The sequence below is a fragment of the Flavihumibacter petaseus NBRC 106054 genome (assembly GCF_000974785.1).
GTDB lineage: Bacteria > Bacteroidota > Bacteroidia > Chitinophagales > Chitinophagaceae > Flavihumibacter > Flavihumibacter petaseus.
Map to the genome: position 1 here is coordinate 748706 of NZ_BBWV01000001.1, position 922746 is coordinate 1671451.

759 protein-coding genes, 4 tRNA genes and 2 pseudogenes (2 of these 765 only partly in view) are annotated in these 922746 nt (G+C 48.9%); 334 read left to right on the forward strand and 431 right to left on the reverse strand.

Going from position 1 to position 922746, the window contains the following annotated elements:
- The 3 genes in view from FPE01S_RS03135 to FPE01S_RS03145 are tightly spaced (at most 38 nt apart) and all read right to left on the reverse strand, a layout consistent with a single transcriptional unit that may run on beyond the window.
- Positions 1–1367: the 5' end (the start) of an alpha-L-rhamnosidase gene (locus FPE01S_RS03135; protein WP_046367432.1), read on the reverse strand. 1405 nt of this gene lie to the left of the window's left edge; 1367 of the gene's 2772 nt are visible here — the first part of the coding sequence; the start codon lies at positions 1365–1367; its stop codon lies off the left edge, out of view.
- 31 nt (positions 1368–1398) lie between these two features.
- A complete protein-coding gene (locus tag FPE01S_RS03140; RefSeq protein WP_046368604.1) occupies positions 1399–2085 on the reverse strand; it encodes a 6-phosphogluconolactonase in 687 nt (228 codons plus the stop codon).
- A gap of 38 nt (positions 2086–2123) precedes the next feature.
- Entirely contained in the window at positions 2124–3200 is a 1077-nt protein-coding gene (locus tag FPE01S_RS03145) for a Gfo/Idh/MocA family protein (protein WP_046367433.1), read from the reverse strand.
- 134 nt (positions 3201–3334) lie between these two features.
- On the opposite strand from FPE01S_RS03145, the gene leuC reads away from it, so the two are divergent.
- Genes leuC through leuB form a run of 4 tightly spaced genes read left to right on the forward strand, consistent with a single transcriptional unit; the run spans position 3335 to position 8005 of the window.
- Positions 3335–4738, forward strand: a complete 1404-nt coding sequence (gene leuC, locus FPE01S_RS03150; RefSeq protein ID WP_046367434.1) for a 3-isopropylmalate dehydratase large subunit — start codon at positions 3335–3337, stop codon at positions 4736–4738.
- Between the two features lie 44 nt (positions 4739–4782).
- Complete coding sequence (leuD, locus tag FPE01S_RS03155) at positions 4783–5379, forward strand: 3-isopropylmalate dehydratase small subunit (RefSeq protein ID WP_046367435.1); 597 nt, start codon at positions 4783–4785, stop codon at positions 5377–5379.
- A 20-nt stretch (positions 5380–5399) separates the two neighbouring features.
- Entirely contained in the window at positions 5400–6926 is a 1527-nt protein-coding gene (locus FPE01S_RS03160) for a hydroxymethylglutaryl-CoA lyase-like TIM-barrel protein (protein ID WP_046367436.1), read from the forward strand.
- Positions 6927–6928: 2 nt separating this feature from the next.
- The gene (leuB, locus tag FPE01S_RS03165) at positions 6929–8005 is read left to right on the forward strand and encodes a 3-isopropylmalate dehydrogenase (protein WP_046367437.1); all 1077 of its coding nucleotides are present in this window, start codon (positions 6929–6931) and stop codon (positions 8003–8005) included.
- Between the two features lie 22 nt (positions 8006–8027).
- On the opposite strand, the gene FPE01S_RS03170 is transcribed toward leuB, so the two are convergent.
- The 3 genes from FPE01S_RS03170 to FPE01S_RS03180 form a co-directional block, all read right to left on the reverse strand.
- Entirely contained in the window at positions 8028–9119 is a 1092-nt protein-coding gene (locus FPE01S_RS03170; protein ID WP_046367438.1) for an AEC family transporter, read from the reverse strand.
- A gap of 2 nt (positions 9120–9121) precedes the next feature.
- Positions 9122–10306: a pyridoxal phosphate-dependent aminotransferase gene (locus FPE01S_RS03175; RefSeq protein WP_046367439.1), complete on the reverse strand. Its 1185-nt coding sequence runs from the start codon at positions 10304–10306 to the stop codon at positions 9122–9124.
- Positions 10307–10369: 63 nt separating this feature from the next.
- Complete coding sequence (locus tag FPE01S_RS03180; RefSeq protein WP_046367440.1) at positions 10370–11680, reverse strand: amino acid permease; 1311 nt, start codon at positions 11678–11680, stop codon at positions 10370–10372.
- Positions 11681–11739: 59 nt separating this feature from the next.
- Between FPE01S_RS03180 and FPE01S_RS03185 the strand changes: the two genes are divergently transcribed.
- Entirely contained in the window at positions 11740–12846 is a 1107-nt protein-coding gene (locus tag FPE01S_RS03185) for a Gfo/Idh/MocA family protein (protein WP_046367441.1), read from the forward strand.
- Here FPE01S_RS03185 and FPE01S_RS03190 read toward each other — a convergent pair whose 3' ends face one another.
- Genes FPE01S_RS03190 through FPE01S_RS03200 form a run of 3 tightly spaced genes read right to left on the reverse strand, consistent with a single transcriptional unit; the run spans position 12847 to position 16727 of the window.
- The gene (locus tag FPE01S_RS03190; RefSeq protein ID WP_052955475.1) at positions 12847–15228 is read right to left on the reverse strand and encodes a glycoside hydrolase family 31 protein; all 2382 of its coding nucleotides are present in this window, start codon (positions 15226–15228) and stop codon (positions 12847–12849) included.
- A 12-nt stretch (positions 15229–15240) separates the two neighbouring features.
- Positions 15241–15957: a LolA-like protein gene (locus tag FPE01S_RS03195; protein ID WP_046367442.1), complete on the reverse strand. Its 717-nt coding sequence runs from the start codon at positions 15955–15957 to the stop codon at positions 15241–15243.
- A gap of 20 nt (positions 15958–15977) precedes the next feature.
- The gene (locus tag FPE01S_RS03200; RefSeq protein WP_046367443.1) at positions 15978–16727 is read right to left on the reverse strand and encodes a LolA-like protein; all 750 of its coding nucleotides are present in this window, start codon (positions 16725–16727) and stop codon (positions 15978–15980) included.
- 64 nt (positions 16728–16791) lie between these two features.
- On the opposite strand from FPE01S_RS03200, the gene ade reads away from it, so the two are divergent.
- From ade to FPE01S_RS03225, 5 genes are all read left to right on the forward strand, one after another.
- On the forward strand, positions 16792–18393 hold the full coding sequence (gene ade / locus FPE01S_RS03205) for an adenine deaminase (RefSeq protein ID WP_046368606.1): 1602 nt from the start codon (positions 16792–16794) through the stop codon (positions 18391–18393).
- Between the two features lie 104 nt (positions 18394–18497).
- Complete coding sequence (locus FPE01S_RS26465) at positions 18498–19235, forward strand: LiaF transmembrane domain-containing protein (protein WP_046367444.1); 738 nt, start codon at positions 18498–18500, stop codon at positions 19233–19235.
- Positions 19236–19237: 2 nt separating this feature from the next.
- The gene (locus FPE01S_RS03215) at positions 19238–19603 is read left to right on the forward strand and encodes a DUF4288 domain-containing protein (protein WP_046367445.1); all 366 of its coding nucleotides are present in this window, start codon (positions 19238–19240) and stop codon (positions 19601–19603) included.
- On the forward strand, positions 19576–20619 hold the full coding sequence (locus FPE01S_RS03220; RefSeq protein WP_072053946.1) for a sensor histidine kinase: 1044 nt from the start codon (positions 19576–19578) through the stop codon (positions 20617–20619). The genes FPE01S_RS03215 and FPE01S_RS03220 overlap by 28 nt, the downstream gene beginning before the upstream one ends.
- Positions 20612–21358 carry a LytR/AlgR family response regulator transcription factor gene (locus tag FPE01S_RS03225; RefSeq protein WP_046367447.1) on the forward strand — a complete coding sequence of 249 codons (747 nt, stop codon included), beginning with the start codon at positions 20612–20614 and terminating at the stop codon, positions 21356–21358. Before FPE01S_RS03220 ends, FPE01S_RS03225 begins: the two co-directional genes overlap by 8 nt.
- Here FPE01S_RS03225 and FPE01S_RS03230 read toward each other — a convergent pair.
- Together FPE01S_RS03230 and FPE01S_RS03235 are read right to left on the reverse strand one after the other, a co-directional pair.
- Positions 21348–21977, reverse strand: coding sequence for an HAD-IA family hydrolase (locus tag FPE01S_RS03230; RefSeq protein ID WP_046367448.1), 630 nt, complete (start codon positions 21975–21977; stop codon positions 21348–21350). The two genes, FPE01S_RS03225 and FPE01S_RS03230, sit on opposite strands and share 11 nt — an antisense overlap.
- Positions 21978–21989: 12 nt before the next feature.
- Entirely contained in the window at positions 21990–23093 is a 1104-nt protein-coding gene (locus FPE01S_RS03235; protein ID WP_046367449.1) for an anhydro-N-acetylmuramic acid kinase, read from the reverse strand.
- A gap of 65 nt (positions 23094–23158) precedes the next feature.
- On the opposite strand from FPE01S_RS03235, the gene upp reads away from it, so the two are divergent.
- Both upp and FPE01S_RS03245 read left to right on the forward strand, forming a co-directional pair.
- Positions 23159–23809: a uracil phosphoribosyltransferase gene (gene upp / locus FPE01S_RS03240; RefSeq protein WP_046367450.1), complete on the forward strand. Its 651-nt coding sequence runs from the start codon at positions 23159–23161 to the stop codon at positions 23807–23809.
- 30 nt (positions 23810–23839) lie between these two features.
- Positions 23840–24853: a PorP/SprF family type IX secretion system membrane protein gene (locus FPE01S_RS03245; protein WP_046367451.1), complete on the forward strand. Its 1014-nt coding sequence runs from the start codon at positions 23840–23842 to the stop codon at positions 24851–24853.
- On the opposite strand, the gene FPE01S_RS03250 is transcribed toward FPE01S_RS03245, so the two are convergent.
- Positions 24850–25461 (reverse strand): DNA-3-methyladenine glycosylase, encoded by a 612-nt coding sequence (locus FPE01S_RS03250; RefSeq protein WP_046367452.1) that lies wholly within the window; start codon positions 25459–25461, stop codon positions 24850–24852. The genes FPE01S_RS03245 and FPE01S_RS03250 overlap by 4 nt on opposite strands.
- Positions 25462–25517: 56 nt before the next feature.
- On the opposite strand from FPE01S_RS03250, the gene FPE01S_RS03255 reads away from it, so the two are divergent.
- Positions 25518–26276: an EI24 domain-containing protein gene (locus tag FPE01S_RS03255; protein ID WP_046367453.1), complete on the forward strand. Its 759-nt coding sequence runs from the start codon at positions 25518–25520 to the stop codon at positions 26274–26276.
- 8 nt (positions 26277–26284) lie between these two features.
- On the forward strand, positions 26285–27004 hold the full coding sequence (locus FPE01S_RS03260; RefSeq protein WP_046367454.1) for an SAM-dependent methyltransferase: 720 nt from the start codon (positions 26285–26287) through the stop codon (positions 27002–27004).
- A gap of 5 nt (positions 27005–27009) precedes the next feature.
- On the opposite strand, the gene FPE01S_RS03265 is transcribed toward FPE01S_RS03260, so the two are convergent.
- Both FPE01S_RS03265 and FPE01S_RS03270 read right to left on the reverse strand, forming a co-directional pair.
- Positions 27010–27417: a hypothetical protein gene (locus FPE01S_RS03265; protein ID WP_046367455.1), complete on the reverse strand. Its 408-nt coding sequence runs from the start codon at positions 27415–27417 to the stop codon at positions 27010–27012.
- A 32-nt stretch (positions 27418–27449) separates the two neighbouring features.
- Entirely contained in the window at positions 27450–28829 is a 1380-nt protein-coding gene (locus FPE01S_RS03270) for a M20/M25/M40 family metallo-hydrolase (protein ID WP_046367456.1), read from the reverse strand.
- A 65-nt stretch (positions 28830–28894) separates the two neighbouring features.
- Here FPE01S_RS03270 and bshA point away from each other — a divergent pair, with 65 nt between their 5' ends.
- The 4 genes from bshA to pncB are packed head-to-tail and all read left to right on the forward strand — an operon-like array spanning position 28895 to position 34039.
- Positions 28895–30058 (forward strand): N-acetyl-alpha-D-glucosaminyl L-malate synthase BshA, encoded by a 1164-nt coding sequence (gene bshA / locus FPE01S_RS03275; protein WP_046367457.1) that lies wholly within the window; start codon positions 28895–28897, stop codon positions 30056–30058.
- Between the two features lie 60 nt (positions 30059–30118).
- On the forward strand, positions 30119–31480 hold the full coding sequence (locus FPE01S_RS03280) for a M16 family metallopeptidase (protein ID WP_052955476.1): 1362 nt from the start codon (positions 30119–30121) through the stop codon (positions 31478–31480).
- A 1-nt stretch (position 31481) separates the two neighbouring features.
- Complete coding sequence (locus FPE01S_RS03285; protein WP_046367458.1) at positions 31482–32873, forward strand: M16 family metallopeptidase; 1392 nt, start codon at positions 31482–31484, stop codon at positions 32871–32873.
- A complete protein-coding gene (pncB, locus tag FPE01S_RS03290) occupies positions 32873–34039 on the forward strand; it encodes a nicotinate phosphoribosyltransferase (RefSeq protein WP_245623932.1) in 1167 nt (388 codons plus the stop codon). The genes FPE01S_RS03285 and pncB overlap by 1 nt, the downstream gene beginning before the upstream one ends.
- Here the strand turns inward: pncB and FPE01S_RS03295 are convergent.
- The 5 genes from FPE01S_RS03295 to porV all read right to left on the reverse strand — a co-directional run bounded on the left by FPE01S_RS03295 (position 34031) and on the right by porV (position 38435).
- A complete protein-coding gene (locus FPE01S_RS03295; RefSeq protein ID WP_157473877.1) occupies positions 34031–35362 on the reverse strand; it encodes a murein hydrolase activator EnvC family protein in 1332 nt (443 codons plus the stop codon). The two genes, pncB and FPE01S_RS03295, sit on opposite strands and share 9 nt — an antisense overlap.
- Before the next feature lie 48 nt (positions 35363–35410).
- A complete protein-coding gene (gene lolB1 / locus FPE01S_RS03300; protein WP_052955477.1) occupies positions 35411–36229 on the reverse strand; it encodes a lipoprotein insertase outer membrane protein LolB1 in 819 nt (272 codons plus the stop codon).
- Positions 36230–36232: 3 nt separating this feature from the next.
- A complete protein-coding gene (gene dut, locus FPE01S_RS03305) occupies positions 36233–36673 on the reverse strand; it encodes a dUTP diphosphatase (protein ID WP_174446976.1) in 441 nt (146 codons plus the stop codon).
- A gap of 32 nt (positions 36674–36705) precedes the next feature.
- A complete protein-coding gene (gene ispF, locus FPE01S_RS03310; RefSeq protein WP_046367460.1) occupies positions 36706–37188 on the reverse strand; it encodes a 2-C-methyl-D-erythritol 2,4-cyclodiphosphate synthase in 483 nt (160 codons plus the stop codon).
- A gap of 68 nt (positions 37189–37256) precedes the next feature.
- Positions 37257–38435, reverse strand: a complete 1179-nt coding sequence (gene porV / locus FPE01S_RS03315) for a type IX secretion system outer membrane channel protein PorV (RefSeq protein ID WP_046367461.1) — start codon at positions 38433–38435, stop codon at positions 37257–37259.
- 514 nt (positions 38436–38949) lie between these two features.
- Between porV and FPE01S_RS03320 the strand changes: the two genes are divergently transcribed.
- The 3 genes from FPE01S_RS03320 to FPE01S_RS03330 all read left to right on the forward strand — a co-directional run bounded on the left by FPE01S_RS03320 (position 38950) and on the right by FPE01S_RS03330 (position 42427).
- Positions 38950–40518, forward strand: a complete 1569-nt coding sequence (locus tag FPE01S_RS03320; protein WP_245623933.1) for an SUMF1/EgtB/PvdO family nonheme iron enzyme — start codon at positions 38950–38952, stop codon at positions 40516–40518.
- 83 nt (positions 40519–40601) lie between these two features.
- Positions 40602–41903: a UDP-N-acetylmuramoyl-tripeptide--D-alanyl-D-alanine ligase gene (locus FPE01S_RS03325; protein ID WP_046367462.1), complete on the forward strand. Its 1302-nt coding sequence runs from the start codon at positions 40602–40604 to the stop codon at positions 41901–41903.
- A gap of 56 nt (positions 41904–41959) precedes the next feature.
- Positions 41960–42427: a DUF983 domain-containing protein gene (locus FPE01S_RS03330; RefSeq protein WP_046367463.1), complete on the forward strand. Its 468-nt coding sequence runs from the start codon at positions 41960–41962 to the stop codon at positions 42425–42427.
- A 1-nt stretch (position 42428) separates the two neighbouring features.
- Here FPE01S_RS03330 and FPE01S_RS03335 read toward each other — a convergent pair whose 3' ends face one another.
- The 3 genes from FPE01S_RS03335 to FPE01S_RS03345 all read right to left on the reverse strand — a co-directional run bounded on the left by FPE01S_RS03335 (position 42429) and on the right by FPE01S_RS03345 (position 45699).
- The gene (locus tag FPE01S_RS03335) at positions 42429–42803 is read right to left on the reverse strand and encodes a DUF4890 domain-containing protein (RefSeq protein WP_052955478.1); all 375 of its coding nucleotides are present in this window, start codon (positions 42801–42803) and stop codon (positions 42429–42431) included.
- A 68-nt stretch (positions 42804–42871) separates the two neighbouring features.
- Positions 42872–44191 carry a xylose isomerase gene (gene xylA, locus FPE01S_RS03340; RefSeq protein WP_046367464.1) on the reverse strand — a complete coding sequence of 440 codons (1320 nt, stop codon included), beginning with the start codon at positions 44189–44191 and terminating at the stop codon, positions 42872–42874.
- Between the two features lie 32 nt (positions 44192–44223).
- Entirely contained in the window at positions 44224–45699 is a 1476-nt protein-coding gene (locus tag FPE01S_RS03345; protein ID WP_046367465.1) for a xylulokinase, read from the reverse strand.
- A gap of 130 nt (positions 45700–45829) precedes the next feature.
- Between FPE01S_RS03345 and FPE01S_RS03350 the strand changes: the two genes are divergently transcribed.
- Complete coding sequence (locus tag FPE01S_RS03350; RefSeq protein WP_072053948.1) at positions 45830–46747, forward strand: AraC family transcriptional regulator; 918 nt, start codon at positions 45830–45832, stop codon at positions 46745–46747.
- Between the two features lie 41 nt (positions 46748–46788).
- Here the strand turns inward: FPE01S_RS03350 and FPE01S_RS25800 are convergent, their stop codons facing one another.
- On the reverse strand, positions 46789–46959 hold the full coding sequence (locus FPE01S_RS25800; protein WP_157473878.1) for a hypothetical protein: 171 nt from the start codon (positions 46957–46959) through the stop codon (positions 46789–46791).
- 187 nt (positions 46960–47146) lie between these two features.
- Between FPE01S_RS25800 and FPE01S_RS03355 the strand changes: the two genes are divergently transcribed.
- The 6 genes from FPE01S_RS03355 to FPE01S_RS03380 all read left to right on the forward strand — a co-directional run bounded on the left by FPE01S_RS03355 (position 47147) and on the right by FPE01S_RS03380 (position 57411).
- Positions 47147–48421 carry a sensor histidine kinase gene (locus FPE01S_RS03355; RefSeq protein ID WP_046367466.1) on the forward strand — a complete coding sequence of 425 codons (1275 nt, stop codon included), beginning with the start codon at positions 47147–47149 and terminating at the stop codon, positions 48419–48421.
- A complete protein-coding gene (locus FPE01S_RS03360) occupies positions 48418–49113 on the forward strand; it encodes a response regulator transcription factor (RefSeq protein ID WP_046367467.1) in 696 nt (231 codons plus the stop codon). The genes FPE01S_RS03355 and FPE01S_RS03360 overlap by 4 nt, the downstream gene beginning before the upstream one ends.
- A 90-nt stretch (positions 49114–49203) precedes the next feature.
- On the forward strand, positions 49204–50478 hold the full coding sequence (locus FPE01S_RS03365; RefSeq protein ID WP_169749125.1) for a TolC family protein: 1275 nt from the start codon (positions 49204–49206) through the stop codon (positions 50476–50478).
- Between the two features lie 16 nt (positions 50479–50494).
- Positions 50495–51598, forward strand: a complete 1104-nt coding sequence (locus FPE01S_RS03370; protein WP_046367469.1) for an efflux RND transporter periplasmic adaptor subunit — start codon at positions 50495–50497, stop codon at positions 51596–51598.
- A 2-nt stretch (positions 51599–51600) separates the two neighbouring features.
- Positions 51601–54741, forward strand: a complete 3141-nt coding sequence (locus FPE01S_RS03375) for an efflux RND transporter permease subunit (protein ID WP_046367470.1) — start codon at positions 51601–51603, stop codon at positions 54739–54741.
- Between the two features lie 78 nt (positions 54742–54819).
- Positions 54820–57411 (forward strand): phosphatidylglycerol lysyltransferase domain-containing protein, encoded by a 2592-nt coding sequence (locus tag FPE01S_RS03380; protein ID WP_046367471.1) that lies wholly within the window; start codon positions 54820–54822, stop codon positions 57409–57411.
- Between the two features lie 253 nt (positions 57412–57664).
- On the opposite strand, the gene FPE01S_RS03385 is transcribed toward FPE01S_RS03380, so the two are convergent.
- From FPE01S_RS03385 to FPE01S_RS03415, 7 genes are all read right to left on the reverse strand, one after another.
- Positions 57665–58414 carry an SDR family NAD(P)-dependent oxidoreductase gene (locus FPE01S_RS03385; protein WP_046367472.1) on the reverse strand — a complete coding sequence of 250 codons (750 nt, stop codon included), beginning with the start codon at positions 58412–58414 and terminating at the stop codon, positions 57665–57667.
- Between the two features lie 2 nt (positions 58415–58416).
- Positions 58417–59220 carry a hypothetical protein gene (locus FPE01S_RS03390; protein ID WP_046367473.1) on the reverse strand — a complete coding sequence of 268 codons (804 nt, stop codon included), beginning with the start codon at positions 59218–59220 and terminating at the stop codon, positions 58417–58419.
- Positions 59221–59296: 76 nt separating this feature from the next.
- A complete protein-coding gene (locus FPE01S_RS03395) occupies positions 59297–60430 on the reverse strand; it encodes an acyltransferase family protein (protein WP_046367474.1) in 1134 nt (377 codons plus the stop codon).
- Positions 60431–60542: 112 nt separating this feature from the next.
- Positions 60543–60980 (reverse strand): VOC family protein, encoded by a 438-nt coding sequence (locus FPE01S_RS03400; RefSeq protein WP_046367475.1) that lies wholly within the window; start codon positions 60978–60980, stop codon positions 60543–60545.
- A 536-nt stretch (positions 60981–61516) separates the two neighbouring features.
- Positions 61517–61604: transfer RNA gene (locus FPE01S_RS03405), tRNA-Ser, on the reverse strand.
- 63 nt (positions 61605–61667) lie between these two features.
- Positions 61668–62768, reverse strand: coding sequence for an asparaginase (locus FPE01S_RS03410; RefSeq protein WP_083990121.1), 1101 nt, complete (start codon positions 62766–62768; stop codon positions 61668–61670).
- Positions 62752–63540: a TatD family hydrolase gene (locus FPE01S_RS03415; RefSeq protein WP_046367476.1), complete on the reverse strand. Its 789-nt coding sequence runs from the start codon at positions 63538–63540 to the stop codon at positions 62752–62754. The genes FPE01S_RS03410 and FPE01S_RS03415 overlap by 17 nt, the downstream gene beginning before the upstream one ends.
- A 100-nt stretch (positions 63541–63640) precedes the next feature.
- Here FPE01S_RS03415 and FPE01S_RS03420 point away from each other — a divergent pair, with 100 nt between their 5' ends.
- A complete protein-coding gene (locus tag FPE01S_RS03420) occupies positions 63641–64528 on the forward strand; it encodes a hypothetical protein (RefSeq protein ID WP_157473879.1) in 888 nt (295 codons plus the stop codon).
- Between the two features lie 129 nt (positions 64529–64657).
- Here the strand turns inward: FPE01S_RS03420 and FPE01S_RS03425 are convergent, their stop codons facing one another.
- Positions 64658–65290: a polysaccharide deacetylase family protein gene (locus FPE01S_RS03425; RefSeq protein WP_046367478.1), complete on the reverse strand. Its 633-nt coding sequence runs from the start codon at positions 65288–65290 to the stop codon at positions 64658–64660.
- A 36-nt stretch (positions 65291–65326) separates the two neighbouring features.
- On the opposite strand from FPE01S_RS03425, the gene gltX reads away from it, so the two are divergent.
- From gltX to FPE01S_RS03460, 7 genes are all read left to right on the forward strand, one after another.
- Positions 65327–66850 carry a glutamate--tRNA ligase gene (gene gltX, locus FPE01S_RS03430; RefSeq protein ID WP_046367479.1) on the forward strand — a complete coding sequence of 508 codons (1524 nt, stop codon included), beginning with the start codon at positions 65327–65329 and terminating at the stop codon, positions 66848–66850.
- A gap of 34 nt (positions 66851–66884) precedes the next feature.
- Positions 66885–67301 (forward strand): cobalamin B12-binding domain-containing protein, encoded by a 417-nt coding sequence (locus FPE01S_RS03435; protein ID WP_046367480.1) that lies wholly within the window; start codon positions 66885–66887, stop codon positions 67299–67301.
- Between the two features lies 1 nt (position 67302).
- On the forward strand, positions 67303–67740 hold the full coding sequence (locus FPE01S_RS03440; protein WP_046367481.1) for a VOC family protein: 438 nt from the start codon (positions 67303–67305) through the stop codon (positions 67738–67740).
- Between the two features lie 10 nt (positions 67741–67750).
- Positions 67751–68530 carry an enoyl-CoA hydratase/isomerase family protein gene (locus FPE01S_RS03445; RefSeq protein ID WP_046367482.1) on the forward strand — a complete coding sequence of 260 codons (780 nt, stop codon included), beginning with the start codon at positions 67751–67753 and terminating at the stop codon, positions 68528–68530.
- 49 nt (positions 68531–68579) lie between these two features.
- Positions 68580–69977, forward strand: coding sequence for a class II fumarate hydratase (fumC, locus tag FPE01S_RS03450; protein WP_046367483.1), 1398 nt, complete (start codon positions 68580–68582; stop codon positions 69975–69977).
- Positions 69978–70184: 207 nt separating this feature from the next.
- On the forward strand, positions 70185–72539 hold the full coding sequence (locus FPE01S_RS03455) for a T9SS type A sorting domain-containing protein (protein ID WP_046367484.1): 2355 nt from the start codon (positions 70185–70187) through the stop codon (positions 72537–72539).
- A gap of 149 nt (positions 72540–72688) precedes the next feature.
- A complete protein-coding gene (locus tag FPE01S_RS03460; RefSeq protein ID WP_083990122.1) occupies positions 72689–75025 on the forward strand; it encodes a T9SS type A sorting domain-containing protein in 2337 nt (778 codons plus the stop codon).
- A 203-nt stretch (positions 75026–75228) separates the two neighbouring features.
- Here FPE01S_RS03460 and FPE01S_RS03465 read toward each other — a convergent pair whose 3' ends face one another.
- The 8 genes from FPE01S_RS03465 to FPE01S_RS03500 form a co-directional block, all read right to left on the reverse strand.
- On the reverse strand, positions 75229–75948 hold the full coding sequence (locus FPE01S_RS03465) for a lipoprotein signal peptidase (RefSeq protein ID WP_046367486.1): 720 nt from the start codon (positions 75946–75948) through the stop codon (positions 75229–75231).
- Positions 75949–75989: 41 nt separating this feature from the next.
- A complete protein-coding gene (locus tag FPE01S_RS03470) occupies positions 75990–78440 on the reverse strand; it encodes a bifunctional UDP-N-acetylmuramoyl-tripeptide:D-alanyl-D-alanine ligase/alanine racemase (protein ID WP_052955479.1) in 2451 nt (816 codons plus the stop codon).
- Positions 78441–79400 (reverse strand): TerC/Alx family metal homeostasis membrane protein, encoded by a 960-nt coding sequence (locus FPE01S_RS03475; RefSeq protein WP_046368616.1) that lies wholly within the window; start codon positions 79398–79400, stop codon positions 78441–78443. It abuts the gene before it with no gap.
- Entirely contained in the window at positions 79400–81106 is a 1707-nt protein-coding gene (gene gldG / locus FPE01S_RS03480; protein WP_046367487.1) for a gliding motility-associated ABC transporter substrate-binding protein GldG, read from the reverse strand. Before gldG ends, FPE01S_RS03475 begins: the two co-directional genes overlap by 1 nt.
- Before the next feature lie 8 nt (positions 81107–81114).
- A complete protein-coding gene (gene gldF, locus FPE01S_RS03485; RefSeq protein ID WP_046367488.1) occupies positions 81115–81837 on the reverse strand; it encodes a gliding motility-associated ABC transporter permease subunit GldF in 723 nt (240 codons plus the stop codon).
- A 78-nt stretch (positions 81838–81915) separates the two neighbouring features.
- Entirely contained in the window at positions 81916–82248 is a 333-nt protein-coding gene (locus FPE01S_RS03490) for a HesB/IscA family protein (RefSeq protein ID WP_046367489.1), read from the reverse strand.
- 10 nt (positions 82249–82258) lie between these two features.
- Complete coding sequence (gene iscU, locus FPE01S_RS03495; RefSeq protein ID WP_046367490.1) at positions 82259–82678, reverse strand: Fe-S cluster assembly scaffold IscU; 420 nt, start codon at positions 82676–82678, stop codon at positions 82259–82261.
- A gap of 33 nt (positions 82679–82711) precedes the next feature.
- Complete coding sequence (locus tag FPE01S_RS03500; RefSeq protein ID WP_281176190.1) at positions 82712–83929, reverse strand: IscS subfamily cysteine desulfurase; 1218 nt, start codon at positions 83927–83929, stop codon at positions 82712–82714.
- Between the two features lie 111 nt (positions 83930–84040).
- On the opposite strand from FPE01S_RS03500, the gene mce reads away from it, so the two are divergent.
- Positions 84041–84454, forward strand: coding sequence for a methylmalonyl-CoA epimerase (gene mce, locus FPE01S_RS03505; protein WP_046367491.1), 414 nt, complete (start codon positions 84041–84043; stop codon positions 84452–84454).
- 2 nt (positions 84455–84456) lie between these two features.
- Here the strand turns inward: mce and rnc are convergent, their stop codons facing one another.
- The 3 genes from rnc to FPE01S_RS03520 all read right to left on the reverse strand — a co-directional run bounded on the left by rnc (position 84457) and on the right by FPE01S_RS03520 (position 86835).
- Positions 84457–85194, reverse strand: a complete 738-nt coding sequence (rnc, locus tag FPE01S_RS03510; protein ID WP_046367492.1) for a ribonuclease III — start codon at positions 85192–85194, stop codon at positions 84457–84459.
- Positions 85195–85251: 57 nt separating this feature from the next.
- Complete coding sequence (gene fabF, locus FPE01S_RS03515) at positions 85252–86505, reverse strand: beta-ketoacyl-ACP synthase II (RefSeq protein WP_046367493.1); 1254 nt, start codon at positions 86503–86505, stop codon at positions 85252–85254.
- Between the two features lie 93 nt (positions 86506–86598).
- Positions 86599–86835: an acyl carrier protein gene (locus FPE01S_RS03520; protein WP_026751146.1), complete on the reverse strand. Its 237-nt coding sequence runs from the start codon at positions 86833–86835 to the stop codon at positions 86599–86601.
- Positions 86836–87043: 208 nt separating this feature from the next.
- Between FPE01S_RS03520 and FPE01S_RS03525 the strand changes: the two genes are divergently transcribed.
- The gene (locus FPE01S_RS03525; protein ID WP_046367494.1) at positions 87044–87475 is read left to right on the forward strand and encodes a GNAT family N-acetyltransferase; all 432 of its coding nucleotides are present in this window, start codon (positions 87044–87046) and stop codon (positions 87473–87475) included.
- Here the strand turns inward: FPE01S_RS03525 and mfd are convergent.
- The 7 genes from mfd to FPE01S_RS03560 all read right to left on the reverse strand — a co-directional run bounded on the left by mfd (position 87467) and on the right by FPE01S_RS03560 (position 98663).
- The gene (gene mfd / locus FPE01S_RS03530) at positions 87467–90877 is read right to left on the reverse strand and encodes a transcription-repair coupling factor (protein WP_046367495.1); all 3411 of its coding nucleotides are present in this window, start codon (positions 90875–90877) and stop codon (positions 87467–87469) included. The genes FPE01S_RS03525 and mfd overlap by 9 nt on opposite strands.
- 116 nt (positions 90878–90993) lie before the next feature.
- Entirely contained in the window at positions 90994–94185 is a 3192-nt protein-coding gene (locus FPE01S_RS03535) for an ABC transporter permease/M1 family aminopeptidase (RefSeq protein ID WP_046367496.1), read from the reverse strand.
- A 2-nt stretch (positions 94186–94187) separates the two neighbouring features.
- The gene (locus tag FPE01S_RS03540) at positions 94188–95054 is read right to left on the reverse strand and encodes an ABC transporter ATP-binding protein (protein WP_046367497.1); all 867 of its coding nucleotides are present in this window, start codon (positions 95052–95054) and stop codon (positions 94188–94190) included.
- Between the two features lie 84 nt (positions 95055–95138).
- Positions 95139–95345 (reverse strand): helix-turn-helix domain-containing protein, encoded by a 207-nt coding sequence (locus FPE01S_RS03545; protein ID WP_046367498.1) that lies wholly within the window; start codon positions 95343–95345, stop codon positions 95139–95141.
- 2 nt (positions 95346–95347) lie between these two features.
- Entirely contained in the window at positions 95348–95863 is a 516-nt protein-coding gene (locus FPE01S_RS03550) for a hypothetical protein (RefSeq protein ID WP_046367499.1), read from the reverse strand.
- Positions 95864–95934: 71 nt separating this feature from the next.
- Positions 95935–98289, reverse strand: a complete 2355-nt coding sequence (locus FPE01S_RS03555; RefSeq protein WP_046367500.1) for a TonB-dependent receptor — start codon at positions 98287–98289, stop codon at positions 95935–95937.
- Positions 98286–98663, reverse strand: a complete 378-nt coding sequence (locus FPE01S_RS03560) for a transmembrane 220 family protein (RefSeq protein WP_046367501.1) — start codon at positions 98661–98663, stop codon at positions 98286–98288. Before FPE01S_RS03560 ends, FPE01S_RS03555 begins: the two co-directional genes overlap by 4 nt.
- Before the next feature lie 55 nt (positions 98664–98718).
- On the opposite strand from FPE01S_RS03560, the gene FPE01S_RS03565 reads away from it, so the two are divergent.
- Entirely contained in the window at positions 98719–99468 is a 750-nt protein-coding gene (locus FPE01S_RS03565; RefSeq protein ID WP_046367502.1) for a ferredoxin--NADP reductase, read from the forward strand.
- Here the strand turns inward: FPE01S_RS03565 and FPE01S_RS03570 are convergent.
- From FPE01S_RS03570 to dtd, 5 genes are all read right to left on the reverse strand, one after another.
- Positions 99457–99747, reverse strand: a complete 291-nt coding sequence (locus tag FPE01S_RS03570) for a hypothetical protein (RefSeq protein ID WP_157473880.1) — start codon at positions 99745–99747, stop codon at positions 99457–99459. The two genes, FPE01S_RS03565 and FPE01S_RS03570, sit on opposite strands and share 12 nt — an antisense overlap.
- A 102-nt stretch (positions 99748–99849) precedes the next feature.
- On the reverse strand, positions 99850–100131 hold the full coding sequence (locus FPE01S_RS03575) for a hypothetical protein (RefSeq protein WP_157473881.1): 282 nt from the start codon (positions 100129–100131) through the stop codon (positions 99850–99852).
- A gap of 62 nt (positions 100132–100193) precedes the next feature.
- Positions 100194–101645, reverse strand: coding sequence for a glycine--tRNA ligase (locus FPE01S_RS03580; RefSeq protein WP_046367505.1), 1452 nt, complete (start codon positions 101643–101645; stop codon positions 100194–100196).
- 15 nt (positions 101646–101660) lie between these two features.
- Positions 101661–102002: a nucleotide pyrophosphohydrolase gene (locus tag FPE01S_RS03585; protein ID WP_157473882.1), complete on the reverse strand. Its 342-nt coding sequence runs from the start codon at positions 102000–102002 to the stop codon at positions 101661–101663.
- A gap of 3 nt (positions 102003–102005) precedes the next feature.
- Positions 102006–102458: a D-aminoacyl-tRNA deacylase gene (gene dtd, locus FPE01S_RS03590; RefSeq protein ID WP_046367506.1), complete on the reverse strand. Its 453-nt coding sequence runs from the start codon at positions 102456–102458 to the stop codon at positions 102006–102008.
- Between the two features lie 36 nt (positions 102459–102494).
- Between dtd and FPE01S_RS24595 the strand changes: the two genes are divergently transcribed.
- The 3 genes from FPE01S_RS24595 (at position 102495) to FPE01S_RS03605 (ending at position 105931) form a co-directional block, all read left to right on the forward strand.
- Positions 102495–103250 (forward strand): MbnP family protein, encoded by a 756-nt coding sequence (locus tag FPE01S_RS24595; RefSeq protein WP_052955480.1) that lies wholly within the window; start codon positions 102495–102497, stop codon positions 103248–103250.
- On the forward strand, positions 103250–104251 hold the full coding sequence (locus FPE01S_RS03600; RefSeq protein ID WP_052955481.1) for a cytochrome-c peroxidase: 1002 nt from the start codon (positions 103250–103252) through the stop codon (positions 104249–104251). Before FPE01S_RS24595 ends, FPE01S_RS03600 begins: the two co-directional genes overlap by 1 nt.
- 159 nt (positions 104252–104410) lie before the next feature.
- Positions 104411–105931: a lipopolysaccharide biosynthesis protein gene (locus FPE01S_RS03605; protein ID WP_046367507.1), complete on the forward strand. Its 1521-nt coding sequence runs from the start codon at positions 104411–104413 to the stop codon at positions 105929–105931.
- On the opposite strand, the gene FPE01S_RS03610 is transcribed toward FPE01S_RS03605, so the two are convergent.
- On the reverse strand, positions 105923–106561 hold the full coding sequence (locus tag FPE01S_RS03610) for an MBL fold metallo-hydrolase (protein WP_046367508.1): 639 nt from the start codon (positions 106559–106561) through the stop codon (positions 105923–105925). The two genes, FPE01S_RS03605 and FPE01S_RS03610, sit on opposite strands and share 9 nt — an antisense overlap.
- A 70-nt stretch (positions 106562–106631) precedes the next feature.
- Here FPE01S_RS03610 and FPE01S_RS03615 point away from each other — a divergent pair, with 70 nt between their 5' ends.
- Positions 106632–110111, forward strand: coding sequence for a hypothetical protein (locus tag FPE01S_RS03615; protein WP_046367509.1), 3480 nt, complete (start codon positions 106632–106634; stop codon positions 110109–110111).
- Here the strand turns inward: FPE01S_RS03615 and FPE01S_RS03620 are convergent, their stop codons facing one another.
- The gene (locus FPE01S_RS03620) at positions 110112–111566 is read right to left on the reverse strand and encodes a hypothetical protein (protein WP_046367510.1); all 1455 of its coding nucleotides are present in this window, start codon (positions 111564–111566) and stop codon (positions 110112–110114) included.
- A gap of 162 nt (positions 111567–111728) precedes the next feature.
- Here FPE01S_RS03620 and FPE01S_RS03625 point away from each other — a divergent pair, with 162 nt between their 5' ends.
- The 6 genes from FPE01S_RS03625 to FPE01S_RS03650 all read left to right on the forward strand — a co-directional run bounded on the left by FPE01S_RS03625 (position 111729) and on the right by FPE01S_RS03650 (position 119237).
- Positions 111729–113162, forward strand: a complete 1434-nt coding sequence (locus FPE01S_RS03625; RefSeq protein ID WP_046367511.1) for a phosphatase PAP2 family protein — start codon at positions 111729–111731, stop codon at positions 113160–113162.
- A gap of 33 nt (positions 113163–113195) precedes the next feature.
- Complete coding sequence (locus FPE01S_RS03630; RefSeq protein WP_046367512.1) at positions 113196–114386, forward strand: DegT/DnrJ/EryC1/StrS family aminotransferase; 1191 nt, start codon at positions 113196–113198, stop codon at positions 114384–114386.
- A complete protein-coding gene (kdsB, locus tag FPE01S_RS03635; protein WP_046367513.1) occupies positions 114383–115108 on the forward strand; it encodes a 3-deoxy-manno-octulosonate cytidylyltransferase in 726 nt (241 codons plus the stop codon). The genes FPE01S_RS03630 and kdsB overlap by 4 nt, the downstream gene beginning before the upstream one ends.
- A 20-nt stretch (positions 115109–115128) precedes the next feature.
- Positions 115129–116205 carry an iron-containing alcohol dehydrogenase family protein gene (locus FPE01S_RS03640; RefSeq protein ID WP_046367514.1) on the forward strand — a complete coding sequence of 359 codons (1077 nt, stop codon included), beginning with the start codon at positions 115129–115131 and terminating at the stop codon, positions 116203–116205.
- A 357-nt stretch (positions 116206–116562) separates the two neighbouring features.
- Positions 116563–118389 carry an ABC transporter ATP-binding protein gene (locus FPE01S_RS03645; protein WP_046367515.1) on the forward strand — a complete coding sequence of 609 codons (1827 nt, stop codon included), beginning with the start codon at positions 116563–116565 and terminating at the stop codon, positions 118387–118389.
- 8 nt (positions 118390–118397) lie between these two features.
- Positions 118398–119237, forward strand: a complete 840-nt coding sequence (locus tag FPE01S_RS03650; protein ID WP_046367516.1) for a glycosyltransferase family 2 protein — start codon at positions 118398–118400, stop codon at positions 119235–119237.
- On the opposite strand, the gene FPE01S_RS03655 is transcribed toward FPE01S_RS03650, so the two are convergent.
- A complete protein-coding gene (locus FPE01S_RS03655) occupies positions 119181–120332 on the reverse strand; it encodes a glycosyltransferase family 2 protein (protein WP_046367517.1) in 1152 nt (383 codons plus the stop codon). The genes FPE01S_RS03650 and FPE01S_RS03655 overlap by 57 nt on opposite strands.
- Between FPE01S_RS03655 and FPE01S_RS03660 the strand changes: the two genes are divergently transcribed.
- Positions 120331–120858 (forward strand): class I SAM-dependent methyltransferase, encoded by a 528-nt coding sequence (locus tag FPE01S_RS03660; protein ID WP_046367518.1) that lies wholly within the window; start codon positions 120331–120333, stop codon positions 120856–120858. The genes FPE01S_RS03655 and FPE01S_RS03660 overlap by 2 nt on opposite strands.
- On the opposite strand, the gene creD is transcribed toward FPE01S_RS03660, so the two are convergent.
- From creD to FPE01S_RS03675, 3 genes are read right to left on the reverse strand one after another with little or no spacing between them, the layout of a single operon-like run.
- Positions 120831–122663, reverse strand: a complete 1833-nt coding sequence (gene creD, locus FPE01S_RS03665) for a cell envelope integrity protein CreD (protein ID WP_052955482.1) — start codon at positions 122661–122663, stop codon at positions 120831–120833. The genes FPE01S_RS03660 and creD overlap by 28 nt on opposite strands.
- A gap of 25 nt (positions 122664–122688) precedes the next feature.
- The gene (locus tag FPE01S_RS03670; RefSeq protein WP_046367519.1) at positions 122689–122988 is read right to left on the reverse strand and encodes a winged helix-turn-helix domain-containing protein; all 300 of its coding nucleotides are present in this window, start codon (positions 122986–122988) and stop codon (positions 122689–122691) included.
- Entirely contained in the window at positions 122985–123626 is a 642-nt protein-coding gene (locus FPE01S_RS03675; RefSeq protein ID WP_046367520.1) for a hypothetical protein, read from the reverse strand. Before FPE01S_RS03675 ends, FPE01S_RS03670 begins: the two co-directional genes overlap by 4 nt.
- A 117-nt stretch (positions 123627–123743) precedes the next feature.
- Between FPE01S_RS03675 and FPE01S_RS03680 the strand changes: the two genes are divergently transcribed.
- The 4 genes from FPE01S_RS03680 (at position 123744) to FPE01S_RS03695 (ending at position 130152) form a co-directional block, all read left to right on the forward strand.
- Positions 123744–126269: a DUF5686 family protein gene (locus FPE01S_RS03680; RefSeq protein ID WP_052955483.1), complete on the forward strand. Its 2526-nt coding sequence runs from the start codon at positions 123744–123746 to the stop codon at positions 126267–126269.
- A gap of 83 nt (positions 126270–126352) precedes the next feature.
- The gene (glpK, locus tag FPE01S_RS03685; RefSeq protein WP_046367521.1) at positions 126353–127855 is read left to right on the forward strand and encodes a glycerol kinase GlpK; all 1503 of its coding nucleotides are present in this window, start codon (positions 126353–126355) and stop codon (positions 127853–127855) included.
- Position 127856: 1 nt separating this feature from the next.
- Positions 127857–129413 (forward strand): glycerol-3-phosphate dehydrogenase/oxidase, encoded by a 1557-nt coding sequence (locus FPE01S_RS03690; protein WP_046367522.1) that lies wholly within the window; start codon positions 127857–127859, stop codon positions 129411–129413.
- A 28-nt stretch (positions 129414–129441) separates the two neighbouring features.
- Positions 129442–130152, forward strand: a complete 711-nt coding sequence (locus tag FPE01S_RS03695; RefSeq protein WP_305070069.1) for an MIP/aquaporin family protein — start codon at positions 129442–129444, stop codon at positions 130150–130152.
- On the opposite strand, the gene FPE01S_RS03700 is transcribed toward FPE01S_RS03695, so the two are convergent.
- Positions 130115–131320: an aspartate aminotransferase family protein gene (locus FPE01S_RS03700; protein ID WP_046367523.1), complete on the reverse strand. Its 1206-nt coding sequence runs from the start codon at positions 131318–131320 to the stop codon at positions 130115–130117. The two genes, FPE01S_RS03695 and FPE01S_RS03700, sit on opposite strands and share 38 nt — an antisense overlap.
- 38 nt (positions 131321–131358) lie before the next feature.
- Between FPE01S_RS03700 and FPE01S_RS03705 the strand changes: the two genes are divergently transcribed.
- Positions 131359–131883: a gamma carbonic anhydrase family protein gene (locus FPE01S_RS03705; protein ID WP_046367524.1), complete on the forward strand. Its 525-nt coding sequence runs from the start codon at positions 131359–131361 to the stop codon at positions 131881–131883.
- Between the two features lie 256 nt (positions 131884–132139).
- On the forward strand, positions 132140–132472 hold the full coding sequence (locus FPE01S_RS03710) for a DUF3630 family protein (RefSeq protein ID WP_046367525.1): 333 nt from the start codon (positions 132140–132142) through the stop codon (positions 132470–132472).
- Here the strand turns inward: FPE01S_RS03710 and rsgA are convergent.
- The 5 genes from rsgA to FPE01S_RS03735 are packed head-to-tail and all read right to left on the reverse strand — an operon-like array spanning position 132462 to position 137172.
- Positions 132462–133379, reverse strand: coding sequence for a ribosome small subunit-dependent GTPase A (gene rsgA / locus FPE01S_RS03715; protein ID WP_046367526.1), 918 nt, complete (start codon positions 133377–133379; stop codon positions 132462–132464). The genes FPE01S_RS03710 and rsgA overlap by 11 nt on opposite strands.
- Positions 133379–134389, reverse strand: a complete 1011-nt coding sequence (locus FPE01S_RS03720; protein ID WP_046367527.1) for a vWA domain-containing protein — start codon at positions 134387–134389, stop codon at positions 133379–133381. Before FPE01S_RS03720 ends, rsgA begins: the two co-directional genes overlap by 1 nt.
- Complete coding sequence (locus tag FPE01S_RS03725; RefSeq protein ID WP_046367528.1) at positions 134367–135284, reverse strand: BatD family protein; 918 nt, start codon at positions 135282–135284, stop codon at positions 134367–134369. The genes FPE01S_RS03720 and FPE01S_RS03725 overlap by 23 nt, the downstream gene beginning before the upstream one ends.
- Positions 135285–135291: 7 nt before the next feature.
- Positions 135292–136161, reverse strand: coding sequence for a DUF58 domain-containing protein (locus tag FPE01S_RS03730; RefSeq protein ID WP_083990124.1), 870 nt, complete (start codon positions 136159–136161; stop codon positions 135292–135294).
- A 9-nt stretch (positions 136162–136170) separates the two neighbouring features.
- Positions 136171–137172, reverse strand: a complete 1002-nt coding sequence (locus FPE01S_RS03735; RefSeq protein ID WP_046367529.1) for an AAA family ATPase — start codon at positions 137170–137172, stop codon at positions 136171–136173.
- Positions 137173–137311: 139 nt separating this feature from the next.
- On the opposite strand from FPE01S_RS03735, the gene FPE01S_RS03740 reads away from it, so the two are divergent.
- Entirely contained in the window at positions 137312–137782 is a 471-nt protein-coding gene (locus FPE01S_RS03740; RefSeq protein ID WP_046367530.1) for a lipocalin family protein, read from the forward strand.
- Positions 137783–137859: 77 nt separating this feature from the next.
- On the opposite strand, the gene FPE01S_RS03745 is transcribed toward FPE01S_RS03740, so the two are convergent.
- Positions 137860–139572, reverse strand: a complete 1713-nt coding sequence (locus tag FPE01S_RS03745) for an NAD+ synthase (protein ID WP_245623934.1) — start codon at positions 139570–139572, stop codon at positions 137860–137862.
- A 24-nt stretch (positions 139573–139596) separates the two neighbouring features.
- On the opposite strand from FPE01S_RS03745, the gene gldB reads away from it, so the two are divergent.
- Positions 139597–140667 (forward strand): gliding motility lipoprotein GldB, encoded by a 1071-nt coding sequence (gldB, locus tag FPE01S_RS03750; protein WP_052955484.1) that lies wholly within the window; start codon positions 139597–139599, stop codon positions 140665–140667.
- On the opposite strand, the gene FPE01S_RS03755 is transcribed toward gldB, so the two are convergent.
- Positions 140668–141147, reverse strand: coding sequence for a YcxB family protein (locus FPE01S_RS03755; protein WP_046367531.1), 480 nt, complete (start codon positions 141145–141147; stop codon positions 140668–140670).
- 373 nt (positions 141148–141520) lie between these two features.
- Complete coding sequence (locus FPE01S_RS03760; protein ID WP_046367532.1) at positions 141521–144862, reverse strand: vitamin B12-dependent ribonucleotide reductase; 3342 nt, start codon at positions 144860–144862, stop codon at positions 141521–141523.
- A gap of 256 nt (positions 144863–145118) precedes the next feature.
- Here FPE01S_RS03760 and FPE01S_RS03765 point away from each other — a divergent pair, with 256 nt between their 5' ends.
- Together FPE01S_RS03765 and FPE01S_RS03770 are read left to right on the forward strand one after the other, a co-directional pair.
- A complete protein-coding gene (locus FPE01S_RS03765) occupies positions 145119–145841 on the forward strand; it encodes a DUF2490 domain-containing protein (RefSeq protein WP_046368627.1) in 723 nt (240 codons plus the stop codon).
- Positions 145842–145900: 59 nt separating this feature from the next.
- Positions 145901–146659, forward strand: a complete 759-nt coding sequence (locus FPE01S_RS03770; RefSeq protein ID WP_046367533.1) for a phosphoglycerol geranylgeranyltransferase — start codon at positions 145901–145903, stop codon at positions 146657–146659.
- On the opposite strand, the gene FPE01S_RS03775 is transcribed toward FPE01S_RS03770, so the two are convergent.
- The 5 genes from FPE01S_RS03775 to FPE01S_RS03795 are packed head-to-tail and all read right to left on the reverse strand — an operon-like array spanning position 146654 to position 153488.
- Entirely contained in the window at positions 146654–149461 is a 2808-nt protein-coding gene (locus tag FPE01S_RS03775; protein ID WP_046367534.1) for a tetratricopeptide repeat protein, read from the reverse strand. The genes FPE01S_RS03770 and FPE01S_RS03775 overlap by 6 nt on opposite strands.
- A gap of 1 nt (position 149462) precedes the next feature.
- Positions 149463–150380 carry a M20/M25/M40 family metallo-hydrolase gene (locus tag FPE01S_RS03780; protein ID WP_052955486.1) on the reverse strand — a complete coding sequence of 306 codons (918 nt, stop codon included), beginning with the start codon at positions 150378–150380 and terminating at the stop codon, positions 149463–149465.
- The gene (locus FPE01S_RS03785) at positions 150380–151663 is read right to left on the reverse strand and encodes a M20/M25/M40 family metallo-hydrolase (protein ID WP_046367535.1); all 1284 of its coding nucleotides are present in this window, start codon (positions 151661–151663) and stop codon (positions 150380–150382) included. Before FPE01S_RS03785 ends, FPE01S_RS03780 begins: the two co-directional genes overlap by 1 nt.
- 9 nt (positions 151664–151672) lie before the next feature.
- The gene (locus FPE01S_RS03790; protein ID WP_217998163.1) at positions 151673–152404 is read right to left on the reverse strand and encodes a LytR/AlgR family response regulator transcription factor; all 732 of its coding nucleotides are present in this window, start codon (positions 152402–152404) and stop codon (positions 151673–151675) included.
- A 10-nt stretch (positions 152405–152414) separates the two neighbouring features.
- Positions 152415–153488: a sensor histidine kinase gene (locus FPE01S_RS03795; protein ID WP_046367536.1), complete on the reverse strand. Its 1074-nt coding sequence runs from the start codon at positions 153486–153488 to the stop codon at positions 152415–152417.
- 117 nt (positions 153489–153605) lie between these two features.
- On the opposite strand from FPE01S_RS03795, the gene dxs reads away from it, so the two are divergent.
- Both dxs and FPE01S_RS03805 read left to right on the forward strand, forming a co-directional pair.
- Entirely contained in the window at positions 153606–155534 is a 1929-nt protein-coding gene (dxs, locus tag FPE01S_RS03800; protein WP_046367537.1) for a 1-deoxy-D-xylulose-5-phosphate synthase, read from the forward strand.
- Positions 155535–155596: 62 nt separating this feature from the next.
- Complete coding sequence (locus FPE01S_RS03805) at positions 155597–156238, forward strand: murein L,D-transpeptidase catalytic domain-containing protein (protein WP_052955487.1); 642 nt, start codon at positions 155597–155599, stop codon at positions 156236–156238.
- Positions 156239–156252: 14 nt separating this feature from the next.
- Here FPE01S_RS03805 and FPE01S_RS03810 read toward each other — a convergent pair whose 3' ends face one another.
- The 5 genes from FPE01S_RS03810 to mscL all read right to left on the reverse strand — a co-directional run bounded on the left by FPE01S_RS03810 (position 156253) and on the right by mscL (position 160240).
- Positions 156253–157104: a pirin family protein gene (locus FPE01S_RS03810; RefSeq protein WP_052955488.1), complete on the reverse strand. Its 852-nt coding sequence runs from the start codon at positions 157102–157104 to the stop codon at positions 156253–156255.
- An 18-nt stretch (positions 157105–157122) separates the two neighbouring features.
- Complete coding sequence (locus FPE01S_RS03815; RefSeq protein WP_046367539.1) at positions 157123–157851, reverse strand: pirin family protein; 729 nt, start codon at positions 157849–157851, stop codon at positions 157123–157125.
- A gap of 77 nt (positions 157852–157928) precedes the next feature.
- A complete protein-coding gene (locus FPE01S_RS03820) occupies positions 157929–158714 on the reverse strand; it encodes a segregation and condensation protein A (RefSeq protein WP_046367540.1) in 786 nt (261 codons plus the stop codon).
- Between the two features lie 38 nt (positions 158715–158752).
- Positions 158753–159793: a DUF3078 domain-containing protein gene (locus FPE01S_RS03825; protein WP_046367541.1), complete on the reverse strand. Its 1041-nt coding sequence runs from the start codon at positions 159791–159793 to the stop codon at positions 158753–158755.
- A gap of 45 nt (positions 159794–159838) precedes the next feature.
- Positions 159839–160240, reverse strand: a complete 402-nt coding sequence (gene mscL / locus FPE01S_RS03830) for a large conductance mechanosensitive channel protein MscL (RefSeq protein WP_046367542.1) — start codon at positions 160238–160240, stop codon at positions 159839–159841.
- 68 nt (positions 160241–160308) lie between these two features.
- On the opposite strand from mscL, the gene FPE01S_RS03835 reads away from it, so the two are divergent.
- A complete protein-coding gene (locus FPE01S_RS03835) occupies positions 160309–161196 on the forward strand; it encodes a DMT family transporter (protein ID WP_046367543.1) in 888 nt (295 codons plus the stop codon).
- On the opposite strand, the gene frr is transcribed toward FPE01S_RS03835, so the two are convergent.
- Together frr and FPE01S_RS03845 are read right to left on the reverse strand one after the other, a co-directional pair.
- Entirely contained in the window at positions 161183–161746 is a 564-nt protein-coding gene (gene frr, locus FPE01S_RS03840) for a ribosome recycling factor (protein ID WP_046367544.1), read from the reverse strand. The two genes, FPE01S_RS03835 and frr, sit on opposite strands and share 14 nt — an antisense overlap.
- A gap of 41 nt (positions 161747–161787) precedes the next feature.
- Positions 161788–162918, reverse strand: coding sequence for a glycosyltransferase family 4 protein (locus FPE01S_RS03845; protein ID WP_046367545.1), 1131 nt, complete (start codon positions 162916–162918; stop codon positions 161788–161790).
- Between the two features lie 192 nt (positions 162919–163110).
- Here FPE01S_RS03845 and FPE01S_RS03850 point away from each other — a divergent pair, with 192 nt between their 5' ends.
- On the forward strand, positions 163111–163947 hold the full coding sequence (locus FPE01S_RS03850; RefSeq protein WP_046367546.1) for a transketolase: 837 nt from the start codon (positions 163111–163113) through the stop codon (positions 163945–163947).
- A 21-nt stretch (positions 163948–163968) separates the two neighbouring features.
- On the opposite strand, the gene FPE01S_RS03855 is transcribed toward FPE01S_RS03850, so the two are convergent.
- Both FPE01S_RS03855 and rbfA read right to left on the reverse strand, forming a co-directional pair.
- A complete protein-coding gene (locus FPE01S_RS03855; protein WP_046367547.1) occupies positions 163969–165195 on the reverse strand; it encodes an FtsX-like permease family protein in 1227 nt (408 codons plus the stop codon).
- Entirely contained in the window at positions 165192–165602 is a 411-nt protein-coding gene (rbfA, locus tag FPE01S_RS03860) for a 30S ribosome-binding factor RbfA (protein WP_245623935.1), read from the reverse strand. Before rbfA ends, FPE01S_RS03855 begins: the two co-directional genes overlap by 4 nt.
- Positions 165603–165678: 76 nt before the next feature.
- On the opposite strand from rbfA, the gene FPE01S_RS03865 reads away from it, so the two are divergent.
- The 4 genes and pseudogenes from FPE01S_RS03865 to FPE01S_RS26470 form a co-directional block, all read left to right on the forward strand.
- Positions 165679–167499, forward strand: a complete 1821-nt coding sequence (locus tag FPE01S_RS03865; RefSeq protein WP_046367548.1) for an ABC transporter ATP-binding protein — start codon at positions 165679–165681, stop codon at positions 167497–167499.
- Between the two features lie 27 nt (positions 167500–167526).
- Positions 167527–169617, forward strand: coding sequence for a S9 family peptidase (locus tag FPE01S_RS03870; RefSeq protein ID WP_046367549.1), 2091 nt, complete (start codon positions 167527–167529; stop codon positions 169615–169617).
- Positions 169614–170702: a serine hydrolase domain-containing protein gene (locus tag FPE01S_RS03875; protein ID WP_157473885.1), complete on the forward strand. Its 1089-nt coding sequence runs from the start codon at positions 169614–169616 to the stop codon at positions 170700–170702. Before FPE01S_RS03870 ends, FPE01S_RS03875 begins: the two co-directional genes overlap by 4 nt.
- A 157-nt stretch (positions 170703–170859) precedes the next feature.
- Positions 170860–171075, forward strand: a pseudogene (locus tag FPE01S_RS26470) (GNAT family N-acetyltransferase); the annotation flags it as partial.
- 150 nt (positions 171076–171225) lie between these two features.
- Here the strand turns inward: FPE01S_RS26470 and FPE01S_RS25805 are convergent.
- Positions 171226–172320, reverse strand: a complete 1095-nt coding sequence (locus FPE01S_RS25805; RefSeq protein ID WP_157473886.1) for a TraR/DksA family transcriptional regulator — start codon at positions 172318–172320, stop codon at positions 171226–171228.
- A gap of 35 nt (positions 172321–172355) precedes the next feature.
- On the reverse strand, positions 172356–175739 hold the full coding sequence (gene ileS / locus FPE01S_RS03895; RefSeq protein WP_046367552.1) for an isoleucine--tRNA ligase: 3384 nt from the start codon (positions 175737–175739) through the stop codon (positions 172356–172358).
- Positions 175740–175972: 233 nt separating this feature from the next.
- On the opposite strand from ileS, the gene FPE01S_RS03900 reads away from it, so the two are divergent.
- The 5 genes from FPE01S_RS03900 (at position 175973) to FPE01S_RS03915 (ending at position 179473) form a co-directional block, all read left to right on the forward strand.
- Positions 175973–176773, forward strand: a complete 801-nt coding sequence (locus FPE01S_RS03900; RefSeq protein ID WP_157473887.1) for a hypothetical protein — start codon at positions 175973–175975, stop codon at positions 176771–176773.
- A 124-nt stretch (positions 176774–176897) separates the two neighbouring features.
- Positions 176898–177773 carry an alpha/beta fold hydrolase gene (locus FPE01S_RS03905; protein WP_052955490.1) on the forward strand — a complete coding sequence of 292 codons (876 nt, stop codon included), beginning with the start codon at positions 176898–176900 and terminating at the stop codon, positions 177771–177773.
- Between the two features lie 46 nt (positions 177774–177819).
- The gene (locus FPE01S_RS26120; protein ID WP_217998165.1) at positions 177820–178467 is read left to right on the forward strand and encodes an SseB family protein; all 648 of its coding nucleotides are present in this window, start codon (positions 177820–177822) and stop codon (positions 178465–178467) included.
- Positions 178467–178841 carry a tetratricopeptide repeat protein gene (locus tag FPE01S_RS26125; RefSeq protein WP_217998166.1) on the forward strand — a complete coding sequence of 125 codons (375 nt, stop codon included), beginning with the start codon at positions 178467–178469 and terminating at the stop codon, positions 178839–178841. Before FPE01S_RS26120 ends, FPE01S_RS26125 begins: the two co-directional genes overlap by 1 nt.
- Before the next feature lie 80 nt (positions 178842–178921).
- Entirely contained in the window at positions 178922–179473 is a 552-nt protein-coding gene (locus tag FPE01S_RS03915; protein WP_046367555.1) for a dihydrofolate reductase family protein, read from the forward strand.
- 66 nt (positions 179474–179539) lie between these two features.
- Here FPE01S_RS03915 and FPE01S_RS03920 read toward each other — a convergent pair whose 3' ends face one another.
- Complete coding sequence (locus FPE01S_RS03920) at positions 179540–180412, reverse strand: AraC family transcriptional regulator (RefSeq protein ID WP_046368634.1); 873 nt, start codon at positions 180410–180412, stop codon at positions 179540–179542.
- 94 nt (positions 180413–180506) lie between these two features.
- Between FPE01S_RS03920 and FPE01S_RS03925 the strand changes: the two genes are divergently transcribed.
- From FPE01S_RS03925 to FPE01S_RS03935, 3 genes are all read left to right on the forward strand, one after another.
- Entirely contained in the window at positions 180507–180857 is a 351-nt protein-coding gene (locus tag FPE01S_RS03925; protein ID WP_046367556.1) for a 5-carboxymethyl-2-hydroxymuconate Delta-isomerase, read from the forward strand.
- Between the two features lie 24 nt (positions 180858–180881).
- Positions 180882–181388 (forward strand): lipocalin-like domain-containing protein, encoded by a 507-nt coding sequence (locus FPE01S_RS03930; RefSeq protein ID WP_046367557.1) that lies wholly within the window; start codon positions 180882–180884, stop codon positions 181386–181388.
- Between the two features lie 212 nt (positions 181389–181600).
- Positions 181601–182311, forward strand: a complete 711-nt coding sequence (locus FPE01S_RS03935) for a YqjF family protein (protein ID WP_046367558.1) — start codon at positions 181601–181603, stop codon at positions 182309–182311.
- A 6-nt stretch (positions 182312–182317) separates the two neighbouring features.
- Here FPE01S_RS03935 and FPE01S_RS03940 read toward each other — a convergent pair whose 3' ends face one another.
- On the reverse strand, positions 182318–184261 hold the full coding sequence (locus tag FPE01S_RS03940) for a sigma 54-interacting transcriptional regulator (protein WP_046367559.1): 1944 nt from the start codon (positions 184259–184261) through the stop codon (positions 182318–182320).
- The gene (locus tag FPE01S_RS03945) at positions 184258–186447 is read right to left on the reverse strand and encodes a tetratricopeptide repeat-containing sensor histidine kinase (RefSeq protein WP_052955491.1); all 2190 of its coding nucleotides are present in this window, start codon (positions 186445–186447) and stop codon (positions 184258–184260) included. Before FPE01S_RS03945 ends, FPE01S_RS03940 begins: the two co-directional genes overlap by 4 nt.
- 211 nt (positions 186448–186658) lie before the next feature.
- Here FPE01S_RS03945 and FPE01S_RS03950 point away from each other — a divergent pair, with 211 nt between their 5' ends.
- Genes FPE01S_RS03950 through FPE01S_RS03960 form a run of 3 tightly spaced genes read left to right on the forward strand, consistent with a single transcriptional unit; the run spans position 186659 to position 189030 of the window.
- The gene (locus FPE01S_RS03950; RefSeq protein WP_046367560.1) at positions 186659–187459 is read left to right on the forward strand and encodes an alpha/beta fold hydrolase; all 801 of its coding nucleotides are present in this window, start codon (positions 186659–186661) and stop codon (positions 187457–187459) included.
- Positions 187460–187482: 23 nt separating this feature from the next.
- A complete protein-coding gene (locus tag FPE01S_RS03955) occupies positions 187483–188475 on the forward strand; it encodes an alpha/beta fold hydrolase (RefSeq protein WP_052955492.1) in 993 nt (330 codons plus the stop codon).
- A 45-nt stretch (positions 188476–188520) separates the two neighbouring features.
- Entirely contained in the window at positions 188521–189030 is a 510-nt protein-coding gene (locus FPE01S_RS03960; protein WP_046367561.1) for a cupin domain-containing protein, read from the forward strand.
- Between the two features lie 459 nt (positions 189031–189489).
- Here the strand turns inward: FPE01S_RS03960 and FPE01S_RS03970 are convergent, their stop codons facing one another.
- From FPE01S_RS03970 to FPE01S_RS04085, 18 genes are all read right to left on the reverse strand, one after another.
- A complete protein-coding gene (locus FPE01S_RS03970) occupies positions 189490–189921 on the reverse strand; it encodes a hypothetical protein (RefSeq protein WP_046367563.1) in 432 nt (143 codons plus the stop codon).
- A gap of 12 nt (positions 189922–189933) precedes the next feature.
- Positions 189934–190248 (reverse strand): hypothetical protein, encoded by a 315-nt coding sequence (locus FPE01S_RS03975; protein WP_046367564.1) that lies wholly within the window; start codon positions 190246–190248, stop codon positions 189934–189936.
- Between the two features lie 37 nt (positions 190249–190285).
- Positions 190286–191023: a hypothetical protein gene (locus FPE01S_RS03980; RefSeq protein WP_046367565.1), complete on the reverse strand. Its 738-nt coding sequence runs from the start codon at positions 191021–191023 to the stop codon at positions 190286–190288.
- An 18-nt stretch (positions 191024–191041) separates the two neighbouring features.
- Complete coding sequence (locus FPE01S_RS03985) at positions 191042–191581, reverse strand: DUF1003 domain-containing protein (protein WP_046367566.1); 540 nt, start codon at positions 191579–191581, stop codon at positions 191042–191044.
- Positions 191582–191683: 102 nt separating this feature from the next.
- Entirely contained in the window at positions 191684–192406 is a 723-nt protein-coding gene (locus FPE01S_RS03990; RefSeq protein ID WP_046367567.1) for an energy transducer TonB, read from the reverse strand.
- Positions 192407–192448: 42 nt separating this feature from the next.
- Complete coding sequence (locus FPE01S_RS03995) at positions 192449–193054, reverse strand: hypothetical protein (protein ID WP_046367568.1); 606 nt, start codon at positions 193052–193054, stop codon at positions 192449–192451.
- 154 nt (positions 193055–193208) lie between these two features.
- Positions 193209–193649, reverse strand: a complete 441-nt coding sequence (locus tag FPE01S_RS04000; protein ID WP_046367569.1) for a hypothetical protein — start codon at positions 193647–193649, stop codon at positions 193209–193211.
- 536 nt (positions 193650–194185) lie between these two features.
- Entirely contained in the window at positions 194186–194683 is a 498-nt protein-coding gene (locus tag FPE01S_RS04010; protein ID WP_046367571.1) for a hypothetical protein, read from the reverse strand.
- Positions 194684–194757: 74 nt separating this feature from the next.
- The gene (locus FPE01S_RS04015; protein ID WP_046368637.1) at positions 194758–195462 is read right to left on the reverse strand and encodes an SIMPL domain-containing protein; all 705 of its coding nucleotides are present in this window, start codon (positions 195460–195462) and stop codon (positions 194758–194760) included.
- A 435-nt stretch (positions 195463–195897) separates the two neighbouring features.
- The gene (locus FPE01S_RS04025) at positions 195898–196725 is read right to left on the reverse strand and encodes a hypothetical protein (protein WP_046367573.1); all 828 of its coding nucleotides are present in this window, start codon (positions 196723–196725) and stop codon (positions 195898–195900) included.
- A 62-nt stretch (positions 196726–196787) separates the two neighbouring features.
- Positions 196788–197294, reverse strand: a complete 507-nt coding sequence (locus FPE01S_RS04030; protein ID WP_046367574.1) for a hypothetical protein — start codon at positions 197292–197294, stop codon at positions 196788–196790.
- Between the two features lie 82 nt (positions 197295–197376).
- Complete coding sequence (locus tag FPE01S_RS04035) at positions 197377–197901, reverse strand: hypothetical protein (RefSeq protein WP_046367575.1); 525 nt, start codon at positions 197899–197901, stop codon at positions 197377–197379.
- Between the two features lie 996 nt (positions 197902–198897).
- Positions 198898–199314, reverse strand: a complete 417-nt coding sequence (locus tag FPE01S_RS04050; protein WP_157473889.1) for a hypothetical protein — start codon at positions 199312–199314, stop codon at positions 198898–198900.
- A complete protein-coding gene (locus FPE01S_RS04055; protein WP_157473890.1) occupies positions 199315–199698 on the reverse strand; it encodes a hypothetical protein in 384 nt (127 codons plus the stop codon).
- A gap of 16 nt (positions 199699–199714) precedes the next feature.
- The gene (locus FPE01S_RS04060) at positions 199715–200785 is read right to left on the reverse strand and encodes a hypothetical protein (RefSeq protein ID WP_046368638.1); all 1071 of its coding nucleotides are present in this window, start codon (positions 200783–200785) and stop codon (positions 199715–199717) included.
- A gap of 1579 nt (positions 200786–202364) precedes the next feature.
- Positions 202365–202991 carry a hypothetical protein gene (locus FPE01S_RS04075; protein ID WP_157473891.1) on the reverse strand — a complete coding sequence of 209 codons (627 nt, stop codon included), beginning with the start codon at positions 202989–202991 and terminating at the stop codon, positions 202365–202367.
- 123 nt (positions 202992–203114) lie between these two features.
- Positions 203115–203651, reverse strand: a complete 537-nt coding sequence (locus FPE01S_RS24600; protein ID WP_157473892.1) for a hypothetical protein — start codon at positions 203649–203651, stop codon at positions 203115–203117.
- 158 nt (positions 203652–203809) lie between these two features.
- Entirely contained in the window at positions 203810–204307 is a 498-nt protein-coding gene (locus FPE01S_RS04085) for a DUF416 family protein (RefSeq protein WP_046367583.1), read from the reverse strand.
- 382 nt (positions 204308–204689) lie between these two features.
- On the opposite strand from FPE01S_RS04085, the gene FPE01S_RS04095 reads away from it, so the two are divergent.
- Entirely contained in the window at positions 204690–205799 is a 1110-nt protein-coding gene (locus tag FPE01S_RS04095; RefSeq protein WP_046367585.1) for a Gfo/Idh/MocA family protein, read from the forward strand.
- A gap of 667 nt (positions 205800–206466) precedes the next feature.
- On the opposite strand, the gene FPE01S_RS04100 is transcribed toward FPE01S_RS04095, so the two are convergent.
- Together FPE01S_RS04100 and hemH are read right to left on the reverse strand one after the other, a co-directional pair.
- Complete coding sequence (locus FPE01S_RS04100) at positions 206467–207024, reverse strand: CopD family protein (RefSeq protein ID WP_046367586.1); 558 nt, start codon at positions 207022–207024, stop codon at positions 206467–206469.
- Positions 207024–208061 (reverse strand): ferrochelatase, encoded by a 1038-nt coding sequence (gene hemH, locus FPE01S_RS04105; RefSeq protein WP_046367587.1) that lies wholly within the window; start codon positions 208059–208061, stop codon positions 207024–207026. The genes FPE01S_RS04100 and hemH overlap by 1 nt, the downstream gene beginning before the upstream one ends.
- 164 nt (positions 208062–208225) lie before the next feature.
- On the opposite strand from hemH, the gene hemA reads away from it, so the two are divergent.
- Genes hemA through FPE01S_RS04145 form a run of 8 tightly spaced genes read left to right on the forward strand, consistent with a single transcriptional unit; the run spans position 208226 to position 215898 of the window.
- Positions 208226–209437, forward strand: coding sequence for a glutamyl-tRNA reductase (gene hemA / locus FPE01S_RS04110; protein WP_046367588.1), 1212 nt, complete (start codon positions 208226–208228; stop codon positions 209435–209437).
- A gap of 1 nt (position 209438) precedes the next feature.
- On the forward strand, positions 209439–210365 hold the full coding sequence (gene hemC, locus FPE01S_RS04115) for a hydroxymethylbilane synthase (RefSeq protein WP_046367589.1): 927 nt from the start codon (positions 209439–209441) through the stop codon (positions 210363–210365).
- Positions 210358–211062, forward strand: a complete 705-nt coding sequence (locus FPE01S_RS24605; RefSeq protein WP_052955495.1) for a uroporphyrinogen-III synthase — start codon at positions 210358–210360, stop codon at positions 211060–211062. The genes hemC and FPE01S_RS24605 overlap by 8 nt, the downstream gene beginning before the upstream one ends.
- The gene (gene hemE, locus FPE01S_RS04125) at positions 211059–212120 is read left to right on the forward strand and encodes a uroporphyrinogen decarboxylase (RefSeq protein WP_046367590.1); all 1062 of its coding nucleotides are present in this window, start codon (positions 211059–211061) and stop codon (positions 212118–212120) included. Before FPE01S_RS24605 ends, hemE begins: the two co-directional genes overlap by 4 nt.
- Positions 212117–213037 (forward strand): oxygen-dependent coproporphyrinogen oxidase, encoded by a 921-nt coding sequence (hemF, locus tag FPE01S_RS04130; RefSeq protein WP_046368641.1) that lies wholly within the window; start codon positions 212117–212119, stop codon positions 213035–213037. The genes hemE and hemF overlap by 4 nt, the downstream gene beginning before the upstream one ends.
- 10 nt (positions 213038–213047) lie before the next feature.
- Complete coding sequence (gene hemB / locus FPE01S_RS04135) at positions 213048–214022, forward strand: porphobilinogen synthase (RefSeq protein ID WP_046367591.1); 975 nt, start codon at positions 213048–213050, stop codon at positions 214020–214022.
- 24 nt (positions 214023–214046) lie between these two features.
- Complete coding sequence (gene hemL, locus FPE01S_RS04140; RefSeq protein ID WP_174446977.1) at positions 214047–215327, forward strand: glutamate-1-semialdehyde 2,1-aminomutase; 1281 nt, start codon at positions 214047–214049, stop codon at positions 215325–215327.
- A gap of 40 nt (positions 215328–215367) precedes the next feature.
- Positions 215368–215898 carry a ferritin gene (locus FPE01S_RS04145; protein ID WP_046367593.1) on the forward strand — a complete coding sequence of 177 codons (531 nt, stop codon included), beginning with the start codon at positions 215368–215370 and terminating at the stop codon, positions 215896–215898.
- A 465-nt stretch (positions 215899–216363) separates the two neighbouring features.
- Here FPE01S_RS04145 and FPE01S_RS04150 read toward each other — a convergent pair whose 3' ends face one another.
- Positions 216364–217302, reverse strand: a complete 939-nt coding sequence (locus tag FPE01S_RS04150) for a helix-turn-helix domain-containing protein (protein WP_046367594.1) — start codon at positions 217300–217302, stop codon at positions 216364–216366.
- Between the two features lie 103 nt (positions 217303–217405).
- Here FPE01S_RS04150 and gyrB point away from each other — a divergent pair, with 103 nt between their 5' ends.
- The 4 genes from gyrB (at position 217406) to FPE01S_RS04170 (ending at position 223165) form a co-directional block, all read left to right on the forward strand.
- Positions 217406–219382 (forward strand): DNA topoisomerase (ATP-hydrolyzing) subunit B, encoded by a 1977-nt coding sequence (gyrB, locus tag FPE01S_RS04155; RefSeq protein ID WP_046367595.1) that lies wholly within the window; start codon positions 217406–217408, stop codon positions 219380–219382.
- 109 nt (positions 219383–219491) lie between these two features.
- Positions 219492–219695 carry a hypothetical protein gene (locus FPE01S_RS04160; protein WP_046367596.1) on the forward strand — a complete coding sequence of 68 codons (204 nt, stop codon included), beginning with the start codon at positions 219492–219494 and terminating at the stop codon, positions 219693–219695.
- A 104-nt stretch (positions 219696–219799) separates the two neighbouring features.
- A complete protein-coding gene (locus FPE01S_RS04165; protein ID WP_046367597.1) occupies positions 219800–221731 on the forward strand; it encodes a T9SS C-terminal target domain-containing protein in 1932 nt (643 codons plus the stop codon).
- A gap of 696 nt (positions 221732–222427) precedes the next feature.
- Positions 222428–223165, forward strand: coding sequence for a 3-keto-disaccharide hydrolase (locus tag FPE01S_RS04170; protein WP_046367598.1), 738 nt, complete (start codon positions 222428–222430; stop codon positions 223163–223165).
- 189 nt (positions 223166–223354) lie between these two features.
- Here the strand turns inward: FPE01S_RS04170 and serS are convergent, their stop codons facing one another.
- A complete protein-coding gene (gene serS / locus FPE01S_RS04175) occupies positions 223355–224626 on the reverse strand; it encodes a serine--tRNA ligase (RefSeq protein ID WP_046367599.1) in 1272 nt (423 codons plus the stop codon).
- 52 nt (positions 224627–224678) lie between these two features.
- On the opposite strand from serS, the gene FPE01S_RS04180 reads away from it, so the two are divergent.
- From FPE01S_RS04180 to FPE01S_RS04195, 4 genes are read left to right on the forward strand one after another with little or no spacing between them, the layout of a single operon-like run.
- Positions 224679–225026, forward strand: coding sequence for a hypothetical protein (locus FPE01S_RS04180; protein WP_046367600.1), 348 nt, complete (start codon positions 224679–224681; stop codon positions 225024–225026).
- Complete coding sequence (locus FPE01S_RS04185) at positions 225023–225736, forward strand: peptidylprolyl isomerase (protein ID WP_072053949.1); 714 nt, start codon at positions 225023–225025, stop codon at positions 225734–225736. Before FPE01S_RS04180 ends, FPE01S_RS04185 begins: the two co-directional genes overlap by 4 nt.
- Positions 225737–225775: 39 nt before the next feature.
- A complete protein-coding gene (gcvH, locus tag FPE01S_RS04190; RefSeq protein ID WP_281176191.1) occupies positions 225776–226156 on the forward strand; it encodes a glycine cleavage system protein GcvH in 381 nt (126 codons plus the stop codon).
- A gap of 2 nt (positions 226157–226158) precedes the next feature.
- A complete protein-coding gene (locus FPE01S_RS04195; protein ID WP_052955496.1) occupies positions 226159–226566 on the forward strand; it encodes a VanZ family protein in 408 nt (135 codons plus the stop codon).
- A 1015-nt stretch (positions 226567–227581) separates the two neighbouring features.
- On the opposite strand, the gene prfA is transcribed toward FPE01S_RS04195, so the two are convergent.
- Complete coding sequence (gene prfA / locus FPE01S_RS04200) at positions 227582–228643, reverse strand: peptide chain release factor 1 (protein ID WP_046367602.1); 1062 nt, start codon at positions 228641–228643, stop codon at positions 227582–227584.
- A 49-nt stretch (positions 228644–228692) separates the two neighbouring features.
- Here prfA and FPE01S_RS04205 point away from each other — a divergent pair, with 49 nt between their 5' ends.
- On the forward strand, positions 228693–229835 hold the full coding sequence (locus FPE01S_RS04205) for an amidohydrolase family protein (protein ID WP_046367603.1): 1143 nt from the start codon (positions 228693–228695) through the stop codon (positions 229833–229835).
- Between the two features lie 25 nt (positions 229836–229860).
- Here FPE01S_RS04205 and recO read toward each other — a convergent pair whose 3' ends face one another.
- Positions 229861–230601 carry a DNA repair protein RecO gene (gene recO, locus FPE01S_RS04210; protein WP_046367604.1) on the reverse strand — a complete coding sequence of 247 codons (741 nt, stop codon included), beginning with the start codon at positions 230599–230601 and terminating at the stop codon, positions 229861–229863.
- Between the two features lie 84 nt (positions 230602–230685).
- Here recO and FPE01S_RS04215 point away from each other — a divergent pair, with 84 nt between their 5' ends.
- The gene (locus tag FPE01S_RS04215; RefSeq protein WP_046367605.1) at positions 230686–233025 is read left to right on the forward strand and encodes an efflux RND transporter permease subunit; all 2340 of its coding nucleotides are present in this window, start codon (positions 230686–230688) and stop codon (positions 233023–233025) included.
- 3 nt (positions 233026–233028) lie between these two features.
- Here FPE01S_RS04215 and FPE01S_RS26195 read toward each other — a convergent pair whose 3' ends face one another.
- From FPE01S_RS26195 to FPE01S_RS04230, 3 genes are read right to left on the reverse strand one after another with little or no spacing between them, the layout of a single operon-like run.
- Positions 233029–234210: a TlpA family protein disulfide reductase gene (locus FPE01S_RS26195; protein WP_052955497.1), complete on the reverse strand. Its 1182-nt coding sequence runs from the start codon at positions 234208–234210 to the stop codon at positions 233029–233031.
- Positions 234211–234220: 10 nt separating this feature from the next.
- On the reverse strand, positions 234221–235678 hold the full coding sequence (gene gatB / locus FPE01S_RS04225; protein WP_046367606.1) for an Asp-tRNA(Asn)/Glu-tRNA(Gln) amidotransferase subunit GatB: 1458 nt from the start codon (positions 235676–235678) through the stop codon (positions 234221–234223).
- Positions 235679–235733: 55 nt separating this feature from the next.
- Positions 235734–236549, reverse strand: coding sequence for a phytanoyl-CoA dioxygenase family protein (locus FPE01S_RS04230; protein WP_046367607.1), 816 nt, complete (start codon positions 236547–236549; stop codon positions 235734–235736).
- Positions 236550–236658: 109 nt separating this feature from the next.
- On the opposite strand from FPE01S_RS04230, the gene FPE01S_RS04235 reads away from it, so the two are divergent.
- Positions 236659–237561, forward strand: coding sequence for an AraC family transcriptional regulator (locus FPE01S_RS04235; protein WP_052955498.1), 903 nt, complete (start codon positions 236659–236661; stop codon positions 237559–237561).
- Here the strand turns inward: FPE01S_RS04235 and FPE01S_RS04240 are convergent.
- Positions 237556–238602, reverse strand: a complete 1047-nt coding sequence (locus FPE01S_RS04240; RefSeq protein ID WP_046367608.1) for a PDZ domain-containing protein — start codon at positions 238600–238602, stop codon at positions 237556–237558. The two genes, FPE01S_RS04235 and FPE01S_RS04240, sit on opposite strands and share 6 nt — an antisense overlap.
- Before the next feature lie 85 nt (positions 238603–238687).
- A complete protein-coding gene (alaS, locus tag FPE01S_RS04245; protein WP_046367609.1) occupies positions 238688–241318 on the reverse strand; it encodes an alanine--tRNA ligase in 2631 nt (876 codons plus the stop codon).
- 101 nt (positions 241319–241419) lie between these two features.
- On the opposite strand from alaS, the gene FPE01S_RS04250 reads away from it, so the two are divergent.
- Both FPE01S_RS04250 and FPE01S_RS25815 read left to right on the forward strand, forming a co-directional pair.
- Complete coding sequence (locus FPE01S_RS04250) at positions 241420–242391, forward strand: M23 family metallopeptidase (protein WP_046367610.1); 972 nt, start codon at positions 241420–241422, stop codon at positions 242389–242391.
- Between the two features lie 68 nt (positions 242392–242459).
- Positions 242460–243143 carry a MerR family transcriptional regulator gene (locus tag FPE01S_RS25815; protein WP_245623936.1) on the forward strand — a complete coding sequence of 228 codons (684 nt, stop codon included), beginning with the start codon at positions 242460–242462 and terminating at the stop codon, positions 243141–243143.
- A 6-nt stretch (positions 243144–243149) separates the two neighbouring features.
- Here FPE01S_RS25815 and FPE01S_RS04260 read toward each other — a convergent pair whose 3' ends face one another.
- From FPE01S_RS04260 to rsfS, 7 genes are all read right to left on the reverse strand, one after another.
- Positions 243150–244232, reverse strand: a complete 1083-nt coding sequence (locus tag FPE01S_RS04260) for a mechanosensitive ion channel family protein (protein ID WP_046367611.1) — start codon at positions 244230–244232, stop codon at positions 243150–243152.
- Complete coding sequence (locus FPE01S_RS04265) at positions 244232–245044, reverse strand: hypothetical protein (protein WP_157473893.1); 813 nt, start codon at positions 245042–245044, stop codon at positions 244232–244234. The genes FPE01S_RS04260 and FPE01S_RS04265 overlap by 1 nt, the downstream gene beginning before the upstream one ends.
- The gene (locus FPE01S_RS04270) at positions 245041–245799 is read right to left on the reverse strand and encodes a UDP-2,3-diacylglucosamine diphosphatase (protein WP_046367613.1); all 759 of its coding nucleotides are present in this window, start codon (positions 245797–245799) and stop codon (positions 245041–245043) included. The genes FPE01S_RS04265 and FPE01S_RS04270 overlap by 4 nt, the downstream gene beginning before the upstream one ends.
- A 21-nt stretch (positions 245800–245820) precedes the next feature.
- Positions 245821–246270, reverse strand: a complete 450-nt coding sequence (locus tag FPE01S_RS04275) for a gamma-glutamylcyclotransferase family protein (protein ID WP_245623937.1) — start codon at positions 246268–246270, stop codon at positions 245821–245823.
- The gene (locus tag FPE01S_RS04280; protein ID WP_046367615.1) at positions 246248–246937 is read right to left on the reverse strand and encodes a LutC/YkgG family protein; all 690 of its coding nucleotides are present in this window, start codon (positions 246935–246937) and stop codon (positions 246248–246250) included. Before FPE01S_RS04280 ends, FPE01S_RS04275 begins: the two co-directional genes overlap by 23 nt.
- Before the next feature lies 1 nt (position 246938).
- A complete protein-coding gene (ftsH, locus tag FPE01S_RS04285) occupies positions 246939–248957 on the reverse strand; it encodes an ATP-dependent zinc metalloprotease FtsH (RefSeq protein ID WP_052955499.1) in 2019 nt (672 codons plus the stop codon).
- A gap of 68 nt (positions 248958–249025) precedes the next feature.
- Positions 249026–249388 (reverse strand): ribosome silencing factor, encoded by a 363-nt coding sequence (rsfS, locus tag FPE01S_RS04290; protein WP_245623938.1) that lies wholly within the window; start codon positions 249386–249388, stop codon positions 249026–249028.
- A 156-nt stretch (positions 249389–249544) separates the two neighbouring features.
- Here rsfS and FPE01S_RS04295 point away from each other — a divergent pair, with 156 nt between their 5' ends.
- Complete coding sequence (locus FPE01S_RS04295; RefSeq protein WP_072053973.1) at positions 249545–250303, forward strand: biotin--[acetyl-CoA-carboxylase] ligase; 759 nt, start codon at positions 249545–249547, stop codon at positions 250301–250303.
- On the opposite strand, the gene FPE01S_RS25610 is transcribed toward FPE01S_RS04295, so the two are convergent.
- The 3 genes from FPE01S_RS25610 to FPE01S_RS04305 are packed head-to-tail and all read right to left on the reverse strand — an operon-like array spanning position 250224 to position 252829.
- Positions 250224–250631, reverse strand: coding sequence for a DUF4157 domain-containing protein (locus tag FPE01S_RS25610; protein ID WP_174446978.1), 408 nt, complete (start codon positions 250629–250631; stop codon positions 250224–250226). The two genes, FPE01S_RS04295 and FPE01S_RS25610, sit on opposite strands and share 80 nt — an antisense overlap.
- A 27-nt stretch (positions 250632–250658) precedes the next feature.
- On the reverse strand, positions 250659–251135 hold the full coding sequence (gene bcp, locus FPE01S_RS04300) for a thioredoxin-dependent thiol peroxidase (RefSeq protein ID WP_046367617.1): 477 nt from the start codon (positions 251133–251135) through the stop codon (positions 250659–250661).
- Positions 251132–252829 (reverse strand): M23 family metallopeptidase, encoded by a 1698-nt coding sequence (locus FPE01S_RS04305; RefSeq protein ID WP_052955501.1) that lies wholly within the window; start codon positions 252827–252829, stop codon positions 251132–251134. The genes bcp and FPE01S_RS04305 overlap by 4 nt, the downstream gene beginning before the upstream one ends.
- A gap of 182 nt (positions 252830–253011) precedes the next feature.
- Between FPE01S_RS04305 and FPE01S_RS04310 the strand changes: the two genes are divergently transcribed.
- From FPE01S_RS04310 to FPE01S_RS04335, 6 genes are all read left to right on the forward strand, one after another.
- Positions 253012–253227: a hypothetical protein gene (locus tag FPE01S_RS04310; protein WP_046367618.1), complete on the forward strand. Its 216-nt coding sequence runs from the start codon at positions 253012–253014 to the stop codon at positions 253225–253227.
- 101 nt (positions 253228–253328) lie between these two features.
- Positions 253329–256154, forward strand: a complete 2826-nt coding sequence (carB, locus tag FPE01S_RS04315) for a carbamoyl-phosphate synthase large subunit (protein ID WP_046367619.1) — start codon at positions 253329–253331, stop codon at positions 256152–256154.
- 166 nt (positions 256155–256320) lie between these two features.
- Positions 256321–256971 carry a nitroreductase family protein gene (locus tag FPE01S_RS04320; protein ID WP_046367620.1) on the forward strand — a complete coding sequence of 217 codons (651 nt, stop codon included), beginning with the start codon at positions 256321–256323 and terminating at the stop codon, positions 256969–256971.
- A gap of 112 nt (positions 256972–257083) precedes the next feature.
- Positions 257084–258700: a ComEC/Rec2 family competence protein gene (locus FPE01S_RS04325; RefSeq protein ID WP_046367621.1), complete on the forward strand. Its 1617-nt coding sequence runs from the start codon at positions 257084–257086 to the stop codon at positions 258698–258700.
- A 40-nt stretch (positions 258701–258740) separates the two neighbouring features.
- Positions 258741–260273: a bifunctional phosphoribosylaminoimidazolecarboxamide formyltransferase/IMP cyclohydrolase gene (gene purH / locus FPE01S_RS04330; protein ID WP_046367622.1), complete on the forward strand. Its 1533-nt coding sequence runs from the start codon at positions 258741–258743 to the stop codon at positions 260271–260273.
- Positions 260274–260297: 24 nt separating this feature from the next.
- Positions 260298–261206 (forward strand): DMT family transporter, encoded by a 909-nt coding sequence (locus tag FPE01S_RS04335; protein ID WP_046367623.1) that lies wholly within the window; start codon positions 260298–260300, stop codon positions 261204–261206.
- On the opposite strand, the gene FPE01S_RS04340 is transcribed toward FPE01S_RS04335, so the two are convergent.
- The 3 genes from FPE01S_RS04340 to FPE01S_RS04350 are packed head-to-tail and all read right to left on the reverse strand — an operon-like array spanning position 261188 to position 264522.
- Positions 261188–262510, reverse strand: coding sequence for a DUF7033 domain-containing protein (locus FPE01S_RS04340; protein ID WP_046367624.1), 1323 nt, complete (start codon positions 262508–262510; stop codon positions 261188–261190). The two genes, FPE01S_RS04335 and FPE01S_RS04340, sit on opposite strands and share 19 nt — an antisense overlap.
- Positions 262511–262512: 2 nt before the next feature.
- Positions 262513–263895, reverse strand: coding sequence for a lactate utilization protein B (locus FPE01S_RS04345; protein WP_046367625.1), 1383 nt, complete (start codon positions 263893–263895; stop codon positions 262513–262515).
- Between the two features lie 48 nt (positions 263896–263943).
- Positions 263944–264522, reverse strand: a complete 579-nt coding sequence (locus FPE01S_RS04350; RefSeq protein ID WP_046367626.1) for a DUF3109 family protein — start codon at positions 264520–264522, stop codon at positions 263944–263946.
- 70 nt (positions 264523–264592) lie between these two features.
- Between FPE01S_RS04350 and FPE01S_RS04355 the strand changes: the two genes are divergently transcribed.
- Positions 264593–265861 carry a serine hydrolase domain-containing protein gene (locus FPE01S_RS04355; RefSeq protein ID WP_046367627.1) on the forward strand — a complete coding sequence of 423 codons (1269 nt, stop codon included), beginning with the start codon at positions 264593–264595 and terminating at the stop codon, positions 265859–265861.
- On the opposite strand, the gene gldD is transcribed toward FPE01S_RS04355, so the two are convergent.
- From gldD to mutY, 4 genes are all read right to left on the reverse strand, one after another.
- Entirely contained in the window at positions 265839–266495 is a 657-nt protein-coding gene (gene gldD, locus FPE01S_RS04360) for a gliding motility lipoprotein GldD (protein WP_245623939.1), read from the reverse strand. The genes FPE01S_RS04355 and gldD overlap by 23 nt on opposite strands.
- Positions 266496–266499: 4 nt before the next feature.
- The gene (gene gldE / locus FPE01S_RS04365; protein ID WP_052955502.1) at positions 266500–267816 is read right to left on the reverse strand and encodes a gliding motility-associated protein GldE; all 1317 of its coding nucleotides are present in this window, start codon (positions 267814–267816) and stop codon (positions 266500–266502) included.
- Positions 267817–267863: 47 nt separating this feature from the next.
- Positions 267864–268298, reverse strand: coding sequence for a single-stranded DNA-binding protein (locus FPE01S_RS04370; RefSeq protein WP_046367629.1), 435 nt, complete (start codon positions 268296–268298; stop codon positions 267864–267866).
- Positions 268299–268401: 103 nt separating this feature from the next.
- The gene (gene mutY / locus FPE01S_RS04375) at positions 268402–269460 is read right to left on the reverse strand and encodes an A/G-specific adenine glycosylase (RefSeq protein ID WP_046367630.1); all 1059 of its coding nucleotides are present in this window, start codon (positions 269458–269460) and stop codon (positions 268402–268404) included.
- A 128-nt stretch (positions 269461–269588) separates the two neighbouring features.
- Between mutY and FPE01S_RS04380 the strand changes: the two genes are divergently transcribed.
- From FPE01S_RS04380 to FPE01S_RS04390, 3 genes are all read left to right on the forward strand, one after another.
- Positions 269589–269909 carry an HU family DNA-binding protein gene (locus tag FPE01S_RS04380; protein WP_046367631.1) on the forward strand — a complete coding sequence of 107 codons (321 nt, stop codon included), beginning with the start codon at positions 269589–269591 and terminating at the stop codon, positions 269907–269909.
- Positions 269910–269932: 23 nt separating this feature from the next.
- Positions 269933–270787 (forward strand): tetratricopeptide repeat protein, encoded by an 855-nt coding sequence (locus FPE01S_RS04385; protein WP_046367632.1) that lies wholly within the window; start codon positions 269933–269935, stop codon positions 270785–270787.
- A 316-nt stretch (positions 270788–271103) separates the two neighbouring features.
- The gene (locus FPE01S_RS04390; RefSeq protein WP_046367633.1) at positions 271104–272654 is read left to right on the forward strand and encodes an Rne/Rng family ribonuclease; all 1551 of its coding nucleotides are present in this window, start codon (positions 271104–271106) and stop codon (positions 272652–272654) included.
- Positions 272655–272942: 288 nt separating this feature from the next.
- On the opposite strand, the gene FPE01S_RS04395 is transcribed toward FPE01S_RS04390, so the two are convergent.
- The 3 genes from FPE01S_RS04395 to FPE01S_RS04405 form a co-directional block, all read right to left on the reverse strand.
- Entirely contained in the window at positions 272943–274310 is a 1368-nt protein-coding gene (locus tag FPE01S_RS04395) for a RagB/SusD family nutrient uptake outer membrane protein (protein ID WP_046367634.1), read from the reverse strand.
- A gap of 20 nt (positions 274311–274330) precedes the next feature.
- Positions 274331–277468, reverse strand: a complete 3138-nt coding sequence (locus tag FPE01S_RS04400; protein WP_046368651.1) for a SusC/RagA family TonB-linked outer membrane protein — start codon at positions 277466–277468, stop codon at positions 274331–274333.
- A 427-nt stretch (positions 277469–277895) separates the two neighbouring features.
- Positions 277896–278582 (reverse strand): zinc metallopeptidase, encoded by a 687-nt coding sequence (locus tag FPE01S_RS04405; protein WP_046367635.1) that lies wholly within the window; start codon positions 278580–278582, stop codon positions 277896–277898.
- Between the two features lie 415 nt (positions 278583–278997).
- On the opposite strand from FPE01S_RS04405, the gene radA reads away from it, so the two are divergent.
- From radA to FPE01S_RS04435, 6 genes are read left to right on the forward strand one after another with little or no spacing between them, the layout of a single operon-like run.
- Positions 278998–280365 carry a DNA repair protein RadA gene (radA, locus tag FPE01S_RS04410; RefSeq protein ID WP_046367636.1) on the forward strand — a complete coding sequence of 456 codons (1368 nt, stop codon included), beginning with the start codon at positions 278998–279000 and terminating at the stop codon, positions 280363–280365.
- Between the two features lie 58 nt (positions 280366–280423).
- On the forward strand, positions 280424–281146 hold the full coding sequence (locus FPE01S_RS04415; RefSeq protein ID WP_046367637.1) for a ComF family protein: 723 nt from the start codon (positions 280424–280426) through the stop codon (positions 281144–281146).
- Between the two features lie 24 nt (positions 281147–281170).
- On the forward strand, positions 281171–282565 hold the full coding sequence (locus tag FPE01S_RS04420; RefSeq protein ID WP_046367638.1) for a choice-of-anchor Q domain-containing protein: 1395 nt from the start codon (positions 281171–281173) through the stop codon (positions 282563–282565).
- Positions 282566–282607: 42 nt separating this feature from the next.
- Positions 282608–283120, forward strand: a complete 513-nt coding sequence (locus tag FPE01S_RS04425; protein ID WP_046367639.1) for a glutathione peroxidase — start codon at positions 282608–282610, stop codon at positions 283118–283120.
- A 12-nt stretch (positions 283121–283132) separates the two neighbouring features.
- Complete coding sequence (locus FPE01S_RS04430; RefSeq protein ID WP_046367640.1) at positions 283133–284287, forward strand: DNA polymerase III subunit; 1155 nt, start codon at positions 283133–283135, stop codon at positions 284285–284287.
- Positions 284288–284341: 54 nt separating this feature from the next.
- Complete coding sequence (locus FPE01S_RS04435; RefSeq protein WP_072053950.1) at positions 284342–285853, forward strand: PSP1 domain-containing protein; 1512 nt, start codon at positions 284342–284344, stop codon at positions 285851–285853.
- A 1-nt stretch (position 285854) separates the two neighbouring features.
- Here FPE01S_RS04435 and FPE01S_RS04440 read toward each other — a convergent pair whose 3' ends face one another.
- Positions 285855–287315 (reverse strand): amidohydrolase, encoded by a 1461-nt coding sequence (locus FPE01S_RS04440; protein WP_046367641.1) that lies wholly within the window; start codon positions 287313–287315, stop codon positions 285855–285857.
- A 33-nt stretch (positions 287316–287348) separates the two neighbouring features.
- On the opposite strand from FPE01S_RS04440, the gene FPE01S_RS04445 reads away from it, so the two are divergent.
- Positions 287349–288188: an alpha/beta fold hydrolase gene (locus FPE01S_RS04445; protein ID WP_169749126.1), complete on the forward strand. Its 840-nt coding sequence runs from the start codon at positions 287349–287351 to the stop codon at positions 288186–288188.
- A gap of 51 nt (positions 288189–288239) precedes the next feature.
- Here the strand turns inward: FPE01S_RS04445 and FPE01S_RS04450 are convergent, their stop codons facing one another.
- The 5 genes from FPE01S_RS04450 to FPE01S_RS04470 all read right to left on the reverse strand — a co-directional run bounded on the left by FPE01S_RS04450 (position 288240) and on the right by FPE01S_RS04470 (position 296112).
- The gene (locus FPE01S_RS04450; protein WP_046367642.1) at positions 288240–289037 is read right to left on the reverse strand and encodes a TIGR00266 family protein; all 798 of its coding nucleotides are present in this window, start codon (positions 289035–289037) and stop codon (positions 288240–288242) included.
- A 107-nt stretch (positions 289038–289144) separates the two neighbouring features.
- The gene (locus FPE01S_RS04455; RefSeq protein WP_046367643.1) at positions 289145–292753 is read right to left on the reverse strand and encodes an efflux RND transporter permease subunit; all 3609 of its coding nucleotides are present in this window, start codon (positions 292751–292753) and stop codon (positions 289145–289147) included.
- 38 nt (positions 292754–292791) lie between these two features.
- The gene (locus FPE01S_RS04460) at positions 292792–294000 is read right to left on the reverse strand and encodes an efflux RND transporter periplasmic adaptor subunit (protein WP_046368654.1); all 1209 of its coding nucleotides are present in this window, start codon (positions 293998–294000) and stop codon (positions 292792–292794) included.
- A gap of 31 nt (positions 294001–294031) precedes the next feature.
- On the reverse strand, positions 294032–295477 hold the full coding sequence (locus tag FPE01S_RS04465) for a TolC family protein (RefSeq protein ID WP_052955506.1): 1446 nt from the start codon (positions 295475–295477) through the stop codon (positions 294032–294034).
- 11 nt (positions 295478–295488) lie between these two features.
- Positions 295489–296112, reverse strand: coding sequence for a TetR/AcrR family transcriptional regulator (locus FPE01S_RS04470; RefSeq protein WP_046368656.1), 624 nt, complete (start codon positions 296110–296112; stop codon positions 295489–295491).
- A 246-nt stretch (positions 296113–296358) separates the two neighbouring features.
- Between FPE01S_RS04470 and FPE01S_RS04475 the strand changes: the two genes are divergently transcribed.
- From FPE01S_RS04475 to FPE01S_RS04505, 7 genes are all read left to right on the forward strand, one after another.
- Positions 296359–297006 (forward strand): DUF502 domain-containing protein, encoded by a 648-nt coding sequence (locus tag FPE01S_RS04475; RefSeq protein ID WP_046367644.1) that lies wholly within the window; start codon positions 296359–296361, stop codon positions 297004–297006.
- A gap of 11 nt (positions 297007–297017) precedes the next feature.
- Positions 297018–297980: a zinc dependent phospholipase C family protein gene (locus tag FPE01S_RS04480; protein ID WP_046367645.1), complete on the forward strand. Its 963-nt coding sequence runs from the start codon at positions 297018–297020 to the stop codon at positions 297978–297980.
- A gap of 57 nt (positions 297981–298037) precedes the next feature.
- The gene (gene serC / locus FPE01S_RS04485) at positions 298038–299105 is read left to right on the forward strand and encodes a 3-phosphoserine/phosphohydroxythreonine transaminase (RefSeq protein ID WP_046367646.1); all 1068 of its coding nucleotides are present in this window, start codon (positions 298038–298040) and stop codon (positions 299103–299105) included.
- A 6-nt stretch (positions 299106–299111) separates the two neighbouring features.
- Positions 299112–300341, forward strand: a complete 1230-nt coding sequence (locus FPE01S_RS04490) for a DUF1015 domain-containing protein (protein WP_046367647.1) — start codon at positions 299112–299114, stop codon at positions 300339–300341.
- On the forward strand, positions 300338–301360 hold the full coding sequence (locus FPE01S_RS04495) for a tetratricopeptide repeat protein (RefSeq protein WP_052955508.1): 1023 nt from the start codon (positions 300338–300340) through the stop codon (positions 301358–301360). The genes FPE01S_RS04490 and FPE01S_RS04495 overlap by 4 nt, the downstream gene beginning before the upstream one ends.
- Positions 301361–301496: 136 nt before the next feature.
- Positions 301497–302141: a YceI family protein gene (locus FPE01S_RS04500; protein WP_046368658.1), complete on the forward strand. Its 645-nt coding sequence runs from the start codon at positions 301497–301499 to the stop codon at positions 302139–302141.
- Positions 302142–302265: 124 nt separating this feature from the next.
- On the forward strand, positions 302266–304056 hold the full coding sequence (locus FPE01S_RS04505) for an AMP-dependent synthetase/ligase (RefSeq protein WP_046367648.1): 1791 nt from the start codon (positions 302266–302268) through the stop codon (positions 304054–304056).
- Between the two features lie 6 nt (positions 304057–304062).
- On the opposite strand, the gene FPE01S_RS04510 is transcribed toward FPE01S_RS04505, so the two are convergent.
- Positions 304063–304911: a CvfB family protein gene (locus FPE01S_RS04510; protein WP_046367649.1), complete on the reverse strand. Its 849-nt coding sequence runs from the start codon at positions 304909–304911 to the stop codon at positions 304063–304065.
- A gap of 44 nt (positions 304912–304955) precedes the next feature.
- Here FPE01S_RS04510 and purU point away from each other — a divergent pair, with 44 nt between their 5' ends.
- Positions 304956–305795, forward strand: a complete 840-nt coding sequence (gene purU / locus FPE01S_RS04515) for a formyltetrahydrofolate deformylase (RefSeq protein ID WP_046367650.1) — start codon at positions 304956–304958, stop codon at positions 305793–305795.
- Here the strand turns inward: purU and FPE01S_RS04520 are convergent, their stop codons facing one another.
- The 6 genes from FPE01S_RS04520 to FPE01S_RS25820 form a co-directional block, all read right to left on the reverse strand.
- Entirely contained in the window at positions 305796–306719 is a 924-nt protein-coding gene (locus FPE01S_RS04520) for an NmrA family NAD(P)-binding protein (RefSeq protein WP_046367651.1), read from the reverse strand. It abuts the gene before it with no gap.
- A 73-nt stretch (positions 306720–306792) separates the two neighbouring features.
- Positions 306793–307839, reverse strand: a complete 1047-nt coding sequence (locus FPE01S_RS04525; protein ID WP_046367652.1) for a sensor histidine kinase — start codon at positions 307837–307839, stop codon at positions 306793–306795.
- Positions 307836–308888, reverse strand: a complete 1053-nt coding sequence (locus tag FPE01S_RS24620) for a sensor histidine kinase (protein WP_052955510.1) — start codon at positions 308886–308888, stop codon at positions 307836–307838. The genes FPE01S_RS04525 and FPE01S_RS24620 overlap by 4 nt, the downstream gene beginning before the upstream one ends.
- Before the next feature lie 55 nt (positions 308889–308943).
- The gene (locus tag FPE01S_RS04535; protein ID WP_046367653.1) at positions 308944–309795 is read right to left on the reverse strand and encodes a hypothetical protein; all 852 of its coding nucleotides are present in this window, start codon (positions 309793–309795) and stop codon (positions 308944–308946) included.
- Between the two features lie 18 nt (positions 309796–309813).
- Positions 309814–310266 carry a cupin domain-containing protein gene (locus tag FPE01S_RS24625; RefSeq protein ID WP_052955511.1) on the reverse strand — a complete coding sequence of 151 codons (453 nt, stop codon included), beginning with the start codon at positions 310264–310266 and terminating at the stop codon, positions 309814–309816.
- A gap of 56 nt (positions 310267–310322) precedes the next feature.
- Positions 310323–310559: a hypothetical protein gene (locus FPE01S_RS25820; RefSeq protein ID WP_157473895.1), complete on the reverse strand. Its 237-nt coding sequence runs from the start codon at positions 310557–310559 to the stop codon at positions 310323–310325.
- Positions 310560–310667: 108 nt separating this feature from the next.
- On the opposite strand from FPE01S_RS25820, the gene FPE01S_RS04550 reads away from it, so the two are divergent.
- A complete protein-coding gene (locus tag FPE01S_RS04550) occupies positions 310668–311795 on the forward strand; it encodes an endo-1,4-beta-xylanase (protein ID WP_046367655.1) in 1128 nt (375 codons plus the stop codon).
- Between the two features lie 16 nt (positions 311796–311811).
- Here the strand turns inward: FPE01S_RS04550 and FPE01S_RS04555 are convergent, their stop codons facing one another.
- Genes FPE01S_RS04555 through FPE01S_RS04565 form a run of 3 tightly spaced genes read right to left on the reverse strand, consistent with a single transcriptional unit; the run spans position 311812 to position 314746 of the window.
- The gene (locus tag FPE01S_RS04555; protein WP_046367656.1) at positions 311812–312429 is read right to left on the reverse strand and encodes an alpha/beta hydrolase; all 618 of its coding nucleotides are present in this window, start codon (positions 312427–312429) and stop codon (positions 311812–311814) included.
- Between the two features lie 5 nt (positions 312430–312434).
- Positions 312435–313373, reverse strand: coding sequence for a ring-cleaving dioxygenase (locus FPE01S_RS04560; protein WP_046367657.1), 939 nt, complete (start codon positions 313371–313373; stop codon positions 312435–312437).
- A gap of 47 nt (positions 313374–313420) precedes the next feature.
- Positions 313421–314746, reverse strand: coding sequence for an amidohydrolase family protein (locus FPE01S_RS04565; protein WP_046367658.1), 1326 nt, complete (start codon positions 314744–314746; stop codon positions 313421–313423).
- Positions 314747–314858: 112 nt separating this feature from the next.
- On the opposite strand from FPE01S_RS04565, the gene FPE01S_RS04570 reads away from it, so the two are divergent.
- The 8 genes from FPE01S_RS04570 to FPE01S_RS04605 all read left to right on the forward strand — a co-directional run bounded on the left by FPE01S_RS04570 (position 314859) and on the right by FPE01S_RS04605 (position 324021).
- Entirely contained in the window at positions 314859–316439 is a 1581-nt protein-coding gene (locus FPE01S_RS04570) for a hybrid sensor histidine kinase/response regulator (protein ID WP_046367659.1), read from the forward strand.
- Complete coding sequence (locus FPE01S_RS04575; RefSeq protein ID WP_046367660.1) at positions 316436–320098, forward strand: response regulator; 3663 nt, start codon at positions 316436–316438, stop codon at positions 320096–320098. Before FPE01S_RS04570 ends, FPE01S_RS04575 begins: the two co-directional genes overlap by 4 nt.
- Positions 320099–320102: 4 nt before the next feature.
- Positions 320103–320471, forward strand: a complete 369-nt coding sequence (locus FPE01S_RS04580; RefSeq protein WP_046367661.1) for a response regulator — start codon at positions 320103–320105, stop codon at positions 320469–320471.
- Between the two features lie 5 nt (positions 320472–320476).
- Positions 320477–321298, forward strand: a complete 822-nt coding sequence (locus FPE01S_RS04585; RefSeq protein ID WP_245623941.1) for a CheR family methyltransferase — start codon at positions 320477–320479, stop codon at positions 321296–321298.
- Positions 321280–321855: a chemotaxis protein CheB gene (locus FPE01S_RS04590; RefSeq protein WP_046367662.1), complete on the forward strand. Its 576-nt coding sequence runs from the start codon at positions 321280–321282 to the stop codon at positions 321853–321855. The genes FPE01S_RS04585 and FPE01S_RS04590 overlap by 19 nt, the downstream gene beginning before the upstream one ends.
- Before the next feature lie 16 nt (positions 321856–321871).
- Positions 321872–322681 carry an alpha/beta hydrolase gene (locus FPE01S_RS04595; protein WP_046367663.1) on the forward strand — a complete coding sequence of 270 codons (810 nt, stop codon included), beginning with the start codon at positions 321872–321874 and terminating at the stop codon, positions 322679–322681.
- 57 nt (positions 322682–322738) lie between these two features.
- Positions 322739–323218: a DinB family protein gene (locus tag FPE01S_RS04600; protein WP_046367664.1), complete on the forward strand. Its 480-nt coding sequence runs from the start codon at positions 322739–322741 to the stop codon at positions 323216–323218.
- A 125-nt stretch (positions 323219–323343) separates the two neighbouring features.
- Positions 323344–324021, forward strand: coding sequence for a hemerythrin domain-containing protein (locus FPE01S_RS04605; protein WP_046367665.1), 678 nt, complete (start codon positions 323344–323346; stop codon positions 324019–324021).
- Between the two features lie 17 nt (positions 324022–324038).
- On the opposite strand, the gene FPE01S_RS04610 is transcribed toward FPE01S_RS04605, so the two are convergent.
- The 5 genes from FPE01S_RS04610 to FPE01S_RS24630 are packed head-to-tail and all read right to left on the reverse strand — an operon-like array spanning position 324039 to position 328212.
- Positions 324039–324371: a four-helix bundle copper-binding protein gene (locus FPE01S_RS04610; RefSeq protein ID WP_046368662.1), complete on the reverse strand. Its 333-nt coding sequence runs from the start codon at positions 324369–324371 to the stop codon at positions 324039–324041.
- A gap of 20 nt (positions 324372–324391) precedes the next feature.
- Complete coding sequence (locus FPE01S_RS04615) at positions 324392–325627, reverse strand: RNA polymerase sigma factor (RefSeq protein WP_046367666.1); 1236 nt, start codon at positions 325625–325627, stop codon at positions 324392–324394.
- A 2-nt stretch (positions 325628–325629) separates the two neighbouring features.
- Entirely contained in the window at positions 325630–325983 is a 354-nt protein-coding gene (locus FPE01S_RS04620; protein ID WP_046367667.1) for a YciI family protein, read from the reverse strand.
- A 15-nt stretch (positions 325984–325998) separates the two neighbouring features.
- A complete protein-coding gene (locus FPE01S_RS04625) occupies positions 325999–326568 on the reverse strand; it encodes a dihydrofolate reductase family protein (RefSeq protein WP_046367668.1) in 570 nt (189 codons plus the stop codon).
- A 54-nt stretch (positions 326569–326622) separates the two neighbouring features.
- Positions 326623–328212: a serine hydrolase gene (locus FPE01S_RS24630; protein ID WP_052955512.1), complete on the reverse strand. Its 1590-nt coding sequence runs from the start codon at positions 328210–328212 to the stop codon at positions 326623–326625.
- A 95-nt stretch (positions 328213–328307) separates the two neighbouring features.
- On the opposite strand from FPE01S_RS24630, the gene FPE01S_RS04635 reads away from it, so the two are divergent.
- Complete coding sequence (locus FPE01S_RS04635) at positions 328308–329543, forward strand: outer membrane protein assembly factor BamB family protein (protein WP_046367669.1); 1236 nt, start codon at positions 328308–328310, stop codon at positions 329541–329543.
- Between the two features lie 5 nt (positions 329544–329548).
- On the opposite strand, the gene FPE01S_RS04640 is transcribed toward FPE01S_RS04635, so the two are convergent.
- The 4 genes from FPE01S_RS04640 to FPE01S_RS04655 form a co-directional block, all read right to left on the reverse strand.
- Positions 329549–332035 (reverse strand): glycoside hydrolase family 95 protein, encoded by a 2487-nt coding sequence (locus FPE01S_RS04640; protein WP_046367670.1) that lies wholly within the window; start codon positions 332033–332035, stop codon positions 329549–329551.
- A gap of 4 nt (positions 332036–332039) precedes the next feature.
- A complete protein-coding gene (locus FPE01S_RS04645) occupies positions 332040–333056 on the reverse strand; it encodes a zinc-binding alcohol dehydrogenase family protein (protein WP_046367671.1) in 1017 nt (338 codons plus the stop codon).
- Positions 333057–333123: 67 nt separating this feature from the next.
- Positions 333124–335781: a cation-translocating P-type ATPase gene (locus FPE01S_RS04650; RefSeq protein ID WP_046367672.1), complete on the reverse strand. Its 2658-nt coding sequence runs from the start codon at positions 335779–335781 to the stop codon at positions 333124–333126.
- A gap of 56 nt (positions 335782–335837) precedes the next feature.
- A complete protein-coding gene (locus FPE01S_RS04655; protein ID WP_046367673.1) occupies positions 335838–337517 on the reverse strand; it encodes a GMC oxidoreductase in 1680 nt (559 codons plus the stop codon).
- A gap of 97 nt (positions 337518–337614) precedes the next feature.
- Between FPE01S_RS04655 and FPE01S_RS04660 the strand changes: the two genes are divergently transcribed.
- The 4 genes from FPE01S_RS04660 to FPE01S_RS04675 all read left to right on the forward strand — a co-directional run bounded on the left by FPE01S_RS04660 (position 337615) and on the right by FPE01S_RS04675 (position 348060).
- Entirely contained in the window at positions 337615–341676 is a 4062-nt protein-coding gene (locus FPE01S_RS04660; RefSeq protein ID WP_046367674.1) for a hybrid sensor histidine kinase/response regulator transcription factor, read from the forward strand.
- Positions 341677–341778: 102 nt separating this feature from the next.
- Complete coding sequence (locus tag FPE01S_RS04665; protein WP_046367675.1) at positions 341779–344847, forward strand: SusC/RagA family TonB-linked outer membrane protein; 3069 nt, start codon at positions 341779–341781, stop codon at positions 344845–344847.
- Between the two features lie 22 nt (positions 344848–344869).
- A complete protein-coding gene (locus FPE01S_RS04670) occupies positions 344870–346540 on the forward strand; it encodes a RagB/SusD family nutrient uptake outer membrane protein (RefSeq protein ID WP_052955513.1) in 1671 nt (556 codons plus the stop codon).
- Positions 346541–346557: 17 nt separating this feature from the next.
- Positions 346558–348060 (forward strand): glycoside hydrolase, encoded by a 1503-nt coding sequence (locus tag FPE01S_RS04675; protein ID WP_052955514.1) that lies wholly within the window; start codon positions 346558–346560, stop codon positions 348058–348060.
- Here FPE01S_RS04675 and FPE01S_RS04680 read toward each other — a convergent pair.
- Positions 348047–350617 carry an ABC transporter permease gene (locus FPE01S_RS04680; RefSeq protein ID WP_217998168.1) on the reverse strand — a complete coding sequence of 857 codons (2571 nt, stop codon included), beginning with the start codon at positions 350615–350617 and terminating at the stop codon, positions 348047–348049. The two genes, FPE01S_RS04675 and FPE01S_RS04680, sit on opposite strands and share 14 nt — an antisense overlap.
- Positions 350618–350700: 83 nt before the next feature.
- On the opposite strand from FPE01S_RS04680, the gene FPE01S_RS04685 reads away from it, so the two are divergent.
- The 5 genes from FPE01S_RS04685 to FPE01S_RS04705 all read left to right on the forward strand — a co-directional run bounded on the left by FPE01S_RS04685 (position 350701) and on the right by FPE01S_RS04705 (position 357813).
- Positions 350701–351498, forward strand: a complete 798-nt coding sequence (locus FPE01S_RS04685; RefSeq protein WP_046367676.1) for a glycoside hydrolase family 16 protein — start codon at positions 350701–350703, stop codon at positions 351496–351498.
- A 129-nt stretch (positions 351499–351627) separates the two neighbouring features.
- Complete coding sequence (locus FPE01S_RS04690; protein ID WP_157473897.1) at positions 351628–351963, forward strand: hypothetical protein; 336 nt, start codon at positions 351628–351630, stop codon at positions 351961–351963.
- Positions 351964–352073: 110 nt separating this feature from the next.
- Positions 352074–353156 (forward strand): efflux RND transporter periplasmic adaptor subunit, encoded by a 1083-nt coding sequence (locus FPE01S_RS04695; protein WP_046367678.1) that lies wholly within the window; start codon positions 352074–352076, stop codon positions 353154–353156.
- 39 nt (positions 353157–353195) lie between these two features.
- Positions 353196–356360 (forward strand): efflux RND transporter permease subunit, encoded by a 3165-nt coding sequence (locus FPE01S_RS04700; RefSeq protein WP_046367679.1) that lies wholly within the window; start codon positions 353196–353198, stop codon positions 356358–356360.
- Entirely contained in the window at positions 356353–357813 is a 1461-nt protein-coding gene (locus FPE01S_RS04705) for a TolC family protein (RefSeq protein ID WP_046367680.1), read from the forward strand. The genes FPE01S_RS04700 and FPE01S_RS04705 overlap by 8 nt, the downstream gene beginning before the upstream one ends.
- A 2-nt stretch (positions 357814–357815) precedes the next feature.
- Here FPE01S_RS04705 and FPE01S_RS04710 read toward each other — a convergent pair whose 3' ends face one another.
- From FPE01S_RS04710 to lacZ, 4 genes are all read right to left on the reverse strand, one after another.
- Complete coding sequence (locus tag FPE01S_RS04710; RefSeq protein ID WP_169749127.1) at positions 357816–359399, reverse strand: peptide ligase PGM1-related protein; 1584 nt, start codon at positions 359397–359399, stop codon at positions 357816–357818.
- A gap of 47 nt (positions 359400–359446) precedes the next feature.
- Complete coding sequence (locus FPE01S_RS04715) at positions 359447–359926, reverse strand: SRPBCC family protein (protein ID WP_046368668.1); 480 nt, start codon at positions 359924–359926, stop codon at positions 359447–359449.
- Between the two features lie 103 nt (positions 359927–360029).
- On the reverse strand, positions 360030–361508 hold the full coding sequence (locus tag FPE01S_RS04720) for an alpha-L-fucosidase (protein ID WP_046367681.1): 1479 nt from the start codon (positions 361506–361508) through the stop codon (positions 360030–360032).
- Between the two features lie 89 nt (positions 361509–361597).
- Positions 361598–364762, reverse strand: a complete 3165-nt coding sequence (lacZ, locus tag FPE01S_RS04725) for a beta-galactosidase, LacZ type (protein ID WP_046367682.1) — start codon at positions 364760–364762, stop codon at positions 361598–361600.
- A 422-nt stretch (positions 364763–365184) separates the two neighbouring features.
- Here lacZ and FPE01S_RS04730 point away from each other — a divergent pair, with 422 nt between their 5' ends.
- Positions 365185–365754, forward strand: coding sequence for a hypothetical protein (locus tag FPE01S_RS04730; RefSeq protein ID WP_046367683.1), 570 nt, complete (start codon positions 365185–365187; stop codon positions 365752–365754).
- A 66-nt stretch (positions 365755–365820) separates the two neighbouring features.
- The gene (gene msrA, locus FPE01S_RS04735; RefSeq protein ID WP_046367684.1) at positions 365821–366327 is read left to right on the forward strand and encodes a peptide-methionine (S)-S-oxide reductase MsrA; all 507 of its coding nucleotides are present in this window, start codon (positions 365821–365823) and stop codon (positions 366325–366327) included.
- A 115-nt stretch (positions 366328–366442) separates the two neighbouring features.
- Here msrA and FPE01S_RS04740 read toward each other — a convergent pair whose 3' ends face one another.
- Positions 366443–367048, reverse strand: a complete 606-nt coding sequence (locus tag FPE01S_RS04740) for a hypothetical protein (RefSeq protein WP_046367685.1) — start codon at positions 367046–367048, stop codon at positions 366443–366445.
- A gap of 68 nt (positions 367049–367116) precedes the next feature.
- Between FPE01S_RS04740 and FPE01S_RS04745 the strand changes: the two genes are divergently transcribed.
- A tRNA-Cys gene (locus FPE01S_RS04745) sits at positions 367117–367187 on the forward strand.
- A gap of 16 nt (positions 367188–367203) precedes the next feature.
- Positions 367204–368409, forward strand: a complete 1206-nt coding sequence (locus FPE01S_RS04750; protein ID WP_046368669.1) for a sterol desaturase family protein — start codon at positions 367204–367206, stop codon at positions 368407–368409.
- Here the strand turns inward: FPE01S_RS04750 and FPE01S_RS04755 are convergent.
- The 15 genes from FPE01S_RS04755 to FPE01S_RS26205 all read right to left on the reverse strand — a co-directional run bounded on the left by FPE01S_RS04755 (position 368406) and on the right by FPE01S_RS26205 (position 390852).
- Complete coding sequence (locus FPE01S_RS04755) at positions 368406–368840, reverse strand: DoxX family protein (protein ID WP_046367686.1); 435 nt, start codon at positions 368838–368840, stop codon at positions 368406–368408. The genes FPE01S_RS04750 and FPE01S_RS04755 overlap by 4 nt on opposite strands.
- A gap of 1 nt (position 368841) precedes the next feature.
- Positions 368842–370386 (reverse strand): sulfatase, encoded by a 1545-nt coding sequence (locus FPE01S_RS04760; protein WP_046367687.1) that lies wholly within the window; start codon positions 370384–370386, stop codon positions 368842–368844.
- Complete coding sequence (locus FPE01S_RS04765; RefSeq protein WP_046367688.1) at positions 370379–371464, reverse strand: sterol desaturase family protein; 1086 nt, start codon at positions 371462–371464, stop codon at positions 370379–370381. The genes FPE01S_RS04760 and FPE01S_RS04765 overlap by 8 nt, the downstream gene beginning before the upstream one ends.
- Positions 371465–371611: 147 nt before the next feature.
- Positions 371612–373933, reverse strand: coding sequence for an arylsulfatase (locus FPE01S_RS04770; protein ID WP_046367689.1), 2322 nt, complete (start codon positions 373931–373933; stop codon positions 371612–371614).
- The gene (locus FPE01S_RS04775) at positions 373930–375351 is read right to left on the reverse strand and encodes a sulfatase family protein (protein ID WP_072053951.1); all 1422 of its coding nucleotides are present in this window, start codon (positions 375349–375351) and stop codon (positions 373930–373932) included. The genes FPE01S_RS04770 and FPE01S_RS04775 overlap by 4 nt, the downstream gene beginning before the upstream one ends.
- 1 nt (position 375352) lies before the next feature.
- Complete coding sequence (locus FPE01S_RS24635) at positions 375353–376840, reverse strand: SusD/RagB family nutrient-binding outer membrane lipoprotein (RefSeq protein WP_052955515.1); 1488 nt, start codon at positions 376838–376840, stop codon at positions 375353–375355.
- An 18-nt stretch (positions 376841–376858) separates the two neighbouring features.
- Positions 376859–380092: a SusC/RagA family TonB-linked outer membrane protein gene (locus tag FPE01S_RS04785; protein ID WP_046367690.1), complete on the reverse strand. Its 3234-nt coding sequence runs from the start codon at positions 380090–380092 to the stop codon at positions 376859–376861.
- A 386-nt stretch (positions 380093–380478) separates the two neighbouring features.
- Complete coding sequence (locus FPE01S_RS04795) at positions 380479–382263, reverse strand: chloride channel protein (protein ID WP_046367692.1); 1785 nt, start codon at positions 382261–382263, stop codon at positions 380479–380481.
- An 89-nt stretch (positions 382264–382352) separates the two neighbouring features.
- The gene (locus FPE01S_RS04800; RefSeq protein WP_157473898.1) at positions 382353–383135 is read right to left on the reverse strand and encodes a KGG domain-containing protein; all 783 of its coding nucleotides are present in this window, start codon (positions 383133–383135) and stop codon (positions 382353–382355) included.
- Positions 383136–383164: 29 nt separating this feature from the next.
- Positions 383165–383722, reverse strand: a complete 558-nt coding sequence (locus FPE01S_RS04805) for a YciE/YciF ferroxidase family protein (protein ID WP_046367694.1) — start codon at positions 383720–383722, stop codon at positions 383165–383167.
- Positions 383723–383760: 38 nt separating this feature from the next.
- Positions 383761–384711 (reverse strand): fasciclin domain-containing protein, encoded by a 951-nt coding sequence (locus FPE01S_RS04810; RefSeq protein WP_046367695.1) that lies wholly within the window; start codon positions 384709–384711, stop codon positions 383761–383763.
- Positions 384712–384909: 198 nt separating this feature from the next.
- A complete protein-coding gene (locus tag FPE01S_RS04815) occupies positions 384910–388536 on the reverse strand; it encodes an ABC transporter permease/M1 family aminopeptidase (protein WP_046367696.1) in 3627 nt (1208 codons plus the stop codon).
- Positions 388533–389444, reverse strand: a complete 912-nt coding sequence (locus FPE01S_RS04820) for an ABC transporter ATP-binding protein (RefSeq protein ID WP_046367697.1) — start codon at positions 389442–389444, stop codon at positions 388533–388535. The genes FPE01S_RS04815 and FPE01S_RS04820 overlap by 4 nt, the downstream gene beginning before the upstream one ends.
- Positions 389445–389585: 141 nt before the next feature.
- Positions 389586–390470 (reverse strand): GRP family sugar transporter, encoded by an 885-nt coding sequence (locus tag FPE01S_RS04825; protein ID WP_046367698.1) that lies wholly within the window; start codon positions 390468–390470, stop codon positions 389586–389588.
- Positions 390471–390585: 115 nt separating this feature from the next.
- Entirely contained in the window at positions 390586–390852 is a 267-nt protein-coding gene (locus FPE01S_RS26205) for a hypothetical protein (protein ID WP_245623942.1), read from the reverse strand.
- On the opposite strand from FPE01S_RS26205, the gene FPE01S_RS26210 reads away from it, so the two are divergent.
- Positions 390851–391081 (forward strand): SWIB/MDM2 domain-containing protein, encoded by a 231-nt coding sequence (locus FPE01S_RS26210; protein WP_245623943.1) that lies wholly within the window; start codon positions 390851–390853, stop codon positions 391079–391081. The genes FPE01S_RS26205 and FPE01S_RS26210 overlap by 2 nt on opposite strands.
- Positions 391082–391213: 132 nt before the next feature.
- On the opposite strand, the gene FPE01S_RS04835 is transcribed toward FPE01S_RS26210, so the two are convergent.
- A complete protein-coding gene (locus tag FPE01S_RS04835) occupies positions 391214–393634 on the reverse strand; it encodes an ABC transporter permease (RefSeq protein ID WP_046367700.1) in 2421 nt (806 codons plus the stop codon).
- 246 nt (positions 393635–393880) lie between these two features.
- On the opposite strand from FPE01S_RS04835, the gene FPE01S_RS04840 reads away from it, so the two are divergent.
- The 3 genes from FPE01S_RS04840 (at position 393881) to FPE01S_RS24640 (ending at position 397076) form a co-directional block, all read left to right on the forward strand.
- On the forward strand, positions 393881–394243 hold the full coding sequence (locus FPE01S_RS04840; RefSeq protein ID WP_046367701.1) for a BlaI/MecI/CopY family transcriptional regulator: 363 nt from the start codon (positions 393881–393883) through the stop codon (positions 394241–394243).
- Positions 394240–396441: a M56 family metallopeptidase gene (locus FPE01S_RS04845; protein ID WP_046367702.1), complete on the forward strand. Its 2202-nt coding sequence runs from the start codon at positions 394240–394242 to the stop codon at positions 396439–396441. The genes FPE01S_RS04840 and FPE01S_RS04845 overlap by 4 nt, the downstream gene beginning before the upstream one ends.
- A gap of 137 nt (positions 396442–396578) precedes the next feature.
- Positions 396579–397076: a DinB family protein gene (locus FPE01S_RS24640; RefSeq protein WP_052955516.1), complete on the forward strand. Its 498-nt coding sequence runs from the start codon at positions 396579–396581 to the stop codon at positions 397074–397076.
- A gap of 7 nt (positions 397077–397083) precedes the next feature.
- On the opposite strand, the gene FPE01S_RS04855 is transcribed toward FPE01S_RS24640, so the two are convergent.
- Positions 397084–397452, reverse strand: a complete 369-nt coding sequence (locus FPE01S_RS04855; RefSeq protein WP_046367703.1) for a DUF2200 domain-containing protein — start codon at positions 397450–397452, stop codon at positions 397084–397086.
- A 279-nt stretch (positions 397453–397731) separates the two neighbouring features.
- Between FPE01S_RS04855 and FPE01S_RS25825 the strand changes: the two genes are divergently transcribed.
- Positions 397732–398055 (forward strand): hypothetical protein, encoded by a 324-nt coding sequence (locus FPE01S_RS25825; protein WP_157473899.1) that lies wholly within the window; start codon positions 397732–397734, stop codon positions 398053–398055.
- Here FPE01S_RS25825 and FPE01S_RS04865 read toward each other — a convergent pair.
- The 7 genes from FPE01S_RS04865 to FPE01S_RS04895 form a co-directional block, all read right to left on the reverse strand.
- Positions 398049–400742, reverse strand: a complete 2694-nt coding sequence (locus FPE01S_RS04865) for a T9SS type A sorting domain-containing protein (RefSeq protein WP_046367705.1) — start codon at positions 400740–400742, stop codon at positions 398049–398051. The two genes, FPE01S_RS25825 and FPE01S_RS04865, sit on opposite strands and share 7 nt — an antisense overlap.
- 73 nt (positions 400743–400815) lie before the next feature.
- Positions 400816–402420 (reverse strand): solute:sodium symporter family transporter, encoded by a 1605-nt coding sequence (locus FPE01S_RS04870; protein ID WP_046367706.1) that lies wholly within the window; start codon positions 402418–402420, stop codon positions 400816–400818.
- Between the two features lie 8 nt (positions 402421–402428).
- On the reverse strand, positions 402429–404402 hold the full coding sequence (locus FPE01S_RS04875) for a hypothetical protein (protein WP_046367707.1): 1974 nt from the start codon (positions 404400–404402) through the stop codon (positions 402429–402431).
- 14 nt (positions 404403–404416) lie between these two features.
- The gene (locus tag FPE01S_RS04880) at positions 404417–405427 is read right to left on the reverse strand and encodes a GntR family transcriptional regulator (RefSeq protein WP_046367708.1); all 1011 of its coding nucleotides are present in this window, start codon (positions 405425–405427) and stop codon (positions 404417–404419) included.
- Positions 405428–405436: 9 nt separating this feature from the next.
- Positions 405437–406852 (reverse strand): hypothetical protein, encoded by a 1416-nt coding sequence (locus FPE01S_RS04885; RefSeq protein WP_052955517.1) that lies wholly within the window; start codon positions 406850–406852, stop codon positions 405437–405439.
- A gap of 7 nt (positions 406853–406859) precedes the next feature.
- Positions 406860–408536, reverse strand: coding sequence for a RagB/SusD family nutrient uptake outer membrane protein (locus tag FPE01S_RS04890; protein ID WP_046367709.1), 1677 nt, complete (start codon positions 408534–408536; stop codon positions 406860–406862).
- A gap of 29 nt (positions 408537–408565) precedes the next feature.
- Entirely contained in the window at positions 408566–411613 is a 3048-nt protein-coding gene (locus FPE01S_RS04895; RefSeq protein ID WP_046367710.1) for a SusC/RagA family TonB-linked outer membrane protein, read from the reverse strand.
- A 200-nt stretch (positions 411614–411813) separates the two neighbouring features.
- On the opposite strand from FPE01S_RS04895, the gene FPE01S_RS04900 reads away from it, so the two are divergent.
- The 5 genes from FPE01S_RS04900 (at position 411814) to FPE01S_RS04920 (ending at position 423278) form a co-directional block, all read left to right on the forward strand.
- Positions 411814–412032 carry a hypothetical protein gene (locus FPE01S_RS04900; RefSeq protein ID WP_046367711.1) on the forward strand — a complete coding sequence of 73 codons (219 nt, stop codon included), beginning with the start codon at positions 411814–411816 and terminating at the stop codon, positions 412030–412032.
- A 463-nt stretch (positions 412033–412495) separates the two neighbouring features.
- Positions 412496–415063 (forward strand): outer membrane beta-barrel family protein, encoded by a 2568-nt coding sequence (locus FPE01S_RS04905; RefSeq protein ID WP_046367712.1) that lies wholly within the window; start codon positions 412496–412498, stop codon positions 415061–415063.
- 26 nt (positions 415064–415089) lie between these two features.
- Positions 415090–416136, forward strand: coding sequence for a sensor histidine kinase (locus tag FPE01S_RS04910; protein ID WP_046367713.1), 1047 nt, complete (start codon positions 415090–415092; stop codon positions 416134–416136).
- Positions 416136–416837 (forward strand): LytR/AlgR family response regulator transcription factor, encoded by a 702-nt coding sequence (locus tag FPE01S_RS04915; RefSeq protein WP_046367714.1) that lies wholly within the window; start codon positions 416136–416138, stop codon positions 416835–416837. Before FPE01S_RS04910 ends, FPE01S_RS04915 begins: the two co-directional genes overlap by 1 nt.
- A gap of 237 nt (positions 416838–417074) precedes the next feature.
- Positions 417075–423278, forward strand: coding sequence for an FG-GAP-like repeat-containing protein (locus tag FPE01S_RS04920; RefSeq protein ID WP_046367715.1), 6204 nt, complete (start codon positions 417075–417077; stop codon positions 423276–423278).
- Between the two features lie 371 nt (positions 423279–423649).
- Here FPE01S_RS04920 and FPE01S_RS04925 read toward each other — a convergent pair whose 3' ends face one another.
- The 3 genes from FPE01S_RS04925 to tnpA all read right to left on the reverse strand — a co-directional run bounded on the left by FPE01S_RS04925 (position 423650) and on the right by tnpA (position 425528).
- The gene (locus FPE01S_RS04925; RefSeq protein WP_046367716.1) at positions 423650–424108 is read right to left on the reverse strand and encodes a hypothetical protein; all 459 of its coding nucleotides are present in this window, start codon (positions 424106–424108) and stop codon (positions 423650–423652) included.
- Between the two features lie 265 nt (positions 424109–424373).
- Positions 424374–425192, reverse strand: a complete 819-nt coding sequence (locus FPE01S_RS04930; RefSeq protein WP_369403726.1) for an IS3 family transposase — start codon at positions 425190–425192, stop codon at positions 424374–424376.
- Between the two features lie 69 nt (positions 425193–425261).
- A complete protein-coding gene (gene tnpA, locus FPE01S_RS04935) occupies positions 425262–425528 on the reverse strand; it encodes an IS66 family insertion sequence element accessory protein TnpA (protein WP_046367718.1) in 267 nt (88 codons plus the stop codon).
- Between the two features lie 728 nt (positions 425529–426256).
- Between tnpA and FPE01S_RS04945 the strand changes: the two genes are divergently transcribed.
- Positions 426257–427132 carry a choline/ethanolamine kinase family protein gene (locus FPE01S_RS04945; RefSeq protein ID WP_046367720.1) on the forward strand — a complete coding sequence of 292 codons (876 nt, stop codon included), beginning with the start codon at positions 426257–426259 and terminating at the stop codon, positions 427130–427132.
- Between the two features lie 44 nt (positions 427133–427176).
- On the opposite strand, the gene FPE01S_RS04950 is transcribed toward FPE01S_RS04945, so the two are convergent.
- The 7 genes from FPE01S_RS04950 to FPE01S_RS04975 form a co-directional block, all read right to left on the reverse strand.
- Complete coding sequence (locus tag FPE01S_RS04950) at positions 427177–427896, reverse strand: NTP transferase domain-containing protein (protein ID WP_046367721.1); 720 nt, start codon at positions 427894–427896, stop codon at positions 427177–427179.
- Between the two features lie 107 nt (positions 427897–428003).
- Entirely contained in the window at positions 428004–429656 is a 1653-nt protein-coding gene (locus tag FPE01S_RS04955) for a LicD family protein (protein ID WP_157473900.1), read from the reverse strand.
- A 123-nt stretch (positions 429657–429779) separates the two neighbouring features.
- Positions 429780–430019, reverse strand: coding sequence for a helix-turn-helix domain-containing protein (locus FPE01S_RS25350; RefSeq protein ID WP_072053952.1), 240 nt, complete (start codon positions 430017–430019; stop codon positions 429780–429782).
- Positions 430020–430047: 28 nt separating this feature from the next.
- A complete protein-coding gene (locus FPE01S_RS04960) occupies positions 430048–431304 on the reverse strand; it encodes a glycosyltransferase (RefSeq protein WP_046367723.1) in 1257 nt (418 codons plus the stop codon).
- An 83-nt stretch (positions 431305–431387) separates the two neighbouring features.
- A complete protein-coding gene (locus FPE01S_RS04965) occupies positions 431388–432464 on the reverse strand; it encodes a glycoside hydrolase family protein (protein WP_157473901.1) in 1077 nt (358 codons plus the stop codon).
- A gap of 96 nt (positions 432465–432560) precedes the next feature.
- A complete protein-coding gene (locus FPE01S_RS04970) occupies positions 432561–433190 on the reverse strand; it encodes a hypothetical protein (RefSeq protein ID WP_046367725.1) in 630 nt (209 codons plus the stop codon).
- Positions 433187–434377: a DUF4934 domain-containing protein gene (locus tag FPE01S_RS04975; protein WP_046367726.1), complete on the reverse strand. Its 1191-nt coding sequence runs from the start codon at positions 434375–434377 to the stop codon at positions 433187–433189. Before FPE01S_RS04975 ends, FPE01S_RS04970 begins: the two co-directional genes overlap by 4 nt.
- Positions 434378–435046: 669 nt before the next feature.
- Between FPE01S_RS04975 and FPE01S_RS04980 the strand changes: the two genes are divergently transcribed.
- Genes FPE01S_RS04980 through FPE01S_RS04990 form a run of 3 tightly spaced genes read left to right on the forward strand, consistent with a single transcriptional unit; the run spans position 435047 to position 440776 of the window.
- Complete coding sequence (locus FPE01S_RS04980) at positions 435047–436222, forward strand: efflux RND transporter periplasmic adaptor subunit (RefSeq protein ID WP_046367727.1); 1176 nt, start codon at positions 435047–435049, stop codon at positions 436220–436222.
- Positions 436223–436262: 40 nt separating this feature from the next.
- A complete protein-coding gene (locus tag FPE01S_RS04985) occupies positions 436263–439307 on the forward strand; it encodes an efflux RND transporter permease subunit (RefSeq protein ID WP_046367728.1) in 3045 nt (1014 codons plus the stop codon).
- Positions 439307–440776 carry a TolC family protein gene (locus FPE01S_RS04990; RefSeq protein WP_052955519.1) on the forward strand — a complete coding sequence of 490 codons (1470 nt, stop codon included), beginning with the start codon at positions 439307–439309 and terminating at the stop codon, positions 440774–440776. Before FPE01S_RS04985 ends, FPE01S_RS04990 begins: the two co-directional genes overlap by 1 nt.
- Positions 440777–440813: 37 nt before the next feature.
- On the opposite strand, the gene FPE01S_RS25355 is transcribed toward FPE01S_RS04990, so the two are convergent.
- Complete coding sequence (locus FPE01S_RS25355) at positions 440814–441044, reverse strand: HTH domain-containing protein (protein ID WP_072053953.1); 231 nt, start codon at positions 441042–441044, stop codon at positions 440814–440816.
- A 167-nt stretch (positions 441045–441211) separates the two neighbouring features.
- On the opposite strand from FPE01S_RS25355, the gene FPE01S_RS04995 reads away from it, so the two are divergent.
- The gene (locus tag FPE01S_RS04995; protein ID WP_046367730.1) at positions 441212–444379 is read left to right on the forward strand and encodes an efflux RND transporter permease subunit; all 3168 of its coding nucleotides are present in this window, start codon (positions 441212–441214) and stop codon (positions 444377–444379) included.
- 414 nt (positions 444380–444793) lie between these two features.
- On the opposite strand, the gene FPE01S_RS05000 is transcribed toward FPE01S_RS04995, so the two are convergent.
- A tRNA-Arg gene (locus tag FPE01S_RS05000) sits at positions 444794–444865 on the reverse strand.
- Positions 444866–445005: 140 nt separating this feature from the next.
- Between FPE01S_RS05000 and FPE01S_RS05005 the strand changes: the two genes are divergently transcribed.
- Both FPE01S_RS05005 and FPE01S_RS05010 read left to right on the forward strand, forming a co-directional pair.
- Complete coding sequence (locus FPE01S_RS05005; RefSeq protein ID WP_245623944.1) at positions 445006–445476, forward strand: VOC family protein; 471 nt, start codon at positions 445006–445008, stop codon at positions 445474–445476.
- Positions 445477–445551: 75 nt separating this feature from the next.
- Positions 445552–446202, forward strand: coding sequence for a tetratricopeptide repeat protein (locus FPE01S_RS05010; RefSeq protein WP_046367731.1), 651 nt, complete (start codon positions 445552–445554; stop codon positions 446200–446202).
- A 305-nt stretch (positions 446203–446507) separates the two neighbouring features.
- Here the strand turns inward: FPE01S_RS05010 and FPE01S_RS05015 are convergent, their stop codons facing one another.
- Positions 446508–447029, reverse strand: coding sequence for an SRPBCC family protein (locus tag FPE01S_RS05015; protein WP_046367732.1), 522 nt, complete (start codon positions 447027–447029; stop codon positions 446508–446510).
- A 29-nt stretch (positions 447030–447058) separates the two neighbouring features.
- On the opposite strand from FPE01S_RS05015, the gene FPE01S_RS05020 reads away from it, so the two are divergent.
- Positions 447059–448483 carry an Ig-like domain-containing domain gene (locus FPE01S_RS05020; protein WP_046367733.1) on the forward strand — a complete coding sequence of 475 codons (1425 nt, stop codon included), beginning with the start codon at positions 447059–447061 and terminating at the stop codon, positions 448481–448483.
- Positions 448484–448485: 2 nt separating this feature from the next.
- Here FPE01S_RS05020 and FPE01S_RS05025 read toward each other — a convergent pair whose 3' ends face one another.
- From FPE01S_RS05025 to FPE01S_RS05035, 3 genes are read right to left on the reverse strand one after another with little or no spacing between them, the layout of a single operon-like run.
- Entirely contained in the window at positions 448486–449742 is a 1257-nt protein-coding gene (locus FPE01S_RS05025) for an outer membrane beta-barrel protein (protein ID WP_046367734.1), read from the reverse strand.
- A gap of 8 nt (positions 449743–449750) precedes the next feature.
- Positions 449751–451007, reverse strand: coding sequence for a hypothetical protein (locus FPE01S_RS05030; RefSeq protein ID WP_046367735.1), 1257 nt, complete (start codon positions 451005–451007; stop codon positions 449751–449753).
- A 41-nt stretch (positions 451008–451048) separates the two neighbouring features.
- Positions 451049–452308 (reverse strand): outer membrane beta-barrel protein, encoded by a 1260-nt coding sequence (locus FPE01S_RS05035; RefSeq protein WP_046367736.1) that lies wholly within the window; start codon positions 452306–452308, stop codon positions 451049–451051.
- Between the two features lie 250 nt (positions 452309–452558).
- On the opposite strand from FPE01S_RS05035, the gene recR reads away from it, so the two are divergent.
- The 4 genes from recR (at position 452559) to FPE01S_RS05055 (ending at position 457404) form a co-directional block, all read left to right on the forward strand.
- A complete protein-coding gene (recR, locus tag FPE01S_RS05040) occupies positions 452559–453173 on the forward strand; it encodes a recombination mediator RecR (RefSeq protein ID WP_046367737.1) in 615 nt (204 codons plus the stop codon).
- 166 nt (positions 453174–453339) lie between these two features.
- The gene (locus FPE01S_RS25990) at positions 453340–454356 is read left to right on the forward strand and encodes a homocysteine S-methyltransferase family protein (RefSeq protein ID WP_046367738.1); all 1017 of its coding nucleotides are present in this window, start codon (positions 453340–453342) and stop codon (positions 454354–454356) included.
- Positions 454356–457049, forward strand: a complete 2694-nt coding sequence (gene metH / locus FPE01S_RS05050; RefSeq protein WP_046367739.1) for a methionine synthase — start codon at positions 454356–454358, stop codon at positions 457047–457049. Before FPE01S_RS25990 ends, metH begins: the two co-directional genes overlap by 1 nt.
- Before the next feature lie 28 nt (positions 457050–457077).
- Positions 457078–457404 carry a DMT family transporter gene (locus FPE01S_RS05055; protein ID WP_046367740.1) on the forward strand — a complete coding sequence of 109 codons (327 nt, stop codon included), beginning with the start codon at positions 457078–457080 and terminating at the stop codon, positions 457402–457404.
- A 6-nt stretch (positions 457405–457410) separates the two neighbouring features.
- On the opposite strand, the gene FPE01S_RS05060 is transcribed toward FPE01S_RS05055, so the two are convergent.
- Positions 457411–458175 carry a CPBP family intramembrane glutamic endopeptidase gene (locus tag FPE01S_RS05060; RefSeq protein ID WP_046367741.1) on the reverse strand — a complete coding sequence of 255 codons (765 nt, stop codon included), beginning with the start codon at positions 458173–458175 and terminating at the stop codon, positions 457411–457413.
- Between the two features lie 30 nt (positions 458176–458205).
- Positions 458206–458937 carry an LOG family protein gene (locus FPE01S_RS05065; RefSeq protein WP_046367742.1) on the reverse strand — a complete coding sequence of 244 codons (732 nt, stop codon included), beginning with the start codon at positions 458935–458937 and terminating at the stop codon, positions 458206–458208.
- Between the two features lie 49 nt (positions 458938–458986).
- Here FPE01S_RS05065 and FPE01S_RS05070 point away from each other — a divergent pair, with 49 nt between their 5' ends.
- From FPE01S_RS05070 to FPE01S_RS25360, 4 genes are all read left to right on the forward strand, one after another.
- Positions 458987–459754, forward strand: a complete 768-nt coding sequence (locus FPE01S_RS05070; protein ID WP_046367743.1) for an exodeoxyribonuclease III — start codon at positions 458987–458989, stop codon at positions 459752–459754.
- Between the two features lie 3 nt (positions 459755–459757).
- The gene (locus FPE01S_RS05075; protein WP_046367744.1) at positions 459758–460063 is read left to right on the forward strand and encodes a DUF4286 family protein; all 306 of its coding nucleotides are present in this window, start codon (positions 459758–459760) and stop codon (positions 460061–460063) included.
- A 138-nt stretch (positions 460064–460201) separates the two neighbouring features.
- Positions 460202–460579 carry an HU family DNA-binding protein gene (locus FPE01S_RS05080; protein ID WP_439644691.1) on the forward strand — a complete coding sequence of 126 codons (378 nt, stop codon included), beginning with the start codon at positions 460202–460204 and terminating at the stop codon, positions 460577–460579.
- Between the two features lie 92 nt (positions 460580–460671).
- A complete protein-coding gene (locus FPE01S_RS25360) occupies positions 460672–460782 on the forward strand; it encodes a 30S ribosomal protein THX (RefSeq protein WP_072053954.1) in 111 nt (36 codons plus the stop codon).
- 65 nt (positions 460783–460847) lie between these two features.
- On the opposite strand, the gene pdxH is transcribed toward FPE01S_RS25360, so the two are convergent.
- From pdxH to pyrH, 4 genes are all read right to left on the reverse strand, one after another.
- Positions 460848–461492 (reverse strand): pyridoxamine 5'-phosphate oxidase, encoded by a 645-nt coding sequence (pdxH, locus tag FPE01S_RS05085; RefSeq protein ID WP_046367746.1) that lies wholly within the window; start codon positions 461490–461492, stop codon positions 460848–460850.
- A gap of 31 nt (positions 461493–461523) precedes the next feature.
- Positions 461524–463353 (reverse strand): M61 family metallopeptidase, encoded by a 1830-nt coding sequence (locus FPE01S_RS05090; protein ID WP_046367747.1) that lies wholly within the window; start codon positions 463351–463353, stop codon positions 461524–461526.
- 68 nt (positions 463354–463421) lie between these two features.
- On the reverse strand, positions 463422–464456 hold the full coding sequence (locus tag FPE01S_RS05095; protein ID WP_157473902.1) for a coiled-coil domain-containing protein: 1035 nt from the start codon (positions 464454–464456) through the stop codon (positions 463422–463424).
- A gap of 123 nt (positions 464457–464579) precedes the next feature.
- The gene (gene pyrH, locus FPE01S_RS05105; protein ID WP_046367750.1) at positions 464580–465305 is read right to left on the reverse strand and encodes a UMP kinase; all 726 of its coding nucleotides are present in this window, start codon (positions 465303–465305) and stop codon (positions 464580–464582) included.
- A 57-nt stretch (positions 465306–465362) separates the two neighbouring features.
- Here pyrH and FPE01S_RS05110 point away from each other — a divergent pair, with 57 nt between their 5' ends.
- Both FPE01S_RS05110 and FPE01S_RS05115 read left to right on the forward strand, forming a co-directional pair.
- Positions 465363–466169, forward strand: coding sequence for an ABC transporter ATP-binding protein (locus FPE01S_RS05110; protein WP_046367751.1), 807 nt, complete (start codon positions 465363–465365; stop codon positions 466167–466169).
- The gene (locus FPE01S_RS05115; RefSeq protein WP_046367752.1) at positions 466153–467865 is read left to right on the forward strand and encodes a hypothetical protein; all 1713 of its coding nucleotides are present in this window, start codon (positions 466153–466155) and stop codon (positions 467863–467865) included. Before FPE01S_RS05110 ends, FPE01S_RS05115 begins: the two co-directional genes overlap by 17 nt.
- A gap of 2 nt (positions 467866–467867) precedes the next feature.
- Here FPE01S_RS05115 and FPE01S_RS05120 read toward each other — a convergent pair whose 3' ends face one another.
- From FPE01S_RS05120 to rplM, 6 genes are all read right to left on the reverse strand, one after another.
- Entirely contained in the window at positions 467868–468659 is a 792-nt protein-coding gene (locus tag FPE01S_RS05120; RefSeq protein ID WP_046367753.1) for a DUF4249 domain-containing protein, read from the reverse strand.
- A gap of 8 nt (positions 468660–468667) precedes the next feature.
- On the reverse strand, positions 468668–471019 hold the full coding sequence (locus FPE01S_RS05125) for a TonB-dependent receptor (RefSeq protein WP_046367754.1): 2352 nt from the start codon (positions 471017–471019) through the stop codon (positions 468668–468670).
- Positions 471020–471194: 175 nt separating this feature from the next.
- The gene (gene tsf, locus FPE01S_RS05130) at positions 471195–472034 is read right to left on the reverse strand and encodes a translation elongation factor Ts (protein ID WP_046367755.1); all 840 of its coding nucleotides are present in this window, start codon (positions 472032–472034) and stop codon (positions 471195–471197) included.
- Between the two features lie 93 nt (positions 472035–472127).
- Positions 472128–473009, reverse strand: coding sequence for a 30S ribosomal protein S2 (gene rpsB / locus FPE01S_RS05135; RefSeq protein ID WP_046367756.1), 882 nt, complete (start codon positions 473007–473009; stop codon positions 472128–472130).
- 104 nt (positions 473010–473113) lie between these two features.
- A complete protein-coding gene (rpsI, locus tag FPE01S_RS05140; RefSeq protein WP_046367757.1) occupies positions 473114–473503 on the reverse strand; it encodes a 30S ribosomal protein S9 in 390 nt (129 codons plus the stop codon).
- A 25-nt stretch (positions 473504–473528) separates the two neighbouring features.
- Positions 473529–473972 carry a 50S ribosomal protein L13 gene (gene rplM / locus FPE01S_RS05145; protein WP_046367758.1) on the reverse strand — a complete coding sequence of 148 codons (444 nt, stop codon included), beginning with the start codon at positions 473970–473972 and terminating at the stop codon, positions 473529–473531.
- A gap of 174 nt (positions 473973–474146) precedes the next feature.
- Here rplM and FPE01S_RS05150 point away from each other — a divergent pair, with 174 nt between their 5' ends.
- Positions 474147–474758, forward strand: a complete 612-nt coding sequence (locus tag FPE01S_RS05150) for a hydrolase (RefSeq protein ID WP_046367759.1) — start codon at positions 474147–474149, stop codon at positions 474756–474758.
- Positions 474759–474764: 6 nt separating this feature from the next.
- Here FPE01S_RS05150 and FPE01S_RS05155 read toward each other — a convergent pair whose 3' ends face one another.
- Positions 474765–475472, reverse strand: coding sequence for an NUDIX hydrolase (locus FPE01S_RS05155; RefSeq protein ID WP_046367760.1), 708 nt, complete (start codon positions 475470–475472; stop codon positions 474765–474767).
- A 179-nt stretch (positions 475473–475651) separates the two neighbouring features.
- Between FPE01S_RS05155 and ligA the strand changes: the two genes are divergently transcribed.
- The 3 genes from ligA to FPE01S_RS05170 all read left to right on the forward strand — a co-directional run bounded on the left by ligA (position 475652) and on the right by FPE01S_RS05170 (position 479120).
- Positions 475652–477742, forward strand: coding sequence for an NAD-dependent DNA ligase LigA (gene ligA / locus FPE01S_RS05160; RefSeq protein WP_052955520.1), 2091 nt, complete (start codon positions 475652–475654; stop codon positions 477740–477742).
- Between the two features lie 53 nt (positions 477743–477795).
- The gene (locus FPE01S_RS05165; protein WP_046367761.1) at positions 477796–478359 is read left to right on the forward strand and encodes an NUMOD4 domain-containing protein; all 564 of its coding nucleotides are present in this window, start codon (positions 477796–477798) and stop codon (positions 478357–478359) included.
- Between the two features lie 95 nt (positions 478360–478454).
- On the forward strand, positions 478455–479120 hold the full coding sequence (locus FPE01S_RS05170) for a DUF2461 domain-containing protein (RefSeq protein WP_046367762.1): 666 nt from the start codon (positions 478455–478457) through the stop codon (positions 479118–479120).
- Positions 479121–479474: 354 nt separating this feature from the next.
- Here FPE01S_RS05170 and FPE01S_RS05175 read toward each other — a convergent pair whose 3' ends face one another.
- Positions 479475–480476, reverse strand: a complete 1002-nt coding sequence (locus FPE01S_RS05175) for an aspartate-semialdehyde dehydrogenase (protein WP_046367763.1) — start codon at positions 480474–480476, stop codon at positions 479475–479477.
- A 275-nt stretch (positions 480477–480751) separates the two neighbouring features.
- Here FPE01S_RS05175 and FPE01S_RS05180 point away from each other — a divergent pair, with 275 nt between their 5' ends.
- Positions 480752–482344: a lamin tail domain-containing protein gene (locus tag FPE01S_RS05180; protein ID WP_169749129.1), complete on the forward strand. Its 1593-nt coding sequence runs from the start codon at positions 480752–480754 to the stop codon at positions 482342–482344.
- Here FPE01S_RS05180 and FPE01S_RS05185 read toward each other — a convergent pair whose 3' ends face one another.
- The gene (locus tag FPE01S_RS05185; RefSeq protein WP_046367765.1) at positions 482345–483271 is read right to left on the reverse strand and encodes a PfkB family carbohydrate kinase; all 927 of its coding nucleotides are present in this window, start codon (positions 483269–483271) and stop codon (positions 482345–482347) included. It lies immediately after the preceding gene.
- A 78-nt stretch (positions 483272–483349) separates the two neighbouring features.
- On the opposite strand from FPE01S_RS05185, the gene FPE01S_RS05190 reads away from it, so the two are divergent.
- Entirely contained in the window at positions 483350–483940 is a 591-nt protein-coding gene (locus tag FPE01S_RS05190; protein WP_046367766.1) for a TetR/AcrR family transcriptional regulator, read from the forward strand.
- Position 483941: 1 nt separating this feature from the next.
- On the forward strand, positions 483942–485024 hold the full coding sequence (paaE, locus tag FPE01S_RS05195; RefSeq protein ID WP_046367767.1) for a 1,2-phenylacetyl-CoA epoxidase subunit PaaE: 1083 nt from the start codon (positions 483942–483944) through the stop codon (positions 485022–485024).
- A gap of 9 nt (positions 485025–485033) precedes the next feature.
- Here the strand turns inward: paaE and FPE01S_RS05200 are convergent, their stop codons facing one another.
- Complete coding sequence (locus FPE01S_RS05200) at positions 485034–487493, reverse strand: ABC transporter permease (protein ID WP_217998169.1); 2460 nt, start codon at positions 487491–487493, stop codon at positions 485034–485036.
- Between the two features lie 145 nt (positions 487494–487638).
- On the opposite strand from FPE01S_RS05200, the gene paaA reads away from it, so the two are divergent.
- Genes paaA through FPE01S_RS05245 form a run of 9 tightly spaced genes read left to right on the forward strand, consistent with a single transcriptional unit; the run spans position 487639 to position 495453 of the window.
- On the forward strand, positions 487639–488613 hold the full coding sequence (paaA, locus tag FPE01S_RS05205; RefSeq protein WP_046367768.1) for a 1,2-phenylacetyl-CoA epoxidase subunit PaaA: 975 nt from the start codon (positions 487639–487641) through the stop codon (positions 488611–488613).
- Positions 488600–488902: a 1,2-phenylacetyl-CoA epoxidase subunit PaaB gene (gene paaB, locus FPE01S_RS05210; protein WP_046367769.1), complete on the forward strand. Its 303-nt coding sequence runs from the start codon at positions 488600–488602 to the stop codon at positions 488900–488902. Before paaA ends, paaB begins: the two co-directional genes overlap by 14 nt.
- Positions 488903–488905: 3 nt before the next feature.
- Positions 488906–489718 (forward strand): 1,2-phenylacetyl-CoA epoxidase subunit PaaC, encoded by an 813-nt coding sequence (paaC, locus tag FPE01S_RS05215; protein ID WP_046367770.1) that lies wholly within the window; start codon positions 488906–488908, stop codon positions 489716–489718.
- Positions 489712–490200, forward strand: a complete 489-nt coding sequence (paaD, locus tag FPE01S_RS05220; RefSeq protein WP_046367771.1) for a 1,2-phenylacetyl-CoA epoxidase subunit PaaD — start codon at positions 489712–489714, stop codon at positions 490198–490200. Before paaC ends, paaD begins: the two co-directional genes overlap by 7 nt.
- 8 nt (positions 490201–490208) lie before the next feature.
- On the forward strand, positions 490209–490982 hold the full coding sequence (locus tag FPE01S_RS05225; RefSeq protein ID WP_046367772.1) for an enoyl-CoA hydratase-related protein: 774 nt from the start codon (positions 490209–490211) through the stop codon (positions 490980–490982).
- Positions 490983–491004: 22 nt separating this feature from the next.
- Entirely contained in the window at positions 491005–491424 is a 420-nt protein-coding gene (gene paaI, locus FPE01S_RS05230) for a hydroxyphenylacetyl-CoA thioesterase PaaI (RefSeq protein ID WP_046367773.1), read from the forward strand.
- Between the two features lie 24 nt (positions 491425–491448).
- A complete protein-coding gene (locus tag FPE01S_RS05235; RefSeq protein WP_046367774.1) occupies positions 491449–492042 on the forward strand; it encodes an acyltransferase in 594 nt (197 codons plus the stop codon).
- A gap of 29 nt (positions 492043–492071) precedes the next feature.
- Positions 492072–493076 carry a GTPase ObgE gene (gene obgE, locus FPE01S_RS05240; RefSeq protein ID WP_046367775.1) on the forward strand — a complete coding sequence of 335 codons (1005 nt, stop codon included), beginning with the start codon at positions 492072–492074 and terminating at the stop codon, positions 493074–493076.
- Between the two features lies 1 nt (position 493077).
- A complete protein-coding gene (locus FPE01S_RS05245) occupies positions 493078–495453 on the forward strand; it encodes a hypothetical protein (RefSeq protein ID WP_046367776.1) in 2376 nt (791 codons plus the stop codon).
- On the opposite strand, the gene FPE01S_RS05250 is transcribed toward FPE01S_RS05245, so the two are convergent.
- Positions 495426–496019 carry a DNA-3-methyladenine glycosylase family protein gene (locus FPE01S_RS05250; RefSeq protein ID WP_046367777.1) on the reverse strand — a complete coding sequence of 198 codons (594 nt, stop codon included), beginning with the start codon at positions 496017–496019 and terminating at the stop codon, positions 495426–495428. The two genes, FPE01S_RS05245 and FPE01S_RS05250, sit on opposite strands and share 28 nt — an antisense overlap.
- A gap of 28 nt (positions 496020–496047) precedes the next feature.
- Here FPE01S_RS05250 and mnmC2 point away from each other — a divergent pair, with 28 nt between their 5' ends.
- Genes mnmC2 through FPE01S_RS05265 form a run of 3 tightly spaced genes read left to right on the forward strand, consistent with a single transcriptional unit; the run spans position 496048 to position 498882 of the window.
- Complete coding sequence (mnmC2, locus tag FPE01S_RS05255; protein WP_046367778.1) at positions 496048–496734, forward strand: tRNA (5-methylaminomethyl-2-thiouridine)(34)-methyltransferase MnmC2; 687 nt, start codon at positions 496048–496050, stop codon at positions 496732–496734.
- On the forward strand, positions 496731–498068 hold the full coding sequence (locus tag FPE01S_RS05260) for an alpha-L-fucosidase (protein WP_046367779.1): 1338 nt from the start codon (positions 496731–496733) through the stop codon (positions 498066–498068). The genes mnmC2 and FPE01S_RS05260 overlap by 4 nt, the downstream gene beginning before the upstream one ends.
- Positions 498069–498081: 13 nt before the next feature.
- Positions 498082–498882, forward strand: coding sequence for a M90 family metallopeptidase (locus FPE01S_RS05265; RefSeq protein WP_046367780.1), 801 nt, complete (start codon positions 498082–498084; stop codon positions 498880–498882).
- Here the strand turns inward: FPE01S_RS05265 and FPE01S_RS05270 are convergent.
- Positions 498857–500050: a PQQ-dependent sugar dehydrogenase gene (locus FPE01S_RS05270; RefSeq protein ID WP_046368677.1), complete on the reverse strand. Its 1194-nt coding sequence runs from the start codon at positions 500048–500050 to the stop codon at positions 498857–498859. The genes FPE01S_RS05265 and FPE01S_RS05270 overlap by 26 nt on opposite strands.
- Positions 500051–500099: 49 nt before the next feature.
- Here FPE01S_RS05270 and FPE01S_RS05275 point away from each other — a divergent pair, with 49 nt between their 5' ends.
- The gene (locus tag FPE01S_RS05275) at positions 500100–500933 is read left to right on the forward strand and encodes an SMP-30/gluconolactonase/LRE family protein (RefSeq protein WP_046367781.1); all 834 of its coding nucleotides are present in this window, start codon (positions 500100–500102) and stop codon (positions 500931–500933) included.
- Positions 500934–500948: 15 nt separating this feature from the next.
- Here the strand turns inward: FPE01S_RS05275 and FPE01S_RS05280 are convergent, their stop codons facing one another.
- The 6 genes from FPE01S_RS05280 to rhaT all read right to left on the reverse strand — a co-directional run bounded on the left by FPE01S_RS05280 (position 500949) and on the right by rhaT (position 509502).
- A complete protein-coding gene (locus FPE01S_RS05280; RefSeq protein WP_046367782.1) occupies positions 500949–502244 on the reverse strand; it encodes a hypothetical protein in 1296 nt (431 codons plus the stop codon).
- 54 nt (positions 502245–502298) lie between these two features.
- Positions 502299–503621 (reverse strand): hypothetical protein, encoded by a 1323-nt coding sequence (locus FPE01S_RS05285; RefSeq protein WP_046367783.1) that lies wholly within the window; start codon positions 503619–503621, stop codon positions 502299–502301.
- Positions 503622–503687: 66 nt separating this feature from the next.
- A complete protein-coding gene (locus FPE01S_RS05290) occupies positions 503688–504977 on the reverse strand; it encodes an FGGY-family carbohydrate kinase (protein ID WP_046367784.1) in 1290 nt (429 codons plus the stop codon).
- Positions 504977–506251, reverse strand: coding sequence for a sugar isomerase (locus FPE01S_RS05295; protein ID WP_046368678.1), 1275 nt, complete (start codon positions 506249–506251; stop codon positions 504977–504979). The genes FPE01S_RS05290 and FPE01S_RS05295 overlap by 1 nt, the downstream gene beginning before the upstream one ends.
- A 13-nt stretch (positions 506252–506264) precedes the next feature.
- Positions 506265–508376: a bifunctional rhamnulose-1-phosphate aldolase/short-chain dehydrogenase gene (locus FPE01S_RS05300; protein ID WP_046367785.1), complete on the reverse strand. Its 2112-nt coding sequence runs from the start codon at positions 508374–508376 to the stop codon at positions 506265–506267.
- Between the two features lie 10 nt (positions 508377–508386).
- Positions 508387–509502, reverse strand: coding sequence for an L-rhamnose/proton symporter RhaT (rhaT, locus tag FPE01S_RS05305; protein ID WP_046367786.1), 1116 nt, complete (start codon positions 509500–509502; stop codon positions 508387–508389).
- Positions 509503–509647: 145 nt separating this feature from the next.
- Here rhaT and FPE01S_RS05310 point away from each other — a divergent pair, with 145 nt between their 5' ends.
- A complete protein-coding gene (locus tag FPE01S_RS05310) occupies positions 509648–510268 on the forward strand; it encodes a hypothetical protein (protein ID WP_046367787.1) in 621 nt (206 codons plus the stop codon).
- Here FPE01S_RS05310 and FPE01S_RS05315 read toward each other — a convergent pair.
- The 4 genes from FPE01S_RS05315 to FPE01S_RS05330 form a co-directional block, all read right to left on the reverse strand.
- Entirely contained in the window at positions 510265–510600 is a 336-nt protein-coding gene (locus tag FPE01S_RS05315) for a hypothetical protein (RefSeq protein ID WP_046367788.1), read from the reverse strand. The two genes, FPE01S_RS05310 and FPE01S_RS05315, sit on opposite strands and share 4 nt — an antisense overlap.
- 143 nt (positions 510601–510743) lie before the next feature.
- Complete coding sequence (locus FPE01S_RS05320) at positions 510744–511316, reverse strand: pentapeptide repeat-containing protein (protein WP_046367789.1); 573 nt, start codon at positions 511314–511316, stop codon at positions 510744–510746.
- A 9-nt stretch (positions 511317–511325) separates the two neighbouring features.
- A complete protein-coding gene (locus tag FPE01S_RS05325) occupies positions 511326–513293 on the reverse strand; it encodes a M1 family metallopeptidase (RefSeq protein ID WP_046367790.1) in 1968 nt (655 codons plus the stop codon).
- Positions 513294–513326: 33 nt separating this feature from the next.
- Positions 513327–514085 (reverse strand): ankyrin repeat domain-containing protein, encoded by a 759-nt coding sequence (locus tag FPE01S_RS05330; RefSeq protein ID WP_083990135.1) that lies wholly within the window; start codon positions 514083–514085, stop codon positions 513327–513329.
- A gap of 71 nt (positions 514086–514156) precedes the next feature.
- On the opposite strand from FPE01S_RS05330, the gene FPE01S_RS05335 reads away from it, so the two are divergent.
- Positions 514157–516790: an alpha/beta hydrolase-fold protein gene (locus tag FPE01S_RS05335; RefSeq protein WP_245623945.1), complete on the forward strand. Its 2634-nt coding sequence runs from the start codon at positions 514157–514159 to the stop codon at positions 516788–516790.
- 655 nt (positions 516791–517445) lie between these two features.
- Here FPE01S_RS05335 and FPE01S_RS05345 read toward each other — a convergent pair.
- On the reverse strand, positions 517446–518273 hold the full coding sequence (locus FPE01S_RS05345; protein WP_046367793.1) for a hypothetical protein: 828 nt from the start codon (positions 518271–518273) through the stop codon (positions 517446–517448).
- Positions 518274–518391: 118 nt separating this feature from the next.
- Between FPE01S_RS05345 and FPE01S_RS05350 the strand changes: the two genes are divergently transcribed.
- Together FPE01S_RS05350 and FPE01S_RS05355 are read left to right on the forward strand one after the other, a co-directional pair.
- Positions 518392–521208 carry a TonB-dependent receptor gene (locus FPE01S_RS05350; RefSeq protein WP_083990136.1) on the forward strand — a complete coding sequence of 939 codons (2817 nt, stop codon included), beginning with the start codon at positions 518392–518394 and terminating at the stop codon, positions 521206–521208.
- A 29-nt stretch (positions 521209–521237) separates the two neighbouring features.
- Complete coding sequence (locus tag FPE01S_RS05355) at positions 521238–522632, forward strand: beta-helix domain-containing protein (protein WP_046367795.1); 1395 nt, start codon at positions 521238–521240, stop codon at positions 522630–522632.
- Between the two features lie 506 nt (positions 522633–523138).
- Here the strand turns inward: FPE01S_RS05355 and FPE01S_RS05360 are convergent.
- From FPE01S_RS05360 to FPE01S_RS05375, 5 genes and pseudogenes are all read right to left on the reverse strand, one after another.
- Positions 523139–523597: a hypothetical protein gene (locus FPE01S_RS05360; RefSeq protein ID WP_046367796.1), complete on the reverse strand. Its 459-nt coding sequence runs from the start codon at positions 523595–523597 to the stop codon at positions 523139–523141.
- Complete coding sequence (locus tag FPE01S_RS05365; RefSeq protein WP_169749130.1) at positions 523597–527409, reverse strand: RHS repeat-associated core domain-containing protein; 3813 nt, start codon at positions 527407–527409, stop codon at positions 523597–523599. The genes FPE01S_RS05360 and FPE01S_RS05365 overlap by 1 nt, the downstream gene beginning before the upstream one ends.
- Before the next feature lie 51 nt (positions 527410–527460).
- A pseudogene (locus FPE01S_RS26410) lies at positions 527461–528075 on the reverse strand (DUF6443 domain-containing protein); the annotation flags it as partial.
- A 29-nt stretch (positions 528076–528104) separates the two neighbouring features.
- Entirely contained in the window at positions 528105–531644 is a 3540-nt protein-coding gene (locus FPE01S_RS05370; protein ID WP_046367798.1) for a DUF5977 domain-containing protein, read from the reverse strand.
- A 28-nt stretch (positions 531645–531672) separates the two neighbouring features.
- Positions 531673–533127: a hypothetical protein gene (locus tag FPE01S_RS05375; RefSeq protein WP_046367799.1), complete on the reverse strand. Its 1455-nt coding sequence runs from the start codon at positions 533125–533127 to the stop codon at positions 531673–531675.
- A 507-nt stretch (positions 533128–533634) separates the two neighbouring features.
- Between FPE01S_RS05375 and FPE01S_RS05380 the strand changes: the two genes are divergently transcribed.
- Together FPE01S_RS05380 and FPE01S_RS05385 are read left to right on the forward strand one after the other, a co-directional pair.
- Complete coding sequence (locus FPE01S_RS05380; RefSeq protein WP_052955522.1) at positions 533635–533925, forward strand: hypothetical protein; 291 nt, start codon at positions 533635–533637, stop codon at positions 533923–533925.
- Between the two features lie 328 nt (positions 533926–534253).
- A complete protein-coding gene (locus tag FPE01S_RS05385; RefSeq protein WP_046367800.1) occupies positions 534254–534580 on the forward strand; it encodes a hypothetical protein in 327 nt (108 codons plus the stop codon).
- A 6-nt stretch (positions 534581–534586) separates the two neighbouring features.
- Here the strand turns inward: FPE01S_RS05385 and FPE01S_RS05390 are convergent, their stop codons facing one another.
- The 14 genes from FPE01S_RS05390 to rlmD all read right to left on the reverse strand — a co-directional run bounded on the left by FPE01S_RS05390 (position 534587) and on the right by rlmD (position 560714).
- A complete protein-coding gene (locus tag FPE01S_RS05390) occupies positions 534587–537916 on the reverse strand; it encodes a VCBS repeat-containing protein (RefSeq protein ID WP_046367801.1) in 3330 nt (1109 codons plus the stop codon).
- Between the two features lie 37 nt (positions 537917–537953).
- Complete coding sequence (locus FPE01S_RS05395; RefSeq protein WP_046367802.1) at positions 537954–538565, reverse strand: hypothetical protein; 612 nt, start codon at positions 538563–538565, stop codon at positions 537954–537956.
- Entirely contained in the window at positions 538562–541285 is a 2724-nt protein-coding gene (locus FPE01S_RS05400; RefSeq protein ID WP_046367803.1) for a GH116 family glycosyl hydrolase, read from the reverse strand. Before FPE01S_RS05400 ends, FPE01S_RS05395 begins: the two co-directional genes overlap by 4 nt.
- Before the next feature lie 4 nt (positions 541286–541289).
- Positions 541290–544637 carry a VCBS repeat-containing protein gene (locus FPE01S_RS05405; RefSeq protein ID WP_169749131.1) on the reverse strand — a complete coding sequence of 1116 codons (3348 nt, stop codon included), beginning with the start codon at positions 544635–544637 and terminating at the stop codon, positions 541290–541292.
- A gap of 80 nt (positions 544638–544717) precedes the next feature.
- A complete protein-coding gene (locus FPE01S_RS05410; protein WP_046367804.1) occupies positions 544718–546349 on the reverse strand; it encodes a RagB/SusD family nutrient uptake outer membrane protein in 1632 nt (543 codons plus the stop codon).
- Between the two features lie 4 nt (positions 546350–546353).
- Positions 546354–549653: a TonB-dependent receptor gene (locus FPE01S_RS05415; protein ID WP_217998170.1), complete on the reverse strand. Its 3300-nt coding sequence runs from the start codon at positions 549651–549653 to the stop codon at positions 546354–546356.
- Positions 549654–549766: 113 nt separating this feature from the next.
- Positions 549767–550984 carry a FecR family protein gene (locus FPE01S_RS05420; RefSeq protein WP_052955524.1) on the reverse strand — a complete coding sequence of 406 codons (1218 nt, stop codon included), beginning with the start codon at positions 550982–550984 and terminating at the stop codon, positions 549767–549769.
- A 52-nt stretch (positions 550985–551036) separates the two neighbouring features.
- Positions 551037–551597: an RNA polymerase sigma factor gene (locus tag FPE01S_RS05425; protein WP_046367806.1), complete on the reverse strand. Its 561-nt coding sequence runs from the start codon at positions 551595–551597 to the stop codon at positions 551037–551039.
- 116 nt (positions 551598–551713) lie between these two features.
- Complete coding sequence (locus tag FPE01S_RS05430; protein WP_046367807.1) at positions 551714–555064, reverse strand: ThuA domain-containing protein; 3351 nt, start codon at positions 555062–555064, stop codon at positions 551714–551716.
- Positions 555065–555087: 23 nt separating this feature from the next.
- Entirely contained in the window at positions 555088–556581 is a 1494-nt protein-coding gene (gene cysS / locus FPE01S_RS05435; protein ID WP_046367808.1) for a cysteine--tRNA ligase, read from the reverse strand.
- A 35-nt stretch (positions 556582–556616) separates the two neighbouring features.
- On the reverse strand, positions 556617–557762 hold the full coding sequence (locus tag FPE01S_RS05440) for an endonuclease/exonuclease/phosphatase family protein (protein ID WP_046367809.1): 1146 nt from the start codon (positions 557760–557762) through the stop codon (positions 556617–556619).
- Between the two features lie 8 nt (positions 557763–557770).
- The gene (locus tag FPE01S_RS05445; RefSeq protein WP_046367810.1) at positions 557771–558697 is read right to left on the reverse strand and encodes a rhomboid family intramembrane serine protease; all 927 of its coding nucleotides are present in this window, start codon (positions 558695–558697) and stop codon (positions 557771–557773) included.
- 13 nt (positions 558698–558710) lie between these two features.
- Positions 558711–559304 carry a rhomboid family intramembrane serine protease gene (locus FPE01S_RS05450; protein ID WP_046367811.1) on the reverse strand — a complete coding sequence of 198 codons (594 nt, stop codon included), beginning with the start codon at positions 559302–559304 and terminating at the stop codon, positions 558711–558713.
- Between the two features lie 6 nt (positions 559305–559310).
- Positions 559311–560714, reverse strand: a complete 1404-nt coding sequence (gene rlmD, locus FPE01S_RS05455) for a 23S rRNA (uracil(1939)-C(5))-methyltransferase RlmD (protein ID WP_046367812.1) — start codon at positions 560712–560714, stop codon at positions 559311–559313.
- A gap of 38 nt (positions 560715–560752) precedes the next feature.
- Here rlmD and FPE01S_RS05460 point away from each other — a divergent pair, with 38 nt between their 5' ends.
- Positions 560753–562222: a TlpA family protein disulfide reductase gene (locus FPE01S_RS05460; protein WP_046367813.1), complete on the forward strand. Its 1470-nt coding sequence runs from the start codon at positions 560753–560755 to the stop codon at positions 562220–562222.
- A gap of 14 nt (positions 562223–562236) precedes the next feature.
- Positions 562237–564153 carry a peptidylprolyl isomerase gene (locus tag FPE01S_RS05465; RefSeq protein WP_245623977.1) on the forward strand — a complete coding sequence of 639 codons (1917 nt, stop codon included), beginning with the start codon at positions 562237–562239 and terminating at the stop codon, positions 564151–564153.
- Between the two features lie 2 nt (positions 564154–564155).
- Here the strand turns inward: FPE01S_RS05465 and metF are convergent, their stop codons facing one another.
- Complete coding sequence (gene metF / locus FPE01S_RS05470; RefSeq protein WP_046367815.1) at positions 564156–565109, reverse strand: methylenetetrahydrofolate reductase [NAD(P)H]; 954 nt, start codon at positions 565107–565109, stop codon at positions 564156–564158.
- Positions 565110–565202: 93 nt separating this feature from the next.
- Between metF and lptB the strand changes: the two genes are divergently transcribed.
- The 3 genes from lptB to fabG all read left to right on the forward strand — a co-directional run bounded on the left by lptB (position 565203) and on the right by fabG (position 568342).
- Complete coding sequence (lptB, locus tag FPE01S_RS05475; RefSeq protein WP_245623978.1) at positions 565203–565979, forward strand: LPS export ABC transporter ATP-binding protein; 777 nt, start codon at positions 565203–565205, stop codon at positions 565977–565979.
- Positions 565980–566009: 30 nt separating this feature from the next.
- Positions 566010–567515 carry a GH3 auxin-responsive promoter family protein gene (locus FPE01S_RS05480; protein WP_046367817.1) on the forward strand — a complete coding sequence of 502 codons (1506 nt, stop codon included), beginning with the start codon at positions 566010–566012 and terminating at the stop codon, positions 567513–567515.
- Positions 567516–567586: 71 nt separating this feature from the next.
- On the forward strand, positions 567587–568342 hold the full coding sequence (gene fabG, locus FPE01S_RS05485) for a 3-oxoacyl-[acyl-carrier-protein] reductase (protein ID WP_046367818.1): 756 nt from the start codon (positions 567587–567589) through the stop codon (positions 568340–568342).
- 548 nt (positions 568343–568890) lie between these two features.
- Here fabG and FPE01S_RS05490 read toward each other — a convergent pair.
- Together FPE01S_RS05490 and FPE01S_RS05500 are read right to left on the reverse strand one after the other, a co-directional pair.
- On the reverse strand, positions 568891–571476 hold the full coding sequence (locus FPE01S_RS05490) for a bifunctional glycoside hydrolase family 9 protein/polysaccharide deacetylase (protein ID WP_245623946.1): 2586 nt from the start codon (positions 571474–571476) through the stop codon (positions 568891–568893).
- A 190-nt stretch (positions 571477–571666) separates the two neighbouring features.
- Positions 571667–572875, reverse strand: coding sequence for a serine hydrolase (locus FPE01S_RS05500; protein WP_052955527.1), 1209 nt, complete (start codon positions 572873–572875; stop codon positions 571667–571669).
- Positions 572876–572910: 35 nt separating this feature from the next.
- Between FPE01S_RS05500 and FPE01S_RS05505 the strand changes: the two genes are divergently transcribed.
- Positions 572911–573918, forward strand: a complete 1008-nt coding sequence (locus FPE01S_RS05505; protein WP_046367822.1) for a fumarylacetoacetate hydrolase family protein — start codon at positions 572911–572913, stop codon at positions 573916–573918.
- Between the two features lies 1 nt (position 573919).
- Complete coding sequence (locus FPE01S_RS05510; RefSeq protein ID WP_046367823.1) at positions 573920–574798, forward strand: flavin reductase family protein; 879 nt, start codon at positions 573920–573922, stop codon at positions 574796–574798.
- On the opposite strand, the gene FPE01S_RS05515 is transcribed toward FPE01S_RS05510, so the two are convergent.
- From FPE01S_RS05515 to FPE01S_RS05530, 4 genes are read right to left on the reverse strand one after another with little or no spacing between them, the layout of a single operon-like run.
- Positions 574795–575829 (reverse strand): glycosyltransferase family protein, encoded by a 1035-nt coding sequence (locus tag FPE01S_RS05515; RefSeq protein WP_072053955.1) that lies wholly within the window; start codon positions 575827–575829, stop codon positions 574795–574797. The two genes, FPE01S_RS05510 and FPE01S_RS05515, sit on opposite strands and share 4 nt — an antisense overlap.
- A 17-nt stretch (positions 575830–575846) precedes the next feature.
- Entirely contained in the window at positions 575847–576680 is an 834-nt protein-coding gene (locus tag FPE01S_RS05520) for a UDP-2,3-diacylglucosamine diphosphatase (protein ID WP_046367824.1), read from the reverse strand.
- A gap of 34 nt (positions 576681–576714) precedes the next feature.
- The gene (locus FPE01S_RS05525) at positions 576715–576951 is read right to left on the reverse strand and encodes a hypothetical protein (protein ID WP_046367825.1); all 237 of its coding nucleotides are present in this window, start codon (positions 576949–576951) and stop codon (positions 576715–576717) included.
- Between the two features lie 34 nt (positions 576952–576985).
- Entirely contained in the window at positions 576986–579394 is a 2409-nt protein-coding gene (locus FPE01S_RS05530; protein WP_052955528.1) for an outer membrane beta-barrel family protein, read from the reverse strand.
- A 240-nt stretch (positions 579395–579634) separates the two neighbouring features.
- Between FPE01S_RS05530 and lysS the strand changes: the two genes are divergently transcribed.
- Positions 579635–581149: a lysine--tRNA ligase gene (lysS, locus tag FPE01S_RS05535; RefSeq protein WP_046367827.1), complete on the forward strand. Its 1515-nt coding sequence runs from the start codon at positions 579635–579637 to the stop codon at positions 581147–581149.
- A gap of 6 nt (positions 581150–581155) precedes the next feature.
- Here the strand turns inward: lysS and FPE01S_RS05540 are convergent, their stop codons facing one another.
- The 7 genes from FPE01S_RS05540 to FPE01S_RS05575 all read right to left on the reverse strand — a co-directional run bounded on the left by FPE01S_RS05540 (position 581156) and on the right by FPE01S_RS05575 (position 588417).
- Positions 581156–581977 carry an SDR family oxidoreductase gene (locus tag FPE01S_RS05540; RefSeq protein ID WP_046367828.1) on the reverse strand — a complete coding sequence of 274 codons (822 nt, stop codon included), beginning with the start codon at positions 581975–581977 and terminating at the stop codon, positions 581156–581158.
- 583 nt (positions 581978–582560) lie between these two features.
- Complete coding sequence (locus tag FPE01S_RS05550; RefSeq protein WP_046367830.1) at positions 582561–583928, reverse strand: NAD-dependent succinate-semialdehyde dehydrogenase; 1368 nt, start codon at positions 583926–583928, stop codon at positions 582561–582563.
- A 9-nt stretch (positions 583929–583937) separates the two neighbouring features.
- Positions 583938–584924, reverse strand: coding sequence for an aldo/keto reductase (locus tag FPE01S_RS05555; protein WP_046367831.1), 987 nt, complete (start codon positions 584922–584924; stop codon positions 583938–583940).
- Positions 584925–584936: 12 nt separating this feature from the next.
- Positions 584937–585716, reverse strand: coding sequence for an LPS export ABC transporter periplasmic protein LptC (lptC, locus tag FPE01S_RS05560; protein ID WP_052955529.1), 780 nt, complete (start codon positions 585714–585716; stop codon positions 584937–584939).
- On the reverse strand, positions 585709–587070 hold the full coding sequence (gene bamG / locus FPE01S_RS05565; protein ID WP_500778445.1) for a BamG family beta-barrel-assembly machinery protein: 1362 nt from the start codon (positions 587068–587070) through the stop codon (positions 585709–585711). Before bamG ends, lptC begins: the two co-directional genes overlap by 8 nt.
- Positions 587048–587770 (reverse strand): type III pantothenate kinase, encoded by a 723-nt coding sequence (locus FPE01S_RS05570; RefSeq protein ID WP_046367833.1) that lies wholly within the window; start codon positions 587768–587770, stop codon positions 587048–587050. Before FPE01S_RS05570 ends, bamG begins: the two co-directional genes overlap by 23 nt.
- Before the next feature lie 2 nt (positions 587771–587772).
- On the reverse strand, positions 587773–588417 hold the full coding sequence (locus FPE01S_RS05575) for an LON peptidase substrate-binding domain-containing protein (protein WP_046367834.1): 645 nt from the start codon (positions 588415–588417) through the stop codon (positions 587773–587775).
- Between the two features lie 30 nt (positions 588418–588447).
- On the opposite strand from FPE01S_RS05575, the gene FPE01S_RS05580 reads away from it, so the two are divergent.
- The 4 genes from FPE01S_RS05580 to FPE01S_RS05595 all read left to right on the forward strand — a co-directional run bounded on the left by FPE01S_RS05580 (position 588448) and on the right by FPE01S_RS05595 (position 591988).
- Positions 588448–589311 (forward strand): glycosyltransferase family protein, encoded by an 864-nt coding sequence (locus FPE01S_RS05580; RefSeq protein WP_046367835.1) that lies wholly within the window; start codon positions 588448–588450, stop codon positions 589309–589311.
- Between the two features lie 9 nt (positions 589312–589320).
- A complete protein-coding gene (locus tag FPE01S_RS05585) occupies positions 589321–590130 on the forward strand; it encodes a glycosyltransferase family 2 protein (RefSeq protein WP_046367836.1) in 810 nt (269 codons plus the stop codon).
- A 6-nt stretch (positions 590131–590136) separates the two neighbouring features.
- Positions 590137–591036, forward strand: a complete 900-nt coding sequence (gene meaB / locus FPE01S_RS05590; protein WP_046367837.1) for a methylmalonyl Co-A mutase-associated GTPase MeaB — start codon at positions 590137–590139, stop codon at positions 591034–591036.
- Positions 591037–591121: 85 nt separating this feature from the next.
- Positions 591122–591988: a glycosyltransferase family 2 protein gene (locus FPE01S_RS05595; RefSeq protein ID WP_046368685.1), complete on the forward strand. Its 867-nt coding sequence runs from the start codon at positions 591122–591124 to the stop codon at positions 591986–591988.
- A gap of 5 nt (positions 591989–591993) precedes the next feature.
- Here FPE01S_RS05595 and FPE01S_RS05600 read toward each other — a convergent pair whose 3' ends face one another.
- Positions 591994–592215, reverse strand: coding sequence for a hypothetical protein (locus FPE01S_RS05600; protein ID WP_046367838.1), 222 nt, complete (start codon positions 592213–592215; stop codon positions 591994–591996).
- Positions 592216–592315: 100 nt separating this feature from the next.
- On the opposite strand from FPE01S_RS05600, the gene FPE01S_RS05605 reads away from it, so the two are divergent.
- Positions 592316–593137, forward strand: a complete 822-nt coding sequence (locus FPE01S_RS05605) for a tetratricopeptide repeat protein (protein ID WP_046367839.1) — start codon at positions 592316–592318, stop codon at positions 593135–593137.
- Here FPE01S_RS05605 and FPE01S_RS24645 read toward each other — a convergent pair.
- The 29 genes from FPE01S_RS24645 to FPE01S_RS05750 form a co-directional block, all read right to left on the reverse strand.
- Positions 593116–593493, reverse strand: coding sequence for an ApeI family dehydratase (locus tag FPE01S_RS24645; protein ID WP_052955530.1), 378 nt, complete (start codon positions 593491–593493; stop codon positions 593116–593118). The two genes, FPE01S_RS05605 and FPE01S_RS24645, sit on opposite strands and share 22 nt — an antisense overlap.
- Positions 593490–594146, reverse strand: coding sequence for a flexirubin biosynthesis protein LolB2 (gene lolB2 / locus FPE01S_RS24650; RefSeq protein ID WP_169749133.1), 657 nt, complete (start codon positions 594144–594146; stop codon positions 593490–593492). The genes FPE01S_RS24645 and lolB2 overlap by 4 nt, the downstream gene beginning before the upstream one ends.
- Positions 594106–594744, reverse strand: coding sequence for a flexirubin biosynthesis/transport protein LolA2 (gene lolA2 / locus FPE01S_RS05620; protein ID WP_046367840.1), 639 nt, complete (start codon positions 594742–594744; stop codon positions 594106–594108). The genes lolB2 and lolA2 overlap by 41 nt, the downstream gene beginning before the upstream one ends.
- A complete protein-coding gene (locus FPE01S_RS05625; protein WP_052955532.1) occupies positions 594737–595498 on the reverse strand; it encodes a polysaccharide deacetylase family protein in 762 nt (253 codons plus the stop codon). Before FPE01S_RS05625 ends, lolA2 begins: the two co-directional genes overlap by 8 nt.
- The gene (locus tag FPE01S_RS05630) at positions 595495–596460 is read right to left on the reverse strand and encodes a beta-ketoacyl synthase chain length factor (RefSeq protein ID WP_046367841.1); all 966 of its coding nucleotides are present in this window, start codon (positions 596458–596460) and stop codon (positions 595495–595497) included. The genes FPE01S_RS05625 and FPE01S_RS05630 overlap by 4 nt, the downstream gene beginning before the upstream one ends.
- On the reverse strand, positions 596460–597656 hold the full coding sequence (locus FPE01S_RS05635; RefSeq protein WP_046367842.1) for a beta-ketoacyl-[acyl-carrier-protein] synthase family protein: 1197 nt from the start codon (positions 597654–597656) through the stop codon (positions 596460–596462). The genes FPE01S_RS05630 and FPE01S_RS05635 overlap by 1 nt, the downstream gene beginning before the upstream one ends.
- A complete protein-coding gene (locus tag FPE01S_RS05640) occupies positions 597646–597906 on the reverse strand; it encodes a phosphopantetheine-binding protein (RefSeq protein WP_046367843.1) in 261 nt (86 codons plus the stop codon). Before FPE01S_RS05640 ends, FPE01S_RS05635 begins: the two co-directional genes overlap by 11 nt.
- Complete coding sequence (locus tag FPE01S_RS05645; RefSeq protein WP_052955533.1) at positions 597884–598516, reverse strand: beta-ketoacyl-[acyl-carrier-protein] synthase family protein; 633 nt, start codon at positions 598514–598516, stop codon at positions 597884–597886. Before FPE01S_RS05645 ends, FPE01S_RS05640 begins: the two co-directional genes overlap by 23 nt.
- Positions 598509–599762, reverse strand: coding sequence for an NAD(P)/FAD-dependent oxidoreductase (locus tag FPE01S_RS05650; protein WP_046367844.1), 1254 nt, complete (start codon positions 599760–599762; stop codon positions 598509–598511). Before FPE01S_RS05650 ends, FPE01S_RS05645 begins: the two co-directional genes overlap by 8 nt.
- Before the next feature lie 10 nt (positions 599763–599772).
- Positions 599773–600864: a methyltransferase gene (locus FPE01S_RS05655; RefSeq protein ID WP_046367845.1), complete on the reverse strand. Its 1092-nt coding sequence runs from the start codon at positions 600862–600864 to the stop codon at positions 599773–599775.
- A complete protein-coding gene (locus tag FPE01S_RS05660; protein WP_046367846.1) occupies positions 600861–602015 on the reverse strand; it encodes a beta-ketoacyl-[acyl-carrier-protein] synthase family protein in 1155 nt (384 codons plus the stop codon). Before FPE01S_RS05660 ends, FPE01S_RS05655 begins: the two co-directional genes overlap by 4 nt.
- Positions 602008–602448, reverse strand: a complete 441-nt coding sequence (locus tag FPE01S_RS05665; RefSeq protein WP_046367847.1) for an acyl-CoA thioesterase — start codon at positions 602446–602448, stop codon at positions 602008–602010. Before FPE01S_RS05665 ends, FPE01S_RS05660 begins: the two co-directional genes overlap by 8 nt.
- A complete protein-coding gene (locus tag FPE01S_RS05670; protein WP_046367848.1) occupies positions 602445–603071 on the reverse strand; it encodes a hypothetical protein in 627 nt (208 codons plus the stop codon). The genes FPE01S_RS05665 and FPE01S_RS05670 overlap by 4 nt, the downstream gene beginning before the upstream one ends.
- Before the next feature lie 12 nt (positions 603072–603083).
- Entirely contained in the window at positions 603084–603527 is a 444-nt protein-coding gene (locus tag FPE01S_RS05675) for an ApeP family dehydratase (RefSeq protein ID WP_052955534.1), read from the reverse strand.
- Positions 603499–604389: a lysophospholipid acyltransferase family protein gene (locus FPE01S_RS05680; RefSeq protein ID WP_046367849.1), complete on the reverse strand. Its 891-nt coding sequence runs from the start codon at positions 604387–604389 to the stop codon at positions 603499–603501. Before FPE01S_RS05680 ends, FPE01S_RS05675 begins: the two co-directional genes overlap by 29 nt.
- Positions 604389–604643: an acyl carrier protein gene (locus tag FPE01S_RS05685; RefSeq protein WP_046367850.1), complete on the reverse strand. Its 255-nt coding sequence runs from the start codon at positions 604641–604643 to the stop codon at positions 604389–604391. The genes FPE01S_RS05680 and FPE01S_RS05685 overlap by 1 nt, the downstream gene beginning before the upstream one ends.
- A gap of 7 nt (positions 604644–604650) precedes the next feature.
- Positions 604651–605877 (reverse strand): beta-ketoacyl-[acyl-carrier-protein] synthase family protein, encoded by a 1227-nt coding sequence (locus FPE01S_RS05690; RefSeq protein ID WP_046367851.1) that lies wholly within the window; start codon positions 605875–605877, stop codon positions 604651–604653.
- Positions 605878–605883: 6 nt separating this feature from the next.
- Positions 605884–606621: a flexirubin biosynthesis SDR family reductase FlxB gene (flxB, locus tag FPE01S_RS05695; RefSeq protein ID WP_046367852.1), complete on the reverse strand. Its 738-nt coding sequence runs from the start codon at positions 606619–606621 to the stop codon at positions 605884–605886.
- Between the two features lie 24 nt (positions 606622–606645).
- A complete protein-coding gene (gene flxA, locus FPE01S_RS05700) occupies positions 606646–608220 on the reverse strand; it encodes a flexirubin biosynthesis tyrosine ammonia-lyase FlxA (protein ID WP_245623947.1) in 1575 nt (524 codons plus the stop codon).
- Positions 608221–608294: 74 nt separating this feature from the next.
- Complete coding sequence (flxY, locus tag FPE01S_RS05705) at positions 608295–609584, reverse strand: flexirubin biosynthesis putative acyl-CoA ligase FlxY (protein ID WP_046367853.1); 1290 nt, start codon at positions 609582–609584, stop codon at positions 608295–608297.
- Between the two features lie 3 nt (positions 609585–609587).
- On the reverse strand, positions 609588–609962 hold the full coding sequence (acpS, locus tag FPE01S_RS05710) for a holo-ACP synthase (protein ID WP_046367854.1): 375 nt from the start codon (positions 609960–609962) through the stop codon (positions 609588–609590).
- Positions 609959–611632: a C45 family autoproteolytic acyltransferase/hydrolase gene (locus FPE01S_RS05715; protein ID WP_046367855.1), complete on the reverse strand. Its 1674-nt coding sequence runs from the start codon at positions 611630–611632 to the stop codon at positions 609959–609961. The genes acpS and FPE01S_RS05715 overlap by 4 nt, the downstream gene beginning before the upstream one ends.
- Positions 611625–613148 carry a phytoene desaturase family protein gene (locus FPE01S_RS05720; protein ID WP_046367856.1) on the reverse strand — a complete coding sequence of 508 codons (1524 nt, stop codon included), beginning with the start codon at positions 613146–613148 and terminating at the stop codon, positions 611625–611627. The genes FPE01S_RS05715 and FPE01S_RS05720 overlap by 8 nt, the downstream gene beginning before the upstream one ends.
- On the reverse strand, positions 613123–617019 hold the full coding sequence (locus tag FPE01S_RS05725; RefSeq protein ID WP_046367857.1) for a trifunctional MMPL family transporter/lysophospholipid acyltransferase/class I SAM-dependent methyltransferase: 3897 nt from the start codon (positions 617017–617019) through the stop codon (positions 613123–613125). The genes FPE01S_RS05720 and FPE01S_RS05725 overlap by 26 nt, the downstream gene beginning before the upstream one ends.
- On the reverse strand, positions 616995–618182 hold the full coding sequence (locus tag FPE01S_RS05730; protein WP_046367858.1) for a DUF2062 domain-containing protein: 1188 nt from the start codon (positions 618180–618182) through the stop codon (positions 616995–616997). Before FPE01S_RS05730 ends, FPE01S_RS05725 begins: the two co-directional genes overlap by 25 nt.
- Before the next feature lie 94 nt (positions 618183–618276).
- Positions 618277–619830: a SusD/RagB family nutrient-binding outer membrane lipoprotein gene (locus FPE01S_RS05735; RefSeq protein ID WP_046367859.1), complete on the reverse strand. Its 1554-nt coding sequence runs from the start codon at positions 619828–619830 to the stop codon at positions 618277–618279.
- A gap of 16 nt (positions 619831–619846) precedes the next feature.
- Positions 619847–623038 (reverse strand): SusC/RagA family TonB-linked outer membrane protein, encoded by a 3192-nt coding sequence (locus FPE01S_RS05740; RefSeq protein ID WP_046367860.1) that lies wholly within the window; start codon positions 623036–623038, stop codon positions 619847–619849.
- A 729-nt stretch (positions 623039–623767) separates the two neighbouring features.
- On the reverse strand, positions 623768–625582 hold the full coding sequence (gene typA, locus FPE01S_RS05745) for a translational GTPase TypA (protein ID WP_046368692.1): 1815 nt from the start codon (positions 625580–625582) through the stop codon (positions 623768–623770).
- Positions 625583–625670: 88 nt separating this feature from the next.
- On the reverse strand, positions 625671–626798 hold the full coding sequence (locus FPE01S_RS05750) for an acyltransferase family protein (protein ID WP_046367861.1): 1128 nt from the start codon (positions 626796–626798) through the stop codon (positions 625671–625673).
- Positions 626799–626871: 73 nt separating this feature from the next.
- On the opposite strand from FPE01S_RS05750, the gene FPE01S_RS05755 reads away from it, so the two are divergent.
- Both FPE01S_RS05755 and FPE01S_RS05760 read left to right on the forward strand, forming a co-directional pair.
- Positions 626872–628212, forward strand: coding sequence for a Gfo/Idh/MocA family protein (locus FPE01S_RS05755; protein WP_083990139.1), 1341 nt, complete (start codon positions 626872–626874; stop codon positions 628210–628212).
- Between the two features lie 11 nt (positions 628213–628223).
- Positions 628224–629219: an alpha/beta hydrolase gene (locus tag FPE01S_RS05760; RefSeq protein WP_046367862.1), complete on the forward strand. Its 996-nt coding sequence runs from the start codon at positions 628224–628226 to the stop codon at positions 629217–629219.
- Positions 629220–629228: 9 nt separating this feature from the next.
- On the opposite strand, the gene FPE01S_RS05765 is transcribed toward FPE01S_RS05760, so the two are convergent.
- Both FPE01S_RS05765 and FPE01S_RS25365 read right to left on the reverse strand, forming a co-directional pair.
- Positions 629229–629576 carry a TM2 domain-containing protein gene (locus FPE01S_RS05765; RefSeq protein ID WP_046367863.1) on the reverse strand — a complete coding sequence of 116 codons (348 nt, stop codon included), beginning with the start codon at positions 629574–629576 and terminating at the stop codon, positions 629229–629231.
- Entirely contained in the window at positions 629536–629859 is a 324-nt protein-coding gene (locus FPE01S_RS25365) for a DUF2752 domain-containing protein (protein WP_072053956.1), read from the reverse strand. Before FPE01S_RS25365 ends, FPE01S_RS05765 begins: the two co-directional genes overlap by 41 nt.
- 56 nt (positions 629860–629915) lie before the next feature.
- On the opposite strand from FPE01S_RS25365, the gene FPE01S_RS05770 reads away from it, so the two are divergent.
- Entirely contained in the window at positions 629916–630959 is a 1044-nt protein-coding gene (locus tag FPE01S_RS05770; protein WP_046368694.1) for a 3-oxoacyl-ACP synthase III family protein, read from the forward strand.
- Positions 630960–631060: 101 nt separating this feature from the next.
- The gene (locus tag FPE01S_RS05775) at positions 631061–631951 is read left to right on the forward strand and encodes a helix-turn-helix domain-containing protein (protein WP_046367864.1); all 891 of its coding nucleotides are present in this window, start codon (positions 631061–631063) and stop codon (positions 631949–631951) included.
- A gap of 6 nt (positions 631952–631957) precedes the next feature.
- Here the strand turns inward: FPE01S_RS05775 and FPE01S_RS05780 are convergent, their stop codons facing one another.
- A complete protein-coding gene (locus tag FPE01S_RS05780; protein ID WP_046367865.1) occupies positions 631958–634363 on the reverse strand; it encodes a glycoside hydrolase family 127 protein in 2406 nt (801 codons plus the stop codon).
- 139 nt (positions 634364–634502) lie between these two features.
- Here FPE01S_RS05780 and FPE01S_RS05785 point away from each other — a divergent pair, with 139 nt between their 5' ends.
- Entirely contained in the window at positions 634503–635813 is a 1311-nt protein-coding gene (locus tag FPE01S_RS05785; RefSeq protein WP_046367866.1) for a Gfo/Idh/MocA family protein, read from the forward strand.
- Positions 635814–635908: 95 nt separating this feature from the next.
- A complete protein-coding gene (locus tag FPE01S_RS05790; protein WP_046367867.1) occupies positions 635909–637360 on the forward strand; it encodes an APC family permease in 1452 nt (483 codons plus the stop codon).
- A 9-nt stretch (positions 637361–637369) separates the two neighbouring features.
- Here FPE01S_RS05790 and FPE01S_RS05795 read toward each other — a convergent pair whose 3' ends face one another.
- From FPE01S_RS05795 to FPE01S_RS05860, 14 genes are all read right to left on the reverse strand, one after another.
- Positions 637370–638212, reverse strand: coding sequence for an ATP-binding cassette domain-containing protein (locus tag FPE01S_RS05795; RefSeq protein WP_046367868.1), 843 nt, complete (start codon positions 638210–638212; stop codon positions 637370–637372).
- 9 nt (positions 638213–638221) lie between these two features.
- Positions 638222–638998: an ABC transporter permease gene (locus tag FPE01S_RS05800; protein WP_046367869.1), complete on the reverse strand. Its 777-nt coding sequence runs from the start codon at positions 638996–638998 to the stop codon at positions 638222–638224.
- Positions 638999–639007: 9 nt separating this feature from the next.
- Positions 639008–640804: an OmpA family protein gene (locus FPE01S_RS24655; protein ID WP_052955535.1), complete on the reverse strand. Its 1797-nt coding sequence runs from the start codon at positions 640802–640804 to the stop codon at positions 639008–639010.
- A gap of 11 nt (positions 640805–640815) precedes the next feature.
- A complete protein-coding gene (locus FPE01S_RS05810; protein ID WP_046367870.1) occupies positions 640816–641925 on the reverse strand; it encodes a coiled-coil domain-containing protein in 1110 nt (369 codons plus the stop codon).
- A 17-nt stretch (positions 641926–641942) separates the two neighbouring features.
- Positions 641943–642638: a hypothetical protein gene (locus tag FPE01S_RS05815; RefSeq protein WP_046367871.1), complete on the reverse strand. Its 696-nt coding sequence runs from the start codon at positions 642636–642638 to the stop codon at positions 641943–641945.
- 202 nt (positions 642639–642840) lie between these two features.
- The gene (locus FPE01S_RS05820; protein ID WP_046367872.1) at positions 642841–644082 is read right to left on the reverse strand and encodes an NAD(P)/FAD-dependent oxidoreductase; all 1242 of its coding nucleotides are present in this window, start codon (positions 644080–644082) and stop codon (positions 642841–642843) included.
- Positions 644083–644085: 3 nt separating this feature from the next.
- Complete coding sequence (locus FPE01S_RS05825; protein WP_046367873.1) at positions 644086–645678, reverse strand: aldehyde dehydrogenase (NADP(+)); 1593 nt, start codon at positions 645676–645678, stop codon at positions 644086–644088.
- Entirely contained in the window at positions 645662–646606 is a 945-nt protein-coding gene (locus FPE01S_RS05830) for a dihydrodipicolinate synthase family protein (protein WP_046367874.1), read from the reverse strand. Before FPE01S_RS05830 ends, FPE01S_RS05825 begins: the two co-directional genes overlap by 17 nt.
- 189 nt (positions 646607–646795) lie before the next feature.
- Positions 646796–648391 (reverse strand): RagB/SusD family nutrient uptake outer membrane protein, encoded by a 1596-nt coding sequence (locus FPE01S_RS05835; protein WP_052955536.1) that lies wholly within the window; start codon positions 648389–648391, stop codon positions 646796–646798.
- 18 nt (positions 648392–648409) lie between these two features.
- On the reverse strand, positions 648410–651415 hold the full coding sequence (locus FPE01S_RS05840) for a SusC/RagA family TonB-linked outer membrane protein (RefSeq protein WP_052955537.1): 3006 nt from the start codon (positions 651413–651415) through the stop codon (positions 648410–648412).
- A 174-nt stretch (positions 651416–651589) separates the two neighbouring features.
- Positions 651590–653902 carry a S9 family peptidase gene (locus tag FPE01S_RS05845; RefSeq protein ID WP_046367876.1) on the reverse strand — a complete coding sequence of 771 codons (2313 nt, stop codon included), beginning with the start codon at positions 653900–653902 and terminating at the stop codon, positions 651590–651592.
- The gene (locus FPE01S_RS05850) at positions 653899–655650 is read right to left on the reverse strand and encodes a DUF885 family protein (protein WP_083990140.1); all 1752 of its coding nucleotides are present in this window, start codon (positions 655648–655650) and stop codon (positions 653899–653901) included. The genes FPE01S_RS05845 and FPE01S_RS05850 overlap by 4 nt, the downstream gene beginning before the upstream one ends.
- Before the next feature lie 86 nt (positions 655651–655736).
- Positions 655737–657128 carry a SusD/RagB family nutrient-binding outer membrane lipoprotein gene (locus FPE01S_RS05855; protein WP_046368698.1) on the reverse strand — a complete coding sequence of 464 codons (1392 nt, stop codon included), beginning with the start codon at positions 657126–657128 and terminating at the stop codon, positions 655737–655739.
- Positions 657129–657148: 20 nt separating this feature from the next.
- Complete coding sequence (locus tag FPE01S_RS05860; RefSeq protein ID WP_245623948.1) at positions 657149–660163, reverse strand: SusC/RagA family TonB-linked outer membrane protein; 3015 nt, start codon at positions 660161–660163, stop codon at positions 657149–657151.
- Between the two features lie 236 nt (positions 660164–660399).
- Between FPE01S_RS05860 and FPE01S_RS05865 the strand changes: the two genes are divergently transcribed.
- Genes FPE01S_RS05865 through FPE01S_RS05875 form a run of 3 tightly spaced genes read left to right on the forward strand, consistent with a single transcriptional unit; the run spans position 660400 to position 664326 of the window.
- Entirely contained in the window at positions 660400–661401 is a 1002-nt protein-coding gene (locus tag FPE01S_RS05865; RefSeq protein WP_046367877.1) for a 4-hydroxyproline epimerase, read from the forward strand.
- Positions 661402–661417: 16 nt separating this feature from the next.
- A complete protein-coding gene (locus FPE01S_RS05870) occupies positions 661418–663373 on the forward strand; it encodes a glycoside hydrolase family 97 protein (protein ID WP_046367878.1) in 1956 nt (651 codons plus the stop codon).
- 38 nt (positions 663374–663411) lie between these two features.
- Entirely contained in the window at positions 663412–664326 is a 915-nt protein-coding gene (locus FPE01S_RS05875; protein WP_046367879.1) for a diacylglycerol/lipid kinase family protein, read from the forward strand.
- Positions 664327–664343: 17 nt separating this feature from the next.
- Here the strand turns inward: FPE01S_RS05875 and FPE01S_RS05880 are convergent, their stop codons facing one another.
- Genes FPE01S_RS05880 through FPE01S_RS05905 form a run of 6 tightly spaced genes read right to left on the reverse strand, consistent with a single transcriptional unit; the run spans position 664344 to position 671276 of the window.
- Complete coding sequence (locus FPE01S_RS05880; protein WP_046367880.1) at positions 664344–666602, reverse strand: patatin-like phospholipase family protein; 2259 nt, start codon at positions 666600–666602, stop codon at positions 664344–664346.
- A gap of 40 nt (positions 666603–666642) precedes the next feature.
- Positions 666643–667716 carry a COX15/CtaA family protein gene (locus tag FPE01S_RS05885; RefSeq protein WP_046367881.1) on the reverse strand — a complete coding sequence of 358 codons (1074 nt, stop codon included), beginning with the start codon at positions 667714–667716 and terminating at the stop codon, positions 666643–666645.
- Between the two features lie 25 nt (positions 667717–667741).
- The gene (gene cydB, locus FPE01S_RS05890) at positions 667742–668776 is read right to left on the reverse strand and encodes a cytochrome d ubiquinol oxidase subunit II (protein WP_046367882.1); all 1035 of its coding nucleotides are present in this window, start codon (positions 668774–668776) and stop codon (positions 667742–667744) included.
- A 28-nt stretch (positions 668777–668804) separates the two neighbouring features.
- Positions 668805–670184 carry a cytochrome ubiquinol oxidase subunit I gene (locus FPE01S_RS05895; protein WP_046367883.1) on the reverse strand — a complete coding sequence of 460 codons (1380 nt, stop codon included), beginning with the start codon at positions 670182–670184 and terminating at the stop codon, positions 668805–668807.
- A 21-nt stretch (positions 670185–670205) separates the two neighbouring features.
- Positions 670206–670703, reverse strand: coding sequence for a DUF6691 family protein (locus tag FPE01S_RS05900; protein WP_046367884.1), 498 nt, complete (start codon positions 670701–670703; stop codon positions 670206–670208).
- A 9-nt stretch (positions 670704–670712) separates the two neighbouring features.
- On the reverse strand, positions 670713–671276 hold the full coding sequence (locus FPE01S_RS05905; protein WP_046367885.1) for a YeeE/YedE family protein: 564 nt from the start codon (positions 671274–671276) through the stop codon (positions 670713–670715).
- A gap of 39 nt (positions 671277–671315) precedes the next feature.
- Here FPE01S_RS05905 and rnhB point away from each other — a divergent pair, with 39 nt between their 5' ends.
- On the forward strand, positions 671316–671924 hold the full coding sequence (rnhB, locus tag FPE01S_RS05910) for a ribonuclease HII (RefSeq protein WP_046367886.1): 609 nt from the start codon (positions 671316–671318) through the stop codon (positions 671922–671924).
- A gap of 13 nt (positions 671925–671937) precedes the next feature.
- On the opposite strand, the gene FPE01S_RS05915 is transcribed toward rnhB, so the two are convergent.
- Together FPE01S_RS05915 and FPE01S_RS05920 are read right to left on the reverse strand one after the other, a co-directional pair.
- A complete protein-coding gene (locus FPE01S_RS05915) occupies positions 671938–672531 on the reverse strand; it encodes a GNAT family N-acetyltransferase (protein WP_046367887.1) in 594 nt (197 codons plus the stop codon).
- 1 nt (position 672532) lies between these two features.
- Positions 672533–673147: an L-threonylcarbamoyladenylate synthase gene (locus FPE01S_RS05920; protein WP_046367888.1), complete on the reverse strand. Its 615-nt coding sequence runs from the start codon at positions 673145–673147 to the stop codon at positions 672533–672535.
- A gap of 98 nt (positions 673148–673245) precedes the next feature.
- Here FPE01S_RS05920 and FPE01S_RS05925 point away from each other — a divergent pair, with 98 nt between their 5' ends.
- On the forward strand, positions 673246–674097 hold the full coding sequence (locus tag FPE01S_RS05925) for a cupin-like domain-containing protein (protein ID WP_046367889.1): 852 nt from the start codon (positions 673246–673248) through the stop codon (positions 674095–674097).
- Positions 674098–674424: 327 nt separating this feature from the next.
- Here the strand turns inward: FPE01S_RS05925 and FPE01S_RS05930 are convergent, their stop codons facing one another.
- From FPE01S_RS05930 to FPE01S_RS05950, 5 genes are all read right to left on the reverse strand, one after another.
- Positions 674425–675459, reverse strand: coding sequence for a 2-oxoacid:ferredoxin oxidoreductase subunit beta (locus FPE01S_RS05930; protein ID WP_046367890.1), 1035 nt, complete (start codon positions 675457–675459; stop codon positions 674425–674427).
- Positions 675460–675638: 179 nt separating this feature from the next.
- Positions 675639–676625 (reverse strand): hypothetical protein, encoded by a 987-nt coding sequence (locus FPE01S_RS05935; protein WP_046367891.1) that lies wholly within the window; start codon positions 676623–676625, stop codon positions 675639–675641.
- A gap of 10 nt (positions 676626–676635) precedes the next feature.
- Positions 676636–677280: a hypothetical protein gene (locus FPE01S_RS05940; RefSeq protein ID WP_046367892.1), complete on the reverse strand. Its 645-nt coding sequence runs from the start codon at positions 677278–677280 to the stop codon at positions 676636–676638.
- Positions 677281–677295: 15 nt separating this feature from the next.
- Entirely contained in the window at positions 677296–678759 is a 1464-nt protein-coding gene (locus FPE01S_RS05945) for a RagB/SusD family nutrient uptake outer membrane protein (protein WP_083990141.1), read from the reverse strand.
- Positions 678760–678769: 10 nt separating this feature from the next.
- On the reverse strand, positions 678770–681952 hold the full coding sequence (locus FPE01S_RS05950) for a SusC/RagA family TonB-linked outer membrane protein (RefSeq protein ID WP_169749134.1): 3183 nt from the start codon (positions 681950–681952) through the stop codon (positions 678770–678772).
- A 449-nt stretch (positions 681953–682401) separates the two neighbouring features.
- Here FPE01S_RS05950 and FPE01S_RS05955 point away from each other — a divergent pair, with 449 nt between their 5' ends.
- Positions 682402–683418 (forward strand): LacI family DNA-binding transcriptional regulator, encoded by a 1017-nt coding sequence (locus FPE01S_RS05955; protein WP_052955538.1) that lies wholly within the window; start codon positions 682402–682404, stop codon positions 683416–683418.
- A gap of 2 nt (positions 683419–683420) precedes the next feature.
- Here FPE01S_RS05955 and FPE01S_RS05960 read toward each other — a convergent pair whose 3' ends face one another.
- From FPE01S_RS05960 to FPE01S_RS05975, 4 genes are all read right to left on the reverse strand, one after another.
- Entirely contained in the window at positions 683421–684431 is a 1011-nt protein-coding gene (locus FPE01S_RS05960; RefSeq protein WP_046367896.1) for a c-type cytochrome, read from the reverse strand.
- 9 nt (positions 684432–684440) lie between these two features.
- Entirely contained in the window at positions 684441–685760 is a 1320-nt protein-coding gene (locus tag FPE01S_RS05965) for an aryl-sulfate sulfotransferase (RefSeq protein WP_169749135.1), read from the reverse strand.
- Positions 685761–685864: 104 nt separating this feature from the next.
- Entirely contained in the window at positions 685865–687382 is a 1518-nt protein-coding gene (locus tag FPE01S_RS05970) for a RagB/SusD family nutrient uptake outer membrane protein (RefSeq protein ID WP_046367897.1), read from the reverse strand.
- An 18-nt stretch (positions 687383–687400) separates the two neighbouring features.
- Positions 687401–690403, reverse strand: a complete 3003-nt coding sequence (locus FPE01S_RS05975) for a SusC/RagA family TonB-linked outer membrane protein (RefSeq protein ID WP_052955540.1) — start codon at positions 690401–690403, stop codon at positions 687401–687403.
- A 215-nt stretch (positions 690404–690618) separates the two neighbouring features.
- On the opposite strand from FPE01S_RS05975, the gene FPE01S_RS05980 reads away from it, so the two are divergent.
- The gene (locus tag FPE01S_RS05980) at positions 690619–693606 is read left to right on the forward strand and encodes a glycoside hydrolase domain-containing protein (RefSeq protein ID WP_046367898.1); all 2988 of its coding nucleotides are present in this window, start codon (positions 690619–690621) and stop codon (positions 693604–693606) included.
- Between the two features lie 36 nt (positions 693607–693642).
- Positions 693643–696783 (forward strand): DUF5107 domain-containing protein, encoded by a 3141-nt coding sequence (locus FPE01S_RS05985; protein ID WP_052955541.1) that lies wholly within the window; start codon positions 693643–693645, stop codon positions 696781–696783.
- A 404-nt stretch (positions 696784–697187) separates the two neighbouring features.
- On the opposite strand, the gene FPE01S_RS05990 is transcribed toward FPE01S_RS05985, so the two are convergent.
- A complete protein-coding gene (locus FPE01S_RS05990) occupies positions 697188–697535 on the reverse strand; it encodes a carboxymuconolactone decarboxylase family protein (protein WP_046367899.1) in 348 nt (115 codons plus the stop codon).
- A gap of 87 nt (positions 697536–697622) precedes the next feature.
- On the opposite strand from FPE01S_RS05990, the gene FPE01S_RS05995 reads away from it, so the two are divergent.
- Both FPE01S_RS05995 and FPE01S_RS06000 read left to right on the forward strand, forming a co-directional pair.
- Positions 697623–699776: a S9 family peptidase gene (locus FPE01S_RS05995; RefSeq protein ID WP_046367900.1), complete on the forward strand. Its 2154-nt coding sequence runs from the start codon at positions 697623–697625 to the stop codon at positions 699774–699776.
- Positions 699777–699858: 82 nt separating this feature from the next.
- On the forward strand, positions 699859–702264 hold the full coding sequence (locus tag FPE01S_RS06000; protein WP_157473906.1) for a hypothetical protein: 2406 nt from the start codon (positions 699859–699861) through the stop codon (positions 702262–702264).
- Here the strand turns inward: FPE01S_RS06000 and FPE01S_RS06005 are convergent.
- On the reverse strand, positions 702261–702842 hold the full coding sequence (locus FPE01S_RS06005; protein ID WP_157473907.1) for a hypothetical protein: 582 nt from the start codon (positions 702840–702842) through the stop codon (positions 702261–702263). The two genes, FPE01S_RS06000 and FPE01S_RS06005, sit on opposite strands and share 4 nt — an antisense overlap.
- Positions 702843–703093: 251 nt before the next feature.
- Here FPE01S_RS06005 and FPE01S_RS06010 point away from each other — a divergent pair, with 251 nt between their 5' ends.
- Both FPE01S_RS06010 and FPE01S_RS06015 read left to right on the forward strand, forming a co-directional pair.
- Positions 703094–704452 (forward strand): hypothetical protein, encoded by a 1359-nt coding sequence (locus FPE01S_RS06010; RefSeq protein WP_046367903.1) that lies wholly within the window; start codon positions 703094–703096, stop codon positions 704450–704452.
- Between the two features lie 346 nt (positions 704453–704798).
- Positions 704799–705224 (forward strand): hypothetical protein, encoded by a 426-nt coding sequence (locus tag FPE01S_RS06015; protein ID WP_046367904.1) that lies wholly within the window; start codon positions 704799–704801, stop codon positions 705222–705224.
- Positions 705225–705844: 620 nt separating this feature from the next.
- Here FPE01S_RS06015 and rbp read toward each other — a convergent pair.
- Both rbp and FPE01S_RS06030 read right to left on the reverse strand, forming a co-directional pair.
- Positions 705845–706159 carry an RNA-binding regulator gene (gene rbp, locus FPE01S_RS06025; RefSeq protein WP_046367906.1) on the reverse strand — a complete coding sequence of 105 codons (315 nt, stop codon included), beginning with the start codon at positions 706157–706159 and terminating at the stop codon, positions 705845–705847.
- Between the two features lie 156 nt (positions 706160–706315).
- Complete coding sequence (locus FPE01S_RS06030; protein WP_245623949.1) at positions 706316–707590, reverse strand: TCR/Tet family MFS transporter; 1275 nt, start codon at positions 707588–707590, stop codon at positions 706316–706318.
- Between the two features lie 74 nt (positions 707591–707664).
- Here FPE01S_RS06030 and FPE01S_RS06035 point away from each other — a divergent pair, with 74 nt between their 5' ends.
- Genes FPE01S_RS06035 through pgl form a run of 4 tightly spaced genes read left to right on the forward strand, consistent with a single transcriptional unit; the run spans position 707665 to position 712722 of the window.
- The gene (locus FPE01S_RS06035) at positions 707665–708993 is read left to right on the forward strand and encodes a sugar MFS transporter (protein WP_083990144.1); all 1329 of its coding nucleotides are present in this window, start codon (positions 707665–707667) and stop codon (positions 708991–708993) included.
- Positions 708994–709031: 38 nt separating this feature from the next.
- Complete coding sequence (gnd, locus tag FPE01S_RS06040; RefSeq protein WP_046367908.1) at positions 709032–710441, forward strand: NADP-dependent phosphogluconate dehydrogenase; 1410 nt, start codon at positions 709032–709034, stop codon at positions 710439–710441.
- Positions 710442–710459: 18 nt separating this feature from the next.
- The gene (gene zwf / locus FPE01S_RS06045) at positions 710460–711977 is read left to right on the forward strand and encodes a glucose-6-phosphate dehydrogenase (RefSeq protein WP_046367909.1); all 1518 of its coding nucleotides are present in this window, start codon (positions 710460–710462) and stop codon (positions 711975–711977) included.
- A gap of 10 nt (positions 711978–711987) precedes the next feature.
- A complete protein-coding gene (gene pgl / locus FPE01S_RS06050; protein ID WP_046367910.1) occupies positions 711988–712722 on the forward strand; it encodes a 6-phosphogluconolactonase in 735 nt (244 codons plus the stop codon).
- A gap of 5 nt (positions 712723–712727) precedes the next feature.
- Here the strand turns inward: pgl and FPE01S_RS06055 are convergent, their stop codons facing one another.
- The 3 genes from FPE01S_RS06055 to FPE01S_RS06065 are packed head-to-tail and all read right to left on the reverse strand — an operon-like array spanning position 712728 to position 715462.
- On the reverse strand, positions 712728–713141 hold the full coding sequence (locus FPE01S_RS06055) for a Dabb family protein (RefSeq protein WP_052955542.1): 414 nt from the start codon (positions 713139–713141) through the stop codon (positions 712728–712730).
- Between the two features lie 53 nt (positions 713142–713194).
- Positions 713195–714991, reverse strand: coding sequence for an acyl-CoA dehydrogenase FadE (locus tag FPE01S_RS06060; protein ID WP_046367911.1), 1797 nt, complete (start codon positions 714989–714991; stop codon positions 713195–713197).
- A gap of 30 nt (positions 714992–715021) precedes the next feature.
- Positions 715022–715462: a MarR family winged helix-turn-helix transcriptional regulator gene (locus FPE01S_RS06065; RefSeq protein ID WP_046367912.1), complete on the reverse strand. Its 441-nt coding sequence runs from the start codon at positions 715460–715462 to the stop codon at positions 715022–715024.
- Between the two features lie 76 nt (positions 715463–715538).
- Between FPE01S_RS06065 and FPE01S_RS06070 the strand changes: the two genes are divergently transcribed.
- The 3 genes from FPE01S_RS06070 to FPE01S_RS06080 are packed head-to-tail and all read left to right on the forward strand — an operon-like array spanning position 715539 to position 718625.
- Positions 715539–716390, forward strand: coding sequence for an alpha/beta fold hydrolase (locus FPE01S_RS06070; protein ID WP_046367913.1), 852 nt, complete (start codon positions 715539–715541; stop codon positions 716388–716390).
- On the forward strand, positions 716390–717547 hold the full coding sequence (locus FPE01S_RS06075; protein ID WP_046367914.1) for a glycosyltransferase: 1158 nt from the start codon (positions 716390–716392) through the stop codon (positions 717545–717547). The genes FPE01S_RS06070 and FPE01S_RS06075 overlap by 1 nt, the downstream gene beginning before the upstream one ends.
- Before the next feature lie 10 nt (positions 717548–717557).
- Complete coding sequence (locus FPE01S_RS06080) at positions 717558–718625, forward strand: ABC transporter permease (RefSeq protein ID WP_046367915.1); 1068 nt, start codon at positions 717558–717560, stop codon at positions 718623–718625.
- A gap of 13 nt (positions 718626–718638) precedes the next feature.
- Here FPE01S_RS06080 and FPE01S_RS06085 read toward each other — a convergent pair whose 3' ends face one another.
- Positions 718639–719106, reverse strand: a complete 468-nt coding sequence (locus FPE01S_RS06085) for an Lrp/AsnC ligand binding domain-containing protein (RefSeq protein WP_046367916.1) — start codon at positions 719104–719106, stop codon at positions 718639–718641.
- Positions 719107–720201: 1095 nt separating this feature from the next.
- On the opposite strand from FPE01S_RS06085, the gene FPE01S_RS06095 reads away from it, so the two are divergent.
- The 5 genes from FPE01S_RS06095 to FPE01S_RS06110 all read left to right on the forward strand — a co-directional run bounded on the left by FPE01S_RS06095 (position 720202) and on the right by FPE01S_RS06110 (position 722714).
- Positions 720202–720867 (forward strand): porin family protein, encoded by a 666-nt coding sequence (locus tag FPE01S_RS06095; protein ID WP_052955543.1) that lies wholly within the window; start codon positions 720202–720204, stop codon positions 720865–720867.
- A gap of 124 nt (positions 720868–720991) precedes the next feature.
- Complete coding sequence (locus FPE01S_RS06100) at positions 720992–721336, forward strand: hypothetical protein (protein ID WP_046367918.1); 345 nt, start codon at positions 720992–720994, stop codon at positions 721334–721336.
- 16 nt (positions 721337–721352) lie between these two features.
- Positions 721353–722102: a tRNA (guanosine(46)-N7)-methyltransferase TrmB gene (trmB, locus tag FPE01S_RS06105; protein WP_046367919.1), complete on the forward strand. Its 750-nt coding sequence runs from the start codon at positions 721353–721355 to the stop codon at positions 722100–722102.
- A complete protein-coding gene (locus FPE01S_RS25370) occupies positions 722099–722320 on the forward strand; it encodes a C1orf53 family protein (protein ID WP_072053957.1) in 222 nt (73 codons plus the stop codon). Before trmB ends, FPE01S_RS25370 begins: the two co-directional genes overlap by 4 nt.
- On the forward strand, positions 722280–722714 hold the full coding sequence (locus FPE01S_RS06110; protein WP_083990145.1) for an MGMT family protein: 435 nt from the start codon (positions 722280–722282) through the stop codon (positions 722712–722714). The genes FPE01S_RS25370 and FPE01S_RS06110 overlap by 41 nt, the downstream gene beginning before the upstream one ends.
- 6 nt (positions 722715–722720) lie before the next feature.
- Here FPE01S_RS06110 and FPE01S_RS06115 read toward each other — a convergent pair whose 3' ends face one another.
- From FPE01S_RS06115 to FPE01S_RS06185, 15 genes are all read right to left on the reverse strand, one after another.
- On the reverse strand, positions 722721–723188 hold the full coding sequence (locus FPE01S_RS06115; RefSeq protein ID WP_046367920.1) for a hypothetical protein: 468 nt from the start codon (positions 723186–723188) through the stop codon (positions 722721–722723).
- A 9-nt stretch (positions 723189–723197) separates the two neighbouring features.
- Positions 723198–723746 carry a DUF420 domain-containing protein gene (locus FPE01S_RS06120; RefSeq protein WP_046367921.1) on the reverse strand — a complete coding sequence of 183 codons (549 nt, stop codon included), beginning with the start codon at positions 723744–723746 and terminating at the stop codon, positions 723198–723200.
- A gap of 6 nt (positions 723747–723752) precedes the next feature.
- Positions 723753–724472 carry an SCO family protein gene (locus tag FPE01S_RS06125; RefSeq protein ID WP_046367922.1) on the reverse strand — a complete coding sequence of 240 codons (720 nt, stop codon included), beginning with the start codon at positions 724470–724472 and terminating at the stop codon, positions 723753–723755.
- Between the two features lie 59 nt (positions 724473–724531).
- Complete coding sequence (locus FPE01S_RS06130; protein ID WP_046367923.1) at positions 724532–724981, reverse strand: cytochrome C oxidase subunit IV family protein; 450 nt, start codon at positions 724979–724981, stop codon at positions 724532–724534.
- 12 nt (positions 724982–724993) lie between these two features.
- Entirely contained in the window at positions 724994–725665 is a 672-nt protein-coding gene (locus FPE01S_RS06135) for a cytochrome c oxidase subunit 3 (protein ID WP_046367924.1), read from the reverse strand.
- Positions 725666–725716: 51 nt separating this feature from the next.
- Entirely contained in the window at positions 725717–726289 is a 573-nt protein-coding gene (locus FPE01S_RS06140; protein ID WP_046368707.1) for a cytochrome c oxidase subunit 3, read from the reverse strand.
- 11 nt (positions 726290–726300) lie between these two features.
- Positions 726301–727200, reverse strand: coding sequence for a heme o synthase (gene cyoE / locus FPE01S_RS06145; protein WP_046367925.1), 900 nt, complete (start codon positions 727198–727200; stop codon positions 726301–726303).
- A 30-nt stretch (positions 727201–727230) separates the two neighbouring features.
- On the reverse strand, positions 727231–729054 hold the full coding sequence (locus tag FPE01S_RS06150; RefSeq protein ID WP_046367926.1) for a cytochrome c oxidase subunit I: 1824 nt from the start codon (positions 729052–729054) through the stop codon (positions 727231–727233).
- Between the two features lie 41 nt (positions 729055–729095).
- Positions 729096–730142, reverse strand: a complete 1047-nt coding sequence (locus FPE01S_RS06155; protein ID WP_046367927.1) for a cytochrome c oxidase subunit II — start codon at positions 730140–730142, stop codon at positions 729096–729098.
- 70 nt (positions 730143–730212) lie between these two features.
- A complete protein-coding gene (locus tag FPE01S_RS06160) occupies positions 730213–731430 on the reverse strand; it encodes a hypothetical protein (RefSeq protein ID WP_046367928.1) in 1218 nt (405 codons plus the stop codon).
- 38 nt (positions 731431–731468) lie between these two features.
- Positions 731469–732140, reverse strand: a complete 672-nt coding sequence (locus FPE01S_RS06165) for a c-type cytochrome (RefSeq protein ID WP_046367929.1) — start codon at positions 732138–732140, stop codon at positions 731469–731471.
- Between the two features lie 21 nt (positions 732141–732161).
- Positions 732162–732737, reverse strand: a complete 576-nt coding sequence (locus FPE01S_RS06170; RefSeq protein ID WP_046367930.1) for a DUF3341 domain-containing protein — start codon at positions 732735–732737, stop codon at positions 732162–732164.
- 23 nt (positions 732738–732760) lie between these two features.
- Complete coding sequence (nrfD, locus tag FPE01S_RS06175; protein ID WP_046367931.1) at positions 732761–734203, reverse strand: NrfD/PsrC family molybdoenzyme membrane anchor subunit; 1443 nt, start codon at positions 734201–734203, stop codon at positions 732761–732763.
- 81 nt (positions 734204–734284) lie between these two features.
- Positions 734285–737443: a TAT-variant-translocated molybdopterin oxidoreductase gene (locus FPE01S_RS06180; protein ID WP_046367932.1), complete on the reverse strand. Its 3159-nt coding sequence runs from the start codon at positions 737441–737443 to the stop codon at positions 734285–734287.
- 69 nt (positions 737444–737512) lie between these two features.
- Entirely contained in the window at positions 737513–738766 is a 1254-nt protein-coding gene (locus FPE01S_RS06185) for a c-type cytochrome (RefSeq protein WP_046367933.1), read from the reverse strand.
- A gap of 202 nt (positions 738767–738968) precedes the next feature.
- Here FPE01S_RS06185 and purN point away from each other — a divergent pair, with 202 nt between their 5' ends.
- The 6 genes from purN to FPE01S_RS06215 all read left to right on the forward strand — a co-directional run bounded on the left by purN (position 738969) and on the right by FPE01S_RS06215 (position 745841).
- Positions 738969–739889, forward strand: a complete 921-nt coding sequence (purN, locus tag FPE01S_RS06190; RefSeq protein WP_245623950.1) for a phosphoribosylglycinamide formyltransferase — start codon at positions 738969–738971, stop codon at positions 739887–739889.
- A 92-nt stretch (positions 739890–739981) separates the two neighbouring features.
- Positions 739982–740725, forward strand: a complete 744-nt coding sequence (locus tag FPE01S_RS06195) for a carboxypeptidase-like regulatory domain-containing protein (protein ID WP_046368709.1) — start codon at positions 739982–739984, stop codon at positions 740723–740725.
- A 22-nt stretch (positions 740726–740747) separates the two neighbouring features.
- Positions 740748–742277 (forward strand): serine hydrolase, encoded by a 1530-nt coding sequence (locus FPE01S_RS06200; RefSeq protein ID WP_046367934.1) that lies wholly within the window; start codon positions 740748–740750, stop codon positions 742275–742277.
- A gap of 13 nt (positions 742278–742290) precedes the next feature.
- Positions 742291–742824 carry a DUF8685 domain-containing protein gene (locus tag FPE01S_RS06205; protein ID WP_046367935.1) on the forward strand — a complete coding sequence of 178 codons (534 nt, stop codon included), beginning with the start codon at positions 742291–742293 and terminating at the stop codon, positions 742822–742824.
- A 48-nt stretch (positions 742825–742872) separates the two neighbouring features.
- The gene (locus tag FPE01S_RS06210; protein WP_046367936.1) at positions 742873–744066 is read left to right on the forward strand and encodes a dipeptidase; all 1194 of its coding nucleotides are present in this window, start codon (positions 742873–742875) and stop codon (positions 744064–744066) included.
- Positions 744063–745841 carry an ABC transporter ATP-binding protein gene (locus FPE01S_RS06215; protein ID WP_046367937.1) on the forward strand — a complete coding sequence of 593 codons (1779 nt, stop codon included), beginning with the start codon at positions 744063–744065 and terminating at the stop codon, positions 745839–745841. Before FPE01S_RS06210 ends, FPE01S_RS06215 begins: the two co-directional genes overlap by 4 nt.
- Here FPE01S_RS06215 and FPE01S_RS06220 read toward each other — a convergent pair.
- The 10 genes from FPE01S_RS06220 to FPE01S_RS06265 form a co-directional block, all read right to left on the reverse strand.
- The gene (locus tag FPE01S_RS06220) at positions 745834–750231 is read right to left on the reverse strand and encodes a T9SS C-terminal target domain-containing protein (protein ID WP_046367938.1); all 4398 of its coding nucleotides are present in this window, start codon (positions 750229–750231) and stop codon (positions 745834–745836) included. The two genes, FPE01S_RS06215 and FPE01S_RS06220, sit on opposite strands and share 8 nt — an antisense overlap.
- Positions 750232–750296: 65 nt before the next feature.
- The gene (locus tag FPE01S_RS06225; protein ID WP_046367939.1) at positions 750297–752273 is read right to left on the reverse strand and encodes an alpha-ketoacid dehydrogenase subunit alpha/beta; all 1977 of its coding nucleotides are present in this window, start codon (positions 752271–752273) and stop codon (positions 750297–750299) included.
- Positions 752274–752277: 4 nt separating this feature from the next.
- Positions 752278–752619 (reverse strand): phage holin family protein, encoded by a 342-nt coding sequence (locus FPE01S_RS06230; RefSeq protein WP_046367940.1) that lies wholly within the window; start codon positions 752617–752619, stop codon positions 752278–752280.
- A 24-nt stretch (positions 752620–752643) separates the two neighbouring features.
- Complete coding sequence (locus tag FPE01S_RS06235) at positions 752644–754857, reverse strand: TonB-dependent receptor (protein ID WP_217998172.1); 2214 nt, start codon at positions 754855–754857, stop codon at positions 752644–752646.
- Between the two features lie 60 nt (positions 754858–754917).
- Complete coding sequence (gene aqpZ / locus FPE01S_RS06240; protein WP_046368710.1) at positions 754918–755619, reverse strand: aquaporin Z; 702 nt, start codon at positions 755617–755619, stop codon at positions 754918–754920.
- A gap of 10 nt (positions 755620–755629) precedes the next feature.
- Entirely contained in the window at positions 755630–756121 is a 492-nt protein-coding gene (locus FPE01S_RS06245; protein ID WP_157473908.1) for a DUF4251 domain-containing protein, read from the reverse strand.
- Positions 756122–756142: 21 nt separating this feature from the next.
- Positions 756143–756751, reverse strand: a complete 609-nt coding sequence (locus FPE01S_RS24660) for an outer membrane beta-barrel protein (RefSeq protein WP_157473909.1) — start codon at positions 756749–756751, stop codon at positions 756143–756145.
- A gap of 5 nt (positions 756752–756756) precedes the next feature.
- On the reverse strand, positions 756757–757398 hold the full coding sequence (locus FPE01S_RS06255) for a DUF4136 domain-containing protein (RefSeq protein ID WP_046367942.1): 642 nt from the start codon (positions 757396–757398) through the stop codon (positions 756757–756759).
- Positions 757399–757451: 53 nt separating this feature from the next.
- A complete protein-coding gene (locus FPE01S_RS06260; protein WP_046367943.1) occupies positions 757452–757715 on the reverse strand; it encodes a hypothetical protein in 264 nt (87 codons plus the stop codon).
- 26 nt (positions 757716–757741) lie between these two features.
- Positions 757742–758800: a formylglycine-generating enzyme family protein gene (locus FPE01S_RS06265; RefSeq protein ID WP_083990146.1), complete on the reverse strand. Its 1059-nt coding sequence runs from the start codon at positions 758798–758800 to the stop codon at positions 757742–757744.
- A gap of 39 nt (positions 758801–758839) precedes the next feature.
- Here FPE01S_RS06265 and FPE01S_RS06270 point away from each other — a divergent pair, with 39 nt between their 5' ends.
- Positions 758840–759448, forward strand: coding sequence for a hypothetical protein (locus FPE01S_RS06270; RefSeq protein WP_046367944.1), 609 nt, complete (start codon positions 758840–758842; stop codon positions 759446–759448).
- A 9-nt stretch (positions 759449–759457) separates the two neighbouring features.
- Here the strand turns inward: FPE01S_RS06270 and FPE01S_RS06275 are convergent, their stop codons facing one another.
- From FPE01S_RS06275 to FPE01S_RS06285, 3 genes are read right to left on the reverse strand one after another with little or no spacing between them, the layout of a single operon-like run.
- Positions 759458–760738: a M16 family metallopeptidase gene (locus FPE01S_RS06275; protein WP_046367945.1), complete on the reverse strand. Its 1281-nt coding sequence runs from the start codon at positions 760736–760738 to the stop codon at positions 759458–759460.
- Positions 760731–762026, reverse strand: coding sequence for a M16 family metallopeptidase (locus FPE01S_RS06280; RefSeq protein WP_046367946.1), 1296 nt, complete (start codon positions 762024–762026; stop codon positions 760731–760733). Before FPE01S_RS06280 ends, FPE01S_RS06275 begins: the two co-directional genes overlap by 8 nt.
- A gap of 47 nt (positions 762027–762073) precedes the next feature.
- Entirely contained in the window at positions 762074–763279 is a 1206-nt protein-coding gene (locus FPE01S_RS06285) for an aspartyl protease family protein (protein ID WP_245623951.1), read from the reverse strand.
- A gap of 187 nt (positions 763280–763466) precedes the next feature.
- On the opposite strand from FPE01S_RS06285, the gene mqnC reads away from it, so the two are divergent.
- Positions 763467–764597, forward strand: a complete 1131-nt coding sequence (mqnC, locus tag FPE01S_RS06290; protein ID WP_245623952.1) for a cyclic dehypoxanthinyl futalosine synthase — start codon at positions 763467–763469, stop codon at positions 764595–764597.
- A gap of 74 nt (positions 764598–764671) precedes the next feature.
- Complete coding sequence (locus FPE01S_RS06295) at positions 764672–764977, forward strand: hypothetical protein (protein WP_046367947.1); 306 nt, start codon at positions 764672–764674, stop codon at positions 764975–764977.
- Positions 764978–765316: 339 nt separating this feature from the next.
- On the opposite strand, the gene FPE01S_RS06300 is transcribed toward FPE01S_RS06295, so the two are convergent.
- Positions 765317–765946 (reverse strand): T9SS type A sorting domain-containing protein, encoded by a 630-nt coding sequence (locus FPE01S_RS06300; RefSeq protein ID WP_083990147.1) that lies wholly within the window; start codon positions 765944–765946, stop codon positions 765317–765319.
- Between the two features lie 125 nt (positions 765947–766071).
- Here FPE01S_RS06300 and uvrB point away from each other — a divergent pair, with 125 nt between their 5' ends.
- On the forward strand, positions 766072–768108 hold the full coding sequence (gene uvrB / locus FPE01S_RS06305) for an excinuclease ABC subunit UvrB (protein WP_046367949.1): 2037 nt from the start codon (positions 766072–766074) through the stop codon (positions 768106–768108).
- Positions 768109–768218: 110 nt separating this feature from the next.
- Positions 768219–769997, forward strand: a complete 1779-nt coding sequence (locus tag FPE01S_RS06310) for a CHASE3 domain-containing protein (RefSeq protein ID WP_046367950.1) — start codon at positions 768219–768221, stop codon at positions 769995–769997.
- Here FPE01S_RS06310 and FPE01S_RS06315 read toward each other — a convergent pair.
- Genes FPE01S_RS06315 through FPE01S_RS06335 form a run of 5 tightly spaced genes read right to left on the reverse strand, consistent with a single transcriptional unit; the run spans position 769986 to position 777496 of the window.
- Positions 769986–771197, reverse strand: coding sequence for a family 16 glycosylhydrolase (locus tag FPE01S_RS06315; protein WP_052955548.1), 1212 nt, complete (start codon positions 771195–771197; stop codon positions 769986–769988). The genes FPE01S_RS06310 and FPE01S_RS06315 overlap by 12 nt on opposite strands.
- A 9-nt stretch (positions 771198–771206) precedes the next feature.
- Positions 771207–771980 (reverse strand): glycoside hydrolase family 16 protein, encoded by a 774-nt coding sequence (locus tag FPE01S_RS06320; RefSeq protein WP_052955549.1) that lies wholly within the window; start codon positions 771978–771980, stop codon positions 771207–771209.
- An 11-nt stretch (positions 771981–771991) separates the two neighbouring features.
- Positions 771992–772879, reverse strand: coding sequence for a PKD domain-containing protein (locus FPE01S_RS06325; RefSeq protein WP_046367951.1), 888 nt, complete (start codon positions 772877–772879; stop codon positions 771992–771994).
- 17 nt (positions 772880–772896) lie between these two features.
- Positions 772897–774390, reverse strand: a complete 1494-nt coding sequence (locus FPE01S_RS06330) for a RagB/SusD family nutrient uptake outer membrane protein (RefSeq protein ID WP_046367952.1) — start codon at positions 774388–774390, stop codon at positions 772897–772899.
- 16 nt (positions 774391–774406) lie between these two features.
- Positions 774407–777496 carry a SusC/RagA family TonB-linked outer membrane protein gene (locus FPE01S_RS06335; RefSeq protein ID WP_046367953.1) on the reverse strand — a complete coding sequence of 1030 codons (3090 nt, stop codon included), beginning with the start codon at positions 777494–777496 and terminating at the stop codon, positions 774407–774409.
- Positions 777497–777702: 206 nt separating this feature from the next.
- Here FPE01S_RS06335 and FPE01S_RS06340 point away from each other — a divergent pair, with 206 nt between their 5' ends.
- Positions 777703–780588 (forward strand): ligand-binding sensor domain-containing protein, encoded by a 2886-nt coding sequence (locus tag FPE01S_RS06340; protein WP_046367954.1) that lies wholly within the window; start codon positions 777703–777705, stop codon positions 780586–780588.
- Between the two features lie 314 nt (positions 780589–780902).
- On the opposite strand, the gene FPE01S_RS06345 is transcribed toward FPE01S_RS06340, so the two are convergent.
- Complete coding sequence (locus FPE01S_RS06345; RefSeq protein ID WP_046367955.1) at positions 780903–781220, reverse strand: carboxypeptidase-like regulatory domain-containing protein; 318 nt, start codon at positions 781218–781220, stop codon at positions 780903–780905.
- 161 nt (positions 781221–781381) lie between these two features.
- Here FPE01S_RS06345 and polA point away from each other — a divergent pair, with 161 nt between their 5' ends.
- Positions 781382–784204 (forward strand): DNA polymerase I, encoded by a 2823-nt coding sequence (polA, locus tag FPE01S_RS06350; RefSeq protein ID WP_046367956.1) that lies wholly within the window; start codon positions 781382–781384, stop codon positions 784202–784204.
- 10 nt (positions 784205–784214) lie between these two features.
- On the forward strand, positions 784215–784865 hold the full coding sequence (locus FPE01S_RS06355; RefSeq protein ID WP_052955676.1) for a DsbA family protein: 651 nt from the start codon (positions 784215–784217) through the stop codon (positions 784863–784865).
- Here FPE01S_RS06355 and FPE01S_RS06360 read toward each other — a convergent pair whose 3' ends face one another.
- From FPE01S_RS06360 to FPE01S_RS06380, 5 genes are read right to left on the reverse strand one after another with little or no spacing between them, the layout of a single operon-like run.
- Positions 784866–785456, reverse strand: a complete 591-nt coding sequence (locus FPE01S_RS06360) for a nitroreductase family protein (protein ID WP_046367958.1) — start codon at positions 785454–785456, stop codon at positions 784866–784868. It lies immediately after the preceding gene.
- A 19-nt stretch (positions 785457–785475) separates the two neighbouring features.
- Positions 785476–785934 carry a DUF6265 family protein gene (locus FPE01S_RS06365; RefSeq protein WP_052955550.1) on the reverse strand — a complete coding sequence of 153 codons (459 nt, stop codon included), beginning with the start codon at positions 785932–785934 and terminating at the stop codon, positions 785476–785478.
- Between the two features lie 2 nt (positions 785935–785936).
- Positions 785937–786440, reverse strand: a complete 504-nt coding sequence (locus FPE01S_RS06370) for an SRPBCC family protein (RefSeq protein ID WP_046367959.1) — start codon at positions 786438–786440, stop codon at positions 785937–785939.
- Between the two features lie 3 nt (positions 786441–786443).
- The gene (locus FPE01S_RS06375) at positions 786444–786833 is read right to left on the reverse strand and encodes a VOC family protein (RefSeq protein WP_046367960.1); all 390 of its coding nucleotides are present in this window, start codon (positions 786831–786833) and stop codon (positions 786444–786446) included.
- Positions 786834–786849: 16 nt separating this feature from the next.
- Positions 786850–787263: a DUF1761 domain-containing protein gene (locus tag FPE01S_RS06380; protein WP_046368719.1), complete on the reverse strand. Its 414-nt coding sequence runs from the start codon at positions 787261–787263 to the stop codon at positions 786850–786852.
- A gap of 72 nt (positions 787264–787335) precedes the next feature.
- Between FPE01S_RS06380 and FPE01S_RS06385 the strand changes: the two genes are divergently transcribed.
- Genes FPE01S_RS06385 through FPE01S_RS06400 form a run of 4 tightly spaced genes read left to right on the forward strand, consistent with a single transcriptional unit; the run spans position 787336 to position 791557 of the window.
- Positions 787336–788406: a sensor histidine kinase gene (locus FPE01S_RS06385; RefSeq protein ID WP_245623953.1), complete on the forward strand. Its 1071-nt coding sequence runs from the start codon at positions 787336–787338 to the stop codon at positions 788404–788406.
- A 2-nt stretch (positions 788407–788408) separates the two neighbouring features.
- Positions 788409–789158, forward strand: coding sequence for a LytR/AlgR family response regulator transcription factor (locus FPE01S_RS06390; RefSeq protein WP_046367961.1), 750 nt, complete (start codon positions 788409–788411; stop codon positions 789156–789158).
- A gap of 40 nt (positions 789159–789198) precedes the next feature.
- Complete coding sequence (locus tag FPE01S_RS06395) at positions 789199–789822, forward strand: DUF5606 family protein (protein WP_046367962.1); 624 nt, start codon at positions 789199–789201, stop codon at positions 789820–789822.
- A 1-nt stretch (position 789823) separates the two neighbouring features.
- On the forward strand, positions 789824–791557 hold the full coding sequence (locus tag FPE01S_RS06400) for a M3 family oligoendopeptidase (RefSeq protein WP_046367963.1): 1734 nt from the start codon (positions 789824–789826) through the stop codon (positions 791555–791557).
- 321 nt (positions 791558–791878) lie between these two features.
- Here FPE01S_RS06400 and FPE01S_RS06405 read toward each other — a convergent pair whose 3' ends face one another.
- Complete coding sequence (locus FPE01S_RS06405; RefSeq protein ID WP_046367964.1) at positions 791879–792298, reverse strand: Fur family transcriptional regulator; 420 nt, start codon at positions 792296–792298, stop codon at positions 791879–791881.
- A complete protein-coding gene (locus FPE01S_RS06410) occupies positions 792298–792960 on the reverse strand; it encodes an SCO family protein (RefSeq protein ID WP_046367965.1) in 663 nt (220 codons plus the stop codon). Before FPE01S_RS06410 ends, FPE01S_RS06405 begins: the two co-directional genes overlap by 1 nt.
- 63 nt (positions 792961–793023) lie before the next feature.
- Between FPE01S_RS06410 and FPE01S_RS06415 the strand changes: the two genes are divergently transcribed.
- From FPE01S_RS06415 to FPE01S_RS06435, 5 genes are all read left to right on the forward strand, one after another.
- Positions 793024–793416 carry a MerC domain-containing protein gene (locus FPE01S_RS06415; RefSeq protein WP_046367966.1) on the forward strand — a complete coding sequence of 131 codons (393 nt, stop codon included), beginning with the start codon at positions 793024–793026 and terminating at the stop codon, positions 793414–793416.
- 96 nt (positions 793417–793512) lie between these two features.
- Entirely contained in the window at positions 793513–794109 is a 597-nt protein-coding gene (locus FPE01S_RS06420; RefSeq protein ID WP_046367967.1) for a NifU family protein, read from the forward strand.
- Complete coding sequence (gene pxpB, locus FPE01S_RS06425; protein WP_046367968.1) at positions 794109–794822, forward strand: 5-oxoprolinase subunit PxpB; 714 nt, start codon at positions 794109–794111, stop codon at positions 794820–794822. The genes FPE01S_RS06420 and pxpB overlap by 1 nt, the downstream gene beginning before the upstream one ends.
- Positions 794809–795783: a 5-oxoprolinase subunit C family protein gene (locus tag FPE01S_RS06430; RefSeq protein ID WP_046367969.1), complete on the forward strand. Its 975-nt coding sequence runs from the start codon at positions 794809–794811 to the stop codon at positions 795781–795783. Before pxpB ends, FPE01S_RS06430 begins: the two co-directional genes overlap by 14 nt.
- 6 nt (positions 795784–795789) lie before the next feature.
- On the forward strand, positions 795790–796545 hold the full coding sequence (locus FPE01S_RS06435; RefSeq protein ID WP_046367970.1) for a 5-oxoprolinase subunit PxpA: 756 nt from the start codon (positions 795790–795792) through the stop codon (positions 796543–796545).
- A 55-nt stretch (positions 796546–796600) separates the two neighbouring features.
- Here FPE01S_RS06435 and FPE01S_RS06440 read toward each other — a convergent pair whose 3' ends face one another.
- Positions 796601–797011, reverse strand: a complete 411-nt coding sequence (locus FPE01S_RS06440) for an OsmC family protein (protein ID WP_046367971.1) — start codon at positions 797009–797011, stop codon at positions 796601–796603.
- A gap of 49 nt (positions 797012–797060) precedes the next feature.
- A complete protein-coding gene (locus FPE01S_RS06445; RefSeq protein ID WP_046368721.1) occupies positions 797061–798182 on the reverse strand; it encodes a saccharopine dehydrogenase family protein in 1122 nt (373 codons plus the stop codon).
- Positions 798183–798228: 46 nt separating this feature from the next.
- Between FPE01S_RS06445 and pnuC the strand changes: the two genes are divergently transcribed.
- From pnuC to FPE01S_RS06460, 3 genes are read left to right on the forward strand one after another with little or no spacing between them, the layout of a single operon-like run.
- The gene (pnuC, locus tag FPE01S_RS06450; protein WP_046367972.1) at positions 798229–798849 is read left to right on the forward strand and encodes a nicotinamide riboside transporter PnuC; all 621 of its coding nucleotides are present in this window, start codon (positions 798229–798231) and stop codon (positions 798847–798849) included.
- 13 nt (positions 798850–798862) lie between these two features.
- Positions 798863–799402, forward strand: a complete 540-nt coding sequence (locus FPE01S_RS06455) for an AAA family ATPase (RefSeq protein ID WP_046367973.1) — start codon at positions 798863–798865, stop codon at positions 799400–799402.
- Positions 799402–801039: an ArnT family glycosyltransferase gene (locus tag FPE01S_RS06460; protein ID WP_052955551.1), complete on the forward strand. Its 1638-nt coding sequence runs from the start codon at positions 799402–799404 to the stop codon at positions 801037–801039. Before FPE01S_RS06455 ends, FPE01S_RS06460 begins: the two co-directional genes overlap by 1 nt.
- Here FPE01S_RS06460 and mtgA read toward each other — a convergent pair.
- The 3 genes from mtgA to FPE01S_RS06475 all read right to left on the reverse strand — a co-directional run bounded on the left by mtgA (position 801032) and on the right by FPE01S_RS06475 (position 803004).
- Complete coding sequence (gene mtgA / locus FPE01S_RS06465) at positions 801032–801715, reverse strand: monofunctional biosynthetic peptidoglycan transglycosylase (RefSeq protein WP_245623954.1); 684 nt, start codon at positions 801713–801715, stop codon at positions 801032–801034. The genes FPE01S_RS06460 and mtgA overlap by 8 nt on opposite strands.
- A gap of 62 nt (positions 801716–801777) precedes the next feature.
- Complete coding sequence (locus FPE01S_RS06470) at positions 801778–802356, reverse strand: hypothetical protein (RefSeq protein ID WP_046367974.1); 579 nt, start codon at positions 802354–802356, stop codon at positions 801778–801780.
- A 9-nt stretch (positions 802357–802365) separates the two neighbouring features.
- Complete coding sequence (locus FPE01S_RS06475) at positions 802366–803004, reverse strand: LysE family translocator (protein ID WP_046367975.1); 639 nt, start codon at positions 803002–803004, stop codon at positions 802366–802368.
- A gap of 68 nt (positions 803005–803072) precedes the next feature.
- Here FPE01S_RS06475 and corA point away from each other — a divergent pair, with 68 nt between their 5' ends.
- Complete coding sequence (gene corA, locus FPE01S_RS06480) at positions 803073–804203, forward strand: magnesium/cobalt transporter CorA (RefSeq protein ID WP_046367976.1); 1131 nt, start codon at positions 803073–803075, stop codon at positions 804201–804203.
- Between the two features lie 2 nt (positions 804204–804205).
- Here the strand turns inward: corA and FPE01S_RS06485 are convergent, their stop codons facing one another.
- Genes FPE01S_RS06485 through FPE01S_RS06495 form a run of 3 tightly spaced genes read right to left on the reverse strand, consistent with a single transcriptional unit; the run spans position 804206 to position 807368 of the window.
- Entirely contained in the window at positions 804206–804649 is a 444-nt protein-coding gene (locus FPE01S_RS06485) for a GNAT family N-acetyltransferase (RefSeq protein WP_157473910.1), read from the reverse strand.
- Positions 804646–806169, reverse strand: a complete 1524-nt coding sequence (locus FPE01S_RS06490) for a GH3 family acyl-acid amido synthetase (RefSeq protein WP_046367977.1) — start codon at positions 806167–806169, stop codon at positions 804646–804648. Before FPE01S_RS06490 ends, FPE01S_RS06485 begins: the two co-directional genes overlap by 4 nt.
- Positions 806170–806228: 59 nt before the next feature.
- The gene (locus tag FPE01S_RS06495) at positions 806229–807368 is read right to left on the reverse strand and encodes a glycosyltransferase family 2 protein (RefSeq protein ID WP_052955552.1); all 1140 of its coding nucleotides are present in this window, start codon (positions 807366–807368) and stop codon (positions 806229–806231) included.
- 26 nt (positions 807369–807394) lie between these two features.
- Between FPE01S_RS06495 and FPE01S_RS06500 the strand changes: the two genes are divergently transcribed.
- Genes FPE01S_RS06500 through FPE01S_RS06510 form a run of 3 tightly spaced genes read left to right on the forward strand, consistent with a single transcriptional unit; the run spans position 807395 to position 810758 of the window.
- Positions 807395–808177, forward strand: a complete 783-nt coding sequence (locus FPE01S_RS06500; RefSeq protein WP_046367978.1) for an inositol monophosphatase family protein — start codon at positions 807395–807397, stop codon at positions 808175–808177.
- Positions 808178–808183: 6 nt separating this feature from the next.
- Entirely contained in the window at positions 808184–809218 is a 1035-nt protein-coding gene (thiL, locus tag FPE01S_RS06505; protein WP_046367979.1) for a thiamine-phosphate kinase, read from the forward strand.
- A gap of 16 nt (positions 809219–809234) precedes the next feature.
- Positions 809235–810758, forward strand: coding sequence for a S41 family peptidase (locus tag FPE01S_RS06510; RefSeq protein WP_052955553.1), 1524 nt, complete (start codon positions 809235–809237; stop codon positions 810756–810758).
- On the opposite strand, the gene nagA is transcribed toward FPE01S_RS06510, so the two are convergent.
- From nagA to FPE01S_RS06525, 3 genes are read right to left on the reverse strand one after another with little or no spacing between them, the layout of a single operon-like run.
- Positions 810755–811864: an N-acetylglucosamine-6-phosphate deacetylase gene (gene nagA, locus FPE01S_RS06515; RefSeq protein ID WP_046367980.1), complete on the reverse strand. Its 1110-nt coding sequence runs from the start codon at positions 811862–811864 to the stop codon at positions 810755–810757. The genes FPE01S_RS06510 and nagA overlap by 4 nt on opposite strands.
- The gene (locus tag FPE01S_RS06520; RefSeq protein WP_046367981.1) at positions 811861–812661 is read right to left on the reverse strand and encodes an amidohydrolase; all 801 of its coding nucleotides are present in this window, start codon (positions 812659–812661) and stop codon (positions 811861–811863) included. Before FPE01S_RS06520 ends, nagA begins: the two co-directional genes overlap by 4 nt.
- Positions 812662–812673: 12 nt before the next feature.
- Complete coding sequence (locus tag FPE01S_RS06525; protein WP_046367982.1) at positions 812674–813162, reverse strand: regulatory protein RecX; 489 nt, start codon at positions 813160–813162, stop codon at positions 812674–812676.
- A gap of 59 nt (positions 813163–813221) precedes the next feature.
- Here FPE01S_RS06525 and dnaN point away from each other — a divergent pair, with 59 nt between their 5' ends.
- Genes dnaN through FPE01S_RS06540 form a run of 3 tightly spaced genes read left to right on the forward strand, consistent with a single transcriptional unit; the run spans position 813222 to position 815594 of the window.
- Positions 813222–814337 (forward strand): DNA polymerase III subunit beta, encoded by a 1116-nt coding sequence (dnaN, locus tag FPE01S_RS06530; protein ID WP_046367983.1) that lies wholly within the window; start codon positions 813222–813224, stop codon positions 814335–814337.
- 17 nt (positions 814338–814354) lie between these two features.
- The gene (locus tag FPE01S_RS24665; protein ID WP_052955554.1) at positions 814355–814765 is read left to right on the forward strand and encodes a putative signal transducing protein; all 411 of its coding nucleotides are present in this window, start codon (positions 814355–814357) and stop codon (positions 814763–814765) included.
- A 10-nt stretch (positions 814766–814775) separates the two neighbouring features.
- Positions 814776–815594 carry a sterol desaturase family protein gene (locus tag FPE01S_RS06540; protein ID WP_046367984.1) on the forward strand — a complete coding sequence of 273 codons (819 nt, stop codon included), beginning with the start codon at positions 814776–814778 and terminating at the stop codon, positions 815592–815594.
- On the opposite strand, the gene FPE01S_RS06545 is transcribed toward FPE01S_RS06540, so the two are convergent.
- Complete coding sequence (locus FPE01S_RS06545) at positions 815591–816097, reverse strand: DUF2480 family protein (protein WP_046367985.1); 507 nt, start codon at positions 816095–816097, stop codon at positions 815591–815593. The genes FPE01S_RS06540 and FPE01S_RS06545 overlap by 4 nt on opposite strands.
- A gap of 109 nt (positions 816098–816206) precedes the next feature.
- Entirely contained in the window at positions 816207–818312 is a 2106-nt protein-coding gene (locus tag FPE01S_RS06550; protein ID WP_046367986.1) for a peptidylprolyl isomerase, read from the reverse strand.
- A 535-nt stretch (positions 818313–818847) separates the two neighbouring features.
- Between FPE01S_RS06550 and nadA the strand changes: the two genes are divergently transcribed.
- The 3 genes from nadA to FPE01S_RS06565 all read left to right on the forward strand — a co-directional run bounded on the left by nadA (position 818848) and on the right by FPE01S_RS06565 (position 822317).
- Complete coding sequence (gene nadA / locus FPE01S_RS06555; protein WP_046367987.1) at positions 818848–819864, forward strand: quinolinate synthase NadA; 1017 nt, start codon at positions 818848–818850, stop codon at positions 819862–819864.
- Between the two features lie 162 nt (positions 819865–820026).
- Positions 820027–821169: a DEAD/DEAH box helicase gene (locus FPE01S_RS06560; RefSeq protein ID WP_046367988.1), complete on the forward strand. Its 1143-nt coding sequence runs from the start codon at positions 820027–820029 to the stop codon at positions 821167–821169.
- A 59-nt stretch (positions 821170–821228) separates the two neighbouring features.
- Positions 821229–822317 (forward strand): lipase family protein, encoded by a 1089-nt coding sequence (locus FPE01S_RS06565; RefSeq protein WP_046367989.1) that lies wholly within the window; start codon positions 821229–821231, stop codon positions 822315–822317.
- Positions 822318–822340: 23 nt separating this feature from the next.
- Here the strand turns inward: FPE01S_RS06565 and mnmG are convergent, their stop codons facing one another.
- Both mnmG and ybeY read right to left on the reverse strand, forming a co-directional pair.
- Positions 822341–824209, reverse strand: coding sequence for a tRNA uridine-5-carboxymethylaminomethyl(34) synthesis enzyme MnmG (gene mnmG, locus FPE01S_RS06570; RefSeq protein ID WP_046367990.1), 1869 nt, complete (start codon positions 824207–824209; stop codon positions 822341–822343).
- Between the two features lie 310 nt (positions 824210–824519).
- A complete protein-coding gene (ybeY, locus tag FPE01S_RS06575; protein ID WP_046367991.1) occupies positions 824520–824960 on the reverse strand; it encodes an rRNA maturation RNase YbeY in 441 nt (146 codons plus the stop codon).
- A 29-nt stretch (positions 824961–824989) separates the two neighbouring features.
- Between ybeY and FPE01S_RS06580 the strand changes: the two genes are divergently transcribed.
- From FPE01S_RS06580 to FPE01S_RS06590, 3 genes are read left to right on the forward strand one after another with little or no spacing between them, the layout of a single operon-like run.
- On the forward strand, positions 824990–825253 hold the full coding sequence (locus FPE01S_RS06580; protein ID WP_046367992.1) for a FeoA family protein: 264 nt from the start codon (positions 824990–824992) through the stop codon (positions 825251–825253).
- Positions 825250–825816, forward strand: a complete 567-nt coding sequence (gene nadD, locus FPE01S_RS06585; RefSeq protein WP_046367993.1) for a nicotinate (nicotinamide) nucleotide adenylyltransferase — start codon at positions 825250–825252, stop codon at positions 825814–825816. Before FPE01S_RS06580 ends, nadD begins: the two co-directional genes overlap by 4 nt.
- A gap of 21 nt (positions 825817–825837) precedes the next feature.
- A complete protein-coding gene (locus FPE01S_RS06590) occupies positions 825838–826764 on the forward strand; it encodes a serine hydrolase (protein ID WP_046367994.1) in 927 nt (308 codons plus the stop codon).
- A gap of 21 nt (positions 826765–826785) precedes the next feature.
- Here the strand turns inward: FPE01S_RS06590 and dgt are convergent, their stop codons facing one another.
- On the reverse strand, positions 826786–828162 hold the full coding sequence (dgt, locus tag FPE01S_RS06595) for a dGTP triphosphohydrolase (protein ID WP_046368728.1): 1377 nt from the start codon (positions 828160–828162) through the stop codon (positions 826786–826788).
- A 41-nt stretch (positions 828163–828203) separates the two neighbouring features.
- Here dgt and FPE01S_RS06600 point away from each other — a divergent pair, with 41 nt between their 5' ends.
- Genes FPE01S_RS06600 through FPE01S_RS06610 form a run of 3 tightly spaced genes read left to right on the forward strand, consistent with a single transcriptional unit; the run spans position 828204 to position 835629 of the window.
- A complete protein-coding gene (locus tag FPE01S_RS06600; RefSeq protein ID WP_046367995.1) occupies positions 828204–831482 on the forward strand; it encodes a UvrD-helicase domain-containing protein in 3279 nt (1092 codons plus the stop codon).
- A 13-nt stretch (positions 831483–831495) separates the two neighbouring features.
- A complete protein-coding gene (locus FPE01S_RS06605; RefSeq protein WP_046367996.1) occupies positions 831496–834357 on the forward strand; it encodes a PD-(D/E)XK nuclease family protein in 2862 nt (953 codons plus the stop codon).
- 24 nt (positions 834358–834381) lie between these two features.
- Positions 834382–835629 (forward strand): chromate transporter, encoded by a 1248-nt coding sequence (locus tag FPE01S_RS06610; protein ID WP_046367997.1) that lies wholly within the window; start codon positions 834382–834384, stop codon positions 835627–835629.
- 143 nt (positions 835630–835772) lie between these two features.
- On the opposite strand, the gene FPE01S_RS06615 is transcribed toward FPE01S_RS06610, so the two are convergent.
- The 7 genes from FPE01S_RS06615 to FPE01S_RS06645 all read right to left on the reverse strand — a co-directional run bounded on the left by FPE01S_RS06615 (position 835773) and on the right by FPE01S_RS06645 (position 842684).
- Positions 835773–837155 (reverse strand): HAMP domain-containing sensor histidine kinase, encoded by a 1383-nt coding sequence (locus tag FPE01S_RS06615; RefSeq protein ID WP_046367998.1) that lies wholly within the window; start codon positions 837153–837155, stop codon positions 835773–835775.
- Between the two features lies 1 nt (position 837156).
- Positions 837157–837846 (reverse strand): response regulator transcription factor, encoded by a 690-nt coding sequence (locus FPE01S_RS06620; protein WP_083990151.1) that lies wholly within the window; start codon positions 837844–837846, stop codon positions 837157–837159.
- Between the two features lie 115 nt (positions 837847–837961).
- Positions 837962–839104: a methionine aminotransferase gene (locus tag FPE01S_RS06625; protein WP_046367999.1), complete on the reverse strand. Its 1143-nt coding sequence runs from the start codon at positions 839102–839104 to the stop codon at positions 837962–837964.
- Between the two features lie 28 nt (positions 839105–839132).
- Entirely contained in the window at positions 839133–840059 is a 927-nt protein-coding gene (locus FPE01S_RS06630) for a helix-turn-helix domain-containing protein (protein ID WP_046368000.1), read from the reverse strand.
- 14 nt (positions 840060–840073) lie between these two features.
- Positions 840074–840463, reverse strand: a complete 390-nt coding sequence (locus tag FPE01S_RS06635) for a RidA family protein (protein WP_046368001.1) — start codon at positions 840461–840463, stop codon at positions 840074–840076.
- Between the two features lie 167 nt (positions 840464–840630).
- Positions 840631–841713, reverse strand: a complete 1083-nt coding sequence (locus FPE01S_RS06640) for a mannose-1-phosphate guanylyltransferase (RefSeq protein ID WP_046368002.1) — start codon at positions 841711–841713, stop codon at positions 840631–840633.
- On the reverse strand, positions 841713–842684 hold the full coding sequence (locus FPE01S_RS06645; RefSeq protein ID WP_046368003.1) for a KpsF/GutQ family sugar-phosphate isomerase: 972 nt from the start codon (positions 842682–842684) through the stop codon (positions 841713–841715). Before FPE01S_RS06645 ends, FPE01S_RS06640 begins: the two co-directional genes overlap by 1 nt.
- A gap of 184 nt (positions 842685–842868) precedes the next feature.
- On the opposite strand from FPE01S_RS06645, the gene recQ reads away from it, so the two are divergent.
- Both recQ and FPE01S_RS06655 read left to right on the forward strand, forming a co-directional pair.
- A complete protein-coding gene (gene recQ / locus FPE01S_RS06650; protein WP_083990218.1) occupies positions 842869–845133 on the forward strand; it encodes a DNA helicase RecQ in 2265 nt (754 codons plus the stop codon).
- A 55-nt stretch (positions 845134–845188) separates the two neighbouring features.
- Positions 845189–845261: transfer RNA gene (locus FPE01S_RS06655), tRNA-Phe, on the forward strand.
- Positions 845262–845314: 53 nt separating this feature from the next.
- On the opposite strand, the gene FPE01S_RS06660 is transcribed toward FPE01S_RS06655, so the two are convergent.
- Together FPE01S_RS06660 and FPE01S_RS06665 are read right to left on the reverse strand one after the other, a co-directional pair.
- Positions 845315–846046, reverse strand: coding sequence for a peptidase associated/transthyretin-like domain-containing protein (locus FPE01S_RS06660; RefSeq protein ID WP_052955555.1), 732 nt, complete (start codon positions 846044–846046; stop codon positions 845315–845317).
- Positions 846047–846111: 65 nt separating this feature from the next.
- Positions 846112–846549: a c-type cytochrome gene (locus tag FPE01S_RS06665; protein ID WP_052955556.1), complete on the reverse strand. Its 438-nt coding sequence runs from the start codon at positions 846547–846549 to the stop codon at positions 846112–846114.
- A gap of 149 nt (positions 846550–846698) precedes the next feature.
- Here FPE01S_RS06665 and FPE01S_RS06670 point away from each other — a divergent pair, with 149 nt between their 5' ends.
- Both FPE01S_RS06670 and FPE01S_RS06675 read left to right on the forward strand, forming a co-directional pair.
- On the forward strand, positions 846699–848129 hold the full coding sequence (locus tag FPE01S_RS06670; protein ID WP_046368004.1) for an AAA family ATPase: 1431 nt from the start codon (positions 846699–846701) through the stop codon (positions 848127–848129).
- A 230-nt stretch (positions 848130–848359) separates the two neighbouring features.
- Entirely contained in the window at positions 848360–849763 is a 1404-nt protein-coding gene (locus FPE01S_RS06675; protein WP_046368005.1) for a pyridoxal phosphate-dependent decarboxylase family protein, read from the forward strand.
- Between the two features lie 8 nt (positions 849764–849771).
- Here FPE01S_RS06675 and FPE01S_RS06680 read toward each other — a convergent pair whose 3' ends face one another.
- On the reverse strand, positions 849772–853872 hold the full coding sequence (locus FPE01S_RS06680; RefSeq protein WP_046368006.1) for a hybrid sensor histidine kinase/response regulator transcription factor: 4101 nt from the start codon (positions 853870–853872) through the stop codon (positions 849772–849774).
- Positions 853873–854173: 301 nt separating this feature from the next.
- Here FPE01S_RS06680 and FPE01S_RS06685 point away from each other — a divergent pair, with 301 nt between their 5' ends.
- From FPE01S_RS06685 to FPE01S_RS06710, 6 genes are all read left to right on the forward strand, one after another.
- Entirely contained in the window at positions 854174–857302 is a 3129-nt protein-coding gene (locus FPE01S_RS06685; protein ID WP_046368733.1) for a SusC/RagA family TonB-linked outer membrane protein, read from the forward strand.
- Positions 857303–857322: 20 nt separating this feature from the next.
- The gene (locus FPE01S_RS06690) at positions 857323–859041 is read left to right on the forward strand and encodes a RagB/SusD family nutrient uptake outer membrane protein (protein WP_046368007.1); all 1719 of its coding nucleotides are present in this window, start codon (positions 857323–857325) and stop codon (positions 859039–859041) included.
- Between the two features lie 178 nt (positions 859042–859219).
- Complete coding sequence (locus FPE01S_RS06695) at positions 859220–860044, forward strand: glycoside hydrolase family 16 protein (protein ID WP_046368008.1); 825 nt, start codon at positions 859220–859222, stop codon at positions 860042–860044.
- Entirely contained in the window at positions 860044–861066 is a 1023-nt protein-coding gene (locus FPE01S_RS06700) for a glycoside hydrolase family 43 protein (RefSeq protein ID WP_046368009.1), read from the forward strand. The genes FPE01S_RS06695 and FPE01S_RS06700 overlap by 1 nt, the downstream gene beginning before the upstream one ends.
- A 115-nt stretch (positions 861067–861181) precedes the next feature.
- Positions 861182–862114 carry a glycoside hydrolase family 16 protein gene (locus FPE01S_RS06705; RefSeq protein ID WP_083990152.1) on the forward strand — a complete coding sequence of 311 codons (933 nt, stop codon included), beginning with the start codon at positions 861182–861184 and terminating at the stop codon, positions 862112–862114.
- 121 nt (positions 862115–862235) lie between these two features.
- The gene (locus FPE01S_RS06710) at positions 862236–862805 is read left to right on the forward strand and encodes a hypothetical protein (RefSeq protein WP_046368011.1); all 570 of its coding nucleotides are present in this window, start codon (positions 862236–862238) and stop codon (positions 862803–862805) included.
- Between the two features lie 12 nt (positions 862806–862817).
- Here FPE01S_RS06710 and FPE01S_RS06715 read toward each other — a convergent pair whose 3' ends face one another.
- On the reverse strand, positions 862818–863270 hold the full coding sequence (locus tag FPE01S_RS06715; protein ID WP_046368012.1) for an RES family NAD+ phosphorylase: 453 nt from the start codon (positions 863268–863270) through the stop codon (positions 862818–862820).
- A gap of 2 nt (positions 863271–863272) precedes the next feature.
- Positions 863273–863707 carry an Xre family toxin-antitoxin system antitoxin gene (locus FPE01S_RS06720; protein WP_046368013.1) on the reverse strand — a complete coding sequence of 145 codons (435 nt, stop codon included), beginning with the start codon at positions 863705–863707 and terminating at the stop codon, positions 863273–863275.
- A 144-nt stretch (positions 863708–863851) separates the two neighbouring features.
- On the opposite strand from FPE01S_RS06720, the gene FPE01S_RS06725 reads away from it, so the two are divergent.
- Positions 863852–864796: an alpha/beta fold hydrolase gene (locus FPE01S_RS06725; protein WP_046368014.1), complete on the forward strand. Its 945-nt coding sequence runs from the start codon at positions 863852–863854 to the stop codon at positions 864794–864796.
- Here FPE01S_RS06725 and FPE01S_RS06730 read toward each other — a convergent pair whose 3' ends face one another.
- Entirely contained in the window at positions 864797–865321 is a 525-nt protein-coding gene (locus FPE01S_RS06730; protein WP_157473911.1) for a hypothetical protein, read from the reverse strand.
- 175 nt (positions 865322–865496) lie between these two features.
- On the opposite strand from FPE01S_RS06730, the gene FPE01S_RS06735 reads away from it, so the two are divergent.
- From FPE01S_RS06735 to FPE01S_RS06765, 7 genes are all read left to right on the forward strand, one after another.
- Positions 865497–866525, forward strand: a complete 1029-nt coding sequence (locus FPE01S_RS06735) for an XRE family transcriptional regulator (protein WP_169749136.1) — start codon at positions 865497–865499, stop codon at positions 866523–866525.
- Between the two features lie 18 nt (positions 866526–866543).
- On the forward strand, positions 866544–867047 hold the full coding sequence (locus tag FPE01S_RS24670) for a PIN domain-containing protein (protein ID WP_052955559.1): 504 nt from the start codon (positions 866544–866546) through the stop codon (positions 867045–867047).
- A 94-nt stretch (positions 867048–867141) separates the two neighbouring features.
- The gene (locus FPE01S_RS06745; RefSeq protein ID WP_157473913.1) at positions 867142–867657 is read left to right on the forward strand and encodes a hypothetical protein; all 516 of its coding nucleotides are present in this window, start codon (positions 867142–867144) and stop codon (positions 867655–867657) included.
- Positions 867658–867817: 160 nt separating this feature from the next.
- The gene (locus FPE01S_RS06750) at positions 867818–870580 is read left to right on the forward strand and encodes a TonB-dependent receptor (protein ID WP_046368017.1); all 2763 of its coding nucleotides are present in this window, start codon (positions 867818–867820) and stop codon (positions 870578–870580) included.
- 5 nt (positions 870581–870585) lie between these two features.
- Positions 870586–871797, forward strand: coding sequence for an MFS transporter (locus FPE01S_RS06755; protein ID WP_046368018.1), 1212 nt, complete (start codon positions 870586–870588; stop codon positions 871795–871797).
- Positions 871798–871808: 11 nt separating this feature from the next.
- The gene (locus FPE01S_RS06760) at positions 871809–872366 is read left to right on the forward strand and encodes a carboxymuconolactone decarboxylase family protein (protein WP_046368019.1); all 558 of its coding nucleotides are present in this window, start codon (positions 871809–871811) and stop codon (positions 872364–872366) included.
- A gap of 145 nt (positions 872367–872511) precedes the next feature.
- Positions 872512–872967 carry a hypothetical protein gene (locus FPE01S_RS06765; RefSeq protein WP_046368020.1) on the forward strand — a complete coding sequence of 152 codons (456 nt, stop codon included), beginning with the start codon at positions 872512–872514 and terminating at the stop codon, positions 872965–872967.
- Between the two features lie 141 nt (positions 872968–873108).
- On the opposite strand, the gene FPE01S_RS06770 is transcribed toward FPE01S_RS06765, so the two are convergent.
- The 5 genes from FPE01S_RS06770 to FPE01S_RS06785 form a co-directional block, all read right to left on the reverse strand.
- The gene (locus FPE01S_RS06770; protein WP_046368021.1) at positions 873109–873717 is read right to left on the reverse strand and encodes a hypothetical protein; all 609 of its coding nucleotides are present in this window, start codon (positions 873715–873717) and stop codon (positions 873109–873111) included.
- A gap of 206 nt (positions 873718–873923) precedes the next feature.
- Positions 873924–874808: a DUF7003 family protein gene (locus tag FPE01S_RS06775; RefSeq protein WP_046368022.1), complete on the reverse strand. Its 885-nt coding sequence runs from the start codon at positions 874806–874808 to the stop codon at positions 873924–873926.
- 67 nt (positions 874809–874875) lie between these two features.
- Positions 874876–875346, reverse strand: a complete 471-nt coding sequence (locus FPE01S_RS24675) for a terminase small subunit (protein WP_083990153.1) — start codon at positions 875344–875346, stop codon at positions 874876–874878.
- Positions 875343–875474 (reverse strand): terminase small subunit, encoded by a 132-nt coding sequence (locus tag FPE01S_RS25830; RefSeq protein WP_157473914.1) that lies wholly within the window; start codon positions 875472–875474, stop codon positions 875343–875345. The genes FPE01S_RS24675 and FPE01S_RS25830 overlap by 4 nt, the downstream gene beginning before the upstream one ends.
- Before the next feature lie 123 nt (positions 875475–875597).
- Positions 875598–876731, reverse strand: a complete 1134-nt coding sequence (locus FPE01S_RS06785) for a PIN domain-containing protein (RefSeq protein WP_046368023.1) — start codon at positions 876729–876731, stop codon at positions 875598–875600.
- A gap of 101 nt (positions 876732–876832) precedes the next feature.
- Between FPE01S_RS06785 and FPE01S_RS06790 the strand changes: the two genes are divergently transcribed.
- Together FPE01S_RS06790 and FPE01S_RS06795 are read left to right on the forward strand one after the other, a co-directional pair.
- Positions 876833–877072 carry a hypothetical protein gene (locus FPE01S_RS06790; protein ID WP_046368024.1) on the forward strand — a complete coding sequence of 80 codons (240 nt, stop codon included), beginning with the start codon at positions 876833–876835 and terminating at the stop codon, positions 877070–877072.
- Positions 877073–877610: 538 nt separating this feature from the next.
- Positions 877611–878489 (forward strand): hypothetical protein, encoded by an 879-nt coding sequence (locus FPE01S_RS06795; protein ID WP_046368025.1) that lies wholly within the window; start codon positions 877611–877613, stop codon positions 878487–878489.
- 1142 nt (positions 878490–879631) lie between these two features.
- Here the strand turns inward: FPE01S_RS06795 and FPE01S_RS25835 are convergent.
- Complete coding sequence (locus FPE01S_RS25835; RefSeq protein WP_046368027.1) at positions 879632–879958, reverse strand: DNA cytosine methyltransferase; 327 nt, start codon at positions 879956–879958, stop codon at positions 879632–879634.
- Between the two features lie 50 nt (positions 879959–880008).
- Positions 880009–881586, reverse strand: coding sequence for a DNA cytosine methyltransferase (locus FPE01S_RS06810; protein WP_217998173.1), 1578 nt, complete (start codon positions 881584–881586; stop codon positions 880009–880011).
- A gap of 763 nt (positions 881587–882349) precedes the next feature.
- On the opposite strand from FPE01S_RS06810, the gene FPE01S_RS06820 reads away from it, so the two are divergent.
- Together FPE01S_RS06820 and FPE01S_RS06825 are read left to right on the forward strand one after the other, a co-directional pair.
- Positions 882350–882679: a nucleotide pyrophosphohydrolase gene (locus tag FPE01S_RS06820; protein WP_046368029.1), complete on the forward strand. Its 330-nt coding sequence runs from the start codon at positions 882350–882352 to the stop codon at positions 882677–882679.
- A gap of 8 nt (positions 882680–882687) precedes the next feature.
- Positions 882688–884592, forward strand: coding sequence for a DUF2075 domain-containing protein (locus FPE01S_RS06825; RefSeq protein ID WP_046368030.1), 1905 nt, complete (start codon positions 882688–882690; stop codon positions 884590–884592).
- A gap of 107 nt (positions 884593–884699) precedes the next feature.
- On the opposite strand, the gene FPE01S_RS06830 is transcribed toward FPE01S_RS06825, so the two are convergent.
- The 10 genes from FPE01S_RS06830 to FPE01S_RS06880 form a co-directional block, all read right to left on the reverse strand.
- Positions 884700–884951, reverse strand: coding sequence for a hypothetical protein (locus FPE01S_RS06830; protein ID WP_046368031.1), 252 nt, complete (start codon positions 884949–884951; stop codon positions 884700–884702).
- Between the two features lie 372 nt (positions 884952–885323).
- Positions 885324–887192: a DUF3732 domain-containing protein gene (locus FPE01S_RS06835; RefSeq protein ID WP_046368032.1), complete on the reverse strand. Its 1869-nt coding sequence runs from the start codon at positions 887190–887192 to the stop codon at positions 885324–885326.
- On the reverse strand, positions 887189–887638 hold the full coding sequence (locus FPE01S_RS06840; RefSeq protein ID WP_157473916.1) for a three component ABC system middle component: 450 nt from the start codon (positions 887636–887638) through the stop codon (positions 887189–887191). Before FPE01S_RS06840 ends, FPE01S_RS06835 begins: the two co-directional genes overlap by 4 nt.
- Before the next feature lie 4 nt (positions 887639–887642).
- Positions 887643–888443, reverse strand: coding sequence for a hypothetical protein (locus tag FPE01S_RS06845; RefSeq protein WP_046368034.1), 801 nt, complete (start codon positions 888441–888443; stop codon positions 887643–887645).
- Between the two features lie 153 nt (positions 888444–888596).
- Positions 888597–888848 (reverse strand): hypothetical protein, encoded by a 252-nt coding sequence (locus FPE01S_RS06850; protein ID WP_046368035.1) that lies wholly within the window; start codon positions 888846–888848, stop codon positions 888597–888599.
- A 602-nt stretch (positions 888849–889450) separates the two neighbouring features.
- A complete protein-coding gene (locus FPE01S_RS26480) occupies positions 889451–889663 on the reverse strand; it encodes a DUF4143 domain-containing protein (RefSeq protein WP_046368037.1) in 213 nt (70 codons plus the stop codon).
- Positions 889664–890038: 375 nt separating this feature from the next.
- On the reverse strand, positions 890039–890227 hold the full coding sequence (locus FPE01S_RS06865; RefSeq protein WP_157473917.1) for a hypothetical protein: 189 nt from the start codon (positions 890225–890227) through the stop codon (positions 890039–890041).
- Between the two features lie 111 nt (positions 890228–890338).
- Entirely contained in the window at positions 890339–891127 is a 789-nt protein-coding gene (locus tag FPE01S_RS06870; protein ID WP_046368039.1) for a FecR family protein, read from the reverse strand.
- Positions 891124–892041: a helix-turn-helix transcriptional regulator gene (locus FPE01S_RS06875; protein WP_157473918.1), complete on the reverse strand. Its 918-nt coding sequence runs from the start codon at positions 892039–892041 to the stop codon at positions 891124–891126. The genes FPE01S_RS06870 and FPE01S_RS06875 overlap by 4 nt, the downstream gene beginning before the upstream one ends.
- Positions 892042–892157: 116 nt before the next feature.
- Complete coding sequence (locus FPE01S_RS06880) at positions 892158–892478, reverse strand: LytTR family DNA-binding domain-containing protein (RefSeq protein ID WP_046368041.1); 321 nt, start codon at positions 892476–892478, stop codon at positions 892158–892160.
- A gap of 334 nt (positions 892479–892812) precedes the next feature.
- Between FPE01S_RS06880 and FPE01S_RS06890 the strand changes: the two genes are divergently transcribed.
- The 9 genes from FPE01S_RS06890 (at position 892813) to FPE01S_RS24680 (ending at position 901064) form a co-directional block, all read left to right on the forward strand.
- The gene (locus tag FPE01S_RS06890; RefSeq protein WP_046368043.1) at positions 892813–893373 is read left to right on the forward strand and encodes a hypothetical protein; all 561 of its coding nucleotides are present in this window, start codon (positions 892813–892815) and stop codon (positions 893371–893373) included.
- 316 nt (positions 893374–893689) lie between these two features.
- On the forward strand, positions 893690–894013 hold the full coding sequence (locus FPE01S_RS06900) for a hypothetical protein (RefSeq protein ID WP_046368045.1): 324 nt from the start codon (positions 893690–893692) through the stop codon (positions 894011–894013).
- Positions 894014–894087: 74 nt separating this feature from the next.
- Complete coding sequence (locus FPE01S_RS06905; protein ID WP_046368046.1) at positions 894088–894273, forward strand: hypothetical protein; 186 nt, start codon at positions 894088–894090, stop codon at positions 894271–894273.
- A gap of 78 nt (positions 894274–894351) precedes the next feature.
- Positions 894352–894648 carry a hypothetical protein gene (locus FPE01S_RS06910; protein WP_046368047.1) on the forward strand — a complete coding sequence of 99 codons (297 nt, stop codon included), beginning with the start codon at positions 894352–894354 and terminating at the stop codon, positions 894646–894648.
- A 56-nt stretch (positions 894649–894704) separates the two neighbouring features.
- Entirely contained in the window at positions 894705–894932 is a 228-nt protein-coding gene (locus tag FPE01S_RS06915) for a hypothetical protein (RefSeq protein ID WP_046368737.1), read from the forward strand.
- 3 nt (positions 894933–894935) lie between these two features.
- On the forward strand, positions 894936–895358 hold the full coding sequence (locus FPE01S_RS06920; RefSeq protein ID WP_046368048.1) for a DUF5675 family protein: 423 nt from the start codon (positions 894936–894938) through the stop codon (positions 895356–895358).
- 158 nt (positions 895359–895516) lie between these two features.
- Positions 895517–895840, forward strand: coding sequence for a LytR/AlgR family response regulator transcription factor (locus FPE01S_RS26415; RefSeq protein ID WP_046368049.1), 324 nt, complete (start codon positions 895517–895519; stop codon positions 895838–895840).
- A gap of 340 nt (positions 895841–896180) precedes the next feature.
- Positions 896181–899276 carry a hypothetical protein gene (locus tag FPE01S_RS06930; RefSeq protein ID WP_157473919.1) on the forward strand — a complete coding sequence of 1032 codons (3096 nt, stop codon included), beginning with the start codon at positions 896181–896183 and terminating at the stop codon, positions 899274–899276.
- A gap of 348 nt (positions 899277–899624) precedes the next feature.
- Entirely contained in the window at positions 899625–901064 is a 1440-nt protein-coding gene (locus tag FPE01S_RS24680) for an RNA polymerase sigma factor (RefSeq protein ID WP_052955563.1), read from the forward strand.
- Between the two features lie 8 nt (positions 901065–901072).
- Here the strand turns inward: FPE01S_RS24680 and FPE01S_RS06940 are convergent, their stop codons facing one another.
- Positions 901073–902497, reverse strand: a complete 1425-nt coding sequence (locus tag FPE01S_RS06940; RefSeq protein WP_046368051.1) for an SDR family oxidoreductase — start codon at positions 902495–902497, stop codon at positions 901073–901075.
- Positions 902498–902653: 156 nt separating this feature from the next.
- Here FPE01S_RS06940 and FPE01S_RS06945 point away from each other — a divergent pair, with 156 nt between their 5' ends.
- The 14 genes from FPE01S_RS06945 to FPE01S_RS07010 all read left to right on the forward strand — a co-directional run.
- On the forward strand, positions 902654–903316 hold the full coding sequence (locus FPE01S_RS06945) for a MarR family winged helix-turn-helix transcriptional regulator (protein WP_046368052.1): 663 nt from the start codon (positions 902654–902656) through the stop codon (positions 903314–903316).
- Positions 903313–904797, forward strand: a complete 1485-nt coding sequence (locus tag FPE01S_RS06950; protein WP_046368053.1) for a phytoene desaturase family protein — start codon at positions 903313–903315, stop codon at positions 904795–904797. Before FPE01S_RS06945 ends, FPE01S_RS06950 begins: the two co-directional genes overlap by 4 nt.
- On the forward strand, positions 904781–905617 hold the full coding sequence (locus FPE01S_RS06955) for a phytoene/squalene synthase family protein (protein ID WP_046368054.1): 837 nt from the start codon (positions 904781–904783) through the stop codon (positions 905615–905617). The genes FPE01S_RS06950 and FPE01S_RS06955 overlap by 17 nt, the downstream gene beginning before the upstream one ends.
- Positions 905618–905633: 16 nt before the next feature.
- Positions 905634–906095: a sterol desaturase family protein gene (locus FPE01S_RS06960; RefSeq protein ID WP_046368055.1), complete on the forward strand. Its 462-nt coding sequence runs from the start codon at positions 905634–905636 to the stop codon at positions 906093–906095.
- Positions 906032–906787, forward strand: a complete 756-nt coding sequence (locus FPE01S_RS06965; protein ID WP_217998174.1) for a lycopene cyclase domain-containing protein — start codon at positions 906032–906034, stop codon at positions 906785–906787. The genes FPE01S_RS06960 and FPE01S_RS06965 overlap by 64 nt, the downstream gene beginning before the upstream one ends.
- 126 nt (positions 906788–906913) lie before the next feature.
- On the forward strand, positions 906914–911002 hold the full coding sequence (locus tag FPE01S_RS06970) for a hybrid sensor histidine kinase/response regulator transcription factor (RefSeq protein WP_046368057.1): 4089 nt from the start codon (positions 906914–906916) through the stop codon (positions 911000–911002).
- A 222-nt stretch (positions 911003–911224) separates the two neighbouring features.
- On the forward strand, positions 911225–914347 hold the full coding sequence (locus FPE01S_RS06975) for a SusC/RagA family TonB-linked outer membrane protein (protein ID WP_046368058.1): 3123 nt from the start codon (positions 911225–911227) through the stop codon (positions 914345–914347).
- Between the two features lie 18 nt (positions 914348–914365).
- Entirely contained in the window at positions 914366–915961 is a 1596-nt protein-coding gene (locus tag FPE01S_RS06980; RefSeq protein WP_046368739.1) for a RagB/SusD family nutrient uptake outer membrane protein, read from the forward strand.
- A 29-nt stretch (positions 915962–915990) separates the two neighbouring features.
- On the forward strand, positions 915991–916815 hold the full coding sequence (locus FPE01S_RS06985; RefSeq protein ID WP_157473920.1) for a hypothetical protein: 825 nt from the start codon (positions 915991–915993) through the stop codon (positions 916813–916815).
- 6 nt (positions 916816–916821) lie between these two features.
- Positions 916822–918282, forward strand: coding sequence for a cellulase family glycosylhydrolase (locus tag FPE01S_RS06990; protein WP_083990156.1), 1461 nt, complete (start codon positions 916822–916824; stop codon positions 918280–918282).
- Between the two features lie 34 nt (positions 918283–918316).
- On the forward strand, positions 918317–919879 hold the full coding sequence (locus FPE01S_RS06995; protein ID WP_046368060.1) for a GH39 family glycosyl hydrolase: 1563 nt from the start codon (positions 918317–918319) through the stop codon (positions 919877–919879).
- Positions 919880–919896: 17 nt separating this feature from the next.
- Complete coding sequence (locus FPE01S_RS07000; protein ID WP_217998175.1) at positions 919897–920811, forward strand: alpha/beta hydrolase; 915 nt, start codon at positions 919897–919899, stop codon at positions 920809–920811.
- 23 nt (positions 920812–920834) lie between these two features.
- Positions 920835–922466, forward strand: a complete 1632-nt coding sequence (locus FPE01S_RS07005) for an alpha-L-fucosidase (RefSeq protein ID WP_046368061.1) — start codon at positions 920835–920837, stop codon at positions 922464–922466.
- A 145-nt stretch (positions 922467–922611) separates the two neighbouring features.
- A protein-coding gene (locus FPE01S_RS07010) for a phosphatase PAP2 family protein (protein ID WP_046368062.1) crosses the window boundary here: on the forward strand, positions 922612–922746 show its 5' end (the start). It continues 1191 nt past the right edge of the window; 135 of the gene's 1326 nt are visible here — the first part of the coding sequence; its start codon is at positions 922612–922614; the stop codon falls past the right edge of the window.

The window sequence follows — 922746 nt, forward strand, 5'->3', positions numbered from 1 at the left end:
GTGGTAAAGGAGCCAGTAGCATTCATGCCGGAATACAGCACCTGGGCGGTTAATTGTTCCGGCCTGAGTTCACTGCGTAATCCTTCAAGCATGATATACCGGAAACCCTGGAAGGTAAAGTGGGGTTCAAATGATTCCTGCCCCCTGCCACTCAGAATATAGGCATTCAGCTGTTTTGCCGCACGAAGGTTGGCGGTGTAAAAGTTACCCTGCTTATCCAGCACTTCTGCATGATACATTTTGATGGTATCCCCCGCATTGCCGGAAACCTTCAGGCGGACAAACCCGGTCAGGTTCTGACCGAAATCCACCACCAGCTCGCCTTTTGGTGTCCGGAAGATCTTCTTTGGAGTAAGTACTTCCTGTTGTTTCACCGGCTCATTTTCCGTCGCCACAATATTATCCAGTGCGATATTATTTACCTGAACACCACTCCATTTGTCGTCGTTAAATCCGGTAGTATTCCAGCCTGCCTGCTCCTGCCGCGCATCATTGATCTCTCCGTCATATATCTCAGAGAATCTCACGGCTCCCGTAGAAGATTTCCAGGTATCATCTGATACAACGGTTGCTGTAGTGCCATCCGCATACTGGAGATTGATTTGCAGCAACAATCCCAGTTTCTTTCCATACAGACCATAATTTCCGGACCAGGCCAGTACTCCGCGATACCATCCACTGCCGAGTGCGACGCCGATCTGGTTGTTTCCCTGTTGCAACAGGCCCGTCACATCATATGCCTGGTACTGGAGTCGCTTATTGTAGCTCGTCCAGCCCGGTGTCAGCCACGCATCGCCCACCCGCTTGCCGTTAATAAAGGCTTCATACAAACCATGTGCAGTGATATAGGCAGTTGCTTTACGGATCTTTTTGCCCGCGTCAAATGATTTCCGGAACAGGGGGCTTGGCCGGAGAACACTGTCTTCAATATAACCCGGCTCGATCCATTTAGCCTTCCAGTCACTTTGCTGCAGCAATCCCATCTGCCAGTGATCAACTGCACTCCAGGGAGAGGGCTTACCATTGTTGTCCCATACCCGCACTTTCCAATAGTACACCTGGTCAGCCTTTAGTGCCGGTCCGCCATAGGGAACACCGGCTGAGATGTCGCTGTTCACCCGGCCGCTTGACCATACCGTTTTCTTCATTCCCGGGTCTCCGGCAACAGCTATTTCATAAGCCACCTGCTTCGTGTTTCTGGCTTTACCCTGCAGGATCCAGCTCAGGTACGGCTGCAGCAGGCCGATGCCGCCAGGATGTTTTTTGTATTCGCAGAAGGTTTCCGTTACTGATGTCTGTGCATTGGCGGTGATGGTGCAGCAGAACAGGGCGAAGAAGAAAAGAATTGACTGTTTTCTTTCGAACATGGCTGGCGGTTATCGTTATGAATACTACTTATCAACGGATCGCTGAAGCCGCAGCAGCATCTGCAAAAATGCGGAAGTCTGCATGCCGTTTCAACATGGTCACCGGAAGCGAAATATCAGGATCCTGTTGCATCAGTGCTGCCAGTACCGAAGCCTTTTTCTCTCCACTCACCAGCAGAAAGATGGTTTTGCTGTCCAGCAGCGTTTGCAGTCCCAGTGTCAATCCGCGGGTTAGGGGTGTTGCGCGGCTGAAATATTTTTGACCTACCGCACGTGTCTGTTCTGCCAGTTCCGTTACATGCGCGAAACCCGGCAGGCCGCCTGGTTCATTCATGCCCACATGCCCGTTTAAACCGAGTCCGATAACGGCCACATCAAGACCACCTGCTTCGCGGATGAATGCTTCTGTACGCCGGCATTCAGCTTCAGGATCCTTTGCCCTTCCGTCAAAGAAAATCATGGATGAGGCTTTCACCTGCAGTGGCCAGAACAATTGCCGGTCGAGATGATACCGGCAGCTTCCTTCATCCGAGCCATTCAATCCCTCCCACTCATCCAGTCCAACAAATTTCCAGGATGAAAAGTCAAAACTATCCTGTGCTGTACTGACCAGGTTCCGGTACATTCCTGCCGGACTGTCGCCGCTGGCAACGGCAACAGTGGGTGAAGCAACAGGTGACAGCCGTTCCAGCAAGGCGTCGGCAGCAGTTATTGACATAGATTCATAGCTGTCTGAAACGTTAAGCTGCGGTTGAATTATTTCCATAAGTCGATGGGGCGTTCTGTTTTGGGATGAAAAGGAAGCTCAATCTTTTTACCGGCCCGCGCAGAGGCATAAGCAGCATAGATCACTTCCAGCACGGCCCTGCCATCTTCCCCGGTTACCAGGGGCGTTTTGTTATTGCGTACACAATCCACAAAATGCTTCAGTTCATGGGGGTAGCCCTGGTTGAAGACTTCCTCAAAAATGGTGAAACTCCAGCCCACTGTAGTATCGGCCTTTTCCATGGCATAACCGTAACCATGTTTGCTGTAACTCACCGCTGCATTGCCCATGAAAAGGTCAGCGTACACCACTCCCCCGGTACCATACACTTCGCACCGGTCATCCATACCGCCATGTTTTGCCCAGCTATTCTCCGCAATGCCGGTCACCCCGTTGTCGAACTCAATAATCATGACTGAATTGTCCTCACAATCCGTCCTTCCTTTGTGCAACACAGTATCCATGGTGGCATAAACTGACCGTACGGGACTGTTGTTGAGCATCCAGCGGAACCAGCCAATCGCGTGGCAACCCATATCCATCAGCACACCACCCCCGGAATACTGGCGCTGATAAAACCAGTCGGAATGTGGCCCGGAATGCTTCTCTCCCTGCTTCAACATATAAATATCTCCTACGCCGCCTTCTCTGACCATCTGCCTTACCCTTTCATACTTGGGGGCGAAACAGAGTTCTTCGGCATACATCAGGAGAACGCCGGCGGAACGGCACGCATGGATCATGGCATCCGCTTCTTCGAGCGTCACGGCCAGCGGCTTTTCAATGATCACATGTTTTCTGGCAGCAGCAGCTTTCAGGGTCGCTTCCGCGTGCAGAAAATTCGGGAGACAGATGTCAACGATCTCAATACCCGGGTGCCGGAGCAATGCATCCAGGTTATCATATGATGCCGGAATACCGTGTTTTTCTGCAAATGCTTTCGCTTTTTCAGCGTTCCTGGAATAAACCGCAACTACTTCTGCTTCAGGGATGAAGCGGCTATAACTTTCAAAATGAATGTCTGCGATGAAACCTGCGCCCAGAATGGCAACCTTCGTTCGGTGCATTTTTTCTTTTAAATATCTGGAAAAAACAGTTAAAACCTTCTAATTCAAACAAATGGTTGTTAGTTTTTATCAAATAAAACTGCCCTGTTTGCTCATTTTTTAGGAAATTAGCGATCCATTATTAAACGATTATCATGAGTAAGACCCCCAGCACCCTGTTCGACAAAGTGTGGGATTCCCATGTGGTGCGGCACATTGCCGACGGTCCCGATGTATTTTTCATCGATCGGCATTTTATCCATGAGGTAACCAGCCCCGTAGCGTTTCTCGGACTGGAATCAAGGCACCTGAATGTGTTGTATCCCGAAAGAACATTTGCAACTGCAGACCACAATACACCAACTATTAACCAGGATCAGCCGGTAAAGGATCCATTGTCTGCCAATCAGCTGAAAGCATTGGAGACCAACAGCGCCAGATACGGCATCTCCCATTGGGGACTGGGCAATCCGAAAAACGGAATTGTGCACGTGGTAGGTCCGGAGAACGGCATTACACTGCCCGGTATGACGATCGTGTGCGGCGACTCACACACCAGCACACACGGCGCTTTCGGTGCAATTGCATTTGGTATCGGCACATCAGAAGTGGAAATGGTATTGAGCTCACAGTGCATCATGCAGCCGAAGCCAAAGAAAATGCTTATCCGCGTGAACGGAACACTGGGTAAAGGTGTAACCCCCAAAGATGCGATTCTCTATATCATTGCGAAGCTCACTGCAGCGGGCGCCACAGGGTATTTTGTGGAATATGCCGGTGATGTATTTGAGCAGATGAGCATGGAAGGCCGGATGACGGTTTGTAACATGAGTATCGAAATGGGCGCGCGTGGTGGCATGATCGCTCCTGATCAGATTACCTTCGATTATATCAAAGGAAAAGACAAGGCTCCCAAAGGCGAAGCCTGGGATAAAGCGCTCGCTTACTGGAAGACCCTGAAAACAGATGAAGGATCAACTTTCGATGTGGAGCATGTTTTTGATGCAGCCGACATCGAGCCGATGATCACCTTCGGAACCAATCCCGGTATGGGCATTGGCATATCCCAGCATATCCCTGTTTCACACGAAACCGGAAGCGGTAAGGCAAGTTTTGAGAAATCCCTTAACTATATGGGCTTTCATGAAGATGATGCCATGCTGGGCAAAAAGGTGGACTATGTTTTCATCGGCAGCTGTACCAATGGCCGCATTGAAGACTTCCGGGCATTTGCTTCGATCATCAAGGGCCGTAAGAAGGCCGACCATGTGACGGCCTGGATCGTTCCCGGCTCTCATATCGTTGAACAGCAAATTAAAGACGAAGGCATTCTTGATATCCTGACCGCAGCAGGATTCCAGTTGCGTCAACCGGGTTGCAGTGCCTGCCTGGCGATGAATGATGACAAGATCCCGGCGGGTAAATATGCAGTAAGTACCAGCAACCGGAACTTCGAAGGAAGGCAGGGACCAGGCGCCAGAACAATGCTGGCCAGCCCGCTCGTTGCCGCTGCTGCTGCCGTGACCGGCGTAGTAACCGATCCGCGGTCACTGCTGTAATCTCAACCAGGAATAACAACAACAACGTCTTTCAAAACTTACCAATGGCTTACGATAAATTCGAAATACTGACCAGCACGGCTGTTCCTCTTCCCATCGAAAATGTTGACACCGATCAGATCATTCCCGCGCGCTTTCTGAAAGCAACTGAAAGGAAAGGATTCGGTGACAACCTTTTCCGTGACTGGCGTTACAATTCCGACGATTCGCCCAAACAGGATTTTATCCTGAACAACCCGATCTACAAGGGCAGGATCCTGGTGGGCGGAAAGAACTTCGGTAGCGGCAGCAGCCGCGAGCACGCCGCCTGGGCAATTTACGATTATGGCTTCCGTTGCGTGGTGTCGAGCTTTTTTGCAGACATCTTCAAAGGCAACTCCATCAACGTGGGCTTGTTGCCGGTACAGGTGACTCCTGCATTCCTCGACAAGATCTTCAAGGCAATTGAAGCTGACCCCGACACCCAGCTGGAAGTGAATCTTTCTGAACAGAAGATCACCCTTCTCGCCACGGGCGAAAGTGAGTCGTTTGAGATCAACGGCTATAAAAAAGAAAATCTTCGTAACGGTTACGATGATATCGACTACCTCCAGAGCATGAAGCAGGAGATCGTTGAATTCGCCGCACAAAGTCCTTATTAACTGCAAGCCCCTGCCATCTGATGCCACAGCAGCCCCGCCGGACCATCGAGATCATGGACACTACGCTCCGCGATGGAGAGCAAACCAGTGGTGTTTCCTTTTCAGCTTCTGAAAAACTGACCATTGCCCAGCTTTTGCTGACGGAAGTAAAAGTTGACAGGATTGAAGTTGCTTCTGCCCGGGTTTCCGACGGGGAGTTTGAAGCTGTCAAAAAGATTACCAAATGGGCCAAAGCCAGCGGCCTGCTGGATAAAGTAGAAGTACTGACTTTTGTTGACGGAGAGACCTCTGTCAAATGGATGCAGCAGGCCGGGGGAAAAGTAATGAACCTGCTGACCAAAGGTTCGCTGAATCATCTCACTCATCAACTGAAAAAAACACCAGCAGAACACTTTGCAGACGTTGCAGCGGTACTGAGCCTCGCGAAGAAAAAAAATATCACCTGCAATATCTACCTGGAGGACTGGAGCAATGGCATGCGACATTCGCCTGACTATGTATACCAATACCTGGACTTCCTGGTAAAACAGCCCGTAAAACGGATCATGCTTCCCGACACGCTGGGTGTGCTTACCCCCGGTGAGGTATACCAGTATGTGTCGGCGATCGTAACCCGTTACCCGGGAATCCATTTCGATTTCCATGCACACAATGATTATGACCTGGGCACTGCCAATGTAATGGAAGGCGTCCGGGCAGGCGCGCACGGGCTTCACCTTACCATCAATGGCATGGGTGAAAGGGCAGGTAATGCACCGCTTGCCAGCGCCATTGCGGTGATGCACGATTTCATGCCACACATAAAGACCAATGTTGCGGAAAAATCATTGTACACCGTCAGCAAACTGGTGGAAACCTTTTCCGGTTTCCGGATCCCGGTGAACAAACCAGTTGTCGGGGAGAACGTGTTTACCCAGACAGCGGGCATTCATGCAGACGGTGATAAAAAGAACAATCTCTACTTCAGTGACCTGATGCCGGAGCGTTTTGGCCGTCAGCGCAAATACGCGCTCGGAAAAACCAGCGGCAAGGCCAATATTGAAAACAACCTGAGTCAGCTGGGCATCAAGTTATCGGATGCTGACCTGAAAAAAGTGACTCAGCGGATCATTGAACTGGGTGACCGCAAGGAAGTGGTGACACAGGCCGACCTGCCCTATATCATCGGTGATGTGTTGGACAGCAATACGATCGAGGACAAGGTGCAGATCAATAATTACCTGCTCACCCATGCCAAGAATCTCAATCCTTCTGTCACCCTGCAGATCAGCATCGACGGGGAAACCTATGAGGAACAGGCGCAGGGTGACGGGCAGTATGACGCCTTTATGAACGCGCTCAAAAAAGTTTACAAACAAAGAAAGACCGACCTCCCGGTGCTGACGGATTACGCCGTGCGTATCCCTCCGGGCGGTAAAAGTGATGCCCTTTGTGAAACCATCATCACCTGGTCACACCATAACCGTGAATTCAAAACCCGCGGGCTCGACAGCGACCAGACGGTCTCTGCCATCAAAGCCACGCAAAAAATGCTCAACATAATTTAACCATGGCCACCAAAAAGATTTTGATCGTGCCCGGAGATGGCATCGGACAGGAAGTGACAGCAGTAGGAAAAAAAGTACTGGATAGGATTGCTGAATTGTTTGGCCATCACTTTACGTATGATGAAGCGCTTATCGGGCATGTTGCCATTGAAGCAACAGGAAATCCCCTACCCGATGAATCGCTCGAAAAAATGCGGCAGTCCGATGCAGTGCTGTTCGGTGCGGTAGGCCACCCCAAATATGACAATGATCCTTCTGCCAAGGTAAGGCCGGAACAGGGCCTGCTGAAAATGCGGAAGGAACTTGGCCTTTATGCCAACCTGCGCCCTATCAAATTGTTTGATGAACTGCTCGGCGCGTCCAGCATCAAGCCGGAGATTCTGAGAGGTGCAGACATCCTGTTCTTCCGGGAACTTACGGGTGACATCTATTTCGGTGAGAAGGGCCGGAAAGACAATGGAGATACGGCTTATGACCTGGCTGCATACAGCCGCTTCGAAGTTGAAAGAATTGCACGTAAAGCATTTGATGCGGCCCGCACCCGTAACAAAAAACTTTGCTCTGTCGACAAGGCAAACGTACTGGAAACATCGCGCCTCTGGCGTGAAGTGGTTCAGAAAGTGGCACTTGATTATCCTGATGTTACCGTTGAACACCAGTTTGTGGATGCAACGGCCATGTTGCTCATCAAGGATCCGACCCGTTTTGACGTGGTGGTTACCGCAAACCTGTTTGGTGATATCCTCACCGACGAAGCGTCTCAGATCGCCGGCTCTATGGGAATGCTGGCCAGCGCTTCCATCGGCGACGGAACAGGCGTATACGAGCCAATTCACGGCTCTGCGCATGATATCACCGGAAAAGGTGTTGCCAATCCGCTCGCATCTATTCTCTCCGCTGCATTGCTGCTGGATATCTCCTTCGGTATGAAGGCGGAATCCGAAAAAGTGATCCAGGCCGTTGACCAGGTATTGAAAGCAGGTTTCCGCACCCGTGACATTGCTGATGCACAAACGCCCGCAGACAAAATTCTGGGAACAGAAGCAATGGGAAAAGCGGTGTTGCAGTTCCTATCCTAAAGCGTTTACCCCTGACGGGTGATTATGTTTTGGAAAGCCGGTGTGCCCATCCCCTGGCATAAGGTATTACGCCCAACGCCAGGAGGACTGTTCCGCAGATCACCGGGGCCAAAGGCTGCACAAAAGTTTTGCCGGCAGAAAGTATCCCCAGGATCAGCAGCGTTGACAGGGGCAGGGAGAACCCCAGCAGTAATACGGCCAGGTCAGGATCAAAACTCCTCCGCTCCTTGCTGAGGCCCAGCTGATTTTCACGCTGGTGAAAAGTCGTGATATGTGCCAATGGCCAGAAACTTGCTGAGCTGAGCGGTATCACCAGACAAAGCAGCACCAGATTATAGTCGGTGATACGACAAACAGCAATAAGCACGGCGCTTAGCAGGAGACTGATGCCTGCCCGGAGAAACAATACCGAAACGATCAGCTTCTTCCTGCTTTCCTTCCATTGCACCGCGAGACCGATATAAAGGAGCACCAATGGGGTCATCAGCGCACTGGTCTTATCCATCAGATCGGTGATCACCAGGGGAAGCGTACCATAATGGAGACCCAGCGACAACAGGATCAGTGCGATTGCAATCACCAGGTTGACCGGTTCCTTCACAAGGCTGAACAACAGGTACCGGACCTTACCACCCAGCGGCACGGCTTCATGGGAACTGTTGCGGAGGAACATCTGCATGGCAGCCACATACAGAAATATCAGCACGAAAAACTTATTGCCAACATCTGCGAGGGCTGCTAACGCCAGGCTATGTTGTCCAAGGAATTCTGCAATGAACGGAAAACAGGATAGTCCGGGTGCCAGCGATGGTACCAGCAAAAGGATAGTCCTGCCGGCCGGGCTGTTGCGGTCGAGCCCGAACAATGGGAATGCGAGGGGCACCGTCAGGTAAATCAGCAGGTTGAATATCAGCGTCAGCAGCGGTATCAACCAGAGACTGCTGTTCACTTCCACTTTCATCAGGGCAACAAAAATGGTGGACGGCAGGGCTACGGAGAGAATAATCTCTTTGATTCCTCCAAAAGCTTCCTGGTTACGAAAGCGGCTGCGCAGCAATACCCCCGTTGCGATCAGCAGCAGGAGTGTGATCGTCTTCTGTAATGCAATGCTCATGGTCAGACAGTTTGGAGACTGCTGACGAAGAGTTTCATTTCATCCATGGTTCCGAGACTCACCCGGCACCATGTCTGTTGCTGGATCTCGAAGACCCGGATCCCTACCCCTTTGGCAGCCATTGCATCCAGGAATGTCTTGCCTTGCATCTGAATGGGAAACAGAACAAAATTGGTATAGGAAGGTATGTAACGGTAGCCCAGGCGATCGAGCTCACCATAAATATATTTTTTGGCAGCTGCATTTTTCGCCTTTGTCATTGCCTGGAAATTCTGGTCGCCAAGGCTGGCAGTGGCGGCATAGATGGAAGTGTAGGCGATACCCATACCGCCGCGGGTGATCTTACCGATCCTTTCAATAAACTCCGGCTGTGCGGCAATGTATCCGACCCGTATTCCGGCAAGCCCCATGATCTTGGAAAATGTGCGTCCGATAACCACATTCTTCTTTTGGGCCAGCAATGATGCCATGGACTGTGTATCGGCTCCTTCCGCCAGTTCTATATACGCTTCATCAATAAATACAGGAACTTTTTCAGATACCCTTGAACAGAAATCATACAATTCCTTTCCATTGGTAATGGCGCCGGTGGGGTTGTTGGGATTGCAGATATAAACCAGTTTTGTATCCCCGTCAACTGCCGCTTCCATTGCTTTCAGATCATGCGACCAGTCCGCCTTGCACGGTACAGCTTTCCAGGTGGCACCAACGGCTTTGGCTACCTGAACGATCGACATATAGGTCGGGTCAGCGGAAACGATATTGCCGCCATCTTTAAAACACACCATGGCAACTTTCTCCAGCAGGTCAGATGATCCGGGCCCCATCATGATATGCGCCGCCGTTACGCCTTCCTTAGCGGCGATTTTGTCTACCAGGTCAAACAGTTCTTTCCAGGCATAACGGTTGCCTCTAACAACGGATTCGATCACTGCTTTTTGCGCAGCATCGGAAGGTCCGTAAGGATTTTCGTTGGCGTTCAGCCGTGCAGCAAGTACGGGAGGTTTGCCGGTATGCGTGGGAATTAATTCCCTGACGGAAGGGCTTCGCACAATTCGACCTTCGTCATCAAGGGTCAGGGGCTCGCTGGCGAAGGCCCCCATTTGCAGGTAGGGAAGTCCGGCCAGTGCGGTCAGGCCCAGTAATCCGGATTTGAGCAGTTTGCGGCGTTCGATGTTCTGGTTCATGCTTTGGTTAATTTGAATGCGTTACCACAGCAGGAAATCGTTGAGGCAATTAAATATAAGTAATTATTCCTTCTTCCGCTTCTTCCAGACGTTCCAGACATAGAAAGGCGTTCCGCAGATGAGGAGCAGAAAACCCCAGTAGACCGTCTCCTGGCCCGCACCGCTCATGGCCCAGATCGAATAGAGAAATGCAGTTCCGCCGAGCACCAGTGCGCCAATCCAGCTGATCCGTGAATATGGCCGCTCCAACCGAAGAAGGATATACGCTGCAGCGCAAAGGATATACGGAAAAAGGTTAGCAAACGTCGAGAGGAGGATCAGGTACCGGAATTGCTCCACCAGTGCCTTCTGGTAATTCATGTACATCAGCACACTCACAAATACACTTGACAGCACAATGCCAGACTGAGGAACACCGTATTTGTTCTGGCGTGCAAAAAACGAAGGGAACAAATTATCCCGTGCGATGGCTTGCGGGATCTGCCCCTGCACCAGGATCCAGCCATTCAATGCGCCGAATGCTGCAATGGCCACACCTGCACTGATCCAGTAAGGTGCTGCGGGTCCGAAGATCACTGCGCCCGCATCTGCAAACGGCGTGACCGACGCTTTCAGCTGTTCAGCCGGTATCATCCCCACGATACTTAGACTGCTTAGCAGGTAGATTCCGATCACTAATAGTGTGCCCAGCAGGGTCGCTTTCGGTATCACCCGTTGAGGGTCCTTTACTTTGTCGCCCGGAATCGTTGCACATTCAATACCCAGCAGGGCAAAAAAACTCAGTGTGGCTGTCGCCGTTATTGCAGTCAGGTACGATTGCCCGCTACTGTTGAAGGGATGAAAATTTTCAGCGCGGATAAAGAACAATCCGGCGATTCCGATCAGCAACAGGGGAATGATCTTGAGCAGCGTGGTGATCAGTTGCATTCTTCCGGATGCCACGATACCCAGTGTATTTACCCAGGTTAGCAGCCAGATGGCGCACAGGCCAGTCAGGATTGACCATAATGCGCTTGTTGCCAGTACCGGAAAAAAGGTGCTCAGGGCACTCACCAGGGAAACAGCGATCGCGGCATTGGTGCTCCAGATGGAGATCCAGTATCCCCAGGCAACGAGGAAGCCTGCAAAATCACCAAAGCCTTTATGTGCAAAAGCGTAAGGCCCTCCTACTGCACCGGGCAGCAGCCGGCTGAGGCGGCTGAAGACCATCGCAATGACGAGTGCACCGGCAGAAGAAAAGATCCATCCCAACAGGCTGATGCTGCCATAGGCAGCGAGTGCTGAAGGCAGCAGGAATATTCCCGCACCGATCATGTTGCCCACCACAAGTGATGTTGCAGCAGCTTGTCCCAGTTTTTTTTCGCCGGTTAGCATAGAGGGTAAGATACAATTTAAAATTTGTGATAACTTATGGCTTCTTTCAACTATCGCCTATGTCTTCAAGACGTCTTTTCCTCCATAAGCTGACCGCAGGTCTCGCCACTATTCCCTTCCTATCATGGGACGAAGTTCCTGTACTGACGGAGGCTGTAAAAGTTCCCCGTCCGCTAAATGTCGCCATCATGGGTCTCGGCGGTTATGGCACAATGGTGGCTAATGCCATGAGGGCCTGCAAAAAAGCAAAGCTCAATGGTGTGATCAGCGGCACACCGTCCAAGATCAGCGACTGGCAGACACGGTATCGTATACCCGAAAAGAACTGTTACAACTACGACAATTTCGACAATATTGCCAGCAACCCTGATATTGATGCCGTATATGTCATTACACCGAATGGCTTGCACAAAGACCAGGTCATCAGGGTTGCCAAAGCTGGCAAACATGTGATCTGTGAGAAGCCGATGGCAGTGAATGCGAAGGAAGGCCAGGAGATGGTAGACGCATGCAAAAAAGCCAATGTCAAACTGCTCGTCGGATACCGCATGCATTTTGAACCCAAAACCCTGGAGATCATCCGGCTCAGAAAAGCCGGTGAACTGGGAAAGATCATGTTCTTCCAGGGCCTCAGCGGGTTCACGATCGGTGATCCGAAACAATGGCGGCTGAACAAAGCGCTGGCAGGAGGCGGTTCATTGATGGATATCGGCATCTACGCGGTGAATGGTGCGCGGTACATGGTTGGAGAAGAACCGGTTTGGGTCACAGCAGAAGAGACTAAAACGGATCCGGTAAAATTTGCCGAGGGGGTGGATGAGACCATCCAGTTCCAGTTTGGTTTTCCCAGTGGTGCAATAGCGTCATGTTTAAGTTCCTACAATATCAGCTACCTCGACAGGTTTTTCCTTTCCGGCGATAAAGGGTTCGGAGAATTATATCCGGCTACCGGTTATGGTCCCATCATGGGTCGCACCAACAAGGGAGAGTTGAGTTTCCTGCATGTTACCCACCAGACAGTACAAATGGAGGAAATGGCAGATATTATTCTCAATGGTAAGACGCCCATCGTTCCGGTGGATGGCGAAGAGGCCGTAAAGGATTTAAAAATCATGGATGCTATTTACCTTGCTGCGAAGACCGGTAAAAAAATCCCGCTGAAATAATCAGTAGGATAAGCTGAGCACCTGCGGCTTTCCGGTATACTCGAAATATACGCGGAGTGTGTTGTTGATGGGATCCCAGATGGAACCACTGCCCTTTCCCAGTTCGCTTTCTTCAAATTTGCTGCGTACCGGTACGATCATGTTATCCAGCCTGATCTGTTTGGGATTACCGGCGTTGCTGATGATCTCGAGAACGATCACTTTTTTGATCACCTTTCCCACATAACCGACATTGTCTGTGCCCACAATGATCTGCTGCACATTCTTAACCGTCTTTGCCGAAAAATTGATCCGCTCGAAATTGCCGGTAGAGAGCGACTGCGGATTTTTTCCATCGTCATCAAACAGGGTATAACTGCTGGGATGTTCATCCTGATAATATTTCACCAGCAGGAATCTTGTTTTATAGTCGTCCGTGTTTCTCAGTCCCGGCCTTGTCGGAATAAAACTGCCGGCCTTCACAAATACCGGGATCCGGTCCCATTGCACCGGCTCGTCGAGACTGGCACCGCCGGGAATGCGGCGGTTGGTCCAGAAGGAGAACCAGTCGCCCTCCGGTAACCAGAGCTTGCGGGTGGTTGCTCCCTTCTCCACTATAGGCGCAACCAGCAACTGATCACCCCACATATACTGGTCCGTGGATCGTTGCAGGTTACTGTCTGCAAAGGAGTAATAATTCATCGGCCGGATGAGCGGCTTTCCGATGGTCGTCTGGTCAAATGCAAGAGAATAATTGTAAGGAAGCAGATCATACCGGATCTGGATGATGCGTCTTGCAGCATCGCGGATGCTGTCGGGCCATTCCACCGGTTCTGAAGGGTAGCTGGCTGCACCCGGATCGATATTACCCACCATGGTGCCGTGAGGACGAAAGACCGGTGTAAATGCTGCAAACTGCAGCCACCGGAGATAGAGCTCGGCATCACCATCGCCCCCGGCAAAACCGCCCGCATCGCTATGGATATAGGGTACACCAGAAATGCTCATCCCCTGCAACAGGGAGAGTTGAGCACGCAGGCCACTCCAGCTGCGGCTCACATCACCCGTCCACGGAAATATCCCATACCGCGGGGTACCGGCAAAGCCGGACCGGTTCAGGTAGAAAAGACGTTGCCCCGGATAATTTTTAAGGTAGTAACCGGCCAGGAATTTACTCCAGGTATGGCCATAGATATTGTGAACGACATCAGCCGATACACTGGTTGTTTTCCCTCCTATACTGATCTTATGGAACATATCTGCCGGATGCTTTTCAGGTTCTCCGAGATCTCCCCACCATCCGTCAACACCCAGCCTGATCTGTTTATCATAGAGCTTCCAGAACCAGCTCTGAGCATCATTCCGGAACAGATCCAGCAATCCCCCCTTCCCGAAATAAAGATCCTGCAGCGTATAGGGTTTACCGTTATTGTCCACCGCCAGGAAGGGCAGCGATTCCGGATAGTACTTCGTTCCTTCCAGGAAAAAGGGTTCTGAAATTAGGATGGTTTTGATCTTCCTGTTGGCCAGGCTATCCATCATGCCTTTCGGATCAGGCCAGTGCTGCCGGTTGATCCAGTCAAAATTCCCCAGCGTTCCCTGGATCTTATCACCAAACCAGAACAGGTCAAAGATCACAGCATCTGTGGGAATGCGTGCAGCCTGTGTTCTCTCAAGGATATCCAGCACCTGTTCCTGGCTCGTATAACCGAAGCGGCTCATAAAATTGCCGAAAGTCCACCGGGGAGGCAATGGCTGCCGGCCGGTCAGTTCTGTGAAATGCCGCAATTGTTCATCCAGTGTAGCGCCGGTGATGAGGTAGACATTCAGTTCTCCACCGGTGAATGAAACTTCCATCCAGGAGCTGTCTGATTTCCCCAGATCTGCATATCCCCGTGAGGGATTATCAAAGAAGACTGCATAACCCCGGCTCGAAAAGAAAACCGGAACTGAATAATTCAGGGCAACGGCACCTTCCTGGTATCCATAACTGGGTTCATTGTATAACGGCAGCCGGTATCCGCGACGGTTCAGATCAATTGCCCGTTCACCACCGCCATATAGCCGCTCACCGGGTTCCAGCCGGATCCTGAATCCTTTCAGGCTTCCGGTATCGTCCCTGGCGAGTTCGAGTGAAACACTGTCGGGAAACAATACGGCGATATTTGTCGTCACCGTGTCAACATGCAACTCCCACCCCAGCACCTGCTTGTCGGGTTTCGCGATGACTGCATCACTCAGATTGGTTTGTAACCAGTTCCCCTCCGGCTGATAAACGAGTTTGAGGGCACTGGTCCCGAACGATTGCCATTTCCAGGATCTGTTTCCTTTCACCACAACCTGCGCTGCTACACCACCGGTGAACAGCACAGTCAGGATTAGAAAAAGGATCCGGTTCCCCATAACAGTGATCAGTTAGGGTTTGAAGACGCTTTCGTCAACCGGCTTGTTATACTCCACTTTAGAAAGGGTCAGGTCGGCATTTATACCCATACCCAGTGGTACGTTGATTGACATGGGCACCACGTAACCGTCAGCCTGCTTCTGGTAGTTGCTGAATGTAGTTGTTTGTTCCATATCAGTACCGTTCACTTTCAGGCGGGTCACTGATTTCAATAGGTAATAGGTAGTAGGATCGAGGTACCAGGTATCCTGTTTGCCGCCCTTATAGTTGATTTTGAGTTTATAACAGGATACGCCGTTCACATCTTCCCTGCCGGCGAATTCAACAGTATGGCCTTTTGACTTATAATCTACCAGTGGCCCCTGCGCGTCGATCTGATCGCCGCCCTGGGCTACTGTTTCTTTGGGCATTTCTTCTGCGGCTGTCTGGCCGGTCCACGGCATAAAGGTCCAGCCCGCGGTTGGCGTAACGATGGTATAGCCATTCATCCCCATTACCATAATATCCTGGCGATTTCCCTTGGCCTGAAGTACAGTAGACACGATGGTAACATCAGCGCCCTGCACCTGCATGGAGCCGGTGGAAATAAAGGAATTGATTTTTTTAAGATTTTCTTTTCCTCCGATGGCATTCAGGTATTTGTCCACCAGTTCGTCTGCCGTTTGTCCGGATGAACTGATAGATCCCAGGATGGCTGCGGCTAAAAATGCCAGTTTTACTGCTTTCATGTTGTGTTTTTGTTCGGTTGTTATGGTGCGGGTTGATAAAGTTTGGGGTCCACTTGCTGGTTTACTTCGATCTTTTCAATCATCATATTTCCTCCCATGCCTGTCCTTTTGATGGTATGGGGAAATACATAACCTTCCGGTGTCTTTTGATAGTCTTCGTATTCTGCGGTCACATAATCGCTGTTGGGACCTCCGGGGTTCTGTTGTCTTCTTCCCATCATGCCGGATGTTTTCCTTACTTCCTTTACGATATACCAGGTATCCGGATCGATGCTGTAAAACTGATCAGCTCCACTGCCCAGGGTGATCTTTAATTTGTAACAGGTTTTACCATTAACGGTATCGCGGCCGACCAGTTCTGCCTTGTTTCCCTTGGCGGCATAGTTGGATATTTGACCGGAAAGATCAAGTTCAGGTTGCATGGCACGCACCACTTCTTCGGGCATGGCTTCGAATTTGCCACCATTCCTCGGGTTGGAGAACCATCCTGCCTTATCCGTAGCGATCATGGTGAAATTTCCCATGGCACCAAAACTGGTTTCGGTACGGAGAAGTGATTTATTGACCTTGGTAATATGCGTGGTCAGTTCGTTACCATTCTGCATGACGGAAACGCCTTCCATATATACTGACTTAAGGCTTTCGAGTTTTTCACGGCCACCCATAGCCGACTCATACTTACTGATGATCTCGTCAACGGTTTGTGCCGGTAATATTGCCGGGCAACTGATCAGCAGTGTTATGATACCCGGTAACGCCCATTTTTTCATATATAATTTTTGTATGACCAAATGTAATCGGAAAAGTCCGGAAATTGCAGTACAAACCGCGCGTATGAACCGGATGCAGGGCAATATCATGGATATCCCCAACAGGCGGATTTATTTTGGCGAACTGGAATGGGAAGCCAATACCATTACGGGTATCCGCGCGTTGTCGGATATCGCCAATTCAGCCGCGCCGTATATCTGTCCCGGATTCGTGGATGCGCATGTTCATATTGAAAGCTCGATGCTGGTACCGAGTTCATTTGCCAGGATCGCGGTGATCCATGGCACCATAGCCACTGTCAGTGACCCGCATGAGATCGCCAATGTATGCGGGGAAGAGGGTGTATCGTACATGATTGAAAATGGCAGCCAGCAACCTTTCAAATTCCATTTTGGTGTACCCAGTTGCGTGCCGGCAACAACCTTTGAAACGGCAGGAGCTGTTATTGATGCGGAAGGTGTTAACCGGTTACTTGGACGGCCTGACATTTACTACCTCAGTGAAATGATGAACTTTCCCGGTGTGCTTCACCAAGACCCGGAAGTGATGGCTAAACTGGCTGCTGCCGCAGCCCATGGCAAACCGGTTGACGGACACGCGCCCGGGCTTCGCGGAGATGCTGCCCGCCAGTATATTGCCGCAGGCATTACTACAGATCACGAGTGTTTCACTTATGAAGAAGCACTGGAGAAACTGCAGCTGGGCATGAAAATTCTCATCCGGGAAGGAAGCGCTGCCAGGAACTTTGAAGCATTGATTCCCCTGCTGGAACACTATCCCGGTCAGATGATGTTCTGCACCGACGACAAACATCCGGATAGCCTGGTAGCTGGTTACATCGACCAGCTTTGTGCCCGCGCTGTGGAGCATGAGATCGACGTATTCAATGTACTTCAGGCAGCCTGTATCAACCCTGTGGAACATTACCGGCTGCCCGTCGGGCAACTGCGTGAAGGTGACCGCGCTGACTTTATCGTATTGGAAGATCTCCTTCATTTTAAGGTTCGTGAAACCTGGATCGAAGGACTGCAGGTTGCAGCAAATGGAAAAACACTGCTGAAACATAAAGCGGTTCAGCCGATCAACAGGTTTCATTCCAGGAAAATTCCGGCTGATGTGTTCCGGCTGACACCGGAGCAATTGCGAAAACCGGCCATTGGCGCGCTGGACGGACAACTGATCACGGAGAAAATCATCCACCAGGAACCCGTTGATCCGATAACATCAGGCTTGTTACCCTGTTTCGTTGTCAACAGGTACCAGGATGCTCCCCCTGCCGGTTGCCTGATCGCCAACTTTGGTTTACGTGAAGGCGCCATCGCCAGTTCGGTTGCCCATGACTCCCATAATGTTATTGTGGTGGGAACCGATGAATCCTCGATTGCCCTCGCAGTCAACCTGATCATGGAGGCCGGCGGCGGCATCAGTTGTGTCAATTCAAACGAGGCAGCCCTGCTTCCGTTACCGGTTGCCGGATTAATGAGCGCAGCTGATGGCTTTGCCGTAGCGGAAGACTATACCCGCATCGACCGGATGGCCAAAGCGCTTGGATCACCCCTGTCGGCACCTTTTATGACACTGTCATTTATGGCATTGCTGGTCATTCCCCACCTGAAACTGAGTGACCGGGGCCTTTTCGACGGCGACAGCTTTACCTTTATCTGATTTCACCGACACACACCCCAGTTTTACCGAAAATCGTATGGTTCCTGCCTATGTGACCTTGCCTCCGGACGCTGGCAGAGGTAGTTTTGTTCAAAATCAATCGTATGGGACGACATCATAGATTCGGAAGCCGAAAATGCCAGCGGGGACACAGACCCAACAGTATCCTGATCGGATTACTCCTGCTGCTGGCAGGCGGACTGCTGTTCGCCAGGCAATTCGGCTTCCCGATCCCGTATTATCTTTTTACCTGGCAGATGTTCCTGATCGCCGTTGGTGTCTTCTCCGGTATCCGGAGTAATTTCCGGGGTTTCGGCTGGGCAGCACCGATCATTATCGGTACCATCTTCCTGGTGAGGGACTATGTGCCGGATGCGTCAAACTATGAACCTTATATTATTCCGGCTGTCCTGGTAGGTGTTGGCTTATTCATCGTGCTGCGTAATGTGGGGCATCACCGCAGTGCACCAACAGATGAACCCTTTGCACCGGCAGAATCCGTGAGTGACGGGGAACGTGTGGAAGCCAGTTCGGTGTTTGCGGGAATCCGGAAAAATATCATCAGTAAAACTTTTTCGACCGGTGAAGTGTCGGCGGTATTCGGCAGTGCTGAGATCAACATGTTGCAGGCAGACCTGCAACCCAATGCGAAAATCGAACTCAATGCCGTATTCGGCAGCATCAAATTAACCGTACCGGCACACTGGCAACTTAAAATTGAGGCAAATGCCGTGTTGGGAAGCGTGGACGATAAGCGTCCGCAACACAGCATCTATTCTGACAAGGTTCTGATAGTAGAAGGAAATGCCGTTTTCGGCGGAATTGAAATCGAAAGCCATTAATCATGAACTGGTACATTGCCAAAATCATTTATGAGATCATCTGCGGAGACGGTTCACACAGTCCCCAGTTTGATGAACAACTGCGACTCCTACAAGCCACCGATGCTGCTGAAGCATTTGACCAGGCGAATGAGATCGGACTGACGGAAAGCCTGCGTTTCCAGAACGACAGGCAGCAACTGGTAGAGTGGAAATTTATCGGGGTACCGGAGTTACACCTCCTGGAAACGAATGCACATGGCGCAGAACTGTTCAGCCGTATCCGTGAAGTAGACAATGCCTCCCATTACCGGGAGATCATACTCGGCAGGGCAAAAAACCTGCAACAAAACAAAACCACATGCCAGGAATACCACTTTCTAACGTGAGTCTCCGGCTGATCATGGGGATCTTTATCTACCTGGTCTGGCAACTGAATTTTATCGGTGTACTGCAACAGGAATTCGGATTCCAGGCGGCACTCATTGATTCAGGAATTAACCTGCTCCTGCTGATGTTTTCCGCACAGATCATTCTGCATACTTTCCGGTTTTACCAGCCGCAGCCCAACCAGTTCTGGGTCATTCTCTCCATCGGTGCTGTATTTTCAGTACTACTGGTCATCTTTGCAAAACTTATGTTGCCGCTGCTGATCAAAAACAACCCGGCATATGAGACCTTTCTGAACAGGACAGTCAATATCAGGATCGGGTTTGCTATCCTTACGGTATGTTGTATGCTGGTGCTCAGCCTGCTTTGGAATATGCTGAACCGGGAAGTGGAGGCGCGGGAAAGAAAGGAGGAAACACAGGCACTCGCCAGGGAAGCGGAATTGTTCAAGCTTCGTCAGCAACTGCAGCCGCACTTCCTCTTTAACAGCCTCAATTCCATCAGCGCGATGGTGGTGACCGAGCCGGGAGAAGCAAGAAAAATGATTGAACAGTTATCCACTTTTCTGCGGGCGACCATCAACCGAAAGGACGGGGAACTCATCAACCTGGAAGAAGAACTGGAACAGATCGACCGTTACCTGGTCATTGAAAAACTTCGTTTCGGTCACCGTCTGCAGACTTCCGTAAATGCTGCTGAAGAATGTTTTTCGGCGAAATTGCCGCCGCTGATCCTGCAACCCGTAGTTGAAAACGCCATCAAATTCGGATTGTATGACACGATCGGTGAAGTCACCATCAATATAACGGCGACCTGCACTGCCGAAAGCCTGCAGATCACAGTATCCAATCCTTTTGATCCGTCCACGAGCAGCAGCCTGAAGGGAACAGGATTCGGGCTCAACGCTGTAAAACGCCGCCTGTACCTGCTTTTTGGTCGCCAGGACCTGTTGACTACAGGCTCGGAAGACAACCTATTCATCACGACGATTCACATTCCGCAAGTTTATGTATAAGGTGATCCTGATCGACGACGAACCACTGGCCAGCCGCATGGTGAAAGAGTACCTGGAACCCTACAAGGACCTATCTGTCCAGGCCATTTGCCACGATGGTTTTGAGGGATTAAAAGCTATCCAGCAGTTCCAGCCTGATCTTATCTTCCTGGACATCCAGATGCCCAAGATCAATGGTTTTGAAATGCTGGAGTTGCTGGAAAATCCGCCCGCGGTGATCTTTACCACAGCCTTTGACGAGTATGCCATCAGGGCTTTTGAACACCATGCATTGGATTACCTGCTGAAACCATTTTCCCAGGAAAGATTTGACAAGGCCGTACAGAAATTTTTATCCCGGCATCCACAAACTGCTGCGGAACAAACGAAAGCGCTCCTTGAAACCGCTGCGGCCCATCCCCAGCAATTTGACCGCGTAGTGATCAGGGAAAACAGTAATATCCGCATCATTCCCATTGCCGACATTCATTATATTGAAGCTGCTGATGACTATGCGAAGATTGTAACCGGCAACGGAAGTTTTCTCAAGAACAGAACGATGGCTGCATTTGAAAAACAACTTCCTCCTGAAACCTTTGTACGCATACACCGTTCCTACATTGTGCATGTGGCGCAGATCACGCAATTACATCCGCATGAAAAAGAGACCTATACTGCCATTCTCCGGAATGGCAGGCAACTTCCCGTCAGCAAAACAGGGTATATGCGCCTGAGGGAGGTACTCGGCATCAACCGCTGACCGGAACCCGGCTGATGCGTTCTTCCAGTGCCCGGCGCGTTCCTTCGAGGCTCACGTGCTGGATCCCTTCAATGCCCAGCCGCTGTGCAGCCTGGATAAATACCAGCCTGTCATCGATATAGATCACTTCTTCCTTGCGAAGATGTCCGATGTCAAGCGCGTATTGGTAGATCTGCTGATCAGGTTTGCGCACATGAACATAACAGGACGACACAAAGGCATCAATAAAAGTATCCAGTCCGAATTGCTTTATGCGGTAATCATTCAGCTCCCGTGCTTCATTGTTGACGGCAATAAGCTTAAGGCCATGATCCTGTTTAACCTTCCGGATAAAGGAGATCATTTCCGGAAAAGCATGTGACTGCTGATAGATGAACTCCCGCAGTGCTTCTTTGGGATAGGGGGTAACGTTCACCACAAGCAGATCGAGGTAGTCATCAAAGGTCATTTTACCTGCTTCGAAAGCGTCAAAAATGATATGATGCCTTTCATTGAGTTCTGCGAGATCAAGCGAGAATTTACCTGCTGCTTCTGCCCTGGCCCTGCGATCCCAGCCGTTGGTCAGGAATACGCCGCCGATATCCAGAAATAAAGCTTTTAAGGGTAAGCTGTTTTGCATAATTATTTGATTTTACGCTTCGGTACCCAGCCACATGGCGCCTCCGATACTATCCCTGCGGGCGCCTGTTACCGATGATAATACGTTATATTCTTCCCGCCAGCGCAGCACACCGATCAAGGCCATCACGACGGCTTCCTTGAATTCCACCAGTTGCCTGTCGGGTACGACAACAGTGATGCCCATCGGTTCAAGTTTTTCCCGGATTCTGGATATCAGAAAACCGTTCAGGGCACCGCCGCCGGTGATCAGCATCGATTGCCCGGCAATCTCTACCTGGTGCCGGCTGTTAATGTGGAGTACTTCTTTTTCCAGTTGCAGGGCAATATGATCCACAAAAGTGTGCAGGGCGTCGGCCACCGACAGCCTCTGACCTTTTATCAGGGGATACACCACATCGGTGCCGAAATCATTGGAGAGGGATTTTGGATAGGGCATACCATAATAGTCCAGTTGTTCAAGCCTGGAAAGCAATGTCTGGTCAGTCTTTCCGGTAGCGGCCAGTGCGCCGTTTTCGTCCATTTGCCAGCCCAGGTCTTTCACCAGCATATTAAGGATCCGGTTGGCCGGGCAGATATCGTATGCGTAGTAATGTTCTTCATGCCGGAAAGAGATATTGGCAATCCCCCCGAGGTTGAGCAGGTAGCCGTATTCCTTCCAGAGTAGTTTCTCGCCGATCGGAACGATGGGTGCACCCTGTCCTCCGAACGCAAGGTCAAGTGCACGCAGGTCACTGATCACGGGAAGGCCGGTTTCGGCGGCGATTGCTGCGCCGTCTCCCAGCTGGCCGGTCATGCTGCGGAGGGGAAGGTGAAAGGTGGTATGGCCGTGGGAAGCTATCATATCTACCTTGTGCCACAGGCCATGGGTCTCGATAAACTGGTTTACCGCCTGCCCGATAAAATGACCATAATCGGCATGCAACAACATGTAATCCAGCGCTGTCAAATGAATAGCGCTCCGCAGCTTTTCCTGCCATTCGTGGCTATAGGGGAGGCAAGTGGCGTACTGGATCTCGACAGACCATTTCCCCCCGGTTTCCTGGAGGTGGACGTAAGCGATATCCAACCCGTCGAGCGAGCTTCCACTCATTAGGCCAATAGCTTTATATATCATTAAAAAAATGTTTTGTGGGGCGGGTGCAAATTACAATCTTTGGTTCTGGAGAAAAAAGGATTCTCATGGTGGTCAATCTAAGCAAGCATTTTTCACTGCTTAACCAATGGGTGGCAGAAATCAGGGACCTGGAAGTGCAGCAGGACAGGATGCGTTTCCGCAGGAACCTCGAGCGAATTGGCGAAGTGGCTGCCTATGAAATCAGCAAGACCCTGCCCTACGACACCAGTGAGACCCAGACACCGATGGGTACGGCGACCAGCAAGGTACTGCAGCAACAGCCTGTTCTCGCCACCATACTGAGAGCCGGTCTGCCGCTTCACCAGGGCCTGCTGAATTATTTTGACCGTGCCGATAACGCCTTTATCTCAGCTTACCGCAAACATCAACCCGACGGCTCCTTTGAAATCAGCCTCGACTATATTTCCTGTCCCGACCTTGACAACCGGGTGGTGATCATTGCGGACCCGATGCTGGCAACCGGAGCTTCACTTGTAAAGACGTTACAGTACCTTCGGGATGAAGGTGAACCGAAAGAGATTCATATCGTTACGGCTATTGCCTGTACCGTGGGAATTGAGTATGTTCACCGGAATGAACCAAATGTCCGAATTTGGTGCGGGGCAGTAGATGATGAACTGACAGCCAAGGGATATATTGTTCCGGGGCTGGGAGATGCTGGCGATCTGGCCTATGGCAACAAACAACAATCGTAGAAAATTTCGGTACCTAACCGGACCTTATTTATGAACCGTGCTTACCAAATACTAGTTGTGCTGGGATTGCTTTCTTACTCTGTGCAGGCTCAGGATCCTCATTTCTCTCAATTCTTCGCGTCTCCGATGACCCTCAACCCGGCTTATACCGGCAAATTCAACGGCGTGCTGCGTGCCGCAGGCAATTACAGGGACCAATGGCCAACGATCAGCAAGGCTTTCGTTACGGCCACCTTATCCCTGGATGCGCCTATTCTCAAAGGAAAACTGAACAATAACGACACCTGGGGTCTCGGTGGTATGGCCATGACCGACCGTACGGCAAACGGTATCCTGAACAGCAACTTCCTGATGATTTCCACAGCCTACCATAAGGCGTTGGATGAAGACGGCTTTCATCAGCTGGGCATCGGTTTCCAGGGCGCATATGCGAGTAAAAGGCTGGATGGTTCACAATTAAATTTCGAAAGCGAACTGGCATTGGACGGTACCTGGTCCAACCCCAGCGGCGAAAGCATAGATGGTACGAAGATCAATGTCGGCTATTTTGACTTCAACGCCGGTTTCATTTACAGTGGGTCCACAACAGGTGACAATAATTTCTATGGCGGCGTTTCCGTTTACCATATCAACCGGCCAAAGGAAAATTTCACCAATGGTTATTATACCCTTCAACCTCGGGTGACCATACACGGGGGCGGCTATCTGCCTACGGGTGAAGCGACTACCCTTCACCTGTCAGCTCAGCATTCCCGCCAGGCCGGGGCATTCGAGACCGTTGTTGGTGGTGCACTTGCCCTCAATGTCAACAACGATTTTGAAAATCCCACGAGTCTTTATGTTGGTTCCTGGTATCGTTTCGGAGATGCCCTTATCCCCTACCTGGGTCTTGAATGGAATGATCTGCGGCTGGGTCTCACCTACGACGTCAACACGTCCAGCCTGAAGACTGCCTCCCAGAAAAGAGGCGGCATAGAGATTTCCCTCATTTATGTGCGCAAGGCAAGCGATGGCAGGAAAGATATCCCCTGTCCGAAATTCTAACGATTCAGCGTGGTACGTCCGCTCACATGGGGATTCCCCCTGAGGTAGAAGCGGTAAGGCAGCAGGGCATCTTCGCCGGCGTAATCGACCCCGATCCGCACACTTGAACCAATGGCGCTTTTCCTGATCCTGGCACCGTCATCCCACAAACTGATCTGGTCCTGCAGGGAATGACCGGTATGCCCTGTATGGATGCCCAGGGCTTTTGCGACATTGCCTGGTCCACGCCCGATGGAAGCATTCCAGTGTTTTTTCCGAACCCGGTCCAGGATCGTCCGGATGCCTTCCACAGGTTCAATCGCCCTGATCAGCACCGCATGCGGCTGCCCGCTGGTGCTGGTCACCACATTGAAAAGGTGATGGATGCCATAACACAGATACACATACGCCACGCCGCCTGTTCCGAACATTACTTCTGTACGGGCGGTTCTGCGGTTGTTGTAAGCATGTGAAGCCCGGTCGATCACACCCTGGTATGCTTCTGTTTCTACAATCCGCCCGCTGGTCCGCTTACCATCAAACGTAGTCAGCAAGATTTTGCCGATCAGTTCCCTCGCGATCTTCAGCACATCCTCCCTCAGGAAAAAAGAGTCGTCTAATTTTAGCATGATTGAATCAGGTCTAGGTTCAAATTAATACATTTAGGCGCTAAAAACCACCGCCTTTGCTGAAGGAGATCATCATTGCTATCCAATCCTATTACCGGGCGCACCACTTTATCCGTGAACATCGCCTCTGGCGCTGGATCATTATTCCGGGTGTCCTTTATATGCTGCTCTTTATTACGGGCCTTTATTTCTTTGTTGGTTCGAGTAATGATGCCGTGAACTATCTCAGCAACCTCATCGGAATTGACCGGTGGCTGCAGGAACAGAAAAATCCTTTCCTGAATTTTCTGTTCGTTATGGGGAATATCATGGTCAGGTTACTGCTGGTCTTCTTCTATTTTTCCTTTTTCAAGTATTTCTTCCTGATCGTTGGTTCTCCGGTGTTTGCCTACCTCAGTGAAAAGACAGAATCCATACTCGAAGGCAGGGATTTTCCTTTCAGTTTCCGGCAATTGCTGAAAGACATTCTCCGCGGCATCAGGCTTTCATTGCGAAACATGCTCTGGCAGACAGTTTATACGGTATCCATCCTGATCCTTTCCTTTATACCCGTGGTCGGATGGGTAAGCCCGATGCTTTCTCTTTTTACCGAATGTTATTACTACGGTTTCTCCATGGTGGATTACAGTTGTGAACGCAGAAAACTATCGCCCGCAGAAAGCATCCGCTTCATTACCGACCACAAAGGGCTGGCGATCGGAAACGGCCTGTTATTTTACCTGATGCATGCCGTGCCTGTTCTGGGATGGATCCTGGCGCCCACCTATGCCGTAGTGGCCGCAACATTGTCGGTGCGGCAGATTGAAAACAAGTAATTTCAACTATGGCAAGCAGTGCATTAGGCAAAGTGTTGCTCATCCCCTGTTACCTGGATGAAGAGCACCTGGAAACTATCCCGGCTTATGTGCTGGAAGCAGTCCAGTCATGCCAGGTCTTTTTTGTGGAGAACGAAAGAACGGCAAGACGTTACCTGAAAAGACTGTGGAAAGAAATGGTGATCGACAACTATTCCTGGTTCCCCATACAGAAGCTGGAAGCTGCCACTACTGAACAGTTCCGGCAGCAACTGAAGCGCGGACATACTGTTGGTATTCTCAGTGAAGCGGGATGCCCCGGCATTGCAGATCCCGGGCAATTACTGGTAGCCGCTGCGCAGGAAATGATGGCGGAAGTTAAACCGCTGGTGGGTCCGAGTTCGATCCTCCTTGCATTGATGGCCAGTGGAATGAACGGCCAGCAGTTCCGTTTTGCAGGATACCTCCCCATCGACAATGCCGCAAGAAACAAACAGATCCGCGAACTGGAACAGGAATCACAGCGTCTGAACTGCACGCAGATCTTTATTGAAACCCCTTATCGCAACCACCAGCTGTTTGAACAACTCCTGCAACATTGCCGACCGGACACGAGGCTTTGTGTTGCTGTAGACATAACCGGTACAACGGAAACGATCAAAACAAGGACCATAGCCGGCTGGAAAAAATTTCAGCCTGACTGGCATAAACGCCCCGCGATATTCCTGCTGTATGCGGGCAACAACTGATTGCCTTATTGTGCCGGTTTCGGATTGATTACTGGTCCGCCAACAGACGCGCGCATAGACAGAATGCTATCTACTACATATTCAGAGTTTCCTCTCCAGGGAATAGATCCCTGGTATTCTTTATAATGCAGTTCGAAGATTTTACCGCTATTGTTCATCAACTGCGAAGCAATCGCTTCATTCGTTACTGAAAACTCAAACTCATAACTCTGAATGCTACCCGCCACACCACCTTTAAATCCCGACTGAATCAGTTTGCCTTCATAGGTTTTAAAGATGTATCCTTTTTTCACGAGAAAGTTCAGTTCACCTGCCTTCACACCTTCCCCGAATACCCAGTAAAATCTCCAGTAAAAAAAGATGAATCCAAAAACAATCAGCCCTACCAGGATATAGGTGAGTACTCTACGCATGTCGGAGGATTTAATATTTGAAATTAAAGGTTTTACTGCTCCAATCCATATTTGTCTACCAGGTAGATCAGGATCGCCATGTTGAGCGCCCCGAGATCAAGCTCCCTTTTATTGACTTGTTCAAAAACATCATTGCGGGCATGGTGCAGGTCAAAATACCGGGAACCATCCGGGGTCAGCTCTGCTACCGGTGTTTTCAGCAAAGCATTCAGGGGACTCACATCCGCGCCACCGCCACCTGTGGTAAACCTATGGACACCCCTTGGTTCAAAAAAGGGAAGCCATCTCCTGAGTTTGTTCAGTTGTTCTTCACTGAATGAAAAGGAGAAGCCGCGCGGGGTGAAGCCACCTGCGTCGCTCTCGAGTGCAAAAACATGTTTTTCATTTTTGGATACTGCCTCCTGTGCATACTTACGTCCGCCTCTCAGGCCGTTTTCTTCGTTGGCAAACAGCACCACCCGGATGGTATGCCGCGGCTTGTAGCCCATTGCTTTCAGGGCGCGCAGTACTTCGATGGAATGGACGCAGCCGGTACCGTCATCATGAGCGCCTTCGGCGGGATCCCAACTGTCGAGGTGCCCGCCCACGGTAATGTACTGGTCAGGAAATTCTGTTCCTTTCCATTCGCCGATCACATTGTGCCCTGTTGCATCCGGCTTGAAATTGGCGCCCGAACGATAGTAGATGTCCACCTGTTTGCCGCTTTTCAGCAGTGCTATCAGTTGATCGGCATCTTTGAGCCCCATGGCCGCTGCCGGTATTTTCGGTTGTGTGGAATCGTAAGCTGTTGATCCGGTATGCGGGTTATTATCGGTGCTTCCGGTAATGGAACGGATCATAACTGCCGCGGCACCATATTTCGCGGCACGCGAGGGTCCTGACCTGCGGTAGATGCCATCATCCACATAAGACAGGAAGGTTTCCAGGTAAGTGTTGTTGAATACATTATTAAATACCACAATCTTACCTTTCACCTGGTCTTTTTTCTGTTCCAGGTCGGCAAAATCCTGAACCAGGATCGCCGGCAGCAATATTCCCTTTTCGCCGGTGCCTACAGAATTACCCAATGCGAGAATATCGAGGCGCACCTTCTGATTGCCGTTCCCTTTTACCGAATACCATGCAGAGTCGGTACCGCCGCGTTCCCAATGTGGAACAAGGCATTCCTGGAGCCATACCCGGTCTGCACCTGCCTGTTCCAGGGTCTTTTGTCCCCAGGATTCGGCTTTCAGCATATTGGGCGATCCCGCCAGCCTGCCGCCTACAGTTTTGCAAAGCACCCGCAGGTTCTCATAGGCCGTTGACCGGAGGAGAATTTCGTCGGATAAGTTCTTAATTAACAGGGAGTCTTCTACCTGGGCAACAGCGTTCTGACAAACTAAGGCAGCCAGTAACCAAACAAAAAGGCGCATGGTGTGTTTTTTTAAAATTAACCCAAACATGATTATCCTTTACCTTCAACAACAATAATTTCCATATGCGAATCGGAATTGTATGCTATCCTACCTTTGGCGGCAGTGGCGTTCTGGCAACCGAGTTGGGAAAAGCACTCGCAGATAAAGATCACCAGGTTCATTTCATCACTTATCAGCAACCGGTACGCCTAAACGAATTTCATGCAAATATCTTCTATCATGAAGTAAGGGTGCCTACCTATCCCCTTTTCGATTACCCGCCCTACGAAACCGCCCTGGCAAGCACCATGGTGGACGTAATTCTCAATAATCATCTTGATCTGCTGCATGTGCATTATGCCATTCCCCATGCCTCGGCAGCGTTTATGGCAAAACAAATCGTATACAAAACCACCGGCAAAAAAATTCCGGTGATCACTACACTTCACGGAACAGATATCACCCTCGTAGGCCGCGATAAGACGTATGCCCCGGTGGTCACATTTTCAATCAACGAAAGTGATGCGATCACGGCGGTGTCGAGTAACCTGCGGGATGAAACCTACAGGTCTTTCCAGATAGAAAAGGAAATTGAAGTGATTCACAACTTCGTGGACGTATCGCGGTTCCGCAGGAAGGGAATTGATGCATTCAGGAGAGTGATCGCCCCCCATGGCGAACGGATCCTGCTGCATGCATCCAACTTCCGGAAGATCAAGCGGATCGAAGACGTTGTTCGCATATTTGCGCAGGTGGTAAAACAGGTGCCCTCCAAACTGTTACTGGTTGGCGACGGGCCGGAACGGCCGGCAGCGGAAGACCTGAGCAAGGAACTGGGTATTTTTGAAGATATCAGGTTTGTAGGTAAACAGGAACAGATGGAAGAGATCCTGGCCATTTCTGACCTGTTCCTCCTTACGTCGGAATATGAAAGCTTTGGTCTTGCAGCGCTGGAAGCGATGGCCGCAGGCGTACCGGTGATCAGCACCAATGCCGGCGGTCTGCCCGAGATCAATATACACGGTCAAACCGGTTTTCTCAGCAATGTGGGTGACGTGCCCGACATGAGCCGTCATGCCATTGATCTGCTTAGCAATAAAGCCATGCTGGATACCTTTAAGGAAAACGCGATGGCTCAGAGTGACCGCTTTGATATTCATCATATCGTTCCGGTCTATGAAGCCTTGTATAACCGCTTCCTGACAGTGCCTGCAGACCACTCATCCGCGGTAAGCAGCCTCTCTTAAAAAGCCCCGCAGGGTACACTGTTTTCTGGTTATCTTCATCAGTCAATTAAGCTTTTTCTGATGAATAACACGCGCATATGCCGGTACTTCCTGCCGGTGCTTGCCATGCTGCTGGTGCATACCGGCAGTTTTGCACAGCAACAGGTTTCCCTTCCTGTCGATTATTATCAATTGCCAAACGGATTGAAGGTCGTTTTGTCGCCTGACAGTCACGCACCGATCGTCACTGTGGCAGTATATTATAATATCGGTTTCCGTATTGAACCAAAAAACCGAACAGGTTTCGCGCACCTGTTTGAGCACATGATGTTCCAGGGCTCGAAGAATTTCAAAAAAGGTGAATTCGACAAACTAACGGAAAAGAATGGTGGCTATAACAATGGCTCCACCAGGTTTGATTTTACAAATTATTATGAAGTGATGCCCGCCCATATGCTGGAACCGATCCTCTGGGCAGAATCTGACCGAATGAAGGCACTTGACCTTAACCAGGCCTCCCTTACCAACCAGCAGGGCGTGGTGAAGAACGAAGTGAAAGTAAATGTGCTGAACCGGCCTTATGGCGGATTTCCCTGGCTGGATATGCCGCAGTACGCCAATGAAAACTGGTATAATGCGCACAATTTTTATGGAGACCTGAAAGACCTCGACTCAGCAAAACTGGAAGATGTTGAAAGCTTCTTCAAAACCTTTTATGCACCGAACAACGCTGTACTGGTTGTGGTGGGCGACTTCGATAAAGCCAGCGCCAGAAAATGGATCAGCCAGTATTTTGGTCCGCTTCCTTCAGCAACCGTACCGGCTATTCCCGATCTGAAGGAAAAACCACAGGAAAAGGAAAAAAGATTTACCAAAGAGGATGCACTGATCAACAAGCCGGCTATTGCCATTGCCTACAAAATGCCGGATCGCAATACTCCGGAATACTTCGCGATGGGGCTGATCAGCCAGTTGCTGGTAGAAGGAAAAGACAGCCGTTTGTACCAGCGCCTCGTGCAACAGAAAGGATTTACCGCAAATGTGAACGGCGGCATCAATTATCTCGGCAATATGTATAACTACAATGGACCGATGCTCTGGATGATGGATCTCATCTATGACGCAGCGGTGAATCCTGATTCCATTGTAGCGCAGGTGGACCTCGCAATTGGCGATATCGCCCGCGACATCAACCCCGAGACCCTGAAACTTGCGAAAGTGAAGCTGCGATCCGAGTTCTATGAAACGATAGGTGACGGTACCGGCCTCGCCGACCTGTTGGCCTGTTTTGCTCTTTTTGACAACAACCCGAACCGGGTGAACGAACTCGAGAAGGAATTTGATCAGGTAACGCCGGATCTCATCCGCAAGACGATCAGCACCTACCTGAAACCCGGGAACAGAACCATTTTACTAAACCTGCCTGCTGCTAAAAAACAATAACATGAAACCGCTCCTGATATTTAGTCTGGCAACAGGTCTGGTCTTTTCAGCCGTTGCGCAAACCAAACTTCCCGCTCCCGGCAAACCGAAGGACTTCAATCTTCCCGCTGTTAAAAAATGGCAGCTTGACAATGGTCTGAAGGCTAGTGTAGTGCCCTATGGCAGCATCCCGAAAGTGTATATTGAGATCGTGGTAAAAACCGGGATGGTGCATGAGCCGCAGGATGCACGCTGGCTGGCCCGCTTTACCGGCAAGCTGATGGAAGAAGGCAGCACCCGGTACAACCTTGAAACAATCTCAAAGAAAGCCGCAGCCATGGGTGGCCGTGTGACCATCGCCGTGGGTATGGAAACCATTACGATCGGAGGCTCCGTACTAAGTGAATTTGCACCTGATTACATCGCCCTGATCGCTGACCTGTTGCAGCATCCCGCGTTTAGGGATGACGCTACTGACAGGCTGAAAAACGATCTGAAAAGAGAACTTAACCTCCGCAAGGTGCAACCCAGTGCCCAGGCAAATGAAAAATTCCTTTCACTGGTATTTGGAGACCATCCTTACGCGAGCCAGTTGCCAACCGAAGCAATGGTCGATGGCTTTAGTGCTGCCAAAGCGAAACAGTTTTATGCATCGCAATTCGGGGCAGAACGTACGGCGATCTATGTAGCCGGTAAATTTGATGACAAGGCAGTGGAAAAAGCCATTGGTGACAATTTTAAACAGTGGGCAAAGGGACCAGCAGTATCCTACCCTGCTGCCGTAGCCAAAAAAACGGATTCATTGGCAATCGTGGAAAGGCCGGATGCACCGCAAACAGTAGTGATGCTGGGCGGCCCGGTGATTGATCCCACGCATGCAGACTACACAAAACTTGAAGTGACCAACTCGTTGCTGGGTGGCTCCTTTGGTTCCAGGATCACTACGAATATCCGGGAGGACAAGGGTTATACCTACTCACCGTTCAGCACTATCCTGAACCGCCAAAAGATCGGTGTCTGGTATGAGAAGGCTGATGTGACCAGTGAAAATACAGCAGCTTCATTGCTGGAAATCAAAAAAGAAATGGATAAGGTACAAGCCATACCGGTTCCCGCTGATGAGCTGAAAGGCATTCAGAACTATGAAGCCGGAAGTTTTGTGATCACCAATTCGAGCGCGGAGGGCATTATTAACCAGTTGCAGTTCATGGATCAGAATGGCCTGAAGATGACTTACCTGACCAACCGGATCAAAGACATCTATTCGGTTACCCCCACGGATGTACAGGCAATGGCAAAAAAATACCTGAACTATCCGGTCATGACCCTGGTGATGGTAGGCGACAGAAAACAGATCGACGCACAACTGCCGGCAATCCGGGAAAGCCGGAACGCTGCCAAAAAAGGATTCTAGTGCTGCTGCATTCGCTGCTGGACAATGACTTTTATAAGTTCACCATGCAATATGCAGTGGTGAAGTTGTTCCCGTATGCCCATGCGCGTTATGCATTCATCAATCGTGGGAAGCATATATTCCCTGATGGTTTTGCGGTCGCTCTCAGTAAAGCAGTTCAGGACATGCGGCACCTGGCGTTGACGCCTGACGAAAAACAGTTTCTGCGGCACACCTGCCCGTACCTTGATCCCGGTTATCTTGATTTCCTCCAGGGTTACCGGTATGATCCGGATGAAGTGGTGATCAGCCAGGAAGGGGGTGCTGTGGAGATCCGGGTAGAAGGCGCCTGGTACCGCACGATTCTTTGGGAAGTTCCCCTATTGTCGCTGGTCTCCGAGATCTATTATCAATTGTCCGGCGAAACCCGCATATCAGACGAAGCGGTGAAGAACGTGGTGGCAGAGAAAATGGAAAAGTATAACCGGCTGGGCGTGACCGTTGCAGAATTCGGCACGCGCCGCCGGCATTCCTATGCCGTGCACCGGCTGGTGATGGAAGCCCTGGTTGCCAGCAGGGGGCCCAGCTTTGTCGGCACCAGTAACCTTCATTTTGCACAGGCATTTGGGGCACGCCCCATCGGCACCCATGCCCACGAGTGGTTTATGTTTCATGCGGCCCGCTACGGCTTTAAGATGGCCAACCGCATGGCACTGGAGCATTGGGTAGATGTGTACCGGGGAGACCTTGGTATTGCCCTCAGCGATACCTACACCACCGAGGTGTTCTTCCGGCAGTTCGATAAGAAGTTTGCCAAACTGTTCGACGGGGTGCGGCATGACAGCGGTGATCCGCTGGAGTTTGCGGATAAGACCATCGCTCATTACCGTTCACTGGGAATAGATCCGGAAAGCAAGACCATCATCTTTTCTGACGGACTGAATTATGATAAAGTGGAAGCGATCACCCGGCATTGCTCGGGACGGATCGGCATATCGTTCGGCATCGGCACCAACCTGACTAACGATGTGGGGCCGGAGCCGATGAATATCGTTATGAAACTTACTGAAGCCCGCCCCGAAAATGAGGACTGGACGCCGGTAGTTAAATTATCCGATGAGAAGGGTAAATATACCGGCCAGGAGAAAATGATCCTGCTCGCCAAGGAAATTCTTGGATTACTTTAACCAGGCTTCCGGATTAAGGTTAACACTCTTGTCGTTGGTGATCACAAAATCGAGTTCACCGCGGCCACTATCTTTTTCCTCAAGCTTCCCGAGCACCTGGCCCATTTTAACCTGTTGACCGCGATTGACAGTCACTGAAGACAAGTTGCTGTAGGTGGTGAAGTATTTGCCATGTTTGAGAATGACCGCCTGGGTCGAGCCAATATTCATCACTGATGATACCACACCTTCAAAAACCGCTTTGATCGAACTTCCTGCGTCAGCCTCAATGGTAATACCAGGATTGTCAAATGTAATATTACCCAGCCCTTCAACTTTTTGCGGACCGAAGGCCATTGCTATCCGCCCGGAATTTACAGGCCAGGGAAGGTTGTTTTTATTCTTTTCAAAATTATCTGACAGCACTTTGACTTCTTCAGAGGAAATCAGGGGACTCAGCGGTTTGCTTTCCTTTGCAGGTTTGTCGGCCGGTTTGGAGGTTGCAGTTGCCGGTTTAGAGGCAGGCTCTTCTTTATTATTCTTCGCTTCAGCAGCTGCTGCAGCTTTTCTTGCCGCTTCCTCCTTTGCTTTCCGGGCTGCTTCTTCCTTCCTGGCAATTTCAATTTCACGATTGATAGCTGACCGGATGGCTGTTTTCAGCTTGGCATCCTGTTTCCTTTTAGCATTCAGGTCATTGGTCAGTTCTTTTTCCTGCCCTTTGATCTCTTTCACGACAGCATCCTTTTCCTTTTTCTCTTCCTCCAGCACTTTGAACTGCTTGTTCTGTTCCTGCAGGGCATCATCTTTCTGCGCCTTATTGATCCGGAGGCCCGCCAGCGTCTTCTGAAGCTGGTCCTGTGTATTACGGTAATTTTCTGCCTGTTGTTCCCGATAGGCACGATAAGACTTCAGATAACTCATACGCTTCAGCGCGTCATTGAAGGTTCCTGCAGAAAAGATGAAATTCAGAAAATCGTAGTTACTCCGGTTCTTGTACGCATACACCACGCTGAGCTGATACTGCTGTTTCAATGTATCCAGCTCACTGCGCAGTTTCAGGATATCGCGCCAGCTTTGATTGATATTGCTCTGGATCAGGTTGACCTGCGCGTTGATATTTCTGATCTGGGATTCCCTTAACCTGATCTTCTTGTTCACCAGGTTAACCTCGGCAAGGCTCTTCTTCTTGTACTTCTTCGTTTTCTCGATCTGTTCCCGGAGGTCATCGATCTCGCGCTGGATGTCAGCCTGCTTCTTTTTCAGTTCAGCACTGCTTTGCGCCTGTACCATAAGGCCACCGCCCAGCAACAGGAAAAAAAGTATGAAGAGCCCTTTTTGCATCATGCCAATGGAGTTGTTGATGGAATCTTTCAAATATAACTTCCCAAACGCTTATTGCACCGTATAATTTTTCGGAACAGAGAAAGGGTAGTTTAAACTTTCGTTAAAGCTATATTGCTTGAACTCCATCTGAACGTCCAGTTTGGTTTTTTCAGCCAGACTGATCTTCCGGTAAGTAGCGAATGATTTTCCGGATGCACCATTGTAATTGCCGTAGCTGAGGTCGCAGGTCCTGTTCCTGTTTACATCCACATCATCGAGTTTGATATGTTGCAGCAGGAAGTTGTCATTGCTGAGTGTGAGTAGGTTTTTAAAGAGTTCGCCGATGCTCAGGATGCTGACGGCATCTGCATTCCGGCGGTAGGAGATAATATTGTTGGAATCAACAAAGATGGGGTTGCCCACCAGCACATCCTGGAAATTCTTGAAATCAAAAGGCAACCTGGCCATTTCCTCAAGGTATTTGACGCTCCGGAACTGAACAACCTTATCCTTTTTGTTGATCACCTTCACACTATCCGGCGTAATAAGGATCCGGAATGCTTCATAACTGAAGACAGTTGCATTCACAGAAAGCCAGATGATGCTGTCCCGTTTCATCCGGATGAATACGGTCAGATCGGGACCCTTGCCATCCTTGTCCCAGTAATCCACTTTTATTTTCCCCGAGAATGTCTCGTAACTGATCCGGTTTTTCTCCAGCCCTTCAAACACCTGGTTGATCACCCTGACACTATCCGCATGCGGATCAAGCATTACCGTTTGGGCCGAGTCTTTTTTGGGAAGGGCAGTACTGATCTTTTTGGTTGCGCGGCAGCTCACCAAACATAATAAGGTCAGGGCGGCAGCGACGCCTGTAATTGATCTCATGCTTTAAGATTTTCCGGTATGGCCAAATCCACCTGCATTTCTTTCCGTAACGCTAAGGCTTTCTGCAGGTTCCCAGGTAACCTGTTCCACCGACTGAACCACCATCTGGGCGATCCGGTCACCATTGGCAATGGTCTGCTCTTCAGCAGAGAGGTTGATCAGGATTACTTTTATCTCTCCTCTGTAATCTGCATCAATCGTGCCCGGCGTGTTGAGGCAGGTGATTCCCTGTTTCACTGCAAGGCCGCTCCTGGGACGGATCTGGGCCTCATATCCGGCCGGCAGTTCAATGAAAAGTCCGGTGGGCACAAGGGTTCGTTCAAGCGATTTCAATACGATCGGGGCGCTAAGCTGGGCACGCAAATCCATTCCTGCAGACAGGGCCGTAGCATATGCAGGCAGCGGATGGTCGGAATGATTGATAATCTTAACAGCAATTGGCATGGGCGCAAAAATAGGGTTTTCGTTAGGTAAAATCAGACTCCCTGCCGCACCAGCAACACGGTGGCATAGGCGACAAGGCCTTCTTCCCGCCCCACAAAACCCATTTTTTCTGTAGTGGTGGCTTTAACGGAAACATCATCCTGGCTGATTTCCAGGATCGAAGCAATGACGGCCCGCATCTCATTACCGTGTTTTTTAATCTTCGGCGCTTCCAGGCAAAGAGAAGAATCAACATTTACCACCAGGTAACCTTTCTGTTTGATGAGTTCGTAAGACTTTTCCAGCAGGATCCTGCTGTCGATATCTTTAAACTGTTCGTCGGTATTCGGGAAATGAATGCCAATATCGCCAAGGGCCAGCGCACCCAGGAGGGCGTCGCAGATCGCGTGCAGCAGTACATCCGCATCACTATGCCCGAGTGCACCTTTGTGATGCGGAATGGTGACGCCGCCGATAACCAGTTTTCTGCCTTCCACCAACTGGTGGAAATCAATGCCAAATCCTATCCTGTACATAATTGATAAAAATAAAAAAGCGTTCCGCAAAGAAACGGAACGCTTTCAATATAAGGTTACTGAACTGACTATTCTGTTGTGCCGCCACCATCATTCTCAGCACCACCCAGGTCGAAGATGAGGCTGAAACGGAGGGTATTGGACAATGGGTTCTGGTTTACCCCGCTGCCGCTGGGAATAATATAACTGAAGTTCAGGCCGAACACATTGTATTTGATACCGGCACCAAGGGTAAAGTACTTCCGGTTCCCCTTAGTCTTGTCCTCATAAAAATAACCGGCCCTGAGGGCAAACTGGTTCTGGTACCAGTATTCCATACCTGCGGAGATAGTCCATTCGCGGAGCTCTTCGCTGAAACCACCCGGTGCATCAGAAAATGAGGAGAACCAGGAATTCACTACAGATTTGCTGCGGTATTCCACCAGGCCGGCCGAGTCACCAACTGCTGGCGGAGTGGGCACCATCAATTTATTGAAATCAAGTCCGAAGGTCAGCTTGCTGCTTTCGTCAAAAACTTTGGTATATGCTGCACCCAGCCCGAGGTTGGCAGGGATAAAGTCTTTCTGGGTAGCATCGGAAGTGTACCCGATTTTTCCACCGAGGTTGGTGAGGGTTGCACCTGCTGCAAATCCTTCGCCCACTTCATTAGCCCCATTATAGTAGAAGCTGAGGTCACCGGCAACAGTGCTGCCGGCCTTATAGGTAGTTCCGTTTACGTTCTGGCCACCGGCAAGATTGGAATAGATATAGCGCAAAGCCACACCCAGGCCGATCTTTTCAGAAAGTTTACGGGAATATCCCAGGTCGATACCGAACTCCCGGGGGCGGTAAGAGCCAAAATCGTTACCGCTGTTGTCGGTAAACTGGATGTTTCCCAGGTTAAAATACCGCATACTGGTAGTAATCGCCTGATTATCATCAAGTTTATAATAGCTGCTCAGCGATGCGAGGTAGACGTCATTCAGACCAAGGCGCTTCAGCCAGGGCGTATAGGTCAGTCCGATCGCAAATTTGCTTTCATTAAATGGTGTCTTGGCAAGGTTCCAGTAAGGGGAGTTTACGTCAGTAGGGGTGGCAATTCCGACTTCACCCATACCGCCGGCACGGGCATCCGGAGATATCCTGAGGAAAGGAACGGCTGTCGTAACTACATTGATCGGTTCCGTAGTTGACTGTGAAAATGCTTCAGTGGCCGAAAATGCAGCTACCAAAGCCAGCGCAGCCAGTTTAAGGGACTGTTGTTTCATGTGATGTTGTCTTTCTTATATAATGGTTCACATGAAACGCCCGGGTTTTGCCCGTCAACAAAGAGAAAATACCCTTTGAACAGTTCAGGGTTGCCTGGTCGTTTCAATAAAAAATGGGTATAATTTTCTCTATAAGCGGCTAAAATAATCAAAAATTTGTTTTCCTACCTATAAGTTCGAACCTAGCAGGCTGACAGTCAACATTTTGCTGTTGCGGCAAAATTTGCCCGTTTCGCCCGCGCGATATTGTCCCAATAGGAACGGTATCCCTTTCCAATTATTGTACCGGGATTGCCCGCGCGAAGGTAGAAATGATCCTGCAATCGGCTTCAATACGGCCTGCAAAAGCCGCGCCTTATTATTTCCGGTATGTGTTGGATTAGTTAATCCTTGCAGCATTTAAGATTTTGGCAAGCCTATTGATTGTCTAATCTCATTATATTCGCAGTCGGCATTATCAACTTGCACAATAATAGGAAAATACGCCCGTTATAATTGTCTTAAACCAGCGTAAATGGCTATCAAAATGAACTGGAAAAACCTAACAATCCTTGTATCCTGCGCCGCAATGGTCGCTTCCTGTAAGAATGGGAAGCTGTTCGGCAAAAAAACCCAGAAATCCGACGTGACCGGTTGGAATTACAATGACAAAAACCAGGGTGGTTACCAGGTTTCCAAAGAAAAAGAACAGAGGACTGGTCCGGGCCTCGTATTTGTTCAGGGCGGTACCTTTACCATGGGTGCTACTGAAGAAGACGTAATGGGTGACTGGAACAACGCTCCCCGCCGCGTTACAGTCAACTCTTTCTATATCGACAAATCCGAAGTGGCGAACGTCCATTATCGTGAATACCTGTACTGGATCAACACCGTTTTTGACGGTGATGAGCACCAGGCAGTTCGTAACGGGGCGCTTCCCGATACACTGTGCTGGCGCAGTGAGCTCGCCTACAACGAGCCGCTGGTTGAATATTACTTCCGCCATCCTTCCTATAACTATTACCCCGTCGTAGGTGTAACCTGGAAACAGGCAAATGACTTCTGTCTCTGGCGTTCCGACCGCGTAAACGAACTCGAACTCGTTAAACGTGGCTTCATCAATGACAAGTCTATCAAAAATGTTTCCGGTATCGCAGAAGAACATTTCGAAACAAAATCATACCTCACCGGTGAATTCCAGGCTACTCCTGGTAAAGCCGCCCGTTCCAAAAGCAATACGCTGAAGAATCCGAACGGTACGCCCCGCACCAATGTGACTTTCGAAGATGGTATCCTGTTGCCGAATTATCGCCTTCCGACAGAAGCTGAATGGGAATATGCAGCCCTTGGCTATGTTCACCAGAACCCACAGCCCTCCAAGAAAGAAGGCAATCGTGGTGAGGAGCTGGTTGCCAACAAGCAGGTTTATTCCTGGTCATCCAATGTTAATGGTCTCCGTGACACCCGCCGTGGTAGCTGGCAAGGTACCTTCCTGGCCAACTTCAAAAGAGGTTCAGGTGATAACATGGGTGTTGCCGGTGGTCTGAATGACCGTGCCGTATATACTGCACCGGTTCAATCTTTCTACCCCAATGGTTTCGGCCTGTATAATATGAGCGGTAACGTCAACGAATGGACTGCTGATGTTTATCGTCCGCTTTCTCTCAACGACTTTGATGATGTTTCCCCTTACCGTGGTAACAAATACAATACTGTTGACCAGACTACCGGTAAACCGGAGCGTGACAGCCTTGGCCGTATCAAATACCGTTTGATGACCGACGACGAAAGCCGCAGCCGCAGGAACTATCAGAAAGCTGATGTGATCAACTACCTTGACGGTGACTCACTGCTGCAGGGTGTAAGTTATGGTTATGGCAAAACTACCCTGATCAGCGACAAGAGCCGTGTAATCAAAGGTGGTAGCTGGAACGACCGCGCCTATTGGCTGAGCCCCGGCACCCGCCGCTTCCTGGAAGAAGATCAATCCTCCAGCACTGTAGGTTTCCGTTGCGCAATGGACCGCACCGGCAGCCCTGAAGGTAACGGCCGCAAAACCGGTATCAACTACAAGCAAAGAAGACAAAATACCCGTAAGAAATAACCGGGTGTCAGATAGCCTTCAAAGAGCCGTTCCAAAAGAGCGGCTCTTTGGTTTTACAGTAACCGGTTCAATATATTTGTTGCATGACCATTGAAGCACTTTACGAGATTTACCTTGCTCATCCTTCCATTCAGACGGATACCCGCAAACTGAAGCAGGGCGACCTGTTCTTTGCCCTTAAAGGCGACCAGTTCAACGGCAACAGTTTTGCCAACGCAGCGCTGGAAACGGGTGCTGCTTTTGCCATTATTGATGAACCCGAATACCATACCGGCAACCGTACTATTGTGGTCAGCAATGTGCTCGAAACGCTCCAGGCGCTGGCCCTTCATCACCGTCGCCAGTTCAATATTCCTTTCCTGGCAATCACGGGCAGCAATGGCAAAACCACTACCAAAGAACTTATCCATACAGTACTGTCGCGAAAATTCAGGACCTCCACTACTGAAGGCAATCTGAACAACCATATCGGCATTCCACTGACCTTGTTGAAAATACCTGCCGGCACAGAAATGGCGGTGATCGAGATGGGTGCCAATCACCAGCACGAGATTGAAAGCTATTGCCTGTATACCGAACCCACACACGGTTTGATCACCAATCTTGGCAAAGCCCACCTGGAAGGTTTTGGCGGCGTGGAAGGGGTAAGAAAAGGAAAGGGCGAACTATTTGCCTACCTCCGCTCCCATGGCGGCACCACATTTGTTTTTGGCGACGATCCCTGGCTTCCGGTAATGGCTTCCGGCACCGAGACGGTGCTCTACGGATCAGAAACAGCTGAAGCTGCCACCAGCCTGGATTTTTCTGTTTCTGGACATGTGATACAAAGCGAACCGTTTCTTGAAGTAGCAGCCAGGGGGATAACATCCGTACACAGTATACGGACACAACTGGTTGGCGCCTACAATCTCCCGAATGTTCTGGCTGCAGTTGCCGTAGGCAAATTCTTTGGCGTTCCCGGTATTGATATCGTTGCTGCAATTGCGGGCTATAAACCCGAAAACAGCCGTTCCCAATTGGTGCACTGGCAAAACAACCAGGTGATTCTTGACGCATACAATGCCAATCCAAGCAGCATGCGCGCCGCCATCGAAAACTTTGCGCACCTGCCCGGCAACAACAAGGTTTTGCTGCTGGGCGCAATGGCCGAATTGGGGGAAGAAAGCCTCAGGGAACACGAAAATATCGTATCGCTGATCGCAGGCTATCCCTGGAAAGCAGTAGTGCTCGTTGGTGGCGATTTCGGCCGTATCGGGCATCCGTTTCTGCAGTTATCCGACAGCGAAGCAGCTCGTGACTGGCTCAAAACCCAGCAGCTGAGCAATTCATTTTTGCTGGTGAAAGGCAGCCGCAGCATGCGTATGGAGAAAGTACTGGCTGAATAGGATACTTCATCGTGCATACGAAGGGAATGCGGTAACTTTGCGAAAATCCGTAGACGATGGCAGAAGCAAAGCATGAACGCAGTTACCTGTCGGCGACAATCGGCAATTACTGTCCCCGTTGCCGGGAAGGCAAAATTTTTGAATCCTCCAACCCCTACCAATTCGGAAAGATCCTGACGATGAACAAGGAATGTCCGGTTTGTGGTCAGCCAACCGAACTGGAGCCAGGCTTTTTTTATGGAACAGCATATGTCAGCTATGCACTGACGGTGGCTTTTTCTGTAGCCACTTTTATCGCGTGGTGGGTGTTGATCGGGTTTTCATTGAAAGATGGCGATCACCGTGTACTGTACTGGGGCATTTTCAATGCGATCGCGATGATTGCCCTTCAGCCAATATTTATGCGGGTGTCAAGATCTGTATGGCTCAGCTGGTTTGTAAAGTATGAACCCGACTGGCGCAATAAACCGATCAGCAAGGAATCCCTGGAACGCATTGTGCCGGAACAGATGAACAACTGGTAGGTCAGCCTTTACGCTTCTCCTTTATTTTCTGCTTCAATTCAGCTTTGCTGTCCTGATAGATCTTGTATTGTTCAGGCGTTAGAATGGCTTTCAGTTCGCTGTCGCGTGAGGCTTCGTCGGCTTTCAGGGTCTTCATCTTTTCCCTTTTGCTCCCCGGAGCTGTTTTAAGCGCTTCATTGTTCTGCGCATATTTCAGGTTGATCTCTTTCACCTTCGGCTCCTGCTCTGCCGTAAGCTGCAGTTTTGATTTCATCCAGTCGGTAAGCGAAGCCGCCCGCTCCTCAGGTGTCGCTTTTTGTTTGTCCTGGGCAAGCAGGAATGACGGTGCGAATAGGCAATTCATCAGCACCAGCATTATCAGTGTTGACCTTTTCATACTCCTGAACATTTACAGGAATTTACGCCTTTACACCGGCACCCCTGCCGCCAGACATCATTTTACGGTTATATAAACCGGTTTACCAGGTTTTCCAGGTACTCCTGGCGTCCACTGGCAACAGCGGGCTCACCCGCTGCTGCTGCAATATTGCGCAGGTCTTCCAGTTTTAATGTACCGGCCTCAAATGCTTTACCGTTACCGTTGTCAAAAGAGGCATAACGGTTACTGCGGATAGTTTTGTAATCAGATTGTTGCAGGATGGCATCAGCAGCGATCAGTGCCCGTGCAAAAGTATCCATACCACCGATATGCGCATGGAACAGGTCCTGCGGATCGGTAGAATTCCTTCTGATCTTCGCATCAAAGTTTATCCCGCCGCCTTTGAAACCACCTGCTTCAAGAATGATCAGCATCGCCTCCGTCAGTTCGTTGATATTATTCGGAAACTGATCGGTATCCCAACCATTCTGATAATCGCCGCGGTTGGCATCGATAGAACCCAGCAGCCCCGCATCAGCAGCCACCTGCAGTTCATGCTGGAAGGTGTGACCCGCGAGTGTAGCATGGTTCACCTCGATATTGAGAGAGAAATCTTCCAGCAGTCCATGCTGGCGCAGGAAACCGATCACTGTAGCGGAATCATAATCATACTGGTGCTTGGTGGGCTCGCAGGGCTTCGGCTCAATAAAGAATTTCCCTTTGAATCCATTGCTGCGGGCATAATCGCGGGATACCTGGAGGAAACGGGCCAGGTGTTCCTGTTCCCGCTTCATATTCGTATTCAGCAGACTCATGTAACCTTCACGGCCTCCCCAAAAAACATAGTTTTGTCCGCCCAGTGCAATGGTGGCATCCATTGCAGCTTTCACCTGCGCGCCGGCATGCGCCAGTACAGCAAAATCGGGATTGGTGGCCGCTCCGTTCATGTAACGGCGATGGGAAAACAAGTTTGCCGTTCCCCACAGCAACTGGATGCCGGATGCATCCTGGTGCTGCTTTGCATATGCTGTCAGCGCCTGTAGCCGCCGCTCATTCTCGGCAACATCATTTCCATAGTCTACAACATCAACATCATGGAAGCAGTAAAAGGGCAATCCGAGTTTGCTCATGAATTCAAAAGCAGCATCCATTTTCGCTTTGGCACGATCAACCGGATCAGCAATCTCATTCCAGGAAAAAAGGTGTGTCGGTTCTCCAAATGGATCGCCACCATTTCCACAGAAGGAATGCCAGTAGGCACAGGCAAACCGCAAATGCTCCTTTAAAGTTTTGCCGGCCACTACCCGCTGCTCGTCATACCAGCGATAAGCAAGTGGATTGTCAGACTGTATTCCCTCGAATTTGATTTTCTCAATCCCTTTGAAGTACTGTGAACTATTGGACATAACGGTAATATTTAGACGATTTTAGAATTTGTTTACAATTGTTTCTGCAAAAGAGCCAGCCATTCCTGGTAGGGAGTTTCAAGATTTCCGGCATCATCAGGCGTGCAGGTACGAATTGCCTGCTGGTGAATGAAAGCATCTTTGATACCGGGGTAATACCCACAACCAATCCCCGCTCCCAGGGCTGCCCCGACGCTGCCGTCCGCCGGATACAGGGTTACCGGCACACCGGTTGCCGCAACAAATGATTTCAGGAAAACCTCGCTCTGGAACAGGTTTGATCTGCCCGCGCGGATCTGAAGGGGTTCCACCTTATTGCTGCGCATGATATCGAGCCCATACCGGAAGGCAAAAGCAATTCCTTCCTGGATGGCCCTGAATAAATGCGCCTGCCGGTGATGATTCAGATCGATATGGTGAAGCTGCACACCGGTGAGCCGGTTGCCCAGCATCCGCTCTGCGCCGTTTCCAAAAGGTAACACCCTGATTCCTTCGCTGCCGGGCGCTACCGATGCAGCCATCGCATTCAGGTCGTTATACGGCACGCCGGCAGCCCATTGCTGCCTTGCCCATCCGTACAGAATCCCGGTACCGTTAATGCAAAGCAGCACTCCCGTGCGGATTTGTTCAGGTAAATGATTGACGTGGGCAAAGGTATTGACGCGCGACTGGGGATCGTAGGTGAGTGCATCGCTCACGGCATAGATAACTCCGGAAGTTCCCGCCGTTGCCGCTACTTCGCCCGGTTCGGTGACGCCCAGGGATAACGCATTGTTCGGCTGGTCACCTGCCTTGTAACTGACAGGTATACCAGGCCGTAATTGCAGCCCGGCAGCAACACGCGCATCCAGCCTTCCATGCTCTGAAAATACCGGTTGCACTTTCGCCAGTAATGCAGTGTCAAATCCATAATATTCCATCAGGTCGGTGGCAGGACCATGCTTCTTAAAATCCCAGAATACACCTTCCGACAAAGAAGAAGGACTGCTCGTCAATTGACCTGTAAGACGAAATGCTATATAATCACCGGGCAGCATGACATGCGCCGTACGGTCAAATATTTCCCGTTCATGTTGTTTTACCCAGGCGAGCTTGGACGCGGTAAAATTTCCAGGAGCGTTGAGGTAGTGTTCAAGACAGAAACCGGGGCCCAGCGCTTCATTCGCCTGCTCCCCTATCGCCACTGCCCGGCTGTCGCACCAGATGATTGAAGGACGCAATACAGCACCTTCCCTGTCTGTAATGACCAGTCCGTGCATCTGGTAGGCGATGCCGATTGCCCCGATATCTGCCGGTTGAAATCCGCCTTTGGCAACAGCCCTGCGAAAAGCCTGTACCCATCGGTCCCACCAGTCAGCAGGTGCCTGCTCCGCCCACCCGGGATGAGCGCTTTCTATAGGCGCTTCCGTATCCGGATACTGCGAAGCGGCGATGCATCGCTGCGTATCGCCATCAACTATGGAAACCTTAACCGAAGAAGTACCTATATCAATTCCCAGCAAAAGCATATGGCAGTGCGTTGAACCGCTAAGGTAAACTGACCCCGGGGGAACTTATGCCACTTTATTCTCGAATTTTAAAACTATATTGCTAAAGTTATGGCCGAATCCGCTCCCGAAATCTTAATATAGTTGTAGCATGAAACCGCTTCTGGAGAAATTGCCGCTCGAGGAAGATCAGAGCTTTGTAGCGAAAACTTTCAGGACGCCTCATTTTGAAGTTCCCTGGCACCAGCATCCGGAGCTGGAAATTATCCTTTTTCTGGAAGGTGAAGGAAATGCATTTGTTGGGAATCATGTAGGCAATTTCAACAGCGGCGATATCTTTTTTCTTGGCGCAAACCTGCCGCATACTTTTCAGAAAGCAACGCCGGGGCTGGTAACTGCCGCCCTGGTAATCCAGTTTCTGCCGGACTGCTGCGGAAAAGATCTCTGGGAAATTCCGGAAGGCAAGGCACTACGCAACCTGTTGGACAATGCGGCCTGTGGGCTGAAAGTGGATCCCGCAATCGCACTTGCGCTGACGCCGAAGTTGCAGCGGCTGGAACAGATCAATGGCTTTCAACGGATCATTGGCCTTTGGGATTGCCTCGATTTCCTTTCCCGTTATGATCACAAAAGTCTTTCATCCAAAACGATGACCGGCGTTTCGCATAAGGAACAGGAAAGGCTTGACAGCATTTTTCACTATACCATCGGGCATTATGCGCAGGGGATCAGTCTCGACGCCATCGCTGCTCATGCCGGCATGAGCATACCCGCCTTTTGCCACTATTTCCGGAAGCGTACCAAAAAAACCTATGTGGAATTCCTCAATGAAGTGCGCATCGGCAAGGCTTGCCAGCAATTGGTTGATACCACCAAGCCTATCACGGAAATTGCTTTTGAATCCGGTTTCAATACCCTTGCCAACTTCAACAAACAATTCCTCAAACTTAAAAAAATGCAACCGCGGGAATACCGGAACAAATTCTCCGACAGCCGTGAACTGGCAGCTCCACCACAGCCGGCGGATAACTGGCAAGCTGCCGGCATGAAGCGATACACCAGGGTATAAGGCAAAAAAAAGCCGCTCTTTTCAGAACGGCTCCTTCAGGATTAATTGCCTTGCTTCGGCTCTTTCTTTTCAGTCTTTTCTTTCTTCTCCGCGTGATGTTTGTGCGACTTGTGCGTAGCAGGTTTATCTGCGGGTTTCTGTGCCGGTGTCTGGGCAAATCCTATTCCTGTAATGGCAAGCAACAGGGCGGCGGCAACTAAGAACTTTTTCATGACTGCAAATTTTGAATGATGAATGATTGATTATTGATTCATACACAAAGGTTATCCCCGGTTCATCTTCAGAACAAATTTCCAGCTGCCCTTAACGACGGATTAACCTCAGTTAACGGGTTGTTATCGACCGCCTTACAGGCAGATCACCCGGGATTATAACCGGAAATTGCACGATATTTAAATCATGCGTTCCTCCACTACAAGGTTACTCATCGTGCTGCTCGCAATCACTATGGCAGCCATCATCGGCACCCAGGTGCACTGGATGCAACAAACTTATTCCTACGAAAAAAATGAATTCAATACCGCAGTGGTAAAATGCATACGCGGGCTTCATGAAGACATTGAACTGCTGGACATCCCTGCCAGTCACCTGGGAAACGATATCGAACATCCGGAACCCAATGAGTTCCTTTTCCGCATCAGCAATATTCCACCTAAAGACACGCTGGTATATTACCTGAACTCAGAATTCAACGATTTCGATGTTTATACCGACTGTCATCTTACAGTATTCAATGCCCCGGAAAACAAGATCGCCTATGAAGCCTACCTGAATTCAGGTACCTCGTCGGGAAAATCGCCACCCGGCAGCCGTGCACTTCCCGTACGCAACTTTTCTTATGTTCATCTCTACTTTCCACACCGCAGCCAGTATATCATCACACAGATGAATACCTGGATTTATACCAGCGCCTTTCTGCTCTTCCTGCTGATCGGCCTGGCGATGGCGATCTACTACCTTTTCCGCCAGAAATTTCTGAATGAAGTCCAAAAGGATTTTATCAATAACGTCACCCACGAATTCAGCACACCGCTTACGGTGATTGACCTGTCGACCGACGCCCTGAACAAACCCGGTGTACAGGCTTCCGCCGAAAAGATCAACAAGTACGCAACAACAATACGGCGTCAGACAGACTATCTCAAAACCCATATCCAGAACCTGATCAATACCGTTGTTTCCGAGAACTACAATTTCACCCTGAAAAAAACTGCAATAGTTCCCAATGAAATCCTGCGGCAGGCCGTGCAGCAACTGGAACCGCTGCTGGTGGAAAAGAAAGGCAGCGTTGAACTTGACCTGGAAGAAAATGATCTTACCATCAGGGCTGATCCTGACAACCTGTACCTCGCCATCTTCAACATCATCAACAACGCCATCAAGTACTCCGCCATTCCAACTGTAAAGATCAGGACAAGCGTTACCCCGCAACATTTCAACATCAGCATCAAAGACAACGGAATCGGCATAGAACCGGACGACCTGAAAAAGATCTTCCGTAAATTCTACCGTGCACAGAAAGGCAACCTGCACCAGGTAAAAGGGCTTGGACTGGGATTGTATTTCACCAAAAAAGTGGTCGATCTGCATCATGGCTCCATTCATGTGAACAGTATACCCGGCGTGGGAACGGAATTCAGCATAGATTTGCCTGTAAACACCAACCATTCATGAGTGTCAAAGGAAATATCCTGCTGGCTGAAGACGACAGTTACCTCCGTGAGCTCATGCAGGAAGCACTGGAAGAAGAAGGTTACCAGGTAACCTCCTGTGCTGACGGGCAGCAGGCGATTGACAGCTTCGACAAGAACAAGTATGATATTGTACTGCTGGACGTGATGATGCCTGTGAAAGACGGATTTATGGTGGCCAGAAAGATCCGCCAGCAGACGGATGTACTGCCGATACTGTTTATCAGTACCAGGAACCTGGAAGAAGACAAAATCAAGGGTTACAACACTGGTGCCGACGACTATATCACCAAACCTTTCAGCATGAAGGAACTCCTTTTGAAACTCGAAGTGTTCCTCCGCCGTACCCGCAAATTCTCCTACGAATCAGTTGTTGCTTTCCGGATTGGTAAACTCAATTTCTCCTATACTGAACGCAAGATCACCGGTCCAGAGGGCACCGTGGATCTCAAACAAAAAGAAGCTGATCTCCTGCGCTTTCTCTGCGAACATCCGAACCGCATCCTCAAACGTGAGGAAGTATTGCTTGCGGTATGGGGTAAAGATGATTTCTTCCTCGGCAGAAGCATGGATGTATACATGACCAAGATCCGGAAGATCCTCCGTGCTGATGAATCACTGCTGATCGAAACCATTCATGGTCATGGATTTCGCTTTACTGTTCCTGATGAATAAGATTGGGTTAACCTCTACTTAACCAACATTAATTGCAGTTAACCAGGGTTGAGAGGAGCTTTGTACGGTCAAATCAAAATGGTTTCACCGATGCGAAGAAAGTTGTTAACCATTGCTGTGTGTTTGACTGTATTCCTGCACACGGCATCTGCCCAGGCCCAACGTGATACACTACGCCTGAGCATTCCCGAAGCTGAAAAAATATTTCTGCAGCACAACCTCCAGTTACTCGCCGCGCAATACAATATCGACGCCAATAAGGCGCTTATCCAGCAGGCGAAACTCTGGGACAACCCAATACTTGTTACGGATCAGAACATTTACGACGGCGAATTTTTCCGCCACAACAGTGAATACGGACAGGTATTTGTACAGGTACAGCAGCTGATCAAAACTGCCGGCAAACGCAGTAAGCTGGCGCAACTCGCAACCGACAATACCGCCATAGCCACCGCCCAGTTTGATGATGTATTGCGTAGCCTTCGTTTCACCCTCCGCAATGACATGATCGAAGCAGCACACCTGGGCAATATTTCGAAACTTTTCCAGGACGAAATCGCAGAAGTCGGAAAGCTGGTGGAGGGAATGGACCAGGTATACCACCTGGGCAATATTTCCCTGAAAGACAACATGCGGTTGAAAGCGCTCCTCTTCAGTCTGCAAAATGACCTGATCAATATCAGGTCTCAACTTATCCCTGTTCAGGCCGAGATCCGGTTGTTGTTGCAGACGCAGGACAGTTCCTATATTCAGCCCCAACTCTCCACCAACTATTCGCAACTGATTAATGCAGGCATACCTGCACTGGACAGCCTGGTGGCAGATGCCCTCCGCAATCGTCCCGATGAAAGGATCGCGGCACTCAACAAAGACCTACAGGTACATAACCTCAGTTACCAGAAAGCACTGGCAAAACCTGACCTCACCGTCGGACCGGAATATGATCAGCGCAACAGTTATGTTCCCAACTATGTAGGACTTACCGTATCGCTTCCGCTCAACCTGTTTAATCGCAACCAGGGCAATATCAGGGCAGCGCAAAGCAATATACAGGTCAGTCAGACACAACTGCTGCAGGAAAATGACCGCATCAGCAACGAGGTCAAGGCCACCATGGATAAATTCCGGTTCATGCAAACGGTAAACAACAAAGACCAGGCGGCTTTTACAGCACAATATGATACACTGTTCCAGAATATGCTGAAATCCTACCAGGCCCGGCAAATCAACCTGCTTGATTTCACCGATTTTCTCGATGCCTACAAAGAGACCCGCATCAAACTGACGGAACAACAGATCAATCTCATGAAAGCAGCTGACGAACTGAATTTCGTCACCAACGACAATATCCTTCCCATACAATAACTATTCAAGGGACGTTATGAAAAATATAATACACCTTCTTGCAGGATGCCTGATCATCCTCACAGTTTCCTGCCAGTCAAAGGCAGGAACAGAAACCGCACCAGACAAATCCCAGGTCTGCGTGAGCGATTCCCTCGCGAGGATCATCCGCATTGATACCGCGTTCAGCAGCCAGGTCAATACCGAGGTAAAACTAAGTGGTGAAGTAAGCTTTGACGACAACAAAGTGGTAAAGGTATTTCCCTTCAGCAGTGGTCAGGTGCAGAAAGTACTGGTATCGTTGGGCGACAGAGTGTCCAAAGGGCAAACGCTCGCCATTATCAAAAGCGCAGATGTTGCCGGTAATTATAGCGACCTGAGTGCTGCGAGCAACGACATTGCCATCGCCAAAAAACAACTGGACAACCAGGAAGCATTATACCATAACGGTATTTCCAGCGAACGTGAATTCCTGGAGGCAAAAGAAACCTACAACAAGGCTGTTTCGAATGCCAGCAAGATCCGCGATCAGATCAACATCAACGGCAGTGGCCAGACCAATGCCGGTGGTCAGTACCTGATCAAATCTCCTATTAATGGCTATGTAGTGGAAAAGAATGCAGAGGCGGGAAGTTTTATCCGGAATGACAACAGCCAGAACCTGTTTACTGTCGGAGATATTGGTGACGTGTGGATCTGGGCCAATGTTTATGAGAATGATGTGGCTAAGGTGCAGGAAGGCTATGAAGCCAGCGTTACTACACTTGCCTACCCGGGCAGGATCTTTAAAGGAAAGGTTGACAAGGAAAACCAGATCCTCGACCCGCAAACGAAAGTGATGCGCGTTCGTATCACCCTGCAAAATGACAGCCTCCTGCTCAAGCCGGAAATGTTTGCAAGCATCCTCGTGCAAAATCAGGAAAAAACACAGAGCGTTGCAGTTCCCGCAGCGGCCATCGTAAATGACAACGGGAAATCATTTCTGATCATCTACCATGACAACTGCCATCTTGAACTCCGCCAGGTCGATATCCTGAAGACCCTCGACAACGTCACCTACATCAACAAAGGCATCAGGTCCGGGGAAAAGATTATCTCCCGTAACCAGATCCTTCTTTACCGTGCCCTGATAGAAGATTAGCCATGAAAAAGATTATCAAAAATATCATCCATTTTTCCCTGCGGCACCGGTATTTCGTATTCTTTATGACCGCCGTGCTGGCTGCCCTCGGTATCTGGGCCTATAAAGAAACGCCGATTGAAACTTTTCCCGATGTGACCAACACACAGATCGTGATCATTGCCCAATGGCCGGGCCGCAGTGCAGAAGAAGTTGAAAAATTCGTTACGATACCACTGGAAACCGTCCTCAACTCCGTTCAGAAAAAATCCAATCTCCGGACAACCTCCGCTTTCGGACTTTGTTATATCCGGATCATTTTTGACGACGATGTGGATGATGCTTTCGCAAGGCAGCAGGTGCAGAGCAGGATCGGTGGTGCCGACCTCCCCGATGGCGTAAAGCCGGATGTACAGCCGCCCTACGGGCCAACCGGAGAGATCTTCCGGTATACCCTGAAAAGCAAAACGCACTCTGTCCGCGACCTCACCACCATCCAGAACTGGGTACTCGACAGGCAGTTCAAATCCGTTCCCGGCGTGGCCGATGTAAACAGTTTCGGGGGAGAAGAAAAGACCTACGAGGTAAGCGTGAACCCTGCCCTGCTTACCAAATACAATCTCAGTTCGCTTGATGTATACAATGCCATTTCCAAAAGCAATGTGAATGTAGGCGGTGATGTGATCGAACGCAACGGCCAGGCCTATGTGGTCAGGGGCATTGGGCTGCTGAACAGCATTGCCGATATCGAAAATATCCTGATCACCAAAAACAGTGGCGTTCCACTGCTCGTGAAGAATGTGGCAGATGTGGTGGAATCCGGCAAACCCAGGCTGGGCTGGGTGACCAGGGATAAGGGCGGCAATCGCGAAGATGATGTGATCGAAGGCATTGTGGTGATGAGGAAAGGTGAAAACCCCGGTGAGGTATTAAAGAGAGTGGAAAGCAAGATCGAAGAACTCAACTCGGGAATACTCCCAAAAGGAGTAAAAATCGACACATTTTATGACCGTACTGAACTGATGGATTATGCCCAGGAAACCGTGATCCACAACCTGATCGAAGGCATTGTGCTGGTTACACTGATCGTGCTGGTATTTATGGCCGACTGGCGAACTACCGTAACCGTCAGCATCATCATCCCACTCTCGTTGCTGTTCGCTTTTATCTGCATGCGCATCAAGGGCATGACCGCTAACCTGCTCAGCATGGGCGCTGTAGATTTCGGCATTATCATCGACGGTGCCGTCGTAATGGTGGAAGGCCTGTACGTGGCACTTGATCACAAAGCGAAAGAAGTCGGGATGGAAAAGTTCAACAAGCTGGCCAAGCTCGGGTTGTTCAAGGCAACAGGAACCGAAATGGGGAAAGCAATCTTCTTCAGTAAGGTCATTATACTCACCTGCCTTATTCCCATTTTCGCCTTTCAGAAAGTGGAAGGAAAGATGTTTTCCCCCCTTGCCTATACACTTGGATTCGCCTTGCTCGGCGCGCTCATTTTCACCCTGACACTCGTACCGGCACTTTCCAGTATCCTGCTGCGCAAAAACGTGCGGGAAAAACACAACCCGGTTGTGAATTTTTTCGAGAAGTCGGTAATGAAGCTGTTCCGCGTGGTATATGGCAATCAGAAAAAAAGTGTGCTCGTGGCGCTCGTGATCATGGGTATCTGCTTTTTCTCTGCAAAGTTCCTGGGAACGGAATTCCTTCCTGAACTCAATGAAGGCGCTTTATGGGTAGAGGCGGAATTACCGATGAGCGTTTCACTTTCGGAGGCGAAGATCGTCAGCGACAAAATGATCTCGATCCTTGGCCATTTTCCTGAAGTGGAAAAGACCTTGTCGCAGATCGGACGTACAAATGACGGCACTGACCCCAAGGGTTTCTTCAATGTGCAGATCCAGGTGGATCTGTATCCGAAAAAGCAATGGCAACGAAAAATCACCCAGGAGCAGCTCATTGATGAAATGGATGCGCAGTTGCGGAAACTGCCGGGCATCGTGCTGAATTATTCCCAACCAATCCGCGATAACGTGGAGGAGGCAGTTGCAGGTGTGAATGCTGCACTGGCGGTAAAGATCTTTGGTCCGGATTTCAATACACTCGACAGCCTGGCCAATGCCGTTGCCGGTCAGTTGAAAACTGTAAGGGGAATTGAGGATCTCGGTATCCTGAAAAATCTTGGCCAGCCCGAATTCCGCATCGAACTGGACCAGCAGAAAATGGCGATGTATGGCATCAGTACCGCAGATGCCAATGCAGTGATAGAAATGGCTATTGGTGGCAAGGCAGCCACCCAGCTCTATGAGGGAGAAAGAAAATTTGATATCCGCGTACGCTACCAGAAAGACTTCAGGGACACGCAGGAAGCGATCGAGCAACTGATGGTACCCACCAATGACGGCGGAAAAATTCCGCTGAAGGAGATCGCCGGTATCCAGACATTAACGGGGCCTGCGTTTATCTACCGCGACAACAATACGCGTTATATCGCAGTAAAATTCTCTGTGCGGGAGCGTGACCTTGGTAGCACGATTGCTGAAGCGCAACGAAAGGTAAGCAATGCTGTCCATCTTCCTGACGGGTACAAAACAACCTGGAACGGTGAATTTGAGAACCAGCAGCGAGCAGGAAAAACACTTGCTCGCGTAGTACCCATCTGCCTGCTGGTTATCTTCGTGATCCTGTTCGTTACGTTCGGCAATGTAAAGGATGCCGTGCTTACCATTTGCAATGTACCGTTTGCGCTGATTGGTGGAATCCTCGCCCTGCATATAACGGGAGTCAACTTCAGCATTTCTGCAGGCATCGGCTTTATCGCGTTGTTTGGCGTCTGTATCCAGAATGGTGTTATCCTGATTTCTGTCTTCAGAAAGAATCTTGATGCCGGCATGCCACTGGACACTGCGGTCAGTTATGGCGTTCAGTCACGTGTCCGACCAGTGATCATGACAGCTTTGATGGCTATGATCGGCCTGATGCCTGCAGCGGTTTCTACCGGTATCGGCAGTGAAACACAAAAGCCACTGGCAATTGTGGTCATCGGGGGACTGGTAACAGCGACTATACTTACCCTGCTGATCCTGCCCGTATTATACGCATTGGTCTACAAATACATCCATTACCGCAAGCACAATAACCCCGTTCAAATTTCGCATCGGTGATTGCAGGGCGTTTATGCCCGCATGACCGAACGGGTCCCGTTTCTACGGGACCCTTCCTTTTAGTAACTTCAGGTAGCCATGGCAACTAAAAAGAACTGGAAAGAAATACTGTCCGGTTTCGCCGGAAAATTGCATTGGAAAGAATTGCTTGCCATTCTCTTCATATTGCTCGGCATCTATTTTTTCAGGCATGAACGGCATGAACTGAAAGCGCTCCAGCCCTATCTTAAATCAGCCGATAATAGCTGGATGCTGTTTGGCCTGGCCGTAACCGGGATTTATATTTTTTTTCAGGCAGCACTGTTCGTATTCAGCTTTCAGGCTGTCGGATCAAATCTGTCCTGGCCGGCAGCGTTTATGCTGTTTCTCAAACGGAACTTCATCAGCACCTTTCTTCCGGGAGGCGGCATAACAGCATTTGCCTACCTGCCGGGAATGTTGCGTAAGGAAAAAATAGACCGCCATCATATTTACCAGGGAGCAGGATTGCAGGGTTTCATTGGTATCCTGAGCCTGGTAATCGTTGGTATACCTGTTATCCTGTATGGCGCGCTGCACCGGCAATCAGTAAAAGGTGCCTGGCCCGCACTGGCTGTGGCACTGCTGATCCTGTTTATGATCTGGCGCGCCTTTCAGTCATTCCGGTCACGCGGGTGGCTGTACCAGTCGCTGTTGCGCTTCTTTCCTGCACTGGAAAAAGAAATGGAAAACATTTTTTCGCTGTCCTTTTCATACAGGTCATTTACCGTGGCTGTATTGTCGTCCATCGCCATCGAGATGACAGGTGTATTGCATATTGTGATTGCCATGAAAGCCGGCTATCTTCCCGTAAGCCTGGAAGCAGCCTTCATGGGCTATGTCGTTTCCACGCTCTTCATGCTCATCTCTCCGTTCCTGAAAGGCCTTGGCGCAGTGGAACTATCACTCACCTTCATCCTGAAACAATATGGCTATGACACCCTTGCTGCGCTACAAATAACACTGCTATACCGTCTTTTTGAATTCTGGCTGCCCCTGTTTGCAGGGCTGCTCAGCTGGGCCTGGAAAGGACGGAATATATTTGTACGCCTGCTGCCTCCCGCACTGATCTTCCTGCTCGGCGCCGTCAACATTTTCTCCGTACTTACCCCGCCGCTCGCAGACCGCATGCACCTGCTGCACGGATATCTCCCATATACTTACATTCACGCCTCCAACTGGCTGGTGATCCTTACTGGTCTCTTGCTGATGGTGAACGCCGCTTTTCTCATTCGGGGACTTCGTGCGGCCTGGTGGTTTGCGCTTTTCTTTTCAGTACTCTCCCTGGTCGGCCACCTGACCAAGGCCCTCGATTACGAGGAAGCCCTGCTGGCGCTGACCATTATCGTTGTGCTGCTGACTACCCGTAAACAATACCGTCAGAAAAGCAATGCCCGTTTTATCCGCATCGGCGTTATTACCGCCCTGGCAGTTTTTGGCATCGTGCTGATCTTCGGCACCATTGGTTTCTACCAGCTTGACCGCAGGAATTTCGGTATCGACTTTTCCTGGCGTCAATCATTCACGTATGCACTACACCAATTCCTGCTGGTGAAAGAAGACAACCTGGTTCCCGTCACACGATTCGGAAAAGAATTCCTGATCTCTTTGCGTGTATTGGCTTCCGGCGCGTGGATCTTTTTGTTCTACACGATCATTCGCCCCTATGTAGTCAAACACAGCACTGATGAGACCGATCAGGAAAAAGTATCCTTTCTCCTGAGCCAGTATGGCAACTCACCAGTTGACTATTTTAAATCAGATGAAGACAAACTGTGGTACTTCCCAGAGGGACTGGATGCATTTGTCGCCTATAAAATTGCCAATGGATTTGCGATCGTACTCGAAGAACCGGTGGCGGCACCTGCCGAAAAGTTACCGGCACTGCTCGCCTTTGAACAGCAATGCCGCAGCTGGGGACTGAAGCCGGCTTACTACCGCATCGATGAAGACGCTTGGTATTATTTTGAGCATCTGAAAAAGAAGAAACTATTGATCGGACAGGAAGCCATCCTGGATCTCACTCAATTTACCCTCGAAGGCAAACAAAACAAATCATTGCGTAACGGGCTGAACAGCCTGCAGAAAAAAGGCTATTCGGTCGCCCTCATCAAAGCACCGCTTGAAGACACATTGCTAAGCGAATTAAAGGCAGTCTCCGATGAGTGGCTTGAAGCATTCAACAAATCAGAGATGCGTTTTTCCCAGGGTGTATTTGACCCGGAAGTGATCCGCGAACAGGATGTGGTTACACTACGTGATGCAGATGGCAGGCTCGTAGCGTTCCTGAATATCATTCCCGATTTTGCCCCGGAAGAATGTACCTATGACCTTATCCGCAAAACAGTAGATGCTCCGGGCGGCAGCATGGATGCCCTGCTTGTAGAAATGATCCGTTATGGAAAGGAAGAAGGTTTTTCTTTCCTTAACCTTGGTCTTGTTCCCATGAGCGGCATTGAAGAACCAGACAGCACAGCTGAGCGTGTGGTAAAATATGCTTACGAGAAGATCAAACGGTTCCGGCACTACCAGGGGCTCCGTGAATTCAAGGAAAAATATGCAGGAACCTGGGAAAACAAATACCTCGTGTATGAGAATGATTTTGACCTGTTGCAGTTGCCGGTGGCGTTGAACAAGGTCATGCAGGGGTGAAAACGCCGTTTAGTTGTTTACCTGTTTATTTGTTTAGTAGTTACCTCGTGCAAGACCTGGTACTGAAGTGAGCCTGAAGGCACGACTGTATTGAAACATATCCTGATTATTTTTTTTGAATGCTTGTTTGACAAATACAAAATCATCATACAAACAAATCCAACCTTTGCCCCTTTGCTCCTTAGCGTGCTTTGCGCGAAATAAAGGCGCGCAGCGCCACCAACACGAGCAAAATGTTCCCTGCATTCTTTTCTTACTGGGCGAGGTATCCGCCATCTACAGGATAGTAACCACCGGTCACGAATGATGCTTTACTGCTGCACAACCATAACACCAGTTCGGCAACTTCTTCAGGTGCACCCAAGCGGCCCATGGGATGCAGCGATTCAAGCTGGCGGCGCGCTTCATCAGACATTCCTTTTAGTAAAGGCGTATCGATATAACCCGGACCGACGGCGTTTATCCTGATCCCTTTGGCCGCATATTCAAGGGCGGCAGCTTTGGTAAGTCCCACAACGCCGTGTTTGGCTGCAACATATGCCGGAGACTGCCGTGTTCCCGCAGCACCAAGGATTGAAGCCATATTCACAATTGCTCCGCCACCACTTTCGAGGATCGCAGGCAACTGGTACCGCATGCCATAGAACACGCCATTCAGATTGATGTCAATGACTTTGTTCCATCCGTCTACCGGGTATTCGCCGGTAAGTGCAATAGGACCGCCAATACCAGCATTGTTGACGGCGATATGCAACGCGCCGTAAGCAGATACTGCTGCGTGTACCAGCTTTTCGTGATCAGCAGCAAGCGCAGCATCTGCTTTGACAAAAATGACTTCCCTGCGGGCATTGTAAATGAGATCGTAGGTTTCCCTGCCCGATTTTTCATCAATATCGGCAAGTACTACTTTGGCTCCTGCTTCTGCAAAGAGGATGGCAATTTCCCGGCCGATGCCTGAACCGGCACCGGTGATGATAGCAACTTTGTGATAAATTGGTCCCATGATCAGAATTGAGTATTGAATCCGACAAATGTCTGGTACTTCGGTTGTCCGATACCATTGGCGAGTACGGTGAACTGCGGTTCTGCAAAAATGTTGAATACAATCTTGTTTACCTTGACCACTTTTCCTACCCCGAGGCCTACAGGTACACTGTATTCACCATTGCGCAGATTAAAGGTCCAGATACCGGTACTTCGGAGATAAGTTCCTCCACCAATCTGCCAGATAGCGAAGATCTGCGGAAAAAAAGTATTGACTTCATCGCGATCACTCTGACCAGCAAATGATGCCTGCCATTGAAGGAGTCCACCCCATTGTATAAGCCTGTTGCTGGCCATAAACGCCAAAATTGCAATACCACCCTGCCACTTCCCCGATCCAAGGTTATGCGAAGCTGTAGGCGCAGTAATGGTGGGTCCGATACCAAATTGATTTCCTGATTTGGTTGATCGGGAATAGATCCCGAAAATGTTAAAATCACCCGTACCGGTGGTGGGCGACTTCCCAGCTTCCGAAGAAACAACAAATGGCATGCTGGCCCGGATCAAAACGCGACCCACAGGTTGTGCATACCTGACAATCATCTGGCTCATGGAGGCATCCTCAATCCCATACAGTTTTGAAACCAGGTAAGTGTGCAGGTTCAGTGCTTTCGTACTGGCCATCGGGTTATTGGCCTTTTTGATTTCTTCATCGGAGAGTCCGGCTCCGCCCGCAGGCTTGGGAGGTTCCTGTTCCTGCGCGAACAGGGCCAGGGGTAAAACCATCAGTGCAGTCATCAGAATTCGAGCTGTCAGATAGCGCATGCGGTAAATTTTATGTGGTGGTGTATCCACATCTACCTGACAGTTCTGAAGGCGTCGTAACGCCACCCATTATCAACTAGTTTGACACGGTTGTTGCTACTGCTTTTACCTGTTTACTGCGCTGGCGATCAGACAACCACTTCCTGATGGGCTGATCAAACCATTTTAACACAACCCAGGAAAACAGGATCAGTAATAACGTGAAAACCGTTGTCACTATGACCACTTCAATTGTACCCGGATGCCGGCTGTTCAGGTAATCAGCAAAAAGCCAGATAGCAGCATAGTGGGTCATGTAGAGCGGGTAGGAAATATCGCCGGAGAACCGGCAGATCTTTTGCCAGCGGGGAGTTAGTACGGCGCCCGCACCCAGGCATATTATCAGGGGATTGTATACAATGGCCACGAACGGATCCACCCATTTGGTCCAGGGACCATAAGGAATAAAGAACGTAATACCCAGGAGCAGGGCAAGAATAGGAAATCCCAGGCGATTTTTTATCATCCAGTTGCTTCTGAAGATCAGTACACCTGCAAGAAATGAAAAACACAAACGTGCTGCGCCATCCCAGAAGGTTTCCCCACCCCAACCGCCTAACAGGTTACCCCTGAAAGCTGAAACTGCGCAGAGCCAGATCATCGAAATAACAGTCAATACCAATACCCACTTTCTGGGAAGTCGAACGATGACAAGGGCATACAGGATATTCGCCACATATTCCCAGAACAGCGACCATGCCGGTGCGTTCAGTCCAAACAGGTTGAAATACCGGTCAGCCATTACGGGATAAGGGATCACCAGAATCGTACTCAGAAAAACCAGCCAGATGTTATAGTCGGCCGGTGCTGTATGAAGTTGAAAAGGGTCATAGAAGTAACCCAGCAGCCCGATCACCCCACCCAAAACAACCAGTGGATGCAACCGGATCAGCCGGTTTCGGAAAAAGTTCCCGATCCCAATGGAGCCGATTCGCTTGTCATAGGCGTAGGCAATTACAAATCCGGAAAGGCAGAAAAAGAAGTCTACAGCCAGGAAGCCATGGGAAATAAAGCTGTCCTTATAATCCGGCGCCACCACTTCCATGAAATGGAAAATGACAACGGCTATTGCTGCGACGCCTCGAAGTCCGTCGAGTATTTCGAAATGGGGACGGCTTTGGAGGGCTGAAGGCTGTATTATTGATTGGGGTGCGGGGATGGCTTGCTGCATGTGATCGTTTGCTCCGGTTCAAATTGGGGCAAATTTACAGGTAAACCGCCGCTACAGCTGAATCCGGATGATGCCATTCCCGCACCTTTCCCAAGTTTTTCGGGTAATGGGGCTATTTCTGGTTGCAGTTGAACATCCATTGTACACCGAACTGGTCGGTGCAGGAACCGAAATAATCTCCCCAGAACATTTCCTGGAGAGGCATCGTCACCTCTCCGCCTGATGAAAGTGCCGCAAACAGCTTATCCGTTTCGGCCCTGGTATCGGGTTGCAGGTTGATGTACTGGTTATTGCCAAAATTGACTTTGAATCCCATAGACTCAGGTGCGTCGGTTCCCATCAGGCTATGGCTGTTCAGGATCCTGAGTTCCACATGCATGATCAGGTCTTTGTCGCCGTCCGCCAGCGGGGGTGCGCCGGGCGCAGGCGGAATATCTTTAAACCGCATAAAGCCGTTGCCGAAAAATTCTCCTCCAAAGACAGATTTGTAATAATTAAACGCGTCCTCCGTGTTCCGGGCAAAATTCAGGTAGGTGCTCACACTGGCCATAAAAAACGGTATTTGATGATAGCCCAAAGCTAGCGGCTTCCGGCTGCAGGAACGGGTGGTAAACGGGACTTTGAATGGACGGTGACGCGACAAATGAAAAATCCAATTTAGCCGGTGTTCAGTGGTGGTCCGGCATTTGTTTCATGCTCCTAATGTTCTCCCTTCATGCTCCCTTTTTTCGCCCATCATACTCCAAAAATAACGGAAGACAATAGGAGCAAAGAGGGAGAAAAAAGGGAGCATGGAAGGAGAATTTAGTTTATAAAGATAACACACCGATCCAGGGCTGAGGATGGGGGAATCACAAACTGATCAGGAAAAATGAACTAAAAAAGAGTGGGATAATCCGTTCGAGTGTGATAGAAACTAAAAACACGATTCCTTTTTGGGGAACCGTGTTTTTGCTTTTTTTGCTGGCGGACTTTGTCCGCTCTCAGCCACCGGGACATTTAGCATGTTACCCTGAGGGAGAGCCCACCTTCGATAAAGCTTCAACCGTCGCTATCGCTACGGCTGACAATGTCGGTGGGCGGATGCGGAGAGCGCGGGATTCGAACCCGCGATACCCTTTAGAGGTATACACACTTTCCAGGCGTGCTCCTTCAACCACTCGGACAGCTCTCCGTGAACTGTTTTCCCGACCTGGTCCGATAACCCGAAACCAGGAACGGGCCGCAAATATAGGGCTTATCCGCCATTGGTCAATTCTCCCCGTAAAGAAGTTTCCAATAATTCCCGGATGCGCCGGGGAGAATGCTGCTGGGCAAGCAGGAACATCAGCTTGGCCAGCGCCGCTTCAAATGTCATGTCGTGGCCGCTGATCACCCCGATTTGCTTCAGTTGCATACTGGTTTCATACCTGCCCAATTCTACCGCGCCGCCATCACATTGGGTGATATCCACTACCAATACACCGCGTTTGACAGCACCTGCCAGCGCCGCGATGAACCAGGGAGCCGTTGTCGCATTGCCACTGCCAAAGGTTTCCAGGATCACCGCTTTTGTGCCGGGAGTGCCCAGAACAGCTTCTACGGTAGCGGGAGTGATTCCCGGGAAGATCTTTAAGACAGAAACCGCGGGGTCAAGGCGGGAATACACTTTCAATGCCTTCTCAGGGGCACGGAGAATGTACTCACGTTGATATTTGATGCTGATGCCTGCCTCAGCCAGCGGCGGGTAATTCATGGAATAAAATGCCTCAAATTTCTCTGCATTGTACTTCTTTGACCGGTTACCCCGGAAAAGCTGGTAGTCGAAATAAATACAGACTTCAGGAACTAATGCCTTTCCGGCTTTCCTGGCAGCTGCTATTTCCAGGGCTGTAATAATGTTTTCCTTGGCGTCGGTCCGTATTTCGCCAATGGGCAATTGTGACCCGGTAAGTACCACCGGTTTACCGAGGTTTTCCAACAGGAAACTTAGTGCGCTAGCGGTGAATGCCATCGTATCGGAGCCATGAAGGATTACAAACCCATCGTAGTTCTTATATTTTTTGCTGATAATGCCGGCGAGTTCAACCCATACTTCCGGGTGCATATTGGAAGAGTCCATAGGCGGGTTGAACGCATGCACCTCTACTTCAAATCCCAGTTTTACAATTTCAGGGATATTGTCGCGGATCTCTTTAAATCCAATTGGCTTCAGCGCCCCGGTGGCTGGGTCGATCACCATACCGACGGTACCGCCGGTATAGATGATGAGGATCCGGGTGTTATTTCGTTTGGTTATAGTGGATCTTGACCGCGGTTGCCGCTGATCAACAGGAATACTTTTACTGCTCACGGTCATGTTGCTGAAGTTTAAATACAGTTCGGGCGTTCAGGGAAGTCAGGTCGGCGATTGCCTTCGTTTCCATCGCAAAAACCTCGGCGAGTTTTGCCACAATATGGGTCAGGTAGGAGCTTTCATTCCGCTTGCCACGAAACGGAACCGGGCTGAGATAGGGCGCATCCGTTTCCAATACAAGGCGTTCCGGACCTGCCTGTGACAGGATTTCTGCCAGTCCCCCATTCTTGTAGGTCACCACACCTCCGATACCAAGGTAAAACCCTGCGTCAGTAACCTGGCGGGCAAAATCAGCATCGCCGCTGAAACAATGAAAGACCCCGGACAAGTTGCCATCCTGGAGGGAGACCACCGTGTCGAGCGCTTCCCGGTTGGCGTTCCGGGAATGAATGGATACGGGAATTCCATGATGTTTTGCTAATTCAAGTTGCCGGCGGAAGGCTTCAAACTGCTGTTTTTCGAAGGTTCGGTCCCAGTAAAAATCCAGCCCGATCTCCCCAACACCGGCGAAAGGACGCCGCGAGAGCCATTCCTCTACCAGCTGCAGTTCCGCCTGGTAATCTTCTTTTACTGAACAGGGGTGTAAACCCATCATTGCCAGGCATTTATCAGGATATTGCTGTTCCAGCCGGAGCATCGCGTCATGCTCTTCGGAGTCGATTGCGGGAAGCAATATTTCCGTCACACCGGCAGCTTCTGCCCGTTCCAGAACCTGTTCAACATCCTTGCTAAATGCGTTCACATAAAGGTGCGAATGCGTGTCAATCAGCGTCATGGGGCCAAAGGTCAACAAAATTTATGTCAGATTTAAACGTTCTGGATGCAACCCGGTCATATTTCAGACCACCACAAATAACCACCACAACAACCAAAGTATGAAAATCAACCTTTTCCATTCCAGGAACATGGCCATTATGCTGTTTTGCGGCACACTGGCTTTCACCGCCTGTTCAAAATCAGGCAGTGAAGCGCAATCAAAGGAAATTCCGGAAGAAAACAGGGCAATGCTTGAATCTGATGCGGAGGCTGAATTGCTGTACGATGATGTTTTCAATAACGTAATGGGCGTTAATTCCAGTGTTGCCATAGGCGGTACAGGTGTTTTTGCAGAACGCAAAAGCGATCCCAATGCCCGTGAAATCCCATGCTTTACCCTGAGCTGGGAATTCCTGAACCAGAATGACAGCTTTCCGGTAGTCGTAACGATCGATTTCGGAACCGGATGTGAAGGTTGGGACGGCCGTGTGAGGAAAGGAAAAGTGATCACTACCTACGAGGCTCCCCTCTGGCAGGCAGGCGCGGTAGCCGAAACCACATTTGACGGATACTTTGTAAATGATATCGGTGTAGCCGGCACGCACCGCATTGAAAACCTGAGTACTGCCACCCAGCTGGCATTCCGGACAAAAGTGATCTCCGGAAAGCTGACCCGTCCTAACGGAAACTACGTGACCTGGGACCGGACGCGGGTGATCACCCAGGCAGAAGGCTGGGGAACTCCCTGGAACCCTGCAGACGATATCTACCATATTGTCGGAAATGGCAGCGGCGCCGTTCACCGTGGAGACAAGGTAAATGAATGGACCACTACCAACATCGAACCGCTTGAAAAACGTTTCAGTTGCCGCTGGATCAGCAAGGGAAAACAGGCAATCCAACGAAATCAAGGCCCACAGGGCATTCTGGACTTCGGAAACGGGGATTGTGACGACAAGGCTACAATCACGGTAAATGGGGTATCAGTAGAAATTACTTTGAAATAAGAATAAAATATATACCTTTAAAACAGTTTTCATAGGGTACGGATTAAAAACGGGCCAGGGTTTCTACCCAGGCCCAACTTTTTTTAAGGACGTTCCCATTACACCAATCTCTCATTTATTATCATCTGTTTACACGAGGGATACTGTTTCAAGCGGTAAAAACTCATATTGTTCTCTTTGGAATTTTTCCAGAAACCTGGGTAAGGCAAAAGCCAGGCGGTCCCAGGCTTTTTCACTATCATGAAACAACACGATGCTGCCCCTGCTGGTATTTTTTTCCACAGTCCTCCAGCAAGCTTCAGGTGTAAGGTGAATATCAAAATCACCGCTCAACACACTCCACATCACAGGTGTATAACCGATTTTCCGCAGCAGGGCCGACTGAAAAGAAGTCATCCTGCCATAGGGTGGGCGGAACAGATTTGAATCAATAAGTTCGCCGGCAGCTTTAACATCGTTCACATAGGCATCATCAGCAGTTTTCCAACCGTTCACGTGATGCATCGTATGATTGCCTGCTGCATGACCTTCACGCAGCATGCGCGAATAGACATCTGGAAACTGCTGTACATTTTTTCCGATGCAAAAGAATGTTGCGTGCGCATGATATTGTTTTAACAGATCAAGTACGAACGGTGTGATGACGGGATGGGGACCATCATCAAAAGTGAGATAGATCTTCTTTTCTTTGCCGGGAACCTTCCATTTCCTTGAAGGATAAAGGCACCGCAGCAACAGATTGCCGGTTTTCCAGTACAACATGTAACAAACCTAACACTTCTTATTACTTTTGCCGCTATGTCACAGAAGATACGTGTTCGGTTTGCACCCAGTCCCACAGGTGGCCTTCATCTTGGAGGCGTTCGCACAGTGTTGTATAATTATCTTTTTGCCCGCGGGCTCGGCGGAAAATTTATCCTGAGGATCGAGGATACCGATCAGAGCCGTTTTGTTCCCGGTGCAGAGGATTATATCATGGATTGCCTGCGCTGGTGCGGTATGGAGCCTGATGAAAGTCCTGAAGCAGGGGGACCATTCGGTCCTTACCGGCAAAGTGAACGCAAACCCTCTTACCGTGCATTTGCAGAACAGCTCGTTCAGTCCGGAAAGGCCTATTATGCATTCGATACGCCGGCTGAACTGGAAGAGATGCGCAACCGGTTCAAGACTGCCGAAAACCCGACGCCGCAATATGATCATCATCTGCGTTCGAAAATGCGCAATTCCCTGAGTATGGGCGAAGATGAGGTACGCCGTCTCATCGGGGAAGGCGTTCCCTATGTGATCCGCATCAAAATGCCGGCAGATGAAGTAGTGAGTTTCACGGATATGATCCGGGGAGAAGTGCGCTTCAATACCGGGATCGTGGATGATAAAGTTTTGCTGAAACAGGACGGTATGCCAACCTATCATCTTGCCGTGGTAGTTGATGATCATGCCATGGAGATCTCCCATGCATTCCGCGGTGAAGAGTGGCTACCCAGTGCACCGGTGCATGTGCTGCTATGGGAATACCTCGGATGGAAAAACAGTATGCCGCAGTTCGCGCACCTGCCTTTGATCCTGAAACCGGATGGCAATGGCAAACTCAGCAAACGCGACGGCGACAGGCTCGGATTTCCTGTATTTGCCATGAACTGGTCGGATCCGCGCACGGGTGATTTTACGCAGGGATTCCGGGAACGCGGCTTTCTCCCGGAGGCTTTTGTGAATCTGCTCGCTATGCTGGGCTGGAATGATGGTACCGGCACTGAATTGTTTTCCATGGAAGAACTCATCAGCGCTTTCTCTATGGACCGCGTTCATAAAGGCGGAGCGAAATTCGACTTTGAAAAGGCAAAATGGTTCAACCATGAATGGATCAAACGTTCATCTGCAGACCGTTTGCTGCCTGATGTAAGGCAGCATCTTGAAGCAGCGGGAATAACAGCTAACGATGATCACTATACGAAGACGGTAATCGACCTGGTAAAAGAGCGTTGTACCTTGTTGCCGGATTTTGCAGAGCAGGCAGGATTCTTCTTTAATCGTCCGGCTCCTCCGGATCTGCAACCCCTGGCAGCGAAGTGGTCGCCGGAGAAAACGACTTTCTTCCGGGAACTTGGTCCGGCTCTGGCAACGCTGCAGCACTGGACGGCAGCGGATATTGAAGCCTGCTTCAAGGACCTTGCCCAGCAGCACAGTCTTAAGGTAGGTGAATTGCAGTTGCCATTGCGGCTATTGCTGGTGGGGGGAAAATTCGGACCTGCTGTTTTCTCGATCGCTGCGACGATCGGCAGGGAGGAAACGATCTCCCGGATCGGCGCTTTCCGGATGGATTGAGCAATAGTCATTCTGCCTATCTTTACCAGGCCATATGAATACCATCAATCGTCCCATCAGGGTATTAGTTGCCAAGGTTGGTCTTGACGGCCATGACCGCGGCGCAAAAGTAATTGCCACAGCCCTGCGGGATGCGGGTATGGAGGTGATCTACACAGGGTTACGGCAGACCCCCGAAATGGTGGTCAATGCAGCCTTGCAGGAAGATGTGGATGCCATTGGCATCAGCATTCTCAGCGGCGCCCACATGACTGTATTTCCTAAGATCATCACCCTGATGAAAGCGTACCGGATGGATGACGTTCTGCTTACCGGCGGCGGCATAATTCCGGATGATGACATGAACACCCTGCATGACATGGGCGTGGGTCGCCTTTTTGCACCGGGAACATCCACTGTAGACATTGCCAGCTATATCACCACGTGGGTACAGCAGCACCGAAATTTCTGACATGATCAGGTTACCACCACAAAGAATTTCCTTCATCACACTGGGCGTCAGAGACCTGCAGGCCAGCAGTATCTTTTATCAGCAAAAATTCGGATGGAAGCCGTTGCCCGGCGAATCAGAAGGTATTGTTTTTTTCCAGTTGCACGGTCAGATCATGGCGCTGTTCCCTTCCGATGCACTGGCTGACGATGCCGGCATCGTCAACAACGGCGCAGGATTCAGGCGTGTAACACTTTCGATCAACTGCCACTCTGAAAAAGAAGTGGATGACATCTTTGAAGGCTTTAGGGCGAATGGCGTGACCATTATCAAGGCGCCGGCAAAAGTATTCTGGGGCGGATACAGCGGTTATGCCTGCGACAACGAAGACAATTACTGGGAATTCGCCTACAATCCTTTTATAGGGCTCGATGACAACGGCGCCATACTTACCTCGTGAATTAATAGTTATGTACCAGACAATCCTGACAGCACTCAACAACGGTATTCTAACGATTACCATCAACCGGCCAGATAAACTGAATGCGCTTAACAAAGCGGTAATTGCCGAATTGGGGCAAGTGCTGGAACTGGTTTACCTGGAACCGGAAATAAAAGCAGCGGTAATTACCGGAAGCGGACCAAAGAGTTTTGTTGCCGGGGCAGATATCTCTGAATTTTCGGGCCTCGACAGCCGTGGTGGTGAAGCAATGGCATTGCAGGCGCAGGCAAAAGTGTTTGATAAAATAGAAAATTGTCCCAAACCCGTGATTGCGGCCGTGAATGGTTTTGCGCTCGGTGGAGGTTGTGAACTGGCTATGGCCTGTCATTTCCGCATCGCTGCAGATCAGGCCAGGTTCGGGCAACCCGAGGTAAACCTTGGTCTTACACCCGGGTATGGGGGCACCCAGCGGTTAACAAGGCTTATCGGCAAGGGAAAGGCGATGGAACTGCTCATGACCGGAAACATGCTGGATGCCGGGGAGGCATTGCGGCTGGGGCTGGTCAATGAAGTAACGGCACCAAAAGCCCTGCTCTCCAGGTGCCAGGAAATACTGGAAACGATCATTGCCAAAGCGCCATTGGCCATCAGCCGGATCATCGCACTCGTTAACCTGGCTGACCGGTGTGACCCGGAAGGAATGGCCCGGGAAGCAAGGGCTTTCGGGGAACTTTTCGACACTGCAGATGCCAAAGAAGGTGCAGCAGCCTTCCTTGAAAAGCGTAAACCCGTGTTCAGAGGCGCCTAATTTCCCTATTCCAGCCTAACTTCGCGGCCTAAACCATCAACGTCGCGATATGGATTACAGAATAGAAAAAGATACCATGGGAGAAGTTAAAGTACCCGTGGATGCTTTTTATGGCGCACAAACCCAGCGCAGCATTGACAATTTCAGGATTGCCCAGGACACCAACAGGATGCCGCTCGAGATCATACGGGCATTCGCTTACCTGAAGAAAGCTGCGGCACTCACCAATCTTGATGCGGGTATACTGACCAAAGAAAAATCAGATCTCATCGGTAAAGTTTGTGACGAAATCCTGGCGGGCAAACTGGACCAGTATTTTCCGCTGGTGGTTTGGCAGACGGGATCCGGCACCCAGAGTAACATGAATGTGAATGAAGTGATCGCCTATCGTGGTCATGTGCTCAATGGCGGAAAGCTGGAGGATAAGGAAAAATTCCTGCATCCCAATGATGATGTGAACAAGTCGCAATCCTCCAATGACACTTTCCCGACTGCGATGCATATCGCCGCTTACAAGATGCTGATTGAAATCACGATACCAGGCATCGAGAAGCTTCGTGATACACTGGCTGCAAAGAGCAAGGCCTTTATGAATGTGGTAAAGATCGGCCGTACCCATTTTATGGATGCTACACCGCTTACCCTGGGTCAGGAATTCAGCGGATACGTATCCCAACTGGATCATGGGTTGAAAGCCATCAGGAATACCTTACCCCATCTGTCTGAACTGGCACTTGGCGGAACTGCGGTCGGAACCGGCATCAATACACCCGAGAACTATTCCGAAAATGTCGCGGCTCACATTGCAACACTCACAGGTCTTCCGTTTATAACAGCCGAGAATAAATTCGAAGCACTGGCTGCTCATGATGCGATCGTGGAAGCACATGGTGCGCTCAAGACTGTTGCCGTAAGCCTGATGAAAATCGCCAACGATATCCGGATGTTGTCCAGTGGTCCCCGCTCAGGCATTGGCGAGATTCATATTCCGGATAATGAACCCGGATCATCTATCATGCCCGGCAAAGTAAATCCTACCCAGTGTGAAGCATTGACGATGATCGCAGCCCAGGTGCTCGGTAATGATGTTGCCATCAATATCGGCGGCGCCACCGGCCACTTTGAACTGAATGTGTTCAAGCCGGTAATGATTTTTAACTTCCTGCACAGTGCCCGCCTGATCGGCGATGGTTGTGTGAGCTTCAACGACAAATGTGCGGCGGGCATAGAGCCGATCGAAGCCAATATCCGTAAGCACGTGGAGAATTCCCTGATGCTGGTTACAGCGCTTAACACCAAAATCGGCTATTATAAGGCAGCCGAGATCGCGCAGAAAGCACATAAGGAAGGGACAACCCTGAAAGAAATGGCGGTAAAACTGGGACATCTGACACCGGAAGATTTTGATGCCTGGGTTATTCCGGCCAATATGGTGGGAAAGATCTGATACTTCGCCTATCCCTTACCGAAATACTACCACGAAAGCCTCCGTTTATCGGAGGCTTTCGTCTGTTTATCCGGAAAATACCCAGAACCAGCTAAAAACTTTGGGTACAGCAATACCTCTAAGGAAATTTGCGTTTGTTAAAATCCTGATCCGCCCCTTGAGTCTTTTTCCTTTTTCACTATCCTATATAAAGATATAATCCCGGCTATGAATAATCGCTATGCGACAGCCTTTGCTGTTGCCCTGAAAATTATTGTCTGTTGCTGCCTGCTGACCTGGCATATTTCCGCATCTGCCCAGGTTACCAACGGATACAGTTATGTGAACATCACCAAACAAACGGTTGGTGGAACGGTGGAACCCGGCGATGTGCTGGAGATCCGCCACAGCATACATATTCCCTGGGGATTCAATAGTGCAAACAGTGGCAGAATTTATAATGTACGGTACTACGACTCCCTACCGACAAGAACCACGATGGTTACTACTGCGATGGGGGGGAGTTTGCGGGTGATCACCAATGAAGGTGTTACCCTTGCGGGTAAGTCATACACCACCACTGCTGGAGATGATGCCGGTACCTATATTGCCAATCCTGCCGGTGGAGAATATCATATCCGGATTAACCTGGGGTCTGCGCCGACTGCTCCGGCCAACAACAAAGTATCAGGAACAGGATCGCTTACCGGAGCGTCTTCCATAAACGTCTCCAGCCAGGGAGCCGGCGATGCGCCGAAATGGTATACTGGTCACCTTTTCTCAACTGCCTTCAGAGTGACTGTTACCGGTACATATGGGCAAGTCATTGATCTCGGAGCTGCACGCTTCTACTACACCACCACGAGCAATTCTACGGTCAGCATTCCCATTCCGGTTTACCGGTACAAAATTCTTATCGCCAAAAATGATGCGCTTTGCACCAATACTGTTGGCGCCAATTTTGCCGGCGAAAGCGGCGGCACATTTGGATCCGGCAACAGCCTTAACCGTTCAACAGGCCCTTCCTATGCCATTTCAGGATACACCTACGTCAACAACGTGTCTGCGAGTAATGCAGTGAATGACGGCAGCTACGCCATTGTGAATAACCTCAGTCCCCGCGGCAGCAACAATACCGCCGCCAAAAAAGAGCCTAACTGTAATTCAAGTTCTCCAGCCACGACAACAGCAAATAACTGTAACAACAGGATGTTCAGCGTTTGGGATATCGCCGGCGACCATAGTGGTACGGCCACGACAGGCGGTAATGTACCGCCGGCTTCAGGGGCGAATTCCGGATACATGTTAATGGTGAATTCTGACTATGTAACATCCGAAGCCTACAGGCAGACCATTTCCGGTTTATGTCCGGGAACCACTTATGAGTTTTCGGCCTGGATCAAAAACATCTGTTCCTATTGTGGCATGGACGCCACCCTGAATGCCCGCACCGGTGCCGGGGTGAAACCCAGTCTGACATTTGTGCTCGATGGTATTGACCGGTATGGTACCGGAGAAATAGCTTATACCGGCAATTGGATAAAAAAGGGATTCACCTTTACCACGGGGGCAAGTCAGACATCAGTTACCTTTTCTATCCGGAACAATGCCCAGGGTGGCGGTGGAAACGACTGGGTAATGGACGATATTTCCATTGCGACCTGTCAACCTAACCTGGTCATGAAACCCTACGGCAATGCATCGGTTTGTTATGGCAACCAGGTATCTTTTTCAGCAGATATCCAGAGTGTGTTCAGCAACTATTCCTCTTATCGCTGGGAAAGAAGTACTGACGGCGGTACTACCTGGAGCAATCAGTCCAATTCAACCGGCACACCCGCACTGGTAGGAGGCCAGTATACCTACACTGTGAATTTCCCTCCGATTATTGGCGATGAAAACACCCACAACGATATTATAAGATTGCGTGTGGCCACCACGTCAGACAATCTCAACAATAACAGTTGTTCCTTCCTTGCATCGACCCAGGTAGTAGTACTGGTGCACAATTGCGAGTGGGTACTGAGTGCAGATATTGTACAGTTCAAGGCGCAGCCAGGAGCCAGCGGAACGTCGCTTCGCTGGGCCACAGTCAACGAATCAGAGGGTCTGGTCTACGTATTGGAAAAAAGCACTGATCAGCGGAACTGGACCATGGTAAGGGAAGTGAATGCCAAAGTGAATGGTGCACAAAACAACTATAGTGAACTAGACCCTTCGCCGCTGAATAAACCGACCTATTACCGGATCAGCATGGTCTATAACGGAAAACAAAAATTCACTCACCAGTTATTGGTTCAGCCAGGGCTTGTTCCCGGAAGCGACCTGGTGTTGCAGGCGATCCAGAATCCTTTTAACAGCCAGTTACCTTTTGATCTCTATACGCCGGTCAGCGGTGAGGCCAATATTGCCCTCTATGATCTTTATGGCAAACAGGTAAAGCAGCTGGACTGGAAACTTCAGCGGGGTGGCAATAAACTCGTTCTGGCAAATACAAGTTCCCTTGCCTCAGGCACTTATATCCTGATGATCAGGATGGGAGATAAACTGGTTCAGCGCAAAGTTATCAAGGCAAACAGGTAGTGAACCAGGTATAAATACGATAGCAATTCTGCTAATAACAGATTAGAAATTAACGATTTATAAAATTTTTCGACCAATAGACAGATTTATTGCAATAGAAAGAGATCGGTTACCGTTTCCAGTTATGATGGTCACATTAATCCGAATCTATGAGAAAACTTTACACAGTAGTTTTTGCTGTTTGTAACTATCTAATCATACTATTTGCGCTTTTGGTTCCAACAATCCTGTTGGCGCAACCCCGGAATGGTTACAGTTATGTAAACATTACAAAACAAACAGTCGGGGGAACAGTGGAGCCGGGGGATATTCTTGAAATCCGCCACAGCATTCATATTGCCTGGGGATCCAACAGTGGTAATAACTATACGTACTACAACGTACGGTATTATGATTCCCTGCCTACCAATACTGCCATGATCACCTCTCCCACAGAGTACCTTCGGGTTATTACCAACGAGGGGGTGACGCTTAAGCAATACACCACTAACGCGGGCGATGATCCTGGCACCTTTATTGCCAATCCCGCTGGTGGCGAGTACCATATCCGGATCAACCTGGGCAGGTACGCTACAGCCCCCGCCAACAATAAACTGACAGGTACCGGAAGCACAACCGGAACAGGCAGGATCAATGTAAAAGATGTGAATAGCGGTGACCGCCCCAGGTGGTATTCAGGGCACCTCTTTTCTACAGCCTTCCGCGTAAGGGTAACCGGTAATTATGGCGATATTATCAAACTAGGCGCAGCTCGTTTCTATTATTCGACAACAGCAAACGGAATCAGTGTTCCGATTTCTGTTTTACGCTTCCAGATCCTTATCACCAAAAACAATCCACTCTGTGACAATATCACCGGAACCAACTTCGCCGGTGAAAATGGTGGTACATTCGGATCAGGCAATTCGCTGGTGAGAAGTACATCAGCGATGTTCCCGATTCCCAATTTCCGTTATATCGTCAACAGCGATTTGCCGAACCAGCCAGTGGATGACGGCATGTATTCCATCATGAAAAATACCAGCCCGGTGAGCAGCACCAACGTGAATGCGAACCGTGAATTGAGTTGTGGCAGCAATGTACCGGCAGCCAATGCCTGCAGCAACCGGATGTTCGGCTCCTGGGATATCAACGGCGATCATACAGGATCCAATAATTCCACCGGGAATGCACCGGCCGGCGCCAACCAATCAGGTGGTTACATGCTGGTAGTCAACTCCGACTATGTAACGAATGAAGCCTACCGCCAAACGATTTCAGGCCTATGCCCCAATACCACTTATGAATTTTCGGCATGGATTCGAAATGTATGTAAGAACTGTCACTGGGATTCGAGTCTGGCGCGCAGTTCGGGCGACGGTGTGCGGCCCAACCTGACCTGGGTGCTGGATGATATCGACCGGTACAGTACCGGTGAGATCCCCTATACCAGCAGCTGGGTGAAAAAAGGTTTCACCTTTACCACAGGAGCAACACAGAATACTGTAACCTTCTCGATCCGGAACAATGCCCAGGGTGGCGGCGGAAACGACTGGGTGATGGATGATATCGCCATTGCAACCTGTCAGCCTAACCTGACCATGAGACCCTATGGCAACGCAGTGGTTTGTTTTGGCAACCAGGTTGACTTTGATGCAGAAGTAAAAAGTTACTTTAATAATTACACCAGCTGGCGTTGGGAGAAAAGTACTGATGGTGGCAATACCTGGAGCAATGAAAATTCCGGAACAGGAACACCTGTACTCAACAGCGGACAATATGTTTACTATGTTCCCCATGCACCTTTCCTGGGAGACAGCTCAACTGCCGGCAATATTATCCGCCTCCGCATTGCAACCACCCAGGATAACCTGAATAACAACAGTTGTTCGTTTCTGGCCAGTACAACGGTGGTGGTAATGGTTAATAACTGTACCTGGGTGCTCGATGCCAATGTGATCCAGTTCAAGGCGCAGAGCATGAACAGTGGTACGTCACTTCGCTGGGCAGCCGTGAACGAGGTTCCCGGATTGAAATATGTAATCGAGAAAAGCACTGATCTGAGGCAGTGGAAAACGGTTAACGAGACCATGGCCCTGGCTACCGGAAGTCAGAACAACTATACGACGGTGGATCCGGGTCAGCTCAGCCAGACTACGTATTACAGAATCTCCATGGTGTTTGAAGGAAAAACCAAATACACGCACCAGTTAAGTGTTGCGCCGCAACGGGACGCAATGCTGACTTTGGCAATAAAAACAGTACAGAACCCGTTCAATACACAGTTACCCGTTGAACTGACCGTTCCGGATAACGGCGACATCCAGGTAACCCTCTTTGATCTCTATGGTAAACCTTTAAAACAGGCGAACTGGAAAGTGACAAGAGGAAGCAACAGACTGATCCTGGGTGAAACCGGTATACTGCCTGCGGGTACTTACATCCTGATGGCCAGGTTCAATGATCAGGTGGTGCAGAAAAAAGTAATCAAAATGAATCAACTATAGTTAGTCTCATGTTCCGTTTTGGTCCGTTCCTTATATTGCTTTGACGACCAATATCCGCCGAAAGACCAATAAAGGCTTGGTTAAAGGAAATGTTGTCAATTTCGAATATAGGGTTTAGAGCCCCTCTTTTCAAGGAGGGGCATTTTTTTGGCCCTGATACTGAAGTTGTAGAGGGAATCAGTTGGGGCTGGCGAATGTATTGATCAGGAAACCTGGACGTCGTCGTTTACAGGAGTACTGGTTTCGATCGTCTGGTTTTTATCAGCATGATGACCATGCATAAAGCGTTTCTGAAACAGCAGCAAGGCAATTACGCCGATGGAGATTGAAGCATCTGCAAGATTGAAGACGGGGCTGAAAAACTCAAAGTCTTCACCACCAAAAAAAGGAAACCAGGAAGGATAGTGCGTACGAATGACGGGAAAATAAAACATATCAACTACGCGGCCGTGCAGAAAGCCGGCGTAACCTTTCGACGGGAAAATATTGGCTACCGAGACATAGGTACTCTTCTCAAATATCAATCCGTAGAACATGCTGTCGATAAGATTGCCGAGGGCGCCGGCAAAAATCAGTGCCACACAGATGATAAACCCCGGGTGATGCTTTTTCCTGAGGATCTCCCGGATGTACCATACGCCAAAGATCACTGCCAACAGTCTGAAAAGGGTCAATGCCATCTTGCCCCATTCTCCTCCAAAGGATAATCCCCATGCCATTCCTTCATTTTCCACGAAGTAGATCTGGCACCATTCGGCTTCAGGCCCGAAGGGTCTTATTCCCCGGTCATAAGGGGTAAGCATCTGATGGGAAGCATCCCAATGATAGCTGAGCGGCATATGGGTCTTCACCCAGATCTTAATCGCCTGGTCCACCACTAAAATCAATAAAATCAGTAATACAAGGTTTCTTGCTTTTCCCATACTTTTCGCTAAAGGGACAAAGATAACCGTTGAAAGGGTTCCTAGTCCTGGTAATAAATCCTTTTAACACGCTGTGAAATGCCCGTCAGCATTTCATAGGCAATGGTTGCAGCCCATTCAGCAACCCGGCTTACGGTTAGTTCACCGCCAAAAACAATTACTTCGTCGCCTTCATTTACATTGCCGATACCGGTTATGTCCAACATGGTCATATCCATGCAGATACTGCCAATCACAGGGGCTTCCTTTCCGGCAACCAGCATCCTGCCCCGGCCGTTTCCGAGGCTGCGGGGATAGCCGTCGGCATAGCCGATCCGAACCGTTGCAATCCGGGACGGACGATCAATTCTCCCTCTCCTGCCATACCCAACAGTATCTTCCGGGCCCAGGGTTTTGATCTGTGCAATGGTTGTTTTCAGGGTGGCTACTTCCATCAGATGGAGGTCGCCGGTTCCGGCAGAATCAATTCCATACAGTCCTATACCCAATCTGACCATATCGAACTGCCATCCCGGCTTTCGCTGTATGGCGGCGGTGTTTTCAATGTGACGAAGAAAAGGATAGTGTACAACTGTTGCGATTGACAGGCAAGCCTGTTCGAACAACCTCACCTGATGCCGGCTAAAATCGTCATGCGCCGGATCTTCACTGGCGGCAAGATGGCTGAATACTGACTGGACTTTAAATCCGCTTACCGGCAACAGGCGGGTCAGTTCGGGCAGGTCGCCAGTGGCGAATCCGAGGCGGTTCATTCCCGTTTCCATTTCAAGGTGAACAGGATAACTGTTCAGGCCTTCCTGCCTGATGTACTGACCAAACTGCCGGAATAACGGGAGTGAATACAATACCGGCTCAAGGTTATGTTCCAACAGCGCAGCGAAGCCCGAAGGTGCGGCATTCATCACCATTATCGGCAGGTGTATACCGGCGCGACGGAGGGCAACGCCTTCATCCGTATAGGCAACGGCGAGATAGTCAACCCCATGGAACTGCAGCAGGTTGGCGATCTCAAAGCTGCCGGTGCCATATGAAAATGCTTTGACCATTGCCATCAGCCGGATGCCAGGTGATAACAATTGCTGGTATTGCCGAAGGTTATTGAGTAACGCATTGAGGTTAATTTCCAGTACAGTCTGGTGTTCCTGCATTTCAAGGAGCGCTGTAATGGTTTCGAAACCAAAACGTCTCGCCCCTTTCACCAAAATGGTTTCCTCCTGAAACGGGATCTCATCAAAGCGGTTGACAAAAGCATCTGTACTGATGAATTTTCTGGTATGAATGCCTTTTTCCTCAAAATAATGCAGGTGTTCAGAGATCACAGGGCCGATCGCAAGCAGGCGTTGAATGCCATGCCTGTGCAGCAGTGAGGCAACTTTTTCATAAAGCCTGGCGGCTGACAATCCGGTTTCCGGAATATCGGAAAGTATGACTGTCTTGCGCAGGTGCTGTTGTTGCTGCGACAGGAAATCCAGTGCAATTGTCAGGGAACTGATATCAGCGGAGTAACTGTCGTTGATCACCGAACAATGGTGAATGCCTTCTTTCAGTTCCAGCCGCATGGAAACCGGTTTCAGCTGAACGATCCGCTCCGGTATGAGCGTTTCCGGTATACCCAGGTATAACAGGCAGGCGACGCAATGCAGGGTATTCTCGATGGACGCTTCGTCGGTAAATGGCATCCTCAGCTGAAATTCTGTGTTGCGGTAACGGATCCGGAAATCCGGAAGCACCTGCATCGCACATTCTTCCGTGGTTCCCCAGGAAAATATTTCAGGACCATTGTCCCTGAGGGTAGCAACCCATTTGTCGATTATTCCACCATCCTTATGATAGATGATTGTTGAACAGCTGTCAAACAGTTTCCATTTCTCTTCCAGCTTTTCCTGCTGGGATCTGAATCCTTCACTGTGCGCGAGACCGAGATTGGTAAAAATGCCGATGGTCGGTTGAATAATGGCTGCAAGTCTGTTCATTTCACCGGGACGGGAAATGCCGGCCTCAAAGATTGCCAATTCGTGCACGGGATCCATCAGGCATACACTCAGTGGTACACCGAGTTGAGAGTTATAACTTCTCGGGCTGCGAACAATGCGGAAATCGTTTTCAAGCAGTTGGTTGAGCCATTCTTTTACAATGGTCTTTCCGTTGCTTCCGGTGATACCGATTACAGGAATGCTAAACCGCATCCGATGCCGCGATGCGAGTTGCTGCAAGGCTTCCAGGGTATCGTCCACCAGCAATAAATTGGCACCGGGCAGCAAGGTCGGGTCCATTGATTGGCTGATCACAAAGCTGCGAACACCCTGCGCATAAAGCCGGTTGATAAACTGGTGGCCGTCGCGGCTGGATGTTCTGATGGCAAAAAAAATGCTGCTATCGGCAAACAGCAGCTTGCGGCTGTCCGTCAGTAAATGGTTAATGGTAACCGGATCTCCCTGTTGCAACCAGCTGGCTCCTGTGAGCGTTGCGATATCGGCAATGGTATAGTTCAATCAATGTAATTCTTGATCTCCGTTTTCAGGATATTCTTTTTCTTCCCGGTTGGCGACGCTGATCGAATAGACGATCGAGGCTACGATACACAAAACAATTACGATCAGCGATACGAATACTGGCACTTTGAAGTGAAAGTATTCCACCAGCATTTTCAGTCCGATAAAAACAAGGATAACTGCGATACCCTGCTGCAGGTAAGCAAACTTATTGACAGCTCCTTTCAGCAGGAAGAAAAGCGACCTTAAACCGAGAACAGCGAAAATATTGCTGGTATAAACGACCAGGCGGTTCTGGGAGATGGCAAATACAGCGGGAATGGAATCCAGTGCAAAAACGATGTCGGTGGTGGCCAGCATGATGATGACCACAAACATATTGGTGAAGTATTTCTTGCCATTCTCTACTACCGAGAATTTTCCCTTGCCATCATGCGGCACCAATGGAAAAGCTTTCTGAAGCAGGCGGTATACCTTGTTCTGACTCAGGTCAGGCTCCTCCTCGTGCTTCGCAGAGAACATCTTGAATCCGGTGTACAACAACAGTGCGCCGAATATGTACAACAGCCAGTGGAATCTTTCGATCAGTACGATGCCAATAGAAATAAAGATCACCCTGAACAGGATGGCCATCAGGATACCGTAAAGGAGTACACGGGGCACATAATCTTCATGTACAGCAAAAAAGGAAAAGATCAGTATAAAAACGAAGATATTGTCGATGCTCAGCGACCATTCCATGAGGTAGGCGCTGAGGTATTCAATGGCAACCACTTTGCCATTCTCGAACCAGAGAAATACAAAAAATGCGAGTGCGAGGCTCACCCAGAAAATTGTCTGAAAGAGTGCTTTCCGGATGGTGATATGGGTGGTCTGCTTACTCAGGAGGCCAAGGTCAAGCACAAGGGCAACGATCAATACGATGCCGAAAACGAGATAGGTAATTTGCTCTGCTGTCATCACTGCTGCTGATACTTTTTCTTTCTGATCCACTGATAGCTTACGCCAAAGATCAATATTATCAATACGGGTATAAGGATATTCATCAGTTGCCACTTCACTTTCCCATCCTCCAGCTTTTTCTTATCGAGCAGCCGGAGGGTATAATCTTTACTGCGGGATTCGAGGATTCCGGAATTGTCAACGAGATACTCTACGCAATTCTGAATGAAGTCGTGATTGGCATACTGGTACTTCGTATAGGGGTTCATCCCCATGGGCAAAGGTCCTTCATTCTGGGTAACGGCATTCAGGGCAATATCGCCATCGGATATGACGATCATTTTTCCGGGAACGGAACTTTTGGCAAAAGCTTTACCGGAGGCCTGCTGCCAGGCATCCTGCTGTTCGTTTGACAAACGGTTGGCATAAAGGGAGCTGAATTGTCCCTCCAGCAGCATTGCTACAGGAATCGTGCCTTTGTTAAAGGTTTTGAGATCATCTTCTGTCTGAATGCTTTGCCAGGTGACCCGGGCCGGTGACGCGAGTACCCTGGATTCCGGCGAAGTACTCAGGAGGATAGTTTTGGTTATACCGGGAGCAGAGACCGTGTCCATTGAATTGGGAAACTGGGCAACTACATAGTCCAGGTTTTTCGCTACCGGATGACCGCTGTAACTGGTGAGCAACGGAAAGTAAGGCCACGGTAACAATTCGATCTGGGGCTTGCCGCCAACGGAGCCAACCACGGACGGGTTTTTATCGGCATTGAGATCCTGCACGAGGTCGAGGTTGATCCTTACGCCGTATCTAAACAGGATGTCTTCCAGCTGGAGGCCGCGGTCAAAAGCGATGAATTCATTTTGTGTACGCTGGAGGCTGTCCATTTCAGCATACAGGTTGTCAATCATCCAGAGCAATTTCCCTCCCTGCATTACGTACTGATCAAGCTTCAGTTTCTGTGATTCATTGAACGCAAGCGTGGGTTTGGTGATCAGCAGGGCACTGAAAACTTCCGGTATCGCCGGAACGCTGTCTATCGGCAAAATGCGGAAAGCATAATCTTTTTTCAGCACTTTTTCGATCAGGTCAAATACCTGGTAATTGAGGGGCTCGCCGTTTCCGACGAGATAACCAACGAGCGGCACGGTGTCCTGTGTTACCTGGCGGATTGCGTTGCTGAATTTATATTCCAGGAGTGCTTCGGCTTTGTTTAATGATTCGAGACCACCCTGGGCGCTTACTCCCTGCAGCAGGTCGATGGCGGTGGTACGGCCCTGGCAGGAAATCACTGCGCCGGGAAATACCAGTCTTTCTTCCTGGCCTTCGCCTTCTTTCGTTTGCGCTTTTATGTTGGTAGGCCGAAGGCCGAGACGGCTAAGTGAGTCATAGAGGATCGTTTTAAGCGTATCGTTCATGCCTTCACCTGGTTTTATAAACCGATACTGAAAACGGGAACGACCGTTCGCCTTGTACTCCTGCATGAGATCCAGTGTGCTGTTAGCCAGTTTCCGGAATCCCGCAGGCATTTCGCCACCCAGGAGGATATCTACGGTTACCGGCTCCCGGAGATCAGCAAGCAGTTTCCTGGATGGCTTTGAAAGGGTGTAGCGTTTTTCTGCCGTAAGGTCAGCGCGGAAAGGCCATAATGCAGCCAGCCAGTTGATGGCGATTAACAGGATGAGCAGGATCAGCCAGTTGTATTTGGAGGTGAGCAGTGATTTCATGAATTGGTTTAGCGGAGCGCTGTTTTGCGGTTGGTGATAAACAGGAAGAAGAGGATAATGCTGGCGAAGTAGATGATATCGCGGCTATCCACCACTCCCCTGCTGATGCTCTTGTAATGAAAGTTAATTCCGATCATTTCCATGAAATAATCCGCGCCGTTCTGCAGCAATGGCAATTTGCTGAGTGCATCAAAACCGGTATAGAGGATAAAGCAGAAGAAGGCGCTCAACAGGAAGGCGACTACCGGGTTTGCCGTCTGGCTGCTGCACCAGGTTCCGATGGCCGTAAATACGGCTGCCAGCAGGAAAAGGCCAATATATGAACCCAGGGTGCCACCGGCGTCAATGCCGTTGTCGACTGCCAGTGCCTGCACACTGAAAACATATATTACAGTTGGTATCAGGGCCAGCGCTACGATGAAGAATGCGCCCAGGTATTTTCCGGCTACCAGTTGTGTGCGGGTAAGCGGGCGGGTGCGCAGTATTTCATATGTCCCGGCTTTGAATTCATCCGACCAGCTGCGCATGGTAACGGCGGGTACCAGGAAGAGAAGGATCCATGGTGCCAGTTCAAAAAATTTATCAAGGCTGGCATAGCCATAGTCCAGAATGCTGGAATCCGGGAAAACAAACAGGAACAGCCCATTCAGCAGGAGAAAAATGATGATGGCAACCAGTCCCGTCAGGCTGCTGAAAAACTGCCGGAACTCCTTTTTACAAATAGACCACATGCGTCAAAAATAGGTTATTGCAGCAAAAATAAATCCCGCCGCAAAGCGGCGGGATAAACATTCTATTCTAAAAGGAGACTACACAGCGAAACTTTCACCGCAACCGCAGGTGCGGCTGGCATTGGGATTACTGAAATAAAATCCCTTACCATTCAACCCATCGGAGAAATCAAGCGTGGTATTTACCAGGTACAGGAAACTTTTCAGGTCGGTTACAACCTTAACGCCGTTATCCTCAAAAACCTGGTCCATCGGCTTTGACTCATTATCAAAGTCGAGCTTGTAGCTCAACCCTGAGCAACCTCCACCCACTACCGACACACGCAGGAAGTACCCCTTGTCCGATTCAATAGCTGCATCGTGCATCAGTCTTGACACTTTCTCACGAGCCTTGTCGCTTACGTAAATCATTGTCGTATTGTTAGTGAACTGCTTTCTCTTCAAAAACGATCTCTTCGAGGCCGTTTTTCTTCCGGTAGTCGTTAATCGCTGCTTTGATGGCGTCTTCTGCCAGTACAGAGCAGTGGATCTTAACAGGGGGAAGATTCAGTTCTTCAACAATCGTCATGTTATCGATCTGAAGTGCCTCATCAACAGACTTGCCTTTCAGCCATTCTGTAGCCAGGGAAGAAGACGCAATGGCAGAACCGCAACCAAATGTTTTGAATTTGGCGTCAGTGATCATGCCGGTTGAATCGTCCACCTGAATCTGCAGGCGCATAACGTCACCGCATTCCGGTGCACCTACCAGGCCGGTACCCACGTTTTTTTGTGATTTATCCAGTGTTCCTACATTTTTGGGATTCTGGTAGTGGTCTATGACTTTTTCTGAATATGCCATGATAATTGAATTATTGTTGTTGGATATTATCGGTTAGTGATGTGCCCACTCAATGGTGTTCAGGTCAATTCCTTCCTTGTACATTTCCCAGAGCGGACTCATCTCCCTAAGTTTGTTAACTGTTTTCGCAACCTGTTCGATCGTGTAATCAATCTGGTCTTCTGTTGTGAAGCGACCTAGGCCGAATCGCAGGGAAGAGTGTGCCAGGTCGTCTCCCAGACCCAGTGCTTTCAGCACATAGGAGGGTTCCAGTGAGGCGGAAGTACAGGCAGAACCGCTGGAAAGGGCGATATTTTTATTAAAGCCCATCATCAGTCCTTCCCCTTCCACATATTTGAAAGAGATATTGGCAACGTGCGGCAGGCGGTGCTCAACACTACCATTCACGTAAGCTTCTTCCAGCTGCAGCAGTGCCTGCTCCAGCTTATCTCTCAGTTTGCTGAGGCGTTTACCTTCTTCTTCCATTTCCAGATTGCAAAGTTCCGCGGCCTTACCGAAACCGACAATACCGGGAACGTTCAGGGTACCTGACCGCATGCCTCTTTCATGTCCGCCACCGTCCATCTGGGCGGTCACTTTAACCCTTGGGTTCTTCCGGCGAACATAAAGGGCGCCGACTCCTTTGGGGCCATACATTTTATGGCCGGAGAAAGTAAGCAGGTCGATGCCATCTTTAATAACGTTGATCGGAATTTTACCAGCTGCCTGGGTGGCATCGGTAAAGAACAGCACACCATGCTTTTTGGCGATTGCACTGATCTCCCGAACGGGCATAACCGTACCGGTTTCGTTGTTGGCATACATGATAGCTATCAGGATCGTGTTCGGCTTGATTGCAGCTTCCAGTTCCTTCAGATCTATCAGTCCTTCGTTGTTTACGGGAAGGTAGGTTACTTCACCACCTGTTTTCTCAATATGCTTACAGGTATCCAGTACCGCTTTATGCTCTGTTACGCAGGTAATAATATGATTGCCTTTGCTGGCATACATATCAAAAACCCCTTTAATTGCCAGGTTATCACCTTCCGTGGCACCGGAGGTGAAAATAATTTCCTTGGGATCAGCGCCGATCAGTTTAGCCACCTGTTCCCGGGCATAATCAACAGCTTCTTCCGCTGCCCATCCGAAAGGGTGGTTACGGCTGGCCGCATTACCGAAGTTGTCGGTAAAATAGGGAATCATTGCTTCAACGACCCGGGGGTCGGCAGGTGTTGTGGCGTTATTATCAAGGTAAATAGGAAGCTTCAACATAATATGGACACGTTTATTCTAAAACACAAAATTAGCCTAATTGGTTGAGATTTCCGGGATGCCTTTGGCGGTGCGGTACAGGTATTTTACCTGTATTTTTGCCAAAAAACGGTGAAAATTGAACATATCGGAATAGCTGTTAGATCGCTGGAGGTCTCCATCCCGCTATATTCCCGGCTGCTGGGTGTGCCCTGTTACAAAACTGAAGAAGTAGGCAGTGAAGGCGTAATAACCGCTTTTTTTGCGGCTGGTGAGGGAAAAGTAGAATTGCTGGAAGACAATGGTGCGTCCGGTGTAATCAGCCGGTACATCGACAAGAAAGGAGAGGGAATTCATCACATTGCTTTTGCAGTAACTGATATCTGGGCAGAAATGGCGCGGTTAAAAGCTGAAGGTTTCGAATTATTGCAGGATGAACCCAAACGGGGGGCCGATAATAAGCTTGTCTGCTTTGTTCATCCAAAATCAGCGAACGGGGTATTGGTGGAGCTTTGCCAGGATGCCGGTGAGCTTATGGGAAGCTGAGATCAGCGGGAGGCTGTGTCATTTTCGCTGTTTAGCCCCAGTTTTTCAACTGCTACCTGGGCGGCGACCTGGCTGGCGTCCTTTTTATTATATGCTTTCCCCTGGGCAATCAGCTGTCCGTCTACAATGGCACCGATGGTAAATAACCTGCGGCCGCCTTCGAATTTCTCCTCAAGTGTCTCAAACTCAAGGTTTTTGCCGTTTTTGTTGGCCCATCCATAAAGCTTGTTTTTATGGTTGATTTCCAGGTTCTCCAGGTCATCCATAAACATATATGGCAGGATAATGCGCTCGAGTACCCATTTCCGGGTTTTCTTGAAACCCCTGTCCAGGTAAACGGCACCGACGACAGCTTCCAGTGTATTACCGAAAATCTGACTGACTTTCAGTGAGTTGTCAAACTTGTTAAAGTAAACGATCTTTTTCAGTCCCATTTTGATCGCCACGTCATTGAGTGTCACGCGGTTGACCATCTTGCTGCGCATTTCCGTCAGGAATCCTTCTTCCTTGTAAGGATATTTTTTAAAGAGGAAGTCGGCCACGATGCTGCTGAGGATGGCGTCGCCCAGATATTCCAGTCTTTCGTTATTATCAGCAGCGCTGTCTTTTACGGAACGGTGGGTCAGTGCGGTTTTATACAAATCCGAATTACCCGGCATAAAGCCAAGTACATTTTTAAGCTGCTTTTTGAAGGTTGCTTTTTCAGAAGAGCCCGTAAAGAAATTGTCGAATAGACCCACAGAATGTTTGGTTGTAAACCGTCATCAAGTTAAGTGATTGCCACCACACTTTCAATTTCAGGGTTCATATTTCTTCACAATCACACAGGCATTGTGACCGCCGAAACCGAACGTGTTGCTTAAAGCAGCCCGCACTTTCCTGGTTTGCGCCTTGTTGAATGTAAAATTCAGCTTGCCGTCGAGCTCAGGATCGTCTGTAAAGTGGTTAATGGTTGGGGGTATTACATCATGTACAACGGCCTTAACAGCGGCGATCGCTTCAATAACGCCGGCGGCGCCAAGGCAATGCCCGGTCATGGATTTGGTAGAACTGATGTTCATTTGATAGGCATGGTCGCCAAAAACATCAAGGATGGCTTTAGTTTCTGCGATATCGCCCAGCGGGGTGGATGTACCGTGGGTATTGATATAGTCAATATCGGACGGCTGCATGCCAGCGTCTTCGAGCGCGGACAGCATCACATTCCGGGCGCCGAGGCCTTCCGGGTGCGGAGCTGTAATGTGATGGGCATCGGCGGTGGCACCGGCGCCTGCAACTTCGCAATAAATCCTCGCGCCACGGGCAAGGGCGTGTTCGAGATCTTCGAGAACCAGGATACCGGCTGCCTCTCCCATAACGAATCCGTCCCGATCCTTATCATAGGGACGGCTGGCGGAAGCCGGGTCGTCATTGCGTTCGCTCATGGCCTTCATGGCGTTGAATCCGCCAACACCTGCTTCGCTGATCACCGCTTCACTGCCACCGCTCACAATTATGTCAGCCTTTCCGAGCCGTATCAGATTGACGGCCTCCATGATGGCATTGGTGCTGCTGGCGCAGGCGCTGGTGACAGCGAAATTGGGACCGCGGAGGTTATGCCGCATGGAAATCTGGCCGGCAGCAATGTCCAGGATCATTTTGGGAATGAAGAAGGGATTGAAACGGGGTGTTCCGTCACCTTTGGCAAAATCAATTACTTCATTCTGAAAGGTAATCAGTCCTCCTATCCCACTTCCGAACACTACACCAATCCGGTCCGGATTGATGTTCTCTTTATTTAAACCAGCATCTGCCATGGCTTCATCGGAAACATAAAGAGCGAATTGGGTGAAGCGGTCGATCTTGCGGGCTTCCTTTCTGTCGAGGAAACTTGTGGGATCGAAATTCTTCACCTCACAGGCGAAACGGGTCTTGAATTTGGAAGCATCAAACAGGGTGATCATGGCCGCCCCGGAAGTTCCGCTAACAAGGCCGTCCCAATATTGCTGGTGCGTGTTCCCAACCGGCGTTAACGCACCCATACCTGTAACTACAACTCTTTTCAGTTCCATGCAGTTATGCTGGATTTTAAAAGTGATAAATCCGCCTTCTGAGCGGAAATTGCTTTCGAAAGGCGGATTAAATATGCCTGAAACGGAAACCGTTTACTTAGCGTGCTCTTCTAAATAAGCAACAGCCTGGCCTACAGTAGTGATAGTTTCTGCTTGCTCATCCGGGATAGAGATATTGAATTCTTTCTCGAATTCCATGATCAGTTCTACTGTATCCAGAGAGTCAGCCCCAAGATCATTGGTGAAAGAAGCTTCGTTGGTTACTTCAGCTTCGTCTACTCCTAATTTGTCAACAATGATCTTTTTTACTCTTGTTGCGATGTCTGACATTGTGGTAAAGTTTAGTTACGGCTGCAAAAATATACTTTTTGAGTAAATAACCATTTTTGCAACTTTTTTTAATTATTGGCAATCAAATCCTTCCCTGGGGAGGGTTTGCCGCAAAAGGACTAACAATTGTAAGTAAAAATGGGCTGTATACGCCGGCTGTCGCGATGAATTTTGTATTTTAGTTGCCCCAATCATCAAATCCCCTCCAATGGCACTAAAAATCATCGACCACGGTTCTCCTGAATACAACCAGATGATCCGTTTGCGGGATGATATTTTGCGCCGTCCCCTTGGCCTGAGCTTCAGCCAGGATGAACTGGATAAAGAAAAGGAAGAGATTCTGATCGGTGCCTTTGAGGAAGAAAAGATGCTCGGATGTTGCATGTTAGTGCGGGAGGAGGGCGGAACTGCCCGGCTCCGGCAGATGGCTGTCAGCAATAACCTGCAGGGAAAAGGTATCGGCCGGGCGCTGATGATCTTCGCTGAAAACATTGCCCGCGACCGCGGATTCCGCCGTCTGACCATGCACGCCCGAAAAACGGCCGTCGGTTTTTATGAACGCCTCGGTTATGAGGTTACCAGTGAAGAGTTCCAGGAAGTGACAATTCCTCATTTCGTGATGGAAAAACGTTTACGTTAGGGCCTTTTCTTCGAGCATGACCTTTCCATGCATGCGTTGCAGAAAACCCAGAATCGTTTTCATATCCTTCATCTTTTCTACCACCAGCAGAAAATTTTTACCGGTCTGCTTCAGGCGGGCGTTGTTGGTATGGGTTTGCAGGTAACCGATGATGCGCTGGAACAGGTCTGACTCGAAATAGGGTGAATCATGCTTGTTGACGAAAAAACACTTCAATACTTCATCCCGCAGCAACAGTTTCTCAAATCCAAGATCAACTCCAAGGCGCCTTACACGGACGGTATCGAACAGGTCTTCAACAGGTGGTGGGATGGGGCCGAACCTGTCCTGCATCTCCTGGTAGAATGCCCGTAATTCCGTCTCGTTTTCTGCGTTGTCAAGCCGCTGATACAGGGTCAGCCTTTCTGTAATGCTTTCCACGTAATCGTCTGGTATCAGTATTTCAAGATCGGTATCGATTGTACAATCCTGTACATAGTCTTCCTGTTGAGCGATCTCTTCCTTGAACAGTTCCCGGAATGAACTTCTTTTCAGTTCCCTTATGGCTTCGTCAAGGATTTTCTGATACATTTCAAATCCGATTTCGGCCATAAAGCCGCTCTGCTCTCCCCCCAGCATATTTCCGGCGCCCCGGATATCCAGATCACGCATGGCAATCTGAAATCCGCTCCCCAATTCGCTGTGCTGTTCAAGAGTCTGCAGCCTCTTTTTGGAATCGGAGGGAAGTGTACTCATGGGCGGTGCCAGCAGGTAACAAAACGCTTTGCGGTTGCTCCTGCCCACTCGACCTCTTAACTGGTGCAGGTCACTGAGTCCGAAATGGTGTGCATTGTTCACGATGATGGTGTTGACATTGGGAATGTCTACGCCACTTTCAACAATATTGGTACACACAAGCACATCATATTTCTTGTCGATGAAATCCATGATCCGTTCTTCCAGCACATGGCCCTCCATTTGTCCGTGAGCATAGCCGATACTGAGATCCGGACAGTGACTCTGGATGATCGCTGACATTTCGGCCAGCCCGTTCACCCGGTTGTGAATAAAAAAGACCTGACCGCCCCGCTCCGTTTCAAAATAGATAGCATCGCGGATAAAATCCTCGTTGTACACCTGGACCTCCGTTTGAATTGGTTGCCGGTTGGGTGGCGGCGTGTTGATGATACTGAGATCACGCGCGCCCATCAGGCTGAACTGGAGTGTTCTCGGAATCGGTGTTGCTGTAAGGGTAAGGCAGTCGACGTTGGTGCGGAGTGTCTTGATTTTTTCTTTATGCGCCACACCGAATTTCTGTTCTTCATCGATGATCAGCAATCCGAGATCTTTAAACTTCACCTCTTTCCCCAGGATCGCGTGGGTGCCTACAAGGATATCTATCTTACCTTCTTCCAGTTTCTTATAGGTTTCTTTTTTCTCCTTGTTGGATTTGAAGCGATTCACATAATCTACCGTCACGGGAAAGTCCTTCAGTCTTTCGCGGAAGGTCTTGTAGTGCTGAAATGCCAGAATGGTTGTGGGTACCAGGATCGCTGCCTGCTTGCCATCAACTGCAGATTTAAATGCTGCACGGATCGCAATCTCCGTCTTACCAAATCCAACATCACCGCAAACGAGCCTGTCCATCGGCGAGGGCGCTTCCATATCCTTCTTCACATCGGCGGTTGCCTTGCTCTGGTCGGGTGTATCTTCATAAATAAACGAGGCTTCCAGTTCCGTCTGCAGGTAGGTGTCTGGCGTAAACCGGAATCCCTGCTGGGCTTTCCGTTGTGCATATAGCTGAATGAGGTCGAAAGCGATCTCCTTTACTTTCGTCTTGGTCTTCTCTTTTAATTTCGACCATGCATCGCTGCCCAGTTTGTTCACCTTTGGCACAGTCCCTTCCTTGCCCGTATACTTAGAAATCTTGTGGAGGGAGTTAATATTCACATACAGGATATCACTGTCTTTGTAAATAATGCGTACGGCCTCCTGCAACTTTCCGTTCACCTCAATTTTCTGCAAGCCGCTGTATACACCAACACCATGATCAATATGCGAAACAAAATCTCCCGGCTGCAATTCCCTGAGCGTGCGAAGCGTCAGGGCTTTATTTTTATTGTAGGCCTGCTTGACCTTGTATTTGTGGTAACGCTGGAAAACCTGGTGGTCAGTATAACAGACTGCCTTGATGTTTTCGTCGATAAATCCGCCATGTATGGCAACGGGGATCGGTGTGAAATGAATCGAAGCCTTAAGGTCTTCAAAAATACTATGGAGCCTTTCCAGCTGTTTTGGATTCTCAGCAAAAAAATACAACCCGAAACCTTTTTTCTCCCATTGCTGAAAGTCTTTGATCAACAATTCAAATTGCCGGTTAAAGGCCGGTTGTGGACGTGTATTGAAATCAATCTCAAAAGTTGCCCGGCCGGGAAAACTGCCGCGGCCCTCAAGTTCCACGATATGCCGGTCCTGCAATATCGTTTCTATGGTCGCAGCGGGGAGAAACTCATCACGTTGAACTGATTTGCGAAGGAGTTTGTCTTCATCCTCTTCCTCTTTGGATGGCTGGTCTGCATTGCGGTTAAGAAAGAGATCCAGCTCCTCCTCCTGCAGTTCCAGTCGCTCTTTAACGAATTCCCAGTCGTTCATCCACACTACCGTATTTTCCGGCAGGAAATCAAACAACGACACACTTGCTGCGGAAGGCATTTCCGCTTGCAGATTGGGAATAATGCTCACCTGCAGCAACTTCCTTTCACTCAATTGGGTTTCCGGATCAAATAGCCGGATGGAATCCACATCATTACCGAACAATTCGACCCGATAGGGCTTCTCGTTACCGAAGGAATAAATATCAACGATTCCTCCACGCACGGCAAACTGGCCTGGTTCGTACACGAAGTCTGTCCTGTTGAATCCCGCATCTGTCAGCTGACCGAACAGTTTTACTGTATCCAGTACATCATTCACTTTGATCTGAATGATATTACTGCTGAGCGTGTCAGGAGGCACGAGCTTTTCAAACAAGGCTTCGGGATAGGTTACCACGATCTTTTTATTTCCGCCTGCGCTGAGCCGCGTGAGCGTTTCAGTACGCAACATGACGTGGCTGCTGTTCAGCAACCGGTAGTTCTTTTTGTTGCGAAAGCTGGAAGGAAAATAAAACAGGTCGAGTGCACCGCTCAGGTTTTCAAGCGTGTTGTGAAAATAAGCCGCTTCTTCGGCGTCGTTCAACACAACAATGTGATTGACCTGGGCTGTAATGTCTTTTTTTAGCAGTGATGTCAGGATAAATTCCGGTGAGCTCCCGCTTAGATTTTTAAGCGCAAGGTGCTGCGGTAAAGACATAGTGATTCTGTCCGCCAGTTGAAAAAGGCGGCCATCATTGCTGTATAACTCCAGTAAATGATCCAAATTCATACACACATCCCTGTAGGGTACCAGGGACGGCAAAGATAGAAAAGTTTAGGAGTTTAGCTGTTTAGGAGTTTAGTTGTTGGCTATGGTGTATGATGCCGGCCTCGCTGGTCGTAGCTTCACCGAAGGCCAGTTTGGGTAAAGAGATCAGTAACCTTCTGGTGGGCTGCGGGTGGTGTAACGTCAAGAATGGCACTGATAAGGTCGGTGGATACCGGCCGGGAAAAGGGATAACGGTGCTTATGTAAGAAATTCCGCAATGCAAGGTTGAGTTTTGATTCACCGATAATGTCGCTGAGTGTTACCAGAACAACCGCTCCTTTGGAATAATAAATATGCGCATCACTGCCGGTCACACGATATAATGGACGCTCGGGTATAAATCCCCTTTCGGATTCGTAGATCTGCCGGTGCAGTTGAACACGTTCCAGCATCCTGCTCCTGCCATACATTTTCTTGTACAGCATCATCTCTGTATACATTGCCAGTGATTCCGTCAGCATCTGGGCGCCCTCCCGGTCGTCGGGGGAAATCTGGTTGTTGCCCCACCAGAGGTGTGACAGTTCATGACCTGCCAGTTCATTGATCACATCCTGCTGGCGGTCAGCATGAATGTTGGCGTGGAAGATCATATTCTCCGTCATATAAATTGTTCCGGGATAAGCAGTCCCCGCAAATCCACGGGTAAACGACGACACTTCAGCAAAGGTGACAGTCCGGAACGGATAGGCACCAAACTGTTCCTGGCAATAGTCGAGTGTACTGGCAGCATTGTTCAGCAAATGATCAACATTCGTTTCATGTAAAGGATGGTAGTAAATGCTGATGGCTGTTCCATTATGCTGCAGCGTCTTTTTGCCGTACCTGCCAGATGAAAGCGCAAAACGAAACGGTATGGGCTGACCGGTGCGGTACCGGTAATAACTCCTCCCCTCCAGTTGTTTTTGTTCTACCAGTTCTCCAACTGCCACAGCGACCTGGTCCCGATCCGTGATGATTTCCATATCCAGCAACAAGCCTTCAGGCAATATCGCAGTAGTATCGGACAACTTCTTCAGGGGGGTCGGGCCACCCAGCCCCATTTGACGGCGTTGTGCGGAATCTTCCAGTTCACGGTCCGCCTGATATCCGATTGAAGGAAAATAACGGCTGATGCGTAGAAATGTTCCATTCTCCACAATAGCATTGAAAGACTGATGTCCATTGGCCGGCGACCATCGGCTGGATAACTCAAACTGCAGGTGCGCGCTGTCTCCCGGTCGCAGCGGGTGTTTTAAGGCAAGGACAGCTGCGTCATTGCTGACAACAGTTCTTTCGTCGTCTTTTACAAAAGTCACGTTACTCCGCACCCCTTCATTTACGGAATTGATCAACAGGGATGTTACGGGAAACTGTGAAGTATTTTTCAGGGTATAGGTTCCGGACGCCTTATAGCAATTCTCAGCCGGAAACAATGTTACCCTTGTCCGGACGCTGGTAATAGCCGGCATTGCCACGCCGGCATATTGGCGGAATGATTTTTCATAGCTAACTGCTTCCCGGACCTCCCGGTTGCGGTCAGCCGGAACATATTCATGCATTGCTAACCGGCCAAAAAAATATCCGGCTACCGCCAATCCTCCAATGCTGAGCAACATTATTACCAGGTTGCATCTCTGCCGTACCCAGATGGCAATTATCGTTATGATAGCAATCACGCTTGCACCAACCGCCAGCCGTTGAAGGCCGTATGCCAGGTATGGTCCATAACCCGAAAAGTCACTGTAAGGCCCGTTAAACGTAGCCATTACACCAAGCAGGGGCACCGGCAATAATTTACGCTGCAAAGGGCTCACCAGCATTGCTACCAGAATGAATGAGAATGCCAATGCCACATACCTGCCCGGAGAAACCGCATTGACGAGAAGTAGAATCGCCAACAACAACAACAACGGGAAAGCGACAAAAATGCCCACTCCTGTATAAGCCCTCCAGTCGAATATCGTATAGCTGAATCCAGCCTGGAAGAAAATGCCCAAAACAATATTCGCCACGCAAAGAAAAAATATCAGTAATGCGCCGCTGACAAAGTGCCCGGCAATACGACAGTGGGCCATCGGGAATGTATCGCCCACCTGGTTGAACCTCGTAGCGTCAGATTTCCAGAAAACGTCGTTGATAAAATAAACCAACAGCAATGCTGCGGGAAAATGAAAATTTCTGATGATCGAACGTGCCATCAAACCTGAACTTGCGAATTGCTGCGGGATCCGGATGCCTTTTTCAATATCAGCATACATTTCCATTCCGGTCATAAATAGTGTCAGCAGCAAGGCTGCAGGAAGCGCTATGCTTTTTACCAGCGCAATCAGGTCCATCCGCGCGACAGACATTATTGCGTTCGAGGTCGTCCTATAATTAAAAGAAATTGTCAACCTTGCCGGTTGTTCAAAAACTGCCGCCTGGGGAACTGCCGTTACAGAATTGCTTCCCGGATCCGGGATGTTATGGCGGCGATTCCCGGAGGGCTTCCGCCTGATGGCGCCTTGCGCCCACCACAACATGGCACATGAGACGATGAACACTCCGGTTCGGTTGTACGCGAACAAACCTGAAAATGGAATCAACCTGGTATTGCGCTGCTGTACAGAAAAGTCCTTTGCAATCCAGAAATAGGCGGAAAGGCCAAAGGGATCAATCATCGCAGCAACCTGTTGCGCTGCAGTGGTCTGTGGAAGACTTTGTGCCATGAAAGGCGAATTGGAATACAACAACCCGATCATGTACAGTACATACAGCAGCAGTCCCCCTATCGACACCAGCAATTTATTTCCCGTTCTCCAACCAATTACACTCAGCACAGCGCAAACGAAAAAACTATTGATCAAACCAAAAACCAGTATTGGCCAGGCATAATAAAGCAGGTTGAATACATTTTCAGCACCACCGGATCGCTGTGACTGCCCAATGGCAAATCCAACGGTGAGTAGCAGAAATCCTGTAAACGTGATCAGCAATAAAGCCAAAAAGCGACCAGACACATAACCAGTTGCTTTGAGTGGCATGGTAAACAGCAGTTGGTCAAAGCGGCTGTCCCATTCCCTGAACAGCAACTGTACTGCAAACAGTGTTGCAATAAATATGATTATCAGGCTTAGCAGGCCGATCATAAATCCGATGATGTAGGGACCGTTTAACAGCACCCCTTCACCGATGGACAGGTTAAAATTGCTTCCGGTAAAAAGGCCACCCAGCAACAGCAGCAGCATTGTACCATAGAACAGGGGTGAACGCCGGTAACCTGCCAGATCAAAGGAAAGTACAGAGAACATAGTCACGAATTAAGTGCATGAAAATATACGTGTTCAAGAGTCGGCGCGTCAGGAACGAAACCAGGAGGTTGTACTTCCGCGTAAACAGTAACAAAAGGCCGCTTGCCGATCAGCTGGCGGCTGATCAGGCGATGTGGAAAATCGGGTTCCGGGCCGCTGGTTACTGCTGATTTCTTCGACCATATTTTTCCATCAAGTGCACTGATCATCATCGCCGGCTTACCTTCAGCCACTACCCTGCCCTGGTGAATAACGGCCATGTTATCACAGAGGTTACGTACATCTTCTACCAGGTGGGTAGACAGGACGACGATCAGTTCTTCACTGAGCGCACTGAGCATACTGTTGAAGCGATGGCGTTCCTCAGGGTCGAGTCCTGCAGTCGGCTCGTCCAGCAATATTACCTGCGGATTACCAATGAGTGCCTGCGCAACACCGAATCGCTGTTTCATTCCTCCGGAAAATCGATGCACGGCGCTATTCCGGTATTCCGACAGGTTCATTTGCTCGAGCAGATACGTCACCTGTTTCCGGCGTGCGGTAGCATCGCCGACACCTTTAAGAATAGCAATATGCTGCAAAAGGTCCCAGGCAGTAACACCCGGATAAACACCGAAATCCTGTGGCAGATAACCCAATTGTTTCCTGAGATAAAACTGGTCATTTGAAAGGTCGATCCCGTTCAGGAAGATTTTTCCTTTATCCGGTTGTTGAAGGCCGACAATTGTTTTCAAAAGTGTTGACTTTCCGGCACCGTTAGGGCCAAGTAAACCAAACATCCCTTTGCTGAACTGAAGGGAAATATCATTCAGCGCCTTAACACCGTTGCGCCAGGTTACAGACACTGTATCAATGCTCAGTGAGTTCATGAGATTATTTTTTAGTGCAGACAAAAGATTAGCCCCGGGTGCTTAGGCACACCCGTCAGATGCTATTATTTGACAAAGGGGTATTTAAGCTTTTCTGTATTCGAGTATATCTCCCGGCTGGCATTCCAGTATTTCACAGATTGCCTCCAGGGTTTCAAAACGAACTCCTTTTGCTTTTCCAGTTTTTAATACCGAGAGATTTGCCGGAGTAATGCCCAGCCTTTCTGCCAGTTCCTTGCTCTGCATTTTTCTTTTCGCCAGCATTACATCAACGTTTACAATAATGGGCATAATCAGATAAATAAGTCTTGTTCATTTTGCAAATACAAGCCCTGCCGGAATATCACTGCCAGGAAATACACAAAAATTCCGAGGAAGCCATGAACCAGCACCAAAACCCAGATAGCGTTTTCAAGCGGCACAAAAAATCCAGCCAGTAATACAGCCGGAAAAGGGATGAAAATATCAAAAACGTAGAATCGCTTTAATTGAACTATGTTCTGCGTTGTAAACAACCTGGATTGAAAGAAAACACGAAATACATTGGAGGACAACCAGAAAAATATCCCATACAGCAACAGGGGTAAGATAAAGGAAAAGATGATATACGGGAGGTTGTTGTCAACGTTCAGAAATGGTCTTGACGTGAAAGGATAATTGATATGCAGGAATTTGTTATCACCATAAGGCTGCACAAACCACCCGGTGACAATACACAGCAATGCATAAGCTACCGAAAACAAATATCCGACAGAGAGGAACCGGCTGAAATAGAACAGACACCGGGAAATGATTTTGGCCTGTTGCATAGGCTGCAATATTAAATTAATACTGCAATGATAATAATTAATTATCGTTTTACAATAATTATTCAATTTTTTTACCAACGATACTGCAAAGTGAGGCCGTATCGTCTGGGTGCCGCCAGGTTAACCGCCCCAAAATCATAGGCATAGCCGATATAGCGGGTATCCGTGAGATTCTTTACCCATCCAGAAACAGTAATCTGCTTCAGCATGATTCCGGCCCGAATGTTAAGTACGTGATACGGCGTTTGTTCCAGCGTGTTGGCAAGGTCAAAATACTGCATACCTAGGTACTTCCACTCAGCCCTTGCAATTCCTTCCAGCTTTAAAGAAGGGATGAGTATGCTGCGGTATTGTACAGTGATCAGCGATGTCAGGTCGGGTGTAAAGATCTGCCTGCTGCCTTTAAGATCCGTTTCGTTGCCATTCGCTGCAATCTTAAGCTCGTCATAGGCAGCATCGGTTATTCCGGCAGCCCATGAAACCTCCAGATCACGCAACGGTTTGGCGATCAATTCTGCCTCAAGTCCTTTGCTGGTCATTTTACCTGTATTCCGGGTGATGGTCACCGCATCAGGTAATATGAGTGTTGGCACCTGAACGTCGTTTACGATCGAATAAAAGGCAGCCATATTCAACTGCCAGTTGTTGCGCTTGTTTCGCCATTTCCAGCCCAGTTCCCAGTTATGGCTGTGTTCGGGATCAAATCCGAACAGTGGCGGCTGGGAAGGATCGGATGCAAGTGGTGTCAGGCCACCGGTCCGGAAACCCTTGCTGTAACTCAAAAAAAGCAGTTGCTGTGCTGCCGGTTGATAGTTGATGCTCAGTTTAGGACTGAACGACGAGAAATTTCGGGAAGCTGCAGTATCCGGCCGGTATGCGAACTGAGGCTGCGATTCGGAATCATCCTGGTATTCCCCCAGCACAGACAATTCTCTTTTTTCGAGATCATATCTCAGGCCGCCGGTAATGGACCATTTCGGCGAAACAGTATACGTGGCCTGTCCATAGCCAGCCAGGCCCCGGTTCTTTCCTATTGATGTATTGATCAGGCTGAAATTAGGGTGGTCAGCACCTACGAGTTCTGCATCATTACCGAAATGGGTTGCCTGTTTCACGGGATTGTCCTGTATGAATAAATATACGCCAGCAGTCCACTGCAACGGGTTCTTATTGCCTGCGGGTGATGACAACCGCAATTCTTCCGTCCATACCTGAACACGGTTCCAGTCCCGTCCGTAATTATTGATTATAGTAATGCCATCGATAGGTGAAAAATCTGCATCGATGGGATCGTCATAATATTTGTAATTGTTCTGATAGGCAGTTTGCGACAACAGCTGGAATTTATTGCGGGAATAGCGAATGGACGCAACCGCATTCATCGTATTGTCGATCAGTTCGGTTTTAGCGTTCTGATTAAGATGATAGGGAGAAGCGAAGGCGTCTTCCTTTCCCATTACAAGCGGGAAAGGACCATTGTTCCTGTTTTGCTGTTGTTTTACATTAAGGGATATTGCCCAGTCAGCACCAGGATAATAGTCAAGAGAATAACTGCCGCTAAAAGCGTGCTGTCTGTCGTACCGGGACTGATCGAAGTCATTGGTATAGTAACCGTTTGATTTTTCGTACAGTGCCGCTGCACCAATAAAAAGCTTTCCCGGGATCAGTGGTGTACGGAATCCGGCGCTGTATCGTTGCTGTCCATAATTTCCAATGCTCACTTCCGCAAATCCGGAAGGCTTTCCCGTAGGTTTACGCGTAACGATATTAACAACCCCTCCCATAGCGTTCCGGCCATACAGCGTTCCCTGGGGGCCTCTCAGTACTTCTATCCGCTCGATGTCAAGCAGCTGGGCAATATAGGTATCCAGGCCGAACTGGTTGACGCCGTCGATATAGGTGGCAACAGCAGGATCATAGGAACTTGAAGTGATTCCACGGATAGAAATGACGTTCCGCTTATCCCCCGGATCAGCAGAAAAAAAGTTGGGCACCACAGCCGTGAGGTCTTTTGCATTCCAGAGCTGAAGGTCATTTACCTGTTTTCCAGTTAGTGCAGTTACACTTACCGGCAGCTTTTGCAATTGGGTTTCCCTTTTCTCAGCAGTAACCACAACTTCATCGAGTTGGGTCCTGCTTTCTTCGAGTTGCCATACGACAGGATCGCCTTTATGCCAGGTTACAACTTTATTCGCGAATCCGGTAGCGCTTAATTCAAGCTGAAGTCTATCTGCAGGCGCAACAAAACTGAAATGACCGGCGCTGTCACTGATTGCAAACAGGCGGGATTCGATGATATGGATAGTAGCTCCCCTGACAGGTCTGCCCTGGCGGTCTTTTATTGTTCCGGAAATATCAGATGACGTTTGAGCTATACCGGTAGAATAGAAAAATGCTGAGAGCAACAATAGTGAAAAACGCTTCATGACTTCAATTTATAACGCGCCCATAACCAATTAAGAGAAATAGCGAATAACAGTAGCAGGAGTCCGCCAAACTCCCTGGTCTCTTCTATCCACGGTCGTGTAGCTTTCATTGATTGAACAATACTTTCTGCATGGTGATCCCGCCACCAGCTGAGCACACCTGAACGGTCAAAAAAAAGGTATAGGGCATAGCCACCGTACACAGCCCATCCGATATAATACATAGCAGGCTGGAATTTTCCTTTCAGCGCCTGGTAACAGAGCCATGCACCGAAAAGGTAGATAGGCACCCACAGATAAGGATCTGGGTCGTTGTACTGCAGTGCCGCCGAAGCCAGGAAGAGAATGATAAAAAAGAGGTTCAGGATACGCATGGCAATGTGTAAAAATAGGACAATTATTCTTCTTACCTTACCACAAATTACCGTCATGCTGCAACCCTGGCAAACCGGCAAGATCATCCGAATAGCCGATGAAACAGATGCTACCAGGAGGTTCTGGATCCAACTCACAGAAACCGACAATTTTGATTTTAAACCGGGACAGTTCGTAACACTTGATCTTCCCATTCATGAGCAGCGCAACAAACGCTGGAGAAGTTATTCAATTGCTTCCTGGCCTGATGGCACCAATGTAATTGAGCTGGTGATCGTGTTGCTTGAAGGCGGATTGGGAACGCAATATCTGTTCCATGAAGTGACCGTAGGTTCTGAAGTATTGCTTCGCGGACCACAGGGTGTATTTGTGTTGCCGGAGACAATTGAAACCGATCTTTATTTCGTGTGTACCGGTACCGGCATAGCGCCTTTCCGGGCTATGACGCATCATATTCTGAATCTGGATATTCCGCACAAGGAAATCTTTCTGATCTTTGGCTGCAGGAAATTCAGCGATGCGTTGTATGGCGCTGAAATGCGCGAACTGACGGAGAAAGTCACTTCGTTCAGGTACATACCGACCTTCTCCCGGGAGTCACCGGGAGAACATCTGTACAGAACTGGATATGTACATGCAGTTTATGAGGATCTGATCCGGGAGAAACAGACAACTGTTCCCGGTGGACAGTATGCGGCAAACTTTTTTCTTTGCGGGTGGAAGAACATGATCGACGAAGCCAAACAACGCATTCTTTCACTTGGCTATGAGAAAAAAAGCATTCACCTCGAGTTATATGGATAGTAGTCCCTGAGCCATTGCCCGGCCTGAGGCGCCTGCCGTATCACTTTTTGAAAGACTGATTACGGGCACTTTGCCACCCTGGTTACTTTGCTCCGAATGGGATTTATGCAGGCGTAAGATTTCTGCATGGTTATTCACCATTTCGGTTTCAAGCTCAAGAATTCTTCTTTTGGATTTAGCCATTTGTCTGGACCTTACAAATAGTCCGAGCAAGGATCCGGTTGCAAATGCTGCTATCAGCCATATGGCAATCGCCAATGTGATGTTTGCGGACATCATAGAAATTGGTTTGAGTCATTTGTGGATATTCACAGGATTCAGATACTGTGATAAAACGGCTCATCCAACTAAATATTGCCCTGAATAAGGGGAAATTGGGTATTACTGGGCTCTTTTGTTTTTACCGGCATCAGTGGGCTGGTTGGCCTCTTTCTCTTTGAATTGAACGACTGGAGTACCGTTCTGATTCTCGTTTGCGGCGCGGAGCTCGGAAAGTTTTTTATGCAATTGGAGGATTTCTGCGTGATTTTCAAGCTTTTCCCTTTCCAGCTGCAGTAACTGGTTCTTAAGGTACCTCGCCTGCAGGAACCGGAATACCAGTCCCGCCAGGAAAGAACACAGAGCCCACAAAACAAGCAATCCTAAATGGATGGTTATATGCATGTTATATATTAAATGGCCTGACGGGTAACTGGCAGGCATTAGGGTATATAACAAATATATAATTACTGGATGGCTTTGTCAACCAAATCTTTTACAGCTTTTAATGGTATTCTTTCCTGCTCCATTGTGTCCCGGTATCGTATAGTTACTGTGCCGTCTTCTTTGGTCTGGTGATCGATGGTGATACAAAAAGGCGTTCCAATCGCGTCCATCCTGCGATAGCGCTTGCCAATAGTGTCTTTTTCCTCGTAAAAACACTTGAAAACACTACGGCATTCCGCCATCAATTCCTGGGCAATTTCAGGCAGTCCGTCCTTCTTGGTGAGGGGTAAAATACCCAGTTTCACTGGTGCCAATTTAGCCGGGAATCGTAAAACTACGCGGGAATCCGGTTTATCCGGGGTGCCGAGGTCCTGTTCCTCATAAGCCTCACTCAGTAGCATCATCACCGTCCGGTCCAGGCCGATGGAAGTTTCAATCACATATGGAATATAGTTACCATATGGCTTTCCGTCCGGCCCCACTTCCGGGTCGAAGTACTGCATTTTCTTCCGGCTGAATTCCTGGTGGTTTTTGAGGTCAAAATCTGTACGGCTGTGAATACCTTCCACCTCTTTGAAGCCGATGGGGAAGTCGTATTCAATATCGCATGCTGCATCGGCATAATGCGCCAGTTTTACGTGGTCATGGAAACGATAACGGCTTTCAGGTATACCGAGACTCAGGTGCCATTTCATCCGTTCTGTTTTCCAGAACTCGTACCACTCTTTCTGTGTGCCGGGGCGAATAAAGAACTGCATTTCCATCTGTTCGAATTCACGCATGCGGAAGATGAACTGCCGGGCTACAATCTCATTGCGGAATGCTTTACCGATCTGAGCAATACCAAAGGGAATCTTCATCCGGCCGGACTTCTGTACGTTCAGGAAATTCACGAAAATACCCTGGGCAGTTTCCGGACGCAGATAGACCATATTGTCACCTTCCTCACCGCTTACGCTGCCGAATTCAGTGGAGAACATGAGGTTAAACTGCCTCACATCGGTCCAGTTTACGGTACCGCTGATGGCGCATTTAATTTTTCTGGATTCGATCAGTTGTTTCAGACCGGCGAAGTCTTCTGCAGCCAACAGCTTTTCCATAGAGGCGATCAGTTCAGCGCCCTCGGCTTCGGGAAGCGTTTCGGCGAATCCTTCAATCAGATGATCCACGCGGTAGCGCTTTTTACTGTCCTTGTTGTCGATCATCGGGTCACTGAAATTGTCCACGTGACCGCTCGCTTTCCAGGTGGTAGGATGCATGAATATGGCAGCATCGATTCCTACGATATTATCCTGCAACTGGGTCATCCATTTCCACCAGTAGTCGCGGACATTTTTCTTCAGTTCACTGCCGTTCTGACCATAGTCATAAACAGCACTGAGTCCGTCATAGATTTCGCTGGAAGGAAAAATGAATCCGTATTCTTTGCAATGCGAGATAATCGCCTGGAATTTATTCGAATCGTTTGCCATAAGGCCGCAAATATATTAGATATTGCCCAGTTTCGGGTTATTCCGATGCCTGTCGGCATCCCGTTTGGTCTTCTTTTCGATAGACTGCCGGAGTGCTTTGGTAAGGTCGGTGCCGGTCTGATTGGCCAGGCAGAGCAATACCCACAGTACATCAGCCATCTCTTCTTCGAGCGAAGATTCTTCCTGACCGGGGCGGGTGGATTGCTCACCATAGCGGCGAACCATGATCCTCGCGAGTTCGCCTGTTTCCTCCATCAGAATTCCCAGGTTGGTCAATTCCGAAAAATAGCGGACACCAACTGTTTTGATCCACTGGTCCACTGTTTCCTGTGCTGCCCGCAATGTCATGTCTTCCATACCTTATTCTTTATTTTTAGTATCCATCCAGATGGTAACGGGACCATCATTTTCCAGCGCAACCAGCATATCTGCCCCGAAAATGCCTGTCCCGACCGGTTTTCCCATTTCTGCAGTCAATAAAGACACAAATCTTTTATATTGCGGAATCGCCTTGTCAGGTTTACTGGCCCTGATATAAGACGGCCTGTTTCCCTTCCTGGTACTGGCATGCAGGGTGAACTGGCTTACCACCAGCAGATCCCCGTCAATATCCCTGACGGAAAGATTCATAACACCCGAAGCATCGTCGAAAATCCGGAGCTGGCAAATCTTTCCGGCCAGCCATGCTGCGTCTTCGTCATTGTCGCTGTCTTCAATGCCAACAAGCACCAGTAGCCCCTTTTCAATTTGGGCATTTACTTGCTTTGCGATGGTAACAGATGCCTTCCGCACCCTTTGAATAACCACTCTCATAATAATCGTAACTTCAGGTTGATTGCCGAAAATAACATGAAATATCCGCTTACCATTTTTCTGCTCCCCTTACTCATCCTGGTTGGCTGCCGTAAAGAAGACAGCCGTGAAAACGCAGAGAGCGCCTACCTGGAACTGGCGATCAGCGTAGAAATGAATGGTAGCCCATTTGTACCGGGGCAGGATTATTCCACTGTTTTCGGAGAAACACTTAGACCTGATGCATTGCGATTTTATATAGGGCAATACCGGCTTTCCGGGCAGGAATCTGCCGAACAGTTCAACGACAGCTACCAACTTTTTGACCTGGCAAAACCAGAAACACATACCCTGCGCGTACCCATACAGCCGGGAACATACGATCAGATCAATCTGTTGCTCGGTGTAGACAGCGCAAGGAACGTGAGCGGTGTACAGACCGGAGCGCTTGATCCGGTTTTGGGAATGTTCTGGACCTGGAACAGTGGTTATATCTTTCTGAAGTTTGAAGGACATTCTGATGCGTCACCCGAACCAGATAAAATTTTTCAGTACCATATCGGTGGATTCCGTTCGCCCTGGTCAGCAATACGGACTTTCCAGGCAATATTGAACCAGGATGAACAGTGGGTACTCACTTCCGGACAGACACTTCACCTTGACCTGACCTGCCAGCTGGATCTCTTCTTTAATGCATCACTTCCCTTAAGAATTGCTGACACACCGGTTGAAATGACTCCCGGTGAAAACAGTGCCAGGCTCGCTGACAATTTCGCCGGCTCCTTTTCTCTCACCAACTGGGTAATTCAATAATGACCTGGCCTCTGAATATACAGCGCGGTTGCCTGGCGATTCTGGCGGTAATGGTGCTAACTTCCTGCAACCGGGATGGAAGTGACCCTGCCGGAGAACGAATAGCGTTTTCTGTTCCCGACGGCTGGCCGGCTCCGGTTTATGATTTTGCTTCCAATCCCGTCACCAGGCAGGGATTTGAGCTGGGAAAAAGGTTGTTCTTTGATGGCAGGCTTTCGCTGGATGGGAATTTTCCCTGCGGCAGCTGTCACCAGCCTTTTGCAGCCTTTGCCAACTTCGATCATGCGTTCAGCCATGGATTCAACAACCAGTTTACCACGAGAAATGCTCCGGCCCTGTATAACCTGGCCTGGCTAAAAGAATTTCATCACGATGGAGCAATTCCCAACCTGGACCTGCAACCGCTGGCTCCAATTACTGCACCCAACGAAATGGCTGAAACTTTACCCGGAGTGCTGGAAAAACTGCAGGCCGACCCCGACTACCCGAAGCTTTTTAAGGCAGCTTTCGGAAGCGAGGAAATAACCGTTCAGAATATGACGAAAGCTTTGTCTCAGTTCGAACTAATGCTGATATCAGACAACTCAAAATATGACAGGGTAATGCGTGGTACGGCTACATTTGACGTGAACGAGGCAGCCGGATATGAATTGTTCAAAGCCAAACAGTGCACCAATTGTCACACTGAGCCCCTTTTTACCAATAACAGCTTCGAAGATGACGGCCTGCCGATCGACCCGGTAAGGAAAGATTCCGGCCGGATGCGCATTACCGGTAGGCAGGAGGATTATCTGAAATTCAAAGTACCGAGTCTCAGGAATGTTGCCGTCACTTTTCCTTATATGCATGATGGCAGGTTTAACAGCCTTGCGGAGGTGCTGGAACATTATGATAAAAAAATTCCCCTTTCCCAGGGGGAAAGGGGACTGCTTACAGCATTTTTCCGTGCGCTCACGGATTCAGCTTTTATCAGCAATCCGTTGTTTTCTCCTCAACAATAGGTTACCTGCGGTAAGGCCGGGAAAGGTTTAATGGCTAATTGATGGCATCCCGGAGCAAATATGTTTAAAAAGATGATTCAACAGACCCGTATTTTCCCCGGTACTGCGTGATAATTTTGTTAATTCGATTTCAACCTATTTTTGCGCAAACCTCCCTGATTGAGCGACATTAAAAAACTGGCCGGACAGACCCTATGGTATGGCGTACCCACCATCGTTACCCGTTTTCTCGGATACCTGATGAATATGGCGCTACCCTTTCTGTTTGCGCAGCCGGCCAGAACGGCTGATATCAGCCAGGTATACGCGATAATACCATTCCTGAACGTACTTTTCACCTATGGCCTGGAAACAGCTTATTTTAAATTTTCCCAGGACCGCGACAAAAATCATCTCTATAATACCCTTTCCGTTTCACTGCTGGTGAGCAGCATCCTGATGATCACCGTGCTTTACCTGTGCAGGGGTGCAATTGCCAGTGCGGCCAGTCTCCAGGATCATCCTGAGTATGTCACCTGGATGTGCGGCATTATTTTTTTTGATGCATTGTCTACACTTGCCTTTGCAAAGCTGCGGCAGGAAAACAGGCCTCGCCGGTATGCTTTTGTCCGGTTATCGGGTGTTCTGGTCAATCTCCTGGTGATCATCACCTTTCTGGGCGTGCTGCCCGGGTATGTGTCACGCAACCCGGATAGTCCGCTCCGGATGATCCAGAATATGAACATCGGCATCGGTTATTACCTGATCGGCAATCTTCTGGGTAGCCTTGCCACCCTCTTCCTGCTCCTGCCGGAATGGAAAACAATTCATTGGGAATTTGACAAGCCCCTGTGGAAGGAGGTAATGCAATACAGCTATCCGCTGATCATCGTTGGGTTTGGCGGCATGATCAATGATATGCTGAGCCGCCTGGTTTACCAACATGTGGTGGATCTTCCGGCAGAGCAGGCTAAGCATGAGCTGGGTATATTCGCCAATGTTTACCGTTTATCGGTACTAATCACGATCATGATCCAGGCGTTCCGGATGGCTGCCGAGCCATTTTTCTTCAGCCAGTCAAAAAATGAAGGTGCCCAGAAGAATTATGCGCGCATCATGAAATTCTTTGTGCTGGCGTGCTGTTTCATGTTCCTGCTCATCGGACTCTACCTCGATGTACTGAAATGGATTATTACCCTGAAATCGAAAGCATGGGGCGAGGGTATCTATATTGTTCCCATTCTGGCACTGGGTAATATTTTCCTGGGGATCTATTACAATCTCAGTATCTGGTATAAACTTACAGGCAAGAACCTGTATGGTGCCTGGATCACCATCGGTGGGGCAGTAGTGACCATCGTGCTGAATATGCTCCTCATTCCGAAACTCCACTACCTGGGCGCTTCACTGGCAACCTTTACCTGTTATCTGCTGATGATGGTAAGCAGCTATGTGCTTGGACAGCGTTTTTACCCCATACCCTATGCGCGGAAAAAGTTACTGGCTTACCTGGCTATCGTGTCCATCCTTGTAGTTGCCCATCGCGGATTGCTGCAGCTGTATTCCCCGATCTGGTTCAGTATACTGACCGGAACAATCCTGCTGGCCGGATTTACACTTTTCGTAGCCAGGGTAGAGAAACGTGAATTTGAAAGGCTGAACCTGCCGTTCCTGAGAAAACGGCCCTCTCCGTCAGGTTAGAAACGGATTAAATTTCTTTTCCTCGCCGATTGTTGTTACCTCCATATGACCGGGGAATACGCGGGTTTCGTCCGGGAGCACAAATAACTTCTTCCGGATACTGTCCAGCAATTGGGCGTGGTTGCCGCCTGGAAGGTCGGTTCGGCCGATGCTGCGCCGGAACAAAACGTCGCCCCCGATGAGGAACTGCTGGTCTTCCTTATAAAAACAAACATGACCCGGAGAGTGGCCCGGGGCCTCAATGACTTTCAGTTCATCCCCCCGCAACCCGACACTGTCTCCTTCTCGTATATAATGGACGGGACCTTCATACGGCCGGAAGGGGAGATTCCAGCGGCGGCCGGCTTCCGGTGACAAATCCAGGATTTTCTGTTCAAGGGGGTGGATATGGGGTTCGAGCTTCCATTGCTGGTATACGAAACGGTTGCCGAAAATATGATCCAGGTGGCAATGGGTGTTTAGCAGCCATTTCGGTTGGAGATGATGGTCAGTAAGGAAATCTGCCAGCTCCCGCTCCTCCTCCTGCCGGTAACATCCCGGGTCAATAATCACTGCTTCACCTGCCCCGTTATACAAAACATAGGTGTTTTCCTGAAGGGGACTGAACACAAATTGGCGAACTGTTAACATAGCTCTATTATTTTCAGGGGATTTCCCTGATAAGGTTGAAAAACATAATTTTAGACCACAATCGCTGGATATGCAATTTCCGAAGAATCATTCGTTTTTGAGTGTTTTGACCAAGGTGACCGTACTGATTTTCCTTTACCCGATGTTAACTGCCCTTCCCGCTCAAGCTCAGGTGAACACAGTTGAATTCGGAAAAAACAGGGTGCAATACCAGAAGTTCAAATGGCAATTTTACCAGACCGTCAACTTCAACACCTATTTCTATCAGCATGGGGAACCGTTGGCGAAGACCGTCGCCCAGATGGCAGAGGCGGAGTTGCCGGAGCTTGAAACATTCATGGAATACGGCTTACAACGAAGAGCCAATCTTATTTTGTACAATAGCTTTAACGAGCTGCAGCAAACCAATATCGGGCTCACTACTGACTGGCAGACCAATGGAGGCAACACTAAACTGGTCAACAACAAGATGGTGGTGTACTTCAACAGCAATCATGAAAACCTGCGCATCCAGGTCAGGCAGGGGATAGCGAAAATTTTGCTGGACAATATCCTGTTTGGTGATGACCTGGGCGAATTTGCCACCAACCAGGCGTTGCTGGATCTGCCCAAATGGCTCACTGATGGGTTTGTATCCTATGCCGCGGAAAACTGGAGCACGGAACTGGACGACCAGCTGAAGTCTGCCGTACTCGCAGGAACATACAAAGATTTTCGCCAGTTCGCCTTTGACCGGCCGGGACTCGCCGGGCATGCTTTCTGGCGTTACATCGAAGAAGTGTATAAAAAAGAGAATACCAAATACTTCCTTTACCTGGCCCGTCTTTACAGGAACCTGAACGGAGCGTCGAACCGGATCTGTAAAAAGAAATTCAGAGATGTGCTGGAAGATGCCATGGCCTATTACGAAGACAAATATTACAAGGATATCAAAAGCCGCCGCAACAATCCGAAAGGATCGATGTCTGTAGTGGAAGAGACTTCCAAGTATAAGGACTTTTACAACTTCTCCCCCAATCCGGCACCCCGCAGCCAGTCGTATGCTGTTGTGGAATGGAAAAAAGGATTACAGTGTGTGATCTACTACGAAGATTATACCACCAAAAAAGTATTGCTCAGAAATGATATCCGGAGCCTGGATGCAAAACAGGACCCTCACTATCCCCTCCTTGCCTGGAATGGTAAGGGAAATAAGCTCCTGGTAGTGTATAATCATGAAGGTAAGATCCGCATGTTCACGTATGACATTTTTTCGCGGTTGAAAAAAGACAAGCTGACTCTTGAATTTGACCAGATCCAGGACGTTAAGTTCATGACTGATGACAACACACTCCTGATGAGTGCCGTTAAAAACGGACAGTCGGATATCTACACGTTTAAGATCGACCGCGAACGGGCGGAACAGATCACCAATGATATTTACGACGATCTAGATCCCAGCTTTGCTGCTTTCCCCAACAAAATGGGTATCCTTTATGCGTCAAACCGTCCTTCGGCCGCTGCGGGTACAGGAGATACCATCCTTCCCTCAAATAACCGGTTCAATATCTTCCTGGTAGATAACTTCAACAAAAGCGAGTTCAGGCAGATCTCACAATTATCGCGGCTCAAATATGGCAATGCACGTTATCCGACACAATACAACACCTCCCACTTCACTTTCGCGGCCGATGAGAACGGCATCAATAACCGCTTTGCGGGATTCTTCACTACTTCGAGGGTCGGCGTCGATACCATCTACCAGATCGGCGATGATGTACTGCGCAACCCGGAATACAAGGATATAGATTCCCTGCTGCGATTTTATGGAAAGCAGGAACCTGACACCATTTTTACATTTGCCATCACCAACGACTCCGCTTATGTTTTTCCGATCACGAATTACCAGAGCGGCCTGGTGGAAACGAAATCTGCAGGAGATAAGGACCAGGTCAGTGAAGTAAGGCAGGAGGGAGAACTGAAATTCCTCTACAAGTTGAAAGTGGATGAAGCAACCTTAAGGAAACGCAATGTCAACCCCAGACCTACTGATTTCCGCAGGCGAACGATGGACCAGATGCGTGTGCAGGCAGGGGATGCGTTGAAATACCAGCAGGGACGCCCCCCGGTTTCGGATACCAGTAAAAAGCAAAATGCCTTTGAATCGGAATTCAGTGCAGAGAAAGCAGATTCCGCACTGACCGATCTCATCAATAGTGGTAAAAAAGAAGTTGAAACGCCTTCAGTGCTGAATAAAGCCGGAAGATTCAACTATCGTCTGAAATTTGCTGTAGAACAGGTAACGGGTTCGCTATTCAACAATGACGTACTGATCACCCGCTATGAGACCTTCAACGGATCGCTGCCGGTAACCAACAGCTCCAACAATGGTTTTAACGGCATGCTGAAAGTGACGGTATATGATCTGCTGGAAGATCTCCGTTTTACCGGTATGGTAAGGGCTCCGCTGATCAATACTGCAGGACAGGGTGTACCGGTGTATGTTGGCGATCCTAATGTTTTCATTCCCGGTTCACAATCATTGTTTAATTCTGGTTCTGAATACATGGCGAGGTTTGACTATCTGAAGAAAAGAATTGATTATACTGCACTCTACTATCGGCGGACGGATGTTGGTACTACCATTTATAAGTCCTCCATGCTGGTACCAGCCAAGATGTACACCAATTTGTTCCAGGCAGGTATCCGGTATCCGTTTGACAGGATCAGGAGCGTAAGGATAAATGCAGGGTTACGTAACGATAAAATGGTGACCAAGAGCATTTTCATTCCAGGTGACAATGGAGACATCATTAATACTCCTGATGCGAAAAAATCATATGGATTATTGCGACTGGAGTATGTATATGACAACTCCATTGAAAAGTCAACCAATATCTGGAATGGCCTGCGTTACAAGATCTATGCGGACTATAATTCACAGATCAATAAATCGAAGGAGGAAGGCGGCCGTACCGGCTTCAACCTCGGATTCGATGCCCGTTATTATTATCCGATCTTTCGCAATTTTATCTGGGCAGCCCGTGTAGCCGGCGACGCCTCGTGGGGTGACCAGAAAATCGTGTACTACCTTGGTGGCCAGGATGGCTGGTTGTTTCCGAAAGCCAATTATGAAAATGTGCCTTCACCACAGGACTATTCCTTCCAGGCACTGGCGGTTAACCTTCGCGGCCACAAACAGAATGTTTCTAATGGAAACAATGCGATGGTCATCAACAGTGAATTCCGTTTCCCGGTATTTACCACCTTGCTGAAACGTCCGATCAACAATGCGTTTGTCCGCAATTTCCAACTGACACAGTTTATTGATCTTGGCTCAGCATGGGATGGTTCTCCGAAAAGCATGCAGCGTCCCGAAGTGGTTTACACTGAAGGCGACGTCCGCGTGAAGATCAAGGCGGGCGGTATTGGCCCATTCGTTGGCGGCTACGGTTTTGGCGCCCGGAGTACCTTGCTTGGTTATTTCATGCGCCTGGATACAGCCTGGGACATGAGCGGGTTTTTTAAGGGAAAGCCAATCTGGTATTTCGCCCTTGGGGTTGACTTCTGATCAGAAATTATAGAGATAGGAAACAAGTGCCGCCACAGTAAAAGTGGTGGCACTTGTTTTTCCGGGAGTACCCAGCAGCACATTGCTGTCTTTGGGATCGTCAAAATTGACCACTTGCTGATAATCGTTGGACTTACCGTAAGACAATAGGAGACCCGCTCTCAGGTTAAACTTTTTCTTCAGCAGGTTAGCGCCTATCTGTGCATGATAAATATTAATATCGGAAACATTGACTTTGTAGCCATCACGGTTGCCGAACAGGTTATCTGTTGCATACGAGAAATCGGTGCGTAAGGAAACGTAACCGCGGATTTTTTCTTTAAGGTCAAAACTGCATCCGATACCGAAATTCATCACGGCCTGCCGGGCATCATGGAATCGCAGCATCTGCGTGGTGTTGCGCGCCGCGGTATCCGGGCGGATAAATGCCTCATTTCTTGGCGTTACCACGTTATAGTCATCCACTTTACCAAAATATTCAGAAGCCAGGTAGAGTTGACCCTTTTCAAAATCCCAGGTATAACCAGCTGCGATACTAACGGGCATTTTCCATTTACTTTTCAGGTTGGTCTGCCGGGTGCTGGCCAGTACGTTCAGCGGAATGCCGGGAATCCACTGCAGATCGCTGATCTCTTCATCTGCCAGCAGCGTAGCTGACCCCATAAGGTTTACCAGCGGCGACGTTATCATCAGGCCAAATGCATGATGCCCGTTTGGCCGGTACGAAATACCACCTTTTATCCTGCCGCCAACAGACCAGGCATTGAGCTGATAATATGCTTCCACTGATGAAACCGGTGGAAAAAGTATTGTATCACTGCCGGCATTCTGAAGGGCACGAAGTTTCGCATTGTTGATGTAATCAGTTTTATGCATCAACCCCTCTAGCGTCACCCCTACCGTCCAGTGATCACTCAGCGCCAGTCCTCCGCTCAGGATGAAGGATGTTTCAGAACTGCTGTTGTTTAAGGAATACTGCCCGATAAACACTTCGTCACCGGGGGAATAACTGTCATTGAGCACATTGTCCGTCATTTCCCTGCGCTGTGTAGCACTGTAATTCAGTACCGGGCGGGTGGTGATGGCATATACCAGGCTGAAGGGAAGTTTTAATTTAAAAGGGATCGAGTGGGCGATCATTAAAGGAACGATAGTTCCGTGGCTGGATTTAAGATCAAGGCTGGTTCCCGCCCCGTTTTTAATGGTCACCTGCTGGATCTGGTACAAGGTACCGGAAATGGAAGCTGCATTGTTCCGGCTGTAAGCCAGGAGGGCAGGATTGACAAACAGTACGCCGCTGTCGCCGTTATAGGCAACAACACCACCCGGCATAAAAAAGCTGCCGGGACCATACGCGGAGCTCCAGTAGTTGGCGTCCTGAGCGGCCGTGCTGAAATGGCTGATCAAAAGGATCAGCACCCCCAATATCTTCAGATAAGCAATTTTACAATGCATAATTGTCGCTGTAATTGGCAGTTAAGTTAAACCGACTTTATCAGATAATTGCCGGTGTGTTTGATTTCGGTGACCCGGGGGCACCGCGACATTTAAAAATCTTTCCCACAAGACAAGGAAGATATTAAATTATTTATACTATGTTCGGCAACGAGAAAGCGCATGGAGCCCCGAAACACCAACAACCGACTGCATTGGCTGGTCATTATTTCAACACTATTCATGGTTATACCTGCCTCTGGCCAGGTAATAGTAACCGATAGCAGTAAAACAGTTGTTGATACGGCGCACCTTCGATTGGACACAGTCATTACCAAAAAGAGTTTCTGGCAAAGTCGTGCAGTACAGATCTCTATTGCTCCGGCTGCTTTCCTGACTGCTTCCTGGTTATTATGGGGTGAACGGAAGGAAATACGTGATTTCAGGAATCGCTATATTCCCACCTTCCGGCATCACTACGACGACTACCTGCAGTACATGCCGGCTGTGGCGGTATTCGGCCTGAATGCAGCCGGTGTAAAAGGAAAGAATACGCTCAAGCGGGCAAGTGTATCGTATGTTTTTTCGGCAGTGACCATGGCAATCCTGGTTAATACCGTAAAGTATACGGCAAAAGTGGAAAGGCCCGACGGAACAGAACGCAATTCCTACCCTTCCGGTCATACGGCGAACTCATTCATGAATGCCACTTTTCTTCACAAGGAATATGGTCAGTACAGGAGTCCCCTTTACAGCGTTGCCGCATACGGTGCGGCGACGGTCACCGGCATCAGCAGGGAACTGAACAACCGGCATTGGGTATCTGATGTTCTGGCGGGAGCGGGCATCGGCATTCTGTCTACGGAGCTGGGCTATGTTTTTGCGGACAAGCTGTTCAAGGAAAAGGAAGCACACAAGCCGCTGCGACAGACGCCATTTCCCGTCACCAACAAACCCAGCTTCCTGGAAATGCGGATCGGTTATGCGACAGCCCTGCACAGGGACATAACTGTGACCGATGAAAAAGTGAAAGCAAAAGATGGTTTTAATCTTGGATTGCAGGGCGCCTGGTTCTTTCATAAAAATGTAGGTATTGGCGGGGAGTTTGCGTTTACGAGTTTTCCGATGAACAGTGACAATTTCAACCTTTCAGATTTGTCACCGGAGCTTGATTCCATAGCTGACGGAATTTATACCCAGCCAATGGGCGTACGGTACCTGGAGCTGGGCCCTTTCTTCAGTCTGCCGCTGACCCATAACTGGTTCATTTCGGCAAACTGGTGCGCAGGAGTGAGTTCGGGAGCACAGGGAAATATTCAGTTGCTGCTCAATGCTGAATGGAAAGAATTCCTGGAAAGAAACGATTATCCGTTTTACCGCTATAAACCGGAGCGTACGTTCAGCTGGTCGTGCGGAGCCGGCCTTGCAAAAAGAGTTTCCAGGAACGTTGCCATCAAGCTGTATGGGAAGTATTTTCATTCCCGCCACAATTTTGAGCTGGATATGATTGATGACCTTGATGACAAAGGCAATGTCGTTTACAAGTACCTGAGTTCGGAGATCATCGATTTTTCCCATATTGCCATCGGTCTCGGCCTCACGGCCTATCTCTGGTGAAACATCCCTAATTTTGCCGGAAATTTTGCCTTTATGCCCGGATTTGAACGCTTCGGCGAAGAAGAAAGAAAAGAAGTCAATGAGGTGCTGGAAACAGGCATCCTGATGCGATATGGCTTTGACGGCGCCCGCAAAGGCATCTGGAAAGCTAAGGAGCTGGAAGCAGCCATCAGCGATAAACTCAATGTAAAATATGTTCAGCTGACCTCCAGCGGAACAGCTGCACTGACCACCGCAATGGCAGCATTGGGAATCGGCGCAGGCGACGAAGTGATCATGCCCTGTTTCACTTTTGTGGCGAGTTTCGAAGCTGTTCTTTCAGCAGGAGCCACTCCCGTGCTGGTAGACATTGATGAGAGCCTTACGCTCGACCCGGCAGCCGTGAAAGCAGCGATCACTCCCCATACGAAAGCTATTATGCCTGTTCATATGTGCGGCGCTATGGCTGACCTGGATGCGTTGCAGGACATTTGCAGGGAAAATGACCTGATTTTGCTTGAAGATGCCTGCCAGGCAATTGGCGGCAGCTATAAAGGAAAATACCTTGGCACGATCGGTGACGCAGGAACATTTTCCTTTGACTTTGTAAAGACGGTTACCTGTGCAGAAGGCGGTGCTGTTCTTACCAATAATGAATCAGTATTCATTAAATCTGACGGATTCTCCGATCACGGGCATGACCACCTCGGTGCTGACCGTGGTGCCGATCTTCATCCGTTTCTCGGATACAATTTCCGTATTTCGGAGTTGCATGCTGCAGTAGGTCTCGCCCAGTGGCGCAAGCTGGATACCTTTCTGGAAATACAACGCAACACAAAGAAAAAACTGAAAGCCTCTTTGCAGGATATTCCACAGGTGAGTTTCCGGAAGATTCATGATGAAGCAGGTGACAGCGCCACTTTCCTCGAGATCTTTCTACCGGATCAAACAACAGCAGCAAAAGCCGCAGCAGCCATGAAAGCAAGCGGTCTTCCCAGCTTTTACTATTTTGATAATAACTGGCACTATTTCCGCAAATGGGACCACTTCAAAAACGGTATTGCCCTTTCTCCCTTTGCGCCGGCGCTCCGGGATTATCTCAGACAATATGAGGATAAAACCTTCCCGGTGTCTGACGCCATTATCAACCGCTGCATCTGCATGCTGATCAACCTTAACTGGTCTGAAGAAGATATAGCTGACAAAGCATACAAACTGAAAGCAGCCATTCAATCTGCCATATGAAAACAATTGCGTTGATACCCGCCCGTTATGCAGCTACCCGATTCCCGGGAAAAATGCTGGCTGACCTTGCCGGAAAGTCGGTGATCCTGCGAACATATGAAGCAGCGGTCAGTACCGGCCTGTTTGATGATGTTGCCGTGGTATGTGATCACGACCTGATCTATAACGAAATCGTATCGAATGGCGGCAAAGCCATCCGCAGTAAAAAGGAACATGAATGCGGTACAGACCGGATTGCTGAAGCGGCTGCGGAGATGGATGCTGACATCGTTGTAAATGTTCAGGGCGACGAACCTTTTACGAAAAGGGCACCGCTTGAAAAACTGCTGCAGGTATTTCAGGGTCCTGCCGGCGAATCGGTAGAGGTCGCCTCGCTCATGCAGGTACTTACCGATCCCGGATCTATCAGCAATACGAATTTCGTAAAGGTTGCCATCGATCTTAACGGCAATGCATTATTCTTTTCCCGCTCACCCATCCCCTATCATCGTAATCAGGAAGTTAAACCCGTCTATTACGAACATATCGGTGTATACGCTTTTCGAAAAAAAACGCTGATCGATTTTACGGCATTGCCGGTCAGTCCGCTGGAAGCCGCAGAAAAAATCGAGTGCCTCAGGTATCTTGAAAACGGTATCCGGATGAAGATGGTGGTAACTGATTATATGGGCGTGGAGATTGACACGCCTGAAGATCTGGAAAAAGCAACACGGTTATTATAAGCGAACAGAAAACAACGGTTATGAAATTCAGAAACTTTAAGTTGACCGGTTATGTAGTGTATGGCAATGGTTCCTTCGATCAGCTGGGCGAGATCATCGCACCCAAGCGGAAGGACAATGCCCCAATGATATTCTTCGTTGATGAGTATTTCCGCGACAAACCCGATTTCCTGAACAGGATACCCCTGGAGGGCCAGGATAAGATCGTGATCATCGACGTAACACACGAACCCAAAACCACCTATGTTGACAAACTGCGCGATGAACTGACCGCAGCGTTCGGAACTGTATCGGGCATTATTGGTATCGGTGGCGGTTCAGTGATGGATATGGCCAAGGCTGTTTCCCTGATGATGTCCAATCCGGGATCTTCTGCTGACTACCAGGGATGGGACCTGGTAAAGGTTCCGGGCGTTTATAAAGTGGGCGTGCCCACTATTTCCGGAACAGGTGCCGAAGTCAGCCGTACCTGTGTACTGACCGGTCCCACGCGCAAACTTGGCATGAATTCCGACTATACAGTATACGACCAGATCCTCCTGGATCCTTCACTTACTGCCAGCGTGCCGGTAAATCAGCGTTTCTATACAGCGATGGACTGTTATATCCATTGCGTGGAATCACTGACAGGTACCTATCTCAATGCATTCAGCAAATCTTACGGTGAAAAAGCACAGGAGCTTTGCGAAGAGATCTTTCTTCAAAAAAACAACTGGGATTCAGATTCAGATGAAAAACTGATGATGGCATCCTATGCAGGCGGCATGAGTATCGCCTATTCCCAGGTTGGCGTAGCACACGCGGTCAGCTATGGTCTGTCCTACCTGCTCGGGACCAAACACGGGATTGGTAACTGTATCGTTTTTGACAAGCTGGAAGAATACTATCCGGAAGGAGTGGCGAAGTTTAAGGAAATGGTGAAAAAACACAATATTGACATCCCCCAGCATATCACCAAAGGATTGACTGATGCGCAGTTCGACACCATGATCAACGTGTCGCTCGGCATGGCTCCCCTCTGGGAAAACGCCCTGGGTAAAGACTGGAAAGAGAAGATCGATGCAAAGAAACTGAGAGCGCTTTACGAGCGGCTCTGAGCTGTTTCGGGAAGTTTACAGGCCGGGAATGATCCCGGCCTTTTTTTAGCCGTTAACCCTCCCTTCTCGCCCTACCCATTAACCCCGGAGCCAGCTGATTAACGAATAGGAACATGGTGACAATTATTACCGGAAAAACAATTCGCGGGAACTAATTTTGCAGCATCAATGCCCACCATGCAATCATTTAAATTATTTATATGTAGAGCACATATACGTTTTCCGCTGAGGATCAGCAGGAATGAGACCGAATTCATGAAACAGTACGGTAAAAGGTTCCTGATAACTGCAATAAACCGGTAAATCGTGACCCCCATACAACTTATTCCTCCCGCAGATTGTCAATGTTGCTAGATTATGAAGACCTATTTCAGATTATTGTCGTTCGCCCGACCGATTGAGAAGTTTGCAATTCCCTACATATTGTTCACTTTACTGGCCGTGATTTTCAGCACCCTTAACCTGGCGCTGGTAGCTCCGTTGCTTACAACCATCTTTAATCAGAATGCCCATCCAGAGCAGCTGGTTAAGCCCGAGCATGCCCTGGATATTTTTAAGTGGTTTAATTACTATGCCGGATTGGCTAACAGTCGTTTTGGGGCAACCCGCACGTTGCAGCTTGTTTGTGCAACAATAGTATTGTCTGTTGTGATCGGTAATTTTTTTCGTTACCTGTCAGACCGCATCATGGAGAATCTTCGTATTCATACCTTGTTGAACCTCCGCCGGTCGGTATTCAACAATGTAATGAAATTACACCTCGGCTATTTTAATAACGAAAGGAAAGGAGATATCATCAGTAAAATTGCATCTGATGTTCAGGTGGTGCAATATTCCGTTACCGGTACCCTTCAGGTCTTGTTCAAAGAACCACTGACCCTCCTTACCTACCTGGTAATGTTGTTTATCATCTCTTATAAGCTGACACTGGTGTCTATGCTGATTATTCCTGTCTCGGCTTTTGTTATCTCAAAAATCGTCAAAAAACTGAAGGAGCAGGCCTCGGCGTCACAGACCTCCTATGGCATGATGATCAGCTACCTGGATGAAGCTTTGAATGGCATGCGGATCATCAAGGCATTCAATGCAGTCAATTTTATCACGAACCGTTTCGAGAACGAAAACCAACGCTATTCAACAATCATACGCTCTATGGCGAAGCGCCAGCAACTGGCATCGCCTGTATCAGAGTCACTCGGTGTCATGATGGTGGCAGGTATTGTTCTGTATGGCGGGTCACTTGTTCTGGCCGGTAAGGGGCTCAACGGTGCGAACTTTATCGCGTATATCGCTTTGTTCTCACAGATCATGCGGCCGGCAAAAGCCATCTCTCAATCATTCAGCAATATCCATTCAGGCATTGCAGCCGGAGAGCGTGTACTGGGTCTGATTGATGAAAAACCTCAGATCGTTGATGCGCCTGATGCTGCAGCCGTTTCCACTTTTAACCATGAAATAAAATTCAGTGGTGTCAATTTCTCTTATGGCGATAAAAAAGTACTTCAGGATGTTTCCTTCACTATTCCGAAAGGACAGTCTGTAGCGTTGGTGGGTCCTTCAGGCGGAGGAAAGTCTACCTTGATGGACCTGCTGCCGAAATTCATAGAACCACAATCCGGCGCCATAACCATCGACGGAAAAGATATCCGTAAAGTAACTGCGGACTCCCTGCGTTCACTGATGGGAGTTGTGAACCAGGAATCCATCCTGTTCAATGACACGATCTTCAACAACATCGCATTTGCAAAACCCAATGCAACCCAGGCTGAGGTGGAAGCTGCTGCACGCATTGCCAATGCGCACAATTTTATAGAAGCGACCGAAGCCGGTTACCAGACAAACATCGGCGACAAGGGGATCAAACTTTCCGGCGGACAAAGGCAGCGGATCTGTATTGCGCGTGCCGTACTGAGCAATCCGCCCATCATGTTATTGGATGAAGCGACATCGGCCCTTGATACCGAGTCTGAAAAAATGGTGCAGGATGCGCTTAACAAACTGATGCTGAACCGTACGTCACTGGTTATCGCGCACCGCCTGAGTACAATTCAGAATGCAGATAAGATTGTGGTACTGGACCAGGGTCGCATTGTTGAACAGGGCAGTCACCTGGAATTGCTGGAACAGAACGGGTTATACAGGAAGCTGATTGACATGCAAACATTTGGGGTACTGGTTTCTTAAACTACACTATGAAAAGCAGTCTGATCATCAGTACTTATAACCGGCCTGACGCGTTGGAAGTAAGTCTTCTCAGTGCAATCGATCAAACCGTGCTGCCAGATGAAATCATTGTGGCAGATGACGGATCAACGGCGGAGACGGCGGCAACCGTTGCTGCGTTCGCGAAACAATCCAAAGTTCCTGTAAAACATATCTGGCAGGAAGATACCGGCTTCCGGTTATCAAGGATCAGGAATCTTGCTATTGCCGCTGCATCCGGCGATTATATTATCCAGATAGACGGTGACATTGTTTTGCATCCGCGCTTTATTGAAGATCACCTGAAGTTCGCCCGTCCGCGCACTTTCGTAAGGGCCAGCAGGATCTATCTGAATGATGAACTTACAGACACAGTGATACGCACTAAAAAAACCCGGATCAATATTTTCAATAAGGGCGTTACCAACACGCTTAGTGCCATCCGGTTTCCCCTCATCTGGCCATTGTTTGAGACCAGCTACAAAAACAAGGGTGACGAGCGCTGGGAAATTCATGGTTGCAATATGGCATTCTGGAAAGAAGATATTGTGTCTGTGAATGGCTATAATGAAGCGTTCAGCGGTTGGGGCATGGAGGATAAGGAACTGGTTGTTCGCCTGATCAATGCGGGCTTCGAAAAGCGGTTCCTGAAGGCCGGTGGCGTTGCATTTCACCTGATCCATCCTGTTAATGCAAAAGAGCGGCTGCAGGAAAATGAAAGGTTGCTGAAGGAAGCTATTGATGCGCGTACTGCCTGGTGTGAAAATGGTGTATCACAACATTTTGAATCGCCAGAAAGCGAAACTACTCAGCAGGACTATCAGCACTAGCTTGATTATCTTCCATCGGTTCAGGCGGAAGGGACTGGGGTTCTCTTTCCTGAAGCCCATATCCAGCCGGCGGGCAAATTGCCGTGGTGGAAACACAGCCAGGCTTTCCAGCAGGTACCCGCATTCCCAGCTGAATTTCGTCCACCATAACGACAGTGCTACCTGCGGCGAAAAGGTTTTACCTACTATGATGGCCTTTATATAATTCACCAGGAGCTCAGCCATTAATACTGCTCCCATGAAGAGCATGACCAACAGGGCGCTGTCGTTCATGGCTGCTACCGGCAGAACGAGCAACAGCAGCAATAAAGTTTCGGGGGTATTTGTAAAATCAAGGTAGGTGTACCGGTTTAACGGATTTTTGCGGGCTACCTGGCAGGCACCCCGGCCGTAGCGGAAGAGGCGACCCGTCTGCAGCTGACCATTATTCCACCACGGGTGATGAACGATCGCTCCCGGAACTGAATGATATTTCTCCTGCAGTGCCAGGCTGTTGCGTACCAGGAAATCCATGTCCTCGCCACTCCATCGGAGTGCAGTATCAAATTGCCTGTTCTGCAGTTTTTCACGGTTCAGGAGGAGATTGGCTGTAGGTGCCCATCGTTGTAATGGTTGATGTAACGCGGCAAGGAAGTGACCTGTGGTGCCGTTGATCTCCAGCGCACGGGTGACGGCATTGAATGATTCCGGAAAGTCAGTAACACCGGCAAAACCGATCGCATCAGGATGTTGCATGATGGCAGCCGCGTAAGCAAAAAGCAAATCTTTTTCAGGAATGATGTCATCGTCAAGAAAGAGCAGCCATTTACCATTTCCCGATTCCAGCGCAGTGTTGCGGGCGGCCCCTATGCCCAGGTTCCTGGGATGAATGATCAGGTCGATCGTGTCAGCATCCCTGAGCCGGAATATCGATTCAGGAATGTCAACATCCGGGTTATCTGATATAACGCATACCCTTGATCGGAATGGCGAAGGAGTTTCAAGCGCAGCAATGGCAAGTAACACCCGCTCATCGAGGCGGAAAGAAGGAACGGCGATATCGATCAGTAAAGCGTCAGGCACGGCAGCAAATATAGCGCTAACTTCGGGCTGCATGACAAGCGAAGCAGCTATTAGCCTGTTACAACATGAAGGTCGCGGTATCAGCCACGGGAGCAATTGGATTGAACTGGGTGCGGGAAATGGTGTATTCACCAGGGCACTGGCAAACTGCCTGAAAGGAAACAGCAAGATACTGGCGATTGACCGGTCGATTTCCGGAGCGCTGCGTGAGATTCAGCAGCACGGTGTAGCGATAGAAACGTTGCAGGGCGATTTCAATACCATGTCACTTCCGGAAATGGCTGCTGACGGTATTCTCATTGCCAATGCCATTCATTATGTAGTTGACAAGAAAGGTTTTCTGAGCAGGTGGGCGGACTGCCTGCAGCCCGGTGGTGTTTTCTGCCTGGTGGAATATGACACCTCACTGGCGAACCAGTGGGTGCCATATCCGGTACCGGCAGCAGACATAGGAAAGGTTTTCGAAGGCATAGGGTTCGGTAAAACCGATTTTATCAACAGGGTAGCTTCAAGATATCATAAGGGTGGAATCTATTCAGTACTGGCCAGGCGCGGCTGATCCTGCTGCTGTTCATTTCCGTACCAGTTAACCTTTCTGCTTCCGTACATCGCCAGGCCAAGAATCAGGAAGAGTCCGATGCTGCCGATCAGTAATGCCGTGTCTTCAAGGCGGACCAGCACAAAGATGAATCCATACAGCATCGTGATAACCGCTCCAAGTAATGCGGCCGTCCGGAAAGATTTGAAATGTCCCCTGACATACCAGGTAATCAGAACGATCGTTGCAGTTGCAGCGATGAGATAGGCCCAGTCAAAAAACAGGAATTCGCTGATCGACAATAGCAGTGTATAAAATATTGTCAGGGCAAGTCCGATCAATACATATTGCACAGGGTGAACAGGTTTTTTCAGGATCTGTTCCATGATGAAAAATAAGGAGAACGTGAGACCTATTACCAGGATCGCGTACTTGACACTTCTTTCTGTTTTGGCGTACTGATCGGCAGGCTGAACCATTGTAATACCAAATCCGAATTTACCGGCGTCAAATTTTGTATCCGATAAGTAGGTATTGAAAGGAAGGTTCGCCTTGCTGAAAGACCATTTGGCCTGGAAGCCGGAATCTGATACTTCCCTGGTTCCCGGCAGGTAACTGCCGTCAAAAGAAGGACTGGGCCAGGGTGAGGAAATCGTAAAAATGCTGTTTCCGGCAAGGGGAAGGAAATGCAACTGCTCACTGCCTTTCAGCCTGAGCACAGATTCGAAGCTAACAGGACCGTTTATGACTTCTGCTACTGATGCAAGCGGCAGGGAAAGCCCGGAGTTGCCAAAGCCGGTTTCGGGAGTGCCGGGTTGCATTTCATATTGCTGATCCTGCAGTTTCACCAGTACCTTTTCTTCAATCCCTTTGATATCGCTGATATTAAGGCATAATCTGGCATCCTGCCATTTCACCAGGGAAAGATTAAAATCCCCCTGGGGTGCGATCCGGAACTGACCGCGAAAAACGTTGCGGCTTTTATACAACAACACCTTGTAGATGGATCTTGGTCGCACTTCCGGTTCCATAACCGATTGCACATTGGCTTCTTCCGGAAGAACAATGAGTTGTTTTTCTATCCTGTAAGGCTTACCGCTATCTGTTGTACCTGAGACCACATAGGGCAGGTACAGGTAGAAACCGCTGAGGGTTTGCCCGGCAGCCCATCTACTGCTTACTTCATGCACCACTTCCGCCTGACGGCTTTTTCTTTCCTGGACCAGGTTCTGGATAAAGACGGAAGGGATAAGCAGCAACAGGATCAGTAATGCAGTGATAATCGCTTTGTAAAGGACTTTGTTTGTCTGTTCCATGTAGGATTTTTTTAAGGTTCTATTTTGCTCTTGATGAATAGCAGCGGGTGTTGGGCGGGCTTCTGCGGTGGGATGTGGCTTTACGTGGAAATATGCCATAATAACTGAATGCTGGGTGATGCAGCCAATAAAGAAGGCGGCATTGAGCAGGGCAAATCCTGTCAGAAAGCCCGTTACCGATTGCTGCCAGAGTACAACCAGCACCAGGCCGGCTGCCAGCCCGTAACCGCATCCCAACACGACGATCACCCACCGGAGGCGGTCGAGCCGCGACCGGACGTTCAGGCGCGAGGATGCCAGCAGCCCCAATGCGATGCGAAGGATAAGCCAGGCAGGTAACCCCAGGAACGCGCTGATCAGGGGTACATAATACACCACCGTGATGTCTGGCAGCACATCCACCTGCATCAGCAATGCGGTCACCAGGGTAGAAAAGACCAACTGGGTGATGCCCCATATCCTGAAGGAAAGGCCAAGGGGAGATATAGACTTTTCAAAAGCACTTTGCATTTCAAAGTATTTTTACAAAAAAAATTCACCCTATTGACCGGATCATTTTTTCAAGCGCTTCCAGGTGAATCTTGAAGGCTTTCTCGCCGGCTTTGGTGACAGAATAGACGGTATTGGTCTTTCTTCCGATAAATCCTTTCTGCACCTTGATAAAATGATGCTCTTCAAGGGTTTTAAGGTGGGTAGCCAGGTTACCGTCGGTAGCGTCGATCAGTTCTTTCAATTCATTAAAGTTGACGGATTCGTTCACCATGAGGGCGCTCATGATCCCCAGCCGGATCCGGCTGTCAAATACTTTGTTGAGATGTTCAATGGGATTCTTCATGATATTACGCGCACGGGAATTCTTTCATATTTCCACCACATACTGATGCCATAAATGATATGCAGTATGCCAAAACTGAATGCCCAAAAATAAAGTGTTTCACCCGGAAACCATGTACTGATCAGGCCAAGGATCAAAAATGAGTACCCAAGGTAACGGACTTCTCCCAGCGTATACCGGCTACCGTTAATCAGTGCGAGTCCGTAAAAGATCATGGAAACGGGTCCGATCAACAGGTACATTTTCAGGGAAATCAGCCGCAGCACCAGCACACCTCCTGCAGCCATGGGAATCGCGGTATTCCACAGCAAGCGGCGGGCTGCACTGCCCCAGAAGGCTACTCCCTCCCGTCTGCTGCGAAACCAGGTAAACAGGAATGCTGAAACCAGGGCAGTGATAAAGACGATGACGGCAATCCTGATCAGCGTCTGCGCCAGACAATCGGCACAGCCCGCTCCACCTGCATCATAGTTATGATAATAGTCTGCAATAGCCTTGCGGGCGAAAAAAGCGCCTGCCAGCGCAGATGTACCGGCAGCAACCCCACTCCAGCCACTAAGGCTGATAAACCTGCTGCTTCTTTCCATCATTTTCCGGATATCCTGTAAGGTTTCCAGGCCCGTATTTTCGCTTACCATAAAAGTACTTTGTATGCCAAAGCAACAGAATTTCCACTACTCGTCAAAATTTTTTCGGCAGACACAACTGTTAAAGTATTCTAAGCGTTAGTGGACATATAGTATTTTTGGATTTCTATGGGATGGAGACTGTTTTGCAAGTGTATTATTCTTTTACTGCTGGGATTGTTGATCGAACACAGGGCAAATGCCCAGGAAAAGATCATCCGGGGTTATGTCAAAGATAAACTCAGCGACGAACGCATCCCTTTCGCTTCCCTCAAATTGAAGATTGCCCAGACCGGCAGCCTGTCTGACAGCTCCGGCGGTTTTATCGTGCGGGTGCCCAACTGGTCAGCCGACACGCTGGAAATCACCTATGTGGGATATGAAGACCTCCGCATCCCCATCAATCCCTCCGTGATTAGCCAGTTTTCAAAGGATGGCGGCAAATCCATAGACCTCATTCTGTCCATGGTACGCGGCAAAACCACCGCCGAAGTTGTCGTAAAACGGAAGATCGACAAGGGTTACCTCATGTGGAAGCGGATTGTAAAACGGAAACCTTTCAATGACCGTTATCGTTTTACAGCGTTTAAATATGAACTGTACAACAAACTGGAGCTGGACCTAAACCGGCTCAAAAAGGACAGGCTGAAAGATATGGGGTTGCTGAAACCTTTCGGCTTTATCCTGGAAAATATAGATACTACCGAAGGGCAGCCTTTTTTGCCTATCTATCTCACGGAGACAATTTCAGACTACTATTACCAGAAATCGCCGTGGCGTACGAGGGAGATCATCAAAGCTGTCAAAACCATCGGGATCAATAACGAGAGTGTCAGCAAACTACTTGGCGGGACGGATCAAAACGTTAACGTCTACAACAATTTCATTCCCGTATTTGACAAACAGTTTGTAAGCCCCATCAGTGACAACGGCGACGCCTATTACCATTATAAGGTACTGGACAGCCAGTTTGTGGCAGGCCGCCGTCTTATCCACATGAGCTTTACCCCGAAACGGAAAGGTGAAAACACTTTTATGGGTGACTGCTGGGTGCATGACAGCACCTGGGCGATCCAGAAAATGACACTGGCGCTCAGCAAAGAAGCCAATATCAACTTTGTCGATAAGCTGAGCCTGATCCAGGAATACAAGCTGGTGAATGACAGTGTCTGGTTTCTCGTAAAAGACAAATTTGTTGCGGATATCGCACCTATTGGTAAATCAGGGTTCGGGGTGATCGGAAGAAAGACAACTACCTACCGGGACATTGTAGTAAATGAACAATATATCCGGGACAGTATCGCCCGGAATAAAGTACAGTCTGAAATACTTTTTGCTGCCGGTGCGATGCAGAAGGCCGACAGTTTCTGGGATGGCTCCCGGCATGAACAACTCAGCAAAAATGAAGCAGCCATTTATGCCATGATCGATACGCTTCAGAAAATGCCCATTTTCAAAAAATATGTGACAACCATCAATTTCCTGGCGACCGGCTACCGGAACGTCGGAAATTTTGAGATCGGTCCCTGGTTCAACTGGTTTACGGGCAACTCCTGGGAGGGATTCCGGATGCGTTTCGATCTTGGCACCAATCCCCGGTTCAACAAAGATCTTTACCTCCATGGCTACCTGGCCTATGGATTTGGCGATAAGGCATTCAAGGGAAAGGTGGAAGCAAAATACCTCTTCAGCAGGTCACCGCGATCGTATATTCATGGCAGTTATACGAAAGACCTTGACAACGGACAGGTTTACTATGATGAGATCGGAACGGATAACATTTTCGCACTCGCTATCCGGAAGAACAAGATTCCGCTGAAGTTCATGCAGATCCAGGAAAGCAAACTGGAATATTTTACAGAATGGTCGCCTGGTATTTCCGCAACCTTTTTGGGCGTACACAAGGTATTCGAACCTTTGCAGAATCTTCCACCCAAGGAATTGTTTGAGACCAGCAATGGAAAGGGGGAAGCGCTTACAAATTTCGAACTGGGCGTGCGGGTTCGCTTTGGTTACAATGAAAAATTCCTGGAAACCAACTTTAACCGGTTCAGCCTGGGAAGTCCCTACCCGATCGTCGAATTCATGTATGCCCGTGGCATTCCCGGCGTGTTCCATAGCAATTACAAATATGACAAGGTATACCTCAGCGTATCCGACTACCTGAAAATCGCACCTTATGGCAGCCTCTATTACAATTTCTTTGGCGGTGGCGTAACCGGAACGCTTCCCTATATGATGCTCAATGTAATTCCCGGTAATGAGATCTACTATTACAACAAATATGCTTTCAACCTGATGGCGAGATGGGAGTATATAGGTGACCGTTATGCCGGATTCAACATAGAACATAATTTTGGCAATGGACTGTTCCGTTTCATCCCGCTGACCAGGAAACTAAAATTCCGGCAATTCTGGAGTGCAAAAGGGATTACGACCAGTATCAGTCCGGCCAACAAGGAACTCAACTTCAATAATCCCTATAATAACTTCAAAGACCTTGACGGCAAGCTTTACCTTGAACTGGGTACAGGTGTCGACAATATCTTCAAAGTTTTCCGGCTGGACTTTGTATGGCGCGTGTTGCCGCAACCATTGCCGGCAGACAGGGTCAGCCGCTTTGGGATTTTCGGAAGTTTCCGGCTGGCGTTCTGACAGGAACGATTAAGTTAATTCCTCTTTCCGAACTGCAGAATCAAACTGTTTTTACTTATCTTTTATCGTCAAAAACGTTCTGCATGCCGGAGAAGTATATCCTTGCCCTTGATCAGGGTACCACCAGTTCAAGAGCAATTCTGTTTGACAGGAACGGTCAGATCAGTCAGCTCGCACAAAAGGAATTTCCACAATACTATCCCCAATCGGGGTGGGTGGAACATGATCCGGAAGAGATCTGGGCGACTCAGTTTTCAGTAATGGCCGAATGCCTTGCCAAAAGCGGGCTGACCACAAATGAGATCGCTGCCCTCGGCATCACCAATCAGCGCGAGACTACTATAGTTTGGGAAAAAAGTTCCTCCCGCCCTATCTATCGTGCAATCGTCTGGCAGGACCGGAGAACTTCCGCATATTGTGATCAGTTGAAAGCGGAAGGCTGGTCAGCACGGATCCAGGAAAAAACCGGATTGATCATCGATGCCTATTTTTCTGCTACAAAACTGAAGTGGATCCTTGATAATGTCAGCGGTGCGCGGGAACAGGCGGTAAAGGGAGAACTGGCATTTGGTACGGTCGACACCTGGCTGTCATGGAAGCTGACTAACGGCAAGGTGCACGTGACCGACCTGTCAAACGCATCCCGTACAATGTTGCTGAATATCCATACCGGTGAATGGGATGAGGAATTGCTGAAACTGTTTGATATCCCCGCATCAATGCTGCCGGAGCTCATTCCCAGTTCAAAAGTTTATGCGGTTACGGAGAGCATTGTGAAAACCGCCAACATTCCCATGGCGGGCATAGCCGGCGATCAGCAGGCTGCGCTTTTCGGGCAGCAATGCATTAACCCCGGGATGGTGAAGAATACTTACGGCACGGGATGTTTTATGCTGATGAATACCGGTGAGCAGCCGGTAATGAGCCGGAACAATCTGTTATCAACTATCGCATGGAAACTGAACAACAGGATTACCTACGCAATGGAGGGAAGTATATTCATAGGCGGGGCGGTAGTACAATGGTTGCGCGACGGCCTTCAGATGATCAGGAAATCATCTGAAATCGAAACACTCGCTGCCTCCGTCAGTACTACGGAAAACGTGTTCATGGTACCCGCCTTTGCCGGGCTTGGTGCGCCACACTGGAACCAGCATGCGCGGGGAACCTGTTTTGGAATCACGAGGGGAACCACCAAGGCCCACCTTGCGAGAGCTGCGTTGGAAAGCATTGCCTTCCAGGTGATGGATGTGTTGAAAGCCATGGAAGCAGATGCAGGACTTCCTATCAGTGAACTGCGGGTAGATGGTGGCGCTACAACCAACAATTTATTAATGCAGATTCAAAGCAATGTTTTACAGGTACCTGTTGTAAGGCCAACCGTTTATGAAACCACCGCACTCGGCGCAGCCTACCTCGCCGGGCTCGGAGTAGGATACTGGGAAGATGTTCATGTCATACAGCAGCAATGGCAGGCTGATCAGCACTTTTATCCATCCTGTGCAGCCTCAGAAATAGCCCCATTGATACGTGGATGGAAACGAGCAGTCAATGCAAGCATTGCCTGGGCAAATGACGAAAGTTAATATGGAGAGATCAGCAATGCTGCGCCGGCTTTCGGCAGAAAAAAAATGGGACTGCATCATCGTCGGCGGAGGTGCTACCGGTCTGGGCATCGCCGTTGATGCTGCTTCCCGGGGCTATTCAACACTACTCCTGGAGGCCGCAGATTTTGCCAAAGGGACCTCATCAAGATCAACCAAACTGGTGCATGGCGGTGTACGGTATCTTCAACAGGGAAACGTGCGGCTCGTTATGGAGGCGTTACGGGAAAGAGGTTTACTTCGGCAGAATGCCCCGCACCTGGTAAAAGACCAGTCTTTTGTACTGCCGAATTACAAGTGGTGGGAAGGCCCTTTTTATGGCATTGGTCTGAAGATATATGACTGGATGGCCGGAAGACTGGGCCTGGGCCCATCTACATTGTTATCGCGGGAAGAAACGCTGGAACTCGTACCCACGCTGGATCCTGAAGGCTTACGGGGAGGTGTGGTGTATCATGACGGGCAGTTCGACGATGCAAGACTTGCCATAAATCTTGCCCAAACGGCAGTTGAGCACGGGGCATGCCTTATCAACTACTGCAGGGTGGAGAGTTTACTGAAACGGCATCAAAAAATTGCCGGTGTAAGGATAACGGATACCTTATCCGGAGAGACCTTTGAACCTGAATCTTCCTGTGTTTTTAACGCCACCGGCGTCTTCTCCGACCGTCTCAGGCAGAATGACCAGCCCGGCAAGCCCACACTACTGGCACTCAGTCAGGGCACCCATCTTGTAGTTGACAAATCATTTTTGCAGAGCGATACCGCCATGCTCATCCCTGAGACTTCCGACGGAAGGGTATTGTTCGCGGTTCCCTGGCATCAGAAACTGCTGATCGGCACAACTGATATTCCGGTTGCTGAAGCCAGCGCTGAACCAATACCTACTGCTGAAGAAATCGGATTCCTGATAAAGAACATTGGTCGTTACCTGAGCCGGGACCCGGGCATAAACGATATCCTGTCTGTGTTCTCCGGACTGAGACCACTGGTCAGGGGGAACGGCGGCAATACGGCCGGTCTTTCCCGTGATCATTTCATTGAATGCAGCGACAGTGGCCTGATAACCATCACAGGAGGTAAATGGACCACTTATCGTAAGATGGCTGAAGATGCCGTCAATGCAGCTATCCGCGCAGAATTGTTAACAGACAGTCCCTGTATCACCTCAACATTGCCTGTTCATGGTGCTTTGCAAAACACAGATTTCACTGCAGCACGCTATTACTACGGAAGTGACCGGGAGGCGCTTGAGCAATTGGAACTGGTGAACCCGGAATTATCTGGGATGCTGCATCCGCGACTACCCTATCGCCATACTGAAATTCACTGGGCGGCGCGAAAGGAAATGTGCATGACAGTTGAAGATGCGTTATCCAGGAGAACCCGGGCCCTGCTGCTGGATGCACGTGCAGCCATCGAAGCTGCTCCGGCAGTCGCTGCAATCCTGGCCAACGAACATGGCTATCCCAAAAGCTGGGAGATTACCCAGGTAGAATCCTTCACACAAACCGCCAGGCATTATCTGCCGCCTCAATGATCAATATATTAAACCAAAACAATAGCATATGATGCATCCTTACCTGGCAGAATTTATCGGCACCTGCTTCCTGATTTGTCTGGGCAATGGTGTGGTGGCAAATGTACTGTTACAACATTCCAAAGGAAAAGAAGGGGGATGGATCGTGATCGCTTTTGGTTGGGCGATGGCTGTATTTGTGGGTGTTTACAGTGTTGCTGCTTCCAGTGGTGCGCACCTTAATCCGGCAGTAAGTATCTGCCTGGCAATTACCGGCAAGTTCAGCTGGACGCTGGTACCAGGTTATATCGCTGCACAGGTTGCAGGCGCCTATGCGGGTGCATCGCTGGTATGGCTCATTTACAACAGGCATTACGCGGCAACAGAAAACACGGGAGCAAAGCTGGCCACTTTCTGTACAGGACCGGCCATTCGTTCGCCGTTCTTTAACCTGCTCACAGAAACGCTGGCAACCATGGTATTCCTGCTGGCAGTGTTGTTTATCACCGCACCCAAAACCGGGCTGGGGTCACTGGACGCACTACCAGTAGCGCTGCTGGTTCTGGCCATCGGACTTTCTTTAGGGGGGCCAACCGGGTACGCTATCAATCCCGCCCGCGATCTCGGACCCAGGATGGCGCATGCCACCTTACCCATCCCAGGCAAGGGCACAAGCGATTGGGGATATGCCTGGATCCCTGTTGCCGGTCCGGTAATAGGCGCTATCCTGGCTGCCCTGATTTTCCTGTCACTGCAGTGATGGCATCTGTCAGTATGGTACAGGCCTGTCGTATTTCTTTTTTGGTGATACTCAGCGGAGGTGCTATCCGGAGGCAATGCGGCGCAAACAGGAACCAGTCTGTCAGTAACCCGTTTTCTATGCAATGATCAATGATCTTCTTGTTGGTTTCAAAATCTGCAAAGGCAATAGCCATCAGCAAACCTTTACTTCTGACTGCCTCAATTGCGGGGTGCTGAAGCATTGATCTGAAAAGTATTTCCTTTTCCTGGACCTTTTCCAAATACCTGTTTTCAAGCAATACTTCTGTTGCGGCCAATCCGGCTGCACAACTCACAGGATGCCCGCCGAAAGTAGTGATATGCCCCAGCACCGGGTTTTCCGTAAAAACATCCATCAGCTGCTTATCGGCCACCAATGCGCCTAACGGCATACCTCCCCCAAGTGCTTTTCCGAGCAAAACAGCATCAGGAACCACATCACCCCATTCAAATCCCCAGAGTTTCCCCGTACGGCCGAACCCCGTCTGAATTTCATCCATAACCAGCAATGCGCCTGTTTCTGAACAGCGCCTGCGAAGGGCAGCCAGCCATTCCCGGTTGGGCGTAAATACTCCTCGTTCCGCCTGCACTGATTCCAGTATAACCGCAGCTGTCTGGTTATTAATCAGGTTCAGCAGTCCGGGATCATTGTAGGAGGCATGATGTATTCCCGGCAACAGTGGCCGGAATGCATTGCGCCAGTATTCATCGCCGATGATGCTGAGCGCCCCCTGGGTGGATCCATGATAGGATTGGTTGAATGCAATGATCTGCGTTTTACCCGTAACCCGCTTTGCCAGTTTCATTGCTGCTTCAGTAGCTTCAGCGCCACTATTGGTAAAGTAAACACTGTTAAGCGTGACGGGAAGCAGACTGGTCAGCAGTTTGGCATATGCTACCTGCGGTTGTTCCACGAATTCACCATACACCATCAAGTGCAGGTATTTCTCTGCCTGCTTGCGGATCGCCTTCACCACCTGCGGGTGACAGTGACCTATATTACAAACACTGATCCCCGCTATAAGGTCAAGGTATTTTTTGCCATCCTTTCCTTCCAGCCAGGTGCCTCTGGCTTTCACGATCTCCAGTGCCAGCGGCGCCGGAGATGTCTGTGCAACATGCCGGAGAAATACCTGCCGGTGATTCATAATACCACGTTTTGAACAAAGATGATGATATTTGCGGTATGGCACTGATCTTACCTGTTAATGGCATTTATCCCCAGTTCGGCAAAGACAATTTTATTGCTCCAAATGCTACCATCGTAGGCGATGTTGTTGCCGGAGACCAGTGTTCTTTCTGGTTCAATGCCGTGATCCGCGGCGATGTGAATTCGATCCGCATGGGCAATAAGGTCAATGTTCAGGATAATGCTGTTATCCACGCAACCCTCCAGCGGAGTAAGACCGTTATTGGAGATAATGTATCTATCGGCCACAACGCTATCGTTCACGGTTGCCAGATCCACGATGACGTGCTGATTGGTATGGGTTCAATCGTCATGGATAATGCTGTGGTGCACAGCAATACTATCATTGCAGCCGGGGCAGTTGTACTGGAAGGCACCATTTGTGAATCCTGCAGTGTTTATGCAGGCGTACCCGCCAAAAAGGTAAAAGATATTTCCGAGGAACTCATCCATAATGAGATTGGCCGCATTGCGAACAATTATATCCGGATTTCCGGATGGTTTCGCGGAGAAGTTTCCTGATAACCGCAAAATATTTTCCCCATGATGCCGTTATACAGTAAATATCTTATGAGCGCCACCCGTTTAGGTTCGGTAATTTTCTTTGCCCTGACCGTAGTATTTACTTCCTCCTGTGCTCTGACACGCCCGAAAACAGGTTGTCCGAACAGTGGAGCGAATGTGGGAGCTGAAAGGATTCTGAGTGGGGAGAAAGTTCCGAAAGCGAAGAAGTTCAAAGCCTGAACAATTTTTGACCCAGGAACTAAATCCTACCCATATGTGCCCCGTTCTACACACGCATGACGGTTTCACTGAAGCCGTAATTGACGAAGATGGTGGTCTGAAACGTTTTTATGAAGTTGCCAATCTGCTGACAGAGGGACTAAAAGTTCGTTTCAGCAGCAAGCTGGATGATTTCGACTCGCTGATCTGGGATTTCAAATACAAAGGGCAACCCCTCATTCTCCATTACAATATTTACACCGGCATCTGCCTTTACCCGAAACAGGCGAAAAAAGCGATTGAACGCGATAATAAAGCCGTTGAAGAAGTAGCAGGTTACCTGGAATCCCGGCTGCTGATCAATACAGCAAGAAAATTTATTTCCTGATTTCTTCCAGCAGGGTACAGTAGCTGACGTACCGGTCCACGTGGATCCGCCCGTCATTTACAGCCTGTTTAATGGCACAACCCGGTTCGTTCTGATGAAGGCAGTTGTTGAACTGACACTCCTGCAATAAAGCACGCATTTCCGGAAAATAATGGGAAAGCTCCTGCCTGCTGAAATCTACCAGGCCCAGCTCCCGTATTCCCGGTGTATCTATAATACTACCACCTTCCGGCAGATCAAACATCTCCGCAAATGTTGTAGTGTGCAGGCCTTTGCCGCTCCAGTCACTTACTTCCTGTGTTTTCAGCTGGAAGCCTGGAAAAACTGCATTGATAAAACTTGACTTCCCCACCCCAGAATGACCACTCAGCAAAGTAGTCCGGTTGTTCAGCAATGTCTTTACGGCGTCAATTCCCTGGCCTGTCTTCGTACTTACCAACAGCACGGTATAACCGATCTCCTGGTACATATCCTCCCATTCCGCATATTTCTCCAGGTCTTTTTCCCGGTAAACATCAGCCTTGTTGAAAACCAGGATGGCAGGAATATGATATGCTTCCGCCGAGATCAGAAAACGGTCAATAAAACCCTGAGATGTTCTTGGTTCGCGAATGGTGGCGAAAAGGATCGCCTGATCAAGATTTGATGCAATAATATGATGTTGTGCTTTGCGGTGAGGGGAAGTGCGGGTGATATAATTATGGCGGTCATCGATACTGCTGATCAGCACGGTGCCCGCAACAACATCTTCTTCTTCAATCACCACCCAGTCGCCAACGGCAACCGGATTGGTGCTTGTGATCCCTCCGATCTTCAGCACGCCTTTGATGCGCCCTCTGCAAAATCGGCCGGCTTCGTCCTTCAACCAATACCAGCTGCCGGTTGATTTATATACCCTTGCCTTCATCAGGGGAACTTTTTAAGGATGGTAAAGCGCATGAGCCATTCGATTGCCAGCAATGCAATGGCCATAAGAACCAGGGGAAGATATCTTTCAGTATAACGGCGCAGCGCACTCACTTCAAAACGTGACTTTTCCAATTGATCAATCTCGGTATAAATCCTTTCCAGACCTTCATTGTCTTTTGCACGAAAATATTTCCCCCCTGTCTCCCGGGCAATTTCTGTCAGCAATTTTTCATCGATATTCACTTTTTCCCGCTGCATGATCACCGCACCGGATTCAGATTGCACCGGTATGGGAGCGTATCCTTCAGAACCAACACCGATCGTATACACGCGGATCCCGAGTTTCTTGGCTATTTCTTTTGCCGTAACCGGAGGTATCTGACCACCATTGTTCTCTCCATCCGTCAGGAGGATCACTACCTTGCTCGCCGCCTTGCTGGTACGCAGTCTGTCGGCACTCGTGGCGAGTCCTGATCCGATTGCAGTACCATCTTCAAGCAGACCACTCTGAATATTGAATATCTGCGATTTTAGCACCGCCTTATCTGTTGTAATGGGACATAAAGTGAAGCTTTCCCCTGAAAAAATCACCACCCCGATACGATCGGTCTTCCGCGTATCCACAAAATTGGCGGCCACCTCCTTGGCGGCTTCAAGGCGATTAGGCGTAAAATCCTGCGCAAGCATCGAACCGCTGACATCAATACAAAGAACAATGTCAACTCCTTCACCACTTACCTGTTCTTCATCAAACCTGGTCTGTGGCCTTGCCAATGCCATTATCAGAAGCGTGAGGGCAAACAACCTCAGTATGAAGGGTACATGCACCAACCTGGACTTCCAGGTACGGGGTACCTGCCTGTACAATGCCGTATCAGAAACCAGTAATGCCGCTTTTCTTCCCTGCCTTTTTTTCCAGTACCAATAAGCGAGTACCGGGATCAGTACCAGGAACCAGAGCACAAAAGGCCATGCGAAAAATATACTATCGAAGTACCGTGTTATCAATTTTTTCCAGTTTTTCTATGGACAGTCTGACTGCTTCGAGCGCCTGACCATGGGTTTGGGCATCGGGCTGGTATTTCGCAAATTTAGCCGCATCAGCCAGTTGCAGCGCATGCTCCAGCTGATGAGCAGTATCGCTGTCCAGCTGGGGTCTGACTGTAAGCAGGAGTTCCCGGTTACCCGCATCCTGCGTATTTACAAAACGTTTGTCTTTCAGGTATTGCCGGAGGATATCATTCAACTGAACATAATAGCGTTTGATACTTTCGCCGGCAGGCGTGCCTGCAGCTTTCAGTTCCTGGATAGCACCCATAGCCCGTTCAAACGGATTCTGGGAGGATGCTTTAACCACAGGCTGTTCCTGCGGCTTTTTCTTTTTCCGCCAGAGCAGATATGCCGCAACCGCAATGGCAATAAGCGTTACTACTGCGATGATGTAATTGATATACAGCGGCTCTGCTTCAGGTACCTCTATGATCTCCTTAATATCGTGATAAGGCTGGTTGGGGTCAGTTGGCGTGTACCCCACCTCAATGCTCACGGAATCAGTAAGGTAGCGGTTATTATTCACAGTGAGTGACAACATCGGGATTGTCCAGCTGCCACTATCGAAAGAAGTAATTGTCAGCACCTGTTTGAAAAAATCGCCATCCACACCGGTAGCGGTATCAATTTTCCCAGCCTCAATGATTTCAAAATGGGGAAGGCTGTCCGTTCTGAACCAGTCATGCGTGCTGCCCTGGGGAGCAGATAATTCCAACTGTAGCAGGACAGGTTCACCGATCAGGATTTTATCCCTGTTCACCGATGCCTTCAGGTGGATATGTTGCGCCGATGCCTGACGCACAGTCAGGAGGGCGCCGGCAAACAGGCATATTTGAATTATTCTTCTGATCATGTCCGTTCTAGGTTCTGCCGATGAAAAACTTCTGCAGCACTTTTACATAGTCTTCTTTGGTGGAAATATGCAGCAAGTCGCAACCCGCTTTGGTGAATGCCTGTTTGCACCATTCGGAGTGGCTGAAAAATGCTTCCTGGTAGGCCTTACGGACCTGGTAGCCGCTGCTGTCGAGGTATCTTTCCTCACCGGTTTCGGCATCTTCCACAAGCAGCATGCCGGCATCAGGCAATTGCATGTCCATCGGGTCATACACCTTTATGCCGATCACATCATGCTTTTTTCCGGCTACCCGCAGGCCTTCAGAAAACCGTGGGTCAAGGAAGTCACTTAAAACGAACACAATAGACTTTTGCCGGGTGGTATTGTTCAGGTAACGCAACGCCTGTGTGATATCAGTTCCTTTTTTCTTTGATTCGCGGGTGAGCAGTTCCCGGGTAATATAAAGGCCGTGATCACGCCCCTTTTTTGGCGGAATATATTTTTCGATGCCTTCGCTGAACAGTATTGCACCTGCCTTATCGTTATTGCTGATGGCAGAGAAAGCCAGTACGGCACCAATCTCCGTCACCAGATCTTTTTTCCGGGCATGTACAGTACCGAACAATGAACTGGCGCTGATATCAACCAGCAGCATCATCGTCAGTTCACGTTCCTCCTCGAATAGCTTACTGTAAGGATGATTGAATCTCGCGGATACGTTCCAATCGATAAAGCGGACGTCATCTCCGGCAGTGTATTCACGTACCTCCTTGAACGACATGCCGCGCCCCTTGAATGCGCTATGGTATTCACCGGTGAAAAGATGCTGTGTCAACCGCTTGCTCTTGATCTCCAGCTCCTTTACTTTCTTTAATATGTCTGCAGTGCTCAGCACATCGCAAGATTAAGGTACAGCAATCGTTTTAAGTATCTCTTCAATCACCTGTTCCACGCTCACGTTTTCAGCTTCCGCCTCATAGGTCAGTCCAAGGCGGTGACGCAATACATCGCGCGCAATCGCCTTGACGTCATCAGGAATTACAAAAGCCCGCTTCGACAGGTATGCATAGGCTTTCGCAGCTAGAGCCAGGTTGATACTGGCACGCGGTGATCCGCCATAGGAAAGCAAAGGCTTCAGCCTGGAAAGATTATACTGATCAGGCTGCCTGGTCGCAAATACAATGTCAAGTATATACTGTTCAACTTTCTCATCCATATAGATCTGCCGCGTCAGTTCCTTTGCCTCCAGCAGGTCCTGCACGCTGACCACAGGCCTTACCTTCTCCCCTTTTACATCCATCACGTTCTGGCGGATAATCAGCTGTTCCTCCTGTTTGCTGGGATACCCCACGATCACCTTCATGATGAAGCGGTCTACCTGCGCCTCCGGAAGCGGATAGGTCCCCTCCTGTTCCAACGGGTTCTGAGTAGCCAGTACAAGGAAAGGTTCTTCCAGCTTATAGGTACTGTCGCCGATGGTCACCTGCCGTTCCTGCATGGCTTCCAGCAATGCACTCTGAACTTTTGCCGGCGCCCTGTTGATCTCATCCGCAAGGATGAAATTGGCGAAGATGGGACCTTTGCGAACCACAAATTCGTTTTTCTGCTGTTGGTAGATCATGGTCCCGATCACATCTGCCGGGAGCAGGTCAGGGGTGAACTGTATCCTGCTGAACCGGGCCTGCACAGCCTGGGCAAGCGATTTGATGGTCAGTGTTTTTGCCAGGCCGGGAACCCCTTCCAGCAATACGTGTCCATTACTCAACAAACCAATCAGCAAACGATCAAGCATATGGTGCTGACCGACGATCACTCTTCCCACCACTTCTCTTAACCTGTCGGTAAATGCACCCTGATACTGGATTTTTTCATTTAATTGACGGATATCCTCCGATGTCGGCAACATATATGAAATTTAGTTATGCAAAATACTACTCAAAGATTGCAATTCTTCTGCCAAGTTGAGGATTTCAAGTTTGAACGGCAATAATTTTTTGGACGCACAATAAAACTCGCACATTTTTGTTTTAATATAAATCCACCTTATGACAAAAGGCTTCCGGCAAATTCTGCTTTACTCCAGTCTGGCACTAACGGCCACCGGATTTGCTTCCTGTTCTAAGGATAAGGATGATCCCGCTACATCAAAAACTTCACTGCTGACTTCAAAATCCTGGAAAATCGAAAGTGTTGGCATTGACATCAATAAAGATGGCGTAGTTGATCAAACGCTTCCCATTGATGATTGTTCCCTCGACAACACAGTGACTTTTCACACGGATGGTACAGGTGTGTATAATGAAGGCGCCAACGTTTGCGACGGGGAAGATGCAGGTGATCAGACATTTAACTGGACCTTCAAGGAAAATGAAACAGTCCTCAGTTTTTCCATCCCGAGCCTGATCGATCAGGATGGTCAGATCAGAATACTTAACGAAAATACACTTGAAGTGTATACCGTGGAAGATGCCGGTGGAGGAATCACTGTTCACCAGGTACTCAAACTCAAACACTAATTCCCGCAGGAATATCTTTTTTTATCTGCTGATTTCATAAACAGAGCCCCTGTATGTCTATACTGGGGGCTTTTCTTTTAACTCAGGTACTTCCCAACGATCGGCATCCTTCTGCCCACACCAAATGCTTTTGCGCTGACCCGTATAATGGGACAGAACTGGTTCCGCTTGTACTCATTCGAATTGACCAGTTTCAGTACACGGTTCACCAACGCGGCATCAATACCCATGGCGATGATCTCCTGCGGCCCCTGGTGTTTTTCAATATACTGATACAGCACTTTATCCAACAGGTCATAGGGCGGCAGACTGTCACTGTCTTTCTGCCCCGGACGCAGTTCTGCAGAAGGCGGCTTGACAATTATATTTTCAGGGATAATCTCGCCATTGCGATTAATATAGCGTGCCATCGCAAATACCTGCATTTTATACAGGTCACCTAAAACCCCCAGTCCGCCCGCCATATCACCATACAACGTACCATATCCCGTAGACAGCTCACTCTTGTTGGAAGTGTTGAGTAGAATATATCCAAACTTGTTGGCGATCGCCATCAGCAGGTTACCACGGGTACGGCTTTGAATATTTTCTTCGGCAATACCAAAGGGCAGGTCTTTGAATATCGGTGAAAGGGTGCTGAGAAATGCATCGTAAACCGGAGCAATCGGAATGATGTCGTAGGGATTACCAAGGTTTCTGCTCAGCTGAACAGCGTCATCAACGGAATGCGAAGTGGAATAACCGGATGGCATCAGCACCGCCCGCACGTTCTCTTTACCCAGCGCTTCACAGGCAATGGCAAGCGTCACTGCAGAATCAATGCCACCACTGCTGCCAAGGATCGCTTTGGAAAAGCCCATCTTTTCGAAATAATCGCGGATTCCCAATACCAATGCCGCATGGATCTGCCGCATATTATTCGGATCGGTGAGATAGGGAATGATCATCTCCGGATCTTTCACTTTAGACACCCGCATTTCCTTATCCAGCTTCCGGGCAACAACACTTGAACCACCGGTCAGAAACATGCTGTCATCAAGATCGACAATGGCGAAATCCTCTTCAAAATATTTCAATTCACGTACGAGTTCACCAGACGCATTATACACCAGGCTTCCTCCGTCAAATACAACTTCGGTCTGCGATCCGACGGCGTTGCAATAGACCATAGGTAACTTATAGGCGAGCACGTTCGCCCGTACTACCTCCTTCCGGTCTTCATCATGATCGTAGTCAAATGGCGAAGCCGAAATATTGATCATCAGATCAGGACCCGCTTTGATAAGCTCATCCATGGGGCAAACACGGTATAGCGGATTTTCGTCAAGCGCCCAGATGTCCTCGCAGATCGTCAGGGCAATTTTTCTGCCCTTAAAGGGTATTACGTTCCATTCAAATGCGGGCTCGAAATAGCGGTATTCGTCGAATACATCATAAGTAGGCAGGCAGGTCTTTTGAGCAACCGCTTTCACCCTTCCCTTTTCAAGCAGCCAGGCGGCATTAAAAAGGTCTTTACCTTCCTTTCGCGGGTTCCGCTGAGGGCAACCTATGATTACCGCTACTTTATCCGTATGCTGGCAAAGCGTATCAACAGCCGCATAACATTGGCGGATAAAATCTTCAAATTCCAGGAAATCCCTGGCCGGATATCCGCAGACGCTCAGTTCGGAAAAGACCAGCAGATCCACCCCGGCAGCCTCTGCCTGCCGGATAGCCCCGATCATTTTTTCGATATTGGCGGAAAAATTGCCGATATGGTAATTCTGTTGCGATATCGCTATTTTCAACATATTGGAAGTAATTTCGAGCTCCGAATGTACGGACTACTTACAACAACAAAACTCAGGCAGAAACGTTTCAATCCGATGAAAGGCAGTTATTGCATGTTCCTGGCAGTGATTTTTTTCCTCTCCTGTGGTGACAGAAAATCACAAAAACCAGACATTTCCAATATTGCCGTAAAGGCAGAAATTCAGCGCTTTGACCGTGACTATTTTGCACAGGATTCCAACCACCTGCCGGAAGGGTTGTTAAAGCTTCAGCAACAATACCCGGTTTTCATCAACGACTTTACCGCCAATATCCTGGGGGCAGGCATCATCGGTGATTCCAATAAAGTGCTGCCGGTTGCCAATCGCCATTTCTTCACCAGCTACGCCGCTGCCTACGATCAGGTAAAAGGCCGGTTTTCCGATCTGTCAGCTACCGAACGTTCCCTGCAACAGGCTTTCCAGTATGTAAAAGCTTATTTTCCTGCTTATAAAGTACCCGTGTTCATCAGCTATTTCGGGCCATTTGACGGGCCGGGCGCCGCGATCACGGAAAATGCCATAGTCATCGGTCTTCATCTTTACGCAGGTGCCGACTATCCCTATTATACTTCACCAGAGGGTCAGCAATTGTACCCGACATATATCTCCCGGCGATTCGATAAAGCTTACATCCCGGTCAACTGTATCAAAGCTGTGGAAGAGGATTTATTCCCCGATAAAAGTCAGGGTATGGCGCTGGTCGACCAGATGATCGAAAAAGGAAAATACTGGTGGCTTGCCAAACAGTTTCTGCCCGATTCACCAGACAGCCTGATCACCGGCTTTTCAAAAGAGCAGCTTGATTGGTGCGAAAGCAATGAAGGTATTATCTGGAACCTCATGCTGCAGAACGACCAGATCTATACTACAGATCCGTCCATGATCCAGAATTTTATCGGCGAGGCGCCCGGGACCCAGGGTTTTCCGCCTGCAGCACCAGGTAACCTGGGGCAATGGATAGGGATGAAAATCGTGGAAACCTACATCGACAAAAACAAGGCTACGACACCAGGACAGCTCATGCTGCTCAAGCCGCGCACTATTCTTGAAAGCGCGAAATACAAACCCCGGTGATCATTTACCGCCAATGTGACGGCGCAACAATTCGCGTACCAGCTGCTGGTCGCCGCTGTCTCCGATCGCATCCTTAGGTAGCAGAAAAAATGAATTCGGTGTAAAATAGAGATGGAAGAAAAAAGGTGTCTCAAGGTATTTGCTGAACCGGTTCCAATGCCACGACTGTGTGCCTCTGCCGGTTTGGAGTACCACCCCGGTATCGTCAAGATGCATCAGGAAGGAATCCCTGAAAGTTTCAGAGCGCTTGTAGATACTGTTGGGCATGATCTGCCAGACCACCAGCATTACAAGCATCCACAACGTGGAAAATATCAGGAATGTAAAAGGAGTTACCCGTTTAAAATAGAGCAAAATGGCGGCCACGATGGTAAACAGGTTAATGCCTATCACCAATAACCGGATCTCAGGCTTTGTAAAAAAATGATACCGCAATGCCTGGATCACCTGTTTGCGGTCATACCGGAAAGAAATATTCATAATCTGCTGATCGCTAAACAAACCACCCCGGAGCCTCGCGGAACCGGGGTGACTTTGTCAATTCATTTACCAATCATTCTAGCGGATAGGCCGGCAATGCTTGTACTTGTTGTTGGCTGCCTCGCTCGGCGTTACAGCCCGGTTACAACTTGCCAGTAATATCCCCAGAAAAGCAATGGCCAATAGTTTACGCATACGGTCGGGATTTTAGGTTACGGATCAATTAACGCATTACTTAATACGAAAGATATGCCAAAGCCAGTAAAAAATCATCCATTCGTCTAAATTTTAAGGTCGAAGTTGCCGGAAATGGAAAGGGCCCCCTGTAAAAACAGGCGGCCCTGGTTCTATTGAAACCGTCCATATTAACGAATTAACTGCAACCCAGACTGTTACCGCAGTTCAGGCATTTATAGCAGGTGCCGCTCCTGATGGTCAGGTGGCCGCAAACATTGCAGGCCGGGGCATCACTTTGCATTGATTTATTGGCTGCACTGAGTGCATCATAGTTGCCCTCCGTGGTGGCTTTCATGGCCGTGGATTTGGGTGCCTTTACCGCCGCAACGATCCGCACATCACTCAATTCGGGTGTTTTCTTTTCGGGTTCAGCAGCGGGTTCATCCCAGTCTTCATCACCCATATTCATCAGCTCGGGCTTGTCCAGCACATGCACCAGGTCTGACCGGTCGAGGTACTCGTAGGCCAGTGATCTGAAAATAAAATCAACGATTGACGTGGTGCTCTTGATGTTGGGATGATCAACCATACCCGCAGGCTCAAACCTGGTGAAGACAAACTTTTCTACAAACTCTTCCAGCGGAACACCATACTGGAGACCAATGGAAACGGCAATGGCGAAACAGTTCAGCATGCTGCGCATGGTCGCTCCTTCCTTGGCCATATCAATAAAGATTTCACCCAGCGTACCATCATTATATTCTCCTGTCCGGACGAACAGGGCCTGTCCGGCGATCTTTGCCTTCTGCGTATATCCCCTGCGTTTGGCCGGCAACGTCCGCCTTTCAACGATCATAGCAAGACGGCGTTTAAGCTTGGTATCCGGTGATGCCTGAACGCGCTTCTGAACTTCTTCCAGCAGTTCATCGATCGTCAGCTTCCCGAGATCAATGATATTGGAAGCTGGTGCCGGTGCCGGTTCAGCTTTAGCTGCACTGTCTTCAGTTTTTTTCTTTTTATCACTCTTGTTGCTGAGCGGCTGGCTCAGCTTTGATCCATCGCGATAAAGCGCATTGGCTTTCAGACCAAGTTTCCAGCTCAGCATATAACAATCTGCGATCTCCTCTACCCTGGCTTCATTAGGGAGGTTAATGGTTTTGGAGATGGCGCCGCTGATAAAGGGCTGAACAGCAGCCATCATGCGGATGTGGCCGTGGGCATGGATATACCGCTCGCCTTTCTTGCCGCACTTGTTCGCGCAGTCGAACACAGCAAGGTGTTCAGTCTTGAGGTAAGGCGCACCTTCAACAGTCATGGTGCCGCACACATAGTCATTCGCTGCTTCAATTTCTGATTCAGTATATCCTAGGGCCTCAAGCAGGCTGAAATTCCAGTCATTGTATTGATCTGCAGTGAAACCAAGGCGCTCCAGGCAGGCTTCACCCAGGGTAAACCTGTTAAACACAAAACCAATTTCGAATGCGCTTTTAACAGCATCGTCCAGTTTGCGGATCTCGTCGGCGATAAAGCCTTTTTCACTAAGGGACTGGTGATTGATAAACGGTGCACCCGAAAAGCTGGCGGAACCGACAGCAAACTTGATGATGGCATCCTTTTCCTTTTCAGTATATCCCAGGTTATCCAATGCTGCGGGAACTGACTGATTGATGATCTTGAAATAACCGCCCCCGCTGAGTTTCTTGAATTTCACCAGGGCAAAATCCGGCTCAACACCGGTGGTATCGCAATCCATCACCAGGCCAATGGTTCCGGTTGGTGCAATTACTGTTGTCTGCGCATTCCGGTAGCCGAATTTTTCACCCAGCTGCACTGCTTCATCCCAGGCACGGGTAGCTGCTTTCAACAGGTAGTCCGGGCAGTATTTTGCCTGGATTCCCTGTGGCGCCACGGAAAGGCCTTCATAGGCATCCCCTGCATCATAGGCAGCAGCACGATGATTGCGCATCACCCGCAGCATATGCTCCCGGTTGGCATCATATCGGGGGAAGGGTCCGAGGATCTCTGCCAGTTCGGCGGAGGTTTTATAGGCAATGCCAGTCATGATCGCGGAGATAGCACCTGCTATACCACGGGCTTCTTCACTGTCATAGGGTATTCCGCTGACCATCAGCATGGTACCGAGATTGGCATAACCCAATCCAAGCGTACGGTAGTCAAATGAAAGTTGTGCTACTTCTTTCGATGGGAATTGCGCCATCAGCACGGAGATCTCCAGCACCACCGTCCACAACCGGCAGGAATAACTGTATCCCTCCACATCAAATGTATTCGTCGCCGTGTCAAAGAACCGCATCAGGTTGGCAGACGCCAGGTTACAGGCGGTATTGTCCAGGAACATGTATTCCGAACAGGGATTAGAAGCATTGATACGACCGCCCTCAGGACAGGTATGCCATTCATTGATGGTGGAATCATACTGAAGCCCCGGATCAGCACAACGCCAGGCTGCGTAGGCAATCTTGTTCCACAGTTCCCGGGCGGGAACCTTCTTCATGATACGACCATCACTTCTTGCTTTTAATTCCCAGTCTTCATTGTTTTCCAGTTTATCAAAAAACGCATTCGGGATCCGGACGGAGTTATTGGAATTCTGTCCACTTACCGTACGGTAAGCTTCACCTTCATAGTCGCTGGAATAACCGGCTGCAATGAGGGCGCCCACTTTCTTTTCTTCTTCTACTTTCCAGTCGATAAAATCCACGATCTCGGGATGGTCCAGGTCAAGGCAAACCATCTTGGCCGCACGGCGGGTAGTGCCACCGCTTTTGATAGCACCTGCCGCACGATCACCAATTTTCAGGAAGCTCATCAGTCCGGAGGACGTTCCGCCACCACTCAACTTTTCTCCTTCACCACGGATATGGGAAAAATTGGTGCCAACGCCGGAACCATATTTAAAAATGCGGGCTTCCCTTACCCAAAGATCCATAATACCACCCTCATTCACGAGGTCATCATCAACACTTAAAATAAAACAGGCGTGCGGTTGTGGACGCTCATAGGCCGACGTGGATTTCTTCAACACGCCGTCATGCTGATCCACGAAATAATGGCCCTGTGGCTTGCCCGTGATGCCATAGCATTCGAACAAACCGGAATTGAACCACTGCGGACTATTCGGCACACAAGCCTGGTTGAGGATAGAATAAACCAGCTCTTCGTAGAATACCTGAGCGTCTTTTTCTGAAGCAAAATAGCCGTAACGTTCACCCCATACCCGCCAGCAATGCGCCATCCTGTGAGCAACCTGCTTTGAGGACGTTTCACGTCCAAGGCTTCCATCCGCCTGCGGCACACCAGCCTTCCGGAAATATTTCTGCGCCAGGATATCCGTGGCGATCTGGCTCCAGGTTTTTGGCACTTCCACATTATTCATTTCAAACACCACCTCCCCATTGGGGTTGCGAATCACCGAGCTTCTGTAATCATACTCAAACAGGTCAAAGACCGGAACTCCCTCTTTCGTGAAGCGGCGGCTGAAGGACAGCCCTTTTGCGGCGGTTTTTCTGGTTGCCATACAATATTTTGATGGGTTGAAAAATGAAGAAATCGTCAATTTCTGCGGTACGGGTGGAAACGAAAGTAACAGGCGGCCTTCTAAAATCATACCCGGAAATATCCACCAATGTGGATATTCAATGGGGAAAAATGGGAATAACCCGATAGGCCTTGATTTGAAGCATTTTGAGTAAAAAAGATTAAAAATCCATGACAAAACTCGTCATTTTCCCCTATTGACCGATTTAATGCGGCAGGTTGCTTTTATTTGCGCTATGAAGCGTTTAATTCTTACCTGCGGGGTGGTTCTGTTGTTTATGCTGCCCGCTGTTTCACAAACCACTCACACAGGATGGCTGGCTACTTTCTATTCCGTCGATTTCAATAAAAAATCCGGCTTGATCGGAGATGTCCAATTTCGCTCCGGCGACGATTTTAATCATATGCAGACTTTAATGCTGCGCGCCGGTTATCAATATAAGCTCAAACCCTGGATGACGGCAACTGTGGGTTATGCCCTGGTGCAGCATCGCCGTACCATTAACGGATTCAGTGGATATGGACCGGAACACCGCATCTGGGAGCAGCTGATATTACTGCAGAAAGTGAAATTCATCAATATCCAGCATCGTTTCCGCCTGGAGCAACGATTTATCAGCAAATCATATGAAGACGACGGTTCGATCAGGCATGACGGTAATATCTATTCCAACCGCTTCCGGTATTTCTTCCGGTCAGTGATACCCTTTGGCGGCCAGAAGGATTTCAGCCGCGGCGCATTCGGTGCTGTACAGGATGAGGTGATGCTGCAGTTCGGCGACAAATCCGGAACGAACGGCAAGGTATTTGACCAGAACCGGCTTTACCTGGCGCTGGGTTACCGGTTCAGCAAAAAAGTTGACCTGGAAGCCGGCTACATGAATCAGTATGTGGAAGGAAGGCAGGATAATTTTGTCAACAACCACGTGATTCAGCTGGCAACTTACCTGCGCTTCTAAGCAGGATTGTGCCATACCAGCATTTTTTTGCATTTTTGTTTCACAGCATGACCTTTTGAATGCAGCAAGGAATTTACCAATATATCAGGGACAAGAAGAAAGCAAGGCAGAAATCATTCGCCATGCTGGTCGATCCGGACAAAGTGACCCCGCAATCTGTCGGCAAACTCACACGACAGGCAACCGCCGCGAAAGTGGACTACCTGCTGGTGGGCGGAAGCCTCGTGATCTCCAACCATCTCGATTCCTGCATTACCGCAATTAAGGACCAGTGCGATATTCCGGTAGTGCTGTTCCCGGGAAGTCCATCTCAGATCTCAAGACATGCAGACGCATTGCTTTACCTGTCGCTAATCTCCGGCAGAAATCCTGAGCTGCTGATAGGACAGCACGTCATCAGTGCCCCTTTTGTAAAGCAGAGCGGACTGGAAATCATCAGTACGGGGTATATGGTGATTGACGGCGGCGCTCCTACAACTGTGTCGTATATCAGTAATGCCAGCCCCATCCCGTCAGACAAGAATGAAATCGCACTTTGTACAGCACTGGCTGGTGAAATGCTGGGAATGAAACTGATCTATATGGATGCCGGCAGTGGTGCCCAAAAAGCCATTTCGGAAGAAATGATCAGCGCAGTGGCTGAACAGATCACTGTTCCGCTGATCGTAGGCGGTGGTATTAAAGATCCAGAGAAAGCTTATCTCAATTGTAAAGCAGGTGCTGATATCATTGTGGTGGGCAATGCAATTGAAAAGGATCAGTCACTGATCAGCGAGATGGCCGCTGCCGTGCATGCGTCAGCCAGGATCGGTCTATAACCTTACCGACTGCTGCTTTTCAAGCAGGGCAGCCAGTTTAACCTGATCTCCCGACTGCTTATACCTTTTAACCAGCTCCTCCACTGCATCAGTATCATAAGGATTCAGCGAAACGGATTTTTCAAGATCTGCCATAAGCTGATCGCTGCTTTCGGTCATAACAGTTGCCCTGGTAAAATAGTACGCCGATGCGTCAAGGGTAGTTTTCCCCGGAACAACCTTTGCCAGCAGCACTTCAGCTTTGTTATGGTCGCCGCTGTGCTGCAGTATCCTGATGAAACGCAATTGTTCCAGGGCGTCAAGATCAGTTTTGTCCTTCAGCTGATGCACATAATGCGCCAATGAGTCAGTAAGCCCTTTCTGGTCATATGCCTCAGCCAGCCGCAGGCTAAAATCAGCGCGCGTATTTCCGGCGGCCGCCATAATGCGCTGCGCATATTTCAGCACCGCGATCGCCGAATCCGGCTGATGCTGCCGCATCAGGGCATCTGCATACAGCAACCGGTATTCATAGTTTTGGGGTTTGCGCGAAACCAGGTCAGCCAGCGTTGCCAATGACTCCCGGGATCCCGAATTTGCGCGGATCGATGCGGCAATCGCCGCAACATCATCCTTACGGTCACGCAGGTAAGTTGATAAGGATGACCCTGTTGTCTGATAATGATCAGCGGTGGTTACAGCTTCGGCCATACGGGCATACTGCTGGTACAAACGGGTCAGCCGGAGATGCAGCGAAGCGAGTTCCTGCAGATCGGTCTCTAGCGTTATGGCCTTCTTCAGGGTGACGATTGCGGTATCTGAATGCTGCTGCAGCAGCGACTGGGCTGCATAAACTGGGGCATACAAGGAATCTATGGTCAAAGCCTTGTTCAGCCATTGCCATGCTCCGGCTGTATCGCGCTGTGCTGCTTTCAGCCTTGCATAGCTGGTATAGGCAGGAAGATACCGGGAATCAAAGGACAGTGCGGTATCCAGTAATGCCGCTGCCTTATTCCACTCCCCTTCCCTGACCTGCTGGCTCAGGTTGCAATAAACCTGCGCCCAGTTACTGGCCATCGCCTGGCGGTCTCCCGCGAGGTAAGCCTTTTCCTTCTTAACAAGGCTGTCGAGGAATGCGAACATCTGCGGATCCTTTCTTTGCAGCTCCGCCCGTGTATTCATGGACTTAAAATCAAGCGGATGAACTTTTACCGGCTCAAAATATGCGGGGTAGGTCTGCGCAAAATATTCGTGTTCGTTGTTTTGTGAATAATAATCCAGTGTTCGCCCTTCCTGCATAGCAGTATAATAATGCCGGCGAATTGCACGGTTCTCTGCTTCCGTCAATACATCACTGTGAAAAAGATGAACGTACTCGTGTAAAACTACATTTCGTTCCAGGAAGGCTCCCCTTTCCACATATTCAATGGCAGCTGCACCGCTTCCAACCCCACGGATATCCATCCACTGCCTGTTGTCAAATGTGGTCATGATCCTGAAATACGGTGCCTGCATGCAGGTTGCCAGGTCAATATGCAAAGGGGGAATTTTGAAGGCGTCATTCTGGCGGCTCAGGAAAGGGAAATAGACCACCGCAGTGTACAACTGCTGCCATACCATCGCACTGGCAAAGTCACCGGAATAATAATCCAGGTCATCAAAAACAGCATAGAAGTTTTTGGGATCTGCAATCTTTGTATGATGCAACACCTGCATGATAGAATCATAAGCCTGCAGGTATGGGATCCGTTTTGATTTGATCACTGCAGAGAGGCCGTTGTGTGCCGGGCCATAGTGCGACTTCCTGGCGAGCACACGCAAAAACAAAGCCTGCGCTGAATCCAGCCGCATGTTTCTGTTCAGGTCAAATGCCGAATAATATATCGATCCCCGATGCAATAATGGGATGACAGATCCCGGAAAGTCTTTTTCGACTTTTCGGGTAATAGTTATGGCTGCATTGACCTGGTCAAGGCGTATCAGGCTATCCGCCGCCTTCAGCTGAAGACGAACCTTGTCATCATCCGGTGCTGCATAATCAGCATAAGTAAGCGGCGTGTGGCCATTGCCCCAGTGCCAGTGCGTCTGATAATGCAGGGGATTGACGGCCAATGCGAGTTCCCATTGTGCGGCCATGGCAGGTAGTTGCCTCGCATCGATCCTTCTCCATATAGCATATCCATAGGCAAACCGGGCATCAGCATTATAGGGATCCAGTTCCAACGCGCGCCGAAGCGGCGCTTCCGCTTTTTCCGGGTGCTGATTCCAGAACTGAATATCGGCCAGCAGCAGGTAGGCAGCTGCATTTGCCGGATCTGCCTGAATCACTTTTTCAGCACAGGACAGTGCTGCATCATATTGCTTCTGTAACAACAACACACGCCCCTTCTGCAACAATGCACCAGCATTACCCGGATGCGCCCGCAACACTTTGTCGGCATATTTTGTTGCTTCATTCAGCCGCCATGCCTGCATCTCAAGGTTTGCTTTCAACACATTGGCAGCAGTTGCTTCCGGTTGCTTTCTGATGACTCCATCCACGATCTGCTGTGCTTTAGGAAACTCATTGTTCAGGATAGCCAATTCAGCCCGGAATACCTTTACGCTGTCTGCTTCAGGAGAAAGCCGTGCAATCAGCAATTCCGCATCCCGCCAGCAACCCAACCGGATAAGCTCCCGGATACTTCCATTTTTCTTCGCCGTTTCCTGCAAAACAACCAGCTGCTTTTTCGCCAATACTGTACTATCTGCCGGTATAAACTGCGCACCGCCGGAAAGTGCCCAGCAGGTAATCAGAAAAAAGAGTATAATAAGCTTCTTCATGTCAATTTTTTTTGGTCAGTACCGGCGTTTCCGTTCCTGCAGCCAGTGGCCGAAAGGCTTTAAAAATGGCATTGACGATAAGGGCCATATTTTTCAGGTCGAGATTTCCGATATCATCACAGGGGCGGTGGTAACAACGTGAAAAATCAGTAGCTGCCATCAGGGTATGCGCAGGAGTGCCCTGAAGATAAAAAGGATAGTTGTCTGACCTCATAAAGAGATCACCTTTCTCTTTGGCCAGCGAAACACCAGTACCCGCGAGTCCCTTCCGCAGCAAAGCTGCCAGATCAGAAAACCTGGTTCCTGTCATAAAAAACTGCGCTTTCCTTTTTTGTGGTATGCCCAGCATTTCCAGGTTGATCACTGCCACTCTTTTCTCCGCATAAGAGACGTCAGCAAAATGAGTAGACCCCACCAGTCCCCTTTCCTCCATATTGAAGGCACAGAAAACGATGGTTCTTTCTGCCCCGCCCTGTTCTGCAAAACAACGCAACAGCGCGAGCATTGCCGCCACGCCGGAAGCATTGTCGTTAGCGCCATTGTAAACCTGGCCGTTCTTTTCGGGAACATGATCAAAGTGTGCACTGATCAGGAGGTGTTCTTCCGGACGGCTTTTACCTGGCAATACGCCGATCACATTACAGGAAGGGTACAGGTCGCCGGAAAACTGCGGTATAGTATCATAATAATTCCCCGAAGGCAGTGGCTGCAGATGATATAAGGCAAACTGTGCAGCAATATACCCAGCCGCAATAATATTCTCTTGTGTCCCCGCGGCGCGGCCCTTCAGCTTGTCGCTGGCAAGAAATGAAACATGCGCCGATAACTCTTCGGCCGAAACATCGGGAATGCTGTCGCCGGCCTTCAGGTAACTGGTGGTTATACAAGCGAACAAGAAGAGGAGGATACGGCTGCGCATCAACGAAGTGCGTTGGTATCCACCCTGCTGGGCGTATCCGTACCGGCAACAATGGAGGTAGAACTCAACGCGATCGCTTTGATGATCTCGGTCATGTTCTTCATATCCAGTGTTTCAAATTCATCATCTGCTGTATGATAGAATTTCTCACTATCCATCTTTGATGTGGAGATCGTATGTGCAGGTACGCCCAGGCGCGCCAGTGTAGCGTTGTCACTCCTGTAAAACAATTGCTGGTCCGGATAAGGATCCGGAAAGAATTTGAATACGGAGCCCTGGAGATTCTTTTCCAGGATCTTTCCCATATCGGATTTCTCATAACCGGTGATATAGGCAGAGTTAGTACCCCATTTGCTTTCCGTACCGATCATTTCAATGTTGAACATTGCCTTGACTTTCGCAGGTTCAAATTGCATGGAGAAATACCTTGAGCCGAATCCACCTGTCTCTTCCGCTGTAAAAGCCGCAAATATGATCGTCCGCTCATTGTTGTTGAGTGCTTTGAAATACTTCGCCAGCATCACCACTGCGGTCGTTCCTGCAGCGTCGTCGTTAGCGCCATTGTAAATGGAATCACCATTCAACGGTTTGCCGATTCCCAGGTGGTCATAGTGTCCTGAGAAGATCACGAATTCGTCCTTTTTTGATTTTCCCGGAAGTATACCCACCACATTGCTCAGCGTTGACTTGGTGATCTCGTGTTTCGCCCTGATCTCGAAAGTGGACGGCACTTCATCTGCGAGGAGGAATACGGTATTGCTTTTTGCTTCCAGTAATTCTCTTTTAAAGTAAGTAAGGCGCTGAAAGTTCTTACTGAATGACGTGTCCACCAGTACCAGCTTGTTTTTCCCTGAACTGACGATTCCAAATGCATCTGCAAAGAGTTGCGTGCCCTTGCCGATCCGTACGATTTCATAACCGGATTTCTCATTAATGGAAAAATCAGGTTCACCCGTTATCACCACTACATTCTTTTCATCAAATGCTTTACCGTTTACTGTCGCTGATCCGCCCAGGTATTTCGGTTTTAGTACCGTGAAAGTCTGCAGATACCCATCACCTTTAGGGGGTGTTTGCAATCCTGCTTTCCTGAACTCATCGGCAATAAATGCAGCAGCTTTTCCAATGCCGGCAGAGAACACCGCCCGTCCCTCCATATCATCAGCTGACAAGGTTTTTTCAATTCGGGACACTTCGTTGATGTTGATCACATCACCGGCAATCTGTGCAAAGGCACCCGGACAAATGCCGGCTGCAAACAAAAGGGAAAATATTTTTCGCATGAATTGGTATTAAAGGCTCATCATTTCTTTGAACTTAACGGTTTGCCTGCGGCTCACTTCGATCTTTTCTCCGCCTTTAAGTTCAAGCAGCAGTCCGCCATTGAAATAGGGCTCTATCTTTTCGATCAGCCGGAGATTGACAATATGCTTGCGGTTGGCCCGGAAAAAAACTTTTTCGTCCAGCCTTTCTTCAAGTGCGTTAAGTGATTTCAGAATGAGTGGCTTGTTTGGTCCGAAAAACACCTTGGCATAATTGCCGACACTTTCAAACAGGCGGATATCGCTGAGTTTCACAAACCAACAACGTTCGCCATCTTTTACAAAAACCTGGTCATTCTCGTTCAGCAGGCTCCGGTTGATGCCGATAGCCGGCGCCATGGCTTCTTTTTCTTCGGCAATATGCAGTTTGTGGATAGCGTCCGCGAGTCTTTTGGGTTCAACGGGTTTCAGCAGGTAATCCAGTGCGTTGACTTCAAAAGCCTTCAGGGCGTATTCGTCATAAGCGGTGGTGAAAATAACATGGGGAGCTTTTTCCAGCTCGCTGAGCATTTCGAAACCTGTTTTTCCGGGCATCTGGATATCCAGGAAGACCAGGTCAGGCTGGAGGTTTTCAATTGCATCTATCCCTTCACTTGCATTGGCGGCTTCTCCAACCACTTCAATTTCGGGAAAGTCCGATAACAGTTTCTTCAGTTCCGTGCGGGCCAATCTTTCATCGTCGATGAGTATTGCCTTTATCATGTGTGTGTGTTTAGACAGGTATCGATACAGGGATCTTGACACAAGCCTCTACCATATTTCCATTTGACTCCCTGATACTGAAATCGGCCCGGGTACCAAACAACAAATGGAGGCGATTCCTCGTACTGCTGATGCCGAAGCCGTCTGTATATTGATCAGAACCGTTAACCGGTCCGTTCAGTCTTCCCGTGTTCTGTACCATTAGTTCATGGTAGTTGTCTTTAAAATCGGAGATGATCCTGACCACACCACCCCGCATCTGCCTCCCAATGCCGTGTTTAATGGCATTTTCCACCAGGGTCTGCAACATCATCGGTGGTACCGGCTGGTCCAGGGTATCCTCGTCTACCTCGTATTCCACCCTGAGTCGGTCCTCAAAACGTATATGTTCCAGCGCCAGGTAGTCCCTAACAATGTTCAGTTCCTTCTCCAGCGGTACCGTTTCGGATTTTTCCGACTGCATGCTGCTGCGAAGAATATTGCTCAATTCTGTAATGGCCGTTCTGGCCCTCTCCGGATTCTCATCAATGAGTGCCCGGATGCTGTTTAACGCATTGAAAATGAAGTGCGGATTGATATGCGCCTTGATCGTTTTCAGCTCCAGTTCCTTTACCAGCGCCTCCAGCTTCAGGGTATCCACCTCCTGCTTCCGGCTTTTCGCCACATAATGATAGATATAATAGATAAGGGTCCAGGGAATGATAAAAAGCCCGATATCGAGGGTGGAAGCCAGGAGTTTGGTAGAGAAATCGATCCGGCGGGGGGTGTCTGACTGAACATTGAAAGTTATGATCAGTGCCAGGTACAGCAGGCTACAGGCGAGACTGGTAACGATGATGGCCATAATCATCCGGGGAATGACCTTTTCCACCGGCAGCAACATCCAGTTGCTCCGTTTGATAAAGTACCGCAGGATATGGGTACTGGTAATACCGGAAACGAAGATCATGAGGGATCGGACGAAAAATTTCTCATCTATGCGGGATGGTGAAAAGGAATACACCATGATCAGCATCGACAAAACAACAAAAGTCCAACCTAAAACCTGACAGAGCCAATAGTATTTGTAACCACGTGGGAGCATAGGCAAATCTAGCTTTTTGCTACTCCGCTAATATACTGATTTGTATAATTGGCCAAATAGGTGGAAAACCGGTCCAATTCCACCCATTCCGTATCTTTGAAAATATATCTGACACGTATGGAAATCAAACCCGGGCCGCTGCTGCAACAAATTCAGTCTCCCGCTGATTTGAAAAAGCTGGGCAAAGAACAACTCCATCAGGTTTGCGACGAACTGAGGCAATATATTATTGATGTCGTCAGCGTACATGGTGGTCATTTCGCGGCCAGCCTGGGCGTTGTGGAATTGACCACAGCGCTTCATTACGTGTACAATACACCTTATGACCAGTTGGTATGGGACGTCGGTCACCAGGCTTACGGGCATAAGATCCTGACCGGAAGGCAGGAGGAATTTCCCACCAACCGTAAATACGGCGGACTCAGCGGGTTTCCCAAAAGGTCTGAAAGTGAATACGACACCTTCGGAGTCGGGCACTCGAGCACGTCAATTTCAGCGGCGCTCGGAATGGCCATTGCCGCTAAATACAAAGGAGAAGACCGTAAATCCGTGGCCGTCATCGGTGATGGGTCAATGACGGCGGGGATGGCGTTTGAAGCCATGAATCATGCCGGTGTGGCGGATGCTGACATGCTGGTTATCCTGAACGACAACTGTATGAGCATCGACCCCAATGTCGGCGCCCTGAAGGAATATCTCACAGATATCACTACCTCCCAGGCCTATAATAAGCTGAAGGATGACGTATGGAACGCACTGGGAAAACTGCCCGTGGGTAAGAAATTCACCCGGGAAATCGCTTCCAAGCTCGAACATTCCATCAAAGGCATGGTGAGCAAAAGCAGCAACCTGTTCGAATCCCTGAACATCCGTTATTTCGGCCCGATCGACGGTCACAATATCACGAAACTGGTGGATACCCTCCAGGACCTTAAGAACATACCCGGCCCCAAGATCCTCCATATCATTACCGTCAAGGGCAAAGGATACGCACTCGCTGAGAAAGACCAGACCAAATGGCACGCCCCCGGCCTGTTCGACAAGATCACCGGTGAAATTTTCAAAAAGAAATACGATACACCGCAACCACCCAAATACCAGGACGTCTTCGGCCATACCATCCTGGAACTGGCTGAATCCAATCCCGCCATCTTTGGGATCACTCCGGCAATGCCATCAGGCTCGTCGCTGAAGATCATGATGGACAAAATGCCAGACCGTGCGATTGACGTCGGCATCTGTGAACAACATGCCGTAACGGTTAGTGCGGGAATGGCTACACAGGGATTGAAAGTTTTCTGTAATATCTATTCTTCCTTCATGCAGCGGGCCTATGACCAGGTGGTGCATGATGTCGCTATCCAGAAACTGCCGGTGGTCTTTTGCCTCGACCGCGCCGGACTGGTGGGGGAAGATGGCCCGACGCACCACGGTGCTTATGATATTGCCTTTATGCGTTGTATTCCCAATATGGTAGTCAGCGCACCGATGAATGAATCAGAGCTGAGAAATCTCATGTATACCGCCCAGTTGCCGCAAACGCAGGCCCCGCTGGTGATCCGGTATCCCAGGGGAGAAGGTGTAATGCCGGAATGGCGCACCCCATTTGAAGAGATCAGCATCGGCACCGGCAGGAAACTGCGGGAAGGGGAAGATATCGCCATACTGTCACTTGGCCACCCGGGCAATTTCGCTGCTGCCGCAATCCGCGATGTCAGGCAATATGGCATCAACGCCGGTCATTATGATATGCGCTTTGTCAAACCACTTGATACGAACTTGTTGCATGAGGTTTTACGGCGCTATTCAAAAATAATTACCGTGGAAGATGGAACAGTTACCGGTGGTTTCGGCGCAGCAGTCCTCGAGTTCATGCAGCAGCACGGCTACAAGGCTGAGGTACGCATCCTTGGCATTCCTGACAGGATAGTAGAACACGGCACACTGAAGGAATTGCACCGGGAATGTGGATATGACGCTACAGCCATCGCGGATACCCTGAAAGAAATGATGGCTGAAAAAGTTAAAGTCCATTTGTTGCAATAGTTTTAACATACGCTGAAGACGGAAAAAAGCGTTTTTACTATCTATAGGAAAACTCTTTCGTTATGCAGCGTACCTCCCACGGCCGGCTGGCCGTTTTCCTTATCATAGCTTTGACGGGCATTGGTTTATATGCCAGCGCCGGCTATCTGAAAAGGAAATTTGCTGCACCTCCTCCTTTATCGCCCGAAGCAATGGAAATGGCTGCACTTCGGTCAAAAATTCCCAACCTGCAGCAATACGCCCGGATCAGGGGCATGGAAAGCAACCTGTTTTTCCTGGTGGACATGAGTCTGTCATCCGGCAGAAACCGGTTTTTCGTTTTTGACGCTGCGAAGGATTCCGTGATCATGAGCGGCCTGGTCACCCATGGCAGGTGTAACGAAGGCTGGCTGGCGGGAAGGAAATATTCCAATGTGCTGGGAAGCGGTTGTACGTCACTGGGACGATTTAAGATCGGCGGCTACTATCAGGGTAGATTCGGACTGGCGTATAAGTTATACGGACTCGATGAGAGCAATAGCAATGCCTATAAGCGCTCCGTGGTGCTGCACGCACACAAGGCTGTTCCCGAAAAGGAAGTGGATCCCTTACAGATCTGCCAGAGCGATGGTTGTCCGACTGTTTCACCGGGTTTCCTGAAAAAACTGGACCGCCTGCTCAAAGAGCAAAAGCGGCCCATATTGATGTATATCTTCGAAAGTTAAGCAGTACCGATAGATCAGCTTTCCAGCATCCCCATTTTCCCGCGTTCAAAATCCATGATCTTTTCCTGGATCTCGTCAAAGCTGTTCATTACAAACGGTCCATAACTCACCACCTTTTCACCGATGGGTTCTCCGCCAAAGGCAATAAACCTGGCTTTTTCTGTAGCGCGCAGGGCAACCTGGTTGCCGTTCGCTTCGAAAGTAACGAGCTGGCGTTTGCTAACCGGTTGCCCTGTCACCTGCAATCCACCTGACATCAGGTAAATACCTGCAGTAAAATTTTCCGGAACCGGCATCAGCCATACGTCACCAGCTTCCAGGGTAACGTCATAATAATACATCGGCGTTTGTGTGATAACGGGAGATTTCTTTCCTTTCAGTTCTCCTACCAGCACTTTCACTGCTGCTGCACCGTCCTTTACCACCGGCAAATCGGCTGATGCATAGTGGTGGAAATCAGGTTCCATTCCCTTTTTACTGGCAGGAAGGTTGATCCAGACCTGCATCAGTTCCATCCCACCACCTTCGCGGATAAAGTCAGCTGTAGGACCTTCTGAATGGACAATCCCTTTTCCGGAAGTCATCCAGTTCAGGTCACCCGCGCGGGCAATCTGGTCATGGCCGGCGCTGTCGCGATGAAAGAATTCTCCCTCCAGCAGGTATGTCACCACCTCGAATCCGGCATGGGGGTGCGGCGGTATCCGCATTTCTTCACCCGGGGCCAGCTGGCGTTTTTCCATATGATCAATAAATATAAAAGGGTCAACCTGTTTCAGTTGCCGGTGCGGCAATGGCCGCAATACTTTATGGGGTCCCACAAACTCAACTGATGCGTCGAGCTGTTGGGCAATTGTTCTTGTAGACATAATTTTTCCTTTTAACGGTTAATTCAAATCGGCTTCAGTGAGCATCGGTACTTCGATAGCAAGCACCTTTGCTGCTGTACCGGCTGTAACGGTGATGTCATCGGTGTTCCATACGCCAAACCCGTCACGGCGTTGTAATTCCTGGCCATTGATGTTTACTGTCCCTTCCAGCAGGAAAAAATACACACCATTGTTTTCAAAATGCTTTTGATATTTCAGGCTTGTTCCGGCTTCCAGGGCAGCCAGGGAAAACACAGCGTCCTGGTTGATGGAAACCCCGGTGCTATCGGCATCCGGACTCACCACTACCTGCCATTGTTGTTTGCGGCCGGCTTCGTCAAAAGATTTTTGTGCATAACGGGGTTTGATATCCGCAAGTTTTGGATATACCCAGATCTGCAGGAATTCCACTGCGTCGGTCTTGGAACCATTGTATTCAGAATGTTCTATGCCAGAACCGGCGCTCATGATCTGAACATCACCTGTCTGGATCAATCCATCTGTTCCGGTACTGTCGCGGTGCTTCAGGAAACCACTCAACGGAATGGAAACAATCTCCATATTGTCATGGGGATGGGTTCCGAACCCGGCACCAGCCCTTACGGTATCATCATTCAACACCCGGAGGGCACCGAAGTGAATCTTGCCGGGATCATACCACCTGCCAAAACTGAAGGAATGATGACTGTCAAGCCAGCCAAAGTTTGCATGACCTCTTTCGCCGGCGGGATGGAAGATGCTTTTCATATGTGCTCCTTTTTGATGTTATAACATCAATATAAGTGCCATATCGTGAAAATGCCAATATGTCCTGCGGAAAAGGGTTATTCCAGCAAAAAGTCAGTAGTATCCGGCTCGCGTTCTTCATTCCATTCCACAATGAAATTGTTACGCCCTTCACCGGTCATAATGCGCATAAAACGGGCTTGCACCAGTTCCAGCATGCTGAGGAAGGTAAAAATGGCATGGATCCGGTTCTCGCAGTGCTCAAACAACTTCTCGAAAGACAGCGTTTTCTTTACCCGGGCAATGTCGAGAACAGTTTCCCGGCTTTGTTCCATCGTATAATTGTACTGCACTACAGTATGGACCGGCTTGTTATTCCGCTCATACACGCGTTGCATTACTTTCTCGAAGGATTTCATCAGCTTGAACAACGTAATCTGCTGGATTTCAGAGCCTTCAGAGGCCTCTTCGCCAATTCCGCCAAGCTCCCGGTTGATATTGCCGCGTTTCACCATCAGCATCCGCACGGCCTCCATTTCAGCCAGTTCGGCAGATGCCTGCTTATATTTCTTGTATTCCAGGATCTTATCTACCAGTTCCTGCCGTGGATCGATCTCATTCCCCTGCGCATCCAGTTCCTTCCGGGGCAACAGCATTTTCGCCTTGATCCGCATTAAGGTGCTGATAAACAGGATGAATTCTGAAGAAAGTTCAATATTCAGCTGCTCCTGGCTATGGATATAATCCAGGAAATCATTGGTTATCCTGGTGATGGGAATATTGTAAATATCCAGCTCATCCCGCTCAATGAAGAACAACAACAGGTCAAAGGGTCCCTCAAACTGGGGAAGCCGGATCTGGTAAGAAGTCTGGTTGGCTGCCATGGGGCAAATGTAAGGATTCAGCTACGATCCGACCCTGCCTATAATTTGGTTGCCAGTCCCACTCCCAGGAGCGACCGCACCTGAGTACCGGGAGAATCCATGTTCGGTCCGAACTGCTTCACATCGTCATCATAAATCAGGTCAAAGTTATACGTCACGCCCAGCCATTTATTGATCTTCATGACAATGGTGTTGGTCCAGAAAACATCCACGTTCTTGGGTTTGGCTGCAATTTTCTCATCCGTAATCGGATCATGCGTTTTCATGTAGTTGGAAAAGAGGTCAAGCCTGGACTTATACACCACATTCTTCAAAATCTCCTTATTAAAGGAAGCAGAAAGATAGGCACCTGCCTGAAAAGCAACTTTACGGGCCGCATTCACACCATACAATGCTGCGAGGGGCTTCTCCGGCTCAAGGTTGTCCGGATCCACGCCGCCTTCATAATAGTAACTGTAAGGGTCATTGGTCACCAGTACCCAGCGGGCAGAAATGGGTGAGAACAACACGTTGAAATAAGGTTTCGGTTTCCATTCAATACCCGGAGAAATCAGCAGGTACGCGGGAGCGAAAATACCCGAAGTACGTCGCTTCAACCCTTTGCCGAGGTAATCATAATCGAAGCCATCAGAAAACTGTGTCCTTAGATTGACTACACCCGCAATCGCCCAGGTGGGACTGATATCTTTTCCGACCTTACTGTAAAAGTCAATTTTATCATCTGTCTTCCGGGTGCCCTGAGAACTGGTCCGCTGCATCGCATAACTCAGGTCCAGTGAATTGTTCCAGAAAAAATCCCCTTTCTTTTTGTTGGCAAAAAGCGTTGCTAGCCCTGCAACAGAAAAGGATGACTTCTCCGCACCGGCAGCCCAGTTACTGCTGTTTCCCTGAGCCAGGCTCAGGGAAACAATACCACCCTTACGCCAGCCCTTTGCATTATAATGATAAGATGTATCGTCGTAACCGCTCTTTCCGGCACCCGCCTTCATATCGCCTACCACTTTATCCTGTGCTTTCAGCTCCAGCACACCTACGATCAGCACCACCACGCAGGATAACAATTTCAATTGACGTCTCATATCAAAAGTTTACGTGTATAAACGAAAAAATGGAAAAAAATTGCCCTATTTTTTCCTCAACTCATCACGAATTTCAGTGAGCAATTGCTCGGTTGGTGTAGGCCCTGCCTTCGCATTGGGATCCTTCCGCAATACCGCTTTGATGAACAGGTAACAAACCAGGGCCACTATGATAAAATCGAGAGTTGAAGTCAGGAATGCACCATATTTAAAGGTGATGGCCTCCGATGTAACATTGTTATTGGCATCCAACTGCGCGCCTTTCAGCGTCCACGACAACTTTGAGAAATCCTTTCCGCCCGTCAGTAAACCGAGTATCGGCGCAACCAGTCCTTCTGTAAAACTGCCAACCAGTTTGGTAAAAGCGGTACCCATGAGGAAACCGATAGCAACATCAACCAGGTTGCCTTTGGTGGCGAACGCTTTGAAATCGGCTAAGAATCCCATATGAATAGTTTTTTCAATAGTACGACAATTTTATTTTTTTAGATATATCTATTTCTCACATTTGCACAATGACAACTGCGAACAGCTGGGAAAACTCCCTTCTTTTTCTCCTGCTGTCACTGATCTGGGGCAGTTCATTTATATTGATGAAATGGGGATTATCACAGTTATCCCCATACGAAGTTGCATCCATGCGCATGCTGAGCGGCGGCATCCTCCTGCTACCGGTTCTGTTCACGCGCAGCGAACAAAATACCAACAAACCATCAGGTCTGATCCTGCTGTCAGGATTACTCGGCAGCTTTTTTCCGGCTTACCTATTTTGTATTGCAGAAACAAAGATCGACAGCGCACTCGCAGGCACTTTAAACGCACTCACCCCGCTGTTTACCCTGATCCTGGGATCGCTGTTTTTTCATAAAAAGATCGCACTGGTGAAATGGATTGGTGTGATCATCGGATTTGCCGGTATGTGCCTGCTGCTCGCCAGGAACAGCCGCATCGATACCACCGCCCTGTATTACGCGCTGCTGATCGTGCTCGCTACCTTCTGTTACGGATTGAATGTAAACCTCGTCGCTACCAGACTACAGGGCATCTCCCCGCTCCGGCTGGCGGCATTAGCATTTGCTTACCTGATCCCGCCATCACTGCTGATCCTCTGGAGACTGGGATTTTTCCGTCATGATTTTTCTGATTCCGGAACGCTGAAAGCCGTCGGCGCATCGGTGCTCCTTGGCTTTGGCGGAACGGCAATCGCATCGGTATTGTATTACCGGCTCATCAAACAGGCGGGCACGCTGTATGCCTCCCTTGTTACCTATGGCATTCCATTCGTTGCCATTGGCTGGGGCTTACTGGCAGGTGAACAATTCACGCTGCTCGACGCGGGGTGTCTGTTGATTATTCTTGGTGGAGTATGGCTGACGCGGAAAGGCCCGGTTAAACAGACATGATCTCTTTTTCCTTCGAGCTGAGGTGCTTTTCTACCAGGCTGATATTGGCATCAGTGAGATCCTGCACATCTTTTTCAGCATCTTTGGAAACATCCTCGCTCAGTCCGTCCTTCTGCAATTTCTTAATCTGTTCAATCGCCTCTCTGCGGATATTGCGTATGGCAACCTTGCTTTGTTCTCCTTCACCATTGCAACGTTTCACCAGTTCTTTTCGGCGTTCTTCAGTCATCGGGGGAAGAAACATCCGGATCATCACACCATCATTCTGCGGATTGATCCCGATATTGGAGTTGATGATTGCGCGCTCAATCGGTTGAAGCATATTCTTCTCCCAGGGCTGAACAGTGATGGTCCTTGCATCAATCGCGGAAACGTTTGCTACCTGGTTAAGGGGTGTAGGACTGCCATAGTAATCCACCATAATACCATCCAGCATTTGGGGACTGGCTTTTCCAGCTCTGATTTTTTGCAATTCGGCTTCCAGGTGATTGATGGCTTTCTTCATGGAATCACCGGCATCATCCAGTATCAAGGAGAGTTCTTCTGACATTACGCTTTAGCTTTAATCGGGCCAAAACTACAAAAATGCCGTTATTTCTGCTGTAAAACAGAATCTTCTGTCAGGGGAACAAACTTCGTGGTGGATTTTGTTTTGGCAACCTGGTCAACCGGTGTAACAAAAAGGCGGGGCCTTCTTCTCCGGTTATAGTACATAACTCCGATCACCGCATAGAAAATTCCGAAGAGCAGTCCCATCAGCCACGTGCAGCCTGAATTGCGCATCATAAAGCAAATGGCTATGGCAATGGCGTTCAGCGTCAATAAAAGGATCGCAATCGTACGATGGGAAAACCCGTGGTCAAGGAAAAGGTGATGGATGTGATTTCGATCGGGCGAAAACGGGGAACGGCGCTGGAACATGCGGATGGCAAACACCCGAAGCGTATCCAGCAAAGGCACCATCAGGATGCCAAAGCCTACCGCAGGTGCGGCCGAAATGGGGAAAGAAACCCCCGGATGCCCCGCTACGTTGATAAATTTGATCACCAGGATCGCATTGATCAATCCCAGTAACAGCGAACCGGTATCGCCCATGAATATGCGCGCCGGCTGAAAATTGAAGATCAGGAAGGCCAGGATGGCGCCGGCTAGTGAAAATGCCAGTACAGCATCTGTTGTATTGCCAATGCTGACAAAATAGATCCCGAAAACACTGGTTGACAATAACCCCAGGCTGCCGGCCAACCCGTCAATACCATCAATCAGGTTAAAAGAATTAATGATCACGATTACTGTCAGATAGGTAAACAGCAGGCTGAAAGTTTCCGGCAATTCATAAATGCCCAGGAATCCGTGCATGCTGTTGATCTGCAGGTTACCATAATAAATGATGATAAATGCAGCCAGTACCTGTCCGATAAACTTTTTAATGGGGGAAATCACGATGATATCATCCTTGAGGCCGAGATAAAAGATCACCACGGATGCTGCAAGGAAATACTGAATATCCCTGGATTGCTGAAAATTTGCGATAAGCAAAGCGGCAAAGCAGAATCCCGCAAAGATACCCAGACCCCCAAGTGCGGGTATGGGTGCCTGATGTACCTTCCTTTCATCAGGAAGATCATAAAGCTTCTTCAGGGCCGCTACGCGGATGATCACCGGTATAGCCAAAAAAGAAACTGCGAAAGAAATTGTTAGTGCGAGTATTACATCAAACATGTAGGCTGCTTTTTCGAACCACAAAAATAGTTTCAAATGCCGCAATCGCCTTAACGGCGCCAAGATAATTCAATAAACAATATAAAAAATCAGGCCTTTACCGTGTTAGAACGATTTTGTGGGCCGGTTTAGTCTGAAAATGGATAGGGATATCCCTCCAAATAAGTTAGATTTGCTCCACAAAATTCATATATGGCTAGTTTACAGGAGATTGCTTCTCAGATCCGCCGGGATATCGTAAGAATGGTTCATGGAGTGGCCAGCGGCCATCCGGGTGGCTCCCTGGGCTGTACCGATTATTTTACAGCCTTATATTTCAAGGTAATGAAGCATGATCCCGCTTTCCATATGGATGGTATTGGTGAAGATGTTTTCTTCCTGTCCAATGGGCATATTTCCCCGGTATTCTATTCCACACTGGCTCGCGCCGGCTATTTCGATATTAAAGAACTTTCCACCTTCAGAAGGCTGAACAGCCGCCTGCAGGGCCACCCCGCTACCCATGAACACCTCCCGGGTATTCGTGTAGCAAGCGGTTCTCTCGGACAGGGCATGAGTGTTGCCATTGGTGCCGCACTTGCCAAAAAACTCAACGGCGACAAAAACCTCGTCTTTTCCCTGCACGGTGACGGAGAACTGGACGAAGGCCAGAACTGGGAAGCCGCCATGTTTGCCGCCCACCATAAAGTAGACAACCTGATCTCAACTGTGGACTGGAATGGCCAGCAGATCGATGGTCCCACTGCCAAAGTCATGAACCTGGGAAACCTGGATGCCAAATTCGCAGCCTTCGGCTGGGAAGTCATTCACCTGGAAAATGGAAATGATGTTGACGCTGTAGCCGCTGCCCTCGAGCATGCAAAGACCTTTGTCGGCAAAGGAAAACCCATTGTCATCCTGATGAAAACCGTCATGGGTAAAGGCGTTGATTTCATGGAAGGCAGCCACGAATGGCACGGTATTGCTCCCAACGATGAGCAGCTTGCCAAAGCACTGGCCCAACTCCCCGAGACACTCGGCGATTATTGATCGGGAAGTTTCCGGAATTGCTTACTGGCTTTTCAGCATGACCTGTTCCGAGGCTGCTTTACGCGCCGGGAACCAGGATGCCAGGAAGGCAACAAGACACACTGTTCCCCATACCAGGATAAAATCTTTTACCAGAAATTTTACCGGGTAATAGTCAATAACAAAACTGCTGCCTTCCAGGGCCACCAACTTGTATTTCACCTGGAGCCAGCCAATCAGTATTGCCAGCAAACTTCCGGAAAGGGCACCAATCCCGGCCAGCAAAAATCCCTCACCGATAAAAATGGATTGTATCCTGCCATTGGTCGCACCCAATGCCTTTAATACCTGTATATCTTTCTGCTTTTCCAGGATCAGCATGGTCAGCGACCCGATCATGGTAAATGCAGCCACCACCAGGATCAGGGAAAGCAAACCATAGATCACCCACTTTTCCAGTGTCATGATGCTGTAGAGGCTCTGGTTCTGTTCATAACGGCTGAGCACCTTGTAGTTGCCGCCCATTAAAGCAGACAACTGCTTTTGTATGGCTGCACCATCATCAGGATTACGCAATGCGATCTCCAGTCCGCCATATTCATCCTGCTTCAGGTCAAGCAGGCGTTTAATAAAATCCAGGTTCGTCAGCACATACTGATTGTCGAAATCCTGTTGTATCGCAAAAGCGCCGGCGGTATAAATATTCTCTGCACGGAGCGACTGCATGGGATCGGCCAGGTTCATCGAAGCGCCCCTCCGGGGCATGTATACCGTTAATGGCAACAGTTCCCTGTCGCTCCACAGGCCAAGCGCATTCTCTATGCCCACCCCCAGCACGGCAGCAGGTTTATCGGCATCGCCAAGGTTGAATTCACCCACTTTTACGGCCTTGTCCACCGTAGTGACCTGGGTATAGGAACTGTCCACCCCTTTCAGGAATACAATTGTCTGCACCTCCCCGTTCTGCAGGAGCGCCTTTTCCTCAGCTACACGGGAGAATGATTTTACACCCGGAACTGCAGCAATCTGCTTTAATTGTTCCGGCGTCAGCGAAATGGTCTTTCCCTTGGCCGGAACGATCTTGAGATCCGTATAAAAACTGGCGTAAAGCGATTTCACCAGGTCTTCGAAGCCATTGAATACACTCAATACCACGATCAGTGAAGCGGTTCCCACGATAATGGCAGCCACACTGACCCAGGCGATGATATTGATCGCGTTGGTAGATTTTTTTGATTTGAAATAGCGCCAGGCGAAAAGAAAATTCACGCGCCGGGATTTATGGAGTCATCGCTTTCGCCGGTACCTGCCTGGTCTTTGTCCTCCAGTTTTATCTTACGGAAGACTTCTTCCATTTTATATACATGGTCAAGCGTCTCGTCGAGGTAGAATTGCAATTGCGGGATGCGGCGTACCTGGTGCTTGATGGATGCCGCCAGTTCTTTTTTGATTTCCCAGGCCCTTTCCTCCAGCTTTTTCATAGCGGCATTCCGGTCATTTACCTGGAAGAGGCTGATATACACCCGCGCTTCCAGCAGGTCAGGAGTCATTTTTACCGATGAGATCGACAACATGCCGCCATCGATCATGGTGAGACCCAGCCTTTGAAATATATCGTTCAGCACTTCCTGTACTTCCCCCGCTACCTGTTTCTGTCTTTTGCTCTCCTGTATCATACCCCTTATTTCCAGCAAAGATGCAAAGAGTTTCACGAAATTTGGCCGTAGGTTTGTCCTTCTTATCATTCCCAGCATGAAGAATTTCTCCAGGATCCTGAAATACCTTTCCAACAAAAAGGGTCAGATCGCCCTGTATTTCGCCTGTAACCTGTTGTCGATCGTATTTTCCCTGGTCTCCCTGGCCATGCTGGCGCCATTTCTGCAGCTGCTGTTCGGCAATGAAAAACCAGCAACCACACCACCACCGGCACTCACCTTCTCCGCAAAAAGCCTGCTGGAGAACATGAAATATCAGTTCGGCCAGATGATCCTCGAGCACGACAAACTTTATGCCCTCTCCGTCATTTGTATCGTCATCGTTCTCGCCATATTCCTGAAGAATTTTTTCCTCTATTTCTCCTACAGGATCCAATCCCCCCTTCGCAACTATGTGCTGACGCGACTACGCTCCGAACTCTACGCCAAAATACTGATCCTCCCCATCGGTTTTTTCACCGAACAACGCAAGGGGGATATCATCAGCCGGATGAGCAACGATGCCAATGAAATTGAATGGAGCGTTATTTCCGCCCTGGAGTCATTACTCAAGGAACCGCTTACCATCATCGTGATCCTGGTATCACTGGTCATGCTCAGCCCGGCACTCTCCCTTTTCCTGCTGGTGCTGCTGCCTGTAGCCGGTTTTATCATCGGACGCGTTGGCCGTTCCCTGAAAAAGCAGTCCAACGTGGCACAGGAACAGCAAGGCCTGATGCTCTCCGTACTGGATGAAACCCTTGGTGGACTACGGGTGATCAAGGCCTTCAATGCTGAGGGGCTGATCGGCAAACGTTTTGAAGGCATCAATAAACACCTCAACAATATCCGGAACGCCATGAATTTCAGGAGAGACCTGGCTTCCCCGATGTCTGAATTTCTCGGGGTGATCGTGGTCGCCATCCTCCTTTGGTTTGGCGGCAGAATGGTGCTCAAATACGGTATGCTCAGTAGCGACACCTTTATTACCTATATCGTGTTCTTCACACAGATCATCAACCCGGCGAAATCATTCTCCAATGCATTTTATAACGTGCAGCGGGGCAGTGCCGCCATCCTGCGTATAGAAGAAATACTCGCAGCACCCGTACTCGTGGAAGACAAACCAGGCGCCAGGGAGCTGGTCAGCTTTAATCACCGCATCGAATTCCGGAATGTTTACTTTTCGTACGATGAGAAAACCGTGCTGGAAGACATCAACCTGGTGATCGAAAAGGGGAAAACGGTGGCACTCGTTGGTTCTTCAGGTTCCGGAAAATCGACACTGGCCGACCTGATCCCGCGTTTCCACGATGTCACCAAAGGAGAGATCCTGATTGATGGCGTCAACATCAAAGATTACACCCTCCATTCCCTGCGAAAGCAGATGAGCATTGTAACCCAGGAACCGATCCTGTTCAACGATTCCATCTACAACAATATAGCGGTTGCCAACCCTGAGGCCTCCCTGCAAGACATAGAACTGGCCGCCAAAGTGGCCAACGCTCATAATTTTATTACAAAAAAAGAAGAAGGCTACCAGACCAATATCGGGGACCGCGGCAGCAAACTGAGCGGCGGTGAGAGACAGCGCCTCACCATTGCCCGCGCCGTTCTGAAAAACCCGCCGATCCTCATTCTTGACGAGGCTACTTCATCACTTGATACTGAAAGCGAGCGTCTTGTACAGGAAGCAATTGATAATATGATGCAGGCGCGCACCAGCCTCGTGATCGCTCACCGGCTCAGCACGATCCGCCACGCCGACGAAATCATCGTCATGCAGCAGGGCCGCATCGTGGAACGCGGCAACCACGACGCTCTCATCGAAAACCCGGGATTTTATAAACGGTTGGTGGATATGCAGGAAGTGAAATAGATTTGGGGGATACACACCAATGGAAACATGAGAAAACTTTTCTATCTGGCGGCACTCGCATGCAGTACCGCAACCCAGGCTCAACAACAGGACGTAACCCTCGAACAGGCCTTCAAAGGCGCACCGATACAACTCGTGCAGCCACTTCCCGAAGTAGTAAAATGGATCGACAACGACCACTACCTCGAATCCCGCAAATCACCGGAAGGAACATGGCAGCAGTATTCAGTTGATATCAAAACCGGCAACTCCTCTATAGTAGAATCACCGGCCAAAACAAAGTCCACCCCCATCGCCGGCGCTCGTAACCAGACCACTTCTCCCGATGGCAAATTCGTCGCCTACACCCGTACCGATAACAACCTCTATGTTACCGAAATCGCAACGGGAAAGGAATCCAGGCTCACACAGGACGGCAACGATTCTCTCCTGAATGGTTATGCTTCCTGGATCTATTACGAAGAAATTCTCGGCCGCGCGAGTCGTTATAAAGCATTCTGGTGGAGTGACGACAGCCGTCACCTTGCCTTCATGCGTTTTGACGAAACCGGTGTACCTGTATTTCCCATCTATGTGGCAGATAACCAGCATGGTTACCTGGAACAGGAACGTTATCCCAAACCGGGCGACAAAAACCCGAACGTTAAGATCGGCATCGTTTCCCTCGACAATAACCAGACCACCTGGGCGGATTTCAACGAAAAAGACGACCAGTATTTTGCCGCGCCGGTATGGGCGCCCGATGGAAAACTCTGGGTGCAATGGATGAACCGCGGACAGGATAACCTGAAGGTTTTCAGTGTCGGTAACGACGGCAGCAAAAAGCTGGTATACGAAGAGCAACAGAAAACATGGATCGACCTCGATGACTATGATCGCATCGAATTCCTGTCCAGCGGCAAAGGCTTCATCCTGAAATCCGATGCCAGCGGCTGGCGTCATCTCAGCCTCTATGATATCACCGGCAAGAAACTCGCGCAGCTGACCGATGGACAATTCACTGTTGGCGATATCCATGAAATAGATGAGAAAGGCAAAAAAGTATATTTCAGTGCCAGGAAAGAAAACAGTGCACGCTGGGATCTCTACAGTGTAGGATTCGACGGCAAACAGATGAACCGCCTGTCTTTCGGCGACTACAGCTTTACCAGCATGCGGATCTCCCCCGACCACAAACACTTCCTGACTACCTACAGCAACCTGCAGTCGGTACCCACACTGGCCCTGGTGGACAGCAAGGGAAAACTGGTAAAGACCATCGCGACAGCAAAAGGAAAAGATTTCAGCAACTACACCTTGCCGAAAAAAGAGATCATCCGCGTGAAATCAACCGATGGACTGTTCGACCTTCCGGTGCAGATTACCTATCCGCTCAACTTTGATCCCAACAAAAAATACCCTGTGCTCGTAAGCATTTACGGTGGCCCGAATGCCGGTACGGTTTACGATCAGTTCCGCTACAGCGCACAGGAACTCTGGTGGGCAAAAGAAGGCATGGTACAGGTGGCATTTGATAACCGCAGCAGCGGCCATTTCGGCAAGTATGGCATGAATTTCATCCACCGCCAGCTGGGACTGTATGAGATCCAGGATTTCATGGCCTGCGCGAAACACCTGAAGACCCTGCCCTGGGTAAATCCCTCCAAAGTAGCCATCACCGGCGGAAGCTTCGGCGGCTACATGACCTGCATGGCCCTTACCTATGGCGCCGATGTATTTGACTATGGTGTAGCCAATGCCTCTGTGACCGACTGGAAACTGTATGACACACACTACACGGAAAGATTCATGGATACCCCCGCAGAAAATCCGGAAGGTTATAAGAACACTTCGGTGATGACCTATGTCGCGAAATACAAGGGCCTGCTGCGGATCGTACATGGCACCACTGACGACAATGTGCATATGCAGAACAGCATCCAGCTGATTGATGCCATGGAAGACCTCGGCAAACATTTCGAAATGATGGTGTATCCCAACGAAAGGCACGGCATTGGCGCCAACAAGGCGACCAAACGATACCACAACAACTTTGAGGCAGCAGCATTTTATTATCGCAACCTCCTGGAGAAGCCATTGCCTGCCGGTCTCTGGAAACAGGAAACCAAAGGATTTTGAGTATACGGATCGTCATAACCGTATTGTTCGGATGGCTGCTGACCAGCGCTTCCGCACAAACGAAAAAAACACTGCAGCAGGCAGACAGCCTGTTGCTGGCAAACTATCCCAAAAATGAACCCGGTGTGGCCGTCGCAATGATCAGCGGCGGCCACATTGTTTTTTCAAAGGGCTATGGACTGGCGTCATTGGAAACCCGGCAACCCATTGACCCGAAAACCGTCTTTAATATCGCCTCGCTGACCAAGGAATTCACGGCAACCGCTATCCGAAAACTGGCAGCTGAAGGAAAACTCCGGCTCGAAGACACCATCGGCCGCTATATCAGCGGACTTGCCCCGGCCATCGGCAGCCAGGTTACCATTAAAGCCATGCTCTCTCATGGTTCCGGTATGACAGATCATTATGGGTTTGTAGATACCACCGGCATCAAACATGCTACTGATGCTGATGTGCTCGCGGCAGTTAAGAAAACAGACAGCCTGTATTTCTCTCCGGGTACGGCTTTCCGTTACAGCAATACGGCCTATTGCCTGCTTGCCCTGGTGGTAGAAAAAGTTACCGGGCAATCATTTGCCGGTTATATGCAGCAAGCGCTGTTGTTACCTGCAGGCATGAAACACAGTTTTGTCTGGCAGCCTGGCAGCCAGCTCAACCCTGCTGCGACCGGATATGATCTTTCAGAAAATAAGACATGGGTACCCTCCGGGCCGCAGGAAAACCGCTTCTTTAGTACAGAAGGCGACGGCGGTCTATATACCAACACAGAAGATTATGCGCAATGGTTTGAGCATACCATACGCCGGCAACCCATCGCCATCCAGCAACCTATTACTGCAAAACCTCACATGGGTTATGGTTTCGGCTGGTTTATAGATGAGCGCGATAAACCCGTCAGCATCTATCACAGCGGTTCAAACGGTGGTTTCAGGAGTTATGTTTTTGCCCAACCGGACGCCGGCTTTATGCTGGTATTGTTTTCCAACCGGGCAGACAAGGATATTGAGCAGACCGCGTTTGGCTTACTGAAGCTGGTGCTGTCCGCTAAAAAAGACCTCGTTCCGATTCAGTATCTAACCAATTAATCTTATGGCAATACGGCCTGCAACCGACAACGATGTTCCAGCACTCGCAAGGCTGGTGAACAGCGCGTACCGGGGAGAATTCTCCAAAAAAGGGTGGACCAGTGAAGCTGACCTGCTGGTCGGAGGCGTCAGGATAGATGAAGAGGAGTTACTGGAGATGCTGCATCGTGAAAAGGATGCCATCCTGGTGGAGGAATCGGCAGGTGAAATCAGGGGCTGTGTGCACCTGGTGAATAAGGGAGAGCACGTTTACCTGGGTCTGCTGACGGTGAATCCCCTGTTGCAGGCAGGCGGCATCGGTAAAAACCTGATGACTGCTGCAGAAGCATGGACCCGGCAGCAGCAACTCAAAAGCATTCAGCTGACTGTTATTACCGCCCGCATTGAACTGGTGGCCTGGTATGAACGCCGGGGATACCGGGACACAGGCACACGCAAACCCTATCCCTATCGGCCGGCAACGGGTGAGCCGAGCCAGCCAATAGTATTTATGTTAATGGAGAAAAGACTCGACTGATCGATCTTACTTGTTCATCGTGTTCTTGGCCTCGATGCTGAGCGTAGCGTGGGGCACAGCGCGCAGACGGGCTTTATCGATGAGCTTACCGGTAACCCGGCAGATACCATAGGTCTTGTTCTCAATCCGCATGATCGCTTTCTCAAGGTGATCGATGAAGGTGATCTGGCGGCTGGCCATCTGCGCCAGTTGTTCCCTTTCCATACTCACGCTACCATCTTCCATGGTCATATAACGGCTTTCGCTTTCGTCACCTCCCATTTCGTCTTTGCGGGTAATCAATCCCTGCAGGTACGCCAACTCTTTTTTGGCTGCATCAAGCTTTTTATTGATCAATTCTCTGAACTCCTGTAATTCGTTGTCACTGTATCGCATAGTCGGGCCTGGATTTGCAGCGGCATTCTGATCAAGCACGCTTTTGGTAAAATCTGGATTGTATGGTTGAACCGTCTTCGTCTTGATCTCGGGCATCACCACTTTTGTGGGACGTTTTTCCGGAGGCGGAGCCGGTTTCTTAATCGGAATCGGTGTGGTCTGCTTGGAATCATCTTTCACAGCAGGCTTCGGCGGCATGGGTTTGAGACCTTGCCGGATGATTTTCTTCACGGGCTCTTTCTTCACTTTTTCTTTGGGTTGTTTTACCGCGACAGGCTCCTCCGCCTTAGGGGCAGGTGCAGCTTTCGATGCTGGAGCGGGTGCAGCTGCTTTCGCAGGTGCCGGCACAGGCGCAGCGGGTTTTGCCGGAACAGATTTAGCCGGAGCAGGAGCAGCGGCTTTTTGAGCTGGTTTGGCAGCAGCCTTCACAGGGGCCGGTTTGGCAGCAGCTTTCGCCGGTGCTTTTGCCGGAACTGGTTTGGCAGCAGCTTTCACGGGCGCTCCTTTAGGGGCAGCTTTGGCAGGAACAGATTTAGGGGCAGGCGCTTTTGAAGCCGGCTTTGCAGCGGGTTTAGCAGCCTTTACAGGCGCTGCTTTCGCAGGGGCTTTTTTGGCCGGGGCGGATTTAGCAGCTGCTTTCGCAGGGGCTTTTTTGGCAGGCACCGCTTTTTTTGCCGGAGCAACTTTTTTGGCGGCGGGTTTAGCAGCCTTCTTCTTTGTTGCCATAGATGATTCCTTTTATCCGGTGATGAATATCTGTTTTATTGGGATTGGGGCGACCGATCGACCCAAACGGTTACTGGTTGATCATTCACTTCAATTGCCATTCCATCCTGCAGGGAATCCACCACTTCCAGCTCATCTGCCAGCACTTCCGCCTTAATATAAGGCGCAAATTGCCGGAAGGAAGCCTCCAGCGGACCCGCCTGACCGAGCCGCACCAGGATCCTGTCGGTCAGCTCGTAGCCATTGTCCTTCCTGATCTTCTGAATCCTGTTCACCAGCTCCCTGGCATTCCCCTCCTGTTCCAGTTCCGGACTAACCGTAACATCGAGGGCAACCGTGAGGGCCCCTTTCGAACTTACCATCCATCCAGGGATATCCTCACTGGTGATTTCAACCTCATGGATTTGTAATATTAAGGGTTCGCTATCAATTTCCAAAGAATATGAACCTTCTTTTTCCAGCTGTGAAATATCGGCCTGATTAAAGTTTCCGATAGCCGCTGAAACCGCTTTCATTTTGCTTCCCACGCGCTTTCCAAGTGCCTGAAAATTAGGCCTGATCTTCTTCTTGATGAAACCATCCGCATCTGTCAGATACTGGATTTCCTTCACATTTACTTCCGACAGTATCAGGTCTTCCACCTTGTCGATCTGGGTCTTCATCGCCGGATCCAGCACAGGGATCAATATGCGCTGCAGCGGCTGCCGCACTTTAATGTTGACCTTCTTCCGGAGCGACAACACCAGCGAAGAGGCATCCTGCGCCAGTTGCATCCTTTCCTCCAGCCCCTTGTCGATCAGGCTTTCGTCAGCCTTCGGATACAGCACATGGTGAACGGATTCCAACGCATGCTTCCCGGTAACACTGTTCAGGTTGCCGAACAGCCAGTCCGAAAAGAAAGGCGTCACCGGTGCCGCCAGCCGCGCAATCGTCTCGAGGCAGGTATACAGGGTCTGGTAAGCACTGATCTTATCGGTACTGTACTCTCCTTTCCAGAACCGCCTGCGGCAAAGGCGTACATACCAGTTGCTGAGCTGCTCATCCACGAATTCGTCGATCAGCCGGCCGGCCGTGGTCGGCTCGTAATCATCAAAAGCAGCGGTCACCTCTTTTACCAGGCTCTGCAGGCTGCTCAGGATCCACTGGTCGATTTCAGGCCTTTCCTGCACCGGGATGGGGGCTTCGCGGAAAGCAAAACCGTCCACATTCGCATACAGGGCAAAGAACTGGTAGGTATTATATAAGGTACCAAAGAACTTGCGCTGCACTTCTTTGATGCCTTCGAGGTCAAACTTGAGACTATCCCAGGGCGACGCATTGGTGATCAGGTACCAGCGGGTAGCATCCGCACCAAACTTCTCGATGGTGGAAAACGGGTCCACCACGTTGCCGAGGCGTTTGCTCATCTTGTTGCCGTTCCGGTCCAGCACGAGACCGTTAGACACCACTGTCTTGTACGCAACATTATCATACAACAAGGCGCCGAGGGCGTGTAGCGTATAGAACCAGCCGCGGGTCTGGTCAACGCCTTCCGCAATGAAATCAGCCGGGAAATTCTGGCCGAAGGGCGCTTTAAAAGGACGATCCTCTCCCCTTTCGAGTTTTTCCTGGTCAAGTCCCCACTGGGCATAGGGCATGGCCCCGCTGTCGAACCACACATCGATCAGGTCCGGTTCGCGGCGCATGGGCTTACCACTTTCGCTTACGAGAACCACTTCGTCCACATAAGGTTTATGCAGGTCGAGGATACCGTCGTGCAGGTAGTGGTGGTTGATATCACCGCCCAGTACTTCGTTGGCTTTCCGGATTTCGGCATTGAGCTCAGCGATGGAGCCGATGCATTTTTCTTCACTGCCATCTTCCGTGCGCCAGATGGGCAGCGGGGTTCCCCAGAAGCGGCTGCGGCTGAGGTTCCAGTCCACCATGTTCTCCAGCCAGTTGCCGAAACGGCCTTCGCCGGTAGCTTTCGGTTTCCAGTTGATGGTCTTGTTCAGTTCCACCATGCGGTCTTTGATCGCGGTGGTTTTGATGAACCACGCATCGAGGGGATAGTACAACACGGGTTTGTCTGTCCGCCAGCAATGGGGGTAACTGTGTTCGTATTTTTCGACCTTGAAGGCCCGGTTCTCTTTTTTGAGTTTTACGCTGATGTCAACATTCACATCCACGTAATCGGGCTGGTCTTTATAATTTTTTACATAACGGCCGGAGAATTCGCCGAGGCCATCCACGAATTTGCCTTCGCGGTCTACCAGGGTGAGGATGCCGATGCCGTACTTCTTCCCTACCTTATAGTCATCTGCACCGAAAGCCGGGGCGGTATGCACGATACCGGTACCATCTTCGGTGGTCACAAAATTGTCGATCAGCAGCCGGAAGGGGTCGCCGCCGGATTTTTCGGCGGTATTGGCCGGGTAAGGCAGCAGCTGCTCATAACGGAGATGTTCGAGCGCCTTGCCCTTGAATTCGGCCAGGATGCTCCAGGGGAGTGCTTTTCCGGCAGGGTCATAGGCGGCGAAATCGCCGTTTTCGTGTTCGGGTTTGAAGTATTTGTGCAGGAGTGCTTTTGCCAGTACAACGTTCACGGGCAGGTGCGTATAGGGGTTGAACGTGCGCACCAGTACATAGTCGATATTGGCGCCAACCGTCAGACCGAGGTTGGAGGGTAGCGTCCAGGGCGTGGTGGTCCAGGCCATGAAGTACACTTCTGCTCCCGCGCCTTCCGCTTTTTCGGCGGCATTATACAGGAAAGCGCTTTCCGCATTTCGGACAGCCTTGAACATGGCGACGGCACTGGTATCCTTTACATCCTTATAGGTACCGGGTTGGTTGAGTTCGTGGGAGCTCAGGCCGGTTCCTGCTGCGGGGGAATACGGCTGGATGGAAACACTCTTGTAGAGCAGGCCTTTTTTATAGAGGCGTTGCAGGCACCACCACAGCGTTTCGATATAGCTGTTGTCGAACGTGATATAAGGATCATTGAGGTCAACCCAGTAACCCATTTTCTGGGTGAGATTGTCCCATTTGTCCTTGAAACGCAGCACGGCTTCGCGGCATTTCTGATTGTATTCCTCAACCGTGATCTTTTTGCCGATGTCTTCCTTGGTGATGCCGAGTTCCTTTTCGACACCCAGTTCGATGGGGAGGCCGTGGGTATCCCAGCCGCCTTTGCGTTTCACCTGGAAGCCCTGCATGGTTTTATAGCGGCAGACGAGGTCTTTCAGGGCGCGGGAAATGACGTGGTGAATACCGGGCATTCCATTGGCGCTGGGCGGCCCTTCATAGAATACAAAGGGTGCGGCGCCTTCCCTGAGGGACACACTTTTTTCGAAAGCCTGTTCGCGGTTCCATTTTTCGAGGATCTCCGCTTCGATCGAAGGCAAATTCAACTGTTGAAATTCCCGGTACTTCGCTGCCATAAATATTAAAACAACCTGATAATTAATCGATTATACCTATCCAAAGAAACAAATAGACGCAAAATTACGAAATATTAACGGCACCCACGCCGGAGATTGCCTTTATGCCCGATTGGCAGGGGTGCAGTTCTTGTCACCTTGATTGCATTTCAGTATTATTAGATCGCGAAAGCGAAACCTTATCTATCCGGACCATCCCATGGTCTGTGAGTGAGGGAGCTAAGCATTGCCTGATGGCATGTAAAGCGGTAAAATCATCACCGGAAATACCTTTCATTAAGATGAAGCACATTGCATTTTTCCTATTCCTGTTATTTTCAGTATTGGCCACTGTTGTTGCAAAGGCCCAAGTGCCAGACGAAAAATTTTCTGTACGGATTGAAGCAGGTGCGTCTATCCCCCTTGGGCGATTTGCACATAAATCTTTTTCAGCCACTCCCCATGACACTTCGGGAAATGCTGTGGTAGGTTTGTCCGCTGATGCTGTGTTTATGTATCAGTTAAAAAAATCGTTGGGTGTTTCTTTAATTATTGGCGGATCAATTAATAAACAAGACGAAGAGTATTTAAGAAATGAAATCAAAAAGCATGGGTCGGATCAAATGATTGTAAATGTTAATTCAGACAACTGGAAAGTATTTAAAGTTATGCCCGGCGTATATTATTCTATTCCGTTCTCTTCTGCCTCCCGATGGGAGTTGACACCGATGATATCAATGGGTTTCTGTAAAACAAAAGTACCAGGGTTTTCCTATTCTTATTACTATCCAGGTTTATCCGGGCCGGCATCCGCATTCAGTAAAGGCAAAGAAAATTTGCCGGTGACATTTTGTTATAGCGCCTCGCTTGCAATAAATTACCAGCTATCCAGGAGGCTTTTTGTACTAGCTAATGCCAATTATTTTGGAGCATCTCCTTCACAAGAATACAACTACTATGCCGACTGGCCCCAGACTACAGAACTGGCGTCAGCAAAGAAGCACTATTCGCTGGCGTCTGCAAACCTCAAAATTGGCGCAGGAATTAGATTTTGATCGTGGCACTACTTGTCGCAATTGTCGCAATCCACCCCAAAATTGTCGCTGAATCACCCGATAAATTCCCGGTTCATATAAATCTTTGTTATCATCAATCATGTAAACAAAATTGAACAATAAGATGAAAAACTTACCGGGATTCAATCGTTTACTCATGGCGGTCTTCCTGGCTGCCATGTCGCTGGCGCTAACACCTCAAACTATGGCACAGAAAATTAAACCTTCCAGTAGTGGCTATGCACCGGTTAATGGCATTAAAGTCTATTATGAAATATACGGCCAGGGACAGCCCATCGTTTTGTTGCATGGAGCTTTCTATACCATTGAAATGAACTGGGCGGAATTAATCCCCGGGTTATCAAAGACCCGAAAGGTTATAGCCATAGAATTGCAGGGCCATGGCCACAGCCCCTACGCTGAAAGGAAACTGGACCTTAAATCACTGGCAAGTGATGTAGAGCAGATCATGAACTACCTGAAGGTCGACAGCGCCGATGTTGCCGGATACAGCATGGGGGGTTCCGTAGCCTACCAGTTCGCTGTCCAATTTCCCAAACGGTTAAAGAAACTGGTAATCATCTCCTCTACCTATAAAAGCACTGGCTGGTTACCCGAAGTAAATAATGCGCTTAATGATTTCAAACCCGAATTCTTTGACGATTCGCCCCTGAAAACTGGATATGAAGCGGTTGCACCGGACAAAGCAAAATGGAGAAGTTTCCTGGACCAGATGATTGTTTTTGCAGGGGAAACCTTCGACATTGGTGACAGCAGTATTGCGCGTATTTCCTCCCCAGTGCTTTTGATTGCAGGCGACAACGACGGACTGGACAAAGTTGAACTGATGAAGACCTACCAGTTGTTGGGTGGTGGTATTATCGGAGATATGGCCCCAATGCCAAAATCACAACTGGCCATCGTGCCTGCGCAGAACCATGTCAGCCTGATGACCCAGACAAAAACAATTCTAGACTACCTGAACAATTTTTTAAAATAACCTGAACTTATCGGTACCTGTAGAAAAACAACAGCTAAACCAAACCATGGGAATACTAGACATATTTAAGAAAAAGAAAACAGAACCGGAATTCCCGGTAAATGAACTGGAGAAATGCCTGATGCAGGCAACATCAAGTGTATCAGCCCGTAAGGATTTCTACCAAAAACTATTATGGAACCAACTTTATGTATTAACTGGCGGCGTTTCTGATGCTGAACAGGGAAACAGGATTCTGGAAGCAGACACAACAGTTCAGCTTGTTGTATTTGAAACCGGCCACATCCCTGTCTTTACATCAACAAACAGAATTTTCGACAACGGCATTGTTAAAAAGGAAGTAAATTATTTGAGCCTGAAAGGGCAGGATCTGTTTGACCTGGCTAAAGGGGCGACTTTCATGCTGAATCCCTATTCCGACTATCGAAAAGAGTTAATCCCGGAGGAAATTGCGAGTCTCATGGATGGAACAATTTATGATCAAATAGACGATAGTGAAATCGCCACGCAGAAAAATGAACAATTCAACAAAATATTCAGGAATGCCGGTGAAAAGCAGAAGGGCCTGATATATCTGGACGGATACAATAGGAAAGCCCTATCCAAATCTGAGAAGTTGCGTCTTGAAGAATCTATTGACGGATTTAAAGAATGTCTCGGCATGATTCCTGACCATTGGCAAGCATGGTTTTGATGGCCAAATCACTACAACGACTGGACAGACATACCGAAGCATTTGAACAACTGGAATCAGCTTTCAAAATTGAATCGGAAAACTCCTCTATTCCGATGGAGGCTTCCCTGGAGGCGATGCATCTCAAAGACCTTGACAAAGCAATATACTATTCCGAAGAGTCCCTGAAAAGAAAACCACACGATGCTGCCATATTGGGCAATCATGCTATGAATTTATTACTGGCGGAGAAAGACAGTGAAGCGTTGGCTACCATTAATGAGGCGATCAGGATCCTTCCATCCGACTCCGTTAACAGGAATATAGAAGCAATTGTACGGGATGTTGTATCCGGAAAACGAAAAAGACCAACTTTCGAGGATACAATAAAATAGCGTGTTGTGCGGGGTGCAGTGTCATTAACGGAAGAATACAGGGAGGTAAATAATGAATAAGTAATAACCAAAACCAGGATATGAGAAAAGTAATTGCAGCAATAAATATGACTATTGATGGCAACTGCGACCACACAGCAGGGCTGCCGGACGAAGCAATCCATCAGCACTATACTGACTTGCTAAACAATGCCGACACCATCCTTTATGGAAGGATTACTTACCAACTCATGCAATACTGGCAGACACTGATCAAAAACCCATCCGGTGATAATACATACGACGAGTTTGCCCGGGCAATTGATAAAATTCATAAAATCGTCTTCTCAAAAAAGTTAAGTAATACTGACTGGAGCAGTGCGGTAATCGCAACTAAACCCGCCGACGAAATGGTAAAAGAACTGAAACAGCAACAAGGCAAAGACATTCTTGTAGGTAGTCGCAGTCTGATTAATCAACTGTTGAACCTCAATTTAATTGACGAATACCAGCTTTGTGTACATCCTGTTATTGCCGGACACGGAATGCCACTATTTGACCAGGTAAATGACCGGACTATTCTAAAACTGACAAATACCAAACTATTTCCTAACGGTGCAGTCATACTGCACTACGTCCCTTCAATCAAATGACTAGCAGCTCATCGGATCTGAATCTCCACCAATCCACCTGTAACCGCTGAGTAAAGAATATCCATGTTACAGGGATACTTCTACTATTTTGCCTTCTTTTGTGCTGTTTATTTTTCTAAACTCTGTCGGGCTTACGCCTTTGAATTTCCTAAAAAGGCGATTGAGGTGGCTTTCGTCAGTAAAACTAAATTCCTCAGAAATTTCACTTATCCGCATATCGCTATGCAGTAGCCTTGTCTCCACTAAACGCATTTTGAAATTGAAAATATAATTCTGAAGCGTATCCCCGGTTTGCTTCTTAAAATACCGGCCCAGATAGTTAAGCGAAATATTGAAATGCTCACTAAGTTTTTCAACTCTCAGGCGCTGGGGTTCAAATATGTTTTCCTGAATGTAATTCAGTATTTCTATAACGGGCTCGCCAGTTGTTTCTTTGATGTTCTTGGGTAGTTTCAGTGCTATATTCCTGGCCACAATGGTAATAATTGTATTTACCATCTGTTCCGAAACCCTTGTGTAATATAATTGTTGGTTTATTTGCTCATTCAGGACTGAATTAACAAGTGACGCGATTAAAGGCTTGTCAGACTTATTTTTCAAAATGCAGCCAGGCCTGTGACTTGCATTTTTCAATATATACTCAACCTGTGTTATTGCATCATCGTCTTTCTTGATTCTATCTTTTACATACAATTCATTAAAACGGATAAAGAAGAAAGAAGTAGTTGTACTGATTTTGAATGAATATACATCCTGCGGAGTTAGTAAAAACAAATTGCCTTTGCGGTAATTGAAGTGGTTTTTGTTTACTGTCTGAGTGCCTGTGCCATCTATAATATAAATTAATTCAAAGAAATTGTTGCGCCTCGAAGGCTTATTGAAATGTTCAAGTTCTTTCCACTCTATTTCATATTGCCTGTATAATACATTCCCCTTCATTGGCATAAATGTACTGAACAAGTGTAAAATAGTACAATTTGAATCAGATTCTCCTTGGATAATTTTACTACAATTAAAAACTAAATTATAGAATATGCCACATTTCATTATTGATTGCTCCGCAAACATTTTAACTAAAGTGCAGGAACGGGAAATTTTAAAAACAATCTTTGAAGCAACCTTTTCAAGCGGTCTTTTTGAAAAAGCTGATATTAAGGTAAGGGTGAACCCCTATTCAAGGTATGAAGTTGGCGGAAAGCCAACAGACTTTATTCATGTCTTCGGTTATATCCTTGAAGGAAGAACTGATAAAGAAATAGCCGACTTATCGCAAAGTATTGTAAAGCCATTGGTTGATTTGTTTCCCGATGTAGAATTCATTGCATCAAGTATAGATGAGTTTACAAAGATCGGTTACAGTAACAGGAATTTGGTGGCAAAATAATTCCATGTATAAAAATTTAAGATCATGAAATACTCAATGACTATCGTTAGTTTGTTGTTTTTCGTATCAATGCAAGCTCAGGATAACAAACCATCCAAAAAAGTAAGGAAACAATTTGCAGGCACATGGTCACTGGTCGCTGTTGAAAACACCAATGCCGACGGAAGTAAAACGCTACCCTATGGCGACAGCCCTGTGGGCCTGCTTGTTTTAACCAATGGAGGTGATTACGCTATTCAAATATTAAAGGCATTTCGCCCGAAAGTGGCAGCTAATGATAAAAACAAGGCTACCCCGGAAGAAAATAGTGCATTGGTACAAGGCAATAATTCTCACTTTGGCAGATATACGGTGGACTTGACGCAGCGTACAATTGCATTTAATGTACAACATGCATTTTATCCGAATTGGGAAAGTACAGTCCAGGTCCGTTCCTACACATTGGAAGAGAATACGTTAAGTTATATTGTCACCCAAACCACTAACGGCGGCTCAATAACAGCTAAAGTTGTCTGGAAGAAACAATACTAAATCTGACAGAGAAGCACCATTGGGATGGGTCTACGTAAAGACAAATACACCTACCACTGTAAAGATGCAATTCGATACGACACCTTGCTTTCCAACTATAGAGACTGCATTCCAAAAGAAAGAAGGTCAGTAATATTCAACGACAATGTAATTGCTTATATTGACGGGGAAAACCCGGAAGGACTGAATATCAGTAAACCAATCCCTGAATTATGGCAAATACTTTTTTACAGGCCGAGTGGAGAAAATTAGCAATGGCTAATTACGCTGTTGACAAAAGCCTGCTTAACAGTTACCTGCCTCACCGGACTGAGCTGGATTTATGGAATAACACCTGTTATGTAAGCCTGGTCGGATTTCTGTTTACCAACACGAAACTCAAAGGATTCAGAATTCCCTTCCATACAAATTTTGAAGAAGTAAACCTGCGGTTTTATGTTCGCTATAATGACAGCGGAACCTGGAAGCGGGGAGTTGTATTTGTGAAAGAAATTGTCCCCAAACCAGCGTTGACATTGGTGGCCAATACTGTTTACAAAGAGAACTACGAAACCATGCCCATGGAGCATTCCTGGATCACCGCCAATCACACAATAACTGCCGAATATAAATGGAAGAAAGGGCGATGGCACTCAATTAAAGTGAAAGCTGACCAGGTCTCCGTGCAAATTGCAGCGGGCAGTGAGGAAGAATTTATCACAGAACACTATTGGGGATATACCCGGATAACAAGCACAAAAACTTCCGAATACCAGGTTGAACATCCGAAGTGGGATGTCTATCCAACCAAAGGCTATCATATTGATGTGGATTTCGGAAACATTTACGGGGAAGAGTTTGACTTTTTAAAGAACGAGAATCCCAAATCTGTATTTCTCGCGGAAGGTTCTCCGATAAAAGTCAACGCTGGAAAAATCATTTAAGACCAGCTATCTGATATACTCCTTTTTTATTCCCAGTTTCTTCATTCTTGATTGCAATGTCTGAGGAGGAATGTTTAGAATCTCTGCTGCAGCTCCGGCGCCCCATATCCTGCCATTGCATTTGCGCAGAACGGACAAAATATGGTCCCGCTCATTTTCCTGGATCGTCTTTATTCGCAAAACTTCGTCACTATTACCATTTTCCTTCTTATCAATTTTTGGCAAAGGAAGATCCTGGATTATGTGACCTTTGGCCAGCAATACTCCCCGTTCAATCAGGTGTTCAAGTTCCCTTATGTTTCCCGGCCAATCATAACTATTCATACTGCTCAAAACCTTATCAGAAATTCCGCTTACTTTCAAACCTGCCTTCTGACTATAGACATTTATAAAGAATTGACATAATGCCGGTATATCTTCCTTACGATCACGAAGCGCAGGTAAACAAATTGGAAAAACGTTTAAGCGATAATATAAATCCAGCCGGAATCTTCCTTCCGCAACTTCTTTTTCCAAATTCCTGTTTGTCGCAGCGATAATACGTACATCAACTTTAATGGTATCTTTTCCACCAATCCTTTCAATTTCCTTCTCCTGCAGTACTCTCAACAATTTTACCTGCAACTCCAGCGGCATTTCCCCAATCTCATCCAGGAAAATAGTTCCACCGTCTGCCTTCTCAAATTTCCCGATCCTTTTCTCATGTGCTCCGGTAAATGCTCCTTTTTCATGACCGAATAACTCAGATTCTATCAATGTTGCAGGTAAAGCTGCGCAATTAATTTTGACAAAAGGCTTTCCTTTTCTTGAAGATGAATTATGAATGCAATCAGCGATCCTTTCTTTACCGGTTCCGCTCTCACCCAATAATAATACAGACGTATTCTGTTTGGCGATCTGCGCTACCAGGTCCATCACACTCAATAATGCCGGACTTGTTCCAATGATACCGTCAAATCCAAAATCAGTTGAATGTTGCATCTCATTCACCGCAATAAACGGCTCATTTTGCTTCAATACAACTCTCCTGTCTTCTTCATGAATACTATTGAATACGCCAATTAATGGCTCATGAAGGTGTAAAAACCAATCAAGCTGCTCAGCGTTAAAGCCATCCGGCACCCGCCGGAAAAAACTAAGTGAAAAACTAAAACCGTCCGATGATTCAAAAGGAATGACCAGATTCGACTGGAAATCAAATGTCTTTGCGAGTAATTGCTTAATCGGGTGCGATACAGATAGTTTTTCAAATTGATCGCCGGTGTAACATCCCGGTGTTTCGTCAGCCGACGAGCTCGCAAGCAGGTCCTTAAGCTTACCTGGCGACATTCCTGATATAGTTGATAGTTCGGTAAGACCTATTGCCTGGTATTCATCATAACCAATCCGCAAAAAAGCAAAGCCATTAAAACTATCTTCTTTAAATACTTTCAATTTTATAGCAAGGCAATCAAATGCCAAATACACCTGGAGCACTTTGGCCATATTTAAAAGCTTTCCCTTCCAACCGCCCTTTTCCTTACTGAGTACTTCCAATTTTCTCTTAAGATCCTTTTCCCGTCGTAACCTGGATTCAAGACTTTGTTCATAACGGTATCGGGCAATCTCCAGCATGACAAAGAGGTCTCTCTCACGAAATGGTTTAACCAGAAATCCATATGGTTGTGTCTCTTTTGCTGCATTTAACACCTCTTCATTTGAATTGGCTGATAAGTAAACAAATGGAATATTGTTCTCTGCCAGATTTCTGGCAAGATCAATTCCGGTTTGTTTGCCCTTTAGAAAAATATCGAGCAAAACAAACCCCGGTCGTTCCTCCTTTATCAATTCCTTTGCTTCAGGCACAGAACGGGCAATACCTGATACCGTATAGCCCTTTTTCTCCAGCATCAAGCTGAGATAATCCGCTTCGACAAACTGATCTTCCACGATCAATATTCTTTCTTTCATGAAGCAATAATTGAAAAGTTAATGGCTATTTCCGTCCCGTTGTTACGCTGAATCGAAAAGCCTCCATCTATGTCGTCGCTAAGCCCTTTCATTAATCTAAGACCCATGGATTGTTGGCTGGCAATGTTGAAATGATCCGGCAAGCCAACGCCATTGTCATGGATCACCAGTCTGAAATACTTTTCATCTACCTCTTTTAATGAAATATGAATAACACCCTCCCTATTTTCCGGAAAAGCATACTTGATTGAATTGGTAACGGCCTCACTTATAATCAATCCAATAGGAACACAGTAGGTAAGATTTAACATTACCGGGTCAACATCTACAACAAAATAAACTGACTTCCTGAGGTTAAAGCTATCCCGCAGGTAACTGACTAATTCATGAATATAATCAGGCATATTAATTGCCGACAGATCCTCTGACTGATACAATTTTTGATGGATCAGTGACATTGCCTGCACACGATGCTTGCTTTCTTCTACTGCTTTTATCGCTTCATCTGACTCAAGGTATCGTGATTGTGTTCCCAATAAACCCATCACCATATGAAAATTATTCTTCACCCTATGATGAATTTCCCTGACAAGCCATTCCTTTTCCCGGACCAAATGTTCAAGGGCGGCATTTTTCTTTTCAATTTCCTGTTGCTGGATGAATAACTTCCTATTTGCCTTTTGCTTAAGGATGGACTTGTTTATTAACAAAGCAATAATGATCAGGAGCAGGGCTGCAAGGCCAAGCTGAATCTTCTTATCTTTTTCCAGAAGTTGAATACTTTGATCTTTCTTATCAGTCTCATACTTAATAAGTAATTCATGCACCTCTTTGTCTTTTGCAACGGTGAAAATAGAGTCATTAAGGGCTTTATACAATTGAAAATGCCTGATCGCAGCAGGATAATTTCCATCGGCCGAGTCAACTTTAAACAACAGGTAATTTAAATCCATGATTCGTGTCGCCGATGTTGTGGTCATCAGGCCAGATGCTTTTAATAAATAAGGCTTTGCCTTCTTGAATTCATTTAGCTTAACATAAAACTTTCCAATATCATAATCAGCAATCATAATAGTTTCTATATTCCTGTCTCCACGATCAAATTCGCTTATCATGCCCAGAAAATATTTTTCTGCCATGGGATAATCCCCCATTGCATCATAACAATATGCGAAACTTTGAAATAAACTACCTTTCTCGTCGGCATGAACGGGTGGTTTCAATTTTGTAAGGTTATTCAATAACCCGATTGCCTGCCTCGCTTCCTTCGCCTTTATCATTTGAATGGTTAAGAGATAGGCCGTGAAATAAGTAAATCGCTCCGATGCAATCTTAGATCTGATCTCTAAACATTTCTTATACCAGTAAATGCTCTGTTCCGGCATATTCAGTTCCTCATACACCAGGGCCAGTTCTCCATAGCAATTGGCAAGCGATTTTGTTTCCTTTGACTGCTCAGAATTTTTGACGGCTTCCAATGAGTATTTCAGCGCCTGGTCAAACCTGCCACCATACCTGTTTGCTGAAGACAGGAACAAATAAATCTCTGGCAACCGGTACAGTTCATTTCCTTTTGCATCTGCCAGGGCAATCAGAAATATGCTGTCTGCAGTAATGAATTGGTTTTTATGAAAATACAAATTGCCCAGCTGCATTGTCGCATCGATCTTTCTCTGCATATTTCCCATCTCGGAGTAAAGCAGTAAAGCCTTTCTGAACCCATTTTCTATCGTATCCTGATACACATCATAAAAGAGAAGATAATCTCCTTCCTGCATACGGACATCAGCTTCCCGACCTTTGTTTCCCGTTCTTTGATAGGAATTGATCACCTGGGACAATATTTTTATCCCGGTTTCAAAATTTCTTTTCCGTATATACGCCATCCCGAGAAGCACAAGACTTTGATTATTAATCTCACTGTTGTAAGTGTTGGCTGAATCGCCTAAATAAACCGCCTTCCGCAAATAAAATAATGAACTGTCAATAAGTTCATCTTCCCTCCAGGATTGAAGAATATAAGTATACCCTAACTGGTTATAATAATACTGTCGACTGCTATCTGGTATTCTTTTACTTAAAGCTGCATAAAGTTGAAATTTGGAAAGCGTGCCAGGTTCCTGCGCGAAACAGGTGTTCAGGCAAAAAACTAAAAACAAAATGAGTTTCGGTTTCAATTTCCACATAGCCCTGTAAATCTACAACCCTTTGAACAAGCTGTTCGGCTTTTGAATACAAAATATTGACAGAAACTCCTCACCGATATTTCGTGTTTTATAGCCTCTTCCACCGAAATATCGGTGCGGGCCGATTGCTCCAAAAAGCTCCTTCAATTGATAAACAATCACTTCGGCTTGTGGCACCCTTGTTGACAAACTGTTGCAAACACCTTTGCAAATGGGACATCATCAATCAAAAACAATATTGTTTATCACGGGGGCTTTTGTTCACCACAGTTGCTGGGACGACTGGTGCACTTTTTTCCAGGGTAAAGGGTATAAAACTTTTGCTCCTGCATGGCCTTATAAAGACGATACAGCCGAAGCACTTCGAAAAAGTCATCCAAACAGCGCCATAGCTTCCAACAGGCTACACATGCTAACGAAGTATTTTGCCACGTTTGCAAAGCAATTACCGGAAAAGCCAATTTTGATAGGGCATTCGATCGGAGGTCTTCTCGTACAACTTCTATTGCAAGAGGGATTGGGCGCATTGGGAATAGCTATCCATTCGGTCCCGCCACAAGGGATAATGACTTTCAAATTTTCATTTATTAAAGCCGGCTGGGGGCCTTTGGGCTTTTTTACTTCCACCAAAAAATCATTCCTGCATTCTTTCAGCCAATGGAAATATGCGTTCACCAATGGAATGACGGCTGAAGAACAAAAAAATTCCTATTACCAATATACCATACCGGAATCCAAACTGATCGTCCGGGATACCATCACGAAAGCGGCCAAAATAAATTTTGAGAATCCACATGCCCCACTGCTATTCATCTCTGGCAGCAATGATCATACGATACCTGCATCACTCAACTACGCAAACTTCAGGAAATACAGGAAAAGCAACTCAACAACCGATTACCAGGAGTTTGCTGGTCACACTCATTTTGTTTTAGGCCAGCCAGACTGGAAGAAAACTGCTGAATTTGTTTTCGAATGGATCAAAAAACAATATAACGGCAGTACTATTTAATCATTCTATAAAATTAACCGGTTATGAAACAACCCAAAGATTTGCTCCATTTTTTACTTTTAGCAATTCTGACCACCTGCCTGATTGGTTCCAGTAGTTGCAATAATCCTGATAATGATGGCAAACCAAATTCAGCCACAACAGGCACAAAAGACAGCACTATTAGCCAACCTGCCGCACCTCCGGCAAACTTTAAACATCAGACTGCCACGATAAATGGTATAAACATTCACTACGTAATAGGTGGTGAAGGTGAGCCGCTGTTACTGATTCATGGCTTCGGACAAAACTGGTACATGTGGAACCGTATCCTTCCGGAGCTGTCGAAGCACTTTACGGTTATTGCACCAGATTTGCCGGGACTTGGGGAAAGTGATAAACCGGACACGGGCTATACAAAAAAACAACTGGCAAACAATCTGCATAGCCTGATGCAGCAGCTTGGTTTCAGGAGTGAGTATGTTGTGGGACACGACATTGGCTTAATGGTAGCTTATGCTTTTGCTGCACAATTCGGTGAGGAAGTAAAAAAAGTTGCTTTGCTGGACGCTTTGCTCCCTGGCGTAGAACCTGTCTGGAGTCAGGTGCATGCACAGGCATGGTGGTTTGGGTTTTTCGGATGGCCAGCCTCCGGTGATATTGTTGCCGGCAAGGAGAAAGAATTTCTCACCAATTTCTGGCCGGTAGTGGGTCACAAGAATGATGCCTTCACCAAAGCTGAAGTTGATGAATTTGTAAGAGCTTATTCCATACCAAAATCAACCTATGGCGCTTTTCACTGGTTTGCAGCATTTAACCAGGATGCCTCAGACAACCAGGAATTCATAAAACATAAACTAAAAATGCCATTACTGGCAATGGCTGGTGAGTATGCCAGCAACTTTTTGCCTGATCATTGCAAACTGGTTGCTGAGCAGGTAACGGGATCCATCATTAAAGGTGCGGGGCACTGGATCGTGCAGGAAAATACCGAACAGGTACAGCATGATCTGCTGTCGTTCCTTCTTTCCAAATAACAAATACTATCTGATAATTCATTAAACACCTTCAATCATTCAATCATGAAAACAATATTCCAATATTTCAAACTGACCGCCGCCATTTTTTTGGCTTGCTCAATACATGTAAATGCACAATCCGGTAGCGGACAACTGCGAATAACACAGCAGGAGATCATTAATACAAAATCAACTGGCGCATTGGCGCCAGGTTCTTCCAACTTAAGTGCAGTACAGGTCATTGTAATTTACGGTGACCCTTCAAAAGCCGGTCTATATACTATTCTATTGAAAGTAGCAGCCAATACCAAAATCCCTGCACATCTACATCCGGACGACAGAGTGGGAACTGTTGTTTCAGGAACCTGGTACTTTGGGTATGGTGATAAATTTGATGAAAGCAAATTGAAAAAACTGCCTGTGGGAAGTGTCTATTCGGAGAATCCGGATCAAAATCATTTTGCCATGACGAAGAAGGAGCCGGTTATTGTTGAGATAACCGGTTATGGTCCTTCAGGTGTAACGTATGTAAACCCGTCAGATGATCCGGCAACTAAAAACAATAAGCGGTAGTAAGAAAATCACACTTCCCGCCTAGGGACTATCCGGACAAAACTGGCAGCTGGCGTCACTGTCACCGCCGGTTTCGCCTTTTCATCCACCACAGAAATACCAGAATTTGAATGAATCTGTGCCTGTAGGCCTATACCCCACAAGAAAATCGAAACGAAAACCAGACTTCGTTTAGCCATAACCTTTTAAGATACGCAGTATGGTGCCTGAAAGCAAACAGCATGCTGGATTTCGCCGGTTGGCGGAATTTGTTCCGGAGTATGATGAAATATGTTCCGAAGTATGGTGAAATATGTTCCGAAACAGGGGTTTACCTCAATTCATTCGGAATTGAACCACAATTGAACCACACATCGTTCGGGAAATGGCTTCTCCGGGTCATCCGGGCCGGAAGCCGGGATCCGATCGCATTGAAGCAACATTCCATAACCAGGGACTAAACACTCTGGTCACTATAACTCAAACTGATTCCTGAATTTCCCGGTAATTCCTTTCGGAAATTCTAATTCTCTGTATGGTCTCCAAAGGCCCTTTCCACTTCACCTGGTAAAATGATATACCATCAGGCTTTACAGCCCAAAATAACACAGCCCACCAACCAGCATCTTCCAGCAGCTCGTTATCACCTGCAACTAATTCAACAGGTATAATTTCAACAATATCCTCCTTCCGGATCAGGATGCGTTTCACAAGAAATGCAAACACATGGCATTTTGACACTTCAATTACGTCATTCCTGACACTAACCGTGGAGAAAGAGACCAACGCACCACAGGCTATCAGAGAAACCAATATGATCCCATAGTCCCCTTTGCCAAGGAAAAAAAGATATAAAGTAAACCCAATAGCCCCCAGCAATATCAGTCTCAAAAACCAGACAAGTTTTATCATCTATCAGTAATACTAAACTACTTGAAGCAATGTCCCGATGCCAGTAACCATCACCATCGGGCGTATCAATGGTTCCAATGGTTGAACAGATTTGTAATATTCCGTATCCAGAACATCCATTTTATCAGCTAATACTTCCCAGTTATCCTGGTACTCACCTGAATATACAAAATCATAAAATCTGTCCGCCGTATAATTATCCGGATTAACAAATGAAAGCCGCCACGAAGTCCAGTCAGATATTTCAGATGGCGTGTCATTTTGAACAGAGGTTTTGTAAACATAATCTATCAATTCCTCGTTTGTCAATTGCTTTATGTCAATCATAAAATAGTATGTTACCTACTGGCGCACGCCTTGTCACTTAATAACTCTGAATTTCGGCATTTGCTGTCAATTTCATAATCATGACAGCAATGACAGAAAACAACACCAGCAAAATCCACCACATACTTCTTTTAGTTTTATTGTCAATATTTTTGTTGCTGCGTATTTCTAACAAACTCCAAATCATCAAAGAAACAAATGTTGTACCTGCCAATGCCACGACAATCTTATTATTGACCGTATAAACACAAAGCATGAGTCCGACGGTTAATAGTCCGGTCAATCCTTGATACTTCTGAATAAATGAAACTGTATGCTGAGTCGATATCTGTTGAATGGCCTGTAATGATGTTTCAAGCTGTGAGTAATTGTCAATCTGAACCGGAATCACAATTAGTTCTCTGGCATCCTTTCCCCTGATTGTATAACCTCCATTTTTATGCTTGACTATTTCCTTTATGTCAGCAAAATAAATAGAGATTGTGGGAGTATTTAGCTGTTCTCTTGTAACCAGGTTGTCTGTAATTTTTAACGTATAACTTTCAAATAATTCTTTTTGTCGATTTACACCCCGGTACATCCCCCAGCCCAACATCAGAATAATAAAGGGAACCACAACTGGCCAAATATTCATGTCTGAAGGTGCAGTTGTCGTATTGATTGTGCCAATAACGATGCCAACTATCGCTGCAATAAGCATAAAAGGAATTGCCCGAAATAGTAACAGCTTTCTGACCTCCTTAAACCCGTCTTGTTTGATTGTGAATACTTGCATGTTATATAAGGCTATAGTCTAAGGTTTGCTCCGCCTTAATTCCCCTTCAATTCTCTCCAGCAACTCTATTTGTTTCGCCTGGGTTTCGTATAACACCTTCATCTGCTCCTTTTGCATCAGGTCGATCTTCTGGTGCAGGCTCCTCACCTGCAGCTCCGCCTTCAGGTTAACCATATAGTCATTTTCATTCCGCTTCCTGTCTTTCTCCTCCTTGCGGTTCTGGCTCATCATAATCACCGGCGCCTGCAGCGCGGCAATCGTAGACAAGACCAGGTTCATCAGGATAAAAGGAAACGGATCGAATTTCCGCGATTCTGCGGCATAAATATTAAAAAGAATCCAGGCAAACAACAGTGCCGAAAAGGAGATGATAAAACTCCAGCTTCCGCCAAAACGCGCAACTTTATCGGAGATACTCTGACCCCGCGTCAGAATTTCCTTGGGCTCATTTAAAAGATTATCCACCACAAGCTTTTCCTCCGCAATCGACTGTTGAACGATGGCCTGCAATTTGGAAAGCTGGTCCTTCCCTGACTGGGTTAAATTCTCTGTGTTCATATATAGCGCTTTATTGAAATAAAGAATCAAATCTCAAGCACTAATTTATAGGCAACAGTCGACGATGCCAGATTTTACGGTGAAACCAGCCGGTAAGAGATATCATTGCCCGGAAGTTCTGCCCATACCGGACGAATTAAGGTATCTCCTTTCAAAAAACATCCTGGTCTGAACAGGCTTTCCCTTACAATATGCCGGCTTCCACTTGCCGGATGTTTTAGTGATGCCTTCCACCATTCCCTTATCAAAGCCATAAGAAATACTTTTAGTAACCACAACATCCTCCACCTTACCATTCTCCGTAATGGTAAACTCCATCCGAAAGTAGCTTGCCTGGATGACATTGTAACCATTACTGTATTTATTCAGTGCCATATCAAGTTTGCCTTTAGTATACCTGGGACTCAGGGTATCCGTCGCTTCATACAGTGGCAGACTATTCTTTTCTCCGATTTGCCTCAAAACGCCGGGATGCTGGCACAGGTAACCTTCCGCTTTAAATTTTAGCAACCGAAATCCCGGGGCCTGGATCGTGAACGTAGAATCAGTAAGCTCATCTATAGTATATGACTGGACACCAATAATAATCTGGTTTCCCTGTAAACTATAGTTCATATCAAAGTCATCCCAGGCAGGATAAAAACTAATATTAACACGCTCTTTCCCAAAAGAATACCTGGTATAAATTGTATCAGGTCCAGCCGCATTGCCCGACAAATCAACGCTCTCTACTTTAATCCAGCTTTTCAACAGCTTTTTGTCAGACTGTCCAGATACCGCCTGACCAAGAATAAGGATTCCAAAAATGAACATCAGTTGTTTCATGTGATTTCTGATAAGGTTTAAATTAAGGTGCCAATATCGTTACTATACAACACTTTGCCTTGCTGCGATTTGTTTCAACTTATCCGGGTTGTCTTTGAAGGCTTCCAGCTCACCGATAGCCCTGAAAACAAAACTTCGGAAATAATTTGTATGTCCAGGGGAGTGATTCTTTTGTTTGCTGTCCACATTTACTGCAATAGCCTGACCCGTACGGATCAATCCCCAGGGTATTCCCCACCATCCGAAAATCACTGATTTAATCAGCGCGCGATTATTTGCCTTATCGAGGCAGCGGGGACAGCCAACACTGATTTTCCGGTCGTAGGTTGTAGCCAATATCATGCTGAATGCCTCCGCCGTCAAGGTTGCATTGAGTCGGCCTTTTGAATCTCCGCACGTGGGACATTCCAGCCTGCTCAGTATATCGCAAAACGCGTCAATCTCCTCTACCGAATAGGTTCTGTTCTGTGCTGCAATTCCACGTTCAATACCTTCCCCGAGCCCTCTTCTCTGAATTTCAGATCTCACCACTTCCATTGCCTCTGGCATTAGTCCATGTGCTTCACGCGTTGCTGCCCTTACCAGTTCTTCATCAGACATTCGCTGATAAGTCTCTTTTACAATTGAAATGTCAATTCCTTTGCTCATATATTATTAGATCTTTTTGCCGAACAAAGCTGATTCAGTAAAATCGCATATCGTCAACTGATACTTTGACGACAGGTGAGGATTGCGATGAAATGAATACCAATTATGTGTATTGAGTGGACCGCCTTTTCTATGAAAGGCCTATTCTGCCAGGTTACTGTTCTTGCCAGAAATAAATTTTATCTATTGTAGCCAAATAAGAACTTAAATGTCCCTTATGAGTTGTGTCAACAAGCCCTTTAATTGTTACTCGCTTACCATTCATTCTATCTAAATATGAGTTGTCAATACTCAGGTCTTTGTCTGTTCCTAACCAAAATCCTTCCAGCGCTCCGTTTGGCAATCTATTATCAGTGTAAATTGCAAATTCTTCAAATGCCTGATGGAATTTTCCCGTAGTTTCAACATACCGTCCCTGAAACGCTCTATAGTTCTCAGCAAGTTCTGAAATAGAAACTTTTGTTGCTCTAATTGTTGAGTCCAGGTGAACGACTACAAATGCCTGCTTGGGTTTTGAATTGCAAGCAAGATTTGTAAGCGCAAAAACAAATAATGTCAGTAATGAAACGAAAATGCGGAAAACAAAAGTTGCCATTATTGTGAATTTATATCTACTTTTTGTCAAATCTGACGACATTAGACCATGTCAAAGAACTCGACTCCAGTGGATTGGCCAATCGTCTAAGGTCACTTACTGAGGCCTGTATACTTACAACTTTACTGCCCTTTAACTTCTGTCTCATTTCAATTGCGGAAATAGTCTTCTGATCAACATATCCCGAAAAGTACATCGTGTCAATACTAATTGTCTTCAAGAAACTTTGCTGACTTTCAAGGGTTAAATCTTTCTCCAGAAATCTGTCTCCAGGTGAAATCGCATAAAAGCCTTCGTCGTCTACATAAAATCTAAAAATCAAATTACTCAACCGTAATGGCGAAGTTTCGGTATTTGTAATGCGGACAGTTATGCTTTCAGGGGTTTTGTCAAGTCCCTGGCTGGATGAAATAGTAAAATTGTAATCAAACTTCATAGTCTGAAACGATGTCAACCCAATCAGGCTAGAGACAAATAGAAAAATTTTACCGGATTTCAAATGTCAGTTTTTGAGTTCTATACTTTCAATCCTGCTATTATAGTTCAATACTGTAAAATGTCTGTTTAAACTTATCAATAAATTGCCCTTTGTCCAGGTCTCCGCCCGTAAAAAGAATGAGCGTATTGTCTTTAATAACAAAGGCATTAAACACGATATTCTTGTAACTATTACTGTCGTCGGTCTCCGTGTAGGAAATGTAGTAAGCAATGTTACCCTTCATTGTTGTATCCTTTTCCGTTAAGTCTGAGATCTTATATCCGCCTTGTTTAGACATATTCAACAATTGAATTAGTTGACCTTTTGCCATTGCAGAAGTCACACCGGGTGCAATGGTAAATGAGAAAGCAGTTGGATTTACTGCCTGGAGGTCTGATGATCCATGTTTGGTAAAAACCTTTGTCCCCTGAAAATCGCCTGCGAAGTGAAACCCAGTGATCGTTGTGTCAACCTTTATATCTTCCAGCTTGATTTGTCCGACCGAACAAGTAAACGAAAAAACAGAAAATGTAAGAAACGTCAACTTTATATTCATAGTAGATGATTTCGGAAGCTAATTTCTATTCGTTAAGCCACACTATCGTTGCGCGAGATCCAGGCCGGATTTCCTCAATTTGATATTTCATATTCTGAAATCACCTTACTCATGAAAACCAAAATTTCCGGCGAAACCTTAAAGCCCTCTCCTCCATAGCTCTTATTAAAAGTATTAATGCTACCCATATTGGAATATACAGAAGGCTCAAACCCTGTCTCGGTATTTGTCAGATACTTTAACTTTCCCAGTTTTACATCTGCCCTGTCACATAATTTGTGCGCAGACTTTAGCGCGTCATCATAGGCCAACAGGTCCGTTTCGCGTAGCAGACTATCTGCTTTGGAATGGCCAAACTGGACCTGCGAAATGCTATTTATCCTGGTTGCCAGTAGTTTAGCCGTAAGATCAGTGAATTGTGAAATGTCGTTCAGGACAAAGTCAATAGATTGCTCTGCTTTGTAGCCAACAAATACATTACGGCGCCCGTTATAATTATACTCTTTGTTTGCTGAAATGCTACTGGTCTTAATGTCATTCTGTTTACTTCCAAATTCTGCCAAAATATTCACTACACTGTCAACCGTTGCCTGCGAAAGCCTAACCGCCTCACTCATTCGCGGCTGTACAAAACTTACATCAATGGTCAGAATAACAAGATCTGGCTTCACACGAATCTTCCCCTCTCCAGACACTTTTATACTGCCTGGCTCCCTTTTTGAATCATTACAGGAAAATAGACAACCCGATACAATTGCAAGTAAAATAGCCTTATTCATAATAAATTTTAGGCTGAGATACATAATCTTAAAGTATACATAACCTACAAAGGTCTTTAAGAAATAATTAAGAAAATGAAGCTATGGTATAACGTTCTACCATAGTCCAGGTAGAGGGAAGCGATAAACGATGAAATATTTCCTGCCATTGATTTCAAAAGCTTGTTTTTCTCTCCGCTGCTTTAGTAACTTCTTAATCTGCTTTAAATGCCGCTTGTCCAAATAGATAGTGGTTTCATAACCACCGTCTTCTCTTTTTGTGTCCGGGCTATTCAGGTCGGGCCAATCGCCTGGCCGCCAAACGCAAATTGGCCAAATATAAGAAGGATGAAAAGAAATAGTCTGTTCATTGGGTTTCTCAAACAATGCAGTTTCTGTCAATTTGGACAATAGACCATCTGACGCGCCATTAAATAATGTGTCGCCACTTTATCCTTAAAACCTGTCCAAATACCATTTAATATATTGCTCTTTAATATTATCAAGACTAAGAACCTCAGATGTCATTGAATTTTTTGGCAAAAACGCCAATGCAGCCGTATTTGCCTCTAAGTTAAAAACGCTGGAACCTGCCATGTAATTCCTTTTAGCGTATCGTGTGATTGGCTGTCCAAGAGGTTCATAAAACTGACAACGATATTCAGTCGTGTCGGTAGACTGAATTGTCAATATCCTAAGACCATTGTAGCTGTCAATAACCACCATGTCATATTCGATTGTCGGCCTTTTGAAAATCAAAAAAGAATCAAGTCCAGCATACTTCTTCATCTCCTTTATGGCTTTTCTGGCTTCTGCTTTATCATCTCTATCAAAATAATCCTCTCCTTCGCCCGTCAGCTTCCAAATCTGGTCATTTCTTTTGGCTGCACTTAAAATTTCCTTTCTTGTCGGAGTTGCCAATTTGGGCTTGATAAATGATACAGTAAAATTCTCTTTGTTGGTATTCAGCTGAGTCAACCAAATTTGAATTTTATCTATATCAATACGAGGATATATGTCTGTATCCAATTCTGTTGTGTCTTTACGGTATGTTTTACCATCATCGCCTGCAGAAGAAGTCGTTGTAAAGTATCTCGATATTTCGAACTGTCTATCAGAAGCCTTAGAAAATTCGATCATTTCCCCTCGCCCATACACTCCAGGCTCGCCCCAGGAGTTGTGGCTCCTACCATAATAAAAAATAATTCTGGTGATGGTGTCTGCACTTTGTCCTTGTACAAAGTATCCGATCAGGAGAAAAAAGGAAAGTATAAGTTTTGGCACTTGTCGGATGAGATTATGTCTTAAGTGAGGGGTTGTCTAAAATGGCTACTAACAGTCTTCTGTTAAACTTCATAAGGTGTCTGACTAAAACCAATTCCATTCCTATCTTTAAGAGTCAAAACTTGTTCGTCAGTTAGAATCGGTTTTTGCCTTACAATCTGGACAAATCCTGACGATTTAAAACTTATAAAACCTTCCTGCAAGTCAAGCTTCCAGTCGTAAATCCAATTATCTCTTTCCTGTTCTGTTTTGTCAACTAAATAAATATCAGCAACTTCGAGCATATCTGTAGTACCTCCTCTTCTGTCAATGTTCATCGTCAAACCAAAAGTATCTTTAAACACCAGGGTGCAGGGTGCAACCCAAAATGAAAAATGTCGAACAGGCTTTATAGGATGCACCCATTTGAAAATATAGTCTATATCCAAAACCAAATGTGCGGTGCCATTTTCATTTACAGGTAAAAATGACAAACCATAAATGCTACTGTCGTGCCAGCCCATTTGCCCATAGTCATCCTGTGTCCAAACGAACTTTTCAAGCTCGAATACTTCGTGTCCAATTGTCATAATCTTTGTCTTAAAATCGTAAAGGTGATGTTGATTAAAGTGAAGCGCAATACTTTAAGCGTATCGCAGTGTCGGTCCTTTCTTATATTGACAAGTTAGCATGAAGTCCAAATTGTGTCTTTCTCTTCAACTTTATATGTTTAATTACATCATCCTTTGATTTAAACTTTTGAAAACCGTATCCGGTCCAAAGATCAATCACTTTTTCATTTTGCAATCTGAACATGAGAATGGTGGTAGATACACCAGCGCCTCCTGTTAAATATGCTATAAGGAAAATATCTTTACTTGCTAAAAAGAATAATAACTTCCTTCGTGGCAATTCCTGAGACGACGTACAACAACAACGATAGTCTTCATTATAATTTGCAATGGAAAACTTGTCATTAGTAAGGCAATTAAGCTGTTGCCGAATAAATGGGGGAATCTGTTGTTTGTCCTTAAATGTTTCAAAAGCTTGTGATTGCAAGATCGAAAGGAAACCATCTAAACCTTTGTCCAAAAATATTCTATTGGTATCAACAGCGATACCGCAGCTGTTTTGTCCAAATGAACTATATGAGAACGCTAGAAATAAAGAGAGTGCTAAACATTTAATCTTTTTCATACCCACTAATTTTTAAGTACGAGAATTAAACCGATGTTGCGCGTAGATCTAAGCAGTCAACTTTATCCGTTAACGTCTTGACTTGAACCCACCATTGATACGCTGACAAAGACAAATTATACTCCATAAACAGGCTCTCTTCGTTGGCAAGATAGCTTTGACAAAAATGAAAAGATCTGTGATGTTGTCCGACATCATAGTAGAATGAATAATTAGGTTCATGGCTCTCCCAGCTCATGGAGTAAGATAGTGTCTTGTCATTATTCATTTTGCCACTCAATATCACTGGCAAGAAATACTCTGCGTCTAACTTCTGAGAATTGTCATTATAATAGTCAAATAAATGTACCGATGAGTAGGTCTTAATTTCCGATAGGCAACTACCTTTTAGTTTTTTGACATTGGTCACCCCACCCTTGTTCTCCACTGCAACGGCAAAACTGAATATTAGTGGTCGCCTTTCGCTGTTCCCATTTCTACCTGCACAGAAACATGAAGTTATCAATTGTCAAAGAGGCTTAAACTTTCTATGTTTTGGAAAGCCATGCAAGTAATTGACTTCTATCTCAAAACAAGTCGCCCCTTTCGGGTTTTTCAGGTGTGCGAATTCTGTTGTGTTCAACAACAGTCTGGCTTGTGAAAGAACCAATTTGTCCAGGAATGAAAGCTGATGAAAGATAGTAGTGTCATAACTGCCAGGAAGTTCCCGAAACAAAATCGTATAAGAAAGTCCTTTTTCCCTCTCATCTGTCATTACAATCCTGTCCGGGTAAAAGCTAAAATACCGCTTTACGTTACTGCTGTCCACGTCCGCATATACTTTGTCAACAGTTGTTCCGTGACGTGTTGCGCTTATTGAATAGAACTTTACTTTTCCATATTCGGTCATACTCTTCCCAATCAATCTCTCCGTACTGGTACAACTACATATTGCACAAGCAGTCACCAAAAAAAGAGAAATATCTACTATTGTACTGTATTTTAAGTCGGTAAAATTCATCGGTAGATATCCAATATATGCTTCACATTCTCGTTTCCGCTGTCAACCAGCTGCCTGATAGCTAAGTCTGCCCTATTTGTACCAATGGTCTTTAAAGCGTGAACGCATTTACGCAATGTCGGCTCCAGCTCGTCGTCAAATGGCCGAAAGGAGTTGCCGTCGAGGGCAATGGCTATTATCGGCTCAATGAATCTATCGTCTTTCATGTCTCTCAACCAGATTAAGCCTATAATCTCCTCATGCTTCTGATGCCACCTGTCACTCAGTAGTCTCTCAATGATGGGAAACAAAATGCTGTCAATTGGATCTGATTGATAAAACAGGATTATCATACAATCTGATAGCTCCTCTACATTGTGTGATTCCAATACTTCTGAAAGCCGCATTGATATGTCGCCGGAATACTCTTTCATTTAGACCGCTTGACTCCCGCTGCCACCGCGTTGCCCAAAATATAATTTACCCACTGAACCCATGTAAAGCACAATGAATAGGATAAATGGCAGAATAAACTGTGGGTATAAAAATGTTGTTATCGGCCATTGAATTAACATAGCAACAAACGGCGCCAAAAGCAAAACGAAAAAAATAACATCCAGGAATACATTTGAACTACTATTCCTAATCCATGTGAAATAAATCAATACCAATAGAGAAATGTCGGCTAAAATCACCAGTGGTCTATTATAAATTCCACTATCAAATGGAGCAAATGCCAATACCAAAACCCAAGGCACTAAGATCATTGTACCTGGTATAAATATCATTAAATAAGAAATAATAGATAGCAGCTTCAATTTATCTGGAGTTTTCCTAAGCTATAAGTTCATAAACCGATATTGCTTTGTTGTCTGCTGCTAAGAAACGACCTGTCTCGCCGTTATACTCGACTACTTTTAGGCTTTCATCTTTAAAAGTGACATCTCCCTCATAAGAAATTATCGATAAACCAGTTTTGTCGGAAACCGTGATAAACGAATTCATAGCAGCGCTATAATACATTCCCGAACCAAGAATACTATTGTCAGCAGTTTGAACTCTTTTCTCAATATTAACATCGTCCCCGCTGATCTTGTATAAATGTATTTCATTGAGAGATTCTGCCGTCGAACTTTCATCCCTTTCAGTAAATGGGCTATATGCAACAGCAATTGTCTCATTGTCAATCCAGCAGGTTGGCCTGTTCTCATGCTCCCAGACCCCTATATTCAATGCTGATATTCTATTGCTTTTAATAAAGACTTCTATGTCATAAACATTAAAGCAGTCACAGGAACCCCAGGCCCAACCGGCACTTAAAAACTTCTTCTGGTCTGGTGAAATGATAAGTTCGCCAAAAAAATAATCGTAAGGTCTTGGCCATGCTAACTCGTTGTATTCACCTTTTTGTTCGATATGCCTTTCCTCTGCATTCTCTTCTATTAAGGATTTGGAAGCAGTCAGAATCTGCCGCGTCTCAAGATTCATTATCTGAATGTGATTCCATGCCTCCCCATATATCAAATGAGGCACACCATCCGAATTCTTGTAAAGTGCAATTGGATAAACTGAAATGTCAGCATGATAGCCTTCTCTCCACAAATGCAAAGCATAATATTTGCCAGGGAAATGAACGAACCCATGTCTTTTGAAGTCATTCACGACAACCACAATTTCATCCATAGTGTAAATGGATGACTTCGCAGTCAGGTCAAATCCCCCGTCAGGATATCCAAATTCACTTTTTACTGAAAATAAATGCCTTCCTGCCCGATCGTCCAGGTTAAATCTGACGACACTTCCTGAACTCATCAGCATTACCACTTCATTTATCTTAGATAATGTCGCAGCAACTATGGTGTCTTCTGTATCAAACTCTATATCGTATATCTTATTCAGTTTCATATTCCCTGACTGGAGTTTAAGTGCTGTCATATAGGGTACCTACAGCAATGCGTCTACATTCAAATCGTTGTTTTGTCAACAAGGACCGTATCCTACCATGGTGTATTTCTTCTAGTCATACATTTCTCCATCTTGTACCAAAGTAAATTTATCCGGAAAAAAAATTCGGTCCCCGCCAGAGTTGTTAATCATCTTTATCAGGTATTTCATTGGATAGGTCGCCCTGAGAATCGTGTCACTTTCAAGTTCCAGGAACATAAAAGGTCGGCCGATAACCTTCCTGTCCACTTTGTTAATGGCCTTCACAATATCAAATTCATACTTCGTGTAAATATTGTTGTCCCAATAAACTATTAACTTGTCATTGTCTCGCTTGTATGGGAATACCAATAAACACTCAGGTGAATATGATATCCATAATGTGTCTTTCTCGCCAAAGTGTAAGGCAAGCGAATAGCTGCTGTCCATTCTTTCCACCCAAACGCTACTGGAACTATCAGCAATTACTTCTGAAAGAGTCCTGAATGAAATTCGTTTCGGTGCCTGCAAAAGTTGAGTTAACTGTGTCGTGTCGCCTTGCTGGATTGCTTCTATAGGATTTCTATTCTCATTGCACGCTTATAAAATCAGCTCAATCATCAACAGGCTAAATACTTTTTTCATTCCATTCATAAAACACCTGCAACGTCTTGGCAGCAGTAACACTAAAGGAGTCATATAAAACGCTGTCGATGCTGCCCGGATTTAGTTCATCGCGGTCACTTAAGTAGTCGACAAGACGAGCAGGCTATATTCTACAGACAGATCCTCTCACAGAATACCAGGTACTCACTTCTTGTTTTGTCAGGGTGAATGTATTTGTCAAAGTTCTCCTGTCCTCAAAAAGACACAACCAAACTGTCAACTTTTCGCTGAATCCCCTTTAGATGATTGGTGTCCTGTCCATAGGAAAGAGACCAGCAATAGCATAAGATGGCCCAATATCAGCTGTGATAATTCACTTTAGCAGGTCATCTATTTTGTTAGTCAGCATAATCCTGGTGTCAGATTCAGGTGCCATACAGCTTTCATTCTTTATTCTTTGATAGTCTCTTACTACTACAAAAAATGACTTTACTGGTGTCGTTACTGTTATGTGGTAAAACCTGTCGTGTGATTGCCCGGTTCCAGATTTTATTGGAACTGATACATCGTCAAAATTTGTATCCTGTATATACCTCCACAAATTGGTCAGGTCGCATGTAAAGCTTGTGTCTTTAGTGATAAAGGCACATCCTTGGACAAGTCTGATGTTGCTTCTGCCATTATATGTCCAGATAATAGCACGCCTTGAATTCGGTAATCTGCCATTGTCGTAGTCATATAAAATTGTAATTGTACTGTCAACCTTATCTTCCTTCAATTTTATTGCAAAGGTTTCAGCTATTGAGTCGTTCAGACACAAGTATCTGGAACTATCACCTATAAGCCGAACCTTTTGAGCATTAATCAGAGTTGTCCAAAAAATAATGAAAGTTGTTGTTAGCAGTGTCTTCATAGTACTATAATCAACGAACAGGGCTTGCAGCTGTGGTGGCATTTATTGTGTCGCAACCCTTGTTCTGAAATAACCATTCCCTGAATGCTCAATCTTTTCACTATCCTGTCCAATTTCAATAGCCCTGAAATCAATTTTACCAAACAAACTGTCACCAGGCTTATAAAATGATTTATCTAAGGCTAGCTTTTGATATACAATTTCATAAACGGGTTCAGCTTCACCATCTATGACTAAATCAGTTTCAAAATATGGCTCCGTATTAAATCTTTTGTCTTCATAGTTGATGATGAATCCCCAACCTCCAAATCCATTTCCAATTCCGATATTAATAGACAATGTGTCACCATGAAAGAAATATGCCCCGCAATTATTAAGCCTGGCAGAATTACTATCAGAAAGATCTATGTGTCCTTTGGTAAAGTACAACACGCCACTTGTTCTCTTTGCCACAGTGTTCTGCTTTTCAAGAACAGAGAACACTTCGTCTTCCTGGTTTAAAAGTCCAAAAGAGTTGTTTTGAATAATGGTTGGGTCAATGCCTGCATTATCCCATTGTTTGTCTTTCGATTTGCTTTTGCAACTAATCAGGCTTCCGATCATAAAAAACAACAATGAAAAATAAATGATCTGAAAGTTAGCGTTCAAATTAGAAAATACCTTTCCCATTCTCGTCTTTAGCGAATGAGATTTAGTCGCTCACTAATTGCACACAACGTTCGGGCCATAATATATTCTGCCACTCGGTTTCATTGTTCATTCCGGATAGTTGGGTAATCACAGGACGTGCAGTCAGGATCTAAACAGGCCCCTCGCCTTAAATACCGTATTTTTTTTGATGTTAAACAATCGCCTTAGAGACTTTCCTTTTTCACCAACATACGAACCGTTCTTCTTTTTCTTTAACGGGTCAAACGAATACTTCTGGTGGAAGTAATAATTGCCGCTGTCACTTTTTGAAAGATATAACAATACGTAATCATACTTCTCAAATGCCGGCTGTCCATAATGGTCAAATGCTTTGAAAGCAACTGTATCAGTTTTGAGATCATTAAATACTGGTCGCATTACGATGTACTTTGCATCAAAAGCATGATCCATAATATAACTTCTGCGATAAACGCTGGTGGCGCCAGTAGTTGAATCTACCTCTACACGTAGCGGCTTATTGTAGTCTGCATTGGGGTCGTATTCCGTCAGTGAAACCCTCTTACCAACAAATGCATAAAGATTTACTGAAGTATCCATCATGACTTCAACTTTCTTTGATCCGGACTGCCCAAAACACACTTGCGAACTTATCAGAAAAAGCAACAAAATTCTTGTCATAATTGATGTATGTTGTTCGTCGCACCGGAACTACTGTTGACACCTTTCAAATAATTTGAAATTTCATAGACATCCTGTGATAGCTGCTTACAGTCTGTTGCGCATCCGCCTAATTTCGGTTAGGGATATATTTTGGGTTCCCGGTCATCTTTAAGCATTCACCGTGTTTCAGCGAGAATAAAATTCCAGGCTTCGATCATCACGGGATGTTGACTGATTTGCAAGTCGATCAATTCATTCTCTTCATGAATCCTGAAATCAACAGTATCAGAATAATAAGTGGCGATATTAATAATGTGTTCGCTGTCCCGATCCAGGATAAATTCCAACGTTTCATTCACCGAGACAGAAGCGTTCAGCGCGTAAGACCCCAGGTAATCACCCCCAAAGTCATCCGTATCCGGAACTATAGCATCTATTTTGGGAATCAGCTCAGCTATATCAGATGGTTCATTGCCGTTACTGTCGAGCCGGGATTGACAAACAATAATTGCATCCATCAAAAGGTCAGCATCACCCCATTGGTAAGCTTCGACAAATTTCGCGTATTCAGGATACAGCTTTTTACAGATCAACACAGCGAACGCCAGTTGCCGTATATAAGGCAACGCATAGGCCTGCCTTCTCAATGCGGACACATACTCTTGATAATTCATGCTAACTGCTCTGGTAATCTTCCGGGCAATGCTTCGCCTCCTCAGTAACAGACAGCGTCAATCGCCTGGGAAGCGGGCTGCCTGAATGATAAGGTTTGTGCAACAATAAATCCGGTCATAATAATAAAACATTCCTTTCGCAGGAGCAAGCGAAATAGTTATTTTATAACGCTCTTTAACAACCGCAACCACCACCAGGTACTCACTCTTCCTTTGCGCCTCTGCTCCTTGGCGACTTTGCGTGAAACTTCTTCGAAAATCACCCTGCGTGAAAAAAGCGCCAGTGCAAAAGAAACTCCGCGAGCCCCCACCGCGCCACTTTATTTTCTTACCCTTGTTATGAAACCGCCACCAACTGCTACTAATTACTAAAAAGAAACCCATGCGCGCCATCTCACGGAAGCAATTCCTCTCCAACATCAGCATCTACGCCGTAGGCGCCGCTGTCCCCTTCATCACGAAAGCCAAAATACCCCCCGCGAGAAAACTCAATATCGCCCTCGTCGGACTTGGCCGCTACGCCAACATCCTTGCCGACGGCCTCCTCGTTGCCCAACACTGCCGCCTCGCAGGCATCGTCACCGGCACCCCCGAAAAAGCAAAAGATTGGAAGAAGCGCTTCAACCTCGACGACAAAAACATCTACAACTACCAGAACTTTGACCAAATCGCTTCCAACAAGGACATCGACCTGGTATACGTCGTCACCCCCAATGCCCTCCACAAAGAATATGTACTAAGAGCCGCCAAAGCCGGCAAGCACGTGATCGTCGAAAAACCCATCGGCATATCCGTGGAAGAAGCCCGTGACATGATCACCGCCTGCGAAAAAGCCGGCGTGCAACTCGCCATGGGTTATCGCCTCCATTATGAGCCCTATAATATGGAAATGAAACGCATGGGACAGGAAAGAATCTTCGGCAAGGTGAAACTGGTGGAAGCTTCGCTGGGTTACAAAGCGATCAGCAACCCCGGTGAATGGCGACTTCACAAAGCCCTCTCCGGCGGCGGGCCCCTGATGAACCTCGGCGTATACTGCGTTCAGGCTGGACGGTACATAACCGGCGAAGAGCCCATCTCGGTTACTGCCCAGTACGGGCCCGTCACCTATCCCGACATCTTTAAAGAGGTGGAAGAATCCATCACCTGGCAGCTTCAATTCCCTTCCGGGGCTATCTGTACGTCGTCCTCCAGCTACAATTGCGGGATCGACCGCCTCTACGCGGCAGCCGACGAAGGCTTCTTTGAACTCTCCCCCGCCATCAGCTACGGTCCCTTCCAGGGCCGCACCAGCAACGGGCCCCTCAAATTCCCGGAAACCAACCAGCAGGCCGTCCAGATGGACGAGATCGCCAAGGTAATCCTGGCCGGCAAACGACTACCCGACCATATCAGCGGCCTCGAGGGTCTCCTTGATATGAAAGTTTTGATGGCCATCTACCAGGCAGCAGATTCTGGTAAGAAAATTGCGATAACTCCTGAGAAGCAATAGATTTTTGAAATCAGCCGGTAAACAGTACTCTTACGATCAGGCACAAGCGCAACTACGAAGAAAGATTACGGAGATGAACTACCCAAATGCCCGTAGGGGCCAAAAAAGACAGATTAAAGGTTTAAAAATGTGATATTCAGCGAATAAGCTCCCGATTTTTTCCACATTTTCAGCGTTTGGCACAATTTCTGAAACTATTTTTCACGAATCGGCACAATAAAAAAATTGATTTCAAATCATCATACAAAATATCCGGGTTAGAGCGTTTATAGGTTCTAACCGTACGTTTTTCTACGGTTTAGGGTTTAGGGGTTAAAATAGGGGGTTGTCTAGCCCCCTTCCTCTTTTTATATACCCACCAAGATGCAACAACCTCAAAAACACCGTATATAATCGAGTAGTTTTTGAAATGCAGTGTGGTGGCTCATTTCACTGATTTTTATAAATTACCCATTCTCGAAAAAGCAACACCCACCTTCGCTAAAGCTTCGGTGGGCAAAGCCCACCCATGATCGCGGAAGCTCCTGCCTTCGCTAAAGCTTCAGCGTTCGTTATCGCTTCGGCTGACAATGCCGGTGGGCAAAGTCGGCATTCAACTTCAAACTTCTCCCAACTTCAAACCCCTGCCTTCGCTAAAGCTACGGCAGGCAAAGCCAAACTTCAGACCTCAAACCTTCCTCCCTTCACCCCTGTACCGCTTATAAATCTTCACCGCCACCATCAACACCACCCCCAACACCACGATCCCCACCAGCCCATACACAAAACTGATCATCGTCTTCACCGTCGCCAGCATCACTATCGCAAACAACAACAGGGTCGACACCTCATTGTACATCCGCAACTGCTGCGACGTAAACCGGTACACCCCAGCCTCCAACTCCTTAAAGATCCTGTGCATACTGAAATGATACCCATACAGCAATACTACAAACACCAGCTTCACCAGCAACCACCTTCCACCCGGCTCCCCCAGCTGCTTCAACCAACCCCCATGAATCGCCAGGGTCAATCCCAGTACCAGCGTGATGATCGCCGACGGCCAGGTGATAATCATCCACAGCCGCCGCATCATGATCTGCAGCTGATTGCGGATAATTCTCGACACATTGGGGTCTTCCGACCCCGCCTCGGTCATATAAATAAAGAATCGCGGCATGTAAAAGATGCCGGCGAACCAGGTCACCACAAAAATGATGTGCAGCGCTTTAATATAAGGATACATCAGGCAGGGATTTCACTTTCAGCATAAGCCTTTTCAGCATAACCTTTCAGCACCTTCACCCAGGCAGGATCCACATTGAGGCAGGGGATCTGGTGGAAGCTTTCGCCTCCCGCACCCAGGAAAATATCCCGCCCCTCCACCGAAATCTCTTCCAGGGTCTCCAGGCAGTCGCTGATAAACGCGGGACAAACCACGAGCAACTTCTTAATCCCCTCCCCCGGCATATCCGCCAGCCGCTGTGCCGTATAGGGCTTCACCCACTCCTCCCGGCCAAGCCGGCTCTGGAACGAAAAACTGAATTGTCCCGCCCCCAGCCCCAGCCGCGCCGCCACCGCCTTCATCGTCACCAGGCAATGGTGCGGGTAACAGGTCCGATGGGCCACGGAATTCGCCGAACAACAGTCTGGCGACCGCAGGCAATGCTGCCCCGTCGGGTCTCCTTTATATATATGGCGTTCGGGAACGCCATGGAAACTGAACAAAACATGATCAAACGGCTCCTGGAGCCAGGGCCGGATCGTTCCTGCCAGCGCATCCAGGTAATTCGGCTCATCATAATAAGGCGGCACCACCGTCAGCCGGAATTTATACCCCCCTTGCGCATACTGCTCCCGGGCATATTGCACCGCCGTCTCATAGCTGCTCATGGCAAAATGCGGGTACAAAGGCACCAGTAATACCTCCTCAAGCCCCGGCTCCCGCCGAAGCAGTTCATCAAAAGCCTCCCGGGGCGGGAACCGGCCATACCGCATCGCAATGGTCACCGGGTATTCCGTCTCCGCCTGCAGGGCTGCCTCCAGCTCCTGCGTCAGCACGATCAGCGGCGACCCCTTGTCCGTCCAGATCGACTGGTAGGCATGGGCGGATTTCGGGGCCCGGAACGGCACGATCATCCCCCGCACCAGCATCAGCCGGCCCAGGTAAGGGATGTCAATCACCCGCTTATCCATTAAGAATTCATTCAGGTACTTACGTACATCGCCAACCGAAGTAGAGTCCGGTGAGCCAAGATTAATCAATACAATTCCGCGTTTCATACGAGGTGAAAACTGAATTAAAATTTTCTGCAATTCATTCCCGCAAATTGACAATTGACGGAACCTTTCGTTGGCTTTCGGCCTAATATGACATTCACCTGACAGTTGGAAAGCACTGTTTCAAGGTTCCGCAAGTATTTTTGTGCTCGGTATCACAAAGATATATGGGAGACTATCCAAAAGACCTGCAACATTTTTTCATGGCCGGCATCAGCTACAAAAAGTCTGATTCCGCCCTCCGCAGTCGCTTTGCCGTTAGCACCGAACAGTATTTCCGGATCCTGTCCCTCGCCCCCGCTTACCAGGTAGCAGAAGTTTTTGTTCTGTCCACCTGCAACCGTACCGAGATCTATGGCATTGCCCGTGATATTGAGCCGCTGATCCAGCTGCTCTGTGAAGCCACGGGAGAATCTGCATCACTTTTCCAGAGCATCGCCTATACCGGCCGTGGCAAAGAAGCCACCCAGCACCTGTTTGAAGTGGCTGCCGGCCTCGATTCCCAGATCCTGGGTGACTATGAGATCGTAGGTCAGATCAAGACAGCCGTGAAGCAGTCCAAGGACGCCGGCAGGATTGGCCCCTTCCTGGAAAGATTGTACAACCAGGTACTGCAGGCATCGAAAATGATCAAGAACCAGACGGCGCTCAGTTCCGGAACCGTTTCCGTTTCTTTCGCCGCCATTCAATACCTGAAAGACCAGGTGACTGATATCGCCAGCAAGCATATCCTGCTGGTGGGTACCGGCAAGATCGGCCGTAATACCGGCAAGAACCTGGTCGACTACCTGGGCTGCAAACAGATCACACTGATCAACCGCACGGCGGAAAAAGCGCTGACCCTTGCCCGTGAACTGGGTATCTCCGCCCGCCCGGCCGAAGACCTCGATGCCGTATTGCAGGAAGCCGATGTGATCATCGTGGCTGCCAATGCACAGGCACCGATCGTTACACCGCAGCAATTGCCCGCCGGCAAACAACAATGGCTGATTGACCTCTCTATTCCCAATAACGTTCATCCCGATACCGGCCTAATGCCCGGGAAGCAGCTCCTCAACGTAGATGAGCTCTCCCGCATGAAAGATGAAACACTGCAGAAGCGCCTCGCAGAAGTGCCCAAAGCACTGGAGATCATCGCCGGACTCACCGCGGAATTCCTCGAGTGGTGCCGGATGCGCAAACAACTCATTGTACTCGGGCACGTAAAAAGAAAGCTCGAGGAGTATAACAGTACCAGTACCTTTGTAGCCTCCGACGAAGCCGCTTACCGGATACAACAGGTCCTCAACAACATGGCCGTCAAAATGCGGCAGCAGAACCAACGCGGTTGCCAGTACCTGGAAGCGATCAACGACTTCATCGGATACGGCGTAAACTAAAATGAATCAGGAAATCATCAGAATCGGAACGAGGGACAGTCAGCTGGCCCTCTGGCAGGCCCATCAGGTAGAACAGGCATTGAAAGCACTCGGTCACGCAGTTGAACTGGTGCTCATCAAAAGCGAAGGCGATCTCGATCTCACTACTCCTTTATATGAAATGGGCGTACAGGGCATTTTCACCAAAACCCTGGATGCCGCATTACTCGCCGGCCGCATCGATGTTGCCGTGCATTCCATGAAGGATGTTCCCACGAAACTGGCCACCGGCCTGCAACAGGCAGCCGTGCTGGAAAGGGGCAACCACCGCGATGTGCTGATCACCCCCAAAGGCGCGGCATTTCTCGACGACCATATGGGCAAGGCGGTTATTGCCACCAGCTCCATCCGCCGCAGGGCACAATGGCTGCACCGCTACCCCCATCATGAACTCACCAACCTCCGCGGGAACGTCAACACCCGCATGAAGAAAGTATTCAGCGAACCCTGGGATGGCGCCATCTTCGCCGCAGCGGGACTCGAAAGAACAGGTCTGTTACCAGCGGATGCTGTTACTCTCGACTGGATGCTTCCCGCACCCGCACAGGGCGCGGTGGTGGCTGTCTGCCGCGAAAATGATGCCGTCACTGCAACTGCACTCGCACCCCTCAATCACGCCTTAACAGCCTTGTGTGCCGGCATCGAAAGAGATTTTCTTCGCACCCTCATGGGCGGATGTTCAACCCCCATCAGCGCTTATGCGCAGCCGTGGGAAGAAGGCATACACATCCAGGGAAATATCTGCTCGCCCGATGGCAGCGATTCACGCTTTATCAATCTCACTGTTGCCTCTATGGCAGCAGCAGCAAATCTCGGCCAACAAGCAGCTGAACGCCTACTCGCAGAAGGCGGCAACACCTTGATGGATAAAATCCGCGCGCATGGATGAGCAGCCCGTCATACTCAGCACGCGTCCCCTTCCGGATGCACTGGTGCAGGCAGCCCTTGAGCAGGGTGTCACCATCGACATTTCTCCTTTTATCGATACCGTTCCGGTAGACACCATTGAAGTGATCAGTGAAGTGGAAACTGCATTGCAGCTGTCCATCACCGTTATCTTCACCAGCCAGAATGCCGTGGAAGCAGTGGGTTCCATCCTCCCGCACGAAGCGCCACCCGAATGGAGGATCTACAGCATTGGTGAAGCCACCCGCGAAGCCGTGGTGCACTATTTCGGAGAAGACCGCCTCGCCGGTACCGCACCCGATGCAGAAGCCCTCGCAGACCTCATCATCGAAGAAGATGAAGGCGACGAGGTATATTTTTTCTGCGGCGACAAGCGGCGACCCGAGCTTCCTGAAAAACTCGAAGAGGCCGGCATCATGCTTACAGAGATCGTGGTATATGAAACGATCCTCCTGCCGCATGCCATTAAAAACCATTATGCAGGTGTGCTGTTTTTCAGTCCTTCTGCAGCAGAAAGTTTCTTTTCCCTGAACCAGCTGGAAGAACACACCATCGCCTTTGCGATCGGTAAAACCACCGCAGCAGCGATCCGCCGGTTCACCAACAATATGATCATTACCGCCGACGCACCAGACAAGGATAACCTGGTGATGAAGGCACTGGAAATACTGACAACATGAGCCAATTGAAAAATGACCTTTTGCTCCGCACGCTGCGGGGCGAGCAGACAGAACGCGTTCCTGTCTGGATGATGCGACAGGCCGGCCGTTATCTTCCCGAATACCGTGTGTTGCGCGAGAAGTATGGCTTCTTTGAAAGATGCCAGACACCGGAACTGGCTTGTGAGATTACCCTCCAGCCGGTTGACATTGTTGGCGTGGATGCCGCGATCCTGTTCAGTGATATCCTCGTGGTTCCCCAGGCAATGGGGCTCGAAGTGCAGCTGGTGGAAAGCAAAGGTCCCTGGCTCCCCGCACCCATCCAGCAGGAAAGTGATATGGCAAGAATACAGGTGCCCGATGTGAAAGATAACCTGCACTATGTATTCGATGCGATCCGGCTCATTAAGCAGGAACTCAATGGCCGTGTTCCCCTGATCGGTTTTGCGGGCGCACCCTGGACTCTCCTGTGCTATATGGTGCAGGGCAAGGGCAGCAAGACTTTTGACGAAGCCAAGGCATTCTGTTATACGCAGCCTGAACTGGCACATCGCCTGCTGCAGATGATCACCGATACCACCATCGCCTACCTGAAAGAACAGATCGCCGCCGGTGCGGACACCGTGCAGTTGTTCGACAGCTGGGGCGGACTGTTAAGTCCCGCTGATTTTGAGACCTTCTCACTGCAGTATATGCGCCAGATCGTTGCTGCTGTAAAAGACCTCGCTCCCATCATCGTATTTGCCAAAGGCGCCTGGTTTGCCATGGAAGAAATGGCTGCCACCGGTGCGCATGGCCTCGGCATCGACTGGTGCCTGGAACCCGCCAGGGCAAGGGCTTTTGCCAAAAAACCCGTCACCCTCCAGGGCAATTTTGATCCCGCACGCCTGATGAGTCCGATACCCGTTATCAAAAAAGAAGTGACCCGCATGCTAGAGGCATTCGGCGGCACGCGCCATATTGCCAATCTCGGTCATGGTATTTTGCCGAACATACCGGTGGACCATGCCCGTGCCTTTGTAGATACAGTTAAAGCGTGGACCCCGCATTATCAAACCGCTTCAACCACCGCATCGTGAATGCCAGCGAATACACGCAGGAATGGGCGGATTATATTCACGACCTGCAAAACAGGATCTGTGTAGCGCTGGAGACTATTGACGGAAAGGCAACCTTCCATGAAGATGCGTGGGAGCGGCCTGAAGGCGGCGGCGGAAAAACCCGCGTAATCGCCAATGGCGCCGTATTTGAAAAAGGGGGTGTAAATACCTCCGTCGTATTCGGCAAAGTAACTGACGCCATGCGGCGGCAGCTGCAGGTAAACGGGGCAGAATGGTTTGCTGCAGGATTGAGCCTGGTAATTCATCCGCTCAATCCTTTTGTGCCCACCATCCACTGCAATTACCGGATGTTTGAATTGTATGATGACAATGGTGAACCCTCCGACCGCTGGTTTGGCGGCGGCACCGACCTCACGCCCTACTATCTTTTTGAAGACGATGCCATCCATTTTCACCGCACATACAAGGATGTGTGCGACCGGTTCGACCCGGCTTTTTACCCGCTTTTCAAAAAGACCTGCGATGATTATTTTGTGAATACCCACCGCAACAATGAAAGACGCGGTATCGGCGGTATCTTTTATGATCATCAGCGTCCGGCAGGTGACAGGGATGCAGCATGGTGGATGAAGTTCGGGCAGGCCTGCGGAGACTCCTTTACAGAATCCTACCTGCCGATTGTGATGACCCGGAAACATTTGCCGTACACAGAAGCACACAGGCACTGGCAGGAGATCCGGCGTGGCCGATACACCGAGTTCAACCTCGTGCACGATCGCGGTACCTTGTTCGGACTGAAGACCAATGGCCGCATCGAAAGTATCCTGATGAGCCTTCCGCCCACCGTGCGCTTTGAATACAACTACCAGCCCGAAGCCGGTAGCGAAGAAGAAAAATTATTGAAAGTCTGCCTTCAGCCGGCGGACTGGATTTAACCGATAGATTATGTACCTGCAAAAAAGAAACCGTATACTCCGTCAATCACCGGCCATCCGTGCTATGGTTGCGGAAACCATTTTACGCCCGGAACAATTCATCGCGCCGCTATTTATTGACGAGGGAAAAGGTCTCAAAACGGAAATCGCTTCCATGCCCGGATACTACAGGAACAGCCTGGATCATACCGTCACGGAGGTTAAGGAGCTCTGGCAGATGGGCATTAAAAGTGTGCTGCTGTTTATCAAGTGCCCGGACGACCTGAAAGACAATACCGGCCGCGAAGCCTGGAACCCTGAGGGACTCATGCAGCGCAGTATCAAAGCGATCAAAGATGCGGTACCAGAAATGGTGGTGATGACTGACGTGGCACTGGATCCCTATTCTTCCTATGGCCACGATGGCATTGTTGAGAACGGAAAAATTGTAAATGATCCGACGGTGGAAGCACTGGTAAAAATGAGCATCAGTCATGCTGCAGCGGGGGCGGACTTTATCGCTCCCAGCGATATGATGGATGGCCGCATCGGCGCTATCCGGGCAGGCCTCGAAACAGAAGGGTTTACCGAAACCGGTATCATGAGTTACAGTGCGAAATACGCCTCCTGTTTTTATGGTCCCTTCCGGGATGCGCTGGACAGTGCACCGGGTTTCGGCGACAAGAAAACCTACCAGATGGATTATGCCAACCGGGAGGAAGCCGTTCGCGAGACCCTGATGGATGTGGAAGAAGGTGCAGATATCGTAATGGTGAAACCTGCACTCAGTTATCTGGATATCATCCGTGATATCAAAAACAGTGTATCCGTTCCCGTTAGTGCGTACAATATCAGTGGTGAATATGCCATGATCAAGGCTGCAGCGAAAATGGGATGGATCAATGAAGACAAGGCCATCCTGGAAACGCTCACTTCCATCCGGCGCGCAGGAGCAGACCTGATCGCCACTTATTTTGCCAAAGACGCCGTGAGGCTCCTGGGCTAATTTTACAAGACTTACCTGAACACCATGTCAACATCAGCAACGTTATTCAGTCGCGCCCAGCAGTCCATCCCGGGCGGTGTGAATTCTCCTGTCAGAGCTTTCAAGAGTGTGGGCGGCACGCCGGTTTTTATGGAGAAGGCAAAGGGTGCCTACCTCTATGATGCCGATGGCAAACAATATATCGACTATATCGCTTCCTGGGGTCCGATGATTTTGGGCCACGCCTTTGAACCGGTGGTGGAAGCTATCCGGGAATATGCAGGTTACGGCACCAGCTTTGGCGCGCCGACAGAACTGGAGATCAAAATGGCGGAGCTGATCAAATCGATGACGCCCAATGTTGACCTGATCAGGATGGTGAGCAGCGGTACGGAAGCCTGCATGAGTGCTGTCCGCCTCGCACGCGGGTATACCAGCAGGAACAAGATCGTCAAGTTCGAAGGCTGTTATCACGGCCATGCGGATTCCTTTCTCGTGAAAGCAGGAAGCGGACTGGCGACATTCGATATCCAGACCGTGCCTGGCGTAACAGCGGGTGTGAGCAACGATACGCTGACCTGTGCCTATAATGACCTGGTGGGCCTGCAGGAACTGGTGGCCACCAACAAGGGACAGATCGCAGCGATCATCATTGAACCCGTTGCCGGAAACATGGGTTGCATTCTGCCGCAGCCCGGTTTCCTGGAAAGCATCCGGAAGATCTGTGATGCAGAAGGCATCGTATTCATATTTGATGAAGTAATGACGGGTTTCCGGTTGGCACCGGGTGGTGCACAGGAAAGGCTGGGCATCGATGCCGATCTCGTAACCTATGGCAAGGTGATTGGCGCAGGAATGCCGGTAGGTGCGTTTGGCGGAAAGAAAGAGATCATGGATATGATCGCGCCTGTGGGTAAAGTATACCAGGCAGGAACGCTGAGCGGCAACCCGATTGCGATGATCGCGGGATATACTTTACTGACCGAATTGCAGCATAACTCCAGCATCTACCAGGAACTTGAAGATAAAACCCAGTACCTGAAGAACGGCCTGGATGCAGCCCTGAAGAACTGGGGCAAACCCTATGTGATTAACCAGCTCGGATCGATGATCTCTGTGCATTTCAGTGGGCATGCGGTAACAGATTTTGCTACGGCAGCGGCGGCCAACAACCAGCTGTTCAGCCAGTTCTTCCATGCGCTGCTGGATCGCGGCGTGTACCTTCCGCCATCTGCCTTTGAAAGCTGGTTCCTCAACAATGCATTGACCAAAGAAGATCTCGACCAAACGATCGCTGCTGTGAAAGAATCCCTGGAAACACTTTAAGATTTTTTGCTGTATCTTGGGATAACCTCAATCAATTGCCATGTTATCCAAAACAATTGCAGCAGCACTGAACAGCCAGGTCCAGATGGAAGCAGAGTCATCACAGGCATACCTGGCGATGGCATCGTGGGCAGATATTCAGCCTGGCCTTCAGGGAGTATGCGCTTTTTTCTACAAGCAGTCCGATGAAGAACGCGTGCACATGCTGAAGCTGATCGCTTTTATCAACGAGCGCGGCGGATTCGGTGTGGTGCCACCACTGGAGCAGCCCATCCTTACTTTCAAGAGCCTGCGCAGTGCCTTCAGCGAGTTCCTCAAACATGAACTGAAAGTCAGCAACAGCATTAATGATATCGTGCACCTGGCATTGTCGGAAAAGGATTATGCAACCCATAATTTCCTGCAGTGGTATGTAACGGAGCAGATGGAAGAAGAGCGGCTGGCCCGGGTACTGAATGAAAAGCTGGAACTGATCGGGGAAGACAAAAGTGGTTTGTACCTGTTTGACCGGGATATTATGGCCTATCGCGGACCGGAAGGAAAAGGTGGTGGCGGCGGCGGAAGGCACTGAGCGGAGTACAGGAAGACTTGAGGTAGACTATAGGAAGAGTATAGGAAGAACGGCAGACAAACGGCAAACGAACGGCAAACGAAGATTAACCGTGATTTTTCCTGCCTGCCGGGAGGCTGTTCCACGCGAGGCCGGATGGTAAGCCGGAAAGCAGGAAAAGCGCGTGGATCCACGGGCAATTATTTAATGAAACCCGCCCCGGGAGAGCGTTTCGCGATACTCCCGGCTTTACTTGCAAAAAAGAACTGACGCCACCTTTCAAAGCTTTTTTTCTTATTCAACCATCCGGGAGCCATTCCCTGTAAAAGTCATAATGGGCTCATCAGGGGTAATAATGGGCTCATTTAGGGCCGCTCACCCAGCACCTGATATTGCAACCCTGGGAAGGCACGGAGCTTTAATGCACAAAAAAACAAGCAGGTACATATGACAAATATCCTGCCATAGTTATTGAAATCCTGAAATTTAGTGGAGCAGCAGTTCACAGGGCTTGATGCCTGTATGCTTCTTGAAAGCTGTCGAGAAATGGGAGATGGAACTATAGCCCAGCATCATCGAGACCTCGGTGACGCTTAGTCCTTTTTCATACAGGAGGTAACGGGCATGCTCCATGCGCTGTACCTGGTAAAAGTCGAATACGGTGGTACCGTACAACTCTTTAAATCCTTTTTTCAGGTAGCATTCGTTGATGGCTACCTTCCTGCTCAGTTCACGGATGGTGATCGGTTCGCAGATATGCTGCAGCAGTACTTCCCGGGCCCTGGCGATCTTTTCCCGGTCGGTTTCATTGGCCAGGAATTTACAGGTGAATACCAGCTCTTCCTTTTCCCCTACCATGCATTCGAGACTGTACAACAGCAGCATCTGCATCTGGGCATTGATGAAGATATTCTCCATCGATCCGCTGTAATCGTGGCGGAGGAGGGTATCCAGCAGGGTGCGGGTGCGGCTGCACAGGGTGATGGCCTTGCTGAAGGACTGGGTGTGCCGGAAACGAATCACGTCGTCGGGAAGGCTTTTGCCGTTCGCGGCATTCGAAAACTGGGAAAGATGGGTGGGGGTGAAAACAAAACTCAGCACATCGACGCTGGCCACTTTGTTTTCGCATTTATCTGCCTGGTTGAATTTACACTGGCGGCATTCGCTTTCCTTTTCCTGGCAGTACATATTACCAGAAATGCAAAAGCGTAACTCCAGAAAATTCTCCTTGCTTTTTCCGCTTTCGCGGTTATACACCAGCATACCGATATCTTCAATGGACCATTGCGGCACTTTCCGGTACCGGTAGATGGTATACTTCACGGACCCCGGAATCTGCTGCTCTTTCTGCTGTAAAAGTTCCAGCTCATTGAACATTACAGGCTCCTTCCGGGCCATTGCCAGTATTTCAGCAGGTTGGGTCATCGGGTTGCAAAATTAAGGCAAATCCGGGGGTTCCAAGCCCGCTTTTTTGTACATTTGCCAATAGCCAATTTTTAATTACAAAAGAGCTTTCCGATAGTTTTCTATGAGCATAGAATCCCCCGAAAAAACGATAGAACAGCCGAGTTATGGTGCAGACAGCATTCAGGTACTGGAAGGTCTGGAAGCGGTACGGAAACGTCCCGCGATGTACATCGGCGATATCGGTGTAAAAGGTCTGCATCACCTGGTATATGAGGTGGTGGACAACTCCATCGATGAGGCACTGGCAGGTTACTGTAAGAATATCCTGGTCAATATCCATGAGGACAATTCCATCTCTGTTTCCGATGATGGCCGCGGTATCCCTACGGCTATGCACAGCAAAGAGAAGCGAAGCGCCCTTGAAGTGGTGATGACCGTACTGCATGCCGGTGGTAAGTTCGACAAGAACACCTACAAGGTATCCGGTGGTCTTCACGGTGTGGGCGTAAGTTGCGTGAACGCGCTGAGTTCAACCCTGCAGGTTACTGTACAGCGGGAAGGAAAGATTTTTGAACAGGAGTACCATATCGGTGTACCGTCTTACCCCGTACGGGAGATCGGCGTTTCCGACAAAACCGGTACCACCGTTCACTTCTGGCCCGACCAGACGATCTTCACCTCTACGGTTTACAACCGCGAAATCCTGGAAGGACGCCTTCGCGAACTGGCATTCCTGAACCGCCGCATCAATATCGTGCTGACGGATCTCCGGGAGCTCGATGAAACCGGAAAGCCCTACACGAATACCTTCTACAGTGAAGGCGGTATCGTAGAGTTTGTGGAAATGCTCGACTCGAACGCCAACCGTCAGCCGCTGATCGCCAAGACCCTCTATGTAGAAGGACTGGACGAGCAGTCGCATGTTGCCGTGGAAGTTGCACTTACCTATAACAGCGATTTCAAGGAACATATCTTCAGCTACGTCAACAATATCAATACCATTGAAGGCGGTACCCACGTAACGGGATTCCGTCGCGCCCTTACCCGTGTGTTCAAAAGCTACGGAGACAGGGAAGGGTTGTTTGACAAGGCCAAGATCGAAGTGGAGGGTGATGATTTCCGCGAGGGACTCAGCGCCATCATTTCGGTGAAAGTGCCGGAGCCCCAGTTTGAGGGACAAACAAAAACCAAGCTGGGCAACAGCGAAGTAAGCGGCGTGGTGGAAACCACCGTGAGCCGTGCGCTGGAAGCTTACCTGGAGGAAAATCCGAAAGAAGCTAAGAACGTCATCTCGAAAGTGATCCTTGCTGCACAGGCAAGGGTGGCGGCGAAGAAAGCCCGCGAAATGGTACAGCGTAAAACTGTACTGAGTGGCGGCGGACTTCCCGGTAAACTCGCAGACTGTTCCGAACGCGATCCTGAAAGATGTGAACTGTACCTTGTCGAAGGAGACTCGGCGGGTGGTACAGCCAAACAGGGCAGGGACCGTAACTTCCAGGCCATCCTGCCGTTGCGCGGTAAGATCCTGAACGTGGAAAAAGCGATGGAACATAAGATTTATGAGAATGAAGAGATCCGTAACATGTATACGGCGCTCGGCGTTACCGTAGGTACTCCCGAAGATCCGAAAGCACTGAACCTCGCCAAGCTGCGTTATCACAAGCTGATTATCATGACGGATGCCGACGTGGATGGTTCGCACATTGCTACGCTGATCCTGACTTTTATCTACCGGTACATGAAAGAACTGGTAGACCAGGGTTACGTCTATATTGCACAGCCACCGCTTTACCTCGTCAAAAAAGGTAAGGAACAGGCCTATGCATGGGGTGAAGAAGACCGCAGATCATGGGTGGAAAAACTTGGCGGCGGTAAAGATGACTCCGTAAACGTGCAGCGTTACAAAGGTCTGGGTGAAATGAATGCAACGCAACTGTGGGAAACCACCATGAATCCTGATACAAGGACGCTGAAAAAAGTAACTATTGAAAGCGCCGCGGAAGCAGACATGGTGTTCAGCATGTTGATGGGAGATGAAGTTGCCCCGCGGAGGGAATTCATTGAGTCCCATGCCAAATATGCCAAAATAGATATATAAATGTTTATTTTGATTAAATCCGGGTCCGGTTTTTGCCACTATGGAGATTTTGGCTAGCTTTCGTTCTAGTTCAGAAAATTATTCAATAACCCAATAAAATTATAGAGTTATGGCAGACATCAAGCTGACCGCATATAACGTGAAGACAAAAGAAAAAGGTGTGGAAATCAAGGATGCTGTGATTACCAAAACTGCAAGGGGTGGCTATATGGCGCAGGGAAATGACGGCAAGGGCAACAAGCTCACCACCATGCTCAACGAAGAAAAAGCGCTCGGCGCCATCAAGGCGGGTATCGCCAAACAAGGATGGTAATACATAGTGAAGTTTTTTAGTGAGAAGTGAAAGAAAATCAGTTTTAAAGTTTTCTTTCACTTTTCTTTTATCTCCCTCCCTCTTTTATCCCTCCCCCTCAACCATTGAAACGATTTCTCCTCTTCTGCCTGCTTTCGCTGACCGGAAGGATTTGCTTTGCCCAACCAACCGTTGACGGGCCCTATCATATCAATGGCAACGCCTCAAAAGAAAACTGCAATTGCTACACCCTGACGCCGAACCAGAATTTCATGTCAGGTTCTGTATGGAACATCAACAAGATCGATCTCCGTCAGTCCTTTGATTACAAGTTCGAGGTTTACCTGGGTTGCTCGGATGCCAGTGGTGCAGACGGGATGGCATTTGTGCTCCAACCGATCAGCACCAGTGTGGGTAGTTCCGGCGGAGGGATAGGATATGAAGGCATCACACCTTCGATCGGAGTAGTGATCGATACCTGGCAGAATACTGAAAACAACGATCCCTCGTATGATCATATCAGCATCAACCGGGATGGCGATATTCATCATTCCTCCGGAAACAATCTTTCAGGCCCTGTTACCGCGCTGGCCGGCAGCGAAAATATCGAAGACTGTCAGTGGCATGCGCTGCGGGTAAACTGGGATGCACCGTCTAAAAAAATCACGGTGTACATGGATGGTGTTGAGAGGGTTTCAACAGTGATCGATATGGTGAATGATGTATTCGGCGGTGATCCCGAAGTGTTCTGGGGTTTCAGTTCCGCTACCGGGGGCTCCACCAATCACCAGCGTTTCTGCACATCGCTGAATGCTGTATTTACTCAACTTCCCCAGCAGAATTATTGTGCACCGGCTGTGGTTAATTTCACGGATAACTCGCGGTCCTTCGGCAGCATCCTGAAATGGCACTGGGACTTCGGAGACGGATCCACTGTTGATGTTCAGAATCCTCCACCGCATGCCTATTCCACCCCGGGTAACTACACCGTCAAAAGTGTGATCCTCGGCAACAACGGCTGCTGGTCAGACACTTTCACGCAGATCATTACCATCGGTTCCATACCGCAGGCGGCGATCGATATGCCTGCCTCCATTTGTGAAGATGCTTCCTACACGCCCATGGATATTTCAACGGTCGCGTTTGGCACCATCAACCAATGGACCTGGAGTATCGGCAGCAACACCGTTACCACACAACAGGTGCCGGAACAAACTCCTGCAGCAAGTGGCAGCATTCCTGTTCAGCTTCGCGTGCAGACCAAAGAAGGCTGCGTCAGTGCGCCCGTTGCCAAACAACTGACAGTATTGCCGCGGCCTACGCTTACAGTCAGCGGTCCCTCAGCGATCTGCAGCAATGAAACGGCGAACCTGCTGGCAACCTCCACCAACCCTGCAAGCGATGTCTCCTCCTGGAACTGGGCGCCCGATGGCCCATCCACGGCAGCTTTCGCATTCTCCACCAGGACACCGGCCGATTACAATTTTTCCGTTACCGGAACTGCGGCGAACGGCTGTATCAGTGACGCGATGCCCTGGCAGGTGACCGTTACCGGTACCCAGGCCTATGCCGGCCGCGATACGGTAGTGGCCGATAACCAGCCCGTGCAACTGAATGGAAGCGGCGGTCCCATTCTGCAATGGTCGCCGCCTACCGGGCTCGACAACCCCAGCTCCCCCAATCCTGTTGCCACCATCGCGCACGACATGAGCTATGTGCTGACTGCTTCCACTTCCGTCGGCTGTTTCACCAAAGACACCATCAACATCAAAGTCTATAAGGGCCCTGAGCTGTACGTACCCAACAGTTTCACACCCAACAACGATAACCGCAATGATCAGTTCCGCTTCATTGCCGTAGGCATGCGGGAAATGAAATACTTCCGCATTTACAACCGGCTGGGGCAACAGGTCTACAACAGCCTGGCCAAAACCGGCTGGGATGGCACCTTCTCGGGGCAGCAGCAGCCTTCCGGCGTATACACCTGGATGGCCAGCGGCGTCGATTATAACGGCAAAGTGTATGTGAAGAAAGGAACATTGCTGCTGTTGCGGTAAGTCCCCCGCCCTGCTCCCAACTGCTGCTCCCTTCCCCTACCTGCATTCCGGGAACCTTAAGAAATTCAGACTATTGTTCTACGGCAAATTCTTCCGGTTGTTATTCGGTTACATTGATTCCCCCGATGAGCGGGAGGTATCTAATTTTCAAAATAGTGCAATTCATAAAACTGAGTGAAATGAGCCACCACACTATGTTTCAGAAGCGTATGTGTACTACTCGTTTAAATGCCGTTTTTTTAAACGGGTAAATTGTTAACAGGAAAAATCATAGCCGGGAAACCTGTTGAGCCGAAACCTGTTTAGTCGAAACTTATTTAGTCGAAACTTATTTAGCGTGACCCATCTATGCCCCTAAACCTAAAAATCTTTATGGTCTGCCGGAGCAACGTTTACCAGTACCTGCGTTGGCACATAAACACGTATTTACAATAGTCATATACAAACGTATTGTATAGTGAAATGCACTGTGGTGGCTCATTTCACTGAATTTTATGAATTGCCCATTTTCAAAAAAACAGCTCCCTTCTCCGCCAAGGCTTCTGCCTAAGCGGCGCTTCGGCAGACGAAGACGAAGGGCATAGCCCACCTTCGCTAAAGCTACTGCCTTCACTAAAGCTTACTGATGATTTTCCCCGGACAACCGTAAATTCATACCTTCAGTTCATCACCAACCACGTACATTAGATAAACCATATGAAATACGCATTTCTAACTATTGTCGGCCTATCAGCCATTCTGGGCGCAGCCCAGGCCCAGCAAAAGGGAGATCCCAAAGCAACAGAAGTCTGGACGCCCGTTCCTGCCAAAGTAGATCCAGGAAGTGCAACCAAGGCACCCAGCGACGCCATTGTACTTTTTGACGGCAGCAACCTGAACCAGTGGGAAAGCGCCAAAGGCGGCGCACCTGCTGAATGGAAGGTTGCAGACAATGCCTTCACCGTAAAACCCGGCTCAGGAGATATCCGCACGAAAGAAAAATTCGGCGACTGCCAGCTGCATATCGAATGGAGAACACCATCTGTAGTACAGGGAGAAGGACAAGGCCGCGGCAATAGTGGCATCTTCTTCATGGAGCGCTATGAACTGCAGGTGCTGGACAACTACGACAACGTCACTTATTCCAACGGCCAGGCTGGAAGTATTTACAAACAGGGCATCCCCCTGGTGAACGTCTGCCGCAAGCCCGGTGAATGGCAAACCTATGATGTGATCTTCACCGCACCGAAATTCAACGCAGACGGTTCACTGGCCAGCGCGGCACGCATTACCGTATTGCAAAACGGCGTATTGGTGCAGAATAATTTCGAACTGAAAGGGCAGACAGAATATATCGGTAAACCCACCTATAAGCAGCATGGACCGGGTTCGATCCAGTTGCAGGATCACGGCAACGAAGGCGGCTTCCGCAATATCTGGATCAGGAAGTTGTAACCCGGCACGGTATCGAAACCAAAATATTCTTTGCGACTTTGCTCCTTTGCGTGCTTTGCGCGAAACGCCTGCCGAAACGCCAGCGACGGCAGGAAAAAATCCCTCACGAAAAAACAGCTGTGAGAAAAATTTCTAGCGTGAAAAGAAAGAGGCGGCACTCCATGGTGCCGCCTTTTTTTATACAAAAATCTAGCGTGAAATAAGGTCGCTTCCAAAATAAGGCTGCAACGCCGCGGGAACGCGTATACCGTTTTCTTCCTGGTTATTTTCCAGCAACGCCGCGAGAATCCGGGGCAGCGCGAGGGAGCTTCCGTTTAAGGAATGCGCCAGCTGCGGCTTACCGTTGCCGTCTTTGAACCGGATCTTCATGCGGTTGGTCTGGTAAGATTCGAAGTTGGATACAGAACTCACCTCCAGCCACTTCTGCTGCGCAGCGCTGAACACTTCGAAATCGTAGGTGAGCGCTGAAGTAAAGCCCATATCGCCGCCGCATAACCTAAGAATGCGATAAGGCAGTTCCAGCGACTGGATAAGCTTCTCTACATGCTCTACCATCGTATCGAGCGTATCGTAACTTTTATCGGGATGTGCGAGCTGTACGATCTCCACTTTATCGAATTGGTGAAGCCGGTTGAGACCGCGTACATCCTTGCCATAACTGCCGGCTTCCCTTCTGAAACAGGGCGTATAGGCAGTCATCTTTACCGGCAGATCGGATTCTTTGATGATCTCATCCCGGTAGATGTTGGTTACCGGCACTTCTGAAGTGGGAATGAGATAGAAATTATCAACCGTAGCATGGTACATCTGACCTTCCTTGTCGGGCAACTGACCGGTGCCGTAGGCAGAGGCCTCGTTCACCATCAGGGGCGGCTGAATTTCGGTGTAACCAGCAGCAGTATTGGTGTCCAGGAAGTACTGGATCAAGGCGCGCTGCAGTTTTGCACCCTTGTTTTTGTAAACGGGAAATCCGCTGCCCGTCAGTTTGTTGCCGAGTTCGAAATCGATCAGATCATATTGCTGAACAAGATCCCAGTGCGGTTTTGCATTTGCCGCCAGTTGTGGCTTGACACCACCTTCGCGCACCACCACATTGTCTTCCGGAGTACGGCCGGCGGGAACCAGTTTGGACGGCAGGTTGGGGATCTGAACAAGGATATCATGCTGTTGTTTCTCGATGGCATTCAGTCCGGCTACGTCCTGCATCTGTTGCTGGGCAGCCGCCACTTCCGCCTTGAGTTTTTCCACCGCTTCGGTATCGCCATTCCGCATCAGGTTGCCGATCTCTTTCGAAGCGCTGTTGACCCTGCGCTGCAATTCATCCCTTTCCGCCTGCAGCTTCCGCCGCTGGTCATCCAGTGCGATCAGCTCGTCGATCAGTTGGGGGGATGAGAAATGCCGCAAAGCCAGTCTTTCCTTCACGAAATCGGGATTCTGCCTGATAAAATTCACGGATAGCATCTTTTCAATATTTGGCGCAAAGATAAGCGCCAGGCCCGGTTATCTTTGTGCCATGAATCTGAATGATGATCTCCAGGTCCGCTGGTGGAACCTGGAAGCAATACTGGTAGAGCGTTTTGGAAAGAAACCCGACCTGGAAACCGTCCTGTTCCTCGTAGGAATACAGGAATTCGGAGAGATCCGGGAAAAATTCAGCAAGGAACAGAAGCAGGACCTGATGCATGTTGCAGTCTGCAGCCTGTTGTCACAAAGTGGCTATTACGAACTGGAGGGCGTGGACAATGATGGCTGGCCCCATTACCGGCAACTGAAAGCACTGCCCGAACTGAATCCCATCGACCAGGAGAATTTCATCAAAGACCACGTATTATTATATTTCGACAAGATTGGATTCAAATGACCCACCGCTTTTTCCTTTTTGTATTACTCCTTTTTGCATTAGGCTTTTTGGCCGTATCCTGTAATCCGCGCATAGCCGACGGCGTCAGGAAAAAAGATCTCCGCAAAGATGTGCTGTTACAGACTTCCATGGGCGATATCCGGCTGCGGTTATTCAATGAAACACCGCTGCACCGGAACAATTTTATCCGCCTCGTGAAAGAAGGTTACTATGACAGTATCCAGTTTCACCGGGTGATCGATAATTTCATGATCCAGGCCGGTGATCCGAATAGCAGGCGGGCGACGGATACCACACAACTGGGGGAAGGCGACAAGCCCTATACCATTCCGGCGGAATTTGTGCCGTCTCTTTACCATAGAAAAGGAGTACTGGCAGCAGCTCGTATGGGTGATGATGTGAATCCAAAAAAAGAAAGCAGCGGCAGCCAGTTCTATATTGTAGAAGGGAAAAAATTCACGGATGCAGGCCTGGATTCTGTTGAAGTATTCCGGCTGAAAGGCAGGAAGATTCCGGCCGATCAGCGCGCGGTGTACAAAACGGAGGGCGGCGCGCCCCACCTGGATCAGAACTACACGATTTTCGGCGAGGTAATCAGCGGAATGTCAGTAGTAGAGGCCATTGCCGCAGTACCCACGTCGGGAAGAGAAGGTGGTGACCGGCCGCTTCAACCGGTTCGTATTGTCAAAGCGCGTTTGGTAAAGCAATAATTCCAATTTCTTCCCCATATTTGCAGGACTAAATTTCACATGATGAACATTCCAGAAACGCTCCGCTACACCAAAGACCACGAATGGATTTCCCTTGAAGGCAATATCGCTACAATCGGCATTACTGATTTTGCCCAGGGCGAATTGGGTGATATCGTGTATGTAGAGATCGAAACAGTGGGTAAGCCCCTGGAGGCTGAGGCCGTATTCGGAACAGTAGAAGCGGTGAAAACTGTGAGTGACCTGTTTCTGCCCGTTTCCGGAACAGTTACTGAGGTAAATCCCGCGCTTTCCGGAAGTCCCGAGCTGGTGAACACAGATCCCTATGGAGAAGGATGGATGATCAAAATGAGCGTAAATGACCCCGCAGACGTAGCAGCCCTGCTCGATGCGGCCGGTTATCGCCATCTTGTTGGATAATTATGCTGGCGCTTCTCCGAAAAAAGATAGTCCCGATCGGCTGGCTGATATGCATGCATATCCTGTTGCTTTTTCCGCACCAGGGTATGCCGAAGGAGGATATCCGCCTGTTTCCCCATTTTGATAAGGTGGTCCATTTCGGATTTTATTTTCTGATCGTTTTTACCTGGTGCTTCTATCTTTTTGTAAACGGGGAGTATTCACCCCGGCAAAAAAGGAATTGGGGCATTTTTATCACCGTGCTGGCAATACTGGATGGTATTGCAGTCGAGTTTCTGCAGCGCAGTGATTTCATTCAGCGGGACTTTGACTGGTTCGATGCACTTGCTGATGGAATTGGTGCCATATGCGCACTGGTGGCGGTTTTGCTGGTAAGTCCTCACCTGCCGGCACAAAAAAAGCCCCTGTAGAAACAGGGGCCGTAACCAAAACTAACTGCTTATGAGAAAATTGACTGCTTATGTGAGAGTCAAAAAAATTGATTCGTGTTTGTATATATAACGCAAAAGCGTTGCCAAAAGTGTGCTGCCAAACGTTAAAGAACTTTGAAATCTACCTTCCACATTTTCTTTACTGCTTCAGATCGACAACACAAAGAAACGACAGGTTTCGCAACTGTGAAACTAACGGTGGGTTATTTTTAAAATAATTAACAGCGCAGCCCGCGCCAGCACTGCTTTTCTCTACTCTTCAGGCAGAAACTTACCACTTGTGGGTATATATTATTGGAAAAAAAGTTGTATTATATAAAGGGTGCTGATGGCACCTTTATTTTTTACCGCCAAACCTAGGGAAAGGGGGGGGGGTGGACAGTTTGAAGTTTTAGGTTTGGAGTTTGAGGTTAAGGTTAAGGTTTGAGGTTTCTGTCGTCTGGCTGTGATGATTACTTCGAAAGTGCGGACAGTATCTTCTTTTCAAAATACCGCAATTTGTAAAACTGAGTGAAAGGAGCCACCAGACTGCGTTCTAAAGCCGTATACGTAATAGCCGTATACAACACCCTAAGTATTACGGGTACACATTCCAGCTGGTAAGTTATCGGAAAGTTCCGGATGGAAAATCTAAATGGGCTACGCACGGAAATGTGTCCTGTGCCTTATCGCCAGAATAGCCATTAAGAGCAAGAGCCTGTTTTTGCCTTCTTACAAAAACCGTCTGCAACGCATACGTTTGTGAAACGCAGTCTGGTGGCTCATTTCACTCGGTTTTATGAATTCTCCGTTTTTAAAAAAGCATCTCCCTCCTTCGCTAAAGCTTCTGAGGGCAAAGCCTATCGGCAATACGTCTGAATACGGAAATTCGGTTATGGAAGACAGTTTCATACCGGTCTGATAGTAGTCTGGAGGAGACTACCTTGACACTAGGATAAGCCTTGTTTTAGCGGTCAAACGCAATCAACGAAACGCCGATCCGGAAGGCGGAACCCTACTGCTGGGCCATCTTTCCGGCATTTTCCTGGAATTGCAGCTGATCGATGAACTCCTGGATATCACCGTTGATTACCGCATCCAGGTTGTAGGAGGTCAGGTTGATCCGGTGATCGGTCACCCTACCCTGCGGATAGTTGTAGGTACGGATCTTGGCACTCCGGTCGCCGCTGCTGACCAGGCTCTTCCGGTGCCGGGAGATCTCTTCTTCCTGTTTCCGGACCTGCTCCTCATATAGTTTGGTCCGCAGCATCTGCATCGCTTTCTCCCGGTTGGCCAACTGCGTCCTTTCCGTCTGGCAGATCACCACCGTACCCGTGGGTATATGTGTAAGCATCACCTTGGTTTCCACCTTGTTTACGTTCTGTCCGCCCGCACCGCCGCTTCGGGCCGTTTCCATCTTCACATCAGCGTCACGGATCTCCACATCCACTTCCTCTGCTTCAGGCATTACTGCAACCGTCGCAGCACTGGTATGCACCCTGCCGCTGGCTTCCGTAGCCGGCACCCGCTGTACCCGGTGAACACCACTTTCAAACTTCAGGATACCATAAACGTCATCGCCCAGCACTTCCACGTTTACTTCCTTGTAGCCACCAACAGTACCCTCGCTTTCGCTGAGAATAGCCGTCTTCCAGCCGCGGCTGTTGCAATACCGGAGATACATGTTCAGCAGATCACCTGCAAACAGGGACGCTTCATCACCACCGGTTCCGGCGCGGATCTCCAGGATCGCATTTTTCTCATCCTGCGGATCTTTGGGGATCAGCATCTGCCGGATCGAAGCTGCAAGGGCAGTTTCCCTTTCTTCAAGCTCCGGGATCTCTTCCTTGGCCAGCTCACGGAGCTCTTCATCATCCCCCTGGAGCGCTTCCCGGTAAGAAGCCAGGTCATTCAGAACAGTGCGGTACTCGCCATAGGCGGCAACGATCTTTTCAAGGCTACGGTATTCCTTACTCATTGCCCCGAATTTCTTGTTGTCGCTAACGATCTCGGGATTGGTCAGTGCTACTCCCAGATCATCGAAGCGGGCCTTTATCGCATCAAGTTTGTCCTGCATAATTCCTATTTTGCCCCAAATGGTGTGCAAAATTAACTGAAATAGACGCATGAAGATTCGAAAATTGAAAGCAGACAGGCTCTTTACAGGGGAAGACTTTGCACCGGATGATTTTGTACTGATCGCAGATGCATCAGGTAAGATCCTTGACCTGGTGCCTGGAGACTATGCGGGGGAAGATATTGAACAGCACGACGGCATCCTGGTGCCGGGATGGATCAATGCCCATTGCCACCTGGAACTCAGCCATATGGCCGGACAGATCCCCGAAAAAACCGGCATGGTGCCTTTTCTGCTGGCGGTGATGCAACATCGTGTCGACAGGATCGCCCGGCAGGAAATCGCCATGCAGCAGGCAGATGAAGCGATGTATGCAGAAGGCATTGTGGCCGTTGGCGATATCTGCAATTCGGCCGATACTGTTGGCGTGAAACAAAACAGCCGCATCCGCTACCATAATTTTATCGAGACCAGCGGATTTGTACCGGCAGGTGCTGCAACACGATTTGCCGCAGCAAAAAATATCCTGGGTGCATTCGGCGGACAATCCCAAACAGCCATTGTACCGCATGCACCTTACTCTGTTTCTCCTGAATTGTTCAGGATGATCTTCGAAGAATACACACAACTCTCTACCATGCACAACCAGGAAAGTGAAGCAGAGAATGATTTCTTCCGGGAAGGAAATGGCCCATTCCGCGACCTGTTTGCCGCCATTGGTGTGTCACTCGATTTTTTCCAGGCACCTCAACAGAACAGCCTGCCGGCTGTTGCACCGCTCCTGCAGGCCGCCAGGCAATTGATCCTGGTACACAACACAGTTACCGCCCCGGAAGATATCCTGGCACTGCAGGAACAGGCGCCGCAAACAGCATTATACTGGTGCCTTTGTCCGCTGGCGAATGAATACATCACCGGAACACTCCCTCCTATTGACCTGTTCCGCAACAGGCAACTGAATATCTGCCTCGGAACGGACAGCCTCGCTTCCAACTATCGTTTAAGCATAGCCGAAACAGTAGGGTTCCTGGAGCAAAGATTCCCGCAGATTCCCCAACCCGAAATTTTGCATTGGGCAACACTGGGTGGCGCGAAGGCGCTGCAACTGGAACATGCATTTGGTTCATTCGGAAAAGGAAAATCACCCGGCATCGTGTGCTACCAGGCAGGCGTCAGCAAAAGAATTCTTTAAATTCCGTCTGAGGGTCATCTGGTGCTCATCCCAGCACTTCCTGCAACACCGGCAGGGATCGCAGGTTTCCGAAACCGGGCAGGTGCAGGGCATAGTAAGCTTCCAGGGCCTGCAATAACTGTCGTCGCTGCTGCCCGGTCAGTAATATCGCTTCAAGTTCGGAAGGCTGCATCACTTTCAGCAGCTGACTGATCACTGCTGCGGGTGCCGGATCCAGGAAGCGTTGGTGCGCCGGCTGTTCCCTCGTAAAAACACCTTCTTCGAGGTCAAGGTAGAAAGCGCCCTCTCCCCTGGCATCAGCGATCCGGAATCCGAAGAAATTTGCCAGGTGAATCGCAAAGAAGACCGGGTAATTGGCAACGACAGCAGGTGTGGTCTTATCCAGTTGCTGCAGGGCATCTTCCATGAACGCAAACAACGGTTCGTTCTCTTCGGGTTGGGTAAGACATTTTTGCAGGAGCTCCACCATGAAAGTAGCGACGGAAGCTTTGAAAATATCACTATAGAGGTGCGCATAGATGGTATCCCAGTGATATTCTTTAATGCGGTGAATATTCTTCTGATCCTGGTGGTAAACGACAAGGTCAAGCAGGGCGGCCGGCTGGAAAGGATTGCCCTTCGGTCCGGTTTTTTTAGTGGCTGTCCGTATACCATTTACGATATAGGATTGCAGCCCGAAGCGTTCGGTAAAAATGGCCACAATTACGCTTGTTTCCCCGTATTTAACCGACCGCAAAACAATTCCTTTCGTGGGAAAAAGGGTCATGGCAGTTGAAATCGATGCATTGGTGGTAAAGTTAGTCCGAATCCGCTGAAATTGCTTTCTTTGCGGGCAATCAACCCTGTTATTATGTGGCAACAGCTTGGCAAATTCATTCTTCGTTTCAGGATCCCCCTGCTGATCATCCTGCTGGTACTTACAGCATTGATGGGATGGCACGCTTCGAGGGTACAAATGAGTTATGAATTTGCCAAAGCCATCCCAACCGATAATCCCAAATACCGGGATTATATGGCATTCAAAAAACAATTCGGGGAAGACGGCAGCCTGCTCGTGATCGGCATCGAGACGCAATCGCTGTTCACAGATACGCTGTTTAACGACTACGCACAGTTGCAGCAGGAGCTGAAAAAAGTGCCCGGTGTGGAAGAGATCCTGGGTATTCCCGGTGCAGTGACCCTTGTAAAAAATGACAGCACGGAAAAACTTGTCGCCCGCCGCCTGTTTCCGGATCCTCCCCTTGACCAGTCGATGATTGATTCCGGCGCCGCCATCTTCCGCGACCTGCCCTTTTATGAAGGCATATTGCACAATCCCGCCACCCATGCCTACCTGATGGGGCTCAATATCAACAAGGATATTCTCGCGTCACCAAGGCGGACGAAAGTAGTAGGGGATATCGTAACGCTGGCAGCGACGTTTGGGAAAAAGCACGGACTGGACATGCACTACAGCGGCCTTCCGCTGATCCGCACACAAATTGCAGACCGGATCGCGCGGGAAATGAAATGGCTGCTGATCGGTTCACTGGCTTTATCGGCGATCATCCTGCTCGTATTTTTCAGGAGCTTCAGCGCCATGCTGTTGTCCCTGGCCGTGGTGATCATCGGTGTGATCTGGAGTGTAGGAACCATCGAATGGCTGGGTTTCCGCATCACCCTGCTCAATGCCCTGATACCGCCGCTGATTGTCGTGATCGGCATACCCAACTGTATCTACTTCCTCAACAAATACCATAATGCCTGGCTCGAGAGCCGCGATAAACAACAGGCACTGGTCACCATGGTTGCCAAAATGGGGATCGTGACGCTGTTCTGTAATATCGCCGCGGCTATCGGCTTCGCTGTATTCGCACTCACGAAAAGCGCCATCCTGAAGGAGTTCGGGATCGTTGCGGGTTCCAATATTTTTATTCTCTTTTTCATTTCGCTGATCCTGATCCCGGCTGTTTTAAGTTTTCTTCCGGTGCCGAAAGAAAGACATACCCGTTACCTGGAAAATCCTTCATTGCTGGCACTGCTCGACCGCCTGGAAAGATGGTCGCTGAACCACCGCCGCACCATTTATGGCATTACCGCCGTTATGACAATTGCAGCCCTGCTGGGAATGATGCGCCTGCGTTCAGAGGGTTTTATTGTAGACGACCTTCCGAAAACAGACAAGATCTATGCAGACCTCAAATTCTTTGAACATCATTTCAGGGGAGTGATGCCCCTGGAAATTGTGGTGGATACGAAGCAGAAAAACGGGTTGCGGAAAGCACCACTTGAACTGTTCAGCAGGATCGATTCTTTGTCACAATCCATTGCCGGTAACCCTGACCTGGCGCGACCGCTCTCCATTGCCGAAGGGATGAAGTTTGCAAAGCAGGCCTACTATGATGGCGACAAACGGAACTATGCCCTGCCCAACAGCTTTGACATCGGATTTCTGGCCGGTTACCTGAACCTGAAAGGGAACAGCAGCACCGGTGAAAAGAACCAGCTCACCAAACTGGTGAGTTCCTTCATGGATTCCGCCCGCCAGCAAACCAGGATCAGTGTCAACATGAAAGATGTGGGCAGCAAACGGCTTCCCCAGATCCTCGACAGCATCAGGGCCAAAGCCGATACCTATTTTGATTCCACGAAGTACCGGGTGACGATGACCGGTAGCAGTATAACTTTCCTGGAAGGAAGCACCTTTATCATCAACGGCCTTAAGGAAAGTATTTTCTGGGCGTTCCTGCTGATTGCCTTGTGTATGATCTATCTCTTCCGGTCGCTGCGAATCCTCCTTTGTTCCCTGATCCCCAACCTGATCCCGCTGATCATTACCGCAGGCGTTATGGGCTGGGTGGGTGTTGCCCTGAAGCCTTCCACCGTTTTGATCTTCAGCGTAGCATTGGGCATTGCCATTGATATCACGATCCGGTTCCTCGTCAATTACAAGCAGGAAAGTGAACACAGTGATGCACCTCCGGTTGAAGTAGTAGTGGAAACCATCCATTCCACCGGCATCAGTATCATTTATACGTCGCTGGTGCTGATCGCAGGGTTTGTTATTTTCTGCTTCAGCGGGTTTGGCGGCACACAATCGCTCGGCTGGCTCACATCGCTCACGCTTGTTGTGGCAACGGTTACCAACCTGGTGCTATTACCCGCCCTGCTGATTGATCTTTCGGGGAAGAAAAAAGCGCCGAAACAATAACGCTTATTTCAATATTTCACTGAGTTTCTGTTCGAGGTCAAATCCACGGAGATTTTCAGCGATCACCTTACCGGCGGGATCAACCAGCACATTAAAGGGAATGGCATCAAAACCATAAACCTTTACTGCTTCGCTATCCCAGTATTTGAGGTCGCTCATTTGTGTCCAGGTGAGTTTGTCTGCAGCGATTGCCTTCTGCCACAATTCTTTTTTCTCATCCAGTGACACGCCGAGAACAGTAAAATTCTTGCTGCGGTATTTATCGAAGGCCCGCACAACATTGGGGTTTTCTGCACGGCAGGGCCCGCACCAGCTTGCCCAGAAATCCACCAGCACATACTTTCCGCGGAAATCAGCGATGGAAACATTTTTTCCGGAGGGGTCCTGCATGGTAAGGTTCGGCGCATCCTTTCCGACCATTGATTTGGCAGCCTGCTGTTTTTCCATTTCAGCACGTTGCTGTTGTTGCTGGTCATAGGTTTGCTTCATTGTTTTCAGCATCCCGTGTTCCGGATATTTCTTAACGGCATTGTTGAGTGCCATCCCGAAAGTGGAGTCATCCAGCACACGTGAGGAAATACCCAATGCAAACAAGCTCACAGCGGGGTTGCTGGCGCTATTGATAAACTGTTTCAGATAGGTCTGGATGCCGGTGATCGCGGCAGTGCGCTGATCAGCGATCACCTGAACGATACTATCCGCTGCGCCGGCCTGATGCAGGCTGTCGGCCCGCATGGAAACCGCGTTGATGTCACGCATTTTTTTGGTGTACTCATCAATGAAAGCGCGCAGCTGTTCACTTCCTTCAGAGCCTTTCACCGTGTAAAAATCTTCTTTCTTTTCCAGGTCAAGTTTAACCTGGATATTACTGCCATCGTTGGTCAATAACACTACCGGCCCGTCTTCAACGGTCAGCTGGTATAACCCGGATTCCTTCGCCTTGCCATGCAGTTCAACACTGCCTTTATCTCCTTTCAGGCTGGCAGAATCGAGGATCAGCGGAGCAGTGGCTGCGCCAAAAGGAATCTCTTCCAGCAGGAAACGCCTGTCAGGTTTGGGAGCGAGGCGGTCACCATGTTCAAAAGAGACGGCAACAGTAAAATCACCACCAGTGCTTTTTTGCTCGCAGGCTGTCAAAATGAAGGCAGCAGCAAGCACGGGTATAAAACGGGCAACTAAATTCATGAAAGCGACTTTAAATTGTTTCGTTGAGTTTTTGTTCGAGAACGGTGGTAGTCATTTTCGGGTCTGCCTTTCCTTTGGACAGCTTCTTGACCTCCCCCATAAATAATCCGATAAGGCCTTTTTTCCCTTTTTTGTATTCGGCAACTTTATCCGGCATCCTGGTCAGCACTTCCGCAACCCACTGTTCGATTTCACCAGCCCCGGCATTCTGCAGGAGGTTCAGGGAAGTCGCTAACTGAAGGGGATCGGCGCCGGTATTGTCAACAAGTGCGGGCAGCAGCCGCGAAGAAGCACTGGAGAAACTGATTTGCCCCGATTCGACGAGTTCCACCAGTTTTGCCAGTGCTGCCGGTTTCAGGGGAAACTCAGCAATGGTGGCATTATGGTCATTCGTCCAGTTTTTTACAGGCCCCAGCAGCCAGTTGGAAATGGCCTTATAGTGTGTGGTATTTTCAGCGGTAGCTTCAAAAAAGGTAACGACGTCGATATCATCACTGAGGATACGGGCATCGTATGCCGGCAGCTGGAAACGGGATTCAAATCGCTCACGGACGGCTTCCGGCATTGGTGGCATGGCCTGTCGGATCGCCTGGAGGCGTTTTTCGTCTACGGTAAACACCGGCAGATCGGGATCGGGAAAATAACGGTAGTCATTCGCTTCTTCCTTACTGCGGAGGGCAAACGTGGTGCCGTTTTCCGCATTAAAACTCCGGGTTTGCTGAAGTATAGTTTCGCCCTTTTCCGCCATCTCCATCATACGTTTTGCCTCGAACTCGATGGCTTTCTTCACGTGCCGGATAGAGTTCAGGTTTTTCACTTCCACCTTGGTGCCGAGTTTTTTATCTCCCCGAAGCCGGATTGATACGTTGGCATCGGCACGCATGCTCCCCTCTTCCATATTACCATCACAAATGCCGAGGTAACGCACGAGTTTCCGGATTTCAGTCAGGTAGGCATAGGCTTCATCGGCGCTGAACATATCCGGCTCAGAAACGATTTCGATCAGGGGTACGCCGGCCCGGTTATGGTCAATTGCCGTCTTTTCCGGATCTGCATCATGGATGCTCTTACCCGCATCTTCTTCCAGGTGGATATGGTGCAGCTGCACGACCCTTTCCGTGCCGTTGACGGTGATCTTCACGCCGCCGCCCTGGCAGATATTGTTGATGTGCTGGCTGGTCTGGTATCCTTTCGGCAGATCGGGGTAGAAATAGTGTTTCCGGGCGAACCAGTTCACCGCGCTGATGTCACTGCCGCAGGCGAGGCCCATGCGGATGGCAAATTCCACTGCCTTTTCATTTAACCGGGGCAGGGTGCCTGGGTAGGCCAGCGTGATCGGGCTGATATGCGTATTGGGTTCACCGCCGTAAACAGCAGCGTCGCTGCAAAACAGTTTCGTATGGGTAAGCAGTTGCGCATGAACCTCCAATCCGATAACGAGCTCATATTTTTCGGGTAATCCGGTCATTGGGCAAATGTACGAAGTGTATACGGCCAGCCAAGGCGATTGCCCAAAGGAAACCTTAAAGGACCCGTGGATTCAGCCTGGTTTCCACGGGATTACCCACCGGATCATTTAACAGCCAGGTTTTCAGGTCATTTTCCTGCCATTTGTTCCGGGGCGCCGTGATCCGGGCACCATCCGCAACATAAATGACGGTCATGACCTCCCGCATGTCGGTGGAGCGGTTACCGGGAGCATTGTGGATCGTATAGCCATAATGCCAGGTGGCGTCTCCCGCATTCATCGTTTCGGGCCGGCTGATAGGGAAATTGTTATTCCTGACGTAGGCATCAAATTCAGCTTCCGATTCATCAGAGATCTCGTAGTCGAAAATGGCTCCTTTGGTATGGGATCCCGAAGCAAATGTCAGCATGCCCATATCGACATTGATATCTACCAGGGGCATCCACATGGTTACGGTATTATGGGTATCCACCGGCCAGTAGTACTGATCCTGGTGCCAGGGCGTGGGGCCGCCACCCGGTTCTTTGAACAGGGCCTGGTCGTGATAGATGCGAACATTCTCCACGCCCAGCAGGTCAGCTGCAATTTGGCCAAACCGCTTTGCCAGGGTAAACTGCCGCACCTGCGGATCATTTACCCAGAGGTTCATGATCTGCAGAAATGCTTTGCCGTAGGTATCCCGGTCTTCCAGCTTTCTTTTTTCTGTATTATAGGTCGCCGCAGCATCCCTGATCACCTGCCGGTAAGCCGCAACTTCATCGGGACTCAGTATTCCGGGAAGGAGGATATGTCCGTCGTGGCGAAAAGCGTCGTGCTGTTCCGGGCTGGTAATATAAGTAGCATCGAGGGTGGGGAGGGCAATCGTTGGCATGGCAAAAGGTTGAATCAGTTAGGTGATACAAAGGAACACAGGAATGTCCCGGTAAAAAATGACGGCGAATTCCATTAATTGACCTAAATTATCCGCCCAAACCAGATTTATGCTGATTTCGGAGAAAACGCGCAAAATCAAGCCTTCATTTGAAGCAGTCCCGCTCAATGGTTCACAGTCTTTCCAGGTAAGGGGATTTGTGCTGGAAGCCTTTGACGCCCAGTACCATTTCCATCCCGAATATGAGTTGACGCTGATTGAGAAAGGGGAAGGAAAAAGATTCGTGGGCAACCACCTTGACCTGTTTTTTGAGGGAGAGCTCGTATTACTGGGACCGAACCTGCCACATTGCTGGCGAAACGACCCGGTAATAAAAGGCTCGGTGAATGCTATCTCGGTGGTGGTGCAGTTCATGCCTGACTTCCTCGGGGACCAATTCTTCTCGAAACCGGAGTTGGGAAGAATCCGGCAACTCCTGGAAAACAGTCATACCGGGCTGATCTTTCCGGCAGAGGGCAATGCATCCGCAAGGCAAAAGATGATTGTCCTGAACGAAACGGAGGACTATTTTGAAAGGCTGGTTTTACTGCTTGCCCTGCTCCAGGAATTATCGTTCCGTGAGGACAGCATGCCGCTGGACACATCATCCAGGAACAGTCGCCGGCCCAACGCGGAGCAGGCGCGTGTTACGCCGGTGTTGTCTTATATCATCGACCATTTCCGGGAAGAATGTACCCTACAACAAGCAGCAAAGGTGGCCAATATGACCACCAATGCATTTTGTAAGTATTTTAAGAAGACCACCCGTAAAACGTTTATGGAGATGGTGATCGACTACCGGCTCAATTATGCCATGGCACAACTGGTGCATACTGATAAACCTGTTTCCCATATTTGTTTTGAGAGCGGATTCAATGACATCACGCACTTCAGCCGGATGTTCAAAACAAAACTAAAATCCACTCCCCTGCAGTACCGGCAGCAATTCCGGAAAGAAATGCAACTCCTATAGTTCTGCGGTTTTCAGCTTACGCGGGATCTTGAGATCCGCCTGCATTTCTTTCCCGTCCCGCAGGAACTTTACCGGCATGGATGCTTTTTTTGCCTGTCTTGCAGCACGGGTTATGGTTACCAGTTCATTCACACTGTTTACCGGTGTGGCATCCAGCGCGATGATGATATCATCTTCTTTCAGTCCGGCTTTTTCGGCTGCAGATTCGTCATCAATATCCAGCACTTTTACGCCTTTGCCATCGTCGGTGTCCTGGGCTTTGATACCGATCTTCATTTCCCTTTCGTTCCAGTTGTAGTTGTAATTGTAGTTGAAATCAGGCACTTCAAAATTGAATGCTTCTGCATGTTCCCTGCGGCCCAGCGTGGCAGTGGTTTTTGCTTCCTTACCGGCGCGCTTATAGGTAACAGTTACCTTGTTGTCCGGCTTCATTTTCCCGATTGTTTTGCTTAGCACTTCCGGGGAAGTAATCACGGTTTCGTCAACCTTTGTAATGATGTCGCCCTGTTTCAGTCCGGCTTTTTCGGCTGCACTGCCATCTGTTATTTCGGTGATCACCACACCACCTTCTGTTTTATCGGAACCAACACCGAGAAATGCACGGTCTTCGCTGGTATTAAAGTAATAAAGATTATCGCCATCGGGCAGCGTCATGGCGTTTCCCTGGAAGGCTGACCGCGGTGTTCTGGGCGTGGCAAGACGAAGGGTCCTGCCATCTACGATCTCAATATCTTTTTTGAGAACAGCAATGTCTTTGTCGTTGAAGGACGAAAGCGGTTTGCCGTTCACCACGATATTGTCACCCTTGAGTTCAATTACGACCTTGATGTCTTTCGGACCCTTGTCACCCTTTTCACCTTTGTCACCCTTTTCGCCTTTATCCCCTTTATCGCCTTTATCGCCTTTCCATTTGATGATCAGCTGATCATATTCACCCAGTTGATCTTTCTGGACAGTAGCAGGTTTTTTCTGAGCAGAAAGTGCTCCTGATGTAAGCACCAGGCAAGCCAGCGCCAGGCCGGTTAACACGTTTTTTTTCATAAATAATTATTTACGGCTGTTTTCGTAGATCAAATATAATCGGTTTGTCCGATCTACGAAATATTTCGCAAATAACTTTCACATTTTATTGCGAGGCCTTTTCGCGGAGTGCTTCAAAGAGTTCCGGGAACCGGCTGCTGTCCTGTCCGCCTGCCGTAGCCAGGGCTTTCTGGCCGCCCCCTCCGCCTTTGATCAACGGTGCTGCAACCTCTTTGATCAGCTTGCCGGCATCAAGTCCTTTTTCTGTTACCAGCAAATCTGAGAAGGAAATGGCTACATAGGCTTTATCACCAATGGTGGTGGCGAGTACAATCGCCGCCCGGTCCAGCCCGGCTTTCAGGTCAAAACAAAGTTTCTTCAGGGCATCCGGCTGGCTTACTTCCACCGTCGCCGCGAGAAACTGGGTGCCGTTCAGATTTTCCACTTGGGTAAGGAGCTCCTGCTTCAGGCTGTTCAGGGCTTTTTGTTCCAGGGCTTCAAGTTGTTTGCGGAGTTGCTGGTTGTCTGCAACAGCAGACTCGGCAGCTTTGACGATATCAGCAGGATGTTTCAGCACTTCCCGGATTTTGTGAAGCTGCTCCAGTTGGGTACTGATCCAGGTTTCTGCTGCAGTGCCCGCAACCGCTTCAATCCTTCTTACACCGGCAGCCACGGCAGCTTCATGCTTCAGTTTGAAAGTGCCGAGTTCGCCGGTTGCGGACACATGGGTACCGCCGCACAATTCGACACTGTACCGTTTGTCCATTACCACTACCCGCACGATATCTGAATATTTTTCCCCGAAAAGGGCCATGGCGCCAAGCTTCAGCGCATCCTCCTTGGGCATTTCACTGATCTCAACCGGAATATTGCAGCGGATCTTTTCGTTCACGATCGCCTCAATCTGTGCCAGCTCGCTTTCAGTCGGTTTAGAGAAATGAGCGAAGTCAAAACGCAGGTGCTCATCATTCACCAACGATCCCTTCTGCACAACATGATTTCCCAGAACCTGGCGCAATGCCGCATGCAGCAGGTGCGTGGCGGAGTGATGGGCTTCGGTTTTCTTTCTCCTGCTGCCTTCTACTTTGGCAACAACGGGCGCCGTAATATTTACAGGGAGTTTGCTGACGAAATGAACGATCAGGTCATTCTCCTTTTTGGTATCCACCACCTGGATCATTTCACCCATGAAACTGAGGGTACCGGTATCGCCTACCTGACCACCACTTTCAGCATAAAACGGCGTAGCCGCCAGCACCAGCTGGAAGGACTCTTTTCCTTTGGCTTTTACTTTCCGGTAACGGAGTACTTTGGTAGAGATCTCGAGTGAGTCGTATCCCACAAATTCCATCAACTGACCATTTGAAAGAATCACCCAATCTTCAGTATCGATGGCAGTTGCCTGGCGGCTCCTGTCTTTTTGCATCAGCAGTTCCTGGTCGAAGCCCGGCTTGTCGATGGTCACGGCATTCTCAGCAGCGATCAGCATGCTGAGGTCGATCGGAAAACCAAAAGTGTCATATAATTCAAAGGCCGCAGCACCGCTGATGGTCTGGTTGCCATTTTTAGCGGCCTGGATCACATCATCCATTTTGCGCAGCCCTTTATCAAGGGTGCGGAGGAAAGCTTCCTCTTCTTCCCTGATCACTTTGGCAACAAATTCCTGCTGATTGATCAGTTCAGGAAATACGTGTTCAAACTGCTTCGCGAGACCGGGAAGCAACTGATGCAGCAGGGGCTGCTTGTAATCAAGATAAGAATAGTAGTAGCGGACAGCCCGGCGAAGGATGCGGCGGATCACATACCCTGCATCCTTATTGGAGGGTAGCTGACCATCTGCAATGGTGAAGGCAATAGCCCTTATATGGTCTGCCAGAACGCGGAAAGCCACATCACTCTTGCTGTCACCGAAACCATATTGTTTGCCGGTCAGCTGCGCTGTGGTGGCAATTGTTCCGGTGAATATATCTGTATCGTAGTTGGATTGTTTGTTCTGCAGAACCCGGACCAGGCGTTCAAAGCCCATTCCCGTATCAACGTGCTGCGCCGGAAGCGGGGTAAGCGATTTATCCTTCAGGCGGTTGAACTGCATGAATACATTGTTCCAGATCTCGATCACCTGCGGGTGGTCATTGTTCACCAGGGTTTTTCCGTCAACTGCTGCGCGTTCCGTATCTGGCCGGCAATCCACATGGATCTCCGTACAGGGTCCGCAGGGACCGGTGTCACCCATTTCCCAGAAATTGTCCTTTTTACTTCCTGTCAGGATCCTGTCTTCAGCGATCCATTTCTTCCATTCTTCATAAGCCTCTTCATCTTTGGGAAGATGCTCCGCAGCATCGCCTTCAAATACGGTCACATATATGCGATCTTTATCGATCCCCAGAACGGCCGTCAGCAACTCCCAGCTCCACGCGATTGCATCTTTTTTGAAATAGTCGCCGAAGCTCCAGTTGCCGAGCATCTCGAACATGGTATGGTGATAGGTATCCACGCCCACTTCTTCCAGGTCATTGTGCTTGCCACTCACCCGCAGGCATTTCTGTGTGTCAGCCACACGCTTGCTGGGCGGGACGCGGTTTCCAAGGAAAAAATCCTTGAACTGGTTCATTCCGGCATTCGTGAAAAGCAGCGTCGGATCATTCTTCACAACGATCGGTGCAGAGGGCACGATCGTATGTCCTTTAGAAGCAAAAAAATCGAGAAAGCTTTGTCTTATTTCAGCACTCGTGCGCATAAATTCGGAATGATTCTTGGTTATTTTGTTCCTTCCCCCGCTATATTTGTAGCCGCCGGTGAGGTTTGCAAAGCTAAGGAAATGAGGCCGAGCGCCTAAATATGAAAAAAATCAAATATTTCTATAACCCTACTACCCTCCGGTATGAAAAACTGGAAACACCCCTTCGGGTGAAATTACTCCGGGCATTGGGTTTCATCGCTGCAAGCCTCGTTACCGCTTTGATCATCGTCTCCATTGCCTTTCAATACCTCGACAGTCCCAAAGAAAAGATCCTCCGGCAACAATATGAGAAGGCCAGTGAGAACATGGATTTCCTGTCGGGCCAGGTGCGCAAGCTCCAGCAGCAGATGGTGGAGCTGGAGAAGCGGGACAATGAAGTGTACCGGTCCATCTTTGAAGCCAGTCCCATTCCCGACAGCGCAAGGGTGAAGGAAATGGAAAAGCTGAAAGAATTGCAGCTGGTGCAGGCTATGGATGCAGGAGACCTCTATGCGGATATCGTTCATACCCTGAATAACCTGAACAAGCGGGTTGCCTACCAGAACAAGTCTTACGATGACATCGAAGGATTCATTAAAAACAAGGAGATCCTGCTGGCTTGTACACCTGCCATTCAGCCGGTGAGCAACAAGGATCTTAACCGCATCGCCTCGGGGTTCGGTTATCGCATCGATCCTGTTTACAAAACGGTTAAAATGCATGCGGGGCTCGATTTTGCAGCACCCCAGGGCACCCCGATCTACGCCACGGCAAATGGAACAGTAAAACTTGCAGGCAATACCGGCAACGGTTACGGGAATCACGTTGTGGTAAATCATGGCTACGGCTACGAAACCCTGTATGGGCATATGTACCGGGTAAAAGCTGCATCCGGACAAAAGATCAAACGCGGTGAGATCATCGGTTACGTGGGCAGTACAGGTAAATCTACCGGTCCCCACCTCCACTATGAGGTCCACAAAAACGGCAAACGCATTGATCCTGCCTATTTCTTTTTCAATGATCTTACGCCTGAGCAGTACGACCGCCTGCTGAAGATGGCTGCCGCCAGCAACCAGAGTTTTGACTGATCTTCCTCATTTTTTCAACATAGCCAGTTCGGCCGGATTATTGTGGCAAAGCTGGAGTAAATTGTATTGTGAAAAAAGCCCATCAGCAAATCAGCCTGGACTTTGGTTTTGAAGAACCATCGTTACCGGAAGCCGGTTTACCAGAGGATTCACCCCTGGCAAACGGAACGGATAAGGCTGCAGCCGAAGGGATTTCTGTAGACGACGATATCGTTGTGGCTCCGGCAGCAGTTAAGGCTCCGGCAACTACAAAAGCCCCGGCCAGGCTGACCATCACGGACGAAACGACAGTCCTGACCATCCGCAAGAAGCCCGGCAGAAAAGAAAAGGAAAAAGTCTGGAAGTCTGCCACGAACGGCAAAAGAGGAAGAAAATCTTTAAAGGAGATCGCTGCAGAAGCTGACCTTATCGAGATCCCGCCTGATGATATCCTGTTTACCAAACAATATTACAGCATCGGCGATGTGGGCAATATGTTCCGGATGAACCCTTCACTTATCCGAACCTGGAGTAATGAGTTTGAGCAATTGCTTCAGCCCCGTAAAAACAGGAAAGGCGACCGCTTTTTCCGCCCGGAGGACGTGAAGACCCTCCACCTGATCTACCATCTTATCCGCGTAAGAAAGTTTACGCTGGAAGGGGCGAAAGAGCATTTGAAAATGCAGCAAAAGAAAATCCAGAAACAATTTGAAGTGATCCAGGCGCTGCAGCAGTTCAGGGCATTTCTCCTTGAGCTGAAGCAGAATCTCTGAGCCGGCTCAGGAGCGGATTAAGACTTCTTTGACTTCTCCCGCGAGCTCAACCTGCAGCGATTCCAGCAGGCGAAGTATATCCAGGTTGACTGTCTGCTTCAACTGGTTAAAGTCAGCAACAGGAATGATGCCCGTGTAGTATTCCACATGTATAAGAAAAGCATTGCCCGTAATATCACTCAGATAGGTAACATAATTTTCGATTGCCGGATGCGAGAGTATCGATTTGATCCCGGCAATTGCATGATCAAGTTTTACAGAGGATGTCTGGAGGGATATTTCCAGCTTAAGATCAGCGCGGCGGAAGGTGCGCAGCGTCAGGTTATCCATGATGCTGTCTACCATCTGTTTGTTGGGCACCGTCACAAATGTTTTCTGGTCGGTACGGATACGGGTGCTGCGCAGTCCGATCTTTTCTACCGTACCCGTAATGGACTGCACTTTCACCAGGTCACCTACATGGAACGGTTTGTCGAAGAAAATAATGAAGGAGGCGATCAGGTTTTCAAGGCTTTCCCTGGCCGCAAGGGCGAGGGCACCGGCAACGATACTAAGACCGGCGAGATAGGTAGTAATGTTCTTGTTAAATGAAAAACGGATAACCAGCAGTATCCCGATGATCACCAGGATTGCTTTGAAAAAATCCTTGAAGAACACCACCATCTGGTTATCTGCCGTATCGGTTGTCAGGTTTGCCCGTTGCTCCATGAGCATGGCGATAAAATCGATGATGCGGCGCAGGAGCCAGATGAAGATCACGACAAAAACTCCCTTTGCCAGGCCATCGACAATGCGCCGGAAGCTGATGTGATACACCTCGATGTCGAGTATCGCAGGAAAATTAAGGCTGTCGAGGGCCAGCATCGTGAAAGTCACGATCAGGAACAGCTGCATGGGTTGCAGCAGCAGTTCTACAAAGCTCTTCTGATCGATCTTCCAGGAACTATGCCGGATGAGCCGGAAGAGCACCCTTGAAATGGTTCGTGACAGGTATTTTTTGATGGCAAAAACAAAGGCAATAAAAGTCAGGCAGATCAGCCAGCTTCTGATACTATTGCTTAATACTTCATATGACAGCAGGTCATTCATTACTTCGATAAATTGTTAAGCGCATAGATAAAAAGGCTGCCATCCTTCAGGCAATACAGCTTGTCGATGGTGACCTGCATTTTCTGTACACCGGTTAACTGAGCCGGCATGGCAATCTCCTGTAACTGCAAGGCTCCCGGAACATAACTTTCCAGAAGGGTTCCTTTTCTGCCGATCACTTTTTTGCCGATTACCTGGAAGTCGGTCCAGCCCAGCAAGGCAACTTTGTTTCTGACGCTTCCGAAGTAGTCCAGCACAAATAAGCCCTTATTCGGATCATACAGGTATACGAGCCGGTCCGCATCAGCGATCTGTTCGGGGGAAGGAGGATCATCAAAAACATTTCTGAAGTCGACGGTTTCACCTATCACATTTCCATTATCATCGAGTCGTTTCAGTTTTGCATCGATTTCGTCATATACCCATACCCCGTTATCGTAGGATTGTGCCACAGCCTTTGCCTGCAGGATCTGCTGTTTACGCATGTCGATGGTGTTGCGCCTGTTCAGCAGCCGGTCAAGCACTACAACGGTGCCAAAATCACGGTAGAACAAAATCAGCTTGAGCGGATTCGACACGTCCATAGCATAAAGCTTGCCGAAACGGCGGACATCATTGAAGACAGCCACGGAGTCGCCGGTAGCGGAGAGTTTTTTCAGTTCTCCTTTCTGGCTAAGCAGGTAATAGTTGCCGAGGTTATCAATCCGGAAATCAGCCAGGTCTTTTCCCACCACAGATACCAATGGAAAGCTGTCCGTCTGCGCCATTCCGGTAAAGGGAAGCATCAGCAGTATCCATAGAAAATACCTCATGGCTGGTAGTATTTGAGTTCCATGTCCTGCCCGTCAAATACTGCATAGCTGTCATATCGTAACCAGTCGCCGAGGTTGATGTACCTGCTGTTGCCGGGAAGCCGGAAGTCGATGGGCAGGTGGCGGTGACCGAATACAAAGAAATCGTAGTGTTTGGCCTGCAGTACATCTTTACAATAGGTGATCAGCCACTCATTGTCTTCGCCGAGAAAATGTTCGTCCGTCTGACCCGTAGCGGCGCGGCTTTTCCGGCTGAAATAGTTGGCAAGGCCAATACCCCAGGTGGGATGGAGGATTCCGAACAGGAACTGGCTGATGCGGTTGCGGAAAACCTTTTTAATGAATTTGTAGCCGTGGTCGCCCGGGCCAAGTCCGTCGCCGTGACCGATCAGAAAAGATTTTCCATTGAAGCTGAAAGCTTTCTCTTCGTGATAAACGGGGATACTGAGTTCGCGCTCGAAATACCCCTTCATCCACATATCGTGATTTCCTACAAAGAAGTGGATAGCGATACCTTTGTCGGTCAGGTTCGCGAGCTTGCCCAATATGCGTACATAGCCCTTGGGTACAACAGAACGGTATTCGTACCAGAAATCGAAAAGGTCACCAACGATGAAAATGGTTGCAGCATCCTTTTCAATGGTTTCAAGAAAGCGGACAATTTTTTTCTCCCTGGTAAGACTTTGCTGGTAGTCGGGCGCGCCCAGGTGGAAATCAGAAATGAAATATATTTTTTTCCCGGGTTCCAGTAACATGGCAGCAAATATAGTTTACCTCTACGATTTGCCGGAACGGTACTGCAACACATCACCGGAAATGATGCGTGGTTTACCAGTGATATCTCCGCTGAACCAGTAGATCCAGGCACTGGTTGTTTCTCCGGTTTCCGAAAGCGTAACAGCTGTCCGGTCACGACGGTACATCGGTGGTTCATCGTCATCAGGTGTCACACCTTCGTAGTCATCCAGCTGGGCGATCGCCCAATCCATTTCATCTATTTCGCGGATACGGTACAGTTCTCCGACAATCCTTGCGCCGCTTTCTTCAGGGATGGCTGCGGGATACTCGCCCATATCGTACAATCCGCCTGGAACGGTAGCTTCCCCTACGAGTGTGAAATACCTGCGGATATAGTCATATGCCGCATGATTAAAACCCTTTCGCAAGGAGCCGTAAACGAAAAGCTGGTAATCCGGAAGCATATCAAATGATTTTGTTTTTGCCATTTTGGGTCTGATCGCCTGCATCACGCTGCACCAGGAACACATAGACCTCGCCGGGGCCGTGAACACCGACCACCAGGGTTTTTTCAATATCGGCAGTGCGGCTGGGACCGGAAGCGAAGGTGATCAGTGAAGGCAGATTGGCGCCGAATTTTTCCCGCATCGCTTTCAATCCATCCTTTACATCATACACGAGCTGATCGGTATAGGCAATGCAGATGTGAACTGGTGCATATACGCTTGTGGTCCTTCCGCTTTCGGATGCAGAACTCAGCACCAGGGAACCGGTGCGCGCCACCAGGAACTCGCAGGTCGTGATGCTGGCATCGCAATTTCTGAGTTCTGACTGCCCGGTTCCGATCATCACACCATGGATGCCCTGCCGTACGAGGAACTCTTTCAGCACTGATTCCCGGCAATAGATCCTGGACCATTCCAGCTGGCGGATCAGTCCGGCCAGCTGACTAATCATTTCCTTTTCATCCATGCAGTACACGAACTTTCCCTGCAAGGCAGTGAACGCATTGGCGAATACCAGTTCCAGGTCTTCTTCCTGTGGAATGAACACAGACTGGTGGCCTTCACCGGATGGAAATGGAAGAGGCGTTGATTCACTCAACGCCTTCCTTATTTTTTTCAGGATGTTCTCCTTGGATGCAGAAACATTCATATTATGCAATCACCGGCGCATCTTCCACGTCGAGGGTTTTCTTTTCTTCAAAAGGCCTTTTGCCAATGAGCTGTTCTACATCGCTCTGGAACAGCACTTCTTTATCCAGCAGTTTTTCCGCAAGCAATTCTACCTGCTCTTTCTTTTCGCTCAGCAACAACTTTGTACGGTCGTATGCCTGGTCGATCAGTTTGCGAACCTCCTGATCAATCAATTTGGAAGTTTCTTCCGAGTAAGGTTTGGTAAACGAATTCTCCTGCTGGGGATCGTAAAAGCTCACATTACCCACTTTTTCGTTCATGCCATAGATGGTCACCATGCTATAGGCCATCCTGGTGATCTGCTGCAGATCGTTTTGCGCGCCGGTGGAGATCTTACCGAAGAAAATCTCTTCAGAAGCACGTCCACCCAGTGTCATACAGATCTGATCCATCAGCTGATCGGTATTGTACAGGTATTGCTCTTTCGGCGTGTATTGTGCGTATCCCAGGGCCGCTGTACCCCTTGGCACGATCGTCACTTTCAGTAACGGATAAGCATGTTCGAGATACCAGCCACAGATCGCATGACCAGCTTCATGATAGGCAATGATCTTTTTCTCATCAGGAGAAATGATCTTGTTCTTTTTCTCGAGACCTCCGATCACCCGGTCAACGGCATCCTGGAAGTCAGTCATATCAACAGCTTCCTTACCCTTGCGGGCTGCGATCAGGGCAGCTTCGTTACAAACGTTGGCGATATCGGCGCCGGCAAAACCTGGTGTTTGTTCGGCAAGCTTGTGAATATCTACCTGTTCAGAAACCTTGATAGGTTTCAGGTGCACCTTGAAGATGGCTTCGCGTCCTTTTACGTCGGGCTTGTCGATGCTGATCTGGCGGTCGAAACGACCGGGGCGCAACAGGGCGCTGTCCAGCACATCAGGGCGGTTGGTGGCAGCCAGAACGATGATGCCGCTCTCTCCGCTGAAGCCGTCCATTTCCACGAGCAGCTGGTTCAGTGTGCTTTCGCGCTCGTCATTGCTCATGATGGCGTTTTTACCACGTGCACGACCGATCGCATCGATCTCATCGATGAAGATGATACAGGGGGATTTTTCCCTTGCCTGTTTGAACAGGTCGCGAACACGGCTCGCACCAACCCCTACAAACATTTCCACAAAATCGCTGCCGCTGAGGCTGAAGAAGGGCACCTGCGCTTCCCCCGCCATGGCCTTGGCCAGCAGGGTTTTACCTGTACCGGGAGGACCGACCAGCAATGCCCCTTTCGGAATTTTACCACCGAGGTTGGTGTATTTCTTCGGGTTCTTGAGGAAATCAACAATTTCCATTACTTCCACCTTGGCTTCGTCGAGGCCGGCTACATCGTTGAACGTGATATTCACTTTGGTACCCTTGTCGAACAGCTGGGCTTTGGATTTACCGATGTTGAAAATTCCACCGGGTCCGGCACCGCCGCCGGCACCACCACCCATTTTACGCATCAGCAATACCCAGATGAGTACGATGATGAAAATCGGTAGCACGAACTGGAAAATCGGCGCAAGCCAGTCTCCTTCCGTGTCGTCAATCCGGGGCACTTCCTTTACCTGTGGATTCTTGTTATAGAAATCGCGGAGATCATCAGTGAAAATCTCCGGTTTTGCTATGGTAAATTCGAACTGGGGGCCTTTTTCGGTATTCGCATTGATACCTTTTGGCATTTTGTTCTGGTAGTATTCCTTTTTGAGTGCTTCGGGCTTAATGAATACTCTTACGAGATTCTTATTACTGATCAGCACTATTTTCTCAACGTCCCCGTTGCTGAGCATTTCCTTTTTGAATTCATCAAAATTGATGCGGCGGGCGTCGGGTGCGAAGCTGCTGAACAGGTTGAAACCGAGCAGGATCACCGCCAGTGCTCCCCAGATCCAATAAATATTGAAACGGGGGCCTTTGCGGGGTTCGTTGCCGTTTCCATCGGGCCTGGGTCTCATCCGGTTAAATCCTCCCCTTTCGTTTGGTTTAAAATCTTCCTGTGACATATTTGTTTAGACTATAAAGAATTACTAATGCTTATAAGGCCGCTTTGTTCGAAAACAGGCATTTATTGTTAAGAATGGTGCTCGGTCATGGGGGCATCGCTCCACATTTCTTCCAGCCGGTAGAATTTACGGGTTTCCGGAAGCATCACATGAACAACAACATTCACGTAGTCGATCAATACCCACTGCGCTGCCTGCTGACCTTCGTGGCGGTAGGGCAATTCTCCCAAAGCCGCCTTGACTTCCACTTCTACGGCATCTGCAATCGCCTTTACCTGCGTGGTAGAACTGGCCTGGCAGATGATGAAAAAGTCTGCTACAGCTTCATGGATTTTACGGAGATCGAGCGATAGTATGTTTTCGCCTTTCTTGTCCTGGATGGCCTTTATGATGGATTTGAGGATCTTGGCATTTTTGGTCAATCTGGTCACACTATTTCGTTGACGCGCGGCTAAAGCTGACAATGGTTCCAATAAACTTTCTTTTTTGTGTTCAATATAAACAGGATGCGTTGGATGGGAACAGGCTACGGCCCTTGTCAAATTAAGGAAATTCCTACATTCGCCCCGATCAAAAATAGTAATCTTTTGGCCAAACATTCACACGGTCTTCCCATAGGTCATTCCCTTCACATACTGGAATCTGTTGATAGCTCCAACAACTATGCCATGGGCCAGGCAAAAACAGGCCAGGCAACACACGGGGAGGGATTTTTCGCCCTGGAACAGACTGCCGGCAAAGGACAAAGGGGCAAGCGGTGGAGCAGCCGGCCGGGGGAAAATATCATGGTCAGCTTTGTGCTGGAAACCACGTCCCTCCCCGCTCCTGCAATGTTTACCCTCAATATGGCACTTGCCCTGGGCATCTGCGACTGGTTCCGCTCGATCGCCGGAGATGAAACTTCCATTAAATGGCCCAACGATATCTATTGGCGTGACAGAAAGGCAGGAGGACTACTGGTTGAAAACAGCTGGGTTGGAGACATATGGCAATTTGCCATAGCCGGCATGGGCATCAATGTAAATCAGTCGGCATTCGGCAGCGACCTTCCCAATGCCGTCAGTGCCCGCCAGATTAGCGGCCGGCATTTTGATGTTTTACAGGAAACACGGGCGCTCGCCAGCGCACTCGAGCATCGCTGGGCCGCCCTGAAAGCAGGCGATTTCCATGGAATTCTGGATGCTTACAATAAAGCCCTGTATAAACTGGGGGAAGTGGTGACACTGCGAAGGGAAAACGTCGTTTTCCAGACCCGGGTGACCGGTGTCAATGCGCAGGGGGAGTTACTTTGTGCTGATGCCGTGGAGCGGACATTCCCGTCGGGAACGGTGGAATGGATGCTTTAAGCTGATGTTTGCCCGGCACAAAAACATAGCTATCCAGGTTCACATCCCACTCTGCAGCACGGGCTTCTACCTCAAACCGGTTTTTCTGGTAACCTACACGGAAAGATTCCACCATGTATTGCCATAAGAAATTGAGAAATCCCAGCTGCCTGAATTGGCGGATGTGAGCCAGTTCATGCCGCAGCCAGCGCCGGTTTCCCAGGAACTCTTCGCAGGTAGTATTGTGCAGGTGGATCGTCTTTCCCAATACCATCGCCATCTTCTCAGAGCGAAGCCATTTTGCAGCCACACGGGCCCAGAAAGAATTTTCCCTGATCCTGTATTTCACCCTATCAAGTTACAATCTTTTGCCTGTTCAGCTAAGCTGACTTTGTTTTACGGCCTGCAGAATTTCTTCCGCATGGGCTTTATTTTTCGGACGCAGAAAAATGCGCAGGATGCGGCCATCGGGCCCGATCAGGAAAGTAGTGCGATGCAACCCCATGTACGTTCGTCCATACAGCTGTTTTTGTCCCCAGACGCCATAACGATCGATGATATCGTGCGCGGTGTCAGGCAGGAGCCTCATGGGAAGTGCATGCTTGTCTTTGAATTTGAGGTGGCTGTCTGCAGAATCGGGACTTACACCAAGCACTTCAATGTTGCTGGATCGCAGTACGGCATAATGATCGCGCAGGTTACATGCCTGAACGGTACAGGTTGGCGTAAGGTCTTGCGGGTAAAAGAACAGCGCAAGGAATTTTCCCTTGTAATCTTTTAAAGACACTTTTACGCCATCCTGGTCAGTTCCTTTAAAATCCGGGGCTTTATCCCCTGCCTGAAGTGTTATCATCTCGTGAAGGAAAAAGTTTTTTCTGTCCGGTTTCCGGCAGCATCAAATGCAATGATGGTCAATTGGTGTTTGCCGGGCCGGCACCTTTCATCAAAGCGATATTCAAAATTACGCGCTTTATCATTGGTAAACCTGATCCATGCGCCGTCGAGAAGTGTTCTGGTCATTTTGTATGCACCAAGGTTATCACTAACGGAGAACAACAGCCGCTGTGCTTTGGAAAGGTTGCCATTGTCTGCCCAGCCAACGGGGTGGATTTCCGGCGGGGTTGTATCTACTACCAACTGAAAACTTCCGAAATCCCTGAATCTGGCCATTGCCCAATCCTTGTTCCAGGTAACCGGGGAAACATCTTTTTTAGTACCGGCAAATCTTTGCATCACTACTTTGCCCTGCAGACCAGGAGCGATCGCTGCTGACGGCCTGATCCTGACCAGTATGGAATCCTGCAGCGGGATAGTGGTTGATCCGAACTGATGAACCGCTGACACCACCTGGGGCAGTGCCGATGGCTGACTTTTACAGGTCAGCGACACCGAATCGTACAGCGCTTTCTCCCCAACCACGAATTCAGCTTCCGGCGATTCATAAACACCCACCATCAGTGGATAAAATCTTTGTCCCGCAGCCGGAACTGCAGGAATTCCCTTTCCATCGTACCGCACGGAAGTCTGCAGCGTGGACGTATTGCCATAGGCATCTTTCACATCAATCCTGATGGGATGACTTAACCCGTCGGACAGATCGATGACCCCATCACCTGAAAATTGCGTGTATATGGAACGGATGTAACCCGGCAGTTCACTCAGGTGCTGCAGGTAGGGACCACCTGCGGCCTTTGTCCGGTAGTCGATATGCGCATTCAGGTAGCGGGTTGCGTCGTAACCGATATTATCCATCCTGAAGCCGATCACCGGTTTATTGTCTTTCCAGAGGGATGCTTCAAATATTCCGTTTGCATTGGTGGACCCGTCATGGGTGTCATAGGCCGTGATGGCAAAGCTGACGAGGGGACTTGAAACGGTAATCGGAGCGGCTGTCCACTCCCCTGCTCCTTTGGCGGCTAAACCAATCAGCCGTGGCGATTGTTCATATGTTGACACCCGGCGGTCATAAACGGCCAAACGTAAAATGGAGGGTCTTGTGTGGTCCTGGAGCGGAAAACCGAACAACATTGGATTCAGGTTGACATCATCGGTAGTCCTCCGGATCTCAAAGTGAACGTGAGGAGCCTGAGAGCCGCCGGTGTTGCCACTGTAAGCGATCAGATCTCCCTTTTTTAACGGAAATTTTTCCGGAGGTACCTGGATATAGAGTTCCCAGCTTTCGTGTTCATATTGCTGGCTGGTTACCCAGGCTTCCAGTGCAGGAGCGAAGTTGTTGAGGTGACAGTACACTGTTGTGTAGCCGTTCGGATGAGTGATATAGATCGCACGGCCGAACCCGAATGGCTCAATCTTGATCCGGGAAATATATCCTTCTGCAGCGGCGTATACCGGCAGGTTCTCCCGCCGGAGGGTTTTCAGATCGAGCCCCATGTGGTAGTGGTTGGGACGAAGTTCCCCGAAATTCCCGCTCAGGTCGATAGGTACTTCCAGCGGTGAACGAAAATATCCTTTCGGATAATCGGTTGGGGAGAATTGGGAAAATGCGGCGACAGGAAAAAAAAGAAAGAGAAAAATCAGGCGGAACATGCGACTCAATTGATTGAAAGCAAATATAAGTTGTTTAAACAACTTGTTAAATGAAGCTTACTCCTGGCAGTCGGGTACAAGATTTGTAAAATATGGAACAGCGTTTGTTATTGGTTCAGTGTCTAAGACAATAAGGCCATTATACAGTAGCAATAATTTGTAAACGAGAAATCAGCGTGGTTATGAAAAGATTTCAACAAAAAGTGGTGGTTTTGCTGGCGGTAGTGATCAGTTCAGTGATCGGAGCGATTAAGGGACAGGAAGCCAAGCAGAAATGGATGTTCAGAATTTTGAGCAAACAGGACGAACGACAGTCCCGTGCGGTCAGAAAATCTGATGCGAGAGAAGGGAAGGTATTGCTGGATGATATTGAAATGGCGGCTTATCACAATAGTTAGTCCCACAAGATAATCCTGACAAGGCCTTCACCGCGGTGAAGGCCTTTTTTTTGGGCCATTGCGCTCCGGGGCGTACTTTTGCGCAATTTATTTTTTCCAGAATGCCAAAAGACAATTCCATCAAATCCGTCCTGATCATAGGTTCAGGACCCATTATTATTGGACAGGCCTGTGAGTTTGACTATTCCGGAACCCAGGCTGCCCGTAGCCTCCGTGAAGAGGGAATCAAGGTGATCCTGATCAACAGTAATCCGGCAACCATCATGACAGACCCCATGATGGCAGACCGTGTATACCTGCTGCCGCTGACGGTGGAAAGTATTGAACAGATCCTGGAGGAAAACCAAATTGACGCGGTACTACCCACGATGGGCGGTCAGACCGCGCTTAACCTTGCCAAAGAGGCCGAGGACCTGGGGATCTGGGAAAAGTACAATGTGCGCCTGATCGGTGTGGACATTAAAGCCATAGACAAGGCAGAAGACAGGGAAAAGTTCCGTCAGTGGATGATAGCACTGGGAGTTCCGGTTGCTACTGCAAAAACGGCGAACAGTTTCCTGGAAGGAAAGGAATATGCCCAGCAAATTGGCTACCCCCTCGTTATCCGACCCTCTTTTACACTGGGTGGAACCGGCGGTGGATTCGTGCATGATAAGGACGAACTGGATGAAGCACTCAACAGGGGGCTTCAGGCTTCTCCCATACATGAAGTACTGGTAGAACAGGCCGTTCTGGGCTGGAAGGAATTTGAGCTGGAATTATTGCGTGACAGCAATGATAATGTGGTGATCATCTGTACCGTGGAGAACTTTGACCCGATGGGTGTTCACACTGGTGATTCCATTACGGTTGCTCCGGCGATGACGCTCAGCGATTCCGCCTTTCAGCTGATGCGCAATACTGCCATCGAGATGATGCGTGATCTTGGAAACTTTGCAGGCGGCTGTAACGTACAGTTTGCCCTCAACCCGGCTACTGAAGAAATCATCGCCATCGAGATCAACCCCAGGGTAAGCCGTTCTTCTGCACTCGCATCCAAAGCTACCGGGTATCCGATCGCCAAAATCGCCGCCAAACTTGCCATCGGCTATAACCTCGATGAACTGGAAAATCAGATCACCAAAAGCACCTCAGCATATTTCGAGCCGGCACTGGACTATGTAATTGTTAAGATCCCCAGGTGGAATTTTGACAAGTTCAAAGGCGCGAACGATACGCTTGGCCTCCAGATGAAAAGTGTGGGAGAGGTGATGGGCATCGGCCGCAGCTTCACGGAAGCTGTTCAGAAAGCCTGCCAGAGCCTGGAGAATAATGCTGTCGGACTGGGTTACTATGGAAAGAGCCAGATGCATGCGGAAGAACTGATTGAATATATCAAGACGCCGAAATGGGACCGGATTTTCCGCATCAAAGACGCCCTTATGCTGGGTGTCAGCATCAATACAATTGTAAAGGCAACCAACGGGATTGACCGCTGGTTCCTGTATGAGATCCAGAAGATCTGTAATATCGAAAAAGAGCTGGCAAAATACAAACTGGCTACTTTGCCCATCGAGCTGCTTCGTGAAGCCAAACTTCATGGGTTCAGTGATGAGCAGATTTGCAGGGTGATGCAGGACGGCAATGAGGATGCGCTATATGAAAAGCGTAAGGCTGCCGGAATCCGCAGGGTGTATAAGATGGTGGATACCTGTTCCGCTGAGTTTGAAGCCAAAACGCCTTACTTCTACTCAACCTTCGAAGGTTCCAATAGCAACGAGGCCAAACCAAGTGACCGCAAAAAGATCATCGTTCTCGGATCAGGTCCCAACAGGATCGGCCAGGGTATCGAATTTGACTACTGCTGCGTACACGGCCTGCTGGCCATCAAAGAAGCCGGTTATGAAGCCATCATGGTGAATTGTAACCCAGAAACAGTTTCCACTGATTTTGATATTGCCGACAAACTGTATTTCGAGCCCGTTTACTGGGAACACCTTTGGGAAATTATCGAAAACGAGCAGCCGGATGGCGTGATTGTTCAGCTTGGCGGTCAGACGGCCCTGAAACTGGCAGAAAAACTGACAGAAAAGGGAATCAAAATTATCGGTACTTCTTTCGACAATATGGATATCGCGGAAGACAGGGGACGTTTCAGCGACATGCTGAAAGACCTCAATATCCCGTATCCGGAATACGGTACGGCATACAATGTTGATGATGCAGTGGAAGTTGCCAACCGGGTAGGTTATCCTGTTCTGGTTAGACCTTCCTATGTTCTGGGTGGTCAGCGGATGCGGATCGTGATCAACGACGAAGAAGTGGAAAAGGCAGTTGTCAGCCTTCTGAAACATATTCCGGGCAACAAGATCCTCATCGATCATTTCCTTGACCGGTGCCAGGAAGCCGAGGTGGATGCCATATTTGACGGCGAGAACTTTCACGTCATGGGAGTAATGGAACATATAGAGCCGGCAGGTATCCATTCCGGCGACTCCAACGCTGTTCTCCCTGCCTTCAACCTCAGCCCCATGGAAGTAACGACCATGGAATATTATTCTGAAAAGATTGCAAGAGCCCTGAACATTAAAGGCCTGATCAATATCCAGTTCGCCATTAAGGATGGTAAGGTGTACGTGATAGAAGCCAACCCGCGTGCTTCAAGAACTACCCCATTCATCGCGAAGGCATACCAGATCCCTTATCTCAATATTGCGACGAAGGTAATGCTGGGTGTAAACAAGCTGACGGATTTCAAATTCGAGAAGAAACTCAAGGGATTTGCGATCAAGGAACCGGTTTTCAGTTTCAATAAGTTCCCCGGTGTAAATAAGGAACTCGGACCAGAAATGAAAAGCACGGGTGAAGCCATTCGCTTTGTTAAAGATCTGCGTGATCCTTATTTCAGACAGCTGTACAAGGACAGAAGCATGTACCTGTCGAAATAATAAGACAACTCATTGATTGTCAGGCGGCCCCATACCAGGGGCCGCTTTTTTGTTCCCCGGGGCCGGGCAGCGCTGACCTTTTGGCAGCATTGATATGCCTTTTTCATATTGGAATAATGTTTGACCTTTGTACATACAATCACACCATTATACTAAAAGGACATTTATGAAATACTTACAGGATCTGGATTGGCGCTATGCCGCCAAAAGAATGAACGGCCAGGCTGTTCCTGTTGCCAAACTGGAAAACATTAAAGAGGCGATCAGGCTGGCGCCGAGTTCGCTGGGCCTGCAACCATATTCAATTATTGTGGTAGAAGATGCAGCCCTCCGGGAGGCTTTGTCACCCGCGATCTTCCATCAGCCCCAGGTAAAAGAAGGGTCAGCACTGATCATATTTGCTGCCTGGAAAGATATTACCGAAGAACAGGTTGATGCTTACCTGGCCAACATTGCTGCAACCCGGAATATACCGGTGGAAGGTCTGGGTGACTTCCGGAAAATGATTCTTGGCGCTGTCAGTGGGAAAACGCCGGAGCAAATTTTCCAGTGGAATGCCCGCCAGGCGTATATAGCACTGGGTTATGCCACTGCAGCAGCAGCTTTTGAACAGGTGGACAGTACCCCGATGGAAGGGTTTTCACCGGAAGCTGTAAACCGTATCCTGTCGCTGGAAGAAAAAGGATTGAGTGCTGTCGCCGTGCTTGCCCTTGGCTTCAGGGATGCTGAAAAGGACAATATGGCCAGGGCCCCGAAAGTCCGCCGCCCCTCCAAAGCGCTTTTTACCCACTACGAAAACGAATTGGCTACCGCGTAAGCTGAAATATTTTGCTGGTTTTGTCACACACATGAAAGAAGCCACCCTCCGGGGTGGCTTTTTCGGGTTTAAATACCCTTGATCCCCGCATCATCGTCACCTACTTTTCAGTATGGCATTGAAGAAAGCACCATACTGGCAAGCTGCCCCCTTTCTCCGGCTATTGCCTGCCTTGCTGGTTGGCATCGTGGCCGGTGATGGCATTACCAGGCCCTGGCTTCCGGTAACAGGTTTGTCCGTAACGTCAGTCTGCCTGGCATTCTTCCAGGGTAACCCGGCGCTTTGCCGTTATCACTACCGCTGGCTGCCCGGCCTCCCGGTATTATTGCTTGTATTCAGTTTGGGCGCTCTGGGAAGTTATGCTGCCCAAATCAGGCACCGACCCTGGTGGTTGGGAAACCAGCTACACCAGGTAGTTGCCCTGGTGGGTACACCGCAGACCATTCCCCTGCCGGGCCGACGTGGTTTCAGTCAAAAATTCAGTATTACGGAAGCCCTGCTGACCCAAAACCGAACCATTGCTGTTGCCGGTTCTATCCAGGTAAGCCTCGACAGCAACAACACTCATCTCCCCATGCCCGGAGAAACCTGGTTGTTGTCGGCAACACCGGTGCGGAAGATAATAACCCGCCCCGGCGAAAAATTCAATTATGCCGCATTTGCAGCAAGGCATCAACTCTTTCACCAGGGATTCTGGAAAGAGCAGGAATTACGAAAGCTAAATAGTCCGGGTACACTTTCCGCAGCGCGGTGGTTGTCTGCTGCACAGCTTTCCGCGATATCAGCAATGCGCAAGACAATGCCGGAAACAGAAGCGGGACTTGCCATGGCATTGCTGATCGGATACCGCCAGGAGATCAGCAAGTTGTTGCTGCAGGCCTATTCCGACACCGGGGTGATGCACGTGATCGCTGTGTCCGGAATGCACCTGTCGCTTTTGTTCACCGTCTTACAACACCTGTTGAAGTTTCCTGAGCATTACCGGTACCAGCAATGGGGAAAAGCCATGTTGATCACCAGCATAGTGATCTTCTTTTGCGGGGTTGCCGGCAATACACCATCGATTCTCCGGGCAGCAGTAATGTTTATTTTACAACTGCTGTCAAAGCTGATCCGGAAGCCGGTGAATACCGGCCAGGCATTATCGTTAACTGCATTTGGCCTGTTGTGCTGCGAACCCATGTGGCTTTGGGATGCAGGATTTCAGTTATCATTCGCTGCACTGACCGGAATTGTCATCTATCAACCGCTTTTCAGCCAATTACTGGTATTCCGGAACCGGTTCCTGAAAGGTGTCTGGGAACTGGCTGCGGTAACGCTGGCTGCGCAGGTACTGACCGCACCCATCAGCATAAAACTGTTTCACCAGTTACCGGTGTATTTCCTGGCGGCCAACCTTGTTGCCGTACCGCTCTCCAGTGTGGCGTTACTGACCGGGCTTTTGCAGTGGCTGTTGTCAGCAGTTAACCTTCCTGTACATTTACCCGGCTTCCTTACCGGATGGCTGATCCGGATCATGAATGGATCTATCGGACACCTGCACTTGTTACCGGGGGCAGTGATCACCGGACTTGCCCTTTCCGACAAGGCATTATATACCTGTTACCTGTTCCTCTTTTTTGTGACCAGGTGGCTACAATGCAGAACTGCGGGATGGCTGACAGCAACGCTCTGCCTCGCCCTGATCGCAGGACTGGCCTACTATTGGCAGGCTTTTTCCCATCAATAAACCGTACATTTGCGCCTCCTTAATCAGTCAAGCTTCTAATATGAACAAAAAGGTCCAAAGCGCATTGATTTCCGTTTTTTATAAAGACGGACTGGAACCCCTGGTAAGATTACTGCACGAACAGGGCGTAACAATATATTCAACAGGAGGAACGCAACAGTTCATTGAAAAACTGGAAATTCCCTGCGTTCCCGTAGAGTCAGTTACGTCTTATCCATCCATCCTTGGCGGAAGGGTTAAAACACTGCACCCGAAAGTGTTTGGCGGTATTCTTGGCAGAAGGAACAATGAGCAGGATCTCAGCGAAATGAAAGCATTTGAGATCCCGGAGCTTGACCTCGTGATCGTTGACCTCTACCCCTTTGAAGAAACGGTAGCAAGCACTTCGGATGAGCAGGCGATCATTGAAAAAATTGATATCGGCGGACCATCCATGATCCGTGGTGCCGCGAAAAATCACCGTGATGTAGTGGTTCTGGCATCCAAACAGGATTACGGTTTCCTGGAACAGCTGCTGCGTGATCAGCAGGGTTTCACCACACTGGAACAACGCCGCCATTTTGCAGCAAAAGCTTTTGAGATCTGCGCACATTACGATGTAGCCATTTCACAATATTTCACTCCCGGGCAGGACAATTATTTCCTGGCTTCAGTTCCCCGGCCGAAAATCATGCGGTATGGTGAAAACCCGCATCAGCAGGGCGTTTATTATGGAGCGTTGGATGAACTGTTCCATCAGCTGAATGGTAAGGAGCTTTCCTATAATAACCTGGTAGATGTGGATGCAGCAGTACAACTGATCCGCGAGTTCGGAGATGTGGCTGCATCTCAGGGCGAGAAAACATTTGCCATCATTAAGCATACCAATGTGTGCGGCATTGCATCCAGGCCAACAGTGAAAACTGCCTGGGACGCAGCGCTTGCGGGTGATCCTGAAAGTGCTTTTGGCGGTGTGCTCGTATGCAACGGAACAATTGACAGTGAAACTGCAAACGCCATCAACGAAATCTTCTTTGAAGTACTGATCGCTCCTGGATATGATCCTGCAGCACTGGAGATCCTGCGTGCAAAAAAGAACAGGATCCTGTTGCAACAGAAAAAACATCTTCCTGAATCTTCGCAATACAAATCTTTACTGAACGGTGTTCTTGTTCAGCAGACTGACAGCGGCAATTTCAGCAAATGGGAAGAAGCCGGTGGAAGAGATAGTTCAGCAGCAGAACGGGCAGATCTAGAGTTTGCGAACCTTGTCTGCAAACACCTGAAAAGCAACGCCATTGCGCTGGTTAAAAACAAGCAACTGGTAGGAAAGGGTTGTGGACAGACAAGCCGTATCGATTCCCTTCGCCAGGCGATCGAAAAGAGCCGTCAGTTCACATTTGATCTGAAAGGCGCGGTTCTCGCAAGTGATGCATTCTTCCCCTTCAATGATTGTGTGCAGCTCGGGCATGAAGCGGGAATTGAAGCGTTTATCCAGCCTGGTGGATCAATCCGCGACAAGGATTCCATTGACTATTGCAAAACGAACAACCTGGCAATGGTGATCACAGGCATGCGTCACTTCAAACACTAACGGCCAAAATTTTCCAGTCAGGTATTGAGCAAGCAGTCTCCCAAAGCACTTCTCGCTGTAGCCCTTGTCAGTTTACTCTGGGGTACTACATGGCTTGCGTCAAAATGGGGAGTTGCCTATATGCCCGCATTGCAACTCAGTGGCCTCCGGCAACTGCTTGGAGGGAGCCTGTATATTTTGTATTTCCTGACCAAAGGCCGTGCTTTGCCAAAAGGGAAAGAATGGCGGCCGGTACTGATTTTAAGCTTTCTGAATATCTTCCTCAGCAATGGCCTGAGTACCTGGGGCGTGAAATATATTTCAAGTGGACTGGCGGCAATCATCGCGGCAATGGTACCACTCTGGATCGTTTTGATCTCACTGGTTTCCGGCAAAGCATCATTATCAGGAAAATCAATTGCCGGTTTCCTGTTAGGCTTTGCAGGAATCTGCATCATATTTTATGATCACCTCAACGACTTCCTGAACGCAGATTTCCGCTTTGGCATCTTTCTTTCCGTACTGGCCACTTTCAGCTGGGCATTGGGTTCTGTTTATACCAAAGAACAGGTAAAGGCATTCAATCCCTATTTCAGCATCGGCCTGCAGATGTTTCTCTCCGGGATAGCGCTGACCGCTGTCGCCTGGCTCACCGATCAGCATATTCCCCTCAGTGAGATCCCGCTTCCTTCCTGGTCAGCAATAATATATCTCGCCACCTTCGGATCAGTCATGGCATTCATGGCCTACCTCTACGCGCTCCATCATCTGCCTACCGAACAGGTATCCATCTATTCGTATATCAATCCGATAGTTGCCGTCTTGCTCGGATCGTGGATATTCTCCGAGCGGCTGAACATCTTTATTGTGATCGGGGGGCTGGTTGCCATTGCGGGCGTATACCTCGTTAATGAGTCATACCGGAAAAAGCCGGATCAATCGGCATCCCAATAGGCATCTTCCTTCATGAATAATTCGTACACGTTCCGCCAGGCAATAAAAGCCGGGTCGGTACCAAGGAAGTTATTGTGCCAGATCGTGATAAAACAACCCTGTACTTTCTTGACAGCCGCGTAATACCGCATCAATTCTGCATAGGCTTCCTGGGGATTCAGCTTCTGCTCATACAACGCATTGGCATCCATAAAGCAAAAAGGATAAATCGTCAACTCCGTGGATTCATTTTTGGCTAGATTGAACCAATTGTAGGAGGAACAGATCGATGCACGGAATCCATTGGTAGTGCCATAGCCCATTGAAAACTCCTGGGTAACATCCAAAGCCAGGAGTCGCTCGTAATGCAGGGGCAGACTGAATTTTAGAAAATGCTGCCTGCTTTTGGAAATGGGCACATCAGCCACCGCTTCGAGCCATTCCAGCTCTTCCTTCAATATTCTGCCATCTGTTGCAACGCTGCTTTGCCAGCTGGGATGAACGCCGATCTTGTACGTAGCTGCATAGTAGTGGATCAGTTCCTGGAATGCTTTGGTGTCTGTCGGAATGTTCCGGTCGACGCCCTGCCGCTCCTTTGCGACCAGGAAAAAGTATACGGGTTTGGACCTGCAATAGAGATGAAGCGCGTCAAGCCATTCATAAGCATCGTACGGATCCTTTTCTTTTCCCCTTAATACATTGATGCGCTTCCAGGCTGACTTCAGGTCTCCCTGCAGCAGGTGCTTTCCGATTCCTCCCATTGTTCTGTACCAACCTTTTGCCGCATAGGCATACATCATATCGATATCGTACGTCGGAATAAACTTGAAACTTTTCCGGCGAAACAAATATTCGGGGAACTTTTCCTGCAACAGCGATTGCCACTTTACAAGCCAGTAATTGACCAGAGGTTCATGAAGGAACCCCTCCCGGTAAGCCAGGGAGTTGACATGATGGAACCTGCCGAAACTGTCCGGAACTGTCGTCAGGTATTCTTCGTAGCGGCTGATCAGGTAAAAAATAGCGGAAAGGATGTCAAATGGCAGGTCACCGCCCTGGGTTGCGAAAAACGCCTTCAAACCCTCCCATCTGAAGCAACTTATTTCCCATCCGCGCAAGTCGCTTTCAGCGAGCAGGCCAACCGGAACAATATGATACTCCCTGTCAGTTAATCTATCCGGACTATAATTGATCCTGGCCCCTTCATAATGATGAAATACCTGGAGATCGGTTGTAAGTCGGGCCTCCAGGACAAATATTTCACGATTGAGAAAATCAATCATGTAATGAAGGCGCGGCGACAATTCCTTCGCATAGATCAGCATGCTCAGGACATATTATTTTGTTCGCGCCAAATCTGGTTAAAACTCTTTTCGGGAAAATGAATCGGTCCGCGTTGTTCTTTCCAGCCGGTAAGCAACTGGTTGACTACCCAGTTTTTCAAGCCGGCTTTACCCTTGTTCATCCATTTACGTTTCATCACGCCGATCTTCCATCCTTTCCAGGCCATCTTTTCCGACCAATTGACATACCCTTCCTTTACGGCATCATGACGATTCTCCAGCAACAGTTCGTGCAGGTTTATTCGTACAGCACATACTTCTGTACAGTTGCCGCATAATGATGATGCATGGCTCAGGTGTTTCCATTTGTCCAGGTTCCGCAGATGGGGAGTGATCACACTGCCGATCGGACCACTATAGGTGGTTCCATAGGCATGTCCGCCGATATTCTTGTAAACCGGGCAGGCATTTAAGCAGGCTCCGCAACGAATGCAGTAAAGGCTTTCACGGCTTGCGGGATGCTGGAGGATATTGGTGCGGCCATTATCCAGCAGGATAACGATCATCTCTTCCGGACCGTCTTTTTCGTGGGACAGCCGGGGGCCGCTGACAATGGAATTGTAAACCGTCATCTGCTGCCCGGTTCCGTAGGTAGCGAGCAGCGGCCAGAATAAGCCAAGGTCGGTAATGGAAGGGATCACTTTCTCGATACCTGTTACCACAATATGGGTTTTGGGCCACGCACAGCTCAGCCGGCCATTTCCTTCGTTTTCAGTAATGGCGATACCGCCAATATCGCTGATGATAAAATTAGCGCCGGTGATGCCGACTTCAGCTTCAATATACTTGTCGCGCAGCCTCGCCCTGGCTTCCAGGGTGAGCTCGGTTGGGGTGAGTTTCGGGCTGGTTCCAAGCTTTTCCGCAAACAGTTTTGCCACATCCTCCTTGCTCTTGTGCATGGCAGGTGTCACAATATGGTAGGGCGGTTCATTGTCCAGTTGCTGAATATATTCACCCAGGTCTGTTTCAACGCTTTCGATATGATTGCTTTCCAGGAACTCGTTAAGCTTGATCTCTTCCGTGACCATGCTTTTGCTTTTCACGATGGTCCTGCAGTTTTTGTCCTGGCAGATTTTCAGTATGGCTGCATTTGCTTCTTCCGCATTTTCCGCCCAGATCACCCGGCCGCCTCTGGCTGTAAAGGCTGCCTCGAAACTTTCGAGCATCTGGTCAAGCGTTTCAATCGCCCGCCATTTGATGTTTTTCGCTCTCTCACGGGCCAGTTGAAGATCCTGGAATTGCGCTTTCCCTTTAGGAACAACAGCGTTATACCTGCCAATATTAAAATTGATCTTCCGTCGATGGTCCAGATCAGCCGCTTTTACACGGCTTTTGGCCATAAACACTGCCTTTTGCTCATTTGCCATAGCGATGTGTTGGTCCCGTCTAAATTAATCCCAAAAATGAAAAAATCGTTATTTCTTAACCACGAATGTGTGATGATAGGCATCCAGGGCATCGTAGTATTCCTGACCGTATTTCCGGATCAGCGGCTCCTTAAGGAACTGGTAAACGGGAACCTTTAGTTTTTTTCCCAGGGCGCAGGCGGGGCTGCAAAGTGTTTCCCTTGGTTCGTAGTTGAGCAATTCATATTCCCGGCCGACTTTTACCCGGATAGGAAACAGGTGGCAGCTGATGGGTTTCTTCCAGTCGATCTTGCCATCATTGTATGCCTGTTCGAAAGCACATTTGATGATGCCCTGCGCATCGCGGTAACCATATGCGCAGATACCGTCGTCATTGGCCGGAGTTACCCAGCCAAATTCCTTGTCGTACTGGTAACGGCCATTCTTTTCGATATTCCTGATCCCCGCCTTTGTCAGGTAGGGCTTAACGATCTCGTAGACCTGGTTGATGATGTCGAGCTCTTTGGTGTCAAGCGGTGCTCCTGTATCCCCATCCTCACAGCACCCCCCCTTGCACCGGGCAAGGTCGCAAACAAACTTTTCCTGAACAATCTCATCACTCACCAGGGTATGCTCAATAGCAATCATGCAACAGCTTTTCGCAAAGGTACTTATTGAACGGAATTTGTTTTATTTTACCCTACCTTAAACTTCCTCCATGATTTTTCGCCTTCGCTTGCTGCTGCTCGGTCTGCTGACGGGCGGAATGCTGTGCGCCCAGCCGGCTGCCACCATCAGCAAACCCGGATTTGAACGGTTTACAGCCATTGCACAGGAATATGTCGACAACCACTGGATAGCCGGTGCAACGATGGTCGTCTGGCAAAACGGCAACCCCGTATACCAGGCTGCTGTGGGCTTTGCTGACCTGCGATCGAAGACGAAGCTCCGTACAGACCATATCTTCCGCATCGCTTCCCAAACCAAGGCGATCACCACTACAGCGGTAATGATCCTTTTCGATGAAGGAAAAATATTGCTGGACGACCCCATATCCAGGTATATTCCTGCATTTGCCAAAAGCGGCGTACTCGAAAAATTCAATGAACGTGACACGACTTTCACCATAAAACCGCTCACCCGCGCCATTACGATCCGTGACCTGCTTACCCATACTTCCGGTGTCGGCTATGCGCAGATCGGCTCCGAAGCAACAACCGCCATAGCCAAAAAGATGGGCATCTACGCGGGGATCGGTGTGCCTTCACTTTCATTGAAAGACCAGGTGGATAAGATGGCCGCCCTCCCGCTGGAACACCAGCCTGGTGAGAAATTTACCTATGGCCTGAATATCGACATCCTGGGTCGCCTCGTAGAAATAGTCAGTGGTCTTCCGCTGGACCAGTTCTTCCGGCAGCGGATTTTCGACCCGCTGGGCATGAACGATACATGGTTCTACCTGCCGGCAGACAAACAAGGCCGGCTGGTTGCGCTGAATGGAGAAGACAGTACCGGCAAGGTGATTCCGCTTGATCCCAATGCAAAATTCGGTAGTGAAATATTTGATCTCGATTACCCGAAAGCGAAAGGGAAATTATTCGCAGGGGGAGCAGGTCTGGTATCTACCGCCAATGACTACGCGATATTTATGCAGATGATCCTGAACGGCGGAATTTACAAGGGTAAAAGAATTCTCAGCAACAATGCCGTTCAACTGATGACGCATAACCAGATTGGCGCCCTGAATGAAGGCAATAATAAATTCGGCCTGGGTTTCGAAATAACCACCGAACAGGGCGCCGCAAGGTTGGGTATGTCGCCGGGAAGCCTCAGTTGGGGTGGCGCTTTCAGTTCCTCTTACTGGATTGATCCGCAAAGGAAGATCGTGGCACAGCTTTTCATCAACCAGTTTTCCAACTCACATGGTGAGATCCACGACAAATTCAAGGTACAGGTGAATGCCGCTATTTCCAGCGGAGGGTATTGACCAGGTGAACCAGGTCCTGCTTCAGAAAGCTGTTGACGGGTTTGAGTGAGTCCTCATTCGGCGTTGCATCGAAATACAGGGCTCCGCGAAGGAAGTGTTTCACGCTGTCGCTCAGCAGGAACTGATTGGCCGTGGCCGTATTGCCACCAATTCTGAAGAAAACGCCGCTGATCCCATTCGGACTGGTGAAAACGCTGTCTTCAATTGCGCTGGCTTTGTAGGAATGTTTGAAGGACAGCGCATACGATCCATTCAGCAATTTATCAAACTGGTTTACACCAATCGAATCCACGTATTCTCCTTTTGCATTTTTCACTTTGTACCGCGCCTTTCCGCCGATCTCGTTGTAACTGATATAAATCCTGCCACCGAGAGACGGAATATCAATGTTGATCCAGTAGGGATTTTCCGGCTGCTCTTCAAAAAAAGTGCTGTCGCGGCTGATCCTGCCATACACCGGGTATTCAAAAGTGTAGGGGAATCCTGCACTGTCGAATTTCTGGTAGGCATGTTCCGGGAGGTCTAATTTGTAATATCCCCTGGGCTTAGGCGTATAGGTACTGTTGCAACCGGCCAGTACAAGGAGAAACATTGTTGCGATGATCAGGGTTCTGGAAAATGAGGACTGGCGCATGGGCTTAAACGGGATGGATGGTCACCTTTACTTTTTGAATTCTGTTACGATCGATCTCCTGGACAGTGAATTGGAAATCACCGACAACTACGGATTCTTCCTTAGCGGGGATCTTTCCCGAGATTTCCAGAATGAGACCAGCAAGGGAATCGCTTTCGCCGCGAACTTTATCAAACGTATCCAGTGGAAGACCCATGGTCTTGCACACATCGTTGATCATCGTTCTCCCCTCAAAAACGTAGTTATTGTCGTCGAGTTTCTTGTTGACACTTTCTTCATCATCAAATTCATCACGGATATCTCCGATGATCTCTTCCATGATATCTTCAAGGGTAACGATGCCACTGGTACCACCGAATTCATCCACCACAATGGCGAAATGGGTGCGGCGGGTGCGGAACTCCTGCAAAAGATCTTCAATCATTTTCTGTTCATGCACAAAATAAGGTTGCCGCATCAGTGTATGCCAGTTGAAGTCGTCCTTTTCATCAATATAGGGAAGGATGTCTTTCGAATGGATCAGCCCCATCACTTCATCCAGGCTGTTCCGGTAAACCGGAACCCTTGAATAGTGCAGGGACTCAAGCTGTTTGATCAGTTCGTGAAAGCTGACATGATAATTGATCCCGCTGACGTCGAGGCGGGTGCGCATGATCTGCTTCACCGTGATGTTGCCAAACTTGGCGATACCCCGAAGAATGTTTTTTTCTTCTTCCGAAGCATTACTGTCTTCTTCAAGTTCTTCTATATGGGCGCCGCCATATTCTGCGCCTAGCGATTTTTCAATGCTTTCCGTCATGCCCACAAGCCAGATGCTGATCCGCCTGAAAAGCAGGTGAACAATTTCGACGAGATAACTGGCATCACGGGCGAAGCGAAGGTTATTCTGAGCTGCATAGACTTTCGGCAGCACTTCTCCAAACAATATGAGGAAAAATGTAATGAGCACTATTTTGATGAGCACGTCGATAAAAGGAAACGTACTCTTAATCGGCAATAGCTGATCAATCAGGAAGTTGGACAAAATAATGATAGCGATATTGACAAAGGCATTGCCGATACGCATGGATCCCAGCAACAATTTAGGTTCGTCCAGGAGGTTGACAATTCTTTTCCAGGAACCTCCCTGTTTGGTTTTCAACATATTGATATCGCGGTGGGAAAGGCTGAAAAAAGCCACCTCTGCACCCGATAGAAAGTAGGAAACCACCAGCAGTGCCAGGATGAGAATTACCAGCAATGTGGTACCCTGCAGATTTGCTGCAAGCAGGATGGGATGGAAAATATGAAGAAGGGGTAGATCTACCGATACGTACTCCAAAGCAGTTGATTTATGTCCAGGTGCAAATTTGCAATAAAAATCCGGAATCAGAAGGGCAGGTCCTGGTTCGGCTCTGGTGGCGCATCTGCGCTGCTCATACCTTCAAGACCTTCGCCGGGCATACCATTCATGCCATGACCGTGAAGGTCGGTTCTCTTGTCGAGCATAATGAGATTATCACCGACCACTTCTGTAGCGAATTTTTTGTTACCCTCTTTATCCTCCCAGCTCCTGGTACGAAGCCGGCCTTCAATATATACAAGACTTCCTTTGTGCAGGTATTTCTGGGCCAGTTCTGCAAGGCCCCTCCAAAGTACAACGGTATGCCATTCTGTTTGGGAAATCAGCTTGCCGGCGCGGTCCTTATAGGTTTCCGTGGTAGCGAGCGAAAATTTTGCCACTGCAATGTTTCCTTCAAGGAACTGTACATCAGGGTCTTTTCCCAGGTTGCCGATCAACATCACTCTGTTTACGCCTCTCATATTTATTCATTTGAGGTTAAGATTCGTCTGTTTCTCTGGTCGTACTCTCTAAAATTAATTTTTTTCGATGGGATATGGGGGAAGAAATATTGTTTCTCCCCGTTCAGATCGCGTGTTTTTCAAGGTAGCGGGTGATGAAGCGGGGAAACGCGAGATCTGCGAGCGCTTTTTTGGGAATGCTCCGGTAAGCATGCGATTTTTCAAGTGGTTTTTCCAGGTCTACATGCGTAAATAAGCCTTCAATTGTCTGGTGGGTAAGTTGTTGCCGGTGCACAGCAGAAACAGTGGTAATATTTCCTTTCCATCCCGGAATCAGCTTATCCAGCGCCCGTTTCAGCTTTTTTGGATCAGCAGTAAGCCCGCTTTCAGATTCCCAAAGTACCCATTCATGCAGGTCTTTCCAGATATCAGCGTTCACCCGCTGCCGGATATAATAATTGTCTTTATAGCGAAGGATGAAGAAGTGAAAATGTCTTTTTTTCTTTTGAATGGCTTTCGATTTGACGGGAAGCTGATTTACAAATCCATGTCGGAATGCCTGGCAATCAGGCGCCTGTACACATTCTGAACAAAGTGGTTGCTTTGGTTTACAGATGATCGCGCCGAAATCCATAATTGCCTGGTTAAAGGTACCTGGCGATGAAAAATCCAGCAGCCCCTGTGCCAGCCGGGTAAAAAGCTTTTTTCCTTCGGGAGAATCTATCGGAGTATTGATGCCGAAATAGCGCGACAAAACCCTGAAAACGTTGCCATCCAGCACTGCAAAGGGCTGATCAAAGGCGAATGAGGCAATAGCTGCGGCGGTATAGGCACCTACTCCTTTCAGTTTCAACAGTGATTCGTAGGTAGAGGGAAAATTTCCATTGTTTTCGAATGCTATATAACGGGCAGTCGACAGGAGGTTACGGCAGCGGCTGTAGTACCCCAGGCCTTCCCAACATTTGAACACCTTTTCGTCGGGAGCGAGGGCCAGATCCTGAACCGTCGGGAAGGCATCTATAAACCGATGGTAATATGCAAGTCCCTGTTCTACACGTGTTTGCTGCAAAATAACCTCGCTGAGCCAGATCCGGTAGGGATTTTTTTCCCCTTTCCAGGGCATTTCCCGCTCATTCCGGGTGCGATTCCAGTTCATTAACAGGGTGGAGAAATTATTTTGCATAATATCGTAACGAAAAATATTTCAATTTAATTCAAAATCAATAAATTGCATAAGTGTTGCACGGGTAAGAAGATTCACTTATATTAACAAACAGATACATATTTGTTGGAGACTCAAAAAAGGTCAATATGAGAAAGGCCGACCTCATCAACCAAATCGCTGACAAGACCGGTATTCCGAAAGTGGACGTACTGGTCACGCTTGAAGCCATGTTCAAAGAAGTGAAGGACGTGCTATCGCAGGGTGAAAACATCTATATCCGTGGCTTCGGAAGCTTTATTACCAAAAAACGCGCCGCAAAGATCGGGCGTAACATCAAGAAAAATGTTGCGGTGGAAATCCCGGAGCATTTTATCCCTGCCTTCAAACCTGCGAAAGAGTTTGTTCAGGAAGTGAAAAAACTCAAAACAGTTAAGGAAGGCCAACCAAACCCCGACGAAGAGATGTAATTTTGCCACCTTAATGTTTTAAGGTGAAAAAAGAACAGCTGATCGTTATCAGTGCAGGGATTCTTGCGCTTTTCCTCTTGTATTTCCTTGGGAACACCATACCGCCCAAGAAGGCGGCAACTGTTGCGGGCGACCGGCAACAGGATAGTGTTCAAACCTTTGATATCCAGGCGGCTATTACTGCTGCCACGGCTAAATTACCGGCAGGTCAGCAGACACTGGTCAGCGGGTTGAACCAGGCGGTGGTCAGGGGTGATGTCAAAGAGCAGCAAATCCGCACCTATCAGCAACTCGCGAGGTTCTGGAGTGACTCAGCCAGGGCCTTCGTTCCCTTCGCATATTATACTGCGGAAGCCGCGAAGTTGGAAAATTCTGAAAAAAGTCTCACCTTTGCAGCCCAATTGTTATTGGAAAACCTTAGAGGGGTAGATCAGCCAGCGATTAAAAGCTGGATGGCGGGCCAATCGAAGGAGCTGTTTGAAAAGGCTATTGCGCTGAATCCGTCGAATGATTCGTTGAAGGTTGGCCTGGGAAGTACCTATATTTTCGGAGCTTCTGCAGAAAATCCTCAGGAGATCATGAAAGGAATTCAGCAGATCCTGGAAGTAAGCCGTCGCGACTCGTCCAATGTCTATGCCCAGAAAATGCTGGGAATTGGCGGTATCGTAAGCGGCCAGTATGACAAGGCGGTAGAGCGTCTGGAAAAAGTTGCTTTAGCTGAGCCGCATGATCTGGAAGTTTTGTTGATGCTTGCGGAAGGATACGAGCGGAAAGGAGATAAAGCAATGGCCAGGAAATGGTACGGACGGGCGGCTGATCATGCCGAGAACCCGGAATTGAAAGGCGAAATTTCCAGACGGATCCAGCAATTGCAGTAATTTGTTTTGTTTAACTATAAATATTTGAAAGATGCCTTGTGGTAAAAAAAGAAAGCGTCATAAGATTGCTACTCACAAACGCAAAAAGAGACTGAGGAAAAACCGTCATAAGAAGAACAAGAAGTAATTCTTATCCATATACCTTCTTAAAGCCGGAATGAATATGTAAATTTATTCCGGCTTTATTTCCTTTAGCTGAACCGTTTTAGTTGCTGCCATCCCCCGATTATTGCAAATTCCGGGTGCCCGCAATGCCGATAACTATTTCAGCTTTTTCCTTTTGGTGAGATTGGACTGATGTTAAAAGATTACTCGCTTGAACAAGGAATTAATTATTAACTCCGCGCCTCAGGGCGTTGAGATAGCTCTCCTGGAAGACAAAAAGCTGGTTGAACTGCATAACGAAAAAGCGGATGCCAGTTTTGCTGTTGGCGATTTGTATCTGGGAAAGGTTAGAAAGCTCATTCCAGGTCTGAACGCGGCATTTGTGGATGTTGGCTTTGAAAAGGATGCGTTTCTTCACTATACAGATCTTAGCCCTTATGCTAAGTCCCTCCTGAAATTTACCCAACAGGCTATTTCCGACCAGACCCCGGGTGGTTTTGACTTCGGAAAATTTGAAGTTGAGCCGGAAATTATCAAAACGGGAAAGATCAATGAAGTGCTGGGTGGCAAACCCAATGTACTGGTTCAGATATTGAAAGAACCAATCGCAGCCAAGGGACCCAGGCTGAGTTGTGAAATTTCCCTTCCCGGTCGCTTTGTGGTGATCACCCCATTCAACGATGTTGTTGCAGTTTCCAGGAAGATCCACAGTTCCGATGAACGGAAACGCCTGCAGAAGATAATTGAAGCGATCAAACCGAAAAACTTCGGTGTGATTGTAAGAACTGCAGCGGAAGGAAAAAACACGGCAGAACTGCATGAGGACCTGATTGCTTTGGTTGAAACCTGGAAAACCATCCAGCAGAATCTCAAAAATGCGGTAGCACCGGCGAAGATCCTGAGTGAGCAGACGAAAACGACAAGCATGTTGCGGGATCTTCTGAATGCAGATTTCAACCGCATTGTCGTGAACGACAAGAACATTTTCAACGATACCAAGAACTATATCCAGCGGATTGCACCCGACAAAGCGGATATTGTTTCCTATTATCATAACGGCGCTCCGATATTCGATCAGTTTGGCGTTACCAAGCAGGTGAAAGCGGCATTTGGCAAAACAGTCAACCTGCCCAGCGGAGCTTACCTCATCATTGAGCATACAGAAGCGCTTCATGTTATCGATGTAAACAGCGGCTACAAGAGCGTGAGCAATAACCAGGAGCAGAATGCACTGGAAACCAATCTTGAAGCAGCAGAAGAGATCGCCCGCCAGCTTCGCCTGAGAGACCTGGGCGGTATTATTGTGGCTGACTTCATCGATATGAAGTTGCCGGAAAACAAGAAGAAATTGCTTGACGCGATGGAAGGTTTCATGAAGACTGACCGGGCCAAACATGCTGTTCTTCCGATATCCAAGTTCGGGCTGATGCAGATCACCCGCCAGCGGATGAAGCCGGAGCTGAATATCAATACCATGGAGGTTTGTCCCAGCTGCCATGGCACGGGCAAAATTTCTTCGAGCCTGGTGCTGGAAGATGAGATTGAAAAGAACCTCAATTACCTGATCACGCACAAACACAATAACCTGACGCTGGCAGTACATCCGATCATGTACGCCTACCTGACCAAGGGTTGGATTTTCAGTAAACTCTGGAAATGGAAACGTCAGTTCAAGCAAAATATTAAGCTTCAGGCCAATACCGGTTATCATCTGACCGAATTCCATTTCTTCGACCAGCACGAAGAGGAGATCAAACTTTAAGCGACTGAGGCCCGACCTATCAGACCCGTAGTTACCGGAACTTTCCGGCGGCTACGGGTTTTTTCATATACTGTCGGACCTCAATTGGAATTCTGGTTTTCCGTTCATCTTCCGTATTTTCTCCGTATTTACACCGTCTGTTTTACGTTAATACCGGAAGATGATCGCAGAAAGAACTGAGTAAGAACCGAAAACATACGGAGAACCAAAGGTTGACCTAAGGTAGATATAGGCATAAAAAAACACCCAGCAGTGCTGGGTGTTTCAGAATTATTTACTCCAATTGGACTAGTAACCTTCGTTCTGGGTCAAACCTGGGTTGATTTTAATTTCCCGCTCAGGAATCGGCAAAACCAGTTTGGGAGAATTCCACGGGAATGAGCCGACAGACCCTTCCAGGCGCTTCACATCATGGAGGCGATGGCCTTCAAAGGAAAGTTCATGGTAACGCTCGAGGAGGATTGCGTCAAGGTTGAGTTGAGCGCCGGTAAGCGGCTCAAGTAATGCTCTTACTCTTATTGTGTTAATGTCATCAAGCGGTTTTGCACCTACAGCAGTTCCCGCGCGGAAATTAGCTTCTGCGCGGACCAGATACATCTCAGCGAGTCGTATGATATGTACATTACCATATACCATGTCAAACTTCGAAGTGTATTCATAGTTGTTCAGTGCAAATACACTTAACCGGTCATCAGCAGCTTCGTAGTTTTCATAGTATTCCGGGTTGATGTAGATATCTCCGCGGCCAAACAATGAAAAGAATGTGTTGAAATCATTATAACCGGTGTTTAGCGTCACCTGCATGGCAAAAATATCTTCATCAGTATTTGCAACCAGTGCATTGGTGTTGTCGTAATTAACCGGAAATGCCTCAGCATATGTTTCCATCAGGCTGTTCTCATTCGATTCTATCGCACGATTGGCGGCATCCGCAGCGTTTGCATAGTCTCCTTTTTGCAGGTACACACGTGCGAGCAGCGCTGCGGCAGCAGTTCTGTTAGCATAAAAACCATTGTCAATTTTATCCCACATCTTACTTTCAGCATCAGTCAGGTCGCTTATAATCTGTGTATAGACTTCCGATACTTTACTTCTGTTGACTTTAAGTTCTTCGCTTACTTCACGGGTTGGAGTCAATACCAGCGGCACACCGTCATTCTCAGCAGGATTTCCATCATTCCAGGCCTTGGCATACAACCTTACCATTTCAAAATATACAATTCCCCGAAGGAATTTTGCTTGTCCCTCCACGTTGTCGCGTTTTCCCTCTGATACTTTATCAATAGCCGCAAGTACATTGTTGCAGACATTAATGGCTTCGTAAGCTTCCTTCCAGGTATCTTCAACAAAATCATTGTTAACGGGAATAGCCTTGTTGTACATCTGGGTTAATCCCTGGTAAGTTCCTGACCAGCCGATCTGTTCATCATTACCCAACAGTTCAGAGTAAACCCCCATGTCACCGCCAAGAACATTGTCATCACCAACTCTCGAATAAGCGCCTACAAGTGCAGCCTCAACGTCAGCGCTGGTTTGAAATGCTTTTGACTCTTCTACACTCGCATAGGGATCAAGGTCAAGTTGCTTTTCACAGGCGCTGAAAGCAAAACCAACAGCAACCAGGCAACTCAGTAACTTATATTTATAGTGTGTCATAATTTTCATTTTTGCTTTGATTAAAGGCCGATGTTGATTCCGAAAACGATCACTTTAGCCTGAGGCACTGAATAGAAGTCAACACCCTGGTTGATGTTCGTAGCCTGGTAGTCTGCATTAACCTCGGGATCCCATCCTTTATAGTCTGTGATAGTCCATAAGTTTTGTCCTCTCGCATAAACCCTGACTCTTTCGAGATGAGCTTTTTTGATGATAGACTGTGGCAGGTTATAAGCCAGTGTCAGTTGCTTTACCCTGAGGTAGGAGCCGTTCATGATATAACGGCTGGATGGATCGGTACCATTTGCCCAGCCCCTTCTCGCTTCAGGAACCATTGTAATATCTCCCGGATTCTTCCATGCGTTCAGCTGATCGACAGTCTGATTGTCGTAACCATTACTGAAGCTGGCAGAATAATATTGGCCACCACCGTCGTACACCTGGTTGCCCTGTACTCCCTGAAGGAAGATGTCAAGCTCAATCCCACGATAAGTCAGATTATTACGGAATCCGTAAATGAAATCCGGATTCGGGCTTCCTATAACAACTTCTTCGGCCTCGTTGTAGTCATTTGTAGTGGAGCGGTCACGTTTTCCGTCTGCAAGTACCGTGTTCTTATAATACAAGGCATCACCATTTGCAGGATCAGCTCCAGCAAACTCACGGGAAACAAATACGCCAATAGGTTCTCCTTCACGCGCGCGGTTATATCCACCGACTCCCAATTCCTGACCCTTAAGATCGGTGATCTTGTTACGGTTAATAGAGAAGTTGAGATTTGTTGACCAACGGAAATCGCGGGTCACAATATTATCTGAGTTAACAGTAAACTCAAATCCCTGGTTTTTGAGTTTTCCAAGGTTCTGAAGCTGTGACGTGTAACCTGAAGAACCGGGGAGTTCTACATTCAGCAACAGGTCTTTGGTATTCCTGATATAATAATCGAGTTCAAAACTGATACGATTATTCAGAATGCCGATTTCCGCACCAAAATCAAAGCTTGCGGTAGTCTCCCATTTCAGATCTTCGTTAGCCATTTGTATTGGAATCTGGCCTGGATTGGAACCATAAGCTCCACTACCATTCCAGAGTTTTTGCCATGGGTAGTTTCCAATCTCAGCATTTCCGGTTAAACCATAACTGGCTTTCAGCTTCAGGAAGCTCAGCACTTTTGACTCTGACAAGAAGTTTTCGTCAGAAACAATCCATCCCAATGAAGCCGCGGGAAAGAAGCCCCAGCGGTTGTTGGGACCAAAACGGGAAGATGCATCGAAACGACCACTGACAGCCACCAGGTATCTGTCTTTGAATTTGTAGTTCGCGCGGGCGAAATAAGACAGAAAACTAAAATCCTGTTCGCTGGAAACGGCATCAGATTTAGTGGCGGCACTTACCAGCTTCATGTAATTGTTTCCGGGCAATGCCTCAGCTGTAGCAGTTTGGGTATACCAGTTCGATTTCTGGAAGCTCATACCGGCTACGGCATCGAGATCATTGTCTTCGTTAATGACTGGTGCAAATCGGAAGAAGTTATTGGTATTGAAGTTGAAGATGCGGTCGGCGCTGGCAAATCCACCACCCTTTGGATAAGTGGTATTGCGTTCAGTGATCGGTCCATAATATGCATCTTCAGTTTGGTTCAACTGGTCGATACCGAGTTCTGACCGGAACGATAAATTTTTCAGAATCTGAGCCTGTCCATACACGTTACCCAGAGAGCGATTCACGAACGTATTGTAATAAGCACCCTTAACACTAAGCATAGGGTTGTAGTATAAGGGGTAGTTCTGGTTTGGACCTCCGGGGTTATCTGCACGATCCGGATCAGATTCACCACTCAGAAGGCCTGTGCGGGGATCGATTGTTGGTGTAATGGGTGAAAGCGCCACACTTTGCAGCGGGGTTGAAAATGCGTTATCATTCGATACACGGTAATTCAGCGTTCTTGCGAAACTCAGGTTTGTACCGATATTCAGCCAGTTGTTGAATTTATGATCAATGTTAAGACGGCCATTATAACGCTTCATGCTGTTTCGCGCAATGATACCTGTCTGGTCGAGATATTGGCCACCCATGTAAAAAGTAGTCTTTTCATTACCACCTGAAAGGCTCAGGTCATACTGAGCGATCGGGGCATTCTGAAATGCTTCTTCCTGCCAGTCAGTATTCACTTTCGCTGTTTTCCAGTCATCATTACCTGCAGAAAAACGGGTGAAGGCAGACTCGGCGCGACCGACATAATAGTCAATTGCTTCCTGTTCATCTGTCCAGTCGCCGGGGTAATTTTTGTAATCGTATTTACCGGCGCGGACAGACGCGTCCGTGAAACCATCAACATACTGCTGTGAATTCAGGAATTCGCGTTTGTTGGTCGGTTTCTGTTTACCGGCAAAAAAGCCAAAATCAATTCTAGATTTTCCGGCTTTACCCTTCTTGGTGGTGATCAGTACAACGCCGTTAGAACCACGTGACCCATAAATGGCTGCTGATGATGCGTCTTTCAGGATCTCGATGGATTCGATGTCGTTTGTGTTAATATCCGCAAGTGGACTTGTTGGTGCGCCATTGCTGGAGAGATCCCGGGTGGTTACCGGAATACCATCAATAACATACAAGGGCTCGTTACCGGCTGTAACAGAAGCAGATCCGCGGATCTTCACATTAATTCCCTGGCCCAGCTTACCATTTTGTTGCTGCACCTGAACACCGGCGGCGCGACCCTGCAGGGCGCTTTCAAAACTTGTAACGGGTGTGTTACCCAGTTCCTTCGCACCAACTTTTGCAACAGAGCCGGTGAGGTCTCTTTTGATCTTGGTACCATAACCTACTACCACAACTTCTGAAAGGGAATTGTCTCCGGTAGTAAGCACTACGTTAATGTTGTCGGAAACAGCAAATTCTTTGGTTCCAAATCCGACGGATGAAACCACAATTGTTTTCGCGGTAGAGGGTACAGATAACTGAAAAGATCCGTCTGCTCCCGTAATAACGGACTGAGAAGTTCCTTTTACGGTAACGGTGGCACCAATCAATGGCGCACCATCTTTCCCATCGGTGACTTTACCCGTAATCTGGCGGGTTTGGCCCTGCACCGATACAGCAGCCAGCAGAAGCCATAAGCATCCCAGTAAAGCAGCTAGTTTTTTCGTTACATGCATATACATCTGTTATTTGTGCCAAAGATATTGGCGGTTAAAGCAATGTTAAACTGTAAATCAGGTATCAGAACAATATTATCCGGTATTTAATAAAGACACTGTCCTAAACTTTCCATGAAATTCCAGATCTAACAATGAATCAATAACTCCGGAGACAGCGTATCTATTGTATTCGCTGTCTTGCCAATGAAAAACCCCGGCAAGACTACCAGGGTTTGTAGATGTACATGAGAAAAGAAAAACGTATAATTGTTTAGATCTGTCGTATTCAGCCGCTACTCGCGGGTATTTTTCCGATACTCATGATAATTATAAACAATTTTTACGGATTATTTAACTTTTCGGGTAGTTTTCGTGGCAAACCCAGTTAAATGCCGCAAAAAAAGACCGGCAGGCGCCGGTCTCAATGTTCATTCTCTTTTTAAAATCAGTTCCTGCTTCGCCCCTGGTAGATCAGGATATACTGAACAAGCGTCACAATCGACGCAACAGCAGCAACTACATAAGTCATCGCCGCCCATTTCAAAGCATCCTTTGCCTGAGGATGCTCTTCAGGAGTGGTGATCCTGGTCCGTTCCAACCACGCAAGAGCCCTGTTACTGGCATCAAACTCAACAGGTAAGGTGATCAAAGAGAACAATGTTGTAACGGCAAAAAGGATAATTCCCGCCAAAAGCAGCCCCGGAAAGACCTTGATCAAAAATATACCCGCCAAAAGGATCCACTGTACGAGGGATGAGCTGAATTGCACCGCTGGTACAAGTTTGCTCCGAAGGGTCAGCCAGGGATAATTGGCCTGGTGCTGTATTGCGTGACCACACTCATGGGCAGCAACAGCAGCAGAAGCAACATTCCGCCCGTCAAAAATACCCTCACTCAGGCTGACAGTCTTTGTAATCGGGTTATAATGATCACTCAGAAAGCCTTGTGCACGAACCACTTGCACATCGTAAATACCGTTTTCGCGAAGCATTCTCTCCGCCACTTCCCTACCGGACAACCCCGAACGAAGGGGGGTCTGGCTGTAACGCTGGATCTTACTTTTAAGGGCGTAGGAAACCAACATGCTGATCCCTACAAAAATCAGGGAGACAAGCATAATTGAAGGATGCATAAACATTAAATTTTTTCTGGTATTATAGAACTATCAAAGCTAAATCCAAATCCATTTTAACGGACGAAATGAAAGAAATTTAACCCCTTTGCAGCCGTTTTGACACTTCGTTAAAAACCCCACTTTCAACGCTGACATTTTTGCATATTAACAAGCTGAAGGATTTTTGTTAAAATTTTATATTTCATTGATTATCATATATATACACGGTTATTTTGCGCCATATAGAGAGTGCTTTTAGAGCCCCTAAAGTTATTCACAGCACCAAAAAATTATTTTGAAATGTGACCCTTATTCGTAATTTAGTGCAAGAATTTAATGGGTTAGTAAGTAAAGGGTCAGCAGGAATGCTGGCCTTTTTACTTTTTGGTACTTCTTCTTTTTTCCTCAATTTTTTCCATCGCAATTTTGGTTGATGAGCAAAGTGAAATCAGCATTTTTTTGTCAGCAATGTGGCTTTGAAAGTGCGAAATGGTTAGGTAAGTGTCCGGCATGTCAGCAATGGAACAGTTTCGTTGAAGAAATCAAACACAAAGACACGAAGCCTGTTGCCAACAGATGGCAGCAGGACAACCATGCGTCTTCAGGTATTGTAAAACTACATGACATCACCACGGTTGATGAGCGTCGCGTCATTACACCCGATGCAGAACTGAATCGTGTGCTGGGAGGCGGCATCGTTCCGGGTAGTATCGTACTCATTGCCGGTGAACCCGGCATTGGTAAATCGACCTTGTTGCTGCAGATTGGTTTGCAGCTGAAAGATCAGATCGTACTTTATGTAAGCGGCGAAGAAAGCGACCAGCAGATCAGTATGCGCGCCGAACGCCTTCCTTTCAGCAACCAGCAACTCTACCTGCTCACCGAAACTGACACGCAGAAGATTTTTCAGGAAGTAAAAAAACTTCAGCCTGATCTTGTGATCATCGATTCAATTCAGACGCTTCAGACACCATTCATCGAATCTTCACCAGGAAGCGTTTCACAAATACGGGAATGTGCAGCCGAATGGCAGCGGTATGCCAAGGCAACTCATACGCCAGTCATCCTGATCGGGCATATCACCAAAGACGGTTCAATTGCCGGTCCCAAGATCCTGGAACATATGGTCGACACTGTTCTGCAGTTTGAAGGAGACCGTCACTATGCCTACCGGATTCTCAGAACACTAAAGAACCGGTTCGGGAGCAGCTCAGAACTCGGCATATATGAAATGACAATGACAGGCATGAAAGCTGTCATGAATCCAAGCGAGATTCTGCTTTCTTCCAAAGAGGACTCGCTCAGTGGTGTTGCCATCGCGGCGACAATGGAAGGTCTGCGTCCGTTTCTTGTTGAAGTCCAGGCCCTGGTATCACCTTCCGCTTACGGAACTCCCCAACGTACCGTTACCGGATTTGACCTGCGAAGGCTCCAGCTGTTACTTGCAGTTCTTGAAAAAAGGGCTGGATTTCCTTTCGCCATGAAAGACGTCTTTCTGAATATAGCAGGCGGTTTAAAAGTGGAAGACCCGGCATCGGATCTGGCCGTACTTTGTGCCTTGCTCAGCTCCTATGAGGACCAACCGCTGCAGCATCATGTCTGTTTTGCCGGAGAGGTTGGTTTAAGTGGTGAAATTAGATCGGTTAACCGAATCGAACAACGCATTGCTGAAGCCGAGAAGCTTGGATTTGAAAAGATGCTCATTTCCAGGAACAACTTCAAAAACCTTCAGAAATCTAACGCTACAATCGAGATCATCCCAGTCAGCAAAGTGGAGGAAGTTTTCCGTTTGTTGTTCTGACCTTTACAATGGGTGATATCACCCGGAGTTACGCTGAGCCAGGAAAGTATTTTTACGAATGCTTCCGGCAAAGTGGTTAAAACAAATCGCATCTGGCGGATCGGGTTTCATCAACTTGCTTTTCCCACATTGTTGCGCCTCCTGCGGCAGCAGCCTGACCGAATCATCAGCGGGAATCTGTTCGTCCTGTTTATTTTCATTGCCGGAAACAGGCTTCAGTGATCCCCATAATAATCCCGTAGCACGAATTTTCACCGGGAGGATCAGGGTAGAAGCGGCGACAGCGCTGGTGAATTTCCAGAAAAAATCAACGGTGCAGGAACTGCTGCACCAGATCAAATACGGAGGCCGTGCTGATGCTGCCATTCAACTGGGTACCTGGATGGGCTATCAATTATCATCTCAGAACTGGTTCAGCACTGTTGACCTCCTTATCCCCCTTCCTTTACACCCTTCCCGGCATCGCAAACGGGGTTATAACCAGTCAGCCCTACTATGCCAGGGCATCGCATCCGTCTCCCGGAAACCGGTGCTTGCGGATTGTCTCATCCGGTTAATCGCCACATCCACCCAAACCCATCAGCACCGGGGAGAACGGTATCAAAATATTAAAGAGGCGTTCCGGATCGCTGCACCGGAAAAACTCGAAGGCAGGCACGTATTGCTGGTTGACGATGTAGTGACCACCGGTGCAACACTTGAAGCAGCGGGTAATCAATTGCTCAATTGCCGCGAATTGCAGTTAAGCATATGTTGTTTAGCCTACACACTGCCGCACTGAAACAGAATCCCTATTTTTGGCTCCATGGTTCGTGGTTTCCTATTCTGCCTGTTTATTGGATTCCTTTTTTCCGCCTGTACAAAAGACAGTCTGCTTACCAGTCCGGAAGCAGGTCTTGCCGTCAGTACAGACAGCTTGCATTTCGATACACTATTTACCCAAACCGGTTCAATCACCCTGAGCTTCCGGATCTACAACCTGAATGACCAGCGCATCCGCATCAGCAAGGTGGCACTGGCAGGCGGTGGCAACAGCAAATTCCGGATCAATGTAAATGGTGACCAGGGTCCCATAGTGGAAAATATCGATATCAACGCGCGGGACAGCGCACATGTCTTCGTCAACACCCGCATTGACGGTACTGGCTCCACGCTGCCATATGTTGTGCAGGATAGTATTCTGATTGAATGGAATGGTAACAACCGCTGGGTTCAACTGGATGCCTGGGGCCAGAATGCCCATTTTCACCGGAATGGAATCATAAGTAGTAGTCAGACCTGGACAAATGATCTGCCGCATGTATTACTTGGTCAATTTACTGTTGCCTCCGGGGCAACCCTTCGCCTGGAAAAAGGTACCAAAGTTTATTGCCACGCAGACGCCCCCTTCCGGGTGGATGGAACATTGATCGCAAACGGAGGACCAGATGATGAGGAGCGCGTGGTATTCTCCGGTGACCGTCTTGATGCTCCCTACCGGGATTTTCCGGCCGCATGGCCCGGTATTCATTTCCGGAGCGGAAGCAAGAACAACAGCATGACCTACACTTCCGTTCAACAGGCTTACCAGGGCATCATCAGCGAAATACCGGATGGTCCGGCGCCGGGGCTTACCTTAAAACAATGTATTATTAATAATGCCTGGGATGCAGGATTACTCGCCATCGGCAGCCATATTGACGCCACCAACTGCCTGATCAGCAATTGCGGAAAAAATGTACAACTGGTATATGGGGGCACTTATAATTTTGACCAGTGCACCATGGCTTCCTACAGCAACCTTTATTTTATACATGAACACCCCGTTGTATGGGTCACCAATGTGCTCACCATTGATGGTATCGACTACCTTGCGCCACTCGATGCCGTTTTTACCAACTGCATCGTCTGGGGCGATGGAACGCTGGTTCCGGATGAGTTTCTCGCTGAACAGAAAGCCGGCCCTCCCTATAACGTCATCTACCAGAACAGTCTTTGGAAAATGACCACGGTTCCTTCCCATATTACAGTTTCCGCTGTACTGACAAATGAAGACCCCTGGTTTGTAAACGTTGGCGGGGAGATAAAATCTGCCGATTTTCACCTTCAGGATGGCTCACCTGCCATCGACAAGGGAAAAGTGAATGGGATTACGGTCGATCTGGACGGTCTGAAAAGACCGGTAAATGCACCAGATATGGGTGCTTATGAAAAACAATAACGACAGATATTTGTATTCTGAATACCGAACAAACCAACAGCCATGTTAAAAACATTATTAATCAGCCTGAGTGTTATGTTAGCGATCAGCATTTATGATTTCAAATTGGTTTCCCTTGATGGAAAGTCATTTGATCTCTCTGCCTATAAAGGAAAAAAGATCCTTATTGTCAACACCGCGTCAGCCTGTGGATTCACCCCGCAGTATGCTGACCTGGAAAACCTCTACGAAAAGTATAAAGACAAACTCGTGGTGATCGGCTTTCCTGCCAATAATTTTGGTGAGCAGGAAAAAGGTACCAACAGCGAGATCCAGTCGTTCTGCAAAAAGAACTATGGGGTGACGTTTCCGATGAGCGAGAAAGTGTCTGTAAAAGGAACAGATATTCACCCGCTTTTTCAATACCTCACCCACGAAGCAGAGAAGCTTGGCGTTAAAGACCCCATCAAATGGAACTTTACCAAATTCCTGATCGATGAAAAAGGTAAACTCGTTGCCGTATTCCCGAGCGACGTCAAACCTCTCAGCGACGACATCACCAAGTATCTCAACTAGTATCGCAAGAACATGTTTTTTGAATCGGTGATTGACCAGGGCGAGACGAAATCTCAGCTCGTGGACATGGTGCAGCATAACCGGCTCAGCCATGCCCTGATATTTTTAGCGAAAGAAGGTTCGGGCGGACTCCCTATGGCACTGGCTTTTGCCAGCTATGTGATGTGTGAACGCGCCCAGGAAGAAAAGCTCCAGGATGCCTGCGGGCAATGTGCCGCCTGCCTGAAAACCAATAAACTCATTCATCCCGATCTGCATTTCAGTTACCCCGTTATCCCCAGGAAACCCGGAGATAAACCGGTAAGCACAGACTATATTTCGGAATGGCGGGACTTTATCGGTACGCTGCCTTATGGCAACCTGTTCGACTGGCTGCAGTCAATCAATGCTGAAAACAAACAGGGTAACATTACTGCTGAGGAGTGCAACGACATCATGCGGAAGCTGAACCTTAAAACCTTCGAAAGCCGGTATAAGGTACTGCTGATGTGGATGCCCGAGCTGCTGGGAAAAGAAGGCAACAAGCTGCTGAAACTGATCGAGGAACCTCCAGCCAATACACTTTTCCTGCTGGTGGCGGAAAATGACTCCCTGATATTGCCTACTATCCTTTCCCGTTGCCAGCTTGTAAAGATCCCTGCCCTGAGTGACAGGGCTATTGCCGCAAGGCTGGAAACGACTTCCGGGATACCGGCAGCGCAGGCCAGTCAGATCGCAGCGATCAGTGACGGCAATTACCGTGAAGCGATCAATCACCTGAATCATTCGGGTGAAGACTGGCAATCGCTGTTGCGGGACTGGCTGAATGCCCTTCTGAAGAATGGACCCATTGCACTGGTCAGGTGGATCGACGAAATCAGCAAAATGGGCAGAGAAAAACAAAAGCAGTTTCTGCGCTATTTCGGGCATTTGCTGGAACAAAGCCTCAGGATAAGGGTGCTGGGAGAAAACAGCGAATGGGCCAGGCATCTTCCTGCCGGTGAAAAAGACTTTATCCTCCGGATCAACAAAATGGCCTCACTCGAACAGCAGGCTGCGATAACAGAATTGCTGGACCAATATTCCTATTATATAGAAAGGAATGCTAATGCGAAAATGTTGTTTCACGCAATAAGCATAAAGCTGTTCCATATCCTGAAGGACAAAGCGAAGGTATCGACCTGGTAGTTTTGCCTATATTTGTAAAATCTAATTAATTCACATTCACATTATTAACGATATATGGGATGCAGTAGCTGTGGTACAGGTGGTTCACCAAAAGGTTGCAAAAGCAACGGCGGTTGTTCGTCGGGTGGCTGTAACCGGATGAACGCCTATGACTGGTTGCAGAACCTTCCCTTTGCCGATACAGAGTCCGCCTGCAAAGTGGTAGAAATCTCTTTTAACAATGGCAGCAGGAAAGACTTTTTCAGGAACAATGCGCTGCAGCAGTTTGATAAAGGAGATCAGGTGACCGTTGAGGGTGTAAGCGGGGTAGATGTTGGAGAGGTAAGCCTGACAGGGGAAATTGTGCGGCTTCAATTGAAGAAGCGGGGCATTAATGAATTTGATCCGGAGATGAAAAAGATCCTGCGCCGGTCAAATGACCGGGACATCGATCTTCTGAAGATCAACAAAGCACGAGAACCGGAAGCGGTCATCCGCTCCCGCGCTATAGCGCGACAACTGAAACTCGACATGAAGATCAGTGAAGTTGAGATTCAGGCAGATGGCCGCAAGGCTACTTTCTTTTATATCGCTGATGACCGCGTGGATTTCCGTGAACTGATCAAGGTATATGCTTCGGAATTCAAGGTCAAGGTGGAAATGCGGCAGATCGGTGCACGGCAGGAGGCTGCAAAAGTCGGTGGGATCGGCAGTTGTGGCCGTGAACTTTGTTGCAGCACCTGGCTAACAGATTTCAAAAGCGTTAATACTACCGCTGCCAGGTACCAGAACCTGAGTATCAATCAAACAAAGCTGAGTGGTCAGTGCGGAAGGTTGAAATGCTGCCTGAATTACGAACTTGACACCTATCTTGATGCATTGCAGGCATTTCCCGACCGGGCAGAATCGATCAAAGTAGTCCGCGGTCAGGCGACACTTATCAAAAAAGACATTTTCAAGAACCTGATGTGGTATGTGTTGCCGGATAGCAATAAGCAATATCCGCTGACCATCGACCGTGTCAGAAAAATATTATCCCTGAATGCCCAGGGTGTTATCCCGGAAGAACTGGAAGCCGTAGACGTGACCAGCTCGAAACAAAAAGAAGTTGAACCGGAATTTGTTGATGTGGTTGGTCAGATCAGTTTGCGTTCGCTCGAAAAGAATGACCGCAAGCGGAAACAGCAACAAAAACAGAAGAATACACCACCACAACGGGAAGGCGGACAGCCAAGACAGGAAGGCGGGCAACAACGATCCGAAAATAACCCCCAACGCGAAGCCAGGCAGCAACGTCCACAGGGAAATGCACCAGCGCCTAAGGGCAACCGTCCGCAACAACAAAGACCACAGGGCAGACCCGAAGGCGGACGACCAGAAGGCGGACGGCCTGAAGGCAACCGTGGTGAAAGCAACCGCGATAATAACAATAGAAGGCAGCAGGGAGGAAAAGGCGATCAGTCCCGCAACAGGCCACCGAAGCAGCCAGGGCAACCAGGGCAACCGGGTCAGCCAGGACAGGCAGGCCAATCCGGACCAAGGCAGGGAGGCGGCCAGGGCAAGCCTCCTGGTGAACCAGCGAATTAGATCAGTCACGGTAATTCAATGCCGGCTTCCGGTCACCTAACAGTGGCATATAGCGGAAGTCTGATCCCCTGCTGGTGGAAAATTCCGACGTAGCCTGACGGATCAACTCCGGCTGCTGAAAAAGGTCGATGGCGGTCAACGTCATTGTTTTCGCAGCTACCATCATGCCCTTCGTGCCAATTTCCGTGCCGCCGCAGGCAACTGCCTGCCAGCTGTGAGCCGGTGTTCCCGGCACCCATGTAGCGGCATACAAACCTACTGTCGGAACATTCCAGCTGACGTCTCCAACATCTGTAGAGCCGGGAGAAGGGTTATCAGGCTTTTGCAGTGGTTTGATTGAACGGGCTGTAGTAAGCGCGGGCGCGGCGAAACCAAGGGTTGACTGGATTTTTTGTGCGAAGGCCATTTCTTCAGGTGAATAGTCCACGCCGCCTATTGTTTCAAAATTCTGCTGCATTACAGCCGCAAGTGTCTTATTCAACAGCATATCATAAGTACCGCCAATAATTTCATACTCTACCCGGGTCTCCGTACCTATCGCAGCGCCTTCAGCAGCTTTTACTATCCTGTCAAAAATGCCTTTCACCACTTCGCGGCTTGGATGACGGGCATAATAGTAGACCTCCGCGAAATCAGGAACTACATTAGGTGCTTTTCCCCCATTGGTAATCACATAATGGATACGCGACTCAGCCGGAACATGCTCCCGCATCATGTTGACCATATTATCCATGGCTTCAACACCATCCAATGCAGAACGACCTTTTTCAGGTGAAGCCGCTGCGTGTGCCGACTGTCCGTAAAACCGGAATTTTGCGCTCTTGTTGGCCAGTGCTCCCTGCAGGTTAATCATGTTTTCACTGCCGGGGTGCCAATGGATCACAACATCAACGTCTTTAAACAAGCCCTCCCTTACCATATATACTTTGCCCGAGCCACCCTCTTCTGCCGGTGTACCAAACACCTTTACCGTTCCCTTGATTTTTCCTGCAGCCATCAGCCTGCTGATCTCAATACCGGCAGCAACAGAAGCAGTTCCAAAAAGGTGATGCCCGCATCCATGACCCGCTGTACGGCCTTCAGCCGGAAGTTTTTCGGGTAGGGCTTGTTGTGAAAGCCCGGGCAGTGCATCAAACTCTGCGAGGATACCGATCACCGGACTGCCGGAACCATATGTCGCAACGAAAGCAGTTGGTATTCCGGCTACGCCGGCTTCCACAGAAAATCCATGCTGACTCAGCGTCTGCTGCAACAGTGTTGAACTTTTCACCTCCTTATAGCCCAATTCTGAATAGTCCCAGATTTTAAAGGATATCTCTTTATATTGTTCATAGTCCTTTCCGAGGTCCAGCACCGCAGATTGCTTCAATGCAGTCAACTGCCGTGACGTTTTCTGCGCGAACAACGGAAAGGAAAAAACAGAAACTGTGAAAAGAGCAGCGATCAGGCTGGCTTTCGTCATATGCGCCGGTTTAGTGTACAATATAAATCATTTATGAAAAGATCACTGGCTGTATTGCTGGTTGTGATGATCAGCTGGCTTGTATTTGCACAAAGCTGTATGACCTTCCGCACACCGGATAAAAAGTCGGTGGCCGCGTTCCGTGAAGATGGGATTTACTTGAAAACGTTCACGCGAAAACAGGAGGGTCATCATATCCACTATGTTCAAACGGGTAGCGACACCCTCCCGACGTTATTCTTTGTGCATGGAACTCCCGGTAGCTGGACGGCCTTTGAACCATACCTCCGCGACTCTTTGTTACGAACAAAATATCGTCTGATCAGCATCGACAGGCCTGGCTTTGGATATAGCGATTATGGTGCCCCTATGGATTTGCCATCGCAATCGCTTTTAATGGGACCGGTAATATTGTCATTAAAAAACAGCAAGCCATTCTGGCTGGTGGGTCATTCGCTTGGTGGTCCGATGATTATTCAGCTGGAGCTTGATTTTCCAACACTTGCAGACGGCCTGGTGATTATTTCCGGCAGCATTGATCCTGCGGCCGAGAAGCCTGAAAAATGGCGTCCTGTTTTGTTCAAAACACCCTTGAACCTGTTTGTTCCCGGCGCCATGCGGCCCTCCAACGAAGAATTGTGGTACCTCAAATCTGACCTGGTGGAATTAAAAGAAAGGCTGGGCCGGCTGCAATGTCCCGTAGTTTTTATTCATGGGAAACAGGATACATGGGTTCCGCCAATAAATGTGGACTATGGACTGAAAATGATGACCGGGAGTTCCCGCATCGACACGATCTGGCTGGAAGGGAATCACTTTATTCCATGGACGAGATTCAGCCAGATCAGGGATGTATTATATCACCTTTACTGAAATAAAAAAGGGGTTGCCCTGGCAACCCCTGTAAAAAAACTTCAGCTTCTCTTACCAGCCATCACCGTCGAGCATATTGCCGAGTCCGCCAAGAATTCCGCCTTCTTCCTTGCGGGTTGTTGTACCGTATTGCAGCACGCGGCTGGCCAGCCTGCTGATCGGTAGTGTCTGGACCCAAACCGTACCTGGCCCGCGAAGGGTTGCAAAGAAAAGTCCTTCCCCACCAAAAATGGTATTGCGGACACCGCCCACATACTGGATATCAAAATCGACTGTCTGGGTATAGGCTACTACGCAACCAGTATCAAGCTTCAGCGTTTCGCCGGGTTGTAATTCCCTGGCGAAAACATGCCCTCCGGCATGTACGAAAGCCATTCCATCACCTTCAAGTTTCTGCATAATAAAACCTTCACCACCGAAGATTCCGGTGCCGAGTTTCCGTTGCAATGCGATGCCGACGCTTACGCCTTTTGCTGCACAAAGAAAGGCATCCTTCTGACAGATCACCCGTCCACCCAGCTGCAACAGATCGAGGGGGATGATCTTGCCGGGGTAGGGAGAAGCAAAACTAACCCGCTTCTTGCCATGGCTTTGGTTCGTGAAAGTGGTCATAAAAAGGCTCTCCCCTGTAAGCACCCTCTTTCCGGCGCTGACAAGCTTTCCGAGCAGACCACCACCAGAGGTTTGTTTGGAACCGTCACCAAAAATTGTAGCCATCTGGATGCCATCATCCATCATCATGAAACTGCCGCTTTCAGCTACTGCGGTTTCCTGTGGATCAAGCTCCACTTCTACATATTGCATTTCTTCGCCAAATATCCTGTAATCAATTTCGTGGTTGGTGCGCATGAATTTTCATTTAGTTGCTAGATGTAAACAACCATCCATTGGTTGCGTGAACAACGCCGCCAATGGATGGAAGGTCAAAAATAAGGATCGTCACTATTAATTGGTAATCAGAACCAGCTTCCTACAAAAGCGTCGTTTACTTTTGCATCGGAATTTCTTTCCAGTCTTCTTCTTCTGCGGTTAACCTTCACCCGCTGTACGAATGCCGTCAGGATCATCAGCAATCCAAAGAGCAGGGTTGCAGGAGGAATTCCCATAAAGCTGATCCATTTGCCACCAAACATCCGCCGCATCGGCCGCCGCAGCCTTTCGGCAATCAGGTACATCGACGGCACGATCACCAGCGTCATGAAGAATGCGAAAGCGAGGCCAAATATGATCGTCCAGCTCAGTGGCTTCCAGAACGCAACGTTGTCGCCACCGAAGAAAATATTCGGATTGAGTTCAGAGAACAGTTTGATGAAGTTGATATTGAAACCCACCGCAATAGGAATGAATCCGAGGATCGCGGCCAATGCAGTCAGCAATACCGGGATGATCCTGGTTTTACCAGCCTGAATTACAGCTTCCCGCGTCTTTAACCCGCGGCTACGAAGTTCTTCTGCAAACTCTATCACAAGGATCCCGTTCTTTACCACGATACCGGCGAGTCCCACAATACCAAGACCTGTCATGAGAACCGAAGCGGTCATGCCGAAGGCTGCAAAACCCAGGAGAACACCGATCACACTAAAGATGATCTCTGTCAGGATAATGATCGACTTGCTCACCGAGTTGAACTGCAATACGAGTGTCAGCAGGATGAGTCCGAGTGCAATAAAGAGCGCTTTCATAAGGAATGCACCAGTTTCTGCCTGCTGCTCCCCTTCACCGGTCTGTTTGATGGTAACACCATCTGATTTGCCGTGGAAATTCTCTATATGCTGCGCGATCACCTGGTTCACTGCAGTGGCGTTATACCCCTGCGTAGTCAATACGTTTGACCGGATCGTGATCATCCTTTTCTGGTTCTTCCGCTTTACGCTGCCGAACGTGCTGCTGGGCTCAACCTTCACCAGCGCACCGATGGGAATGTCTTTTACCGCTCCCCCACTCGCCATATCCCGGAAGGAGATCCGCATGTTCAGGAGGCTGGAGAGATCTTTTCGCTGCAGTTCATTATTGCGCAACTGAATCTTATATTCTTCCTTGCCTTCCTTGATCTTCGAAACCTCCCGGCCAAAAAGGGCAGTACGGATGGCTTGTCCAACCTGTGCACTTGAAACACCCTGTATCAATGCCCTTTCCCGATCAACCGTGAGCGTGATCTCGGGGTTATTGAGATCCACATCCATTTTAAGTTCTTCCACACCGGGCACATGAATGGAGTCGAGATAGTTCTTGAGATTTACCGCAGTATGTACGAGGTTATCAAAGTTTTCACTGGCCACTTCGATATTCACCGGCGGATCAGTGGGAGGACCGCCGCTTTCCTGGTCAACGCTGATCTCTGCTCCGGGAATACCCGTCATCGCACCACGGATCTTGTCGAGGTACGGCCTTGTACTCTTTCCGTGACGTTTTTCATATTCAACGAAAGACACCTGGATCCGCCCCAGTTCACTGCGGGTACTTCTGTCACCGGAAGCAGGATCGCTTGCTCCAATGGCAACGTTGGAAATAACACTTTCCACCAACGGATTGGTTTTGCCTTTCTGGTTATCAACATCAAGGATCTTGTATACGCGGTTCTCGAGTACCCGCGTAACACTGTCTGTATACTCAACCCTGGTTCCCACCGGCAGCTTCAGGTATACATAGATCTGGTTGGGATCTGCTTTGGGAAAGAATTCTATGCCAACCCATCCGGTTGCAATGGAAGCGCCAAATATGAAAATGGATAACAGGAGTAATGCTACAGTACCGAGCAACAGGTGAACAGGACGCCATCCTTTCAATGCCCAGCGCAACAGGTTTTCATAATGACTCATGATCCAGGGCAGCACGCGGTTCTGGAAGGCGTGAATGGCATCTTCCAGCACAAAGCGGTTCAGCAGGATCAGGAGCATAATAAAGATGAGGAAGTTCCCGAAGAACGTGGCACCCATCAGGTCAAGCAAAATGCCTGCGCCGATCGGAATCCAGAAGGATGGCTTCCTGAAGATCGCACTCTTTGGTTCTTTGGCACCCTCCGGATGGTTCATGAAATCTACCGCAAATACCGGGTTCATAATAAAGGCCACCACCAGCGATGCTGCCAGTGTGAAGATGAGCATCGCTGGAAGGTATACCATGAAGCGGCCGATAATACCCGGCCAGAACAGCAGGGGAAAGAAAGGTGCCAGGGTAGTCAGCGTACCGGCAAGTACCGGGATGAACACTTCACCCGCCGCCATTTTTGTGGCTCTTTCCACGCGCAGCCGTCCATGTCCTTCCGTAAAGATCCGGTGGGTATTCTCAATCACCACGATGGCGTCATCCACAATAATCCCAAGACCGAATAGAAGTGCGAACAAAACCATGAAGTTGAGCGTCACGTGCGTGCCGATAATCAGGTCTGCTACCGGCAGGAACACAAAGGCCACGAACATACTCAGCGGTACACTGAGTGCCACAAAGAAGGCATTGGTGACGCCCATAAAAAACATCAGTACAATGAGTACCAGGATAAAACCGATAACAATACTGTTTACCAGTTCATTAAAGGATGCTTTTGTTTTGATACTCTGGTCACCGGTCACGACAGCTTTAAGGTCCTCGGGATATAACACACCCCTGGCTTCTTTAACCATTTTCTGAACAGCTTCGCTGGTCTCGATCAGGTTCTCCCCACTTCTTTTGATGACGTTAAGCGTCACCACATTCTTTCCATCCAGGCGGGCGAAACTTTCCACATCCTTGGTGGTATCCTTGATTACAGCAATGTCTTTCAGGTAGATCGGGTAACCGCCAGTGTTCCGCACGATAACCTTTTCGATATCATAGGAAGTTTTGAACTGTCCTTTCAGCTGCAGGTTCCGCTTCATTGTACCCACATCGAGAAGGCCGCCGGAGATATCCATATTCTCACGCGCAACAGCATTGGCGATATCATCAAAAGTGATACCGGCACTTTGCATGCGATAGTTATCAACATTGATCTGAAACTCCCGCTCCGGGGCACCGACAATGTCGATCCGGTTGATCTGCGGGATCTCTTCCAGCTTGTCTTTCACGTCATCAGCGAACTTCTTCAGGCGCAACATGTCATAGTTGCCGCTTAGGTTCACATACATGATGGGCATGTCACTGAGGTTCACTTCCAGGGCCGTAGGCTCTTCCGTAAGGTCTGTGGGAAGATCCTGTTTTGCCTTGTCAATCGCGTCCTTTACTTTCTGGAGGGCGATATCTGTTTTTACTTCAGTGTCAAACTCCACCACAATGGCTGAATAATCCTGTTGTGATGTACTGGTAAATTTTTTGATCTTGGCCCCTGTAATACCCTTGATCTGCTTTTCGATCGGCCGGGTGACGAGGTTCTCGATGTCTTTGGGTGAGTTTCCCACGTAAATTGTCTGTACATAGATCGTGGGGATCACGATATCCGGGAATTGTTCCTTCGGCAAGGTTGTGAACTGGAATATTCCCGCGAGGGTAAAGAACAACATGATCAGGTAGATGGCCACCTTGTTGTTGATCGCCCATGAAGTTGGTTTAAACTCTTTAAATTTTCCCGTTAGTTTTTCTAAAGCGCTCATAGCATTTTTTTATCCGTTATGGGAAAGCCTGGCTATTGTTAATTGGCACTGGTGGTTACAGCCTGTCCTTCGTAAAGACTCTGAAAGCCATCTGTAATGAGCTGGTCTCCTGATTGCAGTCCATCCTTCACTTCAACAATCTCTCCGTACAACTGACCTACGGCTACCTGTCTTTTGCGGGCAACAAGTTTGTTTCCTTCTTTTGCTGCTACCATCACAAATTTTCCTTTGTCATCACTCTGCAGTGTGTTCAGCGGAATGCTGATCACATCAGGAACAGAATAATCCTGGATCCTGACGATGGCGATCTGGTTGGGACGCAGGTCTTTATCATTGGGCAGTTTGCCTTCAACGGTAAAGGAACGGCTGGTATTCTCGATGAACTTGCTGGCGACATTGATAGTCGTGGTGATCTCCCGGTTATTGGATTCGGGAAGAACCACTTTCATTTTGGTTCCCACGCCGACTTTACCGAGATAGTTCTCCGGCACCAGTACGCTGACCTTGAGGTCGGTATTGTTGATGATGCGAATACCAGTCGCAGTCATCGCTGCGCTTTGAGGGGAGAAGAACTCTCCTACCTTGATGTTCACCTGGTCTGCAATACCTGTCATTTCTGCGTATACATTCGCCATATTCACCTGTTCCTGGGCGAGCTGAACATTGGCTCTTGCTGCAGAAAGCTGACTTTGTAAAGCCTCTGCGTTCGTCTTTGCATTCAGCACCTGTACTTCAGTACCAATATTCTGTTTCCAGAGATTCTGTTGTCTTTCGTAGATGCTTTTTGCCTGGTCCAGTTGTGCCTGGATACCACTAATCTGTTGTTGTGCTGCAGCCAGGTTCTGGCGTGCAATAGCATCATCGAGGCGAAGCAGCAACTGTCCTTTGTGCACCCGGTCACCATTTTTCACAAGAACAGCTTTTACCACACCACCCTGCCCACGGGGAGAAACATAAACGACATTCATCGCGTCGATCTTTCCCTGCAGATCGATGGAGTGGCTGAAAATTCCCTTTTCAATATTGGTCAGTGCAACCAGTTTGGGTTTTGCCGGGATAGCATTGGGATCTTCATCCCTGATCTCTTTTTCCAGTTGCTGGATCTTTTCTGTGAGGCCGGCCTGTTGGGATTTCAGCTTCTCAAGGTCAGCTTTCTTTTTGTCGATAGGTTCCTTATTCGTTGCATTACATGCGGTCATCAGGGCCGCAATGGTAAGAACAGAAAGGAGTTTTATAGTCGTTTGCATATAGTGCTTTTTTGTCATTTTCAGAATGCGGTTACTGTACTTTTCCGATTGCTTTGAGGTAATCGATCTTGGCGACTGTAGCATCATAAAGGGCAGCAAAATAGTTGGTTTGCGCCAGCCTCAGTTCCGCCTGCGTCTGTGTAATTTCCGTATTGGAACCAAGCCCCTGGTCATATTTCAGCTTCGTCTGATCAAACACGGCTTCTGCCACTTTCATATTGGAACGCTGCGCGTCAACAGCATATACTGCTGCTTTAAAGGTGTTCAGGGAACTGGCGACTTCATTGTCGATATTCAGCTTCATCATTTCCATGTCAAACTCAGTTTTCTTCACTGCCGACTTAGCCTGCCGGATAAGGGCATCTTTTCTGAATCCATCGAATATGGGCACATTGATAGACACGCCGATCAGGCTATTGGCAAACCATTGCCCACCTGCACTGAAAAAATCGAATTGATTCCGCTGCGCTGCAGTATTGAGCTGACCAACGGCCGATAAGGTAGGCAGGTAGCTCATTTTGTAACGCTTTACGTTGTATTCGTTCAGGCTTTTTCCAATTTCAAGCAACTGGTATTCACGGCGGTCCTGGTAATTGTACGCGGTGTCAAGGATCTCAGACTTGATGCGTTCTTCAGTAAGGTCTTCCGTCAGCACGATGCTGTCCCGGATTGGCATTCCCATAAGGAGCTTTAGACCGTAGTAGCCATTGTCCATCTGTGTTTTTAACCGGAGACTGTCGGTACGCAGGTTGGTGAGGGTAACACTGACCTTGTCGACATCAAGTTTTTCAGCGAACCCGTTTTTATAGATCTCCCGGGTATCGTGAAATAATTTCTCAAAACGTGCAATATTTTCATGCGAAAGTTCCAGCTGGTATTTTGCAATGAGCAGCTGGAAATACACTTTGTAAACATTCACGATTACATCCTGCTCCGTTACTTCGGCACTTTTCCTGGCAAAAGACATGGCAGCATCACGTGCCTGTAATCCGACAAAAACCTGCCCGTCAAAAAGCAGCTGATTGAGGGAAACCCCAATGGTTGATGTCCATTTCGTGCCGAACTGTGCGTTGATCAACCCATAGTCAGAGGGGGCAACGATCGTATTTCCGCTGCCATCTTTTACGCCCTGGTCAACCAGCACACCGTAGGTACCCATTGCAATAAAGTTGGGAAAGCTCTGAACGGCAACCTGCGGAAAATGGTTGATCCCTGCGGAACCATTTACCTGCGGCAAAGCGTTGGAAGTCACTTCACGGTTTACCTGGTGTTGAATCTGGATATCTTCGAGCGCCTTTCTTACCTGGTAGTTGTTTTTCCTTGCGTATTCTACAGCTTCTTTTGCGGAGAGCTGATGTATGGCTTTACCATCGGGCTGCTGTGCCGTTTGTGCGCTGGAGGTGATGGTCCATAAGCACAGGATCAAAAAGAGTACACTCTTATCAAATAACCCGGGCCATTTTCCTTTCATTTTCATAACGATCTCATTTAGGTCTTTTGTCTTTTTTGTTGGTACTTCAGAACCATTTTATAACCAGACTGGGTCACGATGCCGAAGAGATAATGTTCCAGTACTATTCTTTCGAGCTCGGCAATAGTGAGTTTATGTTTGCTGTAAAAGGCAGGATCATAGGAGATCAGCATGCTTTCGATGCGGAATCGCGAAAGCACATCCACATTAATTTCCGGACGGTACAGCCCGTCTTCAATTCCCCATAACAGGTTCTTCCTGATGACATTGAAGAGAAAATCGTTTTTGTGTTTCTCCAGCAGTGCGAACGCGTGCGGATGGTATTTTTTAAGGTCAAACAGAACGACGGGGTTCATGGTACTCAACTGGATTTCAACCATATCCATTGCCCTGAACATTTCATCTATAGCATTTTCAGCTTCATGCTGGTCATGCAGACAGGTAGATTCGGATTCCTGCAGCTTGAATAGTATAATGGCAGTAACGAGTTCATCCTTATCAGAAAAGTACTGGTAAATGGTCTTTTTACTGATACCCATGGCACTGGCGATGTCGTCCATACTGACACTCCGGATGCCGAACTGCATGAACAGTTCCTTCGTCTTGTAGAGAATACGATCTCTCTGGTCTAACTCAATCATTTCGGAGGACAAAACTATGGAAACTTTTTTCGTAACCAAAGTTTCCTGTGCGTTTTTTTGTACAAACGGCTGTTTTTTTCCATAAGTGGCTCCCTGGCTCAGTGATCTGTAACCCGCACCTGGTAAGCGTTTCACCATTGAACCACGGGACCGCATGGGAAAGCTGGCAAAATACCGGTGCCCGGTGAATACCCCCTAAATCCATCAGAAAACGGGCAGCGGTTTCCTTTTTTGTAGTTTTGGTTTATGGAAATGGAACCGCTGAAAAAAGATGGCTGGCGCTGGAAAAAAGTCTTTCAATATTTTTTGCAGGGCGTGCTGGTTGTTGCACCTGTAGCCATAACCGGCTACCTGATCTTCTGGTTTGTCAGTTCCATCGATAACCTTATTCCGTTGTTTCAGGTCAAAGATGACAGTGGTCGTTTCATGACCCGGAATTATGGATTGGGCTTTGTTGTAATTATTGCAGCCCTGATTGTTATCGGATACCTCAGTTCCAATTTTATCACCAGCCGCATCTTCAGCCTTTTTGATCACTGGCTGGAAAGAGCCCCGGGGGTGAAATTCATCTATACTTCTATTAAGGATTTCTTTGAAGCCTTTGCCGGCAACAAACGGAAATTCAATAAACCTGTTGCAGTATCCCTGCACCTGGAAGATGTTTATCAGATCGGATTCATTACTGATGAAGATGCCAGTGAATTCGGACTCCAGGGATATATCACTGTTTACGTGCCCCTCTCCTATTCCTTTGCAGGACAAACCTACCTGGTGCCGCGGCACAGGGTCCGTCCGATCGATCATGTGAAAGCCGCCGATGCCATGAAGTATGTCGTTTCCGGCGGTGTTGCAGAACCGGAACACGAACATCACAAGAGTGGAAAGTCCGTCTAAAGGACGTTAGTATGCGATATGTGCTGATGATGGTGATTTGCCTTGGCGGAAGCTTACCTGTATTTTCCTGGGGGTTCTTTGCGCACAGAAAGATCAATGAATACGCTGTGTACCTCCTTCCGCCGGAACTATTGATCCTGTACAAACCGTCAATGTCCTATATCAGGGAGCATGCGACGGATGCTGACAAGCGACGGTACATTCTCAAGGCCGAAGCGCCAAGACATTATATCGACCTGGATCATTACGGAAAATATCCTTTTGACAGTTTGCCGAGAAGCTGGGACAGTGCCGCCATGGTCTTTGGAGCTGACAGTCTGCAGGTTCATGGCATTTTACCGTGGCGTATTCAACAGGTATATTCCGGCCTGATAAAGGCATTCCGGGAGAAGAACCTGCCGGGAATCCTCAGGTTGTCCAGTGATCTGGGGCATTATATCGGTGATGCGCATGTGCCATTGCATACCAGCTCCAATCACAACGGCCAGAAAACCGGGCAGCATGGAATACATGGTTTCTGGGAAAGCAGGGTACCAGAACTGCTGGCAGACCAGGAGTGGGACTTTTTTATCGGCAAAGCACATTATGTAGAGAATATTTCAGATTTGACGTGGCGCATCCTCCTCGAAAGTGCTGCAGCAGTTGATTCGGTGCTGGATATGGAAAAGGCTTTATCGGCCGCTTTACCGCCCGATTCCAGGTATGCCTATGAATGGCGTTCCGGACAGGTAGTGAAGCAATATGCTGCCGGTTATTCCCGGACTTATAACAAAGTGCTCAGGGGAATGATAGAACGAAGGATGAGGCAGGCCATACAAGCGGTAGCGGATTGCTGGTATACGGCCTGGGTAAATGCCGGACAGCCGGATCTGAGGCCCCTTGCGAAAATGCTTCCATCGCAACCGGACAGCAGACTGGATTCATTAGCCATTTTCTGGAGAAACCGGCCTGCTTTTGGAAAAAGCTGCAATTAACGGCCGGGGCATTTGACAAATTTTAAGGAAATTGCAGCCTCACTAAAGTTTAACTCAGTGATACACAATTTTAATGCAGGACCATCCATCCTGCCCCGGGAAGTATTTCAGCAGGCCAGTGAAGCCATTCTTGATTTCAACAATATGGGATTATCCATTCTTGAAATCGGGCACCGTACGGATGCCTTTCAGTCTGTAATGGATGAAGCACAGTCGTTGCTGAAAGAACTGATGCAGCTGAACGACAGCAAGAAAGTATTGTTTCTTCACGGGGGAGCGTCTACACAGTTCTTCCAGGTGCCTATGAATCTCCTGGATGACAATGCTACCGGCGCCTACCTGGACTGTGGTACATGGGGCATCAAGGCGATCAAAGAAGCAAAGCTTTTTGGAAACGTAAATGTTGTGGCCAGTTCAAAAGACCGGAACTATTCGTATATCCCCAGGCAGTATACAATACCGGATGATGCCGCCTATTTTCACTATACTACCAATAATACCATTGAAGGCACGCAGGTTGCCGGCATTCCGGATACGCATGTTCCCCTTGTTGCAGATATGAGCAGCGATATACTGAGTGAAGAAATGGACTTCAACCGCTTCAGCCTGATATATGCCGGCGCACAAAAGAATATCGGTGCGGCCGGGGTGAACATTGTAGTGGTTGACGAAGCAATACTCGGCAAGGTAAACCGCAAACTGCCCACGATGATGGATTACCGGGAACACATCAAAAATGGTTCCATGCTGAATACCCCACCCGTCTTTGCGGTATACGTGTGCATGCTCACGCTTCGTTGGCTGAAAAAGCAGGGTGGTGTAGCCGGCATTCAGAAAATTAATGATCAGAAAGCCGGGTTGTTATACAGCACCCTGGAAAGCCTGCCAATGTTTCGCCTGCCCGTGCCTATAGAAGACAGGAGCAAAATGAACGTTGTGTTCACGATGCCCGATGTGGAAACGGAAAAGGAATTTTTGTCTGTTTGCAAATCCAATGGCATGTATGGTGTGAAAGGACACCGTTCTGTCGGAGGATTCAGAATAAGTCTCTACAACGCGCTTCCGCTTTCCAGCGTAGAAGCTATTACTGATCTGATAAAAGATTTTGCTCAAAAGAAAGGATAACTCACTATGGCAAACATTTTACCATTTGCAGCATTAAGGCCTGCGCCGGGAAAAGCCGAGGCAGTTGCAGCACCTCCTTACGATGTATTGAACTCTGCCGAAGCTGCTGTAGCAGTGCAGGGTAATCCGGATAGTTTTCTGCACGTGACCAAATCAGAAATCGACCTCCCCGGAATTGCTGATATCCATAGTACGCCGGTATATGAAAAAGCGAAGGAGAACCTTGAGGCATTTATCCGGAAAGGGGTACTGTTCCGCGAGGACAAGCCATGTTATTATGTGTATGAACTAACCATGAACGGGAGATCACAAACGGGCCTTGTAGCGGTGAGCAGTGTTGAAGATTATGAAAACGGTATTATCAAGAAACACGAATTTACCAGGCCTGAAAAGGAGAATGACCGGATCAACCATATCCGCATTTCCGGTGCACAGACCGGGAATGTTTTCCTCGCCTACCGCGATGTTCCCGAAATCGATACGCTGATCGATGCCGCCAAACAACAGACCCCGTTGTATGACTTTGTGGCCCCAGACGGTATCAGTCACCGGGTTTGGGTAGTAAATGACCCTGCCAAGGTCACACAGATCACAACGCTTTTTGACACAAAGGTGCCACATACCTATATAGCTGATGGTCACCACCGGGCAGCATCCGCCGCGAAAGTGCGCCGGGGCCTGGATAAGGGTTACCACCAGCATGCTGATTATTTTCTGACCACCCTGTTTCCGGCCGGTCAGCTTTATATAATGGACTATAACCGCGTTGTAAAGGACCTGAATGGCCTGTCGGCGGAAGATTTCCTGCGCTCCCTTTATGATGACTTTGACGTGGAAAAAATGCCATCAGCATTTTCACCCACCCGCCTACACGAATTCGGGTTGTACCTGGGCGGGCAATGGTACAAACTGACTACCAAGGAAGGCCGCCATAATAGTGACCCCATCGGCATACTGGATGTGACCATCCTTTCTGAGCTCGTGCTGGATAAGATCCTTGGCATTTCGGACCAGCGGACAGACAAAAGAATTGATTTCGTTGGTGGTATCAGGGGATTGAAGGAACTGGAAAGAAGGGTGGATAACGGAGAAATGGCTGTTGCTTTCAGTCTTCATCCGGTAACAATCGAACAATTGTTCGATATTGCCGACAGTGGGAACATAATGCCACCCAAAAGCACCTGGTTTGAACCAAAGCTAAGGGATGGTTTGCTGACCCATCTCATTTATTCATGAAAGCATATCGCATGAACCGCGGTTATATGTTTGCCTTTCTGCTGATGTTCAGCCAGAGCGTGATCGGACAGACTGACTCGACCTCCCTTCGCGCACAGGCAAAGAACTATATGCAGCAAGGTGATTATCCCAATGCTACGCTGGTGCTTAAAAAAGCGCTGACGCAGTCACCAGGAGATGCAGATCTTCAAAATGACCTGCTTTTCAATTATTACCTGGCTGCTGACTATAGCCATGCAGTTGAATATGGAAAAGAGCTGACAGATAAACAGGGTGCCGATATCAGAAGTTTCCAGTTGCTGGGCATGACATACCGTGCCATTGAAGAATTGAAGGAATGTGAACGGCTGTACAGGAACGGGATCAAGTCCTTTCCCAATAGTGGTGTGTTGTATAATGAATATGGAGAACTGCTCCTCAATCAGAAAAAGCCCAGGGATGCCATACAGCAATGGGAAAAAGGAATACAGGTCGACCCGAATTATTCAGGGAACTATTACAATGCCACTAAATTCTACAATGCCAGTGCGGATAAGATATGGGCACTGATCTATGGGGAGATCTTTGTAAACATCGAAAGTTATAGCCGGAGAACCCCTGAGATCAAGGATGTCCTCCTGGATGCCTACAAGAAATACTATGTTCATGAGGGAGAACTGAAAGCGCCAAATCCCAACAATGCCTTTGAGCAATCCTTCGCCGGACTTCTGAACAAGCATGCGGCGGTGGTGGGTACCGGTGTTACGGCATCCTCCCTTACCATGCTGCGTACGAAGATCCTGCTTGACTGGTTCGAAAAGGAACCGGTGAAATATCCTTTCCGCCTTTTCGACTATCAGCGACAGCTCCTGAAAGACGGGTTATTTGATGCTTATAATCAATGGATCTTCGGCGCGGCGCAGGATCTCCCGGCATTTCAGCGATGGACACAGGCCAACCAGGCCGCCTATGACTCCTTTCTTGCCTTTCAGAAAGGCAGGATATTTAAAGTACCTCCTGGCCAGCAATACAGGTTTTAATGTAAGTAATTGATTATTAATATGTGCTATTCCGGAAAGGGAAGCATGCAAACGAATGTGGAAAACAATAACAATGTTTAAACACTAGTTAACCAAATCTGTAGTATATTTGTATATGCAAATGAAAAAATATACCATGAAAAAAGCATTCATCGCCGCCGCTGCACTCGCTGTATTCGCAGTGGCTTGTAACAATGGCGCTACTTCTGAACAGGCTGCTACAACCGAAAAACAAACTGCCGCAGAAGCAACCGGCCAAAACTTTAACATTGACACCACCGCCAGCCTGGTGGAATGGGCTGGTACTAAACCTATCGGTACCCATACCGGCACTTTCCATCTCTCCACAGGCAACTTCAGCGTGGAAAACGGACAGCTCAAAGCCGGATCTTTTACCATAGATATCAATTCCCTGAATAACCTTGATATGAAAGCCGGTGAAGGAAAAGAAAAACTGGAAGGTCACCTGAAAAGTGCCGACTTTTTTGACGCAACCAAGTACCCTACCGCAAAATTCGAGATCACCAGTGTAGAACCCCTGGCCAATGATTCTGCTGCCACACACCAGATCAGTGGAAATCTGACCCTGAAAGACAGCACCAAGAACGTAACATTCCCAGCCAAAGTAGTGGTTGCAGAAAATGGTGTAAAAGCTACCGCCAAATTCAGCATAGACCGTACCCAATGGGGACTGTTCTACGGCAATGACAAAAGCCTTGGCGACAAATTTATCCGTCCCGAGGTGGATATCACCCTGAACATTGCCGCCAACAAATTGTAAGGCGCTTTTTTCAGTGCAATGTGAAGTAGGATAACCGGTGGCGTTTGCTGCCGGTTTTTTATTGGATATCTGTCCTGATGCCTATATTTGAACGGATAACCAACCGCTCACAGATCGATTGCATATGGACCAGCCGAGAAGACTTTTTGATTGCCTGCCCCTGCTTCTGCAACAACAACCTGAATTATCCCTGTTTTCAGCTAAAGAAAATGGCGTTTGGGTGTCATATTCTGTCAGGCAGGTAGCCGACCTGGTTGACAAGTTCAGCGCCGGCCTCCTGGAACTGGGAGTATCTGCAGGAGACATGCAGCCCGAAAACCGGGACAAGATAGCAGTGATGGGTAAAAACCGCCCTGAATGGATGATGCTCGATCTTGCCGTTCAACAGATTGGCGCCATCCTCACCCCGGTTTATCCCACAATCAATGTTAAAGAACTGGCATTTGTATTAAACGATGCAAAGGTCAAAGCCATATTTGTGAATGATGCCGACCTGTTTGAAAAGGTAAAGGCCGTTCAGCCGGAAGTTCCCAGTCTTCAGCTGGTCTACAGCTTTGACGAAGTTGCCGGCATACCTTGCTGGAAAGAAATTCTTCATAAAAGTTCAACTGCCGCTATTTCAAAAATTGCCGCTATCGCTGGCAAAATAGCTTATGAAGATCTCGCTACCATTATTTATACATCCGGAACAACAGGCAACCCAAAAGGGGTAATGCTGTCACACAAAAATATCCTCAGCAATGTGATGGACAGCATTGATTGTGCCTTTAATGATATTGGTGTAAAAGGTCAGCGGGCACTCAGCTTTCTGCCGTTGAACCACATTTTCGAAAGAATGGTTACCTACATCTACCTTTTTTCGGGAACATCAATCTACTATGCTGAAAGCCTGGATACCATCGGGGAAAACCTGAAGGAAGTTCAGCCTACCCTTTTCACAACGGTTCCCCGCCTGCTGGAAAAGGTATACGAGAGGATAATGAGTAAGGGGCAGGAACTCACCGGCATCAAGAAAAAACTATTCTATTGGGCACATGACCTTGCAGACAGGTTTGAGCTGCATGGTAAGAACGGCCCATGGTACGCTTTGCAGCTTAGCATCGCCAACAAAATCATATTCAGCAAATGGCGCGAAGGCCTGGGCGGCAATGTAAAGGCGATCGTAACAGGAGGTGCGGCATGCCAGGTGAAACTGATCCGGATATTTACCGCTGCCAGGATTCCTATCCTGGAGGGATATGGCCTTACAGAAACTTCTCCCGTAATAGCGGTAAACCGGTATCCGGAATCAGGCAGGAAATTTGGCAGTGTGGGGCCACTCATCAGCCAGGTGTCCGTCAGAATCGCCGAAGATGGTGAGATTCTCTGCAAGGGCGATAATGTAATGATGGGGTACTACAAACACCCGGAAATGACGGCTGAAGTGCTTAAAGACGGATGGTTCAGTACAGGTGATATCGGCATGCTGGATGAAGGCAAATTCCTGAAGATTACGGATCGCAAAAAGGAAATGTTCAAAACCAGTGGCGGAAAATATGTTGCACCGCTTCCCATTGAAAACAAACTGAAAGAATCCATGTTTGTGGAGCAGCTGATCGTAATCGGTGCGGAAAGAAAATTCGTAGGCGCGCTCATCGTTCCATCCTTCAGTAACCTTAAAGAATGGTGCCGCAAGCATGGAATTTCCTATACGGAAAATGCTGAAATGATCCATCATCCGAAAGTGATCGGGTTATACAAAGACCTGGTGGAATCCTTCAACCAGTATTTTAATCACGTTGAACAGATCAAACGGTTTGAATTATTATCAACCGACTGGGGTATCGATACGGGTGAACTTACACCGAAACTGAGTCTAAAGCGAAAAGTGATCATGGAGAAATATAAGGAAGCTATTGACCGGATCTATCACTAGTTTACCTCAGCTTTTACGGATTCCCTGTTCAGAAATCGTGATCAGCTTCTGCCTGAACAGGTTTCCGATGGCCATTTTGAAAGTTTTCTTACTCATCCCGAAAACATTATAAATGTCTTCAGGATCGGACTTGTCGTGGTAAGGCAGGAAACCACCCTGCTGATCAAGCATTTCGAGTATCCTGCCGGCTTCCCCTCCTATCCGGTCATATCCCTGCCGGTCAAGTACCAGGTCAATCTTGTTTTCCGGCCGGATCGTCTTGATATATCCCTGCATCCGGTCGCCCACCTGGATATTGCGGAAAATATCAGAAAAATGAAGCACACCGGTATGCTGGCTGTTGATGATCAGTACATAACCGATATCGGTTCTCCTGTAAACAATAAGATCTACCGGGTCCTTTTCCTGAACAGTCAGCGTTTCATTTTGCAGAAATGATTCAATTTTTTCAGTTGCCGCCACTCTTCCTGTCTGTTCGTCAATATAGATTTTGACGATATAAACGCCGCCGGCACGCATGGGCAATAGCTGCTTTGAACGCGGCACAAAAATGTCTTTCATCAGGCCCCAGTCAAGGAACGCTCCCTGGGGGGTAACTGATACGGCCTTAAGCGGTACTATATCTCCGACCTTACCCATCGGCCGTTGGGTAGTAGCGATCAGGCGGTCTTCTGAATCATGGTAGACAAATACCTCCAACTCATCCCCCACGCGTACATTGTCAGGCACAAAACGTTTTGGCAACAAAATTCCCGTTGCCCCATCATCGAGGTATAAACCTATTCCCGTTTCGCGGACAACCTTTAACTGGTTAAAGTCACCCACTTTGATAGCCGGTTCAGCAGTATGCTCCATACGGTAAAGGTAATGTATCTTATTTTTGGTATTCAACCTATTGCATGGAGAAACATCATGTGGCCAGGATTAAATGCAGTGACAGAAAGGGACTGATTGCGGCTATTGCAGCCGTCCTCTACCGGCATGACCTCAATATTGTCGCGATGAAGGAATTCGTTGATATAAGTTCAGAAACTTTTTTTACCAGGTTGGAATTTGCGGGTACAATGAACCCTGAGCAGCTTACTGAAGACCTGGCTTCGGTTTTACCCGGAGACGCAGTTGTTAACATCATTCCGCGCAGAAAGAAAAAGATCGTGATTATGGTCACCAAAGAATACCATTGTCTTGGAGACCTGCTGGTGCGGCACTATTTCGGTGAACTGCATGCAGAAATTCTGGCGGTGATCGGCAACCACCCAATCCTTGAAGCATTCACCCATACTTTCCGGATCCCTTTCCACCATGTGAGTCACGAAGGGCGAAGCCAGGGACAGTTTGAAGCCGCTATGCTCACTATCCTGGACAGCTACTCTCCTGATTTTATTATACTGGCAAAATTCATGCGCATTCTCTCCCCCTCTTTTGTTTCCCGGTATCCCGAAAGGATCATCAATATCCATCACAGTTTTCTTCCCGCATTTGTGGGCGCAAGTCCGTATAAACAGGCATTTGAGCGTGGTGTAAAACTAATTGGCGCCACTGCCCATGTGGTGAACAATGACCTTGATGAGGGACCGATCATAACGCAAAAGATCATCCCCGTGCAACACGACGATGATCTCCGTGATATGGTGGAAGCCGGTCATGAGATCGAAAAATCTGTACTGGCTGACGCGCTGAAAATGATCCTCGAAGACAGGGTTTTTGTCAGCGGAAACAAGACTATTATTTTTTCCTGATCAAACGGGCTGCGAAACACTTCCCAGCAGGTCACGCAAGCGCACGCTGTTCATAGTCACCCATTGCCGGAACTGCCTGGTGCCCTGGTGAAGCGCGTAGGTTTCTATCATTTCAATCCTGCTGTCGGTCTGATACAAACGCTGTGCTTCAAACCAGTTAGCCTTCAGCGGGGCCTCAGCAAACGGCATCATGGCAAACTTTTCCTTTGGCAGATGGCGGTAGCGGACTTCCAGTTTGAGAACATCCCGTAATATCCGCGCATACTCATGGCAACGGCCGTCAAAACCAACAGCACCCACAGTCCGGTTAAGGTAGAGATTTCTGTGTTTCAGCAGTGCAAGTACCAATGGACCGATATCATCCAGTCCGATTGCTGCAAGCCGGCTGTTTCCCATAGGGAAGCTGAATGAAAGGCTGTCTTCACTGTCATCATCCGGCAGCAGGTAAGCTACCAGCTCCTCATACAACAGCCCGATATGCAGAAAGGTCACCGGCAATTTCAATAACCTTGCATACTCTTCCAGGGAAGCCCTGGCATCACTCACCGGCACCGGAAGGCGCCCATTGCTCAGCGCCGAGAAATTCCTGGCGGTAGACAACACCACATGATTAACACTGGTCTGACCGATCGCATCCAGCAGATTTTTTCCAGACATTGCCACGCCGGCAGCACCGTCATTGTCTGGCAGAAACCCGACTACCGCATCAACATCCACCAGTGCAACGCGCAACGACTCCATTTCGCTGAGATCACCTTCCGTCAATACTGCACCTTGACGCGCCAGTGACAGCGCCGCATTAGTCCGGCTATCCCTGCAAAAAGCCCGAACAGAATATTGGTTATCCTGGAGAAGCGCGCGGGTAACAGCCCTTCCCACGGAGCCTGTGGCCTCTGTGACCAAAACGATTTTCTTTGATTTCATGGCGATAAAGTTTAATACCGCCAATTTACTACCATTACAGGGGTGCCGCATATGGCCCTTGCATGAACTGCCTTTATTCCGGCTGGGCTGTGTAGAGCAACGGCATTACAACCATAAAGTGTTTTTCTCCTTCCATTACCTGGAATCCTTCCTGGCGCAGAAGCTTATATTTTGCCCGAATATTCTGCAAACCAATCTTTGTACTGCTTTCCTGCTGTTTCTTTCGCTGCAGGTTATTATTGACCACCAGCTTATGCCCGCTGGTTGTGAAGATCTCAATAAGGAGCGGCTGCTGTTTTGATACAATATTGTGTTTCACGGCATTCTCCACCACCAGTTGCAGGCTCAGTGAAGGCAACTGGTAAGCGTTGTACCGGCGGTCAATTTCAAAATTGAACTGCAACCCATCACCATGGCGGGTTTTCAGCAACCGGCAGTAACTGTCGATGAACTTCATCTCCGTTTCCAATGTTGCCAGCCCCCATTCATTGGTTCGCAACAGGTACCGGTACACTTTGGAAAGCTCATTGAGAAATGACTCCGCCTGCTGTTTGTCTTCTGAAATAAGGCTGGCCAGTGTATTGAAGCAATTGAACAGAAAATGCGGATTGACCTGACTTTTCAGGTTATCAAACTCCTGCTGGATGCTCATCTGTTCCATCTGTTCTTTCTCTGACAGGCTCTCTTTGTATTTTTCAAGGATGTACACCACTTCCCAGAGCGTCTCAAACACCAGGTTGACGCAAAGCCCCTGTACCAGGGCCCATTTGATGTCCTCAGCATTGATGTCATACCCGAATAGATGAAGCTGGTCGTAGAGAAAAAGGATGACAAAGATCGACGGCGTCATGACCAGTAAATTGACCAGCAGTTTATAGGCTACCCTTCTGCTGGTTTCTCTCAGTTCGGGAAAACGCGCTCTGATATAATGATCATATTGATAATGAAGATACCAGGAACCCATACCCAGCAGGAACAACAACGGAAAAGAAAATGCCCATAATTGCCACTCTGAATAAAGCCGGTCTCCGAACATGATCACGTGGAGCACATAGTCAATTACGGGCATCGAAATAATGAATCCATACAACTGGAATGCCGGTGGCCGGTAGAATTTCATATCACTACCTCCTTCTCTATAATAAGTGGCAGTATGATTTCCCGCTGCTCGGCACTTTCAATGATTTCCACCATGAGTTCATTCAAAAGACGATATTTATTGATCAGGTTGTCAAGACCCTCATCATAATCCATACCATCATGCCTTGATTTGTGATTCACATTGTTGCGGATGAGCAATTTGTTCTGGCCGCGGCTCCCGATATAGATACAAAGGGGAGCTTCCTGGCTCGCAGCGTTGCTGTAGATTATATTCTCAAGCACAACCTGAAGGCTGAGTGGCGGCAAATGCTGCTGCCTGTCTGCCGGCGACACTTCGAGTATCACCTGTATCGCAGGGCCAAACCGGGCCTTGATAAGGTACACATAAGATTGTACAAATTTCAACTCCTCCTCCACGGACACCAGGAATTCATCATCCCCCCGAAGCATATAGCGGTGTACCCGCGTCATCTCATTCAGGAATTTTTCGGCTTCCGATTCATCTTCGGCGATCAGGCTTGACAGTGAATTGAAACAATTGAACAGAAAATGCGGGTTGACCTGTCCCTTTAAACCGATCAGTTTGGTCTTCTGATAGGCATTCCGGAGTTTTTCCGTTTCCGTTACAGATTTTTTCCAGCCCTTCCAGTTTGCAACAGCCTCATTGATCAGCACAATAGTTATACTCGAGATACAGGAAAACAGGTAAACCCACCAGAAGTGCTGAAACAGGGAATTACAGCCGTGAAAAGGGAAAAGATCGTGGAAAGCATACAGGCCGGAAACCATCAGGATATTCATCAGAAAAAAGATCGGTAGCATTGCCGCAATCCGCCGGAAAAGATCACTGTTGTAAGGAAATCTTTTGCGGATAAGCATTGCTACCGAACGGTATACCAGGTAGATCCCGAATATATATGATGTTGTCAGTGCATAACGCAACAAAAAGGGAACCAGGCCGGAAAAATTGCATGCACCAAAGGTGATTGCATTGAGTCCGAATACGAAGGGGATCATGAACCAGACGAACCCGATCGGTTCAACCTTACTATATCTGTTTATGGCCATGGTTGTCCGGGGCGGACGTCCTCAAAAATAGTAAACCTCCTGCGTTATGGCCATTTTATTTCAGTTCTTTCAACCATTGTTCAGCAAAAGGCAGGGCGGTAGACTGCACTTCAGGGCCGGCCCGGAAAATCATCTTCCAGTCGCTTGACTTTCCTTCATACTGCGGATTTACAAAGCGTTTCTTACCATACTTCTCTTCAAGCTTCGCGCTAAAATCAACAGTTTTCGCCAGCTCCAGATATTTCGTAAGATAACTTTTCAGCCTCAGTTCAAATTTTTCAGGATACTCTTCTTCCCAGGTACGAACATCTTCTTCATACTGTTTCTGGCGTTGATCGTTTTCCATCTGCTGGTACTGATACATTCCCTTGATCATGGTATTGCCAGGCTTTTTATAGTCCTCGATCGTTTGCTTCAGCAGATCGATGGTTGGCCGCATCACTTTTTCCATATCCGGCATCTTCTTGATCGTCTCTTCGCTGTTTTTCACGCTCGTTTCCAGTTCAGCGATCTGCTCCTTACGGATTTCTTCTTCTGACTTATCCTTTTTCACCGGCGCCACAGGCTTCGAGTTCTCCCGGAGGTCACCATAGGCTTTTTTCAGATCGGCAGATTGTGAAAACTTTTTGGCATACTGCAGCAGGTCGGAAGTTACCGCAGCTCGATCGCCGGCAGCAATCGATTTCAGGTTTTTAATTCCGTAGTATTCCAGGTAGCCATTCAGAAAGCTGTTGCGCACTTTTTCCATGCCCTGCTGTTCTGTTATACCCAGTTTTTTCCAGAGATCCTCCGCCATCCTGGCAGAGCGCGTGAAGGAAAAGAGAAATAGGCTAAGGATACAAAGCAGAAAAGTAACGATAGATACCCTCAGCAGAAGGAGACTTTTTTGAAAGGATTGCTGTTTCATATTACAAGGTTTAATTGTTCAGATAAAGCGCATTCCGTATTGTTCGGTAAGCGTCAGGAAGTACTGGATCTGGGCTTCAGAAGGCGTTTGAAGCTCGCCGCTAAAGTCATCGTCACCGGGAACAGAAAGGGCATTATAAAAGCCGTCGATAAATCCCGGGGTGGCAATGAGCGTACATTTCACGCTATCGGAATGGATCGTGTAATGATGGGGAATATTGCGGGGAAGGAACACCGTATCACCGGGATTCGCCTCCCAGATATCATCTCCCACAAAAAAGCTCATACTGCCCTCATGAATGATAAACACTTCGTCTTCCCGGGTATGTAAATGCCGGGGTGGTTCGCTGCCGGCAACGGCTTCCAGGTCTGCCACCACAACAGCATTATTCGATTCTTCCCCGGTAAGCTTCCAAGTGATCATGGTGCCGGTAAACCATTTCTGTTTGGATCGTTTAGAAGTGATTGGCATAAGTTAAGGTTTGGAAGTTTGGAGTTTGGTGGTTTGGGAGTTGGCTTTCGTTGTCGTTACAGTAAGAGGGATAAGCCAATGGTGGGCACGTCCCCCGCAAAGTCTGGGCCTGGTGCATGATCAGCGGAAAAGGTTGTTTGATCATTGGAACTGCATGCTTCAGGCATTTCTCCGCAACAGGCTTCGCCGGCTGCTTTCGCTGCAACTGCGCCTGGCTGGCAGACCCGGGGGCCTGAGTCAGCCTGGAGACAGCTTATCGCCAGCAGCATGGTGAGAAGAATTATCTTTTTCATATCCTTGATTGCGGTAGCAAATTTGCCCCTGGAAAACCGGGTTTACAATAGCGGCATGCCTGAACTGTTGCGAAAACGGTATGAATTGCGTTTTCATTAAATTAGGACATGGATTACCTGAAACGCCGCATTATTGGCCCGCTGCTCCCCCTGCTGCTCCTGACACTTATCGTTACCACGGCGAAGCTTGCCGCACAGTCGCCTGGCGGCAGTGCCAACAGCCTTCAGTCAGCATTTGGAAAAAAATTCACCATGGGTGTAGCCGTTGGCCCCGCCGACCTTTCCGGCGAATCCGCCAAACTGATTCTGCAACAGTTCGGCAGCCTGACGCCGGAAAATGCCATGAAAATGGGTCCGGTACATCCCAGGGAAAATGAATACAACTGGAAAGCCGCTGATAGTATCGCCGCTTTTGCCCGGCGCCATGGTCTCAAACTACGTGGTCACACTTTGTGCTGGCATCAACAGGTCCCTTCCTGGATTTTCACCGATAACACAGGTGCCCCCGCAAACCGGTCGTTGGTGTTAAAGCGCCTGCATGATCATATCAAAACAGTTGTGGGACGGTACCGCGACATCGTTTATGCATGGGATGTGGTGAATGAAGCGATCAGTGATGCACCCGGTGAATACCTCCGGAACTCTCCGTGGTTAAGCATTTGCGGTGAAGAATATATAGCACTCGCTTTTCAGTGGGCCCATGAGGCGGACCCCGACGCACTGTTGTTTTACAACGACTATAACGAGATCGATTCCACGAAACGCAGCAAGATCATCCGGCTGGTGACCACCCTTCAGAAAAAGGGAGTGCCTGTTCACGGAATCGGCTTACAGGGCCATTGGGCGATAAATGAACCAACTCCTGAAATCCTGGATGCCTGCCTTCGGGATTTTACCGCTACAGGATTGCCCCTTCAGATCACGGAACTGGATGTTTCCGTTTACCCTAAAGAACACCAGGCCCGGTCAGCGCAGCCCTCCGACAGCAAGACAGCTTTTACCCCCGCCAAAGCCACAGCGCAGCAGGAACAATACCTGAACTGCTTCAGGATTTTTGGAAAATACCGGCAGATGATCCAGGCAATTACTTTCTGGAATGTATCGGACAAACATACCTGGCTGGATAACTTTCCAGTCAGGAACAGAAAAGACTATCCGCTGTTGTTCGATGTCAACCTGAAACCGAAACAGGCATATCATATCCTGCTGCAACATGCTACAGAAATACTGCCCTGACTAACCGGCACCACCTTTACTTAAATAACAGCGCGCCAGCAGTTGTCAGCTCGTCCTGGTTAATGGTATGTCCCATACCGGGATAGATCTTTTTGGTGACGGCAGCCTGCAGCGAAGTATACACTCCAGCCGTTTCCTCCACCCGCAAAACAGGTACATGCGGATCCGGATCACTGGTACCGAGAAACAAAGGCATACCGGCAAAATCACCCTTATAGCGATCTTTTTGCAACGATTCACCAATAAGGCCCCCTGTAAACGCGGCTGCTCCGCCGTACCGCTGCGCATGCCGGGCGAGACATTCCAGGAGAAGACATGCACCTTGTGAAAAGCCCATGAAGTAAAGATTTTCCGCGTTTTTGCCTGCCTCCAGCAACTCATCGATCAGACCCGTAACGAGGTCAACTGCCGATGATAACCAGGGCTCATTGCTGGTCTCCGGTGCCATAAAGGAATAGGGATACCAGGTGCTGTTGGTAGCCGCTGGAGCGAGCAAAGCAAAACCTGCTACGGGAAAGTAGCCGGCCAATCCAAGAATATCATTTGGTCCGGCTCCCCTGCCGTGCAGCAATATCAGCACTTTATCTGCAGTTGCCAGCGGCGCCCCGGCATGAACAATGTGTTTCCTGTGCATAATGACTATTGTACCAGTTGAGGAAGTTTTTTTTCAATCTGGGCCCTGTCAGACTCATATTGTTCAGGAAGTTTCAGATGCGTTCCCAACTCGGCCAGCGGCTCATCTACCGTGAAGCCAGGATTGTCTGTAGCCAGTTCAAACAACACGCCTCCCGGCTCGCGGAAGTACAATGAAAAGAAATAGTTACGGTCGATCTTTGGAGTTATATGCAGTCCGTACTGAACAATCTTTTCGCGGATTTTCATCAGCTCCTCATCGTTTCTTACGCGGAAAGCAACATGGTGGTTCGTGCCACCTGCGTTTAACCCGACCTTGCCTTCAGCATCTTCCTTCACATGCACATAATTGGCTGTATCAATGGTGTCTGTTCCAAACTTGTACAGGTTGCCCTCCTGACTGATCAATCGGTAACCCAACAGGTCAGTCAGCACTTTTGCAGTCGGATCAAGCTCCCTGACAGTCAACGTCACATGATGAAATCCCCGGTTGGCAACATCGCTGCCAATATCAGGAGTCACCCAGGGTTGGCGGGAATCCGGTGCAGCAGGAACCACCAGGCTGAGCACGAGGCCATCAGGATCCTGGAATGTAAGGGTCTTTTCTCCGAATACTTCACGCACTTCAACGTTTTCAACGCCGCCGGCTTTGAATCTCTCCTGCCAGAAACTCAGGCTTCCGTCCGGTACGGCATAACCGATTTCAGTAGCCATGCCAACACCCGTATACCCCTGGCGCACGTGTGTCCATGGAAAGAAAGTCAGAATGGTTCCGGGCGTTCCGTGTTCGTCGCCAAAATAAAAATGATACGTCCCGGGATCATCAAAATTCACGGTCTTCTTTACAAAACGCAGGCCGAGCTGTTTGCTATAAAAATCATAATTGCGTTGGGCTGCGCCGGCAATGGCAGTGATATGATGAATGCCGTAGATCCTGTTTTCCATACCGTAGGTTTATTGGCAAAGATATTGAAAGAGACACCGGGGACACTTTACTGATCCGCTGAAAAGATCATCTTTCCGTTTTTCCAGACAGATCCGATTGACCGGGTATTCAGGATATCCGCCACCGGATCAGCTGTCAGCAAAACGAAATCGGCAGTTTTGCCGGTGTCTATGCTTCCCGTATCTCCGGATAGGTCCACCAACGCAGCTGCATTTATGGTAGCAGCAGTCAGCACCTGAACTGTGGTCATACCAGCCTTTACCATCAGCTCCATTTCGTGATGCTCAGCAAATCCCTGGGCCCGGACAGGCAGCGCACCGGAATCCGTGCCGAGACATATAATAATGCCTGCTTCTGCAATGAGCCGCAGGTTTTGAGTGGCGATTTGCACCGCACGCCGGTTACGGTCATAAAGCTTTCCCTCTCGCACGGAACGCTGGTAATCCGGCGACCGGATCATATCTGCTACACCGGGCTCCAATGACCGGACAAAAAAGGGATCATTGATCCAGGAAGGCGTTTCGCCATAAGCAGTTGCATACACATCCAGGGTCAGGGTCGGGATATACCGCACACCCTTTGCTTTCATGTCCTGCAGCAACGTCTGGTCAATGATGCTGTCCCTGATGCTGTGCCCCAGTACATCCACTCCTGCGGCCACCAGCCGGCGGGCATCACCCAGGTAGAAAACATGGGCCACAACTTTCATCTGGTGCTGGTGAGCACGTTGTATTATCGCCTGGTAAATTTCAGGGGCCATTTTGGGCGCCCCGGTACCAAAATCATCCACCCAGATTTTGACAATGCCGATATTCATGCGATGCAGGCTGTCCACCGCTGTCACAGCTTCTCCGGTATTGGCCGGCCGGAATAACTTATCCATAGGAAATCCTGCACCTGGCGCTCCGCCAGGCATGCCAAAACCGTAGCCCGCAGAATACAACCGGGCACCGGGCAGTAAGCCCTGCCGTAGTGAATCATAAAGCCCTCGCGCAAATAAAAGGGGATGATCTGTTCCCATGGATAATACCTGCAAAACACCGAAACTGCTGTACTGTGCAAGCTGCCGGAGGATATTTTCGCGGGTATAATGTGCAGGTTCTATTGTGGTTCCTCTCAATGTGCCAATATGCACGTGGCCGCTTGTAAGCGCCGGTATCATATATTGGCCGTTTCCGTCAATCACCCTGGCGCCCTCCGGGACCCTGAAAGTTCCGATGGCGCTGAACCTGCCATCCCGGATCAGCACATCCGCTGCCTGGGTCCTTTTACCGCCAGTTACACCTGTTATCCTGACGTTCCGGATAACTAAAGGCTCGCGGTTACTGGTAACCGTGAATAACATGCAAAGCGAAAACAACAGGCTGATCATACCACCCTAATTTACAAAAACCAAACCACTGTGGACGCTTTTACCCGCCCTCTTTACCTGATATACAGTCCGTTATTGGTACGTTTGCCTAAATTCAGCAATACCGCCCGTAATGATCCTCATCGTTGACGACAAGAAAGAAAATATTTTCAGCCTGAAGACATTACTGGAGATCCACTCTTTTCAGGTCGATACAGCCAGTTCCGGCGAAGAGGCACTCAAAAAAATATTAAAGAACGCTTACTTTCTCATCATTCTTGATGTGCAGATGCCCGGCATGGATGGCTTTGAAGTGGCGGAAGCAATATCGGGCTTCAGCAAAGCCCGCGATATTCCCATCATCTTTCTGAGTGCAGTGAGCACCGATAAAAAATTCATTACCAAAGGATATCAGTCCGGCGGTATTGACTATGTCACAAAGCCCATTGACCCCGACCTGCTGCTCTTGAAGGTAAAGACCTTCTATACCCTCTATTCACAAAAAAAAGAACTCGATGATATCCAGGTATCACTGAAGGATGAGATCGATTACCGGAAAAAAGCAGAAGACCGGCTCCAGGAATCCTTCGAGGAGCTTCGTTCTATCCTGGAATCCATCCCGCAAATTGCATTCACCGCTTCTCTCGACGGAAAGCTGGAATATGTCAACCACCTGTGGCTGGACTTTGCTGTGGACCGGTTCCATTTTCCGGAAACGCATCCTAATGATATCCCGCCACAAACCGCACTGGAGCAGGCAATTACCAATAGCGAAACCGTAATAACAGAATGCCGCATCCGGGAACTCAAATCCGGAAATTACCGGTACCACCAACTTACCATTACTCCCGTTCGGAAAGACAAGAAAATGGTCAAATGGGTGGGTGTATTTGCAGATATCCATACACAACGGATGACCAACCAGCTGCTGGAAACGATGGTAGTGGAACGAACCGCAGAACTGCAACAGGCAAATTCGGAACTCGCATTCCGGAATAACGAATTGGAGCAGTTCGCTTTCGTAACCTCCCATGACCTGAATGAACCGTTGAGAAAGATCAAGGTCTTCGGCGACCTGCTTAGGTCAAGATTCCTTTCCGGCAATGAAGAAGCGCTTACCTACCTGAACAAGATCACCAAGGCATCCACCCGTATGGCGGAACTTATCGAAGACCTCTCCCAGTATTCCAGGCTCGATATCTCCGAGGCCTTCCGGCTGGTTGATCTGAACCAGCTGCTGGAAGAAATACTGATTGACCTGGAACTGGTTATCCGGGAAAAAGGTGCCACTATTGAAATTTCCCCGCTGCCATCTATTCGCGGGATCTCCGGACAGATCCGCTTACTGTTCCAGAATCTCCTGAGCAACTCCCTGAAATTCTCCCGGAAAGAAGTAACACCCCATGTACGCGTATATGCCGAACAGGTATCGCAGGTGGAAACAGAGGGGGCAAATGATCCGGAAGGGAGATACCTGCGTATCGCTGTGGCAGACAATGGCATCGGTTTTGACGAACAGTACCTGGGCAGGATTTTTTCTGTATTCCAGAGACTGCATACCAAAGATGCCTATGAAGGGAGTGGTATCGGATTGTCGATTGTAAAAAAGATCACAGAAAAACATCAGGGATTTATAACAGCTAAAAGCAGGGAAGGAGAAGGATCAACATTTTTTGTGATCCTGCCCCTGCATGCGGATCAACCTTCACTATGAACAAAGAACTATACGCTGCCGACAATACGGATACTTCAACATTCAAAAGAAACCTGCTGATCGGCTTTACAGTTTCTTTTCTGTTGCTGATCATCAGCTCGGTAGCATCGTTTGTGAGCATCCAAAGCCTTATCGATAAGGCTGACTGGGTGGAACATACCTATGCTGTCATCACCAAGACGCAGGAACTGATGGGCGACCTGCGGGATGCCGAAACGGGTCAGCGGGGATTTCTCCTTACGGGAAAAGAAGAATTTCTTGGGCCTTACATGGGCGCCGCTACTGCCGCTGACACCCATATTGAACAACTGCGTGAACTAACCTTTGACAACGACAGCCAGCAGGGAAGGATTCCGCAGCTGCAGTCATTGGTCAAATCACGTTTCATCTTGTTACAATCGCTGATCAGTAAAAAGAGAATTGGCCAGCAGACTACCCTCGATGAAATGCAGGAAGGCAGGATCGTAATGGATTCTATCAGAAGCCTGTTGAATGGTATCGTTCAATCGGAACGAACCCTCCTGAAGGAAAGAACAAGCGCCATGAACCGGCTATCGGGCATCACACCGGTGATCATTATTGTCTCTGCAGCACTCTCTATGATGATCACCCTGGTTTCCTTCAGGCGCATCACGCGGGACCACGACAGGCGGGTTGCATTGCTCCAGGAACTGGAAGACAAAGACCGTGATATCAACCGGCGGATCAATATCATACAGGATGTTGCCGGCAAGATCGCACACGGCGAGTATTCCGTCCGCACCACCGAGGGTGGAAGTGACGGGCTGGGTACACTTTCTTCCTCCCTGAACCGCATGGCCTCTTCGCTCGAAACATCATTCACCGAACTGGCAGACCTGGAGTGGCAACGATCCGGCATTGCAGGCCTCAATGAACAGATGCTGGGCGAAAAAGAAACCGGTGTTCTCGCGCAGGACATCCTTAACTATGTTACCCGATACACCAACAGCGATATGGGCGCCATTTACCTTTCAGAGAATGGAATAGACTTTCGCTTTGAATCAGGCTATGCACTGGCGGAAACACCTTCGGAAAAATACATCCATGCCGGTGAAGGTGTTGCCGGACAGGCAGTGGTTAGCCGAAAAAGGATCCTGGTATCTGACATTCCCGCCGACAGCATCCGGACAGCATTCTCCGGCGGACAAATCAACCCGGTACAACTGGCAGCGATTCCGATATTGTTCGAGAAAAAAGTTCTTGGCGTGATCGAACTCGGGGCACTACACTACTTTACCGCTGCTGAATTGCTTTACATTGATAGCATCGGTGAAGCAATCGGCATTACCCTCAATACAGCCCGCAACCGTACCCGCCTGCAGGAACTGCTGCACGAAACACAATCACAATCTGAAGAACTTCAGGCGCAGCAATCTGAACTGGAGAACATCAACACCGAACTCGAGATCAAAACGGAAAAGCTGCAGGCATCCGAAGAAGAACTCCGTGTACAGCAGGAAGAACTCCTGCAGGCCAACCAGGAACTGGAAGAACGCAGCACCACACTGGAAGAAAGAAACCAGCTCATTACAGAGCGTAACGCCGAGATCCAGCATAAGGCCGAACAACTGGCCCTGAGCACAAAGTACAAGTCGGAATTCCTGGCAAATATGTCGCACGAGCTGCGCACACCGCTTAATTCAATCCTGTTGCTGTCTAAACTGATGGCTGAAAACAACGATGCCAATCTCAGCAGCGACCAGGTTGAATATGCCCAGGTGATCCAAAGTTCAGGTGTCGGCCTGCTGCAGCTGATCAACGAGATCCTGGATCTGTCCAAGATCGAATCCGGCAAAATGGAACTTGACTACAGCCAGGTAAATATTGCTGAAGAAGCAGATGACCTGCAGGCCATGTTCAATCCGCTGGCGATGGATAAGGGCATTCAGTTCAGCACTAAGATCGAACCCGGTGTGCCGCAACATATTGAAACCGACAAGCTGCGTCTGTCCCAGATCCTGCGAAACCTGTTGTCAAATGCCGTCAAGTTTACGGATAAGGGACAGGTGCTGCTCACTGTTAGCAGTAACCGCAGGGAAGGATGGATTGATTTCAGGGTCGAAGACACAGGAATTGGCATCCCCCGTGAGAAACAGGATATGATCTTTGAAGCCTTTCAGCAGGCCGACGGATCCACCAGGAGGAAATATGGTGGCACGGGTCTTGGGCTTTCCATAACGCGGGAGCTCGTAAAACTGCTCGGCGGTATCATTACGCTCGAAAGTGAACCTGACAGGGGAAGCAGTTTCACTGTAACGATCCCATTGGATCCGCATCAGCGACCCTTGCCATCCCCTTCCAACTTAAAAGGCGACAAATTATCATCTCGGGAGCATGTACCGGCAAATGAACCTGCTGTTGCTTTTCCGGAAGACCACGCATCCCGGCCATTTATTTCGAAAACAATTCCTGAAAACATTCCCGATGACCGAGCCGGTATCCTTCCTGGCGACAGGGTTATTGTAATCATAGAAGATGACGTGGCTTTTGCCCGCGCTCTGCTGGATTATACCCGCAAAAAAGGATACAAGGGAGTAGTCGCAGTACGTGGAGATGAAGGGATCGACCTTGTCAATCAGCTGAGGCCTGCCGGTGTGCTGCTGGATATTGAACTCCCGGTAAAATCAGGCTGGGAAGTAATGGACGACCTGAAAAGGAATCCCGATACCAGGCATATCCCCGTACATGTCATGAGCAGCCATGAAGTACGCAACAAAAGTATTTCCCAGGGTGCTGTAAATTTCCTGAACAAACCGGTTGACCTGCAACAGATGAATGATGTTTTCAAAAAAATCGAATACATCATTGAACAGAAACCGCGCAAGGTGATGATTGTTGAAGAGAATCCCAAACACGCACGGGCACTCGCCTATTACCTGGAAACCTTCTCTATCAACACCGATATCAAAAACAATTTGCCCGAAGGGATCGAAGCCCTGACACGTGAAGACGCCAATTGTGTCATCCTGGACATGGGTATACCTGGTAAACATTCCTACGATATCCTGGAAGAAGTGAAACGTACGCCTGGTCTTGAAAACCTGCCCATCATCATCTTTACCGGCCGAAGTCTTTCCAAAACGGAAGAAATGCGCATCCGGCAATATGCAGATTCGATCGTGGTGAAAACAGCACACTCCTACCAACGCATCCTGGATGAAGTATCCCTCTTTCTTCATGTGATGGAAGAGCAGAAAAAAACATCCACTGCTTCTCCGATGCGCCGGCTCGGCGCACTCAAAGATGTTCTGAACGGAAAAACTGTGCTGATAGCAGATGATGATGTGCGAAACATTTTCTCGCTGACAAAAGCACTGGAAAACATTGGCATGACCGTACTGCCTGCCATCGACGGCAAAGAGGCGCTGGCGCAGCTGGCCAAACATCCTGTTGATATTGTGCTCATGGACATGATGATGCCTGAACTGGATGGTTATGAAACTACCCAGCGCATCCGGCAGCATCCCAAATACCGCAAACTCCCCGTCATCGCTGTTACGGCAAAAGCCATGATCGGCGACAGGGAAAAATGTATCAGTGCAGGGGCATCAGATTATATTACCAAGCCAGTCGACCTTGATCAGTTGTTGAGCCTGTTGCGCGTCTGGTTATATGAAAATACCGCAAGTAAATCATGACCCGATGGAGCAGGGAAAGATTCTCATAATAGATGATGACGCCAGGAATATCTATGCACTGTCAGCCGTGCTGCGCTCCCGCAGGCTGCATTGTTTTGCAGCCTCCGGCATTATGGTGGCGCTGGAACTGATGCGCAACGGCGATATTCCTGATATAATTCTGATGGATATCATGATGCCTGACATCGATGGCTATGAAGGCATTGCCCTGATCAAAGCCTATCCGGCATATGCAGCCATACCCATTATTGCGGTCACCGCCCAGGCGATGACGGGCGACCGGGAAAAATGCCTTGCCGCAGGTGCGGCCGGATATATTTCCAAACCTGTGGACGTGGACGAATTATTGCACCTGATCAGAGAATTAAAATAGGAACTGTGGAACCTTTATTCAGGGATGAAGAAATCGAAATGCTGCTCAATGACCTCCTGGATACATGGGGTTACGACTTCACGGGGTATGCCCATGCTTCGCTTCGCAGGCGCATTTCGCGCCTCTATCTCCTGCGCGCATTTCCAAGCTTTGCCGAATTCCGGTATAAACTGAAAAACGATTCCGCCTTCTTCCACGAGTTTGTGGAAGAGATTACGGTGAACGTTACGGAAATGTTCCGTGACCCGAATTTTTACCGGAGCATTTCAGAGCAGGTATTTCCCTGGCTCTCCACCAAGCCTTTCATCAGGATCTGGCATGCCGGTTGTTCTACGGGGGAGGAAGTGTATTCCATGGCCATCATGCTGAAAGAAGCCAACCTCCTGCACAAATCACTCCTGTATGCCACGGACATCAATCCTTCGGTACTGGAAAACCTGCGGAAGGGCTTATTCCCAATGCAGCACATGAAACAATATTCAGAGAACTATATACAGGCAGGTGGCAGGCTTGATTTTTCGTCCTATTATACTGCCCAGTACGAATGGGCAAAATTCGATGAAGTATTGCACAGTAAAATGATCGTATCAACACACAATCTTGTTTCTGATCAGAGTTTCAATGAATTTCAGCTGATCGTCTGCCGCAATGTGCTGATTTATTTCGACAAAGGGCTGCAGGAAAGGGTGCTGCGACTTTTTGATGACAGTCTTGAGAAACTCGGTTTTCTTGCGCTGGGTTCCAAAGAAACCCTCCGTTTTTCTGATCTGTCGGCTGGCTATTCTCAATTACCGAACCGGGAGAAAGTATGGAAAAAAATCAAGTAAGCAGGTTCAGGCTCGCCCTGATCGGGGGATCGGCCGGAGGACTCGATGCGATCCTGAAGATCATGAGCCGCCTGCAACAGGTTCCATCGTACCCCATCGTGATCGTATTGCACCGAAAGGCAGATTATGATACCCTGCTGGTCGACCTGTTGGAAAACAGGACCGTGATCCCGGTAAGGGAAGCAGAAGAAAAGATAACGATCGAAAACGGTTATCTCTATGTGGCACCGGCCGACTTCCACCTGCTGTTTGAATCAGATGGCACTTTTGCATTGGATGCTTCAGAAAAAGTGAATTACAGCCGGCCCAGTATTGATGTCAGCTTTATTTCAGCGGCCGAGGTCTATCGCGAAAACCTGCTTTGCATCCTGTTGTCCGGTGCCAATGCCGACGGCACAGCCGGCATGAAAACAGCCCGGGAGCTCGGCGCTACCTGTATCGTTCAGGCACCCCAATCTGCCGAAGTTCCTTTTATGCCTGAAAGCGCCCTGAAAGAGATGGAAGTGGACCTGGTTTTAGCCGCGGAATCCATCGGCGATTTTATGGCAAGGCTGTGAATCCTTATTTTACAGTATGAAAACACTGATCACTTCTTTCCTCCTTTTCCTTTCTGTGCTGACGGCGAAATGCGCAACAGTAGATACCATTTCCACTTTCAGCCAGGCGATGCGGAAGAATATTAAGGCAGTAGTGATCAGGCCGGATGCCACAAAACAACCCCCGGCCCTCCCTGTAGTTTACCTGCTTCATGGTTATGGCGGAAACTATGGTGACTGGGTGAACAAGGTAAAAGCGGTTCCTGCCCTGGCAGATCAGTACGGATGCATGATCGTTTGTCCCGACGGGGGCATTGGCAGCTGGTACTGGGATAGCCCTGTCGACAGCAGCTTTCGCTACGAAACCTATATCATCAAAGAACTTATCCCCTATATCGACAGCAAATACGCCACCATCAAAGACCGGAAAGGCCGGGCCATTACGGGACTTAGTATGGGCGGACACGGGGCCCTTTATCTCTCCTTTCGCCACCAGGATATTTTTGGCGCCGCAGGAAGCATGAGCGGCGGTGTCGATATCCGCCCATTTCCCCTCAACTGGGACATGGCGAAGCGTCTTGGTCCCTACGCCGGGCAAAAAGACAGCTGGGAAGAACATACGGTGATCAACCTGGTAAACCTGCTGACACCGGGATCGCTGAACCTGCTGATCGACTGCGGCACAAATGATTTCTTCTTCGGCGTTAACGAAGCATTGCACCGGGAGTTGCAATACCGCAACATTCCCCACGATTATACCACCCGGCCCGGCGTACACGACTGGGAATACTGGAAAAATGCCGTGTTGTACCAGATGCTGTTTTTCCACCAGTTCTTTACCCGTTGAAAGCTGCTGACATAGGGCTGACAGTAGCGCATCTTTACTTTGATAAAAATTAAAGCAATGGAAAACAAAGAACCCGTTATCTACGCAGATCAGCTCCTGAAACACTGGCAGGGCCACCGCTCACTGACAAGAAAGGTAATTGAAGCCTTTCCCGAAAAAGACCTGTTCAGCTTTTCCGTAGGAGGAATGCGTCCTTTTGGAGAACTGGCCGTGGAAATGCTGGACATGAGCCATCCGGGTATAACAGGTATCGCTACCCGTACCTGGGGCAGCTATGGCGACCGGGCAGAAAAAATAACCGGCAAGGAAGCTTTGCTGAAAGCCTGGGATGAAGCGACAGAACACATCAACCAGGTATGGCCAACCGTTCCCGCCGGCCGGATGCAGGAAAGGGATGTCGCCTTCGGACAATATGAAGGCCCTGTTTACTGGACCCTGTTTTACTTTATCGACAATGAAGTGCATCACCGCGGACAGGGATATGTTTACCTCCGGGCACTCGGCATCACACCACCGCCATTCTGGGACCGCTCCTGAACAGGCCGCGCTGCAACCCATCCCCTTCATTCGACGATTGGTGATTGCCCTGTTGCAATTGACCCGTATTGACATGATATTGACCGGGTTTCATTGCAGCTTGCAGCTAATAAACCTCCTTATTTATGAAAAGATTTAATGCTTTCGGATTGATCCACAAAGCGCTTCGTGCCATGTTGTTTGATGTTGACCTGGAATTGCAGCAGGCAGACTGGAATAAGCCCGAAGATGTTCGGCAACTAATCAGTAAGCTGCAACAGGTACTGAATGCATTTGAACACCACGCCTACATTGAAGACAACTATGTATTGCCCCTGATTGCAGGTAAAGACAGGCACCTGCAGCAGGAGCTGGAAGGGGAACACCAGCAGGATAAAATACTCACGGAGGCATTGCTGGAGCATATTGAAGCGATTCAGAAGCCGGGCAATCCCCTGGAGAAATCGATCCATGCCAACGCAATTCAGTACGCATTCCATGCCTTCGTAGCGTTCAATCTTGATCACATGAACAAGGAGGAAACAACTTTCAACCGGGTACTTTGGCAATATTATTCGGACGAGGAGATCATGGCGGTAAATGAACAGATCAGCAAAATGATCGAACCGGCCTCAAGAGAGAACGGATTGTTATGGATGCTCAGGGGATGCAATGCTGCAGAGATCAGCATGTTGATGCAGAAACTGGAACAGCAGCTGCCCGCCGAAGCGTTTCACCAGTTCCGAAAAAAAGCTGTAGCGCAGGTGCCGGGCAAATTCCGATACCTGCTGCAACCGGCGGAACCAGTCCACGCCTTGTATTAAGCCGCGTGATAATTTACTCAGGCAGCCTGCCTGCAGGCCTCTTCGCAGGCCCTGCAGGCTTCTGCACATAAACGGCAATGATCCATGTGTGCGGCATGCTTCTCACATTCCGCGGCACATAATGCACAGATCTCCGCGCATTCCCTTAACACATGTGGTGCATGGGGCGATATACGCGAAACAAATCCATGCGCAGCCAGGCAGATCGCAGCGCAATCCAGATCCGTTTTTATACAGGCAACCAGGTTGGCAACAGCTGGCTCATCGAGGCAGGAAACAGCGCAAAAATGACAGGCGGCTGCACAGTTGTTCAGTGCCTTCAGCAGCCCCGTGTGCGAATGCGTAGTCATAACATTACTTTGGGAATACCTCATAAAAAACCATACCGCCGGGTAAGAAATGACCGCTCTGTGCCTGTGCCGGCAAGCGACGTGGCGATGGCCAGATGTTCCGCTGCCGTTGCCGTATCAGACTCCAGAAATAATGTTCCCAGCAACAGGTGATAATAACGAAGCACCTCGGGTGGATAATCTGCTCCGGCAATCCATTCCCGCGCCGCAGTAATGCCCGCTTTTGCTCCTGAAACTTTGGCCAAGGCATAAATCCGGTTGAGATCAACCAGTGGCGAATAGGATAATTCCAGGAGCATCGTATAGCGCTGAAGGATCTCCTGCCATTTCTCAGGGGAATCACCCGGCCGGGTATGCCACCAGGCAATACCTGCTTCAAGATGGTAGCGCGACAACTGTTCACCCCGGGCAGAATGGTGAAGAAAAAATACTCCCTTGCGGATAAATTCCTGGTTCCATCGGCTGGTATCCTGATCTCCGTAGAGTACCAGGTCGTCACCCGCCAGCCTTGCGTCAAATCGGGAAGCATGAAAACACATCAACGCCATCAATGCCTGTGCCGGTGGTACCGCTGTAACGCTGTATTCCAGCAACTGCGAGCAAAGCTGCATCGCTTCATAACAGATATCTTTTTGGAGCAGCTGGTTGTTGCACGAAGAATAATATCCTTCATTGAAAAGGAGATAAATAGTTTGCAGCACTGCCTCAAGCCGGTCTGGCAGGGCCTCAGGTGATGGAACTTCCGGCAATACCTGCATCACCCTGAGCTTCTCCCGTGCGCGGTATAAACGTTTGCTGATGGTCTCAGTATTGGTCATGAAGGCCATGGCAATTTCTGAAATGCTGAAACCACACAGGATTCGCAACGCAAGCGCCACCTGTGATTCCATAGGTAGTGATGGGTGACAGACAGCGAATATCATTCGCAACTGGCTGTCACGGATACCATCTGCTGAAAGGTCGATCTCCGTTTGTGGTGCTTCGTCATGCTGCAGTGCAGGTACCACCTTCTGCTGGTACACCTGTTGCCTTTTCAGAAAAGTTCTCGCTTTGTTTTTTGCTACGGTATACAGCCAGGCGACTGGTTCCGGCGGCGGCCCTTTCAGTGCCCACACCTGTGCCGCAGTCAAAAAAGTTTCACTGGCAATATCTTCCGCCTGATCCAGCTGATCCCATCCAAAATTGCGGCAGAGTACGGCAATGATCTTTTTGTATTCCGACCGGAACAAATGGGGCACAATGGTTTCAGCTGACATAATCAGGATTGAGGAACAGTTACCACTTTACGCAATTCCACGGAATTGCCGTCTCCATCCAGTATGGGGCATTGAGACGCCATCTCCAGTGCCTCCTCCCAGCTATCAGCGGCAACTGTAATAAAGCCGGCCAGAGACTCCTTGATTTCCACAAACGGACCATCAGTCACCTCGCTGCGATGGCGGATCACACGCCCCTCAGTAGACAATCCCTTGCCTCCCCGGAAGCGCTGCCGGGCCTGAATACCGGCTACCCACTGCTGATAGGTCTTCATATACTCCTGTAATTGTTCCGGGGATGGCTGCGCCTCCCTGGTCAGGAGATCAAGCCGCATCAGGATCAGGTACTCTTCCATACAATGGTTTTATGGTTATTGAACAAGATTTCGGTTGCGGTAGTTCAGCAATACCCTTCCTGAACGGAATACACGGTGGGATTCCAGTTCAAGAGAAACGTTCCCCTCCATGCCGCCAAACAGCGTTGTTCCCCGTCCGAGCACTACCGGATCAATCATCAATTGAAAGGAATCGACCAGTCCCGCTCCGGCAAGCTGCCGCAGGAGTTGTCCGCTGCCGAGTAGGGTCATGTCTTTGGAAGATTCTTTCTTAAAATTCCGCACGAAAGGAATCAGGTCACCGGATACAATCCGGGTGTTTTCCCAATTGGTTTGCCGGAGCGTGGTAGAAAACACAATTTTCTCTGACTGGTTCATGCCTGCAGCCACTTCCGGCATCATTGTTCTCGCCTGTTCACCGGGCCAGAAGGAGGCCATCATGTCAAAGGTTATCCTTCCGAATAGCAATACATTACCACCGCCGGCATTTTTTCCGGCAAATTCAGTCTCTTCAGGATCACCGTGCCCGTGCCAGGAAGTGGTATGATCGGCGTCCTGGTAAAATCCGTTCAGCGTAATAAACTGGAAGCTGTTAAGTTGTCCCATGGTCGTTATTTTAGCTATAACCAACAGGGGTTCAAAAACCGGACAAATCCCTGCCTATTTTTTTTCAGGCCATTCGCGGATGGAATTGATATACCTGCCGGAGCTCACCTTCGGGTTAACCGGGTCAGTCAGCCAGACTCCATCCACTACAAACTTGTATTCGTAAGATCCGGGCAGAAGGTCCAGCTGGGTCATCCACCGGCCATTAGACCATAGCATCGGATGCTTGCTGTCATCCCAGTTATTAAATGTGCCTACCAGGTTTACCCTGCGCGCATAGGGCACTCCCGCCAGCTCAAACATTACCGGTCCCTTTGAAAGGGGGAAGGTATCCTTAATAAAGCCGAGATCGGTCATTGCCCTGCGATATCCTTTTTCAACAGCAATTGATTTCGGATATAATTTTGCAGCCATCGCATACAGGTCGCGTGCGGAGGATGGTCTTTGCAACTCCAGCAGGCGATCGCCCAGGTTGCACAACCGTTTTTCATTTAATACCATTGTATCGGGAAGACCGGTTGCGGCAATGACCCATGGTTGCACAGCGGTGTTCCAGGGCATGGTATAGGCCCGCATCAGCAGCGTCTCATTCGGAATGGAAAACGGATCGATTTCCAGCCAGGTCAGTGCATCATGAGGACCCGGAAATACCATGTCCAATATCTCGGGAGCAAGCGCAAGCCCATTGTAACTGTTGGTAAAATAAACCAGCCCCTCTTTTTTGTCCGGGTAAAACAGGAGCAATGCTTTGTAGGTGCCGTTGTCCCCCCATTGCCAGTTACCGGCGCCCTGCGGCTCAGATTCCACCCCTACCCCCAATGCCCAGGAGAGCCGGCTATTTTTCGGATCCATAGCCGAATTGTTCTGCGGTCGAAACATCTGCTCACGAACTTTTTTGTTGATGCCTTTCCCTTCCATAAACGCTATGACAAACTTCGCATAGTCCGCCGCCGTTGTTTGCAGGCTGTAGGCAACATTCGGCTCCGAAGGAAAATTCTTCTGGCGGGTAATCCCGACATCTTCATGTGACCATGCAAAATCATTATGCAGAAATGCCGTATCACGATAACTGCTGTGGGTCATCCCCAGCGGCTGGAATACCATCTGCTGCATCCAGTCATTGATGCGCATTCCCGTTATCTTCTCCACTACCTTCGAGAGGAACACAAATCCTTCACCGGAATACTGGAACTGCTTGCCAGGATCATACATAAACTCCAGCCGGGGGCCGCGCCGCCAGTTGGGCAGCCCGCTGGTATGACTTAACACCAGCCTTGCCGTGATCTGCTGATACCGCTTATCGTGTTCAAGGTCCGGATAGGAGGCATACTGATACAATGGTTTATCTAGGTCAAGTTTTCCCGAACTCACCAGTTGCAGAACGGCATAGGCAAAAACTGTTTTACTAAGGGAAGCTGCATCAAAGATCGTTTCATCAGTAACCGCCTCACGCGTATCCAGGCTGCGTACACCCAACGCGAACAGGGTGTCGGCCTTTCCTTTCCGGATGACCGCCATAGACAATCCCGGTACCTGCTTCGCCTTCATCGCTGCATTCAGCCGCATTTCAGACAGCTGGGTCCGCCCACGTTGCGGCAGTACACTGATGAACATTATAACCAACACAATCATTTTCCCTTTCATGCGGATGTCTTTCCTTCAATTTACCGCATTTCCGGTTTTTATACCGGTGGTGAAATAAATTTTGAAACCGGATTTTTCGTAAGTATCGTTATGTCATGAAATCGCTGTACGCAACCTTCATGATCCTGATGCTGGCTGGTCTCCGGGCCTGCCCTGCACAACAGGTTCCAGGCCCGTCCATTGCCGATTTCACGGAGCCCCCCGATCTTCGCTGGACGTTCAGCACCCGGGGTGCCGTGTATGCGCCTGCCGTGGAAAACCAGGGTACCCTCTATGTGGGAAGCTGCGACAGCCTGTTGTATGCGATTGAACTTACCAATGGGCATAAACAATGGACATACGCTGCGGGTGGAGACATCCGGTCGGCAGCCGTGATCAGCAATGATTCCGTTTTCCTGGTAAGTGGTAATGGCCAGCTTCATTGCATCAGCCGGCAAAACGGGAACCTATTCTGGAAGTTTACGGCTTCCGGTGATCACAAATATTCCCCTTACGCATTTGCAGATTATTTCCTGTCCACACCACTACTGCTAGGCGACAAGGTCATTTTCGGAAGCGGCGATGGGCGGGTTTATGCAGTGAACCGGAAAGATGGCAAGCAACGTTGGGCGTTCCAGACGGGTGATGTGGTTCATGCCAGTCCTGTGACAGCAAACGGCCTGATCTATATCGGTTCATTCGATGGCTATTTCTACGCACTACACCAAACAGACGGTGCACTCGCCTGGAAATTCAAATCAATCGGGCAACGCTGGTTTCCGAAAGGTGAAATGCAGGGAACCGCTTTGGTCGCAAATGAAATGGTGTATGTAGCAGGGCGCGACTATAACCTGTATGCACGAAAGGCAAAAGACGGCCTGCCTGGCTGGAACCGGCAGTTTTCCGCAGGTTGGGCGATGACCACTCCCGTACTGAAAGACGCTGTTGTATATGTGGGCACTTCCGATGACCGCGCACTGTTTGCACTTGATCCCAATGATGGTCGCGTACACTGGAAAGCAGACCTGCGTTTCAACATCTTCGCAGCTCCTGCTTTCAGCGATGCTATCCTCTATGTACCTACACTGATGGGACGCCTCTATGCCCTCTCCCGGAAGGATGGCACCGTCCTGTGGAAAACAGACAGTCGCGGATATGCGGCAAACCATCTCCGGTACTTCAATGAAGACGACGCTTATCGAAGCGATATCCAGCAGATCGTGACGGGTGACGATGGTTTCCTGCGGATGTATTATGCGCTGGGTGCGATCTTCTCTACGCCACTGCTGGTTAACAACAGGATGATTGTAACCAGCACAGACGGCAACATCTATTGTTATGAACGCAGATAGAATTTCTACTTCGCAGTCAGCAGATAGGTTTTCCCGCTGACGCCCTCGATAGTGACCAGGTAATCATTGCCATCCCTTTGCGATTTTATTGCAGTTCCCTTCACGGATAGAGGAACTGCACTACGCACTACGACCTTTCCGGTGCTGTTGCAGATAATGCTGGCGGTTGTCAATACACCATTTTTCCATTCCATGTTCACCGTGGCATTTCCCCTGGCGCGCAGGCCGATCACTTTTCCGGATGACCATGCTGCAGGTAACGCGGGAAGCAGGTGAATTTCACCTACGCTGCCCTGCAGCAGCATCTCCATCATACCGGCGATGCCACCAAAATTCCCGTCAATCTGGAAGGGCGGATGCGCATCAAAGAAGTTCGGATAGGTGCCACCACCCTCGCCATATCGGGTTCCTGAATCATCCGTATACCTTAAAAGGTCACGAACCAGCTGATACGCATGATCACCATCCAGCAACCTCGCCCAGAAATTGATCTTCCAGGCCTTACTCCAGCCCGTGCCTTCATCACCGCGAAGCTCAAGTGTTTTGCGAGCAGCCGTTGCGAAAGCGGGAGTGGTCACCGGGGCGATTTGTGTGGCAGGATATAAACCATAAAGATGTGACACATGGCGGTGATGCGGTTCAACGTCTTCCCAGTCACGATACCATTCCTGCAGGTTGCCTTTCTTACCGATATGCAGTGGATAAAGTTTCGCTTTCATGGCCACGAGACTGTCCCGGAACGGCCGCTCAGTCTGCAATACATCTGCGGCTGCGATCAGGTTGGTGAAAAGATCCCAGATGATCGACATATCCATCGTACCGGCTACGGCAATTCCTGCACGCTTCCCGTCACCATACAAAAATTCATTTTCAGGCGAAGTGGAAGGTGCTACTACCAGCCAGCCGTCCTTATCTGGCACCAGCCACGACATCGAAAAGCGACCCGCGCCCTTCATTACCGGCCATGCTTTCCGGAGAAACGCAGTGTCAAGCGTAAATGCATAATGCTCCCAGAGATGCCGGCAAAGCCAGTTGCCGCCCTGCGGCCAGTTGGCCCATTTAGGATCCCCCTGTCCACGATCGCCCACCGGATTGGTAACACCCCAGATATCTGTATTATGATGTGCTACCCAACCATCGGCACCATAAAATTCTTTGGCTGTCTCCTGGCCGGTGACTGACAAAATCCGGATCAGATCAAACAGGGGCTGATGCATGTCAGACAATCCTGCCGTCTCAGCAGGCCAGTAATTCATCTGGGTATTGATATTGATCGTATAGTTGCTGCTCCAGGGTGCCCGCAGGTGATTGTTCCAGATCCCCTGCAGGTTGGCCGGAAGGCCACCCGGGCGGGAACTGGCGATCAGCAGGTAACGGCCGTAATTGAAATAAAGTGTCTCAAGACCGGGATCGGAAATGCCAGTACTATATTGTTTCAATCTCTCGCTGCTCGGTAGCTGCGCGTTGACAAGGGTATTTTTATCCTGCTTTCCCGGGTTAAGGGCAAGCTGTACTTTGTCATAATATTTCCTGTAATCAGCAATATGACGTGCCTTCAGGTCAGCATAAGACAACTTTGCAGCTTTGTCCAGCCAGTTCCTTGCGAGTGCTTTCTCTTCCCGGCCATCTGTTAAGGGGCATTTGTCGTAGCCATTGTAGCTGGTCGCCAGCGACAACAGCAATACAAGTTCATTACCATTGGCATATTCGATCCTGCTGTCCTTTACGGAAAGGCTGCCACCCCTGGGTAACACCTTCAACAGACCCTCAAAGCGCATCCCGGAACAACCTGTGGAATCCTCCCAGATCACCGGTTGTTTATTGACATTATAGTAGCTGGGGTCAACATGTGCAGGCGCCCTTCCCGAAAGCAGCAATTCCTGGTTCCCATTGAAGGAAACTTCACCATGTAAAAGAGTTGTAAGGCCGATTGACAACTGCAGGTTTCCGGGCGCTGAACTGGTAAAACGGATCACCATTACCTGGTCGGGAAAGGAAATAAAAGATTCCCGTGTGTATTGGATACCGCCCGCTGAAAATGCTGACCGGTAAACTGCCTGTGCCAGGTCAAGACTACGCTGGTAGGCTGTATAAATTGTATCCTGCAAAGTTTGCCGGATACTCAGATCCCCGAATGGCATGTAGGATTCTGTATACAGGCCCTGCATCTTTTTGGCTACCGATTCTGCTGCTTCATAATCTTCTTTTTCCAGCAGGATCTTCCGCAACTCAGCAAGATGCGCGTAGGCATCGGGGTTGACTGGTGTCTTTAATGGGCCACCGCTCCACAGCGAACTTTCATTCAACTGGATCTTGTCTTCTTTTACACCACCGAACACCATGGCGCCGATCCTGCCATTACCCAATGGCAAAGCTTCCGTCCACCGGATTGCGGGTTCCCTGTACCAAAGCCGCGAAGACTCCTGTGCCAGGCTGGAAACAACAAATAAAATGGCTGTCAGGAACACTGCAGCACTACGTAGAATTTTCATGGTATCAATCGTTATGGATCATTGCTTTCAGTACGCCAGAAACCGGATCAAGCCAGAAAGGAAATTTCGCAGCCGCGTCCCGGAATTCAGTACGGTGAGTGATCATGGTGAGTGGTTCGGTTTTACCCGATGCTATGGCATCAATTACATTGTCAAAATCTTCGCGTGTGGCGTTGCGGCTGCTCATCAGGCAGGTTTCCCGTTTGTGAAATTCGGGATGGCTGAATGCAAATGGCGCCTTCTGCAAACCAACCAGCACATATCTTCCTCCATGCGCAACATATTGCAACCCCGCTTCTATCGCACGCAGATTACCTGTTGCATCGAACACAGCGGTAGGCATTTCTCCCGAAGTAATTTCCTGCAAATGTTCCATGACGTTGCCGTTGGATGAATTGACCACATATGAAGCCCTGCCATCCCGCCGGCAAATCTCGAGTCGCGATGCCTGCGTATCCAACGCAATTACTTCGCCATCCTGCAGTTGTGCAGCCTCCATAATGGCCATACCGATCGGACCAGCACCTACTACCAGTACCCGCTCACCGGGAACAATAGCAGCGATCCGGGCAGCATGTGCTCCGATCGCCAGTGGCTCCACCATAGCGAGCGCATCATGACCAAGTCCACGCGATTTAACCAGTTTGTCAACGGGCACCCGGATATATTCCGCCATTCCGCCATCCACATGCACCCCGATAACCTGCATCTGTACACAACAATTGCTTTTTCCCCTGCGGCAGGCAACGCACTGACCACAATTCAGATAAGGAAGAAAGGTAACTGTCTCGCCCGGCTCAAATCCACGTCCTGGTTCGATATCAACAATATCGGCGGACAACTCATGCCCCAGTATGCGGGGATAGGAAAAATAGGGTTGTGTGCCATCATAGGCATGCAGGTCTGTGCCGCAGACTCCGATCCGGCGGATCCGCAGGATGGCCTGACCCGGTTCAGCAGATGGATCCGGCCTTTGTTCAAATTCAAGGCGCAGGGGTTCAGTGCAGACTAATGCTTTCATGATTCTGTAAACCTAACAGGAATAACGAAAGCAGGCAGACAATTAACTACCAAAATATTGTGCGATTTTAACTCACTTCCTTTCTATGGATGATCAGCTTGTACAGTTCCATCACCAGCAACACGGAAGCAGCAGCAGGCAACAGCAATAGCCACTCTCTCATCCGGATCGGTTCGAGCTGGAGGGTACTGTTCAGACCGGGAATATAAGCAGCCGAAACATGTAACAGCTGCGCACAGACAATACCAAGTATCAGTACCCAGTTGTTCCGGAGGGGAATCCGGAAAAGGCTTTTGGTCTCAGACCGGCAATTCAGTACATGAAAATTTTGCAGCAACACCATCAGCATCATAACGACCGTACGGCCATGACGCTCATTGAATCCCGGCTGTTTCATCAGGTACAGCCAAACACCGAACACCACCCCGGCTATGGTTAGTGCCGATACGATGATCTGGCTGTTCATCCTTTTATCGAAAATACTTTCGTCCGGCTTTCGGGGCGGTTTGTGCATCACCTGGGGGTCTCCTTTTTCAAACGCAAGCGCAATATCCTGGATCCCGTTAGTCACCAGGTTCAGCCAAAGCAATTGTACTGCTATAAATGGCAGGGGAACATTCAGGAAAAGCGACAGGGCTACTGTCAGCAACTCCGCTGCCCCGGTGGAGATCAGGAGGTAAATGATCTTCCGGAGATTGTCAAATGTGAACCGGCCTTCCTCCACGCCAGCTTCGATTGAGGCAAAATTGTTGTCGGTCACTATGATCGAGCTGGCCTCCTTTGCAAGATCGGTTCCTGAACCCATTGCCACCCCAATATGTGCCGACTTCAATGCCGGCGCATCATTGGCACCGTCTCCCGTTACGGCTACAAAATGCCCCAACGATTTCATCGCCTCAACGATCTTCTGTTTCTGCAGCGGCGCCACCCGCGCAAATACTTTTTTCGCTTTGATCTTTTCCGCCAGTTCCTTCGGTGTAAGCTTATCGATGGAGGACAATTCCACTCCTGAGATCACTTCTTCTGCCGATTCAGCCAGGCCCAGTGAACGTGCAATGGACAGTGCCGTCGCCGGATGATCGCCAGTCACCATCACCACTTCTATTCCCGCATCCCGGCAATTTTTAACCGCTGTCTTAGCTTCCTCCCGCAACGGATCGATCATGCCGATCAAACCCAGCAACTGCAAATCCGGCAACTGCTTCAGATCCGTTTGTGTGGCCGGCGAACCGGCAAGGGCCAGCACCCGGTAACCATCAGCTGCCATTTTTTCTGCTACTTCATTGACCTTGTCCCTGGCAGTTGGTCCAAGTTTCTCCAGTACGATCTCCACCGCACCCTTCATGGCAAAATATTGCCCCCCCTCCCGTTTATAGAACACTGCCGAGAATTTTCTTTCCGACTCATAAGGGATTATTTCCACCACTTCGGCCTGTGCTTTAAAAAACTTCGGGTCCTTACCCACTTTGTAAGACAATGCACGAAGCGCCACATCCACGGCATCACCGGAATGTTCCCAACCATCTCCTGTTTTTCGCAGTATGCCTTCATTCGCCATAATTGCGGCCAGTAGAAAAGTACTCATCTCCGCATCCGGCTGACCATCCAGTGTAACCGGCTGGCCATCTGCAAGTATCTGTCCATCGCCGTTGTATCCCTGTCCGCTGACCTCATAATATTGTCCGTCAGGGAGGTAGAGTTGCTTTACAGACTGTTGGTCCATGGTAAGTGTACCTGTCTTGTCCGATGCGATCATGGTACAGCTGCCGAGGCCTTCCACGGCCGGCAGCTTGCGAACGATCACATTGCGTTTCGCCATACGGCGGGTGCCGATGGATAATGCCACAGTCAATGCAACGGGCAATCCTTCCGGAATGGCACTAACGCCAACTGCCACCATCAGGAAAAATATTTCCTTAGGCGGCATTCCTTCAAGGTACCCGATCACACCCAGGATCACACACACCACCAAAACAATAATGCTGATCTTTTTGGAGAACGATTCCATGCGCTGAACAAGCGGTGGTTTTTCTCCTGATGTCTGCCGTAGTGAATCAGCGATCTGACCGATCTCTGTATGCGCGGCGGTTCCTGTGATCACGCCGACACCCCTGCCCTTCTGAACGGTCGTAGCGGCAAATGCCATGTTGACCCGGTCGCCCAGTGCGATATTACCATTGCCATTCAGTTTGTCTGTATGCTTGTGCACAGCTTCTGACTCGCCGGTGAGCAGGGCCTCTTCCACCGTCAGGTCGTGTGACTCAATCAACCGGATATCCGCCGGAACCTTTACCCCGCTTTCCAGCAGCACGATATCTCCTGGAACCAACTCCTCTGAATCAACTTCATGGATGCCATTGTCACGTTTCACGCGGCTGCGCACTTTCACAAGATTGCGCAGGGCCTGGGCACTGTTCTCTGCCTGCCATTCCTGGTAGGTGCCCAGTATTGCATTGATCACGATGATAGCGGTAATAAAAATGGCATCGGTAGTATCACCGGTCACGACCGAAATAATTGCGGCGCCGATCAGCACATAGATCAGCGGATCGAGGAACTGGTGCAAAAAAATTCCCATCAATGTCTTTGACTTTGGCTGGGGAATGGAATTCCTGCCATACTCCGAAAGGCGTTGCTGAACCTCGCCTGCGTTAAGGCCTTCGCGCTTTGCGCCAAGTGTGCTTAATGTCTCATCGACGGTGGATAGATGCCAGTTTGATTCCATCTACCTAATATACCACAAACCTTTTTAGGCCCGGGTTAAAGAATCAGTACCGGTGCCTAGAGATTTTGTTTTTTCAGTTCATCCACCGCGTGAGCTGCAGCCCGGGCGGTAAACGCCATATAGGTGAGCGATGGATTCTGACAGGCAGATGAAACCATGAAAGCGCCGTCGGTTACAAATACATTCTTCGCATCCCACACCTGGTTGTATTTGTTCAGCACCGAATTCTTTGGATCGCTACCCATCCGCGCCGTTCCCATTTCATGAATGCCATGACCCATTGCATGACCCACGTCGTAAGACCGTACATTTTTCGCACCGCCTGCTTCCAGTATAGCCCTGAGATCATCTACAATGGCTTTCCGCATCTTCCGCTCATTGTCTTTCAGCTCAGCATCCATCGACAGCACCGGAAGCCCCCACTTGTCCTTCACGTTTGAGTCAAGGAAAATGCGGTTCTCATGATAGGGCAATATCTCACCAAAACCCGTGGCGCCGATTTCCCAGCCACCTGCTTCAGTTAAACCGTCTTTAAGGTCCTTACCAATATTCAGCTCAGCAACGTCCCTACTCCATCCGGTACGACTCGCTGAACCCTGGTAACCATATCCCCTCAGGAAGTCGCGTTTATCATTGCCGATATTGGCAAACCGGGGAATATAAAATCCGGTCGGACGACGGCCAAAATAATACTGGTCTTCATAGCCTTCTATATCTCCGCTCGCACCCAGGTTATAATGGTGATCCATTACGTTATGCCCAAGCTCCCCGCTGCTGCTGCCTAGCCCGCCGGGCCAGATGTCTGTAGCAGAATTCATCAGCACCCACGCCGAATTCAGCGCCGATGCGCAGAGGAATACGAGTTTTGATTTGAACTGATAGGTCTTACTGGTTTCGGTATCCATGATTTCCACGCCGGATGCCTTCTTCTTGTCATTATCCATCAATACCCGCATCACCAGGGAATATGGCCGCACCACAAGGTTGCCGGTTTTCATGGCTGCAGGAAATGTAGAAGACTGCGTGCTGAAATAGCCACCGAAAGGACACCCTTCCCAGCAACGGTTGCGCGACTGGCAACCCGGCCGGTTCTCCAGCGGTTTTGTAATATTCGCAACCCTGCCGACAATCATGTGCCGGGTGTCACCATATTGCTTTTTGATCCTTGCCGCAACATCCTTTTCCACACAGTTCAGGTCAAATGGCGGCATGAATTTTCCATCAGGAAGATGCGCCAGTCCATCAAGCGCTCCGCTGATCCCGGCAAAGGATTCCACATGATCATACCACGGCGCGATCTCCTTATAGTTCACCGGCCAGGGAATCGCAATGCCATCTTTTGCATTCGCCTCAAAATCCATTTCGCTCCAGCGGTAACTCTGCCTTCCCCACAAAATGGAACGTCCTCCGAAACGGTAACTTCTCCACCATGTAAACGGCTTTACTTCTGTATAAGGATTCTCGATCTCGTTTGCCCAGGCATCCATCACCGCTTCATTCGCTGCCCATCCCCGGTGAATCACCGGGTAATCTTTCCGCTGCTGCACCGTTGTTGCACCACGGTGTGGCATCTCCCATGGATTTTTATTGGCAGTCTTGTAATCTTTAATGTGTTCGTGCGGACCACCGCGTTCCAGCAGCAGCACTTTCAGACCGCGTTCGCACAGTTCTTTTGCGGCCCATCCACCACTGATGCCGGAGCCTACTACAATGGCATCATATTGATTATCTGGCATAGTATCGTTTGTTGCAGAATGAATGTAGGGATCACTCCTGAAAAATCACTATTATTATAGAATTGTATTAGAATTCGACAAGATTTTATCAATCCACATGAGGATTATTGTCATTCTCATAACTGCTTGCCTGGCCTGGATAACTGCTGCTGCCCAAACGCTGCCTGTACGGTACATTGGTATCGACAAGGGGTTGTCTAACAATGCCGTAGTGTGCATCTACCAGGATCATGACGGCTTCTTCTGGTTTGGAACATACGATGGCCTCAACCGCTATGACGGTTATAACTTTACCATTTTCCGCAATAAGATCGGGGACAGCAGTTCACTGATCAACAATAATGTTTATACCATTGAAGGGGACCGCCACCATAATCTCTGGGTCGGCGGACAAAAAGGTGCCTGCGTATACGATCCGCTGCTGGGGAAATTCAGACCGCTAAAGTTTTTCAGCACAGGAAATCCCAAACCTTACCTGCTGCAGGACGGCGTATTTTCTATCCGCTCCCTTAACAATGGAAATATCCTGGCAGGTACCCAACGAAACGGGTTGATCCTGTTCAAAGATCCTGATCAACCGGGAGTCCAGTTGCCCGGTCCGGCAGCAGAAAACGGGCAATATGAAATCTCTGCTATCGAAGAAGATACCCTTCACCGGAAAGTATGGGTATTTGTGCGCCAGTTTGGCCTGTGTCAGTATGATATCGCTGCAGGAAAACTGTTGCTCATCAATAACCAGCATCGACAGGCAAGCCACCTCGCTGTGGACCATGAAGGAAATGTGTGGATCGCAACCAACGAAGGGGTATTCCGGTATCGTGTTGCAGACAATACCATGGAAGGTAATTTCCTTCCTGCAAACTACAAGATTGTTCAGCTGATGTTTGACCGGCAGAACATTTTATGGATCGCCTCTGACGGCGGCGGACTATGGCAACTGCAACCCGGTTCACCTGAAGCGCGCCCCTTGCGTTCAGCTAACGGAGAACCTTACACGAACAGCAACGCCATCTATGATATTTATGAAGACCGGGAAGGCCGCAAGTGGGTCGGTACCCTTCGGGGCGGCATCAATATACTGGAACCGTATGACCGGCCTTTTACCTTATTGTCTGAACCCGTCCGGCACCAGTCGGACATCATCAAAAATTTCATTCTGGCATTTTGTGAGGACCGCGCCGGTAATCTCTGGATCGGTACAGATGGTGCCGGCCTCCGTTATTGGAACCGCCAGAGCAACCAAACCGAATCATTTACTGCCGCACCTGGAAACACCAGCACACTCAGCAGCAATTTTATTACAGGTGTAATGGAAGACCAGGTGGGTAATGTATGGGTCTCTACCTGGCAGGGAGGGATCAACCGATTTAACTGGAAGACACGCAGGTTTGAACAATTTGTCTGCTTCAATCCATACACACAGGCTGCAGAAAACAATACCTGGATCGTTTACGAAGACCGGCAGCACCGCATCTGGGCAAGTGCCACCAACGACGGCAGCCTCTACCTTTTCAGTGTAGAACACAATCGCTTTGAAATATTTGATCCGGCCATTCAGAATATCCAGTCACTGTTTGAAGACGCTTCCGGAAATTTCTGGGGTGGCAATTACACTTCCCTGTTCCGGATCGACCGCGAGAACAAACAACACCAGGTATTTCCCCTTGAAACGACGATCCGCTGTATCTATGAAGACCATAATGGCCAGCTCTGGTTGGGTACCCAACCGGACGGCCTCCTGCAGTTTGACCGCAAAACAGGAAAATACCGGCAATTCACCACAGCCGACGGGCTGCCCAGCAATACTATCCTGCGCATCCTGGAAGATGGCAAAGGTTATCTCTGGCTGAGCAGCTTCAACGGACTCAGCAGGTTTGATCCGCGCACCAATACCTTCCGGAACTTTATACAGCCGGATGGGCTGCAAAGCAACCAGTTCAGCTTCAATGCAGCGGTTGCTTTGAAAAACGGAGACCTCGCCTTTGGTGGCATCGGCGGGTTCAACCTCTTTAACCCGGACAGCATCATTACCCGCAAGGAAGCACACCCGGTTTACCTCAGCAATATCATCATCAACAACCGGCCAGTCCAGGAACAGCAGCACCTGATCACCGCACACGAGCTGGATAAGATCACCCGCATTGAGGTCCCCTTCAGCCAGGCCTCCCTGTCACTCGACTTTCTCGCGCTGGATTTCTCGGGTGGCGATAAGATCACCTATGCCTACCAGCTGGAGGGGTGGGATAAAACCTGGTCTTATACCAACAATGCACGGTCTGCACGCTATTCAAGGCTGCAGGAAGGGAACTATAATTTCCGGGTCAGGATCCGGGATGCCGAAGGAAAATGGACCAATGAGACCAGCCTCCTGCAGATCGTGGTCCTGCCACCCTGGTACCGCAGCTGGTGGGCCTATCTCTTATATATAGCAGCCTCCCTGTCTGCCATCTATCTTTATTTATTATATGCCCGCCGGCAGGAAAGACTTCGGTTCGAAGTGCGCCTCGCCCACCTGGAAACGGAAAATGAAAAGGTGCTCAATGAACGCAAGCTTGATTTCTTTACCAATATTTCCCATGAATTCCGCGCGCCGCTATCCCTGATCATCAATCCCCTGAAAAAATTACTGGATGCTGAGGGATCCGGCAAAAACCGGGATGACCTGCATATTGTTTACCGCAATGCCCGTCGCCTGATCAGTCTCGTCGACCAGTTGCTGCTCTTCCGGAAAGCAGACAGCGGTACGGGTAAGCTGCAATGCTCGCCGGTTGATATTGTGGCACTTTGCCAGGATGTTTACCATTGCTTTATCCAGCAGGCGCGAACCGCCGGAATCGCCTACACCTTCAACAACCTGTCCGGTCACGACAAACACGTGCTGCTGCTCGACCGTGAAAAAATGGAAATCGTTCTCTTTAACCTCTTATCCAACGCATTCAAGTTTACCCCCGACGAGGGAAAGATCAGCCTGGAACTCAGGGAAGACGATGGATTCCTGGGCATCACCATTTCTGACAGCGGCTGCGGGATCGCTGATGCAGAGCTGGCGACCATTTTTGAAAAGTTCCGCCAGGCAGGCAAACAGAAAAAAGACCGGAAACCGGGATTCGGAATCGGACTTTACCTGGTCAAGACATTCGTGGAAGCCCACCAGGGTGTGATCCGCTGTTTTTCCAGGAAAGGCGAAGGAACCAGTTTTGAATTGCTGATACCGCTCCAGGAACCGGCAACCGAAGAAGCCCCCGTTGGTGACGAACTGGCCGGCAGCGGTCTGCTTGAAGAACTGGCCGCACCTGGTATTGAAGCCGGTATTGCCGCTTTGAGCAGCCAGGGGAAGGGGCGAGTGGCCGAAGAATCCATTACCGAAAAGAAAACATTGCTGCTGGTGGACGACAACCGTGAATTGCTGCAGTACCTCCAGGAGCTGTTTTCCACCCGGTTTGTAGTCTATACTGCCGAAAGCGGGGAAGCCGGTTTGATCAGCGCCCTGCAAACCATCCCTGACCTGGTGATCAGTGATGTCAATATGACCGGGATGAACGGCGTGGAGCTGTGCAGCGCTATCAAGAAGTCACCACAGCTTGCCCACATACCTGTTATCCTGCTGACCGGTGAAACGGCGAAGGAAACCCAGCTGCTGGGTATCGAGGGGGGCGCTGATGATTATATACTGAAACCATTTGACGCAAACCTACTGGTTGCAAAAACAGAAACCATTATCAAGAACAGGTCCCTCCTGCAGCGTTACTTTTTTGACAGCATCACCCTCCATGAATCGGCTGTCAAGGTTCCTGCAGAATACCAGGAGTTCCTGCGCCGGTGTATCCAGGTCGTAGAAGAAAACATCGATGTGGAAGAATTCACGATCGCCAGGTTCGCCAAAGCCATGGGAATGAGCAGGAGCCGGCTGTATGAAAAGGTAAAAGCTATCTCCGGGCAGTCCCTGAATGCATTTGTCCGCTCCATCCGCCTCCGAAGGGCGGCTGTCCTCCTGCTCACAGAGGATCTCAATATTAACCAGGCCGCCTACCAGGTCGGTATCGAAGACGTCCGGTATTTCCGGGAACAGTTTGTAAAACTGTTCGGCATGAACCCGTCAGAATATATTAGAAGATACCGCCATTCCTTTAACCGGGAATACAATATCATCAAGAAATAGGCATTTTACCCCCTTTTTAAACGCAATTTACCCCCCTGAGTGCCCCACTCGGGGGTTTTAAATTAGCCCTACCAACCAATCAAAAACGAAACTGCTTGCTGTATGAAAAAAACGTGGCAACTCCGTTTGTTCTACTTTTTGCTGCCGCTGCTAATGGCGGCACCCGCATTCTCCCAACAGGTCATTCAAGGTACAGTCACCATCAAAAAGGTTCCGCTTGCAGGTGCCACGGTGACTGTCAAGGGTACAGGAACAAGTACCCAGACCGATAGTTCCGGCCATTTTTCCCTCCAGGCGCCGGGCAACGGGAAATTGCTGATCTCCCATGTTTCCGCCCAGTCACTGGAAATTTCCGTGAACGGACAATCTTCCCTGGCTATTGACCTCGAACCCTCCAATGGCTCCCTGGGGGAGGTAGTGGTGGTGGGGTATAATGCCCAGCGGAAAGCAACCCTCACCGGTTCTGTATCTGTTGTGAAAGGATCGGAACTGGTAAAAAGCCCCGCGGTGAATGTGAGTAACTCGCTCGCCGGCCGCTTCTCCGGGCTGATGATCAATAACCGGACGGGTGAACCCGGTTATGATGGTTCCAGTTATACCATCCGGGGCCTGGCTACTACCGGCAACAATGATGTGCTCGTAGTGGTAGATGGTGTTCCCGGACAGATCGGTGGACTGGAACGGCTGAATCCCAACGACATTGAAAGCATCACGGTACTGAAAGACGCGTCTGCCGCGATCTATGGTAGCCGTGCGGCCAATGGCGCAATTCTCGTCACCACCAAAAGGGGTAAGTCAGGCAAGCCTTCCATTACGGCTTCCCTGAACCAGGGCTTTGCCTCTCCCACCCGCCTGCCAAAGATGGCCGATGCTGCCACCTATGCCCAGATCAACAATGAGATCGACTATTACAACTATCCGGCTGGTGGCATGAACCAGCACTACTCCAATGATGAGATCGAAAAATTCAAAAATGGCAGCGATCCCCTCAACTATCCGAATACCGACTGGGCTGCTTCAACCCTGAAGAATTCAGCTTCCCAGACCCGTGCCGACATCGGCGTTGCCGGAGGTTCTGATTTCGTTCAGTACTATCTGTCCGCCGGCTACCTGAACCAGGATGGCATTTACAAAAACGGCGTCACCAATTACAAACAGTACAACTTCCGCTCGAATATTGATGCCAGCATCACGAAAGATTTCAAAGTGGGACTTTATCTGTCCGGCCGCGAAGAAGACCGGATCTATCCCGTTGCTTCTGCAACCGACATCTTCCGGTCAATCTACAGGGCATATTCAACCATTCCTGACGTTTATCCGAATGGCCTGCCATCCATCGGCATTGAAGGCAATAACCCTGTGATGATGGCTACAGATATTGGTGGAACCAACCGGAATCCCACCCAGGTATTCAACGGCATCCTCAAGGGCAGCCTGAATATCGCTGCGGTAAAAGGGCTTTCTGTTGATGGTTTTGCTGCTTTCGACAAATCCTGGTCTTTTGGCAAATCATTCGCCAAGCCTTATGTGCTGTACAACTACAATAAGTCCACCGATACCTATGAACCACGTGTTGTAGGTGGCGCTTCCGGAAAAGCCACACTGAATGAAAGCCAGTTCAACCAGACACAGTCTACCGTCAATTTCAAGATTAATTACCAGCGCAGCTTTGGTGACCATAACCTCAACGCCTTTGTTGGCGTTGAACAAAGCAAGCTGAAAAGCGACACCTTTGCTGCATCCAGGATCAATTTTCCGACCACGCAAACACCAGAACTTTCCCAGGGTGGTACAGCGGCAACGGACATCAACAACCTGGGCAAAAGTTTTCAGTTCACCCGCCGCAGCTTCTTCGGCAAACTTGCCTACAACTACCAGGAGAAATACCTGGTTGAACTCCAGGCGCGGTACGATGGGTCCTCCACTTTCCCCAGTGGAAGTCAGTACGGATTCTTCCCCTCAGTGTCCGCAGGCTGGCGGATCTCCCGCGAAAACTTCATGAGCGGCATCTCCTTTATCAACGACCTGAAAGTGAGAGCCTCTTATGGATCGCTGGGTAACGACAACGTGTCGCAGTTCCAGTATTTCAATAACTACAGCTTCGCCAACAACTATGTATCCGGCGGAAGCATCACGCCTGGTATCGACCTGACCAAACTGGCCAACCCCAACATCACCTGGGAAGTTGCCCATAAAATGGACATCGGCGTAGAGGGCACCCTGTTCAACAACCTCTATTTTGAATTCATTTATTTCAGGCAGAAACGTTCCGACATCCTGGCAACAAGAAATGCTTCCATCCCCAATGTGAGCGGTATTGTGAATCCATTTGGGTCTCCGTCACTGGTGCCTTCCGAAAACATTGGCAAGGTTGACAACAATGGCGTGGAAGCAACGCTTGGATATAGTAACCGCAAAGGGAAATTCCAGTATGGCATTTCCGGTAACATCACCTATGCCAAGAGCAAGATCGTGTTCATAGATGAAGCCCCCGGTGTATTGCCTTATCAGCAGCAGACCGGTAAGCCCTTGAATACTTATCTGCTCTACCGCTCCATCGGAATCTTCCGTGACGCTGCCGAAATCGAAAAATATCCGCATTTGTCAGGCGCGCAGCCCGGTGACCTGATTTATGATGATTACAACAAAGACGGTGTGATCAATGCCAATGACCAGGTAAGAACAGATTACGGCAATATTCCGCTGGTTACCTATGGCGCCACCATCAACCTTGGCTACAATAACTTCGATTTCTCCATGCTGTTTGCCGGTCAGTCGAAAGTGAGCCAGTATGTACTTCCTGAATCAGGAACCATCGGTAACTTCTACAGCAGCTGGGCTGATAACCGCTGGAGCCCCAGCAACACGGGTGGCTCTTATCCCCGCGTAGATACAAGGGCTTCTTCATCAGTGAACGGTGGATTGTATCCCAATACCTTCTGGATGAACAATGCCTCCTTCCTCCGCCTGAAGAATGTTGAACTCGGCTATAACTTCTCCCGCGACTGGCTGTCAAAAGTTAAAATGCAGTCCCTCCGGGTATATGTGAATGCCTTCAACCTCTTTACCATCACGCAGGTGAAAGATTACGATCCGGAAGGCAGTCAGGGTTCCGGCCAGTTCTATCCGCAACAAAGAATTATCAACCTTGGATTCCAATTGAGATTCTGATTTCCACCCTAAAAAATTAGACATGAAACATAATATGTATAAAATCATGCTGGCGGTGGCAACAGGCCTTCTGGCTTTCACCTCCTGCAAAAAGGATTATCTTGATATCACTCCGACTGATCGCGTGTCGGAAACGGCGCTCCTTTCTGACTCTGTTTTGTTTGAATCTTTTGTAACCAACCGTTATCTCGGCGCAAGGCTGCAGGACAAGGAAGATATCCCCGGATTCGGCCGGGGCTTTACCTGGGCGATGTGGTCTTCCCTCAGTGACGAGTGTATTTACAACAACGATGACAACACCTGGGTGATCGTTCGCGGATTGATGGCGCCGGAAAATCTCGGTATTGCCGGTACGGTTTGGGGCAGAAGTTACCGGAGTATCCGGGAATGTAATTTCGCCCTGGGCAATATCGATAAAGTGAGCATGGATGCCGGTCACAAGGCAGCGATGGTTGCCGAACTGCGTTTCATCCGTGCCTACCGCTACTTTGACCTCGTTACCAACTATGGTGGTGTGGTGCTGCTGGGTGACAAAGTGTACAACCTGGGAGACGACTTTTCCGGTGATGATTTGTATACCCGCGCATCTATCCAGGATTGCGTCAATTATATCCTGAGTGAACTGACCGCCGCCGCCGCCGGATTGCCAGCCTCCAACAGTAGTAACTGGAAACTCGGTCGTGCTACCAATGGTGCTGCACTGGCACTCAAAGCCAGAATGGCGCTGTATGCCGCAAGCCCGCTGTATAATGCAGGCACATGGGCTGATGCGGCCACTGCAGCCAAAGCGGTTATGGATCTTGGCCGATACAGCATTTATGGTGGTGGTTACCGCGAACTTTTCCTGACACCGGAAAACAACGAGATCATCTTTGAAAGGCTTTACACCAAGAACGCCAGCCACTTCCCGCTGGAAATTGCGTGCGCACCAAATGGTTATGGTGGCTGGGGTGGCAACACCCCGCTGCAGAACCTGGTGGACGATTACGAAATGGATAACGGTAAAGCCATCGATGAGCCCGGATCCGGCTACAACGAACAAAATCCCTATGTGAACCGCGACCCGCGTTTCGCCGCATCTATCCTCTATAACGGTGCCCCCTATCGCGGACGCAATGTAGAAACATTCCTTCCCGGAGGCCGAGACAGTAAGGACGGTAACGAGAACTGGAATACATCCAAAACAGGGTATGTGATGCTGAAGTTCCTGAACGACGCCTATCCGATCGACAACCCCTGGGATGTGGCGGGCTTCCAACCCTGGATCTATATGCGCTATGCAGAAGTGCTGCTGAACTATGCGGAAGCACAGAACGAAGCAGTTGGACCTGATGCATCTGTTTATGCAGCAGTGAACCAGATCCGTCAAAGAGCCAGCGTAGAGATGCCCGGACTTCCCGCCGGATTGAGCCAGGAAGAAATGCGCGAGCGTATCCGCAATGAGCGCCGTGTGGAACTTGCCTTCGAAGAACACCGTTTCTATGATGTCCGCCGCTGGAAGATCGCCATGCAGACAGAGAATGTACCCGCTTATGGCATCGATATCCAGAAGCAGTCCAACGGCACCCTGGTGTACAGTCGCAAGGAAGCCATCACCGGAAGGAAATTTGAAGAGCAACATTACTGGCTGCCGATACCGCGTGCAGAAATTCAGGCGCTCAACGGCAAAATCACACAGAATCCCGGTTATTGATCTCAGACCATCTGATTATGTTTTTTTACCCTTCGCCTTTTATCATCTTCCTGGTCACCTGCTGGTTGCAGCTGTCTGCAGGAACTTCATCCTCCGATACCCTGATTCGTGTTCAAACCGACATCAATCAACGGTTCCAGGTGATGGAAAACTTTGCAGCATCTGATGCCTGGGCCTGCCAGTTTACCGGTAAGTGGGCTGATAGCAGCCGGAACCGTATGGCAGACCTGCTGTTCAGCATGGATACTACCGCCAACGGGCAACCGAAAGGTATCGGCCTTACCATGTGGCGGTTCAACATCGGCGCCGGCAGTGGACAGCAGGGTGATAAAAGTGGTATAAAGCAGGTCTGGCGAAGGGCGGAATCTTTCCTGGAACCGGATGGCTCCTACAACTGGGATCGCCAGTCGGGTCAAATCTGGTTCCTGGAAGCCGCCCAAAAAAGAGGGGTTAAACAGTTTCTCGCATTTTTAAATAGCCCACCCGTAAACTTTACCAAAAACAACAAGGCATTTGCCACTGCAGGGGCATCCAACCTCGATCCATACCAGTATAAGGCAGTAGCGGCTTATACAGCAGCGGTTATCCGCGGCGTTTATAAAAAAACAGGTATACGCTTTGATTATATTAGCCCCGTTAATGAGCCGCAATGGGACTGGAGTGATGGCGGACAGGAAGGATGCCCTTATAGTAATCGTGAAATTTTCGGACTTACGCAGGCATTGAGCCAGACACTCATCGCCGAAGGACTCGATACCAGGATCATCCTTCCCGAATCTGCACATTATGGCTATGTGCTGGCAGACCGCGACAAACCCGGTAAAGGCAACCAGATCGATACTTTTTTTGACGGCACCTCTCCCTTCTACCTGGGTGGAATGCCTAACCTGCACAAGCGGATTGCGGCGCACAGTTATTTCACTACTTCTCCGGATACCCTGGCCGTCAGCGTCAGGAAAATGATTGCTGCCAGGATCGCAGCACATCCGGGACTCGGCTTCTGGCAATCCGAATATTGCATCCTTGGCGATAATGAAGGAGAGATCAATGGCGACAAACGTGACCTTGGCATGACTTCCGCCCTGTATGTGGCGCGTGTACTGCACCGTGACCTCGTATATGCAAATGCCTCCGCCTGGCAGTGGTGGCTGGCCATTTCACCCTTCAACTACAAAGACGGCCTGGTATACATCGACGAAAACACTGAAAAAGGTCAGGTTTACGATAGCAAGATGCTCTGGACAGTTGGTAACTACAGCCGGTTCGTACGACCCGGAATGGTAAGGATCGCCGCCCAGGTACCCGGACTGGATGCAGCCGCTTTTTACGATAGTACCACACAGAATCAGGTGCTGGTGCTGACCAACCAGGGCAAAGCCCCAAAAAAAATACAGCTTCCGGCCAACACCCGTGAAATCTGGCTCACCGATAAACTTCACAACCTCGAAAAGATCCTTCCAAAAGACAGGAGACTGGAAATCCCCGCTGAAAGCATTACTACACTGATCATTCACTCCTGAGTGAACGGGCGGGATTAATCCATGCTATCCGGATCGCCTGTGAACCTATAGTAACGATGGCGGCAAACAATGCAATGCTTCCTGCTATCGCAAACATCCACCATTCAAGGTCAACGCGGTAAACAAAGGCCTGAAGCCAACGCTTCATTGCCCACCAGGATAGCGGTCCGGCCAGCAATAAGGAAACCGCCACCAGGTAAACAAAATCCTTCGACAAAAGTGATGTTACCTGGAAAGTGGTTGCTCCCAATACTTTCCGCACACCAATCTCCCGTGTACGTTGCTCAACAGAAAATGCGGCCAGGCCCAGCAAGCCCAAACAGGCGATTACGATGGCAATCAACGTAAAATAGTTGATCAGGCTTGCTGTTTTCTGCTCTTTCGCATAATGCTTGTAAAACTGTTGATCGAGAAACGAAAAATCGAAAGGCACATCAGGATGCAAAGCCAGCCATTTACTGCCGATCTTTTTCAGCAGGTTGCTATAGTTGGTAGTGCTGAGGCTGGCAATACAAAACCCAAACCTGTTGCCGAAAGATTCTGTTGTAAAACCAAAAGGCCGGATCGTATGATGCAGGCTTTCGTAATGAAAGTTCCGAACCACGCCTACGATGGTCATTGCCCCCTTATTATTATTTACATCATACCGGATTGTTTTTCCGATTGCCTGTTGCGAAGTAAACCCCAGTTGTTTTACAGCCGCTTCATTCACTATAATTGAACTGGAATCCAGGTGGAAATCTTTCGAAAAACTTCTCCCGGCGACCAATTGAATGCCCAAGGTTTCGATATAATTTTCCTCCACGGCTGCCAGGTGGATATCAACATTGTCCGCAGCAGTCTTGCCTTCCGGAAAGAACAGCATATCATTAAGATTCGTGGCGCCGGGGTATGCCGAAGCGCTGGTTACTGAAGTGATCTCCGGAAGTTGCAGCAACGCGTTTCGCAAAGTCTGGTAATTGTCCTCACTGTTCAGATAACTTTTTTGAAGGGGAATGATCAGCTGTTGCTGTTGCCGGAAACCCAGCGACTGCGAACGTACATACGACAGCTGATGGTGGATCACGATCGCTGCAAGAATAAGGCAGGCAGATACAGTAAACTGGAAGACGACCAATCCCCGCCGGATGGCAGTTGCTGTAAATCCGGCCAGCAGTCTGCCTTTCAGGGTGCCAATAGGGCGGAAAGATGAGAGATAAAATGCAGGATAACATCCTGCGAGAAAACCTGTGGTAACGGTAAGCAACACCATCCATCCAATTGCAGCGTACTGATCTGAAATCCGGATACCTTTACCGGTAAGCTGATTGAACAACGGTAATAGAAACTGAACGGCAACCACCGCAATAACCAACGAAAGCATCGACACCACCATAGACTCTGCTAGAAATTGCCGGATCAGGGAAACCCGGCCTGCACCCATTACTTTCCGAAGACCGACTTCCCTGGCGCGCCTTTCCGACCGGGCCGTGGACAGGTTCACAAAATTGACACAGGCGATCAGCATCAGAAACAATCCAATCGATCCAAGAATATAAAGCGACTGAATATCTCCATTTGCCATTAATTCATTGGGCATCGCGGAATGCAGGTAAATGTCCGGCATTGCCTGAAGGCGCAGTCTTTGCCAGAATCCTGCGGCCTTCATCGACCCGCCTGCTTTGGCCTGGAACAGTGCATTGATCTTTTCACCGGTTTTCTGGAAATCGGACTGGTCTTTGAGTTTGACATAGGTGTGAAACACATTATTGCCAATGAAACTGGTCTGCTGATCCACCCATTGGGACATATCGCCATTCTGCATGCTCAGAAAATAGTTGGCGGGTAAATGCGATTTCTGGAAAGCAGGATCAAATACACCAGTAACCACATAGGCGAACGGCCCGAAAGGCGTCTGGATAGTCAGCGTTTTTCCAATGGGATTGACCGGCTGCCCGTTATTTACAGGAAAGAATTTATCCGCCATGGTACTGGAGATTACCACACTGTTAGGCTGTTGTAGTGAAGTGGCCGGGGTGCCGTAAAGGAACCTGTAGGTAAAAATTTCGAAAAATTCAGCATCAACGTAGTAGCCATTGGTTTCAAAGAATTGTTTTTTGATGCCGGACTGCTCATGAGAAACCAGCATTGTAGATATATCCGGAAAGGTGAGTATCCTGGCGGCCTTCTCCACTTCCGGCATGCCGCCTTTAATAGCAGCAGCAACAGGTGCAGCGGAGGCTGCCCAGGTTTCTCCTTTGCTGTTATCGGAATAAATGCGGTAAACCCGGTTTCCCGACTCATGACGGGTATCGTAACTACTTTCGTCAAGGATATACAGCAGGATCATGAAGCAGGTGGCAAGCCCCATTGCCAGTCCCACGATATTGATCCCCGAAAAGGTCTTGTTATGGCGCAGCTGACGGAGGCCGACGCGGAAAAAGTGCTGGATCATGGTAAAATTCCATCCCAAACCATACCAATCAGGTATCTTATTGAGATGCAGCAATTTATGAGCAGGTGCCTGATATTCCCTGTCCGCTGACGATACAGTGACTGTCCAGAAAGGAACAAGCATCTGTGTCGAACGTCGTTTGAGCGAACGATTGCATATGGACGAAACCAGCATATCAGCTACCTTGGGATATAACCAGAATGCCCATGCGCAAAATATCCGCTCTCAATATACTATTCACTTTATGCTTCCTTGCCTGCCAGACAGCATCAATACACAAATCCTCCCAACCGCCTTTCACCCGGCTGATTTGGAGCGACGAGTTCCATCACGCAGATCTTGACAGCGGGAAATGGACACGGATCACCGCCAACACAGCCGACTGGGGAAAGCATATGACCACTGACCCTGCCTGTTTCGGGTGGGAAAACGATTGCCTCGTGCTGAAAGGGATCAATAATCCTGACACCACCACAGACAAACGCCCGTTCCTCACCGGCGGCATTTATACGAAAGACAAATTCAGCTTTACCTACGGACGAGTTGAAATCCGCGCAAAGTTCAAATCGGCACAGGGTGCATGGCCCGCCTTCTGGATGCTCGGTGCCAACACGATCCACGGCGGTTACCCAAAGAACGGGGAGATCGACATCATGGAACACCTGAACTACGACGACAGCATCTACCAGACCATTCACTCCTGGTATACCCTCGAACTGAAACAGAAGACCAACCCGCAGCATTTTGGAAAAGCTGCCATTCAGCAGGATGCCTTCAACACCTATGCGCTGGAACGGACGCCTGACTATCTCTCCTTCTCAGTGAACGGCAAAGAGACCTTCCGTTACCCCCGCCGTATTGATGTGGACAGCAGCCAGTGGCCCTTCGACCAGCCATTCTACCTGCTCATTGATCAGCAACTCGGTGGTTCGTGGGTTGGATCGGTAAATCCCTCATCCTTACCCGCTTATATTTATCTTGATTGGGTGCGGATCTACCAGTAAACGGGTCAAAACCACCCGCGTTAACCATTATTTTACAATACAGGGGGTACCGGCTCTTGCTTTCCGGGAGCATTCTTTTATATTTTTGCCTCCCAAATGAGTGTAGCGGCATTTTTCGTATACCTGTGTATGCTTCTGGTGAAGGGAGGGGATCGTGTGGAAACAGGCACCCCACTCCATGACATCGCCTGCGCTCACTTTGCCCAATCGTTGTCCGCTGACGAAAACGTGTTGGCTTTCTCCTCAGCCACCGGCCCATCAGCCTCCTTCATCGATGCAGATGATATCGAAGAAGACGACGACAACAGCGATCCGTTCCCCAAAAAATCAAAAGCCGCTGCCCTGGTAATAGCCGCCGTGTATTACCCACATCCCGGCCTGCTGCCCGCCCGTTTTAAATCCGGCTCCTTTTTTCCCGGACCCGGTTCAGGCAACTACCTCTACAAAAGAGTACTGCGCGTCTGATCCTTCCCGCGCACCTGTAAACCTGCTTTATTGATGATTGCTGCCTTCCCGTTACCGGGGATAATACCCTATTACTGCTACCACTAACCGATCATTTTTCATTTTTTGTTATGAAGAGATTTGTCATCTATGCAAGCCTGCTGGCACTCGTGTATCAAACCGGATGCAAAACAAGAGCAGCAAAAAAAGAAGAAAGCGACACTTTCGCCGTTACCAGTCCAGTTACCGTAGACACCGCGTTTACGAAAGACTATGTTGCCCAGGTCCGCTCCATCCGCAACATCGAGATCCGCGCACAGGAGAAAGGCTTTCTGCAAAATATTTATGTGGACGAAGGCCAGTCTGTGAAAGCCGGTCAGGTACTGTTCCGGATCATGCCCAAACTGTATGAAGCGGAGCTCCTGAAAGCACAGGCCGAAGCCAAAGCAGCCGAAATCGAACTGCAGAACGCCACCGCGCTCGCCGAAAAGAACGTAGTTTCCAAAAACGAACAGGCTGTTGCCCAGGCGAAGCTTGACCAGGCTAATGCTGAAGTAGCCCTCGCGAAACTGCATCTCTCCTTCACGGAGATCAAAGCACCTTTCGACGGAACGATCGACCGGATCCCGAAAAAACTCGGCAGCCTGATCGATGAAGGCGAACTGCTTACCAGCCTTTCCGATAACAGTGAAATGTTCGCATACTTTAATGTATCTGAACCGGAGTACCTCGACTACCAGACCAATACCAAAGGCCGTGGCAATGCAAAGGTCAATCTCCTCCTGGCCAACGGGCAGCAGCTGAAATACAATGGCGTCGTGGAAACCATCGAAAGTGAATTCGACAACGAAACCGGCAATATCGCCTTCCGGGCGAAATTTCCCAACCCCGACCGCCTGCTGAAACACGGCGAAACCGGCAAGGTATTGATGACGATGCCCCTGAAGAATGCACTTGTCATTCCTCAAAAAGCTACCTACGAAGTTCAGGACAAAAAATATGTACTGGTAGTGGACAACAACAACCTCGTGCATTCCCGTAACATCACCGTGCTGGGTGAACTGCCTGATCTTTACGTGATCAATACCGGCCTCACCGCCGATGAAAAAATCCTGCTGGAAGGGGTGCAGAAAGTAAAGGATGACGACCGGATCCAGTTCAAATTCCAGGATCCGCATGAAGTGATCACGCACCTGCGCCTCAAAGCCGAATAGTGACGACCCTATTGAAATCCAAATTAATCGACAAGTGTAATGTTTAACAGGTTCATACAAAGGCCGGTTCTCTCGATTGTTATTTCGCTCATCATCGTATTTCTCGGAGCACTGGCCATCACCCAATTACCCGTAACCCAGTTTCCCTCTATCTCTCCGCCCAAAGTAAACGTGGTAGCAGAGTACCCTGGCGCCAACGGTGAACTCATGATCAAGTCTGTGATCATCCCCCTGGAACGCGCCATCAATGGTGTGCCGGGCATGAAATACATGGCTTCCGATGCCGGTAACGATGGTGAAGCCACCATCCAGGTAGTTTTTAACCTTGGAACCGATCCGAACGTCGCCTCCCTCAACGTGCAGAACAGAGTAGCTTCCGTGGTGAACAAACTTCCGCCACTCGTGGTGCGGGAAGGTGTGAAGATCACCCGTGAAGAATCGAACATGCTGATGTACATCAACCTGTACAGCAAGGATTCGATTGCCGACCAGAAGTTTCTTTTCAACTTCGCTGACATCAATATCCTCCCGGAACTGAAACGGGTCGATGGGGTAGGTTTTGCCGATATCCTGGGTAACCGGGAATATGCCATGCGCATCTGGCTGAAACCTGACCGCATGCTCGCGTATAAAATTTCCGCCGACGAAGTGATGAAGGCCCTGTCTGAGCAAAGCCTCGAAGCTTCCCCTGGTAAAACCGGTGAAAGCTCGGGTAAGCGCTCTCAGTCTTTTGAGTATGTATTGAAGTACTCGGGCCGCTTCACCACCAAAGAACAGTACCAGAATGTGATCCTCCGCGCAAGCACGGATGGTGAAATCCTTCGCCTGAAAGACGTTGCCGATATTGAATTCGGCAGCTCGATGTACGATATCTATTCCAACCTTAATGGTAAACCTTCTGCAGCGATCGTCCTGAAACAATCCTACGGCAGCAATGCCAGCCAGGTAATCAGGAATGTAAAGGAAAAGATGAAGGATCTGAAAGCCAATTTCCCGAAAGGAATGGACTATGAAATCAGCTACGACGTTTCCAAATTCCTGGATGCCTCCATGGAAAAAGTAGTCCATACGCTGGTGGAAGCCTTTATTCTCGTGGGTATCGTTGTCTTCCTCTTCCTGGGCGACTGGCGGTCTACCCTGATTCCTGCCATGGCAGTTCCGGTGTCACTGATCGGTACTTTTTTCTGCATGCAATTCTTTGGCATCACACTTAACCTCATCACCCTGTTTGCGATGGTACTGGCAATTGGCATCGTGGTGGATGATGCGATTGTGGTGATCGAAGCCGTGCATGCCAAAATGGAAGAAGAACATTTGTCGCCGCTGAAGGCTACCAAAAAAGCCATGCACGAGATCTCGGGTGCCATCATTGCCATCACCTTCCTGATGGCGGCTGTGTTCATACCCGTGGCATTCATGTCTGGACCGGTAGGACTATTCTACCGGCAGTTTTCTATCACGATGGCAACGTCGATTATCCTGTCGGGTGTGGTAGCATTGACCCTTACGCCGGCCCTTTGTGCCATGATCCTGAAGAACAATCATGGCAAGGCCAGGAAGAAAACTCCGGTCAACCGTTTCATTGATGGTTTCAATGGGCTGTTCAACAGTGCCTCCAACAAATACATGAAGCTGCTGGGCAGAATTGTCAACCGTCGCGCGGTTACCGCGATCGTGCTCATCGCCTTCTGTGCGGGAACCTGGTACCTCAATGGCAAAGTCCCCGCCGGGTTCATCCCCAACGAAGACCAGGGCATGTTGTACGCGATCATTCAGACACCGCCGGGCTCCTCACTGGAACGTACCAACGAAATCACGGAAAGGCTCCAGAAGATCTGCGAAGAAATCGATGGCGTACAATCCGTTTCCGCACTTGCCGGTTATGAAATCCTGACCGAGGGTACAGGATCCAACTCCGGTACCTGTCTCATCAACCTGAAAAGCTGGGAAGAACGAAAAGAATCCGTCCAGGAAATCACTGAAGAGCTGGAAGAGAAAACAAAAAGCATTCCCGGTGCCAATATCGAATTCTTCCAGCCGCCTGCTGTACCCGGATATGGCGCTGCCGGAGGTTTTGAATTGCGGCTGCTCGACAAAGCCGGTAGCGGTGACTATAAAAAAATGGAAGCTGTCAATAATGATTTTGTAAAAGAACTGACCAAACGGAAAGAACTTTCTTCCGTGTTCAGCTTCTACAGCGCCAGCTTTCCACAGTATATGCTCTCGGTGGACAATGACATTGCACAACAGAAAGGAATTTCCATTGACAATGCCATGAATACGCTTTCCACGTTGATTGGCAGTAACTATGAGATCAGCTTCATCAAATTCGGTCGTCAGTATAAGGTTATCGTGCAGGCAGCAGCGCAATACCGTGCCTTGCCGGAAGACATCCTTAAACTGTACGTGAAGAACGACAAGGAAGAAATGGTTCCCTTCTCGGCCTTTATGAAAATGGAGAAAGTGTATGGTTTGAGTGAGATCACGCGGCACAACATGTACAATGCCGCCGAAATCAGCGGTGCAGCGGCACCCGGATACTCCAGTGGCGAGGCTATCCAGGTAATCAACGAAGTGGCGCAGAAGACACTGCCCCGCGGCTTTGGTATCGACTGGGCGGGTATCTCCAAGGATGAAGTAGCACAGGGCAACCAGGCGATCTACATCTTCCTGATCTGTCTCGGCTTCGTTTACCTGATCCTGGCAGCGCAGTATGAAAGTTTCATCCTGCCGCTGGCCGTAATCCTCTCCCTCCCCTGCGGCATATTCGGTGCATTTCTGCTCCTGAAAACAACGGGACTTGAAAACAACATTTATGCGCAGGTAGCGATGGTGATGCTGATTGGTCTCCTTGGTAAAAACGCCGTACTGATCGTGGAATTTGCGGTGCAGAAACACCGCGCCGGAGAGTCTGTTCTGGATGCCGCCATGGAAGGCGCCAAAGTCCGCTTCCGTCCCATCCTGATGACCTCCTTCGCTTTCATCGCTGGTTTGATTCCCCTCGTGATCGCCACCGGTCCCGGGCGGATCGGCAACCGTACCATCGGTACTGCTGCGCTTGGTGGCATGCTGTTCGGAACCATTTTCGGGGTGTTGGTCATTCCCGGCCTCTACTACATTTTCGGAAAGATAGCCGAGAAACATATGCTGGTGAAAGACGAAGAAGAAAATCCATTAACAGAAGCAATCGACAACCATGTTTAAACGAAAATCAACATACTTCTACGGCCTCGTGATTGCCACGATAGGGAGCAGCCTGATCTTTTCAGGCTGCAAGATCCCGGCAATCACTACCCGGGAAGAAAACAAAACGGTACCTAAAAACTATACCGGCGATAGTACCGGCGCAGCAACCGATACAATAACTTCAGCCGCCGTGCAATGGCAGAACTTCTTCACCGATAAAAACCTCGCTAACCTGATTGACACAGCCCTGAAAAACAACCAGGAACTGAATATCACCCTGCAGGAGATCCAGATCGCCCGTAACGAGATCCGCATGAGGAAGGCCGCCCTGTTGCCCACAGGAGGCATTCGTGCAGGAACAGGTGTAGAGAAAGTTGGCCGCTACACAAGCCAGGGGGCTGGTGACGCGACGACAGATATCGAGCCCGGAAAAGAAATGCCTGACCCCCTGGGCGATTTTAACGTTGCCGCCTATGCGCACTGGGAAGTGGATATCTGGAAAAAACTGCGCAATGCCAAAAAAGCTGCAGTCAACCGCTATCTCGCATCGATTGAAGGAAAGAACTTTGTGCTGACCAACCTCGTCGCAGAAGTAGCCAATTCCTATTATGAACTCCTGGCGCTCGACAATCAGCTGGCCATCATCAAACAGAATATCACGCTGCAGCAGAATGCGCTGGAGATCGTCAAAATTCAGAAGGATGCAGCGAGGGCAACAGAGCTGGGTGTGCAGAAATTCCAGGCTGAAGTGCTGAAAACTGAAAGCATGGAATTTGACATCCGCCAACAGATTACGGAAACAGAGAATAGGATCAACTTCCTGCTGGCACGTTACCCGCAGCCGATATCCCGCGATACCAGCAGCTTTGCAGGCGCCCTGCCTTTCCAGGTAAAAACAGGGATTCCCTCACAACTGCTGGCCAATCGTCCGGATATCCGCCAGGCGGAACTGGACCTGGTCGCATCCAAACTCGATGTGAAAGTGGCCCGCGCAGAATTCTATCCGAATTTTGATATCTCCGCGGCAGTAGGCCTCCAGGCTTTCAAGCCCTCGTATCTCGTGAAGTTCCCGGAATCTTTGTTGTATTCCCTGGCGGTGGACATGGTTGCGCCGCTGATCAACCGCAATGCACTCATGGCCGAATTCAGTTCAGCAAGCGCCAGGCAGATCCAGAGTATGTACAACTATGAAAGGACCATCCTCAGCGCCTACCTGGAAGTGGCCACACAGTTGTCCAATATCAATAACCTCGAAAAGAACTACGACCGGAAATCCCGGCAGGTGGAGGCGCTGAACCGTTCCATTGAAGTGTCCAATGACCTTTTCAAATCTGCACGCGTGGATTATTTCGAAGTTCTGATGACGCAGCGGGATGCGCTGGAAGCACGCCTCGAACTAGTGGAAACAAAGAAGCAGCAATTCAATGCGGTGGTGAATGTTTACCGCGACCTGGGCGGCGGCTGGAAATAAGATCAATGCATCTTTTTGCCTTCTTTATCAAGAACGGCAATGATCTGATCATAGAATTGCCTGGCCCGCTCCGCGGTTTTGCCGATACAGATGACACCCAGTTTTCCGAACTGGGATAAAGCACCGATCAGGTGGAAGATCACACCTTCCTGGTCGGTGCCGTCATAATGGAGATCATTCATCATGGCGATATCGATCAGGTCATGCGGTGTGAGACCGATATAGGCTTCACTTTTGACGTTATCGGAAGAAAAATAATACCGTACCTGGCCATTGGCGGTATAGTACTGCCCTTGATCGGGATCATAATTTCCGGCCGTCAGGAACTGCAGCATCAGGAGGGGATGCGTTGTTCCGCCTTTACGGAGGTTGATCTCGATAGCATAATGTTTCCACGTCCCCCCTTCTTTCTCTGAAATGAAGTCGATGGCAAATCTTCCGAGAACACCTTTCGCCCGGAGATTTTCCGCCACTACCTTCCCCATGCGACCGATCGCGATGGCATATTCCTCCTGCGCAGGGAAATAGGCGCCCAGGAACACCTGTCCGCTTTCACCGCCCAGTAACTGATCATGGGTAGATACGACCCGGCATTCGCCATCCGGATCAATGCGGCACTGTACTGAAGGCGATTCTTTGATATCACCTTCCACAAAAGCTTCAACGATGCCGCCCAGCTCCTGGTATTTAGCCAGGAAAGCTTCAAAGGTCAGGTCGTCAGCAACGATTTTCAGTTGCTCCCGGAAATGTTCCCCGATCCATTTTTCCCAATCGCCACTTGTCGGCGGTTGCGTATTTCCAAATGAAAATATGCCATTGCCTTCTCCCGAAAACCCGTCATTGATTTTTACTACCGCCCTCCGGAGCCCAGGTATTTTCCGCTTCAGTTTTGCCAGCGCACCGATAATATCTTCAGCGGTAACGAGATCTTCAAAGCCCTCCGGCACCAAAAGCCCGCATTCACGGAACACTTTCCGGCTGCTGCTCTTACTGCCGAGGTGCAACAGGTCGGGATCACAGCCAAATATGGGGACGTCCAGCTGTATCGCCAGGCTTCGCTCCAGGTGGGTCACATTGAAACAGGCCATATGCGCCGAACAGCCTTCCGGAATGCTCTTTTTGATCCGCTCGATCAGCCTTGGCCTTTCGAGGATTTTTTCTGTGAGCGCCCGCGGGGAAGCATCATAACAACTCAGCAGGGTCAGCCGCTGCAAGGCATGATACCCGGTGATCCCCGGCAGGAGGTGCAGGTAATAATCAATGATCGCAGGATCAATAGTGGTGCTGGTGAGATAGATAACATGCGTGCGGGGCATCCGCAGCAACATCAGGAGGCAAAGCAGCCTTTCCTCATAATGCACCACACCTTTGACCTTGGACAGGATCTCCTGGTCGAGTGTCAGGGAAGGCACAATGATCACCGCCTTGGGGGAAAGCTTATCGGGAAAAGCTTTTTCAAACTGTTCCCGAAAGCGTTCCTGGATCCTGCGGAATATGGCACTTTCACTGCCTTCATCTACCGGGGCAAAAGTGATGTCATCAACCTGGGGAACAATATAGGGCTGTGCAATAATGGGTTCCTGCATATGGCGCGATTGCCCTATAAGTTACAACTGTTTCCCGCTAAAAAGCATCATGACCCCGCCGGACTTTTTGCAGCAGCACTGGTTTCTTTTGCGTCGGGTTTACCTTTCCCGCTGGTTATCAGGGGCAGAAGGCTTTCGTCGAGGTAATAGCTCCAGCCCTGGTTACAAGCATTATAACATTCAAAGGAGGGTGTAAGACCATGATGGGTGAAAACCAGTTTGGTCTTGTCGCCTTCACGGGAAATGTCGAATGAGATCGTAGTGCCGGTCCATTCTGTCTGATGTTCAACAAACGTCAGCAGGCTGTCTGTGGTCAACCACTCGACTTTCCTGTCGGGAATCACTTCCGTCAGAAGGTGGCGGGTGTAATGGAGGTCCTTATGCCGGTATTCAAATTCATCACCTTCTTTTGCCGAATTGCCTTTCAACATTTCCGACCACCAGCCACGCACATTGGTGACGGCATTGAACACGGTTTCCGGGGATTGATCCACCAGGTAAGTGCGGGAGAAATCTTTTCCTTTCATAGTTTTTGTTTTAGAATGGTAGCTGAATACCACTCAAAGCTAAAAGGCTTCCCGCTCTCCGGGCAGGTGTAAAACAGACTTTGTGCCGGGCCGATCCGGCCACTCACCTGAATTGAATCTCATAGACCACTGCATCAGCAGTTGGATAATGACTACTCTTCTGAATGGTCAGGGCCTGGCTGCCCTGTTTAAAATTGATTTTTTCTCCACTACCCAACAGCGAAACGGATGCTACCACGCCATTGCCTGCTCCTGATGCCAGGCTCCGGATCACAACATCTTTATCAGGCACGTCAAGTGCGATTGCATACAATTTTCCATCCTTCGTCGTGAACCGGATATCGGCTGCCGTAAAAGGCTTGTCCTTTGCATCACTGAAAGCACCACCAGCTACCTGGGTTGGACCCTCACCAAATGCTTTCCAGGGACGTGTACCGTAAATGGCCGCACCGTTTACCTCCAGCCACCTGCCGATGGCCAGCAGGCGCTCCACCGCAGGCTCGGGTATGGTACCATCCGGACGGGGTCCGATATTCAGCAACAGGCAGCCATTTTTGCTGACAATATCAATGAGGTTATTGATGAGGTATTTGGTGGATTTAAAGGAGTCCTCCGGAATATATCCCCACGATTTATAGCTGATGGCATCATCGGTTTGCCAGGGCAATTTCCTTATCTCTGCCAGTTTGCCTCTTTCAATATCCAGCACTGTTGTTCCCTCCGGATATGCCTTATCATACTTGTTGTTGATCACTACGCCTTTGTTCCAGTCAATTCCCTTGTTGTAGTAGTAGGCGGCAAAATTCTTTCGCCAGGGATCGAGCGCGGGTTGTTCAATCCACCAGTCAAACCAAAACAGCTGGGGTTGATATTTATCAACCAGTTCAGTACACCGCAGCAGCCAGTCGTTCATGTACTCGGGGCTCATGGTTTCACCTTCTTCACGGGCTGGTCCGTAAAAGTCAGCATAGGCAGGATCGTTTACATCACTATCAAATTTTCTGCCCCCATTCATAAACCACCAATGCTCAATCCGGTGGGAGGAAACCCCAAAAACCAACCCGGCCTTCCTGGTCGCTTCAGCAAGCTCTCCCACGACATCGCGGTGCGGGCCCATTTCAGCAGCATTCCACTTTGACAGTGCCGTTTTGTACATCGCAAAACCATCGTGATGCTCTGCCACCGGCACAATATACCTGGCACCTGCTTTCTTAAAAAGATCAACCCACTCCGCAGCATTGAACTTTTCAGCCTTAAACTTCGGGATGAAATCCTTGTACCCGAACTTGTTCAATGGCCCGTAAGTGGCCACCTGATGACGGTTTTCATCAGAACCCTGCAGGTACATCTGCCGCGGATACCATTCACTCCGATACGCAGGAACTGAGTATACTCCCCAGTGAATGAAGATGCCAAATTTTGCATCCTGGAACCACGCTGGTGTCTGGTAATTTTTTAACGAGTTCCAGTCAGCCTGGTAGCGTGTAACCGATCCGGCATCTGACTGTGCAGCAACAGGCCTGGCAGTTGCACACAACAGCAAACTGCAGGAAAGCAAAAATGGGAAGGCTGGAATTTTCATTGGCAAAACAATAAGAACCTATAAGTTAGATTGTTTTCCCTGCTATTCCAGTCTTTATACTTTTGGAATCACGATTGGTTAAAAAATAATCACTGCAACGGCCTGATCCGGTAGCTGTACTGGTGATCCCGGAACGGAATCCGGTATTGCTCCAGCGGCAACGCACCCCAGCTATCCATCCCCTGCAGGCCCAATTGGAGTAGGTCTACATGCATATATACCCTGTCTCGCGGAACGAGTTCACCAGAATGGAACTGATGTTTTTCCGGAGCCGGATCAAGGTCATCAATATTGTAGGGAAGCGCTGCGACGCTGAGCAGGCTGTCTGCAAAAGCGATCTGGATGCCTTTTCCTTTTTTATCCGTCAGGTTGACCCAGCGCACACCTGTTTTGTTGCCGCTTTCCTGCGGACGGGCAAAGGGGAAATACTGTTCTGCAACTGCCTGCCGGTAACGACCAACAAAAGAAGCAGTATGGCGGTCCCAATAGTTTTCACCTGGGCCGCGTCCGAACCACTCGATCGTATTCAGTGTTGCAGGGAGTTCCAGGTCATTTCCGATCCGCATCATCAGATTATGTTTCCCCCTGATGGCTTTAAACGCATTGTTCACAAGAATACTGCCGTCATTGCTGACCGTAAACTGTTGCTCAAAAGCCGCATCGCCTTTCAGCAGGCTGGTTTGCACAGTGACCCGGATTCCCTGGTCAATGGTCGTATAGGTGGTCGTTTTTGCTGAAAGGGAATCTACATTGTAGATGTTCCTCCAGATGCGTTGTGACTGGTTAAGGCCGGCGCCGATATCGTTGTCAGTAGGCGCGCGGTAAAATGCCGGTTGCGGACCAGACACGATCAATGGTGATCCTTTGTAGGTGTAGGTGGTCAGGCGACCAGCCTTCAGGTCAAACACAACATTGAAACTGCTACCGGTAATATGCAGTAACCCGCCATCTTCTTTTGTTGTTAGCGATTTGCCTTTACCCGCAGTTGTCATCGGAACCGGGCTTCCGCTCCAGGCGAACTGCTCGGCCGCGATCTCATAACCTTTCTCCAGGAATGGTTCGGCTGCCTTTAACCGGTAAGAAATATTCAGAAAGTATTCGCGCCCTGATTTTGGTGATGTTTTGATGGGCAAAGTGATGTCAGCTGACTGCCGCGGTGAAATAGTCAGCATTGCCACAGTTCCCTTTTCCACCTGTACCCCTTCTTCCATTAACTGCCACTGCAGTTCATAATTACTGAGATCACGGAAAAAGTAACTGTTGTTTACGCTGATACGGTTATTCCCTTCATAAGTGGACTTGATATACTGGTACACTTTTTTTACCTCCACCGCCATCGGTGTCAGGCCCCTGTAGGCAGTCACTACTCCCTTCACACAAAAGTTGTTGTCGCTGAAGTTTTCGTTCACTGGTCCTTCCAGTGGAAAATCGCCGCCATAGGCCATAATGCGTTTGCCGTTCTTCACGGTATCTATCGCCTGGTCAATCCATTCCCAGATAAAGCCGCCCTGCAGTTTGGGGTAGCTTTCAATGGCATCCCAGTATTCTTTGAAATTGCCAAGGCTGTTGCCCATGATGTGCGCATACTCACTCATGATCAGCGGACGGGTGTGCCTGCTTTTGGAATAGTGGATCAACCCATCCGGCTCGGGGTACTGCGGTACGATCATGTCGGTATTGAAATCCTCTTCTGCACGCTCGTATTGAACTGGCCGGGAATCATGTTGTTTCAGCCATTCGTATGCTTCATAGAAGTTCACACCATTACCGGCTTCGTTGCCAAGCGACCAGGTTACTACGGCAGGATGGTTCTTGTCGCGCTCATACATCCGTTGAATGCGGGCAAGATGCGGCATGCGCCATTGCTTGTCATTGCCCAGCGTGTAATCGAGGCTGTAATAGCGGCCATGGGATTCGATATTGGCTTCATCGATCACATACAAGCCGTATTCATCACAAAGCTCCATCCAGTAAGGATCCGGAGGATAGTGGGAATGCCGCACTGCATTGACGTTAAGCTTCTTCATCATTTCCATATCCTTCCGCATGTCAGCCCGCGTCAGGGTATGTCCTTGTGTCGGGTTGTGCTCATGGCGGTTGACGCCTTTAAGAAAAACCCGTTTCCCGTTCACCAGGAAATCACTTCCTTTTATCTCTACTGAACGGAAGCCTACCCGCTGTGGCCGCACTTCCAGGATATTGCCAATCTTGTCTTTCAACGTGATGAAAAGGGTATAGAGATACGGCGTTTCGGCGGACCAGGTATTCACGTTGCTGATCACTGTTTCTGCTGAAAGGTCTTTCCAGAAGTTGCCCAGTACCGTTGCAGATGATAATTGCTGCTGCCAGACAGTATCTCCTTTCTGATCCGCCAGTGCGAGCGAAACCGCGAAAGTATCGGGCTTGCTGTGGTTGGTTCTCCGGTCGATGCGGTCATTGGCGATGTCAAGCGCTATTTTCAATTGACCATTGGTGTAGGCAGCATCGAGCCCGGCTTCCACTTTCAGATCGCGGATATGCAGTTTTGGCGTGGAATACAGGTACACATCCCTTTCAATGCCCGAGATCCGCCACATATCCTGGCATTCCAGGTAAGACCCGTCGCTCCAGCGATAAACCTGGAGGGCAAAGGTATTTTCACCAGCGCGCACAAAGCGGGTGATATCAAATTCTGCAGCGAGTTTGCTGTCTTCGCTGTAACCGACTTTCTGGCCGTTCACCCAGATGAAAAAAGCTGATTTCACAGCACCCAGGCTGATGAATACCTGGCGATCCTTCCAGGAATCCGGGATCACGATCTTCCTGCGGTAAGAACCGACGGGGTTATTATCTGCCGGGATATCGAACGGCGGATTCAGTGCGCCGCCAGTCTTCTCGCGCCCGGTAAATTCGTAAGGATGGTTCACATAAATGGGAAGTCCGTATCCGTTGACTTCCCAATTGGCGGGTACTTTGAAATTGTCCCATTTGGAGTCATCAAAACCGGGAAGATAAAAATCGGCCGGTCTTTGCCGTGGATCTTTCACCCAGTTGAATTTCCAGGTGCCGTTCAGGCTCATATAATAAACAGACCCTTCCTTCACACCAGCCTTTGCCAGTGCGGTATTTTCATAGCTGTGTCCCGAGGCCCGCATCGGCAGGCGGTTCACCGCAACAACTTCGGGCGTTTGTAATTCAGTGGGCAGTGTTACGGTTTGGGCAACCATGGCGTTACCGGCAAGAACCAGGAGCAGTAAACCAGTCAGATGTTTCATGAAGCGCATTAAGCCTGTAATAATACACCTTTGCGCTCCATTGGTAACCGGCAAACGATTGAGTAAACAATGAGCGTTAAAATCGACGGAGCATAAGATAATTTAGTAGCAATCCGGTTCTTCAAACAGACATTGTTCAGGCTTAAAACCAGTCTTATCCTAGTGTCAAAATGGCCTCTTCCCTATGTAAACCCACCCCTTTATGCGGAGATGACACCAGGATAAAGCTATTTTCAGACTTTTTTAAAGCTACTCTAAACAACCCTTTTTGTTGATTCGTCACAGGCTTAAAGCAGGTTCGTCACAGGCTTAAAGCCAATTCGTCACAAAGTGCTGAAAGGCCTGAACCTGCTGCCTACTTTTGAAATCCGGGCCAGTCCCCGGGATTTAACAATCAAATTATCTTTTTAAAAACCACCATTATGAGCAAGATTTCAGAAAACCTGCTTGTCAACAAGGCAAGGGGTAAAATGGGCGATCAGATTATGTACAAACAAAGGGGGAACAAAACCTTCCTGTGCAAAATCCCCAAATACGACAAAAATGCCCCCATTACAGCGAAACAGGAAATCGCCAGGGACCGTTTCGCCGAGGCTGCCCAATATGCCCGGGAAGCTATTGCCAACCCTGAACTGAAAACGGAATATGCCAAAATGCTTGGACCCGGCAATACCGCCTTTAACCTCGCTTTCCGCGATTACCAGAAAGCACCGGTCATTACGCTCATAGACACCAGCGCATATACCGGCCGCCCGGAAGAAACTATTGTTATTCTGGCCACAGATGACTTCCGGGTAGCTTCTGTGTGGGTAAGCATCTGTTCGGAAACCGGCGAATTACTGGAAGAAGGCAATGCCATGCTGCATCCCATTTACCGGGACAAATGGACCTTTACGTCTAAATCAGACCATCACGATCTGGCAGTAGGCATGGTACGCGTCGCGGCAGCAGATCTTCCCGGAAATACAACAGAACGGGTGATGGGGTGGTAAAAACCGCTGACACGCAGGTTTGAACATTACCTCACGAAACGGGTTATTATTAAACAACATCAAATTATGGCAACGGAAAAAGCAATTCTTGCAGGCGGGTGTTTCTGGGGCGTGGAAGAACTGATCCGCGACCTCCCGGGTGTTACCCATACCGTCGTAGGTTATACGGGTGGCGATGTGAAAAACGCCACTTATCGTAATCATGGCAGTCATGCCGAAGGCATTGCCATTGACTTCGACCCCGAAAAGCTTTCCTACCGGAAACTGCTGGAATTCTTTTTCCAGATCCATGATCCCACCACCAGGAACCGCCAGGGAAATGACCGCGGAACCTCCTACCGGTCTGCTATTTTTTACAACAGTAAGGAACAGCAGCAAACAGCAATGGAGATTATTGCTGCCATGAACGCATCCGGCAAGTGGCCGGGCACCATTGTAACGGAAGTAGTGCCTGCCGGTGATTTCTGGGACGCTGAGGAAGAGCACCAGGACTATCTCCGCAAACACCCCAACGGGTATACCTGCCATTGGGTACGGCCGGACTGGACGCTGGCGGAAGCTGTATCGAAATAGTCCGCTGGGCTCGCTGCGTTTGCTGGCCGTTATCATTGCCCTGCTTACGGTCAGTGTGCAGGCAGTAAAAGCAGCGCTCGTCAACCCGGTGAAGAGCCTGCGAAGCGAATAATTGTCAGGTTGTGATCAGGCCATTGATAAAATCCGTCCACATCTTTTCTGACCCCCCAGCCTTTGCACCGAGCGATACCACATAGTTGCGGAGGCGGTCAAACAGGGAACCCGAATCATTGGTTTCCTCATTACGGCCGAAATACTTTGCCGAAACTTCGTTCCCGCTCCGTGCAAGAATAAAGATGGAAGCCGCGCCTTCCTTAAAAAAATGCGCTGTATCATTACTTTGTTCTTCCGGATTCCTGCAGGTCCGCAACCGCATACCCATACTCTCGCTGGCATCAGGGTCAACACCCTCTTCGAGGCGGTCTGCTTTTACCCAATCATAACCATCACCAGCAGACGAACCCGGTCCAGGTATATCGATCTTAAGATAATCTCCCTCCCTGATTTCGGCGCGCAGATCCCCCGCTTCCTGTCCCCATATCTTTACATCAAATGCATGCGCTCCTGCCACTTTACCCCAGGTCATGGGATGCAGCAAACGGCTCACAGCCATCCTGAAAAGTACTATGGCATCAGGTTCTGAGGGCGCAAGTGTATGGGCATACAGGTCAAGTGATTTACCGCGTTCGTTCTCCGGAACTATTGAAGATGGCGTTTTCATAAAATATTGCTCAAAATTATTATGCCAATATAGTCTACCATTTCAATAGACTTATTATATTTGCTTATGGTCATGTGGCCGAGGGGCTAGGCATAGGTCTGCAAAACCTGTTACGCTGGTTCGAATCCAGTCGTGACCTCTTCCAATTTTTCTTTATGCTGGTGAATTACATGGCATTTGCCATACCGCTTTTTCTTGCCCTGATGTTAACGGAATACCTGGTGTCCCGAAAACAGAAGAAAGCTGTTTATCATTTTGAAAGTTCCATTACCAACATCAGTGTTGGTATTGCAGAACGGTTTTCAGATGCCCTGATAACCGGAACTTTCTTTTTTGTATACGACTATCTTCAAAAGCACTATGGAATTTTTACCATAAAGCCCACCATAGTCACCGGCATTGTTTTGTTGCTGCTGACGGATTTTGTGTGGTATTGGTACCACCGCTTCGCGCATGAGATTAACCTGTTCTGGGCAGCTCATGTTGTACATCACCAGAGCGAAGATTTCAATTACACAGTATCTGCCCGCATTACACTTTTTCAGTCGGTGATCCGGACCGGCTTCTGGTGCATCCTTCCGGTTATTGGCTTCCCGGCGTCTATGATCACTGCCGTATTAATCGTACATGGTTTGTATCCCTTCTTCATTCATACCCAACTCTGGGGAAAATGGGGTATACTGGAATACATTCTGGTAACGCCCTCGCACCACAGGGTTCATCATGCCTCTAACCCGGAATACCTGGACAAAAACTACGGCGACATCTTTATTATCTGGGATAAACTGTTCGGAACCTTCCAGGCGGAAGACGGCAGACCGATTGTATACGGACTCACCAAGCCTTTGCGGTCAAACAGTTTTCTGTGGCAACACTTCCACTACGTTATCGAACTGGTGATTGCCATGAAGCGGCAGCCAACCTTTGCTGGTAAAGTCAGGTTGCTATTCGGGCGCCCGGATGAAGTTGGTGACGCACCCAGGGTGATTGCTGAAAAGTACTTTGGGATCCGCAGATCTACCATGGCAGCCAACAGGGGATTAAGTCACTACGTGATTGCCCAGGTGGGAACATTGCTGGTACTACTTTTTGCTTTCCTGCTGTTTGCAGATCACATTGACTGGCCATTCCAGATCTTATTCACCCTCTTCCTGTTGCTTACCCTCATCAACTGCGGCGCCATTCTCGAACAACGAACATGGGTTTTTTCGCTGGAATATGCGAGAATGATTTTGCTTTGCAGTGCATATCTTCTTTACGAACCGGACCTGTTCATGCTGTTTCCGCTGCTGGCCCTGGTGACGGTTACCATCATCTATTACCGGCCATTAAAAAAACTTTACCTGGCTTGGGTATATTAACGCCGATGTTGTACTTGATGATCCAGTGACCATTTCCCGCCTCCCTCAATGAACAGGAAAATACTTCCCAGCAGCATGGCCCAATCGGTCCGGCTGTCGTGTAAGACTTGCCAGAAGCCGGCCTTTACAAAAATTGCCTGTTTCGTAGTCACCATTGCTACAATCATAATCAACGTCAGCGGGATAGCCGCCATTCGGGTAAAGCATCCCAGTAATACCATCAGGCCGCAAATGAGCTCAGTAACACCCACTAAAGGACCGAATATTTCCGGCAGCGAGAGACCAATATCACGAAACCGGCCGCTTCCCAGTTTTTCCGGAAACAAAAATTTCTGAATGCCTTCGGAAAGGAAAACGGCACCCACCATTAACCTGACCAGGATAGTGGATGCCGCACCGTCTGTTCTAAGAATCGCGTGAAGCGTACTCATATTAAATCGGAAAATAAAAATCCAGTGCTGCAACTTCAGGAATGCGTTCACTGCGCAAAGCCGGCCAGCGTGGCGCCTGCAATTGCTTTTCCCATTCAGCGAGCGCTTTCTTCAATTCCGCAACGCGGGAAGCCTGACCAGTTGAAAGATCATTGGTCTCGCTCAGATCGTCGGCAATATTGAAAAGAAGAGATTTCCCGCTCCGCTCGTTGATATACAGTTTCCAGTCTCCTTTCCTTACAGCTTTGGAATAACCGTTTCTCCAGAAAAGTGTTTCATGAGGTCTGCCGCTATTATGGCCATTAAGATACGGGCGGAGATCCACGCCATCAAAGGCTTTGTCCTTCGGCAGCGAAATCCCTGCCAACGCCACCGCAGTGCCGAATATGTCGAGGTTGCTCACCGGCAGTTCATAGACCTTACCAGCCGGAATTTGTCCGGGTAATCTGAAAATCAGGGGCACACGAATACCGCCTTCAAAATCACTAAGCTTACCCGCACGCAGCGGCGTATTTTTCATTTGTCCGGTGTAGGACGCACCTCCGTTGTCGCTGCCAAAAACGACGAGTGTATTTTTATCAAGTCCTTCTTCTTTCAGCTTGTTGAGGATCCTGCCCACCGCATCATCGAGGGAAAGCAACATCGCCAGGTAAATTCGTTCTGTTGTATCTGCCACACCCCGTACCCGCTCAAAATCAGCCTGTTTGGCCTGGAACGGATCATGTACCGCTGTGAATGGCAAATAGAGGAAGAATGGCTCTTTTTTGTGCTGATCGATGAAATCTATGGCTTCTTCGCCAATGCGGTCGGTGAGGTATCCTTTCTCGTCAACAACTTCGCCCGATCCCCCCTTTTTACCCCGCACGATATTGATAGAAGCACTGCGTTCGTTGGTCCGGGCAAGATTCGTGTGGAAGTAATATGATTTTGTCAGGATACCCGGATCACTCACGCCGGCATAGATCGTTCCCCATGTCAGCGTGCCGTAATAGTAATCGAACCCCCGCTCCCACGGTCTTAATCCGACTGCTTCCCCTGCATGCCACTTTCCGATGGCAGCGGTGGCATAACCTGCATCATGAAAATACTGCCCGATCAGGGTTTCTGTCAGCGGGATTCCTTTCGGAATGCTTTTATATCCGTTGGTATCAGCCGCTTCAGCTCTCACTGCACGGGCAACTGCATCACTGGCAATCTTTGCCTTAAGTTCAGGATCATTTAACGCGGTCGCTTTCTCTTCCGGTACCAGGAACTCAGCACCAAACCTTTGCTGGTAGCGTCCTGTCAGCAGCCCCATGCGGGATGGCGAACAGATTGGCGCTGTCGCATAAGCCTGGGTAAAGCGGGTGCCCTGAGCTGCCAGCGCATCAAGGTTGGGCGTGGTGATTTTTTTGTTTCCATAGGCACTGAGTTGATTCCAGCCGAGATCATCGGCATAGATCACGATAACATTCGGCTTTTGCGGCTGGCCGTTCTGTGCAGTCGCGTTAAGTGCAGCAAAAAGGCTGATGGCCAATGCAATTCCTGCAACTGATTTCTTATTCATGAGCGGGTTGTATGGTAGTAAGTAAAGGTTGATGATCATGTTGCGGAACTGCAATGTGGTCAGCCACTTCCGGGCCGTTGGCGGCCAGTTCGCTGCCTTCTTTCTTCGATTTAAAGATGGGCCACAGGAACTGTGCGTACCACTCTTCCTGCCGGTAGTGTTTGATGCCATATCCGGAAGGGTACTGCCGGGTAATGATCCCGGTTCCAAACAGAATATCCCAGATGAAAAACATATTGCCGAAGTTTCCCTTATAATTACCCACGCCGTCGTCAGCAGTATCTGCATGGTGGGCGTGATGCGTGGCTGGCGTGCTGATCAGCCTTTCCATTACCCACCCGATGGGTTTCAACCAATTGATGGTATAAAAAGGTTTATCCCATTTGATACTGGAGTGCGCCGCGGTGGTGATGAGCGACTTGACACCCGTCACAAACAGGGCGGCATAACCGAGTCCCAGGTAGGTGAGCGTCGTTGTGAGATAGATCTGGGAAAAGAATATGGTGTAGATCACATTCTGGCGGCTGGCCATCGCCATCCCCATATAAGGGGCCGAATGATGGGTCCAGTGAAATCGCCACAGGAATGGCACCTGGTGATGCAGCCGGTGATACCAGTACTGGGTAAGGTCGTCTGCCACAGCAATAATGAGGAAAGCCCACCAGAAGGGCACCCAGGAAAAAATATCTTTTCCGCCCGGGAGCACCAACGGCAGCAGTTTCAAACCGAAATACGCAATAAAAGGCCGGATGACCAGCTTCGGCGCAATGAAGCAGACTACATCCAGGATTTTTTCATTGCGGTTCCAGCGGCTGTCGTACAGCCCATAGGCGAATTCAACAACGCCAACTACGATCATGATCAGCGGCAGCCCCCAGGTTGACAGGTTTTTGAATACCGCAGATAACACGCCGGGCAGGGCGGACGGAAGTTTTTCTAAGGGCTGTACATCCAGCCATGGCTGCTTTCCGGTCAGTTGAAAGCTGAGCAACATCAGTAACACAGGTGTAGCGTACAGCAGCATGCTGACTGAAGCGTCCCGAAAGATCTTTTTTGAAACAGCTTGTTCGATTTTCATCTCCGATGATTTTTTTGATGCAGGTAATTAATGCAGCTGCTGAAGCAGCCAAAGGCCAAATCCTATGATGAGCGCAGGAACCAGGAACACAATTATTCCCACGACGATTTTCCTGATCAGCAACCAGATATCCTGGATGGTCATAACTTAATAATTGATGGTTACAGTATGAAGTTTTCCGGTGAAAGCAAATGGCGCCCGGTAGACCGGTACTACAGACGATGCATTATCCCTTCCTACATCCAGCCCTTCATCATAAGGCATGATATAGGCATCCGCTTTCGTAATGGGCCGCTCTGCCACCTTCTGATCATTAATGAATAACGCTTCTGTTCCCGCAGGGTCTGTCAGGTTTTTTGCATTGTTATACATGAGCACAAACCGCAGCTTCGACCGGCCGGAAGGGATCGGCACATCCGATTTCAGGTAATCGATCTTTCCATTCTTGTTGTGTGCTGCCTCCAGCTTTCCGTTCTGAACATAAAAACTGAAACCATTAAACCTGCCTCCCAACGCCAGCAATGCACCCGATAAGGCCTGACTGCCTGATTCCACATCAGCTTCTATACTGAAGGAATGCAATAGCAACAATGGCGCAGCGCGGGCAGGTAACTGCGTCAGGCCGGGATACAACACGGCCTGGCGGCGAAGATCAAATGGCCCTTTGGTCAACTGGAAATAGGCGCGCAGTGAGGTATCTCCCAATAGTGGATATACATTATATTTCGCAGCTTCAAGGTCAAACAGGGCGACCAGCTCGTTCAGCTTAGCAGGCTCTTTGGCAGCCAGATCAACCTGCTCGTTAAAATCTTTTGTCAGGTTAAACAGGCTCCACCGGTCATGTTCAAACGGAGTTCCCTGAACATGATAAACAGCAGCTTTCCAGCCATCCTTGTATATGGCACGTCCCCCACCGATCTCGTAATACTGAACATGATGACGGTCAGGCGCGTCTGGTTGCTTAATGGTATAAGCCACGCTGATACCTTCCAGGCTGTCCTGCTGATAGCCCTTGATCTGTTGCGGTACTTTCAGGGCCGCAAGATCAATTACAGTTGGGGTGACACTGTTGATATGGGAATACTGCCGCCGAATACCGCGTTCCCGTATCCCATCAGGATAGAAGATGATCAACGGGTTACGGGTGCCACCTTCGCTGTTCGCGTCCTGCTTAAGATACCGGAAAGGTGTATTGGCAGCCTGTGCCCATCCTTCCGGATAGTTTGCACCTGCCCTGGATGTGCCGATATCATCATACTGTTTTTCAATATCCCTGATACGCTCCTGGTAATCTTCTGTAAAAAGAGACTTGTCAATATACTCATTGATGCTGTTGGCATGACCGGTCAGACCTCCCTCCTTGCTCGCACCGTTATCTCCGATGATCAGCACAACTATGGTGTTGTTCAGCTGACCGATCTCTTTCAGGTAGCTGATGACCCTGCCTACTTCAAAGTCTGTCTGTGAAAGAAATCCGGCGTATGCTTCAAAGAATCTTGTAAAAATTTTCTTTTCCGTTGCGGTGAGTGAATCCCATGCTTTGACCCCTGGATTCGGTGGTGGCAAGGTGACGTTGGCGGGTACTATTCCCAATTTCTTCTGCCGTTCAAGCACTGCGCTACGGTACCAATCCCATCCCTTGTCAAACCTGCCTTTGTATTTGTCGATCCACTCCTGTTCTACCTGGTGCGGCCCATGGGTTGCGCCAGGTGTGAAATACAACAGGAATGGTTTATCAGGTGCCGCAGATTTCTGGCCGGCAATATATTCGATGGCCTTGTCAGCCAGTACCGTGGTCAGTTGTTTGCCCTGAAGATCAGGTTCTATCTTGTTGTTGTTCTCCCACAACATCGGCGTGTATTCATCTGTTTCCCCGGCCAGGAAGCCGTAAAAACGCTCAAAGCCACGGCCGGTGGGCCAGCGGTTGAAGGGACCGGCAGGTGTAATATCCGGTGTTGGTGTAATGTGCCATTTACCAACTGCAAAAGTGTTGTAGCCATTCTCCAGCGCTATCTCTGCAATAGTTGCCTTTTCGAATGGCATATATCCGTTATGACCAGGATAGTCAACTGCAGCATCAATCACCGTAGCTACATTTACCGAATGGTGGTTTCGGCCTGTCAGCAAACTCGCCCTTGATGGTGAACAGATGGCTGTCGTATGAAAGTTTGTAAAGCGAAGGCCATTGTCTGCCAGGCTGTCAAATACAGGTGTTTCAATCAGACCACCGAAAGCACTGCTTGCTCCAAAGCCGACATCATCGAGCATGATATAGAGAATATTCGGTGCTTTTTTCGGAGCAAGAGGATTAAATACGGTTCGTCCGGGAACAGAAGTGGTAAGTGTTTTACCTGCTTTTCCTGAAAATGCAGGCCTCGGACTGTATTGCGCTGCCACCTGTTGAACGAGAATTACAGCCGGCAATAGCCATACAGCATTAAAGGAAAGCCTTAACGGATTCGGGTTCATTGTGCTGTTCGTTGTTTTATCAGTTTTTTGAATGCATCGTCAATCGGTCCGGCGGAAACCTTGTTCAATTCTGAAGGTGCCGGCTTTACCAGTTCGAATTGAAGTTGATATAGCGAACGGAATTCATCGATGAGAGCAGCATGCGCTGACGCCTGATTATATTGTTCCCCCGGATCTTCTTCCAGGTTAAACAACTGTGGCGGATCATGTGGCTGCGGCGCCTGGGGTGCATATCCCGGATGGGTGGTGAAGTGCGCTTTCCAGGGTCCTTTCCGGATAGCATACAGGCGGTCGTTATCGTAATAGTAAACGATATCACGAACAGCTTTTCGCTTACCGGCAAATACTTCACCCTGGTCAAAGCCATCCAATGGTAGTTTGGACTCCGGCTGTAAGCCTGCCCAATGTATCAGGGTAGGAAAGAGGTCCATGCTGGTGACAATGGCGGGATTGACTGTATTGGCAGGTATCACGCCCGGCCACCAAGTAATGGCAGGCACCCGCATACCACCTTCATAGGTGGAACCCTTTCCTTCAGCAAGTAGTCCTGCTGTACCACCCGCTTCGTGCTGGGTAAGCCATGGCCCGTTATCACTGAGGAAGATGACAAAAGTATTCCTGTCAAGTCCCGTTTCTTTTAATGTCTGGAGTATCCGCCCCACACTCCAGTCCAGTTCAGTGACCACATCGCCGTAACTGCCGCGGGTACTTTTTCCGGAAAACCCTGAGGAAGCATATAAAGGCACGTGGGGTGCATTGTTGGGATAGTACAGGAAAAAAGGCTTGTCTTTATTTCGCTTAATAAATGCAATGGATTCCTCCGTATACCTTTTGGTCAGTTGTGTCTGATCAGGATTCTCTTCGATCACGGTGGTATTGCGGAACAACGGCAACGGCGGATAAGGTATGCCGGCTTTATTATCCGGTACCATGTCATTCGAATAAGGAATCCCGAAATACTCATCAAATCCGCGGTTGGTGGGCAGATAGGCCGGCAAATGGCCAAGGTGCCACTTGCCGACGATACCTGTCCTGTATCCCTTTGTACGCAATGCTGCCGCAATAGTTGTTTCTCCTTCGGGTAACCCGCTGGTGGAATGTGGAAAGAAAACTGCCATACTACCGGTGATGCCTAACCTTACCGGCAATCGACCGGTTAACAATGCCCCCCTGCTGGGAGAACAAACATTTGCGGCCACATAGAACTGCGTAAATCGTGAACCTTCCCTTGCCATCTGGTCCAGCGCCGGGGTCTGAATTGTCGGATGCCCATAGCAACCCAGGTCTCCATAGCCAAGATCGTCAGCCAGGATTATAATAAAATTCGGCGGCCGTTTTCCGGATCCCTGCGCAAGCAGTTGCTGCACAGGAATCGCAGCCATGATCAGCCACATGCAGATTCTAAATTTCTTTTTCATACTAATTTTTATCCCACCACAGTGCCGGCGACTGGTAAGTTGATCCTGCAGGTGTATTGACATTAAGTGATTGTTCGCTTTGCGGATACGGAATCCGCCGCGGAATCTTTCCTTCAGGGTTTGCACTGCTGGTGGCATTCTGTGCCAGCGGAATCGCAGGATAGCCCGTGCGGCGATAATCTACCCATACTTCCGGCTGCAGGAAAAGCGCTATATATTTCTGGGTGATGATCGTTTTGAGATCCTGCTGGAAATCGCCGGTGAGGTTTGCCTTGGCCTGGATGTAGTCAGCCTGCTTCTGTAATGTGGCGTAGGGATCGGTAGTACTGCTGATCACTTTGGTAAAGGAAGCACGTACAGCATCCTGCAACGCAGCTTCAGCAAGCGGATCATCTTTATCAACGATCAGCCTGGCTTCCGCCTCAATGAATTTTGCTTCAGAAAAGCTTAGCAATACTACCGGAGCGGTGGGTACGCCATAATAGGAACCGATCAGCGAAAATGCTCCTGAAACACCCGGCGCGCTTCCCTTATAGGTCGTTGAACCCGCCGGATACGGCGTAGCAAAATACGCACGGCGCGGGTCGACAAACTGACTTTCAGGAGTGGTGTTGGGGTCTGTCACTTCATTTCCGTTCAAAAGGTTAACAAAGGAAGCACCCAGGCCAATCCAACCCGGACGGGTAGTGTTTTGCTGATAATAGGGATTGGCATTGGTGGCAGACACACCGAAAACCACCTGCGCATCCCCCAGCAGGTTTTTAATACCGCGATAATTGCCGCCATCATACAGGTAGGACAACGCTGTGGCTGCTGCTGTGGGATCTTTCTTGCTCAGGTGCAATGCCAGCCTTGCTTTCAGGGTATACGCAGTGGCGATCCAATTAGCGGTATTCCCCTTGAAGATCACGTCATCACCCGAAGGCAACGCACCAAGATTATCACTGGCGGGTCTCGACAGGTCTGCGATCGCCAGGTCAAGTTGTTGTTGCAGGTCGGCATAGATGGCTTCCTGGTTTTCAAAAACAGGATTCACTTCAGCATTCCCTCCCAAAGAATGGCTATAGGGAATATCGCCGAAGATGTCTGTCAGGGTGGAAAAGGCATAAGCAGTTAATACCCTGGCAATGCCCCCATAATAGGGTAATTGTTTTTCTGCAGCGGTCAGCTGCACGATCTTCAGCTCATCCAGCACACCGGTATAGTACCCACCCCAGGTAGTGTTGAAGTAGGAGGGGTTAGTGGTATAATTGTCAAAAGATGCCGCGTCTCCGTTGGCACCCGAAACCTGTTGAATATAAATATTGGTGATCAGTCCCGCATTGACGCCCGCATTGAATCCAAGCGACACCTCCGCACCCGTCAACACCGCACTGATACTGGTTTCTGTACTTGCGTTGGGATTAATATTGGTTTTCTGCAGGTCGCAGGACTGTAAAGACAAAAGGATCCCCAATCCTGCTGCTGCAATTGCTATTCTGTTGTTCATAAAAATCTTTTGAAGTGATTAGAAAGTGACATTGAGGGCAACGCCGAGACTGTGTGTATTCGGTGTAGTCCAGAAATCAATTCCCGAATAGTTCACCTGCCCGTTTCTTGTTCCGAGATCAGGATCGCTGCCGGTGTAGTTGGTAGACAACAGGAAGTTCCGCGCTGTCAGGGTTACACTTGCTGCCGAGATCTTAGCAGGCTTCAGCCACTGTTGCGGCAGCGCATAGCTGAGGTTAACATCCTTTAGTTTGATCCAGTAAATGTCATGCTCGATATACAATCCCTGGATGTTGAAAGTCTTCCTGTACCACGCCTGGTTGAGTATTGCCGGTATGGTATTGACATCTCCTTTGGAACTGGTTACGCCATCAAATACTGTTGTGCTTCCCCGTTCCGCTGTCGAGGCATCAACGCCGTTATACACCATCTGGAGCCGCGGTGCATTGAATATGTCGAATCCAAATCTGCCATCCAGCAGGAAAGAAAAAGTGAATGCGCCATATCGAAATTCGTTGCGCAGGCCAAGGTTGAAATCAGGATTCGGATCTCCGATTTTGGTGAAACTTGTATTGACGACGGGGTAGCCGTAGTTGGCACTGCTGGAATTGTCATCAATGATCACCTGTCCTTTTTCATTCCGCGCCACATCTATACCGTAAAAAACGCCATAGGGCTGACCCACCTGTCCTCTTGCTTCCATCCAGATTCCTCCAAGGCTCACGCTGTTCAGGTTATCTGCAATCGATACCACCTCACTGATATTGCGGGAAAACAATGCAGTGGCATTCCAGGAAAAATTCTTGCGGCGGATGATGCTCTGCTGCAGTGTTATCTCAAATCCCCTGTTGATGATATTACCGGCATTGATGATTGAGCTGTAGGCGCCGGTGGAACTCGGCAGCGATACAGGAATGATCTGGTCACGGCTGCTGTTGTGGTAATACACCACATCCAGGTTGGTCAGGTTATTGAAAAAGTTCAATTCAGTGCCCAGTTCCCAGGTGGTGATCTTCTCAGGTTTCAGATTGGGGTTCCCGATAGTGGTACCCATGCTCAGGCCCTGCTGCCCGTTGAACGGGAAGCTGATGCTGCTCTGTATCCAGCCTGTAGCAGTTGTCGGGGTATAGTAGGTTTCAAGGCTGTAGGGATCAGCGTCATTTCCCACCTGCGCATAGGTAGCCCTGATCTTCCCAAACCCAAGTGGTCCCCAGTTGTTGCTGAACGCATCGGTGAACACAAAGCTGGTGGATACTGAAGGGTAAAAAAAGGAGTTTTGTCCCTTGGCAAGGGTTGACGTCCATTCGTTCCGACCGGTTAATTCGAGATACAGCCATTTTTTGTAATCCAGTTTTACATCGGCATAACCGGCAACCAGTTTACGGTTGATGGTCTGGTTAATGGTCTGGGTAGAAGAGGCATTTGAGATGTTGAAATTACCGGGGATGGTTAGACCATCTCCCCGGGTATTCACCTGGTTCTTCGCTGAGCTGTAATAGTTGTATCCCAATACCGCTGTCAGGCGCAGGTCTTTGCTGAGTGATTGCTGACCGGTAAGAAGCACATCAAGGTTATTGTCGCGGCGCGAATAATTGATATCGTTAATTGTACCTGTTGCCACTCCGGAAGTTCCGCGGCTGAAAGCTCCCTTACGCACATCAGTATAGCTGTCCAGACCATACCGCGCGGTTGCCCTTAGCCAGTCCGTTAGCTCATAGTTAGCTTCAACGGTAGTAATGAATCGGTTTACCTTATCAGTCTGCGGATTCATATTGAGCGACCAGTAGGGATTATCCCAGCCAATTCCGCCGGCATACGCTCTCGAAGCGCCCCATGGCTTGGCAGCGGTTGGAGGAAGCTTATAGGCATCCTCATGACTCCAGGCGTCGCTATAGCCGTTGGTGATATCGAAATTGGGCGGCGTATTCATCAACCCGCGCACCACGTTGGTATTGAAGCCACCCATCAGCGCCCGGTTATTGGCACCGTCACTGATATAGTTGATGCCGCCGGAAAGCTTCAACTTCTCACTCACACTGAAATCACCATTGAAACGCAACGTATGGCGGTAAAAGTCAGTGGTCGGAATAATGCCTTTCTGCTTAAGGTTCCCGTAGGAGAAATAATATCCCGCGTTACCGGTATTGCCATAAAGGCTGATATTATGATCCTGCGTGGTGCCATCCACAAAAAAGTTATCGATATTATTATACCGGTTCACGGGAATACCGTTAGATAATGGATTGGATTTGCCAACGATCACCCCATTATTATCATAGGCAGAGGGTTGATTTGAATACGTAAGTGTATCCAGCAACGCACCCCAGTTCTCATCGGATCCGGTTACGCCGGGCAGAACATAAGCACCATTAATACCATTTGAAAAGATTGTCTGGCGGGGTTGCAGCCTTCTGTTCACACGATCTACCGTAAAGGAGCCGCTATATTGTACCACCACGTTGCGGCTGGTAAGCGTGTTTCCCCTTTTGGTGCTGATCACTACGGCACCATTCGATGCCCTGATCCCGTACAATGCCGCCGCGGCTGGTCCTTTCAGCACCGTCATGCTGGCAATATCTGCTGCATTGATGTCAATAGCCCTGTTGGATGGGGTAGCCAGCGAATTGGCATTGGTAATGTTGGGTAAAAGATCCTGGATAGAATTATCAATGGGTACACCATCAAGAATAAACAAAGGAGCGTTGTTCCCCAGCAGGGAACTGTTGCCCCTGATCCTTATAGAGGAGGCTCCGCCGGGTGACCCTCCTGCATTATTAATCTGCACCCCTGCTGCCTTGCCGCTCAGTGCTGCTACAATATTTGCTTCACGGGATTTGGTCAGCACATCCCCCTTCACCTGCGTGGCACTATAACCCAGGGAACGCGCAGCACTTTTCAATCCCACCGCAGTTACCACCACTTCAGACATCTGCTCTGATGATTCCTGAAGACCTATCTCTACTGTTGACTGACTAACGGTAACCTCCAGGGTCTGGTAACTCACATAGCTGACCTGAAGTATATAGGGAAATTTCTGCCCGGTTACAAAATGAAAATTTCCATCATTGTCGGTTGCCACCTCATGCGTAGTGCCCTTGATATGCACCACTGCGCCACCTAATGGTAACTTTGTTTTCGCATCCACAATTTTACCGGAGAGCGTAGAATTAATCAGCGGTTGGGGAGTGTCCTGTGCGAAGATCAGAAGAGGCAGCAAAAATCCTGATAACCACGCTACAACGTGTTTTTTCATTACTTTCGTTTTGGTTTAAGAATAATAGAACCACTACAATGGTTTTGTTAACACCTGCCAGGACTGCTACAACAGTTCCTGGCATTTTTTTTCATATAAATGCAGGTGCATCCCTTCCTAAAAAGGGTACACAGTTTCACAATGTTTTAATTAAGGAAAATAATTGGCCGGCAGGCAATCAACAGCAACATAAACAACAGCAACCTTTGGCGAAACACCTTTGACCAACAGGTTGAATCAGCTTTTTCATCGATTGTACAGTTTGGTATGGTAAAAACGCATTAGAATAGCGTATCTAACACAAAAATATATAATTTATTTAGTCTACCAATTTTATAGGGATTTATTTTTAAGAATTTCCTTTCCCCCTGAAAATTCCCCCCTTTTCAGGAGGCATCGTACAGATCCTCATGTGATGCAAGGATATCGCGGTATTTGCGGAACAGCTTTGTCTTTGATACAAATCCCATGAATTTCCCTTCGTCATCAAGAACGGGCAGGTACCAACTTTGCGTCATATCAAATTTCCCCATCACGATGTGCATGCTTTCATTAAGACTGATTGTAGCAGGTGGCTTCTTCATCACTGTCCGCAACGGCACTTTTTCAAGGTGTGCTTGCTGAAACAACCTTTGCTTGATATCATTCAACTCAATGATACCGGCAAAACGGTGATGCTTATCAATAATCGCGAAGATGCTCTTCTCACTTTGCTTGATCACCTCGAGTAATTCTTTCAGACTTTTGTCAGACTCCAGTATAGGATAGTCATCCCTGAGGATCTCAGTGAGCGTGATGGCGGTAAGTATATTGCGCTCCTTTTTGTGGGTGAAGATGAGACCCTCCTCGGCGAGCCTTTTGGTTTCCATGGAATGGCTCTCTTTTATCCTGGCAATAAAAAACGAGGTGGAAGACACAATCATCAGCGGAATAAAAAGTTCATACCCACTGGTGATTTCAGCAATCAGGAAGATAGCAGTCAAAGGGCAATACATGACCCCGCTCAGCACACCTGCCATTCCCACCAGGCTGAAATTTCCGACAGGGATCCGCATCCAGGAAATCAGGTTCAATAACCTGGAGAACGTATAACCCAGGAAGGCACCTACAAACAGGGAGGGGGCAAAATTCCCACCGTTCCCTCCGCCTCCAATCGTAACTCCGGCTGCTATTGGCTTAAGCAGCACTATGAATAATGAAAACAGGATCAGGCCCCATTCCGGAGTCACGAGTGAAAAAATCCCGGTATTGTCCGGGAAACTGTTGAAATCCCCGTTCGCGATCAGTTTTACACTCTCGTAGCCTTCGCCGAATAATGGCGGAAACACGAAAACAAAAACCGCCAATAATACACCGCTCAGCAAAGCCCGCGTCAATCCCGGCATTTTCAGTGAGTGAATCCTGTGTTCTGTCCGCTTGAAAGCGGAAGCATAATACCGGGAAACCATTCCACACAGCAATCCCAGCAATATATAATAGGGAACGTTATGATAATTAAATGTCTGCTTCAGGGTGAAATTAAACAGCGTGGCTTCACTAAGCAGAATTTTGGAGCAGAGTACGCCAATTACCGAAGAGATGATCAGGGGAATAAAATAGCTCACAATAGTCTCCGCAAGCAACACTTCAACAGCAAAGATCACTCCCGCGATCGGAGCATTGAAAACTGCGGAAATGCCCGCCGCTGCACCACAGGCAATGAGTAATGTCCGTTCCTGGTAATTCACTTCACTGATGCGTGATATGTTGGAGCCTACTGCCGACCCGGTGGCGACAATCGGTGCTTCCAACCCTGCCGAACCGCCTAATCCGACGGTAATGGAACTCGTAACAATGTGTACGTATGTATGGCGAAATGGAATATAGGAGCCACCACGCGCAATAGCCTTAAGGACCATAGCAATCCCCTTTTCAAATGTGCCGCCCAACAGATACCTGACAAGCAGTACCGTAGCAATCAGGCCGATAGCAGGGAAGAACAGGTAGAGGAACCAATTCGGCTGAAACTGGCGGATCCAGTGCTGCAGGTAATGAACAAGCATTTTAAGCAGTACCGCAACTATACCGGAGGCAAAACCCACCAGCGTTGCAAAAAACATGATGAGCTGAATACGGGTTAACCGGGATCGCAGATAATTGATGACTTGCTGGTAATATTTCCTGATGCGCATGATTGACAGCAAAAATACTGACCGGCAGGCTCTCCGTGCCATCGTTTGTATAAAAAAGCCGGGCAATCGCCCGGCTATGAGTGCATCATTTATCGTCCGCCATGAGAGGCCCGGCCTCCCATCGCTGCAATCCTGCTCCGTTGCGAGGGGCTCATTGCAGCAAAACCTCTTCTGGAATTACCGCTGCCGGAGCCCCTTCCTCCCCGGCCCGAACCACTGCTGCTTCCTGACCGACCACTGCTTCCGGAATTTTTACCCCGGGAAGCAAATCTTCCATCTTCATCACGATATTGTCCGCCACGGTTGCTGCCACGGCTGCCCTGCCGATCAGCGGAAGCATAACGCCCTTGCTGATCACGGTATGGGTTATTTCCGCCCTGGTTACCGCGTCGGTCATAATCCCCTCTCCCGTATTCCCTGCCGTAATCCCTCCTTTCCCCATAGTCGTTTCGGCCATAGCCTTCGCGACCATAGTTTTCCCTGCCGTAATCACTACTTCCGTAGTTCCTCCTGCCATAATTGTCTCCATAGTTACTCCTTCCGTAGTCACTCCTGTCGTAATCGTTCCGCTCGTTACCACGTCCGGAATACCCGCGGTCGTAATCCTGGCTGCCATAATGTTGTTGTCCGCCGTATTCGCCACGATCATCATCCTCATCATCATAATCGTCGCTATTGTCATACTCGTTCGCCACATCATAATCGTCATCATCATCATAATCATCGTGGTCGTCATAGCGACTATATTGTTCCTCCTGGTAACGACCCTCGTTCCTGCCCTGGTGAGATGCATATCCTCCCTGTTGCGCAACGCGCCTTCGTTCTTGCGGGTCCATCGCGGCAAAACCCCTTCGCCCTGATCTCATTGCCATAACATTAGATTTTTAAGTTTAAGTAATATTTATTGTTCTGCCTCAGCTTCCCAATTGATACCCCCTTCGGCAATCTCTGAAAGTGCTTCATCGGTTTCCTTTTCTTCCTGGAGCGTTTTCTCCAGCAGCGCCGCAGCATCTTCCATGCCCATGGTCCGGGCCAGTGTCACCAGGCCGCCATAAGTTGCGATCTCATAGTGTTCAACTTTCTGAGCCGCCATAATGATACCAACGTCACGAGTCATGCTGCCATCTTCTGTTTCTTCAACAATGGAATCACCTTCTTTCACAAGGCCTTCCATGGCATCGCATTTTTTCGCCTGTGCACTTTTACCGAACATCTCAAAAACCTGTTCAAGCCGGCTTACATGCTCTTCCGTTTGCGCCAGATGGTTCTCAATAGCTGTTTGCAATTCCGGTGTTGTTGCTGCTTTCATCATCTTCGGCAGAGCCTTCGTCAGATGCTTTTCCGCCCAGTAAATATCCTTCAGTGAATCGTGAAAATACTTTTCAAGCTGACCATTTCCGGCAGCGCTACCCGAAGTACCCGAAGTCTTCTTCTTCGGAGCCTGTTTTGTGTTTGCCATGTTATATGTTTTTTAGTGTTTGAAAAAAGGCTGAATGTTTAGTAGATCACCCTGTCGACCGTTTGAATGACACCGTTTGTGGTGGTGGTGTTATAGGTGGTGCCGGCAGTTGTGGTAATCACATTACTGTAAGGATTGGCACTTCCTGTCAGTTGTACCCCTGTCGGACTACCGGAGAAAGTTAATGTTGATCCGTCCATCAGGGTCGGTGAAGTACCTGCGGTGATGAAATCACTGTTGTAGTATGGCGTAGCCAGTATATGATGCTTCAACAGCGTTTTCAGAGAATCAGGATCAAATGAACTGATCGCCGCTGCATCCAGACCCGCTGCTTCAAATGCTGCATTGGTCGGAGCAAAGACTGTATACCGGCCATTATTGTTCAGCGAATCAACAAATCCTGCCCTCACAACGGCTGCATTGAATAACCGGTAAGCAGTGTCGCTGGAATAAAGACCACTAATCGAACCTGTCGGGGATGATAACAAGGTATTGATCGGGTGTAATATCCCGTTTGAGGCTGCTATATCACTTCCGGAAACGGAAATGCCATTTACAAATCTGCCATTGGCATTATTTGAAAAATATATGCGCCGGCCATTCAGCGTCGACATAGTGTCTGAGGGAAAACTGTTGAGCGACACGCTCCTGTTTACAGTGTGGTACTGCAGGATATTATTCAATGTTGCAGCACTCATAGTATCAATACCAGCCTGGTCGATACCGGCTGCACGGAATGCAGCATTCGTCGGGGCAAAGAACGTGAAACTGCCCGTCTGGTTAAGCTGATCTGCATAGGTGCCCCGGGCAATTGCGCTGTTCAGCAACGAATAACTGGTATCATTAACAATGGTCTCATTTATTGTGCTGGTTACCGGAGGATTCGGATTCATATTGTCATCGTCATCGTCACTGCAGGCACTCACCACAAATGCTCCGCTGATCATCAGCGCAGCTATCCATCTCACGGGGAAAAACTTGTTTGTCATAATCTCCTGTTTCGGAGCGCTTATTCAATAATGGTTCCCCGAGATGAAATGCGGCAAGGGCACTGTTTCCTCCTGAAAATTTGTGGACTTTTTACGCGAATTGTAGAAGCGGTGGCAAATTGCACCACGTTATCAAAAGAGCCAATGCGATAACCCCCTGTTAACACTGTTTCAGTTTATCTACATTGTTTATAGCACTCATTCTTTGACCTTCCGGTAGTTGTCCTCCCTGTTCCAGTCAAATAACAGGTGATATGGATCGATTGCTGCCCTCGCCGGGCGGATGGGCACTGTAACCGTTATTTCCTGTTCACCGGTCCGGATCAGGTGTTGCTTCAGGTAAATCGGTGTGCCTGGCCCATCGCCAAATGCAGTCACCGGAAAAATACCGAGTTCTATCCACTCTTGCATGGGAATTTCCTTTCCCCTTCCTGTACTGTCCTCCTCCTGCTTGCCCGCATTGATCCGGAGCGTGACCTGCCAGAGGCTGGAATCCACCTGTTTAACGGAGACCTGCTTCAACGACAAATCCCAGAATGTATTGGTTTTGAAAAGATCACGGAGCAGATATTGTGTCGAATCCGGTGTAACCTTTTCCAGTTCACGGTAAAGACTCAATGATGTAGCTGGTCTGCCATATCCGGATGGATGCTCTTTTATGAGATGTTTTAGTGCACTGTCCACCCTCGGGCGACCAATGTATTCCCCCAACGCATGTAAAGCAAATGGCCCCCTTCGGTACATCGTATAGGGATCAAATCCCTGGAGCAGTGGTACAGAAGGTCGGACCGGAATTACAGGATAAGGTTGCCGCATGAATTTCATCAACCGTTTCAAATGCGCGTCACCATAAGTCGCTTCCACAGCCCCCATGGAAGCATACCAGGCAAGGCTTTCCGTGAGAATCCCCGAGCCTTCGGCAAGAACCATCGACAACTGGCCACCCCACCACTGATGACCTGCTTCATGGGCCACAATTGCGAATACAAGATCCAGTTCTTCAGGATCATCCGATGGATGGAAAAGTGAAAAGTTCTCCTGGTAATCGATGGTGGTCAGCTCAGCGTGAAGGCTCATTCCCGTTCCGGGGCGCTCAACGATCCTGATCGTGTTATGTGGATAAGGTCCGTAATGCCTGCTGTTGAAATCCATGGAAGCTTCCACACTATGTATGATGCGATCCAGGTTAACAGCATGCCCTGGATGATAATACAGCTGGATCGTGACAGCTTGTCCGAATCCGGGAGCAGGCTTCCACACCGTTTCTTTCAGCGCATACCGCGCAGATGATATGGCATATTCATTCCGCATCGGGGCATTTGTTGCATAATGGAAATAATTGCGACCGTTGGCCGACCAGCGTTTCTGGAGTGCGCCTGGTGCAACAGCGATCTGATCAGCATCCGTTGATACGGTGGCTTCAAAGCTTATAACCCCATCATCAACGCTGTCATTCCGGGCATCCAGTGCATATACCGGCGGAAGCAGCGGGTGCTGCGGAAGGCCATGGGTGCGGCGCTCTGAAGCATTAATGATCTCCCGGTGTGCATCATAGCCTACCACGGGGAGATAGTCTACGTTTTTCAGATGCGTACCGTTTTCCGCAATAGCTTCATCAATCCCGCTATTGCTGAATCCATTCCGGTGGAGTTTAACGAGGAATTCCAGTTGAACTGATTCTCCCGGTTGTAAAGCTTGTTGTAAATGAAAAACACGTTGCCCAAGGTCTTCAGCGCCGGGTATCAGTTGCGCCTGGCGATCCAGGGAAATGGGTCCCGTTTCGCCTCCCGGCAGCGTAGTCACGAGGATAGTATCTATTGAAACAGCAGTGCGGTTGATGAGCTGGTAACGACCATGAATATCGGCGACGCCTTTTTTCGGATACAGGTCAGCGGTAATGGACACTCGCGCAAGGCTCACCTGTTGCATTTCTTCAAATCGTTTGTATGCTTTTTCATAATCAGCATTCCGTCGCAATCCAGCCTGGGCGCCATGGTAATCATGCAGGATATTGGTGTTGTAAAAGACAAATCCTCCTGCGGTCAGCATCACTACTGATCCCGTAACGGCCACGGTCTTTGTCGCCCGGGTTAACCTGCCGCGGGCCATCGCCATCCTTTCCCGCAGAGAACCTGTTGCACCACGCACCCAGAACAACCGCACCACTACAGCCAATAATACCGCCCAGGCCGCCCAGTATAACTTGAACCACGCCCAGGGCGTTATCGTGTTTCCGAAACCCCGCATATCGGTATAAGACCATTGAGGGCCCGTACCATACAGCAACAGGTGGTGGTGAATGCCCAAAGGCGAAGCAAAACAGATCAGCGCATATACCAGGAAACACACCAGGTGGGCGATGTATTTCTGGTTCACCAGCACCTGGATCACGAAAACCAGCGTAGCGAACAACAGGTATTCCGGCAGCTGGAGGCCAAACAGGACTTTACAATAGAGTGTAGGTTCGAACTGATCATACCCCATGCGTAACTGAACGAGTACTCCTGCCAGCAGTAGTGCCCCCATCCACATGGCGAGGAAAAATGCGAGTGCCGTAAATTTCCCCAGAAAGAGAGACCATTCCGGTACGGATGAAGTATCAGTCATCTCGTTTACCCCTGCTTCTCTTTCCCGCCAGATCAATTCGCCTGCATAGATGACCGTCACCAGCGGAATAAAGATCCACTGCGTAAATGGTTCGCCCAGTGGCGCAGTGAGAAACGTGAGCACCTGCACTGTTCGTGGCAGCAGAGGCACCGTCATATTGATCATATTCTCCGGCATACCGATCAGCAACAATACAACAGTTGCGCCCAGTACGAAAACGCCGCCGCGCCGCCGCAACAACAGCCATAACGAATTGCCGGCAATATGCAGGGTTTGGGTGATCCAGGCGGGAAAGCCGAAGTTCCGGCGAACCTGCGGAACGTTAAGGGTGGCGCGATGCGCTATTGCATCCTGTATCATTTCAGGCTTCGTTTTCCGGAAAGGGTTTAACCATCCGAACCAGCCCCGTACAACCGGGTGCGTTAACCGGAATCGTAAAAAAGTGAACAGCAGAACCAGTATTGCAATAGCCATCCACAGTACCCGGTTCCATAAAAACGGCCCTTCGAGGCGGAGCATCCGCGTATTCTTCTGGTATGGCGTCCAGCTGGTGGTGCTTTCGCTGACTACCGTGATCACGCCAACAGGATCGGTCAGTTTGGCCCAATCCGGACGACGGAGAAAAAATATCAGCGCGAGGCTAACCACATAAGCCATAAAAAACAGCAGGAAACTGCCGAGATAAGCGGTGATGGTTTTGCGGCTGAGCGCCGAGAAGGAAAACTGAATGGCTGTTGCCACAAATGCATTGGGCATGGTAATAAAGGCAAATGCGCGGAGATAAGCCCCAGGCCGGAAAGGCCCGATGGCCACAGGATCCACGCCTGGCGCATATACCGCAATCAGTATGCCCGCAGGAACAGCGAGCAGTATGATCAGGTTGATGCACAAAGCAGCAAGGAACCTGCCGCCAAGGTATTGCTGCTTGCTGATGGGTGTTGTAAACAACAGCGGGTGAATGCCAGACTGAATGTCACGGCCGGTAGCTTCACCGGCCACAACGCCTGCCGCGAGGATCCAGACGAGTGTTCCGAACACACTCACAAAAGAGATTACAAATGGGGCGTTGACATAAAAATCATCATACAGGGCATCTGCCAGAAAATTCTCACGCGTGAGCAGGAAAACAAGAAAGCTGATGACGAGCGGGTAGAGCCAGGTATGCCAGCGCGCCACCTGGTACCGGAATTCGAAACGGAAAATTTCCCGGAAGGTCATGGCAGCACCTCCTTTTTCAGACCGCTGGTAACGGGCTGATAGTGCCCGGCCATTACACTGAAATAAACATCCTTCAGGTCAGGTTGAACCGGCTCAAAGCCCCCGCCGGGATCGGTTTCGCTGTACACATGAACGACGGTGCGGCCACCCAGCAGCTTGGTGGAGATCACCTGGTAACGTTGCTCCAGTGCAGGCAGCCTTTCTTTACGGACGATATTGCGCCATACAGACCCGTGCATTGCACTGATCGCCTGCTGCGGCTCTGTTTCCAGGAGGATTTGTCCCCGGTTAATCACTGCCATCCTTGTACACAGTTCACTCACATCTTCCACGATATGGGTCGACAAAATGACGACACTATATTCCCCGAGTTCGCTGAGAAGATTAAGAAACCGCACTCTTTCAGCAGGATCAAGGCCTGCTGTCGGCTCATCCACTACCAGCAGCCGGGGGTTACCCAGCAGGGCCACAGCAACACCAAATCGCTGGCGCATCCCGCCGGAAAAGCTGCCCAGCTGCAGTTTGCGGACGTCCCAGAGATTGGTCTGCCGCAGCAGTGACCCGACAATCTCTTTGCGGGCAGTACTGTTCGTAATTCCTTTTAGAATGGCGAAATGGTTGAGCATGTCCGCAGCGCTCGATTTCGGATAAAGACCGAATTCCTGGGGCAGGTAGCCAAGGGTTTTGCGGACTTCATCTTTCTGGCGGAGCACATCCAGGTGACCCAGTTGCACCGACCCCGAATCCGGTTCCTGTAGTGTGGCAAGAATGCGCATCAGGGTTGACTTTCCGGCACCATTTGGGCCAAGCAGGCCATACATGCCGCCGGGTATGTTGAGCGATACATCCTTTAATGCCTGCACACCGTTGGCGTAGGTTTTGGACAGGTTGGTTATGGTCAGTTCCATAGTGCTGGAAGTCTGGTTTACTAATTTATAAAGCGCTTTGCAATTCAAAGCACACAGTCAAAAAACAAGTGCCTTAAAAGCACTTTGCAATTCAAAGCTAACAAAGCCTTTCCGGATCTGCAAACATCAGGACATTAAAATTCAGAACTCCGGTTTGCTGTCGTGCCGGCTGGAGAGATAGATCAGGTACAGGCCGGCGACAATAATGAGCATACCCGCAATCGCGCTTACCCACTCCCTGCGCGACTTTTTTTCATGGTTGAGGAAAACACCCCCCAGCACCGATACAATCGTTGCCGCCTGGCTTACGGGATAGGCAACAGCAAGGCCGATCTTTGCAGTAGACAACAACAACGAGAGGTTACCCCCTGCCCAGACGAGCCCGGTAAAAATGTTCCTTCCCGCCGCGGCACCCTTTGGAAGCCGCCGGAATACCAGCGACGCAATCAGCAGCACGCCTGCGATCTGGCCCATTGATTGCGGTAGCAGGCTCTCCCACCCGCCGATCCGGTAGTATTTCAGGAGCCCGGCATAGGCTGTAAAGCCCAGGGAAGAAATCAGGTTGGCCATAAGGCCCTTTCGCCAGGCAAGCTGCTGACCGGCCTGTTGTTGTTTATAGGAAGTAAGTGCGGTGCCGCCAATGATCAGTATCAGTGCAGTGATCCCATAGCCTTTGCTGGCAGCAGTCGCCCAGTCACCCAGGATCATTCCCAACACGGAAGTACCGATGATCTGGCCCGCACAGGAGATGGGAATTGACAGGGAAACACCCAGGTGGTGCATCCCGATGAATTGTCCCACCGACCCGATTGCCCAGCAAAGGCCTGAAATTGCCCCGATAACGAAGATCTGCGACGTTAGTGCCGGTCGGAGCAGAAGGAAGGCACTGAGGGCAAAAATAAAGCCGCCAAGGGCTATTCCCATCGCCTGATCGATGGCGGTGCCCCCCATTTTGGTAGCAATTACGGGAACGATGCCGAAGGAGAGGATGGGAATACAGGCAATGAGCCAGTCGGTTACAGCCATATTTGATGCCCGGGGTTATTGAAATGAATCTACAGAATTAATACGCAATGCACCTGTTATGCACGTTTTTATTTTGTGGTTTGATTCAAACGTTTTGTTGTATAATATTGTTTCTTCATCCTACAATTGCTACACTAATGGCAACATCCAAAAAAAAGCCCGTCGCTAAGAAAGCGGCACCCAAAAAAGCAGCTAAAAAAGCAGCTCCCAAAAAAGCAGTAAAAAAAGCAGCTCCTGCTAAGGCAGCTCCTAAAAAAGCAGCCCCCAAAAAAGCAGCTCCTAAAAAAGCAGTGAAGGCAGCAGCTCCTAAGAAAGCAGCGCCAAAGAAAGCAGCAAAGCCCGCTAAAAAAGCGAGCACCAGAAAACCAAACGCTGCATTCATGGCTCCCCTGACGCCATCAGCTGCACTGGCTGGCGTAATCGGTGCAAAAGCATTGCCCCGCACGGAGGCAGTGAAAAAAATCTGGGAATACGTGAAGAAACACAACCTTCAGGATCCCAAGAACAAAAGGCAGATCCTTGCAGATGCACAACTGAAGCCGGTATTCGGTGGAAAGGACAGCATCTCCATGTTCGACCTGGCCAAACTGCTGGGAAGCCACCTGTCTTAAGCCAACGTATTACACCATTGGGGGGCGACGTAAGCCAGTCCGCCCTCCAATGGCTTCGTTGCACCCGGTAGTTCACCGGATTAATTAACTATTGCCATGAAAGGTGAAATCACCTTTCCGGGATTTTATGCCTTAATCGGCACGAAGACTGTTTACCGGATTCGCCAACGCAGCTTTCAATCCCTGGAAGCCCACTGTCAGTATAGCGATAGCAAAAGCAAACAATCCGGCCTGCAGGAAAACCCACCACCGGATCTCCACCCGGTAGGCAAAATTCTCCAGCCAGCGATGCATGGCATACCAGGCCAGCGGAAATGCTATGACCGAAGCCATCAGTACCAACAGGGCAAATTCTCTTGACAGCAGCATCACTACCCCGGCAATGTCAGCACCCATCACTTTCCTGATACCGATCTCACGGGTACGCTGTTCAGCCGCGTAGGTGGCCAGGCCAAGCAGTCCCAACGCAGCAATGAAGATGGCAAGTATGGAAAAAATCATGAAAAGTTTTCCGGTACGCTGTTCAGCATGATAAGTCTTTTCGAAATCGGCATCCATAAAAGTATATTGAAAGGGCTGGCCCTGCGCCATTGATTTCCACTTCTCTTCAATCTGCCTGAGCGCCCCCGCGATATCTGTTGTTTTCAGCCGCACGGCAATCCTTCCCCTGTTTTCCGACCATTGCATGGCGAGCGGTTGCACCCGGGTATGCATGGAACTGAAATTGAAATCACGCACCACGCCAATCACATGAAACGGGGTTCGTTTACCCTCATTTCCCCAGGGACGATAGATCATTTCTTTCAGCGGCTCCTTAAACCCATAGAGTTTTACAGCCGCTTCATTGAGGATCACGGCAAATGAATCTGTTGGAAAGTCCACTGAAAAATTCCTGCCGGAAACCATTTCCATTCCCAAAGTGGGAATATACCGGTCATCGACATAAAAATTAGTGGTGATCACCGCTCTTGCTGCATCAAAACTGGCATCCCTGAACCATGCGCTTTCATCGAACCCCACCGCAGTCGGCATATCTGCGCTGCTACTGACACCTTCAATGCCGGCCAGCTTGCGCACCGATTCTGTGAAAGCCTTTGTATTGTCTCCCAACGGGCCGGTGTTCTGAAGGATCAGAACCTGGTCACGGTTGTAGCCTATCTTCCTGTTACGGATAAACTCCAGCTGCTGGTAGATCACCAATGTGCCAATGATCAGCACAATTGAAATGCAGAACTGCAACACCACCAGGCTGTTCCGGAAATAACTGCGCTTGAATCCCGCATTGAGCTTTCCTTTCAACACCAGTATCGGTTTGAATGCGCTCAGGTAAAATGCCGGGTAAGAACCCGCCAGGCAGCCTACCAAAAAAACAAGGAGCAACAGGAACGGAATCAACCAGGTACCGGACAGTGACCGCAGCAGCATCGTTTTCCCGGATAACTGGTTGAACAGGGGCAACAACAGCAACGCCAGCCCGATCGCCAGTACCAGCGAAAGAAAACTCAACAGCAACGACTCCGTAAGAAACTGCAGAACAAGTTGTCGCCGCAACGAACCCAGCACTTTTTTTATGCCCACCTCTTTAGCGCGGTTCGCCGAACGGGCGGTAGACAGGTTCATGAAATTGATACAGGCAACCAACAGAATAAATACTGCTACTACTGAAAATATGGTGACATAGGACCTGTTGCCATTGGCTTCAAATTCAAATGACAGGTCAGAGTCGAGGTGAATATCTGTAAGCCTCATCAGCGGGTATTTGAAATAGTTTCCCTGCTGTGCAAGGTCACTGAGAGAAGCCTTCAGTTCATCGGCGATCTGCTTACCGACATATTTATTGACAACGGTATTCACATAACCCTGCAGCTGCGGCTGACTTACCCCTTCCTTCGCGATTACATAAGTATGAATATTATTGCTCAGCCAGTATTCCGCGTTACCCCGCCAGGTATCGGTCAGCGGGCGGATAAACCGAAAATGGAAATGAGACTGACGTGGAATGTCTCTAAATACACCGGTGATCTTGCAATTGGTGGTATTATCGACATAAAGCGTTTTTCCCACCACATCTGTATGACCAAAATACTTCCTCGCAGTAGTTTCATCAATTACGATGGAATGCGGCTCCTCTAACGCGTTCTCCGGATTTCCGGCAAGCAGCGGTACAGTAAACACTTTGAAAAAAGTGGAGTCCGCATATACTGCTTCGTGATCCTGGATATTTTCATTTCCCTTTTTTACAAGGATATCACCCTGGTAGTTCAGTCGTGTCATTGCTTCGATCTGCGGATACTCCCGCACCAGGGCTGCGCCCAAAGGTTCCGGCGTAACCGCCGCCCTGAATTGCGTGTTGTTGAAATAGATATCCGCATCAACGCGGTACGTCCGCGCAGCTTTCTGGTTATACCTGTCATAACCCCACTCATCCACCACATACAACACAATGAGGAGACAAACCGCGAGGCCAGTCGACAGGCCAATAATATTCAACGCCGAAAACCCTTTGTTTTTCCAGAGATTTCTCAAGGCAATTTTCCAGTAACTCCTGAACATAGCGGGCTGTTTTAATCAATTGAATCCGCTAGACGATTGGATAGGTGCCTGTGTTACAAAACCTCCCAAATAATATTTCAAATTTTTAACTATGTTATCTGGTTATCACTAACACATTCATTATCTGAATATTACATCTCTGCTAAATCCCGTTCCTTCCGGCAAAAAAGGAATTAACAAAATAATTACTAACCAATTAGTTGGACTCCTAATCAATTAGTAGTAGCATTGTGGAAAGAACAGCAAATGACAAAACTGGCGAAAAGGGAAGAACAGATCATGCAGGTGTTCTGGGACCTGCAGAAAGCATTCATCAAAGAAATCATTCCGCACCTGCCCGAACCTAAACCACATTACAACAGCGTCGCTACAATGGTGAAAATCCTGGAAGACAAAGGTTTCCTGGGTCATGATTCCGTGGGCAATGTATTCCAGTACTATCCCCTGATCCAACGGGAAGATTACCAGCAACATGCCATGAAAGACATCGTCAGCCAGTATTTTGATAATTCCTATCCCCGCATGCTGGCCTTTTTCGCCAAACAGCAGAATCTGAGCGAAGCTGACCTGAAAGAGATCATCAACATGATAAAAACCAAAAAGCAATGACCAGTTACCTGCTCAGCGTAGCCCTGATCATCACCGGTTGTCTTGCCTTTTACAAGCTGTTGCTGCAAAAGGAAACATTTTTCCGGATCAACAGGTTGGTATTGATGGCCTGCCTCCTGATCGCCTTTACCCTGCCGCTGGTGCCGGTACCGCAACAGCTGTCGTTCCGGAGAGCTGAAACTACAACATCAACTGCTCCATTGCGGCAGCAACTGCCGGTTCCCATTGCAACAGAAACAAATCAAAAGGACAAAGAAGTCGTCACTTTACCAGCTACCCAAAAAGCAGACGAGCCAGTCATTTCCCCCGTACAGGTATTGAAATGGCTCATGATCATCTACTGGTTTGGCGTGGCAGCATTTGGGCTCAATTTCCTCATCCAAATAATTGCCCTTGTATTCCGGGCATACCGCAACCCTGCAATCATCGATGGGAAATTCAGGATTGTCGAAGTGACAGGTGACAAACCACCCTGTTCTTTTGGTTACAATATTTTTATTAACCCCGCTCAATACGACTGGGATACGTACAACCAGATCCTGCAGCATGAAAAAGTTCATGCCCGGCAAAAACATACTGTTGACCTGATCGCGGCAGAACTTGTTCTGGTTTTCCAGTGGTTCAACCCGTTTGCCTGGATCTACCGGAAAGAAATTGAAAGCAACCTTGAATACCTCACTGACAATGTATTGATCTGCGATGAAGCAGTGGAACCATCTGGCTACCAGATCAGCCTGTTAAAAGTCAGCACACCACAACTTCCCCTGAATATTACCTGCAATTACAACCAATCCTTACTTAAAAAAAGAATTGCCATGATGAATGCGAAACAATCCAACTTTCATACGACCTGGAAATACCTCTTCCTGCTTCCTGTTTTCGTGATCTTTGCCAGCCTGCTGAATAAACCTGTTGCCCATACGCTGCAGCAGGGCAATACCAACAACATCACGCAAAAAGCAACAGCACCAGCTGCTACCAGGGAACCCGCCACCGAAGGCTACTGGTTTGCCACCATCAAAGGTGACAATGTCAATATTCAGTTCAGGGAAGAGGAAGACGAGCACAATTCCTATAATGGCTCAACCTTCAAACTCAGCGAACTTTCCACCCTTCCAAAAGGCACTACCGGCACCTTCACGCTAAAGAGAGAAGCCGGCACGATGGAGTTCACAGGCAAATTCGAAGGCAACCAGGGCATGGGGAAATACAAATTTGTGGCGGACAAGTCTTATGGAGCAGACATGAACAAAGACCTGTCTGAAACACTTTCGGAGCGCGACCTGATGGTCTTCTATTTCATCGATATCAAACGATCCTATGTGAAGATGCTGAAACAGGAAGGCTATAAAGATCTCAGCAAAGACAATATCATTCCGCTCGCTGCCCTGAAGATCGACGCGGACTATATCCGTTCCATAAAAGAAAGCGGATTGAAAGGACTCGATCTCCAGGAAATGATCCCCTTCAAATCACTCGGCATCGATAAAAAATATATCCAGGAGATCCGCAATGCCGGGTATAAAGACATCACGCCGGATCAGCTGATCGCCTTCAAATCACAGGGAATAGATGGCAGTTACATTACCAAACTGGATAAGGCCAAAGGCAATAATGGCAGCACTTCCGGCAGCAGGGATCCTGATGACCTGGTTGCCTACAAATCACTTCAGATCGACGACAGCTATGTTGCTGAACTCGGCAAAGCCGGACTGACCGATATTCCCCATTCCGACCTGATTGCCCTGAAGAGTGTCGGTGTAACCCCTGAATTTGTCAAAAGCGTTACTGCACTGGGATATAAGAATATCAAATCATCAGAACTGATTCCGCTTAAATCTCTGAACATCACACCGGAGTATATTAAAGGCTTCCAGGCGCTGGGTTATAAACAGATTGATCTGGACGACCTGATACCAATGAAGTCGCTTGGTATAACACCCGAGTATGTGAAGTCCTTCCAGGCACTTGGATACAAAGACATTGATCCCTCTGACCTGATACCCGTTAAATCTCAAAATATCACTCCTGAATTTATCAAAGGTTTTGAAGACGCGGGGTTCAAAGACATCCGCCTCCAGGAGTTCGTTAGCTTAAAAGCGGTTGGTGTAACGCCTGAATACATCAGGCAGATGAAAGAAAAAGGATTCAATTACTCAGATGTCACCAAATACATCACGTTGAAGTCGCTGGATTAATAGTGTTTTCTGAAAGACTGATCAAAGGGCTGGTTCTCCAGCCCTTTTTTTCGCATCAGCCCTCCTGATTGTCAGATTTGCCCCCCCGGCGTTAACCGTTCCTGTCTCACCTTTAGGGAAACCAACCCGGAAGTAATATGCCACTGGAAAAAGAAAAATTAAAGCAGGCACTGACGGCAGCCTTTGATGATTTTATCAGCACATTAGAATCGTTTCCTGAAGACCGTATCAACAAGGTGCCCTTTCCAGGAAGCTGGACACCGGCACAAGTCGCCGTGCATATCACCAAAGCGACGCGCGGCGTGCCCGATCATCAGACAAAACCTTCCGATCGTGAAGTTGACGCCATGCTCCCTAAAATCCGCCCCTGGTGGGAAGATCTGAACCAGAAATTCAAGGCACCGGAGCCATTGCTGCCGGATGACGGGCACCATGAAAAATCAGCGCTGCTCGCCGCACTGAAAGCTGCACGCGAAACCGATCTGACTATAATTAAAGGAAAAGACCTTTCGGAGATCTGTATGGACTTTCCCCTGCCAACAATAGGGTTTCTCACCCGGTATGAATGGCTGTGGTTTATCCAGATGCATTTAAAACGACATCTTTTCCAGCTGGAAAATATGCTGCACATATAGTACTCCCTTATGCCGCGCCGCGAAGGATCTTTTCCATTTTCCTTCCCTTCGCCAGCTCATCCACCAGTTTGTCAAGGTACCGCGCTTTTTGCGTTAAGGGATTTTCTATGTCCTCAACCCGATACCCGCAGATCACCCCGGTGATCTGGTTCGCGTTCGGATGTAATTTGGCCTGTTTAAAAAACTCTTCAAATGTCACTTTATCATCGATCAGTTTCCGGAGCTTTCTATCATCAAACCCTGTAAGCCATTCAATAACCTGGTGGAGTTCCTCTTTGGTGCGCCCCTTTTTTTCCACTTTTGCAACATAATGCGGGTAAACGGAGCCAAAGACCATTTTCGCTATGCGCTCATCATGTGTTGCGGAAGTATTCATATCGGAAGTTTAATGATTTTCTTCATTTAGCCTATGGAAGATACTTTTTCTCCTTCATCACCGATCAACATATATTTGCTCGCCAATAACCTTGCCTATGTATCTGAAATGGACGCTTTCAACACCGCTTTTTTCATTTGCAGGCTCACCATTTTTTTTCTTGCGATTAAATTAGTACGAAAAAGTCACGGTTTGCTGAACGCAACGATACTGGCAATCGGATTCGCGTCTTTGTTTTTTTCCAATATTACGAGTAGTAAGCAGGCTGAATTTTTCGATATGACAGGCAGGATTTTGCCATTCAACGGACCTCAGAACGGACAAACCAGGTCAGCATCAACCGTTCTTGAAAATACTGTCCCGTTTTCCATTAACCTGCACACCAGTTACTGTGATTCTGCCGACCATAAGATACCTGTCGCTGGCAATATCAGCGTAAATGGTTTTCTTTCCGGTTTCTCCTGGGAAACCAACCGCATGCGGATGGTGCCCGATGCAGCAATGCACTGGAGTTATACCATTGATGGAACGCTCAACTGGAAGTTAATGGGTTTCACTGTTTACCGGGAAGAGAAGCGGTTTGAAGGATCGCTAAACTATTGAAGCAATACCTTCCAGGTCCATACCTTCCCTTTTTGATAGACGGAAACATAGTGGATGCCCGGTGTAAATCGTTCAATTTTTAATGGGACCGACTGCGGCAGATCCGGAATATCCCGTGTGAAGCTGGTCTGGTGAACAGGCCTGCCAAGGTTATCTGTTACCATGATGTCAAACCGGCCGGTAAGCATTCCATTGATCAGCAGGTTTGACTGGCCATGATTAGGATTGGGTGCAACCGTCATAGTTAATTCTGTTTCTGCTGCACCACCTATGCCGCCGGGCTGGTTCGTTGAAATCTTCGTAACCACAGTATTGGTTACTACAGGTTCGTTGAAATCGAAATAGATAGATGCCGTATTACGGATCGCACTTCCCGCCATTATATCCTGTTTTGGTTTTACGCGATAAGCAATATAACCATGGCTCAGTGGTTCATTACGGTTGCTGTCGGGAAGGTTGATCCCGTCAAATACCCATTCCAGTTTGTTACCACCCTTAACCGACAGGCGGTAACGGTGACTTGCCTGGATCATCTGAAGGGAACTCCAATCAAGATTGTTATCCAGCGTATCGGCAACACGAACGGTAAATGCCGTATCTGTCCCCGTATTCTGGAATCGAACCAGGTAGTTGATATAGGCGCCTTCAGCTACAGCTGTACGTTTCATATTACCGCCAAAATTGTCCTGCTTGTCATTTGGGTCGAAAGAGCCGGTTATGATCTGGTCTAGCTTTACGGTATTATCTGAAGGTGTAAGATCACTCTCTATTGGGAGTATGGCGGCGGTAAGTTTCAAAGTATCCCTGATATGTAAAGATGCTGGCACCTGAAATGTTAGCGAAATTTCAAGTTTTTGATTGGGTACTAAATTGTTGAAGTAAAAGGCAATCGTGTCTCCATCGATCGAATGCGGAATTGGATCAGCTGAAGAAAAACTGATCCTGCTGTCTTTGACAAACCGGATCATGCCCTGCGTAATAGAATCAGTTCCATTGTTCTGTCCTAGGATCGTGTATCTGGCCGGAAAGCCTACCCTGGCGGTGAAGGGAATGATACTAATTCCAAGATCTCTCTGACCTGGTTTCGGCTTTACAGCAAAATCTACCGTATCGATTTCATAGAAACCATGGAAAACTTTAATTTTTTCATTAGGTTGTACTTCGTAATACTTGTGGTAAGGGTTAACGCTGGTACGGTGACCTCCTGAGTCTGTTTCAAGATAGAATTTTCCATCTACAGGCTGCGTAGTCGTGACAGTCGCTTCGTTTTGAATTTTAACAACTGCCTCGTCAAACCCTTTTTCGCTGTTATCGCGGATGCCATTCCCATTGATATCAAGAAATACGGTTCCGGTTACCGCGTTTACGGGACCGAGCTTCACCAAAATTGCATCATAGTCCCCACCCGTATATAACCTTTCTTCCGTCCCAACGACGATAGCGCCATCGCCGTCAGGTATTATGTCACGGCCAACAGTCTGGCCTCCGGTCGCCGACTTAATTATTTTTTGCCATTGTATATTACCAGCAGTATCAGTTTTAAGCGCCCGCAGGTGATTCGCATACATCGCAATTTGTGGCCTGTGCATGCCCGTGATGAGAACAGAGAGTGAGTCCTCTGAATATTTCATCGATAACAACCTGATATCCGGACCAAGATCCCCCGGGAGGTTAGCAAATTGTCTCGACCAAAGACGATCCCCATTTTTGTCCACCCTGAGCAAAGTGGGTTTCATACTATTTTTGACCACACTGTCTTTCTCAACAACAAAATCCCCCAGTACATAAAAACCTTCATCTTTAGTCGGAAGTATACTGGTAAATACATGATCCCAACTCGCATTGCTGCCTTGAATGTGCTTACTACTGATTTTGTTACCCCTCTGATCAATCGTAAAAATAATGTTGGTAACAGGTTCATAAACTGTACTCGCAAAATCTCCGTCACTGGACCGCGTTGAGGCAAGCAAATAGATATTGCCATTTCTTCCCAACCTGAGGTCATAAGGGGTAGCTTCGAGCCGCGCACCATAATACAATTTCCATTCTATTTTCGTTCCGGTACTATTCAACTTTACTACAAATACAGTTTTTTCGGCCGGTTTGCCACTCATATCTCCATCGGTAGATCTACTCGTCCCGGAAATAATAAAACCATGATCAGTTGTTTCTACAACCTGACTCGCCCAATCTCCATTTGTCCCCCCTATGCATCGCTGCCATTGAATATTCCCGATCGCGTCAGTTTTAACCACCCAACAATCTCCAGTACCGTGGTTACCCGACACATCAAAATCGTTGGAATTTGCGCAACCAACAAACACATACCCATGGTCACTGCATTGAATGGCCATCGTCAACCAATCTGCTTTCGATCCGCCATAAGTCTTCTTCCATTCGAGTTTCCCTCTGGAATTGTACTTAAACAGCCAGGGTGCACCCGTGCTTTTGTTGTCAGGATTATAGGGATCAACAGGTTTTGGAACAGCGTCACCATCGGTGGAACTGGAGGTGACACCAACTAAAAAACCTCTGTCATGGGTCCTCGTAATACTTTTGGCTTCATCGAACCGGCTTCCGCCCCAATTCTGCCGCCATTGAATGCCGTCGATGGATTGAGCAAAACATACTGAATGAACTGCGATTGTCAATAATGCAGAAAAAAGAATGTTGAGTGAACGTTTCATGGAAAGGTTGATAGTACGTCTAAAATATCGTTTTAGATTTGAAAATCAAAGCGATAATAACATTGTAATGCCTCTAAGGCTGCTTGGCCAGACCCAGAGGAGAAAAAAGCAGGTACAACAATATAGCCCCGAGTATCAACAATACCGCGTACAGGTGTCGCGACTTCCAGGGAGTGACGTCAAGCGGGGCAGACAACCTGCGTTCATAGGGAATATCCAGCGGCTTCCATTTCCCGATCGCCAGCATCAGTACAATTGTCAGCACAAACAATATCGCCAGCACATGCAGGAAGTGCAACGGCACCGGCAGAAAGAATTGTGTAATGCCATAGGTAACGATGAAAAACAACAACCCCGCTTTCGCCGCAACCGGCGGCACTCGTCTTGTTACAAATCCAACAAATATGATCGTGAATATCGGAATGCTGAACAGGCCACCAACCTTCTGAACATAAGTATAAAAGCCACCTTTGGCAAAGATGATCATCGGCGCGATCAGCATGGCCACCAGGCAGACAAACACTTCAAATCTTTTGGCACTGGCTACCAGTGCTGCCTGGCTCGCCAACTGTTTCCTCCGCTTCAGGCGCGGCTGATAAATATTCAGCATAAATAACGTACTAGCACTGTTCAGCCCCGCATTGAAAGTGGTCAGCGCAGCCCCGAACAACAATGCAGCCATATACCCTGTATACACCGGCGGAGAAACATCTCCCACCAGTCGGGGGAATACCTCAGCACTGTTCCCAAGGTTATTATATAAGTGAACTGCAAGCACTCCTGGGACATTGATCAGCAACGGGCACAACAACTTTCCTGCACAGGCCAGCGCAATTCCTTTCTGGCAGGTAGCCAGATCCCGGGAACCCAGTACCTGCTGCACAATGTATTGCTCAGTTCCCCAGTAATAAAGGTTCACCAATAACATCCCGGTAAATAATGTACCAAAGGGGATGGCATCCTGCGCAGAACCGATACTATTGAAATGTTCGGTGTGATTGTTCAGCACTGTCTGCAGTCCCGTCTGCCAGCTGCCACCGCCAATATGCTTCACCGCCAGCCACGGCAACAGCAAGCCGCCGGTAAACATGCCGAAGCCAATTGCAGTATCCGAGACAGTGATCGCTTTCATCCCGCCCAGCAGACTGTATAACCCGCCAAGCCCACCCATGATCCATACCAGGATCCAGATGCTTGTCCAGTAATCAATTTGAAGATGTTCGGAAAAATGGAACAGGCCGTTGAACCCCACTGCACCTCCATACAACACGGCAGGCAGCAGGTTCACCATATAATTGATCAGGAAGATCAGGGAAACAATGAGTTTTGTCTGCCGGTCATAACGCATCTCCAGGTAATCCGGTGTAGTGGCAATCCCGGAGCGGAGGTAGATGGGCATGATGAATTCTGACACGAGCAGCATCGCAAATACCGCCGTAACGCCCCAGCCCATCACGCTCATGTTATTGGTATAACTGAGTTCATTCTCTCCGATAAAAGTGGAAGCATTGATATTCGCAAAGAGCAATCCGCTGCCGACCGCAATGAACCCTAATTTACGGTTGGCAAAGAACAACCCGGATAACGTATTTAGTTGTTCTTTTTTCGTCCTCAGCCATGACACCAGGGCCACAATCCCCGTCAATACCAGGAAGGTCAGCAAAGCAGTCGCGTTCATGCGCTAATCTACTGAATAAGGATCGAAAGCGGTTTCCGGCCATCCCACTGGTAAGTGCGTGCGGGCTTTCCTGCCACTTTCACTGTCACTGAAGTTGCCGTCTTCATTCTTTTCACCATTACATCCACGATTGTGTTACAAATGCTGATGCGTTTCAGTGACATTTCATTCCATCCAACCGGAAGGTGCGGCGACAACCGGAATTCCCTGAATCCAACAGGATCAAGTCCGAAGAGCCCTTCTGTCAATACGCGCGCATACAAGCCGCTTTCAGCGGAAAGATGCCGCTGATCCCCTTCAGGCCAGGCCTCGATCGCATACGGTACGTGCTCCCCCAGCAATCTCCGCGAAGAATAATAAGCGAGATAACGGAGACAGGTATCCGTAGCACCTGCTTTCAGCAGCCCGCGGAAGGCATATAAGGTTGACCTGTCCCAGAATGTTTTGGAACCCGATTCAGTTAACATGCCATTCCTTGTCCACAGCCGGTCACTCAGCAATGCCTTGATGGTCTGGTCCCGCCGCTGGTCAAAATTCATCACCAGCGGTAACGCGATCCATGACCGCAGCTTGTCATTGCCATCATAATAACGATACGTTTGAAACCCTTCCACAGTGGCACCGAAATACTTTTCAATGGAAGTCTTGAGGGTTGCGGCAGTAGCTTTCCAGTTCAGCGCGGTGGCCTCCTTACCCAGCGCCTGTGCCAGCCTTGCACCATACTGCAGGGAAGCATAAGTAAGGATATTGGTGGAGAGATTCACTTCGCCGGTAGGAAACCTTCCTTCCAGTTCATCGGAAGTGGAAGCAATTACACCATCTGTTGTTTTCTTCCGGAGCAGGTATTCATTACACCAGTTCACCAGCGGCCAGAGTTGCTGCGCCAGGACGGTATCTGCGCGGGTGACAGCAAAAAATGCAGCGCCATAGCCGATCATCGCCTGGTCTCCCCTGTCCCCTGCCCCGTTCCAGTAGCTGTCTCCCTCTGCTATAATAGAACTGGGTATCGGTTCAAAGGCGGGGTTCATCCAGGAGGCAAATAACCGGAAGCTGTTGATCGCAGACGCAATACCTGCATCATACCCGAGATACCCGAAAAATGGATTGACATACTCCGCCTGGTCATTGGCCCAGATGGCCGCATAGTATTCCCCACCGCCCGGTGCGTGCAACAGTCCCGCCTTGGTATCAAAGATGCTTTCTGCCGCCCTGATTTTGGCGAAGGCAAACATACGGTTGATGGTATCATTCGGCGTCGTCAGCACGAGATCGTCTTTTATGCCTTCGAGGAAAGCCGACCGCTTGCTGAATTCAAATGCCGCCGCATAATAATACGGTGACTCAGTAGCTTTCCTTCCCGAAATGACCAGCCAGCAATCCCTGGTTTCTCCCGGGGCGAGGGTAAAATTTCCACCGTTGTACATTTTCTGGTTCAGCACATACGCGCCGTATACGCCCTTTTCAGCAGGAGTAATGCTGTCGCGGTTGATCTCAGGAATATAGACATCAGCGTCCCGGGTAGTCCGGTTTGAGATCCTGCACCATTCCAGGCAGGCGGCTTTGTCGGCCGACGGGTAGATCTTACGGTTCAGCACCATGCCACCAGAATGACTGGTCACAGAAAGATACCCGTTGATGTACAGGGAATCCACCTGATCCTGCCAGGGTTGCCCGTCCACCAATAACTGATCTGTCAGGTTACCCGTGAACCGCCTGATCAATGAACCTCTGGTATCATTGGGAATGGTCCGCAACATGGGGAACACCAGCTTTTTCTCCAGCACTAATGCACCCTTTTCATTAACGCCATATCGCAGGATCGCCGACAGTTGTCTTCCGCTCATTTCAATATGATCCGAATGTACCTGTGCTTTCGCTGGTTTCCAGCTGATACCGCCATCCTTCGCAAATTGCCAGATGGGCTTCTGCGCAAACACGGAGCAACCTGCCAGCACCAATGCCAGTATTAAAATATGCCTCATTTGGTTGATTTAAACTATAGTGTACTTCGTTTAGCGAGAACGGTGGGCACCGTAATGCGGATGGTTTCACGGTTCAGCACAGCCATGGCTGCCTGTCTACCCATCTGTCCGAAATCAGCCGAATAAGTAGTGATTCCGACAAATTCCTTGGCAGGTTCATCATTGTGGGACAGTAGCCCCACATCCTTTCCTGCTTTATATTTTTTGGCTTTGCATTCCTTCAGGATTTCCCACATGGCAAAGTTGTCCAGCGTAAAATAAACCTTCCCTTTTTCGATGGTTCCCGGAATATATTCCCGAACCACCTTTCCCTTAACCTTGAATTTTTTCCGGAATGCCTGGAAGGAAGCAACGATCTCCTTCGGGTCAAGTGAATCGGGTGAGTGAAAAAATATGAACTCATCAAATTTCTTGATCTCCTCCGCGAGTTCGGAAAAAGCATGATAGGATGCCTTTTCGAATTCCTGGGTGATATGATTGAACACGCCGCTGATGGGCTCAAACCTGTCCACCATCAGGAACTTGTTCCGGGGAATGGATTCCAGCAATTCTTTGGAACGAGGGTGGGGAATCGGCGCCACCACATACATACCGAACTGGCCCCTGATGCGCTGCAGGATCGTATCAAAGATGTCGATATTACCGTGATGGAAAAACACCTGCAACTCCACCTGCTTCCCCAGCACATTCCTGAAATTCCGGTAAAACTGTTCCTCGAAACTGTCGAGGTTATACATAATCAGGGCACATTTCAGCAACTGTTCTGTACTGCCATTGGCCACATAATACCCAAGCCTGTTCTTGGAAGCAATGATCCCCCTGCCCACCAGTTCACGGTATCCTTTCATGATCGTTTCCCGGGAAAAATGCAGCTCCCGGATCATTGTGTTGACAGATGGAAGCGCATCCTCCTTCGCCAGCACACCGTCGTTGATGGCATTGATCACCCCCTGCACCAGCCGGTCATGCTTGGAATAAGCGGATACCTGCTTTAACTCATTAATCTTATCATACAGATCTGCCATGAAACTTTTTTAGTCGGTCAACGATGCGGTGATCCCTTTACCGGGGCGCAGTGTAACGTCAATATAAGAAATAATATTACCCAATTTACCTTGCTGCTGCGTCGCCTTAATGCGCTTTTTACCGACGCGGATATAATCATGCCGCCCTGCAAAGCCCGCCCGCCAATGCATGGCCCGCCCACCTTTCATCAGGAGCGTACTGCTCTTTCCATCCTGCTGCAGCGTGAGTTTACCGCCGAGTACGGGCACTTCTCCAATAGTGCTCGGAACGCCATCCTGCCCACGGTAAACAGTACTTATCCGTCCGTATCGGCTGTCCGCATCAACACCCATCAGTCCGCGTACAAATGCATCCACTACCCCATAGGACACTTCAGGATACTCTCTCCTTTTGGTAGCCGGGTCTGACAGTTGCAGCAGGTATTCATAAGCTTTCTTTTCATAGCCATTCTGGTACAGCCAGGCCGGCAGATACGATGTCGTTTCCACATTCCATTCCTTACCCACCAGTTGCTCTACCGTCGCACGCAGTCTTGCGCTGTCGGTCAGTGCATCAAACCATAGCAAAAAAACCTCGCCCTCTCCCTTCCCATATGCTCCCTGTCGGGTCAGGTAAGTATTGTATGACTGGCTGTTTTTGTCCCACCAGTTTTTATCGATCTCTTCCCGGTAAGCTGTTGCCAGCGCACCATAACGGGTATCGCCGGTAATATCAGCACCTGTCTGAAAACCCCGCGAAAGTGCTGCTACCAGGTCCACCCCCATATTCAGCCCGGGAACATTTTCAGTATAAGAGCCTAGTCCCCGGCAGGTATGAAAATTATCTGTACTGTCAAAAGGCACCGGTGCATTGAGATAAGCAGGCCGGCTATGCAGGTCACCGGGCTGCAGTTTCCAACGGTCCACATAATCATGCAGACTTCGCTGCAGAAAATTATTGAACACCGGCCCGCTGATATAGGAGCTGTCCCCGGTCCACAGGTACAACCGCCAGCAGGCATAAATGACATCGAAATTGGCATTCAGGTTATACCAGAAGGCCTTGTCGTTCCTGTAATCTTCCGGTGCGGGCACCCCCTGGTTATTGATCTCCCAGAAGGAACACCAATCCTTTTCTTCAGAAATGCCCTGCAGGAAGCGGGAGAACATGTTACTGTTCTCCCTGCTCATTCCCAACAGTTCTGCTGCAATGCACTGGTGTGACACATCCCGCATGCAAAAGGCATTTCTCGACGGCAACGCTGCTTCATACCACGGCCCCACCCCATCCTTTGGGTTGCCGCGATAAGACAATGCCATCGCTTTCACATTGTCAAATGCCCGTTGCAGCAATGTGTCACCGGAGGAAAACTGAACTCCTCCCTGGGCCGATACCACCGTCCGGATCAGCACCAGTAATGTAACCAACCAAATTCTTACCATCATACTCGAATCAATTATACCCCGGGTTCTGCGGCAACCCGGTCCTTTCTATTTCTGTTCTGGGAATCGGCAACAGGTAGTTGCTGACATCAAAATAACGTTGTTCCAGGGTTTTGTACTCATAAGTTTTAGCGCCGTTGGAACTGCGGGTAATGATCACCTGCCGCGCAGGGAGATTATCGGTGGTCTCTGCAATTTTCCAGCGCCGCACATCATAGTAGCGATGCCCTTCAAAACAAAGCTCCACCTGCCTTTCACTCCTGATCCTGTTTTCCAGTGCCACGCCAGATTCCGTGAGCGGCGTAGTGATACCTGCCCTTTCCCTTACTTTATCGAGGTACTCCCGCGCTACAGCCTCATGCCCCAGGTTAAATTCCGCTTCTGCATAATTGAGGTAGATCTCACTCAGCCTCGACAAGATCCAGAACTTGTTGGTCTGGGTAGTCAGGTTGAAGTCAAAGGTCGTATCCATATACTTCCGCAGGCTATACCTGGTTTCGCTGTTGTTCCAGGTATCAATACCCTGGGGTGAATCCATTCCGCCTTCATAGAACTCAGCTTCTGTTCCGGTAGGATTCGTAGCATTGATGCGATAAGTAAAGTACGCCGGGTTACCAAGAGGCCGCCCATCGTGAACAATATCAGCATAAAAACGGGGATCCCGGTTGAGATAGGGCTTTTGCGGATCGTATCCTGATGTTGCATCCGTAATCGCCTTTCCATCAGCCATGCCAAAGGCATCCACCAGGTTCTGCGTCGGTGCAAAGGCAGCCCATCCATGATATCCGCTGGGATAACACATCATTTCAATGCCGCAGAAGGCATCCCAGTTATATTGTTTGTTTGACAAACGCATGCCGATCAGCTCTTCGTTGAACGTGGTAAAAATATCAGCATAGTTGCCACGGTAGAGCGAGAACTGGTTCAGGTCAATCACTGCCTTCGCAGCTGCAGCAGCAGCAGTCCATTTCGATTGATCATTACCGGTATTCCACTGCGCACTGGCAGCATACAGCAGCAGCCGAGATTTGATCGCCAGTGCCAGCGGTGCGGTTGCCTTGCCCGTTGTAGAAGAATTGGTCGACAATGGCAACAGTTCCGCTGCCTTGTCGAGCTCGCTCACTACAAAGGATACTGTTTCCTCGTAGGTACTGCGGGTTGCATTGAATTCGGAGTTGAGGTTAAATGGCTCCGTGATGATCGGAACGCCGCCATAATCATTCACCAGCTGGAAATACGCATAAGCCCGAAGAAACAGCACTTCCCCTTTCAGCCTGTTCCGGTAATTCTCATCCCCGGGTATCTCATCCACTTTGGAAAGGAAAAGGTTTGCATTCTGGATCTGGTAATAGTTTTTAGCCCAGATATCGAAGTCTCCGGTATTATCCGGAGACAGGATCCCCTTGTTGATCACGCTGCGTACACCGGCGTAATCAAACTTATTGAACCCTTCATCCGCCGCACAGGAAAGCAGGTAGCTGCGGTTGATGGATTTGCCCCAATCATAGGTGGTGGTGGGCAGTACGTTATAGATATTGTTCACAAATGCCTCTGCGAGTTTCAGATCCGACCAGACGGACTGATCGGTATAGGAATCGAGCGGCGCCTTATCCAGCACTTTGTTGCAGGACAGTGAAAACAGGCTGCAGGTAGCAAGGGCAATCCTGAATATATTGGCAGGTTTCATAATCGTCAATTGGTTGTGAATAAATTGGTTTACAGTCCCACGTTAATGCCGAAGCGGAACATCCTTGTCTGCGGATAATTCACACCGGTGATATTATTGGTTTCGGGGTCAACACCGTACTGCTTCATCTTGTCAAACGACAAGAGATTGAATCCGCTGACATAAACCCTCAGGTTATTGAGTCCCGCACGGGAGTACACCTTTGCCGGCACCGAATAGGACAGCTCAACTGATTTCAGGCGCAGGAAAGCTGCATTTCTCAACCAGAAATCCGCATAAATACTGTTATAGGTATCGTTTGAATTGAATGCCCTCGGATACTGTGCATCCGGCGTCTGTTCTGTCCACCGGCCATCGTACAACCATTGCGGCGGAGCGATCAGCGATCCCTGCATCTGAGACAGGATCATTTGTTTGGCCATCGCCTGACCAGAGAAAAGCATGTTCAGTGCAAAACCTTTATAGGCACCGGCCAGTGTCAGGCCATACACCAGTTTGGGTGTGGCGGATTCATATTTCCGCACCCGGTCATTGCTGGTAATTACACCATTGCCATCAATGTCTTTGATATGCAAGTCACCTGGTGTGGCGCCGGGCAGGTGAACGGATTCATCCACTTCCTTCTGCGTATGATAGATGCCATTGGTTTCATACACCAGCCAGGAATCAATGGGATAGCCCTCAGATTTCTGCCATTCCGGAACATTGGCTGCCTCATCACGGAACAACACTTTGCTCTTGGCATAGGTCATATTACCGCCGATGCTGTAACTGAACGCACCAGCCCTGTTGTTGTAAACCAGGGAGAGGTCTACCCCGCGGTTAAGCGACTTACCGATATTCTCTGCCGGAAGCGACATACCGGTGTACAGGGGAATGGAAGCGCTCCGCTGTGCGAGGATATCCTCCCGCAGGTACCGGAAATAGTCGATGCTGAAATTGAGCTTGTTGTTGAGGAAGGTCGCATCCAGGCCTATGTTCCTGGTATCCTGTGTTTCCCAGGTAATATTGGTATTGGGGGTGCTGGACAGGTTAATGGAACTGGCGAGTGCGTAATCATCGCCAAAATAGGTATAGTAGTTCTTGTTGGTAACCAGCTGGTACCGGGTAAGGAAGAGATACTGTGCAACAGCATCACTACCCATTTTGCCCCATGAACCACGCAGCTTCAGCTGGTTGATGAACCGGATATTGTCGCGGAAAAATTTCTCTTCAGAAATGCGCCAGCCTGCTGATACAGCGGGAAACATCCCCCAGCGGTTTTCTTCCGGGAAATTGAAGGATCCGTTGTAACGGAAGGAGACTTCAGCCATGTATTTGTTCGCATAGTTATAGGCAAGCCTGCCCAGTACACTGGCGCGGCCGTCCTGTGCAGCTGCTCCTGTTGCCAGCTGTCCCTCAGCACTGCCGGTAAAGATCTGGTCAATCTGCTCACTCAGCAGGTTCTTTCTGAAAGCATAGGTCTGCGAATAATTGGAATTCGTCTGCTCATACCCCACAAACGCGTTAAAGTTGTGCTGGCCGAATTGCCGGTCATACGCCATCTTAATGAAATAGGTACTGGCAGTAGTAAAGCGCTCGTCCTGCGTGATGCTGGTCTGCGCCGTTGAGGACTTCTGGTTACTGTAAGTATCGGTGGTCTTATTGTAGGAGTACGCGTCCCAGGGTTTGGTGAAGATCTTCTCGGTGCGGTAGTTCACATCGTAGGAAGCATAGCCGCTAACGGAAAGCCCCTGCGTGATGAAAGGCAGCTGCCATTCAAATCCCGCCTGGGGATTGAGGATGTAGTTCCTTGGCTTATCGTATCCGGGCGCATCGGTAACCAGGATGACCGGGTTCCGGCCATTGGCAACACCCGCACTGAGTGAACCGTTGGGCCAGTACACCGGTACAAAGGGGTAAAGCGAACGGGTCTCATGCAGGATGCTGTTCACACCGTAAGTGGGATAATTCCTGGTTTCATTCCTGAAAGCGATATCAAGATTGACTTTCAGGTTTTTGGAGATCCGTGCATCGATGTTTGACCGGATATTGAACTGTTTGTAATGCTCAATACTGTTTCTGAAGTTGCTGGACTGATCCAGGTACTGCCCGCTGAAATAGTAGCGGACATTTTCATTTCCACCATTTACAGAAAGTGAGTGTGCGGTTTGCGGAGCACTTTTGCGGAACACTTCATTGTACCAGTCGGTGCTGGTATAATTGGGATCGTTGCCCGCCTTATACTTTTCTATTTCTTCAGTTGCATAAGTATTCGGATTGATCTCGTTGTAATAGGTCATGTACTGCCAGGCGTTAACGGTTTCCGGCAGCCGTGTCAGCTGCTGGATGCCATAGGAACCATCATACTGAATGGTAGCCTTTCCACTTTTTCCTCTTTTAGTAGTAACCAGGATGACCCCATTGGCAGAACGCACGCCGTAAATAGCCGCCGATGCATCCTTAAGCACGGTAATGTTTTCAATGTCGGAGGGATTGATCCGGCTGAAGTCACGGTCAGGAATTCCATCCACCACGATCAACGGAGCAGTACCACCGCCAAAGGAGTTAAAGCCCCTGATCAGCAATGTAGAGGCGTCATCACCCGGTCTCCCGGAACGGTTGTTGGCGATTACACCCGGTACCCGGCCGGCAATGGCATTCGACACGTTGGCGGAAGAACTCTGCACCAGGTCAGTGCCTTTCACCGAAGCCACGGCGCCGGTAAGGGTGGCCTTTTTCTGTGACCCGTAACCCACTACCACTACTTCATTCATGGAGCGGGCTTCGGGACTGATAACAAGGTTCATCGGCTGTGTGCCATCCGCTTTCACTTCAAGGGGGGAGAATCCTGTGAAGCTGATGAGCAGCGCCGCTTTGGACGCAACGGTGATGGAGAACTGGCCATCCGCGCCTGAGGAAACCGTGTTGGTTGTTCCTTTTTCCTGGATGGTGGCACCGGCAACCGGTTCGCCTTTGTCGTTTCTGATGATCCCTTTTACGGGGCCGGAGCGGGACTGTGCCCAGCCGGCCATGGGGAGGAAGCAGGTGAGGACAGCCATGAGGCTGACAAGCAGCAAGCAGTAGTGCTTTCTCATAAAATGGTCTTGGTTTTTTAAATGGTTAGGCAATCTCTTTGACTAGTCTATTCTGGTCTGTTCTACTTTCAAATATAGCAATATTCTTTACTTCAAAAAGAAATTTTGGATTCCTGATAAGTTTACCCGGCGTCGCGCAGAAGAGGGATGAACATCGAACAGTTCCCCTTTTTAGCTGTTAGAAGTGGAAAGCACACAGTATGAGTCAGGCATTTGTGAAGGAAGAAGATGCCCAATGGCTGAGCGATCTGCAGCCAACTTTAACCGCGCTGATCTACTACCTCACGCGGGAAAACAATAGCATCAGGGTGTATGAAATGAAGGCAACCACCCGAAAGGATGGCAAGACCCTGCATCATATGAGTAACGGCCTGCCCTATTTTGTAAATGACGACAGGCAATGGGAAATAGATTGGTAAACTGTTACCACAAAAAGCCGGACATTTCAGTTGCTTGAAATACCCGGCTTTGTTTACAATCACGGTCATCACCAATTTCGCGGAACAAGCAATTTTCAATCATCCGGTTACCTCTTTAAATGGTGGATAACTTGTGCTTGCACCACTGCCCATTTTTTTTTAACTTAAAGGAAGATTTGGCAATAACACACTCCATCAACGGAGCAACCAACAATATAGCCAGCCCGGCAATCCGGACAAGGTAAGATCTTGATGAAGAGAACTGTTTCATGGACGATCGGATAAGGCTTTGATGAAGGCGCCCCAACGGGCGCCTTTTTTATTGCTATTCAACTCCTTGCTGAGCGGTCGCCGGCATCGATCCGTTTAACCAATGCCTGTTTACAGCAAACTATTGCCGGTTTGCATCAATTCGCCCCGGAGTAATTCAGCTTGAAGGTAGGTTTGCTCCAAATTTCAGTTCATGTCCACGCACTTATCAAAATGGCTACTCACTTTATTGCTGCTCACCGCATTCATAACCCTCAAGGCTCAACCCCCTGCAGGTTTTCCTGGTGGTGCAGGCATGAATGCCCCGGCAAGCGGCCACCTTACCGGAAAACTGGTTGATTCCGCCGGAAAAGCCATCAATGGTGCATCCGCAATCATTCTTCAAATCCATTATGACAGCACTACGAAAAAACAGAAGGAAGTATTGTTAAAAGGCGTTGCTACCAAAAGTAATGGCGCATTTGAGTTTGACGAACTACCCATTGGAAAACCATTGGTGATCACCTTCTCCAACACGGGTTATAAACCGGTCCGCCAACAGGTAACACTTACACCTCCAAATACTGAAAAAGATCTGGGTGAAATAAAAATGGAGCAGGAACAGGAATACCTGAGTACAGTAGTAGTAACTGCGTCCTCCAAAGCCCTGAAGCTGGATCTCGATAAAAAGGTCTTCAACGTCGATAAAAACCTGGTGAGTTCCGGAGGAACCGCCCAGGATGTGATGAAAAATGTACCGGGTATAAACGTGGACATAGACGGAAATGTAACCCTCAGGAATAGTACGCCCGTGCTCTATATCGATGGAAGGCCTACTACGCTGACACTGGATCAAATACCAGCCGATGCGATAGAAAGTGTTGAAATTATCACCAATCCATCTGCAAAATATGACGCGTCGGGTGGCGGCGCAGGGATCCTGAACGTTGTCTTAAAAAAGAACCGGAAAACAGGATATAATGGGAATATCAGGGCAGGAATTGATAAAAGAGGGGGAATCAATGGTGGCGGAGATCTCAATATCCGGCAAGGAAAATTCAACATTACCAGCAGTGCCATGGTCAATCAAATGAAAGCCCGCACCACCGGAACCACGGTCCGGAATAACCTGACAACCGATCCGCTTACCACCATCAGCCAGTATAGCCACACCCGGGAAAATGGGACTTTCCTGTTTGGAAAACTCGGTTTCGACTACTTCCTTTCCGACAAAACCACCCTATCACTATCCGGCGTAAGGGTCCATGGAGAAATGAAACCTTCCGAAGTGCTTGATACCTATACCGACAGTCTTTTCACCAATGGTATTGTCAGCACTTACAGTCAGCGCAACACCAGCAGTATGCGCGAATTCAATGGTGGCGGTTTAGTATTTGGTATGAAACAGACTTTTAAAAAACCAGGAGAGGAATGGACATTCGATGCCAATTATTTCAGCGGTAAAATGGAAAGCAGTGCCAATTACGCTACCGACTATTACAATAGTGCTAAGGAGATCTACAATACCTACCTGCAAAAAGCTACCGGATACGGAAACGATCAAAACCTGGTCCTCCAGACGGACTATACACGACCTTTTGGCAAATCCGTCAAACTGGAAACGGGATTGCGTGCTGCTTTGCGCAAAAGAGAAAACAACAATCAGAATTTCACCTATAACCCTGCAACCGGTCAATATGAAAACGTTGTCAGCGCTTCAACCTACTACGCCAATACTGACAATGTATATGCTGCCTATGCTACGGTAAGCGGCAACATCAAAAACTTTGGTTACAAAATCGGACTGCGGGCAGAAAGCTCCGAATACAATGGTGAATTAAAAACCACCGGTGAAAAATTCAGCAACAAGTATCCGGTAAGCCTGTTCCCCTCGCTTTTCCTGAGCCAGAAACTGTCTGACAACCAGGAATTACAATTCAGCATTACCCGCCGGATAAACCGTCCCAACTTCTTTAACCTGATACCGTATACTGATTACTCCGACAGTTTAAACATCACACGGGGTAACCCCGGCCTTAAACCTGAATTCACCACTTCCTTTGAGTTGTCTTACCTGAAAACCTTTAACAACAATCACTCCCTGCTGGCATCGGTCTATTATAAAAACACTACTGATCTGATCACCCGCTATATTGATACAGCATACAACCCGGTGTCGGGCAAGCAGGATCTGATCAACACCTTTATCAATGCCAACTCAGCCTACACAACAGGTCTCGAACTTACCTCAACCAATACCATTAACAAGTGGCTGGATATGAGTACCAATATCAACATCTACAATTCAAAAATTGAAACAGGCGATAAAACCACCTCACAACCAGCCCTCTGGAGTTGGTTTGGTAAGTATAATGCCAATGTAAAATTCCTGAAAACATTCACCGCACAGCTGAGTGCCACATATCAGAGCAAAACAAACCTGCCGGTAAATACCAATTCCGGAATGGGTGGCCCCCCTATGATGCAAACCATGAGTGCCTCCCAGGGATATATCAGTGCCAACTGGGGGATGGACCTGGCCGTGAAAAAGACATTCCTAAAGAACAATGCCGCTTCCGTTACCCTGAGCGTCAGCGATATTTTCAGGACCCGGATCAACAAACAATACTCAGAAAGTGATTACTTTACACAACAATACAACCGGTTACGCGATCCGCAGATGGTAAGGCTTTCCTTTAATTACCGCTTCGGGAAAATGGATGCCAGTCTCTTCAAGCGCCTTAGCAAAGGCACTGGTGAAAACGCCGGCAGTAGTTATTAACCTGTTCAACAATCCCTTCGTCAGCTATGCCTAAGGCCTGGTATCAATTAAAGTGGGTGCAGGTTTGTTTCCACTTCATTTTCTGGATCATCATATTTTCACTTCCTTATTTGTTGCGGCAGGTATATGGAAAAAACAATGATCCGGAAAACAATGGTTTCTTTTACCTGGGAAATCTTACCGGACTATTATGGACCGGTACTTTTTACCTGAATGCCTACCTGCTTTTCCCCTTGCTGATACAACGTAAAAAATATGCCTGGTATGGCATTATCGTACTGGCGCTGTACATGTTCATCATCTGGGTGCACGGCATCCTGTTTGTTCACCTGGTACCCAACCACCAGTTCTATTTCTTATTGGGTGCGGCTTTTAATGCACCTGCGTATTTCCTGGCAATTGCCAGCAGTACGATATTCCAGCTGATCAGGGAAAAAATAGAAAGCAATAAACGGGAACAGGAGAAGAACGAAGAGAACCTGAAAACCGAACTCTCTTTTCTGCGCTCACAAATCAGTCCGCATTTCATTTTTAATGTGCTCAACAATATAGTGGCACTGGCCAGGTTAAAAAGCGACCAGCTGGAACCTACGGTTATCAAACTATCCTCCCTGATGCAGTATATGCTTTACGAGACCAATGAAGAACGAGTATTGCTCAAAACCGAAACAGAATATCTTAAAAGCTATATAGACCTGCAGCAGCAGCGTTTTGGAAATAAGGTGACCATCCATGCACAGATCAACGCAGCAGATAGTTTCCACGAAATAGAACCCATGCTGCTGATTCCCTTTGTAGAAAACGCTTTCAAGCACGGTGTGGTTTTTATGGACAACCCCGAAATCAATATCCAGTTAACCACCAAAGACAACAGGCTGTATTTTACCGTACGCAATAAATTTAACCCCCGGCAGCAGGAAGTAAAAGATAAAGCATCCGGCATCGGGCTCGCCAACGTTAAAAGGCGATTGAATTTGTTGTACAAGGACCAACACACCATTAGGATCAACACAATCCAGGAACTTAACAACGAGTATTGGTTCGAAGTATCTTTACAACTAAACCTGCACTAATGTTAAGGTGTATTGCTGTTGATGATGAACCTTTGGCGCTGGCACTGTTACAGGATAATATCAGCAAGTTACCCTACCTGCAATTGGTCGCAAGCTGTGCCAACGCGCTGGAAGCAATAAAAGTAATGCAGGAGCAGCCGGTTGACCTGATGTTTATTGACATTCAAATGCCCGGACTTACCGGCCTGCAGTTGATAGAAACAATGGTTCACAAACCAATGGTGATCCTGATTACCGCCTACAAGCAATACGCCCTGGAAAGCTATAACCTGGATGTGGTGGATTACCTGGTAAAACCGGTTCCGCTCGAACGCTTTATAGCGGCCTGCAATAAAGCTTATGAATTATACCGTTTAAGAAACAGCAGTGCGGCTGACAAAAAGCCCGCTACTTATTTTTTCGTCAATGTAGATTACAGCCTGCTCAAGATCTCTTTTGCCGATGTAATCTGGGTAGAAGGATTACGGGACTATATCAAGATCCACCTCAAAAGTCCGCAGAAACCTGTGGTGGTAAGAATGAGTATGCGCTCCATTGAAGACGAACTCCCACCATCAGATTTTATCCGCATTCACAAATCATATCTGGTCGCCATAGAAAGCATTACGGCCATCAAAAAATCGAGTGTATTTATGGGCGATATTGAACTGCCTGTCGGCGACACCTACCGCGATGCCATTGAAGCGATTACCCGCAGGTGATCAGCAAGACGGCCGGCCGTTCCATTTTGACACTGGGGTGATACTCAAAATGACCGGGCTAAGCCAGTAACCTTGTTGCATACCAGCAAACACTTGCACTAACAATGATTTTGAATTAATTTAGGCCACCGCCTCGCTAACAGTGACGGAAAACCGCTTATGCCCCTGACCTTACCCTTGAAAAAGTGCATCATTTCATTTATCCTGTTATTTAGCGTCTTTTTTTCCAGCGCTCAAATGCGCCAGGTATTCCTGGACAATACTGCACCTGAAAATGAGATTAGAAAGATCAGCTTTTACTCCGCCAGGGAGGGCTATGTGGCCTTCCGTGACTGGATAGGCTTTACCACAGACAGCGGTCACACTTTTACAAAAAAACCAATCACCCTGTCAAATGTTAACATTAGTGGGTATTCCGTAAACCTCACCTTCGGATTCGGAATTTCCGGCGTAAAAGCATTTGACAAGAACACCTTGCTGGCATGGGGCCATTATGGGCTCGTCCCTGCCATTCTTAGTTCAACAGACGGCGGCAACAATTTTAAACTGGTTTTTCATTCGCAATTTGACCAGATGCAACTCAGGACAGGAGTCACCGACATGATTTTCCCGGAAAATAACAGTGTGGGTTATGCGATAGATGCCGACAGGATCCTGAAAACAACAGACCGGGGGTTAAACTGGTCAATCGTAAAAACTGAAGCGGATAGCTATTTCGATTTTCTTGAAGCTCCCGACAACAACAACGTCTTTGCGGGCAGTCGCGACTATAAGGCCAACAAACTGGTCAGAACAGCAGACGGTGGCAGCAGCTGGCAGCAAGTGACCTATCCTGTCGCTGGTGGCAAAATGCAATATGCCTGTTTCCTGAATCCCTCCACAGGCTGGATGAGCATTCGTGATGACCGTTACGCTTATTTCTATGCCACCACCAATGGCGGAAGCAGCTGGACCTTATTGAATGACCGCGAGGCTACTCCTTTTGCAACCAGCCGGATGCGATTTACTGATGCCAATACCGGGTATGCGTTCTCCGGACAAAATACTGTATTCAAAACAACTGACGGGGGCATTACCTGGGAACCCCTGCCACGAGACAATGCCTTCGCCTATCTTGGCTATTCACACAACGACCTTCATTTTCTTAACAACAATCAGTTTTGGGCAGGTGGAGGCCACGGGCTGCTCGAACTCAGTACCAACAGCGGAGGTACACCTCTGGCAAAGTCCTATTTCAAAATTGATACTGCCGGTCTGTCGGCAACAGGAATCGTTAACCTGAAAAACTACTCCCGAAGCAGCTATACCTTTAAATGGCTGGTGAACGAAAAATCATCCGGAACTTCCTATCATTCTTCCTATACACCGGATTTTACCGATCTGACCGATACCATAAAGCTGATTGTAACGAATGGCAGCAGTTCAGATACTACTGTAAAGTATGTACAGTTTTATCCGCAGGTTATTGTTTCCGCCTTCAGCCCGTCGTCAGGCAAAACCGGTGCACCGGTAACCATTACTGGCAAAAATTTCGATAACGTTACTGCTGTTACGTTTGGCGGCGAGCGTGCAGGCTTTTCCGTACTGTCGCCAACAACCATTCTTGCAACGGTTGGCCAGGGAGCATCAGGGAAAGTGACTGTATATACCCGGACCGGTTCCGGATCACTGGCCGGGTTCACCTACCTGCCGCCACCTGCAATCAGCGCTTTTTCACCCTTGTCGGCAACAGCAGGAACAGCGATTACCATTACCGGAACAAATTTCAACGATGTTACCACAGTCACCATTGGCAATGTTCCGGCAACATTTACAGTCGTCTCCTCCACCACAATCAACGCAATAGCGCCGTCTTCCGGATCGGGTGATGTTACCGTCGTCACTACAGGCGGAAGCGCTTCTCAGGCTGGATTTGTTTCCATCCCCACTATCGTTTCCTTTACACCGATCAAAGGAACCGAAGGAACCATTATGACCATAACGGGAACATCATTTACCGGTACTACATCAGTCAGCATTGGAAATAAACCGGCGCTTTCTTTTACTGTCCAGTCCTCAACTACCATAACTGCAATAGTTGGTGCAGAGGCGACAGGGAGCGTTAAGGTGACCTCCCCCGGGGGCAATTCCATATTACCGGGGTTCACCTGGTATCCTAATCCGGTAATCAGTTCCTTTTCACCAATGTCCGGTCCGGTTGGAACTTCCATTACCATTCTGGGCTCGAACTTCCACGCCACACCATCTCAAAACGTTGTTTACTTCGGTTCCATACGGGCAACCATTACCAGTGGCACAACTACCTCACTAACGGTCAAAGTTCCGGTTGGAGCAAGTTTCGAACCCATCAATGTACTCAGCAACAACCTGCGTGCCTGTTCCGCTACGCCGTTCCTGGTTACCTTTCCAAATGGGGGAAGCATCACTGGCAATTCCTTTGCCGACTCTGCTGTGGTCAATACTTCCCCGGACTATTATCCCCAAAAATTACAGGTGGGAGATGTAGATGGCGATGGCAAACTGGACCTGGTGGTATCCGCGTATGGAAACCTTATCACGGACAATGGCATTTTCATTTATCGCAATACTGGTACGGCTACCACTGTAAGTTTCGGAAAACCATTGTTCCTCCCCCTGGAAGCACCGGATGCTATTTCCCTGGGTGATTTGGATGGCGACGGCAAACCTGAGCTGGCAGCAACCAATGACACCACTATTAATATTTACCGGAACCTGTCCACAACAGGCAATCTGGCGATGGCCCCGCCAACCATGTTACCTTCAGCAAACGGGCTAAGCGGTATAATCATGGGTGATGTTGACGGTGATGGTAAACCAGATATTGCAACCTGTTATTTCCACCAATATGGCACTTCGATCTATCGGAATACCAGTGAACCGGGAAACATTTTATTTGCCACCCCGATGGAAATAGCTGCACCAGGAGGGAGAAATATATTACTGACTGATCTGACCGGCGACAACAAACCCGAACTTGTAGTACCTCAGGCAACAGACACAAAGCTTTATGTAGTCACCAACAAGTCTGTTAAGGGCCAGGTTAAATTTGATACTCCGGTTACTTACGCGGGATACACACTTTCTTATGCTGCTGCCGCTGATATGGATGGCGATGGACGCACAGACATCGTTATGGGTGACTATTGGGCATCCCGGATGGTTGTGCGCCGGAATATGGGAGCCGGTGTTTTGGCTGATCCGGTTCAATTTGACGCCACCTCGAGCCCTTCAGGTATTGCACTTGCAGATCTCGACGGCGATGGAAAACCTGATATTGCGACGGGACTTTGGAACGCCAACCGTGGTGTTTTCAAAAACCTGAGTGAGCCCGGCGACATCAGCCTGGCAACTAAACTGAACTACGGTAACCCAACAAATCCCGGAGAACACATGATTGCTATCGGAGATTTCAATGAAGATGGCAAAAGCGACATCGTTGACTGCTCCGGGGGCAACCAATCAATATCCATTCACTTCAATAGCACAAAGGCCGAACCTTTTGTGCAGTCCTTTACTCCTGCAATTGGTAAAAAGGGAACTTCAGTTACCATAACTGGTTATAATTTTTCAGGAGTCAATTCGGTTAAATTTGGCGGCGTTTCAGCTGCTTCATTCGTAGTGAATTCATCCACCAGCATCACCGCTATTGTTGACAATGGCAGCTCGGGAGAAGTAGCAGTTACCAGCAGCCTGGGTACCGCGGTAAAAGCCGGATTTTCTTTCGGGTTACCACCGGTAATTTCGTCCTTCACACCGCTATCTGCCAGTACCGGTACAAGCGTTACGATTTCCGGAACAGGGTTCAGCACAACCGCTGCTGATAATATTGTGAACTTCGGTGGGGTGAAAGCAATCGTAACCGCTGCTTCATCAACATCACTGACAGTTACTGTTCCTGCCGGCGCCTCATACCAACCAATAACCGTAACCTGCAATAATCTCATCGCTTACTCATCGGATTGGTTCAGCCCATCTTTCCCCGGTGGCACCACTACCATTACCGCGGCATCCTTTGCAGCTCCTGTAACAGGAATCGGCGGTTCCGGGTCTTTCTGCGATCTGGATGGCGATGGCAAACTTGATCTGATGATTGCCAACAATAACGATCTTGTCCTTGAGAGAAACCAAAGCTCTCCTGGTTTCATCAGTTTTGACCAAATGCAGGTTATCCCGGCCGGACTACCAAGAGCAAATCCGGTAGCGGGCGATCTCGATGGCGATGGCCGTCCTGATATCATTGGCATCAGTCATGACGGACACAGTTTCGTTGTATTCCGGAACACAAGTAACATTGGCAACATCACTGTAGAAAAAACGATCACTCAAAAGACGGGCGTTGACAGATCAGACCCAATGGACGGACTCATCCTTGACATCGATCAAGATGGCAAACCCGAGGTTATCGTGGTGAACTATAGTGCGCGAACCCTGTCAGTTTTCCGTAACCTCAGTACACCCGGCAATATAATGCTGGACAACCGCATTGATTTTGGCTTTTCATACTATCCCACCGGCGTTACCGCCAGGGATGTTGATGGCGATGGCAAACCAGATATCCTGGTTTCCTCAATTTCAGAAGGTAGCGAAGGAGTGGCAGTATTCCGCAACACCAGTGTTCCGGGCGCCATCAGGTTTGCCAACAAAGTTGATTATCCGGCGAATGAATGGCCCTCTGGCATCGCTGGTGCCGATTTTGACGGCGACGGGAAAACAGACATTGCCGTTACCAACTTTTCTTCCAACGACATTTCTATCATCCCCAACAACAGTTCATCCGGCAATATTAATTTCGCTCCCCGCCTGAATTTTCCCACCGGTAAGGGTCCCTGGAATTTTACTGCGGGTGACCTTAATGGTGATGGTAAACCAGACCTGGCTACTGCAAACCTATACACCCAAAACATTTCCGTGCTTTGCAACAACAGTACTGCCGGTTCAATCTCCATGCTTCCCGGGGTAGATCTGCCCATCGGGAGGGATCCAGACAACATTGTCATTGCTGATGTGGATAACGATGGTCGTCCTGATATTGTAACAGGAGGTGCGGGAATAACTGTTTTCCTCCGTAATATTATTGGAACCGGCATTCCGGTCAGCGTGTGCCCGGGTGCGGATACCAGCATCATTTCCGATATTACGGGCACCAGTTACCAATGGCAGCAGAACGACGGAAATGGCTTTGTTGATATCGCAAACGACAGCCATTTTTCAGGATCTTCAACAGCCAGCCTGCACCTGAAAAACATACCAAAAGCATGGAGCAGTTACCAATACAGGTGTGTTGTCAATGCCATGCAAAACAGCACCGTTTATGTATTGGATATCTCCAGAAACGCAGTAACGCCTTTCGCCTTTATTTCGACAACAGCAAAAGATATTTGCGCAGGTACTGCTGTTACCTTTAGAGCTGTTTCAGACAACGGGGGAACAAATCCTTCCTGGCAATGGCAGGTTAACGGAGTCAACACCGGTAGTGATACAAGCATTTTTACAACAACTGCGTTAACCAATAACGCACAAGTCAGGGTTATCATGACCAGCAATGCGATATGTGCTGCGCCGGTGATGGACACGAGCAACACCATTGCAATGGTTGTGAATGCAACGGTTGCACCCACTGTTAGTATCGCCTATTCACCATCACCAATCTGTACAGGTGCACCGGTAACCTTTACCGCTTCTCCGTCAACTGTCACCGGAACCGAGTCGTACCAATGGAAGAAAAATAACCTTGCGGTTGGCGGCAATTATGCTACCTACACTGATAATTCGCTTCAAACCGGTGACCTGATCCAGGTGGTCATGAATACGTTATCAACCTGTCTGCCCGGCACACCGATACTGAGCAATACTATTACTATTGCCCTGGATGCGTCTCCGGTGCCTGCGGTTAACATCACAGGCAGCACAGATGTGGTGGCAGGCAGCACTGTCGTAGTCACCGCCAATCCGATTAATTGCCAGGGATCGTCCACCTATCAATGGCAAGACAGCACGAAGTCACATGGTTGGCAAAATATCGCCTTTGCAACTACGGCTGCATGGAACTACCAGCCAATGCAACAGGGTGATAAGCTGCGCATGCTCCTTTCCTGTACATCACCCTGCGGGACGACTTTCATCACAGAAAGCAATGTGTTGGTATTTAACCTGCTTTCACTGCAGGCCGGATCTGGCATGATTGCTCCCAATCCTGTTACAAACGGCATGCTGGTAATTGACAGCCTGAATACTCTTGACGGCTGGCAGACCCTGGACATATTCGACCTGGGCGGAACGCTGCAATTCCACATGAATTTACCACCAGTTTACCCGTCGCGCATCTCTATCCCAATTAGTAGTTTGCCGCGGGGTAATTATATTGCGCTATTAAGGCGCAACAATGGCCTGCCGTTACGTTTGCGCTTTATTAAACTATAAACAGGTATATATCTGAATAACCCGGCCGGGTAAATGCAGCGGCCGGATGTTTTCCCTGAAAATGGACCGGTTGCCGGTCCATTTTCGCTTTATGGAAAAGCCAAAGTGCAGACACACTTTGTTATATCCGGAAAGAAACATTTCGTGCACCAGGTTGTTATCCTACGAAAGATGTGTTATGAGCCAGGCATTTGTAAAAGAAGAAGGGTATCAATCATTGCTTGCGAATAATACTTCTCCTTCAAAATGAAAGGATAAATCTCAAGAAAAGGGGCGAAAGTATTAAACACGATTGATAAATATTTTGAGACCCAACCTTCTCTCACTGGACACAGGTGATCTTACTAATCTACAAGTACTTACTTTACTTCCTACTCTTTTAATCCAACGTTCATTTGTTCAATTGTCTTTATCGCAACCCTTATTTCAGAAAACAATGGATAATCATCGTCACAACATTCCAAAAAAGCTCTTAGCTTATTTACCCCGTATTCGCGATCACCAAAATAAATTGGCTTCTTTATTGCAACTATTGCATAATAAGCATCAACAAAAGACATATCGCGCTTAAGAATTAGAAGGTCGACAAATAATTGAAAGTGTTCGGCACAATCGAATTGAGAACACGCATAAATAAGCGTACTTACAAACTTTGTATGAATGTTCTTTTTTATAGCAGTAACCATGTATTCCTCGCTACCGCTGTGATTTGCTTCAATAAACTTTAATGCAATTATATCGCGAAGTCCGGAAGAGTTTGTCGCAATTAATACTTCGCCGAGTTGTTTCAGTTGAATTGCATCAAAATACTTTCCATTAAATTCCTTCAAATACGAATGAAATTGATTTAATTCCGTCTCGTCAGACGGAAAATAAATTTCCCTGATAGATTAAAAAGCTAAGATTGGCATTAAATTGGCAGAAGGATGTAAGCGCCCTCGCCGCTTTTTATAGACAAATTTTGAAAAGTCCTTGCACCCTGTTCGAAAGTACGATTTAATGATTCGTTAAATAAATTTGCGAAAATATTTGTTGTATTCTGCATCGCATCCCATAGAGAAATTCCGTTAATGTTAACAGTTGTGAAAACTCCCCTCAATTAGTAGCGTTTAAAACTAGGGATTTCCATTCAATTTCACCATCACGCTGGAATGTTGGAAATGAATCGGTTTGTTGATGCTTTTGCAAAAAAGCTACCGGTGGTTGATAGTTCAGGGATTGATGTGGCCGTTGATTGTTATAAATCCACATCCAGGAATGGGCCATCATCTGTGCTTCCTTCAGCCGTGTAAATACATATGCATCCAATACTTCTTCCCTGAAGCTGCGATTGAATCTTTCCATGAACCCGCTCTGGTGGGGCTTTCCTTTTTCTATGAACTTAATATCAATATTTCTTTGGAACGCCCATTGGGCAAGGGCGTCTGCAATAAATTCGGGGCCATTATCAACCCTGATTTTGGTGGGTTGCCCTCTCCAGGCAATCAGTTGGTCCAATTCCCGTATTACCCGTTTGCTGGTAAGACTGGTGTCCATGGTGATTGCCAGGGCTTCCCGGTTGTAGTCATCGATAATGTTAAATGACCGAAAGGAAACGCCGTTGTTCAGAGCATCGTGCATTAAGTCCATGGACCAGGTGATATTTGGATAAATAGGCTGCAATAATGGCTCCATGATCCTTGCCGGTAACCTTTTCTTGCGCTTTCTGCGTAGGTTCAAGCCCATCTCTGTATAGATCCGGTACACCCGCTTATGGTTCCATAGAAAGTTCAGGTTCCGCAAACGATGATGCATCATCCAGAATCCCCAACGATATTGATAGCGGCTAATTCTGCAGCTGATCGCGTACTTCCTGATGCTTGTTTGGCTTGGGTTTGTAGTAAAATACTGAGGGTTGTATGCTGAACAACACAGAGGCCTGCCGCAGACTTAACTTGTGCTCCAGATGAGCAAAGTCTACCAGCTCTCGCTTTTCAGCAGGCCCTAGAGCTTTTTTTCAACAACGTCCTTTAAAACGGTTATTTGAAGCGTCTGTTCGGCTACGATTCTTTTGTACTGGGCAAGTTCCGCTTCCAACTCCTTGAGCTTTTTAAGCTGATTCACTTCAAGGCCAGAATATTTGGTCTTCCAGTTATAAAATGTAGCCTGGTTAATGCCATGTTCCCGACAGATGTCAGCTACAGTTCTACCTGTTTCCTGTTGCTTTAGAATCCCGATGATCTGGGATTCTGTAAACTTTGGCTTTTTCATTTTTCCGACTTTAAAACTACAATTGTTTTCTATTAACAATCGCTACGATTTAAAGGGAAGCTTTCAATTTGGCAGAAACAGCTTAGTTCTGCGACATGTCAAATATCGTTTATGCATTATGCCCGTCCTTATCGAATAAATAACAAAAGCAGATTTCAAAATAAAATAAAAATTCCCCTCTTATAGTGGGAATGATCTAATTAGTCTCGTGACAACATACATAAACTCAACTCCATAGCGAATGAAACCATCGCTATACTAAACCAGTCAAGGTACCTATAACGAAATCGCCACGGTTAAGCAAATCGCAAGCAAGGTCTCTACTATTCCTATTTCAATTCCGGTTGTTTCAACACATTATAAGCGACTAGACCAAGAATAGGTACTGCCAGTAAGATAAACAACCAAATCAGCTTGTAAAAAAAACTCTTATTCGGCATAGAAAGCAAAGTGACTATTTCTTTAAACAGATAAATCCAATAAGTAACATACAACACAACAAATAGCCACTCAATTCCAGTAGGTCGACTAATTAAAAGGAATTCGGTCATATACTATTACAAGTTTTATGAATAATAAATTAAGCAGCCAAAAATTCAATTCCCTTATCGAATTCATCATCAAATTCTCATCACAATCCAGCTCAAATATAATTATTTATACTGCAATAATTTTGCAGTTCTATTCCCGAATTTAGTTCCAATTCCTAAAACCAACCTTATCAACAAATGACAGATCTGGACTTGATTATCATGTATTTAGCTGATTCAAAAGTCGCCGCCGCTACCGAAATAGGCAAAATTGAATTAATCCAGCACGGAATGACAAATCGAAATTACAAATGCTCTTTAACAACCGGCAGTACAGTTATTGTTAGAATTCCAGGGAATGCCACCGAAATCCTGGTCAACAGAAATAACGAATTGAGAAACACCCAAATAATACAACAACTAAATATAACGGTTGACCATCTATTCTTTGATAACAAATCCGGAATAAAAATTACACGCTACGTAGAGGACAATCGTTCCCACGTGTCAAAACAGGAACAACTAATTAACATCGCACGCTTCATTAGAAGACTACATAGCTCCAATATAACATTCAAAAACAATTTTAAACCCTTCACTCTAATCAAGTTTTACCTAACGTCCATTTATGAAAAATCTATAACAATAGAAAGCGACTTTGAAAGCATCACTAGTAAGTATTATGCCCACCGAATAAATTCTGAAATACTAAAATACACTAGCACCTGCGCCTGCCATAACGACCTGGTGGGTGAAAATTTTATTGTATCCTCTAAAACTGACATATACCTTATTGACTGGGAGTATTCTGGCATGAACAATCCTATCTGGGATCTTGCATCATACTCACTGGAAAACTCCTTGAGTTATGAAGAAGAAAAGCTGTTTCTAGAAACTTACTATGAATTGACAGCACTTGACACCGCTGTATACCGTTCTCTAGAATACCTAAAAGCACTACAAGATCTGCTTTGGTATCTTTGGGCGGAATTAAAGACACAATATGGTCAGGATTGTAAACATTATGGATTGACGCGTTATAACAGAGCTAAACTAAAAATAAATAAACTTTGAGCATCCATAAGCCAATGGAACAAGCTAATGAAAATGATACTAAGTCAAACAACCCCACGAGCCACATTCAACTCACTCAAACAATCGATTTCATGCCAGTCGTCAGAGCCAATCTCTTCTAACCTAATTTGAAGTCTATCGAGGTTATTAACGACCAACTGGTCCCAAAATAACCATCTTTTACTACTATTGTCATCAACCGCAATCTCTTCAATAACAGCATTCAAGGCTGCCTTAATAATCAACGCATCTCGAAAATTCCAAAAAGAAATACCTGACATTATATACGCTTTGGAACCGATATTCTCACTTTCCAAATTTGTATCCACTATAATTCCCTGAAGTACTTGATCAGTAGAAACATCCAATACCCATTCTTTATGAAATCCTGATCTTAATCCAGAAAAATAAGCGGAGTGTTGTAGTCCAGCTTTTAAAATATTCCTATACAAATAAACATCCCCCTCAAGTACGTAGGAATCTCCAAAATACTCTGCTGCAACATAAAGAGAATAGATATTATTAAATTTGTTAAACTCAGTATTATTAATTAAACAAACACCATACCTTCTCTCCAGATAATTGAACTGTTCTTTCAAATATCCGACTACCACATAAATCTCTTCGATTCCGATTTCTTTCAAGTAGCAAATCTGAGTTTCGATAATTGGCAACGGACCTACCTTCAATAGGGGCTTAGGAGTCTCCTTAGTAAGGCTATCCATCCTACTTCCTAAGCCAGCTGCCAGAATAATTGCATTCATACGCAAGAATTTTGATTACCATACATTACTAGACCTATTCAGGCTAAACAAAACTAAAACCAATTAAGAGACTCTTGAACATTCCAAACTTGAAAGGTCCGTTTCAATTAGGATAATAATATTAGCTCGTCCCAATTCAATAGACTGGAATCCTCACTAAACAGTGACACCAGGCACAAGCCAAAACCAGTAAGACCACAATTTAAACCAATCTCACCAAACCCTCCAATACTCTTATAAGGATCTAGCGCTAAAACCCCATTCCGATACAAGAGGTTGTTAATTACTGCATGCAACTTTTCATATTGCTGTGGAGAAATCTCAAGCACTCTACACAAACGGATACAGGATTGAATTCTGGGTATAACCACAGCTAAGTCTCCAACGCTATTGGAACAATTGAAATCCAGGTCAAAAAATCGCTTTCTTACAATTTCCATCTGATCCTCCGCTACAGCCAACGAAAATGAATATAGTACTGGAAAGTCAAACTCAAGGTCATCTCTAATTAAGCAATCATTTACCTTACTCCTAATAAGACACTCAAACTGACCCAATTGCCATTCTAGCTCTGTCGAAAATATTTTCGACGATCTACATTTAAATACAAACAATATCGCCCTTGCAACAAATAAACTACTTTCGCCTTTAAAGTCAGCGCACCCGGAAACCAATCCGGTAAAAACATCAGCTACTCTTTCGAGTAATAGCGACAAGTGATTTGATAAACAGTCATTCAATTTTGTAGTGATTTTCTCATCGAATGGTTGTTCGTCTAACGATCTATTTATTAGGTATGAATACGCGCCAATTAAATCAACGAAATCACTCCTGATATCAGAAACTTCTATAAATCGAATAATTACAGAATCATATTTGCTGAGCAACTCAATATCATCCATGCTAACAAATCCGTTGACACACAAATGATAGGTATAAACGGCATTTGGCACCAATTGAAATAAATTCTCATCAAGTGTTTCAAATAACAACTTACTATTTCTTAATAGCAAAAAATTTGAGAAATTGAAATACGACGGCTCAGCAATCGACTCAGCATAGTAATATAAGAATACTATAGCAGGCGGACATCCATCACTAACTGACGTATTCAACAAAGGCTTTGCCCTCGTAACAACTATCTCCGAGATAGATTTTAGAAAAACCCTAACATTCTCTTCAAAATTCGCAGGCCCCAACATTGTCATATTAGCAATGGACTCGTTGCTAATTATCAAATCCTCAAATAGGATATTCCCTGGATCATTCCAGCAATTCCAATCTGGATTTGAAACCCTATAACTCTCACCAAACAAAACTTCACAATAGTCAACACTTCGCTTCAATGCATTGACGGTCACGCCATCGAGAAATACCTTCTCTACTCCCTCCTCAAAAATAGATGGTGCATAACCATAAAATCGAACGCGATTCAAAGATTCAGCAAAAACCGTTTCCACAACATAGCCCTTATACCTCGTCAAAAAAAATATATCCACCTGGCAATCCAAAATGAGCGTAACCTCGCGAATTTCACCCTTGTATCGCCAAATCTTCACAACCGGTAAACTTTCGATAATCTTCTGTATCAACGATTCATCAGCATCCAGAATACCAATATCAATGTCAGGATCATGAGAAATAAATTTAGCACCCCTCACAAACCCCAAGCATGTCCCGCCTATAACAAACCAATCCGGTACAATAGGATCCAACATTTCTCTAACCCTATTGACAGAACTTCTCAAAATACTATTCATTCTTTATCACAATTATGATGCTTCCAGTGTAAAGACACCTATTCTCAAATCGGTTGTAAAATCAACTTGACGAATTCTATCACGTTACCCATATTATACCGGCAACTGTCCACCAACTTTCAATCAAGAAACACCAGACTTCACAAAACCACAAATAAAATACCCTTCTTCCTCATAATAATAACAATTTCGAGATCTACAATACCTAATAACTGCACCCAGTTGTTTCAGAAAGGCAATGTAGATATATAGCGTTCGCTCAGAAATCGCAAGTTTTTTCGCCAACTGCTTTGGTGTACCAGTAGATTTTGTCCGAATCAAGAAATCCAATCTAACTATCCTATGAATAACCTTTTGTGACATACGAGGAAATATGTTAGAAACCCTATAGTCATTTTTCAATAAGACGGTCAATCAACTGCAAATAAGAATCTCCCATAAGCTGACTTGTGAACAAACTCCTAGCCCTAGTGATGCCCGTATCAGTAAGGCGTTTTGAAAGGTTACTATCCTTCAATAGCCGGTCAATACGTACAGTAATCTCTACGGGCTTCAACGTACGCTCACCCTTGTCATCGTGAGAAACGGGTATCATCAAACAATCAATCCCGTCGTCAAACATCTCCTGCAAACCATCTACAGCTGAAACGACTAATGGTATTGACCAAAACCGCATTTCAATAGCACTAAAACTGCACTGCTCCATTAAGGATGGCAATACACCAACATCTGCAATAGCATACCATTTCTGCAGAAGTTCCCGAGAAATCTTATCAGTAAGAACAATTCGACTCCAAACTGGCTCAGCGCTCCGCAGCACTTCTCCCAAACTACCCATCCCAATCAATACCAATCTACTATCCGGCCAATCTTTCAAAAGAGACCTAAAAGCTTCAACAAGAAAAAAGACACCCTTATTAGCGACTACTCGACCCGAAAACAATACAATCTTCTCCCTTTCACCAATCCCAAATTCCTTTCTGATTGCAATCTTATCATACTTTACAAATTCCGGTTCTGCAATTCCATTGTATACAATATTCAATTTTTCTTCATCAACCCCTAATACACCTTTAAAGAATTCCTTTGCACAATTCGTAACTGTAACTACACCATCTGCAGCCTCAACCATTGCAAGCTGGTACTCCGTCTTAAAAAATGCCTCTGGGCAAAAAGATACATTTCTGTCTTTCCATTCTTGTGCAAAAACCGAATCTTCTACCTTAATGCAATCTTTCCAAGACCATCCATGATGAACATAAACTACAGTGCATTTAAAGAAATCCTTTACCTGTTTCACCAGGCTCAATTCTGAAATAGAGTTAAACAAAAAAACCAAATTCTCTTTCGTTGCCAGTATTGGATAAATTACTTGGAGAATTCTTTTCCCAAGGACAGTTGTAATGTTATCAACACTGGCAGAAAGGAATAAACCATTGCCTGGACATGGAATATGTACGTAGTGCAGCCGGTCATTGTCAAATCTCTTTACTTCAGGATATTTGCGGCATTCTGTAACAATAATCGTTACCTCAATGTCCTCCTGCCTGCCAAAAATCGCCAATAATTCATCAGTATGGGCCCCTAGTCCGAAAAATCCTTGCATTTGATCGCTACAGAACAAAACAATGTTCTTCATCGTTTTCATACCATTTATCTAATTTGAAATAGTAAGTCGAAATGATACCAGTACATACCCCCAAATTCAAAACTCGAACCAATTTTTTATTGTCAATTAACGACTCCAATTAACGGAAGCCATTCGAATCGCCCTCTTTCCATAGAAATCAACGGCAGAGCAACTCTACAAACTCCTCGATCAAGACCTATTGGAACACATCTCTCCGATTCAGAAAATGGAAACAATCTTGGCAAAGCATTTTCCTTCAAACTACCATGTAAGGATTGCCTCAATTCAGAACTAAGTACGTTCGCTTCCAAAATATTGTTATCGTTACCGATAAAGTACAACCATAAACTAGCAAATCCGATGTCGCTGAATGGAATGCTTCCAACCTTTGTCGCTGCGATAGCAATCCACTTTTCAAAAGAAGCAAGAATCTCCTGATAACTCAAAAAACTACCATCAAAGCGGCAACACCTGAATAACACAAAATAGCACTCCAGCTGCTCCCATGAAAACAAAGACCTTCTTAAATGAGAAAAACAATGACCCAAAATAGAATTAAGTAGTGTCTTTGCCGGTGACTCACACCAATCAATTTTCGCAACCTGTAACAAAAAAAGGCAAACGCCTGGTAATCCAGTAAATATTCCCATCACAGGTAAAACGCTAGTTTGATAGCACCTTCCGATTTGCTCCACACTTAAACTGACGGCCTCTCTATACTTTAATCTGTCAGTCTCCCTTAACGTATATTTGGAATTATACCTAAATAGAAAATAGAGACCCAAACCAGCAACTCCATTAACGATACTAATGTCCTTTGTTCCATTCACGCGAAGTGCATCCAATATAAAGTTTTCACTCTCCCCCAAAATTTCAGCAATATCGTCTTGCAAGAATCCTTGATCCCCCAATAATTCAAGCAAAGCACCAAATCCAGAAACTCCACATCCATATGACACTGGCGTATATCTACCAACTTGCGAAATAATCTCCTCAATAAATGAAAATGCTAAACCTCCGTAGTAGTCAACCGGCAAATCACCACTTAGGCAATATTTATACAATACAACAGCTCCTTTCCCATTAAAAAACCCGATATTTTCATTAAAACTTGAATTAAGTAGCAAGTAATTTGAAATCCTGGAAATAACGTCGTCACCTTGTCCAATCAGTTTCATGACCAACATCTTTTATAGCTCTCCTCCAAAAATATTTTAACCAAGAACCACCATTAAGAATCTCTAAGAGGAAGCAATTACAAAATCGCAATACCATCATAAAGTATTAACATAAGTAGCGATGTAAGACTCAAATCTGCTATCAGGAATAAAAAATGAAGTAGCTGCAGCATTAGGATTTAACACGAATACATAAGAATTATTATCCTTTTCAACTCCATAGGGCATATCACCTTTCTTAACCCAAAATACCGGAAAATCAACCTCAGATATCTTCCTCCATTTCAAATAAGAATCATAGTTAGAAAAATCTACCAAAACTATAGTCTCATAGTCTCTCTCAATTCCCTTATTACTCTTAATTAAACTAACAACCTTATCTGCACATTGATTACACCCAATCTCTGTATACCTGATAATTAACTTTCGCTTGTTTCCAGTAGCCAACTCACTAAGTCTAAAAGGCTGCTGCCTTTTCCCATCTTTCAGGTGATAGGCCAGAACTTTCTCTAGCGTCACAGCCCGATTTCCTTCTTTAAATGCAAGGTCAATTTGTTGTGTTACATATTGAAGTTTGAAATTAACATAATTCATGCTGTCCTTTAGTTCGACATTAGAACGCTTCAACATCGCATTGGTCCTTATTAGTTGGCTATAGTAAAATATCACAACTCCGCAAAAAACAACTAAAAGAAAAGAGAAAACAATATGATTTATTCTTTTCATTTGAATTTTACTTTTACTAGGTAGTTTACATCAAGGTCCTGATTCAAATAACCACTTAAAGTGTTGCTTCTACTCACCATATCCTTCAGATCTATTCCATTTACGACTCCAATGTATTCATCAGTCACCTTATCATAAGCCTCCAAAGTAGGAAGCGTCAATCCGAATTTGGTTGATACAGTAAACGTTTTAGTATTGGCGACAACCTTACCCTGCTGTTTGTTATAAAGGGTAAAAAATGTATCTCCAAACTCCCCTTTGCTATCCCGGGAAACAAAATATATATACTTTTCGTTCTCAATCCAACGCCCATTTAATCTTGCATACTTCTTTAAAAAGGCAGCCTTTTCGTTAGGTGTTGTATGAGGGTCTTTATACTTTTCCAAATGTTCTCTGACAATTGGCAATACATCTTCTGGTAAATTATCTCTCTCGTATGCAACTTTATACCTAACAGTCGCACCCTGAGTAGAAATATCGTAAACGGAATTGTTATACGATTCAAAAAATCTCAACGTGTCATTATATGGAAAATAATGGTTACTAAATGTCAGCCAGGGGACACCTTCAAAAATGCGTTCAAAAGTATTGTCAACCCCAGTTAAATCAAGCTGCTCATTCAAAATTCCTATATGAAACAGTTTGCCCTTATACGGCGCGTTAAATTGATTGAAATCAGCATATCCCGCATAAGATTTGGTACCTGGAATATCCCTAATGCTTGAAAAGTGATAAAACTCTGATCCTTTCGTGACTGAAAAATGGGCCAACGACGAATCAAACGTATATATCTTAAACTGAGCATAATCATAAACCTGCAAATTTCCATCTCCATTTACCCAACAATCATGAATATTCAGTGCATCATTAGGCCCATCACCATTTTTCATAACAACCCTTTGAAATTTCCCGGCACTATCAAATAGCAATAGCTTTGACCCCCTCCTGTCATACGCTATATAATTCCCTTTAAATGGTATCAATTTAAAAACACCAACCATGAAATTCCCTTGCTCTTCACTTAAAGGAATAATTCGGACATCTTGTATAAATTCAGAAAGATCGAATTTGTCTACAAGAACATTATTGTCAACGAGTATCTTTGTGTAGGTAAGACTCTCGACCGGACTATCCTGACAGGATAGTAACAAAGCAAAAATAAAATAGGCAAACGTACTTTTAACCATAACGAAAATTATCTACATAGGGTTTAAAGGAGGAGACAACATCCAGAAAGTTGCGTCTCCTCCTTGGAATTACTATTTAGGCACACAATTTCTGGATGAAAATGTGCCGAAGCAAGAAACGCCAGTACAATTGTATGGAGCGCCGTAAACTCCAGTAAAATTGCAATAGGTCCATTGCCCCACGCCCGCCCCACACTCCAACGTAACTAGCTGGTAACAACCCATTCCACCGCCGCCTCCGCCTGTGGTAGTCTGAGCCATCGACTCCAATGAAAATGTGTTTAAAAGTCCAACAGACATAGCCATGACGCCAGCTGTCATAGTAATCTTCCTGAGAGATTTCTTTTGAGCATTCATAACTGTGATTAGTTAATTAAAAAATGTTCCAATTCCATTAATTGAAACGAACCTGCCAAAACTAATGACCTTTAGTCCGACCATGCAGGACGCAGAAGATTAATTAAATCTGCTCCAAAATTAGCAGGTTGTTTCCCCTAAAAATCGAAAACGAAAACGGTCATGAAAGGAAATTACAATAGGCGTCCGGCCACACCGGACGGAACACTTTAAACTGGAAATATTTCATTTATTGCGACGAATATAACAAGCCAATACACAACAACATTCGTCCATATCATTTTCAATCCATTACATCCTGGTTAAAACAATATGAACATAAACACTTTAGTCAAAGGAGAATATCTTCCAATTCTTTGGATTTGCAACCTAAAACGGAGGCCCTCCGTTCACTTGCCATATTCGTTCATACTGATATGCTGGACATTCCTGCTAACCTCATGCGTTGACAGCCCAGAAAGCAGCCTGGCAAAAGAAATAAACATAAAAAAGGACAAGATCGAACCCATTAAGGTATCAGTAGCAACTAGTCGGCTGGGCCAGTTTCAGTATATCATTAATTCAAATGGAAAAGTCAAAGCTCAAAATGAACAAATTGTATCAACAGAGATTAATGGAAAACTGGTCTCATCCAAGGCAAAGACTGGAAAATTTTTTTCCACTGGAAGTATCATAGCCGAAATTGAAACGACTCCCATTCAACTAAGGCTTGAAAAAGCGAAACTCTCATTGTTTAACAATCAGAAGGAATACGAGAGCCAGCTTCTTGGGTATGAATACCTGCTCAAGGGTAAAACTGAGAGTGAAGCCGAAGCCATCAGGACCAAACTAAGAATTAGCTCTGGTGTATCTGCAACAGAACTTGAAATCCGAGAGATTCAATATGAACTGAATAAGGCTATAATACGAGCACCGTTTAACGGAGTACTGTCAGATGTAAAAATCCAAGGGGGAGAAACACTAAAATCAGAACAAGAGCTATTCCACATTTATGACAACAATAACCTATTCCTAGAAGTGAATGTGCTGGAATCTGACGTTATCCTGCTCAAATCTGGTATGCCTGCCGAAGTATCCCCAATTTCCTCTTCAGAAAACAGGTTTACGGCAATAATAGATGAAATAGATCCTTACATCGCAGAAAACGGCATGGCAAATGTCAAACTAAAAATAGGCAAACCTATCGGCAGGTTTGACAGAATAGTACTATACCCAGGTATGAATTGTTCTGCTATGATCAAAATTCCAATGGGTCAGTCCATCCTGGTGCCAAAAGACGCCATAGCTATGCGAAATGGTATCCCTGTGGTCTTTTCTCTAGAAAGCGGAAAAGCCAAATGGCATAATGTAAAAGTCGGGCGTGATAACGGAATAGAAGCAGAAATAATTAATGGCCTGCAAAAAGGAATGAAAATTATTACGACCAATAATCTACAACTGGCACACGATGCACCCGTTGAACAAAACGACTCAACGCATGAAAAGTAAGAATATAATCATCAGCTATTAAGCCGGAGAATTCCAATTTATGACCAAGTACCTTATCAAGCGTCCAATAGGAATATTGCTCAGCTTTATTGTTGTCATCATCTTTGGACTAGCATCACTCTGGAAAATACCAGTATCACTTCTACCAAATATTGACGTTCCTCGTATTGTAATTCTGGTCCACTATCCAAATACGGCTGCATTCAACCTGGAACAGAATATTATCAGGCCAATTAGAGAAAGTCTAGGAACCATTAGCCATATTGAAAAGATAGAAAGTCGCTCGGCAAATCATTATGGCATTGTTACCCTAATATTTGAGTATGGGACAAAAATGAACCTTGCCTATATTGAATCTAACGAAAAACTAGATCAACTATCGAGTAGTTTCCCCAGGGACATGCAACGTCCAATTATAATTAGGACCAACACTTCTGATATACCAATTATTAGAGTCCAGGTTACCCCAAAATCCCAATCAGAATATCTTGGCGTATCAGAACTATCGGAAAAAATATTAAGAAAAAGACTGGAACAAGTGGAAGGTGTTTCCGTCGTAGATATTAGTGGACAACAACATGGAGTGATAACAGTCACGCCTTACCTGGAAAAGATAATCGCGCTTAATCTAGACGAAGATGATTTAACTAGAACAATTCAAAATGCCAACAAAGATCTAGGAGGCATGAGTGTTAGAGATGGTCAGTATCGCTACTTCATTAAAGTAACCAATGCGTTGGAATCAGCAGACAACATAGCACGGCTACCAATTACTACCAAAAATGGAACTGTACTGCAATTACAACAGATCGCAAAAATAAGCTGGATTTCAGAGAAACCTACAGGCTTTCATTTATTTAACAATAAAGAAGGCTTGGTACTAACTATCCAAAAACAGCCGGATAGCCGCATGAATGAATTAGTTCCCAAAATTAAAGAACAAGTACGGCAATTCACAAAAGACTACCCAAATATTGACTTTTCGCTTAGCCAGGATCAATCATTCCTACTTGAAGCGGGAATTTCAAACTTATATCAGGATTTGATCTACGGAGGCATACTCACAATCCTGCTACTATTCTTATTCTTAGGGAATTGGGTTTCACCATTTCTCATGAGTATAAGCATACCAACATCTTTGATAATTACTTTCATATTCTTCTATCTATTTGACATCTCCTTTAACATCATTTCATTGTCCGGACTAGCATTGGGAATCGGGATGCTAATTGACAATTCAATAGTCGTAATTGATAGTATAAGTAGAAAAAGGAAAAATGGAATGACTGCTATTGATAGTGCAATAAACGGAACAAATGAAGTAATCGTTCCTGTAATAAGTCAGGTACTTACTACAGTAGCCGTCTATTTACCATTAATTCTTCTAAGCGGAGTAGGAGGAGCACTTGTATTCGACCAAAGCATAGCATTAACAATATCATTGTGCGTTTCATTATTGGTCGCTTTCATTCTGGTACCGATATTATACAAGCAAATATCAAATAACAACGCCAGTAATCAAAACGACGATTCAGTATTCTACAAATATGTTTCAGTCGCATATCACAAAATGATTGATCATATACTTCGCCATAATAAAATATACTTACTAATTACCATATCACTAATGCCTATTGGAATATTCATTCTTGCAAAAATGCCAGTTAACGGACTTCCAAAAATTGAACGGAAGGAAAGCATGATCCACATAGACTGGAATTCGCCAATCGACGCAAATGAAAATTTGATCAGAACAAAATCACTTTTGAGAGAAATCCAAGGAGGTTGTAATGTAACTGAAGCCGAAATCGGCATACAACAATTTACCATCCAGCAAGAAAAATCTGCAGTACTGAATACCGAACTCTACTATGCTTGCGATACCGAATCAGAAAAAACCAAAATGGATCAGACCGTAAGGAACTGGATTGAAAATTACTATCCGAACGCCTTTTATCAAATCCTGGATGCACCCAACGCATTTACTCAACTATTTTCTACCAGTGCCCCATTTCTGGAAGCGCGCTTTAAACCAATATTAAACCAGGGAGGGGAAGGAGCTTGGAAAAATTTACAGCATGTGATTGATTCCATTAAAAATAAATCTTTCAAACTAGGTGACGAATTCCAAAAGGAGATCATGGTGGACTTAATACTACATGATCAGAAAATGGCTCTTTACGGGGTAACCAAGGAGCAAATAGAAACTAAACTTCATGAATTGTTTGGCAACTATACCATAACAAATATTAAAAGATTTGGAGAAATAAGATCAATCCTCTTAAAAACTAACCAAAACCAAATATCGAATCAGCTCGCCACAGTGATTCAGGGAAATAACAATGCTTACTATCCACTAAACCAGTTCATTACGATTTCCTATTCGAGTACCCCAAAGTATTACACATCAGACAAGTCGGGTCAATACAAATCCATCAACTTCGGTGAAGAAACTTTCGATCCCGAAATGTTGCAAAAACAAATAAAAAAATATGCACTTGATTCAGGTTACAATGTTCAATTCGTCGGACGATATATAGATGGCAAAAAACATAGTCAACGATTATGGTATATCTTCTTCATAGTACTGATATTACTCTATACCATCCTTGTTATTCAATACGAGAATCTCATACAACCATTCCTAGTGATGCTTACAATCCCTTTAGGAATAACAGGCGGCGCTATTACACTCTGGCTGGCGGGTGGCACACTGGATATTATGGCAATTATTGGATTTGTAGTAATTCTGGGCCTTATCGTTGACGACCCAATTCTAAAGATAGATACACTAAACAAACTAGAAAACAAGTATCTGGCGCAAGGCTTAAGGCACGATAAGGATCTACTATATAAGATGATCCACGAAGCCGGAGACCTTTGCCTAAAGCCGCTTCTAATGGTTTCACTTACAACAAGTATAGCCTTAGTTCCCGTACTATTTGTTGGCGGCATTGGTAATGATATGCAAAAACCGTTGGCTATAGTGATCATCGGCGGGTTGACTGTGGGCACCTTCTTCACCACCTGGTTTATCCCCTTGGCATATTGGTATTTCACAAAATGGAAGAATAAAATTAAATGATGAAACAATATTTAGTTCTCATATCCACTACTCTACATTTTGTTGCCGCCAGTGCCCAAAATGTACAACTTTCACTCGATGACGTAATCAAAATTGCACAATCGAGTTCAATGAAATTTAAGCTAACAGAAACCCAAAAACAGATAAGCTACTACCAATTCCAAAGCTATAAAAGTGAATACAAACCGCAAATCACTTTCTATGGAAACGCACCAGCCTATAATAAAGAATACCTTGCTGTTCGCCAACCGGACGGTACAATAAAATTTCAAGCAATAAGCCAAACAAACTCCAACTTTGGTTTAGGCCTAAGTCAGAAAATCGCCCTCACTGGTGGTGAGGTTTCGGTTAACACTGATCTAACCAGGTTTGATGACTTTCAGTCAAAAGAAAAACAATTCAATGCCACCCCCATCTACATACGCTTAACACAACCCCTATTTGCATTTAATGAGCTTCGATGGAAAAAACGGATTGAACCACTAAAATTTGAAGAATCGAAAAGGATATACATTGAACAGATGGAAGAAATCGCAAGAACATCTGTCAACCTTTTTTTTTCAGTATTAAACGCGCAAACTAACATCAATATAGCCTCGTCCAATCTGCAAGCTGCAGAATTGAATTATGAAACAGAAAATAAACGAATCAAATTAGGAACCACAACTGAAGACAAAATACTTCAATTAGAGATGCAAGTGTTGTTAAGTCAACAAAACCTAGAAAAAGCTAAATATGATCTTGAAACTTCAAATCTGAACCTGAAAACATTTTCTGGCTTGAACAATAATAACACCTACGAATTGCTAATTCCTGACAATGTCACATTCTTTTCAGTAAATGCTGAATCAGCAATAGAATATGCAAGAACCAATCGATCCGCCTTTATTACATTCGAACGAAGAAAGCAGGAAGCCCAGCGAGATATGGCCGAAGCAAAAGCCGACAAGCAACAAGTACTATTGACAGCAAGCCTTGGATATAACAATACAGGCGAAAACATAGGTCAAACATATCATGATCCAAAAGATCAACGAAGGCTAAATATCGGATTTAACATTCCTGTAGTAGACTGGGGGCGTAGAAAAGCAAGATTTAACACTGCATCGGCATTAGAAAAGTTCACAATATTCAATAATGAATCAGAAGAAAACATCCTGGTTCAGGAGATAATTACGCAAGCAAAAAGTATAGAACTTTTAAGAAGAAACATCGCCCTGTCTAAAACTTCTGATTCTGTTTCCCAACGGCGATATGCAATCGCAACCAAACTCTATCAAGTTGGAAAGCTATCAATCACTGATCTGAGTTTGGCACAAATAGAAAAAGACAACGCTAAAAGGAGCTACATAGATGCTCTCAGACAATTTTGGGATAGCTACTATTTGATGAGAAAATTAACGCTATTTGATTTTGAAACAAATACCCCATTGTACAATGACAACCAAAATTCTTTACAGAGTAAATGAATCGCCAGGATACAATCCTTACAACCATTCTGAAAATTCAACTCGCTTTAAAATTGAAGTGAAATTTTCCTTCGACCTCGTAGTAAAAACTATTTCGACGTCTACAAAATGAAATTGGCGCACCCATTGACTTCAAAAGTCCAATGTATTCATACAGTGTGCTTCGTGAAATATTCAATTTATTAGCAAGATCTTGTGGCGTGCCCGTGGACTTAGTCCGAATTAAATTGTCCAATCGATCTAAGCGGTCAATTACATGCTTTGCCATTATTTCCGAATTGAATTATAGGAAGGTTTATGACACCAAACTATTAAAATTTGAGAGTAAATCAATCATTAATGCAAACGTTTGCGTGATGAGAGGCAGAGAAATAAAACAACTTTGATCCGTCGTTTCCCGACTTAACGCAATGATAACACAAGGCCAGAACTGAAATGAGACAGAATAGCTACAACTTCCAGATTGACACTATAACACCGTTCCGGATAGTCACCCTCATTATCACTTTAATGGTTTCCAGTATCCTAATTATACCAAAACTGGATTTCGAGTCAAAAACCGAAAGTAACATTAACGAGTTCCAGATCTCCTTTGGGATTCCCAACTATAGTGAATTCGAAATTGAGCAACAGGCCACCTCCATATTGGAGACAGCCTTTTCTCAACTATCCGGTATTGAAAAGATAAAATCCTCATCGGGAAATGGCTATGGAACAATCGCGATAAAATTCTCGAAAGGCACCGATATGGAATTCAAGAAATTCGAATTAACCTCGATGCTAAGGAGGATTTATAAGAATCTACCTCCGGAAACCACATACCCAATTATCAATGGAGGTGCTGATAACAATGAAAAAGAATTTCCTGTTTTAGTTTACAACATTCAAGCACCCTTACAAACATCAGAACTAAAAAAACAGGCTGAATCAATTTTCAGAAAAACGCTGGCGGGCGTAGATGGTATTAAATCAATCACCGTTTCAGGTTCTGAAAATAAAAGTCTTAGTATTAAGTATAACATAGAAAAGTGCCGAGCCTGGAAAATTCAACCTGCGCTACTCAAAACTACATTAGATGCGTACCTCAACTCAAATTACATCGGTACTGTTAGTAGCACTGCCGGTGAAGAATTCTTTGTACGAATCCCTTCGACAGTTCATACTATAGGCGAAATCGGTCAAATTCAGATTCCATCAAACTCCAACACAACAATTCATCTAAGCGACATTGCACAAATTAATCTTGAAGAACAAAACGCTAAATCCTTTTTCAGAATAAACGGAAAGAATTCTCTTAATATATCGATCTATATACAAAGCAGCTTCAATAGGTTTCTATTGGCAAATGAAATCAAAAATACTATCAGGAAATCAGCTCCTCAACTATCAAATAGTTTCAATTTAGCTATATCATATGATGACACTGCACATTTGTCCGACGATCTACAAAAAAACATTAAACTCCTTTTCTGGTCCTGCGGGATCATAATAATCCTGATACTAGCTTTTTACAAAGATTTTAGAACTAGGCTGGTGCTATTTTCAAGCATAATAGCAAATGTTCTACTTTCTGTACTGCTCACCTCCATAGCCCGTATAGAAGTTAACTCATTTACGATAATTGCTCTAGGATTTTCAATTCTCCTAGGAGTGGAGCATACAATTGAAATGTCAAAATATTGCCTTAGGGAAAAGAAGAAATGGGGATACTGGGCCTTCTCTGGCGCGTTGCTTGCACTCGCAATACCGCTGTACCTGGTATCAAAATTAACAGTCACCAGAAATATCAACTTAAGTAATTTCTGCTTTGGAATTGCTCTGGTATTGTCATCTTCATTCATCGTTTCCATAGTATTAGTTCCCAATCTATATTCACTATTCTCCAATAATTTAAGCAGTAATCCAGCTGCAAACAATCGCATTCATAAAAACAAAACGTTAATCAGTAAGTCATACCTAAACTTGTATTATAGAGCAATTGAAACAATAGCAAATAAAAGAAAGATAGTTTTGACTATACTCATTCTAATATTCGGACTTCCATTGTTTATGATCCCTACCAAATGGGAAGGTGATAGATGGTACCACAACGTTTTCACCCATACACTCGGTAGTGAATTCTACCAGAAACAAATTCGTCCAACTGCCGATATATGGCTTGGCGGTATTTTAGGACTATTTGAGAGAGAGATTAGGGAAAAGGCCAATTACAGAAACTTAGATGAAACTAGACTTTATGTAAGAGCAGAATTGCCATTTGGAAATACAGTTGACCAAATGAATGGAATTCTAACTCAAATAGAAGAGTATTTATCTACTGAACAGGGAATTAACAGGTTTACGACACGCATACTTTCAGCTCAGAATGGAAATATTGAAATTAGTTTCCAAGAAGGATTTGACAGGAACAACTTTCCACATTTGATAAAATCACGACTCATCAATCGTTCCCTCAACTGGAATGGAGTCAAATGGAATATTTATGGAGTAGGTAAGGGATTTAGTAACGATGACGGTGGAGCTATTCCCAACTTTCAAATACTGCTTAAGGGGTATGACTTCAATGAATTGGAAAAACAAGCGATAAAACTAGGTGACAAATTAAGAAAATATAGACGAATCCAAAATATCAATACAAATGAACTTGCCGACTACGGCCAAAGGCAAACCTGGGAGTACAAATTACAAATGGATAATAACAAAATGGCTCTATTCGGGACCAATAAGCACAATGTTGTACAATTAATAGATGAAATAAGTAAACAGACAAACACTTATCAATATGTAATCCTGAATAATCAATTTTATCCGGTCCTGCTAAAAGAAAACAATGCCTCCATGTTTTCAAATTTCAATCTATTGAACGATCCTTTAGCCCTAAAATCAAATTCGCTCATAAGACTCAAAGATTTTAGTCAATTGGAATTACAACTAGGCCCGAGCACTATTTACAAGGAAGACCGACAATACATCCGTATTGTAAGCTTCGAATACATGGGCTCTGGTGATATCGGAAATAGCATCCTAAAATTAAGTATTGCCGATGCCAATCGCGAGATGCCAACAGGATTTACTGCAACAAACAATATGGAAATCTGGAAAAATAAAGAACCACAAAAACAAGTCCTCTATATATTGTTCGGATTGATTTCAATCTACTTTGTTTGTGGAATTCTTTTTGAGGACTTGACAAAGCCATTCGTAATTATAGGAATGATACCAACTTCTTTAATAGGAGTTTACTTGAGCTTCTATTTTGGAAATGTTACGCTCGACCAAAGCAACCAGGCCGCCTATGTCATTGTGAGCATATTTGCAATCCGTTCCGCGATTCTAATATTAACTGATGTTAGCAAGTCCTTTAGGATAAGACCTAAAGCTAACCAAAACCTGCTGTTGATTAAATCTGTAGCCACTCACTTTCCTACATTTCTCTTCATTTTTATCGTGGTGTCTTGCGGACTACTACCATTCATTTTTGAAGGCCCAAACAAGATCTCTTTCTTTTCACTAATCGAAGGAATTTTAGGTGGACTGATTTTCTGTTTCTTAGGAACATTTGTTATTCTACCTGTCTATTTGTGGAACACAAAGCAACTTTGAACCTTGTCGTCGTAACCATGAAACAATAATTCCAGTTCCATTCACTGTAACGCTATAATCAGAAATGGGAAGAGCTGGACATTAATCTGCGGCATTGCAACCACTATTTAATAATAATTGGAAATCAGGGAACCGCTTGCCCGCTCGGAGTTTGTCGACGGCCGATTTAAACTAATGCGTAACTGTATGGAATAAACTCTTGACTATTAATCTGATTTCTACAAATAATACGACTGCGATCTGAAAAGAATCTTATTCCAATTTAGGAATAGGTGGACAAAACCCGTAAAACAAACTGTAATTCAACCAACGGGATCAAAACGAAAGAAACTAACTCAGAAACGATAAATCGTTTGCCAGCAATGCCTTTACAAGGGTTTCAAGTCGTTTAGCACTCATTTATTATTATGTAAGTAGCCCCGACAGGAATCGAACCTGTATCTAAAGTTTAGGAAACTTCTATTCTATCCATTGAACTACGGGGCCATGGAAAGCGGTCTCGAAAGTGAAGCCACCTTTCCGGGGCTGCAAAAATAGTGGATTTCACCTTTCCCTGCGCCCGTCAAAAGAACAATTGCCCGCAGAACGCAACAAAGTACTAGCTTAACAGCCCATAATGCTTCTATATGAAATGTTTTGTTCTTGCCGCTGCGCTCGCACTCGGCTGTTTTTTCACCCATTCCCCCGTCATGGCACAACAAAAAGCCGGTAAAAATATCCGGATCAACCACGTCGCGCTCTATGTAACCAACCTCGCCAAAAGCACCACTTTTTATAAGGAAGTTGTCGGCCTCGATACCATTCCCGAGCCCTTCCACGACGGAAAACATACCTGGTTCTCCATCGGTGATAAAGCCCATCTCCACCTCATCGAAGGCCGCCACCAACCCACGGAAGGCGAAAAAAACACCCACCTCTGCTTCAGCACCGGCAACCTTGATGCCCTGATCACCACCCTCACCAGCCGCAAGATCGCCTATGAAAACTGGGCGGGACAAACCGGCAGTGTCACCAAAAGGGTGGACGGTATCCGCCAGATCTGGTTCCGTGACCCCGACGGCTACTGGATCGAAGCCAATGACGATTTTCAGCCCTAAAGGAGCTTTCCCGGCTATACCCGAATACCCGGCAGGTGGGTGGAAATCACTACCTTTGCCGCCATTTCATCGACTATGAAGTTTTACAATATCGTCATCCGCCACCGCCTCCTGATCGGCATCGCTTTCCTGGTGCTCGCCATCGTCACCAATATCTACGGCGGTTTCTGGCCTGCCTTCCTGCCCTACCTGGTCGGCGTCATCCTGATCTTCGGACATTTCTTCTTTGGCCCCATGCGCCTGATCCAGGAGCATATGGAATCCGGCGATATGGACGGTGCTGAGAAAGTGCTGTCTTCCATCAAATACCCCAACCTGCTGTATAAACCCATCCGTTCCGTCTATTTCACGCTGAAAGGCAACATCGCCATGATGAAGCAGGATTTCGACGGCGCTGAAAAAATGATGAAGAAAGGCCTTGAACTGGGCATGCCCATGAAAGAAGCCGAAGGTGCCAGCCTCCTGCAAATGGGCATGATCGCCATGCAGAAAAGCGACATCAAAAGCGCAGAAAACTATATCCGTTCTGCTCTCCGCAAAGGACTGCCCGACAAGGAAAACGAATCAGCCGCCTACCTCCAAATGTGCTCTATCATGATGACCAAAAGGGAATTCCGCGCAGCAAAAGACTTCTTCCGCAAAGCAAAGGCGCTGAAGCCTGCAACACCCGAGATCGTCAGCCAGATCAAACAGATCGAAAAATACATCCAACGCATGCCCGGGTAGAAAAGCTCGCAAAGTAATTTTTGTTTCACGCCAAGCACGCAATGGTGCAAAGACGCAAAGGATTGAATTTCAAATAAATGTAGAAGCCCTGGAGTAGTTTACGGGGCTTTTGTATAGCCATTATTAGCTCAATTATAACTCAGGTTTTCGGTTGGTTTTGGGAGTTTTCTGGGCTCTTTCTGGGCTCATCCTCCGTTATTAAACGGAAGATGGGCAGAGAATGCGCCGACTAAGCATCCAGAAACAGCCGAAAATCCGACCTGGCAAAGAGTCCCAACTGTAGTAAAACTGAAATTTCACCGGACTTAATCGCTGGCTGAAATGGCCCCTGGATGGGCATCTGGAAACAGAAGCCTTTCCACCGCCTCCCGCCGGAACGTAAAAATGGTTTTCAGCTGCCCGCGAACCAGCCATCCGCCGGCAAGATCACCCACAACACCAAATGGAAGCTGATAATCAACGATATCTGTCATTTCTACGCCTCCGGCAACAGCTTTAAAATGATGCTGATGCCGCCACAACCGGTAAGGACCCCTCTCCTGTTCATCCACAAAATGCCGGTAAGCAGAATCGCCGTCCGGATCGGATCCAGCTTCTACAATTGATATGACCGTCGTCCACCGCACCGGCCACCCGAAGAGTGGCCTTAACCGGTAATCGATCCGCTGACCCGGAAAGATCGGATCATCAGTCAGATCCGTCAACACTTCGAAGCGCATCCCGGGTGGAGTAATCCTTGCCAGGTTCAGGGGATTTATGAAAAAAGACCAGGCCTGGTCCATAGGAACAGGCAAATACTGCTGGTAATGAAGGCGGTGTACAGCCATTTTGCTAAGTTTGCAACTTGAAAAATTACATGCGCTCCCGTTGGTTTATCATTCTCTTCCTGCTTTCCAGCTCAATCCTGGCTGCCGTGCTGCTGGAAGGCTGTGCGAATATCGTACCCCCGCTGGGTGGACCCCGTGACTCCCTGCCGCCACGCATCGTTGCTATTCACCCCGCAGATTCCACCCTCCATTTCAATGAAAAGAAAATTGAAATGAGCTTTGATGAATATGTAACCCTGGAAAACGCACTACAGAACGTACTGGTGACGCCTACCCCAAAGGTCAATCCAATCGTCGAGTCACGGCTGAAAACAGTTACTGTCAGGATAAAAGATACGCTTGAAGCCAATACCACCTATGTGATCGACTTCGGCAAAGCGATCCGCGACGTGAACGAAGGTAACCCGCTTAAAAACTACCGCTATATATTTTCAACCGGTAACTATTTTGATTCCCTCGAATTCCGGGGAAGGGTGCAACTGGCGGAAACAGGAAAAACAGACAGTACCCTGATTGTGATGCTGCACCGTGACTTTACTGATTCTGCCGTATTCAAGGAAAAACCCCGGTATTATACCAGGGTGGATACAACAGGCGCCTTTCATTTTCAGAATCTTGCTCCAGGCACCTATGCCGTTTATGCCGTGAAAGACGAGGGCGGCAGCCTCCGGTATATGAACCCCGAAACACTTTTTGCATTTGCAGATCAGCCGGTAGCCATCAACGGTGCCACTCAGCCGATGACCCTGTATGCCTATGCTGAACCAGCGCCGGTAAAGGCACCCAAAGCCCCGTCCACTACTACAACACCTAAAAAAAAGAAGGATGACGAAGTGGAAGACAAACGGCTGCGCATGATCAATAGCCTCGAAGCCGGGGCACAGGACGTGCTGAAACCCCTCACACTCACTTTCCCCGACCCGCTGAAGTCTTTTGATTCCACCAAACTGATACTGACAGATAAAGCATTCAAACCACTACCCTATACCATCACCCGCGATACCACCAATAAAATATTCACACTCGCCTATACCTGGCCACTCGACCAGGAATTCCATCTCATCAGCGAAAAAGACATGGCCGCGGACAGCCTGGGCAAAAGCACCCTCAAAACGGATACGGTGAATTTCCGCACCATGAAGGAATCTGATTATGGCAGCATCCGTTTCCGCTTCAATAATGTAGATACAGCCAGGCACCCGGTTCTGCAGTTGTTACAGAACGGTAAAGTAATGTACCATTACCCGATAACCGGGAAGGAATTAATGATCCGACGTTTCCGGCCGGCTGAATTCGAAATGAATGTATTGTACGATGATAATGGAAACGGCAGATGGGACTATGGTATATTTTTTGGTCCCACCCGCCGTCAACCGGAAATCGTTATGGCCATTCCCCGCAAGCTGACTATAAAGGGCAACTGGGATAATGAAGCCGAAATCACGCTCAAATAACTTTATTGCCCTTTCCGGAAACGGTAGTTGAGCTGCAGATTGAGCGTACGTGGTGACATTTCAAGCTTGCTGTAATTGGAGAAATCTCCCAGGATGCTGTAATTGAGTCCCGCTTCATACCGTTTGTTGATCACCACACCCGCTCTCACCAGCACTTGTTGCCAGGTACTTTCAAAGTCATAATACGGATCAAATACAGTAGTCTTGTCAAGATCCTTTTCATACGATACCATTTTGTTTTCAGGATAACCCGAAAAATTCATGCTGTATCCACCACCTATAAATACCCGCAGATTCGGATAGGCGATAATATGGTACACAGCACTAAGGGTCAACCGCAGGTTGTTCATCCGCAAAGTATAGGTATTGTCTTTTGCAGTTGCCAGGGATGACTTTTCTGTTGAACCTTTTCCGTTCGAAGCAAACTGAAAATAGGAAGCTTCCAGTCGCATTTCTAATCGCTGATTGCTCCGTGCAGTCGCAAAATCCAGTCCTGCCTGGATAGAAGGACGCAACGTCGCATCAAAACTCATGTTCTTCAATTTCGGATCAACACTGGATGTCATGGTCAGGGTGTTCAGCATAGCACCTCCCCCGGCATAAAATGTAATCAGCTTCTTCTTTTCTTTCTCAGGTTCAGCGGCCGTTTTGTTCGGGGAGCCATTTGCTTTGATAAAGAATTTTGTCAGGCTGGTTTCTGAATACTGCAAACGGGAAGGATCCGGACCGTTTTCATCACCAAACTGCATTTGTTTGGCCTTCAGCTGCTCCCGGAATTCATTGGTCACGTAGAAATTCAGGGTACTGTCGTTCTGGGTAACAATGTATTTCAGCTCAACGGGTTGCTCATCTTCCACACCAAAGAAGAACATTTTTTTCTCCATCTCCAGCGCATAGAGATTCCATTTACCGGCTACCAGCTGGCGAAGAAAAACAGTGTCTGTCACCAACGTATCGACAAAGCCGATGCGGAATTCATCATAATTAACCGGGCGGGTCGAACGGGTAATAATATGCCGCTCGTAATGATCAGCACCCTGAATGTTGATCGTCCGAATGTCCGATACCCCGTAATTCACAGGCTGACCGGAATTCCTGAAGAGAATCTTCCGGGGATTTTTTGTCCAGTCCTGGTTGTCTATTTCACCTCTGAGTGTATCTCCGCCAAGCTTAACAACATAACCCGGCACAAAATTCTTCTGCGCAATCGCTGGCAGGCACGTTGCGAACAGCAACGCTGGAAGCAGTAATCTTTTCATGTACAGTATTAAAAGCGATAGTTTACCTGGAGATTGAGTATCCGTGGTTTTACGGTGATTGCCGGATAGCTGCTGAAACTTCCCAGCACGCCATAGTTCAGATCGATCATGTATCGGTCAAGCACCTGGACGCCGCCCCGAAGAAGGAGCTGTCCCCACGCTTTTTCAAAATCAAGGAAAGGATCTTTAACGCTGGTATAGTCATTATCCTGCCGGTATCTGACCATCTTGTTTTCCTTATAGGATGATAGGTTCATAGAATACCCTCCTCCCAGGTAGGCACGGAATGCAGGTTGACGAACAATATGATACAACAGGCTAAGAGACGGTCTTACATTGGCCATTTTAAGGCTGTAATCATACTGGGATGTATGTCCCAACAGGTCTTTCTCCGTTTCACCACTACCGGAAGCGTTGAAGTTATAGTACATGATTTCCGCCCGCAATACCCAACGCTGCAGTTTCCGGGCGCTGCCAATCTCCACACCTGCCTGTACGCTGTAACTCACCGAGCCTTTAATATTGTCGAGTTCACGAATCGCTTCAACATCATCAGCCTCAAGTGCCAGGGAATTAGCCACCATACCAATCCCGCCAAAAAAACGGGTCAGCTTTATTTTATCCTGAACCAGCTGGTTGCCATTCCCCCCGTTTTCTCCGTTGAGTAATTCGAAGAATCGTTTCATCGAGCTTTCCCGGTAGTCGAGAGAACTAAGCTTTCTCTCCAGCTGATCATTCTGTTTACCGGCAGTAACAAGTCTGGCATTCAGCTGGTCCCGGAAATAATTGCGGTAATAGATGCCGGAGGCATTGTCATCCAGTGCCACGACGTAGCTCAATTCTGTAAGCGGCTCATTTCCGACCTGATAATACAAAAGAAGTTTGTCAACGTAACCGGCATAAAGATTCCACTGGCCCCTCACTACCTGGCGCAGCAAAAGGGTATCCGTCACTGTTGTGTCGGAATACGACTGGCGCAGTTGATCGTATTCCACAGGTCGGGTAGAGCGGGTTACAATCTCCCGGACATACACATCACCATTGGTCATGCCAAAGCCCTTCAGTTCAGCAATTTCATACTGGGTAATACTGCCGCCTGCCTGAAATTCAATCTTCCGGGGACTGCGGCTCCAACCCTGGTCATTGACGTCGCCCCGGAGCGTATCGCCCTGTTGATTGATGATATATCCGGGAACAAAATTCTTCTGGGAAAAAGCCGGGATACCGGCCATGAGGCACAGTAAGGGCAGGATAAGTTTTTTCATTGATTAGGTTTGAATAAGGGCGCAATAATAAATAATTATGATCAGAAGCGGTAATTAAACTGGAATTGAAGCATCCTGGGAACAAAAGCAGTGTTGACGTATTCTGAAAAAGTGTCTGCAAACTGGTATTTCACCTGTACGTCGGCGTGCTCCTTGATTGTAGCACCGGCCACAGCGCTGAATGACAGCCACGTATTTTTAAAGCCGAAATAATCATCCTCTCTCCGGCTTCCATTAACGCTGGAGGTCGTCATGTAATTTTCCTTGTAGCTGGTCAGGTTAAGTGCTATTCCGGGACCCAGGTATACTTTGCAATTTGGATATCTCAACACCTGGTAAAAAGCCTGTAAAGAAGGTTGAAATATGTTCATTTTCAGGTTGTAGCTATATTCATATGCCGGAACGGTAAAGATTGGGCCTGCTGAATCGGAAGCTTTTGCTGAAAACTGTTGCCATGCCAGTTCAAGCCGGAACACGAACCCTCCGAGACCGACGGGATCATTGAACTCGACGCCGCCCTGGAAGACGGGACTTACCGTTTTTGCGAACTGAAGATCGCCCAGGGGCACGTCACCCTCATTGCCTCCTTTGATGTCAAAGCTGTTTACAGCAAGTCCCGCTCCGAGGTAGGGATACAAAAATTTTTTCTTCTTTTTTGCGCGTTCAACACTTTTTACCGTCAGCCCCTTTGACCTGTTAACGTCATCCACAAAACGCACCAGCTCGGATTCCGTATACTCCATCTTTGGAAGTTTACGGCCAAGCCGGGGATCAAGTCCCTCTTCTACCAATGCGCCATTCAACTGATCACGGAAATAGTTCCGCTCCTCATAATACTGTCCGTCTTCCTTAAGATCCACCACATACCTGAGTTCATCAATGGAACCATCTTTGCGTTGCAGATAGAATTGCACCTTGGTCACATTCAACTGATAAAGTTTCCAGTCGCCATCTGAAATTTTCTGTAAGAAAACAGTGTCGGTCAGAACGGTGTCGATATATTGTTTTCCCCGCAGCAGATGGATATCAGTTGGACGGGTGGTGCGGGTGATCACCTGCCTCACATATGCAGCATCTTCACCGGCACCAAATGCGGCAATATCTTTAATGCCATAAATGCTGGTATTTCCGGCCGATTCGAAAGTGACTGTTTTCGGCGTATGTACCCATAGCTGGCGGTCGACTTTACCTTCGATTCTTTCCCCCGAATTGTTGATGATAAAACCGGGAACAAAATTCTTCTGGGAAAAAACCGGGACACTGGCCATAAGGCACAACGAAGGAAGGATGAATTTTTTCATTGATCAGGTTTGAATCAGGAGTTGTATTGGAAAATTAAACGCAGCAACTATCAGTAAGCCGATCGTTTGCTATTTCATTGCATTGGAACGTAATAAATTCAGGAGGAATATGCAGGATACGTGAAAAACGAAGGTGTAAGGTCCGCCCCGACAGGTAGGGGCAATGATTTTTTTTCATGGTTAAGGTGTAAAGCAGGGGTAAAATAAGTCAAATTCAGGTAAAAAGCGATAGTTGGCCTAACTTTGAAGGATGCAACTACCTTCTGCCCTGCTGGAACAGGCGGTAAGTGAATTCTCCAAATTACCCGGCATCGGAAGAAAAACCGCTCTTCGCCTGGTCTTGCACCTCCTCAAACAGGATACTGAAAAGGTGGAACAGTTCACGGAAGCCGTTATACGCATGCGAAAAGAAACGCATTTGTGTCAGCGTTGTTTCAATATTGCCGACCAGCAACTTTGCAGTATCTGCTCCGACATGCATCGCAAGCAGGACCTCATCTGCGTAGTGGAGAATATCCGCGACGTGATCGCCATTGAAAACACGCAGCAATTCAGCGGTACCTATCATGTATTGGGTGGTGTTATTTCGCCACTTGACGGTGTTGGTCCCGACCAGCTGCAAATCGACAGGCTTTTGCGCAGAACGGTGGAAGAACCGGTAGCCGAACTGATTTTCGCGTTAAGCCCTACTATCCAGGGAGATACCACGATCTATTACATACAGAAAAAACTGCAACCGACCACTATACGGTTCACAACCATTGCCAGGGGTATCGCCTTCGGCGGCGAACTCGAATACGCTGATGAAATGACGCTTGCGCGCAGCCTCCAGCACCGGATGCCGGTGGAGCAGTTGCGGATGTAGCAGCGGAAATCCTTATATTTGCAGCTTCGCAGGTGGATTTGTTTATTGTTCGGCCTGCGCTGGCAACCTGCCGGCATATTAAAACTGAACTAATAAATGTATAACCAGCCAACTACGGTTTCCCACATTTATTGGTGCAGTTTCATCACTATTGAAAAGGAATGGTATGAAAAATATCCGCAAGGAACTCGAAAAGCGCATACTCATCATCGACGGTGCCATGGGTACCATGATCCAGCGCTATAAACTACAGGAAGCAGATTATCGCGGTGAACGGTTTGCCGCCTGGCCCTCAGACCTGAAGGGCAACAATGACCTGCTTTCACTGACCCGGCCAGACATTGTCGACGCCATCCACCGCGAATACCTCGAAGCCGGTGCTGATATTATCGAAACGAATACGTTTAATGCGCAGCGCATCAGCCTGGCAGACTACAATATGGAGCCTCTGGCCAGGGAAATAAATGTCGCTGCAGCGCAAATTGCGCGCAAAGCCGCTGATGACTTCACAGTTGCCAACCCGGCAAAACCCCGCTTTGTCGCCGGCGCAATCGGACCATTGAACAAAACCCTCAGCATTTCACCTGACGTCAACAACCCGGGCAGCCGCGGGCTCACCTGGGATGAGGCAGTAGAAGCCTATACAGAACAGGTTGACGGACTGGTAACGGGCGGTGTTGACCTGCTGCTGATCGAAACCATTTTCGACACACTCAACGCCAAGGCAGCCATTTTTGCCATCAAACAATATTTTACAACAACCAGCAGGCCTGAACTGCCGATCATGATCAGCGGCACCATTACGGATGCTTCCGGCCGTACCCTCAGCGGCCAGACGCTGGAGGCATTTTACATTTCAGTAATGCATGCAGCACCGCTCAGTATCGGACTCAACTGCGCCCTTGGTGCTGCAGAGATGCGCAGCCACATCGCGGAATTGAGTCAGATTGCAGCATGTTACACTTCTGCTTATCCCAATGCCGGCCTGCCGAATGCAATGGGGGAATATGACGAACAGCCGGAACAAACGGCCCACTTCCTGGAAGACTGGGCAAAAGAAGGATGGGTGAATATCGTCGGTGGTTGCTGCGGCACCACGCCTGACCATATCCGCCATATCGCAGAACATGTAAGTACCTTTACCCCCCGGCCATTACCTGAAACAGAAACCGAACTAGCCTGATGACCAAGATCGCTCCATACCTTCGCCTGTCCGGGCTGGAATCACTGGTGGTCCGCCCGGAAGCCAACTTCCTGAATGTCGGCGAAAGGACCAACGTTACCGGCTCGAAGAAATTCGCGCGGCTGATCCGCGAAAACAATTACGAAGAAGCACTTTCTGTGGCCCGCCAGCAAGTGGAGAACGGCGCACAGATTCTTGACGTGAACATGGACGATGCGCTGCTCGATGGCGTAAAAGCCATGACTACTTTCCTCAATTACCTGCAGAGCGAGCCCGATATTGCGCGGATTCCCATCATGATCGACTCCTCAAAATTCGAGATCATCGAGGCCGGATTGAAATGCGTGCAGGGAAAATGCATCGTGAACTCCATCTCTATGAAAGAGGGAGAAGAAAAATTCATCAGGGAAGCGCGCATCTGCAAACTTTTCGGCGCTGCCGTGGTGGTGATGGCCTTCGACGAAAAGGGACAGGCAGATACTTTCCAGCGCAGGATCGATATCTGTTCCCGCGCATATGACATCCTTGTGAACCAGGTTGGCTTTCTGCCGCAGGACATCATCTTTGATCCGAACATCTTTGCGGTAGCAACAGGTCTGGAAGAACACAATAACTATGCTGTCGATTTCATCGAAGCAACGCGGGTGATTAAAACGAGAATGCCGCTGGTAAAAGTGAGTGGCGGCGTGAGCAATCTCTCCTTTTCCTTCCGGGGCAATGACCATGTGCGGGAAGCGATGCACAGCGTATTCCTTTTCTATGCGATCAAAGCAGGAATGGACATGGGCATCGTGAATGCCGGACAACTGGTAGTATACGATGAGATTGAACCCGCGCTGCGGCAGCTTTGCGAAGATGTGATCTTCAACCGCAATAACGATAACAACGAGGCGACTGAAAAGCTCATTGCTTTCGCTGAAACAGTGAAAGCAAAGGGCAAGGAACAGGTAAAGGATGAAAGCTGGCGCAGGGAGCCGGTGGAAACGCGGCTCACCCATGCCCTGATCAACGGCATTACTGATTATATCGACCAGGATACAGAAGAAGCGCGGCAGAAATATCCGCGGCCGCTGGATGTTATCGAGGGCCCGTTGATGGACGGCATGAATGTGGTGGGAGACCTGTTTGGTGCTGGCAAGATGTTTCTTCCCCAGGTGGTAAAGAGTGCCCGGGTAATGAAAAAAAGCGTTGCCTGGCTGACACCCTATATTGAAGAAGAAAAGAAAAATAATCCAAATGCTCAGCAGGGTTCCGCATCACGAATCCTGCTGGCCACCGTGAAAGGTGACGTACATGATATCGGCAAGAATATCGTGGGCGTGGTACTGGGTTGTAACGGATACGACATTATCGATCTTGGCGTAATGGTTCCTGCAGACAAAATCCTGGATACCGCCCAGAAAGAAAAGGTTGACATTATCGGCCTCAGTGGCCTTATTACGCCCTCCCTGGATGAAATGGTGAACGTTGCACATGAAATGAAACGACGGGGAATGGAACAACCACTGCTGATCGGAGGCGCCACCACGAGCCGCATGCATACTGCGGTTAAGATCGCCCCCCAATATGGTAATGGCGTGGTTCATGTGCTGGATGCGTCCCGCAGCGTTACCGTTGCCGGTTCATTGCTGAGTGCTGAACAGAAACCGAAATTTCTCAATGATACCAGCAGTGAATATGAAAAACTGCGCGATGATTTCAACCGGAAACGAACCATCAAGCAATACCTGCCGTTTGAACAGGCCCAGCAAAATAAGGTAGCGATCGACTGGAAACAATATCATCCGGTAAAGCCCTCATTCCTCGGCACACAACAGGTGGAGCTGAATGACCTGTCGGTACTGGTCCCCTACATTGACTGGAGTCCCTTCTTTATTGCCTGGGAACTGGGAGGAAAATTTCCAGACCTTCTTCAGGATGCCGTAATCGGGAAAGAAGCCACCAAACTATTCAACGACGCAAAGGACCTGCTGCAAAAAGTAGTGATGGAAAAATGGCTGACAGGCAAGGGCGTTGTGGGCTTCTGGAAAGCGCAGACCAATGGCCGTGATACGATTGAGCTGGAAACTGCCGAAGGAAAAGTGACACTGGAAACCTTAAGGCAGCAGATCAAAAAAGCCGCAGGGCAACCGAATTTTTCGCTCGCAGATTTCATTGCACCGGCAACCAGTGGCGTGGAGGATCACCTCGGTGCCTTCAGTGTTACCATTCAGGGCATTGAAGCACCATTGCAACGATTCCAGGATGACCAGGACGATTACAACAAGATCATGCTCCAGGCACTTGCAGACCGCCTGGTAGAAGCATTTGCCGAATACCTGCATGAACAGACCAGGAAAACCTACTGGGGTTACGCGGATAGCGAGCAATTGAGTAATGAAGCGCTGATCAAAGAAGAGTATATGGGTATTCGCCCGGCGCCGGGATATCCTGCGTGTCCGGACCACACAGAAAAATACAAGCTGTTTGCCCTGCTGGGAGGCGAAGAGAAAACGGGTATTCACCTGACGGAATCCCTGGCCATGTATCCTGCCGCTTCGGTATGCGGCTGGTATTTCGCGCATCCGCAGAGCCAGTATTTTGGCGTAGGCAAGATCAAGCCGGATCAGGTGGAAGACTATGCCGCGCGCAAGAAAATGACCATAGAAGACATCAGGAAGTGGCTTCGGCCGATCCTGGAAGAAGAAGCATAACTACTCCAGGATATAAAGTCAAAACGCCATGAACTGGATCATTCTGTTTATTGCCGGGTTGTTTGAAGTGGGATTTGCGACCTGCCTGGGCAAGGCGCGGGAAACTTCCGGCAGCGCAGCAACAGCCTGGATGGCCGGCTTTTTTGTCTGTCTCACCATCAGCATGTACCTGCTGTATAAGGCAACGCAAACCCTTCCCATTGGAACTGCCTACGCGGTATGGACCGGCGTGGGTGCCGTAGGTACAGTACTGGCAGGGATTTTTCTGTTTAAAGAACCGGTGGAATTCTGGCGGTTGTTTTTTCTGACCACGCTGATCGCATCTATCATCGGGCTGAAATTTGTTTCGCATTAAGCGGCCCTACATGAAATTCAGTTCGTGCAATTCAAGGTAGCAGGTGGTTGCATTAAAGAAGAAATGTATCAGTACGCCGTACCAGATGGTATTGGTGCGCTGGCGGATATAACCCAGAAACAGGGCAAAGGGCAAGAGCCAGAAAAAGGAGATAATACTCATGTGAATGATGGCAAACAACAGCGCTGTTACCACTACAGCCTGCCGGTTATGCATGATCTTGAGCAATCCGGCCTGCAATACTCCCCGGTAGGCCAGTTCTTCGGACAAGGCAGGAAAGAAAGCAATCAACAGGAACATAGCCGTTTTCGGAAATTGCAGACCGCGGAAAGAGGCATAATAGTATAGTTCGCGGCTGAAAACGCTGCGATTGATCCATTTTACCCCGAAGTTGACAATCACTGCGCTGATCACGGCTACTGCAACAAGGGCTGCCACCCGCCACCAGGAAAATCTGTTCCAGACCAGCAGGGGTGCAATCAGTTCGCGCATACGGTACGCATACCAGGCGGCAACAGCAAATAATACCATATCTACAATGATCAGACCGGTGAGTGTTGCACTCGCCGCCGGCCAGAAGTTGAAAACCAGGCAGACGATCAGGTTAATGCTGAAAAAGCTGACTACCAGCGTGCGGTATTTATCATAGGCACCCTCCCATTCCTCGCGGGGCACAGTTGGGCTGCCGCACTGGTAACACACCGTGGAATCGGGTTCCATCCTGCTGCCGCAATAGGTACAGGTATCTGCTATAGTTTCAGTTTCGCTCATATCCAATTGGACCTCAATTTAAAGAAAGCTTTATTTTTTCTCGAGCAGCCACCAGAGTTTTTTCCGGGGCTTTACAGTATAATTGGTGGTAATGTATTTCCGGATATGTTCAATCGCCTCGTCAATGCTGTCTGTAAGCAGCACAAGGTCAAGATCGTGCTCTCCTATAGTCTTCTGCTCCACCATGAACCGCATATAGTCCACAAGGGGCTGGTAATAAGCCTTTCCGATGAGAACGATTGGGAACTGCGTGATAATTCCCGTTTGCACCAGCGTAAGCGTCTCATAGAATTCATCCATCGTTCCGACGCCGCCAGGCATAATGATAAAAGCGTAGGAATATTTCACCAGCAATACCTTGCGCACAAAAAAATGCTCAAAAGTGAGCCATTTATGCATATAGGGATTGGCCTGCTGTTCAAAAGGCAGCTGGATATTGCAACCCACCGAGTAGCCACCGCTTTCAAAAGCACCCCTGTTGGCTGCCTCCATAACACCCGGACCACCTCCGGTCATCGTGGTAAAGCCTAAACCGGCAATCCTTTTTCCACATTCACGCGCCAATTCATAATAATGATGATCTTCCTTAAACCTTGCTGATCCGAACACCGTTATGCAGGGACCAACGAAATGCAGGCCGCGGAATCCTTTTATGAATTGCCTGAAAACACGAAAAGCAAAAGCAAGTTCATAGGTTCTTGCTTTGGGGCCATCCAGGTAAACGTGCTGCTTGGAAGGGATTATAGGAGGAGATGAAGGCATTTCAATAAATTTGATAACAGGAAAACCAAATTAAAGAAATACCGCTTTCATGAGAATTATATCTTATAACGTCAATGGCATACGCGCCGCAATGACAAAAGGTTTAGTGGACTGGCTCAGGACTGATCCGGCCGATGTGATCTGCATCCAGGAAACAAAAGCGCATAAAGACAACGTCAATCATGCAGCGATCCAGGAGCTGGGTTATCATAATTTCTGGAATTCCGCTGAAAAGAAAGGCTACAGCGGTGTTGCCCTGTTCAGCCGTACGATGCCCGACAAAGTGGAAATGGGAAACGGTTTTATGCAAAGCGACTCCGAAGGCCGTGTGATCCGCGCAGATTATGGCGACATCACCCTGATCAATGCCTATTTCCCCTCCGGAACTTCAGGAGATGAACGGCAGACCTATAAATATCAGTGGCTGGAAGAATTTTTCGGTTACACGGAACAGTTAAGAAAGAGCCGCCCCAACCTGATCGTGTGCGGCGACTGGAATATTGCCCACCGCGAAATAGATATCCATGATCCGAAAGGAAATAAAAATTCATCCGGCTTTCTCCCCGAAGAACGGGCCTGGATGGACAAATTTCTCGACAGCGGATGGGTGGATACTTTCCGCAAATTCCATGCTGAACCGCATCGTTACAGCTGGTGGAGCCAGCGATTCCCCTCCGTGCGGCTGAACAACAAAGGCTGGCGGATCGATTACATCAATGTGACGAAGCCCCTGGAGAAAAAACTGGTCAGTGCAGAGATCTATCCGGATGTAAAACACAGCGATCACTGTCCCGTATTCCTTGAACTTAAATCCTGACCGATGATACTTTATAATATTACCATCAAGGTAGAGCATTCTATTGCACAAGACTGGCAAAAGTGGATGCTGTCGAACCATATGCCACAGGTATTGGCTACAGGATGCTTCAACAGCAGCCGGCTGTATCAGTTACTTGAGGTGGATGATTCTGACGGACTCACTTTCTCGGTACAATACACTGCACCTACGGAAGAACTGTACAACCGTTATATAACGGAATTTGCTGACAGTATGCGTAAAATAACGCTTGACACCTGGGGGAACCGTTATATTGCCTTCCGTTCCGCCATGCGCCTGGTTCAATAATGTGGATAACAAAAAGCAGCAGGGACGGGCATTTCAGGGCGTGTGCCGTGAAACACGCCACCATCCAGTGTTTCAACGGAAATTAAACATTACAAAGTAAAAATACGTTCGTTCATTTTCGGCTAAAATGCCCTGTTGGTGCGGGTTACAGGGAAAAACACAATCGTTAAAAAATGTTTCGAAAAAATTTGTCGGAATCAAAAAGCGTCTATATTTGTTCTGCTTAAAATTCTAAAATTTCACACTATGAACAAAGCTGAATTAATCGCCAAAATCGCCGATGATGCTGGCGTTACCAAGACACAGGCAAACGACGCACTGGATTCTTTCATCGAGGCTGTAACCAAAACGTTGAAAGGTGGTGGTAAAGTTACCCTGGTTGGTTTTGGAACTTTCTCTGTTTCCAAAAGAGCTGCCCGTAATGGCCGTAACCCCCAAACTGGAGCGGTAATCAAAATTAAGGCTAAGAAAGTTGCCCGTTTCAAGGCTGGTAAAGAGCTTTCTTCCAAATTATAACACTGCGCCAACTGCATTGAGCGGCTGCTGTACTACTACAGCAGCCGTTTTTTTTCTTATTTTTGCCGCCTAAACCACTTAAAAAACACAAAATGGGAAGAGGAGATAAAAAGACCAAAAAAGGAAAGATCTTCAAAGGTTCTTTCGGTAAGAGCCGTCCAGCCCGCCCCGCCGCTGCGAAGAAGGCGAAAGCGAAGGCTTAATTGCAGTTGTTTTCTGCTGATAGAGGAAGGGGAGGTTTTCTTTTCCTCTTTTTTATGCCTCCTGGTCAGGGTGCCAGTCTTTCCAGCGTCCACCCACCTTCGTCATTGAGGCTGTATTGCAACCTGTCGTGCAGGCGGCTGGGACGGCCCTGCCAGAATTCTACACTCACATGTTTTACCCGGTAGCCACCCCAATGCGCGGGACGTGGAATTGCCCCGCCGGCAAATCGCTTCTCCAGGTTCAGCACGTTTGACGACAATACTTCCCTGCCGGGTATCACTTCGCTTTGTGGGGAAGCCCACGCGCCGATCCTGCTGCTCTCAGGACGACTGTTGAAATAGTCATCACTTTCGGAAGTACTCACTTTTTCCACGATGCCGGTGATACGAACCTGTCTTTCCAGCTCTTTCCAGAAAAACACCAGGCATGCACGCGGATTCTCCACCAGCTGGATTGCCTTGTAACTATTGTAATTGGTGAAGAATACAAAACCCTTCTCATCAAATCCTTTCAGAAGAACAATTCTTGCGCTCGGCACGCCATCAGATGAAGCTGTAGCCAGTGTCATCGCATTCACTTCCTCTATGCCACTGTCGATAGCTTCCTGCCACCATTTGCTGAACTGGCGGATGGGATCGGCTGCTGCATCTGTTTTATCAAGGGACAACTGCCTGTAGTCTTTCCGGATGGTTGAAATCGTTGCGTCCATGATCGTGATTTGCACAAAGGTACACCTTCCCCTATCTTCCTGCGCGGAACGAATCTTCCGCTACCCAGCTGTTCCAGATTTTTTGTTGCAGCGCTCCGGGATGCTTCAGCTTTGTGACTTTCCAGGAGATCTTCATTTCACTGCCGGCGATCAGGGCACGCTGACCGGCCTTCCCCTCGCGGAATGTTTCCAGCCGGATAATATCTCCCGCACGCCCGCTGGTGCGTATTGAATCCATTGTATTTGCCGTTGCAGTTGTGCCATTGACCTGAAGTATAACAGTGCCCGGCAGGATACCAGCCTGCCATGCAGGCGACTCCCATGCAACCTGTGTTACACGAACGCTATCGCGACGGAATTGCGCTTTCATTCCCGTCCACGCACCAGGTACCACAACAGCTGCCGTATCCACTGCGAGTGCCGAATAACCAAGGTATCTGTTGTAATTCAGTGGTGCTACCGTATACACATAACCGAAAAATTCATCCAGCGGTACACCTGCGATCTGCTCCGCGGCCTGCCGGAATTCAGTGTCGGTGAATCCACGGTGCTTTCCTTTATAATATTCCTGGTACAACCGGCGCATCAGGTCATCCAGGCTTTTTTTGTTATTGGTTGCGTGGCGGATCTTCAGATCAAGCATCCAGGCAAGCAGTGGCCCCTTTTCGTAATAGGAAATTGTTTTATTGATAAGATCGCCCGTGCGTCCGAATGGACCGTCCGACCAGGTGTCGAAACTCGCCTGGGCCACGGATTGAAATAACTTCCCGGTGCCGTTCTCGTAGTTGCGCAGCATTCCGGCAAATGATTCAAGCAGGTCGTCAGCGGAGATCAATCCCGCCCGGCGCAGCAAAATTTCATTATAATAAACCGTAATGCCTTCGCTGATCCACAACTGGCTGGTCCTGCTCCCCTTCCCATAATCAAATGGCCCAAGTTCAACAGGCCGGATGCGTTTTACATTGAAATGATGAAAATATTCGTGTGCGAGAAAGCCCAGCATCCTGTTCCGCACAGCTGGTTTTTCATAGCCGTCTCCCGAAAAAGAAACTGCCGTAGAATTCATGTGTTCTATGCCCCCCATGCCGGGACCGATCCCTAGAAACACGTATTTCTTGTATGGGATATCACCCATCATTTCAACAGCAGCCTCAACAATTCCCTGCAGATCGCTCATCAGCGCACCGCGATCGAAATTGCCCGGATCTATGGCAAGAAAATAATGCGGAACGCCTCTTACAAAAAACGCAGGAAACGACTCGAGTTGTCCCAGCAGGACCGGGCTATCATAAAGCTGATCAAAATCGCCTGCAGTAAGCGTGCCATCGGGAAGGCTGTCCAGCCCGGTTGCCGCCTGCCATCCTTTCGGTACATCAATTTGAACAGCAACCGGATCCTGCAGATGATCCTGCCGGTACAGGTAGAGCGCGGTAGGTGCAAGGAAAGCCTGTTTACCATTCAGGAACGCGCTGGCCACAAACTGACGGGTGGCCTTAACCTTGTATTGCAGCAGCACTGTACCTGGCGCATTGGCATACACGCGCCAGGTCTGACGGTCAGCTCTTTCCCACCGGAGCGAATCGGTGGTGGTGTATACAGAAGCCGTGAATTGCTCAATATTTTCAGGGTAATCCATCAGCTGGTAGTACCCGGGCATCCATACCGGGATTTTGAAATCGGTATATCCTGCTTCGATCCTGCAGGTCATTGATACCCCGATCCGCTGGTCTGAAGTGTCCTGAAGCGATACACGGAACTGAACAGGAGGAGGAACTGCTGCTGAAAGCGTATTGGCTGACAGTACCAACACGGTAACGAAGCACAATGTAATGGGCAGAGCCCGAAGGCGAATGGATAACATGCCCTGAAATTACAGCGGCAGTTTGCGGAAGGCCTTACAATGCTTAGCCGGATTTGACCATTTTTTATCTAGACACCGCTTTCTTCGCGATCTGTACCGGAGGAAAGCTGCGTAGCCTTGGCAAGCAGTTGTTCGATTTCACTCAGGCGACGCATCTGGCTGTGCAGTTTATTGTGATGTTCAGCTACCTGCTGAAGATCACGGTTGAGTTCTTCGAGATAGGTCACTTTCTTCTGCAGTTGCGAGCGCTGGAAATTGGCTTCCCGGTGTTTGTCTTCCAGCTCCGCAATGGTGCGGGTGGCGCGCTGACTTTCTTCCAGGAGGTTGAGGTACTTCATCTTGAATTCGTCGAATTCCTTTGTCACCTTGAAATAGGTATCCTGCAATTCAGCAAAGCTGGAAGTGTCGCGCTGACTACCGGCAACATGGGCTTCGAGTTTGCGCATTTTTTCCAGGAGGTCATTGTAATCACCATACACACGTTCGAGGCGTTGCTGCATTTCTGCACCAAGCCTGTTCTGTTGCCGGAGTCCGCGGATCTCGTTTTCCTTTTCGACCAGCTGGATGCGCATGTCACCCATCTGTTTATTCAGGAGGTCGTTGGCCTGTATCAATTCCAGTTGTTTCTGCTCCATGGCCTTCAGCGATTCGATCTGCGAAATCAGCTGGTGAACGCGCTGGTTATGCTGCAACATGCTTTGTTGGGCATCCTGCAACTGTTCAAGATAATTGTCGGTCTGCTTCGTAGGTGATGCGAGTTGTTCAGCCTGGCTCTCCAGCAGCTCTTCTCTTTCTTTCCGTACGGAATCAATTTCTATGGCAAGAAACTGTTCATTATCGCGTGCATTCTTAAGCTCGTGCTGCATTTTCGCGAGCTTTTTCTCCATTTCTTCCGTATAGTCGAAGTATTTGAGTTTCCATTCGTCAGCCTCAGGAATAGCAGATGATTCTGCAGTCTGTTGCATTTGCAGACGGGTATTCTTGCGGGAAGTGAGAAATAAGCTGAGGGCGAAACCAAGAATTATGGCGCCCACCTGGAAGATGATTATTTCGGCTAACCCCACGGAGATCCTGATTACCAATAAATTCATTAGCGTCATCATAATGGTCGGAGTTTTAGGAGCATTTCCTATATACCGGCTTCCATGGGATCTAGATGGGTCTGCTAATGTAATAAGGAATGCGGAATCCTGCAAGCCAGACGCGGGTTTCGCGTAAAACTACGCTTATCCTTTTACCAGTGTACCCACCTGTTCACCCATAACCACCCGCATCAGATTACCGGGTTTGTTCATATCAAACACGATGATGGGGAGATTGTTTTCCATGCAAAGGGTAAAGGCGGTCATATCCATCACTTTAAGATTCTTGTTAATGCACTCGCGGAAGGTGATGGTTTCAAATTTGGTCGCGCCGGGGTCTTTTTCCGGATCTGCAGTATAGATGCCATCTACCCGGGTACCTTTCAGAATGACATCAGCTTTTATCTCGATCGCGCGCAGGGAACCCGCAGTATCGGTCGTGAAATAGGGATTGCCGGTGCCGGCTCCAAATATAACCACCCGGTGCTTTTCGAGGTGCCGGATCGCCCTGCGGCGGATATAGGGTTCTGCAATCTGTTCCATTTTGATAGCACTCTGCAACCGGGTAAAAACCCCGTCCCTTTCCAGCGCAGCCTGAACAGCCATTCCATTGATGACGGTCGCCAGCATGCCCATATAGTCGCCGTGCGCCCGTTCAATTCCTGTTTCTGCCTCATTCATGCCCCGGTAGATATTCCCTCCCCCGATCACCAGCGCTACTTCCACCCCTGCTTCTGTCACCGCTTTGATCTCCCTTGCATACTGGGCAATGATGGCATGGTTCATCGGTTCATAGCCGTTGCTGCTTTCCTCTCCCATCAATGCTTCTCCAGACAATTTCAGCAAAATCCGTTTGTAAACCGGTGTCATAGGCTGTTCCGTTTTTCGATGTGGTGCAAAGAAAGGATATTTTTATCTTTCCAGCATATGGAACCCATTATCCGGATAGAGAACCTCAGCAAATCCTTTGGCAGCAAAGAGGTTCTCCGCAATATTAATCTTGAGGTATTTCCGGGACAGATCATCGGGTATATCGGACCGAACGGGGCTGGCAAGAGTACGACGGTAAAGATCCTGTGCGGACTCATTCCCGATTTTGACGGAACAGTCACCGTGAAAGGGATCGATCTGCGGGCTCAACCGCTTGCCGTTAAAAAATCGATCGGCTATGTACCGGAGCTGGCGGAACTGTATGAAGTGCTGACTGCCTGGGAATTTCTCGATATGATGGCCGGACTGTACCAGATCCCTTCTGCACAGGCGCATGAACGTATTCGAAAAATGCTGACTGCCTTCGGGCTGGGTGAGAACATGCACCAGCGTATGGATGCTTTCAGCAAGGGCATGCGGCAGAAAGTGCTACTGATCTCCGGCCTGTTGCATAATCCCGATATAATCATTCTCGACGAACCGCTCAGCGGCCTGGATGCCAACAGTGTCATTATCGTGAAGGAACTGATCAGCCGGCTGGCTGCAGATGGCAAAACCATCTTCTACTGCAGTCATATGATGGATGTTGTGGAGAAAGTGAGCGACAGGATCATTTTGCTCAATGAAGGCACTATTGTTGCCGATGGCAGCTTTGAAGCCCTGCAGGCCAGCATGGGCAAAGGAAGCCTGGAACATATTTTTGCTACCCTCACGGCCAGCAGCAATCTCCATGAAGCTGCCGGCAACCTTGTGGCAGCCGTAGGCGGAAACCCAGTAACTGCTCCCGATGAACAACGCCACTGACAACCGCCCGAAAGCCATGAACGTTATCAGCAGGTTCTTCTTCAGGCTGGTATTGCTTCCCCGCAACCTGTACCGGCGATGGGGTATTGATCTGCCGCAACTTGAACTTATCCTTCAGTATAAACTGACAATGGACGACCGGCGGCCCAATACTTTTCAGCAGACCCGGTCAGCCGGCAAAAAAGGAGGCATCAGCAATGCGACACTCGGTACCATGTTCATGGCGCTGCTGATGGGATTGCTTTACCTGATCTTCTTCCAGGCTGGCCGCGACAACCTGACGCACCTGTTCTTTTTCTTTACCGCCTTTCTCTTTATGCTCGCATCAATGCTCATTACAGATTTTACTTCTGTACTCATAGATGTGCGCGACAACCAGATCATCCTGCCCAAACCTGTAAATGACAGAACCGTCCTGATGGCCAAGATCCTGCACATTGTAGTTCACCTGAGCCGGCTGGTGCTGCCCATGGCTTTGCCGACACTGATCTTTCTGTTCCTTCAGCAGGGATTCCTGGCAGCAGTTACCCTTTTACTGATGATCGCCATCGCCTGCGGCTTCACCATATTCCTCATCAACGGTGCCTACCTGCTGGTATTAAAAATCACGTCAGCAGAAAAGTTCAAGGCATTCATCTCCTGGTTCCAGATCATATTTGCTATCGTGCTGTATGGTGGTTATCAGCTGGTACCCCGCATGGCAGATATGGAAACTTTCCGCCAGTTCAGCATAACCGATTACTGGTATGCGCGGCTCCTGCCTCCTTACTGGTTTTCCGGAGGTTGGCTTTTCTGCAATGGAGTGGCCCCCGGCCGTACCTGGCTTTGGCTATTGCTTTCTTTACTGTCAAGTTTTGGAAGCATCTGGCTCGTGGTAGAGTTCCTGGCGCCCGCCTTTGTACGCAAACTCGCCGGATTGCAGGGCGGCAGTACCGATACACCGGTAGCTGCAGCGAATCAAAACTACAACCCTGCAGGCCTGGGAGAAAAGATTGCAGGCATCGTTTGTCGCTCAACAATAGAAAAAGCAGCCTTCCTGTTCAGCTGGAAATGGACGGCCCGCAGCCGCGAATTCAAAATGCGTGTTTACCCGACTTTTGGATATGTAATGGTCTGGTTTGCGCTGACATTTTACAAAAGCTTTACCGGAAATACCATCCCCCATAAATTGTTGCCGGTGTTCCTCGGACTCATCTACTTCAGCTCCTTCATCCTGTTCAACGCACTGCAGTATATGAACCACACGGATCAGTATAAGGCCGCCTGGGTCTTTTATGTTAGTCCCGTAGACCGGCCGGGCCAGCTGGTAATGGGCAACTACAAAAGCATGCTCTTCAAATTCTACCTGCCGATCGCAGCAGCACTGCTGATCGCAGGTGGTATTTTACTGGGACCATCTGCCTTGCCGAATCTCCTCCTCGCCCTCACCAACCTGCTGGTGATCAGCGGACTGGTCGTGATCCTGCAGCACAGGAAGTTGCCTGCGTCAATGCCGCCATCCATTGAAAACAAGGGTGGCGCCTTTCTGCGTGCCATGGGTCTGTTGCTGATCTGCGGCATTGTTGCCGGCGGCCATTTCCTGCTGTACCGTTTTCACCTAGTCATCCTTTCTCTGAATGTGCTGAGCATTGTTGCCGTGGTGGTCATCTTTCAGCAGATCAGGAATACAGACTGGCGGTCGATGAAAACAGCCTGAGATCAGGGTATTATGATCGATTTCGTGCTTACCGAATAGGCGCTGAAATAACCCAGCGCTCCTCCCTGGATATTGGTCACCGGGTTGGACGGTGTAGGCCCCTGGTTTTCTCCCGTGGCGCCCATCAGCAGCGTGTACCAGTATTTGTACGCAGGCTCGTCGATGCACAACAGGTCAACCTGAACATCATCACCCTGCCTGAGGTCGCCGTCAGGATTCATCATTTCCCAGGAAATGGTTTTCCCGTCACTGAGCTCATCATTCTGAATAAAGATCTTTTTTACCTGTTCCTGGTTGGCATACTGAACCAGCCGGTAGTAATTGGCCTGTCCTGCCGGATCGTTAAAATATGGCCGAACCGTCTTTTGCATGCCGTCGCCATAATTCATTTCCGTCACATCCAGGGAATCCAGTGGCACAAGCGTTGCCGGCATGGTGGATGATGCGGTGAATTGCTGACCATTGACCGTAACCGAGAGGTGATAGGTTTTTCCGGGCGCTCCTGTAAATGCAGCGGTCTGATAAATGCCCTGATCGCCTTCAGCCAGCGGCCAGGTGTTGCCGTTATCATCGGAAATGGTTACCGCAGCGCCACTGACACCAATAAAATTGTTGTTGTCGTCAATCGCCTTGGTGGTGGAAATCCGGACTTCGGGTTCACGGTCTGCCTGGTTGGAAATAGTTCCCTCAATAACCAGTTTGGTAGCTGCTGTGTCGGTATCAACATGGATCACCTTTTCGCAGGAAGTGGCGAAAGCAAGCAGTGACAGGTAAAATATAAAAGATGGTTTCATGATTGTAGTCAGAATTTGAAGTTGTAGGAAATGGAGGGCACCCAGCGGAAAAGACTGATCTGTACAGCTTCTGTTTTACTGGGATCATCTTTGTTGTCCTGGAAATTGATCATGTAGGCGTTCTCGCGGCCATAGGCATTGTATAGTCCGAATGCCAGCTCGTGATGCCATTTCTTCCGTGGTGCCAGTTGTACGGTAGCTGCAAGATCAAGACGATGGTAAGCCGGCATGCGGTAGCCATTCCGGTTGGTATAGTAATACACGGTTTGTTCGCCGACTGTATATTTTCCGTTCGGGAAAGTCACTGCGTCTCCGGTGTAATACACCCAGTTGGCGGACAACACCCATTTTTTATTCAGCTGGTACATGGCAACAACAGCAATATCATGGGTACGGTCCTGGCGGGCGCGATACCAGTCGTTGTTATTGATGCCATCAATTTTTCTTTCCGTTTTGGATAGCGTATAACTTACCCAGCCCGTGAGTTTGCCCGTCTTCTTCCGGAACATCCATTCCAGACCGTAAGCCCTGCCCTTTCCGTACAGCAGCTGTGTTTCGACGCTCTGGTTGCTGTAGATGTCAGCACCGTCGCGATAGTCGATCAGGTTCTGCATGTCTTTATAATAAGCCTCCACGGTGATCTCGTACCGGTTGCCGGGCAGGTTTCTGTAATAGCCAACGGAAAATTGGTCGGCGATCTCGGGTTGGATGATATTGTTGCTGCTCAGCCATTTGTCGGTTGGCTGGCTGCTGGTACTATTGCTCAGCAGGTGCATATTCTGAACGTTCCGCACGTAAGAAGCTTTGACTGAAGAAAGTGAACTGAACTGATAGCCAAGTGCCAGCCGTGGCTCGAGGTTCCAGTAGGTTTTCACCACATCTCCTTTAGCATAGGTAAGGGTGTCTTTTACCTTTCCGTCTTCATCCAGGGTATAGAAATCGCCGCCGCCGAGAACATTGAATACAGAAAGGCGGGCACCATAGGTGAGCGAGAATTTATCAGAGATTTTCCAGTTGTCAGATGCATACAGCGCTGACTCAAGCGAATAGCGCCGCTGGTGTACACGGTTGTTGATGCTGGATGATTCCGATGCATGGATCTCACCCGGCCGGATATTGTGGTAAGTACTGGTCCATCCGAAACGGACATTATGATTATTGCCGGCATTCAACTGGTAATCCTGTTTGATATTCCAGTCGCGGATCTGTGAAAAGAGGCTGATATCATTTGCGCCACTTTTGACGCTGACCTCATAGTTGTAATTGCTGAAAATGACGGAAGTATTGGCAAAGAGCCTGCTGTTAAAAATATGGTTCCATCGCAGTGTACCAGTGCCGTTGCCCCAGAACAGACCGAACTGATCGGTAAACGTCAGCTTGTCCTGTCCGAAATACCCGCTGAGGTAGATCCGGTCCTTTTCGCCGATCTCATAATTGAGTTTGGCGTTAAGGTCGTAGAAACCCATTTTGCTCCGGCGAACGTTACTGTCTGGCGAGAGTTTCATGAAAAGGTCGGCATAAGTTCGCCTGCCCGTGATCAGGTAAGAAGAGCGGTCTTTCTGAATCGGGCCTTCGACGTTGAGCTTCGCGGAGATTACGCCGATACCGCCGCTTATTTCCTGTTCCTGGTTGTTGCCCTCATTCATTTTGATATCGATCACGGAGGAGAGGCGTCCGCCATATTGTGCGGGCATGCCCCCCTTGAAGAGGGTCAGGTCTTTGATGGCGTCGGAATTGAAGGTGGAGAAAAAGCCTAGCATGTGAGAGGCGTTGTAAACGTTCGCCTCATCCAGCAGGATCTGGTTCTGATCGGTGCTTCCGCCCCGCACAAAAAAACCGGCATTTCCTTCCCCGGCTGATTTTATTCCGGGCAACAGCTGAACGGTTTTCATAACATCCTTCTCGCCGAATAGCACCGGAATGTTCTTGATTTCACGCACACTGAGTTTTTCCACGCCTGTTTGCGCACCACTGACTGCGCGCCCTTTGGAGCTCGCCTTTACCACCACCTCTTCGAGGTTGGCTGATTCGTTGTTCAGGAAAAGCGGAAGGCGGATGTTTTTGTTGAGATCGATCACCATAGTATCGGTCTTCTTGCCGATTGCAGAAGCTTCGAGTACATATGTTCCGGCCGGAAGGGTAACGGAATAGAATCCGTATTCATTGGAGGCGGTACCGGCCGCATTGCCACCAGGTTCCTGGGGGCGAAGCCGGATGGAAGCCCCGATGATGGTTTCACCGGATTGGCGGGCTTTGATAATGCCACTGAGAATGTATCGTTGCTGCGCGTAACCTTGCACGCCCGGCAGCATAACAACACAGGTCAAACAGACCAACAGGATAAAGCGGTTATTCAGCATGGTTAGGTTTTCAGGGCTGCAATTTCTGCATTGACACTGTACTTCAATGAAATGCAATGTTAAAGTCGGGGAATGTTCCGATGAATGGCGGAAATCAGGGGATGAGCAGGGAAACACTAGATAAAAACAAAACCCTCCGCGAGGGAGGGTTCTGCTTCATTTATCCATTCAAAAATTATCCCAGCGCTACACGCTTGAATTCAGTGATTTTCAAATCGCTGCTAACAGACTTCAGGTAATCAGCAACACTGATACCGGCGTCTTTTACGAATGGCTGCGCAAGAAGTGTATTCTCCTTGAAGAAGGCATTCAGTTTACCACCTGCGATCTTTTCGATCATTTCAGCAGGCTTGCCAGCCATTTTCGGATCGGCAGCTACCTGGTCAGTAATAATCGCTTTTTCACGGGCAACAACATCAGCAGGAACGGCGTCAGCATCGATCGCAACGGGATTCATGGCAGCAATTTGCATGGCCACGTCTTTACCCGCCTCCAGAGCTTCTTTGGTCATCCCAACCAGCACGCCCATACGGTTCGCGCCATGGATGTAAGAGGCCACGTAGTCTGCGTCAACGCGCTCGAATTTGGAGATACCGATCTTCTCACCGATAGAAGCGAGCTTGTCGTTAACCAGGTCAGCGATCTTTTGACCGTTGATGGTAACGTTATTGAGTTCTTCAGCACTTTTCACGTTGCTCTGAACTGCGGCGTCAATGATGCTTTGCGCGAAAGCAACGAAGTCGGCGTTCTTGCTCACGAAGTCAGTTTCACAGCTTACGCAGAGCGCAATGCCTGTTTTGTTGTCGGCGGTAGTTTTTGCAAGTACCACCCCTTCTTTTGCTTCACGGTCGCTGCGGAGTGCGGCAACTTTAGCACCTTTCTTCCGCAACCAGTCGATAGCTGCTTCGAAATCACCGTTGTTCTCGGTCAGTGCTTTGCGGCAGTCCATCATACCAGCACCAGTTGCCTGGCGAAGTTTGTTGATATCCGCAGCAGTAATTGTAGCTGTTGACATATGTAGAGTTTTGAAAACCTCCGGGTGTTGCACAACGAATCCGTTATGCAACACCCGAAGTATTTTGACTATTGAATTTCTGATACCTGACGATTAGCGTGCGCCGGTGCGCTTGGGGCTGCTCGGAACCCGACGCTTTGCCTGTCCGCCGGGACCAGCATTGCGGGGTGCACCACCGCCACGGCCACCACGGCCACCTTCAGCCTGTGCTTCAGCTTCCATACGGGCAGCGCGCTTTTCGTTGTCATCGTTGGACTCTTCAACATCTTCGTCTTTCGCAGCTTGTCTTTCAGCAAGACCTTCAGCGATAGCAGCTGTGATGTATTCCACGATGATGGCGATGCTCTTGGTAGCGTCGTCGTTGGCAGGAATGGGGAAGTCAACCTTGTTGGGATCGCAGTTGGTATCCACCATACCGAAAGTAGTAATGCCGAGGCGTTTTGCTTCAGACAGTGCGATATGCTCGTGACCGATGTCAACGATGAACAGTGCGGCAGGGATACGGCCAAGCTGAGCGATACCACCCAGAACTTTTTCCATTTTTTCCTTGTCGCGGCTCAGCGTCAGACGCTCTTTCTTGGTAATGTTTTCGAAAGTACCATCGTTCAGCATTTTCTCGATGCTCTGCATCTTCTTCACGCTCTTGCGAACGGTGTTGAAGTTGGTGAGCATACCACCCAGCCAGCGCTCAGTAACATAGGGCATGTTTACACGCTGTGCGCATTGGGTGGCAATTTCTTTTGCCTGCTTCTTGGTACCCACGAACATGATCTTCTTACCACTGCGGGCAATCTGCTTCAGGGCAGCGGAAGCTTCCTGCAGACTTTCAGTGGTTTTATTCAGATCAATGATGTGAATGCCTTTCTTCTCAGCGAAGATATAGGGCAACATCTTGGGGTTCCACTTCTTCTTCAGGTGACCGAAGTGTACGCCTGCTTCAAGCAATTGTTGCTGTAGAGAAGTATTTGTTTCCATCTATTATTGTTATAAGTTGAGGTTTGAGGTCTGAAGCTTGTTGTATGGCGCTTGAATCAACTTCAAACCCCAAACCCCAAACCTCAAACCCTTTACTAAAATTGTTAACGTTTGCTGAATTGGAAGCTGCGACGGGCTTTTTTGCGTCCGGGCTTTTTCCTTTCAACTCCGCGGGGATCACGGGTCAGGAATCCTGCAGCCTTCAATACGGGGCGGAACTCAGCGTTCACTTCCAGCAACGCACGGGCGATGCCGAGTTTGGCTGCTTCTGCCTGTCCTTTTACACCACCACCGGTAGCATTGATAACAATGTCGAACTTATCGGTAGCATCAATCGCCTTCAGGGGAGCTTCCACCTGGTTCTGCAGATAAACAAGCGGGAAATACACTTTGTAGTCCTTGTCGTTAATGGTGATCTTGCCATCACCTTTGCTGAGGAACACGCGGGTAACCGCTTCCTTACGACGACCTAATCCATTTTTTTGCTTTTCCATTTATTTGGAATTAGTTCTTTAAAATTTAGAATTTCAGTTCTTTGGGTTGTTGCGCTGCATGGGGATGTGTCGCATCATTGTACACGAAAAGCTTCTTGTACATCTTGCGGCCCAGCCTGTTCTTCGGCAACATGCCTTTAACTGCACGCTCGATCACCACTTCCGGACGACGCTTCAGCAGGTCTTTAGCTACTTCTTCCTTACGGCCACCGGGGTATCCGCTGAAATTCTCATAAACCTTCTGCTCCAGTTTGTTCCCTGTGAACTGAACCTTTTCGGCATTGATCACGATGATGAAATCACCACAATCAACGTGGGGAGTGTAATACGCTTTGTTCTTCCCACGCAAAATGGCCGCGATTCTGGCGCACATGCGACCTACGGTTTGATTGGTACCATCAACAACGTACCAATTACGTTGCACGGTAGCCTCGTTCGCATGTTTGGTGGTGAAATGTAATTTGCTCATTTAGTTTAATTTAGTCCGCCGCCGCCAACCCGGTGGTCGGAAATGAAAAAATAAATCGGAGCGCAAAGGTAGCTAAGCCCACCTATACCAACCAAGGAATTGGAAGGCATTTTTCACAGCTGGCTTTGCAATCTGTTGATTATCAATAAAAATATTTACAAGTAATTTTCATCGATGGCAAATTTGAATCTCAACCGGCAGGATTTTGGCCGCCCCCAGGATGTTGGCAATGTATTGACCCGCGAGGAAACACTGGCCTTACTGGAAGAATGGGTTCCCAATGAACGCCTCCGGCTCCACATGCTGCAGGTAGGCGCAGTGATGAAAGCCTGGGCCCTCGAAAAAGAAGAACTACCTGAAAAAGAAGCCCATAAATGGTGGGTGGCCGGTGTACTGCATGACGCGGACTGGGAAAAATATCCCGAAGCACACTGCCGGATCATCATCGAAGAATTGGAAACCAGGCGGATCGATCCGACGATCATCCGCACCATCGCCAGCCATGGCCCCCGGTATTTCGGTGTCGAGCCGCACAGCAAAATGGAACTCATGATCTACGTGTTCGATGAACTTTCAGGATTTGTTCATGCCGCTGCACTGATCCGCCCGGACCGGTACCAGGGGCTGGAAATCAAATCCGTACTGAAAAAACTGAAAACTCCCTCCTTCGCCGCCCAGGTGGACCGCACCGATATTGAAGACGCGCTTAGCCGGGCCTCCCTGGATCTCGAAGCAGTTGTCCCTTTTGTCATCCGGCACCAGCAGCATGTTACGCTGGCGGGCTGATTCAGCCTAGCGGGCGAGCGCTTTGGGCTTGCGGGTGAATTTGGCAGCATTGAAACGGTAGAGCTTACCCGGACGGTGGGGTACGTCCTGCTCCAGCTCGTCGAGATCTACCAGCCAGTCCATCATAAAAAATTTCTTTCTGAAATTCCGGCGGTCCAGCCTGGTATTGAGGATTGCCTCATACACACACTGAAGTTCACGGAGGGAGAATTTTTTCGGGAGAAGATTGAATACAACCGGATGATCATCCACTTTTTCGCGCAATCGCTCATGACAAGCGTGCAGGATGGTCAGGTGGTCAAAAGCCATATCGTGAATATCATTCACCGGATGCCAGTGCAGGTCGTTCTCCGCAAGGGTTAACTGCACATCCCGCACATTGACCAGTGAAAAATAAGTTGTCGTGATTACCCTGCCCGCCGGATGCCGGTCCACCGCCCCGAATGTCTGCACCTGTTCCAGGTAAACATCCCCGAGGCCGGTTCGCTCCCGCAGGATGCGGTAGGAAGCCGAATCCAGATCCTCGTCCGGCCTTACCAGGTCACCGAGCAACGACAACTTTCCCCTGTATTCCTTGATGTTACAATTGATGACCAGCACTTTCAACTCACCGTCTTCAAATCCGAATATCACGCAGTCGACTGAAAGCGCAATCCTGAAATAGTCTTTATCACTTAATTCTCCGAAATGACTGAAACGCGAAATCTGCTTCATATGGCAATGCGGCTGGTTATTGCGGAACAAAATTACCGGAATTCAGTATCGTTTGTTCAATACCGGTAGCAATCACTCACAATCGTTAATGTGTTTAAATTACACAATTTGGATGGTGAGTCCAAATTTTACAGGGGTTAATCTGCGGGGCCATTAGCTTTACAGCAGAAATTCCTGGCATGTATACACCTGAAACTACCCGCGAATGGCAGAACGCCACCAGTACCCTGCTAAAGAAAACCGGCCACCCCGATGTGGCCGACGTCACGCTGCTCCGCGACGTGCTCCGCTTTCATGAATACCGGTACTATGTGCTGGACGAGCCGCTGCTGGCTGACGAGGAATATGACCGGCTGTTCAAATCGCTGGAAGCTATTGAAAAGGCCCATCCGGATCTTATCCGCCCCGACTCCCCTACCCAAAGGGTCGCCAATGGACTGAACCCTTCCTTTCCTACCGTCAGTCACCTGGTTCCGATGTTGTCGCTGGATAATTCCTATAATGCTGAAGACCTGATCGACTGGGACCGACGGGTGCGTGAAGGATCGGGTGAAAAGGAAGTGGAATATTGTGTGGAACCGAAATTCGACGGAGCGAGTATTTCGCTGATCTATGAAGATGACCTGCTGTTGAGGGGTGCTACCCGGGGAGATGGCGTGCAGGGGGATGACATTACCACCAATATCCGGCAAATCCGTTCCGTGCCTCTGTCAGCACGGTTCTCGGATTACGGCGTGCAGCAGATTGAAATCAGGGGTGAAGTACTGATGACCAAAAAGAATTTCAAGGCGTTCAACGCAAAACTCGCCGAACAGAACCTGCCACCCCTGGCCAATCCGCGCAATGCCGCCTCAGGCTCTTTGCGGATTAAGGATCCCGCTGAAGTAAAACGCCGCAACCTGGAAGCCTTCCTCTATAATGTGAGTTATCATACCGATAATGGACAACCGAATAAGGCACTCGACACCCATGCCGGAACATTGAAAATGCTGTGGGACCTCGGCTTCAGGAGCCCGGAGAAGGAAAAGCGCCTGATCAGGGGAATCGATGGCGTCGTTGCCTACTGTGCAGCATTCGAAGCCGGGCGCGATGACCTGCCCTACGAGATAGATGGCATGGTGATCAAAGTGAATGACCTGGAAATTCAGGACAAGCTGGGCATGACAACCCATCACCCGAGGTGGGCCATTGCTTTCAAATTCAAGGCGCGCCAGGCAACGAGTAAGCTGCGGGCAGTTGAATTCCAGGTGGGCCGTACCGGTGCCATAACGCCGGTAGCGAAAATCGACCCGGTTCCGATCGGCGGGGTAACGGTGGGCTCCATCAGCCTGTTCAATGAAGATGTGATCAGGGAGAAGGACCTGATGATCGGCGACTCCGTGCTGGTGGAAAGGGCCGGAGATGTGATCCCCTATATTGTTAAGTCACTCGCAGAAGCCCGTAACGGTCAGGAACAGCCGATCACCTTTCCCGATATATGTCCGCAATGTTCCTCAAAGCTCTTTAAAGAACCCGGCGAGGCAGTGTGGCGCTGTATCAATATTGATTGCCCCGCGCAGGTGGTAGAGCGGATCATTCACTTCGTGTCGAAAGACGCGATGGATATCAAAAGTTTCGGCGAAGCCAATGTGCGGAAGTTTTACGAACTGGGCTTTCTCACCGATGTTCCGTCCATCTACCAGCTGCCTTTTGACAAGATCCGGGCGCTGGAGGGTTTCGGTCAGAAATCCATCACCAACCTCGAGGCCGCTATCGAAGCTTCCAAGAAACAGCCCTTACACCGGTTGCTCTTTGGCCTGGGGATCCGGTTTGTGGGGGAAACGACTGCAAAAACGCTTGCCCAGCAGGTGGACCACCTGACTGACCTGGCCGGATACAGCGTGGAAGAGTTGCAACAATTTGAAGATATCGGCATCAAAGTAGCTACCAGTATTTACCAGTTCTTTCACAATGCCGACAACCTGGAATTACTGAATCGCCTGGAAGCCATAGGGTTAAATCTCCGTAGCGAAAAACGGGGCCAGCTGACCGACGGCGCGCTGTCTGGTCTGACCTTCCTCTTCACGGGAACGCTTAACCGATTAAAGCGCTCGGATGCAGAAGAAATGGTGGAAGCGAAGGGCGGGAAGCTACTCGGCAGCGTGAGCAGCAAGCTGAATTATCTGGTGGTTGGAGACGACGCCGGATCGAAATTGGAGAAGGCCAAAAAGATCCCCCTGATCCATATTATTTCGGAGGAAGAATTTTTGAAATTGATCGGGAATGCCTAGTCGCATAATAGTTTTAGTGCATATCTTTTCGTAACTTTAGAAAAAAGGGTACGATGATCAAATCATTAACAGGCGAAACATGGAAGCCTTTGCAGTTTCCGGGATGGAAACATCTTCGCAAGCAATATGCATTGTCATCAATGGGGCGTGTAGCCAGCTATGGCGAATCAGTCAATGAGGATGGAAAGTTGTTGAACGGATCGCTCACTACCGGCTATAAAACACTGAACCTGCATCGTCCGGGTAACAATGGTACCTTGTATATTCACCGCGAAATCGCAAGGCTGTTTTTGAAGAAGCCATCTCCCAAGCATCGTTATGTGATTCATCTGAATCACAACAAGACAGACAATTCTGTCAAAAACCTCAAATGGGCCACACTGGAAGAAATGATCCAGCACCAGCAGGAGAGTCCGGCAAAAGTTGCGTACAAAAAGGTGCAGGCCAACCGCGCCAAGGGTTTGAAGTTGAATGCCACGCAGGTGAAAAACATCAAGAAAACTTTGAACAGTAAGAAGCGGACCCTGACTATCCGGCAACTGGCGGAAAAGTATGGCGTGAGTGAGATGACGATGTATCGCATCAAGAGTGGAGAGAACTGGGCAAAGGTCAAATAGCCAAAAACCAAAAACATTAAAGAACCGTGGCACCCCAACGGTTCTTTTTTTGTCCCCCTACCTTTGTAATCCTTTTCACGATTTAAACCGTTCACATGATCACAGCTGAAACGCTCAGTTTTTTGCGCGCGTTAAAGAAGAACAATGACAAGACCTGGTTTGATACCAACCGAAAAAAATATGAAGCAGCCAAAAAGAATATGGAAGCACTGGTGAACGAAGTGATCGCCCTGCACGGCAAGGCCGACCCGTCAATTGCCGGTCTTACTGCCAGGGAATGCCTTTTCAGGATCAACCGGGATATCCGGTTTGCCAAAGACAAGTCACCTTACAAGACCAATTTCGGCGCCAGCATCAATGCTGATGGCCGCAAGGCCATGACACCGGGATACTACCTGCACCTGGAGCCGGGCAAAAGTTTTGCCGGTGGCGGACTGTATCAGCCGGCGCCCGCTGATCTCCGTAAAGTGCGGCAGGAAATTGATTATCACCCGGAAGAATTCCGGAAACTGATAGAGGCAAAATCATTCAAATCCACCTTTGGAACACTCGACCAGTCCGCCGATGTCAGGCTTACCAGGGTGCCACAGGGCTTCGACAAAGAAAGCGAAGCTGCACCCTACCTGATGTACAGGAGCTATATCGCCATGCAACCCTTAACGGATGAACTGCTGCAATCACCAAAGGCTGCGAAAACTATTGCAGCGAACTTCGCAGCACTGCAGCCCCTGCTTGATTTCCTGAGAAGGAATATGGAATAGGAAAAGTTTGAGGTTTGGGGGTTTGAGGTTTGAGGTTGGGTTTTAGGTTGGCATCAGGGTCAGCTTCAAACTACAAATCGAACACACCAATCCGGCAATGGTGTAAAAAAGGGCCGAAGCCCCTTATAGCAGATTTAGTTTACGACACATTCAACCTGCTATGATGATGGTTCATATTTTACCGGACAGCCAATTTAACTCAGCGCACAAAAATTCATTCTTAGGAGCATTGTGGCTAATGCCAACTGTAATCAGAAGGCGGATCAACTGAGGTTTGAAGTTGGCACGACGGTTAACGTCAAACCCCAAACCCAACTTCAAACCTCAAACCCCCAAACTCCAAACCTTCTTCAATCACTTCACACCATTCAGCAAATGCTTCTCCATCAGGTATTCCGCTATCTGCACCGCATTGGTAGCGGCACCTTTCCGGAGATTGTCGCTCACGATCCAGCAATTGAGTGTATTCGGTTGTGATTCATCCCGGCGAAGACGGCCCACAAACACTTCATCCTTCTCATGCGCATCTTTCGGCATCGGATACTGAGCATTTGCAGGATCATCCACCACCACCACACCCGGTGACGCAGCCAGCAATTTTTTTACTTCGTCCAGGTCATAATCGTGCTCGAATTCCACGTTTACGCTCTCACTGTGACCACCCATTACAGGAATGCGGACGGTTGTGCTCGTTACCCGGATAGTATCATCACGCATGATCTTCCTGGTCTCATTCACCATCTTCATCTCCTCCTTGGTATAACCATTGTCGAGGAACACATCAATCTGAGGGATCGCATTCATGTCGATCGGGTACTTATAAGCCATTTCACCTTCCTTCCCTTCTCTTTCATTCATCAACTGTGTCACTGCCTTCACGCCTGTACCCGTAACACTCTGATAGGTAGAAACAACGATCCGCTTAATGCCATATTTTTTGTGAAGCGGGTTCAAAGCCACCACCATCTGGATCGTGGAGCAATTGGGATTGGCAATCACTTTGTCACCTGCGGTCAGAATATCAGCATTGATTTCGGGAACTACCAGCGGTTTGGCAGGATCCATTCTCCATGCGGAAGAATTATCGATAACGGTAATCCCTGCTGCAGCAAACTGCGGTGCCCATTCAAGCGATGTGCTGCCACCTGCAGAAAATAAAGCGACTGCAGGTTTTGCTGCAATTGCATCCGTCATGCTCACCACCTTGTATGGCTTTCCCTTAAAGATCACTTCTTTCCCTACTGATCTTTCAGAGGCTACGGGAACCAGTTCGGTCACGGGAAAATTCCTTTCCTCGAGTACCTGCAACATTTTAGTGCCTACAAGTCCGGTGGCACCAACGACTGCAACTTTCATGTTTTGTTGTTCACTTTTGATTAAAAAAAAACCTTCCCATCTGGGAAGGCTGTTTATTTTTTGAACATATACAAACGATTACACACCTTCCTGTTGTGGGAACTGTTTCTTAATCTTCGTAGTATGTTTCATCATTGTCATGGATCGCGAAAATACAGCACCGGGTTTTTTCACCCAAAAAAATATTTCAGCTTGACACTGCAAAGTGGCCTTTGTATTTTTCAGCCATGTGGAAAAGGATATTGTGCGGAGGGATGCTTCTGTGCTCCCAAACGTTGTACGGACAAGCATTTCAGCTGGTTATCACCGAATTGCTTCCCGATCCGGAACCAGCGATCGGTTTACCTGCTGAAGAATTCATTGAGCTAACAAATGTTAGCGATACCGCGGTCACGCTGGGTGGCTGGAAGATCGGAAACAGCAGGGTCGCCGCTATTTTACCAGACAGCATCATACTACCTGCCGGCGGCGTACTGATCTGTTGTAAACAGTCAGCCGCCCCCCTGTTTACCCCTTATGGGAAAACAGCCGGTCTTTCCCCGTTTCCCGCCATCCGTAATGATGGGGATACCATCTGGTTAAAGTCGCCTGACGGGAAATATGTTCAGGCGATTGCGTATGACCCATCCCGTTATGATGGTGCGGGTTCAGGTGGAAGAAGTGTTGAACTTGCCGACTGGAGAATGGCATGTAGCCCTTATGCACCCTGGCAGACAAGCCAGGCCGCTGCAGGCGGTTCGCCGGGCGTATTTACAACCGGGGATGTGATAAGCTCCCTTGCTGCCAGCGGCTTGCAGTACGCCTTTTTTGAAGGCGATTCCTGCATCGTGCTGACCTTTGATGATGGCATCGTCACCACAGGACGCATTTCGACAGCGCCCGCACTGTTCTGGCAAACCGTATCTGTGGAAGGCCCGTTCAGCAACCTGGTCAGGATCACCCTGCAACGGGCGCCGGACAGCAACCAGCTGTATACCATTTCCACGGCAGGCTTTTCGACCTGCCTGTCACAAGATCCCTCCGGTATCCAGCAAGCCAAATTGGGAAAGCCTGCATTCCGCCCGGAGCAAATCATCATCAATGAAATTCTATTTGACCCGCCCGCGGGTGGCACTGATTATATTGAACTGTTTAACAATGGCAACAGGCCAGCAGACCTGAGCGCACTTTATCTTTCTGGCCGTAACAGTCCCGGGGAAATAACTGGCGTGCGCACATTCAGTACATCGCACCGCTGCCTCTTCCCGGGCGATTACATCGTCATTTCCCCCGATGCCCGCTGGCTTTCCCGGGTGTATGGGATCCGGTTCCCGGGAAATATCTGCCCGGTACCCTCCTTACCCTCCTGGCCAAACGGGGGAGGTCATGCAGTGCTGTTAAGGGCCGACAGTTCAATCATTGACGAAGTACCCTATAACGCCGGATGGCATCACCCGCTCATCAGCAATCCCGACGGCATTGCCCTGGAAAAGATCCGTTTTGATGGTGATCCGCGAGAAGCGGATTCATGGGCATCGGGAGTGTCCGCCACTGGCTTCGGTACACCGGGTTATGGTAATGCCCAGTCGGCTGTTGCAGCAGGAAAGCAACATTTTGAAGTGACCGTTATGCCTCCCGACTGTCAATTGCGCTATACTTTTGACCGGAACAACATGATCTTCACCATCCGGATTTACGACTGGAATGGCCGGATGGTCAAAACACTGGCCAGGAATGATCTCTGCGGCATGTCCGGCATTTATCACTGGAATGGCAGAGACGACCGGCAATTGCCGTTACGTCCTGGTCCTTATTTAATAATACTGGAAGCCTTTCATGCCGACAAAACGGTTATCCGGAGTAGAAAAGCAGTAGGGATTAGCTGGTAATCAACCTGCCAGGGTAATCTCAAAATTGACAAGGTCAACAAATTGCTGGATGCGCTGGTCGATATCCGCAGCAGAAATTTCTTTCATCCGGCTGGTACCAAACTTCTCTACACAGAACGAAGCCAAAGCCGATCCTTTGATAATGGCAGACTTCATATTGTCAAAAGATATGTCGCGGGTCGCAGCAAGATGGCCGATAAACCCGCCGGCAAAAGTATCACCGGCACCCGTGGGATCAAATACATCTTCAAGCGGAAGGGCCGGCGCAAAAAACACCTGGTCTTCATGGAAAAGCAGCGCACCGTGCTCACCTTTTTTAATCACGAGGAAACGGGGGCCCATTTTCCGGATCGCTTTGGCGGCTTTTACCAGCGAAAACTCCCCGCTGAGCTGCCTTGCTTCACTGTCATTGACCATCAGCACATCCACTTCCCGGAGCGTCACCAGGAGATCATCCATGGCAATATCCATCCAGAAATTCATGGTATCCATCACGATCAGGCGGGGACGTTGCTTCAGTTGCCGGATCACGCTCAGCTGGAGGCTGGGCATCAGGTTTCCCAGCATCAGGAATTCCGAGCCCTGGTAGCTGTCCGGTACAACGGGGTTAAAATCAGCGAGCACATTCAACTGGGTATCCAGGGTGTCGCGGGTATTCATGTCCATGTGATACCGGCCGGCCCAGAAAAAGGACTTCTGTCCCATTTTCCGTTGAACGCCTTCCAGGTGTACACCCCGTCCTGCCAGTGCCGACAATTCGGATTCAGGAAAATCTTCACCGATTACGGAGATCTGGTTCACCGGCTTCACGAAGTTGGAGGCACTCCAGGCGAGATAAGTTGCTGATCCACCAACGATCCGGCCACTTTCTCCAAAAGGCGTTTCTATCGCATCAAAAGCCATAGTTCCCACAACAATCAATGACATAAGCTGATTTAAGGCGCGAAAATAGGCTTTTTTAGTGCCGGGCCAACTAACTGCCGTTCGTTTGTATATTTGAGGGGTATGGCCAAGATCAAGAATAAACACAATGCCACCAAAAAGGAGGTTATCGTTGAAGCTGCGACCCGGCTTTTCCGGGAAAAAGGCTTCAAAGCCGCATCCATGCGTGACCTGGCGGAGGCAGTGGGAGTAGAAGCTGCCAGCCTGTACAACCATATTCAGTCAAAGGAAGAGTTGTTGCAGGAAATCTGCTTCAAGGTAGCCAATGCCTTCAATCAGCATTGTGAAGAAGTGGAAAACAGTGACCTGGGCAGCATTCAGAAAGTGGAAGCCATACTCCGGTTCCACATCAGGATGATGTTGGAACAATATGAAATGGTGATCGTAGCCGACCGCGACTGGAAACATCTTTCCGACCCATATTTGTCCAATTACCACAACCAGCGCAGAACCTACCGTAAAAGACTTGCCGGTATTATTGAAAAGGGTATCGAGAATGCAGAGGTCAAGCCGGTAGACGCACCCACCGTTGTGCTCATCATGCTTCATGCCGTTAATGGTATCGAAAGCTGGCACCGCAGTAAAGAAAAGATCAGCGCCCGCCAACTGGAAGAAAATATGGTACTGATTATGATCGATGGCCTAAAAGCGTGATATGTCCATTCATTTCCACAAGCTCCGGATCTCCGATATCCGCAAAGAAACAGATCAGTGTGTCAGTATCGCCTTAGCAATACCCGAAGACCTGAAAGAAGTTTTTACCTACCGGGCTGGACAAAACATTACGCTGTTGCATGCAGTTGGTGGTGAAGAATTAAGGCGCTCCTATTCGGTATGCAGCTCGCCACTTGAAAAAGAACTGAGAATCGCTGTCAAGGCGGTTGATGGCGGAAAATTCTCTTCATTTGCCAATGCACACCTCAGGGTAGGCGACATGATCAGCGCACTCCCACCCACTGGTAAATTCAATACCGATCTTGACGCGGTGAAGTCCCGCTCATACCTGGCGTTCGCAGCAGGCAGCGGTATAACCCCCATTATTTCACTTGCTAAAACAATTCTGGCAACAGAACCCCGCAGTAACTTTTCCCTGGTCTATGGCAACCGCGACCGGACCTCGATCATTTTTCGGGAACAGCTGGAAGCACTCAAGAACAGATTTATGGAACGGTTCCGCATCTTCCATATTCTCAGCCGCGAACAAATGGATATTCCATTGCAGCAGGGACATATAGACTCAGAAAAATGTGCGGTGTTGGGCAAACACTGGGTAGACTATCAGACCATTGATCATTTTTTCATCTGTGGACCTGAAGCCATGATTTTTGGTGTGCGTGATTTCCTGCTGAATCAGCAGATCCCCCTGCAAAAGATCCATTTTGAACTGTTTCATACACCGGGACAACAGCCCATGCCTGTAAGCCAGCTTGCACAACCTGCACCGGCTAACGGTGAAGACGCGACCATTCAGGTCAGAATGGATGGTTCCACACTTCAGTTTCCCCTTGCCTGGTATGGCCCGAGCATTCTCGATGCTGCACTGGCTGCCGGGGCAGACCTCCCCTACGCCTGCAAGGGTGGTGTATGCGCTACATGCCGCGCCAGGCTGATTTCCGGGGAAGTATCCATGAACCAGAACTACGCCCTTGATGAAGCGGAAACCGAAGCAGGCTTTATTCTAACCTGCCAGGCACATCCCCGCAGCAAGGACGTAGTGGTTGATTTCGATCACCGGTAGACGATCTTCCTATTCAGACCGCAATCCCCTGATCGGATTACTTAACGCAGCTTTAATGGATTGAAAACTTATCGTTGCCAGTGCAATCAGCAATACGATCAGTGCTGCAAGTCCGAACATCCACCAGGTCAGCGAAATCCGGTAAACATAATCCTGCAGCCATTTTTGCATCCCGAACCACGCGATCGGTGAGGCAACGACGATAGCTATTCCCACCAGGATCAAAAAGTCCCTTGACAACAGTCCGTTGATCTGCGCAACAGATGCACCCAGTACCTTGCGGATACTGATCTCCTTGTTCCGCTGCTCAGCCATGAATGCCGACAAGGCGAAGAGGCCAAGACAGGCGATCACGATTGCCAGCAGTGAAAAGCTCCCGAAGATCCTTTGCATGCGCTTCACATCAGCATACATCTGTTCAAAATTCTCATCAAGGAAACTGTACCTGATCTGCTGGTTCGGCATAAAACTGCCCCAGACCGTCTTGATCTGGTCAAGGGCAGCAGACATATCTGCCGTTTTCACTTTTACAGCAATCATGGTCGGACTGGATCCCAGTACAAAACACAACGGATCAATACCAGCCCGCATATTTTCAAAATTAAAATCCTCCACCACACCGATGATCCTGTATTTGGTCCAGTTGACAATCACTTTGTCCAACGGATCCTTCAGTCCCATCTTTTTCACCAGGGCGGCATTTACCACAACCGCCTGCGAATCAGTCGGCATATCCGGTTGGAAATTCCTGCCGGATATCAATTTCATCCCCAGGGTATTGAGATAGTTATGATCAACCGTCCACACCTGAACAGGAGTACCGATAGCTGTCTGCCGCTGGGTCTCCTCCCAGAAAGTGTTCATATTTCTTTTCGTATTGCCGACCGGCAGAAAATCGCTGACGGTCACCGACTGTACGGTGGATTGTTTCATCAGCTCTGTTTCAAAACTCTTCACCTGGTTTCCCAGTGTATTCGTACCCTGGATCATCACGACCCTGTCCTTGTCAAATCCGACCTTTCGGTTCAGTAAAAAATTCGTTTGACTGAAGATCACGATCGTACCGATGATCAGGATAATGGAACAGGTGAACTGAAATACCACCAGCACATTGCGCAGCATGGAGCTTTTGCTGCCACGCGCCACATCCCCCTTTAATACGTTTACCGGACGGAAAGAGGATAAATAAAGAGACGGGTATAATCCCGCAGCAATACCCGTCAGCAGCGCTCCGCCCACCAATACAGGCAGGAACCAGGGCGATAGCCAGGGAATAGTAAGTGATTTTTGAGACAACTGGTTAAAATAAGGGATCAGCAACCAGGCAATTACTACGGCGAGCACAAAAGACAGCACACTGTACAATACTGACTCTGTCAGGAACTGTGTGATCAGGCTGCTTCGCAACGATCCGACTGCCTTCCGGAGCCCCACTTCACGGGCACGGTTGGCCGATCTTGCAGTAGACAGGTTGATGAAATTGATACAGGCAAGCATCAGGATAAAAACAGCCACCGATCCGAACAACCACACAAACCGGTTATCACCATGAGACAAAGCATCCTCCACATCATGGGTCAGGTGTATGTCCTGCAGCCGTTGTGTTTCCAGCCAGGCCTTTTTCAGAAAATTATCCGCCATCGGCTCTCCGGCTTTCTTCAATTCCGGGATCATGTATTGCGTCAGCACAATACCGGTAGCTTTTTTCGCAAAGGCCTTCGGATCGGTTCCCTTTGCCAACCGCACATAGATATCATAGTTGCTGGCCATCCAGGTATCCTGTTCGCCGTCCCAGAAACTGGTACCCACCATACTGATAAAGTAATCGTACTGCAAATGACTGTTACCCGGAAAATCTTCCATCACACCGGAGATCCTGATCGGCCTGTTGTCACGGTTATTCAGCACAAGCATTTTGCCCACAGGGTTCTGGCCCGGAAAAAATTTCTCTGCTTTTTTACGGGAGATGAGCAGAGAGAACGGTTCCCTCAACGCTTTTTTGGGATCGCCTTTAATGATGGGGATATGCAGCAACTCTATGATCTCGGGGTCTGCAAAGCAGAAGCCTTCCTCATAAAAATTTTCTTTTGTACCGACCTCCCTGATCTGGTTGCTGCCTGCACCATCAAACAGTTTGCTGGGCATTAACCTGCCGGCGAGTTCCACTTCCGGCATATCCGCCTTTAACGTTCGCGCCATTGGCGCCGGGAAAGAAGTACCCTTATTGAGTTTGGTATCATCATTAAATATCCCGATCATGCGAAATACCCGATCGCCGTCCGGATTGGATTTATCATAGCTGAGTTCATGCTGGATGAACAACGCAATGAGCAGGCAGGCGGCAATGCTTAATGCAAATCCACCGATCTTGATGGCGGCATACATTTTCTGCTTTTTCAGCTGCCGGATGGCGATTTTCAGGTAGTTCTTTATCATGCGGAAATAACCCCAACCGATATGCCAATACATAAAACGCTGATTATGAGCAGACCGCCAAATCTTTGCCTAACGCCAGTGTCCGAATGCGTACAATAATTGTTCGTTTTTGTCGCTTTGAACTACCGCGAATTACTAACACCTGTTAGCTTAAGGCGCAAATTTGTACATTTGAAATATGACAGCAGGAAACGCCAATACAGATCCCCAGGAAATATTCGATGATAAGGTTGCCCGGGAGATCCGTATCGAACCGAAGGACTGGATGCCGGACAAATATCGTCAGACGCTGATCCGCCAGATCTCTCAGCATGCGCACAGTGAGATCGTTGGTATGCTGCCTGAAGGAAACTGGATCACGCGTGCTCCTACCCTCCGGCGTAAAGCGACCCTGATCGCCAAAGTGCAGGACGAAGCAGGGCATGGATTGTACCTCTACAGCGCGGCAGAGACCCTCAATATCAGCCGGGATGAAATGCTTGCCCAGCTGCACAGCGGTAAGGCGAAATATTCTTCCATCTTTAATTATCCTACTTTGACCTGGGCAGATATCGGCGCTATCGGATGGCTGGTAGACGGCGCCGCAATTATGAACCAGGTGCCGCTTTGCAGGGCGTCATACGGGCCCTATGCCAGGGCCATGGTGCGCATCTGCAAGGAAGAAAGCTTCCATCAGCGCCAGGGATTTGAGATTCTGCTCACCCTGAGCAGGGGATCGTCGCCGCAGCGGCATATGTGCCAGGATGCCATCAACCGGTGGTGGTGGCCCAGTGTGATGATGTTCGGACCTTCCGACGACCAGTCGCCGCATAGTGCGCAGAGCATGGCGTGGAAGATCAAAAGATTCAGCAATGACGAACTCCGCCAGAAATTTGTGGATGTGTGTGCGGAACAGGTAAAGTTGCTGGGCATGACCCTGCCGGACAAGGACCTCCAATGGAACGCCACCACAGAGCATTATGATTTCGGACCCATCAACTGGCAGGAATTCTGGGATGTTGTCAACGGCAACGGTCCCTGCAACCGCGAAAGGCTGGAAGCCCGTGTAAAAGCGCATGAGGAAGGCCAATGGGTTCGTGATGCTGCGATTGCCTTCGCTGCAAAACAAAATGATTCAATCCGGAAAAAAAATACCGCAGATGTCGCAGCCTGAAACTTCCGCCAGGGAATGGCCGCTTTGGGAAATCTTTATCAGAAGCCGCCAGGGGCTGGACCACAAACATGTGGGCAGCCTGCATGCAGCTGATGCAGCAATGGCTATAGAAAATGCACGTGACGTGTATACACGACGGATGGAAGGAGTCAGCATCTGGGTGGTGGAAAGCAGGCATATCCATGCTTCCAATCCCGAAGAAGCAGAAAGCCTCTATGATCCTGCTACCGATAAAGTTTACCGGCATCCGACCTTCTACGACCTTCCGGATGCGCTCAAACATATGTAACCTATGAATGCTGCGTTGCTTTCCTATTCCCTGCACCTCGCCGATACCGCTTTGATTGCCGGTCACCGTAACAGTGAATGGACCGGTCATGGCCCGATCCTGGAACAGGATATCGCACTTTCCAACATTGCACTCGATCAGATCGGTCAAGCCAGATTCTTTTACCAGTATGCTGCCCGGATCTGCAATACCGTCCCGACAGCGCAATTGCCCTCCGTCACCGGCACTGAATTTTGTACACCCGTCGCCTCCACCATTGGTGAAGACGACCTTGCCTATTTCCGGGACGCCCGCGACTACCTGAACCTGTTGCTTGTGGAATTGCCGGATGGCGACTGGGGCCAGACCATCCTGAAACAATTCCTGCTGGCTGCCTACCAGCACTGCCTTTTTGATAAACTGGCCGGATCATCCGATCCTGACCTGGCAGCAATTGCCGTAAAGTCACTGAAAGAAATTACCTATCACCTGCGCTGGAGCGGAGAATGGGTCATCCGGCTGGGTGACGGCACCACCGAAAGCCACGCGCGCATGACAAGGGCCATGGAGCTCCTTTGGCGGTATACCGGAGAACTCTTCCTCAATACACCCTATGAAACTGAACTGGCCGCGCAGGGAATAACCGTAGCACCTGAAACAATCAGGCAACCATGGTCCGATAAGGTGCTTCCTGTACTCCAAAGAGCCGGATTGAACATCCCTGAAGGCCAGTTTCTGTTGCAAACGGGTAAACTAGGGCAACACACTGAGCACCTTGGTTACCTGCTCGCCGAAATGCAATTTCTTCAACGCGCCTATCCGGGAAATGAATGGTAAACGAAGCGACGATATGGAAAATCCTGGAAACCATCATGGATCCGGAAGTGCCTGTTTTGTCCATCACCGATCTTGGCATTGTTCGTGCCGTAGAAGTGACAGGCGAATCAGTAACGGTAACCATTACACCAACCTACAGTGGTTGCCCGGCCATGGACCGGATCGCATTCCTGGTCAGGCTGGCGATGCTGGAAGCCGGCTTCAGGGAAGTGACCGTGAAAACCGTATTGTCACCGGCATGGACTACCGCCTGGATGTCTGAAGCGGGAAAAGAAAAACTTCTTGCCTATGGCATTGCACCACCGAACCCGGTGCAACAGGTCTGTACCCCCGATTTTTTTCAGCAGGAGGAGGCAGTGGAATGCCCGCATTGCCGGTCATGGAATACCAGCCGCATCAGTGAATTCGGATCAACTGCCTGCAAGGCATTGTACCGTTGCCTTGATTGCGGAGAACCCTTTGATTATTTTAAATGCCATTAGCCAGTAACATGTCGTCAATCATTTTTCACATTGAAAACCAGACAGGATGGATCACACTGAACCGGCCTGAAAAACTCAATGCTTTTAACCGTGAAATGGCGCTGGCCATGCAGGAGGCACTGAACCGCTGTGCAGACAACAGTATTCGTTGTGTGGTGATTACCGGGGCGGGAAAAGGTTTTTCCGCCGGGCAGGACCTTGCCGAAGTGACCGATCCGTCGGGACCGGGAATGGCGCGGATTCTTTCCGAACATTTTAACCCGATTGTACTGGCTATTCGCGACCTGAAGAAACCTGTCCTTGCGGCAGTGAATGGCGTCGCAGCCGGTGCAGGAGCCAATATCGCGCTGGGCTGTGATATCGTTGTCGCCGCAAAATCAGCTTCCTTCATCCAGGCATTTTCCCGGATCGGGCTCATTCCCGACAGTGGCGGCACCTTCTACCTGCCGAGGCTGGTCGGGCAGCAAAAGGCAGCCGGAATTATGATGCTGGGGGAAAAGATTTCTGCCACCGATGCTGATCGGATGGGCATGATCTATAAGTCAATCGATGATGAACAGTTTCCGGACACCGTGAGGAAGATTGCCGATGAACTGGCAGAACTGCCTACACTCGCACTGGCGTATACCAAGAAGGCACTTCAATGGTCCTTTACCCACACCCTGCAGGAGCAACTCATCAATGAAGACAAACTGCAACAAAGGGCAGCAGTCACAGAAGATTTCAGGGAAGGTGTGGACGCTTTCCTGAAAAAAAGGCCGGCAAAGTTCAAAGGCAGATAATCTAATTCAATAGCTCAAACATATGGATACTACTCCTGAACAGGTGGTGCAATACATGATGGAGCTGGATGCATTCAGCAGATGGCTCGGTATAACAGTACTGGAAGTACGGGAAGGGTACAGCAGGATCACCATGGAAGTAAGACAGGAAATGGTGAACGGCTTTGGCATAGCCCACGGGGGAATAGCCTTCTCGCTCGCAGACAGTGCATTTGCTTTTGCCTGCAACAACAGGAATAACCTGTCTGTAGCGCTCGACACCAGTATCAGCTTCACAAAGCAGGTGCTTACCGGCGATCAGTTGTTCGCGGAAGCACGTGAACTTCACAATGGCCGAAGCACCGGGGTGTACCTCATCACCATCACCAACCAACGCCAGGAACTGGTGGCGCATTTCAAAGGAACCTGCTTCCGCACAGGCAAACCACTCCTAAACAACTAAACTCATAAACTTCTAAACAGTTTCATGTTCTACCGCTTCCACCACTTCATCCCCGTTGTACATCCCACTGCATTTGTTCACCCCCAGGCAGCAGTAACCGGCAATGTGATCATCGGAAAGGATTGCTATATCGGTCCCGGGGCCGCATTAAGAGGTGACTGGGGCGGAATCATACTGGAGGACGGTTGCAATGTGCAGGAAAACTGCACGATCCATATGTTCCCCGGCATTGTCGTTCACCTGGCCGAAGGCGCTCATATTGGCCACGGAGCCATCATTCATGGCGCCCGGATCGGCCGCAATTGCCTGGTAGGCATGAATGCCGTACTGATGGATCATGTTGAGCTGGGGGAGGAAAGCATCGTTGGTGCGCTTTCCTTTGTGAAGGAAGGAGAAAAAATTCCGCCGCGAAACCTTTGGGCAGGAAATCCCGCAAGGTTCATCAGGGAGGTCAGTGATGAGATGATCGCCTGGAAAACCCAAGGAACTGCCTTATACCAGGCGCTGCCTGCAGAAATGCGGGCCAACTGGGAGGCCTGTACGCCGCTGGAATCACTGCCCGAAGACCGCCAGCCACAGCAAAAAACCTATGAAAGCTGGCATTCAGCAAAAGGATAGGTTATCTTCGCATTCTTAAGTTGTATAATTTGTCAGAGAAATCGAACTTTGTAGATCAGATCAAGGTGTTTTGCAAAAGCGGACACGGAGGGGCAGGCAGTAAACATTTCATGCGGACCAAATTCAACCCGATGGCTGGTCCCGACGGTGGAGACGGAGGTCGCGGTGCGCATATTATCATGAGGGGCAACAAGAATCTCTGGACACTCCTTCACTTACGATACCACAAGAATATCCTGGCAGAGAATGGCGAGAGTGGCAGTGGGAACAATTCCAGTGGCCGTAGTGGTAAAGATATCTATATCGAAGTACCCCTGGGTACCATCGCTTTTGACGAAGCGACTGGAGAAAAGCAGGCAGAGATCCTGGAAGACGGACAGGAAATCATCCTGATGCGGGGTGGCCGAGGCGGATTAGGCAATGCCCGTTTCGCCACCCCCACCAACCAGGCTCCCGAACACGCCCAACCGGGCGAACCCGGCGAAGAAGGATTTGTTATCCTTGAACTTAAAGTACTGGCTGACGTTGGTCTTGTCGGATTTCCCAATGCCGGCAAATCAACCCTGCTCAGTGTGATCACAGCAGCCAAACCTAAAATTGCCGATTACGCATTTACCACGCTGAATCCCCAGCTGGGAATGGTCTCTTACCGGAACAGTACCTCTTTCTGCGTTGCCGACCTCCCCGGTATTATTGAAGGCGCTGCTGAAGGCAGGGGCCTGGGGCACCGGTTCCTGCGGCATATCGAACGGAACTCCATTTTGTTGTTTGTGATCCCCGCGGACAGTAAACACCATCGCGAAGAGTTTGATATCCTGCTGAATGAGCTGAAAGAATACAATGAGGATATGCTGCAGAAGGATTTTGTGATCGGCATCAGCAAAGCGGATATGCTTGACGAGGAACTAAGGGCAGCCATAGCCGATGAACTGCCACACGAAATTCCACATGTTTTCTTTTCATCAGTAACACAACAGGGATTGCCGGAATTGAAGGATTTGCTGTGGAAGGTGCTTCACCAGGCCACAGTATGATATGTATAAATATCCGCTGATACGGTTTCTGGCTAATCTCCTGCGCTGTTTCTGGATCTTTTTCCCTTCCCTCCTGTTTATCGTGCTGGCGTTGTTGTGTTTTACGCAACTCTCACAGGGAAAAGACCTGCTCATCTCCTTCACGGAGACTGCAGGCACTTTCGGCAGCCTCCTGCTGTCGAAGACTATATTTCTCGTCGCCATTATTTTCTGGGTATATATCAGCTGGTACTCCAGCCGCATGATCTCGTACATCAAAGGATTTCGCAGGCGGGAATTCGCCGATGCCATGGAAAACCGCTTCATGCACCGCTTTCCCAGGCTGATCGGCTACGGCTGCCTGGTAGTCATCCTGCTCACACTGACCACGCTGGTAACGGACTCAACCTGGCTGCACCGGCAACCCTTTCTTTTCCTGATCATTGGTACTTTGCTCCTTTGGCAGGCCGATAAAAAACTGATCGTATTAAGCAGCTACGGGAAAGAAGGCCGCTTCCTGCGACGCTTGTTATGGACGCTCGCGGCACTATTGCCTTTATTGCTGTTATTGTATACAGCCCTCGGCTGGTTCAGTAAAGTGCCCGCCCTTATCCTCCTGGTACTGCTCCTGCTCCTGGCTTTTATGCTCTACCTGAATCTGCGCCGCCACCGCATGGAAGCCCTGCACAACCAGTCAAAAAAAACAACCCAGGTGACCCATCGGCGGGGATGGAAAGGATTTGAAAACCGGCTGATGCAATTCCTGCATCTGCCCCCGGAAGAAAAGGGCTATTTCGCCGCTTTCAACATTATCTGCCTCACGGGTCTCATCGCTTATGCAGCAGGAATTTTCATGCTCAGGGCAAGTACGCTGATCGGCCCGTTTCCATTTATATTACTCGCATTCGCCGTCCTCCTGGGCTTTGGCAATATCGTGACAGCGCTGTCCTGCAAATGGGGCATCAGTATCCACTTCTTCATTTTTGCCTTCGCAGCATTCATCCCTACGCCCGACCATCACCGGGTAAGAACGGATAACCTGACCAGCCGGCAATTGCCGCCCGACCGGTTTCGGCAGCGACAGGACATTACAGAATACTTTAATCGTTGGGTGGCTGCCCGTCCCGAAATTGATTCGGCAGATCAATACCCGCTCTATATCGTGCTTGCCAATGGTGGCGCCTCCAGGTCGGCCTATTGGGTGGCGTCTGTATTGGGAAAACTGGAAGATGCCTCCATTTCAGGTACCGCAACCAACGATGCCGGAGACAATACAAGATTCTCCCATCACCTCTTTGCACTTTCCGGTACCTCCGGAGGTGGTGTCGGACTCGCCACATGGTATTCCATGCTCCTGCATCAGCAAAACAAAGCGCCGACCAGGGGATTTGAAGCCGCAGCCCGCAATTACCTGCGCCAGGACTTCCTCACGTTTACTTTGGCGCGCATGCTCGGGCCTGACTTCTTCAATTACATTCCGGGAGTGAACTGGCTGATGCCTGACGAAGACCGTGCCGAAGCGCTGGAACAGGCATTTGAAAAGGCCCGCGACAAAAGCTATTACTATGTCGGCTTCGACTCCACCTGGATCGATCAGTGTGTTACGCAAACAGGTATCACCTCAGGCATGCCCATCCTGATGATCAATACAACCAGGGTAAAAGACGGAAGTCCGGCAGTTGTGTCTTCCATAAAGCTGACACCCGAACTATACAATCGCCGCATTGATGTGCTCGGCCTGCTACGGAATGACAGGACCATGCGGCTGAGTACCGCTGCCATTCTCGGGGCAAGATTTCCTTTCATTAGTCCGGCCGGCAGGATCGACAGCTACCGGCCACCACCACCCGAAAACCCGGTCTCGCGCGATACGCTGCGTGCCAACTATTTTGTAGATGGCGGCTATTTTGACAATAGCGGGGCCGGCGTCGTACAGGAAATGATCCGTGCAATGATGCTAAGCATTCAGACCAGCAGGGACCCCCTCTTCCGCGCCCGCTGCAGGAAACTTTCGCTCCGCATTATCCAGATCACGAACAGCCCCCAGGGAACAGTTCCCCAAAAACCAATCGGTCCTTTTGTGAACGATCTGTTGTCTCCTTTACTGACACTGATCGGTGCATTCGATATGCAGACCACCGTTAATGACCGGCGGTTCATCACCTTTGCGCGCGACCTGAACCAACGTGCCGCATCAGCAGGTTTTTATAATGTACAATATCATCCCATCCACCTGTACAACGACCCGGAAATCAGGTCAGACACGCTGAGCAAAGGACCTTATGCGATGAACTGGTATATCAGCGACAGCGTACGCAACCAGATGGACAGAAGGCTGCTCTCACAACCACGATTACAGGAGTTGCTGGATCAATTGTCTTTCCAGGCCCATAGATGAAGGCAGGCATAAGTGCGGTACGGACTCCAGCGGCTGGACAGCTTCAGTAATTTTTCCCGGAAAAGCTTCTTATCCGTTGCATCCAGTTTATATAACCTGGCCATCGACTGCTGAAGGCCAAGATCATCTGCGGCAAATACATCTTCACGGCCGAGCGTAAACATCAGCATCATCTCTGAAGTCCATCTGCCTACCCCTTTGATCTGGGTCAGGTATTCAATCACCTCCTGGTCACTCATCTTCTTCAGCTTGTCCCATTCCATCCCCTGTTCGATCGCAAAGCGGGCTACGTTCTGCACATACTTCACTTTGGCATTGGACAGGCCAATGCCACGCAACACCAGCGGATCTGCGGCCAGCACCTGTTCCGCTGTGGGCGATCCGCTATCAAAAAGGGCCTGAAACCGCTTCCAGATAACAGCTGCTACCTTGGTAGACAACTGCTGGCTCATAATTGAACTGATGAGGTCCAGGTATACGGTTTTGTTCTTCTTCAGCTTCAACGGTGCCCCGGTTAAAATTGAAGCAAGTTTTTTGTCTTTTGACAAATGTTCCCAGTAACTCATACCCGAAAGTTAGTGATAACTTTGGCCTATGGAAAGAATCCTTCAGGTGACGGGTGACGGATCACCAACAGTTGCTGTTCCCTCCCTGCAGGTGAGTTACCATTCCAGGCATGGCGCCATCCAGGAGTCCATGCATGTGTTTATTCATGCCGGACTGGATCCTGTTCTACAACAAACTACAGGTACCATCAGCATCCTGGAAATGGGTTTTGGCACCGGACTGAATGCACTGTTAACAGCAATTGCCGCCCCTGACAGAATGATCAGCTATGAAGCCTGCGAAAAATTCCCGCTCGAAGACGACCTGGTCCGTTCGCTGAATTATTGCCAGTTGCTGGAAAGAAATGACATGGAAACTTTATTCCTTCAGCTGCACCAGTCCCCCTGGGAAAAACCGGTCGCCATCACGCCCCGGTTTACTTTGGTGAAACACCAGGTGGCCCTTGAAAATTTTGCACCGCAACAGGTTTTCAACCTGATCTATTTCGATGCTTTCGCACCGGCAGCCCAGCCGGAACTGTGGACCACCGCTATTTTTTCAAAACTTTATGCCAGCCTTGAAGAAGAAGGTATCCTGGTTACCTATTGCAGTAAGGGAGATGTACGCCGCGCCATGACAGCGGCGGGCTTTACCGTGGAAAAACTGAAAGGACCTCCCGGGAAAAGGGAAATGGTAAAAGCTGTTAAACAAACACGAACCACCAACAACATATGAAATATTCCGTTTTCGTTTTGCTCTGCCTGTTTTCAGCTGTGATCACCAACGCCCAGCAAAGGCATAACCCGGTTCCCACAAAAGACCAGCTGGCCTGGCATGACCAGGAGTTTTATTGGTTTATTCATTTTGGCCCGAATACTTTTACCGGAAAGGAATGGGGGCACGGCGACGAAAAGGAAGCGATCTTTCAGCCAACAGCGCTGGATTGCGACCAGTGGGTGCGGGTAGCGAAACAGTCCGGAGCCACGGGAATCATCCTCACTGCAAAACACCATGACGGTTTTTGCCTCTGGCCCAGCAAATATTCCCAGCATACGGTGGCCCAGAGTCCCTGGCGGGATGGGAAGGGCGATGTGCTGAAATTGTTGTCAGATGCCTGCCGGCGCGGAGGATTGAAATTTGGCGTATATATCTCCCCGTGGGATCGCAACCACCCGGCCTACGGTACACCTGCCTACAATGACATCTACATCAACACCATGAAGGAGATTTTTGCCGCGTATGGTCCCATCTGGGAACTGTGGTGGGATGGCGCCAATGGCGAAGGGCCCAATGGAAAGAAAATGGTGTATGATTTCAGGCTGTTTGAAAAGACAATCCGCAAGATCAGCCCGCATACGGTGATCTTCAGCGATATCGGTCCTGATATCCGTTGGGTGGGAAATGAGAATGGCATCGCCGGTACCACCAACTGGAACCGCCTCGATACTGCAGGCTATACACGCGGCGCAGGAGCACCCAGCCAGGATACCCTGAATGCCGGCAACCGCTTCGGCGCCAACTGGATCCCTGCAGAATGTGATGTGAGCATCCGGCCCGGATGGTTCTATCATGCCGAAGAAGATACTAAAGTGAAGTCGCCGGCCGACCTCTTCCGGCTATACCTGAAATCCGTAGGCAGGGGAGCCAATTTCCTGCTGAACGTTCCGCCGGATACCAGGGGCCTGATCCATGAGCAGGACTCTATCGCTTTAAATGGATTCCGCCAGTTGCTCACAGACAACTTTTCCAGGCCGCTGGGGCAATATGATGCTGCTACCACCAGTATCAAGCTAACCAAACCGACAGCAGTCAACTGCGTCGTTTTACAGGAAGACCTTACAAGGGGGCAGCAGGTGGCCACTTTCGAGCTGCAGCTGGAAGGTGCCGACGGCGTAACAAAAACCGTCAACGGCACCACCATTGGTCACAAGCGTATTCTCTGCTTCCCCGATATAACGGTTAAACGCATACGCATCGTGGTGACGGCTTCCGATAAAAAAGCTGTTCTGAAGCCTGCGAAAGCCTTCCGGATCGATCCAACACTCCTGGTGCTGGATGAAAGGCTTTAAGTAACTTTATAACATGTTCGGGCTGATTTTCTTTGTGGCTTTGCTGATCGGAATGCTGATCTGGACCAGGCAGCAGAAAAAAGCTGCTGACACCCGGCCCATACCCAGCAATATCGACAGTATCCTGAACCAGGAAGTATCGTATTTCCGGAACCTTGCGGTAGACCGGCAAAAGGTTTTTACTGCAGCTGTCATCCATTTCCTTCGGGTTACTCGCATTGAGCCGGTCAATACTACCATCACTGACACCGACAGGTTGCTCGTTGCCGCCAGTGCCGTGATTCCTATATTCGGCTTTCCACGCTGGCAATACCGCAATCTGACGGATGTGCTGGTATATGAAGACCAGTTCAATGAATCTTTCCAGACTGAAGGCCAGCACCGGAACCTGATGGGCATGGTGGGCAGCGGATACATGAACGGAAAGATGCTGTTGAGCAAAACAGCATTAAGGGAAGGATTTAACAACAAAACAGACAAAGAGAATACCGCTATTCATGAATTTGTTCACCTGCTGGATAAGGCTGATGGCGCTGCCGATGGTTTGCCTGAAGCGCTGTTGTCCCGCCAGTATACTATTCCGTGGCTGGATCTGATTCATCAACAGATGGCAGCCATCCGGAATAACCAGTCAGACATCAACCCTTATGGCCTGACCAACAAAGCGGAATTTTTTGCCGTGGCCTCAGAATATTTTTTCGAAAGACCGGATCTGCTGGAACAGAAACATCCTGAATTATTCGGTATGCTCGAAAAGATCTTTCACCAGTATCCCGATTACCATAAGCCTATTCAGCCGATACTTCCCAAATGACATTGGAAGCATCATCTGCCACCAGCAGGCTTCCTGAAGGAGAAATCGTTACACCAACCGGTCTTCCACCTACCCTGCTTTTCTTTGCATCAAGAATAAACCCGGTCAGAAAATCTTCGGGCGGTCCGGAAGGTTTACCATTGGCAAATGGAACAAACACAACCTTGTATCCGGACAATTGTGACCTGTTCCAGGAGCCATGCTGGCCAATAAATGCACCGTTGCGGTAGCGGTCAGGAAACTGGCGGGCAGTATAGAACGCCAACCCGAGCGATGCCGTATGTGCACCGAGCGGCACATCAGGCACCAGTGTTTTTTTAACCAGCTCCGGCTCTTTGCCTTTCATGCGGGGATCCTCATTCGGACCGAAATAGGCATAAGGCCATCCATAAAACCCTCCCTCCTGTACACCGGTCATGTAGTCGGGAACGAGCTCATCGCCCAGTTCGTCCCGCTCATTCACTGCCGTCCACAATACCTTACTGTCGGGCTGAAAAGCCATTCCCACAGGGTTCCGAAGTCCCGCAGCATAAATGCGTTCGCCGCTGCCGTCAGGATTGATCTCCAGAATATTCGCCCTGCGTACTTCCTGGTCCATTCCATTTTCCCCGTTATTGCTTCCTGACCCGACTGAAACATAGATTTTCCTGCCATCAGGAGAGGAGATGATATTTCTTGTCCAGTGATTATTATAGCCGCCTGCAGGCAGTGTTAGTATTTTTTCCGGCGTACTGGAGATTACGTCCTGCCCGGCGGAATAGCGGTAACGCAGCAAGCCGTCTGTATTGGCTACATAAAAGAAATCGCCCAGTACAAGCATGCCGAATGGCTTGTTGAGCTGTGCGAGGAAAATGGAGCGCTTGTCATAAACGCCGTCACCATCTTTATCCTGCAGCAGCGTCAACTGGTCTGCACTTTTACCGTGCGTTGCAGCCTCTGCAACGAGAATATCATTGTTGGGCATCACATAAATCCATCGGGGGCTCTGAAAGCCATCCGCAAATTTCCTTATCTTGAAACCTTTCGGCGCCAGTGGAGATTTTCCTTCTGTCCAACCTGTTACCAGCGCATTGTTGACAACAGATTTGGAGGCATAGGGAGCAGGCAATTGCTGAGCCCTTCCATAAAGGCCGGAAAACAGCAAACAAAATATCAGGATCCTTCGCATACTTTTTGCAAAGGGCTTTTCAAGAACCATTCCACCAATTCATCTGCATATGATACGCTACACCAGTTACCTTTTCGTCCTGCTGCTTTCCACATTCAGCGTTGCCGCACAGGATAAGCAGCTCGTCAAAACCTGGGAAACAGATTCAGTGTTAAAGATCCCGGAAAGCGTGCTGTATGACGCAGCAGCCAACACGCTGTACTTCTCCAATATCGACGGCGCACCTGATCAGAAAGACCTGGTCGGATCGATTGGTAAAATGAAACCCGATGGCAGCGAAATCGTGGTGGAATGGATCAAAGGATTCAGTGCGCCCAAAGGCCTGGGGATTAAAGGAAACATCCTTTATGTGGCAGATGTGGATGAAGTGGTACTGGTGGATACCAAAGCTGCCAAAATTATCAAACGAATACCCATCACCGGAGCAGCCTTCCTCAATGACATTTCCATTGCCGCAAATGGCGATGTTTACGTGACCGATTCCAAAAAAGGGACCATTCACCTGTTGAAAGATGACAAGCCAACCCTATTGCTGGAAAACATCCCGGGCATCAACGGCGTATTGTCAACAGCCGATGGCCTTTATTATGTTGCCAAAGGAGCTTTGTATAAAGCCGGCACAAACGGCGGAAGTGCCACCAAAATCGCAGAAGGCATGGAAGAAGGCACCGACGGTATCGAACAGACAAAGAGCAAAGACTTTATTGTTTCCGCCTGGGTCGGCGTCATTTATTACATCAAACCTGATGGCACCAAAACAGTGCTCCTGAATACAAAGGATCAGAAAAAAAGCACGGCAGATATCGGTTTCGACAAGGAGAAGGAAATAGTCTATGTGCCCACCTTCTTCACGAACAGGGTTACTGCGTATCAATTAAAATAGCGTGCATTCAATGCATCAAAAGCGCATCCGGGCAAACCCGAATCTACCTTTGCGCTCGTATGGAAGGAGCCATTCACCCGGACCGGCTTCAACTGAAAAGTTCATATAAAAACGCAGGGTCGGATCCAGGGAAACTGACTTCTGGTTTTCCAGGCCGTTTTTCCACTGATACTGCGTAATTATATAACTGTTCCTGATCTTCTCTTCGCAATAGAGATAAGTATCATCGCCATTGATAACATAAAATACCGGCAAGAGATTGTCATGTTCCATTGGATACACCTTAACCGTAACGGGTTTGAGGCTGGAATCCAGTTCCATAAACCGGACCATATCAAATTCACCGGACCTGTCATTCACTCCCTGGTCTACCAGTAACAACCGTTGCCGGGAAAGCGGGGCAAAATTGCCGGTAAAATAGGCATACCCGTTTTTCCAGTATGGATCATCGGTGCGATCAATATGAGCACTGGCTTCCACCTGCAGTAAGCTGTCAAACCGGATATAGTAACCTTCGTTCCCTTTGCCCGGGTTACCTTCTGCCACCGGTGAATTTAAAAAAAGATAAAAATGATCTTTCTCCGTCAGTAATTTTTCCCCGGCTGTTGCCAGTGATGACGTATTAACCGGCATTTCCCGAAAGTCGCCATTCACCGGGTCAAGTTCCAGCAAATGAAGTTTCTGCTCTTCCGTCTGAGTAGTCCACAGCAATGAATAATACCTGTCGCGAAAGCCGTGCAGCAACATCTGTTGAAAATTATATCCGAGCAAAGGCACATCCAGTTCAACTTTATTGATGTAGCGCATCGCCGTGTCAAAACTGAAGATCCTGACATTTGATCTGAAGTGCACTTCATCATTCTCCTGCCGGTACAACATGATGTAATTGTCTGTGTGCAACAATTCGTACCGGATATACCTGGCCCGCACATCATTCGGCATATCGACAGAATCCTGGAGTGGACTATGGGTAATCTTTTCCAGTTTGTTGCCCTCTACCTTTACGACTTCCAGGCCATGCATGGCAAGGTGAAAAACATAGTAAAACTTCCCGAAACAGGCATATTTGGTTACCCCTTTCAGCCGGCTGAAAACTGTCTTGTCAACAAACTGGAGATTGCTGTCAAAGCGATGAAGGGAAAGATTTAGTGTGGTGCTGCTCCATAAATGCACCTGCCCGTTGGAAGCCGGGATCAGCCTGGTGCGAAACACATCAGCATTCTTTATTTCTGTATCACAATACCTGAAAGTCTGTGCTGATAAAGGCTGCATCGCCGTTAATACAAGCAGCATCACCAGGAATCTGTTCATTAACACGCAATTTGATAAGGTATGGGAATATACATTATTCCACCGCAACTTCCGTTAAAACCGCATTTTCACGATACCGCATCTCTTTCTGCGCAGGTAAGGAATCAGCCACTCATCAGAACTGATCTGCCGGGAAAACGTCATATTAAGCCTCATGTCCGGATCCATCAACATAGGCCTTCCACCCGTCAAACCTTTTTGCCACTGGTACTGTTTCAGGATAAAATTATTTCTGACCTTCTCCTCGCAGTAAATATAGGTGTCCTCCAGGTGATTTATACAATACACGGGTACAAGATCATTTTCTGAAACCGGGTAAATCTTTATTGTTGTCGGTTTCATTGCTGAATCGAGTTGTGTATAACGCACCATCTCGAAGTCATTGGGACTACGGTTATTGTATCCATTTAATGTAATTGGTTTGTTGGCCAGATCGATCAGTAACAGCCGGTTCCCGCTAAGTGTTGTAATAAAGCCGGTACTATAGTGATAACCGGCTTTCCAGTTTGGTTCGTCAGTAGCGTTGATCAGACCCGATGCCCTTATCGACATTGTACTGTCCATCCAGATACAATATCCTTCATCTCCTTTTCCAGCGCCGCCATCTGCCAATAGCAACTGCAAGTTCAGATACAGGTTGCCACTTTCGGCGAACAACTGCTCCCCGATACTCGTCACATCTTCCAACGCAAAATACCTTTGCCTGAAGGTCGCTTTGGCAGGATCCATTTCCAATACTCCAGTTTTTTGCTTCCCGTCTGCCACAACATTCACGAGCGTGTAAAATTTATTCTTCATTTGTTGTAAAAGGAGGTGCTGTGGCGATCCATTCAGAAACGGCACGTTCACCACCAGCTTGTTAACAAATCTTAATGTAGAATCAAAACAATACATATGAAGAATTGTCACGCCGAGCGCACGATCCAATTCGCGCCGGTAAAGCATGGTGAAATCGTCAGTTTGCTCTAGCTCATAACGCTTGTGTTCTGGTAGCCTGGCATTGAGTTGCCTCAAAGTGTCCTGGATCGGACTATGGCTGATGCGTTCAATACTATCGCCCTCTACCCTGAATACCTCCAGGCTCGTCAGACTCTGGTGAAAGGCAAAATAGAATTTTTCATATTCTGCAAACGAGGTGCTCCCACTAGTCCGGCTGACTACAGTCTTCTCCATAAAATGGAGGTCTTTATTGAACCGGTGTATGGTAACATTTATTTTTGATGACTTCCACAAATGAACCTCTTTGTCACCTGCAGGTATGAGAAAAAAGTTGAAAATATTGTCACCGTATAATTCGGTATCGCTGTATTTGAAGGTCTGGGCAAAAGAACATCCGAAGGCAATAAGGGCCAGCAAAACGGAAAGTAAATTTTTCATCAGGGTCACTTGATAAGGTGCCGGAAATTACGGAGCGACATTCAGGGACCAAAATAATTATTCGATTCAGATCCTGATATCGTGTAGCTTAACGAGATCTGCAGGCAATTCCCCACCATTCCAGTGATCATGCATCACCAGAGCCGCTCCGAGACTTGTAGCCTGCGCCATTTCTGCCACTGCAATGTAATTGCGTGGAAATGCTCCCGCCAGCAACCGGAGAAAAGGTTCGTTACGACTGAATCCACCATCAATATAAATACGGAGATCATCACCTGGCGGTATTACCAGGCGCATCGCTTCCGCCTGCTGATCCACGATCTCCTGCATGAGCTGATGGTATGCTTTAATGACCGAATCCTCCCCGGCATTCCTCCAGTGCCCGTCGAACGGTAACTGATGAAGGGAATGAACGGACACCTTATATTTTTCCGCAATCCCTGCACTGCGTTGCTCGAGCTCCCGGCCGGTGAAATACCGTGATGCTTTCACGGGAAGGCCTTTATAACTCAGGTAAAAAAGGCAGTCTGATTCCAGCTCTCCCAATGTTAACGGCGATTGGTTGAACGGGTTAAGGGTAATGCCCCAGGTACCGGTAGACAACAACACAAATGGATCTGAAAAGCTCCTCAAATAAGGAATAAGTGCCGCGGAGCTATCGTGTAACCCGACACCAACCATCACTGCCTTATCCCCGATCCTGCAGGGTATCGCATGGCTTGAGTGGCAAACCGGTGCCAGTTTGCTGTCCAATTGTTCCTCCCGAACCCAGGTGTGATAATCCTGCAGCTCCATATCCCATAATGCCGTGTGGCAGCCAATGCTGGTCAGGTCAGAAAAGGCAGAACCTGCCACGAGATAATGGAGGTATTGCGGCAGATGCAACGCATACCGGATGCGCCTGAAGATCTCCGGCTGCTGGATCTTGATCCGGTACAACTGCAGTCCGGAGTTGAGATTGCCCATTGCCGGTGAAGCAGTGCTCCGCGAAAACTCATCTTTCCCGCCATACCGTTCATAAAGCCCTTCCGCCAGTGCCTCAGGGTAAGGCTTCAGGTAATTGTACAGCGGGGTAAGCGGATCACCGTTTTCATCAATATACACCATGCTGGCACCGTACGTGGTAAAGTTGACTACTCTCAGGTCAATATCTGTGCGGGCTGCCAGCAGGCTCAGGTTTTCAGTTATGGATTGCCGGAAGCTTTCAAGATTGTCACAGGGAAAACCATCTTCATCAGTTGTCTCCGTAAACCTGGCGGTGATCTCCTCCACAATCCGGTATTGACTATCGAAGAGGAAAAGCTTCTTGTTCGTCTTTCCTACATCAAATACGGCAATTACGGGTAACGCTGCCATCAGAGACCAGTAGCAAGTTTTCCGGAACGGCGATGACCAGTCAGTGCTCTCCGCACGTTGCTTTCCCTGTACAGTTGCAGTGGTTGCAATGCACCTCCGGCCCGCAGCCTGGCTTCTGCCACGATCGGCCGCACATCCGTGCGGAAAGCTTCCTGCAACAACTCCTGGCACAGGGCCACGTCATTTTGCTGCTGCGCTGCTGAAAGCGCTTCAGCATCCACCAGTAATGCCTGCGTGTAGGCGATCAGGATGGCTTCTACTGACTGAAGCAGATCCTCCAGCGGATCCTTCACATTATGCGAAGCATCAATCATCCAGCCAAGGTCGGTGGCATGATGCATTCCTCTTGCATTCATTCCCTCCACCAGTTCATGAAAGATCAGGAAAAGCTGGTAGGGGTTGATGCTGCCAACGGTCAGGTCATCATCACCATATTTGGAGTCATTGAAATGAAATCCGCCCAGTTTTCCCTCCATCAACAGCAACGAAACGATCTGCTCAATATTGGCATTCGGCAGGTGATGGCCCAGGTCAACCAGGGTAAACGCTTTGGGTCCAAGTTTCTGCGCATACAGCAATGATTGTCCCCAGTCGCCAACGCTCATGCTGTAAAAATTCGGCTCAAAGGCCTTGTATTCCACGAACATTTTCCAGTCAGCCGGCAATGAAGCATAAATCTCCTGCAATCCCTCCAGGGTCCGCTGGAATGCCTTTCTGAAATTCAGTTGACCCGGAAAACAGGAGCCATCAGACAACCATACCGTAAGCGATTTGCTGCCGAGTGCCTTACCATGTTCGATCACCTCAATATTATGTTGTATGGCCTGTTGCCTTACTGCTTTGTCCACATGTTGAAGCGATCCGAATTTATAACTCAGTGCCTGGTCAGCCTGATCCTGGAAGGTATTGCTGTTCACCGCATCAAAACGAATCCCGAGTGCCTCTGCCTGTGACCTGATCCGGTCTGGTGATTCCGGGATATCCCACGGAATATGAAGCGAGATGGCCCCGCTGTTGCAGTTAAGCTGGTGGAGCAGCCCAACGTCTTCCAGTTTTTCTTCAAGACTTCCCGGTTCTCCCTTACCGGGAAAACGGCCAAACCTCGTGCCTCCCGTGCCCAGCGCCCAGCTGGGAATCGCCACCTGGAACCGGGTCAGCAGTTCAATGATCTTTTCAAACTTTTCAAAATTATCACGGAAAGGCGCCACCACCTGGTGATGACGGTGCATACGAGTTTCATTGTGCGCCAGAATTGTATCTTTCTCCAGTAACATAATTTCCGATTTATCAGCGGTAGAAGCCCATGGCCACACCACCATCCACATTAATGAAATTTCCTGTTGATTTTCGCAACAGCCCGCCGACCAGCGCGAAGCATGCCGCTGCTATATCTTCCGGAAGTATGATCTCATTCAGTAAAGTGCGTTTTGCATAATACGCCGGTAGTTCTTCTACTGTCACTCCATAAGCTTTTGCCCTTCCTTCTGCCCAGCCGCCGGCCCAGATATTACTGTCAGCAATCACCGCATCAGGATTGACGGCATTCACCCGGATCCTGTCACCACCCAGCTCCGCGGCCAGCAGCCTCGTCATATGGGCCTGTGCTGCCTTGGCGGATCCATAGCCGGCATTATTGGGCCCGGCTACCACGGCATTCTTGGAAACAATATTAAGGATATCTCCGCCCATTGCCTGCTTGCGCAAGATTACCGTTCCCGCTTTGGAAACAATGAACTGCCCCTTCACCAGGATATCATACAGGCGGTCCCATTCTTCCAGCGAATGATCCGTAATGGATTTCGATATGCTGATGCCGGCATTGTTCACGATGATATCAATTCCGCCGAATTGCAGTGCAGCAGCTTCAAATGCGGCAGCCGCCGATTTTTCATCGGTCACATCAAGCACCACCCCTGTTACCACATCTTTTCCGAATGTTGCGGTAAGCTCCTTGGTCGCATCTACCAGCCGGATACCATTGATATCATTTAGCAATAAGCAGGCACCCTCTTCCAGGAATTTACGGGCAATAGCTTTGCCGATACCACCACCGCTTCCGGTCACCATGGCGATCTTTCCGCTGAGCGGTTTCGGTTTAGGCATACGCTGCAGTTTCGCTTCCTCCAGCAGCCAGTATTCAATATCAAAAGCTTCCTGCCGTGGCAGGGCAGTATATGCACTGATGGCTTCTGCACCGCGCATCACATTGATGGCATTGATATAAAATTCAGCCGCCACCCGCGCAGTCTGTTTGTCTTTTGCAAAACTGAACATGCCCACGCCGGGATACAACAGGATCACCGGATTAGGATCGCGCATCGACGGACTGTCCTTATGTTTCGCTGCGTTATAATACGCAGCATAGCTCCTGCGGTAACCTTCAAAGGCAGGAACAAGCTTCGCACTTAAAGCCACTGCATCTGAGAGGTCAGCATCTGGTGCCAGCGGTAATACGAGCGGACTGATCTTGGTTCTCAGAAAGTGATCCGGACAACTGGTACCCATTGGCGCCAGGCGATCCAAATCATTGGAATTGATGAATTCAAGCACCCTTGGATCATCGGTGAAATGCCCGATCATCTGTTGCTGGCTGCTGCAGTAACCACGAAGGTAGGGGGCCAGTGCTGCCGCCTGTTTTCTTCTCGCTTCCGGCTCCAGTGCCGCTATCTTTTCTCCGCCAAATGCCGGTCCCTTTTTTCCGGCCCTGGACTCGACCAGCTCCGCACACCGCTCCACCACTTCGAGGGTATTCAGGTAACAGTCATATGCAGTATCACCCCAGGTAAAAAGTCCATGCGATCCCAGCATGATGCCACGGATGCCCGGATTATTTTCGAGGCAATCACGCAGTTGCAATCCAAGATCAAACCCCGGGCGCTGCCACTCAACCCAGCCGATACTGCCACCAAATAATTCTTCCGTAATGCTTTTTCCATCTGCCGCTGCAGCAATGGCAATCGCTGCATCCGGGTGAAGGTGGTCAACATGTTTGAAGGGAAGAAACGCATGCAGGGGCGTATCAATGGAAGGTGCCTTGCTGTTCAGGTCATACAGGCAATGATTAAAAAGACCCACCATTTCATCTTCGTGTGCCCGTCCCTGGTAGGATTTCTCCAGTGATCGCAGACGATCCACATAGAGGCCGGCCAGACCGCCCCGGGTCAATGTGCCGATATCGCCGCCCGATCCTTTCACCCACATTACTTCCGTGTGATCGCCGGAGAGCGGATCCCGCTCCATTGTTTTACAGGAGGTGTTGCCACCGCCGTAGTTGGTCAGGCGAAGGTCTGTACCCAAAAGATTGGACCGGTAGATCAGTAATGCTACTTCATCACCGGCCATCGATGCAGCTTTGGCATCATCCCACAAATAACTGACGTATTTAAATTGCTTTTTCATATCCAGAATTTTATTCCGGCCGGATGGAATTTCCCCACCCTACCACGATCACCGATAATATAATAACAATTATGCCCAGCATGAGCCACTGGCGGGTTGCCGGCTTTACCCCGCGCCACTCCTTCAGGATCAGTCCCCACGCGTTTGCTACGAGGATGATAAAGGCCATATGCAGGATCCAGGAACTGGGGCCGTTACTGAGTTTACTTTCCCCCATCCCATAGAAAAAGAACTGCAGGAACCAGGTTGTTCCGGCCAAAGCGCAAAACAGCAGGTTGGCGGCAAGGGGAAGCCTGCGATCACTGTAATCGCCGAAGGTCTTGTTCCTCGCATTCAGGTAAAGGCACCAAACCAGATTGGTGGTGAGGCCGCCCCAAAGCAGCACCACATATACCACATTGTTGCGGTACAAAAATTCACCCTCCCCCGGATGCGCTGCTTTCCAGGCGTCATTGGCCAGCATCGCCAGTGGCTTTCCCGCCTCCAGGCCGAAATTGAAACAGGCGCTCAGAATACCGGAAATAATAGCAACGGTGAGCCCCGCGCCGAAGCGATAGTCACTGATCCCGGAAACATCGCCAGCCTCGGGATGCGCTGCAGCCTGCTGGTCTCCATTTGGCACCACCTCCTTTTCCTTCCGCATGCCTGCCTTGCCACAAAGCACTATACCGACAATACAAACCAGTAGTCCGCTTAAAACTACCCTTCCCCAGGTGCTGCCGGTCAGCAGGCTGATGGTGTCTTTGCCTTCAGCCGGGAAAAATTCATAGTATACTGATGGAATCAGCGCACCGAATACCATGCAGAGTCCAAGGATAATACTGCTGCCCAGCGACACGCCCAGCCATCGCACGCCCAGTCCGTAGGTTAATCCGCCGATCCCCCACAACAGGCCAAACATGTAAGTGAGCCACAGGATTCTTCCTTCAGTAGAACAGATCAGCTGCCAGAAATCGGGGATCGTTAACCAGGCCGCCAGCGGTGGCACGATCAGCCAGGAAAACAAGCCCCCGATGAGCCAGTAAGTCTCCCAGGACCAACCCTTTACTTTTTTATACGGAATATAAAAACTGCCGGAAGCGAAGCCCCCGATGAAATGGAAAATGACTCCTAATATGGCATGCATAGGATAAATGTAAGCCGATCTGAATTTCCGGCGTCCTGTACTATCCGGTTTTCAGCAGGCCTGTTCGTCGTGTACTTTTGCCTGTTCGCCGATCGGAACTTTCCGGCGGCAACCATCCCGGTAATTTTGCAGATTGATTTTACGCATGCATCATATTAAACTCCGTATCGCAGCAATGATCGTATGGGGAAGTCTTATCTTCCTGAGCCTTAACGCCAAAGCCCAGTTGCATGCACCCGCGTCAGTTGCTGCCGAAGCACAGATCGCATTCGACCATTTTCCCGAACTCAAGAACGTTCCCGTCACGATCCGCGTGAAACACAGTTATTGTACCGGAAAGACCCGGCCGACCTTCATCAGCTGTTTCCTTCCCAGGAACAAGCGTTCCTACGTGATCACCATCAGCGACCACACGATCGACACGCTCACCCCACTTTTGTTTGAAAACCTGCCGGAACCTGCAAGAATCGGCCTCATCGGTCACGAAATCAGCCATGTCGCAGATTTTGTGCAGCAATCCACCGCAAAATCCTGGGCCACCGCTGCAGGTCATCTCTCCCGCCACTATATGGACAGCCTTGAATATCACACCGATCTGATCTGCATCCGCCATGGCCTGGGCGCCAATCTTGAAGCATGGAGCAGTTATATCCGTGCGACCATGCACACGCGTTACTGGCGCGGGGCAGATTTTGTGATAAAAGGAGATGATCACTACGAACGGTACATGAATCCCGATACGATTGAAAGCTATATGACGCCCTAATGCGCGGCAGTCGCCTGGTGCAGGTTATTCACCCCGAACAGGTTGAAAGATACCAGCGCGATCGTGATAAACAGCAGCATCAAAGCTCCCAGGAATGCCAGGTCTGCCACATGTTCGAGGCGGTAGGAAATCCGCTCACGCGAATTTTTCATGGATAGAAAAGACAGGATGCAACTGGTCATAAACAGCATGGATGCCACACCGGTCACTTCATCTATTATGGTAGAGGTATTGAACCGCGAGATCTTGATGGAAGTGAGCACCAGCAGGCAAAATCCCAGGAGATTTGCCGAAGTATTTAAAATGTGGGGAGATTTATTATTGTCTGCCATAAATCCAGAATAGATGACCCCAGCGGACAGCTGGGGCCATTTTTTCGACCGACCTAATAGATATTACGTACCCGGAAATTAAGGGAAGATTTGCTTTAGGTTTTCCACAATCGATGAACAGGCAAAAGAAATCGCTGACAGCGTTATTCAACCTCCAGATCATACTTCGCCAACAATCCGGCAAGTCCGGAAGCAGAAAATTTTGCTTTATACAGGTAATTAACTGCAGGATCGATGTTGAATCCGACAGCCTCACGGAAGTCCGTTTTTTCCAGGCGGGTCTGCTCAAATTTGGCGCCAGTCAGTACAGCCCGCCGCAGGTCCGCACCACCCAGGTCTGCTTCTGTAAAATCAACCTCAACGAGTTGACAGGCAGCCAGGGAAACTTCTTTGAGCACTCTTTTGTAAAAGGAAGTGAAATTCAGTACACAATCTTCAAATCCGACAGTGAACACAAACGCATTCACCAGGTCAAAGTGGATGCCCAACATCTTGCAGCCCTTAAACTTCACCTGGTTAAATGTAGTCTTTACCACCCGCGCATTGCTCAGGTCACAATCCTCAAACCGGCAGTTGTTGAACTCCCAGCCGCCCAGGTCAGCTTTGACCAGTTTGCACCGGATAAAAGAACAACCTTCGAATTCACCTGACGGGCTCTCTTTTGAAGAGAAGTCGATGCCTTCGAAGGTTGCGTTTTTATAATAGCCTTCGCTCATGAGCGGAAATTAGAAGCCCAGCTTATCGTTCCAGCTGTTGTTGGCCGGGTTGATGTCAGGCATCGTGCCATCAGGATCCAGTTTGATCTCCTGCACCTTGCTGGTAGAATGATACACAAATTTCCATACGGGTCCACGCTGCCACACTTCCACCGGAAGTTCCACACGGCCTGTTTTACCATTTTCTTCCTTCACCTGCACCACTACAGGCATTGGCAGTTGCTCGTTGTTGGTTACCGTGATGATGCTGCCCTGTGCCGGATCATCTTTTACATAAGCAACTTTACCAACACCCTGGTCAAACTTCCATTTGTTCAGGTACCAGCCGCGCCAGAACCAATCCAGTGTTTCGCCGGAATAGTTCTCGATGCAATGGAAGAAATCATAAGGTGTAGGATGTTTAAACGCCCACTGATGCACATAGTAACGGAATGCACTGTCGAACCTTTCCGGTCCGAGAACACGTTCCCGCAGCAACTGCAGTCCGAAGCCGGGCTTCAGATAGGCCAGGATGCCCAGGTTGTTCGGCTGAATGACATCAGGAATATTGAAAATATTTTCAATCTTATCTCCGTAAAAATAAGGAGCAAGACGTGTTACATCCATTTTTCCATCCTTGTATTCACCATGATTGAAATCTTCTTCGGCCAGTGTATTGATGAAGGTGTTGAAGCCCTCATCCATCCAGGGGAATTTCCTTTCGTTTGAACCCACGATCATCGGGAACCAGTTGTGACCGAATTCGTGGGATGTTACGCCGAAAAGTCCGCCCTTGTTGGCACGGGAAGAACAAAATACAATACCAGGATATTCCATTCCACCAACAATACCGGCCACATTGGTGGCAACCGGGTAGCTGAAGGGATACAAGTATTTAGAGTAGAATTCGATGGAACCTTTTACATATTCCGTAGAGCGGTTCCAGGCAGTGTCAGTAGCGGATTCAACCGGGTACACGGACATTGCCAGTGCTTTCTTTCCCTGGGGAAGATTCATGCGGGCAGCATCCCACACAAATGCCTTGGAAGAAGCCCAGGCGACATCGCGCGTGTTGATGCATTTAAACTTCCAGGTGAGGGTGCTTTTTCCAGCGGGACGGCTGGAGGCATCGGTCACTTCTGCAGCGCTGCGCAGGATCACTGTCTTGTCACTTGCACTGGCTGCTTTATAGCGCTTCAGTTGCTCAGCAGTAAGTACTTCCTGGGGATTCAGCAATTCGCCGGAACCCACTACGATATGGCTCGCCGGAACAGTAACTGCATATTCGATATCACCATATTCCAGGTAGAACTCTCCCTGCCCGAGGTAAGGCAGTGTGTTCCATCCCTGAACGTTATCATATACGCAAAGGCGGGGGAACCATTGTGCTACTTCATAGATCCAACCATTTTTGGTATTCAGGCGACCCATACGATCTGTACCATATTCCGGGATAGTGAAGCTGAAATCGATGCTGAAAGTCACTTTACCGCCTTTCGCCTTCAGCGCCACCGGCAGATCAACGCGCATGCGGGAATCGGTGATGGTCTGCTTCAGAACGGTGGACTTACCCGCCTGCTGCAACTTTACGTCGCCGATTGAATAACCACCGTCAAAAGCATTGCGGTTCGCCCAGCGGCCACCGCCGATTGCCGTTACGGCAACACCGCGGCTTTTATCATTATAAATGTTCTGATCGAGTTGCAGCCAGAGAAAGGTCAGCGGCTGGGGACTGTTATTGGTATAGGTAACATCTACCTTGCCTTTGATGCCGTGGGTCTGATCATCCATCGTCACCGCGATCTTGTAGTCTGCACGGTTCTGCCAGTAATCAGGGCCGGGAGTACCATCTGCAGCACGGACATTATCGCCGAGTTGCGGGTAGAAAATCGGAGCAAAAGCCTCATGGGGATCGAAATTAACGCTGTCTTTTGTCTGGGCACGGGTAACACCTACCGATGCCATAACCACAGCAAGCAATACATATAAACGCTTCATGTGTGTGAATTGGGTGAGGGACAAATATAACCATCAACGGGTTTTCTCCTTCAAAAAGGCAGCTACTTTAACTTGCCGATTACCAAAAGCCAGGTCAGTGGCAGTATGGCCATCTTCATTTTTCAGGTCCTTCCTTGCACCATTCGACACCAGGAACTTTACCACGTCCAGGTGACCATACCGGGCAGCCTCGCCCAGTGCAAAATTGCCCTTCCTGTCCTGTACATTGACATCCGCGCCACCGTCAGCGAGCACCTTCACAATCTCTATAAATCCCTTACCAGCAGCAAGTTCCAGCGGTGTTGTGCCGTCATCCGCCGCAACATTCACCCCCGCACCCTGCGCCAGGTAGTATTGTACAAGATCAAGGTGACCCCGCCTTGCTGCAATATGCAATACGGTATATCCCTGCAGGTATTGTTGTTTGATATCGGCGCCATTATCCACCAGCATCCGGACAATATCGGCATGCCCTTCCTGGGTGGCGATCTCGACAAGATAAATTTTACCCTTGTCGGCGAGGAACGGCCTTTTGACACTGGCGCCCTTCCGGATCAAAAGATTCACGCTTTTGGCATCGTCATTCCAGACAGCATTCCAAAGTGGAAACTGGCCTTTACTGTCATATCCGTTCGGATCGGCACCATTCACCAGCATTTTTTCCATGAGGGCGTAATCCCTGGCCTCAACAGCATCCACCAGCGTCTGAGCAGAAACCGTCGCTGCGGGAAACATGAATAATACCCAAAGCAATATTGCTATTACCCCTCCTGCCGGCAAAAATCTTTTCATCAGGTCGATTTGGCGAGGAAGATAGTAATATTGAGGAAGCACCCTGATTGATCTGATCGTATTTTAAATTCATGAATATTATGCTCCGCTCTCTTCTGCACGTAGCTTCATTACTTTGCACCACCTCACTGCTGTTCACAAACACTGCATCTGCCCAGTCAGCATCTGCCCAATCTACATCATCGCAGTCAGCTGCTGCATCGTCAACCGGCAATACACCAGTCAGCGAACAGCAGGTTCATATATTCAAAAGCGGATTGGTCGGCAATTTCCCCAACCGCTACGGAAGAGAAGCCGTATATACTGATGAGCTCGCCTGGCGTCTTTATAATGGCACGCTGGCAAAACCCGTTGCGGGCGATACCGTTGGAAGAACTGAAAAAGGCCTGCCGATCTTCTGGCAACCTGTGGAAGCAGACAGTACCGGCCGACTGCGATTGGCTCGCACCCGTTCCGGTGGCGCACCCGCCGGTCCCGGTGTTCAGGCTGGAAACCTGCGCGGTGGCCTTGGCGCTGCGGGTGGATACACCTACCTCACCTACGACGCCCCTGCAGCCACCACGGCGCTGCTCACCTGCAAAGGCAACAGCGCGGTGTATGTGAATGGTGAACTGCACGCCGGTGATCCTTACAGCATGGGATTCCTGCATATTCCTGTTCAGCTCAGGAAGGGACTGAATGAATTTTACCTCCGGGGGATGTCCACCTCTGCAAGCCTGAGCTTCAGCAAAAAAGCAGTCGCCCTTGCTACCGATGATCCCACCCTCCCCTTTGTAGTGCCTGGATTGCAGGGCGCAACACAACAGGGTGCCATCGTGGTGATCAACAGTTCTTCAAAACCCATCGCACAACTGCGGCTTACCGCTACACTCGAAGGGCAGACCGTTGAAACCACTATCTCTGGTATACCGGCCATGAGCAGCCGAAAAGTAACTTTCCGTTTCGACGGCAGCAAGGTGAGCGCCAAAGGGAAATACAATTGCGTTCTACAGCTGCGCCAGGGCAGCAAGAGCAACAAGGGCAGTAAGGACAACAACCTGCTCGACGAAGCCATCGTATCCATCGAAGCCTCCGACCCCGGCGCTCCCTATACCAGCACTTTCGAATCAGGCATCGATGGCAGCCTCCAATATTATGCCGTCAATCCTGCAGGAGGCACCGCCAACACCAGCTTTGCTACCCAACCCAATCAAGCCCTCTTCTTTTCAGTGCATGGTGCCGGTGTAGAAGCCATCAACCAGGCTCGTGCCTACAAGGCAAAAGACTGGGGTACGCTCGTTGCCCCCACCAACAGAAGGCCCCGCGGATTCAACTGGGAAGACTGGGGTCGCCTCGATGCGCTTGAAGTTTTGTCCATCGCACGCCATCGCTACCAACCCGATCCGGCACGCAACTACCTCACGGGCCACAGCATGGGTGGTCACGGCACCTGGTTCCTCGGCGCTACCTACCCCGACCAATGGGCAGCCATTGCACCCTGTGCAGGATATCCTACCCTCAAAGGATACGGTTCTGCTGACGGTCTCGTACCTGACAGCAGCAATAATCCGCTGGAGCAAACCCTGCTCCGTGCAGGCAACCAGAGTGATGTAATCAAACTCGCCCGCAACTATCAGCCCCTGGGTGTCTACATCTTTCATGGAGACGCCGATCAGACAGTTTCCGTCAACTATGCCCGCCAGATGCGCCAGCTCCTTGGTGGATTCCAGGCTGACCTCAGCTACTATGAATATCCCGGTGGCAGTCACTGGTTCAGTGATGAGAGCGTGGACTGGAAACCCATTTTTGACTTCTTCCGCTGGCATAAACAACTGCCCGATAGCGGCGTGAACAAAATCGAATTCAGTACCGCCAACCCCGGTATCAGCAGCCGCTTCCGCTGGGCTTCGATCGTTCAGCAACATCAACCCCTGCAATACAGCAGCATCAACCTGGTGCGCAACAAAAAAGGAAATGCCATCACCGGTAAGACCACCAACGTCGCCACCCTGCAACTGGCTCTTGACGAATTCACAGCAGGCACCAATCTCTCGATCACCCTCGACAGCCTGCCTGCAGTTACATACACCACCCACAGCAATTCCGACAGCATTGTCCTAACCAAAACCGGCAATCGCTGGACCATCGGTACGTATCCAGCAGCAACCGACAAAAACCCTAACCGCAACGGCACCTTCAAAGATGCTTTCCGCAACCAGATGGTATTCGTTTACGGCACCACCGGAACAAAAGAAGAAAATGCCTGGGCCTACGAGAAAGCGCGCTATGATGCAGAGACCTGGTATTACAGGGGAAATGGCGCTGTCGACATTATCGCCGACAAAGCCTACGACACCATCCGTTACAAAGACCGCGGCGTGATCCTTTTTGGCAACCGGAACAGCAACACCGCCTGGAAGCAGCTCCTGGGCGACTGCCCTATCCAGGTATCCCGCAATGAAGTAAGCATCGGTCAGCAACGCTGGCAGGGCGATTCACTGGCTGCCTATTTTGTATGGCCTATCCGCAACAGCAAAACAGCTTCCGTGGCAGTGATCACCGGCACCGGCATCAAAGGCATGCAAGTCGCTATGGCCAACCAGTACTTCGCCGGCGCGAGTGGCTTCCCGGACTATATGCTCTTCACCTACGACATGCTGACCAAAGGCGCGGGTGGGTTGCTCGCAGCGGGCTTCTACAATAATTCGTTTAAAATCGTGCAGTGAGTTTAGCACCTTAAGTAGCATTAGCACGCAGAGATAGTTTCAGTTATACCGAATTTAAGGCGCGGCAATTTTTTGTCGCGCCATTTTTTTGCTTAGCCCGGTCACCGGTGTCGCCCAGCAATGAAGGCCCGGGCGATTTACATCCTGCATGTTTTCGCTATTGGATTTTACTGATCGGTGAAGGCGCTGCGCTTTTCACGCAGGTGTATCTTTTTCTCGCAAAGCACGCTAAGGTGCAAAGCCGCAAAGAAGAATTGAATATTTGTTTTTCAGGAATGCAATTGTAATTGAACTATAGTTTGCAAGGTGAAATAACCGGAAAGACAAACTGGTTGCCGTGTAAAGGAAATTACCGAAGGACTAACACTGAATTCAATTGCGTACTATCACAAATCACTGCACACTCCGTTTATGCATCTGCCCGAATCTTTTTCAATCGATATCCACACCAAAATGCTGCAATTGCGGTCTTCCAGCCGCAGGCTGGCCTTCTTTCACACTTATATCATTAATACAGCTGCCATCATTCAACACCTAAATACCGTAATACTTCCTTTGCGGCTTTGCACCTTAGCGTGCTTTGCGTGAAAATAAACTGCGTGATATACTGATCAAACATCACCCCGAACGAAATCCAAAATAGCGTGATATGAAATCAAATGAGTGTATTATCCCGCAGATAACTCAACACCAGGTCAGCGTTCTGCTCACCCACTATTGTACAAAGCGTCTCTGCGAGCTTCTGATCTATGCGCGAGCGATCACTCCTCGAAAACTTCGCGAGCAAAAAGTCAATGATGCCCAGCTCCTTCACATAGATAATGCGATCCTTCCAATCCAGCAGCGAGCGGGAAAGCCCGTTCAGTGCTTCCAGGTAACGCGCATACAAAATGCCTTGTGCATATAGATACAGCTCGATGAACTTCTTCCGGTTGCTGAAAGTATTGGGACTGCCGTAGCGGTAATCGGAGAACCCTTTCAGGAACACACTCATGAACTGCAGCCGGAAACTACGGTCCACATCGGTCTTCACTTTGAACGAGAGAAACTCGATCTTGTCGAGCGCCTCCCGCTTCTGCTTCTCCCGCCAGCTGTCATTTCCCTCGCGGGATCCGATTTCAGCAAGCATTGTTGCAAAAGGAAGGTCGCGTTCCATGAAACGCTGGATCAGGTAATCATTCAACACCTGGGGATAGGAGTTGAAAGGAGATACGTTGAAAAGATATAACTCGTCGTCAAAGCGATATCGTCTTTCGAGTGGAATGGCATTCCTGCGCTCCTTTTCAAACAGGCTGATGAGCGTATTTGTGCCTTCCTGTTTCAATAAGAAATGCAGCTCCGGATCAAAGGAAGGATAGGAATACGGGATACATCCGAAATGTTCATCAAAGAAGATCAGTTTCTCTTTGTACTTTTTCAGTAAGCTGAAATCCGCATGCAAACCCCGCACCTGTTCCGCTGTATATTCCATCGTGATGATCATAATCCGTTACAAATCTAGCCGTTGAATATTTGTTATACCCCTGTTAACGATTGGATAACCTACACATAACAATGCGGTAATAACGGCCTTCTAGTTTTGGGGTCCTAAAAACAAACTTGTGGCCCCTCTCCGTTATCGCGCTTTAGTATTCACCATATTGCTGATCTGCGCGGGTATTGCCTTACAGGCGCAGACAAAAAACCAGGTAGTATCCGGCCGGGTGCTGGAAGCCGGCAACAACAACCCCGTTGTCGGGGCATCAGTAACTGCACAGGCAGAAGGCAGCACCTCCAAAACCGGCACGCATACCGATGTGGAAGGAAGGTTCTTTCTTTCGCTCGCTCCCAATAAGAAATATAGTATCACCATTACCAATATCGGCTTTGCTGCGAAAAAGGTAGATGACATTACTACGATACCAGGCGCAGACCCGGCACCACTTTCAATTAACCTCGAGAAGTCCAACGCCGAACTCTCTGCCGTAGTAGTTACCGCCAGTGCGAAGCGCGAGGCCATTTCTTCTCTCTATAGCGCACAGAAAAATGCTGCCTCCATCTCCGATGGCATCAGCGCAGAAGTGATCCGCAAGTCACCTGACCGCAATACCGGTGAAGTATTGAAACGCGTGAGCGGTGCATCGGTGCAGGACAATAAATTTGTCATTATCCGTGGTCTCAGCGAGCGCTATAATGTATCAATGCTCAATAATTCTGTGCTGCCGAGCACGGAAGCCGATAAAAAGGCATTCTCCTTTGATATCATTCCTGCATCCGTTGTTGACAACCTGGTGATTTCCAAATCCGCGTCTCCTGACCTTCCGGGTGATTTTTCCGGCGGTGCGATCAGGATTACCACCAAAGACTATCCCAATAAGAAGATCAGTGAGTTATCCATTGGCATCAGTTTCAATTCGCTGACAACCGGAAAGAATTTTTATAATGGCTTTCCCAATGGATCATATGATAAGATTGGTTTCTTTGATGACTCCCGTCTTATACCCGGACCCTATTACAGGAATAAATCAGGGTTCATCAACCAGTCCCCCGAGTACAAAAGAGAGGTGACCAAGATGTTTCCCAACAACTATGGGTCAGAAGCTGTTTCGAAAAGCATGCCCAATATCGGCATCTCCTACACCGGCGGGAATACCAAAATTTTCAAGAGCGGTAACAAGCTGGGGTATATCTACAATGTTGGTTATGGTATCGGACGGGCCGTGGGTGATCGTGAGCGCAGCGAATACGATATCACACAACGTAACCTGTACAATTACAATACCACCAATTACGACCAGAAGAACAACCTGACCGGGCTGTTGAACCTTACCTATTCTTACCGGAAAAGCAAAATATCTTTCAAGAATCTCTTCAACAATACTTTCGTAAAGACACTGGGACTGCGTAATGGCGAAAACCTGGAAAACGGCGAAGAATCTGTGTTCCAGGTGAAGAGCAGCAACAGCGAGGCAACGCAGAACGGAATCTTCAATATCGTGCTGGAAGGCTTGCACAAGGTAAGCGATAACTTTACGCTGGACTGGAATGGCTCCTTCGCCTATACCTATCGTAACCAGCCTGACCAGCGCATCCTGGCTTATCGTACTCCCGACAATTCCAAAACCGATTATTACCTGAAGCTCAGCAATGAGAACTCTCCGGAGATCCGGAATGCAGGTCGGGTATATTCTTTCCTGGGCGAATACATCTATGGCGCATCGGCCAATGGCACGTATACTTTCAATATGTTCGGTGAAAACCAGAAGTTCAAATTCGGAACGATGAATTACTATCGTGACCGTACAGTGGAAGTGGACGCCCTGGGTTATGCCTCCCTCAACTTCACCGGGGTAACCATTGCTGAAACCAAGGAAACAACTTTCGACAATATTTTCTCCTCCGAGAATATTGACAAATACAATCTTACTGTTGCCAACATCGGTACCAACTCCACCGACTATACTGCCAATGCGCTGTTGAATGCCGGGTACCTGATGCTGGACAATAAATTCAGTGAAAAACTCCGGTTGACCTGGGGTGCCCGTATCGAGAAATACAGGCAGGAACTCGTCACCAAGGGCCGGCAAAATATGGTATACGACAATACCGATGTATTGCCGTCACTGTTGCTTACTTATAGCCTGAACAACAAAACCAATCTCCGCCTGGGTGGATCGATGGCTGTGAATCGTCCTGAATTCCGCGAACTGGCTGACTATAGCGTATTCGACTACGACAACAACCTGGTTATAAGGGGTAATCCGAATCTCGAGCGTTGCAGAAATACCAATGCCGACCTGCGCTACGAATGGTTTCCCGCCGCCGGAGAGATCATTTCTGCCAGCGTATTTTACAAGTATTTCCGCGATCCCATTGAGCAGACCAACAAGGGAAATGATGTGCTGACCTACGAAAACGCAGATCACGCCACAGCGTATGGCGTTGAGGTGGAAGTAAGGAAGAAACTTGATTTCATCGGTGGCAACTTCTTCAGTGACCTGGCTTTTTATGCGAATGCCGCCTATATCAAAGGAAGCGTTCAGTTTGGTGAAGTCAGCTATAACAATCCGATGCAGGGCCAGTCCCCCTACCTGATCAATGGCGGACTGAACTACTCACACAACGGGTTCTCCGTGAATGCACTGTACAACAGGATCGGCCCCAGGCTTCGTTTCCGGGCAACTGCGGGCGCTGCGCTGAATATCTTCGAACGCCCCCGCGATGTGGTGGATCTGCAGATCAGCAAGATGTTCCTCCGCAATCGCCTGGAGATCAAGCTGACCGTAAGCGATCTGCTCGCACAACCCTTTACCTGGTACTATAAATACGACCCGAATCCTTCTAACCTGAACTATATCGCTGGCGAAGACAGGATCATCAATTCGATCAAATACGGATCGACCACGACGCTGGCGCTTAAATACATTTTCGGCAGATAATAATTTTTCACATTCAAACCACTCAAATTATGAAAAGGCTCTTTTCAAGGATGCTGGTGCTTACCTATATCGCGGGAGCAGTAGCAGGATGTTCCAAAAGCGATGACCAGCCGGATCCTACGCCCCCGACGCCTCCGGTGGACGACAAAACGCCCAGCATTCGTGGCGTGATCAGCGCTGACCAGCACTGGACAAAAGACAAGACTTACAAACTCCGTGGCTATGTGTATGTAGCGAGCGGCGTTACCCTCACCATCGATGCCGGTACGAAGATCCTTTCCAGCAAAGACTCTGCAGGTGTACTCGTGATCTACCGCGGCGCGAAGATTCAGGCCGTAGGTACAGCTTCCGAGCCTATCGTGTTCACTTCAGCTGAAACTACACCTCAGCCAGGTGACCTGGGTGGTGTGATCATTGCGGGACAGGCAACAGGCAATGGCAACCACAGTGTAATTGAAGGTGGTGTAGATGCTGCCTACAGCGCTTTCGGCGGAAACAATGACGCAGACAACTCCGGTACACTGAAATATGTGCGGATCGAATATGCAGGTAAAGCGGTTAACCCCGGTGATGAAGTAAACGGCCTCAGCCTTTATGGCGTTGGTTCCGGCACGACCATCGATTATGTACAGGTAGTACGCGGACTGGATGATGCCTTCGAATTCTTCGGTGGTACCGTAAACTGTAAACACCTGATCGCTTACAATTGTGCTGATGACGATTTCGACATGGACGATGGCTACCGCGGGAAGATTCAGTTTGCTGTTTCCGTAAAAGATCCTGCCTTCACTGATGCAAAAGGAACAACCGGTGACGTGAGCAACAACTTTGAAGTGGATAACGTGAACCCCAGCAATGGATTCCTGCTGAGCCGCGCCCCTATCACCTTCCCGGTGTTGTCTAACTTCACCGCGATCGCTCCCAACAATGCAGCAAACACTTCTGCTGACTACGGCTGGCTGATGCGCTGGAGAAGAGGTGCCAAATTCATCCTGGCTAACTCCATCGCTATCGGCGGACAGAAAGGCGGCATGCGTCTGCAGGAAGATTCCACGATCGCCTATTTCGTAAAAGGAACCAGCGCACTGTACAACAGCTTCCTGAATGCGACCAAGAATGTGGTAGATGTTGAGATCGGAAAAGTGATCAATGGTGGCATCACCTATGATGTTGCCTCTATCACTGCTCAACTGGAAGGACAATACAAAACAGAGATCACGGATGGCGCCAATGACGTGAACCTGAAAGATCCGTTCAACAACGCAGCACCGAACCTGCAGCCCAATGCAGGCTCACCTGCCCTGACCGGCGCGCTGTTCGATTTCGGCACCCTGAATGCTGACTTCTTCGAGAAAGTAAGTTATCGCGGCGCATTCGACGGCACCACCGACTGGAGTACCGGCTGGGCTGTGTGGGGGAAATAAATTGAAACCGCCTAAAAGCACTAAAACTTTGCGACTAAGCAAATAGCATTAAATGTAGACCGGCACGCCATGTGGGTGCCGGTCTACACATTTAAAAAGTGGTTGCATACAAAGAAAGCACATCAGATTCAAATACTAAACTAACAATCCTAAATATTCAAGCAAATATCGCAACTTGAAAGATAGCCAATCAAATGCATTGAAGAGCAGAAATTCTAGTACCAATCTAATAAGCTACACCCACAAAATAGGAACAAACTGATAGAAATAAAAACGCACTATCAGTCGGAAACTCCTTAGTAAATATTGCGCTGCAAGCTTTTTAGTAGTTTAATAAGAATAGGTCTTAACAAATTAGAGCTATTAAATCATAGATGATTATGATTTCCCACCGAAATACATAGAAATTCAAAAATAATATTAAAGTATTAATCCAATGTTATAGAACAACCGATTTCAAATTACGCTGCTTAACAATCTTCACACTTCGCATATCATTCACCTAATCAAAATTTCAAAACCGAAAAGGTGCCATTAGAATTTCTTAAGGTTACTTCATTGCATTCAATATCAACCAGCTTTGCTCCATTGAAATCGAGTTCCCAAAATTTCTGATATTGACCAATTTTAAACAATTTAACCTTCTGCTTTGCGATCATGTAGATTCCAGGACTCTCTAGATTTGTTTTGTTAATTGCAGTAATCAGCAGATATTTTCTATTTACAATTTCATAAATACAAAGCTCATAATTCCCTTCAGGCACAAACACTAAAGAATCGCTATGAAAGAGTTTGTTTTTGTCATCTATTCGTAATTCTAAAGATGGTATTACTAATCCTCTATTATGGATAGAATCAATATAGGCTCCTTCGTATTTAAAAAGTGGTAAAATTGTTTGTGACCTACATTTATACAAACTAAATGTTGTTAGTACAACTAATGTTAATATTAAACGGTATGTCATTACTTTAATTTCTTTTTAAAGTATGATGAGCCCCCTCCTATTCCCGTTTGCCCACCATATGAAGGAGGAAGCGCTTTTTCATACATTACTTGCCACCCTTTATACCAACCATTTTTGGTAAACACTTGGACTCCAGTTTTGTTTTTCAATAAAAAAGTAGCGTAGTGGCTGGTACCTCCCTTTTCAGACCCCTTTGAAGGAAGCTTCATTTTACGCTGTTCTACAGTATTGTTTGAATTTACATTGCCATCATTATCCAAATCTGTATTTGCATAACCGTTAGGCATGGCATAGCGGACAATATCACCGGACTTCGGAGCTAATGTAGGATTAAAACCATTTAACAACCTAGTATCGGCATCAGTTGGCATGCCTATACCTCCGCGAATATTGACTTTTCCAGTTTCACCGAAATCTAATGACGTGCCCCAACAATTGGTTCCTTCCGTATATTGATAATTTAAAGCAGCATTTATTCCCTTAAATGAAAGTTGGCTACCAAGTCCGCTAAGTTCAGTCCCTTCACCCCAATTTTTAGTTGGATCGAAATCTTGATTGTCCTCATCACCAGCTATGAAGAAATCTTTACGTAATTGCTCCATATCCAACCCCAATTGTTCGGATAAAGTTTGCAAATTGTCTCCCTCTTGGCCGACCAATGTCAGATAAAATTCTCCATTACTATTCTGCCTTATTTGAAATTCCCATTTGCCATCCGGGTCTACAAAAATCAAAGGATTATTAAACGCATACCTATAGGGAGACCAATCTGCAGCATCTTGTGAAAATATATCCTGCACATGCCACCTTCCAATTTGCGGATCATACATCCTGGCACCATAGTCATACCACTCTAAGCCGCCGCCGTCACTAAACTCTTTGTCCTGTTTCTCTTTCCCGTTGTATTCGAATTTATTGTCCAACTTCCCTATTGCCCGGGAACTGATTCCCTCCATTGTCATTCCAAAGGGATAATAATGGGTTTCCTCTAGCAACGGCCCCGGCGTATGGGTTATTGCCAGGTTATCGAAATAGACATTGATATTACTTTCATTGCTCACGTACACATAGACGTATCCATTTTTTGCGATCACCCCGGTACCCAGGTTATGGGTATAGGCAGTATTGTTTGCACCAATAGCGCTTACACCACCAGAAATGTACTTGAACCTTTCGTCAAAGATCATGTAATTCAGGAAAGCCTTTGGCTTTCCCGTACCAGCATTGTTGCCATTAAGAAATGTATTCACCGCTGTCGTATTTCCTGAAATTCCTGATATTCCGGTCAAGTTTATTTTTGACGCAGCCATTGCACCCGGAGCCACCAGGTTTCCAAATATATCTGCCGCAGCAAGCGCGTATGGAACTGTTGGCGTTGTACCGCCTGTATTATAGAAAGATTTCGCAATCATGGATACCTGGTCTCCCGCCATTACTTTTAATACCATGCCAAGCCCGATATTCTGCCCGGTTACACCTCCGTGAACTTTATAGAATTTTTGTGCGAATTCAGTTGTAGAGGCGCCAACGGAAGTTACCGAAATCCGGCGGCTTTCATCAATCGTAAAGAATTTTCGCTCATTATCAACGGCGGCATCTTCAATTGTAGCTGAAGGGTAGCACTGTGCTTCATTCTGTTCAGTAACTACCGACCGCACATTTCCCAGGTGGTCTTTCAGGAAATAGTCATAAATAAATCTTACCGGTTGAACAGGACAGGTTGCGGTGGTTGCCTGTTCCAGGCGGATCCGGCCTTCTTCATATCCCAAAAACAAGAGGCGATCGCTATAATTCATTGCAGGAACCAAATCGTACAATTTAGTTTCATAAACCGCTCCGTTCAAATACAGCGTCGTTGTTGTAATTTTTGTCGTTACTGAGCCAGTCGGCGTAGACACTGACCCAGACAGTTCTTCGGTTATTTTCTTCAGCTTATTTCCAAGGTTATCATAAACATATTTAACACTACCCTTATTTGCGAGCAAATCATCAGTTATATCCAATTGAATGGGCAGGTTCATATAATTGTAGGTGATCGTCTTGATCCTCTTGTTCAAATCCTTGGTAAGATTACCGTTATCGTCATAGGCATAGTCATCGGTGCCGGTATTTTTGCTGTTATCAAAATCTGCCCGGCGGATGGCTTGGGCAGTACCGGCATCTGCTACATACTGTAACTTATTGCTGTAATTCGTCTGCTCGTAAGTGTAGGTAATATTATCCAGCTGAACACCTTCTGTTCCATTTGCCCATCCATTTTGCTTCATCAGCTTAATATTCCCATTGTAATCATAGGCGCTGTTGGCATCGGTTCCTGTAGTGCCTAGTGTTACCGAATAATCCTCACTGGTTGCGCCTGCAAATGCCGCCGACAGCAATCGGTTTACTTTGTCATACCCATAAGTATAAGAGCGTACCTGGCCATCACCTTTGCTCTTCCAGACAGACCCTTTGATATTTCCATTGTACAGGCCGGTTCCAAAATCTTTATCCGGTGCGGCTTTATCATAACCCAGTTCAAAGCCGAACCATTTGTTGGCCACTGACGCGCCTGCAGGCACAAAATCCTTGTTTACTGATAACAACCATCCGCGAATATTATATTGATAGTCCTCAATAGACAAAGTAGCTCCCAATGTTTTTTTGGCCAGCTGCCCGGACCCACTGTACGTCATCTGGCTTACGGTTTTCCAGGCAGAATAAGCACCACCATTCACCTGTGGGTGTTTGGTCATCTTGTCTATATTGGTCACCCGCCAGAGATCATCATAACCATACCTTGTCCAGATTTCATGCTGCTGCGCACTACCGCCATTTTTTTGCATTACGGCCTGAATAGCAACTTTCCCGTTAAAACAATATATGGTTGTAGTAATATCCACCCCACCGGTAATATTAAGGGACTTCTGCTGGATCACCCTTCCGTCTTCGTCATAGATATAGGAAGTGTAGATGGCCGGAGCCGTCTTCTGCCAAACGCCAGTTACCTTCCCGATTACTTGGGTAGATTGTACCGGAGTTTCAGGATAGCTCGCCAGGTTTCCGGAGGATAATGTTGAATTATAGGTCGAAGTAAACGTTGCAAAAGTTCCGTCCAGCATTGTTGTCCACTTATAGTCATCATAATAAGTGGCTGTCAGCACTGAGCTGACGACAGAACTGGGAAAAGTTGACACGAGCGTATACTGCGGCTGGTCGGTGGTCGACGTTAAAAAATACTCGTAACGGTTCATAGGGCTTCCCATTACTGACGCCTGAATTAGCGATTGTGTGGAAGAGCTGCTATAAATCCCTGTAACAATTGGCCGGTTTAAAATATCAAACTTCGTATACAACCATTCATTGGCTGTCCGCCGGTTCCCATCCTGCACCAATACCAGCCGGTCCCACTTATCATACACCATAGCAACATGTTTGGCACCTGGTATTTTCTTCAGGATCATCCGGCCTCTTGAATCGTATTCATATCGAAAGCAAAACTCATCCTTGATTTTTGTCATGGTTGCTACGGAACTTGCGGGCCAGCTGTTGGAATTCATGAAATCAACGCCACGGGGCTGGATAACTACACGTAGCTGGTTAAAATCGTCATAAACGTAATAGGTGCACAACCAGTTGGCATGACTGGCACCAGTGCCGTTATCCACTGTAGTACCGATCTGAACTTTCTTCAATACTACCTGTCCGCTTTTGTTGGTAAACTCCACACTATAGTTTCCCTGCTCATCGATTGTAATTGTTTTATAGAGTTCACCAGCAGTATAGGCAACAGATGTAAACTCAGCAAAACCATCAACAACCTGAGCACCCATGGTAAAATACCGTACAGCATCCGTGGTAGTATTGTTTGAATAACCTTTCATTACTCCCCTGCCCGCCTGCACCCAGTTTGTTCCTGCTGGCATTACCAGGGATGGACGATTCAGGGGCGAGTTCTCAAAGTCTGTTTTTCCATAGAACCAGGTTTCCGCCTGGTCCTTCAACGGACCGTTTGTATTGGAGGTACCATAATAAACCGCCTGTTGCTGGTAAGGATTGAGCTTAAGTGTACCATCTGCGATGTTGGTATACGTGCCGATTGTATTGGCAGCAAAGGGGAGATAGGCAAGATTCTCACGGCCATAAGTATCAAAATAGTGCGGTTGCACAACATCCACATACTGTCCTGCCACAGTGGCTGCCTTTTTCTGTACTTCCTGGAAAGGCCGGCCAAGGCCATCAAAGTAGGCAGTGGCGACTGCAACTTCCTTTGTCGTCTTACCACTTAGCGCTGCCTGGTCAGTTTGAGGGGATTGTGCTGTGGCTGCCTTAATTGAATTCGTCACAATCGTGCTGGCATAAGCTGCCGGCTGAACCTGGCCATAGGCTACTTGGAAAACACCAACAGACAACACTACAGATACAATAGTGAAAAGTCTACCAAAATGGCGGCTACGCATAGTCAATAAATTATTGGGAGAAGGTTGAATATTTTTCATTGGAGGGTTTATTTTACTGCTCAAACTAATTATTGAACCCTCACATATCCTGTGGAGCTGAAACTTACACTGTTAAACGTCACACTGGTACCCGTCTGGGTTGAACCGTTAACATTAAATGTACTCAGGCCATTCGATGAGCAGGTGACATTATAAGAACCGGAAGGTATGGTGATACTGTTAGACCCTCCCTGTGGCACATACAGATCATAGCCCTGTCCATTGGCTGTATTCGTAAAATGAAACTGCCCATAGTACGCCGTATAGCTTGTACCGGTCACGATCGCATTCGGTGTACAGGCTCCGGACAGGTTAGCATAGGCCTGCCCATATGCAGCAACGATAGCCGCAGCCTGCTGGTTGGCTTCCGTCACCGTATTGGCATAAATAGTATTTGCCGGCACGATATAAGTTGCCTGTCCGGGAGTAGTGCCTGCCGAACAATTATTCCGCGTAAAAGTGCCGCTCTGTGCGGTATTTCCCGACAGACCACAAACTTCACCACCCATGCCATAATAATTGTAACAAAATGTCTTCAGCACATTGCCTTCGTCACTCTTGATAAAAGCCAGCCGTCCATAGCTATCGTAGTAATAATAAACGGTTCTATTATTCTCATCGCATTCGGCGGTTATCCCGAAGGCGGGATCATACGAACGGGTAACCATCGTTGCAGTGGCCGGGAATAACCTTATTTCATCGATAGGATAGTCTCCGTTGGCAATACTGCAATAATTGGCGCCTGTAAAAACATGCTCATAGCAATTCCAGCCATTTTTGGTTTGCACCAAGGTTGGTGTTGTTCCCATCACGGAACAGGATGGTCCCTTCACCCAGTATACAACTTTATACTTCTGAGAAGAAGTGAGACCTGTTTTGGTGATAGCACCCCTTAAGGTGTAGGCAGTTTTCCCAGTAACTGCTCCCTGGTTATAAAGAAGATTCGCCTGCTGAATGTCCTGCCAGCCATTCCATTCCTCGCCTTCGAATGACAGATAACCCACATCGGCCGGCACTGCGTTAGTAATTTCTGCAATGGGATAAATTCCCTTAAAATTCCAGATATAGGATTTCTTCACATCACCTTCCTTATTCACTGAGGAAAGATTGCCGCGGCTGTCGTAGCCGGCAAACTGAACGCGATCTTCATAACTTCCTGAACCTCTTTTCGTCCGCACAGTTTTAGGCAGTATCCTGGATCCGGAAGCAGCAAATATGTTCTTCACATAATCCGTACTACTGCCTTTTTGTGTGGTTGTCTCAATCGGGTAACCCAGCATATTACCTGAAACCATCTGGGTAGACACTGTACCAATCTCAGCATCCGCCGTGAAATCGACCGGGTACTTTATCGTTTGGGTAGTGTTCTGGTTATTGCTGCCGTTCTTAACAATGGTTAACGGTAGTCCGGCTGCGTTATAGGTATAGGTTGTGGTAGTTGTGACAGTACCATTGGGAGTAGTTTCTATCTCCGTTGTATTATTCAGCACTTCATCACCCAGGATCAGTTCGGTATTTTTCCAGTCGAAAATCGGGTAACCACCAATCTTTGCCAGATTCTCTTCATTGGTTGGTTTGTTATTGATCATTCCGCCCGCACCACCCAGCTCAATAAATTTCTGCACAGAGATGCCATAGTAAGTTGTCGGGTTATTGACCACATAATTATTCGAAGTGGATTTTACAATGGTATAAGTCCCATCGGTATTCCTTTTATAGATTTCCACCCCTCCAAGTTTGGCGCTTCGGCTATAGTCAAACTGCCAGATCACACTCTTATGAAAGTGCTCGCTCGCTAACGCGGAATAGTCGTATGTATACTGGGGCGGAGTTGATGGAAATCCACCATACATTACAGTACTCCACTGATAGGTAAAAGGGATGTGAAACTTATAAATGGTTTTTCCGGCATTATCCGCTACTGTTCCATTATACTCGGTTACGGTTCCATACATCAATGGCCTGTCAACGAGTTCTCTGAGCTCCTGGTTAAAATCTGAGGTATAGGTTCTCATCCGGTAGAAGTCGTAAGAAAACACCGTCCCCGTTTGAAAATAATACCTTTCGTAAGACATATCAGTGAAATATGGCGTCGTCATTAAAACCGATCCCAGGCCATCCTCATTCGTACCATACTTGTAGGTCTTGATATGAACGTTCCCGGTATTGTCCGTAAGCTTTACTGTCTTTACCCGCACGCCTGGCCCCACATAGGTTGTGGTGCCCTGCTTATAGTAGTTCGCCTCGTAATCAAATTCGGTCAGGCCGCCGGTAGGATGTTGAATCGTTTTTAGCTGGCCGGCTACAGCAGATAGTGTTATGGCATCAGCCGGCGTCCGGTTTCCCGCAGAAGTGAAATTGTATGTACCCATGGGCCCGGCAACATTGATTACCGGAAGTGTTGGAATCGAGGTCGCATTGTTTCGTCCATTGTAATAGCCCCAAAAGTCGCGGCTGCTGCTTATAGAATAGTTTGAAGAGAAGTAGTCGAATCCATATTTTTCTATCTCCTGTCCATAACCGGTTTTAAATGAAATCTGGTTGAGTTTGTATTTAGAATTTGGCCCGGCATGCATCGGAGAATCCATCGTTCCTACACTGAATTGGATCTGACGGATCAACCTGCCGTAACTATCATACACCTGAATCTTATCAATTCTTCCCCAGTTAGCGGCAGGATCGTATACAAAAACGACCTTTCCGCCACGGTACGAAATCTCGCTGATGGCCTTTGTGTCATAAGTGTCCCAAACAGGCATATTCGGATAAGTTGGTGAGTTGAACTGATTCGGGTTGTTCGACACATTGTCTTTGATCAGCAACTCCTGGTAGGCTCTCGCAACACTTGCTGTTTTGGAAACATAGGTAATATCGATCGTATCCTTTTTGTCACCCGAAATGATCTTTGTCAATAGATTACAGGTATTCAGCTCGCCCATAAATCCATACCCTGACAGTTTTTCGATTTGCCCAAAATAGTAGTAGTTCCCTTTCCCATCCCAAAGTTCATTTGGCAGATTTGCCGGTGTTATTTTAACGGCTGTCCGTTTGAAATGGCGGACAATAAATGAGGAGGTGTGCTCCTGGATAAATTTTCCGGATTCTCCGGGTATGTTAAAGGTGTAGATGTCATATGCACCGTCTTTATTGCCATAGTACACATCTGACAGATAATCATAGTCATCCTTGTTGTTCACCATCCATTCTGTTTTGAAAGTTGACGGCATGTACTTTGAGTCCGGTGATCCGTTTATAACCCGCGATATGCTACCGCCGGCATTAAGTGTCCATCCGATCGCTATTGCACCGGATTCGTCAAACACCTTTCTGCCATTACTATTGTAATTGATTGATATCGGCATATTGATCATACCTGCCTTGATCTCATACAAGGGGATCCCAACAGTTGGGGTGCCTGTCTTATAATCCAATCCAAAATCTGTGAATCTTGTAAGCTGAGCGACATCCGGGCTCGGCCCCACAACCCTGGGAAGTTCTGAACCGAGTTGGGCCTTAATTGGTGTTGCACTCCAGATAGTCAGGAGAATAGGAAGGAGATTTTTTTTCATACCGGATTGAGACTTGTGTTAACTGAAACTATTTAAGGTTGTATCCCACCCTGAACAGCAATGGCTGGCCTTTTGGAAGCTGCCGTTGCCATAATGCATCATACAGGACGGATATGGTTGATTTGTACTTGCCGAGTTGTTGTTTCTTCTGAATGCCGAACAGCACACTTTGTTGCCATTGATTCACTGATTTCAGAATGGCCAGGTCTTCGAATGGCTCACGGTAGTTCCATTCACCGCCTCCGGTCAACCAGAAGCTTTTTTTAATCTTCATATCCAGGAAGGTCCTGATACCCATACCCTGGTGCGTAATTTTGATGTGTTGGATGTCTTGTCCCCATCCCATTTTGTATGACGCGCCTATGCCGATCACGGATTTCTTATTCAATTTGTACCCAAGGCTAAGCGCGAAGTCGCTGGTTGCCGGGTAAAAACTATTCGACCGTACAGTTTGCAGATTGGTTCCCAATTCAAGGCGTTTGAAAAATGATTTGGTCCGCTGATCATTGGGCTTGAATCCAGGCATATCCAATGATTCCCCATTCTCCAGGGCATTATCCAATTTCCGCTTGAGCGATTCCAGTTCGGCCTGTCCCTGCTGCATACCCGAGGACATTGCCTCCTGGGCAGCCTGGGTACTGCCCATCCGCTGTGTGATGTTGGAAAGGACAGCATCCCGGGTTTGCAATCCATTGGTAAGCGCCGTGGGATCCATATCTTCCAGCTGCCCGGGTAGACGGAACATACTGCCGAGCACTGAATATTTGTCGAAAAATTTGCGGAAAGCGGGCACTTGCGTTAAAATTTCCAATGCTTTTTTCTCCAGCATATTGGGATCCTGCAGTGCCTGCCGGTATTCCTCAAGTTGTTGCTGGTAATAGACTGCCTGCTTCTGATACTTGTTCCAGGTTTTGCCTAACGGCATGTTGGCGAGTTTTTCTTTCAACAAAGCTTTCCTCTCCTGCACCAGTTGCCTGAGTCGCTCAGTCTGATTGACTTGGTTGCCTATCTGGCCGTATTGGTTTTTCAGTTTTTCGAATTGGGGACCCTGTAATCTGGCAAGCCGGGGATCACGCTGCAGGAAGTTGAGCGCTGTCGTCATGGAATCGATCTTACCGGAATAATTTTTTGGCAGTTGCGCCGTCGCTACAGAATCACCAGAAAGCGTTTGCTTCCAGCTATCGTAGAGGGAATCACTTCCGAGGTTCAACGAAGCTGCAAGTGCGCTATCCTGTTTCGCAAGTTTGCGTCGCATTTTAGCTTCCTGACGTTGCAACTTGCGGAGGTACTTCTCCGTTTGCCTTTCGAGTTTCGCCTCAATCAATGATTGCTGTTCCGTAAGCCTTCTGGAGAGTTTTGCGGGAAATGCCAGCACCTTTTCAAAACCTGTACCAACCGGAACTTCCTGATCCGGAAGCGACTGGCCAAGGCATGCACCATATACCCCGACAAGGGTATACGCAAGGATAAGACATCTGCGCATAAACAGTTTCGTTAGACAGTAGCTGACTGATCTCAACTACCGGTAACAAATGAAATAACTCCATTTGAAATTTGCTACCCGTATTAATACGGATTGACATTTTCAAAGATTATCACTATACTATCCAGCCCCGATTTCATGAAGAACTACAGGTTATATTGATCAGGACTGCATTTCCAAAAACTCCTTTCCTTCAAAAAAAAGCTCCATAATTCTACATATTACTATATTAAATATTTGTTCCGGCAGTATTTTTACTGTTACGACTGTTTATTATGTATCATTTTATATTCATTTTGTTACACCTGGTCAGACTGCGACAATAATCAACATTCAGCCAGCTCAGATTACTCAGATGCCTTCTGGTGTTGCAAGCGATTAGGTAAAACTGGAATAATCAATAAACTGAGCCGGATACATTACTAAAGTTGGTGCATTGAGTACTATTATTATTTGGAATAATTTTGCCCCTGCGACGAATTCCTTTCATTTTAAATCGAACTATTTATGAAAAAAGTAATGGTTCAATTCACCAGTCCAGGCATGACTTCAAAGCAGTATGACCAGGTCTGGGATGAACTCCGCAAAGCGGGGCAGGAACACCCAGATGGACTCCTTCACCATGTAGGGGCGCAACAGGGAAACAATTGGGTAGTTGTTGATGTATGGGAATCAGAAGAACGCTTCAACAAATTTGGCGAGACACTCATGCCGATTCTGAAAAAGATCGGCGTCAACTTTGCCCCACCGGTAATCACGCCGGTCTATTTCGAAATGGCTGGAGAAGTGCATGCATAATTTCTCCAGCTTGCCAAACCCTCCTGGGTTGATCTTAACTATGAACCCCTAAATAGCTGGTTGCATTTAGGGGTTTAACCCCGAGGCCATCCAGCAATCCATTCATTTTTTTGCTGTTCAAACACCGTTACTTAACAGGGGTGAACCTTTATGTCGATGTTATTTCTATTTCTCGGGAATTACTTTATTGTTTTTCAGGTCATTTTCAGTTTATCCACCGCTACTTACGGAAGATGATCATAGAATGACTATAGAATTTACAGAAAAATTCCAGAGAACAGGACCTGACTTTTCAGGAAAAATGTCTATATTTTGAGAAATAATTTTTATGGCCATTATTCGCGACAAGTCAATCATTTTCTCCAACCTCTCCGGTAAAATCGGAGAACTGGTTTTTAAACAATACGAAGGGGCTGTTGTCGTCACCAAGGTTCCGAACATGAGTAACCGGGTGCTCAGCGAAAAGCAGGTGAAAAGAAATGAAAAACTGACGTTCGCATCAGTCGCTTCAAAAAATCTGATCGCTGATGTCAAGAGAAAGTATGCACTCGCAGAAGTGTTGGGCGTACCGCCCAATAAGGTGTACCGCGCACTGGTTGCCTACCATCTTAAATATGATGGTGACGACGTGATGATGAAAAAGATTGATGTATAGGAGAGCTTAATTGTTCTTTTGGCGCATCTGTATCAACGATACCGGGCCGCTATTCCGCGCAACGAGTATTGCCGGACCCTGGTTCCTTTTGACCAGGCATAGCTTGCGAACATCACCGTTGATCAATACGCCTGTTTCCCGATACCCTTTTACCTGGAGGCCACCTTTGCCGGTGTGCAGCATAAATCCTTTGCCTGCATCCGACCTTCCCAGCTGCACCCGAAAGGGGAAAAAATTGCCGCTGCAAAACCACTCGGTCTTGCCATCGCCATCGAAATCATCCTGCACGACGGATTGTATCGGGGCATATTGTGCACTCAAGGGTAAGCTGTGCACAGCGAATTTTCCCTTTCCCCTGTTTTCGATCCAGCAGTTTGATAATTGCGCAGCAGTATACCTTTGGGCGCCTTTCCGCTGGTCTTCCGTAAAGAGCATATTATAATCCGCAACAGCATAGTCGCTGTAGTGATAGAATTTTTTCTTTAGTACCGGCATCGCATCGGCAAGTTCATCCCTCGACGGATAGGGATATACGCCATCCGCAAAGGGATAACAAATAATCGGGTACACCACACCGTTATGCATCCAGTCGTTCACCATGAGTTGCATCGGCTGACCGGGGCTGGCATGAAACTGCGTATTCGTTCCAAGGTTACCCATGATAAAATCGATATCTCCATCCCTGTCGAGGTCAGCAGGCACGATGCTTGTCCACAAGCCTGTGCTTTGCAGGAGGCCATTGTCTGTTTCATCAGCCTCGAGCTTGCCTTTCCTGTTGTAAAAGATCCTGGGTGCCATCCACTCTCCTGTTACGGCCAGGTCTGGCCATTCATCCCCGTTGAGATCCACCCAACGGGCATCGGTGATCATGCCGGCATGCTCCAGCGCAGGCGCCAGCTGCGCCGTTACATCCTTCAGGCTGAATTGTCCCTTCCTGCTTTCATTAACCAGCAGGAAAGAGGCTGGCGCATCCCCATACTTTCCGGGAATCAGCCGCCCGCCTAAAAAAATATCCGGCAGGCCATCCCTGTTCATATCACTGATGGCCACACAACTTTTGCTGGCCACCGTATGCTGCGAAACCGGTCCGGCACTGCTGAATTTCCCATTGCCGTCGTTCAAGTAAACCACGTCCTGCAATAAAGTGGAATCGGCGTTTTCCGATCCACCGCCAACTACATAGAGATCCTGATCACCATCAACATCCAGGTCCGCAAACGCACAGGCAGTATGTTCGATAAGCGTATCCGCCAGCCAGGGCTGCTCTGTTGCCCGATAGAAGTTTCCCGTTTTCTGTTGAAGGTAGAGGACAGATGCCTGGCCGATCGGTCCTGCAATGAAGACATCTTCCAGGCCATCTTTATTCACATCAGCTGCGCAGACGGCTGGCCCCTGTCGCGACAATTGCCAGGGCTGTAACAAATTGTTTTTAAAATCAACCCAGTTGTTTTCCTGGTGCAGAAAATCAATACCGGCAGCACCGGGAATTTCCTGTAATAATGCCTTTGCTGCTACTGGCGGAAAGTCCGGAACTGTATCGACCCCGGGCATCTTGTCTTCCTCCAATACCAGCAACTGGCCGGCCCGCACATTTTCCAGGCGGCTCACCTGTCCGTCAGGCCAGCGCACTTCAAGTTCTTGCACCACACTATCTTTTCCCAAACCAAAATGTAAAACAGGATCAACAGAACTCTGGAAACCCCGTACCGGTAATTCTTCCCGAACCTGTTGCCCACCTGCGGTCTTCACGCTTACCCGTGCACCAACAGCCTGTGTATTGCCGCCGGAACCTTTCAGCTGCACCCGCAGGTAATGGCCCGTCGCCTGGTCGTTTCGGTAGATCCGCGCCTGGCTTCCGATACTGTTCACGACGAGGTCAAGATCGCCATCATTGTCGAGGTCCGCATAGGCTGCGCCGTTAGACACTGCCGCCAGGTCCAGCCCCCAGGCTTTGGTCACATCCGCAAATGCAGAATCAGGGTGGTTGCGGAACACATAGCTGGACAATTTCGTTACGGGCATTTCCTTCACCAGTTCCACACCCAGCTCCTGCTTACCATGCTGCTGCCGGTAAGCAGGAACGGCATAGGTCAGGAAATCAAGGTTGGTATAGTCACGCCAGTAGCCATTGGTGATGAATAGATCCTGATAACCATCATTGTCCAGGTCAGCGAAATTGGCATTCCAGCTCCAGTCGGTATTGGATATGCCCATCAGCTGTCCCGTTTCAGAAAAATGCGGCATACCGGAAGTATCAAGGCCGATACCGGTCTGTAAAGTGTTGCGCATGTTCTGATGGAAATATCCATTGTTCACCATCTGCTGGTACTTGTCATATTCATCAGGTCCGCGGAGCAGCTTCATGCGTTTGTTGTCGGCGGGCAACATATCCAGCACCACGATATCCATCAGCCCGTCGTTATTGTAATCCGCAACATCGCATCCCATGCCGTTGCGTGAAATGTGATCAATGGCCTGGCTGGTCACATCCCGGAAGGTGCCATCATGATTGTTCAGCAACAGGAAATCCTGTTCTTCATAATCATTGGTATAGTACAAGTCTGGCCAGCCATCGTTGTTGATATCGCTTGCCACCACCCCCAGCCCGAAGTTGTTGCCCCCACCGCGAATGCCTGCTGCTTCGGACACATCGTTGAAATGCCCGCCATCGTTGCGGAAAAGATAATTGCTGAACCACTTGTGCCGCTTGCTGCGCAGCTTCTCCGTATTGAAAAACGGTGAATAGAATTTGGTCGCATGGTTCAGCAGGAACATATCAAGATCGCCATCGCGGTCGTAGTCAAAGAACACCGCCTGTGTGCTGTTGGTACCCGGTGCATCGAGACCGTAAGCAGCTGCCTTGTCTTCGAACTGTGGAATGCCGTCAACGACACCGCGGTTGATAAACAACTGGTTGGCGCGCTCAGCGGGTTCTCCCTTGCCGGAATAGCAAACATAGATATCCAGGTTTCCATCGCCATTCACATCGGCCATGCAGGCGCCGGTTGACCAGACATTCTTACCGGCAACACCGGCTTTCTCCGTGATATCTTCGAATTTGAGGTTGCCCTTATTCAGGTACAGCTTGTCCGGGCCCTGGTTGGCTGTGAAAAAGATGTCCGCGAGGCCATCGCCATTTACATCCCCCACGGCGACACCGCCGCCGTTGTACATGTACTCAAAGTTGAGGATATGCTGCTGCTCTGTTTCTTCCAGTGCATTGGTAAATTCAATTCCGGCGGATTCGGCAACGTCAGTAAATCCGGCGCGGGGTGAGGGTTTGCATCCTATGGCCAACAGGCAGGAAGCAATGGTTAGTTTCCACAAGCAGTGCATGGAACAAATATAGGGCCGCGACTGAATGGTTGGTCACTTATTTCTCCTCCAGCATCCGTTTCCGCATCGCCGCTTCACGATCTGCATCCCAGTAGGCACAATCCAGCTGCAGGAATACCGATGAGTAGGGAATGACCTGATCGGTCTTCAGTACGAGGACGGAAAAAAGCCTGGATGCCTGGTCCAGTTGCCCGAATACGGAGTCATGCAGCAGGGTTTTAACCGGGAAGTCTTTCAGCAATTCACCGGATGCCTTTCTGAATTCATCCAGGCCGGGTATGCCGGCTTCCGGAAGGTAGTTCAGCTCCCGGTCAAGAAAAACAATGGGCTTTACATGCCGCGACTTTTTCAGTTGACCGGTTACATACCGCAAAACAGGCAGCAGGCTGTCGCCGGTGTTGATATAGGTCATGCCGGCAGCGGACTGCAACGGGAAAGCCTTGTCCACCACCAGGATCCAGTTGCGGTGGCCAAGCAGTTCCAGCTGCTGGTCGAAAGTCTGCTTCCAGTAGCCTTTCCTTGCAGCAACGTGACTACTGTCGGAATGGGCATCCTGAATAATGCCGGAAGATTCGCTGCGGGTATCGCAACTGCTTAACAGTTGCGCGGTCAATAGCAGAAAAACAGACGCCATCATTGCCTTCCTCATGCTATAAAATTTAAAGTAGCCTTCAATTGTTGTCCTGTTGAAATAGTTGTACGCGATTTCAGGGTGATCCGGATACCCTTATCCTCCTGTTCAAATGTTGCCGGAATCAATCTGCCCTCCACCATTACGGTTACCGACTGTAGTCGCCTGCCCGGTGCACCTTCCACGCCCAGCTCCTGTAACTGAAGTTCGCCATATTTCAGGATCACCGCATGATGCTGCACATTTCCTTTCCGTTGTTGCACATAAGTACCCCAGCCCGCTGCCGTGGTAAAGGGCGCACGGAAATTCTCTGCCTGCCATCTCGGTGCAAAGTGCAGGTATCCCTTCGGGCCATGGTATTCAAACCCGCAGGCCGTGATAAATGTTCCATAGCTCGCCATCGCCCTTGCATAGTGATCGCTGCATTCGATTTCGTTGAAGGGATTGCGTTTGGCTGCATGATGCCTGTCGTGGATGGCACGGGTCATTACCAGCGCCTCATCGGTCATGCCTTCCGCCATCATATGTGCCGCTACCTGGTGCTCAAAGCCACTCATGCATTCATGGAAATATCCCAATTGCCAGGTCACTTCATCACCATAGGGATTGGGTTCGTTTTTGGGATTGGTATTCATCACCATACCCCCCTCTCCTGCAAGCGCATAGGGCCGTCCACCGGTATGGGTCTGGATATAGGGTCCCACGTCGGGTGCGAAATTGTATTTCCAGAGTGACCGCAGCGCTGACATAGTCTTTTCCTTATCCCACAATCTTCCCAGCCCCACCTGCCAGGCCCATGCCTGGCCGTACACCTGGTCGATATGACAGGTATTGTAGGAACCCAGCTTCTTGCGACCGGCAATGGCATCCGGCCGATGGATAAAGTATTCACCATTGAACAAAAGGTCTGCCATATTCCTGCCGCCCTTGTCTGCATAGGTTTTGCAACGCGCAGCAAAATCACTGTCACCCATTTCTTCCGCCATCTTCTGGCAGGCACGCACGGCAGCAATGGACAATCCCACAATCCATGCAATCTCACCCTCCCACACGGCATCAAGGGTATTCTCCATGGGCGTATCGGTCATGCCGTCGCCGTTCTTGTCCTGCGCCATGAGAAATACGGCAGCTTTTCTGATCTTATCCCAATTGCGCTGCAGGAAGGCATTATCGGTGCTCAGCTGGTGTTCGCGGTAGATACGCAGTAAGGTACCTGCCTGTCCGTCGATGGCGGGACGGCTTTCATATTCTGCCCTGAAGATAATGCCGCCATCGGGTTGCATCGCAATGCCCAGGTCGGTCCGTTCACGGGCATCTCTTTCCAGTTCAGGGAAGATCCTGCCCATTGCCTGGGCATATTGCCATACGTGGGTACAAGTCCCCTCACAGGCATTCACGCCTTCCCATCCCCAGAAGCGGCCATTGGCAAACCGATACGTATTTGCAGTAGCCAATGTTCCTATGTTCAGGAAGGTCCTTTCCAGGAACCAGTGTGGCAGGGTGCTGTCGTAATAAGTATCCCGCCATAAGATGGATTGCCCATGCAGCCTTTCAAAGTTGGCAGCAATATATTCACCGACGGCAGCAGCATTGGGGAATCGCGTTCCGTAATAATAGCCTGTTTTGGTTTCCTCCAGCTTCTTCAATTTGGCCAGAGGATGATCGAAATGCCAGCTGATTACAAAGTCAGCGGCAGCCTTCCCTTTGGGCGCCAACCGGATTGATTTAACGAGACCGCCCACAAGTTTCTCCTGCGCTGTCGTTTTCGTGACTGCAGGTTGATGCCCTTCAAAGCACCGGTCATTCAGCGGCCAGGGTTCCAGTGCGGTATGAACACGATCAGCTTTTCCCACACAGGTTATGCTGGTGCTTCCAAAATCCCGCCTTGACTTCACTTCATCGGATGTTGTCAGAAAGGTACCCATTACTGTGGTGGCGTGCTGATGGTTGATTACTTCATTCTGCCTTTCGCCATCTTCATTTTTTGCAGACACTTTTGAAGCGCCGTTCTCCAGCCAGCCCAATACTTCAACTGCAACCGGGGTAGCTGTATTGTTGCTGCATTCAAGTGAAAATACTGTTGCAGGAAGGGCAGCGTTCCTTGCATCCAGCGGTGTAAAAATAGCACCCGCCTGCATGATTACTGAAACCGGAAATTCAGGATCACGGAAATGGATCCGCGCAACCGGATAGGTAGCTTCAAAACTGATCTCCGGCCATTCTGATTCCCGAAACTCCCTGATCCATGTTTTGCTTCCCTGTCGCACCCGCAAGGCAAAACCCTGCTCCAGTACCCGCTTGTTGTCTGCAATGGCAGGTTCAACATAACAAGCGCCGTCGCGGTTGCGCACCTTTACTTCTTTCGTGCCATCATTCCATAAAACCGTTTTGGGATCTACGCCTTCGCGTTCGTCATTGTAGATTCCCCAAAGCCAAAGTCTTCCATCACCACCAAGATAAACCGTCCCTGCATGCAGCCCTCCTGCAGGCATTCCGATATAGCGGAGTTCATTGCGGCTCTTGCGGTACACCGTAGCGTTTCCACGCTGGTATAGCGACTTTACCCATGCGGGGTCCAGCTGTTTGTCTTCCGGAATATTGTGCAGTACCAGGGGCGTTTTTGCGAGAAATGATTTTACGCCTGCCGCCCATCCCGGTAAACTCAACGTAAGGAAACTTCCACCGGTTAAGGCGCTATGTTGCAAAAATCTTCTCCTGGATGCGGAATATGATTTCATATACTTAAGGATTCGCTTTAATGATTTGAATGTTATCGTCGTTACGGGATATGATAATTATTTTCTGCCTGCCGGCAGTTTTCAACGCTACCATATCGCGCACATCTCCGTCAAGCCAGACACCCAACCGGGAATATCCTGCTGTTTGGAAATTACCGCTGGCACCTGGTATCAGCAAAAGACCTTTACCGGCATCTTCCCTGCCCAGTTGAACCCGGAATGGATAGAAGTTTCCGGCTGCCAGTATTTCTGTTTTCCCGTCTCCGTCAAAATCGTCCTGCAAAAAACTTTGAATGGCCGAAAACTGTGCGGGTACAGGAAGCGGTAGCAACACATATTTTCCATCAGGCTGTTGCCGCAACCATGAATTGCTGAGGGTTTGAACAGCAAGTTCTTTCATTCCCCGCATTTGCTCCTCACTAAAGATATCATGCATCGTCGCATCTGCATAGGCAGCATATTTAAGGAACTTCTTCTTTAGTGAAGGCAATGGTTCGGTCAGTTCATCGCGAGACAGATAAGGATAAGCCGTACCCTGGATAAAATAATTCAGGATCGGTAACTGCTGCCCGTTTTTCAGATAGTCATTGATGCAAAGGGTCATGGGCTGACCGGCAGCGGCGTGAAACTGCGTATTGGGAGCCAGGTTACCCAACAGAAAATCAGTACGGCCATCCTGATCAAAATCTCCGGGGAGAACTCTTGTCCATAACCCACCAGTCTTTCCAGTCAGCAACGCTTCACTGCTTTCCACCAGCCGGCCTTTCTGATTCAAAAATATCCTGACGGGCATCCATTCCCCAGCAAGCACCAGATCAGGCCAGCTATCCACATTGACATCTGTCCAGCAGGCATCTGTCACCATCCCGCACAAGCGAAGCGCTGCAGCAGCACTATTGGTCACATCAGTGAAACCAATCTTCCCTTTACGTGAATTGTTCAACAAAAGATAGCTGTCAGGCGAACTGCCGTATGCCCCCGGTTTGAGGCGACCGCCAACAAAAAGATCCGGCTTCCCGTCCCGATTAAAATCAGCAACTGCCACGCAGGCTTTACTGGTTGTCATAACCGGCAAGGCACCCTCAACCTTACTGAAAACACCTTTCCCATTGTTGATATAAAGTCTATCCCGCAATGCTTCAGCACCTTCTTTCCATTCGCTGCCGCCGCTGACCACATACAGGTCAGGATCACCATCTCCGTCAGCATCAAAAAAAACGGGCTGAACATCTTCACACAGGCTATCCGGCTGCCAGGGTTGCGAAGGTGCAGGGATGAACCTGCCGTCGGCTGTTTGCAGGCAAAGCATGGCTGCCTGTCCGGATGGCGCACCGACAAATACATCATCCAGACCGTCACCATTTACATCCTGTGTCGCCAGCCGGGGGCCTTGCCGCGACAATTGCCAGGGCACGAAATAGTAGTGCTTGAAATCCACAAAAAGATTCTCCCTGGGCCGGAAAGGAAAATCACAGGTGGCCGTGATGTCGGTAAATAACTTTTTTTCTCCTGGCGATGCGGCCAGAGGAGTTTCGTTGTTTTCCCGCGCAAGCAACAGTATTTTTTTATCCACCGGAAGCCGTTTGTAAACAGACCGTCTGCCATCCGGCCAGTTAACTGTTAGCCTGATACCCGATGTATCTTTCCCCAGACCAAAATGAATTACAGGTTCAACAGTTGACAAAAATCCACGCACAGGAAATAACTCAGCATATTGCCTTCCGCCGCTACCGGTTTCCAGTAACAGGGTAGCACCAATGGCATTGCGGTTCATTCCTGTATCCTGCAACTGAATTCTCAGGTAGTGGGCTGAATCTGTTTTAGCATTGTTGCGATACAATTGTGCCTTCTCGCCGATATTGTTGATGATCAGGTCAAGGTCTCCATCATTATCCAGGTCCGCATAGGCGGCACCATTAGCAGAGGTTTTTGCCGTCATTCCCTGTTCGGCAGAAACATTTTCAAAAGTGAGATCACCCTTATTCCGGAAGATATAATTGGACAGTTTTGTCTGACTGAGGTGCTCCATCACTTCCAGGCTGACCGATTGGTTGCCGTGCTGCTGCTGGTAGTCATTCACCACATAATTGCTAAAGTCAAGATTGGTGAAGTCGCGCCAGTAGCCATTGGTCAGGAACAGGTCTTTCAATCCGTCATTATCAAAATCAGCAAATAGCGGTGCCCAGCTCCAGTCAGTATTGGAGATGCCGGCCAGCTGCCCGATCTCTGCATAACGGGGCAGCCCCTGCTCGTCAATACCCTGGCAAACCTGGAAAGTATTACGCATGTTCTGGTGAAAATAACCGCTGTCTACCAGCAGAGTATATTTATCGTACTGATCGGGACCTTTCAATAGCTTCTGTCGACGGTTGTCTTCCGGCAGCATGTCTGCAACAAAAATATCCGGTTCTGCATCGTTGTTGTAATCAGCGATATCACATCCCATGCCATAGCGGGAAATATGACCGAAGCATTTTTTCGTGACATCTTCAAATGTGCCGTCATGTTTGTTCAGCAGCAAATAATCCTGTTCTTCAAAATCATTGGTCATGTATAGATCAGGCCAACCATCCTTGTTGACGTCACTCGCTATTACACCCAATCCAAAGGTATTGCCGCCCCCTTTCAGTCCGGCGGCTATGGAAATATCGGTAAAGTGTCCCCCGTCATTCCGGTATAACCGGTGACTGAATGAAGGGTGCCTCAGTGAGCGCAGTTTTGACGTATTTACAAATGGCGAGTAGAAGGTTGTGGCATGATTGAGCAGGAACATATCGAGGTCACCATCACGGTCGAAATCAAAGAAGACGGCCTGATTGGAATTGGTACCGGGTGCGTCCAATCCGAAAGCGGCGGCTGATTCGTGAAAAACCGGGTAGCCGTTTTCAACACCCTGGTTGATGAACAACTGGTTGGCGCGATATGCCGCATCACCGAGACCGGAATAGCAGACATAGATATCCAGCAATCCATCTCCATTCACATCAGCCATACTTACCCCCGTTTTCCAACCAGGTTTTCCTGCTACTCCTGCCTTCTCTGTAATATCCTCAAAAGACAGATCGCCTTTGTTCAGGTAAAGCCGGTCAGGCAATTGATTGGCTGTGAAGAAAAGATCCGGGAGCCCGTCATTGTTCAGGTCACCAACGGCAACTCCACCGCCGTTGTACATATTCATGAAATTGAAAACATTGAATTTTTCCGTCTCCTGGAAGCTGTTCACAAATTCAATCCCGCTGGAACCGGTAACATCCGTAAACCCTGCAGGCTCGGCAGCCGTACAACCATTCAGCAGGTGTACAATACCCAACAGGATAATAGCGGGAAGCAATTTGTGAGGGAGAATATTCATGAACATTCGGGAAAAAATGCAGGCACTTTATTGCTAAAGGCCTGCATGGGGTTATCCAAATCGACTGCTTATGAGAGCGTTTACCAGTTGGGATTCTGGGGAAGAAGGTTGTTATTTTTGTCAATCGAAGTTTGTGGAACAGGCCAGAGATAATGTTTGGCCGGATCGAAATGCCTGTCCTGCGCCAGGAATTTCGGTTTCGTCCAGTCACCGATCGGATCATTCACGTCGCTGTTGATGCCATAGGCAGGAACATTCAACACATCTTCCGCGATTTTCCAGCGCAGGATATCAAAATACCGTTTGTGTTCGGCAACAAATTCATGACGGCGTTCTTCACGGATCGCTTCCCGCATTTTCGCCTGATCTCCGGCAATTGCAGCAACACCGGGCAGTCCGGCCCTCGCCCTGATCTTATCAACCGCCCACTGGATCTTTGCATTTCCCGGATCATATTCGTTCAGGGCTTCCGCCAGCACCAGTAGCGCTTCAGCATACCGGTAAATGGGCCAGTTGCCATAATTCGTATAAGGATCAAGGAGGGTGAGATCATTGAACTTGAGGTACATATAACCCGTTAATCCGCCGCCTTCCGCATTCATCTTTTCAGGGTTGTTGTAAGAGGGATGGGGGTTATAGGGTTTCGTCGATCCATCGGGACGGATCACTGGCTGACCTGGCAACATAAATGTTTCGGCGAGCCTTTTATCCCGGTTAACGAATGGATTGCTCTTGTTATACAGGGGTGATGTCTCGATCGATTGCCCGTCGGTCGTTTCGTAGGAATCAATCAGGTCACGCGTGGGGCAAAAACTGGCCCAGCCTTCGCCGGTCTGTCCAACCCCCGAAGGAGAGGCAAGCAACGGCAGGTATTGCACGAGCTTGTCTTTCACGTACTGGTAAGCAAGAATGACTTCGGTGTTGTTGTTGTTGGACTGCTGTTTGAACAGGTAGGAATAATCTGGTTCAAGATCATACCCCAAGGTGGTAACCGCATCAGCGGCTTCGGCTGCTTTTGTCCATAAAGCAGCATCATTGGCATTTTCATGGAACTTCTTGTAGCTGGCCATGTACAGGTAGATATTCGCTTTCAGCAGGTAGGCGGCGCCTTTGGTGATACGGCCCACATCTGCACCGGAATAGGATTCCGGAAGGTTTTCTACGGCTGTTTCCACATTCTGAAGGGCATAATCCAGCACTTCCTGCTTAGGGCTGCGGGGCAGTGCGGAAGCGTCGAGATCAACCGGCTTTTCCTTAATGAGCGGAATATCCCCGAAGAGCTGCGTCATCCTGAAGTACCGCATGGCAAGGATAAATCTTGCCTCCGCATCAAACCGCTTTTTCATGGAGGCATCAATATCCATTGCGCTCAGTTTATCCAGGTAATACAGCGCGATCCGGATATCGGCATAAGCCCATTCCTCCGAGATGTAAGTATCTGCAGGTGTCTGATTGCCCTGGCAGATATACCCCATGCCGCCTTCGCCCCAGGCATTGGTCATTACGCTGTTATCACTGTGGCAATCGCGCCAGAAATCCCGTGAGTCCGGTAATGTGGAATAGACGGCATTGAGACCAGTCTGCGCATCATCTACCGTTTTCCAGAAAGTGGTTTCAGAAGCCTGAGACAGGGGCTCTGTTTCGAGATATTTTTTGCATCCGCTCATTACGAGTCCGGATAGCAGAAAGCTATATGCAATGATTTTTTTCATCTGATTAAAATTTGAGGTTGACGCCGAAAGCATAGGTTCTTGATAGCGGATAGTAGCCACCTTCGGGATCAAATCCAGGGTAACCGGAAATCGTTGCGAGGTTCTGCGCAGACACATACACCCGCAGGTAGTTGATTTTTGCCTTAGCCAGTACAACTGCCGGGATACTGTAACCAACCTGCACGTTCTGGATCTTCAGGTAGGATGCTTTCTTTAACCAATAACTGGAATACCGGGTATCGTTGGACGTGTATTGCGTGCTGAGTCGCGGATAGCTTGCATCCGGATTGTCAGGTGTCCAGCTATCCAATGCCCAGGGGCGTGCGTTCTGCGAAAGATAGAAAGCCCAGCCCTCATATCCGCTGATATAACGGTAGTTGTTCAGGCTGCCATAGACATTGGCCGACAGGTCAAAATTCTTCCAGCCGAAATTGATGTTGGATCCGTAACGGACAGGCACTTTATCATTCAGCACCATCCTATCATCACCGTCGATAATACCTGATTTGTTGATATCAGCGAATTTGATATTACCGGGAAACACGTTGGCGCCCTGGTTCTGGCTGGCCACATCTGCAGCATCCTTAAACAATCCTGTTGCCTGTAATCCGTAAGGCAGGTTGAGCTGTCCACCTACTTTTGTGTAGGTGTTTCCGGAAATGATATAGTCCACTCCATCGCCGATATACTTCACTTTGTTTTTAGAGTATCCCACATTGAAATCAATTCCCCAGTTGAAGTCTTTGCGGCTATCGCGATAAGCTACCAGGAATTCAAATCCGCTGTTGTCCATGGCGAAAAGGTTTCGAACCGGACCAGCCAATCCAAATTCATCCGGAACCAGTGGTGCGGTCAGGATGTTTTCGCGCTGGTTGTAGAAATAGTCGGCACTGATGCTGATCTTCTGACGGAAAAGCCCGAGATCAATGCCAATATTTGACTGCTTTGCTCTTTCCCAGGTGATATTCGGATCAATCGCCACATTGTTATAGGCACCGGGAACGATCGCGCCATTGAAACCATAGATCTGCGGATTGTAGGCGAGCACCTGTGCGGTAGCGTAGGCACTCACTTTTTCAGCATCGCCCAGGATCCCCCAGGATCCCCTGACCTTCAGCTGCGATATGGCAGGTACGTGAAAGAATGCTTCCTTGTGCACATTCCATCCTGCAGAAAAAGAAGGGAAAACGCCCCAGCGATGCCCTTCTGCAAAACGGGAAGAACCATCCGCCCGCACATTTACCTGGAAGAGATATTTGCCGGCATAATCATAATTCAGCCTGCCGAATACCGACTGAATGGCTACATCCGTTGCACTGCCCGTACTGCGCTGATTGGCAGCTGAACCGGTATTCAGCACATTCACATCGTTGAAGGGAAGGTTATCCCGGAAACCGGAAAAGTTATCGGTTTTGTAATACTCCTGTGAATACCCCGCCAGCAATTTGATGTTGTGATCGCCCTTGCTGACCAGGTAGTCTGTAGTGAGCTGGAGTGTATTCCTCCAGCTGGAAGAATAGGATTCCGTCAGGTTGGTAACAAGGTTCTGCTTTTTGGCAATATTGCCTTCTTCATCATAAAGGAAATAGCTCAATACCCTGTCTGAGGTGCGCTGATCGAGTGAGTTGCGCGAGAAATTTCCCTTGATGTTCCAGTTTTTCAAAGGCGAATATGTCAAACCGATTACCGTAAATAATTCCGTATATCTGCTCTGGTTGTAGCCACCTTCATTTACCCCGGCAACAGGGTTGTTTACAAAAGACGAGCCTACACCGAACTGTCCGCTTTTGGTGCGGATGGCACTTATCGGTGCAGCGCGCGCTGCGGCAACCTGCCAGCTTTCCGTGCCACCCTGCGGCTGATCGATGAAAGTCTGTGTATACTGAAGGTTCGCATCCAGCGTCAGCTTTTCAGAGATTTTAATGGAGAGGTCGGGCCGCACAATAAACTTGGTGTAGTCATTGTTCGGCAAGGTGCCATCCTGGTAATCATATGAACCGGCGATACGATAAATAACTTTCTCACTGGAACCGGAAACGGCAACCGACTGGTTGGTCAGCAGGCTTCTTTTTTTATAGATCTCGCGATACCAGTCGTTATCGGAATATTTACCGGCAGCAAGATCTGCCAATCCCTGTTCACCATACAAGGGCGGCTTGCCATCGTTGACCAGTGTCTGATCCCAAAGTTTCATGTAGTCGGCGGATCCAACGAAATCAATCTGGAACTGAGGTTGCTGGAGGCTGATGTTTGAATTTACTTCCACTTCTGTTTTCGCACCTTTACGGCCGCGTTTGGTGGTGATCAGCACAACTCCGTTTGCCGCGCGGGATCCATAAATAGAAGCTGAAGCGGCATCTTTCAATACTGATACGGATTCAATATCATTCGGGTTCAGGGTATAGATGTTACCCGGAAATCCGTCGATGATCACCAGTACACCTGAACTGCCGCCAATGGTGGAAACACCGCGGATATTCAGGCTGGCACCGGAACCCGGCGCGCCGCTGCTTTTGGCGACATTGAGCCCCGGAACAGCGCTGGCCAGCAATTCCTGCACGTTGGTGACTGGCCTGGCGGGCATTGTTTTGGAAATATTCACGGTACCAACGGCACCAGTTAGGTCGGCCTTGCGCTGGGTACCGTATCCAATTACAACAATCTCTTCCGTTTTGGTTTCCTTTATCCTGAGGGTTACCTGGATATTCTCTTCTCCTGACACTTTGATCTCTGTTGCATCGAAGCCTACATAGCTGATCACCAGCGTGATGCCGCGCTCCGTTGTGGCCAGCACAAAATATCCGGCTTCATCGGTTGACGTCCCGATATCTGTGCCTTTGATCCGCACACTGGCACCGGAAAGCGGCTTTCCTTCGCTATCGGTCACCCTTCCTTTCAGTTCAGTTACAACCGGCGCAACAGTCACTTCCAGGGGATGTTTATTCGCATCTGCCTTAATGTATATGGTTTTGTCAATCACCGTATAGTTCAACGCCAGGTTCCGGAAACATTTGTCCAGCACTTCCTGCAACGGAACATCCTTTACGGTAAGATCCATTTTTCCCATGCCTGTGAGCAGTTCATCTTCAAAAAAGAACTGGTAACCGGTCTGCCGGTGGATCTCCCGGAAGATTTTTTTCATGGGTGCCCCTTTCGCATTCAGGGTGACCTTCTGGCCGAACCCCCTGGCACTCACCTGCAGGCATGCCGCCAGCAGAATAATGGCAGTCAGCTTCATAATCAGCAGCATTTTCTTCTTTGCTTCCCTCAAACCAGGGGGGAAGCAACGAACCGTTAAATTCATAACTTTGTTTTGGTTGGGTTAAACAATAGGTCGAATCCCGGCTTTGCCGGATGCACATCAACCTGTATTAATAACTCTCCTTATACCGTCCTGACTTCCACTCAGGGCGGTTTTTATTTGAGTTTATCGCCTTGGGAATTTGCCTGGCCAACAGTAATTTTCCTGCCTTCGATGGTGAACCGTATACCGGCTCTTTCCATAATTTTCAGGACCTCCGAAATATTGAGGTTCCTGCCAACAATGCCTGTAAAATGTTTGTCTGATTGTTTGCCTTCGTATTGAACTTCCACATTATACCACCGTTCCAGTTCACGCATGATCTGCTGAACATCCGACCCGTTAAAAATGAACTGGCCATTTTTCCATGCCATCACTTCCTCCACATCAATATCATCCACAACGGCGATCGCATCCTGATCTTGCTTTCCGTTCTGCTGCGCGATTGCCTGCTGACCAGGTGCAAGCAAACAGGAGCGTGACTGCCGGCTGAACTTTACCGCACCTTCCAGCAGGGTGACCTTCATGTTTTTTTCATTGGAATACGCATTGATGTTGAAATGGGTTCCCAGCACGCGGACCTGTGCATCGTTGCCGGGGCAATTCACATAGAAAGGCCGGGACTGATCTTTCGCTATTTCGAAATATCCTTCACCAGATAGTTCTACTTTTCTATCAGCGCCCGGAAAGGATACCGGGTATTTCAATGTGCTGTTGCTGTTGATCCAGACAACAGAGCCGTCGGCCAGCGTGAGGTGAATCGGCTTGCTTCCTTTTGGATTGATCAGGGTATTTACCTGTTCAGCACCGGCAGCCGCTCCTGTTTTTTGTGCATATACGATATCGCCGTTCCCTTTTCTGAATAGCTGCACTGATCCTTGTTGCAGGATCATTCCTTCTCCGGCCTTATCCAATTCAATACGGCGGCCATCTGCCAGCACCACCACTGCCTTGCTGCTGTCCGGCGCCGAAATATCGGCACGGGTTTGATTTACTTCAGCAATCACCTGCTCCTTACCGTTCTCTCTTTGATGCAACAGCAGGTAGCCACCAACAGCCGATCCAGCGAGGATGACGGAAGCCGCTGCAATGCGAACAATTCTTCTTCGGGAAAGGGGAATGACTTTCGCCGGCTGATCGCGGTTGTCAAGAATCTGCCGGAATATTTTTTCCTTTATGGCATCCTTCTCCGACGCATCACCGAATACATTTTCCCGCTCCTCTACAGAATCATACCATTTTTCCACGCGGGCGGTTTCTTCTTCTTCACTGCGGCCTTTGAGGTAATTCCGGATGGAGCTGAGTGCATTTTTATAGCGAAACTTCAGGGGCATAAAAACTAAATACCCGAAGAAGCCTCCGGGTACCAGTCCCCGTCAAAAAAAATCAGAAAAAAAGTTGGAACAGCTGGTATTTGCTTAATTGCTGCCGCAGGCGTTTGACGGCTGCATGGAGGGTGTTCTTTACCGTTTGCTCAGAAAGGCTCAGTTGTTGTGCAATTTCACCGACAGGAAGGTTGTCAACGCGGCGTAACTGGTAGATCTCCTGCATCCGGGGTGGCAGCAGGGAGAGTTCCCTTGCCAGTTGCTGTTGCAGTTCGCGAAAACTCATGTATTCTTCTGCTGACACAGTCGTCTGTTCCAGCATACTAAGATCAAGTGGCAGGGTTATTCCCCGCCTGGCCTGGCGCTCCACTCTTTTAATAATGCTGTATTTCAGTGCGGTGAAAAGGTAATAAGACAGGGATTCCTGCACGTCGATCGTCTGCCTGTTCCGCCAGAGGCTGATAAAAATCTCCTGGATTACATCCTGTGCATCTGCATCATTACCCAGCCGGCTAAGCGCTTTTTTGTACAAAGGTTCCCAGTACCGCTCATAGAGCAGCCGAAATCCTTCTTCCGCATCAGTAATGCACAACAACTCTTTATCGCTACGGCAATCAGGCATAATTCTTCCCAGTCAGGCAATTCGTTTATACAGGCAACTGCGCCAAACTAGTGAAGTTTGGCAGATTGCCGTTTACGGAAACGATTGCGTAAAAAGATGCCTGGGGTTTACCCAACCTACTTCACCCCGAAGCGGATGGCCTCCCATTTCACTTCAGCCTTCTCTGCCTCGTCAAGGTCTTTCACCACCAGGAATACCTGGTGTTCCCTGCCGTCAGTAACCGGGCTCAACGCGATCCGGGGCGACTTATCGGTTCCTTTCAGCACGGCACTACCCAACACTTTTCCATCGGGTGCATCGAGGTGCAGGGAAATTTCATATCCTTTTTCCAGTGAACCTTTCCAGCTGAATACCGGCGTTGCCGACAATATGCCTGTAAGGTCAAAACTTCCGAGTTCTTTATTGCCGGAGGAAAGGAAGGTCCAGTCAACTTTTACCACCGGACTTACCAGCACGGCAACTGCAGTGGAGGAAAGTGACTTCACATTTGCGCCGCCTTTATCGGTATAGGAAGCGGTGAGCACCAGGGCCGATCCGTCAGCGGCTTTTGCCGGATTTGGTGAAACGCTTCCGGAAGCTGGCAAAGATTTCTGGGTTGGGCCGCCACTCAAACTCCTGATCCAGCTGACGATCAGCATCGCATCATCTGTCTTCAGGTTGGGGTGTGCTGCCATTGCCACTTCTCCCCATACGCCGCTACCACCCTTAATGATTTTGTTGGCGAGATATTCTGAAGCGTCGGCCTTCCCTTTATATTTAGCCGCAACAGCTGCGTAAGAGGGACCAATCGATTTTTCATCCTGCTTATGACAACTCTTACAATCCAGGCTGCTCACAAGCCCCTTGCCCATCATCAGTCCACTCACCTGCTGATGACCCAGTTGCGCCCCGGCTTTGTCCAGCCCCTGCTGGTATTCGGCAGATACAAACAGTCCCTCTGCCGGTGATCCTGAATTTTTCAATGCCGGCTCTTCGGCATCCAGTAATCCTACACCATACTGAACGGGCACACCCGGGAAATAAAAGGTTTTGTTGCCACTCACACTGATGTTCACCTGCGGTGCTGTATTGCCCGCTACCACATCTGCCGGCGTGGCTTTGGAAGACAGTTTCGCAGCGTCCGTTACGGTCACATTCACCACATAGTCTCCACCCTTCTTATATACGTGGTCAACTTTCGGCTCTTTGGTTTGCAGTTTTGTGCCGTCGCCCATATCCCAGTCAAACGAAAGTGCTTCGCCTTCGGGATCACGCGCTTCAACTGTAGCCGTCACCGCAAGCGGCAGGGCGCCTGAAGTTTTGTCAAGTGTTACCGCACCGGCTTTCGGTGCCCGGTTACCGCCATTGTAGTCGATCCTTGACAATCCCGCATCGGCATTTTTCGTGAACCAGCCGGTGCCGTATTCCAGCATATAAATCCTTCCGTCTGAACCTACTTCCATATCGATTACACCATTCAGTTTGGTATGTTCCATGAAGGGTTCCATTTTGTAGTAGTCGCCGTTTTCCTTCATGGTCACCACCTTGACCCAGTTCCTGATCCAGTCATAGAAGAAAAGTTTCCCGTTGAAATAATCAGGCAGGCGTGTTGCCGCAGGGAACATGTCAGTATAGTAAACCGGACCGGCCATGGCGTTTCTGCCGCCGGTACGTACAGACGGGAAATCAGGTGATGGTCCGTAAGGGTACCAGATAAATGCAGGCTGCGCTGCTGAAAGGTCTTTAATACCGGTGTTGTTCCTCGACGCATTGATTACTTTGTTCGCAGTAAACGCCGGGCCGCTTTGCCCTGTCGCATAATCATACTGGTGGTAAGCATAGTTGTTGCCCACAAAGTAGGGCCATCCGAAATTACCTGCTGTCCTGGCCTGGTTCAGCTCGTCGTAACCACGCGGTCCGCGCGTGCTGAGGCTGTCCTCGCCGGCATCCGGCCCCACTTCACCCCAGTAGAGATAGCCGTTTTTCTGATCAACAGAAATACGGTAAGGATTCCGGTTCCCCTGTACATAGATCTCCCCTCTCGTACCGGGTTTGTTTTTCGGATACAGGTTACCGTCGGGAATACTATAAGTGGCATTGGGATTGATCCGGATCCGCAAGATCTTACCCCGCAGGTCATTGGCATTCCCGGAAGAGCGGCGGGCATCATATTGCTGGTGACCGGGACGGTCATCCAGGGGCGCATAGCCATGGTTCACATAAGGCTGGCCGGGTTCATCAAATGGCGTGGAGTTGTCACCTGTTGATACATACAGCAGTCCATCTTTGTCAAACGCAATAGAACCGCCGGTATGGCAGCAGATGTCGCGCTGGGAATAGAACTCCAGTACCGTCCGCTCCGTGGCCATATTCAGCGAATCGCCTTCCATGGTGAAGCGGGAAAGACGGTTGACGGAAGTATCGGCGGGACTGTAAAAAATATAGACGTAGTGGTTCTTTGCAAAATCAGGATCTGCCTTTATGCCGAGAACGCCTTCTTCTGCATTCACATTCGGCGCATTGGATTTAAAGTATGCTTCCAGAAATCCGGCCTGGCGGGCAATGCTGTCGCCATGTTTCACCAGCATAATCTCGCCGCGGCGTTGCGCTACCAGCACATCCAGGTTGGGCAGGATGGTCATTTCCGTAGGCTCATAAAACTGCCCGCGCACCAGCTGTGTTTTGGTAAATCGGTCTTCATCCGGCACATTCATCGTGTGTGCCTTACCGTAATCCAGCGGTTTGCCATCGCCCATGGCATATTGAATGCCACCCAGCAGGTGCTGGAGATACATCGGCTCCTTGTAGGATTCGTTGGTATGTCCCAGGTTGGTATAGAAAGCGCGACCGCCATCAAACTCGTGAAACCAGCTGAGCGGGTGGTTGGTGCCGTTCTTGCCACCATGATAACTGTTCTCGTCAACGGTGATCAGAACCGTAGTATTTTTGTTCAGTTTTTTGAAACTGTAATACTCATCGGTGCGCTGCCAGGGTGAAGGCAGTTTTGCCGTGGCCGGATGATTTTTGTCTTTTACCGTAAGGATGGCCTGCTGAACATTGGGGAAGGTATCGTTAATGCCGGGGTGATCGAGAAAATAGCCGCCGACAAGATCGCCATACCAGCCCCAGTCGTATTCGGTATCTGCTGCTGCGTGCACGCCAACAAATCCACCGCCTGCCTGGATATAGCGTTCAAAGGCATTTTCCTGGTACTGGTCGAGTACATCGCCGGTGGTATTGAGGAACACAACGGCGTTATAATGTTTCAGGCTGTCGTCGGTAAAATACTTCGCATCAGAAGTTGTGTCAACACTGAAGCCGTTTTCTGCACCCAGTTTCCAGATAGCCTGCTGGCCATCACCGATAGAGGCGTGGTGCCAGCCGTTGGTTTTGCTGAATACCAGTACACGGGGTGAAGCTTTTTGGGAACAGCCGGCCCAGCCCAGCAATAAAAGGGCGGAGAGGCAATAGGCAAGAACAGATCGCATGAATTGATAGTTGACGGGGAACGTTATAAATAAGTAATGCCGGTGCTGCCATCTTTTTCGTCTTTCAGCAGCACACCCAGCGTTTGCAGTTGATTCCGGATCTTGTCGCTGGTCACAAAATCCTTGCGGCCTTTGGCTTCCTTACGGATATCGATCAGCAATTGCAGCACGCCATCGAGCTTGCCGTTGTCTGCCGAAGCCTGCTCGCTCTGCAGTCCGAGTATATCTTCCAGGTAGGTCTTGAATGCCGCTTGCAACGTATTCAACGTAGCGGTGGAGATGGCATCAGCTGCGTAATGTTTATCGCGCAGGCTGTTGATCACCGGCACCAGTTCAAACATATTCGCCAGCACTTTTGCCGTATTGAAATCATCGTTCATGAATTCATCCATCTCGGTAATGAGTTGCTGCACCTTTTCATCCAGCGCAGCATCGGAGGCAACGGGACCGCCGCCGGGAAGTTTCTGCAACGTTTCATAGGCCTCCCACAAGCGGCGCATGCCTTTCTGTGCAGCCTGCAATGCTTCATTACTGAAGTCAAGCGTGCTGCGGTAATGTGTCTGCAGAATGAAGAAGCGGATGGTCATCGGATGATACGCCTGTTCCAGCAACGGATGGTCGCCACTGAACAGTTCCGTGAGCCGGATCTGGTTGTTGTAGCTCTTCCCCATCTTCCTGCCGTTGATGGTGATCATGTTATTGTGCAGCCAGTACCGGGCAGGTACATGGTGATTGCAGATGGTACTTTGTGCGATCTCACTTTCATGATGCGGGAACTGAAGGTCCATTCCCCCGCCGTGAATATCGAATTGTTTGCCAAGGTACTTGGTCGCCATTGCCGAGCATTCGATATGCCAGCCGGGAAACCCTTCCCCCCAGGGTGACTGCCAGCGCATGATATGTTCCGGGGGTGCGGATTTCCATAAAGCGAAATCCTGTTTATTCCTTTTTTCCTCCTGGCCTTCCAGTTCACGGGTGGTCTCCAGCAGGTCGTCCATGATTCTGCCGCTGAGTTTTCCATACGGATAATGTTCAGCGTATTTCACTACATCAAAGTAGACAGATCCATTCACTACATATCCGTATCCTGCTTCGATGATCTTTTTGATCATTTCAATCTGCTCCACGATATGTCCGGTAGCGGTGGGTTCAATGCTTGGATCGAGGTTGTTGAACTGCCGCATTGCCCAGTGGAACAGGTTACTGTATTTGGTGACCAGTTCCATCGGTTCCAGCTTTTCGATCTGTGCCTTGCTGCTGATCTTGTCTTCTGCTTCACGGCCTTCTTCCTCAAAATGGCCTGCGTCCGTAATGTTGCGCACATAACGGACTCTATAGCCCAGATGTGTCAGGTAACGAAAGATCACATCGAAAGTGATAAATGGACGGGCATGACCCAGGTGGCTTTCGCCGCTTACTGTCGGTCCGCAAACATACATGCCCGCATAGCCGGGTACAAGAGATTCAAAAACTTCCTTCTGCCGCGTATAGCTGTTATATACTTTCAGTTCTGACATATTGCTTGCAAAAATATACGTAATGCTTATATTTCCTATTGTTTCTCGCCCGGCAGGACCAGATCGGCGATAACCGGGTAATGATCACTCAAAGCCGGGTGCGGATTGAGTACCTGTGCCACTTTGAACGCAGGATCGGCAAATATATAATCAATCCGCAGTGTCGGGCTGAGCGAACTGAAAGTGCGCCCGATACCGAAGCCGCGGGCCGACCATACATCCTTTCTTTCACCGCGAACAGTGTGGTACACGTAACTGTTCGGAACGTCATTAAAATCGCCGCACACAATTTCGGGAAAGGGACTTTCATCCAGTGCCTTTCTGATTTTTAGCGCCTGTTCCTGGCGGAAGCCGTAGGCATGCCTGAATTTTTTAAAGATGCCTTTCGATTTCCCGATGCTGCCATCGGCTCCCCGCTTGATTTCTTCAACGGATTGAAACTCCCGGCGCGTGAACAGGAGACTTTGAAGGTGGGTGGTCAGCACACGGATCATCTGACCATTTACCTTAATATCTGCGGTAATATAACTTTCGTCGGCTTTTTCAGATTTCGGTCCGCCGAATTTCCGGCGTACCGTATTGGTGATGGGGAAGCGGGAAAAGATCACGATGCCATGTTCATACACCCCATCTGTCCGCCGGTGGTCCATCGCATAGGAGAAATAAGGATACCCCAGCGAATCGCGGAAATAGGGCACGTTGCGGTACAGCACATTGGTATCGTTGGATTCCAGGAATTCCTGCATGCAGATGATGTCGGGGTTCAGGCGGGAGATGTATTCCAGCATTTGCCTGCGCTTGGATTTTCCTGATTTGGGCCGGTGATTCATTTCATCGAAGCGGGCTACGTTCCATTGCATGATCCGTAGTGTACCCTGCTTTTTGACCATGCGTTTTTCTGCCAGGGGATGGATCGCAAAAAAGGCATTAATGGGCCGGTAGCCGGCCAGCAGTGCAAAAAAGGGAAGGAAAAACCATTTGGACCGGATCGCCATCCAGAAAACCATCAGCGAAAGCATGGCAAAAAAGAAAAAAGCAAATCCCACACCGAGCAGGGCGATCCACCAGAACCTGGCCGGCTCAACCCACCAGGCGAGGCAGGAGAGCAGAAACAGTACGGTCACCCCTATCGTTACGATGATGAACAGTTTCTTCGTGAAGGCACGCAGGATCGAGGGCATGGGTGAATTTACAAATCATCTTCGTTAGCTGCCCTGCGGAGAATGTCTTTTTCTTCATCCGTTAACAGATGATACCCTTCCTGGTTAATCTTATCCAGGATCTGATCGATTCTTTGCTGGGTGACGTGAGGATATTTTTTGAAGGGTGCCTTACCGCTCACCTTGTAAAAAAAACTGTCACGGGATTTCTTCTTTTTAGCGGGGCGGTCTGGGTTGAACAGGTTGTCGATCCAGTCGAAAAACTGGTTGATCCAGTCGCTCCAGTCTTTGCCGCGGCGCATCTGGTAAATGAAGATAAAGCCGATGGCAGCACCGGCGAGATGGGCCAGGTAAATGGAAGCGGGACCTCTACCGATACCGGCAAAATCAACTACCACGAAGATGGCGGAGATAATCCAGAGGGGGATCCCGCCGTTGATCATCGGGAAGATACGGTAATCGGGGGCCACGGTGGTGGTGGCAATGGCCACCGCCATTACGGCTGCATTGGAACCATAAAACCAGCTGGTATCGATCCCCGGCTGCAGCCTGGGAATCAGGTAATTGGCGGCAGCAAAAACGATACAGCCGGCCCAACCGCCATACAGGAAAATGGGAACCAGCTTACGGTTGCCGGTGAGGTCCTGCAGGATATATCCAAACATCCATAACCAGAGCAGGTTGGCCACCAGGTGCATTACTTCCCGGTGAATGAACATCGACGTGATGATCGTCCACGGACGGGTCATGAATTTTTCAAAGCTGGCGGGGAAGGCGAGCCAGTTCCAGACGTTAGGATCGTAATGGGCGAGATCCATATCGCTGAGCTGGTAGATGACGTAGACGAATTTTAACAATACGAAGGCGACGGCAATAACCACCACGAGGTTCACGAGGGCGTTACCGTCGGACCCCAACATCAATTTCTTTCTACTTCTTTCTTCGGGCAGGTTCATGTATTGCGCTTAATTAGTAAAACGTCTTGCGATTGGTTTTGTTCCATATAATGACAATCAGCAATCCCGCCAGCGCTCCGCCGAGGTGGGCCCAGTGTGCTATATTATCGCCGGTAGAAGGATTGAAGGCACCGAAAAGGTCAAATGCCATCAGGGCCGGGATTACGTATTTCACTTTAACGGGAATCGGGATGAACATAATCATTACGGATACATTGGGAAACAGGTAGGCAAAGGCCGCCATCACTCCCATGATCGCGCCTGACGCGCCAACTGCAGGTGCCAGTCCGCCGAATACAAGGTGCGCCAGACCTGCCACGATACCACAGATCATGTAGAAATTGAAGAATTTTTTGGGACCCCACACGTCTTCCAGCATCGGGCCGAACATGTAGAGGGTGAACATGTTGAATAAGAGATGGAAGAACCCACCATGCATGAACATGTAGGTGATCAGTTGCCAGGGTTTGAACCCGTAACCCACAGGAAACAGGGCGCCGTACATCTCCAGCACCGGATTACCCTGCATTTCAAAAAAGTACTGTGCCAGGTAAACCAGCACATTGGCGATAAGGAGATTCTTGACGATCGTGGTTAGTGGTCTCATGCTTCTTTATTTCCTCAGTTTAAGCTGTACTACATTCTCAATATGGTGGGTATGCGGAAACATATCCACCGGTCTTACCCGGGTTACTGCATATTTGGCATCCAGGGCATTCAGGTCCCGCGCCTGGGTTGCCGGATTACAGCTCACATATACGACTACCGGCGCTTCCATTTCCAGGATCTTCTGCACCAGTTGTTCGTGCATACCTGCCCGCGGTGGATCCGTAATGATTACATCAGGCCTTCCATGTTCGGCAAAAAAAGCGCTGTCGCAAATATCGACAACGTCACCGGCGAAGAACTGCGCATGTGCCACACTGTTCAATGCTGCATTTTCCTTTGCGTCTGCAATGGCTTCGGGGATCATCTCGACGCCGATGACCTTTGCCGCCTGCCGGCTTACGAAAATACCGATGCTGCCTGTACCGCAGTACAGGTCATAAACAGTTTCTTTTCCGGTTAGTTCGGCAAATTCCCGGGTGAGCTGGTACAATTTTTCTCCCTGGCGGGTATTCGTCTGGAAAAACGATTTAGGGCCGATCTTAAATTGAAAATCCTCCAGCTTTTCCATGGCAAAGCCTTTACCGGAATAGACAACCGGTTCCTGGTCATGAAGGCTGTCGTTCCATTTGGCGTTGATGGTATAGAGCAGCGTGGTGATGGCAGGTACTTTTGCCAGGAGGTGATCCAACAGGCCTTTCCGGGCTTTTTTGTCTTCTTTACCAAAAACCACATTCACCATCACCTCTCCCGTGGTCAGCACGCGGACTACCACCGTTCTCAGGAATCCGTGATGTTCCCGGATATCATAATACGACAGGCCTTCTGATGCAGCATAATCCCGGATAGTGTTCCGGATAATATTGGCGGGCTCGTGCATCAGGTGGCAGTTATAGATATCGATCGCCTTATCGAAAATGCGCGGCACATGGAATCCTATCGCATTCTGCCGGGGAATCTCGGCCCCGTGCTGTACTTCCGCTGCCAGGAGGTAGCGCCGGTTGCTGCAGGTGAATTCCAGTTTATTGCGGTAGTACCGGGTCTCCGTACAACCCAGGATCGGCTCGATCGGTGGCAGGGCTACCTTGCCGATACGCCGGAGATGTTGTTCTACCTCCTGCTGTTTATATTGCAATTGCTTTTCATATGGCAACATCTGCCATTTACAGCCACCGCAAAGGCCAAAATGTTCGCAAAAAGATGGCACCCGGTCTTCAGAATACTGGTGAAACAGTGAAACCTTGCCTTCCGCCCAGTCTTTTTTGTTTTTTGAGAGCCTCACATCCACCACGTCACCGGGCACGGCACCTTCAATAAAAACTACCTTGCCATCCACCCGCCCCAACGCTTTTCCCTCCGCTGCATAATCCTCTACCTTAATCTTTTCCAGCGTAATATTCTTTTTGCGCATGGGGCAAAAGTCGTGAAATTAGCGGCTCAAACAATAGGATGAAAAACCGCGTCCTCTACCTTTTTGCAGCCCTTCTCTGTGGCCTCACTGCCGTTGCACAAAAGACTGTACCTGCAGCGACCACCGGCAGCGCCGGCTACCGCCTTACTGTCGGCATAAATGCCTGGAACGGCCAATACCTTTACCTGGGATATCATTACGGAAAGATCAAGGCCCTGGCTGATTCAGCCCTTGTGAAGGGGAATTCGGCCATTTTTTCGGGCGCCAAACCATTACCCGGCGGAATCTATTTTCTCGTTTCCCCGAAAAAAGAGATCATGTACGAACTGCTGCTCGATAAGCAACAGCAGTTTTCCATGCATGTTGATACAGCCCATCCGGAAGCACCCGTTTTTAAGGATTCCAAAGACAATGCAGATTTCCAGGCCTATACGCAGTTCATCCAGTCGAAGGGAACCACCCTCAATCAGGCCCAGGAAGCGCTGAAAAATGCTCCTCCGGCTGATACAGCACGCCTCCACCGGCAGATCCGCGAAGGAAACGCAGCCATTCTCGATTACCGGAAAAAATACATCCAGGGGTCGCCCAACAGCTTTCTGACGGTACTGTTCAATGCCCTTTCTGAACCCGTGATCCCGCCTGCAGCCGAACACCCCGGGGGCGTATATGACTCCTCCTACGCCTACAAATATTTCAAACAGCATTACTGGGATGGTATCCGGCTCACCGACGAACGCCTGCTCCGTACGCCGTTTTTTGAAAGCCGGCTGGACCGATATTTCAAGGACCTGGTGTCACAGGAGCCTGATTCCATCAAAAAAGAGGTGGATTGGTTCCTCACCCGGTCAAAACCCAATAACGAGATGTACAAGTACCTGCTCACCCATTTTGTGCAGGCCTATATCAATCCCCAGTACATGGGTCAGGATGCAGTGTATGTACACCTGTTTGAGAAATACATTAACCAGCATCCGGAGGTGGACTGGTTCACCGAGAAGTACCGGAAATACATGAATGATCGGGCCTACAGCCTGATGGCGAACCTGATCGGAAACCCGGCGTGGGACCTGAACATGACAGATACCACGGGCAAGGCCATCACCCTTTACGAGATCGCCGCACCCTATACGGTAGTCTGTTTCTGGGATGCCACCTGCAGCCATTGTAAGGAAATGGTACCCCGTCTTGATTCGATGTTCCAGCACAAATGGAAACAGCAGGGTATCAAACTGCTCGGCATCATGACCGACGGCGGGAAAGAAAACTGGCTGAACTATATCCGGCAAAACAATCTGAAAGACTGGATTCACGTTTACCAGACCGACGAACAGCGGGAGACTGAGCGAAACTCAGGCAAACCTGGTTACCGCCAGTTGTATGACGTTTATCAGACACCGGTACTCTACCTGCTCGACAAGGAGAAGCGGATCATCGCCAAAAAGCTGAGTTATCAGCAGATGGATGACCTGATCATGCTGAAACAGAAAAATGCCAATAGCCGAAAGTAATGCCGTTGAAAAAGATGTTTTTGTTGCCGGTGTTCCTCCTGATCGGGGGAATTCTGTCTGCCCAGGTACTGTTCACCTATGGGAAACACAGCGTTGACAAATCCGAATTTCTGGATGCCTTCCGCAAGAACAATTCCGTTCAGCCACCTACTGAAAAGGCATACAGCGATTACCTGGAACTTTATGTTCGCTACAAACTCAAGATTCAGGCAGCCTACGATCTTCATCTTGATACCCTGCCGACACAGCAAAAAGATATAGCGGATTTTCGCGAACAGGTCATTAACCAGTACCTCAGCGACGATACGACGATGGATTTCCTGGTGAAGGAGGCGCTGCAGCATTGCCGGCAGGACGTTCGGGTGGCGCATATCTACCTCCCCTTTACCGGTAATGATACCCTTGCGGCCTACCAGAAAGCCCTTGCCGCCCTGAAAGCACTTGGAAGCGGAAAATCATTTTCCAGTGCAGCGGCCACTTATTCTGCCGACACCGCGACAGCCAAAAAAGGCGGCGATATCGGATGGATCAGCTGTTTTCTGCTGCCCTATCCTCTCGAAAAGCTGGCTTACAACACCCCGCTGAACCAGCACAGTGCGCTTTACAAAAGCAAGAATGCCTATCATATCTTTTATCCAACAGCAACCCGCCCTTCGCCCGGAAGCATCCAGGTAGCCCAGATCCTGATCGAAACCAAACCGGGGGCTAAGGCAAAGGAGATCACTAAAGCGGAAATGAAAGCAGATTCGATTTACCGGTTGCTGCAGCAGGGCAGCGACTTCGGCAATCTCGCGGAAAATAACAGCGACGACAATTCCAGCTATCATAACCAGGGCGTGATGCCGGCTTTTTCTGCCGGCACCTACGATGCCACGTTCGAGGACCAGGCATTCGCCCTGCAGGAAGACAATGCCATCAGCAAACCGTTCCGAACCCCGCAGGGTTTCCATATTCTTAAAAGGATCGCAGTATTCCGGTACAGTCATGATGCTTCCAACGAGCAGACTTATGCCGCCATGAAAACCCGGGTGAACAATGATCCGAGGATACAGCTGGCCGTAGCTGCAGCGATGGGAAAAGCAAAATCAAGAACAGGCTTTAAGGAAGTCATCCAATCAGATATCCCTGAGCGTTATACGGAAGCTTTTTTCCAGGGCGACGAGAAAGGCAAACAATTACTCGCTCCTGATGCATTGCTGGCAACTATCGGTAAAAAGCAATTGTTCGGAAGGGACTATTCCAGCTGGCTGGCAGTAAATGCAGACCCGGTCTCCCAGCAGCAGCCGCCATTGACCCCGGCGGCCATCTACCAGAAATTCCTCAATGAGCGGCTGGTGCAGGAATACCAGCAACACCTGGAAGACTACAACCCGGCCTTTGCCAAACAACTGAAGGAATTCCGTGACGGGAACCTGATTTTTGAAGCCATGCAGTGGCAGGTGTGGGATAAGGCCATGAATGATGAAGCCGGCCTGCAGCGGTATTATACTGCCCACCAGGCAAAATACAAATGGCAGGAAAGCGTGCGGGCGGTAGTATTCAATGTTACGGATTCAGCAACGGCGATCAGGGTGAGAAACGTCCTGGCAGCTGATCCTTCGCGTGTGGAATCCGTGCTGAAAGAATATGAAATGGTGGTCACGGCAGACAGCGGAAGATTTGAATTCAGCCAGCTACCGGCATATTCGGCGGGCATGGTCCTGAAACCAGGATATGTCAGCGCTGCTGTTTTTAACCGCGATAATCTCAACAGCAGTTTCTTCCTCGTAAGGGAGGTATTTCCGGCGAATCAGCCCAGGAATTTCAATGATTCGCGCGGCTTGTTGCTGAATGACTACCAGGCGGAGCTTGAGGAAAAATGGATTGCCGAGCTGAAACGGCAGTATCCTGTGAAGCTGGAGAAGGCTGTCTGGAACAGCATCGTCAATTAGCGTCAAACAATCTCCTTCACCACATTCCAGATCACTTTGGGCTTGCCCAGCGTGTAATAATGCAGTACCGGTACGCCGGCTGCTTTCAATTCACGGCTTTGCTGCAGCAGCCATTCCGTACCTACTATTTCAACTTCTTCATCCGACTTGCATTTGGCAATTGCCGTGCTCAGATCAGTCGGGAGGTCAACGTGAAAAATACGGGGCAGGATATTCATCTGCTTTTTGCTGGTGATCGGTTTTAGTCCCGGTAAGATGGGCACTGTGATACCGGCCTCGCGACACATGTCGACGTACTCAAAATATTTGCGGTTGTCGAAGAACATCTGGGTGACCACATATTCGGCTCCGGCATCTACTTTGGCTTTCAGGTAACTGATATCGGTGTTGCGGTTGGGAGATTCAAAATGTTTTTCCGGGTATCCGGCCACGCCGATGCAGAAACGGGCATTACCGTGATCTTTTACTTCTTCTTCCAGGTAGATCCCGCTGTTGATGTCTACCACCTGCCGCAACAGGTCGATCGCGTAACGGTGACCGCCGGGTTCGGCTTCAAAAGAAGCTTCGTTGCGGGCAGCATCGCCGCGCAATACCAGCACGTTGTCTATCCCGAGGAAGGCCAGGTCGATGAGGGCGTTCTCTGTTTCTTCCTTGCTGAAACCACCACAGATCAGGTGGGGTACCGGGTCAACATTATAGTGCTGCATAATGGCGGCACATATGCCAACGGTACCGGGGCGTTTTCTCACTTCGATCTTCGTAAAACTTCCATCAGCCTGTTTTTTGAACATGGTCTCACTACGGTGATACGTTACATTGATAAACGCCGGTTTGAATTCCATCAGCGGGTCCAGGTGATTGTAAATTGCACTGATGCCTTTCCCTTTCAATGGTGGAAGAATTTCAAAAGAGACCAGGGTTTTATTGGCCTGGTTGATATGATCGATAACCTTCATTTGTTGCCTTGATAAAAGATAAACTATTGGCAAACTTAGGACGGCATTATGAATTTACAAGGTATTTTTGCCAAAACCGGCAGCTTGAATCAAGTGATCAACACCAGTAACCTGGTGAAAACTTATAGCAGCAGGACCGTGGTGAATCACGTGTCCGTTAACGTTGAACAGGGCGAGATCGTTGGGTTGCTTGGACCAAACGGCGCCGGCAAAACCACCACTTTCTATATGGTGGTGGGGCTTATTAAACCAGATGAAGGGACTGTTACCCTGAACAATGAGGATATTACCAAACTGCCCATGTACAAGCGTGCGCAGCTGGGAATCGGCTATCTTCCGCAGGAAGCCTCAGTGTTCAGAAGCATGAGTGTAGAAGACAATATCAGGGCAGTACTGGAAATGACTGAGCTGACTAAGGCTCAGCAAAAACAGAAACTCGAAGATCTGCTGGATGAATTCCGCCTGCATCATGTACGGAAGAACAATGGCGACAGTTTAAGCGGGGGTGAAAGGCGCCGTACCGAGATCGCCCGGGCCCTGGCTGTTGATCCGAAGTTCATCCTGCTGGATGAACCATTTGCCGGTGTGGATCCGATCGCCGTGGAAGATATCCAGACTGTGGTTGCCCGTCTGAAATACAAGAATATCGGTATTCTCATTACCGACCACAACGTAAACGAAACACTCTCCATCTGCGATCGCGCCTACCTGCTCATCGAGGGAAAGATCTTCAAACATGGTACTGCAGAAGAACTGGCAGCCGACGAACAGGTGCGTCGTCTCTACCTTGGCCGCAACTTTGAACTCAAGCGGAAAGACTACCTGCACGAAGAGGTGATGAAGGGAATGGGCGATTTCCCCAAGATATGACGCCTTTTTTCAGTATTTTGCCAGTGCTGTATGAAATTGATATCGCCCGCCATATCAAGGTTGGCCCGGCTGAGGCTTTGGCAGATAGAAGAATGGATGAAAGATCCGGTTGCTGCGCAGCGTGAAGTGCTGCAGGAACTGGTGACTTCTGCCCAGTATACTTCTTTTGGCCGGCAGTATGGATTTAACCGCCTTTTTACTGTCCGCAATTTCAAACAGACAGTTCCCGTTCACGAATACGAAGACCTCAAGCCCTGGATCGACCGGATGATGCAGGGAGAAGAAAACCTGCTCTGGAATACCCCGATCCGCTGGTTTGCCAAAAGCAGCGGTACCACCAGTGCCAAAAGCAAATTCATCCCCATCAGCGACGAAAGTCTCGAACAGAATCACTACCAGGGTGCCAAGGACGTTTTAACCATGTACTACCGTTTCAACCCCGATTCGGAGTTGCTGACGGGCAAAGGATTGGTGATCGGCGGCAGCCACCAGGTGAGCCAACTCTCCGAAGACATCAATTTCGGCGATTTGAGTGCGGTACTCCTGCAGAACTCTCCCTTCTGGGGCCACTGGCTGCGGACCCCCGATCTTTCCATAGCCCTGATGGACGAATGGGAAAACAAACTGGAACAGCTTGCGCTGAATACCATCCCGGAAAATGTAACGTCTATTTCCGGTGTGCCGACCTGGACCATGGTATTACTGAAGCGGATCCTGGAAATGACCGGTAAGTCGCGCATCGAAGAAGTCTGGCCGCACCTGGAACTATACATCCATGGCGGTGTGTCGTTTACACCCTACCGCGAACAGTTCAGGGAGCTGATCGGCAAAAACATTCATTTCCTCGAAATGTATAATGCGAGCGAAGGATTCTTCGCCGCGCAGGACAGTCCCGATGCCGATGGCATGCTGCTGTTCACCAACCATGGCATTTTTTATGAATTCATGCCCGTGGAAGAGTACGGCAAGCCCTACCCCGTTACAGTGGGGCTGAACAAAGTTGAACTGGGACGCCACTACGCCCCGGTAATCAGTACCACCGGCGGGCTATGGCGGTACATCGTGGGCGATACAGTGCAGTTTACCACCCTGCGTCCTTTCCGCATTAAGGTTAGCGGACGCCTGAAAAATTATATCAATGCCTTTGGCGAAGAAGTGATGGTCGATAATACGGACAGGGCCGTTGCGATAGCCAGCAACAGGACAGGCGCAACGGTGAACGACTATACCGCGGCCCCGGTTTATTTCAGCCAGCAGGGCAATGGCGCCCATGAATGGGTAGTTGAATTTGAACAGCCTCCTGCTGATATTGCTCATTTCGCCTATGAGCTGGATTCTGCCCTGAAGAACCTGAACAGTGATTACGAAGCAAAACGGCACAAGGATATCGCGCTACGGATGCCGCTGGTACATGCTGTGAAAAAAGGATTCTTCAACAAATGGCTCAGTATTAACGGTAAACTGGGTGGTCAGCATAAGGTTCCCCGCCTTAGTAACGACCGTAAACTGCTGGAAACCCTCCTTTCTATGCTTTGATTCCTTTAGTTTTGCGGCAATCGTCCTGTTTCAGCATAGCTGCGCAGGGTAATAAACCATAATCTTTTTAGATGAAACTTCTGGAAAACAAAGTTGTCGTGATCACGGGTGCAGCGAGAGGAATCGGAGAAGGGATCGCGCTCAAACTCGCCGAACACGGCGCGCATATCGCCTTTACCTATGTCAGTGAAAGCAGTGCTGAAAAAGCGGCTGCACTGGAAACCAAACTGACCGCCCTGGGCGTAAAGGCAAAAGCCTACCGCAGCAATGCAGCAAAATTCGAAGATTGCGAAAGCTTTGTAAATGATGTGGTCAGCAATTTCGGCGGCATTGACGTGTGTGTAAACAATGCCGGTATTTCCAAAGACAATCTGCTGCTGCGCCTGACGCCTGACCAGTGGGACGATGTAATGACGACCAATCTCAAGAGTGTATACAATATGACCAAACAGGTCATCCGCCCGATGATGAAGGCCAAGAGCGGCAGCATCGTGAACATGAGTTCCATCATTGGTATCAAGGGCAATGCCGGCCAGAGCAGTTATGCTGCATCCAAGGCTGGCATCATCGGGTTCACCAAATCCATTGCGCAGGAGCTGGGCAGCCGGAATATCCGTTGCAATGCGATTGCACCCGGCTTTGTAGAGACTGACATGACGCAATACCTGAAGGAAGGGAGCGCGGGCGATGAATACAAGAAAAAAATTCCCCTGGGCCGCTTCGGGTCATCGGAGGAGATCGCCAATGTGACGCTGTTTCTCGCGAGCCCGCTGAGTTCTTATGTGACCGGGCAGACGATCAGTGTCTGCGGCGGGTTGAATGTTTAACGGGTTCGGGCAGGGTTGGTTTCAATTTTGGTTTTTGCCTTTAGCTGAAGGCGCTTCGCTTTCACGCTGGTGTGTTTTTTTCACGCCAAGACGCAAAGGTGCAAAGGCGCAAAGTAATCTTGCAGTCCTGAATGTACAATTGCTTCAGCCAGGTGAAAAGATTGATGGATTTGAAGTATCAATTGGCCGCAATTGGCGGGAAAGTCGAAAAAACGAATGCGATAATCCTGTTGTATTACCTCCTGTCAAAATAATACTTTTTCCTTTGCGGCTTTGCACCTTTGCGTGCAAAGCCGCAAAGGAATCTTGCAGTCCTGAATGTACAATTGCTTCAGCCAGGTGAAAAGATTGATGGATTTGAAGTATCAATTGGCCGCAATTGGCGGGAAAGTCGAAAAAACGAATGCGATAATCCTGTTGTATTACCTCCTGTCAAAATAATACTTTTTCCTTTGCGGCTTTGCACCTTTGCGTCTTGGCGTGAAACAGCTTCGAGCGCAGCGAGAAATCCCATTGCAGGACAACACCGAGGCGTGATGCAGATTTAGTCAGAATCGCACAAAAGTATATCCCTGTTTTTTGAGGTAGGTGAGTAATGCAGGAAGTTCGGCGGCAAATGGGGTTTTGCGGCCTGGTGCTGCACCGATATGCATTAAAAGTATATAGCCGTTTAGTCCCGATTGTTGTTCAAGGTCAGTGATCGATTTAAAGATTGTTGTGTTGTCGCGGAAGTTTTTGGCGGTGTCCTCAGTATAGTCGGCGTGGCTAAGGGTACCTGGTGTGTAATTGACCAGTTGGCGGCCGGATTGTTTCGTCCATTCCGTTATGCTGTCGTTGTACCATTCATATGCAGGCAGAAAGTAATGCATCGCGGCGGTATCGGCGCCCGCCGTTGCCAGTGCAGAAATGTTTTCAGTAAGGTCTTTCCTGAATTGTTCGCGTGTAACGAGCAGACTGTCGCGTTTTTTCCAGTCGTTGTACAGCAGGTGTTTGTCGCTGTGCGGGCCGAGATAGTGGCCGTTGTCACGGATGGCATGCAGCAGGGGAAGGTTTTCTTTCTTGCGGCAAAAATCTCCCGTGAGAAAGAAGGAGGCACGGATACCTGCATCTTGCAGTGCAACCAGGATCGCATGGCCACTGTTCGCATAGTCGTGACCGGTAAAGACAAGGGCGATCTCCTTTTTGGTACTGTCCAGCCGCGTGATGGCTACAGGTGAGGCAGACATGCGGGAGTTACCAGATGTTGGGGATTCTCCGATAATGCCATTCAGGTCATGCGCCGGTCCGAATAATCCCCGGAGTGCGTGGTGAGGATCCGGATCGCCGTCAGCAGCAATGCCCGCCAGCAAATAAATCAGCGAAGCGGTGCCATCCATGGTTGGTTCGTTGGTACTGTAGTCACCGTAGTCATCATGGTATACAGCGAGGTCGCTCTGGAAGGCGGCATATTCATCCGCATCATTTAAGGTAAGTCCGATGAGACTTTTGAAGATGGTGGTATAAACCGGGCCGTCAACCAGCCCTCCATCTATGGGATATTGTTTCAGGTGGGTGAACCCGGAATGGGGGTCCACGGGATTATCGCCATGGGCCGGCAATCCGTAAACCATGCTGGTGCCCCAGGGATTCAGGCCGAAGAGCCAGTCGATGCAGGCCTGCTCCAGTGGCCGGAACTGCTGGTCGCCGCTGAGTTCGCGGTACCACCGGCATTGGATGGCAAATGCTACAGTCAGGTTGTTGCTGCACCAGATAAACGGTATGCCGCGGTTAAAGGCATTTTTGCCGGCTTTGGCTACCACCCGCTGGATTCCTTCCTTATAATAACGGATCAGCTCACTACGGTCAGTACCTTTTACTTTGCGCGCGAGCTCTCCATGACCAATATTGATAAAAGGATACCACTGGTAGTGCGCAGCTGTGTCTGCTCCGAGCCAGGGGGTAATCGTTTCCTGTTTTGCGAAACGCATGCTTTCTGTGTGCTGGCCGAGACTTGCATGGGCAAGTTCCATATCGTCGGTCCAGTTTTCCTCGGCATAGATATATGGTGCACGCACTGATGCAGTCTGTGTAACACCTTGCCGCCGGTAAGCAAAGGCAAGCGCGGTATTAGCCTTTTCAGCCAATAAGACGCTGAATGCCGCATCCTCCTGGGCGCCGGAGGGATAGAAACCTCCGGACAATTCATTTCCCAATGCAAAGGCGCTGGCAAATTTGGCAGCCGTTGAGCTGGTGCCCTTGGTCTGATTGAGGAACTTACCCCGTTGCTGGGGAAGGCCGTTAATAAAATAGACCGGACGCTGATCTGCTTTTCCGTAAAAGGTATCGCGGCCGGGAATGCGCATTCCGGCATGATCGCGGTCATCAGCGATCTGGTTGAACATCCAGTCTGCACGCGGATGCATTTTCAGCAGCCAGTCAATGCCCCACCGCGCTTCGTCCATCACATCAGTAATACCGTTGTTGCCGGGCAGGCCGTTGGCTGCGAAATCATCACCGAAGGCTTTGGGAAAATCGCGGAATGCCATGAGTAAATGATAGGTGGCATTTGCGCTGGTGATGGCATACTGTAGATAGTCGCTGGCATCATGCCATCCACCCGTCACTGGTACAAAGCTGCTGTCGGGCATCGGACCGTAAAGTGTATAGCCATCCCCAGTGTGACAGGAATCACGGAGAAAAGGATTGAATCCACTGCGTTGTTGCCGCATATAGCGCAGGCAGAAGTCCGGCGTACCAGCATATGCCGCTGCGTCGATGACAAATACCGGCGAAATTGCATTCCCCATCCTGATACGGTACGTTCCCTTCGCGGTAAAGCTGCTGAAATCCAGCCTGGCTGTCTGCTCAAATGGCCCATAAGCACCAAATGCTTTCCCGCTTTTCCCGCGGAATACAATTTTTCCTTTTTTACCATTCTCTACTTTCTCCGCATCCACAGCCTCGAGAACGAACTCGCCCGGCAATACCGCTTCTTTGCTGCACCACACTGCTACTTTAACCGCTTTCGGCTGATAGCCCAACTGGTTAATACGGATCCACTGCGTAACCGAGTCATTTGCCTGTGCCTGTAACTTAGAAATTACAACCAGCATCGGCACCAAAGTCATCAAACCAGGAAGACTTCTTATTTTCAATGTCAATAATTTTATTACACTTGTTTCTTTGGCCAAAGGGTACTTCTTTTTTGAAAACCGGTAATTTGTAAAAGTGGATACCATACAACCAGAGAAATCCAAACAACCGAATCGCTTCCGGATTAACTTTAAACTCCCACATCCCCGGGTTCCAACAGCTAAACATCCAAACAACTAAACTTCTAAACATCTACTTCTTCCTCCTCAACTCTTCCGCATACAGCATTTCTCCCATCTCGCGGAAAAACCGGAACCCGATTGTATCATAATCATACTTGTCGTCATTCAGGATACCGTCACTATTCACATAGATCGTTCCGCTCAGCATGAAATCTATTCCATGTTCTTTATCAGTAATGTAGGCCACATCGGTTAAGAACCCATATGACCAGCCTGTTTTGTTGTAACTCTTTATTGCGGGAGGGATCGGGCGTTTGCCGTCACGGAACCAAAAGAACTTGGTATAGCTGTTGAAGAATTCTGCCGTATCATACCTGGGATAGCGGCTGTCAGAAATGCGTTCACTCATGTATTCCAGAACACGCTTCCGCTGCAGGGAGTCAATTTCGAAGCGCTGCCGCGCATTTACCGTACGCGGAAAAACCAGGGCCTGCACCATTTGCTGCAAGTCAAAAAGCGGCATGGCATTGTGCCGGGTAAAGTCCATCGGTGTGTGGATCAGGCTGTCATTCCGGTCATAATGCGCCTTACCGATCAGTAGTTTCCGGCTGAAATCATAGGCTCCGGCATAATAGGATGGTTGCTGTTCATATAGCAGGTGGCCGGTTGAATCAACAAAACGGATGCCATTGGTATGCCGGTTGCCATCCTCGTCCATCGGGACGAACCTGCGGGTAATGCGGCTGTTGGCGTAACCCATCTCCCGCAGGCGCTTGTTCAGCAATGCGGGACCAGCTAATTCATACAGGCGGTTGTATGCATCATTGTCACTGACCAGGAAGATCTTTTTTACATAGTGATCCACACTGGGATAACCACTTTCGGATGTTGAATCTTTCGTTACTGCTGTCTGTGCTGCAAATGAGGAATCCGTCAGCATATAGGAGAACTCAGTGACACCCTTTTCCTTCAGCGTATTAATCTTCTCCAGGGCAACCAGCGCCGTTGGCAGTTTCACCATTGACGCCGGATTGAAATAATCAGTGGCGTCATACCGGAGATAATAGTTCTTACAGACCGGATTGCCGTTGGCGTCCCGGTCTATCCGGGTGTAAATGAACTGCGCATGATAGATGCCGGGATGTTTCCAGATGTCCTTCAAAAATTTACTGCCTTTCCTTTTAACCAGTTTGGTGAGCCAGGGACTATTCATTTCCTGCGACAGGCAAGGTGTAAACCACACACAAAGACAGAGGACAAGGGCTATGCTACGCAACATGGCAGTAAGATAAATATTCCCTTTATTTTTGGCGCATGAAACTCGTCTCTTACCTGAAGGATGGACATGATCAGCTTGCCCTGTTGATTGATGGATTGCTGTTTGATACAGAAGCCCTGCACCCCGACCTGCCCGGGAATATGGGTCTTTTCCTGCAATACTGGGATGACGCATACCCCACTGCATTGATGGGGGAAAAAATGGTCCGCGAGGGCCGTATCTCCCGCGACAGGGGCAAACCATTTGATGAGGCCTATTTGCTGGCACCGGTTCCGTTTCCAGCTTCCTGCCGCGATGGCTATGCTTTCCGGCAACATGTTGCGTCTGCGCGGCGCAACCGGGGTGTTGACATGATCCCGGAATTTGACCAGTTCCCGATATTCTATTTTACCAATCATACCAGTATCCAGGGACCCGGTGATGTGGTTTGCATGCCGGATCATTTTGAACAACTGGATTATGAGCTGGAGGCCGCCATCGTAATCTGCAAGGCCGGGAGGAATATCAAAGCTGCTGAAGCAGATGAGTATATTGGCGGTCTGATGATCATGAACGACATGAGCGCAAGAAAGCTGCAAATGGAAGAAATGGCGCTCAGTCTTGGTCCCGCAAAGGGCAAGGATTTCGCTACGGTGATCGGTCCCTGCCTGGTAACACTGGACGAACTGGAAGCTTTTGAAATTCCTGCCAAGCCCAACCATACCGGTAAAAACTGGAACCTGCGCATGACCTGCACCGTAAACGGACAACTGCTCAGTGACGGTAACCTCGGTGATATGGACTGGACCTTTGCCGAGATCATTGAACGCTGTTCCTATGGTGTTACGCTGCATCCCGGTGATGTGATCGGCAGTGGCACAGTAGGTACGGGTTGTCTCCTGGAGCTCAACGGTACCGGAAAACGCAACAATCCGGATTTCGTTCCCCAGTGGCTGAAAGACGGCGATGTGGTGGAAATGGAAATTGAAGGCCTCGGCAAACTGAGCAATTCGATTGTAGCTGAAGATAACCCGCATTCCCTCCTTGCACTTAAAAAGATCTGAGATGCAGATTGATCTTGCAGCACTCACCCCGGCTATGAAACAGCAATGGCTTCAGCACGCCATTGCCCCGCGGCCCATCTGTTTTGCCAGCACCATTGATGTTGATGGCAAGGTAAACCTCAGCCCGTTTTCCTTTTTCAATTTATTCGGCACCAATCCGCCGGTCATTGTATTCTCGCCGAGCCGCCGCGTGCGGAACAACACCATCAAGCATACGCTGGAAAATGTAATGGCGGTACCGGAGGTGGTAGTGAATATTGTGGATGCTTCGATGGTGCAGCAGGTATCACTGGCCAGTTGTGAATATCCGCGCGAGGTAGACGAATTCGGCAAAGCCGGATTTACGGCTGAGCCGGCAACGCTGGTTCGGCCGCCTATGGTAAAGGAAAGCAAGGTGAAGATGGAATGCCGGGTGCTGGAGATCAAATCACTGGGCGAAACCGGTGGCGCCGGCAATCTCGTGATCTGCGAAGTGTTGCGGTTACATATAGACGATACCATCCTGAATGAGGCCGGCACCATGATTGATCAGCGAAAGCTGCATCATGTAGCGCGCCTCGGCGGCAACTGGTATTGCAGGGTGGATCCTTCCAACCTGTTCGAAGTGGAGAAACCGAATGTTGAACTGGGAATTGGTATTGACGCCCTTCCCGAAAGTATCCGGTTGAGTAAAACACTTACCGGCAATCATCTTGGTCAGCTCGCCAATGTACACGATCAGCCGGTAGTTGATCCTGCTTTTGAAGACGCCCACCTCCGGGAGATCGTCCAGTATTTTTCAGTGAACCCTTCTGAGATGGAAAAGGAACTGCACCGGTATGCGGCAAAGCTGCTGGATGAAGGCCGGGTTCAGCAGGCCTGGCAGGTGCTGCTATATTAAGCCAGCAACATCTCAGGATACAGGTATTCCAGTGATACTTTCTGCTGCGGGTAGCTATCCATCGCATACTGCAGCAATTCAGGAATGTTGTTTCCGTAATTTATCTTCTGCTGCGCCGGTGCCTGCTGCCACTCCCGGAAGGTATTGCTGAAACTATCATCCACCTGTTGCAGCACTTTTACGCCGAACCCTTCCAGTGCCGCAGCATTGCAAAGCTGCTCATATTGTCCGCGGATAGGAATCACCATCAATCGCTTTCCGAGATGGAGGATCTCGGCCGGTGTTTCAAATCCGGCACCGGTGATCACACCAGCTGACCGGATCATGCTTTCGTTGAACAGCCTTTGCTGTACCGGCAGGAACCGGATATTTCCAGCGGTTTGTTCTGCTGTCACATCTTTTGAAAAAATTTCAAATCGCGTATCGGTAAATGCACTGAAGATCCCTTTCAGTTTTGCTGCACTGAAGGCAGAAAGGTATACCGTGATATGCCCTTTATTCACCGGTTTCGCCTGCAATATCTCCTTCTTTATAACAGGTTCAAAAATGTGGTGGTCGTACCGGCGGAAATGCAACCCGACATAAGCAGTGGCCCGGGCATAATGTTTCAGCAGGAATTCACCCATCATCTCATTTTTAGCAGGCCGGGGTGCCAGTGGTGACTGAAATGCAGCCTGGTGACCGAGCTGCAGGGACGGCACTTTCTTGTATGCACAGGCCAGCGAAGTAATGCTTTCAAAATCATTCAGCACCACATCGTATTGTTCAACCGGCAATTCCCTGATCTCCCGCCATACGCGGGCAGGCTGCAATTGCCTCGCTATTTTTCCATACTGCAACCCGCCGCTGGTGTTGTAAAACAGGCTCAAGCCCCTGGACCGGTAACGGCAGGGAAGGTCGGTCTGTAACTGGCTGTTGCCTCCACTCAGGAATACGTCTACCTTACCATAACGCTGCAGGTAGGGCAACAGCGCCGTTGCCCTGGCTATGTGGCCGTTTCCTGTCGCCTGTACTGCATAAAATATTTTCATCTCGTTTTCATATTAGTTCAGATGGCCAGCGAGCTCACATAGAGATTGACCTCATCGGTCACTACATTGAGCACGGGCTGGTGCGTTTCGGATTTCACATGTTCAAACTGTGTGGCATCATAAGTATAGATATGCCAGTCGTTCTGGTAGAACTCCAGCGACGTAAGATGCTCCACCCAGTCGCCCGAGTTGAGGTACATCACGGCACCCTTATCTGTCTGAACGAGTCTTTTCTGTGGTTGATGGATATGTCCGCAAATCACATAATCATATTTCTTTTCGATAGCGATCTCCGCTGCTGTCAGTTCAAAATCATTGATCCTGGCCATGCGGTTCACTCCTGCCATCACTGATTTGCTGAGAGATATCCGCTCTCTTCCTGCGAGGCGAAGCAGATGATTGATCAGCCGGTTTACGAGGATCAGACCGCCGTATCCGCTGCTACCGAGTTTCGCCCAGAATTTAGCTGCTCCGCGGGTTGTGTGATCGAAAACGTCCCCATGAAAGATCCAGGTCATCCTGTTGTTGATCTCGATCACCAGCTTATCTGTCAGCTGGAAATTGCCGAGCTCAATATCACAGTAACGCCGCATGATCTCATCGTGGTTACCGGTAATGTAAATCACCCGGGTACCCGATGCCATCATACACAACACTTCTTTGAGAACAGCCATATGGGCCTGGGGGAAATAATGCTTGCTGAACTGCCAGCCGTCAATGATATCGCCATTAAGGATAAGTATCTGCGGTGCAATGCTCCGGAGATAGTTCAGCACTTCCCGGGCTTTACAGCCATAGGTCCCCAGATGCAGGTCGGACAGTATAGCAACATCAACAGCACGCTTTTCCATACACTTATGGTTTGTCAAAATTCCAAAGCGTATGTTAACCCCGTATTACGCCGGCGTTAGGGAATTCTGAAATTTGTGCGGACTGGCCGTTCACGCTGGGTGTTTCGCGCGCAAGATTGGTTTCAAGTTTTATGTTTGATTTTAGCTGAAGGCGCTTCGCTTTCACGCGGGTGTATTTTTTCACGCCAAGACGCAAAGGTGCAAAGCCGCAAAGGAATTTAGTATCCCTCCTTTGCGGTTTTGCGGTTTTGCGTGAAATCGCTTCGGGCATAGCGAGAAATACGCTTGCGTGCGAAAATTCAGGCCTATTGAACACGTTTCCGCTCGTCTTCGGAGGCTGTTGCTCTTTCGCGCTTGTCTTTCAGCAACTTATTGCCGAAACGTACGGAAACACCCACCTTGTACATACGGTAACTGACCTGGATGCTGGTATGGGAGGATACCTTTTCCTGCGGAAACTCTGAATAGAAAACCCATTTGTTGCCGGAAGAAAATAAATCGTCAACGCCTGCGGTCAGGGAAACCTGGTCCTTGCAGATCTTCCGCTGCACCGCGATGTTCAGGGCACCGAGCCCGTTGAATACGGCAACCCCGAAAAGCGATTTCGACTGGTAATAACCGGAAAGCTCCAGGGTAAATTTCTTCGGAAGCCGGAAGGTTTCAGCGCCGGAGATCGTGTAATACCACTGATCTTCCTTCACCTGGCCATTTTTCAGGTGAGCGCTCACTTCCTGGTAGTACACGCCGAGGTTGATATTGGAAGTCCACCAGGGTGTGACCTCAATTGGAAGTGTCGCCATGAACTGGAACAGGTTGGATTTGTCGAGGTTCTGTGCTACGATGGTCTGCACATTATTGGCGGTATCAAACTCATTCTGGAAATCGCCGATGGTGGCTTTCTCATAACTGTAGCCGACACTGAACACCAGTTTTTTCAGCAGCAGGTCAAGTTTGAAATTGTGGCTGATGGCAGGCTGCAGCGCTGGGTTACCGGAAATAAAGGTCTTTGGATCAAAGAAAATCAGAAAGGGCGCAAGATTATTGAAAGTCGGCCTGGTAATGCGCTTGCTGTAGCTAATGTTCAGCCGGTTGTTGCTGCCGACGACCTGCGAAATAAAGACCGATGGAAAAAGGTTCCCGTATTTTCTGTCCACGATATTTGCTTTCTGATCACTACCCAAATTGGAAGTGGTATGTTCATAACGCAGACCGGCCTTACCGCTGGTTTTGGGGGACAGGGTAAAATCGGCGGAGACATATGCAGCGGCGATATTTTCGCGGAGGCTGTAATCGGCTGTATAATCCATGTCGGGAACCCATTGGCCATTTTCTTCCTTCTCTACGAGCACATCATTGCTGAAGCGGCTGATCGTCGCTTTTGCACCCATTTGCAGGGAAAACTTTTCGTTGATCTTACGGGTATAATCGAGCTGCGTCGCCCAGATATTGATGACGGTTTCTTTTCCGCTGTTCATATTCTGGTCAAACAGGTATTTGCCTTCACCATCGGTGTATTGCTGCTGGTATTCGGTGGGATTGCTGTCTTTATACTGCAGGTAATCTATATTGAAACTGATGCTTTCGCCGTCCTTTACCGTGTGGCTGATATTGGCATTGGCCATCCAGTTGCGCCAGTAATTGATTTCCTGGTTGGCGATGGAAATCGTCGTATCGATCTTGTTGTTGACTTTCAGGTAGGAATAGTTTTGCGCCTCCATATCCCACTTGTGGTTGTATCCGGCAACAAGAAATCCTACGACAGTGCGCCGGTTGATGGCATAGTCCAGTCCAAGGCGGTAATCGTGATTGCGCTGAAACGGGTCACGATCGGTGATCGTCTCTACCGTATGCTCACCATCGGGTTTTTCAATCGTGCGGAGGATGTGGCCTTCCTGCAACTGCGCCAGCCGGCTGAAGGAATAGGACCCGTACACGTTCAACGGGCCTTTCCTGAAATTCATGTTGATGGATGCCATGGGTTGTGTTCCTTCCATGGGACCGACGGCCATCGAAGCGGCGGCATTACCATTAAAGCCTTCATCGGGATTATTGATCAGCACGATATTGATCATGCCTGCATTACCACTGGCATCATATTGAGCCGGCGGAATAGGGATCAGTTCAAGCTTTTCGACATTGGCGGCATTCAGTCCCTGGAGGTACTGAATCAGCGCATCTGCCGGCATATAGGTCATCTTTCCATTGATCGTCACCAGCACCCCGTCACGTCCTGCCATGGCAATTGTACCGGCACTTCTGTTCACGATCACTCCCGGCGACCGTTCGAGTACGTCCAGTACTGTCGCGCCCACGTTGGTAATACTGCTTTTCACGTTCACGACCATACGATCCAGTTTCTGTTCGAAAAGCGGTTTTCTTGCGGACACTGTTACACCTGCCATCTGTGTTGCTGCTGAGGTCATAGGAATCAATCCGAGGTCAAGGTCACTTGCCTGGAGGGTAAAACTTTCTGCATATTTATCCGCGAAACCAATGCCACTGAACAGTACACGATATTCGCCCGGACCAATATCCGAGAACGCAAACTGGCCATCGCGGTTTGTAGTAGTTCCCTTGACCAGTGAACTGTCGGCCGCTTTTAACAGCAGCACATTGGCATCCTGCAGGGGAGAAAGGTCAGGCGCCTGGACTTTACCGGCAATTTTAGCCTGTGAAAAAGAAATCTGGCAAAATACAGACAGTCCTAACCACATTAAAGCAGTTTTTTGGAACGACATATATAAGGTTTATGGTGCACAAGACGGATGGGCACGATAGGGCAGGTAAGTCGGGTGAAAGACCGGATTACAGGATACGGTAAACGAAAGTGGCAATGCAAAGGTAAATAAGCTATAAAGGTAGGTAAAGTCAATACGGGTCAAACGGGGAAATCTACAGATGAACAGGGTGTTTTCCCCGGTAAAAACTATTTTTGCACCTCAAATTTTGGATTCATGGCACTTTCCGAGCAAGAGATCATCCGCAGAGAGAAACTTCAGCATCTCCAGACAATGGGCATTGACCCATTCCCCGCCCCGTTATTTCCGGTTAACCAGTATGCAGCAGCTATACGGGAAAAGTATAAGGGGGAGGAAAATAAAGCTGAGTTTGCGGATGTGGTGCTTGCCGGTCGCGTGATGAGTATCCGTGATATGGGCAAGGCCAGCTTTGCCGTGTTGCAGGACAGCAGCGGCCGGATCCAGATCTATGTACGCCGGGACGATATTTGTCCGGGTGAAGACAAAAGCCTGTACGATGAGGTCTGGAAAAAGACTGACCTTGGGGACATTATCGGCATCCGCGGATATGTATTCACCACAAAAACCGGTGAAACATCCGTTCATGTTACCGAACTCACCCTGCTGACAAAAAGCCTCAAACCGCTTCCGGTGGTTAAAACCGCAGGTGAGCAGACCTTTGACGAGGTTTCCGATCCGGAATTCAAATACCGCCAGCGTTATGCTGACCTGGTGATCAATCCCCAGGTGAAAGAGACTTTTGTAAAGCGGTCAAAAATGATCAACACGATCCGCGATTTCCTGAATGACCAGGGCGCGCTGGAAGTGGATACACCTGTTTTGCAGGCGATCCCGGGAGGCGCTGCAGCAAGGCCTTTCATCACCCATCACAACGCCCTGGATGTGCCTTTCTACCTCCGCATCGCCAATGAACTATACCTGAAACGCTGTATTGTAGGCGGCTTCGACTGGGTATATGAATTCAGCCGCAACTTTCGGAATGAGGGCATGGACCGTACCCATAACCCGGAGTTCACCATCCTGGAATGGTATACTGCCTACAAGGACTATTTCTGGATGATGGAAACGACTGAGCAATTGCTGGAGCGCATAGCTATCGCCCTGCATGGCACTACTGATGTTCCGGTAGGCGACAAAACAATCAGTTTCAGGGCACCCTTCCGCCGTATCAGTATTTTTGACGCGATCAAAGAAAATACGGGTATCGATATCTCGGATAAAGATGAAGCCGGACTGCGGGATGTCTGCAAAACGCTGAATATTGACGTAGCGCCCAATATCGGGAAGGGCAAGCTGATCGATGAGATCTTCGGATCAACCAGTGAAGCCAGCTATATCCAGCCAACCTTTATCATCGATTATCCCGTGGAAATGAGCCCGCTGACCAAGAAGCACCGCACCAAAGCGGGTCTCGTGGAGCGTTTTGAGCTCATGATCAACGGAAAGGAGATCGCCAATGCCTATTCTGAACTCAATGATCCTGTGGATCAGCGGGAACGTTTTGAAGAACAGGTCAAACTGATGGAAAGGGGTGATGATGAGGCTATGTTCATCGACCAGGATTTTCTCCGGGCGCTGGAATACGGTATGCCCCCTACAGCTGGCATCGGTATCGGAATCGACCGTCTTTGCATGTTGCTGACCAACCAGCCTTCCATCCAGGATGTGCTGTTGTTCCCGCAGATGCGTCCCGAGCAGTTCGACAATTAAGCGCGTTTACACGAAAAGGTCGTTCATCAGTTTCTGGGTGGGGTTTACTGCATATTTGGTAAAGTCCTCCACGCCGGCCGCTTTCAGCACCTCTTCGTCTATGAAGAAGTTGCCCGTGCATTCGAAGGAAGGGCGCTGAAGGATCAGGAAAGCCGCATCGGCAACGATCTCCGGCGTCCGGCTGCGCTGTACCAGGAAATCCCCTCCCAGCAGGTTTTCGACGGCAGCGGTGGCGATCGTGGTGCGGGGCCACAGGGCGTTGGCCGCTATGCGTGATGGCCGCAGTTCTTCAGCCAGGCCAAAAACAACCATGCTCATCCCATATTTGCTCATCGTATAGGCCAGGTGGGGAGCGAACCAGCGGGGATCCATATTCAGTGGTGGGGAAAGATTGAGGATATGGGGATTCAGGGCATCTTTCAGATAAGGAATGCAGGCTTTGGAAACCAGGAATGTGCCCCTTACATTAATGCCGTTCATCAGGTCGAACCGTTTGGCTTCGGTCTGTTCCGTTGCCGTGAGGCTGATCGCGCTGGCATTGTTAATCAGGATGTCGATTCCGCCGAGCGCATCAGCTGCGGCTTTCACGCCATTCTGAATACTGTCTTCATACCGGATATCCACCTGGAGCGGAACGACTTTTGGGGCGCCGGCTTTGCGGATCTCCTCCGCGGCCGTATAAATAGTGCCTTCAAGCCGGGGATGCGGTTCAACGGTTTTTGCGGCTATTGCAATATTGGCGCCGGCTTGCGCCAAACGGAGTGCAATCGCTTTTCCAATACCGCGGCTTCCGCCAGTGATCAATACATTTTTGTTCTCAAATGGCATTGTGGGTCGGGTTTAAGGGAAAGATAATAGCATTCTTCGATATAGGAGCCTCGTAAATTTACGAGACCGTCCGTAATTCATGAAGCACGCAGATTCAGCAATAGTGCTCTTGCGAACCAGGGGGGTGGTTTATACTTTTGTTATGTCAGTTGATCACGACGATATCCAAGATCCTAAGAAAAATCAGCATCCAAAATCCTTAAGACCAAATCCAGATCCAGAAAGACCAAGCCAATTCCTAAGAAAGACCAGAACGATCCAATTATCCAAAATCCAAGTTTTCGAAATCCAGATCCAAAAGAAAAACGAGTTTAGAATCCAGTATCATCCAATCCAAGATCCTGAAAAAGACCTGAAAATTTGTACCTATTGATGACCTAGTCCAAGTTAGTTCTGAACCGTACAAAAAAATTGAAATCCCGGTGTTCCAGCACCGGGATTTTGCTGTTTAGGAGTTTAAAAGTTTAGTTGTTTAGAAGTTGGGACCCGGTAACCCGTACCCCATCCAGGCTGAATTTTATGAGCCGGTCAGAATCAGAAGTCTCCAAAGATTATTTTCAGTACATAACCTATTCACAACCAGTCACCTTTCAGGGCCGAGCGCCACTGTTTTCACGTTTACAAATTCGTGGATTCCTGATTTGCCGAGTTCCCGGCCATAACCTGACTTCTTAATTCCGCCGAAGGGCAGGCGCGGGTCAGATTTTACCAGGGAATTGATGAATACTGCCCCGCTTTGGATCTTTCCGGCCAGTGCCAGGCCTTTTTCTTCGTCCCGCGTCCAGATACTGGCGGCGAGTCCGTAAGTGGAGGCATTAGCCAGTTTCACGGCCTCCTCCTCGTCTGCCGCCCGGGTCAGGACGGCCAGCGGACCAAAGGTCTCTTCATCGAAGGCAGGCATACCAGGTACGGCATCGAGCAATAATCCCGGTTTGATGCGGCAGCCAGTCACCTCCCCGCCCCTTACCAGCCTTGCCCCCCGCTGCACGGAAGCCTGCCATTGCCGTCGCAGGTTTTCCGCGAGATCCGGCCTTGCGACCGGAGCGGTGGTCGTCAGCGGATCCCTGGGATCACCCGTCCTCAGGTTGTCCATCCCAGCCTGTAGCGCTTCCAGGAATGCCTGGTACACCTGGGCGATCACTATGAACCGCTTGGCACCGATGCAGGATTGTCCCGCATTCAGAAAGCGCGATTGAATGGCCGTCGCCACTGCCTGGCTGATATCGGCATCCGCGAGTACGATCAGCGGATCGGAACCGCCCAGTTCAAGCACGGTCTTTTTAATCTGGCTTCCGGCCAGTGCCGCCAGGGACGCACCCGCCCTTTCACTGCCGGTCAGGGTGGCCGCCTGTACGATACCGGATTCCATGACCATTTGCAGTAGGGGTATGTCAATTATCAGGCTCTGGAATACGCCTTCCGGAGCCCCGGCTTTCTGGAATAATGCAGCTATCGCGAGGGAACAGCCACTGACGTTCGGCGCATGCTTCAGCAGGGTAACGTTTCCGGCCATCAGGGTGGGTGCTGCATAGCGGAATACCTGCCAGAATGGAAAATTCCAGGGCATGATCCCCAGCACCGCACCAACAGGTTCATACCTTACCAGGCTTTTCCGGTAACCGGCTTCAATGATTTCGGGCTGCAAGAAAGTTTCTGCATTATCGGCATAGTAGTCACAAACCCAAGCGCTCTTTTCCACTTCCCCCCGGGCTTCGCCAATGATCTTGCCCATTTCCATCGTGATGAGTTCCGCATAGGTGTCCTTATCCTCCCGCAGCAAACGGGCAACTTCCCGGAGCACCCTGCCCCTTTCCGCAAACCCCGATGATGACCATTCCGGATATGCCCACTGTGCCTGTGATAATGCCAGTGAGACCTGGTTTGAACTCATTAACGGATACACTGCAACCGGGTCACCCGTATATGGATGGATGGAGGTAAAATGTTCCATAACGATGGTTTAAGCCAGGTTCATTTCCGGCTTGTTCGTTAGAATATTTTCAATCTGCTGTTTCCAGTCGTCGGTCAGTTTTGGCAGTACGGAAAGGGCCTCAAGATTCTGGATCAGCTGCTCTTTTCTGGTGGCGCCCAAAATTGCCGTGGTGGTATTGGGATTGCTGATGGTCCAGGCTATTGCCAGCGACGGTAAGGCGACGCCCATGTTGTCGGCAAGTGTTTTCAGTTTCCGGAGTTTGCCGATCTTTTCCTCCTGCAGCCAGCGGTCGCGCAGCCAGCCGTATTCATCCATGCTAAGGCGGGACCCTTCCGGCAATCCATTCAGGTATTTGCCTGTCAGAAATCCCGCAGCGAGCGGACTCCAGATAGTAGTACCCAATCCCACATTGCGGAAAACAGGCAGGTAATCCATTTCCATCTTGTACCGTTCGAACATGTTGTATTGCGGTTGTTCCACCACCGGGCCAATGAGGTTGTATTGCTGGGCGACCCGGTGCGCTTCCATGATCTCGGCAGCGCTCCACATGCTGGTACCCCAATACAGTACTTTACCCTGGGCGATGAGATGATGCATGGTCCATACGACTTCTTCTATGGGTACTGAGGGGTCGGGCCGATGGCAGAAATATATATCCAGGTAATCGGTCTGCAGGCGGCCCAGGGCTTCGTGGCAGGCTTCAACGATATGTTTGCGGCTGAGGCCATGCTGGTTCGGCCGGTTGTTCTCACGGGAACCAAAGAAAACTTTTGAAGACAAAACATAGCAACTGCGTTCCCAGTTTTTTCCTTTCAGCACGCGTCCCATCATCCTTTCACTTTCTCCGCGGGCATAGCCTTCGGCATTGTCAAAGAAATTGATGCCGTTATCGTAAGCCACGCCCATCAGTTCATCAGCTGTATTGTCGTGGATCTGCTGGTGAAAACTGACCCAGCTGCCAAAACTCAGCACACTTAATTGCAGGCCGGAGCGGCCCATGCGGCGATATTCCATATGTAGCTTTTTTTATTCTTCTACGTGCGTGGGTACGGGTCGTGGTGCGGGGCGGTTTAGCGGTCGCAGGGGTGGTCGTTTTCCGTCGGGCAACAGGGTTGGCGGGGTAAATCCTCTCCGCCTGGGGGTATCGGCCCGGGGTGGCGGCGTGGCACCGGGTTTTATTTCAGCAGCCGTTCCGGCAGCTGCTTCCCGCGCATGGGAAAGCGAATCGCGTTTGGTGGAGTCAATGGGCGTGGATTCCACTGGGAATCCGCCTTTCGGCACCAGCACCGTTCCATTGATTTTGTCCAGCACGTACCAGTTGAAGGATTGGTCCGCCTCCAGGCCTTCACCGAAGATTATTTTGTCCGGCTGATGGATTTGTACTGGCTTGTCTGTGTAAAATTTTTCCGAGTTCTGGTCCCACCACAATTCCTTGCACTTCAAAGTGTCTTTCTTCAAATTGAATACCATCACGCTGTCGCGGAGGAACACGCGGCGTTCATTTTCCCGGTATCGTCCGTATTTGGCATTCAGCTGGCTTTCAATCACGAGGCTGTCGTTGTAAAAATCGACGTGCAGCGATTTGGGAAATTCGAGGTAAGGGGAGTCTGTCTGATAGCGGTTCATGACGGGCGCGGTAAGCCGCGCTTTCATTTTGCCGCCCTGGCTCAGGTAGCTTTCCACCTGTTTGGCTTCTTCCACGGCGACTTTTTTCCCGGTCAGCTCCCGGATCTCCTCGTAGGTGTTTTCACAACCCGCTGCTAATACGAGCAATAAAAGGAAAATATAACGGTAGCCGTTAGTCATATTTCTTTTTGACAAACCAAAGATCGCTCAGGGTGAATCCCAGAGAGAGCCGGAACTGATTCTCCTGCAATTTAGTGGTATTGTCGCCCCTTCTGCCATATTCGAGGGCAAGGTTGATATTGGTGTACTGGTTGCTGAAACGGTTGGGGCGAACCGGGAATCCGAATCCGAGGCTGCCAGCCCATTCGTTGATGGTTTTTCCGTTGAGGCTGATGTAGTCCGGGCCGTAATTGAAGCCGAAGCGGTAGGATACGCGACCCCAGTAGTTGGTTCCGAATGCGTTCGGTACAAACTGTCCGCCGGCTTTGATCTTCCAGTTGGAAGCTACGCTGTCCTTCTCACCGAAGAAACGGTAATCGTCCCAATTGGTCTGCTGGAAATCCACACCAAACAGCCATTTGTCCTGACGCTCGAGGGTGAAACCAACGCCGTACGAGGCGGGGAAGGTAACCTTACCGGATTGGTCCACATTGGAATAGACCGTATCTACAGGGATCACGACGTTGGCAGCGTCAAACACAAAGGTTTCGGCAACCTGGTCGCGGTGGGCGTTAAAATCATTTTTGATGGTGCCGGTAGCACCCAGCACCAGGCGCATGTTGGAATTAAGCCTGATGGAGTATTGCAGGCCACCCTGTACAAACAAGCCACCAAAATTGGACTTGCTTTCAAAGTTGCCTTTGTAATAAAAAACAGAATCGTTGAGCATTTCCTTCCGGGTAGTCAGGTCTTTTGACCCGAAATAATACCCGCCCTGCACACCGATACTAAGATTTTTGAAAGCCTTTGCAAGGCCCATATATGCCTGGTAAGATCCGCCATTGCCCTGGTAGCTGGTGAGTACGGAATCTATCGGGTTTCCGGTTTCAGGATTATGGGCGCGTTCCACTTCCAGCACCTGGTAGTTGACCCGGCTGATCGGACGCAGGCCCAGTACCATAGCGATGTTTCTTTTCCGGCTCAGGGGTATGCCGAGCTGTACGTAGGAAATATTCGCGTAGGAGGCTTTGTAGTTGGCAATGTCGTTCTGCTGTTTGAGCACCTGGTTCTGGAGTTCCAGGCCGATATCGAAAGAAGTGATCTTCAGTTTCGCGTAGGAAGCGGGATTGAGGAAGTTGAGTGTCTGGGAATGCGGATAGATCATTTTGAAATCATACCGCGGGTCGTAATCCACGTATCCGATACCGAAACCACCCATACCGCGGGTAGCGATCGGGGTACTGGAAACCATATTTCCCCAGCCATAACGGGAATAGGGTGAGTTCTCCTGCGCTGCGGCACTAATAACAGAAACAGTTAATATGAGAAGTAGCAGAGAAGTTTTTGGTCGCTTAGTTGCACGCACTGATCGCATAGAGTCCTTTAAATATTAAATCTTGGTCGGCAAATATCCTGTTTTTCAGGTGAGGCACAAAATAGGCAGAATTACCCCCGGTTAACACCACGTTAAAGTTCCCGTATCTTTCCGCATAGGCATCAATGAAACCGTCAATTTCTTTGGCCATTCCGAGGATCACCCCGCTGGTGATATTGGTCACGGTATCGTAGCCGATGAGGGGGAAATTCCAGTCTTCGTCCACCAGGGGCAGTTTGGCGGTATAGTCTTTCAGGCTCCGGAAACGCATATCCATGCCGGGGGAAATACCGCCGCCCAGGAATTCGTGGCGGCTGTTCACGAAGTTGTAGGTAATACAGGTACCCAGGGCGATGGCCAGGTTGTTTTTTCCGGGGAAAAGGTCTACCACAGCGGCGCAAAGGGCAAGCCTGTCGGCACCGATTGTGGCGGGTTTGCCTACCGGCGTTGTGAACGGCAGTTTTGATTTATGGGAAAGCAGGTGAAACCTGGTGTTTTGTTCCAGCAGGCCGATCATTGCGGGGTCATGGTTGATCACGGAAGAAAGGATGGTACGGTCGGGCTGCAGCTGTTCCAGCAGGGCCTTTACGGAAGTGACGCTGGTATCGGGCAGTACGCCGGTGGTTTCCAGCCTGTTGTCGTCAAAGAATGCAAATTTCTGGCGGGTGTTTCCAAAATCAAGGCAAAGGGTCGTGGCCATGCTTATCTGTCTAGATCGAACGAAGATAGGTTTTTAAAATGCCCGTTCAGTTTCACTCTTTCTTTGAGCGTACCCATGGCCGACAGTACCGGAAGTACCCTTGCCAGGTGACGTTTAAGGTATTCCTGGCGCTGTACCTCAGCCAGCAGGGTGAGCATTTCATATTCTTCTTCAAGCGTCAGCCCGGCATGATGTGCAACGTCGTAGCTGTTCAGCTGGTCATCCGGTTTGGGAAAATCCTTTTGTACATCCAGCAACCGGTGCAATTCGCGGATGCCGGCAATAAGTTTTCCCATGATCCCCGGAATGCCGGAACCTGTGATGTTTTCGGGGTAGGTGACGATTGCGCCGCTGTAAAGTTTCTCCGGGATCTCTTTAACGGTTTCGAGTATGCGAAATACTTCTATCCCTTCAGTACGGATATCCATTTCGCCATTCGTATATCGTTTACAGATCTCCGTTAGTTTTACCAGCATGCCGAGTTCGGCTACTTTCTGGTTGATCACCACAGGGATGCCGAAGGGTCTGCCGGTTCGTGAACATTCTGTGATCAGTTGTTTGTACCGCGGCTCAAATATGTGGAGATTGAGCGTTTCGCCCGGATAAACCACGATTCCCAGTGGAAATATGGGAATGAAATTTGTCATGCAGATGTTTATCTTCGTTCAATAAAGGTTATGAAAATCACCGGATTTACGATCATAAAAAATGCTGTGCGGAACGATTACCCGATTGTGGAGGCGATCCGTTCCATTCTGCCCGTGGTAGACGACATGATTGTACTGGTGGGTGACAGTGATGATGATACTGAGGGGCTGATCAGGAGCATCAATTCTCCCAAGATCAGGATCCATCATTCCGTGTGGAACAAATCCCTCAACCGGGGTGGTGAAGTACTGGCTGAGGAAACCAATAAGGCTTTTGATCTTATCGGCGAGGATACGGACTGGGCTTTTTACATCCAGGGTGATGAATGCATACACGAAAAATATCATCCGGCCATTCGTGCTGCGGCAGTGGAATACCTTCACCATAAAAATGTAGATGGTCTGCTGTTCAATTACTTACACTTTTACGGAACATATGATTATGTGGGTGACAGCCGTAAATGGTACCATAAGGAAGTAAGGATTATCCGTAACGATAAAAGTATCCGCGCCTACCGGGATGCACAGGGATTCCGGCGCGGCAAGTCCAAGCTGCGGGTGAAGCAGATCAATGCCTGGGTGTATCATTATGGCTGGGTGAAAAGCGAGGCCAATATCAAGGCCAAGATTTCCAATGCGGAAGAGCTCTGGCAGGAAAGGAAAACGGCTGAAATACCAGAAGCTGTTGTATTTGACGTAAATGATTACGACTCTCTTTCTTTGTTCAGGGATACACACCCGGCTGTCATGAAAGAACGGATTGCCCGGCAGAACTGGCAGTTCAATTTCGATACCACGAAAAAGAATTTTGGCTTTAAAGACAGATTGCTGCACTGGTTCGAATTGAAGACCGGCATCCGGTTATTTGACTTCCGCAACTACAGGATTATTTAAGTATCTCAGATGTTACCAACCAGCAGTCTGATCATTGCAACCTATAACTGGCCCAAAGCCCTGCAGCGCTGCCTCAAAAGCGTGCGTGAACAGGCTGTGCTGCCCGGTGAGGTCCTGATTGCAGACGATGGTTCCAGGGAGGAGACGAAGCAACTGGTCGCATCCATGCAATCCGATTTTCCTGTTCCCCTCAGGCATATCTGGCAGGAAGACAAGGGTTTCCGCCTGGCCAAGATCAGGAACCGGGCAAATGCTGCTGCTGACGGCGAATACCTGATACAGGTAGACGGCGACCTGATCCTGCATCCTGATTTTGTAAAAGACCACCTCGAGGCGGCAACTCCGGGATATTTTATCGGTGGCAGCAGGGTGATACTCGGGCGGGAATTTTCTGAAAAACTGCTTGACAATCAAAGCCTGCAACCCACAGTTTTCCGGCGTGGCATCAGCAACCGCCTCAATGCGTTGCACTCGGCCACCCTCGGCTCAGCAGCTTCACGGATCATTAAAACGAAAAATGCCTATAATATCCGCGGTTGTAATATGAGTTACTGGAAGCGTGATTTCATCCGGGTGAATGGCTACAACGAATTGTACAATGGCTGGGGAAGGGAAGATACCGACCTGATTATCCGGTTGTACAATGCCGGTCTGAAGCGTACTTATTTTAAACTGCGGGGGATCGTGTTTCACCTCTGGCATAAAGAATCCAGCAAAAATTATCTTCCTCAGAATGATGAAATCCTTCAGGCGACTATCCGCGAAAGACTGGTCGTTTGCAGGGATGGCATTGATCAGTATATTCAACCCCAACTATAACTGCGCATGGCGACCATCGATCTTCAGGGTGTGAAGGAAGGCAATACCAGGGCCATTGCGCGGGCCATCAGCCTGATCGAAAGCGGTTATGCGGAAGAACTTCACCTCATTGATTTTCACCATTCAAGGCATATTCCGGTGATGGGCATTACCGGTCCGCCGGGAGCCGGCAAAAGCACCCTGGTGGACAAACTGATCCAGCAGGTGATCGATGCGGGCAAGCGGGTAGCCGTACTCTGCGTAGACCCCTCCTCCCCTTTTCACAATGGCTCTATACTTGGCGACAGGATCCGGCTGAACAGCTGGTATAATCATAAAAATGTTTTCATCAGATCACTTGCTTCGAGGGGTGCAGTTGGCGGATTGCACCCGCAAATCATGGAAATCACTTCCCTGCTGAACCTGGCACCTTTCGACTATATCATCATTGAAACGGTTGGTGTGGGTCAGAATGAAGTGGCTATTGTCGGACTCGCTGATGTGTCAGTGGTAGTACTTGTACCTGAAGCAGGGGATGATATCCAGACCATGAAATCGGGGCTGATGGAGATTGCCGACATCTTTGTGATCAACAAAAGCGACCGGCCCGATGCAGGTAAATTCTTAGCCAATCTGAAAAGAACGATTCAGCAACAGCTTCACCCCAAAAAACACGCGCTGCCGATTTTACAAACTGTTGCTACTCAAAATGAAGGGATCGGCGAGCTTTTTGCAGTAATCAACAAAACCATACTTGAGGACCATCCTCACAAAAGTTCCTGGTTACTGGCAGAAAGAGCATATGCGATGATTGCCAGACACAGGATGCGGGATGTCAGCAAGCATAAACTTATCGCTGAAATTGAACAATTACAGGCAGAGAAAGCATTTGATTTTTATACCTTTGTCGCAAGGTTTAACAATTGATTTGGTCGTACCCATTCACATTGTTTTACCGTGCAACGATCTTTGCCATAATTGACTCAATCGGATGATGCTTAACCTTTTTACCATGAAACCAAGCACGAGTCTGATCATTTCTACGTATAACTGGCCGGAAGCACTGGAGCTTTGCCTCCTTAGTGTTGCCCGTCAATCCCAGTTGCCTGCAGAGATCCTGATCGCAGATGATGGCTCGAATCCGATGACCCGTTCTACGGTAGATCGTCTTCGCTCAACAATAGGTGTTCCCATTGTTCATCTCTGGCACCAGGATCAGGGATTCCGGAAAGCAGCAATCATGAACCGCGCTTTTGTAAACGCCAATGGAGAATATGTTATTCAGATTGATGGCGATATCGTTTTACACCCTGATTTTATCCGAGATCATATTAATGCTGCCACCCCCGGTTATTTCGTGGCAGGTACACGGGTGATCACTTCAGAAAAACTGAAGAACGATCTCCTTCACAACAAACGCATCAATATTTCCATTTTTGAGAAAGGCACCCGCAATTTTCTTAACGGTGTTCATTTCCCGCTATTCGGAAAACTTCTCCGCAATTACCGCTGCCAGACAAAGGACATTTACTATGTGAAAGGCTGCAACATGGCTTTCTGGAAAAAGGATCTGTACCAGGTTAACGGATATGACGAAACTTTTGAAGGATGGGGTTATGAAGACAGTGACCTGGCTATCCGGCTGTATAATTCCGGCGTGCGCAAAAAGTTCCTGAAAATGGCCGGCATTGCCTATCACCTGTGGCACTCAGAATACTGCCGTGACCGGGAACAATACAATTATTCTCTCCTGGGCGATACCCGCGACTGCGGCAAGTCTTACACCAAGGTTGGCATGGACCGCTATGAACAGACGAAAAAACCCCTGCTGAACTTTATCGTGCTGAAAGAAGCTGAAATGGACTGGATGAGTGCCTGAGCGAACTACAGTAAGTCTTTATTTGAACGATACCACCGGAATCCCACAATTCCCAGGATAGCCAGCGGCGTGAGGGCGAGGTAAACAATCCCCGAATTAAGCGCTTTTGCCGGTTTTTCTCCCAATTGCTGCGCTGTTTTTGTACAGATGGAACACTGGGCGTTTGCTCCCGTTGACACCAGGAAACAAATCATCATTGTCAACCCCCATCTGACCAAAGCGTTCATACCCGTTGTTTTGGCAAAATTAAGTCAATCCGCCGATCTGCGAACGGCTAAAATATGGTACATTTCGCCCAAATATAACAGCTCAACTAACTAATGTTTTATGAAAAGTATCCAACTCTTCCTGCTGTTAATGCTGGTATCTTCCGCAGCTTTCTGCCAGAGTCTGATCACCATGTCGAACAAGTGTTACAAGATGGTTCAGGCAGGTAATGCGGCCAATGACAGTCAGCAATATGATGAAGCCCTGACTACATTTGAAAAAGTTTTATCGAAATGTTCGGCCAAAGATGCCAAAGAGCAGGGTAATGTCGGAAAGGCTAAAGCGCTGAATGGATTGAAGCGGTATGACGAAGCTATCCAGGCTGCCGACCTGGCGATAAAAGCTTCTAAGAACACGAGTATCGCTGCGTTGTTTGAAAAAGCAGATGCACATTTCAACCAGAATAACCTGACAGCCGCTACTGATGATTACAATGCCATAATTGCTTTATCAGAAAAGAATCAGAATACCAAAGACCGCGCAACAATCTATTCAAAACTGGCTGACCTCGACTGGAAACAGAAAAAATCCACGGAGGCCTACCAGGACATTGACAAGGCCATTGCACTTGATCCCGCCAACCCGGCATACCTGATTCAGAAAGGTGATTTTAAAGTGAAAGAAGGTGCACTGAAAGCCGGCTTCGAATACTACGACAAAGCCCTTGAAACAACATCCGATAAACCATCTGTTTATAAACTCAGGGCGATTGCCTTCACCAATGCCATGCAGGGAAAACATTCCACCCGCGACGCCAAAGAGCTTGCCACACGAATGTCTGCAGAAGAAAAAAAACAATTCTGCGAGGAATGGAAAAGGCTTTTTGACACGGGTTACAAAAACGTGAACCAGGATCTCTACTACACGATGATCTGCCTGTAAGCTGCCTGGTATTTAAAGAATGTAACGTCACCGGCAAAAAGGTTTGCATTGATTTGCGTGAGCCCTTCTGCTTCCTTCACCACTTTGATGTCAAGGTTTACATTGCCGTGAACTCGGGGATCGATGAAGTTGAGAAATTTGATATTGGCGGCGCTGACCAGCAACAGTTTTTGCTGCCTGGCAACTTCCAGTATTTCCTGAACGAGCTGCATCATGCATACCCCCGGCACTACCGGCTGGCCGGGGAAATGCCCCGCGAACACTGCATGTTCCGGGTGCCATTGAATTTCCGCTGTTATAACTCCCCCGTTTTCCTGCAGGTTTGAGATCCCGCAGATTTGTCCGTTGACGATCATCTTTCCAGTTTTTTCAGGTCAATGGTAAAGTGAAAATTATGGTGCACCAGGCTGATAGAATCCGGCGCAGTACCGTTGCCCGGAAACCATTTTGCTTCAGCCAGTATTTTCCTTTTGGCACCCAGTTCTGCGTGATCGAGCGTGGTTCCATCTGCAGGTGTAACGTACCAGAAAGTTTTTCCACCCAGTTTAAAGCCGCGGTATAATTGCCCCTTGTGCATGGCTGTTATATCGGGTGGATATTTTGACCGCAGCATCAGGAGCAGGTCGAAATCATTTCTCAGTGCACTGATCACTACCTTTTTGTTGAGCTTGTCCATGATCTGGATGACGCTGAATGTGCCGGTACTGTCGAATGCAAAGTCAAAAAACTTGAAACCGGTCTCGGTTGAAAAGACTACCCGGCGACTGCTGTCCGGCATTGTTTTGATCAGTAAAAGTCCACTGAGGTGGCGGCCGGTGATATCCACCTGGCTGCGGTAGAGTTCCGAATGAAATACCGGTTGCAGCGATTCCAGGGGAGCTGCCTGAGCTGCCACAGCCGTCATCCCTTTATAGGCATTGCCACAGGACGTCAGCGTCCCTGCAGCCAATAGCCACAAGGCAACGTACCTACTTCTTAACTGCAAATACCGCATCTGGGATCTGTACATTGACTTCTTTCTGGTTGAAGGTAATGAGGGTATTGTCGCCACCATTTTCCACCATATCGATACGCTGTACAGAATAATCTTTCCTGTCGAGGTACAGCAGGATTTTCGCGAACAGGTCTTTCAGTTCCTTTGACACCGGCACCAGTTCCAGCAGAAAATACTGTTGCCCGTCAAATACCTTCGACTGGAAGTCTCCGTTCTGCAGTGCGGTTCCCCGTACGCAGTCGATCGTGATCGTGTTAATCTTTTGAAACAGCCGGTTGGATTTTACGGATACCGTATTTTCTTTCTGCCCGTCTTTGATGTGCACGAGGTTCCCGTTGATGATCATCAGATACTGAAACGGCTGCTGGTATTCCATGCGTACCAGGTTTTCTCTTCTGAACCAGAATTTACCTTTGGACACGATCTTTTCTTCCAGGAGGCTGAGGTTCTTTTCCTGCACGAAATCAGCACGGAAGCTGTTTGTCTTCTGAGCTGCCGCGGCGAATGCCGTCTGAAAAGCCGCGGGATCCTTTATAGGTGTATATCCTTTGTATTGTGCGTGAAGGGTCAGCCCCAGCACCATCAGGGCGCACAGAAAAAACATTCTATTCATAAGGTGCTTCATTTATCAGCTTGTCGAGGCTGGTCCATTCGTATCCCAATTCCCTTGCGCCGGCTATCAACTGCGGTAGTATGCGGAGGGTTACGGGCATGGTATCATGGAACAGCAGGATTGCTCCGGGCTGCAAAGATCGCATAACCCGTTCGAATAATTTATCGTCGTCGGGGGTGACAGTATCGAGCGAGCGGACATTCCAGCCGATGGCTTTCATGCCGGTTCTACGGACGGCTTTTGCCAGGTTGGGATTGGTCACGCCATAGGGTGGTCTGAAAAACCGGGGCCGGTTATGCAGTATGTAAAAGAGTTGGGCATTCACCTCGGCAAGCTCCTGCTGCATTCTTTTGGATGAATAGAGGTCAAAGAGCGGGGCATGACTGAAGCTGTGATTCCCGATAATATGTCCTTCTGTATGCGCGCGCTGCAGTAATGCTTCCTGGCCGTTGAGTTTGTTTCCGATCACAAAAAAAGTAGCCGGTACTTTCTCTTTACGGAGAAGGTCAAGTACCTGTGGTGTAAGCGTTGAGTCTGGTCCATCGTCAAAGGTGATGGCAATCTTTTTACCGGACTTATCGCCCTGGCAGATCACGGGCATAAAAAATTGTGAGTCGACGCGGTAGCTTCCCCAGAACAGCAGGATGGAATATCCGAAAAGCAACAGGACGATATTGTACCATTGCCATCCGCCCACAAGACCGGCGGCCAGCAGCAGTATTACGAACAGTGTTATGGCGCGGAAGCTGTTCATTTCTCGAGCAATATGACAGCATGGTGGCCGGTGCTGTCGCTTTGATGGATCCAGATACGACGAAGGTAAGAAGCGTCACCTGCAGGCAACCATTCCGGTAATCCCTGCTGGTCAAGCAAACGGGTTGCCATCCAGGTGGCAAAGGCACTGGCAGTAGGGAATTCGCCGCAAAGAGGCTTGTAATAATAATGCGGTACTCCGGGTAAGGGATCTGTCCCTGCATTTCCGGTCAACACCAGGTCGGGCTGTCCGTACTTCATAGTGAGTCGTTCCATCCGGCTGTCCATTGCCGTGGTATCGCCGGTAAAGAATTCAACACCGTTCACCCTGGTACGCGGGCCAGTGCTGACAATATTGTTATTTGGTTCAGCCGACAAAAGAAAAAATGCGGCGCCCTCTCCTGCCGCCAGCTGGCGGAACAGGCCGAAACGTTTCAGGATCGTGTGACTGTAACTGGTCAGTTCATCTGCTGCTCCCGCTAGTATGACAGCATCCGGTTTCTCGTGCGACAACAGCAAGGCATCCAGTAATGCTGATTCAAAGGAGAAGTGCTGTTGCACGTAGGTGTTGTTGTAGGCATGGCATTTCAGCATCAGGGCGATCTGCGCGCCTACCGTGTTGTGCGTGGACTGAATAAAGGCTGTCGGCGTGAGCATTTCTTCCTGGTTCTCCACCAGCTTTCTCAGGAAAACACCGGTATCATCGAGGCAGCCATATGCCGTTCCGGTCAGGATGGCATCCGGCATTGTCACAGCAGCCTGCTGAAGTACATCCATTGCTGTAGCTACGCCCATGCGGATGATCCGGCTCATCCTGCGGATGAGTTTGGAGTCAATGAACGCAGCATAATCCGGTTCGCGGAGTGTTATTTTTTCTCCGATTGGAAACACGGGTACGCCGGGAAAATCATTTTCGCGGAATCCGGCCTGGGGCGATATGCAGGAAGCGGCTTGTATATACATCAGCTGCGGGAAAAGATCAGGGTGGAGCAATTACCGCCGAATCCAAATGAATTCGACAGCACGTGTTGAACAGACTGGCCGGTTTCATATTGATTGACCATTACACCGGCTTCGGGAATTACCGGATCAACAATTCGCAGGCCGGGAAACAGGCATTGACCGAGTATGCCTGATATTGCATAAACGGCTTCTATGCCACCGCATGCGGCAAGCGTATGACCGGTGAATCCCTTAGTGGAACTCATTCTCGGCAATGCATCGCCGAAGATCCGCCGGATCGCAGTGCTTTCGGATGCATCGTTGTTTTGGGTTCCTGTGCCATGAAGGTTGATGTAGTCAATATCTGATACTGAAAGTCCGCTCATTTCAAGCGCGGCTTTCATCGCGATAAAGGAACCGGCACCTTCCGGGGATGACGCTGTCTGGTGGTGTGCATCATTTGCATTGGCATAACCACTAACAGTTACTTCGGGTGATCTACCCAGTTTCGTTTTCAGCGCTTCACTGATGAGCACCAGGTATCCGGCACCTTCGCCGAGGTTAAGTCCCCTGCGTTGCTGATCAAATGGCTGACACAATTCATGGTCCAGGATCATCAGGGTGTTGAAGCCATTGAGGGTGAAGCGTGACAACGCATCAGTGCCGCCGGCAACAACCAGGTCAAGCCTTCCTGCCCTGATCATCCGGGCTCCGAGCATGATGGCATTGGCTGCAGAGGAACAGGCAGTACTGATGGTCGTCACAAAATCATGAATGCCCAGTGCACCTGACATGATGCGGCTGATGGCTCCGCATTCGTGCTGCACCACCTGCCGCAGGCGGCCGGAGTGATGGTTATTCAGAAAAGCCGGGAAGAATTCTTCAGTCAGATCCATCCCGGCCACTGAAGTAGCGTTGATCAACCCGCAACGAAGGTCATCCAGGGGGATTCCGGCATCTTCCAGGGCTTCTTTCGCGGCAAGGTAGCCGAGCATGGCGGTCCGGCTGTTGGTGCCTTGCCAGCCGCACAGTGCCGCCAGTTCAGCATTGCTGTGCTTCACTTCCCCTGCCGGAAACGCATTGCGGTGAACAGTATCGAGGTACCGTATAGGCCCCAGGCCTGTTTCGCCGCTGCGCAGGGCAGCCAGGTTTTCCTCCACCGTATTTCCGATGGCGGAGCGAGCACCCATTCCTGCTATGTAAACCTTATTTGACATTGGCAATGATAAAATCAGCCATCGTTCCTACTGATTGAAAAATTTTCGGTCCCTCATCGGGGTTGGTCAGTTTCACTTTATAATGCTGCTGCATCAGCACCATCAGTTCCAGTGCGTCGATGGAATCCAGTCCCAACCCTTCACCAAACAGCGGATCATCGGTCTTAATGTCAGCTGCCGTTACCTTCTGCAGGTTAAGTTGCTCGATGATCTGCCCTTTCAAAGTCTCAATTAACGCTTCCCTGTTCATAGTATTGAAGTAAGTTTTCGGGTGTAAATGCTATTGTTCCTGCCGTTCCGGGACGGTTTCCCACGGCAAAGAGTATGGCCTCCATAGATGACCCATAAAGGTTCAGCCATCCGGTAAGGCAAAACTCCGTATTTCCTTCTCTAAAAAGCGTTTTTGTGTACTGGTAAATCGTTGTCCAGTCGGGTTTTGCAGCGAGAAAGAAAGCCTGCTCCCCCTTGCAGCCGAACCGGATACTGATCTCACCTGTCACAATATTGGGCAGGGTGTACACAAATACCGCCGGGCTGGGCAGATCCTTCAGCTGACCGGCAAAACGGAGATCCGTATCCAGCGAAGAATGACTGTTCTGTAACACGATCGCTCTTCCGAAGGGCGCTGTTTCTCCATACGGTGCATTTCGCATGATAAGTTCTGCAGCCAGTACACCCAGCTGCGACAGGCGATCCATCTTATACCATTTCGGATAACCGGGTGATAAATGCCTGTACAGCGCCTGCAGCTGGTCAGTGAGGGTACCCGAAAATTCCAGCGGCAGTTGCCCGCTGTTAACCCAAACGCCTTTTGCATTGATCCTGCAGGCCGCCTGAATATATGTGTCAGACTCAGGCACCGGCTTCCTCGTCTATGATTTGTCTCATGTCAAGTATCCGGGCCAGTTTGTGTACTTCGTAACTGCTGCGCTTCACAAATGGATTCTCCAGATCCCACACATAACCCGCGAGAACGGAACAGATCTTTTTCTTGATCTCCTCATCCTGTTTTTTGGCGAAGAAGATCTTGTCGAGTGTTCCATCATACCAGGAGTTCACGTAAGTGCGGAAAGTATTCACGCCCTGCATAACCGGCTCCATATATTCTTTCTCCCAGTTGATCTCCTCACCTTTGAGTTTGCGGATCACCAGGTGCGCAGCGTTCTGGCTTGAAACGGTGGCCAGGGTTACGCCGGAGGAGAAGATCGGGTCAAGGAATTCAGTTACGTTGCCGGTGAGTACAAAGCCTTCGCCATAGAATTTATCGGTGGTGGAAGACCAGCTTTCGAGCACGCGGGTATCGAAGATCTTTTCTGCGTCTTTGAAACGTTCCGCCAGGTATGGTTCGTCCTGGATCAGCTGATCGTATACTTCTGTGTTGTTGCCTTCATATTGGGCAAAAAACTCGGGATGCCCTACATACCCTACGGAAGTGATGCCGGAAGAAAAAGGTATCACCCAGATCCAGACACCGGGTTTATGCGTTACAATAGTGATCCGGTTGGGTTCATGCACTGTTAATCTTTTCTCATCTCTCATATGGCAGAAGAGCGCTTTCCTGCCGGGTAATGAAGATGGCTTGTCGAGATTGAACAGCTTAGGGATTACCCTGCCGTAACCGCTGCCATCCACGATGAATTTCGCTTCGATGGTGGAGGCGTTGCCGTCTTTGTCCACCACGGTGGTCACGGAATCGGATCCGTTGAATTTTATATCGGTTACTGTTGTTTCGTAGTGAAGGGGTATACCCATCTCTTCACAACAGGTGGCGAGGGTGAGGTCGAATTCGGCACGCGGTACCTGCCAGGTCCAGCTGTACCCTTTGGTGAACTGATCAGCAAAAAAGTAATCGCAAATCATTCCATCTTTTACAAATTTTGCCCCAAATTTCTCCTGGAATCCTTTTGCCTTAACGGCGTTGAGGAAACCGGCTTCTTCCAGTGCTTCCATACAACGGGGCAGCAGGCTTTCACCGATCACGAAGCGGGGAAATTGCAGTTTCTCTACAATGGTCACATCATAGCCGGCTTTTTTGATGATGGCTGCTGCAACCGATCCGGAAGGCCCGGCACCGATTACCAGTACATCAGTCTTGGTGTTTTGCACGTTCGTTGATTTAGTGGGTGGGTGGAATAGGTTTTTTACGGCAAACCAGGAGGGTATGGCCTGCTTCGCCGATATGGTTGATTTGTTTTTCTACATAAAATCCGCCGGCTTCAACGGCTTTGATGAACACCCGTGAATCATACATCTGGCTGTTCCCGTTAGCCAATGCTGTAAAATAAAGCGAGGTCATCTGAATGGTCAGTGCGGCTACATAATGTTCCTGGACGTCCCAGAAGTTTTCGAGGATGAGCAGTTTTCCGTTTTCATCCAGGGCATCATAACAGCGGCGCACGATAGAGGTGATTTCCTGTTCTGAAAAGCAGTCAAGGAACTGGCTCATCCAGATCGTATCGTGTCCTTTCGGAATAACTGCATTTTCATCCAGTATATTGACGGGGATGGCGGTAGTGCGGTCGGCAAATCCCTTTTCCCTGACGCGTCTTTCTGCGATCTGCAATTGCCCCGGCAGGTCCATCATGGTAATGTGCACATCAGGATGATAAGCCAGGCAGGCAAGTGCCCATTTACCGGTATTTGTGCCGATATCGATCATTTTCTGAACGCCAAGTTCGAAAACTATTTTAATGACCAGGGGAAAAGATCCGTCGGAATAATGGTGATCGAAGGCGAACCAGCTTTTCTGCACATCTTCGGGCAACCGGCTCAGGCCTTCATAAATGGTATCCCATTTTCCGAATACCCGGAGTCCTTCCGGTTTTCCATTCCGGATGCTTTCTTCCAGGAACGCCAGTCCGTCGTAGCATACATCATCCACGAAATTGAGGTTGGCGATGGTCAGGTCGTCAAAAAGTAAAAAGTATCCTGTTGTGGTGATGCGGTAAAGACCGTTATCGTCTACAGTGAAAACTTCCATGCCAAGACCCGCTTCCATCAGTACCCGTGCGCCATAAACGGGAATGCCAGTTTGTTCCGCGGCATCTTCCAGTGTAATGCCTGCATTGCGTGCATTGCGAACGGTCATCAATAAGCCGGTTCTGCGCATTGCCTGGGCAGCCTGGAACATAACCGGTCCGAATGCGATCCTCTGTGCTGCTTCCTTTGCCTGAATAGCGGAAAGGTTAAATTTCGAAAAATGATTCATTGTCCTACGCTGCTTGTTATTGCTTTACTGATGACGATTGCCGCATTGCAACCACCGAATCCGGAACCTGTTTTCAGGAGGTGATTCAAACCGGTTGTCTGCTGGTTTTGGGTTGCTACGGTTATGGGTGAACTGACACCGTGATCCTTATAGTTGGGTGAGCCCAGTACAACGTTACGGCGCAGGGCTTCCAGCGAGATGGCTGCTTCAAGCAGGCCGGCTGCGCCGAGGGTATGTCCAAAATAAGGTTTAAGGCTGAATACGGGTGTTTTAGTCAACCCGTTGTGGAAAAATGCTTTGGATTCCATTTCATCGTTGAAAGAGGTGGCCGTTCCATGGGCGCTGATAAAGCCCAGGTCGGTTTCCTGTACCCCTGCTTCCTGAAGGGCAAGCCGGATGGCATGGGCCATTTCCTCTCCCGTGCGGGATGGCCCGGAAATGTGGTTGGCATCACTGGAAGTGGCACCTCCGGAAAGGATCCATGGGGAGGGTTCCAGGTTAAGGATCATTGTTGCTGCTCCTTCTCCCAGGTTAATTCCCTTGCGGTGTTCATCAAAAGGCTGGCAGGGCTCGCTGCTCAGCGCCTGGAAAGACTGGAATCCTGCTACGATAAAAGGACTCAGGCAATCTGCCCCCGCCACTACAGCGCGGTCGTACAGGCCGGCCTGCATCAGTCTTTTCGCAACCAGCAAAGCGCTGAGCCCGCTGATACAGGCATTGGAAACCAGCAATGGATCACCGTGGTAACCCAGCTCCTTTGCTATTTTAGCAGATGATACGACCAGTGCGGTATGTTCCTGTGCAAGCGCATCTTCGGGTTGAAGCAGTCCGATATTCCCTTTTGTGGAAGCCAGTACCAGCAGGGTCCGCGGGTGGGAAAGATCTACCGGGTAATTTTTAAGGCAGCCGCGGATACTGCTGAGCAGGAGTGTTTCAAAGGGCGTCAGGTCAGCACCGGCAGTTTCCTGCATGGCAGCCCAGTGATGCGGCTGGAATAAAGCGGCGCAAATATCACGGCCTTCCCAGCCTTCCAATTGCTGCAGCTGTAAACCTGTCTGACCCGACAGCATGGCGTCGAGCACAGCAGCAGTGCCATTTCCCAGTGGGCTGCATACATCATCTGCCTGTATGTAAACCAACGCACTATTCATCCACCTCGCTCATTTCATATTTCTTCTTCCACTCGGCAAAGAACCGGGGATTAACCAGTTGCAGCGAATTGGTAGCAAGGTCCAGAAATACCTGAACGGTTGAACCTTTGGCTACCAGTTCTCTTGTTGCGGCGTTGTACAGCTTGTAGCTGAAACAGAGCTTGGCCGCTGCGCTGGGTGTATAAGTTGTTTCTATCACCATCCTGTCGCCATACCGCAGTGATTTCTTGTATTCACACTGCACGCTGACGATGGGAACGGAATACCCATTTTTGTAAACGTCCAGGTAACTCAGTTTGAAGGCCTGTCCGAAAGCTTCCCGACCATCTTCAAAATACCGCACATAGTGGCCATGCCACACGATGCCGAGCGGGTCGGCTTCATTAAAGCGGACAACGATCTCTGTCGAAAAGCTCAGGGATTTTTGTTTCATATCTGGGTCCGCCAACCGGCGATCTTGTTCTTTTTAACGTCCTGTAGCACTTTGTAGATCGAATTGGCATAATAGTTCCGGAAACCAAAGCCACCGGCTTTACCAGCCATTCTCTCGGTCAGCAGCACTTTTTTGGTGCCCATATCCACGAAGGTGACATACATGCTGCCGCTTTCAGAAGTCTTGCTCATAGACTCCCAGAATACGATCAGTCCAGTGCCTGTTTTGCCTTTGAAATCGTATTGAGATACCATTTTAGCAATATCGGCTTCTTTGAGATGTGATTCATCTGCGATATTGGTGGACATGATGCTTTTGGGCTCGATCTGTTCGTTTCTTGCAGTTACCAGTGCCAGGTCGGTCGTCACATTACTCATCCCCAGCGCTTTGCCCCAATCAAATTTTTTGGGTTCGGAAAGGAACAGCTGGTTGATGCCTGCAAAATGACGTGCTTTGATGTCTTCAGCAGTAGTAGACAAGTCATTGATCACTTTAACGGCTGTAAAGTCGATGCCCAGGTAAGTTAGCGGTGCCTCGGCAGCAAGTGCTTTACCCTGCGCCTGGCTGTTGTTGCTGAATCCCATTACGAGAATGGCCAGCATTGCTGCAAAAATCCTTTTCATTGCTGTTCGTTTTTATGATTCGGGTTGTAAGAAGATCTTTATCTCGCCACTGGCCAGCAGTTTTCCCCTGCAAAATACCTTTCCTTCCACTATCGAAACATTAAATACGGATTGAACCTGAATGGTCTCGGTTTCAAGCAGATCACCTTCACGGGCCTCACCAAAAACCTGGAGATTTTTGATGGCACCGATGAATCCGATCTTCACTTTTTCACCCGACTGCTTTGCCTGGTAACCTGCGGCGGCAGCTGCAGTCTGGGCGATATTCTCCACCAGGGCAGTGGGTGCCAGCACACCATCCTGCAAAAATAGATTTCCCGCCATTACCCTGAAGGTGGTGGCGGTTTTTACACCGTCATGGTGTGACAGTGTATGGATCATCACAAAGGGAGGCCTTTGCGGAATAAGTTCTGTTATATGGTCAATATCAACCAGCATCAGCTTTCCAGAAATCATAATAGTTAAACCATTGCAACGGGTACTGCCTGGTTTTTGCCGCTGTTTCCCGAAGGAAATCCGCTAACATCTTTTGTTCCCTTTCCTTCCGGTCTGGCTCCCCGTAACTTTTCAGTTCGCTGGCGAAAAAATGATAGTGGGTAGCGGATTCCTTGAACGCGTAAACAAAGGAAACCGGTACCCCCAGTCTTGCCCCCAGTACAAAAGGGCCGGCCGGAAAATGCGCCGGTGCACCGAGGAACTCCGCCTGCACGGTTTTGTTGCCGGCCACAAAGCGGTCGGCATGCATGCATACGAGTTCATTGGCTTCCAAAGCTGCATGAATCGCGAAAATATGCGAAAGATCGGCTTTGATAAGTATCACTTTCATGTTCCTTCCACCAGTCACCTGTTCCAGGTATGCCTTGATCTTTTCGTCCTCACCGTCGAACATCACCACGTTGATGGTGGTATTCAGTCTTTTCAAAAGGTGGCCGGCAATTTCCCAGTTACCAATATGCGCACTGATCAGTAATCCTCCCCTGCCACCGGCGACCATTTGCCGCAGGTGTTCCTCACCGTCAAAATCGAAGGTAAACGGTGTTTGCAAACCTGCCTGAACGGCGATCTTGTCGATCAGCGTTTGTCCAAAACAATAGTAATTGCTATAGATGCTGCGCCAGGTTTTCCATTTTCCGTATCCCAGTCGCTGCCTGAAATAAACTTGGAGGTTTCGGGTTGAAACGGGGGAAAAAAAGCAATAGTATATTGCTACAACAGTGAGTAACCCGTAGGCCGGCATGAGGCCGAGGGTACGGAGAACCCAGACAAATATGCGGTAGCCAAGGGGTGTTGTTTTCGATTTCCCCTGCCAGGAAGGCATTATACCAGTTCTTTAGTGTTGATGCGTTGTGCTACGTAATCATAGAAGTCCTGGAAAGTAATGATCTCGGTAAAATCTTCCGGTTTCACTTTGAAGCCGAAATTATTCTCGATCACTACCACCATATCGATGTAGTCCAGGCTGTCGAGATCCAGCACTTCTTTCATATTCCCTTCCGCTGTGATGTCATTTACGTCCACCTCGAATTCCGTTGCCAGGAAATGATTGATCTTTTCAATTAACTCAGTTGCCATGTAAGGTTTATTTGGGTTGATACTTCTTGATGACCAGGGAAGAATTCGTGCCGCCAAATCCAAAAGAATTGGATAGAAAACAGTCGAATTCCGCACTGATCGTTTTGCTCACGATATTCAGTTTGGCCGAATCTTCGTCCGGCTCCTCAAAATTAATATTTGGCGCGATGAATCCGTGCTCCATCATCAACATTGAGTACACGATTTCACTGGCACCGGCCATCCAGCATTCGTGCCCCGTCATGCTTTTTGTTGAACTTACATAGGGGCGGCTCCTGCCAAAAACTTCATCAATCGCTTTCGCCTCACTTGAGTCTCCCGCAGGTGTTGACGTTGCATGTGCGTTGATATAGAAAATGCTCTCCGGTGCAAGGTCAGCATCTTTGAGCGCCATCCGGAGCGCCCTGACCGGACCGTTCACCGTCGGGTTGGAAATATGACCACCATTGGAAGAGAAGCCGTAACCTACTACTTCTCCGAGAATTGTCGCGCCTCTCTCCAGTGCGGAATCCAGGCTTTCCAGGATGACTGTTGCTGCGCCACCGCTGGGAATCAGGCCATCACGGTTTTTATCGAATGGTCGAGATGCCGCTGCAGGATCATTTTCCCGCACCGAAAACGCTGACAGGGCGTCGAAATTGCCCATGGAATAAATATTCAGCTCCTGGGCGCCGCCACAGATCACGGTTTCCTGTAATCCGCTTTTTATAAAATGATATCCCAGGCCGATGGAATGGGAACCGCTGGCACAGGCCGCACTTACCGTCAGGTTGATGCCCTTCAGGTGAAAAATGGTCGCCAGGTTCATGGTCACCGTGCTGTTCATGGTCTGAAACACAGAACCGGAACCCAGCAATGTGGTGTCCTTTTTTTCACGGATCAGGTCGGTTGCCACTACCGTAGGTTCCGCAGAGCTGTCGTTGCCATACATCACCCCAACCTCTCTTTCGATCAGCATTTGTTCAGTAATCCCTGCCTGTTCCAGTGCTTCGCGGGTGGCTACATAGGCATACTCGCCCTGTTCCGGCAACATGATCCTGGCGCGCCTGTCGAGTACCCCCTTCAGGTTTGGACGGTCGACCCAGCCAGTCAGGCCTGACCGGTAACCAAATTCCTTTCTTGCCTGGCTCAGAATAATACCGGATTTCCCCTCAAAAAGAGATTGCCGCACTTCCTCCTTGTTTTTGCCAATGCAGGAATAGATCCCCATACCTGTTATCACCACTCTTTTCATACCTGCCTATGTATATAAACCTCCGTTAACGGATAATACGATACCTGTAATATAACCCGATTCCGGGGAAGCAAGAAATGCAACAGCATGGGCTACTTCCTCTGGTTTTCCGAAGCGTTGGGCCGGAATCAGCTGCTTCAGGTCCTTCTCGTTCAGGTCACCGGTCATATCAGTGTGGATAAATCCCGGTGCTACCGCGTTCACGGTGATACCCCTTCTTGCGATCTCCTGGGCAAGGGCCTTGGTAGCGCCGATCACCCCCGCTTTGGCGGCGGAATAATTGGTCTGACCCGCCATCCCCTTCAATCCTGACAGGGAAACCACATTGACGATACGCCCTGATTTCCGGAGCAGCATCCCGTTCAGCACTTCACGGGTCACGTAAAAAAAGCCATCGAGGCTGGTTCCACGTACATTTTCCCATTGTTCATCCTTCATCCACATCATGAGGGTATCGTCTTTGATACCGGCATTGTTGACAAGCACTTCGATTGGCTTGTCCGGATTATTTTCAATAAAGCCCCCCAGCACTGCCTTCACCTGCTCCACTTCTTTCACATCAAATTGCAGCAATTCGCCATCGCCGCCTGCCGCCTTTACCATTTCCAGGGTCTCCTGCGCCGCAGCAATATTTCCCTTATAATTGATGAGCACATAGAGGCCCGTAGCTGCCATCCTCACACAGATGGCCCTGCCGATACCCCTTGACCCGCCAGTGACGAGCACTGATTTTTTTGCTACCATGAGAATCTTGATTTTTTCATTGCATCAGGCCAGAACAGCGGCATTGGCGCCTGCCCGGTGAACACTGCTGAAAACGGGCTCCGCTGTTTCAAAATGTTTTTTGACCCTGTCGAGATCCTTGTACCGCGGCTGATCATCGGTAAATACCGGGAAAATCGCCCGGATCTCGCGATAAAGCGCCAGTGTGGCACTGGCCATTTTGCCGGTACAGTCCAGGAAGTCCACTGCCTGCAGAACGGTCATCATCTGGATGGCCAGCACCTCGAAAGAGTTTCCGATCACTCTCCTGGTGAGCAATGCGGCATTGCAACCCATACTCACGATATCCTGGTTGTCATTATTGTTCGGAATGCTGTGTATGTACATGGGCATACTGTAGGTCTGGTTTTCAGCCACCGTACTGGTCGCTGTAAACTGCATACCCTGCATACCGAAATTCAACCCCAGCGTTCCCAGGTTGAGGAATGGCGGGAACTTCTCATTCAGTTTCGCATTCAGCAGGTAGTTGAGCTGGCGTTCGCTCAGCATCGACAGTTTTGTGATGGCGATCTTCAGTTTGTCCATCTCCAGTGACACATAGTCACCATGGAAATTGCCACCGTGGAAAATATTTGCGTTCTCGTGATCGATGATCGGATTGTCGTTCACAGAATTGAATTCTGCAACAATCACTTTCTCCGCCTGGGAAATAGTATCATGTATGGGACCGAGTACCTGGGTAATGCAGCGGAGGGAATAATACTCCTGAACCTTGTCTTCAAATACATCCTGGTCCATCTTGTCGCCTTCGTACAGATGCTTCTTGCGGCTGCGGATCATCTGGCTGTTGCTCAGCAGGTTCCGCATCATTGCCGCCACGATCTGCTGACCGGGATGATGTTTAACGTGGTTCAGTTCATGGGAGAAATGATCGTCATAAGCCTCTACTACCTCGTTGGTCATAGCGCTCAGGAACACAGACCATTCCAATAGTTTTTTCGCCTGGATCAGGTTGATCATGGCGATACCAGTCATGGCAGAGGTGCCATTGATCAGTGCCAGCCCTTCGCGGACATGTATAGTAAGCGGTTTGATGCCTGTTACACTGAAGACTTCTTTTGTTGAGCGGATCTCACCCTGGTACCAAACTTCACCTTCTCCGATGAGCGAGAGTGCCAGGTGCGCCAGTTGAACAAGGTCGCCGCTTGCGCCAACGCCACCATGCTCATAAATGACCGGATAGATCTTTTTATTGAGCAGGTTAACGATCAGTTCTACCAGTTCAGGATGTACCCCGGAATATCCCTGCAGAAAATTATTCAGCCGCGCCAGCAACAGTCCGCGCACGAGAATCGGATCGATTGGCTTGCCGCTTCCGGAACTGTGGCTTCGGATGAGATTGTACTGCAGTGCGATCAGGTTGTCCTCACTGATCCGGTACTGCGCCATCGGACCAAAGCCGGTATTGATACCGTATATGATTTTGTTGGATGCAAAGCCTTTGAGGAAGTCGTGGTTCTTCGCTACTTTTTCCAGGATAGCCCGATCCAGGGAAACGTGCTTCTCATCATACACAATTTCCTTGAAGTCTGATAGGGACAAATGTTTCTCGGTAATCAATGTCAACGTTTATTGGGCGGTTAAAAGAAGGTCCAAAAATAAAGTAAATGCCTGTATCCACCCAATGCGTGAGACTACCGGTTATCCAATAATTTCTGGGCTTTCCGGCCGCCTTCGGGAAATTGAATCCTGTGCAATTCCTGCCCCGACAAAAAACGGATCCCCGGAATCACCCGCAGGCGGGACCTCAACAGCTCCCGGATCCGTGCTTCTGTTGCTTCAGAAGGCTCCTGTACCTGCAGATGCAAAAGGACTTCATCAGTGCCCCATTCGTTCGATTGCAGTTCCACTACATAGTCTACCACTTCGGGAATTCCGTGAAGCAGATCATACAAAGCCGGCGGATAAAAACTGGTTCCTTTCAGTTTGATCATCTGTTTTTTTCTGCCCAGCACGGCCGAAAGCCTGTCTGTCTGCCGGCCACAGGCACAGGTTCCGCGTTGCCGGATGCAGATATCGCCGGTCTTGTAACGCAGGAGGGGCATTCCTTCCACGCCGAGCGTAGTGATTGTTACTTCACCCGGCATACCGTCGGCTACCGGCTGATTGTGTTCATCCAGTATTTCGAGAATGATCAGTTCGGGATTCATATGACCACCTGTGCCATGAACACATTCCGTAAAGGCAGTCTGCATTTCGGTGGAAGCATAGGTGCTGATCAGTTGTACAGGCCAGCCTTCGCTGATCTTTTGACCGAGCCGGTTAAGGTTTCCCAGTTCATCCCTGATGCTTTCGCCGATACAGATCACAGTTTTCACTGGTGTGTTCTGGAGATCAATACCATTGTGCATGGCAAATTCCTGCAATTTGATCAGGAAGGACGGTACGCCCACCAAAACAGTTGGCTGAATACGGCGGATGGTATCCCAATGCAGGAAAGGTGCACCCGGCCCTACCCGCACGAGTCCTGCACCGAGTTTCCGGATGCCGAGGTAATAGGCGATACCGGCCATGAACTGGCGGTCGAGCGTGAGCATCAGCTGGTACCGGTCGGCAGCAGTACCGCCGGAAGTGACAAATGAGCAATATTCGTTATACGCGAGCCGGTCAAGGTCGGCGGCCGTCAATGCGATGGTAACAGGCGATCCGAGTGTTCCCGAACTCGCCATGTATTCGGCAATATTTTCGCGTGGCACCGTCAGGAAATCCCAGTTGTGCAACTGAATATCTTCCTTTTCGGTGACCGGCAGGTGCCGGAGGTCTTCCAGTTTGCAGATGCCGGCCGGATCAATACCATGCTGTTCAAACAGGCGTCGGTAAAAAGGTGACCGCGCTGCGAGATAGGGTATCAGCGCCTGCAGTTTTGTTTCCTGCAGTTGCCGGATTGCTGCCGGATCATGGAATGCTATAGATGGATCGTACATACTTTATGACTCAAGAATAACAACGGCAGTTGCCATGGTGGGTTGATGAGAAAGGGATACATGCATTTTACTGATGGCATAGGATCCGAGCGTTACGGCTGTTTCACCCAACAAATGAATTTGCGGCTGACCCTTTCCGTTATGCACGATTTCGATTTCATGGAATGCGGTACCATTGGTCCAGCCGGTTCCAAGGGCCTTGAAAAATGCTTCCTTGGCGGCGAAACGGGCGGCGAAATGTTGCTCGGGATGCGCCTGCTTCCGGCAATACCGGATCTCTTCCGGCGAAAAAACCATTTCGAGGAATCCCTGCCTGCGGGAGATGGAATCGGCCACCCGCTGCACTTCAACGATATCTATCCCTGTGCCGAGGATCATTTTTCTTCCGATAGCTTTAAACAGTCTGCGATCGCTTTTTCGATAGCCTTCTTTTCCTGTGCCGTTGCGATTTCCAGGGTGAGGGCTTTGCGGTAATAAGCCAGCGCAGCGGTATAATCTTTCCTGTATCGTGCTTCCTGACCTGCCAGCACATAGCTGTGGTAGTAGGTGGGATTACTTGTTACAATACTGTCCGGCGCTACATGTCCGCCGTCCAGCAATCGCTGCCGGTAACTGCGGAACCGCTCGAAATCTGCAAACCGCGGCGAAAATAACAAACTATCTGCGGGTATGGTCAGGCTGCTGTCGGCGATCTCCTGGTCAACCTGCATGCCGCGGAGGCTGAAAACCTTATTCAGGTCATAACAGCGAAACGGCCCCAGCTGCCAGGGTGCAGTAGATACCCAAACCCTCCTTTTCTTTGGTTCAAACACAATGGAATGATGGGCGATCAGCTGATTGATGGCTTTCTCGTTGCCTAACCCGATATCAGTTCCCCCGTTTCCTTTATAGTCGCGCAGGATGGCGACCGTCTGCCTGACGGTATTCTGTTGCGCCTGCTGTAACAATGCCTCTACCCTTTCATAGCGGTAGGGGGAGGCGCTTTCCTTCATCTGCTGTTCGTTCGCAGGGGAATGCAGCATTTTCGGACTTTGAAAATGGTTGGCGCAAATAATATAGTTCCGGTGCGGATCATAAACGTCCAGGGAGTCAGGCGTTTTTTCGATCACTACAGCCTTATTATCAGCCGCAGAACCTACCAGAAAGGATTCCGACACGAACATATGGCGGGAGTTTGCAATGGCCAGCGCTTCCTTTATATCAGCAGCGTACTGCAGGATTTCACGGGCCACGAGGGATACCGGTGTTGCAGACCCGCTGGGCATTGCTGTTTTGGCCGCGTTGATGGTAACCGTAAGTCCTTTTTCATTCATACCGGAAACCGCGCCGGTGAATCCGCCCCAGGTTACGGTCATATAGCCATAACCGTTAGCCGGTTTCATGAACGCAACGATTTTGTCTTCTGCAAACTTGTCGCCTACATAGAAATCAAAGTTCCTGCCGATGATAAGGTTGCTGTCTGCAGAGTGCCCGTCCCAGGTGGCGAATGATGTGCACCCCACCAGCGCCATGCTTTGAAGGGCATGACCGATATCATGGGCTGCGTGATAATTCAGCAGCCGCTGATAAGGTTTGCCGATATATCCGTACTTGTCGGAAGCTGATAAAGAGATGCCGTAGATCTCCCTTTTATATTCTTCTTTCACCTGCGCCGGCAACTTGCGGTTGAACCACCCGATGAAATATTTAAGGAAATGTCGGTAGAAGGACGACGGGATCATTTTTTCGATCTGTGCGGCGAAGTGATCTTCCTGGCGGCGGACCAGCTCACCGGTCAGTTTGCCGTTAATGACGCCACGCTCAAAATCATTTCCTTCCACATACAATTCATATAGTCCGGACCGGCTCTTCCGGAACCAGTTGGGACCGAGCGTAAAAAATCCGGGGGATACTTCCCTGCGCCGGAGGTTTTCAGCGGAACGATCGGTTATATCAGGGGGATCCACCTGGGCTACTATATACAAGTAACTAAAGCCGATCAGCAGTAACATCAACAGCACGCCAATACTATACAACAGGCCTTTAACCAACAGGCGGAGTCTACGCATTTTTGATCTTTTCTAATAGTTTTTCAGGGTCCGTAAAACCGGCGCAGGTTTGCAAAGCGCCAACTGATACTCCCAGTAAGCCATGCAATAACAGGTTCTGCCCTGTAAGGTGGAGGTTGGGGATCCGGGTACGGGAAGGGATAATTCCACTGATCGGATCGTCCGCGATCTTGGCCACGCCATACAGGGAACCGTCCGAAGTTCCGATATAATCCCGATATGACAGGGGTGTAGAGTGGTATACAAATTCCATTGCCTCGGAGATACCGGGAAACCTTTGTTCCATCAGGGCAATAAGCCGGTCGCCCATTTCTTTTTTAAAGGCGTCGTACTCCTTTCCGCGATCGCCGGGTTCGGCATCTGTATTGAAGCTATCCGACCATTGGGCTACCCACTCAAAAGGCATGTAGGTCATCAGTGTGACAGACTCGGCGTAATCTATGGCATGGGAGCTTGCGCTGAAATGAACAAAGCAGGTCATCGGCCATTGATCGCGCTCGCAGGAAATGGCTTTCCAGACTCCATCGCGGGCGTGCAGGTAATAATTGTGCTTCTCGTAGGGAATGCTGCCTGGCTTCAGCACAGCATATACACAAAAGGAGGAGATGGTATTCTGTAATTCTCCTATGCGGCGACGGTAAACCTGCCTGAGCTGGGTACTGTCGGTCATCGCCAGCGTTTGTTGCGGGTGCAGGTTGGAGATAAAGGAATCCCCCATCACCCTGGTGCCGTCCTTCAATCTTGCAGCCACCAGCCGGCCATTTTCATCTTCCAATGCCGTGACAGTACAATGGTTAAACAGTTCACCGCCCTGGTTCCTGATCTGTTTTATCAGAAAGCGGGTGATCTGCGATCCGCCATCCAGGCACTTCCAGGAACTCTGTATGTAACTGTTCAGTACCAGTGCATGCACATAGAACGGCGTTTTGCCTTCGATACCGGCGTAGAGGAGGTTGTTCCCGGCCATCAGTTCCCGTAGCCTTTTATTCTCCGTGAGCGTAGCGATATAATCACTGGCCGGAATATCAAGTACCGACATTTTTTCGGCGAGGCCTTCCCCCCATTCGAGCCGGTACAATGGAAAACGCCTGCAAACCTCCTGCATGAAACTGCCATATTGCCTTATAGCAGCGGATTCTTCGGGGAAGTGTTTTTCCAGTTCACCGAGAAACGCGGGATAACCCTGCGCAAAATCATATTCCTTTCCATCTTCCAGGAATACAATACGGTCAAAAACCGCCTCATCCATTTTCTCCAGGCGCACATTTCCGATCACACCGGCATATTTAAAGATCTGGTACAGTGTTTCGCCGGGCCCAAGGGCACCCATATAATGGACGCCGCTGTCAAACAGCACCTTGCGCCTGGAGAAGCTCTGCAGGCAGCCTCCGTACTGGCGGTTCTTTTCGAGTACACATACCCGGTACCCCTCCTTTCCGAGGATGGCAGCACAGAGCAGACCGCCCAGTCCGCTTCCCACTATTACAATATCATATTGCCTGTCCGACGGTTTCATTTGATTTTTTCAGCACGTAAATGATATTCGCGGTATGCCGCGTGTTGTCGATTTCTTCTACTACAAAGCCTTTGGCAGATGCCCAGGCATGAATGCTGCTGCCCGATAAAAAGTGCAGCCCGTCACCGCCTGTTTTATTGAATCCCAGTATCCGGGTAGAAAACAATTCTGTCAATTTCGTCCCTTCCTGCCTTTTAACCAAATCCGCATTGCCTTCCCGTATGATCAGCACACCGCCGGGCAGTAAGCTGTCCAATGCATTCCCCACTACTTTCTCCTGGTCAGCGGGTGCGAGGTAATGCAAGACATCGAGAATCAGAATTCCGTTGTATTTTCCCCAGTTCCAGGCAGTAAGATCGGCTTTCTGGAAATGGAGCTTCCCTGTTTTGGTAAAGCCATGATCTGCCACCGCTATTTTCTCCTCATCATAATCCAGCCCGGTGATGGTTCTTCCGGGAGACGTGTATTGCAGCATGCAGGAGAGAAAACCATAACCGCATCCTGCATCCAGGATATGCCCGTCCCGTGGCATAAGTTTGTCAAAAATCCGGTAATTGTCTTCCAGGCGGCTTTTGATGCGGAGGTACCATTCCAGCACGGGGCCTTTATAGCGGTAGTTGGCGATCAGTTTTTCCCGATAGCCATCCACGTCATAAACACCGGCAACCGGTGTGGCGTACAGGTCCCGGAAATATTTCCCGATTGCTTTGGTCCGTTCGCTGTAATCATTGCCGAACCGGGTATCGTCCTGCCTGATCCTGGGAAGGATCTCGGTGCGGATAGTCCCATCCTTCAGCATGAAATCAGATTTACTCATCGTATATCCGGTACCGCGCAGAAGCACAGGAAGGATATCAATTCCCAGTTGATCAGCAAGATAAAATGCCCCTTTGTGAAACCGTTTCATCTGGCCGTCGGGCGACCGCGTACCCTCCGGAAACACTGCAATGGAATAGCCTTTTTCAACCAGTTTCCGGAGGTTCGTGATATTATCTTCAACACCTTTTTTGACAGGGAAATAATCGGCAAGTTTCACCACATAACCAAAAACCGGAGAGTTCCAGACCCATTCGTTGGTAAAGAGAATGATCTTCGGATGCAACAGCATCAGAGCAAGGATATCCAGAAAAGATTGATGGTTGCTGACGATTACCGCAGGACGAGAGAAATCTTCTCCCGTTGTGTTGATCAGTTGCTTTTTAACATTTCCCATCACATGCAACTGGGTCCACGCGAATTTGGCGAGGAACCAATGATAAACATTTTTACAGCGGTCGCCGGCGAAAGGATTTGCTTTCAGCAACAGGAACCCGATGATGCTGAGCACAAGTGCACCCACTACAAAATAGGTGAACGCCACTATACAGGTGAACAGGTACCAGGCCGTCCACGGGAACCTGTTTTTGGCCGTCCTACCGGTAATGAGGAACCGAAACAGGAAAGGGATCATGACCTGCGAGATCAATACCACACTGCCGATGCCGGTAATGGCAATCCCGGCGATGCTGCGCAGGGAGGGGTGACGTGCAAAAAGCAGCACGCCAAGGCCTGCTAGTGTGGTGATGGCTGAAAGCAAGATACTGGAGCGGAACGATCCGAGATTTTTCCTTCCGGTCTTATATTCCTGCAGCAATCCCTCCAGAGTAAACAGGCTGTAGTCATCACCAAGGCCAAATATGAGTGCTGAAATTATGATGTTGACGATGTTGAATGACATTCCGGTCAGTCCCATGATACCCAGGATCCAGATCCAGCTGATCAGCATAGGCAGAAAGGCAATCAGGGTGAGCTCAATCCTGCCGAAGGACAGCAACAGAACGCCAAAGACGATTGCGGCCGCCATCCAGCTGATCCGGTTAAAATCTTTGCGCACCATGTCTACGAGCCTGGCGGTAACATACTGCATGTCGATTGCTGTAACGCCAGGCTGCTGGTGGAGGGCTTCATACACTGCGGTTTTCTGTTCATTCCCGGTTTTTACCAGGGTGATCAGTTTCACTGACCCACTGTCGCGGATGAGGTAATTATCGGTCAGTTCCCTGTTCAGGCCGGCGGCCATGCTATCGCCAACAGGGTGATAGTTTTTTTGAAGCAAGGCAGCTGTCGGTTGAAATGCTTTTTCACTGAAACCGATCGCGGTGCCTTCCTTTTTCAGGTTATTCAGCAACCATGTTTTTTTCTCCGGTGTCCAGTAGCGGTTCCAGCGATCGATCCGTACCTGTTGTAAGGAATCAGATATGAGCAGCGGCTGCAGGCCTGAATATTTTTTGATGATGGCACTGTTTTCCAGCTGCTGCAGTTTACCGGTCAGCTGATCCTGGTGGCGTAGGGCATCCTCGAGGTCTTTGCCTTCCGCTACTACATATACCGACTGCAACGCAAACGCGTTCAGCTGGTTCACATGGTCCTGCGCACTCCGGAGGCTGTCTGACATGTAGTTCATCCGGTTGAGGTCAGGTTCGAAGGTTACCCGCGATATAAAGCATCCGAAGAATACGGTGAGCACCAGGATGGTGAACACCAGCCATTTATTTGTTTCAAACCGGATGTTTGAAAACCGGTCCAACCAGCTGTAGGTGTGGGCTTCGGGAGTATGCGCCTTATCAACTGCAGTGCTTTTTTTCCTGCTGCCGGGTTGCAGGAGCGGCGGCAGAAAGATAAGGCTGGAAGCGGCGGCACCGGCCAGACTGATCGCGGCAAATCTTCCAAGATCCTGCAGCAGCGGGGATTCCACCCAAAGCAGGCAGAGAAAGCCGCCGATGGTGGTTACGCCACCGATCGTGAGCGGCCAGGTGAGGTCACGCAGCACCTGCTCCATATCATGTTCGTGCCTGCAGTGATTGAACACATGAAGGGAGTAATTCACGGCGATTCCAAGTACGATGGAACCCATTCCCAGTGCAATAACGGAAATCGAACCGTTGAAGAGCGCGATCACGGCCAATGCCAGTAATCCGCCCATTACTGCCGGTACCAGTACCAGTACGGGCGCCATTACCCTCCTGAAATACCAGGCCAGAAAGACAATGAGAAACAGTACGGTCAGTCCCTGCGACAGCAGGCTGTCACGCCGGAGCTGTAAGGCATTACCCACTGCCACGGCAGTGCCGCCGAAATACCGGATGCTGATCTGCGGATGTGACCGTTGCAGGTCATCTTTCAGGGAGTCCAGCGCCTGCAGCAGGAGGGCGTTTTTGGCAGTGTTGTTTTTTGAATATGCAGGATCAATAAACAATACAGCTTCCTTTTGATCACTGGTAAGGATATGCGCATCGTAAAGGGTGAACTGCTGGTCGAATTGCAGCAATTGTAATCGCTTCAATGCAGGGTTGCCAATGCCTGCCAGGTCTGCGGCGATGAAAGGTTTCAGTGCGAGTCCGGCCGGAGAGCTCAGCAAGCGGAGATTCCGGTTGAGTTGGGCACGCAGTCCTTCAGCGGAGATCAGCGAGTCGATGGCGGTATAGTCTTTTTCTTCGAGGTACAGCGGCAGTTGTTCGTGGATCTTTTCCAGCAGTAGCCTGCTGGTGGCTTCATCCACCTGCCAGTAAACATCTTTTACAAGGGGTGCAAGGCGGCCCTGCAATACTGCTGCTATGGAATCTGTTACCTGGACCAGGCTGTCGGGCTGAGGAATACTATCCCGCCAGGCGACAGTGAGGATCATTTTATCAAGCACTTTACTCTGCCGGAAAAGCGCGTCGATCTGTTTGGTTTTTTCGTCCTGCGGAATGATGGCAGTGATATCTTCCTCCAGTTTTATCCGTGACGCAAATATGGCCGGGAGCGCAAGGGCCGCGGCGAAGCAGAGCCGGAAGACCCAGGGGTGGTTCCGGAAGTAACGGTATATTACCAGGAAAATATTCGCTCCCATTTCATCACAAGATAAGATAGCAGCCCGATGACAAGTCCCGCAACGATGGCAAGGGTGACACTGCCCAGCAGGTATTGCTGCAGGTTGGTTTGAATGGATGCCAGCGACAGGTTGGTATCCAGCGTAAGATGACTGGCTGCATTACCCATCCATGGGGCGCCGGCCAGGAAACTGGTATAAATGATCAGGGGGATCATGGGAGGTATGCTGATGTTGGCAGCGGCGATGACAAGTGCCTTATTCAGCCTGAAGAGTACAGCCAGGGAGATCCCGACGATCAGCTGGAAGCCCCAGATGGGGACGATTCCCATAAAGATGCCAAAGCCAATCGATATTGCTTTTCGTTCGGCGGTCTGTCCGGGTTCAAATAGTTTCTGAATCAGTTCCTTTCGCTGGTTTTTTTTTAGCAGTTGCCGGAAAAAGTCGCGGGGTTTGATGTACAGGAAGGCGATTGCAAAAAACACGGTATTCAGCACGCTGATGCGGGTAAAGTCTTTGAACGGACGGAAATGCGATACCCGTTCTGCAGCCGGTGGGTAGTACACCTGTACGGGAACCGATAACAAGGGAATGCCTTTCCAGGCTGCGCGAACGATCACTTCCACTTCGAATTCATACTTGCGGGTATAGAAGTGCATGCCGGACATTGCATGAAGGGGGTACAGGCGGTAGCCGCTTTGTGTGTCGGGGGCGCTGATGCCGGTATACAGTTTGAACCAGAAATTGGAGAACCGGTTGCCAAAGCTGCTTTTCCCGGGTACGTTGGCCGTAGCACCGAGGTTCCTTGCGCCTATTATGAGGGCACCGGGGTTTTGTGAGAGGGCGTCCAGGAAAATGGGCAGGTCGGCGGGGTAATGCTGGCCGTCGGCATCGATGGAGATCGCATAATCGTAACCCGCTGCGGCTGCGGCAGCAAATCCCTGCCTGAGTGCATATCCTTTGCCACGGTTAGGCGTATAACTGATTATTGTTATATCAGAAAATGCTTCCAGCAGGGTGGTTGTCGTATCAGTGGACCCGTCGTTGATCACGAAGATATTGCGGGTATATTCCTGTACGCCCCGGATAACGGCACCGAGGGTACCGTCATTATTATAGGTAGGCACCAACACACAGCAGCGGTACTGATCAAAAGCCTCCTGAAATGCGGGAAAAGGGAACATCGCTGCAAAGAAACTTAAAGTGTGGCAAAGAAAAAAGGCACCAGTTACGGTGCCCTTTTTTTCTCTATCAGTCTTAGAAAAATACCCGGAAGAATTAGTCGACATCCCAGAAGAGGCGGTCGGTGAATATGTTGATATCACCCTGTGCCTTCACATTCGCGGTATTGGAACCCAGTTCGGTACTGGGATAGAAGATCCGAACCGGCGGAACGGCGTCAACTGCGGCGGCGGCTGATTTCGGGATCACAGGGAACCCCGTACGGCGGAATTCTGACCATGATTCAAGTCCACTGAAGTTGGTGAGCGCGATCCATTTCTGCATCCAGATGGCTTTCAGCTTGTCAGGAGATGCTTCCCAGTCGGCCAGGTCTTTTCCGCTGTGCAACAGCACATCGGCTTTGTCGAGGCCGTAGGCAGAGAGTGTTCCTGTTAAACGGAAGGATTCCTTCACCCCCTGCTCATAGAAACCTTTGGCAGTACCATCGGTAACCAGTGCCGGGAAACTGACGGAAGGGAATCTTTGCTTGGCTTCAGCAAGCAGGAAGAAACTTTCTGCAGCGGTCATAAGCATCATGCGCTTGTTGAACTGGTTCCGTATAATAACAGATGGTCCTATGTAAGAAGTGTTCTGAGACAGGTAGCCGGAAGAGATGCCATAAGGCACAGCGGCATAATTGGCAAGAACTTCTTCCACTTTGCTTTTACCAGGATTGCCACCGTCTTCGCCGCCTTTGGCATAGGCCAGTCTTTTCAGGCGGAAAGTGTCATTGGTTGCTACGAGGTTGTCAAAGAGGAAGGTGGTCGGACGGGGGAAACGTGCGTAGGGACGAATGGTTCCATTCGCATCGTAGCCGATATAGTCATACAACGGGTTGGTTTGCCCAGTGCTTCCCAGGTAACCGGGAGAACTGGTTACGTCCATTGCAGCACCCAAAACGCCAACTGGATCAGCTGCAACTTTTGCAAGTTCCGTTTCAATATAACCCTGCAAATCAGCTACGCGGCTCTGACGGATGAGAATGCGCAGCTTCAGGCTATTGGCAAATTGTACCCAGCTGGTGAGGTTACCACCAAACACGAGATCGGATGATTTGCTGGAGTTGAGGAATTCAGGATTGGCTGCGATATCAGCCAGTGCATTGTCCAGCAGGGTGATAAGTCCTTTGTAAACATCTTTCTGATCGTCGAAGGAAGGCGTCAGTGCACCGGTTCCTTTGAGCGCGTCAGTGAAAGGAATGTTTCCATAAAGATCGGTCAGTTGCTGGAAAATATAGGCCTGCATGATTTTGGCCGGACCTTTTACGAAAGGCTGACCCATACCGTCGGCATTGTCAATGGCGTACTGGAAATCACCCAGGATATCGTAGTAACCGTCCCAATAGTTGAAATTGGTGTTGTTGATGATATACTGGAAAATCGGACCATTGATGATATAGGTGTTGGACTGTGTCCATTGCGCTGACCAGTAAGACCCTGTTTCATTTGGTGTAACGGTTGCTACCGTGCGGTTGATGCCGCTGGCCAAAACGAAGTCGGGTGTTGAGGTCGGCAGCTGGTTCGGGTTCTGGTTGATATCCAGCCAATTTTTCGTGCAACCCGCCGAAGCTAATCCAAGCAGGGCGACCGGTACTATATATTTCAGTTTCATTATTCGCTTGTTTAGATTATTTGAATGTGATGTTCAGGTTGAAACCATATTGGCGAACCGGGGGAGTCTGCAGGGTGTTGTTGATACCAAGACCGTTACCGGTTGTGAAGCTGTATTCAGGATCAGTAAACTGATTCTCGCTGTCAACGATGGTGATCAGGTTACGGCCAAAAAGGCCGAGGGAGGCACCACTGAGGAATCCTGTTTTGGCCACCAGTTTCGGGCTGAAATTATAAGTAACGTTGATATCACGCAGCTTGATGAACCATGCAGGAACGGTGAAGTTCTCAGCGATCAGGCGATAACGGTCCACCCAGTAGGAGTATTCCGCTTCTGCCACTTTCACATCAGTATTCTCAACATATTTACCAGTTCCGTCATCATATACGGAATTGGGAACTACGAATGGTTCACGCTGTTCGGTCCAGCCGCCGGAACCAGTGAAGGTCATCTGGCGTCCGAGGTCGCTGTACATCACGTTGCCACCGCGATATTCGAAGTTGGCAGTAAGGGTGAGGTCTTTGTAACGAACTCTTGTACCAGCACCAAGGATATGCTTGGGGATAGCGCGGCCCAGGTTTTTAAGCGGTCCATTGGTTGCAGGATAGCCATTCGCCTTGCTTACCACGATCTTGTTGGTAGCCGGATCGCGGATATAGCTAACTGCTTTAACAAAGGGGAATGCCTGCCCTACTGCTACGTTGGAAGACGCGTATGCATACCCACCATAGCTGAATTCATCCACACCAGGATACAGCTTGATCACTTCATTATCATTGAAAGAATAACGGAAGTTCAGGTCCCAGTCAAAATTAACAGCGCGTATTGCCTGTAATTTCAGGTCAAGTTCGTAACCCCAGTTTTTCGTTTCGCCGACATTAAGGCGGAGGTTATTGTAAGCAGTACTGTTCGGAACCTTAACGGTGAGGATAGAGTTCTTACTGTTTGCAGTGTAATAAGTCGCATCAAGGCTGATCCGGTTGTTGAGGAACTGGAATTCGCCACCCACTTCAAAAGAGTTGATGGTCTCCGGTTTCAGGTTCGGATCTGGCAGCACGTCACCCCGGGTAATACCAACAACGCTATTGTAAGGAAAGCCTGGCGCGTTGGAGTAAATGAGATCAAGTGGATAGGGGGTATCATTGTTAATGTTATCGTTTCCATTGGTGTTGTAGCCGGCACGCAGTTTAGCATATCCAAGGATATTGGATTTGAGGACCGGAAGCAACTCTGTCAGGATAACAGATGCGTCCATACCGGCACTGGGATAAGCATAGAGATCGGTGGGACGATCAGCTTTGTAGAAAAGAGAAGAGTAGTCGTAGCGGAATGAACCGTGCAGGAACACCATATCTTTCCAGCCTGCAGTCGCATCCACATAGTAGCCATATTTCCTGTAGTTGGTGTTGTTTTCACCACCAACCAGTGCACCCTGACGGTTACCTACGTTATAGATGTCGGGAACCACAACGGAATTGGAACCAATTTCAATGAACTTGGTTTTGCGCTCGTAGGTGCTGTAACCCACGAGGCCTTTAATGCCAAAATCACCAAAGTCTTTGTTGAACTGTGCCTGGAATTCGTTGTTGATAACGGTTTCCTTGGTGGAGGCATCATAGGTGCTACCCAGCAGGTCAGACAGCGTGCGGGTAATACCTTCACCATCGTCCTGATCCCAGGGTTCGGGCACATAGGCGCTGTTCTTGGCCCAGGAGCTGTACAGGAACTTACCAACGGTATTTTTCCGAGTACGGTTGTTGCTCATCACACCAAGCTTGTTGTAGAGGTTCAACCAGCTGGAAACTTTGTAGTTCAGCTCGATGTTTCCGGTTACGTTATTATCCTGGTACTTCTGGCGGTCATTGTCCAGCCTGTGATACGGGTTGGTAAAATAGTCGTTGTAGTAGGCGTTGGGACTTGCAAACTTGTTGTTTTTCCAGTCGCGCATTTCATCCAATGGAATGTGCGCTGCCTGGTTGATCATTTCGTTGTAGAAGTCAAAAGTAGTACGGTCGTAGTTGGCCTGCACATATGCAGCATTGAAACCGGCAGAGAGTCTGCCCATTTCTGTTTTGGCGGCCATACGTACACCGGTACGCTTGCTCTGATCACCCGGCACAACACCTTTCATGATATTGTTTTCCAGGCTCATGAAGAACGTTGTCAGGTCGCTGCCGCCGCTGAAGGAAACCTGGTTGTTCATGTTATAACCCCTGTCCCAAATTTTCCTGCGGATATTATCAATCGGAGAATAGGGCAGTTCCAGCACGCTGCCATCTTCCAGCACACGACCGGCGGGACGGATAGAACCGTCATAGGCGTCACCGTATTGCTGGTTTTCGTAAGAGCGCCAGTTGTCTTTCATCCTGTCGAGATAGTCAGGCTTCCAGCCCGCACTACCGAAAGAAGCAGCATAGTGCGAACCACTGCCATATTTGTCCTGAAAGTCAGGAAGAAAGCTGATTTCTTCCACGTTTGTGCTATTGCTGTAAGTCACCTGCAGTTTTCCCTTACCGCCTTTTTTGGTGGTGATTACCAACGCACCGTTTACTCCTGCGGAACCATACAGCGTTGCTGCCTGGCCCCCTTTCAGGATGGAGACGCTTTCGATATCATTCGGGTTAAGAATGTTCAGCATGGTGGAAGAACCCGGAGGCATCGGCAAACCGTCGATTACCACAAGGGCGTCGTTGTTACCGGAAATAGAACGGTAGCCGCGGAGGGTGATCTTTACCTGCGGATCCACGCTGTTGTTCACGTTGTACACCGCCAGACCGGAAACTTTTCCCGAAAGGCTCTGTGCCAGTTGGGGCGAGCGACCAACGCGAAGGTCTTCATTGGAAACTTTTGCTACAGAGTAGCCAAGCTCCCGTGGGCGGCGGCGGATTCCCTGTGCGGTTACCACCACTTCTTCCAGTTGTTTGTTCTGTGACATGGTTAAAATCACAGAGTTTTTGCCTTCCAGCGTAATTTCCTGTTTGTCGTAACCGATAGAGGTCACGATCAGTACATCTGTTGGTTCCGCATTAATAATGAAGGAACCGTTGTTGTCAGCGGTTGTCGCTGTGGTCTTCCCCTTGATCTTGATGGTGGCGAATGGAATCGGGCTGCCTTTTCCGTCGTAGACTTTGCCAGAAATTTTGCTGGCTTGCCCGAATACCAACATTCCGGCGCATAGGAATACGCCAAGGAGCGAGATCTTTCTCATGTGTTAGTTTTGGTGTTAATAAAATGAAATAGGTAAAGAAGGGCTAATGGGATTGTTAACCGAGCTTTAACCTAACTAAATGTTAAAATACCATAAAAACAATAATAACCGCAAGTACCGGATAAAAAAACACATAAGAATTTTTTCAATATATATATCTCGTTCTTAATCTACATGATAAGTTCTTTAGAAAAGTGAAAATTATCTGCATAAAACCGCAGGTATGTCCATTTTACACGACAGTGGCAAAAAGAAAACCATCACTTTTGCCAGAAATTGCCGTAGTCCCTTAATATGCTCCTTTCATCCCTGAATTCAGCCATTTGGAAGTATTCCTTAAGATGCCACCCGAAAGGCAGCCTTTCGGATTTACCATAGTCATCCCTAAGGGTTTTCTACTATTTATTGCATATACACGCATAAGGCTGCATATTAATGCAAAGTGATTTTAATCAACAGACCCTGCCTAACAACTTATATGCCAGAATATTGGATATATGGCGGGTAGCAATGTACTGCAAGGGGTGAAAAGTGTTATAGGACCGGTTTAAGTTAGGGTCTGATGCGCTTACCAGGTTCCGACCAGGCTCAATCCATGTGCCACCTATGTGCGAAGGGGGGTGTTTGCCTATGGACGGAACTTGTTTTGCACATGGTTGGCACCTGGTTTACATAAAAAAAGCTGCTCCCTTCCAGGAGCAGCTCACTATTCAAATCTGCTAATTACAATTACGCTTCTACGTCAGCTTTCAGCATCTTCTGGAAACGGTTCCGCTCATTCTCATCCAGGTAGATCTTTCTCATCCGGATAAAATTGGGCGTTACTTCGATACACTCATCGTGCTGGATATATTCCATACACTCTTCCAGTGTCATCAGGGTCTTCGGAGCAATCCGGGTAGCATCATCACTGCCGCTGGCGCGGTGGTTGGTCAGTTTCTTTCCTTCCGTAACATTCACCACGAGATCACCAGGCTTAATGTTCTCCGCCACGATTTGTCCCGCATAAATGTCTTCTCCCGGATCTACAAAGAATGTTCCGCGGTCCTGGAGCTTGTCAATGGAATAACCGGTAGTCTTTTCTGTATTCTTGGAGATCAGCACGCCGTTGTTACGGCCCGGAATGGAACCTTTCCACCCTTTGTATTCCGTAAACCGGTGGTTCATCACCGCTTCACCGGTAGTAGCCGTCAGCATCTGCGTTCTCAGACCGATCAGTCCACGGGAAGGAATTTCAAATTCCAGGTGCTGCATTTCACCCTTGGTTTCCATTACCAGCATTTCTCCCTTACGGCGGGTAACCAGGTCGATCACTTTGCTGGCGAACTCCTGCGGTACGTCCACCACGAGGTTTTCATACGGCTCATGGCGCTTTCCATCAATGTGCTTCACGATTACCTGGGGTTGACCCACAGTCAGTTCGTATCCCTCGCGGCGCATCGTTTCGATCAATACACCGAGGTGCAGGATACCACGTCCATATACCTGGAAGCTGTCACCGCTATCGGTATCGAATACCCGAAGTGCCAGATTCTTTTCTGTTTCTTTCATCAGGCGGTCACGAAGGTGACGGGAAGTCACAAACTTGCCATCCTTTCCATAAAACGGAGAGTTATTGATGCTGAACAACATGTTCATGGTCGGCTCATCCACGCTGATCACGGGAAGTGCTTCCATATTCTCCTGGTCGGAGATCGTGTCACCGATATTGAATCCTTCGAGACCAACTACTGCACAAAGATCACCGGCCATTACCTCAGTCACTTTACGTTTGCCCATGCCTTCAAAAACATAGAGTTCTTTCACCCTTTGTTTTTTCACAGTGCCGTCAGCCTGCATCAGTGCGATCGGTTGGTTTTCCTTGATAGAGCCACGGGTTACTTTACCCACAGCGATCCGCCCAAGGAAGGAAGAATAATCCAATGAAGTGATCTGCATCTGCAGGGTACCCTCCGTTACTTTCGGCTCGGGTACATATTTCAGGATGCCATCCATCAGCGGTGTAATATCTTCCACCGGTGTAAGGCTATCGTTGAACCAGCCGTTCTTTCCGCTGCCGTAATAGGTGGGGAAGTTGAGCTGCTCTTCGCTGGCATCGAGGTTGAAAAAAAGTTCAAATACAGCGTCGTGCACTTCATCGGGGCGGCAGTTCGGTTTGTCAACCTTATTGATCACCACGATCGGTTTCAGGTTAAGCTGAAGTGCTTTCTGCAGTACGAAACGGGTCTGCGGCATGGGACCTTCAAAGGCATCCACCAGCAGGATCACACCGTCTGCCATTTTCAATACCCTTTCTACCTCACCACCGAAGTCGGCGTGGCCCGGAGTATCAATCACATTGATCTTGACGTCTTTATAGGTAACCGCAGCATTTTTACTGAAGATGGTGATACCACGCTCCCGCTCAAGGTCGTTGCTGTCCATGATCAGCTCGCCCGTTTCCTGATTATCCCGGAACACTTTCGTGGTGTGCAGGATTCTGTCAACCAGGGTTGTCTTACCATGGTCAACGTGTGCAATGATTGCTATATTTCTGATATCCATAACGCTTTCTGCCTGAAGGCGGTTGCCATCGGCGCGCAAAGGTACGCCAAAATGGCCGGGCGGCAAGCGATCGGAGATAAAGAAAATGTTATACCCGGATATAGATTCTGCGCCGGTCCATCCACCATCCTGCTAGCCAGCAGGTTAACATAAAAACCAGGGCAAAAGCCAGCGAGGATGTTTTTCCACCAATCCATGAAAATCCATTCCGGTAGATGCTTTCATACAGGGAAACGCCTTCATTCGTCTGTACAAAATACAAAATAATAGCCAGGATCTCTGAAAGCAGGTAAATGATCAGCGGGTTCTTCCCGAAAACGGTGAAAAACTGCTTTCCCACCGTGATATTCCGGAAATCAACGGCATATATAATGCCGCAAAGGATAATACAATCCAGCCCCCCCGTCAGCAACACAAAGGAGCTGGTCCACAGCTTTTTATTCACCGGCAGGAAAAAATTCCACCACCATGCCAGGAAAACCAGTCCCACTCCCGCCAGCAACAGCTTGCCAACCGTTTCCCAGTTGATGCCGTTGCGCCGGATCCAGTTTCCCGCCAGGTACCCCCCGATCACATTGGCAATAGCAGGCAGGGTACTGAGCAGTCCTTCAGGGTCAAAAGCAAGTCCTTCCCCGTGATACAGATGCTTTTCGCCCAGTAGCCAGCGGTCAATCCTGAGCACGGCATTTCCTTCCAGGCTCAGCGGATCACCCGGACCGGCAAACCAGTAAAGGCAGCCCCAGTACAGAAAAAGCAACGCCACTGCCAGCCAGGCGGCAAGTTTAGGTTTCAGGAAATAAATCATCAATGCAGCGGCACCATAGCAAAGCGCTATCCGTTGCAGCACCCCGAATACCCGTGTTTCAACAAAGGGGGACAAATAGTAACCTGCATCACCTCTTTTTACAAATGGAAACCAGTACATCAGGAATCCCAGCAGGAATATGATCGCGGTGCGTTTCAGAATCTTAGCGGTAACTGTGCCGGCAGGCAGGCTTTCCCATTTCGGCATCACGAAAGCCATCGCATTGCCCACGGCAAACAGGAATGAAGGAAATACCAGGTCAGTGGGGGTGAAACCGTGCCAGTGCGCGTGGAGCAGGGGAGAAAACGTATTTCCACCGTTTCCCGGGGTATTGACAATGATCATGAAGCAGATGGTCATGCCGCGGAAAATATCCAGGGCAGGGAAACGGTCGGATCGGCTGGTGGTCATGCAGGCCTTGGGTTTTCGTGAATTTAACAAGATTTGGGGCAATGCTAAGCATTCATTGTTAGTAAATTAGCCTATGGAGAAAAGGTGGAGTCACAGAGGCGGAGAACCCTCACAGGTTTCCTTATACGAGATAGAAAATGAAGATGCCGATCCGATTTTATTGCCGGACAATCTCCGGCCTGTGCCCCGGCCGGTAACCGCCATCATTATCGGAGCCGGAAAACGGGGTAAAATCTATGGGAACTATGCCATCCGGTTTCCCGATCAGCTGAAGATCGTGGGTGTTGCAGAGCCCAATGCGATCCGCCGTCTCCGGTTTGCCCAACAGCATCAGCTTGACTTCTCTGCCTGTTTTACCGATTGGAAGGAGGTATTTAGCCTTGCAAAAATTGCTGATGCCGTTATTATTTCCAACCCCGACCACCTTCACTATGGTCCCTGTATTGCTGCGATGGAAGCGGGGTATCATATCCTGCTTGAAAAGCCGATCAGTCCCAGTGAATCGGAGTGTCGCGACATCCTCGCAAGAAGCCGCCATTTTAAAGGCATACTTGCTGTTTGCCATGTATTGCGTTACGCGCCCTATTTCCAGCAACTGAAAAGCCTGCTGGCGGCAGATGCCATTGGACGGGTGGTCAGTATCCAGCACCTAGAGCCGATAGAATACGTGCACATGAGCCATTCCTATGTTCGGGGCAACTGGCACAACAGCGAACGTTCAGCGCCTATTATCCTGGCCAAATCGAGTCACGACATGGACATCCTGCGCTGGCTGATCGGCAAGCCCAGCCTTGCGATCCACGCTTTCGGGCACCTGTCGTGGTTCCGGAAAGAAAATGCCCCGGCGGGAAGCACGTCCCGATGCACCGATGGCTGCGCTGTAGAAAAGAACTGTCCGTACTCGGCCATCCAGATCTATTACCGCGACAGGAAAAGGAATTATGTTTTCGACCTTCCCCAACTCAAAGAAGAACAACCTGCCTTTATCCTGGAACAACTGAAAACGACAGATTATGGCCGGTGTGTTTACCGGATGGACAATGATCAGCCGGATCATTATGTCAGCAATATCCTGTTCGAAGACAATACGACGGTCAGTTTTTCCATGCAGGCGTTTACTTCCTATGAAGGCCGCCGAACCAGGATCATGGGCAGTCATGGAGACATAGTGGGTGACATGACGGAATTCAATATCACCCATTACAAGAGTAATAAGAAAGAGCACTGGATTGAAAAGACGGACAAACATGGCGGGGGCGACTGGCGCCTGATGGCGGATTTTATCCAGGCCGTTTCCAAAAATGATCCGGGACTATTAACTTCAACTATTGATGCCTCCATCGAAAGTCACCTGATGGGCTTTGCAGCCGAGCTGAGCCGGCTGGAAAAAAGGGTGGTGGATATCCGACTATAACTGACACAGCTATGCGAAAATATAGGTGGCTGGCGGTAGTACTGCTGATTGCGCTCGTTTACCTGGCAGGCCCGCATCCCGATAAGCCGAAATATTCCCCTGCCCTGCCTGTTGCTCCTGCTGATGCAACTGACCTCGAACAATATGTGGCGGCGATGGACCGCGCCCATCAGATCAAACCTGACAATGAAGCAAGGATCGTGTGGTTCGACTCACTGCGCCGGCCAACCGAATATTCCATCGTTTACCTGCATGGTTTCTCCGCATCACAATTTGAGGGCGCTCCTACGCATGAACATATTGCCCGGCAGTTCGGAGCAAATCTCTACCTGGCAAGGCTGGCTGAACATGGTATCGATACCTCGGAACAATTGCTGAATCTGACCACCGATAAATATTGGGAATCTGCAAAGGACGCCCTGGCAGTGGGCATGAGACTTGGACGAAAAGTCATTCTAATGGGCACCAGTACCGGAGCAACAAATGCAATCCAACTGGCAGCAGCATATCCCCAGCTGGTTTCAGCGCTTATCCTGATGAGTCCCAATATTGCCATCAATGATCCCAATGCCTGGATCCTCAATAATCCGTGGGGACTACAGATCGCACGGCTGGTGACCGGAGGTAATTACCGTACGGCCTCGGACAACCGACCGATGTACAAACAATACTGGAATTATCATTACCGGCTCGAAGCCGCCGTAAACCTGGAGGAGATGCTTGAGACCAGCATGGTACCGGAGACTTTTGAGAAAGTGAAACAGCCAGCTTTGTTGCTGTACTATTACAGGGACGAGAAAAACCAGGATGATGTGGTGAAGGTATCTGCCATGAAAAAGATGTTCAGCCAGATCGCAACACCGGCGGAATTCAAGGAAGAACATGCCATGCCCCTGACAGGCAATCATGTTATTGCATCACCTTTCAAATCCGCTGACGCGGAAGGCGTGGAAAAAGTCATTTCCACTTTCCTGGACAAAAAATTGAAGTTACCGCGGCACGATTGACCATGTCAATCAGTTCCCCACCATGCGCGCAGATTCATACATCTGTTCGAGGTTGTAGTCTGTTGCCAGCTTTTTGTAGTTGACTACATCGACTATCGTTCCGATCAGGCAAAGTCCGCCGGTTAACAGATACAGGATGCCCATTCCTACCTGACCCAATACGAACCGCTGGATACCGGCCACTACTACGAAACCGAGGCAGGTGAGCAGCAGGATCTCCTGTGGCTTTTTACGTTTTCCTCCATACAGCATGAAAAACTGCTGCTGTTGTGATTCCGTCATTTTTCCGGTCAGTTCCTTGATACCCGCCAATTCCTCAGGTTGCAGGTCCGGCAGGCCCATCAGGTAATTGTTCATGTAGGGATATTTTATGGGTTATCATTAAAGATATAATTCTCGCGCCAATAATCAGCACTGCCGGAATACCGAAATAATGGTAATGCCAGGATTGACGAAATGCGCCGTGCATGGCGGCATGCATGCTTTTTCCGAGACCACAGCCGGGACAATGCTGCCAGCCCAGCCAGTGAAACAGGCAAAGCGAAGTCTGGTCGCGGGAAGGATCTACAGCAAAGAACAGTAACAGCAAAGCTGTAAGCCAGATGCTGACCTCGTTATGGCGATAAAGGAAGCTCCTCATGGATTCGTACAAAATACAACCATTTTGCAACTAATTTTATGGTCAAAATGATTGCTATGCCGCGCACCCGCATCGCTGGAATCGGTAAATATGTTCCCGGTAATGTATTTACCAATAATGACCTGACCCAATGGATGGATACCAGTGATGAATGGATCCAGGAACGCACTGGAATAAAGGAGCGGCGGTATGCCGACCGCACGGGGGAAACCACGGCAACCATGGGAGCAGAAGCAGCCAGCCAGGCCCTCTCCCGGGCAGGAGTAACTGCTGCTGATGTGGATTTCATCATTTTTGCGACACTGTCCCCCGACTATTATTTTCCGGGATGCGGCGTATTGGTACAACGTATACTGGGGTGCGGCGAGATCGGCGCGCTGGATATCCGCAACCAGTGCAGCGGTTTCGTTTATGCCCTCTCGGTAGCAGACCAGTTTATCAAAGCCGGCATGTACAAAAACGTGCTGGTGATCGGCAGTGAGAAACATTCTTTCGGAATAGATTTTTCAACCCGGGGCAGGAACGTGGCTGTAATATTCGGAGACGGAGCGGGTGCAGTGCTCCTGCAGCCGACGAGCGATCCGGACAGGGGAATCCTGAGTACGCACCTGCACAGCGATGGTGCAAGTGCCGAACAGCTGGCCATGTATAACCCAGGCACGCACGGCAACCGCTGGGGCAACTTCGCCAGCTACGATGACCACGCTATCGGCGATACGTTCATGAGCAAGGCTATGGTAGAAGAGGCCCAGAATTTTCCGTATATGGATGGACCGGCTGTGTTCAAAAAAGCGATAGTCAAGTTTCCTGAAGTCATCTGTGAGGCGCTGGACGCCAATGGTTATCAGCCGGCTGATCTTACACTGCTGATTCCCCACCAGGCCAACCTGAGGATTGCACAGGGAGTTCAACAGAAACTGGGCCTGCGGGATGACCAGGTGTTCAACAATATTCAGCGTTATGGAAATACTACGGCAGCTTCTGTTCCCCTGGCGCTTTGTGAGGCCTGGGAGGAAGGTCGCATAAAAGAGGGAGATCTTATCTGCCTGGCCGCATTTGGAAGCGGGTTCACCTGGGGCAGCGCCTTGCTGCGGTGGTAGGAGGACTCAAAAAGGCAACATTAATCACCATATTTTAACCCTTCGTTGCCGGTTTTTCACCTGCTGATGGTAATTTTAGCGAAATGCTGTAACTTTTAACCATGAAAGTACTGCAATTCACCATCCCGGTTCCCGGAGATAAAAACATCATCGTGCAGCAGGAAAGTATGCCGTTTTTCTATCCGCACCTGCACCGCCACGATGAATTGCAGCTGACCTGGATCCAGCGGGGCGAAGGGACGTTAGTTGTAGGAAACAACATGCATCCCTTCCGGTCAAACGAAATTTATTGTATTGCCCCGAATCAGCCGCATGTATTCAAGAGCGATCCCAGTTATTTTGAAGATGGCTCGGCCAAAATGGTGAAGGCCATGACGATCTTTTTCAACCCGAATGGCAAACTGCAGTACCTCCTGGATCTCGCGGAAGCCAGGTCCATAAAAACGTTCTTACAGAAGCATCGCAATGGTTTTGCCGTTCCTGAAGAAGAAACCGGCGCCATAACGCGCCTGATGACCAGGATCAGCCGGGATAACGGCCTCGAACAACTGATCTCCTTCCTTGAATTGTTGCGTTGCTTCACCGGACTGCAGCAACTGACCGAATTGTCCACTTTCACCGACATGGCGGGTGTAACCGAACATGAAGGCATTCGCCTGGGCCATATCTATCACTATATCATGGACCACTATGCCGACCAGCTGACGCTCGAGGATGTAGCGAAGGAAGCGCACATGACACCTCAGGCATTCTGTCGGTATTTCAAGAAAAGAACCAGGCACACGTTCGTGTCATTTCTGAATGAAGTGCGCATTCATGAAGCCTGCAAACGACTTACTGATGGCGCGGTGGACAGTATCAGCACCATCGCCTATACCTGCGGCTTTAACAGCATTACCAACTTCAACCGCGTATTCAAATCCATTATTGGAAAATCCCCCAGCGAGTACCTGGAATCGTATTACCATAACACGCTGGAGGTTGCTTCCTGATCAGACTTATTCGACTTTCCATTCCTGGATCCCGGCAGAGTGATCTGCCGGTAACTGTACTTCCAGCCGGAGCGCGTTTGTTCTAACCGGCTCAAAGCTGATGGTATCATATTGGTCTTTGTGTACGGTATAGGTACCGGTTGTTTTTACCGGGATCCACTGATCACCATTGCGGTAGTACAATTTCCAGGATGCAGGGATCCTGCAGCCACCGAAAGGACCATCGTCAAACCAGTAGACATCAGACCGGCTGACCGTATATTCTTTGTCAAAATCATACTGTACCCACTCCTGGGTTTTGGTATTGGGCCACCAGTGCAGGAAAAGACTGTTATGGTCCTGCGAGCTTTCTGGCTCATACTGATCATTCAGCCCTTTCAGCATTTTTGTCTGCTTCAGCGAGCCGCTTGCCTTCGCCCTGGAGGCAATCGTTGATGCTGGTTTGGGACGGGCCATGGAATCCACATAGGGGATCCATACTTCCATTTCCGATGGGCCGCGGTTGTTCCAGGCATAGTAGGGAATGGCAGTAACCGTTTGTTCACTTTTGGCGATAGCACTGCTGTTCTCCATTTTTTTGGAAGCGGTACCTTTCCCCTTCAGCAAAACAACACTATTGAACATGGTTGGCGCGTCCTGGGTGGTAAACGCAGCATTCCTGGCCACCACAATATTCTGAACAGCGCTGTCTGCATTATCAGGACCTTCCAGGCAATAGACCAATGGACCACGTTGCAAAGCAAACCTGCCCCTGTCGGCTTTTACTGAATCAGTTGCCACGATCTTCTGAATTTCCATTGGCAGATCGATTTCAACTTTGTCGCCTTTCTTCCAGGACCTGTTGATGACCGCGTAACCTTTTTCCATTACGGGTTTTAAGGATTTGCCGTTCACACTAACCGTCACGGGTATCCGCTTGTTTTCCATAAAAGCATACAGCGAGCCCGGAACAGCTTCGCCCTTCGCCCATCCTGGTACGCGCAGGTAAAGGCTGAAAGCTGCGGTCTGCTGCGGTTCGATGGTCATTTTTACTTTTCCTTTCCAGGGGTACTGCGTCTCCTGGCCAATGCGCAATTTTCCGGCAGGAAGGGTAATATCAGCATTGCTGGCAACATACAGGTTCACATATAATTTATTGCCCTGCTGCGCATAGGTATAGCCGGGAACTGATGACATAAACCGCGTCATGTTCGAAATGCAGCAGGCACAATTGAACCACGGGCTCCGCTGATGCTGCCCCATTGACGCCAGTGGGTTGGGATAGAAAAATTTATCCCCTGACAGCGAGATGCCAGACAACAAGCCATTGTACAGGATCCGCTCCAGTACGTCAACGTATTGCGCGTTGCCATTGAGGTAAAACATCCGGCTGTTCCAGTATACATTCGCAATGGAAGCGCAGGTTTCTGCATAGGCACTCATGTTGGGCAGGTCATAGGCAGCCCCGAATGCTTCCCCATTGCCGGTTGCGCCGATTCCACCCGTGAGATAGAGTTTGTGATCGGCTACATCTTTCCAGATATCATTGATCGCATGGATATATTCCGTGTTTCCCGTCAGGGCAGCAACGTCGGCCATACCCGTATACATATAAGCCGCGCGCACCGCATGCCCTACGGCAGTATGCTGGCTCGTAACGGGTTGCTGACTCTGATTATATTCAGCACCCTGTATTACACCCGTTCCCCTGATGTCAAGAAAGTATTTAGCCAGTTCCAGGTATTCTTTTTTGCCCGTTACCCGGTACAGTTTTGCGAGGCCCATTTCCACCACCTGGTGGCCCGGGAACCAGGGTGCTTTCCCGACACTGAAAACCTGAACAAGCAGGTCTGCATTTTTGGTAGCAATATTGAGCATGCTTTTTTTCCCGGTAGCCAGGTAATGTGCTGCAGCTGCTTCATAAAGGTGCCCGCAGTTGTACAGCTCATGGCTCAGTTCGGGATCTTTCTCCCACCGTTTTGTTCCTGCCCATTCATGCGGCTTTTCCGGTTTCATGGTGCGGAATGTATACAGGTAGCCATCGGGTTCCTGTGCAGCTGCGATGATTGCGATGAGCGTATCTACTGAGGCTTCCAGTGCGGGATCAGGTTTCACCTGGAGAGAATAAGACGCGCCTTCAATCAGTTTATAGATGTCGGTATCGTCAAAGGGATATTCAGTGAGTTTTCCTGGAGGCATTTTCCCAGCGGCTTTCAGAAAATTGTCGATGCGCCCTTCCTTTCTGCACAGTGCAAGCACATAAGGTATAGTCACCAGGCGGTTGGTTTCCATCCGTGGCGCCCAGAACTGGTCATGAAAATGCACCTGCGTAAAAGGTACAGGCTGAATGGGATAATCCACCGGCACCTGCTGGGCAAAGCTTTCTGCAGTTATTCCTGCAATAGCAACCGTTAAAAGAAAAAGTCTTTTCATGTAATAAATGTACCATTTACATTTAATTCATCGTGCCCGCAAATTGATACTTAATTAGCATTTTTTCCCCCCACTTGCACGGGTTGCGCGCACTTCCGGATTAGTTTGTAAATTATGCCTCCATCATAAAACGATCGCCATGTCAAATTCCCGTCGCCGGTTCCTTACCCATTCCGGTACCCTTTTATTAGGTTCCAGCCTGCTTCCCGGCTTTTCCGGGGAGTTGTTTGCTTCTACCCAACGCCGCATTTCACCTTCAGACCAGATCAATGTGGGCGTTATTGGCGTGAAGGGGATGGGATGGAGTAACCTCCAGGCAATCCTGAAAGTTCCCGGCACCCAATGTGTCGCCCTTTGTGATATTGATGCCAACGTGTTGAGCAGCCGTGCCGCTGAATTAAAAACTCCTGTAAAGACTTATTCGGATTACCGCCAGCTCCTCGACAATAAAGATGTTCACTATGTGATCATCGGGACACCGGATCATTGGCATTGCCTTCAAATGGCGGATGCCTGTGCAGCAGGGAAATACGTATATGTAGAAAAGCCATGCGGCAATACCATCGAAGAATGCCGCGTCATGGAAGCAGCCCAGGCGCGGTATAAGAGTTTTGTGCAGGTGGGACAATGGCAGCGCAGTGCGCCGCATTTCCAGGACGCTGTTGCTTTTGTGCAAAGTGGCAAACTTGGCAATATCCGCACCGTTAAATCCTGGGCATATATGGGATGGATGAAACCGGTACCTGTTTTGCCAGATGCTGCCGTCCCGGCAGGTGTGGATTATACCCGTTGGCTGGGACCGGCACCTACAAGACCTTTTAATCCCAACCGCTTTCATTTCAATTTCCGTTGGTTCTGGGATTATGCAGGCGGTCTCATGACCGACTGGGGAGTCCACATGATGGATTATGCCCTGCTGGGTATGAAGGCAGGTTATCCCAAATCTGTCATGGCTTCCGGTGGCAAAATGGCTTACCCGGATGATGCGTCGGAAACTCCGGATACACTGACGGCAGTATTTGAATACGACAAATTCAACGTGGTTTGGGAACATGCTACAGGAATTGATCTCGGTCCTTATAACCTCACCCACGGTACAGCCTTTATTGGTAATAACGGAACCCTTGTATTGAATCGCGAAGGCTGGTTTGTTACGCCGGAAGGGCAAAAGATGGAAGCAGTTCCCATGCAGAAAGACCAGGGCGATGCGTTGGTTCGCCACCATCAGAATTTTGTGGATGCCATCCGCAATAACCAGCCAGCCAGTATCCATACCCCGATTCAGGAGGCCAGCCGTACCGCACAGGTTTGCCAGCTTGGCAATATTGCCTTCCGCACACGTCAAAAACTTGCCTGGAACGAAACAAAAGGGAATTTTGACAGTTCAGCAGCCAACAAATTGTTGGACGCACATTATCATAACGGGTACAAATTGCCGAAGCTGGGATAGAAGCTAAAATCCGGTCAGTATTCAACAATATCCGGAGAAACGGTGCGGACCGGCATTCCGGAGGATGCTGTATCTTCCCGCACCAAGATTAACGCATGTCACAGCACCAGTTTCAACCGACCCTCAAATTACTTGACGCTACGATGATCGTTGCCGGATCCATGATTGGTTCCGGCATTTTTATAGTGAGTGCCGATATTACCCGTAATGTCGGCAGCGCCGGATGGCTGATTGCCGTCTGGCTGATAACGGGGTTTATGACCATAACGGCCGCACTCTCCTATGGTGAACTGAGCGGTATGTTCCCCCGTGCCGGCGGACAATATGTTTACCTGAAGGAAGCCTATCATCCATTACTGGGATTCCTTTACGGTTGGAGCTTTTTCTCCGTGATCCAGACGGCAACCATTGCAGCAGTTGGTGTAGCATTTGCCAAATTCGCGGCTTACCTGTTCCCACCACTGAGCGAGGATCATGTTGTGGCAACCATCGGCCCGCTGAATATTTCAGCGGCACAGTTGCTGTCTATCGCGATCATTGCGCTGCTGACTTTCATTAATACACGGGGTATTCAAAGCGGAAAGGCAATTCAGACTACATTCACGCTCGCCAAATTGCTCAGCCTGTTCGGATTGATTGGCTTCGGCCTATTTGCCTTTAAAACTGCCGTTTGGGATGCCAACTGGCAGGGTGCCTGGGACCTTCACAAATTTCCTGCTCAGACGAACGGATCAGGTGAAGGTGGCAACCTGGCTTCCTACACAGCCTTCGCTGCTTTTGGTGCCATTGCCGCAGCAATGGTAGGATCTATATTCAGCAGTGATTCCTGGAACAACGTGACGTTTATTGCCGGTGAGATTAAGAATCCTAAACGCAATATCGGCCTGAGTCTTTTCCTTGGCACCCTGATCGTCACCATCATTTATGTGCTGACCAATTTTGTCTATACCGGGGTACTGCCGCTACATGAAATTGCTACGGCGGAAAAAGACAGGGTAGCTGTCAGCGCAGCGCACGTAATCTTCGGCAATGCGGGTACTTATATTATTGCAGTCATGATCATGGTGTCGACCTTCGGTTGCAACAACGGTCTCATCCTCGCCGGCGCAAGGGTATATTACACGATGGCCAAAGATGGTCTGTTCTTTAAGAAAGCGGGAACACTAAATGACAATAATGTACCAGGTTTTGCACTATGGCTGCAGGGCATTTTTGCTGCAGCGTGGAGCCTGAGCGGGCAATACGGACAATTGCTGGACATGATCTCCTTTGTGGTAGTGGGCTTTTACATCCTGACCATCGCCGGGATCTTTATCCTGCGCCGCAAAAGGCCGGATCTTGAGCGTCCCTACAAAGCATTCGGATACCCGGTATTGCCGGCATTGTATATCCTGATGGGCCTGGCCTTCTGCATTCTGCTGATCATTTTTAAACCTGAATATACCTGGCCGGGACTCATCATTACCCTGCTCGGCATACCTATCTATTACCTGATTTCGAAAAGGGGTGCTGCAAAAGAAATCAGCACAGCGACCGTAAATTCCTGACCGGCAGGATCAGCTGCTGAGCATAATATCCCGGATTTCCTTGATGCAATCATAGTGATCGCTGTTGAGCTTTTCACTCCACGCAAGGCCCATCTTTTTCAGATCGAAATGACGAATGATCGTTCCTGAAGTACCGGGGCTGCCGTTTTCCCGGGGATACCCTATAATATAAATGGAATCAGCCAGCTCTACGGCAAGTTCAATGTCGTGTGTACTGAAGATAACTGTACTCAATTCACTGCTGCGGTTGATCAGCTGGAAAGCCTTTCTCACATTGTCTATGTTGCCAATGTCGAGTCCGGAAAATGGTTCGTCAAGCACCATGTAATGTCCGGAATTAAGGAGTTGCTCAAGAATTGCCGTGCGCTGTCTTTGTCCACCGGACAACTCATTGGGATACTGCATCTTTACTTTTTCCAATCCCCAGTCAGCAAGGTATTGATTGATCTTTTCCGCTTTTTCCGTGGCACTCAGAGGCGATCTTCTCAATGCAAAGGCAAGCGCCTGTTCTACTGTTTTGTGCCGGAATAGGGTGTACTTCTGGTTTACAAAACCTACATCGCCTTCTTCAACCATTTTAGCCGGTTGCTGACCGTCGTGAACAGTCTTACTGTAGTCCGGAATAAGTACTCTTCCTGTTGTAGGTGCCTCCAGTCCTGTCAACGTGCGGAAAAGGGTCGATTTTCCACGGCCCGATCTGCCCAGGAAGGCTATGATCTGGCCTTGTTCACGACCCGGAACGACGGTATCCTTTTCTTCAAAACTGATGTTTTTGATGATAGTCTTTCCATCGTATACCACGCTCAGGTTATCAACATGAAGCAGGGTATGTTTTTGTTCGTAGGCTGTCATTACCAAGGCTTAAAAAGTTGAGTATCGGAAGAATCCTTTCCGGAGCGCATTGAGGCCTGCGTCCAGGAGCAAACCAACGGCAAGTATTACCAGCTGCAAGGCAACGATCCGGCCGTGGTTCATGAATTTATCGCTGTTCTTGATCAATACGCCAAGTCCGCCTGCAGCAACGAGGATAGATTCGACTGTAACCAGCATCATCCAGGTGATCGCCAGGTTCTGGCGAAGCATATCGATCACATAGTCTATCCTTCCTTTGATTACGACTTCCCAGAGCACTTCCCACCGGGAACATTTAAGGGAGCGGGCATGATCAATTTCTTCAACAGGAATGTCTTTGAGCATGGCCAGCAGGCTGGTGATAAAATACAGGCTCATAAAGATCATCAGTACGCTCACCTGCATGGTCCTGGCATCACTCACGAGGATTGCCAGGTAAAAAGTGATACCCGTAAGGGGCAGGTACCTGATCCTGCTCATGGCTACGGCGAGTGGTTTCAGAAACGGCAAGGGCGATGCATAAGCGATCAGGAGAGAAATGAGCAACGAAAAAAAGGTCGCCTTAAAACAAAGAGCAAGGGAACTGGCGATATGCACCACCAGCCCCTCATTAAAAAGTGAGATGAACCCTTCACAGACCTGTCCGGGTGTCGGAAACAGGTGTTTTGATCCTGTTGATGCCAGTACCCAAAAGCCGCCTACCATCACGATCCAGATGGTCAGGATGGTGATTCGGCTTCCGCGATCAATTGTTTCAAAAGGCTTGAACCAGGTTGCGGGTTTCATTTTAGTATTTTATTTAAGCAGGGTTATCACTACTCTCCTGTTCTGCGCTTTACCGGCAGCAGTATTGTTATCGCCCACCGGCTCGTCCTGACCCTTACCCTCAATTTTCTGAAAACGGCTGGCAGGAATACCTTTCTCCACCAGGAAATTCTTAACTGACTCCGCGCGTGCGTTCGACAGGGCGTAGTTGCCATCAGCAGTTCCGGTGTTGTCGGTATGACCCACCATTTCGAGCTTGGAATCTTCCGCCTGGATCAGGAGGTTATAGATCTGCTCCAGAACATCTTTTCCTTCAGGCCGGATCGTGGCTCTTCCCGGATCAAAATTGATTCTCCATTCACCGCTGGCCATAACACTGGTCGCCTTTTTGGTATAGTCGGCCGTGTAAGCTTCGCCTTTGTCGATCTCGCCAACCTGCTTCAGAAAGCTCAGGTTAACGGCCTCTTCGTAAGGAACGATCTTTTTCACATTCTGATTAAAGCCCGCCGGGTTAAGGTCTTTCAGATATTTGGAAACCTGGTCATATACAGCCTTATAGCGGTTGGTTCCATCTGTTATACCATAATACTGGTTGGCATCAGCCTGGTTGAACACCCGTGAACCACCCATATTGAAGGAGATACCACTCTTTTCGCCGCTTTGGCCCTTGAACATGTCATACCAGTATGAAGGAGTTTCCATGGCAAAAGATTTCGCTGTCGACTCGGAAGCGCGATGCCTCCAGGAGTCATACAACTTCATCTGGTTAGAAGCTGCATAGGATGATTTCAGTAAGTTAATTACTGTTTCCTTGTTCTGTTCTGCCCATTGTTTCAATACGATGATGGAGGTCGCCATCTGGTTGTTAAACTCTTTGGTAGAAACTACATCGGTAAACCCGGTGAGGGCATCGAAAACCATTTTATCGCCCGGTGTCCAGGTAGCGCAACCATCTACTTTCTTGTTGATGGACTTACCCGTCAGTTTTCCGTTCTTCACCTCTTTCAGCGATACCGTCCAACCTTCTTTCTGTGACTTAATCAGTTCTTTCGCAGATTCGATATAGTCATCGTTGGCGGAGGCGATAAAGTTTACTGCTTCTGCATCATAGGTTGACGGATCGGGGTTGATCTTAAGACCATTTGCCGCTGCATAGTTTACGGTAGTCACCCAGTCGCCGTCTCCAATCACCGCGGAAACAAGCGATCCTTTCATGGACTGCGGATTCATCTTCCAGCTGGGAGGCCCGATGAGCTTGTCCTCACCATAACTAAGGCCAACGGCTCCAATTACCTGCAGTTGATACTTTCCTGCACCGTATTTGTCGTCGAGTGCCTGCTGGGCGGAGCTGATATAGAAAGGAACGCCATCGCCCATGATCATGATACCGGCAACACCATCTTTGGGAAAGCTATTGCCCTGATCATAAGACTCAATGAATTTCATTTGCTGATTGCGCAATTCGCTGAGCCAGTCCTGCCGGATAATCTCCACATTCAGGCCGTTCTTTTCCATCATAGAACCTTTGGTGGTTTTAGGACCACCGTTGGCCACGATAATACCGCTCTGGGCATTCCACGCATATCCCGCAATCCGCACAAGCGGTTTATTGCTTACGGCTGTTGACAGTGTTTCTTCTGGAAGCGCAATCTCTGCAACAGTGGATACGTTGTTTACGTCTTTGTCGCTGACTTCAATTTTGTCCAGCTTCTTTGCTTCGTCGACCCTGAGACCGGGCGACAGTGCATATACCAATCCTCCGACTGCACCTGCAACGATCAGCGTGATGAGGGCTTTGGAAAAAAAGGTAAGTTGAGACCATTTCATAATTGTAGGTATTAATTGAAAATATCACCGAAGCCTTTGCTTTCGATTTTATCTTCCGGTGTGAGTTTGTAATTGGGGTTGCTGTATTTTTTTGACTCGGGTACGATATAGTTGTCCGTTTTGATCTGGTCGGCTAGCTTGTCGAGTTTTGAATAAAGTTCATCGCTATCCATAGAGTACTGGCTGGTAAGGGAGTCCAGATCCAGCAGGTTCTCCTGGGTGGTAGCGAGGTCAAGGGCTATGGTATTGGTCACCACATCGAGCGCGTATTCCAGCTCCCAGCCCTTGGTGAACAGCATTGCTGATTTCGCTTCTTCTGTTGCAGTTCTGGCAGCTTCTGCGAAGGCATACTCCTTCTTCAACATGTCGACGCTCACGTCAAAATCGGCAATTTTGATCTCCATTGCAGTATCCACCATATTCAGCTTGCGGTCGAGTTTACCGATTACGTGAGCACGGCTACCATATTTCCTGATCAGACCGGTGCTCTGATTCAGCATATGGCTGACGCGCTGCGCTTCGCTCAGTGTTTTCATCAGGTTGGTTTGCAATTCCACATAATCATCGGAATCTTTCGCAGCCGCGCCCATGGTTTGCTCCATATTGGTCATCCTGGATTTCAACCCTTCTGCTTTGGATTGCAGGGACAATACTTTTTCCTGGTATTCTTTTGACTCTTTTTCGGCTTTAACGGATTCCGATTCCATGTTCGATTTGATGGCCTTGATTTTTGCCTTGGCCTGTTTGAACTGGGTCCGGTTCTCCTGCATTTTCTCTTTTTGCGCTTCCAGTTCACCGAAGGGATCGTATTTGATCAGGGCTTTCTGGAGTGTGCGTGAAAGTGCTTTAAGGCCTTTGATAATAGCAGGAAGCAGCAGGAAAAATGCAATCACCAGAACGGCAGCGGCGATTGCACCCAATACCTGTCCCACCCAGGTAAATACGATGGGCAGGATATACTGGTACAGGCCCCAGGCGATGGTGCCCAGCAAGACCAATCCTACTACTACTGCAATCCCTTTTTCTCCCTTTCTCCAGTTCTTCGGATTCAGGGTGATATCATTTTTTTCAAAATGCTTGAATATGGGAAGTTCAAGCACTTTGTTGCTTTCTACTGACATTGTATTTGATTTGGAAATTATTCTCTGATGAACTGTCGGATGCTGTCTTTTACAGCATTAAGTTTATTGATGCTCACACGATGTGCCTGGTCATTGGCCTGAAGCTTTTCCCTGATTGCCTTTTCCTGGGGAAGGCTGCCTTCGTCGATTCGCGAAAGCAGGGTGCGCTTGTTGGCAATATCCGTCTCAATTTTCTGTAGTTCCGCTTTCAGCTGGTTAATCCTGCTGATGCCGGATTCTATTTCGTTGTTGAGCTGGCTTTTCTCGGATGCATTCTGTTGTTGTATTGTCTGCAGCTTCTGCTGACCCTGCCGAACATATTCACCGTGCACTTCATTGATCTTGCTGATGTAGAAATCGGCGTCGTTCAGGAACTTGGTGCTGCTGATCGTTTTGTCCATAGACCGGGCCATCTGGTAAGCCATGCGGTAAGCCTGTTCATTATGCAAACCGGTGGATGAAATGGCCATGTAAAATTCATAGAAATCGTAACCAGGCATATTGATACTGTCCAGTCCGTTTTCATATACGCTTAACACTTCGCGGAAATCAGCGTCATTTGCCTGGGGAGGAGCAGCAGCATTCAGAGATTCATGCTTGTTTGCTGCATAGTTGTCTACAGGGAAGGAAAATGATTTGTCGGATTCGGTTTGCCGGTTAGTACCTTCTTCGCCTTCATCCTTGACGAAGAGGTTCTTCCAATTCTTAAGCATTTGTTCAGGTTAATAGAATAAGATGTTAAAATGACGAGAAACAAATTCACAAGGTTGCAAGCAATTGTGAATTCTTGTTTCCTGCATCCTTCAAATATACATGTAACCTGAACTGCAGCAAGTATTCTGCAAAAATCCTTACAATTTGTTGATTACAGGCTTATTAGGCAGCAATTTTGCCAACAATGTCTGGCCATTCTACCTAGAAACGGTCAGGCCTGAACGCTGTTGCATTGACGGTAAGTGGAACTCCTCCTGCCATTTCCGCAACAAGTTTACCTGTCGCCGGGCCAAGACTGAGGCCCATCATGGCATGGCCGCCGGCAACGATCAGGTTGTCTACCGTTTTTGTATAACCGATCAGGGGGAGTCCATCAGGTGTACAGGGCCGGTAGCCAAACCAGATATCTTCCTGTTTGGGCATTTGCAGTTTGATATCGGGGAAATAGTCCGGTACAGATTCCACGATGCCCTGCACCCGGCGCATATTGATCTTATCATTTATTGCGCCCAATTCCATGGTACCGCCATACCTCATTTTACCATCCATGGGAGTGATCGCAACACGCGCTTCACAAAGGATGGCTGGTACCTGCAAGGTTGTTTCCGGTTGCTGCAGGGTAAAGGAATAGCCTTTACCGGGTAAAACAGACAACTGCAATCCTGCCCTGCGGCCGAGTTCCGGCAGCCATGATCCGGCGGCGAAAACAAAAACGTCCCCATCGATCGTCTGATTACCGGCAACTATTGAGCGCACCTGGTTCTTCTGGCGGTTAACAGAAAGCACGGGAGCATTGGTGATGAACTGTACACCCGCGCCTTTCAAAAATTTAACCAGTTGCGGCATCAACAGGTTCGGGTAGAGATGGGCATCGCAACGGTAATGCACTGCACCCAGTACATCCAGCCTTGTGCCGGTTTCTATCTGCCGGGCTTCACCTGCACTGAGTGCTGCCACATCGAGTCCCAGCGACCGTGCTTTTTCTGCGAGGTGAATTTCTTCTTCCGCTACTTTTTCATCTCTGAAGTACATCATGATACCCTTTTTCTCCAGGGCAAATGCGAACTCCGGTTTTGCCGCCATGGCTTCGTAAAGCTTTTTGCTGAGCACATTCAGGTCGCGCAGCGGAACAGCCGACGCTTCCACATGCGCTGCGGTGGCGGAACGCATGAATTTTAACCCCCATTGAATCAGGGTACTGCTCAATGACGGGCGTACGTAAAAAGGGCTTTTGGAATTGAACATCCAGCGGATACCCTGCGTCACCATTCCCGGTGCTGCAAGGGGAACAAAATGGCTTGGTACGATCATGCCGAGATTGCCATAAGAGCAATTGTCTGACAGATCAGACCGGTCAACGACCACCACGTCCCATCCTGCTTCTTTCAGAAAATAGGCACTGCTCAATCCGATAATACCGCCGCCAACTACTACTGCTTTCATCTTTTACTTTGCGGGAGATTCCCGGGTATACTGGCCATTTAATTTCCGCATAATATTCAGCGGGTTACTGTCCTGCAGCGCAGCAGGCAGCAATGTCGCCGGGCAATCCTGCAGGCAGACCGGGCGAACGAATCTTTTGATCGCATCGGCCCCGACTGAAGTGCTTCTGCCATCTGTGGTCGCGGGGAAAGGACCACCATGTACCATCGCGTGACACACTTCCACACCCGTCGGTACATTATTGTAGATCAGCCTGCCGACTTTTGACGATAACAGGGCCATTGCCGGAGCAAACTCCTGCAAATCACCATCAGTTCCGTAAAGGGAGCCGGTAAGCTGTCCGTGCAGGGAAGCAAGGGCGGCTTCCATTGCGGAATGATCGTCGCAGAGAATGACCAGCGATGCCGGTCCGAAAATCTCTTCCTGGAGTTCCGGCTGTTTTATGAAATCAGCAGCATCCACCTGCAACAGGGCGGCACTTCCTTTAAATGCATCGCCCTCATCTGGTTTTTCAATCAATATTTTGACGCCGGCAATACTACCTGTCTTTTTCTTTGCCTGGTAATAAGCGGCACAAATGCCTTTATTCAGCATTGTCGCCGGAGGTACTGCTTCCAGCGCTGCTGTCAGTGCTGTAATAAACTGTTGTGAGGTTTCGTCCTTCAGCAACAATATCAAGCCTGGGTTGGTACAGAACTGTCCAACGCCCAGGGTAATTGATCCAGCGAGCTGTTTGGCTATCGCCGTGCCGTTTTGTTTCAGTGTTTCCGGGAGTAACATTACCGGGTTGATACTGCTCATTTCTGCATAAACAGGAATCGGGGTTGCCCGGTCATTGCTGGCGGTCCGGAAAAGAGACATTCCGGCCCGGTAGGATCCTGTGAAACCGATGGCCTTGATCGACGCGTGCCGGGCCAGTTGCTGACCGAGGGCAGCGCCTTCGCCATTCAACGCAGAAAAAACACCCTCAGGCATGCCTGTTGCAATGGCAGCTTTCTGGATAGCCCCGGCAATCAGTTCGTTGGTGCCGAGATGGGAAGAATGCGCTTTCAGGATAACGGGGCAACCACTTGCGAGTGCAGCAGCGGTATCACCTCCGGCCGTTGAAAAGGCAAAAGGGAAATTGCTGGCAGCAAATACAGCAACGGGGCCCAGCGGAACCAGCATCTTGCGCAGGTCGGCCCGGGGTAATGGCTGGCGGTCGGGTAGCGCAGTATCGATCACGGCTTCCACCCATGATCCCTCGCGAAGGACAGCTGCAAATAGTTTGAGCTGGTTAACAGTACGATCCCGTTCGCCCGAAAGTCTCGGCAGCGGGAGGCCTGATTCCAGGTGTGCGCGCTGGATAAGGTCGTCTCCCAGTGCTGCGATATTTTCGGCAATAGCTTCCAGGAATTCTGCCCGACGGGTACCAGGCAGTGCGCTGAAAACCGGAAACGCCGCTTCTGCGAGCAATAAGGCCTGATTGATCTCTTCCTTGGAAGCTACTGAAAAAGCCTCCGGAAGCGGTTTCCCCAATATGGTACTGAAAGCAAATAATTTCTCCTGTTGTTCTGCACCCGTTTCGAATCCTATTACACTAAGTCCACGCAACATCTGCATTTGTTTTGATCTGGAAATAATCGGGAAGTTCGGGGCGAACGGCGAGTGCATCATTGATAGTTTTCAACACGCTGGTCCTTTCTGCTCCTGTGAGCGGCAGTCGCGGTGTGCGAACTGTTTCGCTTCCGATGCCGGTAGCCACTGCTGCCAGCTTGATGTACTGAACCAGTTTAGGGTGAATATCCAGCTCCAATAAAGGCATGAACCAGCGGTAGATGCGCACGGCCTCGTCAATACGACCTGCTTTTACGAGGCGGAAAATAGCAACAGTTTCACGGGGGAAGGCGTCCACCAGGCCTGCCACCCAGCCATCAGCTCCCAGCACAAGGCTTTCCAGCGCCAGGGGATCCACACCGGTAAGGATCTTGAAACGATCTCCAAAACGGTTGATCATCCGGGTGATATTCACGGTGTCGCGGGTAGACTCCTTTACAGCCTGGATATTCGGCCGGTCAGCCAGCGATTCAAACATATCCAGCGTTACTTCGATTTTATAGTCCACCGGGTTATTGTAGATCATGATGGGCAGCGAGGTGCTGTCAGCCACTGCTTTAAAGAAGGCTACAGTTTCCTCATCGGAGGATTTGTACCGCATGGGAGGCAGTAGCATTAATCCGTCAGCGCCATTCGCCTCGGCTTCCCGGGCAAGTGCCACGGCATCTGCCGTGCTTTGTTCTGCGATATTAACCAGAACCGGAAATCCGGAAGGCACCAGTTCTTTTGAATAGATCAGCAGTTCCTTTTTCTCCTGGTTGAGCAGGGTGCTTGCTTCTCCCAGGGATCCACCGATAATAATACCATCCACGCCGGCACTGATCTGTGCATCGAGATTGGTTTTATACATGGCAAAGTCCACCTTATCGTTGCTGTCAAAGGGTGTCAGTAAGGCAGGAAAAACACCGCTCCAGTTAATGCTATGCATAGACGTATTTGTTGAAGTTTATGAAGCAAATGTATTGAAAGGCGCAACCTCGTGCTTGGTGCCGATTAATTCATTGTTTACGGATTTTAACTGCTTTTGCCAACGAAGATTTTATTATTAAAAGATATCATCTCCTGCAGGAATGCAAAAAGCCGGCGGTGCCGGCTTTTTGCATTCATTATCATTCATTTACTGATAATCAGGATTCTGCACCAGTTTGGAGTTTTTATTCATTTCGTCCTGCGGAATCGGGAACAGGATCTTAGTCTTCCCGTCGGCATTGGGCCGGTGGTTGAACCATTTTTTCCTTGCGAACACTCCGAAACGGATCATGTCGTCGCGGCGGTGTCCTTCGCAGGCGAACTCCCAGCCGAGCTCATCAAAGAAGCGGCCGAACGGAATGTCATCCCCTCCCTGTGCCTCAATCACAGCACCGTTCTGCCAGATCCCGTATTTGTATACACTGCCTTTCTGAAGGTCGGCAGCCGTAACGGTTGCCTTGGCTGGATTGGTGCTCGCAAATGCCCGCGCACGGACCTGACTCACGAGTGTTGCTGCTTCGCCGGCATTGCCGGTGCGTAATTCAACCTCAGCTTTCATCATCAGGATATCTGCGTAACGGAACAGGACATAGTCCGTGCTAATGCTGTTCCTTGCACCTACTTTGATCTCGTATTTACCTACACGATAGCCCTGGAAGAAGTCTGCCAGGTCCATACCATCCACATTTTCTGTGTAGGTAAGAATCAATGCACCGGTGGATGCACTGTACTGAGGACCCATGATCCAGGTGTCTTTCAACCGTATATCGTCTTCATCGTAGGTATCGATGAACTGCGGCACTGCACAGTTACCACCCCAGGGTTGGGCGGCCATATTCAACACGTTCCGGTGGGCAGTAGCCAGTGTTTTCATATGGATAATGTTCCCCTGACCAAATACCTCATCGTAAGGAACAGAGAGGATCTGCTCCTTTGAGTTGTCGTTGGTTGTCAGGAAATTCGACTTGTAGTTCGGCTCGAGGATATACTTGCCGCTATTGATGATATCCTCGCATTGTTGCCTGCATTTTTCCCACTGGGCCGTTCCGGTATACACTTCAGCATTCAGGTAAAGCCTTGCCAGCACTGCCTTGGCGGCCCATTTGGTGAAACGGCCATAGGTAGACTTATCCGGCGTCTCCTTTAGCAGGTCCATATTGTCCATAAGTTCTTTTTCCACGAAAGCATATACTTCCGCCCTTGGACTTTGTACTGGTAGTTCTACATCCAGCCAGTCCACCACCACAGGAACATTTCCATGGTTGTCTAACAGGAGTGAATAATAATATGCCCGCAGCACTTTCAACTCGGCCATCAACTCTTCCTTTCCATTGGTGATCGGCACCGCGCCGGATTCCACCTGGTAAATGATCCGGTTCACGTTATTGATACCCACGTAACAATTGATCCAAAGATTCTGGGGCTGCCATTCCTTTTCATCCCACTCATGGTTGTGCATCCTGAAGTAGGTTCCGCCATCATACCAGCCATTGGGGCGGGTGGGTGTAATGATGGCATCGCCGGGTTCTTCCTGCAGGTCAAAATTTCCCTGCCAGTCGGCGAACATCGGGCGCATGATGGTATACGCCGGACCTATAATAGACGGTATGTCTTTTTCTGTCGGTTTGTACGAAGTTTCCAGTACCTGGTCATAAACCTCCTCGTCCAGTTTGGTACAGGAACTGAAGGCCAGCAAGGAACTCATGAAGAGGGCTCCGATGCCTAGTATTTTATGATTTGTCATAACGATTCAGTTGTTTGATTAAAATCCAAGTGATACTCCCAATGTGAATGTGCGCGTGGTAGGATACTTATCACGTTCATCATTGCCGGGAGAAAGCCCGATTCGGTTAACTTCCGGGTCGATGCCTTTATAGCCGGTCAATACCAGGAGATTTAACGCAGACGCATAAACCCTGGCTCTCTTGAATACCTTGCTGCCGGTTACATCAATATTATAACCCAGGGTAACATTATCAATTTTCCAGTGATCACCATCCTCTATGTAATAGGAAACATAGGCGAGATCACTGTTCAACCTTCCCTTTCCATATACATCATCCAGTGCAGATTTCAGCATGTTATAGCTTTTAATCTTGGGATTCTCATAATACATCCGCTGGAAGTTCAGGATCTGGTATCCAAAGGCGCCCCGCATATTGATGGAAAGGTCAAAATGTTTGTAGCGGCCATAAAGGTTAACACCCGCATTGTGTTTGGGGATACCGTTGCCAAGCACCTTTTTATCATTCGGGCTGTTGGCTGATATTTTTTTAGGTTTACCATCCGCATCTTCAATGATCCATTCACCGTTTTCATCAATGTCGATGGACTTATATCCATAAAAATTCCCGATCGGTTCACCCACTTTTACGATATGGGTAGCTTCCTGGATAGGCTCACCTGTATAGCCCGCAGGGAAGAAATCCTGTTCGGTCTTAAACTCACCAGCAGAAATTGACAGGAGTTCATTCGTGTTGCTGGAATAGGTAGCGTTGATTTTGAAATCAACATCCTTTGTACGGATCACATCATAATTCATCAGGATCTCCAAGCCACGGTTGCGCATACTACCGGCATTAGCCAATGTAAAACCATTAAGGTTCGGAGGTACTGGTACAGGGAAATCGTATAACATGTCTTTTGTGTCACGCTGGTAGAAATCAATGCTACCATTCAGACGATTTCCAAAAAACCCATAGTCCAAACCAACATTAAATTCCTGCTTCTTTTCCCAACGAAGATTGGGATTAGGGTTACGTACCGGCGAAATAGGCTGGATCCATGTTCCATTGTAAAGGAAGCGGCTCGTATTGTCATAGTTCAATGAGATCAGTGAGAGGTAAGGATCTGTCGGTACGGTGCCGGTAACTCCGTAACCGACCCGCAGTTTCAGGTCACTGACGAAATCGACAGAACGCATGAAATCTTCTTTCTTGATCCGCCAGCCAACCGACGCAGCCGGGAAGGTTCCCCATTTGTAGTTCTCTCCAAATTTTGAAGAGCCTTCATAACGCAGACTCGCCATCAACAAGTATTTTTCATCGAATGCATAGTTGATCCTGCCAAAGAAACCGATGAGTTTTGAGTTGGATTTATAACTATTCATACCATAGGCGCTGCTGTTTTGTAGCAACAGGGCATCGCCTGCCTGTAATCTGTTGTAGGAATATAAGTCGGTGGGAAAATTGGAATTACTGGCTCCGAAACCTTCGCTGGTTACATCCTGGTAGCTATAACCACCTAGAACTGTAAAACGGTTCTTATTAATGATTTTAGAATAATCTGTAGTGAACTCTAAAAGGTTATCCTGGTACAAGCTGGTATTGCGGGAAGCATATCCCGTACGGCTGTTCACCACCGATGCCTTATGATTAAAGGACTCTGCATAACCGGACAACTCACTCCTTTTTACTCCGGACACCAGCAGTTTGATATTCAGGTCACGGATGGGCGAAAAAATAACGTTCCCATTCAACCGCAATTCTGATACGCGGTATTCACCATCTGTTTCCTTGATGGTACGCAGCGGGTTATCATAGTTATAACCATTGGGATCTTCCTTGTAGTTACCGGTATAGTCATAAACGCTATCGGTCGGATTCCGTATGATCGCCTGCCGATAGGTATACGCATAGTTGGGCCCGGCAAAATATTTTCTGTTCCTGTTGACCACGTTCAGGTTGAACCGGAGTTTATTGTTGAACATGGAATGGTTTAAATCAATGCGACCCGTGAATTGCCGGTTATCAGACCGAAGAAAAAGACCCTGCCAGTCGCGGTAGTTCAGGCTGGCTACATAGTTGGTCTGTGCATTTCCGCCCTGGAGCGTAAGGTTATGGTTTTGGCTTAACGGTGTTCGGGTGATCACATCCAGCCAGTCGGTTGATGTTCCTTTATCGTAGTCAAGTGTGGGGTCATAGAATCCGTCGGCAACCAGCTTACGCGCATCATCGGCGGTCAGAAACTCCATCTTCCTGGCAATGGTTTGTACGCTGAAATAGCCATCATACATCATAGATGCTCCACTACCACCGGACTTCTTTCGGGTGGTAATCAGGATGACACCATTGGTTCCCCTGGTACCGTAAATGGCAGCGGCAGATCCATCCTTCAATACGTCAATTGATTCGATATCTTCCGGAGCGACAGTATTCAGGTATCCGGGAATACCATCTACCAAAACCAGGGGTTCCGTTGAAGCAAACATGGTTGCGTTCCCGCGGAGCGAGATCTGTGTCGTCGCATTGGGATCACCACTGGGGTTCACAACAGCGAGACCAGCAACTTTGCCCTGGATCAGCTGGCCGGCGTCTCGGGCAAAGCCCTGCGTGAAATCTTCGCGCTTCACGCTGGCAATTGCACTGGTTACTTCCTTTTTCTTCTGCTTACCATACCCGATAACGACTACGTCATCGAGATTGGATACAGCATGATCCATTTTGATATTGATACTGGTCTGTCCTTTTACTGGTATCTCCAGCGTGGCAAAACCAACGGCAGTAAATACCAGCACGGACTGACCATCCGATACCTTAATGGAAAAATTCCCGCCATCATCCGTGACGGTAACATTCTGTTTGCCACTTTCCGTGATGGTCACCATGGGCAAAGGATTGCCTTCGGCATTCTTCACTTTCCCGGTAACGACATGTGTGGAAGCCGGGGTTTGTGCAAAGCCTGTCTGCATAAACAGAAAGCTTAAGCAATACAATGTCATCAGGATCAGTAACCGGCGCCGGTTACTGCCTTTAGCAGTAAGTCCCATAAATTAATATTTAGATTTTAGCGAACAAGGTGACAGGTTTGGTTACGAGTTGCCCGCATTTTATATGGCATAAAAAGGCAGATTTCCCGAAGGAATAAAACTATTTATCTCCTTCGGGAAATGCTTTACAAAAATTAATGTCTAATACACACTTATTAACTCATACAACTGGAATCAGCGCTCCTGATAAGTTGACAACTCATTGCTGTTGCGTTTTGGGGGAATGACTTTCAGTAAGGACTGCACGAAGAAATCACGTTTGCAGACTCTGCCGAACGGGCCGCCGTCGCTGTGTCCCATTCCTGGAATGGCAAGGAAATCAAATTGCTTACCGGCTTTAATCAGGGCATCTGCTACCCTGTAGGTAGATTCGGGCGGAACATTTTCATCCTCATCCCCAACGATGAGGAGGAGATCACCCTGGAGTTTTGCAGCATTGGAAATATTCGACTGTTCATCATAGTGTTTGCCCACAGGATAACCCATCCATTGCTCGTTCCACCATTGTTTGTCCACCCGGTTATCATGACAACCACAGGCAGACACGGCAGCCTTATAAAATTCTGGATGGAACAGCAAACCACCGAGCGCATTCTGGCCACCGGCGGATGTACCATAGAGCCCAACCCTGGTGGTATCTACCCAGGAATATTTCGCTGCAAGTGTTTTTATCCAGGCGATCCTGTCAGGAAAGCCCGCATCAGCAAGATTCTTCCAGCAAACATCATGGAAGGCTTTTGAGCGGTTGGCCGTTCCCATTCCGTCGATCTGTACCACCACAAATCCCAATGCGGCCATGCTTTGCATCTCCCCGTAACCCACAAAGGATTTCGGCACAAATGCGTCCTGGGGTCCGGCATATATATTTTCAATTACCGGGTAGGTTCTTGAAGGATCAAAATCTGCAGGCCTGCAGACGATGCCCCAGATCTCCGTTACACCATCGCGCCCTTTCGCATGAAAGGATTCGGTTAAAGGCAAACCCAGTTTCAGGTATCGGCTGATATCTGCAGTTTCAATATCCATCAGCTTTTTACCGTCTGCTGCATTACGAAGGATCGTTACTGGTGCCACATTGACCTCCGACCTGGTGTCCAGGAAATATTTGCCACCAGGCGCATATTGTACCTGGTGTGTTCCGGGTTCAGGATTCAACTCAATAAGATTCTTTCCGGAAAAATCAATCCTGTAATGATGTACATAGTAGGGATCCTCTGCAGGATTCTTCCCGGAGCCCCGAAACCAGACCTGGCGCTTCTTCATATCAATGCTGTCTACTTCCCGGGTGAGCCAGTTACCTGTAGTGATCTTGTTTTTCAGTTTCCCGGTATTGGCATCAATCAGGTACAGCTGCCGCCAGCCTTCTTTCTCAGAACTGAGCAGGATCTCATCAGTATCATTGAGATACGCTGTGTAAATGCGAGACTCGTATTGAAAAGTCGTAGCCCGTTCATCGTAAATAGTCCGGGTATTACCTGACGTTGCATCAACTTCAATTATGCGGAACCGCTGATGACCACGGTCTACCTTCTCATACAAAAAGCGTGTGCCGTCTTGCTTAGCCCAGTGCAAAGCAGGCGCGCCAAAAAAGTCGATCACTTCGGTATTTACCTTTGCTGGAGCAGAGCCATCGAGCCTGATGATAAACATTTCAAAAGTGGTGAAGGGATCGCCGGGTTGCTTGTAGTGAATGCTTTTCAATTGTCCCCTGGTAGTATTGGGCTTTGCCTTGATCACGTAATAGATCATGGAGTCTTCCACTTCTTTGATACGGTAGCCTACCACATATTTGCCGTCGGGTGACCAGCTCAGATTTCCATAATAATTATCGGGTGTACCCCGGAAGCTGAACGGTTTCCTGGTCGAATCGCCGATGGCACAGATTTCCGCGCTGTAGCCATCCTGTCGGATCACCCATTGCTTATCCGGTGATACACTGTCTGTCTGAAAATCCATCCATCTGCTTCTCGCCGTCCAACCGTTTCCGCGGGAGTAATCCGGCGGCACAGGTGAAGACGAATCTTTGGTAAGTTCACTGTTATCCAATCGGTAAATCCATCGGTCTTTCTGGTAGGTAAACGCAATCATCTTTCTGGCCGGATCGTATTGGTTTATCCGGATCGGTAATTTCGTCGCATTCAGCTGCTGCTGGTATTCCCTACCCAGCTTGCCCGTTAGCTGCTCCAGGTCTACCGGCTTGTATTTAGTCCCTTTCGCTACATCCACACCAATACATTCCATCACACTGTCGGCCAGCAGGTTCTGGTACAGGAAATATTTACCATCGGGTGACCATACGGCGCGGACGCTGGTTTTAAAGATGGTGTTCTTCGCAAGACTGTCCAGTTGCCTCGCGGCCACGTACCGCTTCATCATTTCAGCACGTTCAGGATAGAATGGCATAGTAGTTGCCGGTGCCATTTGGGCAATAGAAGTCACGGCCGGTGCTATGGCAGCCAGCAACAGAAAGGATTTCAGGTGTTTCATTTTATTCCGGGATAAAATTTCCAGTGCGTGGTAAAATTGGCTTCCGGCGCCTTATCCGTAAGAATGCAACGGATCATCTCCACGGGCATCGCGTTTTCTTCCATGACGGCATCGTTAAATTGCTTCAATGTCATCTTTCCGTTGCCGACGAGTTCACTTCTCAGCGCGTTGAATTGTAATCCGCCAATCATATAAGCGAGCTGATAAAGGGGGCTATAACCGCCAACAAAAGAACGGCGCACTTCGCCTTCTGCATTGGCTTTTTCATGACCCACCCTGTTTACCAGGAAGTCGATGCATTGCTGGGGTGTCCATTTGCCGAGATGATAATTGAGGGAGAAGATGATTCTCGCGCAGCGGTGCATCCGCCAGAACAACATTCCCACCTTGTCTTCCGGGCCGCGGGGAAATCCCTTATCCCACAGCAGAATTTCCCAGTAAAGTGCCCATCCCTCCGTCCAGAACGGCGTATCAAAGTTGCGGTAGGCATGGTTCCGCTGGCTGGTGAACTGCTGCAAATGGTGACCGGCAATCAGTTCGTGGTGCACCGTTGCTCTTGAGAAATGCGGGTTGTTGCCGCGCATGCTCATCAGTTTATCAGCTTCATCCATTGTATTGGTGGGATAAGATATGCTCAGCACTTCGCCCCCTGTGAAAAATGGATTGACCAGCTGGCGTTTGGGCGTCATCATGATCATGCGCCAGGTTTCTTCAGCAACTGGCGGAATGGAGATCATGTCGTTCTTTTTCAGAAAATTGATGCTCTGGTTGTATAGGTCCATGATCATTTCCGGCTGATGGCCTTCAGGAACATAGGTGTTCTTCACTTTCTCCATCGCCTTTTTCCAGTCATCGCCAAAACCCATCTCGCGGCTCGCTTTCAGCATTTCCTGGTCGCACCATGCGAATTCTTTTTCAGCAATGGTCACCAGGTCTTCCGGTGTATAGGGAATGAATTCTGTTTTCAGTTGTCGTACCAGTTCATCATGCCCGATCGGACGGCCGACAATTCCGCTGCCGTCGTCACCACCGGAAGCATTTTTCCTGGCCTTCTCCAGCACTTTTGTGCCGTACACTTTCAGCAGGCTGTCAACCCCCTTGTAAGCGGTTTCCATCCACCACGTATAGGAGGGATCGTATCCGTTGTAAAATTCATGCACGGACTTCAGCGCATCCTGTAGGTCCCGCGCAGTCTTTTCCGCCGCATAACCTGCCATCAGATCAATGGACTTATCGGTTTCCAGTGCCTGAAGTCTTGCTTTGAGCTGCGCCGTCCAATCCTGCATTTCTTTTGCCAGCTGTGCTGATGCCGGAACAGCTCCCCGCCTGCGCTTTTTTTCCACTTCAAAGACGGCCGCTGCAAATGGCAGTTGCTGCATTCCAGTGGCAGCTGCTTTTTCATCCTGCTGCAAGGCATACCGGGCATTCTCCAGGTCGCGACGGAACAGGGTATAATCTACTTTGCCTTCCAGACTAAGCTTTGAATAGGGGAACTGCTCCAGTTTACGGCTGTACTCGTCCGTTAGGGTCAGCATCCTTCTGATCCGCTCGGGTGATGATTCCAGGAAATAGAACCGGTCAAGGCTTCCTTTGTCGGCCTGGTAATTCACGAGGAGGTTGGTCAGTTCAGTTGCCTGTTTACTGATTTCTTTGTCCACTTCAACCTGGGCGAAGGTCACCAGTGGAAAAACTGCCAGTGCTGCACCTGTAATAAGCCGGTTGCATCTGTTGCGGAAAACGAAGAACATATGGGGATTTGTTTTTTGCAAAGAATAAACGACCCACCACGGGGATGGGTCGTTTTCAAAACCAAACTGAAAATAAACAAAGCTGACTATGGTGTATCCCACCAGAGGCGGTCGGTCAGTTTAGCGGACTGTTGTGGTTGCGGGTTGGAAATAATCTCTAACTGAGGGTACAATAATCTCCGGGGAATATCAGAAAGCGCATTGGGCACTTTCGTTAATTCGGGAAATCCGGTGCGCCGCCAGTCGACCCAGTTTTCCAGGTTGAAAATGTCTGCGACGGATTTTTCTTCCATGATCATCTGCAAGGCATTGTCTTCCGTCAATGAACCGCGTGCTGCGAGATATGCCGTAACATCAGCCGCGTTGGCAGATAGTCCGAGTTTAGTCATGTTGCTGAGGATAGCATCCTTATATACTGGTTGCGCTGCTGCAGCACCTGACTGGATCAGTGTAGCCTCCGCTTTAAGGAACAGCGCTTCGGAATAAGTGACGATATAGTTATAGGAATCTGCGCCGCCATAAAAAGATGCGGCAATTGAATAGGATTCCAGGCTTCCCAGATCCGGATCACCGATCGCACGGCCACGATATTCACCGTCTGATTGCGCAGGAGCAACGATCACCGGCAGCCGGGGATCATCAGTTGCTTTCAATCCATCCACGAGGTGCTCAGACAATACAAGCGTTGATCCCGGCAGGAACGTGAGGAACCAGGGGTTTTCCTGTCCGGCAGCTCCCGTGTAGCTAAATTTGAGATCATCGGCATTTTCCGTCATTCCCTTGCTCAATGCATCGAGTGCTTTTCCGGCCTGTTCAGCTGCAGTATGGCCCGGCGCTTTGGTCAGGTGCATATAGTATCTCGCCTTGAGCGTGTAAGCAAGTTTCACCCATTTTTCCAGATCACCGGAGTAAAAGAAATCATCTGATTCCGGCGCCTTTCCTGATGGATTCTGCAAATCAGCAATACCATTGTCAAGATAGGTTTGCACTGCACTGTAAATACTTTCCTGGCTATCATAGATCGGCACGAAATTCTCTGCCCCTTTCAATGCTTCTGAAAAAGGTACGTCACCCCAGAAATCAGTAGCTGTGCCCAGCGCATAAGCAAACAGGATCTTACTGATGCCGGCATAGGCTGTATTGCCATTGCCTTCAGCCTGTTTGATCAACGTATTCAGGTTGTTCATCACAGTAGTATAGGCATTTGTCCAATCGCCATCAGATTCGGAATTAACCATCATGTAGGTGCCGGAATTGGGTACCGGCTGGTTCAATGCCACCGACTGAACGTAGTGTTGCGCGAGTATCGCGTCATACCCCGCGAAGAGGGAATGTGAAATTGCTGTTTCCACCGCAGGCAGAATTTGCGATTCATTCACAGTGATTGGCCTGTTGGGGTCATTATTGACATCGATGAACTTTTTACAACCCGATGCCAGTATCAGTCCCGCTCCTATTATAATTAGTTGTTTTTTCATGATTTGTCCATTTTGTTGCATTAGAAAGAAATCCTCAGGGAGAAATTAACTGACCTGGAAGTTGGTGTAGAGAAGGAATAAATTCCCTGGGATCCGTTAGAGGAGCCAAAGGAGCTTACTTCAGGATCGGCACCCGTAAAGTGCGGAGAATAGATCCATAGATTTCTTCCTGATACCGTAAAGGTTGCCGCTTTCATCCATGTTTTTGACAACAGGGATTTGGGAATCTCGTAACTAATATTTACGTTCCGCAATTTGAGGTAAGTACCATCCTGAATCACCGCTTCTGTAATACTGTTGAGCCGGCGCCAGTAATCCTGCCCCTGAACTGGTGTGGTGTTTTCTTTGCCGTCGGATTCTCTTACCCCTGCAACAACCCGCTCACCGCGATCTTCAGTTGCTTTTGGTGTACCATAGAAATAGCCATATCCGTCCACGTTATTTTCTATATCACCACCCATTTTCAGATCAAAGAAGAAACTGAGAGAAAATGGTCCGTATCGGAAGTTGTTGTTCAGTCCCGCCATCCAGTCTGGCGTGATGTTTCCGATAATACCGTCAGCACCACGAATAGGAAGACCTCCGTCGTCAATCAGGAGCCTGCCATCTTCCGTCCGGGCATAAGTTCCTCCCCATTTCACTCCATAAGGCTGACCAACGATTACCTGGGTAAAGCCATTGCCTGCTTGTGGCAGTCCCGGGTACAATTCAAGTACTTTGTTCCGGATTCTGCTGTAATTCAGCGTGAGGTCCCAGCTGAATTTTCCAGAGCGGACAGGGGTTGCATTCAGCACCACTTCCCAGCCTTTGTTTTCCATTTCTGCAGAGTTCAGGTTGGTAGATGCAAAACCGGAGGATGGAGCAACAGGAATTGCCTGTACCAGTCCATATTTGGTTTGCTTGTTGAAGTAAGAGACTTCAACACCCAGCCTGTTTTTGAAAAACCGGCCTTCAAAGCCCAGTTCGTATTCATTAATTCTCTCGTTCTTGAGAAAAGGATTTCCCAATGTCTGGCTCATGAGGAAACCAGTTTGTCCCTGATAGGGAAAAGAAATTGTGCCGATGGTCGCCTTTTCATAGGGCGTTTGCAAGGAATAGGGCCCTACGGTATTGTCATTACCGACTGAGGCGATAGACGCGCGGACCTTTGCCATGTCAACCCAGCTTCTTGTGCGCTCATTTAAAAATTCAGAAAACACAAATGCAACGGCAGCTGAACCATAGGGATAAAAGGATTTATCCTTGGCCAGCACAGAGCTTCCGTCGTAGCGGCCGGTTAGCGACAAATTGAGGAAACGATTGTATTCTACGTTTGCCTGTGCATAGAAGCCAACTTTGCGGGTCTGGTATTCTGACTCGGAATAATTGATGGTGGACGCATTGGCCATATTCTCATAATCATCAATTGACGTACCCCGGCCATCGCCCTGGTAGGTCTGGTTGTAGCTGGAGAAAATATTGCTACCCAATACCAGGTTGGTGTTGAAATTGCCGAAATCTTTGTGGGCTGTAACCAGGAGGTCATTGTTAAATTGCCTGAAATTATAGTTGCGGTCAATAATCCGCCCGGTAGTCGCCAGCACATCACTCGGCGCTTCCACATATTTCGACTGTTCAGAATATACATCCGCACCGAATCTTTCTGTAATGGTCAGCCAGTTGGTGGGCGTATAATTGAATGTAAGTACCGGGATGACGCGGTTGACCCTCGCGCTGTTGTTAATATGATCCAGCACCCAGTAAGGGTTGTTCCTGGAGAACCGGTAAACCCGCTGTGTGCCGTCGTCGTTCTGGTAAGGCAGCGGGTTCCAGGAAACCGGTGCGGTGAAGACTGTCCATACCGGGCTTTCGAGCACATACCCCTCAGGTGGTCTGTTGCTTTCAGAACCGGCATAGGTAACCTGTACCGTGCTGGTCAGCTTGTCAGTGATCCTGCTGGTGAATTTGGTGAACAGCGAGTGCCGCTTATAATCACTTTCAGGAACAGTTCCTTTCTGATCAAAATAGGAATAGGACAAATAATAGCTGGAATTCGCCCCGCCTCCGTTGACACTAACAGAACTGTTTGAAGTTACTCCCGTACGGAAGAACAGGTCCATCTGATCGTATGTTGGCGCCGGCTGACCATTGATCTTCAGGGTATCCATGCGTGGTCCCCAAACGGCACTGGTCTTCTGGTCTTCTCCATTAAAAAAATTGCCACGGTCTCCCTGGCCATAGGTAGTCTGCACTTCAGGTACCAGCGGCTTTTCGAAGGAGAGGTCCTGTGAAAAGGTAAGCGTTGGTTTACGGTTGGTGCTGCCGGTTTTGGTGGTGATCATCACTACCCCCCGGGAACCCGCGGAACCATACAGCGCGGTAGCTGCTGAACCCTTTAACACGTTGATGGTTTCAATGGTAGCAGGATCAATGTCACTGAGACGATTGGTACCCGGACCGGAATAAAGGTTTCCGGTTTCATCATTGTTGATGGGAACACCGTCCACCACGATCAGTGCCTGGTTGTCGCCATAAATGGATGAATTGCCTCTTATGACCATCCTTGAAGATGCTCCGGGTGTACCGGAGGAACTGGTGATCTGCATACCGGCAACTTTACCTGCCAGCGCGTTGACCACATTTGGTTCTTTGGTCTTCAGCAGATCATCCCCCTTTACCTCCTGGGTACTGTAGGTAAGATTTCTTTTTTCGCGCTTAACGCCAAGCGCCGTTACCACAACTTCTTCCAGTTGTGCGTTGGACTGTGTAAGGGTAATACTGATTTCAGTTTGTCCGGTCAAAGGAAACTCCTGCTGACGGTATCCGATCGCAGATACTTCCAGCTGGTCATTACCGGTTACGGGAATGTTGAAACTGCCATCTTCAGCAGTCGTCACACCGGTAGTCGTTCCTTTTACTTTGATTGACGCCCCGTAAACAGGTTTACCCTTCGCGTCCAGGATTTTTCCCCGCAGAACACTGGTCTGTGCGTATAGCACACTACAGGCCAGAAAGGCGGGAATGAGAAAGATTGTTCTTTTCAGTTTGGTGAGCATATGCAGTGGTTTTGGAATCTACCAAACCTACCTTTTAATTGCCCCGGCCTATTTATGCCATTTAGCTATTCCTTTCCGGATATTAACCGTCACGAAAAGTCCAATTGCATTGATTATTGTATTCCATACATTTATCCGCTGGCAGCATTTTCCCTTTCCATCCGGGATAAAATCTGTAAAGATTCAAACAATACCAATTAACTGGTTCAACGTTGAAACCAGTAATTTCGATCCCCATGAACAAGCGTTTCTTTTGTATAGATGCACATACCTGTGGAAACCCGGTAAGGCTGGTAGCTGGCGGCGGTCCTGTGCTGGAAGGCAGGAATATGAGTGAAAAGCGGCAGCACTTCCTCGAACGGTACGACTGGATCAGGAAAGGCCTCATGTTCGAACCGAGGGGCCATGACATGATGAGCGGATCCATCCTTTATCCACCGCACGACCCCGTCAACGATGTCGCCGTCCTCTTTATAGAAACGAGCGGCTGCCTTCCCATGTGCGGCCATGGCACCATCGGAACCATCACCATTGCCGTGGAAGAAGGCCTTATTGTTCCAAAACAGCCGGGCATTATCCGGATGGAAGCACCCGCCGGACTGGTTAACATCAGCTATGTGCAGGAGGGTAAAAAAGTGAAATCGGTAAAGCTCACCAATGTTCCGGCTTATCTCGCAGCAACAGATCTGACTGTCGACTGCCCGGAACTAGGGGAACTGGTAGTGGATGTCTCCTATGGCGGGAACTTTTATGCCATCGTAGATGTGCAGAAGAACTTTAAGGGACTGGAACACTATTCAGCCGACAAGCTGATCGCCTGGGCCCGCGAACTGAGAAAGCGGATCAATGAAAAATACAGTTTCGTTCATCCCGAAGACGAGACCATCAACGGCTGCTCCCATATCCTGTGGACGGGTGCCGTGATCAACCCCGCCTCCACTGCCAGGAATGCCGTATTTTACGGAGATAAAGCTATCGACCGCAGTCCCTGTGGCACCGGCACTTCAGCCAGAATGGCGCAATGGTATACCAAAGGAAAGCTGAAAAAGGGTGATCGCTTTATTCATGAAAGCATCATCGGATCAACTTTTACGGGCACTATCGAAGAAGAGACTACAGTGGCCGGAAAACCCGCTATCCGGCCGGGCATTGAAGGCTGGGCAAGGATATTCGGTTACAACACCATCAGCATCGACCCTGATGACGATCCCTATGCTTTTGGGTTCCAGGTTATCTGATCATACATCATCCATTATGCGATATTTTCTATTTCTTCTCCTCCTTATCGCCGGCGGAAATGCCTCAGCGAAAGACTGGAAGCTGAATTCCCCTAACGGCGCTATTGTGATCACCCTTTCGGCCGGCCAGACCCTTTCGTGGTCGGTATCCTATAAACAGCAACCAGTACTGCTCCCGTCCACCCTTTCCATGACGCTGGGAGATGGACAGGTGCTGGGAAGGGATCCCAAACTGGTGAAAGCGACCACCCGCAGCGTGAATGGCATCATTGAAGCTGCCGTTCCCGTGAAGACCCGCATCATCCCGGAAGTATTCAATGAACTGCGCCTGCAGTGGAAAGGCAACTATACCCTGGTCATCCGCGCATATAACGATGGTGTCGCTTACCGGTTCGAAACCAGCCTTCCTGCAAGTACAATTGAAGTGCGTTCAGAACAGGCTGACTTCAACTTTTCCGATAATCACCGGGTATTCTGGCCAACGGAAACCAACAAAGAATTCCTGTCACATTTTGAATCACTCTATAAAGACAGTGTGCTGGCGGCTTTTGACAGCTCAAAGCATGGAGCCCTGCCCTTCCTCGTTAAAGTTGCTCACGGGCCAAGCCTGCTGGTAACCGAGTCAGATTTACACGACTATCCGAACCTGTTCCTGAAAGGCACCTCCGGAAATAAACTCGAAGCAACTTTTCCCAAAGTGATCCTTGGCCAACAGCAGGTCGGCGACCGGCAGATCAAAATCACCCAACTGGCAAGCTATATTGCCAAAACCAACGGGAACCGAAACTTTCCATGGCGGTGTATTGCCATCGCCCCGGATGACAATAGCCTGCTGGAAAATAACCTTGTGTATAAACTGGCCAGCCCCTCCGTGATAACCAGCACGGCCTGGATCAAACCGGGAAAAGTAGCGTGGGACTGGTGGAATGCGAACAATATCTATGGAGTGGACTTCGAAGCCGGTCTGAATACCGCGACTTACAAATACTTCATTGACTTTGCGGCAGCCTACGGACTGGAATATATCGTTCTGGATGAAGGCTGGTCTGCTTCTACCACCAACCTGTTACAGTCCAGGAAGGAAATAGATCTTCCGGAACTCGTGGCCTATGGAAAAAGCAAAGGGGTCAGCCTGATTCTCTGGGCGCTTTGGGATCCGCTGGATAAAGACATGGCCAATGTGTTGGATCAGTTTGCGCGTTGGGGCGTGAAAGGCGTTAAGGTAGACTTTATGGCCAGGGCTGATCAATACATGGTCAATTACTATGAACGCGTTGCTGCGGAAGCGGCAAAAAGGGAATTACTGGTGGATCTTCATGGTGCCTTCAAACCGGTTGGACTAAACAGAAAATACCCCAATGTACTCAACTATGAAGGTGTACGCGGCCTCGAAAATGACAAATGGGGAGACGAAATCACCCCACGTCATGACGTGACGCTTCCCTTCACGAGAATGGCTGCAGGCCCTATGGACTACACACCGGGCGCTATGCGCAATGCCACACGGATCAATTTCCGTTCTGTTTTTACTGAGCCGATGAGCCAGGGTACCAGGGCTCACCAGGCTGCGATGTACGTTATCTATGAAGCCCCACTACAGATGCTGGCTGATAATCCGTCCAGTTATCTGAAAGAACCCGATTTCACTTCCGTGATTGCACAGGTACCCACGGTATGGGACACAACGATAGCAATCGCCGGTGAAGCCGGATCCTATGTTGCCATTGCACGTAAAAAAGGGAATAACTGGTATATCGGTGCCATGACTGACTGGAACGAAAGGACATTACCGGTATCGCTTACTTTCCTGGGTAAGGGTAATTACCGCATGACTGCTATTGAAGACGGCATAAATGCCAACCAACATGCTGCAGATTACAGGCGTACCGAAAAAACAGTGACAGCAGGGGAAGAACTTAAAATTTTCCTGAAAAAAGGCGGTGGCTGGCTGGCTATCCTGAAACCAGAATAATAGACAGCACATCGTTTCATTGCGCTAGCTTTGCGACAATGCGTGTCGACAACCACAGCCGGAAAATTATCTTCCTGATCAACCCTATCAGCGGTACAAGGAACAAGACTGATCTCAGAAAACTTGTGCTGGATGAAGCGTTGAAACACGGGGTAGCTGCCATTGTATTACCAACGGTTGCCAGCGGCGACTATGCATTTGTTGCCTCACGCATTGAAGAAGAAGGTTTCACAGATGTTGTGATCTGCGGTGGTGATGGATCGGTGAATCAGGTGGTCAATGCTTTAAGGCACACCGGTGTGCATTTTGGCATTATTCCGCTGGGCTCTGGAAACGGGCTGGCTTATTCTGCTAATATTCCCAAATCCACGCCAAAAGCGATCGAGCTCATTTTTACCGGTAAAGCGAGGAAAACAGATGCCTACCTGATCAACGACCGGTTTGCCTGTATGCTCGTTGGTTTAGGATTTGACGCCAAGGTTGCACACGATTTTGCACAGCAACCCGGCCGCGGTCTCCTGACTTACACCCAGCAATCGCTGAAGAATTACTTTACAGCCAGAACCTGGCATTTCGAAATCGTGGTCAATGATCATGTAATTCAGACTGACGCTTTTTTTATCAGTATCGCCAACAGTAACCAGTTTGGAAACCAGTTCACCATTGCGCCCAAGGCCAGTCTTAATGATGGGCTGCTGGATATAGTGCTGGTACCGAGAATGAATAAGGCCATCCTTCCGTTTGCGCTCATTCAGCAGGTCAACAGCGGTAAACTGAAACCGCCTGCCGAGGATGCTCCCAATACCATTCAATATTTTCAGGCAGCAAAACTACAATTGCGCAATCCCGATCTGGCCCCGATGCATATTGACGGGGAACCTGTGGAAACAGAAGCGTTTCTGCAGATCAATATATTACCCAGGTGTTTTTCGTTGATACAGCCTTCGTTGTAAATACCAGTTGTAAGAGATCAGTTTTGGGATAACGCTCTCCTGACGCTGTCAGGGGTGGCCAGCAATTCATAAGTCTGAAATGCACTCCTGTTGACATTATTATCCAGCGCACGGATAATATCCATTCTTTCCCGTTTTGTCAGGTGAAAATTGAGGGCCGCCTTGGCATCTTCTTTTTCGGGGATGTACTGGAAATTAAGTCTCCTGAATTTGCCCCCCATAATGTCTTCAGTAAAGCTGAGCTGATCCATCTGGTTGTACTGCTGCATTTTATACCAGTTATATTGCAAGAGCAACATGGGCTTGGTTACGATTTCTGAAATCGCATGAGATTCAAAAGGCGCTTCCCATCCACCGCCGCGGCGGTCACGGATTTGCAACAATACCGCACCGGAAGTATTTTCCTGGATCCAGTCACGGAAAACATGAATAAACCGCAGGGCCGTTTCTATGCCATAATTATCCCGCAGGCCGGCGTCCATAACATCGATGGTAGGTTCAGACGGCAACCAGACATTCGGGAGCACGTAAGGAAAGGTTGCATTCATCCGGAGCGCCGTCAATAAGCGCAGGTTCATGGGGTTCTGCTTGCTGAACAGGGCAGCAAAGTCGATCGCATCCGGATCAGATCCATCCTGAAACGCACTATCGGCTGCAGGCCGCATCAGGAAGCTTAGCGGATGGGTGCTGATCAGCATCTTCCTGCCATCGCGCGTGATCACCGAATTGAAGACCATGGTCGGAATACGCGCTGCCGCCTCATCGGCCGCCAGCTGGTTAAACTCTTTGTCCAGCAGCATCCTGGTATTGCGGTTCAGCTGTTGTTCAAAAGAGTACGCACGGTCTTTCACATACGAATATTCCCCAACGCGGAATTTTTGGGCAGGCGATGCCAGGTCGCGGGCAACAAAGGAGGAAAACGTAGGATTTAACAGGTCTTTGGAGATATCATCAATGAACACCGAATCCTGCAGGTTGGCAACATGTCCGTTCTCCCGTTCCTGGGAAAGCGCCCTGAAATAGGCTGCGCCCAGCATACCTCCTGACGCGCCGGTGATCATAAAAGTCTGTTTCATCAGCTGTCCGTGTGACAGGCTATCCAGCTTCTGCAGCACGCCCATTGTAAAAGTTGCACTTCGTGTACCACCACCACTCACCGAAATAAGATACAGATAGGGTTTTTCCACACCCTGCCGGCTTTTCCAGTTGTTCAGTACGGTGATCATGCGCTCCTTATCCAACTGCATCTGTTCAGGCGTACAAAGCTGTTGCAGGTTTTCAGGCGTATAGGCAGCGCGTCCCGTAGTTTTGCGATAGTCCAGCCCGTAGGCTTTGTTGGTAGGGTCTATTACACCAAGCCTGTACAGAAAATTCAGGACGAGCAGAAAAACTACTGCAAATGGAACACTCCAGCTCTGCAGGAAATAGGAAAACGCGCCGACCACGGACACGAGTATTGCCAGGAACAGGGTGATACTGGCAGCGGCAGGAAGCTGAAATACTTCAAAGTCGAGCAGGTAGCCAACCAGCACCAGGAAAACAAAAGCGACAAATATGGAAAGCACGGCGGCAAAATGGTGCCGGCTGAATATTGTTTCCAGGAATTCCTTGCTGTAGTGCGACACATTCCGGACCGCTCTGACCGCCAGTCTTCCGCTGAGATAGTTGGTCACTTTGATTAACCTGCTGCCACCGCTGTTCAGTACGATATGTGGCCGCAGACCAAGATGAAATGGTTTGGGAGATGGATCGGTATTGATCATATTCCTTGCGATCTGCACATCGGCACCAAAGAAATAACCGAAACTGACCGCAACAATAAAAATCAGCCCGCAGATGAATCCGCTGCTGAGCCAAATCACTTTTCCCAAGCCCATCAGCTCCTTATGCATATTGAAGTTGATAGCCCTGAAGAAATAAAAGAGGAGGAACACCAGCGGTAAAATCGCATTGTTGATGCAGTATTTCAGAAATGGCCTCGTGGTGGTGGCGAGAAAACGAAAATGCCTGCTGAAAAGGATGAAAGTGGTGATATTCCAGCTCATAAAGAATATACCAATGGCAATGCCGACAATTGCCGTGCTCAGTGCATTTACCCGTCCCAGGTATTCAGGTGAAAGGAACAGTGAATCCACGCCAAAATTTGCCATAAAGCTGCCGTTCACAGCCCCGAAAAGAATTAGCCAGAAGAGCAGCAAGACCTGAAACTTCTTGAAATGAAGCAAGACGAGCTGCACAGGGAATGAATAAAATATGGCTTTCAGTGTCGGCTTCATACACCCGGATACGCTATTAACGATTAAGACAGTGCTTAAATTATACCCGCTGCCTCTGCCCGTTAAAGAGGTACAATAAGCTTACCAAAGATAACAACAGAAGCATCGCCACTACCTGGTGAAGCTGGGCCATCCACTCAAAATTTCCCCAGCGGTTCGGTACGATACCCGGGCTGGACAATAATGAGAGAATTCCCAGCATAACCTGCACTACTACCAGCACCAGCGGCCAGCGGATAGCCTTACGGGAAAGCGCGGTGAGCTGCAGGCGGCTGGCCTTGCTGCAAGCCAGGATGATCAGGATGAGGATCAGATAAGCCAGGTTCCTGTGGAAAAAATGGATGGTCACCGGATTATCGATCAGGTTGAGGAGCAGGGGCTCGTCTTTCCAGATATGCTGCGGATAAAAGCTTCCGTTGATAGATGGCCAGGTGGGTGCTACCGTGGCTGCTTTGTGGCCTGCCATCAACGCCCCGTACATCAGCTGAACGCCCAGTATTACCAGCAGGATCACCAGTAGTTTTTTTATAGGAGGAGCCGATGTCCGGTCTTCCGGCTTCACCAGCAGCATCAGCGCAAACCAGAAAGTATAACACAAAAGCCCCAGCGCCAGCACGAAATGCATGGCCAGCCTTGTCGGTTTCACGTAAACCGCATCGCCGGTCAGGCCACTGGCCACCATGATCCAGCCAACCGCCCCCTGCAGCGCACCCAGCAGAAACAGGATCAACAAGGGATTGACCATTTCTTTCCGGAGGTATCGTTTGGTAACCAGGTATATAAATCCGATCACAAAAACAACGCCCAGTAACCTGGCCCAGAACCGGTGGAACCATTCCCAGAAAAAGATCTGTTTGAAATCAGACAGGCTGAATCCCGTATTCAGCAGCCGGAACTGTGGTGTCTGACGGTATTTATCAAATTCCTGCAGCCATTGCTGCTCATTGAGCGGCGGAAGGGATCCGGTGACCACCTGCCATTCCGTTATGGATAAACCTGAACCTGTGAGCCTGGTTATACCGCCCAATATGATCTGCACCATGATCATGAACACACCGGTCAGCAGCCAGATAGCGACTGCCTTATTGCCTTTTGCTGGAGAAATCTGCTGCATAGCGGGGCAAAGTTACCGGTTCCACTCAGTAACTCATCTCATCAAGTTTGACTTTTCCCTTGAATGTCCAGAACACAAAACTGGTATAAATGGCAACCAGGGGAACACCGATCGCAGCAAACACCAACATAATGCCCAGGCTTTTCGCACTGCTGGAAGCATTGTGAACCGTCAGACCATACTGCGGATTAAGAGAATTGGGAACCATATAGGGATATAGCTCTACTGCAACGATTACCAGCAACAGGCTGATCACTACCGCCGAACTCAGGAAGGCCAGCCGGTATTTCTGCTGGCTGGTTCTGCGGGCAATATTTGCGATCGCCAGCACCATGACGACCGGGATAATAAACATCCAGGTATTTTCTTTTATGCGTTCAGACAAATGCGTCTTGTACAACAATGTATAAAAACTCAGCAGCAGCACGCTGATCACAAAAAAGATCGTCGTATTCTTCACAATGATTGTCAGTTTCGTATACAACCGCTTTTCTGTTTTCATTACGAGGTAGATGGCACCGTGCATCATAAAGAGGGCAAGCGTTGAAATAGCAACCATTCCCGCATACGGGTTCAGGAAATAAGTCCAGTTCTCCAGAAAATTACCATCCTTATCCATCGGTAACCCTTGCAATATATTTCCCAGTACCAGTCCCAGCGCCAATGCAATGGCTATGCTGGAGATACAGTAACTCACGTCCCAGAATTTTCGCCACCAGATCATCGGCTCTTTGCTCCGGAACTCAATGCTGATGGCCCGGAAAATAAGTGCCACCAGGAAGATCATGAAGGGAATATAAAACGCTGAAAACACCGCAGCATAAACCTTTGGGAAACCGGCAAACAGTGCACCCCCGCCAATCACCAGCCAAACTTCGTTGCCATCCCATACCGGGCCGATTGCGTTGAGCGCAATCCGGCGGCTTTCTTCCTTATTGAAAAAAAGATGCACTGCCCCTGCTCCCAGGTCAAATCCATCCAGGATCGCATAACCGGTGAAACAGGCGCCGATCACCAAAAACCACAAAGTGGGGTAATCCAGTCCGAGAAACGTAGGCATACTATCTGGTTTTAGTTTCTTTCAATGGTTACCGGGTATCAAATCTTTCTGCCATTTCTTCCAGCTGGGGACTATGCATTTCTTCTTTATGGGCAGCTGGCCCGTGCACGATCTTTTTATTCAGGAGGTAAAGAAAAAGTGTAAGCAACAAGGCATATACCAGCGAGAACAATACCAGGGAAAACAATACCTGGTTGGCTTTAACGGACGCACTCAGGGCATCGGATGTACGCAGCAGGCCGTATACTACCCAGGGTTGCCTTCCGGTTTCTGCAGCAAACCAACCGGCCTGATTGGCCAGCTGGGGCAAAAGCACCGCCCACACAAAAACCTTCATCATCCAGGTTTTGTCAAACAACACCCCCTTTCTCCAGTACCAGGCTGCCAGCGAGGTGAGCAGGATCATTGCCATACCGCAGGCGATCATCAGGTGGTAGGTTTGAAAAACCAGGTTTGGATTGCCTGGCCGGTCTTCCGGTGCGAAAGCCCGCAACCCTTTGACAGGTTCAGTAAAGTTGTAATGGATCAGGAAACTCAACCCGCCGGGAATCGCCACCCCCTTGGTCGTCTCCTGCTGTTTGTTCACCCAGCCAAAAAGATACATATCAGCCTTGCTGTTCTCCTCAAAATGACCTTCCATCGCTGCCAGTTTGGCGGGCTGATATTCAGCAACCACTTCTGCACTCTTATGGCCGACAAACAGCTGTACATAAGAACAGATCAGCGCAACACTCAGACCGATTTTGAAAGCCTTCCGCGAAAACTCAAGGTGTTTACCATGCCGGATATACCAGGCAGCGATGCTGGTTACCAGGAAGGCACCCGAAAGGAATGCACCGATCCACACATGGGTGATCCTTTCCAGCGAAGAGGGATTGAATACCATTTCCCAGAAATTGATAATTTCTGCCCTGGCCTCCAACCCTTCACCCACTATATGAAAGCCGGCCGGCGTTTGCTGCCAGCTGTTGGCGACCACGATCCAGATGGCGGAAAACATCGATCCCAGTGTCACCATAATAGTGGCGAAGAAGTGCACCCGGGGGCTGACCTTGTTCCAACCGAACAGCAATACCCCGAGAAATCCTGATTCCAGTGCAAAGGCAAAGATGCCTTCCGCGGCGAGTGCGCTGCCAAACACATCTCCTACATACTTGGAATACGTGGCCCAGTTCGTTCCGAATTCGAATTCCATAACAATACCAGTGGCCACACCAATACCAAATATGAGGGCGAAGATCCGCGTAAAGAAGCGGGTCATGTCCTCATATATCTTCTGCCCTGTTTTCAGATACAGCCCTTCCATGATGACCATGCAAAGTCCGAGTCCAATACTCAGGGGCGGATAAATGTAATGAAAGGAAATAGTGAAGGCGAATTGTATGCGCGAGAGTATCTCCACATCCATATCACGAAATTACACACTATTTCAATGCGGCAATCTGTCACGGATTTTTCCATAGACCCAGGTCCCTGCAACTGCACTCAACAGGGTGACGACAGTAACCGTAGCGCCGCTGCCGATCTGGGCATACAGCGGACCCGGACAGGCGCCGGTCAACGCCCAGCCACAACCGAAAAGCAGTCCGCCGAAAACCAGTCCCTTATTGAAAGGTTTTGGATGGATGTGAACCGGCTCGCCGTACACCGTTTTGATATTGAACCGTCGGATCAGCCAGACAGTAATCATCGCTGTAACAATTGCGGATCCGATCACGCCGTACATATGAAAGCTCTGGAGCCGGAACATTTCCTGGATCCGGAACCAGGAGATCACTTCCGATTTCACGAGTATGATCCCGAAAGCGACACCCACCACCGCGTATTTGAGATTGAGGAAAGTCGCTTCCCTCCGCTCCATCTCATTCATACCCATGGTGTCGAGTGACCTGACTTCAAAATCCGTATTGGTTTCAACTGTTTTCATAAGTTTCTTTTACAGGCGAAGAATAAAGGGCAATACGAGATTGGCCATAATAAAGCCACCAGCCATAAAACACATGGTGGCTACCAGCGATGGCCACTGCAGTGTGCTGATGCCCATAATGGAATGCCCTGAAGTGCATCCACCCGCATAACGGGTACCGAATCCTACCAGGAACCCGCCGCCAACCATGAGGATGAGCCCTTTCAGGGTTCCCAGTGCCGGCCAGTTAAACAGGTCATGGGGAACCATGCCACTGTAGTCACTGACCCCATTCGCTTTCAGAAATTCCTGAAGCTGCGGGTTAACAGCTACAGGATTGGGATCAATGAGAAAATGAGCCGCGAGAAAACCACCTCCGAGAATTCCTGCCACAAAAAACAGGTTCCAGGTTTCCTTCCGCCAGTCGTATTGAAAAAAAGGAATATCCGAAGGAAAACAGGCAGCACAGATATGGCGCAGGGAAGATGATACCCCGAAGGTTTTGTTGCCGAGGAGCAGTAACAGGGGAACGGTAAGTCCGATCAGTGGGCCGGACACATACCAGGGCCAGGGTGCAGTGATTGTGGAAAGCATCCTTAAAATTACTGTAAAGATTCATTTATTTTTGGCCCGGTGGCCCTACTTAACCATTACCAGCAAAAGCTTGCAGAGGCAGGTTGCGATGAAGCGGGACGAGGCTGTTATGCTGGTCCTGTCTTCGCTGCCGCTGTCATCCTGCCTGCAGACTTCGAACATCCCGACCTGAACGATTCCAAGCAACTGAAAGAGACCCGGCGTTACGAATTGAGACCGTTTATTGAAAAACATGCACTAGCCTGGGCGGTGGCCTCGGTCTCTTCGGTGGAAATTGACCGCATCAATATTTTGCAGGCTTCCTTCCTCGCGATGCACCTGGCAGTTGACCAGCTGAAGCTACAACCGGGACTTTTACTGATTGACGGCAACCGCTTCCGGCCGTACAAGAATATTCCGCATCAGTGTGTGGTCAAAGGCGACGGCATTTACGCGTCGATTGCGGCGGCCAGCATCCTGGCCAAAACCTACCGTGACGACTACATGACCCGTCTTCATGACGATTTCCCCCATTACCAGTGGAAAGACAACAAAGGCTATGGAACAGCTGTGCACCGCGAAGCGATCGAACGATTCGGTCTTTGCGAATACCACCGCCGGTCTTTTCAGATCAATCCCCTGCAACAACCGGTAATGTTTGAGGATTGATCATTTCACTGCCTTATAACTTTTCGAGGAGTTTCGCTTTCGCCTCCGGCCATTCTGATTGCAGCATCCCATAATAGGCAGAGTCCCGGCGGCGCCCGCGTGGCATTGCGGTGTGACTGCGTAAAATGCCTTCTTCCGTCATGCCCAGTTTCCTGATCGCAGCACGTGACCGTGCATTCAAGGCATCTGTTTTCAGTTCTACGCGCTTGAAATCCATTGTTTCAAATGCATACTCCAGCAAAAGAAACTTGCAATGGGTGTTGACTCCGGTACCACGAAAATCATTGCCGTACCATGTCCACCCGATCTCTATACGCTGGTCCGGAAACGAGATGCTACCCAGGCTGGTGCTGCCGGCTACTCTTCCTGTCGGTTTGTCGATAACGGTAAAGGGAAACCGAATATGGGTGCGGCGCTGTTCGAGTGCATCACCGATCCAGGCGACCAGCTGATCCCGCTCATTGAGGAGTTTGGTAAACCAGGTGAAAATATCTTCGTCCTGGCTGATTGCCCAGAATGCTTCCAGGTCTTCTGCAGCCAGGGGTCGCATGATCACGCGGGATGACTCCAGCCGGAGACTGAACGGAAAGTATTGCTCAAATAACATATTAAACAGTTTCCTCCCAGACGCCGGCTCCCTGCCTGATCAATTGCGGCGGCTCCTGGGTACAATCCAGGATCGTTGATGGTGTCCATCCGCCGATACCGCCATCCACTACAATATCCACCAGCTTTTCAAAATTCTCTTCCATCAGTTCGGGGTCGGTATATTCTTCGATCATCTCACCCGGCAAGGAAGCACTCAGGATGGGCCGGCCCAGCTCTTTCACGATCGTACGCGCAATGTTGTTATCCGGAACCCGGAGACCGATGGTGTCTTTTTTACTCTTGAGCAGGCGCGGAACTTCCCTGCTCGCCGGCAGAATGAAAGTATATGGGCCCGGCAGGTGGCTTTTCAGCATGCGGTATAAAGGCGTGGAGATACTCTTCGTATAGCGGCTCATATCACTCAGATCATAACAGACAAACGATAACTGGGCCTTTTGCGGATCTACCTTTTTGATGCGGCAGATCCTTTCTATTGCCTTCGGTTGAAAAATGTCGCACCCGATGCCGTAAATCGTATCAGTGGGATAGATGATTATTCCTCCCGAAGCCAGCGTTTCCACAATGGTTCGAATGGCCCGCGGCTGAGGATTATCCGGATGCACATGTATCAGCATGTCTTGAAGATACGTATTATCCGTAAGTCTGTTTTAACAGTCGGGAAAACTGAATTAACACTAAATTCATGTTTAATTTTGGAGGTAAATTACATGTCATGCACCTGAATACGGTAGACACTGTAGAATCAATAACAGCTGCGGACTTTAAAAAGCATTATTACGAACCCATGCGGCCCCTGATCATCAGGGGTCTTGCAAAAGACTGGCCTGCCTATACCAGGTGGAACTGGGATTATTTCAAACAGGCTCTCGGTAATGTGGAAGTGGGTGTTTACAACAATATCAAGAGCGATGCTTATACGCCGATCAACAAAGCAGACGATTACATGTTGTTCGGTGATTACCTTGACATGGTCAGGCGGGGACCGGTAGAATTACGGATCTTTCTCTTCAACCTGTTCACGCACGCCCCCTCATTAACCCATGATTTCGACTGGCCGGATCAACTGATGAAGGGCTTTGTTAAAAGATTCCCGATGCTGTTCGTCGGCGGACAGGGATCGGTAACCCACATGCATTTTGATATCGACCTCTCGCACATCCTGCATACGCAATTTATCGGCAGGAAGCGTGTATTGCTGTTTCCATATGAAGAGCAAACCAACCTTTACCGCAAACCCTGGGAGGTGTTAAGTTTTGCAAACTTTGAAAAGTATTACGATCCGCTGAACAGCAAAATCGACCTGGATAAATTTCCTGCGTTACAGCACGCAAAGGGATATGATTTTATCCTGGAGCATGGTGATACCTTATTCATGCCTGCAGGGTACTGGCATCACATGGAGTATATCGACAGCGGATTTGCCATGAGCCTCCGGGCATTGCAAAATACTGTGGGCGGAAAACTGAAAGGCGCATGGAATCTGTTTGGAATGCGTAATATCGACACGCTGATGAAAAAGACGGCGCCGGAGTGGTGGTATAACTACAAAAAGAAGATATTATAACCAAATATCTCTGTTGAAAAAAAGATTATAATTATTTTTCAGAAATGTTGCATTGTAATTAAACAGACCCTAATTTTAGGGCCATCGAACCACTTCCCCAATCGGTTCAGCTATCCTTGGTAAAGCCATCCTGATCACAACATCCCCTTTGAATATTTTACAGAACTGTATCCCTTAGGGACAATTCGATCGTACGCAAGATTATTGAAAACCCAAATACACACCTCTTTCTTTTTGTGGTTTCAGAGGTAAGCACAGGCCGGCGATGTCAATCGCTGGCACTCTTTTTTAAAGGCCCTTAATTATTTACCGTAATTACGTAGATTATTACTGAATCTCCCATACCTCGTTACCGCGCAGCAGTTTATCGAGGTTGCCTTTTCCGCGAAGCGCCTGGGCTTCTTCAATCTGAAGTGCCATTACATCTTCATAACAGGCTCGCTCATGCGCAAAGAAAACACCAAACGGGCGAGGCATATGATTTTCCTGGCGGGGGTCGTCGAACAGCCGCACCAGGATCTGTGCTTTGTAAAAGTCTTTTTCGTCGTGAATCCAGCAATCATCTGCTGAGAACCCGTCTTTCAGATCGGTGAGTACCGGGCGCATACCATCGATGCGGATGCCTTTATCTTTCGCGGCTCCAAACAACAGGGGTTTGCCTTGCTCCAGGAACAGGACCTCTTCCGGTTTGGTTGATTTTTCTGTAAAGATTTCAAACGCCCCGTCATTAAAGATGTTGCAGTTCTGGTAAATCTCAAGAAATGATGCTCCCTTATGCTGGTGGCTGCGGATCAGCATTTCCTGGAGATGTTTGGGATCGCGGTCCATCGTCCTGGCAATAAAGCTCGCGTCGGCGCCCATGGCGAGAGCCAGGGGATTGAACGGGTGGTCAATGGAGCCAAAAGGTGTGCTCTTGGTAACCTTCTGTTCTTCTGAGGTCGGGCTGTACTGGCCCTTGGTCAGACCGTAAATCTGGTTGTTGAAAAGCAGCAGGTTTACGTCGAAGTTCCTGCGGAGGAGGTGAATGGTATGGTTACCCCCGATGCTCAGGCCGTCACCATCTCCCGTAACGATCCAGACGCTGAGTTCCGGGCGGGTTGCTTTCAGGCCGCTGGCAATCGCCGTAGCACGGCCATGAATGGAGTGCATCCCATAGGTATTCATATAGTAAGGGAAACGGCTGCTGCAGCCAATACCCGAAATGATCACAATATTCTCCCGGGGAATCCCGAGACCGGGCATGATCTTCTGCACCTGGGCGAGAATGGAATAGTCCCCGCATCCCGGGCACCAGCGTACTTCCTGGTCCGTGGCAAAATCCTTGGCTGTCAATACCGGCAAAACCTTATCTACAGAACTCATACTGAACAAATCTATTGGCAAAGGTATGCAAAGGTTATCAATGACTAAGCCAACGAACCTCCAAATATCTTCGGCGATGAAATCCAATGCTTTGAGAGAAAAACAAAGGCGAATCACCGGCAAAAAAAGGCCACCTTTTCAGGTGGCCGGTTGTCATAATTTCTCTACATGTCCAGGCATCACCGGTGGGTGATATCCGGCATTTTAAACAGAATTTCATATTTGCCGGGAACAAAGGCCCGGAAAACAAACCTTGGGTTGGCTGAATATTCGCCTTCCGGGTAAGTTGCGGCATTGTCGTGCTTTACGAACTGCCCGGGTATGCGGTAATAAATATTAAATCCATTACCAAGGGATGTCAGCGGAAACGGAATGACACCATAGGTAAATTCCATCCTGTCATCAAATAGTTCCGTCTTCAGGGCATAGTCCTGGAGTGTCTGAAGGTAGGTAGCGCCATTCGGACGACGATTGATCTCACCAGCCCTGGGGTTAAACGGTACGCCGTTCTTGTCCATCATTTTAACAACCACTACGTTCGGCGACTCCCCAACACGATTGATCTCCACAATCGGGGTAAACAGGTTGGTCGCTTTGGATTCATCACCTACTTTTACCATCCGGGTGTAGGGAGTGCCAATTTCAGGATGCGCGTCGTAAGGCTTGCCGTCATTCAGTTGAATATGTCCGAGTTTGGGATACAGCTGTTGGCCTGCGCCATTGCTGATTTCCAGGTCAAAATGATATTTACCCGGAGGCACATTCAGTGTGGTGAAATTTGCCTCCACCTGTCCACTGGAGGGGTTGATCATAATTGGTGTTACTACCATATCAGTCTGCTTCGCGGCGATCAGCTCCAGTGTCGTATCTGTTTTCGGATCATATAAAGCCGTCCAGCCCTTGATGGTTGTCTCCTGGCTGAAGATATCGTCAACCAGCTTTCCGGCATCGTCGTAGATATGCACCATCCTTACAGTTGTTGGCTTGGAAGAACCATCAAGGTTCAGTGCCGAACTCACTTTCGTACGTCCTTTCTGGATGAGAATAGGATCTTCTTCATAACGGATACCGGGACTTAAAAATCCATCCGGCAGTTTTTTACACCCGGTTATTGTGCCCAACAGGACTCCTGCCAGCACGGTATAGCGTAATAACTTTTGAGACATTACTTTCTGTTTAATTTCTGAAGAATAGGGTGTGCTGATTATTGAGAACCTGGATCATCCCGGTATTGGATTGGATACCGGAGGTTTGCACTCTCACCTTGTCACCATCAGGCTGCAGCGTGTAATAGACTATTCTGGGAATCGTAGAGACTGAGCTGTTGTAACCGAGATCCGGATCCCTTGTTTCCTCAAAGGAAATCAGCGTCGTGCCACCGGGAAACAGTGTCGGATAGATTTCCCCTTCTTCTTTCAGCTGATCATAGGGTGTCAGGTTGGGAATCCGGTAAAGGTCAATTGAATCTGCAAACATGGGCAGCTCATACTTAATCATGCTGTCGATTGTCCATCTCCGTCCTTCATCGATATTCTGCTCTTCACTTTCCCGAAACGCCAGGTATTTGTTGATGGAATAGTCAGTAGGCGCAAAAAAAGTAATTCCCGGTTCGTTGATCTTGTCCTTGATTCCAGCTTTATCTACAAGCAGCAACAGGGTATCAAACAGCTTTTGGGAATTGCTTTGCAGGAAATCATAGGTAGTCATATCTACCTTCGCCTGGTGTAATGTTCCCCCGATAAAATATTCATCGCGTTTGCAGGCAGAAAACATCAAAGCTACTGCCAGGACTGCGGTCAAATAAAACGATAACTTCTTCATACAATTCATTTGAGATTAGTGATTTTTCCACCATTCATTCTGGGTAAGCAATGGATCCTGTGGCAGCAAGGTGCGCATATCCAGTGGCCAGTAGTATCCTTTCTTTTGCAGGCGCTCTTCGGAATACTGATCTGTAAACCAAACCTTCAACTGATCCATACGAATGAGGTCATATGCAATAATGCCTTCTCCGTAGAATTCGCGATAACGTTCGTTCATGATCTCGTCCCACAATTCTTCTCCGGAAATATTTACTGCATCCAGTCCTGCCCTTTCTTTTATCTGGTTCAGCAATTGCAGGCTTAGTCCTTCATCTCCAGTCTTGTATGCAGCTTCTGATTTCAACAACAACACATCAGCGTAGCGCATCATTACTAGGTTGTTATCCACCACATAAACTGTTTCCTGGGAAGGATCGTAATAGTCAACATTGGCATATTTTTTCAGGTAGCCATCGCCATCATAGTCGCCAAATGTTTGGCTGAATCGCTTGTCTTTCTCCTTGTCATACAACCATTCTGTAAGGTCATAATTTGGACCCCAGGAGACATAGGCTTCCTTGTCCTTAATCAACGGATCATGCAGGAAAATCCCGAAAAAGTCAGCTGAGCCTTCCTTATTTGCATCATCATGTTTCATAAACGACTCCAGGATACTTTCTGTTGAATTACCCTGGAAGATCTGAGAAAAATTTTCTCCTGATTCCAGTGCGTAATCACCCGAGTTGATTACAGCATCGCAATAAACTGAGGCATTGGCATAATCATGTTTCCAGGCATAGACCTGCGCCAGCAATGTCTGGGCAGCACCCTTACTCGCAGCTGTTTTATCCTTGTAGGAATCCTGGATGGACGGTAGCAGTTCTACTGCCTTTTTCAGGTCTTCGATGCAAAAACTCAGTGCTTCATCCTCGGGCGTGCGGGGAACTGGTTGAACTGTCAAAGGGTCTTTCAGAGACTCGGTCGTTACCACCGGATCGCCCCATACCCGTGTGATGTAGAAATAGGTATATGCCCGCAGGAAATACGCCTCACCCAGTGCCTGGTTCTTCTCTGCTTCTCCGCCATCAAAAGTGGTGGCGTCAATATTCGGTGTATTCTCGATAATCAGGTGACACTGGTTGATCACGGTATAAAACCTTGTCCAGTTCCAAACGGATGCTTCCAGGTATGGTGCATAGCTGAAATGAAAGTTCTTGTCTTTCAGGATGTCGGTATAATTCCACCAGACATTACCATCCAGCCACATTTCATCCGCCGGAAGGTCGCCGAAAATAAAATAACTCTGATCCTGGCGGAAGGCACTGCGCAATCCGCCATATGCACCAGCCAGTGCTTTTTGTACATTGGGTCCGCTCTTCCAGAAAACATTGTCATACGTAGCGTCTTCCGGTTTGAGGTTGATGTATTTGCTGCAGGATGGCAAACAAAGCATTGCCGCGACTGCCAGCACTATCGTATTAATAGTTAATAGCTTCATGTATTGAAATTTAGAGTGTCACTTCGAGTCCAAGGGTATATTTCCGGGGCAATGGATAGGCGCTGCCGCGATATTCTCCCTGCGGACTCACCAGCTCGGCGTCCGGAACAGAAGCATTCTGGAAAGTGTAGATGTTATCAATAATACTGTAGATCCGCAGGCCCTGGATTTTCAAGCGTTGCAGTTTATTGCGGTCGAAATTGTAACCCAGCGTAATATTCCTGATCTTGAAATAACTGCCGTCTTCATTCCAGATCGTGGAAAAGGGAAGAAACTGGTAATAGTTCGGGCCATACGGGCTCAGACTGGGCCATGTGGCATTCGTACTTTGCCCCTTATCTCCGTTTGCCGGAACCCAGTAATTCACATTGGACAGATCAGGAAGACGTTGGGCTGCATAGTTGTTGATGTTTCCAAAATTCCAGACGTTGGCGTATTGTGCAGACTCAAAATTGTTGATGATATCGCGACCGATAGTGTAGGTGCACAAAACGCCCATGGAGAAATTCTTCCAGGTGAACTCATTGTACAGACCACCAGTTACCTTCGGGTTAGGGTCCCCGGTAGCTACAAGGTCGCCTTTTGCCTCTCCTTTGTCCTCATCACTCCAAACGTCCCAGTCGTGGTTCACATCCACCCACATCGGAAAACCTGGCTTTACCGGATAATATCCTTTGAAATAAGTCAGTGGTGAGCCTGTCAATGGATTAACAGGAATTTGCGACTGCTCGTTGTAAACGCCGGTGTACAGCATCTGGGCCCAGCCATAAATCGGTGCACCTACCTGGAAGATCAGCTCCTGGTTGTAATTGTAGGAGCTGGTATAGAATGTTCGATTACCATTCGGTAGTGCCGCTATCCTGTTCTTGTTAAAGGATGCGTTGATGTTGGTGGTCCATTGCAGCGCACTGGTCTTTGGCAAATTCCTGGTCTGAATCATCAGGTCTACTCCTTCATTCAGGATCTTCATGGGCGCATTATAACTCATGGAAGTGTATCCGGTAAAGAAGGGGAATGGCAGATTCAGGATGGGGTTCAGTGAATTCCGGCGATAAGCATCAACGGTAATATTCACCCTGTTGTCAAACAGGTAAAGATCCATGCCGATATTGGCCTGGTTCGATTTATTCCAGGTCAGGTTTGGCAGTGTAATGGGTTTTTCAAAAGAAGGTGTTGCCATCACAGTACCATTATAGGTTCCCTGTGTAACATTCCAGGTATTGTATGGCGCATAGAAGTCGTCCGGCATGGTACCAGATAATCCATAGCTGCCCCGCAATTTCAGGAAGCTGATCCAGGGAATATTGGACATAAATTTTTCCTCTGATAAGATATACCCAAGTGAGACACTAGGAAAATACCCCCACTTGGAATCCTGACCGAAACGCGAAGAGGCATCCGCACGCCACGTCGCATTCAACAAATATTTTCCGGCAAAATCATAGGACAATTGACCCATAAAAGACAGCAAGCCGGCACGTTGCGCTGAAGAATAGGCGCTGATATCTTTCTGAGGAATGCCGGAAACAACATGTATATTCTCATCCGGTACATTGTACCCCTCAATGCTGCTGCCGGATTTATCATCCAGCTGAAAACTCTGGGTGAACACCACACCAAAATTGTGATTCTTTCCAAGCGTCTTATTTCCTGTCAGGATGTTGGCAATATAGTACTGCTGATACTTGTTTTTGTAAGATGCGGCGAATGAACGACCGTCCGAAGTAATCTCTCCCGGCTGAAAGCGGTCGCGGTTATCTGAAGAAGAACTGATTGAACCCTGAAGGGAATACTGAATTCCTTTCACAACATCATAGTTCAGGTTCATGTATGCAGTAAACAGGCTTGTCTGGTTTTTGTCTTTCTGGTCATCATATGAACCCATATACAGTTGCATATCGGCATCAGAAGGCTTGTAGAATGATGCCGGCATAGTAGTGCCGTCTATAGGGACCACCTCGTTGCGGCCACGGCCTAGTCCTACCTTCCGATCCATTCTGGAAGCTGCCACATTCAGGTTCATGTTGACCTTTGGTGTGATCCGGAAATCAAAATTTCCCCTCAATGAATAACGGGTAAACCCTGTTTGTTTGATAATGCCATTCTCATCATAATAGTTCATGCCGACACGGTAGCTCAGCTGATCAGTACCGCCGGAAACACTCAGGTCTCCGTTGGTCACATTACCGGACTGGTAAAAAAGATCCTGGAAATCAGTTGCATTGTTAAACGCAGGATTCAAACTGTCAGAAAGTACCTGAGGCATATTGCTCAGCTGCTGATAACTACTGTAGAGATACATCAGGTCCAGCTTCTGACGGCGTTCTTCTGCACCGGCAACCGTACGCAGAAGCTTTGGCTTCTCCACAACACCGTAGTAAACACCCGCACGCATTTGTGGCTTGCCAATCCGACCCCGCTTGGTTTTAATCACAATCACGCCATTGGCACCCCGTGAACCCCACACTGCTGTTGCAGCTGCATCCTTCTGCACAACGATACTTTCAATGTCATTCACATTGATACCTGCGAGATAATTTGTTCCTGTGCTGGATGCGTTCTCCAGATCGGTCACAGACATCGGCACGCCATCGATGATGTACAATGGCGTACTCAGTGTACGGGCATCATCCAGCCCGTTGTTAAGATCTGTAACAATGGTGGAGTTTCCACGTACCGTGAAAGTGTTACGGATTCCCGGCTCTCCGGAAAAATTCTGGATGTTCACACCAGACACCTTTCCCTGCAACAATGATTCAAAGCTGGGTGCAGGCAGGTTTTCAATGGACTTTCCGCTTACCACTTGTACCGCACTTGTCGTCTTACGAAGAGATTGTTTCTGGTAGCCAACGACTACCACGTCCCCAAGGTTTTTGTTCTTTTTGTCCTGCAGTCTTACCGTGATGTTGTTCACACCATTCGCGATGTTAATGGTGGCTGCATCGTAATCCACAAAACTGATTACCAGTTGGGTTGCAGTCGCAGGAACAGTGATTTTGAATCGGCCCGCAGCATCGGCCAGAGTTGAATTATTGCTGCCTTTTTCGATGATTGTTGCCCCTTCCAGGGGATTCCCGTTCTTCTGTTCCAGGACTACGCCGCTGATTACCCGTGACTGGGCTTTCAGTTGCGATACGCCGAGGAACATACATGCTAAGGTGAAGACAAGGGAATAGCATGCTGATCTACGCATAAGCATTTCAGTTGTAGGTTTGGTTAGATAAATTCCCGATGTTCAAATTCTACAATTTTTAGATAAAAAAATATCAGGGATGGCGGTGCGACACTTCATTTCTACCACGCAATCGATTGATATTACAATGCATACGATTGCGCTATTTTTAACAACTTTTTAAAACTTGAGGAGAAAAGGTGGAAATGGCAACTCAATGTTCTCACTAAAAAGCTTACGATTTTACGGTTAGACATTAACGTTACCATTACAATTCACGGGTTGGTGAAGATCTGGCAACAGTCAGGATGTTCCGGGGCAGCTTCGACTGTACCTGTCAGTCAACATGGAGCAGGTTTTTATCATATGTGCAAACTTTGCCAAAACAATCCTTGTCAGGGTATCACTTGACCATTCGCCTCACAAACGATTGGGCAAATAGTCTTAATTTTATCCCAGACCCCATGGGTATGACTACTAAGAAACTCCCCACCATTAAAGAGATTGCCAAGCAGCTCAATATCTCTGTATCTACAGTATCCCGTGCGCTGCACGACCATCCCAGCATCGGACTGCGCACCAAAATGCGTGTACAGCAACTGGCCAAGGAAATGGGGTATGAACCCAACCAGACCGCGATTTTTTTCAAACAACGTAAAACCTTCACCATAGGCGTAATCCTGCCCTACCTTATAGAAGATTTCTTCGCAGGCGCCATCAGCGGCATTGAGGCTATCGCCAATGAGCATAAATACAATGTGCTGATTGGTCAGTCCAACGATGATGTGGAAAGAGAAAAGGCCATTGTTACGGCCTTCAAGAACCAGCGCGTAGATGGCATTATTGTCTCGCTCTCCAAGCACACCAAGAACCTGGACCATTTCACCGCACTGGAGAAATACCAGATTCCCGTAGTGTTTTTTGACCGTGTTCCTTCTTCCAATGCCTTTAACAAAGTGGCATTTGATATGCCCCACGGCACCCACCAGGCTATTTCCTACCTGATGGAAAAAGGGCACCGCCGGATCGGCATCATCAATGGTCCCAAGGAAATGAAATCATCCAAGGAAAGAACGGACACCTACATGGAGGTGCTGCAGAAGAAAAGGTTGAAAATAGACATGAGCCTGGTAGCCTATTGTGATCTTACCAAGGAAGGCACCGCAGAGGCCATGGAGTCTTTGCTCAGCCTCAAGCAACCACCGACGGCCATCCTGGCCATGAATGACTATGTAGTGCTCGATGCCATTCAGTATGCCCGCTCCAAAAAACTGAAGAACAACAAAGACATTGTTTTTGTGAGTTATGCCAACCTGCCCATTACCCAATACCTGGAGAATCCGCCCATGGCCTCACTGGAACAATACCCCAAAAAGCAGGGGGAAAAGGCTGCCGAGCTCCTGTTGGAGCAGATCAACAGCGAAACAGAAATTTCTCCCCGGAACATCCTGATCCAGGGAGAAATGATTTTTCACAAGGGTAAATAAGATCAGTAACTCGCTTTCAGTCCCTTTGCCTTCCAGTCGTCGATAATGGGCTTGAACGGTCCGTATTTGTGTTGTGCCGCAGGGAAGGTATCAGCAAATGGGGGATGATCATAGTCGATCGCCTTCTCTTCCTTATTCGGGTAGTCAAAATCTGTCACGCCCGGCCGCTTATGGCGGGTGTCATCATTCACAAACGCCGCAATATCGATCGCTTCCTCATCGGTGAGGAAGGGCTTGTCGTGTGTAGCCTTATCATAAGGCATATTGGCTTTCAGCCATTTTGCCTGCATCAGCACCCGGTGCATGCTTGAACCCGGCTGATACCCATATTGTCCCCACAAAGGCGGATAGTCATAGGTGGCCTTATCAAACCGCATCTGGCCTTCACCATTGGCACCATGACAACGCGCGCAGTTTGCCGCATACAGCACAGCGCCTTTGGCAGTGTCCGCTGCACGGGCGGGAAGATCGACAGACAAATTTTTAGCGCCCAGGTAATGCTGGTCTTTCGGAATATAGCTGTTGATCCATTTCAGGTACGACAGGAATGCGACCATTTCTCGGCTGTCCAGCGGAAGCGGTTTACCATTGTGCGGCCGCATCACGCAATTGTTCACACGTTCTGCAAGCGTCAGCACCTTGCCTTCCCGGGCACGGTATTGCGGATAGTTGGCATGGGAAGCCATCAGGTTAAAGCTGAAGGGTTTGGTTCCTGCATCCTGGTGACAATTGGTGCAATTCATTTTATTGCCCAGGTATTTGCCGTTCTTTCCCTCAGGACCGATATAGTACGCCGTGCGCATCATGAGCTCGCGGCCATATTTCACGAGATCACCAAACTTGCCATCCGGCATATCCGCACTGTCAATCACGATCAGCTCCGGTTTCGCCACCGCACTGTCCACCGCTTTCGCTTCCGGTTGCTTTTCACCGGCTACGGATGTACAGGCGATCCAGACCCACATTACCATCGGGAGGCATGCTACAATTGCCAGCCACTGCATTTTTTTCATGTTGTTTCCTTAATGCGTTAAAAATGGAAATAGTTTTTCTTTCGGTATGAATTCCACACGATAAGGTGAAGCATTGCTGCGTAACGCCCAGAGAAATCTTCCCTGGAGATTGGTCAGCACCACGGTATTTCGTTTGGTACAGGTACTCAGTACAGTCGTATCATTGATCAGGTAGGCGCTTCCCATGCGCTCACTGTAAACATCTTTCGGCAGGGGCACATCAAAAGCAAGGGTGGCAACTTTGGTGGCCTCATCGAGACGGTACGACAATACATGGCTCTGCAACCTTTTGGTGCCGTTATCGAATAGCATCAGGTTACCCTGGGCATTGATATGCGCTGCATGGCTGTTGTCGAACCAATCGCCCCCTGCCAGCGTGTAATCACCGCCCTTTCCGAATTTCCAGATCACTTTACCGCTTTGGGCATCGATCTTCCAGATTTGCCCGTTGTTGTAAAACGAAAGCAGGTAATTGCCATCCTTGTCCACCTGGAGGCTGTTGGCATGCATCCAGTCGGACTTCTCTTTGGCAATAGCAGGATCCTGAAGGGGATCCAGCACGTCAAAGATGGTCCAGTGCCAGAGCGTCTTGCCACTGCGATCCATCACCAGGATACCGTCGGTTTTCACCGTGTCTGCCTTTCCGCCGCCCCTTTTACTCAGGTTCATCACCTTTTCTTCAGAGCTGATAGTGATGAGCCGATCTTTATACGGTAGTACTTCGTGGTGCAGTGTCTGTTGAAAATCGCGGCCCTTTTTAAGGTGGAGCAACGTATCGCCGGACAAATTAATTTCCAGCAGTTCATTGCCGTAGCTGGTCTGGTAAGTTTCATCTCCCAGTAAAGCCAGGATTGTTTGCTGCGGCGTGAACGTAGCCATCTTCACGCCGGTGCCGTTCACCTGGTGGTACCAGCGGATATTGCCTTTCGCATCCAGCAGGTAGATCAATCCCGGCAGATCGCGGCGGTAAACAAGGAAATAGCCATCCCGGAAAGCCGCCGGCAAAATACCCGGATCGGGACAAACCAGGCGGAACTGGTCCTGCGCCCACAGGGGAAGTTGCTGGCTTTTGAATTCATATTCTTTCCCCGCCGATGTGCAGGTACCCCTGCGCGTTACTAACTGGTAGGCATAGGTGCGGCCGGGTTGCAGGTTCGTCAAAACCTGTGAAGGCGACTCACTGGTTGCACTGAACGCTGTCTCCGTTACTGAATCCCTACTGCCTTTCGGCCAGTACCGTACCGCCAGTGCCAGCGTATCATCAGAATGGATGGCCACTTTAACCTTCAGGGAGTTTTTCCCCGGCGCGCTCAAGCTGATATCGCGCACTTTTCCACAATTCTGGGAGCAGGAAACCAAAACACTGCAAAACGCAAAAAGCGCCGCTGACAAAATTGTCAGAGCGCCCCTTGCTGATTGCTGAAATGAGACCATCATAAGCGACCCGTATTATCCAGGTTGGGGTTGAGGTCAACCTGCGATTGCGGGTACGGGAAATATCTGTGTTTGTTTATATCGATCACCGGATCCTTACCAATAGACTCCAAATAGTCATTGGTAACTTGCTGGTATTTACCCATACGGATCAGATCCACGCGACGCTTGCATTCGAAGAACAACTCCCATCCCCTTTCCTTACACAATTCATCCCGGAGGGAATCTTTGGTATAGTTGCCAGGCGCAGTGAGCAATGGCGCCTTCGCCCTTCCTTTAACCATGTTGATCAGGTCGATGGATTCCTGGTTGGAACCGTTCAGCTCGTTAAGCGCTTCGGCGCGGCAGAGCAGGATATCGGCATAACGCAGGATGGGAATACCGTGACCATCATAGTAAGTCTTGGAACCGGCCGGGTCAGCATATTTTCTTGTCGCTACGTCAGGCAGGTAATACACCCCTGCAGGAGGATTCGGCTGACCGGCGATGGGTGCCTGGTATTGCAGGCCGTCGGAACCTTCATAGTCATAGAAGAAATTCTCGCGGCGCTCATCAGAAAGTGCATAACTATTGAAGAAGTACCAGGATACAGCGTAGTACTGCCAGCGGTCCGTTACTTCCTGGTGCATCATTGGCCCAAAGTGGTTCATCAATTCGGTACCGTCATTGAGGGCATCCGCCAGTGAACTGAAGATAAACTCCTTGCACCATTTATTGCTTTCGGCAAACAAGCCGTTGTAATCGGGATACAACTCATACTGATTCAGGTTCATGATCTGGGTGGTCATGTCAACCACCTTTTGCCAGTCATGGCGGCGCATGTACAGTTTTGTCAGCAATGACATGGCTGCACCTTTGGTTGCGCGGCCCACATCATTTGTTGGGTAGATTTCCTTGCCCTCGTAATTCAGGGGCAGGCTGGCTATACAAGCCTCCAGTTCACTGATCAGGAACTGATCGATCTCTTCCACAGAAGTCGGTTCCGGCTTGGAGCTGTAATCCGGTTGGGCTGCTTGTGCTTCTGTCATGAGAATCACCGGTCCGAACTCGTCCGTGAGATCAATATAACTTAAAGCCCGGAGGAACCTGATCTCAGATGTAAACTGTGCTCTTTCGGCATCAGTGATTACTGTGATTCTGGGCATGTACATCAATGCAATATTTGCATCTGAAATCAACTTATACTGGTGTTGCCAGGCAAAATTGAGATACTTATTATTGGTTGACCATTTGCTGTCTGAAAGCAGCGAAATATCCCCGGATGCACTGCTATGCCCGATGTCCGTAGTAAAATCGGTAACGGTCATCTGGAAGCCGGCGTAGTACATGTAAGAATCACTGACGCCACTGGGTTGTTTCAGCCTCGCATAAATGGCATTTACTGCCGCGATGGCGTCATCCCTCGTTTCGAAGGCATTCTCCTCCGTGAGGGAACTATATACTTTAGGTTCTACCCATTTGTCACAGGAACTCAGGCTCAGGACCAAAGCGGGTAATATAATGCGTAAGATTTTCATGTCTGATAGTTGAATCCGTTAAAAGTTCAGTTTGGCTCCGAAAGTAACCGTCCGGTAAGCAGGGAAGGCATTGAAATCCAAACCTGCTGTGAGGTTGGCGTTACCGCCATTCGTGTTTACTTCAGGATCTGTTCCGGTGTAGCCCGTAACAGTGAACAGGTTCTGAACCGTGGTGTACACCTTGATGTTCCGGATCTTGTTCTTCAGAGATCCCAAAGGCAGGTTGTAGGCTAGCGTCACCATCTTGCACCGCAGATAGGAAGCGTCTTCCACAAATTTGCTGTGGATATAGTTGCCATATTTGGTAGTGAAATAACCATTGCGGGGAACATTTGTGTTCTCGTTGTTTACTGTCCAGCGGTTTTTGGCTTCAACACCCGTGTAAGTTTCCAGCAACAGGCCATTCATGTTGTACAGGCTGTAGTCCAACGCGCCCTGGAAGAAGATGGCAAATTCAATCCCTTTGTAGGTGAATTCGTTGTTCAACCCAAATACATAATGCGGGTTGGCATTTCCCAGGTATGTACGGTCGCCCGCAGTAATTGATCCATCACCATCCACATCCTTGAATTTTGGATCGCCGGCAACTGAATTGGGTTGGGGACTATATTTCTCGCCGGTTTTTATTACACCTTCATACACATAACCATACAACATACTCAGTTCTTTACCCACTTCGAGTTGCGTGAAATCGGAGGCGGGCACAGATCCGTCAGGATTGGCTGTTTGCGCACGGATATATTTGCGATCCCCGAGATCCGTTACTTTTTGTTTGTTGTAGGCAATATTAAAGTTGGTGCTCCAACGGAAATCTCCCCTCACAATATTCTCTGTATTGATCGCGAATTCGATGCCAGTGTTCTGCAGGGAGCCCACATTGGCCAATTGGGTAGCAAATCCCCACCATTGGCCAATCGGAAGGTCCGCAATCAGGTCCGTGGTTTTCTTCTGATAGAAATCGACGGTAGCAAGAATCCTGTTCTGAACAAAGCCCATGTCGAGGCCGATGTTCAGTTGCGCATTGCTTTCCCATTTCAGATCCGGGTTAGGAAGCGTTTTTGCTACGATACCGCCAGATAAAGCGCTGCTTGCATCCAGCGAAACACCGGTTGGTCCAAATGTTGCCATATAGCCATACGGAGGAATCCTGTCATTCCCCGTAGCACCATAGCCGGCGCGGAGTTTCAGGTCGGAAAAGATGTTGAGATCCGCAATGAAGTCTTCCTTAGACAATCGCCATGCCAATGAACCTGAGGGGAAATAACCCCAGCGATTGTTGGGACCAAACTGTGACGATCCGTCAGCACGCCACGTAAATGTTGCCAGGTATTTGTCAGCAAACCCATAATTCAGGCGACCATACACGGAAGCCAGCTTTCCTGGAGTCCGTAAACTGGTGGACTGCAATCTTTCTGTCGCCGCTCCAAGGTTCCAGTACAGGTATTTATCGGTAGTGAATTTCTGAACCTGGGTATAGTGTTCATCAGTCACATCATTTTGCTGTGATACCCCACCCATTACACTCAGGGAATGATCACCAAACTGTTTGCGATAGGTCAGGTATCCTTCAAAAAGATTCCGGATCGAAGAAACATCCTTTACACTGGCCTGGCCTTTTACCTTTGCCCCGGAAATCAATGTAGTAGGCAGGTAGTAACCTTCCTTGGTGGTGAATATCTCGGTGCCGCCACTGACATGTGCTGTGAGTCCTTTGATGATCTCATAATCAACGAACACGTTTCCGGTGAATTTATTCTGGTAGCGGTCGTTGGTCGGCTCCAGCAACCATGCCATGGGGTTATCACGGCCCTTACGGGTGGCATAGGTACCGTTAGCATTGTAAACAGGAATGGAAGGGGACGTGAACATCAGTCCGTATAATACGTTGGACGGAACAATGTTTCCATCATAGGTCTTGTATTCAGAAAATGCACGTGCGGCATATACGTTCGCGCCAACTTTGAATTTACCACCAAAGGTCTTATCCATGTTGAGACGGCCGGAATAACGTTTGTAGTTTGTTTTCAGCAACGCACCATCCTGCTGGAAGTAGTTTCCGGAAAGGGAGATATGAGAATCTTCCGTACCTCCCCCTACACTAACATCATAGTTCTGCACGGTAGCATTGCGGGTACCTTCCTTGAACCAGTTGGTATTCACTCCGCTGTTCAGTTCCGCATCGGTGAACTCGGGCGGGTTACCGTTCTCCACTGCCTTGGCATTGGTGATGTTCATGTAATCCGTAGCGTTCATTAATTCAGGTTCCTTGATCACAGATTGAACTCCATAGTATCCCTCAACAGCAATAGAAGGTTTACCGGTTTTTCCTCTTCTGGTAGTAATCAATACAACGCCGTTAGCACCGCGCGAACCATAAATTGCAGTGGCAGAGGCATCCTTCAGGATCTGAATATCTTCAATATCGGCCGGGCTGATGTCCTTACCGGTAGAAGAGATAAACCCATCCACCACATAAAGGGGTTCGTTGGTTGATTTGATAGAGTTACCACCACGGATCCGGATGGTTGTTTCACCGCCGGGTGCCGCATTGGTCTGACTTACCTGTACGCCGGCTGCACGACCCTGGATCGCCTGGGCCATGTTGGAGGTAGCACCACCGAGGTTCAGATCATCCCGGCTAACCGAACTTACTGATCCGGTAAGATCCTTTTTCTTTGAAGTACCATAACCCACTACCACCACTTCGTCGAGCTTCTTCGAAGAAGATTCAAGCGTAAGGGAAATGGCAGACTGGTTCGAGGTGAGTTGCTCCTGCGTCACGTAACCAACAGAAGAAAACTGCAACACAGCACTCTTCGACGGCACCTTGATTTTGTAGTTACCGTCCTGATCGGTGGTTACCCCACCGCTGGTTCCCTTAACCTTAACCGTTACATTCGGAATGCCGACACCCTTGGCGTCAACGATCCTGCCACTAACTTCGCGGGAACCATCCTGACCCTGTACCACAGTACCAGCCAGGCTGCCGAAGAGCAGCATCATCATGAAAAATTTTTTCATACCAGTAGTCTTAATGATTTGTTAACCGAGCTGAAAAGTAGCGCTGATCGAAGCCTTATCGCTCAGTCCACTTTAGCTGTAGACTTCTGGAGCGGCAGCGCAAACGTTTGAAATAACGGCGCAAACGTTTGCCCGAATTTGTCCGCTTGATAAGCCGGGGAATTCAATCAAACGATTGCAGGGCATCCCGTTTTTTTAACTTCATAGTTTTAGGCATGAAAAAATTGTTATCGCTTGCCGCGCTGCTGGTTACAGCAGGCAGCGTTCTCTCGCAGGAAATACCCTATAACGATGGCAAAAATGCCTGGAACGAAGACTCCCTTGGAAACCACCGCGCAGTGATCACGGTAAAGCAATCCGGCAAATACGCCCGGGTTTCCATTCCCTGGAGAAGGGCAGATGAAAATCCTGAAAACAAAAGGCTGATCCTCCAGGATGGCAAGACAGGTAACAAGATCCTCAACCTGCAAACACTCAGCATTTCCGCAGAAAAAGCAGAAATCGTATTTGAACCGGTGAGCGGCACCGGCACCTACTACCTCTATTATCTTCCTTATAAGAACGAAGGCCGCGCCAACTACCCGAAAGGCGTATACCTCAAGCCGGAAAATACTGCATCAACTGACTGGGCATCAGGCACTTCTGCTGTAAAAACAGCCAATGCCTCGGTATCCGCATTTCAATCCATCGATGCCTTCAACTCCTTTTATCCCATGGAGGTTGCAGCCACCGCCAAAGAAACTGCCAGCCTCATTGCCAAAGCTCCCCGAAAAGACTTTCTCCTGTTCACCGAAGACCGCATCTACCCGATCCGTATGACGGATAAACTTCCTTACCGGTGGACCAAACAGCAAAAGCTGCAATTCTCAGGCAAGGCGTCAAAAGGAGAACAATACAGTTTTCAGATCGGACTTTTCGCGCAACAGGATATCACGGTAAACAGTGTAAGCTTTTCAGCCCTGTCTAACGGCGCCGGACAATCGATTCCAGCTGCACAGCTTTCCTGTATCAATACTAACGGAACCGACTACAAGGCAAGCCCCCTCACGAAAACCGTTCCTGTTTCCAAAGGCCAGGTTCAGGCCCTGTGGTGCCTGCTCCATATCCCCCAGGCCACTTTGCCCGGAACCTATAAGGGCACCGTCACCATCCAGACGACCAGCGGACAACCCGCTACCGTACCCGTTTCCATTACAGTTGACAACAAAGCGCTGTCCGATGCCGGCATCAGTGAACCCTGGAAACAAACCCGCCTGCACTGGCTCAATTCAACACTCTACCAGGAGAATACAGTGGTAGCACCGTACACCCCGCTGGAATTATCGGGTAACAGGATCTCCCTGCTGGGCCGCTCCCTGGAACTGGCACCCGACGGCCTCCCCAAAAGCATCCAGACCTATTTCACCCCTGAAATGACAGGAATGACCCAGCAACCCAACCAGTTGCTTTCAGACCCTATCAGCCTCCGCATCGTCGATGCCTCCGGCGACCAGCAATTGCTCCCACCCGGTGGATTCAAAATAACCAAACAATCACCCGGCACCATCGAATGGACAGTTACAGCCAAAAACGCCGCATTGCAATATGACCTGAACGGCAGCATTGAATTCGATGGCTTCATGACCTACACGATTGCCATCACTGCGCTGAATGATGTTTCGCTGAATGATATCAACCTTCAGATCCCGTTCACCACAAAGGCATCCAAATACATGATGGGTCTCGGTCAGAAAGGAGGAGCCCGCCCCGAAAACTTCCAGTGGAAATGGGAAGTCGCCACCAAAAACCAGGATGGCGCATGGATCGGTGGCGTAAATGCAGGTCTCCAGTACTCCTTGCGCGACGAAACCTATTCCCGTCCGCTCAACACCAACTTCTACCTCCAGAAACCCCTGCACCTGCCCTCTTCCTGGGGCAATGGCAACAAGGGCGGCATCAATATCAGCAACAACAACGGCAACGCCCTGGTGAACAACTACAGCGGCAGCCGTACCATGAAGAAAGGCGATAAGCTCTATTACAATTTCACCCTGCTCATCACCCCCTTCCACACCATCAATACAGACTTCCAGTGGGAGAACCGTTTCTTCCACCGTTACAAGCCCATTGATACGATCGTTGCCAGCGGCGCCACCGTGGTCAATATACACCACGCCAACGCCATCAATCCCTGGATCAACTATCCATTCATCGAATACAAGGCGATGAAAGCCTTTATCGATTCGGCACATCAGAAACACCTCAAGGTGAAGATCTACAATACCGTGCGCGAACTGTCGAACAAAGCCTACGAAACCTTTCCGCTCCGCAGCCTCGGTCATGAGATCTATTCTCCCGGTAAAGGCGGCGGCTTCAGCTGGTTGCAGGAACATATCGGCAAAGATTATATCGCCGCCTGGTTCGTTCCCGAGATCAAGGATGCTGCCATCGTGAACAGCGGCATGAGCCGCTGGCACAATTACTACGTGGAAGGCATGAACTGGCTGGTACAAAACGTCGGCATCGACGGCATCTACCTCGATGACGTTGCTTTCGACCGCATCACGATGAAGCGTATCAAACGTGCCCTCACCGCTAACGGTCATCCCGGCATTATCGACCTGCACTCAGCCAACCAGTTCAATAAGAGCGACGGTTTCAATAACAGCGGCAACCTGTACATGGAACATTTCCCTTACCTCAACCGTCTCTGGTTTGGTGAGTATTTCGACTACGAAAAGAACAGTCCCGATTTCTTCCTGACAGAAGTGAGCGGCATTCCGTTCGGCCTGATGGGCGAAATGCTCGAAGGCGGTGGCAACCCCTGGCGCGGTATGATCTATGGAATGACCAACCGTTATCCGTGGACTGACAATTCCGACCCCCGTCACCTTTGGAAGGTATGGGACGAGTTCGGTATGAAGGGTACTGAAATGATCGGCTACTGGTCAGAGAATTGCCCCGTTACTACCGGCAACGCACAGGTGCTGGCCACGGTATACCGCAAGAAAGGTGCAGCCCTGATCAGCATTGCCAGCTGGGCGCCTGATGCCACCAGCGTCAGCCTGAATATCGACTGGAAGAAACTCGGCATTGATCCCGCCAAAGCGACCATCACGGCACCGGCCATTCCAAATTTCCAGGAAGGACGCAGCTTCCAGAAAACAGAATCGATTCCCGTAGCCCCCGCAAAGGGCTGGCTCATCGAGGTGCGTGAGAATTAAAACAATTTATTTCATTCGGTACAACAGCGGATAAACATGTTACAGCAAATTCGGTTAAGGATCATCGGTATAGTAACCACTGCAGCCATATTAACAGCTGCAGTGGTCCACGCGCAGCAACCTGCGTTATTCCGGGAATATGAAAAGGAGTATACCACATACCCTTTCTCAGATCCCAATCCTGTACCTCTGCTCACACCGGTTTATCCGTATTTCCGCTTCGACGGCTTCACCACTACACCCGTTCAGCAAAAATGGAAAGTGGTGGAACTGGAGAATGATTATATCAGACTCCTGATCCTGCCGCAGATCGGCGGAAAGATCTGGACGGCTATTGACAAGAAGACCAACCGGCCCTTCCTGTATGACAACAAAGTGATCAAGTTCCGCGACATTGCCATGCGCGGACCGTGGACAAGCGGCGGACTCGAAGCCAACTTTGGCATCATCGGCCATACACCCAACTGCGCTACCCCTGTTGACTATACCGTCGTAAAGCAGGCAGACGGCAGTGTGAGCTGTTATATCGGCGTACTGGAGTTGCTGAGCCGGAGTTACTGGCGGATGGAGATCCGGCTGCCGAAAGACCAGGCGGCTTTCCAGACACGCACCTTCTGGTACAATGCTTCAGCCCTCGATCAACCCTACTACCACTGGATGAATGCCGGGCTTCCCGCCGGCAATGATCTCGAGTTCATCTATCCCGGAACAAAATTCCTCGGGCACGATGGCGAGAGTTCCGAATGGCCGGTAAAGGACAACGGTAAAAAGATCTCCTGGTATAAAGAAAACAATTTTGGCGGGTATAAGTCCTACCACGTATTCGGTAAGTACGCTGAATTTTCCGGGGCATACTGGCACGATACGGGCGAAGGAATGGTCCGCTTCGGAAGCCGCGACGACAAGGCAGGAACGAAGATCTGGATCTGGGGGCTTTCCCGCCAGGGTATGATCTGGGAAAAGATGCTCACTGATCGTGATGGACAGTATGTGGAACTGCAAAGCGGCCGCATGTTCAACCAGAACAGTGAAAAAAGCAGTCTGACACCGTTCAAACATATTGGTTTTGCACCGTTTGCGACGGACAGCTGGTCGGAAACATGGTATCCCGTTTCACAAACCGGTGGCATGGTGAAAGCTGATGCATCCGGAGCGCTTAACCTGAACCGTAAGGATGGCCGGGTCGTGTTTACTTACTACGCTGTAAAGGAGATCAGTGATACAATTGAATTGACAGAGGGCAACAGTACACGTTATCGTAAAGCGATACACCTGCAGCCTTCCCAGGTTTTTACAGATAGCGTGACGATTAATGGCAACGCAGGAAATCTTACCTGGAAACTGCTGAACAGCAATTTCACCTATGACGAAGATCCGAAGTCGGATAACCTGTCACGCCCGGTTCACACGCCGGCTGATTTCAACTGGAACACTGCTTACGGCCAACTGGTAAGCGGTACCGAAGCGATGGCGATGAAACAGTTCGACCGTGCAGAAAAGGCATTTGCAGCAGCCCTGGCGATCGACAGCAACTATTTGCCCGCGCTGGTGAAATACGCAGAACTGGCCTATCGCAGCATGCGGTATGACAGGGCATTGCATTTTGCCCGCCGCGCCCTGGCCATCGATACGCATGATGGCGCCGCCAACTACTTTTATGCCCTCAGCAATGCTGCAACAGGAAACCAGGTTGATGCTGCAGACGGTTTTGCACTGGCAACCCTTGACCCTGCTTACCGCAGCGCCGCCTATACTGAGCTCAGCAGGCTCTTCTGGAAACAGCATGCGGCCGTTAAGGCTATAGTCTATGCTGCAAAGGCCCTGGAAGCGCAGCCCCGCAATATCGAAGCGCTTCAGTTACTGGTGTTCATGCAGCACCGGGCTCCGGCAGCAGTGGCAACATCCGCAGACCATTCCGTTGGAACTCCGGCCCAGGCAATTGAAACGATCAGATTACTTGATCCGCTGAATCATTTTACGGCTATGGAAGCGTGGCTGCAGCAACCCAATGCTGCCAACAGGGATAAACTGAATACCGTCATCCGCAACGAACTGCCGGCAGAATCCTATCTCGAGAAGGCTATCTGGTACGCGGGACTTCAGGACACTGTAGCGGCACTGAAATTATTGTCTGTTTCACCGGTAAATAGTGAAGTTATTCTCTGGCAGGATGCATTGACCCATAAGAAAACCGATCCTGCAAAAGCAGACCTGCGATTCAGCTTTCCCTTCCGCCCCGAAACCTATGCACTGCTGACGCGCCTCCGTAACCAGCAGGATCACTGGAAATGGCAATACCTCCAGGCACTCCTGCTGCAGGCTGCCAACCGCAGCCAGGAAGCACTGTCACTACTTCAGGCAACAGGTGACACGCCTGATTTTGCGCCCCTGTATGCTTACCGCGCTGCCCTTGCTGCGCAGGTGCAGCCCGGCGCACCAGGCATCCCTGCCGATCTTCAACGTGCTTTTTCACTCGACAGCAGCTGGCGCTACCGCAAGGCACTCATCGCCTGGTATAACGATAATGGTCAGCCGCAAATAGCGCTGCCGCTCGCTGCCTCCTACGCCAAATCCCATCCGGCTGATTATATCATGGGTATGCTCTACGCAAAAACCCTCTTGCTGAACAGGCAATATGCTGCCAGTGATGCAGTTCTTACGAAACTCAACATCATTCCCTTTGAAGGCGCCACGGAAGGAAGGGAAATGTACCGGGAGGCAAAACTGATGCAGGCGATCTCCGCTATTCAGCAAAAACAGTATCGCAAGGCGGCGGGATTTATCTCGGCTGCGAAAATCTGGCCTGAAAATCTTGGCGTTGGCAAACCTTATGACCAGGATATCGATCTGCGGCTGGAAAACTGGCTCAGCTACGATCTGTCCGCCAGGTCCGGCAAGCCCGACCTGCGTTACCTCGAAGCCATTGTTGCCTTTGAACCGAAAGTGGACAACACCGTTCGCAACTTTATTCCTTCCAATGCGGCAGTAAACGAATGGACCAGGAAGGAGCTGCAACGGCTGGCGGGTACATCTGGTTCTACTGCAAAAGCGGCCTCCACCCTGCTGGCATCTGCCGGCCGCGATGGCGCCGCGGAACCACATACAGCCACCGGAACAGCTTCACCAACGGCAGACAGCAACCAGCGCATTATTGATGCTGTGGGCGCATTGCGCTGATCAGTGATTCTTGCCCCCGGCATTGTCAGCAGTTGCGAATGCTTTAGGCTGAAGCTTTAGCGAAGGAGGGCTTTGCCCATCGAAGCTTTAGCGAAGATGGGTGCCGCTTTTTGGAAATCAACCAATTTATAAAATTCAGTGAAATGAGCCACAAGACTGCATTCCACCAAAATAAACGTTTATTGGACGGCTATTCCCTGGTTATCATTCCCGCGCAGGCACGTGTATTCCTGCCTCCCATAACCTGAAAACTTTCTCCACTAGGATGCAATCACCGCGATCTCCCGGCCGCAGGCCGGTAAACTTTGGTACTCGCTAATAAACGCCGTCAAATCCACCAGCACCTGCCATTTAAAATACACTGCGCCTCTGCTCCCCCGAGCCCTGCGTGAAAATAGCTAGCACTAGCGGGACGCGATCAGCTCCTCCCAATACTCCGCAGCTCTCCGCGTATGGGGAATCACAATAGTGCCTCCAACAATATTGGCAACCGCAAACACTTCGTACAGCTGTTCCGTCGTAACGCCCTGCTCATGGCATTTACCAAGATGATACTTGATGCAGTCATCGCAGCGGAGTACCATACTGGCTACGAGCCCCAGCATTTCTTTGGTCTGTACGGATAATGCACCGGCATCATAAGTGTTGGTATCGAGATTCCAGAGCCGCTTCATCACGAGGTTGTTCTTGGAAAGAATGACTTCGTTCATGCGTTGGCGGTAGTCGTTGAATTCCTGTATCAGGGCACCCATAGTGTTTGTTTAGCCCTGCAAGGTACGTTATCAGGGATGGGCCTGATTCTGGAAAAAATATAGGATATTGATGGCAAAGGCCTCCGCATGAGAATTTTGTCCTCCACCCTGCTTTCGGTGGTTTTATTGATCTGCCTGGATATTACCATGGCGCAAAGCCCTGTTCAGTTGTCCGATATGCTGCGCATCCAGCAGGCCGGCAGCGTGATTATTTCCCCCGATGGCACCCAGGCTTACTATACGGTAACGACCATCGAACCGGACGCCGAAAAGAAATGGGAATACCAGTATCAAACCCAGCTGTGGACCATCCCGGTCTCAGGTAGCGGAGCCGCCCGGCAACTTACCGCCGGCCGGGAATCAGTTTCACAGCCGGCCCTCAGCCCCGACGGCCGCCAGATTGCCTTTGTGCGCCAGGCAGACGGCAAGTCCCAACTGTTCCTGCTTCCCCTTTCAGGTGGTGAGGCGATACAACTGACCCGTGGCAAATATGCTGCCTATAATCCTGTCTGGAGCCCCGATGGCCGCCAGCTGGCATTCGTCAGTTCGATTCCCTGGAAAGATTTTGCCAACGACAGTGCCGTCAACAAAGGCACCCGGCAACCGGAATGGCCGATGGAAAAGCCGGGAAATGACAGCAGCTATCTCCTTTCTTCCACCGTCATCCCTAATCCTGATGGTTCCCTCGCGGAAGTACGCGCCTGGCTGCAGCTCAATGAAAAGGATAAAAAAGCCAAGGTGATCAATCGGCTTGATTTCCAGGAAGAATCCACCACCTCAGGTGACCTGAATGTAAACCAGGTATTCATCACCGACATCCGTAACCCCCAGCCAAAACAAATCACCTCAGGATTCAATTCCTGGTCCAATCCGCAGTTCCTCAATAACCAGGTGCTTCTTGTTTCCGGTAAGGCGGATCAGCACAAGCACCCGGACAGGGTAATGGCCATGGGCATCTATAGTGTCCGCACAGATGGCACAGGCCTTTCTCCCTTTCTCGTGAAAATCGGCTACTCGTATTCGTTGGCGACGATATCCCGCAGCGGCAAATGGATCGCAGTACTGCACAACAATCCCGATACCCTTTCCATCCCGGCTTTATCCATCCTCCCCGCCAATGGCCGGGAAGCTGATCTTATCCCGGTTCCGGTTGATCGCGCCAAAGGCAGTCTGTCCTGGCGCGGCGATACCCAGCTGTTCGGCACGCTCCAAAGCAACGGTGGCATCACCCTGTTCCAATACGATATCAGTTCCCGCAAACTCACCCGGTTCGGTGCAGCTGATGAGGGGGTTAACCAGCTGGCAGTTGGCAACAGTAACCTGCTGTACAGCAAAACCAAAATCGCAGATCCTTCAGAACTTTATATCAGTGACCTGCAGGGTCAAAAGGAGAAAATGCTCACCCGCCTCAATTCCGGGTGGCTGGCCCAGCGCCGCCTGAGTATTCCGCAAAAACATGAGTTTCTGAACAACAGGGGTCAGACAATTGAATATTGGGTGATGAAACCGCTGGCAGCTGCCGAAGGAGCGCCTGTGGATGGGCGTTACCCTTTACTGCTGCAGATCCACGGTGGCCCTACGGCTATGTGGGGACCCGGAGAGAACAGTATGTGGCATGAATTTCAATACTGGTGTGCAAAGGGCTATGGGGTAGTATACGCCAACCCCCGGGGATCCGGTGGGTATGGCGTTGATTTCATGCGTGCCAATTCCGGCGACTGGGGAGCAGGACCGATGAGTGATGTATTAACGGCACTTGATAAAACCGTTGCGGAAGGCTGGGCTGACACCAGCAGGCTCTTCCTGAGTGGCGGCTCCTATGCCGGATACCTCGGAGCCTATATCCTCGGGCACGACCATCGCTTCCGGGCCGCCTGCAGCCAGCGGGGGGTGTATGACCTGCAAACCTTCTTCGGGGAAGGCAATGCCTGGCGCCTCGTTCCCTGGTATTTCGGCGGTTATCCCTGGCAACCGGCTGTCAAAAGCCTGCTGGATAAGGAGTCCCCGATTTCCTATGTGGATCAGATCACTACACCTTACATCATTTTTCATGGCGAGAACGATCTCCGCACAGGGGTGATCCAAAGCGAACAACTCTATAAAAGTCTTAAAGTGCTGCAACGCCCGGTAGAATATGTGCGGCATCCGGGCGCAACCCACGAGATCACCCGCAGTGGCAACAACCGGCAACGCCTGGACCAGTTGCTGCGCACATGGGAATTTTTTGAACGGTTTCGTTAAAACCGGTAAAAGGCTTCCTGAATTAAAAAAATGAAGGAAATTGCTCCTTCAACCCGTGAACAGCACAATTGGCGAACAGCGTATGCGTAAAATTCTCCTTCTCACCGGAATAGTCTTCGCAACAGTATGGTCCAGTACCCAGGCTCAGGGCATCGATTCCCTGCTCAACAAACTGGAAACACAGTATCCCCAGGAAAAACTGTACCTGCACTACGACAAGAATGCCTATAATCCGGGCGAGACCATCTGGATCAAGGCCTACCTGACGGCAGCCAATATGCTGTCCAACATCAGCAAAAACGTTTATACTGAATTGGTAGACGGAAAGGGCAAAGTACTGCAGCGCAAGATCACACCCGTCGTGATGGCTGGTGCTGCCACTTCGGTAGACATTCCCGCTTCCTTTGCAGATACCGTAGTGTATGTTCGCGCCTATACCAGCTGGATGCTGAATTTTGATCCCGATTTCCTCTATAGCAAGGCAATACCGGTCATCAGCAAAACACCTCCGGCCAAAAAAACCGTAGCGCCCAATCCCGGCCGCGTGACCTTTTTCCCCGAAGGCGGTGACCTGATCGAAGGCCTGCCTTCCCGCGTTGCCTTCCGTTTTGAAGACACCCGCGGACTGCCACTTGCGCTTTCCGGTGAAGTACAGAGCAGTAAGGGGGAATCGATTGCTAAATTCAAGAGCGTTCACGATGGACTCGGCTATTTTGATCTGACGCCACAGCCAGGTGAAACCTATACTGCCCTCTGGAAAGACGCTGCCGGCAAGCCTCAAAAAACAACCCTCCCGGCTGCAAGGCCCCAGGGGATTGTTCTTGAAGTGTCCAACACCGCTTCCGGTATTCAGTTCACCGTAAAACGCCGCCCCGATGCCCCCGCGGAATTGCAGGCCCTCCAGATTGTCGCCCAGGAACAACAACAGATGGTTTACCAGGCGAAACTCAATATGGCGAAAACAGAATCCGTACGGGCCGCAATACCCACAGACAATCTGGCATCGGGCATTGTGCAGCTGACTGTCCTGACCCATGACAATAAGCCGCTGGCCGAGCGGATCGTTTTCGTGAACCACCAGGATTACTACTTTATTACCGACGTTAATGCCCAGGTGAAGGGACTTGACAAACGCGCGAAAAATGTGATCCAGGTAGATGTTCCGGACACCATCGTCTGCAACCTTTCCATCGCGATCACCGACGCCGGACTGAACCCTGCCCAACCCCAGGATGAAGACATCTATTCACATATCCTGCTTACCGGCGATCTGAAAGGTTACATCCATAATCCCGGATATTATTTTTCCAGCGAAGCTGACTCCGTTCAGCAACACCTTGACCTGGTCATGATGTCCAATGGCTGGCGCAGGTTCAAATGGGAAGATGTGGTTGCGCAAAAATGGCCTGCCATCAAATACATGCCCGACAATTATGTTTCAGTAGTGGGAAATATCAGCGGGTTGAATAAATCTGAACTGGTACAGCGGGAGATCACTGGTATCCTGGTGATGAAAAGTGAGGGACAGGATATTCTCCAGATCCCGGTGAGCCGGGAAGGCAAGTTCGGCATTGAGGGTATGCTGTTTTATGACACTGCCAAGCTTTATTACCAGTTCGCCGACGACAAGAATAAAGTATTGACCGACAAAGCAGTATTTGATATCAAAAACAGCTTTATCAACCAGATCAGCATCTTTAAACCAGACAGCAATCAGTTTCTCACGGTGCCGCGATTCAGCAACGATGTACTGACCCGCAACCGTGATATGAACCAGATGAATACCCTGCTGGCAGACAGCAAACTCAAGGTAAAGACGCTACAGGGAGTAACGGTAACGGCCAAGGGTAAATCCAAAAAAGATCAGCTGGATGAACAATACACTTCAGGATTGTTCAGGGGTGGCGACGGCTACACGTTTATCACCGAAGACGATCCTTCGGCTGTCGGTTCAATGACCGTGTTGCAGTACCTGCAGGGAAAAGTTGCCGGACTGAATATTACCGGCGCGGGTACGAATATGTCCATGAGCTGGCGGGGCGGTACACCCTCGTTGTTTTATAATGAAATGCCAGGAGACGTGCAGCTCATCCAGAACCTGAACATGAATGATGTGGCCATGATCAAAGTATTTCGTCCGCCTTTCTTCGGAGCAATGGGCGGCGGAAGTGGTGGCGCCATTGCCGTGTATACCAAAAAAGGCGCAGCCAATAAGAACGATAATGTAAAGGGACTCAATTTTGCCAAAATTGCCGGTTATGTTCCGGAGAAGCAGTTTTTTTCACCGGACTATTCAAAGCTGGATGAGCCCAACAATGAGCCTGATAACAGGACCACACTCTATTGGAACCCTACCATTTATACGGACAAAAACTCCCGCCGCAACTTTTACACCTTTTACAACAATGACGTGACCCGTAAGATCAGGGTGGTGATTGAAGGCGTGAATGCAGAGGGTAAGCTCACCCATTCGGAGAAAATCTATTAAGCAGGATTGAAAATATCCGCTGCATCAACAAATCCGATCTTGACTATGCTGTTGGGCGAGTCGCTGTGCATCTCCACCATCAGGAAGGAGGGCGTGGATGAATCTTTCAGGTAGAAAAACCAGCGTAGGATCATTGCTTTTGAAACCTTTTCCTGGTAAAATCCAACCAACCGGAAATTTTTGCCCTTGCCTTTAAACTCAGCCTCCCTGGTACGCAACCCGGTTATCATTTTGTCAATATCATATTGCATCACGGGATCAAAGTCAATGAATTTGCCGATAGCCTCATAATTGCAGGAATCAAGCTTTGCAAGCAGTGTCTGTGTGAAATTATAGCGCCAAACAAAAAAGCGCAGTGTATCCATACTGTACTCCCAGGAATGCTCTCCTTTTGGTGAGTTGAGCGTTACGTCAACTGCATCAAAATAATCCCGGCTCTGACCAGACTCGGAAAACCCAACCAGGGCAATTTCGGAAGCCAGCAGGCTCAGCGTAGGATCAAATTCATCCGAAATGGGTATATCACTTTTAAATGAGAGTACCTTTTCCTTCTTTTCCAGGAACTTCCAACTTGTCACTATGTTCAGTTGGAGACTTGGGTGACCCATAAACCTGGCAGTCTTAAGGCATCGCTCCATATCAGACTGGAAGCCAGGGCTATTTTCCCTTTCAGATGAAATACATGCTGCAAAAAAGATAATTGCCGCTAACACGGCAAAATTGCGGATAGGGGTATTGGGATAAGGTGCTGTCATTAATCCAAAATAGAAAAATTGTTTCAATTGATGAATGGCGTCGGCATTTGCCACCAATTGACTACTTTGAAAACATGAAGCCGATTAATTTTATACTGGCCTTGACCTTGCTGGCCGCTTGCGGACAACCGTCCGGCAACTCTTCCACCAGCGACAGCCATATAGCAGCAGATGGCCAAACAACAGCGGAACTGCAGCACCTGGCGGAACAATATGTTCGCTTAGGGCTCACCGTTGGGCTGTATGATGGCGACTTTGTAGACGCCTATTATGGCCCCGACTCACTGAAACCGGCAGCCCGGCCGGTAACAGACAGCGCTTCATTCCCAAAAGACAGCCTGCTGGCTGCCGTTAAGCAGTTATCGCAACAACTGGACAGTGTGCGGCAGAAAACCGCCGGCGGAGACAGCGCCACCAAGATGTTATCGCAAAGAGCCGCCTGGATGCAGTCTCAACTGACTGCATTTGACCGCCGCATCAGGATCTTCTCCGGCGAATTATCCGGCTTTGATGAGGAGTCAAAAGGCCTTTTCGGTGTGGTTGCACCGCAAAAAAGCGAGGCGGAATTAAAAACACTGGTGGCGAAGCTGGACAGTACACTGCCCGGAAAAGGAAATGTCGGCGCTCGGTTTCAGCAGCTGGCCAACCGCTTTATCATCCCGAAAACCAGGCTCGATACTGTTTTCAAAACAGCAATTGCCGAATGCCGCAAGCGCACCCTTCAGCATTATTCCCTCCCCCCTTCTGAAAGTTTCACGCTCGAATATGTAAACAACAAACCCTGGAACGGCTATAACTGGTACAAAGGCAATTACCGGAGCGTGATCCAGATCAATACCGATATCCAGATCTTTATCGACCGGGCCATTGACGTGGGCAGCCATGAAAGCTATCCTGGCCACCATGTCTACAATATGCTGCTGGAAAAGAACCTTTATCGTGATCGCGGCTGGGTGGAGATCTCGCTTTATCCTTTGTTTAGTCCGCAATCGCTAATCGCCGAGGGCAGTGCGAACTATGGCATATCGCTGGTTTTCCCCGGTGAGGAAAAGGTCGCTTTCGCGAGAGAGAAATTGCTGCCACTGGCAGGTTTGGATACCACCGGTATTGCGGCATATTTCAGGGCGCTGGAAATCAAGGACGAGTTGAACTATGCGCGCAATGAGGCGGCGCGGGGACTGATCAACGGGACGATGACGGAAGCCGCGGCAAAGCAGTGGATGATGAGCTATGCACTGATGAACGAAGAAACAGCGGCAAAGTCTGTGAGCTTTATCCGGCGCAACCGCAGTTATGTGATCAATTACAACTATGGAAAAGATCTTGTCAGGCAGTATATCGAAAGGCCAGGTGCTGGTCCCGATGAACGTTGGACGCGCTTTGGCTTGCTCCTGAGCAACCCGGTTACGCCAGGGGAGATGGGTGGTAAGTAGTGTTGGGTTTATTTTTTCTTGCCAGGGGATTCAGGTAGCCCGGTTTTTTTCAAAAGATTTAGTGCGGATTCTCTTTTCCGGATAAAAAACGGATCATTGGAGTAACCCTTCAGCTCTTAATAACAGTCTCACCGCTTCAAAATGGTATACGTCGCAATCTTCATAAGCATCATCATGAATATTTCCGGCAACCTGTCTCATTGAAACTTATAATTAAGAATTTCTATTCACCGGGTAAAGCGTCTTTTCACGGAGATGGCCAAAATGCCCGGCTTGCCCGGGCTTTTTCCCGTTTCCCGGCCTCGCGGGCTGCGCTACCTTAGCCGGAACCTTCAAATAACAACTCTTGAAACAGGTTTCCGCCATATTCCTTGCGATCGTAGTGTTGATGATTACCGCCTGCTCGGGAAATATGATCGAAACATTCTCGCTGGAGGATTTTTCCAGCCAGTGGAGGGTAGTGAAAGGACCCAATAACGTGGGTAACCGGTTCCTTTTCCATACCAGCAATGTAGACAGCATCATGTTCACCGGCGACCTTTCCGCAACCGACCAGAATGGCCCAACCGATTCCGAACTGATCGGCAACTTTATCAAAGACCAGGTGTCCCTGCGGTATTTGCCGGATAACCCTGCCAATGGCTATGTAAATGGTGAAAACCAGGACAAAACCTATGAAGGCATCCTGGACCGGTCTAAAACACCCTATTCCCTGCGGCTGGTCAATAAGGTTGATGGCAGCGATTCCCTCGTAATCGTTCAGCTGAATTGATGCAGAAATTCCAGAAATCCGGATGTGAGCTCCTCTGATTTTGGATTTGGGCTCCTCTGATTTCGGATGTAAAACCCGAATTTATACGGGAGAAGGCCGATTAATTTGAAGTAGAAAGGTACTAGGTAGGTAGTAGGAAGGTACTAGGAAGGTACTAGGAAGGTAAGTCTCTACCTTGGCACCGCGATCCCGGCATCCTGGCAGCAGGGTTTCAAAGTAGTTCAGAAGAAAAGGAAGCGTACTGTATTGCCAGGGGAAAATTAGTACAAGGCAATAGAATGAACAGGAGAGCCAGTTGGGAGAAACTGGTTTCCACGGACCTGGAGATACCGGCAAAAAACATCAACCAGGAATCCGGCTACCTGTCGTGTTCACTTGTCCTGGACCTCATCCAAAATCCCAGCGTTATAAAAAAAAACGCTACAAAGAGGAAAATGACTTCTATGCCCACTTGTGGCCGTTTGATATATCAACAACCCCGCCATAAGATTGTTTTCACCGATTTTGATGGCGTGCCATTGTTCAGGCAGGGTCAGGCAGGAATAAAAAAAACTGCACGCCGACGCGTGCAGTTTGTGCTTTTTGCGACCGGAAAACCGGTAGCATCAGCGAAATTTTGATTACCAGCGATTGTTGCTGTTGCTGTTGCTGAAAGAACGACGATTGCCACCACCGTTGTTGGCAGGACGATCTTCACGGGGTTTCGCTACAGTCACGCGGATAGCACGACCTTCAACGATACCGCCATCCAGTTCAGAGATAGCTTTCTGGGCAGCAGCCTCATCCGGCATTTCTACAAAACCGAAACCACGGCTTTTGTTAGTGAATTTGTCCATGATAACACGGGCAGAGGTAACCTCACCATACTCGGTGAAAAATTCTTTCAGATCTTCGTCTTCAACGTTGAAGCTCAGATTGGAAACGTAAATGTTCATGTTTAATAAAAAAAATAAAAAATAAATGAGCAACAGATTCAGGGAGGGAGATACTGAATAGCAGAAATGCGTAGCAGAATAACTCGATCCAAAGGATCATAACTCAATAGCGCCGCAAAGATACGGTGATTCTAGTTGATATACATTAAGAAAAGCTTAATTCCCACCTTTTGCAGCTTTTTGTAACCTGATTGTCGCATGAAGGCTCCTGTAGGCAAGAATCGAGCTCCCGAGAACCAGTATTGCCGCCATGATAAATGGCGCCCCTGCAAAATGCACGGGCGCGCCTGGTCGGGTAAAAAATGAAAAAAGATTGGTCATCAGCGGTGGCCCGACAATGGAAGTGGCACTCATCAGGCTGGTAAGTGCTCCCTGCAGCTCTCCCTGTTCGTTGGGCGGAACTGCGGAAGAAATGATACCCTGGAGCGCGGGACCTGCAATGCCGCCCAGGCAGTAAATGACCGTAATGGCAAACATCATCCAGCTGGAGGAAGCGAAACCGTAGAGGCAATACCCGGCGGCATAAATCATCAACCCGATATATACACTGCGTTCGTTGCCCAGTTTCGGGATCACCAGCCGGATGAGGCCGCCCTGTACGAGCGCGATCATCAGACCGACAAAACCCAGGGAAATCCCGATCAGCTTTTCGCTCCAGCCGAATTTTTCAATATTGTAGAAGGTCCAGGTGCTCTGCACGGCATGGGCCGAAATATAGACCAGGGTAATGGACAGGATAAGGCCGGCAACAGCGGGGTATTTTTTCAGGTGCGCGAGGGCGCCGAAGGGATTTGCCCGGCTCCATTGAAAGGGACGGCGATGATCAGGCGACAGGGATTCCGGCAGCACCAGGTAGCCGTAAATGGCGTTGAGCACACATAACCCGGAAGCTGCGAAAAACGGTACACGGGCGCCGTACTGTCCAAGCAATCCACCGATCACCGGGCCAATGATGAACCCCAGGCCAAATGCGGCACCGATCAGTCCGAAGTTCTGGGCCCTGTTTTCCGGCGTACTGATATCTGCGATATAGGCAGAGGCTGTGGTGAAACTGGCACCGAAAATGCCGGCGATAATACGTCCCGCGAACAGCCAGTAGATCGTTGGGGCAAAAGCAGTAAGCAGGTAATCGGCACCGAAACCCAACAGCGATAACAATAGAACAGGGCGGCGGCCATAGCGGTCACTCAGGTTGCCGAGGATCGGCGCGCAGAGAAACTGTACAAATGCATAGGCGAACCCCAGCCAGCCCCCATACCGCGAGGCATCGCTGATATTGCCATGTATCAATCCTTCTATCAGCTTCGGAACGACCGGAATGATGATGCCGAGTCCGGTCACATCGATCAACAGGGTAATGAAAATAAAGCTCAGTGCACCTTTCTGATTCCGCGCCATAAACAATTGATAGAAAACGCAAATGTAGATCATGCAAACGATTGTGCGCAGTTTTCCCTATTTTCAACCATCTGCATGCCATAAATTCAACACCACAAATTGACAATATGGCTGCACCAGGAACAAGCGCGACTACCCTTACTGCCCCGGCACCCGCATCAGCGGCAACTACTGTTGAAACAGCTGCCCGCAAACAACAGACTTATGCGATCGTGATCATCGGGATCCTCTTTTTCTGTTTTGGATTCATTACATGGCTTAACAGTACATTGATCCCGTTTTTGAAACTGGCCTGCCAGCTCGAATCTGATCTTCAGGCGTTTTTCGTCACGTTTGCTTTCTATATGGCATATTTCTTCCTGGCGCTCCCGGCCTCCCGGATCTTAAAGTTGACGGGATACAAAAAAGGTATGGCGCTTGGACTTATCATTATAGCCATTGGAAGCCTTGTTTTTATCCCGGCAGCCAACAGCCGTAATTTTGCCTTCTTCCTGACCGGCCTTTTCATACAGGGCACGGGTCTGGCTTTGCTGCAGACAGCATCCAACCCATATATCAGCATTGTTGGTCCCATTGAAAGCGCAGCCAAAAGGATCAGCATCATGGGTATCTGCAACAAGATCGCCGGTGCCCTTAGCCCATTGATACTGGGCGCGATCGTTTTAAAAAATGCACAGCATACCGAAAACCAGCTGGTGCAATCCACTGATCCGGCGGCCAAAGAACTATTGCTGCAGGAACTTGCACAGCGCATCATTCCACCATACATCATCATTGCTGTTTTTCTCATACTGCTGGCTGCACTGATCTACTATTCGAAACTACCTGAGATTGCTGCCGAAGAAAACCAGAAAGATAAAAAGGCCGAACAAACCATCTTTTCATTTCCCCATCTCTGGCTGGGTGTACTCTGTCTTTTTTTATATGTTGGCGTGGAGGTACTGGCGGGTGACGCGATCGGAACCTATGGAAAGGCCCTCGGCATGAGTCTCGACACTACAAAATACTTTACCAGTTTCACGTTGGCTGCCATGTTGCTGGGTTACGTGGTGGGAATCTTCACCATTCCCCGTTACCTGAAACAGCAGCAGGCATTGCTCTGGTCAGCCATACTGGGACTGCTTTTCAGTGCCGGCATTTATTTCACCGACGGATATGTGTCCGTAACTTTTGTGGCGTTGCTCGGATTGTCAAATGCCCTGATGTGGCCGGCAATATTTCCATTGGCTATCGATGGCCTCGGCAAATTCACCCAAACCGCATCAGCACTCCTGGTAATGGGCATCGCCGGCGGTGCGATTGTTCCGTTGTTGTATAATCACCTTAAGGATAATCTTCAATGGTCGAACCAGTCAGCATTCTTCATCTGTTGCTTCCCGGCATACCTGTACATCCTGTATTACGGAGTTAAGGGTTACAAGGTGGGAAAGGGTTAGCCTTCTTTCCTTAACTTTGACGTCCTCAAGGTAAACCAATGGACGAACTAACTTATGATTTCGGAATGGTAGGCCTGGGCGTTATGGGACGCAACCTCCTTCTGAATGTAGCCGATCATGGCTTCAAGGCAATCGGATTTGACAAAGACCCTCAGAAAACAGCAGACTTCGAAAAAGCAGCCAGCCCCGGTACTACCGTAAAGGGAGTGAATACGCTGGAAGAAATGGTTTCCCGCCTTTCCACACCGCGGAGGATCATGATCCTCGTTCCCGCCGGTAAACCCGTGGATGATGTGATTGAAAGCCTGTTGCCGCTGGTCAGTGCGGGCGATATCATTATTGATGGCGGCAATACTTACTATACAGATACCCTTCGCCGTTACCAGTACCTGCAGCCGAAGGGACTTCACTTCATTGGCATCGGTGTGTCGGGTGGTGAAGAAGGCGCAAGATTCGGCCCGAGCATGATGCCGGGCGGCAATACCGAAGCCTGGGAACACCTTAAGCCGGTGTTGCAGTCCATCGCCGCCAAAGTAAACGGCGAACCCTGTGTCGACTACATGGGCAAGGGTGCGGCCGGTCACTTTGTGAAGATGGTGCATAACGGGATCGAATACGCGATCATGCAGCTCATCTGCGAAACCTATGACCTGCTGCACCGCGGTGCCGGTTATTCCAATGAACAGCTACAGGAAGTCTTTTCCCGGTGGAACACCGGTGAACTGCAATCCTACCTGATAGAGATCACGGCCGATATCTTTAAGGTGAAAGATCCGGAAACCGGAAATTTCCTCGTGGATATGATCCTTGACCGCGCCGGCGCGAAGGGAACCGGTAAATGGACCACCCAGATCGCCATGGATATGGGAGTTGCTATCCCTACCATTGACATGGCAGTGACCATGCGGAATATCTCCGCGATCAAAGAGCAACGCGTGAAGGCCTCGGGGCTGCACGACAGGCCCAATGCCGGAACAGCTGACTTCAGGTCGCTGGAAGAAGACTGCAAAAAAGCATTGTTTACGGCCATCATCCTCAGTTATGTACAGGGAATGGCGATGCTGCATACCGCTTCCATCGACCTGGATATGCAGATCCCGCTGCAGAATGCCGTGAAAGTATGGCGCGGCGGATGCATCATCCGTTCAACCCTCTTGGAAACATTTTACACCGCATATCAGAAGAACCCGCAAACGCCCAATCTCCTGCTCGATGACACCATTGCCGCGCTTGTCAAAGCGAACCTTCCGTCGCTCAGAAAGGTTATACAAATGGCAGCTGCCAACGGATTCCCTGCCGGCGGCCACATGAATGCGCTCACGTACTATGACGCCTATACAACAGCAAGATTACCCCTGAACCTGCTGCAGGCGCAACGTGACTATTTCGGTGCACATACTTATGAGCGCACGGACAAGGAAGGAAAATTCCATACCCAATGGACCTGATCAACATAAACCATTCAAATGTCTTCTAATCATAAACGACCACCTGCATCGCTGATTTTCATCTTCGGTGGCAGTGGCGACCTCAATCACCGCAAACTCTCTCCCGCCCTGTTTAACCTGTTCATTGACGGCTGGATGCCCGAAAAGTTTGATATTGTGGGCATCGGCCGCAGGCCATATGATAACGACAGCTACCGCACGCATCTCTTCAACGGGATCCGCCAGTTCAGCCGCCGTAAGGAAGAACAAAGTGAATTGTGGAAGGATTTCTCACAGAAAGTGACCTATCTGCAAATGGATGCAGAAAAAGACGAGGAATACCAGAAGCTTGCTGAGATCGTAAAAGAAAAAGAGACAGCCTACGGTGAACATCCGAATGTGATCTTCTACCTGGCGGTTGCGCCCCAGCTCGTGCCGGGTATCGTAAGCAAACTCGGTCCCCTTAATATCTGTGCAGATACCAAGTGTACGCGGGTTGTTGTTGAGAAACCTTTCGGACATGACCTGGACAGTGCGCTAGAGCTGAATAAGCTGCTGGCCAGCATGTTCGATGAAAAACAGATCTATCGCATTGATCACTACCTGGGCAAGGAAACCGTTCAGAATATCCTTGCGCTGCGTTTCGCCAATGCCTTGTTTGAACCCATCTGGAACCGCAACTATATTGATCACATCCAGATCACCGCTGCCGAAACCGTAGGTGTGGAGGGACGGGGTGATTTCTATGAAAGCTCCGGCGCGCTGCGTGACATGGTGCAGAATCACATTCTGCAGGTATTGTGCATGGTGGCGATGGAAGCACCGGTGAATTTTGATGCGGATGAGATCCGGAACAAGAAGGTGGATGTGCTGCATGCGATCCGCAAGATTGCCAAGGACGAGGTACACCGGAATGCTGTACGTGGCCAGTATGGTCCGGGCTGGATGAAAGGACAACAGGTGCCCGGTTATCGGCAGGAGAAGAATGTGGCCAGGGAATCCGGTACGGACACATTTGTGGCGGTGAAATTCCATATTGACAACTGGCGCTGGCAGGACGTACCCTTTTATGTGCGCACCGGCAAGCGGATGAACGATAAGGAAACCATCATCACCATCCAGTTCAAAGCAGCGCCGAATTATGCCTTTCCGCCTGAAGCAGCAGATACCTGGAGGCCTAACAGGCTTACCATCAGCATCGCACCGGAAATGGATATCCGCCTGCGTTTCCAGGCCAAGCGGCCGGGACAGGGGGTTTCACTGAGTCCCGTCGATATGATTTTCAGCTATAAGGATGCCTATACTGAACAGGAACCTGAAGCATACGAAACATTGCTGCTGGATGTAATGGAGGGAGATGCCACGTTGTTCATGCGTGAAGACCAGGTAGCCGCCGCATGGAGGCTGATCATGCCGATACTCGAATCGTGGCAGGACCGTGCCCCGGTTGATTTCCCGAATTATTCGCCGGGTTCGTGGGGACCGGAGGATGCAGAAGCCCTGATCGCCCGTGACGGCAGGAACTGGGTAACGCTGCCCGCACCGCACCAGGAATAAAAACCAACTTATGACTCCATCGCTGCACATCTATCCGCAACCGGAAGCAGTAGCGCAGGCTGCCGCATCGTTTATTGCAGAACGCATCAATACCGTATTGCAAAAGCAGGAACGGTTCACCATCGCACTATCCGGCGGCTCAACGCCCAAACGGTTGCATGAACTGCTGGCGGATGCACCTTACCGTGACCAGATCGACTGGAGCCGCCTGCACATTTTCTGGGGTGACGAACGATATGTGCCCCTGGAAGATGAACGCAATAACGGCCGGATGGCTTATGATACCCTGCTGAATCATGTAGCAATCCCCGAAGATCAGATCCACCTGATGCGTACAGACCTTCCGGATCCCAATGCTGCCGCCCGGGCATATGAGCAGCTGCTGCACCGGTATTTTGACGGTCAGCCACACAGTTTCGATCTCCTGATACTCGGAATGGGCGACGATGCACATACGCTTTCACTGTTCCCCGGCACAGAAGTAATTCATGAGATGAAGCGTTGGTGCGCGGCATTTTTCCTGGACAAGCAGGACATGTTCCGCGTGACGATTACACGACCGGTGGCGAATGCATCGGCCTGTATACTGTTCCTGACTACAGGGAAAGCCAAGGCTCCTGCCCTGAAAGAAGTATTGCAGGGCGCGAGAAATATTGAAAAATATCCTTCCCAGTCCATTCAGCCCGTGAATGGAGAATTGCATTGGATCATTGATCAGGCGGCAGCTTCAGAGCTCTCCTCCTGAGCTGATCATGCCGGTTCTACGGAATCATATACCACCACCTTCTGCCAGAGGGGACTGCAGTCATCGATGAACTGATGATGGATCGGATCATTCTGATAACTTTCCTGGTCTGCGGCATTGTCAAAGACCAGTAACCAGGAAACGGCATACGATCGGTCAATTACATCACGATTGGTAGCAGCCGGCACACCAATATGCGACATGCGGATCGTTTTTGCGGAAGCTAGTTTTTTGAGGCCGGCGATCAGCTTTTGTTTGTCCGCCGCGCTGTCCGGTTGCTTTAACCAGAAATACACGTGATGTATGAATTTGTGCGCAAGCTGATTCTCCCAGGTGGCGGAAGAAAATGCGCCAATGCCTCCCATCACAGTAGCCTTACCAGTTTCGGAAATAAATTCCCGACGTGTTTGGGTGTCCATTTCGTTGCTTTAGGTCGCAAAAGCTACGAAAAATTTGATTTTCCAAAAGGAAATTAAAGTGGGTATTTGCCGTCTGCAATTACTTTTTCGGCTATCCTTCGGCGGGCTTCCTTGCTGTTGAATGCTGCCACTTTGGTGAACCGCTTGAGGCCCAGTAACATCATCCGTTGTTCGTCACCTTCGGCAAATGCATTGATGGCATCTTTTCCGAATTTGTTGATCCTGTCGGCCGCATCATAAATATAACTGCGAACGATATCGAGTTCCTGGCGGCAGGCTGCTTCTCCGCGCTGGTCAACCAGCTTCATGACCCGCAGCAGGGCGCTTTCGGCATTATAGGTTGCGATGGCCATGTCAGCCACCAGCATGAGTATTTCCTGTTCCCCTTCAATTTTAGCCATCAGTTTCTGCACTGCGGCGCCCGCTGTGAGCAGGATCGCTTTTTTAAAACCGGCAATCGCTTTTTTCTCAGCTTCAAACGGCTGGTCGTCGCCACTGCCAAAATCCGGGATGCTCATCAGTTCCTTCATTACCGCCATTGCCGGGTTCATCAGGTCAAGTTTCCCCTTCATGGCACGTTTCAGAACCATGTCGACGGTAAGGAGCCTGTTAATTTCATTGGTGCCTTCATAAATCCGGTTGATCCGGCTGTCGCGGTATGCCTTCGAAATCACGTATTCGTCACTGTAACCGTTACCGCCATGGATCTGAACGCCTTCATCCACAACAAAATCAAGTACTTCACTGCCATAAACCTTCAGCATGGCGCATTCAATCGCATATTCCTCGGCTGCACCGAGCAAAGCCTCATTAAACGGTTTGCCGCTGCCTACAAGTTCTATTTCCTTATTGTCGATCCATTTGGAAGTGCGGTAGAGTGCAGATTCGCATACCCATATCTGGATGGCCATTTCAGCCAGCTTGTGTTTGATCGCACCGAAATTGCTGATCGGCTGTTTGAACTGTTCACGGGTCAGCGCATAGGTGAGGCTGATATTGAAGGAACGTTTGGCCCCGCCGAGCGCTGCAGCACACAATTTGAGGCGGCCGATATTAAGAATGTTGAAGGCAATGATATGCCCTTTGCCGATCTCGCCCAGCACGTTTTCAACAGGAACCTTACAGTCCTGGAAGTACAACTGGACGGTGGAGGAACCCTTGATTCCCATCTTGTGTTCTTCCTGGCCCTGGGTAAAGCCCTCCATGCCGCGTTCCACGATAAAGCCGGTGAATTTGTCGCCATCCACCTTGGCAAATACCGTGTACACATCAGCAAAACCACCGTTGGTGATCCAGCATTTTTGTCCGTTGAGGATATAGTGTTTTCCGTCGGCACTGAGTTTGGCCGAGGTCTTCGCACCCAGTGCATCACTGCCGCTATTGGGTTCCGTGAGACCGTAGGCACCCTTCCACTCGCCGGTAGCCAGTTTGGGAATATATTTTGCTTTCTGTTCCGGTGTACCGAAATAAAGGATCGGCAGGGTACCGATTCCGGTATGGGCCGCAACGGCGACGCTGAAGGAAAATCCGCCACCCAGTCCTTCGTTTACCAGCGTTGCTGTAATAAAATCTTTACCCAATCCGCCGTATTCCTCGGGAATCGAAGCGCCGAGAAGTCCCTGCTCACCTGCTTTCGTAACGAGGGAGGGCATCAGTCCCGCTTCCAGTTTGTCGATGCGGTCAAGAATCGGCAACACTTCAGCATCCAGAAATCCTGCACACATATCTTTCACCATCTGCTGTTCTTCGTTGAAGTCTTCCGGAATGAAAGTTTCATACGGAGTACTTTCTTTGATCAGCCATTCACCACCTTTCAGTACGGAAGTTTGTTGTTGTGCTGCGTTTGACATACAATGCGTTTTATATGATAAGAAATCAGATTACCGGAGGTTATCGTATACAATTTGCAATACCTGTTTACAGATCTCAATCTGGTCTGCGGGAACTGTTTCAAGCGCTTCGTTCAGGGTTTCTTCTGCCAGCTCCATGGAAGCATCCTGCATCTTTTTCGCGTCAGCCGTCAGGTAGATCAGGTTCATGCGACGGTCTTCTTTAGAAGAAACACGTCTTACCAGCTTTAGTTTTTCAAGGTTGTCGACCAGCCTGGTGATGCTGGGTTTGTCCCGGAAAGTGGCATTGCACAGTTCCTGCTGGCTGATGCCATCTTCTTTCCAGAGATGGTACAGCACGCTCCATTGTTCAATCGTCAGGTTAAGCTGGGCGCTATTGAATTTCTTCTGCAGCCGCCTGGCAATTGCTGTTGATGCTTTACCAGTAATAAAGCTGTAGAGTTCTCCCCGCTTAAAATGGTTGTTTGGCATATAGTTAGTTAAACAACTAATCGAATGTACAGGTTTTTCCCGACATTGTCAACAGGATTTTCCAAGCATTTTTTGCATGCCTGCGGCCTATCTTCGATCCGGTGAATTCATGGTAATAAACGTTGGAGATAATACTGTTTTCTGTTCTGTATTCGGTTCAGGACCGGAGGACCTGGTATGCCTGCACGGGTATGGCGAAACCGGGGCGTCGTTCAGTCACCTGGCAGCGGAAATCGGACACCGGTACAGGCTGATTTGTCCGGATTTACCGCTTCACGGGAAAACAAACTGGAAAGGAACGGATTTCAGCCAGGTAGACCTTCTACAACTGGTGCAGGGTGTTGTGGCGTCATTGCAGCAACCGGAAATCAGCGGGGCGGCGATCACATTTTCCATTTTGGGCTATAGTATGGGCGGCAGGCTGGCACTTGCCTACGCCGGTCAGCGGGCTGCGGCGCTGAAAGCGGTTTTCCTGATAGCGCCTGATGGCATAATCAGGAATGGCTGGTACTGGTTCAGCACGCAGACGGCAGTTGGCAACCGGATCTTCCGGATGGCTATGACGGATCCGGCGATGCTGTTGAGCAGCATGGCGGTGGCCCGCCGCCTGGGCTGGATGACAGAAAAGAGGCACCGCTTCACCTTATTTTTCCTCGAAGATGAGGAACAGCGGCAGGCGCTGTACCAGCGATGGACCTACTTCCGGCGGATAAGACCGGAGGTGAAAAGGGACCTGGACAATTGCCGCGCAGCGGGAACGACCGTGGTGATTATTGCCGGAGCAAAGGATCCTGTAATTGGTGCTGGAAAAATAAAAAAACATTTGCCGGAGGATAGTGCGGTGTCGGTTCAGGTGGTGGAACACAATCACCGTCTGCTCCAGGAACCAGCTGTTCAGCAGATAGCACAAATCATTTTAACGTCGTGATGATCGGGATACCTGTTATTACACTGTTCCTGCTGGTCCTTTACGGGATCCTGATCGCCTATTATCATAAGGGATGGAAAAAACAACCGGTGTCTGACGCGCCGGAGGCATTTCATCCGCGCACGGCAATCTCGGTGTTGATACCCGTGCGCAATGAATCTGCCAATATTGACGCCCTGATCGAATCGCTCAGAAAACTGGACTACCCGGAATCACTCCGGGAATTTATTATACTGGATGACTTCTCAACAGATGATACTGCGGCGAAACTGGCCGGGGCATGCCTTCCGGGACTTCGGGTAATTCCGCTTGCAAGCATTTTCCCGGAAGGTGCGGATGCTGCGCCAAAGAAGCGGGCGTTGCAATGGGGCGTTGCACAGGCAACCGGTGATTTGATCGTCACCACTGATGGCGATTGCCTGTTTCACCAGGGATGGCTGCGCCAGCTTGCCTGGCAGTACAGCGGTACCAGCATGGCCTCTACCGAAGGCACCGTTTGTGTTGCCGGTCCCGTTATGGTAGTGCCTGGCAACAGTGTGCTGGGCGTATTTCAAAGCCTGGATTTCTCGAGCCTCCAGGGGATCACGGCTGCAGCCGCCGCACTGGGATTTCACAGTATGGGGAATGGTGCCAACCTGGCGTTTTCCAAAACAGCTTTTGTTGCCGTTGGTGGTTACGAAAAGATCAATCAGATTGCATCCGGAGATGATATGTTGCTGATGGCCAAGTTTGCGGAACAATATCCTGACGGGATGCAGTATGCGAAAAGCAGGAAGGCCATTGTGCAAACAGTTGCCGAGCGCTCCTGGCAATTATTTTTTCGTCAGCGCATCCGGTGGGCAAGCAAAGCGCGATTTTACCGGGAGAGAAAACTCTTTTCCGTATTGTTGCTGGTCTATTCGGTTAACCTGATGCTGGTGGTTCACCTGCTTTGGGCGCCCTTCTCACTGACGGCGACCTATTGGCTGGCTGGTTGCTGGGCATTGAAAGTTTTGGTGGAATGGCCGTTCCAGTGGTCGGTAAGCCGCTTTTTTGACAATACCCGCCTGATGATCTGGTTTCCGCTGGTGCAGCCGCTGCATTGGATATATACGGTGATTGCAGGAACGTTTTCACAATTCGGCAGTTATCAATGGAAAGGCAGGAAACTCCGGTAATACTATTTGAATGTTAACCACCTGGCAAAAATTCAGCAGACAGAAACTCGCCGTAGCGGGTACAGGAGTGATTGCCGTGGCTGTATTCATTGCACTTTTTGCGTACTGGCTGGCACCGGACCCCACACCGGACGCCAACAGGATGATTGTTGAGATCGGTGGCCGGAAGCCAGGGTCAGAACAACTATTCCTGTTGCTGCCAAAAGCGGTTCCCCCGGTAGCGGTATCCTGGTGGGAAAGAACCTGGAACGGAAGACCGGATGATGTAAACTACATCCCGATCACCGCATACCGCAAGGCAGGGGATTCGGTTATTGTGGACCGTTATATTGATGAAGGTATCAGCGATCGTTTGGCGATACCCGTTTCAACTTTCCCCAAACCGGCTGAAGAATTTGTTGAAACGCGGCACTTCTGGCTCGGTACGGACAAATACGGCAGGGATATCCTGAGCCGGCTGCTGGTAGGGATACGCGCCAGTTTGCTGGTGGGTGCTATTGCGATGCTGATCTCCCTGACCATCGGATTGATGCTCGGAGCACTGGCCGGATATTATGGTGGCAGATGGGATGATGCGATCATGTGGTTCATCAACGTGATCTGGAGCATCCCTACATTACTGCTGGTATTTGCTATTACTTTTTTACTGGGCAAAGGCTTCTGGCAGGTATTTGTGGCGGTAGGCCTTACCATGTGGGTGAATGTAGCCCGGCTGGTGAGGGGACAAATGATGCAGGTAAAGAAGATGGAATATGTAGAAGCCGCGCGGGTATTGGGATACAGCGACCGCCGCATCATTCTCAAACATATCCTGCCCAATATGTTTGGACCGGTTATGGTTTTGGCGGCATCGAACTTTGCCAGTGCCATGGTGATTGAAGCCGGCCTGAGCTTCCTGGGTGTGGGCGTTCAGCCGCCGCAACCTTCCTGGGGTGGCATGATCCGGGAAAATTACAATTTCATCATTACGAATAATCCCATGCTGGCGCTGGTTCCGGGTATTGCGATCATGCTGCTCGTGTTATCCTTCAATCTGGTGGGCAATGGGATCCGCGATGCACTGGATGTAAAAAGCTGATGACGTTAGTTTGTCAGGGCTGTACCATTACATTGCGGTTCAGGCTTTCGTCCAGCGAAATGAAAGTTTCCGTACGCTCTATGCCTTTGATCTTTTGCAGCTGGTCGTGCAGCACATTTCGTAACTGGTTGATGTCTTTGCAGACGATCTCTGCAAAAATGCTGTAGTTCCCGGTAGTGTAGTTCATGCGGACGATCTCGGGGATCTTGCCCAGTTCCCTGGCAACGGTGTCATATAAAGAACTCTTTTCGAGATAAATCCCGATAAAAGCGATGACATCATAACCCAGTAACTTCAGGTCAACACTGAGCCGGGTGCCTTTAACGATACCCATTTCCTGCAGTTTTTTGATGCGAACATGGATCGTACCACCGGAAACAAAGAGCTTTTTGCCCAGATCGGCATAGGAAGTCTCGGCATTTTCCATCATTTCCTGGATAATCTGGTAGTCCAGTTTGTCTAAATTCAATTTGGACGGCATTTTGCAAGCGTATTTTTGATGAATTCCACACTAATATACTATAATTTGAACAATTTCAATTGTTTTGAATTTTTACTTGAATTATTTGCAATGAACTGGTAATTCATTGTATGTTTGCAATGCAAAGTTCTTCGAACGTATACTGTGGGATGATGAAATTTTCGGCAGACATGCCCTCTTGTCTCGGGGGTGGGGATTACCGGATAAACTTAGCCTTCGGGCGAAAGCCAACGGCCCCGTGGAGGTTCGACTCCTCCTCCTACAGCGATTATTTTTTGAGTGTTCTTTATACTGTGGGGTGATGAAATCTTTGGCAGACATGCCCTCTCGTCTCGGGGGTGGGGAGCTCAGGATAAACGTAGCATAGAGCCGACTGGTATTCCAGTTCCGTACAGGAATCGGAATGAAGCCGACCAGGGTTGACCACTAATCTTTGTACTACGGCTAACTGCCCCGTGGAGGTTCGACTCCTCCCCCTACAGCATTTTTAAAATCCCATCCCGTTGATGGGATTTTTTTGTACCGCCATGAACGATTGCGTTGCACACCGCACGATGGGTACATAAATTTTTCTCATGTGTGTGTTTACAGCTGTTAGGTAGCCCTTCAATCTTGAGGGGCTTTTTTTTATCTGATAGTTATCTGATAGCCGTCTAAGCTCCACCCTTCGTTCATCCCTGCAATTTCCGGTGGGTCTTATTTTAGGGGGCGCCTGCTCCGGGTATCACTGAAGCTGCCATCAGGCTGGGTTGAAGCCGGGAAGAGATAAGGAAAGCCCTGACATGACCCTAAGCTGACCCTAAGCTGACCTTGCAATCAACTCACGATCAAAGCTTTAGGAGATTTTCATTTGCGGGGACTCCTTTTTACGTCAGCTTACTGGAATCAACATTGTTTGACGGTTAACCTACCTTCTTCGTGGCTTTACTTCCCCAAACTCCTCATTTCCTGATGCCTGAAACTTAAATATTCACCGAATGCCAAATTGGGCTTTTCGAGTAAACACCACCACAGTTTACGGCTGATCTGCCGGATTTCCGAACCGAACACTGCTGGTGGCACGCGTTTTTGTAATGACCGGCAAAAGACCCACATATGAAAATGAAACAAGTAATCAGTACCGGCATTCTGGCGACCTGCCTTGCAACGGCGGTCTCGGCCCAGGATAACCTGTCGTTTGGACCAACTGCGGGTTTTGGCCATACCTGGCTCAGCAATGCCGAGAACTCCCGGTATCAGCCGGCTGGAAATTTAGGTGTATCCCTCATTTTTAGTCCCGCTACCCACTGGGGTATTGGCGCTGACGCGAAATGGTCAATTGAGGGAAACAAGACGAGTGCCAATGGTATAGATGTCACTAACCGGATCGACTATCTGCGGATACCGCTAAAAGGCATCTATTTCTTTGGTGAATACGGTCAACGCGTTCGTCCGAAACTGGCTTTCGGTCCCACCTTCGGGTTTCTTCTCGGCGGTAAGCAGGAAAGAACCTATATGGATGACGGACATGAAGTAACTGTCAAAACTCCTGTAAAGGACTTCGTGAAATCTTTTGACTTCGGACTCACCGGATCGGCAGGTGTAAATATCCGCCTCCTGGAGAAGACCTGGCTAAACCTCGATCTTGGCTATTACCATGGTTTAACGGATGTGATGGAATCGACAGATGTTGATCAGAAGAACCGGAACCTCAGCATGAATGTCGGACTGACCTTCGGCATCGGCAAGGCGACGGTTGAGAATAGTCCTGCTAACCGATAATGTTATCAAATGACCCTCTGAAACGCCGGTTTTCAAACATAACAGGACCTGTTCCCCCTCGATTGCTGGAGGTGCATGAACAGTGGGGAGCAGGTCCACATTTTTAAACCCTGATGTTAGCGTTATGAAAAAGATCTACTGGAAAATGATTGCGGCTAAACTGAAGTCGTTCACTTTTGCGGCCATCAAGGAAATAAAGGATGCTCCTTTTGAACGGCCTTCCCGCACTGTGGCGAGCCAGGTAAAGCTCAATGAAAAAGGAATACTTACCTGCTGGTCTGACGATCCTGACTTTATCGCCTGCAACCAGGAAAAGCCGCTCCAGATCATGGCGCGCTTTGTGGACAAAGAAAGTGGTGATTACATACAGGTACAGGGTGAATCACAGGTTGCATCTGCAACTCCGGGAGAAGGCGCCCTGCTGCGTATCAGGCTGGATCCTGAAGCAAACTGCCTGATCAAGTCCTAATGCTTAGTTTTGCGCCATGGGTCAGAATAAATTGGCGCGGTTTGAAGCCATCAAGGGCTTTCCGAATGTTTTGCAGTATCCCGAAAAGATGGCAGGTAAATGGCATCTGCAATTTGGCAATGACCATCCCATTACCTTAGAACTTGCCTGTGGCAAAGGCGAATACACAGTAGGTCTTTCCGCCATGTTCCCTGATCGCAATTTTATTGGTGTTGATGTAAAAGGTAACCGTATTTATATTGGAGCGCGGAAATGCCTGGAAGCCGGACAATCCAACGCAGCTTTCCTGCGAACCCAGATCGACCGGATCGCCACCTATTTTGCACCGGGTGAAGTAAAAGAGATCTGGATCACTTTTCCCGATCCACAGTTACGGCGGTCCCGTGCGAAAAAAAGGCTTACCCATCCAAAGTTTCTTCGATTGTATCAGCCTTTCCTTGCCCCCGGCAACATCATACACTTAAAAACGGATAGCCCGGTCCTGTACCGGTTCACGATAGAAGTGATCAATCGGTATGGATTGGAACTGCTGGAGCACAGCGATGATGTTTATCGTCAGGCGGTGATTGAACCGCAGTTAAAGATCAAAACCCATTATGAAGGGCTCGATATTGCCGGCAGCAGTCGCATTCACTATATCCGGTTCTCCCTCCCCGCTACTCCGCTTCCCGATCTTGATGCTGCCTTACAGGAATGGGTATTCGAAAATGAGGAGCCGACCGGCGTGACTCAATCCAGCGAAACCAGCGGGGAACAGGCATTATGAAAACACTGGAAGAAGGCATTGACTTCTACTTCAATGAGCGCGGACTCATGGTGCTGACAGCGAAGTATCACCTGGAAAGAGGTGCCTGCTGCGGCAACGGATGCCTGCATTGTCCTTATGACTATATTCAGGTAGCAGAACCCCGCAGATCAGTCTTGTTAGATCAACGTTTACGCCATGCCAATCAGAAAGACGACACCGGCGAAGCCGGCAGGTAAAAAGTCCGGTTTAAAAAAAGCCGCAAAATCACCGAAAGCTGTATCCACGGCCTTGCCCAAAAAAGACGACACAAACTTCTTTGAGCAGGTATACGCGATTGTTGAACAGGTGCCCAAGGGAAGAGTAACAACCTATGGTGCAATCGCCAAAAGTCTTGGTTCCGGATTATCCGCCCGCATGGTCGGATGGGCTATGAATACCTGTCATGGCGACCCACGTATTCCGGCACAGCGGGTGGTCAACCGCAACGGACAACTCAGCGGCAAGGCTCATTTCGGCACCCCCACCAGGATGCAGGAGCTGCTGGAAAAAGATGGTGTGGCCGTGAAAAATGATACCGTGCAGGATTTTGCGAAGAGGTTCTGGGATCCGGCTATCGAACTGGCTTTATAGGTGTGATCAGATCCCTGCCACGTCTGTTTCCCGGAGACGCAGTTGCAGTAAAACTTTCTGCTTAAAAGGATTTAATCCGCCGTATATGGCAAGGAGGGCAATAGCCAGAACGGGAAATGCCCAGTTGCCGACCAGCAGATAAGAGGCGCCGCAAAAGAAACCGGCGCTTGTCAGTAAGATCCATTGGATCATCCCCGCCTGATAATATTTTTCGAGCTTGTCCCTCACCGGGATGTCGGTAGTCCTAAGCCCTTCCACCTTTCGCCTGAATAACAGCAATCCCACCATTACCGCGATAAAGGAATATAGTACTGCAATCACCTGGAGGAGCCGGTCCAGTGCCACGTCATTGCTGGTACGCACCCATCCGAACCCGACCACCAGGAGTGCAATCACCCAGAAAATGATCTTGGCATACAACAATCTCCGGTAACTGAGAGACATCTGGCGGAATGGCGAAAGCGTCTGGTTCATGGGAATTATTTAGCCGGCGCTATAATACGGACTAATCATCAGATAAACCACCACCCCGGTCACCGCAACGTAAAACCAGATGGGCCAGGTTATCCTCGCCAGTTTGCGATGCTGAGGCCATTCGGCGATCAATGCGCGGTAGGCGGTGTACAGGATAAAGGGCAGAATGATGGCAGCCAGGAAGATATGGGTTGCCAGGATGAAAAAGTAAACCGGCCGGATCAGGCCAGTCCCCTGGAATTTGGTATCCCCGGCGAAAAGGTGGTGACAGATATAAGATACCAGGAAAAGCGCACTGAGCACCATGGCTGTCAGCATGATTTTCTTGTGTACCTGGAAATTGCCCTTTTTGACAGCAACCAGACCGGCCAGCAACAGGACAGCCACAACAGAATTGATCACGGCGTTGATCCGCGCAAAGAGGTGTACATCAAACCCGAGGTCAACGTTCACCTGGACCTGGGAGAGCAGCACCACAGCTGCGAAAACAACAAAAGATACTACACCAATCAGCCACTTCGCCTGCCTGTCATTTTTCTGCAACATTGCATTCAGCATACCCTATTATTTTCTGAAAAGTTTTCGTTTTTTCTTTTTGTCTTTCTCGAGCACGAGCTTCACGATATCCCCTGCAAGGTCGCGCATGGCGAGACTATCAAGGCCATTGTAATATCCCCGCACAACGCGATCCTTGTCCAGCAACACCACTTTCTCGGTATGGATAAAATTGGAATCAACACCATTTCCATCTACCACCGCCAGTTTCATTTCATTGATCGCGAAATCATAGATCTCTTTCTTATTCCCGGTAAGCATCCACCAGACATCATGGTTGACGCCCCACTTATCGGCATATTTTTTCAGCTGAACGGACGAGTCGCGTTCCGGATCCACTGAAAAGGATAGTAACTGCACAAAGGTCGTGTCTGCGAGACGTGTATCGTCTTTCAGCTTCAACGCATCCTGCAATTTCTTCATGTTATGGGTGAGAATGGGACAGATGGAAGGGCAATGGGTGAAAAAGAAATCTGCAACAATGACTTTACCTGGCACATCCGCCATGGAAACAGTATCACCCAACTGGTTCACCAATTTGAAGTCCTTCGCCTTGTGCCAAACGGTGTCCGCATATTCTTTGCCGTTTTCAACCCGGGTTACCACGGTATCTGCATAGTACCGGCGTGGCATATGAACGGCATCGCCGCTGAAATACTTTACCACCACATAACAAATGAGGGGCAGCATCAATGCCAGGCTCAACCCCAATAATGCACGCTTATTCAATTCCCACTGTCTTTTTACATCAAAAAAAAACCATCCGGCAGGCGGATGGTTTAATCAATTTATTCGATCGCCCCTTCTTTCTTCGCTCCGTGTTCCTCGCCGTGGACAGGTTTGTCAACCTTGGTCTTGCTTTCTTCCACGTGGTGGGGGTCGTATTTGTTGCGGAGATTTTTGTAAGAGTTACCATCTGCCAGAAAGGCAATGATGAACCATACAAACAGTAACAACGGCACTACGATCGTCATGATCATGTTGCGCAGCTCATGTTTGAGGTGCATGAAATAGCCTACGATATAAAAGGCCTTTGCCAGCATGAAGATGCAGATCAGTCCTTTAATGAAGTGACGCATCAGTTCCTGGTGAATGCTCATGAGCCAGAAGCCCAGCGCCAGTTCCACCAGGGTGATCACTGTCAGAATTACCGTAACGCGGATGACCTCTTTACGGCTGGCTTCCCGATCATAGTCGTGGTGATGGGTGATTTCTTGAAAATTATCCGTGTGTTGCATATATAATCGGGATTAGATGAGATAGAAACAGGTGAATACAAATACCCAAACGAGGTCTACAAAGTGCCAGTAAAGGCCGGCTTTTTCGATCATCAGGTAGTGACCACGGCGCTCAAATACGTCATTGATCGTCATGATCAGCATAATGATATTGATGATCACCCCGCTGAATACGTGGAAACCGTGGAAACCTGTGATGGTAAAGAAGAAGTTGGTAAAGTTGGTAGACGCCTTAGTGCCATCCATGTTCAGGAAGGGATTGCTTCCCCACCAGGCACCTTCGTGATGCAGGTGCGTCCATTCCCAGGCCTGGCAGCTCAGGAAAGCGAGGCCACCAATGATCGTCCAGATCAGGTATTTGATAACGCTCTTCTTATCCATTGCGTGACCAGCCTGAACAGCCAGTACCATGGTTACGGAACTGATGATGAGGATGAAAGTCATCAGGCTCACAAAAGCAAGCGGGTATCCGGAACCGAGACCAGGGAAGGATTGAAACACTTCGTTGGGGTCAGGCCAGTTATTGCTTGAGAAACGGATGGTACCGTAAGAAATCAGGAATGCACCGAAGGTGAAGGCATCACTCATCAGGAAATACCACATCATCAGCTTACCATACTCCACATTGAAGGGGCTTTTACCACCACTCCACCATTTTTGTTCTGCAGGTACCGCTTGTGCCATGTTCAGTTTTTAATTAATTCGCAAATTTAATTGGATATAGGGAAAATAGGATTAGGTCAACATCATAAAAAATACCAGCAGATACAGCCAGAGTATGTCTACAAAATGCCAGTAGGTACTCATCACCTCCACCGGAACCGGGTTATAGTTTCTTCTTTTGGTACTGAATGCCCTGAACGACATGATGATCAGTGCAATGATACCCGCCAGAACGTGCAGGGCGTGCAAACCGGCAATGATATACAGGAACTGTCCCGCACCCGCACCGGCAAACGTGGTTCCGCTTGCCCAGATTGCCTTAAAGCCGAACCATTGCATCATAATGAACAATGCGCCGAGCAGCCCCGTGATCAGGATGAGTCGGCGGTATTGCGGCCTTTCCCGTTGTTTGAAACTGCGGAGCGCCATCTGCATGGTCACACTGCTGGCCAGGATAACCAGGGTGGAATACCAGAAGATCCTGGGAATTTCGTTCAGGCTAACCCAGCTGGGCTGGCTGCGTTTCACGATATATGCGCTCGTCAGGCCTGCAAACATCATCACAATACTTCCTATACCCACCCAAAGGGTGAATTTAGCAGGATGTATCCTTTTTCTCTGTTCCATAACGATTTGTGTCTCCATACGCACTTTTTTCAGATCTTATCCGCCAGCAGGGCGAAATATACAATCAGCAAATAAAAATAGCTTCCAAACATCACTCTTCTCGCTGCTTTGACCTCCATCTGCCTGTACAATCCAACGCTCAGCAATATCATCACAAGGTTTGCCGCCAGGATGATCAGCAGGCTCAGCCAACCCGTAATACCGCACCAGTATGGCAATACCCCGGCTGGTATCAGCAGCACGGAATAAATGATCGCCTGTACGGCACTGTATTTCGTGGGTCCTCTCTCGGAAGGCAGCATCCGGAAACCAGCGGTTTCGTAGTCACGGTGTGCGATCCAGGCAATTGCCCAGAAATGGGGAAACTGCCAGAAAAACTGGATTGCAAACAATGCCCATCCACCGAGATCCCTGATACCATGTTCACCCATGAAAATGGTATCATTTCCCGCGGCAAATCCGATCAGGCAGGGGAGTGCGCCGGGAAAGGCGCCCACCAGTACAGAGATCGAATTCACCTTTTTCAGTGGCGTGTAAATAAACGCATACAGGAAAAGACTGAAAGCAGACAATGCTGCAGCGAGTCCGTTAAAGTATACGCCCATCAGTATAACACCTGCCAGTCCGGTTACCGCTGCAAAGATCCAGCCTTCCATCACCGACATCCTGCCGGATGCCACCGGTCGGTTAGCTGTCCTTTTCATCAGCGCATCGGTATCTTTCTCCACCACCTGGTTGATGGCATTGGCGCTTCCCGTAATCAGGAAGCCGGCCAGGAAAAAGAGTATGATGCTCCAGGCGTCATAAGCCACTATCCTTGGTGCCAGCAGGTAACTCACCACTGCCGAGAACACCACCATGATTGTCAAAGAGAACTTCACCAGCAGCATAAAATCGCGCACACGTGAAGGCTTTCCAGGCTGCTGCATGAAAAATATCTGTTTTAACAGCACATGCTGTTAGTGTTTACTTTCAGTGGCACTTACCGGTTCAGTCTGCGGGATAAAGTCCCGTCCGTCTTTACCATAATCATATGCCCAGCGGTGAACTTCCGGAATCTCACCTTCCCAGTTTCCGTGACCCGGATTGATCGGTGTTGTCCATTCCAGTGTATTGGAACCCCACGGGTTTGGTGTTTTCACCCTTCTGCCCTTGAAAATGGAATAGAAGAAGTTGAACACAAACAGCAACTGCACAGCAAATACAATAATGCTGACGATTGAAATGAAGCGGTTGAGTCCGTCAAACTGGTTGAAGGAAACCCAGCCACTCACGTCGAGGTAACGGCGCGGCATACCAGCCAGACCTTCGTAGTGCATTGGCCAGAAGATCAGGTAAGCGCCTACCAGTGTGATCCAGAAATGGATATATGCCAGTGTATTATTGAGATAGCGGCCAAACATTTTCGGGAACCAGTGGTATACACCGGCGAACATGCCGAAGAAGGAGGCCACACCCATTACAATATGGAAGTGGGCGATTACGAACATGGTATCATGCAGGTGGATATCCAGGGTGGAGTTACCCAGGAAGATACCAGTAAGACCACCGGAAATGAACATGCTGATAAACCCAAGGGCGAACAGCATACCCGGTGTAAAGCGGATATTACCCCGCCAGATCGTTGTCAGCCAGTTGAACACCTTGATCGCCGAAGGCACCGCAATGAGGAGTGTCAGCAATACGAAGAAGGATCCAAGGAACGGGTTCAGGCCCGTTACAAACATATGGTGTGCCCAAACCAGGAAGGCCAGCACGCAGATCGCAAACAGGGAAGCGATCATCGCCATATAACCAAAGATGGGCTTACGGGAATTGGTGGAAAGGATCTCTGATGCCATACCCATGGCCGGCAACAGGATGATATATACTTCCGGGTGACCCAGGAACCAGAAAAGGTGCTGGTAAAGGATCGCACTACCGCCTTCGTTGGGCAACGGTTTCTGTGTGCTCGCCAGGAAGATGTCACTCAGGTAGAAGCTTGTACCGGCGTGGCGGTCAAACAACAGGAGGATGAAACCAGAGAACAGTACAGGGAAAGACAATACACCCAGCACCGCTGTAAAGAACAGTGCCCAGATCGTCAGGGGAAGACGGGTCATCGTCATACCTTTTGTACGCATGTTGAGGATCGTGGCGATATAGTTCAGACCACCGAGCAGGGAAGACACCACGAACAGTGCCATACTCACCAGCCAGAGATCCATACCTGCCTTGGAGCCCTCCGAAGCATCCCCCAGCGCACTCAGTGGCGGATAGGACGTCCAACCACCGCTTGCCGGACCTGTCTGTACGAAAAGAGAGCTGATCATTACGATGCTGGCCAGGAAGAAGAACCAATAACTCAGCATGTTCATGAACGGAGATGCCATATCGCGGGCACCGATTTGCAGGGGAATAAGCAGGTTCGCAAAGGTTCCGCTCAAACCGGCAGTCAGTACGAAGAACACGAGTACGGTACCATGCATGGTTACCAGCGCATAGTAGAATTCCGGCTGGATCTTACCGCCGGCAGCCCATTTGCTTCCCAGAAGGTCTTCCAGGATGGGGAAAGACTGATCGGGAAATCCCAATTGCAGACGGAACAGTACAGAGAAGAGACCTCCGATGATAGCCCAGACGATACCGGTGATCAGGAATTGCTTCCCGATCATCTTGTGATCCTGGCTGAAGATATACTTCGTTATAAAAGTATCCTGGTGATGGTGCCCATGATGGTCGTCATGGTGTACCTCGTGTGTGGTAACCTCTGAATGTCCGTGCACTGTTGCTTCGTTACTCATTTGAATTCAGTTTATGAATCGGTACGATCTTTTTAGTTTCCTTAATGTTGGGTAGCGGCTGCGGTTGATTTTACTGAGTCCACAGCTGCAGGACCAGGGGCCGGTGCTGCTTCAGGGTTTGCCTGAACATATGCCGGTTTCTGCTTGGCCATCCACAGGGCAAATTCAGCAGGTGTTACCACCTTGATGATTCCCTTCATGGAGTAGTGACCTTTTCCGCACATCTGGTCACAGGAGATCTCATACTCAAAATCCGGGCGGCCAGTCTTCTCTTTCATTTCCTGGGTCGTGAACTTCGGCGTAAACCAGATGGTGGTTGGTGTACCCGGAACAGCATCCATCTTCATCCTGAAATGCACCATTCCAACGTCGTGAACCACGTCGCGGCTGTTGATGATCAGTTTTACGGGCTTGTTCACCACCATGTACATCGCATCACTCGTCACGATATCGTCCTGCGCCGATTTATCATCCCAGATAAGTCCCAACTGGTTGCCTTTACCCTCATTGATATTCTGATAATATTTCTTTCCGAAAACCTTGTCTTTACCTGCATAACGGTAAATCCATCCGAACTGCTTGCCGGTGATCTCCACCACATTCGCATCTGCAGGTGCATCTCCGGTGATCTTGAACCAGTAAACGAGGCCAAAACCAACGAGTACGGTGAGCGCAATTGCCGGAACAACGGTCCAGATCACTTCCAATTTGTTGTTGTGCGGGAAATAGAATGCTGTTCTTTTTTCAGAATGCTGGTATTTGTAAGCGAACCAGAAAAGGAGGACCTGTGTGATCACAAACACAATTCCGGTCAGTGCCAGGGTGATGTAGAGCATCGTATCGATCTTCTCACCATGATCTGAAGCCGCTTCACCGAGAATCTTTCCCTTGAACATTTCATTGCACCAGTAAACTCCGATCAGACCCAACACCATAAAGGCAAGCAGGAGAAAGCCGTTTATCTTGTTGTTCTGTTCAAAAGTCTTCTTTTCGCCCTTCAGCACGGCCACATATTCGCTGGCTTTTGCGATCTGAAAGACCACAATAAAACCCAACAGAAGGATCGCAATGATTAATAAAGTTGACATGTTATTCGCCGAGTTTATACAAAGTTTTTAATGAATGCCTTTCCCCAAAGCTTTTGTTTAAGTAATGGGATCAGGTATGGTGAATGATGCTCTCCTTGAAGAAGGGGTGATTTTTCGCGATCAGGGAACGCTTGGTCAACGCGTTACCGGTACTCCACATGATCAGGCCGACAAAACCAGCCGCCACACCAAAATCAAAGAAATTCAATTCAACATGCTCTTTGGAAAGCGTAGCAATCACCATCTGATAAAAATCCAGCCAGTGACCGCAGATGATCAGTGCAGCCATAAACACCAGCAGGGTATAGTTACGTTTGCTGCTTCTGCGCATCAGGATCAGCAACGGTGCGATAAAGTTCACGATCAGGTTCAGGAAGAAAATACCCCGGTAAGGACCCTGTACACGGTGTTTGAAATAAACCGTCTCTTCGGGTATGTTGGCGTACCAGATCAGCATGTACTGGCTGAACCACAGGTATGTCCAGAATACAGAAAATGCAAACATGAATTTTCCGAGGTCATGCAGGTGCTCGTGATTAACCAGTTCCAGGTAGCCCTGGTTCTTAAGGTAGATCACAAACAGCGTGATCAGTGACATTCCTGCTACAAAAGTGGAAGCAAAGGTATACCAGGAATACATGGTGCTGTACCAGTGTGCATCCAGGCTCATCAGCCACAGCCAGGGGACAGTAGACATTACTGTCAGGCCGAACCATACGAGGAACAAAGATGCCCAGATAGTATTCTTGAAGATGTATGCCTTCCCTTCTTCAACGCTGAGCGCTTCACGGTTGTCAATCTCTTTGGAGATCGCACGCATTTTTGCACCCAGGAAGATCCAGCCACCGATGGAAAGGATAGTCCAGATGATGAAGAAGTTGGCGTTGAGAAAGCCGGACTTACCCAACAGGATCTTGTCATTGCCGGGAGTAAGCCAGTGGTAGATATGATGTTTGTGGCCAAGAACGAGTGTCAGCAAAATCACACCTGAAATAATTCCCAGAGGCACGACAGCTGTGGAGATTGCTTCTGTTACACGGCGGAAAGCCATCTGGAAGCCACCCATTGCCATCGTGGTGGCGCAGATGAAAAACATCGAGGCGTTCACTACCAGCATGAAGAATACACTGTTGTACAGCAGCGTTCCCCAAAAGCGTGAATTCTGATGTTCATCGCCGGTTCCGTACATAAAATATCCAACCAGCACAGAAACGATGCCGATCGCCATCAGAATCATCGACCACATCTTGTATTTCGCCGGTATCTCAAACTGTTCTCTGAAAGACATTCTCAATAATTTTTTCGTTGGTCAAATGGTATACGCCGTTATTTTTTAGCTGCACTGGAATCCGGTGCTGCCGTATTTGCTGTTGCTGTTTTGGCAGCTGCTGCGGTGCTGTCTGTTGCAGTTGCCGGAGCATTGCCACCACCCTGTTTGATCTTGATATAATCTGCGATCATCCAGCGCTGTTTGGTAGAAAGTTGTGACGCATAAGAACCCATCAGGTTCTTGCCATAAGTTTCCACATGGAAAATCGTTCCGGCAGGAAGCGCCTTAATTGCCGCATCTCCCGCCAGGTTTGCCGGTTTCGCGGGGTATGGGCCATTGCCATCTTTGTAGAGGGGGCCATTTCCATCAAGCTTGGCACCGTGGCAGATACCGCAATTAATCAGGTAAAGACGCTCTGCTTCCACCAGCTGCGTGGAATCCAGCGGAGGCAACGGATTCTTCAGGTTCGCCGACAACGCATGCTGGCCGGTGGTATCCTTCAGCATTTTATAAATAACTTCTTCACTCCTGCTAACAGTACCTTCCACAGGAACTGCAGTATAGTTAATCCCCTCGGCCTGAAGGGCACGATGGTCGCTATAAGTCTCAATTGCCCTGCTGTCAGCCATATCCGGCATGTATGCCCGGCTCGGGTGTCTTTTTACATCACTGCAGGAAGTCAATGCCACTGCTGTGAGTCCGGATGCTATGATGAGAATCTTCTTCATGCTGCTTTTCTGTTTTCTTTATTACCCGTTCGCGAATAGCTTTTCTTCTTTGTCATATCGGCCCAGCCACCAATCGGCTTCCGCAACCTGAACATTGATTTCCTTCGCTCCGGCAGCGGCCAGGAACGCTTTCGTTTCTTCTTCGTTTGTTTTACCGGTTACTTCCAGCACCATTACAAACAGATCATCCGTAGCGCGGGCATGAAAGTGGTGCTTCTTAACAAACGGAGCCAGCTGGCAGAGATAACAAAAAGTCAATACCATTCCCACCGCAGAAAACAAAACGGTCAATTCGAATGTAATGGGAATAAATGCAGGCAAAGGGAAATGTGGCTTACCACCAATATTCAGGGGCCAGTCTTTATTAAAGACCCAACTCATAAAAGTCAATGCTGTGGTGGTTCCGGTAATCCCGTAAATAAAACCGGCAGTATGCAGGCTGGTATCACGCAGGCCCATCGCTGTATCAAGGCCGTGGATCGGAAACGGCGTATATACGTCGTGGATCTTATATCCGGCCTTCCTTACTTTTTTAACGGCAGGGAACAATACTTTCTCGTCGTCAAAAGAGCCTACTATGAATTTCTTTATCGCCATATTATTCAAATTCAAAAGTCAAATTAATGATGCGCGTACTCATTCGCGAATGCCTCAACAGATTCTGATTCCTCTTTTTCCATGTTGTCTTTGAAGCTTTCCCCGTTCTTTTTCAGGATATGCTTGATCTCAGCGATCGCAATAACCGGGAAGAATTTGGAGAAGAGGAAGTAACAGGTAAAGAAGAGTCCGAATGTTCCCATATAGAACCCTACTTCCCATATAGTCGGAGCATAGTAAGTACTCCAGCTGCTGGGGATATAGTCACGGTAAATGGAAGTAACGATAATCACAAAGCGTTCGAACCACATGCCCACGTTTACAATGATACTCATGAAGAAAGTGAACAGCAGGTTACGGCGCAATTTGCGGAACCAGAAGAACTGCGGCGCGATAACGTTACAGCTCATCATCAGCCAGTAAGACCAGCCATACGGCGTGCTCAGGTCCCAGCGGTTCTTGAACGCTGCAGCCTCATAAGGGTTTTGTCCGTACCAGGAAATGAACAGCTCTGTGATATAGGCAATACCCACAATCGATCCCGTCAGTACGATTACCTTATTCATCACTTCGATGTGTTCCATCGTGATATAATCTTCCAGTGCAAGCACCTTACGGGTAATGATCAGCAGTGTCTGTACCATCGCAAAGCCGGAGAAGATCGCACCTGCCACGAAATAGGGCGGGAAGATCGTTGTATGCCAGCCGGGGATAACAGAGGTGGCGAAGTCAAACGATACGATAGTGTGTACAGAAAGTACCAGTGGTGTACTCAAACCAGCCAGTACGAGCGACAGTGCTTCATGACGCTGCCAGTGCTTGGTAGAACCAGTCCATCCAAAAGCCAGTACGCCATACATATGCTTCCGCCATTTTTCTTTTGCACGGTCACGGATGGTCGCCAGATCAGGCAACAGGCCGCAATACCAGAAAAGGAGAGAAACGGTGAAATAGGTTGAGATCGCAAATACGTCCCACAGCAGCGGAGAGTTGAAGTTTACCCAGAGCGGTCCGCGGGTGTTGGGATAAGGCAATACAAAGAAGGCCATCCAAACGCGACCCATGTGGAAGATCGGGAATTGTCCGGCACACATTACCGCAAAAATCGTCATCGCTTCTGCGGCACGGTTCACGCCTGTCCGCCATCCCTGGCGGAACAGCAAAAGGATCGCAGAAATCAGTGTACCCGCGTGACCAATACCTACCCACCACACGAAATTGGTGATGTCCCAACCCCATCCGATGGTCTTGTTCAGGTTCCATTCCCCGATACCATAGGTTACCTCACGATAAACAGAATACACCCCGAAACCCAGAAACAACAGGGAAATCGCAAAACCGATTTTCCAGAGTGTGCTGGCTTTTGATTCGATGGGACGAACGATATCCTCTGTAATCTGGTGATAGTCCTTGGTTCCTGTCACCAGTGGATTCCTAACCTGCGATTCGTATCTTAATGATGCCATATCGTTAAGCGTTTAGCTTCGGTTTTACCCTCCGCTGATTGGTTTTTTAAGTTCAACTCTTTCCTTCCTAATATATACAGATCAATGGTGTGCGCCATGTTCTGCACCTTCAGCTGCTGCGGGAGCTGCTTCTTCATGACCATGCGCTGCATTGAGCCGGTCTGTATTCCTCACTTTCGCGAGATAGTTCACGTTCGGCATAACGTGGATCTGCTCCAGGGAATAGAACAGGCGAAGCTCATTTTCCTTACGGGTTCTGGATACTTCGCTCTGGCTGTTGTTTACGTTTCCAAAAACGATCGCATCAGCCGCACAAGCCTGCTGACATGCTGTCTTCACATCACTGTCGGTAAGCGGACGGTTTGCTTTCTTCGCTTTCAGTTTGCCATCCTGGAGACGCTGAACACAGAAAGAACATTTTTCGATCACACCGCGGCTGCGGACAGTAACATCCGGGTTCAGCACCATGCGGGTCAGATCGTCGTTCATCATCAGCACCACATCATTCAGTTCATCCTGGTTGTGCTTGAAGCTGTCTGCTCCTGTATAGTCAGCCCAGTTGAAACGACGCACTTTATACGGACAGTTGTTCGCGCAATAACGTGTACCGATACAACGGTTATAAGTCATCTGGTTAAGACCTTCAGAACTGTGGTTGGTAGCGGCTACAGGACAAACGTTTTCACAGGGAGCGTTGTCGCAATGCTGGCAGAGCATTGGCTGGAACACAGTCTGGATGCTTTCGGGATCTTTGATATCACCGGTAAAGTAGCGGTCGATCCGCAGCCAATGCATGTCATGTGCACGCAGTACTTCGGGTTTACCGACCACGGCAACGTTGTTCTCGGCAGTACAGGCCACCACGCAGGCGCCGCAACCGTAACAACTGTTCATATCGATGCTCATCCCCCATTTGATACCGGGTTTATCAAACACCGGGTAAATGGTACCATCCTTTTCATAGTGTTCCAATCCGCCCCATGGCTCAAGCTCTTTCGCCCTTGCTTCAATGATCTGATGGGGGTTCTTTTTATAAGAGTTGAGGGTAATTTCTTTTATCACCTCATGACGGCCCTCGTAAGAGCTGTGCGTCTGGGTGGTCGCAATTTTATGGGGTGCACCCACGGCTGCTTCCGTTACCTGTCCCGCGGTCTGCAGGAGTACGGTAGTACCATTGAAAGTTGCGAGCGGGAAAGCGTTCTGGCCAACATTGGCTGCTGCTTTTCCAACTTCTGCTGCACGGCCATATCCTAATGCGATGGCAACAGTATTCTCTTCCATGCCCGGAATCAACAGGATGGGCAGGGTTATCGTTTGCGCGCCGGCTTTCAGGGTAACTGACGGCTTAACCGGGAATGCTTCGTAGGTGTCTGATTGCTTGGCGTCATCGAGATCAATACCAAAGAGTGCTTTACCCAGCGCCGGAGACATCATCACGTAGTTGTCCCACGTTTCCCTGGTGATCGGATCAGGCATTTCCTGCAGCCAGGGGTTGTTGGCGTGACGACCGTCACCCACCGAAACCTTCTGATAAAGGAGTACTTCCACGTCAGCAGATTTTCCGGAAACGCCAGTTTTCACAGCTGCCGGAACGGCTGCTGCAACTGCAGCTACTACCGGGGCGCTATTGAAGGCGGCGGTACCGGTTGTAGCAGTACCCGCTTCAATTACACCGTCCTGAAGTGCCTTGAGGAAAGTGTCGCTTCCACCAAGTCGTGCTGTCCAGAAATTCTTGTGATACTCTGCAAAGCTGCTGGTATTGCCGCTCCATTTCAGCAGGGATTCCTGCCATTGGCGGGTTTTAAACAGCGGCGCGATGGTAGGCTGTACCAGGCTGATGAAACCGCTTTTGGGTTCAGCATCGCCCCAGCTTTCCAGGAAATTATGTGTTGGCAGATGGTATTTACACAGCTGCGTAGTTTCGTCATTCTTTTCGGTGAGCGCGATGGTCACTTTGGTTTTCTTCAGACCATCAGTGAACTTCTTGGCATCATAGTAATTGTAGGCAGGGTTTGCGTCGATCACAATGACAGCACCGATTGATCCGGCGTTCAGCTCGTTCACAAAAGTGGCCATGTCGCTGTCGATACCAGCCCTCGTCAGGTTGGTTGTGCCCCAGGAAACTGTCGTTCCGTTGGCGCCCACAGCTTCATTGATCGCATTTACCAGGATCTGCACATTTACATCGTTGCTGCCGCTTACCACCAGTGCTGCACCTTTGTTGGCGGCCAGTTCTTTCGCAACAGTTTCAATGCCTTTCTTCAGCTTGTCGCTCTTAAGATTGGTTACCGCCTGGCCATTCACCGCTGCGAGCAGACCTGCCGCCACTGCTGCTGTTTCAGAAGGCTTATGGGTAAATCTTTCATCTGCATTCGCACCGGTCATGCTCAGCATACTTTCAAACTGAAAGTGTTTGCTCATGGAAGGGTTTGCAGGATCGATTTTTCTTCCTTTGGTGTATCCGCGCTGGAATTCAACAGGACTCAGCCATGTACCGAGGAAATCAGCACCAAGGCTTACAATCACTTTTGCATTTCCGAACTGGTAATCCGGGATTGCGCGTTTGCCATAAGTGGCTTCGTTTGCCTGCAACATGCCGCTGTAGGAAACACCATCATATTGTACATGACGGCTGCCTGGATATTTGGCGAGGAACTCGCTGATCACCTGGCGGCCCGAGGGAGAATTTATGGTGCTGGAGAGGATTACTACCGGAGCTCCGCCTAAACCGGAGAGGGCGCCGGCAACCATCTTGTCGAAAGCTTCGAAGGTGGTTACTTCTTTTTTGTCAGCGAACGGAAAACGAACGCGGGCAGTATCATATAATTCAAGAACGGAAGATTGAACCTGGGCGGTAGTGCCGCCTTTCGTCCAGCTTGCCAGTTCATTACCCTCCAGTTTGATGGGGCGGCCGTCGCGCACTTTTGCGATCACCGGTATGGCATCACCACCAGCGATATAGGTGGTGGCATAGTATTCGGCTACTCCCGGGATTACATCAGCCGGGCGGTTGATGAACGGAATGGCCTTCTTCACCGGAGTTTCACAACTTGCTGCGATGGCAGCTGCGGCTGTGCTGAATCCCACATATTTCAGGAAGTCCCTCCTGGGTGTTGTTGCACCCTGGACATCAAGACCTTCAAAAGGCAAATCTTCCTTAAACTCGTCCTGAACGTTCTTTTGATGTGCTGCTGAGTTGTTCAACTCACCGAAACTTTGCCAGTACTTTTTTTGCTCCATATACCAAACCCCGGAAGGGGCATTGATTTTTTGGTGATGAAATAGTTAACGATCCGCGCTAGCTGCGGCTTAATAGTGACATTTCTGACATTCTGTACCACCGATCCTTTCTACAGTCACGCTGTCCAGTTTACCGCTTTTCAGGTCGTCATGGAATTTCTCGTAAATGCTGTAGAACTTATTATCGTTGAACTGAACCTTGGTCTCTCTGTGACAGTTGATACACCAGCCCATGCTGAGGTCGGAGAATTGCTTCACTTCACCCATGTTCTGGATATCGCCATGGCAGGTCTGGCAGGCAACTTTACCCGCTACCACGTGCTGGGAGTGGTTGAAATATACGTGGTCAGGCAGGTTGTGAATCTTCACCCATTCGATTGGTTTGGGCTCGTTGGCGTATTTTTTCTGTGCGGGATCCCAGCCGGTATAGCTGTAAATTTTCTGGATCTCGGTAGTTCCATGAACCTCGGTTCCATCCTCACGATAAAGCTTTTCGGTACCCGTATACTCATTAATAGCCATATGACAGTTCATACAGATATTGAGCGAAGGAATATTGGCGTGACGGCCATCCTGTGCACCACCGTGGCAGTACAGGCAGCTGATCTGGTTGGTTCCTGCGTGAACTTTATGGGAGTAGTATATCGGCTGTTCCGGCTGATAGTCTTTGTTACGACCCAGCCCGATAGCGCCCTGGATGGTATAATAGCCGCCGACAATAAAGAGGATTACGGCAAAAAGCGCGATATAGGCCTTGTTGCGCCAGAAAGGTACCGGCTCATGGGCAGGAACGCCTTCTTTATCATCGCTCAATTTTTTCAGGTTGGCATTCACCTGCAACAGGGTGAACACAATGATTGCGAGGATCAGGGTAAGAATGCCATATAACAAGGTAGAATCACTGCTCTGCGCTTTATCGGCCGGACTATCGCCACCAGGTGTAGCGGCAACAACAGGTTTGTCACCTTCGGTCTTAACAAAAGCCAGAATAGCATCGATTTCCCCGTCGGTCAGATCCGGAAACAGGTTCATCGGTGTCTTGTTATTGGCAAGATACAGGTCGTTAAAATACTTGTTTCCCGTAGCCAGAACCGCCTGGTTATTGCGGATCCATGCGTGCAACAGCTTCTTATCCGGTACCCGCTCATCAATTCCTTTCAGCGCGGGACCTGTCAATGTCTTGGTAACTGAGTGACAGGAAGCACACTTCTCCATAAAAAGTGCCTTACCATCCTGGGCGAAAACGTTTTGACCGAGACTAACAACAGCAAGAAGAAGAACACTGAAAACTGCACGCTTCACAACCGATCTATAGGAAATCATAAGCTGGAAATGTTCTGTTGGTAATGTTAAAAGATGCGATTCGGGCACAAAAATATGACACGATATTGACAATATATCAACATTCCTGCTTTTTTTTTGACTGCGCAGGGCTTGCATTTCAATGCGTTGTGAGCAATTTCAGATTGTGGTTTTGTTCTATCCGTAACACTCTTTGTTCAAACATTTCTGCTTAGTTTGCAACATGTTCGATAAACTGAAAGCAAAATGGAAGGTAGGTCCATTTCAACTTTTATTGATCCTGTTCACCTTCGCCATCGGAGGCAGCCTGACGGGATGGGTCGGACGAAAAATTCTCCTGCAGCTTTCAATTGACTATGCGGCACTTCGCCTCGTCACCTATTTAATTATTATCACCCTCTGCTGGCCTTTAATGGTAATTTTGGTCAGCATCCCGTTCGGGCAGTTCCCGTTTTTCCGGAACTACCTTTCCAGGCTCGGCCGGAGAATTTCCGGAAAAGCCACGCGCTCCCGCGTTGAAGACAATCCTTCCAATATGTCAACATTTACTGATACTTCCCTCACCAGAGTAGCCATTTTCGCTTCCGGCGCTGGATCGAATGCCCGGAAAATCATCGAATATTTCCAGGGGCATCCCCAAATCATCATTGCACTTGTCGTTTGCAACAAACCGGGAGCCGGGGTACTGAATATCGCTGCCGACTTCAGCATCCCTGTTCTTACTATAGAAAAAGAAAGGTTCTTCCGTGGTGACGCCTATCTCCCCGACCTGCAAAAAGCGGGTATCGGTTTCATAGTGCTGGCGGGTTTTCTGTGGAAGATCCCGTCAGCTTTGATCACTGCCTATTCTGGCCATATGCTGAATATCCACCCGGCCCTGCTTCCAAAATACGGGGGCAAGGGGATGTATGGCAACTTTGTTCACGAAGCGGTTATTGCCGCAGGTGAAAAAGAAAGCGGCATCACCATTCACCTCGTTGATGGTGAATATGATCACGGCGGAACATTATTCCAGGCAACCTGCGAAGTGGTTCCCGATGATACACCGGCAACACTTGCCCGGCGCATTCATGAACTGGAACATCTTCACTTTGCACCGGTAATTGAAAAGACGATCTTATCCCTGCCGGGCGTAAACCGTTAAATTTCAACCCTGCCTGTTTTGAACCATATTTTGGTCGTACCCTTGTAGACCAGATGAAATCAACCGCTAACCCATACCATATATATATAATAATGATTGCCTTCTGCCTGATGGCAAATCATTCCCTTACGGCCCAGGTTCGGGTAAGCGGTACCGTTTTTGAAATGAACCGGACTGTTCCGCTGCCGGGTGTCAGCGTACTCACAGCCACCGGCAGGGGTACCGTTACCGACTCCATGGGTCGCTACAGTATAGTGGTGTCAGACAATGACTCCATCTACTTTTCCTATCTCGGCCGTCCCACGCCGCGCTATGCCGTGCAGCAGATCCCGACCGTCAGCCAGTTTGATATCTCTCTTCATGTGAATGTTACCACTCTCCGGGAAGTTCAGGTGATGCCGAGGAGTTACCGGGCAGACTCCATTCAGAACCGGCAGGATTATGCAAAGGCTTTCGACTTTAAGAAACCGGGACTGGGTATTTCGAGCTCCTCCCCTGCATCGGGTAATTTCGGCGTTGGGCTCGATCTCGATGAACTGATCAATATTTTCCGGTTCCGGCGCAACCGTAGTATGGCCGCATTCCGGGACAGGCTTGTCCGTGAGGAACAGGAAAAATATGTGGAACATCGGTTCAGCCGGGCAAAAATCATCAAGATCACCGGGATTACCGGTCCGGATATCGACACTTTCATGCGGTATTATGCGCCGCCTTACGAATTCGTGCAGATTGCCACCGAGTACCAGTTACTCGAATACATGAAAAAGTCAGGTGAACAATACAAACGCCTGAAGGCGATCGGTGTGAAGATTGACGGAAAAAAAGAAGAGGAATAGTATCTTTCGGCAAAACCTTCCCATGCGGATTTTTCATGTTTTTGTATTGGTATTTATCGGTTATACCGGCACGTTTGCCCAATACTCACCGGCTGTAAGCAGAAATTTTATCAAAGACAGCCTCGACAATTATATCGGCACAGCCATGAAAGAATGGCAGGTGCCGGGTTTATCCGTTGCTATTGTACAGCAGGGAAAAGTCATTTACCTGAAAGGATTCGGGGTCAGGGAAACCGGGAAGCCGGAAAAGGTGGATGCCGATACCCGTTTTGGCATCGGCAGCAATACAAAAGCTTTTACCGCGACGGCACTGGCCATGCTGGAACAGAAAGGCGTGCTCTCGCTGGATGACAAAGTACAAAAATGGGTACCCGGTTTCACTCAATTCGATCCCTGGGTTGCCAGGGAGGCCACCGTCAGAGACCTGCTTTGCCACAGGCTTGGTTTCGAAACATTCCAGGGCGACTTCATGTATTTTGATTCAGACCTCACCTATGCTGAAACCAAAGAAAAGTTTGGAAAACTGAAGCCGGATTATGGGTTCCGGGCAAAATGGGGCTACACCAATGCCGCTTTTGCTGTAGCCGGTGAAGTGCTCGAAAAAGCATCCGGTCTGACCTGGGGCAGTTTTTTGCAGCAGCAGATTTTCCAGCCGCTGGGCATGACCCGAACACTTCCCTATTCCAAATCAATTGATACGGCATCGAACACTGCGCGTGCACACACGGTGGTAGAGGGGCAACTCAAAAAAGTACCCTATGGCCACCTCGACAACCTGGCCCCCGCCGGCAGTATCATTTCCAGTGCAAAGGACCTGTCCCACTGGGCAACAGCGCTGATGGACAGCGGCCGCTGGAACGGCACCCCCGTTATACCACCGGGAGCCATAGGCATCACCCGAGAACCAAACAGTATCCTGGGTAACGGCGGTTCCGCCTTTAACAGTTCCCATTTCATGATGTACGGCCTGGGATGGTTCCTGCGCGAATATGAGGGGCATCAGATCGTAGAGCATACTGGTGGCGTAAATGGTTTCGTTACGAGCCTCACCCTCATCCCCGATACCAGAACGGCCATTATTGTACTGACCAATACCGATGCAAACGGATTGTACGAAGCATTGAAAGATGAGATCCAGGATGCCCTGCTGGCTTTACCCTTTCGTAACTACAGTCATATTTCCTATACCCAGTATGCCACCAGCCAGACAAGGCAACAGGCAAGACTGAAGGCAAAACGGGATACTGTTGCCATGAAGCTTCCGGCAGCTGCCACGCCGGCGGCCATCACCGGCAACTACCTGAATCCTGTTTACGGCGCCATGACCATCGCCCTGGAAAACGGAAAGCTCCTTGCAAGATTTGAACACCATAAGGGCCGTTTCGCACAACTTGATGCACTGGGAGGCAGCAGGTACCTGGCAACTTTTAACGACCCGCTCTACGGTGTACGCGTATGGCCCTTTACGATAGAAAACGGTGTAGTGAAAAATGTTGAGGTCAATGTGAATGACTTTGTCGAGTTCACCACCTATATTTTCGATAAACAATAATTTATTTAACACCATGTCACTTACACTCGGGATAGGCACAAGGCTACAGCACACACAATACGGACCCGGTGTTATCACCGGGTTGCGGTACGCTACCTATGCGATTACTTTCATTCACCATGGAACAAAGGAAATTGATAAGACTGATCCTGCGCTGGAGGAGATTATTCCCGACAACGTAACAGAAGAAATTGAAACACATTCAGATGTCGAGAAGTCGTTGCTGAAAATTCTCCGTTTGTGGAATGGTCTGAGTGAAACTGTTCCCCTCGGTGACCGGTGGAAAAACGGCACATTGATACTGCAACCGGGAGATACCACCCTGAAGGCGAAGGAAATGCCCATCGATGTCTTCTTTCATAAAATCGTGATGTTACGTGACCGCTTGAGAGTAATGGAACAGCAGATTAATGCTCACAAGGTTTTAAGTGATGAAGAGAAGGTAAACCTGCAACAGTATATTACGCGCATCTATGGTTCACTGACAAGCTTCAATGTGCTTTTCAGAAATAAGGAGCAATGGTTTGTGGGTGATAAGGGAGACTAATCCTTCATTTGATTTCGGTGTTGGCAATTAAATATTTATCTTCCTGATATGCTTAGCCGCCCGGCATCCTGCCTTTCCGTTTTCCTGCTGACCTTGTCACTGCACCTGACTGCGCAGAAAAACCTGCATGAAAATGCTATTGTCGTTGATACCCACAACGATGTGCTGAGTACGGCAACCATGAAAGGCCTGAATATTGAGGATGACCTCCGTGGTAAAACCCACAGTGATCTGTCGAGATTCCGGAAAGGTGGCGTGGATATCCAGATCTTTTCCATTTTTTGTGATGAAAAATTCGGAAAGGGGACTGCATTCCGGCAGGCCATCAGGGAAATAGACTCTCTCGATGCCATCGTTGCCCGGAATCCGGACAAGATCATGCTGGTAAATTCGGTTGCTGATCTCCGTGAAGCGGTCAGGTTACACCGCATCGGCGCCATGAAGGGTGTGGAGGGCGGCCACATGATTGAAGATCGTATGGATTACCTCGACAGCCTGTATCATCGCGGCGCCCGATACCTGACATTAACGTGGAACAACAGTACCTCCTGGGCAAGCTCTGCCTGGGATGAAACTTTCCTTGACAGCGGTAAACCGACTACCATCACTAAGAAAGGACTGAATGAATTCGGAAGGGACGTCGTAAAACATATGAACGAGCTGGGCATGCTGGTGGATCTCAGCCATGTAGGTCCACAAACATTCTATGATGCACTTGCTGTTTCAAAAAAACCGGTGATCGTTTCACACAGCTGTGCCTGGGCGATTTGCCCCGTTCCCCGGAACCTTACGGATGATCAGATCCGCGCTATCGGAAAAAATGGTGGCGTCATTCACCTGAATTTCTATTCCGGTTTCCTGGACAGCAGCTACAACCGGCACAAGCAGGCCTTTCTGGACAGGCATCAGTCCGAGGCAGACTCCCTGAAATCCCTGCAATGGCCGTCGTATGAAATAGACGATTACATTTCCAAAAAATATGTAGAAGAAGCAGATTCCCTGCGCCCCTCCATGAATGTGCTCCTGAATCACCTGGATCATATTGTTGACCTGATCGGGGTGAATCACGTTGGTCTGGGCTCGGATTTTGATGGTATTGAATCAGCTCCACAGGATCTTGACGGCGTCGAAGACATGCCCGTAATTACTTCTGCCCTTATTGTAAGGGGTTATTCAAAGAAAGAAATCAAAAAGATCCTTGGTGGCAATTTTGTGCGCCTGCTGAAGGCCAATGAGAAATGAGGATTTTGTGGAAATACCTGAGGCCCTACCAGTGGTGGGTGTTCCTGGCATTGGTACTGGCCGGAACAGCCCAGGTATTGGCGCTGTACGATCCCATCATTTTCGGAAAGGTCATTGACCAGTTTGCCCTGAATCCGGGACAGCTGTCAGAAAAAGAAAGGATTCAGGGAGTGACCTGGCTCCTGGTGATTGCAGTGGGCATTGCCCTGCTATCAAGGATTGCCGTAACATTCAAAGACTATGTCATCCGGCTGGTCGTTCAGAAATTCGGCATGCAGGTATTCAACGACGGCCTTCGCCAGACACTCCGGCTTCCTTTCCAGGGTTTCGAAAATCAAAACAGCGGTGAAACCGTTTCCAAACTTCAGAAAGTACGCAACGACACAGAACGCTTCATCAATTCCTTCATCAACATCCTGTTTTCCTCGTTAGTCGGCATTTGTTTCCTCATATGGTATGCCGTTACCAAACATTGGGCTTTGATTCCTGTATTTCTGATCGGAGTAGTGGTGCTCGGCGGATTGACCAGTTTGCTCAGCAGGCGCATCAAAACCATTCAGCGGTCTGTGGTTAAACAAACCAACCTGCTGAGTGGCTCCATTACCGAATCGCTCCGGAACATCGAACTCATTAAAAGTCTTGGTCTGACTTATCCCGAGATCCGCAGGCTGCGGGGCATGACGCAAAGGATATTTGACCTGGAAATGGACAAGACAAAAAAAGTGAGGACCCTTTCTTTCCTGCAGGGGACTACACTGAATCTGCTGAAACAGTCCATTCTCTTCATCCTGCTCTGGCTGATCTTCCGGAATGTACTGAGCACAGGTGAACTTATCTCCATGCAATTCATCTCCACCGGCATTATTGGTCCGTTGCAGGACCTGGGCAATATCATTCTGCAATACCGCGAAGCGGAAGCATCCCTTCAGGTGTTCAATGAATTGATGGAACAGACTCCGGAATACCGCCCGGAAGAACCAATAGATGTTGAAGACATTACCCACCTGAAATTCGAACATGTCTATTTCAGGCATAGCAATACGCGGCAATATGCCGTTGAAGATATTTCCTTTGAAATCGGCCTCGGTGAAACAATTGCCTTTGTTGGTCCATCCGGTTCAGGAAAGTCAACATTGGTAAAATTACTGGTCGGACTGTATACACCTGTAGCTGGTGATATCAGCATTGATGGTGTTTCGGTTAAACATATCCGCTATAATCACGTACGCCGCCAATTGGGATTTGTGACTCAGGAAACACAATTGTTTTCCGGAACGATCAGGGACAATATGCTTTTTGTAAAACCGGATGCAACTGACGATGAGATCATGAATGCGCTTGGGAAAGCGTCGTGTATGCACCTGGTTACACAATCGCCACGTGGACTTGATACGGTTCTGGGTGAAGGCGGCAAGCGACTATCCGGTGGAGAAAAGCAGCGGCTGGCTATTGCGCGTGCCTTGCTTCGCGAACCACGGCTGCTGATTTTTGATGAAGCTACATCGGCGCTCGACTCTATTACGGAGGAGGATATTTCAGCTACGATCCGCAACATCTCGGAGGGGAAAAGGCAAATGACGATCATGATTGCGCATCGCCTGTCTACCATCATGCATGCTGATACCATTTTTGTGCTGGAAAAAGGGAAGATAACGGAGCAGGGAAAGCATGATCAGCTGGTCGAAGCAAAAGGACTCTACTATGCCATGTGGCGGCAGCAGGTGGGAGAACGGCCAGGCGCACCTTCCTCAACCGCACCATCTGAAATTACCTGACCAGGATCAGGCTTCCTTTCCGTGTGATTGTTTCTCCTGGCTTGCATTCAAGCACCGCATAATATACATAGGCGCCGGCGCTGGCTGGAGTACCCCTGATCGTACCATCCCAGCATTCGCTACGTTCCGAAGGGAAGAAATCCCTGTTTTCATAAACCTTATTGCCCCAGCGATCCATGATAACCAGGCTGATCACCCTGGCAACGCCCTGAATAACGAACCGGTCATTTTTACCATCACCGTTCGGGCTGAATGCATTGGGAATGGATGCGCCGGAGGCTGCACAGACCAGCTTGAGCTGTACCGTATCTGATGCTGTACAACCATGAACATTGCTTACCGTAACAGTATAGGTCATGTCAGCCATGGGCCGGCTTACCGGCTGTGCACAATTCTGACAACTGAGGTACTGGGAAGGCGTCCATTCATAAGTAGTGACATCAGGTGAAGTCAGGACAGGAATGGTAAAACTGTTTCCGGCAATCAGGCTGGCTCCCGGGCCTGCATCAACCGTTGGATAAGGCCACACATCCAGGTGAACACGCGCGGTGTCGGTGAAACAGCCAAGGTGGTCAGTACCAACCAGTACATAATCAGTTGCCGTTAACGGTTTCGCGATGGGGGAAGGTGTACCGGTACTGCTTAAACCTGCCGTCTCTCCAATCCACCAGTAACGGGTAGCGCCGCTGCCGGTGAGCTGTGCGGTTTCCCCCAAACAAAGAGAAGCTGTTGATGCGGTCAGGGAAATTTCCTCCTTACTTACAATTTTAATGTCTTTTGACGCGGAGCCTTTACAACCAATGTCATCTTTAACACTGACCGTATACCGTGAATCCGTAAGCGGGGTGGCGACAGGGTTCGCAATATTCGTCCGGTTGAGACCGGCTGAAGGCGACCATTCATAGGAAACACCGCCTGTTGCGGTCAACTGCAGCGAACTGCCTTTACAAACTTCTGACTGAGCAGGTGAAATATTTACTTCCGGATTCTTTCTTATCACCACAGCGGCTGTTTTATTGGCCTGTATACAACCATTGGTATCGGTTACCATTATAACGGGATAATATGTTCCTGGCTGAGCATAGGTATGGTTGACTTCCTTGCCCTGACCCGAACCAAACTGGCCATCGCCAAAATCCCAGGTAAATTGCGTTACGCCTTTGGTCGCAGAAGAAAGTATTACCGGTTCACCAGAACAATATTCCTGCTTGTCAGCAGAAAATATAGGCGCCGGCTGGCTTACCCGTACACTGTCTACCACCGTTCCTTCAAGTCCATTATAGCCATATACGTACAGTGTAATTTTATAGTTCCCAGGATTTTCATACACATGGCTGGGATAAGAAACATTTTCCAGTGTCTGCCCATCGCCAAAATCCCACACAAACCGCGTGTAATTGATGGATTGATTGTAAAACTGGACAACAAGCGGAGGACAACTATTCTGATTTACTGAAGATGATGTTTTATTGAACCCAAATCTGAAATCCTTTACCAGGAATTTGCGGGTTGCTACTGAACGGCAGCCTGTTGCCGGATCGGCGGCCGTCAACGTAACGGTGTAATTTCCCGCGAGTGGATAGGTTTTGGACGGGTACGGGTCCCTGCTTTTAGTTCCATCACCAAAGTCCCATTCGTAGTTAACCGTTCCCGTACCAGAAGTATTGGTATTGTTTGGAAAATAAATGGTGCTGTTCAGTTGGTATTCATTGTTGACATTAAAATCTGCTTTGGGACCTTTTACCAGAACAGCCTTTTCCGCCGTGGAAGCAAAGCTGCCACATCCGCTCTGATCATTTACGCTGAGTCGTACAAGATAGTTTCCAGGTTGATCATACCGATGGCTGACTGGGGCATTGGTCGAAAGCTCTTGCTGTGTGCCATCGCCAAAATTCCAGGTCCACTTTGTAATTTTCGAATCGGCGCTAATGGAAGCATCCTCAAACTTTATCGGTTGATCAAAACAACTTGCGTTGCCCGATATGGTAAAATCTGCAGTGGCTCCCACTACCACGAATGGAACATAATTGCTGGTATCCAGGCACCCGTGCTCATTCCTGGTGATCGCTCTTATTTTACTATGTGTAGGGTCCAGACCGTAAAGCTGGTCTTCATAATTGTATGCATAAATATAATCTCGAAAGGTTCCCAAAAACCGGCTACCATCTTCGTATTCATAATGATCGATGTAAATGGAAACATAGCCTGAGTAATAAAAGTCCATATTACTCAGCTGTATGGGAAACGGGTCATCCTTGCATAATTTTTCTGTAAATGCAGTAAGCTCCAGTTTTGTTTGTTTCAATACCACTGGAGCAAGCATTTGATTGGATGTATTGGAGCAGTCTTTATTCTTGACAGTCAGCGTGACAGTATACCAGCCGCTCTTGGTATACGTGTGCGTAACAGTTGGTTCATTTGTAGTAAGCGTGAGTGTCTTTCCGTCTCCAAAATCCCAAATCCAGGAATCCCCCCCACCGATCGTTTCCTGAGAAAAAATCACATCAGCCCGTGTTCCATCACAGGTATTGACGCGATTGGTAATGCGCGGTTTTGATCCCAGGACAGTTAAAACTTTTTCTTTTGTTTTTGAGGTGGCACATTCATCCCAGGGTTCAAGTTTGATTTCATATACCCCGGGTTGACTAAGTGGCATGTCAAAACTTCCTTTATCAAAAGTCTGGGCTTTCAACTCGCCATTGAAATACCATCTGTACCAAAAGGCATCATATAATCCTGTAGCGAGCTTCGACGTATTGTTAACCGTGAACCATTCATCTATACATACAGTATCTTTTGACAGCTCAAAATCTGCCTCCAGCTTTCCTTTTACGATCACTCCGTGAGGTGCCTGGTATTCTCCTTTACAACCCTCTTCCGTTTCGTACGTGATTTTGGGGAAATAGCGGCCCGGCTTGACGTATTTGTGAAAAGGCATTTCTTCATCAGAAGTAGTGCCATCACCCAAATCCCATTTGACGTTCTTCATTACCAGGTAGTTCAACGCCCTGTATGTTACAGCTACTGAGTCGCAGGTCTGAAACACAGGGTCCATGGAAATCATGGGGCGGTTATCCAATACAGCAACGTTCTGGCTGATTTCAGCGATACATCCTTCCTTATTGGTAGTACGCAACCAAAAAATCTGCCCGCCATACGCAAAGTCATGTTTAATACTATTGCCTGTTTCAATATACTCCGGCGGATAAACATACCAATTATAACTCCATTCAGACTTTACACTTCCCGGAGTCTTGTCGGTCAGCTGTACCGTGTAAGGCGACTCGCAGAAATCCAGTTGCTTCACTTCCATTTCCGGAGCCATCGGTGCCGGCAACACGGGCATGGTTTTAGTCAGGGTATCCAGACACTTTCCGAATCCCGCAATCAGTCTGACAACCAGGTTTTCTGAAGCAGGAATCTGAACTGCAGGCTGATCCCCCCAAAGTTGTCCCGTTCCAGAGGTCCACCAAGTTAGACTATTGGCCGCGGGACTGCTCGTTGAAATCAGTTGCAGGCTCGTATTTTCACAAGCCTTTTCAGGCAGGCGGAAATCTGCTTTATAACTCGCCACATTAAGTAAATTCTCCCGCTTCGCTGTCACAGCGCAGCCTTCAGAACTTATCGCTTTCAACGTTACACTATAAATGCCTTTCTTATTAAACGCGTGTGTTGGCTCCTTTTGGGTTGATGTGGTGCCATCACCAAAGTCCCACACGTAGCTTAGGGTCCCGGGGCCTGCGCTGCTATTGTGAAACCGGACGGGATCGGATTCGCGGCAAAGGACTTCTTCTTCGGCTGAAAACGCAACAGTCATTACTGGCAGCACTTTTAAAAAGCTTCCCTTACGGACCGTTTGATGACAACCATACTGATCTGTTACAGTTACGGATACTGATGGCTCAAGTGCAAACTGATAAGCATGTTGCGTAACGCCTAATGTATTTCTTTCAGTAACTCCATCACCATATTCCCAGAAAAAATCAGTGAATGTTGCCTGTCCCGTAGCCGGTTTGACCTTTAGCTGTACGGGTGTTGGTGCACAAACAGTAAATTGATCAGTTTCGATGTCAAAAGCGGGTAACGGGTGAACGGTAATGTCCTGGCTAACAGTCGAAACTTTTCCCTTGTCACGAATAGTCAGGACAACCTTATAGGATTTTACCTCCAGATAAATTGCTTGTGGATTGACGATTGTTGAAAGGTTGCCATTTCCCATATCCCACTCATAAGTAGTGGAAGCTGACGTTCCTGTGGATTGATTGGTAAATTTTACAGAAAATGGACTGCAACCATGCGTTGCGGAAACAGAGAACGCTGCCTGGAACTGTGCATAGGCGCCAGTACAGCACAATAGGGTAAGTAGGAATAAGGCGATTCTCAGTTTCATTGGAAAGGTTCACGAAGCGGACACAAAATAGTAACACTGATGCGTATCTGCAAATTATGGTAGTCCTAATAGGAAACCAGGCGCTGAATCGCTTCCCTCAGTCTCGCTTTCGGCAGAAATTGTGTTTCAAGCGTTGTATTGAAGGGAACGGGCGTGTCCAGGGCGGCGCAACGGGTTACAGGTGCATCCAGGTATTCAAAACAATGTTCTCCGATCCAGGCAGCGATTTCCCCTCCAAATCCCCCTGTCAGTGTGTCCTCATGAAGTACAATAACCTTTCCGGTTCGCATAACCGACTGGCGTATGGCATCATAGTCCAATGGTTGCAGCGTACGGAGATCAACAATATCAAGACCTATTTCCATATGAGCCGTGGCAAATTCCAACGCCCAGTGTACGCCTGCTCCATAAGTAATAATGCTGATATCATTGCCCTGGTGAACCTGCCTGGCTTTTCCGATGGGAATCTGATAGGCTGTGTCTGGTACAATACCTGTTATGCTGCGGTACAGGGCCTTATGCTCAAAAAACAGTACGGGGTTGGGATCTGCGAATGCAGCCAGCAACAGCCCCTTGGCATCCTGCGGGCTGGAAGGATAGACCACTTTCAGTCCGGGTACATGGGTGAACCATGCTTCGTTGCTCTGGCTGTGAAAGGGACCTGCACCCACTCCTGCTCCCGTAGGAAGGCGCACCACCACATCAGCGGATTGTCCCCAGCGATAATGCAGTTTTGCCAGGTTGTTTACAATCTGGTTGAAGCCGACGCTTACGAAATCGGCGAACTGCATTTCCACCATCGCCTTATATCCCTCCAGGCTCAGACCAAGTGCAGCACCTAAAATTGCGCTTTCACAAAGCGGCGTGTTTCGCACACGGGCTACGCCATATTTATCTGCAAGACCATCCGTAATTTTGAATGCTCCGCCATATGCCCCGATATCCTGCCCCATCAGGATCAGGTTCTCATGGGTTTGCAAAGCCTCATCCAATGCCTCTTTGATGGCATCGATGAATCGCAGTTCACGGTCCGATCCGGGTATCTCTCCGGTGATTTCCGATGCAGGTGCGTAAACATCAGCAATTTCATCCTGAAATGTAAAATCAGCGGGCCCGGCTGCTCCTGCCAGCTGTAATTCTTCCTCAATGGTTGCCCTGATCCGCTGACGTTCCCGTTCAACTCCATCTGCATCCAGGATCGCCTGGCTCATCAGCCAGTTCTCAAACAACACAACCGGATCTTTTCTGCCCCAGGTTTCAAACAGTTGAGCTGGAACGTATTTCGTACCGCTTGCTTCTTCATGACCCCGCATCCGGAAAGTCATACACTCGATGAGATAGGGTTTTTTCTCCCGCACACAATATTCCCTGACGCCCCTGATGGTATCATATACAGTGAGCAGGTTGTTGCCATCAATGCGGACACCCTCCATGCCATATCCCTTGGCCCTGTCCACCAGCTGTGAACAACGGTATTGTTCCTCCACCGGCGTGCTCAGGCCATAGCCATTATTTTCAATGACGAAAATGACAGGCAGGTTCCAGACAGCGGCCACATTCAACGCTTCATGAAAATCCCCTTCGCTGGTGCCGCCTTCACCCGTAAAAACCAGGCTGGCTTTCTCTTCTCCTGCCAGCAGATGTGCCAGCGCAATCCCGTCAGCAATTGCCAGCTGGGGACCAAGATGAGAGATCATTCCGCAGATATGATGTGCCTTTGAACCGAAATGAAAACTTCTTTCTCGTCCCTTGCTGTAACCTTCAGGGTGCCCCTGCCATTGGAGAAATAGTTTGTGTAGCGGCATTTTACGGGATGTAAAAACACCAAGGTTCCTGTGCAACGGAAGCAGCCATTCATCTTCCTGCATAGCCAGTGCCGCGCCTACGGCAATTGCCTCCTGGCCAATTCCGCTGAACCACTTGCTGATCTTACCCTGTCGCAACAACACCAGCATTTTCTCCTCGATCATTCTTGGCAGCAGGATCTGCCGATAGAACGTCACCAGCTGATCGTTCGTCAACTCTTTTCTGTCGAAAAACATGGTATCAATCTTTGCTGTCGGTGGAATTCAGAATGGAAGAGCCGACTGACAGCAGGATACTGAAAAGAAGTGCCCACCAGAATCCGTCTACTTTAAACCCATCGACCACTTTTGCTGCCAGCAGAATGATGGCCGCATTGATCACCAGGAGGAACAACCCCAGTGTCAGCAGGGTGATCGGGAGACTTAACAGGATGAGTATCGGCTTCAGCAGCGCATTCAGCAAGGCCAGCACCAGGGCAAGGATGAGTGCCGTTACAAAGCTGTCGATATGAATGCCGGGAAGCAGGTAGGAAAGGCCGAAAGCAATCAATGCTGAGACCAGGAGGCGGACCAGGAAATTCATGGCTCGATTTTCAATGAATATACATTAAAAAAAGATGCTGCATTTCAGCCGGGCAAAAAACGGCGTACCGGGAGTATAACAGATTTCGGAAACGGGTGCTGGCTCATTTTTCAGCCGTGTTTGCGTATCAAACTGCGCTTCCCGCCAGTTTACATCAAAAAGATTTTCCACCTGGCATCCGATCTCCCACCGGTTACGGGAATAGCTTACCACAAGATCATTCACAAAATATCCCTGTGCAACAACACTGTTGTCTTCGTTAGCGGGTCTGTCTTTCATATAACGGTAACGCCAGTTGGCCGACAGACCTTTCAGTGGCCGGAAAGCAATACCTCCGGTACTGGTCAGGTCTGGTGCCAGGGGAATATAATTCTCCCCTTTTGCCTCATCCATTGCACGGGCATAGGCATAACTGATATCTGCATCAATGTACATCCAGGGAACTGGCTCAAAGCGGATACCCAGGTCTGCACCCATCCTCCTTGTACGACCTGAAGGCTCTACTACTGCCTCATCGCCCACGTACACAAATTCCTGTTGCATCTGTATAAACCAAAGTGCCGGCTGTATCAGGAATTTTGGCCACGGTTTGAAAATGACACCGAGGTCTGCACCGTAGGTTGCAGGCAGAATGTCCACTCCTTTCTGAGCAACCACTACGCGGGTATCATTGGAATGAAATCCCATCCCGGATTTGAAATACGCCTGCAATTGGCTATTTACACTGTGCACAATATTAAGCTTCGGACTGAAGGCTGTCTTATCAGCTGCCTGCGTCTGATAACCCGGAGTCAGCTGGTCATTGTAATTAAAAATAAAGTGGTCAACCCGAATACCCGGACTGATCCGCCATTTTCCACGCTGCCATTCCAGTCCCGCATATCCATTGATATTGGTCTCATCGATATCACCCAGGGCGAAATATTCGAACAGGCTGTCCCGTTGTGCTGTATGCTGCAGGGAAATTCCCCTGATAGCGTCGTATCTCAGGCCAAGTCCGGCAACCAGTGTCAGGTCAGAATTGTCTCCGAATAACTGTTTTGAATACCGGTGATCCATCCCGTAGATCTTTCTTTTTTCCGATTGATGAATCTGGTCGCCATGCACTGAGTCATGCAGGAAAAAAGTAAAATTGGAATAAAGGCTAAAATCGTAATTGCTGAAATAAAATGTACTGGTCCAGTTTTCATGATCTGCTATGCGGTACCGGTATTTCAGCGCCAGGTTGGTGCGGCCGGTATTGCCGCCTTCGGTTGGATCGATAGAACCCCAGCGGGGAATTTCACCTGAAGCCACAGCACGTTCCGGAATTTGACCGGATGCGTTCCATTTGCTGGTGAAGGTTGAAAACTGAATTCCCAGGCTGCTCCTGCGATCCAGCTGACCGGTATATTTCGCAAAAAGGTTAAGCCTGTTGAAATGCTGGGGCGACTCAAATGGGCCGTTGGTGCCATAATATTCACCCGCAACATAAGCCTGATGATTCTGGTCGTCTTTTTGCTGGTCCAATACTTTCAGCAAAGCCACTGTCCGGAAGGTATTGAACTGTCCTGCTTCCACTTTTACCAGATTTTTGTCAGGCCGGTCAAAGGTTGAAAGATTTACGTATCCTGCTGTAGCGAAATCACCTTGATCCACATAATAGGATCCTTTTCCAAAATCGATATCCTTAATTGTTTCAGGGATCAGAAAATGCAGGTCGGCATAACCTTGCCCATGCGCATGGCTCACCATATTAACTGGCATACCATCCGTTGTAATCCTGACATCTGTTCCATGGTCGATGTCAAATCCCCGCAGAAAGATCTGTTCTGCTTTTCCGCCACCAGCATGTTGAGCAATGAAGAGACCTGGTACTTTGCGAAGCAGATCCTGTGCAGAATTAACCGGATTGGCCTTCAGATCGATCTGGGTGATCTGTCGTATTGCCCGCCGGGAATCGGTCACGTTGACCTGGCTTAGGGTAACAGGTGCCTGGTAAAGGAAAATTATAAGGTGCCCGGTTCTGTCTGTAACAGCCGTTTCCATTGTTTCATACCCTACATGAGATACAACGAGTGTGTCTGGATAACGGGTCACGGGGATACCAAAACTTCCGTCTCCCAGGGTATGGGTATGCAGGGAAGCGCTTTTCAGGCGGACTGTCGCTTCTTCAAGCAATTCACCATTTTCCCTTGATTTCACCTGTCCCTTCAGAATTCCCTGACTATAACCAGTGGTGCAAAATACCAGTAACATCAAAACACAAACGATCCTGTACATCATTCTTCAATAATCCGCGAAGGTACGGAGGAAGCGCTATGACGCCCTGGGATAAAGCAGTTTGCTGATGACCCCCGCAATGGCTGCCCCCAATATGGGTGCTACCCAGAAAAGCCACAACTGACCCAATGCCCAGGAACCGGCAAAAAGTGCCTGGCTAGTGCTCCTGGCCGGGTTCACAGAGGTGTTGGTCACAGGTATGCTGATCAAATGTATCAGTGTCAGTGCAAGTCCAATCGCAATTCCGGCAAAACCCGGCGCAGCCAGTTTATCTGTTGCCCCGATAATGATCACCAGGAAAAAGCCGGTCAGTACAAATTCTGTAAGGAACGCAGCGGAGAGTCCGTATTTGCCGGGTGAATGTTCTCCATAACCGTTTGCAGCAAAACCTCCATCCAGGCTGAATCCTTCTTTGCCTGATGCGATGAAATAAAGCACTGCTGCACCGGCAATGGCACCCAATACCTGGGAAATGATATATCCTGGCAGGGCACTCCCCGGAAATCTGCCCGCCGCCCAAAGGCCTACGGATACCGCAGGATTAAAATGTCCACCGGACACAGGTCCCACCGCATAGGCCATTGTCAGGACGGTAAGGCCAAATGCCAGAGCGACTCCCGCAAATCCTATTCCGAGATCGGGAAATGCGGCGGCCAGAACTGCGGAACCACATCCGCCCAATACCAGCCAGAATGTGCCGAAGAATTCTGCCAGTAATTTTTGTGAAGTTGAAATCATAATGGAGGTTTTATTTTTTTTGCGGCAGGCTGCTGACATTGCCGCTGAATGAAATGGACTGACGATTGTTGCTGGTAACATTCAGTGTTCCGGCACCGTTGGAGAAAATGGTGAGGAATAGTTCGCGGACATCTGTGTTCTGTCCGCTGGGTTTGATGGTGATCTCCCGCCCTCCGTTTTTTGCTTCTTTCACGGATTGTTCGAAAGTGTTAGTTTCAAACCGGAGGGGGCTGTCACTGGTGCCGATGCTGGCGTTGTACGCCCGGCCAACATAGGGCAGGTCAACCGAAAGCTTATCCTTGTCAACCCTCACAAAATAGAGGGTATTCAGGATTCTGCTTCTCCCACCCTGTGGGTTCATCTGTGTTGCAGTGAACTGGTAGGTCTGCGAGTCTACGAGCGCTACGATATTGGCAGCGGCCGCTTCTGAGGATCCTTCTTTTGGAGTGCCGCATGCTGAACCAAGGTACAGAAGTAGTGCGGCCATGATCAAATTGCGCATATTGATGGGGTTTAGATGCAATCAGTGTTTCATGCTTATCCCCAGCTTTACCCCAAAGAATGTGGTCGAAATCAGATCCGAAGCTGCTGGCAACTGATGAAAATTACCGGCAAGCACAATCCCCCTTTGTCCATCCTTACTGAATCGTACACCAAATTCTGCATTTAGCATGAGCTGTACTCCATCTTCCTTGAATGCATATAGTCCGATATCCGTTCGCTGATTCTGATATGCGCCACCGATTCCCGCCCGTACAAAGGGCATAACCCTCGAATTCCCGGGCTTCAGATCATATTGTGCGATCAGCATCAGACCATATATATTCGTAAAATTGGTAGTATAGCCGGTATAGGTTCCCTGATCCTTCAACTCCACTGTACGCCGCCCCTGCTTGTCAGGAAAATAAAACCAGGAGAAACTACCGCCAAGGGACAACCTGTCGGATTTCGTCACATAATGGCGGCCCAGTGCACTAAAGCCTACCCAACTCGTTTTACTGACAAAATCTTTAAAGCTTCCGGTTGGAAATGAAGCCTGGTAATAAAGTTCTCCCACCTTTACGCGTTGCTGCGCCATCAACCCGCACCATGCCGTTAGCATCACCAACACCAGCATCAGTATCTTTTTCATGGGATTCATTTTAAGTAGGGTGATTGTTGGAACATCTGGTTGATATTCGTATTGATGCGCGAATTGATGTTTGCATCGGAACCTTCGAGCAGGCCATTAAGTATCCCCACCCAAACAACGGGCAATGTATCGGCCCGGGCCTCGTCCGGTTCAGCAATACTGATAAATACTGTTCCGGTGCTGTAGGAACTGCAGATCATTCCCGGCGGATAACCCCATCCCCACCCTGGCCCCCAGGCGGGAGGGTAATAACCCCAGCCTGGCCACCATCCCCAGTCACAATACCAGCAATATGCAGCACAACTGCCGTAAGCATTGGCACTGGCTGTAGGTAAAACAACCACGTCAGCCTTGTCCGGTCCGTTTTCAGAGAGGCGGGTCCAGCCAAGCGCGTCCAGATTCGTTTTCAATGACTGTAAAATCTGAGCATCAAACCGATGGTCAGGCTGATCGCTTCCAACGTTGCTGTGCACAACAGAATCCGGCATGAAATAAGTCTGAACCTTTGAAAAGTCATAATTCTTGTCGTAGTCTGTATACACTACATCATAGTCGGAAACGTATTCTGGTGAAGACGGTGTGCAGGCCGTCAACCATAACATCATTCCTATAGCCAGCCTGCTATTCCACCATTGAAGCGGCTTCATAATCGGACATTTAATTACTGAATGCTGCAGTAATCAGGCTAATCACCAATATATCAGTCGTGTGGTTTACGGGGAAGCGGTGAAGCTGGCGGAACACTGTCTTTCCTACCTGCCAGCATCGCTGCTGTATTCAAACCTTCTTTGCCGCAACTCAGCAGACTGTCTTTGTTTTTCAGGATCTCGGTGGAGCTTTCGCGGGTATAGGGACTTGTATCAGCAGGCTTTAAAGGATGAAACGCCAAAAACGTTCCCGCACCGATGCCGACGGCAACCAGTGCTGTCCATTTTAATATAAGGGATGTTGCTGCTGATTTCATAACGCTATTTAAATATACAAAAAATGCTATCGATCAGCGTTTTTTACACAACGGAAGCCAACATGGCTCATTCCGCTTTCCGGGCTGCTGGACTGCCGGGCGCTTGGCCGGTATCTCCAGCAGTAACTATCATGACACAGGAAAGAACCTCCTTTCTGTACTCTTAACGGTGTATAGGGCTGATCGGGATCATTGCTTTTAGACGGACCCTGTGGATTATCCTGCACACTGCCCGCAGGCAGCTTCTGGTATAATTCCTTGTCGTACCAGTCCTGGCACCATTCCCACACGTTGCCCGCCATATCATACAAACCATAGCCATTGGGCTTATACGAACTGACCGGAGCCGTCCGTTCATATCCATCCTGCTTCGTATTCTCTACCGGAAACTTCCCCTGCCAGGTATTGGCATATACTTTCGTATCGGAAGGCATCTCATCGCCCCAAACGAAATTCTTTCCGGCAAGCCCACCACGGGCTGCAAACTCCCATTCCGCTTCTGTCGGTAACCGTTTATTCGCCCATTTCGCATAGGCTTGTGCGTCATTCCAGCTTACCTGAACAACAGGATGATTTTCCTTTCCGCTGATATCAGATTCCGGGCCCTCCGGATGCCGCCAGTCTGCGCCATGTTTCCAGCTCCACCAATTGCGCATATCGTTTAACGGTACTGCAGTTGCTGCCATATGAAAAACCAGGGCTCCGGGTACAAGGTCTTTGGGATCAGGAGGCGGTGTTCCGGGAGGAACCTGGGCCATGATCTCCTCCAGCGTCGGCGCTTTTTCTGCATCTGTAACATAACCCGTGGCCTTCACAAATTCAGCAAATTCCGCGTTGGTCACTTCGTGGATATCCATCCAGAAGCCCTTTACCCTCGCATCGTGCGCGGGTCGTTCTTCTGCCCAGGCCATGGGATCGTCAGAGCCCATCTTGAATGCACCACCGGGAATCCACACCATTTCTTTTGGACCATCCTTTGCCGGTGCCGGCGCAGAAGAAGTAGCTGCAGTCTTCGGACGGAGCAGGAAATAAGTCAATCCCACCACCGCAAGCAAAACAATCGCAGGAAGTAAAATCTTTTTCATTACGGACAAAGATATACTTTCGTATAACAATAATTCTTTATGAAAAAACTGTTGTCCATACTCCTGGTAACTGTTATGATAGCCGGATGCAGCCCCTCCACTCAAATCGAAAAAAGCTGGCGCGATCCCAACACTACCATCAGCAACAACAGCTACAGCAAGGTGCTTTGTGTTGCCTTGCTGAGGAATGAAGCTACCCGGCGTATTGTAGAAGATGACCTGGTAAAGAAACTGAACGGTAAAGGCATTGCATCCTATCTCTATTACCAGGAAAAGGAAGTAACGGAATCCAAAGCGGCAGACCTGAAAACAAAACTGGTGGGTGACGGATTTGATGGTGCTATCGTCATGCGGCTTATCAATGTGGACAAGGAAACCAACTATGTTCCCGGTACCAGCGTTTATCCCACCTATTATGGCGGCTTCGGCGGATATTATTACAACAGCTGGTACAATTACTCCAATCCGGGTTACTATACCACCGACAAAATCTATAACGTAGAAACCAATGTCTACTCCCTGAAACAGGATAAGCTTATCTGGACCGGCGTAACGTCTACGGTCAACCCCACAAAGGCCGATAAGATGTATAACGATATCGCCGATGTAATTCTTTCAAAAATGAAATCGGAAGGATTTCTCAAATAAATAAGGCAATCACACCACGATCATCTCATAAAAATCTTCCGGACGAAGCCATTTTTCTGCAAGATGCTGCAGTGTTTCCGGTTGAATGGTCTTTATAATCTGAATGCTCTGATAGAAATGGCGTTCATCCAGGCCGTTAAGTATAAGATTTTTCCACCTTCCGATGATATGGAAAGGTCCGTCAAGATCCCCGAGGATGGTCCCCATCAGGTAATTGCGGACCAACAACAATTCCGTGTCCTCCACCAGCGATTCCCTCAGACGTTTCATTTCGTGATATACTTCCTGAACGGTAGCCTCTGAAACATCGCGTCCCGCTTCGGTTGAAATGATCCATGCCGACGTCTGCAGGTGATTCTGCAGGTAACTGTAAATCCCATAAGTATACCCTTTGTCCTCCCGTATATTATTCATCAGCCTGGAACCGAAAAATCCGCCGAATACATTATTCAACACCTGCACGCCGAGAAAATCAGGGTGATGGCGGTTGGGAAAAGGCCGTGCTATCCGGATAGCGCCCTGAATACCGTTGGGATCATTGGCGATCCTGTACTTTTTTTCCAGCGCAGGAACAACGGGGTGTTCCGGTTTTTCAGTTTCGTTGCCATGAAGCGGCAGGTCACCGAAACTTGTTTCCAGCAGTTCAAAAATATTGTGGGGAAGTTTACCACCAACGAAAAGCATGCACTTTCCGTTCCGGTAATATTTGTCGTAAAACTTCACCACATCGTCGCGGGTGATTTTTTCAAAATCTTCCTGCCGGCTGTAACGGCCGTAGGGATGATCAAATCCAAAAAGCTTCTCATCAATCAACCGGTTGGCAACAAAATCATTTTTTTTCAGGTTGACGGAAAGACGCTGCAGGCTGTTCTGGCGGAAAAGCTGCAATTCTGCGTCGGGAAATATCGCGTCGGTCAGCAATTCCCTGACCATCGGTAACAAAGATGGCAGGTGCTTGGTAAGACTGTGAAGATTCAATACCGCCGTTTCATTGTAACAGGCGCGGCTGAACGAAGCTCCGTAGTATTCGAAATGCTCGTTGATCTCAAATGCAGTATGACTGGCTGTTCCGTTTTTCAACAGGAAATTGGTCGCCGCAGCAACCAGGTTTTTGGTTTCGTAGCTGTTGCCACCCCAGAAAACCCACTCAATCTGAATTACTTCTTCAGCCCCGGCATTCACGGCATAGACTTCTATACCGTTTTTCAGAACATATTTATCATAGGGTTTAAGCCGGAGATCAAACTCTATTGCATCTTTATAAGGTGGCGCCTGTTTGCGGTTAATCATTTTCTTCTTCGTCTTCTTCAGTTATCGAAATATCTGCTTCAGCGAGTGCAGGAGACTTGGCACGGTAATATAAGGTGTGGCTATTGCCTTCCCGCAGAATTATCCGGCTTTCTTCCTGAATATCTTCTGCAGTTACAGCCTGGTATTTCTCCAGCTCGGTATTCATGAGTTGTGCATCACCCAGCAATTCATAATACGCAAGACTTGCTGCCCTGTTCATTACACTCATGTCTTCGAAAGCAAGTGTACTTTCCGTTTTGTTCTTCACTTTTTCAAGCTCCGCATTGGTTAGTCCCTCTGCTTTGAGCCTGGCCAATACAGCTTCTACAGCAGCTTCCGCCCGTTCCAGTGTAACACCGCGAACAAGTTTGCCGTCAATGCAGATTAATCCTGCATCGGACGATCCAAAATGATAGCAATCGATATTGGTGAAAAGTTGTTGTTCCTTAACGAGCGTCTGATACAGCCTTGACGATGCGCCACTGCCGAGAATATCGGTCAGCAGATCCACAGCATAGTAACGGGGATCCATACGGGAAGGCATATGCCAGGTCTTCAGGAAAGCATCTACCGGTACCTCCGCTTCAATATCCATCCGTTTTGCTTCGTGCTGTTCCGGCTCCTGTGTAATGTGACGCTGGTAGCGTATTCCTGATGGTATATCACCAAACCATTTTTCTGCCAGTTCATAAACCTGTTCTGTCACCACATTTCCGGCCACAACCAGGATGGCATTGACCGGCGTATAGTGTTTACTGAAAAACGCTTTTACATCCTGAAGGCTGGCCTCTTCAATATGACGCAATTCCCTGCCGATTGTCATCCATCGGTATGGATGCCGCTCGTAAGCCATCTCCCGCATTTTAAACCATACGTCGCCGTACGGCTTGTTCAGGTAGTGCTCCTTGAACTCTTCGCTCACCACTTTTCGCTGCACATCCAGGCTTTTCTTACTGAATGCAAGACTCAGCATCCGGTCACTTTCGAGCCAGAATGCAGTTTCAATATTGGCAGAAGGAAGCTGACAGTAATAATTGGTGAGGTCGTTGGTAGTATACGCGTTATTTTCTCCTCCCGCTTTCTGCAACTCATCATCATATTCGGGGATATTGATACTTCCACCGAACATCAGGTGTTCAAATAAATGGGCAAATCCTGTCCTCGAAGGATCTTCATCACGGGCGCCCACATCGTATAGCACATTTACCACTGCCATTGGTGTGGAAGCATCTTCATGTACCAGCACCCTTAAACCATTTGGCAGGACAAATCTTGCAAACTGGATCATAAGTCAATCGGCGCCATTAGCGGCGCGACTGCAAAAGTAACAGATGATTACTTAAGAATGTTTCCCACTTTCATGTACAGCTCTTCCAGATCGCCATCCTTTTGCCGTACCACTAGAAATTTGATCTTTTCACCCGGTTGCTGCAAAAGATTTCTGTAGGCCTGGATGTTCCGGGTCATATTATTATTTACTGCAATGATTATATCACCTTCCAGAAAGCCGGCTTTTTCTGCCGGAGAACCCTTCATGATGTCTGTCACTGTCACCTGTCCGTTGATATAATAGAAGCCCAGGCCGGTGTAGGCATAGTCAAACTGGTCCCGGTAATGCCGGTTCGGCATCAGGTAAATATCACGGCGCTCGTAGTTCAGGATAACATTAAAACGGCGAAGCAGATCATTGCCGATGAGCCCGCCGAGGTAGGGATAATTGGTGACATTGTATTCATCCGGGAAAATATAGGTCGGTACATTTTTGAACTTGTACGGACCAAGTCGAAGCTCTTTTACTGTCGTCAGCCGCATGTAGGTTTTTCCGCCCAGGCCCTCGGCCTGTGTGGTGAAGATCTTTTTCTTTTTGCTGAAGATCAGACTGTCTTCAACAAAGTCATCTGTAAGCAGCAGGGCCAGGCCTGCCCCGGTGTCGAAGAAGAACCTCGAGTTACTTGTTTCTTCATCTTTTATACGGCTGTTGGTTACCGGAATTGTCGTCAGCGAAGGCCGCAGCAGATATCCTCCCTTCGGATATTTCATGTAACCTTTGGTATAGACAAAGAGCATGGAAGTGTCATAGTCGAGCTTGACGATATAGCGGGAAAAGAAGCTGTATCCGATGATTCCGTCAATCTGCTCTCCGTAAACGCTGGTGAGAATCTCATAATCATTGATATGAAAATTGAGGCTATCCACCCGGAGGCCCGGGAAATAAAGTGTGTGGTTATTGGCAAACCGCACTTGTTTGAGTCCAGCTATTCCCCTGATGGTTTTGTCGCTCGGCTGGCTGGAGATTTTAAGTCGGTCTACTGTTGAAGAATCCAGGGAGATCCCTCCGCTGCCTGTATCGAGTATGAAGTTCAGGGAGTCAGTAAAATTATCCAGCCTTGCCCTGACCATCACAACGCCGCCGCTGTACACGCGGAAGCCGAAAGAAGTGATGAGCTGGGAAGGGGGTTGTGAAAAATATTCCTGGGCCGCGGTTGGAAGCGCAAAGGCCAGGAACAAAAAGACTGGAAATAGTTTATGCAGTTGTTTCACCGAGTCAGGTTTGGCAGAGATCGTTGAACCGGTAATGAAATTAGCATCAAAAGTTGACTGGCACAACTCCTTTTATACTTATATTTCAACCGTTTATATGTTAGTGAATTACTTTTTAGACTGTCTTCCGCAGAACTTGATCGCTTTACTGTACTTGCCTTAATTTTGTGCTCCACAACCGGCATACATGAGCATGGATTTGTCCGAACTGTACCAGAAAGCCCTGAATTTTGAGTTTCTTACCGAGGATGAAGGCATTTACCTCTTCGAAAAAGCTCCGTTGACGGAGTTAATGGATATTGCGGATCAGCTTCGCAGGATCCAGGTACCGCACGGTAAAGTAACCTGGATCATCGACAGAAACCTGAACACCACCAACGTCTGCATCGCCAATTGCAAGTTTTGCAATTTTTACCGGATACCCGGGCATGCTGAAGCGTATATCACAGACCTCGAGACTTACGATAAAAAAATCCGGGAAACCTTCCGTTACGGCGGTGAACAGTTGTTGTTACAGGGGGGGCATCATCCCGAATTGGGACTGGAGTATTACACCACCCTGTTCCGTGAACTGAAAAAAAGATTTCCGACGCTTAAGCTGCATGCACTCGGACCACCCGAAGTGGCCCATATCTGCAAACTGGAGAAGAAGTCTCACCATGAGGTATTGAAAGCACTGAAGGCATCAGGGATGGATTCCCTTCCCGGACCTGGCGCGGAAATTCTGGTGGATCGTGTAAGGAGACTGATCAGCAAAGGCAAATGTGGTTCCCAGGAATGGCTGGATATCATGCATGAAGCCCATAAACTTAACCTTACTACATCGGCTACCATGATGTTCGGTCACGTCGAAACTATCCGTGAGCGAATGGAGCACCTGGTAAAGATCAGGGATGTGCAGGCGCGGAAACCGGACAATGTAAAAGGTTTTATTGCTTTCATTCCATGGACCTTTCAGGATGTTGATACCCTCCTGGCGCGGATCCGGGGCGTACACAACCTGACCACAGGGGAAGCCTATATCAGGATGATAGCCATCAGCAGGATCATGTTGCCGAATATTAAAAACATCCAGGCGAGCTGGTTGACGGTTGGTAAGGATGTTGCCCAGCTTTGCCTGCACGCTGGAGCGAATGACTTCGGAAGTATCATGATCGAAGAGAACGTTGTCAGTGCTGCCGGAGCACCGCACCGCTTTACCTATAAGGGCATCCAGGAAGCGATAACTGCCGCCGGATTTGTACCTCAGCTTCGTAATCAGCAGTACGAATTCCGGGAGATTCCCGCCGATATCGAAGAGCAGGTGATCAATTATTGATCTGAATCAAGTTCTGGTGCAAAAATATCATTAGGTGCCGCAACCCCGTTCGGAGTTGGGTCGTCTGATTAATTATGAAGAAACTTGAACCAACCCTGCCGCTCTGCCTTCTCCTGGACGCGATCGGCTATTTCACATATGCCATACCGGTATTGGGTGAATTTGGCGACCTGCTCTGGGCGCCTGTTTCAGGTATCCTTTTCTACCGGCTTTTCGGTGGCTGGAAAGGCGCTTTGGGTGGCGTGTTCAGCTTTGCCGAGGAACTCCTTCCCTTCACGGATTTTATTCCAAGCTTCACTATTGGCTGGTTTATGATGAGACTGGGCAGAAAAAATCAGGCTGATGCTTCCCAGGCGCTAACGGTTACCAACTCCCGCTGATTTTTTTTGCTGAGAATCAACCAACTAGTATAAACGACAGAATTAAGGAGAAAAATTGAAGCCTAAAATGCAATTCCGGCATGCTTTTCGCGCAAAAAAAACCGACTGATGGAATTGGGTGTCCTTCCTGTAAGGAAAATGTATTGGTAAGCTTAGGATATCTGCCGGCAATGTGATCCGGCGGTATTGGACAAAAAAAAAGGGGTCAGAATAGACATTCAACCCCGTTTTTAAAATCCAATATCCTATGAAAAACCAATACAATAATAGAGGTTTTCACTTATATAGGCAAGTATTTTTTAAAATCGAGTATAAACACGTAGCCTGATCCGCCGGGTGTCAGTTTTTCACCAACTTCTCTGTAAGCGACTTTCCTGTTTCACTTTGTGTTAATGTAATGATATACAAGCCTTTCTCCAGGGCGGAAACATCAATTGTCTGAAGGCCGGAACGCAGTTTCAGGGTAAACCGTGATTTTCCATTCTGGTCACTGATGAGCAGGTCCAATGGTTGTTCAGAACGGATGATGAGCATATTGTCCACCGGGTTGGGATAAAAACGACAGCTCATTTCCCCTTCCATTCCTGTAGTTACAACTTTTGAGAGGTGTACCTGGCCGTCAGCTGCTACCCATTGCACGCGGTAATGATTTACTCCCCGGAGCGGCTGGTCATCAAGGAACTTGCCCTGCAAAACGCCTGAGTCCTGCCGAACCAGTCCCAACACTTCGAAAGGCCCTTCCCGAAAACTGCTCCTTTCAACCTTGATATAACCGGATTCTTTTGAAACAGCAAGCTGCCATTGCAACTGCAACCTCCCCTTTCCGGCACTTGCCGGATCATTCAGACGGATCAACGGGGATCCTGCCGGAACGATTTCGGGTTTATTGGGGGGAAAATACTCCTGCGCAGCCAGCTGCCCCCACAGGCATAGCATGGCCACGGACAATAATTGGGTTAGTAAACGCATAGTCTGGTCCGTTAGACTGTGGATAAGATGTGCACAATTATTATGCCGAAGGGTAAACGCAAGGCCAAAAAATCTATTGGATAATAGCTGTTAATCCTATTCTAAAGTGATGCGTAACTTTCCATATGCCTTTTAATATCCATTCGCCATTCGCCCCCTCCGGCGACCAGCCAGGGGCCATCCGACAGCTGATCGAAGGAATTGAAAACGGGGAACAGCACCAGACACTCCTCGGGGTAACCGGAAGCGGAAAGACATTTACCGTTGCCAATGTTATCCAGGCCGTTCAACGGCCAACACTCGTCCTTACCCATAACAAAACCCTTGTTGCCCAGCTCTATGGTGAGTTCCGGCAGTTCTTTCCGGATAATGCCGTGGGCTATTTTGTGTCGTACTACGACTACTATCAGCCCGAAGCCTATATCCCGGTGTCCGACACTTATATTGAAAAAGACCTGGCAATCAATGAAGAACTGGACAAACTCAGGCTTCAGGCAACGTCCCAGTTGCTCAGCGGCCGAAGGGACATTATTGTAGTCGCCTCAGTCAGCTGCATCTATGGCATGGGAAACCCTACCGAGTTCGAAAACGGCATCATCCGTATTCACCAGGGACAAACCATATCCCGGCAGGCCTTCCTCCATTCACTAGTGAATTCACTGTATACCCGCACCCAGACGGAGTTTACCCGGGGCACCTTTCGCGTCAAAGGTGACACGGTCGATATCAATCTTCCGTATCTCGATTTCGGATACCGCGTAACTTTCTTCGGCGATGATATTGAAGCAATTGAAAGCTTTGAGGTACAAACCGGCAAACGGATCGGAAAACTCGACAATGCAGCCATCTTCCCGGCAAATCTTTACCTGGCGCCAAAAGACCAGATGCAACAGGTACTTTATGAGATCCAGGATGAACTGGGTGCCCAGGTCGACTATTTCAAACAACAGCAGAAATTTATCGAAGCCCAGCGCCTCGGCGAAAGGGTCAATTACGACCTTGAAATGATCCGCGAGCTTGGCTATTGCAACGGGGTCGAGAACTATTCCCGCTTCTTTGACCGGCGAATGCCCGGTACAAGACCCTTCTGCCTCCTTGATTATTTTCCGAAAGACTTTCTCTGCGTGATCGACGAAAGCCATCAGACCATACCCCAGGTAAGCGGCATGTACGGTGGAGACAGAAGCAGGAAACTGAACCTGGTCGATTTTGGCTTCCGGCTACCTTCAGCGCTGGACAACCGGCCCCTGAATTTCCATGAATTTGAGTCGCTCGTTAACCAGGTTATTTATGTATCTGCAACACCCGGCGACTATGAGCTGGAAAAAACAGGTGGCGTAGTAGTGGAACAGGTTGTTAGACCGACGGGGCTGCTCGATCCTCCCATCGAGATAAGACCAAGTGTCAATCAGATTGACGACCTCCTCAACGAGATTGATCTCCGCGTCAAAAAAGGCGACAGGGTACTGGTAACCACGCTCACAAAACGCATGGCCGAAGAAATGGACAAATACCTTGGACGCATTCAGATCAAATCAAAATATATCCACAGTGAAGTGGATACGCTCGATCGTGTAGAGATCCTTCGTCAGCTTAGGCTTGGTGAAATCGATGTGCTCGTTGGCGTAAACCTTCTCCGCGAAGGCCTCGACCTGCCTGAAGTATCCCTCGTTGCAATTCTGGATGCAGATAAAGAAGGTTTTCTCCGTAATGAGAAATCGCTCACCCAGACAGCCGGAAGGGCAGCGAGAAATGTCGACGGACTGGTTATCTTCTACGCCGACCATATCACAGAAAGCATGCAAAGAACAATTGACGAAACCAACAGGAGACGGGAAAAACAAATCGCATACAATACCGAACACGGCATAACCCCAAGGACGGTCCGCAAATCTATTGAACAGGTTATGGCACAAACATCAGTGCTTGACATAAAAGGGTATGATGTCAAAAACCCTTATGCCATGGCGCCAGATCAGGAACTCGTGCAGGTAGCAGAAGAGCAGGCCGACTACAAAACCATTCCTCAGCTGGAAAAAGTAATTGCCCAGACCAAAAAAACAATGGAAAAAGCGGCAAGAGACCTCGACTTTATGGAGGCCGCCAGGCTAAGGGATGAAATGTTCCGTATGCAGGAAGAACTCGCGAAAATGAAGCAGTAGGCAATAATAAACTTATCGGGATACACAATAACACGCTCATTACCATCGTTGTCTCCCACGCTTCCTCGTCTCGGTTTTTTTTAGTAACTTATGGCGCAATCCTATCGGAAATGAATAACCGTAAATCCCTCCCAGACCGGATCAAAGCGTCATGCCATAAACTGGCCAGCTGCTTCCCCTCCTTCAGGGATATATTTACCGATCAGGGACCAAGATTCACTACCGAGCAAAACCTGTTGCTGGTATCCTTCGTCATTATTCTTGGAATACTGTTGCTGGGAGCGAAAACCTGGCAAAACAGCGAGATCAACCTCGATACATATCATCGCGTCGACCATACCCGGCAGGTATTATATGATGCAGAGCAGATTTCTTCTGCAGTCAAAGACCTTGAACTCGGTGTAAGGGGCTACGTCATTACCGGAGATTATACTTTCCTCGGCCCATTTTATTCTACCCAACAAACCATTTTCACCCGAATAGCAAATCTGAAATCCCTTTCACGTGACAACCACTTGCAGCAGGCAAGGCTCGACACACTGAAAGTACTCCTGCAGAAAAAACTGGCCTTCCTGGAACAAAGTATTGCTGTCCGGAAAAAAGACGGCGCAACTGCTGCGGAAGCTTTCGTAACCGGCAACCCCGGTGTGAACCGCATAAAATTCCTGGACAGAATCATTGAAGAAATCAAAACAGAGGAAAACAAGAACCTGGCCGAACGGAAAGAAGCCAGTGCACTCAGCAATGAAACCTTCTCGCGGCTGAATATCTTCCTGGCTGCACTATTGATTCTACTTGTAACGGCTGCTACCTATATCCTCTGGAAAAACACGCAAACTACTACCAAGGCAAGAATTTTACTGGAAAACAACCAGCAGTTGCTGCAGGCTATTATCGACAACACATCGTCCATCATCTATGTAAAAGACATCTACGGAAGGTTTACACTGATCAACCGGCAGTTTGAAAAAACATACGGTTTGTCTGCTCCGGACGTAGTGGGCAAAACTGTTTTTGATTTCAACAACGATACCTACGCTATGGAGTATGCACGCAATGACGCGGAAGTGCTCGAGCACCGGAAACTGATCGAAATGGAAGAGGAGGGCTTTATTGAGGGGCAGCTCCACCACTACTACTCCATCAAGTTCCCCCTGATCGATCGTAACGGTGACGTATATGCCATTGCAGGAGTCTCAACAGATATCACGGATATTATTCTTAAACAGAAGATCCAGCAGCAAAAAGAGATCGTTGAACATACCCTGCGCACCCAGGAAAACGAAAGGAAAGAGATCGGGCTTGAACTGCATGATAACATCAGCCAGCTTTTGGCATCGGCCAAGATGATGCTCGATACCGCCTTACGCAATGTGGAAAGAAAGGACGAACGCCTGGAAAAGGCAAGAAATGATGTGTTCACCGCCATCAATGAAACCAGGAAACTGTCACATTCCCTGGTTTCTCCTTTGCTGGACAAACAGGAAATAACCACGGCTATTCAGGACCTGACCAATGACCTCAACCTGGCTGCCAGGATGAAAGTGACTGTTGCTTTCAATGGCAAAAAACTGCTGAACAACCTGGACGAGAAACTAAAGATTTCACTGTACCGCATCATACAGGAGCAGACCCATAATATTGTAAAATATGCCCAGGCGAGCAATGTCAGTATTTCGCTTAAAGCCACCCCCAATGCTGTAAACCTTGCCATCGAAGACGACGGTATTGGCTTCGACACACACGGTAAGGCAAAAGGCATTGGCCTGCAGAACATACATAACCGGGTGACTTTTTACTCCGGTAAACTGGATATTATTTCGTCACCCGGTCAGGGTTGCAGGCTGCTGGTGGAGATTCCCAGTTTCTCCCAGCCATCACTGGTATAGACGGATATAATCCACGATCAGCCATTGCGGGAAAACACTGGTCGCGTCCGGTGACCCCGGCCAGTTTCCTCCCACAGCAAAATTTACAATGAAGAAAAAGTCTTCGTTGAAAGGATAAGTCTGCGGCGCCACCATAGTTTTGGTGACCGTATAAAACAATTGATCATCCACGTACCACCGGATGGTGTCTTCCTCCCATTCCAGGGAAAATACATGGAACTCATCATTGAATGTCTTACTGCCGGGCAGCGTATAAGTGCCGCTCGTGTGAATACTGCCCGGACCGGGACCATAATGCACGGTTCCCAATACTTTACCCGGCTCGTTACCCACCAGCTCCATGATATCAATCTCGCCACTGGTCGGCCAGTTGCCAAACTTGTTCCCTTCCGGCAACAGCCAGAATGCGGGCCAGAACCCCTTTCCTTTGGGAAGGATCGCCCGGATATCGATTCTACCATATTTAAACGCATTCTTTCCAGCACCGATAATCTTGGATGAGGTATAAGCACGGCCACCAAGACTTTCCTTCTTGGCCTCGATCAGCATCTTCCCTTCCTGGAATGTCAGGTTCTCCGGCCGGTAATACTCGAGTTCGTTATTGCCCCATCCACAGATATTGGGACATCCGTCGCCGTTCTGGAAAGTCCATGACTGTATATCAACGGCCGGTCCGTCGCACTCATCTGACCACACCAGTGTTTTCCCTACATAAGTGGTCGCAGCGTCGTACCCGGCATTGTTGATCACAATTTTGCTGTCGTCATTTTTGATGGATACAGTAGCTGTTGAACGGGACAGGGTAGCATTGGAAGGTGATGATAACTGTATGCTGAACGTTTCATCCGGCTCACGGATATCATCTCCCGAAACAACAACCGTTACCGATTTGGTCTTTTCACCAGGTGCGAATACCAGGGTCGCATTGTCAACGGCAGTGAAATCGCCTCCTGCTTTCGCGGTACCCTCTGCAGTTGACCATTTGACACTAACCTCTTTCTCTGCATTTCTGCTCAGGCTTACTGATACTGAAAATTGCTGACTGGCGGTATTTCCCTCAAACAGGGCAACATCTTCAATACTGACAGTTGGCGGAGTCGAAGGCGGAGCCGGATCAGGGTCTGCAGATTTTTTACCACAGGCGGACAACACGGCAATTGTCAGCAATAGGGGTTTCCAGGGCAGGTAATTGATTTTCATGTACATACTTTATTGATAAATCCTCACATAGTCCACCAGCATGCTTTGTGGAAAGATGCTTTCATCTACACCCATCTTACCGCCCCAATTGCCACCTACAGCCACATTCAGCAACAGGTGAAATGCTTTGTCAAACGGCCAGTCGTCAATACCGCTTCCGGTATTGGCAAACTCGTGGTAAGTTTTTCCGTCTATCTGGAATTGAATTTTTTCATTCGTCCAGTTGATCCCATAAATATGAAATTCATCACCAAGACCTTTCATCAGTAATCCCTTTCCTTTCTGGGTTCCGATCACGTGATTGAACGATTTGGTGTGTACGGTTCCGAAAACTGAGTCGGGGAGATAGCCCACAAATTCCATGATATCGATTTCGCCTGCCCGGGGCCAGTCGCCATATTCCCAATAAGTAGGCAACATCCAGATAGCCGGCCAGATCCCTTTACCTTTCGGCAGTTTTGCGCGTACTTCTATGCGGCCAAAAGTCCAGTCACCCTTACCTTTCGAGAACAGTCTTGCTGAAGTAAACTTTCCGCCGTTGTAAGCTTCCTTTCTCGCTTCAATAATCAGCATTCCGTTTTCCACACGGGCGTTCTCCAATCGCCTGACTGTGTAGTACTGCAACTCATTGTTGCCCCAGCCATGACCCCCGGAATCATAACCCCATTTGGAACTGTCTGGGAGGCCCTTGTAATTGAACTCTTCCGACCATACGAGTCGGGAAAATTGTGCCTGTAACATTCCGCTACAGGCACAAAAAATGAACATTAAAATCAAACGCATGCAATTCTGTTTTATGGCTGTTTCGCTTTAAAGGTAAAGCGCCACTGACCCCAGCCGTACATTTTCTGAACAACCATTTTGCTTTCCGTCATTTCAAGAATATTATACGTAATGAACTCTTCTGGAGCAGCTGTCGTTCCGTTCTCTCCCACTTTATACAGGCCAAGGTGTGCACCGGTACCCATTACCTTGATGGTGTTGGCGGTGACCTTAAAGGTGAAGTTGCCGGAACCCCAGGCCTGGTATTTGGCAGGCACAGCTGTCATAGGTGTACAACCTACAGGTAATCCGATATCCGTCGGCCAGGGTGCCCCGCCTTCATCATCGATCCACATGTCACCATGGTTATCAAAACTGAAAGTGCCATTGCTGTTGAATGTCCACTCGTCATCGAACTGGCAGGAACGTGCTGTCACATCCCCGGGACCATTTGCCCACCACTGGCCACCGCCGGGATCACCTACCCATAGTGCACCACCGCCCGGTTGTTCCAGCACCCATACCTTGCTGCCACAGGCAGTCAGCAGCCTTTTGTTGCCGATACAACCATCGGGGTCATCATTTTCAACAGTCACTTCCTGGCTAGACAAACCGTAGCCGCCATCGCCCAGTACCATCAGCGAGATGGTATACTTGCCTTTTTCAGGAAAATACGCGGTGTCCACAGCTTTGCCGGTTTTTGTTTCATCGCCCATGGTCCATTTGTAAATGAACGGCTCGCCGGAACTCGTACTGGTCAACAGGTATTTGTTTACTTCTCCTGCGATCGGCTGGACCGTGAAGGAGGACACCGGTTTAGGGCCCAGGGTATCCCGTCCGTCTTCGGGAGAACAGGCCAGCAGCGAAGCAGCCGTCAATGCCGCTGTCGCCAGTTTTTTTATATTATGATGTAGCATCATGTCAGAATGTTTTCAGCTTAGTAATTGGGATTCTGGATAAGTGTCTTGTTGGTTACATCAATTTCCACTTGTGGAATTGGTAACACTTCATTCTTGCCGGAAGTAAAGCCCTGATCAGCAAGCACGGCAGCCGCTTTGCCCGTACGTACGAGATCAAAGAAGCGGTGCCCTTCCGTTGCAAGTTCCAGGCGGCGTTCGTTGTAGATATTATCCAGTGAAGGGGCAACTGAACCAAGTCCGACCCTTCCGCGAACCGCGTCCAGCAATGATTTGGCGCGACCGGCATCTCCGCCGCCACGCACAAGAGCTTCTGCTTCGAGCAGATAGGTATCTGCAAGGCGGATCTCGATTTCATTGTATGGCCAGTTGATCTCTGATGTACCGACAGTGGAACGATAAGCCTTCTGAGGTGCATACTTCCGGATAAAATAATCGGTGTTCTGATAGCGGGCATTGTAAGTGGCGCCTTCCGCTTTCATCTTTTTGCCATCAACGATGGTGAATTCAAACCGCGGATCATCCTTCATTGCCTCTACAAGATCAAGTGTAATAGGACAGAATCCCCAGCCATTGGAATAGACATTTCCATTATAGTCAGCAGCGCCGATAAACTGAACACCAACATTGCCTTCACCCCCATTGATCCAGCCCCAGTCGCCCCAGGCAGCCAGGTTGGAATGCTGGATTTCCAGGATGGATTCTGCATTGAACTTGTTATCCGGCCGGAAGATGTCACCGAAGTTGGTCAGGAGCTGGTAAACACCACCCGAGTTCACCTCTTGCAGCAATTGTGCAGCTTCAAGCATCCTGCCATCATTGTTCTGAAAGATGATCACCTTACCCAGCAATGCAGTCGCAGCACCCCTGGTAATACGGCCATTTTCATTTACAGGCACCGTAGCCGGAAGTCCAGGCCTGGCTTCGTTCAGATCTTTTTCAATCTGCGCGTAGATATCCTGCGGTTCAGACTGAGGGAAAGAATACAACTGATCTGAAGAAATCGGCCCGAGAATCAACGGGATCTTTCCAAAGAAACGGACAAGGTCGAAATAGAAATATGCCCGGAGGAATTTTGCTTCTGATTCAGCCCGCATTCTAAATGTTTCGGAAATGCTGGTTGAACCTTCCAGCTTTTCCAGCAAAAGATTTGCTTTGTAAACACCGGAATAGTTTTTCTGCCATAATCCCACCTGGGGCCCGCGTTGAGGGTCCAGCGTGAAGTTGTCATAAGCCACCCAGTTGGGCTGATCGGAGGCATCACTGCCCCCTGCATAAGCTTCATCAGATGCCGCTGTCAGCAGGGGCATTTTCATGGTATACCCGCCACTGGTACCCCAGCCCATTACGTCATACACTGCCACAAGGCCTTGCGCCAGCTCGTCTTCGTTGCGATAAAAATTTGCTTCCAGCTCTGTTCCTCTGGGGGTTAGTTCCAGGAAGCTCTTGCTGCATCCTGTCAGTATGCCGGCCCCGATTACCGCGATACCGATATATAATTTGAATTGTTTCATGTTTTCAATTTTGAGATTAGAACCCTACATTCAGGCCAAACAATAATGCTCTCGGCTGGGGATAGATGCCACGGTCAACACCAAAGCTGCCGCCGCCAATCTCCGGATCGAAACCGTCATACTTGGTGAAAGTGATCAGGTTGTTTCCGGTAAAGAATACGCGCACCTTGTTCAGTCCGATCCGATTGATGATATGCTGCGGCAGACTGTAACCAATCTGCAAAGTTTTGATGCGGAAATAATCACCATCCTGCAGCATGATATCAGAACTGTTGCTCCAGTTTTTGTTCTGGTCATCCAGCGTTACACGCGGTATGGAATTGCTGGTTCCTTCTCCATGCCAGCGGTCGAGCGCTTTGGTGCTCCAGTTTGCTGAAGGAAGGTCGAAACGGCGGATAGCCTGTAATACCTGGCTACCGGCAATACCCTGACCAAAAAGAATGACATCAAATCCTTTGTATGCAGCATTAACAGTAAATCCATAAGTAAAATCCGGGTTTGGATTTCCCAGTATTACCCGGTCTTCAGCAGAGATCAGGCCGTCTCCATTATAGTCAACGTAGCGCAGATCGCCTGGCTTGGCCAACGGCTGAATCGGATCGCCATTTTTGTTTTTGTAATTTGTTACGTCCTCCGGCGTTTGGAACAAGCCATTGGTTTTGTATCCAAAGAATGCACCGTATGGGTTACCCACAATATGGCGGGTGTATTCCACGCCCTGCGGGCCATACACGAGTCCTTGCAAATAGTCCTTATCCGGTCCCAGGTAAGTAATCTCATTCTTATTATAGGAACCGTTCAGGTTGACGCTGAACTTGAAATCGCCAATATTCTGATTGTAACCAACCGCCAGCTCAATGCCTCTGTTTTCCATAGTAGCGACGTTACCCACCGGGCCATTATTACCGACATACATAGGCACACGAACATTTTGCAGCATATCCGTGGTCTTCTTATTATATACATCCACAGTAACACTCAGGTGATTGTTAAGCAATACCGCGTCTAAACCGATATTAGTCTGAACAACAGTTTCCCATTTGAGGTCTGGATTGGCGATAGCATTAGGGCTTACACCATTGATCAACTGATCACCGAAAACATAGTTTCTGCCGCCACTGACTGTAGACACAAACCGGAAGGCTTCCAGGTTGTTGTTTCCGTTTTCACCATACGAAGCGCGAAGTTTCAGGAAACTGGCAACTTTTGGATTCCAGAAATTTTCTTCGCTGATTACCCAACCTGCGCTAACTGATGGGAAATAACCATAGATGTTATTAGACCCGAATTTTGAGGAACCATCCCTGCGCATCACTGCTGAAAACAGGTACTTATTATCATAGGCATACTGCAATCTGCCGAAGAGAGAGGATAGCGTAGATTCCCATTCACCGCCCCAGAAGTATTGGTTGGCCTGAGACACAGGAAATGCCAATGACGCTTCACGGATATTGGTTGCCGGTATACCGGTACGGGTACCGCCCTGTGTTTCCCCTGCAAATCTTTGTGCCGTGATACCTATAAGCAGAGTGGCATCGTGTTTACCAAAGGTCCTGTTATAGGATGCTGTATTCTCCCACACCCAGTTCAAAGCCCGGTTAGAGTTTCTTGTATAGTCATTAATTAGGTTCTGGTTGGTGGCATTCAGGTAAAATACAGGCGAAAAACTTTGGTCCCCCCAGAATGCCAGATCTCCACCAATAGTAGATCTGAGCTTCAGACCCTCAATGGGAGCGATTTCAAGATAAATATTGCCGAGTATCTTGTGCGACCATCCATTGCCCTGGGCCACTTTCAACCCGGCCACGGGATTCAGGATTTCGGAAGTGACAATTGACGAAATGCCATAAGGGTTGCCATTTTCATCACGAACAATGTCCGGCATTGTATAAGGAGACTGGCTGAGTTTTGCAGGATCTGTCTCAATAACAGGTGTAATCGGGTCCATATTGATGGCCCGGTTTAATGGTGTTCCCCACTCGTCATTTGTACCCACTCCGGTTGAGTTGATGTAAGTATATCCGATATTATTCCCAAAGGTTATTGCCTTGGTGATCTTGTGGTTGGAATTAAACCTGGCTGTAAATCGTTTGAACTTACTATTACTGCTCGCCACAATGCCCTCCTGGTTCAGGAAGCCGAAAGAAGTGAAATACGTTGACTTATCACTACCCGCACTGATACTAAGTTCATGGTTCTGCATGGGAGCGTTGTCGTTAAACACCTGTGCCTGCCAATCAGTACCCTTACCGAGTGCTGCGGGATCTGGAAATCGGATATTACCACCCGCTGCTACGGACGCTTCATTATATAAGGTAGCATACTGTTCTGCATTTAACACCGGTATTTTACGCCAGGCCTTCTGAACACCCGCATAACCGGTATAATTGACATTGATCCTCCCGGCACGACCCCTTTTGGTTGTTATCAACACCACTCCGGCACCTCCCCGGGCACCGTAAATAGCGGCAGATGCGGCATCTTTAAGCACATCCATGGTTTCAATATCTGCCTGGTTGAGATACTCAATTCCGCCATCCACCACTACTCCATCAACTACATACAAAGGCTGACTTCCGCCGTTCACCGAACTGATACCACGGATATAAATAGTCGAAGCCGCACCAGGCTGACCGGAACTTGCAGTAATTGACACCCCCGCCACGCGACCCTGCAGCGATTGCTCCACCCGGAATACCGGCATATTTTCCAGGTCAGAAGCCTTCACCGAAGAAATCGCGGTAGTCACTGCCCGTTTCTTCTGCGTGCCATAACCTACCACAATCACCTCATTCATGCTGGTAGACAGCTCATTCAGAGTGAAATTGTAAGCACTGCCAGGTGCCACGGCGAATTCCTGGGTGCCGAATCCAGTGTAAGAGATCAACAGAATGGCACCCGGAGGCGCCTGGATAGAAAAGTTACCGGTAGCATCGGTAGTAGTTGAAACTGCCCCTCCCTTGACGGTGACGGTGGCCCCGGCCAACGGATCACCATTTACCTTATTGGTGATCTTACCGGTAACTGGCTTGTCCTGCGCAAGCAGCAGGAATGGAAAAGCCAGAGAAAGGAATAGGCTGACAAGCAATGCCCTTTTCTTTTTCATATAGCAATTAATTGGTTAATTAAATCCGGGTAAGCATTCCCGGAAGCGATCGTAATGACCTTCCAAAAGTAGATTCGACCTGCTCAGATTGCCAGTTTTCGACTACATCACTACTACATCAAACCGCTCATTTTACGCGCAAAAGCCGTTATTTCACTACATCAGGTGATGTAAACATCATTTCAATTGCTATTTTCATAGGACCGATGGCTGCCAAAACGATTTTAACTGCCCTGACCCTGCTGCTGGTACTGTCCGGCATGGCTCAAAACGGGATCGACATTCCCGATGTAGTCAATTATTCGAAATTTGATTACAATGCCGGCGCACAAACCTGGGATATCCGCCAGGACAAATCCGGCATTCTTTACTTTGCCAACAATGAGGGGTTACTGGCGTTTGACGGTACCAGTTGGAAAACCTATCCACTTCCCAACAAGACGATCGCCCGTTCCATCGAGATCGGACCGGACAACAAAATATATATCGGCGCCCAGGACGAAATGGGCTACTTTTCTCCCGACCAGCAGGGTCGTCTTGGTTATCACTCTTTGAAACCACTTTTGCCGGAATCCGAAAAATCCTTTGCCGATATCTGGGACGTGATCCCTTTTGACGGCGATATCTTCTTCCGCTCTTCCAACCGCATTTATCAATATGGCAATCAGCGTATCAAAACCTATCTAACCCCGGCCTGGCAGTTTATTGCCGTCTGCAACGGTCAGCTGATCGCGCAGGACAATAATTTCCGTTTACTCACTTTTCAACGGGGTTCCTGGGTTCCGGTCATCGACACCAGGCTCATGCCGGCAGAGTACATGATCACCGCAGGCCTCGCCATCAGCAGTGACAGCACCCTCCTGGTTACACTGAAAAACGGTTTATTCCTCCTCACCGCCAATACTGTTTCTCCGATCATATCGCCCGGGCTGGAGGAAGTGGCCGACCAGCATATATATTCCGCTGCCGTGGCAAGTGATGGAACCTTTGCCCTTGGCACTACCCTAGGCGGCGTCTATTTTGTGGACAAATCCGGCAGGCTACTCCGCCATATTTCCCGGGAACAGGGCCTGCAGAATAATAATGTACTCTGCCTTTTTTCCGATCGGCAACGAAATCTCTGGCTGGGACTGGACAATGGGATCGACCTAATGGTCTATGATCAGGCGATCCGCCACTTTTACGCCGGCAGCCAGAATGAGAGTTCCGGGTACACTTCTATTCTTTTTGACAACCAGCTTTACCTGGGAACCTCCAACGGCCTTTACGTCGCCCCGATCGATACCGGCAACAACAGCATCCGCATGTCTGCCGCCTTTACCGCAGTACCCAATGCCAAAGGCCAGGTCTGGAACCTCGCGGAAGTGAACGGACGCCTCCTGATGGGCCACCACGAAGGCGCTTTCCAGGTCAACAAAAACAGGGTTGAGCTGCTGGACCGCCAATCCGGTTTCTGGACCTTTCTGCCGCTCCAGAATATCCTTCCCGCTTCTACAATGGTTGCGGGTAATTATATGGGATTGCGTTTTTTCCATTTTGACGGAGAAAAATTCACACTGCTGACCCAGCAGGCGAATTTTGAATCCGCCCGCTTTGTATCCGTTGATGGCGAAAACACCATCTGGGTCGCCCACCCTTACAAGGGTCTGTACCGCATTTCATTGCTGGGGAACTCGGCGCCAGGGGTAAAATTGTTCGGAGCAACTGAAGGCCTGCAGGGTGTCAATTTCATCTTCCCTTACCGTAACAAACTTCTCATCGCCACGGAAAAAGGCATCTACGAATACCTCCCGGACACGGAAACCTTTCAGCCAAACGTCTTCCTTACCCGGTTTTTTGCCAGCAACAGTATCCGCTACCTCAGGGAAGACGCTGCCGGGAACATCTGGTTCGTTCACGAAAAGACACTCGGCGTAATTGATATGTCAGATGGACAGGGGAAAATCACCTATATCCCGGAACTCAACAATAAACTCGTGAGCGGTTTCGAACACATCAATCCGCTCACGCGCCAGGACGTTTTGGTTGGTGGAGAAAAAGGTTTTTACCTGGTCAATCTCGAAGCCTACAAGAAGAAAAAATCGCTTCTTCCCATCAGTCTCCGTAAGGTCGCTATCGGAAAATCCTCCGACAGCCTGATCTTCGGCGGCTACTTCGGTGATGTCGGAAATGCCCAGCTGCAACCACTCGACAGGATATTCGAGATTGATCACGGTTGCAACTCCATCCATTTTGAATACGCCGCTCCGAGTTTTGGCAATAACCTCAATCTGGAATACAGCTACCTGTTGAAAGGCTTTGACCAGAACTGGTCAGAATGGTCCAGGAAAACAGAAAAAGACTATACCAATTTACCAGCTGGTCAATACACTTTTCAATATAAAGCGAGAACCAACCTGGGCCTGGAATCAGATGCAGGCACATACACCTTTTCCATCAAACCACCCTGGTACGCCAGCCGGGAAGCCTATTTCCTGTACGTCCTGATATTTTCCGTGGCCGTTTACGCACTGTATCAGTGGCAGGAAAAAAGGTTTCTGAAACAACAGCAAAAACACGATGAAGAGCAAAACAGGCTACAATACCTCCACCAGCTGGAGATGGAAAAAACTGAAAAAGAAATTGTAAAGCTGCGTAACGAAAAACTGGAAGCAGAAATAGAACATAAAAACACGGAACTGGCATCAACAGCCCTTCACCTGGTACAAAAAAGTGAACTGATTGCCAAGGTGAAAGAGGACCTGTCAAGGCAGTTGCGGACAGTGGAAAGCACGAGCCCGCTGGATGACCTTAAACGGATGGTGAAGGTGCTCGGAGAGGATGAAAAAATGGATAAGGAATGGGAAACCTTTGCGCATCATTTTGATAAAGTTCACAGCGACTTCCTGGTCAAGCTGAAAGCGCAACACCCCATCCTCACTGCAAACGAACTCAAGCTATGTGCCTATCTCCGCATGAACCTGACCACCAAGGAAATTGCCCCGTTGCTAAAAATCTCGGTGCGTGGTGTTGAAATCAGCCGTTATCGCCTCCGCAAAAAACTACAACTCCCAACAGAAACCAACCTGTTCGATTACCTCATTGCTGTCTGAGGTATCCACAAAGGTTTTGCCATTTTCCGGAATTTGTTCCGGAGTATGATGAAATATGTTCCGAAGTATAGTGAAATATGTTCTGAAACACTGGTTTACCTCAATTCATTCGGAATTCATTCGGAATTCAACCACAGATCGTTCTCGAAATGGATTCCGGCGCGGAACAGCATTGGAAGCTGAAAAGAGATAACATCAACGTCGAAATCTCTGTGTTATTATTTACCGCTCACATTTCCGCTTGGGGACTTTCACAAAAAAAAAGAGCGGCAGGCTCCAAAGCCCGCCGCTCATTCTTTTATTCGTGAACCTGCTTATTTTTCAAGCTTGATTTCACCCACGTCTGTAGCTGCGTTGTCTTTCACGCTAACACCTTCTTTAGCCTGATTCTTATACGGAGCTTTTGCTTCAATGATCAGACGATAATCACCAGGTTTTACATTAGTGATCTCGAATGCACCATTGTTAATAGCCGCTTTCGCAGTATCAGTTGCAGAAAGCGCCCATGCCTGCACTGCACCATCTGCCGGAGACACGGTACCCTTAATTGAACCGGTATCCAGTCCACGAAATGCAAAGAGTCCTGCTGTCATAACACCAAGCGCGAGTGCGGTCATTTTCATCTGTTTCATAAACTTATTTTTTGAATGGATAAATGAATTGCTGATTCGTCTTACTCTATTCAAGCACCGTGCCAGCTTTGCCTAAATGTTTTGTTAACGAATCGGCTGGCTGATGCCGTCGCTCATTGTAAAAAAACCATACCAGCCCCCTATTTCCTCTATATTTGCTCATGGACAAAAGGCTATTTCTCCTGGATGCAATGGCACTGATATTCAGGGCCTATTATGCCCTGATCCGCAGCCCGCGTATCACTTCCCAAGGCAAAAACACCAATGCACAATTCGGGTTTACCAATGCACTGCTCGAGCTGATCAACAATCGAAAGCCATCGCATATGGCTGTTTGCTTTGATACACACGCCCCAACAGAACGTCATACTGACTTTGCAGAATACAAGGCCAACCGGCAGGATGCACCGGAAGATCTTATACTTGCCATTCCCGACATCAAGCGCATCATCCGCGGATTTAATATTCCGGTAATGGAGTTCGATGGTTATGAAGCAGACGACGTGATCGGCACGCTCAGCCAGCAGGCCGCCGCCGCAGGCTATGAAGTATTTATGGTTACACCAGACAAAGATTATGGCCAGTTGGTATCGGACATGATCAGGATCTATAAACCCGGCTACCAGGGCGGTGATATTGAGATCATGGGTCCCGCTGAGGTTTGCGCAAAATGGAATATCAAAGACGTATCTCAGGTAATTGATGTGCTCGGATTGATGGGTGATGCTGTTGACAATATTCCTGGCATTGCAGGTGTGGGAGAAAAGACAGCAGCAAAATTACTCGCGGAACATGGCTCCCTTGAAAATATTCTTGCTGCTGCTGATAATATCAAGGGCGCACTGGGAGAAAAGATCCGGAATGGCCGTGAATCAGCCATCCTCTCCAAGAAACTAGCTACTATCATAACTAACGTTCCAGTAGCGTTCCACGAAGAAGATTTTAAACTCAAGGACTGGGATAAAGATGCGCTCCGTGAAGTATTCGGCGAACTCGAATTCCGGACTTTCGCTAAACGGGTACTGGGAGAAGAAATTCCACTTGCATCCGGCAAAACACAAGTTCCGCAGGGCGTTCAGACCGATCTCTTTGGTAATGTTGTTGCCACTACTGTTGCAGAGACTGTCATTATTCAGGAAGAAGCAACAGATGTATTACCGGCTGACCGGAATATCCGCAATACCCCGCATCGTTATGAGTCCGTTGAAGGATTAGATGCCATACAGGCGCTCGTCAAAAAACTTGACACCGCTCCGGAGATCTGCTTTGATACTGAAACTACCAATATCGATGCCAATGACGCCGAGCTGGTCGGGTTAAGCTTTTCCATTCAACCCGGCGAAGCCTGGTATGTACCCTGCCCGCCTGATCAGACGGCCACCAAATTGATCCTCGCACAGTTCGCAGCACTCTTCAGCGACCCTTCCAAAACCTGGGTGGGACAAAACATTAAGTATGACCTTCTTGTGCTGAAATGGTACGGCATTGAGATCACCGGTAACCTGTTTGACACAATGCTGGCACACTATGTAATCGAGCCGGAAGGCAAAAGAAGCATGGATCTCCTCAGCGCCAAATACCTGGGCTATGAGCCGGTGCCCATTGAAGAACTCATTGGCAAAAAAGGAAAAACCCAGGGCAATATGCGCGATGTGGAGTTAGAGAAAATAAAAGAGTATGCAGCAGAAGATGCCGACATTACCCTGCAGCTCAAACATAAGTTTACGCCATTACTGAAGACCCTTGAAGTACAGAAGGTTTTTGACAAAGTGGAAAACCCGCTCGTAAAAGTGCTGACGGATATGGAATTCGAAGGCATCAAGGTGGATACCGGCTTCCTGATAGACTATTCCAAAGAACTGGAAAGAGAAGCCAAAACTTCGGAAGAAAAAGTTTATCAGCAGGCAGGCGTTCGGTTTAATCTCGCATCGCCACGCCAGCTCGGAGAAGTCCTGTTTGAGAAACTTAAGATTGATCCAAAGGCGAAAAAAACAAAAACCGGACAATACGCTACCGGTGAGGATGTGCTGACCAAACTGGCCATGCAGAATCCCATCGTGGATGATATCCTTGCATTCAGGGAACTTACCAAACTGAAGTCGACCTATGTGGATGCACTGCCATTAATGATCAATCGTAAAACAGGCAGGGTCCATACCTCGTATGCCCAGGCAGTTGCTGTTACGGGGCGCCTCTCAAGCAACAATCCAAACCTGCAGAATATTCCCGTACGCACCGAACGCGGCAGGGAGATCCGGAAAGCATTTATTGCGCGCGACAACGAGCATACAATTCTCTCAGCCGACTACTCACAGATTGAACTCCGCATCGTTGCTGCTATCAGCGGTGATCCCAATATGTGCGAAGCTTTCCGGCTCAACAAGGATATTCATACAGCAACAGCCGCTAAAGTGTATGGCATTCCGGAATCCGAAGTAAATAAGGATCAGCGCAGAAAAGCGAAAAGCGTCAATTTCGGCATTATATACGGACAGGGTGCCTTTGGGCTGGCAGACAATCTGGGTATCAGCAGAACGGAAGCAAAGGAGATCATTGATAATTATAAAAAGGAATTCAGTGGCATTACCCGTTATATGGACGAAACCATTCTCTTTGCCAGGGAAAACGGTTATGTGCAAACGCTGATGGGCAGAAAACGCTGGTTACGCGATATCAACTCCTCTAACTTTACCGTAAGGGGTTTCGCGGAAAGGAACGCCATCAATTCTCCCATTCAGGGTTCTGCAGCGGATATGATTAAAATTGCAATGGCGTCATTGCATGAAGCCATCCGGAGGGAAAAACTCGCCAGCAGAATGGTGCTGCAGGTGCATGATGAATTGGTTTTTGATGCCAGGACCGACGAAGTAGACCGGCTCCGGCCACTCATCATTGAATGCATGCAACAGGCACTACCACTTCCGAACGGTGTGCCCGTAATTGCTGAAGTCGGTAATGGTGAAAACTGGCTGGCTGCTCACTAAAAAAACAACAATGCCTACTATCATATATTGTTACGATGCCTATTGTGGCTGGTGTTATGGATTCAGTCCCATTATTAAAAGCATCGCTACCCTATACGCAGACCGGCTGACATTTGAAGTACTGTCAGGCGGAATGATTTTACCGGAACAGCCGCGCCATATCGGAGTAATGGCCGGGTACATCAGTGAAGCCTACAAATCAGTAGAGGAGTTGACGGGCATCCGGTTTGGAGAAGATTATCTGTGGCATATTTTTCATCCCGAGGAAAGTGACTGGTATCCCAATTCAGAAAAACCTGCTATCGCACTTTGCATCTTCAAGGAAATCTATCCGGAACAACAGGTCTTCTTTGCTTCAGACCTGCAATACGCCCTTCACTTTGAAGGACGGGACCTTTGCGATAATGAGGCCTACCGGCACCTGCTTGTTAAATACCAGATCGACGAAGAAGATTTCTACACGAAACTGGCCAGCGAGGAATACAAAGAAAAGGCCTACTACGAATTTTCGTTGTGCCGGCAGCTGAAAGTAAACGGCTATCCAACGGTATTCATGCAGGTATCAGAATCAAAATTCTACCTGGTGTCGCGCGGCTATACGGAACAGAACAGCCTCGTGCAACGCATCGAGGCTGTTCTGGCAGATATCAACAAGAACTGATCAGCTCCATACAAATTTCTCTGAAAGTGGCTTCAGTCGCTTACCGTTTGCAGGTTCTGCATCAGAATATCCGAAGTACAGGATGCCCAGCACGATATCGTGTTCCCCCAACTGCAGCAGGGTCTTGAGCGCGGGATTATGGGCCAGTCCACCAGTGCTCCAGAAACTGGATATGCCATGCGCCGTAGCAGCCAGCAGTACATTTTGTGTTGCAGCTGCAGCAGCGGAGATTTCTTCAATTAGCGGAATCTTGGGATTGTCGCCCCTTTTCATTACAGCCACTACAACATGCGAGGCGAGGTCCCCCATATGTTTCAACTTGTCATAAGTAGCCGTCGTAAATCTTTCTGCAGGTGTGATTTCCTTCCAGGTGTCAGCATGTGCCTGGCAAAATGCCCGGCCCTTATCGCCGGAATGGATCAGGAACAGCCAGGGCTCGGTATGGCCATGTGTCGGTGCCCAGTCCGCCATTTCTATAACAGCACGAAATTCTTCATCTGAGATTGGCTTGCCGTTCAAACTGGCAGGCTTGGTACTTCTTCTTTCCCGGATCACTTCACTAACCAGTGCAGCTTTATTGTTTTCATTCATGCTGCAAAACTACGGGACGTCACTTCACTTTTCTGAAATAATAATCCACGCGCTTCTCCGGTGCAAGAGCGCCGCCGTCAATCCATGCATGTAGGGAGTCTGCGGAAACCAGGTGGTAGATCACCCGTTTGGGAAAGTCATGGTCATTGTTCTCAAACACAAATATTTTCTTTTCAGCAGACACGAGAAAAAATGCGGTGGGCTTATTGTCATTCTGGTTGGCGGCCGTGGCAACATATACGATCTGACCGTTTCGCCGGCTTAGTTTAACCGTTTCTGTGACTACCGTATCTTCTCCTTTCAGCAAATAGGAACGGCCAGACAACTGTTGGTCATCGGCCTTTTTCCATTCTTCAAAGCCTGGTGCTTCCACGCCCTGGCGTTGCCACCGTCCTTCGAGTGCCATCAATTGTTGAAAATTCTTTTTGTCCTGCGGCAAAAGGAACGAAATCAATACCGCCAGAGAAAATATTTTCATTTTCAGGAGTTTAACATGTTCTGTAACCTTTCATCTCTGTTGCGCAGATCAATTCCTCCTTCCAGCAGGCTTTTAAGGTTTGCAAGGTAAAATGTCCATCCGGTCTTGCAGCCCACATGCCAGTGCATTCTTCCCTGATCATCATCGGGAATCGCTGTCTGTTCCAGCGTCACCAGTACAAGATCCCTGACAGTTTCGAGCAGTACGGTACAATTGCCGGCCTGCCCGAAACTGAAGCCGAACCGGTCAGTTCCGTTTGCCTCGAGTATAGTTCCCGTTTCCACCACTTCATCCGGATAACCGAACCACCGGAAAGAATAGGTCTCCCCGTTGGTTGCCAGGGAATCCGCTTCCTTATCAGCACCGCCTGCATCATAAAATATGCACTCCCGCAGAAACCAGCTTTCCATACCAGTGCGGGTTGTCCATGCAGCATACACTGCTTCCCTGGGTGCATGGACGTCGATCCGCACCCGGAATACCGACCAGTCGTTTTTGTTTTCCATGTTTTATTGTGGCGGAATGGAATGCAGCGCCACCCTGTTTCCTTCCGTATCAATGAATACGGCCATGTGCCCGATCTCCGGACTTATCTCTGTTTTAGGCACCACGATGCTGCCTCCTGCTGCTTCGATCCGGTCCAATACTAGCTGAACGTCAGGATTTGCATTCAGATAAACCAATGTTCCGTTGGTTTGCGGCTGATAAAAATCCGGAGCAAAAGTGAGTGCTCCTGCAACTCCGGACATCATATCCTGGATCGGAAACATCCGCATCTGAATATTGGGCATGTCCATAGCCTCGAGCTTGATGCCAAAAATAGTTTCGTAAAACTTCTGTGCCCGGCCAAGATCTGTTGTCGGGATCTCGAACCAGCTGATTGCATGTTGTTGTATCATGACAAATTGGTTTGGTTTATCTCCATAATCCGATTACTGCCCCCATGATGACAAGCGAAACAATACTGTATCCGCCATTGATGAGGATAAGTTTCCAGCTTTTTTGTTCAAAAAGGCTGTGGATGGCAATGGCGCAGAAAGTCCAGACTCCCGCCAGAAATCCGGCCGTCATTCCCCAGGATACATCGGTTTTCAGCTGGGGAGTATCCACCAGGAACATCGATAGATTTGCCGCCATGATCAGGGAAAAGATTGCTGTAAACCCAAAGATTTTTCCCTTGTTCCCCTGTCGGATCGTTTCTTCCGTCAGCTGGTTTTCCTTCATCCAGGCCTTGCCAAACAAGCCGGGAGAATACCAGATCCCGCCGATTACAAAAGCAGACAATCCCGCCACGAGAACTGCCCACCAGTTGACTGTTGATATGTCCATATAAATGATTTGCATCCTAAACTATTGTCTAATTTCAGGGTAAGCAAACCCGACTTACCGAAACCCGATTTCATGGGAACGAATCCGGCATTTTTCCCGACGAATGCTCCGGCCGTGACCGGACGGTTGAATGACATCGGCTTCAGGATCATCCTGATCCCGGTGCTGGGCATTGTCATTCCCCTGGCTACCGGGCTGATCCCACCCGGTCAGTTCACCCACTGGCAGATCAAAATGAGCTACTGTTATACCATCGGGATCGCATTTCTCATCTGGCAGGGAAACCGGTATCTGCTTTTCACCCTGCGCAGCTATTTTAACTGGTTCAAATATCCCCTCCGGAAAATTGCCGTATTGCTGATCGTAATCCCCCTGTACACCATTCCCGTCGCAGTACTGCTGCTGACCGGCTGGTATCAGATCTTCCTGCAAGGGAAGACCGACTGGACGAACATTGTACAGACAACCCTGATCATTCTCGTAGCAGTGGTTTTTATCGTGCACGTGTATGAAACAGTATTTCTGGTAAAGGAATCAGAATCCGAAATGTTGCGTAATGCCCAACTGGAGCGGGCAAGAACAGAAACGGCACTTGAAGCCCTCCGGAACCAGATCGATCCGCATTTCATTTTCAATTCACTCAACACCCTGAGTCACCTGATAGAATCATCACCGGAGAAAGCCAGACAGTTCAACGACACCCTTGCAGACACTTATCGGTACATCCTTTCCAACAAAGGCCGCGATCTCGTTTTATTGAGAGATGAGCTGAGCTTCCTGGATAATTTTTTTGCGTTGCTGAAAATCCGTTTCGGTGATGCCCTGATCTGTGAAAACCTGGTGGCTGATGCTGACTGCGACAAATACCTTTTGCCACCCATCTCCCTGCAGCTGCTGATGGAAAATGCGATCAAGCACAATGAATTCAGTCGCCAGGATCCGCTGCAGATGAGGGTTTCGCTTGTTGGTAAAACACTCGTGTTTTCCAATATGGCCCGTGAAAGAAGGCAAGACAGGCGATCCAGCGGCATTGGCCTGAATAACCTGCAGAAGCGCTACCTGCTGATCACCGGATTACCCATCGATGTGATCGATGCAGAAAATTCTTTTGTGGTAATGTTACCTGTTCTGACACTCGATTGAATATGAAAATTCTCATCATAGAAGACGAAAAACCTGCAGCTGAAAGACTGTTCGCAGCCCTGCAGGGCATAGAAGGTCAACATGAGTGCCTGGCAACACTGGAGAGTGTGCGGGAAGCCGTTGCCTGGCTTTCTGCTCACCTTTCACCTGACCTGATCTTTATGGATATTGAATTAAGTGACGGACAGTCATTCTCAATTTTCGATCAGGTCACCATCAGCTGTCCCGTGATTTTTACCACCGCCTATGACGAATACTGGCAGGAGGCCTTCGAATACAACAGCATTGAATACCTGCTGAAGCCGATCCGCCAGGAACGGTTACAGGCCGCTTTGCAGAAATATGCGACGCTGAAACAGCATTTCGCCGGCTCCCTGGAACAGTTGCGCAGCCGGCAGCAGCAACCCGCGGAATACCGCAAGCGATACCTGATCAAACGCGGCAGCGATTACGTATCGATCAAAACCGAGCAGATCGCCTACTGTTATGCCGCCCACAAACTCGTTTGCATCGTTGATGACACCGGCCAGCGGTACCTGCTGGACAAATCACTCAGCGACCTGGAAAAAGAATTGAACCCGGATCAGTTTTTCAGGGTAAACCGGAAGTACCTGGCGCATATCAATGCCATTTCCCGGCTACGCTCGCCAGGTAAGGGAAAACTGCTCGTCGAATTCGACCCGCCGGCCCCGGAAGAGGTAGCGGTCAGTACCGAGCTGATCCTCCGCTTTAAGGAATGGATGGATGCCTGAGCATTTTTACTATCTTGCACGTCCTTTACAATTTTGATTTATGGAATACAATAGAATTATTGCCGTTACCGGTCTGCCCGGATTATTTGAACTGCTTAGCAGTAAAACCGATGGCGCAATTGTGCGTTCCCTGGACGATAACAATACACGGTTCGTTTCGTCCCGTATTCATAATTTTTCCCACCTGGAAAGCATCGAAATCTATACCGTTCGCGACAACGTGAATCTTGTTGACGTTTTCCAGGCGATGGAAAAAACTGCCGAAGCCGCTCCGGATGCAAAAGATACCAGTGCTGTTAAAGGATTTTTCCAGAAAGTATATCCTGACATGGACTTTGAGCGTGTGTATACCAGCGATATGAAGAAAATGCTGAAGTGGTTTGACGTGCTTAAAAAGAACAACATCGAGATCAAACTTACCGAAGCGCCGGCTGAAGCGGAAGTAGCAGAAGCTACTCCTGAAGCGGAAGCCCCTGCTGCAAAAGCGCCGAAGGCCAAGACTAAGGCAGCAGCTGAATCAGCGGCAACTGAAGAAACGAAGCCGGAGAAAAAGGCTGCCCCTAAAGCTGCTGCAACCAAAAAAGTTGCTGCTGAGGGCGATGGAACAGAAAATGCAGATAAGCCCAAGAAAACTGCCCGCAAGAAAAAAACAGAAGAAGAATAATATGGCTTCAACGCTGACCTATTCCGCTATACTGGAACATAAGCCCCGGCATTTTCTGCCGGAAGATTTCAAAGTGACCACATGGGAAACCCTGGAACCTTATTTCAGGGACCTGGCTGATCGTCCGCTGGAGTCGCGTTCCGATCTGGAACAGTGGCTGAAAGACAGCAGTGAACTGGAAGCCGTTGTCGGCGAAGACGCCGCCTGGCGGCAGATCCGCATGACCTGCGATACGGAAAACAAGGACCTGGAAGAGGCGTTCACCTATTTTGTGATGGAGATCCAGCCACAAATCCAGCCTTTCGCAGACCAGCTGAACCGAAAACTGATCGACTCTCCGTTTACGCAGGAACTGGATAAAAAAGAATTTTTTACCTACCTCAGGAGCGTAAAAAAGTCAATTGATCTTTTCCGAACAGAGAATATTCCGTTGCTGGCAGAACTAAGTGTTTCTGCACAGCAGTTCGGTGTGATCTCAGGCAAGATGACGGTTACAATCGACGGTAAGGAATATACGTTGCAACAGGCATCAAAATTCCTTGAAAACCCGGACAGGACGAAAAGGGAAGATGCCTACCGCAAAATCCAGGAACGCCGGTACCAGGACAGAGAGCAATTGAGCGGCCTGTACAGCAGCCTGATCGCCAAACGTCACCAGGTTGCCCTGAATGCCGGATTCAGTAATTACCGCGACTACAAATTTGTCGAAATGGGTCGCTTTGATTATACAAAGGAAGACTGCTATGCATTTCACGATGCAGTAAAAAAACATGTGGTACCACTGGTCGCTGCTATCTACCGCAAGAAGCGGGAAAAGCTCGGGCTGGACAAACTTCGTCCCTGGGATACGGAAGCGGAGCCGGAAGGCATCACACCATTACGGCCTTTCCAGGGTGGTACGGAATTGCTGGAGAAAACCATTTCATGTTTCCGGGAGATGAGGCCCTTTTTCGCCGACTGCCTGGTGACGATGAAAAATATGGGGAGACTGGACCTCGAAAGCCGGAAGGGCAAAGCACCTGGCGGCTATAATTGTCCACTCGCCGAAACAGGAGCGCCATTCATTTTTATGAATGCGGCCGGACAAATGCACGATGTCACTACAATGGTACATGAAGGCGGTCATGCAGTTCATTCTTTTCTCGCTCATCCATTACCGTTAAGCGCTTTCAAGGAGTATCCTATGGAGATCGCTGAGGTGGCAAGTATGAGCATGGAGTTGTTCAGCATGGATCACTGGCATAGTTTTTTTGATAAGGAAGAAGAACTGACAAGAGCAAAAGAACATCAGCTGGAAAGAGTGATCACGATTTTTCCATGGATTGCCATCATTGATAAATTTCAACATTGGGTTTACGAGATTCCCGGACATACGCCAGAAGAACGAACAGCAAAATGGATCAGCATCAATGATGAGTTTTCAACAGGTGAAATTGAACTGAGTGGATTGGAAGAATTCAGAAAGTACAGCTGGCAACGGCAATTGCATCTCTTTGAAGTACCCTTCTACTATATCGAATATGGCATTGCACAGCTTGGTGCGATCGGTATGTGGATGCAGTATAAGCAGAACAGGGAAGCTGCATTAGACAACTATATGAATGCACTCGCGCTGGGAGGAACCCGGACTTTACCTGAATTGTACGAGGCTGCGGGGTTAAAATTTGACCTGGGACCAGACCGTGTTAAAACATTGATGGATTTTGTGGAGCAGGAAATGGCTCAGCTGGGTTAAATCTGGGTTAAGTGCCAAAAAATACCCTAAATAGGGTATGCTAAAATTTTGCGGTTAATGATTTATAACAATATATTTGTACAGGAAAACACTTAGAAGCATAAAGCTTCTTCTAAAATAGCTACTAATCAGAGCCTTAACCAAAAGTCCCGGTGTGTCTACATCGGGGCTTTATTTTTTCCGGGAATTCCGGGAAGGTCAGATTAGCTTCTTAAATCCGCGCTTTTCCACGTCCACGCAAGGTTTCCGGGGAACTACCTGTTGAATTTACAGCCATCAAAACTTTTTAAAGTGCCTGAAAAATCAGCGCCTGGGATCAATTCAACTTTTACATTCCCGGCAGATTCCGCTGACCAGCATCTCCACCTGCTGGGTCTGATAGCCAGTAGGTAGCTGGATCTGGGGGATAGTGATATCATCAAGGCACGTTGTATTGCCACAATCGCTGCAAACGAAATGAACGTGATTATCATGGTGATGGCCTTCAGCGCAGTTTTCCCGGCACAGGGCGTACCGGATACTGTTGTCTGCTGTTGGAATCGTATGAATGATCCCCTTACCAAGAAAGACCTGTAAAGTGCGGTAAACCGTCACCCGGTCGAATTTCTCGCCCGTTTTCTTTTCTATATCTCCATGGGCGAGCGCTCCGGCCTGGGATAGAAACAGTTCTAGGATTTTTACCCGGCTATCGGTCACACTGAGGCGGTTCCTCTTTAATATTTCCTGGATGGCTTGCTCCATTACTGTGGATTGTTATTAAATATACCATTGGCAAAATGACCACGACCGCCAGCTTTCTCTTTTAGCAATACAGGAATATCCGTGATAAGCTGATTGACTTCGTCTTTTTTCAGTCCATCATAAATTCGGCGCACCTGACCGTTTTTATCCACCAATGCAAAAAACTGCGTATGGATAAACTGGTCTTCAATCAGCTTATTGTTGTTTTTTGGATCGTCCAGCAGATAACTGATCCGGGCCGCCAGGTAAAGACTGTCTTTACTACCTGTCAGAAAATGCCAGTTCCCCCCATTAACCCCGAGAGAGTCCGCATATATTTTCATACGCGTTACACTGTCGGTTCCGGGATCTACAGAATGGGAAAGGATCAGGAAACCGGGCTCATTCTTATAATTGTCATAAACCGTCTTAAGGTTCCGGTTCATTTTGGGACAAATACCCGGGCAGGTAGTAAAAAAGTACTCGGCCACATAAACCTTACCTTCAGTTTGCTGGTTGCTGAAAGTCTTCCCATTCTGGTCGGTAAAACTGAATGGTTTCACTGTACTGAGCACCGGCATCGAAACTTTACCAAAACCGGGAATAAACCGGGTCATGGCGAAAAGAAATCCACCAAAAAGCACCAGGAAGAAAATGAGGTAGTATGCGGTTCGTTTTTTCATTACTGCAAAATTAAGAAGAAATATTTTGCAACAAAGTTGCATCTTCCTATTTTTGCCCCCTTCATGAGGCTAAAAATCAATTGGGACGCTTTTGGAATTGCCACTTCGGTTGCCTGCGCCATCCATTGCGCGGTACTGCCGCTGTTGTTAACCAGCCTTCCTGTTTTTGGAGTCGAAATCATTCATAATGTGTCATTTGAGTATTTTATGATACTCCTGGCAGCAGTAGTCGGTTCAGCGGCGTTATATCATGGATACCGGAAACATCACCGCAAGGCCGGGCCCCTCCTGATTTTCAGCCTGGGTATCTTTCTCCTGCTGCTGAAACAATACCTCCACGACTGGCAGCTCTGGTTTCTCGTGCCGGCAGTAGTCGCGATCGTCTGGGCGCATTTCCGGAATTACCAGCTTTGCCGCAAAGCCAACCATTGCCACGCCGCGGATTGCTCCCACTAGTCATGCGGCTCCGGCACCCCTCGCCCCCAAGATTTCCCTGAAATAGAAACAATACCCGCGGGCAATTGTTATTTTTGTACATAAATCAGTGCAGTTATGATTAAAACCGGTAATCCCGTGATCAGTATCTATACGGAAATGACTCCCAATCCGGAAACAATGAAGTTTGTTGCCAACAAACTGCTTTATCCCGGAAAAAGCATAGACCTGCCGGATATGGAAAGTGCGAAGCCTTCACCCCTGGCTGTTGAGCTGTTCGGATTTCCCTTTATCCGCAGTGTGTTCATCGCCAGCAATTTTGTAACCCTGACAAAAACACAGGAAACAGAATGGAATGATGTTATTCCTTCTATCCGCCAGTTTTTGAAAGATTACCTGGAAGAAGGCAAACCCGTTGTGAATGAAGAAGAACTTGCCGCTGTGAAACAATCCGGGGGAAATGAGGTTACCGCAGATGATGATGATGTGGTAAAACGCATCAAAGAGCTGCTGGAAAACTATGTGAAGCCAGCTGTTGAAATGGATGGCGGTGCTATTCAGTTCAAAAGCTACGATGACGGCGTAGTAAACCTGATGCTCCAGGGAAGCTGCAGCGGTTGTCCGTCCAGCATGATCACCCTGAAAGCCGGCATTGAAGGGATGATGAAAAGAATGATTCCCGAAGTGAAAGAAGTGGTGGCTGAGGCCGAATAATGGATTACACCATCCACCTCCTTTCAGAATCAGCCTGTACGGTAGTCTGGGAAGGCGATATGACCATCGGTCAGCATCGCAGGTTAGTTGGAATGGCTAACCGGATACGACAGGAAAAGTTTTCAGGATTTACCGATTGCGTCCTCGCAATCCAAAGTATAACGATCTATTTTGATCCCTGGGAAGTTTACCGGAACTCCGGTCGACCTCCCGGGGATTTTGTTTTACAATGGCTGCGGATAATGCTGCAAGAACCACAGAACAATGATTTCCGGCCATCCGCAAAGGAAAAACTGATCCCGGTTTGTTATGAGGCGCCTTATTCTCCGGATCTGCACGCGGTAGCTGTCACAACGGGCCTGACTGAAGAAGCCATTATTGAACAGCATGCGGGGAACAGCTATTATGTGTTTATGATCGGATTTACACCAGGCTTTCCCTATATGGGCTTTCTTCCCGATGGCCTTAGGGTGCCCAGAAAGGCACAACCCGAATTAAAAGTATCGCCGGGTGCGGTTGGTATTGCAGAAACACAAACCGGTATCTATCCAATGGCAACACCGGCAGGATGGCATATAATTGGGAGAACGCCATTAAAGATCTTTGATCCGGCTGCGCCGGGAAAAGGCATGTTCGTACCTGGAGACATGGTCCGCTTTACACCCGTAAATGCGGCCACATTTGCCTATCTTGATCAGCATGAAAATACTTAATGCCGGCATTTCCGGCATTCAGGATCCTGGCCGTCCGGGGTTCCGCAGCTTTGGAATTACACCTGGTGGTGCAATGGATCAGCAGGCGCTTCGGCTGACTAATCTGCTGGCCGCCAATGAGCCTTCTGCCGCAACCATTGAGATTGCTGCCGGAAATTGGGCGGCTATTGCCTTATCTGATCACCTGATCGCCGTAGGTGGCCATAATCACCAGGTCGAGATCGCCGGCAAACCTGTAGCCAAATGGCATCCACACTTATTGCAGGCGGGAGAGACTATTTCAATCGCTGCCCCCTCAGGTGGATATGCCTATATCGCCATTCACGGGGGTATCCGGTGTCAGCCTGTTCTGGGCAGCAGGAGTACTTTTGCTGCAGGTGGCTTCGGAGGCATCCAGGGCCGGCTCCTGAAAAACGGAGACCTGTTACCACTCGCTGTGTTGTCCACTTTGACTGCTGAAAAAATAATCCGGCGGATAAAAGGCCCGGCACACCGGCCATTCGGTCTCGCCGGATCCCAGTTGCCAGCTTATGACAACACGACGATCCGCATCATGAAGGGGCTGGCATTTGATCATCTTACTGAGGCCGCTCAGGCACAACTCGGTGATAATCTTTTCGAAATAACGGCGATGACCAACCGAATGGGCGCCCGGCTGAAAGGAGTCCCGCTGGCGACCCGGATACCACAGCGATCTTTCTCAACAGCAGTACAGGCGGGTACAATACAACTTAGCCCCGATGGCCAGTTGCTGGTTTTGCTGGCAGACGCACAGGTGACTGGCGGATATCCCATTATTGCACAGGTTGCAGAAGCCGACATGTCCATTCTGGTGCAAAAGCCCCGTGGCAGCAGCATCCGGTTTCAGCTGATCACCCATACCATCGCTACCGGCTTATTGCTGGATGCATCCCGGCAGATTCAGCAACTTCAAAAGGATCTTGACCTTCACCTTACCTGAAACAATATGCCCGCCATTGTAGATATCAACGCCGATCTTGGTGAGGGTCTTGCCGATGATGAAAAATTTCTCCCTTATATCAGCTCAGTAAATATTGCCTGCGGAGCCCATGCAGGCGATCATGAAACGATGGTCACACTTGTCTGCGCGGCGAAACAGGCCGGCACCGCAATAGGCGCTCATCCCTCCTATCCCGACCGGGAAAACTTTGGCAGAAAGGAACTGCAGATGGAACCTGCAGCATTGTATGACACCCTTCTTTCCCAGATCAACCTCCTGGCAGCCTGCTGCACGGCAGAAGGAGCCACTCTCCGCCATGTTAAGCCCCATGGTGCTCTATACAACCACGCAGCCAGGGACCCCCTGATTGCAGCGGTATTGGCTGATGCCGTTGCCGCAATTGATCCTACATTACTGTTATTCGGACTTGCAGGTTCAAAGATGCTGGATATCGCTGCAGGAAGAGGACTGCAGGTAGTGTCGGAAGCTTTTGCCGACAGGACGTACAACGGTGATGGCTCACTGGTAAACAGAACCCTTGATGGGGCAGTGATCACAAACAGCGCCCAGGCAGTAGCACAATGTCTCGATATGATTCGTAAAGGCTCCGTCAACACGATCATGGGAGAGACAATACCCATACAGGCTGACACCATCTGCCTTCATGGAGATCATCCCGATGCCCTTGCATTCGCCCGGATAATCAACGCTGCGCTGAAACGTGAAGGTATTTTCATTCAATCTCCGGCAGTGAAGAAATAAAAATACCTGCACTTGTCTGGTGACAGGTGCAGGTATCCATGCTTGTCTTACGTTATCAGAGCAACGTTGCTTCTGAAGTAATGTTGGTGTTGAGCACTTTTGAAATAGGACAGTTCGCTTCTGCATCCTTTACGCTCGCATCCCACTGCTCCTGGCTGATGCCGGGAACCTTTCCCTTTACAATCAAATGAGATTTGGTGATCGCACCATTCTCAAATGTGATCTGGCATTGCGTTTCAAGCATGTCTGGTGTGAAACCTGCTGCGCCGATCACGAAACTGAGTTTCATGGTAAAACATCCTGCGTGTGCTGCAGCAACCAGTTCCTCGGGGTTGGTGCCAACGCCGCTTTCAAAACGGGAGTTAAATGAATACTGCGTTTTGCTTAATACACCACTTTGGGTGGTAAGGTTGCCGTTGCCTTCTTTTCCTGAGCCGTTCCAAACGGCTGTTGCATTCCTGATCATGGTTATGGTATTTTTTGTTGAACAGTGCGGAGGTTAAAGGTAAGTAACCTTAGGACTTGCGCCAAACCACTCCTCTCGCCGCAAGGTGCCGCAAAACATAGGCAAAGCACTCATTTTTGTTGCCTACCCTCTCTGGCGGGAACACGCCCTTGCCGGTAAAAAGGCCTTCCGCAATCAGCCCGACGGCCGCTGTGCAGGTATATCCGGTGGTACGGCTCATAGATGAAATCTTTGTTGCCGGATCGTAGCGGTCCAGCATATCGTAGGTGACAGTTTTCGGTTGGCCATCCTTTTCGCCATGCAGGATCACCCGCATCACGGTAAATTCCTCATCTTCCGGCCCCAGTTTCCATTCCCTGAAAAGAACAGACGAGGAGAAATCAATTGGTCTGATGGCCTGCCCGTTAACGGTGAGGGTTTCTTCTGAAAAGAACCCCGAAGCTTTAAGTGCCTGGATCAGCTCCACATGACCCGGATATCGAAGGGTCTGTTCCTTCTGGTCAGGAATATGCGGCATGGTGAACAGCAGGCTGCGCAGTCCGTCCGTATTAAAGGCTTCGAGGGTACCGATCTCGCCGAATTCCATCAGGTGCCGCTCTGACAACGCAGGCTTGACCACGATACGACCGTTTTCCTTCAGGCGGGCGGGCCGGGTATACTCTTCGATCACATCGATCGGTGAGAATGGCGCCTTGTATTCAAATGGTTTTTTCCTGGTTTTTGGCAGTCCGCCCACATAGATCTCAAAACTGTTCAACGTCATCTGTTCATTATAATGGCCAATAATGAAGTTGCTCATACCCGGGGCCACCCCGCAGTCAGTAATGACCGTGACATTCTTTTCCCTGGCAAGCTGGTCCAGCGCCAGCGCATCTTCCGGGAAGAAAGAAATATCGACTACCGGTTTTCCCGCATGGATCACGGCCTCCAGGGTTTTGTACCCCATGAAACCGGGTACCGCCGTCACGACAAGGTCAAATTCCGCCAGCCACGAGGGATAAGCCGCATACTGTTCTAGGTCCTCCTGCCGCGTCGCGATTTCCTTTTTCCGTTGCTGAAGAAGGGACAGTGGTTGCGGGAATTTGTCGAACGCAACTACTGAATGCTTTTCCGAAAGGTCGAGGGCGATAGCACGACCAACCATTCCCGCGCCCAGTACAGCTATTTTCATACAAAACAATTTGCGGCAATCTAAAAATTCTGTTGCATTTTTAAGCATGGCGTCAGCGGTGTGGCAGCAATTCCTGGAAAATATCCGGAATACCGGGTGGATGGAATTTATTGCAGTAATCGCCGGTATCGGAAGCGTCTGGTTCAGCAGAAAGGAAAACATCCTGGTTTACCCTATCGGACTCATCAACACGACCTTTTTCGTTTATCTCAGTCTCAAGTTTCACCTGTACGGCGAAGCAAGTGTCAATTTCTATTACTCGGTGATGAGCATCTACGGTTGGATCCTGTGGTCGAAACGCGACCGCGACCATCATCACACCTTAAAGATCACACCATCCTCCGGTCAGGAATGGTTTGAACAGGTCCTCTTTTTCATGGTATGCTATTCCTTCCTGTTTGCTGTATTGACCATGTTGAAACAGGCATTTGCTGCAGCAGCGATCCCCTGGGCAGATGCCCTCGCCAGCGCCAGCGCTTATACAGGAATGTGGCTGATGGCAAAGAAAAAAATTGAAAGCTGGTACTGGTGGATCATTACCAACATTGCATCTATACCGCTTTATTTTGTAAAAGGATTAGCCTTTACTTCCTTCCAGTATGTCATCCTGCTGGTCCTCGCTGTTTCCGGACTGTTTTCATGGCAAAAGAAGTTTAAGGTTCAGTAACTTTCCGGCTTCTATGTTGAAAAAGATCGTTGTCATAGGTCCGGAATCCACCGGCAAGAGCACTTTATGTGAAGCGCTTGCCCGAACCTATAATTCTCTCTGGTGCCCGGAATACGCGCGGGAGTACCTGGTGAAAAACGGCAAGTACTACAAGTATAACGACCTGCTCACCATTGCAAAGGGACAACTGAAAATGGAAGATGATTACGCTGCAAAAATGATCGACAGAAAGGTGCAGCCACCGTACCTTTTTGTCGATACAGATATGTACGTGATGAAAGTATGGTGTGAGTATGTTTTTGAGAAATGTCACACCTTTATTCTCGATGCCATTGCCACCCGGCCCTATGATCTGTACCTTCTATGTGATATAGATATCCCCTGGGCAAAAGATGAATTACGCGAGTACCCTGATCTCGAAGTCCGCAAGCAGCTTTTCCTGATGTACAAGGACCTCCTGGTCAACCAGCCTGTTCCCTGGATCACAGTCAGCGGACCCCTTCAGGAACGCATCGCAACCGTTAAAGAATCGATTACGCAATTATTCTCATAATGACTTCACCGATTAAAAAAAATGCTTTGTCCTGGTTCTTCGGGGCCTGGCTGCTCATCGGCTTGCTTCAGGCAGCATTCACCCAATTGCTGGATGATGAAGCCTATTACTGGGTGTATTCCCGCTTCCTGGACTGGGGCTATTTTGATCATCCGCCGATGATTGCAGCCCTGATCAAAACCGGCTACACTGTATTCCACAATGAACTGGGTGTGCGGCTTTTTATGGTGCTGATGAGCACGGGCAGCCTGATGATCATGTACCGGTTACTACCGGTAAAGGATGACATCCTCTTCATGTACCTGGCCAGTTCGATGGCGGTGTTTCAGATCGGCGGTATTCTGGCGGTACCCGATATTCCGCTTACCTTTTTCACGGCTGTGTTCTTCCTGCAATACAAACGTTTTCTTGAAAAAGATACGATCGGTAATGGCCTGTTACTGGGATTGGTAATGGCGTTGATGCTGTACAGCAAGTACCATGGTATCCTGGTGATCTTTTTCACCTTTCTCAGCAACCCTAAACTGTTGTTGCGGAGAAACGCCTGGGTGGCAGCGATAAGTGGCATACTGTTGTTCCTGCCGCATCTCTGGTGGCAGGCGCAGCATGGATTCCCCTCTGTAGGATATCACCTGAAAGAAAGAAATGCACCTTCCTACCGGCTCACCTTCAGCATTGAATACGTCCTGGGACAATTACTCCTGGCAGGGCCGCTGATCGGGTGGCTGTTGTTTTATGCAACAGCGCGGAAGAAACCTGCCGACCTCTTTGAACAATCACTCCGGTATACCGTGATAGGATTCTACCTGTTTTTCCTGGTCAGCACCTTGAAAGGAAGGGTGGAGGCCAACTGGACGGTACCTGCATTGATCCCGCTGATGATCCTGTCTCATGCATGGCTTTCCGGCAAGCCACTATCGGTATGGGTAAAACGACTCTGGCTGCCTGCTTTAATCGCCATTTTCCTTCTGCGGATCTACCTGGTAACCGACATCAGCTTCCTTACCAACCGCTTCCATGATGAAATGCATCACAACAAAACCTGGGCAACAGCAGTTCAGAAGGCCGCTAATGGAAAACCCGTCGTCTTTTTTGACAGTTACCAGCGTCCGTCGAAATACTGGTTTTATACGGGTGACACCGCATTCGGACTCAACACTACCCGCTACCGCCGGAACAACTATAATTTCTGGCCGATAGAAAAGTCCTTCCAGGGGCGGGACGTGTTTCTCGCAGATAAATTCCTGGCGAATGATTCAGGCGCTGTGGAGATTCCCAATAACCGGGAGCCGATGGCTGGAAAGGTTTTTAATGATTTTACGTCTGCATCCGGAATAGATATCAGTCCTAGTCAGGGGAAACTGTATATCCGGAAAGGCCGTCTGGAAGATTTTGTTGCTGTCATCAAGGGCGAAACAGGTTCCGAAACTTATGTGCTTGATATATTCGAAGGGGATGACCCGATGGTAAGGTTGCCACTGAAACACCAAAAGAAAGCCGACGGTTCATTTTCATTTTCTTCGGACACCGATATGAACATTTCTCCAGGAAAATACCGCGCCAAGATCGGCGTATGGTCGGGCATACCCGGAATAGCGAGCCAGAACAGCCGCGCACTGGAGATCATCATTAATTGATGATCTTCTGGATATCAGGATCAGCCGCAAGGATGGTCATCTGTTTTTGAATGACCACCGAACGGTACAACACATATTTGCTGGCGGGACTCGCAAAGAACTTTTTGGGATTCGGCAGACAGGCCGCAATCCGTGATGCTTCGGCCCGGCTCAGGTTCGCTGCTGATTTATGAAAGTAATGCCGGGATGCTGCTTCAATGCCAAATACTCCCGGACCCATTTCTATAACATTCAGGTAAACTTCAAGGATCCTTTTTTTACCCCAGATGTGCTCAATCATGAATGTAAAATAGGTTTCCATGGCTTTGCGGATCCAGCTCCTGCCCTGCCACAGGAATACATTCTTGGCTGTCTGCTGGCTGATGGTACTTGCGCCATGCACGCGGTTCGGCTTCCTTTTGTTGTAATCCATTGCCTTTTCAATACTCTTCCAATCGAAACCGCTGTGATCGGCAAACAGCTGGTCCTCGGAAGAGATTACCGCAAGCCGGATGTTACGGGACATTTCCGAGCGGTCTACATAGTCCCGCTTCAGACCATACCCCCGGAACCAGTCGCCCAGTTGTGTGAATGTAAAAGGGGGATCGACCCACCGCAGCAGGATAATATAGAGGAGTTGCGCAACAAAAAGAATCAGGAAGAATTTTTTCAGGAATCTCCAGGTGCGGGGTATCAAACCTTTTGTTTTCACTTAGGATGTTGACGTTTTAGGCGTCCGCAATATAGATAATTTGACCATCACTGCGGGGTAGTCATCTTCACATAGGTGATCACATATTTTTTCCCTTCTTTTTCCTTTTTGTGATAAATCCGGTTCAACACAAAACCGCCTGCCGCCACGCCCAGCGCAATACCGAGCGACTTCATATTATCCGGGTCACTGAGGGGCTCATCGAGATAAGCGCCATTGATCACATTCAACAGCGCATAGCCGGCGCCACCGATCATGAAAATGCTGCCGTTTTTTACAAATTTCCAGCTTTCCTTTTTGTCCGGATATATGCTTCTGATTTCAGTATAATGGAGTTTGTGGATATAGTATCCCACCGTGTCAACTTTTGAAGTACCCAGTGTCGTGATATAAGACTGAATATTCCATTGCCGTATAAACACGGAATCATTCCTCACTGCATCAACATATCCGTCGATACGTTGCCCGGAAACATGCAGAAAGCCGATGGGACTCCCCGGAAAATATACCCCCACGTGGCGGCCATTTTTCTTTTTCAGCGCGATATAATCACTCATGGTATTCGTTTGCGCGAATGCCGTCATACACAGGGCCAGGAAAATCACCAGGCTAATGGACTTACGCATGTTGTTGTTTTAAACTTTATCCGATAAAAAAGCCACCCCCCAGAAAAGCGCAAAGCCAAAACCAATCAGGATAAGTCCCGATATCTTGTTAATAACAGACAGGTTATGGAGCGTAAGCTTTTTTCTTAATTTTTCGGCCATCAGCACCTTCAGCACATCCGCCACAATATTCACGGCTATACACACTGAAAAAATAATGATCCGGTCAGTCAGGCTGTGGGTGATGGAAAATGCCGTAGCATTCACCAGCCAGAACAGTATAACGCTGGGGTTCAGGGTATTGATCAGAAAGCCGGAAGTAAAGATCTTAGCCACATCCCGCTTCCGGAAACGCTGCTCTTCTCCCTGCTTTTCCATCGACAGCTTCACTTTCTTCCAGAATACATAATAAACCCCCAGCACAATAAGGAACACACTACCCACATAGCCGATGGTCTTTTTATAGGCAAGAAGGGCCGATACCCACTCCGAAAAAGCATTACTGAGAAACACCAGCAGGATGTCGCTGACCCAGACGCCGGCAACAAAACTCAATCCGCCTTCTTTCCCGTTGTTGAGACTTTGTTTGATAATAGTGAAAATGACAGGTCCGACCGATATAGCAAGAAAACTGCCCAATGCCAATCCTTTCCAAATTGCTTCTGTCATAGTTGGTCTGCGGGCATAAAAATAATGATTACCAGCTCATGGCAAGATTTCAATAATTTCATATTGTCATGATCCAGAAATCAATAGACAGGACTATTACCCGCCAGGGCAAGCGTTACCTGAGATACCTGGGATTAAAAAACCTTTTCGGCACCAATCGGACCAAAGAGATTTTAAACGTTAATCCTACCATTCCACCCCATCGGGAAGAAGCAGGTGAGGTCAGGGCATTCGTCTATGACTATGACGCCCAGCACCTCGAAGTGCACGATTGTGACAAGGTTGAACCCTGTTTCCGCTTCCGGCACAGCAACCGCATCAGCTGGATCAATGTTGACGGCCTCAGAAAAGCCGATGTGGAAGCTGTCTGCAATCAGTTTGGCATCCACCCCCTGCTGATAGAAGATATACTGAGCATCAACCAACGGCCTAAGATGGATGAGGTGGAAGGTGTATTGTTCTGCCTGCTGAACATGCTTTACTTCAACGATGCAAAAGGCACCGTAGAACAGGAACAGATCAGTATTGTGCTGGGAAAGGACTTCGTCATCAGCTTCCAGGAAGACGCCTCACGGGATGTTTTTAATCCAATCAGGGACAAGCTGAAACTGTCCACCTCCAAAATCCGGCAGCGCACTGCGGACTACCTCTGCTATGCCATGCTTGATCTCATTGTGGACAATTACTTCATCGTGATGGAAAAGCTCGGTGCAAGAATAGAGGACCTGGAAGAACAGGTGATCCGCAACAGCAATAACCGCGCACTGGCCAGGATAAGCGCGCTCCGGAAGGAGCAAATCGTGCTGAAACGGAATATTGCGCCGGTAAGGGACCTGATCAACGGCATTATCCGCAGCGAGAGCGATTTGCTGGATGACCGCACCACCAAATACTTCAAAGATATCTACGACCACATCATGCAGGCCTATGATCTCAGCGAAAACTATCGCGATATCATGATCAACATGCAGGACCTGTACATCAATAATGTGAACCTGAAAATGAACGAGGTCATGAAGGTGATGGCCATTGTGACCTGTCTCATGGCGCCGGCAACAGTAATTGGTGGAATTTTTGGAATGAACTTCGACAAGATCCCCTATCTGCATAATGATTACGGCTTTTTCATTGCCGTAGCCCTGATGCTGGCGATTCCTATTTATATGTTATGGCTGTTCAAAAAACGAGGCTGGTTCTGATATCATTTAATATCGAACCGGTAGAACAGGTCGTTTTCCTTTAACCAGCCTTTCTTTTCGTATAAGGCCTGGGCGGGAATATTGTCCGGGGCTGTTTGCAACAGCAGCCAGCCCGCACCCTGATCGGTTGCCATGGAAACGGCTGCATCCAGCAGCCTGGAAGCGATGCCTTTACCGCGGCTGGCTTCCGCCACAAAGAGATCGTTCAACAGCCAGGCCCGGCGCATGGAAACGGAAGAAAAAATAGGATAGAGCTGGCAAAACCCTTTCAGCTCACCTTCTTCTACGGCGATCAGCAATGCAGATTCCTTTGCCTTCAGGCGATCCGTCAGAAAATCCGTTGCACCCTGGAGGTTGGACTTCTGGTAGTAGAACTGACGATACTGGTCAAACAAATAGGCAGCTGCGGGAGCATCTTCAACTTCAGCCAAACGAATAGTGATCATATTTTGTTGTTTATAAACGTCTGCCAGTCCTGCAGCATATTGCCTTTCAGTACGCGGGGGAATTTGTGCTGGCCACCGACCTTTCCTTTGGAAGCGAGGAAATCCATAAAAATATGTTCCGGCAGCACCTGAAGTTTTACTTCTTTCAATGCGCTGGTTCTTTCCACTGCATAATCATCATTGAGCACCTTCAGGTGCTGATCGATCTTACTGCACAACTGGTCAGCATCAACATGATCGTCAGAGGCAACATACCACTGATGCGCAAAGAAAGTTCCATGGGGAATCCCGGCAACCGTAAATTCCGGAACGGAAACATTCATTTCTTCTGACGCCAGCTGAAGGGCACGGTTCATGTTATCCACACTGAGGTGCTCTCCCACAAGGCTGAGAAAATGTTTTGTTCTGCCGGTGATAATCACTTCACAGCGATCAACATCCGTAAAGCGAACCGTATCGCCGATCAGGTAACGCCAGGCACCCGCAGAAGTGCTGATGAGGATCGCATAGTCACGCCCTTCCTCCACTTCATGGATCATACAGGGTTCCGCAGAGGGCAGCATATTGCCTTCTGCATCGAAGTTTTCATCATCAAACGGAACAAATTCAAAAAATATATGGTCGTTGATGGACAACTTCATGCCCTTGGCATACTGCCGGTCCTGGTAGGCGATGAATCCTTCCGATGCCAGGTAGGTCTCTATATATGTCAGCGGCTTTGCAAGCAGTTTCTCAAACCCTTTCTTATAGGGTTCGAAGGAAACACCTCCATGTACAAAAAAAGAAAGGTTCGGCCAGATATCGTGAATACTTTTCAGCTTATACCTTTCGATGATCTTTTCCATACACATCTGGATCCAGGCCGGTACACCCACCACAAAACTGATATCCCAGTTCGGCGCCTGCTCAACGATCTCATCCAGCTTGTCGTTCCAGTCGGTCATTTTCGCGATCTTCTTGCCGGGCTTGTAAAACGGAGTAAACCAGAAGGGAACTTTTTTAGCCGTGATACCGCTGAGGTCGCCGGCATAGTAGCCGCGGCCTTTCTGAAGTTGCGTGCTTCCGCCCAGCATGAGCCATCCCTTGCCAATATTGCTGTAATGAATGCCATCATAATGACGCAGGGAAAGCAACTGCTTGATCATCACCACGCGGTTGCCTTTCAGCAGGTCTTCGGTGATGGGAATGTATTTGCTGGCTGATTCGGAAGTACCGGATGACAGCGCGTAATATTTGATCTTGCCGGGCCAGCAGATATCCGGCTTTCCCTCGAGGGTCTTATGCCACCATTCTTTATAAATGGAATTATAGTTATAAGTGGGAACGAGTTGCTGAAATTTCTTACCCGGATGACGGCTCAGCATGATCTCGTCAAAACGATAACGCTGGCCAAACTCGGTAAAGCGGGCTTTCTTCAACAGTTTCTTCAACACCTTGAGTTGCTGCCGGCGTGGAGAACTTGCCGGCAGACGCAATGCCTTCGCAATCGTTTTGGGCAATGAAATTTCAATCAGCGCCATGCTGTGTCTTGTGCTTTAGGTAAAAGGCAAAAATACTCAATAGGTTACCAATATCGCAATTATGGGGATACTACTACCGGGTTTTTTAACTTAATGTGATTGGCGGTATCTGCAGGATGGCCACTGCCGCCGATCAGGTAACGGGTACCCTGCTGACAGATCCACACATATTCGTGTACATACGGACCAGCCGATAAAAAATCTTCTACCCCATAACCGGTTCCCAACGCTACAACCAGGTGCCGGGCTGCCCTGCGGTCATCTGCCGGCTCCCAGGTATCCGGAAGGAGTTGCGGCAATTCTTCCATGACGGCAAGATCCCCTTCAAGCCAGCAGGTACCCGATAAATGTCCCGTCAACTGCTGACCTTTCTTCCTGTTACCGGAAAAAAAGATCACCGGGTAAAGCGACATCCGCGTAAACCAGGCACTTCGGGGAAAATACTTCTGTGCAAAAAGCACCATTGCCTGGTAAAAGTGCTTCCTGCTCCGCGGGCTGGATACGGCACTTTCTCCCTTAAAATGTATCAGACCCGGTTGCGGCAGGTAATAATTCTTCCTGCCTTGCAATTGAATCCGCCAGCTGAGATCGATATCTTCCCCGTAAAGAAAAAACCGTTCATCAAAGCCTCCTGTCTTTTCATACACCGCCCTGGAAAATGCCATGAACGCGCCGCTCAATACCGGCGCCTGCTGCAGCAACCTGGGATCCGTATCGCCCAGGTAATACCGGTTGATCCGGGGATGTCGCGGAAACAACCGGGTAAGTCCGCTCAGTTTAAACAGGGAAGTGAGCGGATCCGGAAAGCCCCGTTTTGATTCAGCCAGGAAATTTCCTTTGCCATCCGCCATATACATCCCCACGCCTCCTGCATCCGGATGATCAGCGAGGAACTGAAGCAACTCCCTGATACCGGTAGCCGGTAAAAGCGTATCCGGATTCAGCAACAGCAGGTATTTACCCCTCGACAGGGCCAGGGCCTGGTTATTGGCATGCCCGAATCCGGCATTATGGCTGTTCTGCACAAACCGCACAGCAGGAAACCGTAAAGGAAGGTATTCCATACTGTCATCTTCCGATCCGTTATCCACCACCAATACTTCCATTTCTATTCCTTCACCTGCACGCTGAACAGTCAGCAGGCATTGCTCGAGATATGGCGCAACATTATAATTGACAATGATAACGGACAGGAGCATGAATCGAATTTATTTAGCTTTGCGGCATGATCAAAGAAACGCTTTTAAATGCGACGAATGCGGGAGCTGCGGTTTTAAAGTCTTTTTTCAACAGAAAAGACCTGAGCATTTCCAACAAGGAAGGCATAAACAACCTTGTCACAGAAGCGGATCATGCTGCAGAAAAAGCAATCATCGAAGTTATTCGTGCGGCTTTTCCGGATCACTATCTCCTCACGGAAGAAAGCGGTGAACATGCTACGGGTTCCAATTTCAAATGGATCATCGATCCGATCGACGGAACCGTCAATTTTGCCAATGGCATTCCCATCTGTTGCGTAAGCATCGGCGTGGAAAAAGACGGCAAAATGCTGATGGGTGCTGTTTATAATCCCCTCATGGGAGAATTCTTTTTTGCAGAAGCCGGCAAAGGCGCCTTTCTGAATGACGCCCCCATCGCTGTCAGCAATAAGCGGGAGGTCATTTCCAGTTGCCTCGTAACCGGTTTCCCCTATACTTACCTTGATTCGCCCAACGGACCGCTTGATTGCTTCGAACGCTTTATACGCAGCGGCGTTCCCGTGAGAAGACTGGGTTCCGCAGCGATCGATCTTTGCTGGGTGGCATCCGGTCGTTTCGATGGATTCTACGAACACCTGTTACAACCCTGGGATAGCTCAGCGGGATTCCTGATGGTGCTGGAAGCCGGGGGCAACGTAACTGATTTTAAAGGTGCCCCTTATAGCCCCTACCAGCCGCACCTGCTGGCAACTAACGGCCACATACATACTGAAATGCTTCGCTGGATCAACGGCGAAACAGAAAAATAAGTCACAATGGATAGCAGAACAGAAATTTCCTCCCTCGGAGAGTTTGGCCTTATCGACCACCTCACCGCCAATATTGAATTCCAGAACGCGTCTTCGATACTCGGAGTTGGAGATGACGCAGCCATTGTTGATCATTTCGGCCGGCAGACCGTCGTGAGCACCGACATGCTGGTGGAAGGCGTTCACTTTGACCTGATGTACACCCCACTCAAGCACCTGGGTTATAAAAGTGTTGTGGTCAACCTGAGCGACATTTATGCCATGAACGCCACACCAACGCAGATCACCATGAGCATCGCCGTCAGCAATAAATTCAGTGTGGAAGCACTGGATGAATTTTATGAAGGGGTGTATGCAGCCTGCGAACGCTATCAGGTAGACCTGATCGGCGGTGACACCTGCACTTCCCGCACAGGGTTTGTCATCAGCGTTACCGCACTCGGTGAAGTAGCACCCGGCAGTTTTGTGCAGCGCTCCGGTGCACGGAAGGGAGACCTGATCTGCGTAAGTGGCGATCTTGGTGGTGCATTTCTCGGTCTCACGTTGCTGGAAAGGGAAAAGAAAATCTTTCTGGAACATCCTGCAGTTCAGCCGGATCTCGAAAATGAACAGTATGTGGTAGGACGTCTGTTGAAACCGGAGGCAAGGCAGGACATAATCCGGTTTTTTGAACTACAGCAGTTTCTACCCACTTCCATGATGGATATCAGCGACGGCCTTAGCTCAGAACTGTTGCATATCACGTCAAAAAGTGCACTCGGTTGTATCATTTACGAAGAAAAGCTTCCTGTTCATGAAGACGCCAGGCAGGCAGCCTTCAAATTCGGACTGGACCCGACAGCCTGTGCTTTGAGCGGCGGTGAAGATTATGAACTGTTGTTTACCATCCGCCAGGAAGACCATGATAAAATCGTGCTGAACGAACAGATCAGTGTGATCGGCTATATGACAGAACCCGAAAAAGGTTGTCATATTTATACAAAGGGTGGTAATCAGTTCAGGATCACTGCCCAGGGATGGAACGCATTTAAAGAACAGTAGCACTTATCTTTATAGGATGTTGCTATTGAGAACCGTCAACCGTCCGTTCATGTGGCTGCTGCTGCTGGTCCTCTTTGTCTGCAGCTGCGCCAGCAACCGAACGGCCTTTGATCCCGCCAGGAAATATGCTCCGGCAGAATTGCAGCGTGACTATACACTGTTCCGCAACATCCTGGAAGAATCTCACCCAAGTGTTACCTGGTACACCTCTCCCGATAGCATGGCCTGGTATTTCGACTGGGGCTACCGGCAGCTTGCTGACTCCCTGAATGAAAGACAATTTCGCGCAATCCTCACTTATGTTATCTCTAAAATCAGGTGCGGACATACCAGTACACGATTCTCGAAAAAATACCTTCATTACCTCGACACAGCCAACCTGAATTATTTTCCGCTGTCGATCAAGATCCTTGAAAACGATACCGTGTTGCTAAGCAATAACCTCCAAAGAGCCAACCAGGTACTCCCGCGCGGAACCATGCTTACTTCCCTGAATGGTATCCCTATCAACAATTTCACAGACAGCCTCAGTAAATTCATTCCCAATGATGGTTACAATGCATCGTACCTGCGTCAGGCACTCAGCAACCGCGGTGCATTCGGCGCATGGATCAGGCTGGTCGAGGGATTTCAACCCGCCTATACACTGGGTTATCTCGATAGTACGCAGCAGGAAAAACTATTGGCATTCCGGCTGATGGAACCACCCAAAAAAGACAGCACCAAACGGAATGTAATTCCGCAGATCAAAGAAAAACTGAAACGAAGGGAAAGAAAAGAAGAGCGCCTTTTCGCAGCACGATCCATCCAGATCGATACCGGCTTATCCACCGCTTACATGACGGTGAATACGTTCAACAACGGCAACCAGCTGCATCCTTTTTTCCGCAACAGTTTCCATGAGTTGAATAAACTGAATATCCGTCACCTCGTCATTGACATACGGGGCAATGGCGGTGGTAATGTAAACCATTCCACCTTTCTGACCCGGCTGCTGATTGACCAGAAATTTAAGCTGGCCGACTCCCTGTATGCCGTCTCCAGGAAAAGCAAATACGGCAAGTATATTCAATACCGTTCGTTCTCCGGCTTGTTTCTTTCCATCATCACCCACCGCGATAAGAATGGCCGGTATCATTTTGGATATTACGAGCGGCATAAATTTAAACCGAGACGAAAAGATCATTTTGATGGAAACGTATACGTCCTGATGGGTCCGAATTCTTTTTCGGCTGCGGTATTGTTTGCCCAGGCAATGAAAGGACAGTCCAACGTCATGCTGATCGGTGAAGAAACGGGAGGCGCTGCCTATGGCAATACTGCCTGGTTCATCCCCAACGTGACGTTACCGGAAACAGGCGTGCGCTTCCGGTTACCAAAATTCCGGTTGGTAATTGATAAGAACCGCCCGAAAGACGGACGGGGCGTACTACCGGATTTGGAGGTCAGGACCACCCGTGACATGTTCATCACGAACCGGGATGGTAAAGTGGAACTCGTGCGGGAGCTCATTGAAAAACATCAGCCCAAAACGCCTTAGGGCAAAGTCACCAGCCTGCAACCACCGCCCGCATCCAGCACGCAACAGGTGGACTGGTATCCATCGGCGATCTTCCCCCATAGATGATCCATTCCAAGCGCGCGTGCCGGGTAGAGTGCCGCCATGCGAAGTGCTTCATCTTCGTTTATACCTACCTGTTGAATGCAAAACTGCACCGCCTTGTGCATGGACAACGCCGACCCTGACAGTGTTCCGTCAGGCAGGCAATACCGGTCACCAACCAGTTCATGGCGATAACTACCGGTCTTGTTTTCGGTTACGGCATCCGTTATAAGGAAGAGTCTTTGCCCCATAATCTTTTTTGCAATGCGTATAGCAGCTGCATCAACATGGTATCCGTCGGCAACGATACTGGCCATGACGCTTCCATGATCCATGGCTGCGCCAACAAGTCCCGGTGCCCGGTGCTGAAGACCGGACATTGCATTGTACAAATGGGTGACCAGCGGAATCCCGGCATTGAAATGAGCCATGGCTGCCTCATAGGTGATATTACTGTGCCCGGCTGAAAGCAATATGCCTTTACTTTTCAAAAAATCCAGTACCTCGCCACCAAAACATTCCGGTGCGATGGTCATTATTTTCACCACATCGATATTCCCATCCAGCAGCGCGCCTATCGCCTCAACCGAAGGTTGTTGCAGGAATTGCAGATCATGGGCACCGCGTTTTTCGCGGTTCAGGAAGGGACCTTCCAGGTGCAGCCCGACCACACCTGCACCGCCACCGGCCCAATAGTCGCGCACCGCTTTGATCGCTGCTAAAGCTACAGCATTATCATTCGTCGCAACCGTGGGCAGGATCATCGCCGCACCACCCCTTCTTGCACTGGTTACAGTGGCCTGAAGCGCTTCCACGGAAGGAAGCTCGCCGAATAGTTTTCCATCTCCACCGTACAATTGAATGTCGATGAACGCCGGAACAAGTTTACCGCCATCAAGATCAATAGTGGTAACCGGATGCTGGCTGCCGGGCTGCTCAGTGCTGAACTGTTGAATGACGCCGTTCTGCGTGGTAAGGGTCACTGAATTCAACCAATGCTCGCCCGTAAATATTTGTCCGTTGACGATATGGACCTGATTCATGCGGGATCGTTTAAAAGGGTAAACGGATCTGCGTCCCTTAGAAAGGGCAACCTGGAGCGGCATTCGTCCAACTGGTAGTTTTCGAGAAGTATCGTGTTGCTTTGCGGCTCGTGCTCGTGGTGATAAAGTGTTTCGCCCATGGGACTGACCACCATGCTGTTGCCACTATGGTAAATGCCATTTCCATCGGTTCCTACGCGGTTAACCCCCACTACAAAACATTGATTTTCTATCGCCCGCGCCGTCAGCAGGGTCTTCCAGGCATGGTTGCGGCGCTCCGGCCAGTTGGCCACATAAACCAGGATATCATATTCCGGTCTTTCCTTGGTCGATTGCTGGCGCGCCCAGACGGGGAACCGCAGGTCATAACAGATCTGTAGATTGATCCGCCAACCCTTTACGGAGGCAATAAACCGGTTCCTGCCGGGCGAATAATGCTGATCTTCTCCGGCAAATCCGAACAAATGGCGCTTATCATAATAACCCAGCGTTCCTGTCGGTAACATCCATATCAGCCGGTTGAAAAAATGGTCGCCTTCCCGGATGATCAGGCTTCCGGTCAGGATAATGTGGTGGGCAGCTGCCGTCTGGCGCATCCATTCCACCGTTGGGCCATCCATAGTCTCTGAAAGCTCGGGGGCATGCATACTGAAACCGGTGGAAAACATTTCCGGCAGGATAACAACTTCTTTTTTCCCGGGAGTACCTTCAATCGCCGCCTCCAACCGCCGCAGATTGGTTGGTTTATCTTCCCAGGCCAGGTCTGCCTGGATAGTGGTTACCAATAAATTCGACATACCCGAAGGTAATCAATCAACAGAAGCCTGATCCTGCGTCCTGGCAATAATCTCACGGATCTCGCTCCAGTCGAACCCTTTATACAACAAATAATCCTGTACTTTTTTGATACGAACCAGCGGCTGCTCGCCGGCCAGCTGCTCCCATTTTGACCGGGTTATTTTTTCCAGTGTTTTCCGGTAGTCTTCGGGTGAAATCGCCTGGATGGCTTTCCGGATGCAATAGTCGCTGATCTGCCTTTGCTGCAGCTCACGGGTAATTCGGTTATACCCCCATGATTTCATCCGGAATTTGCCGCCGGCAAACTGGAGGGCAAATCGCTCCTCATTGAGGTAATCCTCGTCGATCAGGGTGGCTATCGCATTTTCTACTTCTGCCTGGCGTAAGCCGTATTCATACAGCTTTTGCCGCAGTTCCTGGTGGCAACGCTCCTGGTACGCGCAATAATGACGGGCTTTTTGCAGCGCCTGATCGGGTGTCAACTGCTTTGATCTCAGCATGCTGCAAATTTGCAGCAAAAGCATTAGTTTCGTCCCATTCTTAACTGTTTTACCGCTTTATGAAGTTCATCGTTTCCTCTTCGGCCTTATTGAAGCAATTGCAGCAGATCAGTGGTGTTATCAACGCCAATACTGTGCTGCCGATTCTGGAAGACTTTCTTTTCGAAATCGACAAAAACAAACTGAATGTTGTTGCCACCGACCTGGAAACTGTGATGCGCGTCCAGATGGACATAGAAGCGAAAGACAGCGGCAGGGTATGTATTCCCGCCAAGATCCTGATCGATTCCCTCAAGAATATCCCTGACCAGCCGCTGACTTTCAATATTGACAAGAACTTCGGTATCGAGATCACCAGCGATAATGGTAAGTATAAGGTGATGGGTGAAAACCCCGATAATTTCCCCAAGGAACCGGCAGCTGATGATACCACTTCTTTTGAAATGACCAGCAGCGCACTGGTAACCGGCATCAACAAGACCCTCTTTGCCGTAAGCAGTGATGATCTTCGTCCCGCGATGACTGGTGTATTCTTTGAACTCGATAAAAACTATATCCAGTTCGTGGCCACCGATGCCCATCGCCTGGTACGCTACAAGCGCACAGATGTAAAATGTCCCAAGTCAGATAATTTCATCGTTCCCAAAAAACCCCTGAATATCCTGAAGTCTGCGCTTCCGGATAACGACGACACGATCACCGTTAGTTACAACAGCAACCACCTGTTTGTAACCCACGGCAATGCACAGATGAGTTGCCGCCTGATCGATGCCCGCTTCCCCGATTATAAAGTGGTGATCCCGGCTGACAACCCGTACAAAATGCTGGTGGGTAAAGCTGATTTCCAGGGCGCACTCAGAAGGGTGAGCGTTTTCAGTAACAAAAGCACCAACCAGGTAGTACTGACCATTTCCGGCAGTGAACTGCAACTGGCTGCCCAGGATATCGACTTCAGCTTCGAAGGAACAGAAAGAATGAAATGCCAGTACGATGGAGAAGATCTTTCCATTGCTTTCAATGCACGTTTCCTGATTGAAATGCTGCATGCTGCCGAAAGTGATGAAGTTCGCATGGAGTTGTCCACCCCAACAAAAGCGGGACTGATCAAACCCACTGAGGCAGATGAAAACGAAGAACTGCTGATGCTGGTGATGCCACTGATGCTGAATGCCTGATCTGATGCTGCGTTTGCATGGAGTTCCGTGTGGTCAGAACATATGACAATTACATAGAAGCAAATCTCCAGCTCAATTTGCTGAAGGATCATCATATCAATTGTTATCTACGCGACGAATACACAGTAACAATTGATCCCCTGCTCAGCCCGGCCATCGGTGGTATGAAACTGATGGTCAGCGAAGCAGACTGGGGCAGGGCAATCGAACTGCTCGAAATCACTGAAAACGAATACCTGCGGACGGTGCAGTGCCCCAAATGCGGCGCCACCACTATTGAAAAGATCATTACCGTTAAGGAGGATCGTCGAAAATGGGTACAGGTATTCCGCCGCTTTTTAGGCAATCCGCCGGCTGAACTCAGCATCGCTTATCGATGCGCTACCTGTAATTCCACATTTACCGGTAATCCTCCCGAATTTTCCTAACTTACTGAGCATGGATAAATTCACGGCATACTGGTCACACATTTCATCAGGAGACCGTATCCTCATCCTGATGGGCGGAATGATTTTTTTCTGGCTCCTGGAAGGCTACTATCCGTTATTCCGTTTCTCTTTTAAAAGGTGGAAACATGCCGGCGTCAACCTGATTTTTCTGGGTACCACCCTGGCACTGAACCTGATCTTCGGATTGGTGACGATCAAAGTCTGCCTCTTTGTTGAGGCGCATCAATTCGGCCTGCTGTACTGGCTGGGTTTACCCACCATCTGGAGCTGGCTGATCGGCATGCTGTTCATGGATTTCTTCGGACAATACCTGCCGCACTGGCTGATGCATCACATCAAATTCATGTGGAAATTTCACATGGTTCATCACAGTGACACCAAGGTGGATGTAACCACCGGCACCCGCCATCACCCGGGAGAATGGCTGTTCCGCGAAACCAGTACGATCATCGGGATCCTGCTGATCGGCGTTCCGGTGGGATTGTATTTTCTTTACAGAAGCTGTGCAGCACTCTTCACACATTTCAACCATGCCAACATCCGGGTTCCGCCGGCGATCGACCGGCCCATCAGCTGGATCTTTGTCAGTCCCAATATGCACAAGGCCCATCACCACTATCAACGCCCGCTGACAGACACCAACTACAGCAACATATTTTCTTTGTGGGACCGGCTCTTTGGAACATTTGCCTACGAAGATCCACGCAACCTGCGTTATGGCCTTGATGTGCTGGATGACACCACAGATGAAAAAGTCGGGTACCAGTTTAAAATACCTTTCGACTCCAGCATCAAAACCGACTACTAACGCTTTTTGTATACCGGAACCGTACTGCAGGGTTCACCATACATAATGGTTTTGGCGACCGGCCGGAGCAGCCGGGTGATCTCCAGGTAAGCAAAATCACCGATGGGCGTTTCTCCGCAACCTTTTACCACTACCCTTTTATCAGCAAACTGCTGGGGATCGATCTGGCGCAGTGCCGCCAGGAAAAGCTGTTTATGCATTTCATCCGCTGTTCCGAGATATACATCGATGGCAAATGGCTCAAGGTAACTGGCCACCAGCATGTAGGCCCATACGGGGATGATAGCATCAGCAGTGCAGGTCACGGCAACAGGTACACCTTTGTAAACCTCCCAATCCACTCCTTTCAGTGCTTCACGGAAATCCTTCTCCTTCAGAATAAGCTCCATGAACAGATAGGGCTTGAGATCGAAAGTGACAATGTTGCCGACAGGCAGATATGCTTCCAGGTCCAGGGTGATCAACCCGCTTTCTGCCACTTTATTCACCAGGATATCTGCCATTTGCTTTTTTTTAGATAACAGTTATGCGCGGGTAAAGTTAACCAAAAAAGAAAAAAGCGGTTCCCGTTGGAAACCGCCCTTTCTGTATCTGGTGGGAATGCTCTGATACTCAGAGTAATTTTCCCCTTTCGTCTTTAACATCTGCGTTCTTCTTCAGCGCTTCTACAGAACGGTATCCCGCCATCTGGCGCACCTGCAGCATCATCGCCTTTCGCTGATCTTCAATATTTACACCACCGTCAGGCAATGCACTCACATTATCAGTTTTGATCACGAAAACGCCCATATTTCCCGCGATCGGTGCAGAAATCTTAGCCGAATTGGCTTTGTCGAAGGAAGCACCGACAACTTTTTGCTCTTGTCCTACACCCGGAACAAACGGTGCCGCGAAACGGATGGTATCAGCACGTTGTACTGCAGTCTGGTTAGCAGTCGCAATGGCATCCAGCGTTGTTGCATTTCCGATTTTTTTGGTGATCATAGCCGCTTTCTTTTCATTGCGCAGCAGGAACTCCACTTGTGGTCTTGCTTTTGACGCTGACATCACACCTTCTTTATTGATCTCCGTTACCATTGCTACAACATATTTGTCGTCGATGGAGAACGGCTCGGAAACATCACCAACTTTGGCTTCGTTGATCCAGCGAACAAGCTGACGGTTTGCACCCAGTCCGGTAATGTTAATATCGTTGGGTTTGATGTCAGCTGCCTGCAGTTTGTTCAGCTTTAGTTTGGATACAGCCTCGTCAAATGCTTTTGCATTGCGGTTCTCGCCGGCGAACTGGTTAGCAGCGCCGCTGGCCGTATTCTCCGTTTCAACGCTGGGGTTGATCGCACGGCTCAGGTAAGCTACCTGGTAAGCGGGCTCAAAATTCTTCTGGCTGAGGATTTCTATATAATGGTAGCCGAAATCTGTTTTTACGATTTTTTTATCGCCCACGTTGCCGTAGAAAATCATCTCTGCATATTCCGGAGCCAGGTTGCTGAACTGAAGTGAGCTCCAGTCATATTCACCACCTTTTTCCTTGCTGCCCTGGTCATCACTGTATTTCAGGGCAAGTGCTGCAAAATCAGCGCCGCCACGGATCGCCTGCTCAATGCTGTCAATACGCACTTTGGCAATGCTGTCCGGAGTCTGGGGATTGATCAGGATATGGCGTGCCTTCACACTGTCTGGCATATTCCTTTTGGAGATCATTTTTGCAATCACAAAATTGCCACCGTCCAGGTAGGGACCGAAAGTGCCGCCTTCAGGAAGATTACGGATGGTATCGGCGTTGGGTACCTGCAGTTTTGATTTCAGCACATAGCCTTTCGTGAATTTTACTTCACTGCTGTTGCGTACGAGGAAAGCAGCCGGATCATTGGTTGCGGAAAATTCACTGTGCAGGTTTTCCACAGCTGCTTTGGTCGCTGCTGTATCAGCTGCACTCGGTGCAGCACTGAAACTAACGTAACTGATGCTTCTGCTGGCATCCTGCTTGAACTGGTCTTTGTTTTTATCCATGTATTGCTGGATATCACCATCGGTTACTTTAACCTCCGCAATGCTGTCACTCACGGTGGCATAAGGAATGGCTACAAAGTTTACGGCAGCAATTTCGGTGTTGTCGGCATTTTGCTTTTCAGCCATCCATCTGGGCACATAGTAAGTGTTGCTGACAAGCGAAATATATTTTTCACGCAACCTGTTGTCCATGAGGAACGGCAGGTAGACATTGCCGAAATTTTCAGCCATCGGGCTGTTTTGTTTTCTCAGATTCGCAATGGCTGCTCTTGCTGCGTTAGCATCATATATGCCATCTTTTGTAGTGAATTGCTGGCGGAGATCCTGCGGCGGGTTGGCACCGAACAGGATATCATCCAGTTCTTTTGGTGTCACCGCGAGACCGAGTTTACGATATTGCTCTTTCAGCACGTTTTCTTCAACGAATTGATTCCATACCTGCTCCTGCACGGTCTGACGCATCATTTCATTCATCGGGTAACCACTCTGCTTATATTGCTCTTCAGTCTGGTTGACACGTGTCTGATAAGTTTTATAGTCGAGGTCTTCACCATTGATAGATCCGATTTTGTCTCTGTTACCGCTGAAAAGTCCATGGCCGCTTTTTCCTACGAATGCGTCCATTAACAGGAATCCGACAAGACTCAGCGCAATGATGCCAAATACGAGCCATGCTGCCTTCTCCCTGATGTTCTGAATGATCGACATGATGCTAGTTGATTATTATATTATAGGGTTTTTCAAAAAATGAGAAGCGAAAATAAGGAAAAACGCCATATGAACAAATTGTGGAAAAGGCCTGAAATACAGTACAAATCAGCATTTCAGGCAATATGTGGGATGCGTTTTTCTTTCCGTGGAACCTGTTTTAACATCCGGTGTGGATGATCGTGTTTTTTCGTGGATAAACCCCGTTTACCACCTCCGCCGACTGTCTGTAATTTTAGGAAAAGTACCGGAGGATGGGTAAAGCGATCAGGGGGGTAGGTAAAACCCCTCCTTTTTTAACGGCCAATCAACATAGGGAGCCTGGAATTGTTTTACAGTGAATGACTATTCCACAGCTGTTGAAAAACAAGGCAGTTCCGCAAGGGCACAGTATTTTGAATGGGGAATTTATGTGGATTACTGTTCATAAGCTGCTAATTTTGATATTTCCAAGCTATAATAAATTTCTTATCCCCATATCCACAGCCCTAATAGTAATAGGTATTTTATAAAATAATGTATTATAGTATTTATTATGAGCGATATCAACATAGCTGAAGCGAAGATCAATTTGGAAAAAAAAGGTTTCCTGGATCTCGGGATTGACCCGACCATGGATGTATTTGCCGAGATCGAGCGGTTGAAAAAAGAAAAAAATGCCATTGTGCTGGCGCACTATTACCAGGAGCCGGATATCCAGGACGTGGCCGATTATATTGGGGATAGTCTTGGTCTTGCACAGCAGGCCGAGAAAACCCAGGCGGATATTATTGTTTTTGCCGGTGTGCATTTTATGGCAGAAACTGCGAAAATCCTGAATCCTTCGAAAAAGGTTTTGCTGCCAGACCTGAAAGCGGGTTGTTCACTGGCTGATTCTGCGCCCGCAGATCTTTTCAGGAAGTTTAAGGAGAAGCATCCGGATCACCTCGTTGTGTCTTACATCAATTGCACGGCAGATATTAAAGCTTTAAGTGATATTATTTGTACGAGCAGCAATGCGGAAAAAATAATTGAAAGCATTCCGGTTGATCAGCCCATCCTCTTTGCACCAGACAAGAATCTTGGCGCTTACCTGAATAAGAAAACCGGGCGCAATATGTTGTTGTGGAACGGTGCCTGTATGGTTCATGAGATTTTCAGCCTGGAGAAAATTACCAAACTGAAAACCCGGCACCCCAATGCCAAACTGATCGCACACCCTGAATGTGAAGATCCGCTGTTGCGGATGGCGGATTACATCGGGAGCACAACTCAACTGCTGAAATATACCCAGCAGGACAATGGTTCGGAATATATTGTGGCAACTGAAACAGGCATTTTGCACCAGATGCAGAAGGCCAGCCCGGAAAAGCATTTTATACCCGCGCCACCGGACAATAGTTGCGCGTGCAATGATTGTCCCCACATGAAGCTCAATACGCTCGAGAAGCTGTATTTATGCATGGAATACGAGGCACCTGAGATCCTGATGGAGGAGCAACTCAGGCTCGCTGCCAAAAAGCCGATTGACAGGATGTTGGAGATCAGTCGTGCTGCCGGGCTAATTGGATAACTAATATTTTAATTATCAAGCAGTTATAAGTATATCTTTGTTTTAACAGGGATATTATGCAAAATTGAGATAGCTTTGCAATTCAATTTTTTATGTCCGTCCGTGGTGTTATACTGATTTGCAGTTTTCGTTTGGACGGCGATTTCAATTAAAACTTAAGGTTTGATATTTTCAGATTTAGCGGTCATAGAGCCGATTCTTAAGGCTTTGACCGATACAGGATATTCACAGCCTACCCCCATCCAGGAAAAAGCGATCCCCGTAGTATTACAGGGAAAGGATTTATTGGCTTGTGCCCAGACAGGTACAGGCAAGACAGCTGGTTTCGCGATTCCACTGTTGCAATTGTTGCAGGCAGACCGGGAAGCAGGAATCCGCAATAACGGAATTCAGGTGTTGGTATTAACGCCCACGAGAGAGTTGGCTATTCAGGTAGAAGAAAGTTTCCGGGTTTACGGAAAGTATCTGCAGTTCAGCAGCATGACTATTTTTGGTGGTGTGTCAGCAGTACCCCAGGTACAGGCACTGCGGAAAGGAATTGATATTCTGATCGCAACGCCGGGCAGGTTACTGGACCTGGCTGCCCAGGGTGAGATCCGGCTCGATAAGCTGCGATACTTTGTTCTTGATGAAGCAGACAGGATGCTTGACATGGGATTTGTACACGATGTAAGAAAGGTGCTGAAAATGCTGCCTGCGAAAAGGCAGTCTTTGTTCTTCTCTGCCACCATGCCAGCAGAGATCCGTCAGCTCGCCGATTCAATTTTGTATAAGCCGCAACAAGTAGCAGTGGCACCGGTGTCATCAACTGCAGAAACCATCGATCAGGTAATTTTTCATGTGTCGAAAGAGGAGAAAAGAAATCTGTTGCTGGAGTTGTTGAAAGATAAATCAATTAACCCGGTGCTGATCTTTACCCGGACAAAGTACGGTGCAGATAAGGTGGCGAAATTCCTCAAGAAGACAGGTATTACTGCAGCAGCTATTCATGGTGACAAGTCACAGGGGCAGCGGCAGCAGGCACTTGGACAATTCAAGGAAGGAAAGCTGAGGGTGTTGGTGGCAACCGATATTGCTGCAAGGGGCATTGATATCGATGACCTCGCCTGGGTAATCAATTTCGAAATTCCAAATGTTCCCGAAACTTATGTACATCGTATCGGCCGTACAGGTCGGGCCGGTGCTTCCGGAACAGCAGTTTCTTTCTGTGACCAGGAAGAAAGAGCATATGTAAAAGCTATTGAAAAACTTACGGGCGTCAGAATACCCGTTAGGCAAATTGAACTGAGCGCTACCGCAGTTTAATACGATACTTAGCAGCGTAACATAGGAATCCTTCTTAAATTGTATAATAAATTTATATAATGGGAAGGATTCTTCTTTTGTATGTGTGCTTATGGTTTAGTTCATTTGGTTATTGCCAGGAACTGGCTCCTGGATTTGATGCGTCCGAATACCTTGAGTTAATTCAATTGGGTAAACAGCAGTATTTCAGCGATCAGCATTTGTTGGATTCGTTGACGTCTGCCGGTAAGTTCAAAAAAGTATACGCTTCTCCTGAGATGGGTTTGAAGAATCAATGGGATTACTGGGAGAGGGATGGTTCAGTCGGGATTGTAGTGATCCGCGGTACAGTAAGTGATCCGGCAAGCTGGTTAGAGAACCTGTATGCTGCGTCTGTGCCCGCGAAGGGTAGTCTGCAGATTAATGATTCTACCAGGTTTGATTATACACTTGCTGCCAATGCCAAGGCTAAAGTTCATGTGGGCTGGACGTTCGGATTGGCACACCTGATGCCGGATATTGTGAAACAATTGAAAGCAGCCTACGCGAGAGGAGTCCATTCTTTTATCCTCTTTGGGCACAGCCAGGGTGCGGCAATAACCTATCTCGTAAGATCATACCTGGAATATTCACAGGAGCTTCCATCCGGATTAGTGTACAAGACTTATTGCAGCGCACCGCCGAAACCCGGTAATATTTATTACGCCAACGATTTCGATTTTGTCACGCGGAATGGCTGGGCGCTTAGAGTAGTGAACAGCGAAGACTGGGTGCCGGAAACGCCTTTTACCATTCAGACTTTGAAAGATATGAATGAAGTGAATCCATTCGGGAATGTGGACGCGGTCTTTGGAAAACAGAAATGGCCGGTCCGCTGGTTCCTGAAAAGCAAGTACAGGAAAATGGATAAGGTGACCAGGAAAGCAGAAAAGACTTATCGCAAAACACTCGGAAATCTTTTGTACAGCAGGGTAAAGGTCGCTGCTCCCGGATTCAAAGAGCCGGAATACAGTCATTCGATGCAGTATATGACAGCCGGGTTACCCATAGTTCTTGCGGCAGACAGCAGTTACCAGCAACATTTTCCCTTTGATGGAAAGAATGTATTCGTGCACCACAACCTGGGACCATACGAATATCTGGTCAGGTTGTACTATCCGGTTAAATAATTGATTTACAATTAATAGTAGGTTTACCTGCCCATATACACCATCAGGATCTGAACGTCAGAGGGATTAATACCACTGATCCGGCTAGCCTGACCGAGAGTTCTCGGTCTGATCCGTTTAAGTTTCTCCCTGGCTTCATTGCTGATGGAATTCAAACGGGAATAGTCGAATGATTCCGGGATTTCGAGGTTATCCATCTGGGACATCCTGTCTACCAGTTCTTTTTCTTTCTCGATATAGATATCGTATTTGAGTTGGATCTCGGCTTGTTCCAGTGATGCTTTAGGGAAGTTTTCGAATGCTTCCTGAAGTGCAGGGGTATGATCAACCAGGCTGGACAGACCAATGTTTGGACGCAGGAGTAATTGCGCTGCTTTCTGTTTCTGGGTAAGCGGAGCGGAACCTATTGAATGTAGATACGAATTGATGCCCGAAGGCTCAAGGGAAATTTCTTGAAGGACTTTTTTCGCTTCAGCCGTTTTTTCATTTTTCCGTGTTACCAGGTCCATGCGTTCCTGGCTGGCCAGACCCATACGGTAGCTTTTTTCTGTGAGCCGGATATCAGCATTGTCCTGGCGCAGGAGTGTTCTGAATTCTGCCCGGCTGGTGAACATGCGATAGGGTTCTTCGGTTCCCTTACTGATCAGGTCGTCGATCAGTACCCCGATATAGGCTTCACTTCTTTTAAGAATGAAAGGATCTTTTTCATTGGATTTAAGGTGAGCATTGATCCCGGCCATGAGTCCCTGGCAGGCAGCTTCTTCATAACCGGTGGTGCCGTTGATTTGTCCTGCGAAAAATAGATTCTGGATCCTTTTAGTCTCTAATGAATAGGTGAGTTGCGTCGGTGGGAAGAAATCATATTCAATAGCATACCCGGGACGGAACATCTTGGCGTTTTCAAATCCGGGAATGGTTTGAAGGGCTTTATATTGAACGTCTTCCGGCAAGGAGGTGCTGAAACCGTTTACGTAGATTTCAACAGTGTTCCATCCTTCAGGTTCAACAAAGATCTGGTGCCTTTCCCGGTCAGCGAAACGGTTGATCTTGTCTTCGATGCTCGGACAGTACCTTGGACCCACCCCTTCAATTCTGCCGGTGTACATGGGACTGCGATCAAAACCTGTCTTCAGGATTTCATGGGTGAGGTTGCTGGTGTAGCTGATAAAACAACTCCGCTGTTCAGAAGCTTTGATGGTGGGAGGTTTCAGGTAAGAAAACCCGGTAAGAAGATCATCCCCCTTTTGTTCTTCCATTTTGGAGTAGTCGAGGCTTCTGCCGTCAATCCGGGGAGGAGTTCCGGTTTTGAGGCGGTCAGCTTCAAAACCCAGTTCAACCAGTTGTTCGGTGATTCCGGAAGCTGCTTTTTCTGCAACCCTTCCCCCGCCAAAACGTTTCTCACCGATATGGATCACTCCGTTCAGAAAGGTCCCGCTGGTAACTACGACGGATTTGGTAGGAATTTCATGCCCCAACCCGGTAATTACACCACAAGCGCGGTTGTCCTTGATGATCAATCCCTTTACCATATCCTGGTAAAAGTCCACATTGGGGGTTTGTTCCAGCATTTCCCGCCAGGTAGCAGCAAAGAGCATACGGTCATTCTGAGCTCTTGGACTCCACATGGCTGGACCTTTGGAAAGATTCAGCATCCTGAACTGGATCATGCTTTTATCCGTTACGATACCAGAATAGCCACCCAGCGCATCGATTTCCCGCACGATCTGGCCTTTGGCAATACCACCCATAGCCGGATTACAGCTCATTTGAGCGATGGTTTGCATATTCATGGTAACGAGCAATACCTTGCTGCCCATATTGGCAGCTGCCGCTGCAGCTTCACAGCCAGCATGACCGGCACCAACAACAATTACATCATATTCTGGGAACATCCGATTGAATTAGATGCAAAATTACAAAGATGAAAGCAGCTTGTAGTAGAAGGAATATTTAAAAGGAATTGGACATGCCAGTCCACATCGTTGAAAGAATATGTTCCACGTGGAACCAATTTCAATATTCCCCAGACCAACTCATCAAACCTCCAAATTTTAAATATTTCGTTGCGCCTTTGCTCCTAGGCGTGCTTTGCGGGAAAAAATACACCTGCGTGAAAAGCGCAGCGCCTTCAGGTCAAACCACCTCCTGCGAGAAACAGATTATTACACAACACCTGCGTGAAATCGTTCCACGTGGAACACCTCAACGCGTGAAATACGCATTCAGGTACTTGTCTTCCATCTCCCGCATCTTTTCCTGTTCAGCCTTTGATTTGTCCCGGTAGCCACACAAATGGAGCGCCCCATGAAAGATAACCCGGTGTAATTCCCGGTAAAATGGTTCTCCATGGGTAATGGCATTGTCCTTTACCCGGGTAATGCTGATATAGATCTCCCCTGTAACAGGAGACCCCTTTTCTGAAAGGCCAAAGGTCACGATGTCTGTATAATAGTCGTGCTTGAGGAAATCACGGTTGATATTGAGCAGGTATTCGTCGTCGCAAAAGATATAGGTGAGATTGTCCAGGGGAGTTTTTTCCTTTTTGAAGAGGCTCGTGATAAACCTTTTGCACGCATTCCGGTTATCAAACGAAAAGGCGCTCTCGAGGTAGTGAAACTGAATAATATCGCTAGTTTTGCTCATTATTGTTCAAAAATCGCAAAAGAATCCCAATGGCAGAAAAAGGTGCAGAAAAGGTAGTGGTAAAACGGCTCTCTGATATCGCCATCGGAAGGACCGTGGTGATCAAGAGTTTTGAGAACAATGAGATCTTTTTGAAACTGATGGAAATGGGCTGCGTCCCCGGCGAAAAGATCAGGATCGAACAAGTCGCCCCCCTCGGGGATCCGATTGCCATTACAGTTTCCGGGTATAACCTGAGCCTCAGGCTCGATGAAGCCATGAATATCTTTGTTGAAGAGCACATCACTGTATGAGAATTGGCCTCTATTTCGGCTCTTTCAATCCTATCCACAACGGGCACTGCATTATTGCTAACCATATGCTGGCTTTCACCACCCTCCAGCAAGTCTGGTTTGTTATCAGTCCCCAGAACCCTTTCAAGCCGTCAGCCGGTCTCCTGAACGAATATGACCGTCTCCACCTGGTGAAACTTGCCATTGAAGGCACTGAAGGATTGAAAGCATCTGATATTGAATTTCAACTGTCCCGCCCCTCCTACACCATCGATACCCTGACCTACCTGTCTGAAAAATTCCCCCGGCATACTTTCAGTATTATCATGGGCAGCGACGGCTACCAGAATATTGAACGATGGAAGAACGCAGCCGTATTGTTGGACCGCTACGACATTTACGTGTATGAACGACCAGGCTTCCCGGTAACTTCTCCCTTTCCCCGCACGACTATGGTCAAAGCCCCCATGCTCGATATTTCCGCAACACATATCCGCGAAATGATCAAATCCGGAAAAGATATCCGTTTTTTGGTACCTGATCGTGTGCGGGAAGATATTGAACGCAACGGATACTATCAGTAATCCTCAAATAATCAATATTTTATGCGTGCAGTCACCTGCCTGATTTCCTGTCTGTTATGCTGTACAATCGTTGCCGCGCAGCCTGCGGACAAAAAACTGGAAGCCCGGATCAGACCCCTCCTGGAAAATTTTCCTGGCGACGCCGGGATCTATGTAAAAAACCTGCGATCGGGGAAAACAGTCAATATTGCTGCCGACACGGTTTTCCCAACCGCTTCCATGATCAAAATCCCGATCCTCCTGGGCATCATGAAGAAACTGGAAAAGGGCGAACTCTACTACCACCAGCAGCTGGTATACAAAGACTCCCTGCTTTATGAAGGCGAAGACTTACTGGGTTCCTTCAAATCCGGCGAAAAGATTGAACTGTCCAAACTCCTGCTGCTGATGGCTTCTATGAGCGATAACACCGCCAGCCTCTGGCTCCAGTCCCTTGCCGGCGGTGGTATCAGGATCAACCAGTTACTCGACAGCCTCGGATTCGTATCTACCCGCATGAATAGCAGGACCACGGGCCGGGAAGCATTCAGAAACATTTACGGATGGGGACAAACCTCTCCCAAAGAAATGAGCGCCCTTCTTGAAAGAATTTATCGCGACGCGCTGGTAAACGATACGCTGAAGGATCGCATGCTGCGGACCCTATCCCGCAATTACTGGGATGAAGAAGCATTGTCACAGATCCCTCCGGAAATCCAGACCTTTTCTAAAAACGGCGCAGTGGATGCATCCCGCAGCGAGACCGTGTTGGTCATGGCACCCCATGGCCCCTACCTGTTCACCGTAATGACGAAAAACCTTTCCGATACCACCTGGCAGAGCAACAATCCTGGCTGGATCCTCGCCCGGAAACTGTCCCGCCTCTTGTGGGAATACTTCGAACCCGGTTACCAGTGGTCCCCTGTAATGGAAGTTACCGGCAACCCACGCACTGACCGGCACGACTAGACACCGGTCACAGCAGGTAAATCAGGTATGGGTGGGAAGCGAAATGCCCCGCAGGTTTTTATACAACTCCATCGCATAGGAGTCGGTCATCCCCGCAATAAAATCAATCACAGACAACACACGATCATACGCAGACTGTTCCTCTTCCCGATATTGGAGCGGCAACAGTTTCAACACCTTTTTCTCTTTGTGTGACGGCTGCCCCTTCAACACAGCAGGTATAAACGCTGTCAGCAGCGATCGCATCACTTCATATCCCGCCAACTCAATCTTTACCACCGTTTCGTGATTGTATATTTTGGATACAGTTACCTCATTGATATCGCTCAAAGCCTTTGCTGTAGCAGGATTCAGACCATCTATCAATGATCGGTTGTAGATGCCTGTTAGTAAGTCATTCCTCCTTTCAATAAAAACCTCCGAACAACTCACGGTCAGGAAATTAATAGCCTTTGCCCTGAGATAAGCCAGCTGCTCCCGGGGATCCTGTTGTAACTCATTCAGCGTCCGGTGTACACGATCCATATTCTCCGTTGCAGAGGTTTCCAGCAACTGCAGCAACAGATGGATCGCTGTTCCGCTGTCAATGATCCCCAAACGATGGGCATCTTCCCAGTCGATAATCCGGTAACAGATATCATCAGCCGCTTCCACCAGCCATACAAAAGGATGCCGCTGAAAGACCAGCGGGGATTCGGAAAGTACATTGAGTTGAAGCTTACCCGCAATCTCCCGGTACGCTTCTTTCTCTTTCTGGAAAAAACCGAACTTTTTCGTCAGCAATGATTTCCCATCCATCGCTGTAGATTCACAGGGATATTTTGCAATGGCTGCAAGGGTCGTATAGGTTAACTGGAAGCCTCCCTTCTGCCGGTTCGCATAATGATGCGTCAGGATCCTGAGCGCATTGGCGTTGCCTTCAAAATGCGTCAGGTCACTCCACTCAGCCGCAGAGAAATATTCCTGAAGGGACTGGCCTCCTATTGAAGCAGCAGCCTCTTCCTGGAAGTAGGCGGAGATCGCCGCTTCCCCTGAATGCCCGAAACTGGGATTGCCGATATCGTGTGCGAGACAGGCAGCAGCCACCACACTGGAAAGATCAGAAAGATAAAACCGCTGCGCCTCAGGATGCAGTTCCGGCGTTAATACCTCCAGCAACCGCTCTCCCACGATCTTGCCCAACGACCTGCCCACACTGGCCACCTCCAGGGAATGCGTCAGCCGGTTATGCACCAGGACCGGTCCCGGTAAAGGGAAAACCTGGGTTTTGTCCTGCAACCGACGAAAAGCTGCTGAAAAGATCAGCCTGTCAAAATCCCTTTCATAGGGCGTTCTTGGTGTGGCAGAAATTATGCCCTGACCAAATCTTCCGTGCGAGAAACAACTGTTCCAATCCATGTTTTTGATTCTGCCGTCAAAGAAACGACATTTGATCATCCATGCTATCGAAACCGCTTCATATCTACAGGGCTTCCGCCGGCTCGGGCAAAACCTTCTTACTCGCATCGCAATATCTCAGGCTGTTGTTTACGCAGCCACAGAAATTCCGGGAAATCCTCGCGGTAACCTTTACGAATAAGGCTACCGAAGAAATGAAAGAGAGAATATTGGGCGAACTGGAAAAGATCGCTGAGGGCAAGCCAACGCCCTACCGGGCAATTATCCAGGCTGCCTCACCCCGCCTGCAGGGCGATCAGCTCGACCTCGCCGCACAACGTATCTACCGTTCCATCCTGCACGATTATTCCAGGTTCTCCGTGGGTACCATCGACAGTTTCGTGCAGCAGGTGATCCGGGCCTTTGCTTTCGAAATCGGACTGGATTCGGGCTATGCACTCGAGCTGAACAGTGAACTGGTCAAAACGGACCTCGCAGAACGACTGTTTCGGTTACTCGATACCGATAGTGCATTACGGTCATGGATAACCGACCTGGTATACGACCGCCTCGCCGATGGCCAGAGCTGGGATTTCCGCCAGGCCATGCTTCAACTCGCAGACGAGATCTTCAAGGAGCGATTCGCCTTTTTCGAAGACAATATGCGGGCACTGGAAGATCCCGACAAGTCATTCCAGCAACTGCGTAATAACCTGGTGCAGCGGATCCAGCCCTTCGAAGGAAAACTCCTGCTGTTGGCCAGCCAGGCATTGGAATGTATTCAATCCGCCTCACTGGAACCCGACGATTTCCGCAACGGTAAAAGAGGCTTCACCGCCAACCTGCTGAAGATCCACGAACGCCGGGAATTCGGCGCAACAGATAAACTCCGCAAAGCGGCCGGCAATATCAATGAGTGGATCACCAAATCAATGGACACTGAAAAAAAGTCCGCCATTGAACAGCTGTTCCCGCAACTCGATCCGCTGCTGCAACAGATGATTGAATTTTATGATGCGAACCGCGTCGACTATTATACCGCTCTTTCCGTCTACCGCAACCTGTATAACCTTAACCTGCTGCGCGTACTCGCGGCACAACTCGCTAATTACCGCCGGGAGAACAGGGTATTGCTCATCGGCGACACGCACCTCCTGTTAAGAGAATTGGTTCGCGAAAACGACACCCCATTCATCTTTGAGAAAACTGGCAGCCGCTACCAGCACTTCCTGATCGATGAATTCCAGGATACCAGCACCATCCAATGGGAAAACTTCCGGCCCCTGCTGGAACAAACCATTGCCACCGGGCAGTACAATCTCCTGGTGGGCGATGTTAAACAGGCCATCTACCGCTGGCGAAACGGCGACTGGCGCCTGTTGCTGAAAACCGTCAAAGAACAGCTGGGAGATGCCGTGGTGGAAGAAGGCCGGTTGCAGGACAATTACCGTAGCCGTAAAGAAATCATCAGTTTCAACAATTACATTTTCCGCGAAGCACCCCTCCTCCTGCAACAGCAATTCAACCAGGAGATGGCAGAGATACCGGACCAGAACATTTTCAGCAAACTGGAATCGGAAGGATATTTCTCCATGATCTCGGATGCCTATGCAGACAGCAACCAGGACATGCCCGCAGGGGTTCGTGGTGGCGGCAGTATCGAACTCGAACTGTTTGAAAGACCCGAGCCCCGCAGCTCGCGCTCCTGGTGGGAATCTGCAGCTGGCGTACTACCCGTCACCATCGAAAGACTGATCCGGGAAGAACAATATTCGCCAGGAGGCATTGCCATCCTCACCCGCAACAACCAGGATGCAAGAACTGTGATCGACGAACTGTTGCATTACCAGGACGCTGCGCCGGATCACCTGCGTTATCCAATAGTGTCCGCAGATGCATTGCTGATCAACAACGCACCCATCGTTCAGCTCCTGGTAGCGGCCATCAGCTGTCTCAATGATCCGTCTGACCAGGTCAGCAGGGCAACCCTGGTACAGGCCAACGCGATCCGGCTGAAACAGCAGCTGGATGATCCGGTATTATACAGCGCTTCGAAAGAAACCGCTTTCGCACAGCTGCCGGATCATTTCAGCAACCGCTTTGAAAACCTCCGGCGCATGTCACTCTATGATTGCGTAGAAGCCCTGATCGTGATTTTTTCCCTCGACACCTGGGAAGCAGAACAGCCCTATCTCCTGCATTTCCGCGACCTGATCAACGCCTTTGCCAATAAAGGCAAAACCACGCTGAAATCGTTTGTATCCTGGTGGGCGGATGAAGGTGACCGCCAGGCGCTTCCTGCTGCAGGTGGCGGCAATGCGGTGCAGGTGATGACCATTCACAAATCCAAGGGCCTGGCCTTTGATGCCGTCATCCTTCCCTTCGCAGACTGGGAATTCAAAAGTGAAAAAGGAAATATCTGGTGCGCATTGGATCCCGCCATCGCGGGTATCACCTGGGTACCCGTAAAACTGTCGCAACAACTGCGCGAAACAGCGTTTGCATTTGACTATTTTGAAGAAACCCTCTTCAACCTGATGGATGCCCTGAACCTCCTCTATGTTGCACTCACCAGGGCAAGAAAAAAACTCGTGATGTTCGGACCCATGCCTTCCAAAAGCACCCTGGAAAATGATACGGTGAAAACAGTGGCCGACCTGATGTACCAGTTGCTCCACCCCGCCGCCAACAAGCCGGTTGCGGCAGAATGGCAACAATTCTGGCAGGCAACCCGCTTTCATCTTCATGGCGAAGCCACCAGTGAAACCATCCACAGTGAGCACAGGGAACAACCCGCCAGGCTCCCGGCTTCGTCAAGACGGCAGCAGCCATCCTGGCTCAGGGCAGCAGAAAAGGACCGGCCCCAGGCGACCACTTCAACACAACAGGAATGGGGCAGCCTCTTGCACCTGGCGCTATCCCGCATCGATAGCAAACAACAGATCGATCAGCAGTTGCAAAGGCTGTTGCTCGAAGGAAAACTGCTCGGGTCACAATTGCCCGAACTCCGCTCCGGCATCATGGAGGTTTTGAACGTTCCGGAACTGGCACAATGGTACAGCGGCGGATATGAAGCGATGAGTGAAAGGCCCATCCTGTTGCAGGGCGGCGCCGTCCGACGGCCGGATAAAATATTCATCGGTAAGGAAGAAACGATCCTGGTCGATTTCAAATTCACCCAAAGCCTCCAGCCCTCGCATGCCGCGCAGTTGCAGCAATACCGGCAACTCCTGGAACAGATGGGTTACAGAAATGTAAAAGCCTACCTGTACTACGGTCAGCAACAACAACTCGTACCCCTTGCCAGCCTTCCCGGCAGACAGGGTAATCTGTTTAACTGAAATCGGACGTGATATGATTTTCCTGCAACGCGTAGCAGAAGACCTGTACCAGAAATTCGGAAAAGACATCTCCACCATTGCAATGGTGTTTCCCAACAAGCGTCCTGCCGCTTACCTGCGCAAATGGCTGGGCGGTGTGATCACAGAACCGGTGTGGAGTCCGCCGATGTTTACCATTCACGAATTCATTCTTTCGGCAACCGACAGGCTTCCTGCCGACAGGCTGCTCCAGGTATTTCAGCTGTTTGAAGCCTATCGTGAAGTAATGTCCGCCGCCGGCGAACCATTCAACGATACCTTCGACACCTTTTACCCCTTCGGTGAAATTCTGCTCAACGACTTTACAGACCTCGAATCCAATCTCGCTGTAGTAGAAGATGTATATGCTACTTTGTTTCAGATCGAACAACTCGAAAAATCATTCGAATACCTCACCCCTTCCCAGAAAGATTATCTCAGGCAATTCTGGGCGAGTTTTTCCGAGGAAAAATTAAGCCGCCAGCAGGATAAATTCCTGCGTTTATGGAAATACCTCCCGCACATCTACCGGCGCTTCACGGAACTGCTCGCCCACCAGCAACTGATCAACACAGGAACAGCATACCGCCTGCTGGCTTCGGATGAACATGACCGTAAGGACTTCGACAATCGTTTCACCAGGGTTGCATTCATTGGCTTTAATGCGCTGAACCAGGCGGAGATCAGCCTTTTCCGCAAATGGAAGGAATCCGGAAAAGCACTCTTCTATTTCGATGCAGACGAATATTACATTGATGACGAATTACAGGAAGCAGGAAGATTTCTCCGGCGCAACCTGAAGCTCTTCGGCAATGAGATCGAAACAGGCAATGCCATCCGGAATAAAAACAAAAACGTCAGTTATATACCCCTCGAGGGCGATGCCGCCCAGGTACAGGTGATCGCCAACCTGCTTCATCAGGAAACCGGTGGCGTTAACCCCGATCAGACGGCCATCCTGCTGGCAGATGAAAAGCAGCTCATGCCGCTGCTGTCGTCACTTCCGGAATCCCTGCCGGTCAACATCACCATGGGCTTTCCCCTGCAACGCTCACTGGTATGGTCGCTCATCAGCAACCTGCTTGAACTGCAGCGCGCCTATCATCAGTACGGCGGCAGCAGGGTGCATATCGAGCCGTTGCTGGCCTTCCTCGAACACCCCTGGCTGTTGTCCTATGCACCGGCAAGAGAAGCAGCAAAGCGGTTCATTGACGGGCAAAGTATCCTGGTACCCGCGGAGATCATCATGGCAGAAAAAGATGACCTGCTGGTGGAAATGATTTCCAGGGTGGATAAACCGGAACAGATCTTTCAGCTGATCAGAAAATTCACCACCTGGTGGCTCAATAATCCCCAGGGCAGCGAGCAGACAGTACTCGAGATCCAGCTCGCTACCGCTGCATTGGAGCAGGTCAACAGGCTTGATGACCTGGTGGGAAAATTTGAAGCGCACCTTAGTATACCTTTTGTTGTGGACGCCATTCGGTCCGTGTTATCAGGAATGACGGTGCCACTGGAAGGTGATCCGCTGGAGGGCATTCAGATCATGGGCTTGCTGGAGAGCCGCGGACTGGATTTCGAAAATGTCTACCTCCTCCAGATGAACGAAGGCATCTTTCCCAGGCGCGCCGCAGCACCTACTTTTCTGCCCGACAGTATCCGAAGGGCTTTTCACCTGAGTGTGCTGGAAAACCAGGACAGCATCTTCGCGTACGTTTTTTACCGGTTGCTGCAGCATGCGCGCCAGGTCACCTGCACCTGGAACAATATCGTATCCGAACAAAGCACCGGCGAGAAGAGCCGCTTCCTCACCCAGCTCCATTATGAATCCGGACTCGCGGTGCATGTTAAAAAATATGCGCTTCCGGTTACCGCCTACTGGAAGCCTTCAATCACGATACCCAAAGATGCGCGCACCATGGGTCTGCTGAAACGCTTCAGCCATCCCAACAATAAACTCACCCCATCAGCCATCAATACCTATCTCGATTGCCGGCTTCGGTTCTTCTACCAGTATGTTTCACGGATCAAAGAACCGGAATCCGCCATTGATATAATGGATCCACGGCTTGTAGGCAAGATCCTGCACAGCTGCCTGGAACTGCTGTATAAAAAACTCGAAAAACAAAAAGGCAACCGCACAGTAGAGAAATCAGATATCGCAGTGATGGAAGCATGGCTGGATGAATCGGTGCTCGACATTGCTTTCAGTGTGGAGATCCTCGGCTCAGCGGCATTGCCCTTCAGTTTTTCCGGAAGCACCCTGGTGTTGCGCGATATCATCCGGAGTTATGCCCGCACGATCCTGAAAGCAGATGAAGTGTATGCACCTTTCATAATGGAAGAAATGGAAGCCAATGTTGCCGTACCGTATACAGTAAGACTCGAAGAAAGAGCCATTCCGATTTTTCTCGGTGGTTATATCGACCGCATCGACCGTCGCAATGGCATTTACCGGATCATCGATTACAAAACGGGAAGAGACGACAAGGAAATCCCTTCTGTGGAGAGTTTGTTCGCGCGCGATAAAAAACGCAACAAGGCAGCATTGCAGACCATCCTCTATGCATGGGTGCTGCAGCAGCAAAAGCCGGCAGCGGTGTCGATCGAGACCGGCCTCTACGACCTCCGGAACATGACCGGATCGCCGGTTACATTTGACTGGAGATTTCGTTTGACCGGAAAAAACCAGCGCGAAACCATCAGCCATTCGAACCACGCATATTATGAAGCGGAAGTAATGGAGCGCCTTTCAGCAGTGATCGGCGAGATCTTCGATGAATCCGTTGCCTTCGATCAGACAACCCTGATGGAAAAATGCAGGCAATGTCCTTACGATGTGTTGTGCGGCAGATAGGGATAAATTAATACTTTTATTGCAATGGCATTACTGCGGCATGTTCCTTTTCTGAAAGCAGTGTTCTTACACAGCCTGACCGCCTTCGGTGGTCCGCAGGGGCATTTTGGCATGATGCTGAAAACTTTTGTACACCAGCGGAAAGACATTACCCAGGAAGAACTGGTAGAATTCAACGCCTTCTGCCAGCTGTTGCCCGGCGCCTCATCCACACAGGTACTGACACTGATCGGCTACAAACGCGGTGGTATCACGCTGGCCATACTCACCCTGCTGATTTGGATCCTGCCCGCGTGTACCATCATGGGCGCCCTGAGTTTCCTGCTGAAGTATCATAACGACAGGAACATCAACCACCAGGTGTTCAAGTATATCGCACCAATGACGATCGGCTTCCTTGCCTATGCATCGATGATCGCCTTTCGCCTTGCTATCCACAATACCATTACCCGCGTGATCATGATCGCCAGCGGTGTATTGTGTTTCGCATTTTTCAAGATCCCGTGGATGATACCCCTGCTCATTGTAATGGGTGGATTCGTCACCAACCTCAGCGACCGCAGGATTCCACAGGGAACAGAAAAGCCCCGCAAGATCAAGTGGGCAAATATCTGGCTGTTCGTGTTCCTGTTCCTGCTGGCGGGATTTCTTTCTGAACAGGCGAGAAAGCAGAACTGGCCTGATCGCCGGCCGATCAACCTCTTTGAAAATACCTATCGCTTCGGCAGCATCGTGTTCGGCGGCGGACAGGTACTGGTCGCACTCATGTACGAACAGTTTGTAGTGCGACCGGAATCGAAAAAGATCATTCGCCAGAATCCCAATGCAGTAAAGATCGATCGCGACGCATTTTACGCCGGCGCAGGGGTGGTGCGGGCCATACCTGGACCAGTATTTTCCATCGCCTCCTTTATGGGTGGCGTCGCGATGAATGACCGCGGCACCAGCTGGCAGGTGCTCGGCTGCGTGATTGGCTCAGTCGCTATTTTTCTGCCAAGCCTCTTACTTGTGCTTTTCTTTTATCCCATCTGGAACAACCTGAAAAAATATGCGATCGTATTCCGCGCACTCGAAGGGATCAACGCCACAGTGGTCGGCTTTCTCGTCGCATCCACCGTATACATGCTGCGCGATATTTCAATGGCCGAGTGGGCGCAGCATGGTGTGATCAATGCGCTGGTGATTGCCGGTACATTTATCCTGCTTGCTTATACCCGGGTGGCTTCTCCACTCATCGTGGTGATCTGTATGGTCCTCGGATTTATCTTCTGACGTCCACCAAAAAAGTACCCCTCCCGGGAATGGAGGGGTAATACCCAAAAAACCAACATACAAAAACCATGGTAAATATGACCCCCTGCAATTAAGGTGGGATGAAAATGAAATTAAAACCCTATTAAAATCCGGAAAGAAGCCTAACTGGAGAACTTGCCGACGGAAGGAAGGGTGATGCGAAACACGGTTTCCCGGTTTCCACTATCGTGATTAATGGTCCCCTTATGAATGGAAATGATCCTGCTCGCGAGGGCAAGACCCAGGCCAAATCCTTTCTTGTCCAGCGTTTTAGCCGAACGGTAAAAGGGCTGGAAAATATGTTCCACATCTTTCCGGTCGATCGGGTTGCCGTTGTTTTTCACATCCACAATCAGCTGTGCCGCAGAGAACCGCAAAAAAACACGGCTGGTATGATCGGGGGAATATTTGCAGCCATTCTCGATCACATTCTTCAGGGCACTGTACAACAGGTCGGCATTGCCAAAAACAAGACTGGCTTTTTCATCATCCGGTAGTTCATCCACATGCAACTGCACCTGGTATTCCGGCGAAAGCTTGGTCACGGCTGCCGTGATCTTCAACAGGAGCTCATCCAGGCGGAGCTCATCCAGCGCAATACTGCCCTTGTGCCCGGTCTTGGCAATATCCAGCAGGCTCTTGGTCAGCTGCCGCATCTGCTGAACATCTTCCTGTACAGACAGCAGTACGTCCCGGTATTCTTCATCCGTCCGTTGCTTCTGGAGCGTCACCTCCAGTTGTGAAGAGATAGACGTAAGCGGGGTGGACAGTTCATGCGAAGCATTGGAAATAAACCGCCGCTGGGTAGCAAAGGACTCCTGCATCCGGTTGAGGAGGTCATTAAAAGTTTCTGACAACCGGGAAAGCTCGTCCTGGCCGGAGCCGGCCTTGATCCGTTGAGAAAGGTTGTGGGTACTGATATTGTTCACCTCCTCGATGATGGCCGAAATCGGTTTGATCAGTTGCCTGCTGAAAATAATACCGGCAAGCATGCTCAACCCGCAGCCGGCGAGGCAGGCGACGGAAAGTATCTTGCGCAAATCAGACAACCAGATCTTGCCATCCACATCATTGGCAGCAACCACCACGATGAACGGCGGATTATCATCTTCCACGAACTGGCCAAACGCATCGCGGTCGCCGATCTGGAAAAGCCATTCCTTATGCTGCCGGATACTTTCCAGTTCTTCCGCAGTGATGTGAAAATCATCCGACGGTAGGGTATTGAAAATATAAAAGGGCTTCCCTGTCGTGGAGTAAATGTGAACAGATTTGGAAGCATAGAACTGCGCATTGCTCCGGTCGATCTTGGTGAGCAGGGAAACGCTGGAATCACCCAGCAACTGGTACAACTGCGCCACATTATGGCTGCGGCCATACAACCTTTGCCGGAAATTATTAGCGCGATGCCTGGCGGAGAAATAGTAAACAGAAAAAGAGATCAGTACAAGGAGTACTGTCACCAGCAGGGTGAACAGCAGGGTTATTTTTACGCGGATGGTCACGTCAGCTTATTTCTTTCAGCACATAGCCCATGCCCACCTGTGTGTGGATCAGTTTATGTTCGTGGTTACGATCAATTTTCTTTCTCAGAAAATTCACATAAACATCGATCACATTGGTGCCTGTGTCAAAATCGATATCCCATACATTCAGGGCGATATCCGCGCGTGACACAACCCGGTTCTTGTTTTTGACCATGTATTCGAGCAACTGGAATTCCTTGGCTGTAAGCTGGATGGGGTTACCGGCCCGGGAAACTTCCTTGCTGTCGAGGTTCATGATCAGGTCGCTCACCCGGATGTTCTTTCCGACAACGGGTTGATTGAGGGACCGCTTGAGCAGGGCCTTGATCCTGACCACCAGTTCGGCAAAGTCAAATGGCTTTACAATATAATCATCGGCGCCGGAATTGAATCCTTCAATTTTATCCTCCGTGGTACCCATGGCCGTAGCCATCAGCACGGGAACCTGCTGATTAACAGTACGGATATGCCGCAGCAACTCGTAACCATTGATGCCGGGAAGATTAATGTCAGCAATAACGAGGTCGAAATCCTCATGGTCAAACAGCTTCCTGCCCTGGTCGCCGTCCAGCGCCAGGGTCACTTTGTATTGCTGTTCTTCAAGGCCTTTTTTCAGCGTTTCAGCAATCTTTTTTTCATCCTCAACCAGTAAAATGCTGATCTCTGACATACTCAAAAATTGTTCACCGGTAAAAATAAGCCATCCCTCCAAGCCGGTGGTTGCCCGGCTATTATAAAGGGATTAAAATAAACATTTGCAGTATTTATGCCAGATTCGGCCAGATTCAGAGCCGGGTCAGCTTTTCTATCGCTTTTTCGAGGGTTTCCTGCTTTTTTCCGAAGCAGAACCGCAGCAGGTGGTGCCCTGACGGGTCCTGGTAAAACGCAGAAACGGGAATTGTCGCCACACCATGATCCTTCACCAACACGCCTGCAAATTGGGCATCGGGCAGGTCGGTGATACGGTTATAGGTAGCGCAGGCAAAATAGCTGCCGAAAGATGGCTTCAGGACAAAACGGGTTGCTTCCATGCCTTTGAAAAAGAAATCCCGCTTCTCCTGGAAAAAGGCGCCGAGCGATAGGTACTGGTCCTTATCCTTCAGAAATCCCGCCAGCGCCACCTGGCTGGGGGTATGGCAACTGAAGCAATTGTACTGGTGGATTTTCCGGAAGGCTGCGGTCAGGGCTTTGGGCGCCACACAGTAACCCAGTTTCCAGCCGGTGCAATGATAGACCTTGCCAAATGAAAAACAGACGAAAGCATTTTCCATCAGGTCCGGATAACGCAGGAGGGAGTGATGTGCTTTGCCGTCAAAAACCAGGTGCTCGTACACTTCATCACTCACGATGAACATTGGCTGCCTGCGGATCAGTTGCCGCAACGCTTCAATATCATCAGCGGAAAGAATGGATCCTGTGGGGTTGTTGGGCGAGTTGATCATAATCGCCTTCGTACGGTCACTAACGGCGGCGCCCACACGATCCCAGGGAATGGAGAAGTCATCGTTGAGCGACACCAGTACCGGCACGCCACCATTCACGATGATATTCGGTACATAACTGTCGTAAGCAGGTTCCAGCACGATCACTTCATCGCCGGGTTCCAGGATGGTGGTCAGTGCTGTATAGAGGGCATAGGTGCCGCCCGGCGTGATCGTGATCTCACTGTCAGGATGGATCGTTGCCCCGTACAGCGACTCAAATTTTTCACACAATACTTCCCGCAGCGGCATCCATCCCGGCATCGGCGCATACTGGTTATAGTTATGCCGCATCGCATCGGTTACCAGTTCAACCAGTTTTCCATTCATCGGGAAGTCGGGAAAACCCTGACCCAGGTTAATGGCATGGTATTGCGAAGCAAGGGCACTCATGGTGGTGAATACCGTGGTGCCCACCTGCGGTAATTTGGAGGGGATGCTCAACATCAGGTAATAATATTATCAGCCCCGGCAATTACGAGCCCTGGGGCCTTTTGGCCTGCTCCCGGTAATCTGAGGGACTTTGCCCAACCTGGTGCCGGAAGAATTTCGCGAAATTGGAATTGTCCTTGAAATGAAGGTAATAGGCGACTTCAGCAACCGTCATATCGGTATTCTTCAGCAGGGATTGTGCCTCGAGGATCAACCTTTCCCGAACCAGCTGCGCAGCAGTTTTACCTGTCTGTTGTTTCAGCAGGTTGCTGAGGTAGGTGGGGTGCAGGTGCATCTCGTTGGCCACATATTTTAAGGTGAGGGCCTTGTCCATATTTCCCTTGTTCAGCTCGATAAAGTAGTTGTTGAGCGAATGCAGGAAATTGTTCAGCGTGGTGTCTTTTGTGGTTGCAGCGGGAACAACTTCAGACGCGAACATGGTCTTGCATTCATACAGGAAGATGTTCAGGTAGTGGAACAGCATCTTCATCTTTTCGGGATGATCGCTGCGCAACAGGCGGTACATGTTGTCGAGGGATGTGTGAAGCTGTGCCCGTTGATCTCCATTGGTGCGGAACATGATGCCGTTCTCCGTATGGAAGAAGCGGAATTCCCGGAAAATATATTCCCCCTGTGGGTACTGGAAAATGAAATCCGGTGTAAAGAAAAGCAAATACCCTTGCCAGTTGTGCACATGCGCGTACTGGCGGATATGCCAGGGCGAAGTAAAATACAGGCAATTCTCCTGCATGGGGTAGGCCACATTGGAAATGGTGAGATCAAAGTCACCACCGGTGACCAGTCCGACTACAAACGCATTCAGCCGGAAGGGACTGCCCGAGGCTTCCTGCAACCGGTTGGGGATGTCCTCGAATTTCAGCAGATCAAAGTGGGGAGACTGCGGCTCAAGGTCAGATGTGTTCTTAAACGAATCTACAAGGTTCTCAAAATACGTTACCTGCTTTTGCATTGGGGTTGATATGATTACATGATGAGAATAGCAGTGGCTTCAATTTCAATAAGGTATTCAGGAGAGATCAGTTTGCTGACCTCCACCATGGTAGTGCAGGGCCTGATATCCTTAAAGAATTCCCCGTGGGCTTTTCCATATTCTTCCCAGCGGCTGATATCCGTTACAAACAGCCGGGTGCGGACAACATCTTTCAGTCCGGCTCCTGCCGTTTCCAATACTTTTCCGATTTTTTCAATGATGAACCTGGTTTGTTCGTAGGCATCACCCTTGCCAACGATCTCGTTCTTTTCGTTGAGGGCGACGGTCCCGGTTACTTCGATGGTATTGCCCACCTTCACGGCACGGCTGTAACCGACGATGTTTTCCCAGGGTGCTCCGGAAGCATAGTTGTAACGGGTCATGGTGTTGTTGTTGGTGTTTAAGGTACCAAAAGCAGCAGCAGCAATCTCCGTAAACAGTTAGTGTGGCAGGCCCCTGTGAGGCCTTATTACAATGTTACTGGTAAAAATGAAATGCCCCTCATTAAAAACCGTGAAGGCAGGCTAAAAAAAATGATGAACGGTAACTGTTACAGATACCGATCCCCTTTCTTTCGCTTCACCTCCGCCACGTATTCCTTAATATTCTGCTCCTTGTCCTTATGGCAGATCAGCAACACATCATCCGTATCCACAACGATGTAATCAGTTAATCCCTGGACCAGCACCAGCTTTTCATCCGGCACATGCACCATACAGCGATTGGCTTCTACCAGCATGACATTGTTGCCGGCGATAGCGTTGCTGAGTGAATCTTTCTTAAAATTCTCAAATGCGCTGTTCCAGGTACCAAGGTCACTCCAGCCAAAGGAAGAAGGGATCACATATACATTATGTGCCTTTTCCATGATGCCGAAATCGATCGAAATATTTACGCACTGCGGGTAAATGGCTTCGAGCGCCGCCTTTTCCTCCGGTCCGTTGAACTTGTCGGTTTCCGCAGAGAACACCTCGAACATTTCCGGCAGGTACTGTTCAAAAGCAGTCAGGATATTCTTGACCTGCCACACGAAAATACCGGCATTCCAAAGGAAATCACCGCTGTTCACAAAGGTCTGCGCGAGTTCCAGGTTGGGCTTTTCGGTAAAGGTCTTCACCTTGTACACATTGTCCGTAACAGCATGCTGCTCGAACTGGATGTACCCGTAACCCGTATTGGGATGCGTCGGCTTGATGCCGAGGGTAATAAAGGCATTGTGCTTGTTCACGAAGCTGAGTGCTTCGAGACACACTTTCTTGAAAGCAATATTGTCGAGGATCAGGTGGTCCGACGGTGCCACGATCAGGCTGGCCTTCGGATCCTTCTGCATTAATTTGAATGAAATATAAGCGATACAGGGAGCTGTATTTTTCCGGGAAGGCTCGCCGAGAATGTTCTCCACGGGAAGGTCGGGCAGCTGCTCCTGTACGATCCCGGCATATTCATCAGAGGTGATCACAAAAATGTTCTCCTTCGGAATAAAATCAGCATACCGGTCATAGGTCCACTGGATCAAAGTTTTCCCGGTATGAAGAATGTCCAGGAACTGTTTCGGATATCGGGTACGGCTCATGGGCCAGAAGCGGCTTCCTATTCCGCCAGCCATAATGGCCACATAATGGTGTTGGTTCATCAGATAAGACCTTCTTTAATTAAATCATGCAAATGTAGCACACCGAGGTAATGGTTTTCCGCATCCGTTACCACGAGCTGGGTGATATCATGTCTTTTTAATGTTTCGAGCGCATCAACAGCCAGTTCCTCCGGACCGATGCATTTGGGCTGCGGCGTCATGATCTCGCTGGCCTGGATCCCCGTTATAGGCAGGTCTTTCTCCAGCATCCGGCGCAGATCGCCGTCAGTGATAACGCCCTGCAGTCCGTTATGTTCATCCACCACGGCGGTAATACCCAGCCGGCTGCCGCTGATGGAAATGATTACTTCTTTTAATGTTGCCCCCGGCAGAATGGCCGGCTTCTCATTGTTCACGTAGAGGTCCCTCACCCGCATGTACAGGCGCTTGCCCAGGTTGCCGCCGGGATGAAATTTTGCGAAATCCCGCCCGTCGAAACCGCTCAGTTCCATTAAGGCAATCGCCAATGCGTCACCCATCACCATCTGGGCCGTAGTGCTGCTGGTGGGCGCCAGGTTATTGGGACAAGCCTCTTTTTCGACCGTGGTGTTCATCACGAAATCAGCTTGTTTCGCGAGAAAGGACTGATCATTGCCCACCATCCCGATGATCGTATTGCCGAATCTTTTAATCAGGGGAACGAGCACCTTGATCTCTGGACTCTCCCCGCTTTTGCTGATCACCAGCACCACATCGGCCTCCTGGATCATGCCCAGGTCGCCATGGATGGCATCTGCCGCGTGCATATAAAGGGAAGGCGTACCCGTAGAATTCAGGGTGGCGACGATCTTCTGCGCCACGATAGCGCTTTTGCCGATTCCGCTCACCACCAGGCGACCCTTGCTTTGAGATACCGCGTTGACCGCCAGGGCAAAGGACTCATCCAGGTAGCTGAGCAGCCCGCTCACGGAAGCGGCTTCCAGCTCAATCGAGCGCCGGGCAACCGCCAATATTTGTTCACTGGTCATCATTAATCGGTGCAAAAGTAAACGCGAAAAGCCATATTAACATTTTTGGGTGGGATAAGCCTCTGTTTTTAAGTAATTTCGCGGTCCTCCGGAAAAGCCGGAATGGTCAGTTGTGTTCACGCGGATTTGAGGCTTTTTCGGTAACTTATGAGCGAGTGCTTCTATGTGCGTTTGAAAACTATTGAGCATGGCAACATCTACAAAATCCCGGAAAACCAGCGCAGCCAAGACGTCTGCCAAAAAAACTTCAGTTCCCACCAGCAACCTACAGGAAGCCCTGTTGGAAAACTTTGGATTCTCCCAATTCAAGGGGCAGCAGGAAGATATTATCAAAACCTTGATGTCGGGCAAGGACACCTTTGTGATCATGCCGACCGGCGGTGGCAAGAGTTTGTGTTACCAGTTACCGGCACTGATGCTGCCCGGCGTCGCCATCATCGTATCGCCGCTGATCGCGCTGATGAAAAACCAGGTGGACCTGGTGCGCGGCTACAGCAGCAAGGATGATGTAGCGCATTTTCTCAATAGCACCCTGAACAAAAAAGAGATCCGCGAAGTGCACGACGACCTGTTGGCAGGCCGCACGAAAATGTTGTATGTCGCCCCGGAAACACTCACCAAGCAGGAGAACCTCGCTTTTTTCAGCGACCTCAACATCTCTTTCTTTGCCGTGGATGAAGCGCACTGTATCTCGGAATGGGGCCATGATTTTCGTCCCGAGTACCGCCGCCTTCGCGAGATGATGGAGCAGATCAACGACAAGATCCCCGTGATCGCCCTCACCGCCACCGCAACACCAAAAGTGCAGAGCGATATTGTAAAGAACCTCTCCCTCCGCGACCCGGAAATCTTCATTTCGTCTTTCAACCGCGATAATCTTTATTACGAGATCCAGCCCAAGATCAACAAGGAACAAACCATCCGCAACATGGTGAAGTTCATCGTGCAGAACAAGGGCAAGAGCGGCATCATCTATACCCTCAACCGCAAAACCACCGAAGAACTGGCGCAGCTGCTGGTGGCCAATGGCATCAAGGCCGTGGCGTATCACGCGGGGCTCGACAGCAAGCTGCGGGCCGAGCGGCAGGATAAATTTTTACATGAAGACACGCAGGTGATCGTCGCCACCATCGCATTCGGTATGGGCATCGACAAGCCCGATGTACGGTTCGTGATCCATTACAATATTCCCAAGAGCATCGAGAATTATTACCAGGAAACAGGCCGTGCCGGCCGCGATGGCCTCGAAGGCACCTGTATCCTGTACTATTCGCATAAAGACGTAGCCAAACTCGAACACCTGATGCGGGACAAGCCGCTTAGCGAACGTGAAGTGGGTGCACAGTTGATCAATGAGACCGTGGCGTATGCGGAGAGCGGCGTATGCCGGAGAAAGATCCTGCTGAGTTATTTTGGTGAAGAATGGAAGCAGGACAATTGCGGGCATTGCGACAACTGCCGTCATCCGAAAGAGCAGGTGGAAGCAAAAGAAAATGCCGTGAAGCTGCTCAAGCTGGTGAAAGTGCTGGATGAGCGTTTTGCTACGGATTACGTGGTGAATGTGATCACCGGCCACCTGACGCCACAGAACCAGATGTACCGCCATAACGCCATTGAGCTGTTTGGCGCAGGCAAGGAAGAACCCGCCCATTACTGGCAATCGCTTACCCGCCAGTTATTGCTGGCCGGGTTGCTGAGCAAGGACATCGAAGAATATGGCCTGTTGAAAATGACGAAGGCCGGCGAATCATTCCTCAAAAAACCGAAAAGCTTCAAGATCGTACTCAACAACCTGTTTGAAGACGCGAATGAAGACGATGAGGATGGCGGAGACGGCGAAGGTGGTGCAGTTACCGCCGTTGACGAAAAACTCTTTGAAATGCTGAAGGAGTTGCGTCAGAAGGAAGCGAAGCGGAAGTCATTGCCGCCTTTCGTGATCTTCCTGGAAACCTCCCTGCAGGATATGGCGACCCTCTACCCTACCACGGTGGCGGAGCTGGACAAATGCCAGGGCGTGAGCAAGGGCAAGGCGATCCGGTATGGGAAGCCCTTCGTGGAAATGATTGCGAAGTATGTGGAAGAGAATGATATCCAGAAGCCGGATGAGTTCGTGATGAAGAGCGTGGTGAACAAGAGCGGCCTGAAAGTGTACATCATTCAACAAACCGATAAGCGTATCGCCCTCGAAACCATTGCCCGCAACAAGGAATTGCGCCTCGATTCGCTGCTGGAAGAAATGGAAACCATCGCCGCTTCCGGCACGAAGCTGAACCTCGATTATGCCATCGATGAAATGCTGGACGAATACGAGCAGGAAGAAATTCTTGACTACTTTAAAGGCTGCGAGACCAGCAGCCTGCAGGTGGCACAGGAAGAATTGGCCGATAGCAATTTCACCTGGGAGCAGCTGAAGATCATGCGGATTAAGTTCCTCGCGCAGTACGGGATGTAAAAAGTTTTGAACTATTTACGCAAATCCCCTATTTTTGCGTCCCGCTTAGGGAAATGGTGCGGTAGCTCAGTTGGTAGAGCAAAGGACTGAAAATCCTTGTGTCGCCGGTTCGATTCCGGCCCACACCACAGAAAAGAAGCAGTTATAACGAAAAGTTGTAGCTGCTTTTTTATTTCCAGCCTTATTTTTTCCGGCGCGTCGAATCCGGCGTGTATTTGAATTTCGAGAATGAACTGCGGATATATTCTTCCAGCGCTTCCTTACTGGTTTTTCTCAACCACTCATAATTTGGCCTGAACTGAAACCAGAACTCCCACAAGGCGGGATCTTTCAGCCCCGTCAGCTGATGGATCAACGCTTTGGTATACCGGGAGTCGATATAAGCATTCTCCTCTTCCCTTTGTAATTGCTTTTTATGGTTCCGTTTTTCCTTTGCGGAAGAAGAAAAATAACTGACGGGACTGAAACTTATGCCAAAGCCGTCGGTTGGTCGATTGCCACCCGTGATGCCCGGACGATAGGAATTGTAAAACTGTGCATTGGCTTCGCGCCGCTCCAGTGAATCCTGTGCATAGGTCCGGGCTTTAACGACAACGGAATCGAGGCTGCGGTATAAAATTTTCAACCCGATATCGAGATCCGTGTCAAAAAAATGATCGGCGACCCGGATCGTATCATTCTGATAATTCGCAAAAGAGAATAGGACATAGTCGCCGGGATCAGCCGGGATACTGTATTCGCCGTTGGCGTTGGCGCGGTTGATGCTGTTTTTAGAGAGATTGATGACACTGGCACCCTGCAGCGGTACATCCGTTTTTGAATCCATGATCCTGCCATGCAGGCGATACTGGGACCTGCTTTGCAGGGAGAAAAACAATAGGAGAAGGACAGAAATAATCTTGCCGGAAGACATGTTTCAAAGTACAGGAAATTTAGCTGAATCACTGTTGAATTAACAAACCTGTGACTGGCGTTAGCTCACTCCTTCTTAAGCGATAAAATAAACTTTGCCATGGTCTCAGCATCCTCCTGTGTCAGATTAGGATGCGGCCGCATCACAACATTACCCCAGGCGCCACTTCCGCCATTGATGATTCTAAGTCCAAGCAGTTTGATATAACCATCATTCACCGGGTACCGCTTCGCAATATCTTCAAAAGCCGGTCCGATAAACCGGGCAGTTTTCTTATGACACTCATAGCAGTCTGCATAAGCAACCAATACCTCACCCCGCTGGGCAATGGATGCGGGAATACTGTCACTCGGTCCTTCAATCTTTTTGATATAATCGACCTGCTTTCGCGGCGCCCGCTTTTCCTTTTTCTCCTCCTTGCAGGCCGCCATTGATATGACTACTGGCAACAGGAACATCAAAAAATAAGCGCAAACCGCGCTTCTGTAGGCAGCTTTGATCATCACTTCTGTAAATCGGAAAACTACGTCAAACGCAGAAATAGTTATTATATCCCGCCAAAACCACACCTTCGGACATAGTTTTGGCAGCTTATAGATTTTATATCCCGCCAAAACTGTACCTTTGAGGGTACATTTGGCGAAATATAGCGATGGATACCATCATTGGACGACAACCTGAAAAGCAGCTGCTCGCTGAGTTGCTGACCTCTGCAGAAGCTGAATTGCTGGCTGTATATGGCAGGAGGCGAGTCGGCAAAACCTTTCTGATCCGAAACGCTTATGCTGAACACCTGGCTTTTGAATTTACCGGCATACACCATGCAAAACTGGCGGCTCAGCTGGCGAATTTTGGGCGGGCGATCCAGGCGTTGACTGGTATAGGTGTTGGAAAGATTACCACCTGGTCAGAAGCGTTCAATTTACTACAGGATGTTCTTGAACCTTTGCTAAAGAAAAAAAAGCAGGTCATCTTCCTTGACGAGTTTCCATGGATCCAGACGCCACGATCCGGCTTTCTGCAGGCATTCGGCTATTTCTGGAATACCTGGGCATCAGGGCAAGCTAATCTTGTGGTTGTAATATGCGGATCATCCGCGTCCTGGATGATTCAGCATGTGCTCCATGATCGCGGCGGACTGCACAACCGGGTGACCAAAAGGATGCGGCTGCTGCCTTTTACCGTGGCGGAAACAGCGGAGTTTCTCCAGCATAGGAGTGTACGCCTCGATCATTACCAGGTTATAGAAATCTATATGGCCATGGGCGGGGTTCCGCAATATTTAAGAGAAGTAAAAAACGGGGAGAGTTCCGCGCAGGCAATCAACCGGATCTGTTTTTCCAAGGATGGTTTTCTTCGGGGTGAATTCCCCAACCTGTTCAGGTCATTGTTTGATCATGCACAGCATCACACGGTAGTGATCCGCGCGCTGGCGAGGAAGGCAAAGGGACTTACCCGGAATGAAATCATCGATGCAGCCGGCTTCTCTTCCGGCGGGGGGATTACACAGGTACTGGAAGAGCTCTCCGAGTCCGGATTCATCAGTCCGTATTTGCCTTTCGACAGAAAAGCAAAGGATAGTGTCTATAAGCTCACAGATGAATATTCCCTCTTCTTTGTGAAGTTCATTGAGCCGTCAAAAGAATTTGATGCGCATACCTGGCAAAGGATCAGTGAGGGCTCAACCTGGAGGACCTGGAGCGGTTACGCTTTCGAAAGTATCTGCATGAAGCATATCAGGGCGCTTAAACGCGCATTAGGTATTGAGGGAGTATATACTGAAGTGTCGCTCTGGCGGTCTGCCGGCACAGATGACCGCCAGGGAGCACAGATTGACCTGTTGATTGACAGGAAGGACAATTGCATTAATCTTTGCGAGATCAAATTCGTGAATGGCGAATTTGTGATCGATAAAAAATATGCTTCTGAACTGGATCATAAAGTGAGAATATTTAAGGAACAGACCAGAACCCGTAAAACAATATTTCCCACGCTCATCACCACCTACGGCACAAGAAAAAACGATTACTACACAGGACGTATACAATCAGAGGTGATGATGGAGAGTTTGTTTTCAACTTAAATAAAGGACTACAACATTCATATAGTTTCCGTTCTATAAAACGCCATTGTAAACGATTATTACACATACGACTATGAGATGCAGTCTGGTGGCTCATTTCACTGAGTTTTATGAATTACGTTTTTCTGAAAATAAGATACCGCCCGCCAAATAGATTTTAGGGATTGTTGAAACAAAAAGGCGAAATAAGTTTTATTAGTGGAGTACTAAATGTCATTAGCATCAACATCATGAATGAACAACTGAAAGCTGACCTGGCCGACCTGGATAATTTACTGAGCGCTGTTCAACGCCAGGGCACAGAAACCATCCAGTCACTTGAAATTCGCCCCACCACTGCACCGGAATCTAACACGCAAACCGAAGCATTGAACGAAACCGGCATTGGTGCGGCGGCAGCGCTGCAACTGTTCAATGAGCGTTTTGAAAAACTGATGGTGGCTTCCGCAGGTCCGCGTTACCTGGGTTTTGTTACCGGGGGCGCCACACCAGCGGCCGTGATGGGCGACTGGCTCACTGCCATCTACGACCAGAACACCCAGGCAATAAATGGCAACGGCGATGTATCCGCACGGATTGAACTGGAAACCATCAACCTGTTGCTGGAGTTGTTCAATCTACCCAAATCCTTCTTCGGCGGCTTCGTTACTGGTGCCACCATGTCCAACTTCACCTGCCTGGCGGTAGCCCGGCAATGGGTAGGGCGCCAGAAAAACATAGACATTGCCCGGGATGGCTTATCCGGCCCGCTGCCGGTGCTTTCGGCAACGCCACATTCCTCTGCCATCAAATCACTGGCCATGCTGGGGCTCGGCAGCAACAACCTCGTCAAGGTCCAAACGCTGCCCGGCGCTCGCGAGGCAATGGACATCAATGATCTCGCGCAAAAGCTGGAAGCCCTGAAAGGCGAACCGGGCATCGTGATCAGCAGTGGCGGCACGGTCAACACGGTGGACTTTGATGACAATAAAGCAATTGCACAACTAAAAACCAGGTTTCCTTTCTGGTGGCACATCGATGCCGCCTTCGGTGCCTTTGCCGCCTGCTCACCCACATACCAGCACCTGCTGGAAGGCTGGGAAGCAGCCGACAGCATCACGGTTGACAACCACAAATGGCTGAACGTACCGTACGACAGCGCTGTCTTCCTGGTGAAAGAAGAACACCGCCTGCTGCAGGTAGAAGGTTTCCAAAATTCCAATGCGCCTTACCTGGGCGATCCGCTGGCCAACTTTTCCTACATGAATTTTGTCCCGGAAAACTCAAGGCGCCAACGCGCACTGCCCGCCTGGTTTACCCTGAAAGCCTATGGCAAAGAAGGATATCGCAGTATCGTGGAAAGCAGCATTCAAATGGCAAAATTGCTGGGCGAAAAAATTGAAACCAGCACGCAGTTCCAACTATTGGCGCCAGTACGTCTGAATACGGTTTGCTTCACCTTAAAGAATGCTACTACACCAGAAGCAGTACATCAATTTCTGAACCGGCTGACAAGCGGAGGAAAGGTGTTCATGACGCCGACGGTTTACCAGGGGAGATCCGGGATGCGGGCTGCTTTTGTCAACTGGCAGACGACAGCCGCCGATGTGGAACTGATCTGGGAAGAAATGAACAGCACGCTGAACCTGGCATGACATGAAGTCTAGCTGTTTTCCTTTTTCGCTCCCGCAGAAACCTGCCAGGTTTCATTAAAGGGACCACGATACCGTTTGATAAACTCAGAAGGATTCATGCCAAACAACTTGCTGAACTGCGAACGGAAATGCTTGATATCATTCATGCCGATCTGAAACGCCGCCTGGTTCACATTCAATCCATTTTTTATCATCAGCTCCGCTGCTTTTCTCAACCGTATGTGTCGTATAAAACCGGATAAAGATTGTCCTGAAATCAGCTTGATCCGTTTGTAAATGCTCGAATGGCCCATGCCCATTTCCTTGGCCAGCTTCTTAATGTTGAAATCCTCATCCCCCAGGTGCCTTTCCACCACCGCTATACAATTGTCGATAAAGTCCTTATATTCCTGGGAGATCTTGTGCGTATTCTTTTTGAGGGTTACTTCGTTAAAGAAATACTCCTGGAGTTCATTACGGTTTTTGAACGTATTGTCAATTTTGGCCAGCAACACACTACTGTCAAAAGGTTTTGTAATATAAGCATCGGCACCTCCTTCCACACATTTCAATTCAAGTTCCTGCTCTGTGCTGCCCGTAATCAGGAATACCGGAATATGCTTCAGGGCAGGATCAGCCTTTGCTGCCTTACACAACTCAATTCCATCCAGCCGCGTCATCTTGTAATCACTGATGATCAGGTCAGGAAATTTTTTCCGCGCCACAAACAAGCCCTCGATACCATCAGCAGCCTGCAGTACCTGGTACTTATCTTTTAACACCGAACTGAGGTATTCCACGATCGCGATATCGTCATCCACCAGCAGGATTGATTTCCGCTCACTGGTTACGTCCTCCAGCTCCAACTCCCGCGACAAGGCGATTTCCTTGTCACCGGTATCGGCGATCAGTTCGTCGAGGATCGCAGGCGCAAAGGATTCCTGCTCAGTAATCACCGGGTTGTTCAGATGCTCCGGCCCCTTCTTCAGCTTCACAAAAAACGTAGTGCCCTGCCCGGGAGTACTGTCAAACGAGATCTGTCCACCATGTGCTTCCACAAATTGCCGGGCAAGGTAGAGGCCGATGCCAAACCCCTTTTTGGCCGGCAGTTGATCTGAAGGCGCCTGGTAAAACTTCTCGAAAAGATGCGGAGCGGCCGCCTCGGGAATACCGTAACCATTATCTGCAACAGATACCTCTACTTCATTTGCGCTTTCCATAACGCGCACGGTAATGGTGCCGCCTGCCGGCGTATGATTGATGGCATTCGAGATCAGGTTATACAACGTGATCTCCATTTTTTGCCGGTCGGCAAAAACAGTAATCTCCTGATCATCGGATTCAAAATGGTAAGTTATGCCCTTCGTTTCCGCCAGCTGCGCAAAACTCAGGAACACATCATGGCAAAAATGGCGGAATTCAAGCGGCACAAATTTCAGGTTGTCCGCCTCTGTTTCTGCCCGCCTGAATATCAGCAACTGGTCTACCAGGCTCAGCAACCTGCGGGCATTCCGGTGGATAATATTGAGATCCCTTTGCTGCTCCGCACTGTCGTTATCCTGCAGCAATCCTTTGATCGGGTTAATTATTAAAGTCAGCGGCGTTCTGAATTCATGCGAGATATTGGTAAAGAAAGCATGTTTTTTTTCAGCCAGTTCCCGCTCCTTTTGTGAATTCAGCAGGGTAAGCTGAAGGTCATACCGGAGCTTGTTTTGTTTGTCGTTGTACCGCACATACAGGTACACCAGGCCGACGGCCACCAAAAAATAAAACAGGTATGCCCACCAGGTCCTGTAAAATGGTGGCAGCACCGTGATGCTTAACCCTGACGCCTGTGTCGTCCAGTTTCCGTTAGCATCCTGCACTTTTATCCAAAAGGTATAGTTGCCTTCCGTGAGCGAAGAATAATTCGCAGCGCGAACCTTACCCGCATAAGTCCAGGTCTTGTCCCATCCTTCCAGGTAATATGCATAAGACAGCTTGTCTGCCGTGGAGTACTCCGGCGCCGTAAAATCAAGGGAAATATTCGCTTCATCAAAGGGCACTTCAATGGCACGGATCGCATCGGGCGAATATTTTCTGATGAACCGGCTGTCCTTTTGCACTGACCTGTTGTTGATCCGCAAATCAGTCAGTATAACAGAAGGCTTGTTTTCAATATCGTTGATCGCAGACGGGTAAAACAGGTCAAAGCCTTTGATGCCGCCAAACAACAACTCGCCGGAACGCAACCGGATTGCTGCATTATAATTGAACTGATTACTCTGGAGACCATCATTCTGGTAGTAGTTTCTAAACGTCCTGGAGGTAATATTGAACCGCGAAATACCATCGAACGTGCTGATCCAGAGATTCCCATTCCCGTCCTCCAGGATGTTCAGGGCCGCGTTATTGCTCAGTCCGCTGGTATTGGTATAATGCGTCAGCCGGCCGGTTTTCCGGTCAAACAACACCAGGCCGCCGCCTTCCGTTCCCAGCCAGAAATTTCCCTTGCTGTCTTCATAGATGGCGCGTACCGGTACGCCGATCGTATAGGTGGTATGATGCCTTTTCTTTTTATCGATACGATAAAGCCGCGTGAAATCACCGGCCCACAGGTTGCCGGAACTATCCTCCGCGATCGCCGTCAGATCCGTCAACCCCTGGTCAAAGGCTTCAAATTTTCCGGTGGCCCGGTTGAGCAGGTAGGTCTTCCCGCCGATACAGGTGGCCCAGAGATCCTTCTCCCTGTCTTCATACAACAGCCAGGCATTCCGGTCCTGGTGGTTGTTCGCCTGGTTGATCAGTGGATAATGCTCAAACGAATTCGTCGCTTTATCGAACCGGTTCACACCGCCGCCATAGGTTGCGATCCAGACCTGGTCCCGGTAGTCCCGCCGGATATTCGTAATAAAATTGCTGGTAAGAGAACCCGCAGTGCCTGGCTTCCGGCTATAGTTGGCGAACTGCCCGGTATTCCTGTCCCAAACACTGATGCCGGAACCATCCGTCCCGATCCAGAGCTTGCCATCCGGTGCTTCGCAGAAAGAAAGAATAAAATTATCGATCAGTCCGCCGGGATTCAGGGGATCATAGGTAACCGACCGGAACCGGCTTTTGCCGGGATCAATGATATTGATGCCGCCTCTTAAGGTGCCAATCCATTTCCGTTTCTCCTGGTCTTCATAAATAGCATATACCGCCTCGCTGGTGAGGGAGTATTTATTTTTCCCCGGCAGCAGGTAACTGATATTTTGGGAGGCTACGTCCAGGATGGCTATACCCCCGCCATCGGTGGCGATCCAGAGTTTCTTTTCGCTGTCAAAAAGAAGGTTGGCAATCTTGTATTCCGAAAATCCATCGGGTTGTTGCCGACTGTACCGGGTCAGCTGGTTGGAACGGGTATCATAATAATACAAACCATTGGCAGTGCCGATCCAGAGATTGTCCTGGTCGTCGGTTTCCATGCAGGTCGCATCTTTCAGATCAGCGTTGACCAGGTGAATTTCATTCCGGGAGGCGTTGAACTGGCAGATCCCCCGCCCATCGATAAAAAGCCAGGTATGCGATTGCCGGTCCGTTTTGATGGCTTCCACTGTATAGGCAGTGGTGGTAATATCACCGGTTCGCAGGGGCAACTGCCGCAATACCGTTTCACCATTCCGGCAAACGAGCAGCCCCATTTTTTCGGCGCCGACCAGCATATTACCGGCGGGATCCCTGGAAATCACCATGATCTGGTCCCTGAGCACCCGGGTAAGGCCGTTATCGTAAGAAATGTATTGAACGGGCTTTAACCCGGCGGATAAAGGATGATAGAGACTGATGCCCTGCCGCGTACCGACCCATACATTGAACTGCCGGTCTTCTGCGATCGCCGTTACCCAGTTGTTCACCAGCGAATTGGTGTCCCGGAAGATATTCCTGAAGGTTTTGAAGGAATTGCCATCGTACCGGTTCAGTCCGTCGTAGGTACCAAACCACATAAAACCGGAATGGTCTTTAAAGATGCATCGGACGGCATTGTTGCTCAATCCTTGCTCAATTCCAAGGTAACCCACCGGCGTTTTCTCCTCTGCCTGTCCTTTTAATGCGATAAGCAAAGTGGCTACGATATATAGAATCCCTTGTGTTCGAAGTTGCTGCAGCATGTCAATCGTTCTCCGGCCATCAATTTATCATTATTCACCCGCCCAAACAGGGGGTTTTGCAGAATTTTTGGGGGGGAAATTCAATTGACCTCAAATGTGTCTCCGGTGAGCAACGCGCCAGGGTCTATGCCTTCCATCAGTACCGGCCGCTGAAGACGCCGGCCAATTCACCAAATAATGATTTCCCCCTCCTTTTTTCACGCCTACCCCCCTGCCCGATCTGTTTCCCCCTTCGACATTTGTTTTCCAGGCGGTTGCATCAATTTGAAACTGACCGGATTAACCAAATCAATTGTTTGCCATGAAAATGCGTTCTAACGAGCATTGCCAAAAGAAACAGCCGCACTGGCTAAAACAGTGCTGCCTGCTGCTGTTGTTTTCTATCGGACTTTCCGCCGCTGCTGTCTGCCAGCAGGTAGTCAACGGAACGGTAACCGGTAACGACAGCCTGCCGCTATCCGGCGTATCCATCCAGGCGAAAGGCACCAAAACCAGTACCCTGACCGACCAGAACGGTAAATTCACCATCAGCGTACCCACCGGAAGCGTTTTGGTTTTCAGCTATGTAGGGATGACCACCCAGGAGCTTAAGATCGGAAACCAGTCCGAAATCGTGCTGCGGCTCCAGTCAACGGGACAAAACCTCAGTGATGTTGTCGTGGTAGGGTATGGTACCCAGAAGAAAACCTCCCTGACGGCCGCCGTCTCCGCCGTGAAAGGATCCGAGATCCAGCGGCAACCGGTAAGTGACATCTCCAACGCCCTGGGCGGCAGGGTCACCGGCGTCCTGTTCTCCCAGGCCAGCGGCCAGGCCGGTAATGATGCCGCGAGGATCATGCTCCGGGGGATCGGCACCAATGGGAACTCCTCACCGCTCCTGATTGTAGACGGCGTGCCGAGAAACTACAGCCAGCTCAACCCCGCCGATATTGAAACCATTTCCATCTTAAAGGATGCCGCTGCCGTAGCCCCCTATGGCATGGGTGGCGCCAACGGGGTAATCCTGGTGACCACCAAAAGAGGCAAATCCGGCAAACCGGTGTTTTCATATGACGGCTATGTGGGCATCCAGAACCCCACCGTCATTACCCACTTTATCAACTCCTACGAATACGCCACCCTTAAAAACGTGGCGGCCGTCAACGCCGGGTCAACGGTTATGCCCTACTCGGAAGACGACCTGCGGAAATACCAGGACGGCTCTGACCCCGATGGTCACCCGAATTTTGACCCGATCGCCGACATGATCAAAAAGAACTACCTCCAGACCGGGCACAACCTGTCGGTGAACGGCGGTTCCGACCTGGTGCGGTATGCCGTGGGACTGGGCTATTTTGCCCAGGATGGTATGTTCCCCGGTATCAAGTACAAACGGTACAGCCTTTCCGGCGCTGTAGATGTACAGGCAACAAAAACCACCCTGATCAGCCTGTCCCTCAACGGCCGGGTAGAACAACGCAACCTCAGCGGGGCAGGATACAACACCCAATCCCTTTTTGAAAACCTGATCAACACTACCAGTGTATCCACCCCGAAAATCTACAGCAACGGGCTCCACCCCTACCTCTACGCCAGCTTCTACGACAACCCCAGCTACCGGATCATCACGGGCAACACGATGCTCACCCAGTTCTCCCTCGAGCAGAAACTGCCGGTAAAAGGGCTCAGCGTAAAAGTGGTAGGCGCTTACGACTACAATCCTTTCGATCCGTATAATACCACCAACAGCGGCATCGCCAGCCTGAGCCGCTCCTGGAGCGCGCCGTTCAGCTACTACCAGTACGACACAGTCGCCAAAACCTACGACCAGATTCCGCCCACCACCGCTCCCTCCTTCAGTGAGGAATACCACCAGACACAGGCCTTTACCTACCAGGGCTTCATCAACTATGCCGGCAACTTCGGCAAAAGCCAGGTAACCGGTCTCCTGCTCGGTGAGATCAGGAACACCAAATCACTCATGTTCAGCGCCGGCCGGATCAATTACAACCTGAGCATCCCTGAACTGTTTGCCGGCGGCACCGGGGCCACCGACCTCTCCAATACCGGCGGCTCCACCGGCTCCAAACAGCGGTCGCTCGTGTACCGGTTGACCTATGGTTTCGACAACAAATATTTTGTGGAAGCTACCGGCCGCTACGATGGCAACTACTACTTCGCCCCCGGCGAAAGATTCGGCTTCTTCCCTGCTTTCTCTGCAGCATGGCGGTTATCCGAAGAAAAATTCATGCGGAATATCAGCTGGCTCAATGAACTGAAAGTGAGAGGATCATGGGGTCAATCCGGTAACCTCGCCGGTTCGCCCTTCCAGTACCAGTCCGGCTTTACCCTGTATGGTACTTCAGCCATCCTGGGCGGTGCACAGACCCAGGGCCTGTATGAGAATACGGAACCGAATCCCAACATCACCTGGGAGCGCGCTACCAAAACCGATATCGGTATCGAAGCCCGCATCCTGCACAACCTGGTCACCATTGAGGCCGACTATTTCCACGAGAAACGCGGCAACATGCTGCTGACACCCAATGTGATCGTCCCCTCCGAATATGGTATCGGCCTCGCCCAGGAAAATGCCGGCGAAATGATCAACAAGGGATTTGAGATCGCTGTGAGCAGCAACTATTCTTTCTCGAAAGATTTAAGGGTGGGTCTTTCTGCCAATTTCAGCTATGCCAAAAACAAGCTGATCCAGATCTTCGAAAACGCATCCACCTATGATTATCCGAACCTGCGGCAAACCGGCCGCCCCCTGGGCACACCATTCGGTTACCAATCCCTGGGCTACTTCACCGCTGCAGATTTCGCCAGTCCCGGTGTGCTGAAAGAAGGCATACCCACGCAAACCTGGTCGCCCCTGGCACCCGGCGATATCCGGTATGCTGATGTAAGCGGCCCGGATGGCAAAGCAGATGGTACCATCAACTCCTACGACATGGTTCCCCTCGGTGCGCCGAATTACCCCCAGATCGTTTACGGCTTCTCACCCAGCATCTCCTACAAGAACTTTGAATTGTCGCTGTTGTTCCAGGGCGCTGGTCAGCGTTCGCTGCAGGTGACCAACACCGCCGCCTGGGCATTTGACAACAACAAGAATGCACCCGTCACCGTACTCGACTACTGGACCGAGGACAACCCCGACGCCTCCTATCCCCGGATGACCACCACGCCCTCCGCCAACAATACCCAGACCTCTTCCTTCTGGCAGCAGGACCTTTCTTACCTGCGCCTGCGGACCGGCATTCTTGGTTATACGCTCCCGCAACACATTTCCCGCAAAGCAGGCATGAGCCAGATCAATGTGTATGTATCCGGACAAAACCTGTTTACCTGGACCTCCGTCAAAAACTTTGACCCGGAGATCAGCAATGGCCGCGGTTGGTATTTCCCCACCCAAAAGGTCGTGACGTTTGGTCTTAAACTTCAATTCTAACAGCCTCAACTTTTGATACCATGAGTTTCGTAAATAATAAATCAATCGTAATCGGGCTGGCGACATCTTGCGCAGTATTGCTCTCCGCCTGCCAGAAAGATAATTTCCTGGACGTCGACAACCTGAGCTCGGTGAGTTCCGCAACTGCATTTGCCACGCCCAATGCAGCTGACCTAGTGTTGAATGATGTCTACTACCAGCTCCCCGATCAATTCAACAGTGTGTTTGATCCTTTCGACAACTGGTCAGACAACTCGATGACCGGCTTCAGCTGGACCATCACCGCCAACGCGGCAAGAACCAAATCCAATATCAATTCCAACAGCGAGTTCTCCTACAACTGGGGCGGCGGTACGCAGAAAGCAACTTCCTGGCTGAACTGGAGCTACCTGTATGCTGCCATCCGCAAATGCAACGTGTTCATCGAGGGACTGGAAGGCTCCAGCCTGGAGGAAGCATACAAAAACACGCGGATGGGCGAAGCCAAAGTGTTGCGCGCCTATTTCTATCACCTCATCTGGATGATGTATGGCGGCGGTCCGATCATAACGGCGCCGGATAACCGCAGCCAGGATGGCGATGCCATTTACCACCAGCGCGCGTCCTTCGACGACAACTATACCTTCCTGGAGAATGAGCTGACGGAAGCGGCGTCGCTGCTGGCGGACAATGCCGGCAACAATGGCGGCGGAAGGATTACCAAAGGCGCGGCGCTTACCCTGAAGGGATGGGTGGAATTGTTTTATGCGAGCCCGTTGTACAACAAAACCAATGATGCGGGCCGGTGGGCAAAGGCAGCCGCCACGAACAAGGAAGTGATGGAACTCGGCTACACGCTCCACCAGAAATATGATGAGCTTTTCATGAGCACGGGTAATGGCAACAATGAAGGAGTTTTCTACCGGCAATACCTGGGACTGAAAGAAGGCAGCACCATTGCGGGCTACCAGGGGCCGATGTATGTAGGCAACCAGTGGCTGAGCTGGGGTGGTTCAACACCTACGCAGGAACTGGTGGATGACTACCCGATGGCGAATGGCCTGGCGATTAGCGATCCGGGTTCGGGATACGATCCGCAGAACCCCTATGCCAACCGCGATTCCCGCTTCAGGCAATCGGTACTGTTCAACGGCAACACGTTCAACGGCCAACCCTATATCTCTGCCGTAGGATCCGGGTTCAACGAGATCGACCTGGCCGATGCCACTGACCAGACCAATACCGGTTATGCCATGAAGAAAGGCATCGATACCACGGTGAATGTTTTCCAGTGGGGTGCCAGCAGCCAGACCTATTATTATTTCCGGTATGCGGAAGTATTGCTCAACTATGCGGAAGCGCAAAATGAATCCGCGGGCCCCGACGCCTCGGTGTACGAAGCGCTGGACCAGCTCAGGAGCCGGGCAGGCACGCCGACCTTCTCACAGGTATACCCCGGCGCTTCACAAGCCACGATGCGGGAACTGATCCGCAAGGAAAGAAGGATCGAGCTGGCTTTTGAAGGCAAGCGGTATTTTGACCTGCTGCGCTGGAAAACTGCGGAAGACAACCTGAACCATGTGATGCACGGCATGAAGGTTACACCCAAAGCAGGTGGTGGGTACACCTATGAAAGAGTCAATGCCATTCCGCCCGGTTCACCTCAGTGGTCCTTCGATCCGGAAAAGAATTACCTGTTACCGATTCCGCTCTCCATCATGGGGCAGAACCCGGAATTAACACAGAATCCAAACTATTAAAAAAAGACACTTGGCTGCAGCAGGGAGAACCATCGGCGGTTAATTGGTAAAGCGATCGTAATGACAAGCAATCTATTACCATTGGCCGGTTCCACCCTGTGCAGTCATTTTTTACAGCAATCAATCGGCCCTCCATATCCATGGAGGGCATTATTTACACCTAAACACAAAATACAGCATGCGTGCCCTCATTTTGTTCTTATTGACCGTAATGCCTGCAATGGCCTTGGTAGCGCAGACTCCGAAAGGCTATAACCTCGTATGGAGCGATGAATTCAACCGGGACGGCAAACCGGATCCGGCCAACTGGAGTTTCGAAAACGGTTTCGTGCGCAACGGGGAAGATCAATGGTACCAGCCGGAAAATGCCAGGTGTAAAGACGGAATGCTGGTGATCGAAGCCAGGCGCGAGACCAGGCCCAACCCGCGCTATGTGGAAGGCAGCAGTGACTGGCGCACCAACAGGAAAGACATCAGGTACACGTCCTCGTGTTTGCATACCCGGGGGAAACAGCAATGGAAATTCGGGCGGTACGAGATGCGGGCGAAGATCGATGTGAGCAAAGGCATGTGGCCGGCGTGGTGGATGCTCGGCGTGTCAAAGCCCTGGCCTTCCAATGGCGAAATTGACATCATGGAATATTACCGCGACAGCCTGCTGGCGAATATTGCCATTGGCACCGAAACATCCAATAAGGCCCATTGGTTTTCCCGGAAAGTTCCCGTTGACAGCGTTTGGGCTGCACAGTTTCATACCTGGCGGATGGACTGGGATGCATCGGAAGTCGCCCTCTATGTGGATGACGAACCCCTGCTTCGCGTGCCCACAGATTCCCTGGCAAACAAAGATGGCAGCGGCTTTAACCCGTTGTTGCAACCACAGTATATGCTGCTGGATTTTGCCATCGGCGGACAAAACGGCGGCGATCCGTCAGCTACTACCCTTCCGCGTTATTTTATAGTGGACTATGTGCGGGTGTATCAACGCAAAAAAACAAATTGATGAAGAGACAGCTCTACCTTGCGGTAACAATAGTACTCTCCATGCTTCGGTTGAACGCGCAGCAAAAGGATTTTAGTCCGGGCGAAATCTGGTACGACACCAAACAACAACCCATCAATGCCCATGGTGGCGGACTACTGCGTCACCAGGGAAAGTATTACTGGTTCGGAGAAATCAAAAAAGGAAAAACCTGGAAAGTGCCTGGTTCCAACTGGGAAAACTACCGGGTGGTTGCCGGTGGTGTTGCCTGTTATTCCTCTACCGACCTGGTGAACTGGACCTATGAAGGTGTTGCCCTGCCCGCGGACACCAACAATACAAAAAGTGAATTGCATATCAGCAATGTGATCGAAAGGCCAAAGGTGATCTACCATGCGGCCACAAAGAAATTTGTGATGTGGTTTCACCTCGATTCGCCTGATTATTCGCTGGCAAGATCAGCGGTGGCGGTCAGTGATCATGTCGCTGGTCCGTACACCTATATTGGCAGTGTGCGGCCAAACGGCAATATGGCTAGAGACATGACTGTATTCGTGGACGACGACAAAAAAGCCTACCATTTTTATTCCTCCGAAGAAAATGCCACGATGCATATTGCCCTGCTGAGCGATGACTACCAGTCGCATACGGCAACAGACAAACGGATATTGATCGGCCAGTCCAGGGAAGCACCAGCAGTGTTTAAATACAATAAGAAATATTATCTCCTGACCTCCGGTTGTACGGGATGGTCGCCGAATGCTGCTTCCTGGGCAGTAGCGGATTCCATCCTGGGCGAATGGAAACCTGTATCGAATCCCTGCACCGGCGCGGATGCGGAAAAGACTTTTTTTGCGCAGAGTACATTCGTGCTTCCGGTTGATCCGGAAAAAGGGAAATACATTTTTATGGCGGACCGCTGGAATAAACTCAACCTCGAAGACTCGCGGTATATCTGGTTGCCGTTGCAGATGAATGCACAGGGAGTGCCGGAAATTGCCTGGCAGAAAACCTGGAATCTTTCGCAGTTCAGGAAACGCTGAATTCCTGTTTCCCCCCGTAAATTATATGGATTAGCCCCCGGACTTTCATTTTGGGACAAGTTAAATTTCAAGGTTCTCGAATCGCATTTTCTAACGATTAAAAACTTGTCAAAAAATGAAAGTAACATCACTAACGATGCTAACCTGCATTGCATGGATGGCAATCACCGGATGCCGCCGGGAAAATTTGTCCGACGCTGGAGCAGGCGCTGCACCAACGCAACAATCCCTTCAGCGGGATGATGCACCAGTTAAGATCGCCAGCCTGTACGCGCCTTCCGGGTATGTAAAGGTGTGGGAAGACCAGTTCAACACGGCGACCATCGATGCCTCCAAATGGGTAGCCGCGAGTCTGCGGGATCCCGTTTCAGGAGACCTGGTACCGGGCGCTGCAGGCGACCACCTCCTGAACACGGAATACGCGGGCTACATTACACCCGAAGACACCTATATCGAAAACGGTTCACTGGTGCTGAGAAACCAGAAGCGGTCGTATAGCGGGAGCAGTCCAGCGGGCAGTTTCAACTATACCAGCGGCTGGGTGATGTCGATGCACCGGGGTTTTTTCAACAAGGGCTATATCGAAATCAAGGCGAAATTTCCTTCCGGCGATAAGGTCTGGCCGGCAGCCTGGCTGATTGCAGAAGACCTGACCTGGGGCCCGGAGTGGGATATGTTTGAATACTTTGGGTACAGGAGTGATGTGGGGTACGACAACATGGGGATGCACCTGGCTTATGGCGAATGGCCGGATGTGTCGTGGAGTTCCGCCTGGATCAAGCCTTTTGACGGCACCTATGATTGCGAAGCCTGGCATGTGTATGGATTTGAATGGACGGATACATTTGCCGCCTGGTATATCGATGGCGTCCAGGTAAGAAAACTCAACAAGGGGAATGCGAAGGGCTCCAAGATTTATAAGAAATGGCCCAATGAGAATATGTACATCGTGCTGAACAACGGACAAAGAAGTTCCTCTCCTGATGCCACTACAACGTGGCCGAACTACCTGACGGTAGACTATATTGAAGTCTACCAGAAACCCTGATGGTTAATCCCCTGGCTTGCCGGGGGATTATTTTTACCACAGTTCCTGCATTTACGACAGGAAGGTTTTATTGCAGGACCGGGCAGAACCGGTAAATTGTTTCCATTAAACCTTCCCTCCTATGTCAGTAAGAGTAACCGTTCTTATTGTTTTCCTGACGTTGTTGCAAACATCAGTCAAGGCTCAGATAACCCGGTCCAACTGGATGGTTGGCGGAAATATCAGCTACGTCAACCGAAACACGACTTACGCTTCCATTCAATCTCATCACAAGGACTCCCGCTTTGATCTGAATCCTAAAGCCGGTTATTTTTTTATTGACAAGCTGGCGACAGGCTTAACGCTCAACTATGGGAGGCTTAAGGATACGTATGAATCCAATACCGTAAAATACTGGAACATTGGAATAGGTCCGTTTGTGCGCTATTATTTCCTGGGTCCTGACCATTTTATCAATATTCTTGCGGAAGGCAGTGTAGCATTAGTTCGATCAAAGGCAAACAATGACCAGGATGTTTTACGGGGTACATCGTATTCCCTGTTTGCCGGCCCTGTCCTTTTTGTAAACTCATCGGTTGGCATCGAATTTCTTGCGGGTTATGTTGGCGATAAGTTTCAGGATGGTGGGCAAGAGAACAATGGTTTCAAATGCTCAATAGGGGTTCAGGTTCATTTGGAAAGAGACAAATAGCAAATGGTATTTTTAGAGCAGCCTCGAATCCCAGAAATAATTTTCCGTCCTCACCAGCCGCACGTTATCTATGAATGCCGGATGCTCTGTATTGATGAGATAGTTGTACTCCTGCGGTACAATGGCAGAAGGGATCTTCAAACACAGGGAACGTTGTTGGCTATACCAGTCAGATCCAATTTTCTGCAAGGCAGAATACGCTGCCATAGTTCGCCAGTGATAGGGCAGCTCGTCTTTCCTGATTTGCTGAACCAGGTGATCATCGTCCGCAATTGAAATGACCAATACTTTGTAACGGACTGTTGGCAGGATGGCACCTTTATGTACGACCAGTTCAAGCGACGATAAGGAACGGGAAGCGCCGGTATAAATAACCAGTTGCCCCGCACGGTTCCAGCGATTCGCACTGCCAGACGAGGAAAGTGTTTCTGAATATTCTTCTTTAACAATTCTGAACACCTCCATGCCTAAACGTTATCGCCATATTCCATAGCAGTGAGCCGGTGATCTATAAATTTGATTCCGGTGATCGTGTTCATGAACGTCATGGGAATTCTATGATCGAAGTAAAAATTCTCCCGGTTCAACCATTCATCAAAGGCTTTGGTGCTTCCAAAAACAGCCTTGCCGTGCTTCATCAGCGAGAGCAGCAACACCACATGTTCCTTGACATTCGCTTTAAATGCACTGTTGGGTTTCTTGTATTCCCTGAAGGTTTTGACACTGACATTCAGCCAGTCAGAAATGACATTGTCTGTGAATTCAGTATTTTTTTTGATGGCCGCCACATATTGCCAGTTGACATCGGAGTCATTCAGGATGTTCAGGATCTCGCCATCATCAATACTTGCCGGAATATTATCCAGTAAGTCATATTCCTTTTTCTTTTTAGTGGTGGCCATAGGCTTGTTTTACCCTATCAAAGCTAGGTAATAATTGCCGTCACCAACAGGTAATTCTTCCTTTTATCTGTCTTAAATGTTTATATATGCTTGAAAACCAATACTGCTTATCTTGTGCTCCCATTTACGCACTCACGTTCCCCCATGATCAAAAAATACCCCCTGCTGGCCCTTTCCGCAATCGTGTTTCCCTTTTTATTTTGTTCTGCGCAAACTGCCGGCAGCATCGACACACTGCTCACCCCCGAGATCGGCGGTATAAAACAAGCCATCGAAATCAAAACGGATGACGCACGCAAACCGGTACTGCTATTTCTTTCCGGAGGCCCCGGAAGTTCCATGATGAACAATGCAGGCGCGTTTACTAACCTGTTGAAAAGCAGGTTCACCCTTGTTCAATGGGACCAGCGCGATGCGGGAAAGACCCTGAAACTGAATCCCTCGCCCACACAGCCTTCAGTAAAACAGATGGAAAACGACACTTACCAGGTGATCCGTTTCCTTCAACAAGAGCTGCACCAGGAAAAGATCTACCTGCTGGGCAGCTCCTGGGGAAATGTTTTAGGATTCTCTATCGTTCAACAACACCCGGAAGTATTGCATGCCTATTTTGCAGTAAATCCCGTGGTCAGTCAATTGGCGAGTGAAACAGCGCTGCTCAGCACCCTGAAAGATTATTTTAAGGAAAACAAGGAGGCCAGCAGTGAGCTGGCAGCGGTGAATATTCCCTTTTCAAATGACATGGACCTGTTCTACCTGAGAAAATGGCTTTTTTATAAAGAGGGAAACAAGAAAGCAGCCAGTGAGGAGTTTAAAAAGTTCTTCCTGCAGTGGTCAAAAACATGGTCGCCGGTATGGAACGAGGTGATGCATATCGATCTGCCTCAAACCCTGAAACAAGTGGATTGCCCGGTCTATTTTTTCGTGGGGAAAAATGATATTCAAACATCGACCCCGATCACCCAAGCCTATTACCAGCTTTTGAAAGCCCCAAAGAAAGACCTGTTTCTCTTTGAAAATTCCGGCCACCAGATCCACAAGGATGAGCCGGAGAAATTTCAGCAAACCATCCTCAGCATCGTGAAATAACTATTGTTTCCTGTTTCCCAGGATCCTGAAACCTGCCCTGAGCGAAAACATATTGAATTGTTCACCGTAAATCAGGTCATCGGCGGTGATCAGGCGGTAGCATAGGGATAATCCCACCCAGTTGAGTTGTACACCCGGTTCAATACCCACAAACCCGGTTGCCGAAGTGTAATTCCCTTCTTTGGTGACGCCGATACCCGCTTTGAACTCGATGAAGAAAGGATTCAGGGTTTTCCTGAAGCCAAACGAGCCGAGAAAAAATTTATACGTATAGCGCTCATCACCGTACAATTCACTTAAGCGGTCATAGTCGATTCCGCCAACAAGCGCGTTGTCTTTTTTCCCGATAGGCCACAACCCTTTTACAAAGGCGCCATACGCCCAGTTCGGATCTCCCTCATACAGGGCAATGGTTCCTGCAGCGCCCGCATCCAGTTTAAAGGACCTGGACTGCTGGCCGAACGCAGTGTTTGCCATGGCAATGACCAGGCACAAGGCTGTCAGAATGGTGTTGCGAAGTAGCATTGGAATGGGGTTTAGCGGTGAGGGTTGATAGCGCTAGATTACAAAACACCCCGGCTGCTGTCAAGGGGGAAATTCCCCGTTTCAGAAGGGGTTAAAAACATGGGCGGCATGGTTGACAAATACTAAATAATATGTACTTTTGTCAACCACCCGCTTCACCTTAATGATGAATTCTATGAACGCATTTGCTGAAAGACTCAAATCTGCCCGTAAAATGAAGGGATGGTCACTGCAGGAATTGGCAGATAATATTCCTGTTTCTATCTCCAAACAGGCTTTACACAAGTATGAATCGGGATTGATGCATCCTACTGGTGAAGTATTAATTGCATTATCGAAGGCTTTGGGTTTAAGGCCGGACTATTTTTTGCGCAAGTCCATTGAATTGGGGCCCATTGCGTTCCGAAAAAAAGCAAGGCTCGGCAGTAAAGAGATAGACAGCATAAAAGAAAAAGTAAAAGAGTTCCTGGAAAGATATCTTGAAGTGGAACAGCTGTTAAACATTCAGGTCAGATTTAAAAACCCGATCGGGAATATTCAGATCGCTGATGAGTCAGAAGTGGATCATGCCGTATTGAAACTTATTTCAAAATGGAACCTGGGTCATGACCCGATACCGAATGTAATTGAAATGCTGGAGGAAAATGGTGTGCGGGTTATCGCAATTGATGCGCCAGAATCCTTTGATGGATTAAGCACATTTGTAAATGATATACCAGTTGTTGTTATCAGCAATCAGTTTACCGTAGAGAGAAAACGATTCACCGCGTTACATGAATTAGGGCATCTTGTTTTGAATATGGATGCTGAAATCGACCAGGAGAGAATTTGTAACCTGTTTGCGGGTGCAATGCTGTTGCCGGATAATGTATTGGAAAGGCACCTGGGTGAAAAGAGGAACAATATCGCCATTGGTGAATTGGTAAGCATTAAGGAAGAGTTTGGTATTTCTGTTCAGGCGGCCATGATGCGGGCACAATTCAAGGGGATCATTGACAAGAGCGGCGTTGATCGTTTTTGGAAGACCATAGCCTCTAATAAAAAAGAAGAAGGCCTGGGCAGTTTTGCCGGAAGTGAAAAAAGTTATCGTTTTGAACATCTTGTTTTCAGGTTAGCCGCAGAGGAAGTTGTCAGCATGAGTAAGGCTGCTGCCCTCGCTGGTATGAAACTCTCGGATTTCCGGGAAAAGCTTGAAGCTGCCTGATGCGATATCCCATATCCCATGAAAAGAGTTGCCATCCAGGATGCGAACATTTTGATTGATCTCATTAAGATCGACCTGTTCACGCATTGCATTGAACTGGAGTTCCTGTTTTCCACTACACAACTGGTGTTCGAAACTGAATTGAATGATCACCAGGTGAAATCTTTACGGCGATACATTGAATCGGGTAAGTTCACTATTATAGAGATTTCGGAAGTTGAACTATTAGAAATTCAATTGATGGGTGAAGAAGATGGCCGTTTGTCTTTGCAGGATTGGTCAACATTATACTACTCGCAAAAAACTGGAGCCCTATTATTGTCGGGCGATAGAGTCCTCAGAAAAGTATCAGAAGCTAAGGGAATAGAAGTTTGCGGGGTACTTTGGATTTTTGATCAACTCGTCGGTTATGCTGTAATATCGTCAGCCGATGCACATCGCTACCTGAACGAACTCATGAAACACAACAAAAGGCTACCCGCTGCGGAATGCCAGCGTCGCCTTGATGACTGGAGCAAGTGATTCGTCCTATATTATTTTCTGATTCCTTCAAATTGTTTACATTTAATTTTATTCGCATACGCTGAAACAACTGTTGGCCATTATACTGATTAGTGTGCACGCCTTCAACCTGGCGGGTTATTCCATGCTCTTTGGATACCTCTCCCGCCAATCCACCCAACAGCTCGAACGGGAAATCGACAACCAACACTACAACGACCAGGACCTCGTAGAAATCAAAGTGCCGATCCAGGTTCCCTACCTGAACTCCTGGGGCAGCTATGAACCGATAGAAGGCGAAATCACCATCAACGGCAACCACCACAGCTATGTCAAGCGGAAGATCACCCGCGACACCCTCTTCCTGATGTGTCTGCCCAACCGGAAAAAAGACCAGCTCCACCTCGCCAAAACCGACTATGGCAAGTCCGCCAATGATTTTGACACAGACAAGAAAGAGAACAACACCGCCAAAAAAGAAGTCAACTTCCCCCAATATTCTTCCGGGCACTCGGATGTAGTGCTCTATCCACCTGCACTTTCCGCTCCAGTACACGCAGGTTTTCTGCAGGAAAAAATTCCCGCCAGCTTTACCGGCCAGATCGATCTGCCGCCTGAATTCGTCGCCTGACCCCAGTCCATTTCATCGGCTCAAACAAATCATTAAACCATTATGCTGTCCGGGAACTTTTCCCGGAACGGAGAACAGGCAACTGCCGGTTATCAACAACCGCCGCATGTGCCTTCCCATCTGATATTATAGCAACAACAAACCAGGCAAACTGACCATTATGAAATTTTGTACTACGCTGGTACTGGCCATACTATTATGCGCCAGCACCATGGCCCAAAGCCAACACATCAAAGGCACCATCACGGGCAACAAAAAAGAACCGCTCGCCCGCGCCAGCATCGTCGTCAAAGGAAAAATGAACGGCACCATCACCGACGAGAAAGGCAATTTCACCCTCGACGCTTCCAAACTCAAACTACCGCTGACCCTTATCGTTTCCAGCGCCGGCCTCGCCGACCAGGAAATCACGGTAACCGACCTCTCCACCCCCATCACTGTACAACTCGAACAGAAATCCGCCCTCAACGAAGTGGTGGTGGCCGCGTCCCGATCCCGCGAAAACCTGCTGCAATCGCCCGTCAGCATCGAAAAAATGAACTACCAGGCGGTGCGCGAAGTGCCCTCCCTCAGTTTTTACGAAAGCCTGCAATCCCTTAAGGGTATGGAAATGTTTTCCGTGGGCCTCGGCATCAAAACCGTCAACACCCGCGGGTTTAACGGCACGTCCAATGCCCGCTTCCTCCAGCTGATCGATGGCATCGACAACCAGCCACCGGGACTCAATTTCCCGATGGGCAACCTGTTCGGTGTACCCGATATCGATGTGGAAAGCGCCGAGCTGATCCCCGGCGCCGCCAGTGCCCTCTACGGCCCCTCGGCCTTCAATGGCATGCTCAGCATACAGACCAAAGACCCCTTCAAATACCAGGGCTTATCCCTCTACCTGAAAACAGGCATCAACCATGTGAACGATCCCATGGCCGGCGCACAGGCCGTGAACGATATCGCCATGCGTTATGCGAAATCCCTGTTCAAGGACCGCTTCGCGTTCAAGGTGAACTTCGGGTATTTCAACGGGCTCGACTGGTACGCCCACGACTATACGGATATCAGCGCCGCCACGCCACCGGCCAACCGCGGTCCCAAAAACCCCGGCTACGATGGCCTCAACATCTACGGCGATGAGGTTGCGCGTGTGTTGCCCGGCATCGGGCTCGTGGCCCGCACCGGCTACCAGGAAAAAGACCTGATGAACTACAACACTTACAGCGCCAAGGGAAGCGTCTCCCTGCAATATAAATTCGGCAACAACCTACGCCTGATCTACCAGTACAACCGCGCCCAGGCCCTCGCCGCCTTTACCAGCAGCGCAAGGATGAATGTCAACGGGTTCGTGCTGCAGACCCACCGGATCGAACTGCGCCACAACAACTCCTTTATCCGCGCTTACTCTTCCGGCGAGATCTGCGACAATGGCTACAATACCCGTACCCTGGGACAATTCATCAACCGCTACTGGGTGAAAGACCTCGACGGCAATGTAGTGACGCCGGATAAGGCCGACCAGACCTGGTTCACCCGCTATGCAGCGGCCTATAACGGCACCGTGGAAGGCATCACCGCAGCCAATCATGACGCCGCCCGCAGCTTCGCCGACGACGGCAGGATGCAGCCCAACACACCTGCCTTCAACCAGACCAAAGACGCTGTCACCAAACGGTACGGCACCCAGGGCGCCGGCATCTACAGCCACAACAAATTCTATCATGCCGACGGCCAGTATGAATTCACGCAGGTCAAAGCCGTGAACCTCCTGGCAGGCGGCAGCTTCCGGATGTACGACATGAATACCAACGGCACCCTGATCGATGACAAGGACCAGAAGATCACCATCAAGGAATACGGCGCCTTCGTGCAGGCGATGAAACAACTGCTCAACAATAAACTGAAACTGACGGCATCCGTGCGGTACGACAAAAACGAAAACTTCAAGGGAAGTTTCACGCCCCGGTTCAGTGCGGTGTATGAAGTGATGAAGAACCACTATTTCCGGGCTTCCGTGCAGACCGGTTTCCGGAACCCCACGCCCATCGACCAGTACATAAAGCTGAATGCGGGACCGATCACCATCCTGGGTGGTGTGCCCAACAACAGCAAGGGCATGAACGTGTATGAGAACTCTTTCACGGCAGCATCCGTAGGACAATATGCTGCAGGCGTGCAGGCTTCCGTTGCCGGGGGCATGAGCCAGGCAGAAGCCATTGAAGCGAATAAGTCGAAGCTCGTACAATCCCACTACCCGTATATCACACCGGAAAAGCAAAGCGCCTTTGAAGTCGGCTACAAGGCCATGATCGGCAACCGCCTGTATGTGGACGTCAACTATTACTACAGCCGCTACACGAATTTTATCCTGAATGCAGTGGTGGCGCGGCCGAGCCACCCGGTGATGGCAGATGGCGAAGTGAATACCGATGCGGCCGCCGACCTGCTGAACGGCGGCAGCCAGAATTTCCAGCTGTATACCAATGCTTCGGACAAAGCCTCCGGCCAGGGCGCAACACTGGGACTCACCTACAACCTGAACCGCGGCTTTACCGTGGGCGGCAATGTGACCTGGAGCAGCTTTATCCTCGGAGATGCGGATCCCAGCAAGGTGGCGCCCTTCAATACCCCGAAATGGAGCACGAACCTGAATATCGGCAACACCAACCTGTACCGGAATTTCGGTTTCAATGCCAACTGGCACTGGCAGGATGCCTTTGACTGGTACGGACCCTTCAATGGCATGCGTCCCGGCCCGGTAACCGCATATTCTCTGATCGATGTGCAGATCAACAAGAAGCTGCCGCAGCTGAAATCGATGATCAAGATCGGCGCCAGCAACCTGCTGAACAACATGATCACCACCGCGTACGGTTCCCCCACCATCGGCGGGGTATATTATGTGAGCCTCACCATTGATGATCTCTTCAACTGATCGATATGAAAGTTACCAAAATCAACCTGGCGGCCTTATTTGCGATCAGTTTTCTGAGCAGTGCGCTGGGCGGCACCGTCTCCACGCTGATGTCGGTGTACCTCCCAGTAGTGGTCAGGGAACTGCCTGGTGAATCAGGCACCGCCCTGAATACCCTCAGTGCGTACATCAATTCGATCTTCATCTTCGGATGGGCGATCGGGGGATTTGCGTGGGGGATGATCGGCGACCGGATCGGCCGGAAGCGGGCCCTGCTCGCGACCATCAGCACGTATGGGCTGTTTACCATCCTGACTGGACAAATGAATCACTGGACCGGCATCGTTGTATGCCGGTTCATCAGTGGCTTCGGGGTCGGCGGCGTGGCCGTACTGGCCTATACCATGCTCAGTGAAGTGTGGCCCGCAAAGAGCCGGGGCATCGTGATCGGAATCCTGTCGATTGCCTTCCCGGTGGGCATCATTTCCGCGGGACTGATCAACTATTTGGTTTCTTCCTGGCGGGAGGGCTTTATGGTGGGGATCATCCCCATTGCACTGGCCGTGATCGGCTGGTTCACGATCCGGGAATCGGAAGGCTGGCTGGCAGCAGAAGCACGGGAGCAGCGGGGCGGCAACAGTTTCAAAGCCCTGTTTACCGGCGACCACCGGAAAGACCTGGTGGGCAGTGCCGTGATCTATGGCACGATGCTGATCAGTTTGTGGGCGATCTTTTCGTGGCTGCCCACCTGGATCCAGGGCCTGATCACGGGCGCAGATGCGGGGGCCGATGCCCAGAAAGCGCGGGGATTGTCCATGATGTTGCTGGGCATGGGGGGACTGGTCGGCGGGTTTATATCCGGCTGGATCGTGAAGGCCATGGGCGTGCAGCGGTCGATGGTGATCGGGTTCACCACCTGTGCCATTTTATCCTTTGTGCTGTTCAAGAGCAACAGTGTATTCTCACAGCTGATCTACCTGGAGATCGGGGTGTTGTCCATTTTCTTTGGCCTGAATATGGGTATCTTGGCAGGGTATATCCCGCAGTTGTTTCCGACGCCGATCCGTGCCACGGCCACCGGCTTTTCGCTGAATGTGGGCCGGTTGTTCACGGGCATTGCCGTATTGTTTGTGGGCGTGCTGGTGTCGGCGATGGGTGGCTTCGGTAACGCCCTTTTGGTATTTTCGATGATCTTTTTGCTGGGACTCGTGACGGTATTGTTTGTGAAACCAAAATAAAAAATGCGACTATGGCATATATCGATTTGAAGAATGAGGAACCGGGCATCCGCGGGCCGATGGCGTACAGTCCGGAGACCGCGAAGCCCCTGAATGAGCTGGCGGAGATCCTGCTGCACAGCGAGAACAATACTTTGTCGAGGGGCGACAGGGAGCTGATCGGCAGTTATGTGTCTTACCTGAACGACTGTTATTTCTGCCAGCATGTACATGGTGCGATGGCGGGGCATTACCTGGGCTGCAGCATGGAGGCCATTGAGAACATGAAGCAGCATTTCATGGAATCGGAATTGCCCATAAAAATGAAAGCGCTCTTGTCTATCGCTGGCGCTGTTCAAAAAGGCGGGCGCCACGTGCAGGCCAGCCAGATCGAAGTGGCCCGCGCCGCCGGTGCTACCGACAAGGAGATCCACGATACCGTATTGATCGCCGCCGCCTTCTGCATGTTCAACCGCTACGTCGACGGCCTCGGCACCTGGGCCCCGCAGGACCTGCAGGTCTACACCGACCGCGCCCCCATGCGCGCGGAGGCGGGGTATATTGGAAGCGTGAAGCCCGTGGGGGAGTGATGGGTGGTAATAAAAGGAACGAATTAAAACTGACGTATAGTTAGAAGGTGCAACTACTCGAATTATTCGAGTAGTTGCAAACGAAGTTAGGATGCCGTTTATACCAATAAAACAACGGTAGTCGGCCTCTACCATAATAGTGTAAATGGCAACCAGCTTTGTAAGTGTAGATTATCATTTCGGCTTCTGGATTCATGATGCCGATCATGAAGTATTTTGCTGGGCTCTCGTAGAGGTTATAGATAATAATGCAGGACAAAATTTTGATTGGTTAAAAGGGTCGATTCGCGATCATATTTACTATTGCAGCCAGGGCTTTTTTGTAGGCTTTTTGACGATTGGAATGGACGATTTTATTGGCAATGCGGAAGACATACAAAAGTTTGACATTGTCTTAAAGGAAGTTGAAGCATTTTTCAAAAGCAAGGGTGATGTGATTGGTGTCGATGAGCTGAATTCATTCCAGAAAACAGAAAATACCCGTCACTATTGGTTTAGCCCTTTGGAGGTTGTCAAAGCCTTAAAATTGGTTTCCCTTTATCGGGAAGTGATTCACGGTCAAATGAAGACGACTGCAAGAGATCCAGTTGTGATCTTATAACTCAATTGAATAAATTGGTGTGCCTGTCACAGCAATAGGTTATTTGACCAACTATTTCCAAAATGGAAATAGTTACATCTATGGTTCTTTTTCTGGCTAGCCGGAATGTGCCTTGTCGTTTGTGATTATACCCTATTGTTTTTATTTAAGGAGTGGCTTGATTTCCTTTCTGACAATCTTGTCGATTACCCCTCTTTTCGTATTAATATCCCAGGACATTGCTGTGTTTACCACGCCGGTTTCAAATATCAGTTCATCAGTATTGGGATCCAGGAATTGTGCCTTTCCTTTCTTGTCCCCCAGTCCGATACTGACGAAAGCAAATCGGACAACAACCTGCGCTGATGATTTCTCTTTTACCAGGTTCCAGTTTGTACCGTACTCTAATGCACGCGTTGCATGTATGATGGAAGCAGTATCCTGCCCGGAAACAAAAACGTTCACTTTTGGCGTTTTAATCAGTTTGATACACTCCTCTTTCGTCAGGGTGGCTTTCTTATCTGAAAGCGCTGCATTGAAGATGTCACTGGTTCCATTGCTATAACGAATACCAAGAATCTCATTTTTATCAATGGAATAAAGGGGGCCGTCCAGGTTGTCGAACTTTTTATACCTGATTTTTAAATCCTCCACCTCCATGACCTTAGCGAGGACGGTAAGATTGTTTTTCAGTACTATGGTATCCTGGCCAAAGCTCGTCAGAGGAAGGGCGAAGGCAAATAACAATGGAAATAACCTGGATCGTTTCATGAATTGAAAATTTGTCGGACAGAATAACGCCTGTACCTGGTTTGTTATTTTAGAGGGCTATATACGTTTATCGGCTACCGAGGATCCTGCAGCCTGCCCTTAGCGAAAACGTGTTGAATTGCTCACTGAACACCAGGTCATCGGCGGCTATAAAGCGGTCGGCATGGATATACAGTAAAAATGTTAGGTTCTGATAGTTTAGCCAGCTAAACAAGCGCTGACAGTTCTTCCTTCAAATTCCAGGTTGGCCAGTTGGACCAGTGGGTATTGGCCGCAAGTGTCGGCTGATACAGCGCCGGGTCGTTGGCAACGATGGCCTTCGCGATCAACTGCCAGGTTTCATAGGTACTGGGGCGGTTGGCCCATGCCTCCCTGTTTCTCCTGGCAAAGTATGCTTGCTCCAGCAAAGATTCGCGTATGTACTGATCGACAGTCTTTCCCTGCCAATGTGGATACTCTTTAACAAAAGGAAAATGCTCGCGGAACTCGTCTGCATTACAATTATCAATATCGATCAGGAGAAAATCTTTATGATACCATTCGTCCAAAACCAGGAATTTTTCCATATCGTCCGGCAGGTATTGCCGAAGGTCTTTTTCGGTGGCCCGGAACAAGCCGGGATGTTGGTGTGCGGCCAGCCTTGCTGCGTCAATCATCCGGATATTGTTGGGATATCTGCCCCTCAGGGTAATACCGGCACTAAGGTAGTCCTGTTTTTGCCGACTCAGCGCTATTGTAGTATTCCTGACATTCCAGGAGGCTGCTTTAGGTTTCAGGAATTCATCATTGTTCGTTTTGTAATAGGTTTTATCGTCAACTGGATTGAACCCGGACCAGTTAATGGGATTGCCGTTGCCGCCTTTAATTTCCTTAAGGCAGTTTCCAAAATGATATATAGTTGAACTAATATGGTGAGAATCCCATTCATAACCTAACCTTTCGGCAACGATGGCCCATCGATCATTAGTGCCCCGAAAGACCGTCAACCTGCAATCAATAAGGTCATTGTAGATTTGACTTAGTTCGATAAAGGCAAGACACTTACCGTCGTTGGAACAATCGAGTGTGTGGAGAATTTCAGCTTCCGTCATGTCAGGGAAAGGTTTAGAATACTAGTTTACAAAATAGAACCGGAAATTTGTTCCGTATTTCTACTGTCTAGCGAACTATCCGCTTTTCCGACAGCCGCAACAATTTATCCGCGGTTTCAGAAGCATCCGTGCGGGTAAATATGGCCGGGAAATAATTGAAATAGCCCAGGAGCTCAGGCAGAGTCAGGGTTTTAACGTACTGATTTCCTCTATGGGCTTCAGTTGTCTGAGGCGCCGGTAGCTTATCTACACCGGTGGTATTATCAGTTTTGTCTGACAAACCCAGATTCCTGGTGATGGTGATTGCATTCAGAAAGCTTGCAGCCGCGCCTGTGAACTTTTGCTGGTGGATCACCTCCTCTATGCGCGTAAGGATCGGGAGAAAATCTTTGTCCTTGGGCTTCAGGGTCTTCTTAAAGTCCTTGAAAAAGCTGGTGGAACAGTCTAGATATAGGCATAGGCCATGGAGGGTATACGCCCTCATCCTGGGAAGTTTTACCCGATCAGCGTCTTTGCCTTTGAAGTCTATCTCTATCAGGGGTTCTTGTCACACCATTCGAAGTATTCGATGGCGGCTTCCCACATGAGTTCAGGAGTGGAAAACAATTTATCTCGGCCGTGTTTGGAACGGAGTTTCCAAAACTGGTTGCCTTTAGGTGCTGCCATATGTCTTGCTGGATTCTATTATGAATCAATGCAAAGCAAATCTATTGAAAATAAGGCAAGTGGTGTATCCATCTAAAGGAAGACCATTGAAACAAAGGACCAGATTCCGTTCAACCCTTACCTCTAACCTTTCAGTTTCTCCATTAAATCAGCTATTCTTTCCTCAACACTTGCCAATTGAGCTTCCGTGTCCTTAATTTGATTTTTATCGGCGATAGTTAGAACCTCCTTCTTGGATAATTCATCCAAACTCAAATAGAGGCCCCGTTTTAGGTTAAATAGCCTGTTCAACGTCGTTAGCAAAAGGTCGTCGCTTCGCCCTGGGTATGTTTTTCTTAAATAGTTATAGAGCCGATCACCTTTTTTCTCATTTCCATCATTTTCTATTACAATTCCTTGTTGTTCTACTGTCACGATCTCATCAATAGCTCTGGAACTAGCGGCTGTACCGGAAAATATTCTAGCTGAGTTAAGAAACATTTCAGTATTACAAAGATGAAAATCAACGCCCGTTTTTGCTTTCATTTCTTCACGCAATTCAAATCGCGTTCCGTGCTTCATACTTCGAACAGTCCCGTGCCAAATCCAGTCTTCCTTAATATCATTAGTAACGAATATTATTGACCGCTTCTGACTTTTCGCAAAATCGACAAGTTGATGCCAAATAATCAAATCGCCATATTTTCTTTTGTCCGATTTATCTTTTGCGTCGGCGTAGCCGGGAGGAACTTTTTCCGTATATCGCCGCTCACCGTCTTTGTATATTACTTCCAATGCCTTGTCATCAAATGGTTGCCCCACAATTTCGTCGGGAAATATATTTACAACGATATCATATATTTCATCTTTCTTTAATAACTCTTCGACTTGCTTCTGTTGACGTTGAAGATCAGCTATTGCATTGTTCAGTGCCTCTCGGAGATTATTTTCGTTTCCCTTTTCAAGGAACAGACTTGCAAACTTTGAATCGAACTTTCCTAAAACGGTTTGCAGCATTTTCGCATTCTCTTCAAGAGTGGAAATTTGACCTGCAATTATATCATATCTATTTCGATGGAATTCCAGGCCAACTTGATGAGGTAAAAATAGCCGCCCTTTCTGACTGCCTATAGCATTGATAATCTCATCTCGGGTAATCTTAGAATACCGATAGAGATTCAAAAGGACATTTGTATCGAATGCAAAATAGCAAGTCTTCCATAACTCGCTGAACCCATTAGGGTCTAATTTATTAAATGATGAAAATGTGCCTTTCATTCTTTGTTTTTGGAAATTGCTAGATAACACTATTTTCTTATAATGTCAAGGGGACTAATACGGATGATACTGAAGACAATATTTGCGATGTTTGCTAAATTATGGCATACAACTACATTCATGACGACAAGGGAATTGTTACCCGCGTATCATTGGAAGAACACAATGAGGACCCTTATCAATACCAGGGAGAGGTTACAACACCATCCAATGTAAAAATACCTTTCAAAGCGGGGTATGGTATTATACAATATACTCCACGAGAGCTCGGCGACCTTGAGCCATATAACTCCATCATTAATGAAGCAATTGCAGCTAGCGAAAAGGAAAATAAATCTTAGCCAATAATGACAGTTAAATGTTCACCTGCGGGGATGTTAATATCAATCGTTTGAGTTTTGTCATCCATCCACTGGCGAATAGTAATTGAAACGTCCGGAGCCCCGGGCTTGGCTTTGTATCTGATACTATGATGGTCATACATCGGTGATACAATTCCCGGACCAGCCCGCGACCTGGTACGACTTTGGCGATGCTGATATTAAGGGGCGGGCAAGGCCTTCTGTCAAAATCATAAGCTGTAGGCTTTACCATTGCTCCTTAACCAATCACATTGGTTTTTCAGTCAGCCCGCCCATCGCTGTCGCACTGTGGTGGGCTTTCTGCTATTCCGTCCTCAAAATAATACGAAAATTAGTTGATTTTGTCAAGGGGAATAATACGGGGAATCTGAAATATCAACTTGTTGAACTTTGTCTCATTAATGATGCAACTATGAGACCCACACAGCACCTGTTGCTTAAGACACCTCCATAGCAATTATCCGCCTACAATGCAGTCGATAAGCAACCAAGTTAACTTCTACAAAAATGCAATCAAATGAAACTAAAATCAAACCTTCTAATATTGCTTTTAATCTCACAAAATGCTTACTCTCAATTCAAAATACCCGATGTAATTGGAGCAATTACAAATCCATTTGGTGTGGCGGGATGGGCGGGATCCCAAGTTGCACAACAAATTGCACCAAACTCTGGCGCATCTCAGCTTCTAAATCCAACAACAACAATCATTAGAAATTTACCGAGTTCATTTGAGCAAACCAAGCAATTAGCACAACAAGCCCTTCGAAGTACAAACTGGCGCAACCTTACTGTGTTCACTCATCCTTGGTTCATCCAAGCACTTACTGCTGCTAAGTCAGCGAAACAAATGGGTCTCCTTAAAGACGACGATTGCTTCAGACTGGCCGAAGAAATTGCTAATGGATTCTCAGAATATGCTATCGCCGAAACCGGAAGTCCGATTGCATCAAATGAAATCACTCGGTTTGTCTCAACATTTGGAAACCAGGTTTGCGAAAATAGCAGCGTAGGACAACTTCAGGTTGATCCATCTCAAATTCAGGAAATTCGAATTCCATCAAGCGGCCAACCTACAGTCAAAATCGAAGGAAACACCTACCAATATAATCAAGTATATTCTGAAGCCCCAAGGCAATTTATTACTTGCACCGATGAAGTAAATGGTATTTACAATTTAACTGGCTATACTGATGGCAGATTCTTTACAACTTTACCAAATGGTCAATCAGCCCTACTCGGTGTGATTTGGAAAGATCCAACTGGACGCTTTGCATTTTTCATCAAAAGAAATGACTCCCCAGTTTGGTATTCAGTAGACTGGCAGGGGACAGTAAGGGGACCGAGTCCAAATGGCATGCAAATAATTACATGGGGACATTGCTCAACTCAATAAATCGTCAATAACATGAAGGTTCAAATTTCACTTGCCATAATTATTGCGTTAATAAACACAACTGGAAGCAACCGTGCAGTTTGTGATGAAAAGTTGCCGCTAAGTAGTCATGGCCCTAATGGATGGTGTGGCCCATGGCACAAAGACATTGACAGCGCTAAAGCCGATGCCGAAAATCACAATAAAAAATATGATCACAAAGCATCAGTTTGTACCGGTGAATGCCCCACCTGCCCAGTAAACTAGCTCACAGTTGACAGAATGCTTGTCATAGCGATAACTTAAGGTGATTACAGGACTGAAACTACCTTCACCACCCAACCCATAGGCATCTTTCCCCAGCATTCATCGTACACAGTCTTCCGTTTACCCGTCCGGACGATATACCAAAATAAGGTGACTGACTTCGGCTGCAGCTTGTGGTGGACGGTGATCAGGGCGAATGTGGTGTCAAGGTGTTCCTTTGTTCGTGTCGGGAAGACGGGAACCGCCACGCTAAACTGAAAAGTTTAACTAGGGCTCCCCTTCATACCGGTAACCCGGTATGTGGGGCCTTTCTGGTTTTCAATGATATCGGTTGTGTTGGAAACAACCAAAAGTCTGCTCAATCTTACCTATGGACGTTGTAGCCCGGACCGTTGATGTAGAATTTTTAAGATTCATTCTGATTTGCTATTTTGGATCTATAAGCCTTTCAGATGTTTAAATTTGACGTCGCGAACCTGAAATTTTACCAGGTTTATTCAATCTGCTCTATCATTTTCGCCGTATTAATAGCTCCTTTCTGGTTCATCATCCAATTTGCGCCACACTTTTTAGAGAAATTTGGAGGCCTTCCCAGCATAGTTGGATGCATTGCTATAGGTTCTCCGTTACTCATTAACAATTCGTATAATATTCCAGAATTCACGACGTCACCGGAATTCAACAGGTACGTTTCGTTATCTGTGGGGTCACTTTTAACAGCGTTAGTTCTTTACGGACCAAGCATCCCAACGGTATTCATTCATCTTAGTTTGAGGCACGCGTATTTCATTTCAATAGTTATTCAGTTGTTACTTTGGATAGCATTCTTATGTCTGCGAAAGGCTATCAAGTTTCCTTTAGTTCCTATTGCTGAATCCAAAGAAGCAACCTGATCATTACGCTGCTTTTTTATTATGTGTTTCAAATTTTTCAGCCATTGTCTCATAACACGCCCTCACGACATCAGGAACTACACTATTCCCGATGAATTTCTTTTGATCCGACTGGTTGCCGGATAGCTGGTAGTCAGCAGGGAAACCCTGGATCTTCAGAAGTTCCCCAACCCTGAGCATGCGCATTTTGATATCAACCAAGCCGAATAGGGCCATGAACTGTTTTATCTGGATGGCAATGGGCGAATCTTCGGGGTATACTGGAACCAACACTTCACCGCCTTCAACTTGCACCAAGTACAGTGGCGCCTTGTCCTGCCGGGCTACCACTACACAGCATGGTTCTTCTACACTTCCAGGATTTCCACACCATGAAGGATTTACCAGGTAGTGATGCTTGCGGTTGGCCTTAATGGTCGGGCTGGGCTCTTCGATCGACTTAAGTTTGTTATCGTAATTGGTCGGCATGATGAAGGGCACAGCTTCCACCAACCGGTGTTTATCATTGGGCATGACTGTGCCAGCCGGAGTTGCCAGTGACTGGTTTTGCATGTAGCCATAATGCCTGTCAATGAAGTACTGTGGTTGGACAAGCGCAATCCGATCCTTTGTAACCAGTGTCGGCGACGGGAATAGGTGCTGCTCACATTGTCACCTTTGCCGTAATAACAAGCAAGGAATTCGGCCTGAATAACCCCCAATTTGCTTTGCGCTGCAACTACCGGGCAAGGTTCCTCCAAAGACGGTGGCGTGTGCTTCCCATTTTTGTCAGTGCTGTTATACTTAAGAAGGGAAACGGGCTGCACCAGTGCATGATGATCTTTGCAAGTGATTGCACCTGCAGGCTGATCGACTGACAGATCCGAAAAGGATTTGGTCTGAATCAGTGCGCTGCTGCCAAAGGTTGTAACGGTCGGCCCGGGCGTTTCAACGCTGTTCACTTTCCCCTTCGGTTTCCCACTGAAATATTTGGACAGGAAAGCCTTGTCACCCTTCGCTACATATTTTACAAGGCCGGCATAGATCCGTTCCAGCGTTTTATCAGACAAAGGTTTCTTACGATTGAAGATGCTTTCCCCTTCATCCGCGAAATCCAGCACATCTTTCACTACTTTCCACTTCTGCAAGTTGCTGATGAACATCGAGCCTTTGGCAGTATTCTTTGAATGTGTGGGCTCCGGCCATACAATCGGCATACTAGGTCGGGCGAAGATCCCGAATAGCCGATTCCGGGACATATAGGCACCAAAGTTGGCACTGTTCAACTCTTTCCATTCATCACGGTAGCCGATTGAACAGATCTCCCTACGCCAACGTAACCAGCCCTTTCCTTCCTTCCGGCTGACAGGCTTCCCGTTTTCACCCAGTGGCCCCCAACTCATAAATTTCACGACGTTTTCGATCTGGATGTAGTCAGGCTTCAGTGCGACGATATACCGTTCTAGGTGATCAGCCAAAGTACGACTGTCAGCATCTCGCGGCTGGCCACCTTTTGCCTTACTGAAGTTGGTAGACTCCAAGGAAGCCCACAGGATCAGTCTTGCGTTCGGGTATAGCATTCGGTAGAAGGCAACTATCCGGATCAGATTGGTAAGGTCCAGGGTTCGTATGTCCTCTACAAAGTGGAAGACATCCGTATGATTCTGCCAGTGGGATTTTATCGCCAAAGTATCGTGATTAACACAGGCAATAACTTTGGCCACCTTCAATCCATGTCGCCTGGCCTTATCAATCCCGGTTGTCGTTCCCCCCGCTCCACAAAATAGATCCACTACGATAAATTCCGGTTCGGTTTCATCCCGCAGGATACTGTCCAACAGTTCATCAATATTCGATTCGGTTACTACGTGTGTCATGCTACCCTTCGCTTTTATGAAATCCTTCAATTTGATACAGATAGTCGGTGCTGATTCTGGTGCAGAAAGTGAATACGAACGGCACTGTTTTGCTGTGTTCAATAACTGCCTTTACGGCTTCGATAGTCTCGCACAGGATATGCCGGTTTACCTTGTTGGGTGGGGGGGTTGTCCTGCCTTCGCGGTTCAGGCATATCATGATCACCGTACCCGGACATAACAAGGGATCTCCACCATGATTCTCCATTCCTGCACCAGAACAACGACGTTGAATGGATGTTTCTCCAGCCGCTCACTGGCATCAGGGTGCATTTTATGCTGGTCAAAACGATGGGTAAGGGCGGCTGGCTGAATGAAAGTGCTATATGCCCTGGTCCTGGCTTACATGAAGGGGTTTATCAGTTCGTTTAAAGGAATGACCCATGCCCACGGTGACTGATTCCTGGATTCCACGCCGTTGATCGAGGACCATAGCAGTGTTTAAAAGCTTCAGCTGGGGTTCTTGACATATCAGCTCATTCCCAGCCATCCAGCCCGAATTTAGATAGCACTCCATCTTTTGTGAATTCACGAATATCCTCGGCTTTCGCATCTTCCTCGCTGATCTGCTGCAGCCGCTCTTTCATTATGTCGACTATCTTTGGAATAGGTTAGGAGGCATAGTCGACATTTTCCGAAATATCTTCTGTTTTGCAATCAGTGTAGCAACGTCTGACGAGGTGCAGAATGGCTTTTTCTCAATAATAAATAATAGCTATACCTGCAAACCAGAAATATCATAAATGAGCTTCTAACAAGGGAATTTCTTGTTCATATTATTCCGGATTCCGTTTTTTTTCGTTTATTTCAATCTAACCTGAATATTATGTCTGATTTCAAAGACACAATCTCTAAAATCGTGGCTTTTCGTGATGCGCGAGATTGGGAGCAGTTTCACAATGCCAAGGACCTTGCACTTGCGATCTCTATCGAAGCCGGTGAGTTGAACGAGCAATTTCTTTGGAAGGACGCAGCTGCTGCTAATAGAGAAAAGGTAAGAGAAGAATTGGCCGATATCCTTATTTATTCGTTCCTTCTTGCACATCAGCAGGAGTTGGATATAGCCAGTATAATTGAAGAGAAGTTGGCAGCCAACGACGCAAAGTACCCGGTAGACAAATCCAAAGGATCTTCGAAGAAGTATAACGAACATTGAACATAGTTATGATTGTCTATCAAAATAGAAAGTCCACTTTCCTGGAAGATATTTTAAGCAACCAAATAGAAGTAATTATTGCCCAGGCGGTTAAAAAGCAGTTGGGATTTGGTACTACAGAAAATGAGATCGAGTCGTGGAAGTATTCATTGCAATACATGAATAATATTCTGGCGGATGCTGAAATACCATCCGATTGTTGGGTGTCTATTGAGTATCGTATTCCTCAAACATCAAAGAGGGTTGATTTCATTATTACCGGAGTCAATGAACTTGGGAAGGAACATGCCGTTATTATCGAACTAAAGCAATGGAGCTCGGCACAGCTTACAACGAAGGATGCTGTTGTGATTACCTGGTTGGGTAAACGGGAACGGGAAGTGAGTCACCCGTCCTATCAGGCCTGGTCTTACGCAGCTTTATTGCAGGGCTTCAATGAGACAGTTTACAATGAATCGATTGAACTTAAACCATGCGCATACCTACATAATTATGAACGAGATGGCATTATAGACAATTCTTTCTATCAGGATTATATTGCTAAGGCACCACTTTTCTTGCGGTCGGACGCTTTGGAACTGCGGAAGTTTATCAAACAGTTTATAAGGTATGGCGACAAAAACAAGATATTATACCGTATCGACTCGGGAAAAATTAAACCGTCGAAAAGCCTCGCTGATAGCCTCGCCAAAATGCTTAAAGGTGCAAAAGAGTTTGTACTAATTGATGATCAGAAAATCGTATTCGAAACAGCTATCGCTTTGGCTAAACAATCTTCGGGCAACAATAAAAAATTGCTGATTGTTGAGGGTGGACCAGGAACAGGTAAAACGGTTGTTGCCATCAACCTTTTGGTGGCACTTACGCAGGCGGGATTACTCTCACAATATGTAACAAAGAATGCTGCTCCGAGAGCGGTTTATGAAAGCGTTTTAACAGGAACCTTACGCAAGACCCATATTTCGAACTTGTTCAAAGGATCCGGAGCATTTGTAGATGCGGCTGAGAATACTTTTGATTGCCTTATTGTTGACGAGGCGCATCGGTTAAATGAGAAGTCTGGGCTTTATGGAAATCTTGGAACTAACCAGGTCCGGGAAATTATCAACGCTTCCAGGTTTTCCGTATTTTTTATTGACGAAGATCAGCGGGTAACTTTAAATGATATTGGCCAGAAAGCTGAAATCCGTGCCTGGGCGGAAAGACTGGGAGTGCAGGTTTATGAAACAGACCTGCAATCGCAATTCCGTTGCAATGGTTCAGATGGCTATTTAGCATGGCTCGACCATTTGCTGCAGATCCGACCAACGGCAAATGATACACTAGATCGGGGCGAATATGATTTTCGCGTTTGCGATTCACCTAATGAATTGCGGAAGCTAATTGAAGAGCAGAATAATCGGAACAAGGCCAGAGTTGTAGCCGGCTATTGTTGGGATTGGAATAGTAAGAAGAACCCTTTGGCATGGGATATCGTAATCCCCGAACACGATTTCCGAATGCGCTGGAATCTTGCTGACTACGGTAGTCTATGGTTAATTGATCCAGACTCAGTCAGTGAGGCAGGCTGTATTCATACTTGCCAGGGGCTCGAACTCGACTACGTGGGCGTGATCCTTGGTCCCGATCTTGTCGTCAGGAATGGGCGAGTAGTTACCGAGCCAGCGAAGCGAAGTAAGATGGATAAATCCATATTTGGTTGGAAGAAGCGTCTGGTTGAAGACAACGAAAGTGGTTCCCGGTTTCTGGATCAGATTATCCGCAATACCTATCGAACATTGATGACTAGGGGGATGAAAGGTTGTTATGTTTGGAGTGCTGATCCGGCGACAAATGAGTGGTTAAAACGTTCAATTTCCAATAATGGTTATAAGCAAGAAGATGGGGTACTTTCACTTGTTGCGGAAGAATAGTTAATATTAATGTTTAAGTTTTTTTTAGGATTAGTCAAGCCGGGATTCTTCTGAAAGTTACCGTGGCTTGAAAGGCTTTCAATTATAGGACCTTCATTGCCTGGTAGTCAAAGATTAAGTGAGGGATTTAGATTAAATAAGACACTAATTTTATTGATTTTATCTGCTTCTAACTTGAAGTTGTAGTTCTTTATTAGGTAAGTTTCAATTTCATCAACAGTAGGTACATCACCGTCGTTAAATGAATATTCAGGAAAGTGTTTTTGGTTTTCGTGGGCCCAAGGTTTTGGTTCAGTAACTATGAAAGTTCCCGTGCCCCTCTTGTAATATATCATGAAATGCTTTTTGTTCTTCTTCATAATAAATAGTGTTATATCGCTAAGTCGTTGAACAGATTTGTCAATTGTTATTCCACATACTAGCCCCCATTATTAATGTACCTAATAATAATGTAATCATCAGCGATATCATAGCCTACTACCAGATTGCCTATAGCAACTAACTCTTGCAAAACAGGTTCTCTGACATCAGTCCTTTTCAACAGTGCTATTGTCGGCCAAAGCCTTGCCCAAATTTATAGACGACTGTCAAAACCTTAATTAATTGTTCAGCCGGAATCTTGGATAGGCTTTCCAAAACTGCAAGCCTATAACCATTCCTATCAAAATTGTTCTAATTGTAATCATTGTATCAAATCCGGAGCAAGTTGGCCCCCTTCAGGTTTAGGTTTTTCATTTCACTATAGCTCTATTTGGAATTAATGCATTTCCGTTTCTAAACTCTTCCACCAAATAAAAATGTTCAAGCAATGGATCTTGCCAGTATTCTGCGGCTGCATGCTCAAGTAGGATAATCTGAAATCCGTTCTTATATTCCTCCAAGATGTTACTTACAAACGTATTTAGTAATGCAAAAGCATCCTTCAATGTCTTTCTATCGTCATCCTCCACATCCTCAATATCAGAATTATTCTTGTCAAAATAGGGCTGGCTGGGCTGGTCCAAAATCAAAAATTGCGGAACATATCTTTCCTCTAACTTTATCAACAATTCATGAATGCCTAAAAACAATGCAAGATGAAGAAACATATAATTTGACTTGCTACCGATCAAGGTAGGGAGGGGAGAATCAGGCTTTCTTAGCTTTAGGACCTTTTCTTTAACATCAAAAGTCACTTTGTAACCTTCATAGACTCCCATTGAGTGGATTAGGCCATAGTACTTTTGCACGGACTCCTCCAACATATCCAACAAATTTTTTCTAATTTCATCTGTGTTCTTCAACTCTTGCTTTAAATGTTCCAATTCTTCTTCCAAAAGGTAGATATCAGAAGTAGTTTCATCATCCAGCCATTTACTGCGATAGAAGGCAAGCTGAGCCTTTAACTCCCCAATGAATATGAACTTTTGTATCTCACCAATTTGTTCATAAGGATTAACTGAATAGTTCGAAAGCTCAAGATCAACAGTCTCTAGTTGTTTTCGCAAATCACTCAAATGTCCGGAAATACGCAAGGGTATGTTCTTCCGATCGGCTAACAATTCTTTCACCTTAGTTAACGACTCTTCAAGCGAAAGTAAAAACCTGTTTACTTCTAATGATGGGATAATCTCGCTATAATTATCTATCAAATAATCAATAGGTAGCAAACTATCTCTACTCTCATTCAAATGATTTCGATACTGAACATACTCCGTTTCGAATTTTTCAATTCTGCGAATTTGCCGGACTAGACTTCTCTTTTCCCCCTCAAGCTGTTCCTTCCTTATTATGTTCTGACTTAAATTTGTGGACGTAAATCCGTTGATTAATGTCTCTAATACAACAACTGCTTCCTCGAACGTATATAGTTTTTGATCAATAAGGTTTAGCGTTTGAGCATAATGTGCCAATTGAATTACTTCGCGGTTGAAATTTGACTCCTTCTTACTTGCTAGTTCTTTCCTCTTCTCATTTCTTATCAGATCCTTTTCAATTGAATCTATTTTTTCTTTAATTAGAACATTCCCAATATCATCAACGCCAATAACCAGGTAAAATATTCTATCCAATGCCTCTCGATACTTTTCTCGGTCCTTATATAAATCAAAATCAAAATAAATTTTAGTGTGCGCTATAGTATCTTCTGACAAAGTATTAAATAATAGAAAATACCTGAAGGATACTTTTTGTCCAACTTTTAATTTCTTTCCTCCATAAGGAATGACAATATTTTCATTTACGCCAAATTCCGCCTCAAGGATTCCCTTTAGTTTATTGAAATCAATATTCTTTTCTATTGTTTCAGGAACTACTCCATCACTAGAAAAATAGATGTCCTTTGACCCAGCACCTCCACTACCTTTTCTTCGAATAATCAAAAAATTCTTATCGTTGATTGAAAACCCAAGGCCATACCAAGAAACGGACTCATTAATAACTTCTTCGGTTATACTACAGTAGCTTGATAACAAACAATAGTCAATAATTGAAATAATGCTTGATTTCCCTTTGCTTTTCTCCCCAGTAATGACATTAACCTTGTTGTTTAGGAAATTAATCTCCCTTTTTTCCGCACCATTTTCAAACCAAAGTGTTATTGTTTTTATGTAGAATTTCATAATTGCACCCCCAATTTGTAATAAAGTGATGAGCTAGAATCATCGCCAAACATTCCAATTAATTTGTCGATTGCCGTTAATATTTTTGCATATCTGTCCCCACCTTGTTTTGCCGGAATAAAAGCATGCGACTTGTACGCAATTACTCCTCCTTCTAGCTTAACCATGTGCGATTCCATGAGTATACCCATCGCATTCACAGACAATGGCAAGAACTCTTTGTATCGCTGATTAAATCCTATTAACAACTCGGGGAAAGATGCGTGAATTTCCTCAACACTTCGCAGAAGTGCTTTTCCCGACAGTTTTTTCAATGTTGGATCATGCAGGAGAAAAGGAAGTACCAGCAAGGTATTTCCCAGCTCAATTGTTTCTTTTTTAGAAATATATTCGATCAGAACAACTGACGCAAGTGCTTCGTTATTGTAAATAAATTTTCCAGGCATCTTTTTAAGATTTCCAATCATATCGCCAACCAATCTGTTCGTTTTCAGACAGCAGATAGAATTGACCGTTGCTAAGAGCAGTATCTAACATAGTATCCTCAATTGTTAGTACTTCCCTTCGTATAGTGTCTAAACATTTTAGTGCTCCTTCGATAATGTCAGCATCGATTTCTTCAATTTTTCTCCCTCCTTTGACTAGCTTTTCCACTGCCCTTGTTGATTCCTTAAAAATGTTTCTCCACTTTAGAATTGATTCATTGTCAAATACTTGTCTAACGGCTGGTCCTATGTAGCCACTTTTCTCCCACTCTTCAAGGTGATTCAGAAGAAGAAGCATGTTGGTGGTATGCTCAATGATTTCATCCTCTTTGCTGTCATCTAGGTCGTTGATATCTATTAACATTTTTATGAATCTCAGTTTGGTGGGTTCGCTTGGAATAGCTACGGCGACTCGCCTAATGGGAAGTTTTCCATTAGCTCCGGTAAAATAGCAAGAGCCAAAAAGGCGTTTATATTCATCAAAAGTGATTTGTATTTTTTTCCCGGCTTTTATTGTTTTGTAGAAATACGTGCGAATATTGCTGTGGAGTGAGTGATAGACATCATCGTGATTATTTCGAACGACAATTGATGATTTAATTTTTTCTTTTATTTTCCTTATTAAATCATCTTGGTCGAGAGTAAATCGAAGGGACGACAAAAGCACATCTCGCTCTTTCATCTTCAATTTCAATACATTTTCCATCCATTTTTTAACTTCCGAATCCTTAGTCCCATTTGAAAGAGCGCTTATGTATTCCTTCATTTTTTTTGATGAAATACTTTTCTGCTGAAACTTTGATATTTCTTGCAGAAGCGGGTTCTTCCTGTTTGCTTTGTTACTTACAAGTTGAAACTGGTATCGGCTACGATCACTTTCTGGGATATTTTTAATAACATCTGCCCAATTAGAAAGCGACTACCACAGGTCATGATCTCTTTCAGTTAAATTAATAGGATCGCTTTGATAATTTGTTTGCAGGGTATGCTTAGTTTGAATTAGGACAATGTTTCCATTATTCAATTCAATCGCAATGTCATCTTTGTCTTCAAAAGTTATTGTTTGATCAGATTCTATTCCCAACATCAAAAGAAAACAGTAATAAAACTGATAGTCAAATCCGATTGCTGTTTCTGCCGCAGAAGTTTTATTTAAATAGCTGGATGTCATTAGGGGTTTGTGGGTAGGGCAATAGAGATAATGGTTTAATAATTATTGCCAAAATATAAATTGATTTTTCAATTTTATCATAAAACAGAAAAAGAACTGTCTTAAGTTACTGATTTACCCCTAAGCCCCTACGGCCTCCCCGTTGATACATTTTGGGCCTGATTGCGGTTATAAAGCTTGCCGCTCTTCGTCGGTTTTAAATGCGCTAGTAGGAAATGCAGCAGGATCAACAGCCGGTTCGCCAACCAGCGGCCGCCATCCAGCAGGGAGCTGGGATGTTGCAGGATATCTTCCTGGGCAAGATGAATTGCTGGAGTCATATGTTAGATCCCTTCCGGGATCCTTCCCAGTCCTGCTTTTCCACCAATGGCTCAACGGAAAAAACAAAATGTCGCACGCCGCAATTTCCGATGCGTTAGGAGTTCCAGCACGTGAAATGACGCTCACAGCCACAGAATTTGAAACGGAATTGCCCATAGGTTATTTCCGAAGGACACGAGTTCCTGGCCGGAGTAGAGGACAATACCTCTGATGAAATCTTTGTCAGCCAGTGCTGTCAGGGTTTGAAGGCCCTTGAAATCATTAACGTTTGTGGATTCCGATTATTTTACCTCGATGCCAAACAGGCTTCCATCAGGTTTTTCCAATACAAAATCCACCTCCTTTCGATCGCTTGTTCTAAAGTGAAAGAGTTGTGCCCGCGTATTGCTGAAGGTGAGCGGTTTCGTCAGCTGCTTGGCGACGAAATTTTCAAGTAAATGATCAAACAGATCCGGTTTGCTTGTAGCAATGGCGTCGATATCAAGATCGAGCATGTGACATATCAGCGAAGTGTCGGCAATATAGCCCTTCGGCGCTTTTACTAGCCGCTTGCCAAGGATTCTGTACCATGGAAATATCAGGAAACCATCCTTACCATCGGTAGCCTTAGCGGAAGAAATGGAAAATCAGGTCAATACCTTCCTCCGCCTGAGAAGCTGATCACAATTAAAGTCTGCCTTTAAATATTTTAAAGGCAGACTTTAAATTTGCAAAAACACTTATATAATATTGATTATCATCCGTTTATTAAAGGTGCAAATAAGTGTCCTCTCGCTCTGGAAGAAGATTTAGGCCAGAATTGCGTTTAAAAACGCTTACAACACAATTCCGGCATTCCTTTATTGCAGAGAACTATTTGGCAATTGCGATTAATTCACCTGAGTCCTTCTCAAAAGTTCAATATTCTCCACTAATAAATCATGCGTTCCCGCCCAGTTAACGATCATGGTTCTCAGGGCAGGTGCCTGGGGATGATCTTTGTAGTTGTCCAGAACGAGGCTTTCTATGAACCCTATTGCAGGTAGGAACATTTCACTGGGATCCATGCCGAGTTCCATCAATTGGATTTTGGTATTCCGAAGACCTTCCAAAACCTTCAAGCCGTCGAGTATTTGCTTTTTCGTCATCATTGGTTATTTCGATGTAAGTTGAATTGGTTTTCAGCAGCTTTAATGTAATACAGTTTTGATTTCATAGCCAACAGGTCCCCAATTGGCCTCTTCCCCATTTTTCACCAGTCCCAATGTCTTTCTACCCTCCAGTATTTCGACATTACCACCGTGAGACTTTACCATTGGGTGAAGACTATCTGATGAAACGGGAATAACTTCAAAGGCACCTGAATATACCCGGAAGGCATAATCCCCATAATAGGTAAAGATGCCAAAGCTGTCCGTTTTTTTGACACTAATTCGAGCGGCACCGTTCAGGTAGATGCGCCTGACACCGCCATACCAGCCATGGCTGTAGGTAAGGCTCGCACCGGGGTGCAATACCACGTGGGAACTATCGGGGAGCCATAGGGTTACTGGCACATTATTAGCACGGGTCGTGGAATCACCAAAGTTTTCAGCTTTCACGGGGTGACCTTTTACCAGCCGGGTCAGCGGATGGGAAGGCATTATATGATCAAGCCAGAGGATAAAAATTATCAGCGCCAGCCCACCCAGGAAGATCCGCCAGAACCATTTCCAGAAGGGGCTTCTTTTGCGCGGCGATTTTTTGGTATTCCGGATCAGGGCGCTGATGGCCGCGCCGCCGGTACCCTCGCAGGTAAAGTCCACCATGAGGTCGAAAAATTCGAAATTGCCCTCCTGCTCGTGCAGCCACCGGTCCAGCCGGTTGCGCTCGGCCCGGGTGGAAGTTTCCAGGAAAAACCGCTGCATGATGCCAGAGATCTCAGGGGTCAGGTCGATCCGCGCCGCCGCTTCTTTGATCAGTTGCTTTCTCGTTTTCATGACACATTGTTTTTGCGCCACTCACTCGGCGTGATCTTATGAATAGATTCAAAACTGACCCGGAACGCATCCGGTGATTCAAAACCACAGGCCGCCGCTATCGAATTGATCGTACGGCTCATGTCCCGCAACAGCTTCAGGGAAAGTTCATTCCGGTGATGCTTCAGCCGTTGCATAACGGTCATGCCGAAGTGCTTCCGGAACGCACAAACCAACGTGCTTTCGTTCATGCCGATCGCCTTCGCAATCTCTTCATAGTAAACGGTGCGGTGCAGGTTATTCCGGATATAGGTATCCGCGGCATTCAGCTGCGCTTCCCGGTTATACAACTTGCCGCTCTTCGGCGTTTTCAGGTGCTCCTGCAGCGATTGGAGCAGCATCAGCAGCCGAGTGGTCAGCCAACCGCCACCATCCCGAAGGGGACTGGGCGGTTGCAGGATCTCGTCCAGTGCAAGGTGCATCGCCGGCGTCAGGTCATAGATCCCTTCCGGGAATCCTTCCCAGTCCAGGTTCTCTACCAATACCTCAACTGGACAAACAAAATACCGCACCCCACAATTTTCCGCTACGGTAATCAGCTGATCCAGGTTCTGGAAGAAACAGATCTTTCCCCTGTTCACGTCCCAACTGATGGCCGACGGTATGTCCAGGTGAAGATTGCCATCCAGCAGGAGCATCATTTTCATGCCCTCCGTTGGCAGCTTTTGTCGCAGCGTTACCGGTGGCTTCCAATCATAGCGCACCTGGTAGAGAGGACAACGCATCACCTGGTGTTCCAGCACATACAGTTTGCCATGCCAGGCATCTTCGTGATACGCCGCTTTCACCGGGAAGGCCGACCTGGGATATTCCCATTGTTGCATGGGCTTCAGGTAGAACTTAAGATCGCGCGCTATATAGAATTCTAACTCCAATGACGTTCATTTTGCCCTGTAAGACTATAAAAACGTTTGGAATTTTTACAAGGAACTTCGTGTTTGAAATAAATACGGCGTGAATGGAAAAATACCGGCGCGAATGACCGTCAGCGTCAGCTCAAAATGTTCAGTTTGGTCACCAGGTTGTCGAAATAAGGCTTGGTGACTGGTATGACCATCGACCCAATCACTGCCTTGTCTTTGCTGATCTCTTCCAGGTAATAAACCGACACGGCCCAGCCGCGATGCGTGCGCACGAAGATATCCCCGGACACCTGCTTGAGGAGCGTAGTCAACGGAAGCCTTGCAATCAAATGACGGTCTTGTGTGAGGTGAATTTTGGTGTAAACACGTTCCGCGCTGAGCGCTACTACATCCAATGGGTTCACGCCTTTCAGGGTACGGCCCTGCCAGATATAAAACGGTGGAAGCATGTGTGTGGGATTTAGGTTTGTTCTACCAAACTAGAAAAAAAATTCAATATCCAGCCGCGAACAGGTCCTGTGAACGATGTGTGGTTCAATTCCGAATCAATTCCGAATGAATCGAGGTAAACGGGTGTTTCGGAACATATTTCACCATACTTCGGAACATATTTCATCATACCCGGGAACAAATTCCGGAAAATGGCAAAATCTCGCATTGCATTTGTAGTAATGGGCATCGGCTGTGCAGGCGTTGCACAGGACAGTGGGTGTGCAACCTCACTGCCTGCCTGCGTGGCCACTGAGTAAACAATATTTTTTAACCATTAAAAATTCGTATTCTATGGCAAACGCTAAAAGCCTTATTGCCGGTCACCTGAACGGCATGTTAGGAAAAGAGATCGTGTTCCGCAACTGGGAAGATAAAACCATTGTGGCCAAAGCGCCGGGTGAACGTACTACCCCGCCGACCGCACCACAAGTGAAGGTCCAGCGGAACTTCACCCAGGGTAGCCAGTACGCCAAGTCGATCCTTTTGGATCCTGACCTGGTAGCGGGTTACAAAAGGGCACTCCGGCCAAGGCAGAATGTCTATAGCCGTGCGCTGCAGGATTTTGTCACGCCTCCCGAAGTAACGGACATCACCATCCGTAACTATACCGGGCAGGTTGGCGACATCATCGAAGTGCGCGCAGTGGATGACTACCTTGTCACCAAAGTGTATGTAGAGATCCGTGCAGCCAATGGCGACCTGCTGGAAGGTGGTGTTGCAGTATTGCAGCCCAAGGGCAATGTATGGAACTATGCCGCTACTGTGCAGAACCCCGCCCTCGCAGGCACCAGGGTGATCGCCTTTGCGAACGACTTTCCGGGAAATGAAGCATCCCTCGAAGTGCTGTTATAAGATAAAGGTTTCCGACGACCTTTGATCACGAAGGATGGAGCTGTATCCGAAAGGATGCAGCTCTTTTTTTTGTGCCTGCCATCTGATAACCGAAAAAATCAACAAAGCCGGCCGAAGAAACCGATAAGAAAAAAGCGCAGTTTTCGATGCGCCAAAAAAATCCGCAGTTTTTAGCATGCTTCAAAACGGTTATTCACGCCGGGAAACTGCCATTCGCGCAGCTTTTTGGTCAAACACGAAATTCATTTGGAAACGTGTAATACGGAAGTTATAATGACCGTGTTAAAATCATTATTCACTTTTTAAAAAAACAGTTATGAAAAAACCTGTCTTTCGCTCAGCAGATGACCAGGTGATGAGGGGGGTAAATGCAAAGCAGATCCTGTTCATCATCGGCAGGGGAAATTGGTGCGAAGTGTACACCAGCGGGCATGTGTTCCGGGTGGACAAGCCGCTTCCTTATGTGATGCGTTGCCTGCCCCAGTTATGCCTGGAGAAGCTGGATCGCAGCACCGCTGTGAACCTGTTCAAATTTGGCGGGCTTGAAGGCAACAAGATCTGGCTCGGGCCCTATGCGCTAACCATGGGACCAGCATTTGCCCGGTGGATGAAAAGTCTCTTCCGGAATGATTCAAGTTAGCAGTAAACAGGTGGTGCCGGCCGGCAAGACTACCGCAAGGAAACAACATTTATTAACCATTAAAAATTAAAACAATGGCAGTAGTAAAACCCGGCTCTATCCTGCATGGATTCAGGGGAAGAGTCGGAGATTATGTTCTCCGTAGGATCGGTAACAAGACCATCGTGTCTGCGGCACCGAAAGCCCGGAAGGGAAAGCCTACAGCAGGGCAACTCGCTTACCAGGAGAGATTCCGCCTCGCGAACATTTATGCCGCTTAGCTGAAAACCAATCCTGCGCTGAAAGCTCAATACGAGGCAGCGCGGAAGGGGAATCAGTCTGCGTACAATGTGGCAGTGATGGATTATCTCAAAGGACCAGAGATCGCTGATCCGGTAACCAGCCACTACAAAGGGAAGAAAAAGCAACCGATTACGGTGACGGTGGTGGATAACTTCCGGGTGGTAAGGGTAACATTTTTCCTCTATGCTGCGGACCGTACTTTACTGGAACAGGGACCCGCAAAAAAGGAAATATTGGGGAATGACTGGACCTATTGGACCAAAGTAGCCAATCTTAAGTTGAGAGGAACCATGCTTCGCATTGAAGCGGAGGATCTCCCTGGCAATAGGACTGTGTTGCAGACGAAGCTGTAGCCCGTTTTTGAATCCACTTTATGAAAACCAATTTTTTAATCTAAAACCCAATGTTTATGAAACAGCAGGAAATCGACAAGCTGTCGCTTGCGGAAAGGGCGCTCTCGGAGACGCCGACTTTCTTTGTTAAGCTGCGCAATATCGGGATGGCGCTTGCCGCCATCAGTGCAGCGCTCCTGGCGAGCCCGGTGGCCCTCCCGGCCATCATCACGACCATCGCGAGTTATCTCGGTGTGGCTGCTACGGTAGCCAGTGCCGTGAGCCAGGTGGCAGTGAAGGGCTAAGCCGTGGAATTGTTACTTGAGCGGACCTATCATCCGACCGGTACGGATGGGATCCTCAGCATTGCCGAAAGGTTTTGTTGCTATACGATCGAGCTCCCCTGGCGGGATAACCGCAGAAGGATCTCCTGCATTCCGGAAGGCAGGTATCCGATAGCGTTGCGCTTCAGCAAAAGGCACCAGTACCATCTTCTCGTGCAGACGGTACCCGGCCGCAGCCTGATCCTCATTCACAAGGCAACCAATGCCTTAAAGGAGCTGAAAGGCTGCATCGCCCCGGTGCAGGAATCGCTGAAGCCGGGAATCGGCCGGCACAGCGCCCATGCCTTCAAGGCGCTGATGCTGGCGGTCCAGGAGGCAATGGACCAGGGAGAGCCCGTCACCCTGACGATCACGCGGCTAGCCAACCGCTATCTCGCTCAGCCGTAAGGTTGATCTATGGCGCCCCCGCCAATCCTGGCGGGGGCATTTTTAAACCATAATTTTTAATCGACATACCGTGTTTTCACGGTACCGGAATTTGTAACAAATGCCTAATTATACGTTTCGAACGACTTAACCCAATTAACCTTTATTCTTATCCCGTTATGAGTCAGCAACCACCAGTTATTCAACTCCCCTACGGCGACGGACATCACATTGTACCGTTTGCAGCAATTATTTACATTCAAGTGAATAATAAGCTTTCCCGGGTAGTTACTGAACAACGTGAATACCCGATAACTCGCAGTTTAGCATCCTGGCTTTCTGACCTACCTGAGGATCTATTCCTCAAAGTGCACCGATCGCGAATCATTGGCTTATCCCATATCCAAGTTATCAAAACAAATAAGGTTATCGTTTCCGGCAAGGAAGTACCCTTGAGCCGCACCGGCCGGCAGGCGTTACAAGAGAAATATCCTAAGATGTAGAGCAGTCATAACAAGAACTATGCATGCTTAATTTACCAAATAATACAATTTAGAAGATTCTTGTAATTCAATATGTTGTTAATATAGATAATACTAATGCGAGCGCATTCTGTACTATCTCAAAAATTTGTATTTTGATGTATCAGTTGAAAATAAGTGACACAAGATAGCTCACCGCTTAAATAGGAATTTGCAAGATTTGGCTTTCTAAAAGGTATAGCAGCTGAAGAGGGAAAAGGGAATGCTATATTGTGTTTGGCTCGAATTTTCATAGTAATAGAGATTAGGCCTTCGAGGTGTGTATGAAAATCCAAGAATTTACGAAAGTAAAATAATGGGCATGAAGATACCTTTTGCAATTTTTCCCCGCATTGCTTATAGAAACAGCCAGTTTCAGATTGTCTCGCATTTCGACAATCTTAAAATAGAAATTTATAAAAATGACAAACTGATTAAAACAGTTGAGGCCGATTCAGCCCACCCAACAATAATTACACAACTAAAGGAAATTGGAAAGATTACAGCGAAATGCAGTATAAACAATAAAACATTCGAACAGGAATTTGAAATTAAAGATGCTTATAGATTAGGATCAAGCGAATTCAAGCGGGCTTTCCTATTTGATGAGTCACCATACTGTTTCTTCTTAATGAAAGACCGACTTCTTCTTTACAATTGCGAAAAAAAGATATTAATAACTGAAAATCACTATAGTCCAACCGAAATACAAAATATAGACAATAGAAATTTTTTATTTGTGACTAGAATAGGAGATTCAAGTTCTAGAGGTATTGTAAATCTTGGAATCTACAACACCGACTCTCTCAATGTTGTAGGACAATTACTTAACAGTTTTAGAGTATTAAAGATAGTTGCGAGTGAAAATATGGCTTGGGTCCACAACATTTTCACTAATACAATTAGCTGTTACAAATTAGTTCAATCACCTAATACCTTTTTCGTAGAAATAGAAAAGTTCGATAAGTTTAATTCTTTTATTGTTGAAGATAGATCACATAGTATTATTATAGACTATCCAGATAAGATTGTAATTTCTAGTATCTACAGAAATCGGCCAGCAAGTATAATTTATAAGGCTGTAAATAATGCAGTTGACAGATTGGGGAATGTTGTGTCTTTGGTTGACGACGATACAGTTTCGATAGTCAGTATCCTAGGACATAAAGTGCAAACTCCCGCCCCAGTTGAATTTAAGCTATCTAGTGACAATCAAATTTATGTCGGAAAATTGCTTGAGCAGAAGCTGTTTTTTTCAAATTTCAATTTGCCCCATGATGTTAGTGGCCGAATAATAGGTGAAATTCCAGAAGGACTTACAAATTATAGGTGTACCCTTAAAGGCACAGATGTTTTGTCTGAATCGATAATAACACATAGATTTTTTCAAACAACTGACGGCTCATTTGTAATACGAAAATGCCGCTTTAGGGAAGTTCGTAGTTGGACGTTTAAAAAGTTAGGCGACAACTGGAATGCAAGTCCAGACGTAACTGAAGGAACAGAATATGCTTTAATGCATTTATCTAAGGTAGGAGTTATGAATTTGATTGAAAAGTCAGAATTCATTTCAATCCTAGATTATAATTATCCTACCTTATTAGTCGCATCCGACGGAAGGCAACACATATTTCGCGGCAGTGAAAGGGAAGTTTTTGACAAAACTACAGAGATAGCATTGTTAGCTGTTGGGGGACACCAATATCTATTGAAAACGATTGAGGATAACTGTTCAGTTTATGGTTTAGCTAGTCTTAGTGAACCAATTTTGGAGAATGTCAAGCTCTTAAATCGACCAGAAGTGGAAGAACACAAGATAATTTGGTATTCTGAGGTTTTGTCAGGGGAAACCCAACTAAAAGCTTTTGATTTAAACTCTTCCACCAAACTTGATGTTACGGAAATTAGTCACGAATGGTTTAGATCGATCAATGATGTGAAGTTTTATAAATATTATGCTCTCTTTCCAAATCAAATTGTCTTCAACCCAAAGAACCTACAGATTAAGGATGCATTTGTGGGAAATCTAATTAGTCATTCATCAAATCTAAATAAACTAGTTTCTCACAGAGCGAATTCATTTTACTTGTTTACTTATGACCTCTCTTCTGGAAAATATTTGACCGAGCAGGTTGACCTTTCCAATGATAAGTATATAGAATCCTATCTTTCACCTAACGGTCGGTATTTGGTATTGAAGATGAATGATAGATATGAGTTCTACGACATTGAAAAGAATGAAATAACTAATTTTATTTCAGGAATATTTTTGGGGTTTAGAAACGATGGGAGCTTAATTGTTGAGCAGAACAGTACTAGGAAAGTAAAGATAATTGATCCAGTTACATTTAGCGATATTACTCCACCAAACTACCACCACTACCGTTTTTTGAGTCCAGATGGAAAGTTATACGCTCAAATTTCTAGTAGCTTCAGATATTATAATAGGATAACCAATGCCCAGATTTCTGTAGAGGAGGTTACTAAATATCGTAGAGACCTGGATGATCCTATTTTTATCGCTCAAGGAGATGAATTGATAAGAGCTAAGCAATTAGTTAATGCAAATAGACGTGAATTATTTACGTCCTTTGAACAGGAGTTTATAAAACATGGCTTGTCAGATTTCACGGACATTAATTCATCCAGTATCGTTAAGAACGAAAAATATACAGAAATTGGAATTGTTGGGACGGAGGTTAAAGTGGAAATTAAGTTTCCCGAAGATTTGTCATATTACAATTATGCAGCTTTTAGCTATGACAATAGGCACTTTGGTTATGTAGGCAAACCAGTTCAAAGAGGCTTAATTCATTTATTTAGGATCGATTTTGATGAATCTAATTTGACTCTAAAAATTGTTGATAGTTACCTAAGCAGATATCCTAGCCGTGCCTCTTGGGTCTGTGGTTTTTCTAAGACCGGATATTTTGCTACATACGACAGTATACCTAATACGTTTATTATATTTTTGGATAGTGTTCTTTTTGAGAAAAAACCTTCGGAAGTGGAACTTGGTCGCTCTGTTTCAAAATCTCAAAATAATATTTATTACTCATTCGAAAATTGGAATGAGATAAAGGGGAAAAATTTTTTATGTTTTAGTCCAACAGGCAACTTTGTCGCCTTATCTGAACAGGGTTATGAGCCACTTACTTTGGGTGGATATGGGCATCAAGAATCAAATGTTGTGCACATTGCTGCAACCGAATCAGGTAAAATAATTGATTCTTTTACGGGACATGGTGGATCAATAATGGAAAGTATGTCAAAAAAGGTAACATTCGTTGCGTTTTCTGAAGATGAAAAGAAATTGATGACACTCAGTTCAGACGGGGTAGTCTATATTAGGTCCATTAATCTTACAGTACCTTTTGAAGAACATCAAACCCCCGAGGTACTAACTTACAAAGGTTAACACTGAGAAGCTATATAGGAGTACTTAAAATTCGACGGAACAAGCAGGAAGATTCAAGATCTTTGACGTTTGCATAGTATTGATAATCATGTTGATATCAAATGAATAATTGCTCCAAATACTCGTTGTTTTTTGGCCATTAATTCAATTAAGCCCAAATTTTGGTGATAGCATTTATATTCTGCACCGGACCATTCAAGGGCATTTGCCGGCATAGTACATCGAGAATCGCACGTAAAGCAAAAACAAAGGAAATGCGCCTGAATGCTTTTAGGATGCAAAAAATTATTGCCGGTTACTGCCACCTTTCTTTAGGGTTGCGTCATACCTTTTACATAAATAGAGAAGTTGACTTTCGCCTCAAAAGAAACCTGGCAATCGGTCTATGCGCACAACATCGGCCATTGGATCGGTGTCTGCTACCGCTATACCGGTAACCTGCAGTTGTCGGAGGATCTTGCGCACGAGGCTTTCCTGAAAGCGATGGAAAAGGCAGATAAATACCGGGGAATGGGCGCCCTTGAGGCTTGGCTAAGACGCATTGTGGTGAACCATGTACTGCAATACTTGCGGGACCGGAAAAAAGAACCTTCCTTTTTGGAGTTGAAGCCTGACCAGTTATCCCTGGAACGCATTGATGAAAATAACCCTTCGCCAGCCTATACGGAACTGTCTGCCACAGCATTGCTGGATACCATCGGTCAATTGCCCGAACACCACCGCCTCGTGTTTAACCTGTATGTTTTGGAAGCATTCACCCATGCGGAGATCGCTGCGACCCTTGGTATCAGCGAAGGCACTTCAAAATCCCACCTCGCCAGGGCACGTAAAAAACTTCAGGAATGGTTGCTGCAAACGGACAAGGACAAACCCTCCCAAAAAGCGGACAGGAAGGCCTTTTTACTGTTGTTGGCTGGAACCGGGGAAAATGCCGACCCCTTCTTCCGGAAATGTTTTGACGCATTTTCCATTCCGCCGCTGCATTCACTTTCCCAGGGAAGTTTTGCCATTGCCCGGCAGCCAACTTTGGGGAAACGCGCTTACCTGAAGCCCACCACAAAAATGCTGACCGCCGTGGTCGCTGGCGCCCTCGTAATTTCGGTTGTCTGGATCTGGCGGCAGGATAAACCTGGTGTTCCCCATCCGGTTACGGCAAACACCATTTCCGGTGTAACAGAAAAAAAATTCATCGATTCAGTACCGCGCACTGCAACCATTTCACCGGATAGCATCATAGAGGAAATAAAACCGGAAAAAATGAAGCCACTCGATTCCCTTGCGCTGATGCTTGCCTTGACCACCACTACCCTGACTACGACAGCCGATGCAGCGTCTGCCGAAAAAGACTCCATCAAAACCATCATCGAAAAATATAGCGCTGCCGCGGAAATTGCACCCCCCACGCTGGATACGCTCGCGCCGAAACCCGCCAAACCCGCCAAACCCGCAACTCCGGCAATACCCGCAACACCCGCCAGGCCAGCATTGCCTGTAAAGGGAACCTTTCGTGCATCGGAAGTGTATTGGTCAAAAACAAACAATGAAGTGTATTTCAAAGGTGATGTTCGCGTCAGCTTCGAGCAGCAGAACTTTAAAGGCAGGGGATCCTTTACCTTCCTCGGCAAGGTTTACCTGCTTGTGGTGGACGACAAACCTGTTATCCCGGGTGGCTCGCAGAAACTCGCCCAAACAGATTATGAACTGGTAACACTGAATACCGATGAAGCCATCGCCAAATATGGTGACAAGGGTAAAAACGGCGCGGTTGAAATTTCACGCAGCAGGTAGGCGTTCTGCTAACCCCGGTCAACAATCTTTCTCAGCATTCCCCGGAAAATAAAATGATGGAACGGTAATACGGCCAGCCAGTAAAGGCGACCGGCTACACCGAGCGGCCTGAAGGTTGCTGTCTGGCTGACGATGCCCTGATCGCTGATGTTGAATTCCAGCCACGCCTCCCCGGGCAGCTTCATTTCCGCGTACAGCAACAACCGCTTTTCAGCGCGGTTCGCATACAGCACCCGCCAGAAATCAAGACTCTCCCCCGCAATCAACTGCGTTTTGTTTTTTCTTCCCCGGGTGAGGCCCACTCCGCCAAACAGTTTATCCAGCAGTCCGCGGAAAGCCCACAGCCAGTCCGCATAATACCAGCCTGACGCCCCGCCGATGGCAAAGATCCGGTCCGCCGACAACGCCGGGTTTTCCGTCCGCATTTCGCGGTGATCCTTGAAGCAGCCGTATTCCGGAATCTGGATATGGGTGGAAAGGTGGTCGGTGATCCTGCTGAAGGTGAAGGCATCTTTCCAGGTAGATAGCACCATGTCCTGCTCGATCTTGTCAAACGCCATCCGGATCGACTCGCGGTAACCAATCGGCCGGATATCCAGCTGCTGCGCCAGGTCATTTGGTATCGCGATGGTTTCCACCTTCATGCTGTCTACCAGGTGTTGCGCCAGCTGGTACGTGGTGGACGTCACAAAATACAACCAGTAGGACGAAAGCCGCGGCGTCATCACGGGAAGCGTCAGGATATAACGTTGTAACCCGCGCTCGCGGGCGTACAGCAGCAGCATGTCTTTGTAGGAAAGGAGGTCCGGACCGTACAGGTCATAAGTTTGATGATACGTCTGCTCCAGTAACAGCACGCCGGACAAAAATTCCAGTACGTTCCGGATGGCAACGGGCTGGGTACGCGTGCGCAGCCATTTCGGCGTGATCATCACCGGTAGCTTTTCCACCAGGTCACGGATGATCTCAAATGAGGCACTGCCGGAACCCACAATGATACCTGCCCGCAACACCGTTACCGGGATATGGCCTGTCCGCAGCACGGCTTCCACTTTTTTGCGGCTCGACAAATGTGGCGAAAGCTGTTGGGCGTTCGCGATGCCACCGAGGTAAATAATTTGCCGCACGGTGGTTTCTTGCAGGCGCTGGATAAAGTGGCGCGCAGATGCGGTTTCTTTTTCTTCAAAATTGCCTTTACTGGTCATGGAGTGTACCAGGTAATAGGCAGCATCCAGCGAATCGGGAATGGCGGCAAGGGAATCCGGCTGCAGGAGATCACCTTCAACCAGGTGAATCCTGTCGCTGTCGTACCGCGAAATATCCAGCCGGTTGCAGTCGCGCACCAGGCAATAGAGGGTATGTCCGCCGTCAAGCAGCACGGGAATCAGTCGTTGGCCGATATAGCCGGTAGCGCCGGTCAGCAGGATGGTCATCACCCGAAACGTTTAAAGGCTCACAAAAGGGTATCGTCAGCGGGACTAAAAACGGACCCATAAATAGTATGTAAACATACTAAATTTAGGTAAAAAAGGATATAAATTTTCTTTTGAATCCTAATAATAGTATATTAGTATAATAAAACTGCCCAGATGGCATACGAATTACTGAAAGACGTGCTTGATCTCGTTCACCAGTTTGAGGCCGACGAAACGCTTAACGCGACATACGGGAAGTCCGTTGAAGGCTTCAAAAAATGGATAACCGCCACCACACCCCCTGGCCCCGCCGGTGAAACGGTACACTGGGAAGGCAAGCAGGAAGGCAGAAGCGCAGAAAGCGTGATCGCCAGCCATATCGTCCACATGAACCGGTTCGGTAAAAACTATTTCCGGTCGGCCATCCACGGTTCTGATTTCGTTTCCCAGGAAGATGTCATCTACCTGATCGTGCTGCGCTTCAGTGACCCGATCACCAAGATGGACCTGATCAAAAAGAATGTGCACGAAAAACCGGTCGGCATGCAGATCATCAACCGGTTGATCGCCCGGGGATGGGTCCGTCAAACTGATTCTCCGGATGACAGGCGCAGCAAACTGATCAACATCACCGAAAAGGGGATCCAGGCACTGGACAACCTGATGGTAAAAGTGCGGCAGGCCACGCAAATAGTTTCGGGCAACCTGACCCCACCCGAAAAAACCGAACTGCTCCGCCTGCTCAGCAAGCTGCATGATTTTCATCAACCCATCTACGACCGCCAGATTGATACGGAACACCTGCTGGAAGCAGCGCTCCACCCACAATTGCCATGAAAAAGCGCATTGCCATTATCGGGTCCGGGTTCTCCGGGTTATCCGCCGCGGCTTATGCCGCAAAGGCGGGGCACGACGTTCATGTGTTTGAGCAACACCCGCAACCGGGCGGGCGGGCAAGGCAATTCACTACCCCGCAGGGATACGTATTTGATATGGGTCCCAGCTGGTACTGGATGCCGGACATACTGGAAAGCTTCTTTGCCGATTTCGGCTACCGCACGGCCGACTTTTTCGAACTGGTTTCCCTGGATCCCCAGTTCGACATGATTTTCGGCGACGGCAAAATGACTGTACCGGAAAAATATGAACACCTCAAGTTGCTGTTTGAGCAGACAGAAAAAGGGGCAGGTGCGCAACTGGACCGCTTCATGCGCTCGGCAAAATACAAGTACGAAACCGGCATGCAGGAATTCGTTCATAAACCCTGCCACAACTGGCTGGAATTTATGTCCCCCGCCATCGCAAAAGGTGCGATGAAACTGGACCTGCTGACCAGTTTCAGGCGTTATGTCAGCCGTTACTTCAGGCATCCGAAACTGCGCGCCCTGATGGAGTTCCCGGTGATCTTCCTGGGCGCTTCCCCGAAAAATATCCCGGCCCTGTACAGCCTGATGAATTATGGCGGATACGTACTGGGTACCCACTACCCGATGGGCGGATTCTACGAATTGGTGAAAGCCATGCATAAAGTGGCGGAATCACAGGGCGCGACCTTTCATTTTAACCATACCGTGGAAGAGATCAATGCGGAAAACGGGAAAGTAACTTCCCTCCTGATCAATGGCCGGTATTACGAATTCGATGCGGTGATTGCCTCCTCCGATTATCACCATACGGAAACCCTGTTGCAGCCATCATGGAGAAATTACAATGAAGCGTACTGGCAGCAGCGCACCTTTGCCCCTTCCAGCCTGATCTGGTACTTAGGAGTAACCGAAAAAATTCCCGGGCTCCGGCACCACACGCTTTTTTTTGAACATGCGCTGGACGATCATATTGATTGTATTTATGGTGAAAAACGCTGGCCGGAAAATCCCTTGTTCTATTGCTGTTGCCCGTCGAAAACAGACCCGGGCGTGGTGCCGGAAAACAGCGATAACCTGTTCCTGCTGATGCCACTGGCCATCGGCCTATATGATGGGGAAGCAACCCGGGAAAAGTACCTGGCAATAATGCTGGAAAGGATAGAAAAACATACCGGTATCAGCAGTCTTTCTTCCAAAATTGACTATAAGAAAAGCTATTGCGTCAGCGATTTCGTTGCGGACTACCATGCCTATGGGGGTAATGCCTATGGCCTGGCCAATACCCTGAATCAAACGGCGGTAAGGAAACCCAAAATAAGGAACCATAAAATTCACAACCTGTTTTATGCCGGGCAGCTGACCGTACCCGGCCCGGGCGTTCCACCCGCCATCATTTCGGGAAAAATTGTCGCGAATGAAGTAACAAAACAGCCATATGAAACAACTGTTTGATGAATTGTCGCGTGAAGTAAGCCGCAAAACAACTGAGAAATACAGCACCAGTTTTTCCCTGGGCATTCTTGCCTTGCAGGCATCCATCCGGCCGGCCATTTACGCGATCTATGGCTATGTAAGACTGGCCGATGAGATCGTGGACAGTTTTCATGGCTACAACAAGGAAAGGTTATTGAATAACCTGAAGGAGGAAACAGTGGTAGCCATCCGGGAGGGCATTTCAATCAATCCCATTTTACAGTCCTTCCAGGAAACGGTGAACCGTTATCATATTGACCACGAACTGATCGACCAGTTCCTGCACAGCATGGCGATGGACCTGCATAAAATGGACTACAATTCTGCTTCCTATGATGAATATATCTATGGCTCTGCGGAAGTGGTCGGCCTGATGTGCCTGCAGGTATTCACGGAAGGCAACCGGGACAAATACCTGGAACTGAAACCCTATGCCCGGAAGCTGGGCTCAGCGTTTCAGAAAGTAAATTTTTTGAGGGATCTGAACGACGATTATACGGTGCTGGGGCGCACCTATTTCCCGGATATCGATATGGGTGTTTTTGATAATTGCACGAAGGCCAGGATAGAAAAGGAAATTGAAACCGAATTCAAAGAAGCACTGATCGGGATCAGGCGGCTGCCCCGCACCGCTATTTTTGGTGTATACCTGGCCTACCGGTACTATCTCTCCCTGTTCAAAAAGATCAGGCAGCGATCGTCTGCAGAAATCCTGGAAAACAGGGTCCGGATCCCCAATACTGAAAAAGCATTGGTGGCCCTTAAGAGTTACCTGCGGTATAAGATCGCTTTTTTGTAAATTTTCAGCAGCCGTTATGATATACGCAGCACTATTGGTCCCCGTGGTTTTTGTATTGATGGAAGGCGCTACCTGGCTGATCCATAAATATGTGATGCATGGTTTTTTGTGGGGGTTACACCGCGATCACCATGATCACAGCAGTGAGGGACCGTTGGAAAGGAATGATTTGTTTTTCGTCATTTTTGCTACACCGGCCATTGCCCTGCTGTACAACGGTACGGTGCGGCATTTTGATTACGTGTTTTTCATCGGTTTGGGGGTAAGCCTGTATGGCATGGCCTATTTTTTTGTGCACGATATTTTTATTCACCAGCGCGCGAAGCTGCTGACCAATACCCGTAATCCTTACTTGCTGGCCATCCGCCGGGCGCACAAACAGCACCATAAGCATTTTGGAAAGGAAGGCGGCGAATGTTTCGGATTCCTGTGGGTTCCCGTAAAGTATTTCCGCCAGTTCATGAAGCAGCAACCGTGATGCAGTCCTTTACCTACCTCCTGGTCAACTGTTGTGCCGTGGTGATCTGCCTGGTGGCGTCGTTCGACCGGAGAATACAGTTCAACCGGTTGTTCGGCACGTTTGCCCTATCCGCCACGGTGGTGGCCGTACCTTTCCTCCTATGGGATGCCTGGTTTACGCAGAAAGGCGTGTGGTGGTTTGACCTGCGGTATACCCTGGGTATAACGCTGGCCGGGCTTCCGCTGGAAGAGTGGCTTTTCTTCTGGTGTATCCCCTTTGCCTGCGTGTTCACGTACTATTGCATCAACCGGTTTTTCGACCTTTCCCGCGCAGACAGTGCTAACAACATCCTGGTTTTTGCCTCCACCATTGTGTTGACCGTCTTAGCGCTGCTGCATTGCCGGCAGGTTTACACCCTGCTGGCAACGGGATCGGCTTTAATCACCCTCCTGTACCTGCACTTTATTGCCCGGCAGGAATGGATTGCCCGGGCTTCGCTGGTGTACCTGTTGCTGATGCCCGGCTTCCTGGCCGTAAATGGCGTGCTGACCGGAACAGGCATTCCCTCACCCATTGTCAATTACCGTCCCGGTACCTTCCTCGGCATCAGGATAGGCACCATCCCCATAGAAGACGTGGTGTATGGATACAGTCTTTTCCTCCTGAATATTTACTGTTTCAAGTACTTTCAGCGCAAAACATCAGTGTAGTCAAAACGTATTCCGCATAAGGCATTGCGGTAATGGCTTGGCCAATAGTCGGATTTGTATAAAATAAAGTCTTTTTCATGGAATGGTTGGAAGGCGACAAACGATAATTTTGGTAAAGCCGATACGATGTGTTTCCTGGTCCGGATTGCCCTGCTGTTATTACCCCTTTCAGTTTTTGCACAAACTGAACTGTACAACTTTTACAAACTCGACACCTACAACGGCCTCTCCCATAACCAGGTCTCCGCCATCCTGAAAGACCCCGACGGCTTCCTCTGGTTCGGCACCCTCTCGGGTCTCAACCGCTACGATGGCTATTCCTGCCGGATCTTCCGGAAAAATTACAGCGACAGCACGTCCCTGCTGGACAACAGCGTGCAGGCACTGTATGAACTCCCCGACGACAAACTGTGGGTCGTCACCGCCGGCGGACCCTGCATCTACAACGCCTCCACGGAAAAATTTTCTGCCGGCTACAACGGCTATCTGCGATCCCTCGGCCTGCCCGCTGCCCCGGTCACCAGCATCATCAAAGGGAATAGCGGACGCTACTGGTTCCTCTACGATAATCTCGACCTCTACCTGTACACTGCAGGGGACAAAAAGGCCCGGCTGTTCAAACGGGCGCCGGACACCAGCAGCCTCGAGAGCGTTACGGCCATCAAAGAAGCGAAAGACGGCAAATTATGGGTGGTCTACCAGACTGGCCTCCTTCAGCAGTATGATATTCAGGCCAACAAGATCGTTTTTGAAAGCGCCGCCTTCGAAAGCATGAATGTCGGGACCAAACCCAGTAACCTGTTTGTGGATAACGACGGGGATGTCTGGCTCTGGGGCGTCAACAACGGCGCCTTCCTTTTTCAGCCAAAATCAAACACCGTCAGGCAATTCAATGAAAGCTCCTATCCTTCCAGGCTGAACAGGAACCTGGTGACGCAGATCGTGCAGGACAACAATGGCCTGATCTGGGTGTCTACCGACCATGGCGGCGTCAACCTGGTCAGCAAAAAGAATAATTTCAGCATCAGTTACCTGCGCAACGATCCCAAAGACCGCCGCAGCCTCAGCCAGAACAGCATTACTGCCACCTATAAAGACGATGACGGTATTATCTGGCTGGGAACCTATAAGCACGGGGTAAATTACCTGAACAGCAACATCGTGTTGTTCCCCGTCTATCGCCACCAGGAGGCGGATCCGAATAGTCTCCCCTACGATGATGTCGACCGCTTCGTGGAAGATTCGGTAGGTAACCTCTGGATAGGCACCAACGGCGGGGGACTGATCTGGTTCGACCGGAAGCGCAATGTTTTCCGGCAATTCCTGCACGACCCCAACAACCCCAGCAGCCTGAGCAGCAATGTGATCGTCAGCCTGCTGATCGACCATGAAGGGATCCTCTGGATCGGCACCTATTTTGGCGGGCTCTGCAGTTATGATGGCCGCGGTTTCACCCGGTATCGGCACAGCGATACCGATTCTTCCAGCCTGAGCAGTGATAATGTTTGGGACATCCTGGAAGACCGGCAAAATAACCTGTGGATCGGCACCCTGGGTGGCGGACTGGACCAATTTGACCGGAACACCAAAAGGTTCGGGCATACCCGGTATAAGGGTGCATTGGCTCCCCTGCCCTCCAATTACATTTCAGGGATCATAGAAGACGGGCAGGGTAACTTATGGGTGGGCAGCACGGCGGGGCTGACGGTTTTTGACAGGAACAAAACCGATACTGTTACTTACCAGCATACCGATAATAAGAAGAGCCTGAGCAACAATACAGTGAATAGTGTGCTGGAAGACAACCAGGGCAGGATCTGGGCGGGAACCAGGGAAGGCCTGAACCTCCTTAACCGGCAAACCGGCGAGTTTCAGCGGTTCAGTACCGCCGACGGCCTGCCGGATGACCTGATCCTGGATATCCTGGAAGACAACCAGGGCACACTTTGGATCTCGACACCCAACGGGCTTTGCAACGTGATCCCCACACAGGATCAGCAGGGTATTCGCTTGTCCGTTATCCGCTATGATGAAACCAATAACCTCCAGAGCCGGGAATTCAACGATAACGCGGCCTTCAAGACCCGCGCCGGCGAACTGGTCTTCGGCGGCCCTTCCGGGTTTAACATCATCCAGCCGGAAAAAATCCGGGTGCCTGTGTTCCACCCGAAGCTGGTGCTCACGGGCTTGCAGCTGTTGAACAATACGGTAGAACCAGGCGAGGTGATCAACAATCGCGTGTTGTTAGAGCAGTCCCTCTCCAAACTGCCCGCCATTGAATTGAAGCATAAGGAAAATGTTTTCTCGATAGACTTTACCACGCTTGATTTCGGGCAAAGCTCAGGCAGCAAATACGCCTATATGCTGCAGGGGTTCAATGCGGACTGGTTGTACACGGATGGCACGCAGCGGCGGGCCACCTACACCAACCTGAACCCCGGCCATTATACATTTAAAGTGAAAGTGATGCGCCGCGATGGCACCTGGAGTGCAGAAAAAACCCTGGGCATCAGGGTGTTACCGCCCTTCTGGCAAACACCCCTCGCCTACGCGGTGTATGCGCTGGTGCTGCTGGGCATCTTCCTGCTTATCCGCAAAATCACGCTGGACCGCATTCATTTGCGGTTCGAAATGCGGCAGCAGCGCAGTGAAGCGGAAAGAGCACTGGCGCTGGACCAGCTGAAAACAAAATTCTTCACCAATGTGAGCCATGAATTCCGGACTCCCTTAAGCCTGATCATCTCTCCGCTGGATAAGATCATTAAAAACACGGCCGATGAAGACCAGCAAAAACAGCTCAACCTGGTGCTCCGCAATGCCAAACGTTTACTGAACCTCGTCAACCAGTTGCTGGATTTCCGGAAGATCGAAGTACAGGGGCTCAAGCTGCATCCCGCTATCGGCGACATCGTGCTGTTTGCCAGGGATATTACGGGCTCCTTCAGCGATATGGCCGAAAAGAAAAATATCCGGCTTTCCTTCCAGGCCAATGTGGAGCAGCTGGAGATTTATTTCGATAAGGACAAGGTGGAGAAGATCCTGTTCAACCTCCTGTCCAACGCCTTTAAGTATACCCATGACAACGGGCGGGTGCAGGTGAACCTGGTCTATACGCCGGGTGCTTCAGAAGACAACGGCATACTGGCCATTGCCGTGGAAGACACGGGCATTGGCATTCCCGCCGACATGCAGGAAAAAGTATTTGAACGTTTTTTTCAAACGGACGTGCCCGCCGCTATGGTTAACCAGGGCACGGGCATCGGGCTGGCCATCACCAAAGAATTTGTAAAACTTCACGGCGGAACCATCACCGTCAACAGCGAGCCGGAAAAGGGAACCTGTTTTACCGTGATGCTCCCGGCGAAAAAAATCTATGAACCGACGGTTTCGTCGGTCATCCAGCCGGTGGTTATGGAAGAGGGCGGGGCACCTGCAGAAGAACAAAGCCATGGTAAACGGAAAACCATCCTGGTGATCGAAGACAACGAGGACATCCGGTTCTATCTCAAGGAAAACTTGCGGGCCTCCTACCAGGTGGAAGAAGCAGTGAACGGGAAGGAAGGTTGGGAGAAGATTAAACTGATCAATCCGGACCTGGTGGTCAGCGACATGATGATGCCCCTGGTGGACGGCATCGAGCTGGCGAAAAAAATCAAAACGGATACCCTCACCGCCCATATCCCGGTTATCTTACTGACGGCCATGGGGAGTGAGGAAAAGCAGATTGAAGGGTTCCAGGCAGGGGTGAGTGATTATATTACCAAGCCTTTCACCTTTGAGATCCTGGCCTCGCGGATCAAAAACCTTTTGGCCCGGCAGCACCTGCTGCAGAAACGGTTCCAGAAACAAATAGACGTTAACCCGGGCGAGGTGACGGTTACCCCGGTGGATGAGCAGTTTTTGAAACAGGCGCTGGGCGTGGTGGAAAAATACATGGACAACCCCGATTTTTCGGTGGAGGACTTCAGCCGGGAAATGTGCCTGAGCCGGAAAGCCCTGTACAATAAGATCAGTTCTCTCACCGGGAAAGCACCCCTGGATTTTATCCGGTCCATCCGCCTGAAGCGCGCGGCTCAGCTCCTGGCCAAAAGCGGTATGACCATTTCCGAAATAGCCTGGGAGGTCGGGTTCAACAATCCCAAAAACTTCACGAAGTATTTTAAAGAGGAATTTGACGTCTTGCCTTCCCAATACCGCGAGAGCCTGTCAAAATAGGCTAATCTACCCAATTGGTACCCTAAACGTACCCATTTGACTCCCCCCGCCCACGCTGCATGTTGATAGTTTTATAGCAGTCTTCAAGGAAAAGATTGCTGCTATATGAGACTACGACTGCCATTGTTTACCCCCCTCTTTGCGGAGCCAACTCCCCCGTTTTCTCCTGTACATCAACTGCTCCTTTGCCAGAAGGCATTAGTCAAGTTTAAATTTTCAAAGATGAAATCAACCAAAACGATTCGCTTGGGGCTATTGCTGCTATGGGGATTTTATGTATCCCTGTTAAGCTCCCCTGCTTTTGCACAGCCGGCAAAAGTGTCGGGTGTCGTCACGAAACAAAACGCTGTTCCCGTTCCGGGGGCAACGGTCTCGGTAAAAAACACCAGCCGCTCCACCAGTGCCGATGAGGCCGGAAGGTTTACCATCGAAGCGGCTGCCAATGACATCCTGGTGATTACCGCTGTTGGCTTTGCCCCGAAAGAGGCAAAAGTGGGTGCCGGCACATTGAGCATCCAGTTGCTGGAAGTCAACAACCCCATGGAAAATGTAGTAGTGATCGGGTACGGTCAGCAGCGGAAAAAACTGGTGACCGGCGCCAATGTGCAGGTGAAAGGAGAAGACCTGCAGAAACAGAATACCACCAATGCCTTGCAGGCCCTGCAGGGACAAGCGACGGGTGTACAGATCACGTCCTCGTCCGGGCAGCCGGGGGATGGATTTAACGTGATCATCCGGGGCAAGGGCACCATTGGTAATTTCGGGCCGCTGTTCGTGGTGGACGGGGTACAGGGTGTTAATCCCAATTCCATCAATCCCGCCGACATTGAATCGATTGACGTGCTGAAAGATGCCGCCTCCGCGGCTATCTATGGCTCACAGGCAGCCAACGGGGTGATCCTGGTGACCACGAGAACCGGCAGGCAAAACCAGAAAGCACAGGTCACGCTGGATGCCTATTATGGCGTGCAGAACGTGCCGCGGAAAGCGCAACTGCTTGATGCGAAGGAATACGCCATTATCATGAACGAGCAGGCCATGAACTCGGGCAAGCCGCGCTATTTCACCAATGAAGAAATCAACAACCTGCCGGTAAATACCAACTGGCTCGACCAGATGTTCAAGGAAAACGTACCTACCCAGAACTATGTACTGGGCGTAACTGGTGGTAACGGCGGGTCGGCTTATTCCACTTCCTTCGGGTATACCAGCCAGGGCGGTATTGTCGGCGGCCCGGACATCTCCAATTATGAGCGCTACACCGTCAAGATCAATTCTGAACACAAATTATATAAGGACATTATCAAGCTGGGTGAGCACCTCTCCTTCAATAACGTGAACAGTCATGGCATCCAGACAGGAGGCCAGTACAGCAATACCTTACGGTCGGCTTTTTCTACCACGCCCTTCCTGCCCATGTATGATGCGGAGGGCAACTTCCTGGCCTCCGATGATACCAGTTACCACTGGAATCCCGGCCAGGTGGGCAGTCCGCAGTGGGACAACAGCACTTCCAACCCCTATGCGTCGATGTATTACAACTCCAACAGCCGGAACAGCAGCCAGGGACTTTTTGGCGATGCTTACTTGCAGGTAGAACCGATCAAGGGACTGACCTTCCGGACGAGCCTGGGCGTGAATTACTGGAGCAACCAAAGCCGTGGCTTTACACCGGTGTATCATTTGTCCATCTTCGACATGAACGATACCTCTACCGTGTACCAGTCTATGGGCAGCGGCAGGACCCTCCAGTTTGACAATACGCTGAGCTATGATTTCCGGGTGGGCAAAGACCATAGTTTCAACGTGATGGCGGGCAGTTCAGCCATCAACACAAAAGGTTCGGGGTTGTCTGGGAACAACTGGGATTTGCGGGTGGCAGACCTGGCCCATGCTTACCTGGATGTTGCCCAGAACAGGGCCCCCGAGTCAGATCATCTCTCCGCCGGTGGCGGACCATTTGAAGATGCCCTGCTCTCCTATTTCGGCAGGTTGCAATACAATTACAAGGAAAAATATTTGTTCAATGCGACGTTCCGGGCGGATGGTTCTTCCAAGTTTGCACCCGACCACCGCTGGGGTTATTTTCCTTCCGTGTCGGCCGGATGGATTGTATCCCGTGAAGAATTTGCACAGGTTTCCGCCATTGATTTTCTTAAGGTCCGCGCCAGCTGGGGCCGTGTGGGCAACCAGAGTGTTCCTGCTTACCAGTACCTCGCGCCGATCAGCTTTAACCAGGCAGGGTATATTTTCGGGAATACCGAAGGCATGAACACCCCCGGCGCTTATCCCAGCCGCCTGGCCAATCCCAATGTAAAATGGGAAACCTCAGAGCAGGCGAATATCGGATTTGATCTTACCCTGATCAAGCGCCTGAACGTTACGTTCGACTACTACGTGAAGAAAACAAAAGACTGGCTCATCACGGCGCCGATCCTGGCCACGGCCGGTGCCGATGCGCCCCTGATCAATGGCGGCGATGTGCAGAATACCGGTGTTGAACTCGCGCTGAATTACCGCAATACCATCGGCAAAAACCTGAACTATTCGGTGGGCGTAAATGGTTCCTATAACAAGAATAAAATCGGGAACATTCCTACCAATGACCACATCATCCATGGCAATACCAATGTGTTGTTTGCCAACTCGCTGGAGTTCTACCGGGCGCAGAATGGTTTCCCGGTGGGTTATTTCTGGGGACTGAAAACTGCGGGTGTTTTCCAGAGCGAAGCTGAGGTGAATGGTTATGTAAACAAAGGAGGAACTGTTATCCAGCCTTCGGCAAAACCCGGGGATGTGCGTTATGTGGACCAGAACGGGGATGGTGTGATCAGCAATGACGACAGGATCATGATCGGTGATCCCAATCCTGACTTCATTTTCGGCTTTAATGTAGCCCTTGATTATAAAGGCTTTGATTTTATGGTACAGGGGTCCGGTGTCACCGGCAACCAGCTGGTGCAGTCGTGGAAAGGTCCCGGTGGACGCGGCAACTATTCTGCAGAGATCCTCGGGCGGTGGACGGGTCCCGGTACTTCCAACAGGATCCCGCGGGTAACCGAAGAAGGAACCAACTTTGCGCAATTTTCTGACCTGTATGTATATGATGGCAGCTTCCTGCGCATCAACACGATTACCCTCGGTTATGATTTTGCCGGGCTGATCAAAAAAAGCTACCTCAGCAGGGTAAGGTTCTATGTATCGGTGCTGAATGCGTTCACCTTCACGAAATACAATGGGATGGATCCTGAGATCGGCCACAACGAAGGCTTTTCCACAGGCGTGGACGTAGGCTACTACCCCAGGCCCAGGACCATGATGGCCGGAGCAAATATTCGTTTTTAACTGAAAACTGACATGGCAATGAAAAATATTAAAATATACTTTCCGGTGCTCGCACTGCTGTGCCTCGCTGCCTGCAGCAAGAGCTTCCTGGACACAGAGGATGTTACCTCCGCTACAGAGCAGAACTTTTATAAAACACCCAACGATGCCTGGAAAGCCCTGGTAGGCGTATATGACGGCATGCAACGGGCAACCTCCTCCGGCATCGGGTTGAACGTGGTGACCAGTGAGATTATGTCAGACAATGCCTTTGGCGCGTCCGGGAATTCTGACGGCTACGGTGTACAGATGGTGGACGAGTTTGACAAGCTGCGTTCCCCTTCAGACCAGGATATGTTCGGCGACAACTGGACCGTGTATTACAAGGCGGTGTACCGGGCCAACATGCTGTTGAAGAATCTTGACCAGGTGGATTGGAAAGGCAATGATGCGCTCCGCAACATGTATGAATCAGAAGCCAGGTTTATCCGGGCCAACCTGTATTTTGACATGGTAAGGTTCTGGGGGAATATTCCCCTGCTGACAGCACCCTCGGTGGACAATGTGCCGCAGGCGAATCCTGATGAGGTGTATCAACTGATTGCCGAAGATTTGAAATTTGCGGCGGCCAATCTTCCCGCTACCAGTTACGGTGCCATGGCCCCTGCTGATTTCGGACGCGTGACGAAGTGGGCAGCGGAGGCAATGCTGGCCCGTGTATACCTGTATTATACGGGTTATTATGCCAAACCCGATTTGGCAGGTGTTGTTACGAAGGAGGAAGCGTTGGCCGGGCTCGAAGAGGTGATCAGCAACGGCGGATTTGGTCTCGTTGAAAACTTCGCCGACCTGTGGCCGGCAGCATCCCTGAACAATTATGTGGGTGAGCGGAACAAGGAAACCGTATTCAGTGTTCGGTATACCTATACCAGCGACTGGAATGGCAATGTGGATGGCAATCACTGGATGGTGATGATGGGCATCCGGGTACAGGCCATTTATCCTTATGGATTGGGTTGGGGCGCCGGTACTGTAAATGCAAAACTCTGGAATGCCTACCCTGCAGGAGACACCCGGAGGGATGCTACGATCATTTCCATTGACGGAGAAAACCTGGATTTCAAGAACAAAAAGGATCAGCGGGAGTATACTGGATATTACGCCAAAAAATATTCACCCATGGCCGATGAGGCAGGTGTAAGCCTGGCGGAGAAAATGGGTGGTGTGAGTTTCATGATCAGCCAGTTCCAGGATTATGTTTCTATCCGTTATTCCGATGTATTGCTGATGGCTGCTGAACTGGGCTCAGGCAATGCGCAGCAGTATTTTGATGACGTGCGCAAGCGGGCGTTGGGTGCCAGCTTCGTTTCGATTCCCGTCAACAATACAAACATTTTAAATGAGCGGAGACTGGAGTTTGCAGGAGAAGGCCTCCGGTATTGGGACCTGCTGCGCCAGGGAATCGATGTAGCCGCGGCTACCATTGCGGAAACGGTTACGCTTCAGAACGGCGAAGTGGATGTAACCAAAACCATCAACGCAGCAAAGATTACCGAAACGAAGGGATTGTCGCAGATCCCCAATACGCAAATCAGTTTGTCCAACGGTGTGCTCAAACAAAATGCGGGATGGTAATCCGTTCATCATCATTCAAAATGAAACCAATGAAAAATAGTCTGAAAATATGGATGGCAATATCAGGGGCAGCTTTCTTGTTTGCTTCCTGCACGCCCGAAAAATACGAACTGGGTAAAGTAACTGCCAAAGAGGAACTCCAGTACACGATTGAGCCTTCATCAGCGAATCCCAATGATATTGTTTTGACCAGCCTCACGCCCGCTGCTGCTCCGTTGTGGGTAACGCCGTACGGACAATCCATACGGTTGCAGGACACCATCAATGTGCCGTTCCCCGGAACATACAAATTTGTGTACGGTGTGGAAAGTGCCGGCGGTTTTACCCAGGCGGATACCACTGAAGTGGTGGTGAACTCAATCGATCAGAATGCGGTGGACAAGCCCCTGTGGATCAACCTGGCCGGCGGGTTTGGCAAATCGAAAACATGGGTACTGGACCTGGATGCCAATGGTGTCAGCAAATATTTCACGTCCCCATTTTACTTTGGCGGTACCGGGTGGGAGTGGGCGCCGAATTTCAAAGATATCGGCTGGGCGGGCGTATCCGCGGGCGATTATGGTACCATGACATTTGATCTGATGGGTGATGCCAATTTTACGGCCGACAATAAAATGTTTCCTGATTTGTCCGGCACCGGAAAATTCATGATCTACACGGCGACCAATGAATTGGCAACGGTCGGTGCCCAGGTGCTGCATGACAAGGCGCAGGGCGGAGCGGTTGCCAACTGGAATGCCAGGATGCTGATCAAGACACTGGATGCCGACCATATGCAACTGATTGCTTTTAAGGATCCCGGCAACTGGCTCATCTACAACTACATCACGCTCGACTATTACAATACGCACTAGAACATCATGATGTTATCTATGAAAATTGCGCCATCCTTAATGGTGGCTGGCATTGCCGTACTGTTGATTATGGGTTGTAAGAAAAAGAGCGATCCGGTTGCACCGGAACTCGCGGCTTCTCCTGCTGAGGTACATTTCGCTGCTGAAGGCGGAACAGCAGAGGTGACAGTGACCGGAAATGTGCAATGGGCGATCAGTAATCCTGCTTCAACCTGGTTACAGGTAAGCCAGCCTTCGGGAAGTGCCGGCAGTGTTCCGGTAAAGGTAACCGCATCAGCCAATGAGACCGGTGCTTCCCGTTCTGCAGTGCTGCAGGTGAATGCTTCCGGTGAACAGCGACGAAACATTACGGTATCGCAGGAATCAACCATTTATCCGACCTATAACGGGTCACCCCAGGCACCTGATTCCACCGGGATGGGCACGGCGGTTCAGGTCGCTTCGAAGTTCAGGTTGGGATGGAATATCGGCAACACCCTGGAAGCCACCGGCGGCGAAACCAGTTGGGGCAATCCCAATATTACGGAGGCGTATGTAAAAGCAGTGAAGCAACTGGGCTTTACCGCCATACGGTTACCCTGTGCTTGGGATATGCATGTGGACAATAAAACCACGGCACACATTGATCCCAACTGGCTGAACAGGGTAAAGGAAGTGGTTGGCTATTGTGTCAGCAACGATATGTATGTGCTGCTGAATATTCACTGGGATGGCGGGTGGCTGGAAAACAATATCAGTAAAGTGAAGCAGGATTCTGTCCGCGCCAAACAAAAGGCATTCTGGGAACAGATCGCCACCGCGATGCGGGATATTGACGAGCACCTGTTATTTGCCAGCGCCAATGAACCCGCTGCCGATAATGCGGAGGAGATGGCAGTACTCACCTCCTATCACCAGGCATTCGTGCAGGCTGTCCGCTCAACAGGCGGAAGAAACAGTCACCGGGTGCTGGTGCTCCAGGGCCCCAGTACTTCAGCAACACTGACCACCGACCTGATGAACACGTTGCCCAAAGATCAAGTGTCCGGACGCCTGATGGTGGAAGTGCATAACTATACACCGTCACAGTTTTGTTTCCTGAATGAAGACGTGAGCTGGGGCAGGATGGTATACTATTGGGGTCAGGGTCATCATTCCACCATTGAGCCCGACCGTAACCCGACCTACGGAGAAGAAGACGCCCATATTGCCGACTTCAATAAGATCAAGGTGAAGTTTGTGGATAAGGGTATCCCGGTGATCATGGGTGAATACGGCGCTTACCGCCGGGATGGTTCCAGCCATATTCCAAAAGAGCTGGACCTGCACCATGCTTCGGTGGACTATTGGATCACTTTTGTAACGAAAGAAGCACTGGCGCGCGGGATAAAGCCCTTTTGGTGGGATACCGGCGGCGCGCTGGACAGGCGAAACAATATTGTAAAAGATCAGCGAACGATTGATGCGCTCCTGGCAGGGGCGCAATAGTAATCCCGTTTAAAATTTATCAAAAAGTATCAGGGTGAAAAAAACAGTTCTGCTGGCGTTGATTGTACTGCTTGCCTTTGTTCGACCACTACATGCCCAGGAGCGCGTTATCAATATTGATTACCGCAAAACAGCAGGGCCGCTGAATACCTTTTTTAAGGAATGTGTAGGCGCCGGCCGGGCCAATGAAGGACTGCGGGCGGATTGGCAGCAGCAACTGGCTTATGTAAGAAAGCAATGTGGTTTTAAGTACATCAGGATGCATGGCCTGCTGACAGATGACATGGCCGTTTACAAGGAAGACAGCAAGGGAAACCCGGTGTACAATTTTATGTATGTGGATGCCTTATTTGATTTTTTGCAAAGCATCGGCATGAAGCCGTTTGTGGAGTTGGGTTTTATGCCGGGAGCCCTGGCAAGTGGCGACCGCACCATTTTCTGGTGGAAAGGGAATGTAACACCGCCTAAAGATTATGAGAAATGGGGTGCACTGGTCAAAAACCTCACCACGCACCTGACAGAACGGTATGGCGCTGATGAAGTAAAGACCTGGTATTTCGAAGTGTGGAACGAGCCCAATCTTAGTCCCGGTTTCTGGACAGCAACCATGGAAGACTATTTCAGGCTGTATCAATACGCTGCAAAGGCAATTAAAAGTGTCCATAAAGATTACCGTGTAGGTGGTCCGGGTACAGCAGGAGCAGCGTGGGAACCTGAAATGATCGAATACTGTTCAAAGAACAAAGTGCCTGTTGACTTTGTCAGCACGCATGCCTACGGGGTGAACCAGGGATACCTGGATGAGTATGGTAATTCAGGAACCGTGCTCGCTAAAGATGCCATGGCCGTCAGCGGTGATGTATTGCAGTCCAGGAAGGAAATTGCGGGTTCCCCAATGCCCAGCCTGGAATTGCATTACACCGAATGGAGTTCATCCTATACGCCGGCTGACCCGGTGCACGACAGTTATCACAGTGCGGCCTACGTGTTGCAAAAACTGAAGCAGGTGGGCAATGCCGCCAACTCCATGTCGTATTGGGTTTTTACGGACATATTTGAAGAACCCGGTCCGCGCTTTGAGCCTTTCCATGGTGGCTTTGGGATGCTGACCATACAGGGCATTCCTAAGCCGGTATTGTATTCCTACCAGTTTTTAAACCGTTTGGGAAATATGGAACTGGTCAACAAGGATGCTGCGTCCTGGGTTTGTAAAGATTCCTCCGGAAACCTGCAAGCACTGGTTTGGGATTATACCTACACCGTTCCCGACGCTACAAATAACCAGCAGTATTTTATCCGCGACCTTCCTTCGCAATCAAAAGGAAAGCTGAAGCTCAGTATTGCGCATGTGCCCGCTGGTAATTATGCGCTTGAAGTGTACCGGGTAGGGTACCGAAGCAATGATGCGTATTCCACTTATCTGAGCATGGGAAAACCTGCCCGACTGTCCCGGCAGCATGTGGAGCAGATCAAAAAACAGAATGATGGAACGCCATTCTTAAAAGAGATCATTACCGTAAAAGACGGCGTTCCTTTTGTGAAAGAACTGGCGATCCGGGAGAACGATGTTTTCTTTTTTAACATAATCCGGCTATAAAACAAATGAAGTATTGCATGTACAGATCAAGGTATATAGTAATGCAGGTGCTTGTCTTAAGTGTGGCATTACTGGTAGGAATGGGCGCCTGCGCGCAGGAAAATTTATCCATTAAACTGGCATCCGACGATAAGCCTTTTTTTGATGATCCCCCTGCCGGTTTCAGGATCAGGCGCGACGATATTGCACACGGTACAATTGCCACCGTTCAGTATGACTCGAAAACGCTTTCCACGCGCCGGGAGATGCTCGTTTACCTGCCACCCGGTTATACAACCAAACGAAAGTACCCGGTAATTTACCTGTTGCATGGCCTCAATTCGGGGGCGGGTCAATGGCCCTACTGGGTGCGTGCTGATTATGTTATCGACAACCTGCTGGCCGATGGTAAGATAGCGCCGGTGATCATGGTGTTTCCCAATTGTAATACCAACATCACCGTGGCGAATCCCAAACCAGATGAACAGGAGGAGCGCAAAGGCGGATTTAAAGGGTATGCCGAGTCTTTCCAGAACGATTTGCTTAACGATATCATCCCTTACATCGAGTCGCACTATCCGGTATACACCGATCGCAGGCATCGGGCACTCGCGGGTTTGTCGATGGGTGGTGGGCAGTCCCTGAATATCGGCCTTTCGAACATCAATATGTTTGCGTATGTAGGCGGATTTTCGTCCGCCCCGAATACCCATGAATTCGGGGGGCTGTCCGATACGAAACTGGTAGCTGATCCCGCAGCAGCCAGGGAGCAGCTCAAACTGCTGTGGCTGGGTTGTGGTAGCAAGGATGGGTTGATCCGGGTCAGCCAGCGGGTGCACCAGTACCTGAAGGAACAGGCGGTGCCGCATGTTTGGCATGTAGATGACAATGGCCATGACGATACCGAGTGGGCCAGTAACCTGTACCTGTTTGCACAGCATATTTTCCAATAACCCGGCGAAAACGAAATAAAAAAATGAAATCGACTATCATAACAGCAGGATGCCTCCTGTTTTGCCAGGCACTCCTGGCGCAGGGCAACTATCCGTCACCAGTAACCGAAAATAAGGAAGCGGTTGAGAAAGGAAAATTCAAACCGGAATGGAAATCGTTGCAGGAATATAAAGCGCCGGAATGGTTTTCGAATGCCAAGTTTGGTATATGGGCCCACTGGGGGCCGCAGTGTCAGCCGGAACAGGGCGACTGGTATGGCCGGTTGATGTATGACCAGGGAAGTGCACAATACAAGTGGCATTCGGCGCATTATGGCCATCCGTCGAAGGCCGGCTTTAAAGAAGTGATCAACGACTGGAAGGCGCAACACTGGGATCCGGAGAAACTGGTAGCCCTTTACAAGCGGGCCGGCGCCCAGTATTTCTTTGCCATGGCCAATCACCACGACAATCTTGATTTGTGGGACAGTAAGTACCAGGAATGGAATTCCGTTCGTGTCGGTCCCGGGAAAGATATTCTTAAAGGCTGGGCTGACGCTGCCAGAAAATACGGGCTTCCCTTTGGATTAAGTGTGCATGCGGCGCATGCCTGGACCTGGTTTGAAACAGCGCAGCGGTCGGACACCAGCGGACCGCTGGCCGGTGTGCCTTACGATGGAAAACTTACAAAAGCTGATGGTAAGGGGACATGGTGGGATGGGCTTGATCCTCAGGATTTGTACGCTCAAAACCATGCACCCAGTAAAGGACACGAAAACATTACGAGTTTGTGGAGCCAGTGGGCCTGGGACAATGGCGCGTCGATCCCTTCGCAACAATACTGCGAAAAGTTTTACAATCGAACCATGGACCTGATCAATCAATACAATCCCGACCTGCTGTATTTTGATGATACCGGGCTTCCGCTTTACCCGGTGAGTGATGCCGGTTTAAAGATTGCGGCGCATTACTACAATCATAACATGGCAACGCATAACGGGAAACTGGAAGCGGTGTTGTTTGGCAAGGTACTTACCAGTGAACAAAAGAAGTGCCTGGTTTGGGATGTGGAGCGCGGGGCACCGGACGAGATACAGGCTTTACCCTGGCAAACCTGTTCCTGCATCGGGGAGTGGCACTACGACAGAGCTGTGTATGACCAGGACCGTTACAAATCTGCGGCGACGGTGATCCGTATGCTGGTGGACATTGTCAGTAAAAACGGCAACCTGTTGCTGAACATCCCGGTTCGCGGCGATGGCTCGATAGATGAAAAAGAGGTAAAAATACTGGAGGACATCACCGCCTGGATGGATGTCAACAAAGAAAGCATTTTTGATACACATCCCTGGAGGGTTTATGGAGAGGGGCCGGTCGCAGCTGCTGTCAATCCCCTGAGTGGACCCGGATTTAATGAGGGAAAGGTGAAGTTTTCTGAAAAGGATATTCGTTTTAATCAGAAAGGCAATATACTCTATGCAACCGTGCTTGGTATTCCATCCGGGGATATACAGATCAAATCGCTGGGTAAAAACAGCGGCGGGTTAAAAATCAGGCGCATAGCCATGCTTGGAAACAAGGAAGCGCTTTCCTGGAAGCAGGAAGCCGATGCCCTGGTCATAAAAAAGCCAAAAAGAATTTCCAATAATATCGCGGTGGTGTTTAAGATAGAATGAAAGTAAGTGATTGGTAACTGTTACCTGTGATCCAAAGCAGTACAAATACCCGCCATAGCCCCCAACTACACACTCTGTTTCGGCAAAGCCTCGCGTGAGGAAGACCTTTAACGGGCACTAAAGTCTTCATCTCAAATTATTTGCTATGAAACAGAAATTCCTGCTCGTGGTTGCGGTAGTCCTTTTTGCTTGCTTAAGTTGCAGTAAGCATTATGTCCCGGCTCCGGATCAAAAATACCCGGCTGATCTGGCCAACGCCTGGATGCAACTGCACATCCGG

Coding starts and splice junctions, on each gene's coding strand:
- FPE01S_RS03140 (WP_046368604.1), bottom strand. CDS start 2,085: ATGTCAATAACTGCTGCCGACGCCTTGCTGGAACGGCTGTCACCTGTT.
- FPE01S_RS03145 (WP_046367433.1), bottom strand. CDS start 3,200: ATGCACCGAACGAAGGTTGCCATTCTGGGCGCAGGTTTCATCGCAGAC.
- leuC (WP_046367434.1), top strand. CDS start 3,335: ATGAGTAAGACCCCCAGCACCCTGTTCGACAAAGTGTGGGATTCCCAT.
- leuD (WP_046367435.1), top strand. CDS start 4,783: ATGGCTTACGATAAATTCGAAATACTGACCAGCACGGCTGTTCCTCTT.
- FPE01S_RS03160 (WP_046367436.1), top strand. CDS start 5,400: ATGCCACAGCAGCCCCGCCGGACCATCGAGATCATGGACACTACGCTC.
- leuB (WP_046367437.1), top strand. CDS start 6,929: ATGGCCACCAAAAAGATTTTGATCGTGCCCGGAGATGGCATCGGACAG.
- FPE01S_RS03170 (WP_046367438.1), bottom strand. CDS start 9,119: ATGAGCATTGCATTACAGAAGACGATCACACTCCTGCTGCTGATCGCA.
- FPE01S_RS03175 (WP_046367439.1), bottom strand. CDS start 10,306: ATGAACCAGAACATCGAACGCCGCAAACTGCTCAAATCCGGATTACTG.
- FPE01S_RS03180 (WP_046367440.1), bottom strand. CDS start 11,680: ATGCTAACCGGCGAAAAAAAACTGGGACAAGCTGCTGCAACATCACTT.
- FPE01S_RS03185 (WP_046367441.1), top strand. CDS start 11,740: ATGTCTTCAAGACGTCTTTTCCTCCATAAGCTGACCGCAGGTCTCGCC.
- FPE01S_RS03190 (WP_052955475.1), bottom strand. CDS start 15,228: ATGGGGAACCGGATCCTTTTTCTAATCCTGACTGTGCTGTTCACCGGT.
- FPE01S_RS03195 (WP_046367442.1), bottom strand. CDS start 15,957: ATGAAAGCAGTAAAACTGGCATTTTTAGCCGCAGCCATCCTGGGATCT.
- FPE01S_RS03200 (WP_046367443.1), bottom strand. CDS start 16,727: ATGAAAAAATGGGCGTTACCGGGTATCATAACACTGCTGATCAGTTGC.
- ade (WP_046368606.1), top strand. CDS start 16,792: ATGAACCGGATGCAGGGCAATATCATGGATATCCCCAACAGGCGGATT.
- FPE01S_RS26465 (WP_046367444.1), top strand. CDS start 18,498: ATGGGACGACATCATAGATTCGGAAGCCGAAAATGCCAGCGGGGACAC.
- FPE01S_RS03215 (WP_046367445.1), top strand. CDS start 19,238: ATGAACTGGTACATTGCCAAAATCATTTATGAGATCATCTGCGGAGAC.
- FPE01S_RS03220 (WP_072053946.1), top strand. CDS start 19,576: ATGCCAGGAATACCACTTTCTAACGTGAGTCTCCGGCTGATCATGGGG.
- FPE01S_RS03225 (WP_046367447.1), top strand. CDS start 20,612: ATGTATAAGGTGATCCTGATCGACGACGAACCACTGGCCAGCCGCATG.
- FPE01S_RS03230 (WP_046367448.1), bottom strand. CDS start 21,977: ATGCAAAACAGCTTACCCTTAAAAGCTTTATTTCTGGATATCGGCGGC.
- FPE01S_RS03235 (WP_046367449.1), bottom strand. CDS start 23,093: ATGATATATAAAGCTATTGGCCTAATGAGTGGAAGCTCGCTCGACGGG.
- upp (WP_046367450.1), top strand. CDS start 23,159: ATGGTGGTCAATCTAAGCAAGCATTTTTCACTGCTTAACCAATGGGTG.
- FPE01S_RS03245 (WP_046367451.1), top strand. CDS start 23,840: ATGAACCGTGCTTACCAAATACTAGTTGTGCTGGGATTGCTTTCTTAC.
- FPE01S_RS03250 (WP_046367452.1), bottom strand. CDS start 25,461: ATGCTAAAATTAGACGACTCTTTTTTCCTGAGGGAGGATGTGCTGAAG.
- FPE01S_RS03260 (WP_046367454.1), top strand. CDS start 26,285: ATGGCAAGCAGTGCATTAGGCAAAGTGTTGCTCATCCCCTGTTACCTG.
- FPE01S_RS03265 (WP_046367455.1), bottom strand. CDS start 27,417: ATGCGTAGAGTACTCACCTATATCCTGGTAGGGCTGATTGTTTTTGGA.
- FPE01S_RS03270 (WP_046367456.1), bottom strand. CDS start 28,829: ATGCGCCTTTTTGTTTGGTTACTGGCTGCCTTAGTTTGTCAGAACGCT.
- bshA (WP_046367457.1), top strand. CDS start 28,895: ATGCGAATCGGAATTGTATGCTATCCTACCTTTGGCGGCAGTGGCGTT.
- FPE01S_RS03280 (WP_052955476.1), top strand. CDS start 30,119: ATGAATAACACGCGCATATGCCGGTACTTCCTGCCGGTGCTTGCCATG.
- FPE01S_RS03285 (WP_046367458.1), top strand. CDS start 31,482: ATGAAACCGCTCCTGATATTTAGTCTGGCAACAGGTCTGGTCTTTTCA.
- FPE01S_RS03295 (WP_157473877.1), bottom strand. CDS start 35,362: ATGATGCAAAAAGGGCTCTTCATACTTTTTTTCCTGTTGCTGGGCGGT.
- lolB1 (WP_052955477.1), bottom strand. CDS start 36,229: ATGAGATCAATTACAGGCGTCGCTGCCGCCCTGACCTTATTATGTTTG.
- dut (WP_174446976.1), bottom strand. CDS start 36,673: ATGCCAATTGCTGTTAAGATTATCAATCATTCCGACCATCCGCTGCCT.
- ispF (WP_046367460.1), bottom strand. CDS start 37,188: ATGTACAGGATAGGATTTGGCATTGATTTCCACCAGTTGGTGGAAGGC.
- porV (WP_046367461.1), bottom strand. CDS start 38,435: ATGAAACAACAGTCCCTTAAACTGGCTGCGCTGGCTTTGGTAGCTGCA.
- FPE01S_RS03320 (WP_245623933.1), top strand. CDS start 38,950: ATGGCTATCAAAATGAACTGGAAAAACCTAACAATCCTTGTATCCTGC.
- FPE01S_RS03325 (WP_046367462.1), top strand. CDS start 40,602: ATGACCATTGAAGCACTTTACGAGATTTACCTTGCTCATCCTTCCATT.
- FPE01S_RS03330 (WP_046367463.1), top strand. CDS start 41,960: ATGGCAGAAGCAAAGCATGAACGCAGTTACCTGTCGGCGACAATCGGC.
- FPE01S_RS03335 (WP_052955478.1), bottom strand. CDS start 42,803: ATGAAAAGGTCAACACTGATAATGCTGGTGCTGATGAATTGCCTATTC.
- xylA (WP_046367464.1), bottom strand. CDS start 44,191: ATGTCCAATAGTTCACAGTACTTCAAAGGGATTGAGAAAATCAAATTC.
- FPE01S_RS03345 (WP_046367465.1), bottom strand. CDS start 45,699: ATGCTTTTGCTGGGAATTGATATAGGTACTTCTTCGGTTAAGGTTTCC.
- FPE01S_RS03350 (WP_072053948.1), top strand. CDS start 45,830: ATGAAACCGCTTCTGGAGAAATTGCCGCTCGAGGAAGATCAGAGCTTT.
- FPE01S_RS25800 (WP_157473878.1), bottom strand. CDS start 46,959: ATGAAAAAGTTCTTAGTTGCCGCCGCCCTGTTGCTTGCCATTACAGGA.
- FPE01S_RS03355 (WP_046367466.1), top strand. CDS start 47,147: ATGCGTTCCTCCACTACAAGGTTACTCATCGTGCTGCTCGCAATCACT.
- FPE01S_RS03360 (WP_046367467.1), top strand. CDS start 48,418: ATGAGTGTCAAAGGAAATATCCTGCTGGCTGAAGACGACAGTTACCTC.
- FPE01S_RS03365 (WP_169749125.1), top strand. CDS start 49,204: ATGCGAAGAAAGTTGTTAACCATTGCTGTGTGTTTGACTGTATTCCTG.
- FPE01S_RS03370 (WP_046367469.1), top strand. CDS start 50,495: ATGAAAAATATAATACACCTTCTTGCAGGATGCCTGATCATCCTCACA.
- FPE01S_RS03375 (WP_046367470.1), top strand. CDS start 51,601: ATGAAAAAGATTATCAAAAATATCATCCATTTTTCCCTGCGGCACCGG.
- FPE01S_RS03380 (WP_046367471.1), top strand. CDS start 54,820: ATGGCAACTAAAAAGAACTGGAAAGAAATACTGTCCGGTTTCGCCGGA.
- FPE01S_RS03385 (WP_046367472.1), bottom strand. CDS start 58,414: ATGGGACCAATTTATCACAAAGTTGCTATCATCACCGGTGCCGGTTCA.
- FPE01S_RS03390 (WP_046367473.1), bottom strand. CDS start 59,220: ATGCGCTATCTGACAGCTCGAATTCTGATGACTGCACTGATGGTTTTA.
- FPE01S_RS03395 (WP_046367474.1), bottom strand. CDS start 60,430: ATGCAGCAAGCCATCCCCGCACCCCAATCAATAATACAGCCTTCAGCC.
- FPE01S_RS03400 (WP_046367475.1), bottom strand. CDS start 60,980: ATGGCCAGTGTGAGCACCTACCTGAATTTTGCCCGGAACACGGAGGAC.
- FPE01S_RS03410 (WP_083990121.1), bottom strand. CDS start 62,768: ATGACCGTGAGCAGTAAAAGTATTCCTGTTGATCAGCGGCAACCGCGG.
- FPE01S_RS03415 (WP_046367476.1), bottom strand. CDS start 63,540: ATGACGCTGATTGACACGCATTCGCACCTTTATGTGAACGCATTTAGC.
- FPE01S_RS03420 (WP_157473879.1), top strand. CDS start 63,641: ATGAAAATCAACCTTTTCCATTCCAGGAACATGGCCATTATGCTGTTT.
- FPE01S_RS03425 (WP_046367478.1), bottom strand. CDS start 65,290: ATGTTGTACTGGAAAACCGGCAATCTGTTGCTGCGGTGCCTTTATCCT.
- gltX (WP_046367479.1), top strand. CDS start 65,327: ATGTCACAGAAGATACGTGTTCGGTTTGCACCCAGTCCCACAGGTGGC.
- FPE01S_RS03435 (WP_046367480.1), top strand. CDS start 66,885: ATGAATACCATCAATCGTCCCATCAGGGTATTAGTTGCCAAGGTTGGT.
- FPE01S_RS03440 (WP_046367481.1), top strand. CDS start 67,303: ATGATCAGGTTACCACCACAAAGAATTTCCTTCATCACACTGGGCGTC.
- FPE01S_RS03445 (WP_046367482.1), top strand. CDS start 67,751: ATGTACCAGACAATCCTGACAGCACTCAACAACGGTATTCTAACGATT.
- fumC (WP_046367483.1), top strand. CDS start 68,580: ATGGATTACAGAATAGAAAAAGATACCATGGGAGAAGTTAAAGTACCC.
- FPE01S_RS03455 (WP_046367484.1), top strand. CDS start 70,185: ATGAATAATCGCTATGCGACAGCCTTTGCTGTTGCCCTGAAAATTATT.
- FPE01S_RS03460 (WP_083990122.1), top strand. CDS start 72,689: ATGAGAAAACTTTACACAGTAGTTTTTGCTGTTTGTAACTATCTAATC.
- FPE01S_RS03465 (WP_046367486.1), bottom strand. CDS start 75,948: ATGGGAAAAGCAAGAAACCTTGTATTACTGATTTTATTGATTTTAGTG.
- FPE01S_RS03475 (WP_046368616.1), bottom strand. CDS start 79,400: ATGACAGCAGAGCAAATTACCTATCTCGTTTTCGGCATCGTATTGATC.
- gldG (WP_046367487.1), bottom strand. CDS start 81,106: ATGAAATCACTGCTCACCTCCAAATACAACTGGCTGATCCTGCTCATC.
- gldF (WP_046367488.1), bottom strand. CDS start 81,837: ATGTGGTCTATTTGTAAAAAGGAGTTCCGGCAGTTTTTCAGCAGCCTG.
- FPE01S_RS03490 (WP_046367489.1), bottom strand. CDS start 82,248: ATGATTTACGTAAGCGACAAGGCTCGTGAGAAAGTGTCAAGACTGATG.
- iscU (WP_046367490.1), bottom strand. CDS start 82,678: ATGGCATATTCAGAAAAAGTCATAGACCACTACCAGAATCCCAAAAAT.
- FPE01S_RS03500 (WP_281176190.1), bottom strand. CDS start 83,929: ATGTTGAAGCTTCCTATTTACCTTGATAATAACGCCACAACACCTGCC.
- fabF (WP_046367493.1), bottom strand. CDS start 86,505: ATGGAACTGAAAAGAGTTGTAGTTACAGGTATGGGTGCGTTAACGCCG.
- FPE01S_RS03520 (WP_026751146.1), bottom strand. CDS start 86,835: ATGTCAGACATCGCAACAAGAGTAAAAAAGATCATTGTTGACAAATTA.
- FPE01S_RS03525 (WP_046367494.1), top strand. CDS start 87,044: ATGGCACTAAAAATCATCGACCACGGTTCTCCTGAATACAACCAGATG.
- mfd (WP_046367495.1), bottom strand. CDS start 90,877: ATGAATTTGGATCATTTACTGGAGTTATACAGCAATGATGGCCGCCTT.
- FPE01S_RS03535 (WP_046367496.1), bottom strand. CDS start 94,185: ATGTTCTCTGTACTTTCCTTTGATCTGGCAGGTTACCGGCGTTCACCC.
- FPE01S_RS03540 (WP_046367497.1), bottom strand. CDS start 95,054: ATGAACTCACTGAGCATTGATACAGTGTCTGTAACCTGGCGCAACGGT.
- FPE01S_RS03545 (WP_046367498.1), bottom strand. CDS start 95,345: ATGCCCATTATTGTAAACGTTGATGTAATGCTGGCGAAAAGAAAAATG.
- FPE01S_RS03550 (WP_046367499.1), bottom strand. CDS start 95,863: ATGCAACAGGCCAAAATCATTTCCCGGTGTCTGTTCTATTTCAGCCGG.
- FPE01S_RS03555 (WP_046367500.1), bottom strand. CDS start 98,289: ATGAAGCGTTTTTCACTATTGTTGCTCTCAGCATTTTTCTATTCTACC.
- FPE01S_RS03560 (WP_046367501.1), bottom strand. CDS start 98,663: ATGCGTATCCTGAACCTCTTTTTTATCATTCTCTTCCTGGCTTCGGCG.
- FPE01S_RS03565 (WP_046367502.1), top strand. CDS start 98,719: ATGCTGCAACCCTGGCAAACCGGCAAGATCATCCGAATAGCCGATGAA.
- FPE01S_RS03570 (WP_157473880.1), bottom strand. CDS start 99,747: ATGATGTCCGCAAACATCACATTGGCGATTGCCATATGGCTGATAGCA.
- FPE01S_RS03575 (WP_157473881.1), bottom strand. CDS start 100,131: ATGCATATAACCATCCATTTAGGATTGCTTGTTTTGTGGGCTCTGTGT.
- FPE01S_RS03580 (WP_046367505.1), bottom strand. CDS start 101,645: ATGGCAAACGATTCGAATAAATTCCAGGCGATTATCTCGCATTGCAAA.
- FPE01S_RS03585 (WP_157473882.1), bottom strand. CDS start 102,002: ATGGAAGACATGACATTGCGGGCAGCACAGGAAACAGTGGACCAGTGG.
- dtd (WP_046367506.1), bottom strand. CDS start 102,458: ATGAGAGTGGTTATTCAAAGGGTGCGGAAGGCATCTGTTACCATCGCA.
- FPE01S_RS24595 (WP_052955480.1), top strand. CDS start 102,495: ATGAAATATCCGCTTACCATTTTTCTGCTCCCCTTACTCATCCTGGTT.
- FPE01S_RS03600 (WP_052955481.1), top strand. CDS start 103,250: ATGACCTGGCCTCTGAATATACAGCGCGGTTGCCTGGCGATTCTGGCG.
- FPE01S_RS03610 (WP_046367508.1), bottom strand. CDS start 106,561: ATGTTAACAGTTCGCCAATTTGTGTTCAGTCCCCTTCAGGAAAACACC.
- FPE01S_RS03615 (WP_046367509.1), top strand. CDS start 106,632: ATGCAATTTCCGAAGAATCATTCGTTTTTGAGTGTTTTGACCAAGGTG.
- FPE01S_RS03620 (WP_046367510.1), bottom strand. CDS start 111,566: ATGCATTGTAAAATTGCTTATCTGAAGATATTGGGGGTGCTGATCCTT.
- FPE01S_RS03625 (WP_046367511.1), top strand. CDS start 111,729: ATGGAGCCCCGAAACACCAACAACCGACTGCATTGGCTGGTCATTATT.
- FPE01S_RS03630 (WP_046367512.1), top strand. CDS start 113,196: ATGCCCGGATTTGAACGCTTCGGCGAAGAAGAAAGAAAAGAAGTCAAT.
- kdsB (WP_046367513.1), top strand. CDS start 114,383: ATGAAAACAATTGCGTTGATACCCGCCCGTTATGCAGCTACCCGATTC.
- FPE01S_RS03640 (WP_046367514.1), top strand. CDS start 115,129: ATGAAATTCAGAAACTTTAAGTTGACCGGTTATGTAGTGTATGGCAAT.
- FPE01S_RS03645 (WP_046367515.1), top strand. CDS start 116,563: ATGAAGACCTATTTCAGATTATTGTCGTTCGCCCGACCGATTGAGAAG.
- FPE01S_RS03650 (WP_046367516.1), top strand. CDS start 118,398: ATGAAAAGCAGTCTGATCATCAGTACTTATAACCGGCCTGACGCGTTG.
- FPE01S_RS03660 (WP_046367518.1), top strand. CDS start 120,331: ATGACAAGCGAAGCAGCTATTAGCCTGTTACAACATGAAGGTCGCGGT.
- FPE01S_RS03655 (WP_046367517.1), bottom strand. CDS start 120,332: ATGCAGCCCGAAGTTAGCGCTATATTTGCTGCCGTGCCTGACGCTTTA.
- creD (WP_052955482.1), bottom strand. CDS start 122,663: ATGCAAAGTGCTTTTGAAAAGTCTATATCTCCCCTTGGCCTTTCCTTC.
- FPE01S_RS03670 (WP_046367519.1), bottom strand. CDS start 122,988: ATGAAGAATCCCATTGAACATCTCAACAAAGTATTTGACAGCCGGATC.
- FPE01S_RS03675 (WP_046367520.1), bottom strand. CDS start 123,626: ATGGTAAGCGAAAATACGGGCCTGGAAACCTTACAGGATATCCGGAAA.
- FPE01S_RS03680 (WP_052955483.1), top strand. CDS start 123,744: ATGGGATGGAGACTGTTTTGCAAGTGTATTATTCTTTTACTGCTGGGA.
- glpK (WP_046367521.1), top strand. CDS start 126,353: ATGCCGGAGAAGTATATCCTTGCCCTTGATCAGGGTACCACCAGTTCA.
- FPE01S_RS03690 (WP_046367522.1), top strand. CDS start 127,857: ATGGAGAGATCAGCAATGCTGCGCCGGCTTTCGGCAGAAAAAAAATGG.
- FPE01S_RS03695 (WP_305070069.1), top strand. CDS start 129,442: ATGATGCATCCTTACCTGGCAGAATTTATCGGCACCTGCTTCCTGATT.
- FPE01S_RS03700 (WP_046367523.1), bottom strand. CDS start 131,320: ATGAATCACCGGCAGGTATTTCTCCGGCATGTTGCACAGACATCTCCG.
- FPE01S_RS03705 (WP_046367524.1), top strand. CDS start 131,359: ATGGCACTGATCTTACCTGTTAATGGCATTTATCCCCAGTTCGGCAAA.
- FPE01S_RS03710 (WP_046367525.1), top strand. CDS start 132,140: ATGTGCCCCGTTCTACACACGCATGACGGTTTCACTGAAGCCGTAATT.
- rsgA (WP_046367526.1), bottom strand. CDS start 133,379: ATGAAGGCAAGGGTATATAAATCAACCGGCAGCTGGTATTGGTTGAAG.
- FPE01S_RS03725 (WP_046367528.1), bottom strand. CDS start 135,284: ATGATCAGAAGAATAATTCAAATATGCCTGTTTGCCGGCGCCCTCCTG.
- FPE01S_RS03735 (WP_046367529.1), bottom strand. CDS start 137,172: ATGTTGCCGACATCGGAGGATATCCGTCAATTAAATGAAAAAATCCAG.
- FPE01S_RS03740 (WP_046367530.1), top strand. CDS start 137,312: ATGACAAAAGGCTTCCGGCAAATTCTGCTTTACTCCAGTCTGGCACTA.
- FPE01S_RS03745 (WP_245623934.1), bottom strand. CDS start 139,572: ATGTTGAAAATAGCGATATCGCAACAGAATTACCATATCGGCAATTTT.
- gldB (WP_052955484.1), top strand. CDS start 139,597: ATGTACGGACTACTTACAACAACAAAACTCAGGCAGAAACGTTTCAAT.
- FPE01S_RS03755 (WP_046367531.1), bottom strand. CDS start 141,147: ATGAATATTTCTTTCCGGTATGACCGCAAACAGGTGATCCAGGCATTG.
- FPE01S_RS03760 (WP_046367532.1), bottom strand. CDS start 144,862: ATGGCAACCAGAAAAACCGCCGCAAAAGGGCTGTCCTTCAGCCGCCGC.
- FPE01S_RS03765 (WP_046368627.1), top strand. CDS start 145,119: ATGAAGCGTTTAATTCTTACCTGCGGGGTGGTTCTGTTGTTTATGCTG.
- FPE01S_RS03770 (WP_046367533.1), top strand. CDS start 145,901: ATGCAGCAAGGAATTTACCAATATATCAGGGACAAGAAGAAAGCAAGG.
- FPE01S_RS03775 (WP_046367534.1), bottom strand. CDS start 149,461: ATGAAGAAGCTTATTATACTCTTTTTTCTGATTACCTGCTGGGCACTT.
- FPE01S_RS03780 (WP_052955486.1), bottom strand. CDS start 150,380: ATGCGCAGCCGTATCCTCCTCTTCTTGTTCGCTTGTATAACCACCAGT.
- FPE01S_RS03785 (WP_046367535.1), bottom strand. CDS start 151,663: ATGCGAAAAATATTTTCCCTTTTGTTTGCAGCCGGCATTTGTCCGGGT.
- FPE01S_RS03790 (WP_217998163.1), bottom strand. CDS start 152,404: ATGATAAAGGCAATACTCATCGACGATGAAAGATTGGCCCGCACGGAA.
- FPE01S_RS03795 (WP_046367536.1), bottom strand. CDS start 153,488: ATGCTCCCACGTGGTTACAAATACTATTGGCTCTGTCAGGTTTTAGGT.
- dxs (WP_046367537.1), top strand. CDS start 153,606: ATGGAAATCAAACCCGGGCCGCTGCTGCAACAAATTCAGTCTCCCGCT.
- FPE01S_RS03805 (WP_052955487.1), top strand. CDS start 155,597: ATGCAGCGTACCTCCCACGGCCGGCTGGCCGTTTTCCTTATCATAGCT.
- FPE01S_RS03810 (WP_052955488.1), bottom strand. CDS start 157,104: ATGTCTACAAGAACAATTGCCCAACAGCTCGACGCATCAGTTGAGTTT.
- FPE01S_RS03815 (WP_046367539.1), bottom strand. CDS start 157,851: ATGAAAAGCATCTTCCATCCCGCCGGCGAAAGAGGTCATGCAAACTTT.
- FPE01S_RS03820 (WP_046367540.1), bottom strand. CDS start 158,714: ATGGCAGCCAACCAGACTTCTTACCAGATCCGGCTTCCCCAGTTTGAG.
- FPE01S_RS03825 (WP_046367541.1), bottom strand. CDS start 159,793: ATGAGACGTCAATTGAAATTGTTATCCTGCGTGGTGGTGCTGATCGTA.
- mscL (WP_046367542.1), bottom strand. CDS start 160,240: ATGGGATTCTTAGCCGATTTCAAAGCGTTCGCCACCAAAGGCAACCTG.
- FPE01S_RS03835 (WP_046367543.1), top strand. CDS start 160,309: ATGACAACTGCGAACAGCTGGGAAAACTCCCTTCTTTTTCTCCTGCTG.
- frr (WP_046367544.1), bottom strand. CDS start 161,746: ATGTCAGAAGAACTCTCCTTGATACTGGATGATGCCGGTGATTCCATG.
- FPE01S_RS03845 (WP_046367545.1), bottom strand. CDS start 162,918: ATGTTTGATGTAATACTCGCACTAACAATTTCTTTCGCAGTTTCTTTT.
- FPE01S_RS03850 (WP_046367546.1), top strand. CDS start 163,111: ATGGCTAGTTTACAGGAGATTGCTTCTCAGATCCGCCGGGATATCGTA.
- rbfA (WP_245623935.1), bottom strand. CDS start 165,602: ATGATACAGGAGAGCAAAAGACAGAAACAGGTAGCGGGGGAAGTACAG.
- FPE01S_RS03865 (WP_046367548.1), top strand. CDS start 165,679: ATGAAGAATTTCTCCAGGATCCTGAAATACCTTTCCAACAAAAAGGGT.
- FPE01S_RS03870 (WP_046367549.1), top strand. CDS start 167,527: ATGAGAAAACTTTTCTATCTGGCGGCACTCGCATGCAGTACCGCAACC.
- FPE01S_RS25805 (WP_157473886.1), bottom strand. CDS start 172,320: ATGGCAACAAAGAAGAAGGCTGCTAAACCCGCCGCCAAAAAAGTTGCT.
- ileS (WP_046367552.1), bottom strand. CDS start 175,739: ATGGCAGCGAAGTACCGGGAATTTCAACAGTTGAATTTGCCTTCGATC.
- FPE01S_RS03900 (WP_157473887.1), top strand. CDS start 175,973: ATGGCATGTAAAGCGGTAAAATCATCACCGGAAATACCTTTCATTAAG.
- FPE01S_RS03905 (WP_052955490.1), top strand. CDS start 176,898: ATGAAAAACTTACCGGGATTCAATCGTTTACTCATGGCGGTCTTCCTG.
- FPE01S_RS26120 (WP_217998165.1), top strand. CDS start 177,820: ATGGGAATACTAGACATATTTAAGAAAAAGAAAACAGAACCGGAATTC.
- FPE01S_RS26125 (WP_217998166.1), top strand. CDS start 178,467: ATGGCCAAATCACTACAACGACTGGACAGACATACCGAAGCATTTGAA.
- FPE01S_RS03915 (WP_046367555.1), top strand. CDS start 178,922: ATGAGAAAAGTAATTGCAGCAATAAATATGACTATTGATGGCAACTGC.
- FPE01S_RS03920 (WP_046368634.1), bottom strand. CDS start 180,412: ATGAAGGGGAATGTATTATACAGGCAATATGAAATAGAGTGGAAAGAA.
- FPE01S_RS03925 (WP_046367556.1), top strand. CDS start 180,507: ATGCCACATTTCATTATTGATTGCTCCGCAAACATTTTAACTAAAGTG.
- FPE01S_RS03930 (WP_046367557.1), top strand. CDS start 180,882: ATGAAATACTCAATGACTATCGTTAGTTTGTTGTTTTTCGTATCAATG.
- FPE01S_RS03935 (WP_046367558.1), top strand. CDS start 181,601: ATGGCAAATACTTTTTTACAGGCCGAGTGGAGAAAATTAGCAATGGCT.
- FPE01S_RS03940 (WP_046367559.1), bottom strand. CDS start 184,261: ATGAAAGAAAGAATATTGATCGTGGAAGATCAGTTTGTCGAAGCGGAT.
- FPE01S_RS03945 (WP_052955491.1), bottom strand. CDS start 186,447: ATGTGGAAATTGAAACCGAAACTCATTTTGTTTTTAGTTTTTTGCCTG.
- FPE01S_RS03950 (WP_046367560.1), top strand. CDS start 186,659: ATGGGACATCATCAATCAAAAACAATATTGTTTATCACGGGGGCTTTT.
- FPE01S_RS03955 (WP_052955492.1), top strand. CDS start 187,483: ATGAAACAACCCAAAGATTTGCTCCATTTTTTACTTTTAGCAATTCTG.
- FPE01S_RS03960 (WP_046367561.1), top strand. CDS start 188,521: ATGAAAACAATATTCCAATATTTCAAACTGACCGCCGCCATTTTTTTG.
- FPE01S_RS03970 (WP_046367563.1), bottom strand. CDS start 189,921: ATGATAAAACTTGTCTGGTTTTTGAGACTGATATTGCTGGGGGCTATT.
- FPE01S_RS03975 (WP_046367564.1), bottom strand. CDS start 190,248: ATGATTGACATAAAGCAATTGACAAACGAGGAATTGATAGATTATGTT.
- FPE01S_RS03980 (WP_046367565.1), bottom strand. CDS start 191,023: ATGCAAGTATTCACAATCAAACAAGACGGGTTTAAGGAGGTCAGAAAG.
- FPE01S_RS03985 (WP_046367566.1), bottom strand. CDS start 191,581: ATGAACACAGAGAATTTAACCCAGTCAGGGAAGGACCAGCTTTCCAAA.
- FPE01S_RS03990 (WP_046367567.1), bottom strand. CDS start 192,406: ATGAAACAACTGATGTTCATTTTTGGAATCCTTATTCTTGGTCAGGCG.
- FPE01S_RS03995 (WP_046367568.1), bottom strand. CDS start 193,054: ATGAGCAAAGGAATTGACATTTCAATTGTAAAAGAGACTTATCAGCGA.
- FPE01S_RS04000 (WP_046367569.1), bottom strand. CDS start 193,649: ATGGCAACTTTTGTTTTCCGCATTTTCGTTTCATTACTGACATTATTT.
- FPE01S_RS04010 (WP_046367571.1), bottom strand. CDS start 194,683: ATGAATATAAAGTTGACGTTTCTTACATTTTCTGTTTTTTCGTTTACT.
- FPE01S_RS04015 (WP_046368637.1), bottom strand. CDS start 195,462: ATGAATAAGGCTATTTTACTTGCAATTGTATCGGGTTGTCTATTTTCC.
- FPE01S_RS04030 (WP_046367574.1), bottom strand. CDS start 197,294: ATGACAATTGGACACGAAGTATTCGAGCTTGAAAAGTTCGTTTGGACA.
- FPE01S_RS04035 (WP_046367575.1), bottom strand. CDS start 197,901: ATGAAAAAGATTAAATGTTTAGCACTCTCTTTATTTCTAGCGTTCTCA.
- FPE01S_RS04050 (WP_157473889.1), bottom strand. CDS start 199,314: ATGAAAGAGTATTCCGGCGACATATCAATGCGGCTTTCAGAAGTATTG.
- FPE01S_RS04060 (WP_046368638.1), bottom strand. CDS start 200,785: ATGAAACTGAATAAGATATACGATATAGAGTTTGATACAGAAGACACC.
- FPE01S_RS04075 (WP_157473891.1), bottom strand. CDS start 202,991: ATGGGAAAGGTATTTTCTAATTTGAACGCTAACTTTCAGATCATTTAT.
- FPE01S_RS24600 (WP_157473892.1), bottom strand. CDS start 203,651: ATGACAAGAATTTTGTTGCTTTTTCTGATAAGTTCGCAAGTGTGTTTT.
- FPE01S_RS04085 (WP_046367583.1), bottom strand. CDS start 204,307: ATGAATTATCAAGAGTATGTGTCCGCATTGAGAAGGCAGGCCTATGCG.
- FPE01S_RS04095 (WP_046367585.1), top strand. CDS start 204,690: ATGCGCGCCATCTCACGGAAGCAATTCCTCTCCAACATCAGCATCTAC.
- FPE01S_RS04100 (WP_046367586.1), bottom strand. CDS start 207,024: ATGTATCCTTATATTAAAGCGCTGCACATCATTTTTGTGGTGACCTGG.
- hemH (WP_046367587.1), bottom strand. CDS start 208,061: ATGAAACGCGGAATTGTATTGATTAATCTTGGCTCACCGGACTCTACT.
- hemA (WP_046367588.1), top strand. CDS start 208,226: ATGGGAGACTATCCAAAAGACCTGCAACATTTTTTCATGGCCGGCATC.
- hemC (WP_046367589.1), top strand. CDS start 209,439: ATGAATCAGGAAATCATCAGAATCGGAACGAGGGACAGTCAGCTGGCC.
- FPE01S_RS24605 (WP_052955495.1), top strand. CDS start 210,358: ATGGATGAGCAGCCCGTCATACTCAGCACGCGTCCCCTTCCGGATGCA.
- hemE (WP_046367590.1), top strand. CDS start 211,059: ATGAGCCAATTGAAAAATGACCTTTTGCTCCGCACGCTGCGGGGCGAG.
- hemB (WP_046367591.1), top strand. CDS start 213,048: ATGTACCTGCAAAAAAGAAACCGTATACTCCGTCAATCACCGGCCATC.
- hemL (WP_174446977.1), top strand. CDS start 214,047: ATGTCAACATCAGCAACGTTATTCAGTCGCGCCCAGCAGTCCATCCCG.
- FPE01S_RS04145 (WP_046367593.1), top strand. CDS start 215,368: ATGTTATCCAAAACAATTGCAGCAGCACTGAACAGCCAGGTCCAGATG.
- FPE01S_RS04150 (WP_046367594.1), bottom strand. CDS start 217,302: ATGACCCAACCTGCTGAAATACTGGCAATGGCCCGGAAGGAGCCTGTA.
- gyrB (WP_046367595.1), top strand. CDS start 217,406: ATGAGCATAGAATCCCCCGAAAAAACGATAGAACAGCCGAGTTATGGT.
- FPE01S_RS04160 (WP_046367596.1), top strand. CDS start 219,492: ATGGCAGACATCAAGCTGACCGCATATAACGTGAAGACAAAAGAAAAA.
- FPE01S_RS04170 (WP_046367598.1), top strand. CDS start 222,428: ATGAAATACGCATTTCTAACTATTGTCGGCCTATCAGCCATTCTGGGC.
- serS (WP_046367599.1), bottom strand. CDS start 224,626: ATGCTATCCGTGAATTTTATCAGGCAGAATCCCGATTTCGTGAAGGAA.
- FPE01S_RS04180 (WP_046367600.1), top strand. CDS start 224,679: ATGAATCTGAATGATGATCTCCAGGTCCGCTGGTGGAACCTGGAAGCA.
- FPE01S_RS04185 (WP_072053949.1), top strand. CDS start 225,023: ATGACCCACCGCTTTTTCCTTTTTGTATTACTCCTTTTTGCATTAGGC.
- gcvH (WP_281176191.1), top strand. CDS start 225,776: ATGATGAACATTCCAGAAACGCTCCGCTACACCAAAGACCACGAATGG.
- FPE01S_RS04195 (WP_052955496.1), top strand. CDS start 226,159: ATGCTGGCGCTTCTCCGAAAAAAGATAGTCCCGATCGGCTGGCTGATA.
- prfA (WP_046367602.1), bottom strand. CDS start 228,643: ATGCAGGACAAACTTGATGCGATAAAGGCCCGCTTCGATGATCTGGGA.
- FPE01S_RS04205 (WP_046367603.1), top strand. CDS start 228,693: ATGAAGATTCGAAAATTGAAAGCAGACAGGCTCTTTACAGGGGAAGAC.
- recO (WP_046367604.1), bottom strand. CDS start 230,601: ATGACCCTTTTTCCCACGAAAGGAATTGTTTTGCGGTCGGTTAAATAC.
- FPE01S_RS04215 (WP_046367605.1), top strand. CDS start 230,686: ATGTGGCAACAGCTTGGCAAATTCATTCTTCGTTTCAGGATCCCCCTG.
- FPE01S_RS26195 (WP_052955497.1), bottom strand. CDS start 234,210: ATGAATTTAGTTGCCCGTTTTATACCCGTGCTTGCTGCTGCCTTCATT.
- gatB (WP_046367606.1), bottom strand. CDS start 235,678: ATGACCGGATTACCCGAAAAATATGAGCTCGTTATCGGATTGGAGGTT.
- FPE01S_RS04230 (WP_046367607.1), bottom strand. CDS start 236,549: ATGCCAACGATTGCCCTCCCCACCCTCGATGCTACTTATATTACCAGC.
- FPE01S_RS04235 (WP_052955498.1), top strand. CDS start 236,659: ATGCTGATTTCGGAGAAAACGCGCAAAATCAAGCCTTCATTTGAAGCA.
- FPE01S_RS04240 (WP_046367608.1), bottom strand. CDS start 238,602: ATGAAAAAAAACGTGTTAACCGGCCTGGCGCTGGCTTGCCTGGTGCTT.
- alaS (WP_046367609.1), bottom strand. CDS start 241,318: ATGCGCACGAGTGCTGAAATAAGACAAAGCTTTCTCGATTTTTTTGCT.
- FPE01S_RS04250 (WP_046367610.1), top strand. CDS start 241,420: ATGAAAAAAATCAAATATTTCTATAACCCTACTACCCTCCGGTATGAA.
- FPE01S_RS04260 (WP_046367611.1), bottom strand. CDS start 244,232: ATGAATGACCTGCTGTCATATGAAGTATTAAGCAATAGTATCAGAAGC.
- FPE01S_RS04265 (WP_157473893.1), bottom strand. CDS start 245,044: ATGAGGTATTTTCTATGGATACTGCTGATGCTTCCCTTTACCGGAATG.
- FPE01S_RS04270 (WP_046367613.1), bottom strand. CDS start 245,799: ATGTTACTGGAACCCGGGAAAAAAATATATTTCATTTCTGATTTCCAC.
- FPE01S_RS04275 (WP_245623937.1), bottom strand. CDS start 246,270: ATGGCAAAAACAAAATCATTTGATATGCTTCCGGATTACCAGCTTTTC.
- FPE01S_RS04280 (WP_046367615.1), bottom strand. CDS start 246,937: ATGAATGTTTCTGCATCCAAGGAGAACATCCTGAAAAAAATAAGGAAG.
- ftsH (WP_052955499.1), bottom strand. CDS start 248,957: ATGTCACAGGAAGATTTTAAACCAAACGAAAGGGGAGGATTTAACCGG.
- bcp (WP_046367617.1), bottom strand. CDS start 251,135: ATGATAACACTTCAGGCAGGGGATAAAGCCCCGGATTTTAAAGGAACT.
- FPE01S_RS04305 (WP_052955501.1), bottom strand. CDS start 252,829: ATGTTCCGCCTGATTTTTCTCTTTCTTTTTTTTCCTGTCGCCGCATTT.
- FPE01S_RS04310 (WP_046367618.1), top strand. CDS start 253,012: ATGAAAAGATTTCAACAAAAAGTGGTGGTTTTGCTGGCGGTAGTGATC.
- carB (WP_046367619.1), top strand. CDS start 253,329: ATGCCAAAAGACAATTCCATCAAATCCGTCCTGATCATAGGTTCAGGA.
- FPE01S_RS04320 (WP_046367620.1), top strand. CDS start 256,321: ATGAAATACTTACAGGATCTGGATTGGCGCTATGCCGCCAAAAGAATG.
- FPE01S_RS04325 (WP_046367621.1), top strand. CDS start 257,084: ATGGCATTGAAGAAAGCACCATACTGGCAAGCTGCCCCCTTTCTCCGG.
- purH (WP_046367622.1), top strand. CDS start 258,741: ATGAACAAAAAGGTCCAAAGCGCATTGATTTCCGTTTTTTATAAAGAC.
- FPE01S_RS04340 (WP_046367624.1), bottom strand. CDS start 262,510: ATGCTGATCTATGCGAAGGAATTGTCGCCGCGCCTTCATTACATGATT.
- FPE01S_RS04345 (WP_046367625.1), bottom strand. CDS start 263,895: ATGGCAAATGAGCAAAAGGCAGTGTTTATGGCCAAAAGCCGTGTAAAA.
- FPE01S_RS04350 (WP_046367626.1), bottom strand. CDS start 264,522: ATGATTGCTATTGAGCATACCCTGGTGAGTGATGAGATTGTTCAGGAA.
- FPE01S_RS04355 (WP_046367627.1), top strand. CDS start 264,593: ATGATTTTTCGCCTTCGCTTGCTGCTGCTCGGTCTGCTGACGGGCGGA.
- gldD (WP_245623939.1), bottom strand. CDS start 266,495: ATGCGCCAGTCCTCATTTTCCAGAACCCTGATCATCGCAACAATGTTT.
- FPE01S_RS04370 (WP_046367629.1), bottom strand. CDS start 268,298: ATGAGAGGCGTAAACAGAGTGATGTTGATCGGCAACCTGGGAAAAGAC.
- mutY (WP_046367630.1), bottom strand. CDS start 269,460: ATGCAAAATAATTTCTCCACCCTGTTAATGAACTGGAATCGCACCCGG.
- FPE01S_RS04380 (WP_046367631.1), top strand. CDS start 269,589: ATGAGAAAGGCCGACCTCATCAACCAAATCGCTGACAAGACCGGTATT.
- FPE01S_RS04395 (WP_046367634.1), bottom strand. CDS start 274,310: ATGACACACTATAAATATAAGTTACTGAGTTGCCTGGTTGCTGTTGGT.
- FPE01S_RS04400 (WP_046368651.1), bottom strand. CDS start 277,468: ATGCATGTAACGAAAAAACTAGCTGCTTTACTGGGATGCTTATGGCTT.
- FPE01S_RS04405 (WP_046367635.1), bottom strand. CDS start 278,582: ATGCATCCTTCAATTATGCTTGTCTCCCTGATTTTTGTAGGGATCAGC.
- radA (WP_046367636.1), top strand. CDS start 278,998: ATGAGCAAAGTGAAATCAGCATTTTTTTGTCAGCAATGTGGCTTTGAA.
- FPE01S_RS04415 (WP_046367637.1), top strand. CDS start 280,424: ATGCTTCCGGCAAAGTGGTTAAAACAAATCGCATCTGGCGGATCGGGT.
- FPE01S_RS04420 (WP_046367638.1), top strand. CDS start 281,171: ATGGTTCGTGGTTTCCTATTCTGCCTGTTTATTGGATTCCTTTTTTCC.
- FPE01S_RS04425 (WP_046367639.1), top strand. CDS start 282,608: ATGTTAAAAACATTATTAATCAGCCTGAGTGTTATGTTAGCGATCAGC.
- FPE01S_RS04430 (WP_046367640.1), top strand. CDS start 283,133: ATGTTTTTTGAATCGGTGATTGACCAGGGCGAGACGAAATCTCAGCTC.
- FPE01S_RS04435 (WP_072053950.1), top strand. CDS start 284,342: ATGGGATGCAGTAGCTGTGGTACAGGTGGTTCACCAAAAGGTTGCAAA.
- FPE01S_RS04440 (WP_046367641.1), bottom strand. CDS start 287,315: ATGACGAAAGCCAGCCTGATCGCTGCTCTTTTCACAGTTTCTGTTTTT.
- FPE01S_RS04445 (WP_169749126.1), top strand. CDS start 287,349: ATGAAAAGATCACTGGCTGTATTGCTGGTTGTGATGATCAGCTGGCTT.
- FPE01S_RS04450 (WP_046367642.1), bottom strand. CDS start 289,037: ATGCGCACCAACCACGAAATTGATTACAGGATATTTGGCGAAGAAATG.
- FPE01S_RS04455 (WP_046367643.1), bottom strand. CDS start 292,753: ATGAGCGCTTTAGAAAAACTAACGGGAAAATTTAAAGAGTTTAAACCA.
- FPE01S_RS04460 (WP_046368654.1), bottom strand. CDS start 294,000: ATGCAAACGACTATAAAACTCCTTTCTGTTCTTACCATTGCGGCCCTG.
- FPE01S_RS04465 (WP_052955506.1), bottom strand. CDS start 295,477: ATGAAAATGAAAGGAAAATGGCCCGGGTTATTTGATAAGAGTGTACTC.
- FPE01S_RS04470 (WP_046368656.1), bottom strand. CDS start 296,112: ATGATTGAGTTAGACCAGAGAGATCGTATTCTCTACAAGACGAAGGAA.
- FPE01S_RS04475 (WP_046367644.1), top strand. CDS start 296,359: ATGGAAATGGAACCGCTGAAAAAAGATGGCTGGCGCTGGAAAAAAGTC.
- FPE01S_RS04480 (WP_046367645.1), top strand. CDS start 297,018: ATGCGATATGTGCTGATGATGGTGATTTGCCTTGGCGGAAGCTTACCT.
- FPE01S_RS04490 (WP_046367647.1), top strand. CDS start 299,112: ATGGCAAACATTTTACCATTTGCAGCATTAAGGCCTGCGCCGGGAAAA.
- FPE01S_RS04495 (WP_052955508.1), top strand. CDS start 300,338: ATGAAAGCATATCGCATGAACCGCGGTTATATGTTTGCCTTTCTGCTG.
- FPE01S_RS04500 (WP_046368658.1), top strand. CDS start 301,497: ATGAAAAAAGCATTCATCGCCGCCGCTGCACTCGCTGTATTCGCAGTG.
- FPE01S_RS04505 (WP_046367648.1), top strand. CDS start 302,266: ATGGACCAGCCGAGAAGACTTTTTGATTGCCTGCCCCTGCTTCTGCAA.
- FPE01S_RS04510 (WP_046367649.1), bottom strand. CDS start 304,911: ATGGAGCATACTGCTGAACCGGCTATCAAAGTGGGTGACTTTAACCAG.
- purU (WP_046367650.1), top strand. CDS start 304,956: ATGGAGAAACATCATGTGGCCAGGATTAAATGCAGTGACAGAAAGGGA.
- FPE01S_RS04520 (WP_046367651.1), bottom strand. CDS start 306,719: ATGAAATCAAAGAAAATCGTTTTGGTCACAGAGGCCACAGGCTCCGTG.
- FPE01S_RS04525 (WP_046367652.1), bottom strand. CDS start 307,839: ATGAAATTCTACCGGCCACCGGCATTCCAGTTGTATGGATTCATTATT.
- FPE01S_RS24620 (WP_052955510.1), bottom strand. CDS start 308,888: ATGGCCATAAACAGATATAGTAAGGTTGAACCGATCGGGTTCGTCTGG.
- FPE01S_RS04535 (WP_046367653.1), bottom strand. CDS start 309,795: ATGAAACAGCAATCCTTTCAAAAAAGTCTCCTTCTGCTGAGGGTATCT.
- FPE01S_RS24625 (WP_052955511.1), bottom strand. CDS start 310,266: ATGCCAATCACTTCTAAACGATCCAAACAGAAATGGTTTACCGGCACC.
- FPE01S_RS25820 (WP_157473895.1), bottom strand. CDS start 310,559: ATGAAAAAGATAATTCTTCTCACCATGCTGCTGGCGATAAGCTGTCTC.
- FPE01S_RS04550 (WP_046367655.1), top strand. CDS start 310,668: ATGGATTACCTGAAACGCCGCATTATTGGCCCGCTGCTCCCCCTGCTG.
- FPE01S_RS04555 (WP_046367656.1), bottom strand. CDS start 312,429: ATGCACAGGAAACACATTGTTCATGCCGGGGCGCCGCTGGCAACTGCA.
- FPE01S_RS04560 (WP_046367657.1), bottom strand. CDS start 313,373: ATGGAAAACAGGATCTACGGCATTCATCATATCACTGCCATTGCCGGC.
- FPE01S_RS04565 (WP_046367658.1), bottom strand. CDS start 314,746: ATGATCAGCCTGTTGTTTTCGCTTTGCATGTTATTCACGGTTACCAGT.
- FPE01S_RS04570 (WP_046367659.1), top strand. CDS start 314,859: ATGATCCTCATCGTTGACGACAAGAAAGAAAATATTTTCAGCCTGAAG.
- FPE01S_RS04575 (WP_046367660.1), top strand. CDS start 316,436: ATGAACAAAGAACTATACGCTGCCGACAATACGGATACTTCAACATTC.
- FPE01S_RS04580 (WP_046367661.1), top strand. CDS start 320,103: ATGGAGCAGGGAAAGATTCTCATAATAGATGATGACGCCAGGAATATC.
- FPE01S_RS04590 (WP_046367662.1), top strand. CDS start 321,280: ATGGAAAAAAATCAAGTAAGCAGGTTCAGGCTCGCCCTGATCGGGGGA.
- FPE01S_RS04595 (WP_046367663.1), top strand. CDS start 321,872: ATGAAAACACTGATCACTTCTTTCCTCCTTTTCCTTTCTGTGCTGACG.
- FPE01S_RS04600 (WP_046367664.1), top strand. CDS start 322,739: ATGGAAAACAAAGAACCCGTTATCTACGCAGATCAGCTCCTGAAACAC.
- FPE01S_RS04605 (WP_046367665.1), top strand. CDS start 323,344: ATGAAAAGATTTAATGCTTTCGGATTGATCCACAAAGCGCTTCGTGCC.
- FPE01S_RS04610 (WP_046368662.1), bottom strand. CDS start 324,371: ATGACTACGCATTCGCACACGGGGCTGCTGAAGGCACTGAACAACTGT.
- FPE01S_RS04615 (WP_046367666.1), bottom strand. CDS start 325,627: ATGTCAGCTGAAACCATTGTGCCCCATTTGTTCCGGTCGGAATACAAA.
- FPE01S_RS04620 (WP_046367667.1), bottom strand. CDS start 325,983: ATGGAAGAGTACCTGATCCTGATGCGGCTTGATCTCCTGACCAGGGAG.
- FPE01S_RS04625 (WP_046367668.1), bottom strand. CDS start 326,568: ATGGGACAACTTAACAGCTTCCAGTTTATTACGCTGAACGGATTTTAC.
- FPE01S_RS24630 (WP_052955512.1), bottom strand. CDS start 328,212: ATGAAAGGGAAAATGATTGTGTTGGTTATAATGTTCATCAGTGTACTG.
- FPE01S_RS04635 (WP_046367669.1), top strand. CDS start 328,308: ATGAAATCGCTGTACGCAACCTTCATGATCCTGATGCTGGCTGGTCTC.
- FPE01S_RS04640 (WP_046367670.1), bottom strand. CDS start 332,035: ATGAAAATTCTACGTAGTGCTGCAGTGTTCCTGACAGCCATTTTATTT.
- FPE01S_RS04645 (WP_046367671.1), bottom strand. CDS start 333,056: ATGAAAGCATTAGTCTGCACTGAACCCCTGCGCCTTGAATTTGAACAA.
- FPE01S_RS04650 (WP_046367672.1), bottom strand. CDS start 335,781: ATGGAATCAAACTGGCATCTATCCACCGTCGATGAGACATTAAGCACA.
- FPE01S_RS04655 (WP_046367673.1), bottom strand. CDS start 337,517: ATGCCAGATAATCAATATGATGCCATTGTAGTAGGCTCCGGCATCAGT.
- FPE01S_RS04660 (WP_046367674.1), top strand. CDS start 337,615: ATGAGGATTATTGTCATTCTCATAACTGCTTGCCTGGCCTGGATAACT.
- FPE01S_RS04665 (WP_046367675.1), top strand. CDS start 341,779: ATGAAAAAAACGTGGCAACTCCGTTTGTTCTACTTTTTGCTGCCGCTG.
- FPE01S_RS04670 (WP_052955513.1), top strand. CDS start 344,870: ATGAAACATAATATGTATAAAATCATGCTGGCGGTGGCAACAGGCCTT.
- FPE01S_RS04675 (WP_052955514.1), top strand. CDS start 346,558: ATGTTTTTTTACCCTTCGCCTTTTATCATCTTCCTGGTCACCTGCTGG.
- FPE01S_RS04680 (WP_217998168.1), bottom strand. CDS start 350,617: ATGCTTGTTCCTTTCTGGACAGTCACTGTATCGTCAGCGGACAGGGAA.
- FPE01S_RS04685 (WP_046367676.1), top strand. CDS start 350,701: ATGCGCAAAATATCCGCTCTCAATATACTATTCACTTTATGCTTCCTT.
- FPE01S_RS04690 (WP_157473897.1), top strand. CDS start 351,628: ATGCTTCTGGTGAAGGGAGGGGATCGTGTGGAAACAGGCACCCCACTC.
- FPE01S_RS04695 (WP_046367678.1), top strand. CDS start 352,074: ATGAAGAGATTTGTCATCTATGCAAGCCTGCTGGCACTCGTGTATCAA.
- FPE01S_RS04700 (WP_046367679.1), top strand. CDS start 353,196: ATGTTTAACAGGTTCATACAAAGGCCGGTTCTCTCGATTGTTATTTCG.
- FPE01S_RS04705 (WP_046367680.1), top strand. CDS start 356,353: ATGTTTAAACGAAAATCAACATACTTCTACGGCCTCGTGATTGCCACG.
- FPE01S_RS04710 (WP_169749127.1), bottom strand. CDS start 359,399: ATGCAGGAACCCATTATTGCACAGCCCTATATTGTTCCCCAGGTTGAT.
- FPE01S_RS04715 (WP_046368668.1), bottom strand. CDS start 359,926: ATGAAAGGAAAAGATTTCTCCCGCACTTACCTGGTGGATCAATCCCCG.
- FPE01S_RS04720 (WP_046367681.1), bottom strand. CDS start 361,508: ATGAAAATTCCAGCCTTCCCATTTTTGCTTTCCTGCAGTTTGCTGTTG.
- lacZ (WP_046367682.1), bottom strand. CDS start 364,762: ATGAAACATCTGACTGGTTTACTGCTCCTGGTTCTTGCCGGTAACGCC.
- FPE01S_RS04730 (WP_046367683.1), top strand. CDS start 365,185: ATGAGCAAGATTTCAGAAAACCTGCTTGTCAACAAGGCAAGGGGTAAA.
- msrA (WP_046367684.1), top strand. CDS start 365,821: ATGGCAACGGAAAAAGCAATTCTTGCAGGCGGGTGTTTCTGGGGCGTG.
- FPE01S_RS04740 (WP_046367685.1), bottom strand. CDS start 367,048: ATGAAAACGCCATCTTCAATAGTTCCGGAGAACGAACGCGGTAAATCA.
- FPE01S_RS04750 (WP_046368669.1), top strand. CDS start 367,204: ATGCTGGTGAATTACATGGCATTTGCCATACCGCTTTTTCTTGCCCTG.
- FPE01S_RS04755 (WP_046367686.1), bottom strand. CDS start 368,840: ATGAGTACGCTTCACGCGATTCTTAGAACAGACGGTGCGGCATCCACT.
- FPE01S_RS04760 (WP_046367687.1), bottom strand. CDS start 370,386: ATGAATAAGAAATCAGTTGCAGGAATTGCATTGGCCATCAGCCTTTTT.
- FPE01S_RS04765 (WP_046367688.1), bottom strand. CDS start 371,464: ATGAAAATCGAACAAGCTGTTTCAAAAAAGATCTTTCGGGACGCTTCA.
- FPE01S_RS04770 (WP_046367689.1), bottom strand. CDS start 373,933: ATGAACCCGAATCCGTTAAGGCTTTCCTTTAATGCTGTATGGCTATTG.
- FPE01S_RS04775 (WP_072053951.1), bottom strand. CDS start 375,351: ATGAAAAAGAAATTTAGAATCTGCATGTGGCTGATCATGGCTGCGATT.
- FPE01S_RS24635 (WP_052955515.1), bottom strand. CDS start 376,840: ATGAACAACAGAATAGCAATTGCAGCAGCAGGATTGGGGATCCTTTTG.
- FPE01S_RS04785 (WP_046367690.1), bottom strand. CDS start 380,092: ATGAAAAAACACGTTGTAGCGTGGTTATCAGGATTTTTGCTGCCTCTT.
- FPE01S_RS04795 (WP_046367692.1), bottom strand. CDS start 382,263: ATGCGCATCAGGAAATATTACCAGCAAGTCATCAATTATCTGCGATCC.
- FPE01S_RS04800 (WP_157473898.1), bottom strand. CDS start 383,135: ATGGCAATGAGATCAGGGCGAAGGGGTTTTGCCGCGATGGACCCGCAA.
- FPE01S_RS04805 (WP_046367694.1), bottom strand. CDS start 383,722: ATGGCAAACACAAAACAGGCTCCGAAGAAGAAGACTTCGGGTACTTCG.
- FPE01S_RS04810 (WP_046367695.1), bottom strand. CDS start 384,711: ATGACAAACAAGTTTTTCCCCGTGAGATGGATAGCTGCGCTGATGATC.
- FPE01S_RS04815 (WP_046367696.1), bottom strand. CDS start 388,536: ATGACCTTCCGGGAAATTTTCCGTTTCGAATTCCGGTACCAGGTGGCG.
- FPE01S_RS04820 (WP_046367697.1), bottom strand. CDS start 389,444: ATGGAACTGACCATAACCAACCTGTCCAAAACCTACGCCAACGGTGTG.
- FPE01S_RS04825 (WP_046367698.1), bottom strand. CDS start 390,470: ATGGCTGTAACCGACTGGCTCATTGCCTGTATTCCCATCCTCTCCTTC.
- FPE01S_RS26210 (WP_245623943.1), top strand. CDS start 390,851: ATGGCTCCCCTGACGCCATCAGCTGCACTGGCTGGCGTAATCGGTGCA.
- FPE01S_RS26205 (WP_245623942.1), bottom strand. CDS start 390,852: ATGAATGCAGCGTTTGGTTTTCTGGTGCTCGCTTTTTTAGCGGGCTTT.
- FPE01S_RS04835 (WP_046367700.1), bottom strand. CDS start 393,634: ATGTTCAGGAGTTACTGGAAAATTGCCTTGAGAAATCTCTGGAAAAAC.
- FPE01S_RS04840 (WP_046367701.1), top strand. CDS start 393,881: ATGACAAAACTGGCGAAAAGGGAAGAACAGATCATGCAGGTGTTCTGG.
- FPE01S_RS04845 (WP_046367702.1), top strand. CDS start 394,240: ATGACCAGTTACCTGCTCAGCGTAGCCCTGATCATCACCGGTTGTCTT.
- FPE01S_RS24640 (WP_052955516.1), top strand. CDS start 396,579: ATGCCACTGGAAAAAGAAAAATTAAAGCAGGCACTGACGGCAGCCTTT.
- FPE01S_RS04855 (WP_046367703.1), bottom strand. CDS start 397,452: ATGAATACTTCCGCAACACATGATGAGCGCATAGCGAAAATGGTCTTT.
- FPE01S_RS25825 (WP_157473899.1), top strand. CDS start 397,732: ATGACAGGCAGGATTTTGCCATTCAACGGACCTCAGAACGGACAAACC.
- FPE01S_RS04865 (WP_046367705.1), bottom strand. CDS start 400,742: ATGAAACGTTCACTCAACATTCTTTTTTCTGCATTATTGACAATCGCA.
- FPE01S_RS04870 (WP_046367706.1), bottom strand. CDS start 402,420: ATGAACGCGACTGCTTTGCTGACCTTCCTGGTATTGACGGGGATTGTG.
- FPE01S_RS04875 (WP_046367707.1), bottom strand. CDS start 404,402: ATGAGGCATATTTTAATACTGGCATTGGTGCTGGCAGGTTGCTCCGTG.
- FPE01S_RS04880 (WP_046367708.1), bottom strand. CDS start 405,427: ATGGCAGATCTGTATGATAAGATTAATGAGTTAAAGCAGGTATCCGCT.
- FPE01S_RS04885 (WP_052955517.1), bottom strand. CDS start 406,852: ATGATGGTAAGAATTTGGTTGGTTACATTACTGGTGCTGATCCGGACG.
- FPE01S_RS04890 (WP_046367709.1), bottom strand. CDS start 408,536: ATGAAACCTGCCAATATATTCAGGATTGCCCTTGCTACCTGCAGCCTG.
- FPE01S_RS04895 (WP_046367710.1), bottom strand. CDS start 411,613: ATGAGAAAGCACTACTGCTTGCTGCTTGTCAGCCTCATGGCTGTCCTC.
- FPE01S_RS04900 (WP_046367711.1), top strand. CDS start 411,814: ATGAGTCAGGCATTTGTGAAGGAAGAAGATGCCCAATGGCTGAGCGAT.
- FPE01S_RS04905 (WP_046367712.1), top strand. CDS start 412,496: ATGTCCACGCACTTATCAAAATGGCTACTCACTTTATTGCTGCTCACC.
- FPE01S_RS04910 (WP_046367713.1), top strand. CDS start 415,090: ATGCCTAAGGCCTGGTATCAATTAAAGTGGGTGCAGGTTTGTTTCCAC.
- FPE01S_RS04915 (WP_046367714.1), top strand. CDS start 416,136: ATGTTAAGGTGTATTGCTGTTGATGATGAACCTTTGGCGCTGGCACTG.
- FPE01S_RS04920 (WP_046367715.1), top strand. CDS start 417,075: ATGCGCCAGGTATTCCTGGACAATACTGCACCTGAAAATGAGATTAGA.
- tnpA (WP_046367718.1), bottom strand. CDS start 425,528: ATGAAAAAGCCAAAGTTTACAGAATCCCAGATCATCGGGATTCTAAAG.
- FPE01S_RS04945 (WP_046367720.1), top strand. CDS start 426,257: ATGACAGATCTGGACTTGATTATCATGTATTTAGCTGATTCAAAAGTC.
- FPE01S_RS04950 (WP_046367721.1), bottom strand. CDS start 427,896: ATGAATGCAATTATTCTGGCAGCTGGCTTAGGAAGTAGGATGGATAGC.
- FPE01S_RS04955 (WP_157473900.1), bottom strand. CDS start 429,656: ATGAATAGTATTTTGAGAAGTTCTGTCAATAGGGTTAGAGAAATGTTG.
- FPE01S_RS25350 (WP_072053952.1), bottom strand. CDS start 430,019: ATGTCACAAAAGGTTATTCATAGGATAGTTAGATTGGATTTCTTGATT.
- FPE01S_RS04960 (WP_046367723.1), bottom strand. CDS start 431,304: ATGAAAACGATGAAGAACATTGTTTTGTTCTGTAGCGATCAAATGCAA.
- FPE01S_RS04965 (WP_157473901.1), bottom strand. CDS start 432,464: ATGAAACTGATTGGACAAGGTGACGACGTTATTTCCAGGATTTCAAAT.
- FPE01S_RS04970 (WP_046367725.1), bottom strand. CDS start 433,190: ATGAAAAGAATAAATCATATTGTTTTCTCTTTTCTTTTAGTTGTTTTT.
- FPE01S_RS04975 (WP_046367726.1), bottom strand. CDS start 434,377: ATGGTTAAAAGTACGTTTGCCTATTTTATTTTTGCTTTGTTACTATCC.
- FPE01S_RS04980 (WP_046367727.1), top strand. CDS start 435,047: ATGAACATAAACACTTTAGTCAAAGGAGAATATCTTCCAATTCTTTGG.
- FPE01S_RS04985 (WP_046367728.1), top strand. CDS start 436,263: ATGACCAAGTACCTTATCAAGCGTCCAATAGGAATATTGCTCAGCTTT.
- FPE01S_RS04990 (WP_052955519.1), top strand. CDS start 439,307: ATGAAACAATATTTAGTTCTCATATCCACTACTCTACATTTTGTTGCC.
- FPE01S_RS25355 (WP_072053953.1), bottom strand. CDS start 441,044: ATGGCAAAGCATGTAATTGACCGCTTAGATCGATTGGACAATTTAATT.
- FPE01S_RS04995 (WP_046367730.1), top strand. CDS start 441,212: ATGAGACAGAATAGCTACAACTTCCAGATTGACACTATAACACCGTTC.
- FPE01S_RS05005 (WP_245623944.1), top strand. CDS start 445,006: ATGAAATGTTTTGTTCTTGCCGCTGCGCTCGCACTCGGCTGTTTTTTC.
- FPE01S_RS05010 (WP_046367731.1), top strand. CDS start 445,552: ATGAAGTTTTACAATATCGTCATCCGCCACCGCCTCCTGATCGGCATC.
- FPE01S_RS05015 (WP_046367732.1), bottom strand. CDS start 447,029: ATGGCTGTACACCGCCTTCATTACCAGCAGTATTTGCCTGTTCCTATG.
- FPE01S_RS05020 (WP_046367733.1), top strand. CDS start 447,059: ATGCGCTCCCGTTGGTTTATCATTCTCTTCCTGCTTTCCAGCTCAATC.
- FPE01S_RS05025 (WP_046367734.1), bottom strand. CDS start 449,742: ATGAAAAGATTACTGCTTCCAGCGTTGCTGTTCGCAACGTGCCTGCCA.
- FPE01S_RS05030 (WP_046367735.1), bottom strand. CDS start 451,007: ATGAAAAAACTTATCCTGCCCTTACTGTGCCTCATGGCCGGTATCCCG.
- FPE01S_RS05035 (WP_046367736.1), bottom strand. CDS start 452,308: ATGAAAAAATTCATCCTTCCTTCGTTGTGCCTTATGGCCAGTGTCCCG.
- recR (WP_046367737.1), top strand. CDS start 452,559: ATGCAACTACCTTCTGCCCTGCTGGAACAGGCGGTAAGTGAATTCTCC.
- FPE01S_RS25990 (WP_046367738.1), top strand. CDS start 453,340: ATGAAAAATATCCGCAAGGAACTCGAAAAGCGCATACTCATCATCGAC.
- metH (WP_046367739.1), top strand. CDS start 454,356: ATGACCAAGATCGCTCCATACCTTCGCCTGTCCGGGCTGGAATCACTG.
- FPE01S_RS05055 (WP_046367740.1), top strand. CDS start 457,078: ATGAACTGGATCATTCTGTTTATTGCCGGGTTGTTTGAAGTGGGATTT.
- FPE01S_RS05060 (WP_046367741.1), bottom strand. CDS start 458,175: ATGAGCGAAACTGAAACTATAGCAGATACCTGTACCTATTGCGGCAGC.
- FPE01S_RS05065 (WP_046367742.1), bottom strand. CDS start 458,937: ATGCCTTCATCTCCTCCTATAATCCCTTCCAAGCAGCACGTTTACCTG.
- FPE01S_RS05070 (WP_046367743.1), top strand. CDS start 458,987: ATGAGAATTATATCTTATAACGTCAATGGCATACGCGCCGCAATGACA.
- FPE01S_RS05075 (WP_046367744.1), top strand. CDS start 459,758: ATGATACTTTATAATATTACCATCAAGGTAGAGCATTCTATTGCACAA.
- FPE01S_RS25360 (WP_072053954.1), top strand. CDS start 460,672: ATGGGAAGAGGAGATAAAAAGACCAAAAAAGGAAAGATCTTCAAAGGT.
- pdxH (WP_046367746.1), bottom strand. CDS start 461,492: ATGGACGCAACGATTTCAACCATCCGGAAAGACTACAGGCAGTTGTCC.
- FPE01S_RS05090 (WP_046367747.1), bottom strand. CDS start 463,353: ATGTTATCCATTCGCCTTCGGGCTCTGCCCATTACATTGTGCTTCGTT.
- FPE01S_RS05095 (WP_157473902.1), bottom strand. CDS start 464,456: ATGATGACGCTAATGAATTTATTGGTAATCAGGATCTCCGTGGGGTTA.
- pyrH (WP_046367750.1), bottom strand. CDS start 465,305: ATGACACCGGTTTACAAACGGATTTTGCTGAAATTGTCTGGAGAAGCA.
- FPE01S_RS05110 (WP_046367751.1), top strand. CDS start 465,363: ATGGAACCCATTATCCGGATAGAGAACCTCAGCAAATCCTTTGGCAGC.
- FPE01S_RS05115 (WP_046367752.1), top strand. CDS start 466,153: ATGAACAACGCCACTGACAACCGCCCGAAAGCCATGAACGTTATCAGC.
- FPE01S_RS05120 (WP_046367753.1), bottom strand. CDS start 468,659: ATGAAACCATCTTTTATATTTTACCTGTCACTGCTTGCTTTCGCCACT.
- FPE01S_RS05125 (WP_046367754.1), bottom strand. CDS start 471,019: ATGCTGAATAACCGCTTTATCCTGTTGGTCTGTTTGACCTGTGTTGTT.
- tsf (WP_046367755.1), bottom strand. CDS start 472,034: ATGTCAACAGCTACAATTACTGCTGCGGATATCAACAAACTTCGCCAG.
- rpsB (WP_046367756.1), bottom strand. CDS start 473,009: ATGGAAACAAATACTTCTCTACAGCAACAATTGCTTGAAGCAGGCGTA.
- rpsI (WP_046367757.1), bottom strand. CDS start 473,503: ATGGAAAAGCAAAAAAATGGATTAGGTCGTCGTAAGGAAGCGGTTACC.
- rplM (WP_046367758.1), bottom strand. CDS start 473,972: ATGAGCAAATTACATTTCACCACCAAACATGCGAACGAGGCTACCGTG.
- FPE01S_RS05150 (WP_046367759.1), top strand. CDS start 474,147: ATGGCAAATTTGAATCTCAACCGGCAGGATTTTGGCCGCCCCCAGGAT.
- FPE01S_RS05155 (WP_046367760.1), bottom strand. CDS start 475,472: ATGAAGCAGATTTCGCGTTTCAGTCATTTCGGAGAATTAAGTGATAAA.
- ligA (WP_052955520.1), top strand. CDS start 475,652: ATGTATACACCTGAAACTACCCGCGAATGGCAGAACGCCACCAGTACC.
- FPE01S_RS05165 (WP_046367761.1), top strand. CDS start 477,796: ATGATCAAATCATTAACAGGCGAAACATGGAAGCCTTTGCAGTTTCCG.
- FPE01S_RS05170 (WP_046367762.1), top strand. CDS start 478,455: ATGATCACAGCTGAAACGCTCAGTTTTTTGCGCGCGTTAAAGAAGAAC.
- FPE01S_RS05175 (WP_046367763.1), bottom strand. CDS start 480,476: ATGAAAGTTGCAGTCGTTGGTGCCACCGGACTTGTAGGCACTAAAATG.
- FPE01S_RS05185 (WP_046367765.1), bottom strand. CDS start 483,271: ATGTCATTGATTGTTGTGGGAACTATGGCTTTTGATGCGATAGAAACG.
- FPE01S_RS05190 (WP_046367766.1), top strand. CDS start 483,350: ATGGCCAAGATCAAGAATAAACACAATGCCACCAAAAAGGAGGTTATC.
- paaE (WP_046367767.1), top strand. CDS start 483,942: ATGTCCATTCATTTCCACAAGCTCCGGATCTCCGATATCCGCAAAGAA.
- FPE01S_RS05200 (WP_217998169.1), bottom strand. CDS start 487,493: ATGTATTGGCATATCGGTTGGGGTTATTTCCGCATGATAAAGAACTAC.
- paaA (WP_046367768.1), top strand. CDS start 487,639: ATGACAGCAGGAAACGCCAATACAGATCCCCAGGAAATATTCGATGAT.
- paaB (WP_046367769.1), top strand. CDS start 488,600: ATGTCGCAGCCTGAAACTTCCGCCAGGGAATGGCCGCTTTGGGAAATC.
- paaC (WP_046367770.1), top strand. CDS start 488,906: ATGAATGCTGCGTTGCTTTCCTATTCCCTGCACCTCGCCGATACCGCT.
- paaD (WP_046367771.1), top strand. CDS start 489,712: ATGGTAAACGAAGCGACGATATGGAAAATCCTGGAAACCATCATGGAT.
- FPE01S_RS05225 (WP_046367772.1), top strand. CDS start 490,209: ATGTCGTCAATCATTTTTCACATTGAAAACCAGACAGGATGGATCACA.
- paaI (WP_046367773.1), top strand. CDS start 491,005: ATGGATACTACTCCTGAACAGGTGGTGCAATACATGATGGAGCTGGAT.
- FPE01S_RS05235 (WP_046367774.1), top strand. CDS start 491,449: ATGTTCTACCGCTTCCACCACTTCATCCCCGTTGTACATCCCACTGCA.
- FPE01S_RS05245 (WP_046367776.1), top strand. CDS start 493,078: ATGTATAAATATCCGCTGATACGGTTTCTGGCTAATCTCCTGCGCTGT.
- FPE01S_RS05250 (WP_046367777.1), bottom strand. CDS start 496,019: ATGAGTTACTGGGAACATTTGTCAAAAGACAAAAAACTTGCTTCAATT.
- mnmC2 (WP_046367778.1), top strand. CDS start 496,048: ATGGAAAGAATCCTTCAGGTGACGGGTGACGGATCACCAACAGTTGCT.
- FPE01S_RS05260 (WP_046367779.1), top strand. CDS start 496,731: ATGAAATATTCCGTTTTCGTTTTGCTCTGCCTGTTTTCAGCTGTGATC.
- FPE01S_RS05265 (WP_046367780.1), top strand. CDS start 498,082: ATGTTCGGGCTGATTTTCTTTGTGGCTTTGCTGATCGGAATGCTGATC.
- FPE01S_RS05270 (WP_046368677.1), bottom strand. CDS start 500,050: ATGCGAAGGATCCTGATATTTTGTTTGCTGTTTTCCGGCCTTTATGGA.
- FPE01S_RS05275 (WP_046367781.1), top strand. CDS start 500,100: ATGATACGCTACACCAGTTACCTTTTCGTCCTGCTGCTTTCCACATTC.
- FPE01S_RS05280 (WP_046367782.1), bottom strand. CDS start 502,244: ATGAACAGATTCCTGGTGATGCTGCTTGTATTAACGGCGATGCAGCCT.
- FPE01S_RS05285 (WP_046367783.1), bottom strand. CDS start 503,621: ATGAAAAATTTACTTTCCGTTTTGCTGGCCCTTATTGCCTTCGGATGT.
- FPE01S_RS05290 (WP_046367784.1), bottom strand. CDS start 504,977: ATGGCAGCGTTACCCGTAATTGCCGTATTTGATGTAGGAAAGACGAAC.
- FPE01S_RS05295 (WP_046368678.1), bottom strand. CDS start 506,251: ATGTTACTGGAGAAAGATACAATTCTGGCGCACAATGAAACTCGTATG.
- FPE01S_RS05300 (WP_046367785.1), bottom strand. CDS start 508,376: ATGAAAAAGCAATTTAAATACGTCAGTTATTTGTGGGATGATGCCAAA.
- rhaT (WP_046367786.1), bottom strand. CDS start 509,502: ATGCATGCCATATTAGGAGTCATTTTCCATTTCATCGGGGGCTTCGCT.
- FPE01S_RS05310 (WP_046367787.1), top strand. CDS start 509,648: ATGCATCATATTAAACTCCGTATCGCAGCAATGATCGTATGGGGAAGT.
- FPE01S_RS05315 (WP_046367788.1), bottom strand. CDS start 510,600: ATGGCAGACAATAATAAATCTCCCCACATTTTAAATACTTCGGCAAAT.
- FPE01S_RS05320 (WP_046367789.1), bottom strand. CDS start 511,316: ATGAGCGAAGGCTATTATAAAAACGCAACCTTCGAAGGCATCGACTTC.
- FPE01S_RS05325 (WP_046367790.1), bottom strand. CDS start 513,293: ATGAAGCGTTTATATGTATTGCTTGCTGTGGTTATGGCATCGGTAGGT.
- FPE01S_RS05330 (WP_083990135.1), bottom strand. CDS start 514,085: ATGAAAAGATTTTTGCCGGCAGGAGGGGTAATAGCAATATTGCTTTGG.
- FPE01S_RS05335 (WP_245623945.1), top strand. CDS start 514,157: ATGAATATTATGCTCCGCTCTCTTCTGCACGTAGCTTCATTACTTTGC.
- FPE01S_RS05345 (WP_046367793.1), bottom strand. CDS start 518,273: ATGATCATCACGATGGAATATACAGCGGAACAGGTGCGGGGTTTGCAT.
- FPE01S_RS05355 (WP_046367795.1), top strand. CDS start 521,238: ATGAAAAGGCTCTTTTCAAGGATGCTGGTGCTTACCTATATCGCGGGA.
- FPE01S_RS05360 (WP_046367796.1), bottom strand. CDS start 523,597: ATGACATACCGTTTAATATTAACATTAGTTGTACTAACAACATTTAGT.
- FPE01S_RS05365 (WP_169749130.1), bottom strand. CDS start 527,409: ATGGGTGCTCAGGTTGTTGATGGTTTTGCTGAGTTTACATCTGTTGCC.
- FPE01S_RS05370 (WP_046367798.1), bottom strand. CDS start 531,644: ATGAAAAAAAATCTCCTTCCTATTCTCCTGACTATCTGGAGTGCAACA.
- FPE01S_RS05375 (WP_046367799.1), bottom strand. CDS start 533,127: ATGCGCAGATGTCTTATCCTTGCGTATACCCTTGTCGGGGTATATGGT.
- FPE01S_RS05380 (WP_052955522.1), top strand. CDS start 533,635: ATGAAAAAAGTAATGGTTCAATTCACCAGTCCAGGCATGACTTCAAAG.
- FPE01S_RS05385 (WP_046367800.1), top strand. CDS start 534,254: ATGGCCATTATTCGCGACAAGTCAATCATTTTCTCCAACCTCTCCGGT.
- FPE01S_RS05390 (WP_046367801.1), bottom strand. CDS start 537,916: ATGCACTGCTTGTGGAAACTAACCATTGCTTCCTGCCTGTTGGCCATA.
- FPE01S_RS05395 (WP_046367802.1), bottom strand. CDS start 538,565: ATGAGGAAGGCAATGATGGCGTCTGTTTTTCTGCTATTGACCGCGCAA.
- FPE01S_RS05400 (WP_046367803.1), bottom strand. CDS start 541,285: ATGAAATCATATTCCGCATCCAGGAGAAGATTTTTGCAACATAGCGCC.
- FPE01S_RS05405 (WP_169749131.1), bottom strand. CDS start 544,637: ATGAATATTCTCCCTCACAAATTGCTTCCCGCTATTATCCTGTTGGGT.
- FPE01S_RS05410 (WP_046367804.1), bottom strand. CDS start 546,349: ATGAAAAAAATCATTGCATATAGCTTTCTGCTATCCGGACTCGTAATG.
- FPE01S_RS05415 (WP_217998170.1), bottom strand. CDS start 549,653: ATGAATTTAACGGTTCGTTGCTTCCCCCCTGGTTTGAGGGAAGCAAAG.
- FPE01S_RS05420 (WP_052955524.1), bottom strand. CDS start 550,984: ATGCCCCTGAAGTTTCGCTATAAAAATGCACTCAGCTCCATCCGGAAT.
- FPE01S_RS05425 (WP_046367806.1), bottom strand. CDS start 551,597: ATGCCTGATTGCCGTAGCGATAAAGAGTTGTTGTGCATTACTGATGCG.
- FPE01S_RS05430 (WP_046367807.1), bottom strand. CDS start 555,064: ATGCGATCTGTTCTTGCCTATTGCCTCTCCGCCCTTTTATTGCTGGGC.
- cysS (WP_046367808.1), bottom strand. CDS start 556,581: ATGTCAGAACTGAAAGTATATAACAGCTATACGCGGCAGAAGGAAGTT.
- FPE01S_RS05440 (WP_046367809.1), bottom strand. CDS start 557,762: ATGCCCTCGATCCTGCGTGCCTTCACGAAGAAACTGTTCATCATCGTA.
- FPE01S_RS05445 (WP_046367810.1), bottom strand. CDS start 558,697: ATGAACCTGCCCGAAGAAAGAAGTAGAAAGAAATTGATGTTGGGGTCC.
- FPE01S_RS05450 (WP_046367811.1), bottom strand. CDS start 559,304: ATGAGACCACTAACCACGATCGTCAAGAATCTCCTTATCGCCAATGTG.
- rlmD (WP_046367812.1), bottom strand. CDS start 560,714: ATGCGCAAAAAGAATATTACGCTGGAAAAGATTAAGGTAGAGGATTAT.
- FPE01S_RS05460 (WP_046367813.1), top strand. CDS start 560,753: ATGAAAAACCGCGTCCTCTACCTTTTTGCAGCCCTTCTCTGTGGCCTC.
- FPE01S_RS05465 (WP_245623977.1), top strand. CDS start 562,237: ATGTTTTTGTTGCCGGTGTTCCTCCTGATCGGGGGAATTCTGTCTGCC.
- metF (WP_046367815.1), bottom strand. CDS start 565,109: ATGAAGGTTATCGATCATATCAACCAGGCCAATAAAACCCTGGTCTCT.
- FPE01S_RS05480 (WP_046367817.1), top strand. CDS start 566,010: ATGAAATTGATATCGCCCGCCATATCAAGGTTGGCCCGGCTGAGGCTT.
- fabG (WP_046367818.1), top strand. CDS start 567,587: ATGAAACTTCTGGAAAACAAAGTTGTCGTGATCACGGGTGCAGCGAGA.
- FPE01S_RS05500 (WP_052955527.1), bottom strand. CDS start 572,875: ATGTTGCGTAGCATAGCCCTTGTCCTCTGTCTTTGTGTGTGGTTTACA.
- FPE01S_RS05505 (WP_046367822.1), top strand. CDS start 572,911: ATGAAACTCGTCTCTTACCTGAAGGATGGACATGATCAGCTTGCCCTG.
- FPE01S_RS05510 (WP_046367823.1), top strand. CDS start 573,920: ATGCAGATTGATCTTGCAGCACTCACCCCGGCTATGAAACAGCAATGG.
- FPE01S_RS05515 (WP_072053955.1), bottom strand. CDS start 575,829: ATGAAAATATTTTATGCAGTACAGGCGACAGGAAACGGCCACATAGCC.
- FPE01S_RS05520 (WP_046367824.1), bottom strand. CDS start 576,680: ATGGAAAAGCGTGCTGTTGATGTTGCTATACTGTCCGACCTGCATCTG.
- FPE01S_RS05525 (WP_046367825.1), bottom strand. CDS start 576,951: ATGCCCGAAGCGATTTCACGCAAAACCGCAAAACCGCAAAGGAGGGAT.
- FPE01S_RS05530 (WP_052955528.1), bottom strand. CDS start 579,394: ATGTGGTTAGGACTGTCTGTATTTTGCCAGATTTCTTTTTCACAGGCT.
- lysS (WP_046367827.1), top strand. CDS start 579,635: ATGGCACTTTCCGAGCAAGAGATCATCCGCAGAGAGAAACTTCAGCAT.
- FPE01S_RS05540 (WP_046367828.1), bottom strand. CDS start 581,977: ATGCCATTTGAGAACAAAAATGTATTGATCACTGGCGGAAGCCGCGGT.
- FPE01S_RS05550 (WP_046367830.1), bottom strand. CDS start 583,928: ATGGAACATTTTACCTCCATCCATCCATATACGGGTGACCCGGTTGCA.
- FPE01S_RS05555 (WP_046367831.1), bottom strand. CDS start 584,924: ATGGAATATCGCCGCATGGGCCGCTCCGGCCTGCAATTAAGTGTGCTG.
- lptC (WP_052955529.1), bottom strand. CDS start 585,716: ATGACTAACGGCTACCGTTATATTTTCCTTTTATTGCTCGTATTAGCA.
- bamG (WP_500778445.1), bottom strand. CDS start 587,070: ATGCGATCAGTGCGTGCAACTAAGCGACCAAAAACTTCTCTGCTACTT.
- FPE01S_RS05570 (WP_046367833.1), bottom strand. CDS start 587,770: ATGGCCACGACCCTTTGCCTTGATTTTGGAAACACCCGCCAGAAATTT.
- FPE01S_RS05575 (WP_046367834.1), bottom strand. CDS start 588,417: ATGACAAATTTCATTCCCATATTTCCACTGGGAATCGTGGTTTATCCG.
- FPE01S_RS05580 (WP_046367835.1), top strand. CDS start 588,448: ATGAAAATCACCGGATTTACGATCATAAAAAATGCTGTGCGGAACGAT.
- FPE01S_RS05585 (WP_046367836.1), top strand. CDS start 589,321: ATGTTACCAACCAGCAGTCTGATCATTGCAACCTATAACTGGCCCAAA.
- meaB (WP_046367837.1), top strand. CDS start 590,137: ATGGCGACCATCGATCTTCAGGGTGTGAAGGAAGGCAATACCAGGGCC.
- FPE01S_RS05595 (WP_046368685.1), top strand. CDS start 591,122: ATGAAACCAAGCACGAGTCTGATCATTTCTACGTATAACTGGCCGGAA.
- FPE01S_RS05600 (WP_046367838.1), bottom strand. CDS start 592,215: ATGAACGCTTTGGTCAGATGGGGGTTGACAATGATGATTTGTTTCCTG.
- FPE01S_RS05605 (WP_046367839.1), top strand. CDS start 592,316: ATGAAAAGTATCCAACTCTTCCTGCTGTTAATGCTGGTATCTTCCGCA.
- FPE01S_RS24645 (WP_052955530.1), bottom strand. CDS start 593,493: ATGATCGTCAACGGACAAATCTGCGGGATCTCAAACCTGCAGGAAAAC.
- lolB2 (WP_169749133.1), bottom strand. CDS start 594,146: ATGTACAGATCCCAGATGCGGTATTTGCAGTTAAGAAGTAGGTACGTT.
- lolA2 (WP_046367840.1), bottom strand. CDS start 594,744: ATGAATAGAATGTTTTTTCTGTGCGCCCTGATGGTGCTGGGGCTGACC.
- FPE01S_RS05625 (WP_052955532.1), bottom strand. CDS start 595,498: ATGAACAGCTTCCGCGCCATAACACTGTTCGTAATACTGCTGCTGGCC.
- FPE01S_RS05630 (WP_046367841.1), bottom strand. CDS start 596,460: ATGTATATACAAGCCGCTTCCTGCATATCGCCCCAGGCCGGATTCCGC.
- FPE01S_RS05635 (WP_046367842.1), bottom strand. CDS start 597,656: ATGTCAAATAAGGTTTACATAGCAGGAATGGGTGCTCGCTCCGCCATC.
- FPE01S_RS05640 (WP_046367843.1), bottom strand. CDS start 597,906: ATGAACAGGGAAGCGTTAATTGAGACTTTGAAAGGGCAGATCATCGAG.
- FPE01S_RS05655 (WP_046367845.1), bottom strand. CDS start 600,864: ATGAATCATTTTTCGAAATTTAACCTTTCCGCTATTCAGGCAAAGGAA.
- FPE01S_RS05660 (WP_046367846.1), bottom strand. CDS start 602,015: ATGAATAGTGCGTTGGTTTACATACAGGCAGATGATGTATGCAGCCCA.
- FPE01S_RS05665 (WP_046367847.1), bottom strand. CDS start 602,448: ATGAAACAAAAATCCCTGAGCTTTTCGACAGAGATCGTTGTCCGCTTT.
- FPE01S_RS05670 (WP_046367848.1), bottom strand. CDS start 603,071: ATGAAAAGGATTTTTGCAGCAATGCTGGCCATTCTCGTAATGGGATTC.
- FPE01S_RS05675 (WP_052955534.1), bottom strand. CDS start 603,527: ATGATTTCTGGAAAGCTGATGCTGGTTGATATTGACCATATAACAGAA.
- FPE01S_RS05680 (WP_046367849.1), bottom strand. CDS start 604,389: ATGCCTTCCTGGCAGGGGAAATCGAAAACAACACCCCTTGGCTACCGC.
- FPE01S_RS05685 (WP_046367850.1), bottom strand. CDS start 604,643: ATGGCAACTGAGTTAATTGAAAAGATCAATCATTTCCTGGCAACGGAA.
- FPE01S_RS05690 (WP_046367851.1), bottom strand. CDS start 605,877: ATGAAAAGAGTGGTGATAACAGGTATGGGGATCTATTCCTGCATTGGC.
- flxB (WP_046367852.1), bottom strand. CDS start 606,621: ATGGTAGCAAAAAAATCAGTGCTCGTCACTGGCGGGTCAAGGGGTATC.
- flxY (WP_046367853.1), bottom strand. CDS start 609,584: ATGTACGATCCATCTATAGCATTCCATGATCCGGCAGCAATCCGGCAA.
- acpS (WP_046367854.1), bottom strand. CDS start 609,962: ATGATCCTCGGCACAGGGATAGATATCGTTGAAGTGCAGCGGGTGGCC.
- FPE01S_RS05715 (WP_046367855.1), bottom strand. CDS start 611,632: ATGCGTAGACTCCGCCTGTTGGTTAAAGGCCTGTTGTATAGTATTGGC.
- FPE01S_RS05720 (WP_046367856.1), bottom strand. CDS start 613,148: ATGAAACCGTCGGACAGGCAATATGATATTGTAATAGTGGGAAGCGGA.
- FPE01S_RS05725 (WP_046367857.1), bottom strand. CDS start 617,019: ATGGGAGCGAATATTTTCCTGGTAATATACCGTTACTTCCGGAACCAC.
- FPE01S_RS05730 (WP_046367858.1), bottom strand. CDS start 618,182: ATGTTCCCTTTTCCCGCATTTCAGGAGGCTTTTGATCAGTACCGCTGC.
- FPE01S_RS05735 (WP_046367859.1), bottom strand. CDS start 619,830: ATGAAACTGAAATATATAGTACCGGTCGCCCTGCTTGGATTAGCTTCG.
- FPE01S_RS05740 (WP_046367860.1), bottom strand. CDS start 623,038: ATGAGAAAGATCTCGCTCCTTGGCGTATTCCTATGCGCCGGAATGTTG.
- typA (WP_046368692.1), bottom strand. CDS start 625,582: ATGGATATCAGAAATATAGCAATCATTGCACACGTTGACCATGGTAAG.
- FPE01S_RS05750 (WP_046367861.1), bottom strand. CDS start 626,798: ATGACCACCAGCCGATCCGACCGTTTCCCTGCCCTGGATATTTTCCGC.
- FPE01S_RS05755 (WP_083990139.1), top strand. CDS start 626,872: ATGGAGAAAAGGTGGAGTCACAGAGGCGGAGAACCCTCACAGGTTTCC.
- FPE01S_RS05760 (WP_046367862.1), top strand. CDS start 628,224: ATGCGAAAATATAGGTGGCTGGCGGTAGTACTGCTGATTGCGCTCGTT.
- FPE01S_RS05765 (WP_046367863.1), bottom strand. CDS start 629,576: ATGAACAATTACCTGATGGGCCTGCCGGACCTGCAACCTGAGGAATTG.
- FPE01S_RS25365 (WP_072053956.1), bottom strand. CDS start 629,859: ATGAGGAGCTTCCTTTATCGCCATAACGAGGTCAGCATCTGGCTTACA.
- FPE01S_RS05770 (WP_046368694.1), top strand. CDS start 629,916: ATGCCGCGCACCCGCATCGCTGGAATCGGTAAATATGTTCCCGGTAAT.
- FPE01S_RS05775 (WP_046367864.1), top strand. CDS start 631,061: ATGAAAGTACTGCAATTCACCATCCCGGTTCCCGGAGATAAAAACATC.
- FPE01S_RS05780 (WP_046367865.1), bottom strand. CDS start 634,363: ATGAAAAGACTTTTTCTTTTAACGGTTGCTATTGCAGGAATAACTGCA.
- FPE01S_RS05785 (WP_046367866.1), top strand. CDS start 634,503: ATGTCAAATTCCCGTCGCCGGTTCCTTACCCATTCCGGTACCCTTTTA.
- FPE01S_RS05790 (WP_046367867.1), top strand. CDS start 635,909: ATGTCACAGCACCAGTTTCAACCGACCCTCAAATTACTTGACGCTACG.
- FPE01S_RS05795 (WP_046367868.1), bottom strand. CDS start 638,212: ATGACAGCCTACGAACAAAAACATACCCTGCTTCATGTTGATAACCTG.
- FPE01S_RS05800 (WP_046367869.1), bottom strand. CDS start 638,998: ATGAAACCCGCAACCTGGTTCAAGCCTTTTGAAACAATTGATCGCGGA.
- FPE01S_RS24655 (WP_052955535.1), bottom strand. CDS start 640,804: ATGAAATGGTCTCAACTTACCTTTTTTTCCAAAGCCCTCATCACGCTG.
- FPE01S_RS05810 (WP_046367870.1), bottom strand. CDS start 641,925: ATGTCAGTAGAAAGCAACAAAGTGCTTGAACTTCCCATATTCAAGCAT.
- FPE01S_RS05815 (WP_046367871.1), bottom strand. CDS start 642,638: ATGCTTAAGAATTGGAAGAACCTCTTCGTCAAGGATGAAGGCGAAGAA.
- FPE01S_RS05820 (WP_046367872.1), bottom strand. CDS start 644,082: ATGAAAGCAGTAGTAGTTGGCGGCGGTATTATCGGATTGAGCAGTGCC.
- FPE01S_RS05825 (WP_046367873.1), bottom strand. CDS start 645,678: ATGTTGCGTGGACTTAGTGTAATAGGATTCGAAACGGGTGCAGAACAA.
- FPE01S_RS05830 (WP_046367874.1), bottom strand. CDS start 646,606: ATGCATAGCATTAACTGGAGCGGTGTTTTTCCTGCCTTACTGACACCC.
- FPE01S_RS05835 (WP_052955536.1), bottom strand. CDS start 648,391: ATGACAAATCATAAAATACTAGGCATCGGAGCCCTCTTCATGAGTTCC.
- FPE01S_RS05840 (WP_052955537.1), bottom strand. CDS start 651,415: ATGGGACTTACTGCTAAAGGCAGTAACCGGCGCCGGTTACTGATCCTG.
- FPE01S_RS05845 (WP_046367876.1), bottom strand. CDS start 653,902: ATGAAACACCTGAAATCCTTTCTGTTGCTGGCTGCCATAGCACCGGCC.
- FPE01S_RS05850 (WP_083990140.1), bottom strand. CDS start 655,650: ATGTTCTTCGTTTTCCGCAACAGATGCAACCGGCTTATTACAGGTGCA.
- FPE01S_RS05855 (WP_046368698.1), bottom strand. CDS start 657,128: ATGAAAAAACAACTAATTATAATAGGAGCGGGACTGATACTGGCATCG.
- FPE01S_RS05860 (WP_245623948.1), bottom strand. CDS start 660,163: ATGCTCACCAAACTGAAAAGAACAATCTTTCTCATTCCCGCCTTTCTG.
- FPE01S_RS05865 (WP_046367877.1), top strand. CDS start 660,400: ATGAACAAGCGTTTCTTTTGTATAGATGCACATACCTGTGGAAACCCG.
- FPE01S_RS05870 (WP_046367878.1), top strand. CDS start 661,418: ATGCGATATTTTCTATTTCTTCTCCTCCTTATCGCCGGCGGAAATGCC.
- FPE01S_RS05875 (WP_046367879.1), top strand. CDS start 663,412: ATGCGTGTCGACAACCACAGCCGGAAAATTATCTTCCTGATCAACCCT.
- FPE01S_RS05880 (WP_046367880.1), bottom strand. CDS start 666,602: ATGAAGCCGACACTGAAAGCCATATTTTATTCATTCCCTGTGCAGCTC.
- FPE01S_RS05885 (WP_046367881.1), bottom strand. CDS start 667,716: ATGCAGCAGATTTCTCCAGCAAAAGGCAATAAGGCAGTCGCTATCTGG.
- cydB (WP_046367882.1), bottom strand. CDS start 668,776: ATGCCTACGTTTCTCGGACTGGATTACCCCACTTTGTGGTTTTTGGTG.
- FPE01S_RS05895 (WP_046367883.1), bottom strand. CDS start 670,184: ATGGATGTGGAGATACTCTCGCGCATACAATTCGCCTTCACTATTTCC.
- FPE01S_RS05900 (WP_046367884.1), bottom strand. CDS start 670,703: ATGAAAACAGTTGAAACCAATACGGATTTTGAAGTCAGGTCACTCGAC.
- FPE01S_RS05905 (WP_046367885.1), bottom strand. CDS start 671,276: ATGCTTTCCACAATCACTGCACCCTGGCCCTGGTATGTGTCCGGCCCA.
- FPE01S_RS05915 (WP_046367887.1), bottom strand. CDS start 672,531: ATGTTATTTGAGCAATACTTTCCGTTCAGTCTCCGGCTGGAGTCATCC.
- FPE01S_RS05920 (WP_046367888.1), bottom strand. CDS start 673,147: ATGCTGATACATGTGCATCCGGATAATCCTCAGCCGCGGGCCATTCGA.
- FPE01S_RS05925 (WP_046367889.1), top strand. CDS start 673,246: ATGCACCTGAATACGGTAGACACTGTAGAATCAATAACAGCTGCGGAC.
- FPE01S_RS05930 (WP_046367890.1), bottom strand. CDS start 675,459: ATGAGTTCTGTAGATAAGGTTTTGCCGGTATTGACAGCCAAGGATTTT.
- FPE01S_RS05935 (WP_046367891.1), bottom strand. CDS start 676,625: ATGTCTCAAAAGTTATTACGCTATACCGTGCTGGCAGGAGTCCTGTTG.
- FPE01S_RS05940 (WP_046367892.1), bottom strand. CDS start 677,280: ATGAAGAAGTTATCGTTTTATTTGACCGCAGTCCTGGCAGTAGCTTTG.
- FPE01S_RS05945 (WP_083990141.1), bottom strand. CDS start 678,759: ATGAAGCTATTAACTATTAATACGATAGTGCTGGCAGTCGCGGCAATG.
- FPE01S_RS05950 (WP_169749134.1), bottom strand. CDS start 681,952: ATGCGTAGATCAGCATGCTATTCCCTTGTCTTCACCTTAGCATGTATG.
- FPE01S_RS05955 (WP_052955538.1), top strand. CDS start 682,402: ATGACTACTAAGAAACTCCCCACCATTAAAGAGATTGCCAAGCAGCTC.
- FPE01S_RS05960 (WP_046367896.1), bottom strand. CDS start 684,431: ATGAAAAAAATGCAGTGGCTGGCAATTGTAGCATGCCTCCCGATGGTA.
- FPE01S_RS05970 (WP_046367897.1), bottom strand. CDS start 687,382: ATGAAAATCTTACGCATTATATTACCCGCTTTGGTCCTGAGCCTGAGT.
- FPE01S_RS05975 (WP_052955540.1), bottom strand. CDS start 690,403: ATGAAAAAATTTTTCATGATGATGCTGCTCTTCGGCAGCCTGGCTGGT.
- FPE01S_RS05980 (WP_046367898.1), top strand. CDS start 690,619: ATGAAAAAATTGTTATCGCTTGCCGCGCTGCTGGTTACAGCAGGCAGC.
- FPE01S_RS05985 (WP_052955541.1), top strand. CDS start 693,643: ATGTTACAGCAAATTCGGTTAAGGATCATCGGTATAGTAACCACTGCA.
- FPE01S_RS05990 (WP_046367899.1), bottom strand. CDS start 697,535: ATGGGTGCCCTGATACAGGAATTCAACGACTACCGCCAACGCATGAAC.
- FPE01S_RS05995 (WP_046367900.1), top strand. CDS start 697,623: ATGAGAATTTTGTCCTCCACCCTGCTTTCGGTGGTTTTATTGATCTGC.
- FPE01S_RS06000 (WP_157473906.1), top strand. CDS start 699,859: ATGCGTAAAATTCTCCTTCTCACCGGAATAGTCTTCGCAACAGTATGG.
- FPE01S_RS06010 (WP_046367903.1), top strand. CDS start 703,094: ATGAAGCCGATTAATTTTATACTGGCCTTGACCTTGCTGGCCGCTTGC.
- rbp (WP_046367906.1), bottom strand. CDS start 706,159: ATGAACATTTACGTTTCCAATCTGAGCTTCAACGTTGAAGACGAAGAT.
- FPE01S_RS06030 (WP_245623949.1), bottom strand. CDS start 707,590: ATGATCTACATTTGCGTTTTCTATCAATTGTTTATGGCGCGGAATCAG.
- FPE01S_RS06035 (WP_083990144.1), top strand. CDS start 707,665: ATGGCTGCACCAGGAACAAGCGCGACTACCCTTACTGCCCCGGCACCC.
- gnd (WP_046367908.1), top strand. CDS start 709,032: ATGGACGAACTAACTTATGATTTCGGAATGGTAGGCCTGGGCGTTATG.
- zwf (WP_046367909.1), top strand. CDS start 710,460: ATGTCTTCTAATCATAAACGACCACCTGCATCGCTGATTTTCATCTTC.
- pgl (WP_046367910.1), top strand. CDS start 711,988: ATGACTCCATCGCTGCACATCTATCCGCAACCGGAAGCAGTAGCGCAG.
- FPE01S_RS06055 (WP_052955542.1), bottom strand. CDS start 713,141: ATGGACACCCAAACACGTCGGGAATTTATTTCCGAAACTGGTAAGGCT.
- FPE01S_RS06060 (WP_046367911.1), bottom strand. CDS start 714,991: ATGTCAAACGCAGCACAACAACAAACTTCCGTACTGAAAGGTGGTGAA.
- FPE01S_RS06065 (WP_046367912.1), bottom strand. CDS start 715,462: ATGCCAAACAACCATTTTAAGCGGGGAGAACTCTACAGCTTTATTACT.
- FPE01S_RS06070 (WP_046367913.1), top strand. CDS start 715,539: ATGCCTGCGGCCTATCTTCGATCCGGTGAATTCATGGTAATAAACGTT.
- FPE01S_RS06075 (WP_046367914.1), top strand. CDS start 716,390: ATGATCGGGATACCTGTTATTACACTGTTCCTGCTGGTCCTTTACGGG.
- FPE01S_RS06080 (WP_046367915.1), top strand. CDS start 717,558: ATGTTAACCACCTGGCAAAAATTCAGCAGACAGAAACTCGCCGTAGCG.
- FPE01S_RS06085 (WP_046367916.1), bottom strand. CDS start 719,106: ATGCCGTCCAAATTGAATTTAGACAAACTGGACTACCAGATTATCCAG.
- FPE01S_RS06095 (WP_052955543.1), top strand. CDS start 720,202: ATGAAAATGAAACAAGTAATCAGTACCGGCATTCTGGCGACCTGCCTT.
- FPE01S_RS06100 (WP_046367918.1), top strand. CDS start 720,992: ATGAAAAAGATCTACTGGAAAATGATTGCGGCTAAACTGAAGTCGTTC.
- trmB (WP_046367919.1), top strand. CDS start 721,353: ATGGGTCAGAATAAATTGGCGCGGTTTGAAGCCATCAAGGGCTTTCCG.
- FPE01S_RS25370 (WP_072053957.1), top strand. CDS start 722,099: ATGAAAACACTGGAAGAAGGCATTGACTTCTACTTCAATGAGCGCGGA.
- FPE01S_RS06110 (WP_083990145.1), top strand. CDS start 722,280: ATGCCAATCAGAAAGACGACACCGGCGAAGCCGGCAGGTAAAAAGTCC.
- FPE01S_RS06115 (WP_046367920.1), bottom strand. CDS start 723,188: ATGAACCAGACGCTTTCGCCATTCCGCCAGATGTCTCTCAGTTACCGG.
- FPE01S_RS06120 (WP_046367921.1), bottom strand. CDS start 723,746: ATGCTGAATGCAATGTTGCAGAAAAATGACAGGCAGGCGAAGTGGCTG.
- FPE01S_RS06130 (WP_046367923.1), bottom strand. CDS start 724,981: ATGCAACACACGGATAATTTTCAAGAAATCACCCATCACCACGACTAT.
- FPE01S_RS06135 (WP_046367924.1), bottom strand. CDS start 725,665: ATGGCACAAGCGGTACCTGCAGAACAAAAATGGTGGAGTGGTGGTAAA.
- FPE01S_RS06140 (WP_046368707.1), bottom strand. CDS start 726,289: ATGGAGACACAAATCGTTATGGAACAGAGAAAAAGGATACATCCTGCT.
- cyoE (WP_046367925.1), bottom strand. CDS start 727,200: ATGCAGCAGCCTGGAAAGCCTTCACGTGTGCGCGATTTTATGCTGCTG.
- FPE01S_RS06150 (WP_046367926.1), bottom strand. CDS start 729,054: ATGAGTAACGAAGCAACAGTGCACGGACATTCAGAGGTTACCACACAC.
- FPE01S_RS06155 (WP_046367927.1), bottom strand. CDS start 730,142: ATGTCAACTTTATTAATCATTGCGATCCTTCTGTTGGGTTTTATTGTG.
- FPE01S_RS06160 (WP_046367928.1), bottom strand. CDS start 731,430: ATGTCTTTCAGAGAACAGTTTGAGATACCGGCGAAATACAAGATGTGG.
- FPE01S_RS06165 (WP_046367929.1), bottom strand. CDS start 732,140: ATGAAGAAGATTCTCATCATAGCATCCGGACTCACAGCAGTGGCATTG.
- FPE01S_RS06170 (WP_046367930.1), bottom strand. CDS start 732,737: ATGGCGATAAAGAAATTCATAGTAGGCTCTTTTGACGACGAGAAAGTA.
- nrfD (WP_046367931.1), bottom strand. CDS start 734,203: ATGGCATCATTAAGATACGAATCGCAGGTTAGGAATCCACTGGTGACA.
- FPE01S_RS06180 (WP_046367932.1), bottom strand. CDS start 737,443: ATGGAGCAAAAAAAGTACTGGCAAAGTTTCGGTGAGTTGAACAACTCA.
- FPE01S_RS06185 (WP_046367933.1), bottom strand. CDS start 738,766: ATGATTTCCTATAGATCGGTTGTGAAGCGTGCAGTTTTCAGTGTTCTT.
- purN (WP_245623950.1), top strand. CDS start 738,969: ATGTTCGATAAACTGAAAGCAAAATGGAAGGTAGGTCCATTTCAACTT.
- FPE01S_RS06195 (WP_046368709.1), top strand. CDS start 739,982: ATGATTGCCTTCTGCCTGATGGCAAATCATTCCCTTACGGCCCAGGTT.
- FPE01S_RS06200 (WP_046367934.1), top strand. CDS start 740,748: ATGCGGATTTTTCATGTTTTTGTATTGGTATTTATCGGTTATACCGGC.
- FPE01S_RS06205 (WP_046367935.1), top strand. CDS start 742,291: ATGTCACTTACACTCGGGATAGGCACAAGGCTACAGCACACACAATAC.
- FPE01S_RS06210 (WP_046367936.1), top strand. CDS start 742,873: ATGCTTAGCCGCCCGGCATCCTGCCTTTCCGTTTTCCTGCTGACCTTG.
- FPE01S_RS06215 (WP_046367937.1), top strand. CDS start 744,063: ATGAGGATTTTGTGGAAATACCTGAGGCCCTACCAGTGGTGGGTGTTC.
- FPE01S_RS06220 (WP_046367938.1), bottom strand. CDS start 750,231: ATGAAACTGAGAATCGCCTTATTCCTACTTACCCTATTGTGCTGTACT.
- FPE01S_RS06225 (WP_046367939.1), bottom strand. CDS start 752,273: ATGTTTTTCGACAGAAAAGAGTTGACGAACGATCAGCTGGTGACGTTC.
- FPE01S_RS06230 (WP_046367940.1), bottom strand. CDS start 752,619: ATGAATTTCCTGGTCCGCCTCCTGGTCTCAGCATTGATTGCTTTCGGC.
- FPE01S_RS06235 (WP_217998172.1), bottom strand. CDS start 754,857: ATGTTACTGGTATTTTGCACCACTGGTTATAGTCAGGGAATTCTGAAG.
- aqpZ (WP_046368710.1), bottom strand. CDS start 755,619: ATGATTTCAACTTCACAAAAATTACTGGCAGAATTCTTCGGCACATTC.
- FPE01S_RS06245 (WP_157473908.1), bottom strand. CDS start 756,121: ATGCGCAATTTGATCATGGCCGCACTACTTCTGTACCTTGGTTCAGCA.
- FPE01S_RS24660 (WP_157473909.1), bottom strand. CDS start 756,751: ATGAAAAAGATACTGATGCTGGTGTTGGTGATGCTAACGGCATGGTGC.
- FPE01S_RS06255 (WP_046367942.1), bottom strand. CDS start 757,398: ATGAAGCCGCTTCAATGGTGGAATAGCAGGCTGGCTATAGGAATGATG.
- FPE01S_RS06260 (WP_046367943.1), bottom strand. CDS start 757,715: ATGAAATCAGCAGCAACATCCCTTATATTAAAATGGACAGCACTGGTT.
- FPE01S_RS06265 (WP_083990146.1), bottom strand. CDS start 758,800: ATGAAAAAGATTTTACTTCCTGCGATTGTTTTGCTTGCGGTGGTGGGA.
- FPE01S_RS06270 (WP_046367944.1), top strand. CDS start 758,840: ATGAAAAAACTGTTGTCCATACTCCTGGTAACTGTTATGATAGCCGGA.
- FPE01S_RS06275 (WP_046367945.1), bottom strand. CDS start 760,738: ATGATTAACCGCAAACAGGCGCCACCTTATAAAGATGCAATAGAGTTT.
- FPE01S_RS06280 (WP_046367946.1), bottom strand. CDS start 762,026: ATGATCCAGTTTGCAAGATTTGTCCTGCCAAATGGTTTAAGGGTGCTG.
- mqnC (WP_245623952.1), top strand. CDS start 763,467: ATGAGCATGGATTTGTCCGAACTGTACCAGAAAGCCCTGAATTTTGAG.
- FPE01S_RS06295 (WP_046367947.1), top strand. CDS start 764,672: ATGAAGAAACTTGAACCAACCCTGCCGCTCTGCCTTCTCCTGGACGCG.
- FPE01S_RS06300 (WP_083990147.1), bottom strand. CDS start 765,946: ATGCGTTTACTAACCCAATTATTGTCCGTGGCCATGCTATGCCTGTGG.
- uvrB (WP_046367949.1), top strand. CDS start 766,072: ATGCCTTTTAATATCCATTCGCCATTCGCCCCCTCCGGCGACCAGCCA.
- FPE01S_RS06310 (WP_046367950.1), top strand. CDS start 768,219: ATGAATAACCGTAAATCCCTCCCAGACCGGATCAAAGCGTCATGCCAT.
- FPE01S_RS06315 (WP_052955548.1), bottom strand. CDS start 771,197: ATGAAAATCAATTACCTGCCCTGGAAACCCCTATTGCTGACAATTGCC.
- FPE01S_RS06320 (WP_052955549.1), bottom strand. CDS start 771,980: ATGCGTTTGATTTTAATGTTCATTTTTTGTGCCTGTAGCGGAATGTTA.
- FPE01S_RS06325 (WP_046367951.1), bottom strand. CDS start 772,879: ATGATGCTACATCATAATATAAAAAAACTGGCGACAGCGGCATTGACG.
- FPE01S_RS06330 (WP_046367952.1), bottom strand. CDS start 774,390: ATGAAACAATTCAAATTATATATCGGTATCGCGGTAATCGGGGCCGGC.
- FPE01S_RS06335 (WP_046367953.1), bottom strand. CDS start 777,496: ATGAAAAAGAAAAGGGCATTGCTTGTCAGCCTATTCCTTTCTCTGGCT.
- FPE01S_RS06340 (WP_046367954.1), top strand. CDS start 777,703: ATGGCTGCCAAAACGATTTTAACTGCCCTGACCCTGCTGCTGGTACTG.
- FPE01S_RS06345 (WP_046367955.1), bottom strand. CDS start 781,220: ATGAAACAGATGAAAATGACCGCACTCGCGCTTGGTGTTATGACAGCA.
- polA (WP_046367956.1), top strand. CDS start 781,382: ATGGACAAAAGGCTATTTCTCCTGGATGCAATGGCACTGATATTCAGG.
- FPE01S_RS06355 (WP_052955676.1), top strand. CDS start 784,215: ATGCCTACTATCATATATTGTTACGATGCCTATTGTGGCTGGTGTTAT.
- FPE01S_RS06360 (WP_046367958.1), bottom strand. CDS start 785,456: ATGAATGAAAACAATAAAGCTGCACTGGTTAGTGAAGTGATCCGGGAA.
- FPE01S_RS06365 (WP_052955550.1), bottom strand. CDS start 785,934: ATGAAAATATTTTCTCTGGCGGTATTGATTTCGTTCCTTTTGCCGCAG.
- FPE01S_RS06370 (WP_046367959.1), bottom strand. CDS start 786,440: ATGGAAAACAAAAACGACTGGTCGGTATTCCGGGTGCGGATCGACGTC.
- FPE01S_RS06375 (WP_046367960.1), bottom strand. CDS start 786,833: ATGATACAACAACATGCAATCAGCTGGTTCGAGATCCCGACAACAGAT.
- FPE01S_RS06380 (WP_046368719.1), bottom strand. CDS start 787,263: ATGGACATATCAACAGTCAACTGGTGGGCAGTTCTCGTGGCGGGATTG.
- FPE01S_RS06385 (WP_245623953.1), top strand. CDS start 787,336: ATGGGAACGAATCCGGCATTTTTCCCGACGAATGCTCCGGCCGTGACC.
- FPE01S_RS06390 (WP_046367961.1), top strand. CDS start 788,409: ATGAAAATTCTCATCATAGAAGACGAAAAACCTGCAGCTGAAAGACTG.
- FPE01S_RS06395 (WP_046367962.1), top strand. CDS start 789,199: ATGGAATACAATAGAATTATTGCCGTTACCGGTCTGCCCGGATTATTT.
- FPE01S_RS06400 (WP_046367963.1), top strand. CDS start 789,824: ATGGCTTCAACGCTGACCTATTCCGCTATACTGGAACATAAGCCCCGG.
- FPE01S_RS06405 (WP_046367964.1), bottom strand. CDS start 792,298: ATGGAGCAAGCCATCCAGGAAATATTAAAGAGGAACCGCCTCAGTGTG.
- FPE01S_RS06410 (WP_046367965.1), bottom strand. CDS start 792,960: ATGAAAAAACGAACCGCATACTACCTCATTTTCTTCCTGGTGCTTTTT.
- FPE01S_RS06415 (WP_046367966.1), top strand. CDS start 793,024: ATGAGGCTAAAAATCAATTGGGACGCTTTTGGAATTGCCACTTCGGTT.
- FPE01S_RS06420 (WP_046367967.1), top strand. CDS start 793,513: ATGATTAAAACCGGTAATCCCGTGATCAGTATCTATACGGAAATGACT.
- pxpB (WP_046367968.1), top strand. CDS start 794,109: ATGGATTACACCATCCACCTCCTTTCAGAATCAGCCTGTACGGTAGTC.
- FPE01S_RS06430 (WP_046367969.1), top strand. CDS start 794,809: ATGAAAATACTTAATGCCGGCATTTCCGGCATTCAGGATCCTGGCCGT.
- FPE01S_RS06435 (WP_046367970.1), top strand. CDS start 795,790: ATGCCCGCCATTGTAGATATCAACGCCGATCTTGGTGAGGGTCTTGCC.
- FPE01S_RS06440 (WP_046367971.1), bottom strand. CDS start 797,011: ATGATCAGGAATGCAACAGCCGTTTGGAACGGCTCAGGAAAAGAAGGC.
- FPE01S_RS06445 (WP_046368721.1), bottom strand. CDS start 798,182: ATGAAAATAGCTGTACTGGGCGCGGGAATGGTTGGTCGTGCTATCGCC.
- pnuC (WP_046367972.1), top strand. CDS start 798,229: ATGGCGTCAGCGGTGTGGCAGCAATTCCTGGAAAATATCCGGAATACC.
- FPE01S_RS06455 (WP_046367973.1), top strand. CDS start 798,863: ATGTTGAAAAAGATCGTTGTCATAGGTCCGGAATCCACCGGCAAGAGC.
- FPE01S_RS06460 (WP_052955551.1), top strand. CDS start 799,402: ATGACTTCACCGATTAAAAAAAATGCTTTGTCCTGGTTCTTCGGGGCC.
- FPE01S_RS06470 (WP_046367974.1), bottom strand. CDS start 802,356: ATGCGTAAGTCCATTAGCCTGGTGATTTTCCTGGCCCTGTGTATGACG.
- FPE01S_RS06475 (WP_046367975.1), bottom strand. CDS start 803,004: ATGACAGAAGCAATTTGGAAAGGATTGGCATTGGGCAGTTTTCTTGCT.
- corA (WP_046367976.1), top strand. CDS start 803,073: ATGATCCAGAAATCAATAGACAGGACTATTACCCGCCAGGGCAAGCGT.
- FPE01S_RS06485 (WP_157473910.1), bottom strand. CDS start 804,649: ATGATCACTATTCGTTTGGCTGAAGTTGAAGATGCTCCCGCAGCTGCC.
- FPE01S_RS06490 (WP_046367977.1), bottom strand. CDS start 806,169: ATGGCGCTGATTGAAATTTCATTGCCCAAAACGATTGCGAAGGCATTG.
- FPE01S_RS06495 (WP_052955552.1), bottom strand. CDS start 807,368: ATGCTCCTGTCCGTTATCATTGTCAATTATAATGTTGCGCCATATCTC.
- FPE01S_RS06500 (WP_046367978.1), top strand. CDS start 807,395: ATGATCAAAGAAACGCTTTTAAATGCGACGAATGCGGGAGCTGCGGTT.
- thiL (WP_046367979.1), top strand. CDS start 808,184: ATGGATAGCAGAACAGAAATTTCCTCCCTCGGAGAGTTTGGCCTTATC.
- FPE01S_RS06510 (WP_052955553.1), top strand. CDS start 809,235: ATGTTGCTATTGAGAACCGTCAACCGTCCGTTCATGTGGCTGCTGCTG.
- nagA (WP_046367980.1), bottom strand. CDS start 811,864: ATGAATCAGGTCCATATCGTCAACGGACAAATATTTACGGGCGAGCAT.
- FPE01S_RS06520 (WP_046367981.1), bottom strand. CDS start 812,661: ATGTCGAATTTATTGGTAACCACTATCCAGGCAGACCTGGCCTGGGAA.
- FPE01S_RS06525 (WP_046367982.1), bottom strand. CDS start 813,162: ATGCTGAGATCAAAGCAGTTGACACCCGATCAGGCGCTGCAAAAAGCC.
- dnaN (WP_046367983.1), top strand. CDS start 813,222: ATGAAGTTCATCGTTTCCTCTTCGGCCTTATTGAAGCAATTGCAGCAG.
- FPE01S_RS24665 (WP_052955554.1), top strand. CDS start 814,355: ATGGAGTTCCGTGTGGTCAGAACATATGACAATTACATAGAAGCAAAT.
- FPE01S_RS06540 (WP_046367984.1), top strand. CDS start 814,776: ATGGATAAATTCACGGCATACTGGTCACACATTTCATCAGGAGACCGT.
- FPE01S_RS06545 (WP_046367985.1), bottom strand. CDS start 816,097: ATGGCAGATATCCTGGTGAATAAAGTGGCAGAAAGCGGGTTGATCACC.
- FPE01S_RS06550 (WP_046367986.1), bottom strand. CDS start 818,312: ATGTCGATCATTCAGAACATCAGGGAGAAGGCAGCATGGCTCGTATTT.
- nadA (WP_046367987.1), top strand. CDS start 818,848: ATGAGCGATATCAACATAGCTGAAGCGAAGATCAATTTGGAAAAAAAA.
- FPE01S_RS06565 (WP_046367989.1), top strand. CDS start 821,229: ATGGGAAGGATTCTTCTTTTGTATGTGTGCTTATGGTTTAGTTCATTT.
- mnmG (WP_046367990.1), bottom strand. CDS start 824,209: ATGTTCCCAGAATATGATGTAATTGTTGTTGGTGCCGGTCATGCTGGC.
- ybeY (WP_046367991.1), bottom strand. CDS start 824,960: ATGAGCAAAACTAGCGATATTATTCAGTTTCACTACCTCGAGAGCGCC.
- FPE01S_RS06580 (WP_046367992.1), top strand. CDS start 824,990: ATGGCAGAAAAAGGTGCAGAAAAGGTAGTGGTAAAACGGCTCTCTGAT.
- nadD (WP_046367993.1), top strand. CDS start 825,250: ATGAGAATTGGCCTCTATTTCGGCTCTTTCAATCCTATCCACAACGGG.
- FPE01S_RS06590 (WP_046367994.1), top strand. CDS start 825,838: ATGCGTGCAGTCACCTGCCTGATTTCCTGTCTGTTATGCTGTACAATC.
- dgt (WP_046368728.1), bottom strand. CDS start 828,162: ATGGATTGGAACAGTTGTTTCTCGCACGGAAGATTTGGTCAGGGCATA.
- FPE01S_RS06600 (WP_046367995.1), top strand. CDS start 828,204: ATGCTATCGAAACCGCTTCATATCTACAGGGCTTCCGCCGGCTCGGGC.
- FPE01S_RS06605 (WP_046367996.1), top strand. CDS start 831,496: ATGATTTTCCTGCAACGCGTAGCAGAAGACCTGTACCAGAAATTCGGA.
- FPE01S_RS06610 (WP_046367997.1), top strand. CDS start 834,382: ATGGCATTACTGCGGCATGTTCCTTTTCTGAAAGCAGTGTTCTTACAC.
- FPE01S_RS06620 (WP_083990151.1), bottom strand. CDS start 837,846: ATGTCAGAGATCAGCATTTTACTGGTTGAGGATGAAAAAAAGATTGCT.
- FPE01S_RS06625 (WP_046367999.1), bottom strand. CDS start 839,104: ATGTTGAGCATCCCCTCCAAATTACCGCAGGTGGGCACCACGGTATTC.
- FPE01S_RS06630 (WP_046368000.1), bottom strand. CDS start 840,059: ATGCAAAAGCAGGTAACGTATTTTGAGAACCTTGTAGATTCGTTTAAG.
- FPE01S_RS06635 (WP_046368001.1), bottom strand. CDS start 840,463: ATGACCCGTTACAACTATGCTTCCGGAGCACCCTGGGAAAACATCGTC.
- FPE01S_RS06640 (WP_046368002.1), bottom strand. CDS start 841,713: ATGAACCAACACCATTATGTGGCCATTATGGCTGGCGGAATAGGAAGC.
- FPE01S_RS06645 (WP_046368003.1), bottom strand. CDS start 842,684: ATGATGACCAGTGAACAAATATTGGCGGTTGCCCGGCGCTCGATTGAG.
- recQ (WP_083990218.1), top strand. CDS start 842,869: ATGGCAACATCTACAAAATCCCGGAAAACCAGCGCAGCCAAGACGTCT.
- FPE01S_RS06660 (WP_052955555.1), bottom strand. CDS start 846,046: ATGTCTTCCGGCAAGATTATTTCTGTCCTTCTCCTATTGTTTTTCTCC.
- FPE01S_RS06665 (WP_052955556.1), bottom strand. CDS start 846,549: ATGATCAAAGCTGCCTACAGAAGCGCGGTTTGCGCTTATTTTTTGATG.
- FPE01S_RS06670 (WP_046368004.1), top strand. CDS start 846,699: ATGGATACCATCATTGGACGACAACCTGAAAAGCAGCTGCTCGCTGAG.
- FPE01S_RS06675 (WP_046368005.1), top strand. CDS start 848,360: ATGAATGAACAACTGAAAGCTGACCTGGCCGACCTGGATAATTTACTG.
- FPE01S_RS06680 (WP_046368006.1), bottom strand. CDS start 853,872: ATGCTGCAGCAACTTCGAACACAAGGGATTCTATATATCGTAGCCACT.
- FPE01S_RS06685 (WP_046368733.1), top strand. CDS start 854,174: ATGAAAATGCGTTCTAACGAGCATTGCCAAAAGAAACAGCCGCACTGG.
- FPE01S_RS06690 (WP_046368007.1), top strand. CDS start 857,323: ATGAGTTTCGTAAATAATAAATCAATCGTAATCGGGCTGGCGACATCT.
- FPE01S_RS06695 (WP_046368008.1), top strand. CDS start 859,220: ATGCGTGCCCTCATTTTGTTCTTATTGACCGTAATGCCTGCAATGGCC.
- FPE01S_RS06700 (WP_046368009.1), top strand. CDS start 860,044: ATGAAGAGACAGCTCTACCTTGCGGTAACAATAGTACTCTCCATGCTT.
- FPE01S_RS06705 (WP_083990152.1), top strand. CDS start 861,182: ATGAAAGTAACATCACTAACGATGCTAACCTGCATTGCATGGATGGCA.
- FPE01S_RS06710 (WP_046368011.1), top strand. CDS start 862,236: ATGTCAGTAAGAGTAACCGTTCTTATTGTTTTCCTGACGTTGTTGCAA.
- FPE01S_RS06715 (WP_046368012.1), bottom strand. CDS start 863,270: ATGGAGGTGTTCAGAATTGTTAAAGAAGAATATTCAGAAACACTTTCC.
- FPE01S_RS06720 (WP_046368013.1), bottom strand. CDS start 863,707: ATGGCCACCACTAAAAAGAAAAAGGAATATGACTTACTGGATAATATT.
- FPE01S_RS06725 (WP_046368014.1), top strand. CDS start 863,852: ATGATCAAAAAATACCCCCTGCTGGCCCTTTCCGCAATCGTGTTTCCC.
- FPE01S_RS06730 (WP_157473911.1), bottom strand. CDS start 865,321: ATGCTACTTCGCAACACCATTCTGACAGCCTTGTGCCTGGTCATTGCC.
- FPE01S_RS06735 (WP_169749136.1), top strand. CDS start 865,497: ATGAACGCATTTGCTGAAAGACTCAAATCTGCCCGTAAAATGAAGGGA.
- FPE01S_RS24670 (WP_052955559.1), top strand. CDS start 866,544: ATGAAAAGAGTTGCCATCCAGGATGCGAACATTTTGATTGATCTCATT.
- FPE01S_RS06750 (WP_046368017.1), top strand. CDS start 867,818: ATGAAATTTTGTACTACGCTGGTACTGGCCATACTATTATGCGCCAGC.
- FPE01S_RS06755 (WP_046368018.1), top strand. CDS start 870,586: ATGAAAGTTACCAAAATCAACCTGGCGGCCTTATTTGCGATCAGTTTT.
- FPE01S_RS06760 (WP_046368019.1), top strand. CDS start 871,809: ATGGCATATATCGATTTGAAGAATGAGGAACCGGGCATCCGCGGGCCG.
- FPE01S_RS06765 (WP_046368020.1), top strand. CDS start 872,512: ATGGCAACCAGCTTTGTAAGTGTAGATTATCATTTCGGCTTCTGGATT.
- FPE01S_RS06770 (WP_046368021.1), bottom strand. CDS start 873,717: ATGAAACGATCCAGGTTATTTCCATTGTTATTTGCCTTCGCCCTTCCT.
- FPE01S_RS06775 (WP_046368022.1), bottom strand. CDS start 874,808: ATGACGGAAGCTGAAATTCTCCACACACTCGATTGTTCCAACGACGGT.
- FPE01S_RS25830 (WP_157473914.1), bottom strand. CDS start 875,474: ATGGCAGCACCTAAAGGCAACCAGTTTTGGAAACTCCGTTCCAAACAC.
- FPE01S_RS06785 (WP_046368023.1), bottom strand. CDS start 876,731: ATGAAAGGCACATTTTCATCATTTAATAAATTAGACCCTAATGGGTTC.
- FPE01S_RS06790 (WP_046368024.1), top strand. CDS start 876,833: ATGGCATACAACTACATTCATGACGACAAGGGAATTGTTACCCGCGTA.
- FPE01S_RS06795 (WP_046368025.1), top strand. CDS start 877,611: ATGAAACTAAAATCAAACCTTCTAATATTGCTTTTAATCTCACAAAAT.
- FPE01S_RS06820 (WP_046368029.1), top strand. CDS start 882,350: ATGTCTGATTTCAAAGACACAATCTCTAAAATCGTGGCTTTTCGTGAT.
- FPE01S_RS06825 (WP_046368030.1), top strand. CDS start 882,688: ATGATTGTCTATCAAAATAGAAAGTCCACTTTCCTGGAAGATATTTTA.
- FPE01S_RS06830 (WP_046368031.1), bottom strand. CDS start 884,951: ATGAAGAAGAACAAAAAGCATTTCATGATATATTACAAGAGGGGCACG.
- FPE01S_RS06835 (WP_046368032.1), bottom strand. CDS start 887,192: ATGAAATTCTACATAAAAACAATAACACTTTGGTTTGAAAATGGTGCG.
- FPE01S_RS06840 (WP_157473916.1), bottom strand. CDS start 887,638: ATGCCTGGAAAATTTATTTACAATAACGAAGCACTTGCGTCAGTTGTT.
- FPE01S_RS06845 (WP_046368034.1), bottom strand. CDS start 888,443: ATGAAGGAATACATAAGCGCTCTTTCAAATGGGACTAAGGATTCGGAA.
- FPE01S_RS06850 (WP_046368035.1), bottom strand. CDS start 888,848: ATGACATCCAGCTATTTAAATAAAACTTCTGCGGCAGAAACAGCAATC.
- FPE01S_RS26480 (WP_046368037.1), bottom strand. CDS start 889,663: ATGCTCGATCTTGATATCGACGCCATTGCTACAAGCAAACCGGATCTG.
- FPE01S_RS06865 (WP_157473917.1), bottom strand. CDS start 890,227: ATGGAACTCGGCATGGATCCCAGTGAAATGTTCCTACCTGCAATAGGG.
- FPE01S_RS06870 (WP_046368039.1), bottom strand. CDS start 891,127: ATGAAAACGAGAAAGCAACTGATCAAAGAAGCGGCGGCGCGGATCGAC.
- FPE01S_RS06880 (WP_046368041.1), bottom strand. CDS start 892,478: ATGCTTCCACCGTTTTATATCTGGCAGGGCCGTACCCTGAAAGGCGTG.
- FPE01S_RS06890 (WP_046368043.1), top strand. CDS start 892,813: ATGGCAAACGCTAAAAGCCTTATTGCCGGTCACCTGAACGGCATGTTA.
- FPE01S_RS06900 (WP_046368045.1), top strand. CDS start 893,690: ATGAAAAAACCTGTCTTTCGCTCAGCAGATGACCAGGTGATGAGGGGG.
- FPE01S_RS06905 (WP_046368046.1), top strand. CDS start 894,088: ATGGCAGTAGTAAAACCCGGCTCTATCCTGCATGGATTCAGGGGAAGA.
- FPE01S_RS06910 (WP_046368047.1), top strand. CDS start 894,352: ATGGATTATCTCAAAGGACCAGAGATCGCTGATCCGGTAACCAGCCAC.
- FPE01S_RS06915 (WP_046368737.1), top strand. CDS start 894,705: ATGAAACAGCAGGAAATCGACAAGCTGTCGCTTGCGGAAAGGGCGCTC.
- FPE01S_RS26415 (WP_046368049.1), top strand. CDS start 895,517: ATGAGTCAGCAACCACCAGTTATTCAACTCCCCTACGGCGACGGACAT.
- FPE01S_RS06930 (WP_157473919.1), top strand. CDS start 896,181: ATGAAGATACCTTTTGCAATTTTTCCCCGCATTGCTTATAGAAACAGC.
- FPE01S_RS06940 (WP_046368051.1), bottom strand. CDS start 902,497: ATGACCATCCTGCTGACCGGCGCTACCGGCTATATCGGCCAACGACTG.
- FPE01S_RS06945 (WP_046368052.1), top strand. CDS start 902,654: ATGGCATACGAATTACTGAAAGACGTGCTTGATCTCGTTCACCAGTTT.
- FPE01S_RS06950 (WP_046368053.1), top strand. CDS start 903,313: ATGAAAAAGCGCATTGCCATTATCGGGTCCGGGTTCTCCGGGTTATCC.
- FPE01S_RS06955 (WP_046368054.1), top strand. CDS start 904,781: ATGAAACAACTGTTTGATGAATTGTCGCGTGAAGTAAGCCGCAAAACA.
- FPE01S_RS06960 (WP_046368055.1), top strand. CDS start 905,634: ATGATATACGCAGCACTATTGGTCCCCGTGGTTTTTGTATTGATGGAA.
- FPE01S_RS06965 (WP_217998174.1), top strand. CDS start 906,032: ATGTTTCGGATTCCTGTGGGTTCCCGTAAAGTATTTCCGCCAGTTCAT.
- FPE01S_RS06970 (WP_046368057.1), top strand. CDS start 906,914: ATGTGTTTCCTGGTCCGGATTGCCCTGCTGTTATTACCCCTTTCAGTT.
- FPE01S_RS06975 (WP_046368058.1), top strand. CDS start 911,225: ATGAAATCAACCAAAACGATTCGCTTGGGGCTATTGCTGCTATGGGGA.
- FPE01S_RS06980 (WP_046368739.1), top strand. CDS start 914,366: ATGAAAAATATTAAAATATACTTTCCGGTGCTCGCACTGCTGTGCCTC.
- FPE01S_RS06985 (WP_157473920.1), top strand. CDS start 915,991: ATGAAAAATAGTCTGAAAATATGGATGGCAATATCAGGGGCAGCTTTC.
- FPE01S_RS06990 (WP_083990156.1), top strand. CDS start 916,822: ATGATGTTATCTATGAAAATTGCGCCATCCTTAATGGTGGCTGGCATT.
- FPE01S_RS07000 (WP_217998175.1), top strand. CDS start 919,897: ATGTACAGATCAAGGTATATAGTAATGCAGGTGCTTGTCTTAAGTGTG.
- FPE01S_RS07005 (WP_046368061.1), top strand. CDS start 920,835: ATGAAATCGACTATCATAACAGCAGGATGCCTCCTGTTTTGCCAGGCA.